This window comes from Metabacillus rhizosphaerae (assembly GCF_037201795.1).
In the GTDB taxonomy this organism is placed as follows: domain Bacteria; phylum Bacillota; class Bacilli; order Bacillales; family Bacillaceae; genus Metabacillus; species Metabacillus rhizosphaerae.
In genome coordinates this window covers 4,620,219-5,542,964 of sequence record NZ_CP147403.1, presented here as the reverse complement: position 1 = coordinate 5,542,964, position 922,746 = coordinate 4,620,219, and the positions used below count along the sequence as shown (strand labels likewise).

The 922,746-nt window shown below is 35.8% G+C and carries 768 protein-coding genes, 1 tRNA gene, 17 pseudogenes, 6 riboswitches and 2 other annotated features (2 of these 794 running past the window's edge); of the genes and pseudogenes, 607 read left to right on the top strand and 179 right to left on the bottom strand.

The window, feature by feature from the left end; translation table 11 throughout:
- The 3 genes from WCV66_RS26210 to WCV66_RS26200 all read left to right on the top strand — a co-directional run.
- Nucleotides 1-377, top strand: the 3' portion of a protein-coding gene (locus WCV66_RS26210) for a TVP38/TMEM64 family protein (protein ID WP_185653990.1). The gene continues 241 nt to the left of window position 1, outside the view; the window shows 377 of its 618 coding nt (coding positions 242-618); its start codon lies off the left edge, out of view; the stop codon is at nucleotides 375-377.
- A gap of 18 nt (nucleotides 378-395) precedes the next feature.
- Nucleotides 396-902 carry a signal peptidase I gene (gene lepB / locus WCV66_RS26205; RefSeq protein ID WP_066336545.1) on the top strand — a complete coding sequence of 169 codons (507 nt, stop codon included), beginning with the start codon at nucleotides 396-398 and terminating at the stop codon, nucleotides 900-902.
- Nucleotides 903-1,175: 273 nt separating this feature from the next.
- Nucleotides 1,176-2,348 carry a thiolase family protein gene (locus WCV66_RS26200; RefSeq protein WP_185653991.1) on the top strand — a complete coding sequence of 391 codons (1,173 nt, stop codon included), beginning with the start codon at nucleotides 1,176-1,178 and terminating at the stop codon, nucleotides 2,346-2,348.
- Between the two features lie 23 nt (nucleotides 2,349-2,371).
- Here the strand turns inward: WCV66_RS26200 and WCV66_RS26195 are convergent, their stop codons facing one another.
- Entirely contained in the window at nucleotides 2,372-3,508 is a 1,137-nt protein-coding gene (locus WCV66_RS26195) for an MFS transporter (protein WP_066336536.1), read from the bottom strand.
- A 394-nt stretch (nucleotides 3,509-3,902) separates the two neighbouring features.
- Here WCV66_RS26195 and addB point away from each other — a divergent pair, with 394 nt between their 5' ends.
- The 5 genes from addB to WCV66_RS26170 all read left to right on the top strand — a co-directional run bounded on the left by addB (nucleotide 3,903) and on the right by WCV66_RS26170 (nucleotide 16,133).
- Nucleotides 3,903-7,394 (top strand): helicase-exonuclease AddAB subunit AddB, encoded by a 3,492-nt coding sequence (addB, locus tag WCV66_RS26190; protein WP_338787445.1) that lies wholly within the window; start codon nucleotides 3,903-3,905, stop codon nucleotides 7,392-7,394.
- Entirely contained in the window at nucleotides 7,387-11,106 is a 3,720-nt protein-coding gene (gene addA / locus WCV66_RS26185; RefSeq protein WP_338787444.1) for a helicase-exonuclease AddAB subunit AddA, read from the top strand. The genes addB and addA overlap by 8 nt, the downstream gene beginning before the upstream one ends.
- Nucleotides 11,107-11,226: 120 nt before the next feature.
- Entirely contained in the window at nucleotides 11,227-12,408 is a 1,182-nt protein-coding gene (locus tag WCV66_RS26180) for an exonuclease SbcCD subunit D (protein WP_338787443.1), read from the top strand.
- A complete protein-coding gene (locus WCV66_RS26175) occupies nucleotides 12,405-15,806 on the top strand; it encodes an AAA family ATPase (RefSeq protein WP_338787442.1) in 3,402 nt (1,133 codons plus the stop codon). The genes WCV66_RS26180 and WCV66_RS26175 overlap by 4 nt, the downstream gene beginning before the upstream one ends.
- A 15-nt stretch (nucleotides 15,807-15,821) precedes the next feature.
- Complete coding sequence (locus WCV66_RS26170) at nucleotides 15,822-16,133, top strand: HNH endonuclease (RefSeq protein ID WP_338787441.1); 312 nt, start codon at nucleotides 15,822-15,824, stop codon at nucleotides 16,131-16,133.
- 122 nt (nucleotides 16,134-16,255) lie between these two features.
- On the opposite strand, the gene WCV66_RS26165 is transcribed toward WCV66_RS26170, so the two are convergent.
- The 7 genes from WCV66_RS26165 to WCV66_RS26135 all read right to left on the bottom strand — a co-directional run bounded on the left by WCV66_RS26165 (nucleotide 16,256) and on the right by WCV66_RS26135 (nucleotide 19,057).
- Entirely contained in the window at nucleotides 16,256-16,474 is a 219-nt protein-coding gene (locus WCV66_RS26165; protein ID WP_066336516.1) for a spore germination protein, read from the bottom strand.
- 126 nt (nucleotides 16,475-16,600) lie between these two features.
- Nucleotides 16,601-16,966, bottom strand: coding sequence for a spore germination protein GerPE (locus WCV66_RS26160; protein ID WP_066336514.1), 366 nt, complete (start codon nucleotides 16,964-16,966; stop codon nucleotides 16,601-16,603).
- Nucleotides 16,963-17,139 carry a spore gernimation protein GerPD gene (locus tag WCV66_RS26155; protein ID WP_066336512.1) on the bottom strand — a complete coding sequence of 59 codons (177 nt, stop codon included), beginning with the start codon at nucleotides 17,137-17,139 and terminating at the stop codon, nucleotides 16,963-16,965. The genes WCV66_RS26160 and WCV66_RS26155 overlap by 4 nt, the downstream gene beginning before the upstream one ends.
- Nucleotides 17,140-17,395: 256 nt before the next feature.
- Nucleotides 17,396-17,992, bottom strand: coding sequence for a spore germination protein GerPC (gene gerPC, locus WCV66_RS26150; RefSeq protein WP_338787440.1), 597 nt, complete (start codon nucleotides 17,990-17,992; stop codon nucleotides 17,396-17,398).
- Between the two features lie 188 nt (nucleotides 17,993-18,180).
- Nucleotides 18,181-18,411: a spore germination protein GerPB gene (locus tag WCV66_RS26145; protein WP_338787439.1), complete on the bottom strand. Its 231-nt coding sequence runs from the start codon at nucleotides 18,409-18,411 to the stop codon at nucleotides 18,181-18,183.
- 12 nt (nucleotides 18,412-18,423) lie between these two features.
- Nucleotides 18,424-18,645 (bottom strand): spore germination protein, encoded by a 222-nt coding sequence (locus tag WCV66_RS26140; protein WP_066336505.1) that lies wholly within the window; start codon nucleotides 18,643-18,645, stop codon nucleotides 18,424-18,426.
- Nucleotides 18,646-18,886: 241 nt separating this feature from the next.
- Entirely contained in the window at nucleotides 18,887-19,057 is a 171-nt protein-coding gene (locus WCV66_RS26135) for an aspartyl-phosphate phosphatase Spo0E family protein (RefSeq protein ID WP_083964717.1), read from the bottom strand.
- A gap of 648 nt (nucleotides 19,058-19,705) precedes the next feature.
- Between WCV66_RS26135 and WCV66_RS26130 the strand changes: the two genes are divergently transcribed.
- The 14 genes and pseudogenes from WCV66_RS26130 (at nucleotide 19,706) to WCV66_RS26065 (ending at nucleotide 36,577) form a co-directional block, all read left to right on the top strand.
- Nucleotides 19,706-20,605: a fumarylacetoacetate hydrolase family protein gene (locus WCV66_RS26130; protein ID WP_066336503.1), complete on the top strand. Its 900-nt coding sequence runs from the start codon at nucleotides 19,706-19,708 to the stop codon at nucleotides 20,603-20,605.
- A 921-nt stretch (nucleotides 20,606-21,526) separates the two neighbouring features.
- Nucleotides 21,527-22,357: a deoxyribose-phosphate aldolase gene (locus WCV66_RS26125; RefSeq protein ID WP_338787438.1), complete on the top strand. Its 831-nt coding sequence runs from the start codon at nucleotides 21,527-21,529 to the stop codon at nucleotides 22,355-22,357.
- Nucleotides 22,358-22,384: 27 nt separating this feature from the next.
- A complete protein-coding gene (locus WCV66_RS26120; protein WP_338787437.1) occupies nucleotides 22,385-23,746 on the top strand; it encodes a phenylacetate--CoA ligase family protein in 1,362 nt (453 codons plus the stop codon).
- 50 nt (nucleotides 23,747-23,796) lie between these two features.
- On the top strand, nucleotides 23,797-24,582 hold the full coding sequence (locus WCV66_RS26115; protein ID WP_338787436.1) for an amidohydrolase family protein: 786 nt from the start codon (nucleotides 23,797-23,799) through the stop codon (nucleotides 24,580-24,582).
- Between the two features lie 5 nt (nucleotides 24,583-24,587).
- Nucleotides 24,588-25,703: a 3-dehydroquinate synthase II gene (locus WCV66_RS26110; RefSeq protein WP_185653996.1), complete on the top strand. Its 1,116-nt coding sequence runs from the start codon at nucleotides 24,588-24,590 to the stop codon at nucleotides 25,701-25,703.
- A 25-nt stretch (nucleotides 25,704-25,728) separates the two neighbouring features.
- Nucleotides 25,729-27,000 (top strand): phenylacetate--CoA ligase family protein, encoded by a 1,272-nt coding sequence (locus WCV66_RS26105; RefSeq protein WP_338787435.1) that lies wholly within the window; start codon nucleotides 25,729-25,731, stop codon nucleotides 26,998-27,000.
- Nucleotides 26,997-27,938, top strand: coding sequence for an ABC transporter ATP-binding protein (locus WCV66_RS26100; protein WP_338787434.1), 942 nt, complete (start codon nucleotides 26,997-26,999; stop codon nucleotides 27,936-27,938). The genes WCV66_RS26105 and WCV66_RS26100 overlap by 4 nt, the downstream gene beginning before the upstream one ends.
- 32 nt (nucleotides 27,939-27,970) lie before the next feature.
- Entirely contained in the window at nucleotides 27,971-29,329 is a 1,359-nt protein-coding gene (locus WCV66_RS26095; RefSeq protein WP_338787433.1) for an ABC transporter permease, read from the top strand.
- A gap of 14 nt (nucleotides 29,330-29,343) precedes the next feature.
- Nucleotides 29,344-29,910: a hypothetical protein gene (locus WCV66_RS26090; protein WP_185653999.1), complete on the top strand. Its 567-nt coding sequence runs from the start codon at nucleotides 29,344-29,346 to the stop codon at nucleotides 29,908-29,910.
- Entirely contained in the window at nucleotides 29,907-31,199 is a 1,293-nt protein-coding gene (locus WCV66_RS26085) for an amino acid racemase (RefSeq protein WP_338787432.1), read from the top strand. The genes WCV66_RS26090 and WCV66_RS26085 overlap by 4 nt, the downstream gene beginning before the upstream one ends.
- A 13-nt stretch (nucleotides 31,200-31,212) precedes the next feature.
- Nucleotides 31,213-32,715 carry a class I adenylate-forming enzyme family protein gene (locus WCV66_RS26080; protein WP_338787431.1) on the top strand — a complete coding sequence of 501 codons (1,503 nt, stop codon included), beginning with the start codon at nucleotides 31,213-31,215 and terminating at the stop codon, nucleotides 32,713-32,715.
- A gap of 248 nt (nucleotides 32,716-32,963) precedes the next feature.
- On the top strand, nucleotides 32,964-33,815 hold the full coding sequence (locus WCV66_RS26075) for a CPBP family intramembrane glutamic endopeptidase (RefSeq protein WP_066336481.1): 852 nt from the start codon (nucleotides 32,964-32,966) through the stop codon (nucleotides 33,813-33,815).
- Between the two features lie 335 nt (nucleotides 33,816-34,150).
- Nucleotides 34,151-34,510, top strand: a complete 360-nt coding sequence (locus WCV66_RS26070) for a YisL family protein (protein ID WP_066336476.1) — start codon at nucleotides 34,151-34,153, stop codon at nucleotides 34,508-34,510.
- 156 nt (nucleotides 34,511-34,666) lie between these two features.
- A pseudogene (locus tag WCV66_RS26065) lies at nucleotides 34,667-36,577 on the top strand (EAL domain-containing protein).
- Nucleotides 36,578-36,642: 65 nt separating this feature from the next.
- On the opposite strand, the gene WCV66_RS26060 reads toward WCV66_RS26065, so the two are convergent.
- Nucleotides 36,643-37,203: a DUF2777 family protein gene (locus WCV66_RS26060; RefSeq protein WP_066336466.1), complete on the bottom strand. Its 561-nt coding sequence runs from the start codon at nucleotides 37,201-37,203 to the stop codon at nucleotides 36,643-36,645.
- A 214-nt stretch (nucleotides 37,204-37,417) separates the two neighbouring features.
- Here WCV66_RS26060 and asnB point away from each other — a divergent pair, with 214 nt between their 5' ends.
- Nucleotides 37,418-39,268, top strand: a complete 1,851-nt coding sequence (asnB, locus tag WCV66_RS26055) for an asparagine synthase (glutamine-hydrolyzing) (RefSeq protein ID WP_066336462.1) — start codon at nucleotides 37,418-37,420, stop codon at nucleotides 39,266-39,268.
- Nucleotides 39,269-39,316: 48 nt separating this feature from the next.
- On the opposite strand, the gene WCV66_RS26050 is transcribed toward asnB, so the two are convergent.
- Complete coding sequence (locus tag WCV66_RS26050; protein ID WP_338787430.1) at nucleotides 39,317-40,678, bottom strand: MATE family efflux transporter; 1,362 nt, start codon at nucleotides 40,676-40,678, stop codon at nucleotides 39,317-39,319.
- A 122-nt stretch (nucleotides 40,679-40,800) separates the two neighbouring features.
- Between WCV66_RS26050 and WCV66_RS26045 the strand changes: the two genes are divergently transcribed.
- Nucleotides 40,801-41,673, top strand: a complete 873-nt coding sequence (locus tag WCV66_RS26045; protein ID WP_185654003.1) for a helix-turn-helix domain-containing protein — start codon at nucleotides 40,801-40,803, stop codon at nucleotides 41,671-41,673.
- 3 nt (nucleotides 41,674-41,676) lie between these two features.
- Here the strand turns inward: WCV66_RS26045 and WCV66_RS26040 are convergent, their stop codons facing one another.
- Nucleotides 41,677-43,437 carry an alpha-glycosidase gene (locus WCV66_RS26040; RefSeq protein WP_338787429.1) on the bottom strand — a complete coding sequence of 587 codons (1,761 nt, stop codon included), beginning with the start codon at nucleotides 43,435-43,437 and terminating at the stop codon, nucleotides 41,677-41,679.
- A gap of 158 nt (nucleotides 43,438-43,595) precedes the next feature.
- On the opposite strand from WCV66_RS26040, the gene WCV66_RS26035 reads away from it, so the two are divergent.
- Nucleotides 43,596-45,116 carry an alpha-amylase family glycosyl hydrolase gene (locus tag WCV66_RS26035; RefSeq protein ID WP_338787428.1) on the top strand — a complete coding sequence of 507 codons (1,521 nt, stop codon included), beginning with the start codon at nucleotides 43,596-43,598 and terminating at the stop codon, nucleotides 45,114-45,116.
- 137 nt (nucleotides 45,117-45,253) lie between these two features.
- On the opposite strand, the gene WCV66_RS26030 is transcribed toward WCV66_RS26035, so the two are convergent.
- The 5 genes from WCV66_RS26030 to WCV66_RS26010 all read right to left on the bottom strand — a co-directional run bounded on the left by WCV66_RS26030 (nucleotide 45,254) and on the right by WCV66_RS26010 (nucleotide 53,577).
- Nucleotides 45,254-46,093: an SDR family oxidoreductase gene (locus WCV66_RS26030; RefSeq protein ID WP_066337321.1), complete on the bottom strand. Its 840-nt coding sequence runs from the start codon at nucleotides 46,091-46,093 to the stop codon at nucleotides 45,254-45,256.
- Nucleotides 46,094-46,342: 249 nt separating this feature from the next.
- Nucleotides 46,343-46,768, bottom strand: a complete 426-nt coding sequence (locus tag WCV66_RS26025) for a MarR family winged helix-turn-helix transcriptional regulator (RefSeq protein ID WP_066336442.1) — start codon at nucleotides 46,766-46,768, stop codon at nucleotides 46,343-46,345.
- Between the two features lie 124 nt (nucleotides 46,769-46,892).
- Nucleotides 46,893-47,519 carry an FMN-dependent NADH-azoreductase gene (locus tag WCV66_RS26020; RefSeq protein WP_066336440.1) on the bottom strand — a complete coding sequence of 209 codons (627 nt, stop codon included), beginning with the start codon at nucleotides 47,517-47,519 and terminating at the stop codon, nucleotides 46,893-46,895.
- Nucleotides 47,520-48,308: 789 nt separating this feature from the next.
- Nucleotides 48,309-51,731 (bottom strand): methionine synthase, encoded by a 3,423-nt coding sequence (gene metH / locus WCV66_RS26015; RefSeq protein ID WP_338787426.1) that lies wholly within the window; start codon nucleotides 51,729-51,731, stop codon nucleotides 48,309-48,311.
- The gene (locus WCV66_RS26010) at nucleotides 51,724-53,577 is read right to left on the bottom strand and encodes a bifunctional homocysteine S-methyltransferase/methylenetetrahydrofolate reductase (protein WP_066336431.1); all 1,854 of its coding nucleotides are present in this window, start codon (nucleotides 53,575-53,577) and stop codon (nucleotides 51,724-51,726) included. Before WCV66_RS26010 ends, metH begins: the two co-directional genes overlap by 8 nt.
- 102 nt (nucleotides 53,578-53,679) lie before the next feature.
- Nucleotides 53,680-53,951, bottom strand: a riboswitch (SAM riboswitch).
- Nucleotides 53,952-53,979: 28 nt separating this feature from the next.
- On the opposite strand from WCV66_RS26010, the gene WCV66_RS26960 reads away from it, so the two are divergent.
- Nucleotides 53,980-54,033 carry a hypothetical protein gene (locus WCV66_RS26960; protein ID WP_369094754.1) on the top strand — a complete coding sequence of 18 codons (54 nt, stop codon included), beginning with the start codon at nucleotides 53,980-53,982 and terminating at the stop codon, nucleotides 54,031-54,033.
- A 165-nt stretch (nucleotides 54,034-54,198) separates the two neighbouring features.
- On the opposite strand, the gene WCV66_RS26005 is transcribed toward WCV66_RS26960, so the two are convergent.
- Entirely contained in the window at nucleotides 54,199-54,690 is a 492-nt protein-coding gene (locus tag WCV66_RS26005; RefSeq protein WP_207976821.1) for a YajQ family cyclic di-GMP-binding protein, read from the bottom strand.
- A 181-nt stretch (nucleotides 54,691-54,871) separates the two neighbouring features.
- Here WCV66_RS26005 and WCV66_RS26000 point away from each other — a divergent pair, with 181 nt between their 5' ends.
- On the top strand, nucleotides 54,872-55,732 hold the full coding sequence (locus tag WCV66_RS26000) for a S1 RNA-binding domain-containing protein (protein WP_066337319.1): 861 nt from the start codon (nucleotides 54,872-54,874) through the stop codon (nucleotides 55,730-55,732).
- Nucleotides 55,733-56,245: 513 nt separating this feature from the next.
- Nucleotides 56,246-56,425, top strand: coding sequence for a hypothetical protein (locus WCV66_RS25995; protein WP_066336420.1), 180 nt, complete (start codon nucleotides 56,246-56,248; stop codon nucleotides 56,423-56,425).
- Between the two features lie 66 nt (nucleotides 56,426-56,491).
- On the opposite strand, the gene WCV66_RS25990 is transcribed toward WCV66_RS25995, so the two are convergent.
- Together WCV66_RS25990 and WCV66_RS25985 are read right to left on the bottom strand one after the other, a co-directional pair.
- Nucleotides 56,492-56,623: a DUF3941 domain-containing protein gene (locus WCV66_RS25990; RefSeq protein ID WP_083964714.1), complete on the bottom strand. Its 132-nt coding sequence runs from the start codon at nucleotides 56,621-56,623 to the stop codon at nucleotides 56,492-56,494.
- Between the two features lie 64 nt (nucleotides 56,624-56,687).
- Entirely contained in the window at nucleotides 56,688-57,545 is an 858-nt protein-coding gene (locus WCV66_RS25985; protein ID WP_066336417.1) for a DegV family protein, read from the bottom strand.
- A gap of 220 nt (nucleotides 57,546-57,765) precedes the next feature.
- Between WCV66_RS25985 and WCV66_RS25980 the strand changes: the two genes are divergently transcribed.
- Together WCV66_RS25980 and WCV66_RS25975 are read left to right on the top strand one after the other, a co-directional pair.
- Nucleotides 57,766-58,608, top strand: coding sequence for a YitT family protein (locus WCV66_RS25980; protein ID WP_066336414.1), 843 nt, complete (start codon nucleotides 57,766-57,768; stop codon nucleotides 58,606-58,608).
- Nucleotides 58,609-58,621: 13 nt separating this feature from the next.
- Nucleotides 58,622-59,098 (top strand): BsuPI-related putative proteinase inhibitor, encoded by a 477-nt coding sequence (locus tag WCV66_RS25975; RefSeq protein ID WP_066336412.1) that lies wholly within the window; start codon nucleotides 58,622-58,624, stop codon nucleotides 59,096-59,098.
- A 41-nt stretch (nucleotides 59,099-59,139) separates the two neighbouring features.
- Here WCV66_RS25975 and WCV66_RS25970 read toward each other — a convergent pair whose 3' ends face one another.
- From WCV66_RS25970 to WCV66_RS25960, 3 genes are all read right to left on the bottom strand, one after another.
- A complete protein-coding gene (locus WCV66_RS25970) occupies nucleotides 59,140-59,334 on the bottom strand; it encodes a DUF3813 domain-containing protein (protein WP_338787425.1) in 195 nt (64 codons plus the stop codon).
- Nucleotides 59,335-59,487, bottom strand: coding sequence for a hypothetical protein (locus WCV66_RS25965; protein WP_185654009.1), 153 nt, complete (start codon nucleotides 59,485-59,487; stop codon nucleotides 59,335-59,337). It abuts the gene before it with no gap.
- 104 nt (nucleotides 59,488-59,591) lie between these two features.
- Nucleotides 59,592-60,404: a Cof-type HAD-IIB family hydrolase gene (locus WCV66_RS25960; RefSeq protein WP_185654010.1), complete on the bottom strand. Its 813-nt coding sequence runs from the start codon at nucleotides 60,402-60,404 to the stop codon at nucleotides 59,592-59,594.
- A gap of 397 nt (nucleotides 60,405-60,801) precedes the next feature.
- Here WCV66_RS25960 and WCV66_RS25955 point away from each other — a divergent pair, with 397 nt between their 5' ends.
- The 10 genes from WCV66_RS25955 (at nucleotide 60,802) to WCV66_RS25910 (ending at nucleotide 72,434) form a co-directional block, all read left to right on the top strand.
- A complete protein-coding gene (locus WCV66_RS25955; protein ID WP_338787424.1) occupies nucleotides 60,802-61,569 on the top strand; it encodes a prolyl oligopeptidase family serine peptidase in 768 nt (255 codons plus the stop codon).
- A 97-nt stretch (nucleotides 61,570-61,666) separates the two neighbouring features.
- Nucleotides 61,667-61,975, top strand: coding sequence for a metal-sulfur cluster assembly factor (locus WCV66_RS25950; RefSeq protein WP_066336399.1), 309 nt, complete (start codon nucleotides 61,667-61,669; stop codon nucleotides 61,973-61,975).
- 323 nt (nucleotides 61,976-62,298) lie between these two features.
- Nucleotides 62,299-63,336 carry an N-acetyl-gamma-glutamyl-phosphate reductase gene (gene argC / locus WCV66_RS25945; protein WP_338787423.1) on the top strand — a complete coding sequence of 346 codons (1,038 nt, stop codon included), beginning with the start codon at nucleotides 62,299-62,301 and terminating at the stop codon, nucleotides 63,334-63,336.
- A 215-nt stretch (nucleotides 63,337-63,551) separates the two neighbouring features.
- A complete protein-coding gene (gene argJ / locus WCV66_RS25940) occupies nucleotides 63,552-64,784 on the top strand; it encodes a bifunctional ornithine acetyltransferase/N-acetylglutamate synthase (RefSeq protein WP_413789622.1) in 1,233 nt (410 codons plus the stop codon).
- Between the two features lie 10 nt (nucleotides 64,785-64,794).
- Nucleotides 64,795-65,577: an acetylglutamate kinase gene (argB, locus tag WCV66_RS25935; RefSeq protein WP_066336389.1), complete on the top strand. Its 783-nt coding sequence runs from the start codon at nucleotides 64,795-64,797 to the stop codon at nucleotides 65,575-65,577.
- Complete coding sequence (locus WCV66_RS25930) at nucleotides 65,574-66,734, top strand: acetylornithine transaminase (RefSeq protein ID WP_066336386.1); 1,161 nt, start codon at nucleotides 65,574-65,576, stop codon at nucleotides 66,732-66,734. The genes argB and WCV66_RS25930 overlap by 4 nt, the downstream gene beginning before the upstream one ends.
- Nucleotides 66,735-66,865: 131 nt before the next feature.
- Nucleotides 66,866-67,936, top strand: coding sequence for a carbamoyl phosphate synthase small subunit (locus tag WCV66_RS25925; RefSeq protein ID WP_185654011.1), 1,071 nt, complete (start codon nucleotides 66,866-66,868; stop codon nucleotides 67,934-67,936).
- On the top strand, nucleotides 67,929-71,018 hold the full coding sequence (locus WCV66_RS25920) for a carbamoyl phosphate synthase large subunit (protein WP_338787420.1): 3,090 nt from the start codon (nucleotides 67,929-67,931) through the stop codon (nucleotides 71,016-71,018). Before WCV66_RS25925 ends, WCV66_RS25920 begins: the two co-directional genes overlap by 8 nt.
- Complete coding sequence (gene argF, locus WCV66_RS25915) at nucleotides 71,015-71,959, top strand: ornithine carbamoyltransferase (protein WP_066336377.1); 945 nt, start codon at nucleotides 71,015-71,017, stop codon at nucleotides 71,957-71,959. The genes WCV66_RS25920 and argF overlap by 4 nt, the downstream gene beginning before the upstream one ends.
- A gap of 295 nt (nucleotides 71,960-72,254) precedes the next feature.
- Nucleotides 72,255-72,434 carry a YjzC family protein gene (locus tag WCV66_RS25910; RefSeq protein WP_066336374.1) on the top strand — a complete coding sequence of 60 codons (180 nt, stop codon included), beginning with the start codon at nucleotides 72,255-72,257 and terminating at the stop codon, nucleotides 72,432-72,434.
- A gap of 78 nt (nucleotides 72,435-72,512) precedes the next feature.
- On the opposite strand, the gene WCV66_RS25905 is transcribed toward WCV66_RS25910, so the two are convergent.
- Nucleotides 72,513-72,704 (bottom strand): YjzD family protein, encoded by a 192-nt coding sequence (locus WCV66_RS25905; protein WP_066336371.1) that lies wholly within the window; start codon nucleotides 72,702-72,704, stop codon nucleotides 72,513-72,515.
- A gap of 250 nt (nucleotides 72,705-72,954) precedes the next feature.
- Here WCV66_RS25905 and WCV66_RS25900 point away from each other — a divergent pair, with 250 nt between their 5' ends.
- The 4 genes from WCV66_RS25900 to WCV66_RS25885 all read left to right on the top strand — a co-directional run bounded on the left by WCV66_RS25900 (nucleotide 72,955) and on the right by WCV66_RS25885 (nucleotide 76,246).
- Nucleotides 72,955-73,692 carry an alpha/beta fold hydrolase gene (locus WCV66_RS25900; protein WP_338787419.1) on the top strand — a complete coding sequence of 246 codons (738 nt, stop codon included), beginning with the start codon at nucleotides 72,955-72,957 and terminating at the stop codon, nucleotides 73,690-73,692.
- 219 nt (nucleotides 73,693-73,911) lie between these two features.
- The gene (locus WCV66_RS25895) at nucleotides 73,912-74,709 is read left to right on the top strand and encodes a hypothetical protein (RefSeq protein ID WP_338787418.1); all 798 of its coding nucleotides are present in this window, start codon (nucleotides 73,912-73,914) and stop codon (nucleotides 74,707-74,709) included.
- Between the two features lie 88 nt (nucleotides 74,710-74,797).
- The gene (locus WCV66_RS25890) at nucleotides 74,798-75,751 is read left to right on the top strand and encodes a BMP family ABC transporter substrate-binding protein (RefSeq protein ID WP_338787417.1); all 954 of its coding nucleotides are present in this window, start codon (nucleotides 74,798-74,800) and stop codon (nucleotides 75,749-75,751) included.
- A 333-nt stretch (nucleotides 75,752-76,084) separates the two neighbouring features.
- Entirely contained in the window at nucleotides 76,085-76,246 is a 162-nt protein-coding gene (locus WCV66_RS25885) for a ComZ family protein (protein WP_066337317.1), read from the top strand.
- 24 nt (nucleotides 76,247-76,270) lie between these two features.
- On the opposite strand, the gene WCV66_RS25880 is transcribed toward WCV66_RS25885, so the two are convergent.
- Nucleotides 76,271-76,570: a hypothetical protein gene (locus WCV66_RS25880; protein WP_083964713.1), complete on the bottom strand. Its 300-nt coding sequence runs from the start codon at nucleotides 76,568-76,570 to the stop codon at nucleotides 76,271-76,273.
- 215 nt (nucleotides 76,571-76,785) lie between these two features.
- On the opposite strand from WCV66_RS25880, the gene WCV66_RS25875 reads away from it, so the two are divergent.
- The 4 genes from WCV66_RS25875 (at nucleotide 76,786) to WCV66_RS25860 (ending at nucleotide 80,957) form a co-directional block, all read left to right on the top strand.
- On the top strand, nucleotides 76,786-77,718 hold the full coding sequence (locus WCV66_RS25875; RefSeq protein ID WP_066336359.1) for a beta-ketoacyl-ACP synthase III: 933 nt from the start codon (nucleotides 76,786-76,788) through the stop codon (nucleotides 77,716-77,718).
- A gap of 172 nt (nucleotides 77,719-77,890) precedes the next feature.
- Nucleotides 77,891-79,132 carry a beta-ketoacyl-ACP synthase II gene (fabF, locus tag WCV66_RS25870; RefSeq protein WP_338787415.1) on the top strand — a complete coding sequence of 414 codons (1,242 nt, stop codon included), beginning with the start codon at nucleotides 77,891-77,893 and terminating at the stop codon, nucleotides 79,130-79,132.
- A 117-nt stretch (nucleotides 79,133-79,249) separates the two neighbouring features.
- Nucleotides 79,250-80,029 carry a DUF2268 domain-containing protein gene (locus tag WCV66_RS25865; RefSeq protein WP_338787414.1) on the top strand — a complete coding sequence of 260 codons (780 nt, stop codon included), beginning with the start codon at nucleotides 79,250-79,252 and terminating at the stop codon, nucleotides 80,027-80,029.
- A gap of 172 nt (nucleotides 80,030-80,201) precedes the next feature.
- The gene (locus tag WCV66_RS25860; protein ID WP_338787413.1) at nucleotides 80,202-80,957 is read left to right on the top strand and encodes a YjbA family protein; all 756 of its coding nucleotides are present in this window, start codon (nucleotides 80,202-80,204) and stop codon (nucleotides 80,955-80,957) included.
- Between the two features lie 234 nt (nucleotides 80,958-81,191).
- Here the strand turns inward: WCV66_RS25860 and trpS are convergent, their stop codons facing one another.
- Both trpS and WCV66_RS25850 read right to left on the bottom strand, forming a co-directional pair.
- A complete protein-coding gene (gene trpS, locus WCV66_RS25855) occupies nucleotides 81,192-82,181 on the bottom strand; it encodes a tryptophan--tRNA ligase (protein WP_066336349.1) in 990 nt (329 codons plus the stop codon).
- Nucleotides 82,182-82,395: 214 nt separating this feature from the next.
- Nucleotides 82,396-82,602: a binding site (T-box leader), on the bottom strand.
- A gap of 58 nt (nucleotides 82,603-82,660) precedes the next feature.
- Nucleotides 82,661-83,020, bottom strand: coding sequence for a DUF3899 domain-containing protein (locus tag WCV66_RS25850; RefSeq protein ID WP_338787412.1), 360 nt, complete (start codon nucleotides 83,018-83,020; stop codon nucleotides 82,661-82,663).
- A gap of 391 nt (nucleotides 83,021-83,411) precedes the next feature.
- Between WCV66_RS25850 and WCV66_RS25845 the strand changes: the two genes are divergently transcribed.
- The 8 genes from WCV66_RS25845 to spxA all read left to right on the top strand — a co-directional run bounded on the left by WCV66_RS25845 (nucleotide 83,412) and on the right by spxA (nucleotide 92,362).
- Nucleotides 83,412-85,100: a peptide ABC transporter substrate-binding protein gene (locus tag WCV66_RS25845; protein WP_338787411.1), complete on the top strand. Its 1,689-nt coding sequence runs from the start codon at nucleotides 83,412-83,414 to the stop codon at nucleotides 85,098-85,100.
- A gap of 146 nt (nucleotides 85,101-85,246) precedes the next feature.
- Complete coding sequence (opp3b, locus tag WCV66_RS25840; protein ID WP_066336340.1) at nucleotides 85,247-86,176, top strand: oligopeptide ABC transporter permease; 930 nt, start codon at nucleotides 85,247-85,249, stop codon at nucleotides 86,174-86,176.
- Nucleotides 86,176-87,198: an oligopeptide ABC transporter permease gene (gene opp3C / locus WCV66_RS25835; protein WP_338787410.1), complete on the top strand. Its 1,023-nt coding sequence runs from the start codon at nucleotides 86,176-86,178 to the stop codon at nucleotides 87,196-87,198. The genes opp3b and opp3C overlap by 1 nt, the downstream gene beginning before the upstream one ends.
- Before the next feature lie 18 nt (nucleotides 87,199-87,216).
- A complete protein-coding gene (locus WCV66_RS25830) occupies nucleotides 87,217-88,260 on the top strand; it encodes an ABC transporter ATP-binding protein (RefSeq protein WP_338787409.1) in 1,044 nt (347 codons plus the stop codon).
- Nucleotide 88,261: 1 nt separating this feature from the next.
- Nucleotides 88,262-89,200: an ABC transporter ATP-binding protein gene (locus tag WCV66_RS25825; protein ID WP_207976757.1), complete on the top strand. Its 939-nt coding sequence runs from the start codon at nucleotides 88,262-88,264 to the stop codon at nucleotides 89,198-89,200.
- Nucleotides 89,201-89,615: 415 nt separating this feature from the next.
- Nucleotides 89,616-90,827 (top strand): putative glycoside hydrolase, encoded by a 1,212-nt coding sequence (locus WCV66_RS25820; RefSeq protein ID WP_338787407.1) that lies wholly within the window; start codon nucleotides 89,616-89,618, stop codon nucleotides 90,825-90,827.
- Between the two features lie 294 nt (nucleotides 90,828-91,121).
- Entirely contained in the window at nucleotides 91,122-91,700 is a 579-nt protein-coding gene (locus tag WCV66_RS25815; RefSeq protein ID WP_338787406.1) for a GNAT family N-acetyltransferase, read from the top strand.
- A 266-nt stretch (nucleotides 91,701-91,966) separates the two neighbouring features.
- The gene (spxA, locus tag WCV66_RS25810; protein WP_066336328.1) at nucleotides 91,967-92,362 is read left to right on the top strand and encodes a transcriptional regulator SpxA; all 396 of its coding nucleotides are present in this window, start codon (nucleotides 91,967-91,969) and stop codon (nucleotides 92,360-92,362) included.
- Nucleotides 92,363-92,657: 295 nt separating this feature from the next.
- On the opposite strand, the gene WCV66_RS25805 is transcribed toward spxA, so the two are convergent.
- Nucleotides 92,658-93,332: a TerC family protein gene (locus WCV66_RS25805; protein ID WP_066336325.1), complete on the bottom strand. Its 675-nt coding sequence runs from the start codon at nucleotides 93,330-93,332 to the stop codon at nucleotides 92,658-92,660.
- Nucleotides 93,333-93,679: 347 nt separating this feature from the next.
- Here WCV66_RS25805 and mecA point away from each other — a divergent pair, with 347 nt between their 5' ends.
- From mecA to pepF, 5 genes are all read left to right on the top strand, one after another.
- Nucleotides 93,680-94,351 (top strand): adaptor protein MecA, encoded by a 672-nt coding sequence (gene mecA / locus WCV66_RS25800; protein ID WP_066336324.1) that lies wholly within the window; start codon nucleotides 93,680-93,682, stop codon nucleotides 94,349-94,351.
- A gap of 211 nt (nucleotides 94,352-94,562) precedes the next feature.
- Nucleotides 94,563-96,074, top strand: coding sequence for a cardiolipin synthase (cls, locus tag WCV66_RS25795; RefSeq protein ID WP_066336321.1), 1,512 nt, complete (start codon nucleotides 94,563-94,565; stop codon nucleotides 96,072-96,074).
- Between the two features lie 130 nt (nucleotides 96,075-96,204).
- A complete protein-coding gene (locus WCV66_RS25790; protein WP_338787405.1) occupies nucleotides 96,205-97,392 on the top strand; it encodes a competence protein CoiA in 1,188 nt (395 codons plus the stop codon).
- A 75-nt stretch (nucleotides 97,393-97,467) separates the two neighbouring features.
- Nucleotides 97,468-97,641, top strand: a complete 174-nt coding sequence (locus tag WCV66_RS25785) for a hypothetical protein (RefSeq protein ID WP_185654013.1) — start codon at nucleotides 97,468-97,470, stop codon at nucleotides 97,639-97,641.
- A 138-nt stretch (nucleotides 97,642-97,779) separates the two neighbouring features.
- Nucleotides 97,780-99,606 carry an oligoendopeptidase F gene (pepF, locus tag WCV66_RS25780; RefSeq protein ID WP_338787404.1) on the top strand — a complete coding sequence of 609 codons (1,827 nt, stop codon included), beginning with the start codon at nucleotides 97,780-97,782 and terminating at the stop codon, nucleotides 99,604-99,606.
- Between the two features lie 298 nt (nucleotides 99,607-99,904).
- On the opposite strand, the gene WCV66_RS25775 is transcribed toward pepF, so the two are convergent.
- The 5 genes from WCV66_RS25775 to WCV66_RS25755 form a co-directional block, all read right to left on the bottom strand.
- Nucleotides 99,905-100,063, bottom strand: coding sequence for a hypothetical protein (locus tag WCV66_RS25775; protein WP_232329067.1), 159 nt, complete (start codon nucleotides 100,061-100,063; stop codon nucleotides 99,905-99,907).
- Nucleotides 100,064-100,532: 469 nt separating this feature from the next.
- Nucleotides 100,533-101,426, bottom strand: a complete 894-nt coding sequence (locus WCV66_RS25770; protein ID WP_185654014.1) for a ClpXP adapter SpxH family protein — start codon at nucleotides 101,424-101,426, stop codon at nucleotides 100,533-100,535.
- Nucleotides 101,413-101,838 (bottom strand): hypothetical protein, encoded by a 426-nt coding sequence (locus WCV66_RS25765; RefSeq protein ID WP_066336314.1) that lies wholly within the window; start codon nucleotides 101,836-101,838, stop codon nucleotides 101,413-101,415. Before WCV66_RS25765 ends, WCV66_RS25770 begins: the two co-directional genes overlap by 14 nt.
- 405 nt (nucleotides 101,839-102,243) lie before the next feature.
- Nucleotides 102,244-102,882: a lytic transglycosylase domain-containing protein gene (locus WCV66_RS25760; protein ID WP_338789562.1), complete on the bottom strand. Its 639-nt coding sequence runs from the start codon at nucleotides 102,880-102,882 to the stop codon at nucleotides 102,244-102,246.
- Between the two features lie 12 nt (nucleotides 102,883-102,894).
- On the bottom strand, nucleotides 102,895-103,479 hold the full coding sequence (locus WCV66_RS25755; RefSeq protein ID WP_338787403.1) for a CYTH domain-containing protein: 585 nt from the start codon (nucleotides 103,477-103,479) through the stop codon (nucleotides 102,895-102,897).
- Nucleotides 103,480-103,674: 195 nt separating this feature from the next.
- Here WCV66_RS25755 and WCV66_RS25750 point away from each other — a divergent pair, with 195 nt between their 5' ends.
- The 4 genes from WCV66_RS25750 (at nucleotide 103,675) to WCV66_RS25735 (ending at nucleotide 106,579) form a co-directional block, all read left to right on the top strand.
- A complete protein-coding gene (locus WCV66_RS25750; protein WP_338787402.1) occupies nucleotides 103,675-104,052 on the top strand; it encodes a hypothetical protein in 378 nt (125 codons plus the stop codon).
- A gap of 108 nt (nucleotides 104,053-104,160) precedes the next feature.
- On the top strand, nucleotides 104,161-104,796 hold the full coding sequence (locus WCV66_RS25745; protein WP_185654015.1) for a GTP pyrophosphokinase family protein: 636 nt from the start codon (nucleotides 104,161-104,163) through the stop codon (nucleotides 104,794-104,796).
- A 67-nt stretch (nucleotides 104,797-104,863) separates the two neighbouring features.
- Complete coding sequence (locus WCV66_RS25740; protein WP_066336301.1) at nucleotides 104,864-105,667, top strand: NAD kinase; 804 nt, start codon at nucleotides 104,864-104,866, stop codon at nucleotides 105,665-105,667.
- 21 nt (nucleotides 105,668-105,688) lie between these two features.
- Nucleotides 105,689-106,579, top strand: coding sequence for an RluA family pseudouridine synthase (locus tag WCV66_RS25735; protein WP_338787400.1), 891 nt, complete (start codon nucleotides 105,689-105,691; stop codon nucleotides 106,577-106,579).
- A gap of 87 nt (nucleotides 106,580-106,666) precedes the next feature.
- On the opposite strand, the gene prpE is transcribed toward WCV66_RS25735, so the two are convergent.
- Both prpE and WCV66_RS25725 read right to left on the bottom strand, forming a co-directional pair.
- Nucleotides 106,667-107,404: a bis(5'-nucleosyl)-tetraphosphatase PrpE gene (prpE, locus tag WCV66_RS25730; RefSeq protein ID WP_338787399.1), complete on the bottom strand. Its 738-nt coding sequence runs from the start codon at nucleotides 107,402-107,404 to the stop codon at nucleotides 106,667-106,669.
- 249 nt (nucleotides 107,405-107,653) lie between these two features.
- Nucleotides 107,654-108,823, bottom strand: a complete 1,170-nt coding sequence (locus WCV66_RS25725; protein WP_066336294.1) for an FtsW/RodA/SpoVE family cell cycle protein — start codon at nucleotides 108,821-108,823, stop codon at nucleotides 107,654-107,656.
- Nucleotides 108,824-109,194: 371 nt separating this feature from the next.
- On the opposite strand from WCV66_RS25725, the gene mgtE reads away from it, so the two are divergent.
- The 10 genes from mgtE (at nucleotide 109,195) to fabI (ending at nucleotide 119,283) form a co-directional block, all read left to right on the top strand.
- A complete protein-coding gene (gene mgtE / locus WCV66_RS25720; RefSeq protein WP_413789621.1) occupies nucleotides 109,195-110,562 on the top strand; it encodes a magnesium transporter in 1,368 nt (455 codons plus the stop codon).
- Nucleotides 110,563-110,661: 99 nt separating this feature from the next.
- Entirely contained in the window at nucleotides 110,662-112,509 is a 1,848-nt protein-coding gene (locus WCV66_RS25715; RefSeq protein WP_157094458.1) for a monovalent cation:proton antiporter family protein, read from the top strand.
- Between the two features lie 82 nt (nucleotides 112,510-112,591).
- A riboswitch (TPP riboswitch) is annotated at nucleotides 112,592-112,702 on the top strand.
- Between the two features lie 92 nt (nucleotides 112,703-112,794).
- Complete coding sequence (gene tenI, locus WCV66_RS25710) at nucleotides 112,795-113,415, top strand: thiazole tautomerase TenI (protein ID WP_338787398.1); 621 nt, start codon at nucleotides 112,795-112,797, stop codon at nucleotides 113,413-113,415.
- Nucleotides 113,399-114,517, top strand: coding sequence for a glycine oxidase ThiO (gene thiO / locus WCV66_RS25705; protein ID WP_338787397.1), 1,119 nt, complete (start codon nucleotides 113,399-113,401; stop codon nucleotides 114,515-114,517). The genes tenI and thiO overlap by 17 nt, the downstream gene beginning before the upstream one ends.
- Before the next feature lie 5 nt (nucleotides 114,518-114,522).
- Complete coding sequence (gene thiS, locus WCV66_RS25700) at nucleotides 114,523-114,726, top strand: sulfur carrier protein ThiS (RefSeq protein ID WP_066336283.1); 204 nt, start codon at nucleotides 114,523-114,525, stop codon at nucleotides 114,724-114,726.
- A 4-nt stretch (nucleotides 114,727-114,730) separates the two neighbouring features.
- On the top strand, nucleotides 114,731-115,498 hold the full coding sequence (locus WCV66_RS25695; RefSeq protein ID WP_185652893.1) for a thiazole synthase: 768 nt from the start codon (nucleotides 114,731-114,733) through the stop codon (nucleotides 115,496-115,498).
- Nucleotides 115,498-116,514, top strand: coding sequence for a thiazole biosynthesis adenylyltransferase ThiF (locus WCV66_RS25690; RefSeq protein ID WP_066336277.1), 1,017 nt, complete (start codon nucleotides 115,498-115,500; stop codon nucleotides 116,512-116,514). The genes WCV66_RS25695 and WCV66_RS25690 overlap by 1 nt, the downstream gene beginning before the upstream one ends.
- Nucleotides 116,515-116,534: 20 nt before the next feature.
- Nucleotides 116,535-117,344 carry a bifunctional hydroxymethylpyrimidine kinase/phosphomethylpyrimidine kinase gene (gene thiD, locus WCV66_RS25685; protein ID WP_338787395.1) on the top strand — a complete coding sequence of 270 codons (810 nt, stop codon included), beginning with the start codon at nucleotides 116,535-116,537 and terminating at the stop codon, nucleotides 117,342-117,344.
- 296 nt (nucleotides 117,345-117,640) lie between these two features.
- Nucleotides 117,641-118,294 carry a thiamine phosphate synthase gene (gene thiE, locus WCV66_RS25680; RefSeq protein ID WP_338787394.1) on the top strand — a complete coding sequence of 218 codons (654 nt, stop codon included), beginning with the start codon at nucleotides 117,641-117,643 and terminating at the stop codon, nucleotides 118,292-118,294.
- 215 nt (nucleotides 118,295-118,509) lie between these two features.
- Nucleotides 118,510-119,283, top strand: coding sequence for an enoyl-ACP reductase FabI (fabI, locus tag WCV66_RS25675; RefSeq protein ID WP_185652896.1), 774 nt, complete (start codon nucleotides 118,510-118,512; stop codon nucleotides 119,281-119,283).
- Nucleotides 119,284-119,418: 135 nt separating this feature from the next.
- Here fabI and WCV66_RS25670 read toward each other — a convergent pair whose 3' ends face one another.
- A complete protein-coding gene (locus WCV66_RS25670; protein ID WP_338787393.1) occupies nucleotides 119,419-120,366 on the bottom strand; it encodes an EAL domain-containing protein in 948 nt (315 codons plus the stop codon).
- 539 nt (nucleotides 120,367-120,905) lie between these two features.
- Here WCV66_RS25670 and WCV66_RS25665 point away from each other — a divergent pair.
- Complete coding sequence (locus WCV66_RS25665; RefSeq protein ID WP_338787392.1) at nucleotides 120,906-121,430, top strand: CotO family spore coat protein; 525 nt, start codon at nucleotides 120,906-120,908, stop codon at nucleotides 121,428-121,430.
- A 117-nt stretch (nucleotides 121,431-121,547) separates the two neighbouring features.
- On the opposite strand, the gene WCV66_RS25660 is transcribed toward WCV66_RS25665, so the two are convergent.
- From WCV66_RS25660 to WCV66_RS25640, 5 genes are all read right to left on the bottom strand, one after another.
- On the bottom strand, nucleotides 121,548-121,946 hold the full coding sequence (locus WCV66_RS25660; protein WP_066336261.1) for a CotY/CotZ family spore coat protein: 399 nt from the start codon (nucleotides 121,944-121,946) through the stop codon (nucleotides 121,548-121,550).
- 177 nt (nucleotides 121,947-122,123) lie between these two features.
- The gene (locus tag WCV66_RS25655) at nucleotides 122,124-122,606 is read right to left on the bottom strand and encodes a CotY/CotZ family spore coat protein (RefSeq protein WP_066336260.1); all 483 of its coding nucleotides are present in this window, start codon (nucleotides 122,604-122,606) and stop codon (nucleotides 122,124-122,126) included.
- Nucleotides 122,607-122,949: 343 nt separating this feature from the next.
- Nucleotides 122,950-123,420, bottom strand: a complete 471-nt coding sequence (locus WCV66_RS25650; protein WP_066336259.1) for a spore coat protein — start codon at nucleotides 123,418-123,420, stop codon at nucleotides 122,950-122,952.
- A gap of 92 nt (nucleotides 123,421-123,512) precedes the next feature.
- Nucleotides 123,513-123,794: a hypothetical protein gene (locus WCV66_RS25645; protein ID WP_338787391.1), complete on the bottom strand. Its 282-nt coding sequence runs from the start codon at nucleotides 123,792-123,794 to the stop codon at nucleotides 123,513-123,515.
- A 160-nt stretch (nucleotides 123,795-123,954) separates the two neighbouring features.
- Nucleotides 123,955-124,365 carry a spore coat protein gene (locus WCV66_RS25640; protein WP_066336256.1) on the bottom strand — a complete coding sequence of 137 codons (411 nt, stop codon included), beginning with the start codon at nucleotides 124,363-124,365 and terminating at the stop codon, nucleotides 123,955-123,957.
- A gap of 325 nt (nucleotides 124,366-124,690) precedes the next feature.
- Between WCV66_RS25640 and WCV66_RS25635 the strand changes: the two genes are divergently transcribed.
- Nucleotides 124,691-125,044 (top strand): DUF1360 domain-containing protein, encoded by a 354-nt coding sequence (locus WCV66_RS25635; RefSeq protein WP_066336254.1) that lies wholly within the window; start codon nucleotides 124,691-124,693, stop codon nucleotides 125,042-125,044.
- A gap of 653 nt (nucleotides 125,045-125,697) precedes the next feature.
- Here WCV66_RS25635 and WCV66_RS25630 read toward each other — a convergent pair.
- Nucleotides 125,698-125,889 (bottom strand): EAL domain-containing protein, encoded by a 192-nt coding sequence (locus WCV66_RS25630; RefSeq protein WP_338787390.1) that lies wholly within the window; start codon nucleotides 125,887-125,889, stop codon nucleotides 125,698-125,700.
- A gap of 341 nt (nucleotides 125,890-126,230) precedes the next feature.
- Between WCV66_RS25630 and WCV66_RS25625 the strand changes: the two genes are divergently transcribed.
- Nucleotides 126,231-126,785: a CotY/CotZ family spore coat protein gene (locus WCV66_RS25625; RefSeq protein ID WP_066336251.1), complete on the top strand. Its 555-nt coding sequence runs from the start codon at nucleotides 126,231-126,233 to the stop codon at nucleotides 126,783-126,785.
- Between the two features lie 410 nt (nucleotides 126,786-127,195).
- Here WCV66_RS25625 and WCV66_RS25620 read toward each other — a convergent pair whose 3' ends face one another.
- Together WCV66_RS25620 and WCV66_RS25615 are read right to left on the bottom strand one after the other, a co-directional pair.
- A complete protein-coding gene (locus WCV66_RS25620; protein WP_066336241.1) occupies nucleotides 127,196-127,567 on the bottom strand; it encodes a hypothetical protein in 372 nt (123 codons plus the stop codon).
- Between the two features lie 5 nt (nucleotides 127,568-127,572).
- Nucleotides 127,573-128,769 carry a ParM/StbA family protein gene (locus tag WCV66_RS25615; protein ID WP_066336239.1) on the bottom strand — a complete coding sequence of 399 codons (1,197 nt, stop codon included), beginning with the start codon at nucleotides 128,767-128,769 and terminating at the stop codon, nucleotides 127,573-127,575.
- Between the two features lie 203 nt (nucleotides 128,770-128,972).
- On the opposite strand from WCV66_RS25615, the gene WCV66_RS25610 reads away from it, so the two are divergent.
- The 3 genes from WCV66_RS25610 to WCV66_RS25600 all read left to right on the top strand — a co-directional run bounded on the left by WCV66_RS25610 (nucleotide 128,973) and on the right by WCV66_RS25600 (nucleotide 134,158).
- Nucleotides 128,973-129,734, top strand: a complete 762-nt coding sequence (locus WCV66_RS25610) for a CsxC family protein (RefSeq protein ID WP_066336231.1) — start codon at nucleotides 128,973-128,975, stop codon at nucleotides 129,732-129,734.
- 562 nt (nucleotides 129,735-130,296) lie between these two features.
- Complete coding sequence (locus tag WCV66_RS25605; protein ID WP_066336229.1) at nucleotides 130,297-131,076, top strand: CsxC family protein; 780 nt, start codon at nucleotides 130,297-130,299, stop codon at nucleotides 131,074-131,076.
- A 79-nt stretch (nucleotides 131,077-131,155) separates the two neighbouring features.
- On the top strand, nucleotides 131,156-134,158 hold the full coding sequence (locus WCV66_RS25600) for a hypothetical protein (protein WP_338787388.1): 3,003 nt from the start codon (nucleotides 131,156-131,158) through the stop codon (nucleotides 134,156-134,158).
- 64 nt (nucleotides 134,159-134,222) lie between these two features.
- On the opposite strand, the gene WCV66_RS25595 is transcribed toward WCV66_RS25600, so the two are convergent.
- Nucleotides 134,223-135,002: a CsxC family protein gene (locus WCV66_RS25595; protein WP_066335732.1), complete on the bottom strand. Its 780-nt coding sequence runs from the start codon at nucleotides 135,000-135,002 to the stop codon at nucleotides 134,223-134,225.
- A gap of 335 nt (nucleotides 135,003-135,337) precedes the next feature.
- Between WCV66_RS25595 and WCV66_RS25590 the strand changes: the two genes are divergently transcribed.
- The 4 genes from WCV66_RS25590 (at nucleotide 135,338) to WCV66_RS25575 (ending at nucleotide 139,676) form a co-directional block, all read left to right on the top strand.
- The gene (locus tag WCV66_RS25590; protein WP_066335735.1) at nucleotides 135,338-136,216 is read left to right on the top strand and encodes a glycosyltransferase family 2 protein; all 879 of its coding nucleotides are present in this window, start codon (nucleotides 135,338-135,340) and stop codon (nucleotides 136,214-136,216) included.
- 781 nt (nucleotides 136,217-136,997) lie between these two features.
- Nucleotides 136,998-137,903: an NAD-dependent epimerase/dehydratase family protein gene (locus WCV66_RS25585; protein WP_066335739.1), complete on the top strand. Its 906-nt coding sequence runs from the start codon at nucleotides 136,998-137,000 to the stop codon at nucleotides 137,901-137,903.
- A gap of 164 nt (nucleotides 137,904-138,067) precedes the next feature.
- Complete coding sequence (locus WCV66_RS25580; RefSeq protein ID WP_066335742.1) at nucleotides 138,068-138,778, top strand: glycosyltransferase; 711 nt, start codon at nucleotides 138,068-138,070, stop codon at nucleotides 138,776-138,778.
- 121 nt (nucleotides 138,779-138,899) lie between these two features.
- Nucleotides 138,900-139,676, top strand: a complete 777-nt coding sequence (locus WCV66_RS25575; protein ID WP_066335820.1) for a sulfotransferase family 2 domain-containing protein — start codon at nucleotides 138,900-138,902, stop codon at nucleotides 139,674-139,676.
- A gap of 139 nt (nucleotides 139,677-139,815) precedes the next feature.
- Here WCV66_RS25575 and WCV66_RS25570 read toward each other — a convergent pair whose 3' ends face one another.
- Entirely contained in the window at nucleotides 139,816-140,898 is a 1,083-nt protein-coding gene (locus WCV66_RS25570) for a glycosyltransferase family 4 protein (RefSeq protein WP_066335750.1), read from the bottom strand.
- A 512-nt stretch (nucleotides 140,899-141,410) separates the two neighbouring features.
- Between WCV66_RS25570 and WCV66_RS25565 the strand changes: the two genes are divergently transcribed.
- The 4 genes from WCV66_RS25565 (at nucleotide 141,411) to WCV66_RS25550 (ending at nucleotide 148,089) form a co-directional block, all read left to right on the top strand.
- Entirely contained in the window at nucleotides 141,411-142,175 is a 765-nt protein-coding gene (locus WCV66_RS25565) for a glycosyltransferase (protein ID WP_066335753.1), read from the top strand.
- A gap of 410 nt (nucleotides 142,176-142,585) precedes the next feature.
- Nucleotides 142,586-143,812, top strand: a complete 1,227-nt coding sequence (locus tag WCV66_RS25560; protein WP_066335756.1) for a glycosyltransferase family 4 protein — start codon at nucleotides 142,586-142,588, stop codon at nucleotides 143,810-143,812.
- 550 nt (nucleotides 143,813-144,362) lie between these two features.
- Entirely contained in the window at nucleotides 144,363-144,515 is a 153-nt protein-coding gene (locus tag WCV66_RS25555; RefSeq protein ID WP_198165160.1) for a hypothetical protein, read from the top strand.
- Between the two features lie 421 nt (nucleotides 144,516-144,936).
- On the top strand, nucleotides 144,937-148,089 hold the full coding sequence (locus tag WCV66_RS25550) for a peptidase G2 autoproteolytic cleavage domain-containing protein (protein ID WP_338787387.1): 3,153 nt from the start codon (nucleotides 144,937-144,939) through the stop codon (nucleotides 148,087-148,089).
- Between the two features lie 1,106 nt (nucleotides 148,090-149,195).
- Here WCV66_RS25550 and WCV66_RS25545 read toward each other — a convergent pair.
- The gene (locus WCV66_RS25545; RefSeq protein WP_066335762.1) at nucleotides 149,196-149,948 is read right to left on the bottom strand and encodes a sulfotransferase; all 753 of its coding nucleotides are present in this window, start codon (nucleotides 149,946-149,948) and stop codon (nucleotides 149,196-149,198) included.
- A gap of 289 nt (nucleotides 149,949-150,237) precedes the next feature.
- Here WCV66_RS25545 and WCV66_RS25540 point away from each other — a divergent pair, with 289 nt between their 5' ends.
- The gene (locus WCV66_RS25540; protein ID WP_338787386.1) at nucleotides 150,238-151,170 is read left to right on the top strand and encodes an NAD-dependent epimerase/dehydratase family protein; all 933 of its coding nucleotides are present in this window, start codon (nucleotides 150,238-150,240) and stop codon (nucleotides 151,168-151,170) included.
- A 654-nt stretch (nucleotides 151,171-151,824) separates the two neighbouring features.
- Here the strand turns inward: WCV66_RS25540 and WCV66_RS25535 are convergent.
- The 6 genes from WCV66_RS25535 to wecB form a co-directional block, all read right to left on the bottom strand.
- A complete protein-coding gene (locus WCV66_RS25535) occupies nucleotides 151,825-153,411 on the bottom strand; it encodes a peptidase G2 autoproteolytic cleavage domain-containing protein (RefSeq protein ID WP_338787385.1) in 1,587 nt (528 codons plus the stop codon).
- Between the two features lie 560 nt (nucleotides 153,412-153,971).
- A complete protein-coding gene (locus WCV66_RS25530; RefSeq protein ID WP_338787384.1) occupies nucleotides 153,972-154,412 on the bottom strand; it encodes a hypothetical protein in 441 nt (146 codons plus the stop codon).
- A 342-nt stretch (nucleotides 154,413-154,754) separates the two neighbouring features.
- The gene (locus WCV66_RS25525) at nucleotides 154,755-155,714 is read right to left on the bottom strand and encodes a hypothetical protein (protein ID WP_338787383.1); all 960 of its coding nucleotides are present in this window, start codon (nucleotides 155,712-155,714) and stop codon (nucleotides 154,755-154,757) included.
- A gap of 649 nt (nucleotides 155,715-156,363) precedes the next feature.
- Nucleotides 156,364-157,191, bottom strand: a complete 828-nt coding sequence (locus tag WCV66_RS25520) for a dTDP-4-dehydrorhamnose reductase family protein (protein WP_066335798.1) — start codon at nucleotides 157,189-157,191, stop codon at nucleotides 156,364-156,366.
- On the bottom strand, nucleotides 157,191-158,177 hold the full coding sequence (locus tag WCV66_RS25515; protein WP_338787382.1) for a polysaccharide biosynthesis protein: 987 nt from the start codon (nucleotides 158,175-158,177) through the stop codon (nucleotides 157,191-157,193). Before WCV66_RS25515 ends, WCV66_RS25520 begins: the two co-directional genes overlap by 1 nt.
- On the bottom strand, nucleotides 158,170-159,261 hold the full coding sequence (gene wecB, locus WCV66_RS25510) for a non-hydrolyzing UDP-N-acetylglucosamine 2-epimerase (protein ID WP_338787381.1): 1,092 nt from the start codon (nucleotides 159,259-159,261) through the stop codon (nucleotides 158,170-158,172). The genes WCV66_RS25515 and wecB overlap by 8 nt, the downstream gene beginning before the upstream one ends.
- A 740-nt stretch (nucleotides 159,262-160,001) precedes the next feature.
- On the opposite strand from wecB, the gene WCV66_RS25505 reads away from it, so the two are divergent.
- From WCV66_RS25505 to sat, 3 genes are read left to right on the top strand one after another with little or no spacing between them, the layout of a single operon-like run.
- On the top strand, nucleotides 160,002-161,765 hold the full coding sequence (locus WCV66_RS25505; RefSeq protein WP_338787380.1) for an SLC13 family permease: 1,764 nt from the start codon (nucleotides 160,002-160,004) through the stop codon (nucleotides 161,763-161,765).
- Nucleotides 161,766-161,791: 26 nt separating this feature from the next.
- Complete coding sequence (cysC, locus tag WCV66_RS25500) at nucleotides 161,792-162,418, top strand: adenylyl-sulfate kinase (protein ID WP_066335810.1); 627 nt, start codon at nucleotides 161,792-161,794, stop codon at nucleotides 162,416-162,418.
- Between the two features lie 47 nt (nucleotides 162,419-162,465).
- On the top strand, nucleotides 162,466-163,563 hold the full coding sequence (gene sat / locus WCV66_RS25495; protein ID WP_413789699.1) for a sulfate adenylyltransferase: 1,098 nt from the start codon (nucleotides 162,466-162,468) through the stop codon (nucleotides 163,561-163,563).
- 64 nt (nucleotides 163,564-163,627) lie between these two features.
- Here sat and WCV66_RS25490 read toward each other — a convergent pair whose 3' ends face one another.
- Both WCV66_RS25490 and WCV66_RS25485 read right to left on the bottom strand, forming a co-directional pair.
- On the bottom strand, nucleotides 163,628-164,422 hold the full coding sequence (locus WCV66_RS25490; RefSeq protein ID WP_338787378.1) for a PHP domain-containing protein: 795 nt from the start codon (nucleotides 164,420-164,422) through the stop codon (nucleotides 163,628-163,630).
- A 50-nt stretch (nucleotides 164,423-164,472) separates the two neighbouring features.
- Nucleotides 164,473-164,670, bottom strand: coding sequence for a hypothetical protein (locus WCV66_RS25485; RefSeq protein ID WP_413789620.1), 198 nt, complete (start codon nucleotides 164,668-164,670; stop codon nucleotides 164,473-164,475).
- A 292-nt stretch (nucleotides 164,671-164,962) separates the two neighbouring features.
- On the opposite strand from WCV66_RS25485, the gene WCV66_RS25480 reads away from it, so the two are divergent.
- The 4 genes from WCV66_RS25480 (at nucleotide 164,963) to WCV66_RS25465 (ending at nucleotide 167,290) form a co-directional block, all read left to right on the top strand.
- On the top strand, nucleotides 164,963-165,655 hold the full coding sequence (locus tag WCV66_RS25480; RefSeq protein WP_338787376.1) for a DUF421 domain-containing protein: 693 nt from the start codon (nucleotides 164,963-164,965) through the stop codon (nucleotides 165,653-165,655).
- A 310-nt stretch (nucleotides 165,656-165,965) separates the two neighbouring features.
- Entirely contained in the window at nucleotides 165,966-166,091 is a 126-nt protein-coding gene (locus WCV66_RS25475) for a YjcZ family sporulation protein (RefSeq protein ID WP_026561090.1), read from the top strand.
- A gap of 129 nt (nucleotides 166,092-166,220) precedes the next feature.
- Nucleotides 166,221-166,475 carry a stage VI sporulation protein F gene (locus WCV66_RS25470; protein WP_066323523.1) on the top strand — a complete coding sequence of 85 codons (255 nt, stop codon included), beginning with the start codon at nucleotides 166,221-166,223 and terminating at the stop codon, nucleotides 166,473-166,475.
- Nucleotides 166,476-166,633: 158 nt separating this feature from the next.
- Complete coding sequence (locus tag WCV66_RS25465) at nucleotides 166,634-167,290, top strand: GTP pyrophosphokinase family protein (RefSeq protein WP_338787375.1); 657 nt, start codon at nucleotides 166,634-166,636, stop codon at nucleotides 167,288-167,290.
- Nucleotides 167,291-167,474: 184 nt separating this feature from the next.
- Here WCV66_RS25465 and WCV66_RS25460 read toward each other — a convergent pair whose 3' ends face one another.
- On the bottom strand, nucleotides 167,475-169,754 hold the full coding sequence (locus WCV66_RS25460; protein WP_338787374.1) for an ATP-dependent helicase: 2,280 nt from the start codon (nucleotides 169,752-169,754) through the stop codon (nucleotides 167,475-167,477).
- 358 nt (nucleotides 169,755-170,112) lie between these two features.
- On the opposite strand from WCV66_RS25460, the gene WCV66_RS25455 reads away from it, so the two are divergent.
- A complete protein-coding gene (locus WCV66_RS25455) occupies nucleotides 170,113-170,340 on the top strand; it encodes a hypothetical protein (protein ID WP_338787373.1) in 228 nt (75 codons plus the stop codon).
- 70 nt (nucleotides 170,341-170,410) lie between these two features.
- On the opposite strand, the gene WCV66_RS25450 is transcribed toward WCV66_RS25455, so the two are convergent.
- Nucleotides 170,411-171,085: a DUF421 domain-containing protein gene (locus WCV66_RS25450; RefSeq protein WP_338787372.1), complete on the bottom strand. Its 675-nt coding sequence runs from the start codon at nucleotides 171,083-171,085 to the stop codon at nucleotides 170,411-170,413.
- 154 nt (nucleotides 171,086-171,239) lie between these two features.
- Between WCV66_RS25450 and WCV66_RS25445 the strand changes: the two genes are divergently transcribed.
- Nucleotides 171,240-172,256: a DUF3231 family protein gene (locus WCV66_RS25445; RefSeq protein ID WP_338787371.1), complete on the top strand. Its 1,017-nt coding sequence runs from the start codon at nucleotides 171,240-171,242 to the stop codon at nucleotides 172,254-172,256.
- Nucleotides 172,257-172,318: 62 nt separating this feature from the next.
- Here the strand turns inward: WCV66_RS25445 and WCV66_RS25440 are convergent, their stop codons facing one another.
- The 3 genes from WCV66_RS25440 to WCV66_RS25430 form a co-directional block, all read right to left on the bottom strand.
- A complete protein-coding gene (locus WCV66_RS25440) occupies nucleotides 172,319-172,744 on the bottom strand; it encodes a GNAT family N-acetyltransferase (protein WP_066323560.1) in 426 nt (141 codons plus the stop codon).
- A complete protein-coding gene (locus WCV66_RS25435; RefSeq protein ID WP_338787370.1) occupies nucleotides 172,745-173,263 on the bottom strand; it encodes a YjcG family protein in 519 nt (172 codons plus the stop codon).
- 82 nt (nucleotides 173,264-173,345) lie between these two features.
- Complete coding sequence (locus WCV66_RS25430) at nucleotides 173,346-174,071, bottom strand: esterase family protein (RefSeq protein WP_338787369.1); 726 nt, start codon at nucleotides 174,069-174,071, stop codon at nucleotides 173,346-173,348.
- A gap of 326 nt (nucleotides 174,072-174,397) precedes the next feature.
- On the opposite strand from WCV66_RS25430, the gene WCV66_RS25425 reads away from it, so the two are divergent.
- From WCV66_RS25425 to WCV66_RS25395, 7 genes are all read left to right on the top strand, one after another.
- On the top strand, nucleotides 174,398-175,186 hold the full coding sequence (locus WCV66_RS25425) for an ABC transporter ATP-binding protein (protein WP_066323570.1): 789 nt from the start codon (nucleotides 174,398-174,400) through the stop codon (nucleotides 175,184-175,186).
- A complete protein-coding gene (locus WCV66_RS25420; RefSeq protein WP_066323573.1) occupies nucleotides 175,170-175,925 on the top strand; it encodes an ABC transporter permease in 756 nt (251 codons plus the stop codon). Before WCV66_RS25425 ends, WCV66_RS25420 begins: the two co-directional genes overlap by 17 nt.
- Before the next feature lie 148 nt (nucleotides 175,926-176,073).
- The gene (locus WCV66_RS25415; protein WP_338787368.1) at nucleotides 176,074-177,081 is read left to right on the top strand and encodes an aliphatic sulfonate ABC transporter substrate-binding protein; all 1,008 of its coding nucleotides are present in this window, start codon (nucleotides 176,074-176,076) and stop codon (nucleotides 177,079-177,081) included.
- 9 nt (nucleotides 177,082-177,090) lie between these two features.
- Nucleotides 177,091-177,666 (top strand): SCO family protein, encoded by a 576-nt coding sequence (locus tag WCV66_RS25410; RefSeq protein ID WP_338787367.1) that lies wholly within the window; start codon nucleotides 177,091-177,093, stop codon nucleotides 177,664-177,666.
- A gap of 69 nt (nucleotides 177,667-177,735) precedes the next feature.
- Nucleotides 177,736-178,096, top strand: a riboswitch (SAM riboswitch).
- Nucleotides 178,097-178,229: 133 nt separating this feature from the next.
- Nucleotides 178,230-179,354 (top strand): methionine biosynthesis PLP-dependent protein, encoded by a 1,125-nt coding sequence (locus tag WCV66_RS25405; protein WP_338787366.1) that lies wholly within the window; start codon nucleotides 178,230-178,232, stop codon nucleotides 179,352-179,354.
- On the top strand, nucleotides 179,341-180,525 hold the full coding sequence (gene metC / locus WCV66_RS25400) for a cystathionine beta-lyase (protein ID WP_066323589.1): 1,185 nt from the start codon (nucleotides 179,341-179,343) through the stop codon (nucleotides 180,523-180,525). Before WCV66_RS25405 ends, metC begins: the two co-directional genes overlap by 14 nt.
- A gap of 112 nt (nucleotides 180,526-180,637) precedes the next feature.
- On the top strand, nucleotides 180,638-181,636 hold the full coding sequence (locus WCV66_RS25395; RefSeq protein WP_338787365.1) for a DoxX family membrane protein: 999 nt from the start codon (nucleotides 180,638-180,640) through the stop codon (nucleotides 181,634-181,636).
- A 218-nt stretch (nucleotides 181,637-181,854) separates the two neighbouring features.
- Here WCV66_RS25395 and WCV66_RS25390 read toward each other — a convergent pair whose 3' ends face one another.
- Nucleotides 181,855-182,292 (bottom strand): GNAT family N-acetyltransferase, encoded by a 438-nt coding sequence (locus tag WCV66_RS25390; protein WP_338787364.1) that lies wholly within the window; start codon nucleotides 182,290-182,292, stop codon nucleotides 181,855-181,857.
- 366 nt (nucleotides 182,293-182,658) lie between these two features.
- Here WCV66_RS25390 and WCV66_RS25385 point away from each other — a divergent pair, with 366 nt between their 5' ends.
- From WCV66_RS25385 to WCV66_RS25300, 19 genes and pseudogenes are all read left to right on the top strand, one after another.
- A complete protein-coding gene (locus tag WCV66_RS25385; RefSeq protein ID WP_338787363.1) occupies nucleotides 182,659-183,657 on the top strand; it encodes a TAXI family TRAP transporter solute-binding subunit in 999 nt (332 codons plus the stop codon).
- A gap of 81 nt (nucleotides 183,658-183,738) precedes the next feature.
- Nucleotides 183,739-184,257: a DUF1850 domain-containing protein gene (locus tag WCV66_RS25380; RefSeq protein WP_066323609.1), complete on the top strand. Its 519-nt coding sequence runs from the start codon at nucleotides 183,739-183,741 to the stop codon at nucleotides 184,255-184,257.
- On the top strand, nucleotides 184,250-186,226 hold the full coding sequence (locus tag WCV66_RS25375; RefSeq protein WP_338787362.1) for a TRAP transporter permease: 1,977 nt from the start codon (nucleotides 184,250-184,252) through the stop codon (nucleotides 186,224-186,226). The genes WCV66_RS25380 and WCV66_RS25375 overlap by 8 nt, the downstream gene beginning before the upstream one ends.
- A 192-nt stretch (nucleotides 186,227-186,418) precedes the next feature.
- Nucleotides 186,419-186,490: transfer RNA gene (locus WCV66_RS25370), tRNA-Val, on the top strand.
- Nucleotides 186,491-186,685: 195 nt separating this feature from the next.
- Nucleotides 186,686-186,834, top strand: a pseudogene (locus tag WCV66_RS25365) (recombinase family protein); the annotation flags it as partial.
- Nucleotides 186,835-187,346: 512 nt separating this feature from the next.
- The gene (locus WCV66_RS25360; RefSeq protein ID WP_338787361.1) at nucleotides 187,347-188,387 is read left to right on the top strand and encodes a substrate-binding domain-containing protein; all 1,041 of its coding nucleotides are present in this window, start codon (nucleotides 187,347-187,349) and stop codon (nucleotides 188,385-188,387) included.
- Complete coding sequence (locus tag WCV66_RS25355; RefSeq protein ID WP_338787360.1) at nucleotides 188,323-190,200, top strand: sensor histidine kinase; 1,878 nt, start codon at nucleotides 188,323-188,325, stop codon at nucleotides 190,198-190,200. Before WCV66_RS25360 ends, WCV66_RS25355 begins: the two co-directional genes overlap by 65 nt.
- Nucleotides 190,193-191,848, top strand: coding sequence for a response regulator (locus tag WCV66_RS25350; RefSeq protein ID WP_338787359.1), 1,656 nt, complete (start codon nucleotides 190,193-190,195; stop codon nucleotides 191,846-191,848). The genes WCV66_RS25355 and WCV66_RS25350 overlap by 8 nt, the downstream gene beginning before the upstream one ends.
- A gap of 123 nt (nucleotides 191,849-191,971) precedes the next feature.
- On the top strand, nucleotides 191,972-193,060 hold the full coding sequence (locus tag WCV66_RS25345; protein ID WP_338787358.1) for a substrate-binding domain-containing protein: 1,089 nt from the start codon (nucleotides 191,972-191,974) through the stop codon (nucleotides 193,058-193,060).
- 555 nt (nucleotides 193,061-193,615) lie between these two features.
- Nucleotides 193,616-195,130, top strand: coding sequence for a sugar ABC transporter ATP-binding protein (locus tag WCV66_RS25340; protein WP_338787357.1), 1,515 nt, complete (start codon nucleotides 193,616-193,618; stop codon nucleotides 195,128-195,130).
- Nucleotides 195,127-196,104 (top strand): ABC transporter permease, encoded by a 978-nt coding sequence (locus WCV66_RS25335; RefSeq protein WP_338787356.1) that lies wholly within the window; start codon nucleotides 195,127-195,129, stop codon nucleotides 196,102-196,104. Before WCV66_RS25340 ends, WCV66_RS25335 begins: the two co-directional genes overlap by 4 nt.
- A gap of 48 nt (nucleotides 196,105-196,152) precedes the next feature.
- Entirely contained in the window at nucleotides 196,153-197,160 is a 1,008-nt protein-coding gene (locus WCV66_RS25330; RefSeq protein ID WP_338787355.1) for an ABC transporter permease, read from the top strand.
- Nucleotides 197,161-197,315: 155 nt separating this feature from the next.
- Nucleotides 197,316-198,440, top strand: coding sequence for a sugar ABC transporter substrate-binding protein (locus tag WCV66_RS25325; RefSeq protein WP_338787354.1), 1,125 nt, complete (start codon nucleotides 197,316-197,318; stop codon nucleotides 198,438-198,440).
- Nucleotides 198,441-198,507: 67 nt separating this feature from the next.
- Nucleotides 198,508-199,746, top strand: coding sequence for a Xaa-Pro peptidase family protein (locus WCV66_RS25320; protein WP_338787353.1), 1,239 nt, complete (start codon nucleotides 198,508-198,510; stop codon nucleotides 199,744-199,746).
- A 156-nt stretch (nucleotides 199,747-199,902) separates the two neighbouring features.
- Nucleotides 199,903-201,141 (top strand): Xaa-Pro peptidase family protein, encoded by a 1,239-nt coding sequence (locus tag WCV66_RS25315; RefSeq protein ID WP_338787352.1) that lies wholly within the window; start codon nucleotides 199,903-199,905, stop codon nucleotides 201,139-201,141.
- A gap of 215 nt (nucleotides 201,142-201,356) precedes the next feature.
- On the top strand, nucleotides 201,357-201,527 hold the full coding sequence (locus WCV66_RS26955; RefSeq protein WP_413789619.1) for an aspartyl-phosphate phosphatase Spo0E family protein: 171 nt from the start codon (nucleotides 201,357-201,359) through the stop codon (nucleotides 201,525-201,527).
- A gap of 217 nt (nucleotides 201,528-201,744) precedes the next feature.
- Nucleotides 201,745-202,680 carry a DMT family transporter gene (locus tag WCV66_RS25310; RefSeq protein WP_338787351.1) on the top strand — a complete coding sequence of 312 codons (936 nt, stop codon included), beginning with the start codon at nucleotides 201,745-201,747 and terminating at the stop codon, nucleotides 202,678-202,680.
- A 135-nt stretch (nucleotides 202,681-202,815) separates the two neighbouring features.
- The gene (locus WCV66_RS25305; protein ID WP_338787350.1) at nucleotides 202,816-203,235 is read left to right on the top strand and encodes a hypothetical protein; all 420 of its coding nucleotides are present in this window, start codon (nucleotides 202,816-202,818) and stop codon (nucleotides 203,233-203,235) included.
- 720 nt (nucleotides 203,236-203,955) lie between these two features.
- Nucleotides 203,956-204,153, top strand: a complete 198-nt coding sequence (locus WCV66_RS25300; protein WP_413789618.1) for a cache domain-containing protein — start codon at nucleotides 203,956-203,958, stop codon at nucleotides 204,151-204,153.
- 156 nt (nucleotides 204,154-204,309) lie between these two features.
- Here WCV66_RS25300 and WCV66_RS25295 read toward each other — a convergent pair whose 3' ends face one another.
- The 6 genes from WCV66_RS25295 to WCV66_RS25270 form a co-directional block, all read right to left on the bottom strand.
- The gene (locus WCV66_RS25295) at nucleotides 204,310-204,879 is read right to left on the bottom strand and encodes a CBO0543 family protein (protein ID WP_338787349.1); all 570 of its coding nucleotides are present in this window, start codon (nucleotides 204,877-204,879) and stop codon (nucleotides 204,310-204,312) included.
- A 481-nt stretch (nucleotides 204,880-205,360) separates the two neighbouring features.
- A complete protein-coding gene (locus WCV66_RS25290) occupies nucleotides 205,361-205,660 on the bottom strand; it encodes a spore coat protein (RefSeq protein ID WP_338787348.1) in 300 nt (99 codons plus the stop codon).
- Between the two features lie 2 nt (nucleotides 205,661-205,662).
- Complete coding sequence (locus WCV66_RS25285) at nucleotides 205,663-205,878, bottom strand: hypothetical protein (protein WP_338787347.1); 216 nt, start codon at nucleotides 205,876-205,878, stop codon at nucleotides 205,663-205,665.
- A gap of 17 nt (nucleotides 205,879-205,895) precedes the next feature.
- On the bottom strand, nucleotides 205,896-207,032 hold the full coding sequence (locus WCV66_RS25280; protein ID WP_338787346.1) for a zinc-dependent alcohol dehydrogenase: 1,137 nt from the start codon (nucleotides 207,030-207,032) through the stop codon (nucleotides 205,896-205,898).
- An 18-nt stretch (nucleotides 207,033-207,050) separates the two neighbouring features.
- Nucleotides 207,051-207,419, bottom strand: coding sequence for a spore coat protein (locus WCV66_RS25275; protein WP_338787345.1), 369 nt, complete (start codon nucleotides 207,417-207,419; stop codon nucleotides 207,051-207,053).
- A gap of 17 nt (nucleotides 207,420-207,436) precedes the next feature.
- Nucleotides 207,437-207,682, bottom strand: coding sequence for a spore gernimation protein GerQ (locus tag WCV66_RS25270; protein ID WP_066323642.1), 246 nt, complete (start codon nucleotides 207,680-207,682; stop codon nucleotides 207,437-207,439).
- 418 nt (nucleotides 207,683-208,100) lie between these two features.
- On the opposite strand from WCV66_RS25270, the gene WCV66_RS25265 reads away from it, so the two are divergent.
- The 34 genes and pseudogenes from WCV66_RS25265 (at nucleotide 208,101) to WCV66_RS25105 (ending at nucleotide 239,711) form a co-directional block, all read left to right on the top strand.
- A complete protein-coding gene (locus WCV66_RS25265) occupies nucleotides 208,101-209,651 on the top strand; it encodes a response regulator (protein ID WP_338787344.1) in 1,551 nt (516 codons plus the stop codon).
- Nucleotides 209,648-211,336 carry a sensor histidine kinase gene (locus WCV66_RS25260; RefSeq protein WP_338787343.1) on the top strand — a complete coding sequence of 563 codons (1,689 nt, stop codon included), beginning with the start codon at nucleotides 209,648-209,650 and terminating at the stop codon, nucleotides 211,334-211,336. The genes WCV66_RS25265 and WCV66_RS25260 overlap by 4 nt, the downstream gene beginning before the upstream one ends.
- A gap of 21 nt (nucleotides 211,337-211,357) precedes the next feature.
- Nucleotides 211,358-212,743, top strand: a complete 1,386-nt coding sequence (locus tag WCV66_RS25255) for a sugar ABC transporter substrate-binding protein (protein ID WP_338787342.1) — start codon at nucleotides 211,358-211,360, stop codon at nucleotides 212,741-212,743.
- A gap of 253 nt (nucleotides 212,744-212,996) precedes the next feature.
- The gene (locus WCV66_RS25250) at nucleotides 212,997-214,010 is read left to right on the top strand and encodes a LacI family DNA-binding transcriptional regulator (protein WP_338787341.1); all 1,014 of its coding nucleotides are present in this window, start codon (nucleotides 212,997-212,999) and stop codon (nucleotides 214,008-214,010) included.
- A 289-nt stretch (nucleotides 214,011-214,299) separates the two neighbouring features.
- Entirely contained in the window at nucleotides 214,300-215,466 is a 1,167-nt protein-coding gene (locus WCV66_RS25245) for a substrate-binding domain-containing protein (protein WP_338787340.1), read from the top strand.
- A 55-nt stretch (nucleotides 215,467-215,521) separates the two neighbouring features.
- The gene (locus tag WCV66_RS25240) at nucleotides 215,522-217,021 is read left to right on the top strand and encodes a sugar ABC transporter ATP-binding protein (protein ID WP_338787339.1); all 1,500 of its coding nucleotides are present in this window, start codon (nucleotides 215,522-215,524) and stop codon (nucleotides 217,019-217,021) included.
- Nucleotides 217,002-217,982, top strand: coding sequence for an ABC transporter permease (locus WCV66_RS25235; protein ID WP_338787338.1), 981 nt, complete (start codon nucleotides 217,002-217,004; stop codon nucleotides 217,980-217,982). The genes WCV66_RS25240 and WCV66_RS25235 overlap by 20 nt, the downstream gene beginning before the upstream one ends.
- Before the next feature lie 50 nt (nucleotides 217,983-218,032).
- A complete protein-coding gene (locus WCV66_RS25230) occupies nucleotides 218,033-219,211 on the top strand; it encodes a Gfo/Idh/MocA family oxidoreductase (protein WP_338787337.1) in 1,179 nt (392 codons plus the stop codon).
- Entirely contained in the window at nucleotides 219,208-220,176 is a 969-nt protein-coding gene (locus WCV66_RS25225; RefSeq protein WP_338787336.1) for a sugar phosphate isomerase/epimerase, read from the top strand. Before WCV66_RS25230 ends, WCV66_RS25225 begins: the two co-directional genes overlap by 4 nt.
- Nucleotides 220,177-220,213: 37 nt before the next feature.
- Entirely contained in the window at nucleotides 220,214-221,242 is a 1,029-nt protein-coding gene (locus WCV66_RS25220; protein ID WP_338787335.1) for a zinc-binding dehydrogenase, read from the top strand.
- A gap of 81 nt (nucleotides 221,243-221,323) precedes the next feature.
- Nucleotides 221,324-222,160 carry a sugar phosphate isomerase/epimerase family protein gene (locus WCV66_RS25215; RefSeq protein WP_338787334.1) on the top strand — a complete coding sequence of 279 codons (837 nt, stop codon included), beginning with the start codon at nucleotides 221,324-221,326 and terminating at the stop codon, nucleotides 222,158-222,160.
- 100 nt (nucleotides 222,161-222,260) lie between these two features.
- Nucleotides 222,261-223,442: a substrate-binding domain-containing protein gene (locus WCV66_RS25210; RefSeq protein ID WP_338787333.1), complete on the top strand. Its 1,182-nt coding sequence runs from the start codon at nucleotides 222,261-222,263 to the stop codon at nucleotides 223,440-223,442.
- A gap of 97 nt (nucleotides 223,443-223,539) precedes the next feature.
- A complete protein-coding gene (locus WCV66_RS25205; RefSeq protein ID WP_338787332.1) occupies nucleotides 223,540-224,364 on the top strand; it encodes a sugar phosphate isomerase/epimerase family protein in 825 nt (274 codons plus the stop codon).
- On the top strand, nucleotides 224,364-225,455 hold the full coding sequence (locus WCV66_RS25200) for a zinc-dependent alcohol dehydrogenase family protein (RefSeq protein ID WP_338787331.1): 1,092 nt from the start codon (nucleotides 224,364-224,366) through the stop codon (nucleotides 225,453-225,455). Before WCV66_RS25205 ends, WCV66_RS25200 begins: the two co-directional genes overlap by 1 nt.
- A 136-nt stretch (nucleotides 225,456-225,591) precedes the next feature.
- Nucleotides 225,592-226,371 carry a sugar phosphate isomerase/epimerase family protein gene (locus WCV66_RS25195; protein ID WP_338787330.1) on the top strand — a complete coding sequence of 260 codons (780 nt, stop codon included), beginning with the start codon at nucleotides 225,592-225,594 and terminating at the stop codon, nucleotides 226,369-226,371.
- Between the two features lie 66 nt (nucleotides 226,372-226,437).
- On the top strand, nucleotides 226,438-226,728 hold the full coding sequence (locus WCV66_RS25190) for a putative quinol monooxygenase (RefSeq protein ID WP_066323692.1): 291 nt from the start codon (nucleotides 226,438-226,440) through the stop codon (nucleotides 226,726-226,728).
- 49 nt (nucleotides 226,729-226,777) lie between these two features.
- Nucleotides 226,778-227,599 carry a sugar phosphate isomerase/epimerase gene (locus WCV66_RS25185; protein ID WP_338787328.1) on the top strand — a complete coding sequence of 274 codons (822 nt, stop codon included), beginning with the start codon at nucleotides 226,778-226,780 and terminating at the stop codon, nucleotides 227,597-227,599.
- Nucleotides 227,600-227,627: 28 nt separating this feature from the next.
- A complete protein-coding gene (locus WCV66_RS25180; protein WP_338787327.1) occupies nucleotides 227,628-228,806 on the top strand; it encodes a substrate-binding domain-containing protein in 1,179 nt (392 codons plus the stop codon).
- Between the two features lie 29 nt (nucleotides 228,807-228,835).
- Nucleotides 228,836-230,020 (top strand): Gfo/Idh/MocA family oxidoreductase, encoded by a 1,185-nt coding sequence (locus WCV66_RS25175; protein WP_338787326.1) that lies wholly within the window; start codon nucleotides 228,836-228,838, stop codon nucleotides 230,018-230,020.
- A 410-nt stretch (nucleotides 230,021-230,430) separates the two neighbouring features.
- Nucleotides 230,431-230,820: a DUF302 domain-containing protein gene (locus WCV66_RS25170; protein WP_338787325.1), complete on the top strand. Its 390-nt coding sequence runs from the start codon at nucleotides 230,431-230,433 to the stop codon at nucleotides 230,818-230,820.
- Nucleotides 230,821-231,080: 260 nt separating this feature from the next.
- Nucleotides 231,081-231,458, top strand: a complete 378-nt coding sequence (locus tag WCV66_RS25165) for a hypothetical protein (protein ID WP_185652977.1) — start codon at nucleotides 231,081-231,083, stop codon at nucleotides 231,456-231,458.
- Between the two features lie 14 nt (nucleotides 231,459-231,472).
- Nucleotides 231,473-231,736, top strand: coding sequence for a metal-sensitive transcriptional regulator (locus tag WCV66_RS25160; RefSeq protein WP_066323803.1), 264 nt, complete (start codon nucleotides 231,473-231,475; stop codon nucleotides 231,734-231,736).
- Between the two features lie 81 nt (nucleotides 231,737-231,817).
- Nucleotides 231,818-232,045 carry a sulfurtransferase TusA family protein gene (locus tag WCV66_RS25155; RefSeq protein WP_338787324.1) on the top strand — a complete coding sequence of 76 codons (228 nt, stop codon included), beginning with the start codon at nucleotides 231,818-231,820 and terminating at the stop codon, nucleotides 232,043-232,045.
- A gap of 50 nt (nucleotides 232,046-232,095) precedes the next feature.
- On the top strand, nucleotides 232,096-232,575 hold the full coding sequence (locus WCV66_RS25150) for a DsrE/DsrF/DrsH-like family protein (RefSeq protein WP_338787323.1): 480 nt from the start codon (nucleotides 232,096-232,098) through the stop codon (nucleotides 232,573-232,575).
- A 48-nt stretch (nucleotides 232,576-232,623) separates the two neighbouring features.
- Nucleotides 232,624-232,986, top strand: a complete 363-nt coding sequence (locus tag WCV66_RS25145; protein WP_338787322.1) for a rhodanese-like domain-containing protein — start codon at nucleotides 232,624-232,626, stop codon at nucleotides 232,984-232,986.
- A gap of 16 nt (nucleotides 232,987-233,002) precedes the next feature.
- Nucleotides 233,003-233,299, top strand: coding sequence for a rhodanese-like domain-containing protein (locus tag WCV66_RS25140; protein ID WP_066323817.1), 297 nt, complete (start codon nucleotides 233,003-233,005; stop codon nucleotides 233,297-233,299).
- 51 nt (nucleotides 233,300-233,350) lie between these two features.
- Nucleotides 233,351-233,926 (top strand): sulfurtransferase TusA family protein, encoded by a 576-nt coding sequence (locus tag WCV66_RS25135; protein ID WP_338787321.1) that lies wholly within the window; start codon nucleotides 233,351-233,353, stop codon nucleotides 233,924-233,926.
- Between the two features lie 19 nt (nucleotides 233,927-233,945).
- Nucleotides 233,946-234,020 (top strand): annotated as a pseudogene (locus WCV66_RS26950) (sulfur reduction protein DsrE); the annotation flags it as partial.
- Nucleotides 234,021-234,068: 48 nt separating this feature from the next.
- The gene (locus WCV66_RS25130) at nucleotides 234,069-235,196 is read left to right on the top strand and encodes an MBL fold metallo-hydrolase (protein ID WP_338787320.1); all 1,128 of its coding nucleotides are present in this window, start codon (nucleotides 234,069-234,071) and stop codon (nucleotides 235,194-235,196) included.
- 30 nt (nucleotides 235,197-235,226) lie between these two features.
- Nucleotides 235,227-235,454, top strand: coding sequence for a sulfurtransferase TusA family protein (locus WCV66_RS25125; RefSeq protein ID WP_338787319.1), 228 nt, complete (start codon nucleotides 235,227-235,229; stop codon nucleotides 235,452-235,454).
- A gap of 53 nt (nucleotides 235,455-235,507) precedes the next feature.
- Complete coding sequence (locus WCV66_RS25120; RefSeq protein WP_338787318.1) at nucleotides 235,508-236,284, top strand: sulfite exporter TauE/SafE family protein; 777 nt, start codon at nucleotides 235,508-235,510, stop codon at nucleotides 236,282-236,284.
- A 292-nt stretch (nucleotides 236,285-236,576) separates the two neighbouring features.
- Nucleotides 236,577-237,383, top strand: coding sequence for a cupin domain-containing protein (locus WCV66_RS25115; RefSeq protein WP_338787317.1), 807 nt, complete (start codon nucleotides 236,577-236,579; stop codon nucleotides 237,381-237,383).
- Nucleotides 237,384-237,616: 233 nt separating this feature from the next.
- Entirely contained in the window at nucleotides 237,617-238,639 is a 1,023-nt protein-coding gene (locus WCV66_RS25110) for a DUF3231 family protein (RefSeq protein WP_338787316.1), read from the top strand.
- A gap of 49 nt (nucleotides 238,640-238,688) precedes the next feature.
- A complete protein-coding gene (locus tag WCV66_RS25105; RefSeq protein ID WP_338787315.1) occupies nucleotides 238,689-239,711 on the top strand; it encodes a DUF3231 family protein in 1,023 nt (340 codons plus the stop codon).
- Between the two features lie 569 nt (nucleotides 239,712-240,280).
- Here WCV66_RS25105 and WCV66_RS25100 read toward each other — a convergent pair.
- Nucleotides 240,281-241,759: a PLP-dependent aminotransferase family protein gene (locus WCV66_RS25100; RefSeq protein ID WP_338787314.1), complete on the bottom strand. Its 1,479-nt coding sequence runs from the start codon at nucleotides 241,757-241,759 to the stop codon at nucleotides 240,281-240,283.
- Nucleotides 241,760-241,866: 107 nt separating this feature from the next.
- Here WCV66_RS25100 and WCV66_RS25095 point away from each other — a divergent pair, with 107 nt between their 5' ends.
- The 43 genes and pseudogenes from WCV66_RS25095 (at nucleotide 241,867) to WCV66_RS24885 (ending at nucleotide 304,334) form a co-directional block, all read left to right on the top strand.
- Nucleotides 241,867-242,649, top strand: a complete 783-nt coding sequence (locus WCV66_RS25095; RefSeq protein ID WP_338787313.1) for a PhzF family phenazine biosynthesis protein — start codon at nucleotides 241,867-241,869, stop codon at nucleotides 242,647-242,649.
- A gap of 52 nt (nucleotides 242,650-242,701) precedes the next feature.
- Nucleotides 242,702-243,043 (top strand): hypothetical protein, encoded by a 342-nt coding sequence (locus WCV66_RS25090; RefSeq protein ID WP_338787312.1) that lies wholly within the window; start codon nucleotides 242,702-242,704, stop codon nucleotides 243,041-243,043.
- 413 nt (nucleotides 243,044-243,456) lie between these two features.
- Entirely contained in the window at nucleotides 243,457-245,139 is a 1,683-nt protein-coding gene (locus tag WCV66_RS25085; RefSeq protein WP_338787311.1) for a mechanosensitive ion channel, read from the top strand.
- A gap of 142 nt (nucleotides 245,140-245,281) precedes the next feature.
- Nucleotides 245,282-246,421 (top strand): M20 family metallopeptidase, encoded by a 1,140-nt coding sequence (locus WCV66_RS25080; RefSeq protein WP_338787310.1) that lies wholly within the window; start codon nucleotides 245,282-245,284, stop codon nucleotides 246,419-246,421.
- A gap of 282 nt (nucleotides 246,422-246,703) precedes the next feature.
- Nucleotides 246,704-247,936 carry an ATP-grasp domain-containing protein gene (locus tag WCV66_RS25075; RefSeq protein ID WP_338787309.1) on the top strand — a complete coding sequence of 411 codons (1,233 nt, stop codon included), beginning with the start codon at nucleotides 246,704-246,706 and terminating at the stop codon, nucleotides 247,934-247,936.
- A gap of 462 nt (nucleotides 247,937-248,398) precedes the next feature.
- The gene (locus tag WCV66_RS25070; RefSeq protein ID WP_338787308.1) at nucleotides 248,399-250,729 is read left to right on the top strand and encodes a helix-turn-helix domain-containing protein; all 2,331 of its coding nucleotides are present in this window, start codon (nucleotides 248,399-248,401) and stop codon (nucleotides 250,727-250,729) included.
- Between the two features lie 701 nt (nucleotides 250,730-251,430).
- A complete protein-coding gene (locus WCV66_RS25065) occupies nucleotides 251,431-252,366 on the top strand; it encodes an ABC transporter permease (protein WP_413789698.1) in 936 nt (311 codons plus the stop codon).
- A 17-nt stretch (nucleotides 252,367-252,383) separates the two neighbouring features.
- Complete coding sequence (locus tag WCV66_RS25060; protein WP_066323849.1) at nucleotides 252,384-253,280, top strand: carbohydrate ABC transporter permease; 897 nt, start codon at nucleotides 252,384-252,386, stop codon at nucleotides 253,278-253,280.
- Nucleotides 253,281-253,380: 100 nt separating this feature from the next.
- Nucleotides 253,381-255,006, top strand: coding sequence for an ABC transporter substrate-binding protein (locus WCV66_RS25055; protein ID WP_413789617.1), 1,626 nt, complete (start codon nucleotides 253,381-253,383; stop codon nucleotides 255,004-255,006).
- 139 nt (nucleotides 255,007-255,145) lie between these two features.
- Nucleotides 255,146-256,075 (top strand): aldo/keto reductase, encoded by a 930-nt coding sequence (locus tag WCV66_RS25050; RefSeq protein ID WP_338787307.1) that lies wholly within the window; start codon nucleotides 255,146-255,148, stop codon nucleotides 256,073-256,075.
- 33 nt (nucleotides 256,076-256,108) lie between these two features.
- Nucleotides 256,109-257,125: a zinc-binding alcohol dehydrogenase family protein gene (locus tag WCV66_RS25045; RefSeq protein WP_338787306.1), complete on the top strand. Its 1,017-nt coding sequence runs from the start codon at nucleotides 256,109-256,111 to the stop codon at nucleotides 257,123-257,125.
- Nucleotides 257,126-257,150: 25 nt separating this feature from the next.
- The gene (locus WCV66_RS25040) at nucleotides 257,151-257,984 is read left to right on the top strand and encodes an amidohydrolase family protein (RefSeq protein ID WP_338787305.1); all 834 of its coding nucleotides are present in this window, start codon (nucleotides 257,151-257,153) and stop codon (nucleotides 257,982-257,984) included.
- 29 nt (nucleotides 257,985-258,013) lie between these two features.
- A complete protein-coding gene (locus WCV66_RS25035; protein ID WP_413789697.1) occupies nucleotides 258,014-260,296 on the top strand; it encodes a glycosyl hydrolase family 95 catalytic domain-containing protein in 2,283 nt (760 codons plus the stop codon).
- Between the two features lie 235 nt (nucleotides 260,297-260,531).
- Nucleotides 260,532-262,964 (top strand): TIM-barrel domain-containing protein, encoded by a 2,433-nt coding sequence (locus WCV66_RS25030; RefSeq protein WP_338787303.1) that lies wholly within the window; start codon nucleotides 260,532-260,534, stop codon nucleotides 262,962-262,964.
- A 190-nt stretch (nucleotides 262,965-263,154) separates the two neighbouring features.
- The gene (locus WCV66_RS25025) at nucleotides 263,155-265,032 is read left to right on the top strand and encodes a beta-L-arabinofuranosidase domain-containing protein (RefSeq protein WP_338787302.1); all 1,878 of its coding nucleotides are present in this window, start codon (nucleotides 263,155-263,157) and stop codon (nucleotides 265,030-265,032) included.
- 211 nt (nucleotides 265,033-265,243) lie between these two features.
- Nucleotides 265,244-265,675 (top strand): L-fucose mutarotase, encoded by a 432-nt coding sequence (gene fucU / locus WCV66_RS25020; RefSeq protein WP_338787300.1) that lies wholly within the window; start codon nucleotides 265,244-265,246, stop codon nucleotides 265,673-265,675.
- Nucleotides 265,676-265,959: 284 nt separating this feature from the next.
- Nucleotides 265,960-266,187 (top strand): alpha-L-fucosidase, encoded by a 228-nt coding sequence (locus WCV66_RS25015; protein ID WP_338787299.1) that lies wholly within the window; start codon nucleotides 265,960-265,962, stop codon nucleotides 266,185-266,187.
- Nucleotides 266,078-267,442, top strand: a complete 1,365-nt coding sequence (locus WCV66_RS25010; protein ID WP_338787298.1) for an alpha-L-fucosidase — start codon at nucleotides 266,078-266,080, stop codon at nucleotides 267,440-267,442. Before WCV66_RS25015 ends, WCV66_RS25010 begins: the two co-directional genes overlap by 110 nt.
- Before the next feature lie 339 nt (nucleotides 267,443-267,781).
- A complete protein-coding gene (locus WCV66_RS25005) occupies nucleotides 267,782-269,335 on the top strand; it encodes a glycoside hydrolase 43 family protein (RefSeq protein WP_338787297.1) in 1,554 nt (517 codons plus the stop codon).
- Nucleotides 269,336-269,737: 402 nt separating this feature from the next.
- Entirely contained in the window at nucleotides 269,738-270,550 is an 813-nt protein-coding gene (locus tag WCV66_RS25000) for an SDR family oxidoreductase (RefSeq protein WP_338787296.1), read from the top strand.
- A gap of 74 nt (nucleotides 270,551-270,624) precedes the next feature.
- Nucleotides 270,625-271,959, top strand: a complete 1,335-nt coding sequence (locus WCV66_RS24995) for an AbfB domain-containing protein (protein WP_338787295.1) — start codon at nucleotides 270,625-270,627, stop codon at nucleotides 271,957-271,959.
- Between the two features lie 538 nt (nucleotides 271,960-272,497).
- Nucleotides 272,498-273,634 carry a GntR family transcriptional regulator gene (locus WCV66_RS24990; protein WP_066323891.1) on the top strand — a complete coding sequence of 379 codons (1,137 nt, stop codon included), beginning with the start codon at nucleotides 272,498-272,500 and terminating at the stop codon, nucleotides 273,632-273,634.
- 504 nt (nucleotides 273,635-274,138) lie between these two features.
- Nucleotides 274,139-275,086, top strand: a complete 948-nt coding sequence (locus WCV66_RS24985) for a carbohydrate ABC transporter permease (protein ID WP_066323892.1) — start codon at nucleotides 274,139-274,141, stop codon at nucleotides 275,084-275,086.
- Nucleotides 275,087-275,926 (top strand): carbohydrate ABC transporter permease, encoded by an 840-nt coding sequence (locus WCV66_RS24980; RefSeq protein WP_338787294.1) that lies wholly within the window; start codon nucleotides 275,087-275,089, stop codon nucleotides 275,924-275,926.
- A gap of 33 nt (nucleotides 275,927-275,959) precedes the next feature.
- Nucleotides 275,960-276,601: a YesL family protein gene (locus WCV66_RS24975; RefSeq protein WP_338787293.1), complete on the top strand. Its 642-nt coding sequence runs from the start codon at nucleotides 275,960-275,962 to the stop codon at nucleotides 276,599-276,601.
- A 199-nt stretch (nucleotides 276,602-276,800) separates the two neighbouring features.
- The gene (locus tag WCV66_RS24970) at nucleotides 276,801-278,138 is read left to right on the top strand and encodes an ABC transporter substrate-binding protein (RefSeq protein WP_066323897.1); all 1,338 of its coding nucleotides are present in this window, start codon (nucleotides 276,801-276,803) and stop codon (nucleotides 278,136-278,138) included.
- Nucleotides 278,139-278,245: 107 nt separating this feature from the next.
- Nucleotides 278,246-279,754, top strand: coding sequence for an alpha-N-arabinofuranosidase (locus WCV66_RS24965; protein WP_338789556.1), 1,509 nt, complete (start codon nucleotides 278,246-278,248; stop codon nucleotides 279,752-279,754).
- 245 nt (nucleotides 279,755-279,999) lie between these two features.
- Nucleotides 280,000-280,326, top strand: a pseudogene (locus tag WCV66_RS24960) (shikimate dehydrogenase family protein); the annotation flags it as partial.
- A gap of 782 nt (nucleotides 280,327-281,108) precedes the next feature.
- The gene (locus WCV66_RS24955; RefSeq protein WP_338787292.1) at nucleotides 281,109-283,328 is read left to right on the top strand and encodes a PrsW family glutamic-type intramembrane protease; all 2,220 of its coding nucleotides are present in this window, start codon (nucleotides 281,109-281,111) and stop codon (nucleotides 283,326-283,328) included.
- A complete protein-coding gene (gene cdiI / locus WCV66_RS24950; protein ID WP_338787291.1) occupies nucleotides 283,285-283,713 on the top strand; it encodes a ribonuclease toxin immunity protein CdiI in 429 nt (142 codons plus the stop codon). Before WCV66_RS24955 ends, cdiI begins: the two co-directional genes overlap by 44 nt.
- 610 nt (nucleotides 283,714-284,323) lie before the next feature.
- Entirely contained in the window at nucleotides 284,324-285,142 is an 819-nt protein-coding gene (locus WCV66_RS24945) for an STAS domain-containing protein (protein WP_338787290.1), read from the top strand.
- Between the two features lie 831 nt (nucleotides 285,143-285,973).
- Nucleotides 285,974-286,083: riboswitch (guanidine-I (ykkC/yxkD leader) on the top strand.
- 66 nt (nucleotides 286,084-286,149) lie between these two features.
- Complete coding sequence (locus tag WCV66_RS24940) at nucleotides 286,150-287,517, top strand: APC family permease (protein WP_338787289.1); 1,368 nt, start codon at nucleotides 286,150-286,152, stop codon at nucleotides 287,515-287,517.
- A 97-nt stretch (nucleotides 287,518-287,614) separates the two neighbouring features.
- A riboswitch (guanidine-I (ykkC/yxkD leader) is annotated at nucleotides 287,615-287,729 on the top strand.
- A 364-nt stretch (nucleotides 287,730-288,093) separates the two neighbouring features.
- Nucleotides 288,094-288,834, top strand: coding sequence for an urea amidolyase associated protein UAAP1 (locus WCV66_RS24935; RefSeq protein WP_338787288.1), 741 nt, complete (start codon nucleotides 288,094-288,096; stop codon nucleotides 288,832-288,834).
- A complete protein-coding gene (locus tag WCV66_RS24930) occupies nucleotides 288,834-289,484 on the top strand; it encodes an urea amidolyase associated protein UAAP2 (RefSeq protein WP_338787287.1) in 651 nt (216 codons plus the stop codon). Before WCV66_RS24935 ends, WCV66_RS24930 begins: the two co-directional genes overlap by 1 nt.
- Nucleotides 289,485-289,506: 22 nt before the next feature.
- The gene (uca, locus tag WCV66_RS24925) at nucleotides 289,507-293,166 is read left to right on the top strand and encodes an urea carboxylase (RefSeq protein ID WP_338787286.1); all 3,660 of its coding nucleotides are present in this window, start codon (nucleotides 289,507-289,509) and stop codon (nucleotides 293,164-293,166) included.
- Nucleotides 293,126-294,898: an allophanate hydrolase gene (atzF, locus tag WCV66_RS24920; protein ID WP_338787285.1), complete on the top strand. Its 1,773-nt coding sequence runs from the start codon at nucleotides 293,126-293,128 to the stop codon at nucleotides 294,896-294,898. Before uca ends, atzF begins: the two co-directional genes overlap by 41 nt.
- Before the next feature lie 431 nt (nucleotides 294,899-295,329).
- Complete coding sequence (locus WCV66_RS24915; RefSeq protein ID WP_338787284.1) at nucleotides 295,330-296,358, top strand: LacI family DNA-binding transcriptional regulator; 1,029 nt, start codon at nucleotides 295,330-295,332, stop codon at nucleotides 296,356-296,358.
- Between the two features lie 181 nt (nucleotides 296,359-296,539).
- Entirely contained in the window at nucleotides 296,540-297,487 is a 948-nt protein-coding gene (locus WCV66_RS24910; RefSeq protein ID WP_338787283.1) for an AraC family transcriptional regulator, read from the top strand.
- 409 nt (nucleotides 297,488-297,896) lie between these two features.
- The gene (locus WCV66_RS24905; RefSeq protein WP_338787282.1) at nucleotides 297,897-299,186 is read left to right on the top strand and encodes a sugar ABC transporter substrate-binding protein; all 1,290 of its coding nucleotides are present in this window, start codon (nucleotides 297,897-297,899) and stop codon (nucleotides 299,184-299,186) included.
- A gap of 72 nt (nucleotides 299,187-299,258) precedes the next feature.
- Nucleotides 299,259-300,128 (top strand): carbohydrate ABC transporter permease, encoded by an 870-nt coding sequence (locus WCV66_RS24900; RefSeq protein ID WP_066323932.1) that lies wholly within the window; start codon nucleotides 299,259-299,261, stop codon nucleotides 300,126-300,128.
- Between the two features lie 82 nt (nucleotides 300,129-300,210).
- Nucleotides 300,211-301,011 (top strand): carbohydrate ABC transporter permease, encoded by an 801-nt coding sequence (locus WCV66_RS24895; protein ID WP_066325717.1) that lies wholly within the window; start codon nucleotides 300,211-300,213, stop codon nucleotides 301,009-301,011.
- A gap of 135 nt (nucleotides 301,012-301,146) precedes the next feature.
- Nucleotides 301,147-303,333, top strand: a complete 2,187-nt coding sequence (locus tag WCV66_RS24890) for an alpha-galactosidase (protein ID WP_338787281.1) — start codon at nucleotides 301,147-301,149, stop codon at nucleotides 303,331-303,333.
- Between the two features lie 47 nt (nucleotides 303,334-303,380).
- A complete protein-coding gene (locus WCV66_RS24885; RefSeq protein WP_338787280.1) occupies nucleotides 303,381-304,334 on the top strand; it encodes a sugar ABC transporter substrate-binding protein in 954 nt (317 codons plus the stop codon).
- A gap of 274 nt (nucleotides 304,335-304,608) precedes the next feature.
- On the opposite strand, the gene WCV66_RS24880 is transcribed toward WCV66_RS24885, so the two are convergent.
- On the bottom strand, nucleotides 304,609-305,922 hold the full coding sequence (locus WCV66_RS24880; RefSeq protein WP_338789555.1) for an MFS transporter: 1,314 nt from the start codon (nucleotides 305,920-305,922) through the stop codon (nucleotides 304,609-304,611).
- Between the two features lie 439 nt (nucleotides 305,923-306,361).
- Nucleotides 306,362-307,123, bottom strand: a complete 762-nt coding sequence (locus tag WCV66_RS24875) for an MBL fold metallo-hydrolase (protein ID WP_338787279.1) — start codon at nucleotides 307,121-307,123, stop codon at nucleotides 306,362-306,364.
- Nucleotides 307,124-307,252: 129 nt separating this feature from the next.
- Between WCV66_RS24875 and WCV66_RS24870 the strand changes: the two genes are divergently transcribed.
- Complete coding sequence (locus WCV66_RS24870) at nucleotides 307,253-307,663, top strand: Lrp/AsnC family transcriptional regulator (protein ID WP_338787278.1); 411 nt, start codon at nucleotides 307,253-307,255, stop codon at nucleotides 307,661-307,663.
- Between the two features lie 129 nt (nucleotides 307,664-307,792).
- Entirely contained in the window at nucleotides 307,793-308,434 is a 642-nt protein-coding gene (gene bluB, locus WCV66_RS24865; RefSeq protein ID WP_338787277.1) for a 5,6-dimethylbenzimidazole synthase, read from the top strand.
- Nucleotides 308,435-308,780: 346 nt separating this feature from the next.
- On the opposite strand, the gene WCV66_RS24860 is transcribed toward bluB, so the two are convergent.
- On the bottom strand, nucleotides 308,781-309,617 hold the full coding sequence (locus WCV66_RS24860) for an AraC family transcriptional regulator (RefSeq protein ID WP_338787276.1): 837 nt from the start codon (nucleotides 309,615-309,617) through the stop codon (nucleotides 308,781-308,783).
- 240 nt (nucleotides 309,618-309,857) lie between these two features.
- Between WCV66_RS24860 and WCV66_RS24855 the strand changes: the two genes are divergently transcribed.
- Nucleotides 309,858-311,204, top strand: coding sequence for a glycoside hydrolase family 4 (locus tag WCV66_RS24855; RefSeq protein WP_413789616.1), 1,347 nt, complete (start codon nucleotides 309,858-309,860; stop codon nucleotides 311,202-311,204).
- Between the two features lie 398 nt (nucleotides 311,205-311,602).
- Here the strand turns inward: WCV66_RS24855 and WCV66_RS24850 are convergent, their stop codons facing one another.
- Complete coding sequence (locus WCV66_RS24850) at nucleotides 311,603-312,523, bottom strand: response regulator (protein ID WP_338787274.1); 921 nt, start codon at nucleotides 312,521-312,523, stop codon at nucleotides 311,603-311,605.
- Nucleotides 312,520-313,791: a sensor histidine kinase gene (locus WCV66_RS24845; protein ID WP_338787273.1), complete on the bottom strand. Its 1,272-nt coding sequence runs from the start codon at nucleotides 313,789-313,791 to the stop codon at nucleotides 312,520-312,522. Before WCV66_RS24845 ends, WCV66_RS24850 begins: the two co-directional genes overlap by 4 nt.
- 207 nt (nucleotides 313,792-313,998) lie before the next feature.
- Here WCV66_RS24845 and WCV66_RS24840 point away from each other — a divergent pair, with 207 nt between their 5' ends.
- From WCV66_RS24840 to WCV66_RS24825, 4 genes and pseudogenes are all read left to right on the top strand, one after another.
- A complete protein-coding gene (locus WCV66_RS24840) occupies nucleotides 313,999-315,270 on the top strand; it encodes a cation:dicarboxylate symporter family transporter (protein WP_338787271.1) in 1,272 nt (423 codons plus the stop codon).
- 29 nt (nucleotides 315,271-315,299) lie between these two features.
- Nucleotides 315,300-316,739 carry an aspartate ammonia-lyase gene (aspA, locus tag WCV66_RS24835; protein ID WP_338787270.1) on the top strand — a complete coding sequence of 480 codons (1,440 nt, stop codon included), beginning with the start codon at nucleotides 315,300-315,302 and terminating at the stop codon, nucleotides 316,737-316,739.
- 187 nt (nucleotides 316,740-316,926) lie between these two features.
- Nucleotides 316,927-318,174 carry an NADP-dependent malic enzyme gene (locus tag WCV66_RS24830; RefSeq protein ID WP_338787269.1) on the top strand — a complete coding sequence of 416 codons (1,248 nt, stop codon included), beginning with the start codon at nucleotides 316,927-316,929 and terminating at the stop codon, nucleotides 318,172-318,174.
- A gap of 240 nt (nucleotides 318,175-318,414) precedes the next feature.
- Nucleotides 318,415-318,575 (top strand): annotated as a pseudogene (locus tag WCV66_RS24825) (IS3 family transposase); the annotation flags it as partial.
- A gap of 318 nt (nucleotides 318,576-318,893) precedes the next feature.
- Here WCV66_RS24825 and WCV66_RS24820 read toward each other — a convergent pair.
- Nucleotides 318,894-319,502, bottom strand: a complete 609-nt coding sequence (locus tag WCV66_RS24820; protein WP_338787267.1) for a TetR/AcrR family transcriptional regulator — start codon at nucleotides 319,500-319,502, stop codon at nucleotides 318,894-318,896.
- 193 nt (nucleotides 319,503-319,695) lie between these two features.
- On the opposite strand from WCV66_RS24820, the gene WCV66_RS24815 reads away from it, so the two are divergent.
- The 4 genes from WCV66_RS24815 to WCV66_RS24800 all read left to right on the top strand — a co-directional run bounded on the left by WCV66_RS24815 (nucleotide 319,696) and on the right by WCV66_RS24800 (nucleotide 322,807).
- Nucleotides 319,696-320,433 carry an SDR family NAD(P)-dependent oxidoreductase gene (locus tag WCV66_RS24815; protein ID WP_338787266.1) on the top strand — a complete coding sequence of 246 codons (738 nt, stop codon included), beginning with the start codon at nucleotides 319,696-319,698 and terminating at the stop codon, nucleotides 320,431-320,433.
- A gap of 269 nt (nucleotides 320,434-320,702) precedes the next feature.
- On the top strand, nucleotides 320,703-321,488 hold the full coding sequence (locus tag WCV66_RS24810) for an SDR family oxidoreductase (protein WP_338787265.1): 786 nt from the start codon (nucleotides 320,703-320,705) through the stop codon (nucleotides 321,486-321,488).
- Nucleotides 321,489-321,499: 11 nt separating this feature from the next.
- Nucleotides 321,500-321,631, top strand: coding sequence for an SDR family oxidoreductase (locus WCV66_RS24805; protein WP_338787264.1), 132 nt, complete (start codon nucleotides 321,500-321,502; stop codon nucleotides 321,629-321,631).
- Nucleotides 321,632-321,832: 201 nt separating this feature from the next.
- Nucleotides 321,833-322,807 (top strand): homoserine kinase, encoded by a 975-nt coding sequence (locus WCV66_RS24800; protein ID WP_338787263.1) that lies wholly within the window; start codon nucleotides 321,833-321,835, stop codon nucleotides 322,805-322,807.
- Between the two features lie 253 nt (nucleotides 322,808-323,060).
- On the opposite strand, the gene WCV66_RS24795 is transcribed toward WCV66_RS24800, so the two are convergent.
- Nucleotides 323,061-323,885 (bottom strand): STAS domain-containing protein, encoded by an 825-nt coding sequence (locus WCV66_RS24795; RefSeq protein WP_338787262.1) that lies wholly within the window; start codon nucleotides 323,883-323,885, stop codon nucleotides 323,061-323,063.
- Nucleotides 323,886-324,494: 609 nt separating this feature from the next.
- Here WCV66_RS24795 and WCV66_RS24790 point away from each other — a divergent pair.
- The gene (locus tag WCV66_RS24790) at nucleotides 324,495-325,505 is read left to right on the top strand and encodes a DnaD domain protein (RefSeq protein ID WP_338787261.1); all 1,011 of its coding nucleotides are present in this window, start codon (nucleotides 324,495-324,497) and stop codon (nucleotides 325,503-325,505) included.
- Nucleotides 325,506-325,873: 368 nt separating this feature from the next.
- Here WCV66_RS24790 and WCV66_RS24785 read toward each other — a convergent pair whose 3' ends face one another.
- The gene (locus tag WCV66_RS24785; RefSeq protein WP_232328940.1) at nucleotides 325,874-326,587 is read right to left on the bottom strand and encodes a helix-turn-helix domain-containing protein; all 714 of its coding nucleotides are present in this window, start codon (nucleotides 326,585-326,587) and stop codon (nucleotides 325,874-325,876) included.
- 477 nt (nucleotides 326,588-327,064) lie between these two features.
- On the opposite strand from WCV66_RS24785, the gene WCV66_RS24780 reads away from it, so the two are divergent.
- From WCV66_RS24780 to WCV66_RS24755, 6 genes are all read left to right on the top strand, one after another.
- The gene (locus WCV66_RS24780; RefSeq protein WP_083964401.1) at nucleotides 327,065-328,429 is read left to right on the top strand and encodes an MFS transporter; all 1,365 of its coding nucleotides are present in this window, start codon (nucleotides 327,065-327,067) and stop codon (nucleotides 328,427-328,429) included.
- Nucleotides 328,430-328,521: 92 nt separating this feature from the next.
- The gene (locus WCV66_RS24775) at nucleotides 328,522-330,063 is read left to right on the top strand and encodes a sulfatase (protein ID WP_338787260.1); all 1,542 of its coding nucleotides are present in this window, start codon (nucleotides 328,522-328,524) and stop codon (nucleotides 330,061-330,063) included.
- 461 nt (nucleotides 330,064-330,524) lie between these two features.
- Nucleotides 330,525-331,994 (top strand): sugar ABC transporter substrate-binding protein, encoded by a 1,470-nt coding sequence (locus WCV66_RS24770; RefSeq protein ID WP_338787259.1) that lies wholly within the window; start codon nucleotides 330,525-330,527, stop codon nucleotides 331,992-331,994.
- A gap of 63 nt (nucleotides 331,995-332,057) precedes the next feature.
- Nucleotides 332,058-333,020, top strand: coding sequence for a sugar ABC transporter permease (locus WCV66_RS24765; RefSeq protein WP_338787258.1), 963 nt, complete (start codon nucleotides 332,058-332,060; stop codon nucleotides 333,018-333,020).
- Nucleotides 333,021-333,845, top strand: coding sequence for a carbohydrate ABC transporter permease (locus tag WCV66_RS24760; RefSeq protein ID WP_066324026.1), 825 nt, complete (start codon nucleotides 333,021-333,023; stop codon nucleotides 333,843-333,845).
- Between the two features lie 33 nt (nucleotides 333,846-333,878).
- Nucleotides 333,879-335,339, top strand: coding sequence for a sulfatase (locus tag WCV66_RS24755; RefSeq protein WP_338787257.1), 1,461 nt, complete (start codon nucleotides 333,879-333,881; stop codon nucleotides 335,337-335,339).
- A 296-nt stretch (nucleotides 335,340-335,635) separates the two neighbouring features.
- On the opposite strand, the gene hprK is transcribed toward WCV66_RS24755, so the two are convergent.
- From hprK to WCV66_RS24740, 3 genes are all read right to left on the bottom strand, one after another.
- Complete coding sequence (gene hprK, locus WCV66_RS24750) at nucleotides 335,636-336,553, bottom strand: HPr(Ser) kinase/phosphatase (RefSeq protein ID WP_338787256.1); 918 nt, start codon at nucleotides 336,551-336,553, stop codon at nucleotides 335,636-335,638.
- Between the two features lie 321 nt (nucleotides 336,554-336,874).
- On the bottom strand, nucleotides 336,875-337,843 hold the full coding sequence (locus WCV66_RS24745) for a formylglycine-generating enzyme family protein (protein ID WP_338787255.1): 969 nt from the start codon (nucleotides 337,841-337,843) through the stop codon (nucleotides 336,875-336,877).
- A gap of 55 nt (nucleotides 337,844-337,898) precedes the next feature.
- Entirely contained in the window at nucleotides 337,899-338,942 is a 1,044-nt protein-coding gene (locus tag WCV66_RS24740) for a LacI family DNA-binding transcriptional regulator (protein WP_338787254.1), read from the bottom strand.
- Nucleotides 338,943-339,320: 378 nt separating this feature from the next.
- Between WCV66_RS24740 and WCV66_RS24735 the strand changes: the two genes are divergently transcribed.
- The 3 genes from WCV66_RS24735 to WCV66_RS24725 all read left to right on the top strand — a co-directional run bounded on the left by WCV66_RS24735 (nucleotide 339,321) and on the right by WCV66_RS24725 (nucleotide 344,148).
- A complete protein-coding gene (locus WCV66_RS24735; protein WP_338787253.1) occupies nucleotides 339,321-341,099 on the top strand; it encodes a sulfatase in 1,779 nt (592 codons plus the stop codon).
- Between the two features lie 101 nt (nucleotides 341,100-341,200).
- The gene (locus WCV66_RS24730; protein ID WP_338787252.1) at nucleotides 341,201-342,586 is read left to right on the top strand and encodes a glycoside-pentoside-hexuronide (GPH):cation symporter; all 1,386 of its coding nucleotides are present in this window, start codon (nucleotides 341,201-341,203) and stop codon (nucleotides 342,584-342,586) included.
- Between the two features lie 71 nt (nucleotides 342,587-342,657).
- Complete coding sequence (locus WCV66_RS24725; RefSeq protein ID WP_338787251.1) at nucleotides 342,658-344,148, top strand: sulfatase-like hydrolase/transferase; 1,491 nt, start codon at nucleotides 342,658-342,660, stop codon at nucleotides 344,146-344,148.
- Nucleotides 344,149-344,315: 167 nt separating this feature from the next.
- On the opposite strand, the gene WCV66_RS24720 is transcribed toward WCV66_RS24725, so the two are convergent.
- A complete protein-coding gene (locus WCV66_RS24720; protein ID WP_338787250.1) occupies nucleotides 344,316-344,459 on the bottom strand; it encodes a hypothetical protein in 144 nt (47 codons plus the stop codon).
- A 1,405-nt stretch (nucleotides 344,460-345,864) separates the two neighbouring features.
- Between WCV66_RS24720 and WCV66_RS24715 the strand changes: the two genes are divergently transcribed.
- The 6 genes from WCV66_RS24715 (at nucleotide 345,865) to WCV66_RS24690 (ending at nucleotide 358,562) form a co-directional block, all read left to right on the top strand.
- Nucleotides 345,865-347,478, top strand: a complete 1,614-nt coding sequence (locus WCV66_RS24715) for an alkaline phosphatase D family protein (RefSeq protein ID WP_338787249.1) — start codon at nucleotides 345,865-345,867, stop codon at nucleotides 347,476-347,478.
- 279 nt (nucleotides 347,479-347,757) lie between these two features.
- On the top strand, nucleotides 347,758-348,324 hold the full coding sequence (locus WCV66_RS24710) for a glycerol-3-phosphate responsive antiterminator (protein ID WP_338787248.1): 567 nt from the start codon (nucleotides 347,758-347,760) through the stop codon (nucleotides 348,322-348,324).
- A gap of 357 nt (nucleotides 348,325-348,681) precedes the next feature.
- Nucleotides 348,682-349,770: a HupE/UreJ family protein gene (locus WCV66_RS24705; RefSeq protein WP_338787247.1), complete on the top strand. Its 1,089-nt coding sequence runs from the start codon at nucleotides 348,682-348,684 to the stop codon at nucleotides 349,768-349,770.
- Between the two features lie 81 nt (nucleotides 349,771-349,851).
- The gene (locus tag WCV66_RS24700; RefSeq protein WP_338787246.1) at nucleotides 349,852-354,516 is read left to right on the top strand and encodes a PQQ-binding-like beta-propeller repeat protein; all 4,665 of its coding nucleotides are present in this window, start codon (nucleotides 349,852-349,854) and stop codon (nucleotides 354,514-354,516) included.
- Nucleotides 354,517-354,957: 441 nt separating this feature from the next.
- A complete protein-coding gene (locus tag WCV66_RS24695; RefSeq protein WP_338787245.1) occupies nucleotides 354,958-355,785 on the top strand; it encodes an HAD-IIA family hydrolase in 828 nt (275 codons plus the stop codon).
- Nucleotides 355,786-356,219: 434 nt separating this feature from the next.
- The gene (locus tag WCV66_RS24690) at nucleotides 356,220-358,562 is read left to right on the top strand and encodes an alkaline phosphatase D family protein (protein WP_338787244.1); all 2,343 of its coding nucleotides are present in this window, start codon (nucleotides 356,220-356,222) and stop codon (nucleotides 358,560-358,562) included.
- Nucleotides 358,563-359,283: 721 nt separating this feature from the next.
- Here WCV66_RS24690 and WCV66_RS24685 read toward each other — a convergent pair.
- Nucleotides 359,284-359,934: a cupin domain-containing protein gene (locus tag WCV66_RS24685; RefSeq protein ID WP_338787243.1), complete on the bottom strand. Its 651-nt coding sequence runs from the start codon at nucleotides 359,932-359,934 to the stop codon at nucleotides 359,284-359,286.
- A 224-nt stretch (nucleotides 359,935-360,158) separates the two neighbouring features.
- Here WCV66_RS24685 and WCV66_RS24680 point away from each other — a divergent pair, with 224 nt between their 5' ends.
- Nucleotides 360,159-360,530 (top strand): iron chaperone, encoded by a 372-nt coding sequence (locus WCV66_RS24680; RefSeq protein WP_338787242.1) that lies wholly within the window; start codon nucleotides 360,159-360,161, stop codon nucleotides 360,528-360,530.
- A gap of 189 nt (nucleotides 360,531-360,719) precedes the next feature.
- Entirely contained in the window at nucleotides 360,720-361,595 is an 876-nt protein-coding gene (locus WCV66_RS24675) for a YitT family protein (RefSeq protein ID WP_338787241.1), read from the top strand.
- Nucleotides 361,596-361,939: 344 nt separating this feature from the next.
- Here the strand turns inward: WCV66_RS24675 and WCV66_RS24670 are convergent, their stop codons facing one another.
- A complete protein-coding gene (locus tag WCV66_RS24670) occupies nucleotides 361,940-363,352 on the bottom strand; it encodes an FMN-binding glutamate synthase family protein (RefSeq protein WP_338787240.1) in 1,413 nt (470 codons plus the stop codon).
- A 277-nt stretch (nucleotides 363,353-363,629) separates the two neighbouring features.
- On the opposite strand from WCV66_RS24670, the gene WCV66_RS24665 reads away from it, so the two are divergent.
- From WCV66_RS24665 to WCV66_RS24650, 4 genes are all read left to right on the top strand, one after another.
- Nucleotides 363,630-364,376, top strand: a complete 747-nt coding sequence (locus tag WCV66_RS24665; protein WP_338787239.1) for a DUF2071 domain-containing protein — start codon at nucleotides 363,630-363,632, stop codon at nucleotides 364,374-364,376.
- Between the two features lie 187 nt (nucleotides 364,377-364,563).
- Nucleotides 364,564-365,055: a hypothetical protein gene (locus WCV66_RS24660; protein WP_066324107.1), complete on the top strand. Its 492-nt coding sequence runs from the start codon at nucleotides 364,564-364,566 to the stop codon at nucleotides 365,053-365,055.
- Nucleotides 365,056-365,181: 126 nt separating this feature from the next.
- The gene (locus WCV66_RS24655) at nucleotides 365,182-365,652 is read left to right on the top strand and encodes a hypothetical protein (protein ID WP_338789553.1); all 471 of its coding nucleotides are present in this window, start codon (nucleotides 365,182-365,184) and stop codon (nucleotides 365,650-365,652) included.
- A 539-nt stretch (nucleotides 365,653-366,191) separates the two neighbouring features.
- A complete protein-coding gene (locus WCV66_RS24650; RefSeq protein WP_066324109.1) occupies nucleotides 366,192-366,680 on the top strand; it encodes a hypothetical protein in 489 nt (162 codons plus the stop codon).
- A 681-nt stretch (nucleotides 366,681-367,361) separates the two neighbouring features.
- On the opposite strand, the gene WCV66_RS24645 is transcribed toward WCV66_RS24650, so the two are convergent.
- From WCV66_RS24645 to WCV66_RS24635, 3 genes and pseudogenes are all read right to left on the bottom strand, one after another.
- A complete protein-coding gene (locus WCV66_RS24645) occupies nucleotides 367,362-368,567 on the bottom strand; it encodes an MFS transporter (protein WP_338787238.1) in 1,206 nt (401 codons plus the stop codon).
- A 207-nt stretch (nucleotides 368,568-368,774) separates the two neighbouring features.
- Nucleotides 368,775-369,974 carry an MFS transporter gene (locus WCV66_RS24640; protein WP_338787237.1) on the bottom strand — a complete coding sequence of 400 codons (1,200 nt, stop codon included), beginning with the start codon at nucleotides 369,972-369,974 and terminating at the stop codon, nucleotides 368,775-368,777.
- Between the two features lie 519 nt (nucleotides 369,975-370,493).
- Nucleotides 370,494-370,903 (bottom strand): annotated as a pseudogene (locus WCV66_RS24635) (Lrp/AsnC family transcriptional regulator).
- 246 nt (nucleotides 370,904-371,149) lie between these two features.
- On the opposite strand from WCV66_RS24635, the gene WCV66_RS24630 reads away from it, so the two are divergent.
- Nucleotides 371,150-372,151 (top strand): LLM class flavin-dependent oxidoreductase, encoded by a 1,002-nt coding sequence (locus WCV66_RS24630; protein WP_338787236.1) that lies wholly within the window; start codon nucleotides 371,150-371,152, stop codon nucleotides 372,149-372,151.
- A gap of 163 nt (nucleotides 372,152-372,314) precedes the next feature.
- Here WCV66_RS24630 and WCV66_RS24625 read toward each other — a convergent pair whose 3' ends face one another.
- Nucleotides 372,315-372,671 (bottom strand): Lrp/AsnC family transcriptional regulator, encoded by a 357-nt coding sequence (locus WCV66_RS24625; protein ID WP_413789696.1) that lies wholly within the window; start codon nucleotides 372,669-372,671, stop codon nucleotides 372,315-372,317.
- 185 nt (nucleotides 372,672-372,856) lie between these two features.
- On the opposite strand from WCV66_RS24625, the gene WCV66_RS24620 reads away from it, so the two are divergent.
- The 19 genes and pseudogenes from WCV66_RS24620 (at nucleotide 372,857) to WCV66_RS26940 (ending at nucleotide 391,036) form a co-directional block, all read left to right on the top strand.
- Entirely contained in the window at nucleotides 372,857-373,621 is a 765-nt protein-coding gene (locus WCV66_RS24620) for an MBL fold metallo-hydrolase (protein ID WP_338787234.1), read from the top strand.
- Between the two features lie 193 nt (nucleotides 373,622-373,814).
- Nucleotides 373,815-373,907 (top strand): annotated as a pseudogene (locus tag WCV66_RS26945) (hypothetical protein); the annotation flags it as partial.
- A 395-nt stretch (nucleotides 373,908-374,302) separates the two neighbouring features.
- Nucleotides 374,303-375,253 carry an ABC transporter permease gene (locus WCV66_RS24615; protein WP_338789552.1) on the top strand — a complete coding sequence of 317 codons (951 nt, stop codon included), beginning with the start codon at nucleotides 374,303-374,305 and terminating at the stop codon, nucleotides 375,251-375,253.
- 32 nt (nucleotides 375,254-375,285) lie between these two features.
- The gene (locus WCV66_RS24610; protein WP_338787233.1) at nucleotides 375,286-376,170 is read left to right on the top strand and encodes a carbohydrate ABC transporter permease; all 885 of its coding nucleotides are present in this window, start codon (nucleotides 375,286-375,288) and stop codon (nucleotides 376,168-376,170) included.
- Between the two features lie 70 nt (nucleotides 376,171-376,240).
- On the top strand, nucleotides 376,241-377,788 hold the full coding sequence (locus WCV66_RS24605; RefSeq protein ID WP_338787232.1) for an extracellular solute-binding protein: 1,548 nt from the start codon (nucleotides 376,241-376,243) through the stop codon (nucleotides 377,786-377,788).
- Between the two features lie 99 nt (nucleotides 377,789-377,887).
- Nucleotides 377,888-379,660 (top strand): sensor histidine kinase, encoded by a 1,773-nt coding sequence (locus WCV66_RS24600; protein ID WP_338787231.1) that lies wholly within the window; start codon nucleotides 377,888-377,890, stop codon nucleotides 379,658-379,660.
- Nucleotides 379,653-380,387 carry a response regulator gene (locus WCV66_RS24595; protein ID WP_338787230.1) on the top strand — a complete coding sequence of 245 codons (735 nt, stop codon included), beginning with the start codon at nucleotides 379,653-379,655 and terminating at the stop codon, nucleotides 380,385-380,387. The genes WCV66_RS24600 and WCV66_RS24595 overlap by 8 nt, the downstream gene beginning before the upstream one ends.
- A gap of 64 nt (nucleotides 380,388-380,451) precedes the next feature.
- Nucleotides 380,452-381,921 carry an alpha-L-fucosidase gene (locus tag WCV66_RS24590; protein WP_338787229.1) on the top strand — a complete coding sequence of 490 codons (1,470 nt, stop codon included), beginning with the start codon at nucleotides 380,452-380,454 and terminating at the stop codon, nucleotides 381,919-381,921.
- Between the two features lie 227 nt (nucleotides 381,922-382,148).
- Nucleotides 382,149-382,283: a hypothetical protein gene (locus WCV66_RS24585; RefSeq protein ID WP_338787228.1), complete on the top strand. Its 135-nt coding sequence runs from the start codon at nucleotides 382,149-382,151 to the stop codon at nucleotides 382,281-382,283.
- An 87-nt stretch (nucleotides 382,284-382,370) separates the two neighbouring features.
- Nucleotides 382,371-382,475, top strand: coding sequence for a hypothetical protein (locus tag WCV66_RS24580; protein WP_413789615.1), 105 nt, complete (start codon nucleotides 382,371-382,373; stop codon nucleotides 382,473-382,475).
- Nucleotides 382,476-382,772: 297 nt separating this feature from the next.
- Nucleotides 382,773-383,432, top strand: coding sequence for a carboxymuconolactone decarboxylase family protein (locus WCV66_RS24575; protein ID WP_338787227.1), 660 nt, complete (start codon nucleotides 382,773-382,775; stop codon nucleotides 383,430-383,432).
- Nucleotides 383,433-383,889: 457 nt separating this feature from the next.
- Nucleotides 383,890-384,258 (top strand): OsmC family protein, encoded by a 369-nt coding sequence (locus WCV66_RS24570; RefSeq protein ID WP_338789550.1) that lies wholly within the window; start codon nucleotides 383,890-383,892, stop codon nucleotides 384,256-384,258.
- A 374-nt stretch (nucleotides 384,259-384,632) separates the two neighbouring features.
- Nucleotides 384,633-384,968 carry a thioredoxin family protein gene (locus tag WCV66_RS24565; protein WP_338787226.1) on the top strand — a complete coding sequence of 112 codons (336 nt, stop codon included), beginning with the start codon at nucleotides 384,633-384,635 and terminating at the stop codon, nucleotides 384,966-384,968.
- A gap of 485 nt (nucleotides 384,969-385,453) precedes the next feature.
- On the top strand, nucleotides 385,454-387,310 hold the full coding sequence (locus WCV66_RS24560) for a beta-glucoside-specific PTS transporter subunit IIABC (RefSeq protein WP_338787225.1): 1,857 nt from the start codon (nucleotides 385,454-385,456) through the stop codon (nucleotides 387,308-387,310).
- 17 nt (nucleotides 387,311-387,327) lie between these two features.
- Nucleotides 387,328-388,734, top strand: a complete 1,407-nt coding sequence (locus WCV66_RS24555) for a glycoside hydrolase family 1 protein (RefSeq protein WP_338787224.1) — start codon at nucleotides 387,328-387,330, stop codon at nucleotides 388,732-388,734.
- Between the two features lie 423 nt (nucleotides 388,735-389,157).
- On the top strand, nucleotides 389,158-390,006 hold the full coding sequence (locus WCV66_RS24550) for a PRD domain-containing protein (RefSeq protein WP_338787223.1): 849 nt from the start codon (nucleotides 389,158-389,160) through the stop codon (nucleotides 390,004-390,006).
- Nucleotides 390,007-390,208: 202 nt separating this feature from the next.
- A complete protein-coding gene (locus WCV66_RS24545; protein WP_338787222.1) occupies nucleotides 390,209-390,367 on the top strand; it encodes a hypothetical protein in 159 nt (52 codons plus the stop codon).
- A 27-nt stretch (nucleotides 390,368-390,394) separates the two neighbouring features.
- On the top strand, nucleotides 390,395-390,682 hold the full coding sequence (locus tag WCV66_RS24540) for a response regulator transcription factor (RefSeq protein ID WP_338787221.1): 288 nt from the start codon (nucleotides 390,395-390,397) through the stop codon (nucleotides 390,680-390,682).
- A gap of 120 nt (nucleotides 390,683-390,802) precedes the next feature.
- Nucleotides 390,803-391,036, top strand: a complete 234-nt coding sequence (locus WCV66_RS26940; RefSeq protein WP_413789614.1) for a response regulator transcription factor — start codon at nucleotides 390,803-390,805, stop codon at nucleotides 391,034-391,036.
- Nucleotides 391,037-391,215: 179 nt separating this feature from the next.
- Here the strand turns inward: WCV66_RS26940 and WCV66_RS24535 are convergent, their stop codons facing one another.
- Nucleotides 391,216-392,160: a cation diffusion facilitator family transporter gene (locus WCV66_RS24535; RefSeq protein WP_338787220.1), complete on the bottom strand. Its 945-nt coding sequence runs from the start codon at nucleotides 392,158-392,160 to the stop codon at nucleotides 391,216-391,218.
- A 503-nt stretch (nucleotides 392,161-392,663) separates the two neighbouring features.
- On the opposite strand from WCV66_RS24535, the pseudogene WCV66_RS24530 reads away from it, so the two are divergent.
- The 9 genes and pseudogenes from WCV66_RS24530 to WCV66_RS24495 all read left to right on the top strand — a co-directional run.
- Nucleotides 392,664-392,807, top strand: a pseudogene (locus tag WCV66_RS24530) (cytochrome ubiquinol oxidase subunit I); the annotation flags it as partial.
- A 6-nt stretch (nucleotides 392,808-392,813) separates the two neighbouring features.
- A complete protein-coding gene (cydS, locus tag WCV66_RS26935) occupies nucleotides 392,814-393,044 on the top strand; it encodes a cytochrome bd oxidase small subunit CydS (protein ID WP_413789695.1) in 231 nt (76 codons plus the stop codon).
- Between the two features lie 166 nt (nucleotides 393,045-393,210).
- On the top strand, nucleotides 393,211-393,516 hold the full coding sequence (locus WCV66_RS24525) for a metal-sensing transcriptional repressor (protein WP_145583079.1): 306 nt from the start codon (nucleotides 393,211-393,213) through the stop codon (nucleotides 393,514-393,516).
- Between the two features lie 395 nt (nucleotides 393,517-393,911).
- Entirely contained in the window at nucleotides 393,912-394,121 is a 210-nt protein-coding gene (gene copZ / locus WCV66_RS24520) for a copper chaperone CopZ (protein ID WP_338787219.1), read from the top strand.
- A gap of 102 nt (nucleotides 394,122-394,223) precedes the next feature.
- Nucleotides 394,224-396,647 (top strand): heavy metal translocating P-type ATPase, encoded by a 2,424-nt coding sequence (locus WCV66_RS24515; protein WP_338787218.1) that lies wholly within the window; start codon nucleotides 394,224-394,226, stop codon nucleotides 396,645-396,647.
- 23 nt (nucleotides 396,648-396,670) lie between these two features.
- Complete coding sequence (locus WCV66_RS24510) at nucleotides 396,671-397,504, top strand: hypothetical protein (protein ID WP_338787217.1); 834 nt, start codon at nucleotides 396,671-396,673, stop codon at nucleotides 397,502-397,504.
- Nucleotides 397,505-397,635: 131 nt separating this feature from the next.
- On the top strand, nucleotides 397,636-398,244 hold the full coding sequence (locus WCV66_RS24505; protein WP_338787216.1) for a nitrite reductase: 609 nt from the start codon (nucleotides 397,636-397,638) through the stop codon (nucleotides 398,242-398,244).
- Between the two features lie 38 nt (nucleotides 398,245-398,282).
- Entirely contained in the window at nucleotides 398,283-399,701 is a 1,419-nt protein-coding gene (locus WCV66_RS24500; protein ID WP_338787215.1) for an MFS transporter, read from the top strand.
- A 142-nt stretch (nucleotides 399,702-399,843) separates the two neighbouring features.
- A pseudogene (locus tag WCV66_RS24495) lies at nucleotides 399,844-401,231 on the top strand (6-phospho-beta-glucosidase).
- 248 nt (nucleotides 401,232-401,479) lie between these two features.
- Here the strand turns inward: WCV66_RS24495 and WCV66_RS24490 are convergent.
- Nucleotides 401,480-402,157: a GntR family transcriptional regulator gene (locus WCV66_RS24490; RefSeq protein WP_338787214.1), complete on the bottom strand. Its 678-nt coding sequence runs from the start codon at nucleotides 402,155-402,157 to the stop codon at nucleotides 401,480-401,482.
- Nucleotides 402,158-402,453: 296 nt separating this feature from the next.
- On the opposite strand from WCV66_RS24490, the gene WCV66_RS24485 reads away from it, so the two are divergent.
- The 3 genes from WCV66_RS24485 to WCV66_RS24475 all read left to right on the top strand — a co-directional run bounded on the left by WCV66_RS24485 (nucleotide 402,454) and on the right by WCV66_RS24475 (nucleotide 403,703).
- Nucleotides 402,454-402,912: an OsmC family protein gene (locus tag WCV66_RS24485; RefSeq protein ID WP_338787213.1), complete on the top strand. Its 459-nt coding sequence runs from the start codon at nucleotides 402,454-402,456 to the stop codon at nucleotides 402,910-402,912.
- A 173-nt stretch (nucleotides 402,913-403,085) separates the two neighbouring features.
- A complete protein-coding gene (locus WCV66_RS24480) occupies nucleotides 403,086-403,316 on the top strand; it encodes a hypothetical protein (protein ID WP_338789549.1) in 231 nt (76 codons plus the stop codon).
- A 99-nt stretch (nucleotides 403,317-403,415) separates the two neighbouring features.
- The gene (locus tag WCV66_RS24475; RefSeq protein WP_338787212.1) at nucleotides 403,416-403,703 is read left to right on the top strand and encodes a DUF1450 domain-containing protein; all 288 of its coding nucleotides are present in this window, start codon (nucleotides 403,416-403,418) and stop codon (nucleotides 403,701-403,703) included.
- Between the two features lie 271 nt (nucleotides 403,704-403,974).
- On the opposite strand, the gene WCV66_RS24470 is transcribed toward WCV66_RS24475, so the two are convergent.
- Nucleotides 403,975-404,562 carry a CGNR zinc finger domain-containing protein gene (locus WCV66_RS24470; protein ID WP_338787211.1) on the bottom strand — a complete coding sequence of 196 codons (588 nt, stop codon included), beginning with the start codon at nucleotides 404,560-404,562 and terminating at the stop codon, nucleotides 403,975-403,977.
- Nucleotides 404,563-404,708: 146 nt separating this feature from the next.
- On the opposite strand from WCV66_RS24470, the gene WCV66_RS24465 reads away from it, so the two are divergent.
- The 12 genes and pseudogenes from WCV66_RS24465 (at nucleotide 404,709) to WCV66_RS24410 (ending at nucleotide 415,991) form a co-directional block, all read left to right on the top strand.
- Nucleotides 404,709-405,575: an alpha/beta hydrolase gene (locus WCV66_RS24465; protein WP_338787210.1), complete on the top strand. Its 867-nt coding sequence runs from the start codon at nucleotides 404,709-404,711 to the stop codon at nucleotides 405,573-405,575.
- Between the two features lie 246 nt (nucleotides 405,576-405,821).
- Entirely contained in the window at nucleotides 405,822-406,046 is a 225-nt protein-coding gene (locus WCV66_RS24460; protein ID WP_338787209.1) for a tyrosine-type recombinase/integrase, read from the top strand.
- 14 nt (nucleotides 406,047-406,060) lie between these two features.
- Nucleotides 406,061-406,237, top strand: coding sequence for a hypothetical protein (locus tag WCV66_RS24455; RefSeq protein WP_338789574.1), 177 nt, complete (start codon nucleotides 406,061-406,063; stop codon nucleotides 406,235-406,237).
- Nucleotides 406,173-406,736 (top strand): annotated as a pseudogene (locus tag WCV66_RS24450) (tyrosine-type recombinase/integrase); the annotation flags it as partial. The gene WCV66_RS24455 and the pseudogene WCV66_RS24450, both read left to right, overlap by 65 nt.
- Before the next feature lie 85 nt (nucleotides 406,737-406,821).
- A pseudogene (locus tag WCV66_RS24445) lies at nucleotides 406,822-406,941 on the top strand (carbohydrate ABC transporter permease); the annotation flags it as partial.
- Between the two features lie 704 nt (nucleotides 406,942-407,645).
- The gene (locus tag WCV66_RS24440) at nucleotides 407,646-407,870 is read left to right on the top strand and encodes a hypothetical protein (protein ID WP_338787208.1); all 225 of its coding nucleotides are present in this window, start codon (nucleotides 407,646-407,648) and stop codon (nucleotides 407,868-407,870) included.
- Nucleotides 407,871-408,184: 314 nt separating this feature from the next.
- The gene (locus WCV66_RS24435) at nucleotides 408,185-408,364 is read left to right on the top strand and encodes a hypothetical protein (protein ID WP_338787207.1); all 180 of its coding nucleotides are present in this window, start codon (nucleotides 408,185-408,187) and stop codon (nucleotides 408,362-408,364) included.
- Between the two features lie 304 nt (nucleotides 408,365-408,668).
- Entirely contained in the window at nucleotides 408,669-409,556 is an 888-nt protein-coding gene (locus tag WCV66_RS24430; protein ID WP_338787206.1) for a MurR/RpiR family transcriptional regulator, read from the top strand.
- A gap of 376 nt (nucleotides 409,557-409,932) precedes the next feature.
- Nucleotides 409,933-411,786 (top strand): beta-glucoside-specific PTS transporter subunit IIABC, encoded by a 1,854-nt coding sequence (locus WCV66_RS24425; RefSeq protein WP_338787205.1) that lies wholly within the window; start codon nucleotides 409,933-409,935, stop codon nucleotides 411,784-411,786.
- Between the two features lie 11 nt (nucleotides 411,787-411,797).
- The gene (locus WCV66_RS24420) at nucleotides 411,798-413,222 is read left to right on the top strand and encodes a 6-phospho-beta-glucosidase (protein WP_338787204.1); all 1,425 of its coding nucleotides are present in this window, start codon (nucleotides 411,798-411,800) and stop codon (nucleotides 413,220-413,222) included.
- 683 nt (nucleotides 413,223-413,905) lie between these two features.
- Nucleotides 413,906-415,072 (top strand): MFS transporter, encoded by a 1,167-nt coding sequence (locus tag WCV66_RS24415; RefSeq protein ID WP_338787203.1) that lies wholly within the window; start codon nucleotides 413,906-413,908, stop codon nucleotides 415,070-415,072.
- A gap of 586 nt (nucleotides 415,073-415,658) precedes the next feature.
- Entirely contained in the window at nucleotides 415,659-415,991 is a 333-nt protein-coding gene (locus WCV66_RS24410) for a tyrosine-type recombinase/integrase (protein WP_413789613.1), read from the top strand.
- Between the two features lie 175 nt (nucleotides 415,992-416,166).
- On the opposite strand, the gene WCV66_RS24405 is transcribed toward WCV66_RS24410, so the two are convergent.
- Nucleotides 416,167-417,045, bottom strand: a complete 879-nt coding sequence (locus WCV66_RS24405) for a LysR family transcriptional regulator (RefSeq protein ID WP_066324116.1) — start codon at nucleotides 417,043-417,045, stop codon at nucleotides 416,167-416,169.
- Nucleotides 417,046-417,274: 229 nt separating this feature from the next.
- Here WCV66_RS24405 and WCV66_RS24400 point away from each other — a divergent pair, with 229 nt between their 5' ends.
- The 4 genes from WCV66_RS24400 (at nucleotide 417,275) to WCV66_RS24385 (ending at nucleotide 420,114) form a co-directional block, all read left to right on the top strand.
- The gene (locus tag WCV66_RS24400; protein WP_338787202.1) at nucleotides 417,275-417,901 is read left to right on the top strand and encodes a chromate transporter; all 627 of its coding nucleotides are present in this window, start codon (nucleotides 417,275-417,277) and stop codon (nucleotides 417,899-417,901) included.
- A 1-nt stretch (nucleotide 417,902) separates the two neighbouring features.
- Nucleotides 417,903-418,442: a chromate transporter gene (locus tag WCV66_RS24395; protein WP_338787201.1), complete on the top strand. Its 540-nt coding sequence runs from the start codon at nucleotides 417,903-417,905 to the stop codon at nucleotides 418,440-418,442.
- Nucleotides 418,443-418,469: 27 nt separating this feature from the next.
- Nucleotides 418,470-419,504, top strand: a complete 1,035-nt coding sequence (locus WCV66_RS24390) for a phosphotransferase (RefSeq protein WP_338787200.1) — start codon at nucleotides 418,470-418,472, stop codon at nucleotides 419,502-419,504.
- 127 nt (nucleotides 419,505-419,631) lie between these two features.
- Nucleotides 419,632-420,114 carry an SRPBCC family protein gene (locus WCV66_RS24385; RefSeq protein ID WP_413789612.1) on the top strand — a complete coding sequence of 161 codons (483 nt, stop codon included), beginning with the start codon at nucleotides 419,632-419,634 and terminating at the stop codon, nucleotides 420,112-420,114.
- A gap of 205 nt (nucleotides 420,115-420,319) precedes the next feature.
- Here the strand turns inward: WCV66_RS24385 and WCV66_RS24380 are convergent, their stop codons facing one another.
- The 3 genes from WCV66_RS24380 to WCV66_RS24370 form a co-directional block, all read right to left on the bottom strand.
- A complete protein-coding gene (locus WCV66_RS24380; protein WP_338787199.1) occupies nucleotides 420,320-421,207 on the bottom strand; it encodes a hypothetical protein in 888 nt (295 codons plus the stop codon).
- Nucleotides 421,208-421,541: 334 nt separating this feature from the next.
- Complete coding sequence (locus WCV66_RS24375; RefSeq protein WP_338787198.1) at nucleotides 421,542-422,195, bottom strand: DUF1801 domain-containing protein; 654 nt, start codon at nucleotides 422,193-422,195, stop codon at nucleotides 421,542-421,544.
- A gap of 230 nt (nucleotides 422,196-422,425) precedes the next feature.
- A complete protein-coding gene (locus WCV66_RS24370; protein WP_413789611.1) occupies nucleotides 422,426-423,670 on the bottom strand; it encodes a helix-turn-helix domain-containing protein in 1,245 nt (414 codons plus the stop codon).
- A 172-nt stretch (nucleotides 423,671-423,842) separates the two neighbouring features.
- Between WCV66_RS24370 and WCV66_RS24365 the strand changes: the two genes are divergently transcribed.
- The 6 genes from WCV66_RS24365 to WCV66_RS24340 all read left to right on the top strand — a co-directional run bounded on the left by WCV66_RS24365 (nucleotide 423,843) and on the right by WCV66_RS24340 (nucleotide 431,416).
- Entirely contained in the window at nucleotides 423,843-426,143 is a 2,301-nt protein-coding gene (locus tag WCV66_RS24365) for a glycoside hydrolase family 3 C-terminal domain-containing protein (RefSeq protein WP_338787196.1), read from the top strand.
- A gap of 421 nt (nucleotides 426,144-426,564) precedes the next feature.
- Nucleotides 426,565-427,197, top strand: a complete 633-nt coding sequence (locus tag WCV66_RS24360) for a chromate transporter (RefSeq protein ID WP_338787195.1) — start codon at nucleotides 426,565-426,567, stop codon at nucleotides 427,195-427,197.
- Between the two features lie 12 nt (nucleotides 427,198-427,209).
- Nucleotides 427,210-427,746 carry a chromate transporter gene (locus tag WCV66_RS24355; protein WP_338787194.1) on the top strand — a complete coding sequence of 179 codons (537 nt, stop codon included), beginning with the start codon at nucleotides 427,210-427,212 and terminating at the stop codon, nucleotides 427,744-427,746.
- A 365-nt stretch (nucleotides 427,747-428,111) separates the two neighbouring features.
- Entirely contained in the window at nucleotides 428,112-430,151 is a 2,040-nt protein-coding gene (locus tag WCV66_RS24350) for a glycosyl hydrolase 115 family protein (protein ID WP_338787193.1), read from the top strand.
- A gap of 363 nt (nucleotides 430,152-430,514) precedes the next feature.
- Nucleotides 430,515-430,646: a hypothetical protein gene (locus WCV66_RS24345; protein ID WP_338787192.1), complete on the top strand. Its 132-nt coding sequence runs from the start codon at nucleotides 430,515-430,517 to the stop codon at nucleotides 430,644-430,646.
- 200 nt (nucleotides 430,647-430,846) lie between these two features.
- Nucleotides 430,847-431,416, top strand: coding sequence for a dihydrofolate reductase family protein (locus WCV66_RS24340; protein ID WP_338787191.1), 570 nt, complete (start codon nucleotides 430,847-430,849; stop codon nucleotides 431,414-431,416).
- A 214-nt stretch (nucleotides 431,417-431,630) separates the two neighbouring features.
- Here WCV66_RS24340 and WCV66_RS24335 read toward each other — a convergent pair whose 3' ends face one another.
- Nucleotides 431,631-432,251, bottom strand: coding sequence for a GNAT family N-acetyltransferase (locus WCV66_RS24335; RefSeq protein WP_338787190.1), 621 nt, complete (start codon nucleotides 432,249-432,251; stop codon nucleotides 431,631-431,633).
- Between the two features lie 812 nt (nucleotides 432,252-433,063).
- On the opposite strand from WCV66_RS24335, the gene WCV66_RS24330 reads away from it, so the two are divergent.
- Nucleotides 433,064-434,248, top strand: a complete 1,185-nt coding sequence (locus WCV66_RS24330) for a nitrate/nitrite transporter (protein WP_338787189.1) — start codon at nucleotides 433,064-433,066, stop codon at nucleotides 434,246-434,248.
- 99 nt (nucleotides 434,249-434,347) lie between these two features.
- On the opposite strand, the gene WCV66_RS24325 is transcribed toward WCV66_RS24330, so the two are convergent.
- Both WCV66_RS24325 and WCV66_RS24320 read right to left on the bottom strand, forming a co-directional pair.
- On the bottom strand, nucleotides 434,348-434,998 hold the full coding sequence (locus tag WCV66_RS24325) for a response regulator transcription factor (RefSeq protein WP_338787188.1): 651 nt from the start codon (nucleotides 434,996-434,998) through the stop codon (nucleotides 434,348-434,350).
- Complete coding sequence (locus WCV66_RS24320) at nucleotides 434,995-435,792, bottom strand: sensor histidine kinase (RefSeq protein WP_066324209.1); 798 nt, start codon at nucleotides 435,790-435,792, stop codon at nucleotides 434,995-434,997. The genes WCV66_RS24325 and WCV66_RS24320 overlap by 4 nt, the downstream gene beginning before the upstream one ends.
- A 314-nt stretch (nucleotides 435,793-436,106) precedes the next feature.
- Here WCV66_RS24320 and WCV66_RS24315 point away from each other — a divergent pair, with 314 nt between their 5' ends.
- The 8 genes from WCV66_RS24315 (at nucleotide 436,107) to WCV66_RS24280 (ending at nucleotide 443,688) form a co-directional block, all read left to right on the top strand.
- The gene (locus WCV66_RS24315) at nucleotides 436,107-437,471 is read left to right on the top strand and encodes a PepSY domain-containing protein (RefSeq protein ID WP_338787187.1); all 1,365 of its coding nucleotides are present in this window, start codon (nucleotides 436,107-436,109) and stop codon (nucleotides 437,469-437,471) included.
- Nucleotides 437,472-437,487: 16 nt separating this feature from the next.
- A complete protein-coding gene (locus WCV66_RS24310) occupies nucleotides 437,488-437,958 on the top strand; it encodes a FixH family protein (RefSeq protein WP_338787186.1) in 471 nt (156 codons plus the stop codon).
- Between the two features lie 707 nt (nucleotides 437,959-438,665).
- Nucleotides 438,666-439,601 carry a phosphate/phosphite/phosphonate ABC transporter substrate-binding protein gene (locus WCV66_RS24305; RefSeq protein ID WP_338787185.1) on the top strand — a complete coding sequence of 312 codons (936 nt, stop codon included), beginning with the start codon at nucleotides 438,666-438,668 and terminating at the stop codon, nucleotides 439,599-439,601.
- A complete protein-coding gene (phnC, locus tag WCV66_RS24300) occupies nucleotides 439,598-440,407 on the top strand; it encodes a phosphonate ABC transporter ATP-binding protein (protein ID WP_338787184.1) in 810 nt (269 codons plus the stop codon). Before WCV66_RS24305 ends, phnC begins: the two co-directional genes overlap by 4 nt.
- Complete coding sequence (phnE, locus tag WCV66_RS24295; RefSeq protein WP_338787183.1) at nucleotides 440,400-441,197, top strand: phosphonate ABC transporter, permease protein PhnE; 798 nt, start codon at nucleotides 440,400-440,402, stop codon at nucleotides 441,195-441,197. Before phnC ends, phnE begins: the two co-directional genes overlap by 8 nt.
- Before the next feature lie 25 nt (nucleotides 441,198-441,222).
- Nucleotides 441,223-442,017 (top strand): PhnE/PtxC family ABC transporter permease, encoded by a 795-nt coding sequence (locus WCV66_RS24290; protein WP_338787182.1) that lies wholly within the window; start codon nucleotides 441,223-441,225, stop codon nucleotides 442,015-442,017.
- A gap of 18 nt (nucleotides 442,018-442,035) precedes the next feature.
- Nucleotides 442,036-442,785 carry a tyrosine-protein phosphatase gene (locus WCV66_RS24285; RefSeq protein ID WP_338787181.1) on the top strand — a complete coding sequence of 250 codons (750 nt, stop codon included), beginning with the start codon at nucleotides 442,036-442,038 and terminating at the stop codon, nucleotides 442,783-442,785.
- Nucleotides 442,786-443,040: 255 nt separating this feature from the next.
- The gene (locus tag WCV66_RS24280) at nucleotides 443,041-443,688 is read left to right on the top strand and encodes a GntR family transcriptional regulator (RefSeq protein ID WP_338787180.1); all 648 of its coding nucleotides are present in this window, start codon (nucleotides 443,041-443,043) and stop codon (nucleotides 443,686-443,688) included.
- Between the two features lie 86 nt (nucleotides 443,689-443,774).
- On the opposite strand, the gene WCV66_RS26930 is transcribed toward WCV66_RS24280, so the two are convergent.
- The 3 genes from WCV66_RS26930 to WCV66_RS24270 form a co-directional block, all read right to left on the bottom strand.
- A complete protein-coding gene (locus WCV66_RS26930) occupies nucleotides 443,775-443,972 on the bottom strand; it encodes a DDE-type integrase/transposase/recombinase (RefSeq protein ID WP_413789610.1) in 198 nt (65 codons plus the stop codon).
- A 483-nt stretch (nucleotides 443,973-444,455) separates the two neighbouring features.
- Nucleotides 444,456-446,165, bottom strand: coding sequence for a sensor histidine kinase (locus tag WCV66_RS24275; protein WP_338787179.1), 1,710 nt, complete (start codon nucleotides 446,163-446,165; stop codon nucleotides 444,456-444,458).
- 1 nt (nucleotide 446,166) lies between these two features.
- A complete protein-coding gene (locus tag WCV66_RS24270) occupies nucleotides 446,167-447,723 on the bottom strand; it encodes a response regulator transcription factor (protein WP_338787178.1) in 1,557 nt (518 codons plus the stop codon).
- 196 nt (nucleotides 447,724-447,919) lie between these two features.
- Here WCV66_RS24270 and WCV66_RS24265 point away from each other — a divergent pair, with 196 nt between their 5' ends.
- From WCV66_RS24265 to WCV66_RS24255, 3 genes are all read left to right on the top strand, one after another.
- Nucleotides 447,920-449,608, top strand: a complete 1,689-nt coding sequence (locus tag WCV66_RS24265) for an extracellular solute-binding protein (RefSeq protein ID WP_338787177.1) — start codon at nucleotides 447,920-447,922, stop codon at nucleotides 449,606-449,608.
- A 149-nt stretch (nucleotides 449,609-449,757) separates the two neighbouring features.
- Nucleotides 449,758-450,612 carry an ABC transporter permease gene (locus WCV66_RS24260; RefSeq protein WP_338789546.1) on the top strand — a complete coding sequence of 285 codons (855 nt, stop codon included), beginning with the start codon at nucleotides 449,758-449,760 and terminating at the stop codon, nucleotides 450,610-450,612.
- Nucleotides 450,613-450,627: 15 nt separating this feature from the next.
- Nucleotides 450,628-451,521, top strand: a complete 894-nt coding sequence (locus tag WCV66_RS24255; protein WP_066324296.1) for a carbohydrate ABC transporter permease — start codon at nucleotides 450,628-450,630, stop codon at nucleotides 451,519-451,521.
- Nucleotides 451,522-451,669: 148 nt separating this feature from the next.
- Here the strand turns inward: WCV66_RS24255 and WCV66_RS24250 are convergent, their stop codons facing one another.
- Nucleotides 451,670-452,533, bottom strand: coding sequence for a LysR family transcriptional regulator (locus WCV66_RS24250; RefSeq protein WP_338787176.1), 864 nt, complete (start codon nucleotides 452,531-452,533; stop codon nucleotides 451,670-451,672).
- 153 nt (nucleotides 452,534-452,686) lie between these two features.
- Here WCV66_RS24250 and WCV66_RS24245 point away from each other — a divergent pair, with 153 nt between their 5' ends.
- Together WCV66_RS24245 and yyaC are read left to right on the top strand one after the other, a co-directional pair.
- Nucleotides 452,687-453,823, top strand: a complete 1,137-nt coding sequence (locus WCV66_RS24245; RefSeq protein WP_338787175.1) for an AbrB family transcriptional regulator — start codon at nucleotides 452,687-452,689, stop codon at nucleotides 453,821-453,823.
- Between the two features lie 94 nt (nucleotides 453,824-453,917).
- Nucleotides 453,918-454,529 carry a spore protease YyaC gene (yyaC, locus tag WCV66_RS24240; RefSeq protein WP_338787174.1) on the top strand — a complete coding sequence of 204 codons (612 nt, stop codon included), beginning with the start codon at nucleotides 453,918-453,920 and terminating at the stop codon, nucleotides 454,527-454,529.
- 132 nt (nucleotides 454,530-454,661) lie between these two features.
- Here the strand turns inward: yyaC and WCV66_RS24235 are convergent, their stop codons facing one another.
- A complete protein-coding gene (locus WCV66_RS24235) occupies nucleotides 454,662-455,972 on the bottom strand; it encodes a citrate:proton symporter (RefSeq protein ID WP_338789545.1) in 1,311 nt (436 codons plus the stop codon).
- A 242-nt stretch (nucleotides 455,973-456,214) separates the two neighbouring features.
- Entirely contained in the window at nucleotides 456,215-457,078 is an 864-nt protein-coding gene (locus tag WCV66_RS24230; RefSeq protein WP_066324314.1) for a LysR family transcriptional regulator, read from the bottom strand.
- Between the two features lie 147 nt (nucleotides 457,079-457,225).
- On the opposite strand from WCV66_RS24230, the gene WCV66_RS24225 reads away from it, so the two are divergent.
- Nucleotides 457,226-458,353: a 2-methylaconitate cis-trans isomerase PrpF family protein gene (locus WCV66_RS24225; protein WP_338787173.1), complete on the top strand. Its 1,128-nt coding sequence runs from the start codon at nucleotides 457,226-457,228 to the stop codon at nucleotides 458,351-458,353.
- Nucleotides 458,354-458,881: 528 nt separating this feature from the next.
- Here WCV66_RS24225 and WCV66_RS24220 read toward each other — a convergent pair.
- Complete coding sequence (locus WCV66_RS24220) at nucleotides 458,882-460,102, bottom strand: MFS transporter (RefSeq protein ID WP_338787172.1); 1,221 nt, start codon at nucleotides 460,100-460,102, stop codon at nucleotides 458,882-458,884.
- A 58-nt stretch (nucleotides 460,103-460,160) separates the two neighbouring features.
- The gene (locus tag WCV66_RS24215) at nucleotides 460,161-460,736 is read right to left on the bottom strand and encodes a TetR/AcrR family transcriptional regulator (protein WP_338787171.1); all 576 of its coding nucleotides are present in this window, start codon (nucleotides 460,734-460,736) and stop codon (nucleotides 460,161-460,163) included.
- A gap of 309 nt (nucleotides 460,737-461,045) precedes the next feature.
- Here WCV66_RS24215 and WCV66_RS24210 point away from each other — a divergent pair, with 309 nt between their 5' ends.
- The gene (locus tag WCV66_RS24210; protein WP_338787170.1) at nucleotides 461,046-462,875 is read left to right on the top strand and encodes an alpha/beta hydrolase family protein; all 1,830 of its coding nucleotides are present in this window, start codon (nucleotides 461,046-461,048) and stop codon (nucleotides 462,873-462,875) included.
- A 318-nt stretch (nucleotides 462,876-463,193) separates the two neighbouring features.
- Here WCV66_RS24210 and yidC read toward each other — a convergent pair whose 3' ends face one another.
- Nucleotides 463,194-463,985, bottom strand: coding sequence for a membrane protein insertase YidC (gene yidC, locus WCV66_RS24205; protein WP_338787169.1), 792 nt, complete (start codon nucleotides 463,983-463,985; stop codon nucleotides 463,194-463,196).
- Nucleotides 463,986-464,017: 32 nt separating this feature from the next.
- The gene (locus tag WCV66_RS24200) at nucleotides 464,018-464,308 is read right to left on the bottom strand and encodes a hypothetical protein (RefSeq protein WP_338787168.1); all 291 of its coding nucleotides are present in this window, start codon (nucleotides 464,306-464,308) and stop codon (nucleotides 464,018-464,020) included.
- 495 nt (nucleotides 464,309-464,803) lie between these two features.
- On the opposite strand from WCV66_RS24200, the gene WCV66_RS24195 reads away from it, so the two are divergent.
- Nucleotides 464,804-466,087, top strand: coding sequence for a Gfo/Idh/MocA family oxidoreductase (locus WCV66_RS24195; protein WP_338787167.1), 1,284 nt, complete (start codon nucleotides 464,804-464,806; stop codon nucleotides 466,085-466,087).
- 222 nt (nucleotides 466,088-466,309) lie between these two features.
- Here WCV66_RS24195 and ftsZ read toward each other — a convergent pair whose 3' ends face one another.
- Nucleotides 466,310-467,452 carry a cell division protein FtsZ gene (gene ftsZ / locus WCV66_RS24190; RefSeq protein WP_338787166.1) on the bottom strand — a complete coding sequence of 381 codons (1,143 nt, stop codon included), beginning with the start codon at nucleotides 467,450-467,452 and terminating at the stop codon, nucleotides 466,310-466,312.
- Nucleotides 467,453-467,719: 267 nt separating this feature from the next.
- On the opposite strand from ftsZ, the gene WCV66_RS24185 reads away from it, so the two are divergent.
- The 8 genes from WCV66_RS24185 to WCV66_RS24150 all read left to right on the top strand — a co-directional run bounded on the left by WCV66_RS24185 (nucleotide 467,720) and on the right by WCV66_RS24150 (nucleotide 480,595).
- Nucleotides 467,720-469,276, top strand: coding sequence for a response regulator transcription factor (locus WCV66_RS24185; protein ID WP_338787165.1), 1,557 nt, complete (start codon nucleotides 467,720-467,722; stop codon nucleotides 469,274-469,276).
- Nucleotides 469,277-469,287: 11 nt separating this feature from the next.
- A complete protein-coding gene (locus WCV66_RS24180) occupies nucleotides 469,288-471,057 on the top strand; it encodes a sensor histidine kinase (RefSeq protein WP_338787164.1) in 1,770 nt (589 codons plus the stop codon).
- A 177-nt stretch (nucleotides 471,058-471,234) separates the two neighbouring features.
- The gene (locus WCV66_RS24175; RefSeq protein ID WP_338787163.1) at nucleotides 471,235-472,527 is read left to right on the top strand and encodes an ABC transporter substrate-binding protein; all 1,293 of its coding nucleotides are present in this window, start codon (nucleotides 471,235-471,237) and stop codon (nucleotides 472,525-472,527) included.
- A gap of 155 nt (nucleotides 472,528-472,682) precedes the next feature.
- Nucleotides 472,683-473,606, top strand: coding sequence for a carbohydrate ABC transporter permease (locus WCV66_RS24170; protein ID WP_066324358.1), 924 nt, complete (start codon nucleotides 472,683-472,685; stop codon nucleotides 473,604-473,606).
- On the top strand, nucleotides 473,599-474,417 hold the full coding sequence (locus WCV66_RS24165) for a carbohydrate ABC transporter permease (protein WP_066324360.1): 819 nt from the start codon (nucleotides 473,599-473,601) through the stop codon (nucleotides 474,415-474,417). The genes WCV66_RS24170 and WCV66_RS24165 overlap by 8 nt, the downstream gene beginning before the upstream one ends.
- Nucleotides 474,418-474,440: 23 nt before the next feature.
- Nucleotides 474,441-477,485, top strand: a complete 3,045-nt coding sequence (locus tag WCV66_RS24160; RefSeq protein ID WP_338789543.1) for a glycoside hydrolase family 2 TIM barrel-domain containing protein — start codon at nucleotides 474,441-474,443, stop codon at nucleotides 477,483-477,485.
- 75 nt (nucleotides 477,486-477,560) lie between these two features.
- On the top strand, nucleotides 477,561-479,789 hold the full coding sequence (locus WCV66_RS24155) for an alpha-galactosidase (RefSeq protein WP_338787162.1): 2,229 nt from the start codon (nucleotides 477,561-477,563) through the stop codon (nucleotides 479,787-479,789).
- A 293-nt stretch (nucleotides 479,790-480,082) separates the two neighbouring features.
- Nucleotides 480,083-480,595, top strand: coding sequence for an AAA family ATPase (locus tag WCV66_RS24150; protein WP_338787161.1), 513 nt, complete (start codon nucleotides 480,083-480,085; stop codon nucleotides 480,593-480,595).
- Between the two features lie 91 nt (nucleotides 480,596-480,686).
- On the opposite strand, the gene WCV66_RS24145 is transcribed toward WCV66_RS24150, so the two are convergent.
- The 4 genes from WCV66_RS24145 to WCV66_RS24130 form a co-directional block, all read right to left on the bottom strand.
- Nucleotides 480,687-481,175: a pyridoxamine 5'-phosphate oxidase family protein gene (locus tag WCV66_RS24145; protein ID WP_338787160.1), complete on the bottom strand. Its 489-nt coding sequence runs from the start codon at nucleotides 481,173-481,175 to the stop codon at nucleotides 480,687-480,689.
- Nucleotides 481,176-481,452: 277 nt separating this feature from the next.
- Nucleotides 481,453-483,006 (bottom strand): response regulator, encoded by a 1,554-nt coding sequence (locus WCV66_RS24140; RefSeq protein WP_338787159.1) that lies wholly within the window; start codon nucleotides 483,004-483,006, stop codon nucleotides 481,453-481,455.
- Nucleotides 483,003-484,640, bottom strand: coding sequence for a sensor histidine kinase (locus WCV66_RS24135; RefSeq protein WP_338787158.1), 1,638 nt, complete (start codon nucleotides 484,638-484,640; stop codon nucleotides 483,003-483,005). Before WCV66_RS24135 ends, WCV66_RS24140 begins: the two co-directional genes overlap by 4 nt.
- Before the next feature lie 180 nt (nucleotides 484,641-484,820).
- On the bottom strand, nucleotides 484,821-486,521 hold the full coding sequence (locus WCV66_RS24130; protein ID WP_338787157.1) for a methyl-accepting chemotaxis protein: 1,701 nt from the start codon (nucleotides 486,519-486,521) through the stop codon (nucleotides 484,821-484,823).
- A gap of 271 nt (nucleotides 486,522-486,792) precedes the next feature.
- On the opposite strand from WCV66_RS24130, the gene WCV66_RS24125 reads away from it, so the two are divergent.
- The 49 genes and pseudogenes from WCV66_RS24125 to tpx all read left to right on the top strand — a co-directional run bounded on the left by WCV66_RS24125 (nucleotide 486,793) and on the right by tpx (nucleotide 560,597).
- Nucleotides 486,793-489,990: a glycoside hydrolase gene (locus WCV66_RS24125; protein ID WP_338787156.1), complete on the top strand. Its 3,198-nt coding sequence runs from the start codon at nucleotides 486,793-486,795 to the stop codon at nucleotides 489,988-489,990.
- Nucleotides 489,991-490,751: 761 nt separating this feature from the next.
- The gene (locus WCV66_RS24120) at nucleotides 490,752-495,272 is read left to right on the top strand and encodes a family 43 glycosylhydrolase (RefSeq protein WP_338787155.1); all 4,521 of its coding nucleotides are present in this window, start codon (nucleotides 490,752-490,754) and stop codon (nucleotides 495,270-495,272) included.
- Nucleotides 495,273-495,563: 291 nt separating this feature from the next.
- Nucleotides 495,564-497,111 carry a response regulator transcription factor gene (locus WCV66_RS24115; RefSeq protein ID WP_338787154.1) on the top strand — a complete coding sequence of 516 codons (1,548 nt, stop codon included), beginning with the start codon at nucleotides 495,564-495,566 and terminating at the stop codon, nucleotides 497,109-497,111.
- A 25-nt stretch (nucleotides 497,112-497,136) separates the two neighbouring features.
- Entirely contained in the window at nucleotides 497,137-498,879 is a 1,743-nt protein-coding gene (locus tag WCV66_RS24110) for a sensor histidine kinase (RefSeq protein WP_338787153.1), read from the top strand.
- A 336-nt stretch (nucleotides 498,880-499,215) separates the two neighbouring features.
- Complete coding sequence (locus WCV66_RS24105; protein ID WP_338787152.1) at nucleotides 499,216-500,874, top strand: extracellular solute-binding protein; 1,659 nt, start codon at nucleotides 499,216-499,218, stop codon at nucleotides 500,872-500,874.
- Between the two features lie 130 nt (nucleotides 500,875-501,004).
- Nucleotides 501,005-501,979 (top strand): ABC transporter permease, encoded by a 975-nt coding sequence (locus WCV66_RS24100; RefSeq protein WP_413789609.1) that lies wholly within the window; start codon nucleotides 501,005-501,007, stop codon nucleotides 501,977-501,979.
- A 12-nt stretch (nucleotides 501,980-501,991) separates the two neighbouring features.
- The gene (locus WCV66_RS24095) at nucleotides 501,992-502,906 is read left to right on the top strand and encodes a carbohydrate ABC transporter permease (RefSeq protein WP_338787151.1); all 915 of its coding nucleotides are present in this window, start codon (nucleotides 501,992-501,994) and stop codon (nucleotides 502,904-502,906) included.
- A gap of 51 nt (nucleotides 502,907-502,957) precedes the next feature.
- A complete protein-coding gene (locus WCV66_RS24090) occupies nucleotides 502,958-504,112 on the top strand; it encodes an endo-1,4-beta-xylanase (RefSeq protein ID WP_338787150.1) in 1,155 nt (384 codons plus the stop codon).
- 177 nt (nucleotides 504,113-504,289) lie between these two features.
- A complete protein-coding gene (locus tag WCV66_RS24085) occupies nucleotides 504,290-505,303 on the top strand; it encodes an endo-1,4-beta-xylanase (RefSeq protein WP_338787149.1) in 1,014 nt (337 codons plus the stop codon).
- A 111-nt stretch (nucleotides 505,304-505,414) separates the two neighbouring features.
- On the top strand, nucleotides 505,415-507,409 hold the full coding sequence (locus tag WCV66_RS24080; protein ID WP_338787148.1) for a glycoside hydrolase family 43 protein: 1,995 nt from the start codon (nucleotides 505,415-505,417) through the stop codon (nucleotides 507,407-507,409).
- A 370-nt stretch (nucleotides 507,410-507,779) separates the two neighbouring features.
- A complete protein-coding gene (locus WCV66_RS24075; RefSeq protein ID WP_066324402.1) occupies nucleotides 507,780-508,796 on the top strand; it encodes an ABC transporter substrate-binding protein in 1,017 nt (338 codons plus the stop codon).
- A 104-nt stretch (nucleotides 508,797-508,900) separates the two neighbouring features.
- The gene (locus tag WCV66_RS24070) at nucleotides 508,901-510,415 is read left to right on the top strand and encodes a sugar ABC transporter ATP-binding protein (RefSeq protein ID WP_338787147.1); all 1,515 of its coding nucleotides are present in this window, start codon (nucleotides 508,901-508,903) and stop codon (nucleotides 510,413-510,415) included.
- 4 nt (nucleotides 510,416-510,419) lie between these two features.
- Nucleotides 510,420-511,442, top strand: coding sequence for an ABC transporter permease (locus tag WCV66_RS24065; RefSeq protein ID WP_066324414.1), 1,023 nt, complete (start codon nucleotides 510,420-510,422; stop codon nucleotides 511,440-511,442).
- Nucleotides 511,439-512,431 (top strand): galactofuranose ABC transporter, permease protein YjfF, encoded by a 993-nt coding sequence (yjfF, locus tag WCV66_RS24060; RefSeq protein ID WP_338787146.1) that lies wholly within the window; start codon nucleotides 511,439-511,441, stop codon nucleotides 512,429-512,431. The genes WCV66_RS24065 and yjfF overlap by 4 nt, the downstream gene beginning before the upstream one ends.
- 20 nt (nucleotides 512,432-512,451) lie before the next feature.
- The gene (locus WCV66_RS24055) at nucleotides 512,452-518,832 is read left to right on the top strand and encodes an immunoglobulin-like domain-containing protein (RefSeq protein WP_338787144.1); all 6,381 of its coding nucleotides are present in this window, start codon (nucleotides 512,452-512,454) and stop codon (nucleotides 518,830-518,832) included.
- Between the two features lie 600 nt (nucleotides 518,833-519,432).
- A complete protein-coding gene (gene secE, locus WCV66_RS24050; protein WP_338787143.1) occupies nucleotides 519,433-519,615 on the top strand; it encodes a preprotein translocase subunit SecE in 183 nt (60 codons plus the stop codon).
- Between the two features lie 34 nt (nucleotides 519,616-519,649).
- Complete coding sequence (secY, locus tag WCV66_RS24045; RefSeq protein WP_338787142.1) at nucleotides 519,650-520,942, top strand: preprotein translocase subunit SecY; 1,293 nt, start codon at nucleotides 519,650-519,652, stop codon at nucleotides 520,940-520,942.
- Between the two features lie 363 nt (nucleotides 520,943-521,305).
- Nucleotides 521,306-522,253 carry a sugar ABC transporter substrate-binding protein gene (locus WCV66_RS24040; protein WP_338787141.1) on the top strand — a complete coding sequence of 316 codons (948 nt, stop codon included), beginning with the start codon at nucleotides 521,306-521,308 and terminating at the stop codon, nucleotides 522,251-522,253.
- A 423-nt stretch (nucleotides 522,254-522,676) separates the two neighbouring features.
- Nucleotides 522,677-523,648 (top strand): ABC transporter substrate-binding protein, encoded by a 972-nt coding sequence (locus WCV66_RS24035; protein WP_338787140.1) that lies wholly within the window; start codon nucleotides 522,677-522,679, stop codon nucleotides 523,646-523,648.
- 75 nt (nucleotides 523,649-523,723) lie between these two features.
- A complete protein-coding gene (locus WCV66_RS24030) occupies nucleotides 523,724-525,289 on the top strand; it encodes a sugar ABC transporter ATP-binding protein (RefSeq protein ID WP_338787139.1) in 1,566 nt (521 codons plus the stop codon).
- 80 nt (nucleotides 525,290-525,369) lie between these two features.
- Nucleotides 525,370-526,272: an ABC transporter permease subunit gene (locus WCV66_RS24025; RefSeq protein ID WP_338789541.1), complete on the top strand. Its 903-nt coding sequence runs from the start codon at nucleotides 525,370-525,372 to the stop codon at nucleotides 526,270-526,272.
- A 51-nt stretch (nucleotides 526,273-526,323) separates the two neighbouring features.
- Nucleotides 526,324-526,941, top strand: a pseudogene (locus tag WCV66_RS26925) (glycoside hydrolase family 32 protein); the annotation flags it as partial.
- Nucleotides 526,942-529,893 (top strand): GH32 C-terminal domain-containing protein, encoded by a 2,952-nt coding sequence (locus WCV66_RS24020; RefSeq protein WP_413789694.1) that lies wholly within the window; start codon nucleotides 526,942-526,944, stop codon nucleotides 529,891-529,893. It begins immediately after the preceding pseudogene.
- A gap of 465 nt (nucleotides 529,894-530,358) precedes the next feature.
- Nucleotides 530,359-532,119 (top strand): sensor histidine kinase, encoded by a 1,761-nt coding sequence (locus tag WCV66_RS24015; protein ID WP_338787137.1) that lies wholly within the window; start codon nucleotides 530,359-530,361, stop codon nucleotides 532,117-532,119.
- Between the two features lie 137 nt (nucleotides 532,120-532,256).
- Entirely contained in the window at nucleotides 532,257-533,852 is a 1,596-nt protein-coding gene (locus WCV66_RS24010; RefSeq protein WP_338787136.1) for a response regulator transcription factor, read from the top strand.
- Nucleotides 533,853-533,876: 24 nt separating this feature from the next.
- On the top strand, nucleotides 533,877-535,214 hold the full coding sequence (locus WCV66_RS24005) for a sugar ABC transporter substrate-binding protein (protein WP_338787135.1): 1,338 nt from the start codon (nucleotides 533,877-533,879) through the stop codon (nucleotides 535,212-535,214).
- A gap of 291 nt (nucleotides 535,215-535,505) precedes the next feature.
- Nucleotides 535,506-536,429 carry an ABC transporter permease gene (locus WCV66_RS24000; RefSeq protein ID WP_413789693.1) on the top strand — a complete coding sequence of 308 codons (924 nt, stop codon included), beginning with the start codon at nucleotides 535,506-535,508 and terminating at the stop codon, nucleotides 536,427-536,429.
- A gap of 15 nt (nucleotides 536,430-536,444) precedes the next feature.
- Nucleotides 536,445-537,320 carry a carbohydrate ABC transporter permease gene (locus WCV66_RS23995; protein ID WP_066324490.1) on the top strand — a complete coding sequence of 292 codons (876 nt, stop codon included), beginning with the start codon at nucleotides 536,445-536,447 and terminating at the stop codon, nucleotides 537,318-537,320.
- Between the two features lie 21 nt (nucleotides 537,321-537,341).
- A complete protein-coding gene (locus WCV66_RS23990; protein ID WP_338787133.1) occupies nucleotides 537,342-538,955 on the top strand; it encodes an ABC transporter substrate-binding protein in 1,614 nt (537 codons plus the stop codon).
- A gap of 102 nt (nucleotides 538,956-539,057) precedes the next feature.
- The gene (locus WCV66_RS23985; protein WP_338787132.1) at nucleotides 539,058-540,548 is read left to right on the top strand and encodes a glycoside hydrolase family 32 protein; all 1,491 of its coding nucleotides are present in this window, start codon (nucleotides 539,058-539,060) and stop codon (nucleotides 540,546-540,548) included.
- An 85-nt stretch (nucleotides 540,549-540,633) separates the two neighbouring features.
- On the top strand, nucleotides 540,634-541,584 hold the full coding sequence (locus WCV66_RS23980) for a carbohydrate kinase (protein WP_338787131.1): 951 nt from the start codon (nucleotides 540,634-540,636) through the stop codon (nucleotides 541,582-541,584).
- A gap of 137 nt (nucleotides 541,585-541,721) precedes the next feature.
- Nucleotides 541,722-541,880, top strand: a pseudogene (locus WCV66_RS23975) (EamA family transporter); the annotation flags it as partial.
- Between the two features lie 121 nt (nucleotides 541,881-542,001).
- On the top strand, nucleotides 542,002-545,745 hold the full coding sequence (locus WCV66_RS23970; RefSeq protein ID WP_338787130.1) for a GH32 C-terminal domain-containing protein: 3,744 nt from the start codon (nucleotides 542,002-542,004) through the stop codon (nucleotides 545,743-545,745).
- A gap of 256 nt (nucleotides 545,746-546,001) precedes the next feature.
- Complete coding sequence (locus tag WCV66_RS23965; RefSeq protein ID WP_338787129.1) at nucleotides 546,002-546,358, top strand: hypothetical protein; 357 nt, start codon at nucleotides 546,002-546,004, stop codon at nucleotides 546,356-546,358.
- Between the two features lie 699 nt (nucleotides 546,359-547,057).
- Nucleotides 547,058-548,056: a TRAP transporter substrate-binding protein gene (locus tag WCV66_RS23960; RefSeq protein WP_338787128.1), complete on the top strand. Its 999-nt coding sequence runs from the start codon at nucleotides 547,058-547,060 to the stop codon at nucleotides 548,054-548,056.
- Nucleotides 548,057-548,098: 42 nt separating this feature from the next.
- Nucleotides 548,099-548,620, top strand: a complete 522-nt coding sequence (locus WCV66_RS23955; RefSeq protein ID WP_338787127.1) for a TRAP transporter small permease — start codon at nucleotides 548,099-548,101, stop codon at nucleotides 548,618-548,620.
- Nucleotides 548,617-549,885: a TRAP transporter large permease gene (locus WCV66_RS23950; RefSeq protein WP_338787126.1), complete on the top strand. Its 1,269-nt coding sequence runs from the start codon at nucleotides 548,617-548,619 to the stop codon at nucleotides 549,883-549,885. Before WCV66_RS23955 ends, WCV66_RS23950 begins: the two co-directional genes overlap by 4 nt.
- A gap of 183 nt (nucleotides 549,886-550,068) precedes the next feature.
- On the top strand, nucleotides 550,069-550,902 hold the full coding sequence (locus WCV66_RS23945) for a transketolase (protein ID WP_413789608.1): 834 nt from the start codon (nucleotides 550,069-550,071) through the stop codon (nucleotides 550,900-550,902).
- A complete protein-coding gene (locus WCV66_RS23940; RefSeq protein WP_338789538.1) occupies nucleotides 550,902-551,852 on the top strand; it encodes a transketolase family protein in 951 nt (316 codons plus the stop codon). The genes WCV66_RS23945 and WCV66_RS23940 overlap by 1 nt, the downstream gene beginning before the upstream one ends.
- 44 nt (nucleotides 551,853-551,896) lie before the next feature.
- Nucleotides 551,897-552,655 (top strand): SDR family NAD(P)-dependent oxidoreductase, encoded by a 759-nt coding sequence (locus WCV66_RS23935; RefSeq protein ID WP_338787125.1) that lies wholly within the window; start codon nucleotides 551,897-551,899, stop codon nucleotides 552,653-552,655.
- Nucleotides 552,656-552,753: 98 nt separating this feature from the next.
- The gene (locus WCV66_RS23930) at nucleotides 552,754-553,455 is read left to right on the top strand and encodes a FadR/GntR family transcriptional regulator (protein WP_338789536.1); all 702 of its coding nucleotides are present in this window, start codon (nucleotides 552,754-552,756) and stop codon (nucleotides 553,453-553,455) included.
- Nucleotides 553,456-553,637: 182 nt separating this feature from the next.
- Complete coding sequence (locus WCV66_RS23925; protein WP_338787124.1) at nucleotides 553,638-553,769, top strand: GapA-binding peptide SR1P; 132 nt, start codon at nucleotides 553,638-553,640, stop codon at nucleotides 553,767-553,769.
- A gap of 114 nt (nucleotides 553,770-553,883) precedes the next feature.
- The gene (gene rpiB / locus WCV66_RS23920) at nucleotides 553,884-554,333 is read left to right on the top strand and encodes a ribose 5-phosphate isomerase B (protein ID WP_338787123.1); all 450 of its coding nucleotides are present in this window, start codon (nucleotides 553,884-553,886) and stop codon (nucleotides 554,331-554,333) included.
- 285 nt (nucleotides 554,334-554,618) lie between these two features.
- The gene (locus WCV66_RS23915) at nucleotides 554,619-555,326 is read left to right on the top strand and encodes a FadR/GntR family transcriptional regulator (protein ID WP_338789535.1); all 708 of its coding nucleotides are present in this window, start codon (nucleotides 554,619-554,621) and stop codon (nucleotides 555,324-555,326) included.
- A 598-nt stretch (nucleotides 555,327-555,924) separates the two neighbouring features.
- The gene (locus WCV66_RS23910; protein ID WP_338787122.1) at nucleotides 555,925-556,950 is read left to right on the top strand and encodes a zinc-dependent alcohol dehydrogenase; all 1,026 of its coding nucleotides are present in this window, start codon (nucleotides 555,925-555,927) and stop codon (nucleotides 556,948-556,950) included.
- 114 nt (nucleotides 556,951-557,064) lie between these two features.
- Nucleotides 557,065-558,075, top strand: coding sequence for a DctP family TRAP transporter solute-binding subunit (locus WCV66_RS23905; RefSeq protein WP_338787121.1), 1,011 nt, complete (start codon nucleotides 557,065-557,067; stop codon nucleotides 558,073-558,075).
- Nucleotides 558,076-558,150: 75 nt separating this feature from the next.
- The gene (locus WCV66_RS23900; RefSeq protein WP_338787120.1) at nucleotides 558,151-558,624 is read left to right on the top strand and encodes a TRAP transporter small permease; all 474 of its coding nucleotides are present in this window, start codon (nucleotides 558,151-558,153) and stop codon (nucleotides 558,622-558,624) included.
- A gap of 9 nt (nucleotides 558,625-558,633) precedes the next feature.
- The gene (locus WCV66_RS23895) at nucleotides 558,634-559,914 is read left to right on the top strand and encodes a TRAP transporter large permease (RefSeq protein WP_338787119.1); all 1,281 of its coding nucleotides are present in this window, start codon (nucleotides 558,634-558,636) and stop codon (nucleotides 559,912-559,914) included.
- 182 nt (nucleotides 559,915-560,096) lie between these two features.
- The gene (tpx, locus tag WCV66_RS23890) at nucleotides 560,097-560,597 is read left to right on the top strand and encodes a thiol peroxidase (RefSeq protein ID WP_338787118.1); all 501 of its coding nucleotides are present in this window, start codon (nucleotides 560,097-560,099) and stop codon (nucleotides 560,595-560,597) included.
- A 445-nt stretch (nucleotides 560,598-561,042) separates the two neighbouring features.
- Here tpx and WCV66_RS23885 read toward each other — a convergent pair whose 3' ends face one another.
- Complete coding sequence (locus tag WCV66_RS23885) at nucleotides 561,043-561,942, bottom strand: LysR family transcriptional regulator (RefSeq protein WP_338787117.1); 900 nt, start codon at nucleotides 561,940-561,942, stop codon at nucleotides 561,043-561,045.
- A gap of 139 nt (nucleotides 561,943-562,081) precedes the next feature.
- Between WCV66_RS23885 and WCV66_RS23880 the strand changes: the two genes are divergently transcribed.
- The 6 genes from WCV66_RS23880 to WCV66_RS23855 all read left to right on the top strand — a co-directional run bounded on the left by WCV66_RS23880 (nucleotide 562,082) and on the right by WCV66_RS23855 (nucleotide 567,258).
- Nucleotides 562,082-562,246: a hypothetical protein gene (locus WCV66_RS23880; protein ID WP_338787116.1), complete on the top strand. Its 165-nt coding sequence runs from the start codon at nucleotides 562,082-562,084 to the stop codon at nucleotides 562,244-562,246.
- A 28-nt stretch (nucleotides 562,247-562,274) separates the two neighbouring features.
- On the top strand, nucleotides 562,275-562,964 hold the full coding sequence (locus tag WCV66_RS23875) for a CoA transferase subunit A (RefSeq protein ID WP_338787115.1): 690 nt from the start codon (nucleotides 562,275-562,277) through the stop codon (nucleotides 562,962-562,964).
- A 21-nt stretch (nucleotides 562,965-562,985) separates the two neighbouring features.
- On the top strand, nucleotides 562,986-563,645 hold the full coding sequence (locus WCV66_RS23870) for a 3-oxoacid CoA-transferase subunit B (RefSeq protein ID WP_066324556.1): 660 nt from the start codon (nucleotides 562,986-562,988) through the stop codon (nucleotides 563,643-563,645).
- A gap of 294 nt (nucleotides 563,646-563,939) precedes the next feature.
- Nucleotides 563,940-564,800, top strand: coding sequence for an AraC family transcriptional regulator (locus WCV66_RS23865; RefSeq protein WP_338787114.1), 861 nt, complete (start codon nucleotides 563,940-563,942; stop codon nucleotides 564,798-564,800).
- Between the two features lie 332 nt (nucleotides 564,801-565,132).
- Nucleotides 565,133-566,056, top strand: a complete 924-nt coding sequence (locus tag WCV66_RS23860) for a sugar phosphate isomerase/epimerase family protein (protein WP_338787113.1) — start codon at nucleotides 565,133-565,135, stop codon at nucleotides 566,054-566,056.
- Between the two features lie 35 nt (nucleotides 566,057-566,091).
- Nucleotides 566,092-567,258, top strand: a complete 1,167-nt coding sequence (locus tag WCV66_RS23855; RefSeq protein ID WP_338787112.1) for a Gfo/Idh/MocA family oxidoreductase — start codon at nucleotides 566,092-566,094, stop codon at nucleotides 567,256-567,258.
- 616 nt (nucleotides 567,259-567,874) lie between these two features.
- Here WCV66_RS23855 and WCV66_RS23850 read toward each other — a convergent pair.
- The gene (locus WCV66_RS23850; RefSeq protein ID WP_338787111.1) at nucleotides 567,875-568,738 is read right to left on the bottom strand and encodes a lipase family protein; all 864 of its coding nucleotides are present in this window, start codon (nucleotides 568,736-568,738) and stop codon (nucleotides 567,875-567,877) included.
- Between the two features lie 37 nt (nucleotides 568,739-568,775).
- The gene (locus tag WCV66_RS23845; protein ID WP_338787110.1) at nucleotides 568,776-569,606 is read right to left on the bottom strand and encodes a lipase family protein; all 831 of its coding nucleotides are present in this window, start codon (nucleotides 569,604-569,606) and stop codon (nucleotides 568,776-568,778) included.
- A gap of 132 nt (nucleotides 569,607-569,738) precedes the next feature.
- Here WCV66_RS23845 and WCV66_RS23840 point away from each other — a divergent pair, with 132 nt between their 5' ends.
- From WCV66_RS23840 to WCV66_RS23760, 17 genes are all read left to right on the top strand, one after another.
- Nucleotides 569,739-570,011, top strand: a complete 273-nt coding sequence (locus tag WCV66_RS23840) for a hypothetical protein (RefSeq protein WP_338787109.1) — start codon at nucleotides 569,739-569,741, stop codon at nucleotides 570,009-570,011.
- A gap of 295 nt (nucleotides 570,012-570,306) precedes the next feature.
- Nucleotides 570,307-571,239 (top strand): AraC family transcriptional regulator, encoded by a 933-nt coding sequence (locus tag WCV66_RS23835; RefSeq protein ID WP_338787107.1) that lies wholly within the window; start codon nucleotides 570,307-570,309, stop codon nucleotides 571,237-571,239.
- Between the two features lie 397 nt (nucleotides 571,240-571,636).
- A complete protein-coding gene (locus WCV66_RS23830; RefSeq protein ID WP_338789534.1) occupies nucleotides 571,637-572,614 on the top strand; it encodes a sugar phosphate isomerase/epimerase in 978 nt (325 codons plus the stop codon).
- A 25-nt stretch (nucleotides 572,615-572,639) separates the two neighbouring features.
- The gene (locus tag WCV66_RS23825) at nucleotides 572,640-574,064 is read left to right on the top strand and encodes a sugar porter family MFS transporter (RefSeq protein ID WP_338787106.1); all 1,425 of its coding nucleotides are present in this window, start codon (nucleotides 572,640-572,642) and stop codon (nucleotides 574,062-574,064) included.
- Between the two features lie 122 nt (nucleotides 574,065-574,186).
- Complete coding sequence (locus WCV66_RS23820) at nucleotides 574,187-575,392, top strand: Gfo/Idh/MocA family oxidoreductase (RefSeq protein ID WP_338787105.1); 1,206 nt, start codon at nucleotides 574,187-574,189, stop codon at nucleotides 575,390-575,392.
- 395 nt (nucleotides 575,393-575,787) lie between these two features.
- Entirely contained in the window at nucleotides 575,788-576,807 is a 1,020-nt protein-coding gene (locus tag WCV66_RS23815) for a Gfo/Idh/MocA family oxidoreductase (protein WP_338787104.1), read from the top strand.
- A gap of 151 nt (nucleotides 576,808-576,958) precedes the next feature.
- Nucleotides 576,959-577,786, top strand: coding sequence for a sugar phosphate isomerase/epimerase family protein (locus WCV66_RS23810; RefSeq protein WP_066324637.1), 828 nt, complete (start codon nucleotides 576,959-576,961; stop codon nucleotides 577,784-577,786).
- Between the two features lie 225 nt (nucleotides 577,787-578,011).
- A complete protein-coding gene (gene xylE / locus WCV66_RS23805; RefSeq protein WP_066324639.1) occupies nucleotides 578,012-579,448 on the top strand; it encodes a D-xylose transporter XylE in 1,437 nt (478 codons plus the stop codon).
- Between the two features lie 307 nt (nucleotides 579,449-579,755).
- Complete coding sequence (locus WCV66_RS23800; RefSeq protein WP_338787103.1) at nucleotides 579,756-580,760, top strand: LacI family DNA-binding transcriptional regulator; 1,005 nt, start codon at nucleotides 579,756-579,758, stop codon at nucleotides 580,758-580,760.
- Nucleotides 580,761-580,917: 157 nt separating this feature from the next.
- Nucleotides 580,918-582,411, top strand: coding sequence for a sugar ABC transporter ATP-binding protein (locus tag WCV66_RS23795; protein ID WP_338787102.1), 1,494 nt, complete (start codon nucleotides 580,918-580,920; stop codon nucleotides 582,409-582,411).
- 1 nt (nucleotide 582,412) lies between these two features.
- Entirely contained in the window at nucleotides 582,413-583,402 is a 990-nt protein-coding gene (locus WCV66_RS23790) for an ABC transporter permease (protein ID WP_338787101.1), read from the top strand.
- 143 nt (nucleotides 583,403-583,545) lie between these two features.
- Nucleotides 583,546-584,523 (top strand): sugar ABC transporter substrate-binding protein, encoded by a 978-nt coding sequence (locus tag WCV66_RS23785; RefSeq protein WP_338787100.1) that lies wholly within the window; start codon nucleotides 583,546-583,548, stop codon nucleotides 584,521-584,523.
- 290 nt (nucleotides 584,524-584,813) lie between these two features.
- A complete protein-coding gene (locus WCV66_RS23780) occupies nucleotides 584,814-585,647 on the top strand; it encodes an FxLYD domain-containing protein (RefSeq protein WP_338787099.1) in 834 nt (277 codons plus the stop codon).
- A gap of 246 nt (nucleotides 585,648-585,893) precedes the next feature.
- Entirely contained in the window at nucleotides 585,894-586,874 is a 981-nt protein-coding gene (locus tag WCV66_RS23775; RefSeq protein ID WP_338787098.1) for a LacI family DNA-binding transcriptional regulator, read from the top strand.
- A gap of 280 nt (nucleotides 586,875-587,154) precedes the next feature.
- Nucleotides 587,155-588,858: an alpha-glucosidase gene (locus WCV66_RS23770; protein ID WP_338787097.1), complete on the top strand. Its 1,704-nt coding sequence runs from the start codon at nucleotides 587,155-587,157 to the stop codon at nucleotides 588,856-588,858.
- Nucleotides 588,851-590,293, top strand: a complete 1,443-nt coding sequence (locus tag WCV66_RS23765; RefSeq protein ID WP_066324713.1) for a PTS transporter subunit EIIC — start codon at nucleotides 588,851-588,853, stop codon at nucleotides 590,291-590,293. The genes WCV66_RS23770 and WCV66_RS23765 overlap by 8 nt, the downstream gene beginning before the upstream one ends.
- Before the next feature lie 92 nt (nucleotides 590,294-590,385).
- On the top strand, nucleotides 590,386-591,858 hold the full coding sequence (locus WCV66_RS23760; RefSeq protein WP_338787096.1) for a sucrose-6-phosphate hydrolase: 1,473 nt from the start codon (nucleotides 590,386-590,388) through the stop codon (nucleotides 591,856-591,858).
- Between the two features lie 155 nt (nucleotides 591,859-592,013).
- Here WCV66_RS23760 and WCV66_RS23755 read toward each other — a convergent pair whose 3' ends face one another.
- Nucleotides 592,014-592,976: a D-2-hydroxyacid dehydrogenase gene (locus WCV66_RS23755; RefSeq protein WP_338787095.1), complete on the bottom strand. Its 963-nt coding sequence runs from the start codon at nucleotides 592,974-592,976 to the stop codon at nucleotides 592,014-592,016.
- 256 nt (nucleotides 592,977-593,232) lie between these two features.
- On the opposite strand from WCV66_RS23755, the gene WCV66_RS23750 reads away from it, so the two are divergent.
- From WCV66_RS23750 to WCV66_RS23740, 3 genes are all read left to right on the top strand, one after another.
- On the top strand, nucleotides 593,233-594,633 hold the full coding sequence (locus WCV66_RS23750) for an alpha-glucosidase/alpha-galactosidase (RefSeq protein WP_338787094.1): 1,401 nt from the start codon (nucleotides 593,233-593,235) through the stop codon (nucleotides 594,631-594,633).
- Nucleotides 594,634-595,103: 470 nt separating this feature from the next.
- Nucleotides 595,104-596,891 carry a sensor histidine kinase gene (locus WCV66_RS23745; protein ID WP_338787093.1) on the top strand — a complete coding sequence of 596 codons (1,788 nt, stop codon included), beginning with the start codon at nucleotides 595,104-595,106 and terminating at the stop codon, nucleotides 596,889-596,891.
- 12 nt (nucleotides 596,892-596,903) lie between these two features.
- Nucleotides 596,904-598,451, top strand: coding sequence for a response regulator transcription factor (locus WCV66_RS23740; RefSeq protein WP_338787092.1), 1,548 nt, complete (start codon nucleotides 596,904-596,906; stop codon nucleotides 598,449-598,451).
- Between the two features lie 374 nt (nucleotides 598,452-598,825).
- Here WCV66_RS23740 and WCV66_RS23735 read toward each other — a convergent pair whose 3' ends face one another.
- The 3 genes from WCV66_RS23735 to WCV66_RS23725 all read right to left on the bottom strand — a co-directional run bounded on the left by WCV66_RS23735 (nucleotide 598,826) and on the right by WCV66_RS23725 (nucleotide 603,377).
- Nucleotides 598,826-600,022 (bottom strand): extracellular solute-binding protein, encoded by a 1,197-nt coding sequence (locus WCV66_RS23735; RefSeq protein ID WP_338789533.1) that lies wholly within the window; start codon nucleotides 600,020-600,022, stop codon nucleotides 598,826-598,828.
- An 88-nt stretch (nucleotides 600,023-600,110) separates the two neighbouring features.
- The gene (locus WCV66_RS23730; RefSeq protein WP_338787091.1) at nucleotides 600,111-601,685 is read right to left on the bottom strand and encodes a response regulator; all 1,575 of its coding nucleotides are present in this window, start codon (nucleotides 601,683-601,685) and stop codon (nucleotides 600,111-600,113) included.
- Nucleotides 601,686-601,688: 3 nt separating this feature from the next.
- Nucleotides 601,689-603,377 carry a sensor histidine kinase gene (locus WCV66_RS23725; RefSeq protein WP_066324779.1) on the bottom strand — a complete coding sequence of 563 codons (1,689 nt, stop codon included), beginning with the start codon at nucleotides 603,375-603,377 and terminating at the stop codon, nucleotides 601,689-601,691.
- A gap of 818 nt (nucleotides 603,378-604,195) precedes the next feature.
- On the opposite strand from WCV66_RS23725, the gene WCV66_RS23720 reads away from it, so the two are divergent.
- From WCV66_RS23720 to WCV66_RS23660, 13 genes and pseudogenes are all read left to right on the top strand, one after another.
- On the top strand, nucleotides 604,196-604,333 hold the full coding sequence (locus WCV66_RS23720) for a hypothetical protein (RefSeq protein ID WP_338787090.1): 138 nt from the start codon (nucleotides 604,196-604,198) through the stop codon (nucleotides 604,331-604,333).
- An 88-nt stretch (nucleotides 604,334-604,421) separates the two neighbouring features.
- A pseudogene (locus WCV66_RS23715) lies at nucleotides 604,422-604,484 on the top strand (hypothetical protein); the annotation flags it as partial.
- A gap of 45 nt (nucleotides 604,485-604,529) precedes the next feature.
- Nucleotides 604,530-604,709 (top strand): hypothetical protein, encoded by a 180-nt coding sequence (locus WCV66_RS23710; RefSeq protein ID WP_338787089.1) that lies wholly within the window; start codon nucleotides 604,530-604,532, stop codon nucleotides 604,707-604,709.
- Between the two features lie 60 nt (nucleotides 604,710-604,769).
- Nucleotides 604,770-607,313 carry a TIM-barrel domain-containing protein gene (locus WCV66_RS23705; RefSeq protein ID WP_338787088.1) on the top strand — a complete coding sequence of 848 codons (2,544 nt, stop codon included), beginning with the start codon at nucleotides 604,770-604,772 and terminating at the stop codon, nucleotides 607,311-607,313.
- A 179-nt stretch (nucleotides 607,314-607,492) separates the two neighbouring features.
- Nucleotides 607,493-608,680, top strand: coding sequence for an amyloid fiber anchoring/assembly protein TapA (gene tapA, locus WCV66_RS23700; protein ID WP_338787087.1), 1,188 nt, complete (start codon nucleotides 607,493-607,495; stop codon nucleotides 608,678-608,680).
- Between the two features lie 198 nt (nucleotides 608,681-608,878).
- Nucleotides 608,879-610,669: a glycoside hydrolase family 66 protein gene (locus tag WCV66_RS23695; protein WP_338787086.1), complete on the top strand. Its 1,791-nt coding sequence runs from the start codon at nucleotides 608,879-608,881 to the stop codon at nucleotides 610,667-610,669.
- A 126-nt stretch (nucleotides 610,670-610,795) separates the two neighbouring features.
- Nucleotides 610,796-611,662, top strand: a complete 867-nt coding sequence (locus tag WCV66_RS23690; RefSeq protein WP_338787085.1) for a peptidylprolyl isomerase — start codon at nucleotides 610,796-610,798, stop codon at nucleotides 611,660-611,662.
- Between the two features lie 238 nt (nucleotides 611,663-611,900).
- Nucleotides 611,901-613,097: an ROK family transcriptional regulator gene (locus tag WCV66_RS23685; RefSeq protein ID WP_185653028.1), complete on the top strand. Its 1,197-nt coding sequence runs from the start codon at nucleotides 611,901-611,903 to the stop codon at nucleotides 613,095-613,097.
- Nucleotides 613,098-613,273: 176 nt separating this feature from the next.
- Nucleotides 613,274-619,546: a TIM-barrel domain-containing protein gene (locus WCV66_RS23680; protein WP_338787084.1), complete on the top strand. Its 6,273-nt coding sequence runs from the start codon at nucleotides 613,274-613,276 to the stop codon at nucleotides 619,544-619,546.
- Between the two features lie 711 nt (nucleotides 619,547-620,257).
- Nucleotides 620,258-621,517 (top strand): group II intron reverse transcriptase/maturase, encoded by a 1,260-nt coding sequence (gene ltrA, locus WCV66_RS23675; RefSeq protein ID WP_338786043.1) that lies wholly within the window; start codon nucleotides 620,258-620,260, stop codon nucleotides 621,515-621,517.
- 232 nt (nucleotides 621,518-621,749) lie between these two features.
- Entirely contained in the window at nucleotides 621,750-622,721 is a 972-nt protein-coding gene (locus WCV66_RS23670) for a sugar ABC transporter permease (protein ID WP_338787083.1), read from the top strand.
- Nucleotides 622,722-622,735: 14 nt separating this feature from the next.
- The gene (locus WCV66_RS23665; RefSeq protein ID WP_338787082.1) at nucleotides 622,736-623,650 is read left to right on the top strand and encodes a carbohydrate ABC transporter permease; all 915 of its coding nucleotides are present in this window, start codon (nucleotides 622,736-622,738) and stop codon (nucleotides 623,648-623,650) included.
- Between the two features lie 72 nt (nucleotides 623,651-623,722).
- Nucleotides 623,723-625,399, top strand: coding sequence for an ABC transporter substrate-binding protein (locus WCV66_RS23660; protein WP_185653029.1), 1,677 nt, complete (start codon nucleotides 623,723-623,725; stop codon nucleotides 625,397-625,399).
- Nucleotides 625,400-625,599: 200 nt separating this feature from the next.
- Here WCV66_RS23660 and WCV66_RS23655 read toward each other — a convergent pair whose 3' ends face one another.
- Nucleotides 625,600-626,451, bottom strand: a complete 852-nt coding sequence (locus WCV66_RS23655; RefSeq protein ID WP_338787081.1) for a DnaJ domain-containing protein — start codon at nucleotides 626,449-626,451, stop codon at nucleotides 625,600-625,602.
- Between the two features lie 133 nt (nucleotides 626,452-626,584).
- On the bottom strand, nucleotides 626,585-627,436 hold the full coding sequence (locus WCV66_RS23650) for an AraC family transcriptional regulator (RefSeq protein WP_066324853.1): 852 nt from the start codon (nucleotides 627,434-627,436) through the stop codon (nucleotides 626,585-626,587).
- 263 nt (nucleotides 627,437-627,699) lie between these two features.
- Between WCV66_RS23650 and WCV66_RS23645 the strand changes: the two genes are divergently transcribed.
- The 5 genes from WCV66_RS23645 to WCV66_RS23625 all read left to right on the top strand — a co-directional run bounded on the left by WCV66_RS23645 (nucleotide 627,700) and on the right by WCV66_RS23625 (nucleotide 632,711).
- Nucleotides 627,700-628,962, top strand: a complete 1,263-nt coding sequence (locus WCV66_RS23645; RefSeq protein ID WP_338787080.1) for an ABC transporter substrate-binding protein — start codon at nucleotides 627,700-627,702, stop codon at nucleotides 628,960-628,962.
- A 93-nt stretch (nucleotides 628,963-629,055) separates the two neighbouring features.
- On the top strand, nucleotides 629,056-630,006 hold the full coding sequence (locus tag WCV66_RS23640; protein WP_185653031.1) for a carbohydrate ABC transporter permease: 951 nt from the start codon (nucleotides 629,056-629,058) through the stop codon (nucleotides 630,004-630,006).
- Between the two features lie 19 nt (nucleotides 630,007-630,025).
- A complete protein-coding gene (locus WCV66_RS23635; protein ID WP_066324861.1) occupies nucleotides 630,026-630,859 on the top strand; it encodes a carbohydrate ABC transporter permease in 834 nt (277 codons plus the stop codon).
- A gap of 95 nt (nucleotides 630,860-630,954) precedes the next feature.
- Nucleotides 630,955-631,938, top strand: a complete 984-nt coding sequence (locus WCV66_RS23630; protein WP_338787079.1) for a Gfo/Idh/MocA family oxidoreductase — start codon at nucleotides 630,955-630,957, stop codon at nucleotides 631,936-631,938.
- Nucleotides 631,935-632,711 (top strand): TIM barrel protein, encoded by a 777-nt coding sequence (locus WCV66_RS23625; RefSeq protein ID WP_338787078.1) that lies wholly within the window; start codon nucleotides 631,935-631,937, stop codon nucleotides 632,709-632,711. Before WCV66_RS23630 ends, WCV66_RS23625 begins: the two co-directional genes overlap by 4 nt.
- Before the next feature lie 52 nt (nucleotides 632,712-632,763).
- Here WCV66_RS23625 and WCV66_RS23620 read toward each other — a convergent pair whose 3' ends face one another.
- Nucleotides 632,764-633,624 carry a dimethylarginine dimethylaminohydrolase family protein gene (locus tag WCV66_RS23620; RefSeq protein WP_338787077.1) on the bottom strand — a complete coding sequence of 287 codons (861 nt, stop codon included), beginning with the start codon at nucleotides 633,622-633,624 and terminating at the stop codon, nucleotides 632,764-632,766.
- A 219-nt stretch (nucleotides 633,625-633,843) separates the two neighbouring features.
- On the opposite strand from WCV66_RS23620, the gene cobA reads away from it, so the two are divergent.
- Complete coding sequence (gene cobA, locus WCV66_RS23615) at nucleotides 633,844-634,617, top strand: uroporphyrinogen-III C-methyltransferase (RefSeq protein ID WP_338787076.1); 774 nt, start codon at nucleotides 633,844-633,846, stop codon at nucleotides 634,615-634,617.
- A 151-nt stretch (nucleotides 634,618-634,768) separates the two neighbouring features.
- On the opposite strand, the gene cyoE is transcribed toward cobA, so the two are convergent.
- A complete protein-coding gene (cyoE, locus tag WCV66_RS23610) occupies nucleotides 634,769-635,683 on the bottom strand; it encodes a heme o synthase (protein WP_338787075.1) in 915 nt (304 codons plus the stop codon).
- Between the two features lie 465 nt (nucleotides 635,684-636,148).
- Here cyoE and qoxA point away from each other — a divergent pair, with 465 nt between their 5' ends.
- The 16 genes from qoxA (at nucleotide 636,149) to WCV66_RS23530 (ending at nucleotide 653,331) form a co-directional block, all read left to right on the top strand.
- Complete coding sequence (gene qoxA / locus WCV66_RS23605) at nucleotides 636,149-637,108, top strand: cytochrome aa3 quinol oxidase subunit II (RefSeq protein ID WP_338787074.1); 960 nt, start codon at nucleotides 636,149-636,151, stop codon at nucleotides 637,106-637,108.
- 17 nt (nucleotides 637,109-637,125) lie between these two features.
- The gene (qoxB, locus tag WCV66_RS23600) at nucleotides 637,126-639,075 is read left to right on the top strand and encodes a cytochrome aa3 quinol oxidase subunit I (protein ID WP_338787073.1); all 1,950 of its coding nucleotides are present in this window, start codon (nucleotides 637,126-637,128) and stop codon (nucleotides 639,073-639,075) included.
- Nucleotides 639,076-639,078: 3 nt separating this feature from the next.
- The gene (gene qoxC / locus WCV66_RS23595; RefSeq protein WP_338787072.1) at nucleotides 639,079-639,696 is read left to right on the top strand and encodes a cytochrome aa3 quinol oxidase subunit III; all 618 of its coding nucleotides are present in this window, start codon (nucleotides 639,079-639,081) and stop codon (nucleotides 639,694-639,696) included.
- Nucleotides 639,693-639,995 carry a cytochrome aa3 quinol oxidase subunit IV gene (gene qoxD / locus WCV66_RS23590; RefSeq protein WP_066324895.1) on the top strand — a complete coding sequence of 101 codons (303 nt, stop codon included), beginning with the start codon at nucleotides 639,693-639,695 and terminating at the stop codon, nucleotides 639,993-639,995. Before qoxC ends, qoxD begins: the two co-directional genes overlap by 4 nt.
- 397 nt (nucleotides 639,996-640,392) lie before the next feature.
- The gene (locus tag WCV66_RS23585; protein WP_066324897.1) at nucleotides 640,393-641,427 is read left to right on the top strand and encodes a LacI family DNA-binding transcriptional regulator; all 1,035 of its coding nucleotides are present in this window, start codon (nucleotides 640,393-640,395) and stop codon (nucleotides 641,425-641,427) included.
- Between the two features lie 70 nt (nucleotides 641,428-641,497).
- Nucleotides 641,498-643,177, top strand: a complete 1,680-nt coding sequence (locus WCV66_RS23580; RefSeq protein WP_338787071.1) for an alpha-glucosidase — start codon at nucleotides 641,498-641,500, stop codon at nucleotides 643,175-643,177.
- A gap of 176 nt (nucleotides 643,178-643,353) precedes the next feature.
- On the top strand, nucleotides 643,354-644,076 hold the full coding sequence (locus WCV66_RS23575) for an MBL fold metallo-hydrolase (protein ID WP_338787070.1): 723 nt from the start codon (nucleotides 643,354-643,356) through the stop codon (nucleotides 644,074-644,076).
- Between the two features lie 22 nt (nucleotides 644,077-644,098).
- Nucleotides 644,099-644,674: a TetR/AcrR family transcriptional regulator gene (locus WCV66_RS23570; protein ID WP_066324909.1), complete on the top strand. Its 576-nt coding sequence runs from the start codon at nucleotides 644,099-644,101 to the stop codon at nucleotides 644,672-644,674.
- Between the two features lie 27 nt (nucleotides 644,675-644,701).
- Complete coding sequence (locus WCV66_RS23565; protein ID WP_338787069.1) at nucleotides 644,702-645,064, top strand: YrdB family protein; 363 nt, start codon at nucleotides 644,702-644,704, stop codon at nucleotides 645,062-645,064.
- A 206-nt stretch (nucleotides 645,065-645,270) separates the two neighbouring features.
- The gene (locus tag WCV66_RS23560) at nucleotides 645,271-646,608 is read left to right on the top strand and encodes an MATE family efflux transporter (RefSeq protein ID WP_338787068.1); all 1,338 of its coding nucleotides are present in this window, start codon (nucleotides 645,271-645,273) and stop codon (nucleotides 646,606-646,608) included.
- A gap of 609 nt (nucleotides 646,609-647,217) precedes the next feature.
- On the top strand, nucleotides 647,218-648,318 hold the full coding sequence (gene proB / locus WCV66_RS23555) for a glutamate 5-kinase (RefSeq protein ID WP_338787067.1): 1,101 nt from the start codon (nucleotides 647,218-647,220) through the stop codon (nucleotides 648,316-648,318).
- Nucleotides 648,319-648,329: 11 nt separating this feature from the next.
- Nucleotides 648,330-649,574, top strand: a complete 1,245-nt coding sequence (locus tag WCV66_RS23550) for a glutamate-5-semialdehyde dehydrogenase (protein WP_066324926.1) — start codon at nucleotides 648,330-648,332, stop codon at nucleotides 649,572-649,574.
- A gap of 242 nt (nucleotides 649,575-649,816) precedes the next feature.
- Nucleotides 649,817-650,530 carry a 5-oxoprolinase subunit PxpB gene (gene pxpB / locus WCV66_RS23545; RefSeq protein ID WP_338787066.1) on the top strand — a complete coding sequence of 238 codons (714 nt, stop codon included), beginning with the start codon at nucleotides 649,817-649,819 and terminating at the stop codon, nucleotides 650,528-650,530.
- Entirely contained in the window at nucleotides 650,527-651,537 is a 1,011-nt protein-coding gene (locus WCV66_RS23540) for a biotin-dependent carboxyltransferase family protein (protein WP_338787065.1), read from the top strand. Before pxpB ends, WCV66_RS23540 begins: the two co-directional genes overlap by 4 nt.
- A complete protein-coding gene (locus WCV66_RS23535) occupies nucleotides 651,524-652,276 on the top strand; it encodes a LamB/YcsF family protein (protein ID WP_066324939.1) in 753 nt (250 codons plus the stop codon). The genes WCV66_RS23540 and WCV66_RS23535 overlap by 14 nt, the downstream gene beginning before the upstream one ends.
- A 140-nt stretch (nucleotides 652,277-652,416) precedes the next feature.
- Nucleotides 652,417-653,331, top strand: coding sequence for an AEC family transporter (locus WCV66_RS23530; protein WP_066324941.1), 915 nt, complete (start codon nucleotides 652,417-652,419; stop codon nucleotides 653,329-653,331).
- Between the two features lie 147 nt (nucleotides 653,332-653,478).
- Here the strand turns inward: WCV66_RS23530 and WCV66_RS23525 are convergent, their stop codons facing one another.
- A complete protein-coding gene (locus WCV66_RS23525) occupies nucleotides 653,479-653,919 on the bottom strand; it encodes a hypothetical protein (RefSeq protein WP_066324948.1) in 441 nt (146 codons plus the stop codon).
- 111 nt (nucleotides 653,920-654,030) lie between these two features.
- On the opposite strand from WCV66_RS23525, the gene WCV66_RS23520 reads away from it, so the two are divergent.
- The 3 genes from WCV66_RS23520 to WCV66_RS23510 are packed head-to-tail and all read left to right on the top strand — an operon-like array spanning nucleotide 654,031 to nucleotide 656,026.
- A complete protein-coding gene (locus WCV66_RS23520) occupies nucleotides 654,031-654,351 on the top strand; it encodes a hypothetical protein (protein WP_066324959.1) in 321 nt (106 codons plus the stop codon).
- A complete protein-coding gene (locus WCV66_RS23515; RefSeq protein WP_338787063.1) occupies nucleotides 654,351-655,604 on the top strand; it encodes a glutathionylspermidine synthase family protein in 1,254 nt (417 codons plus the stop codon). Before WCV66_RS23520 ends, WCV66_RS23515 begins: the two co-directional genes overlap by 1 nt.
- Before the next feature lie 17 nt (nucleotides 655,605-655,621).
- Entirely contained in the window at nucleotides 655,622-656,026 is a 405-nt protein-coding gene (locus tag WCV66_RS23510) for a DUF350 domain-containing protein (RefSeq protein WP_066324963.1), read from the top strand.
- A gap of 46 nt (nucleotides 656,027-656,072) precedes the next feature.
- On the opposite strand, the gene WCV66_RS23505 is transcribed toward WCV66_RS23510, so the two are convergent.
- Entirely contained in the window at nucleotides 656,073-656,528 is a 456-nt protein-coding gene (locus tag WCV66_RS23505) for a CotY/CotZ family spore coat protein (RefSeq protein ID WP_338787062.1), read from the bottom strand.
- 363 nt (nucleotides 656,529-656,891) lie between these two features.
- On the opposite strand from WCV66_RS23505, the gene WCV66_RS23500 reads away from it, so the two are divergent.
- From WCV66_RS23500 to WCV66_RS23490, 3 genes are all read left to right on the top strand, one after another.
- Nucleotides 656,892-657,356 (top strand): hypothetical protein, encoded by a 465-nt coding sequence (locus WCV66_RS23500; protein ID WP_338787061.1) that lies wholly within the window; start codon nucleotides 656,892-656,894, stop codon nucleotides 657,354-657,356.
- A 455-nt stretch (nucleotides 657,357-657,811) separates the two neighbouring features.
- Nucleotides 657,812-660,568, top strand: coding sequence for a GTP-binding protein (locus tag WCV66_RS23495; protein ID WP_338787060.1), 2,757 nt, complete (start codon nucleotides 657,812-657,814; stop codon nucleotides 660,566-660,568).
- A gap of 251 nt (nucleotides 660,569-660,819) precedes the next feature.
- Nucleotides 660,820-661,854, top strand: coding sequence for a SepM family pheromone-processing serine protease (locus WCV66_RS23490; protein WP_338787059.1), 1,035 nt, complete (start codon nucleotides 660,820-660,822; stop codon nucleotides 661,852-661,854).
- Nucleotides 661,855-663,051: 1,197 nt separating this feature from the next.
- On the opposite strand, the gene WCV66_RS23485 is transcribed toward WCV66_RS23490, so the two are convergent.
- From WCV66_RS23485 to WCV66_RS23470, 4 genes are all read right to left on the bottom strand, one after another.
- The gene (locus tag WCV66_RS23485) at nucleotides 663,052-664,149 is read right to left on the bottom strand and encodes a Gfo/Idh/MocA family oxidoreductase (RefSeq protein ID WP_338787058.1); all 1,098 of its coding nucleotides are present in this window, start codon (nucleotides 664,147-664,149) and stop codon (nucleotides 663,052-663,054) included.
- 91 nt (nucleotides 664,150-664,240) lie between these two features.
- Nucleotides 664,241-664,975, bottom strand: a complete 735-nt coding sequence (locus WCV66_RS23480) for a ThuA domain-containing protein (RefSeq protein ID WP_066324983.1) — start codon at nucleotides 664,973-664,975, stop codon at nucleotides 664,241-664,243.
- A gap of 293 nt (nucleotides 664,976-665,268) precedes the next feature.
- A complete protein-coding gene (locus WCV66_RS23475; protein WP_338787057.1) occupies nucleotides 665,269-666,429 on the bottom strand; it encodes a Gfo/Idh/MocA family oxidoreductase in 1,161 nt (386 codons plus the stop codon).
- 194 nt (nucleotides 666,430-666,623) lie between these two features.
- Nucleotides 666,624-667,688 (bottom strand): LacI family DNA-binding transcriptional regulator, encoded by a 1,065-nt coding sequence (locus WCV66_RS23470; protein ID WP_338787056.1) that lies wholly within the window; start codon nucleotides 667,686-667,688, stop codon nucleotides 666,624-666,626.
- 179 nt (nucleotides 667,689-667,867) lie between these two features.
- Here WCV66_RS23470 and WCV66_RS23465 point away from each other — a divergent pair, with 179 nt between their 5' ends.
- From WCV66_RS23465 to WCV66_RS23430, 8 genes are all read left to right on the top strand, one after another.
- On the top strand, nucleotides 667,868-668,683 hold the full coding sequence (locus WCV66_RS23465) for a rhamnogalacturonan acetylesterase (protein WP_338787055.1): 816 nt from the start codon (nucleotides 667,868-667,870) through the stop codon (nucleotides 668,681-668,683).
- 394 nt (nucleotides 668,684-669,077) lie between these two features.
- Complete coding sequence (locus WCV66_RS23460; RefSeq protein ID WP_338787054.1) at nucleotides 669,078-674,156, top strand: OmpL47-type beta-barrel domain-containing protein; 5,079 nt, start codon at nucleotides 669,078-669,080, stop codon at nucleotides 674,154-674,156.
- 279 nt (nucleotides 674,157-674,435) lie between these two features.
- Nucleotides 674,436-675,128 (top strand): response regulator transcription factor, encoded by a 693-nt coding sequence (locus WCV66_RS23455; protein WP_338787053.1) that lies wholly within the window; start codon nucleotides 674,436-674,438, stop codon nucleotides 675,126-675,128.
- Entirely contained in the window at nucleotides 675,106-677,328 is a 2,223-nt protein-coding gene (locus tag WCV66_RS23450) for a HAMP domain-containing sensor histidine kinase (protein ID WP_338787052.1), read from the top strand. The genes WCV66_RS23455 and WCV66_RS23450 overlap by 23 nt, the downstream gene beginning before the upstream one ends.
- A 171-nt stretch (nucleotides 677,329-677,499) precedes the next feature.
- Nucleotides 677,500-678,252 (top strand): alpha/beta fold hydrolase, encoded by a 753-nt coding sequence (locus WCV66_RS23445; protein ID WP_066325006.1) that lies wholly within the window; start codon nucleotides 677,500-677,502, stop codon nucleotides 678,250-678,252.
- A 264-nt stretch (nucleotides 678,253-678,516) separates the two neighbouring features.
- Nucleotides 678,517-681,279 carry a phosphoenolpyruvate carboxylase gene (gene ppc, locus WCV66_RS23440; RefSeq protein ID WP_338787051.1) on the top strand — a complete coding sequence of 921 codons (2,763 nt, stop codon included), beginning with the start codon at nucleotides 678,517-678,519 and terminating at the stop codon, nucleotides 681,277-681,279.
- 330 nt (nucleotides 681,280-681,609) lie between these two features.
- Nucleotides 681,610-682,569, top strand: a complete 960-nt coding sequence (locus tag WCV66_RS23435; protein WP_338787050.1) for a D-glycerate dehydrogenase — start codon at nucleotides 681,610-681,612, stop codon at nucleotides 682,567-682,569.
- Between the two features lie 108 nt (nucleotides 682,570-682,677).
- Nucleotides 682,678-683,361 carry a M50 family metallopeptidase gene (locus tag WCV66_RS23430; protein WP_338787049.1) on the top strand — a complete coding sequence of 228 codons (684 nt, stop codon included), beginning with the start codon at nucleotides 682,678-682,680 and terminating at the stop codon, nucleotides 683,359-683,361.
- Between the two features lie 45 nt (nucleotides 683,362-683,406).
- Here WCV66_RS23430 and WCV66_RS23425 read toward each other — a convergent pair whose 3' ends face one another.
- Nucleotides 683,407-683,574 (bottom strand): SE1832 family protein, encoded by a 168-nt coding sequence (locus tag WCV66_RS23425; RefSeq protein WP_185653037.1) that lies wholly within the window; start codon nucleotides 683,572-683,574, stop codon nucleotides 683,407-683,409.
- 229 nt (nucleotides 683,575-683,803) lie between these two features.
- On the opposite strand from WCV66_RS23425, the gene WCV66_RS23420 reads away from it, so the two are divergent.
- Together WCV66_RS23420 and WCV66_RS23415 are read left to right on the top strand one after the other, a co-directional pair.
- The gene (locus WCV66_RS23420) at nucleotides 683,804-684,754 is read left to right on the top strand and encodes a sugar kinase (protein ID WP_066325015.1); all 951 of its coding nucleotides are present in this window, start codon (nucleotides 683,804-683,806) and stop codon (nucleotides 684,752-684,754) included.
- A gap of 13 nt (nucleotides 684,755-684,767) precedes the next feature.
- The gene (locus tag WCV66_RS23415; protein WP_066325018.1) at nucleotides 684,768-685,403 is read left to right on the top strand and encodes a bifunctional 4-hydroxy-2-oxoglutarate aldolase/2-dehydro-3-deoxy-phosphogluconate aldolase; all 636 of its coding nucleotides are present in this window, start codon (nucleotides 684,768-684,770) and stop codon (nucleotides 685,401-685,403) included.
- A 108-nt stretch (nucleotides 685,404-685,511) separates the two neighbouring features.
- Here WCV66_RS23415 and WCV66_RS23410 read toward each other — a convergent pair whose 3' ends face one another.
- Nucleotides 685,512-686,006 (bottom strand): CBO0543 family protein, encoded by a 495-nt coding sequence (locus WCV66_RS23410; protein ID WP_066325020.1) that lies wholly within the window; start codon nucleotides 686,004-686,006, stop codon nucleotides 685,512-685,514.
- A 160-nt stretch (nucleotides 686,007-686,166) separates the two neighbouring features.
- On the opposite strand from WCV66_RS23410, the gene WCV66_RS23405 reads away from it, so the two are divergent.
- The 9 genes from WCV66_RS23405 (at nucleotide 686,167) to WCV66_RS23365 (ending at nucleotide 694,886) form a co-directional block, all read left to right on the top strand.
- On the top strand, nucleotides 686,167-686,934 hold the full coding sequence (locus WCV66_RS23405; protein ID WP_066325023.1) for a DeoR/GlpR family DNA-binding transcription regulator: 768 nt from the start codon (nucleotides 686,167-686,169) through the stop codon (nucleotides 686,932-686,934).
- A 280-nt stretch (nucleotides 686,935-687,214) separates the two neighbouring features.
- Entirely contained in the window at nucleotides 687,215-687,970 is a 756-nt protein-coding gene (kduD, locus tag WCV66_RS23400; protein WP_066325026.1) for a 2-dehydro-3-deoxy-D-gluconate 5-dehydrogenase KduD, read from the top strand.
- A 77-nt stretch (nucleotides 687,971-688,047) separates the two neighbouring features.
- Entirely contained in the window at nucleotides 688,048-688,878 is an 831-nt protein-coding gene (gene kduI, locus WCV66_RS23395; RefSeq protein ID WP_185653038.1) for a 5-dehydro-4-deoxy-D-glucuronate isomerase, read from the top strand.
- A 156-nt stretch (nucleotides 688,879-689,034) separates the two neighbouring features.
- Complete coding sequence (locus WCV66_RS23390; RefSeq protein WP_338787047.1) at nucleotides 689,035-689,727, top strand: YesL family protein; 693 nt, start codon at nucleotides 689,035-689,037, stop codon at nucleotides 689,725-689,727.
- A gap of 382 nt (nucleotides 689,728-690,109) precedes the next feature.
- Nucleotides 690,110-690,958 (top strand): AraC family transcriptional regulator, encoded by an 849-nt coding sequence (locus tag WCV66_RS23385; protein WP_338787046.1) that lies wholly within the window; start codon nucleotides 690,110-690,112, stop codon nucleotides 690,956-690,958.
- Between the two features lie 15 nt (nucleotides 690,959-690,973).
- Nucleotides 690,974-691,732, top strand: coding sequence for a sugar phosphate isomerase/epimerase (locus tag WCV66_RS23380; RefSeq protein ID WP_338787045.1), 759 nt, complete (start codon nucleotides 690,974-690,976; stop codon nucleotides 691,730-691,732).
- A 19-nt stretch (nucleotides 691,733-691,751) separates the two neighbouring features.
- Nucleotides 691,752-692,915 carry a Gfo/Idh/MocA family oxidoreductase gene (locus WCV66_RS23375; RefSeq protein WP_338787044.1) on the top strand — a complete coding sequence of 388 codons (1,164 nt, stop codon included), beginning with the start codon at nucleotides 691,752-691,754 and terminating at the stop codon, nucleotides 692,913-692,915.
- A gap of 12 nt (nucleotides 692,916-692,927) precedes the next feature.
- A complete protein-coding gene (locus WCV66_RS23370; protein ID WP_338787042.1) occupies nucleotides 692,928-694,028 on the top strand; it encodes a Gfo/Idh/MocA family oxidoreductase in 1,101 nt (366 codons plus the stop codon).
- Between the two features lie 375 nt (nucleotides 694,029-694,403).
- A complete protein-coding gene (locus tag WCV66_RS23365) occupies nucleotides 694,404-694,886 on the top strand; it encodes a DUF456 domain-containing protein (RefSeq protein ID WP_066325042.1) in 483 nt (160 codons plus the stop codon).
- Between the two features lie 146 nt (nucleotides 694,887-695,032).
- Here the strand turns inward: WCV66_RS23365 and WCV66_RS23360 are convergent, their stop codons facing one another.
- Nucleotides 695,033-698,467 carry a glycoside hydrolase family 2 TIM barrel-domain containing protein gene (locus WCV66_RS23360; protein ID WP_338787041.1) on the bottom strand — a complete coding sequence of 1,145 codons (3,435 nt, stop codon included), beginning with the start codon at nucleotides 698,465-698,467 and terminating at the stop codon, nucleotides 695,033-695,035.
- A 701-nt stretch (nucleotides 698,468-699,168) separates the two neighbouring features.
- On the opposite strand from WCV66_RS23360, the gene WCV66_RS23355 reads away from it, so the two are divergent.
- From WCV66_RS23355 to WCV66_RS23340, 4 genes are all read left to right on the top strand, one after another.
- On the top strand, nucleotides 699,169-701,565 hold the full coding sequence (locus WCV66_RS23355) for a glycoside hydrolase family 95 protein (protein WP_338787040.1): 2,397 nt from the start codon (nucleotides 699,169-699,171) through the stop codon (nucleotides 701,563-701,565).
- A gap of 374 nt (nucleotides 701,566-701,939) precedes the next feature.
- Nucleotides 701,940-702,770, top strand: coding sequence for an amidohydrolase family protein (locus tag WCV66_RS23350; RefSeq protein WP_066325053.1), 831 nt, complete (start codon nucleotides 701,940-701,942; stop codon nucleotides 702,768-702,770).
- A gap of 241 nt (nucleotides 702,771-703,011) precedes the next feature.
- Nucleotides 703,012-703,632, top strand: coding sequence for an SGNH/GDSL hydrolase family protein (locus tag WCV66_RS23345; protein ID WP_338787039.1), 621 nt, complete (start codon nucleotides 703,012-703,014; stop codon nucleotides 703,630-703,632).
- A 249-nt stretch (nucleotides 703,633-703,881) separates the two neighbouring features.
- The gene (locus tag WCV66_RS23340) at nucleotides 703,882-704,886 is read left to right on the top strand and encodes a L,D-transpeptidase family protein (protein ID WP_232328949.1); all 1,005 of its coding nucleotides are present in this window, start codon (nucleotides 703,882-703,884) and stop codon (nucleotides 704,884-704,886) included.
- 98 nt (nucleotides 704,887-704,984) lie between these two features.
- Here WCV66_RS23340 and WCV66_RS23335 read toward each other — a convergent pair whose 3' ends face one another.
- Complete coding sequence (locus WCV66_RS23335; protein WP_066325064.1) at nucleotides 704,985-705,845, bottom strand: AraC family transcriptional regulator; 861 nt, start codon at nucleotides 705,843-705,845, stop codon at nucleotides 704,985-704,987.
- A 135-nt stretch (nucleotides 705,846-705,980) separates the two neighbouring features.
- Here WCV66_RS23335 and WCV66_RS23330 point away from each other — a divergent pair, with 135 nt between their 5' ends.
- From WCV66_RS23330 to WCV66_RS23285, 10 genes are all read left to right on the top strand, one after another.
- Entirely contained in the window at nucleotides 705,981-706,295 is a 315-nt protein-coding gene (locus WCV66_RS23330) for a UxaA family hydrolase (protein ID WP_338787038.1), read from the top strand.
- 24 nt (nucleotides 706,296-706,319) lie between these two features.
- Entirely contained in the window at nucleotides 706,320-707,480 is a 1,161-nt protein-coding gene (locus WCV66_RS23325) for a UxaA family hydrolase (RefSeq protein ID WP_338787037.1), read from the top strand.
- An 18-nt stretch (nucleotides 707,481-707,498) separates the two neighbouring features.
- Entirely contained in the window at nucleotides 707,499-708,293 is a 795-nt protein-coding gene (locus WCV66_RS23320) for an SDR family NAD(P)-dependent oxidoreductase (RefSeq protein WP_066325071.1), read from the top strand.
- 26 nt (nucleotides 708,294-708,319) lie between these two features.
- The gene (locus WCV66_RS23315; protein ID WP_338787036.1) at nucleotides 708,320-709,093 is read left to right on the top strand and encodes an SDR family NAD(P)-dependent oxidoreductase; all 774 of its coding nucleotides are present in this window, start codon (nucleotides 708,320-708,322) and stop codon (nucleotides 709,091-709,093) included.
- Between the two features lie 23 nt (nucleotides 709,094-709,116).
- On the top strand, nucleotides 709,117-710,013 hold the full coding sequence (locus WCV66_RS23310; RefSeq protein ID WP_338787035.1) for a fumarylacetoacetate hydrolase family protein: 897 nt from the start codon (nucleotides 709,117-709,119) through the stop codon (nucleotides 710,011-710,013).
- 19 nt (nucleotides 710,014-710,032) lie between these two features.
- Nucleotides 710,033-710,461 carry an L-fucose mutarotase gene (fucU, locus tag WCV66_RS23305; protein WP_338787034.1) on the top strand — a complete coding sequence of 143 codons (429 nt, stop codon included), beginning with the start codon at nucleotides 710,033-710,035 and terminating at the stop codon, nucleotides 710,459-710,461.
- A gap of 188 nt (nucleotides 710,462-710,649) precedes the next feature.
- Complete coding sequence (locus WCV66_RS23300) at nucleotides 710,650-711,066, top strand: VOC family protein (protein ID WP_338787033.1); 417 nt, start codon at nucleotides 710,650-710,652, stop codon at nucleotides 711,064-711,066.
- Nucleotides 711,067-711,393: 327 nt separating this feature from the next.
- Complete coding sequence (locus tag WCV66_RS23295; RefSeq protein ID WP_338787032.1) at nucleotides 711,394-711,906, top strand: methylated-DNA--[protein]-cysteine S-methyltransferase; 513 nt, start codon at nucleotides 711,394-711,396, stop codon at nucleotides 711,904-711,906.
- A 57-nt stretch (nucleotides 711,907-711,963) separates the two neighbouring features.
- The gene (gene ybaK, locus WCV66_RS23290; RefSeq protein WP_338787031.1) at nucleotides 711,964-712,434 is read left to right on the top strand and encodes a Cys-tRNA(Pro) deacylase; all 471 of its coding nucleotides are present in this window, start codon (nucleotides 711,964-711,966) and stop codon (nucleotides 712,432-712,434) included.
- Nucleotides 712,435-712,531: 97 nt separating this feature from the next.
- The gene (locus WCV66_RS23285) at nucleotides 712,532-713,377 is read left to right on the top strand and encodes an aldo/keto reductase (protein WP_066325091.1); all 846 of its coding nucleotides are present in this window, start codon (nucleotides 712,532-712,534) and stop codon (nucleotides 713,375-713,377) included.
- Nucleotides 713,378-713,513: 136 nt separating this feature from the next.
- On the opposite strand, the gene WCV66_RS23280 is transcribed toward WCV66_RS23285, so the two are convergent.
- Nucleotides 713,514-714,362: an AraC family transcriptional regulator gene (locus tag WCV66_RS23280; RefSeq protein WP_338787030.1), complete on the bottom strand. Its 849-nt coding sequence runs from the start codon at nucleotides 714,360-714,362 to the stop codon at nucleotides 713,514-713,516.
- 124 nt (nucleotides 714,363-714,486) lie between these two features.
- Here WCV66_RS23280 and WCV66_RS23275 point away from each other — a divergent pair, with 124 nt between their 5' ends.
- The 3 genes from WCV66_RS23275 (at nucleotide 714,487) to WCV66_RS23265 (ending at nucleotide 718,100) form a co-directional block, all read left to right on the top strand.
- Complete coding sequence (locus WCV66_RS23275; protein ID WP_066325095.1) at nucleotides 714,487-715,482, top strand: Gfo/Idh/MocA family protein; 996 nt, start codon at nucleotides 714,487-714,489, stop codon at nucleotides 715,480-715,482.
- Between the two features lie 18 nt (nucleotides 715,483-715,500).
- Entirely contained in the window at nucleotides 715,501-716,442 is a 942-nt protein-coding gene (locus tag WCV66_RS23270) for an aldo/keto reductase (protein ID WP_338787029.1), read from the top strand.
- Nucleotides 716,443-716,684: 242 nt separating this feature from the next.
- On the top strand, nucleotides 716,685-718,100 hold the full coding sequence (locus WCV66_RS23265) for a HEAT repeat domain-containing protein (protein ID WP_338787027.1): 1,416 nt from the start codon (nucleotides 716,685-716,687) through the stop codon (nucleotides 718,098-718,100).
- Between the two features lie 24 nt (nucleotides 718,101-718,124).
- Here the strand turns inward: WCV66_RS23265 and WCV66_RS23260 are convergent, their stop codons facing one another.
- From WCV66_RS23260 to WCV66_RS23250, 3 genes are all read right to left on the bottom strand, one after another.
- A complete protein-coding gene (locus WCV66_RS23260) occupies nucleotides 718,125-718,955 on the bottom strand; it encodes an AraC family transcriptional regulator (protein WP_338787026.1) in 831 nt (276 codons plus the stop codon).
- 154 nt (nucleotides 718,956-719,109) lie between these two features.
- Nucleotides 719,110-719,289 (bottom strand): hypothetical protein, encoded by a 180-nt coding sequence (locus tag WCV66_RS23255; protein ID WP_066325107.1) that lies wholly within the window; start codon nucleotides 719,287-719,289, stop codon nucleotides 719,110-719,112.
- Between the two features lie 210 nt (nucleotides 719,290-719,499).
- Nucleotides 719,500-719,685, bottom strand: coding sequence for a hypothetical protein (locus WCV66_RS23250; protein ID WP_066325110.1), 186 nt, complete (start codon nucleotides 719,683-719,685; stop codon nucleotides 719,500-719,502).
- A gap of 339 nt (nucleotides 719,686-720,024) precedes the next feature.
- Here WCV66_RS23250 and WCV66_RS23245 point away from each other — a divergent pair, with 339 nt between their 5' ends.
- The 5 genes from WCV66_RS23245 (at nucleotide 720,025) to WCV66_RS23225 (ending at nucleotide 726,408) form a co-directional block, all read left to right on the top strand.
- A complete protein-coding gene (locus WCV66_RS23245) occupies nucleotides 720,025-720,357 on the top strand; it encodes a DUF1904 family protein (protein ID WP_066325113.1) in 333 nt (110 codons plus the stop codon).
- A gap of 293 nt (nucleotides 720,358-720,650) precedes the next feature.
- The gene (locus WCV66_RS23240) at nucleotides 720,651-721,328 is read left to right on the top strand and encodes a FadR/GntR family transcriptional regulator (RefSeq protein WP_338787025.1); all 678 of its coding nucleotides are present in this window, start codon (nucleotides 720,651-720,653) and stop codon (nucleotides 721,326-721,328) included.
- A 210-nt stretch (nucleotides 721,329-721,538) separates the two neighbouring features.
- Nucleotides 721,539-722,492: a U32 family peptidase gene (locus tag WCV66_RS23235; protein WP_338787024.1), complete on the top strand. Its 954-nt coding sequence runs from the start codon at nucleotides 721,539-721,541 to the stop codon at nucleotides 722,490-722,492.
- 40 nt (nucleotides 722,493-722,532) lie between these two features.
- The gene (gucD, locus tag WCV66_RS23230) at nucleotides 722,533-723,999 is read left to right on the top strand and encodes an alpha-ketoglutaric semialdehyde dehydrogenase GucD (protein ID WP_338787023.1); all 1,467 of its coding nucleotides are present in this window, start codon (nucleotides 722,533-722,535) and stop codon (nucleotides 723,997-723,999) included.
- Nucleotides 724,000-724,203: 204 nt separating this feature from the next.
- Complete coding sequence (locus tag WCV66_RS23225) at nucleotides 724,204-726,408, top strand: dihydroxy-acid dehydratase (protein ID WP_338787022.1); 2,205 nt, start codon at nucleotides 724,204-724,206, stop codon at nucleotides 726,406-726,408.
- Between the two features lie 121 nt (nucleotides 726,409-726,529).
- On the opposite strand, the gene WCV66_RS23220 is transcribed toward WCV66_RS23225, so the two are convergent.
- Nucleotides 726,530-728,098, bottom strand: coding sequence for an IS1182 family transposase (locus WCV66_RS23220; protein WP_338787021.1), 1,569 nt, complete (start codon nucleotides 728,096-728,098; stop codon nucleotides 726,530-726,532).
- A gap of 541 nt (nucleotides 728,099-728,639) precedes the next feature.
- Between WCV66_RS23220 and WCV66_RS23215 the strand changes: the two genes are divergently transcribed.
- The 8 genes from WCV66_RS23215 (at nucleotide 728,640) to WCV66_RS23185 (ending at nucleotide 738,859) form a co-directional block, all read left to right on the top strand.
- A complete protein-coding gene (locus WCV66_RS23215; RefSeq protein ID WP_066325133.1) occupies nucleotides 728,640-729,557 on the top strand; it encodes a proline dehydrogenase family protein in 918 nt (305 codons plus the stop codon).
- 79 nt (nucleotides 729,558-729,636) lie between these two features.
- On the top strand, nucleotides 729,637-731,184 hold the full coding sequence (pruA, locus tag WCV66_RS23210; RefSeq protein ID WP_066325135.1) for an L-glutamate gamma-semialdehyde dehydrogenase: 1,548 nt from the start codon (nucleotides 729,637-729,639) through the stop codon (nucleotides 731,182-731,184).
- Nucleotides 731,185-731,494: 310 nt separating this feature from the next.
- Entirely contained in the window at nucleotides 731,495-732,910 is a 1,416-nt protein-coding gene (gene putP / locus WCV66_RS23205) for a sodium/proline symporter PutP (RefSeq protein WP_413789692.1), read from the top strand.
- Nucleotides 732,911-733,085: 175 nt separating this feature from the next.
- Nucleotides 733,086-733,637 carry a DUF402 domain-containing protein gene (locus tag WCV66_RS23200; RefSeq protein ID WP_338787020.1) on the top strand — a complete coding sequence of 184 codons (552 nt, stop codon included), beginning with the start codon at nucleotides 733,086-733,088 and terminating at the stop codon, nucleotides 733,635-733,637.
- Nucleotides 733,638-733,879: 242 nt separating this feature from the next.
- On the top strand, nucleotides 733,880-734,977 hold the full coding sequence (locus tag WCV66_RS23195; protein WP_338787019.1) for a hypothetical protein: 1,098 nt from the start codon (nucleotides 733,880-733,882) through the stop codon (nucleotides 734,975-734,977).
- A gap of 310 nt (nucleotides 734,978-735,287) precedes the next feature.
- Entirely contained in the window at nucleotides 735,288-736,538 is a 1,251-nt protein-coding gene (locus WCV66_RS23190; RefSeq protein ID WP_338787018.1) for an MFS transporter, read from the top strand.
- Between the two features lie 222 nt (nucleotides 736,539-736,760).
- On the top strand, nucleotides 736,761-736,805 hold the full coding sequence (locus WCV66_RS26920; RefSeq protein ID WP_413789691.1) for an erythromycin resistance leader peptide: 45 nt from the start codon (nucleotides 736,761-736,763) through the stop codon (nucleotides 736,803-736,805).
- A gap of 602 nt (nucleotides 736,806-737,407) precedes the next feature.
- Nucleotides 737,408-738,859: an Msr family ABC-F type ribosomal protection protein gene (locus tag WCV66_RS23185; protein WP_338787017.1), complete on the top strand. Its 1,452-nt coding sequence runs from the start codon at nucleotides 737,408-737,410 to the stop codon at nucleotides 738,857-738,859.
- A 431-nt stretch (nucleotides 738,860-739,290) separates the two neighbouring features.
- Here the strand turns inward: WCV66_RS23185 and WCV66_RS23180 are convergent, their stop codons facing one another.
- The gene (locus WCV66_RS23180; protein ID WP_338787016.1) at nucleotides 739,291-740,190 is read right to left on the bottom strand and encodes a TetR/AcrR family transcriptional regulator; all 900 of its coding nucleotides are present in this window, start codon (nucleotides 740,188-740,190) and stop codon (nucleotides 739,291-739,293) included.
- Between the two features lie 325 nt (nucleotides 740,191-740,515).
- On the opposite strand from WCV66_RS23180, the gene WCV66_RS23175 reads away from it, so the two are divergent.
- The 6 genes from WCV66_RS23175 (at nucleotide 740,516) to WCV66_RS23150 (ending at nucleotide 748,800) form a co-directional block, all read left to right on the top strand.
- Entirely contained in the window at nucleotides 740,516-742,036 is a 1,521-nt protein-coding gene (locus WCV66_RS23175) for a DHA2 family efflux MFS transporter permease subunit (RefSeq protein WP_338787015.1), read from the top strand.
- 332 nt (nucleotides 742,037-742,368) lie between these two features.
- The gene (locus tag WCV66_RS23170; protein WP_338787014.1) at nucleotides 742,369-743,412 is read left to right on the top strand and encodes a hypothetical protein; all 1,044 of its coding nucleotides are present in this window, start codon (nucleotides 742,369-742,371) and stop codon (nucleotides 743,410-743,412) included.
- Nucleotides 743,413-743,831: 419 nt separating this feature from the next.
- Complete coding sequence (locus WCV66_RS23165; protein ID WP_338787013.1) at nucleotides 743,832-744,407, top strand: TetR/AcrR family transcriptional regulator; 576 nt, start codon at nucleotides 743,832-743,834, stop codon at nucleotides 744,405-744,407.
- A 145-nt stretch (nucleotides 744,408-744,552) separates the two neighbouring features.
- Entirely contained in the window at nucleotides 744,553-746,661 is a 2,109-nt protein-coding gene (locus WCV66_RS23160; protein WP_338787012.1) for an MMPL family transporter, read from the top strand.
- Between the two features lie 212 nt (nucleotides 746,662-746,873).
- Nucleotides 746,874-748,121 carry a PucR family transcriptional regulator gene (locus WCV66_RS23155; protein WP_066325167.1) on the top strand — a complete coding sequence of 416 codons (1,248 nt, stop codon included), beginning with the start codon at nucleotides 746,874-746,876 and terminating at the stop codon, nucleotides 748,119-748,121.
- Nucleotides 748,111-748,800, top strand: a complete 690-nt coding sequence (locus WCV66_RS23150) for a pseudouridine synthase (RefSeq protein WP_338787011.1) — start codon at nucleotides 748,111-748,113, stop codon at nucleotides 748,798-748,800. The genes WCV66_RS23155 and WCV66_RS23150 overlap by 11 nt, the downstream gene beginning before the upstream one ends.
- Nucleotides 748,801-749,091: 291 nt before the next feature.
- Here the strand turns inward: WCV66_RS23150 and WCV66_RS23145 are convergent, their stop codons facing one another.
- The 5 genes from WCV66_RS23145 to WCV66_RS23125 all read right to left on the bottom strand — a co-directional run bounded on the left by WCV66_RS23145 (nucleotide 749,092) and on the right by WCV66_RS23125 (nucleotide 753,078).
- On the bottom strand, nucleotides 749,092-749,472 hold the full coding sequence (locus WCV66_RS23145) for a hypothetical protein (protein ID WP_338787010.1): 381 nt from the start codon (nucleotides 749,470-749,472) through the stop codon (nucleotides 749,092-749,094).
- A 222-nt stretch (nucleotides 749,473-749,694) separates the two neighbouring features.
- Nucleotides 749,695-750,369 carry a DUF2642 domain-containing protein gene (locus tag WCV66_RS23140; protein WP_338787009.1) on the bottom strand — a complete coding sequence of 225 codons (675 nt, stop codon included), beginning with the start codon at nucleotides 750,367-750,369 and terminating at the stop codon, nucleotides 749,695-749,697.
- A 16-nt stretch (nucleotides 750,370-750,385) separates the two neighbouring features.
- Nucleotides 750,386-751,747, bottom strand: a complete 1,362-nt coding sequence (locus tag WCV66_RS23135) for an arsenic transporter (protein WP_338787008.1) — start codon at nucleotides 751,745-751,747, stop codon at nucleotides 750,386-750,388.
- Nucleotides 751,740-751,895 (bottom strand): hypothetical protein, encoded by a 156-nt coding sequence (locus WCV66_RS23130; protein WP_338787007.1) that lies wholly within the window; start codon nucleotides 751,893-751,895, stop codon nucleotides 751,740-751,742. Before WCV66_RS23130 ends, WCV66_RS23135 begins: the two co-directional genes overlap by 8 nt.
- 112 nt (nucleotides 751,896-752,007) lie before the next feature.
- Nucleotides 752,008-753,078, bottom strand: a complete 1,071-nt coding sequence (locus WCV66_RS23125) for a hypothetical protein (RefSeq protein ID WP_338787006.1) — start codon at nucleotides 753,076-753,078, stop codon at nucleotides 752,008-752,010.
- Nucleotides 753,079-753,324: 246 nt separating this feature from the next.
- On the opposite strand from WCV66_RS23125, the gene speE reads away from it, so the two are divergent.
- Nucleotides 753,325-754,218, top strand: coding sequence for a polyamine aminopropyltransferase (gene speE / locus WCV66_RS23120; protein WP_338787005.1), 894 nt, complete (start codon nucleotides 753,325-753,327; stop codon nucleotides 754,216-754,218).
- A 95-nt stretch (nucleotides 754,219-754,313) separates the two neighbouring features.
- Here speE and WCV66_RS23115 read toward each other — a convergent pair whose 3' ends face one another.
- Entirely contained in the window at nucleotides 754,314-754,991 is a 678-nt protein-coding gene (locus tag WCV66_RS23115; protein WP_338787004.1) for a hypothetical protein, read from the bottom strand.
- Between the two features lie 331 nt (nucleotides 754,992-755,322).
- Between WCV66_RS23115 and WCV66_RS23110 the strand changes: the two genes are divergently transcribed.
- The 7 genes from WCV66_RS23110 to WCV66_RS23080 all read left to right on the top strand — a co-directional run bounded on the left by WCV66_RS23110 (nucleotide 755,323) and on the right by WCV66_RS23080 (nucleotide 765,244).
- Nucleotides 755,323-757,929, top strand: a complete 2,607-nt coding sequence (locus WCV66_RS23110) for a putative amidoligase domain-containing protein (RefSeq protein WP_338789531.1) — start codon at nucleotides 755,323-755,325, stop codon at nucleotides 757,927-757,929.
- 25 nt (nucleotides 757,930-757,954) lie between these two features.
- On the top strand, nucleotides 757,955-759,367 hold the full coding sequence (locus WCV66_RS23105; RefSeq protein WP_066325196.1) for a Mur ligase family protein: 1,413 nt from the start codon (nucleotides 757,955-757,957) through the stop codon (nucleotides 759,365-759,367).
- A 20-nt stretch (nucleotides 759,368-759,387) separates the two neighbouring features.
- On the top strand, nucleotides 759,388-760,872 hold the full coding sequence (gene aepX, locus WCV66_RS23100; RefSeq protein ID WP_338787003.1) for a phosphoenolpyruvate mutase: 1,485 nt from the start codon (nucleotides 759,388-759,390) through the stop codon (nucleotides 760,870-760,872).
- Nucleotides 760,869-762,005, top strand: a complete 1,137-nt coding sequence (gene aepY / locus WCV66_RS23095) for a phosphonopyruvate decarboxylase (protein ID WP_338787002.1) — start codon at nucleotides 760,869-760,871, stop codon at nucleotides 762,003-762,005. Before aepX ends, aepY begins: the two co-directional genes overlap by 4 nt.
- Complete coding sequence (locus WCV66_RS23090; protein WP_338787001.1) at nucleotides 761,998-763,854, top strand: 2-aminoethylphosphonate aminotransferase; 1,857 nt, start codon at nucleotides 761,998-762,000, stop codon at nucleotides 763,852-763,854. Before aepY ends, WCV66_RS23090 begins: the two co-directional genes overlap by 8 nt.
- Entirely contained in the window at nucleotides 763,841-764,239 is a 399-nt protein-coding gene (locus WCV66_RS23085; protein WP_338787000.1) for an NUDIX hydrolase, read from the top strand. Before WCV66_RS23090 ends, WCV66_RS23085 begins: the two co-directional genes overlap by 14 nt.
- A gap of 219 nt (nucleotides 764,240-764,458) precedes the next feature.
- Nucleotides 764,459-765,244 (top strand): DUF2935 domain-containing protein, encoded by a 786-nt coding sequence (locus tag WCV66_RS23080; protein ID WP_066325218.1) that lies wholly within the window; start codon nucleotides 764,459-764,461, stop codon nucleotides 765,242-765,244.
- 83 nt (nucleotides 765,245-765,327) lie between these two features.
- Here the strand turns inward: WCV66_RS23080 and WCV66_RS23075 are convergent, their stop codons facing one another.
- Both WCV66_RS23075 and WCV66_RS23070 read right to left on the bottom strand, forming a co-directional pair.
- Nucleotides 765,328-766,437, bottom strand: coding sequence for a GerAB/ArcD/ProY family transporter (locus tag WCV66_RS23075; protein ID WP_338786999.1), 1,110 nt, complete (start codon nucleotides 766,435-766,437; stop codon nucleotides 765,328-765,330).
- 346 nt (nucleotides 766,438-766,783) lie between these two features.
- The gene (locus WCV66_RS23070; protein ID WP_066325227.1) at nucleotides 766,784-767,575 is read right to left on the bottom strand and encodes an HAD family hydrolase; all 792 of its coding nucleotides are present in this window, start codon (nucleotides 767,573-767,575) and stop codon (nucleotides 766,784-766,786) included.
- Between the two features lie 382 nt (nucleotides 767,576-767,957).
- Here WCV66_RS23070 and WCV66_RS23065 point away from each other — a divergent pair, with 382 nt between their 5' ends.
- From WCV66_RS23065 to WCV66_RS23025, 9 genes are all read left to right on the top strand, one after another.
- On the top strand, nucleotides 767,958-768,158 hold the full coding sequence (locus WCV66_RS23065; protein WP_066325229.1) for a cold-shock protein: 201 nt from the start codon (nucleotides 767,958-767,960) through the stop codon (nucleotides 768,156-768,158).
- Nucleotides 768,159-768,541: 383 nt separating this feature from the next.
- Entirely contained in the window at nucleotides 768,542-768,952 is a 411-nt protein-coding gene (locus WCV66_RS23060; protein ID WP_338786998.1) for a hypothetical protein, read from the top strand.
- Between the two features lie 250 nt (nucleotides 768,953-769,202).
- Entirely contained in the window at nucleotides 769,203-770,507 is a 1,305-nt protein-coding gene (locus WCV66_RS23055; protein ID WP_338786997.1) for an extracellular solute-binding protein, read from the top strand.
- Between the two features lie 87 nt (nucleotides 770,508-770,594).
- Nucleotides 770,595-771,470, top strand: coding sequence for a sugar ABC transporter permease (locus tag WCV66_RS23050; RefSeq protein ID WP_338786996.1), 876 nt, complete (start codon nucleotides 770,595-770,597; stop codon nucleotides 771,468-771,470).
- 22 nt (nucleotides 771,471-771,492) lie between these two features.
- A complete protein-coding gene (locus WCV66_RS23045) occupies nucleotides 771,493-772,377 on the top strand; it encodes a carbohydrate ABC transporter permease (RefSeq protein ID WP_338786995.1) in 885 nt (294 codons plus the stop codon).
- A 33-nt stretch (nucleotides 772,378-772,410) separates the two neighbouring features.
- Nucleotides 772,411-774,174, top strand: coding sequence for a sensor histidine kinase (locus tag WCV66_RS23040; RefSeq protein WP_338786994.1), 1,764 nt, complete (start codon nucleotides 772,411-772,413; stop codon nucleotides 774,172-774,174).
- An 11-nt stretch (nucleotides 774,175-774,185) separates the two neighbouring features.
- Nucleotides 774,186-775,718 carry a response regulator gene (locus tag WCV66_RS23035; protein WP_338786993.1) on the top strand — a complete coding sequence of 511 codons (1,533 nt, stop codon included), beginning with the start codon at nucleotides 774,186-774,188 and terminating at the stop codon, nucleotides 775,716-775,718.
- A gap of 107 nt (nucleotides 775,719-775,825) precedes the next feature.
- Complete coding sequence (gene uxuA, locus WCV66_RS23030) at nucleotides 775,826-776,905, top strand: mannonate dehydratase (protein ID WP_338786992.1); 1,080 nt, start codon at nucleotides 775,826-775,828, stop codon at nucleotides 776,903-776,905.
- Nucleotides 776,906-777,069: 164 nt separating this feature from the next.
- Entirely contained in the window at nucleotides 777,070-778,254 is a 1,185-nt protein-coding gene (locus WCV66_RS23025; RefSeq protein WP_338786991.1) for an MFS transporter, read from the top strand.
- Nucleotides 778,255-778,301: 47 nt separating this feature from the next.
- On the opposite strand, the gene WCV66_RS23020 is transcribed toward WCV66_RS23025, so the two are convergent.
- On the bottom strand, nucleotides 778,302-779,240 hold the full coding sequence (locus WCV66_RS23020; RefSeq protein ID WP_066325254.1) for a magnesium transporter CorA family protein: 939 nt from the start codon (nucleotides 779,238-779,240) through the stop codon (nucleotides 778,302-778,304).
- Between the two features lie 196 nt (nucleotides 779,241-779,436).
- Here WCV66_RS23020 and WCV66_RS23015 point away from each other — a divergent pair, with 196 nt between their 5' ends.
- From WCV66_RS23015 to map, 16 genes are all read left to right on the top strand, one after another.
- A complete protein-coding gene (locus WCV66_RS23015) occupies nucleotides 779,437-779,706 on the top strand; it encodes a hypothetical protein (protein ID WP_066325256.1) in 270 nt (89 codons plus the stop codon).
- 63 nt (nucleotides 779,707-779,769) lie between these two features.
- Nucleotides 779,770-780,441 (top strand): TrkA C-terminal domain-containing protein, encoded by a 672-nt coding sequence (locus tag WCV66_RS23010; protein WP_338786990.1) that lies wholly within the window; start codon nucleotides 779,770-779,772, stop codon nucleotides 780,439-780,441.
- Between the two features lie 136 nt (nucleotides 780,442-780,577).
- Nucleotides 780,578-780,835, top strand: a complete 258-nt coding sequence (locus WCV66_RS23005) for a GlsB/YeaQ/YmgE family stress response membrane protein (protein WP_066325260.1) — start codon at nucleotides 780,578-780,580, stop codon at nucleotides 780,833-780,835.
- A gap of 517 nt (nucleotides 780,836-781,352) precedes the next feature.
- Nucleotides 781,353-782,642, top strand: a complete 1,290-nt coding sequence (locus WCV66_RS23000) for an extracellular solute-binding protein (protein WP_066325261.1) — start codon at nucleotides 781,353-781,355, stop codon at nucleotides 782,640-782,642.
- 199 nt (nucleotides 782,643-782,841) lie between these two features.
- The gene (locus tag WCV66_RS22995) at nucleotides 782,842-783,726 is read left to right on the top strand and encodes a carbohydrate ABC transporter permease (RefSeq protein ID WP_066326250.1); all 885 of its coding nucleotides are present in this window, start codon (nucleotides 782,842-782,844) and stop codon (nucleotides 783,724-783,726) included.
- A 14-nt stretch (nucleotides 783,727-783,740) separates the two neighbouring features.
- Entirely contained in the window at nucleotides 783,741-784,580 is an 840-nt protein-coding gene (locus tag WCV66_RS22990) for a carbohydrate ABC transporter permease (protein WP_066325263.1), read from the top strand.
- A 106-nt stretch (nucleotides 784,581-784,686) separates the two neighbouring features.
- The gene (locus tag WCV66_RS22985; RefSeq protein WP_066325266.1) at nucleotides 784,687-785,358 is read left to right on the top strand and encodes an ABC transporter ATP-binding protein; all 672 of its coding nucleotides are present in this window, start codon (nucleotides 784,687-784,689) and stop codon (nucleotides 785,356-785,358) included.
- Entirely contained in the window at nucleotides 785,351-786,382 is a 1,032-nt protein-coding gene (locus WCV66_RS22980) for an efflux RND transporter periplasmic adaptor subunit (protein ID WP_338786989.1), read from the top strand. Before WCV66_RS22985 ends, WCV66_RS22980 begins: the two co-directional genes overlap by 8 nt.
- A 16-nt stretch (nucleotides 786,383-786,398) precedes the next feature.
- Nucleotides 786,399-789,221 (top strand): ABC transporter permease, encoded by a 2,823-nt coding sequence (locus WCV66_RS22975; protein ID WP_338786988.1) that lies wholly within the window; start codon nucleotides 786,399-786,401, stop codon nucleotides 789,219-789,221.
- 1 nt (nucleotide 789,222) lies between these two features.
- Nucleotides 789,223-790,104, top strand: a complete 882-nt coding sequence (locus WCV66_RS22970) for an ABC transporter ATP-binding protein (RefSeq protein WP_338786987.1) — start codon at nucleotides 789,223-789,225, stop codon at nucleotides 790,102-790,104.
- Nucleotides 790,105-790,322: 218 nt separating this feature from the next.
- Nucleotides 790,323-790,916 (top strand): YesL family protein, encoded by a 594-nt coding sequence (locus tag WCV66_RS22965; RefSeq protein WP_066325276.1) that lies wholly within the window; start codon nucleotides 790,323-790,325, stop codon nucleotides 790,914-790,916.
- 25 nt (nucleotides 790,917-790,941) lie between these two features.
- A complete protein-coding gene (locus WCV66_RS22960; protein WP_066325285.1) occupies nucleotides 790,942-791,868 on the top strand; it encodes an aldo/keto reductase in 927 nt (308 codons plus the stop codon).
- Nucleotides 791,869-791,971: 103 nt separating this feature from the next.
- The gene (locus tag WCV66_RS22955; RefSeq protein WP_338786986.1) at nucleotides 791,972-792,457 is read left to right on the top strand and encodes a hypothetical protein; all 486 of its coding nucleotides are present in this window, start codon (nucleotides 791,972-791,974) and stop codon (nucleotides 792,455-792,457) included.
- Nucleotides 792,458-792,753: 296 nt separating this feature from the next.
- A complete protein-coding gene (locus WCV66_RS22950; protein ID WP_338786985.1) occupies nucleotides 792,754-795,978 on the top strand; it encodes an SNF2 helicase associated domain-containing protein in 3,225 nt (1,074 codons plus the stop codon).
- 268 nt (nucleotides 795,979-796,246) lie between these two features.
- Entirely contained in the window at nucleotides 796,247-796,474 is a 228-nt protein-coding gene (locus WCV66_RS22945) for a hypothetical protein (protein ID WP_338786984.1), read from the top strand.
- A 173-nt stretch (nucleotides 796,475-796,647) separates the two neighbouring features.
- Entirely contained in the window at nucleotides 796,648-797,388 is a 741-nt protein-coding gene (gene map / locus WCV66_RS22940) for a type I methionyl aminopeptidase (protein ID WP_338786983.1), read from the top strand.
- A gap of 88 nt (nucleotides 797,389-797,476) precedes the next feature.
- On the opposite strand, the gene WCV66_RS22935 is transcribed toward map, so the two are convergent.
- On the bottom strand, nucleotides 797,477-798,478 hold the full coding sequence (locus WCV66_RS22935; protein WP_338786982.1) for a DUF3231 family protein: 1,002 nt from the start codon (nucleotides 798,476-798,478) through the stop codon (nucleotides 797,477-797,479).
- A 244-nt stretch (nucleotides 798,479-798,722) separates the two neighbouring features.
- Between WCV66_RS22935 and WCV66_RS22930 the strand changes: the two genes are divergently transcribed.
- From WCV66_RS22930 to spoIIP, 5 genes are all read left to right on the top strand, one after another.
- Nucleotides 798,723-799,112, top strand: a complete 390-nt coding sequence (locus WCV66_RS22930) for a tautomerase family protein (RefSeq protein WP_338786981.1) — start codon at nucleotides 798,723-798,725, stop codon at nucleotides 799,110-799,112.
- A 165-nt stretch (nucleotides 799,113-799,277) separates the two neighbouring features.
- On the top strand, nucleotides 799,278-799,442 hold the full coding sequence (locus tag WCV66_RS22925) for a DinB family protein (protein WP_413789690.1): 165 nt from the start codon (nucleotides 799,278-799,280) through the stop codon (nucleotides 799,440-799,442).
- Between the two features lie 202 nt (nucleotides 799,443-799,644).
- Nucleotides 799,645-801,090 carry a DEAD/DEAH box helicase gene (locus WCV66_RS22920; protein ID WP_338786979.1) on the top strand — a complete coding sequence of 482 codons (1,446 nt, stop codon included), beginning with the start codon at nucleotides 799,645-799,647 and terminating at the stop codon, nucleotides 801,088-801,090.
- An 89-nt stretch (nucleotides 801,091-801,179) separates the two neighbouring features.
- On the top strand, nucleotides 801,180-801,371 hold the full coding sequence (locus WCV66_RS22915; protein ID WP_338786978.1) for a hypothetical protein: 192 nt from the start codon (nucleotides 801,180-801,182) through the stop codon (nucleotides 801,369-801,371).
- A 196-nt stretch (nucleotides 801,372-801,567) separates the two neighbouring features.
- Nucleotides 801,568-802,725 (top strand): stage II sporulation protein P, encoded by a 1,158-nt coding sequence (gene spoIIP, locus WCV66_RS22910; RefSeq protein ID WP_338786977.1) that lies wholly within the window; start codon nucleotides 801,568-801,570, stop codon nucleotides 802,723-802,725.
- A gap of 127 nt (nucleotides 802,726-802,852) precedes the next feature.
- On the opposite strand, the gene WCV66_RS22905 is transcribed toward spoIIP, so the two are convergent.
- Together WCV66_RS22905 and gvpU are read right to left on the bottom strand one after the other, a co-directional pair.
- The gene (locus WCV66_RS22905) at nucleotides 802,853-804,238 is read right to left on the bottom strand and encodes an amino acid permease (protein WP_338786976.1); all 1,386 of its coding nucleotides are present in this window, start codon (nucleotides 804,236-804,238) and stop codon (nucleotides 802,853-802,855) included.
- A 218-nt stretch (nucleotides 804,239-804,456) separates the two neighbouring features.
- The gene (gvpU, locus tag WCV66_RS22900) at nucleotides 804,457-804,891 is read right to left on the bottom strand and encodes a gas vesicle accessory protein GvpU (RefSeq protein WP_338786975.1); all 435 of its coding nucleotides are present in this window, start codon (nucleotides 804,889-804,891) and stop codon (nucleotides 804,457-804,459) included.
- A 166-nt stretch (nucleotides 804,892-805,057) separates the two neighbouring features.
- Here gvpU and WCV66_RS22895 point away from each other — a divergent pair, with 166 nt between their 5' ends.
- Nucleotides 805,058-805,690, top strand: a complete 633-nt coding sequence (locus WCV66_RS22895; protein ID WP_338786974.1) for a LysE family transporter — start codon at nucleotides 805,058-805,060, stop codon at nucleotides 805,688-805,690.
- A gap of 47 nt (nucleotides 805,691-805,737) precedes the next feature.
- On the opposite strand, the gene WCV66_RS22890 is transcribed toward WCV66_RS22895, so the two are convergent.
- Together WCV66_RS22890 and argS are read right to left on the bottom strand one after the other, a co-directional pair.
- Nucleotides 805,738-806,025 carry a hypothetical protein gene (locus WCV66_RS22890; protein ID WP_066325334.1) on the bottom strand — a complete coding sequence of 96 codons (288 nt, stop codon included), beginning with the start codon at nucleotides 806,023-806,025 and terminating at the stop codon, nucleotides 805,738-805,740.
- Nucleotides 806,026-806,225: 200 nt separating this feature from the next.
- Nucleotides 806,226-807,914, bottom strand: a complete 1,689-nt coding sequence (argS, locus tag WCV66_RS22885) for an arginine--tRNA ligase (RefSeq protein ID WP_338786973.1) — start codon at nucleotides 807,912-807,914, stop codon at nucleotides 806,226-806,228.
- Between the two features lie 44 nt (nucleotides 807,915-807,958).
- Nucleotides 807,959-808,172: a binding site (T-box leader), on the bottom strand.
- Between the two features lie 185 nt (nucleotides 808,173-808,357).
- Between argS and WCV66_RS22880 the strand changes: the two genes are divergently transcribed.
- The 21 genes from WCV66_RS22880 (at nucleotide 808,358) to WCV66_RS22780 (ending at nucleotide 831,116) form a co-directional block, all read left to right on the top strand.
- Entirely contained in the window at nucleotides 808,358-809,143 is a 786-nt protein-coding gene (locus WCV66_RS22880; RefSeq protein ID WP_338786972.1) for an ABC transporter ATP-binding protein, read from the top strand.
- Nucleotides 809,144-809,179: 36 nt separating this feature from the next.
- Entirely contained in the window at nucleotides 809,180-810,649 is a 1,470-nt protein-coding gene (locus WCV66_RS22875; protein ID WP_338786971.1) for a helix-turn-helix domain-containing protein, read from the top strand.
- Nucleotides 810,650-810,922: 273 nt separating this feature from the next.
- On the top strand, nucleotides 810,923-811,366 hold the full coding sequence (gene hutP, locus WCV66_RS22870; protein ID WP_066325340.1) for a hut operon transcriptional regulator HutP: 444 nt from the start codon (nucleotides 810,923-810,925) through the stop codon (nucleotides 811,364-811,366).
- 123 nt (nucleotides 811,367-811,489) lie between these two features.
- The gene (gene hutH, locus WCV66_RS22865; protein ID WP_338786970.1) at nucleotides 811,490-813,010 is read left to right on the top strand and encodes a histidine ammonia-lyase; all 1,521 of its coding nucleotides are present in this window, start codon (nucleotides 811,490-811,492) and stop codon (nucleotides 813,008-813,010) included.
- A 244-nt stretch (nucleotides 813,011-813,254) separates the two neighbouring features.
- On the top strand, nucleotides 813,255-814,529 hold the full coding sequence (locus WCV66_RS22860; protein ID WP_413789689.1) for a Na+/H+ antiporter family protein: 1,275 nt from the start codon (nucleotides 813,255-813,257) through the stop codon (nucleotides 814,527-814,529).
- A 196-nt stretch (nucleotides 814,530-814,725) separates the two neighbouring features.
- Nucleotides 814,726-816,402 carry a urocanate hydratase gene (hutU, locus tag WCV66_RS22855; RefSeq protein WP_338786968.1) on the top strand — a complete coding sequence of 559 codons (1,677 nt, stop codon included), beginning with the start codon at nucleotides 814,726-814,728 and terminating at the stop codon, nucleotides 816,400-816,402.
- A complete protein-coding gene (gene hutI, locus WCV66_RS22850) occupies nucleotides 816,402-817,658 on the top strand; it encodes an imidazolonepropionase (RefSeq protein ID WP_338786967.1) in 1,257 nt (418 codons plus the stop codon). The genes hutU and hutI overlap by 1 nt, the downstream gene beginning before the upstream one ends.
- A 3-nt stretch (nucleotides 817,659-817,661) precedes the next feature.
- The gene (locus tag WCV66_RS22845) at nucleotides 817,662-818,639 is read left to right on the top strand and encodes an agmatinase family protein (RefSeq protein WP_338786966.1); all 978 of its coding nucleotides are present in this window, start codon (nucleotides 817,662-817,664) and stop codon (nucleotides 818,637-818,639) included.
- Nucleotides 818,640-818,671: 32 nt separating this feature from the next.
- Nucleotides 818,672-820,009 carry a YjiH family protein gene (locus WCV66_RS22840; RefSeq protein ID WP_413789607.1) on the top strand — a complete coding sequence of 446 codons (1,338 nt, stop codon included), beginning with the start codon at nucleotides 818,672-818,674 and terminating at the stop codon, nucleotides 820,007-820,009.
- Nucleotides 820,010-820,193: 184 nt separating this feature from the next.
- Nucleotides 820,194-821,423: a Glu/Leu/Phe/Val family dehydrogenase gene (locus WCV66_RS22835; RefSeq protein ID WP_413789688.1), complete on the top strand. Its 1,230-nt coding sequence runs from the start codon at nucleotides 820,194-820,196 to the stop codon at nucleotides 821,421-821,423.
- 23 nt (nucleotides 821,424-821,446) lie between these two features.
- Nucleotides 821,447-821,556: riboswitch (TPP riboswitch) on the top strand.
- A gap of 260 nt (nucleotides 821,557-821,816) precedes the next feature.
- Nucleotides 821,817-822,623 carry a hydroxyethylthiazole kinase gene (gene thiM / locus WCV66_RS22830; protein WP_338786964.1) on the top strand — a complete coding sequence of 269 codons (807 nt, stop codon included), beginning with the start codon at nucleotides 821,817-821,819 and terminating at the stop codon, nucleotides 822,621-822,623.
- 20 nt (nucleotides 822,624-822,643) lie between these two features.
- A complete protein-coding gene (gene thiE, locus WCV66_RS22825; protein ID WP_338786963.1) occupies nucleotides 822,644-823,303 on the top strand; it encodes a thiamine phosphate synthase in 660 nt (219 codons plus the stop codon).
- A 225-nt stretch (nucleotides 823,304-823,528) separates the two neighbouring features.
- Nucleotides 823,529-824,284, top strand: a complete 756-nt coding sequence (locus tag WCV66_RS22820) for an APH(3') family aminoglycoside O-phosphotransferase (RefSeq protein WP_338786962.1) — start codon at nucleotides 823,529-823,531, stop codon at nucleotides 824,282-824,284.
- Between the two features lie 64 nt (nucleotides 824,285-824,348).
- Nucleotides 824,349-825,029 (top strand): GNAT family N-acetyltransferase, encoded by a 681-nt coding sequence (locus WCV66_RS22815; RefSeq protein WP_338786961.1) that lies wholly within the window; start codon nucleotides 824,349-824,351, stop codon nucleotides 825,027-825,029.
- Between the two features lie 159 nt (nucleotides 825,030-825,188).
- Entirely contained in the window at nucleotides 825,189-826,058 is an 870-nt protein-coding gene (locus WCV66_RS22810) for a cation diffusion facilitator family transporter (protein WP_066325401.1), read from the top strand.
- A gap of 413 nt (nucleotides 826,059-826,471) precedes the next feature.
- Nucleotides 826,472-826,717: a hypothetical protein gene (locus WCV66_RS22805; RefSeq protein ID WP_066325405.1), complete on the top strand. Its 246-nt coding sequence runs from the start codon at nucleotides 826,472-826,474 to the stop codon at nucleotides 826,715-826,717.
- Nucleotides 826,718-826,953: 236 nt separating this feature from the next.
- Complete coding sequence (locus WCV66_RS22800; protein ID WP_338786959.1) at nucleotides 826,954-827,454, top strand: GNAT family N-acetyltransferase; 501 nt, start codon at nucleotides 826,954-826,956, stop codon at nucleotides 827,452-827,454.
- 145 nt (nucleotides 827,455-827,599) lie between these two features.
- Nucleotides 827,600-827,746 carry a hypothetical protein gene (locus tag WCV66_RS22795; RefSeq protein ID WP_338786958.1) on the top strand — a complete coding sequence of 49 codons (147 nt, stop codon included), beginning with the start codon at nucleotides 827,600-827,602 and terminating at the stop codon, nucleotides 827,744-827,746.
- 203 nt (nucleotides 827,747-827,949) lie between these two features.
- Entirely contained in the window at nucleotides 827,950-828,222 is a 273-nt protein-coding gene (locus WCV66_RS22790) for a YhdT family protein (protein ID WP_338786957.1), read from the top strand.
- Complete coding sequence (panF, locus tag WCV66_RS22785; RefSeq protein ID WP_338786956.1) at nucleotides 828,219-829,667, top strand: sodium/pantothenate symporter; 1,449 nt, start codon at nucleotides 828,219-828,221, stop codon at nucleotides 829,665-829,667. Before WCV66_RS22790 ends, panF begins: the two co-directional genes overlap by 4 nt.
- A 243-nt stretch (nucleotides 829,668-829,910) precedes the next feature.
- Nucleotides 829,911-831,116 (top strand): MFS transporter, encoded by a 1,206-nt coding sequence (locus WCV66_RS22780; protein WP_338786955.1) that lies wholly within the window; start codon nucleotides 829,911-829,913, stop codon nucleotides 831,114-831,116.
- A 62-nt stretch (nucleotides 831,117-831,178) separates the two neighbouring features.
- Here WCV66_RS22780 and WCV66_RS22775 read toward each other — a convergent pair whose 3' ends face one another.
- From WCV66_RS22775 to sigH, 3 genes are all read right to left on the bottom strand, one after another.
- A complete protein-coding gene (locus WCV66_RS22775) occupies nucleotides 831,179-831,610 on the bottom strand; it encodes an SRPBCC family protein (RefSeq protein ID WP_338786954.1) in 432 nt (143 codons plus the stop codon).
- 8 nt (nucleotides 831,611-831,618) lie between these two features.
- Nucleotides 831,619-832,419: a helix-turn-helix domain-containing protein gene (locus WCV66_RS22770; RefSeq protein WP_232328953.1), complete on the bottom strand. Its 801-nt coding sequence runs from the start codon at nucleotides 832,417-832,419 to the stop codon at nucleotides 831,619-831,621.
- Between the two features lie 229 nt (nucleotides 832,420-832,648).
- Nucleotides 832,649-833,296 (bottom strand): RNA polymerase sporulation sigma factor SigH, encoded by a 648-nt coding sequence (sigH, locus tag WCV66_RS22765; RefSeq protein WP_066325415.1) that lies wholly within the window; start codon nucleotides 833,294-833,296, stop codon nucleotides 832,649-832,651.
- Between the two features lie 520 nt (nucleotides 833,297-833,816).
- Between sigH and WCV66_RS22760 the strand changes: the two genes are divergently transcribed.
- From WCV66_RS22760 to hxlB, 24 genes are all read left to right on the top strand, one after another.
- Nucleotides 833,817-837,593 (top strand): DUF6359 domain-containing protein, encoded by a 3,777-nt coding sequence (locus WCV66_RS22760; RefSeq protein WP_338786953.1) that lies wholly within the window; start codon nucleotides 833,817-833,819, stop codon nucleotides 837,591-837,593.
- Nucleotides 837,594-837,752: 159 nt separating this feature from the next.
- Entirely contained in the window at nucleotides 837,753-839,150 is a 1,398-nt protein-coding gene (locus WCV66_RS22755; protein ID WP_338786952.1) for a sigma-54 interaction domain-containing protein, read from the top strand.
- A 12-nt stretch (nucleotides 839,151-839,162) separates the two neighbouring features.
- Entirely contained in the window at nucleotides 839,163-840,014 is an 852-nt protein-coding gene (ablB, locus tag WCV66_RS22750; RefSeq protein WP_338786951.1) for a putative beta-lysine N-acetyltransferase, read from the top strand.
- Between the two features lie 276 nt (nucleotides 840,015-840,290).
- Nucleotides 840,291-841,691, top strand: coding sequence for a lysine 2,3-aminomutase (gene ablA / locus WCV66_RS22745; protein ID WP_338786950.1), 1,401 nt, complete (start codon nucleotides 840,291-840,293; stop codon nucleotides 841,689-841,691).
- A gap of 25 nt (nucleotides 841,692-841,716) precedes the next feature.
- The gene (locus tag WCV66_RS22740; protein ID WP_338786949.1) at nucleotides 841,717-841,989 is read left to right on the top strand and encodes a YokU family protein; all 273 of its coding nucleotides are present in this window, start codon (nucleotides 841,717-841,719) and stop codon (nucleotides 841,987-841,989) included.
- A gap of 191 nt (nucleotides 841,990-842,180) precedes the next feature.
- Nucleotides 842,181-843,518, top strand: a complete 1,338-nt coding sequence (locus WCV66_RS22735) for an aspartate aminotransferase family protein (protein WP_338786948.1) — start codon at nucleotides 842,181-842,183, stop codon at nucleotides 843,516-843,518.
- Between the two features lie 69 nt (nucleotides 843,519-843,587).
- Nucleotides 843,588-844,235 carry a 3-oxoacid CoA-transferase subunit A gene (locus WCV66_RS22730; protein WP_413789687.1) on the top strand — a complete coding sequence of 216 codons (648 nt, stop codon included), beginning with the start codon at nucleotides 843,588-843,590 and terminating at the stop codon, nucleotides 844,233-844,235.
- A gap of 83 nt (nucleotides 844,236-844,318) precedes the next feature.
- Nucleotides 844,319-844,981, top strand: coding sequence for a 3-oxoacid CoA-transferase subunit B (locus WCV66_RS22725; protein WP_338786946.1), 663 nt, complete (start codon nucleotides 844,319-844,321; stop codon nucleotides 844,979-844,981).
- A 46-nt stretch (nucleotides 844,982-845,027) separates the two neighbouring features.
- Nucleotides 845,028-846,287 (top strand): peptidase, encoded by a 1,260-nt coding sequence (locus tag WCV66_RS22720; protein WP_338789529.1) that lies wholly within the window; start codon nucleotides 845,028-845,030, stop codon nucleotides 846,285-846,287.
- A gap of 298 nt (nucleotides 846,288-846,585) precedes the next feature.
- Entirely contained in the window at nucleotides 846,586-847,356 is a 771-nt protein-coding gene (locus WCV66_RS22715; protein ID WP_338786945.1) for a T7SS effector LXG polymorphic toxin, read from the top strand.
- A gap of 365 nt (nucleotides 847,357-847,721) precedes the next feature.
- Entirely contained in the window at nucleotides 847,722-848,516 is a 795-nt protein-coding gene (locus WCV66_RS22710; RefSeq protein ID WP_338786944.1) for a hypothetical protein, read from the top strand.
- A complete protein-coding gene (locus WCV66_RS22705) occupies nucleotides 848,504-849,463 on the top strand; it encodes a sugar kinase (RefSeq protein ID WP_338786943.1) in 960 nt (319 codons plus the stop codon). The genes WCV66_RS22710 and WCV66_RS22705 overlap by 13 nt, the downstream gene beginning before the upstream one ends.
- 1 nt (nucleotide 849,464) lies before the next feature.
- Nucleotides 849,465-850,745 (top strand): MFS transporter, encoded by a 1,281-nt coding sequence (locus WCV66_RS22700; protein WP_066325446.1) that lies wholly within the window; start codon nucleotides 849,465-849,467, stop codon nucleotides 850,743-850,745.
- Between the two features lie 134 nt (nucleotides 850,746-850,879).
- Complete coding sequence (locus WCV66_RS22695) at nucleotides 850,880-851,884, top strand: LacI family DNA-binding transcriptional regulator (protein ID WP_185653063.1); 1,005 nt, start codon at nucleotides 850,880-850,882, stop codon at nucleotides 851,882-851,884.
- 79 nt (nucleotides 851,885-851,963) lie between these two features.
- Complete coding sequence (locus WCV66_RS22690; protein ID WP_338786942.1) at nucleotides 851,964-852,164, top strand: hypothetical protein; 201 nt, start codon at nucleotides 851,964-851,966, stop codon at nucleotides 852,162-852,164.
- A gap of 206 nt (nucleotides 852,165-852,370) precedes the next feature.
- Entirely contained in the window at nucleotides 852,371-854,125 is a 1,755-nt protein-coding gene (locus tag WCV66_RS22685) for a sensor histidine kinase (RefSeq protein WP_338786941.1), read from the top strand.
- 158 nt (nucleotides 854,126-854,283) lie between these two features.
- The gene (locus tag WCV66_RS22680) at nucleotides 854,284-855,360 is read left to right on the top strand and encodes a response regulator transcription factor (RefSeq protein ID WP_066325455.1); all 1,077 of its coding nucleotides are present in this window, start codon (nucleotides 854,284-854,286) and stop codon (nucleotides 855,358-855,360) included.
- Nucleotides 855,361-855,445: 85 nt separating this feature from the next.
- Nucleotides 855,446-856,726, top strand: a complete 1,281-nt coding sequence (locus WCV66_RS22675; protein WP_066325458.1) for an ABC transporter substrate-binding protein — start codon at nucleotides 855,446-855,448, stop codon at nucleotides 856,724-856,726.
- Nucleotides 856,727-856,821: 95 nt separating this feature from the next.
- Nucleotides 856,822-857,757 (top strand): carbohydrate ABC transporter permease, encoded by a 936-nt coding sequence (locus WCV66_RS22670; RefSeq protein ID WP_083964437.1) that lies wholly within the window; start codon nucleotides 856,822-856,824, stop codon nucleotides 857,755-857,757.
- Nucleotides 857,754-858,578, top strand: a complete 825-nt coding sequence (locus tag WCV66_RS22665; protein WP_066325468.1) for a carbohydrate ABC transporter permease — start codon at nucleotides 857,754-857,756, stop codon at nucleotides 858,576-858,578. Before WCV66_RS22670 ends, WCV66_RS22665 begins: the two co-directional genes overlap by 4 nt.
- 22 nt (nucleotides 858,579-858,600) lie before the next feature.
- Nucleotides 858,601-860,604 carry a beta-galactosidase gene (locus tag WCV66_RS22660; RefSeq protein ID WP_338786939.1) on the top strand — a complete coding sequence of 668 codons (2,004 nt, stop codon included), beginning with the start codon at nucleotides 858,601-858,603 and terminating at the stop codon, nucleotides 860,602-860,604.
- Between the two features lie 16 nt (nucleotides 860,605-860,620).
- The gene (locus WCV66_RS22655; protein ID WP_066325484.1) at nucleotides 860,621-861,946 is read left to right on the top strand and encodes a glycoside hydrolase family 30 protein; all 1,326 of its coding nucleotides are present in this window, start codon (nucleotides 860,621-860,623) and stop codon (nucleotides 861,944-861,946) included.
- Nucleotides 861,947-862,260: 314 nt separating this feature from the next.
- Nucleotides 862,261-862,911 carry a 3-hexulose-6-phosphate synthase gene (gene hxlA, locus WCV66_RS22650; RefSeq protein ID WP_338786938.1) on the top strand — a complete coding sequence of 217 codons (651 nt, stop codon included), beginning with the start codon at nucleotides 862,261-862,263 and terminating at the stop codon, nucleotides 862,909-862,911.
- The gene (gene hxlB, locus WCV66_RS22645; protein ID WP_338786936.1) at nucleotides 862,895-863,443 is read left to right on the top strand and encodes a 6-phospho-3-hexuloisomerase; all 549 of its coding nucleotides are present in this window, start codon (nucleotides 862,895-862,897) and stop codon (nucleotides 863,441-863,443) included. The genes hxlA and hxlB overlap by 17 nt, the downstream gene beginning before the upstream one ends.
- A 94-nt stretch (nucleotides 863,444-863,537) precedes the next feature.
- On the opposite strand, the gene WCV66_RS22640 is transcribed toward hxlB, so the two are convergent.
- The 3 genes from WCV66_RS22640 to WCV66_RS22630 all read right to left on the bottom strand — a co-directional run bounded on the left by WCV66_RS22640 (nucleotide 863,538) and on the right by WCV66_RS22630 (nucleotide 865,895).
- The gene (locus WCV66_RS22640) at nucleotides 863,538-864,470 is read right to left on the bottom strand and encodes a 3'-5' exonuclease (protein ID WP_338786935.1); all 933 of its coding nucleotides are present in this window, start codon (nucleotides 864,468-864,470) and stop codon (nucleotides 863,538-863,540) included.
- A gap of 95 nt (nucleotides 864,471-864,565) precedes the next feature.
- Nucleotides 864,566-864,958, bottom strand: coding sequence for a hypothetical protein (locus tag WCV66_RS22635; RefSeq protein ID WP_338786934.1), 393 nt, complete (start codon nucleotides 864,956-864,958; stop codon nucleotides 864,566-864,568).
- A 301-nt stretch (nucleotides 864,959-865,259) separates the two neighbouring features.
- Nucleotides 865,260-865,895, bottom strand: a complete 636-nt coding sequence (locus WCV66_RS22630) for a pentapeptide repeat-containing protein (protein ID WP_338786933.1) — start codon at nucleotides 865,893-865,895, stop codon at nucleotides 865,260-865,262.
- A gap of 347 nt (nucleotides 865,896-866,242) precedes the next feature.
- Here WCV66_RS22630 and WCV66_RS22625 point away from each other — a divergent pair, with 347 nt between their 5' ends.
- Together WCV66_RS22625 and WCV66_RS22620 are read left to right on the top strand one after the other, a co-directional pair.
- A complete protein-coding gene (locus WCV66_RS22625; protein WP_338786932.1) occupies nucleotides 866,243-866,491 on the top strand; it encodes a hypothetical protein in 249 nt (82 codons plus the stop codon).
- 232 nt (nucleotides 866,492-866,723) lie between these two features.
- Nucleotides 866,724-866,897: a DUF3934 family protein gene (locus WCV66_RS22620; protein WP_338786931.1), complete on the top strand. Its 174-nt coding sequence runs from the start codon at nucleotides 866,724-866,726 to the stop codon at nucleotides 866,895-866,897.
- 223 nt (nucleotides 866,898-867,120) lie between these two features.
- Here WCV66_RS22620 and WCV66_RS22615 read toward each other — a convergent pair.
- Nucleotides 867,121-867,303, bottom strand: a pseudogene (locus WCV66_RS22615) (aspartate--ammonia ligase); the annotation flags it as partial.
- Nucleotides 867,304-867,477: 174 nt separating this feature from the next.
- Here WCV66_RS22615 and WCV66_RS22610 point away from each other — a divergent pair.
- A complete protein-coding gene (locus tag WCV66_RS22610; RefSeq protein ID WP_338786930.1) occupies nucleotides 867,478-868,122 on the top strand; it encodes a DUF421 domain-containing protein in 645 nt (214 codons plus the stop codon).
- A 236-nt stretch (nucleotides 868,123-868,358) separates the two neighbouring features.
- Here the strand turns inward: WCV66_RS22610 and WCV66_RS22605 are convergent, their stop codons facing one another.
- The 3 genes from WCV66_RS22605 to WCV66_RS22595 are packed head-to-tail and all read right to left on the bottom strand — an operon-like array spanning nucleotide 868,359 to nucleotide 872,183.
- Complete coding sequence (locus WCV66_RS22605; protein ID WP_338786929.1) at nucleotides 868,359-869,597, bottom strand: Ger(x)C family spore germination protein; 1,239 nt, start codon at nucleotides 869,595-869,597, stop codon at nucleotides 868,359-868,361.
- Nucleotides 869,594-870,688 (bottom strand): GerAB/ArcD/ProY family transporter, encoded by a 1,095-nt coding sequence (locus tag WCV66_RS22600; RefSeq protein WP_338786928.1) that lies wholly within the window; start codon nucleotides 870,686-870,688, stop codon nucleotides 869,594-869,596. Before WCV66_RS22600 ends, WCV66_RS22605 begins: the two co-directional genes overlap by 4 nt.
- Before the next feature lie 13 nt (nucleotides 870,689-870,701).
- Nucleotides 870,702-872,183, bottom strand: a complete 1,482-nt coding sequence (locus WCV66_RS22595; RefSeq protein WP_338786927.1) for a spore germination protein — start codon at nucleotides 872,181-872,183, stop codon at nucleotides 870,702-870,704.
- Nucleotides 872,184-872,346: 163 nt separating this feature from the next.
- Between WCV66_RS22595 and WCV66_RS22590 the strand changes: the two are divergent.
- The 3 genes and pseudogenes from WCV66_RS22590 (at nucleotide 872,347) to ltrA (WCV66_RS22580) (ending at nucleotide 876,064) form a co-directional block, all read left to right on the top strand.
- Nucleotides 872,347-873,162 (top strand): annotated as a pseudogene (locus tag WCV66_RS22590) (manganese catalase family protein).
- Nucleotides 873,163-873,889: 727 nt separating this feature from the next.
- Entirely contained in the window at nucleotides 873,890-874,210 is a 321-nt protein-coding gene (locus tag WCV66_RS22585; protein ID WP_338786926.1) for a hypothetical protein, read from the top strand.
- 594 nt (nucleotides 874,211-874,804) lie between these two features.
- Nucleotides 874,805-876,064 (top strand): group II intron reverse transcriptase/maturase, encoded by a 1,260-nt coding sequence (gene ltrA, locus WCV66_RS22580; RefSeq protein ID WP_338786043.1) that lies wholly within the window; start codon nucleotides 874,805-874,807, stop codon nucleotides 876,062-876,064.
- Between the two features lie 153 nt (nucleotides 876,065-876,217).
- Here ltrA (WCV66_RS22580) and WCV66_RS26915 read toward each other — a convergent pair whose 3' ends face one another.
- The 7 genes from WCV66_RS26915 to WCV66_RS22550 form a co-directional block, all read right to left on the bottom strand.
- Nucleotides 876,218-876,472 (bottom strand): CBO0543 family protein, encoded by a 255-nt coding sequence (locus tag WCV66_RS26915; protein WP_413789606.1) that lies wholly within the window; start codon nucleotides 876,470-876,472, stop codon nucleotides 876,218-876,220.
- A gap of 171 nt (nucleotides 876,473-876,643) precedes the next feature.
- Nucleotides 876,644-878,014 (bottom strand): TrkH family potassium uptake protein, encoded by a 1,371-nt coding sequence (locus WCV66_RS22575; protein ID WP_338786925.1) that lies wholly within the window; start codon nucleotides 878,012-878,014, stop codon nucleotides 876,644-876,646.
- A 266-nt stretch (nucleotides 878,015-878,280) separates the two neighbouring features.
- Entirely contained in the window at nucleotides 878,281-878,700 is a 420-nt protein-coding gene (locus WCV66_RS22570; RefSeq protein ID WP_338786924.1) for a DUF1801 domain-containing protein, read from the bottom strand.
- A gap of 172 nt (nucleotides 878,701-878,872) precedes the next feature.
- Nucleotides 878,873-879,070, bottom strand: coding sequence for a hypothetical protein (locus tag WCV66_RS22565; protein WP_338786923.1), 198 nt, complete (start codon nucleotides 879,068-879,070; stop codon nucleotides 878,873-878,875).
- 145 nt (nucleotides 879,071-879,215) lie between these two features.
- Entirely contained in the window at nucleotides 879,216-880,481 is a 1,266-nt protein-coding gene (locus tag WCV66_RS22560; RefSeq protein ID WP_338786922.1) for an erythromycin esterase family protein, read from the bottom strand.
- A 70-nt stretch (nucleotides 880,482-880,551) separates the two neighbouring features.
- The gene (locus tag WCV66_RS22555; RefSeq protein ID WP_396652644.1) at nucleotides 880,552-880,908 is read right to left on the bottom strand and encodes a hypothetical protein; all 357 of its coding nucleotides are present in this window, start codon (nucleotides 880,906-880,908) and stop codon (nucleotides 880,552-880,554) included.
- 48 nt (nucleotides 880,909-880,956) lie between these two features.
- Nucleotides 880,957-881,220 (bottom strand): DUF1292 domain-containing protein, encoded by a 264-nt coding sequence (locus WCV66_RS22550; RefSeq protein ID WP_066325542.1) that lies wholly within the window; start codon nucleotides 881,218-881,220, stop codon nucleotides 880,957-880,959.
- 560 nt (nucleotides 881,221-881,780) lie between these two features.
- Between WCV66_RS22550 and WCV66_RS22545 the strand changes: the two genes are divergently transcribed.
- From WCV66_RS22545 to WCV66_RS22530, 4 genes are all read left to right on the top strand, one after another.
- Nucleotides 881,781-882,488 carry a response regulator transcription factor gene (locus WCV66_RS22545; RefSeq protein ID WP_066325553.1) on the top strand — a complete coding sequence of 236 codons (708 nt, stop codon included), beginning with the start codon at nucleotides 881,781-881,783 and terminating at the stop codon, nucleotides 882,486-882,488.
- Nucleotides 882,485-883,486 (top strand): sensor histidine kinase, encoded by a 1,002-nt coding sequence (locus WCV66_RS22540; protein WP_338786921.1) that lies wholly within the window; start codon nucleotides 882,485-882,487, stop codon nucleotides 883,484-883,486. The genes WCV66_RS22545 and WCV66_RS22540 overlap by 4 nt, the downstream gene beginning before the upstream one ends.
- Nucleotides 883,487-883,578: 92 nt before the next feature.
- A complete protein-coding gene (locus tag WCV66_RS22535; RefSeq protein WP_066325561.1) occupies nucleotides 883,579-884,343 on the top strand; it encodes an ABC transporter ATP-binding protein in 765 nt (254 codons plus the stop codon).
- Nucleotides 884,318-886,201, top strand: coding sequence for an ABC transporter permease (locus WCV66_RS22530; protein WP_338786920.1), 1,884 nt, complete (start codon nucleotides 884,318-884,320; stop codon nucleotides 886,199-886,201). The genes WCV66_RS22535 and WCV66_RS22530 overlap by 26 nt, the downstream gene beginning before the upstream one ends.
- Nucleotides 886,202-886,495: 294 nt before the next feature.
- Here the strand turns inward: WCV66_RS22530 and WCV66_RS22525 are convergent, their stop codons facing one another.
- The gene (locus tag WCV66_RS22525) at nucleotides 886,496-887,503 is read right to left on the bottom strand and encodes a DUF3231 family protein (RefSeq protein WP_338786919.1); all 1,008 of its coding nucleotides are present in this window, start codon (nucleotides 887,501-887,503) and stop codon (nucleotides 886,496-886,498) included.
- A gap of 284 nt (nucleotides 887,504-887,787) precedes the next feature.
- On the opposite strand from WCV66_RS22525, the gene WCV66_RS22520 reads away from it, so the two are divergent.
- Nucleotides 887,788-888,327 carry a VUT family protein gene (locus WCV66_RS22520; protein WP_338786918.1) on the top strand — a complete coding sequence of 180 codons (540 nt, stop codon included), beginning with the start codon at nucleotides 887,788-887,790 and terminating at the stop codon, nucleotides 888,325-888,327.
- A gap of 106 nt (nucleotides 888,328-888,433) precedes the next feature.
- Here WCV66_RS22520 and WCV66_RS22515 read toward each other — a convergent pair whose 3' ends face one another.
- Nucleotides 888,434-889,336 carry a LysR family transcriptional regulator gene (locus WCV66_RS22515; protein ID WP_338786917.1) on the bottom strand — a complete coding sequence of 301 codons (903 nt, stop codon included), beginning with the start codon at nucleotides 889,334-889,336 and terminating at the stop codon, nucleotides 888,434-888,436.
- Between the two features lie 292 nt (nucleotides 889,337-889,628).
- Here WCV66_RS22515 and WCV66_RS22510 point away from each other — a divergent pair, with 292 nt between their 5' ends.
- The 4 genes and pseudogenes from WCV66_RS22510 to WCV66_RS22495 all read left to right on the top strand — a co-directional run bounded on the left by WCV66_RS22510 (nucleotide 889,629) and on the right by WCV66_RS22495 (nucleotide 894,151).
- Nucleotides 889,629-891,449, top strand: coding sequence for an assimilatory sulfite reductase (NADPH) flavoprotein subunit (locus tag WCV66_RS22510; protein WP_338786916.1), 1,821 nt, complete (start codon nucleotides 889,629-889,631; stop codon nucleotides 891,447-891,449).
- 27 nt (nucleotides 891,450-891,476) lie between these two features.
- On the top strand, nucleotides 891,477-893,195 hold the full coding sequence (gene cysI, locus WCV66_RS22505) for an assimilatory sulfite reductase (NADPH) hemoprotein subunit (RefSeq protein ID WP_338786915.1): 1,719 nt from the start codon (nucleotides 891,477-891,479) through the stop codon (nucleotides 893,193-893,195).
- A gap of 125 nt (nucleotides 893,196-893,320) precedes the next feature.
- Nucleotides 893,321-893,461, top strand: a pseudogene (locus WCV66_RS22500) (VOC family protein); the annotation flags it as partial.
- A gap of 147 nt (nucleotides 893,462-893,608) precedes the next feature.
- A complete protein-coding gene (locus WCV66_RS22495; protein WP_338786914.1) occupies nucleotides 893,609-894,151 on the top strand; it encodes a DinB family protein in 543 nt (180 codons plus the stop codon).
- 292 nt (nucleotides 894,152-894,443) lie between these two features.
- On the opposite strand, the gene WCV66_RS22490 is transcribed toward WCV66_RS22495, so the two are convergent.
- Nucleotides 894,444-894,650, bottom strand: coding sequence for a hypothetical protein (locus WCV66_RS22490; protein WP_185653067.1), 207 nt, complete (start codon nucleotides 894,648-894,650; stop codon nucleotides 894,444-894,446).
- A gap of 189 nt (nucleotides 894,651-894,839) precedes the next feature.
- Between WCV66_RS22490 and WCV66_RS22485 the strand changes: the two genes are divergently transcribed.
- The 8 genes from WCV66_RS22485 (at nucleotide 894,840) to WCV66_RS22450 (ending at nucleotide 899,240) form a co-directional block, all read left to right on the top strand.
- On the top strand, nucleotides 894,840-895,043 hold the full coding sequence (locus tag WCV66_RS22485) for a DUF1657 domain-containing protein (RefSeq protein ID WP_066325593.1): 204 nt from the start codon (nucleotides 894,840-894,842) through the stop codon (nucleotides 895,041-895,043).
- 84 nt (nucleotides 895,044-895,127) lie between these two features.
- Nucleotides 895,128-895,601, top strand: a complete 474-nt coding sequence (locus WCV66_RS22480) for a YhcN/YlaJ family sporulation lipoprotein (protein ID WP_066325595.1) — start codon at nucleotides 895,128-895,130, stop codon at nucleotides 895,599-895,601.
- A gap of 16 nt (nucleotides 895,602-895,617) precedes the next feature.
- The gene (spoVAC, locus tag WCV66_RS22475) at nucleotides 895,618-896,097 is read left to right on the top strand and encodes a stage V sporulation protein AC (RefSeq protein WP_066325597.1); all 480 of its coding nucleotides are present in this window, start codon (nucleotides 895,618-895,620) and stop codon (nucleotides 896,095-896,097) included.
- Nucleotides 896,097-897,116 (top strand): stage V sporulation protein AD, encoded by a 1,020-nt coding sequence (spoVAD, locus tag WCV66_RS22470; protein WP_066325600.1) that lies wholly within the window; start codon nucleotides 896,097-896,099, stop codon nucleotides 897,114-897,116. Before spoVAC ends, spoVAD begins: the two co-directional genes overlap by 1 nt.
- A complete protein-coding gene (gene spoVAE, locus WCV66_RS22465; RefSeq protein WP_066325603.1) occupies nucleotides 897,113-897,463 on the top strand; it encodes a stage V sporulation protein AE in 351 nt (116 codons plus the stop codon). Before spoVAD ends, spoVAE begins: the two co-directional genes overlap by 4 nt.
- Before the next feature lie 11 nt (nucleotides 897,464-897,474).
- Nucleotides 897,475-897,681, top strand: coding sequence for a DUF1657 domain-containing protein (locus WCV66_RS22460; protein ID WP_066325606.1), 207 nt, complete (start codon nucleotides 897,475-897,477; stop codon nucleotides 897,679-897,681).
- Between the two features lie 33 nt (nucleotides 897,682-897,714).
- The gene (locus WCV66_RS22455) at nucleotides 897,715-898,575 is read left to right on the top strand and encodes a DUF421 domain-containing protein (protein ID WP_066325611.1); all 861 of its coding nucleotides are present in this window, start codon (nucleotides 897,715-897,717) and stop codon (nucleotides 898,573-898,575) included.
- 455 nt (nucleotides 898,576-899,030) lie between these two features.
- Complete coding sequence (locus WCV66_RS22450; protein WP_066325613.1) at nucleotides 899,031-899,240, top strand: hypothetical protein; 210 nt, start codon at nucleotides 899,031-899,033, stop codon at nucleotides 899,238-899,240.
- 106 nt (nucleotides 899,241-899,346) lie between these two features.
- On the opposite strand, the gene WCV66_RS22445 is transcribed toward WCV66_RS22450, so the two are convergent.
- A complete protein-coding gene (locus tag WCV66_RS22445) occupies nucleotides 899,347-899,829 on the bottom strand; it encodes a DUF2798 domain-containing protein (protein WP_338786913.1) in 483 nt (160 codons plus the stop codon).
- A 113-nt stretch (nucleotides 899,830-899,942) separates the two neighbouring features.
- Nucleotides 899,943-900,866: a LysR family transcriptional regulator gene (locus tag WCV66_RS22440; RefSeq protein WP_338786912.1), complete on the bottom strand. Its 924-nt coding sequence runs from the start codon at nucleotides 900,864-900,866 to the stop codon at nucleotides 899,943-899,945.
- Nucleotides 900,867-900,979: 113 nt separating this feature from the next.
- Between WCV66_RS22440 and WCV66_RS22435 the strand changes: the two genes are divergently transcribed.
- From WCV66_RS22435 to WCV66_RS22425, 3 genes are all read left to right on the top strand, one after another.
- Nucleotides 900,980-901,753, top strand: a complete 774-nt coding sequence (locus WCV66_RS22435; RefSeq protein ID WP_338786911.1) for a class I SAM-dependent methyltransferase — start codon at nucleotides 900,980-900,982, stop codon at nucleotides 901,751-901,753.
- Between the two features lie 441 nt (nucleotides 901,754-902,194).
- On the top strand, nucleotides 902,195-902,878 hold the full coding sequence (locus WCV66_RS22430; protein WP_338786910.1) for an HAD family hydrolase: 684 nt from the start codon (nucleotides 902,195-902,197) through the stop codon (nucleotides 902,876-902,878).
- A 216-nt stretch (nucleotides 902,879-903,094) separates the two neighbouring features.
- Nucleotides 903,095-903,844, top strand: a complete 750-nt coding sequence (locus WCV66_RS22425) for a class I SAM-dependent methyltransferase (RefSeq protein ID WP_338786909.1) — start codon at nucleotides 903,095-903,097, stop codon at nucleotides 903,842-903,844.
- A 117-nt stretch (nucleotides 903,845-903,961) separates the two neighbouring features.
- On the opposite strand, the gene WCV66_RS22420 is transcribed toward WCV66_RS22425, so the two are convergent.
- The gene (locus WCV66_RS22420; RefSeq protein ID WP_066325633.1) at nucleotides 903,962-905,125 is read right to left on the bottom strand and encodes an iron-containing alcohol dehydrogenase; all 1,164 of its coding nucleotides are present in this window, start codon (nucleotides 905,123-905,125) and stop codon (nucleotides 903,962-903,964) included.
- A 248-nt stretch (nucleotides 905,126-905,373) separates the two neighbouring features.
- Between WCV66_RS22420 and WCV66_RS22415 the strand changes: the two genes are divergently transcribed.
- The gene (locus WCV66_RS22415) at nucleotides 905,374-906,585 is read left to right on the top strand and encodes a CapA family protein (protein ID WP_338786908.1); all 1,212 of its coding nucleotides are present in this window, start codon (nucleotides 905,374-905,376) and stop codon (nucleotides 906,583-906,585) included.
- Between the two features lie 73 nt (nucleotides 906,586-906,658).
- Here WCV66_RS22415 and WCV66_RS22410 read toward each other — a convergent pair whose 3' ends face one another.
- Together WCV66_RS22410 and WCV66_RS22405 are read right to left on the bottom strand one after the other, a co-directional pair.
- The gene (locus tag WCV66_RS22410) at nucleotides 906,659-907,402 is read right to left on the bottom strand and encodes a PRC-barrel domain-containing protein (protein WP_338786907.1); all 744 of its coding nucleotides are present in this window, start codon (nucleotides 907,400-907,402) and stop codon (nucleotides 906,659-906,661) included.
- A gap of 386 nt (nucleotides 907,403-907,788) precedes the next feature.
- Complete coding sequence (locus tag WCV66_RS22405) at nucleotides 907,789-908,643, bottom strand: DUF4097 family beta strand repeat-containing protein (protein WP_338786906.1); 855 nt, start codon at nucleotides 908,641-908,643, stop codon at nucleotides 907,789-907,791.
- A 291-nt stretch (nucleotides 908,644-908,934) separates the two neighbouring features.
- On the opposite strand from WCV66_RS22405, the gene WCV66_RS22400 reads away from it, so the two are divergent.
- From WCV66_RS22400 to WCV66_RS22380, 5 genes are all read left to right on the top strand, one after another.
- Nucleotides 908,935-909,453 carry a TetR/AcrR family transcriptional regulator gene (locus WCV66_RS22400; protein ID WP_338786905.1) on the top strand — a complete coding sequence of 173 codons (519 nt, stop codon included), beginning with the start codon at nucleotides 908,935-908,937 and terminating at the stop codon, nucleotides 909,451-909,453.
- A gap of 90 nt (nucleotides 909,454-909,543) precedes the next feature.
- A complete protein-coding gene (locus tag WCV66_RS22395; RefSeq protein WP_338786904.1) occupies nucleotides 909,544-910,449 on the top strand; it encodes a hypothetical protein in 906 nt (301 codons plus the stop codon).
- Nucleotides 910,450-910,466: 17 nt separating this feature from the next.
- Complete coding sequence (locus WCV66_RS22390; protein WP_338786903.1) at nucleotides 910,467-910,898, top strand: ABA4-like family protein; 432 nt, start codon at nucleotides 910,467-910,469, stop codon at nucleotides 910,896-910,898.
- A 294-nt stretch (nucleotides 910,899-911,192) separates the two neighbouring features.
- A complete protein-coding gene (locus WCV66_RS22385) occupies nucleotides 911,193-912,602 on the top strand; it encodes a GH1 family beta-glucosidase (protein WP_338786902.1) in 1,410 nt (469 codons plus the stop codon).
- An 86-nt stretch (nucleotides 912,603-912,688) separates the two neighbouring features.
- The gene (locus WCV66_RS22380) at nucleotides 912,689-913,396 is read left to right on the top strand and encodes a GntR family transcriptional regulator (RefSeq protein ID WP_338786901.1); all 708 of its coding nucleotides are present in this window, start codon (nucleotides 912,689-912,691) and stop codon (nucleotides 913,394-913,396) included.
- A 429-nt stretch (nucleotides 913,397-913,825) separates the two neighbouring features.
- On the opposite strand, the gene WCV66_RS22375 is transcribed toward WCV66_RS22380, so the two are convergent.
- On the bottom strand, nucleotides 913,826-914,254 hold the full coding sequence (locus tag WCV66_RS22375; protein WP_338786900.1) for a DUF2383 domain-containing protein: 429 nt from the start codon (nucleotides 914,252-914,254) through the stop codon (nucleotides 913,826-913,828).
- A gap of 222 nt (nucleotides 914,255-914,476) precedes the next feature.
- On the opposite strand from WCV66_RS22375, the gene WCV66_RS22370 reads away from it, so the two are divergent.
- Nucleotides 914,477-916,099, top strand: a complete 1,623-nt coding sequence (locus tag WCV66_RS22370) for an ABC1 kinase family protein (RefSeq protein ID WP_338786899.1) — start codon at nucleotides 914,477-914,479, stop codon at nucleotides 916,097-916,099.
- A 171-nt stretch (nucleotides 916,100-916,270) separates the two neighbouring features.
- On the opposite strand, the gene WCV66_RS22365 is transcribed toward WCV66_RS22370, so the two are convergent.
- On the bottom strand, nucleotides 916,271-916,681 hold the full coding sequence (locus WCV66_RS22365) for an SET domain-containing protein (protein WP_066331720.1): 411 nt from the start codon (nucleotides 916,679-916,681) through the stop codon (nucleotides 916,271-916,273).
- 141 nt (nucleotides 916,682-916,822) lie between these two features.
- The gene (locus WCV66_RS22360) at nucleotides 916,823-917,836 is read right to left on the bottom strand and encodes a DUF3231 family protein (protein ID WP_338786898.1); all 1,014 of its coding nucleotides are present in this window, start codon (nucleotides 917,834-917,836) and stop codon (nucleotides 916,823-916,825) included.
- A 299-nt stretch (nucleotides 917,837-918,135) separates the two neighbouring features.
- On the opposite strand from WCV66_RS22360, the gene WCV66_RS22355 reads away from it, so the two are divergent.
- From WCV66_RS22355 to WCV66_RS22335, 5 genes are all read left to right on the top strand, one after another.
- A complete protein-coding gene (locus WCV66_RS22355; protein ID WP_338786897.1) occupies nucleotides 918,136-918,801 on the top strand; it encodes a hypothetical protein in 666 nt (221 codons plus the stop codon).
- On the top strand, nucleotides 918,794-920,500 hold the full coding sequence (locus WCV66_RS22350; RefSeq protein ID WP_338786896.1) for a GMC family oxidoreductase N-terminal domain-containing protein: 1,707 nt from the start codon (nucleotides 918,794-918,796) through the stop codon (nucleotides 920,498-920,500). The genes WCV66_RS22355 and WCV66_RS22350 overlap by 8 nt, the downstream gene beginning before the upstream one ends.
- Before the next feature lie 74 nt (nucleotides 920,501-920,574).
- On the top strand, nucleotides 920,575-921,102 hold the full coding sequence (locus WCV66_RS22345) for a DUF3231 family protein (RefSeq protein ID WP_338786895.1): 528 nt from the start codon (nucleotides 920,575-920,577) through the stop codon (nucleotides 921,100-921,102).
- Between the two features lie 858 nt (nucleotides 921,103-921,960).
- The gene (locus WCV66_RS22340; RefSeq protein ID WP_066331517.1) at nucleotides 921,961-922,689 is read left to right on the top strand and encodes a PadR family transcriptional regulator; all 729 of its coding nucleotides are present in this window, start codon (nucleotides 921,961-921,963) and stop codon (nucleotides 922,687-922,689) included.
- A 26-nt stretch (nucleotides 922,690-922,715) separates the two neighbouring features.
- Nucleotides 922,716-922,746, top strand: the start of a protein-coding gene (locus WCV66_RS22335; protein WP_338786894.1) for an ABC transporter ATP-binding protein. It continues 1,712 nt past the right edge of the window; 31 of the gene's 1,743 nt are visible here — the first part of the coding sequence; its start codon is at nucleotides 922,716-922,718; its stop codon lies beyond the right edge, outside the window.

Here is a 922,746-nt window from a genome sequence, read left to right as displayed (position 1 = left end):
GAAAGCTTGGCGAGTGGAGATTTTTTAAACGCTTACAAGAGAAAAAGGCGATAAAAAAATTGTTAACTTGGATTGAACGGAGAGGTTTTAGCCCGTTATTTCTCATTTTGTGTTTTCCATTTACGCCATCTGCGGCAATTAATGTTGTTGCAGGACTTTCACGTATAAGTCATTGGCAATTTATTTTAGCGGTTTTATCTGGAAAGTTTGTCATGATTTTTATGGTGAGTTTTATCGGTCAGGATTTACATGCACTTATTACACAGCCAACAAGATCCATTATTGTAGCAATTGTCATTTTTTTATTATGGTTTATTGGTAAAAGAGTCGAAAGGCGCTTAAATGTATCGATGACAGTAAAAAAAAGAGGCGATTAATCGTTGTAGGGGGTTATCATGAAAAAGCGGGGAATAGCTTTTACAACAGTAGGAATTTGTTTAATGGCTATTATATTAAAGAACCTTATCTTTGTGGAATATAAAGTAGAGGGAGTTTCAATGCAACCGACGTATGAGGAAGGAAGGTTGCTTTCAATAAATAAGTTGGGAATTTATTTTAATTCACTTGATCGGTTTGATGTTGTTGTTTTTCATCCACCTAATAGTGAAAAAATTTATGTTAAAAGGGTGATCGGCTTACCTGGTGATGAACTTTATTACAAGGACGATCAGCTTTATGTAAATGGAAAGGCGGTTAATGAGCCTTTTTTACCAACGAAGGAGAATCCCGAAGTAACGAAGCAAACAGGAAACTTTACGCTTGAAGAAATTACAGATAAAACAAGAATTCCTAAAGGGTATATGTTTGTTATTGGAGATAATCGCCTTCAAAGTCGAGATAGTCGTCATTTTGGTTTAGTGGAAATGGATAATTTGATCGGGACAGTTGGAGATCGAAAATAGTTGCTAACTCACAATAGGGCTAACTTCTGGAATTTGGAGAAGTTTTCACTCTTTGGGTTAGCACTTTTTTGAGTGATTATTTTGTCGAATTACGTCTAATAGTTGATAAAAGTGAAAAATCGAAGATAAATTTCAAAAATCGAAGATAAATTCCAGGAATCGAAGATAAGTCCCCGAAATAAAGCTAATTTTTGCAATAATTTCAAATAATTATACTATAATGAAATTACGAGCTCTTATCATTAATAGTGAGTTTAATAAGGGGGATGGGAAATGCGTGAGGTTGTCATAACGGCTGCGGTAAGGACACCTATCGGCTTATTTGGTGGCGCTTTCAAGGAGTTGTTGCCTTCTCAATTAGTGGTACCTGTATTAGATGAGGTTGTTAAAAGAAGTAAGCTAAAAAAGCAAGAGGTAGAGGAAGTTATTCTAGGTCATTGTATTCAACGAACAGATGAACCAAATACTGCACGTACGTCAGCGCTTTTAGCGGATTTTCCTGACAAAACAACAGGTTACACCATCCAAAGACAATGTGCATCAGGACTACAAGCAATCATATCTGCTGCAATGCAAATTCAAACTGGCCACTCCAATATCGTGATCGCGGGTGGAGTGGAAGCAATGAGTTCAAGTCCTTATTTACTTAAGCAGCACCGTTTTGGCTCTCGGCTTCAGCATGGACAGGTAACTGATAGTGTATGGGAAATATTGGAAGATCCGATCCATCATATTATGATGGGTGAAACAGCGGAAAATGTTGCAGAGGAATTTACGATTTCGAGAGAAGAGCAAGATGAACTTGCTTTAACAAGTCAAAATCGTGCGTTAGCTGCAATTAATAATGGAAACTTTACAGAAGAAATTCTCCCGATTACAGTAAGATCTAGAAAGGGAGAGGTAATTGTTTCTCAAGATGAAGGTCCTAGAAAGGTAACGAGTGAAAAGCTTGCATCATTACCTACTATTTTTAAAGAAAATGGAACCGTTACAGCAGGAAATGCTTCATCTCTAAATGACGGGGCAGCAGCGCTAGTGTTAATGGCGAGAGAAGAGGCAGAAAATAGAGGATTGCCTATTTTAGCGAAGATTTCAAATTATTCAGTTGCTGGAGTCGATCCAAAGGTTATGGGGATTGGCCCTGTTCCTGCAATTCAAAAGGGGCTAAATTCGTTAAATTGGACGATTGATGATTTGGACGTAATTGAAATCAATGAGGCCTTTGCCGCACAGTATTTAGCTGTTGAAAAACAGTTGAATTTAAATCGAGAAAAGGTCAATGTGAATGGTAGTGGTATCAGTCTAGGGCATCCAATTGGTTGTACAGGATCCCGAATTGTTGTAAGTCTTTTACATGAAATGAAACGACAAAATGTGAAAAAAGGCCTTGCTTCCCTTTGTGTTGGTGGAGGGATTGGTGTCGCTTTGTTTGTTGAAAGAGGGTAGGAAACATAAGGCTGGCGTTCATGTCAGCCTCTTTGTATTAGATGATTTTTAGTAAATAAAAGTAAGATAAAAGCCAATCCAAATAAAATGGAAAATAAAGAAATGACGCTTTGGAAGGATAAAACATTTGCAACGATTGGCCCGAGACTTGCCCCTATTAGTAATGTAAAGGAGTATAGAGAGATTGCAGCCGCTCGTTTTTTAGCAGCCGCTTCTCCAATAAATGTAATAAGAGAAGGGATGAAGACAGCGATAGCCGATACATATAAGGTAGACAGTAAAGTGATCATAACAAGATTATTTGTTAGTAACATCAATAAAAGTGAAATGATAATAATAGACAAGCAGATAAGAAGCATCTTTTTAGCTTTATGCTTTTTTAGCCAGTTTCCGCATAATAAGGATAGGGGTGTCCCAACCAAACCTATACATCTACTATAAAAAAGTGCTTCTTCTTCCCCGGTATAGTGCTGGGCTAATTCATCATAAAATGCAACAAAGGACATTAAAGTAACAAAGGTGATGGATAATCCTAAAATAATGGAGGGCTGTAGCAGTTTGCTAGAAAAAATAGACGTTTCTTTTGAAGAGCTCTTGGTAAAAGAGTGGGGAACCGAAGGGAGTGTAAATAATGTGCTAAAAGCTAGAAGAATATAAATACAACCAAGAAAATAAAAAATCCCTCTCCAATCATAAGCAGCTACCAAAGAAGAACTGATTAGCTGACCAAGGATACCCGCCATTAAAAATCCCATGTTGATAACTGCAATGACAAAGGATCTGCGGTTTGCATGAAATACATCAAAGCAATATGCATAGGCAACGGGTGCGAAACTACCTAATACATAGCCTTGGAAACTTCTTATAAGATAAAAGCTTAATAATGAATTGGAAAAAGTAATAACAAATGTTAAGAGGCTAGAAGCAAGCATTCCGAAAAATAACACTCTCTTCTTTGAGAAGTATTCAGAAATAGGACCAAAGCTTAAAAGACCTAGAGCGTAACAAAATGTAAATAATGTACTTGAAAATATAACCTCTTCATATGTAATTGATAATCCTTCTGCAACAGCTGAGTAAATTGGAATGAGCAAATAAATATTGCTTGCCACACTAGTCGCTGCAATCCACATAAACAAGTCAATGGCTCGATTTTTCATGAAACTCACCTCCTCCTATATCATTATGTTTATTTTAAAGAATCTGTGTTTTATCCATACAAAACTTGGCATGTCCTATAAATAGAATTTCGCTTAAAAGTAAAGTAAAATATAAATAAAGATGTAGAAATAAATCACACATTGTTGCCACACTATTTTAGTTGTGGTATTTCTTTTTTAATATAGGTTCTGTTAAAGCGCACTGTTGATTTTTGCACTTGTTGATTGGAACGGATACGTGAGACTCCTGCTTAGAGTGCGAGTCCAAGGGATACCCTGCAGGTGCAAAGCACTGAGGAGGCTCCCGGACCGCTCGCAAAAAGCGAACGCCAAAGCGTATATCAACAACCAAGTTTAACAGCGCCTAAATATAAAACGTTAGTGGGGAATAAACGTGAGCATTCAATTTATTCTAGGGCGTTCAGGGAGCGGGAAAACTGAAGCCATCTTAAATGAAATAAGAAACAAGCTATTTGAAGAACCAATCGGCCGTCCAATCATTTACCTTGTACCAGATCAAATGACGTTTGGGGCAGAGTATGAATTAATAAAGACACCGAATTTAGGTGGAATGATCCGTGCGCAAACGTTTAGTTTTAGTCGGTTAGCATGGAGAATTCTCCAGGAAACAGGTGGCATGACTCGTCATCATCTTTCAAGCACAGGCATTCAGATGATGTTACGAAAGCTAGTTGAACAATATAAGCAGGAATTTAAAGTGTTCACGAAGGCTAGTGATAAGAACGGATTTATCCAGCAACTTGAAGCTATGCTGACTGAATTTAAACGTTATTGTTTATCACCACAAGAGTTAGATGAATACTTGGCAGGTGCTACAACGGAATTAGATAAAAAGTCATTAACAGACAAGCTTCATGATATGGCATTACTTTATAAACAGTTAGAAATTGAACTTAGTAATCAATATGTAGACTCAGAGGATTATTTACACTTGCTTGCTGAAAAGGTACAGGAGTCAGACTATTTGCGATCAGCAGATATTTATATTGATGGTTTTCATAGCTTTACTCTTCAGGAATACGAGGTTGTTGCAGCTTTAATGAAAAATGCAGCAAATGTGAAAATAGCCCTTACAGCTGATAAGCCATATGAAGAGCATTTACCTCATGAGTTACATTTATTTCAAATGACTGGAAAAACTTACAATAAAATTCTAAAAGCTGCTTTAGAAGAAGGGAAAGAAGTTGACGAGCCAATCGTATTGCGAGAGCAGCATCGATTTACTGGTAATCTCTCTCTCGGGCATTTAGAGAAATTTTATGATACTAGACCAACTAGTGTTTATGAAAAAAAACCTAGCTTGACAATCTTTCAAGCGGCAAATCGTCGTTCAGAAGTAGAAGGGATTGCTCGACAAATTCATACACTCATCAGACAGGGAAGCTATCGTTATCGTGATCTAGCATTACTTATCCGCAATGCAAACGATTATCGTGACGTGATTGAACAAGTATTTCGTGATTATGAGATACCGTTTTTTATCGATCAAAAGCGATCTATGCTTAACCATCCATTAGTTGAATTCATTCGTTCTACTTTAGAGATCATTAATGGGCATTGGCGTCATGAGGCGGTTTTCCGAGCTGTAAAAACAGAGTTGCTATTTCCATTTGAGATGAAAAGGCAAGTAATGCGTGAGGAAATGGACTTATTAGAAAACTATTGTTTATCATATGGTATTCAAGGTTCTAAGTGGACAAAGGATGAAAAATGGCACTATCGACGATTTTATTCACTTGACGATGACTTTGTTGTGACAGATGAAGAAAAGCAGATGGAGGACAAGCTTAACCAACTTCGTTCTATTGTTGTTAAGCCGATCTTAGCTTTACAAAAAAGAATAAAACGCAGCAAAACAGGAAGGGATCTTGCTCAAAGCTTGTATCTTTATTTAGAAGAATTACAAATACCTGAAAAAATAGAAAGTCTTCGTATTAACGCTGAAGAAAAGGGCCTTTTATTAGAGGCGAGGGAGCATGATCAAGTTTGGCAGGCAGTGATCAACTTATTAGATGAATTTGTTGAAATGCTTTCAGATGAAAATGTTTCCTTGAAATTGTTTGCTGAAATTCTTGAAACAGGGCTTGAATCTATGAAGTTTTCATTAGTCCCACCAGCAATTGATCAAGTATTAATTGCTGATCTTGAAAAATCTAGATTCTTCCATGTGAAGTGCTCATTTATCGTAGGAGTAAATGACGGTGTGATTCCGGCAAGACCGAAAGAGGAAGGGATTTTAACAGAGGATGACCGTGAAGCACTGCATTTTCAAGGCATAAATCTTGCGCCAACAGCAAGACAGCAGCTTCTTGATGAGAACTTTACAATTTATATGGCTTTGTCTAGTCCATCTGAACATCTTTATTTATCTTATCCAATGGCAGATGATGAGGGTAAAGCATTGCTTCCTTCTGTTATTGTTAAACGGATTGAAGAGATGTTTCCAAAGGTTGAAAAACAACGACTTTTAAATGAGCCTGAACAGCTATCTTTAGAAGAGCAGCTTTCATTTATTGTGAATAAGAATGTAACCTTATCCTATATTACGTCACAGCTACAATCATGGAAGCGCGGGTATCCAGTTCATCCAATTTGGTGGGATGCCTATAATCACTTTATAACATCGGAATATCAACTGCTAACCAAAAGGGTATTAAGCAGTCTATCCTATCAAAATAAGCCAGAGCAATTAGAAACATCCGTAAGCCGTGAGCTATATGGTGAGCATATTCAAGGAAGTGTCTCACGAATGGAGCAATTTAATAGCTGCGCATTTTCACACTTTGCCTCACACGGCTTAAAGCTGAAAGAGAGAAAATTTTTCAAGCTAGAAGCACCTGATATCGGGCAAATGTTCCACTCGGCGTTAAAGCTAATATCTGATCGATTACAGCAGTTAAACCTAGACTGGAAGGAGCTAACGAAGGATCAATGTGAGCGGTTATCAAATGATGCAGTTGAAAAACTTGCCCCGCGCTTGCAAAGAGAGATCTTACTTAGTTCAAATCGATTTCATTATATTAAACATAAGCTGCAAAAAATTCTTGCTCGCGCTTCAGCTATTTTAAGTGAACACGCAAAGGCTAGTGGCTTTACACCTGTTGGCTTAGAGCTTGCATTTGGGAAGGGGGGCGAGCTTCCACCAATTCGTTTTACTCTTCCAAATGGCTGTACGATGGAGGTAGCTGGTAGGATTGACCGAGTGGACAAAGCAACAGGATCAAACGGTGTCCTGCTGCGTATCGTTGACTATAAATCTAGTGATAAAAATGTTCAACTAACTGAGGTATATTACGGATTAGCCCTACAAATGCTTACTTATTTAGACGTCATTATCTCTAATTCAAGTATGTGGCTTGGAGAAAAAGCGACCCCTGCTGGTGTTTTATATTTCCATGTGCATGATCCGATGATTCAGGCAAATACAATGTTGTCAGAGGACAAGCTTGATGATGAGATTTTTAAAAAGTTTAAAATGAAGGGGTTATTGCTTGGAGACGAGGAAGCAGTCCGTTTAATGGACAACAGTCTAAGTGAAGGAAGTACATCAAATATTATCGCAGCAGGCTTGAAAAAAGAAGGTGGATTCCGGGCAAATTCGAGTGTAGCCAGTGAAGATGAATTCGATTTGTTAAGAAATCATGTCCGCTCTTCATTTGAAAGAATCGGCACGAATATCACGGACGGAATCATTGATATTAGTCCGTATAAGCTAAAGGACAAAATGCCATGCACGTTCTGTGAATATAAATCGGTTTGTCAATTTGATGAATCACTACAAGAAAATAATTTTAGAGTATTAAAAAGTGAAAAAAATGAAGAGGTGTTAAAACGTATGAGAGAGGAGGTAAGAGGTGATGAGTGAGATCATTTCAAAGCCTGAAAATAGTCAATGGACAGATGATCAGTGGAAGGCGATTGTTGCAAGTGGACAGGACATTTTAGTCGCTGCAGCTGCGGGTTCTGGGAAAACGGCCGTTTTAGTTGAGCGGATCATTAGAAAAATACTTTCAAAAGAAAATCCCGTAGATGTCGATGCTTTACTCGTTGTGACGTTTACAAATGCGTCTGCAGCTGAAATGAGAAGCCGTATCGGAGAAGCGTTAGAAAAAGCATTAAAGGAAAATCCATCCTCTCTCCATTTACGTAGACAGCTAACATTATTAAACAAGGCATCGATCTCGACGTTGCATTCCTTCTGTTTGCAGGTAGTAAGGAAGTATTATTATTTAATCAATATTGATCCTAGCTTTCGAATAGCTGATCAAACCGAAGGCCAATTACTGATTGATGAAGTTCTTGATGAGATGTTTGAGGAGGAGTATAGTCGTGAGGACAATGTAGAGTTTTTTGACCTTGTTGATCGTTATACATCTGATCGAAATGATATTGAGCTGCAAACATTAATTCGAGAGCTTTACTTTTTTTCTAGATCGCATCCGACACCAAGTTTGTGGCTAGATCAGCTCACATCTATGTATGATCTTGAAAATGCAGAGGATATTGAGTCATTACCCTTTGTTCAATATTTGCTGCAGGATATTGAAATGCAGCTATTAGGTGCAATGGATCAGCTTGAACAGGCAATGGAGCTAACAAAACGTCCGGCAGGTCCCGCACCTCGTGCAGAAAACCTAGTTGATGATTTAAAACAAGTTTCAGAGTTGTTGAGATTGAAAAATTCATGGGATGAACTTAGTGAGCAAATTAAGACGTTTAAATTATCTCGTGCAAAAACGGTTAAAGGTGATCAATATGATAAAGCCTTAACAGATCAAGTGACATCGTTACGAAATGCTGCAAAGAAACAAATTGAGCAGCTGCGCGATGAAATGTTTTCACGAACACTTAAGAATTACTTACAAGACTTTGATCAATTAAAGCCGGTTGTCACAAAGCTTGTTTCTCTTGTGAAACAATTCGCTGACCTTTATGAAGGCATGAAAAAAGAAAAAGGTATTGTAGATTTTGCAGATTTAGAGCATTATTGCCTACAAATTTTACAAACAGAAGAAAATGGGCCAAGTGAAGCGGCATTATTTTATAAACAACAGTTTGTTGAAGTATTAGTGGATGAATATCAGGATACAAACCTTGTTCAAGAATCGATTTTAAAGTTAGTAACAAAGGATGAAGAAGCAACAGGGAATTTATTTATGGTTGGCGATGTAAAGCAATCAATCTATCGCTTCCGCCTAGCTGAGCCGTTTTTATTTTTAAGCAAGTACAAGCGATTTACACAAACAGCAGAACAAACAGGGATGCGGATTGATTTATCGAAAAATTTCCGAAGCAGAACAGAAGTACTTGATGGAACAAACTATTTATTTAAACAAATCATGGGTGAGAAGGTTGGAGAGATTGTTTACGATCATGATGCAGAGTTAAAACTAGGCGCGACATATCCTGAAAGTGAACTTATGAAAACAGAGCTTTTGTTAATTGAACGAGGAAATGGTGAAGATGCTGAACAAGATGAAGAAACAGGAGTTTTTGACGAACAAGAACTAGAGACCGTTCAGCTTGAAGCAAGACTTATGGCAAAAAAAATAAAGTCACTTATCGATCAACAGTTCCAAATTTATGATCGTGGTATCGATGGTACTCGTGCTGTAACATATCGCGACATTGTAATTCTTCTTCGCTCGATGCCATGGGCACCGCAAATTATGGAAGAGTTTAAACAGGCGGGAATACCTGTCTATGCGAATCTTTCAAATGGCTATTTTGAAGCGACAGAGGTAGCGATTATGCTATCGTTGTTAAAAGTAATTGATAATCCTTTCCAGGACATTCCATTAGCATCAGTGTTGCGATCTCCAGTTGTTGGTTTAGATGCAAACGAGCTAGCACACATACGTACTTTTGATAAAAAAGGAACGTATTTTGATGCTGTTAAAGCTTTATTAGAAAAAGGTTCAATAGAGAATCAAAACCTTTTCATTAAACTAAGCTCGTTTGTAGAGCTTTTACAAGGCTGGCGTGAGCAAGCAAGACAAGGATCTGTATCAGACTTAATATGGCAGCTATATCGTGATACAAAGTTTTTTGATTTTGTTGGTGGAATGCCTGGTGGTAAACAGCGTCAAGCAAATTTACGTGCGCTATATGATCGTGCACGTCAATATGAAGCAACATCGTTTAGAGGCTTATTCAGGTTTTTACGCTTTATTGAACGAATGCAAGAGCGTGGTGATGACCTTGGTGCAGCCCGTGCCCTTGGCGAGCAGGAGGATGTTGTCAGGTTAATGACCATTCATAGCAGTAAAGGTCTAGAGTTCCCTATCGTTTTTATCGCAGGGCTCTCGAAGCAGTTTAATATGATGGATCTTAATAAAAAATACTTGCTTGATAAGGAACTAGGATTTGGCACAAAATTGATCAATTCAAAATTACGTGTAAGCTACCCAACATTGCCTTATATCGCCCTTAAAAAGAAAATGCGAATGGAACTTCTCGCAGAAGAAATGCGTGTGCTATATGTTGCTTTGACGAGGGCAAAAGAGAAGCTTTATTTACTTGGAACGTTGAAGGATCCTGATAAATCGATTGCTAATTGGCGAAATCACCTCTCTCATTCAGAGTGGTTATTACCAGACTTCGAACGTGCGAAAGCGAAAACCTACTTAGACTGGATCGGACCTGCATTAATTCGTCATCAAGATTGTGTAATCCTTAGTGATGGGCAAATGTCTATAAGTGACGAAATCACAAAGCATCCTTCAAAATGGACAATTGAATCCGTGAAAAGTGAGGAGCTTCAAGAAACCTTTGAGGCTGAGCAGAAGTTTAATCAAGATATTCTAGCGGCAATTAGTGAAGGTGAAACAGTAGCAATCGAAAGTGAACAAAAGCAACAGGTGAATGATCAATTAACATGGGTCTATCCTTACAAATCTGCCACACGAAATCGATCAAAGCAATCAGTATCCGAATTAAAAAGACAAAGAGAAATTCAAGATGAATATAGTGATCAGCAGCTGATTAGGAAGCAGGCATCGCAAGCCCTTTTATATAATCGACCAAGCTTTATGCAAAGCAAGTCAATTTCAGCAGCTGAACGCGGAACAGCAATGCACACAGTTATGCAGCATTTGACGCTTAGTGAGCCGATTAGGAAAGATGATGTGATAGATAAAGTTCAAGAGCTAGTTAGTAAAGAAGTTCTTACAAAGGAATTAGCTGAGGTTATTAATATTTCTCAAATTGTTGAGTTTTTCTCTTCACCTATTGGAGCAAGACTCCTTCATGCTAAAAAGGTCTATCGCGAAGTACCATTTAGTTACGCGCTCGAAGCGGAGCAGCTGTATGATGATATGGAAAATGAGCCTGTCTTAGTACAAGGTGTGATTGATTGTTTATTTGAGGATGAGGAAGGTACTGTACTTTTGGATTATAAGACAGATACAATCAAAGGTCTTTTTCCTAACGGTATTGCTGATGCAGAACAGGTACTAAAAGATCGTTATCGTGTTCAAATTGATTTATATACAAAAGCAATTGAGGACATTATTCACCGACCTCTTACTGAAAAATATTTATTTTTCTTTGATGGCGGATATGTAATCGAGATGTAAAAACGTTATTAGGAAGATTAGATAAAAATAGAAGGCATAAAAGCCTTCTATTTTGAAGTGTATAATTTCCTGAGGGTAGTCAAGTGCTTGCACATTTCAATTTGAAAGGATGTAGAACGAATGCGAATATTGCATACAGCAGATTGGCACCTAGGTCGGTCACTAGAAGGTCGCAGTCGCTTAGCAGAGCAAGCACAATTTATCGATGAGCTTGTTAAGATTGTCGAAGAGGAAAAAGTGGATGCTGTTTTAATGGCTGGTGATGCGTTCGATACAGTTAATCCACCAGCCGCAGCGGAGCAACTGTTTTACGATGGACTATCACGATTATCTGATTACGGAAAACGTCCGATCATTGTAATTGCTGGAAATCATGATAATCCTGATCGCCTATCAGCAGCATCGCCATTAGCAGGTAATCATTCAATCCATTTAATCGGATATCCAAGTCACGAGGTTCTAAAAATTGATGTGCCACGTGTGCAACAACAAATGATGGTTGCTGCATTAGCGTATCCATCTGAAGCGAGACTTGAGCAAGTACTTTCAGAAGCACATGATGAAGTGCTGTTAAGAAATAAATATGATGAAAGAATTAGAGAGCTTTTTTCGATTATGAGCAAACAATTCCAGCCAGATACGGTAAATATGGCAATGAGTCACATTCATGTTGCTGGAGGGAGCTCATCTGATTCTGAACGTCCGATCGAGGTTGGTGGAGCGTATACAGTTGCAGCAACAAGTATGCCTGAAGCAGCACAATATGTTGCGTTAGGGCATTTGCATCGTCCCCAAAACATAAACCGAGCGAGTACATTAACGAGATATTCAGGTTCACCGCTTGCCTATAGTTTTTCAGAAATAGGCTATGCGAAGTCAGTAACAATTTTAGATGCTGAACCAAATCAGCCGGTTGTCATGAAGGAAATTCCGTTATCCTCTGGAAAATCGCTTGTGAAATGGAAAGCGAATGAAGGGATAAGTCAGGTTCACAGCTGGTTAGAGGAAGGTCGTGATTCTTCGGCATGGATTGATTTAGAAATTCATCTAACTACAACTCTATCGATCGAAGAGATTCATCGTTTGCGAAAATGGCATCCAGGCTTTATTCATATTCGCCCTGTTTTTCAGCAAGAGTTGGAGGTTGCTACGACAAGGCAAGCCAATTTACCGATTGATCAATTATTTTCACAGTTTTATGAAAAGCAAACAGGCGGAGCAAAGCCAGAGCAGGAGTTAGTCAAACTATTCTTAGAGCTAGTCCAACAGGATGATGATCTTGAGGAAGGTGATGAAGAATGAGGCCGTTACAGCTAACTGTTTCTGGGTTGCATAGTTTCAGAGAAAAACAGATTATTAATTTTGATTCGTTATGTGATGGAGGAATCTTCGGGATTTTTGGTCCGACAGGAAGTGGAAAATCTTCCATTTTAGATGCGATGACATTAGCGTTATACGGAAAAGTGGAACGAGCGATGAATAATACGCATGGGATATTAAACCATGCAGAAGATCAGCTTACTGTTTCCTTCACCTTCGAACTTGAGAACGCCTCTGCTAAGAAACAATATACAGTGGAACGTGTATTTAAACGAACAGATGAAATAAGGGTGAAAACTGCGATTTGCCGTTTAATTGAAGCTGGTGAAGAGAAAATTGTCCTTGCCGATAAGGCGGTAGATGTGAATGAACAAGTATATGGATTACTTGGTTTAACAATTGATGATTTTACTCGTGCCGTTGTTCTTCCACAAGGTAAATTTGCTGAGTTCCTGTCATTAAAGGGTGCAGAAAGAAGACAAATGCTTCAACGCTTATTTCATCTAGAGCAATATGGCGATCAGTTAATGAAAAAATTGAAAAAGAGATTAACAACAACGAAAATAAAACGCAATGAGCTAGAAGCAGAGAAGACAGGCTTAGGGGATGCCTCATCTGAAGCAGTGAAAGAGGCTGAAGAACGACTTAAAGCAGCCGAATTGCTTTTGCAAAAACGAAGTACAGAATTAGAAATTGTCATGAAAGACTATGAGGAAAAGCAAGGGATTTGGCAGCTTCAACAGCAAAGGGCTGATATTGAAAAAGAAAAAATAAGAATAGAAGCAGAAGAAGATTCTATTAAAAACTTGCAAGATCAGTTGAAAGAGGCCGAAGAGGCTAAAGAATTACAACCTTATGCAGAGTCTTTACAAGCACTTAAGCAAGAGAAACAAGAGGCTGAAATCAATCTTGCTACAGCAAAAAAACAGTTTCTTGAAATAAAGGAACAGTATGAAACCATCAGTCGTTCCTATGAAGAAATTCGTAAGAACAAAGCAGATCAGGAGCCACGTTTAGTTACTAAACGTGAAAAACTTCTTCATTTGCAAAAAGTAGAAGAAGATATGAAGCATGATCAAAAGCTATTAAGGGAGTTTCAACATAAAAAGAGTGAACTTCAGGAACAACGTGAAATAAGCAATGCTCTATTAAAGAAAGCACAGCATTTTGTTGAAAAGGCTATGGCTAAGCAGCAGGTATTAAAAGAAGAACAAAAAACAAAAACAATTACAGCAAAAGAACGAGAACATGTTCGGGGAGCCCTAGAAGCAAAACATAAAGTTAAGCAATCACAGCAGATCTTAATGGAAACGATGGAACTAGTAAACAACAAACTAACAGCGATCGATCAGGAAAAGCAAAAGCTCAACCTTATTACCGAACAGGTAACCAATAGCAAAACACAGCTTCAAGGGCAATTTGTCAGCTTAAACCAGCTATATTTTCTCGTTTCTGAGAGAGAAAGAGAGCATGCAACATATATTCATTCTGTAAAAGAACAATTTGATGTTTTGTTAGCTAAGGAGGAAAAAGCGAAGAGTCAAAAGCTGGCCCAAGAGCTTGTTAAGCAGTTGAGTGATGGCGAGCCATGTCCAGTATGTGGATCAAGTAGCCACCCAAGTCCTGTTCATCTTGATGAAGTGAATCCTGCTGAAGTTGAAAAACAATCAGATTTGATAAGGGACCAGCTTGATCGTTTACAAAGCCTAAGTCAGGAGAGTCATGCACTAAAGATCAAGCTCGAAAGTTTATCACAACAAGTAGTCTCAGATTTTCCGTTTCTTCGTGAGCTCAAGCAAATAGACGAAACTAATATAGATAGAGTCATAACGATCGGTCAAGAGCTGACTCATGAACAAGGATACAGTAGATTCCATGCTGGGTTTAAAGCGATCGATCAGGATTATTTACAAATAAAAAATACTTTAGATAAGCTAATGAAACAGGTACGCGAGCTACAGCAGGAAGAGATTAGACGGTCTGATTTTATATCATCAGCAACACAGGATGCAAATGAATGGTCCCGCAAACAACAATCATATCAACAAAAGTATGATCAGGAGTTATCATCTTATTCTGAACGTTTCTCCTCAATGCCTTTAGATAGGCTAGAACAGCTTCAAAAAGAAATAGTAGATAAAGACGAAGCTTTTGAGCAATTAAATGAACGTATTCAAAAAAGTATTTCATTTATTGAAGAGCAAGAAGAGATGGTAAAAGAGCAGGAGAGACAAAATCAAAAACTAACAGAGCAAGAAATAGAATTACTTGCTGAGATGAAAAATCGTGGACAGTTAATCGCTGAGAAACAAGAAAAGCTAAAAGAAGTTGAGGGAAATAAACAAATTAGTCAGCTAATTGAAGAAACAGAGACACAATTAAAGCAATTAATTGAAAGAGAAAACGAGTTGTATCAATCATGGCAGCAGAAGTCTAATCAACTGCACCAGCTTCAAAGTCAGCTTGTGGCTATTGAAAAGTCATATGATCAAACAACTCTTAAGCTTGCAAAAGCAGAGCGAAAATGGATTACAGCCAGTGAAGAAACCTCTTTTAAGACAATTGAAGAAACGCTCGCTGCCGTTTTGCCAGCTGATAAAAAACAGCAAATGAAGGCGAAAATAGAGTTCTATATGGATAAAATCAAGCAGCTTTACACAGACTTACATCGTATTGAAGAAAAGCTTTCGGGTAAACAGCTATCATTAGCGGAATGGGAGCAAATTCAACAAATAAAGGCTGAAGTGAAAGATCAGGTTGACGAAGCAGTTGCCAGCAAGGGTGCTGCTAACAATACACTGCAAATGCTAGTGGAGAAACATGAGCGTTTCATGGTAATTGAAAATGAGCAAAAAGGGCTTGATGACATGCTACAAAAGCTTGAAAAGCTCCAATCTGTATTTAAGGGAAATACCTTTGTTGAATATGTAGCCGAAGAACAGCTTCAGCAAGTAAGCCGTGATGCCTCTGAACGATTAAGGCAGCTAACACGTGGCAGATATGCAATTGAAGTAGACTCTCAAGGTGGATTTATTATGAGAGATGATGCAAATGGAGGCGTTAGAAGGCCTGTATCAACACTTTCTGGTGGGGAAACCTTTTTAACATCACTTGCATTAGCTCTATCATTATCGACGCAAATTCAACTGCGAGGTGAATATCCGTTGCAATTCTTCTTCCTTGACGAAGGTTTCGGAACTTTAGATGTAGATCTTCTCGATACGGTTGTGACGGCGCTTGAAAAACTCCAAGCTCAAAACCTATCCGTCGGAGTCATTAGCCATGTTGGAGAACTTCGGGCAAGATTACCAAGAAAGCTCATTGTAGAACCTGCTGAACCATCAGGGAAAGGGTCAACTGTCTATTTAGAATCTTTATAGGTAAGGGTAGAGATCGTGGCGAAAAAAGAAATTGGAACATGTGAATTATGTAGCAGAAAAGAAGTTGAAACAACGATCCATCATTTAACCCCAAAAGAAATGGGTGGCACATTCCTCCCAACAGCAAAGTTGTGCATTCCATGTCATAAGCAAATACATGCAGTTTACACAAATGAAGAACTAGCAGCAAGGTTATCCACGATAGAAGAGTTGAAGCATAATGAAAAACTAAAAAGCTATGTAAAATGGATTAGAAAACAGCCAGCAAGCAAATTAGTTAAGACGAAAAAATCAAATGAACGAAAGCGAAAAGGTCGTTACTTGTAAGGAAAGGTCTAGCATATGAATGCTAGATCTTTTCTTATTCTGAAGAAAAAGATAATGAGTTAATTGGGGAATTTTAAATATAAAAAGCAGGAGAATATCACTCCTGCTTTCATGTTATTCACTTAATTATTCGCTACCATATTTTGATCTGTAACATCAGGATCAATCATATTTGTTGCACTTATACCGTTGTTAATAATATGAAAATCTCCTGTGCTTCCTCCTCCAGAGCCAGAGGCACTTTTTGACTGGCTTTTTGGAGATAGATAAAAGGAATCTCCGAAGTTGACAACTCCGCCACCTACACTATTAATCTTTATTGGTCCTACGATTGCGGGCATATAAAAACATCCTTTTCGTTTTCGATGGTACTTTACTTTATGCATATATTTTCATGTTTGTTCGTGATCTAACTGAAAAGGAGAAGATAACTTGATAAAGCGGGTTCCTTGCCTTTAGCCTTCTAATCAATCTTTAAAATGACGAATATGTTTTGTACGAGTTTCACACACAATATCTTTTGTTGAGCCGATCTGAAAAACTGCTGAGCTTGAGATGGCGGTAATATTTATTGTGTGTACTGTGATTTTAGGGTTTTTATGGAAAAAATTCGTTGTCACTTGCTCATATAAGATAGGCTGAGGGAATTCTTCTTCAAAAATTTCATATTGGGAAAGGTCGCCTTCTGACCCGTAATACCGCTCTTCTTCCCGTTGAACAGCCAATACTTTAACAGAAGGAGTTATTTCCATAGAATCTCCTATATTAATAACAGAGCTAATTCCAACTGAATTAACATACGCTGTATTTACGTTAGAGTACCGACTAATCATTGTGGAGCCAGTGGCACATAAGCACCAATAATCATTGATTCAGGCGGTGTATCAAATACTGATGAAAGCGAAATTGTGTTTGTATCACCTATTAAAAAAACTGAAGAACTTGAGACACCGACTATTTTAACTGCACCAACCTGCAAATTGTGATTAACAACTGTGAAATTCATATGTGATTCACATCCTTAAAGTAAACTAATCTTAAACTCATACAGAGTGCTCTTGTTTCTCGTTGCTAAACGGGCGCTTGCGCTTTTGTTCTTAGTTAAGAAAGTTTAAAACTTTGTACTTAGTTTTGGTGTCTAGCTCCAGCGCCTAGACCCTCTCAGGTCTACAGCCACTCAGGAATTGAAGACAAAGAACGTCTTCTATTCCTGAGTGGCTTATGCCTGCCTTAGTCTGATCAACGCGCTTACGCTTTTCTTATTATGAATCTTTTGGTAAATGATTTAAAAAGTGATTAATTGAGTTTTCTACATCTTTTTTAACTTGTATCAGGATTTCTTGTTTTTTATCTAAGAGGGAATCATGTTCTGTTAATGGTTGACCATTAATATAATATTGAATTCGGCTATCGATTTGTTTTCGTATATCCTCAATGATATGTCTACGGTGAGGATCATCTATACGTAGATCATATTGTTTCTCGGCTAGCTCGATAAGGCTGACACAATCCGTATTTAAAAACTGATTTATTTCTTCACTACATTGCTGAAGAAGTTGTTCTCGTAATTGTTGTTGAACCCCGTTTACATTCATCCCTTTTTGCTGAACGTCGAAGTTATCAATTTGCTCAGGGTTCGTCGGATTTAAACCGATATTCAACGTTCCATCAAGATGTTCCACCTTTAGTTGGTCAAACTTATATTCTATTTTTTCAATATTTGTGTATGGTTGATTTTTAATTTGGTCAATCTCTGACCTAATATTTTCTAGCAATTCATTTAATTGTTGAATTCTATTATCCTGATGTTGGATATATTGATGAAGTTGCTGTAAGTATTTCATAGTGTCGTAATACAAACTCATCACCCACCTCTAGTTCTTCGCACAATAGTTGATAATTAATGTATATGCAAGGTACAAGAGATAGGTGAATGCCTATTTATTCCACACAAACTAAGAAGTCACCCCCCTGCCTTTAGCTTAAGTGGGTCAAGGAAGCGAAGGTGGGTGGAAACTGCCGTAAATATTCGATTTGTCTCGATTTATTAAGCTGTCGGTGACGTCAGAGGAACAACGAATGATCCTTCCGCTTCAGATACTCCTGTAGGCGCTGCTGTCTCAATCTGTGGTGCTGCTTCTGTAAAGCTACCTGTATTATAGAGGTTTGATAGGGGTTTAATGATTCCCGCACTCCCTATTTGTAGGACAGAAGAATTGCTTACAGCATCGACCCGCAAATAATTAATACAAATTGTTTGATTTATATAGAAATTCATCGTCAACACTCCCTATAGATTTCCTGCAATTGGTTGATCGATTACATCATTGTCATACGTATTTGTAACTGAGTTTTGATTGTAAATGTTAAGTCCATCACCGGTGTTAAAGGAGCCAGCACCAGCAAAGGTTTTAACTTCACTATATGGAGAAATAGTAATTACATCTCCAATATGAACAATACTACTTGTTCCTACACTATTTACTTTAATGGCACCTACAATTGCTGGCATTTTGAACATCCTTTTGTCTAGTTTGGCAAAACACGGAAAAAATTTAATGTGTTTGAACTGATGTTATATACCTTATGAATAATAGAAAAATGTGTGATAAATGCGGAATAATCAGATTACGGTAAGAAGATTCAAATGAGTAGAAGAGCATTCGTAAAGGTTAAGTTAGAAAATATGAATTATCAAGTTTTATTAACTTTATTTTACTTTACTTTAAAGTAGCTTCTACCATGGTGAAAAATTAGTTAGTAACTTGTTTTTGTTTTGTTATATCTTTGCTCCATTTAATTTCCTGTAGCAGTAAGATATCAAGTTCTTGACTGCATTCAATTGTTTTATTAGAGTTCAAGCCATACTGCATTGCTGTTTTAATTAATGCTTTTCTTTTTAATTCAATTTCATTAATAACCATTAACTTTCTCCATCTCTATTCAATATTTAAATTTTTTAACGTCTTCGAAGTAATGAAAACCCTTATTTATAGGGACAAGCTTATTATACAATGGATTTTTTAGAAAATATCATATTCGCTAAAATAACAAAAAAAGATACAAAATTCTACAGGAATTACACGAAAACTTTTGCTTAACTAGTAAAAATTATTAGTAAAAAATTCTAAAATTAGGTAAATGGGGTTATTTGTAACTTGTTATTAACTTAACGGATTAGTTGTTAGATCTTAAAAATTGGGCTCTGTTAAAGCTCACTAGTGATTTTGGAACCTTGTTGATTGGAGCGGAAGGCGTGAGACTCCTGCGGGGAGGCTCCCGGACTGCCTCGGAAAGCGAACGCCAAAGCGTAAATCAACAATCAAGTTTAACAGAGCCAAAAACTAAAAGCTAACACATTATATGAAGCTTTTGATTTACAATATAATATTCTTAGCAAGTAAATAAGGAGGAACATAGAAGATTGATGCCTATATCCACCTTGACCAATATAATCATGTTTTACTAAAGGAAATAAGCGAGTGCTTATCGAATATTCTTACTATCCCTAATGATCAGCTAAATGCAAAATTAACCAGTAATAGAAATCATCTTTATAATGGAGGCTTTTTATGAAATTTGTAACAGCTACAATACATAATGACCAGTTTATTGGCCTTGTACACGGTGATAAAATCATTGATTTGAAAAAAGCAGAGAAAGACATTTTTGAGTTAACATCCTTTCCGAAGTCCCTTTTTGATTGTATCCCCTTAGGTGATAAGTTTGTTCAGGATGTTAAGCAGATTGTTGATAAAATAAATGTTGAAGAGGGATCAGAAAGCTATCTATACCAAATAACCGATGTGAAACTACATTCACCTATCCCGAGACCTACTAAAAATATCTTTTGTGTAGGAAAAAACTATCGTGACCATGCAATTGAAATGGGAAGCGAGTCAGATGTACCAGAACACGTCATGCTATTCTCTAAAGCCCCGACTGCGGTTATAGGACATGAGGATAAAATTGATCCACATTTACATCTTACAAAAGAGCTTGATTATGAAGGTGAGCTTGCAGTTGTGATTGGAAAAAAGGGTAAACAAATAACCGAAGAAGCTGCAATGGATTACGTATTTGGCTACACAATTGTTAATGATATTACAGCTAGAAATCTCCAAAATCAGCACAAGCAATTTTTACTAGGAAAAAGCTTAGATACTTCATGTCCAATTGGTCCTTATATCGTTCATAAATCTGCAATCGAAGACCCTTATGATTTAACTGTTACAACTAGAGTCAATGATGAAGTAAGACAAAATGGACATACAAAGGATATGATTTTTTCAATCGAACATATCATTTCGACACTATCCCAAGGAACAACTCTAGAACCTGGCGATATTATTGCAACTGGTACTCCTGCAGGGGTTGGGAAAGGATTTAATCCGCCTAAGTTTTTGAAACCAGGTGATACAGTTGAGGTTGAGATTGAAGGGATTGGAAAGTTAAGGAATCGAATAATGTAGAGGTCGTTTATTGGAAGAAGCTATATTGATGGCTTCTTTTTTTTTGAATCTTTTCACAATAAATGGTATTTTTCAAGCTTAAATATTACTAGTTATATCCGCTTCATTTCTGTAAGAAAATAGTACAAGAATAATTGCCTAATGAATTAAAACCCTTATAAGATAGAGAAAATTCTGACTGTGTCTTTTGGTCTATATGTAAAGAAAATAGATAAGTGAAATAAACTTTTTTTAAATACTGATTTTATAGCTTCTCAATTAGGATGGAATAGTGCACTTTCGTATGTAATATATAAAACAAGTATGTACTTTCTAAATAAAAACACACTAGTTAAGAAATATAATGAAATAGTAAAATCCACATAAAAAACAATTAAATTTATTATTGTTAAAAAATAGGAATAATTGCTTGTTTTTCAAATTTCGGCAAAAGTTTTTACAAAATATTACTCATTTATGTTAATTTTGTAAGTGACAAAGAGAAAAAAATCAGAAAATTAAACAATTAATTCATTTCCAACACAATTTTGTAGGAAAATTACCTCATGAAGTTTGTCATCAATCATTGTGTCACACTTAAGACATACCTCCTTGAATGATTAATATAGGTCACTACCATTGTTAACTTAGTTTAATCGTTTATCAATGCATCAGAAAAACCATCATCAAGAGTACATACATTTTTCTATATCCATACATATTCAGTTTAATAAGGACGAAAAACCCTCAACTATTATAAAAAAATGATTATAAAACATTAATATTTTAAGGTTTTATAACCAAGTATACACATGTGAATAGTCTATTTAATTATGTTTAATAAGTCATTAAGTAAACAACTAAAGGAGGTGTTGCTTGCCATTATTCGATTATTTAGTGCGTTAACGGACAAAACAAATCTATTAAATCGGAGGTAATTCAATGAATTGTAAAACATTACGTATTCACCGACTTTTCCATCCTAGTTCAAAGCGATCACTATTACTTCCAATAGATCATGGAACAACGATGGGACCGTTAACTGGTCTACTTAACATTCCTGATTTGATTAGACAAGCTAAGGATAGTGGGTATCAAGCAGTCATTGCCCATAAAGGCATCATTCATTGGGCGATGTCCGAAAATCAAGATTTATCTGGTATGGACTATATTTTACATTTGAGTGCATCAACATCAATGGGACCTGACACTGCTTTTAAGCAACAGGTTACTAGTGTAGAGCACGCTTTGCGATTAGGAGTAACAGGAATTTCTGTTCATACTAATCTTGGTGTTTTACATGAGCCTGAAATGTTAAAAGAATTAGGAGAATTATGTGATCAAGCTTATCATTGGGGACTACCATTATTAGTCATGATGAATGTAACAAAAGCTGAACGCACAACCAACTTATTAGACCATGGGAAACGAATTGCTCATGCAGTTAGAGTGGCAGGGGAGTTAGGTGCTGACATGGTTAAAGTAGAGTGCCCTGACCATCTAGAAGTGCTACCTGAAATAATGTCTGCCTTTAAGATTCCTGTGTTAATTGCAGGAGGGATTAAATCAAGTTCAAAATTAGATTGGCTTCAATCTCTTGATGATTGTTTAGAGGCTGGTGCAAAAGGCTTATGTATTGGTAGAAATGTATTTGAAGATGAAAATCCACTAGCGATGGGACTAGCACTAAATGCACTAGTTCATGAGCGTCAATCAGGCAGTGAAGCATATGAAATATACAGGGGACATGAAGTTTTACCGCTTTTTAATTAAAATTAATAAACAGGGGTGAATAGTAATATGGAAATGACAAAATTCAAGATAAGACCAAGAAAAATGACGACTCTTGTTGAGGGACATCAATCACATTTAGAGGAACTTATTCCTTTTTTCGAACAATTGGATAATCAACAGCAAACAATCGAGACTTTGCCGCGTGAGGTAATTGATTCATTTCATGTAAAAGCAATTAATTTAACGCTCAACCATGCTTGGAACAAGAATGACTTTTATAGAGAAAAAATGCAGCAAGCTGGAATGGATACTCCTCATATAAATGATTTATCAGAATTAGCAAATGTACCTTTTTTAAAGAAGCCGGAAATTGCAGGTGACCGGACGAAGCTACTTTGCTGTCCCACTAGTGAGATTGGACAAGTCCACTCGACTTCAGGGACGACAGGGAAACCGATGTACTTATCCTATACTTTAGCAGATCAATTTAAATATGATGTGATACCGAAGTATCCTGTCTTATTTCCAGATAGTGATGAAGATGTTGTAGCTGTTGCTTTGCCATATGAGGTGGCCCAGCCAGGATTAGGATTTCAGCGCGTCTATCAATTTGTATTTGGAGCGACGGTTATATCGATTGGAAAAGGTGGCTACATGGCCCCGGTAGAAAAATCTTTAGAACTAATGAAAGAATATCAAACGACTATTTTAGCAACAACACCATCATATGCGGCTTTACTTGCCGAAGAGAGTGAAAAATTAGGTTATAAATTAGGACAGGATATAAAATTGCGTCGTTTGATTTTAACAGGCGAAGGGTGTTCCCCACAATTTAGAACTCGTCTTGAAGAGCTTTATGGTTGCCAAGCCACCTTCTTCTATGGTTCTACAGAATGCGGGATGATTGGTGTCGAGTGCTCAGAACAACATGGTTACCATGTAGTACCTGGTCATGTGAAAGTAGAAATCATTAATCCACTGACAGAAGACGTTTTAGAATATGGTGAAATTGGTGAGATTGTTGTTACCACACTTATGAGAGAAGGAATGCCGATCATTCGTTACAGAACAGGCGATATGGGTTACCTAATGAAATCCTCGTGTGGAAATGAGATAACTTCAGATATTCTCCATTTACGCGGTAGAAAAGAAAATCAAATTCGCCTTTATGGTGAGGACTATTCACCATTTTTATTAGAAAATATTCTGTTAGAAATACCTGAAGTAGGCATGTGGTTCAAGTTCATCGTATCCAATGAAGAGTTAACAGTTGAAGTTGAACCGTTCAAAACTGAACTTACAGATGAACAATTAATAGATAAAGTGACTTCACATCTTTACAACACTCTTGAATTTAATTGCAAGGTTATCATCAATCATCATATCGAGCGTACGTTTGAAAAAGCAAAAAGAGTCTTTTTTGAATAAATAAAAATCATATTATAATATCAATTTTTTAGAAACAGGTGAATATTCATATGATCATTGATTCTCATGCACATATTTCAAAGCGAACAGCTGCAAAACCAGAAATACTAATCCAAGATATGGATCTTGCCGGTATAGACAAAGCTGTCCTAGTACCAGGTGGTATGCTCGATATTCGGAAGATGTCAGAATATACAACCTTGAGAGAGAGACCTGAGCCAGTTCAACCAGATAACGAATATGTGGAACACTGTGTTGCCTTATACCCAGAAAGATTTATTGGATTTTATTGTATAAATCCATTGACAGATGCTCGTGATATCGAAAGCGAAGTGAAACTCGCTATTCAAAAGGGGTTTAAAGGAATAAAACTTGCACCTCTTGTCCACCCAATGTCATTCCTAGAGGGCAATGTCAATTGGATCGCTGAATTATGTAGTACTTATGATATTCCTTTATACACGCATGTCACTGTCAATGAAGAGACTAACACATTTGCACTAGAATCATTAGTTGCAAAACATCCTAACACGACGATCATAATCGGTCATATGGGGATAGGGGATGTTGATCAACACGCAATTAATTTGGCAAGTGAGTTTCCGAATGTTTACTTAGAAACATCTTTAGCACCAATCCTCGCGCTTAAATTGGCGATCAAACAGGCAGGGGTAAAAAAACTATTGTTTGGGACTGAGTTTCCACTTTCAGATGCAATAGTTGAACGTGAAAAGATTAATCGCCTTTCACTTTCTGACGAAGAGAAACAAATGATTTTAGGTGGGAACTTTGCAAGACTTTTAACATTAACTATACCAATTGAACAAAGGACGTGACGGATATGAATATTAAGAAGGCCTTATTTGATGCAAGAAATATAACTGAAGAACAGATAGAATCGACTCTATTGACTGTAAACCAAAGTATTTCTTTCCGTGGGATCCTATTAACATATGACCAGGTTGAACATTTACCTATTTCACCTCGTTTGGAAAAACATATCGTTGTTGACAATATGGACCAATGTAGAATGTTTGGCTCTGAGGAAGCATTAACGACAATTGTTTCAACCAACTTGAGAGTGCTCCAGCTTGCAAGAGAAGAGGGGTACAAAACGTGTTGGTATATTCGAGTAATCGACCAAGAAACAATGCTTGAAGCTGTTGAGTATGGAATGGAAAACCCGATTTTGATTGTAGATTTTAAAGATGAAACAAATATTCCGTTAGAACTAGTCATTGCGAAACTACAAAACTATGAAATTGAGATTATTAAGCGTGTTGTGAGTACGGAGGATGGAAGGGTATCTTCAGATGTAATGGAAGTGGGAGCAGATGGAATCCTGCTTACCACAACGAACATGGAGGAAATTTTGGATATGAATAAATTCATGCAGCAATCGCGCAATACTCAGTTAGATATTGTGAGCGCAACAGTAACCAAAGTAGAGCATTTGGATGCCGGTGAACGAGCATGTATTGATACGACAAGTTTATTAACAAAGGAAGAAGCAATGATAATTGGGTCGACCTCATCAGGCGGCTTAATGGTATGTAGTGAAACACATTACCTTCCTTATATGAATACTCGTCCATTCCGTGTCAATGCTGGTGCTGTCCATTCCTATGTGTGGTGTCCGAATGATACAACAGAATATATAACTGATTTACGAGTAGGAAACCAAGTCACAGTCGTTGACCTAAATGGTAATTGCCGGTCGGTTAATGTGGGACGAATGAAAATAGAGGTTAGACCACTGTTACTTATCGAATGTGAATACGAAGGCATGAAAATAAACGCAATTGTTCAGGATGATTGGCATATTAGAATATTTGATGGTGATGGAAATCCAAAAAGTGCTACAACCTTTAAACCGGGAGACAAAATTATGGCTTATATGTGTGAGCCTGGTCGACACATGGGCGTTAAGATTTTAGAAACAATAACGGAACAGTAAACAATATGCCAAGGAGGTTGTGATCGTGACAGAACTTTCTAAAGTAAGGGAACAAAAATTTGCACGTTTGCTTGAGTCAAAGAATCAGTCCCTTTTTTATAGAAACAAACTTGAAACTTACAATCTAAACAATGTATCCCTTTATGATCTACCTTCACTTCCATTAACGACAAAAGAGGATTTAAGATTAGCAGAACCCTATGATTTAGTAGGTGTGGCGGTATCAAAAATCGCTCATTATCATGAATCATCAGGCACAACTGGAATAAGTAGTTCATCCTGGTTTACACTTGAAGATTTACAGACAGCTGGAAATCAGTTGAATCAAATGGGGGTAAACCTTAGTAATGAAGATTTGGTATTAATTCGATTTCCCTTTGCTTTATCCTGTACAGCATTTTTAATGCAACAGGCATGTATGCAAGCTTCTGCAGGAATGGTTCCAGCAAGTAGCCGTACTACAATCACACCATATGTAAAAGTGTTAGAGCTCATGCAAAAACTAAATGTTTCAGTATTTGCGGGTTTGGCTAGAGAATTGGAATATTTAATAGAAACAGCGAAAATGATGGGATTGAGTATGCAGGAGGCTTTTCCGAATTTAAGAGCCGCTTGTGTAGCAGGAGAGTTACTTGGAGATCATAGGAAGAAATATTTAGAAAGTAAACTAGGGGTGCCTGTGTACGGATTTTATGGATCTACCGAAACCGCAAACATTGCTTCAATGTGTGAATATGGAATCATGCACATTTCGGAAGAAGATTTCGTGATCGAAGTGCTTAATGAACAGACGAAGCAGCCAGAAAAGATAGGTGAAAAAGGTCTACTAGCTGTAACAACATTATCACATCAAGGGTCACCTATGCTCAGGTATGTAAATGAGGATATCGTAACAGTAAAAGAAACGAAGTGTCGATGTGGACATAGTGGAAGGCAAATCATTGTCCATGGTCGTGCAAAAGAGAGAATTGTAAATTCTAAAGGAACTATTTTAGAAGGTTTAGATATTCACGAAGCTATTTATCGTTTACCAAAAGTCCCATTGATTTGGAAGATTGTTGAATCAAATGAATATTTAACTGCAATCGTTGATTTTGGAGACGACTCTTTATCAGTAACAGAGATACGTAACATGGAGCAACATTTAACAGAATTTTTAGAACTACCTGTAATCGTAAGGTTGGCTAATAAAGGTGAATTAATAAACAGACAATTATTTACTGAAAATACAATTAGCCTAAAACCAGTATACATAAAACTGCAGGAAAAAAATTCGAAAGTTGAGCTATCTCTATGAGTATGATTACATGTGAAAAAGTAAATAAACGCTATGGTGAACGTCATGTTGTGAAGGATTTGAATTTAATCATAGAAAAAGGAGAGGTATTTGGATTATTAGGTCCAAATGGTGCAGGAAAAACAACTTCAATCTCTATGATGACTTCACAATCTCTTCCAAGTGATGGAAATATTATCGTTAATGATCTTAATGCTCAACAGAAACAAAAACAAGTCAAAAAAATAGTTGGAATCGTCCCTCAAGATATTGCTCTTTATCCGATGCTAAGTGCCATTGATAATTTAAAGTTCTTTGGAGAGCTATATGGCATAAAAGGGAAGCCACTTAAAGAAAAGGTATCTAAATTACTAGAGTTAGTTGGTCTGACAGATCGTGCTAAGGAACCGATAAAAAATTACTCTGGCGGGATGAAACGTAGAATTAATATCGCAGCTGCATTAATTCATAATCCTTTGGTCGTATTTATGGATGAACCAACTGTCGGAATTGATCCACAGTCCCGAAATCAAATATTTGATTTGATTAGGTTATTAAAAAGTCAAGGTATTACAGTTGTCTACACTACTCATTATATGGAAGAAGCAACAGTGTTATGTGACCGAGTAGCGATCGTTGATGGTGGTCAAATCATTGCTTTGGGAACTGTAGAAGAGTTAGTGGCTCAAGTTTATGGAGGCGTAATAGAGCTCACTTGTGAAAATGATGAAGAAGCTATTGGTTTATCAGAAAACTTAAGTGATATCTCATTTGTGAAAAATGTTCGGATATCGGAAAAAAGGCTCGAATTAGTTGTTGAGGATATTAATCAAAACGTTGCAGTGTTACTTGAAAAGTTGAATCGTAAAGAGAGTAGTGCACGCGTTACAAATATTATGCATCCCTCTTTAGAGACATTATTTTTATATAAGACTGGGAAAAAATTAAGAGATTCATAGAAGTCATTTAGCTGAAAAAGGAGAATTTTGCTATGCAATGGTGGGCAATTGCTAAAAAAGATTTAAGGATCATGTTAAAAGATCCTGGAGCAATCGTTGTTTTGTTCATGCTTCCATTAATGCTCATGACCATTATGAGTTTTGCTTTAATGCCAGTATTTCAAGGAGGAGAGGGTGAAGAAATCACTCTTCCTATTGTAAATTTAGATCAAACGAACGATTCTGACAAATTAATTGAATTATTGGATGCTACCGAAGGTGTAAAGTTAACCTTTGCTGAAGAAGATGGTACCGAATATACCGAGGAAAATGCGAAACAAGCAGTAAAGGATGGAGAATTTCCTTTTGCATTAATTATTCCAGAGGGTTTTGGTAGTAAGATTAAAAACGGTGAAAAACTAGAGTTAGTATCGTTTGAAGACCCAGCACAAGCCAATATCACCTCAATTATCGGAAGAGCGATAGAAGGGGTAGCACAAGCATTTGAGGTAGAGTATATCGTTAGTCGAATGGTTGATGATCAGGTTGCAGACATCAATCAAATGGTTACTGATGAAATTGAGCAAGTAGAACTTGCGTATCAGAATCAAATTGAAGCATTGACAACTCAATTAAATCAATTGACAAACAATGCAGCTGTACCAGCTTCAGTGGAGGTAGACTCACAAGAAGAAACGGCGCCAGACCTTACTGGAATGAAGGAAGATTTAGTAAATACTGCGAGCGAATCTCTTAGTAACCCAAGTATTACGATAGGAACCTACTCCGCTACAGAGGGTGAGGTAATCGAACGACCTGATGCCTTTCAGCAAAATGTACCGGGTTATACTGTCATGTATGCGTTTTTCATTATTATGTATGCGGGTCGCTCATTTTTAAATGAAAGAAATGATGGTACGTTTAGAAGAATTTTAGCGGCACCAGTTGATCGTTGGCAATTATTTATGGGGAAAATGATTCCAAATTATTTAATCGGTATTGTTCAAGTAGTCGTTCTCTTTGCTTTCGGACATTTTGTCTTTGATATGTCACTTGGTTCATCCTTTACTGGTTTAATCGTTGTGACACTTACGCTTGTATGGGCAAGCTCTTGCTTAGGTATGTTAATTGCTGCCGTTTTTAAGACAGATTCGCAAATATCAGGATGGTCTGTTTTGCTCGCCTTAACATTGGCTGCATTAGGTGGAACGATGGTCCCTTTATTCATCATGCCAGATATCATGCAAAATATCGCATTAATTACACCACATGCATGGGCTCTAACAGGATATCAGGATATTTTAGTAAGAGGACTTGGATTCGAACACGTTCTTGTTAACTCAATTGTGTTACTTGGCTTTGGCATATGCTTCCTGCTTATTTCTTTATGGAAAATGAACTATGTTAAGTGAATAGAGGTGAACAAATGGAAGAGCTTAGTAAAGTGCTATTTGAATTATTGTTGGTTTCGGATGGACGTACAACCGATATGCTAGAAACACTGTGTGGTGAAAGGGTGTATGTTGAAGTTATTAATCAAGAAAAACATGATAATACAATTTATAGAGAATCATTTCTTTACACCGTCAATCAAAATTTATTTGTTTCTCACAACTTTATGATGCTTTATCCAGAACATGTTCCAAGTGAATTTTATCAGCGGATTTTAGAAAAAGAAGAAGTGATTGGCAAGATATTAAAAAATGATGAAGTGCTGTCAAATCGGATTATCACGAAAAATGGCTGGTGTCTACCAACTGAAATTTCAGACCTGTCAGGAAATCCGAAAAAATTAATCTTTGCTGAGGAACTTAATGGTGGAATGATTCCTTTTAAGGAGTATAAATTACACTTCCAATCTAATGAAAAACCAGGGATAAAACTAGTGGAGTACTTTAATCCAAATTTAATTCATTATCGATTGCAAAAAAATCGTTTTCTAAAATCACCAGTAGATGAGATCAGAGCTGAAAAGGTCGGTGGATTAGTATGAAAGCCTATAAACATGTTGGAATTGTTGGGGTAACAGCTGTTGGTGCAGCATTATGTTACAAGGAAATTGTAATCGAAGGGATAAAACGGTTCAAGCACTGCCCGGAAATTTCCATTCATGCTCACCCTCAAAATGAATTTGATGTAGCTGACTTTAACAAGATTACGAGTTTAATTTTAGAATCAATTGAGAATGTAAAACGATCTGGTGCAGAATTTGCGATTATTCCAGCAAATACAGCCCATTACGTTTTCGAAGATGTGCAAGCTGTTTCCCCACTGCCTATACTTAGTATCATTGATCTAACAATTAATGAGTGTCTTAAAAGAAAGGTAAGTAAAGTATCAGTGTTAGGGACGTTCCCAACGATGCAATTTTCCCTTTATCGAGATAAGTTAAAAAATGCAGGAATCCAACTAGTTGAGCCTTCACAAGAGGAGAAGGAAAGATTAGATGCGATAATAGCAGAAGAATTACTTTTTGATCATGTAGATTCAGATACTGTAAAGGAAGCCCAACTCATGATCGAAGGATTAAAAGATAGAGGGAGTCAACTTGTTATTTTAGCTTGTACCGAATTACCGATCATAATAAATGATCATAACTTGGTATTACCTTATATCGATACTACTCGGTTATTAGCAGAAAAGACGTTAATGTATGCTGCAGATCAAATGGATGAAAGTGAGCAATTAAAAGGAAGCGATCAGATACCAGCAAGTTTTGAAATTGAAGTAATGAATGAAAATGATCAGCAAATGTCCGAAAGAATTAGGGAAACTTCTAGTGATAACGTTGATAAGGTTATTAGTGAGTGTAAACTACTTCTAGATCAGGGGAAATTTAAACAAGCAAAAAACATGATGGAAGATGCAGTAAAACAGGAGCCTGTTTCTCCTGAAGCACATGCATGGTTTGCGATCGCATTGGGCAGATTGATTGAAAACTCAAGCGTACTTAATAAAATGAGATTATTACCTATCTTTGAAAGAGAAACGCTCAGGGCATTGGAAATTGCGCCAGACTTATTATTGGCGCGAAAAGTAAACGGGATGAGATTGTTAAATACACCAGAGGCATTTGGTGGTAACGTAAAAAAAGCTATAGCAGAGTTTCAGTACTGCTTACACAAGGGACTTGAGGATGATGAGCTGTATTTTTCATTAGCACAAGCTTATATCAAATTAAAGGATGTAGAAGAAGGAAGAAAGGCATTACATTCATCATTACATCTAAACCCTGAGCATAAGCTAGCTAAAAAACATCTAGAAATGCTAGAAGTTCTTTAATTGGGGGGACTAGATGGATCGTTTGACAACTGTTTTAAAAAATTTTGCACGTTCTCATCCAAATCGACCTGCAGTGATCGATGATAAGACAGCGCTAACATATAAGGAATTATTTGAAAGAGTGAATCAATGGAGCCGTTTCCTAACAGAAAAAGGTGTAGATTCTGGTCATTCTGTCATGATTTTTATGAATAACCAGGTTGGTTATTTAGAGGTGTTCTTAGCTTTAGAGACGATTAATGCTAAAATTATTCCAGTAAACGTTCATTATCTACAATCTGAAATTGAGTATTTAATGGAACTTAATCAGAATGCTTATATGATTACGGAAAATTCTTTTGCTAGTTTAGTGAAAGAAAGTTTCCAAGGGAGAAGGAATTCACTTATTTTTATTGAAGATGTTTATGAAACAGATCTCAACAAATATTCGAAGTGTGAAGTTCCTAAGGAAGAATTTACCTCTCCTCTCCTTTTTTTTACTTCTGGTACAACTGGAAAGCCAAAGGGGATTGTTGTAAGTCCAGAAGCATTTACCTTGCAAATTCCAGCTGAGTATTATCGCGATAATACTGAGTACAATTTGATTATTCGGCCGCTATTTTTTCGTTCACATTTAACATTGGCGATTTCAATTATACAAGAGGGGAAAACACTGGTATTGACAACTAGTAAGTCACAAGAATATATATGGATGTTAACTCATAAATATAACATTCATCAAATCATCTCTGGTCCCAGTGATCTCACTAGCTTAGTAGATTGGTTGGAAGAGAGTAATGAGGAGATGCCAGGAAGTTTGGAGGTAGTCATGACTACTGGTAACCCTACTAGCTACTTGCTTAAAAAGCGGTTAATGGAACAGATGCCAGATACTAGCTTCATAGATTTTTATGGGACGAGTGAAGTGGGCGGGATTTCTTCTATTGATGAAACAGAGTGGCTTGATAAACATGGTTCTGTCGGAATTCCCTCCTTTTTTGTAGATTGTCGTGTTGTGGACGAAAATGGGGAAGAAGTGCCTAAAGGTGAGATTGGAGAGATAAGTATTTGTTCACGATATACGATGGATGAATATTTGAATAATCCTGCCTTAAATAAAAAAACGTTTTATGGAAATTTGGTTCGTACCGGTGATTATGGGTATCTCGATGATGATGGTTATTTATTTCTATCAGGTAGAAAACAAGATGAAATAAATCATGGTGGATTTTCATTTTATTCTGCAGAAGTGGAAGATTTCTTAATCCGATATTCAGGTGTTAAAGAAGTGGTGGTGCTAGGTAAGAAGAATGACACATTTGGACAACAACCTATCGCATATGTTGTGATTGATAAACGATCAAATAAGCATAAAGTGATGAAAGAGATTAAGAGAATGTGTGAAGAACAACTCCCATCGTTTAAGAGGCCCGTTTTCTGGCATTTTCTATCAGAGATTCCGCTAACTTCCGCTAGAAAGCCAGATCGGTTTAAATTGTTATCCCTTACGGAGAAAACTTCGGAAGTACTATTTTAAAAGTAATCTTGTTTTAGGAGGAATCTGTCACTTTTCTTGGCAGATTTTTTTTCAGAGTTAAGAAAGTATAAAATTTTGTACTTAGTTTCTGTGTCTAGCTCCAGCGCCTAGCCCCTTTTGGGTCTAAGCCACAAAAGAATTGAAGACAAAGAACGTCTTCGATTCTTTTGCGTCTTATTGCCCGAGGCTGATCAAGGCGCTTGCGCTTTTCATACGGAACTTACATCTGAGAGGAGTAGTTAATTTCTATGCGCCATTCCCTCCTGCTAAGGATCGCAGAGCTGAAAGGAAAGTTATTTTTTCGCGATTTAAGTATTTGTCTTTTATTTGCAGGTAGTGTGTTATCTGTGCAAATGTATCCTTCCTATTTATATATGATGATTTTAGCATGTAGTTTGATCGGTAGTATTTTCATCTTTCCGAACTATAAGACGACAGCTTTAACATGTTGTGCATTTATAGGAGGATTCGCTGTTTTTAAATTACTTGAGCAGCCTTTAATGGTTTGGATGCTTGAACAAGATTTCCCTTTAGAAATCGCAGTGATCTTAGGAAGAGTATTAGTATGCTCGTATATAGTCTTTCTTTTCCTAGCAGCTTCTTTTGAACATAAAAAGCCAATGCATTATTGGCGTATAGGTAATTTTAGAGAACGTATAGCCTTTCCTTGGATATGGAAAGGATTTGATCATCCCCCAATTTGGCTGTTTATCACAATTTTTTCTCTCATTACAAGTGTGATGTTTATTGTGACCATGTTTGCAATAAAACCAGACTCTACTCTTACCATCCAGCTTGTTATGTATAGTTTGTTATTTGCTTGTATTAATGCACCTTTAGAAGAAATCGTGTGGCGGGGCTTTATATTAAGCCGTTTTGTTGACACGATGGGAACTGTTTCTGCTTTAATTGTTACAAGTGTTGGATTTGGCTTCTATCATTATGCATTAGGGATACCTTTGATAGGATGTATTGGCTTTGCAATAGGAAGCATTTATATGGCTGGTCTAACCTTGCGTTCTAACGGACTACTACCAGTAATTATCTTTCACTTTGTACTTAACTTTTGGATGTTTATGAGTGGTGCGATTACCCATTAATTTAAGAGATTGTTGCTTTAAAAAACAAAAACTATTTTAAGTTGATTGGAACGGATTGCGAGACTCCTGCGGAAGCAGCGGGACAGGTGAGACCCCGCAGGCGTTTACGCTGAGGAGGCTCACCGCCCGCCCCGCGGAAAGCGAGCAACTGGAGTGGAAATCAACCATACGGCACTTCTTGGTTAATAGCAACAAAGTTTGGCGAGTCAGCCTAAATCTATGAAAAGATTTCAAAAATTAGACACATGAAAATGATTCTTTGATGCAATGCATTAATATTTTTGGTGAATCATGCTAAAATAGGGTTGTTTGAACCTATTAAGGAGGAAAAAATTATGACACATGCACATATTACGACATGGGTAGTAGCGATCATCCTTTTCTTCGTAGCTAACTCACTATTTAAATCAGGAAAAGAGAAGCCATTTAAAATTGTTCACATGGTATTACGATTATTCTATGTTTTAATTATTGTAACAGGTATTATCATTGCTTCAGATATTTATAAATTTAGCGGAGAGTATATCGGTAAGATTATTTTAGGTATTTTGACAATTGGTATGATGGAAATGGTTTTAGGAAAGTTGAAAAAAGGCCAACCAACAAAAGTGTTTTGGATCATATTCTTTGTTGTCCTTATTTTAACAATCTTATTAGGACTTCGCCTGCCTATGGGTTTCTGGCTATTTCGCTAGGTTAAAATGAAGTGCTTGCTCTTTATTAGAGCGAGTGCTTTTTTGTTTACTCTGTTGTTGATTTCCGTTAGTAAAAAACGGAAGGTATTCGTTTTCTAACTTTTGGAGCAGAATATAACATATTTATACTAAGATCGGTGAAACTAGTTTTAAATAATGATTAGTAGAACTATGTGTAAGGAAAGAGTGGGGATCCATTTGATATTGAGAGACATTACTACAAGCAAAAGAGTAGGTATTAGGATTTCATTGATTTATCTATTCATTAGTATTGTTTGGGTACTTGCTTCTGACCTTCTAATTAATAGCTATATAACCATGACTTGGGTAAATATCCTAAAGGGTTGGATATTTGTATTCATTAACGCTTTTTTACTGTATAAATTAATTCAAAGAAATTTTGAAATTGTTGCCGAAAAAAAAGAACTTTATCAACAACTTATTGAAAATTCTCTTGAAACAAATCTTATCCATATCGATGGGGAAATTGTTTATATTAATCAAGCAGGTGTAAATCTACTTAAAGCATATAATAGAAAACAAATTATAGGTAAGTCTGTATTTGATTTTATTCCAACTCATGAGAAAGAGAAAGCTACTGCAAGAATAGAAGAAACAAAAACACTTGGAAAATCAAGGCCTATTATTATCACGTATAAATGTCTGAATGGAGAAGAGGTTATTTGTGAATCCTTGGGTTTTGCAACAACCTATCAAGGAAAAACTGCAAACCATATATTAGTCAGAGATGTAACGGAAAGAGAAAAAGCGATTGGGAAAATAAATTATCTAGCTTTTTACGATGAATTAACTGGTTTGCCAAATCGAAATAAGCTTTACGCTTATATGGAAAAAATAATCGGGAATCAAATGGAAGAGGGTTACCCGTTTATTGTGATGTTTATTGATATGGATCGGTTTAAGATTGTAAATGATGCAATGGGACATAGTAGCGGTGATAAGATGCTAAAGGAAGTTGCAAATAGATTGTCGGCTTCTGTTGATCAGGATGCACTTGTAGCCCGTTTTGGTGGTGATGAGTTTGTCATTGTTATACCTTATATGAAAAAAGAGCAGTCACATTTATTTGCTCAGCAGATTATTGAGATGTTTAAACAGCCGATCCATATTGATCAGAACGAGGTTTACACAACGCCTAGTATTGGCATTACTTGTTATCCGGATGATGGTGATGATGTTGACACTCTGATTGAAAATGCAGACACAGCGATGTACTATGCTAAGAAGACTGGAAAAAATAAATATAAAGTATTCACTCAACTATTACGTGATGATCTAAATAATCATTTTACTTTAGAAAATGGACTTAGAAAGGCACTGGAGAAAAATGAATTCATTCTATATTATCAACCTCAACTTCATCTCGAAACGGGTTCTGTCATTGGTGTTGAAAGCTTGATCAGATGGAATCACCCTAAAAAAGGTTTACTTTCTCCAGAATTATTTATTCCGGTAGCAGAGGAAAATGGACTTATTGTTCAAATTGGATATTGGGTGTTGGATACAGCATGTCGTCAGTTAACATTATGGCACGAAAAGGGACTTTCAAATATAACCATGGGTGTAAATATTTCTCCTATTCAATTTCGTCATAAGGATTTTATAAATCATTTAGAAAAAATTTTAACTGATAATAAACTGGATCCTAAGTATTTAAATTTAGAGATAACAGAAAGTGTGTTTATGAACATTGATGAGTCTTTATTTTAGTTAAAAAAATTAAAAGAAATTGGCGTTAAGATTTCGATTGATGATTTTGGAACGGGATATTCTTCTTTAAGTGTGCTGAAGGACCTTCCAATTGATTATTTGAAGATTGATAAATCATTTGTAGATGATCTTTACTCAAATGAGAAAAACATTGTCCAGCCAATTATTGATATGGGCAATAATTTGAACTTACAATTAGTAGCAGAAGGAATAGAATGTAAGGAGCAATTAATGATTCTTAAAGAAAAAAAATGTCATATTGGACAAGGGTATTACTTTTGTAAACCTATGGATGTGAATGTAACTGAAGCGTTTATAAAAAATAATTTAAAATAAAGAAAGCTTGAAAACCCATCACTGGTTTCAAGCTTCATACCTCAAGTTAATAATGACGTCCTCAGTTAATATTTAGACATAATAAGGCTTCTATCATCTAAACTAGTAGTAAATTCTATTCGATCTGAGGAGTGAACTCCCCGCTCAAAGTGATGTTGAACTGCACAAATACAATCTTCATTATCAAATTGAAAGAAGGATACGCCTTTTTTATGAACCTTGTTTTCAAAAAATAAATGTTGATTGTAGGAATAAACACAATCATATGGTGAAAATGATAAGGAGTTAAGATGTTTGATAAACTGGTTAAATGTCTCGTCACGTAATTCCTTTAACATTTCATCTAGTGCAACAGGAAGTCTTTTTCTAATCCGTATGGTTTCCCCTGAATTTAGTGAAAATAAACCAAGCTCTGTTTTCACCTTACCCAATCCCATCCATTTTCCAGGTTTCCACCCAAGTGGACTAAGAATTTCAAAATCATAATCTCGAATCTCTTCTAATAAATGAAGTTCATCATTCATATCATCATATATAACATATTGTTCGTTCGTTACTTCAATCAAACCAATTAAGTACGAACGTTTTTGATTTAATAACAGATCTGTTCGTTTATAAGGACACATTCATTTTACCCTCCAGTGATTGTGAAACATGTAACAAGAGTTTTTTAGTGGTTTATTCTTCGTTTTAGACAAAATTAGCAATGTTTATGCATGATCAAATTTTCTTAGGACAAATCAACAATTTATTTTGTTGGGCATACAATAAAATCTGCGATAGGTAATAGGACGTGATGTATAAAGCTTAAGAAAATTACACTAGGGAGATGATGCTTCAATGTGTGGGATTACAGGGTGGATTAATTTTAAGGAGAATATAGGCACTGCACAAGATACAGTGATAAAAATGACAGAAACGTTAGCAAAAAGGGGCCCAGATGATACGAACATATGGGGAGAAAATCGCGTGTTATTCGGTCATAAACGTTTAATTGTAGTGGATCCGGAATGTGGAATCCAACCGATGACTCGCACGAAAGAGGGGAATTCCTATACAATTTGTTATAATGGTGAGCTTTATAACACAGAGGATATAAGAAAGGTCCTTTTAGCAAAGGGGTACACGTTTAAAGGTCATTCAGATACAGAAGTACTGTTGCAATCCTACATTGAGTGGGAAGAAGAGTGTGTGCACCATCTTAATGGGATTTTTGCATTTGCTGTTTGGGATTCCACTAAGCAGAAGTTATTCATAGGAAGGGACCGTTTAGGAGTGAAGCCTTTATTTTACAAAGAAGAAAATGGCTCACTTATTTTTGGTTCCGAATTAAAAGCAATATTGGCCCATCCATCTGTTTCGGCTGTGTTGGATAAAACTGGTTTATCTGAAATTTTCGGTGTTGGTCCTTCAAGAACACCTGGTGTTGGTGTTTTTAAGGGGATTGACGAACTACGTCCGGCACATGCTCTTATTTATACAAAGGATGGACTAAAAAAGTGGCGCTATTGGAATGTTGAAAGTAAGCAGCATGAAGATACAATAGAGGAAACAGCCGAAAGAGTTCGTTATTTATTTACAGATGCCGTACAAAGACAGCTCGTATCTGATGTGCCATTATGTACATTTTTATCTGGTGGGTTAGATTCAAGTGCGATAACAGCAGTTGCAGCAGAACATTATAAAAAAGAAGGAAAAGGAAGTCTTCATACTTATTCGATTGATTATGAGGATAACGAAAAGTTTTTCAAAGCGAATGAGTTTCAACCAAATTCAGATGCTCCTTGGATTGACAAAATGAGTGAAACATTCAATACTGTTCACCATCGAAGCATTATTACCCAACAAGAATTAGTGGATCACTTAATAGAGGCGACAACTGTTCGCGATTTACCAGGTATGGCTGATGTTGATTCTTCCTTACTTTGGTTTTGTAGAGAAATTAAAAAGGACTTTGTTGTTGGCTTATCAGGAGAATGTGCTGATGAAATCTTTGGAGGATATCCATGGTTCCATCGACCAGATGATCTAGCAAGAACAGCTTTTCCATGGATGCGTTCAACTGATGAAAGAATAAAGTTGTTAAAGCCAGAATGGCAGGATAAATTAAAGTTAAACGAGTATGTGCAAGCACGATATCAGGAAACAGTCAATGAAACACCACTACTTGAAGGTGAGTCAGAAATAGAGGCGCAAAGACGACAACTCTTTTATTTAAACATCCATTGGTTCATGGCTAACTTGTTAGATCGCAAAGATCGTATGAGTATGGGCGCAAGCTTGGAGGTTCGTGTACCATTTGCTGACCATCGTCTCGTGGAATACGTTTGGAATATCCCATGGAATGTGAAAATGCACGGAGACCGTGAAAAGGGTATTTTACGTAAAGCGTTAGAAGGATTACTTCCGGATGAAGTGCTGTATCGTAAGAAAAGCCCATATCCGAAAACACATAATCCAGAGTATACAAGATTGGTAAAAAATTGGCTTCAATCATTAGTCAATAATAAAGACTCGATCTTACATGTGCTCTTAAATAAACAAGCATTAACTAACATTATTGAATCAGAGGGTAGAGCGTTTCAGGTACCTTGGTTTGGTCAATTAATGTCTGGACCGCAGCTATTGGCACACTTAGCTCAGATTCATGTATGGTTTGAAAACTATTCGATAAATATTGATGAAAGATAAATAGATGAAGGGACTGCTAATAAGCAGTCCCTTTCTTTTACAATTTATTTAGGAGGATACAGCAGGGCGATGAGAGAAGCTTTTTGTCATCCATGCACGAGATTTCCAACGATAAAGCATAATGATCCCTCGGACCCATTCATCACAAATATAAGCGATCCAGACCCCAACAAGGCCTAAATCATAGTGAATCCCTAAAATATATGCAATTGGTACAGCAATGCCCCACATTGAAAGGATTCCCATATAAGTCGGGAACCTAATATCTCCTGCAGCCCGCAATGACCCGATGATCACCATATTAAACGCCCTTCCAGGTTCGAGTAGTATGGTTAGGAGGATGAGTGTCCCACCAATTTCTAGAATTCTTTCATTGGAAGTGAAAATTCCAAGAAGAGGGTCGGAAAAAATGGTGAAAATAATCGCCATAAGAGTCGAGATAACAATTCCCGAATATAAACTACTTAAACAACGTTTATAAGCTGAATCATATTCCTTGGCACCAATTAAATATCCAATCATAATTTGTGTTCCTTGACTGACAGCCATACTAAACAACAAAATAAACATCATTAAATTTTGCGTATAGATTTTGGTAGTTAATGCTTCGGTACCAATCATTGTAATAAAGAACGTAATCACCATTTGTGAAGTGTTATATGAAAGTTGTTCACCTGCAGTAGGTACCCCGATATGCAATAGGTTTTTTAAATGATGTGTTGGTAGCTTGAAAAGTTCTTTAAGATTGATTGTAAAGTGAACACGTTGTTTTAACATATAAAGGATCACGATTAAACCGATTATCCTGGAGACTACAGTTGAAATCGCAACTCCTTGAACACCGAGTACTGGGAAACCAAAAGGACCAAATATGAACAAATAGTTACCAATAATATTTATTAGGTTCATTCCGATGGTAAGATACATCGTATCCTTCGTATAGCCGTAACTCTTAAGAATAGCACTAGCAGTCATAATCAATGCTTGAATAAACGAAAATCCACCAACAAGCTGTAAATAGACAGTTGCTTCGGGTAAGAGCTCCCTAGGTAGATTCATAAGCAAAAGGATATCTTCACTTGCAATTACAATGACTACACTAATTATGATACTTATTAAAAGGTTTGCAGAGAGTGATACAGATGATATCCCTTTTGCATCCTTGTAATTATTTGCACCTAAATATTGAGAAACAAGGATAGTTGTTCCTGTTGCAATAAATCCAAACATGACAATTAACAGAAATAAAATTTGATTTGATACACCAACAGCAGCCACTGAGTTATCAGAGTATTGGCTCAGCATAAGTGTATCAGCATTCCCCATCAACATATGGAGCATTACTTCAATGAAAATAGGCCATGTAAGAGCAAATAATGTCATTTTACGATCTTGTCTTGTTAATGACATATTTCTCAACTCCTTTAATTTATACGTTATTAATCCTTACTTAGTTTACAGAGATTGCAGTATAATAGAAAGGGAGTAAAACGATAATTTTTGGAGAAATACGACTATAAGGAAGATCAAAAATGTCCTATATTGAATTTAAAGTTCCACCATTTCCTACTTTAATTACTGGAGGATATGCGGTATTTGAGAAGGGAACAAAACACTTTAGACGGGTTTTCACGGTATTTGACTTGATCTATGTTAAGTCTGGAGAATTGTATATGACTGAGGATGATATTCCATATACAGTTGGCGCGGGGCAATACATTATATTAGTTCCAGGATTTGAACACTTTGGTCATAAAGGCAGCCAAACAAAAACGGAATACTATTGGCTTCATTTTTTAATGCCTTCAAATTATGATCTTGTTGAAAAAGGTATTGAGAATTGGGCTGATATTCAAGAATCGGAGGGCGATCTTGTTACCCCATCAAGCTATCGATTTTGTCTGCCTTGTTTTGGAGAGATTGAGAATGTGAAGTTCGTAGAAAATATATTTGAAAACTTAATGAGTATGAATCATCAAACACCAGATTATCAGCTGAGACAACAACTGTATTTTCAAGAATTCCTTCTCCACCTGCAAAAAGAAGCATGTAAAATCCCAACTGCTGCTGAAAGAGTTGTTGAGGAAACAGTAAAATATATACAGGAACATTTTAAAGAAGAAGTGAAAATGGAGGATATTGCAAAATACCTTCACTTTCACCCAGATTATATTACACGCTGTATGCAAAAAGTTATTGGTGTCACACCAAATATGTATTTAAACCAGTATCGAATGAATGAAGCGAAAAAAATGTTGGCAACAACAGATGACAAAGTTGCCAGCATCTCTCAAGAGATAGGGATTATCGATTCCACTTATTTTTCAAAACTTTTTAAAAGAATAGAGGGCTTAAGCCCATTAGAGTACAGAAAAGTGATCCATCGACGAGAACGAAGAGGGTAAAGACTACTTATTTATTAGTAAAAACGTAAAATCATATGGCTCCAGCGTGACTGAAACATGGGTAGTATGTGCTGAGAATTCTTCCATTTTCCATAAATCAAGTATGGTTTGATCGTGTAAATCAAGTGGTAATGGAAGAGTTTGCTTAGTAGGGTGATTATTCATAACAGCAAGGAAAAGCTGTTTGTCATTTTCTTTGCTATAACATAAATAATTATGTTCATTACTAGCTTCCAAAACTTTAAAAGTTCCTTCGTTTGCTAGAATTGGATAGCTTTTTCGCAAATTTAGTAGCTTTTTAAAAAATTCTAGCATTTCTTGATCTTGCTCCTCTTTATCCCACACCATACACTTTCTACATCCGGGATCCTGCTCACCTGTAAGTCCAACTTCATCACCATAATAAATTGAGGGTGAGCCAGTAAAGCTAAGCTGAAAAGCGGTTAGTAGCTTTACTTTTTGTTTATTCATACGTGCAAGGTTTAAAAGGCGAGGTGTATCATGGCTCCCAACTAGATTAAACGCCGCCTCCTGAACAGTTTTTTGATATTGGTGTAAATAGGCTTGAAGATCAAGACTAAATTGTTCAGCACCGATCGCATCATAAGCAAAAAAGCGAAGCAGGTGATTTGCTAAAGGATAATTCATTACAGCATCAAATTGGTCACCCTGAAGCCATGGCATAGCATCATGCCATACTTCTCCAACAAGGTACACATCTTTATTTACCTTTTTCACAGCCTGTCTAAATTCTCGCCAAAATTGATGATCAATTTCGTTTGCAACATCCAGTCTCCAGCCATCAATTTGAAACTCGCTTACCCAGTATTGACCTACCTCAATCAAGTACTTTTTTACTTCAGGGTTCTGCGTGTTTAACTTTGGCATTGACTTTTCAAATGCAAATGTATGATATTGAAGTGATTCATCTTCCGGTTGATTTGAAGAAAAATGAAACCAATCCTTATAGGCAGAGCTTTCTCCATTAATTAATACATCCTGAAAAGGGGGAAACTCTTCACCGCAGTGATTAAATACTGCATCGAGCATCACCTTTATTCCATGCTTATGACATTCAGAAACTAAGCGCTTAAAGGTTTGCTTATCACCAAATTGAGGATCAATTTCCATATAATCGATCGAATCATATTTATGATTTGAACGAGCTTTGAAAATCGGGGTAAAGTAAATCCCGCTAATTCCTAAATCAACTAAATAATCGAGATGTTGGATTACACCTTCTAAGTCACCACCAAAGATCGTAGTAGTTGTTGGATCAGAACTATTCCAAGGAAGAGTTTCGCTTGGATCATTTTGAGAATTCCCATTTGCAAATCGATCAGGGAAAATTTGATACCAAACAGTGTCCTTAACCCAGCTTGGGGCAGTAAAACGATCTGATGGATGATGAAAGGGAAAACAGAAATAAGCCGAAAAGTCATCGTGAACAGTATTGCTAAATCCCCTTTCCGTATAAAAACTCTCTTGTTCATTACTTTTCAAATGAAATGCATAGCGCAGCCGCCGCTGTGGTGGAATGATTTCTACAACCCAATAATCAAATAAATTGTCACTGCCACTTTTCTGCATTTCAATAAAGGAATGTCTCCATTTATTTCCTTCAAATTCAAAAGGATCACCATAGTAAAGAAAAATAGTATTTATGTCATTACGTTTTGTCTGTATTTGGATATGTATCATATCGTCATTACATGCATAGGCAAATTGATTTTTTGGTCGATGGTAAATGGCCTCTTTAAGCATAATTCCTCCTTCATAATCCATTCACAGATTTTAAGATCTATTATAGAATCGACACATATTTAAAAAAATAACCAATTAAGTTTGACGTGCTATGAGTGAAAACGCTACTCTTAACATTGTAGACAAAATATTCGCGATTATTGGAGGAACGGAAGAATATGCGAAGGCAAGCTTTAAAACTATTACTTATTCCGTTTCTTCTTTTTTACTCCTTACCAGTAAGTGCAGATGAAAAAGAAGAAAAAACATTGCAGGAAGAATTAATTTATTATGTTGTAGTCGACCGTTTTAATAATGGGAACCCCCATAATGATGGGGATGATCTTGATCCAGATAACCCCGATGCTTATCATGGAGGTGATCTAGAAGGAATAATAAAGAAATTAGATTACCTTCAAGAAATGGGTTTTACCACAATTGCACTATCATCAATTTTCGCAAATGAGGCAAGCGGCTATGCAGGAGATCTAATAGAGGATCACAATAAAGTAGAAGAGCATTTCGGAAGCTTAGAAGATTTGAAGCGATTAGTTAATGAAACACATAAAAGAGATATGAAGATTATGCTAGAGTTTGTTGCAGATCATGTTGGACCTAATCACCCGTGGGTAGAGGACGAAAAAAAACTGCAATGGTTTCATTACAAAGTAGAATTAACAGACGTGCAGAATGAAGAGAACAGATTAAAGGGATGGTATAAAGGTTTACCTGATTTAGCCACTGAAAATCCGGAAACTAGAGCCTACTTAATTGATACGGCGAAGTGGTGGGTGGAAGAAACAAAGATTGATGGCTATTATATTGACCATGCTGATACGATTGAACCGGAATTCTGGCAGATATTTGATGGTGAGATTGAAAAGGTAAACAAGAACTTTTATTTACTGGGTTCACTGCTAGATAATCGGGAAGAAACAATATCTGTTTACAAAGAGGCAGGGTTCAATTCCCTCTTAAATGAACGCTTTTTTAAAGAAGCTTCAGACATGTTTGCAAATATTGATCAGCCTTTTACAGACGTATCTAAAGTAGTAGAGCAATCATCAAAAAAGCTTAGTACATTTATAGATAGTGATAACACAGTTCGTTTTACAAGAAAATCAATTGAAAATCAACAACATCCTGGAATTAGATTAAAAATAGCATTTTCCTATATGTACACAATTCCGGGCACCCCTGTTGTTTATTATGGTTCTGAAATTGCAATTGATGGGGGAGACCCTCCAGAAAATCGACCATTAATGAACTTTCAATCGGATGAAGAACTGATTGATTATATAGCTAAGCTAGCAACAATTAGAAAGAGTTTACCAGCTTTAACAAACGGTAATTATAAAGTTTTGTATGAAAAGGACGGAATGATTCTTTTTAAAAGGACATTTGAAGATGAGACAGTTATTGTCGTCATCAATAATACTTCTTCTTCACAAAATGTTATAATTCCAGCTTCTGAAATTGCAGAAAATAAGGAGCTTCAAGGCTTAGTGACAGGTGATTCCTTTGAAGAGCAAAATGGAGAATATGAGTTTATTATCGACCGCGAATTAGCTGAGGTTTATGAATTGAAAGAAAAACAGGGCCTGAATTTACCGCTAATTAGTGTATTTATCGTTGTGCCAGTTTTGTTTGTTTTATTTTTAATTGCTGCAAAGAAACGTGGACAAAAGAATATTTCATAACTGGAAAGAGTTGATAATAAATCAGCTCTTTTAGTTCTGCAAGAGAAGGGTCAGACCATCCATCTCTTTGGTGAGTTAAAAGAACAGTTGGATGGTTCAGACCCTCTTGATTTCGATCAAACTAGCGCTTTAGATTATTACCCGTTAACTATTTTTCCACCGTTCACATGAATCATCTGGCCTGACATGTAAGAAGAATCATCACTTGCTAAGAAAACATAAGCTGGAGCTAATTCTTCAGGCTGTCCAGGTCGTTTCATTGGAGTGTTTGCTCCAAATGTAGCTACTTGATCAGCCGGGAAAGTAGAAGGGATTAATGGAGTCCAAATTGGACCAGGTGCAACAGCATTTACACGAATCCCTTTACCTGCTAGAGAGAGGGCTAAAGATCTTGTAAAGGTTGTGATAGCACCTTTTGTAGCTGAATAATCAATCAACTGCTCATTACCCGCGTAAGCAGTAACAGATGAGGTATTTACAATCGCACTACCCTTCTTTAAATGTGGAAGTGCTGCTTTTGTTAAATAAAAGAAAGAGAAGATGTTTGTACGAAATGTTCTTTCAAGCTGCTCACTTGTTATGTCTTCAATGCCTTGTTGTGGATGCTGTTCAGCGGCATTGTTTACTAAAATATCTAATCTTCCGAATGTGTTCATTGTTTCTGAAACGATTTGCTGACATACCTTTTCATCACCAATATCACCTGAAATAAGCAGGCACTTTTGTCCTTGTTCTTCAACGTGCTTTTTTGTTTCGTCTGCATCTTTTTGTTCATCTAAATAGGAAATAACAACATCTGCGCCTTCTTTAGCAAAAAATACGGCAACAGCTCGTCCAATTCCACTATCCCCGCCAGTAATAATCGCTACCTTGTTTTTAAGTTTCCCACTCCCGGTATAGGTTGAATCATCAAATTTAGGTGTTGGATTCATCATATCCTCATGACCTGGCTGTACATCTTGATGCTGTGGCGGCATTGTTTGTTTCGGTTGATTTTGATTGTTACTCAATATAATTACCTCCTCGAATTAACTGCCGTATAGTAGTATGTGAAAAAACATCTAAAAGTATGTTCTAGTGAAGTGGTTTTGATATTCCCGAAAAAAGGAGAGGGTAAACACACAGTAGGAAATGATGTAGCGATAATAACTAAGAAAACTTGTGGAAATAAAAAAAAGAAACCTGAAACTTAAACGTCAGATTTCTTTTGATATAAAGGTGTAATATTATTGCAAATTCTCCCTCATTTTAGAAAGAATCGTTCTTAATTGAATAAGCTCTTCCTCAGATATATTTTCACAAAGAATTTCGTGAAATTCTTCTGCAATAGGCAGGACATGTTCACTTAGATTCCTACCTTTTTCTGTTAGATATAACCTTTGCGCGCGACGATCTTTTGGACAGATTACCTTTTTCACAAACCCCTTTTGTTCAAGACCTTGCGACATTCTAGCAATATTCGTTTTATCTTTATTTAGCTTAATTGAAATTTCATTTTGGCTGAGTCCATCTTGTTCCCAAAGTAACATCATGACTAAATTTTGTTCTGGTGCAATGTTAAAGGGGGCTAATTTCTTTTTCACATAATTTGTAAACATTAGATCTGAATGATGGATAAATATACTTATATAATCATCTAAAAATAGCTTCATTACATCTAATCTCCTAAATTGTTACTTGTTATGAATAAATTTACTTACAAGTATACCTTATATCAATTTATAGGAAAATAGAATCAGACCAAAAAGTAAGCCTTTTGGTCTGAGGAAGAACTGTTTAAAAAGTATTTGCAGCTGTTGCAGCTTCTCTTATTCCATTTTCAATAATTTCACTAGCTTGTTCAGGGAATTGATTATGTCCTTCAATGATGATGTTAGTAACATTGTTAATACCAAAGAAATCTAAAATTGTTGTGACATAGTTAACAGCCATTTCTTTAGAAGCAGCAGGTCCTTCTGAATACACGCCACCTCTTGCATTAAGAAGAGCAACTTTTTTATCAGATAGTAAACCAACAGGTCCCTCTGGCGTATATTTGAACGTTGTTCCAGCTTGGCATAGATAATCCATATACGTATGCAAAACAGCAGGGACAGCAAAGTTCCAAAGTGGAAATGCTAATACAATTTTATCTGCAGATAAAAACTGGTCTAGATATTTTTTGACAGTGACTGTAGCAACTTGTTCATCAGAAGATAACTCGATACCCTTACCTAATTTAAACATTCCATTGATCATATCTGCTCCATAATAAGGTAAGTTTTCACTGAATAAATCAAGCTCTGTGATTGAATCTTCTGGATGGGATTCCTTGTAGCTTTGTAAGAAAGCCTCATATAATTGAACACTAACAGCCTGTGATACAGGACGTGAATTTGCTTTAATAAATAATACGTTTGACATAATTGTTTCCTCCAATTTTTGTTGTTATAGCAACTATTTTAAATAAGAACTCTGTCTAAGAGAAAACAGAGAAGATGGCAATTGGTTGCTATAGCAACCGGTTGTTTAATTTCATGTTATTTTTTTTGTTCATCAAAGTAGTTGCTACACTTTCTTTTTAACATCCTTGATTTTAGTTAGTTAAACTCTTTATGTCAATTGTTTAGCTCGAGTTCAAAACAATATCCACAATTGAACGAGTCCTTAACTTCTAAGGAATAGTATAACTGTTATTTTAAGAAATGAATTCATGTGATTGTCGGAAGTTTGCTCATTAATTAGACTTAAGACTTTTGATGTAGGTCAAGGTCAATACATGGGTTTGGGTTTACCGATTAAAATAATTGAACTACAAAATCTAAAGATTGAACCATTTGAAGCGAGGATTGAACCAGTTTTGAGCAAAAATGAACCATAGCTTAGCTGAGCTGAGCACCTTGGATGAATCACTAGAACAAATAATTGAACCAGAAAATCTAAAGATTGAACCATTTGAAGCGAGGATTGAACCAGTTCTGAGCAAAAATGAACCATAGCTTAGCTGAGCACCTTGGATTGAATCACTAGAACAAATAATTGAACCAGAAAATCTAAAGATTGAACCATTTAAAGAAAAGAATGAACCAGTTCTGGGCAAAAATGAATCAAGCTTGAGCCAACTGTTTTCAACAGCAAACCTCTCGTTCGTTTTTATAAATTCATTAGAATAAGCCCCGAAACGTAAAGTTTCGGGGCTTTTCTTCAAAAGTATTACATTACATTAAAATATCTTGCTTCCGGATGGGCTACGACGATTGCTGTAACAGATGCTTCAGGCTCCATCATAAAGCCTTCTGTTAGCTGAATTCCAATATCTTCAGGTCTTAATAGCTTAAAGAGTTTTTCTTGATCTTCAAGGTCAGGACAGGCTGGATAGCCAAATGAATACCTTTGACCTTGGTATTTAGCTGAAAAGCGCTGATCCATTGTAAAGTCAGGGGCATCAGGGAAGCCCCAACGATCACGAACAAGCTGATGTGTTCGTTCTGCTAGTCCTTCTGCAAGCTCTAGAGCAAGAGCTTGAACAGCATGGCTTTTTAAATAATCGCCTTGTTCCTTAAAGCCTTGTGCTAACTCGCGAATTTGGCTACCTGCTGTAACTGCAAACATGGCTACATAATCAAATCCATCTTCCTGCTTAGGGCGAACATAGTCTGAGATACAACGGTATGGTAGTTTTTCTTGTCTTGGAAAATCAAATGTTTCCAAAATTGAATTTGTGTTATTTGGATCTAAAATATGCAATTTATTCCCTTCGCTATAAGATGGATAGAATTGATAAGCAACAGCTGGCTTAAACCAATTCTTTTTGGCGCCATCCTTTAATAGGTCTTGAATTAACTCAACTAATTCTAATGCTTTTGGATCTTTCTTTTGCACTAATTCCTTGATTTTTCCTTTTAGTCCAAGATGGTGTCCAATTAGCATTTGCATATTTATATATGGAATAATTTGAGTTAGGTTAATATCTTTAAGCAGATGACGTTTTGTATCAACTGGTGTAAAGATTGGTGCTTCACTAAGGTTGCCACGCTTTTCTAATAGCTCAGTAACAGCTTTCGATTGTGCACTTTTTGGTTTCGATTCTTCAGTAACTGCCGCTTCTTTTTCAGCAAACAGCTCTGGAGTAGTCCGCAATTGATTTGCCAATGATAATCCGTCCATTGCATCTTTTGCGTAAACAACTGGACCCGTATATTGTGGAGAGATTTTCATTCTCGTGAATTTTCTTGAAAGGGCAGCTCCACCTACTAAAATTGGTACGTTGCAATTAGCTTCATGTAAGTCCTGAGCAGTAATGACCATTTGCTGAGCAGACTTTACTAAGAGCCCTGACAATCCAATAATATCGGGATTCTCATCTTTGACTGCTTGAATAAGTGTTTGAGGTGTTACTTTAATTCCCAGGTCAATAACCTTATAACCATTATTACTTAAAATAATGTCCACCAAGTTTTTACCGATATCGTGAACATCACCTTTAACAGTTGCTAATAAAATTTTACCTTTTCCACTATCGTCTTTCTTGTCCATAAATTGTTCTAAATAAGATACCGAAGCTTTCATTACTTCAGCACTTTGTAATACTTCAGCAACAATTAATTGATTGTCATTAAACAAGACACCAACCTCGGCCATTCCAGCCATTAGGGGTCCGTTAATGATCGAAAGGGGATCAGGGTACTTTTTAAGAGCTAATTCTAAATCTGGAAGAAGACCTTCCTTTGTTCCTTCAACGATATAAAGAGCTAGTCTTTCCTCTAATGGAAGAGATTTTACTGGCTTTTTGTTTTCCTTTTTCTTCCCTCGATAAAATGCAGTAAACGCAGCAAGTGTTTCATCCGTTGTTTTAAATAACAGATCTTCTGCTTGCTTGATTTCTTCCTTTGGAATCGAAGCAAAACGCTCTAATTTTTCGGTGTTTACGATCGCATAATCAAGTCCTGCTTGTGTGCAATGGTATAAATAAACTGCATTCAATACTTCACGTCCAACAGGAGGAAGGCCAAAGGATACATTACTTACACCAAGGATTGTTAAGCATTCTGGTAAGTGTTCCTTTATCAGTTGAATACCACGTACTGTTTCATTTGCAGATCCAATATATTGCTCATCACCAGTTCCAACTGGGAAAACAAGTGGATCAAAGATTAAATCACTCGCCTTAAGACCATGTTTTTTGACAAGTAAATCATGTGAACGAATCGCAACCTCAAGCTTCTTTTCAGCTGTTAATGCCATCCCAATTTCATCGATGGTCCCTACAACTAAAGCTCCACCATATTTTTTTACAAGGGGAACAATTGCATCAAAGCGTTCTTCACCGTCCTCAAGGTTTATTGAGTTGATGATAGCTTTACCTTGAGAATATTTTAATGCTCTTTCGATGACATTTTCATCTGTTGAGTCAATAACAAGAGGGGCCTTTACCTTTTTAACAACCTCTTGAATGAATGCTTCCATATCTTCAAGTTCATCTCTGTCAGGGTCTGCTAAGCAAATATCGATAACATGTGCACCATTTTTCACCTGTGCTCTAGCAATTTCAGAGGCTTCTTCAAATTTTTGTTCTGCAATCAACCGTTTGAATTTACGAGAACCTATAACGTTTGTTCTTTCTCCGACAAATAGTGGACGCATGCCATCTTCATAAAGAAGGGCATCGATTCCAGAAACAGTGTGACCACTTGAAACGTCTTCGATGCTCCGTGGGTTGATCGTTGCTACAGCATCAGAGATGGCTTTAATATGTTCAGGAGTTGTTCCACAACAACCGCCTACAAAATTTAGCCAGCCTTGTTCAGCGAAGCCAACAAGTTTTTTGGCAAGTGACTCAGGTGATTCATGGTAATTACCTTCTTCATCAGGTAAGCCAGCATTCGGATAACAACTTACAGCTGTATTCGCTAATCCGGATAATGTACGGATATGGTCTGTCATAAATTCAGGACCTGTTGCACAGTTTAGACCAACCGAAATTGGTTTCATATGCTCTAATGAGACATAAAAAGCCTCAATATCCTGTCCTGCTAATGTTGTACCCATTGGTTCAATTGTTCCTGAAACCATAAGTGGAAGCTCTTTACCTGTTGTTTCAAATGCCTTTTGGATGCCTAAGAATCCAGCTTTTACATTGAGCATATCCTGGCTAGTTTCAAGGAGAAGTAAGTCAGCGCCACCGATAATTAATCCTCTTGCTTGTTCTTCATAGTTATCGACTAAAGTATCAAATGTTGTCCCACCAGTTACAGATAACGTTTTCGTTGTTGGACCCATTGCTCCTGCAACATATCTTGGTTTTTCAGGTGTGGAAAATTTATCAGCTGCGTTTTTTGCAATTTTAGCTGATTCAATATTAAGTTCAAGGGCGAAAGAACCTAGGTCATATTCATCTAAAACAAGACAAGTAGCTCCAAATGTGTTTGTTGAAATGATATCTGAGCCTGCTTCAAGATAGGCTTCATGAATCATTTCAATTGTTTTCGGTGCTGTTAAAGTTAAATATTCATTACAGCCTTCGTAGTCTTCACCACCAAAATCATCAGGTGTAAGATCAGCAGCTTGAATCATTGTACCCATTGCACCGTCAAGTACAAGTATCCGTTTTTTTATTTCATTTTTGATGCTACACATGTGTAATCTTCCTTTCAGCCAGTTGTTTTTCCTTCTCATGGATGTAATTGGTTAGCTCCACTGTAAGGTCGTACTGTAAAAATGGAGTTATTAAATAAATTCCATTAAATAAATCAAATGCTGTATCAATAAGATCCTTTGCAATGGCTAAGCCCTCTTGGCGGGCTTGTTCCTTATCTGTTCCAGCTGCTGCCATTTTTTCACGAATCGAATCTGAAAGTTTAATTCCAGGAATTTCATTATGAATAAATTCTGCGTTACGGCTTGATGTCAATGGCATGATCCCGATGTAAATAGGTGCTTTTAAGTTTCTGGTTTCCTCATATACATCTACAATTTGCTGACTTGAATAAAGAGGTTGTGAGATAAAATAATCTGCACCATGGGCAATTTTCTTTTCAAGTCTGACAACAGCCTTATCTAAGTGACGAACATTTGGATTAAAGGCAGCCGCAACTGAGAAGTTGGTTTTTTCACCTAATGGTTTACCGGAGTAAGAGACACCTTCATTGAATTGTTTAATTAAACTGATTAAATCAAACGAGGAAACATCATAAACAGAAGTTGCCCCAGGGAAATCACCAATTTTTGAAGGGTCACCAGTAATTGCTAGTACATCAGATAGTCCTAATGAATGTAAACCCATTAAATGAGACTGTAAGCCAATTAAGTTTCGATCACGACATGTAATATGAATTAATGCTCTGCCACCTGTTTTTTCTTTTGCGAGTATTCCGGCAGCTAGGTTACTTACCCGTGGAGAAGCAAGCGAGTTATCTGCAAGAGTCAAAGCATCGATACCTGCATGATGAAGCGCTTGTGCCCCTTCAAGGAATTTATTCATTCCAAGCTTCTTCGGTGGGTCAAGCTCAACAATAACTGAACGTTTTTCCTTTACAATCTCCTGAAGTGGAGGAAGTGTGTCAGTATTACTAGATGTGATATTTACTTGTACTTGCTTCGGAACTCTTACCTTTTTATCTGTAACAGGAGCAAGATGCCCTACAGCTTCAGCGATTGCTTGAATATGTTTTGGTGTTGTTCCACAACAGCCACCAATTAGGCGAACACCTTGGTCTCTAAATTTCAGAGCGCTCTCCTTAAAGTAACCTTCATCAGATTCATAAACAAGACGACCTTCATTTAAAGCAGGTAAGCTACTGTTCGGGAATACAGATAGATAGGCTGACTCAAGAAGTGGAACCTCCTCAAGAGATTGAATCATATGGTATGGACCTAAACGGCAGTTTAAGCCAATTACATTTGCACCAAGCTCTTCGAGAGTTGAAAAAGCATCTGTTAATGCTGTTCCATCTTGTAAAACACCTGCTTCATGGAGGGATACATTGGCAATGATTGGTTTATTTGTTTCCTTTTTTGCAATTTGGAGTACTGTTTTCATTTCCTCTAAATCATAGTAGGTTTCAAGTAATAGGCCGTCTACATCTTCATTTAGTAAGATAAACAACTGCTCTCTAAAATTGCGTTTAATTTCTTCAAGTGTATGGGCACTTTTTTTGAAGGAACGAACTCCGCCAATAGTTCCAAATACATACGTCGAAGAAGTAGCTGCTCGTTTGGCAATTTCAACAGCAGTTTTGTTAATTTGTCTAATTTCATCCTCTAGGCCGTAACGTGAGAGTTTAATATCATTTGCCCCATAGGTGTTCGTCTGAATTAGGTTAGCACCGGCTTGAATATATGCTTGATGAACGCGCTTGACATCATCAGGTTTTGATAGGTTTAATTCTTCAAAACAACGATCAACACCATGGGAATAAAGCATTGTTCCCATTGCACCGTCCCCAATTAAAATCTTACTTTTTAAGTCTTCCAAAAAGCTCATAGAAAAGCCTCCGATCTATGTAGTAGTGTGAGGAGAAAAGATGAATCGAAATAATAATAAAAAAAGCCCTCTTAAGAAGAAGGCTGAATGATTCAAAGCTTCCCCTTATCTTTCAAGCATCTTACATGCTTAGCTGGAATTAGCACCTTGGCACTCGGAGGATAAGTAGGATAGATTAAATTGTTTAGAAAGGTTGTAAACCATACTGTTGTTTGTTTTCTATCCGCACCTGCAAGCTTTGTAGATGCGGATAGAAAACAACTTAAGGTTTATTTTCTTCCTTTGAACAATCAACTAAAATCCAGGTCTTCACTCGTTATGGACCGGTTGCTGAAGCTTCATAGGGCCAGTCCCTCAGCTTCTCTTGATAAGATATGAAATTATTGTATTTACTTTAATATATTGAAAAGTGTTACAACTAATTTATCTAATATTATGAAAAATATCAATAGTTAAATGATATTTTGGATAAAATTAAGTGTGGGAAAAGGTGGTAATCAAGTTTTGAAACGTAAAAAAGGCAGTTCATGTGACAACGATTTGTTTGATGAACTGCCTGGGAAAATCATATAAGATTACTTTTGGTAGGAACTTTGACATCCAGCTCCAGCGCTTTTGTTTTTAGCGATAATTAATAAACTGTACGTCAATTGGTAGGTCAGCTTCTCTTATTGCAGCAATGACTTGTTGTAAATCGTCTCGGCTTTTTCCTGTTACACGAATTTGATCATCTTGAATTTGAGTTTTCACCTTTAAGCCAGCGTTTTTAATAAGCGTATTTATTTTTTTTGCATTTTCTTTATCAATCCCAGAAACTAATTCTGCTCTTTGACGAACTGTTCCACCTGAGGCATTCTCAATTTTTTTATACGAAATATTTTTAATTGGTACATTTCGTTTAACAAGTTTTGATAATAGGACATCTTTTAGTTGGTCTAGCTTATACTCATCGTCTGAGACTAAAACTAGTTCTTCTTTTTCTAATGATATATTACTTTTGCTCCCTTTGAAATCATAACGAGTAGCAATTTCTTTCATTGCTATACTAATTGCATTTGTTACTTCAGGGAATTCAATTTTGGATACAATATCAAATGAACTATCTTTCGCCATATTAATCCTCCATTACGTATATAATATGGTTAGATTATAGTAAAATAAAACAATGTTCACAACTTTTTAAACGCTCAGATGATTATTGAGTATAATTGTTTGCTGAAAACGACGTATAAATGATGAGAAAGTGAGAACTAATAATATTTTCACTTAAATGATGAAAGGAACGATAAATGATATGATGCCAGGCACATTTGCAATATTAACGATAGATGAAAAGGTTGATTATGGATACTTCTTAACAGATGGAGATGAGCGCGTACTATTACATAAAAGCGAAGTGATAGGAGAAATCGAGGTTGGAGAAAAAATTGAGGTCTTTTTCGTGATTGATGCTCAAGAACGATTGTATGCAACAATGAAAAAACCACTGATTACGGATCAATCATATGGTTGGGTCGAAGTGGTAGATGTAGTAGATGATATGGGGGCATTTGTGGATATTGGCTTGAGTAAGGATGCTCTTGTTGCAATGGATCACCTCCCGTTTTTAAGAGAAGTATGGCCTAAACCAGGGGACAAGCTTTATTGTACATTAAAGGTTTCAGGAAATGGCCGTTTTTTTGTTCGCCTAGCGACAGAGGAAATTGTTGAACCTCTCTTTAAAGATGCTGATCGTTCGTTGTTTAATAAAGAAATATCAGGAACTGTTTACAGAATGATTGTAGCAGGTTCATTCATATTAACTGAAGAAGGCTATAAAGGTTTTATCCATTCCTCACAGCGAACCGTTGAGCCGCGTTTAGGTGAAACAGTAACAGGACGAGTTATTGACGTGAAGGAAGATGGGACTCTTAACGTCAGTTTATTGCCTCGTAAGCATGAGGCATTGAGTGGTGATGCAGAACGAATTTATGGTTATATGCAAGAAAGAGGCGGAGCTATGCCTTTCAATGATAAAAGTGATCCAGATGATATATATGAACGATTTGAACTAAGTAAAGGTGCGTTTAAACGAGCTTTAGGGCATTTAATGAAAAATGGTAGAGTTTATCAAAAAGATGGCTGGACATATTTTAAAGAACAGCAGGATCAATAAAAATAACAAAACGTCCTCCATTTCTAATTAGAAATGGAGGACGTTTTTTATTGGCGATATGAATATGACGATGGTTCATTTCGTAATAAGTCAATTAACTGACGATTTAAAGCAAACGTTAGGCAGTTTTAAACTGAAGTAAATAATAGATAATATAAAAGTAAGATCCTGTCATACAGGTTCATACTTTTAGGCTCTTTTCTAAAAGATTGTTGTTTTTGAACAAAACTGATTAGGTTGATTGGTGCGGAAGGTGCGAGACTCCTGTGGGAGTAGCGGGACAGATGAGACCCCGCAGGCGCTTCGCGCTGAGGAGGCTCATCGCCCGCCCCACGGAAAGCGAGCATCCTGGAGCGCCAATCAACCAACCCAATACTATTTTAAAAGCAACAAAGTTTGCGAAAACAGCCTACTTTTATAAGTAGATTCATTTCAAACCAAAATCTTGACGCTTTCATAAGCTACAAAATATACTGATTTTATAGAATGTTTAGTATAAAGGATTGGTATGGGATGGAAATAAAAGTGCTTGCAGTTGAAGATGGAATTCATAATAAGTTAAAGCTATCAAGAGAGCAATATGCACATCTAAAAGATAAGAATGTTTTTTCGCTTGGTGATCAAGTATATCATTATGGGAGAATGGACCTACAAACGAATTGTCTAACGATATATGTAAAACCAGAAAAATAACAACCTATAGAACAATAAGGTCTTTCACTTAACATGAGTTGCATGCCTAAGTAAAAGACCTTTTGTTCATTTATGATCTGTTCTCTTAGAATATTGACGTTCACCTTGCTTGCGATTTTTATCACGCATCATGTTTTTTTCATGGCGCTTAGCATTGTTATCTTGTGCCTTTTTATCGTTATCACTAGTATGTGGCATGAAAAAACTCCTTTCAAACGAATATAGCTTTATCATGCCCTTTCCGAGCTTTAAATATGTGTTACTACAACTCGTCATTTAAGAAGAATATCGCAAGAGTACCAGGACCAGCATGAGCTCCAACAACTGCCCCAACATAATTTATATACACTTCATTAGGTGAAAATTCTTTCTCGATCAATGCTTTCATTTCATAAGCAGCTTCTTCATCATCTCCATGGCTGATGGCGATGGTTTGGTTTTGTAAGTTAACACCACGTTCACTCATAATTTCAATAATGCGTCGAAAAACTTTTTTGCGTCCGCGTATCTTTTCAAGAGGAATAAGTTTTCCGTCCTCTACATGAAGTAAAGGCTTGATATTTAAAAGTCCCCCAACAAATGCAGATGCTTTGCTAATTCTGCCTCCACGAGCTAAGTATTCTAAATTATCTACAGTAAAGATATGCTCCATCTTTAAACAATAGTTTTTAACAGCTGTCTCAATTTCACTTAGGCTTTTTCCACTTTCAGCTAAATCGGCTGCATATCTAACAGCAAGACCATGTCCAAGCGAGGCACACTTTGTATCGATAATCGCTAATTCAAATGAGGGGAATTCTTCAAGTACCTCATTTCGAATCATCATCGCTGTCTGATACGTTCCGGATAGCTCCGACGAGAAAGCTACATAAAGACTTGGTATTCCTTTATTTGCAAGGTCTGTAAATGATTCCTTTATTAAAAGAGGAGAAGGTTGTGATGTTTTAACAACAGCACCTTCGCGCATTGCATTATATAACTGTTTAGGTTTTATTTCTATTTGATCTTGTAGTTGCTCACCCTTAATATCTACGCTAAGCGGAAGAAATGAAATAGAATGTTCCTCAAAATAATCTAGGGGTAAATCACAAGCACTATCTGCTAGGATATGTACATTCATTTAAACACCTCATTTGTATTTGCTCATTTTTTAAAATTTCCAATTAAATACGAAAGTATAAGATATCTATATTCCTTCAAAATGCAGTCATGCTAATAAGTCTAATTCATTTTTAGTTTATCATGACCAAATTAAAATACAATCTTTGTATTCATTTTACATGAAAATGGGAAGAACAAAGAATATAGGGACTTAGATTGTAAAGGAGGTCTATCTTTTCATGATTAAAGGTGAGGTAGTAAAAATTATTGTTGTGCTTGTTGGTGCATTATTAAATGCAATAGGTTTGAACTTATTTCTAATTCCTGCAAACGTATATTCAAGTGGTTTTACAGGACTTTCTCAACTGCTTTCTAGCATACTAGAGGAATATACACCTTTTTATATTTCCACAGGTATCTTATTATTACTACTAAATATTCCAGTAGCAATTTTGGGATGGATAAAGGTAGGGAAAACCTTTACGTTATATAGCTTCTTAAGTGTAGCAGCAACAACTGTATTTTTAGAATTAATTCCACTACAATCTCTATCAAACGATATTTTACTTAATGCGGTTTTCGGTGGGGTAATACTTGCTGTTGGTGTTGGAATCACATTGAAATATGGTGCCTCTACAGGGGGATTAGATATTATCGCAATGGTGCTGTCTAGAATGAAAGATAAGCCTGTTGGAACCTATATTTTCATGTTGAATTCTGTCATTATTTTTACAGCAGGTCTTTTGTATGGTTGGGAGAAGGCATTATATACTTTAGTTGCGCTTTATGCTACAACAAGGGTAATTGACGTAATCCATACTAGACATGTGAAGCTTACTGCGATGGTTGTTACAAAAAAGGCAGATGATTTAAAGAAAGCCATCCATTCGAAACTAGTAAGAGGTATTACGATGATTCCAGCTAAGGGTGCTTTTACGAATGAATCAAAGGATATGATGATTATTGTTATTACTCGGTATGAATTGTATGATTTAGAAAAAATAATCAAAGAAGTAGATCCGAATGCATTTACTAATATAATCCAAACAACAGGGATATTTGGCTTCTTCAGGAAAGATTAATGAGGTGTTTTGAATGGCACGATCTATCATACTGTTTAGCATGATGATTATGTTTTTATTTGGTTGTACAGGTGGTAATGAGAATACTGCAAATACACTTGTTGAAGAAAAAGAGGGGGAGGTAAAAGTGGAGATTGATGAACTCGAATTAATGGTTGACGTGAATGTCTTACGTAATCAAGCGGAATTTATTATTACACTAATAAACAATTCAAGTGAAACGAAAAAACTTGATTTTTCTTCGAGTCAAAAATATGAAATTATCGTTACTGAGCAAAATAATCAAGAGGTATATCGTTACTCAGAAGGAAAGATGTTTGCTCAAGCCCTAGAGTCTACCTTAATTAAGCCAGCTGAAAGCATAAAGTGGGAAGAAATATGGGAAGGTATAAAACCTGGTGAATATGAAGTTGAAGTATCTATTTTATCGCAAGATACCGAAGGGTTAATAAAAAAGAAGACTATTCACGTTACAGAAGAAGGGAGCTGACTCATGAGAGTCAGCTCCTTTTCATAAAGCTTGCGCTTTTCTTAAATAGACTCAATTGTTTGCTGAAACTCACGAAGTTGAGCACGTTCGGCATCTGTTGAATTGACAAATGCAGATGACAGTGCATTTTTTGCTTTCATAATCGCTTCATGCTTATCACCTTGAACAGCCCCACTTGCAACAGAACTAGCGTAAGCCACAGATTCTCTAGCTTGTTGAAACAATTGATTTCCCATTTATATCCCTCCAAGTGAGGTATCTACGGCATTATTTGCTTTACGTTCTTCTGATTCTGATAATGTTGTATGGTAAGGGAACCTCTCATCGTGCTTAGTAACTGTATCTTTGCCTTGTTGAACAAAACGTTTTGATTTGTTACGTTTACCCATTGAAAAAGCCCCCCTTTTTAATGGTGACGTTTGTTTACGTCTGTCTTATTGTGTACGAAATAAATGAATATATTAATGGCAATTTGTTGCTGATTTAACACCATTTAAAGGGATAATACATCTTTTAAATATAGAGCAACACCATCTTCTTCATTTGACCGTGTTTCCTTATTAGCAACAGCTTTGAGTTGGTCTATTGCATTGCCCATTGCAACTCCATGGCCAGCATATTTAAGCATTTCTAGATCATTATCCTCGTCTCCAAATGCAATTATCCGTTCAACGGGAATGTCATAATAGGATGCGATTTTTTGTAGGCCAACTGCCTTATTCATCCCTGCTTTAATTATTTCAATAACATGCCAAGGTGCTGCCCATCTTCTGTGATCAACCACCTCAGCATGTACATCCGATAAATAAGTTCTTATTTTTTCAACATCTTCTTCTGCTGCATGTATGAGGATGCTTGTTACATCATCGCCCAGATTTTCTCGTAAATCGCCAATTTTAATGGATGGATTCCCCATGCTAAATACATCTAAAAGCTTTTCGTCATGATAATGGAAATATACGTCATCAATGATTTCAGCTAACATATTATGTATGCTATGTTTTTCAGCAACCTCAATAATTTCCTTTACTACGTTTAGTTCAAGTGTTGTATGATATGTTCCCCACTCATTATTTTTAGGATGATGAACATATGCACCATTAAAATTAACAATCGGTGTAGTAAGTTGTAATTCATCATAATAAATGGAGCTTGATCGAAAGGGTCTTCCTGTCGCAATACAAACGATATGTCCGGCTGCTTTTGCTTTTTCAATTATCTCTTTTGAATACGATGAAATGGTTTTATCGTCCTTTAAAAGAGTTCCATCTAAGTCTAAAGCAATTAAGAAAGGTTTCGTTTCCATAAAGTCTCCTTTTCGTCTTGTTAGATTTTGGTTGCTTTTTATGAAATGCTCGCAAAGTTTTTGACATCTAACTCCAGCGCTAAAGCAGAAGTGAACTTCAAACTCCTTATACGCTTTAGTTCACGTTTAGGAAATTATAAAATTCGAGTACTGTGGATAGCGCTTTGACATCCAGCTTCAGCGCCCAGCGACTAGTGAACTTCACACTCCTCCTTACGATAAGTCAACATCGAATCGCTATCGCTCTTCGTGTTTCCTTTATCTCATGCGGAGTACTCCAGTTCATACGTCGCTAAACGGGCGCTAGCGCTTTTGTTCTTAGTGTATCTTTTTTCCAAGTTTAATGTCTACATGTTACAATTAATTAGTGGCAAAATAGTTAGGGAGGCCGTTTCGTTTGGTTATCGTTGAAAAAATAAATATAGCAGACATTCCGCTATTACATATTGTAAATCATTCACATAGGGATAAAAAAACCCCTGTTGTAATTTTTGTTCATGGTTTTACGAGTGCAAAGGAAAATAACTTACATTATGCTTATTATCTTGCAGAAAAAGGGATAAGAGTCGTTCTGCCAGAGGCACTCGATCATGGAGAAAGAAGTAAGGATTACAATACAAAGGAATTAAGCTTTCGGTTTTGGAAAATCGTTATAAATGAGATTGCAGAAGTGAATACAATTAAAGAATATTTTGAAGTAAATGATTTAATTGATCAAGGACGTATTGGTCTAGCAGGTACATCAATGGGTGGCATCACTACATTAGGGGCATTAACACAGTATGATTGGATTAAAGCAGCTGTTAGTCTAATGGGAAGCCCTTGTTATACAACATTATTAAAAGGTCAGCTTTCCGTTTTAAAGCAAAGTGGTGTGAAAATTCCATTGTCCAATGATGAGATTGATGAACAGCTTTCTCTTTTAGAGCCTTTTGATTTAAGTCTTCATACAGAAAAACTTCAAAATAGACCACTATTATTTTGGCATGGAGAACGTGATGATATGGTGCCATTTGCTCCTACGTATCAATTTTACAAGGACATTATACCAATGTATGAAAAAACACCTGAAAGACTAAAGTTTATTGTAGATCCATTAGCAGGCCATAAAGTATCCCGTGAAGGCGCATTGGCTTTGACAGAATGGTTTGAACGTTACTTGTAGATGTACTTCAAGCAGAATCCTTTAAATAAATTATTTACTTTACTATACTCAAGGTAGAAATAGACGTTGAATCTTAAAAGTTGGAGGAATAACATTTATGGATGAATTATTAAAAGAAAATATTTACGGTGCACTTGAAACGGTTGAAGATCCAGAATTAGGTGTAGATATCGTAAATCTTGGCTTAGTATATGATGTTCAAATGGATGAGCAAGGAAATACAGTGGTTTCAATGACATTAACATCAATGGGGTGTCCTTTAGCAGGAACAATCGTTGATCAAGTGAAAGCGGCTCTATATGATATTCCAGAAGTGAAAAATGTTGAGGTTAAAATCGTTTGGAGTCCACCGTGGACGAAGGACAAAATGTCCAGAATGGCCAAAATCGCATTAGGAATTCGATAAAAGACAAAATCATCAGTGGGTACATGCTCCGCTGATGATTTTTTTTCTTCTAAGAGGAGAAATTCAATGACTTTACTAGTCTATCCTTAAAATCCCCAACAAAAAGCTACTTAACATATACATTTTTACAATTCTTTTATGCAATCTTCTGTATAGATATATAACATGGTATTTTGTTTGTTCCATATTCATTTTCTTATAATTAAAGGATTTTTTTGAAAAATCTATAAAAACATTATTTATACACTTGATTTTATTTTTATACATATTTATAATGAGAAATAATTTAGAAGATATCGAATTTAACAAGAGAAGGTGATTTAGTGAAGGTCGGAATTGTCGGAGCCACTGGTTATGGTGGGGTCGAATTATATCGAATATTATCTAATCATCCACATGTAGATGAATGTATATTATATTCATCTTCAGAAATGGATGTCCCATATAGTAACTCATTTCCACATTTAACTGAAATAAGTGATCATATTTTGAAAAATATTGATGTTGAAGAAATAAAAAGCAATGTAACGGTTTTATTTCTTGCGACTCCTCCTGGTGTATCCAGGACTTTATCACCTCAATTTATTGATTCAGATGTAAAGATTATCGATTTGTCTGGGGACTTAAGGCTAAAAAATAAAAGTGAATATGAAGAGTGGTATAAACGCCCATGTGTAGATGAAAATGTTCTCGAAAAAGCCGTATATGGTCTTCCCGAAATATACAAAGCGGACATAACAAAGGCTAAATTACTCGCAAATCCAGGATGTTTTCCAACTGCAACCATATTAGGGCTAGCACCGGTCGTAGAGAATAAACTTGTTAACGAACAATCAATTATTGTTGACGCAAAAACGGGTGTGTCTGGTGCAGGGCGTAATGCATCACAGACAACTCATTTCTCAGAAGTAAATGAAAATGTAAAAATATATAAAGTACATGAGCACCAACATATACCAGAAATCGAACAAGCGCTTCATACGTTAAATAATGCGATTACATGTATTTCCTTTAACACACACTTAATGCCAATGACACGAGGAATCATGGCAACAATTTATGCAAGTTTAACAGATACGTATTCAACTGAAAAATTACTAGACTTATATAAGGATTTTTATGCAGATTCACCATTTGTACGAATTCGAAAGCAAAATGAATTTCCTTCTACAAAAGAAGTTTACGGATCAAACTTTTGTGATATTGGTTTAAAAGTAGATGAACGAACAGGAAGAGTTACGATCGTATCAGTAATTGATAATTTAATGAAGGGTGCAGCAGGTCAAGCGATTCAAAACTTTAATCTAATGAACGGTTTTGAAGAAACAACAGGATTATATCATGCACCTATTTATCCATAAGGCTATTTTTGAATAATAGGGCGACCCCGGAGGTGCTAAGCACGTAAGAGGCGCCCGGACCGTCCGCGGAAAGCAAACGCCTGCAGCGGAAATCAATCAAGTTTAACACAACAAAAAATAAAAGATGGGAAAAGAAGGAATCGGCGAAACACCATTATATTTCAATGTTATCGCGAAACGGGCCATCTATAATGACCACTGGGGAGGAAAAGGCAGTGTTACAAACAAAGGCAACCACTTGCTATACAAAAATTGAAGATGGATCTATCGTTACACCAAAAGGATTTTCAGCTGATGGTGTTCACGCTGGTTTAAGATATTCTAAAAATGATGTAGGTGTTATTTATAGTGAAGTACCTGCAAACTGTGCGGCTGTCTATACACAAAGTCACTTCCAAGCAGCACCATTGAAAGTAACTCAGGAAAGTATTGCAAAAGAAGAGCGTCTGCAAGCGATCATAGTAAACAGTGCCAATGCAAATGCATGCACAGGTGAACAAGGTCTTAAAGATGCTTACGAGATGAGAGAGCGCTGTGCGGATCTATTTAATATAGAAAAACATTTTGTAGCTGTTGCTTCAACTGGTGTTATCGGAGAATTCTTGAAAATGGATAAAATTCGTCAAGGGATTGAGGAGCTAAAACCACAAGCTTCGAAGGAAGCTGCAGTAGAATTCCAACAAGCAATTCTTACAACCGACTTAGTGATGAAAACCTCATGCTATGAAGTAGTGATTGATGGGGAAAAAGTGACAATCGGTGGGGCTGCAAAAGGTTCAGGAATGATTCATCCGAATATGGCAACAATGCTTGGTTTTGTGACAACAGATGCAAATATTGATTCTAAATCATTACAATCAGCCTTAAAAGAAATTACTGATAAAACATATAATCAAATTACAGTTGATGGTGATACATCAACGAATGATATGGTTCTTGTCTTAGCAAATGGTCAAGCTGGAAACAAGCAATTAAATGAAAATCATCCACAGTGGAATGATTTTAAGGCTGCCTTTCAAATGGTTAGTGAGGAGCTTGCGAAACAAATCGCTAAAGATGGTGAAGGGGCAACAAAGTTAATTGAAGTCGAAGTAACAGGTGCAAAAACGAAGCAGGAAGCAAATGTAGTTGCAAAGAAAATTGTTGGTTCAAGCTTAGTGAAAACAGCTGTTTACGGTGCTGATGCAAACTGGGGAAGAATTATATGTGCAGTCGGATATAGTGAAGCTTCAGTAGAACCCGAAAAGATTGATATTTATCTAGAAGACATTTGTCTTTTTACTAATAATAGCCCACAGGCGTTTTCAGAGGAAGCTGCTAGTGAATATTTAAAGAACGATCAAGTGAAAATTTCAGTTAATCTAGGAGTTGGAGATGCAGCTGGTAAGGCGTGGGGCTGTGATTTAACCTATGATTATGTAAAAATAAACGCAAGTTACAGAACATAAGGAGATCGATATGTCAAAAACAGTCGTTTTAAAATGTGGCGGAAGTACAGTACACCAATTGTCAGAATCATTTTTTCAAAGTTTAAATGTATTGATTGAAAATAACTGGAAGGTCATGATTGTTCATGGTGGTGGTCCAGATATAACAAACATGCTAAAAGCTTTAAATATTGAAACAGAGTTCTTTAACGGACAACGTAAAACAACAAAGGCTGTGTTAGAGATTGCTGAAATGGTCTTAGCAGGGAAGATAAATAAGCATCTAACAAATCTTTTGCAACAAAAAGGACTTAAAGCAATTGGGTTATCAGGTAGTGATGGGCAACTTTTACAAGCTAGCTATTTAGATAAGGAAAATCTTGGCTTGGTTGGTAAAGTAACATCAGTAGATACATCCAGTGTTTCATTACTAATGGATAATGGGTATATACCTGTGATTGCGCCACTTGCACGTACTGTGACATATGAAACTCTTAATGTTAATGCAGATTTAGCTGCTGCAGCAATCGCTCATGCAGTAGGGGCAGAAAAGTTTTTATTTGTAACAGATGTCCCTGGGATATTGGACGGAGAAAAACAAGTAATCGAAAAAATTACACCTTCTGAGATACAGTCACACATTGAAAAAGAAGTAATTACAGGTGGAATGATTCCAAAAGTTCAATCAGCGATGGCAACACTTTCAGACATATGTCAAGAAGTGATGATTGTAAGTGGGCAACAAGCATTTATCGAAAATGACAGTTTTAAAGGAACAAAAATCGTGAGAGAACAGGAGGTCTTGTCATCATGAGTTATTTATTTCCGACTTATGCTAGATGGAATGTTTCAGTTAAAGAAGCAAAAGGATCATGGGTAACAGATGAAAATGATAAGAAGTACCTTGATTTTGTATCAGGAATCGCTGTATGCAATTTGGGTCATGCAGATGATGATGTAATGCAGGGTGTTCAAGATCAGCTTAAAAAATATTGGCATGTATCTAATCTTTTTCATCAGCCAATCCAAGAGGAGGTAGCTAAGCTTTTAGTGGAGCATAGCGATGGAGAAGCAGTGTTCTTTTGTAACAGTGGAGCGGAAGCGAATGAGGCAGCCATTAAATTAGCGAGAAAACACACAGGGAAAACGAAAATTGTGACATTTCTTCAATCATTTCATGGTAGAACTTTTGCAACAATGTCAGCAACAGGGCAGGAAAAAATACAACAAGGCTTTGGTCCTCTTCTCGAAAAGTTCACTTATCTACCATATAATCAAACGCAAGCTTTAGAGGAACTAGAAGAAGATGTAGCTGCAATCATGCTTGAAGTAGTTCAAGGTGAAGGTGGAGTTGTTCCGGCAGAGCAAGAATTTATTGATAAAGTTGCTGAAACCTGTAAACGTGTTGGCGCCTTGTTAATAATCGATGAGGTTCAAACAGGTATCGGCCGAACAGGAAAACCTTTTGGCTATCAACATTATGGAATAACCCCAGATATCATAACCTCTGCAAAGGGCTTAGGAAGTGGGATGCCAGTTGGAGCGATGATTGGTGCATCATCATTGATTGAAACCTTTCAAGCAGGAAGCCATGGTTCTACCTTTGGGGGAAACCCGATTGCAATGGCTGCTGCAAAAGCAACATTGACGAAGATTCTACAGGATGATTTTTTAAACGAAGTTACTGAAAAAAATATATACTTAGTTAATAAGTTGAATAGTATAATAGGAAATCATCCACTTGTGAAGGAAATACGTGGAAAAGGCTTGTTGATTGGTATAGAATGTAAGGAACAAGTTAGTATGATGGTCGATCAGTTAAGAGACAATAACCTACTTGTTTTACCAGCGGGTCCAAATGTTATACGTATGCTTCCACCATTAACGGTTTCATATGAAGAGATTGACGAGGCACTTGGAATCATTGATCAGACATTCTCTACATTAAAGCAATCTGCGGTCGCTCATTAATTTGAGCATTTTTTTTACAAAGTGTTGAATAAAAATACTAAGTTTTTAATATTTATCCAATTAAAGGGTTGTTAGTAGGAAATATAGACCTACTTTTAGAAGTATCACTTTAGCAAACGAGGTGCGAACAGATGAAAGGATATCTCCATTTAGAGGATGGTTCGGTATATACAGGAGAACTTGAACATGGATCAACACAAGACATCAACGGAGAAATTGTATTTTTTACAGGAATGACAGGGTACCAGGAAGTGTTAACAGATCCTTCATATAAGAATCAAATTGTGGTTTTTACGTATCCTCTTATTGGGAATTACGGTATCAATATTACAGATGACGAGAGTAAGCAGCCACAAGTAAAAGCAGTGGTGATCTATGAATGTACATCCGCCTATTCACATTATGAAGCACAATATAGCTTTAAGGAATATTTGCAAAAATGGAACATTCCGATTATACATCATATTGATACACGTGCAGTTGTAAAAAAAATTCGTAGCCATGGCTCTATGGCGGCAACCATTTCACCAACTCTTAATCAGGAAGCTAAGCCATGTGCAATTTATGAGGATGGAGTTTTTGAAGTTACCTCATCTAAGCTGGAATCTTATGGCGAGGGTGAGAAGCATATTGCTTTAATCGATTTTGGCTATAAGAAATCAATTTTAACAGCTTTAGTTAATCGTGGATGCAAAGTTACAACTGTTCCATTGAAGATGATGGATAAAGTTGCAGAGTTAAAACCCGATGGTGTTCTACTATCAAATGGTCCAGGGGATCCAGAGCAGTTATCAAGCTACTTTTCCCAAATAAAAGAAATTGTTTCCACCTATCCAACACTAGGTATTTGCCTAGGACATCAGTTGATCGCCTTATCCTTTGGTGCAAAAACGAAAAAACTTTTGTTTGGGCATAGAGGGGCAAATCAGCCTGTTTATGATTTGAAAACAGATAAAGTATTTATGACTTCGCAAAACCATAGTTATGTTGTAATCGGGGATAGTTTAAAAGCAACGGATTTGAAAACTCGGTTTTATCATATTAATGATGACTCAATAGAAGGTCTAGCACATTCAACATTACCAATTATAACAGCACAATTTCATCCAGAGGCACATCCAGGACCTTCAGATAGTGAATGGATTTTTGATGAATTTTTAGATTTAGTCGCTGCTACAAAAGGAGATATTCTTTATGTCTAAAAACCAATCAATTAAAAAAATAGTTGTCATCGGTTCTGGCCCTATCATAATTGGTCAGGCAGCAGAATTTGATTATGCTGGAACACAAGGATGTTTAGCCTTGAAGGAAGAGGGCTACACCGTTGTGTTAGTGAACAACAATCCAGCAACAATTATGACAGATGAAGAATTTTCAGACGTCCTGTACTTTGAACCGTTAACGATAGAAAGTGTAACAAAAATTATAGCAAAAGAAAGACCTGATGGACTACTCGCTTCATTAGGTGGTCAAACAGGACTAAATCTAGCTATGGAACTTCATGAAGCAGGAGTTTTAGAAAAATATGGTGTTCAGTTACTTGGTACATCAATTGAATCGATCCGAAAAGGGGAAGATCGCAACGAGTTTCGTCAATTAATGTACGATTTAAATGAACCAATTCCTGAAAGCTCAATTGTAACAACTCTAGAAGAAGCCTTTGTATTTTCGAATAAAATTGGCTTCCCAATTATCATTCGTCCTGCTTATACACTAGGTGGTAAAGGTGGAGGAATTGCAAATGATGAGGAAGAATTTAAAAAGCTAGTAAAAAGCGGATTACAAGCTAGTCCGATTACCCAATGTTTAATAGAAAAAAGTATTGCAGGCTTTAAAGAAGTTGAATATGAGATGATTCGTGATCAAAATGGTACATGTATTTCTGTATGTAATATGGAAAACATTGATCCAGTTGGTGTTCATACTGGTGACTCAATTGTTGTAGCTCCATCGCAAACTCTGACAGATCAGGATTACCATATGCTTAGAAGTGCTGCAGTAAAGATCGTTTCTGCGCTTGGGGTTGTCGGTGGGTGTAACATACAATTAGCATTAGATCCAAAAAGCAAGCAATATTATGTCATTGAAGTAAATCCACGGGTTAGCAGATCATCTGCTCTAGCATCAAAGGCAACAGGTTATCCAATTGCAAAAATCGCAGCAAAGCTTGCAGTTGGTTATACATTAGAGGAATTAAAAAATCCATTAACAATGAGTACGTATGCCAGCTTTGAACCAGCACTTGATTATGTAGTTGTAAAGTTTCCAAGATGGCCATTTGATAAATTCAATAAAGCAGATCGCAAGCTTGGGACGAAAATGAAGGCAACTGGTGAAGTCATGGCAATTGAACGGAATCTTGAAGCAGCCATCCAAAAGGCTTGTGATTCACTTGAATTAGACAATATCGGAACGCATTTGCCAGAGCTCGCGGAATTATCAACAAATGCAATTGTCGAGTTAATGAATAAAACAGATGACCGTCGTTTCTTTGCTGTAATGGAGCTAATTAGAAGAGGAATGCCGATTGAAGAAATACATCAACTGACAGAAATGGATCTGTATTTTCTCTCAAGCTTTAAACAGATTGTTTCTCTTGAGCAACAATTGAAACAACAAACAATTTCAACTCTAAATGGTGAATTACTTGCTAGTGTAAAGGAGAAGGGTTTCTCAGACAGGACAATCGCATCGTTACTTCATGCACCTGAGGCAGATGTAAGAAAACTTCGCCTGGAAGTAGGGGTAAAGGCTGCTTATAAATATGTTGATACATGTGCAGCAGAGTTTGAAGCACGCACAAATTATTTTTATTCAACATATTTCGGTGAAAATGAACAGCCTACATTATCAAATAAGAAAAAGATATTAATTATAGGTTCTGGACCAATTCGTATCGGCCAAGGAATTGAATTTGATTATAGTGCTGTTCATGGAATTAAAGCCTTGAAGCAATTAGGCTATGAAGCAATCATGATTAACAATAATCCAGAAACAGTTAGTACTGATTTTGAAACAGCGGATCGTCTTTATTTTGAACCAATTACTCTTGAGCATGTCCTAAATATTGTTGAGTCAGAAAAAATTGATTCTGTCATCGTTCAGTACGGTGGTCAAACAGCGATTAATCTCGCTGAACAATTAGAAGCAGCCGGTGTGACATTGTTAGGAACGGATACTGACACTCTTGATTGGTTAGAAGATCGCGATAAGTTTTATCAATTATTAGATGAGCTTTCAATTCCACATGCTGTTGGGTTAACAGCAAACAATGCAGATGAAGCAGTAAAAGGCGCAAATGAAATAGGTTATCCAGTTCTTTTACGTCCTTCATATGTAATTGGTGGAAAAGGAATGGTAGTTGTTCATAATGAAGAAACATTAACTCAATTACTATCTGAAAGTGTAAATATGATATATCCTGTACTTATTGATCAATTCGTTCAAGGTCTTGAAGGGGAGATTGATCTCATTTCAGATGGTAAGGAAGCTTTTATTCCAACCCATATTGAACATGTAGAGCCAGCAGGTGTTCACTCAGGGGATAGTCTAGCGATTCTCCCATCTCAAAGCTTAACTGACAACAATAAACAGGTAATAGCAGAATATGCGAATGCATTAGTGAAAAAGCTTAATTACCGTGGGATAATGAATATTCAATTTTTAGTAAACGGAAATCAAATCTATATACTTGAAGTAAATCCACGTGCAAGCAGAACAGCGCCGATTATAAGTAAAGTAACGGGTATTCCAATTATTAAGCACGCCACTTATTTATTATGTGGAAAAGCATTAAGTGAACTTACGATAAAGCCAGCTGAAATAAGCGACTGGGTTGCAGTTAAATACCCTGTATTTTCTAGCCATGCTCTACATGATGTCGATATTACACTAGGGCCGGAGATGAAGGCAACAGGTGAAGGTATGTGTGTAGGACAAAATCTTCAAAGTGTGTATCGTAAGATTTTTTATAAAGACTTACAAGATATAACAAGTGTTTATTTTGATATAGAGAATGATGAAGCGATTGAAGCAACAAAGCAAGCGGGTCTTCAAGTAAACACCAGTGGGTATTCTTCTTGGATTGAAGGAAATAAAGGAATCTTTGTTTCACTAATTGACAGTGATGAGGCGAAATTAGATCGTCAATTAGCATTGGAAAAAGGGATGATTCTATTTACAAACCTTGCGACTTACTACGCATGTTTACAAGCGATCGCAACTAGTGACGATACTGTACTATCAATACAACAGCTTACAAAGAAGGAAGTGGTTAAGCAATGAGTAATGTAAAATTAAAAGAGAAAAAAACAGTAGAAAAAAGAGACTTTTTAACACTCCTTGATTATAGTAAGGAAGAAATTCTGAACCTAATTGACGAAGCATTTAAATTAGAGGAGAACCCACTTCAGCCCGTATTAAAGGGCAAAACATTAGCAATGATTTTTGAAAAATCGTCAACTAGAACTCGTGTTTCCTTTGAAACAGGTATGCTTCAATTAGGAGGCCATGCACTATTCTTGAGTAGTCAGGATCTCCAATTAGGTAGAGGCGAGCCTGTATCTGACACAGCAAAGGTATTGTCTGGATATGTTGATGGGATTATGATTCGTACCTTTGGTCATGATAAAATAGAAGAACTTGCTAAGCATGCAAGTATTCCTGTTATCAACGGATTAACCGATCTATTCCACCCATGCCAAGCACTTGCTGATTTAAAAACAATTTATCGCTTAAAAGAAAAGTTCGTTGGCGTAAAAACAGCTTATTTAGGTGATGGGAACAATGTAGCACATTCACTAATGATCGCTGCTGCAAAGGTTGGAATGGACTTTTCATTAGGATGTCCTAAGGGCTATGAACCAAACCAATCTGTTGTAGAAGAAGCACAAAAACTAGCGGCAGAAACTGGAGCAACTATTACGATTACGCATGACCCAATTGAAGCGGTTAAAGATGCTGATATTATTTATACAGATGTTTGGGCTAGCATGGGGCAAGAAAGTGAACAACAAAAACGTTTAGTTGCTTTTAAAGACTTCCAAGTAAATGATCAGTTAGTCAAGCATGCGAAGGAAGATTACCATTTCCTTCATTGCTTACCAGCACACCGTGAAGAGGAAGTAACAGCATCGATTATAGATGGAGAACATTCAGCAGTATTTGAACAAGCAGAAAATCGTCTACATGTTCAAAAAGCTTTGCTGAAGGAACTACTTGCATAATAATTTACGACCTGGCACAAAATGGTGTCAGGTTTTTTTGTACTAACTTTGCTTAGTAAGTTTTGGTGTCTAGCTCCAGCGCCTAGCCCCTCTTGGGTCTACAGCCACAAATGAATTGAAGACAAAGAACGTCTTCTATTCATTTGCATCCTATGCCTGTCGGGTCTGATCAAGCCGCTTGCGCTTTTCTAATTACCATTAAATACAAAAAAAGTGACTGTGTAAATAACTATGTATGAACTCATGAAAATAGCCTGTCTGGAGATACTAAGCAAGTAAGAGAGGGGGGATACGGATGGGCCAACAGCATCGTTTTAGATCAGGTCAAAAAGCACCTAATAATGGAATTTATGTAGAAATAGGTGAAACTGGCGATAATGTAAAAAATCCTGGTCAAATTAGATTAAAGGCAGGAGATCGTTTCCCTGAAACAGCTAACGATAATCGCCAATGGACATATAAAAGAAAACCATAAACCTACCTAAATACAAAAAAAATTCAAAAAACCCTACTTTTAAGTAGGGTTTTTTGAATTTTAGTCGAAAATCACTTATTAATGATGATCATGCTTCGCTACTGGTTCGTTAGGGATAACTTCAGCGATAATAAAGATGACAACGATTGCAACGACAGATAAAATAGTTGCAGCCATAAAGTCGTAATGACCACCAGTCATAGAATTAACAACATATGATGCCATGTGGATTAATAAAAAGCCCCAAAAAAATGTCCAAAAGAAACGCACTGCATTCACCTCTATTTCCAGACAATATCTCACTATATATTATCACATATTAATTCATTTTTAAAAGTATCTTTTTGAATTGTTCATAAACTTTCCATACATGACAAAGGTCTATATTTTCGAGATCTGTGATAGAGTCCCATTCTTTTTAACATAGTATACATACATTATATAAACGGGAAAGGAATATGATATTTTCACAACCTCTTTTCCTTATTTAAAAGTCTAAAAAGAGAAAGGTGGTGGGCAAGTGATGATTACGGAGCGCTTTTTTCAGCTTGAAACGGAATGGAATGTCGTCCATTTACCGACAAAACCGAATGGGTTTGGAATTTTAATATTAGGAGATCGATCAGATTTTGTCGATGAATCCTCAAGCTTTTGGCATCAGCATTATGGACGAAATCAACTTATAGCTGAATTAATGAATCAAGGATACACACTGTTTCATTCAAATTTATATGGTAGTAACTGGGGGAGTCCTCGAGCAGTAACAATGGCAAAGCAGCTTTATCACATGATAATGAAAAAAGAAATTTTAAATGAACGGGTTCATTTGTTATCGGAAGGAATGGGTGGATTAACAGCATTACAATTAATGGAGACCATACCTGATAAGATCCGCTCTGTGGCAATGATGAATCCTTGCCTTGACCTCCAAGCCCATCTTGAAAAGGAAAAAGAGCATAAGTTCTTTTATAAGCGTTTAATAAAAGAAATATCGATAGCCTATGGTGTTGATGGGAAAATGATAAAATCATCATTAAATCTACCTTCAATGCATAATATAACCTCTCAAAAGCCAGTTAGGATTTGGCAAAGAATGAATTTTAACACATACCCACCGCAAGATCATAGCAAAAAATATGAAGAAATTAGAAAAAGTATGGGCAGTCCAATTCAACTTATTTATCATCTCGGAGATAACCCTTACCGAACGAACCAATCTATTATTAAATTCTATAAAGAGAATGAGAAGGTTTTGTAACATGAAACGGTATTTCGTACAGATAAAAACACCAAAAAGGCAAGGGGAGTTTCCTTCAATTTTTGGTGTTTTTTTTTGCTGACTCGCCAAACTTTGTTGCTATTTACAAGTAGTGCGGTGTGGTTGATTGCAGCGTGTTCAATCCTGTATTATTTCACTAAATACTAAATTCAAACCGACATGCATACGATAGAATATCTGTCTATGAGGAGGAAAAGCATGTTAAAAAGAGTAATTATCTTTGGAGCACACACATTTATTGGTTTTGCCCTATGTGAACGGATCGTTAATGAAGGTATTGAGGTGAAAGGTGTACTGTTAGAATCGAGTGACTTAATTAAAAAGCGGTTAATAGATGAACGATTGATGATGGTTGGGAGAAATGCATTGTTTCAAACAACAGAAACCTATGAAAGATCAGATTATGAGAACTCGGTAGATATGATCATACATTGTTGTGATGATAGTGAAGAAACCACTTTGATAGACCAAGATCGTAAACTTTTGCATCAATCGGTAGAAGTTTCAAATGAATTACATGTTCCACATGTCTTTATATCAACAATGAAAAGGGTAGACAAAGACTTGCGAAATAAGCATGTATCTTTTTGTGAACAATATCTTTCCGAAAATAAAGAAAAAAGAATGTTGGTTCACCTTCCAATATTGTTTGGTCCATTTCAACCTCCAACAGAAAAAATCCACCAATTTTTAGTCAAAGATAATAAAGAAAATGAAATTCTGATTATAGACGAGCCTATCCTATTTATTCAAGATGCAGTTAATGCTATTTTTGACTTGTTGACGAACTTTCAACAAGGTAAAACTTATTCTATACATAATGATTTAAAGCAAAACCAAAAGTCAGCCTTTTTAATAAAATTAAAGGTGAATCCGGAATGTTTTAATGATTGTAGATCCGAAAAGTACTTGATCAAAAAACCTACAAGTATTGAAAAAGGGTTAAAAGCACAGAAGGAATTTATTGAAAAGTATAGTGAGATTCTTAAGTCGTAAAGCAGTTATTACTTGTACAATTAAATAAGGAAAGGCTAAAATAAAAAGGATAAGTATAATAGGTACATAATGAAAAGGAGGGTTGCCCATGTACAAAAAGCTCGGTCTTGTCCTTATTTTACTTTTTTCGCTTTTCGGTTGTGGACAACCTACAGCACAAGGGAAACTTCAAAAGGTAGGTCTGCTTGTACCTGAAACCATTGATGATCAAGTTTGGGGAACGAAGGGCTATATGGGCCTTCTTAAAATTCAATCTGAGCTAAAGGTTGATGTATTTTATAAAGAAGGAGTGAATAATGAGAGCGAAATTCGTGCTGCAATTGATGAATTTAAGCAAAATGATGTGAATCTTGTCTTCGGTCATGGAAGTGAATATGCTAACTTTTTTAATACGATCAGTAGTGAATATCCTGACATCCATTTCGTGCTATTTAATGGGAAAGCTGACGGAAAAAATGTTACAAGCTTAAATTTTAAGTCAAATGCAATGGGGTTTTTTGGTGGTATGGTTGCAGGAGAAATGTCAAAGTCTGATAAAGTTGGTGTTTTAGCGGCCTTTGAGTGGCAACCTGAGGTAGATGGCTTTTTTGAAGGAGCCTATTATCAAAATGAAAATGTCCATGTAGAAATTCAATATGTGCAAGACTGGAATGATACATCGATTGCTATTCCACTTCTTAATGAAATGATCAAAAATGGTGTTGACATCGTGTATGTAGCTGGAGATGGATATAATGTTTCAGTCATTGAAAGACTAAAAGAGGAAGGCTTGTACGCAATTGGTTTTGTATCCGACCAATCTGATTTAGGAAAAGGTACGGTGTTAACAAGTACCGTTCAACATGTTGATGTCTTATATGAGGTTGTAGCAAATTCCTTTAATAAAGGTGAGCTTGAAAGTGGAGAATTATTTTTTGATTTTCAGGACGGCGTGATTTCTCTAGGGAAGTTTAGTCCTCTTGTAGACAAAGAATTTCAAGCATCGCTTAAAGACCAAATCGAAGAATATAAAAAAACTGGACTACTGCCAAATCAATTATAAACAGGGTATATCTATTATTGCAAACTGATAACAACTACCCTTTCTTATTAACATGGTAAAGAGGCTTCCGTCCTCTTTCCTTTTATATAAATTAAGGCTGTGTTAAAAACTCACTGTTAATTTTGGCACTTTGTTGATTGGAGCAGATACGTGAGCCTCCTGCGGATTGCGTGCGGGTCAAAAGGAGACTCATGCAGGTGCAAAGCAAGCACCGAGGAGGCTCCCGGACCGCCCGCGGAAAGCGAACGCCAAAGCGTAAATCAACAACCAAATTAAGAGAGAGAAATTATAAAAACAAATGGAGTGAATAAATTGGAACAACATCCTAAAACAATGGAATTTATGCAAATTGCAATGAAGTATTTACCAGAGGCTAAACAAAAGCTAGAAAGTTCAGGTATTGAATTATCGATGGAAACTATTCAACCAATGATGGAGCTTTTCACAAAGGTTATGGGAGAGGCTTATGAATTAGGGAAGAAAGACGCGCAATAAAAAGCAGCTGCCATTTGGCAGCTTTTATATTTTCTTCTTAATATAGTCCATAATTGGAGAGAATTGCTTTAACATTGGTTTTAAATTTTCAAGTGAACTCATAATATCATCGATTTGTTCCATAAGTGTAAAATAATTCACTTCAGCTGTTTTATTTTCATCATGGACGGAATCCCCTTGTTGATGGTTGTTTTCTTTCTTTTCTCTTGATGAAGCTTTAGCTCCAAACATAAACTCACTAAAACGGTCAATATGTGGTGAGTTTACATCTTTTTCGTTATTTACATGTTCTTCCTTTTTCTCAAACTGTCCTTTATTCTCCACGATGTCACCCCCATGGACATTTTATTACTATTAGTTTATGTACACATAAGATTCTCGTTCTAGTCGGTTATACTAAAACATTAATATTGAAAAAAAAAACTGGATAAGATAAAATTAGTACCAAGTCATAATAATTGATATAAACTTTATGTAGTAGGTTTACTACAAGATAATTTTTGAATAAAATACCTAACTTTTTTAAAGGGGTTGCAAATATGAATGCAGGAATTATTGGTATCGGTCGATACACACCTGAAAAGATTGTTACAAACGCAGATTTAGAAAAAGTAATGGATACATCTGATGAATGGATTCGTACGAGAACAGGAATAGAAGAACGTCGTATTGCAGATGATTCAATGGATACATCACAAATGGGCATTTTAGCTGCTGAGAAAGCTCTTGAGGATGCAGGAATTGCTGCTGAGGACTTGGATTTAATTCTAGTTGCAACAGTCACACCAGACCAACCATTTCCATCTGTTGCTTGTATGCTTCAAGAAAAATTAGGAGCGAAAAAAGCAGCGGCAATGGATATTAGTGCTGCTTGTGCCGGATTCATGTACGGAATGATTACTGCTAAGCAGTTTATTGAAACAGGTGCATATAAGCATGTTTTAGTAGTAGGTGTTGAAAAACTATCAAAAATTACAGATTGGAACGATCGTAACACTGCTGTATTATTTGGTGATGGTGCAGGAGCAGCAATCATCGGCCCTGTTAGCGATGGGAAAGGGATTTTATCCTTTGAACTTGGAGCAGATGGTACAGGTGGTAAACACCTATATCAAGATGAGTACATCATCATGAATGGTAGAGAAGTCTTTAAGTTTGCTGTTAGACAAATGGGTGAATCAAGTGTAAATGTTCTTGAAAAGGCTGGGTTAAGTAAAGAAGATGTTGATTTCTTAATCCCACACCAAGCAAACATTCGTATTATGGAAGCAGCAAGGGAGCGATTAGACCTTCCGGTTGAAAAAATGTCTAAAACGGTTCATAAATATGGAAACACTTCTGCTGCTTCAATCCCAATCTCGTTAGTAGAAGAAGTAGAAGCAGGCAAAATCAAAGATGGCGATGTAATTGTTATGGTTGGTTTTGGCGGAGGATTAACGTGGGGTGCGATAGCAATTCGTTGGGGTCGCTAATTAGAAATAACTTATTAATAAGATTCACTTATGTTTATACTAATAAACAATTGTTTTGATTTCATTTTGGAATGAAGGACAGCTATGGTAAAAGAAAATGAAGAATGACGAGAACTGCTTCGTCTATCTTTACATATTAAAAGAACTATCTCAAAGGTGAGGTGCAATTTTTATGGAAAAGAAACGAGTTGTTGTAACAGGTTTAGGAGCATTAACACCAATAGGTAACGATGTTCGAACAACTTGGGAAAATGCAATTAACGGTGTATCAGGGGTCGGACCAATTACACGTGTAAACCCAGATGATTATCCAGCTAAAGTTGCAGCAGAACTAAAAGATTTTGATGTTGAGCAGTTTATGGACAAAAAAGATGCTAGAAAAATGGATCGTTTCACACAGTATGCTGTAGCTGCATCATTAATGGCAGTGAAGGATGCTGAGTTAGAAATTACGGACGAAAATGCTCCTCGTGTTGGAGTCTGGATTGGCTCTGGTATTGGTGGAATGGAGACATTTGAACAACAGTATAAAATTTTATTGGAAAAAGGACCACGACGCGTAAGTCCGTTTTTCGTACCAATGCTAATCCCTGATATGGCTACTGGACAGGTCTCAATAGCATTAGGTGCAAAAGGTTTTAATTCATGTACTGTTACAGCCTGTGCAACAGGAACGAATTCAATTGGCGATGCTTTTCGTGTCATTGAAAGAGGCGAAGCCGATGTAATGGTGTCAGGTGGAGCAGAAGCCCCGCTGACAGAAATGTCCTTTGCAGGGTTTTCTGCAAATAAAGCATTATCGACAAATCCTGATCCAAACTCAGCTAGCAGACCATTTGATCAGGATCGTGATGGTTTTGTAATGGGAGAGGGTGCTGGGATTATTGTACTCGAAGAATTAGATCATGCTCTAGCACGTGGTGCAAAAATTTATGCTGAAATTGTTGGATATGGTGCAACAGGTGATGCTCATCATATCACTGCTCCAGCCCCAAATGGTGAGGGTGGTGCAAGAGCGATGAAGCAAGCTGTTGAGGGTAGTGGACTTAACCTTACAGATATTGATTATATCAATGCACATGGAACAAGTACTCCTTACAATGATAAATTTGAAACATTAGCAATAAAAGAAGTATTTGGAGATCATGCCAACAAACTGGCGATTAGCTCAACAAAATCGATGACAGGTCATCTATTAGGTGCAGCCGGTGGAGTTGAAGCAATTTTTAGCATTTTAGCAATAAAAGAAGGAATTATTCCTCCAACTATAAATTATCAAACACCTGATCCAGAATGTGATCTAGATTATGTTCCTAATGAGGCTAGAAAACAAGAAGTGAATGCAGCTTTAAGTAACTCATTAGGCTTTGGTGGACATAACGCAACGATTATCTTTAAAAAATATGAAGCATAAGTAAAATCCGGGACCTGACCTTTGTTAGGTCCTTTTTCGTATATTAAAAGGATGAGCCTATAAAAAAGAACACTCCTTCTAAAGTTCACATACGATAAAAAAGGAAGGGGTGTTACGATGAGTGTTATCAATACAATTGAGTGGTTAAAGGAAAGTCCAAATCAAATAGATATCTGTAAAAAATTAAGCACTTATTTTACGGATAGTAATGAAAGTGAGATCGCAAAATACTTACATTCATTTGGGATGTATAAAGGAAAACAGCAACATGATAAGTGGATAGATTTCCAGGAAAAAGAAAAAGTTTTTTCATTCGTAAGAGGAGAAGAAAGAAAGCTGAAAATGGAATGGAATGGGCCGAATATTCCAATTTTCATTTTTCCTTGTGATCAGAATAATCGGAAAATCGAAACAGAATATAAAGGAAGATCGGGCTTAGCCTTTAAGGATAAGTTGTTTTTGTTTTTATCATCGGAGACATTAAAAATTGATATTAGGTCATTATTCATTCATGAATATCATCATGTTTGTCGTCTTGCAGCCTTAAAAAAGCAAGAAACAAAGTTCACGATAATCGATACGATGATTCTAGAGGGGCTAGCAGAAAATGCAGTTCGTGAAAAGATGGGGGAACGCAATGTATCTTCATGGACAAATCTCTATTCAGATAATCAGTGTGAACGATTTCTTGAAAGGATTATAAATCCACAACGAGATGTAACTAGAGAAAATCACAAATTTACACAACTTATGTTTGGAACAGGCTTATACCCTACTATGCTTGGCTATGCAGTAGGCTATTATCTTGTTAAAAACTATATGAAACATTCAGGTAAAAATGCAAAAGAGCTATTAGGTACATCTGCTGAAGTATTTTTAACTCATTCAAAACGATAATCTCTTTTTATTAATCATATCTTCATGCCATGCATCATAGTGATAATTAAGGACAAGGTTAAAATACAAAATAAGTGAAATAAATCTATGTATTATCTGCATTGATTGGAATAAATTATTTATTTTTTGCCTATACTGTTTGACAAATGGTACTGAAGTGAGGGGTAAAAATATGTTATTTCTTCATGATGTTTGGGTAAATTGGTTTGAAGGTGAAGAGAACGGGTACAACGTCTGTCATTTTCATGAATGGAGAAAGGATGATAGCGTTGAACTCCTTGATCAGGTCCCCCTTTTAAAGGTTAATTCCTTACTTTTTGACTACATAGAAAATAACTTATCGGAGTTACCACCTGGTCTATTAAAAGATATTTTTCAAAAGGCTTATATAAGAAAAAACCATGAGAGAATTCAACTAGATTACTGCTTTATTGTTACAGACGGAATTGGAATATTAGCAGTAGACACAATTGGATATACCATTCCAATTCGCAAAAGTCGGATTATTCCACGTCAGGAGCAGCTTGTATTTGAAATGGTCAAGGATATTGAGCCTGAAGAATATTCGACTGAATTCATTAAAGATGGATCAGAAGAAAAGGACTATCATATTTTGTCGTTGGCACCAGAGTATGTACGTGGTTTAACAAGAAAAGAACGACAATTAAAACAGCTCTTATTTATGGCTCTTGATCAATTACAAGGGACGAAAAATGCAGCAGAGGTTAAGTATTGGTATACCGAATGGAACCCTACTATGTATGGTGATATTCAGGAAAGAGAATTTAATGAAGTGTGGCAAAAGCTATATGAAGAAACATTGCATGGATGGTCTCATAAGCATATTCAACTATGTGAACGCCTAATTAAGGGACAACCCTTCTTTGAAAAGCTCTGGGATATGGAGCATGAATCAAAGGTTAACTAGTGTGGACAAGCTAAGAAACCATATAAAAAAGACGATGTGAGCTGAATGTTGATTAATGTTCAGCTCACATCGTTTTTAATTTGGGAAAAATGTAGGATTTAGTTGAAGGACTTATGAAAGAGAAATCATGTTGATAAAGTTTTGGGGGCAGTTGTAAAAAATAGTTCCTATCTTAAGTTAAGATAGGAACTATAATGATCTGATATTTCTTTAGACTGTTACATTGTTATGTCATTATTTCCGTTTTCGACCTAATCCCATAGCATTTTCCATTTTTCTCACCATTTTATTTGCAACAGCATTCGCTTTTTCAGCACCTTGGTCTAATATTCGGTCCAATTCATCAGATTCCATTAGTTGTTTATATCTTTCTTGAATTGGTGTTAATGTGTTTACAACCACTTCTGCAACATCATTTTTAAAATCTCCATAGCCTTTACCTTCATACCTTGCTTCAATTTGCTCGATAGATTCATTATTTAAGATGGAATATATAGACAAGAGATTTGAAACACCGGGTTTATTTTCTTTGTCATATTTAACAATTCCATCTGAGTCGGTTACGGCACTTTTGATCTTTTTTTCGATTTGCTTTGGTTCATCTAATAATGTGATAAATGCTTTTTGGTTTGCATCTGATTTACTCATTTTCTTGGTAGGCTCTGCAAGTGACATTATTCGAGCACCTACTTTTGGTATACGTACTTCAGGGATTGTAAAGATGTCATTATATTTTTTGTTAAATCGTTCAGCTAGATCTCTCGTTAATTCTAAATGTTGTTTCTGGTCCTCACCTACAGGTACTAGATCAGTATTATATAGCAGAATATCTGCAGCCATTAATGGTGGGTATGTGAGAAGCCCGGCTGAAACAGCTTCTTTACCTTGAGATTTATCTTTAAACTGTGTCATTCTTTCGAGTTCACCGATATAAGCGACACATTGTAACATCCATCCTGCCTGAGCGTGAGCCGGAACCTCTGATTGAATGAAAAGTGTCACTTTTTCAGGATCTAAGCCAACCGCTAAATAAAGTGCGGCAAGACTTTTAATGTTTTTTCTTAAATTGAGTCGATCTTGAGCAACTGTAATTGCATGTTGATCAACGATACAGAAGTAACAATTATATTCATTTTGTAAATCGACAAACTGTTTCAATGCACCAATATAATTCCCTAAAGTAACTGATCCGCTCGGTTGAATACCTGAAAAAATTGTTTTCATGTTTATCCTCCTGGTTTAATTAGTATTAAGTTTTAATCAAGTGAGTTTTGTACTTAGTGTTCGTGTCTAGCTACAGCGCCTAGCCCCTCGAGGTCACAAGCCAATTATCACTGAAAGGTAACGAACACCTTTCTGTGATAATCGTCTTGTGCATGTCGGGGCTGAACAAGGCGCTTCCGCTTTTCAAATAAAATAAGCCCACTCGTACCCAATTGATAGGGACGATGGACCGCGGTGCCACCCTACTTATTTCTAAACAGTAGAAATCACTTCAATCTTTAACGCAAGATTACGTCTGCACGTACTATTTTCTGCACAGAAGCTCAAAAGTCCATTCCATACTGTTCATTACCTGTTCACAGCAACCACAGGCTCTCTTTTAATGAATCTTGTATGTACTATTCTTTGTCATAGCTTAACTATTTTTTTCTTATTATAAGAAACGGAGTGAATTTTTGCAAATCTTTTCAAGAAAAGGGCTATAAATAGTAAATAAAAAGAGCTACTAGCATGATAGCTGTCATGAGAAGACCACAAAAAAGAATCGAAGAATGATCGAAATTCAATAACTCAGAGACAGGGGTCATTTCATTAATTTCCTTTTTTGATAGCTCTTGACCCTTTGATATAAACATTCTGCGAAATCCATAAGAAATTCCATCAAAGAAGCCACCTTTAACAGTCATGGTTAAAAGTGATAAGAATAATAAAGAACCAGCTATAATAAATGAAATATTAATGAATGATAGTAAAGTTAATTTTTGGTAAATGAAAAAAGAAAGTAAGATTGTTGTACATAGAGACACAATAAATAGAGTAAATGTTCTTTTTTGGAGCAATTTAAACCACTCTCTTTCCAATATACGTTAATAACCATTATATCAAATGAAAGGTGGTGGAGCTAAAAATAGAAATAAAGTTATTCTGATAATGCAATTTGAATGAATATTCACAAGATAGTTGTCGAATTGTGTAGTAAATTGCATTTGGATAGGGAGAATATTTGTTAGATTATGTAACCCTTTACAAGTCAACGCGTTAAAGCGTTTGTAAGTAAAATAGTAAAAGTTATGTAAAGTTAAGTGGGTATTTAGAACTATTTTTTCTCTTGAAAACTTAATATTGTTGCATTTGTGTAAATTTTATTAAAAAAATAAATGCACAATTGTTTGAATACTTGTATAATAACGTTGTAAGTACAACTTGTATAAATAAAAGGGAGGTCTATTAGTGAAAAGGTCGAAATATTTTCTACTTTTAGCTTTAACACTAGTACTCAGTATGTTCTTAGCAGCATGTAACGGTGGCGGGGATACTGGGAAAGAGACAGATACTGGTGCTGATGAAGGTAAAGAAGCAACACAAGAAATTAAAGCATTAGAATCACAAGCGATTCCATCAATGGATAGCGTTATGGCCCAAGATACAGTAAGTTTCACTACAATGAACAATGTAATGGAAGGATTATATCGTCTTGATCCTAACCAAGAAGTAGTTCCTGGTATGGCTGATGGTGATCCTGAAGTTAGTGAAGACGGAACAGTTTACACATTTAAATTAAGAGATGCAAAATGGTCTAACGGTGATTCTGTAACCGCTAACGACTTTGTTTATGCTTGGCAACGAGCAATTAATCCCGAAAATGCTTCACCTTATGGTCCATACATGATGGATGGGAAAATTAAAGGTGCTGCTGAAATTTCTGCAGCTGGAGCAGCGAAAAAAGAATATGATCTTAACACTTTAGGTGTTAAAGCAATTGATGAAAAAACACTTGAAGTTACATTAGAAAGACCAATTCCTTACTTTAAATCTTTAATGGCGTTCCCAACGTTCTATCCACAAAATCAAAAGTTTGTTGAAGAACAAGGTGAAAATTACGCAAAAACTGCGGAAAACCTAGTATTTAACGGACCATTCGTTTTATCTGACTGGGGTGGAAGCACAGCATCTGAATGGACTTACTCTAAAAATAAAGATTATTGGGATGCTGAAACAGTTAAGCTAGAAACAGTTCAATGGAATGTATTGAAGGATTCACAGTCATCCGCAAATGCATTTGAAACTGGTGAAGCTGATGTAACAGGTAAGCTTTCATCTGACATCGTTCCTCAATATGAAGGCGATGAGAGAATGGTTACATGGTTAGAGCCAACAATTTTCTGGCTTAAATTTAACCAAAAAGAAAATGAAGCATTGAAAAACCCAGATATCCGTAAGGCAATTGCCCAAGCAATTAATAAAGAAGATTATGTAAACAGTGTATTAAACAATGGTTCAATTGTTGCAAACTATGCTGTTCCACAAGAATTTGCTAAAAATGAGGATGGTAAAGACTTCCGTGAAATTAATGGAAACGAATTATTACCTTATAATGTAGATGAAGCGAAAAAGGCTTGGGAAAAAGGCTTAGCAGCGATTGGAACAGATACAGTTGAAGTTAGATACTTAGGTGATGATACTGAAAGTGCTAAGAAAACAGCTGAATACATTAAAAACCAATTAGAAACAAATCTTCCAGGTCTAAAACTTAAAGTTGAAAGTGTACCATTTAGCGTACGTTTAGACCGTGAAAATTCTCAGGATTATGATATCCAATTAGCTGGTTGGGGTCCTGATTACTTAGATCCAATGACTTTCTCTGACTTATGGTTAACTGGCGGAGGAAACAATAAGATGGATTACTCTAATGAGAAATACGATAAGTTAGTAAAAGATGCTCAAACAACTTTAGCTCAGCAACCAGTAGAGCGTTATGATGCTCTTGCTCAAGCTGAGAAAATTTTACTTGAAGAAGACGCTGCGATTGCACCACTTTATCAACGTTCTTCAAACGTATTAGTAAATGAGAAGGTTGATGGATTCACTTACCATTTAGTAGGTCCAGAATATAGCTTTAAATGGACATCTGTAAAATAATACGTTTTTAATTAACTATGTCTAACTGTTACAATGACTACCTTGGTTGAAAGAGAGTATGTTGATTGTCAATATACTCTCTTTTCCCTTGCTGGAAAATTGTCGAACTTTGTAGAAAATTCAAAATCTTCGGGAGGTGCACTCATATGGTGAAATACTTAACTCAACGTATATTTTATATGATCATTACTCTATTTTTAATTGCCACGTTTACATTTTTCCTCATGAAAATTATCCCTGGTACGCCTTTTACGAATGCTGGTAAATTATCTGAAACACAGCTTACGATCATGAAAGACAAGTATGGTTTAGATGAGCCAATGCCAGTTCAATATATGAACTATATGGTGAATATGTTGAAAGGAGACTTAGGTGTTTCCTTTCAATTCGATAATGTAGGTGTTACTGAAATTCTTTTAAATAGTATTGGTCCCTCGGCAACACTTGGGTTTCAAGCAATTCTATTTGGAACAATTTTTGGAATTATTTTGGGAGTTATCTCAGCGTTAAAACAAAATACATGGGTTGATTATAGCTCAACATTTATCGCCGTTTTAGGGAAATCAATACCTTCATTCGTATTTGCGGGACTATTGCAATATTATATCGGTGTAAAATTAGGTTGGTTCCCTGTTGCGTTTTGGAGAGGACCAGAATATACGGTGTTACCAACAATTGCTTTAGCGATGTTCCCGATTGCTACTGCAGCTAGGTTTGTTAGAACCGAAATGGTAGAGGTGTTAGAATCTGATTACATTACCCTGGCAAAGGCAAAAGGTGCAAGCTGGTTTGATATCGCATTTAAGCATGCGCTTCGAAATGCATTAATTCCGGTTATCACTGTTTTAGGGCCGTTGGTTGTAAGTTTAATGACGGGCTCATTAGTTATTGAAAAAATATTTGGTATTCCAGGTCTTGGTGAACAATTCGTTAAATCTATTACAGTAAATGATTATCCTGTCATCATGGGTACTACTATCCTTTTTGCGGTACTATTCGTTGTTGTTATCTTAATTGTAGATATACTATATGGAATTATTGATCCGCGGATTCGATTAGCGGGAGGGAAAAAATAATGGCACAAGAAAAAATAACAAAAGACATGTTTACTCCCGCTCAAATAGATGCTAACAAAAGTGAAGAGATTTCAAAACCAAGTCTTAATTATTGGCAAGATGCATGGTTACGAGTGAGGAAAAATAAAGGAGCGATAGTTAGTTTAGTTGTCTTAGTGCTATTAACAATTATGGCTCTTGTAGGTCCACACATTAATGATCATGGATATGATGATCAAAATTTAAAACACAATAATTTACCACCAAGAATTCCAGTGTTAGAAAATGTTAGCTGGTTACCATTTGATGGTGATTTAGAAAGAAGAAATGGCGATGTTTACAATGCCTATGAGCAAAAGAATGTTGACGAATATTATTGGTTAGGTACTGATAGTCTAGGTCGTGATCTCTTTACACGTGTATGGAAAGGAACACAAGTTTCTTTATATATCGCTGTATTAGCTGCAGTTATAGACATGGTTATTGGTGTTATATATGGTGCGATTTCTGGTTTCGTAGGTGGTCGAACAGATAATATTTTGCAACGTATTACAGAAATATTAGTTGGGATTCCAAACCTAGTTGTCGTAATCCTAATGATTATTGTATTAGATCCAGGTATTTTATCTATTACCATTGCATTAACGATTACTGGATGGGTCGGAATGGCAAGGGTAGTACGTGCTCAAGTAATGAAATTAAAGCAACAAGAATATGTTTTAGCAGCTAGAACACTGGGACTTGCAAATGGGAAAATAATTTGGAAGCATCTACTTCCCAATTTAGCAGGTGTAATTATCATTAATACGATGTTTACAATTCCAAATGCAATTTTCTTCGAAGCATTTTTAAGTTTCATTGGTTTAGGGTTACAGCCACCATTAGCTTCATTAGGTACACTTATTGATGACGGTTTTAAAGTACTTCAATTATACCCTTATCAAATGATAATACCGGCAGTGGTTATCAGTTTAATTATGATCTGTTTTAACATGATTGCAGATGGACTACGCGATGCTTTGGATCCGAAAATGCGCGACTAAAAAGGTAGGTGAATAATAATGGAAAAAATCTTAGAGGTTAAAGACTTGCACATTTCATTCCATACGTTTTCAGGAGAAGTACAGGCAATTCGAGGAGTCGATTTTGATTTACTCAAAGGTGAGACTTTAGCAATTGTTGGTGAATCTGGATCAGGTAAATCTGTAACAACAAAAGCGATTATGCGCTTGTTACCTGAATCAAACTCTGAAATTAAGAACGGTGAAATCCTCTTTGAAGGCAAAGACTTAGCCAAGTTATCTAATAAAGCGATGCAAAAAATCCGTGGAAAAGATATTTCAATGATTTTCCAAGACCCGATGACATCATTAAATCCCACAATGAAAATTGGAAAGCAAATCATTGAGCCGATTGTTAAGCATCAAAATTTAAGTAAGAGTGCTGCAAAAGAGCGTGCGATTGATTTGTTAAGATTAGTTGGGATTCCACAACCAGAAGCTCGTTTCAATCAATATCCACATCAATTCTCTGGTGGGATGAGACAAAGGGTCGTTATTGCCATTGCACTTGCATGTAATCCAAAGGTTTTAATTGCTGATGAGCCAACAACAGCATTGGATGTAACGATTCAAGCGCAAATTTTAGAGCTTATGAAAGAACTACAAAAAAAGATTGATACATCAATTGTTTTTATTACACATGACCTTGGTGTGGTAGCAAACGTAGCTGATCGAGTTGCGGTTATGTACGGTGGAAAAATTGTTGAGATTGGTACAGTTGACGAGGTATTCTATAATCCACAACATCCTTATACATGGGGATTAATTAGTTCAATGCCAAGTCTTGATAGTGAAGATGAAGAATTATATGCAATTCCTGGAACTCCACCAAATTTATTACATCCTCCAAAAGGTGATGCCTTCGCACCTCGTAATGAGTATGTGATGAAAATTGATTTGGAAGAGCAGCCACCAATGTTTAAAGTATCTGATACACATTATGCAGCAACATGGTTACTTCACCCTGACGCACCAAAGGTAGAACCACCTGCTGCAGTAAAGCGACGTCAACGTCAATTCCCTGAAAAAAAGGAGGGAAACTAAGGTGGCGAATAAAGAAAAACTAGTAGAAATAAAAAATCTAAAACAATACTTTAACGTAGGTAAACCTAACGAAGTTAAAGCGGTTGATAATATTTCATTTGATATTTATAAAGGTGAGACGTTAGGATTAGTTGGTGAATCTGGCTGTGGAAAATCAACAACTGGAAGAACAATTATTCGTTTATATGATGCAACAGATGGTGAAGTCATATTTGATGGAACGGATGTTCATGGGAAAAAATCAAGGTCACAGCTAAAGGAATTCAACCGAAAAATGCAAATGATCTTTCAGGATCCCCAAGCATCGTTGAATCCGCGAATGAAGGTCTCAGATATTATTGCTGAAGGTATTGATATTCATGGTCTTGCTAAATCTAAAACAGAACGTATGAATCGCGTAATCGAACTTCTTGAAACAGTTGGTTTAAACAAAGAGCATGCAAATCGTTACCCACATGAGTTTAGTGGTGGACAACGTCAACGAATTGGAATTGCTCGTGCTCTTGCTGTGGAACCGGAATTTATTATTGCTGATGAACCAATCTCGGCTCTTGATGTGTCCATCCAAGCACAGGTTGTAAACTTAATGAGAAAACTTCAAAAGGAAAAAGGGCTAACTTATTTATTCATTGCCCATGACCTTTCAATGGTTAAGTACATTAGTGATCGTATTGGGGTTATGTATTTTGGAAAGCTAGTAGAGCTTGCCGATGCTAATGAACTTTACAATAATCCGATTCATCCATATACACAGTCGTTATTATCGGCAATTCCACTTCCGGATCCCGATTATGAACGCACCCGTGTTAGGAAGACATATAATCCAAGTATGCACAATTACAAGCCAGATGAAGAAGTTGAATTCCGTGAAGTGAAGCCAGGTCATTTTGTCATGTGTTCACAAACCGAATTTGCTCAATATAAAAAACAATATTCATAAACAATTTGAGATTGCCTTTGATATTAAAGGGCAATCTTTTTTTGTCGTATTTTAACTTAAGGCTGTTTTTGCAAACTTTGTAGCTTTTAAATAGTATTGGTTGGTTGATTGACGCTCCAGGATGCTCGCTTTCCGTGGGGTGGGATCTCATCTGTCCCGCTACTCCCACAGGAGTCTCGCATATCCGTTCCAATCAACCTAATCAGTTTTGTTCAAAAACAACAATCTTTTAGAGAAGAGCCTAACTTAAAACCTAAAAGTTTTCTTTATCTTCATAGGACATGGTGCATATACTGAATGACAAGGTTTTTTTAAACCGTTACATTAATCCGTAATAGAAATCCTACTTATTAATCTATATAGGCTTGATTATTTTCTATATAATAAAAATAGAAATTAAAATGGGGGATTACTAATGCGTTATTATATTAAGGTTCAAATGATCATCACAATTTTTTTCATATATATTGTCTTTTTGCCAATAAATTCTCATGCAGAGACTAACTTAGGGATTAAACAACATGTACAAAATAAATTACTTCTAGAAGTTAAGACTCTTCCAAAGCCTATCCCAAGGTTTGCTTTTGATTCTGGTTTTTCCTTTTCATATCCTGATGCGGTACGTGGTGTTTATGTAACAGGGCATTCAGCAGGGGGGACAACGTTTGAAAAACTTACTTCCTTGGTGAAAAGTTCAGATTTAAATGCAATGGTCATTGATATCAAGGATGACTATGGTAATTTAACCTACCTGCCAGAGAAGTCATCACCCTTTTATCCAATAAGTAAAAATTATATAAAAGATCCCAAAAAAGTTCTTAAAACGTTAGAAAAGGAACAAATCTATCCGATTGCTAGAGTTGTTGTTTTTAAGGATACTGTTTTAGCGACTAAAAATCCTGAATGGTCGTTTAAAGACGGGGAAAAGGTTTGGAAAAATGGCAGAGGTGAGTCATTTGTAAACCCGTTTCTACAAGAAGTTTGGGACTATAATGTAAATATAGCAATAGAGGCAGCGAAGCTTGGTTTTCAAGAAATCCAATTTGATTATGTTCGGTTTCCGGAAGGCTTTGAGCGAAGAGATGATGAATTAACGTTTAATGAAGGAAAATACGCTAAATCCGATCAAGATAATGTTCAAAAACGAGTAACAGCTGTTACAGATTTTGTCTCATATGCTAAAGAAAAATTAAAACCATATGGAATAAAAGTTTCTGTTGATATATTTGGCTATACAGCAACTCTCCCAGAAGCACCAGGAATAGGGCAAAACTTCTCTAAAATTTCTGAGCATGTAGATGTTATATCCTCAATGATTTACCCTAGTCATTGGACATCTTATTTTGGAATATCAAAGCCTGATCTGGAACCATATCGACTGATTACAGAATATGCAAAATTAGAAAGTCAAAAACTTGCACTAATTAAAAATAAACCAATTTCCAGACCTTGGATTCAAGATTTTACTGCATCCTATTTAGGGAAAGGTAATTATCAACAATACGGGAAAGAAGAGGTTGAAGCTCAAATTAAAGCTTTAAATGAGCAAGGAATTAACGAGTTTCTTTTATGGAATGCTGGTAATACATATACACTAGGTGTTGACTATACGCCTTTAACTAAATGACCGATAGACTCTAGGTTAGATGAAATATCTAGCCTTTTTTCTATGTGAATTTGTACAAGATAAAGAGTAAAAAAGTGAGTCTTGTTTAAAAATAAGTGAGTGGGGCTCAATAAGTTTGGAGAGCAGTTCAATATATGCAAAAAGTGGAGCAATCACGACTTCATCTACTTGTTACCACCATACTTACTTATTAACGCTATAAATGATAAATTTACCATGTTTATCCTGAAAAAAGAAGGGTATATCAAAACATGGGAGAATTTATTAAAGATGAAAACAAAAGGGAGTAGATCAATGAACTGGTATGAGAAGTTGAATCAGTATTTTCCCATTGAAGAAATGAAATCGAAGGCACATATGGAAGCTTTACTTAAAGAAAGAGCTGACATTTATCATAAGGATGAAGGGAAACACCATGTGATGATGTATGCAGAGCTTAATGATTTTATTTTCATCGACTACATTTTTGTTTCTAAAGATGCTCGTGGTGAAGGGCTTGGCCATAAGCTTTTAGAAAAGTTAAAGAAAAAAGGGAAACCAATTATCCTGGAAGTAGAGCCTGTTAACTATGAAGACACAGATACAGAGAAAAGATTAAAGTTTTATCAAAGAGAGGACTTTAAACATGCTGATACCATAGGCTATGAGCGGCGCTCTCTTGCTACTAATGAAGTAAACAAAATGGAAATCCTTTATTGGGCCCCAAATGATGAATCAGAAGAACATATTTATGAAGCAATGAAAGAGACGTACAATATGATCCATACCTTCAAAGATAAAGAGTTATATGGTGAGTCGTACCAGCCTGTTAGCGAAGTTTTGTCATTGGATATGGAAGGTAAAAACAAAAACATTTTCGATGAGTTAAGTTAATTGAGAATGAATACCTAAGGGATAATGGAATAAATGGCTACATAAATTTCATTGTTTAAAAAATATGCCTTTCAAGAACATCCGTAATATTTAAGGTTTCTTAATGTATGTAATGGTTTTGTCACACTTTTAATTTAATTTCTATATGCATACTTACTTTTTTATAGTATAATCAAAATATGATTTCTTATTTAAAGTAATTTTAATTTTAATATACGTTTTGGTTTGATTGTAAACTCATTCTATAATAGAGGAGTGAAGGATGAATGGTCACATTATATACATCACCAAGCTGTACTTCATGTAGAAAAGCGAAAGCATGGTTGGAAGAACATGATATATCATACACTGAGCGAAATATTTTTTCAGAGCCATTGACGAAACAAGAAATAAAAGAAATATTAAGAATGACTGAGGATGGCACAGATGAAATTATTTCAACTCGCTCAAAGACTTTCCAAAAATTAAATATCAACCTAGAGTCAATGCCATTGCAAGATTTATATAATCTTATTCAAGATAATCCAGGTCTGCTTCGTCGACCAATTATTATTGATGAAAAAAGACTTCAGGTAGGTTATAACGAAGATGAAATTCGCCGTTTTCTTCCACGCCGTGTGCGTACTTATCAGCTTAAAGAAGCACAGCGTTTAGTTAACTAAACGGAACTATATAAGAGGCAGATTCTAAATATACACCTATAATTAACATGTTTATATCAATACATCATGTTAATTATAGGTATTCATTAGAGTCTGCCTCTGCTTATTTTAAAAGGTAAGAAAGTATAAAATTTTGTACTTAGTTTTGGTGTCTAGCTCCAGCGCCTAGACGCTCTTAGGTCTACAGCCACTCATGAATTGAAGACAAAGAACGCCTCTATTCATGAGCGTCACAAGGCAAGGCGCTTGTGCTACTCTTATAGTCATGTATGTGAGCAAATAATGCGTTTAAGATTCACTTGTCAACTTGTGAACTTATTATTTGTTGATATAAGACACCTGCAAAAAGAATGAACGCTGTTGTTAAGTAAGGTATACTTTGTGCTAGTAGGGGATGTGACATATAGATGGATTGAAGTTGGTGCTCCTGGGTGATCATCTTTCCAGCAGTATATGCGAGCAGTCCTCCACCAACATAAATGAGCATTGGGTATTTTGTAAGTAAAGTAAGAATGATTTTACTTCCCCAAATTATAATAGGTATTGAGATTAATAATCCTAAAGCAACTAAAACCATATGCCCCTGTGCTGCACCTGCAACTGCAATAACATTATCAAATCCCATTAATAGATCTGCAATCACAATTGTCTTTATTGCTTTCCAAAGTGACCCATGACTTTTTATGTTATTTGTATCATCATCTTTGCCAGTAAGTAAATGATAAGCAATATACATGAGGAAGACTCCACCAACGAGCTGTAAAAAAGGTATTTCTAACAAATAAACAGCAATTAGTGTTATAAAGATGCGAAAGATAATTGCTAGCATAGTTCCGAATATGATTGCCTTACTTCGCTGAATAACGGGTAAATTACGACATGCCATTGCGATAACTACTGCATTATCAGCTCCAAGTATTAGATCAATTCCGATGATCACCAATAGTGATAATAGAAACTCTTGTTCCATTTATAAACCCTCTTTCAGCTTAATGACTGCTCGTACATGTATATGAAATCAATCATAAAATATGATTAAAGAAACATATAGGTAAATAACTGTTTTTGTAAAATCAGAGTTTTTTTATTTCCTTTAAGAACGTTTTATCATAAAATAGGAGTACAAGATTCTTTCATCATTGAAGGTTTTAAAAAGGTGTTGAATCGCCTCATGTTTTATGAGGATGAATTCTAACACTTTCTCTTTATCCACGATTAAATATAGAATATTTTGGGTAAAGTGTAGTAAAGTAAAGTACAACTACCCTAGAGGGGGGTTGTCCCTTCAACATCTTAAATAGAAGGGAAGGTTGAGTAATGGAAATTGAACGTATTAACGAAAATACCGTAAAGTTTTACATTTCGTATATGGATATAGAAGAGCGTGGTTTTGATCGTGATGAAATTTGGTATAATCGTGATCGCAGTGAGGAACTATTCTGGGAAATGATGGATGAAGTTCATGAGGAAGAGGAATTTATGGTTGAAGGTCCTCTTTGGATTCAAGTGCAGGCGCTTGATAAAGGCTTGGAAGTCATCGTAACAAAGGCTCAAGTGTCTAAAGATGGACAAAAGCTGGAACTTTCAATCTCAGATGATAAATTAAAAGAACTACCGATCGATGAAAATATCGAAACATTAATGGAACATCATTTTAATAAACCTGATGACTCAAAAGATGATCAAACGGAAGATTTTGAGCAACAGTTACAATTTGTCTTTAGGTTTAATGATTTAGAAAACCTAATTTCCTTGTCTAAATATCGGTTATCTGCTGAGATGACGAATCATTTATACTCACTTGACCAAAACTATTTTTTATATATCGAGTTTGATGATGAGGTAATCGATGAAGAAATAGAGAATACATTGAGTATAATACTCGAGTATGGATTAGAATCAAAGGTGACGATACATCGTCTTGAAGAATATGGGAATGTCATTGCGAAAGACTATGCATTGAACGTCATTAAAAAGCATTTTTCATAACTAGGAAAGCCGATTTCATTTGGAATCGGCTTTTTTGATCTGGGATTAAAATATATATGGATTAATTTACGTACATAGTAATAAAATATGTGAAACCGCATTTAATATTTAAGAAAAATTAAAAACAACAGGATGATGTCGGAAGACGACCTAAAGGTTTCGTTTCATCTGAAAAAGGGAAGTAAGAATAAGAAAAGTCAAGGTGAAACCAATGAAGAATACATTTCGTTTTTTATTATTTATCGCAGTTATTGCTTCCGTTATTTTACTGACCAAGAACCTATGGGGGGATATGGTAGTTGGTACCGTAAGTGTCCTCTTTACATTATCAATTATTTCTATATGTATTGTCATATTTCTTGAAAATCGTCATCCGTCACATACCATTACATGGTTGGTTGTTTTAGGAGGCTTTCCGTTAGTTGGTTTTTTTATCTATTTACTTTTTGGAAGAAATATTAAAAAGAGACGTTTATTTGAGAAAAAAGCGTTAACAGATGAAAAGGCATTTTTAGAAATTGAGGGTAACCGATCTTCCTATCAAGATAAAATGGAGCATATGGGAGATCATCAGCAATTATTGTTTAAACTAGCCCATCGTTTAGGACATAGTCCAATCTCGTTTGGGACAAAAACAAAAGCCCTAACCGACGGAATTGAAACGTTTGACCATATCTTTAATGAATTAAAAAAGGCAAAACATCATATCCATCTTGAATACTATATTATCAGGCATGATGAGGTAGGCCGGAAATTAAGGGATGTATTAATTGAAAAGGCACGGGAAGGTATAGAGGTCCGTTTTCTATATGATGCTGTTGGTTGCTGGAAGTTATCAAAAGATTATATTAAGGAACTAAGTATGGCTGGTATAGAAATGGTTCCCTTCCTACCTGTCCGGATTCCTTTCTTAAATAACAAAATCAACTTTCGTAATCACAGAAAAATTATTGTGATCGATGGATCTGTTGGGTTTGTTGGGGGATTAAATGTAGGTGATGAATATTTGGGGAAAAACAGCTATTTCGGTTATTGGCGTGATACCCATCTTTTAATTAAAGGTGAGGCTGTAAGAACACTACAAATTATCTTTTTACAGGATTGGTATTACATGACCGATGAAAAATTGTTATCACATACATATTTAACTACCACAATTGAGCAGCCTGAGCATACTGGAGGTGTGCAACTTATAGCTGGAGGGCCTGATAATAAGTGGGATGTCATAAAAAATTTGTTTTTTTCAATGATTATTTCTGCGAAAGAATCAATTTGGATTGCCTCACCTTATTTCGTACCAGATGAGGATATTCTTTCAGCACTTAAGGTTGCGGCACTTAGTGGAATTGACGTAAGACTGTTAGTTCCTATGCGACCTGATAAAAAGATTGTTTATTATGCATCTCGTTCTTATTTTCCTGAACTGCTTGAGGCAGGTGCAAAAGTGTATGAATATGAAAAAGGTTTTTTGCATAGTAAGATCATTATCGTTGATTATGAGCTCGCTTCTATAGGTACGGCTAATATGGATATGAGAAGCTTTCATTTAAACTTTGAGGTAAATGCATTCCTTTATCGGACAGGAAGCACCCAAAAGCTTGTAAATGAGTATGTGAAGGATATAGAGCTTTCTAGAGCAATAAACATAGAGGAGTTTTCAAAGCGCCCATTTTATAAAAAGCTTTTTGAATCAACGGCTAGACTTTTGTCTCCATTGCTTTAATTGAAGGTTGGCTAATGTAAATTAGTCAGCCTATTTTTTATTTTTTAACTTCTAAAACACGATTTCTTAAATTTGAAAGAAGGAAAAAACTATGGATAATAAATTGTATTAAAGGGGGAGGTAATGATGCTTGTTTGTAGCTTATGATGAGAAAGGAATCTTAGTAAATGTAGCAGAAAAAAAGTGGACTAAGCACGGATTAGTAAAACTGAGAGAGCGTAATAATTTTGTTTGTCCTACTTGTTCTAATGAAGTAGAGTTAAAAATCGGTACAATCATAACAGCACATTTTGCACATAAAAAGTTAACAGGTTGTACAATGAAAGGAGAGCCTGAAACGCAGTATCATATGAAGGGGAAAGTAGATTTATTCGAATGGCTGCAAAAGCAATCACTACTTACAGATGTGCAGCTTGAACCGTATATAAGTACAATTAAACAGCGTCCAGATATTTTGTTTTCGAATGGTGATCAAGTCGTTCCGATTGAATTTCAATGCTCTACAATTGATTCAAATTTATTGATAAAGAGATCTTTACAGTATGGAAAGCTTGATATGAAGGTCTTGTGGATATTAGGAGCAAAATTACTAAAAAGAACAGGAACGAAGTCATTTCAGCTTTCCTCTTTTCATTGGCTTTTCGCACGTTCGACAAATTTGCGAGATCCACTTTCCTTATATTCTTACTGCCCAGATTTAAAATCATTTATCATCCTTCATTCGATCATTCCTTTTTCTCCACGATCTGTTATTACTAACCATTCAACATACCCAATTCAATCAATTTCCTATCATAGTTTGGTCAACCAACAACCAAATAAAAAAACAATTATGGCAGCTTGGATTGATAAGATCAGAAGATTTCGACAAAAAGCGTTAAGATTTCAATCAAAAGACACGAGAGCTTTAAATCTCTTTCTTTATCAGGCTAAGCAATTGCCTTTAACATATTTGCCATCTCTAGCTTTTCTTCCCTTAAATTCGAATTACTTAATAGAATCACCTGTTTATGTATGGCAAGGCTGGATCTTATTATATATTGAGGCATTATCATTGAATACCACATTTACATTTCAGGATGTTTATCATTATATAGCAGAGAAAGTCAAAGAAGGAATTATTTCTATTCGAAACTTACTAAGTGTGGAAGTGCATTATTCCTTTGTCATTAAAGAGTATTTAATTCAGCTCTGCCATTTTTCGATCCTAAAGCAAAAACAAAAAAATCTATTTATTAAGCAAAGTACCATTGAATGGTCGAGAAGAATTGAAGAATTATATCGTTCGGATGCAAAACTTAGATATAAATATGACTAGCAAAAAAAACTCAGGTGAATAGCAATTAATTTTTTGAACAAATTAAAAGGGAGATATTAACAAAGAGGTGATCATATGTTTAATAAGAAAAGAAAAAGTAATTCTTTTATGTTTACAGCTTCGTTGCTTGGAGCGGGTGCTGCAGCTTACTATTTGACAAAAGAAGCCATACAGGGTGAAGATAGTGATAGTACCATAAATTCATACTCTTCTAATAATCCGATAGATGATCGTCTGAATGATTTATAGATGGCTAATGCGGAGAAAAACTATCGGAGGAAGAGTATGAGGCGCAAAAGAAAACTACTTCTCATTACAGCATTTACACTTATAAGTTCGATCAGCACCAGCTCCGCATTTGCAATTCATTCTAAAGGGGGAAGCGCAATGGCAGAACAAACTGCAGTAAAAAAACTACCAACTAGAAGCGAAATTAAAACAGAGGATACGTGGAGATTAGAGGACATTTTTGAAAGCGACAAAGCATGGGAGAAAGAATATGAAGAAGTAAAAGCGGCTTTGCCAAAGCTAGCAGAATTTAAAGGTAAGCTTGGTGAAAGTGCGAACACGTTATTTGAAGCACTTACGTATCAAGATAAGGTAATGGAGCGTCTTGGCAAACTTTATACATATGCACACATGAGATATGATCAAGACACGACAAACTCAAGCTATCAAGCTTTAAATGATCGTGCAAGAAATTTATATACACAAGCATCAAGCTTAAGTTCATATATTGTCCCAGAGCTTTTAACAATTGATGAGGCAAAGATTAAACAATTTTTAGAGGAAAAAGAAGAATTAAAGCTTTATGAGCATTCTCTCGATGAAATTAACCGTCAACGCCCACATGTATTATCTGCTGAACAAGAGGAATTATTAGCACAAGCATCTGAGGTTCTTGGCTCCTCTAGTAATACATTTGGAATGTTAAATAATGCGGACCTAACTTTCCCAAGCATTAAGGATGAAAATGGTGAGGAAGTTGAAATAACTCATGGCCGCTACATTCGTTTCTTAGAAAGTGAAGACCGCAGAGTACGTGAAGAAGCATTTAAAGCTGTATATAAAACATATGGTGGGTTTAAAAATACATTTGCAAGTACTTTAAGCGGTACTGTGAAAAAGGATAATTTCAGCGCGAAGGTTCGAAATTATGATTCAGCAAGACAAGCTGCATTAAGCAGTGATAATATTCCAGAGTCTGTTTACGAAAACCTAATTAGCACAGTTCATAAGCACCTAGACCTTCTGCAACGTTATGTAAAGCTGCGTAAAGAAGTATTAAAACTGGATGAAGTTCATATGTACGATCTTTATACACCTCTCATTAAAGATGTAAAGATGGAAGTCAGCTATGATGAAGCACAGGATTATATCTTAAAAGGTCTTGAACCATTAGGTAAAGAGTATACCTCTATTTTAAAAGAAGGTTTTGAAAATCGTTGGGTTGATATTCATGAGAACAAAGGGAAAAGAAGTGGTGCTTATTCATCAGGGACTTATGGGACGAATCCGTATATCCTTATGAATTGGCAGGATAATGTAAATAATCTATTTACACTAGCACATGAATTTGGTCATTCTGTTCATAGCTACTATACTCGCAAAACTCAACCATATCCATATGGTAACTATTCAATTTTTGTGGCAGAGGTTGCATCAACATGTAATGAAGCTTTATTAAATCATTATTTATTAAACACTATCGAGGATGAAAAAGAACGTCTCTACTTATTAAATCATTTCCTTGAAGGCTTCAGAGGCACAGTATTCCGCCAAACAATGTTCGCAGAATTTGAACATATTATTCACCAAAAAGCTCAAGATGGAGAACCATTAACACCTGAGTTATTGACACAAACATATTATGAGTTAAACAAAAAATATTTCGGTGATGACATTGTAGTTGATGAAGAAATAGGTCTTGAATGGTCTAGAATTCCTCATTTCTACTATAATTACTATGTATATCAGTACGCAACAGGCTATAGTGCTGCAACTGCCTTAAGCAATCAAATCCTAGAAGAAGGTCAACCAGCAGTTGATCGTTATCTTGAATTTTTGAAAGCAGGTAGCTCTGATTACCCAATAGAAGTACTTAAAAAAGCTGGCGTTGATATGACATCCTCTGCTCCGATTGAAGAAGCTTGTAAAGTATTCGAAGAGAAGCTAAATGAGATGGAAGAGCTTTTAACAAAAATGAATAATTAATAATAAAAAGGAATGCCGGATTATCTGCGCATTCCTTTTTATATATGGCTGTTTTCTAAGATATTATTGTTTTAAAATAGGTTCTTTGACGAAAACTTTTTAGGTTGATTGGAGCGGATGTGCGAGACTCCTGCGGGAGTAGCGGGACAGGTGAGACCCCGCAGGCGTTTACGCCGAGAAGGCTCACCGCCCGCCCCGTGGAAAGCGAGCAACTGGAGAGGAAATCAACCACACCGTACTCCTAGGTAATAGCAACAAAGTTTGGCGAGTCATCCTTATTTAAAGATATCCATTGACTCTAAAACCCTTTAAACGTTTTCCGATGATTTATGAGATAAAGTGTGATGAAAAGAGTGATAAATAATAGGGGTGATGTAATATAAATTGGGAAAATATCCATAAAGCTTAATAAATTAAGAAAAAACAATACTAAGGTAGCGGTACTTCCGATAATAATCCATTTCAATTTCGAGACACCCTCCTAAAGTATTCTATATTAATTGTATATGATGAAGGATGTCCTTTTATCCCACTTTAACGGGCAGTAAATAAAGAAAAAACTGCCCGTAAAAGTTCGATAAGTCTCTCTATTACTCTCAAGAGTGCGGGAATTGAGCGGAATCTATTGTGACATTTTTGTGAAAAGCCTATCACCTACTTGTCAATTGTCGACAAGATTTGATATAGTAGAGATGTGAAGTTAATCACAAACAAACATTTACCCCTTTGTTTGACCGTGAAAAATTTCTCCCATCCCCTTTGTTGTCGTTAAGACATAAAAAAGAAGACCCTTTACATTGTATAGGGTCTTTTTTATTGTCTAAAATAATTATATATCGTATTCTTGATAGCCTAGTGTTATTTACATAAATTGGTGAACTAAAACAAAAGGAAATGACCACTTTACGAGTCATTTCCTTTTCTGTCTATTTATGATCACCAATATATCTCCAAAACGTACCGTGCTTAGCTTGGATTCTTTCAACAGTTTGAGATAGGACGAGTTTTTTCAACTCTTTTTCTACTTCTGTCATTGTCATATTATAAACTGTAGCAATCTCGGCAGAAGCTACAAATTGATAATGCTTTAAAAAGATCTCTAATGGAGGTGTATGGGACGGTTTAATAGCATCTCCGATCATTTCCTGTAATACTTGTACATACATATCATATGAATAAATGCCTGTTATTTTTAAGCCCTCTTCTTCAACATTTTCACTAAAAAATGCAAGTGTTGGGATTTCCTGCACGTCCATCTCTGAAGTGATTTTTAAATCACATTGTAATGCTTTGGCAGCACTTTGTGAATGTAAATCTTTTTGGAACTCTGCAACATCTAATCCGACTTTTTCTGCAATTTTCATTAACATTTCTTCATCTGAAACATTTTGATTCTCGATAAATAGCTGCTCTTGTAATTTTCTTAAAAAACGAAGACCTGCTTTTTTTCCTTGAAGTTCAGCTGATTTTATTGCTAGTGAAGCAGTGTAAGGAGTTGATAAAGGATTTTCCATCCAAATCTTACCATCACAAGACATACCTGTTCGACTAGCGGTCTTTTCCCAGGCTTGAGCTAATCTATCAGGTCTTTTTCTCTTAGTGATATTTAAGGTTGCAAGACGGCCACTAATAATATGTTTTAGTGTAAAAAGACGTCCGTACTCAATTTGTAGTTTTTTAATCATGGGCTCAAGTGCCCAGCATTCAGGGCTAAGTGGATCAACAAACATATAGATTTCTAAAGGTTTATCTGGGTGCCCACTACAATGCGAGAAAAAGAGGGAGATGTCCTTTTTCTCATGACTGTTATTCATTGTCATTAACCTCTTTCTGAACATTGCCAATTTCAGCGTTCTCTGCAGTATTTACCATATGATGTGCAGTCAGCTGAAGTCGATGGAGAAGAAAATCCCTAAGTTCACCCTCAAGCTCAACTTCCTTCATAGCTTCCTTCATACAGCTGATCCAAGCATTCGCCCTAGTAGGCGTAATCTCAAATGGAAGATGACGTGCTCTTAACATAGGATGTCCGTGTTCTTCCGTATAAATTTGTGGCCCGCCTAGGTATTGTGTGAGAAATTGCTTTTGTTTACGAGCTGTTTCAGTTAAGTCATCAGGGAAGATTGGAGACAGTAATGGGTGTTTTTGTACCTTTCCATAAAAGGAATCAACAAGATGCGAAAGAGTTTCTTCTCCAATCGCCTCATATGGTGTTATGTTTTGTTCAGTCATGTTGATTACTCCTTTAACGTTTGCTTAATGTTGATTAAAGAACCAGATTCATCCTTAAAGCATAAAATTATTTTTTGAAACAAAATCTAACAATGTATTTATTTTAACAAGCGATAATAGATATCTCAAACAAACCGCTCTATCGAATTTGATAATTTAGTCCTATTATATGTTTAAGACAGCTATGTATGAAGGAAAAGGGTATTGAATTCTGCTAAAAGTTACCTTAAGTCTCATGAAAAAGGGTCAGGCTCCCGATCACAATATATAGCTTTGATTAATTGATATGCTCTAAATTGTGATGGAGGTACACAGACTACTTTTTCCATAACTTGCGGTAGTAGGGCTACAGGAAAGGGATAAAAAAATCCCGACACTAATTGAGTCTCACTTTAAGAGTGAGACTCAAACATTATAGGTAGATGTAATTTTACGTACATAATTTTGTGTTTCTTTAAACGGAGGGATTCCGCTGTATTTATCAACGTTACCTGGACCAGCATTGTAGGCTGCAAGCGCTAATGACACATCACCGTTATAACGTGTAAGCATTTGCTTTAAATACTTTGTTCCACCCTCAATGTTTTGAGCAGGGTCATAAGGATCTTGTACACCTAAAGATCGAGCTGTAGCTGGCATTAATTGCATAAGCCCCACAGCACCAACATGGCTTTTTGCAGAAGGGTTAAATCCAGATTCTTGTTTGATCACTGCTCGAATAAGCTTTTCATCAACTCCATATTTCGCTGCAGCTTTCGTAATCAGCTCGTCCATGCTTCCAGATATTTTGATTGAATGTGTTGTTACATCTTTAATAGCAGATAATCCGACTAATTGAGAAGAATTACCCAACATATTAGATAAGGTATTCAAAGAAGTTGCTGAATGTTTTACTGGTGTCTCAACAGATGAAGAATTTAAAAATGATTGCAATAATTCTTGGAAATCTGTTTCAAACACCGAAGCTTGATTACCAGTTGTTTTGTCATTAAAGTTGCGCAATGCTTGTAGCTCTAATAACGTTTTATAGTAATTCAATTTTATATCCAAGCTACCTTACCCCATCTCTTTATATTTTTGCTCATAAAAACGGCGAATTTTATTTTTTGTATGGCGAATTGGAATCTCGAGCTCATTTAAAATTTCTTGAAAAATCACTTTCCCTTTTGCTTCATCCTGAACTTCATATTCAAGTTCAAAATCCTCTACAGTTAAATATCGGCTATGATCAAGGACGAGTAAACCATTTCGATGATTTTTTTCCGCTCGCATCGTTGTAAGGGTTCCAAAATAAGTTATCGATTTGTCATTAATACCTAATTTTCGAAGCTGATCAACAATTTGTCCAGCAAAAAGTTGACCTGTTTTAATCATTTCAGTAGCAGCTTCCTTTGTGATTGTTTGGTGTGTTTCTAACAAACCAATTTTTGCTGGTTCCTTTAATGTCATAACATAATGTTCTTGCTTTTTTCTAATTCTAAGGGCTGCTCCAAGCTCTTTTAGAGAGAACTGAGGAGTATCAAAGTAGTGGTTTTCTTGCTTGATAAATTCATGATCCTCTATATGAAAAGCAGTTTTTATTTTTTGGAATTCTATTTCGGTAAGTAAATTTTTGAATTCAATCTCTATTTCCTGTGACATATCAAGTGAATCCTCTCATAGATCAATTTTATAGTTTCGTGATTTTGTATCTCGTATCAGTTCAGAGAAGACTGATCCTTTGCACATTTCCATTTCTTTTATTATCTCCTGAATCTAATCATCTCGCAATGTTATCATGTGAGTTTTTAATATGGTAAAATAATCATGGAACGCGTAATGGAAGGAGATATTTTTATGAATAAAAGAATTGAACTAACGAAAGCAATGATAGACAATAATAGCCTAATTCTGCATCCTGAATCCAATTCAATCGAAATGCAAGGATTACAGGCAAAAGGACAGATGCTTGTTGATTCTGATCAATTGGCATTTATCTATATTTTAGAAACTGCTGATGAGTTTGTCTATGCTGGATTACCACATACAATTTGGACACAATTAAGAGAAGCAAAAGATAAAGGCCTTAAGGTAATCTTACAAATAAAAGAACAAAATTTAGAATTAGTCGAGTTATTTGATGAACTTGATTATCTGTTAGAAAATATCAAGGGAAATGCAAACTATGGTGAAGAGATGGAGAAAAAGGTTGTTGAGTTATTTTCTTTAACATAATCCATAGACAATGAGTAACTACAAGGATTTTATACTTTGTATTCTTGTCTAGCACCAGTGTCTGCATTTTTTAGGCTTTATTGTGTGGTGGCTTAAGGGGGATTTTACATGCAAAGCGAACAATGGAAATTATTTTTAGCACCTTACAACCAAGCTGTTGAGGAATTAAAGGTAAAATTAAGAGGAATTAGATCACAATATGAACTAGAGCATTCAAATTCTCCAATTGAGTTTGTAACTGGTCGTGTTAAACCAATTGCGAGTATACTTGATAAGTCCAAACGTAAAGGTATTCCAATTGAAAATTTGGAAGATGATATGCAGGATATAGCAGGAATTCGAATGATGTGTCAGTTTGTTGATGATATAAAAGTAGTGGTAAATATGCTAAAAAATAGAAATGATTTAGAGATTGTTGAAGAACGAGATTATATTACGAGTAAAAAGGATAGTGGTTATCGTTCCTATCATGTAGTGGCAAGATACCCTGTTCAAACAGTAGCAGGAGAAAAGAAACTGCTCGTAGAAATCCAAATTCGAACATTATCAATGAACTTTTGGGCAACTATTGAACATTCAATTAATTATAAATATAGTGGGAATATTCCTGAAGACATAAAGGTTCGTTTAAAACGAGCAGCAGAAGCGGCATATTCTCTAGATGAAGAAATGTCCCAAATTAGAGGAGAGGTTCAAGAGGCTCAAGCTATCTTCTCAAGAAAAACCGAAAATGATCGTACATAATGGTCGGCGTTATTTGAAAGTCTTTTTTTTAAGGAAAAGAATCTAAAATATAAAGGGGTAGAATTGAATGAAGTTTGCCATTTCATCAAAGGGAGATCCTGTTTCAAACTCTATAATGCAAAAAATGAAAACCTATTTATTGGATTTTCAATTAGAATATGATGAAGATCGTCCAGACATTGTTATCTCTGTTGGTGGGGATGGTACCCTTTTATATGCGTTTCATCGTTATCGTAGCAGATTGGATAAGACTGCTTTTATTGGTGTACATACAGGTCATCTTGGATTTTATGCCGATTGGGTACCTGATGAAATTGAAAAACTCGTTATCGCCATTGCGAAGACACCATACCAGGTTGTGGAATATCCAATATTAGAGGTTATTATTCGTCATAATGATGGTGGTCGTGAAGCGAGATATTTAGCGCTAAACGAATGTACAGTGAAAAGTATTGAAGGTACTCTTGTGATGGATGTTGAAATCAAGGGACAAACCTTTGAAACGTTCCGTGGTGATGGGCTATGTATGTCTACACCTTCTGGTAGTACTGCCTATAATAAAGCATTAGGTGGTGCGATTCTTCATCCTTCATTACGAGCAATTCAGCTGGCCGAAATGGCATCCATCAATAATCGAGTGTTCCGTACAATCGGATCACCGCTTATCTTACCTGAACATCACACTTGTATGTTGAAGCCAGTGAACGATGTTGATTTTCAAATTACGATTGATCATTTAACTCTTTTACATAAGGATGTTAAATCGATTCAATGTCGAGTGGCAAATGAAAATGTAAGATTTGCTCGCTTTAAACCTTTCCCGTTTTGGAAAAGGGTACGCGATTCCTTTGTAGGGGATATAGGAAGATAAAAGTAGGAAGGTTTTCATAACATGACATTTCAACTAAATTGGAAGATTTTAAGTGAAGATGTTGGCAAAACTGTTTTGGATTTTGTGAAAGAAAAGAAAATCTCAAAGCGTGCTTTAACGGATATTAAATTTAACGGAGGAGATTTATTAGTTAATTCTCATCATGTGACGGTACGTTACAATCTTAAAGAGAATGATATCCTCACTGTTATTTTTCCTAAGGAAGAAAGAGGGGCAGGTCTTATTGCTGATGATGTCCCATTTAAAATTGTTTATGAAGACGATCATTGCTTAGTAATTGATAAACCTGCCTTTGTACCATCCATTCCATCCCGCGACCATGTAAAGGGAACATTAGCAAATGGATTAATAAACTATTATCAACAGCAGCAAATTCCTTCAACGATTCATATAGTGAATCGCTTAGATAAAGATACCTCCGGATTAATGCTTGTAGCAAAGCACCGTTTTGCTCACTCATTATTTTCAGATCAGCAAAAGAAAAAGGAAATTCATCGTACATATGAAGCGATTGTTCATGGAGTGATCGAACAGCAAGCGGGAACAATTACAAGCCCAATTGGCCGTAAGAAAGACAGCATTATAGAGAGGGAAATTTGTGAGGATGGCCAGGAAGCGGTAACTCATTTTCAAGTTCTTCATACTCTTAAAAACAAAACACATATCAAGCTAGTGCTTGAAACTGGTAGAACACATCAAATTCGTGTACATCTTTCGTCAATGGGTCATCCGCTCTGTGGTGATACTTTATACGGCGGGGATGTTAAAGAAATTAACCGGCAAGCACTCCACAGTGCCCAATTATCATTTTGGCACCCTTTGTTAGAAAAGGAAGTACAGTTTGCATCTGAATTGCCTGAGGATATGGAAAGATTGGCTAGAACCCACTAATTGAGTTAGTGGGTTCATTTGTGTTTTAGAGAAGACTATAGCTTAAAGGAAAGCAAAAATGAAGAGAGGCATTAACTAAAGAATAATCTACCCTCTATCTCGGAATCTTGATTCATCATATGGAAGCGTGGAGTCGACTGAAATTAGTTGATCCTCTGGATAACGATAAGCGGTAAGCTTGTTGCCAAATACAGCACCAGTGTCAATGTTAATCGTGCGTTTTAATCGCTGCGGTTCTTTTATTGGAGTATGACCATAAATGATTAGAGCTTTTCCATCATAATGCTGAGCCCAATCTCGACGTTCAGGCGTCCCATCTGGATTCTTTTTACCAGTAATATCACCATATAAGACAAAGGTCTTTACAGCATTACTTTTCTTTCCAATATAGTCCTCTCGAATTCCTGCATGTGCAACAATTAAGTTTCCCTTGTCAAGAACTTGATATAATGGTGATGATTCATAAAGCCAAATAAACTGCTTTTTAACCTCATTTTGTTGGCTATGGGAAAGTGCCTCATATTCAGCAACAGTTGTTTCAAGACCATGTGTAATTTGAACTTTATTACCAAGAAAAAACCTATATAGCTTATTGCAGTGGTTTCCAGGTGAATAAAAGGCATGTTTCTCTTTGACTAAGCGATAAATTACATCAACTACTCTTAAAGAAGCTGGACCACGATCAGTTAAATCTCCAACAAATGAAAGCTTACGACTATCAGGATGTACAGGAATTCCTGAAGCCCAATCATACCCCAGCTTTTTCGTTAAGGCTTCAAATTCATTAAAACAACCATGGATATCTCCAACAACATCAATTTGCACTTTATCACCTCTGATATTTTTTTGAACTTTTTTTGGGGACAGTCCCCAAATGAAGTCCCAAATGTATAAGAATCAGTTTACAATGATTAAATTTCAAGACTTACAAAGGTTTCAATAATTGAAGGGACTGTCCCCAATGGATCGTTATTTTTGATGGATGATATGTAAGGTGTCCAAATGGGGACTGTCCCCATCTCAAATGTCCCCATCTCAAAAAAAATAGTACCCACTAATTAGGGTACCATCTTTTTAATCAAACATGTATTTTCGTGTGCGGGATCTTACGTTTAGGACAATGCCGATTGCGACCATGTAGGTTGCGAGTGAGCTTCCTCCGTAGCTTACGAATGGTAATGGGAGGCCTGTGATTGGTAGAAGGCCAATTGTCATTCCGACGTTTTGGAATACTTGGAATGTGATCATACCGATGATCCCTGTACATAGATAGCTACCAAATGGATCGTTGCTTTCTAATGAAATATGAATCATTCTGTAAATTAATAAGAAGAAGAGTGAAACGACAATACTTCCTCCAATAAAACCAAATTGTTCAGAAATGATAGCAAAAATAAAGTCTGTATGGGCTTCAGGTAAATAGACCTCAAGGTTTGCATAACCTTTTCCCCTAAGCTCCCCAGAACCGATTGCAAGTAAGGATTTTACGAGCTGGAAGCCTTGTTCACCAGAATATTCGTAAGGGTTTAACCAGCCGTAAAATCTGTCGAGTTGATATTCTTTTAAAATATACTTGTGGAAAAAGTCAGGAAACTTAAAAAAGATAATCAAGACTGTTCCGATTGCAAGGAGCGCAGAAGTAACTGCTGTTAAAATGATTCTCCATTTAATTCCAGATACTAAAACAAGTGATGCAATTATTGCACAGAATACCATTGTCATACCCATATCTGGTTGTCTAACTAGCAGAAGAACAGGTGGTGCTGCAGTAGCTGCAAGCTTTCCTATTAAAAGAAAATCATCTGTTAGGGTATTATTAGGGTATTTTTCTCTGTGATCAGCAATAATCTTACTCAGTACGATGATCATAAAAATCTTCATTAATTCTGAAGGCTGAAAGTTTCCTAAAGGCCCAAGCTTATACCAGCTTGTAGCACCTTTAATTGTTTGAACAATTCCTGAAGGCAAAACCTCTAAACCGAGTAACAGCAGCATGCCAAATCCGTATAAATACCATGAAAGCTGTTTAAAGCGATCGTAATCTATAAGCATTGTTACGAAAACAGCTACTGTACCTATCACATACCATTGAAGTTGTTTCATTGAAAAATTAATACCTTGAAGTACTGAAGGGAGTGTTTCTTCTGCACTGTTAATAGCGAATGTACTAATAATCGCTAATAAAAACATAATAAAAATTAACGTATAATCTATTTGCTGTTGAGGGAATTTTTCAGTTGTCATAGTTGATCCCTTTCTAATCTTTAAACTTGAAAATTTCTACATTGTCATTGTATCATTAACCATCTTAATCGATTGTGAACGATTTGCAAAGAATCCTTTGTCACAGAATATGAAAATGTAAATTTTTTATGAATGTTTCGTTGTTCATTGTAATGCGCCACTTATTTCATATAGAATATTATAGTATTTATTAGATGTAGCGCAATATGTAGAATGGATGAAGAATGTGTCGAATAAATGGTATATCTCTATTTTACACTACTTTTTCATTTTATTTATCCCATATTCTATGGAAGTAATTATGACCCAAGCCTCAGGTAATTAATGAAATAGTCTAAGCGGGAGAGACTAAATGGAGAGGAGGACCTATAGTGTCAGATGAAAGAGAAAAAGTAGAATTGGAAGAAGAAGCATTACTAGCTGCGTTATCAAGTCAGAATATGGATGAATTCCGTGAGATTTTTTTAGAGCAGCATCCATATGATCAAGCAAAGCTTTTTGTGAAGTTAGAAGAGGAAGACCGTAATACTGTTTATAAATATCTGTCTCCAGAGGAAATGGCGGCTGTTTTTGAAAATATTGAAGATGATGATGACCAGTATGAAATGTTTTTGTCTGAGATGGATCCTACATTTGCAGCAAATATGCTTGGACAAATGTATGCTGATGATGCTGTAGATGTATTAAATGAGCTAGACAAGGATCAAGTTGCAAGCTATTTAACGATTATGGATGATGAAGCTGCTGAAGAAATCCGCGAGCTTCTCCATTATGAGGAATATACTGCAGGAAGTATTATGACGACGGAGTATATTTCCATTCATGCAAATCAGACATTACACTCTGCCATGCAGATCTTGAAAAATGAGGCACCTAATGCAGAGACCATTTATTACATTTATGTCATTGATGAGGATAAAAAACTAGCAGGGGTCATTTCTCTTAGGGATTTAATCATTAATGAACCAGATACAATGATATCTGAGGTAATGAATGAACGTGTTTATACCGTTAGTGTTGCAGAAGACCAAGAAGAGGTAGCCCGAAAAATGAAGGATTATAACTTCTTAGCACTTCCTGTTATAGACTTTAGAGGTCACTTACTTGGAATTATTACAGTAGATGATATTGTTGACGTAATCGATGAAGAAGCCAGTGATGATTACTCAAAGCTAGCAGCTATTTCAGATGTTGATTCAAATGATCGTGGTCCATTTTCAGCAGCAAAAAAAAGACTTCCTTGGCTAATTATCCTTCTGTTTTTAGGTATGTTTACTGCTAGTCTTATTGGCAGATTTGAAGAGACTTTAGATAAGGTAGCCATTTTAGCTGTTTTTATTCCATTAATAGCAGGGATGGCAGGAAATACTGGTACACAAGCTCTAGCTGTTGCGGTAAGAAGAATAGCAGTTGGAGATGCTGAAGAGCAAAGTACATTTAAAATGGTTTTAAGAGAAGCTGGAACAGGTCTGATAACAGGAACGATATGTGGAATTGTTGTTACACTCGTCGTTTTTGTTTGGCAAGGGGATATCTTTTTAGGAATTTTAGTGGGGATTTCAATTCTAGCTACTTTAACAGTTGCGACGATTGCAGGGGCCTTTATCCCGCTCATCATGCACAGATTAAAGGTAGATCCAGCGGTGGCGTCAGGTCCTTTTATTACAACAATTAATGATATCATTAGTATTTTAATTTACTTTGGCATGGCTACTTTGTTTATGCAATATTTAATTTAGTGGTTATAGAAGAGTTAACATTTTACATGAAGCTTTTACTTTGTTTTAATAAAGAAACACTTTTGGTGAACGATATCAAATAGATAAGGGAGGGATATGATGCATGGTGCATCCGTAACTTCATTAGTAATAGTTATCCTTGCGGCATTTCTAACACCTATTTTGTTACACCGCTTAAAAATGAACTTTATGCCAGTTGTTGTTGCTGAAATCATTGTCGGATTAATAATTGGTAAAAGTGGCTTCAATGCCGTATCAGAGGATATGTGGCTTGAAACACTGTCAATGCTTGGTTTTATTTTCTTAATGTTTTTAAGTGGTCTTGAAATTGACTTTTCAGCATTCGCTGGAGGTAAGAAGAAGGAAAAGCTTCCTTCAGGAAAAAATGCTCCAAATACATTTTTAGTATCGAGTGTCATTTTTGCAGGGATTTTTGTTTTATCATTACTGCTTTCCTATTTCTTTGTCTTGATCGGCTTAATGGATAATGCCTTCTTAATGACGCTGATTATTTCGACGATTTCACTAGGAGTTGTTGTACCGACCTTAAAGGACGCCCAAATTATGAAATCAAATATCGGGCAAATTATCCTTCTAATAGCTGTTATTGCCGATTTAGTAACGATGGTTTTACTTGCTGTCTTTGCGTCAGTTTATGGTGGAGGAGACAGTAACACGTGGTTATTGTTAATTCTGTTTGGAGCGGGTGTTTTACTATATTTCTTAGGGAAATCCTTCAAGAATCGTTCATTTATTGAAACGATGTCAAAAGGAACAATTCAAATTGGCACGAGAGCTGTATTCACACTTATTATTGTGTTAGTAGCTATCTCTGAAACAATTGGTGCTGAAAATATCCTAGGAGCTTTCTTAGCAGGTGTATTAGTTTCACTTTTATCTCCAAATAAGGAAATGGTTCAAAAGCTTGATTCCTTTGGTTATGGATTTTTAATTCCAATATTTTTTGTAATGGTTGGAGTAGACTTAGACATCTGGGCATTATTTAAGGATCCGAAGATCTTTTTATTAATTCCTTTACTTATTATTGCCCTGCTAATTTCGAAGATTGTTCCAGTGCTTTACTTAAAACGCTGGTATGATATGAAAACAACTCTTGCATCAGGTTTTCTATTAACCTCAACACTTTCATTAGTGATTGCTGCAGCAACAATTGGGGAAAGAATGGAGATTATTACTTCTGAGATGTCAGGTGCTCTCATATTAGTTGCCGTTATCACGAGTATAGTCACACCGATATTCTTTAAAAAGCTCTTTCCAGTGCACAAAAATGAAAATCCAAAAATTAAAGTTGCTTTTATCGGTGCGAATCAAATGTCATTACCTGTAACAAGAGAGCTAAACCCAGATTTATATGAAACAACGATTTATCATATTCAGCAAGATAAACTTGATAAACAAATTTCTGAATCATTATTTGAAATAAAAGAATTAAAAGATTTTCAGGTTGAGACGTTAAAGGAACAAAATGCGTTTGAGGTTGATCTGATAGTCGTTGCAACAGGTGATGAAGAAAGAAATGCTGAAATCGCTCTGTTTGCAAAAGATGAACAAGTGAATCGTATCATTGCCAGTGTGGCTTCACCTGAATTAGATGGAAAAATGAAGGAACATGGTATTGATGTTTTCTCTACATTGCTATCTACAAAAACAATGTTACGAGCGCTTATTGAAGCACCAAGTGTAATGCGGATTATTACAAACCAAGAAACAATGCTTTATCAAATAAACTTAAACAATGCAAAATATGATAATATCTTGTTACGTAACTTCCCGTTCACAGGAGATATCATTTTCGTTCGAATCTTTAGAGGAAAGGATTCGATTGTTCCTCACGGGGATACTGATTTAAAGCTTGGTGATCGTCTAATTGTTACAGGCTCAAGAGAGTATGTGAAGGAATTAAAACGAGAGCTTGAGCTTATCTGATTTTCAAATGTATTATCTGAATGTTTAAGAAGTTTTCCTTGAAAGTTAAAAAACATTTGGTATGATAGATATAAGTCAATAATAAGACCGCTAGGGGATCCCCAATAAAGGGGCTGAGATGAAAGTGTTTCTTTTTAAACCCTTATAACCTGATCTGGTTTGTACCAGCGTAGGGAAGTGGATTACGGCATAAAACAACTATGTATGTAAACCACTTTCTTACCCGGAAAGTGGTTTTTTTATATTTTAAGGAATTGCATAAGAAAATGAATTAAGGTGAAAAAGTTGGAGATTCATGTCATATCTGACGGGAAACAGACAGTTTGTGAATTAACAAAACGAATAGTAATGATTCACGATAAAGTAGATTATATCCATATACGTGAAAAAACGAAATCAGTATCGGAAATACTGGAGATTGTCTCGATCTTACTAAATAACGGAGTACCAAAGAGTAAGCTAGTTATTAATGATCGACTTGATGTAGCACTTTTGCACGAAATTCCTAATGTTCACTTACCAGGACATAGCTTTCCTATCGAAAAGGTAAGACGAATGAACCCTGATTTAAGGATCGGTCGATCTGTGCATTCTCTGCAAGAAGCAATTGAATGTGAAAAAGCAGGTGCGGATTATCTATTATTTGGGCATATTTTTCCAACAAATTCAAAACCAAACCTAGCTCCTCGAGGGGTACAACAAGTAGCTGAAATATGTCAAAGTGTAAGAATTCCTGTTATTGCAATAGGTGGAATTATTCCTAATAACATACCAAAGCTATCAGGGATGAATTTAAGTGGCATAGCGGTTATGTCCTATGTAATAGCAAGTGACAATCCAAAGAATGCATTACAAGAATTAAGATTGAGTTTAGTAGAGGTGAGAAACCGTGAAAACACAGTTTGAGGTAGGAATCATTGGTGGTGGTATCATTGGTCAATCGATCGCCTATCAATTAGCAAAAGAAGGCGTATCTGTCCTTATTTTAGAAAGTAATAAGATAGGGAATGGTGCGACAAGTGCTGCAGCTGGTATGCTTGGTGCAAATTCTGAGTTAGAAAATAATGATGCATTTTTTCAATTTGCTAAAGAGAGTCAACAACACTACCATGTATTACGTGATGAACTTTCACAAATATCACAGATTAATATTCAGTTTGTAGATAAAGGGATGTATAAGCTAGCGATGACAGATGCTGAGGCTTCTGCTTTAAAAGATGTTGTGAAGTATCATGAATCAGTGGAATGGCACTCAAAAGAGGTAGTACTAGAGAGTGAACCCACTCTATCAGCAACAATTAAAGGTGCACTTTACATACCAGAGGACGGACATGTGTCACCATACCATGTTTGTGCAGCATTTTCAAAGTCTGCTAGATTACTAGGAGCAACGATTTTAGAGAATACACCAGTACATGAAATAAAGAAAACAGTAACGAATGAGTACACTCTATCTACTCCGGTCACTGATTTTGTATGTAAAAACATTGTCATCGCAAATGGAGTTTGGAGTGGACATTTCTTTAAGAAATTAGGTTTAGATGCTGGAATAACTCCTGTAAAAGGGGAATGTCTGTCTATTAAAAGCAATGATATAGGCTTGGAGAAAACAATTTTTTATGATCATTGCTATATTGTACCAAAAGGTGATGGGAGATTTGTCATTGGTGCGACGATGGTTGAGGATGATTGGAGTACAGTGCCAACAATTGCTGGAATCCAATCACTCATAGAAAAAGTAACACCGATTATACCTAGCATTTCTTCAGCACAACTTATTGATACATGGGCAGGCTTAAGGCCACAAACAATTGATGGAAAACCTTACATTGGTCAACATCCTGAAGGTGAAAATATTTATTTTGCAACTGGCCATTATCGAAATGGTATCCTATTAGCACCGAAAACAGGGTTGATGATTAGAGATCTTATTTTAAATAGGAAACAAAATGAAGACTATGTGAAGGCATTTTCAGTTAATAGACTTCAAGTGCAAACAATGAGGTGAAAAAGATGAGCATTAAATTGAATGGTGAAATCGTAGAATTAAGTGGTGACATTCAGACGATTCAACAGCTATTAGCTTTTTATAAGCTAGAGGATCGACTTGTCATTGTCGAGCATAATCGAGAAATTATTTTAAAAGACCAATATGAATCAACTGATATACAGAACGGTGATGAAGTTGAACTTGTTCATTTTGTAGGAGGAGGATGATAACATGTTAAAAATTGCTGATAAAACATTCCAATCAAGATTATTATTAGGTACAGGTAAATATCCATCATTTGAGGTTCAAAAGGAAGCTGTAGCACAATCTGAGTCTGAAATCTTAACCTTTGCTGTTCGTCGAATGAATATTTTTGAAGAATCACAACCAAACTTTTTAGAACAGCTTGATGTTTCAAAGTATACTTTACTACCTAATACTGCTGGGGCTAAAACAGCTGAAGAAGCAGTAAGAATTGCTAGACTTGCAAAAGCATCAGGCTTATGTGACATGATAAAAGTAGAGGTAATTGGCTGCTGGCGTTCATTACTTCCTGATCCAGTAGAAACATTAAAAGCAAGTGAAATGTTATTAGATGAAGGGTTTATCGTATTACCTTACACATCAGATGATGTTGTGTTGGCAAGAAAATTAGAGGAATTAGGTGTACACGCGATTATGCCTGGTGCTTCACCAATTGGATCTGGTCAAGGAATACTCAATCCGTTGAATCTTCAATTTATTATTGAACAATCAAAGGTCCCTGTTATCGTGGATGCTGGTATTGGTTCACCTTCTGATGCATCATTAGCTATGGAGCTAGGTGCAGATGGAGTTTTATTAAATACAGCTGTTTCTGCTGCACAGGACCCAATAAAAATGGCGGTTGCGATGAAGCTTGCAATTGAAGCCGGCAGACTTGGCTTTGAAGCTGGTAGAATTCCTAAAAAGGAATATGCAACAGCTAGTAGTCCAACAGAAGGAATGATGACAACTTAATGGAACGCTACTCAAGACAACAATTATTTGCTCCAATTGGAGAAAGTGGTCAAGAAAAGATTAAGAATAAGCATGTGCTAATTGTTGGTGCAGGTGCGCTTGGCACGGCTAATGCTGAGATGATTGCACGAGCTGGGATCGGAAAATTAACGATTATTGACCGTGATTATGTGGAGTGGAGCAATTTACAAAGACAACAGCTATACGTTGAAAAAGATGCAAGCAATCGTATTCCGAAGGCGATTGCTACTAAAAACCATCTACATGAAATCAATTCAGAGGTTGAAGTTCAAGCATTTGTTGAAGATGTAACCTCCGCTAACATTGAAGGGTGGCTGGATGGAGTCGATGTCATCGTTGATTCAACTGATAATTTCGAAACAAGGCTATTGATCAATGATGTTTCATTAAAACATGACATCCCGTGGATTTACGGTGGATGTGTTGGGAGCTATGGTCTATCCTTTACCGTGATCCCGAAGAAAACACCGTGTCTTCATTGTTTATTAAAGCATATCCCATTTGATGGGATGACTTGTGATACTGTTGGTGTCATCTCACCTATTGTTAGCATGGTTACGTCACATCAAACTGCAGAGGTGTTAAAGCTACTTGTCGGAGATGAAGAAAATCTTCGCAGTAAGCTAGTATCATTTGACCTTTGGAAAAATCAATATTCTTCGATTAATATGGATCGTTTAAAAAATGATGCATGTCCTACTTGTGGGACAAATCCAGTATACCCATATTTAACAGCTGAGAAAGAAACGAAAGCTGCGGTTTTATGTGGAAGAGATACTGTTCAGATTAGGCCAACAAATGGAAAGCAGATCTCATTTGAGAATATTTCTGAACGTATTAAACCAATAGCAGATGCATTTTTAGAAAATCCATTTTTAATGTCGTTTACATTTGGAGAGCATCGAGTTGTCCTTTTTAAGGATGGACGCGCACTTATCCATGGGACAAAGGATATTGCCGAGGCCAAAACGATCTATCATCGCTACATCGGTTAAGTTGCAAGGAGGAAATTAAGATGACTGTATCTCGTGCATTGACAATTGCAGGCTCTGATTCTGGTGGAGGAGCAGGGATTCAAGCTGATTTAAAAACATTTCAAGAGCTAGGTGTTTTTGGAATGACTGCTATTACTGCTGTTACTGCTCAAAATACACTAGGTGTTCAAGGTGTATACCCGCTGACTTTAGAGGCATTAAAAACGCAAATTGATTCGGTGGCAGAGGATTTATCACCACATGCTATAAAAACAGGAATGCTTTTTAACGCTGACATGATTCGTCTAGTATCACAGCAAATCGTTCATTACGGCTGGGAAAATATAATTGTCGATCCAGTAATGGTAGCAAAAGGTGGACAATCGCTTTTACAAGAAGAAGCGGACGAGGCATTAATTACAAGTTTATTACCTTTAGCAAAAGTGATTACTCCTAATATTCCTGAAGCTGAGGTGTTAACAGGAATGGAGATTCGCACGCTGGATCACAGAAAAGATGCGGCTAAAAGATTAGTTGATCTTGGCGCAAAGAATGTCATGGTAAAAGGTGGTCATGATTCAACAAATGATGTGGTTACTGATCTCCTATATGATGGTCATACATTTCACCTTTTTGAGGGAGAACGAAAAGAGACGAAGCACACACATGGAACAGGATGTACATTTGCTGCTGCAATCACTGCTGAAATCAGCAAGGGAAACAACGTACTTGACGCGATCCAAACAGCAAAGGCCTTTATTCAATCCGCAATAGAGGATCAATTAGGATTTGGTAGTGGTCATGGTCCAACGAATCATTGGGCATATAATAAAAGGAACGTTTATAGGTAATGAAAAAGACTGGCTTTTGCGTTTTCTACACAAATTGGACTTGTTTTTGTCAGTTTGTGTAAAGTTTATGCGTACTAGAGCCAGTTTTTCTTATTTAAAGGCTATGTAAAAAGCTGATTGTTGCTTTTTGCATAATGTGGATGAGTGAGACTTCTGCATTGAAATGCCAGTCAAAAGGGAGATCATACAATCGCAAGACGCAGCGGACGCTCCCAGACCGCTCGCAGAAAGCGAACGCCTCTCGCTGCAACAACAGTCAAATTTAAAAGAGCCTATTTAAAAAGGAGTTAATCGATATGAACATTGTGGAGGCATTAAAGGTATACTTTGTTATGGGTTCAACAAATTGCCGTGATCTAGATCCTGAGAAAACGTTATATGAGGCATTAGAGGGCGGGGTTACGCTTTTTCAGTTTAGAGAAAAGGGTGTAGGGTGTTTAGTTGGCCAGGAGTGTATTTATTTAGGAAACAGCTTAAGAAAGCTATGTAAAGAGTATAAAGTTCCTTTTATAGTGAATGATGATATTGAGCTTGCGATAGAGCTAGGGGCAGACGGGGTTCATATTGGGCAAGATGACTGTGATCCACTACTTACGAGAAAGCAAATTGGACAAGATAAGTGGTTAGGAATATCTACACATTCAGTTGAAGAGGCTAAATTAGCTGTGAGGGATGGGGCTAACTATATCGGAGTAGGTCCAATGTATTCAACAAAAACGAAAACTGATGCACATGCTGTTGTAGGACCTGAACTTATCACACAAATTAGAACATCAGGATTTAGGGATTTACCGATAGTAGGAATTGGTGGGATTACATTAGATAATGCAACGAATGTTTACAAGGCTGGTGCAAATGGAATTGCTATTATAAGTGGTATTAGTCAAGCAGAATCACCAAAGCAAGCAGCTGCTGCTTTTCGTAAAATAGGTGAGTTTGCAAGATTTTAGTGGGAAGTTGCAAAATTCCATCAAATAGTTGCAAGATTATCCTTTAGATTTGCAAGATTCCACTTAAAAGTTGCAAAATTCTACTTCAAAGTTGCAAAATCATCGTCTTATTTAATAATAGGTGCCATTACTTTTCATTCCTAGCACTTCGAGTAATTTAATGCTATAATTATAACCAGGTACTAATAACATGTATTAATATTAGGAGGATGTACATGAGCTTATCACTTAATGGACGCAATATTGTGGTTATGGGAGTAGCGAACAAACGTAGCATCGCATGGGGGATTGCACGTTCTTTACATAATGCTGGTGCTAGACTAATCTTTACATATGCAGGGGAACGTTTAGAGAAATCAGTACGTGACTTAGCTGAATCGTTAGAGCGTAATGATTCAATTGTTTTACCTTGTGATGTAACAAATGATGAAGAAGTAAAAACATGCTTTACTGCAATTAAAGAAGAAGTAGGTGTGATCCATGGTGTTGCACACTGTATCGCATTTGCCCACAAAGAAGAATTGCAAGGCGAATATTTAAATACTACTCGCGATGGTTTCTTACTAGCGCAAAATATTAGTTCTTATTCTTTAACAGCTGTTGCAAAAGAAGCAAGAGGTCTTATGACTGAAGGCGGAAGCATAGTTACATTAACATACCTTGGTGGAGAGCGTGTTCTACCTAACTACAACGTAATGGGTGTAGCAAAAGCTTCATTAGAAGCAAGTGTAAGATATTTAGCTAGTGACCTTGGTAAAGATGGAATTCGCGTTAACTCGATTTCTGCTGGTCCAATTCGCACACTTTCAGCAAAAGGAATTAGTGATTTCAATTCAATCCTAAAAGAAATTGAAGAACGTTCACCATTACGTAGAACAACAACGCCAGAAGAAGTTGGCGATACAGCTTTATTCTTATTTAGTGATTTATCAAGAGGTATGACAGGCGAAAATTTACATGTTGATTCAGGCTATCATATTTTAGGATAAATGAATCTAATTTAACGTTAAAACAAAAACCTAATCCATTATGGCTTAGGTTTTTGTTTTATATAAGAAGAGGAATGTTTTGATTAAAGCGCAATTATTTTTGATGGCTGAATTGCTACCTGGATCATGTGTTTGTTAAAATGCCTCAACAACCTTTGCAAGTTTTATCTTACTTTCATCCATAAGCTCTCTTGCGGGCTGACGCTTAATTACGATCCCGTTTTGTATAAGAATGATTTCATCAGAAATATCAACAGTTACAGACCTACTTCTACTTTTACGTTCCAACAAGTCAAAACATTTTTGGGCTGAATTTGTAATAGAAGGAATTGGATTATTGGGTTTAGCGATAAAAAAGCCTTGACCATAATCAATTCCTAGTTGAATTACATGTTGAAGTTCAGCTTCAGTTTCAATACCTTCAGCGATAATTTCACTATTCATTTTCTTGGCAAACATAACAAATGCTTCTAAAATATTAGACTTTACCTCATTTTGATCGCTTCCACTTACTAACGAACGATCAACCTTAATATAGTCTGGCATCAATTCAGATATCGATTGTAAAGAAGAATAACCAGCCCCAGCATCATCAATTGCAATTTGAAAGCCTTGTTCTCGATAATGATTTAATACACTCCTAAATGCAGCAAAGTCATGAATCGCATTTCTTTCTGTAATTTCAAAAACAACATTATTAGGGTTGATTCCATAATGTTGTAGTAAAGAAATGGTATGACCAGGATTAAACTTGCTATCATAAATCACTTGTGAATTTAGGTTAATAAACAGTTTTTTACCTTGTAAAATACCTTTGCTCTCCTCAAATGCACGTTCTCTTGCGATTTTTTCCAGTGTATATAACAATCCTTCTTTTTCTGCATAAGGAAATAAAAGTGAAGGACTATAAAAAGAACTTTTTAGTGGCCCTCTTGATAAAGCCTCAAACCCATATGTCTGATGGCTATGAAAATGAACAATTGGCTGAAAATGAATGCTGAGTTGTTTCTTCCTAAGGATATCCATAAATTCATCCTTTAAAGAAACCTTTTCACTGATAAAGTCTGTATGTACATTGTTCATGATTTTTCTCCTTTGATCCATCACTACTGAAGGTTATTGTATATTTAGTCATGACGTAGGAAATGGGAAAGAACTAACAAAATTTATTAAGATAACCTTCCAAATATCGATATTCGACGAATGTAAAAGCAGTTAATCATAAGTCGCTCTCTAAAAGTTTGGTTTGTAAGGAATCATACATTTTCTTTTAGTTAGAAAGTAATATGTATTTGTTATGTTTATTTTTATAGATGAAAAATGTAGGGATGTTCTTAAAAGCAGTAACGGCTTCTCCTCTTAAATTTCTACGTAATACGACAATAACAAGAAATTGTTAAGTGAGAGTAAATTTAATGTAAATTTTAAATGTTTTTAGTGGGGCGGTTATTTTAATACACTTTTCACTCAAAAAATGTCATTAGTTGCAGTGAATATGATTTTGGATATTGAAATCAGGTTTGATGATTTATCACTAATCATTAATGGAATTAGGCACATTACCTACTTTTTGTGCATAACATATTGAGTGTGCACATTCTTTAATAATTGGAGGTAAAGAAATGAGCAATAAGCAAAAACAAAAATACCGTATGCAACCTCTTATGTATATTGTCCAGCCAGACAATCAAGACATTAATGTCAATATGCAATCCTTTGTTGTGAAGAAAGCAAAACCAAAGTCAAAGCCACGAGTTGATAGTGTAGATACTAAAGCGAAAACTTTGGTAAAGGAGGCAATACCTGAAGAGAATGAAATTTTAGAAATTCCTGAAGAGATCTCGTCAACTGTTCAAGAAAATCCGGTTCAAGAAAATCCAGTCGAAAAAGAGCAATCAGCGAAACAGTATCGAAAACAAAGAAAACCAATAACACAAATGAGTATTGAAGAGAAGATTGAATTTTTCACAAATTTACCTAAGAATATGCCACGGACACTCTGTCAAATAGAATCAACAGAGGAAAAATATCGCGGTGTCATTATTTCGGAGGTAAATGGGATTGTTACAATTCGTTCGCTAACACATGCCAAACCTATTGAATTACCTTTAGAAAACATTAAAGCAATAAATTTATTAGGGTTTTAAATAATACTTAAAACATAAAAAAGAGGATGACTTAGGGGAGACCTTTGCTATGGGTTATCCTCTTTGTTAAGGAGAGAATGTGAGGTAATAGACCAACTAATTCGCTCCACAAATGCTTTAGTTAACAAGTCTAGGTGATAAGCATTGAATTGCGCAAAAACATGTTAGATCAACTTCAACACAGTTTTTTGTTTTTACTAGTTTCTTAACATCACATACATCATGTGCAAGGTGACCGTGACAATCTAGAGGCAGTAAGAGTCGCAGTGTTGCACAACAATTTCTTATGTTTTCAACTCTAAAAAAAGTAGTTTCAAAGCAGTCGCCACCGACGTTGCCAAAGGCTTTAAATAGAGATCCTTTTTCATTGAATAAGATAAATGGAATTGTATCTCCAAGACTTTTAACAGGGTTAAGGAGGTTGCTATAACAGCTAGTAGAGCACTTTTCGTTAACGGCTTCTTGCTGGTCTAAAATGTTTTCAACTGCATCACATACACAATTATTATTTCGCATCTTTTTCCCTCCCTTTTAACATTCTTACTATTAATATAAGTAGCAAGGTCAAAAAAGGTGTTAGGTCATTAGCCTATCTTCTAACATTGGGGCAGAAAGTAAATTACGTTACGGTTTTAATTTAATTCTTCCATATAAAAAAAGACTGCTGTATGGCAGCAGTCTTTACATGTTGGATTATTTGTGATGGTGATGTTTTCTGTCAGCGATGCGGTCAACTAATTCTGGTGATAGGCATTGAATAGCGCAGAAGCAATCAAGGTCTACTTCGATACAGAAGTCTGTTTTTTCTAGACCGAAGAATCCTTCATCACAAGGATCACATACGCTTTCTGTGTTACCATCCATATCAACCGGACGTAGTAATGACAATGTTGCACAGCAATCTTCTACAGCTTCCACACGGAAGAAGATTGTTTTGAAGCAAGTCATGTCACCTGTAAATCCACCAACATTACCGAACGCCTTGAAAAGCTCACCTTTTTTGTTCGTTAAGATGAAAGGAATTGTATCTCTAGTTGGTCCAGCTACAGGACTTAATAAGTTGCTGTAGCAGCTAGTCGGACAGCTGATTTCTTCTACAGCTTCTTGTTCCGCTAAAATTTGTTCTACAGCATCACATACACAATTATTGTCGCGGTTTTTATCTTTGCAACCCATTGATAAGTCATCTCCTTAAAGAATAGTTATTTGACTTTAGTCCTTAACAGACTATGTGTGTAATGACTAGTTGGTGTGGGTTATCGTCTATTGTTTATGAATCATTAAGAAAAGAATTTAGGTGAATGGTATGTAATGATAAGAAAAGCTCAAGGCGTCTTGATCAGACTAAGGCAGGCATAAGACGCTCAGGAATAGAAGACGTTCTTTGTCTTCAATTCCTGAGTGGCTTAGACCTAAGAGGGGCTAGGCGTTGGAGCTAGACACCAAAACTGAGTAAGAAAAGTTATAAATTCTGATACTACAAAAAAAGCAGGGGGCTTCCCCTGCCTCTAACTGGTCATTAGAAAATGTCAATGTTTACTACTAATGCGATAAGGATTTGTAAAAGAACTTGTAGAGAGATCGCTACATCAGTATCAGTAGTTGTAACATTTACATCGCGTGAGTTTTCAATGACAAGTTTTTGTTTGTTAACTTGCTTCATATCAGCTTGTTGTAATAATTGTTGTGTAACTTGCTCAGCTTGATTGCTATCAGCGATTGTTAAGTTAATAACTAGAGCAATAGCGACTTGTAGTGCAACTTGTAAAGAAACAGCTACTTGTGTGTCAGTAGTATGAACGTTAACGTCACAAGAATCTTTAATAATAATTGTTTCTGATGAAATTTGTTCTGTTTCACTCACTTGTGCTGCATTTTGTTGTACTGTTGCATCGTTGTTAAAGAAATTTCTTCCAGCCACCTCGTCAGATTCAGTTGGATGACAAGAATTACGATCTAATGCTACCCATTCATATGGTCTTGCTTCCATAGTTTTTTCCTCCTTTCAATGTACTACTATTAAATGCTGAAAATCTATTATTGTATAAGACAAACATCTTGGTACTAAAACCCATTTTTAGTTTATTTGTCTTTTCTACTTTTTAACATTTCACGTAATGTCATATTTTTAGGTGCTTCCACTTTTTCAACTGGATTTTCCTCTTTCTTTTCTTTAGAACCTTTAACAAACTCGTCTACTTGTGCTTGAAGGTCTTCTACTACTTTTTTAAGCTGCGCTTTTTGCTCATCTGATAGCGTTTTTTTGTTTTCGTTTGAGATATTATTTTTACTTAAAACGTCTTGAACAAATAGCTGCATCATAGTGGATGAAATTTCTTGTAGATTTAGTTTTTCGTTAGCCATTTCTTTTCACCTCACTTTATTAATGGTAATGGGGGCAAGTAAATCTGTTATGTCGTACCCCAATTCCATAAACAATATCGGTTATCATGCATGTCTAGATGAATACAAAGTGATCGCTCTAGTTACCTAGAACTGGTTTTTTAAAACAAAAGTATGAATATTATAAAATGTCAATTTGAACTAATAGTGCAAGTAAGATTTGGATAAGAACCTGAAGAGAGATTGCAACATCTGTGTCAGTAGTTGTTACTTTAACGTCGCGAGAGTTTTCGATAATAAGTTTTTGTTTGTTTGCTTGTTTAATAACAGAGTTTTGCAATAGTTGTTGGGTAACCTTTTCAGCTTGATTACTATCAGCGATTGTTAAATTAATAACTAAGGCGATTGCAACTTGAATTGCTGCTTGTAAGGAAACAGCGACTTGAGTTTCAGTTGTTTTCACTTCGATATTACAAGAGTCTTTAATAACAATAAGCTCCTCTGAAGCTTGAAGTGTTTCAGTTACTTGAACAGCATCTTGTGTTGTATTTTCATTTTTGCAGTCATCTAAAGCAGACCATCTAGTAGACATAAAAACTCACTCCTTTCGTTAATTAAGAGGTTAGAAGAGAAACACGCTTTTGCCATTTCATTCTATTAAGGACGCGAAGGATCAAGTGAAGGAGATAAATAAAAGCCGTGTTTCCCTTTACTTGTATATAATGCAGATTCACTATCTTTTGAATGAGTAAAACATACAGATGTACACCCATTTTTCAGCAAATGCTCCAAGACGAACATAATGTAAAGACATACACACAGCCAGGTAAAATATTTTGCTAAAGGTGACCTGTACCTACTCATATTTAAGGTATCTTTTCCATACTGTATAAGGATCATGGTTTAGAGGGGGGAGATTGTTGGCAACTTGGCTACAACTTATCATCTTTGCATTCGCGTCCTTTCGATTAACAAGACTACTTGTCTTTGATAAGATAACTGAATTTATTCGTCGCCCTTTCCATAAGGAAATAGAAGAAATTGGTGATGATGGTGCTGTTGAAGTCTTTATCGAAATGAAAGGATCAGGCCTGAGGGCATGGATTGGTGAATTATTGAGCTGCTATTGGTGTACTGGTGTGTGGTGTTCAGCATTTTTGTATGGCATATGGATTTTTTGGCCCCAAGGAGCGGAACCAATACTTATTATTTTAGCAATAGCAGGTGTTGCTGGTTTGATTGAGACTCTAGTGATGAAGTTTATAGATTAGGCAATTCACTTAGAAACAATTACTATTGTTCACATAAAATATGATATAGGGCTACAGATTTACTGGAAATAATAGTGCAGTGGCACAGAATAAGCGCATATTTTTCTTACTTATAAAAACTGCGCAGGAAGGTGGGAAAAGGAATGAGTAAGATTAATCTGAATTCGTCCCTAAGACCAAGTAACTCAAATCAATCCGTCTATACTTCTAAAGCAAAAAAAGTTAAAAAAAGCGGGTGTGGTTGTGGAAAGAACAAGAAGAGTTAATAATCAATAACTTGTTCAGCCTTTACTAAGGATAAAACGTTTCAAGCTTATATACTTGAAGAAGTGACTATTACTTTGAGTGGAAGTCACTTATTTTTTATAAACATTTGAACTGAGTTTTCGGGTCAGCGCAAATTCAGATATTAAAAAAATATATTGAATAATTAGGAATCTGATTTAGGGTTTGCAAGCGAATTCCGAGAACTATAACTTTTAAAAAACCTAATCCTTTATGGACTAGGTTTTTTATACTTACTTGTTTTTAGTTCCCAATAATGATTTTATCAGAAATATTAATTGTTACAGACCTACTTTTACTTTTTAGTTCCAAGAAGTCGATATATTGTTTCGCGGTTTCAGTAATTGAAGGAATTGGATTACTTTGTTTTACAATAAAAAATCCTTCACATAATCAATTCCTAAATCAATAACCCTTTGAAGTTCAGCCTCTGTTTCAATACCTTCAGCAATGAATTCACAGTTCATTTTCTTAGCAAACGTTACAAATGCTAAGAAAATATTGGAATTTACTTCATTATAATCAATTCCAGTTATTGACCATATTAAACTAGTACACATTTATTCTTAACTTATATATCAACCCAATCATTTAATAGATTCTAGAATATCTTAATATTAGGTTAGTGAAATTAAATGCGCATTTTAATTCATCCTGGCTGACTAAAAGTTAAGGTTCAGACCCCTCAACCGAATATATTTATGGTTTGATTAAACCAAAAGCTTTATATAGGTATTGTTAGAGGAATTAGAACTTATGAGTCACATTCTTTAGCCCCTTCCGTTCAACTACAAACTACTGGAAGTTTTTCTCTTCACCTAGGCAGAATTCTCAGTCAAAAAAAGTCTTACTTCGTATACTGTTTTCGAAGAATCAATTTAAAGGGAGTGAAAATACGGTTATGTGTAATAAATGCGACCATAAAGATCACCATAAAGATCACCATAAATGCGACCACAAAGATCACGATAAATGTCATGAAAGTTGTGTTGAAGAAATCTTGGAGGCAATACTGAAGGCACAAAGGAAAGCAGATGGAGATGATGGATGCAGAACTTCATGTAAAGAATCAATTAAAGAACTATTAGGAGAGTCAAAAAAATGGACGAAAAACACGATTCCTTTTATTCTTTACTGCGGTGATTGTGCACCATTCAAAGCATCTGGAGCAACAACAATTTTAACCCATCATAAAAAGAAAAAGTTTGTTTGTATCACTTCTTTCATCTTTAGAATTAAGGACATCAAAGATAGTTGTGCTGTTCTTGAACTATTAACATTTAAATCTGATAAGAAATGCGAAAAAGATTCATATAAGAGATGTGACGAGACATGTTCACCATGTTGTCAAATTGATCATAAAGATGTAGATGATTTAGTTAAAACTGGAATTTGTATAAATGTTGACCTTTCCTGCTTTTGTGCCGTAACATGCTTACCGGCAGTACATTTATAGATCAGGTTAATATATAGAGCCTAGTAAGAAAGCTAGGCTCTATATTAGGTGTAATCTATAAATAGAAAAATGACTTTATATGGGACAGCCTTCACTGCCGCATTTTAAATTCAATTTCATGCCTTTAGTTATTTAAAAAAACGTGGGCTAGAATTATAGCTAAATGGAAGTAGTAACTAACACCATTATGGGTGTTTTTCATAAAAAAAGGTGAACCAGAGTTTTTGAGTTCACCTTTTTAAATAGCTAAGATAGTATAAAATTTTGTACTTAGTTTTGGTGTCTAGCTCCAGCGCCTAGACCCTCTTAGGTCTAAGCCACTCAGGAATTGAAGACAAAGAACGTCTTCTATTCCTGAGCGTCTTATGCCTGCCTTAGTCTGAACAAGGCGCCCTGAGCTTTTCTTAAAGCTATCCTCCAAAAGCTTCAAGAACATCCTTTATGTCACTCATCTCCAAGTCTATGGGTGCATGATGTCGATGGTTAGTAGGGTTTGATACTTGGAAATTATTTTTTTGAGTATACCCCTGTTGCATCATTTTTTTTATTTCTGATAACTCAAACAATATTTCCTCGTTACCCCCATGCATTAGTTTAGGATGAAGGTAACTATTAAGGGCTGATAACAGAAGATGAATAAGTGTATTGTTATTAGTATGGTATTCAATTTGTTCCTGCATTTTTTGGGATACAATATGTGACTCTCCTGTTTTGACATCGATGAATTTGTCAGGAAGAGTTAAAATAGTTTTGTTTATATAATCGGTGAAAATTTCAGCCATCTTGATCACCCTTTAACCTTTGCGGCAACATGAGCAACATTAATCCCATTTTCTTTCTTGAATTGGTTCATTTTCGCCAGGACCATCAGTCCAAGAACATTAAGCTTTTCCATATCTTCTGGGAATAATAAATCAATCGGGCGCCCTCTTTCAGACCATTTCACTGCAGCTTCTTGAATTTCTCTTTGGGCCAATTTTGCAGCTCCACCAACTGCAATATACCGGGCTGCACCTTTGACTTCATTTGAACTGCTACGGACTCGATCGAAATGTTCAAGGTATTTCATTGCCATGGATTTTAACTGCGGAATAATATATTTACTAATATCTTTTCTTACGCCTGCAAACGGTTCAACAAACCACTCCGACTGTCCTGCTGATAATTTTTCTTCAAGCTCAGACCTCGAATCGAATTTATACAGTTCATTTTTACTGATTTTTTGAATGATATTATCTAGAAATTGATTTATTCCGAACTGTTCTCCTTCGACAGAAGCTACAGGTTTATTATTCTTAATGCCTACAAAATCGACTGAATCTCCCCCAAGGTCCCCAATAATGATTCCTTTACGTGATTCACTAATAAGAGATTCATCTTTAATTCCTAACGTTGCTTGGTCACGTGTAAGACCTAAATATGCGCATGCTCCTTCTGCACCAACAATTACATCTTTTACATGTAGTTTGACAACTAACTCCTTTGGCTCAGCAGTGCCTGGTACCTTATGAAAAATAACGGAATGAGTACCAATTAAACGCTGCTTAAAGCTGTCTTTCTTTTCTTTGTATTGAGTGGTAGGTAAAGAAACAGCTAATTGGTCAATCGTATAGGATAGCACAGTTTCTTCGGGGTTTAGTATCACTGAATGATAAGCTGCAAGGGCAAAGAGCAGAATGTAAGTACGATCCTCATCAACTTTCTGATTATTAATAGTAGTTAAACTTACATCTCGTTGCTTAGCAGCCGCCTTACCAATATAAAATATTTCCCTTTTATCTACTATTGCCGGACTTTTCACCTCTACAATAAGGTTTTCTTCAAAGACTACATCCTCATCATCATAAGGTTTTTCATAAAACTCGCCATCATATTGTGCAATGGCATTTGGAATTTGATATTCGCACACCATTCCCTGATCAGAAGTCAAAGCCTTATACCAACTGTTTCCTAAATCAACGGCAAGAAAGTTTAGTCTTTCCATTTTCTCACTCCTTCCTCTTGAATCCTATGCAGATTGGGCGTTACATTGTGCAAGTACTTATAAATATATTTGGGCTTTTTTTTATTCCCAAAATTCCACATTTGTACTACTGCATTTATCCATAGGTTCGCATAGGATAACTTGAACCTAAAACAATAGGAGGTTCGGTTAAATTAAACCTAATTAATAGGAGGAAAAAACAAATGAATAAAGATAAAAATTGTGTAGATGTTAATCAATCTGCTTCGGTGAACCATTGTGAGAGCGTGCTAGTAGATCCTGTAACTACTCCAGCGGGAGCAAGAATAATAAGAGTTCCTGTTACCCTTGCGGAATTAGAAGTTAGTACCAGCCTCGTTGCAAATATACATTTTCCAGACCCTGTTCTTGAAATTAAGGATATTAAAAAGAGGGTGAAAATTGTTCAGTGTCGTCTAATGACACCTCCAGCACCTACAGCTGCACCTACATTCTCTACAGGACCTTTTCAGTTATTTTTAAAAGGATTTGTTCGTAAAAACATTCAATACGCAACACCTTCTCCGCATTCATCAGGGGAGTGTGTATCTTCAGTCATTAAGTCTCTTACAACTGACATTCCGTTTGAATGTGTGACTACTGTTACACTAGCGTCACCAGTTCTATTACCACAAGTAAATACTCGAACAGAATTTGACTTCTTTAGAGAACAAAAGTTAGGACACGGTTTCCCTGAAAAGGATCATCTTCTTTCAAGTGATCTTTCCCAGTTCCATCAGGAAAGTACTCAGTTCTACAATCAACTCCCATTTTGCGAGTTATTAGCAAGTAATATTACAGAGTGGGATGAGGCAATAGATCGAAAACCACTACCAGGCAATGCTCCGTTTGAAGAAGGAACATTCGAGAATATAGTTGAAAAAATGTTCTTACAATTTACAATTAAAATCTTGCAAAATCAGCAAGTAGAGGTTACAGCTTTATAGACTGAAAACAATTGAATCCTTCTAACTTTGGCGAGTGGTGATAGGATTCAGGCGGAAGGCAATATCATGGCAATTCCTCTAGGTAGGAAGCATGGTATTGTCCTTTCTTGTTTATAAAGCAAGTAATCCTCTACTAATATACATATTCCAAGTTCATAAAAATTGATTGTGTAATTAAACACAGTCTTAAAAGTTTTTTATTTTTTTTACTGCTTAGGAAATTGTTAAATTCTTAAATTGTGGATAAGCGCACGACATCCAGCTCCAGCGCCTAGCCCCTCTTGGGTCTAGCTAATTTAGAATTGAAGGCAAAGAACACCTTCTATTCTAAATCATCTTATTTGCCTGAGGCTGATCAAGGCGGTTGCGCTTTTGTTCCTTAATTTATTTATCTGACTTATATGCGCTCAAAAATTCAAGTTTTTAAATTTTTTTTTTTACCTGAACCTTAAGTTTATAGGCATTTATCACTTGTTCATATTGATGCCGATAGGCAAGTGCCCAGTAACATAGTCATTTATCACGCATATGATGCCCTATCTTGAATTTAGGAGGAGACCAAATGTCTGATACAAATAAAAAAATGCATGACTGTAAGGTTTCAACAAATCAATGTGAATGTGATAATAAGCCTCATCGACCACATGTTAGTATTGGAAAAATCATTGCAAAGGTACCTATCGTTTTAGCAGAGCTTACTCTACAGGTGAATGTAGATGCACTTATTGATTTTCCAGAGCCAGTATTAGAGATAAAAGATATTAAAAAACAGGTGAAAATAACTCAATGTAGATTGCTTCTGCCTACAAACAAATTATTTGTAAAAGGATTTGTCCGCAAAAATATTCAATATGCAAGTCCATGCAAAGACATTGAACAAAGTACGTCAAAAACTGTAGCGTCAGATCTACATTCTTATACTGTCGATATCCCGTTTCAATGTGTGACAGAAATCAAGAAATTTTTATCTAAGCCGGTGATGCCAGAATTAAACAAACGTCAAGAGTTTGATTTCTTTGTTTCAAAATCATTGCCTTCAGGTTTTCCGGAAAAAGATGAATTATTATCAAGTGATTTATCTCAGTTTCACCAGGAAAGTACCCAATTTTTTAATGAGCTCCCATTCTGTGAATTAATTTCCAGCAAAATAATTGAATGGGATGAAGCAATAGATAGAGTTCATCTTCCAAACTCTGCACCTATTGGCGAAGGGTACTTTACTAAAGTAGAAGAAAAAATGGTTGTTGATATTACCTTGAAGGTACTGCAAAATCAACAGGTTCGTGTTTCTTCTACAACAAATGATGATTGCTACCATGATCATGACTGTGATTGTGATTAATACTAGATGTTAGCTTCTACGAGAATTGAGTAGCAGGGAGGGGATTGGAGAGGATGCTTAACAGCACCTTTCAGGGAAAATGGATAATAAAAGATATGCATATGAAGGATCCTACCCATTTCGTCGGAAAAGAGATAGAAATTCAAGCGATCTTACAAACAGCATAATGGATCGTGGAGAAGATCAACAAAAGAACAGTAACAAACAAATTTTGAATGTGGATGATGAGCAGTATAAGAATACAGGAGCAACTAATAACCAGGTATCGTCAACTAGCAATATTGATAAACAAATTAATTCAGTTCCTTTAATTTTGCCTCGACCAAAGGTGGAGGAACAAAAGATTAAACTAAAGAAAAATATACAAGAAGAATTTGAATATGAGCATGTGAATGAATTCATGCAACCCAAAACATCATCTAATTTAAGTAAAGCAGGTAACAATAATAAGCAAGAGTTGAATGAAGATGAACTTATTCAAAGGAAGGAAAGAATCTCTTCAATGATGAATCAATTTTCTTCAATGCTCGAAGAATCCTTTTCCTTCCAGGATAAGTTCTCTGTTAAGCGCGAGGAATCTTCATCCTTTAGTGATAAGTCTTCATCTGACAGTGAGGAATCCTCTATGCTGGAGGAAGAGTTTTCAAGCAAGCTTGAAAAAGGATCTTCTTTACTAGATGAGCCTGAATCAAGCAATAAAGAAAATACTTTACTACAAAAAGAGTTTTCAGCGATGCTTGTAGAAGGATCTACCGAATGGGATGAGTCTGAATCAATAAACGAGGAAGTCACATCTCTAGAAAAAGAATTTTCAGCGATTCTTAAAGGAAGATCTCCCGAATGGGATGAGTCTGAATCAATAAACGAGGAAGTCACATCACTAGAAAAAGAGTTTTCAGCGATTCTTAAAGGAAGATCTCCTGAATGGGATGAGTCTGAATCAATGAACGAGGAAGTCACATCACTAGAAAAAGAGTTTTCAGCGATGCTTGAAGGAAGATCTTCCAAATGGGATGATTCCGAATCAATAAACGAGAAAGTCACATCACTAGAAGAAGAGTTTTTAGCTATGCTTGAAGAAAGATCTCCCGAGGATGAGTCTGAATCAATGAACAAGGAAGTCACAACCCTAGAAGAAAAGTTTTTAGTGATGCTTGAAGAAAGATCTCCTGAATGGGATGATTGTGAATTAATCAAAGAAGAAGATACTTCATTAGAAGAAGAGTTTTCCGAGATGCTTGAAGAAAGATCTCCCGAATGGGATGATTGTGAATTAATCAAAGAAGAAGATACTTCATTAGAAGAAGAGTTTTCAGAGATGCTTGATGAAAGAACTCCTGAATGTGATGATTGTGAATTAATCAAAGAAGATACTTCATTAGAAGAAGAGTTTTCCGAGATGCTTGAAGAAAGATCTCCCGAATGTGATGAGTCTGAATCAATGAATGAGGAAGTCACATCACTAGAGGAAGAGTTTTCAGCAAAGCTTGAAGAAAGAACTTCTGAATGTGATGAGTCTGAATTAATCAAAGAAGAAGATTCTTCATTAGAAGAAGAGTTTTCCGAGATGCTTGAAGAAAGATCTCCCGAACGGGATGAGTCTGAATCAATCAAAGAAGAGGATTCTTCATTAGAAGAAGAGTTTTCCGAGATGCTTGAAGAAGGATATTCCGAATGTGATGAGTCTGAATTAATCAAAGAAGAAGATTCTTCATTAGAAGAAGAGTTTTCCGAGATGCTTGAAGAAAGATCTCCCGAACGGGATGAGTCTGAATTAATCAAAGAAGAAGATACTTCATTAGAAGAAGAGTTTTCCGAGATGCTTGAAGAAGGATCTCCCGAATGTGAAGAGTCTGAATCAATCAAAGAAGAGGATTCTTCATTAGAAGAAGAGTTTTCAGGGATGCTTGAAGAAAGATCTCCCGAATGTGAAGAGTCTGAATCAATCAAAGAAGAGGATTCTTCATTAGAAAAAGAGTTTTCAGGGATGCTTGAAGAAAGATCTCCCGAATGTGAAGAGTCTGAATTAATCAAAGAAGAGGATACTTCATTAGAAGAAGAGTTTTCAGCCAAGCTTGAAGAAAGACCTCCTGAATGTGAAGAGTCTGAATTAATCAAAGAAGAAGGTTCTTCGTTAGAAAAAGAGTTTTCAGAAATGCTTGAAGAAGGATCTCCCGAGTGGGATGAGTCTGAATCAACCAAAGAAGCAGATAACTCACTAGAAGAAGAGTTTTCAATGAAGCTTGAAGAAACCTCTTCCGTACTAGATGAGTTTGCTCCTTCCGCTGAAGAAGTCTCATCACTACAGAATGAATCTTCTTCAGTTCAGGATGAGTTTATTGAAGATGCTACTTCAAGTCTAAATAGATTTGACTCTTTACTAGATAAATTTTCTTTAATGCTTGAGGATGAGCATGAGCATGCTTCTAGTCAGGATGGTTTTGAAAGAGAGCTTTTAAAGGAGGAAAATAGGGAGGACGAATCTTGCAAAACTCCTTTAAAGCAAAATCTTTCTGAAAATTGTTCACAAAAATCGCACCTCCCAATAGTAAAACTTCCTGTTTTGCTTGCTAAAACGAACATTGATATCGATATTTTTAATTCGTTAGAATTGTCATTGCCAATAGCAAATATAACTAAAATTGAGTGGGCGATTGATTCTTTAGAATGCCGTGTGCTATTACCTTCAACTACTGTTTTCTTGAAAGGGATACTGATAGCAGATATCCAATATGTAAACGAGAACCCTACACACACACTTCATACAGTAAAGGTTCCAGTTCCATGGGAGAAAATTATTACTATTAAGTGGCTTTACCCTCCTGTCTTATCAGGCAGCAGTCAAAGAGAGTTTATGTTTGGATCACATGATGCTGGAGAGGTTAGTTCACATTACGAGTATTGTCAGATAATTACAGATCAAATTGAATATTCTTTACGAAGTATCAACTTTGTATGGCATGATGAAGTAGGATCTCAGGCAGAGACGCCAAAGGTCTCTATTCAAGGAAGAGCCAAACTTGCTATCGATCTATTGCAGCAGCAGTATATTGATCTTAATTCAGCAGGGAGCTTTCATTAGGTAAATGTATAAAAAGCAAGGGTGCCTCGTTTTTTTATGAGACACCCTTTCCCTTTACTAGTGATTAGCGGCCAATAATATTTCTGAATCTATCGTAGATTGTTTCTGGTTGTGCAAAAGTTCCAAAGCCACCACCAGCTGTAGGAGTTGGAATAGGTGTAGGTTCTTGTTGTTTTTGGAATAATTTAATTCCAAGTACAACGTCCATTTTCTCAACAATTTTATCAAATCTTCCCCAATTATCATGGTTTCTGAAAAGATCCCATTCATCGACTACAGCAAAAAGTAATTTACATTGTACCGGTTCAGTAAAGATCTCAAAATGCAATGAGCCAGTTGTGCAATCATCTGCACCCATGCCGTCAGCTGCGAGTTCTCTTCTTTCAAGAATATTATTTTTAATGCTAAACTCACCAAATGGATATTCAGCAGGTAGTGTAAGAGGTACAATTTGGTAACATCTAAACGGCACATTTACGCTATAGTCTTTTACCCACCCCTGGCAGTCTTCAACATATTGAATATTTTTATGAACGTAGCCTTCAACAAATAACTTTGCAGTCAAATTTGTAGGATCGAAGGAATTACGCACCACTTTACACTGAGTCAATTTAACATTTTTCCGAATGCTTTTAATATCCGTTGCATGTGAAGGGAGCTTAATATCCGCTTCGACTTGTGTTTGCAGTACTACATCCGCCAAAACAACTGTAAGTTCTTCAGCACCTGATACTGCAAAAGGTGTAATATTACATTCACCAGATTTTGAATGTACTTTGTCGCACTCCATTTTTGGAGGGCAATCATCGTGACCGTTGCAGCCACAACCTGTATTTTTCATCATACTATTCACTCCTATAAATTTTTGTTTGTCAAAAAGAAATGATAAGTCCAAAAACGTAGTAGATTTAATGACTAGTTTCTTTTAGACATACTATTGTATATGTCTACAATTACAAATAGGAATGGACTTATGTCGATAGACTTTTACACATTTTTTAATTTAATCTGTTTTATGTAGTATCTTTACTCAGGTATGTAATCCTATATTTTTTTGATTCGTCAAATTTCATACATTAATCTTTACTTACAAATATAAATTGATCCTCACAAAGGTGCATGATAATCATAAATTGAAATTGATAAAAGATATTTTTTATAAGGGAGGGACAAAATTGAATGGAATCACATCCTTTAATTTCTATTATTTTTCCAGCTAAAAATGAAGGTGGAAATGTTAAAACAACTCTTGATTCGTTATTTTCAATTGAAACAAATTATCCATTTGAAGCAATTGTCATTGACGATGGATCAGTGGACAATTGCTGTGATTTTCTTAAAACATACTATAAAAAGGAATATATAAAAATGGTCCGAACAGGGGGGATTGGTGCAGCTAATGCACGAAACTTAGGTGCAGAAAATGCATCAGGAGAATATTTCATTTTTTGCGACGCTCATTTGCAGTTTGAAAATTGGTGGATCGACCATTTAATCGAACCGCTGATTTCTGGGAAAACAGATGCAATTACGCCGGGAATTGAAGCTATAGGAAATTCTCAGTTTATTGGGTATGGCCAAACGTTAACGTCCACTCTTGAAATACAATGGAATGGCAAACAAACCGGACTTTTTGAAACAGCTGTGTTACCTGGAGGATGCTTTGCTATCGCTCGATCTGTGTTTGAAGATGTTGATGGGTTTGAGAAGGGTTTTAAAACTTGGGGGCATGAAGATGTGGAACTTTCTATAAAGCTATGGCTTTTTGGATATCGATGTCATGTTCAGCCTAATGTGAAAGTTTTACATTTATTTAGAAACGCCCATCCTTATAGAGTTAGATATGAAGAAGTTTATTATAATTTACTAAGAATGGCCTATTCTCATTTTAATCCAGCCCGTATAGAAAAATGCAAAAAGATAAAAGTATTTAGAAAAGCACAGCGAATTGAAGTACTTGTTCTGGCTAATGGTGTTGAAACGCAACGAGAAACCTATTTTAAAAAACGAAAATTCGATGACGAATGGTATTTTAATAAGTTTAATATAGATTTCTAGTCAAATAGCAAATTTCTTGTCTTTACTTGAATATTTGATGATATATTGCTCCTAGTAATAAAATTAGTTGAAATAAAGAATATTTCTGATTCCAAAAACAGGGGATTTTAAGAGAACTCCATAAGTTTAACCTTCTAAAAAAATATTGTCTTTTATAGTACCAAAAAAGGTGACAAAGATTTAACGGAGTCATCTTTTTTTGTTTTCGTATTAAACGCCCCTAACAATCTCATAAGCCATCTTCATGCTTAATTGCTTAATATACGAATTGGCATTTTATATTAACTTATTAAACCAACCAAGACCTTCCTTAAGTTCATTTTTAATTTTACGTTTGTAATTTCTGCAATAACGATCCTAATTCAAGTTACTATATCTTTCAATACAATCATGTAAAGGAAATAAATGTGTATTAGTCTAAGTGATGCAGTGATTTTTAGGTAAGAAAATTACTTAGCAGCCTATGTCAATAGAAGGATAAAAACATAAGGTAATAAGAGAAGCAGGGAAGTCTGTCAATTAATTTATTAACTAATCATTTTACGGGATTAATGTCGAGTAAGGATGGGATTAAAAGATAGTATAGAAAGGGTTGAGATCCTGAAATGGAATTATGGAGTCTTGTTTGTAAACGGTTAGGCAGAAACCGATTGATAGTTTTGTTCATGCGAAAAAGCCTGTCAGATGTGTCTTATTCAAATTGGAATATAAAATATAAGAATTATATACTTCAGTATATCAAATCAACAATTCCATACTACAATGATCGGTTGAAACTTCAATGAATCAAAATACCAAATTGTTAATAACGGGAGCAAGTGGTTTCACTGGTTATCATGCATGTAAGCATTTCCTTGAGGTGGGGTTTGATATTACAGCTGTTACAAATAAAAATTCGTTTGACCATAACGGGATTAAGTGGGAGCAATGTGATCTTTCAAATAAAGAAAATGTAAAAAAATTAGTAAAAAAAACAAAACCTCAATATGCTCTTCATTTAGCAGGACAAAACCACGTAGGGCAGTCATGGCTGGATCCGATTTCTTCAATAGAAATTAATTCTATGTCCACCGCATATTTAATTGACGCTCTTCGTCAAGAAAATCCTTCTTGTAAAATCATTGTTGTCGGTTCAGCTCTACAATTTGATCCAGCGTCTATATCCACGCTTACTCATCCCTATAGTTTAAGTAAAACCATTCAAGTGCTAATCGCACAAGCCTGGGCCGTTTTATACAACATGAATATTGTGGTTGCTAAACCCTCCAACTTAATAGGTCCAGGATTCTCAAAAGGAGTATGTTCTATTTTTGCACAAAAAATAGTAGATATGGAGGAAGAAAAAGCAGAAAAAGTTCTTGAAGTTTATAGTCTGAATGCTAAGCGTGATTTTCTAGATGTAAGAGATGCCGTAAGAGCTTATAACACTCTCTTAATAAAGGGAAAACCTGGTGAAATATATGAGGTTGCTTCGGGACAGAGTCGTTCTCTAGAAGAAATCATTAACGGGTTTAGATCCATCACAAATATTGATTTCGAACTTAGATCCCAAGTAAATGATCAGGTAGAAAAACATACCGAAATCAGTTCATCAAAACTCATAGATTTAGGTTGGAAACCATCGATTCCATTTGGTACATCTTTAAGGGATATTCTTAACTTTTATCGTACAACTACTCACGAATAGCAGTATTTGCAGATTTTAAGCTTATGTCCATAACATTAAAGCACTTATTGCATATCTTATTAGTGTGAAAAAAACACAGAAACATCCGAAATGACCACTTAAGATAATCTCAAGTAGGATTAGGGTGGATTTTTATTACATCTTATTTGTAAGGAGGTTGATTAATGAATCCAAAGGTCTCAATAATTATTCCATTTTACAACTGCGCCTACGTAGAGCAAGCAATTCAAAGTGCGCTAAATCAAACCTATAAAAATATAGAAATAATACTTGTAGATGATGGTTCGACGATTTTTACTGAAAAAATTGAACCATATCACGGGAAAATTAATTATATAAGAAAAGAGAACGGAGGCACTGCTACAGCATTAAACCTTGGTATTTATGCATCTACGGGAGAATATATTGCATGGTTAAGTTCGGATGATTATTTTCTTCCTGAAAAGATTTCTAAACAAATCGCTTTTATGCTAAGCCATAAAGCAGAGATTAGTTTTACAAATTATGACATCATTGATAAGAATAATAAAGTATTAATCCCTTTTTGTGGTCAACGTTGTTCGAACCTAAATGATGTTTATAGAGCTTTTCTTAAATATAACATTGTTAATGGCTGTACAGTGATTATGAAGAAAGCACTATTTGATCAGGTTGGGTACTTTAGACCTGATTTGCGTTACACACAAGATTATGAAATGTGGTTCCGTTTACTAGTCAGAGGACATAAATTGCATTACCTAGATGAAGTACTCACTAAATTTAGATCACATGAAGAATCTGGCACAAGTAAATATCAACCGGAAATGAGAAAAGAAATGGATACTATTGAAAACTTTTACCGCCCTCTTCTTGTAGAATATATAAAAAGGTTCTAGTACCTAAATTTTACGAGTTATGTCAGTTAAATAATTTTAATGAATATTTTCATTAAAAAAATTAAGCAATGTATAACTTCTATGAATCACCAAAAAAAGGGGGTAAAAAATATTGTCAAAAATGTCTAAAAAAGAACGAGAAGTTCTCATAAAAAATTTAATCAGAGACCCGATACCGTTATATGGAAGAGGATTTCCTTTAATATTTTTTTGGAGTCCAAAGAGCGGCTGTACTTCACTTGTCAAGTGGTTCCTGTTCCAAAATGGATTACTTCAAAAAGCAATTGATTATGATCCTTGGGTGCATAAATATAGAGCTGAAGTATTTCAAAAGCAGAATAATTACACGACTGAATTAACAGATCAACTTTTGAATGATAAAAATGTTACCTATAAACTTGTTCGTAATCCATATAAAAGAGCAGTCAGTTCCTATTTAAGTACGGTAACAAATGAAAATCTAAAGAATAAAGTATTTCCAGGGATCAATAATGGGTTTTCTTTTAAACAATTCTTATTTAAAGTAAAGGATATCGGAGTGAGTAGTGAACTAATAGATCGTCATATTGCACTGCAATATGTTGAGGGTGAAGAATGTATTATTAAAAATTATTTACACTTAGAAAATTTCAATAATGAAATTAGAATGATAGAAAACAAATATAATTTATTAGCGTCTCCTATTCAAAATATCTCTAAGTCACCACATCATATGGCACAAAATATGACCGATAAGGGGAAGGGATCATTCGCAGAGGTAAAATTGACATTGGAGACTGCTGTAGGATCTTTACCAACATATGAAAGTTTCTATGACGGGGAAACAATCGACTTGGTTAAAGAGCTATTTAAAAAGGATTTTATATCATTCGGTTATAATCCAACAAACTTAAAGTAATCTCACAGTAACGTACATTAAAATAATAAGTGCTGAACTCCAACGTAAAAAATCATGTAAAATAAACGATAATATTTTTTTAACCTTCTATCCGTTATCTTGTAAAGCCGGAACATTTTTCAGTTCCGGCTTTATTCTATTAATACGTATAATTAATTCCAAGGGATACAAGCATATTTATAAAATTACGGCAATAAAGATCCGGATTAAAATGTGTCTTTACATGCTCAAGAGCATGTAAACGAATATGTTCTCGTAATTTATAGTCGGTCATTAATTCTTTTGCTTGTTTAACCGCGTCAGCGACATTCCCTAAGGTGTAATACTTTCCTGTTTGATTATGAATGATTGAACTTCTTACCCCATCGGAATCTGTAGTCAATACAGGGCATTTACAGCTCATAGCTTCAAGAAGAGAATAAGGAGCTCCTTCTACCTTTGAAGTTGAACATAAAAAGCCTCCAGAATCGCCAATGATGGAGTAAAAATCGATCATTTGGGAATTAGGTACATTTGCGTGAAGAGAAAGGTTTTGCTGCAAATTAAGTTGTGTAATAAGATTTTTGAATTCAATTCTTTCATTTGGATCACTTATCGTGGGATCTTCAAACATATGTAATTGTATGTTTGGATTGTATTGCTTGATAAGTAGATTTCCTATTTGAAGAAATTCTCTCCAGTTTTTATTATCTTCAATTCGACCAATCCAAGCAATCATTGGGCTAGGATTTGATGGTATTGATCGGTAGGAGAATTGACTTGTATCAAAGCAATTATTAAAACTAAATTTAGGAATTGAAGGATATAGTTCATCTAATAGTTGCATGATGTGAGGAGTTTTTGGATTTAGAAATCCATTAGCATGTGTAGTGACTTGTGGTATAGCATTTTTAAGCGCAGTTCTCGCTACATTTTTTGGGCCATATCCTTGAATTTCTATAATCATCTTTCCTTGGTAACCCATTGATCTAAATCTAGGTAACGCTTGGAAATCTGAAATGACAACGACAGCACTATAATTTCCCTGGTCTAATATTTTTTTTATCTCGTTGTCATTGTTTGTTATAAATGTTGGGGTGTTATGATCATTTACCAATTCTCTCCTTTTTTCATAATAAAGACAATGACCATTAATTTTGTACTTTTTAAGTGCTGTACACCTTTGCCGATTTAAAGTCTCTACTCCACCACTTGGAACGTAGAAAACAAATAATATATTCATTTCTTTCCTCCTCAAAGACAAATTGTTCGAAATTCCCATGAATGGTTTGAACTAAGGTGAAAACCAAAAGAAACAGTTTATTATTTTCGAGGTTAAACTCAATAATAAACAAGAAAGGACTTCATGAAGAAACATATAGTACAAATGACTTTTAAAATAATCAATAACAAGTTCGCAATTTAGGAATGTTTATGATTTACAAAGATCTATAGATAAGTATTTAAATAGAACATAATACAATTTTATGTAAGTGTGTTGTCAATATTCACGTCTTTTTTTGAAACAAGCAGATAGAATATCAGATCCCGGCAAGGTCTGGATGAAGTGTTGCTTTAGTAGGCATTTTACATCGAACATTCCTTAAAATGTTTTCATAATATAAATAATGAATTTTTACTTACTATGAAAGCTTTATTATATGAAAAATCAAGCCTTCGTTTGAACTTGACCTTATTTTATTATCAACTAATAGAGAACGATAAGTAATTAATGTATAAAGGGGTGTCAAAGCAATGAAGGAAAGCTTCGATAAGAACCAGAACCTGCACAATTTACAGGTTTTGACAGAGAAAGTATCCATTGTTATTCCATTCTATAATTGCAAGTATGTTGATAGGGCTATTACAAGTGCACTAGCACAAAGCTACAAAAATATTGAGGTTATAGTCGTGGATGATGGGTCTACAATATACGTTGATAAGATTACACCTTTTTTGAAGGATATTATTTATCTAAAAAAGAACAACGGAGGTACAGCAACCGCTTTAAACGAGGGGATTAAACGTGCCAGCGGAGACTATTTTGTTTGGCTGAGTTCGGATGATGAATTACACCCTTCAAAAGTAGCGCTGCAATTAGATTTTATCAAAAAGAATAAAGCGATGATTTCCTATACAAATTTTATATGGATCAATTCATTGAATCGCCATATAAGCTCACCAATCAACACTAATCTAGATAAAATATCTTTTTATAGGAGTCTCAAAAGTGGGTGTCCAATTAATGGATCAACGATAATGATAAAATTAGATCTTTTCCAAGATGTTGGTTTGTTTGATGAATCTTTAATCTATGCTCACGACTATGATTTATGGATACGAATTGTTCTAAAGTATGAAATACCGTTTTTAGATCAGCCGCTTACTTATTATAGAGTTCATCGAAAAATGGGTACTAGAAAGCATTTACCTGAAATTGAGAATGAGGTACTTACTATACAAAATCGATATGGCCAAAAACTAGATGAATTGATTGCAAAAGTGGAAGGCGGCTTGTAAAAATTGCATTCATAATAAAACAATTAAAGAGATTTAATCTTCTGGGTGAAAAGGGGAGATTTTTTGGTTAGTTTTGACTTTATTACTTTGACTGGGATTTACAAAAGAAGATATAAGTAAAATTAAGTTTGAGGTATTATGTCGGTTTCCTCTCCTCTAGATGATATAAGTTTAAGATGTCCCAGCCATTTCAGGCTGTGACATTTAATGTAGCTATTATGGCCAAGCTCCTCTCCTAAAGTGAAATTATATATTTTCATTTTTTAGCTCTTTTTGCCATTTGTAATAAAACCGTTATGAATATTGAACATAATTGAGACTCCTGTCTATACATTGGTATTTCACATGAATACTTATATAAAGAGAACGAAGGTACGTTCATGTCATATACCAAAAGGGGAAATGTAATTATGAAAATATTACTAGCTACGTTTTGGCCAGTTCCTCATGTAGGTGGAGTATGGAATTATATGCAACAATTAAAAGCAAAGCTTGAGTCTCTTGGCAATGAGGTGGACTTGTTAGGCTACGGTGAGGGAAATAACTATGTTCACATTGTAAATGAAAACCGAAAGATAGAGAAAATTAAGCTGCTTCCTAACGTTAACGCAAAACTAAATGCAAGAAACAACTGGTCTCTTTATTTAAATACAGATCCATTTGTAAATTATTATGAGTTCTATCGTTATTTATTTGAAGAAGGGGTTACTAATTTAGGCTTGGAAAAATATGATTTAATTCATACACAAGACGTCATTTCAACTGTATGTATTAATCGTATAAGACCCCGCAGAACTGCATTAGTAGCTAGCATTCATGGCTGCGTGGCTCATGAGATAAAGCATTCGGTAACTCAAGATCATAAAAGCCCTACCGCCCACCTAGCATGCTTATATATGGATAAACTAGAACATGATGGGGCTACGTCTGCTGAAGTTACTATAGTTGCAAATGAGTGGCTAAAGAATATTCTAACGAGTGAGTTTTATGTTCCCAATGAACAGCTCAAAGTTCACCACTATGGGTACGACACAGAAGCTTTTCTTAACCGAATGAAAGAGAAATCACCTATTCAGCGTCCAGCTGACAAGAAAGTCATCATTTATGCAGGCCGACTTACTGAGACAAAAGGAGTTCATCATTTATTATCTGCTCTTAGCCAGTTACAAAGTATACGTAATGATTGGGTTTGTTGGATTGTTGGAGATGGAGTAAAGCTAGCAGAATTACAAAATCAATGCAAGACCTTAAAGCTAGAAAACAAAGTTTCATTTTTCGGAAACCGGAATGATGTACCTTATTTATTGTCTATTTCTGATATTTTCGTTCTTCCAAGTCTTATTGAAAATCAGCCTTTATCAGTTATTGAAGCACAAATTGCCGGTAAAGCTGTGATTATTAGCGACGCAGGAGGTTTGCCTGAGATGGTTGAGCATGGAATGACAGGTGTAATTACGCCTGCAGGAGATCCAGCGATGTTATGCATCAATATTAATTATTTACTAGAACATGATTCATACAGAGAAAATCTTGGCTTGAGAGCCCAAAAATGGGGCATGGATTATTGGTCGATGGATAAAGCGTTTCAAAATGTTTTGGAAGTTTACAAAAGCGCAATTTCTAAAAAAAATTTCTAATCTGACAACAATGATTAAGCGCTGGATCAAATTTTAAGCATCCGTACATTCAATTCAGAAACTTACTGTCAAATTCAGTGAGTTTTTTTGTCAATATGTGATTCCGCATAGTTTTTCCCAAAATTATTACTAAAAGGCCATTTACTCCTTTGACAGAACTATTTTAATAGTTTCCCATTCCTCTATAATTTTTCCTTATCTCTTTTACTGGAATCAAATGATCATAAAATTATTTTTTTGATACGGACTTCTAAAAATTGAATTTAATGATCTTCAACCCGTTTTAGGTAAGTGCATAAAAATAATTAAATCTTCTATCACTTTATTAAACTCTCCATTCTAACAAATTGAAAAAATCTGGGCAATACTCTAAACATTTTATTTTACATAATCGTAGTAACGGATATTATTTAGAGTTTTGGAGCTTTGTCACTATCCTTTCCATTGCTTAGACAAAAGTGGAATATTCCTGTGATTTAATAGTTTTCTCCATACTAATATGTAGTTGAAACATAACAAAAATGAAGAGGCCAAATGGGTAGTTGTAGGATTGATCAGTCAAATCCGTGTAATGGATGATGGTATGTGTGAAGTTAATGGTTACTGTAAGCCGAATGGTGAAGGAATTGTTATAAAATCAGATCAAGGATACCGTGTAATGGAGCGTACAGGGCCAAATCAAGTATTGGTATTGGTGAAATAGTACCTAATAGAATTTAATGTTTTTTGGGACAGACATCACCCTTTTGTGAGTTTGTCTATTTTTATTCCTAGGATGTCCTCTATTCTTCTAAATCAAGGTTTAGACAATAGTGGAAAGTTCCAGTTATTTAATAGTTTTGTCCATACATAAGCTTTTTAGCAACATATTATAAATGTAGAAGCCATTCTATTTCATGACAGGAATATGAGTCTACCATACATGCTCTTAGGCATTTCAACATGTTTAATCGTTTTTGTAGTTATGAAATGCTTCTCTTTCTTGTACTATTACTCTTATATTTATTTGTCAATCAAACCTATAAGAAATAGAAAGTTAGATTTTATCCTAATAGGTTTCTGTCTATTCTGGGTTGAAGTTTTATTCAGTTTTTTATGAATCTAGTAAAAAGGAGATGGTAAATATGTCGAATGGATGTAATCAAAATCCGATTGGAACCTGTTCGGAAGCGGAAGGGATCAATACAACGGCCAACGGAGATGCTTCTCATGCCGAGGGATTTAATACAGTTGCAAACGGAGATGCTTCCCATGCTGAAGGAAGTAACACAACCTCAGGGGGGGACGCTTCCCACACGGAAGGGTTTGATACCGAAACAACAGCTGAAACAGCACACGCAGAGGGATCTACTACAACTGCAAGCGGGGTTGCTTCCCACGCGGAGGGATATCTAACCACTGCTGGTGCAAATACTTCCCATGCTGAAGGAAGTGAAACAATATCGTCGGGAATCTCCTCCCACGCGGAAGGGTTTCGGACGATGGCGACAGGTAATACAGCACATGCAGAGGGAAATAATACGACAGCGAGTGGGGTTGCTTCCCACGCTGAAGGGATAGGAACAACAGCAAGTGGTAGAGCATCTCATGCCGAAGGTTCCAGTTCAACAGCAATCGGAGAAAATTCGCACACTGAAGGATTGAATACACAAACAACGATCGGCGGTGTTAACGCGCATGCTGAAGGTGAAGGAAATACGGCCAGCGGTAGAGCCTCTCACGTAGAAGGCGGCGGCGTAGATCCACTTGGGAACCCTGCTCCTAACCTTGCGAGCGGCCCGGCTTCACACGCGGAAGGTATCGGTACCATCGCAAGTGGGTTTGCCTCCCATGTGGAAGGGGGAACTCCAGACATTAATGTAAATCCGGCTCCACAGGCTCTTGGGGATTTCTCCCATGCAGAAGGAGTTGCGACTACTGCCATTGGAGATGTCTCTCATACCGAGGGATTTGAGACTACGGCTAGTGGAATAGCCTCCCATGCGGAAGGTTCCGGTACTTTAGCTAGTGCAGATTTTTCTCATGCCGAAGGCCAGAGTACAACCGCCAGTGGGATAGCCTCCCATGCGGAAGGGGCTTTAACAAACGCGAGCGGGCAAAACTCCCATGCCGAGGGAGCAAGTACAACTGCCAGTGGTCCTGCTTCCCATGCCGAAGGAGCAAGTACAACAGCTAGTGGAGCTTTTTCCCATGCAGAGGGAAATAGTACACAAGCAATCGGAGATAATTCCCATGCCGAAGGGGTGAGTACAACCGCCAGTGGCGATGGTTCTCATGCAGAGGGCATGGGTAACACAGCCAGTGGAATTGCTTCACATGCGGAAGGTCAGAGTAATACTGCCAGTGGAAATACTTCCCATGCCGAAGGAAGTGAAACAACTGCATCGGGGATCTCCTCCCACGCGGAAGGGTTTCAGACAATGGCGACAGCTAATACAGCCCACGCAGAGGGTAATACTACAACAGCAAGCGGGGTGGCTTCCCATGCGGAAGGTTTCGGTACTTTAGCTAGTGCAGATTTTTCCCATGCCGAGGGGAACACTACAACAGCTGCAGGAGCTAATTCGCACACGGAAGGATCGAATACGCAAACGACGCTTACCGGTATCAATGCCCACGCGGAAGGAGAAGGTACAACAGCTAGTGGTGCTATTTCCCATTCCGAAGGGTTACAAACAGTAGCAAGTGGAACAGCCTCCCATGCGGAAGGACAGGGAACCATTGCAAGTGGGCTTGCCTCTCATGCAGAAGGTACTTCAACAAGGGCTATTGTCCAGGATTCACATGCCGAAGGGTTTGGAACTTTAGCAAGTGGAAATCAATCACATGCGGAAGGGTCAGGTACAATAGCCAGTGGATTTAGAGCCCATGCGGAAGGGGAAGGAAATACAGCAAGTGGAAGAGCTTCTCATGCAGAAGGTGGAGCAGTTGACCAAAATGGCAATCCTGCTCCTACTTTAGCCAGTGGGGAAAGTTCACACGCAGAAGGGGTTGGAACGATTGCGAGTGGCTTTGCTTCTCATGCAGAAGGGGGGACTCCAAATATCGCGGCATTCCCTGGTACAGTGGCCAGCGGAAATTTTTCTCATGCTGAAGGATTTAGTACCACCGCCAGTGGTTTTTCTTCCCATGCGGAAGGAACCTTAACCACTGCCGGTTTTGGTCAGGCTTCCCATGCGGAAGGATTTAGTACCACCGCCAGTGGATTTGCTTCCCATGCGGAAGGAGATGATACCACCGCCAGTGGATTTGCTTCCCATGCGGAAGGAGATGATACCACCGCCAGTGGAGCCCGTTCTCATGCGGAAGGACTTAACACAACGGCTAATGGAGAGAACTCTCATACAGAAGGGTCAGGTACAATCACATTTGTGGGTGCAATTAATGCTCATGCAGAGGGATTTAATACAAGAGCGAGTGGGTCTGCCGCCCATGCGGAAGGAAATAATACAAATGCGAGTGGGTCTGCTTCCCATGCGGAAGGTTCAGTTACAGAAGCTAGTGGAACCTCCTCCCATGCGGAGGGAATTGGCACACAAGCACGAGCAGACTTTTCGCATTCAGAGGGGCTATCTACGATTGTAGATGTAGCTCATACGGGTTCTCATATCATGGGTCAAAATGGAACCACGCGCTTCCCCTTTTCTTGGCATCTAGCAAACGGCCTCGCTATTGGACCGACATTAAATTCTGCCGTCATTGAAGGGCTAACGGGAAATTTATTTCTAGACGGTGTTGTACTATCTCCTGCTGCAGCCGATTATGCGGAAATGTTTGAAACAATGGATGGCAAACCGATTGATGTTGGCTACTTCGTAACGTTTAATGGGGAAAGTGATAAAATACGAAAAGCGAATGCAAATGATGATTATATTCTCGGGGTAGTGAGTGCGACTCCAGCAATGATTGCAGATGCAAGTGATTTGCGTTGGCACAATCTCTTTGTAAAAGATGAATGGGGCAGGATCAAATACCATGAGGTGGTTGTACCAGAAATAAAAGATAAAGAAGGAAGAGTGATTCAACCCGCTTTTACAAAAACGGAACCGATATTAAATCCTGAATGGAACCCTTCACAGGAGTATATCCCACGTTTGCAAAGACCTGAATGGATTCCTGTTGGTCATGTAGGGAAACTTCTGGTTCGGGATGATGGCACATGCAAAGTTGGTAGTTATTGTAGACCTAATGATGAAGGAATTTCAACTGATTCAATTGAGGGATATCGAGTAATGAAGCGTACAGGACCAAATCAAGTATTGGTGTTTGTTAAATAGAACCATATATGAATTCAATGATACGAGGGACAGACATCACCCTTTGGTGAGTTTGTCCTTTTATTTACCTAATAAATTGCTTCTATACTTTCTAAGTGGCTAAGAAGAATACTATCTGAATAAATAATTATTCATTTATAATGAAAAATTCTGTTACGCTTTATTATCATTGTTTAGAAAAAAGTAAAAAGTTTCCTATAGATTAATAGTTTTGTCCATACAAAAACGTAATAGTAACATTGCATAAGTGTAGGAGTCATTCTATTGTAAGACAGGAGGAACATCATTATGGGAAATGGTGATTACATTCAAGATTTTGCATTGCTTGTTATATGAGTCTACGACACATGTTTGTAGGTATTTTCAACATGTCCTATCGCTGTTGCAGTTATGAATAGGATTCTTTTTTGATTACTACTAATCTTATATTCATTTGTCAATCAAACCTGGAAGAAATAGAAAGCTACATTTTATCCTAATAGATCTGTCTATTCTAGGTTGAAGTTTTTTTTAGTTTTTAAAAAATCTAGTAAAAAGGAGAGTGTGGTTCCTGTTGGTCTTGTTGGAAAACTTCTGGTTCGGGATGATGGAACCGCAATAGTCAATGGCTACTGCAAACCAAATAAAGAGGGGATTGCCACCGTTGCCGAACATGGATACAGGGTGATGAAGCGTACGGGTCCTAATCAAGTATTTGTGTTGGTTTAATGAAACTTTAAAGTATTAATCTTACTGTGGGCTGATTTTACGTTTTATAGGCTTGCCCTTTTTTCATAATAGGTATGGCTTCTTGGTTCCCTATATGCAATAAACCCAATTCATTTGGCTTATTTACATTTCCCACTATATGTTGCAGAGATAAATAATGGTTCGTTATATTACATGCAAATACCTGTCTAAGTCATTAGAAAATAAAAACTCCTTGTCTATTAAGGAGTTTTGTTGATTTATATGAAATATCCATTAAAAGAATAAAGATTACATCACTAAATAGGTTAGAGTCAGGCTATGGATAAGAACCTAGAATAAATCTTAATTTTTATTCCGTTTTAGCCTTCAGTATGTCAAGGTTTCTTAGATTTTGCACACATAATAATTTTTGAAAATTAAATGTTAAATCCTAGTTTCCTTATTAAATCAAAATCATCTTCTGAAAAGATACTTAAATCATGGTGTTTATATCTTTCCCATGATTTAGGGAGGTGGATCAGACTCGCCAATTGATCAATGTTAAACTTTGAATGGTCCAATTCCAAAAACATTATTAGCCTGCTGATTTCCTTTTGTGGATTAACACATAATTGATTAAAGTTAATAAGTAGAAAGTTCTGATTAAACAGTTCATGTCCTATTCTTATCGCTCTTTCATTGGATGAAAACCAATATTGAAGACTTGATTTCGGATCCACCTTTGAAGAGGGTTTTATGTTATACAAGTCTCCCCAGCGGGAAAGCTGATTTTGATTATCACTATATACCATTTCTAACCCATGGCGTATTACATGTATATACTTAATTTTTTTAAAGTATTTATTTAAGTATTCGATATAAATATGGGTTGGTGGGTTTTTCCATCCCCAGCCAATATATTTAGAATGATTGATTTCTAAGGATTTCAGCATTATTTTTTCAAATGTCTTCAATCGTTCGAAAATGGCCTGTTTATTATTTTTATCACTTTCTTTAAACCATTCAGATTGTCCAAATAACCTACCAAATTCTATATTGTCATTTGCATGATTTAATGGGCCTAGATAATAACCTAGTTCTTTTAATAATTCTGCTACCACTCTAGTTCCACTCCCACCCACGCCTCCAATAACGACAGGTCCAATGAAAATTCCCTTTTTATCCGCCATCTGTCGATTACCCCCTTTTTTACTTAATTCATGCTAAAAGAAATTGCATTGCTTAATACTTCGATTGTTAGTTTTTTCATATTTTTCATTTACTATATATCTATGAAAAAATGAAGGGTTTTGAATAATTAATTTGTTTAATTTCAGTATTACAATAAGTGAAGTCTCTTTTAGTAAGATGAAACAATCTCTTAGATGCGAGCCTTTTCAAAATGTATTAGGTAGGTAACTTATACGAGTTCTGCTGATGTAACATACACTAATAAAAACTATAAAGGGAGAATGATATATGAAAGCTGTCGTTACTGGAGGGGCTGGCTTTATTGGTTCTCACCTCACTGATGAACTTATAAAGATAGGGGTGGAAGTGCATGTGCTGGATAACATGATATCCGGACATTTGAATTATGTTCACCCACTTGCTGTCATTCATCATGTAGACATATGCAGTGCTGAGGCCAAACAAATTATTTTGCAAGAAAAGCCCGACGTCGTATTCCATTTGGCTGCTCAGGCAGATGTTGAACGGTCTATTCTTAATCCAAAATATGATGCTGATGTGAATATTAGTGGAACTATCAACATACTCGAAGCATGTCATGAAGCTTCCGTAAAAAAAATAATCTTCGCCTCGACTTCAGGGGTATATGGAAATTTAGAAAAAGAGCTGATTTCTGAAAAAGACGAAGCGGTACCTGTTTCCTACTACGGCTTATCCAAATTGACAGCTGAGTCGTATATCCGATTATTTTATCAGCTTTACGGACTTTCTTATACAATTCTCCGTTACGGAAATGTGTACGGTCCTAGACAAACAGCAAAAGGAGAAGGCGGAGTGATAGCTGTCTTTCTCGAAAAAATTAAAAAAGGGATGCCTTTATGTATTCACGGAGACGGGGAACAAACGCGTGATTTTATTTATGTAAAAGACATTGTTCAGGCGAATATAGCTGCCATGGAACGAGGACATCAAGAAACCATTCAGGTCAGTACTTCCAAGAGAACATCGGTCAATCACTTATTAAAATATCTGATGCAAATTCATGTTTCTACTATTGATGTTGTCCATACACCAGCAAGAAAAGGAGACATTAAACACAGTTGTCTTGATAATAGCAAAGCATGCCAAATGCTGAATTGGAAACCACAGGTTGATATCTTACAAGGATTAACCGAAACTTATACTTTTTCTCATAATAAAAATAATGTTGATAAAACCTAAAATCAATAATTAGTCTTTTAATCGTTCCAATCTAATTAAGAATATTTTATTAATCTAAATATATTTTTTATCTGAATAATTTTTTAGTAGAAAGAATTTAGCACCATTTAAAAGGAGGGTGAATAGAAACATCCTTTTTGGTAAAGGAAGTGTTCTCAATGTCAGGAGATAATTCTAATCAACTATTAATTTTCCTTCTTACCACAAGTATATATATAGGAGAAACAAATAGTCATTTGAAAATAAATGCTTACATTAATATGTTAATGGTAATTTTTGCGGTACTTCTACTTTAGCAAATAAGCAAATAAGTCTTTTAACATTCTTTATTTACTTGTAGAGGAAGAGATGTTTTTTTCTCTACAAGTTTATTATGTTGCCTTTGGAAGAGTATATAAAATTAGCATTGAAAAAATAAATCTTGTAGGATGCTTTGCGTAATACTTGTTCACTTGAACAATGGACAAGGTGAATTCCCAATGAACGCTAAGTTTTTTTGTAATGAGCAACTATACTGTTTTAATGGCTAAAAGTCATGTAAATGATAAAAAAAGGGCAAACTCACCAAAAGGTGAAATCTGCACAAAATGAGAAAGAATTCAGACAGTTTCTATTTTTTTCTAACAAATGATAACTTTATTAAATCAAGGTTTTTTATGAGTTTAATAGTTTTTGTTTTTCAATCTGAAATTCCTCTTCTGTAAGATAGCCCTGTTCTTTTAATTTTGCTAATTTTTCTAGTTGATCAACTTTGTTGTTACTAGGATTTCGAAAAGCTTGAGGAACGATAACTAAGACTTGATTTTGATTTGTACGCTGCATGACCCTATATCCTTGATTCGAGGCTGTTGCAATCCCTTCATTGTTAGGTTTGCAATAACTACCTGGCTTGCATGTGCCATCATCCCGAACAAGAAGTTGCCCGATTAGACCAACAGCCACCCATTCTGGTCTTCGGGAGCGCGGAAGATATTCCTTGGATGAATTCCAGCTAGGGTTCAACACCGGCCTGCGTTCGGACCTTTGGGGATTGATCACATTGCCGTAAGTATCGAATTCTGAAGGAAGAGCGATGTCTTCGTACAAAACTTCTCCCCATTCGGTGGTCATGTACTTGCTCTTCCATCGCAGCTCTCCGCTATTGGCTAAGACTGCCGGCTTTGCGCTTGTGATCCCAAGTATAAAATCATCTTGTTCATTTGCTATGCGCACTTTATTTTCATCCAAAGTAACGAAGTAGCCAAAATCGATCGGATTCCCATCCGTTGTTTCGAACATTTCCGCATAATCTGCAGCCGGTGAGGAGACCGTTCCATCAATTTTGACGTTGCCATCGCTTAATATTTTAGCGGCCAAACCTGGTGTCGAGGCATCTAGGCCATTAGCCAGGTACCAAGAATACGGCAGCTCGTTGGCTGCACCGAATTTCCCCATGACATGAACGCCTTCCAAAAGGTTCGCATTCGTCGATTGTCCCTCTGTGTGGGAGAAAAATCCTGAAGCGACCGTGTTCACTCCTTCAGCATGTGAAGTGAAGCCGTTAGCAATGTTAAGAGCGCCTTCCGCATGAGAGTTTTGTCCGATCGCTTGCGTCTGATTTCCTTCAGCATGGGAAAGATCACCGGAAGCGACGGAACGCTGCCCCTCAGCATGAGCGAAACTGCCGCTAGCCATAGTCAGATTACCTTCTGCATGAGATGCTCTGCCGGTTGCTTGCGTCTGGTCGCCTTCCGTATGCGAAGATTCACCTTGGGCAATCGTACCTTGTCCTTCTGCATGAGAAACGAGACCGCTGGCAACCGTATTTTCTCCCTCTGCATGGGACGCAATGCCTGAGGCGGTCGTTAGATTTCCCTCTGCATGGGCATGTAAGTTCAAGGCTCTTGTGTTTGAACCCTCCGCATGAGAAGCGTTGCTTCCAGCAATTGTCGAAATTCCTTCTGCGTGGGAAGCCACTCCATTCGCCCTACTAAAATTCCCCTCTGCATGTGCAGTATTAGCTGTGGCCCTAGTCTGAAACCCTTCAGCGTGGGAAGCCACCCCGCTGGCTGTCGTAGTAGAACCCTCTGCGTGTGCCGAATCAACTGTCGTATTAGTCTGAAATCCTTCAACATGAGAAGCTGCCCCGTTAGCAATAGTATTTATTCCTTCAGCATGAGAAGCAGTACCATTGGCAGTTGTATTCAGCCCTTCCGCTTCCGAACATGCTCCAATAGGATTTTGATTACATCCATTCGCCATTCTTATTCACTCCTTTTTATAAAAATTACCAAAAAACAAGTTATAGACGTAAAAACACAAACAAGCCACCTATATGAAGTTATCTGCTTTACTTAGAATGAATAGAAAGATGCCAATGAAGATAAAATGTTGCTTTATATTTCTTGTTGGCTTGGTACAATGATTTTCTAGAAGGGGTTTTTAGTAGACATAAATAGATCATTTTATAACCGTCATTGCTGATATTTAGGTAGCAACCACGAAGATGAATAGATCACTAATAGATTAAGAATGTACCAATAACTCATTAGTATGGAAAAACTCTTTAACTTATAGATATTCTATTTTGACCTGCAGTTAAGGTGAAGAAAGGAGATTCATTTTAATAGACCTAATGTCTATTAAATATAATTGGTTAAGCCTTGAATTCCGTAGAATCCAAGGCGATAAGAATCATAATGTCACTAATTGTGTATGCTGTATTCATTCTTATTCAATATGACAAGGATTTGCCCTTCCATTGTGAATGTTTTGGCTTTTACTTTTCATTCATATCAACTAATAAATAGTTGTTCATCTTATTAGTTGGAATATACAGCTGCATTAAAACTTTCAGGACCCGTACGCGTTGGTGCGATTGGTATTCCCCCAGGTATACTAATAAATGCTTGATAAACCAAAGATCCAGTGTTAGGTGGATTACTGTCTGCACCGGTTAAAGTTATTATTGTTCTAGAAGCAACCCCTAGGACACCTATAGCTGGTGATGTTTCTACAGCTGAATAAACAAGGACACGTCCTGGTCCTATCCCTCTATAAATTTCAATGGCGATTGGTACTGCAACAGTAGCTAAAGAGCTAATGGCAGCTGTTGCAGTAAATTGAACACGTAGATTCGGTCCTGCACCTGATGTGTTAAGACCTAGTGTTCCAAAAAGTGTTGGCGTAGAGGTAACTGGAGCAGCAATTCCCCCACTATAACTAATATTTTGTGAAATTTGCGCGTCTACAAATTGACCCATAATTCTCACCTCTTTTCTAATGATGTACTCTATCATATGAAAGTGAGCATTATTATGTATAGACAAGTAATCTATTATAGAAGAATAAATTTTTCGCAAAATATTTGATATATATAGGATAATATTTTATTTGATATTTTCCGGGATAGAATCAGTTCTTGATTGCTTATATGATAGCTACTCATGTAACATCCGATAATAAATGGTAAGAGGAAGCTGGAATTATTGTCACTCCTCGGTAAAGAACTTCTGATGTAAGATGTAGAAGGGATGTGTTGGATGAGTTTTCCAATGACTTTTAAAATTGCTTCCGTCCTTATTTCATCATGAAAGCCTTGTTTTTCAATTGATAGAATATATTGCATTTAAATTGTAATCCTCTAAATTTTTTTCCCAAAGTAATTTTTTCTTATTGATATCATAGCATGCTAACCTAGTTGGCAATACGCCGTACTGCCCGTTCAAACTAATTGTCCCATTCGGATTAATTTCTCTCGAAGGCCTAATTCTAGAAAAACCAACTAAAATTGTGTCATCATTTAGAGGTTTTATTCCTCTGCACCAACCTATTTTCTTTATATTGTTGGTGATTTCAACAAGATTTATGACCTTTTCTACAATTAAATTATTGGCGTTAACGATTACTATTCTCCCATCAACTTGAGTAAAGTAAATTTTATTTTTATAAACTACTCCATCATGTACAAGTTCTCTGCCGATTGTTATCTTTTTACTTGGATTAGTCAAACACACTGCGTCCTTTTGTAAGCATCTAGTGGCCCATATTTCATTATTTAATTCAAATACAAAATTGGGATGAGATTTATGTGGTTTTGTTGTAGGAACTTTCCGATAATCTGTAATCTTATTAAAACGCTGCCATGGATTTTCACCTAGTACATTCCAACAATTTAATAATTCACCTTTAGAAGAAAGTTCAATAACCATATCTAATCCAGTATTCACCACCAGCATATTACCATTTGCTCTAGGACTTACATGATGAATATCATTGAAAAATGGTAGAGAGAAATACTTTTCAAGTTGGAAATTTTTTGTATTATATATTAAAATCTCAGTAAGAGTACCTACATAAAGCTTTTGCTTAGAAAGAGTAGCAGCTGTAAATGAAATTGACGCATTATTTTCTGGACAAACTTCTGGGGGAGATATATAATCAACGACCTTATTAACAACCTGATTTTTCAATTCTATATCTAAAACAATACCTTTCATAAATCGTTGCCAATCATTTGATTTTATTAATTTTTGTTGAGCCCCGACCAAATATACTCTATTCATCTATCATCACCTTCAATTAAAAGTTTATATTCAAATTTTAATATGAAAATACACATCTAATTAATATAACGCTTTGCAAGAAAAATATTTTCTTCCTCATTATTTTGTGTATAAGAAATTATGATTATGGCCTATTAAACTTTTGTAATAGGATACTAGAGAAAGAAAAAGTAGGATTGGGGAATGTTTTTAGATGAAGTAAACAAATTTAGAATAGAAGATTTTATCTCTATAAATCTTATCTATATATCACTTTCCTAAGGAGTATTGCTAAAAAAAAAATTTTTTATTTACCTACAATTAGCGATTAATAACATTTGTTCTCTAACAATACGGACTTCCGCAAACAGCAGAAGCGAAGCCAATGCAGTTCTTTCTGCCAAGCTTCGCTATTTTTTACTTCAGGTGAAAAATGATGAATCTGTACTTAATTTAATGTTTCTATGACATTTTGATCAGGGTTAATCATTAACGATTGTGCAAGATGGATTTTGTTAATAGGGTTTAGATTGAAAATGGATGGACAGGATGAAATCACGATAATGATACGTGTTTTCCCTGCAAAATGAAGAAAATAGTAAGGTTTGATCTTAATGTATTCTGTCCTGAATCTTATTAGATCGCAAAATTAGTTGCGTGATCTAATGATTCATTGATTTAGCATCCACTCTCTTAGTTCAAATAGCATTTCTTGATAACTTGGAATTAGGTATTGAAAATCTGCTCTTGTTCTTTTAATGGAACGGTCTAGTACAATTTCTGTATCTGGAATAATTTGAACATCATTTTTCCTAAAAATTTCCTGGATCAGCTTTAATAATGTATACTTTGACACTTTCTCATCTGACCCTAAATGATATAATCCAGTGACGTTATTTTGAATCATTGCTTCAATTGCTTTAGCTAATTCGAGTGTTGTCACACCATTCCAAAGCACTTTCTCATACCCCTTTATTTTTCCCTTTTGCTTCATGAACCATAAAAATAGTCCAATGCCGTTATCTTTTACCTCAGGTCCAATAATTGATGTACGAATTGTTAAATGTTTATCACTTATTATTTCTCCTAGTTGTTTGGATTGAGCATAAAACGAGGTACCGTCAGGAACATCATTCTCAGTGTAGTCGCCTTTTGTGCCTGAAAAAACGCAATCTGTGCTAATGTGAATTAACTTCCCATGGTAACGTTCGGTTAATTTGGCTAATTGATGTGGTAATAAGCTGTTTACCTGAAATGCCAGCTTAGTATTAGTGCTCGCATGTTCATTTAATATCCCTATACAGTTGACTGTAATATCCGGCTTTATTGATTCTATGATTTTCTCTAACTCTGTTGAATTGGTTACATCCAGATAAATCCCATCCTTATCGTCTGGATCCCTTGATGTATAGAAGACATTATACTTAGGATTTTGTTGGAAATAAGATGTTATCATATGCCCGGCCATTCCTTTTCCACCAAGGATCATTATTTTCATTAAATAAACCCGCCTTTCATTAATAATTCATTAATCTCAGCTCTATTTAATAATTCTTTGCTAGAATTATAATTTTCTAAACTCACAGGTTTATAATTGGAATAATGTTCTTTTAGGCCCTCAATGTGAATTGTCGGCAGAATAACAAAATATTCATCATCATAGGCAATTGTTGTTTTGCTTTCATATCCTGAAAGAAGTAGCTCATGGATTTTTTCTCCAGGTCGTATACCAAGTGTTTCAATCTCAACATTTTCGGTGTTAGATGCTTCTATTAATACATGGGCAAGATCGATAATTTTTAATGCAGGCATTTTCATGACAAAGATTTCTCCACCAATGCTTTCAAATGTGGCTTTAAAAACTAATTTAATAGCATCTTCAATGGTTAAAAAGAATCGAGTCATCTCCAAATCAGTAATACCAATTTTGCCTTTTTCTCGAATTTGCTTTTTGAATACGTGGATTACACTACCGTTTGTTCCTAAAACATTTCCTCCACGAATACACACAAATTTTGTTTTCGTGTTTAATGTATTAGCATGAATAATCAGTCTTTCACCCATTGCCTTTGATAATCCATAGAAGTTCGAAGGATTTGAGGCTTTATCCGTAGAGATATAAACGACTCTATCCACCTTACAGTGTATAGCTGCATCTATTACATTTTGTGTCCCTATTACGTTCGTTTTCAATGCTTCAATTGGCTGATACTCACAAACAGGAACGTGCTTTAAAGCGGCCAGGTGAAAAATGTAATCAACTCCCTGACAAGCTTCGATTAATGCATCTTTCTCTTTAATATCTCCAATAATAAAATGCAATTTCGGATTATTATCAAATTCTTGCTTCATGGTAAATTGATTTGACTCATTCCGTGAAAAAATCCGAATTTCTTTAGGATTGTATGTTAATAGCTGTCTAACTAATTCATATCCCCATGAACCAGTACCGCCTGTTACCAATATGGTTTGATTATTAAACAATTTTCAGGCCCCCTAGTAAAATTTTAATGACTTTATCTGAAACGTTTATATGGTCATATCCTGCAGGAAATGACCAGTTATTTGACTGATTGGCCATTACATGGACACAGTTCAAGATCTGTTCGGCGTCTATTCCTGACAACATATTACTGCCACATTCGATTGTTTCAGGTCTTTCCGTTGTTTTGCGAATCGTAACTGTAGGAACGTGAAACAAACAACACTCTTCTTGAACCGTTCCGCTATCTGTTAACACGCAATAAGCATTTTTTTCAAGTTTGACAAAATCAAAAAATCCAAACGGCTCATGGAATTCAACCAATGGATGAATCTCTAATTCTGTGTTCGCCTCTAAACGGGACTTCGTGCGCGGATGTATACTACATATCACTCTTTTTTGGTAAGCATCGGCGACCATGTTAATTCCCTTCATAATTTCCTGCAAACGATCTTCATGATCAACGTTTTCGGCACGATGAACTGTAACCAAAAAGTAGTGATCTTTTTCTAACATTAGTTTGTTGAGGATATTACTTTGCTCAATCTCTGCTTTGTAATGTTCTAATACCTCATTAATTGGATTGCCGGATATGATAATACGATGTCGGGGAACGCCTTCGTTTAGTAAATTTTCTTTGCTTTGAGGGGTGTATGGGAGATTAAAGCTTGAAATCGCATCGATAACGCGACGATTTTTTTCCTCTGGAACTTCTAGATCAAAACAGCGGTTTCCGGCTTCCATGTGGATCACTGGAATTCCCATTCTTTCTACTAAAATTGCACTTAGGCCGCTGTTGGTATCCCCTAAAACAAGAACTTTATCGGGTTTTTCCTGCAAGATAATTTTCTCTAATTCTTTATATATAGTAGATAATTGTTCTCCTAACGTGTGTTGTTGATTCAACATGATATAATCTGGTTTCCGGACCTTTAACTCTTGAAAAAATATCTCACTTAGAGATGAAGTGAAATTTTGTCCTGTATGCACTAATATGTGTTTTTCTGCATGATCATCTAATTTCTTAATAATAAGGCTTAATCGGATAATTTCAGGTCGTGTCCCCAAAATAGTCATTATTTTCATCTTACACACCCTTTCTGAAAATGTAGTTTTTCTTTATTTCTATTCCAGAGAAAGCTCCCTTTAACTGTTAATCACTTATTAAAATATGTTTTTATTCGTTTATTGCTATAGGCTACTCTATTAGAATTTTCTCCTTATCAAAGAACAATCAATTGCCTATACCAAATAAATAGCCAGTAGATGTTTAAAACATGGACAGATGTCACTTTTAGAACTTTTCCATAGGCTCTCATCTTTAAATCTAGGTTTAAAGGTGATGGGAATGATCAGGAAAATAGCTGCAGTTAGGTTTTTATAAACGTTGGGTTAAACTAATTTAGAACCACTTTAACTACATGCACTTGACCTAAATAAAATTTCTGATACAGAAAATCATGAATCAAATTCAAACAAACAATTAAAAATAAAAGACAGAGAATTCATCATAATGAACTCTCTGTCTTTTAATAATTTTCTTAGTAGTAAACATCATTATAAACCTATTACCTATTACCTATTGCATATGAACTAGGTTTATAGTTAATAGATATGAAAAGGGGGAAATCTATGTGAGATAGTATGTGTATAAAAGGAGACTACATCAAACTAGGTTAAGGTTAATAAACTTATTAAGGCAGATTACAAGTGGAATTTTGTATAAACCAGAAAAATATGTGAAACATGTGCGGATATTATGTACAGGTTTCAAAATCTGACATAAAAATATTAAGATAATTAATATTAGTCAGGAGAGATCATCTATGACCCTTGATGCAATCATCCTATGCATCATTCTATCCTCCATGTTTATCGTCCTTATAAAAGAATGGCTATCACCTGAATTTACCGTATTTTTAGCAATATCTGCCCTTATGTTAACTGGCATCTTAACCCCAACGGAAGCATTAAATGGATTTTCAAATCCAGGTGTTCACACAGTAGCATTACTTTTTATTCTTGGAGCTGCTGTATCGAAAAGCGGTATCTTGCATGAACTCGTAAATAAGATATTAAGTCCAAAAAAGTCTATTTCACAGATATTATTGCGATTAATGGTACCGGTAAGTGCACTTTCAGCGTTTATGAATAATACACCAATTGTTACGATGCTAATTCCTACTCTTCAAAATTGGGCAAGTTCTAATCATATTAAGCCTTCTAAACTGTTAATTCCATTATCATATGCAGCAATTTTAGGTGGAACAATTACATTAATAGGAACATCAACTAATTTGATCGTTCAAGGGTTATTATTGGAGAAAGGCTTGGAAGGATTCCATTTATTTGACTTTACCTATTTTGGCATACCTTTGACTTTCGCAGGCATACTATATATCGTTTTTATCGGTCACTATCTTTTACCAAGTAGAACAGCAAATATTGAGACGTTTCAAGATGAACAAGACAATTATATTTATGAGTTTGTTATTGAAAAAAACTCTTCATTAATCGGTAAAACGATTATGGAAGCGATGCTTCGTGATTTAAATCAATTGTTTCTTATAGAAATAATTAGGAATGAAAGTATAATTGTTCCTGCGCCAAATGATGAAATACTCGAAAGTGGAGACATTCTTGTTTTTTCTGGAAATCCTGAAGGATTAATGAAGATTAGTCATGTCCTAGGACTTAAACACAATATTGAAAATCAAAGAAATCTTTTAAACAATCATACAATACTTTATGAAGTAGGAATTTCCGATCATTCACCACTTTTATATAAAAAAATAAAAGAAAGTCATTTCCGCTCCAAGTATAATGCAGCGATTGTTGCTGTTAAACGTAAGAGTAAACAAATTACATCAGGAATTGGAAATGTCGTTCTTAAACCGGGGGATACCCTTTTATTACTTGCTAAAAATGACTTTGTTAAGTCATGGACAGATTCTGAGGACTTCTATTTTATTTCTTCTATTAATACGACAAATAAGCAAACACGTTTAGGGAAGATCGTGATCAGTGGCATCCTATTAGGAATTATCTTTGCATCAATCTTTCAACTCTTACCTATATTTACACTCGCATTAATTGCGACCGTCATTTTATTATTAACCAAAATAGTAACTGTTTCTGATGCTATAAAAGCAATTAATTGGAATGTCATTATTTTAATGGGAAGTGCTATTGGAGTAGGTAAAGCTATCGAAAAAACTGGATTAGCACATAGCGTAGCTGCATTTCTTATAGAATTGCAATCTAGTTTAGGAATAATTGGAATCTTGATTTGTTTCTATTTTGTAACATTGATTTTGACTGAGATCCTTAATAATCTTGCTACAGCTGCTTTAATGTTTCCGATTGGTTTTTCCATTTCTCTTCAACTGGATTTAGATCCAATGATGTTTGCCATGATTACTGCAATTGCAGCTTCGTGTAGTTTTTTAACCCCAATCGGATATCAAACAAACTTGCTTGTATATGGACCTGGAGGTTATAAATTCACAGATTATCTGAAAGTTGGTTTACCTTTAAGCTTCATTTGTATGAGTGTTACAATTTTTATCGCCTATTTGAAATGGTTGTAAAATACATTTGAAAGGAGAATGTTATCTTGAGTAATGGTGATAAAGATAATCATGTCGTCTGGCATCAATCACTAATTAGAAAAGAAGACAGACAAAAGCAACATGGCCATAAAAGTTTAATGATTTGGTTTACGGGTCTATCAGGGTCAGGTAAGTCAACGATCGCAAATGCTCTTCAACATGAATTATACAAAAAAGGAGTAAGTGTTTATTTATTAGATGGGGATAATCTTCGTCATGGCATAAATCGTAATCTATCTTTCTCAGAAGAGGATAGAAAAGAAAATATTAGGAGAACAGCAGAAATTGGTAAGCTGTTTGTAGAGGCAGGAATCGTCGTGCTTGCTGCACTTATCTCTCCATTTGAAGTAGATCGAATAAATGCAAGGTCTTTATTTGTGCCGGATGAATTTATTGAAGTTTATATCAAATGTTCACTCCAAGAGTGTGAGCAACGAGATCCAAAAGGACTGTATAAGAAAGCAAGAAAAGGGGAAATTCAACAATTTACTGGGATTGATCAGCCCTATGAAGAACCAAAAGACCCCGAAGTCATTATTGATACAGATAAATTATCAATAAAAGAATCTGTAGAGATCCTTTCATCCTATCTTGTTAGTAAAGTTCGTCTCATGGAAAATACAAAGGAGTGAGTGTTTTGACATTAAGTATTCCTCATGGTGGTACTTTAGTGAATCGAATGGAGTTAAATTTCGATTATTCAACCATTACTACGGAAATTGAAATAGATGTGATGAGTTTATCGGACTTAGAATTGATTGCAAATGGGGCATACAGTCCTCTTCAGGGCTTTCTTGGAAAAGCTGACTACGAATCTGTTTTAGAGAATATGAGGTTAGCTAATGGAGTGATTTGGAGTATTCCAATTACGCTTCCTGTTTGTGAAAAGGTAGCAGAGAAGCTGAGAATTGGAAAAATAATAAAGTTGAAACATAAAAATGATATCTATGGTGTTTTAGAATTAAAAGAAATGTATACACCTAACAAACTAGAAGAAGCAAAAAAGGTTTATCAAACAACTGATGAAAATCATCCTGGAGTCAAAAAACTATTTGAACGCCCAAATGTCTATTTAGCAGGACCTATTACTTTATTAAAGATTCCACCTAAAGAGCGTATTTTTGAACAATACTATAAAACCCCTTTGGAAACAAGAAATGAGTTTAAAAAGAATAATTGGGAAACAGTAGTAGGATTCCAAACAAGAAATCCTGTTCATCGAGCACATGAGTATATTCAAAAAACGGCTCTAGAAACAGTTGATGGCTTGTTTTTAAACCCTCTAGTTGGTGAAACAAAATCTGACGATATTCCAGCAACGATTAGAATGAAAAGCTACGAAGTATTATTAAAAAACTATTATCCAGATGATCGAGTGTGTTTAGCCGTATTCCCAGCTGCAATGAGGTACGCTGGACCAAAAGAAGCTATTTTTCATGCACTGGTACGAAAAAATTATGGCTGTACTCATTTTATCGTTGGGAGAGATCATGCTGGAGTCGGCAATTATTACGGTACATTTGATGCGCAAAAAATCTTCACACAATTGAGTTCTGAAGAAATTGGCATCATGATCCTTGGCTTTGAGCATAGCTTTTATTGCACAAAATGTGAAAATATGGCTACTAGTAAAACGTGTCCACATAATAAGGAAGATCATTTGCACTTATCAGGGACAAAAGTTCGAGAGATGTTACGAAAGGGGATTACTCCACCACCTCAGTTTAGTCGTCCCGAAGTGATTGAAACCTTAATTAATGGCTTAAAAGATTCATAATTAAAAGAGCTGTTTCAATAGAATGGTGTGAGGAGAGGAGATAGGCTTTCTCCCTCTAACCATATTATGGCTTAAACCTAAACTCACCGATTTCATGTGCTTCATTATGAAAATCGGACCCACCTGTCATCATCTTTCTATACTTTTCCGCTAAACTTTTATACCTTTTACTATCTTCTTCGCTTTGTTTTCGATGCCATACTTCTATTCCGTCAATAGCCAATTGCATTAACTCTTCAACGATTATATCATCGTGAATGAGTAGAGGATGTGCTAAAACGGCTACTCCTCCAGCTCGATGAATTAACTCTATTCCACTACTAGGCGAAAGCTCCATTTTATCCTCTGCACATGGTTTCCCATCCCCTAAATAAAGATCAAATACTTCTTGTGTATCTTTAGCATAACCTTTATCCACAACTGCTTTTGCTATATGAGGGCGGGCAATTACATTTCCTTTACTATATTTTTGAATACCCTCTAAAGTAATGGTCATTCCTAATTCACAAAACTTATTTACAATTAATAGACACCGATTTTGACGATGTTTTCTCATTTTCTGCAAAATACTTGATAACTCTTTTGTTTCGTGAATATTATAGCCTAAAATATCAATGGTTTTCCCTTTATATTTAGTGCTTAATTCAATACCTGGAATAATTGTTATCCCTATTTTTCTGGCTGTTTCTATTGCTTCTTGAATTCCATCAAGTGTATCGTGATCAGTTATGGCAATTGTGGTGAGTCCTTTTTGAGCAGCCATTTTCACTACTTCACTTGGGGAAAAACTGCCATCTGAAGCAGTTGTGTGTAAATGCAAATCAAAGCGGCCATTCTCAATTATTTTCAATATCTCCAAATATCCTCGCTCCTTATAAATAAAAATCCAAAAATTAAAAGTCAAATATTTCATTCTAAACGGTCAGCATCTGGATCAGTCTCCATTATAATATCAGCGTCAATTTGTTTTCCATAATGAATAGCCATTTCAAATGCTGCGGGTTCTTCAGGGGTAAGTGAGGTCAAAGTTGGAAAGTTCGGATCTGTTTTATTATTAAGCTTATAAAATTGATAGATTTTATAATTCCCTTGTTCTGGTTTTACCAAAAAAATAGCACCATTTATTATATGTAGAACAAAATATTGGGGAACAAAGATTATTATTTCTTCATCTTTTTAAGACTAGAGGACATAGGGGAAATCCTTCTCCTTTATTTAAGTGTAACAAAAAGTATCCAAGGGACTGACTTAAAGGTCAATTCCTTTGTTAATATTTGGTAGGAAAAGAATTAAGGTATGCCTTTCAAATATATAAAACATTATATATTTTTACATAAAGAGACATCGGATGTTTCATACTAAATGATACGTAATCATGAATGTTTGAAGGAGAAGGTTTATGCCGAGTTGGATTGAGGTAATCATTCGTTCGACCCTACTAATTTTAGGGCTTTTTTTCATTACAAAGCTTTTGGGTAAAAAGCAGTTATCGAAGCTGTCTTTTTTTGAATATATTTTAGGCATTACAGTTGGTGATATTGCTGGAACACTCTCAATGGATATTGAATTACATGTAATAAATGGTGTAGTCTCAATTCTTATCTGGACGTTATTTCCAATTATTATTTCGATCTTTTCATTAAAAAGTAAAAAATTTCGAGACATTGTTGAAGGAAAGGCAACGACATTTATCAAAGATGGGAAAATACTGGAGGAAAATCTCAGGATTGAAAAATATAGTACAGATGAATTACTTGAACAGCTTCGCAAAAGAGATGTTTTTAACGTTTCAGATGTCGAGTTTGCTATTCTTGAAACAAATGGTGAATTAAGTGTCCTGTTAAAAAAAGAAATGCAAGCTGTGAAATGGGGAGATCTCTTTCCAGATGGTTCCTCTGATAAGGTCCCACTGACAGTAATTATGGACGGAACTTATCTAAATGAGACAATTTATAGTGCGGGATATAGTATAGATTGGATAAGAAATAAGCTAAAACTTAAAAGTGCAAATGTAGAAGATGTCTTTTTAGGTCAGGTTGATTCGTCTGGGAATTTATATTTAGATTACTATGATGACGACAAGCAACAGTAGAGAGTGGGGGAAAGTATGAGTTTACTTGAAAAAATGTTTAGTGAGGTATTGGAAAGAAATTATCGCCAGCATGATAGGATTCAAAGGAATGAAGATGAAAGACTTCGCAAAATACAGATTGGCTTGAAGTAGATTGACGAGCTTGCTGAGTCATTTGAACAAAGGATGGACCTGGCTGCTTCTGAAATGGAACAAATGATATTAAAAAATAATGAGATAGAAAAATAATTCACCATAAAAAACGTCCAAACAAAACCTCTTCTTTCATCATATAGTGTAGGGATGATAGCAAAGAGGAGGTGCTTAGCACATGGGTTACGGTTACGGTGGTGGTAACTATGGTTATGGTGGTGGCGGTTATTACGGCAGCACATTTGTGTTAATCGTTGTATTGTTCATCCTATTAATCATTGTAGGTGCATCTTTCTATAACTAATGTAAGAGCCAATTAAGTGTATTGGAAGTACGAGCAATCTTTGCTCGTACTTTCTTTTTTCCAAGAGATTGTTATCACATTTTGCCTAGAAGGTCATAGGATATATCATGAATTAAGGAGGCTTAGAAAATGGATAATAAATTTTTCAAAAACCTTGAGAATAAAACAGGAGTAAACATGAATGATGTTTTTTCTTTGGCTAATTCTTTACAAGGTGCAAACTTTAAAGATGAAAAAACTGTCCGAAATGTGATCCAACGAGTTTCTCAAATTGCCAACAAACCAGTTTCAAAGCAAATGGAAGATAAAATTGTTAATTCCATTGTCAATGGTAATGAAAAGTTAGATTTTAATACAATTTCAAAAATGATAAACAAAAAGTAACCACATATTAATTGTGTAGCTGACCAGCTAAATCAACCTGATTAGCTGGTTTTTTGCTGAAAACATTCTAATTGTGTTAAACCATTCACCTTATTTTCATCTGAATTTCACTAATCTATTCTATCTTTAAAGGGAATAAAAAAGAGGTGATCATAAAATTGAGACAAGTTAGGACTGGGTTAGAAGAATGGAGAAATTTCTTATTAATCTATAAATTTGCATTGGATGAAATCAATACGAAATTGAAAATCCTTAATGAGGAGTTTAAATTTGTACATCAACATAATCCAATTGAACATATTAAATCTAGAATAAAAGATCCAGCAAGTATAAAAAGAAAACTGCAAAGAAAGGGTCTTGCTTTAACGAAAGAAAAAGCGGTGAAACATATTCATGATCTTGCTGGTGTACGGATCATCTGCGCATTTGTATCTGATATTTATAAGATTTATGACATGATTTCTGGTCAAGATGATATTACAATTTTAAAAGTAAAGGATTATCTAAAGGAACCTAAGCCAAATGGATATAAAAGTCTTCACTTACTGGTTGAAATTCCTGTTTTTTTATCAAATCGAACTGAACAACTTAAAGTTGAAATCCAAATTCGCACAATCGCAATGGATTTTTGGGCAAGCCTAGAACATAAAATTTATTATAAATATGATAAATCAGTACCTGTGCATGTAAAAGATGAACTAAAAGAAGCTGCGGAAATGGACCAGTATTTGGATCATAAAATGAAGAGAATTCACGATGAAATGATGGTGTATAAAGTGAAGGAGAAACTAGAGATAACTCGAGTTATTATCTAGGGGATTTTTTACAAAAGCTGTTTTCGCAAATTTGTGCTATATAACAAGTATGGGGAATGGTTGATTTTGTTCAAGAAGCTATTTAAAAAACAACAATCTTTTAGAAAAGAGCCTTACAAAAAATGCTTAGTAAAGTGAGGTTCTACTAAGCATTTCTTATAATTTATTAGGCTAGCGTCAATTTTTAAAATAAAGTCTTAAGAAACCTTGAAGCTACAGCTTTTCTTCCTCGTCTTTTAGAAGGAGTCGAGATGAATAAATGTTCTTTTGCACGTGTCATCGCTACATATAGTAAGCGACGTTCCTCCTCTAGGAATTCATAGTTTCCTTTTCTAGCAGACTCTAGTGCAAAATCATGAGGAATAGAGCCATCTACAGCCCCTACGATATATACATATTTATACTCTAGACCTTTTGATCGATGAATCGTCATAAGCTGAACACCAGCTTCGGTTGCCTGTTTTTGTCCTTTTAATGCTTTTTGAGTTAAGGTCATATGATCAGTATGTTGAAGAAATTCTGTAACTGTAGAAAATTTCTTCGCGACTACTTTTAAATCGTTAAGATCATCCGAACCTTTGTCGATTGCATTTCCTTCATTACCTTGTTTTTTAAGATAGTCATTGAAACCAAGTTCTTTTTCGATGGTTTGAATTGCGCTAGCAGGCTTATCTTTTTTCAAAGCGCTGATTTTTGGAACAATTTTTTTGAGCTTTGCCATTTGAAATGCATGAAGCCCATTTAAATATAATAAAGCATCAACAAGTGAGCAATCATGAAGAATGGATAAGGCCTTCACATCATTAAGAACAGATTGTTTTAAAAATAAAGCGCGGATTAGTTCGGTTAAAGCCGACGGATCATCAGGATCGACACTAAGTCGTAAGTAACTAAGAACACCACGAACCATTTTTCGTTCATAAAATGAACTCTGCTCTTTTTCAATGACGAATGGGATACTCGATTGAACAAATCGTTCAAAGACTGCTCGTCCGCCTGTATGTGTTCGGTATAAAATCACAAACTCTTTAGGCAATGCACCAGCTTCAATTTTTTCTTTAATATCATTGACAATCAAGGTTGCTTCTTCTTCCTCATCATATGGAGAAAAACAAACAGGTAATTGATCTGTCTGGAATTGAGCGTACATCTTTTTGCTTAAGCGCTGTTTATTTTTCGAAATCACTTCATTTGCAGAGGAAACAATATGATGATCTGATCGATAATTTGAGGAAAGCGTAATAATAGTAGCTTCAGGATATTCCTCTTTAAAATTCAGAATAAAGGATGGCTCGCTTCCTCTGAAGCTATAAATTGTTTGATCATCATCGCCGACACCGCATATATTATTTGTATGATTGGATAATAGCTTAATTAGCTTATATTGAACTGGATTGATATCCTGAAATTCATCGATTAGAAAATAGCGAAATCGCTTCTGATAGGCTTCTAGTACACTAGGATTTTCTCTTAACATTTCATAGCATTTTACTAGCATATCATCGAAATCGAATTGGCCACGCTCAAGCTTTTGCTCTTCATAATATTTGTAGAGAGATAATGCCTTTTCTTCCCAATCGTCAGCAGGATGGATATCGGTAGGAGTTTTCATCGTATTTTTCCAATACCCGATTTGTTGGATCGCTTGGTCAAAGGGAAAATCCTTTTCATCAATACCCATTTCTCTGCATGCTTGTTTAAGGTAGCTTTCCTTTTGCCAATCCCATTTTAGTAAATGCTGTCCATTCCACTTTTCTCTGTTGTCATGAAGTAGCATTTTGTAAAAGATACTGTGGAAGGTTCCGATGACAAGCTGGTTTAGTTGGTTTGCTGTTAGCCTTGTGTGCTTGATAAGGCGTTCATGCATTTCTCGTGCTGCTTTTGCTGTAAAGGTAACAAGCATCATTGAGGTTGGATCAATTGCCTTTTCTTCCATCATATATAGCGCTCTTGTTGTAAGGACCCGTGTTTTTCCACTTCCTGCACCAGCTAGGATTAGAAGTGGCCCTTCTATTGTCGTAACAGCTTCTTTTTGTTCAACATCGAGAGGAATCCCGAGTAGTGATGAAGGTGTTTTGCTTTTAAGTGTGAAAGGTGTTCGCCCCTTTAGAACCTGTGGCTCTTGCCATTCTGTTACAGTGGGCTTTTCAAGTGTTGCAATCGACCTAGATTTAGGAATTCGAAAACCGTTTTGTTCAGAATATTCGGCTTCTAAGTTAGGTTGTTGTGTTGAAATCGATTGAATAGGAGGGCTGCTAACGATATCCGTACACCTTTGGTTATCTTCTTTGTTCGTGTGGTAGAAAAAGGGTGGCTTGTTCAATCCAAGATATAATTTAACTGGCAACCCACAAGCTTTGCAACTTACGTTGTCTTTAAGGCTCGCTTCATAGATACGCTGATAATCTTCTCGAGGCAAATTTTCTAAAGATAGATCGAATTCATTCATTTTTGCAACTTTCATGGTGATCCTCCTCCCATAAAGAAATATCTTCGTACGTATATGTAAATAAAGGAATAACAAAAGCGCAAGCGCCCGTTTAGCGACGTATGGACTGGACTGAGCCGTAGGAGATAAAGGAAACACGAAGAGCGCAAGCGATTCGATGTTGACTTATCGTACAGAGGTGAGGGAAGTCCACTAGGCGCTGGGCGCTGGAGCTGGATGCCAAGCGCATATCCACAGTAACAAGAAAAATATAATATTCTAAACAAAAAAATAGGCGACAAAATCTATCTTAACAGAATGGATACATATCGAAAAGGTAAAGTTGCTCGGTTCAAGCGAGGAAATTTGAGGAATAACGAAAGGGAGATGAAAAATGGGTTATATTTTGCCAATTCAACAGGATACGTATATTCAATATGCGAATCGAAATGTCCCCGTTCAAAATCATTATTCACATACACTCCGACCTAGCGCTGTTCAATCGGACATGAAAAAACAGAGATTTGCAGATATTTTAGATCATAAAATGAGATCAATGAAAACGAATAAAAATTCCGAATCATTTACGGTAAAAGGGAAGTATATAGACGGATATGCCTAAACTAGTTGAAATGGGACTATTAGTAGTATAGATAAGGCTGACACAGAAAAAAGTGTCAGCCATTACCTACTTAAAAAGATTGAACGTGTAAACCTGAACCTTCTAGCCATTCAGCGAACATGACTTCTTCAACACGAAAAATGTTGTGTTGTTTTAGCTGTTGTTCTAACCAGGTCATATTAAAACCAGCTTCTATAAGGTTGTCTTTAATGACCTTGCCATCACTAATAAAGGTGATTGGAAGATTAACTTGTTCAAGATTCACTTGTAGATCTTTTTTGGAAGGTGTTTCGTAAGGAGCTTTTTTTAATATACTGACCGTTCCGTCTGTTTCAAGTACTGCGTACTCTAGCTCGCGGATAGAGAATACACCTTTGGACCTAACTAGATGCTGTAGCTGATTGACATCTAGCTTACTCTTTTTTAGACTTTCTTTTAAAATTTTCCCTTTATGAATGATAATCGTAGGCCTACCTTCTAATAAGCCTCGTGTACTACTCCACTTTTGTGTAATCATTTCCAAAATGAAAATGAGCAGTCCCCAGATTACAACTGCATAAATGATTCTGACAACTCCAACCTTATCATCAAAGATTGCATTACCGACAAGTTCTCCTAAAACTAATGCAGAAATAAAATCAAATGTAGTAATTTGGGTAATTTGTGTTTTACCTAATATTTTTGTAATTACAAAAAGTGCAATGAACCCTAAAACTAACTCAATGGAAATTTGTGCATAATGCATGTAATATAACCTCCGATATCATTAACACATGAAATAGTTTTTTCCAGTTCAGCTTTTTTTATGATCAATTATTAGAACTTTAACAAATAAATAATTTGAACCAAAATGGGTAAGAATATCTCTAACTAATTTATTTATCTTAGGAGGAAAAAACATGTCAGAGAGTCATACACAGCTTACAGCACCAGAAATTGCTTCTCTCTGGACTGCATATTTAAATACAAGTATGAGTGTATGTGTTGTAGGACATATGTTGAAACATATTGAGGATCCAGAAATAAAAAAAGCGATTCAGACTACGTATAACATATTTAATGAGAATCTAAAAATCCTTTCAGATATTTTTCAAAAGGATAATTTTGCAATACCAAACGGTTTTACAAATGATGATGTAAAAATGGATGCACCAAAGATATTTTCTGATTCATTTTGTCTTATCTATGTGAACCATATGTCGAAATTAGCGATGCTTGCGTTTAGTGGCTTCGTTTCTGTCAGTGTAAGATATGATATACGAACAATGTTTACCAATGGACTTTCTGACGTTTCAAACTTATATAATCAGACAATTGAACTTGCCCTTTCGAAAGGGATTTTTGTTAGAGCCCCTTATATAGATGTACCAGCTAAAACAGATTATATAGACAATAAGAAGTATTTAGGTGGTATAAATCCATTTACAAAGGAAAGACCGCTAAATGCAATCGAAATTTCGCATCTGTTTTTGAATATCCAAACCAATTCGATTGGGATTGGATTATGTTTAAGCTTTGCACAAACATCACAAAATAAAGATGTTCAAGAGTATATGTTAAGAGGAAAAGAAATTTCATATAAGCATGTTCAGATCTTTACATCAGCTTTAGCAGAAAGCAATCTTGTGTCACCTGGCTCGCCGAATATTAGTATTACGGATTCAACAACACAAATTTTTTCAGAGAAACTAATGATGTTTCACATGGCTCAGTTAAGTGCTGCTGGTACTGGTAACTACGCTACGGCAGCTGCGGCAAGTCAAAGATATGACCTTATTGTTAATTATGAACGTCTATCAGTTGAAATAGGTCAATTTGCAAAATCTGGAGCTGAAATTATGATAAAAAATCAGTGGCTTGAGGAGCCACCAGGGATGAAGGATCGGGAAAAATTGGCAAGAAAAGAAGAAAGCTAATGTGAAAAACGTAAAAACGAGCTTGGTTATCCAAGCTCGTTTTTAGTATGTGAAAAAGCTAATCAATTAGCATGTTTAATCATTGTAACGTGTGGGATACCAGCATCCATAAAAATATCAGATACAGTTTCATACCCTAATCGTTCATAAAATGGAATCGCGTGTGTCTGTGCATTTAACTTAAGTTTGCTGACACCTTGTTCGATTGCAATTTCTTCTAGCTTGTTAACAAGTAATTTGCCAGCACCATTTTTTCTGCTGGATGAAAGAACGCAAATTCTTTCAAGTTTCCCAATCCCATCTAATACACGAAGACGAGCGGCACCAACGGGCACTTCATTGTCATATAAGACAATATGTGTAGCATCATCTTCAAATTGATCAATTTCTTCTTCTTCGGGAACTTGTTGTTCATCAACAAATACTGTGCGTCTTACTGAATAGGCATCCTCGAGTTGGTCTTTAGTTGTAACTTGCTTAACGTTCAATTAATTGCAATCCTTTCCTAGTAAGAATGTTTCATATACGGTCCAAGTTCCGTTTTCTAGTTGATATAGTAGGTGGAAGCGATCAACAACTTCCTCATGCTTCATTTCTAACATTTTAAGACTACCTAATACGTCTGAATGTTCATCATCAGATAAATTTTGTCCAATCGTAATATGTGGGACAAAAGCATATTCTGGCTGACTTTCTAGTGAGCCTGTATGAAGCTTCTCATGTAATTCTTGTAATTCTTCAGTTGGCTCGACTTTTAAATAGATTACATTATTAACCGGTGAAAAAGAACTAACCTTTTTAATCGAAATGGTTAGAGGTGCAGATTTATCAGCTATTTGACGAAGTTCCTTTGTAATCTGTTCTAAGTTCTCAACAGTCGCTTCAAAAGCTGTTTTAAGTGTTAAATGTGGTGGAACTAATGCATAATTTGTGTCATAGCGCTTACGATAAGAATTCACCAAATCTTGTAATTTTTTTGATGGAAAAAGGGCAATTCCGTAGTTCATGTCATTCCCTCCTAATCGATTCTTTTAAGGATAGTATATCAAATTTTTAAAAAGAAACATACGTACGAAATGATAGCAGTTCTTACTCAAACATTTCCCGTAAGATCGGTGTTAAAGCAGGCTGCCAGTACTTCCATGTATGGTCACCATCAAATTCCTCGTATGTATAGGAAAAACCTTTTTCAGCAATAGCTGTTTTCAACTCTCGATTTGGTGTAATAAAGTCGAGAATTTCTCCATCGGTAGTTTTAACGTTTATTTCATTTTTCCCAATTTGATGAAAAATAGTTGGACGAGAAGGTGAAGAAAATTCTTTCACAGCCTGTAACACTGCATCATTCACATATGGTGATTGTAGGATTAGCTTTCCAAATGTGTTTGGATATGCTAAGCCAGTAAGTAATGAAACCGTTGCACCTAGTGAATCTCCGATAAGTGCTCGCCCGTAGCCTACCTGGTAGGTAGGGAATTCTTGATCAAGAAATGGCACAAGCTCATGTGCTAAAAATCGAACATAGCCTGAAAATTTTGCTCCATCTGGATGGTACTTTTCCCTGCGGTCGCCTACATCCTTATAAGGGATTCCAACAACGATAACATTTTCAATTTCTTCATTTTTCATTAAAGCTTCGACCTGTCTCCCTACACGGCCAAGCCGAAAATAATCCTGGCCATCCTGTGCAATAAGCAAGCTGTATTTATATAGTGGTGAAAAATTTTCTGGGAGATAAATTAGTAATGTTAATTCTTCCTGAAGCGCAGTTGAATAAAAAAGATGTTCCTTAATCATACCTGTTTGTTTGCTCATGTTAAACCTCCTGAGGCAGTAACGTTAGCCGAGAATACACGGATAAAATAAAAAGATGTGTAACCCTTTTCTATTTTATCCTAGATTACTTGGCAATCACAACTAATGACTAATATATTGTTTCCTTTCCATTTTCCAAACGATCCTCTTCTTTTGATTATTTACTTTCATTAAAGTCCTTATTATACATAAAGGAAAGAAACCTGAACTGAATGAACAAATTGAGGATATCCAATTCAAACCATTGACATTTTCTCAGATCTTTATATAATAATCATATTAATCCGATAAAAAAGATGAGAATTAAAGAAAAGCAGGTGAGGGAATTGTTTTTATCAATTGAAAAGGTTACAAAACAATTTAAAAACCGTGAAAATAAAGCTGAAACTGTTTTAACTGATATAGATTTACAAGTAAAGGAAGGCGAGTTTGTTTCGATTTTAGGACCTTCGGGTTGTGGGAAATCCACTTTGCTTTCAATTGTTGCTGGGTTAACACCGCAAACTACGGGTGAACTTATTTTACAGGGAAAGCAATTAAAGGGCCCTGGTAAGGAACGAGGAATGGTTTTCCAGCAGGCTGCATTATTTCCATGGCTAACAGTAGAAGAGAATGTTATGTTTCCACTACGCAAGGAACTATCGAAAAAAGATGCACTGGAACGAGCACATAAATATTTATCTCTCGTACAATTAAGTCCTTATGCAAAGCATTCACCACACGAGTTATCAGGTGGGATGCAGCAGCGTGTTTCGATTGCTCGTGCACTTGCAATGGATCCAGCCTTGTTACTAATGGATGAGCCATTTGGTGCATTGGATGAACAAACACGTTCAAGATTACATGAGGTGTTAGAAGAAGTTTTTCTAGAAACAAAGAAAACAATCTTGTTTGTTACACATAGTATCCATGAGGCACTTAAACTATCAGATCGCATCGTTGTTATGGGAACACAGCCAGGACGGATACTAGATGTTATTGAGCTTGACTTTCCAAGACCACGTGAACAAGCGCGTGAGGAGCTCGTGAAATATGAAGACAGAATTAAGGGCTTACTTAAGTCTGAGATTGATAAAGTAATAGAAAAGGAGCAGCAGTATGCAACCAGTCGTTAAACGAATACTTTTTTACGGAATTCTGTTAGTTGTTTGGCAGGTTGCAGTGATTGTATTAGAAATATCACCTGCATTGCTGCCTGCACCAACAGATGTGTTTACATCACTTTACACAGGCTTTGCTGATTTAACACTTGTTTACGATTTAGTGGCAAGCTTTAGACGATTAGCGATAGGTTTAGCCATTGCATTAGCGCTAGGTCTTATCCTTGGTGTGTTCTTAGCTAAATCAAAAACAGCTGATGAAACATTAGGCTCACTTATCATCGCATTACAGTCTGTACCAAGTATTGTGTGGCTGCCACTTGCAATCATGTGGTTTGGCCTTAATGAAGCAGCAGTAACGTTTATTATCGTGTTAGGTGCAACCTTGGTGATGACAATCAACATGAGAACAGGTTTAAAAAATGTGCCCCCACTTTATATAAAAGCGGCACAAACGATGGATTATAAAGGATTTAGCTTGTTTTGGAAGGTCATGTTTCCAGCCTCAATTCCTTATGCTGTAACAGGAACTAGATTAGCGTGGGCGTTTGCATGGAGAGCATTGATGGCCGGTGAATTATTAAGTACTGGACCAGGACTTGGTTATAAACTGAAATTCGCGTCAGATTTTGGCGATATGAGTTTAGTTATCGCGATCATGATGATGATTATGGTCATCGGGGTCATTGTTGATCTATTATTTTTCCAAAGAGTAGAAAAAAGCGTTATGAAAAAATGGGGTTTAGATAATTAAGAAAAGCGGAATGGCCTTGATCAGCCTCAGGCAAATAAGACGCTCATGAAATGAAGGTGTTTTTTACCTTCAATTCATGAGTGGCTTATGACTCGAGGGGCTAGGCGCTGGAGCTAGACACTAATTAAAAAGAGACGGAGGTTTTAACATGAAAAAGGGTATATTATTTGCACTTATATCGGTTTTATTAGTAGGTGTATTGGCAGCATGTGGGACGGCTAATACAGGTTCAAATGGTAGTGGAAGTGATAGTAAAAAGGAAGTAGTAATTGGTTATTTTCCTAATATTGATCACGTACCTGCGATGATCGCTAAGGAAAAAGGGTATTTTGAAGAAGCATTAGGGGAAGATGTAAAAGTAACGTATAAAACGTTTCCTGATGGAGCAGCATTTATGACTGCGTTAAAAACAGGTGATATCCATGCAGGTTTAGTTGGCCCTGGCCCTGTTATGAACAACTATGCAAACGGAGCAGATGTGAAGATTCTAGCAGGAGCATCTTCAGGTGGAACAGTTATCGTTGCATCTGAAAAAAGTGGTGTGCAATCAATTGATGATTTAACAGGTAAAACATTTATTACACCTGGTGTAGGCTGCACACATGATGTTCAAATGGAGACATTCCTTCAAGACTTCGGCATTACATCAGCACGTATTGGTGGAACATTAAAGCATGTAACTGGTAACCCAGCTCAATATGGAGCAATGTTTGAATCAGGAAAAGTTGATCTTGCTGCAGTTCCAGAACCATGGGCATCTATGCTTGTAAATGATGGAGCGAAAGTGATCGTTGATACGGATGAAATTTCTTACGGAACAACACTTCCTAATACTGTATTAGTAACAAGCGGAAAGTTAATTGAAGAAGACAAAGAACTAGTTGCAGCCATTGTAAAAGCACATGAAAAAGGTGTTAACTTTATTAATGAAAACCGTGAAGAGGCACGTGATATTGCAATTAAAGCGATCAAAGATATTACAGATCAAGAGCTTGATCCAGCAATCGTTGACAGTGCTTGGGAGCGTGTAACGTATACAACAGAAGTAAATGCAGAGGTTGTACAAGAATTTGCAAATTCTTCATTTGAGCTTAAATTTCTTAAAGAAAAACCTGAATTTAGTGATCTAATCGATACTCAATTCTTAACAAAGTAGGCGTTAATCGTGAAAAAACTTGTTTTTATCACTTTCCTTGCTGTTCTAGTGTTGGTAGGCTGTTCACAGTCTATCAACCTAGAGGAGCATTTTTCTTTAAACGGGACAGTTGAGCCTTTAGATGCTGTTAATCAAGTTGGAGAAAAAGTAAAAATGTCAGATTATGAAGATAAAGTCTGGCTTTCTACGTTCATTTTCACAAATTGTGATACTGTTTGTTCACCAATGACCGCACATATCGCAACACTTCAAGAGCAATTACAAGACGAAAAAGTAGATGTTGAGCTCGTCTCCTTTAGCATTGATCCAGTACATGACACACCTGAAGTGTTAAAGGGATTTGCAGTACAATTCGGTGCCGATTTTAAAAATTGGAACTTTCTCACTGGCTATGAACAAGCAGAAATTGAATCCTTCTCAAACACTAGCTTTCTTGCGCCTGCTGCAAAACTAGAAGGCTCAAACCAATTCGTTCACAGCACATCAATCTATCTTATGAAAGGCAACACGATACTCGAACAATATGAAGGTGTATCAGAAGTACCGAATGAAAAAATTGTCGAAGATATCAAACTATTACAATAATTGTGTTGCAATCTCAACTCGAATCATGTAAAGTAGTAAAAAAAAGTAAACATTAAAAATTTCATACATTTCTTATCAAGAGAGGCAGAGGGACTGGCCCTATGAAGCCTCAGCAACCGGTTCAAAACGAGTGAAGATCTCGTAACCGTTGATTTGCGAATCTTAAGCGAAACTTTAAGTAAGTTTTTTACAGCACCGCCAGATAATAAAAAATGAATCGAACAAAGCTTCCTTGTTTGTTCGAAGCATTTTTTATTATCTGGTGCAGGCTTGCTAGTGCAAGCCGCAAGCACTTGCGTGCTGTAACAACTTATAGAGTTTCCTAAGTTTAATTGCAATTCAACTACTTTTAAGCTCCACCCAAGATCTTCTACGTGCCAAGGTGCTAAATCCAGCAAGCCACACCAGCATTATGCTTGAGAGATAAGAAGAAGCGCACTCAAATACACAGTCTTCTTCTTACCGGGGAAGGCTTTTTAATTTGTTTTGAAAGTCTCTAAAAATGTGCTTCCTCTCATGTGCATAATCAAGAAAAATAACCTTAACTTAGGATGGTGACAGACATGAGTCAACGAATTGAAACGAAGTTAGCGCAAATTGGAAATCGAAGTGAAAATGTTACAGGTACGGTAAATCCGCCAGTCTATTTTTCGACAGCTTATCGACATGCTGGAATCGGAGAATCAACTGGCTTTGATTATATTCGAACAGGAAATCCTACAAGACTATTAGTTGAAAAGGCCATTGCCGATTTAGAACATGGTGATCGTGGATTTGCATTCAGTTCAGGGATGGCTGCTATTCAAACGATTATGGCATTATTCCAAAGTGGTGATGAACTTATCGTATCATCTGACCTCTATGGTGGAACTTATCGTTTATTTGAAAGAGAATGGAAAAAGTACGGTTTATCATTTCAATATGATGATTTCACAAACCCAGCAGAAACAGAAAAATTAATATCTGAAAAAACAAAGGCGATATTTATCGAGACACCGACAAATCCATTAATGCAGGAAGCTGATATTAAAGAGCTTGCGACGTTAGCTAAGAAACATAATTTATTAGTGATTGTTGATAACACATTTTATACACCTATTATTCAAACACCAATCCTTGATGGAGCTGACATTGTGATCCATAGTGCAACAAAATATTTAGGTGGACACAATGATGTGCTTGCGGGTCTAGTTGTTACAAAGGGTGAGCAATTAAGCGATGAGTTTTTCCAACATCAAAATGCGATCGGCGCGGTTTTATCACCGTTTGATTCCTGGCTCTTAATGAGAGGAATGAAGACATTATCACTTCGCATGAGACAGCATGAGCAAAACGCTCAAGCCGTTTCACAATTTTTAGAAGAACATCCAGATGTTCTCGATGTTTTATATCCAGGAAAAGGTGGAATGCTGTCATTCCGTTTGCAGGATGAAACATTGGTGAATCCATTTCTAAAAAGCCTTAAGACGATTACTTTTGCGGAAAGCTTAGGTGGAATCGAAAGTTTTATTACCTACCCTGCAACCCAAACACATATGGACATTCCATTGGAAATTAGAATGGCAAATGGTGTGTGTAATAGACTACTGCGTTTCTCAGTAGGTGTAGAACATGCTGAGGATATTATCGAAGATTTAGCTCAGAGCTTTAAACAAATGAAGGGGGCTGAAGCAATTGAGCAATCATGATTGGTCGTTTCAAACAAAACTTTTGCATAATGAATCAAAGGTAGATAGAGGTACAGGTGCTGTTAGTGTTCCAATTCACCATTCATCAACTTTCCATCAATTTGATATAGATGAATTTGGGAAATATGATTACGCACGTTCTGGTAACCCCACAAGAGAAGCGTTAGAGCAAGCGATCGCAGAATTAGAGGGTGGAACAAAAGGCTTGGCATTTTCTTCAGGAATGGCTGCTATTTCAACAGCATTCCTGCTTCTTTCCCAAGGTGATCATGTCCTTGTGACTGAGGACGTATATGGTGGAACCTTTCGAATCATAACAGATGTTCTAACTAGATTCGGGATTGAGCATACTTTTGTTGATATGACAGATCTTCATCAAGTAGCATCAAAGATTCGTCCGAATACCAAAGTAATCTACATGGAAACACCTTCAAATCCGTTGTTGAAAGTTACAGATATTCGAGGAATTGTGAACCTTGCGAAGGCAAATAACTGTCTAACGTTTTTAGATAATACATTTTTGACACCAGAGCTACAAAGACCTTTAGAGTTAGGTGTAGATATTGTGTTACACAGTGCGACAAAGTTTTTAGCAGGTCATAGTGATGTCCTTGCAGGTCTTGCTGTTGTGAGGGATACTGAATTAGGTGATCGCCTATACAAACTGCAAAATGCATTTGGAGCAGTACTAGGTGTTCAAGATGCTTGGCTTGTGTTAAGAGGATTAAAAACATTACATGTTCGTTTGAAGCAATCCTCTGAATCTGCTCTGAAAATTGCTGAGTTTCTAAGTGAACATCCTAAGGTTGTAGAAGTCTATTATCCTGGATTAAGCTTTCACCCAGGACATGAAACTCAACGATACCAAGCAGATGGAGCAGGTGCCGTTCTTTCATTCAAGCTTGCTGATGGTGAAGCAGTGAAGACGCTTGTTCAACAAGTTAAACTGCCGGTTTTTGCAGTAAGTTTAGGTGCGGTTGAATCAATTTTATCCTACCCTGCAAAAATGTCACATGCAGCAATGCCTCCAGAGGAACGTGAAAAACGAGGAATTTCAGATGGATTACTTAGATTAAGTGTCGGCTTAGAAAATGTTAATGACCTAATTAAAGATTTTTCTGAAGCATTAGAGAAGCTACCACAAGTTAATAAGAAAGAAAGTGTTCGTTAGGACTGACTCTATTTGGGTCAGTTTTTTTTAATAGAGAAGATAAGCTCCAAAATACATACAAATTGAAAAATGTAACAAACTAAGTTTATACCTCAAAAAGGGAGTTTCTTAAATGAAAAAATTGGTATCATTGTTGTTACTCTTGTTAGCAGTACTACTACCTCCAATGCTTACACATGCTCATGTTAAATGGTTTGCTAAAGTCGCACCTGAAAAGGTTAGTATAGAGGAGATTTTATCACCACTTTTCATTACGATTTCATTACTGTGCGCAGTTTTACTGGCTGTTTTATCTCAGGTGATGAGTAAAGTAATGGATATTCCCCTAGCATCAAGGCTGGATAAGAAGCTAGATAGTTTTCGAAAGTATTCTAGACATGTTTTGAAATATGGGACGGCTGTTTCATTTATTTTTCAAGTCTCATATGAAACGATGTTTGCTCCTGAATTTACGATTCACGATACGTGGCAAACAGTTGTGATGTGGATCATTATTATCTTTTTATTAATCCCACATCATTATGCTACAAAGATTGCCGCTTTGTTTATGTTAGGATTGTTTATTAATGTATGGAGTCAAGCAGGGTGGTTTCATATGTTAGACTACGGATTTTACTTAGCTATTATTGGTGTTTTATTAGTAGGGCGTACAAAGTTAGAAACAGTTGGTTTTCCATTTTTATATTTAGGAACGGGCCTTAGTTTATGTTGGGTAGCTGTAGAAAAGTGGGTCTATCCGATGATGACGACAGATATTATTCATCACCACAATGTTCCAACGTTTGGCTTTGATCCGGGGATCTTTGTTGTTCTCTCGGCGTTTATCGAATTTGTCGTAGGGTACCTATTAGTGGTAGGAATATTAAATAGAGTATTGGCTGTTGTTGTAACGATTCTTTTTATCCTCACTACAACAATCTTTGGTTATACAGAGGTTGTAGGTCATGCGATGATTCATATAGTCCTACTCATTTTTATTATCGAAGGGATCTCATTTTATCATCCGCCAATTAAAATTCATAAAACTAGACTTGATCAAATGATCTTTGTCTCACTGAATTTTTTGTTTGTGTTAAGTACATTTTTGCTTATTTACTATCGATTTGCATAATTTAGAAAGGCTGACTCGCCAAACTTTGTTGCTTTTAAAATAGTATTGGGTTGGTGATTGGCACTCCAGGATGCTCGCTTTCCGTGGGTCTCATCTGTCCCGCTACTCCCACAGGAGTCTCGCATATCCGTTCCAATCAACCTAATCAGTTTTGTTCAAAAACAAGAATCTTTTAGAAAAGAGCCTTTAAAAAAGACTCGGAACAAGTTGTTCCGAGTCTAAATATTTTTATACATTAATTTGTGTGGGCCGATCGGTTCGATCGTAAACACTTCACCAAATTCATGTAGACCCAATTTTTTATAATAATCACTGACTGAAATCCGCGCATTACACCACCATAGTTCAACATTCTTTTCCTTTAGTAATTCTTCACCATGTAATAGGATAGAACTACCTGCTTTTAGTTTGCGGTGATCTTGTAGTGTGGCCATTCCTCTAAGGCGATATTGAAGTTCTTCATCAAAACATGGATGCTTTTCTTTGTGAAAAGAGGCGATACTAATTAACGTCTCTCTAAAAAATGCTCCTAAGTGAAATGAGTCTATTTGATGATCATTCTCAAATTTACAAGCTTCAATCGATTGATTTGGACGTAAAACTTTATGTCTTATTAGATATGTATCTTCTGGGTTAATTTGTCTAATTACTAACATCTAATTCCCCCCACCTATTCTGCTAAAATTATACATAATTATTTTCATTATTAAAAATACGGAAAACTTTTGAAAGAATATAAGAAATTCTTATTGGTGCTATCTTGATGTTTTATATAAGATTTTTATTAAGAATCCATTTAGTTAATCTATTTCCTTACCACTCTATGCATGTACTGAAACTCTAAAACATATATACTTAAATAAGTAAGCTATTACTTGGAAATCGTTAGAAAAACGATTGAAATAGAAGAGTATGACTTAGGATATACAGATTTCAGAATCTTCACAATTAACAATTTTGTTGTTTTTTATGTTAATATAAACTTGTATAATTTTACACAAAATTACAGAGGGGGAAAATTTATGAAAAAAATTCGTAGTAGCTTTTTATTTGTAATGATATTAACACTTACGATGATTATTGCTGCATGTGGGAATGCTGGTAATGAAGATGTTGCTGGTGATGAAGGTGGAAATAGCAGCGGTGAAAAGCAAAACTTAAGTCTTCTAACTGGGGGAACAGGAGGTACATATTATCCACTTGGTGGACAAATTGGAAAAATTATCTCTGATAACACAGACGCGAATATTACACCGCAAACATCAGGTGCTTCTGCTGAAAACATGGAAACTCTAAGAGCAGGAGAGGCGGAGATTGCCTTTTCACAAACTGATATCGCAGCATATGCAATTGAAGGAAAAGAGATGTTCGAAGGTGACCCAATTGACAATATTCAAGCAATCGGTTCTATTTATCCAGAAACGGTACAGCTTGTAACTACAGAGAAAAGTGGAATTAAATCTGTTGAAGACCTAAAAGGAAAATCAGTTTCAGTAGGTGCTCCTGGATCAGGAGCATATATAAATGCCATGCAAATTCTAGAAATTTATGGCTTAACCAAAGAAGATATTAAAGCACAAAATCTTTCATTTGACGAGTCTACAGATGGAATCCAATCAGGTAATATTGATGCAGCATTTGTTACTGCGGGAACACCAACTGGTGCAGTCGAAGCGTTATCCGCACAAAATGATGTTGTGATTATTCCAATTGCTGATGATAAAATCGATGCGCTAATTAAGCAATATCCACATTATTCGAAGGATAAAGTTGCTACTGGAACGTATAATATTGAGGCTGATGTTAATACTGTAGCCGTAAAAGCAATGCTCGTTGTCACAAATGATCTTAAAGAAGACCTAGTGTATGAGATGACAAAAGCTTTATATGAGAACACTGACAAAATTACTCATGCAAAAGGTGAGTTCATTACCCCTGAAACGGCACTAGAGGGTTTAGGTGATATGGAGCTGCATCCTGGTGCAGCAAAGTATTTTGAAGAAAAAGGAATGACAGAATAAAAATTTATTAAGGAATCGATAGATCGCTTTGTGCGGTCTATCGATTTCAATTTTAAGTCTATCTTGATCGGTGGGGTATTAATGAAGAAAAGGAAGACTATTGTTGTATTACTGTGTTTTCCTCTACTACTTTTCATCATTTTTCTTCTTTTTTTTCCTTATAAACAAGTAATTGCCTTCACATACGAAGATCAAGAGAAATTACTTGCCTATTTGTCGTTAGAAAAGGTGAAAACCTTTCAAATAAAGTATACACACTCCATTCATCTCTCAGATGTGCTTGAATCGTATCGTTTATCCGACAATCAAATCAACCAAACAGAGCTTGCATACGAGGACTTTGCAGTCGGGATGCCTTCTAATGCTGAAGGTGACGAGGTATTTGAGGAAATTGATGGTACATACTATATAAAAAATATGAGTCGTTCATTCCCTTTTATTGATTTGAGAATTGGACAAGTGAGAGCGAATCATCGATTAATCTATCAGAATAAGACATATTCATTATCTAATTATATTAAACCTGGAACATGGGTCAGAATATCGCAGAAAAAAATTACGATATGGCAACAACTGAAAGGAGTGAATATTAATGGCTGATAAAGAGGAAATTAAGTATTTAACAGAAGAAGAGCAACAGGAACTAATAGAAAAATATGATCCTGAAGCAGGGACAAGGAAACTAACTGGAATATTGGGTTACATCGCTTTTTTTGGACTTCTCGCTTTTTCATTATTTCAGCTATATACAGCAGTTTTTGGAGTATTTACAGCACAAATTCAACGTACCGTCCATTTAGGCTTTGCATTATCTTTAATCTTTTTATTATTTCCAGGAAACAGAAAGAAAAGGCAGAAAGGGAAGTTTCAGATTACGTGGTATGATGGAATACTAGCTGTTTTAAGTATTGGTGTAGGTGCATATTGGCCATTATTCTTTGAGGATCTTGTCATGAGTGTTGGTCGTTTGACCACCTTGGACTTTGCAGTTGGCTTAATAGCAATCCTTCTAGTTTTAGAGGCTACTAGACGCGCAGTCGGTCTACCAATTATGATTATCGCGATTATCTTCGTACTTTATGGAATATTCGGGGAGTATATGCCAGGATTCTTATCCCATCGAGGGTTGAGCTTGGATAGACTAGTGCAGACCATGTTTTTTACAACAGAGGGAATTTTAGGGACACCATTAGCTGTTTCATCAACATTTATCTTCCTATTCTTATTATTTGGTTCTTTCTTAATTCGAACAGGAGTTGGCCAATACTTTAACGATCTTTCAATTGCAATTGCAGGGAGAAGTATTGGGGGGCCTGCAAAGGTTGCTATTTTCTCTAGTGCCCTTCAAGGAACAATTAGTGGGAGTTCAGTCGCTAATGTTGTAACATCGGGGGCGTTTACGATCCCGATGATGAAAAAATTAGGCTATAAAAAGGAATTTGCTGGAGCAGTAGAAGCATCAGCCTCAACTGGGGGACAATTAATGCCACCAATTATGGGTGCTGCAGCATTTCTCATGGTTGAATTTATTGGAAACGGGATTACCTATTGGGATATAGCTAAAGCTGCAGCAATCCCAGCCGTTCTTTATTTTGCAGGAATTTGGATTATGACGCATTTTGAGGCAAAACGACTAGGATTGCGCGGTTTAACAAAAGAAGAAATGCCAAGCCGAAAAGAAGTTTTTGGAAAGATTTATTTATTAATCCCAATCTTGGCGATTGTTTTGTTACTTATGTCGAACATTACGGTGACACATGCTGCTTTGTATTCAATTCTAATCTCAATCGTGGTTGGATTTATTAATAAAGCGGCACGTATGAAATTCATTGATATTATTTATGCATTAGTTGATGGAGCTCGTACTGCACTGGCTGTTGCAGCAGCAACTGCCGCAGCAGGAATCATTGTCGGAATCGTAACGAAAACAGGTTTAGGTCTAAAGCTAGCAAATGGTTTAATTGAATTGTCAGGGGGATATTTAATTCCAACACTTATGCTGACAATGGTGGCTGCACTCATTCTTGGAATGGGCTCACCAACAACAGCAAACTATGTTATTACCTCCACAATTGCAGCACCGGCAATGATTTTGTTAGGTGTACCAGATTTACCAGCACATTTATTTGTTTTCTATTTTGGAATTATTGCAGATATTACACCCCCTGTTGCATTAGCGGCATTTGCAGCAGCAGGCGTCTCTGGAGGCGAGCCGTTACGGACGGGAATTGAATCATCGAAACTCGCGATCGCAGCGTTTATCATTCCATACATTTTTGTTCTCTCACCAGAACTACTCATGATTGATACAACATGGTTGGAAGTCATTTGGGTTGTTTTTACAGCTATGGTTGGAATGATCGCAATTGGCGCTGGTGTTATTGGATATTGGATGAGAGCCATGCACTGGTTGGAAAGAATCCTAGCTGTCATTGTAGGTTTGCTATTAATTTATCCTGAGAGTATTTCAGATATCATAGGAATTGTTATGTTCGTGGTGTTACTCACTTTACAATATGTGTGGAAACGTAACAATACTAGTAAACCTAAAATGTCTGTACAAGCATAATGTCGAAAAAACCTGATCCTCGACACGAGGTATTCAGGTTTTTTTATTTTCTGGGAAATAAGTCGAATGATGTGAATTGTGTAGATAAAAAACGGGTGCTGTAGTCGTAATTAGAAGATTCATTTTTTAAGTGCAATATTGACTTTTATAGATCTTTTGAATATAATTTAACATGTAGTTTGATAATGTTTTGATCCGATAGTTCAGTGGGAGAACACTACCTTGACAGGGTAGGGGTCGGGGGTTCGAATCCCTCTCGGATCATCAGAGTGAAAAGCTTCAGTTCCTTGTATAGGGATTGAAGCTTTTTTTATTTTCACTTGTGCTAAAACTTTTTCGTAAAAATTTTAAGAATATTTTCTAAGATACATATAATAAGTCTTTTTTACATTTCACTGTATTATTCTTACTCTGACGATAAGTGTTATTAACACGTCTTGTGGGAAGATACTCCAGATTCAATTAGAGCGAGATCTTATCGTATGCGACAACGTGAAGGGATTGGGCTTGCCAAGAAAGAAGGAAAGTTTAAAGGCCGATTAAAGAAATATCATAAAAATCACACAGGTATGAATTATTCAGTAAAGCTATCTGAAGGGAACAAATAATCATTTCTTATTATTAAAATTAACTGAGATTGTGAAAACAATGTACTAAAAATCCGTTAATTGATATGGATCTACTTTCCAAGTTTATTTTATAGACAAAAAAAGCTAAAATATTTATAATTCTAAATATTATATGATTTTAGCTCTAAAATTATAATTCTGTCTATTTTATATAATACTAATACAACTATTTTAAAGAAGGACGGTAATTTTGCTTTTACACCAAAATTTGCGTTTAGAGATTTTATATTATAACCTATTATGTAAACGTTACCAATAAGAGTGCTAAGGATTTTACATAACATTATATATGTTATGTAAATCATGTTATGACTCTATTAGCAATTACTTTGGTTTAAAGGTTATCCCATAAAGTTATATGTAATAATCCTATGTTTGTATGCCTACTTATACCTACTACTCAAATTTAATCTATTATTAGCTTATATTAAATTTTATAAAGGAAAATAAATTTTGCTCTTATTGGAAGAGCAATTTTAGGAGAGGAACATATGCGATTAGTATTTTTTCTATTTGCTTTGATATCTATTCTAAGCGGTTGTGAAGTGGGTAATTCCCCAAAGGAAATAATATATGAGAATATGGATAAAGCAGGAAGGAGTAAAAAAATAGAACGTGATTTACAAACTAATTCCTACACAGTTGCATTAGTTCCAAGGTTTATAGCTAACTCTTCTTATTACGAAGCTGTTGAAGAGGGGGCAATAGAAGCATCTGAAAAGTTAGGCATTAAGCTGATATTTACTGGTGCACCTGTTGATGATTACCGTCAGCAGATACAAGTTATTGAAGGACTGATTAAAAAAAACGTTGATGTAATCGCAGTTTCGGCAACTGATCCTTATAAATTGCTACCTGTAATGGATAGAGCTCGTAAAGAAGGAATTAAGGTGATTACATGGGACTCGGATACGGATTCGACAGGAAGAGATTTTTTTGTTAACACGGTAGACCCTGATACACTAGGAGCAAACATAATGGATAACTTGGCAGCTCGTTTAAATGAAAAAGGAGAATATGCGATTATAACAAATAATTATTCCACTTCAAATACAAATGAATGGATTAAGACAATGAAAATACAGCAGGAAAAATACTATCCAAAAATAAAATTAATTGAAATTATGGTTAATGATGATAGCTATGAAAATTCTTATGAAATTACTAAACTTCTTATTAATAAGTACCCTAATTTATCAGCAATTGTTAGTGTGAGCCCCTTAGGAACTCCTGCCATTACACAGGCAATTATAGATTCAGGGAAAGATGATGTTGAAGTTTTGGGATTATCATTGCCTAAAGATATGAGGAATTATATTAGTGATGGAGTAATAGAAGACATTATACTATGGAGTCCCAAAAAGTTAGGATACCTTACAGTTGCTTTAGCTAATGATTTTCTTAATGGAGAATTTCCAACTGATCAACAGGAAATACCTAATATAGGAAATATACGGGTGGAAGATAATGAAGTTATTATGGGACAACCTATATTCTTTACCAAGGAAAATATTAATCAATATGATTTCTAAAATAGTAGGTTCTCAATGGTGGAGACCAAAAAATTATCAGTTAAGAATGAAATTAATCATTACCTATATTTTATTAACATTAATACCTATGACGGTGTTGGTATATTTTTCTTATCACCAGTATACAAAGTTAATTGAGGAACAAGTGGGGGAAAATATTCCGAAAATACTAGATCAGACGAACAAAAATATTGATATTCAAATGTCTGAATTAGAAGATTTGCCTAAACGTTTGTATAACTCAAATCAAGTATTATCAATTTTGAGAAAGGATACCTATTCAAATCAAGCATCTTTACAGCTTGATTATTATAAAGTAAATAGTTATCTTTCCCTCACGTATTTAACCGATAAAAGTCCATTAATAGGCGTTTTTTTATGGTCAAATGAACGTTTCTTCTCAAGTAGTATAGAACCCTATTCAGGTTTAGAGAAAAAACCAGATTTTAAAGGAAATGAATCTATTGTATTACAGGATCAAATCGACCTTCGTTTTAAGGGAAAACCATCCTTTTTTTTAATGACTAGAAAAATTGAAGATTTTGAAAATAGAAAGGAAATTGGTACGTTAGCTTACGCCGTAAATTTATCCTTCATTCAAGATATTTTAATGGATATTAATAATCAAAATAAAGCAGATATGTGGATTATGAATAGTCAAGGAAAGGTAATCTATCATACCGATCCTGAACAGAATGGATCGATAGAAAACTTGCATAATTATCCTACTATGAATGGGAGCTTTAGTTCATATGTGGATGGTGAAAAACAACTTGTAAGCGTAAGTGAATCTGAAAAATATGATTGGATAATGGTTCATCAAATTCCAATGAAACATTTAACTGGAAAGGCAGACGTAATTAAAGGAGTTACGATTTTATTTTTTGTGATTATAGGCCTGGGGACGGTTGTTATCTCGATTATTTTGGCATGGGGAGTTAGTCGTCCGATCTATAAGTTGAGCAGATTAATGAAAGATGTGGAAAAGGGAAATTTTGACGTTGATCTTAAAGTGGACACAAAAGATGAAATTGGAATATTAGCTAATAGTTTTAATTCTATGATATCGAAAATTCGAGAGCTCATTAAGGAAAAATTCCATATTGAAATTCGCCAAAAACAAGCCGAATTATATGCACTGCAATCACAGATCAATCCGCATTTTATGTACAATACGTTGGAAACGATTAGTATGGCAGTGGAGGATAATGATGATGATACAGTTATCGAAATGGTCACATTACTAGGTAAAATGCTGCGATTTTCATTAAGCAATAAAAACCGTATCGTTCCGTTTCATAAAGAAATGGAACATATTAGAAATTACTTGACTATCCAGAAATTCCGTTTTGAGGAACGATTGAGTTTTGATATTTTATCTGAAATAGATTTGAAGCAATTATACTCCCCTAAGTTCATTTTACAGCCTATTATAGAAAATTGCATAAAGCATGGTTTGGAAGCACGAAGAGGCACACTTACTATTAGGATTTATATAAGAACAGTTCCTGGAAAACAACCTGGTACGAAAGATGTCATTATAGATGTGGAAGATGACGGAACAGGAATCGATGAGAACACTCTTGAAAAGATTCATAGTCTATTAAAATCAGATCCTATTGGAAGACGGGATTCTGGATTTGGAATGATTAATGTACATGCCAGAATATTTATGTTGTTTGGTGAAAGATATGGACTAACCGTGGAAAGTGGTACTTCTAATGGAACACTTATTAAATTCCGTTTTCCTGTTATAGAAGGAGTTGATGAGGTGAAAAAATACGAAAGAAAAGAGGAATATTTCTATGAATAAAATAAAAACAATCATTGTAGACGATGAAGCAAGAATTCGTACAGGTATGGAACGATTATTACAAAGGTTTGGAGACAAATGGGACTTTGTTGGAATTTTCTCTGATGGTATTGAAGTAATAGAATTTTTAAAAGAACATCAGGTTGAATTTGACTTGTTGATTACTGATGTAAAGATGCCTGAAATAGATGGTCTAACGCTTTTAAGAGAAATTAAAAATATGAACGAAGAATATGATTTTTCTTCTATTATTGTAAGCGGATACGACGATTTTCAATTTTTACAAACTGCTATTCGAGAAGGAGCACTTGATTACATTTTAAAGCCGATAGACCGAAAGCAATTATTTGAGGTTCTTCAAAAAGTAGTAAAGCGTATTGAAGACAAAAGACAAGAAACATATAAATTGAAAGATTTAATAAAACAATCTGATAAGCTTACTTTGGTGAAACAGACTCAGTTATTCAGTGAAGCAATTTCATCTGAACCAGAAGACATCGCTACAATGTATTGGGTCAAGAATTTCCCTGAAGGCTTTTATCAGGCTTGTTATGTTAGTGTTGACGAATTTCCCTCTAAAACAAGTAAATATTCTGATGCAGACTGGGGAGCTTTTGCATATGCGACTGAAAATATCATAGATGAAGTTACCATGGAATATAAAAATTCAGGACATCAACAGCTAGGATGGTGGTGGAGGGAGGGGGGATTTCATTTTTGGGTGATACTTTTTAGTTCGAGTAAAGAAAATAACCTTCTTGAAATAGGCGATTCTTTTTCTAGAAAACTTAAATCTTGCCTAAACAAATATACACCTTTCAGTTTTTCAATTGCTCAGAGTAATCCGTTCGAAGATTTATTTATCCTTCCTGAATTAAAGAAACAATTATATTCTTTGATACGTATGAGAATGATTTATGGAGGAAATCAAATTTATTCTTCAAGTTTAAACAAAGAACTGAAAGCAACTGATGAAAACAATTGGCTTGTTGCTAATAACATGAAGGAGTCTGCAAGTAAGCTTACAAGTATGCTTGGTAGATCGGAAACATCTGAGATAGAAAAGGAATTAAGCGATTTATTTAAAAGATTCAAAAAGACACGCTCACCTTTAGAGATTCAATATTCCGTAGAATACTTAATTATTTTTATGTTCAATTTCTATATTAAAGATACAGGGTCAGGAATTGTCCACAGCGATTTGGGTGACATTTTGCAAGCTATTAAAACTGAGTCTAATATAAATCAGCTAGAAAAACTAGTAAAGGAAACAATTTTTCAAGTTCATAAAAAACAACTAGCTATTCAACAAGATCCTTCACTTACTCCAATCATGAAGGCAAAAATATGGATTAATGAAAACCTAAGCAAAAAAATTACACTTCAAGATATATCAGATTATGTCTATATGAACCCCACTTATTTTTGTCAATATTTTAAGAAACAGACTGGGAAAACAGTATTTGATTATATTACAGACCTTCGTTTAGAAACGGCTAAAGAATTGCTTCAAGAACAGAATTTAAAAGTGATTGAAATTGCAAAGTCAGTAGGATATCAAGATTCGAAGCATTTTAGCCGTTTGTTTAAGCAAAGGTGGGGAAGTCTACCTTCTGAATTCAAGAAAAAATATCAAACTAAGGTATAAGGTAAACATAAAAGTTAAAAATAGATTCTTTGGGTGCAAATTTTTATAAGTTAGTCTTAATCTACTTTAATTTATTCATATCTACAAGATTACAAAATTCATATAAAGGAGTATATAGTAAGTATGAATCTAATTAATGTAAATTCTGTTTTATTATTAGTGGTTACTTTTCTTTTGGTCTCAGCATGTGAAAGCATAGAAAAAAGTGATGAGGAGTTTTCAAAACATAAAGAGAGCGACAAAAATGCGGATGAAGGCAATTTTGAAAGTAATGCTAATGTCCCTATTGACTTTGGTGCGTTTTGTGGTGATGTTTGTCAGGAATCTCTGACTATACAAGCATCTAGAGATTCTATTGAAGGTAAAGTTGGTCTTATTGTATCTGGTTTTTTTCCATACGGTTTAGGGACAAGAAGAATGGGAGCAGAAGCGGCGAGAAAGTACTTTCCTAATATGGAACTTATCATTGGGAACGGAGATAATAACCCTGAGATACAATCCGCTATTGTAGATGATTTTATTGCTAAAAAAGTAGATGTTATTGTAATTGATTTAGTCAGAAGAAACGAAGTGAATCCTGCTTTAGATCGTGCTAAAGCTGCGGGTATTCCAATTATTACGATAGATAGATGGACACCGACCAATGTATTAACTCTCATCAAAGCTGACGATGTTGAAGTTGGTAGAAAAGCAGGACAACATATAGTGAGCTTGTTAGAGGGGAAGGGTAATGTTATTGAGATACAAGGTTCAGCCAACTCTACTACGAGCATTGACAGACACAAAGGGATTTTAGAGTCATTTATAGGTTATAATAAAATACAAATAGTAGATAGTATAAACGCTGATTTCCAGGAAGAAAAAGCAAACCATATGATGGAAGCCATTTTGCAACGTTTTCCTAATGGGAAAATTGATGCTGTTGTTTCACATGCTGACGTTATGACTATGGGCGCAATAAAAGCAATTAAAGCTGCTGGAAGAGAAAATGAAATTGTAGTAGTAAGTGTAGATGGACAAAAATCATCTTTAGAAGCAATTGAAGCAGGTGACATCGATGCTACAGTTGCATACCCTATAGTCATGCCTATGGGAATTCTTGCGGCGGCTAAAACGTTAGTTGGAGAAGCGATACCAAAATATATTGAGTTAGAAGCTCCGTTAATAACAAAAGAGAATGTAGCTTTCTATAAAGGAAAAATAGGATACTAAAACTGTGAATTCAATTAAATGAATATTTAACTATTTATATAAAGGGATACCTCAACTAAAAGTGAGGTATCCTTTTTGTTTACCAAGGTGATAAGAGTCAAGGATAAAGTCTTTTACTGGATATCATCTTTACAGAAAAATTTAGTTCTTATATTTATGGTAGAAAATTGCTTATGACTCGGATATTCGGATTGAAAAGAGAAAATGAAAAGGAAAAAGTTCTTACTTTTGAAAAAATACCGAAGTTATTTTTCCTTTTTTTACACTTATCTGAATATTACCTACCCTATCTAAATATCACCACCTTGTTAGGGCTTACATTTTTGGGTATATTTTGATCATAGACGATGTGCTAATCACTCAGGCAAATAAACAAGGATAAGAAAGACATCAAAATTGACAGTTCTTGATTAAATGAGAATAAAGGGGGTGACGAATGAAAAGATCAACCTATAATTCTGACTTTTCCTATGTGTTATATGGGTGAAAAGGAAAGGATTTTATATCTGGGTGCTTGGGCAAAAATCTATTTTAGATAGGAGTGAAAAATAACAGATGATAGTAGAAGACGATCAAGTCCTTATTTCTTTGACCGGAATAACGAAGGAATTTCCAGGTGTTAAGGCACTAGAAGGTGTATCGCTTGAAATACGTAAGGGAGAAGTGCTTGCACTGGTAGGAGAAAATGGTGCAGGTAAATCAACTTTAATTAAGATTCTTTCAGGTTTATATCAAAAGACTAGCGGAGAGATTCGAGTAAATGGAAAAGTTGTTGAAATAAAAGATACCAAACATGCGCAGGAACTTGGCATTAGTACAATTTTTCAGGAGCCTACTCTTGCACCCGAATTAACAGCAGTTCAGAACTTATACCTAGGTCGTGAAATCGTTATGACCGGTTTAAGATCGATGGACGAAAAAACCATGTATGAGGAAACTGAAAAGTTATACCGAAAGTTTTTTTCTACAGTGGAGGATCTTCATGTGCCAGTAAAAGAGCTTGGTGCATTGAAAAATCGCGTAATCGAGATAGCTAAAGCAATTTCTTTTAAAGCTTCAGTTGTCATTATGGATGAGCCAACAGCTCAGCTTGCTGACCATGAAAGGGAAGTATTATTTGATTTCATTCGAACTTTGAAGGAACAGGGTGTGTCCATTATCTATGTATCACATCATCTGCGTGAGTTGTTCCTGTTAGCTGATCGTATGCATGTAATGCGTGACGGAAAAAATGTGGCGACAGTAAATAAGAGCGAAACAAATATTGATCAGCTCGTATCAATGATGGTTGGTCGAGAAGTGTCCAATTATATTGTGAAAAAGGAAGTACCTGTCGGCGAAGAGGTTTTGCGGGTTACCGATTTAAATCGACAAGGTATTTTAAAAAATATAAATTTTAATCTCCGTAAAGGGGAGATTGTAGGCATAGCAGGACTTGCCGGATCTGGACGAACAGAGACTTTACGGGCTGTAGTAGGAGCGGATCCCATCAATTCAGGCAATGTTGAAGTGGGAGGAAAGTCCTGTAAAATAAAATCCCCAAAGGATGCCATAAAAGCTGGTATTGGCCTTCTTCCAGAGAATCGGAAAATGCATGGTGCGTTAATAGACCTATCGGTAAGTCATAATATTACGATGGCCGCTATGGATCGGATCATAGCAAATAAGCTTGTGCTTAAGAAAAAGAAAGAATCGCATATAGCTGAAGATTATGTTCAACGATTAGGAATTAAAACTCCGACAATTCATCAAAAAGTAAGGTTTTTGAGTGGAGGGAACCAACAGAAAGTTATTCTAGCCAAATGGCTCTTCACAGAGTCAAAGGTGTTAATATTTGATGAACCAACCCAAGGAATTGATGTTGGAGCGAAAGTTGAAGTGTACAATCTTATAGCAGAGTTTGTGCAAAATGGAGGAGGAGTTCTCTTGGTTTCTTCTGAACTACCGGAGCTGATGGGTCTATGCGATCGAATCTATGTCATACACAAAGGGGAATTTGTGAAAGAGTTTTCACGTGAGGAAGCCACAGAAGAGAACATAATGATGTACGCTTCAGGAGGTCATACATGATGATTAACTCAAAGGAAATTACTATTGCTAAGAACCCACTATCAATTTTTAAACGTGAAGGTATAGGAGTATTATTCATTCTAATCATAATGTTTCTCTTTTTATCTGTTTCATCGCCTACCTTCCTCTCGGTTGAAAATATTTCAAATTTACTTTTGCAATCTGTATTTGTTATGATTGTTGCTTTTGGAACTATGTTTGTCCTATCGATGGGGGGCATTGATCTATCAGTGGGATCTGTCCTTGGACTATGTGGTGGTGTCACAGGATGGCTGATGATGAGTGGTACAAACATGTGGATTGCTATATTGGCTGGGATGATCTTAGGGGCATTAATCGGAGCATTTAACGGTTTAGTCATCACAAAGCTTCGTATCTCTCCCTTTTTGGCGACGTTCGCTATGCTCTATATCGCACGAGGTCTGTTATTTCTGTTAACGTCTGAAGATCCAATTAGGAATTTGTCAACACCTGGATTTAAGTTTCTTGCTCAGGGAAGCTTTCTCGGAATACCTATGGCTGTTGTCATAACTTTTATCGTATTTGTCATATGTCACTTTCTATTTCATTCAACGAGCTTTGGACGTCGGGTTATAGCAGTAGGATCTAACAAAGAAGCGTCACATTTATCGGGGATTTCCACTGATAGTGTCAAAATTCGAGTATATGCACTCTCAGGTTTACTCGCTGCAGTAGCTGGAATTTTGCTTACTTCACGTCTTACTTCAGTACAACCATTAATGGGTGATGCTTATGAATTAGATGCAATTGCTGCTGCTGTTATTGGAGGTACCAGTATGTTCGGAGGAAAGGGTAGTGTAGTGGGGGTAGTTGGAGGTGCAGTTATACTTGCACTTGTGTCAAATGGATTGGATCTCTTAGCAGTAAATCAGTTTTATCGTTTGATCATTACCGGTTTAATTATTGTGATTGCAGTAGGCGCAGAGCGTTTTACATCAGTGAAAACCAATTAATGGAATTCGTAACTTTTTAACTAGCAACTTATAAAGGAGGGTACGAAATTGGAAAATAAAACTCAAGAATCAATTATACATCCTCAACCAAGCATATCTTCGATTCCTAATAGAATGCTGAGAATGGATAGACAGATCATAGGTCTTATCATTTTCTTAGCGATTATTATGATCGTAATGTCATTCGCCTCTGAACATTTTTTTAGCTACATCAATCTTATGAACGTACTTCAGCAATCTGCGTTCGTCATGATATTGGCATTTGGCATGACATTTGTACTTTCTACAGGTGGTATTGATTTATCTGTTGGATCTATCATCGGTATTTCAGGCGGAATGACGGCATGGTTACTTTTTAACGATGTAAATATTGTCTTGGCTATTGCAGGCGGTTTGTGCGTTGGTCTCATTATAGGTATTGTGAATGGATTTGTCATTACTAAATTAGGAGTATCTCCATTTATTGCCACATTATCTATGATGGTTGTTGCTCGAGGTATCCTATATGTTTGGACTGAGGCGATACCCTTCCGAAGTTATATGAAAAGTAATTTTGATTTCCTTGGTCAAGGACGATTTCTTAATATACAGTTTCCTATCATACTTGCGTTGATAACATTTATAGTTCTTCTATTTATCTATCGGAAAATGCGGTTTGGCCGTCACGTACTAGCGCTTGGAAGCAGTGAGGAAGCGGTAAGGATATCTGGAATTAAAGTAGATTTACTGCGAATTAAGGTCTATGCCTTATCAGGATTAATCGCAGCCATAGTAGGGATTATCCTAGCTTCCCGTCTTGCTACTGTTCACCCAGAAATGGGGAAGAACTACGAGTTAACAGCTATTGCTGCTGCTATCATCGGAGGTACCAGCTTAGCAGGGGGAAAAGGAAGTCTTGTTGGAACTGCATTCGGGGCTATTATTCTATCTTTAATTAATAACTCTTTGAATCTACTAAACGTTGACCCGTACTGGGAAACAATGGTCGTGGGTGCCATTATCCTTATTGCAGTAACGGTAAATACGTGGAGTGGAAACATTAAACAAAAACAGTAGAAAAAAGCTTTGGATTATAAAGGAAATTGTAAATGGAATTCTTTATTGACTTACCTGAAAGGAGGTGAAATAGAGTCTGTTCTGGGGTTGGCAAAAGTCAGCATTAAGCTGAATGTTCTAAAAAAAGCTTTGGGAAATTAAGGAGGTCCAAACACATGCCTTTTGGAAAATTGAACAGAAAACTAATCATTATCTTCGTCCTCATTACATCTTTGATGATTACAGGTTGTAAAAGTAATAATGATACCGCTTCTAATCAATCAAGTAACACTGAATCTAGCGGTACGGCTTATCAATGGGGCGATGAAAATTTTGAGAAGTTTGTTAGAGAAGCAGCAGAAGAAAAAACACTTAAAATTGGATTTACACCTCCAGCCGCTTCTGAATTCTACGATATTATTGAGCATGGTGCTAACACGATGATGAATGAATTAAGTGATCGTTTTGGAGTTGATATTGTATTCGAAATGTCAGCACCAAGTGAGCATCAATCTGTGGAATCTCAAGTTGCTACAATTGAGAACTGGACCGCTAAAGGGTTTGATGCAATATTAGTGAGTTCTGCAGGAGACTTTGACTCTATGAATGCTGTTTATGAGAAAGCAATGGAGCAGGGAACATCCATTTTTATGTTCAATATGCCTGCTGAAATGTGGGATGAAGAAGAATTAAAAGCAACTTCCGTTATCAGCTACAACAACCATTATCAGGCTGGTTATTTAGTAGGTCAGTATGCAGCGGAAAAACTAGAAGGAAAAGGAAAGATTCTTTTGATTTGGGGATTACCTGGACACTGGTCTACCTCACGTAAAAATGGATTTGTTGAGGCTATAGAGCAATATCCTGATATGGAAATTGTTGGTGAACAACGTGGTGACTATGTTCGAGACAAAGGCATGCAGGCAGCAGAAAACCTGCTTCAAGCAAATCCTGATGTGAATCTGATTTATGGAGAGAATGAGGAAATGGCTCTTGGAGCTGTTCAGGCTGTAGAATCACGTGGGCTGAAGTTATGGGACGGAAAAGATGGAATCATGGTTATTGGTGCCGACGGTCTTAAATCAGGTTTTGAATCTATCCGTCAAGGAAAGTTGACAGCGACTGTTAATGTTGGTCCGGTTGATATGGGACGTGAGTTTATTAAATCAGTTTTCACAACAAAAGTTCTTGGATATAGCATAGATAAAATTCAAAATGTTCCAACTGTCATTGTTGATCAAACAAATGTAGATTATGTGGAAGCCTATGCAGATTGGGCACTTAATACAGAATATAAGTAAAACAGTGGTCGCTTATTAATGATAGGATTCACAGATTATTAATATAAGAATTGAGAGGGGAAAAAGTATGATTTCAGAAGCAGCATTAAAATGGTTACCTAGTAGATTTGAAGAATTAATCCGTTATGGAGAGTTCCAAGGGCCTGGCGAAACAATCACGAATGAAGAGTACAAAGCACGCGTTGAAATTGCCAAACAAAAGATTGTAGATGAAGGTTTAGATGCTTTAATCGTATTCGGAGATTGCTACAGAATGTCAAATATCCGCTGGTTAGTAAATTATCGTACAATTGATGGCGTTTATCCACAACCGATGTTAATGTACTTAGTACCTGACCGTGACCCTGTTTTCTTCCTTCCAAGTAGTGAAATTCCTTCAGCACACGGTAGTTCTGCAATGTGTGTGTTAGGAGGAGATATTCGTGAAATTCGTTCAGAATGGGCTCCATTCCTAAAAGAACGTGCTGCAAAAGACAAACCAAAGAAAATTGGTATTAGCGGTTATACGTTCATGGATCTAGAGTTCTGGTTCCCGATTAATGATGCATTCGGTGATGCAGATGTACAACGTTCTACGATTATCGAGCAATTGAAATCAGTGAAAAATGAAGCAGAAATCGCATCAATGAAGCGTGCAGCTCGTGTAAGTAATGCTGGTATCCAAATGCTTATGGATCTATTAAGAGACAGCGAAGGAATTACCGAATTGGAAGCAACTTCTTTGGTTTACGCAGCAATGTTTGCAAATGGTGGCCATGCCATTGCTTATGACATCATGATTCAGGCGGGAGAACATACGGATGTACTCTTTAAACGTCCAACTGAACGTCCAATCCGTCGTGGTGAACTCGTTATGATGGACTACGGAATTCGCGTAAATGATTACGCTTCCGACAATGCTCGTACAATCTGTTATGGTAATGTATCAGATGAAGCGAAACGTCTAATGGAAGCTTGTTCACTTGGGTATGAAGAGTGTTTACAAAAAATCTATGCCGGTATGACAGGAATTGAAGCTGACCGAGTTATTCGCGAAGCGTTTAGAAAGCACGAGGTAGATGAATACTTAGTAGAAGTGAGTGAAGGCCGTACAGGTGCCCATGCTACAGGTATGGATCCTGAAGAAGATATTCCAGAAATCGGGCCAGGTTGTGCTAATGTTCTGGAAGAAGGACAAACCTTTGCGTATGAATTGTCGTTGATTGTTCCGGGAATTGGAGGCGTTCGTACAGAGGATCAAGTGGTTGTGCGCAAAAATGGATTGGAGCCTCTCCATACATTTAATCGTTTCTTATATGTTGATTAAGTAAATAAATTCCATGTAGGATGACTACCTTTTATAACATTTTACTTAATTGGATGAATCAAACGAGAAGCCTGCATGGAATTCTATTTAATAGATTTGTAGTGAGATAAGATTAGGGATATTTTTATAATTATTATTTGAGAGGGGAATAAAAGTATGATTTCAGAAGCAGCATTAAAATGGTTACCTGGTAGATTTGAAAAATTAATCCGTTATGGAGAGTTCCAAGGGCCTGGCGAAACAATCACGAACGAAGAGTACAAAGCACGCGTTGAAATTGCCAAACAAAAGATTGTGGATGAAGGTTTAGATGCTTTAATCGTATTCGGAGATTGCTACAGAATGTCAAATATCCGCTGGTTAGTAAATTATCGTACAATTGATGGCGTTTATCCACAACCGATGTTAATGTACTTAGTACCTGACCGTGACCCTGTTTTCTTCCTTCCAAGTAGTGAAATTCCTTCAGCACACGGTAGTTCTGCAATGTGTGTGTTAGGAGGAGATATCCGTGAAATTCGTTCAGAATGGGCTCCATTCCTAAAAGAACGTGCTGCAAAAGACAAACCAAAGAAAATTGGTATTAGCGGTTATACGTTCATGGATCTAGAGTTCTGGTTCCCGATTAATGATGCATTCGGTGATGCAGATGTACAACGTTCTACGATTATCGAGCAATTGAAATCAGTGAAAAATGAAGCAGAAATCGCATCAATGAAGCGTGCAGCTCGTGTAAGTAATGCTGGTATCCAAATGCTTATGGATCTATTAAGAGACAGCGAAGGAATTACCGAATTGGAAGCAACTTCTTTGGTTTACGCAGCAATGTTTGCAAATGGTGGCCATGCCATTGCTTATGACATCATGATTCAGGCGGGAGAACATACGGATGTACTCTTTAAACGTCCAACTGAACGTCCAATCCGTCGTGGTGAACTTGTTATGATGGACTACGGAATTCGCGTAAATGATTACGCTTCCGACAATGCTCGTACAATCTGTTATGGTAATGTATCAGATGAAGCGAAACGTCTAATGGAAGCTTGTTCACTTGGGTATGAAGAGTGTTTACAAAAAATCTATGCCGGTATGACAGGAATTGAAGCTGACCGAGTTATTCGCGAAGCGTTTAGAAAGCACGGGGTAGATGAGTACTTAGTAGAAGTGAGTGAAGGCCGTACAGGTGCCCATGCTACAGGTATGGATCCTGAAGAAGATATTCCAGAAATCGGGCCAGGTTGTGCTAATGTTCTGGAAGAAGGACAAACCTTTGCGTATGAATTGTCGTTGATTGTTCCGGGAATTGGAGGCGTTCGTACAGAGGATCAAGTGGTTGTGCGTAAGAACGGATTGGAACCTCTTCATACTTTCAATCGCTTCTTATACGTTGATTAATACAGGCCTTTAGAATAAAGGACCCATCCCCCTTATATTTATGCGGACACAGATTATCATTAATAATTACACATAAATATTTTTTTAAAGTGTAATAGTGTTTAATCTGTGTCTTTTTTTTAAGCGTTAAGTTTACGCAATTGATTTATAGGTGCTAGATTAATCACGTGATGTCTATTTGGAGAATTTTCTAATGATAGAAAGGTGATATATCAGTGATTCTGAAAAATATTTTGGAATTGAAAAAAAGTATTAATAAACACAGGAAGGATCTATATAGAATATCGAAAGATAAACGGCTCTCTGATCCGGAGGTGTTAAATTTAAGTCGTCAATTAGATGGAGAGATAGAAACTATGCAAAAATTGATGAAACAAATTCGCTAAGTCTTATAAGCAAAGGTTTTTAATTAAGTGACGACCATGTTTTGCTTTATCTACTAAATTAGGTTGACATAAAATGATGAATTCCACATGATAACATTGCATTTTAAAAAATTAAATAAATAGACTTGTAATTTTTCACTATAATCAATTTTTATAGTTGCGTCCAAAGGATGATCAAAACCATTAAAAAGGGAAGAATCGAGATTGGTGGAATTAGATGAATAAAAATATATATGGCTCGTTTCTTGTTTTGGTTTCCGCCTCTTGTTTTGGTGTAATGGGTATTCTCGCAAAATATGCTTATGCATTTAATATTAGCATAGGTACTCTCTTATTTTTCAGATTTTTCTTTGCAGCAGTATTATTTTGGTCTTGGATATTGTATAAAAAAATTCCTTATCAATTGAAGGTTAAACAAATTCCTATACTATTTATAATGGGGACTGGAGGTTACGCAGCGATGGGTATTCTCTTGTTCACATCATTTTCCTTACTACCAGTCTCATTAGCGTCTACGGTTTATTACTTGTATCCAGTGTTTGTTGTCATCTTAAATAGCTTATTGTCTAGGCAATCGTTTGAAAAATTCCAAATAGTAGTTATTCTATTTTCCTTAATCGGGCTTTACTTTATGCTCGGTGCAGATTTTAGTCAAATTAATATAATTGGCCTTATATGTGGGTTAGGTTGTGCCGTTTTGTATTCCGGTTATATTCTTCTAACTGAAAAAATACAAGCCGACATAAATCTATTTGTTAGTGCCGCTTTTGTGACAAGCTTTGCCACAATAGCATTATTTATATTTTCAATGTTTAGAGAAGATTTTACACTAGAATTCCATTCTTTGGGATGGTTTCCTATATTAGGAGTTGCGTTTTTTTCAACTTTTTTATCTATTCTAACTTTTGCGATGGGAATACAGCGTATTGGAAGTTCAAAAGCAGCGTTACTAAGTATTTTTGAACCGATTGTAACTGTATTGTTAAGTTATTTCCTGTTTCAAGAAATCCTTGCTCAAACTCAAAAATTGGGAATCGTATTAATCTTATTAAGTGCTTTATTAACTAATATCATATGGAGAAAAAATAGTTTAACAAAGAAGGATGGAAAATCAATCCTTTATGAGGTTACAACACAAAGTGATAAGAGATAAATAGTATGTTTTTATGTTTCTTTCTAATAAAAAAATGCTAAGTATTATTGAGTGAAAAATAAAAATAGGAATTTTATTTATAATAAGGGAATTCTTCTTAGTGAAATTACCTTAGAAGGAGGGAAAACTTGAAAAATGGTAGGGACAATTTCAAAAAGACTAGAGTATGTTCAATTAAAACTAGCTATTTTAAGAGAGTATTTGAAAGAGAAAGAGTATAAAGCTGTACTCTTACGAAGGCTTGATAATATTTCATGGCTAACTTGTGGTGATCTTAACGAATTACCTTATAATTTAGAAAAAGAAAAATTCGGATTACTTATTACTGAAGATCAGTTATTTCTCATCGCTAACAATCCCGAATTGTCGCGAAATATTGTTGACGAAATTGCTGGTTTGCAAATTACTGTAGTTCAATATCCTTATTGCGGAAATATCGAAAAAGAGATAAATGGAATAATCGGAAGTGAAAAAGTATCTTCTGATACTGATTTTAGTATTTATCAGACAGAAACTCAACAACTAGAGGAACTCCGTTTTTCAATATTAAGGTAGGTAACTTCATAATCTAGAAGATAAATTAACTATTAAATAAGAATTTGATATCCTAAGCAATGTAAATTTGAAGGTACAGATTATAAACGACCTCTCTCTTATAAATATTATAATTCAGAGCAGAAACACAATTGAAGAGCATCGGAGCGTAGAAGACTTAATATTGACCTTTTTAATGGGTGAAATAATATAATGAAGATTGATATGGTTGTTGGAATTATTGCAACATCTGTTTTCGTGGTTTACTGAATTGTTAGTATTTCAAAAGATTACAGGGGGTAAAATGATCTCAAACATTATTTAAGATAGTCCTTCTATAAAAGTACCTTTTTCATTAACTCATTAAAAAATCTTTATTTTATTTCATATAGTATATGGACAGGTTGTGAAAAATTTAACAGTCATAAGTTCATCTAATATTCCTGAAAGTATCTATATTTTTTATTAAGTTAAGATAAAGGTAAGTATAATGTGTAAGTTTAATTACAAAATTATCTTTACTATCATCTTTCACTACCTCCTGACAAACTCCATAACAAATATCATGCCAGATTCATCTTTTCAAATTTAATAGATTCATTCGAAATATTTTAACATGAAATGAATGTGAAAAAATTGTAAGAGTGATTGCAGCATACCAAAGGTAGTTAAGGTAGTTATTATATATTAATCTTTCGAGGAGATCCACGTATCGCAAATAATGCGAAAGTTAAATGGGGATTGAGCTGTTGGTACAAAAGTGTCACATCAAGCTGTAGATATGCTGTGCTAAAAGAAGGCAATAACTATTATGGTCAAGCAACTGTGGCTGGACAAACCTATCAAACGGCTTATATGCTAATTAAAGATAATAAAGGAGAGGCGATTGGTATTCTCTATGTAGGAGCCCCAAAAACATTTAGGGGGTTTACCTTCTGATCAATTAAATTCCTTCAATAATGGTTTATACAATCGGACTATTAATTAGAAAAGCAAGCGTCTTTTACTGTTGAACTGACAAAAATTGCAAAAATAGTGATATAAAGAATAACAAATTAAGAAAGTACCCAGATTTTATGAGTACTATACTAATCCTTATTCAGCTGAAAAATTAGGGTTATATAATTTATGAAATATCCAAGTTATACATTTGGATATTAATAGGACAAATATGTAACCGATGAATAAATGAAAGTAATTTATACTACCGTACATTCTAAAAAGACCAATATTTACTAATATCGGCTTTAAAATAAATGCAAATATAGCAGCCATTATTATAGCGTATATGTAATAATTTTTCTGATGGTTTAATGTCAATTGATAAATAAGCATGAAAGCCACTGGAACTAAGGCGGTGTCTAATGAAATGCTTGGAAGAGCAGGGATTACTTGATAAGGGTAATGCCAATAACCTCTATTTATGCCGTAAAGATCGATAAATGTAAAAAAAACATGAACGTTATACCCGAAAAAACCAATTAGAAATACTTTGCTCCGATCAATTTTGAAGTAAAGAATTATCAGGGGTACTAAAAGAATAGCAATCAGAATCCAAAATTGCCACGTAAGAGGGTTAGAGTAGTCTACCCAATAATTAATTAATGAATCAGTATTCTCTTTTCTACCATAAAGAATATTGTCAAATTCATGTAAACGATCCAATAATTGTTCCTCCTTATTTTTATTAATTATACATTTAGTATAACCCCAAAAAATTTTCCTTATTATTACTTCGTGCGAATTTGCATTGCTACGGAGTTCACAAAAAAGTAGAGGGCGGATAAAAAGACCAGTATCAAATTGAAACGGGTGAAGGTCTGGAGAAGTAACGTTTGTGTAATCCTGTTTTGTATTTATTCTGAAAAACCATCTTTGAAAGATACGCGAAAGAAAATAACTCATATACATTGTTATAAAACTCCAATAACATGACCATTTATTATACCTAATTAAGTTAATTCCTTTAGCACAGGAGAAGTTGCTGCTTAAACTGAGGAACAACTTGCTTCAATGGAGGAAATTAGCTCTTCTGCAAAAGATCTATCATCCATGGCTGATGAGTTGAATGGGCTCGTTAATCGCTTCAAACTATAATGATAATAGAGGAACTGTTTTCTTTAATAAAAATAGTTCCTCTACTAGGTTATAGGGTCGGTAAATTCATAGCTGTACTAATATTTTGTAAATTAAGTTGAATTTGTTCCTTGGTATTATAAGCATGATACCATCCTTTTGAGACCATATAGTTCGATATTTTTTCATGCATGTCAAGTGCTTCCTCTAGGTGGCGAGTAAGAGTGTGTTTAATTTCAGGCGTACCTGCTTCAGTAACTGCCATTGCATAGTTTCTAACACCACTTTTTGCTGAAATCAATAAGTCAGTGGCTATGACTTGATCAGACATTGCATTCATGCCAGTAAAATTTTCTACGATTGAGTTCATGTTTATTCATCTCCTAAATAATGCATTCCTTGTGCTTTAGATAAAATAGAAGAATATTCATCTAACTGACGACTTGATATCGTAATGTCTTGCTGCATGATGTCTTTTAACTCTTGCTCGGATACAAGAGCTCTCATCGTTTTGGACTTTGTTAAACAGGTTGTTTTAAATGAGGCTATTTCCTGAACCTCAAGCACTTCATGTAAAGCATAATCCATACTTATATTCTCCTTCCTTATGGTTTTAATACGACTTTAATACAATTGTCTGTTTTTGTGTCAAAAATTTCATAACCACGTTTAGCTTCACTTAGTGGCAGAACGTGACTGACAACATCACCTGGATCAATCTTGCCAGTGGAAACTAATTCAAACATGTATGGCATATAGTGGATCATCGGAGCTTGTCCAGAGCGTATATTTACATTACGCTGCATGATATCTCCTAGTGGGAATCCGTTATATCGACCACCGTACACGCCTGTAATTTGGATGGTCCCTCCTTTACGAACGGCTTGGGAAGCCATAACAATTGCACTCATGGCACCACCTTGAAGCTTTAACCCCGTTGCTAGGAACTCCATTTCGGTCATTTTTCCATCCATGCCAACTGCATCAATGACAACATCCGCTCCGCCTTTTGTGATTTCCTTAAGGTAACTTCCTACATTCTCATGGTCTTCAAAATTAACGATCTCAACTTTATTTGTACGTTTCGCATGTTCTAAACGGTATTTGACATAATCTACAGCAATTACTCGTTTTGCTCCTTTTAACCAACAAAACTTTTGAGCAAAAAGGCCAACTGGTCCACATCCTAGAACAATCACAGTATCTCCGTCTTTTACACCTGCATTATCAACACTCCAAAAGCCAGTGGACATTGCATCTGCAATAACACTTAATTTCTCATCAGGTTCTTCACAGGTTTCTGGTATTTTAAAATGAGTAAAATTGGCAAAAGGGACTCTTAAGTATTCAGCTTGACCACCTGGGTAACCACCTGTATTACCAGAATAACCGAAATAGGCCCCCATATCACCATTATCATTTGCATTATCACATTGACTCTCAAGGTTGTTTTTACAATATTGGCATTCACCACAGGCAATATTAAAGGGAATAATGACGCGGTCTCCTTTTTTCAATTTAGTTACTTCTGGACCAACCTCTTCAACGATCCCCATTGGTTCATGCCCTATCACATAGTCTTCTTGCATATTTGGAATCATTCCATGGATTAAATGTAAATCAGATCCACAAATCGCCGTACTTGTTACTTTAATAATCATATCATCGGGCTTTTGGATTTTTGGATCTTCAACTTCTTTCACTTCAACATTTTTGATGCCTTGATATGTTACGGCCTTCATACTGTATAACCTCCAATATTAATGTTCATCGGGTGTACGGTCAAACATACCTTTTCGATTGGTCTCAATAGGAAATAGATTCATGTTTCCAACCATAATTGTGTTTTTGGCAGAAAGCTGATCCAATTTATATTGCTCTTTTAAATCATGTGGATGAAACCATTTTTTCTCAACCATAAGTTCAGTAATTTCTTGATGCATGGCGATGCTCTGCATTAATTGCTTTCGCAACATGACTCTTAAGTCAGGTGAAGAGGTTTCGGTTAAAGCCACAGCCGTATTTCTTACCGCCTCTTTTGCACGAATAAGAAAATCCATTGCAAAAGTTGTATCTGCAAGCTCAGGAACATGTAACGAATTAATCGGGTCTAAATAGTCATTGTTCAATGCTTGTAACCTTCCTTTCAGTTGATAATTGGCGTTGGACGATTTTGTGGGACAGGAGCTTCAAAAGGCGCACGCTGATAAATTGCCTGTAACTCATTTAGTGCCTGGATGGATTGATCAACATCTTTTTGCATTAGGTTTCTAAGGTCTTGATCAAAAGCTAGTCCTTGCATTAACTTTGATTTTGCAACACAAAGTGTTTTAAAGTTAATAACTTCATGTAAGTCCAAAGATTCGTGTAGAGCTAATTTTTGAGAGTCCATTCAAAGTTATCCTCCTTTTTAATCTAGTACTTGGGTATTTTCCCCGACATAGGATAATTAACTCTAAAAACTATTTGTGATAATTTGTAAAAAAAGTTTGGAGGCTACTTAGATGGTTTGATGTAGGATTTTAAAACTAAAGGGTTTTTTCACATACTTTGTTGGCGAAATGAATTTGGTGGACATGCAGTAGAAAAATAGTAATTTGTATTAGTTAACCAAGGCTTTTTAAATAAGCCTTGGTTCTTCTCTAATAAGGAATAAACCCCGTGTTATTCTTATCTAAATCAATGAATTGTTTAAATACAAATTTCCCCATAAATTCATCAATTCTAGAACATATTTTTATTTTAATTGACCACTAAAACTTGTTCTGGTTAATATAAATGTAATTTCCCACTGAATGGAGGGTAAAAGATTGAGGTTATTATTAATTGAAGACGAGCCAGATTCCTTAATGGGAATGAAAAAGGCTATTGATTCTCTATATAATGTTGAAGTAGAATTGCACACCTCAAATAATGCGGAAGATGCAAGAGAGGTCATTTTTAAACACTATCCAGAATTAATTATTACTGATATTATGCTTCCAGGTATATCTGGTCTTGATTTAATTGAAGAGGTTGTAAATAAAGACTACCAACCAAAGGTTATTATTGTAAGCGGTTTTGATGATTTTGAATATGCGAGAAGAAGTATACGCTTTGGTGCGGTAGATTATTTATTGAAACCTTATAGCACAAAGGAGTTTACAGAAAAGGTAAACAGGACTCTTTCAATGATAAAAGAGGAAAAAGAACTACTTCAGTATACTGAGCAGCAGAAGACATTTGCAGAGATTGGAACACGTTCTATGAGGGATAACTATTTAGTCGAATTTTGTTTAAAAAGAACACCTCTTGAGGAACATCTCTATCATAGACTGTGTTTATGGAATATTGATTGGATAGTGAATAAATCCTTCTCACTCCTTATTTTTGATGTAAATGGCTATCCTGACGGGAAACCTTTTACAGAAGAAAATCAATTAAAGACTTTTGTGATAGGAAATATTATGCAAGATGTGATCCAAGATCATATGCACTCACTCCTTTTTAAAGACACTAAAAATCGATGGGTATTATTAACAACTATTGAAGATGCCGAGGAAATAGCTAGGTCCATTCACAAAAAGGTAAAGGAATATCAAAAAATCGAGTTAGCAATAGGCATTAGCACAAAAGTATCGTCATTTGAGGAGATGCATGCAGCTTACAACTCTACACTAAAAGAATTTCAAATAAGCTCTCTAACAAATCGCGAGGACTATGTAAAATCTAATCATCTGATGTCTACAGACCTTACAACCGCTAACCATTTAGCATCATTAGTTATAAATAAGGATGAAGAAAGCATTCGTCAGGTGGTAAAGGTTTTCTTTCAACAGGTTATATTACTTGATGGTCTTGAATCAAGAGACGATATCACGCGAAAAACATTAAACTACTTGTCACAAATCCTTGCAAGTATAAGTGAAAAAACCTCAAAGGAGCTTAAAGATATTCCAATGAGTGTATGGGAAAAGGTTGATGAATGTACCACATTAGAAGAATATGAAGAGGTCTTATCTGAGTATTTAACGAGTGTTGGTCATGAGGTTTCAACACATGCTACCAATTCAATCATTGAGAGAGCCATTCAAATAATTCATTCTAATTACATGGAGAATTTGAGTTTACAAATGATCGCAGACGAGCTATCCTTACATCCAGTCTGGCTAAGTCAGTTGTTTAAAAAAGAAACGGGACAAACATATATGGATTTTTTAACAGAGACGAGGATTAACAAAGCGAAATCACTCCTAAGAGAAACAAGTTTGAAAGTATATGAGATTGCGGAATCTGTAGGCTATCAAAATCTACAGCATTTCGGTACTATTTTTAAAAAAAGAACAAGTCAAACACCCAAAGAGTATAGGTACGGAAAATGAAATTTAGAAAGGTAAGAATAGAAGATAATTTATTTAACAAAATGTTTGTCTTTATAGCCTTATCCATTATTATTCCTTTAGCATTATTAGGTTATTTATCATATGATCGATCTAAGTCTCAGTTAGAAAAGGTTACCTCTCAGCTTCTTCATGACAATATAGAATTGAATAAAAAGCAGGTTAATCGTTTATTAAAAGATGCAGAAATTGAATCAGAAAAAATGGTGACATCTATACAGTTACAAAAGCTCTTGCAAAGTCATCCACCAACATCTTATATAGAAGAAAAAGCTTTTATCAATCGGATCAGTCAACTTATTGCCCAGTTAAAAGGGACGTACGGAGTATATGTCTTTCCAAAACAAATGAAGTATTATCCAAATTATTTGGACCTAATTAATGGAAATGATTTTAAGCCAAGTACGGAAATGATGTTAAAAGCCTTTGATTTGAAAGAGAAAGGGATTTGGTACCATTATTGGGATGAATCTTCAAATAAGCCAGTTTTTACTTATATAAGAGCGGTTCGTTCATCCTATTATTTTGAACCACTTGGTGTTATTGTTCTAAAAATTCCTGATTCACTTGTTCGAGAGGAATTATCCTTCCCCTCATCTTTTGAAAATTATAATACGATGATTGTTGATCAAGAAAATAACATTATTTCTGACGCAAACTCTTCTCTTTATCATGAAAAATTTGTACCAGAAGAGGATTGGAATATTGCTGAAACTCAATTAAATGAGCAGGGATGGAAATTAATCACTGCCCTGCCAAACAAAGAGGTTACAGGAAATATTGAACAAATAAAAAACTTTACTTTGTGGATTGTTGTGATCAGTATATTCATTGTTTCGATTTACCTTGTTTTTATTGTTCGTAATTTTACATTACCAATTAAGGCTCTCGTCTCACATATGGAAAAAGTTCGAATTGGAGTATTGAAGCATTTCCGTATGGAAAGGTCTAGAAAAGATGAGATTGGTCAGCTTGTTGGTGGGTTTAACCAAATGATTACAGGAATGTCTGAACTTATTGAACAAACAAAAAAGATGGAATCTGACAAGCGGAATTTTGAGCTTCAGACATTAAATCATCAAATTAATCCACATTTTTTCTATAATACATTAGATGCAATTAAGTGGAGAGCAGAAAAGGTAGACGAAAAAAATATTGCACTAATGGTAACGAAATTAGCTAACTTACTTCGATTCAGTTTAAATAATAATAATGAGTGGACAACGATTGAAAGAGAACTTGAGCATGCTAAGAATTATTTAGACATAGAAAAGCTAAGAAGTAATCGTTTATTTAAAGTGTTTGTTCAGGTAGATCCAACGATTTTAAAATTTAACGTCATCAAGCTAATCCTTCAACCAATCGTAGAAAATTGCATCAAGCATGGAATTAGTAACCTCCCAGAAGGAAAAGGGAAAATTCTGTTAACAGCTAAGCGTATTGAACAGGATATTATTTTTATTATTGAAGATAACGGGCCAGGACTGACGAGTAACAAATTGGATAAAGAAAAAAACTCAAGTCATGTACATCATGGCATTGGTTTAAAAAATGTTCATAAACGACTTCAGATTCATTTTGGAACTGATTATGGAATAAAAGTTGATGAAGATCATAATCAAGGCTTTAGAGTGATCATTCGTCATCCAGTTCGTGAGGAACAATAGTTAACGAAAGGGGGGAGATTATTGACTAAGTACTTTACTCTCTTGATGTTTATACTTGTGAGCTCTTTTATTTTAACCTCTTGCAATCAACCATTAAGAAAGCAAGAAGAGGGCTTGGAAGAAAATAAAGAGGTCGAGGTGAAAAAGCAAATATCTTTAAATGGTGTTTTTCTTAACACGACATGGGGAGAGGTAACCCAACAATTAGCGGAAGAATATGAGGAGGAAACAGGTGTATCTGTAAATATTGAGTTGGTCAGACGCGACATGATTTTTCAAAAAATGTCTCTTTCGATTGCTGGTAATGCTAGTTATGATCTTTTTAATGTTGATTATAATTGGGTACCTGAACTCGTGTCTACTAATAGTTTACTCCCTTTGGACACCTATATGGTAAAAGAACAAGTTGATACGGAAGTGTTTTTACCTAGAGCATTATCCCTAACACAATGGAACGGAAAAAATGGTGCTTATGGCGAAGGTGGTAATAATTATGGATTGCCACAGACGATCCACCCTCATATCCTTTGGTATCGTTCTGATTTATTCAAAAAAAATAAATTGAAATCAGAGTTTAAAAGTAAATACGGATATAACCTAACACCTCCCAAAACCATGGATCAATTTCGCGATATGGCTGAATTTTTTAATGGGAAAATTGTAAATGGAAAAAAAATATATGGCTGGGCTGGACAAGCTAGTGAAGGGTTTGGCAATGTGCACACATGGTTAACATTTGTCTATTCTAACGGTGGAGATGTCATTGATTGGAATAAGATGACATCATCATTATCAACTCTAGAAGTCATAGAGGCGACAAAAACGTGGATTGACTTACTGCAATTCTCTCCTCCAGGTATAAATGATTATACTTTTTCAGAAGTATCAGATGATGCTGCAAAAGGAAAAGTTGCAATGGCTATTCACTGGTCTTGGGCAGCTGATAAGGTAGATGATCAGGCCTATTCTAATACTGTTGGCCAATGGGATTTTGCCCAAACGCCAGCAATGAAAGCATCTGTACCACATCTAGCGGGATGGACAATTGTTATTCCCAGAACATCAAAACATCCTGACGAAGCATTTAAATTTATGGTTTGGTTAGAAAGCAAACAAAATGATATCAGACAAGCTCAGATGGGTGGGGGAGATCCAGTCCGACTCTCTTCCTATTTAGATCCAACTCTTAAGCAAGTGGAAGTTAAGGGAACTGATGTTAAGAAATTTCGCCGATACGAAGCAGTAAATGAAGCAATGAAGACAGCAAAAGCGCGTCCATTCTTCCCACAAGAGGAACAATGGGAAAGTATTGTAACTGGTTATTTACATGCTGCCCAACTAGGAGAGATGTCAGTTGAAGAAGCATTAACGAAGGCTGATGAGGCTGTAAATGATTTGTTGAGATAATTAAAATTTTTCCTGAACCCTTAGATTTCTGAGGGTTTTTTGCTGTTTAAAGCCTATAATTTCCAACTGAGAAAGCCAACAATCATCCCTGCATCTACACTAAAAATGCATGGTGAAAAATTAATTTAACCATGTTTTTTCGATTTTCAATAACCGGTAAGATATAACTAAGAAATAAACAAGCAATACATTTTATCAAAATAAAAATGATTGCGATTACACATTATTAAGTTAATAGAAAAGAGAGTCTTAGATGGTTAGAATCGTAGATGTTGCAAAGAAGGCAAATGTTTCTACTGCTACAGTCTCTAGAGTCATAAGTAAGCCTGATACTGTAAGAGAGGAAACAATTAACAAAGTATTAAGAGCCATTAAAGAATTAAACTATCATCCAAATGTTTTAGCTCGTCAGCTAAGGACGTCAGAAACTAAAACAGTGATTGTTGTGATTCCGGATATATCTAATCCTTTCTTTTCAAAGGTTCTACGAGGAATAGAAAATCTTGCATCTGCTAACGGATACCAAGTTTTACTTGGTGATGCTGGGAATGATAGTGAACAGGAAAGTCGGTATTTAGATATGCTCCGTCAGAAAAAAGCAGACGGAATGATCTTATTAACAGCAAAAATGAAACCAGAGATTGTCGAAGAGATGGCTAATGAATTTCCAGTAGTGCTTGCCTGTGAATATATTGAAGGATCTTCTATTCCAACCATTTCAATTGACAATGTTAGTAGTGCTAGAAAGGCAACAGAATATTTAATTCAGTTAGGACACCGAAGAATAGGAACTATTTCTGGACCACTTGATAGTGTATTAGGACAGGATCGATTAAAGGGTTTTTACCAGGCGATGGCAAGGTATAGCATATCAGTAGATCCAGTACTAGTACAAGAAGGTCACTTTAATTATGAAAGCGGATTTAATTTAATGAAGAAGTTCTTAGCGCTCAATAGAATGCCAACAGGAGTATTTGCAGCGAATGATGAAATGGCTTTGGGTGCCATTAGAGCCATAAGAACAATGAACCTTAGAGTGCCTGAAGACATCTCGGTTATTGGATTCGATAATATTCATTTTTCCTCTATTTTCGAGCCTGCTTTGACCACAATTTCACAACCAGCTTTTGAAATAGGGTCTAAAGCGATGGAACTATTAATCATGCTAATGGATAAAAAGAAAATCGAGAAAAATCAATATATTTTAGATGACAGTCTTGTCATAAGAGAATCGTGCTCAAAGATCAATAAATCATTACACGTTTAATGTAATCGGTTACAAATGTCGATTCACTCATAACTTTTAAACCTAGTAAACAGGGATAAAAAGTTTATTTTTATAAAGAAAATGTAATGGATTACAAAATAAAGAAAGAAATTAGATTTCATTCATTTTCTCTATAAGTTAAGAAGCGCTAATTTTTAGCTTCGAATTGCGGTTGATTTGTAAACGATTACAAATTTCTGCCAATTGAACTTTAAAGGAGGTGGTTGTAAAAAACGCTAGTTGTACCTTACAAAAGATTAAAGTACATGAAAAATTTGGGGGTTATGAAATGAAAAAGAATTTATTACTTTCCGTGTTATTGCTACTAGTTTTTAGCGTAATAATCGGATGTGGAAATAAGGAAGAAGCACAGACAACAGAAGGAAGCACAGAAAAAAATGAAAATTACCTCTCTGAATCAGGGCCACTAACAATAAATCCTGAGATTCCAGATATAGAAGTTCTAGATAAAGGACCAAATGGTGAACAAGCAGTTTCTGCAAAGTCTTTACAGTTAACTGAGGAAGAGCTTCAAAAAATTAAGGACGGTAATTATAAAGCAGCAATTGTTATGCACTATTCAGGCACAGATTATATGAATGCAGCTGTTGGAGCAATGCAAGACACATTTGAAAAAATGGGAATTGAAGTTGTAGCTGTAACAGATGCACAATTTAAGGCTGAGAAACAAGTAAACGATATTGAAACAGTATTAGCGAAAGATCCAGATATCATGATTTCTGTTCCTGTTGATGCAGTATCAACTGCACCAGCTTATAAAAAAGCAGTACAACAAGGCGTTAAACTAGTATTCATGGATGGAGCGGCAGAAGGTCTTGAAGCAGGTAAGGATTACATCAGTATTGTTTCAGGTGACAACTATGGAAACGGTGCTCTAGCAGCGGACATTATGGCAGAAAAAATTGGTGGTAAAGGGAAAGTTGGTATCGTTTATCACGATGTTAACTTCTTTGTAACCAAAAACCGCTCAGATGCATTTGAAGCAACAATCAAAGAGAAATATCCTGACATTGAAATCGTAGCACAAGGTGGAATAACGGACCCGAATAAAGGAGAAGAAGTTGCTTCAGCGATGCTGACAAGAAACCCAGAAATCGATGGTATTTTCGCTCCTTGGGATGTACCGGCAGAAGGTGTTATGGCAGCTGCTCGTACAGCAGGAAGAGATGACTTAGTTGTGACAACAGTTGATTTAGGGACAAATGTAGCGATTTCAATAGCATCTGATGGAATCGTTCAAGGGTTAGGTGCTCAATTACCTTATGACCAAGGTGTAGCACAAGCCATTCTTTCAGGATATGGTCTATTAGGTAAAGAAGCTCCTATTTATGTTGCTTCTCCTGCTATCGAAGTAACAAAAGAAAATGTACTTGATGCTTGGAAATTAATTTATGGAGTTGAAGCTCCTTCTACTGTGAAAGATGCATGGAAATAATATAGAGGCTATCAGGTTCTTATAGCCTCTATAACCAAAGGAAGGTGAACAAACAATGGATCAACCTATTCTAGAAATGAAGAATATAAATAAAGCGTTTAATGGTATTACGGTCCTAAACAAGGTCAACTTTTCAGTGAAAAAAGGAGAAGTACATGCCTTGATGGGTGGGAATGGTGCCGGAAAATCAACATTAATGAAAATCCTTACTGGCGTTTATACAGCAGATAGTGGAGACATTTTAATTGAAGGAAAACCTGTAAGCATTAAAAGCTTTGATGACGCAAAGGCAAATAAGATCTCAATGATCTTCCAAGAGTTTAGCTTAGTACCAACTCTTACAGTTGCCCAAAATATCTTTTTAACGAGAGAGGATAAGACATCACTTGGGCTTTTAAATGATAAAGAATGTGAAAAGAAAACAGAGGTTCTATTAAAGGAACTTGGGGTTGATATTAGACCATCAGATGTTGTTCAGAATCTAGGAGTTGGCTATTGGCAAATGACTGAGATTGCAAAAGCACTATCTCAGGAAGCGAAAATATTGATTATGGATGAGCCGACCTCTTCGTTAACTCAAACGGAAACGGAAGTATTATTCAAATTTATCAATCAATTAAAAGCAAAGGGTTATGCAATTATTTATATTTCTCACAGAATGGATGAGATTTTCGAAATTTGTGATCGCATCACGATCTTGCGTGATGGTCAATATATTACAACCGAGGATTGTAGTGAAACTGATCTTGATACAGTTATTCAGCATATTGTAGGACAAGAATTTGACCAAGCCTTTGAATATCAGGAGAGGGAATACTCGAAAGAAGCACCGCCGATTTTTGAGGTGAAAAATGTAAGCGCTGGAGATAAGGTTCAAAATATTAATCTTAAAATACAACCTGGAGAAATAGTAGGAATTGCTGGATTGATGGGTAGTGGTCGAACGGAATTAGTCCGTTGTTTATTTGGAATTGACTCAATAGACAGTGGTGAAATTTACGTTGATGGTCAAAAACGTTCAATTAATTCGGCTAAGAATGCAATAGATGCAGGGATTGCATTAATTCCCGAGGATCGACGTGTGCAGGGATTGGTTCTAGAACATAGTGTGAAAGACAATATGATTCTGCCAATCTTATCTAAAGTGAACAAAGGATTGTTTATTGATAACAAAAAAGCAAATGAAATAAGTAATCAACTTGTCAAAAAATTAAATGTTAAAACTGATGATATCTTTAAAAAATCAGGCTTATTGTCAGGTGGAAATCAGCAAAAAATTGTTCTTGCAAAATGGTTAGCAAATAACCCAACCGTTTTATTGCTTGATGAACCAACAATTGGTGTAGACATTGGAGCAAAAACAGAAATTATCGACATTATTAGAGAATTAGCTATTAGCGGCAAGGCAATACTTGTCATTTCATCAGAAATCCCTGAACTTCTTGCTATGAGTGATCGTGTCCTTGTGATGCATCAAGGCAAGATAAAAAAGGAACTACAACGAACTGAGATTAAATCAGAGGAGGATCTACAATATGCAATCCAAGGTTTCTAAAGTAGAAAAAGCAGCATTACCTATGTTTAAGAAATTTGAATGGCGTAACTATATCGTCTATTTTGCCTTCGTAGGAGTGTTAATCTACTTTTCTATCAATTTATATGATGAAGGGTTTTTATCTTCAAGCAATCTTTTAAACATTGTGAGACAAACAGCAACCATTTCTTTAATGGCACTTGCAATGACATTTGTTATTAGTACAGGTGAAATTGATCTTTCCGTTGGATCGATTGCTGCTTTATCTTCATTAGTTGGGGCATTAGCGCTACAGGCAGGTTATGGCATCATAGGCGGATTAATCGGTGGTGTTGGTACAGGTATTGTGGTTGGCCTAATTAACGGTTTACTCGTTACAAAAGTAGCAATTCCCTCCTTCCTAGTAACACTAGGGACAATGGGAGCGATAAAAGGTCTTGCGATGTGGGTAACAGATACAGCTCCAGTTCCAATTGTTAACTCAAATTTTAACTTTATCTTTGGTTCTGGTGATATTGGGCCAATTCCGGTTTTACTTTTATGGACTGTTGTCTTTACAATCATTGCTCATGTTTTACTACGTAAGACGTCATTTGGAAGACAAGTATTAGCAACTGGTGGTAATGAAAGCGCTGCACGTTTCTCAGGTGTAAAAACAATGAAGATTAAGTTGCTCGTTTTCTTAGGAACAGGTGCAATGGCTGGTTTAGCGGGTTTACTTTATGCAGGACGTATGAACGCAGGAAGATTTTCGTTCGGTGAAGGAGATGAGCTTTCTGTTATTGCTGCTGTCATTTTAGGTGGAACAAGTCTTTTTGGTGGAGTCGGGACAATTATTGGAACACTTGTAGGATCCTTAATGATTGGGACAATTAATAATGGACTTATCATTATGGGGCTGGATGTTAGTCAGCAAATGATTATAAAAGGAATTATCATCATTTTAGCTGTAGCTTTCGGTAAAAAAGCAATTAAGAGATAACTAGAGAAAAGAAATCATCAAGAAGAAATGACAGAACAGGAGGATGAAACATGGAAAAAATAAAGGTCGGGATTATTGGTACAGGTTTTATTGGGCCAACTCATATCGAAGCAATTAGAAGACTTGGATTTGTAGAAGTGGTTGCTTTAGCAGAAACAAGTAGGGAGCAAGCGGAAACAAAAGCTGCTGAACTTGGTATTTCACTTGCTTATGGAGATTACCGCGAAATGCTTAAAAATGAAGAGATCCAGGTTGTGCATAATTGTACGCCAAATCATGTTCACTTTGCGATAAATAAGGACATCATTTTAGCTGGTAAACATGTGATATCTGAAAAGCCGTTAGCAATGAACAGCGAAGAGTCAGCAGAATTGTTGGCTCTAGCTAAAACAAAAGATGTTGTTCATGGTGTGAATTTTAATTATAGACAGCATGCAAGTGTCCAAAATTTACATGCGATGATTTCAAACGGAGATCTAGGAAAAGTCAACTTGGTACATGGAAGCTATCTTCAAGATTGGTTGTTATATGAAACCGATTTTAACTGGAGATTAGCCCCAGAGGTAGGGGGGAAATCCCGTGCTATTGCAGATATCGGCTCACATTGGTGTGACACGGTTCAATATGTAACAGGGAAAAAAATCGTAGAAGTTTTTGCTGATCTTGCCACGGTTATCCCTGTAAGAAAGAAAGCAATATCTGGCAGTAATACGTTCAGCGCAGTCAATTATGAGGGGCAGGAGTATGAGGATGTTGCCATCAATACAGAGGATTATGCATCAGTACTGGTTCGTTTTGAGGACGGCTCAAGAGGTGTTTTCACCGTTTCACAAGTAAGTGCAGGAAGAAAAAATAGACTGAGTTTTGAAATAGATGCTAGTAAGAGTTCAGTATTTTGGAATCAAGAGGAGCCGGAAAAATTGTGGATTGGTCACCGAGACAAACCAAACGAAATTTTGTTAGCAGATCCTAGCTTATTCTCGGCAGAAGCAAAAACTGCGATCCATCATCCTGGTGGTCACAATGAAGGCTGGCCTGATGCATTAAAAAATATGATGCTAAACTTCTATACGTTTGTTAGAGAAGAAAAAAGTCTTAAAACAGATAAGCCTAACTTTGCCACGTTTGAAGATGGTCACTTATCAATGTGTATTACTGATGCTATCTTAGAAAGTCACCAACAGCAGAAATGGGTGAAAGTCAAGCAAGAAAAGGAGGTCTACTCATGAAGCTAGGTGTTTTTACACCACTTTATCAAAACCTCCCGTTTGAAACGATGCTAGATAAAGTGAAGGAAATGGGATTAGAAACAGTTGAGCTTGGAACAGGAAATTATCCTGGTAACCATCACTGTGATCCAGATGAATTACTTCAATCACCTGAAAAAGCAAAGGCGTTTATGAGAGCAATTGAAAGCAGAGGATTATCCATTAGTGGACTTAGTTTCCATGGGAATCCTTTGCACCCTAATAAGAAGTTAGCCAATGATTCTCATGAGGTGTGGAGAAAAACAGTTCTTCTAGCTGAAAAATTAGAAATACCTGTTGTAAATGGATTTTCCGGATGTCCTGGAGATCATAAAGAAGCAAAAAATCCAAACTGGGTAACATGCTCGTGGCCGCCAGAATTTACAGAGGTTTTAAACTGGCAGTGGAATGAAGTGATAATTCCTTACTGGAAGGAAGAAGCGAAGTTTGCCAGATCACGTGGTATTCAAGTTGCGTTTGAAATGCATCCTGGATTTGTCGTTTATAACCCTGAAACATTGTTAAAGTTACGAGAACATGCAGGGGATAACATTGGAGCAAATTTTGACCCAAGTCATTTAGTTTGGCAAGGAATCGATCCAATTGCAGCGATTAAAAAGCTTGGACGTGAAAATGCGATCTTCCATTTCCATGCAAAGGACACCTATTTGGATAAAGAAAACATAAAAGTAAACGGTGTTTTAGATACGAAGCACTACAGTGAGATTTTAGATCGATCATGGACCTTTCGATCAGTTGGATATGGACATGAAGAGAAATTATGGAAAGACATGATTAGCACATTGCGAGCAGTTGGTTATGATTATGTGATCTCAATTGAACATGAAGATATGCTGGCTTCGACTGATGAAGGACTAAAAAAAGCAATCTCTCTATTAAAAGGAGCCATGTTTAAAGAAGAACTAACTGAAATGTGGTGGGCTTAATAAAAGCAAACAATTCAACAATGGAGGCGAAACAACAATGTCAATGAAGGCAGTTTTTTTCCCAGGAGATAAAAAAGTAGAAATTCGTGAAGTAGACATTCCAACTCCAGGTCAAGGAGAGGTATTAGTTCAATTAAAAGCATCAGCAATTTGCCGAAGTGATATGAGTTTATATCATGGTACGTCGGTTTTTGAAGGAACGAAAACAGGCTGTACAGTGCCGGGGCATGAGCCTGCCGGAGTCATTACCGAAGTAGGAGCTGGTGTTGGAAAATTTAAAACAGGAGACCGTGTTGCGGTTTATTTAGCAGTAGGCTGTGGCGAGTGTGCTCATTGTAAAAGCGGCTACAAAATGTTCTGTAAAGAATTCAAATGCATCGGATTCGATTCTCATGGTGGAGATGCAGACTACATGGTTGTACCAGCTGAAAACTGCATGAGACTTCCAGATAGCATGGGCTTTGTAACAGCAGCTGTTTCAACAGATGCAGTCGGAACTCTTTACCACGCGCAAAAGAGAATGAATATTTCTGGTAGAGATATTCTTGTGATTTTTGGTATGGGACCTATGGGCGGAGCAGGTGTCATGATTGCAAAAGGCCTAGGTGCAACGGTTATTGCTGTTGACATGCTTGATGAGCGCTTGGAGCTAGCGAAAGAAGTAGGTGCCGACTATACAATCAATGGAAAAAATGTGAATGTGAAAGAAGAAATTAATCGCATTACAAAAGGTTTAGGAGCGGATGCTGCAATTGATTGTTCAGGAAGTCCATATGCTGAGAATGATGCATTGGATTGTGTAAGAGCACATGGACGTGTAGCGTTTATCGGGGAAAGCAAGGAAACAACAATCAAGCCAAGTCAGCAATTAATCCGTAAACAAATCACTGTCATGGGATCATGGTACTTCCCAATTCAAGAGTTTGATGAAATTGCTGAATTCATTGTACGAAAGAATTTACCAGTTGAAAAATTAGTAACACATACATTCAAGCTAGAAGAAGCGGAAGAAGCCTTCCGTATGTTTGACGATCGAGAAACAGAAAAAGCTGTGTTTGTTTGGTAATAAGAAAGATTTATATTTTGCTACTTACCTATTCGGTAATAGCTCGTGATTAAAAATGAATGAGAAACGGAGTTGTTGATGATGAAAATTTCATTTAATACGTGGGTTTATGGCTCTTTTCCGTCTTGGCTTCCAACTTATCCATTGGAAGAAGTAATTAGTCGCTTATCAGCGATGGGATATGATGGAATTGAAATTGGTTGTGCAAGTCCTCATGCGTATCCAGATTTTTTATCGAATGAAAGACGTAAAGAAATTCTTAATCATTTAAAAAGAAACAATCTTAATGTTGCTGCTATGCTTCCTGCTCCAGGGGGCGGACCTGGCTTAAATCCATGCTCTCCATTAAAAGAAGAACGAGAATTTACAATTAAACAATATAAAGATGTCGTTCGACTTGCCCACGATTGGGAATGCCCAACTGTGATGTGGCTTGCGGGCTGGTTTGGCTTTGGAACTACTCAGAAGGACGCATGGAAATATAGTTTAGAAGGTTTACAAGATGTTGCAAAATACGCAAAAGATCTTGGAATTACAATGGTTGTCGAGCCTCAAGCTGCTGACAGTAATTTAATCGAATCCGCTGATGATGCTTTAATTCTTGCAGAAGAGGCTGGTGAATCCAACGTAAAAGTAATGTTTGACACGTTCCATGCCTTATATAGAAACGAGGTACCAAGTGATTATGTATATAGAATGAAGGAAAAGCTGCATCACGTTCATATTTCAGATGATGATCGTTTGCCTCCTGGTCAAGGAAGTGTTAATTTTGATTCCTTACTAAAAGCGTTAAAAGAAATTGATTATCAGGGCTATCTATCAATGGAAGTTGGATTTCATACAAGAAAAGCAGATCCAGATTGGTATGCAAAAACTTCAATTGACTATTTGAAACAAAAACTAGCAGAAATTAAATAAAGAAAATAAAACAGATCATATATACCTTGAACATCTTTTTGGATTCTAGAAAAGATGTTCAAGTATAAGATTTTATTTCATAAAAAATAGGGGGGTTTTCATGAAAAAGATTTTTTTCAAAATGATGATTATTCTATTAATTAGTGGTCTAGCAATTGCTGGATGTAGTCAAAGTAGTTCTTCTCAATCTGGAAATGAAAGTGAAAAGAGCGATAAAAATGAGGTGAAACTTCCTGATTCAGGTCCACTTACGATTAACCCGGAAATTTCAAGTGAACAAGAAATATTAAGTAAAGGTCCTTATGGAGAAACAGCTATTTCTGCAAAGGATTTTCAACTAACAGAAGAAGAAATTGAAAAGATTAAAGAAGGTAAATACAAAGCTGCAATTGCCATGCATTATGCTGGTAATGATTATTCAACTGCACAAATTAACGGTTTAAAATCAGCATTTGAAAGAATGGGAATTGAAGTGGTTGCTGTTACAGATGGGCAATTTAAGTCTGAAAAACAAGTAGCTGATATCGAAACAATCATGGCAAAATCTCCAGATATTATCGTCAGTCTACCAGTTGATCCTGTTTCAACTGCTCCGGCTTTTAAAAAAGCTGCAGATGCTGGTATTAAACTGGTATTTATGGATAGCGTACCTATGGGATTAGAACCAGGCAAGGATTATGTAAGCGTTGTCGCTTCTGATAACTATGGAAATGGTACAGCCGCAGGAGATATTTTAGGTGAACAGCTTGGTGGAAAAGGGAAAGTTGGTATCATTTACCACGATGTTGACTTCTTTGTAAATAACCAACGTCGAGAAGCAGTTGAAACGACGCTTAAAGAAAAGTATCCAGAAATTGAAATTGTCACAAGCAGCGGAATAACAACACCGAACGATGCTGAAAAAGTAGCTTCAGCCATGTTAACGAGATACAACGATTTAGACGGTATTTTTGCCATTTGGGATGTACCTGCTGAAGGTGTTTTAGCAGCTGCACGAACGGCTGGAAAGGAAGATTTAATTATCACAACAGTAGATTTAGGTACAAACGTTGCCTTAGAGATTGCTTCTGGTGGAAATGTAAAAGGTCTTGGATCACAGCTGCCATTTGATCAGGGAGTTGCAGAGGCGATCTTAGCCGGGCATTCTTTACTTGGAAAAGAAGTTCCTCCATTTGTCGCTGTACCAGGTTTAGCTGTAACACAGGAAAATGTTTTAGAGGCATGGAAAATGGCATACCGTCAGGAAGCTCCGGAAGTAATTCAAAAGGCTGCAAAACAATAATTTAACAATTAAATTGTTTTATAACTTTTTAAAAAAAGCGATTATAAAAAAGATGTTCACAAGAGTATATCCTAAATGGGCAAAAGGAGCGATGAGAATGATTAAATACGGTTATAACACACTTGTATATGCTGGTGAGAATATTGAAACTAGTATTGCGAGATTATCAAAATTCGGTTATGACGGCGTTGAATTTGTTGGGGAACCAGGACAAATGGATACTGGTTTAATCAAGGAACTGCTTAATAAATATAACATCTCTGCCTCTACAATATGTGCGATTTATAATGCTGAAAGAGACATCGTCTCCAGTGATAAGCAAACTAGAAGGAATGCGATTGAGTATATTAAAAGCTGCGTTGATTTTGCAAGTACCATTGGGGCACAAGGAATTTCATTAACTCCAACAGCCTGTATGAAAATTTATCAGGAGGCCGATAGAGAAACTGAGCTTAATTGGGCTGTTGAAGGAATTAAAGAAGCAGGCTCATATGCTGGAGAACATGGAGTCAGATTAACTGTTGAACCATGGAATCGGTATGAGAATTACCTTATTAATCGAATGGAACAATCTCTTGAACTTGTCAATCGTGTTGATTTACCTAGTGTTGGGTGTATGGGTGATACATACCACATGAATATTGAAGAGGTAGACATTGCTGATGCGATTCGGCTGGCTGGGGATAAATTATATCATCTCCATATTGCTGACAGTAATCGTGCGGCACCTGGAAGAGGGCATATTGATTTTAAACCAATCGCGAAAGCATTAAAGGATATAAACTACAGTGGTTATTTAACAATGGAATTATTACCTGCTTTTGCTGACCCATTTAATGGGACAAGATGTGAAGAATTCTATGATCGATACACAGAGGAGTCAATCGTTTTCCTGAAAAAATTATTTAAGGAGGAAGTATGATGACACAGAACACAAAGGCTGCTGTACTTAAAAAACCACAAGGCAGTCTTGATAAAAAAGAAATGAAGGCTGCTGTTACTTATGGAACTCAAGATTTAAAAATCGAGTCCGCACCTGTCCCGGAAATAAAGGATAATGAGGTTCTGATTAAAGTGAAAGCTTGCGGGATTTGCGGAACCGATCCACATATATATAACGGACATTTTCCAGCTCCTAAGCCTCTCATCCAAGGCCATGAATTTGCTGGTGAAATTGTAAAAATAGGATCATCAGTGACTAGTGTATCGGAAGGTGACCGTGTAACAGCAGATATCAATATTAGTTGTGGCAATTGCTATTATTGCCGGACAGGTCAGAAGCTCTTTTGCGAGAAGATCACACAGCTAGGTGTCCATATCAATGGTGCATTTGCAGAGTACGTAAAAGCGCCTGAAAATAATGTGTATAAATTACCCGAAGCTCTGTCCTGGGAGGAAGGCGCATATATCGAACCACTGGCATGTGTTATCAGAGGCCAGGAGCGGGCGAATGTCGGAATGGGGGATACAGTAGCTATTATCGGCGCTGGACCGATGGGGCTGGCCCATGCAATTATGGCAAAACTAAATGGTGCAAGCAAGGTCATTCTATCTGAAATGAATAAAACACGTCTTCAAAAGGCTAAGGAGCTGGGAGTAGATTTTGTTATTGACGCATCAGAAACAGATCCTGTCCAGGAAGTATTTAATTTTACTGAAGGAAGAGGCGCTGATGTTGTATTTGAAGTCGTTGGGGCGATTCCAACTTACCAGCAAGCATTACAGATGGTTAGAAAAGGTGGAACTTTGGTTGCTTACGGTGCTGCTCCAGCTGATAAAGTGATGGAAATTAAACCATTTGACATCTTTAGCAAGGAACTAACAATCGTAGGTTCTTATGCAGGTACTTACGGAACATGGACGAAAGCAATCCAACTTATTTCATCAAAAAGATTTAATCCTAAAGATATATTCAGTAAAACGATCACATTAGATCAGTTAGAAGAGGGAATCAAAGAGGCAGATCAAAACAAAGATACGATAAAAATTTTAGTGAACGTCAATCAGGACTAAATTTAAAGGGGTTTATTTCCTTTAAATCTTATTCTAGCAGGTAAGGTGTAATAATTCTCTTGGTTAGGAGTGATTTCTTCTGTATAAATATAGTGCTACCCAGTGGATATATGGAAATGAAGACTTAGAAATCAGTTTGAAAAGATTGAAAAAATTTGGTTACCAGGGAGTTGAATTAGCTGGTGAACCAGATTCAATTGATATCGAGCAAACAAAAAAACTTTTACATGAGTATAACTTGGAATGCAGTTCGATTTGTGGCATTTTTACTCCGGAAAGAGATCTATCCTCATCGAACGAAGCTATTCGGAAAAATGCTGTTGAATATGTAAAAAAATCGGTCGATTTAGCGAAAGCCTTAAATGCCCAAACATTGATTGTTGTCCCAACCTGTGTTGGTAAGCTTTCTTCAGAAACGACTCTTGAGGAAGAATGGAATAATGCTATTTTAAGTGTTAAAGAGGCAGGACAATATGCAGATGAACAAGGAATCACAATTGCTATTGAAGCATTAAATCGTTATGAAACATATTTAGTGAACAACCTTTCATTAGCTCTAAGATTTGTTGAGGAAGTTAATGTAGAATGTGTTGGAATAATGGCTGATTTGTTTCACATGAGCATAGAGGAACGCGACATGAAGGCATCTTTAACGAAAATTTCTGATTATCTAGCACATGTCCATATAGCTGATAACACACGTGAAGCTGCTGGTCTTGGGCATACAGATTTTAAACCCGTTATTTCATTCCTAAAAGACAGAAATTATCAAGGATATATAACGATGGAATTTTTACCAGCTGTTTCAAATCCATACTTAGCATCTGAACTCACCGGAGAAAGCAATATTTTTGACGACTTTACTAGACAATCAATCCAGCACATGAAAAAAATTGTTGGAAATTTTGATAAATGAAAACTTTTATTTTTCAAGTTAACAGTAAATTTAATTGATTTTAGCCTGACAAAGGGAGGTTTTCCAATGATAATTATTCACGCTTATTTCAAGGTTGATCCAGAACAACGTAATGAGTTCCTTGAAATAGCTGGACAAGTAACGAAACATTCTAAAGCTGAAGAAGGAAATATTACTTATCAGTACTATGAAAATCCAGAGCAGCCAAATACATTTGTTTTTGTAGAGAAATGGAAGGATCAAACTGCTATTCAGATACATGAAGAAACGTCCCATTTTAAAGGATTTGTAAGCAAGGTTGACAAGTTTTTATGTGAACCGTTGCAGGCAGAGTTGTTCGAGGCGTCGATTCTGTAGTAATTCAATGATGATTCAATAAAAATAATAAGAAAGTTGAGGAGAAATGATGAAATTAGGCTACCAAACGAATACCTGGGGAGGCGTTGTTGGTCACCCTGCTGGTGTTACTTCAGTAAAAGATTCCTATTATCTTGCAAATGGTTCAACAGAAGAAGCATTAGAAGATATTAAAGCTGCTGGTTATGAAGGCTTTGAACTGTTTGATGGAAATCTGATGCAATATAAAGGGAAAGAAGAAGAGTTTAAAAGACTGATTGAAAAACATTCGTTAGACTTTATCGGAGTTTATACTGGTGGGAACTTTATCTTTTCGGACATTTTAGAAGATGAATTAGTGAAAATTGAAGAAGTTGCTGCTCTAGCATCTACTCTAGGAGCAGAACACCTAGTTGTTGGTGGAGGAGCCGTTAGAGCTAAAGGTATTTTAGAGAGCGATTACAAAGATTTAGGTGAAGCATTAAATAAGGTCAGTCATATTGCTGAAAAATATGGTCTTATTGCAAGCTACCATCCACACTTAGGTACTTGTGTTCAGTCACCTGAACAATTAGATAAATTAATGCCATTAACTGTCATTAACTTATGTCCTGACACTGCACACATTGAAGCAGGTGGGGGGAATCCGCTAGGCGTCATTAAAAAATATATTGATCGTATTCAATATGTTCATTTTAAGGATTTTCAAAATAGAGAGTTTTTACCATTAGGTGAAGGAAACCAGGAATTTGATGAAATGGTAAGAGTGTTAGAAGAAGCTCAATATGATGGTTGGCTAACAGTTGAGCTTGATAGTTACTATGATCCAAAAGCTGGAGCAGAAATTAGCCGTAATTACCTGACAAAATATGAATCTATTAAATCAATATAAGGGTTGTCCAAAACAAGGGGGCTCAAATATGAAAAAGTTATTTTCTATTTTAACAATGGTTTTGTTAGCAATAATGCTAGGTCTTGCAGGATGCAGCCAAGGAAGTTCTACTACCTCTGAAACAAGTGATCAAGATCAAGGTTCAGCAGAAGAAGTCGCAACAGAAGAATCTGGTCCTATCGCTATTAACCAGGAAATTCCTGATCAAGAAATCTTAAGTAAAGGGCCTGAAGGAGAGTCGGCTGTGTCGGCTAAAACACTAGAGCTAACAGAAGAGGAAGTTCAAAAGATTAAAGAAGGTAACTATAAGGCAGCCATTGTTATGCACTATGCTGGAAATGACTGGGCTACAGCACAAATTGAAGGGTTAAAAGCAACATTTTCCAGAATGGGAATTGAGGTAGTAGCAGTAACAGACGCGCAATTCAAAGCAGAAAAACAAGTATCAGATATTGAAACAGTATTAGCTAAAGATCCAGATATCATCGTTGGGATCCCTGTTGACCCTGTGTCTACAGCATCGGCATTTAAGAAAGCGGCTGATGCGGGAGTAAAAGTCGTATTTATGGATAATAAGCCAAATAATTTAGAAGCTGGTAAGGATTATGTAAGCGTTGTATCCGCTGATAACTATGGTAATGGGGTAAAAGCAGCCGAAATAATGGCAGAAGAATTAGGTGGCAAAGGTAACATTGGGGTTATTTATCATGATGCAGATTACTTTGTAACAAAGCAACGAGTTGAAGCATTTGAGAAAACAATAACAGAAAAATATCCAGATATTAAAATTGTAGAACGTGGAGGAATTGTAGCACCAAACGACGGAGAAAAAGTGGCGTCAGGAATGCTCACAAAGAATCGAAATTTAGAAGGCATGTTTGTCGTTTGGGATGTTCCTGCTGAAGGGGCATTAGCTGCAGCACGTACAGCTGGGAGAAATGACCTTGTAATCACAACAATTGACTTAGGAACAACAGTTGCCATTGATATTGCATCAGATGGAATGATTAAAGGCTTAGGCGCACAGCTTCCATATGATCAAGGAATCTCAGAAGCGATCTTAGCTGGATATGGTTTGCTTGGAAAAGAAGCACCTGCATATGTAGCAGTGCCCGCATTAAAAGTAACACCGGATAATGTATTAGATTCTTGGAAACTTGTTTATTCAAAAGAAGCTCCAGATACGATTCAAGAAGCTGCAAAATAATAAAGACAAAATAATTGGAGGGAATAAATATGAAAAAATTAAACGTAGGAATGATTGGCGGAGGATTTATGGGAAAGGCACATGCTCTTGCTTACGCGGGAATGCCAATGTTTTTTTGGCCGGCACCTGCTGTCCCACATCGTCACACGCTTGTTGACGTGACAGATGAAATTGCAAAAGAAGCAGCAGCAAAATTAGGTTTTGATAACTACTCATCTAACTGGAGAGAGGTAGTAGAAAATCCAGAGATCGATATTATTGATATAGTTACACCAAATAATTCACATGCTGAAATTGCCATTGCTGCAGCAAAAGCTGGTAAACATGTAATCTGTGAAAAACCTTTAGCTAGAGATGCTGCCGAAACAAAAACAATGTTAGATGCAGTAGAAGCAGCAGGTGTAAAGCATATGGTCGCTTTTAACTACAGAAGAACACCAGCAGTTGCACTTGCGAAAAAATATATTGAAGAAGGTAGAATCGGAAACATTTTAAACTTCCGTGGAACATATCTTCAAGATTGGTCTGCAGATCCTAACTCACCATTATCGTGGCGCTTCCAAAAGGAAATTGCCGGATCAGGTGCACTAGGTGACATTGGTACACATGTTATTGATTTTGCTCGCTACTTAGTTGGGGAAATCACAGATGTCAATGCCGTATCAAAAACGTGGATCCCAGAAAGACCAGTTCAATCAGGCGGCGCAGACAAATTAGGAACTGTAAAAAGTGCAGGAGATGTTCCTAAAGGTAAAGTAGACGTAGATGATGAAATCACTACATTAGTCAAATTTGAAAATGGTGCAGTTGGAAGCATTGAAGCAACTCGTAATGCATGGGGACGCAATAACTTCCTAACATTTGAAATTCACGGTGATAAGGGCTCAATCTATTTTAACTATGAGCGTCGTGATGAGCTTCAAGTATGCTTCTCAGACGATCCAGGAGATGCAAAAGGGTTCAGAACAGTTTACACTGGACCAGCTCATCCATACGGTGAGGGTTTATGGCCAATTCCTGCTTTAGGGATTGGATATGGTGAAACAAAGATTATTGAAGCGTATGACTTTATTAAATCCATTGTGGATGATACAACAGTTTCTCCTAACTTTGACGATGGATATCGAATTGCTGTTATCAGTGATGCGATTCTTGAATCAGCGGAAAAAGGTCAGTGGGTAAATCTTGATAAAACGCCTGTGAAAACAAACTAAGTATTTTTATTAAAACCGTCAGAAATGATTTTTTTCTGTCGGTTTTTCTACTTCAATGGAAATCTTAAAACTGCTACATTCAATTTCTTTAGCAAGCGCTCTATCTCTAGTTAGATATGTTCGTTTAATAGCATATCATCGATGAACATCTTTAAACTTATATGGTGTAACTGTAATAGAGTGCATGTTTTGTTTTTAATTTCTCAGCCTTAGCTATTACCCAATTCATAGAGGGAACGTAAGAAAGGGAGATTTGTTTTATTTACAAGACTCTGTGGGGTGAATATGTACTTTTTTTATTTGTTGCAAATTTAGAGTTTTATAGCAGTTATAACAATAACTTGTTACTTCTGGGTACATTTGGGTAAATTAATTTAAATGAAAATGTTCAAAAGAAGGGAATGTAGCAAATGTTTGATTATACTGTAGCAACAAATAATAGTATAAATGGAGCAATATCTAGTCTGGAATTAAGTCTAAAGGAAGAAAAGTTTGGGGTATTATGGATGTTTGATATTAAAGAAAAGCTTCAAGAGAAAGGATTGGAGTTTGAATTAGACTATTTAGTTTTAGAAGTATGTAACCCGTATGAAGCCGAGAGAGTATTGAAAGAAAATTTATTAGTTGGTTATTTTCTGCCATGTAAAATTGTTGTTTATAGTGACAATGGAAAAACGAAAATTGGAATGCCAAGACCTACTGCTTTAATAAATTTAGTAAACAATGAGGAAGTAAAAAAGCTTGCTAATGATATTGAGCTAAGATTAATTAATTGTATTAATAAAAGCATTCTAAGTTAAAAAAATTAAAAAAATCAATCATTCCAATCTTTCATTGTATTTTTACTTAGGGGTTTTATGTTTGTACATATAAGAATGTAACAGAGTGATTTATGAAAATTTATATTGTGCACGAAGTATTAAAGATTTGTGGTTTGTTTTTTCTTATAAAGTTGCTTATAAAAAAGAAATTAAGAGGGTGTTGACAATATACCCTACACGGTATATTATGAATCATGTAAGTTGTTCCTTTTGCTACAAATTAGGGAGGAGCCTTTCACATGGTAATATTCTATTTATTTGTGCTAATAAGTATCAACCATTTCTTATTTATAAGGTATTATCCCATTTATGGATTACATGTTATTGATAAGAAAGAGATTGAGATAAATAATCATTTTGCTATTGATATAAGGGATTATAACGAAGCCTATAAGGATCCGGTATATCCAGGAATCAATATTCCAATTGCATACCTTAAAAGATACTACAGTGAAATTCCCAATAATGACCTAGTAGTCGTTGCCTCAAATTGTATGGAAAGAAATGTTGGGGTTCGAATCCTTCGTAAAAAGGGCTTTAAGGTTATTGGATATACAATTCCTTCCCAAAAGAAAATAGTAAATGAAAAACAAATAAGTACAGAAAGTTATTGTTAAAGGAGGAATTGAAGATGGAGTATAATGATCAAATGAAAAATAGAGTAAAGCGTATTGAGGGACAACTTAGAGGTATTTTAAGAATGATGGAAGAAGGAAAAGATTGTAAGGAAGTCATCACACAGTTGTCTGCAGCAAGAACTGGAATTGATCGAACAATCGGTGTTGTTGTCAGTTCAAATTTAGTAGAATGTGTTCGTAATGCTGAGGAAACTGGAGAACACAGTACAGAAGAATTAGTGAAAGAAGCAGTGAATTTACTTGTTAAGAGTAGATAATCAAAGGGTTGACACCCTCTTTCATTTATACTAATATATACCCGTGGGGGTAGAGGTAATTAAGATTAGGAGGATTAATCAATGAATATTGATAAAGTTTTAGATGCAAAAGGTCTAGCATGTCCAATGCCAATTGTTAAAACAAAAAAAGCAATGAATGAGTTAGAATCGGGTCAAGTATTAGAAATTCATGTAACTGATAAAGGTGCAAAAAATGATTTAACTGCTTGGGCTAAATCAGGTGGTCATGAATATTTAAAACATGAGGAAGAAGATCAAATACTAAAATTCTGGATTAAAAAAGGGTAAAAAATTTAGTGAATTATATACCTATAGGGGTAAATAGAGGAGGAAATACTGTGACAGACAAGAAGAAGACAACGATTGTATTATTCAGTGGTGATTATGATAAGGCAATGGCTGCTTATATAATTGCGAACGGTGCAGCTGCCTATGATCATGAAGTAACGATCTTTCACACATTTTGGGGATTAAATGCGCTGCGTAAAGATGAAAATATTCAAGTGAAGAAAGGTTTTATGGAAAAGATGTTCGGCAAAATGATGCCTAGAGGGGCAGAAAAAATGGGATTGTCAAAAATGAACTTTGCTGGTTTTGGTCCAAAAATGATCAAAGATGTTATGAAGAAGCACAATGCCTTGCCTCTTTCGAATTTAATTGAAATGGCACAAGAACAAGATGTGAAATTAGTAGCATGTACGATGACAATGGATTTACTCGGTCTTCAAGAAGAAGAACTTTTAAATAATATTGAGTATGCAGGTGTTGCTGCATACCTTGCAGATGCAGAAGATGGAAACGTGAATTTATTCATCTAAGTAAGTTAAATAGGGGGATATTCCCTTAAGTATTTAAGGAGGATATATATGGAATACATTAACTATTTAGTTATTGCCCTTTTCATTTTTCTCATTCTGAACCGAATCATTCCAGTTAAAGGTATAAGACATATCTCAACAGTTGAATTGAAAAATGAACTAAAAGATAAGAATAAGCAATTTATAGATGTCAGAACGCCTAGTGAATTTAAAGGGAATCGTATTAAAGAATTTAAAAATATTCCACTTCATGAACTCGGCCAGAAAGCTGAGAAGGCATTATCAAAAGACAAAGAAGTCGTTGTGATTTGTCAAAGTGGCATGAGAAGTCAAAAGGCTAGTAAAATACTGAAAAAATTAGGTTATACAAATGTGACAAATGTAAAGGGCGGTATGAGCGCTTGGAGATAAAAGGAGGCTATTAAAAATGAAACAATTTACGGCAAAAGAAGTAGAAAACATGTTAATTCAAGGTCAAAGTGTAAACATCATTGACGTGAGAGAAGTGGAAGAGGTAGAAGCTGGGAAGATTCCTGGTGCCTTTCACATTCCATTAGGATTATTAGAATTTCGAATGAATGAACTAAATAAATCAAAAGAATATATCATGGTTTGTCGTTCTGGTGCAAGAAGTGGTCGTGCTTACCAATTTCTTGAAAGCCATGGGTACAATGTAATTAATATGACTGGTGGAATGCTTGACTGGGAAGGCGAAACAAACTAATTTTTTTTAAAAATAATTATACCCCAATGGGTAATTAGGAGGATCTTTATAATGAACTCATTAAAAACAGATTTATTAGTAGATGCAAAAGGGATAGCGTGCCCAATGCCAATTATCAGAACAAAGAAAGCGATGAATGAAATCGAAGCAGGGCAGGTTTTAGAGGTTCAAGCAACAGATAAAGGTTCAAAGGCTGATATTCAAGCTTGGGCAAAAAGCTCTGGTCATCAATATTTAGGTACACTTGAAGAAGATGACGTTCTTAAGCATTACCTACGTAAATCTTCAAATGAAGAAACTGTTGAAAGAAAACATCCATATGTAACAAGTAACGAGGAACTTGAGAAAAAATTAGAAGCTAGAGCAAACATTGTTGTGTTAGATGTAAGGGAATCTGCCGAATATGCATTTAACCATATTCCAAACGCGATTTCGATTCCGTTAGGCGAATTGGATGAGCGTGTAAGTGAATTGGATAAAGATGATGAAATTTATGTAGTGTGTCGAACTGGAAGTCGTAGTGATCTCGCGTCTCAAAAATTAACTGAAAAGGGTTTTGCTAAAGTAAATAATGTTGTACCTGGTATGATTGCTTGGTCAGGCATAACGTCCACATTAAATAAGTAAGGAAGAAATCTATATTATTGAAGGAATAGAAGTTGGCGGAGCTGTAACATTTTTAGAATTTGCAAGTGATGCGGAAGTAACACTTACTTTCTAAATAGCAATTATTTTTTTAAACTTAAATATACCATAGGGGGTAATTAAGATGGCTGTTAAAGCTATGACTTCAAAAGAAGTAACAAGAAAGGTATTTAATAAAGAAGCATTATTTATTCTTGATGTTCGTAATGAAGGAGATTTTCAAGACTGGAAGATAGAAGGAGAAAATTTTGATTATCTAAATATCCCATATTTTGAATTGCTAGATGGTGTTGAAGAAATTTTAGAAAAGATTCCATCTGATAAAGAAGTATTAGTTGTGTGTGCGAAAGAAGGCTCTTCTGTCATGGTAGCTGAAATGCTTTCTGAACAAGGTTTAGATGTTTCTTACTTAGAAGGCGGAATGAAGACATGGAGTGAACACTTAGAGCCTGTGAAAATTGGCGATTTTAAAGAAGGCGGGGAAATTTATCAGTTTGTACGTATTGGTAAGGGCTGTTTATCATACATGGTGGTTTCAAATGGAGAAGCGGCAATTATTGATTCAACTAGAATGACTTCAACTTATCTGAACTTTGCACAAGAAATTGGCGCAACTATTACTCACGTATTTGATACTCATCTTCATGCTGATCATATTTCAGGAGGTAGAGTTATTGCTGAGAACACTGGTGCAACATATTGGTTACCACCAAAGGATGCAACAGAGGTAACATTCGATTATAGCCCACTAGAAGGTGGCAATACAGTAACGATTGGAAACACTGTTATTGATATTCATGCTTTATATTCACCAGGTCATACAATTGGCTCAACATCATTTGTTGTTGATTCATCATACTTGTTATCAGGAGATATTCTCTTTATAGATTCAATAGGAAGACCAGATCTAGCAGGGATGGCTGAAGATTGGGTTGCAGATTTAAGAGAGAGTTTATATAAACGCTATAGAGAACTGTCAGAGGACTTAATAGTTTTACCTGCTCATTTTATGATCATTGATGAGTTGAATGAAGATGGAAGTGTAGCAGAAAAATTAGGTACTTTATTTGCGGAAAATCATGGTTTAAACATTGTAGATGAAAATGAATTTAGAAAACTTGTTACAGAAAATTTACCACCGCAACCAAATGCATATCAAGAAATTCGTGAAACAAATATGGGGAAAATCACTCCAGATGAAGAAAAGCAACGAGAAATGGAAATTGGACCTAACCGTTGTGCGGTTCGCTAACAATATATAAATTTTTAGGAGGTAATTGAGATGGAAGCAACAAAAGTATTAGATGCAAAAGGATTAGCATGCCCAATGCCAATCGTAAAAACAAAAAAAGCAATAAATGATTTAGCATCAGGTGAGATTCTTGAAATCCATGCAACAGATAAAGGAGCAAAAAATGATCTAGCTGCTTGGGCAAAATCAGGTGGTCATGAAGTAATGAAACACGAAGAAGATCGTGATGTACTTAAGTTTTGGATAAAACAGGGCTGAAAAATAAAGGGAGCCGAGTGCAGGTTCCCTTTTCTAAATAGGAGGTAATAAACATGGAATTAGGGTTTATTATAACAATCTTTTTAATTGGATTTATAGGTTCATATATTTCAGGAATGCTAGGAATTGGCGGTTCTATTATCAAATATCCAATGCTATTGTATATTCCACCTCTATTTGGTATAGCGGCATTTAGTGCACACGAAGTTTCTGGAATAAGTGCCGTCCAGGTGTTCTTTGCGACAATCGGTGGTGTTTGGGCATATCGAAAGGGTGGATATTTAAATAAAACATTGATTGGGTATATGGGAATTAGCATTCTAATAGGTAGTTTTATTGGAGGATATGGTTCAAAACTAATGTCTGATGGTGGCATTAATCTAATCTATGGAATTTTAGCTTTAATTGCAGCAGTGATGATGTTTATTCCTAAAAAGGGAATTGACGACATTCCACTGGATCAAGTGAAATTTAACAAATGGCTTGCAGCTATACTAGCTTTAATCGTTGGTGTAGGTGCAGGGATTGTCGGTGCAGCAGGAGCATTTTTACTAGTACCAATCATGTTAGTTGTACTAAAAATTCCAACTCGTATGACGATCGCTTCATCCCTAGCTATCACTTTTATTTCTTCAATTGGTGCAACTGTTGGAAAAGTAACAACGGGGCAAGTTGATTACGGTCCAGCAGCTATTATGGTTATTGCAAGTTTAATTGCATCACCATTGGGAGCTATGGCAGGGAAAAAGGTGAATACAAAGATTCTGCAAGTTATTTTAGCCTTATTAATTTTTGGAACAGCTATAAAAATTTGGCTTGATATCATTTGAAAAATATAACTCAAGTGTTCCAGATTTTAGAAGGGATTGAGTTCCTTAATTTTATAGGATTAATAAATTAGGATACGGTTCAAGTATATTGAACCGTATTTTTATGGCTGGGCGTTGGCCTTATAGTGTAATATCTAATAAAAAATAATTTGAAATTTTGCTAACGGTGTAATAATTAAAAGGGTTGTAATAAAGCTCCTTTTTTATTGAAATCAGTTAAGTACACTCCTCTCCTACATTACATAGGATAATTAGAAATTTATAATTAATTAATTTGAAGGGATTGAGGAAAATGTACTGTGCACCTTATATGTATCAATATCCTTATTATGTGAATGTACCAATGTATACTTACAGAAATTCTACAGATTATTGGACTGATCATAATGAGGGATTTGGTTCGTATCGGTCATCTTATGGTCATAATAGGATTATGTTAAAAGATTATGGAGCAAACCCATTTGTTATTAATATCAATGAAGCCACTAAGCAAAACAATACGTATCGAACAGCAATATGGACAGGTAATCATTTGCAAGTTACATTAATGAGTCTCAATATGGGTGAAGATATAGGTTTAGAAATGCACCCTAACGTTGATCAATTCTTAAGAGTTGAACAAGGTCAGGGAATTGTACAAATGGGCAAAGATAGAGATAATTTAAGTTTTCAAAGGAGAATTTTTGATGACTCTGCTATTATGATCCCGGCTGGAATGTGGCACAATGTAAAAAATACAGGAAATGTCCCTTTAAAACTATACTCGATATATGCCCCACCAAATCATCCATTTGGTACTGTTCATAGAACTAAAGCAGATGCAATGGCTGCAGAAGAAGGCTATGGTAACGAAAATGGAAATACAGTAGTTTTTGGAAGGACTCCAGATGACTGGTTAAGATATACGGAATTTTTGGTAAAAGAAGGCTTGGAAGACGTTAAAAGAGGAATTAATATGACACACATTCTTCAAGAATTTATTCTAATGGGAGTTCTTGTTGGGAAAGGATATTCTCCTGAAAAAGCATATGAAACCGTAGAAGAATGGGAGCGCACAGGAGAATCTAAAATTTTACAGAAGAGCAAAAAAAATATGTAGAAACATTCATATTTCAACAATTGGTGCTTTTGTTTAATAAAATGAATCTGGATATACATGAAAAAGAAAAGCGACTACCATTATTGGTTGTCGCTTTATTTGTTTAGACCTTGTTCTTTAATTTTTGCATAAATTGTTGATCGAGGAATACCTGTCATATGTATATTGAAAAAATCTGAATGTGATTTTAAATGGGGGAACATACTAAGCAAAAAAGAATGAAGGAAGATACCATGAAAACTATTAAACCAATTAAAGTTGGTTCAAATAAAACAAACACTACAGAAAAACTAACTTCAGCAGAAATGGGTAAACTTTGGGCTACATATATGGGGAACAGCATGGGGAAATGCATTTTAAGCTATTATCTTCAACACGTTGAGGATGAGGATATTAAAACTTTATTAGAAAATGCATTAAAATTAAGTGTAGATTTTATGGAAACAATTGAAGCAATTTTTATTAAAGAAAATTTCCCTATTCCAAAAGGGTTTACTAAAGAGGACGTAAATTTAGGTGCTCCAAGGTTATTTGAAGATGAATTTTATGTTCATTACTTGAAGTATGTTACAAAAGCAGGAATGAGTATTTATAATGTAGCCATACCTCTTGTTTATAGAAAGGATGTAAAAGAATTTTTTAGATATTGTATGGATTCTTCAATGGATTTAATGGACCAAAGCAAAGAAATATTAATGAATAAAGGGCTTATCAGCAAGCCACCATTTATTCCAGTTCCAGAAAATGTGGAATTTGTTCATGAGGATTTCTTAAACGGCTACTTTGGACATGTACGACCGCTACACGCTTTAGAAATTACCCACCTTTACGATAATATTGAGAATAATGTAACGAGTAAAGCACTAATTATGGCGTTTGCACAAGTCGCAAAGGATGAAAAGATTAGGGAATTGTTTGAAAGAGGTAGAGACAGGACATCTACAAATATTGAACGTTATATGCAAATGCTACATAAAGAAAATTTGCCTTCACCATCTTTTCTGGACGATTTAGTTACAACATCTACTTTTTCTCCTTTTTCTGATAAGTTAATGTTATTTCATAAGATCGATATGTTTTCAATAAAAATAAGGGCATTTGGAAATTCTACAGCTGTAAATGGAAGGCATGACATAGCGCTAATGTATACTAAATCATTAATGAAAATTCTAACTTTTGTTCAAGATGCAACAAAAATCATGATTGAGAAAGGCTGGTTTGAACAAGCACCAGAAGCAGCGGATAGAGAAAACTAGTATCTGATTAAATGCTGAATATATCATGAAAATTTGGAGGTGAAGCAATGTGACTGAACATCACATTCAACTTACTTCAGCTGAAATAGCTTCTATCTGGGCTGGCTATATGAATGATAGTATGTCCAAATGTGTTTTAGGCTACTTTTTAAAAACTGTAGAAGATGTAGAAATAAAAGCGGTCGTTCAATATGCTTTTGACCTTTCATCTACACATATAGAAAAATTAACAACCATATTCCAAGAAGAACAAATTCCAACACCGACAGGGTTTACTAATAGTGATGTGAATTTAAATGCTCCCAGTCTCTTTACGGATCCATTTATGCTAGTCTATATAAATCATATGGCTAAGCTTGGTTTACTCGGATACAGTGGATTTGTTGCTATGAGTGCTAGAGATGATATGCGTGCCTATTTTAGAGAAGGTCTTTTGGAAACATCGGAATTGTTTGAGCGCAGCTCAAAAGTTCTTCTTTCTAAAGGATTATTTATTAGAGCGCCATATATTGCTTATCCAACAAACACAGATTATGTAGACAGTAAAAAATATTTAAGTGGTTTTTCTCTATTTAGCAAACAAAGACCATTAAATGCAGTTGAAATATCCCACTTGTTTATGAATATTCAAACAAATATTATGGGAAGTAAACTTGCACAAAGTTTTGCTCAAATATCACCAAGAGAAAATATTCAAAAATGGATGTTAAGGGGAAGAGACATTTCAAAAAAACACGTTCAAGTGTTTTCGAAAATACTTCTAAATAACAATATACAGCCGCCTGTATCGTCGGATATTGCTATTACTGATTCAACCACACCACCATTTTCCGATAAGTTGACACTTTATCATATGGGGTTCATGAGTACAGCCGGAACAGGTAATTATGCAACAGCAGCTGCTGCAAGTCAAAGAAGTGATCTTATTTTTAATTATGAACGCTTATCCCTTGAGGTTGCACAATATGCCAAAGATGGAGCTGACATTATGATTAGTAATGAATGGTTAGAACAACCACCTGGAACGCTTGATAAAGATCAACTTACAAATAAAAAGGAATTAAAGAATTAATTCTTTTTTCATAACAAGTAGATACTTACGGTAGCTTTTAGAAACTAATAAAGAATTATAAATGAGTAAACCGAAAGATATGATCACAAATAGGTCAGAATACAGAACTTTTTTTCTAGCAAGAATTATGTTAAAGCTTAAATTCATATTTGCATAAATTGTGATTGTGGAACGCAGTTATTTTAACTATATCCTTCACACTCAAACCTTTCTATTCTTTCCGCATTAAAGCCTTCTTAACGTCTTTCTCTGCCATTCCCTATATGCCCCGTATCTCTTATCATAATGATAAGTGTTATTTTATTAACACGTCTTGAGGGATAGTTGACTACGTGTTAAGGTTCAAAATACTGATTCTATGCAAATACATCATATTTTAAAGAAAATAAAGGACATGAATTCAATTTTTAACACAGTCCAAATATGATTTGAATCAGACTCTATTTTTCACAGATGGGCCAGTTTATTAAATAAACACAGCAATACACTTGATGAGAAATACTGAACCCCATTTAATAGAAAATGGGGTTTTATTTTTTAGCTCCATATCAAATAATATTGAACTTTAATCAAAAATGTGGTGAGCTATCCTGATTTATTTTTAACGCAATTGCGGATTGAAGGAGGTTACAAATTGTTGTCACGCCTTGTGTTAATTGTTGTTCATTCATATAAGAAAAGCTTAATCGTAAATGATGATTTTCTTGCTCTGTAGGGTAACAAGCTGACCCAGGTAAAAAAGTGATTTGTTCTTTTTTAGCTTCTATTAAGAGGTGATCAGTGTTAATCCAAGAAGGAAGAGTGAGCCAAACATTTAATCCCCCCTTTGGAATAAACCAAGATACCTCTTCAGGTGATTGTTGTGACAGAATCTCTAGAACAAGATCGCGCCTTATCTTTAGAGCTGTTCTTAATTTTTTTAGATGATCCATCATTCTTTTTGAAGTAATAAATGGAATGATGGCTTTTTGTGTAAGTAAAGGACTGCCTAAGTCGGTGTTAGCCTTTGCAGCTAATAGACGTTTGAATATAGAACCAGAAGCAGCTAATATACCAATTCTACAACCTGGCGCTAAAATTTTGCTTAAACCTTTCAAGTAAATGACATGACCGTCTTGGTCCAGACTTTTCATTGACGCGGGAGGTTTTTTTTCAAAATAAATTTCACTACATGGATCATCCTCAATTACTAAACACTGGATACTTCTAGCTAATTCGAGAATTTGTCTGCGGCGTTTTAAGGACATTACAGTACCTGTTGGATTGTGAAACGTAGGGACAGTATAAATTATTTTTGGTTTATATTTATCACACAAATTCTGAAGCAATTCTATTCGCATCCCATCACTGTCAACAGGTACGGTAAGGATTGTTGCACCTCTCCCGCGAAACACATCAATAGCCCCTGGATAAGTCGGAGCTTCCATGACTACCACATCACCTGGTCCAACGAATGTACGAGCAACTAAGTCTATTCCTTGTTGTGAACCACTTGTAACTAAAATATTATCAGGGGAAGTTGGCACGTCCATCCTTTGTAAATACTCAACCATTGCCTGTCTAAGCGCTTTATCGCCTTGGATCTCTCCATACTGTGAGAGAACTTTTGGGTCTTCAGAAAACATCCTATGAATCTCTTGCACTAAATATCGATTGGGTAGAAGTCCAGGATCAATCATATTAGATGAAAGATGAATCTTTTCAGGGACTTGATGAAAACGAGCAAATTGAGACCTAGGTAAATAATCTTGAACGGAAAGCTGCCAATCGTATAAAAGTGTTCCTTCTTTTTTTTCTGCCTCTTCGATTTTTGTCTTTCTTATAAACGTTCCTTTTCCTTGAATAGATGTAATAAAACCATCATGTTCTAGTTTTTGATAGGCCTTTACTACAGTAACTAAACTTACTCCAAGCTGTTTTGAGAGCTCGCGTACAGAAGGTAATTGTAAATCTTCTTCTAAGAGATCTGAACGGATATGATCGAGAATGGAATGATATATTTGCTTCGATAATGAAATGTCAGCATTACGTTGAATTTCAATGTGCATGGGTTAATCTCCTTTAAGTGTTATACATAGGTGTTGAGTGTTATACACAAACGGATGTAAACTATCAGTAAATTATTAAACACATTATAACACTGGAGGAAAATGAGATGAAATATTTTGTAGTCGATGCTTTTGCAGAAAAGGTTTTTGAAGGGAATCCAGCAGGAGTATGTATCATGAATGATTGGATTTCAGATGAACTCATGCAAAAAATAGCGATTGAAAATAACCTATCGGAAACAGCTTTTGCAGTAAATGAAGGAGCACATTATGGACTGAGATGGTTTACACCTGGAGGAGAAATTAACCTTTGTGGGCACGCCACGTTAGCAACGGCATTTATCATTCTAAATTATTATGAAAAGCAATTGGAAACCGTCAAGTTTAATACAATTAGTGGAGAGTTAACTGTAACTAAACAAGATGACTTGTATGAACTGGATTTCCCTTCTGTTCCTTCAGAAGAAATTTCTGTTACTGATGAAATGATTAGTTCTTTAGGGATCGTGCCAAAAGAGACATACTTAAATAGAGATCTTGTTTTTGTACTAGATTCCGAGGAAGATGTGAAAAACGTAAGTCCTGACTTTGCCCAATTAGAAAGATTACCAGAAGGATTGGGTGTTTGTGTGACAGCCAGAGGCAGTGAATTCGATTTTGTTTCAAGGGCGTTTTTCCCTAAGTTAAAAGTAAACGAAGATCCAGTAACAGGTTCCTTGCATTGTAGCCTAATTCCTTTTTGGGCAAAAAGATTAGAAAAACAGAAATTAGTTGCAAGACAACTATCTAGCAGAGGCGGAACTCTTTATTGTAAACATGAAGATACACGAGTCAAGATGGCTGGAAGTGCAGTTCTATATTCAGTAGCTGAATTAAATATTAAGATTTAATTCGAAAGTTTTAATAATTTTTTTTATATATTCATGATAGTGGGGTGAAGGCTTGAGGCGTTTTCATTATAGTTGGTTTATTTTATTAGTTGCTTTTTTATCCATTCTAATAGCAGGTATTATACGGTCATCATCAGGAGTCTTCATCGTTCCTTTTGAAGCCGAATTTGGCTGGGAGCGCTCAACAATCTCATTTGCTTTTGCGATAAGTCTTTTTCTATACGGAATATCTGGTCCTTTTATGGCTGCTTTAATAGAGGTAACAGGCATAAAGAAAATGATGATTTTAGCAATGACAACATTATTGGTCGGTGTTAAAATCGTTGAAGACATATACTTGGTTTTACAGATTATACCAAAACAATTCTTTTACGATAATTTACTATGGAATTAATTACCTGTAAAAATTGTATAATTCAATCCAATGTAAATGAAACGTTTTAAATCCAAGGTATGGAAGGATTTGAGACGTTTTTATGTTGTGTTTGAACTAATGATCAAACTACCAGAAAGATCGACAGCTTGCTTAGGAATTAGTACAAATTTTTCATCAATTAGGCCATTAAATGGAATATGATTTCCAAATAAAACTGGATATAATGACCATCTTTTTGCACTTACCGATTTATTTTCCAAGTCCTTGAGGTAGATTGTTTTATGCGCTTCAAACCCTATTAAATTTTTTTATAATCTAAATCCTAGTTACTCTAAACAAAAGATATTTGCTGTTTAACTACCCTGTTCTTTGGGAATGTGAACTATGAAACAATTACAACACTTAATCGGAGTTTTTAAAGGAGGCAGTATATGATGGATTACAACGGAGTAAGAGATTCCTGGATGGGTTATTTAGGTAGATTACCAGATTTAGTGCTTGCGCTTCTCGTCCTTTTGATAGGATGGATTGTTGCATCACTTATTGCAAAGGCGATAAAAGCTGCTTTGCATCGTACAGACTTTGATAATAAAATGGCACGGTGGATGAGACCAGATTCTGATAGAGACCGAGGTACATCTAAGTCCTTTAACTATTCATCTGAAAGTATTATTAGTAAGATCGTTTTTTGGATCATAATGGCTGTAGCATTTGTTGTATTTTTAAACATGCTTAGCCTGCCATATGTTGCGCAGCCGATCTCACAAGCACTAGGCGTCATTGTCGCTGGGATACCAAATTTATTAAAAGCGGCCCTTATTGCTGTTGTTGCTTGGTTGATTGCATCAGGATTGTCGTTTTTAGTTAAGAAGGCGGGGGGAAATCAACGTTTTCTAGGCTTTTTATCACGATGGAAGCTAACAGGTGACAGCAATCAAGCTAATCATGCAGTACTCTCTGCGTCTAAAGCAGTCTTTTATTTAACACTGCTTCTTTTCTTGCCGGCTGTCCTTGCAGCTCTAGGAATTGAGGCAATTTCAGAGCCTCTTGAAGGCATGTTGAATGGGTTCTTTGCCTTTATTCCAAATATTATAGGTGCTGCGGTCATTCTATTTATTGGATGGTTAGTAGCGAAGATAGTAAAGGAAATTCTCGTGAACTTCCTGCGAAGTATTGGAACAGATCGTCTAGCAGCTAAATTAGGTGCTGAGAAGGCACTTGATAAAAATTCGATTTCTCAGCTGATTGGGACAATTGTTTATGTATTTATTTTAATCCCGGTTGTCATCTCGGCGCTTGAAACATTAGATATTGATGGTATTTCAGAACCAGCGGTTGGAATGCTTGGCCAAATCATGGACATGATTCCGAACATTATTGTAGCGATTCTGCTTGTTGCCGCAGGTTTATGGGTCGGAAAGTGGATCAAAACAGCAATCACTTCATTGTTAGAGCGAGTTGGGTTTAACAGCATCCTTTCTAAAATGGGATTAGGGTCACTACAAAAGAGCAATCAAACGTTAACCATTTCTGAGCTTGTCGGTTTGGCAGCACAGATTGTAGTCGTTCTGTTATTTACAATCGAAGCCTTACAGCTTGTTAATCTTGAAAGCTTAGTTTCTATCTTAACGGTTGTATTAGCTTATATTCCAATGGTGTTAACAGCTATTCTAATTCTTGGAATTGGATTTTATGCGGGTGATCTTGTCAAACGTGTTGTTAAAAGCATGGTGAGACAAGAAACAGAAGGTAAGTTACTTGGTAATATCGCTAAATATACCATCATTACATTAGCTTTCTTTATGGCCCTTAATCAATTAGGGGTAGCAAGTACAATTGTGAATGCTGCATTCATCTTAATCCTGGGCGGATTCACACTTGCATTTGGTTTAGCCTTCGGATTAGGTGGAAGAGAAGCGGCTGGTAGAACATTAAACAAATTAAGCAATAAAATGGAGCAAACGACCATTCATAGCCCTGATCCAAAAGAATGGAAGGAACGTAGGGAACAACCGAACATAAAAACGAGTGATACAAATTTATTTCAAGATAGAAACCTGAAGGATCTGAACAACCCAACGAATTCTCGTAACAATCCAAGACGAGATAAATAGTTTTTTAGACAAAAAAGGAATAATAGATCGCAAATGCATCTATTATTCCTTTTTTTGTTTAAGAGATTGGACTAGAAAATGTTTATTTCGCAGAATATGACGGGTAATGAATCTACAAACTAGTAAAAGTAAGGAGAGTAAAATGATCGAAACGTATTTGGAATCTAAAAAACATGAAATCATTGAGCTTTTGGAGATTCTCGTGAATACAGACAGCGGAACATACAATAAAGAAGGCGTAGATGCTGTAGGAGAAATTTTAATAGAGAAATTTGAGGAGATAGGAATGGAAGTTAAGGTCCATCCTGAACAAAAGCTAGGTAACCATTTGGAAATAAAAGCTTTAAGTGACAGTGATCCGAAAATTATGATCATTGCACATATGGACACTGTTTTTCCTAAGGGGGAAGCTAAAAAACGTCCGTTTAATGTGATCGGAAATAAAGCCTTTGGTCCTGGTGTTAATGATGAAAAAGCGAGTCATGTTCAGGTATTATACGCATTAAAGGCATTAAAAGAAGCGGGATCTGACGCATACAAAAATGTGCATATTATTTTTAACAGTGACGAAGAAATCGGATCACCTGCCTCAAAGCCGTTGATTAAACAGGTTGCTGAAAACAAACAGTATTCAATAGTAGTAGAATGCTCCCGCCCAAATGGAGGGATTGTGACAGAGAGAAAAGGGGTTGGTCATTTCACGCTTGTTGTGAAGGGGAAGAGTGCTCATGCCGGAGTAGAGCCTGAACGGGGAAGAAGTGCGATTGAGGAAATCTCCTATAAAATTCTTAAGCTTCAAGAGTTGAACGACTATGAGGAAGGAATATCTGTAAACGTAGGATATGTTCATGGCGGAACCTCTACAAATACGATCCCTTCTGCTGCAAAAGCTGAAATTGATGTGCGTTATAAGAATGAACAACAGGCGGCAGAGATTGTCAGGAAGATAACTGAAATCTCTCAGAAGGAGCATGTTTCAGGAACCAGTACCAAATTAAAGGGTGATATTAGTCGACCACCTATGCAGAAAACAAACGAGACAGAGCAGCTAATTAATGTTATTCAAGAAGTAGCTGCGGAAATTGATATATCGATCCGTGAGGTAAGCTCAGGCGGCGGATCTGATGCCTCCTTTACGGCAATTGAAGGTATTCCAACTGTAGACGGAATGGGGCCTATGGGAGAATTTTCTCATAGTGAAAAAGACGAGTATACAGACTTAAAAACGTTCCCTAAATTTACAGCACTACTTGCAAAAACGATTGAAAAATTAAGTGGATAGTTTTCTAAAAAGGGCTGTTTCAAGGATTAATATTTCCTTGGACTAAACAGCTCCTTTTATTTTTTAACAATACTAATTTGCATGTTCAAAGAATGTTAAATCGTAACTAGTTCAAAAGACCACTTATAAAAAATAATAATAAAGTAGGTTTAAGGGTTTTTCTTTTGGTGAATAAAAAGAGAAAAGAAAGATAAGAGAAAGTTAGAATGCTGAAATGAAAGTTTTGAAAGCTAGTTAATAGAAAAACTATTCTACTAAAACAAGAATACAGGAGGGTTTCATATGGGAGAAGCAGCAAAAAAGGTATCATTTAAGCAAGGTCACCAAATGAATTTCCGTCCAGCTTATTCGATTCAAGACATTTACGGAGAAGGTATCATCTATAACCCCAAATTATATGCTGAAGATTATCAGCATTATTCAGGAGATTTATTAAGCTTAACTGCTCTAACAGGGAGAGAACTAAGTGTGGTTGGAAACACACCGGTTGTATGTCATGCTGCATGTGCTACAAAATCGGCATTAAGATTGCTGGAAAAATCAGGGCTTCAATTGCCGCCAGAGCTTTATACGTATCGAAATGAAGAAGAATATATTAATGTGCTTAAGCTTCTATCTAAACAAAATAAAAAGATGATTTTTCAATACCCACATCCTGAAGATAAGGTTTCAGCTGAGCTGTATAGGGTTGACCCTAGAGTGTTAGCCTATCTTTGTGATAAGAGAAATATACCTGAACTTGTTCCTTCTGAACATATACCGAAGCGAAGAATGATGAGCTTGAAGCAAATTTTGGAGGAAAAACCGCAACTGCCAATTGTCTTAAAAACAGGTGATGGTCGTCCGACCTCCGGAGGGTATGGAGTCTTGCTTATAAATGAGGAAAAGCAGCTAGAAGAAATTGATGAAAGCTTTGGTGATTTGTCATCAATTATCGTCGAGGAGCATATTCCTTACGAGCAAAATATTTCGATTCATTATATAGCCAACAAAAAGGGTGAAATTGAGTTTATTGGCAAATCAGAGCAACTCGTCACGGATGATGGCAGCTTCTGCGGTAGCTGGATTACAACTGATTATGACGAAAACATAGCTGATATCATTAAAACCGGCTATAAAGTCATGAAAAATATAGCCGAAAAGGGATACGTCGGTGTAGCCGGCTTTGATGTTCTATTATATAATGGGCATTACTATTTTATTGATTTAAATGTCCGTTTTAATGCATCGACATGCGGGCTCTTGCTATATAACGATATTCATAAAAGATTTGGCAAAAAGTTAGTGCGACTTTGCAATTTTGATTGGAACAACAACTTTGATAGTGCCATTCCAATGGCAGAAAAATTCGTAGATAAGTGTCAGTTTATTCCATTAAGCATATTAGATCCCAGATCTTTTCCAGGTGAGGATCAGGTAACAAAGATGATTGGTCTAGTGATTGGCCATTCTTCAGAAGAGGTCGAGGATGTGCTTGAGGAAATGAACAGAGCTGGTTTTATTTTAAAGGAGTAAAGAGAGTAGAGATAGATAGTAGAAAGCGGGATTGTTGCAAAAAGTTCTGACTCTTTGTGACAGCCCCGTAACATTTCAGTTATTTGCCAGATTTACCTACTCCAAAACACATCGTTGAAAGATTGATAGAAGAGGTGCAAGATGTTAAAAATCTTAAATATCCGCCCGATTAGAAGCCCAAACTTCAGCTCTCGGAACCCCAAGAATTCTCCCCTTTTTCCATCAAATTCCTTTACCATAATAGCATTCCAATATGAATGTTAACTTCATCCCCGTTCCTCCTATTAAACGATATACTTTGCCTTAGCATAAAAAATAGCCATTAATTTTTTTTTTTTTTATATTGAAAAACGTGCTAAAATGGAAGAGGTACAGCTTTTCACTGTATAGACTATGAAATTGATCACTTTATAAACATACAAAAATATGAAAGCGTTATCTTTTTTGAGAGGAGGGAATTCTTTGTACTTAAAAACTAAAACATCAAAAATATTTAGAAGATTCTTACTATCTTATGTTATCATTCTTTTATTTCCACTCATTACCGGTTTTATAACGTACCAAGTGTCAATAGATGTTGCAAAGAAAAGCTCTATCGATACGAGCAAGTTGATTTTAAACAAGAGTAAGGAAATCTTAGAAAGCAGGCTAATGGAAGTTGAAAGATTTACTAGACAGATTGCTTTAGAAGATTTTAATCAACATTTAACGGTAAGAACAGAATCTAATCCGATTGATATTTATAGCTTAAGAGAAACCTCACGTTTTATTTCAACATATGCTCATTCGAACGATTTTTTAGAGGATTTTTATATCTATTTAAAAAATTATGATGTTGTATTAAACGATGGTGCAGTTTTTTTTAGAATTAATCATTTCTATGAAACTTACCATTATAATGATCTCTCCTTTGAACAATGGAAAAAAACAATTTTACAGGGGGATTATCAAGGAGAAATACTCCCACTTCGCTCATATACGAGTGAAAATAAGGAGCTTTCTGTTATTACATATCTTCAATCTCTTCCCTTCAATAGCTATAATCAACCATTGGGTACAGCAGTTTTGACGATTGATCAGAGGAAAATTCATTTACTATTAGAAGGGATATCTAAGCAGTATGGAGGCTGGGCCTTTATTGCTGATAAAGAAGGAAATCCAATTACAATAATGGGTATTAATGAAAGTCAGGCCAAAGAAATTGTCAGCAATTATACAAAAGATACAGATTCAATTAACAAAATAATAGAAGATGATACGATGCTATTATCTATACAGTCTGATCTCAATGGATGGAATTATGTTGCAGGGATACCTAAAGAAGGACTAATGGAAAAAGCGGAGGTTATCAAACAAATAACATTGGTTGTTACACTTAGCACTCTGATAATTGGAATGTTGCTTTGCTTGCTTCTTGCTTACCGCGATAGTACACCAATTCATAACTTAATAGATGTGGTTAGAGAGCAAATTGGTCCGGATGCCTCCAAACATAAAAATGAATATGACTTTTTACATGGCAATATTTCGAAGCTAATATCTAATAATAAGCTCTTAAGGGGAGAAATAACGAATCATAAAGATATATTAAAGGATTCCTTTATAAAGAGTTTATTAAATGGAGAATTTTATTATCAAGAAGGGATTAACGATAGGGCAGATCAATTAAATGTAAACTATAGAGGTGAGTATGGATTTGTATGTATTTTAAAAATAAATGGTTATGGTGATATGGAGAATAAAGAGATTCATAATGAATTGAGTGCATCACGTTTCCTTATTAAACGAACTCTCAAAGAATTAGAAACCTCGACCATTGTGACTGATTTAAATTTAGATAAGATTGTTATTATTTTTACTGTTAATAGTGAAAATAAAGTAACTGCACCTGATGAATTAAAACATCTTCTAAATGAACTCAGTTTATCAGTAGCGAATTCTTATCGTATCTCAATATCATCTTTTGTAGGAAAATCCTTTCAGAATTTTAAGGAAATAAGCCGTTCTTATTACGAAGCAAGACAGGCATTAGATTATACCTTTTCTGAAATGAACGAGATACTTTGGTTTCAAGATATAGCTAGAGAAACAAGTATGTTTTATTATCCAATTGATATTGAGCTTCGACTGATAAATGCAATGAAAATGGGAGAAATATATGATGTAAAACAAATAATGACAGAAATCTTTCAGGAGAATTTTTGTGAAAGAGAATTATCCCCAAAAATTGTGGAGCAATTACTTGAAGAAATAAAATCTACGCTTATTAAGGCATGTTACTCTTCTAATTATCAAAGTTCTGAAAAATCAATAAACTTGGTAAATAAAATTTTACAAGTTCATTTAAATCTTGGAATAGAACATGTTTGGAAAGTATTTGAATCTACGGCTGATGAATTCTGTAGTATGATTAATAAAAGGAAAAAAGAATCAAATGACCAGGCAGTAAAATTAATTATTGAGTTTTTGGAACAAAATTATCATGACCCAGACTTATCTTTATACAGAATCTCAGAAAAGATAGGTCTTCCTGAAAAATTTGTTTCACAGCTTTTTAAAGAGCAATTAGGTGAATATGTTTCAGATTATATTGAAAAAGTTCGCATCAAAAAAGCTTCTGAGTTACTTCTTAAGACCGATATGACAATTGAAGAGATATCGATTGAAGTGGGCTATAATTCTGCCCATTCATTCCGTAGAGCTTTTAAGAGGGTTTTACATGTAACACCAAAAGTATATAGACAAGCAGCTAATCAGCAAAATGGAAATAGTCCAAAAGAAATAAGTAAGTAAGTAAGTAAGTTCATATTCTTCTAAAAAACAAATAGAGATTCTCTATTTGTTTTTTTGTTGTTAAGCGTATAATTTTTAAGTGGAAAATTTGAATTAACGTACTGATCCGCATTTACAGGACGAGTGGAATAAAGCTTAACGTCGATTCCAGCTCCAGTTTCTAGCCCCTCTAGGTCTTAAGAAAAATTGGAATGGTAGGCAATAGATTCTCAATTTCCATTTGTCTTATGTTTGTAGAAATGTTTAAGGTGGTTGTGCTTATATATTCCACCTCCACTTTAAAGACAAGTTAGTACATGCAAAATGTACTGATCAAATTCAAATGTACCTTGACGGCTAAATGTATTATTAGCTTTTTTTTTTATATTCTATGTGTGTGTTTATAGCTTAGGAAATGAAAAAAATTTGAACATTGGATATGCGATTTTTAGGATCTAAACATTTTTGATTAAAGGCAAGGAAAGCCTTCTATTCTGAATCTTCTTATGCATGGTTGAAGTATTCAAAATAGGGGCTTTTGTTAAGCATGTAGATTATCTCTATCGTTAATTGTCCTAAACATTTGCAATTGTACCTATGAAGAGGATTAAACACATGTTACATTCTAATCAACTTATTAGTTTTTTGTTTTGGTAGCGTTTACAAAAAAGATAGGAGTGGTTGAGTTGAAAGTCGAGGTAGCAAATAAGACTTCACCTAAATTGAATGGAATACAGGTTAAGTCAAAGATCTTAGGAAATGCCAAAAAGTCATTAAAGAGACATTGGCAACTTTATCTGCTGGTTATTCCTCCGGTTCTATATTTTCTTATTTTTAAGTATATTCCGATGTTCAATTCCGTAATTGCTTTTAAGGATTATAGTGTGGTGAAAGGAATTTGGGGAAGTGAATGGGTTGGATTTAAGCATTTTGAGATGTTTTTTAACAATCCACAATTTTGGATTCTTATTAAGAATACTTTCTTCCTTAGTTTGTATGCGTTAGCAGTGGGATTTCCTATTCCTATAATCTTGGCTCTATGTTTAAATGAAATTCGCAATGGCATGTTTAAAAAGACGGTACAATTGGTCACATATGCACCATATTTTATTTCGACTGTTATTATTGTTTCAATGTTAACATTAATGTTCTCTCCTAGGCTTGGAATTGTAAATCAATTGTTTGGAACCCTTGGGCTTGAATCGATTGATTTTCTTGGTCTGCCAGGGATGTTTAGGGACATCTATGTATGGTCAGACGTATGGCAGCATGCAGGTTATTCAGCTATCATTTATTTGGCTGCGCTATCTGGTGTCGATCCATCACAATATGAAGCGGCAAAGGTTGACGGAGCTACGCGACTTCAAAAAATCTTTTATATTGATATTCCGAGTATCATGCCTGTAGCAACTATTATTCTCATTCTCAGTGTGGGGAACATCATGGCACTAGGATTTGAAAAAGTCTTTTTATTACAAAATCCACTTAATCTTGCTACTTCTGAGGTTATTTCGACTTATGTATATAAAATTGGTTTGCTAAATGCTAACTTTAGCTTTGCAACTGCAGTTGGTTTGTTCAATTCAATTATTAATCTAGTTTTACTTGTTGCTGTAAATGCAACCTCGAAGAAAATTTCCAAAAATGGCTTGTGGTAATAAGGGGGAGTAAAGCAATGTTTAGTCATAAAAACAAAATAAAAGAATCGATTGCTGATCGTTTTTTTCTAACAGGTGTTTATTTATTTCTAACGATCTTATTGGTGGTTGTTCTTTATCCACTAATTTATATTGTCAGTGCATCAATAAGCAGTCCTGAAGCAGTTTCATCTGGTAAGGTATGGTTATTTCCAGTAGACCTGTCTTTTAAAGGGTATGAAGTAATCTTTAGTAATTCACAGATCATAACTGGTTATTTAAATTCTCTATTTTATACTTCTTTCGGTACGTTAATTAGTGTGACATTGACTGTGTTGATTGCCTATCCACTCTCAAGAAAAACATTCTTTGGTCGGAATTTTTTAATGTTTTTTATCGTATTCACAATGTTATTTTATGGTGGCTTAATTCCTACTTATCTTGTAGTGCAATCGTTAGGAATGGTGGATACGAGATGGGCGCTCATGATTCCTAATGCAATTGCTGTTTGGCAAGTTATTATTGCACGTACATTTTTTCAGACTTCAATACCAGATGAATTAGTAGAAGCAAGTGAAATGGATGGATGTAGTGATTTTCGTTTCCTTTGGTCAGTTGTCCTCCCATTAGCAAAGCCAATTATAGCAGTCCTTGTTTTAATGTATGCAGTAGGTCAGTGGAACGCATACTTTGATGCCTTGATATATTTAAAGAATCCAGATCTACATCCACTTCAATTGGTACTTAGAAATATTATTATTTTGAATACAGGCACAGGTGGAATGGATGCATCTGAAATGATGGAAAGACAGCAGCTAGCTGATTTAATGAAATATGCCTTAATCGTTGCTGCGAGTTTACCTGTTATGCTCATTTATCCATTTGTTCAGCGTCACTTTGTTAAAGGTATGATGATTGGTTCAGTTAAAGGCTAATGCATCTTAGTTGTTAATGTTGAAAGGGGGGATGTGGAGTAAATATATGTAGTCAGATTTTGATATTGTCATTCAATTTAATGAAAAGGGGAAGGTTACATTGAAAAAGGCGATGCTTTATTTTTTATCATTATTGCTTATTCTAAGTTTTACTTTAGTTGGTTGTAGTTCAAATGAAAAAACAGAAGTGTCTCAACAAGATGGTCCACTTAAGATAAAGGTTTTTGGTCCACAAAATGCTGATACAAATTTAGAAACAAACTATTTCACGAAACTGGTTGAGGAGAAGTTTAATATCGATTTAGAATGGCAAGTAACAACTTATGATGCAACTTCTGCAAGTGAAGTAAGAAATATAGCGCTCGCAAGTGGTGATTACCCTGATGCCTTTTTCTTAGTTCCTTGGGTAGATCAGTTTTCTCAAACAGACTTATTACGATATGGTAAACAAGGTGTAGTACTTCCATTAAATGATTTAATAGATAAGTATGCTCCAAATATAAAAGAGGTGATAGAAAATCATCCTTATTATGCATCAATGGTAACGGCTCCTGACGGAAATATTTATGGATTGCCACATTTAAATGAATGTTTTCATTGTTCGTATGGAAATAAACTATGGATTAATAAAGATTGGCTAGAAAAATTAAAGCTAGAAATGCCGAAAACAACAGAAGAATTTAAAAATGTATTAACAGCATTTAAGACACAAGATCCAAATGGAAATGGAAAACAAGATGAAGTTCCATTAAGTGGCTCGCCTGCTCTTATTGAATCATCTATTATTCCATATTTAATGAACGGTTTTATTTATGATGATTCGAGGTCAAGATTGACCTTAGAAAATGGGAAGGTCGATTTAGTAGCAAATAAAGATGAATGGAAGGAAGGCTTAGCCTATATAAAGTCCTTATATAAAGAAGGATTAATTGATAAAGGTGCCTTTTCACAAAATATGGAGGCACATCAAAAATTAGGTAATAATGCAGAAGCTCAAATTTTAGGAGCGTCTACCGGGATGCACCCAGGAGTGTTTGTAACAAATTTCGAATATGATATAGATTACGATGCATTGGCTCCACTTAAAGGACCAAATACTGAATATGCAACATATAACTTCCCGAGTACTCCTGGAGGAGCATTTGTTTTAACAAATAAAGCAAGTGAAGAAGCTCAGATTGCTGCTATTAAGTTAGTAGACTATATGTTTACAGACGAAGGACGAATTCTCAGTCATCATGGTGAAAAAGATGTAAGCTGGAGGGAACCTAAAGAAGGAGAAATCGCAATTGAAGAAGGGGTAGAACCTAATTTAGCACTAATACCTTTAAAAGAAGATGAAAAACCACGTAACGATAATTGGGGGGCACAATCACAATATTATCATTCCGGAGAATTTAGAGATGGATTAGTCCAAGCGACTGATATTTATACAGCAGAAGGGTATGAGCGCAGATTACAGGAAGCAACGCATTTATATGAAGGAAAAGAACCTTCTGAGGTTTTCCCACATTGGGCAATTTGGATTGACCCAGCTGTTGCAGATGAAGCAGCAATGATTGAGACAAATATTGTGGACTATATTGAGCAGAATTCCCTACAATTTATTACAGGTACAAAAGACTTGGATAAAGAATGGGATGCGTATGTTAAAGGGTTTGACCAGTTAAACCTTAAACGTTATTTAGAAATTATGCAAGAAGCATATGACAATTCTAGTTTATAAAAAAGTTCAGCTATGATCAGTTGAACAATTGAATAAAAGAACCGATGAAGGTCTCTTCATCGGTTCTATCAGTTATGCGTTAATTTTTATAGTCGCAACCTTAAACAAAAATGTAAAAAATTTTTTTCTGGAGGGGCATATGAAATATAGAAAACTTGGAAAAACAGGGCTAAACGTTCCCGTTCTTAGTTATGGTGCTTCATCTTTAGGTTCTGTGTTTAGAAATATTGATGAGGAAGAGGGAATAAAAACAGTTCATACAGCGGTTGAATGTGGAATGAATTTAATTGATGTTTCACCCTATTATGGCTTAACGAAGGCTGAAACTGTACTTGGAAAAGCGTTGAAAGATATTCCGAGAGAGAAGTTCATTCTTTCCACGAAAGCGGGAAGATATGGAGAGCATGAATTTGATTTTTCAAAGAATAGAATTATTACAAGTGTAGAAGAAAGCTTAAAAAGGTTATCGACGGATTATTTAGATATTTTGCTTTTGCATGACATCGAATTTGCTTCTTATGAACAAATCATAGAGGAGTCAATCCCTGCCCTCAAACTACTAAAAAAAGAAGGGAAAATTCGATTTTTTGGAGTTTCGGGTTTACCATTATCCATATTTGAAAAAGTACTTAACAAAACTGATCTTGATGTCATCCTTTCCTATTGTCATTACTCATTGAATGATAATTCTTTGTTGAATATGCTCCCTCTTTTGGAAAAAAATCAAGTCGGCTTGATGAACGCTTCCCCACTATCGATGGGACTACTTAGCAATCGATTGGTGCCGGAATGGCATCCAGCATCACAAGAAATAAAAGATGCATGTAGCAAAGCAGCTCATTTTTGTAAACAACATGGCGAAGACATTTCAAAGCTTGCTATTCAATACTCAGTAGCGAATGAAAAAGTACCAACAACTTTAGTGAGTACAGCAAGTGTGGAGAATGTTAAAAAGAATATCGAGTGGGCAAATAAACCGATTGATTTAGAGTTTCTAAAAGAAGTTCTAGCTATACTAGAACCGATCCACAATAAAACATGGTCTAGTGGAAGAAGCGAGTATTGGTAATAATTTTTACAGTCGATTATAGGAGGATATAAAATGAAAGCTATTGTTTGTGAAAATCCGAACGACCTAAAAATGATAGAAATGGCAAAGCCTACTTTAAAAAGAGGAGAGGCGTTGGTAACTATTAAGCGGATTGGGATATGTGGGACTGATATCCATGCATATAAAGGAAATCAGCCATTTTTTACTTATCCTCGGATTTTAGGTCATGAATTATCAGGGATCATTGAAGAAGTTGAAAAAAATGATAGTGGTCTAAAAAAGGGTGATCATGTTGCGATTATTCCATATATGTATTGCGGTAAATGTATTGCATGTGTAGCAGGGAAAACGAACTGCTGTACAGATCTAAATGTTATCGGTGTACATATAGATGGAGGAATGTGTGAAACATTATCTGTACCGGTGTCTCACTTGATAAAGATAGATGGAATTTCACTTGATGAAGCTGCAATGTTAGAGCCAATGTCGATCGGCGCCCATGCTGTCAGGCGTTCATTTTTAAAGGAAGGTGACAATGTCTTAGTCATCGGTGCTGGACCAATAGGTCTTGGAGTTATGGCTTTTGCTAAATATAGAGGAGCTCGTGTCATCGCAATGGATATAAATGAAGAAAGGCTTGCTTTTTGCCAGAACTGGGCGAAAGTTGATGAAACGGTTTGCGTAAAAAATGATCCACTCCAAAAAATTCAAGACATTACAAATGGTGACCTACCAAGTATTGTATTTGATGCAACAGGAAACATCCAATCTATGAATCAAGCATTTCAATACGCAGCACATGGAGGATCAATAGTGTTTGTTGGATTGGCAAAGGGTGACATCATCTTTCATGACCCAGATTTTCATAAAAAAGAGCTGACATTAATGGGAAGTCGGAATGCGACGAAGGAAGATTTTCGAGAAGTAATAGAAGCTGTAAAATCATCAAGTATTGTCTTAGAGGACTTAATTACACATCGTTGTTCATTTAATGGAATAGCGAAAGAATTCGAGTATTTGCTAGCTCCGGAGGCAAAAGTAATAAAGGCAGTAATTGAATATGAATAATAAGTAAAAGGGAGGGATCTTTTGAATGATGAAAATTGACGCACATCAACATTTTTGGCTTTATAACGAAAAGGAATTCGCCTGGATAAATGATGATATGTCTGAATTAAAAAGGGACTTTTCACCAGAAGATTTGAAGGTTCTTTTAAAATCTATTCATTTTGATGGGTCTATCGTTGTTCAAGCTAGACAAAGCTTAGATGAGACAAGGTGGCTTTTAGAATTAGCCCAAAAATATGATTTTATCAAGGGAGTTGTAGGATGGGTTGACCTATGTTCACCTGATGTAACAAAACAACTAAAGCAATTTGCTAACAATCCCTTTTTAAAAGGCGTTCGTCATGTGATCCACGATGAAGCCGATGATCAATTTATGCTAAGCGAAGAATTTCAACGAGGCATCAGTGTGCTAAACGATTTTAACTTAACGTATGATCTCTTACTTTTTCCAAAGCATATTCCTTATGCTCTCCAGCTTATTGAAAAATTTCCGGAACAGTTATTTGTTTTAGATCATATAGGCAAACCAGATATAAAAAATAAAGAGATTTCATTTTGGAAGGAAAATCTTACAAAACTTGCAGAATACAAAAATGTTTATGTGAAAGTATCTGGAATGGTGACAGAGGCAGATTGGAAGAATTGGAGAAAAGAGGATTTTAAAGCCTATCTAGATATCGTATTTAATGCATTTGGACCGGAAAGAGTCATGATAGGATCTGATTGGCCAGTATGCACAGTTAGTGAATCCTATGAATCGGTTATGGGAATTGTACTAGATTATGTTAAACAATTCGCTTCTGGTTACGAGAGTCAGATATTAGGTGAAAACTGTTCTCGATTTTATTCAATAAAATAATTAGGGGGAAATCAGTTTTGAAACATAATATGATTTTATTTAATAAGCCTGCAAAGAATTGGAATGAGGCATTGCCTATTGGGAATGGGCGATTAGGTGCAATGATATTTGGCAAAACTTCAGTAGAACAAATTCAGTTAAATGAAGAATCAATCTGGTATGGGGGATTCAGAGATAGAAATAATCCAGATGCATTGGAAAACCTACCCAAAATTAGAGCGTTACTTAAGGAAGGAAGATTAAGTGAAGCTGAAAAACTAGCAACCTATGCTTTATCGGGAACACCTGAAACACAAAGGCATTATATGACCCTTGGTGATTTGTTTCTTAATTTTGGGCATGAAGGGGTTGAAGAATACACAAGGAAGCTTGATTTAGAAAAAGCGATGTTATCGGTTGACTATTCTTTGAATCAAACCAGCTTTAAAAGAGAAATATTCTCCAGCTATCCAGATCAAGTTACAGTAATTCGTGTTACATCAAGTGAAAAAGGATCGATTTCATTTACTGCTAGACTTTCAAGAGAACAGAATAGATATATTGAGAGTTTATCTTCAAAAAGAAATAATAGTCTAGTCATGAAAGGGAATTGTGGTGGGAACGGTGGATCTGATTTTTCTGTTGTGTTATCTGCCTTTGTAGAGGGAGGAACGGTAGATACTATTGGAGAGCACCTAATTGTAAGTGAGGCTGATACAGTCGTATTATTTTTAGCAGCTGAAACGACCTTTCGTCATGCTGATCCAGAAGAAGAATGCTTTAAAAAGATTGATCAAGCAGCGATTAAATCTTATGAACAATTGAAGAAACGTCATATAGAGGATTATTCGGCCTATTATAAACGAATGGAAATTTGTTTAAATGATGAATTAAATGAAGAATTACTCCAATTGCCGATAGATGAAAGGATCAACCGAGTCAAAAATGGTTTAGAAGATCATAAGCTGATAGAGTTGTATTTTCAATTTGGTCGATATTTACTCATATCAAGTAGTCGACCTGGCACGCTTCCAGCAAACTTGCAGGGAATTTGGAACGACAAAATGAGACCACCTTGGGATAGTAAATATACCATTAATATTAATGCACAAATGAACTATTGGCCTGCTGAAGTGTGTAATCTATCAGAATGTCATGAGCCATTATTTGATTTAATTGAACGAATGCGGGTAAATGGTAGACATACAGCAGAGGTCATGTATGGTTGCAGAGGATTTGTAGCACATCATAATACGGATATTTGGGGGGATACGGCTCCACAGGACATTTACCCTCCGTCAACCTACTGGCAAACGGGCGCGGCATGGCTTTGCCTTCATTTATGGGAACATTATCAATTTACTTTTGATAAAGATTTTCTTGATAAAAGCTATGAGACAATGAAAGAGTCTGCTGAATTCTTTTTAGACTTTTTAGTAGAAACGGAAGAGGGATATCTGGTTACAAGTCCATCTGTTTCACCAGAAAACACCTATATTCTTCCAAATGGTCAAAAAGGGACATTGTGTATTGGACCATCAATGGACAGCCAGATCCTGAAAGAACTCTTTCTTGCATGCATTGATGCAAGTGAAATCCTAGGGAAGGACGTACTATTTAGAGAACAATTGGCTGAGGTTTTAAAGCGTTTACCAGAAACGAAAATAGGTAAATATGGGCAAATCCAAGAATGGATGGAGGATTATGAAGAGGCAGAACCAGGTCATCGACATATATCACATTTATTTGCTCTCCACCCAGGGAAGCAAATCAGTGTAACGGAAACTCCAGATCTTGCCAAGGCAGCGAAAACTACTTTAGAAAGAAGACTTGCGAATGGTGGGGGGCATACAGGATGGAGTCGGGCTTGGATTATCAATATGTGGGCAAGACTTTGGGACGGGGAACTTGCTTATTCAAATATTTTAGAAATGCTGAAGCACTCGACCCTTCCAAACCTTTTGGATAATCATCCGCCTTTTCAAATTGACGGGAATTTTGGAGGTACAGCAGGAATTGCTGAAATGCTCATACAAAGTCATACTGGATCACTTCAGTTCCTTCCTGCCATCCCTGAAAAGTGGGATAAAGGGTTTGTAAAGGGAATAAAAGCGCGAGGTGGATTTGAATTAGATTTATATTGGGAAAATGGTTCAATAGAAACGGCTGTCATTCATTCTTTAAGTGGAAATGATTGCAAAATAAACTGGACTGGGCCATATAAGCTAACTGATAAAAATGATAAACCTGTTAATAAGCTACTTGAAGAAGACGGAATGATTTGTTTTCCTACGGAAAGAGATGGTATTTATACTCTACGTATTAAACACTAGGTTGTTTTAAGGTAGTAATGGAAGCGGAAACAATGTTAATTCGCTAGAATTTACATTTTGTTTAAGAATCCAAAAGTACGAGTGGGAATTTTCTTCCTTCATAAAAGAGAGTGTGTAGATAAAAATAACTTATTAAGAACAATAAAGTGAGCAAAGGTTGTCATTTCTGGAATCTAGCATTGTTTTCTCTTTTAATGGGGTGACTGAAAAAATCGATAGAAGGCAGGTATGTATCATGCAGGTAGTGCAGTATAAGCGCCATGAAGATCACTTGTTAATTGAATGTACAAATGGAATGATAAAAATCACTCCTTATACGAATTCAATTATTCGTATCCGTTATACAGTAGAGAAAGAGATTGGTATAAAAGAAAGCCTCATCGTTGAAACAAATGCACAAGAACCTGTTCTATTTTCAGTAAATGAGACAGACAATGGTATCAAGTTTTCAACGAGCGATGTACAAATTGAAATCAACAAACAAACATGTGCTTTAACTTATACGGATTCGTCAGGTAAGGTTTTAACAAAGGAACCAGATCGTGGTGGGAAAACCCTTGTCCCTGTTGAAGTGATAAAATCTGTTTTTGATGAAAATACGGAGATTCAGAATTCAAAAAATGTTGATGGCGCTCGAGCTAAAGCTATTCCAGAAAAACACATCGTTGATCGAACAGCTTATCATACCAAACTCGAATTTGAATGGTCAGATGATGAAGCGATCTATGGCCTAGGTTCACACGAGGAAGGTATTTTAAATTTAAGGGGCACTCATCAATATTTGTATCAGCAGAACATGAAAGCAGTGGTACCTGTTTTTGTCTCTACTAAAGGGTACGGAATTCTTGTAGACAGCTATTCATTGATGACATTCCATGATGATATTCACGGTTCATATATATGGACAGATATAGATAGTGAGATGGATTTTTATTTTATTCATGGGCCTAATTTTGATCAAATTGTAAAAGGTTACCGCCACCTCACAGGAAAAGCACCGCTTTTGCCTAAATGGGCTTTTGGTTATGTGCAGTCAAAAGAGAGGTACAAATCACAAGAGGAGTTAATTTCGACGATAAAAGAGTACAGAAAACGTCAAATCCCTCTTGATACAATTGTACTTGATTGGATGTCATGGACTGGGGAACTTTGGGGGCAAAAATCTTTTGATCCCGAACGTTTTCCCAATCCAACAAAAATGATGGATGATATTCATGAGCTGAATGCGAAACTTATGGTTTCTATTTGGCCGATTATGAATAACGATGGGCCTAATCATGTGGAAATGAAGCAAAAAGGGTATCTTCTTGGGAATCAAGCAACGTATGATGCATTTCGCGAAGAAGCGCGTGATCTGTATTGGAAACAGGCAAATGCTGGATTGTTTTCACATGGCATCGATGCATGGTGGTGTGATTGTACAGAACCCTTCGAGGCAGATTGGGGAGGGGAAGTAAAACCTGAACCAGAAGAAAGACTTCGGATCAATACGCAAGAATCAAAAAAATATTTGGACCCTGGTTTTATTAATGCATATTCACTTCTTCATTCCAAGGGTATCTATGAAGGACAGCGGAAGACAACTGAAACGAAGCGGGTTGTTAACTTAACAAGGTCCGCTTTTGCAGGCCAGCAAAAGTATGGGACGATTACTTGGTCTGGAGATACAGCTGCCAATTGGGAAACAATGCGAAATCAGATCGCTGATGGATTAAATTTCTGCGTGACCGGGAATCCCTACTGGACTTTGGATATCGGAGCATTCTTTGTTTCTAAAAAGGATCAGTGGTTTTGGAATGGAGATTATCAGGATGGCTGTGAAGACTTAGGATACCGCGAGCTATACGTTAGATGGTTGCAATATGGCACATTTTTACCTATGTTCCGAAGCCATGGCACAGATACACCTAGAGAAGTGTGGAGATTTGGTGAGCCAGGAACGGTGTTCTATGACACGATTGTAAAATTTATTAAGCTACGTTATCGCTTATTACCTTATATTTATTCGATCGCTGGTTGGGTAACTCATCAGGATTATACCATGATGCGTACCTTAGCATTTGACTTTATGCATGATCTGAAAACCTATAACATTAAAGACCAATATATGTTTGGACCAGCCTTCTTAGTAAATCCTGTGACGGACCCAATGTACTACAAAAATGGATCAATTAAGATTGAAGATGCTAGTAAAAAACGCCATATATATTTACCTTCTGGAACAGATTGGTATGATTTCTGGACAGACCAACGGATGTTTGGTGGCCAACACATTGAGGCACCTGCTGAGCTCGAAACAATGCCTTTGTATGTACGTGCCGGATCTATTGTACCTTTTGGTCCCAATATTCAATACAGCTCCGAAGAGTTAACAGAACCCTTAGAATTGAAAGTTTATAAAGGGCAAGATGGAAGTTTTATGCTGTACGAAGATGAAGGAGACAATTACAACTATGAGAAGGGGGAATTTTCCACCATACACATTCGCTGGGAAGATGATAAAAATCGACTTGTAATAGAAAAACGTCGTGGCTCTTATCGAGGAATGAAGAGCTCTAGAGAATTGTTGATTACTCTTGTTAACGGTGGAGAAGTTAGATCCGTTCCTACATATTCTAAACAAAAGGTTGTTTACAATGGAGAGCCAATGAGCATTAATTTTAATTAATCAGTCATATTATCTTCCTCCGAAAAAAATATTTTGTATTATAGATTTCTAGATTTAAATAAAATATGTGAACTTAAACTATCTAATACTATTGGAAGTTGTTGGATATAGAAGATTAAAATAGAATTCTTCAGCTCAATAAATCGGTAAATCAAAGATTATGACGAATAGACTTTTGGAGTGATATATGATGACAGTAAAATTTAAAGAATTTCAACATGGTTCAATAAAGTTAATAGATAGCCCTTTTATGGCCCGTTTTAATCTAAATGCTTCATATCTTAAAAGTTTATCAACGGAAAACTTATTACGGAATTTTTATCTTCAGGCAGGATTATGGAGTTTTAGTGGAAGCGCTAGTACTTCTTTCGATAGTGACGATGAAGAAAACGGACCAGAAACATGGCATTGGGGTTGGGAGTCTCCGACTTGTGAGCTTCGCGGTCATTTTTTAGGGCATTGGCTCTCAGCTTCAGCTTGTGTTTTTGGGCAAACAGGTGATGAAGAGCTAAGAGCTAAAACTTTGTTTATCGTTCAGGAGCTTGCAAGATGTCAACAAGCAAACGGAGGAGAATGGGTGGCGGCAATTCCAGAGAGTTATATGGAGCGAATATTAGAAGGACGACAAGTATGGGCGCCACATTATACTGTCCATAAAATATTTATGGGATTACATGATGTGTATAACATGATGGGAATAGAAGAGGCCTTACATATATCAGACCGTTTTTCAAATTGGTTTTACAATTGGACTAAGTCTTTTACAAGAGAAAATTTGGATGTGATTTTAGATTATGAAACAGGAGGAATGCTTGAAGCATGGGTAGATTTATATGATCTTACTGGTAAGCCTGAACATCTAGAATTAATCAAACGTTATGATCGCCCAAGATTTTTTGATGCCCTTCTTGAAGATAAGGATGTTCTTACAAATAAACATGCGAATACGCAAGTAGCAGAAATATTAGGAGCTGCTCGTGCTTGGGAGGTAACTGGAGAAAAACGCTGGCGTAATATTGTTGAGGCTTTTTGGGAGGAAGCAGTGGTGAAGAGAGGAACATATTGTACTGGTGGAGTTTCTTGCGGTGAAGTATGGACACCCCCTCAAAACCTTGCTGCAAGATTAGGCTTAGCCCAGGAACATTGTGTTATTTACAATATGATGCGTCTCTCCCAATTTTTGTACCGCTGGACTGGAGATGTAAAGTATGCTGATTTTTGGGAAAAGAATTTATATAACGGAATCATGTCGCAACAGAACAAGAAGACGGGGATGATTTCATATTTTTTAGATATGGGACCTGGAAGCAAGAAGAAATGGGGAAGTCCAACGAAGCATTTTTGGTGTTGTCACGGAACACTTGTTCAAGCTCAAGCATCTTATGATCAAGGTATCTTTTATAAGCAATTAAATGGAATAACGATTAGCCAATTTATTCCTTCACGAACTAGTTTTAGTTATGAGGGAACAAATGTGAAAATGGAGTTAAGAAGTAGTACGCAGAATGGATCAGGTCCTATTCAGACATTTCATAAAAGTGGATATGAGCAAATTCAATATGTACATGTACCACAAATTCCGAATGATCGTCCTGATTGCTATAGGCATATACTTCATATTGAGTGTGATACACAGGCTGAATTTGAGGTGAAAATTCGTATTCCTTGGTGGGTGCAAGGGGAACCAACTGTGAAAATTAACGGGAAAGTTGGAGAGTATTTTATCCAATCTTCCTTTATCCATTTGAAAAAAATCTGGAAAAATGATCAAATAACACTCGAGTTTCCAAAACAACTTTATACGTCTTCACTGATAGGTTCACAAAATATGGTGGCATTAATGGATGGACCTCTTGTTTTAGCAGGGCTAGTTGAAGAGGAGAGGGAAATTGTAGGAGATCCTAATAAACCAGATACTTTCTTAACTCCTCATAACGAAAGGCATCATAGTTTTTGGAATGATGGAACATATAAAACGAAAAATCAGCCCATAAACTTTAAATTTATTCCATTAGTAGATGTGACAGATGAGAGTTATACACTTTATTTTCCAATTCGAAAATCATAATCTTTATCATAAATTGAGAAATGGAAGAAAAATCAAACTAGTTATCAACTATTCTATCATTAAGCCATTTAAATAGTGCCTTTTTTGATTGTAAATACATGTGATGATAAAAAACATTATCATTTTTTAATGATCTATGAAGCGCGGGAAATATTAATCTTGATCGTTAAGTCTAAAAATAAAAACTGTTAGATAAGGAGTATCTGTAAAAATGTTAAAAGGCATACCAAAAATAATTTCCCCTGAGTTATTAAAAGTATTAATGGAAATGGGACATGGCGATGAAATCGTACTAGCTGATGGAAATTTCCCTGCGGCAAGTCATGGTAGTAAAGTGATCCGCTGTGATGGGAATAGTGCAACAGAGATATTAGAGTCAATTTTAGAGTTATTCCCTATTGACACATATACGAAACACCCCATTGCACTTATGGAGGTTGTTAAGGGAGATCCTGTTGAAACACCAATTTGGGATGAGTACGAATCAATAATAGCGAAACAAACTTCAATAGAGAGTCCCTTTGAATACGTAGAGAGATTTGCATTTTACGATAGAGCAAAAAATGCCTATGCGATAATAGCAACTGGTGAAAAAGCTCTTTATGCAAACATAATTCTAAAAAAAGGTGCTATTTCAGAATAAGTTATGTGAATTGATTATACCTAAAATATGGATCACTAGTAGTAATTAGTAATTTCTAGTTTAAGATCTGCAAGTTTACATATAGATAAGATCGTTGTATATGGATAAATCGGAAATTTTAAGTGTTAAAAAATATAAATCAATCATTTGAAAAGAATTGATCAAAGCATTACAAGTAGAGGAGTGATATTTCATCGCTCATAGTTTAGTCAATCTAATTTAAAGTTATTATTCATTTCATCTTTTAAACAAGTTCTTGTTTATACATAAGAGGAGGAAAGATTATGATTGATAAAAAATATACAAATTATTTAAAAGAAATTGATCGAGTGATTAAAGAAGGAAAGTATGATGATAATTGGGATTCACTTTCGAAGTACGAGTTAGCAAAGTGGTACCGTGATGCAAAATTTGGAATTTTTATTCATTGGGGAGTATATTCAGTTCCTGCTTTTGGAAGTGAATGGTATTCATTCAAGAAATATGTATATTCAGGGTTCAAAAGAATTTGAACATCACGTAAAAACTTATGGTAATCATAAGGAATTTGGGTACAAAGATTTTATCCCACTGTTTAAAGCAGAACGTTTTGATCCAGTGGAATGGGCTGACCTTTTTAAGGAGGCTGGAGCCCGATATGTAATGCCTGTTGCAGAACACCATGATGGATTTCAAATGTATAAGAGTGATTATTCTCATTTCAACGCCTATGAAATGGGACCACAACGCGATATCCTTGGTGAATTAGGCGATTCGTTAGAAGAAAGAGACATTTCATTATGCGCATCATCTCATCGTATCGAACACTGGTTTTTTATGGGCCATGGTAAAGAATTTGATAGTGACATTAAAGAACCGCTTGAGAAAGGAGATTTTTATTGGGCGGCTATGCCGGAGCCAAATCATCAAGATCTATTTAGTCCATCACCGTCTGAGGAATTTCTTGAGGATTGGTTAATTCGCACCTGTGAAATAGTTGATCGTTATCGACCAAAAATTATGTATTTTGACTGGTGGATACAGCATCATGCAGTAAAACCATATCTAAAAAAGTTTGCTGCGTATTACTATAACCGTGCTGATGAATGGGGCATGGATGTTGCTATTAACTATAAACATGATGCCTTTATGTTTGGTAGTGCAGTAGTAGATATAGAAAGAGGACAATTTTCAGAACAGAAGCCGTATTTTTGGCAAACTGATACTTCTGTAGCCAAAAACTCATGGTGTTATACAGAAAATAATGATTATAAAACTGCTAATGAGATTATATGTGACCTTGTTGATATTGTGAGCAAAAATGGTAGTTTATTGTTGAATATAGGACCAAAAGCAGATGGGACAATACCTGATGAGGATAAAACTATATTGTTAGAAATTGGTAATTGGTTAAAAGTGAATGGTGAGGCTATTTATGATAGTAAAGTATGGAGGAAGTCTGGTGAGGGACCTACAGAAATCCAGGAGGGACAGTTTACAGATAGCAAATCAAAAGAGTTCACTTCAGAAGACATACGCTTTACTGTAAATGGCTCTTATCTTTATGCAACAGTATTAAATTATCCGGAAGATGGAAAAGTAAATATCCAGTCTCTTGCAGAAAAAGATGCTTCAAAACTACCTCATTTTCATGGCATAATTAAAAACATTTCCATTTTGGGGTTTGAGGAAAAACCGAGTTGGAATCGTACAGAAGATGGTTTGGAGATTACTACAGATCAAGTTAGTAGCGATAAGCCAGTGGTATTCAAACTATTGATTGATTAATTTTTACATTGAAATAAGTATAGGAAGATATAGAGTATCTGAATAAATTACTAGGTTTGCTTATTTAAATCTAATCTGTCTGTTCTTTTCAATAGTAGGATTGGTTATATTATATGATTAAAATTAAGCGAGCCTTTCCTTGGTTTTTATTGGGGAAAGGCTTGCTGGTTTTCTTGAATAATAAGTGTATTAATTTCAGGTGGTGTCATGATGAATTGTTACAAATATAAAGGAGTTTTAAATATAAATACAGAATAAAAAGTTAACTAAGAAATTGAATATATACTAGAATCATAGAAAGTAAAGAAACTGGATAGAAATGAAAAAAGGAGAAATATGATGAGTCAAACTACTTTAACAAACCCAATTTTTTGGTCAGATGTTCCGGACGTAGACGTTATAAGAGTTGAAGAAATTTATTATATGGTTAGTACAAGTATGCATACCGTACCAGGTTGCCCAATTATGAAGTCAGTGAATTTAGTGGATTGGGAGATTGTCGGATATGTTTTTGACACATTAGAGGAAAATGATAGTCATAACCTGTTAGATGGAAAAGGAATTTATGGACAGGGATCATGGGCTGCAAGTTTACGCTATCATAATGGTACATTTTATGTTTGTTTTTCTAGTAATGATATGAATCAGTTTTATATATATCAAACAGAGGATATTGAAGGCGGGAAATGGAAGCGTTTTACTTTTGAGGGAATTTACCATGATCCTGCTTTGTTTTTTGATGACGATAGGGTGTTTGTTATTTATGGATGTGGAGATATTCGTATTACAGAATTAACAGAGGACGCGACAGAAGTAAAACCAAGGGGAGTTCATCAATTACTCTTGGAAACTGAAAAGGAAGGAATAGGCTTACGATGTGAGGGTTGTCATGCCTATAAGATGAACGGACACTATTATTTACTATTTATAGAATGGCCAAAGGTTGGAAACCAGAGGAGAAGACAAATATGTTATCGCTCAGGTCAACTTTTAGGAGATTATGAGCGCAAAGTGATTTTTGATGACGATATGGGTTACCATAATAAAGGGATTGCTCAAGGAGCCATTTTTGATACTCCTGATAATAAGTGGTATGCCATGTTGTTTCAAGATCATGATGCAGTTGGTAGAATTCCCTATGTATTACCGGTTAACTGGGTAGATGGTTGGCCAATTATTGGGATTGATGGCAGGGCCCCAAAAGATTTTGAACTAAACTTGCCAGAGTCAACCCATCAACCTTTGGTAATTAGTGATGAGTTTGCTTATATAGAAAATAAATTAGAACTTAATTGGCAATGGAATCATAATCCTGACAATAATTTGTGGTCATTCGTTAAACGACCAGGTTATTTAAGAATGGAAACTGGATATTTAACAGACAGTGTTTTATATGCCCGTAATACATTAACACAAAGAACAGAAGGACCAACCTGTACTGGAATTACCTTAATGGATATAACACAGATGAAACCTGGTGATCATGCAGGATTAATTGCTTTGCAAAATAGCTTTGGAACCATTGGCATTCAACTTACAGAGAATGGTGACCGCTACGTAACAATGACGAAAAATAGTGGAGATGGTAGTGAAGAAATAATAGAAAAAATACCATTTCAAGAGAATCTGATATATGTAAAGATAGAATTCAATTTTGAGGATAGCTGTGACGTAGCGAAGTTCTATTACTCGATCGATGGGACTGAATGGATTGAAGTGGGTGATGCATTGAACATGAAATACACTTTAGATCATTTCATGGGCTATCGCATCGGTTTATTTAATTATGCAACGACACAAATTGGTGGACATGTTGATTTTGCTTTCTTTCATTATATGAAGGAAAATAAGGTTATTAAAAAAATTAGTGATAATGTAGTAAAGAGTATTTAGTTTAATCGTCATGAAATATTCTTTTGTAAAGCAGTACAATAACTATATACAGTCTATTTAAACTAATATTTTAGACGTTGAAGAAAACTAGCACATCCATAATTGGGCGTGCTTTTTACTATTTAATGAGCAAACATAGGTACTTAAGGGTTCACAAAACAGAAACTACCAATTGTTTAGTTACGATAAAATAGTATAGTAACTAAACAAGTTTTAACTATGGCAATAATTTTTCAGTAGTTGTTGTGAATGAAATGAAAACGTATACTTTTAGTGGGGATTCTTTTAGCTTTTATTGATTTATCGTATCTAGTTATTAAGGATTAAATCACAAAATCGATAGGATGTGTATAAAAGTATGGAGCTCATACAATTAGCACATTCGTAAAGGAGGATAATAAAATGGAACAGAAAAAAGTTGTTTTGATATCAGGTGCAACAAGAGGAATTGGTCGTAATACAGCTCTGTTTTTTGCAGAAAAAGGATATAAAGTAATTGGAACAGGAAGAGATTCTGAAAGGTTAAAAGAAGTAAAAGAGGAATTAGATACATATTCTTCTGAGCATGTAATGGTATCAATGGATGTAACACAACCTACTGAAATTCAAGGTGTAGTGGATTCTGTAATGAAACAATTTGGACAAATTGACGTGTGGATTAATAATGCAGGTGCATTTAAAGCGATTGGACCTACTTGGGAGGTGCGAAAATCAGATTGGATAAATGATGTCACCACGAATTTATTTGGAACATTTCATTGTATTCAAGCCGTGGTTCCAATCATGATTAGCCAAGGCTTTGGAAGTATTATAAATGTTGTAGGCGGTGGGACGATAGGAGCATTTAAATATGGTAATGGATATGGTACATCCAAAACCGCTGTTGCTAGATTAACAGAGAATTTATCTGAAGAGCTAGATGAAACACCTATTAAAGTATTTGCTTTAGATCCAGGCTTAAATGATACAGATATGACCCGTTATCAAAGAGATACAAAAGATGGTAAACGTTATTTAAGTGATATCGAGGGTTTATTTGAACAGAAGATTGATGTCCCACCATTTCAAGCACCTCAATATGCATACTACATGGCAAATGGAGAACTTGATCATTATACAGGAAGAGTAGTTTCTGTCTATGATCGTTTAGAGACTTTAAAAGAGCATGCGAGTTCAAGTGAGCAGGATAGTTATAAGCTTCGACTAAATAAATAAGACGATCTTTTGTAATACTTTAAGTGAATTTTTTCGGGTATAGTATGATCTCGAGAGATAAAGGATGTGGTCATTTGAACGAAAAGCTTGTAGTAAATCAAGAGAGTAAAAATGAGGAAATTGCTTATGTTATGGGATACTTTACTGAAACGCCTCTAAACGAAGGGAATGAGTTTTCACTGCATTTGGCATACAGCTATGATGGTCTTAACTGGATCCCTCTCAACAACAATAAACCAATACTTGATCCTCAAATAGGTGAAAGGGGACTTCGAGATCCATTTGTCTACAAAAAACAGGATGGTAGCTTTGTTATACTTGCAACGAATATGTGGAATAGTGAGTATATTATGTGCTATGATTCTCCAGATCTTATAACCTTTGAAAATGGTCGTCTTCTTCAATTGAATTCTGAAGGTATGCACTCCTGGGCACCCGAGGTCTTTTTTGATAAGAAAATAAATAAATATGGAATTTTTTGGTCTGATAATACAGATGATAAAAACCGAATTTATGTCAATTACACGGAAGATTTCGTAACTGTGAGTGACCCAATCATTTATTTTGATCCAGGATATAATGTCATTGATGCAGCGATTGAAGAACATGAAGGAAGCTTTTATATGTATTTTAAGGATGAACGTACACCTGATGAGGCTCCAACTGATGGCAAACGAATGAAAGGGACGTATTCAGCTTCATTGGAACCTAGGAGTTTTGATCATAATCAGTACACACGTCCAATAGGTGAACCAATGATCGAAGCATCTATAATCATTAAAAAATATGAAGAGAATAAATGGTATCTTTATGGCGACTGTTATTATCCTGTGAATGGTAGAATGTTTGTTTGGGAGACAGAAGATCTAGCAAGAGGAGAATGGACTCCATTAAATAGACGTGACTATAATCCACCGTTGAATGCTAAGCATGGATCTGTTACAAGAATTACTAAAAAAGAACTTGATCGTTTGCTTCATCATTGGGGAGATAAGCCACAATGGAATCGTCTAAAGTCCTACAACTCTCCGGACTGTTATGTGAGACATGAGAAGTCTTTTGCTCAAATCGCCCATTATCCCTTCGATTCATACAAATCTTCTCAGTGGATAATTGTTCCTGGTCTAGCTGATAAAGCAGGTATTTCCTTCGAATCATTGCAGAATCGAGGTCATTATTTGAGAAATGTAAATTATGCACTTCAACTTGCAAGAAATGATGAATCGGATGATTTCAAGGCTGAAGCGACATTTATTCCAACCAAAGGCTTAAGTGATTCCAGCTGGTCCTCATTCCGTTCATTTCGATATCCGGATAAATTTATAACATTGGATGGTATTTACTTAAGAGTAAGTGATGTTAACAATGATATTGACAAGCAACTTGCTACATTTCAGATTAGTTGGTAGAAAAGTGTAAGAATATTCTTTCTTATTTTTCTAGAAGTTTAGAAAGTGGTTCCTAAATCGAAAATGCTACTTCGAATGTTTAAGATTATATCATTTTAGCCTTAATCTCATGTGGATAAGGCTTTTTTATTTATAAAGCTTAAAAAGTTAAAAGGAAGCTAAAAGTAGTAAGTATTATAGGTGGGTATTCCGTACAAATTCTTAAGAGGAAAAATGGCTAAAGAAGGTAAGTGTTTTATGTGGAAATTATTTGAATATACGTACAATTTATATTAAGATTAATGAAAGAACACTTACGTACAAGAAAGATAATGTTATGTAAGCGATTTCTTTAAGTTGTCTAATTAAAATAATTGTTTTCTGCCCTTATTAATATTTATTAGGTTAATAGATCAACTTATTTCACGCTTAAAAACAATCGCCTTTTTAGATGATTAAATGTAGAGTTAAAGAGAGATGTCTTAGTTTTATCCTTATTACTTTTATTTATAGGTCTATACAGAGAAGTTTTAATAATTTTACAAGATGAGGTGCTCCTATGCCAACGAAATACGACATTGTGAAACAAGAAATTAAATCAAGAATTTTAGATGGAACCTTTCAACCTCACCAAAAAATACCTTCTGAGAGTGAATTAATGAAGCAATTTGAGGTAAGTCGTCATACTGTTCGAATTGCAATTGGGGAGTTAGTAAACAAGGGATGGCTTTATAGAGAACAAGGTGCAGGTACTTTTTGTGCAGACCGCACACATAATAAAAGGTTATCAAGTGTAGGAAGTCAAAAAAACATTGCCATTGTCACTACTTTTATTTCGGATTACATTTTTCCTTCAATTATTAGAGGAGCAGAATCCTTTTTAAGTAAACACGGCTACAATGTGAGTCTATTTAGTACAAATAATGATCATGATAATGAAAGAAGGGTTTTAGAAAAGATTTTAACAGAGCCTTTTGAAGGAGTCATTGTAGAACCTACAAAAAGTGCGACATCAAACCCCAATATCAATTACTACCTAAATATTGAACGTTTAAACATTCCATATATTATGGTTAACGCATTTTATGATGAATTGGAGCCATTAAGCATAACGATTAATGACCAAAAGGGTGGATATATTCAAGCCGAACATCTCATTCAATTAGGACATCGAAATATAGTGAGTTTCTTTAAAACAGATGACCTTCAAGGAGTAAAAAGAATGAAGGGCTTTATAAAAGCTCATCGTAATCATGGTGTCACGATTAATCCAAATGGGATCATAACTTATAATTCAAGTGAAAAGTTAACCAAGCCAAAAGAAGTACTTACGAAACTATTAGACTTAGATAGAGATTCTAGACCTACAGCTATTGTTTGTTATAATGACGAACTAGCCATTACTTTGCTTGATGTACTTCGAGAAAAAAACCTGCGTGTTCCTGACGATATATCTCTTGTTGGCTTTGACAATTCCTTTATGGGAAATCTAACGGAAGTGAAATTAACAACAATTACTCACCCTCAGAGTAAACTAGGTGAGACAGCAGCAAATATGATTGTAGATCTCGTGAAAGAAAAAAATGGTCAACAGAAAAAATCTGCAGAAAAAGTACAATCAGTTGTTTTTGAGCCAAGTTTAATTGTACGGAGTTCAACAGCAGAGTTAAACCTTCGTAAAAAGGTAACCAAATGAAAAGATTAGGTTACCTACTCCATAAATTGAAAGTGATTATTTAAACAATTTTCAAAAAGTTCTTGAAAAAATTTTACCAGTTTCATATAATCAGTTTATAGAAGCATATACGGACGAGTGAAAGTATTGATAAAGGTTTTAAAGAAACGTTCGTACAATCAAGTGATGAGATCTATATGAATTGTGGTAGGAACAGGTATATATTCTTTAGAGTTATATGTAAGCGTTAACAATGATGTTTCTTGGAATGCTTAGACTAGTTGAAGCTTCAAGAACTAGAATTTATTTTGGAGGTGTTTTTGGAACAAGCAAACTTAAAAAAACTTTTTACGAAATGAACATATACTCTTACATCCTCGTTGTCATTTCGTTCCTAACGATCTTTGTCTAAACACCAATGTGATAACAAATAAAATGACTCAACTTTTTAAAAAGTATTAGTAGTTAAACTGTATTTTGAAAAATCTTTTAAGCTATTTAAGTTTTATTAGGGAGGGTTTTCTAATGTTACCTACGTCAAAGAGTACATCCCAAGAACTTGCTATACCGGTTAAAAGACAAAATAAATTGGTTAAATTTCTAAATTCGAAAAAGGTAGTGCCTTATATATTTGTTTCTCCTTTTATTCTTTCTTTTCTACTGTTTTCTTTATATCCATCTATTAAAGCAATTATTATGAGTTTTCAACAAGTACTCCCTGGACAAACGACATTTATAGGGGTATCCAACTACTCGAGGGTTTTTAATCCAACATTTTTAAAAGCGCTATCAAATACATCCATTTACGTTATACTAACCGTCATCATTTTAGTGATAACACCAATTGTTCTAGCTGTGTTGTTAGATTCTAAGATTGTAAAATTTAAGACGTTTTTCCGTGCATCGTTGTTTTTACCTGCATTAGCATCAACAATCGTATCTGGTATGGTCTTCAGACTAATGTTTGGTGAAACGGATACAGCAGCGGCCAATCAAATAATGAACTGGTTAGGATTGGGATCAGTTGATTGGAGATACAATGCATGGTCGGGAATGTTTTTAATGGTCCTACTTTGCTCTTGGAGATGGATGGGTGTTAACATTCTTTATTTCTTAGCTGCACTTCAGAATGTACCAAAGGAATTATATGAAGCAGCAGAAATAGATGGAGCATCAACAATTAAAAAATTCTACTATGTAACTTTACCATTCTTAAAACCTGTTACGATCTTTGTTACGACAATTTCAGTTATCCATGGATTTAGAATGTTTGAAGAAAGCTTCGTGTTCTGGGAAGCTGGTTCACCAGGAAATATTGGGCTAACAGTCGTTGGATATTTATATCAACAAGGTATTCAACAAAATGATATGGGATTTGGTGCTGCAATCGGAGTTGTCTTGATGCTAATCATATTTGTTGTTAGCTTCATTCAGTTAATTTTAACTGGAGCATTTAAAAAGGAGGATGCATAAATGAAAAAGGAAAAAAGTTCTCTTTTAGTTTGGGTTGCTAACATAAGTTTTATCATCATTTCATTTATTGCATTATTCCCAATCTTAAATTTATTAATCTCGTCATTTAGGCCTTCCTCGGAATTAATGCGAAATGGAATTAGTTTAGTATTTGATCCTAGTACGTTAAGTCTTAATAACTATACGTACATCATTACTCAAGGCGGTAATTACTGGAGTTGGTTTATTAACAGCTTATCCATTTCAGCTATTACCATTATCTTATCGTTGTTCTTCTCTTCAATGGTAGGATATGCATTGGCATTATATGATTTTAAAGGAAGAAATCTTATCTTTGGATTTGTTCTCTTTATCTTAATGGTTCCATTTGAAATACTCATGCTACCCTTATTTCAATTAATGATCAATATGAACCTAATTAACACCTACACAGCTGTTATTCTACCAGCAGTCGTTGCACCAGTTGCGGTTTTCTTTTTCCGACAATATGCAATTGGTCTTCCAAAAGAATTAATGGATGCAGCTAGAATTGATGGTGCATCTGAATACGGAATTTTCTTTAAAATAATGTTACCACTCATGGCACCTTCGATGGCAGCTATGGCAATTCTTCAAGGGTTGGGAAGCTGGAATAACTTCTTGTGGCCATTAATTGTCTTAAGATCAAACGATATGTTTACATTACCTATTGGTTTAGCAACCTTATTAACACCATATGGGAATAACTACGATATATTAATCGCTGGTTCAGTAATGACAATCGTACCAATCATCATCCTTTTTATCTTCTTCCAACGTTATTTTGTAGCTGGACTTACTGTTGGTGGAGTGAAAGGATAATAGAAGCGCCAGAGTAAAGAGGTGGATAGTAAAATGAATGGAAAACAGTTTGTATCAAAACTAGATTATATACTTCAGTGGATTTCGCGCCTTGTCATCTTAAATGTATTATGGATTTTCTTTTCAATCCTTGGCTTATTTGTAGCTGGTATATTTCCAGCTACGGCTGCTCTATTAGGAGTAGCTCGGAAATGGATCATGGGAGAACATGAGATAAAAATTTGGAATACATTTAAGCAAATATACCGGCAGGAATTTGCAACTGCCAATATCATAGGGTGGATTTTATCTATCGCTGGTATCATCCTTTTCATCAATTATCAATTGATCAGCAATTCTACAGGTGAACTGTTTTTTGTTATTCCATTTGCGTTTTACTTCATTGTGTTTTTCTATACAATTCTCTTAATCTGGGCTTTTCCATTGCTAGTCCATTACAAGGCTACATGGAGACAACATATTAAAAATGCGATCATTATCGGATTATCCAAAATTCATTATACGATTATGTGTGGGTTGGTGATGGTTTCTATCATCTATTTTTCCCTTAGTTATCCAGGTCTTATCCCATTTTTCACATTTAGTGCAATTGGATGTGGGTCTATGTGGTTTTCATTGCAAATTTTCAAGAAAATGGATCAAGGGTTAAATAGTCAACTAGTAGATAATCGATAAATAGTACCTATATAAATTATGGGTTTTGAAGAACTTCCTAAAAGTCAATAGAATACTAGCCAAAGGTTTAGATTTAACCAGTTTTTGTAAGTGTTCACTAAGTTTTTTGGTTTTTCAAACTTAAGGGAGGTGAGTATTCCAACGTTAAACTTTTTGTTAGCACTCCAGTTTTTGATAATGATAATTAGGGGGATAAAAAATGAAAATGAAAAGTTTGTTATCTATACTTTTGGGTTTATCAATGTGTTTCTTGTTGGTAGCCTGTAAAGGTGGAAACTCAACTTCTGGTGAAGCAACTGAATCAGAAGTAATAGGTGGAGACGTTGAAGATGCTACTGAATTAAAGTATTGGACTTTTGTTGAATTACACATGGAATTCTTTAAAGATGCAGTACCTCGTTGGAATGAACTTCATCCAGATAAACCAATTAAACTTGTTGCTGAAACATTCCCTTACGATCAAATGCACAACAATTTATTATTAGCTTTACAATCTGGGAAAGGTGCACCTGACATTTCTGATATTGAAGTAGGTCGTTTTCCAAACTTTTTACAAGGTGAACCACAACTGTTACCTATGAATGAATATGTTGAACCTGAAATGGATAATTTTATTGAATCTCGTCTTGATATTTATTCGAAGGATGGAAAATACTACGGAATGCCTACTCACGTTGGGGCAACTGTTATGTATTACAACAAAGAAATTATGGATCAAGCAGGTGTTGATATCGAGTCAATTAAAACATGGGATGACTATGTTGAAGCAGGTAAAAAAGTCGTTGCAAACACAGATGCTGTTATGACAACAGTACATACTGGTGACGCAACAACTTTCCAACAAATGATTAGTCAGCAAGAGTCTGATTTATTTGATGCTGATGGTAACTTAACTGTAGATAGTGAAAAGAATGTAAATACCCTTTCTTTATTAAATGACATGCTTTATACACATAAAATTGCAGAGCTAACTCCAGGTGGGGAACCACATGCTGAAGAATTTTATGCTTTTATGAATGAAGGAAAAGCAGCTTCCATTTCTATGCCAATGTGGTATATGGGACGCTTCACAGACTACATGCCTGACTTAAAAGGTAAGATGGTTATTCGTCCAATGCCTGCATGGGAAGAAGGCGGAGATCGTTCCGTTGGTATTGGTGGAACAGGTACAGTTGTTACAAACCAAACAGAGCATGCAGAACTTGCAAAAGAGTTCTTAGCATTTGCAAAACTTTCTAAGGAAGCAAATATTAAGCTATGGACAGTTTTAGGTTTTGATCCTCCACGTTGGGATGTTTGGGAAGATCCTGCTGTTCGTGAAGATAACAAGTTCTATCAATACTTTGGTAACGACATCTTTGATACATTATTAGAAATTAAAGATGAAATTAATGGTATTAAAGTAACCGAACATTATCCAGATGTTTTAACGGAGTTAAATACCAACACATTAAATAATGTCCTAAGACAGAAATCACAATCACCTGAAGAAGCATTAAAACAAGCACAAGAAACTGTTGAGGCGAACATGCAATAATACGTAAATGAAAAAGTATTGAATAAGGGTCTGGATGCAAGTGATCTGACCCTTTTCTCTCAATAAAAATTGATTAAAAATTATTTTTTGTAATATGGAAGGAGAACATTATGAGTAAAAAAGCAAAGATGATCTTAGAAAAGGATTTTAAAATCTCGGAAATTGATAATCGGATCTACGGGTCTTTCGTTGAACATTTAGGTCGTGCTGTTTATGGGGGAATCTATGAGCCGGGCCATCCACAAGCGGACGAAAATGGCTTCCGTCAAGACGTCATTGAAATGGTGAAGGAGTTACAAGTACCGCTTGTTCGTTACCCAGGTGGAAACTTTGTATCAGGTTACAACTGGGAAGATGGAGTAGGTCCTGTTGCACAGCGTCCACGCCGATTAGAGTTAGCATGGCGTACGACTGAAACAAATGAAATTGGTACAAATGAATTCATGAAATGGGCAGAGCTTGTAAACGCAGAGGTTAATATGGCTGTAAATTTAGGAACACGTGGCATTGATGCTGCTAGAAACCTTGTTGAGTATTGCAACCATCCTGAAGGCTCTTACTATAGTGATCTACGGATCTCACATGGTGTGAAAAAACCATATAATATTAAGACATGGTGTCTAGGAAATGAAATGGATGGTCCGTGGCAGATTGGACATAAAACGGCAGCTGAATATGGACGTATAGCACAAGAAGCTGCAAAAGTGATGAAATGGGTTGACCCAACAATTGAGTTAGTTGCATGCGGTAGCTCAAACCGTAATATGCCGACATTTGCAGATTGGGAAGCCACTGTATTAGATCATACATATGACCATGTAGAGTTTATTTCATTACACCAGTATTACGGTAACCACGATAATGAAATTTCAAACTATTTAGCTCTATCATTAGAAATGGATGATTTTATTAAATCTGTCATAGCGATTGCAGATTATATTAAAGCCAAAAAACATGGTAAAAAGAATATTAATCTTTCATTCGATGAATGGAATGTTTGGTACCATAGTAGAGAGCAGGATAAGAAAATTGAACCTTGGAGTGTAGCACCACCACAGCTTGAAGATATTTACAATTTTGAAGATGCTTTATTAGTAGGTTGTATGCTTATCACATTATTAAAGCATGCTGACCGTGTGAAAATTGCTTGCCTAGCTCAACTAGTAAATGTCATTGCTCCAATTATGACTGAAGACAATGGAACAGCATGGAAGCAAACGATCTTCTATCCTTATATGCACACTTCTGTATTTGGAAGAGGGGTTGCATTAAATCCGATCATTTCTAGTCCGAAATATGATAGTAAAGACTTTACTGATGTTCCTTTACTTGAGTCTACTGCTGTTTATAATGAAGAAAATGAACAATTAACAATCTTTGCCGTAAACCGTGACCTACAAGAGGGACTGCATTTAGATTGCGATATTCGTAACTTCGAAGGATATAAGGTGATAGAACATATCGTTCTTGAGAATGATGATATTAAGCAAACAAATTCTGCAAAAGGTACACCTGTTACACCACATTCAAATGGAGATGCTAAACTTGAGAGTGGCATGCTAACAGCTGTATTACCAAAGCTTTCTTGGAATGTTATTCGCCTAGGGAAGCAATAATCATAAAGTTGAACCATATCTTTAAAAGCTCCTTTTAAAGATATGGTTCATTTTGTTTGCAAAATAAACATGAAATCTTGGTGTGTAAAAGAAATATTTCACCAGTATTAATCACCTTAACCTTCGGACATAAAGAAACTAAATGAACACTTGATATAAATTTGCAGGGGATCTTAAGTACTACGTTGTAATGATTACATTAATGGAGCTTTGTTGTTTTTGTATAAAATGCAGGCTATACATTAAAAGGATTAAACTACTCTTATCTCGCCTTTGAGGTAGGGAACAATGCGCTACAAAAAGCGGTAGAAGGGATGAGAGCTCTTAATGTGGCTGACTTCAATGTATCAATGCCAAACAAAATAGAAGTTATTAAATATGTGGATGAACTAGATGATAGTGCTAAATATACGGGTGCAGTTAATACCGTTGTAAATAAAGGTGGTAAATTAATTGGATATAACACAGATGGGAAAGGATATGTGAAAAACCTTAATGCTCATGGAGTAGATTTGAAAGGAAAAAAAGTCACATTAGTTGGTTCAGGTGGTGCTGCGACATCAATTACGATCGTTTGATTCAAGTAAAGTTGCTTGGGTTTTTGATCAGAATGCACCTAAATATCTTGGTGTGGATTGGTCATTGTTATGGGGAGTGTGAAAGGGTGAAGTTTCTTTAAAATTATTTATACTTCATTCTCATAAGAGTTAAACCCTATACAGAACTATTTAAGTCCATCAATGCTTTTACTTTAAAATAAAACAGAGGGGGAGGAAACTCACCATTAATCATCTAATCTCAACTTCTTGTAAAATATCTATTATCCAAACTAAGTCTTTATTAGTGAAAACGCCTAAACCTTTAGTATTAAAGGGTTTGAGGTGTTTTTTTGTTATCACTTAAATCACAATAAGGAAAATTATCCTAACTACCTCTTAACTGGACATAAATATTGCCATTACAGTTTGGATCTAGTAAATGTCTTTATTCAGCAAAATGGCCAGATTGTAGAACAACATACATAGAAAATGATCAAACTTTTTTTCTCTTTTATCAAGGTTTATAGAGTTAATTTAATCAAACTTTATTAAAAGGCTACATCACAACCAAGGTATCAATCAAAAACATATATTTACAATTCAATTGCGTAATCAAACATTATTACTTTATGTCCCCTTTTCTTTGATATTGACATAGGAATAACGATACTACCGTTAAGAATATTTGTAAAATTCGACCTATTCCAATTATTGGTGAATGGGGGTATAGTATGAAATTGGAAGCAGCGGTTATCATCAAAAATTTTATTTAAATCATGCAGGAATGAAAAAATACTGCATCGGAGTTGAGCAATATGACGAGTCAGGTTGAAAAATTTAAAGTGAGTTTAAGGAAGAAGCTCGAGTCTATCTTTCACTTTTGGAATGGATTTATTCAGAACCATCCATTCATTTTACGGGTCTTTACAATTTTTTCTTGGATATCGCTATTTGCCTTCGTACTAAGCTTAATTTTTATGGAAGACTCCAGAAAAATGTTCGTCCAGTTTTTGTGGTCATTTTACGTTATTTTGCAATTTTGGTTGTTATGTCGAAGTAAAACTTTAACTTGGAAGAAATACACCTATTTCTTTTTGGCGGGGGCATGGTTAATCGTACCGTTGAATTCTCTTATCGTCAGTTTCATTACTGCTATTTTCGGCGGGAGGGAACAAGATATATGGAGTCAAGCATTTTTAACCCCGATTGCTGAAGAGGTGTTAAAACTGATCCCCATTGGAGTTTATCTGTTTTTGTCACGACGTGCTTCCACATTGAGTTTAAGCGATTATGCGCTTATTGGAGCGGCAACGGGAGCTGGTTTTCAATTTTTGGAGGAAACTACTCGTCGATTTATTTCTGGAGGTATTTTTGATTATGGTGTGACACTATTTGGAGGGAAAGTGCTTCATTGGGATTTATTCACACTATTTCCAGGCTATTTTGAGGAGGGATTTTTGCCTGATAAAATGTCTGCAGGACATTCGTTGCTAACCGCGATGGTAACGTTAGGAATCGGGTTAGCAGTGCGATATAAAAGTAAATTAAAACGGTATACATTTATTTTTCCTGTTATCCTTTTGGTTTGGGCCATTTTTGATCACGCAATATGGAATGCTAGTTACAATGCTCCGGATTGGTTAACCGGAATTCATGATTTATTAGGAAGTGGATATGCGGCAAAACCGGTATTTTTAATGATGCTCGGTGCTGCGTTACTCATCGATTATTGGGAATTGAACCGAGTAAGAGCGAAGATTCCTATGCTAGATGGGGAAACCCTGATCAATCCTGTTACTGAAATGTGGAATTTATTCAGATGTGTTTTTGAAGACAGACAGCGTTTTGGATACATGCTACTTTTTTATCGAGAACGGAGAGAACTAGGATTTACCTTGTTACACGGTAAAACAGAAGCAAGGGAACTTTTATCAGGCATAGAAGCAAATATTCAGAAGTACTACAAAGCTTTAATTATTGTCTTATTAGCTTTAGTCTCAGTTATGTTTCTAACTGATTGGGGAGTTACTGCCAATGGCTCCGAGGCTTGTATTGCCTGTTTATTTGATAGTCTGCAAAACTGGTGGAACGGTTTGTCAGGTTTGGAAAAAACTTTGATTGTCCTTGGAGCATTTGCTTTAACTTTCCCGTTATTAGGATTCTGGTCGGCAATAGGTGCCGTATCGACTGGAATCGGAATTGCAGCAGGCGGAAGTCAGATTGCAGACATTATCCGCAATCCTAAAAAATACCTTACGCCAGAAATGGCTCTTGCACTGGGAATTGGTGCACTGTTAAGTCGAATTCCTTTTGGGAAAGCCCTTGTAAAACTAGGTGACTCGGTTTCATCGAAACTAAAACATTATTTAAAAAAGATATTTGAATCGTTCACAGGAAAGAAAAGTAAAAGTAACAATAATCATGAACATGACCAGAATTCCTCTAGTAAAAAAGCTCACCAGGAAGAAGATCCAGAGAAAAAGAACGATAGAAGTGAAGATGACTCTGAAGAAAATAAGGAAACGAATAAGAACGATAATAGTGAAGATGATTCTAAAGAAACTAAGGAAGCGAATAAAAATATTACTTTTAAACCAGGATATGATAAACATTTAGTAGAAGTAGTAGATATTGTTAGGAAAAAAGGTAAGGGCGTAGTTGGAGGACATAATCTCAATAATTTCGAAAAGGCATTTAAAGCGAAAGGCTGGGATTTAGAGGAGTGTATTATTTCAAAAAGAAAGCACCCTTCCATCGAGGGAGTGTATGAAATAGAATATGGCTTACCTAAACTAGACATGGAAGGAAAGCTAATACCTGGAGAGCTTAAGAATGTTTCCCATCCAAAAACAGTTTACGACCCCAACATCATATCAGACGAACAGATACTAAAATGGGGAGAAGAAGCCATGAAAAATGGTAAGGTCGTTGGCGCTGGGAGAGAGATAACAGGTGTTTCCTCTAACGGACTCCAATTTAGAGGCTTTATTGATGAATCAGGAGAAATATCAAATTTCTTCCCTACCCTGGATTAATAATGAAGGAGTTGGAAGCATCGTGGAAGATATGCAGCGAAAATTGATAAGTTATTTCTATCACCATATGGGAGACGGTAAATTTTTACGAATCTTAAGAAGTTATGCGAATGGTGAAGGATATGGTACTGAATATGCGAGGTTTGTGTTTGCTGACTATTATGAAGAGTGGGAAGAAGATTATTTTGGTAAAGAAGGTATAGCCTATTACATTGATCGTCCTGCAGTAGAAGAAGACCAAGAGATTATTTTAGATTATCCGACATTCTATAAATATTTAAGAGAAGAATGTGTTCGTTATCTTAAAGATTACCCCCAAGATAAATCTGAAGTAGAAGAACAATTAGAAAGGATTAAAGGAAGATTTAATATACAAGAACCTTGATTAGCTTTTATGCTTTTCAAGGTTTTTAATATGCTTAATCAATGCATCTATAGACGCATACTTAATATGTATTCTCTTTTATTTTTAAGGATTTTTATAAATTAGGTCTTGATAAATCTTATGGATGTGGGCCTTTTCGCCTTATCCTTAGATACTTCGTGTAAAATATCAATTAACACAATTAAATTTGAGTAGTTAAAACGTCTTAAATCCTTGATAGTACGGGAGTTGAGGCGTTTTTTATTATATCAGGAGCTAACGTAAGTGTTATTAACACACATTTTGATAGATGAGTGACAAATTTGAGGATAGCTCCACGGGTGCTTACGTTCTACCCTGGCTACGGTTATCATTTATCGATATAAAAAAGGTCAACCAGAAATATCTGGCATCATATAAAATTAACGGTGGATTTACTACAATATGGAGTAAGTCAGTTACTTATTCAAGTAACTGAGTTAAAGGACAGGATTTTTAACATTATAGATTAGTTAAATTTCGTTAGGTCGGAAGCACTTATCTGCTTACTTCAATTGACTATCAATGTATTAAATGCTTATTATTACTACAAGAGTTTAAGTTTATTATCTTAAAAGAGGGGGTTGGACTAATGAACGTGATATTTAATGTTTCAAACCACTTAATTGATAATACAGAATCACTTGCTGAAGAAATCGTTGATGGTGTTTTGTATAGTATGAAATTAGAAATCCCTCTGTGGGAAAAAAAACAAGCAATAGAAATGTATATTGAATTTATAAACTTTTTAGGCGATTCCCTTATTATCGAGGAAGAGAAAATACCTGAAACTCTCGTTGAATGGAGTAAGAATAACGCAGCTAGACAGGTATCTCCCAAAGGGAAAATTTCAGAAATATTGGTTCGTTACCCACCAACAAGGGAAATTTTTACTGACATAATGACGAAAATTAGCATAGATTTTGGGCTTACATTAGAAGATTATGCTTTCATTATTAAAAGGATAAATAATATGTTGGACATAAGCCTCAATGAAACGGTTTTTGCCTTCGAACGCCTATCTGATGAATATAAAGAGGAGACGCAAAGAGAACTGGCTGAACTGTCAGCACCTATTGTATTAATTAAAGAAGGTATTGCCGTTCTCCCTCTGATTGGTATTATCGATTCATATAGGGCAAATCACATTATGGAAAAAATCGTACCAAAAATTGCTGAACTTCAGATTAGATATGTTATTGCCGACTTCTCAGGCATATTTTTAATTAATTCAGATATAGCGCGGCATCTACATCAAATAGGACAAATGCTTAATTTGTTAGGGATACAAACCTTGACAACAGGTCTACGTCCTGATTTAGCAAAAACAATTGTAAATAGTGGAATTAATTTGTCCGAAATTACTACTTTCGCAAACGTTAAGCAAGCATTAGAAAGCCTCAATCAATAATAAGTAATACATAGCTTAGGATAATCCTTAAATCTGTTCACTTGCAGTCTGCAATCTCCAGCGTTAATTAAAACTAAAGTCTGATAGTTTGTTAAAAAAGTTCGATAGTTTATAAAAAAGATTGATTAAGATTCCTGTTTTAAAATGCAGGAATTTTTTAATATTCTATATTGAGAAACAAATACTAAAGGTTGGAACAGACTTAGTAAATTGTAAGATATTTTCGAGAAGGTAAATTTTTCGATTATTCAATTGGATATATAGTGAAACACATATTCCATGGATAGAGAGGGAGGAAACTCGATTATTCTTGAAAATTAACTTCGTGTAAAATATCTATTATCCAAACCATTTTGCTATAAATTGAACGTCCCAAACCCTTGATTTTAAAGGGTTTAGGACGTTTTTTGTTTGTGTTTGAACTAACGATTAGGAATATTATCCGAACTACCATAGATCAAGAGCACAGTTTTAATTGGTACACCTTTTCGCAATCAGGCTAGATTGGAGAAGATTACTTAGAAAAATGGATATTGTGAAGGATTACACTAAAACCGTTATTAACTTCAGAGCTAGTTGAAGATAAGAAGATGCAGTACAATCCTCACGTAACACATCCCCATAGACCATAAAGGCGACTCTCAATCCTGAACAATTTGCCGCAGATATAAATGCTCTGTTCTAAGTAAATTGAACATTGGCTGTTGGTAATCGGTGTTTCTTCATTTTTAATGTTAGATCTTCTTACATAAATATAGAATTCTATTTTTTCGTGGTTTATACTTCAAACATATTAACAATATTAAGAGCGTTATTTAAATCATTTTGAATAAAATAGCTCTCTAGGGTTCCGTTTAAAGAGTACTCTTTAAAGTCTGGTCCGAGAGAGAGCGTACAGCTATACATAGTTGTATACACGGAGGGAAAAAAGCCCGGGAGATTTTTAAAACAAAAAATCTCCCTGACTTTTTTCCTTTTTTATTACATTTTAAAAAGGATGATGGATGATGATGGAGAATGCTACACTTGTTAAATCACTAAAACTACCTCAAGTTGTTTTTATGGGACTTGCTTGGATGACCCCGATGATTTATTTTACGGTCTACGGTGTGGCGTTTGAATCAGCTAATGGTCAAATGGCAGGCGCATATATTGCAGCCTTTCTAGCAATCTTTTTTACCGCATATAGTTATAGCAAAATGGTAAAAGCTTATCCAATCTCTGGTTCTGCCTATGCGTATACAAAAAATTCTATTCATCCCAAAGCTGGGTTTCTTGTAGGATGGGCACTTCTTATCGATTATGTTTTCTCTCCCATTATTGCGATTTTAACCTTCGGAATTTTTATGAATACCGAGTTTCCCGCTGTCCCTATTTATGTTTGGGTCATTATTATGAATTTCATCCTGGCTGTAGTCAACATCCTTGGGATCAAATTCGCTGCACGCTTAAGCGGGATCTCCGTTCTATTTCAAATCGGATTTATCTTACTATTCTGTGTTTTAGTTGCGAAGGATATTTTAACAGGAGGTAATGAATCCAGTTCCATCTTTTCATTAACTCCATTCTTAAGTGATGAGTCATCGACGAGCGCTGTGTTCTCAGGTGCTGCTGTAATTTGCTTCTGTTTTCTTGGTTTCGACGCAGTAACAACTATGGCGGATGAAACCGTTGATGCTCAAAAAACGATTCCGAAAGCTATTTTTTGGATTATTTTTATTGCTGCTGCTATGTATATTTCAATTTCTTATTTAACTCAAATTGCGTATCCGAATTTTACGTTTACAAATCCAGATAACGCTGCCTACAGCCTTGTTCAACTGATTGGCGGAAACCTATTGAGCTCACTGTTTATTATGGTGTTAATTGTGGCGACCTTTACACAAGGGCTTTCGTCAATGACCAGTGTAAGTCGTTTTTTATACGCACTTGGGCGTGATTCAATTTTGCCGAAAAAATTATTTTCCTCAATCCATCCAAAATACAAAACACCTGTAGCAAATATTATATTTGTGGCTGTTATTTCCTTATCAGCTATTTTTATTAATCTCAGTACAGCCGTTTTATTTGTCAGCTTTGGTGCATTAACAGCATTTATCTTCGTGAACTTATCTGTAATTGCACATTTCTATATTAAGCTTAAAAAACGTTCACCAAAAGAAACCATTTTATTTCTGATTTTCCCTCTTATTGGTGCTAGTTTTATTGGATGGCTATTAACTTTACTAGATACAAATACACTAAAATTTGGCATTACTTGGATTGTAATAGGCTTCGTTTATATGTTTTTCAGAACGAAGTGGTCGAAGGCAACAGAACGAAAAATCATGCTTTCACCGAATACACAAATGAAATTAGAAAAGCATGTAAGATAATCTACCATGTTTGTTGTTTCATAACACCATGACCATTTATGCTGAGTACATCAAATCACAAAACACTTATAAAGGTTTCCACAATCTAGTTGGAAACAAAAAAGCTTTCTAGGGTTCCGTTTAAAGAAGTAATATCATCTTTAAAGCCTGGTCCAAGAGAAAGAGTGCAACCGTAACGGTTGCATACACGGAAGGATAAAAGCCTGGGAGATTTTCATCTCTTTAGGCTTTTATCCTTTTTTTATTTGGCTGTTTTAGCAAACTTTGTTGCTATTAACCAAGTAGTGCTGTGTGGTTGATTTCTGCTCCAGATGCTCGCTTTCCGCGGGGCGGGCGGTGAGCCTCCTCGGCGTAAACGCCTGTGGGGTCTCACCTGTCCCGCTGCTCCCGCAGGAGTCTCGCACTTCCGCTCCAATCAACCTGAAACAGTTTTTCGTTTTAAAAGCAACAATCTCTTAGAAAAGAGTCTTTTATTTTAATTGTCTATCAGTTTTAAAAGTTTTGGTTCCATGTGCTTTAGGCCAGATCTATTTGGCAGGCACCTCGGAACTTTCTAATTAAAAGGGGGATGAATCAATGATTAACACTGTTTCTTCTATTATTACTAAAACTATACCGGCTGGTGGAAAATGGTCAGCCCGCATTCGAAGAGGAAAAGAAATTACCTTTACTGCACTCGAAGATGGCGCAAATTTATCTTTATTACTTTATAACGCGGATGACACTGCTGAACGCTACAATATGCCAGATACATTAAAAGCTCAATACACAGCATTTTTAACAAAAGGAAATGTTCTAATGACTGATAATGGTCGCGTACTAGCAAGTTTTGTGGAAGACACAGTCGGCTGGCATGATACGATCTCTGGATACACTACCCGGCAAATGATTGATGAGAAATATGGAAAAACCACCTATCAAGAAAATCGGAATGAATGGTACCGGAGCGGGGAAGAGAATTTGATTGTGGAACTCTCCCGTAATGGATTAACGACAAGTGATTTATCACCAGTCATCAATTTATTCTCGAAAGTGTATTGCGATGAGGAGGGAAACATGAATTTTGTCGAAGGACATACGAAAAAAGGAAAAACCGTCACACTTAGAACGGAAATGGATGTCCTTCTCGTTTTATCAAATACACCAAATCCACTAGATACCAAACATATTTATCAATCGACACCAATTGAAGTGAAGATAAAGGATGCAGGACCTGTTCAAGAAAATGACATTTGCTTGAACCACCGCGACGAAAACAGACGGGCATTTGAAAATACATGGGAATACTTAACGCTTACTAAAGGAGGAATTCAATAATGGCTGTTTTAAATTATGTAGAAAGTGAACGTAAAGTGGAAGAAGCAATCTATCATAAAAAATTACTTGCAGGAGATGGCTGGTTGTATATATTAGAGCCAGGTCAAGTGTTACGAATTCTGGATTTAGAAGGTAATCAAGCAGCAGACACGCTATTCTATGATGCAGATCATCCATCTGATCATTACAGTGCCATTAATACAATTTTGCGTCAGCGAAATATTTATCTATCTACAGGTTCTGTTCTTTTAGCTGAATCGGGAAAAGAATTAATCAAAATTGTCGCGGATACATGTGGACGTCATGATACCATTGGCGGTGCCTGCTCTGCACAGAGTAACACCGTTCGATATTCACACGATACATTGCCGATGCATAACTGCCGTGATACCTTTATGCTCCAAATGGCTAAATATGATAAACGCACAACCAAACGAGATATTGCTGCGAATGTTAACTTTTTCATGAACGTTCCCGTAACACCATCAGGCGGATTAAGATTTGATGACGGAGTTTCAGCACCCGGCTATTACGTAGAGATGCAGGCGATCAACCGGACAACGGTTGTAATCAGTAATTGTCCGCAGTTAAACAACCCATGCAACGCCTATAATCCAACACCTGTGCAATTAATCATCTGGGATAAATAAGAGAATAAAGGAGCGTGTGATCATGTTTAAAAAAGTACTAATTGCAAACCGCGGCGCTATTGCCGCTCGAATAGAAAGAACCTTGCAAAGAATGGGAATTGGTTCCGTTGCTGTTTATACAAAAGCTGATCAGGATAGTCTACATGTGGACCTAGCAGATGAGGCTGTTTTAATCGGTGAAGGGGTGGCAAAAGATAGTTATTTAAACGCCGATCTTATATTAAAAACAGCGATTGAAACAGGGGCAGAAGCGATCCACCCAGGGTATGGATTTCTAAGCGAAAATGCAGACTTTGCCCGCGCCTGCCAAGAAAACGGAATTGCTTTCATTGGTCCAACTCCGGAACAAATTGAATTATTCGGTTTAAAGCACTCTGCTCGTGATCTTGCGACAAAAGCCAATGTTCCGCTTTTACCAGGCACTTCGCTGATCAGTGATGTACGTACAGCGTTAATAGAAGCCGAACAGATTGGCTATCCGATCATACTGAAAAGTACAGCTGGCGGCGGGGGAATCGGCATGCGAATCTGTACGGATGAACCGGCATTATGTGAAGCTTTTGAGTCGGTATGTAGATTGGCGGAAACGAACTTTAACAATGGTGGTGTATTTTTAGAAAAATATATTCAAAAAGCGCGTCACGTAGAGGTACAAATCTTCGGAAATGAATTTGGTGAGGTGGCAGCACTTGGAGAGCGGGATTGTTCGATTCAACGACGAAATCAAAAAGTGGTAGAAGAAAGTCCGGCTCCTCTTCTCTCTTCTTCTGTCCGTGAAGAAATGTTAGCAGCTGCGAAAAGACTGGCTCTAGAAGTGGGGTACCGCAGTGCCGGTACAGTTGAATTTTTATATGATCCCGATGAAGCAAAGTTTTATTTTCTTGAAGTGAATACACGTCTTCAAGTGGAACATGGTGTAACGGAGGAAGTCTTAGGAATTGATTTAGTAGAGTGGATGTATGCAGAAGCAGCAGGAGAGTTGCGTTCACTTGAAACTCTTTATTTAGCTCCGAAAGGACACAGTATTCAAGCTCGGATTTATGCAGAAGACTGCTTAAATGATTTCCGTCCAAGCGGTGGACAAATAGACCAAATTCATTTTTATGAACAAGCTCGAATTGAAACATGGGTACGTGACGGTATCAACGTCACTTCGTTCTATGATCCAATGCTAGCAAAAATTATTGTTCATGCTGATACAAGAGAAGAAGCGATTGATAAATTAAGCACAGCTCTAAAAGAAACAAGATTATATGGAATAACAACGAATCTACAATATTTAGAAGCTCTGTTACAAGAAGAGGATTGCCGTTCAGGATATGTGCATACACAAATGTTAAAGAACTTTGCGCCAGAGGAAAGTGCTATTGAAGTACTTGACGGCGGGATTCAAACGACTGTACAAGACTTTCCGGGGCGTGTCGGACATTGGGATGTGGGTGTACCGCCTTGCGGACCAATGGATCCATTCTCCTTCCGAATTGGAAATAAGCTGTTAGGAAATGACGAAAGGGCTCCAGGATTAGAGATCACGCTTCGTGGCGGTTCCTATCGATTCCGGGCTGAAATGTCCATTTGCCTGACAGGTGCTGATATGGAAGCGAGGTTAGATGAAAGAGAAGTACCCATGTATAGCGTCATCCATGTCAAACGAGGTCAAGTGCTATCATTCGGTGAAGCCGTACAAGGCATGCGGACCTATTTATTAGTAGCAGGTGGATTAGATATGCCACTATACCTTGGCAGCTCCTCAACCTTTACACTTGGTGGCTTTGGCGGACACGGTGGACGTGCACTCCGAACAGGCGATGTTCTGCGGGTTAGCTCAAATTCTTCACCCTTACTATTCGAACTCCCTTCTGATCTTCATCCTGTTTTAACAAAGGAATGGACGATTGGTGTGATTCCAGGACCGCACTGCACAGAAGAATATTTAATGCCTGACTATCTGGATCAATTAACAACTACGAGCTGGGAAGTTCATTTTAACAGTTCACGTACAGGTGTCCGATTAATAGGACCTGCTCCGCATTGGACACGTGAAGATGGAGGAGAGGCAGGCTTGCATCCATCCAATATTCACGATAACGCCTATGCGGTTGGAACTCTTGATTTAACAGGAGATATGCCAATTTTACTCGGCCCAGATGGTCCAAGTCTTGGTGGTTTTGTTTGTCCGGTTACGACTGCTTCAGCAGAATTTTGGAAAATTGGTCAACTTCATGCGGGCGACCGTATTCGTTTTCAGCTTTTAACATTAGAAGAAGCTAATGAACTGCGTCAAACACAAGAACAATACTTGGAGAGTATTGGAACAAAGAAATGTGAATCAGCCGTTCTTCCGACTTTACCAACAGAAATTGTACCATTTTCACCAGACTATCCAGTGCTTGTTGAGCGGACAGACGGCCGTTTTCCAATGATGATTCGTGCAGATGGTGATGAAAACATTCTGATTGAATATGGGGAAATGGAATTGGATCTTTTGCTTCGTTTCCAAGTACATGCACTCATGCAAGCCATTCAATCCCGTCATGATATTCCAGTGATCGATTTAACACCTGGCATCCGTTCTTTACAAGTTCATATTGATGCAACAAAGTTGTCGGTTGCTGAACTTTGTGAAATCATTCAATCTCTTGATCGAGAGCTGCCAGCGCTTGAAGAAATGGAAGTACCGTCCCGTATCGTTCGACTACCGTTATCATGGGATGATCCGGCTACACAGCTTGCTATTGATCGTTATCAAAACAATGTTCGTCCTGATGCACCATGGTGTCCAAGCAACTTAGAATTTATTCGTCGTGTGAATGGATTGGATGCCATCGAGGAGGTTAAAAAGGTTGTTTTTGATGCCAACTACTTAGTTCTGGGTCTAGGAGATGTGTATCTTGGTGCCCCTGTGGCAACACCAACCGATCCACGGCACCGTTTAGTAACAACAAAATATAATCCGGCTAGAACATGGACACCGGAAAATGCTGTGGGCATCGGCGGAGCTTATATGTGTGTATACGGAATGGAAGGTCCAGGTGGATATCAATTTGTCGGCCGAACCGTTCAAATGTGGAATCGTCTGCGTCAAACAAAGAGTTTTAAAGAAGGAAAGCCATGGTTACTTCGTTTTTTTGACCAAATTCAATTTTATCCAGTTGGTGCGGATGAACTTCTCACTATGCGTGAGGACTTTATTCGAGGACGTTTCGAAGTTGAGATTACCGAAACAACCTTTAAACTTAGTGATTACGTCTCTTTCTTAAATTCAATCAAAGAAAGTGCTGATGCTTTCCGATCAACACAACAGGTTGCCTTCCATGAGGAGCGCGAAAGATGGCGTGAATTGGGTCTTGATGAGTATATTTCCGAACAAGAGGTGACGGAAACGACAGAAGAAGTACTGCCAGAGGGTGTGGAAGCTGTTCGTTGTACGATGCCAGGTAGTGTGTGGAAAGTTCTTGTATCACCAGGAGAAGAAGTGAAAAAAGGCGATACACTGATCATTGAGGAGAGTATGAAGATGGAGTTTCCACAGCTGGCTCCATATGACGGATTTATTCACTCTGTTCTTGTATCACCGGGAGAAGAGGTTCATGCTGGTCAATTAATTATATCCATGACAAAAGAAAAGCGAGGTGCTTCTCATGAAAACATTGAACTTACCGCAAATATTATCCATTCCTGAGCTGAAGGGAAAATATCAATCGAATGAACTTACACCAGAAGCAGTTATTCAGGAAATCGTTCATCGCGCAGAAGCAGACAAAGAATATAATATTTGGATTACTCCGCCTACGATGGAAAGGATTAAACCATATTTAGATCAGTTAAAGCAAATGGATCCAGAGCAAACACCGCTATGGGGTATCCCATTTGCCATTAAAGATAATATCGATCTTGCGGGTATACCTACTACATCTGGCTGCCCTGAATATTCCTTTACACCGAATGAACATGCGACAGTCGTTAAGCGATTGATTGAGGCTGGCGCCATACCAGTTGGTAAAGCGAATCTAGATCAGTTTGCAACAGGTCTTGTAGGAACAAGAAGTCCATATGGAGAAACAAAAAACTCGTTGAACCCTGAATTAATCAGTGGTGGATCAAGCTCAGGTTCCGCTGTTTCAGTTTCACGAGGGATGGCCGCCTTTTCTCTTGGAACTGATACAGCTGGATCAGGTCGTATACCGGCTGCCCTGAACAGTCTTGTCGGCTATAAACCAAGTCTTGGGGCATGGCCGATCAAAGGTCTGGTAAAAGCCTGTGCTAGCTTGGACTGTATTAATGTGTTTGCCAATAGTCTTTCAGATGCTTTGCTTGTTGATGAAGTGGTACGTGGGCTTGAAAGCTCTGATCCATGGTCCAAGTCAATCACGCGTAAATCCAATGCCCTTCCGGAAAAAATTTATCTTGTGCAAGAACCTCCTACATTTTTCGGATCCTTTGCACAGGACTACAAACAGGCATGGGAAAAAGCTGTTGCCCGCATTAGGAAATTGGATATTCCGATCGAATACATCGATGGAAGCTATTTAGCGGAAGCCGCTGCTATTCTTTATGAAGGACCGTGGGTCGCTGAACGCTGGGCGGAATTAGGGGAATTTATTACGACACATGAGAATGCCGCTTTTCCTGTGACAGAAACAGTCCTTCGTTCCGGAGCAAATCCAGAGCATGATGCGTCTTCTTTATTTAAAGCGATTCACAGGCTACAGACATTAACGAAAAAAGCCCATCAGCAGTTAAAAAATGCGGTTTTGGTCATGCCGACATGCGGTGGTACATGGACGCGTGAAGAAGTACGTGAAAATCCAATTGAAACCAACAGTCTTATGGGACTATATACGAATCATTGCAATCTATTAGATCTTAGTGCTGTAGCGGTTCCAGCAGAAGCTGCAGAAGAAAATCTACCATTTGGAATTACGTTGTTTTCAAGCAATGAAAATGAGCATTTGATTTGTGGGCTTGCCGATTTATTTATACATGGTCGCCGCTTTCTACAAAAGAAGGAAACGACACTCGTAGCAGTATGTGGACTGCATATGCGTGGATTTCCGTTAGAAAAGCAAATGTTCGAACATGGAGCTGTCTTTATTCGAGAAACGAAAACCGCTCCGCAATACAAAATGATTAAACTATCTTCCCATCCATCTAAACCGGGATTAATTCGATTGAACGAACCAGGGGCGTCTATTGAAGTAGAGGTTTGGGAAATGCCACTCAGCCAGTTCGGATCCTTCGTCTCTCTGATTCCATCTCCGCTTGGGATTGGAAAGGTAGAATTGGAAGATGGCTCTGAAATACCAGGATTTATCTGTGAAACAAGTGCAGCCAAAACAGCAGAAGATATTTCACATACTGGTGGCTGGCGTTATTCTTTTAGCGACTTTAAAATAAAGAGAGCTTTAAATTAAACAAAGTTTGCTAATTTTATAAGGTTTAAGAAAAGATCCTGTATTAATTTAATCAGGATCTTTTTTTTGCTCTAACACGGTGGTGATTTAGTGATAAATAAACTAGGTTAATATCTTTCATTTTTATATAGAGAAGATTAAGCAAACATTTGCGATGAATAGAATAACGTTCGCTTCTTCATTTGTTGCATAATAAGGTGCCTTTATTAATGGGGGTACTAAATCCTATGCAAATTAATGGCATTAAAAAGCCTACAAAGGTTTGTGTTTTTAGTAATATCAGTTCATGAAAACAATAATAACTCACTAAACGGTCCAATAAACCAAAATAATATATGACTTGAATGAAAGCGGATAATTAGGTATAGTCGTAGTAAGTTTAGTAAATGTAACTAAATATAGTAGTACTGTTAACTAAAGAGGGTGGATTTGTGACGACAATTAAGGATGTTGCGTCTAAAGCTAATGTATCTACAGCGACTGTTTCAAGAATATTAAGTAATGATGAATCTTTATCTGTTGGTGAGGATACGAGAAAACGTGTTATTGAAACCGCAAAATTATTAAATTATAAGCCAGCAAGAAGAAAGAATAGCAAGAGCTCAGAACAGATTCCTAATATCGGCTTAGTTTTAACTAGTTCACAAGAAGATGAAATAAATGATCCTTATTACTTATCGATTCGTCTTGGAATTGAAATGGCATGTGAACACCATAAGTTAAGGATTAATACGATCATTAGACTTAACCAGGATATTGATACAAATAGCTTTGATGAATTAGATGGAATAATAATAGTTGGTTCGATTAGTGATTATGCTATACAAAAAATTAAGAAAAATAAGAAAGAAATTGTCTTTGTGAATTTTGATCCTAAATTGAGCGGTTGTGATGTTGTAATTTCTGACCTAGCAAGTGCAACTGAACGAGTGCTAGAGCACTTAATGAATTTAAACCATACCCAAATTGGTTATATTGGTGGAATGGAGATTATAAAGGATTTTAAAAATAATATTGAAAGTGAACTTGATGATATTAGAAAAGTAACATTCCAAAAGATCATGCATGAGAAAGGGTTGCTTATAAATGAACATGTTCTAATTTCAAGTGAATGGGGTCCAAATGGTGGATACCAACTGATGAAAGAAATGATTAGAAAAGGTAACCTGCCAACTGCAATTGTTGTAGCAAGTGACCCGATGGCTATGGGAGCGTTAAGAGCTCTCCATGAAACAAATATAAAAGTACCTGATGATGTTTCAATTTTTAGTTTTGATGATATTGAGTCTGCTGCCTATTTGAGTCCACCACTTACGACAGTAAAGGTATATCCTGATGAAATGGGTAAAACAGCAGTGAAGTTACTAAAGGACAGAATAAATGGAAGAAAAGTAGCGATAAAAACAGTGTTAGAAACTGATTTAGTATTAAGAGAAAGTTGTCAATACAAAAAAGAGTAAGTAAAATTGGGTCTTAACGAGCTATTTAAGAGACTTGATCTACAAGAAGGCTGTTTAGACAGCCTTTAGGAAAAGGTTTCAAAATCTAAAGCAAAAGTCTTAGTCGAAACCGAAAGCTCCTGGATTTTATCTGCTTTTATGGATGTCCATCACACAAATATAATTCTCAGGAGTGTGAAAAATGAAACGATCAACAAGTGATTTTGAAACGGATTCTCCAACAATTCAAAGCTATTTTGAAGGGACTATTTTGTCAAACCAAAAACGAGGATCCTATGGGTTTCGGTTTCAAGATAGATCCTATAAATATTTAGTTAACCTTTGGAATATTGGGTGGGAATTACAAACTTCAACTGATTATTGTTGGGATGGTAATGAACGTGATGAGATTGGGAAACTTATTTTTCAATACACACTATCAGGTACTGGGAAATTAGAAATAGAAGATCAATCCTATACGCTTCAAGAAGGACAAGCTTTTATAGTCTCAATCCCTAGTAATCACCGGTATTATTTCTCAGGCGGTAGTGAACCATGGGAATATATTTTTCTTACTCTATATGGCCTTGAAGCCGAAAAAGCATGGAGTTATATAACGAAAAGAACGGGACCGATACTAGACATACCTCCTGACTCCCCTCTAATAAACTCAATTTTTAATATTTATAAAGAAACAAGAAAAGAAAATGTTAAAGACGCTTACTATGCATCGGCTTTGAGCTATAGGTTTCTTATGGAATTAATTCGTTTTACAAAAAACAATACCAATCAAGATGTAATTCCAACAAATATTAAAAAGGCTATTACATTTATGGAAGACTATTTGGATCGTGACTTAACTTTGGAAGATATTTCTGAGGAAAGTAACTTATCAAGGTATTATTTTTCAAAAATATTTAAAGAGCAGGTAAAAGTAACTCCAATGCAATATTTAACGCAATTAAGAATAAAAAAATCTACGTATCTACTTTTGCAAACGAATAAGACAATTAATGAGATTGCTATTGAGGTTGGTTTTAAAAACGGAAACTATTTCAATAAAGTTTTTAAAAAGTCACTAGGAGTTTCTGCTGGTGAATTTCGGAAAGATAATGGTCATAATTTTATGGATTACATTGTTACGGAATAGTAGATTGAGGAAGAGGTTATAGATCTCTTCCATTTTTATTTTATGAATACCTTTATGGTTTATGGCAACTCAAGAGTCAACTTTAACTAATTCTACCTCTAAATTTTTAAATTACACTTCATAAAACACTTCAAAATTTTACTTAAAATTCATTTAAATTTTACTTAAACTAAGCGGATTGGAAGCTGATTTTTAATAAATAGCCATAATTCTTAAGCCTGTAAATACCTTGTGTATAAAGGGTGAAAAGAAGTATTAAGAGAAAAATGAACATAAATAATTTTTAGTTAATTTAGTAGAAATAGCGAAAAATTACCCTTAATTCAACAAAAACTTACTCTTGTAATAGTAAACGTTTACTAATATATTGGTTGTAGAGTAACTAAATATGATTTGAGGGGGAACTAGGGTGAAGAAAACAATAGTAGTTATGATTGTTTTATTATTTTCAATAGGATTAGCAGCTTGTAGTAATGAGGAAAAAAGCAGCAATCAAAATAATGGAAAACAAGTAGAACTAACTTTTGCAACTTGGGGAAGTCCAGCAGAATTTGAAGTTTTACAAAAAGCAGTAGATAAATTTAATGAAGAACATGAGGACATCCATGTAAAAGATATAATTGGTATCCCATGGGCGAACTATAATCAAACAATTACGACTAGATTACAAGGTGGAGAAGCTCCGGACGTTTTTTATGTGAATGGACAAAACATTTCAAATTTAATTGAAACAAAATCTATACTACCGATTAATGATTTTATGGAGAGTTCTGAATCCTATGTAAAGGTTGATGAATACCCGAAAGATATCTGGGGCCCGTCAGATAAAGATGGCATCAAATATGGATTCTCTGTAGATTCTAATCCAATTGTTATGTACTATAACAAAAAAGTATTTGAAGAAGCTGGAGTAAAAACGCCTCAGGAGTACTATGATGATGGGAAATGGAATTGGGATGCTATGGAGGAAGTTACGAGTCAATTAGTTGAGGTAGGAAAGTATGGATTTGTACAGGACCCTGCACACAATGCAATGTTGAATTGGGTTTGGGCTAATGGTGGAGAATTTGCAGTTGATGGTGAGGTCGTAGTTCAAAATGATCCGAAGGCTAAAGAAGCATTTGAATTTGTTAATAAAATGATTGAAAGCGGTAACTTTGTATCGGGTGGCACCCTTCCTGAAGGACAAGGGTCAGATGCGATGTTTATGTCTAATCAAGTAGGGATGATTGGCGGTGGACGTTGGTATTCACCAGGTTTCAAAGAGGCTAATGTTGAGTACGATTATATACCTTGGCCATCAAATACCGAGAATAAATTGGAACCAGCAGAAATTGCAACCGCATTCCTATCAGTTAATAGTGATACAGAGCATAAGGAAGCAGCTCTTAAGTTTGCATCTTACTATAGTTCAGAAATAGGACAAGAAGTACGTTTGAAAGGTCAAGGGAATGCAGTTCCATCTGTACTAGGACTCGATCATCTAATTACCGATAGTCCAGAGACAGAACATGCGAAATATTTGTTAGACGCGAGAAATGTTGGTAGAGTAGTTGATTTTGCGGTTAGTATACCTGGATTAAATGATGAATTAAATTCTATTTATCAATTGTTTATGCTAGGTGACCTAACTGTAGATGAAACAATAAATCAGTTAGCGGAAACTAGCCAAAAAATGGTTGCTGAAAATAAAGAATAAAGAATAATTCATTAAGAATAAGGGACCAAGTCGTGTTCCTTATTCTATATTAAATTAAAAAAGGTGATTTAAATGCACACAAATAAAACAAAATGGTGGGGTTATTTTTTTATAGGTCCACAACTCATTGGAATGTTGGCATTTTCATTAATTCCGCTCGTCTCTGCACTAGTGTTAAGTTTCATGGACTGGGACGGTTTTAACTCTGCAAAATTTGTTAGTTTATCCAATTATATAGATCAGTTAAGTAATGATAATTTTATAACAGCTTTAATCAATACCGCTTATTACACGCTTTTGGTAGTCCCAGTAGGGATAGCATTAGCTTTAGTTGTGGCTCTGGGATTAAATAATGTTACGGGAAGTAATGTATACAGAGTTTTTTACTTTATGCCTGTTGTCACAAGTTCAGTTTCTATAGGTGTCATTTGGATGTGGTTGTTGAACGGGGACTTTGGTTTAATTAATCAATTACTTTCTTATGTAGGTATAGAGGGCCCTAATTGGTTAACAGATAGAAAACTAGTCCTACCTTCCATTGCAATGTTAAGTATTTGGTGGGGATTGGGTACAAATATGGTGATATTTTTAGCTGGTCTAAAAGGGATTTCAAAAACCTTTTATGAAGCAGCAGATATTGATGGGGCGAGTCCTTTACAGAAATTTCGTCATATCACCTTACCAATGTTATCACCGACAACATTTTTTATTTCCATAACAACAATTATTGGTTCGTTCCAAGTGTTTGATCAAACGTATGTAATGACAAAAGGTGGACCAGGGAAAGCAAGCTATACCGTGGTTTATCACATTTATGATACCGCATTTGGTCGATTTGATTTTGGGGCAAGTTCAGCTGCAGCTATGATTCTTTTCATTATTATATTAATCTTTACCTTAATTCAGTTCTTGGGTTCAAGAAAGTGGGTTCATTATGAGTGAGAAAATATTAATAACGCCTAAACAATTAACAACAAATCGGACGTTAGTAGCAAGTAAAAGAAAACAGACTGTGTTAAAAATAATGCTTCATCTTCTTTTAATCATTGGAGCTATTGTTATGTCAGGTCCATTTATATGGATGTTCTTAAGTGCTGTTAAACCATTAGATCAGATCTTTGCTGTACCACCGAAGTGGATACCAGAGCCGTTTGTCTGGAGTAATTTTATAGATTCATTAAAGGCAATGCCTTTTGGTAAAGCTTATTTTAATAGTTTTTATATCTCGATCATTGTAGTTGCTAGCCAAATATTGACTTGCTCAATGGCGGCATATGGGTTTGCAAAGATCAAATTTCCGGGTTCGAAAGTGTTATTTATTTTGTTTTTATCAACAATGATGGTTCCTATGCAAGTAACATTAATTCCGCTTTATTTAATAATGGATGCAATTGGATGGTTAAATACACATGCATCTATTATTATACCGAGTGCTTTATTTAACGCGTTTGGTGTATTTCTCCTACGTCAATTTATAATGGGCATTCCAAAAGAAATGGAAGAAGCAGCGATTATTGATGGTGCGAATCCATTTCAAGTGTATGTGAAGGTCATATTACCGTTAATTAAGCCATCATTGGCAGCATTTGGGATATTTTCTTTTATTGGTGTTTGGAATAATTTTATTCAACCATTAACCTTTTTAAGTAGCCAGGAGCTATATACTGTACCACTTCTGCTTAGTTATTTTAAAGGGCTTTATGTAACAAATTGGGCATTAATGATGGCTGGTGCTACTATATCTGTCATACCTATTCTAGTCGTTTATATTATTGCTCAAAGACAGATTATTGAAGGGATAACACTCACAGGAGTAAAAGGATAATAAATTAGTAGGTTCAATGTATAGAAATCAGTTGTTGAGGAACACCTAAGTTATGTGTATTTATATGTATTAAAATGATGATTAGTGGACTGACAAAATTAGTTAATAGATAAAATGGTTCTAAAGGAGACAACTATGGCTATAACTTTTAACAACGATACTAAAACGTTTCATTTAAAAGCGAAAAATACGAGCTATGTTATGCAAATAATTAATGATGGCTATTTAGCTCATCTGTATTGGGGAAAGAAAATTAACGAATATAACTATTCGAATGGAGTACGATATTGGGACCGAGGATTCTCTCCTAACCCGGTATCGAGTGATCGCACATTTTCACTTGATACATTACCGCAAGAATACCCGCAATTCGGAAATACAGACTTTCGAACACCAGCCTATCAAATACAATTAGAAAATGGCAGCACAATCACCGATCTACGCTATCAATCTCATACGATTGTAAAAGGTAAGCCATCACTTGATGGTCTTCCTGCTACGTATGTCGAGTCTGAATCAGAAGCTGAAACATTAGAAATCATCCTATTTGATAAAGTAATTGGGTTAAAAGTAACGTTGCTTTACACAGCTTACAATGATCTAGATGTCATAACCCGTTCAGTTCAATTAATAAATGAAGGCAATACTAACTTGAAATTATTAAAAGCTGCTAGTGTGAATGTCGATTTTCGAGAGCATAAGTTTGAGATGATTACCCTTTACGGTGCTCATGAAAGAGAACGTTTTGTGAACCGTACGGGTTTAAGATATGGGATTCAATCAATTGATAGCGGACGCGGAACGAGTAGTCATCAACAAAACCCGTTTGTCGCGTTAGTAAAAGAAGATACACGGGAAGATCACGGTGATGCTTATGGGATCAACCTTGTTTACAGCGGCAATTTTCAAGCGTCTGTAGAGGTAGATCAATTTGATTGTACGCGTCTTACGATGGGTGTGAATCCATTTGATTTTACTTGGTTGCTAGAAGCAGGTGAGGCATTCCAAACTCCTGAAGCTGTCATGGTTTATTCATCTCAAGGTTTAGGACATATGTCCAGAACCTACCATAAGCTTTACCGGACACGTCTTTGCCGAGGTGAGTTTAGAGACCAGACTCGTCCAATCTTAATCAATAACTGGGAAGCAACATACTTTAATTTTGATGAAGAGAAAATCACTGATATTGCTCGAAAAGGGAAGGATCTCGGAATTGAGTTATTTGTATTAGATGATGGTTGGTTTGGTAAACGTGATGATGATAACACATCCCTTGGAGACTGGTTTGTGGATCAAAATAAACTCCCGAATGGCCTTGAGTCGTTAGTAGAAGATGTCCGCAACATGGATATGCAATTTGGACTTTGGTTTGAACCGGAAATGGTTTCGGAAAACAGTGATTTATTTAGGGAACATCCTGATTGGTGCATTCATGTTCCAGACCGACTTAAGTCAAAAGGAAGAAATCAATTAATTTTAGATTATTCTAGAAAAGAAGTATGTGACGAAATTATCAACCGAGTGTCAGCGATTCTTGCAAGTGCACCAATTACGTATGTGAAGTGGGATATGAACCGCCATATGACTGAAGCTGGTTCAGCCACTCTACCAGCAGAGCGCCAAAGAGAAGTCGCTCACAGATATGTACTCGGGGTATACCGAGTTATGGAGGAGATTACGTCGAAGTTTCCTCACATTCTATTTGAAAGCTGCTCTGGTGGCGGTGGCCGCTTTGATCCAGGAATGCTTTACTATATGCCTCAGACATGGACGAGTGATAATACGGACGCGATTTCTCGCTTGAAAATTCAATATGGAACAAGTCTAGTTTATCCAATCAGTTCAATGGGGGCTCATGTATCAGATGTACCGAATCACCAAGTAAACCGAGTCACATCTGTTGAAATCCGCGGGCATGTTGCAATGTCTGGCAACCTTGGGTATGAACTTGACTTAACAAAAATGACAGAAGAGGATCAACAAGAAGTTATCAATCAAGTCAATTACTACAAAGAAATCAGACCGCTTATTCAATTTGGGGACTTTTACCGACTGCTCAGTCCGTTTGAAGGAAATGAGACAGCATGGATGTTTGTATCTGAGGACAAATCTGAAGCTGTTTTTGCTCACTTTAAGGTATTAGATGAGGGGAATTCTCCTTTCCTATCAGCAAAGCTACAAGGGCTAGATCCAGATAAAAAATATACAATTGCTGAACTTGACGAATCATACTACGGAGATGAACTAATGAATGTCGGTATAAATATTCCGAAAGTCAGAGGAGATTTTACGAGTATGATGTGGAGATTGAAAGCTGAGTGAGATATACTAAGTGAGTAATATAGAATCACGAAGTAATGGGGTATCTAATGTTAAAAAAGCTATCTTTTTCTCTATTAATTATATTCGCAGTGTCTATGTTCTTAATCGTATATATATCTAAAACATTATCAGCTGAAAAACCAAATGTAACTGTTGTTTTAAAAGGTCTAAATTCTGAGTATTGGGAGCTAATGGCAGCCGGAGCAAGAAAAGGATTTGAGGATTTTGGTATAAATGGTAAAGTTATTGCTCCTTCTGATGGATCTACTGTTGAGGAGCATGATCGTTTTTTAGAACAAGTTCTTATGGAAAGTCCTGATAGCTTAATTATAGCTCCTATTTATCCGGATAATATTAGTTCTACGTTAGAAGACTTTGTAGAACAGGATATTCCAGTTATCTTACTAGATACAGATGTTACTTGGGAGGATAAAACTGCATATGTTGGTACTGATAATATTGCGTTAGGTAGAAAAGCGGGGGAGTTACTAGGCTCCCAACTGCAGCCTGGAAATGAAGTTGCCATACTAGGAGTAGATACGAATAGTATGGTGGCAGGTGACCGGATAAAAGGGGCTAAGGTAAGTTTACAGTCTGTCGGAATAGAAATTGTTGCAGAAGGTGTTGATGTATACTTAGAGCCTTTGCAAGTGAAAAAAGAGTTAAAAACGATATTAAAGGAACACCCTAACCTTAAAGGAATTATCGCGACGAATGATGGACTAGCGTTAACTATTTTTCATGCTATTGAAGATCTGGGTTATAAAATGCCGGTCATTGGAGCGGATGGTATTAACAAAATGATTGAATTGATTGAAGAGGAAAAGCTGCCTGGGACAGTGGCACAAAATCCTTATGATATGGGATATTTAAGTGTCGAAGCCGTTATGAAGGTATTAAATAGTGAGAATGTTGAAAGAAATATCGATAGTGGAATCGATATCATCATTAATGGGAATGCAAAGCAACGGTTCGAATTTCAGGAGAGAGTGTTAAGGTAATGGTAATCGGCTAATTCTAATCACTAGTCGAAAACATTGATTTACCAATACTTAATTAACTCAATTCTTTGTTCGGTTAACTTTTATTTATACTCCCGTTTTTATGAGGGCAGTGAAAAACTGACGTCTATGACAAATATTTTTTAAAAAAGAAGATTTCCAGTACTAGTATTGATCTGGAAATCTTCTTTTTTGTTGGCTAATGTTGTTCTGTCGTGTATTTTACCCCATCAATCAGTCAATGCAATCTATAAAAATTTGAATTTAATAAACTTTAAACCAGCACTTTACTTTGAGCCTTACGGGACCAAGTAATTACAGGAATAAGCAACAATGAAAGGATAGCTCCAGAAAGTGATAATGCTGCATAACTTGAATGAGCAACGACAATTCCTGATAACACACCGCCAGAGGCACCAGATAATGCAAGTAAGACATCAACCGATCCTTGAGTTTTTGCACGAATGGATGGATGTGTTGCATCTATAATGAGAGCCGTTCCGCTTATTAAGCCAAAGTTCCAGCCAACACCTAACAATACAAGCGCGCAGATAAGCAATATCATTGAGTCTGCCGGAGCAAAAGCCGCTAGAAGACCAGAAGCGAGAAGTATGGCACCAGCAGCAATAGCCATCGTAGTACGGCCGACTTTATCTACCAGCAGGCCTGTAACAATTGAAGGGAAATACATGGCACCTATGTGAAAACCTATGACAAGCCCGACTTCCCTCAAACCATGGCCATGGTGTCCCATATGAATCGGTGTCATGGTCATAATGGCTGCCATGACAAATTGAGTCAAAACCATAACGGTAGCACCAACGACAACTCCTCTTTTGTTTAACGCAGAGCTTTGTGAACTTGATTCTTCCAGGACTTTACCGTCTTCAACCAGGGCACTTGCTACAGCTGTAGATACGATCAAAGGGTCTGGACGAAGGAAAAGTAGGAGAACCAATCCGGCAAGAATAAAAGCAGCTGCCCCTAAGATAAAGGGACCAGCCAGAGTTGGAACACCAATAGAATCTGCAAATTCTCCCATCACATTGACCAAGTTAGGACCCGCTACAGCACCAAAGGTAGTCGAAACCATGGCCATGCTGACAGCAGTTGCCCGCTGTTTAGCTGTCGCCAGATCTGTACCCGCGTAACGTGCTTGCAGATTTGCAGCGGTACCAGCTCCATAAATAAGTAGGGAAGCGAATAAAAGTAAGACACTGTTAAGTAAGGCAGCGATTATTACGCCGATTGCACCCAATCCGCCAGTAAGAAAACCGGCTGCAAGTCCTGCTCTGCGGCCGAAACGCTGTGAAAGCCGGCCTACAAGAAGTGCTGCCCCAGCAGAACCTAAAGTGAGTAAGGCAACAGGAATCCCTGCAGCACTTTCTGTCCCCAGCATATCTTGAGCTAGAAGTGCTCCTACCGTTATACCGGCTGCAAGTCCTGCACCTCCAAAGATTTGTGAAAGGATCACTATTCTTAATGTTTTTTTATAAAGCTGTTTTTGCTTTTCTGGTGAATCAATATATTCTTGAAGCCAAGCAGGATTCTGTTTTGGCTTGCTTTTAACTACTGTTTCAGTGATCATAAACTGCACCTCTTCAAAAAAACAATTTTAGATTTTTATGCCTTCTCTATCTATCTCTTTTAGGATATTATCGTTTCTCATAACTATTGACTAATCATTAAGAAGCTCATGATTATCAACACAATCATGAGCCTCTTGTCATTTCTAATGATTACTACACACGATAAGTTTTAAATTCTTAATAGACAATTAACATTTTGTCTTTTTAAAAGGCTGTTTTCGCAAACTTTGTTGCTTTTAAAATAGTATTGGGTTGGTTGATTGCAGCGAGAGGATGCTCGCTTTCCGTGGGGCGGGCGATGAGCCTCCTCAGCGCGAAGCGCCTGCGGGGTCTCATCTGTCCCGCTACTCCCACAGGAGTCTCGCACCTTCCGCACCAATCACCCTAATCAGTTTTGTTCAAAAACAACAATCTTTTAAAAAAGAGCCTTTTAAAAATTTAAAATGTGTATGATTGTCCGTCTTCTGGCACTAACACATGTGAAGAGATTCCCTTTTCCTCAATGAAGCTTTTTAATTCTTCTCGGGATAATGTCCAATGGTTAACAGCTTCCATATGGACAGAAATGATTTTTGCGTAAGGAGCAGCCTTATGCACTTCATAGATGTCATCTTTCCCCATTACTAAAGAACCGCCTTGAAGGAATTGATTATCTCCGCCATTTACAACAATGATTTCAGGCTTATGTGTATTGATCTCTTCTTGGATTCCATCATACCATACCGTATCTCCAGCCACATATAACGTTTTTTCACTTGTGTGTTTGAAGACAACGCCACACACTAAACCAGCAAGTTTTAAAATTTCTCCTCTTCCGTGTTCACCTTTCGTTTTCACTAATTGGATACCTTCAAAGACTGTATCTTCTTGTAGCACCTCTACATTTTGAAAACCAGCGTTTCTTACTTCTTTCGCATCTTCTTCATTTTGAACAAACATTTTGATCTCTTTTGGTAATACCTCTTTGGCAGTATCATCCCAATGGTCTAAATGTAAATGAGTTAAAATTACTGCATCAACATTATTAATAATAGTATCAATTGATGTTGGTAAGCTAACTAAAGGATTATTTTGATCTTGTCTTAAAGAATTTGGGAAAGGTGGATAAGTCCCCTTCTCTGCTAAAAATGGATCAATCAAAAACTTTTTACCTGTATATTCAACAACAATTGTTGCATTTCGAATTTGTTGTATATTCATATTCATTAACTCCTTTTCTTTTAAATTTCCTTTGAACAATGTATATTCTATACTGTGACTCATTGAAGATACATAGATTAAATAAAGTGTTTTGGCCGTTTGACTTTATTAATGAAAGGAGTTAAATAAATGTTAGATAACACGGATATGCAAATCTTAGATGAACTATCCAAGAACAGTCGGATAACAATGAAAGAATTAGGCGAGAAAGTCCATTTGACTGGACCAGCTACCTCAGCTAGAGTGGGAAAATTAGAGGATAGTGGAGTTATTGAGGGTTATACAATTAAAGTCAACCAAGTAAAATTAGGTTATTTTATACACTCTTTTATTAATATATTTACAAAAAGTGCCCATCATCAACCTTATCTGTCGTTCATAAAAACACAAGAACAATACATCATAAATAACTATAAAATCAGTGGGGACGGTTGTTATCTTCTCGAGTGTAAATTTCCATCTAATGAAATATTGGATCAGTTTTTGGAAGGGTTAAATGAGCATGTTAATTATAAATTAACGATTGTAATTAACAAATAGTATATCAATAGAGATTGAAAATCCTTGGTATTATTGGATTAAGGCACCTTTTTAATAAAAACATAATTCACGATAAGGAAAAATATCCGAACTATCTAGATCGAATTAAAGTAGAGGGAGAGAAATTTAATGTTTTCTAATGAAGAAAGAGATTCGATTTATAAGGTTATTTATAATAGGAGGGATGTACGAAGTTTTTTATCAACTCCTATTCCCGAAGACACAATACTTAAAATATTAAATGCAGCTCATCATGCACCCTCAGTAGGGTTTATGCAGCCTTGGAACTTTATTTTAATTTCATCTGACAGGACTAAAGAAAAATTAGCATGGGCGGCAGAAAAAGAAAGACGAGCATTGGCTATTCATTATGAAGAAGAAAAAGAAACAAAATTCCTGAGTTTAAAAGTTGAGGGTTTAAGAGAAGCTCCTATTACTATTTGTGTAACATGTGACCCCACACGAGGAGGATCGCATGTATTAGGACGTAATTCCATTCCTGAAACAGATATTTTATCAACAGCCTGCGCTATTCAAAATATGTGGTTAGCTACTTGTGCAGAAGGACTTGCAATGGGATGGGTGAGTTTTTATAAAAAGAATGATGTTCGAGATATTTTGGAAATACCACCACATATTGATCCTATTGCTCTTATATCCATTGGTTACACTGAGGATTATCCCAAAAAACCTATTTTAGAATTAGCTAATTGGGAAAAAAGGCGGTCTTTAGAAAACCTGATCTTTAAAAATAAATGGGGTAAAAACTAATAAAAACCTTCGTCTTAAAGGATGCTATTGTTCAATAAGGCATGGTAATGATCTTCCACGATCTGGCGCTTTTCTGGAATAACAAAAAAGTTCAATTTTTATAATGAGAAATTGAACTTTTAGTATTGAAATTTCCTTAACGTTGTAAATCCGCATTTTCCTGACTGTACCCCATGCCCATCAAGCTAACAAAGTAAATTACTAGATACGAAATGATCCTTGTTTCAAAACTAGCGTGTGATGGAAAAGTAGGCATGCCAAAGAAGCCTATTAAAACGCGATTTTTTCGCTAGGCAGCTTGTCTATGCGCGATTCACCGTCGTTTTTTACACAAGAACATTTAAACTTACCAAACAAACTTAGAGGGCGGCACTTTATAATATTTTTTAAACGCTTTAGAGAAACTGTAAGGATCAGGGTATCCGAGCATACTTGCAATTTCCTTTATCGAATAGCGTTTAAGGTACAATAATTCTCGAGCACGGTTCATTTTTAATTGATAAATGTAGCGCCCTGGTGTCAGACCAAGAGCTTGCTTAAAATAAGAGATAAAATACTTCTCTGACATACTAGCTACTGCAGCAATCTCTTCAACTCGAATTGTTTGATGAAGGTGTTCATGGATAAAATCAAATACAGGCTGAAGCTTAACTAAATCCATGGTCAACTTCTGATTAGTTGGATATTGCACGAATTCCCCACGATATTGTTTACGACCATACTGTTCCATAATCTTAGCGATTAAAATCGTCAAACATCCTTTCAAACGAATCCCTGACATTGGAGCACTACGTTTATATTGGTCATACGTATCCAAAAAAAGCCGAATCTCCTCTTCAACAAGAGTACTATGAATAATGCCAGACAGCTGAAAATTGTCTAGTATTCGAATATGATCCCCGAGACTAAGATCAAAGTGTGTGAATATAAATTTGCAACTGGTACTTAGGGTTGTAGCGGTATAGGTAACTTTTGGAGTGAAAAGAATCAAATCTCCCTCAGAAGCAAGATACATCTCTTCTTGAATTCGAATTTCAATCTGTCCTTCTTGAATGCACCATAAGTCATAATCATTATGTTGTCTTCTCTCAATCCAACTATTGGGATGCGCAACTTCGCTACAAGAATTTATTTGGAGCTTGATGAGCTCTGAAAGTTCGTTGAAAATATCTAAACTATCCATCGGTAAAACCACCCCCATACTTTTAGATGTATTATTGATACTTTTAGACATTTTTTTATTTATTTATTATAACTTATGAATTTGTTAGGATTATCTAATATTACTATTTGACATGAAATGATTACTCCCTTACATTTCTAATTTTGTATGCGCTCTCTATAATTGTAGATAACAAATGTATTGGAGGGGATTTCTATTACTATTCAGAAGCCTAAGGTAGTCGTGTTAGGAGCAGGGAGCTTGTTTTTCGGTCGTCAGTGTATTTGGCAAATGGTTCATTCTAAACATCTAAACAAAGGTACTTTAGTTTTAGTAGATACAAACGAAGAACGGTTAAACAAACTGGTCAATTTAGCCCAAATGGTTGTCGATGCTAATCAAGTAGATTTGAAGATTGAGGGATCGGTTGACCGTAAGCTAGTTCTTCAAGATGCTGACTTTGTTGTACTTAGTTTTGCTAAGGATACAGTAAAGTACAGGGGAATAGACTGTGAGATTTCCGAAAAGTATGGGATAAGAATGTGCTCTGGTGATACGATCGGACCTGGTGGGGTTTTCCGAGCGATGCGCGAGCTTCCTATGATTTTGGAGTGTGCAAAGGACATTGAAGAAATTTGTCCCGAAGCTTGGGTCATTAATTATATTAACCCGTCGACGGTCAATGGAATGGCGTTAAAAAGATATGCACCGAATTTAAAAACTTTTGCTTTGTGTGATTCGCATCATATGCCACATAAGAAAATGATCTATGCTGAACGAGCGGGGATAATCAATGACAAAAGTGAGTACTCCGAAGAAATCGACCGTAAATTCAATTTACGCATTGCCGGAGTAAATCACTTCACTTGGCTGTTAAAAGCGGAGTATGAAGGAAAAGATGTCCTTCCTACTATTGCTGAATCATTGAACCGTTCGGCGGAGACGGAAACAGTAGGTGGTGACACAGGTGCCAAGGCTCTTTACAATGATGCCATCAGCTATCAACTGTATGACATCTTTGGTTATGTTCCAACTTGTACTGCTCATACAAAGGAATATGTTCCTTATTGGCAAGGGCTCGGCAAGCTGGAAGATACGATACCGCCATTATCTATTTGGGAAACGGAAGACCGTTATAAGCGCCATGATGAGATGTGGCGGCAGATTGATAGTTTCCTAAGCGGTGAAACACCAATCAGTGAGTATATGAATACATTTGGTCCGGACCATGCGACAGATATTATTGAAAATATGGTGGGCGGATTAGGGAAACCTTTCTACATTAACACACTTAATCAAGGCGCGGTAACGAATATGAACGATGATTCATTCCTCGAACTGTTATGTGAAGTCACTATGGATGGGGTAAAGCCTTTACCTGTTGGCGAGATGCCTCGTGGGATTCGCGGCATGCAGGAGCTAGTACTGGATACACATGAATTAACAGCGGAAGCCGTTGTGGAACGCGACCGTAAGAAGCTTAGAAGGGCTATTCTGACAGATCCTCTCGTTAACTCCATTGCAGATGCCGATCAAATCATTGAAGAACTTTTAGAGTTGGAAAAGGATATTATTCCTGAGCATTGGTATGCAAAGGATCTTATATAACTAGTCTCGCCGGGATGTTTTTTCATTCGCTTTATGATCCTGACAGCCCAGAACAGACTCTAATTGAGCTTTCTGAAAAAGCATCTGCTAGATGGTCTCTATAATGGTTAGATGGAATTCTTCATAGTATTCAAATACGAAACCTTACAGGGACATCGATGGCCGAGTACCTTGAAAATCTTGTGAAAGGACGCGCATAGCATTTGTTGTTATAAAGGTAGATAAAATAACAAAAGGGGAGAGATTCCCCTTAATCTACAAATCTTAACTTCGTGTAAAATATCTATTATCCAAACTAAGTCTTTATGAATGAAAACTCCCAAAACTTCTATTCTATCAGACCAAAGTCCGCTTATAACAAAACCTCCACTGATTGAAGGTTTACTTTATATGATATATTATTCCATCAGCTGTCTCGCTTCCATAAACAACGCTTGGATAAATTTTTTCATGTTAATACGGCTCTGGTTGCTTGCTTTTTTGCTATTGTCATCTAGCTCCAGCATTTTTTTGCGGACTTCCGAGAAATCAAAAAATGTGGAAGAATAGGCTTCGAATTTTGGATTCATATAATCCGTCAAACCTAATGAAGCGATATGAATGAGCGCCTGGTAAAGAGCGCGGCGGACACGCTGCTCAGAAGCTTTCATTTCTTTCTGGATGTCAGCATCTTTCGCTTGATCTCCCAGCTTTTCAACAGAGATGCCTGCAAAAATATCCTTTAAAGATGGAAACGTGTAGGCAGAACCGAGTCTTTGCTTTTCATTTTGGAGGAATTCTAAAATTTTTAGTAAATCCTCGCTTCCCCCTTCGCCAATCATGCCTAAATCGGAAATTAAGGGACGTCCGGCTTCAATAATATTTTTTGTATGATAGGAGGACACGAACGGAGACTGCGGTTGGCCTGTAAATAAGTTCAACGATTCTTGAATGCCTCGCATCGATTGTTCCAACAGCACCTGCTTGTTTACTTTTTTTAATATGCATGCAATTTCAAGGTGGTTCAGAGGTTTTGTAATGTAGTATTCCGCCCCTAAACGATACGCCTCTCCAATCAGTTCCTTCGTTTCTACTTGAGAAATCATCACAAACTTTCCTTGAAATCCATCAGCAAGAGCACGGATCGTTTCAATTCCGTCCCTTATTGGCATGAGCAAATCAATTAAGACAACGTCTGCTTTTTTTAAAGACAACAAGCCATTATCCACTAACGATCCGTCCTCAGCTTCTCCCACCACGTTTCCTAAATCCTCGTCTTCAATCATTTCTATCAGCATTGCTCGAATGGCAAGATCGTCATCTATAATGAAATAATTCATCTCACTAACCCTTTCTCGACTATCGCATTCATTGGAAGTTCTAATATGAATACGGTTTCTTTATAGTTATCCATAAGCCTGATATGTCCTCCCCATTTTTCAACCGTTTGTTTCACATACGATAAACCGATACCCGTCGAAGGGTTTCCAGCCGCATCAAATTTCTTTGTAAAGCCTTCTGTAAAAATGACTTCCTTCAGCCTAGGTGCAATGCCGGGGCCATTGTCACTGACACAAAACTCCACGAATTGGTCTTTCCTTTTCACATGCAGCGATACGTATCCCTCTTCTTCAATGGCTTCCACGGCATTGGCCAACAAATTATTGATTAATGATAATACCATGTATACATGGTAGGGCGGATGGTCCCCATCTACATGCAAGGAAAATGAAACATCTTTGCAGTTAGATTCTGCATATCGTCTATTGGACACGATCATAATATTACCAAGCTCTTCGATTGTCATATAATCTTGCAGGTTTTTGGAAGACATGAGTTCCGACAACCCAGCATAAATCCGCTGGTTATCTTTTTTGATCTCATGGACGAGACCGGCAATCTGCAGTGCCGTTTGCGCATCATGGCCGCCTTCCTCCCGTGATTTTAACCGACGATAAAAATCATAACACATGCTGGTGATTTCTTCTGCATTTAGCATCGTTTTCTTCAGTTGAACCGATTCTTCATACAAATTTGAAATGAAAAGCAGCATTTGCTCCTTTTGCCTGCGTTGCTCTTTTTCAGCGAATTTTGCTTCTCTCAGCTTGAAAATATTAAAAAAGCCGAGAACGAAAAAGCTTCGAATAAAGGCGATGATAACGAGTTGTCGGGTGGTCAGCAAGGATATGTCCTGATTTGCCAGGAAAGAACGGATCGCCATTTCCGATACGCTTGCAAAAAGCTCGATCAATACCCCTAAAATCCCGATCATAAACGGCTGATCATGCCGTTCATTCAATTTCGTCAAATGAAATACGAACGCGTACATGACGTAATAGAAGAAGGCGGGAAAATGAAGATACATCGCTTCCTCAACAGATATGTCTCGTATCCCAACAGCCAGCAAAAAACGTAAAACAAACACACTTAACCCCGTTAAAATGCCTGCAATATTCGGATGAATCCCCCTCCCCCACAGCAAAAACAAGAAAAAGACAGGCGTCCCCAAACTGACTCTGAATGTATCGTCGAATGGATAAAACTTGAATTCACCCGCAAGAGGCACCGCAATCATCATTAATAGTAAAATCCTTATACGCTCTTTCAATACAGTCCCTCCCCAGTAACTATATAAAAACATAACACATTGTACTAATGGTAAAAAAGGGGAAAGGGTTTTGACTAAGATTTTTAATTTTCCTATTTGCCCTTGTGGGTTTCAGTAGGTTTTAGTTGGTTTTAGTGGGGGGGAGTATAAACTAAGAATAATTATGAAAGCGTTAACAAAAAACAACTAACATTAGGGGGGATTTATTTGAAAAAGTTTGGATTAGCTACACAAATTTTTGTTGCACTTATACTAGGTATCTCTGTCGGTGCAGTATTTCACGGGAATGAAACAGTCATGGCCATTATGGCGCCGATTGGAGACATTTTTATTCATTTAATTAAGATGATTGTCGTTCCGATTGTCATTGCTGCATTAGTAGTCTCAATCGCAGGAGTCGGCGATATGAAAAAACTAGGAAAATTAGGCGGGAAGACCATTCTCTATTTTGAAATTGTCACCACAATCGCCATTGCTATTGGATTACTGGCGGCCAACTTGTTCCACCCGGGTTCTGGTTTAGATACAAGCAATCTTGAAAAAAGTGATATTTCAAATTATGAAGAAACGACGAAAACAGCTGAAAGCCAGGGTTTTGCGGAATCGATTGTTCATATTGTTCCGAAAAACATATTTGAATCCATGGCCCAGGGTGACTTGTTACCGATTATTTTCTTCTCTGTGTTTTTTGGTTTAGGAATTGCGGCAATAGGAGAAAAAGGAAAACCTGTCCTTGGCTTTTTTGAAGGTGTATTAGAAGCAATGTTTTGGGTGACAAACCAAGTGATGAAGTTTGCCCCGTTTGGTGTATTTGCACTGATCGGTGTAACCGTTGCTAAATTTGGCATTGTAACATTAATTCCATTAGGGAAATTAGTGCTTGCTGTTTATGTGACGATGGTATTTTTTGTGTTCGTCGTTCTTGGAATTATTGCGAAAATGTCCGGGACAAGCATTTTTGTTCTCTTGAAAGTGTTAAAAGACGAACTGATTTTGGCATTTACAACGGCAAGCTCAGAGGCTGTATTACCAAGGTTAATGGAAAAAATGGAGAAATTTGGCTGTCCAAAATCGATTACTTCATTTGTTATTCCAACAGGCTATACGTTTAATTTAGACGGTTCATCGATTTATCAAGCAATAGCTTCACTTTTCGTGGCACAAATGTATGGTATTGATCTATCAATTACACAACAGATAACGTTATTACTAGTATTAATGTTAACGTCAAAAGGAATGGCCGGCGTTCCGGGTGCGTCATTTGTTGTCATTTTAACAACACTTGGTTCTATGGGACTGCCACTCGAAGGAGTTGCGTTTATTGCCGGTATCGATCGTATTTTAGATATGGTACGAACAGCGGTTAATGTCGTTGGGAACTCATTAGCAGCAATTGTTATGTCAAAGTGGGAAGGCGAATTTAACCAAGAAAAAGCAAACCATTACGTTGATTCAATTAAACAGTCAGACGTAGCATAAACTTGCCTGAGGATAAAGGAGGAAACACTATGTCAACAATTAGAATAGGTCATAACGTACGCATTGAAAAAGATTTCTTAGGTTCAAAAGAAGTACCTGTAGATGCATACTATGGGGTCCAAACATTGCGTGCGGTCGAAAATTTTCCGATTACAGGCTATCGTATTCATGAAGAATTAATTAAAGCGTTGGCTATCGTGAAAAAAGCAGCAGCTTTAGCAAATATGGATACGAAACGTTTGTACGAAGGACTTGGTAACGTGATCGTTCAGGCAGCAGATGAAGTGATCGAAGGTAAATGGCATGATCATTTTATCGTGGATCCAATCCAAGGCGGTGCAGGTACATCGATGAATATGAATGCAAACGAAGTCATTGCTAACCGTGCACTCGAATTACTTGGAAAAGAGAAAGGGGACTATGTTCTTCATTTAAGTCCAAACACCCATGTGAACATGTCACAATCAACAAACGATGTGTTCCCAACCGCAATTCATATTGCCACCCTTCGTTTACTCGAAAAATTGTTACCTACGATGGAGTATATGCTTGATGTCTTTAAGAAAAAGGCACAACAATTCGACCATGTGATTAAAATGGGACGGACACATCTTCAAGATGCGGTGCCAATCCGACTTGGTCAAGAGTTTGAAGCATATAGCCGAGTAGTAGAGCGTGATATTAAACGCATTAAACAATCACGCCAACATTTATATGAAATAAATATGGGAGCAACAGCTGTGGGAACAGGATTAAATGCAGACCCTCGCTACATCGAAAGAGTGGTTAAGCATTTGGCTGATATTAGCGGCCTTCCGCTTGTTGGGGCAGAGCATCTTGTTGATGCGACACAAAATACAGATGCTTATACAGAAGTCTCTGCAGCGTTGAAGGTCTGTATGATGAATATGTCCAAAATCGCGAATGACCTACGTTTAATGGCCTCAGGTCCTCGTGCGGGCCTTGCGGAAATTAGCTTGCCGGCCCGTCAGCCAGGCTCATCCATTATGCCGGGAAAAGTCAATCCGGTTATGCCTGAAATGATCAATCAAGTAGCGTTTCAGGTCATTGGCAATGACCATACTATTTGCCTGGCATCTGAAGCGGGTCAGCTTGAACTGAACGTGATGGAACCAGTGCTTGTATTCAACTTGCTTCAATCCATCAGCATCATGAACAATGCATTCCGTGCCTTTACAGACTACTGTCTCGCAGGAATTGAGGCAAACGAAAACCGTCTAAAAGAGTATGTGGAAAAAAGCGTAGGGATTATTACGGCTGTTAATCCGCATATTGGGTATGAAGTGGCAGCTCGTATCGCAAGAGAAGCGATTCTAAAAGGTAAATCCGTACGTGAACTATGCTTGCAGTATGATGTGTTAACAGTGGAAGAGCTTGATCTTATTTTAAATCCTTATGAGATGACAAAACCAGGAATTTCTGGGGCAGCTCTATTTGACCGAGATTAAATAAGTTTTTATAAGCCCGATGAATCTTAGAAAATTGGCAACGGTAATTGGTTTGCGAGAGTAGATATAGGTGACATAAAGGGGAGAAAACTAGAGTAAAACCGATATAATATGCAGGATATTACTCTACTATAAGTTCTTCCTTTACTATAATTATACAAAAATTAAACAATGGGAGATATACTGAATGTCAAATTTACGAGAAGAAGCATTAAAGATACACAAGGAAAATCGAGGAAAGCTTGGTGTTCATTCAAAAGTTCCGGTACGAAATGCGGAAGATTTAAGTCTCGCTTATTCTCCAGGTGTAGCGGAACCATGCTTGGACATTTATGAAGATGAAAGCAAAGCGTATGATTACACAATGAAGGGGAATCTTGTTGCCGTTGTTTCAAATGGAACAGCCGTACTCGGCCTTGGAAATATCGGTCCGAAAGCTGCCATGCCGGTTATGGAAGGGAAAGCATTATTATTCAAATCTTTTGCAGATGTGGATGCATTCCCGATTTGCTTAGATACAACAGATCCGGACAAGATTGTGGAGGTCGTTAAATTATTGGAACCGACTTTTGGCGGAGTGAACTTAGAAGACATAGGAGCACCGCAATGCTTTGAAATTGAAGAGCGGCTACGAAAGATTTGTAATATACCAGTTTTCCATGATGATCAGCACGGTACAGCTATTGTAACAGCGGCAGGGTTACTCAATGCTTTGAAACTAGCAAACAAAAAGATAGAAGAAATTCGCGTTGTCGCAAACGGTGCCGGTGCTGCTGGCGTGGCGATTGTCAAGCTGCTGCTGCATATGGGTGTAAAAGACGTCATTTTATGCGATACAAAAGGAATCATTTATGAAGGACGACCGTTTGGAATGAATCCATTTAAAGAAGAAATGGCTCGTATCACCAATAAAGAACAAAAACAAGGAACATTAGCAGATGCACTCGTAGGAGCCGATGTGTTTGTCGGGGTATCAGCCGCAGGTGCTGTCACGAAAGAAATGGTTCGTTCCATGAATCATGATCCAATCATTTTCGCCATGGCCAATCCAGTACCGGAAATTATGCCACAGGAGGCAAAAGAAGCGGGAGCACTGGTAGTAGGAACAGGACGTTCTGATTTTCCGAACCAGGTCAATAACGTACTTGCATTCCCTGGTATTTTTCGGGGAGCTTTAGATGTTCACGCAAAAGAAATTAATGATGAAATGAAGCTTGCGGCTGTTTATGCGATTGCTGGATTAATTGCAGAGGAAGATCTTCATACCGATTATGTCATTCCAGATCCATTTGACCGAAGAGTGGCCGCTTATGTATCGGCAGCTGTTGCTTACGCTGCAATGGAAACAGGCGTTTCGCAAAAGCATGTAAATGTAGAAGAAATCAAAAAGTGTCTATTAGCCCCAGCAGAAGAAACACAAGTTGTTTTTGTATAAACCTGGTTCAAATAAAGGAACACCTTATTTACTGCTTAAACGCTCAATAAATCTTATTTCAAACCAAGTTATGAATGGGTATAGGGGCGTGTAAAGGAATAAAATGATATGGATTGAAGAAGATACCAATTGGTTTAATGCCGATGGTATCTTTTTTATTTTTATATATTTGCAGTTTCTGCTGCTAAAACTAAACAAAAATTATGAATGCGTAAAAAGTCAGCTATAGTAAAACGGAAACCAGAAGGAGCCATTCTACACAGTGATCAGGGCTCTGTCTACACATCTTACCAATATCAGAATTTAGCCAAAGAAAAAGGCATTATCTCCATCATGTCTCGCAAAGGAAACTGCCATGTAATGCCGTCATAGAATCCTTTCACTCCTCGCTAAAGTCGGAAAGGATTCAACACTCTAAGAAGAGCATCATTAATGGTAATTTTTCTTTTAGCATGACAAAATAACACCTTTCCACCACTCTTTTTACTATTTTTTAGTATCCTGCACCTACTATTTGTTTAAGGCTTACATAAATCATCTAAATCTTCGACAATAACAACTTGATGAGTAGCATCCATTTTTATTTCATGCTTATCGCGCTACTGTTATGGTATTCTTTTTTAACCAAAATTATCATAAGTAGCTAATCGATTTGTATTATAACGGTTGGGATACAATAACTCTTAGCTTATAACATAGTTCCCGAATCCAACTCTTACTTAGTTCCTTTTTCCAATATACTCAAGTGAGTAAATGTGTGTTTTCGATAGATCAATGACTTCTTGGATAAAATCCTCTTGGGTTTCTTTGAAGCCATTTTGGATCCAATTACGAAGGAGTCCGTAAAAGCCATAGGCTGTATAACGTTTAAAATAATCCATATTGACAGGGATATTGTTGATTGTTTCAAAAATAAATTGTTCATTATAAATTTTTAAGATCGTTTGAGGGAACCGTGTGTGTAGTCCTGGTAACGTGTCATCGTAGTTAATTAGTTCAAAAAATGTCCGGTTTTTATAGATATAAGAAACGATATTTAAAGATGGTGCTTTTAGCTTGTCTGTATAAACCTTGTGACCAGGTACATATGGTTTGCCTACAGATGCTTCTAACCCTTGAAGCATGGAAACAATTAAATCTTCAGCTAATTCAATTTTATCTGGATAATGGATATAAAAGGTACTGCGATTATAGGCGGCATGATCGACAATGTTTTTTACAGTCACTGAATGGTAACCTTTTTCTTTTATGAGTTCAATCAATGCTTGCTGTATATGTGCTTTTGTCCGATTTTGTCGCCCTGATGTTGTATTTTGTTCGTTATTCATGATAAAACCTCACTCTAAATAGACAGTTTCAACATAAGTGTCTAACTAGTAGACACTTAATGATATCTTAATGATTGTTAAATGTGAACAAAGTAGTAACATTAAATTGTAAGGAAAATAGTACAGATAATCGATCTGTATAGTATCTTTCTTTAGAACTAGGATAGTAATTTTCATACTAGGAGGATGTAGAATGGGTAAATTACAAGATAAAGTAGCTGTGATTACCGGGGGAGCATCTGGTATTGGGGCAGCAACAGCAAGTTTATTCGTTTCAGAAGGAGCCAAAGTAGTTCTAGTAGATTTAAATGAGGAAAAAGGTAAAGCCTTTGAAGCAGAGTTGAAAGCGCTTAATGCTGAAGCTCTTTTTATAAAAGCAGATATTACGAGTGAAGAAGACGTTGCAAATATCTTTAAACAAACTCTTGACGCTTTCGGAAAAGTGGATACTGTCTTCAACAACGCAGGTATCGGCCGTGTTCACCCTTCACATGATTTAGATTACTTAGAATGGCGCAAAACCGTAAATGTTGACTTAGATGGTGTTTTCTTAATAGCACGTGAAGCCATTCGCGAAATGTTAAAAACAGGTGGCGGTACGATTGTTAATACGGCATCTATGTACGGTTTGGTTGGATCACCTGGTTCAGCAGCATATAACGCAGCAAAAGGTGGCGTAATTAACTTAACTCGTTCACTTGCACTTGAATATGCGGAACAAAATATTCGTCTTAACGCATTATGTCCAGGTTTTATTGATACACCAATTATACCGGAAGAAAGCAAGCAAGCTTTAGCGTCAGCCACACCGATTAAACGACTTGGTAAAGCAGAGGAAATGGCTAAAGCAGTTTTATTCATGGCATCAGATGATTCTTCATACATGACTGGTAGTTTCTTAACGGTTGATGGAGGGTATACGGCACAATAATAAATCTTAAAAGCTGTATCTATTGGACAAGATTGAAACAGTAAAGGTATTTAATAATAAGGCTGTTTTCGCAAACTTTGTTGCTATATAACAAGTATTTGGAATGGTTGATTGCAGCGAGAGGATGCTCGCTTTCCGTGGGGCGGGCGGTGAGCCCACAGGAGTCTCGCATATCCGCTCCAATCAACCTAAATAGCTTTAGTTCAAGGAAACTAATTAAAATAACAATCTTTTAGAAAAGAGCCAATAATAAAAGGAGGAAATTTCAAATGAGCAATCGATTTGATGGAAAAGTGATATTAATTACAGGAGCAGGATCTGGTTTAGGACAAGCCTCTGCCTTACAAATGGCAAAAGAAGGAGCAAAACTTTCACTCGTTGATTTAAACGCAGCTTCACTAGAAGAAACAAAAAGTAAAGTGTTAGAGGTTTCACCAAACGCAGATGTCTTGCTTATCACAGCGAATGTGGCAGATGAAAAAGCAGTTGAAAACTATGTAAAAGAAACAGTTGAGAAATTTGAGAAAATCGATGGTTTCTTCAACAACGCAGGGATCGAAGGAAAACAAAACCTAACAGAGGATTTTGGCAATGATGAATTCGATAAAGTAGTTAGTATTAACTTAAATGGTGTGTTTTATGGATTGAAATACGTGTTGAAAGTCATGAGAGAACAAGGTTCTGGCTCTATTGTTAATACAGCTTCTGTTGGTGGTATTCGTGGGGTAGGAAACCAATCTGGTTATGCTGCTAGTAAACACGGCGTTGTAGGATTAACAAGAAACTCTGGAATTGAATATGGACAATATGGAATTAGCATCAAAGCCATTGCACCAGGAGCAATCATGACACCAATGGTCGAAGGATCATTAAAACAAATTGATCCAGACAACTGGGAAGAAGTAGGGAAACAATTTGTTGAGCCAAACCCAATGAAACGTTTCGGTAAACCAGAAGAAGTAGGTTATTTGGTGGCATTTCTACTATCTGATCAAGCCAACTTTATCAACGCAACCGTTATTCCAATCGATGGTGGACAATCTTATAAGTATTAAGAGGTGCAGCAATGGGATGGAACTTGCTAGGTAGATTTGATCAGCCTGAAATAGCACAAGCAAGTCTATGGTTAGCTTCAGTTCAATCCTCTTATGTAACTGGTACTATTATACACGCTGATGCAGGCTACACTAGTAGTTAAATACAATAGAAACTTTTATAAAAGAGGACATCTACTTTTAACAAAAGTGGTGTCTTCTTTTCTTTGGATTGTGGTTATTCATATTATACTGTTCAACAATGGTATTGTTTTTCCTTATTAAATTAAAGGTGCTTTAGTTTAATGAGGATAATCCAACGGGTAGCATAGTAACAGAAATTAGTTTCATAAGGAAAATAATCGATGGCAGTTAAAACAAATTTTTCATCAAAAAACATTAAAGACATTCTTTTACATTACAACTTGGGTGAACTTGTAAACTCTAACCCAATTACAAAGGGTACAGTACAGACTAATTTTTTAATTAAGACAACAACCAATAAACTTGTTTTTAGATACTATGAAAATCGTACAAAAGAATCGGTTTTATTTGAAATTAATTTATTGAACTATTTACAAGAGAAAAAATATCCTTGTCCCACTCCATTATGTAATAATGATGGACATTTCATTGGTATCTATAATAACAAGCCTTATGTTCTATTTCATTTTATTGAGGGGGAGCATATAGAAAATCCTACTACTAAACAAAAAAAACAGCTCATAAGAAAAGTGGCTGAATTTCACAATCTAACTAAAGGGTATAAATCGGATCTAACACAGTACCGATTGAATTACAACGTAGAACAGTGTGAAAGGTTAGCTCAGGAAAGTGCTGAAAAGATAAATACATTAAATTCTCAAGAAAAACTTAAGTGGTACATACATCAACTGAAACAGCTAGTCCTTCCAAGCTCATTACCAAAGGGGATTTGTCATTCTGACTTTCATTTCTCTAATGTCCTTTTTCAGAACGATGAATTTAAGGCACTTATAGACTTTGATGATGCCAATTATACATTTTTAACTTTTGACCTTGTGTGTATGATAGAACCGTTTAAATCTACTTTTGATTGGGATACTTGGGAGAAATTCAGTTTAGAAGACGATGTTTTTGATTTTAGTAATGCAAAGAAAGTAGTATTAGAATATTCTCAATATAGACCGCTAAATGAATCTGAAAAAATACATTTATTTGATTTACTAAAATTCGGAATATTAATTGACTGTATTTGGTATTTTGAAAGAGGTAATGTTGATGATTTTTTCGAAAAACGGAAAATTGACTATCTTAATAATTTAGGTAGAGAAAATTTTACTAAGGAACTCTTCGGATAATATAATGGCTCTTTTATCTTAATTACGGTTAAAAGCCTTAAAAGAAGTTCATGATGCTGGAATTATGAAACAATCTTCTATCTTGCCCGTGTTGCCCTTTCCCCTTGAGCTTCTAAATGGTCTATAGGATCATAAAAAAGAAAAGCTTCAATCCTTTGGTAGATAAGGAATTGAAGCTTTTTTTACATTTAAAAAATCTTGTTCAACTTACTTGCAGTTTATCTAGAGCCATACCTTCGCCTTTAAATAGAGTCTATTGACGTAAGTGTTCATGTAAAGCTTGTTGTAGTGTGCCTAAAGTTTTTGTATTTTTGTTAAATGAGGCGCCAAGGTGGATCATTTTTCGTACTACCTCAGCCCTTAATCCGGTAATAACGGATTTACATCCCATCATAGAAGCTCCATCTATTATTTTTAATAAATGATTAATAACTTCAATTTCCATAATAGCGATACCAGATAGATCAATAATCAAAGTTTGAATGCGGCTGACTCCAATTTCAGTTAGGACTTTTTCTTCTAGGATATTTGTTCGAAATTCATCAACAGTCCCAATTAATGGTAAAATACAGACGGAAGAATTTATTGGGATAATTGGTACTGATAGATTCTCAACCAACTCTCTATGTGCTTTAATCAAAGAATCTTTGTATGTAGAATAACTCATAAAGAAGGAATTTAAAAAATCATCAATCCGATTATTTATTTCTTTTTCTAGAGTAAAAAAGTTGATAATAATCTGTTCATTCGTTAATCGGTTATACTCTTTTATAAGATACCAAACCGTTCTACGAATGGCTTGTATCCACTCTAATTTAAATGATAAGTCAATTGAATGAGTCGCCCAAGCAATACCTTCTTGCTTTGCAAACTGCTGAAGGTCTTTTTCTTTTTTATTAATAATATAGATAACGAGATTTTTTGCATTATTTACAAGATCAATATTTCCAATTTGTAAGATTTCATCAATTTTATCTTTTACATTAACAGCCTCAGAAAGAAGCAACTCTTCAAAATTATCAATATTGTTTTCAAAAAAATCTTTTAATTGATATGTGGCTAGGTAGTTGAATTTCATTGCTTATTCCCCTTTATTTTTATTTTTTTGAAATTTGTATAATATCCCCAATGTTAATTACCCCCTTAACTCCTTAAGTAAACAACTTTTATGCATTTTTTACCTATATTTAATAATGGCAAATATTTAAAGTGATATTGTTCATTTTTTATATAAAGGCTGTTTTCGCAAACTTTGTTGCTTTTAAAATAGTATTGGGTTGGTTGATTGCAGCGAGAGGATGCTCGCTTTCCGTGGGGCGGGCGATGAGCCTCCTCAGCGCGAAGCGCCTGCGGGGTCTCATCTGTCCCGCTACTCCCACAGGAGTCTCGCATATCCGTTCCAATCACCCTAATCTGTTTTGTTCAAAAACAACAATCTTTTAGAAAAGAGCCTATATAAACAATCTTGCAGGATCAGATTTGTATTCCTTTTTTACTAGGCAGTACTTTCATATTGATTGCATGTATAGTTCAATATGAAACTGATAGAACGGCATGGAAAACTCACGATCTAAATAGGTGCCAAAGAAATATTTATTTTATGTGAAACATACGCTACTCTCTCCTCCACTTCCTTATATATAGTCTATGAAAGGAATATTTCTAAGAAGAAAAGGAAGTGGTTGAGATGGCAAAATATCGAATGGTGCGTACTGAATTTTGGAAGAATCCGATTGTTTCAGAAGAAATGACCCCGGAGGATAGATATTTTTACCTATATCTTCTTACGAATCCACAAACGACTCAAATTGGAATTTATCGAATTACGAAAAAACAAATGGCTTTTGATTTGGGGTATTCGATTGAGAGCGTTCATTCGTTAATGGAACGATTCATCGAACATCACAAATTGATTCGCTATAATCCTGAAACGAGAGAACTTGCCATTAAAAACTGGGGGAAAGATAACCTACACAAAGGTGGGAAACCGGTTATGGATTGTATACTTTCTGAATTGAAAGAGGTCGAGGATACTGCGCTTATTTCATATGTTTCGGAAACAGTTCAAAAGCCGGAAATTCGTGGTCTATATGAATCTTTTTTTAGTGAAGTTAGTAACCAAGATGAACATGATACATATCAAGATACCGAATGTGAAGAAGTTGACGATACGTTCATGCGTCATAATACGATACGTGGACAAAAAGAAAAAGAAAAAGAAAAAGAAAAACAACAACAAAAAGCTTTTAACCCAAATATAGAGAATAATCCAGACATTGAGGATCAATCACAAACTCAAAAAACGAAAGACGTGAAAGAAATTGTTGAGTTTTGGGACAACAATGGATTTGGTTTTTCAAACGTAAATGCTAAAGGGCAGCTGTTATATTGGTTAGATGATTCATGCTTTTTACAGCCTAAAGACATAATTTTAAAAGCCATGACGATTGCCTGTGCTAATAACAAGCGAAGGCTGAACTATGTGATTGGCATTCTGAAAAACTGGGAAAATGAATCTTTACTGACCGTGGGAGAGATTGATTCTTTTTGTGAGAACCAATATCCTATATCAAAGCATAAGCAATCAACGGAATCGTTTCCTGCTGGAAGAGATATTCCGAGTGGGTTTGAACTTGATCTAACGGTAGGTGAAGAGGATGAGTATTGTTTGGAGGTAAAAATAGATAATGAATTTTAGAGAGCAAAATAAGGAGTAAACTATCCAGATATGATAGATTTACAACTTCTTGGTGTAATGGTCTTTCGAGAGATCCAGAAGAATGTAATTCATTTGGATTTTTACAGACAAATATTACTGGAGTTAAAAGAAGGAGATTTGTTTCATTTGTAAATGCTGGTCATTGGTTTCCCCACCCATTTTCAGGGTAGGGGTTGGGGTTCGAATCCCTCTAGAATCATCTAAATGAGATGCTTTAATCCTTTAGTAGAAAGAAGGGGGATTAGCTTTTTTTCATTTGATGGCCTACTGCTACAAACCTAGCAGCCTTTTGATTTACCTATTTGTAATAACAATTCTATATCCTAAAACATCTTTGAAGCCCTTTTTTACGAAAATAGAGTAGAAACCTCAACCTGATGTCCATACATTGCAAATTCTTTTGGGGACATTGCTGTTAATTTTTTAAACATACGAGAAAAATAGGAAGGGTCATAGTATCCGAGATAATCAGAGATAGCTACAATTGTCATATCGGTATTTAATAAGAGATTACATGCTTCAATGATTCTTAGTTGATGAATATATCTGATTGGAGACTGTCCCATTAATTCCTTAAAGACCGAAATTGTGTAACTTGGAGACCTGTTAATTAATTTTGCGAGTTGATCAATTTCAATGGTTTTACGGTAATTTTTTAACAAGTAGTTCTCGATGATTGAAGTGTATTTCACCTTGCTTGGTGTGATTGTAGGGCTATCTAGTTCCCGGGCAAACATTCCAAGTAATTCCTGTAGTATTCCAACACATATATAGGAGCGGAATTTTTTATCACCTCTACTATCGACGAATAACCTCTCAAAACGATGCTTTACATATTCGGGATTCCTTGTTTTAATTTTGTGGAATTTTTTACTGATAGGAAAAGGGTCCGTATAAGCGACATTTTCAGGAATTGTAAACGCAACTGTGTATTTTTGGTGCCCACCAGATTCATGATTCTCTCCACCACGTAAAGTCCCAAATGGAATATATACAAGATCACCTTTTTCAGCAATAATCTGTTCTCCATTTATTGAATAGGCGACTTTCCCTTTTACCATTAGAATAAAAACATTGTAATCAATTTTCTCAGTTTGAGTATGCCAATTTGGAATTAAATTATCAAAAAAAACGCCAGTTATGTTAATGATGTAGAGACCTCCTTACAGGCTAATTTTTCTATAAATTTAATATACACGATATCTCAAAGTAGAAATATAGAAAAATAAAATGCAGTAAAAAATCATACATGAAATCGATAAATTGTACATGGACTATAATTCGACATAACCAGTATACTTGTTATCAACAAGATGATTAAGCGTTTACACACCTTGCGCATATCCCAATATGTACAATTGTTTTGTGATATTTGGAAGCGCTTAAAGGGAGTCGTAAATGAGATCTTAAGGGTGCAATTTACGGTCTTAACTAAATATAAAGGTGGTGGCACAGGATATAAATTAATATTTTGTCCTTAACAGTAACCAAACACTTCACTATGAGTTTAGCTTAGGCCGAATATGGGGGGATTACTTATGTTTAAAGTAGATCAAGTTTCATGGAAAGAAAGAATTAGTTATGGTTTAGCGGATACTGCATCTAATTTAATTTTTGTAATGGTTTCAACATATTTACTCTATTTTTATACAGATGTTTATGGTATTGGTGCAGGTGTTGTTGGTACTTTATTCTTGCTTGTTAGATTTTTAGATGCAGGTACAGATTTGCTTGCTGGTTATGTAATCGATCGAACAAATACGAAATGGGGTAAATGTAGGCCATATTTTCTATGGTTAGCGATCCCATTTGCAGCTGTCGGTGTTTTAGCCTTTTTGACTCCAGATTTAGATACACAAGGGAAAATTTTGTTTGCTTATTCAAGCTATATACTATTAGGTCTTATTTATACGTTTATTAACATTCCTTTATCAGCCATGTTACCTAGCATGTCAAATAATCCGCAAGAACGTCATGAAGTCACTTCTATACGTATGATTTTCGGTCAGATTGGTGGCTTTGTTGTCTCGGTTGCAACATTACCTTTAGTTGCTTATTTCGGAAATGGTAATGATGCAAAGGGTTTCGCGATAACAATGACTGTATTTGGTGTCATTTCTATTCCGATGTTTATAAATGCATTTAAAAATACGAAAGAAAGAGAGTATTACAATAGTAAAAAGACTGTTCCTTTAAAAGATGGATTAAAAGCATTTAATATCCCATGGTTAATTATCTTTACTGCAAAACTTGCTTTCTTCTTTGTATTTATTATTCGTAATCAAACGACTATTTACTTTCTTAAATATAATTTTGGCAGAGCAGATATCGTTCCAATTGTTATGGGTTTGAATTATTTAACAATTGTTTCCTTACTTTTAATTCCGTTTGTTACAAAGAAACTTGGTGGTAAGAAAACCATGCAGTTTGGGATTGTGGTGTCCATTATAGGATCTCTTATCATTTATTTCAGTTCAATAACATCTTCTATTCCATTACTTTTGATTGGGGTTGGACTTGGTGGATTAGGTCTTGGTTTCGTTCCGAGTCTATTATTCTCACTTATTGCTGACACAATTGATTATGGTGAGTGGAAATCAGGTGTTCGTGCAACGGGTCTTTTATACTCAGGTTCAACATTTGCAGCAAAATTTGGAATGGGTATAGGCGGTGCTGCGGGGGCTTGGTTATTAGCTTTATATAATTATGACCCAGCATTAACTCAACAATCTACAGAAACTTTGGAAGCGATTGAATTTAGTTTTATATGGTTCCCAGTCATAAGTTTTGTATTAGTTCTCATTCTGTTGCAATTCTACAAACTTGATAAGATTCATCCTCAAATAGTGGAAGACTTGAAAAAAAGAAATGAGACAAATACTGATCTCGCAAAAGAGGCTTAAAAATATTAAGCTTATCCGTTATTGAAAGTAGACGAATAAGCTTTAAAAACAATCTCATCCAACTAGAATACGAATTAAAGGAGAAGTTATTTATGAGAATATTATTTTTAGATTTAGATTCAGTAAGCCCACGCCATTTAGGATGTTACGGTTATCACCGTAATACTTCACCTAATATCGATAAAATTGCAGAAAAGGGAGTTCGTTTCAATAATTACTATACTTCAGATGCTCCATGTGCACCTTCTAGAACGGCCTTAATGTCTGGTCAATTTGGAATTCGTAATGGTTTAGTAGGACATGGAGGTACAGCTGGAGATATGAAACTAGAAGGAGTTAATCGTAACCTTTTTGGTAGACTTTCAGTTGGTGGATCTCTCCCTTCTTTCTTACAATTAGGAGCAGGTATAAATACAACTTTAATTAGCCCATTTCCGCAACGCCATGCAACATATAATTTTTACGCTGGTTTTAACGAAATAATTAACACTGGTAAGTTTGGAATGGAATCAGCTGAACAAGTTTCTCCTGTTGTTACTGATTGGATTGAGAGAAATGCTGCAAAAGACGATTGGTTACTTTATGTGAATTATTGGGATGCTCACACGCCTTATCGTGCGCCAGAGAGTTTCGGTAATCCTTTTGCTGAAGAGCCACTGCCGGAATGGGCTAACGAAGAAACGTTAGAAAAGCATAAAGACGCTGTAGGTCCTCATACTGTGCATGAATTAGTTATCGATCATAATGGAAACACGTATATGAATGTAGAAAGTGAAAAATTCCCAAGAAGTCCTGGTGAGATTAAAAACATGGACGATTTAAGATCTATGATTGATGGATATGATTGTGGTATTCGATATCTTGATGATCATGTCGGCAAATTATTTTCATTGTTAGAGGATAAGGGAATTTTTGAGGACACGATTATTATTATCTCAGCAGACCATGGGGAGAATATGGGTCAATTAGGGATTTACGGAGAGCACGGAACAGCGGATGATGGCACATGTCGTATTCCGATGATCATTTCTTGGCCAGGCATGCAACAAGGAATTGTCGATGATGGCTTACATTATCACTTAGACTTACCTGTTACATTAGCAGAAATGCTTGAGCTACCTGCTTCACCAGATTGGGATGGAAGAAGTTATGCCTCTGTATTAAAAGAAGGAAAGGATTGTGGACGTGACTATCTAGTTGTTTCTCAGTGTGCTCACGTTGCTCAACGAAGTGTACGTTTTGGCGATTGGTTATATATGAGAACGTATCATGATGGATATCATTTATTTGATAAAGAAATGCTATTTAACCTTGCAGAAGATCCTAGAGAGGAAAACAACCTTGCTGAACAACACAAAGAGATCTGTATGGAAGCGACATACTACTTAAATGAATGGCATGATGAAATGATGGTTAGAAGTGGGGATGATGTTGATCCACTATGGACGGTCATGAAAGAAGGCGGACCATACCATGCTAAGGGATTCCTCAAAAATTATGGGGAAAGACTCATTCAAACTGGAAGAGAACGACAATTTAATGAATTGAAACAAAAACATCCTAGTGAGTTCCCAGCAGAAAGTGATGAAGCAAGAGTAGCATTTACTAGAGTGATGATGAAAAATTTATTTTAATTCATGATAACCCTATTTTTATACCTTAGTTTAGTATCTTACTAGACTAAGGTATTATTTGCTTAAGCAAATAAAAAGATAAAGGATAGTAGATAACTAACTGACCACTTATTATTTTCTTGCATGCGGAGGTAGAATGACATTATTCTATTTTTAATGTTACAAATGAATGACTGCTAATCTTTTGACGAATAAAGGGGTTTTCTTAACAACCAATTATTGGGTGATAACAGAAATTGTTATCACCCTCTTTAGTGTGTATAACATCTTTTTTTAAGATCAGTATGACAAACATGCTCAGGAGGCCAGAGTGAATTTTTGAATATTCTGAAAGATTATACATGAAATCATAATATCGTACATGGACCATGATCCTTGTAGCCAACTATAATTAGCATTAACAAGATATTAAGCGCTTACAAAATCTTGTGGAGAAAATATCAAAGGGGAGAATTACATTGATGAGAAAAAAGTGGTTGATATTGCTATTAAGTACATTTTTAGTATTTTCACTCACAGCTTGTGCGTCATCAAGTGAAGAAGCAGGGGGAGAAGAGGGAGAAAATGATGGAAAAGTAGTCTTACGTGTAATGGATTGGAGTGACAGCACGAAAGACATACGTGAGGAATTCCACAAAAATTTTATGGAAAAATACCCGAATATTGAAGTGGAATATACGCAACTTACGATTGATCAATACAAAAATACTATTTTAACAGCAGTAAACTCAGGAGAAGCTCCGGATTTATTCCCTGTACCTAGTGGAATGAAATTAGCAACTCTTGTAAAGGACGGATGGTATCAGCCACTTGATCCGTATATAGATGATAAATTTAAAAATATCTTTGTGGAAGGTACATTTCAAAATGGAGTCACAATGGTTGATGGAGAAATCTATTCTATTCCAGAAACTGCTTATGTACCTAGCAGTCTCATATTCTATAACAAAAAATTATTTAAAGAAGCAGGCTTAGATCCTGAGCAACCACCTACAACCTATTCAGAATTTAGAGAAGCTGCAGAGAAAATAACAGAAACTGGAGAAGGTAAGTATTACGGAATAATTGAAGGTGGGAAACAAAGTAACCGCTGGTTGGAGACGGTAAGAGACTGGTCATCACTAGGTGGAAGTGGGATAAACGCTAATTCACCAATTAGCCTTGCAACAAATGAGACGACATATGACAGTGAACCTGTACTTAATTTATTTAAACTATTTAAAGACATTAAGGAAGATGGTAGCTTTCATCCGAAGACGATGAATATTTCTGCACCTGAAGCAAGAGCGCTATTTGGACAGGGGCAAGCAGGGTTTATTGTTCAAGGGGCATGGTGTATTGGTGTTTGGAACAAAGATAACCCTGATTTAGAGTATGGAGTTATGGCACCTCCAGTTCCAGACTCAGGAAGAAAAGGTTCATTATCCATTATAAGCAATGCAGCATGGATGGGATTATCGGCTACTTCAGAACATCCAGAAGAAGCCGCGTTATATCTTAAGGAATTTTATGGTGGAGACTATTTTCAACAAGAGCAAACGAAAAAAGGAGGAGCATTCTCTATTGTAAAGGGAATCAATGAAGAATATATCACAGTCGAGCAACTTCAACAATACTACGATATTTCTCAGGAGATTGGTCGTGTTATTCCTAATCCAAGTGTCAAAAACCCAAATACATCTGCAGTTTTTGCTGAATTTAAAGATGTAAGTCCTAATGTGGGTGAAATACTTGGTGGAGTTGTAGCAGGAGCCGTATCTGACTATGAAGGTGAATTAGGAAAGTACTCAGAACATTTAGGGACAGCCTGGGACCAAGCACTTTCTGCTGCAAGTGAAAAAGGAGTAGAAGCGGAACGTTCAGATTTTGAATTCACGAATTGGAATCCGATGGAAAATTATACAGAAGAGGATTATGCAGAACTAAAATAATTACAAATAAAGGCGGGTTTATTGATTTACTCGCCTTCTTTTGTACAAGAGAGAAGGGATTATATGAACAATACTGATATAGTAATCTCGTCCAAAACTGTTAAAAAAGTTCGTAAAGGTTCATTAACTAGAAAAACGAACTTGTGGTGCTGGCTCTTTATTTTGCCAAATCTAATTTTTTATGCACTGTTCCAAGGATGGCCGATTGTAATTAACTGGTATTATTCAATGTTAGACTGGTCAGGACTAAATTCTAACGTAGCATTTGTGGGCCTTGAAAACTTTAAAGCAGTTATTAAAGATCCCCACTTTTGGAATGCCTACAAAAATAGTTTTGTTTTTATGATAGGTGCTGTTCCTTTACTACTTATTCTTGCATTGTTCGTTGCACTTATCTTGAATAACCCTAAACTTCGATATGCAAGCTTATACCGTACTCTTTTCTTTATTCCTGTTGTCACAACTGCATCAATTGTTGGGATCATCATGGTGTATATTTGGGGTTCAGATGGTGCTGTGAATTTTGCCTTAATGAAATTAAACCTCATTGATCAGCCAATTAACTGGTTAAGCGATGCAAAAATGGCTATGACAACTGTCATCTTAATTTATGTATGGAAGAATTTGGGGATGAACATGATTTATTGGTTAGCAGGTCTTCAAAGCATACCTAAGGAACTGTATGAGGCCGCAAAGGTAGATGGTGCTGGGCATGTAAAAACGTTCTTTTATATAACACTTCCACAGCTTATTCCAATCGGAGTTGTTATTCTCTTATTAAATGTAGCCGGTTCATTAAAGGTATTTGATTTAATCAAAACGATGACGGATGGAGGACCATTTTTTTCCACAGATGTTGTATCAACTTATATTTACCGTTATGCTTTTTCAAGTGAAATGGGTCTCCCACAATTAGGGTATGCATCAGCTGCTGCCATTTTCTTTACCTTGACGATTGTATTCATTGGTATTGCTCAAGCAATTATCCAACGTCCATTTAAACAAAATGCAAAGGGGATGGAATAAATGACCAAAGTAGGTAAAATTGTTACACACACTACACTAGTTGCTGTTTTATTTGTTTGGATTTATCCCTTTTTATGGATGGTTTCAGCAGCCTTTAAAAGTGACTCTGAATTTTTCACAAAAGGGTTGAGCTTAATTCCATCTACTTTCGATATGTCGAACTTTACCCGTGCATGGGATGCTGGAAACTTCGATCGATACTTTATCAATTCTGTCATTATAACAGTAGCCGTAATTGCTATTGTATTATTCATAACTGCAACTTGTGGATATGCACTTGGTAGATATTCTTTCCCGGGAAAGAAATTGTTTATGGCAGTGCTCGGGGCTAGTATCTTTTTTCCGCTTGAGTTTTCGATCATTCCTATCTTTCAATTGATAAAAGAAATGGGACTGATGAATTCACTTCTTGGAATCATCCTTGCAGAATCTGGTGGTGGACACGTATTGTTCGTTTTACTTTTTGCTAGTTTCTTTAGGGCTGTTCCAAAGGAATTAGAGGAAGCATCAATAATCGATGGATGTAACTTCTTTCAAACATTCATCCATGTCATTATGCCATTATCTAAACCGATAATCGGAAGTGTTATCATTATGCAATTCGTGTGGACATGGAATTCATTCCTTTTACCATTGGTATTAACTCTTAGCACACCAGAACTTAGAACGTTAGCGGTTGGATTATACACACTCCGTGGTGAAAATATTGTTGACTGGACAGGAATTGCTGCTGGTGGAACGATCGCTTTAGTTCCAATTATTATTATTTTCCTATTTTTACAGCGTTATTTTGTGGATGGAATTGCTGGAGCGGTTAAGGGATAAAAAATATATAAGTAAAAGGGAGAGATATACAGAATGAGAGTATTATTCTTAGATTTAGATTCAACTACTCCAAGTCATTTGGGCTGCTATGGATACCATCGTAACACTTCACCTAACATTGATCGAGTGGCGAATGAAGGAATAAGATTTACAAACTATTATACTTCTGATGCTCCATGCCTACCTTCTCGGACAGCCCTTATGACAGGAAAGCTGGGAATTCATTCTGGGGTGGTAGGTCACGGGGGAACTGCTGCTGATGTGCGTCATGAAGGAATAGATCGCCAATTTAAGGATACTCTTGCTACACAGAGTTTTCCTGCCTTCTTTAGATCTTTAGGGATGAAAACGTCATTAGTTAGTCCGTTTGCTGAGCGTCATTCTGCTTGGACATTTTATGCAGGGTTTAATGAGATGTTTAACACGGGAAAAAGTGGGATGGAATCCGGTGAAGAAGTTACTCCCGTCGTATTAAATTGGATTGAACAGAACGGTAAAGATGACAATTGGATGCTCTATGTAAACTACTGGGACCCACATACACCTTATAGAGCACCTGACATCTTTGGTAATCCATTCGAGAATGAGCCTCTTCCGTCGTGGCTAACCGAAGATGTACTTGAAACACACAAGCAAAAAGTTGGTCCACATAGTGTGAATGAAATAAACATGTTTAATAACCAAACAAGTCCTGATTATCCACGATACCCAGGCGATATTAAAGATATGGATGAGTTACGCAATATGGTTGATGGTTATGATTGTGGTGTTCGACATATGGATAATCAAATAGGTATGATCTTTGATCTGTTGGAGAAACAAGGTGTTATGGATGAAGTCATAATCATTATTTCTGCGGACCATGGTGAAAACATGGGCGAACTTGGGATATATGGAGAACATGGAACTGCAGATCATGGAACTTGTAATATTCCGATGATTATTCGCTGGCCTGGGTGTCAAAAAGGAAATGTAGATAATGAGCTACATTATCATCTCGATATCTTACCTACTATTGCGGAAATGGTCGGAAAAGATCCTGCTCCAAACTGGGATGGACAAAGCTTTGCCAAAACAATTCAACGAGGGGAGAAGGCAGGTCGAGAATTTTTGGTCGTCTCTCAATGTGCACATGTGTGTCAGCGTAGTGTAAGATTTGACGATTGGCTATATATCCGAACGTACCATGACGGATATCATCTGTTTGACAAAGAGATGTTATATAATCTAATAGAAGACCCTCATGAGCAACATAATATTGCTAGTGATAGACCTGATATATGCAAAGATGCGGTTTATTATTTAAATGAATGGCATGATGAGATGATGGCGACAAGTCCTTCTGATATAGACCCAATGAGAACCGTCATGAAAGAGGGTGGGCCATATCATGCAAAAGGTGCGCTTAAAGATTATACAGAATGGCTTATTGAGACGGGAAGAAGTCACGCTGTACCAGAACTAAAGAGACGTCATCCGAGGGAGTTTGTATAAGGGTTCATAACGTTTCTGCTCTAAGTAAATTTTTTCACTTAATAAATAGTTCAAACCTTCTCTTCATAACGGAGGTTTGAACTATTTTTTATAGTTGTATACCAATTTACACAATGAGCCTGTTTATGCAGATAACACCTAGCAATCTCTATTTGGTGACAGTTACAATAATATTGAAGGTTTCCTGGACAACTTATGAGAAAAAGACTTAACATTTTTTTATGGGTATTATTAAAATTGCTTGGTTATAAAATATGAAACAATCATTATGTAAAATTTGAAGAACTAAATATAAACTAAAACTCAGACTCAAGACGTTTCAAGAACTCTTCTGCAGCACTGTATCCTTGCTGCTTTAGAAGCCAGTTATTTGCTGCAGCTTCGATTAATCCCGCCACATCCCGACCAGGTTGGAGCTGGATCTCAATATGAGGAATTTGAACACCCATATATTCTGTAAATGAAGATTCATGTTCTAATTCATTATTTAGAGAATTCTTCTGCCATTTTGTCAATTCGATATCGAGTGCAATCCTAGTTTCGTCCTGAAAAGCTTTTCTGCCATATAAGCGGACCACATTTAAAAGCCCAATACTACGTAAGGCGAGAAATTCCTTCGTTTTCTCGTCATGAGTACCAAGAATAGTTCGCGGACTTAGCCTTTTTAACACGACAATATCATCAGCCACAAGCCTGTGACCTCTGCCTATCAAAGTGTGTGCAGTTTCACTTTTACCAACTCCTGATTTTCCTCGAATTAAAATGCCCATTCCATATACGTTTATACATACTCCGTGTATTGCTGTTTCTGGAGCAAGAGTTTTTACCAAATAAGCATCAAGTTTTGTTATAAATTCGGAAGTTGTTTGTGATTCGTTTGTACATAACAAAGGAATTCCTTCTTCTATACAATATTGGGTCAAGTATGTTAGTCCTTCTTGGCCGGCAGTAACGATAAAACAAGGTGGGTGGTATTTAACGATATTGCCGATTCGCAGTTGACGCTCCTCGATGCTTAACTTATGTAAATAAGTAATCTCTTTTCTTCCAAGTATTTGAACACGTTCAGTTGGAAAAAAATCGAAGTGACCAACAAATTCCAAACCTGGGCGATGAGCTCTTGATTGTGTAATTTTTTGTTGTAGTTTATTTTTTCCAGTCAAAACTTTCAATGAAAACTTTTGAACTAAATTTTCAACTGTTAATGATTTCAATTCTACGACACACTCCGTCCTTAATGACATTCTGAATTAATGAAGAGATGAAAATGTTGTTTCAATATCTTATTTTTAGAGATATTCCAAAAAAGTTTAATCATTTGATCGTACTTAATAATAACTGATATTACGAGTAGATATCTATTCTGATGGTTTGAATGTAGAATAAAAAGTTGGTTATGTGCCATGGGAGAAGTAAGTGTTATATGGTGTCATTAAATTGGGCAGGTTCCCCTAGAAGAGAATTCTGCCCAAAACTTGATTATATTAAAGTGATCCAAATGCTAAAATATTTTTCATTAGATGTATCTTAACTCACTACTCTACATCAGCCACACAGCGAAAGCCTAAATGGCCTGATGAACTATCTGGTGTATTCGAGGTTCGAGCTGCCACTCGATAACGATTACAATAAGATTCATGGCATAAATAGGATCCACCACGCATAATCTTCGTTTCACCACTTAATGGTCCTTGAGGGTTCGTTCGTCCGCCTCTGTTGTGAATACTTCTACTAAACCAATCGGAACACCATTCCCATACATTCCCTGACATGTTGTAAAGGCCGAATCCATTTTCTGGGAATGATTTTGCCGGAGCTGTTCCTTTATAGCCATCATCGCTTGTGTTACTTTCAGGGAATTTCCCTTGCCAGATATTACAGTAATGCTCACCATTTGGTTCTAAATCATTACCCCATGGATATCGTTTTTGCTCAAGACCTCCACGAGCTGCAAATTCCCATTCAGCTTCTGTTGGCAATCGTTTCCCTGCCCATTTGCAAAAGGCAAGTGCATCATTCCAAGTTACATGGACAACAGGGTAATCCATACGGTCTTCAATAGTAGAGGTAGGACCTTCTGGTTGGTACCAATAAGCTCCATTAACAGCACACCACCATGGTGTATTGACTACTCGATTTACTTTGCCGATAAGATTTTGAGGTAAGAAGCTATAAAAGACATAAGACCATCCAAATTTCTCCGCTTCTGTGACATAGCCTGTATCTTCGGTGAATTCAGCAAATTCGGCATTCGTAACGGCATATCGATCGATTAAAAATGGATTTACTTTCACCTTCCTTACTGGACCCTCACCATCTGCTTTGAACCCTTCTTTTTCATTAGTACCCATTAAAAATTCTCCGCCAGAAAGGTAGACCATTTTTTCTCTAAAATGATTTTTATCTTGAGAAATTTCTTGTAATGGTTCATTGGTTGCTTCAATTTCTTGATCGGATTTTGTTCTTTTAATCGCACAACATGACATTTTATTATCCGTTTTCATTTTATCTCACCTTCTCTTTTTTAATAAATAAGCAGAGACTTCATTTCTATTACTATTAAAACTCACTCATTTTCAAAGGACTTTTGACAGAGTTGCGTTCAATAATATTTGAATCAACAACAATTTCCTTGGAAAATTCATGTGTTCCTTGTAAATACTCAAATAGTATGTTTGCAGATTCAATCCCCATTTGATAGGCGGGTACATAAACACTTGTAACAGAAGGGAAGCATTGTTCCGCATCTTGATACTTGTGTTCAATTGTAATGATGGAAACATCTTCTGGAACAGATATCTTTAGATTGTTTAGAAGGTTAATTGTTTGCTGAACTTTAGAGATATCATGAACCAATAGAGCTGTAGGTTTATCATTTTGAGTAAAAATATTCCTTAATAAGTCGAGATATGAATTTAAGTTTACTGGGTCAAAATAATGGTCTATCTTTAGATCCTTATCATTTTTTTCTACCTTGAACTTTCGCGTAACGGATTCTAATTTTTCTTCTAATCCAATAACAACGATATGTCGATGATCACGGTTATAAAAAAAGTCTAAGATATCTTTATTATATTGTTTGAATTGGGCGTAGACATTTAATCCAGATTGATTAAATAGCTTTTCACCAATATAAACCATGGGCATTTTGAGATTAAGTAGCTCAACCAAGGATGAGCATACAACAGGAGTACTTCCTAAAATAAGGCCGTCTATTCTGTTTTGTTTAATAAATGAATAATACTGAGGTCTGCATTTATCTGATAGAATTTCTTTTCTATCATTCATTTCGTTAATCAAAAGAAGATGATATCCCCATTTTATCAAAACATCATTGACTCCTTTAATAAACTCTATGATATAAGTGTTTGATAATATTTCTTTCGAATCTGTTAAAGGGGGAAAATATAGCCCAATCAATTTGGTTTCATTTTTTGCTAGATTTTGTGCAACAACATTAGGAATATAATTTAATTTTTTAACGGCATCGTATACCTTTTTTTCTGTTTTGCTACTAACATAACCACTTTTATTTAAAACCCTTGAAACTGTTGAGATAGAAACACCAGCTAAACTCGCAACATCATATATAGATGCTTTCATTTTGATCACCACAGAATGTAATATTTTAATGTTAAATTTCAATTAATTGTGGAAGTGCTTCCACAATTAATATGATTAAATGTATCAAATTAATGAAAACAGGTCAATTGGTCTCTATTTCACTTTAACATTTATATAGATATTTGTTAAAAAAGAATATTCTAGTAGTGTATAAAACTTTGTTATACCCCTATAAATTAATTGATGTTGCATGGGTTTACGTTTTTTGATAAATTTGAAAACAAGGAAGTAAAAGCGCTTCCACATTTTTAATTGTTTAATAAATAATCTGGTTAGGTATTGTGCATTTTGTTTTTCTCTTATATAAAAGCGCTTTTATACGAGGGGTATACAATGCAAAAAAGGAGATGAAATGCTATGAAAGCAATTATGGTTATGTTTGATTCACTAAATAGGCATATGCTTCCAAACTATGGATGTGAATGGACCCATGCACCAAATTTTAAGAGATTAGGAGAAAAGACAGTAGCATTTGAGCAGTGTTATGCAGGGAGTTTACCATGTATGCCGGCAAGACGTGAGCTGCATACAGGGCGTTATAACTTTTTACACCGTAGCTGGGGACCAATTGAACCATTTGACAATTCAATGCCAGAAATTTTGAAGCAAAACGGTGTTTATACACATTTAGTTACAGATCATCAACATTATTGGGAAGATGGTGGTGCAACTTACCATCCTAGGTATAGTTCCTTTGAAATGGTTAGAGGACAGGAGGGGGATCCTTGGAAAGGACACGTAAAAAATCCGGAAATTCCTGAAACTGAAACACCTGAACCATTTGTTAGTTCGAATATGTTTAGACAAGATATCGTTAATCGCAGTTATTTAGAATCTGAAGAAAACCATCCACAGGCAGTTACATTCTCATTAGGGATGAAATTTATTGAAAAAAATAAAGATGAAGATAATTGGTTTTTACAACTAGAGACATTTGATCCACATGAACCGTTTTTCGCTTACCAGCATTACAAAGATTTGTATCCTCATGAATACAAAGGTAAGCATTTTGATTGGCCACCTTATTACTTTGTTCAAGAATCAGAAGAAGTAGTAGAACACGGTAAGTATGAATATGCAGCTCTATTAAGTATGTGTGACAATTATTTAGGCCGGGTTATGGATATGATGGACGAACATGATATGTGGAAAGACACGATGCTAATTGTAAACACTGACCATGGATATTTATTAGGTGAGCATGGATGGTGGTCAAAGAGTGTTATGCCTATTTACGATGAAATCGCACATACGCCATTATTTGTCTGGGATCCTAGACTTAAAATAAAAGGAGAAAGAAGACAATCAATCGTTCAAACAGTTGATTTAGCTCCTACTTTACTTGAATTTTTCGGAGTTGCATTACCTGATAATATGGATGGTAAGCCTTTAAGACAAGTAATTGAATCAGATCAGCCAATTCGTGAAACCGCTTTATTTGGATTCCATGGAGGTCATGTCAACATAACTGATGGAAAATATAGCTATATGAGGAGTCCTGTCTCTCCAGAAAATAAACCGTTATTTGAATATACATTAATGCCGACCCATATGAGACAGCTTTTTTCTCCAGGGGAGTTACAGAACATTGAAATACAAGAGCCGTTTTCATTTACTAAAGGATGCCAAACAATGAAAACTCATGCTGGGGGCGGGTTTGTTAACGCATTTCAATATGGATCAAAACTGTTCGATTTGACAACAGATCCAGAACAAAAAGAGGAAATTGAAGATCCGGAAATTGAATTGATGTTAATTAAAAAAATGGCTGAACAAATGAGGAAAAATGATGCACCAAAGGAACAATTTGTTCGATTAGGTATTCCTGAAGACGGAATCATGACTATAGAGGAATTAATGAAGCAGAAAGAAGTTATTAGGAAAGCGGAACAAATAGGTATATTAGAAGAGCATCAATGGGATCGAGCTGCACAAAATCAAATCAGGGCGTTACTAAATATTACACCTGAGCTTGCAAGACAAGATCTGTTAAAGAAGTTTGAAGAATTTATAGTAGTTTCCAATATTAATAAGGTTTCTGCTGAAAGTGTTGAGAAATTTATTGATGTTTCTTTACAAAATGATGAAAAAGAAAAAGCAAAATATTTCATTGGTTTAGCAGGTCGTACAAGCTAATTAGCAAAAGGCTCTTATAAATCAGACTTTAGAAAATGGAATGACAGGAAAGCTAATTTTTTCAAAACATTTTAATATTACATTACTAAGGAGGCAAGGATATGAGTTTACAGAATGCAAGTGTCAAAAAAAGTGAGATATTTTTATATTCTTTTGGTGGATTTGGTTCTAACCTTTTATTTATCTATACTGTATCTTTCTTAATGTTCTTTTATACCGATGTATTTAAGATTTCACCTGCTGCGGTAGGTACCGTATTTTTAGTTGTTAGGCTTATTGATGCATTTTTGGACCCTTTGTTAGGAATGCTTACGGACAGAACAAGAAGCAGATGGGGAACCTTTAGACCTTGGTTAATTTTCGGTTCACCACTATTAGCTATGACGACTATGCTATTATTTACAGCTCCTGATTTAAGTCCATCAGGAAAATTAGCTTATGCAATTGCAACCTATGTCGGTTATTCATTTGTATCTTCTATTGTGAACATACCATATCACGCATTGAGCGCAGTTATAAGTAAAGACCCTACTCAGCGAAATTGGTTAGTAACTACGAAAAATTTAATGGGTAACCTTGGAGCTTTAGCAGTGTCTGGTTCAGTACTTCCTTTAGTTGCTTATTTTGGAAGTGGACAAAAAGGCTGGTTTTTTGCAACACTCTTGTTTTCATTATCTACCATTATTTCATATTTGCTATGTGCACGTGGTGCAAAGGCTCATGATACAAATGAAGTCAATACAGAAAATGCCTCACATTCACATAACGCACATCCTTCAATAAAAGAACAAATTAAATTAATTTCAACAAATGGCCCTTTACTAGCGTTACTTGCTGCTACTGTAGTAAAAACGGGAGCATTAATCATAAATTCAGCTGTAGCAATTTACTATTGGCAATATAACATGGGAAGACCAGACCTTTATTCACAATTATTTATTTGGGGTACAGCCCTTGCAATTCCTATCTATTTTGTTATACCTCGGTTAGTGAGAAAGTATGGTAAGAAAAATGTATTAAATATAAGTTGTTTAATTACAATGCTTCCATCGGCTGTATTATTAATGACTCCTCCAGAGAATGTGATGCTAATCTTTATTTTATCTGTTCTTGTAAAGGTATTAGTTCCATTTACTGCTGTATTGCCGTGGATGATGTTACCAGATTGTGTGGATTTCGGAAAATGGAAAACAGGTATCAACGGTTCTGCTACGGTCCATTCTACGATGATTTTTACAAATAAAGTTGGTGCAGCTATTGGTGGTCTTCTTTCTGGGGCGTTATTAGGAGCAGCTGGATATGTTGCAGGTAAAGAGCAAACACCTGAGGCATTAAGTATGATTTCTAATTTATATTTCCTAGTACCGATTATCGGATTTGGAGTTAGTTTATTGTTAATTTGGAAATTCTATCCGATAACGAATGCGATACATTCAAAAATATTAAAAGAGATTGATGATAAAGAAAATAATAGAGAAGCTGTTTAGTAAGAAATGATCTTTATCAAAAAAAGTAATAGATAGACATAACTAGAATGAATAAACGGAGGAATTCTTAAATGAAGAAAAAACCTCATATTATATTATTTAACCCTGATCAATGGAGAGGCGATGTGATGGGGCATATGGGAAATGCTGCTGCCATTACGCCAAATTTAGACAAACTAGTTTCTGATGATGCCGTTTCTTTTCGACATGCATTTTGTCAAAATCCAGTATGTACTCCAAGCCGATGTTCGTTTATGTCTGGTTGGTATCCACATGTAAGAGGACACCGTACGATGTATCATATGATGAGTCCTGAGGAGCCAGTATTGTTAAAGCAACTGAAGGATGAAGGGTATTTTGTCTGGTGGGGCGGAAAAAATGATCTTGTACCATCTGAAAATGGATTTGAAGCTTATTGTGATGTTAAATATGTTCCTGAAAAAAAGCCTAATCCGATGTTTGGTGGAGCGTTTCAAGGTACTGGAGAGAATTGGCGCGGTCAACCGGACAGTGAAACGTATTACTCATTCTTTGTGGGTGAGCTTAAAAAGAGAACGGATGAAGATTACTATTACGATGCAGATTGGGCTAATATTTTAGGAGCGATTGATCTTATTAAAAATGCACCTGAAGACAAGCCGTTATGTATCTATTTACCAATTCTATATCCACATCCACCATATGCAGTGGAGAAGGAATGGTACAAGCTTGTAGATAAGTCACTTTTACCAGAACGAATATCAGCTGACAAACTATCAAATAACAAACCATCCATGCTGTCAGGACTGAGAGAAAAATATAATATGCAAAGTTGGTCAGAGGAGCACTGGACAGAACTTCGAGCAACCTATTATGGTATGTGCTCACGTGTGGATTATCAGTTTGGACTGTTAATGGAAGCGCTTAAAGAAGCGGGGATTTATGATGATACGGCAGTCTTTTTCTTTTCAGATCATGGGGATTTCGCTGGGGATTACGGACTTGTTGAAAAAACACAAAATACATTTGAAGACTGTTTGACAAGAGTCCCATTTATTATAAAACCTCCTGCGAATAGTGAAGTACAACCTAGAATAAGTGATGCGCTTGTAGAACTGGTTGATTTAACTGCTACAGTGCAACACTATGCTGGAATTACTCCAGACTATACTCATTTTGGAAAATCGTTGCTTCCTATTATTAGTGGAGAAACAGATGACCACCGAGATGCTGTATTCTGTGAAGGTGGACGTATGAATGGGGAATTTCATTGCAATGAGTCAACCCCAGCTAACGAGGATCCTACAATGTTATATTGGCCAAGAGGAGAAATGCAACGAAGCGAAGGGGCAGAGCATACAAAAGCTACGATGATTCGTACAAAGAAATTCAAATATGTACGGAGATTCTATGAATCGGATGAATTATATGATTTAGAGCAAGATCCTGGAGAAACTGAAAATAAAATTGATGATAGTTCTTTATCAAATGTTCTAGTGGAATTAAAAGAGAGAATGTTAGATTTCTATCAAGAGACTTGTGATGTGGTTCCTCAAGTGAGATCTAGTAGAGAAGTGAAATAATTGAAGTAAATATACTACAGATGAATAGTAGAATGCTCAATAATGGAATGTTGTTACTTGCATGTACTTGCAAGTAACAACATTTTGTAAAATAGGAATAGCCAGCATAGAGTAAAAACTACGATAAAAATTCCCTCTCAACTAAATCGTTCAATATGTCTTGCAGATTATTGGGAATCATCTTCTTGTTGTTCAGTTGGTTCTTCGCTTGGATCTGGCTCATCTTCATCCACACCATCGTCGCATGCTACTAATAACCCCATAGACAAAATGGCTGTCATAATTCCAAACAAGTATTTATTCTTCTCCATGGTAGATATCTCCTTTCATCTTATGAATACTTCCTGTTTTCCCTGAAAACTCTATTGCTAAACTCCTTAAAAATTACCTCTATGTCAAACTACCATGATAATAAACTTCACTAATTAAAAAAAAGACCCTTATTCGAATATTTCACTTAGAACATCTCCTTTTATTTTTCATCCCACGAAAATATATTGGGTCCTGAGCAAAAGATATTAGAAGCTATTAAAGGAACACAGGGGAACAATATGACAATAATTATGAATTACTTTGATGACCGTTATGAAAATAGTTTTTGGAAAAGTAAATCTAACCTGATATATATCGATTAAAATTTAATAATGAAAGTTTAATCGAAATTAAGAGATTGTGGAGTTAATACATAAAGCATTTATTTTAAATTAGGAGGCTTTTCTGAAACTTAGACAAATGGCAGTTGCTTTACTTTTTAATGATCTGAATGAAGTTGCCCTCTAACCACGGAAGGTTAAGAATGAAAAATGCTTTTTTATCATACCTAGGTTCCTGTCCTATTAAAAATGGGTTCAAAAAAAACGTGATTAACTACTACGGCTTGGCTCTGGTTAACCAGAAATTATGACAAAAAGCAGGTATAATGTACTAACTTTTGAAACAATAATTAATTTTACATTTACTTATCAATAATACTTATTTAATAAATTAGTTTTATTATAAATAAGTAGAGTTTGAATGTTAAAGAATAGCTTACATATTGCTAACTGCCAAGGGTGGAGTATATGGAGAAAACCCAGGTATAGTTACAAGTTCTCTGAAAATGCAAATTTGTTAAAATTATTTGCATGTTGAGGGCTGGCTATACTTGGGTTTTTTGTTGTCGAATTATAGTCTTAAAGTAGTTAGAGAAAGCTAATCAATCAATAAAAATTAAGGGAGGGAATTAGACATGGAATACAAGAAGGAACCTACTCTATCGATATGTGGCTGCAGATCTCAAAATTCACTTCAATAATTTGAATCTTAAACTGATCTAGTAATGACGTTTATCGATCATACGCTGAGACCGATTCCCTTGAATCATTAAGGTTAAGGAATCCTCATGTCAAGTTTACAAAGCTCAGCGAGGTTGTAGGTCGTCTCTAACTTCAATCTAAAGAGAAGATTATTTACTTTTTATTACTCTATCAAACCTGTTTTTGGATAATTATAGCTAGTATATTGAGGTTCTAAATAAGCTGAAAATAAGAGATTCATAGGAAGAGTTGTTTGTGCCTATGTGTATAAATCTAGGATAGATATATCTTTTTCTCAGCATCTTAATAAAAGATTTTACGACTATCTACTATTTTGTTTTAATAACAAAACTTCCACAATAGTGTTAAATTTTCTAAATGTTTTTTTACATGATAAATGTATTTAAGAGGAGAGAAAAAAATGAAAAATTCTAATATTGATTCAGAAAAGTTTAATCGGAGAAGTTTTTTAAAGAAAACAGGAAAAGGAGTAGGAATTGCACTTGGTGTTACGATTGCAAATACCTTACCGGTGAATTTTGCTTCTGCACAGTCTAAGAAATTATCCTATCCTTTTACACTGGGGATTGCTTCAGGAGACCCGGTGCCTGATGGAGTTGTTTTGTGGACAAGACTTGCTCCAGATCCTTTGAATGGCGGGGGCATGGATAATCATCCTTTCCCAGTACAATGGGAGGTTTCTCTTGATTCTAGCTTTAAAAAAGTCGTAAAAAGAGGAACAGAGCTTTCCAAACCTCAACTGGGTCATTCTATTCATGTTGAGGTTGTTGGCTTGCAACCTTCTACATGGTATTATTACCAATTTAAGGCTGGTTCTGAGATCAGTCCAGTAGGGCGAACAAAAACTGCTCCAGCTTTTGGCAGTCACGTAGATAAGCTGGCTTTTGCATTTGCTTCTTGCCAAAATTGGCCAGTTGGTTATTACACAGCATATCAACATATGTCCAAGGATGATTTGGATTTGGTTATCCATTTAGGTGACTATATATATGAAGGTCGTCATAACTCAAGCGGTGTTAGGCCTATTGAGAAAGATTTTCCAGAAATCTATACGATTGATGATTATAGGAACCGCTATGCTTTATATAAATTAGACGCTGACTTGCAAGCAGCCCATGCAAATTTCCCATGGATTGTTACAAATGATGACCATGAAGTAGATAATAACTGGGCAGGAGATGTCCCGCAAGATCCTCATAAGCAAAACACGGAAGATTTCTTAAAACGGAGGGCAATTGCTTTTCAAGCTTATTATGAACATATGCCGTTTCGACGTACTTCGTACCCAAATGGAAGCAGTATGCAATTATATCGGAGACTCAACTTTGGTAATTTAGTAGATTTCAACGTACTTGACACCCGTCAATACAGAGATGACCAGGCAAATGGTGACGGATGGGACAGTCCAACACCTGAGTCTATGGATCCGTCCCGAACCCTGCTGGGAGAAAAACAAGAGCGTTGGTTATTAGATGGACTGACTACTTCTCAGGCAAAGTGGAATGTTCTTGCACAGCAAGTTTTTTTTGCAAGACGTGATGGTGCGTTTGGTCCAGAGGGAGAACGCTATAGCATGGATGCTTGGGATGGGTATCCTGGTGCACGCCAGCGGATATTGGACTTTTTAGCAGAGAATAACATTGCCAATACTGTTGTCTTAACGGGAGATGTTCACACTAGCTGGGCAAATGAGGTCAAAGCGAACTTTGATGACCAAAACTCCAAAAATGTTGCAGTTGAGTTTGTTGGAACTTCTATTACTTCCGGTGGTGACGGATCTGATGTAAATAGCGACACTGCGCAAATACTACAAGAAAATCCACATATTAAATTTTTTAGTAACCAACGCGGTTATGTTCGCTGTACATTAACCCAGCAAAAATGGCAAACGGATTTTATGGTGGTTCCATATGTAACTAGACCAGGTGCACCAATCCAAACACGCACTTCATTCATTGTAGAAGATGGAAAATCGAGTTTACAGCAAGTAACGACTGAAGCTGCTCCGGTTTAAAAACCACTTTTTAATGTATTTATTATTTACATTTTATTGCTGTAAACGAATTAATATTTGAAAATGATAGTCAAAAACAATCTTTGTTATTGATAGATACAAACCTATGAAAAGTATGCAATTTAAATTAGTAGAAATTAAGGTGATGGTAAAGATAATGAGTCAGTCTTTTCCTTTCTCGACCTTTTAGTTGTAAAGAAGTTTAAAAAATATTTTACAATTTAATAATAAGACTCTTAATAATTGATTGATAAAATCTAATTATTGGAGGTTGAAAGTATGGATAAAAAGGAACTTGTAACAAAGAATCCCATTATTGCTGCTGTACGTGACGTATCGTTAATCGAGAGGGCTGTTCTTTCCCCTGTAGAGACAATATTTTTAATGACAGGTGATATTTTCTCGATTGATCATTGTATCGAAGTATGTAGGAAAAACAATAAGTCGATTTTTTTACATGTTGACTTAATAAAAGGAATAGCAAATGATCGGGAAGGAATTAGATATTTGTCGAGAAAAGTAAAGCCTGATGGAATTGTTTCTACAAGGAATCAATTATTACAAGCAGCGAAAAAAGAGGGGTTATTAGCTGTCCAGCACTTATTCATGATAGATACGTTAGCTTATGAAAATGGGATTCGAAATATTTTAGATATTAAGCCTGATGCAATCGAGATCATGCCCGGATTAATGCCAAGGGTTATTCGAGAATTTACCGAAAAAATAGATTGTCCAATTATTACAGCGGGATTAATCAAAAATCCAGATGAAGTCAAAGAGGTTATTGAAGCCGGGGCCCACGGTGTAGCCATTGGTGAACCAAGATTGTGGGATATGAGGATTTAGATCCACTTGAATTGTTACAAGAAGCAGGGATAAAGAATCAATTGATGAAATAATAATTAAAAATACTTTTACTTAATCAACATACTTTATTAATGAATGAATTTTACTATTAAGATGTAAAGTCTGAATTTTTTAAAAATACCAAACCATAATTAAATATTGCTAACTGCCAAGGGTGGAGTATATGGAGAAAACCCAGGTATAGTTACAAGTTCTCTGAAAATACGTGATTGCTTTTCTTAGCATGTGTTTTTATAGATACTGGCTATACTTGGGTTTTTTGCTGTTCTTTTTTCATTCTTCAGGGTGGAACGCAATAAAAAAACCTATCAATGGAGATGAAAGGAATGACAAATCTTGAAAAAAAGTATTGCATATTCGGTATTGATTCTTGGCTGTTTCTTTATGATGTTTTTCCCTTTTAAAGCAATGGCTCATACGGATAATAGCGAAGGATATTCGAAGATTACGATAGATCGTGAAAATGAAAAATTGCATGTTGACCTTTATATCGATTATTTCGAAATGGGGCGATTAATTGATTACGGAGTGAATCCAGGTGCTACTCCTGCCCAGCTTAGTAAGGCATTATCTGAAAAGAGTAAAGCGTTGTCAGACTACCTATCAGCACATTTTGAGATGTTTTATAACGGAGAAAAGGCAGAAGGAACGATTGTTTCTACGAATGTAGAAAAAAGGGTAGACCGAGATTACGCAAAGGTTTCATTAAATTATCCAATGCCTTCCTCCGAAGCGTCCATTCAAATTTATTACAATATCTTCTTTGATGATAATGATCCGATGCATCGAAACATCTTAACCTATGACTTCGGGGAGAAGAATGGGCAGTTTATCTTTCAAGCTGGAGAAAGGGAGCTGCAGATAGGGGAAGAATCTCTGGTAAACCAAATCACCAGATTCATTAAACTTGGATTTCACCACATTATGATCGGTTATGATCATATCTTGTTTGTCATTGCGCTCGTTATGGGAACACGGAAGCTTTCAGACGTTTTTAAAATCATTACCATTTTTACAATTGCCCATAGCATTACCCTTGGTCTTACAGCTTTGAAGTTTCTTCAATTACCTGCTGAGATCATTGAGCCGCTTATAGCGTTAAGCATCGCCTATGTAGCAGTAGAAAGCATTCTTGGTTTTTCTTCAAAGTTCAGGCTGACAGTTGTTTTTATTTTTGGACTTATTCATGGGGTTGGATTTGCTGGTGCCTTGCAGCTAAATAATGAAATAACATGGCAAACATTGTTGTCGATCCTTTCCTTTAATGTTGGTGTTGAAGTAGGACAAGCTCTAATTATTACGTTTTTGTTTCCTTTACTGCTTTTTATAAGAAAATTCAAATGGTCATTTTATCTTCAGGGAGCTACGACAGCTTGGATATTGGGTATGGGCTTATTTTGGTACTTTGAGCGCTTTTTAGGCTAATGCATTATCCATTTAAGGAGGTGGTGCTGCTACTTTGGTTGCAAGATAAAATAAACGAAATAGTTTAGAGGAGGAGAGACTATGAAACTAGCAGAAGGCAAATGGAAAATCACGAAGAAAAGGCTAAAAGCAATGACAGCAGTTGTCATGTGTGGTTTGGCCATTTCCGCTATAACCAAGCCAGTTATTGCAAACAACATGAATGTAACAATTAAGGGTGTCGTTTATGATGACAAAAATGAAAATGGCAAGCGTGACAGCAATGAAAATGGGATTCCGAATGTATCCGTATCAGATGGGAAGAAAATTACAGTAACAGATGAAGAAGGGAATTATCAGCTAGCTACAAGTGCTGATAGACGACAAACGGATATCGTCTTTGTCACAGTTCCTAGAGGATATAGTGTAAAAACCGATGAGAGCAAAACGCCTCAGTTTTATAAAATGCTAGGCAGCCTTAAAGCAGGCGAAACTCGAGAGCAGGATTTTGGATTGTTACATACGCCAGAAAATAAAAATCCAAACTTTAGCTTTGCCAATGTGGCTGATGTTCACGTAGAGGCTGGAACGACTAATAACCGTGAACGGTTTACGGATCAGCTCAAGCAAATAAATGAGTCAACAGGGGATCCGGCTTTTATTGCTGTCAGTGGGGACCTCACCAACCGGGCGACAGATGCAGAATTTCAGGACTATACCGCGAGTACGGCTACTTCTACCCTTCCTGTTTATCCTGCGGTAGGAAATCATGATTTTGCTCCTGGTTCGGACTATCAAACAAGAATTGATCGTTATCGAAATTATTTAGGACCAGAATGGTACTCTTTTGATTATGGTAATAAGCATTTTGTTACGTTAGAAAACACATTGGGGTTTTCAGAAGCTGACCAATTAGAGTGGTTAAAGCAGGATCTTGCACTAAATGCAAAAGATAAGGAAGTTGTAGTCTTTGTTCATAAACCATTAAATACACCCCAAACACCATCACCAGATAATACGAAGCAATTTATTGGACTTCTTAGTGAATATAATACTCGTCTTGTGATGGTTGGACACACGCATGTAAATGATGTGGCACAAGACACGATTCCTGGTGCCGATCATGTAACGACAGTTTCCAGTTCCTACACGATTGATCAGTCGCCTAACGGATTTAGAATGGTCACATTCCACGGTGACAAACAAGACCCAAAATTTAAGATGTATGATGTGAATAAAAGTGCTTCCATTGTACATCCAGCAAACAATAGTGAAGTTTCACAAGGTAAAATGAATATTTTGGTAAACGCTTATAATACATCAAGCAATGTGAAAAAAGTGGAATACCGTATTGATGGAGGGCCTTGGAAAAAGCTTAAGCAAAGCAGCGGCATGAGTTGGTATGGTACATGGGATGACAGTAAAGCAAAATTAGGAAGACATCATATGGAAGTTCGGGTAACAGATGATGCTGAAAATGTGTGGGCAAAAATTTCTCAATTTACGATTGTTGATAGCGACAAAAAAATTACGCCAAAGAGTGGCAGTGACTGGACAATGTTCCATGGTGATGCTCAGCATACGGGTTATGCAAAGTATACACTTGAAGCAGGCCTTCGCCTAAGCTGGACTTACCGTACTCCAGGAACAATACTTACTTCTTCACCTGCAATTGTAGATGGTATTGTCTATATTGGTACCCGTGATGAAGATGGTAATAAGCATCATGCCATTCATGCAGTGGATCAAAAAACTGGCAATAAGCTATGGCAGGTTAAGGCAGATGCACAAGTCCAATCATCTCCTGCAGTTGCTGAGGGAATTGTATATGCTTCGACGATTCGCGGTACCCTTTATGCCATGGATGCAAAAACTGGAAAAATGATCTGGGAAAAGTCAGTAGGAAAAGATGAAGTACAGCGTGCATGGATGTACTATTCTCCAACAGTTGAAAACGGAGTTGTCTATCAGGCATATAGTACAGGTAGCGGCGGAGCCATGATGGCCATTGATGCTCGCACTGGAAAGGAATTATGGAACTCACCTTTAGCGGGTGGCTGGATCGTTGAATCAACACCAGTTGTAAAAGACGGCAAGGTGTATGTTGGTGCAGACGGTGGCTGGTTAATTGCTCTTGATGCTAAAAGTGGAAAAGAAATCTGGCGACAAAAGCCTGCAGGAGGCTGGATGCATTCTATGCCTTCAATTTCAGATGGACGGGTATATATGGGTTATCAAGGCGGATTGTTAGTTGCTCTTGATGCCTCAACAGGCAAGGAGCTGTGGCGTTATAAGAGTTCAGATTCATCCTATATTCACGGAGGAGCAACTGGATCATCTGCTGCTATAGCTGATGGTGTTGTTTATATGGGATTCCCTGATGGAAATGTAGCAGCTTTAGATGCAGCTTCTGGATTATTGAAGTGGAAGTACCGCACACAAGGCGGAATCATTTCTTCTGCAGCAGTTAGCGGTGAAGTGGTATTTATCGGATCAAATGATGGAAATCTTTATGCATTTGACCGCATGACTGGCCAGCATTTGTGGCAGCATGAAATTGGGGCATGGGTAGCATCATCGCCTGCTATTTCAGGTAATACCTTAGTGGTTGGTGCGCTTGATGGCAACCTGTATGCATTCACTCCTGGCGGAATAACGGTTCAACGCTGGCCGCGTATTACCGGAAAAGTAAGCGATACTAAAACAGGAAAGCCTGTAAGCGGCGCGGCAATTTTAGCTATAAACGACAAGGGTGAAACACAAACCACAGTCGCAGATACAGAAGGTGAATATGTTCTTGGAGTACAGCCAGGGAAGTATACTCTTTCTGCAAAACGGAGAGGTTTTCTCAATGGTGATCCGGTTTCTGCACAAATCGTGGCTGGTCAAGTTGAGACGGTCAATCTGCAATTAGAAGAGATTACAGAACCTGTTGCTGGAAAGTCTCAGGAAGCACCTGATTATAATACAGGAAGTCCGCGATTGGATGCAGTGAACGGTGAAGAGTATCACTATGTGATGAATGATCGAATTCAAGCAACAATCTCTTCGAAAATCGGGACAAACAACCTTGCGGGAACTTTCCAGCCGGGCTGGCTTGGGGATATTGCGTTGTTGGACAATAATGGAATGGAAACGATTGACTGGAGTGAGATGGTCCTAACTCCGACAATGAATGATCCAAAACGGCCTTGGAACCGTGAAGGTGAATGGTTGTCTTTACCTGCTATTCAGGTTGAGGGAGATACGGTAAAAGCTTCAGGACAAGCACAAATGAATCCGGCAATCAAAACGTCCGTTACGTATAAGGTGCTTCCTAATGCGCCGATTGCAAAGTTTACATTAGAGCTTAACAATACAGGTTCAGAGGATTTTAAGGGATATTACCAATATTTGCTTGATCCTGACAGTCCTGATGACACAGTATTTGTTCCTGGAATAACAGCTGCAAATCCTGGTTTCATCACATCTGGCTATACTGGGAATTATCTTTATGATGGACCAAAAACAGCAATTTCCAGCCCTGCACACGGAATTGCATGGGTAAATGACCAACCTGCTGGATTAAGTGCTTTTGGCTATATTTTTGGGGCATCCTTTGAGGCAAGCGTAGCAGCTGGTCAAAAAAGGTCGATTAGCTGGTACCACATCACTGATTATCCAGCTGAAGGAAGCAACCCTGCTGCTAATATTGCAAATTGGGCTGCTATGATCGGGACATTAGACCCGGAAGCAGCTGAGCAATCAAGAATTCAGGGAAGGGTTACGGATGCCGAAACCAATCAACCTGTTGAAGGGGTGTTAGTAGAAGCTCTCGATGAAGATAATAAAGTAATTGCCTCTTCAACAACAAATCAAGAAGGAAAATATTTATTTGCAATCCAAAAACCTGGACACTATAAAGTTCAGACAAGTCGTTTGTCCTATGAAAATGCTTTAATCGATACAGAAATAAGTGCGGGGGAAACAAAGTCTTTAGATCTTTCGCTAAAGCCAGTAACAGTTAATGCTAGTACTGGGAAGGTGTTACCAGGTCCAGTTTCTGAAGGTTCAAAGCAAGATATTTTGATGGAAAACAGCAAACTAGCTATGATGATTGCTTCCGTAACAAATGACGCACAGCTTCCTGGAGTAACGAAAGGAAAGCCGATTGATATTTCTGCTAAAGGCTTTCAGGATCAAGTGGACTGGTTTAACCTTCCATATGTATCGAAAGAGCAGCCAACAGGACCGGATGCATGGGCACAGCTAACTGTAAAAAGTGGGGAGGTAACCATTGAGGAATCTACCTCTGAACGTGCTGTAGTAAGTGTAAAAGGTGCATCAACTGAGGATCCTGAATTGAAAGTTGATACTAATTATATCATTTTACCTGACCAAGAGTGGATCACAGCGGAAACGGTTATCACCAATATTGGCAAGGAAGCAAAATCAGTTTGGCTAGGTGACGCGCTTGATTATGACGGTTCAGGACAAAGAAGCGGGGTTGCTGGTCATGGATCGATCACGCTGCCTTATTCCGATCCACAGGAGTTTAATCCTTCAGAACCGTGGATTGGAATGACTGGAACAGACAGCCAAACAATTGGTCTAGTTTATTCTGGAAATACCACCGGGTTAAAAGCATATGGTAATGGAAATTGGATGATGACCCGACAATCTATAGACCTTCCTTCAGGTAAGAGTCATACGATGACTAGAAAAATCGTGGCAGCACCTGCTGGATCTGAGGATCCATTTTCGGTGCTAAGCACCAATTCCAAGTAACATCAAATACTAAAATCAATACGGGTTGAAGAGTAAATTCTTCAGCCTGTATTTTGATGGTAATAAATAAATCTTTCAGTTTCACCCAAATGTCCATTCATTATGTATTCTTAACATTGAGATAATATAATATTTACAATATTGTGTTTAAATAATAAAAGATTAAATCTTTTTATAGGTTGCAAACTTAATAGTACTTTCTACCGAGGGTGGAGAATTGGAGAAAACCCAGGTATAGTTCTTAGTCAGATCGAATAGAAGCTCAATGAATTTCTATTTATTTTGAATAACTATACTTGGGTTTTTTTATTATCAAAAATGGAGGTCAACTTGCAAAAAGAAGAACCCTTAATTAATAAGTAAAAAAATGTAGAGGTATTTCTATAAATAGATGAAATGCAGCAAGGTAACTATGTAAAGAAAAGGCAGTGACACATAAAAATGACATTTAATCTAGCAAATTGTTCGACATTTATTTTTGACTTAGATGGTTCAGTTTATTCAGGTAACAGGTTATACACAGGAGTACAGAAATTACTGCAATTACTGAGTTTTAGGCGAAAAAAAATATTCTTTTTAAGCAATAATTCTACGGATACAGCGGAATCTATTCGCAAGAAACTGCAAGGGATGGGTTTATCGATTCATCATGCTTCTATTCTAGTTGCCACAGAATTGGTAGGAGACTATTTACTAGAAAAGTACGGAAAAGTTCGAGTGAAAACGTTTGGGACAACTGCACTTGAACAGTCCATTAAGTCATGCGGGCACATTATATCATCTGCAAGTAGTAAAGATCCATGTGATGTGGTCGTTGTAGGAAGGGATCCATCATTTACCTATGAAAAGCTTTATGATTGTTCAAGAACTCTTGCTAATGGTGCAAAACTTGTGGCAGTAAATCCGGATCTATTTCATCCAGGTGAAGACGGCAGCAGGGTTCCCGAAACTGGGGCGATTATATCAGCAATCCAAGCGGTATCAGGCTACTCAGACTACGAATCAGTAGGTAAACCTTTTGATTATTCATTTAAAAAGATTCAGGAACAATCTTTATCTGAGCCAAAATCATGCATCATGATAGGAGACAATCCTTACACAGATATTCTTGGAGGATACATGGCTGGAATGCATACGGCATGGATTTCCCATGGAGAATTATTTCCTTCAGAGCTTGGATTCAAGCCGGATGTAACAGTTTCATCCATTGGTGAATTAGTTCCTTACATTTTATTTGGGGAGTTTCAGGAAAAGAGTTACGAGGCTTAGAATTCATGATTTTCCTTGGCTTTTCTCTTAAGTAATGAGATTGCAATTTATACCTAAGAAGTTAGTTTGAATTTCTAATTGAGTTGTGGCCGGAAGGGATCAAAAAGCACAGTTACTAAATAGAATAGGCCAAACATTCTGTTGGTAGTCACCAAGCACATGATGCTTATAAACTACAATTTGATCTCGCTACAGCTTAACTCAAAAGAGTTGAAAAAGAAGTTACTGGAGTACTTAAACAAATTCCTTTCGCAAGGAAATTACTTCACTCCACCGGACTTTATATCAGGCATTTTAGTTTTTATCCTATTGATGTTTTTATATGAATGCAGTGTTTTGTTATCAAAAGTTTATCGAAGAAAAAAAGATAGTATTAATCGTTTACTCTATTAAACAATCATTCGAATTACTTAAATATAAAAGGAGAGATTAATTTGAGTTACGAAAAATTGATAAATAATTTGAGTTCGAAAAAAATGGATCGCCGAAGCTTTTTAGGGACAACTGGGAAAACGGTGGCATTTGCTACACTTGGCTTTTCACTTCCTCTTGTACAACCTGATAAGATAAAGGCTTCACCAATTTTCACTACAAATCCTTTTACCCTTGGAGTCGCTTCTGGTGATCCTCTTTCAGATAGCGTTGTTTTATGGACGAGGCTTGCTCCTAATCCACTTGCAGAGGATGGACGAGGCGGGATGGATAATAGCTATGTTTCCGTTGAATGGGAAGTAGCAGAAGATGAAAATTTCAGTAGAATTGTTCGAAATGGTACGGAGATTGCTGGACCTGAGCTTGGACATTCTGTGCATGCTGAAGTGTATGGCTTAAAGTCATGTAGAGAATATTACTATCGTTTTAAAGCAGGTAATGAAATTAGCCCAATTGGCAGAACAAAAACAGCGCCTGAGGAGGGTTCGCATGTAAAAAGTCTTTCGTTTGCCATAGCTTCTTGTCAATCGTGGACAGGTGGACGTTTTTCAGCCTATCAACATATGGCTAAAGACAATCTTGATGTCGTTTTTCATTTAGGTGATTATATTTACGAGAAGGGTGATACAGAAACACTTACTGATTACCGGCTTCTTCATTCCCAATATAAAACATCCCCAGATCTACAAAAAGCTCATGCGTCCTTTCCATTTATTGTTACGTTTGATGACCATGAGGTGGATAATGATTGGTCAAATGATATCTCTGAGCCAAATTATCCAGAAGGGGAACGTGAACGTTTCCTTGCAGTACGCGCAGCTGCTTTCCAGGCCTATTATGAGCATATGCCGTTAAGACGCCGATCTAAGCCTAACGGTCCAGATATGCTTCTCTACCGCAAGTTTACTTTTGGAGATTTGGCAGAATTTAGTGTTTTGGATACTAGACAATACCGAGACAATCAAGTTGGAGCAGGCTTCCCTGGTGGACCTATTCATCCAGATGCATCGAATCCATCAAGAACGCTGATGGGATCTGAACAGGGGAAATGGCTTATTAATAATTTGAAACATTCACGTGTACGTTGGAATGTTATTGCTCAGCAAACGATAATGGCGCAATTTGACTATGATACAGGAGAAGGGCTTAGTATTAACCGTGATCAGTGGGATGGGTACTCAGCGGACAGGGATCAACTATTTGACTTCATTAAAGAAAGACGCACATCGAATCCAATTGTTCTTAGTGGTGATTGGCATTCAAGCTGGGTCAACGATTTAAAAGAGGATTTCAACAATCCTAAATCGAAAACAATTGCAACCGAATTTGTGGGTACGTCCATCAGTTCAGGCTGCGGGTGGAAGAATCAAGTTGAAGCAGCTCTTACTGCCAATCCACATGTCAAGTTTTTTAATGGAGATTACCGTGGATATGTGCGCTGCCTTGTAACACCTCAAGCATGGCAAAGTGATTATTGTATTGTAACTTCTGCAGATAATCCAGATGCCTCTATAAGCACACTTGCATCATTTGTTGTTAAAAACGGCAAGCCTGGCGCCGTTCGCATCGGGGGAGTGGATGTTTCAAATATTGTATCAAATACAATGTTTGCTGGTAAGCCAAGCCCTATTTCAGTAACACTAAGTAATGGGACGAAAAAAACAGTAAAGGTTGATGTTCGTGTTCATGTTCCAAAGGAGTGGGAAAGTGAAGCTAAAACGATCATTCTTGAACCTTATGGATCATCAACAGCTGAAGTGATGGTAACACCACCTGCCGGAATCCCAGTAACAGAAAAACTTAGTTTAGAAGTAAACGCTGATAAGACAGAGGTATTCGGTACATCAAGAGACTTTTATGTAGTCTCCACATTTTCTAGGGAAGAGCTTTTTCTTGCTTTAGATGCTGGAAGTGAAACGAGTGCGCTATTACCGTCATACACTCGATTATCCCATAAAGATACTTGGGATGTCTCTAGGGGGTATGGATGGGTTGGAACAGTACCATCTTCTAGAGACCGTAACAAGCTGGATGAGTTCCAGCGTGATTTTATCCTTTCTAAAGGAAATCCTACGACACTTAGACTTTCTGTTCCTGCAGGTGTTTACAAAACTTATATTCTAACAGGAGATGCGACATATTCATCTGGTAATACAATCATAAGATCAGAAGGGAAATTACTTGCCGAATCTGGTGGAGAATTAAATATCGGACAATTCAAGTGGATACCATTTGAACTAAACGGCGGAGCAGAAGGTCGAGAAATTGAACTTGAAATCACTGGTGCACTCAAGGATGGTTATTGGCGCATTGTAGCGCTGGTGATCCAAAACCAACAAACTTAAAAATTAAATAAATATTTATTGAACCCATAAATTCCTAAATCCTTTAATTATAATTATCTAGATGTTAATTTTAGTAGTATAGTCAATAATTCTACTGTTTAGAAAGTAAGATAATTAATAAAAACTACTAGTTTTTACCACAAATGGGGAGGCTAGTAGTTTTTATTTGTCTCCAATTTTTACTACTAAGAAGCATATTTGAGAATAAAAAGACCTTTAGGGTTCTTAGGAATTTTAAATGACATCGTATAGCCAAGAGTATCGAAAGGTCCTTAAGGAAGGTTAAAAAGAAGCTTTATAATAAAAAGATTAGGAATTGAAATAGACTGGCTAGGGACAGAGAGTATCAAAGACTTTCTGTACACCTTCTTCTATTTAAAAGGTTATAGATTTTACGCATTTTAGTAGTAGAATCTTGTGATCTGTTGTTGAGCCAGTATGTTGCTGCAGGATTTATAACGAGACAGGACAATGATACACTAGTATAATTAACAGCAACTATTATTTCTGGAGAAGTACGTCATACAAAGCAAATTCTACATACTGTTAAGGAAAAATCGAAAAAAAGAATTTCACCTTTTATTCGGTTAGATGAGTAACTGGTGGCGATAATAAGAAGTAAAATCCCTATTTTGTCCGATTTGATGAATATAGCGACATAAAAAAAGACATGAAAAACAACATGTCATTAAAAATTTTTAAATCAATCATAGCTAGACATTTAATAATAATATTGCGGCCAAGAGGAATTTTGATTGTATGGTTGATAATATGCTGGAGCAGTATATCCGGTGTTATGGTAATAATTTAAATAATGTCCATTTATACTTTCACTCGTTCTTTCGCAGGATGTAGGCGGACCAATAAAGGTAGAAGGTTTAACTGGTTTAATCGCTTGTTTCCATTGATTTTCATCGATGCAATAGGTATGTGCCATAATATTTGAAGGTGTCAATTTTAAGATATCTGATCCTAGAATTACTTCAGGAGTGGGTGCATTAAAAATCGCTAGTAGGTGTGTATGATCTACAGTCGCAACTTCATAATGCCACCACCCATGTGGAACATTTGCTACTTGACCAGGAGTAATAGGAAAATTTTGAATTTGCTTGGTAAAGGGATTTAATATAGAAACAACAGCAGCACCAGAAATGCAGTAAACGAGCTCTGCAGCATTCTGGTGGTAATGTGGTTCTATAACATTATTTGCGCTAAGAAAAATATCAAGTAAAGACACATTATCGAGTGTGTTAAGTTGGTTGATACCTAAAACATTAATGTAGTTTTGATTATCTTTTTTCATTACAGGGCTTGTATTTACATCAAAAGTAAATTGTGCTGAGGGGGAGGAGTAATCCAAGTTCGAAACCATTTAAATTCCCTTCCTTGATTTTTTATTTTGGTTACAAATTAATCTATGCAAATACCTAAATAGGGTGTATTTACACAAATTAATAAATGCATAGAAGGTTTTAATTGATGCGCAGTTCACAACCAGTTAATTATGAATTGCTAGTGAAGATAATATCAAGGAAAATGGAAAGAATTCGAATTCGAATTTTTGGCGGCAATAGCATAATATCAAAGGAGGAAGACATGGAAGTTTTTGCAAAATATTTAGCAGGTATCGATAACCCCGACCACCGCGATAGAACAGAGAAAATTTTGGCTTGGGTTGCTAATAAATACCCAAATTTGGAACCACTAATCAAGTGGAATACGCCAATGTTTTCCGATCACGGCACATATATCATCGGCTTTTCCACAGCGAAGCACCATTTGAGCGTTTCACCCGAAGAAGCAGGCATTGCCCACTTTACTGAAGACATTGCCCAAGCTGGCTACAGTGCTACCAAAGGCTTGTTTCGAATTCCGTGGAAAGAGCCGGTAAATTACGAATTGCTTGAGAAAATGATTGAATTTAATATTCAGGATAAAGCAGAATATACAAATTTTTGGCGGAAGTAATACCTCGTGCCTTATCAAAAAACGCATGATACGAAAAAATGTCATGCGTTTTTGCAAGTCAATTAAGTCGCCAACAGCTCAGGGAGTAGCCGTATGCGAACTCCCGTTAAAATACTTCCCAAGCACCGGTTAATTGATGATGATGAAAGCTTTCTACATAAAATTCTAGGAATTAAGGTGAGAAATTATATGAATAAAATCAAAAAACATAAGCCCAATAATAAACTAAAAATGATTTTACGAGGATTAATGGTCATTATTGGGGGATTTATAGCAGCGTATGGACTAGAGGCTGTATTAATCCCAAACAACGTATCTGATGGGGGTGTGACAGGTCTTAGTATCGTTGGTTCACAACTGTTTGGATTACCCTTAGGAGTTCTAATTGCAATTATAAACCTTCCTTTTATCTGGCTAGGGTATAAACAAATTGGTAAAAATTTCGCGATTTATTCGACTATCGGAATAGCCTCACTAGCGATTGGTACAATCCTCATGCACCATATTCCAGCGATTATTGATGGAGATACTTTATTAGTTACCGTTGTTGGTGGTATTATCCTAGGTTTTGGGATGGGGTTAGCATTGCGGAATGGCGGAGCATTAGATGGAATTGATATGCTAGCTGTACTGCTATCTCGAAAATTACCGTTTGGGACAAGTGATCTCATTCTTTTCTTAAACACGTTTGTATTTATTGTCATTTCAACGGTATTCGGTCTACAAGGAGCAATACTTTCGGCAATTGCTTACTTTATTGCTTCTAAAGTGATTCATATCGTTGAAGAAGGTTTAAGCGGCTCAAAAACCTTTAAAATTATCACAACTCAACCAAAATTAATGGTAGAGACCATACGTGATCGATTAGGTCGAAGTGCGACATATAATGAAGTTTACGGTGGGTATTCCCATGAAAAATTTAAGGAAATCACATGTGTCATTAACCGCTTAGAAGAAAGCAAAATAAAAGAAATTATTAATGAAATTGACGAAAATGCTTTTGTTACGGTATATGACGTAGCAGAAGTTAAGGGTGGTAATTTCAGAAAGCATAATATTCATTAGGTATAATTTTAGAGGCAGTCCTTACAATAGGACTGCCTTTAAGCATTTGGAAGTGTTACTGTATTAACTAATCTTAACAATACGAAAATAGAAATTTCTTATTCATTAAGGCTGTTTTAGCAAACTTTGTTGCTTTTAAAATAGTATTGGGTTGGTTGATTGGCGCTCCAGGATGCTCGCTTTCCGTGGGGCGGGCGATGAGCCTCCTCAGCGCGAAGCGCCTGCGGGGTCTCATCTGTCCCGCTACTCCCACAGGAGTCTCGCACCTTCCGCACCAATCAACCTAATCAGTTCAAATACAACAATCTTTTAGAAAAGAGCTTTCATTAAAGATATTGACGCACTTATTTCTTTATTTGTTTGTCTTCCCAAGGTTCAAATGAATATGGAATTCCAATCATTTTAGCGATCAAATCATCATAGGATACTAAATCTGTTTTCGACAACTCTTTTAAAGAGCGTTTGCCCATCGCTCTTAACGCCATTTTCATTTCTTCTATACTTGCTGTTAAGAATTTCTCTGCTGATTTTACCCCTTCTTCAATCTTAAATTGATCCTTATATTTGCCTTCATTCCAAACCACTTGTGTAGCTGGTTCAAATGGAAGTGCATTAAATATTTGATTGTGTGAGACAGTAAATAACATCGCAGAGCCTACATACACAGCATCAGCACCAAGTGCAAGCACTTTTAAAAAATGCCCAGGTACTAAAAGCCCTCCAGAGATAATTAAACTAATTTTTTTCTTCATGTTTCTCTTTTCTAGATGATTAACAGCTCGGACAACTGCATGTAATGTAGGGATTCCCATGTCATCAGATAAAATGGGTGCTGCGCCGAGAGTCGCTGCTTGGCCGCCGTCAATCGCAATATAATCAACATCCATGTCGATTAAATGATCAATATCTTCCTCAATTTTTCCACCTGCTCCTATTTTTGCACCAATGGGAACACCACCTGTTAGATCCCGAAGATACACAACAAGCTCTTTCAAATCTTTTAATGATTGTTCTTCAAAAAAGTTGTCAAAAATCACCGCATCTTCATTTTCTTTTAGCCCCATCACTTCACGAGCACGGCCTGTTAAATTCTTGGGTGAAATTCTCCCGCCTATTCCGAATATTGCACCTTGTCCCAACTTAATTTCAATCATGTCGGCACGCTTAAAAAGTTCTTCTTCCTTTGCCCATTCTGTTTTGCCACATTGTAAAATAAATTTCCCTGCTTTGTCTAATTCTTCTGGTAAAACTCCGCCTTCACCGGAATTAATTGCAGTTCCTACATTATTAGCTGCTTCTGCTAATGACAACTTCACTTCTTCACTAAGTGCGATCCCATAAGCCATCCCGCTGATCATAAGCGGAATATTTATTTTCATTGGTTTTTTTGCTTTTGGTCCAATGGTTACTTGTAAATTTACTTCGTCTTCGCCATTAATGGGAAATGGTGACGTTTGTGCTGGGATAAAGGTAATCGGATCTAAATGTGGCCATTTTTTTGAAGAGCCAAGTGGACGATGAAGTACGTCACCTGTTTCAGCACGCAAGCTATTTTCAAGCATATTTTGAACGCCCATATGCCTAAGGCCTGGCATCAACTCAATAATATTTTCTTGATAACTGTCGGTTAGAATGATTTTTCCCATTTGTTTAACCATTCTTTTAATGATCCAACGCCAACCAACAAGTATGAATAAAATAAGGACAAATACTATTGAAATCATCACAAAAGACAAATAATATAAAATGTTCGGCATAATCACTTCTCCACTACTAAATAGATTAAACAGTTATTATTCCCATTATTACCAAAAGAGAAATAATTAACATTTGATATGAAATCATTCTAAGCTACATGGGGAAAAGAAATACAAGAGGAATCGTATTGAAATTCCCTTTAAGGGAAAGACTACAAAAAGATCTACAAATTTACAACCACTAACATAGATAGTTAACGTAGCTCCGTCCACTTTACTTCGTACATATTTTCTACGGCTTTAGATGCTACCATCAAGTAAGAAGGAGAGCATTTTCATGAACTTATTAAATGATATCATTCACCGCCCCTTTCCATTACCTTCGAAAAAGTGGATTATGCGACAAACATGGAGTAACCTATTTTTTCTTCATTGGCCTATTCCACCTGAAGCACTACGTCCACATATACCTGCTCCTTTACAAATTGACACCTTTGATCACAATGCTTGGTTAGGAATTGTTGCATTTGTTATAGAGGGAATTTATCCTCGCGGGTTGTCATCTGTTTCACTAACCCCTAAATTTTTAGAAGTAAATGTAAGAACTTATGTTCAATATGATGGTAAACCTGGTGTCTATTTCATGTCTTTAGACGTCGAAAACTGGGCTTCTCGTACGATAGCAAAGAGATGGTATCGTTTGCCGTACTATCCCGCACGGATGTCTTTTCAAAACGAAGGTAAAACCATTCATTTCCAAAGTATAAGAAAAAGTACAACAAATGCTCAAATAACATTCAGTGGATCGTTTAGACCTTCACAAGAAGTGAATTTTGCAAATACAGGAACCCTAGATCATTGGCTCACAGAGCGATACTGCTTATATAGTTTCGATAACAGAGGCAACACCTATTGTGGAGAAATACACCATCCTCCTTGGCCATTACAAAAAGCAGAAACTCAAATAGGAATGAATACACTTTTTTCTCCTTTTAATATTGATCTTAGTAATGTAAAACCGATTGCTCATTTTTCAAAAGGGTTCGATTCGCTAATATGGAATATTAGGAAGATACATATCTAAGTTGAGAATGGTATATTCGTTGTGAAGAAGGAAAAGATTAGTGTTATTCAACTATTTTTTCATTTGATTATATTTGATCTTGGGACTCCCTTGGTCATTAGTCATGGTAAGACGTGAAAGAATAACATATTAATTGGTACTTTAAAGAATAATAAAAAAAGATAATATCAATAAAAGGAGGAGCTTTATGGATAAGTATACGAAACAAGTGGCATTCTCTTTAGCTACATTAATACTACCTTGGCTAACTGTCCCTTTTATGGGGAAAAGAAATATTTTAAGGTTTTTACCCGTAGCAAGCTTTATCAATTTATTTTTAAGTGTGTTTTGTCTAATTAGTAATAGGAAAAAATGGTGGAAAACAAAAAATCCACTATCACCTGGTCCAGTAGATTTTACATATATATTAGGTCCTTATTTTGTAGCAACACTTTGGATCTTTAAATTAACATTTGGTAATTTTCCTAAGTACTTAATTACAAATATGGTATTAAATATTTTTAACGCTTTTCTTTTGCCTCCTATAGGAAGGAAATTTGGAATTATTAAATTTAAGCTGATGAAACATACTACTTGGTATTTTATATGTATATCCTTGTCAATTATTATCTATGGCTATCAGCATTTTGTGGAACAATCAATTAACAAAAATCAAGATGAGATTAAAAAAACGCTTTAGAGTAAGTTCCTTCATTTTTATGAAATTAAGGAAAATTAAACTACCTAGGAATATGACCGTAAAGAATTGCCTATTAATTTAAAACTTAATTTTAAAAAAGAACTTTAAGGGGGGAAGAAAAATGTGGTGAACCCCAAAGAAAGGTTATTGTGGAGTATTGCTCTTCCGGGATTTGGCCAATTATTAAATAAAAAGTATATAAAAGGTATTGTTTTTGTTTTTTTAGAGTTCTTGGTGAATGTCCAGGCAAATTTTAATGAAGTCATTATGTTAAGTTTTCAAGGGGATATTGAAAAGGCAATTATAAAGGCAGATTATCAGTGGTTAATGTTTTATCCATGTTTGTATTTTTTTGCAATGTGGGATGCGTATAAAGATGCAGGAGGAGAAAAAGATTGCTTTTCCTTTCTGCCATTTGTTTTTTCTGCATATTTCGTTACAGTTGGATGTATGTATTCTTCGAATTTTAAACTATTTGGAGTACTATTAGGTCCTGTTTGGCTTCCAATCATTGCTGTTATTCCTGGTGTGATGATAGGCTTTCTCTTAAGAGGAATATTATTTAAAATAAATTTAGTAAGAAATAAAAATGTTTAGTTTGTGAAAGGCGCGATTGTTGAAGATATTAATAAAAATGATCAATGCTTTTGTGAACAAAAATTTTACCAGCATGACCATTTTAAATCTTTAATATTAATATTATTATTAAGGACAAGTTAAATGATTATCTCATGTGGATATAATAGAGAACAGCTTACTTTTAAATATTCAAAGGGGGAAGATATCCCCATTAATCTTCGAAAATAAACTTTGTGTAAAATATCTATTAACACAACTAAATTTAAGTATTTAAAACGTCTTTATTCCTGATAGTAATGTGGTTGAGACGTTTTTTATTGTTTCAGAAGAAACTCCATATTCAATCCTTTTCTCTTCTTCCGCAACGGGCCATTATATTGAATAAGAGGTTGCACAAACTAGAAAAAACGGACAATAGCCAAACACTTGATATATAAGGGATTGATTCTTTGACTTTCTTCTTTAAATTGGTATTATGTTAACTAGATTTGTATATGTATTTATCTGTTTATCTTTGGAAACCATATTGATATTCAGAGACGTAAAGGAGATTATGGATGGACTCGATTTTTAAGAACTTAGATTTAAGTGCAAAGGGTCTGTGGCTTCCAATATCATTGGGGCTTATATTGTTATTGTATGCTCTTCTTATGCCGAAGAAAGAGATAAATTGGAGAGAGTTATATATTACAATTGGAGTAATTGGTTTATTAACTTGGATTAGTGATAACATATTTGCAGGAATTTTTGATTTAGTTGATTTTGGTCATCCTAAAATCTCAGGAATAGGTGAACTTATAACATACAGTTTCATTCCTTCATCACTTGCAGTTATTTATTTAAACTACTTAAATAGTTCGAATAAATGGAGGTTAGTAATAATATTTATTGTCATTTCTGTACTAATTGAATGGGCAGTTGTAAGTGTAGGATACATGAAACTTAAAGAATGGAACCATATATTTAGCATTCCTATATTCTTTGTTGTGTATAGTTATTTCCTACCTTTTCATATTAGAATAATAAAATGTTATAAAGGTAAATAATTGCATTATAAAAGGATTTTCGATTGAAGATCTTTTTTTCAATACCTATAACATTGCTTATGTCTTCTTTAGCGGGTTGCTTTCCTTTAATGACGATCTACAGCTATCGGGCGCTTATCTTGAATAGGGATAAGCGCTTAACTTCCGTTTAAGGGCGATTTAGTTGAAAGGGATAGGGCTGGGACATTGCTAAAACAATATGCTTAAAAAGTGAACATTGTTTGTTTATTTATTTAACAAAAATAATATTGAGCGCTCAAGATCATCTAATGGTTGAAGATATAATTTTACATTATTTCTATTTTAACTAAGTTAAATGCTATTCAAGTTGGATACAATAGTGAACAGTTTTGAAGAGAGGGAGGAAACTCTCTATTATTCTTGAAGATTTAACTTCGTGTAAAATATCTATTAACACAACTAAATATGAGTAGTTGAAACGTCTTAAATTCTTGATAGTCTAGAGGGATGAAAACATCAGATTCTAAACATATCTCTTTCTTTCACAAGGCTACATCCATAAAGTGTTATTCAGCACTATGAAAGTGATCCGAGAAAAAGAAAATTAACCTAAAAAAGGAGGTGCCGGAATTTTAGCAATGATTGAGGCGTTTGTGTCGCATTTTGCACTTTTCTTATAAAGTTACCTCATCGATTGTTCCGAAGGCACCTAGCATTTTTCTAATTTTTTACTAAGCTTTCTGCCAATTGCCTTTCTTTCCACATGACTGTAATACCTAGGCCTATGAACATAATGACAGCAGCAAAAAGATAAGGATAGTTTATGTTTACATCAAATAGTATTCCGCCTATCGCTGGTCCGACGATATTACCTAAGCTCGTATAGGTTGAGTTCATCCCAGCTACAAATCCTTGCTCTTTCCCAGCAGCTTTTGATAAAAATGTCGTCAAGGCTGGACGAAGTAAGTCAAATGCGAGGAAGATGAAGCAAGTTACAACGAGCACTGCCAAAAAGCTGGAAATTACGGTGGATGCAACCGCCAATATTGCACCTATTATTAAACATAATTGGATTAGTTTCTTTTCACCGAGCTTATCTATCATTTTTCCAAACATAAATATTTGCACAACAGCACCAAAAATTGAGCTTATCGTAATAATGGCTGCAATCTCCTTCGGGGTGAATCCGAATTTATGGTCAGAAAATAGACTGAAAATAGTTTCATATGCTGACAAACCGAAAGCAAGTACAAATACAATAATAAATGCTATAAGGTAAAGCGGATTAAGTGATCTTTTTAAATCACTTATAAGGCTTGTATGTTTTGTGTTAGCAGAAATTTCTGTAAGTTGTTCCTTCGTTAGTGGCTCTTTTAAAATAAATATTGATGTAATGACTGCTAAAAAAGCTATAGCTGCCGCAAAGTAGAAGGGCATGCGTACGCCGTATTCTGCAATAAAACCACCGAGACCAGGTCCTATAATATAACCAGTGCTAATGGCTGCAGACATATAGCCCATCGCTTTAGAGCGTTCCTGAATGGATGTAATATCTGCAATATATCCAGTAACACCTGGCATAATAAAGGCGGCACTAATTCCTCCAAGCATTCTTGATAGATATAGCACCGATACATGCGTTCCTAAACCAAAGATAAGTTCTGAAACACCAAAAAGAAACAAACCGATGATAATCATTTTCTTTCTGCCATAACGGTCGACCCAACGTCCTGCCAGTGGTGATAGTAGTAGTTGAGTTACTGCAAATGCGGCAATAAGATATCCCATCGTTTTACCTGATAGATGCATGATATTCATAAAAGACGGCATAACAGGGACGATAAGGCCAATTCCTAGAAATGGAATAAATATATTGCTTAGAAGGATAATTAATGCTGCCTTTTGTTCTTTTATTGTTTTCTTCATGATCAACCCTCTTTTTTGTACGAATCATTGATGTAAAATGTCTCTCCAAAATACTGACCAAGAGTCCATTAATTTCTCTTGGAGCCGTAACTCATCATTGCCGTATACGAGCATGAATTTTTGGCTATGTGTGTTTTTTTCCGTCAGTACATCTAATTATGAAACGTTATTTTAAACTAAAAGGCCTTGTAACTTCCGAAAGTTTAATTAATTTGATTCAGCCATATTCAACTGATTTACAAGTTCTTTTTTACCGTACAGGAAGTAGTAAAGGACAGACGTTCCAAAACCTATGATTCCTAAAATCGTATAAAGGGTAGTATAGCCAGTTGTTTGAATGACCAATCCAAGAAGAAAAGGGCCAAATCCAGTGCCTATGTCAAAAAATATAAAGAAAGTTGCAGTAGCGAGACCCATGCGGTGAGGCTCAGCCAAGTTAATTGCTATTGTCTGACCGACTGACGAAATGTTTCCAAAGCCTAAACCAATCAAAGCAGCTGCTAATAAGAAGATTACACTGTTACTTGCTGAACTGAGGAGCAGCATTCCAGTTCCAAACAGGATAAAAGCTGGATACATAACAAAGTTCGCTCCCCTTTTGTCCACCAAACGGCCAGTGAATGGACGGGATACCAAGACGGAAGCAGTATATACAATGAAGAAAAAACTTGCAGTATCCACCAAACCTAACTCGAGTGCATATAAATTTAAATAAGAAAGAATACTCGAGAAACAAAGTGTTGCTATAAGGATAATGATAACTATGGGAAGAGCTCTTGGCTCGATCAATCCTGAAAGCTTAAATCCTGCATTTTCGTGTTTCATTTCCCTTGTATTCGTTGAAGGGATTTTAACAAAGAATCCGGTAACTAAACTAATGATTCCTAAAGCAAGGCTGAAGCTAAATATCATGTTGAAGCTTGAATGCTGACTCATGTATAGGCCGATAAATGGACCGAGTCCGGTAGCCAGTGCTGTACTTACAGCAAAGTAGCTAATTCCTTCTCCTCTCCGTGATTCCGGTATAGTGAGAGCGACAATTGTACCAATTACGGTAGTTGCTATACCTACTGTAATACCGTTTACGAAACGGCTCAATAAGAGAAAATAAATCCCGTAATCTATAAAGTATAAAAATGTAGTTAATGTAAAAAAGATCAACCCGGACATTAATATTCGTTTTTGCCCAATCTTATTCATGAACGGACTAGTAAACAATCGACCAATTAATGCACCAATTACGAAAATACCTACTACAAGACCAGCTTGGCTGGTAGATGCATTGAATTCATTTGAAGCATAGAGGGCGATTGTTGCATTTAATAATAATAATACTAACATTAAGAAAAAATTGACTATTGAAAGAATAATAAAATCTTTCGTCCACAATTTTGATTTTGTTTGCACTGTTTTCTCTCCTCTTCCTTGAATATTTGTCCATTTTAGTATCTATTAAGAGTATAATTTGCTGTCATCTGGCACTACTCAATGCTTGCCGCATTGCGAATTTGATATATTCCTATATATTAACTCTTTTTTGAGACATTCTTTAGAACAATGAATATTCTATACTATGACCTATTGACGATACATAGATTAAATAAAGTCTTTTGGCTGTTTGACTTTATATTTAAAGGTCATTCAAACAGATAAAAAATTCATAAAGGATTTATGTAACAATATCCGCATTATAATGAAAGAATTGGGAGAGAGAGACCGATTAACATGGCCAGTAGCTGCAGCTAGAGTAGAGAAATTTATCATGCCGTATTAATGTGTTTGTTGTCATAATGTTTTAATGGAAAGATCGTTACTAAATTATTTACAAAAAGCCCTAGCTTGGTAAATTCATCTCCAAGCTAGGGCTTTATTAGAGAAGATATGCATCGTATTATATGACCAAACATCTCCTCTTTATAAAGGTAACTATCTACTAATAACGATCGACAATTTATAGTTTGCAAATTTATTTAATTCTTTTAAGAATTGATCTAATACTTCATTAGAAGGAATTAACATTCAAGCAAATAGCAACTGTCTCCACTAATTTTGTAATTATTTATTACATAGTTATCTTGTGTTTCTATAAAAGCTAAATAGGGTTGATGATGGATATTGTTGATATAAATATTTAGAAATACATGTATAGTAAAGCCTAACTTCACATACTTCACATCGATACTGCATCCATTTATTTTACCAATCTCTATTAACTTTGTTACTCTTGAAGGGTCGCTGGTACAGTGAGATGCACTTTTCCCTCTAATTCCTTCATTGTCATTCGACTATTTTTTTTATAATTCGTCCAGTAATTTCTTAACCATTACATCAAACATATCTTGTTTCCTTTCTCAAAAATAGGATTGCTTTTAAATAATGCGTTCAATATACACTTTTTTATGCTTGCTTAAAATTTTTAAAAATAAAGTGAAAACGTGAAATAACTTTATTTTCTCTATGTAATTATCGATTGAGAAAATATATTCTTATTACCATACAAAATCTAAAAGGCATGTACTGCATTAAATCAGATTGATTTTGTATAAGTTTAAAAGAAAATTCATTTTTTTAGAGGTGACATAATGAAAAAATTTGATATATCTGTTTTATCAGTTGCTCCATTAAGACAAGGAGAAGTAATGAAGCAAGGGATTGATTCTGCAGTGTCATTGGCCAAAGCTGTAGATAAACTGGGCTATAAACGGATTTGGTTTGCAGAGCATCATAATCACGATGCCTATGCAAGTGCAGCTACCGTATTAATGGTGCAGCATATATTAGCCAATACACAGGATATTCGCGTAGGTTCAGGGGGGATTATGCTGCCAAATCATTCTCCATTGGTCGTAGCAGAGCAATTTGGAACACTTGAAACCTTATATCCAAATCGAGTGGATTTGGGATTAGGGCGTGCACCAGGAACAGATCAAAAAACTGCCGATGTCATTCGTCGGTCAAATCATAATGGGGTATTTTTCTTTGAACGAGAAGTAAAAGATATTTTGCGTTATGTAGGGAATGAGAGCGTGCAAGAAGATGTTCGTGCTTATCCCGGTATTGGAACAAATGTACCAATTTTTGTGTTAGGTTCATCAACGGACTCAGCTAAAATCGCTGCAAATCTTGGTCTGCCTTACGCATTTGGTGCTCAATTTTCACCTCATGCGATGGAGGAAGCACTCGCTATTTATCGAGAAAATTTCCAACCGTCTGCTTATTTACAAAAGCCTTATGTAATTGCTTGTATTAATGTGATTGCAGCTGATTCAATGGAAGAGGCAACATATATTTCGGCAAGTCATTTGCAGGTATATATCGATATTTATACAAATAATTTAAGTCAGCTTATTCCACCAACTAAAAACTTCCTTGAGTCATTATCACAAGCTGAATTAGAAATTCTTCATCATCGACTAGGATATACAATTATGGGCGATGAAGAAACAGTTCGTCATGAAATCATTGATTTCCAACAGACGTATCAGGTAGATGAACTCCTTGTGATATCAAGTATTTACGAATTGAAAAAGGAAATTCATTCTTATGAGATATTAAAACACGTTGTGGATGAATTGTTTGAATAAAGGATAGAGCTTATATTTAAAAGTGCGAGTGTCCTATGATCTTCGACAATTAGAGTTTAATAATTGAACTAACAGTAAAAAGGATCTTCAAGTTAAGTTGAAGATCCTTTTTCTATACCTATAATGCATCAATATAGTTTAAGCATCTACATTTACAAAAATCTTAATGTAACTTATCAATTACAATAGATAATTTATAGTTTGCATACTTGTTTAAATCTAATAAAAATTGGTTTAATGCTTCATTGCTCGGAAATCTGCACTCCAAAAGATAACAGCTTTCACCACTGATTTTATAATTATTGATGACATACCCCTCTTTTGTTTGGATAAATGAGAGATAAGGTTGATGGTGTGTACTTTCTATATAGATATTGATGAAGGCATACGTATAGCACCCTAATTTCGCTTGATTTACTTTAATGCTATATCCTTCAATGACCCCATTGTCCTCTAATCTCTCCACTCTAGCTGCGGCTGCTGGTCCTGTTAAGTGAACTCTCTCCCCTAATTCTTTCATCGTAATCCGGCTATTGCGACTTAACTCCTCTATAATTCGCTTATCTGTTTGATCCAACTGAACGTCAACTCCTTTCAAAAATAAAGTCAAACGGCAAAAACACTTTACTTTATCTGTGTATTTGAATGTAACACATATTATACACTTAACACTGTCAGGAACATAAAAGAAAAGGAGTTGTAAAGATGAAAATTACACAAATTCGAAATGCAACAATCGTTATTGAATATGCAGGAGAAAAGTTTTTAATAGATCCAATGCTAGCCGATAAAGGTGCATACCCATCTTTCCCTGGTACAATTAGGCAAGATCAAAACAATCCAACAGTGAGTTTACCAACCTCTGTTGACGATATTATTAGTGGAGTTAAGGCAGTCATTGTGACTCACTTACATTTAGACCATTTTGATGAGGCAGCGCAAAGACTTTTACCAAAAGATATTAAAATGTTCGTTCAAAATGAAGGAGATGAAAAGGAAGTCCAAAATGCCGGATTCCAAAATGTAGAGGTATTAACAAAGGACACTGTCTTTGAAGGTATCCAATTAGTTAAAACAACAGGCGAGCATGGAAGAGGAGAAGAACTATTAAAGCGTATGGGGGAAGTATGCGGCGTTGTCTTTAAACATCCAAGTGAAAAAACATTGTACGTAGCTGGTGATACAGTTTGGTATGAGGGTGTACAGGAAGATTTAGAAACCCATAAACCAGATATTATTGTCGTCAATGGCGGAGATAATCAAATCATAGAATTCGGTTCGCTTGTTATGGGAAAAGAAGACATCTATGAAGTACACAAGGCGGCTCCTAATGCTAAGATTATTTCTGTTCATATGGAAGCTGTTAACCATTGGACATTATCTAGAGAAGATTTGAAAAAATTTAGTGACGAAAAAGGGTTCTCTAGTAGTATTTTAGTACCGGAAGATGGTGAATCCCACACATTTTAATAGGAATACCGACAGATATTGTCGAGTTCGAGTTCATATTAAAAAACTAGAATTAGAAGAAGCTCATAATTATTAACTATTAAATTATGGGCTTCTTCTAATGGCGATTGTAACTAAATGTTAGTGGATTGAAAATATACAGAAAAACACAAATGAAAATAGTTCAAATTTATTTAATTAGGAGGTAGAGTTCATGACAATAAAAGATACAAATACCTCTCCACAACAGCCTGTATGGTTGCAAGCATATATTGATTCACCAGAAAGAAAAATACAGCTTTATAAAATAGAGTTAATAAAAGAAGCTTAAAAGAGGATATGAAAGGGTCGGTTAAATTTATTAGTATGATGTTTATCAAAATGCTTTTTGTTTTATGGCTAAGCTTTTGTAAGAAATGTTACAGGTAGAGAAGTTTCAGTGGGAATTTGCATATATAGGGTTTAATGGTTAATGAATTATATGCGACAAAAGATTAGAATGCAAATGCGAAAATAAATCACCAAAAATGGGATCAAGATAAAGCATCTTGAAATAGGACACAACTTTTTTGTGAATGGACTGTATTCGCAGGTGGTTGTTCCCTTTTATAATTTAGTTATACAATTAACAGTTAGGAGAGGTGATAAATGATAAGTAAACCATTTTTAAAGCGTTCTCAAAAAAAACTACCCATTCATGAAATGAAGAGCGAACAAGTTAGCTTTTTTTTAAAGCGTTTTCAAAAACAAATACCCTTTCAGATTTTAGTAGGTTTAGGAATGTTGTTTTTGTTGATTTTCAGCTATATACCAATGTTTGGAATTATTCTCGCATTCAAGGATTATAAAATTTCTACCGGAATTGAAGGAATCTTTACAAGCGCATGGGTAGGGTTCCATCATTTTAAAACACTGTTCAATGATTATAACTTTCCTACTCTTGTACGTAATACCTTGGCACTCAGTATTTTAAAAATCATATTCACCTTTCCGATTCCTATTATTTTTGCAATAATGCTAAATGAGGTTAAAAATGAGCACTTTAAAAGGTTTGTACAGACGGCCAGTTACTTACCACACTTCATTTCATGGGTTGTTGTAACTGGAATTGCATACGCTTTCTTTTCTACTGGATATGGCATCTTTAATGATCTGTTATTATCTTTAAACATTATTGATAAGCCATGGGATGTGTTAACGAATTCCGATTCATTTTGGGGACTGGCGGTAATGACAGCAATATGGAAAGAAGCTGGTTGGTGGACCATCATTTTTCTGGCTGCATTGGCTGGCATTGATCCTTCCTTATACGAGGCAGCTGAGATGGATGGAGCTGGCCGAATTAAGAAAATTTTGCATGTAACCTTGCCAGGGATTAAAGGAGCAAGTATTGTCGTTCTCATATTATCTATCGGGAATATACTTGGAGGAGGTTTAGGTGGGTCAAACTTTGATCAAGCAATGTTGCTTGGTAATTCCCTGAATAGTGAAACATCGCAGATTATACAAACTTATGCATTCAATGTTGGATTGGCACAAGGCAGGTATTCATTTGCTACAGCGATAGATTTAATGCAATCTATCATCTCTGTGTTTTTAATTTTTACAAGCAATTACATTGCCAAGAAGGTGTCAGGAACTGGTTTATTTTAGACCTAATGTTTTAGAAAAAATGAGGTGAAAACATGCGAAGAAAGAGAACCTTAGAAGATTGGATAATGGACAGCTTTATTACTGTTATCTTACTTGCTGTCGCTCTTGTCACATTATATCCATTTTACTACATTCTTCTTATTACATTTAACGATGGCGCAGATACGGCTTTAGGTGGTATGTATTTGTGGCCTAGGGAATTTACCCTTAGTAACTATATTTACTTTTTTGAAGATGACAAATGGTTAAAAGCCTTCTTAATTACTTTTTTTAGAACCATAGTAGGAACGGTGCTTGCAGTGTTGTTTACAAGTATGGTTGCTTACGGACTAGCCAAGCGTGATTTAATGTTCCGGAAGTTTTATTTCGTAGTTGTCATTGTAGCTATGAATTTTTCAGGTGGTCTGGTTGCCTATTATATTGTACTTAGAAACCTTGGACTGATTAATTCATTTGGTGTATACGTGATACCTAGTATGCTCAATATTTTCTTTTTGTTGATTGCCATCTCCTTTTTCAAGGATATTCCTGAGGAGCTTTCTGAGTCAGCGCGAATTGACGGTGCGAGTGAATTTCGAATATTAGTAAAAATCATATTACCTATTTCATTACCACTAATGGCTACTATGAGTTTATTCATGGGATCAGGTCAATGGAATTCCTGGCTTGACTCGGCTTACTTTGTACAAAATGAGGAATTGCGAACATTGACTTATCGTATGATGCAAGTTATAAATCAGTCACAAATTCCTGCTGGAGATTCCCAGGCACTTTCTTCGATGTCTAAAGCGACTGTAACTCCATTCTCCGTCCAGGCTACAGCCATGGTTGTATCAATCGTACCTATTTTATGTGTGTATCCATTTCTTCAAAAATATTTTGTTAAAGGTATGATGCTTGGTTCAGTGAAAGGTTAAATATTGATTTTACAATCTTCGATATATTACTGGAGGTTATAAAATAAATAACTAAATGTGGGGGAAGCATATGAATAAAAAAAGTAAACTTCTTATTATCCTATTAACTATCTTATCATTAGTTGGAAGCCTGCTGGCAGGATGCTCTAATAACAACAGTGAAGAAACGGCTGCGACCAATCAAACTAAGCAAGGAAGTTCATCGGATGAACCTGTAGAACTAACCATGTTTGTCGATGCTACCTGGTATCCGTTTCAGGAATGGAAAGGGGAAATCCCTGAATTAATCACAAAAGCTACTGGAGTTAAACCAAAAATCACAGTGGCTACTGATCCGAAACAATTGTCATTAATGGTAGCATCAGGGGATCTTCCAGATATCGTGCTCTCATTTGACTTTCAACTGATGTCAGATGGAAATATTAGCCTTCCTTATAATGAAATTTTCCCTAAATATGCTCCAAATGTAAAGTTTGATCCAATCAAGGAATTAGTTAATACCGTTGATGATGGAAACTATTATGCAATACGTAATGATTTCTCTACAGAAAAGGAATGGAAAGAAAACCCATATGCTCATATGATGGTTCCTGGTCTTGCATTGCGTCAGGATATACTTAAAGAGATTGGAAATCCCGAAATTAAAACGTTAGATGACCTCGATACTGTATTCGAAAAGGTTAAACAAACTCATCCTGATATGACTCCGTTGATTTTGAATCCAAACTGGACTCGACAGTTTTTTGATGCCCAGTTTGGCGCAACCAGTGGCGGTTTTGCTGATCAAGATGGAAAGTTGGTATATTATTTAAGACAACCAAGTGTTGAGAAATCCATGTTGTATGTGAACAGTCTCTACCGTAACGGATATGTTACTTCTGAAAATTTTGCTTATACAAATGAAGGGCAAACAGAAGAGATGATGATGTCCGAGAAGGGTTTTGGGTACTCTTGGACGTATTCAGGAGCAGATCGTCTGAATTCAAGTGCAAAAGACTTTAAATTTGTTAATGTAGCAGATCCATTAAGCCCGAATGCAAAAATATATAATACGGGGGTAGGTGGATTGGGAATGTATGTTACCAAAAACAATAAAAATATTGAAGCTACTGTTAAATTTCTTGAATATTTATACTCAGATGAGGGTTGGAAGTTAGCTCAATGGGGCGTTGAAGGTAAAGATTGGGTTTGGAACGACAAAGGGTATCCCGAATTTAAATATGATCCGCAAAATATGGATACTTTAAAGGAAAAAGGAGTTTATTGGTGGGGTGTTCCGACAGAATCCGGAGTCGGCATGGCAATTAGTTCTTTTAAAGAAGGTTCCGAGACTACCCGACAAGGTGAACAATATTCTAAAATTATTGAATTTAACCCAGCTATTGGTATGATAACGCCAAAGGTTGATTCTGAAGAATCAATCATCAAGAACAACATTGATGAGATGGTTAAGACTGAAATTACAAATGTGTATTTGGCACCGACTGAAAAAGAAGCTATTAAAGCCTATGATGAATTAATTGCCAAGGCTGAAAAGATAGGCATGAAAGATCTAGAGAAGTGGGCAAACTCATTATACCCAGATTTAAAAAAGAATTATGAAGAGTTGGCAAAATAGTTTCAAAGTAATAACTTGAACTCATACAGAACAAGTATGAGTTCAAGTTATTTCACATAAAGAAATCACTTTTATATTTCGTAAGAGAAGAGAAACGATATGAAAATACTACTTAAGAAAATGCTCAATAAGATTGAGAATATGCAAATCAGCCAAAAAATGATTTTAGGATATCTCTTAACTATTGTTTTGCCTTTTTTGCTTTTTGCCTATGTAATTTACTATCAAATTTATGACAAGCTGGCTAATCAATATGTATTGGCTAATCAACAGAACATAGAGCAGCTAGCTGGCAACCTTGATGATAGACTTGGTAAAGTAGAATCACTTTACTCTATTTATCAAAACAATTCGGTACTAATCGACTATCTTCAGGGGGAATACAAAAACGACCGTGATATGATTTACGCCTATTTGAAAGAAATTCGTTCTGCTATTTCATTTTCTTATCTGGCAGATCCTTTGGTAGAGGAAGTAACCATTTATCCTAAAATGCAGAATGAATTATTAACTGTTCCAGGGTTTAAGAACTATAACGAAATTGCCCATTTCTTAAATTCCGAAGAGTTACGAACTTTAACCCCAACTAACGGGGCTTGGAAACTGTTTAATGCTTCTCAGGAATCCTTCCTAGTTTATTATCACAAGCTATATAGCAACTCTTTTTCAAAGGAGATTGGTATAATTGAAATTAAAATTTCTACAGATATAATCAGTGAATTATTACAAGCTATTAAAACCATTCATCCGAAGAGTGACTTGTTTTTACTGCAACAGAAAAATAACAGTGTGATTTACCTTTCTAGAGATATAGAAAAAAAACAAATCGAGGCAATCCAGAAGGATATGATTAGAAATAGGAGTGATTACTTTTCTTTTAATAAAGGAAAATTATTTATCAATTCGACTAGTTTGCAAAGAATTGGAATGACTGTAGTTGAAGTGAACCGAAAAAACACAATTTTTTCAATCAATCGTAAACAGTATTTATGGTTAGCTGGAGGAATCGTAATGCTCATACTACTTACAATTCTCTACTATCTAATTGTTACTTTTATGACTAAACGAATTGTTTTCTTATCACGTCACATGAAAAAAGACGGTTTAAATTATTATACTGGTAACTTTGGAAAAGATGAAATCGGCTATCTTATTTCTAATTATAATTCGATGATAACTCGGATTAATGATTTGGTAAATAGCGTAAAAAAGGAGGAAAGGTTAAAGAAGGAAGCAAACTTCAAGATGCTTCAAGCCCAGATTCACCCTCACTTTCTTTATAATACTCTGGAAACAATGAGGATGCTGGCCAAAGCAGACCATAATAAAACCTTGGAAAACATGGCTTATTCTTTAGGACATATGCTTCGATATAGTCTTTCTAATAGAAACGATACGACCATTCAAGAAGAGCTTGAGCATGTGAGATTATATATTGCCATACATCAAATTCGAATGCACGAATTGAATTTAGATCTCCAAACTGATGAGACAGTGATGTCAATCCAATGCCCCCGTTTCATATTACAGCCCTTGGTTGAGAATTGTATTAAACATGGGTTAACAAAGAAAAGAGGACTTAAGAAAATTTCTCTTTTTATCAGTGTAACATCAGGTAATACCATAATTGAAGTTGAAGACAATGGTATTGGTATGACTGATGAAAGGTTGGCTTTTGTTCAGAGTGTTCTTCAGGGAAACAGTGAAACAGAGTATATTGAAGGGCAAGAGGTAGGCATTGGTTTAGTAAATATAAATGAAAGAATTAAAGCCTATTATAATAGTAATTCAAATCTTAGTATTGCTAGGAGTTTAAGTGGCGGAATACGCTGCACACTGAAACTATGTCAGAAGGAGAGCCAACATGTTTAAGTTGATGATTGTTGATGATGAGCCTATCATTCTCCAGGGCATTAAAGATATGGTGCTGGAATCGAAAACAGCCTTCACCAAAATTGTAGTAGCAAACGATGGATTTGAAGCACTGGATAAGATGGAGTATTTTCAACCAGACTTGATTATAACGGATATTCAGATGCCCGAAATGACTGGATTGGAATTTATACGACAAGCCCGAAGGAAGCAAGTAAAACGATTTATTATTTTAACAGGGTTTGATGTATTTGAATATGCCCGACAGGCCATTCAACTTAAGGTTGTTGATTATTTATTAAAGCCTATTAATGAACAGGATTTATTTCGGTTATTGAAGAAAATCTCTGTTGAGCTAACTGATGAGAAAAAGCTTGATCAAAATAATAGTCAAGAACAAAATGGGCAGCCAAATGATAATATTAAGATTCTAGTAAAATATATGAAATCTAATTACATGAATGATATTTCTTTGTCGGATGCAGGGGAATATTTAAACATGCATCCAGTCTATATTGGACAGATTTTTAAGAAAGCAACAGGATGTACATTTGTCCATTTTTTAAATCAATTACGTGTTGAGAAAGCAAAGGAAATGCTTAAGGAAATGAAAGACTTATCGCTAGAGAAGATTGCTAAATGTGTGGGCTATGATAACCCAAGAACATTTTATAAAGTATTTCGAAAATACACTGGTAAAACTCCTGGTCAATTTAGGGAGGAATAGTTCTTTTCTTATCCGATGGTTATGGATGTAAAAAAATGAAGCATTTCTTGAGAGGAAGTAAAGTATGGATAAAAAACAATTTTTAGAAGAGATTGATAGAGTAATTAAAGTGGGGAAATTCAAAGATAACTGGGATTCACTCTCACAATTTAAGGTACCTGATTGGTACAGAAATGCAAAATTCGGTATCTTTATTCATTGGGGAGTGTATTCAGTTCCGGCTTTTGGAAGTGAATGGTATTCTAGAAATATGTACATTCAAGGATCAAAGGAATACGAACACCATGTTAATACTTACGGTAATCATAAAGAGTTTGGTTATAAAGATTTTATTCCTATGTTCAATGCAGAGAAATTTAATGCGGATGAATGGGCTCAACTGTTTGAGGCTGCAGGAGCAAAATATGTAATGCCTGTCGCGGAACATCATGATGGTTTTCAAATGTACAAAAGTGATCTATCTCATTATAATTCATATGAAATGGGACCTAAGCTTGATATATTAGGAGAATTAGGAGCAGCTTTTAAAAAACGAGGGCTTGAACTTGGTGCGTCAACTCACAGGATTGAACATTGGTTTTTTATGGGACATGGAAAGGAATTTGAAAGTGATATTAAAGAACCTCTCGTTTGTGGAGATTTCTATTGGCCAGCAATGCCTGAACCAGACCATCAAGATTTGTTCAGTCCAGATCCATCTCAAGAGTTTCTAGAAGATTGGTTGATGAGAACCTGTGAAATTGTTGATCAATATCATCCAAAGATTGTTTACTTTGATTGGTGGATTCATCATAGTGCAGCAAAAACTTATCTAAGAAAATTTGCTGCATATTATTATAATCGTGCAGAAGAATGGGGCATAGATGTAGCAATCAACTATAAACATGATGCATTTATGTTTGGTGCAGCCGTTGTTGATATTGAGAGAGGTAAGTTTGCAGATCAAAAGCCTTATTTTTGGCAGACTGATACTGCTGTAGCAAAAAATTCGTGGTGCTATACAGAGAATAACAAATATAAAGCAGCAAAAGATATTATTTGTGATCTTGTTGATATCGTAAGTAAAAACGGTTGTCTTCTGTTAAATATTGGACCAAAAGCGGATGGAACGATTCCAAATGAAGATAAAGAGATACTATTAGAAATCGGTGAGTGGCTGAAAATTAATGGAGAGGCTATTTATAACAGCAAAGTATGGCGTGTAGCTGGTGAAGGACCTACTAAAATTGAAGAGGGACAGTTTACTGATAGTAAAACGACCGTATTTACTTCTGAAGACATTCGTTTTACAGTTAATGGATCATATATTTATGCAACCGTTTTGAACTTTCCTGATTCTGGACAAATGAAAATTAAATCTCTAGGTGAAAAAAATGCATCTAAACTTCCTGAATTTCATGGTATTATAAAAGACATTTCAGTATTGGGTTTCGATGAAACTCCAATTTGGAAACGTACGGAAGAAGAATTATCCATTATAACTAATAACGTAAATAGTGAGAAGCCAGTTGTCTTCAAAATATTGGTTGATTAATTTAGTATAAAGAAATAACGAAATTCAAAAGGTACCGTGAAAAATTTCCGGTACCTTTTGTTTGTAGTAGGTAGAGTTATTAATTTCCATTATACCCAAAATTTGGAGAGGATACCGATAGCTGGTATTATATTTTTATATGTTGACATACCTATCAGGGGTATGGTAAATTTGTTTTGTGATAACGAGCCGATATTTCAGACGGTCATCGAAAGGGGGATGCATGATTGGAAGACTTGATGATGCTTTCTGAAGAAACATGTTGCAGCACACAAGAAAAAGAACGTGACAACTATCCTAGTGACTTACAAGATAAGCTCATTAAAAGGATGAACAGGAAGAGAGTCCAATTAAAGGAATAAACAATATGATAAGGAAAAAACTTATTGTATGATATTTTACATTAAATCTCAGCAGCTCAAGCAGCATTAGATTCTGTTTCTCGAGTTTTGTTAGAGAGTCATATTAACACTTGCGTAATTGAACGCTTAAAACAAGATGATCCTGACATAATGAAAGAGTTTCTAACTAACTTTTCTAAAATCACAAAATAAATTTAAAAAGCTATTATAAATACCGTACATGGGTATAGTAAAAATATTAAATAAAAAAAGAATAATAAAATCATTTAAGGAGGAATTATTTTATGCACAAGTAAAACTTAATGTACAAGGGATGCTTGTGGACATTGTATTAATTTTAATGTAGGTAAATTAAATGGCGTAGAATTCGTCAAAGTTCATCTTGATATGGTCCAATGTGATCTAATCGAAATTCCCATTAACTTTGTATAGGGTAGGGCGGTGGCGTTACTTTATAAAAAATTAGCAGATTAAATGGAGGTTTTTTCAATGGCAAACGAAAGTTTATATCAAAAATCTTATATTCGTAGAATACCAGAGATAGGGAAGCTTGCACCTGATACGTTTAAAGCCTTTCTCGCATTTGACCGACAAGCATTGGCAGAAGGGATGATCACTAAGAAAACGAAGGAACTGATTGCAGTAGCGGTTGCTCATGTCACAGGATGTCCGTATTGTATTAATGATCATGTGTCTGGTGCGAGAAAATTAGAAGCTTCAAAAGAAGAAATTACGGAGGCTGTCATGGTGGCAACGGCGTTAAAGGCCGGTTCTGCGATGGCCCATGGATTGAATGCCTTAAACGCTTTTGATGAAATGGGAGGGGAGGAGCTTTATCAGCGATCTAATTTGGCGCGGTTTAAAGAATTTAGGGAATTAAGTCCGGAAGCCTTTAGTGCTTTCAACAAATTTGATCAGGAAGCGATGAAACCGGGGTTAATCGGCAGAAAAGAAAAAGAGTTAATTGCCGTTGCTGTTGCTCATGTTACTGGCTGTGCCTATTGCATTGAGGTTCATACAAAGTGCGCGAAAAAACTGGGTGTTACTTTGGAAGAGCTGGCAGAAGCTATTTTTGTAGCGACGGCTTTAAAAGCAGGTTCCGCACTGGCGCACAGTGTGAATGCTTTAAATGCCTATGACAGCCAATAATGAGTGAATATGATGGTTAGAACGACGATTTTTACAGAAAAGGCACCTAAAGCGATTGGACCGTATTCCTAAATCATTCAAGCAGGAGACTTTCTGTTTCTCCGGGCAGATTCCAGTCGATCCGGAAACCACTGAAGTTGTCGGGTATGACAGTTTATTATTGTGAATGAATAATACAGTAAATACCTAAGGAAAAAAGTTATCCATTTATAAAAATAAAAAGCCGATAATGATAGATGTATGAAATGAGCTAGTCAAGGATACCACTTGACAAAAACTCATTCATACAACTATTTGGTAGCTAAGAGAAACGTTTCATGCAATCCTGTTAACTTATAACAAGTCAAATATATTAAGAGTGGAATCACATGGCTGAATCGAAAACAAATTTAAAGACTGTTTGGTATGGAAATATAAAAGGTAGTGAGAGAATTGAATCGAATAATTTTGAACAAGCATCGCTATACCTGAATCTTCGGGTGGTACTGGGGAAGGTGCAGAGCCTAAAGGATTACTTGTAAGTTCTGCTGCAGCTTGTTATTCAATGACACTTGTTGCTATGCTTGAAGCAAGAAAATTGAATGTAACTGGACTTACTATGAATACCGAAGCAACCAATTCAAAGGAAGAAGGATTCAAAATTATTATTATTCATTATCCTCATATTATTTTGTCTGCTGATGCAACAGAAGACCAGATTCAATCAGCTAATAGAGCAATTGTGGCCGCAGACAAAGCTTACGCAATCGGAAATATGTTGAAAAAAGCAGATGTTCAAATAGATATTGAAGGTAAAGTATCTATATCATCTAAGGAAGAAAATTAGTAAATATCTGAAAGATTGCTAATTAGACTAGTGTTAAAAAGAATGGGAAGACAAATCGGTAGGTTTATATAAGAATTGAAAACCGGAATTAAGAAATAACTAGTATAAACAAGTAACGATTGTTTGCTAGGCGGAACAAACATTAAAAGAAGCACAATGGAAAAGAACGTTGGATGAATGGAATGACATGTTGGAACAAGATCGAACGTGGGAAAGTAGTCCTCACACGGTTCTACTTGTCCAGTCAGCGCTAAAGAGTTGACTGACGGCAGCAATATTTCAGGTCCGCTGTTATAGAATCTACTTGTATTTGAAGGGACTAGAAACTAGAAGGTAATTTGACGGATTCATAGGACCTTTAAAGGAGAATCAATATGAGAAAGGTAAATGAGCTAACTACGCTTAAGATGGTTGAAGAGTTTCTTGAAAATCATGAATTGAGCTTCTTGTACGTATCTACACCAGAGTGTAGTACTTGTCACGCTATATTACCTAAGCTAAGGGAACTGCTGGATCATTACCCACTTATCCACCTGGGGCACATTGATGCTTGTAAGGTAGAAGAGGTAGCAGGAAAATTTTTAATTTTAACAGCTCCTATTATGCTTTTTATGATAGATCAAAAGGAATATTTACGAGAGGATCGGTATGTTCGCTTTGATCGATTAAAGGAAAAGCTAGAACAGATTTACGAGATGTATACCCGGTAAACACTTTCTGTTAGATTCTAAAAATATAAAGGGTTCGTTAAAACAATAAACTAATCTGAGGTGATAATATATTAGTAAATGTAATTTTATTATGAAAAATATCTTCATTAATACCATCCTAACCAATTGAAAAAGTTTAGAGGAATCATGGCTGATTCAACCACAGCACATGGATCTAGCTTCTTAGTACTGATGATGGAGAAATATACGTTGTAATATTTATTAGGGGAGCTAGTTTTTTTATAAAAGTATACCAACTTTTGGATTTAAATTAATTCTTGTCAATATGATTCAAATGCACTATAATGAAGTCAATTAATAAAAAAATAATAAACCGGACATGTTACTGGTCATGCAGGCAGGATCCATGAAGACGATATCTTATCCATCGATATGATATTGTTTTTAGGGATCCTGTCTTTTTTGTTAGCTTATATTTTCGGCCGAAATGTAAGCGTATAAAGTTATCCTGAGGAGGATTTAATATGGATTACAAAAAAACAGCAGCTGACATTCTAAAATATGTTGGTGGAGAAGACAATGTGGTTCATCTAGGTCATTGTGCTACAAGATTACGTTTTACACTTGCAGACGATAGCAAGGTAAATATAGATGAACTTAAAAAAATTAAAGGTGTTTTAGATGTAGTGAATAGAGCACAATTCCAAGTAATTATCGGAAATAATGTCATTGAAGTGTATGATGAATTGAACAATCTTGGAAAGTTTGGACAGCAAAATAATAACGTAAACCAAGCAAAAGGTAAGCAAAAAATTGGAGCAACAATTTTAGACTTTTTAGTTAGTGTATTCCAGCCTTTAATTCCTGCAATGGCAGGTGCTGGTATTTTAAAATCAATGCTTTTGCTATTATCGGTTCTTAATCTGATAGATGAGACTGGACAGACTTATATTATCCTAACGTCCATTAGTGGTGCAGTATTTTACTTTTTACCAATATTAGTAGCTATTACTACGGCAAATAAATTGAAGGTAAATAACTTAGTTGCCGCATCAGCAATGAGTATTCTTTTATTCCCTGACATGACCAAGCTTTTAGCTGAGGGTGCAAGTCTATTTACAATTCCATTAACAAATGTTAACTATTCAGCACAAATTTTTCCGTCTATACTAGGTGTTATTTTCTACGCTTATATGGAAAGATTTTTTACCAAGATTTCACCAAAGCCTATTCGAGTTTTCTTTATATCAATGATGTCAATGCTTATAACTGTTCCAATGACACTTTTAGTTTTAGGACCAATTGGATTTCAGGCTGGGACATTATTAACGACTATTATTTTGTTTGTATTTGATAAAGCTGGATGGATTGCAGTAGGTCTTCTTGCAGCAATACTGCCATTTATGATTGCAACTGGTATGCACAAGGCATTAACTCCATATGCGATTAATACTATTTCTTCCACTGGAAGGGAATTTCTTCTATTACCAGCGTTATTAGCGCATAATATGGCTGAAAGTGGTGCGAATTTTGCAGTTGCTTTACGTGCAAAGGAAACAGAACTTAAATCTATTGCATTATCTGCTGGTATTTCTGCATTATTTGGTATTTCAGAACCAGCACTCTATGGAGTTACATTACAAAGGAAACGTGTACTTATAAGTGTTGTAATATCATGTTTAATTGGCGGTTTAAGTCTTGGCCTATTTGCTGTAGGAGGATCAACACCTGTAAGCCCAAGTGTTGCAAGTATATCAATGTTTATAGATCCAACTAACGGAAAAAATATTATTTTCGCTCTTTTAGGTTTAGTTATTGCTTTTGTATCAGCTTTTATCATTACACTTATTTTGTGGAAAGAAGATAAAGAAAATATTGAACAAACAGTAGTTGGTCAAACTGCTAATAGCGGCGTAATGGTTAATAAGAGTGTTCAAATCAAACAACCAGTTCAAGGAGAAGTAATTCCTTTATCTGAAGTAAATGATAATGTGTTTTCAACAAAAGTGATGGGTGACGGAATTGCAGTTATTCCTTCAATAGGAGAACTTTACGCACCAGCTGATGGGGAAATTAAAATGGTGTTTAATACAAACCATGCATTAGGATTGGAAACAGTCAATGGAGCGGAAATATTATTCCATATTGGTATTGATACAGTGAACCTTGGGGGGGAATATTTCGAATCCTTTGTGAAGGTCGGGGATAAAGTAAAGTCTGGGGATTTACTTGTTAAATTTGATTTGCAAAAAATTGTTGATGAAGGATATGATCCGGTCACAATTGCAGTAGTCACGAATAAAGATAAATTTTCAGTAAAAGTGACGGATTTAACTTCTGATAATGATTCATTGATGACTGTAGCTGCGTTAGGAAACTAAATTGGAGGAGATTAGGTATGACGAAAGGATTTCCAGAGGACTTTCTATGGGGTGGTGCAACCGCCGCTAATCAAGCTGAAGGTGCCTATTTAAGTGATGGAAAAGGATTAAGCACAGCAGATGTCATGACAGCAGGTGTGCATGGTGTCCCTAGAGAAATTACAGATGGTGTTGTGGATGGAAAATACTATCCTAGCCACAATGCAGTTGACCACTATCATCGATTTAAGGAAGATATTGCATTATTTGCTGAAATGGGATTTAAAAGTTACCGTATGTCCATTGCTTGGTCAAGAATATTTCCAAATGGTGATGAAAAGGTACCTAACGAAGCAGGCTTAAAGCATTATGATGAAGTGTTTGATACTTGTCTACAATATGGTATCGAACCAATCGTAACACTTTCACATTTTGAGACACCACTGGGACTACTAAAATATGGTTCATGGGAAAATCGTGAAGTAATTAATTATTATTTACGCTACTGTGAAACTGTATTTAACAAATATAAAGGAAAAGTGAAATATTGGCTTACATTTAACGAAATCAATGTCATGTCTACAAAGCCATGGATGGCCGCTGGAATTGATTCAAATGACGAGCAAACAAGAATGACTGCCGCTTTTCATCAGTTTTTAGCTAGTGCTAAAGCTGTGCAGATGGCTCATGAAATTGATCCTAATAATAAAGTAGGAATGATGTATGCCGGACATTTTGCTTATTCCAATAGCTGTGACCCGGAAGATGTACAGAAAACGGCTGATTTTATGCATAAAATGCTGTTTTATTGTGATGTTCAATGCCGCGGATATTATCCAGCGTATAAATTAAAAGAGTTTGAACGTGAAGGAATCGTACTACCTATTCAAGATGGTGATTTAGAAGAACTGAAGAAAGGGAAAGTTGATTTCCTTTCCTATAGTTATTATTTAACACATGTAATTGGCAAAGAAACAAATATAGATTTTAAAGGACTTAATGGTGTAAAAACGGGATACAAAAATCCATACCTTTCGGCGAGTGATTGGGGATGGACAATCGATCCGAAGGGTCTCCGTTATTCATTAAATCTATTATATGACCGCTATCAAATACCGCTAATGATTGTTGAAAACGGTCTTGGAGCAGTTGATAAAGTTGAGGAAGATGGAAGTATTCATGATTCATATCGTATTGATTATTTAAGAGATCATCTTACGGAGATGAAAAAAGCAATTGAGATCGATGGAGTACCTGTTTTGGGGTATACTATGTGGGGACCAATGGATATCATTGCTGCTAGTACCGGTGAAATGAAAAAACGATACGGCTTCATTTATGTCGATATAGATGATCATGGAAAGGGTACATTTAATCGTATAAAGAAAGATTCGTTTTATTGGTATAAAAAAGTCATTGAAACCAATGGTGAAGGTTTAGATTAAGTTAAACTAAATGAATGTTTAATATGATATTGTTATGTAGCTGCTAGTTGGTTTGAAGTTAACTAGCAGCTACAATTTTTGTTTTTAGGGCGGAAAACAATATAATAACAAATATTCAAATATATCCCATGTATATTTCGCATTACTTAAACTACTAATCGATTTTCCTTGCAATAGGAATCCTCTAAACTTGGTGCATGCTCCGGTAACTACACAAAATTCCCAACTTTATATTAGCTAGAAAATTACTTCTTACCATATATATGAGTGTGCCCTTTAAAGAAAGTAAAAATAGAAATTAGAATTCTAAAATGATCAGGTTTATACCGAAAAAGTTTCCTTTTCTAGTTCAGAATTTTATAAAATGAAGGGATAAACTTGGGGAAATTATCCAAAACTTTATTAAAGGAAAGGAGAAAAAGTGTGATAAAAATAAAAAAAGTTTTAAATTCGAGCGTAGTTTTAGCAGAAGATGAACAAAATAAAGAATTTATTCTTTTCGGCAAGGGGATAGGTTACGGACAAAAAGCAGGGAATATTGTTAAGGAAAACCAAGCTGATCAAATGTTTATCCCGATTGAAAATATAAAAGTGAAAGAGTTTATCGGTTTATTGGATAGTATACCACCGGAATATGTTGAACTTACCCAGCAAATTGTAAGTTATGCTGAAGATAAACTTAATACAAAACTTAATACAAGCATTTACTTTATGTTAATGGATCATTTAAATTTTGCAGTAGAAAGATATAAAAAAGACATTAACATTACGAACAGAGTGTACTGGGAAATTAAGAATTATTATTCCGAGGAATTTGAGATTGGAGTTTACGCTCGAAAACTAGTGAATGCTAAATTCAAAATTGATTTACCAATAGAAGAAGCAGCAAACATTGCCTTTCACTTAATTAATGCTCAAGGGGAACAAAAAGAGTCTAGAAATGCGATGAGGTATGCTAAAATGATCGGAAGTATTGTGAATTTGATTAGATACTCTTTTAATATTGATATGGACGAGGAAAATATTCACTATACCCGGTTTATCACACATGTTAAATTTTTTGTAGAACGATTTTATTCTGATAAAATGTTAGATGATAAAGATGATGTGTTATTCAATCAATTAGCTAGCTTATATCCGCAGGCTATGGATGGCGCATTTAAAATTAAAGAATATATAAAACAAGTTAATGGTAAAGATATTCCGAATGAGGAATTAGCCTATCTTGCAGTTCATATCCACAGGTTGATTACTTATAATGAGCTTGGATAAAAAGAAGGATTATAAGAGTCTGTTTTAAGGTAATAAAGATTCTGTCGTAATTAGACACAAAAAAGAGGACATAGTAGATGTTCTCTTTTTTGCTCTACTATTTTTCGTCTAAATGCTTTTGGACTTAGTACTGAAATTCAAAAAAGGTTCATAAAGATTCTATAATAAATATTTGATAGTCTCATTGAATTGAGTGATATCCATGAGTAAAGTATTAATGGGAGTTAAGCATCACCTTGCATTTGTTACCATTAATCGTGAGGAGCAGTTAAATTTTTTTGATTATGAAACATTGGTTGAGCTGAAAAACATTGTAGAAGGCATTAAGCTTAGAGCTTATTCTTACAGTAAGAAAAATTGAAGCACAACAGGCTTTTGAGTTAGGAGGATGAGCTATCGAGCAAGTGCCATTGCGCTTGCCGAAATCATGCAAAATGCCCCTCTTGCTGTTACTCAAGCTAAATATGCGTTCAATGAGGCTAGTGATGGAGAAGAGGCAATTTTAAGAGCAGAGCAGCGGAGACCTGATATTATCTTAATGGATATTTCAATGCCGAACGGTCTTGATGGATTCACAGCAACAGAAGAGATAACAAAGCATAATAAGGATACCAAAATTATTCTTTTAAGTATGCATGATGTGGAGATTTTATATACAAAGGGCTATTCAACTTGAGGCATGTGGGTATATTTTGAAAAAGAGTGAGGGCGGTGAACTATATGAGGCGATACATACCGTTCAAAACGGAAAAAAATACTATAAGTAGGTTTCCCACAAGAACAATTAGATAAATTAATGGCGAACAAAGACCGGAAAACATCTGTGCTTACTGTTCGAGAAAAGGAAATTGTGCGCCTAACAATCCTGGGATATACAAATAAGCAAATATCTAAAAAGTTAATCATTAGTACAAAAATGGTTGAAAATCATAAAGCAAAAGTCATACAAAAGTCATACAAAAGCATACAAAAGCATACAAAAGCATACAAAAGCATACAAAAGCTTAATTGGAAAATAAGTCTGAATTAATTCAGTACGGATTAAACAATGGCTTTTTTGATTTATAGAATAGTAGAGATTAGGGTGTTTTTCTTTAATGTGCGTGTATTTAGAGAATAAGATTACAATAAACATGGCATGGAAACTTTCCACACCATGTTTATTTTTATGAATCATTGACACGATATTTGATGAAAATGCAATACCCATCAGTGATGATGATTTCCAGATGATTCAGCTTTCACTTTACACAAGATCGAATTGTCATGCAGATGGGCAGCCGTTTCTAATTGAATCGTCATATGGTGAATGTTTTTATGTTCAAGGTCATGTTCGACCTGACGGAGTAATCGTTCACTTTCAGCAATGGATAGCTGTTCATCTACAACTGCATGACAGGATAGCGCATTTAATCCGCTTGTAATCGACCAAACGTGCAAGTCGTGAACACTATGAATCCCTTTTGTATTTTGAAATGATTGAACGACATCATCCACATCTATATTTTGTGGTGTCCCTTCCATTAGGACATGGAGGCTGGATTTCGTAACATAGTAGCCGCTACGTAATATGAGTGCTGCTACTATGACACTTGCTAGTGGATCTGCCCAGCTCCAACCGAAGAATATAATGAGCAATGCAGCAATAATGGCACCAATGGAACCGAGCATATCACTTATTACATGCAAGTATGCTCCTCTCATATTCAAGTTCTCCTCTACATCCCCGCCGCGTAACATAATCCAGGCAACAAGTATATTGACTAGTAAGCCAATGGTTGCAATTACTAGCATTCCAGTCGAAGCAACTTCAGGTGGATGTTGAAAACGTTGAATAGCTTCATAAAAAATATAAATGGCAATTATTATGAGAGTCACACCGTTAAGACCAGCTGCTAATATTTCAAATCGTTTATATCCGAATGTTTTACTATGGTTAGCAGCTTTTTCCCCTAGTGTAAATGCCAATAATGCAATCCCAAGTGATATTGAATCACTTAACATGTGTGCTGCATCAGATAATAATGCTAGGCTATTGGTCATAAAACCTCCAATTGCCTCAATAATCATATAACCTGTAATAATCATAAAACTTATCATTAACGTTTTTTTATTTGCACCATGTGTATGGTCATGTCCATGTTCGTGTCCCATTTAAATTCCCTCCTAAATTAATAATGTGCAGCAAGCTCAGGTTGCGTGCCCTAGTAAATTCATAACGTGAATATCATTTTTCCAAGCTGTCCCTCCTCATCACTCATCATTATTATTCCTTTACTAAATTGAAATTTATATATGATCATATGTTCATATATAAATTATTATGATTTTCACTAAATGTCAATAAAAACCTTTATTTCTTTATTATAGAAATGGAAACCCGTTGAGGAACTAATTCATAATATGTTTAATAATTCACATAGTATAAGGGAAAACCCCGATACTTATGTGAATTATTCTTTACTATACTTACGATTGTGAAAGGATGATCAATATGGGGAAGGAACATGAACGTAAATCGAATGGAGTGGCTATTATCATGTTCATATCACTAATCGGAAGATTATTCTCTTAGAAGAAAGGGAGGTGTAAAAATGTTTGAAGAAAATGCAGCAATGTATAGTCGGTAGTTAACAGAATTAACGCTAGCCTTCCATATCATTTTTGCCACGATTGGAGTAGGTGTACCTTTAATGATGCACTAGCCCAATGGATTGTAATGAAAAAAAGGTGATCCTCATTTTCTGCTTTTTTCTAGAAGGTGGACACGCGGTTTTGTGATTACGGTTACGGTGGGGTTGCAACTGATGGCCATTGCGCTAGTTAGTGTTTTTATATTGGGACTAATGTTATTGATACCGTCACCTTACTTATTAGTAGATTATTTTTGTTCAATAAAAATATGTTCAAGGATAGTAATAGGAGGGATTAAGTTGCAGCACTTTCTTATCATGTATGCCCCACTACTAATTTTACTGGTTACAATATTTGCTATGTTTATTTGGGGAGCTAAAAGCTCATATTTAGAGGATAAATAACTAAAACGGGAAGGGTATAAATGGATATTTTATATTCGTTATCTTTGGTCCATTTTATTGTTTCTGAATTTTCCTTTCTTCTTCATTATATGATACAATAATAACATACCCCAGTTAAGTATATTAAAGATTGATATAATATTAGAAAAAAGAGGGAGGGAATAGTATGACTAATTCTGAAGAGGTAAAAGTGACACATCGCTCAACAAAAGATAAAGATCAATTAATTACCCGCTTAAAAAGAATCGAAGGCCAAGTTCGAGGAATTCAAAATATGATTGAAAATGAGAGGTATTGTGTAGATATTCTCACCCAAATTTCGGCTATTAATGCAGCCATGAATAAAGTCGGCCTTCAATTATTGGAAAAGCATACACACCATTGCGTATCTGACGCGATTAAGGATGGAAATGGAGAAGAGGCGATTCAGGAATTAATGGAAGTGTTTAAACGTTTCTCTAAGTCTCAATAGCTAAATATCAGTATCTTATGGTGGCTGGTATTTTCTTTTTATTAGTTGACATACCTTTCGGGGGTATGGTAAATTCAACTTGTGGATAGCGATCAGATGTATCTTGATTGGTAGATCTAAGATGGCTTTTAATGTAAAATGAACACAAAAAAAGAAGGTGAGACTGACTAGCACATAATTATATGAATAAGATAAAAAATTCTAATTAAGGGAATAAAAATGTGACCTTGAAGAAAACTTAAGTATGATTGCATCAAATTCAATGACTCAAGCAGTATTGTATCTTAAAAGTTGTAAGATGATCGGTTGAGATAAAGAGCCGAATAATAAAAAATGTTTATTTAGTACCATACTAGGGTATTGTAATATAAAAATTCAAGGAGGAATTATTATTTATGCAACAAGTGACATTAAATGTAGAGGGTATGTCTTGTGGACATTGTGTTAATTCTATCGAAGGAAATGTAGGCGAGTTAAAAGGTGTTGAAGCGGTTAAGGTACATCTTGATACAGGAAAAGTTGACGTATCATTTGATTCAAACGTCGTTAGTTTGAAAGAAATTGCAGATGTAATTGAAGACCAGGGGTATGATGTTGAAAATTAAGGTTATATAGAAATACAAGAGTGATTGTGCTGGTAGCCGGCACAATTACTTTTTCAAAAAGTTTATACCCCCTGGTAGTATATGGTGGAGGAGTGAGAAAACATGAGTCAAAAGGAAACAACGATGCAAATTCAAGGGATGACATGTGCGGCTTGTGCAACAAGGATTGAGAAAGGACTTAGGAAAATTGAAGGTGTCGAAGATGCGAATGTAAACTTTGCCCTTGAGAAAACTAATATCAAATATGATCCTGAAAAAACGGACATAGTGAAATTCAAAGAGAAGGTCCAATCCTTAGGTTATAACGTTGTAAGCGAGAAAACAGAGTTTGATATTACCGGCATGACGTGCGCAGCATGTGCCAATAAAATTGAAAAGCGGCTAAACAAATTAGATGGCGTTGATCAAGCAACGGTTAATTTCGCATTAGAAACAGTTCTTGTTGAATTTAACCCTGAACAAGTATCCACTTCTGATATGAAAGAGGCAATCAAAAAATTAGGTTATTCGCTTGAACAAAAGCAAGAAAAAGTAGGGGAACAAGTCGACCATCGTCAAAAAGAGATTGAAAAACAACAAGGAAAGTTTATCTTTTCACTCATTTTATCAATTCCGTTGTTGTGGGCCATGGTCAGTCATTTTGAATTTACTCGCTTTATTTGGTTACCTGATATGTTTATGAATCCGTGGGTCCAACTCGCACTTGCTACACCTGTTCAATTTATTGTAGGTAGACAATTTTACGTCGGAGCTTACAAGGCGTTAAGAAATAAAAGTGCAAATATGGATGTACTCGTTGCATTAGGTACATCAGCCGCTTATTTCTATAGTTTGTATTTAAGTATTATGTCAATTGGTTCTAACGCTCATATGGTAGAGCTCTATTATGAAACAAGTGCGGTTCTTATCACCTTAATTATCTTAGGTAAATTATTTGAAGCAAAAGCAAAAGGCCGTTCATCAGAAGCGATTAAAAAATTAATGGGTCTACAAGCAAAAAACGCAACGGTAATGCGTGATGGTCAAGAAATGATTATTCCAATTGAAGATGTATTAAAAGGCGATATTGTCTATGTGAAACCAGGTGAAAAAGTACCGGTTGACGGTGAGATTGTTGAAGGACAATCAGCACTTGATGAATCAATGCTGACCGGTGAAAGTATTCCAGTCGATAAAAAGGCAGGAGACCATGTCATTGGTTCAACGATCAATAAAAATGGCTTCCTAAAAGTTAAAGCAACAAAAGTAGGGAAAGATACAGCTTTAGCTCAGATTATTAAAGTGGTGGAAGAAGCTCAAGGTTCAAAAGCACCGATCCAACGTTTAGCTGATGTGATTTCAGGTATTTTCGTACCTATTGTAGTTGGAATAGCGATTATTACCTTCCTTGTATGGTATTTTGCTGTCAGTCCTGGGGAGTTTGCGGTTGCACTTGAAAAGTTTATTGCGGTACTAGTCATTGCTTGTCCTTGTGCACTTGGTCTTGCCACACCAACTTCCATTATGGCTGGCTCAGGTCGTGCAGCTGAATTTGGAATTTTATTTAAAGGTGGAGAACACCTTGAAACAACTCATCGATTAGACACGGTTATTCTTGATAAAACAGGTACAGTTACGAATGGAAAACCATCTTTAACTGACGTCATTTTAGCTGAAGGTATCGATGAAACAGAATTTCTTATGCTTGTTGGTACGTCAGAGAGAAACTCAGAACACCCACTTGCCGAAGCAATGGTTGAAGGGATCAAGGAAAGGGAGATTACACTAGGGGTAGGGTCAGCTGAGAACTTTGAAGCCATTCCTGGTTTTGGGATTCAAGCGACGGTACAAGGTAAGGAACTATTAATCGGTACGCGAAAATTAATGGCAAAACATAATATCGATGTACAAAATGAATTAATCAAAATGGAGAATTTAGAGAAGCAAGGGAAAACAGCGATGCTAGTAGCCATTGATGGGTACTATGCCGGTATTGTTGCTGTTGCAGATACCATTAAAGATACATCTAAAGAAGCTATTGCCCGCTTGCATAGCATGGGCTTAGAGGTAGTCATGATTACAGGGGATAACACCCAAACGGCACAAGCAATTGCAAAACAAGTTGGAATCAAGAAAGTCATTGCAGAAGTGTTACCAGAAGGCAAGGCAGAAGAAGTGAAAAAGCTTCAACAGGCTGGTAAAAAAGTTGCCATGGTAGGAGACGGAATAAACGATGCTCCTGCACTAGCAACGGCTGACATTGGGATGGCAATTGGTACAGGTACTGATGTGGCAATGGAAGCAGCAGATATCACTCTTATTCGCGGGGATTTAACAAGTATTGCCGACGCGATTTATATGAGTAAGAAGACAATCACAAATATTAAGCAAAATCTTTTCTGGGCGCTTGCTTATAATAGTTTAGGTGTTCCAATCGCAGCATTAGGATTCTTAGCTCCATGGTTAGCCGGAGCAGCGATGGCATTCAGTTCGGTATCTGTTGTTCTTAACGCTCTACGACTTCAGAGAATTAAATTAAAGGCTTAAAAGGAGAAAGGAGGCTGCCTAGTTTGAAAAAAAGTATATTGATTTGGACATTTTCGGCGATCGTGTACCTTGGTATAGTCATCATAGGTTTTAATGTGTATGCAAGTATGAATCCTGATACAGAAGAACACAATAACCATCCAACTACTGAACAGGAGGGAGAAAACATGGATCATCAAAATAGTCATCACGCACACGAAAATCATAGTGCAAACACAATTAGCGAAGTTACCCCAAAGGTATCTTATGCTAACGGAGAAATCACTATTGAGTTAAAAGATAAGAATAACAATGTTCCGGAACTGGAAGTTTCCCATGAAAAATACATGCATTTTATTGTCGTGAGTTCAGACTTAAAAGAGTACCATCATATACATCCTGAGAAAACGGGGGATGGAATCTACAAACAAAAGGTAAGTTTAACTGGTCATTCCTATAAAGCGTTCGTTGACATTAAACCAAAAGGTCTCCAATATTCAGTAAAGTCTATTGAATTCCATGTGGGTGAAACAAATCATGAACACGGTGATAACGATCTCGTAGCCGATACTGAATTTACTAAGACCATCAACGGTCAAACAGTTGAATTAATAACTGATTCACTTGAAGTCAACAAAAAAATAACACTTAAATTTGATGTGAAGGATGCAACACCTGAGCCACATCTAGGCGCACTGGGCCATGTTGTCGTCTTGGATGAAGCGGGAGAAAAATATATCCATGTTCACCCGGTAGCTGATGATCAAACTGTATTTGAAACACAGTTTGATAAACCGGGAATTTATAAGCTATGGGCAGAGTTCAAGTTCGGAGAACAGGTTAATGTCTACCCATTTGTTATAGAAGTAAAAGAATAAATGAAAAGTACTAATATTCTTGCTCATTTATAATGAGCAGGAATATTAGTAACATGTGGATACCCTCCTAGTGTATGGTATATTAAAAGTATTTAATCAATTAAAAATTTAAAAGAGGGAGAGATATTAATATGGTGAAAAAGATTAAGATCGCCATAAATGGTGGGATAGGTTTTGGGGCAAAACTTAACACAAAACAACTTTTAACAATATCAAAATATTTAAACGAAGATGAGGAACTTGAGTTAACAACATTCCAACAACTTTATCTAGAAATTCCAGAGGACCAAAAAGAGGCAATTATAGAAGAGTTTCAGAGTGTTGGATTAGCATGCTATCCAGTTGGAAACTTTGTAAAGAGCTTGCGAACCTGTAATTTTTGCAAAGGGGAAGAAGAGGAAGGAATGCCTGTGGCAAAAGAGCTAAATCGCCGTATTGCCGGGAAAGCCGTCCCGTTTACCCTGAAGGTTGCCTATACAGGATGCCCCATTGGTTGTGGGGAGCCAATGTTAAGTGATATTGGGATCATGAAAATGAAAGATCATTACAATTTATATGTCGGAGGAAAAGCAAAAGGGAAAGACGCTGAGGTCGGTTCCTTACTAAAGGAGAATCTAACACCAGAAGAATTGTATGAAACTGTTGAGAAGATTATCGGTGTTTATTCACAAATGGGTAAAAAGCGAGAGACATTCTATAAATTTTTAAACCGGATAGGTAGAGACCAATTAATAAGTTAATACTCAAAATAAATCAAAAAATTGGAGGGAATTGAATAATGTCAACACATTCACATACGCTTGCGCAAGCTGACCCGAAGCGCTGGAAAGCACTTGCTTTATTGTGCATTGCGTTTTTCTTGACTATCATGGATACAACGATCATGCAGGTTGCCCTGCCAGCCATCAAAGAAGGGCTCGGCTATACGCAGGTGAGTTTGCAATGGGTGATGAACGCCTATATTATTTTCTTCGGAGGACTTCTGCTATTGGGAGGAAAGTTGAGCGATTTGTTCGGCCAACGGCGCATATTCATGTGGGGATTTTCAATCCTGACCTTGGCGTCTTTACTTGCAGGATTAGCTTGGAATGATTCGGTGCTAAACGTCGCACGTGCACTCCAGGGTGCCGGTTCCGCTTTAATTACACCGGCTGCAATGTCCATTGTAATGACACTGTTTTCCGCAAATCCGAAGGAATTGAATAAGGCGCTTGCTTTCTGGGGCCTTTCCGGTGCGGCGGGAGGATTGGCCGGTGTATTCCTTGGAGGCATCATTACGGAGTGGCTGGGCTGGCGATGGACGTTTCTGATCAACGTTCCCATCGGTATTCTCACTTTGGTCTTGTCCCCAGGACTCCTACAGAAAGGCATACGTAGAAATAGCCGCATTGATTACGCTGGAGCTATCTCCGTTACGGTTGCTATATTCCTGTTCGTTTACGGCATCGTAACCGCAGAACACAATGGCTGGAGTTCACCCACTACTGTATGGACATTGACAATTGGGGCCTTGTTATTCATCATATTTATTTTTATTCAGGCCAAGAAGAAGGAGCCACTCATGCCGCTTCGCATTTTTAAGATTCCCAACTTGGCCGCGGGCAATATTGCGCTTATCATGCTAAATGGAATGTGGATTCCATTCAATTATTTCATTATGTTGTACTTACAGCAAGTATTGAAATTTTCTCCCTTCGAAGCCGGAGTGGCCTTAATTCCGGCGCCGATACTAATAGCGATTACTATGATTTTTATAGCTGGAAAATTGGTTGAAAAATTCGGTTTAAAAGCCGTTTTATTTGTTGGATTTCTCGCACTTGGAGGTTCCATGCTCTTGCTTTCTTTTGACACACCAGTAGATGGAAATTATTTAGCTAACGTCTTACTGGCTTTACTATTGGCTTCTCTCGGTAGGGGATTAGCCTATATCCCAGCTCAAACGGCGGCTATATCAGGTGCCAAGCCGGAAGAATCAGGGTTGGTATCGGGAGTATACAATACTACTTCCCAGATCGGCGCGGCGATTAGCCTGGCTATCATGGTTGTAATTGCTGCAGCGACAACGGCCTCCAGTACCGCAGGAGACTCGGTCGTTGCTCTGAACGAGGGATTTCAACAAGCATTTTTCTGGTCTGGTATGGTGGCCTTTGCGGGCGCTGTATCGGCATTACTGTTTGTACGATCGTCAAAGTCATAGAATCGAATCGTTCTTATATCAAGTAGTTGAATTATTTAAAGTATAAAACGAAAAGTCCCGAAGCTACTAATGAACTGTGCCCCACATTACGGACAGTTTAAAAAGAGTGCCTATGCTGCTAATAAGTAACCCCGGTATTAATATGGGATTTCCAAAGAATTTTTTATGGGGTGGAGCAACTGCCGCTAACCAATATGAAGGTGCGTATAATGAAGATGGACGTGGATTAGCAAACGTCGATCTGTTGCCAACAGGAGAAGATCGACGAGCAGTGGTTTTCGGGGAGAAAAAAATGTTCGACTTTCAAGAAGATTATTTCTATCCAGCAAAGAATGCTATTGATGGATATCACCGTTACAAAGAAGATATTGCTTTATTTGCAGAAATGGGTTTTAAAACTTATCGGATGTCAATTTCTTGGACAAGAATTTATCCGAATGGCGATGAAGAAAAGCCAAATGAGAAGGGTTTGAAATACTATGAAGATGTTTTCAAAGAGTGTAAGAAATACAATATTGAACCACTTGTAACAATTTCTCATTTTGATGTTCCTATGTATCTTGTTGAAAAATACGGTTCATGGCGTAGTCGAGAGATGATAGGCTTTTTTGAAAAATATTGTCGAACCATTTTGACGAGATATAAGGGGTTAGTAAAATATTGGCTTGTCTTTTAATGAAATCAATATGGTTTTACATGCACCTTTTATGGGAGCAGGTCTATATGTTGGTGATTTAGATGAAGTAGAGGCAAAACGAGTGAAATACCAAGCTGCTCATCATGAATTAATTGCTAACGCATTAGCGGTAAAAATTGCTCATGAAATTGACTCAAATAATCAAGTAGGTTGTATGTTAGCTGGTGGAAAACATTATCCATATAGCTGTAATCCAGATGATGTTCTTGTAAGTCAATTAAGAGACAGAGAAGATTATTTCTTTTCGGATGTTCAAGCAAGAGGAGAATATCCAGCTTATATGCTTAAAAAGTTTGAAAGAGAAGGAATTCAAGTTGAAATTGAGGAAGGCGATGAAGAATTATTAAAGAATAATACCGTTGACTTTATCTCATTTTCTTATTATATGTCTCGTATTGGTACTGCTAATCCTGAAATAGCTGAGCAAGCGACTGGAAATATCTTTGATTCTGTTAAAAATCCATATTTACCATCTTCTGAATGGGGATGGCAAATTGACCCTTTAGGTATGAGAATAATATTAATTGAATTATATGACAGGTATCAAAAACCATTATTTGTGGTAGAGAATGGCCTAGGAGCTAATGATATACCTGAGGATGATGAAGGAAACATAAAAGATGATTATCGAATTAATTATCTATCAGCCCATATTAAAGCGATGAAAGACGCAATTGACCTAGATGGTGTACATGTATTGGGCTATACAATGTGGGGATGGATTTATTTATGTGGACAGAGACAATTTAGGAAATGGGACGCTCAATAGAAGTAAGAAGAAATCGTTTGAGTGGTATAAGAACGTGATTGAGTCGAACGGAGAGATTTTGTAAAAAGCCGAATAATAATGATTCTATCCTAAAAAAGAGTTGAGTTGGCTGACCTTTTGTATAGAGCTTAGCTTATCTAGAACAGACACCTAATTGAACGAGAGGATCATTTGTTTAAAAGCAGTCCATGGGGATAACCTTCATCGGCTGCTTTTTTATATTTGTTCGATATAAAACAATGTAACCACAATAAGAATGGGATTTATTTATGCAGTACAAGGTAAGTCATTGTATGTGTATTTCCATTTTTATTACCCTCTTAACATATTAAGCAATAGTGACACATCGTTCGTTGAACCAACAGAGATGACGGTTTTTTGGGCCACATCTGCAAACTTCTTCACCTTATCTACTAGATCGGAGCGTGTCACAATGACATCAGCATTTTGAATAGCCTTAATAAGAGCTTGTTCTGGTAATTCAGAAACATCAATTGTATCAATTTCTGCAGATGTCATCCGTTTAATTTCATCTAGATAAAAGATACAAGAAGCAACTTTGCATTCAATAAAGAGATAATGCATTTTACGTTTCAGGGGTTGGCCGAACAGCTGCATATAAGCGAATCCAGACAGCAATACGTTTTCAACATTAAAACCTACTTCATAAGCATCCTTCAATGTTTGTTCTATAAAAGGAAGATAAGGATTTTCTATTTTGAATCTAGTAATTTCTTCCTCACTTGCAACTTGTGTCCCCCGTCCCTTTTGTATGAGTAACAGACCTTCTTCTTTAAGTTGAGAATATACTCCCTGAATTGTATTTCGATTAATGGATAATTGATTCGCTAACTCATTAGTTGAAGGAAGTGTGTCTCCAGGTTTTAGTATACCTTTACCTATTAGCCATTTTATTTGCTCCTTAATCTGTACGTTGATTGGTAAGGGAGAGTTTGAATCAATTCTAAAACCTAATTTTGAATGTATCATGTTTAAACAACCAACTTTCTCGGTTAACTACTTATATAGATGTACTTAGCATAATGAAGAAAGGATGAAAAATCAAGCTTTGTTGAACCTTGTCTCATTATCAAAAGTAAGCTTTGAGCACTGTTTAGCATGATCGTTCAAAGAAAAATGCAATGTTTTTAAGTTAAATAGGATAGGAAAATCAGTTTCATAAAATGTGCATTTTAGTTGACAATGATCTTACTTATATTTAATACTTAAACAGATAACTAGTAAACTAGTTAACTTTATAAAATTAAATTTAGGAGTGGAAACGCATGTCTGAATCAAAAACAAATTTAAAGACGGTTTGGTATGGAAATACAAAAGGTAATGGGAGAATGGAGTCAAATAATTTTGAAACAAGCATCGCTATACCTGAATCTTTAGGCGGTATAGGAGAAGGTGCAGAACCTAAAGGATTAATTGTAAGTTCTGCTGCAGCTTGTTATTCGATGACCCTTGTTGCTATGCTTGAAGCTAGAAAACTAAATGTAACAGGGCTTACTATGAATACTGAGGCAACAAATTCAAAGGAAGAGGGCTTTAAAATTACTCATTATCCAAAAGTTATTTTATCTGTTGATGCAACAAAAGATCAGATCGAATCTGCTAACAGAACTATTCAGGCTGCAGACAAAGCATGTGCAATTGGAAATATGCTGAAAAAGGCAGATGTTCAAATCATGATTGAAGGTAAGGTATCTCTTGCATCACAGGTAGATGAGAGTAATTGAATCAGCTTGTAATGGAAGGGGAAAATTAAAGACAATTTAGAGAACGTATAGAAGGAGTATTTGATGAAAAAGGTAAATGAACTAACTACACTGAAAATGGTAGAAGATTTTCTTGAAAATCATGAAAAGGCTTCTTAAATGTATCCACAACTGATTGTAGTACATGTCATGCTATTTTACCTAAGTTAAGAGAACTGCTTGATCATTACCCACTCATCAGTCTTGGACACATTGATGCTAGCAAGGTTGAGGAGGTAGCAGAAAAATTCTTAATTTTAACAACTCCTATTCTGCTTTTGATCATCGATCAAAAAGAATATATCCGCGAGGATCGATTTGTTCGCTTTGAACGATTAAAGGAAAAGGTAGAACAAATTTACGTGATGTACACCAGATCCAGGTAATGGTTTAAACTTTAAACTTTTTTTCACGAAGTTGTTAGACCATTCTAAACTCGATCTGAATTCTCCCCTTTACAAATACAATTATAAAGGATGCAAAAAGTGAGAACGATTAAAAAACTTTTTTCAAAAGAAAAGACCACAAAAATAGAGTTTTGTGAGAAGAACCTAAATCGTTTTTTAACTGGTGAAACTGAATCAGAGTATGAAGAAGCTTTTCTTAGTCAAAAGAACATTAAATGCAAAGAATATGAATGTCAAAGTTGGTGTAAGGAATGTAAACTTTCACCTTATGCAATTGTTAACGGAGAATTTATTACTGCTGTAACATCAAAAGAGTTATTAAAAAAGATTAAACTAATTGTAGAAAAAAAAGATATTAATCTCTAATCTTCTCTAGAAAGGGCAACTTAGGAATTTTTAAAATGTATTGAACATGCAAAAAACGAACGGGGTTAAACTATGGAGACAGGCAAAACCGATCACCTTAGAAGTAAAGGTAGGGGTAGGGTTTTGCCTTTTTCTATTGGGACGTATAAAGTGAAAATTAAAATTACTTATCAATAATCCAGTTGTTTTAAAGAAAGATAAACAAAAAATAATCAGTAATCGAATAAAAAAATACCTCGTCGCATGATTCTATTTGTTCCAATACCTTTTTTTACTTCTTATTTTTCCTTGCATAAAAATCGGCCGCCTTTTTACGATTACCGCATAGCTCCATACTGCACCATCGTCTTTTTCCAGACTTAGATGTGTCGACAAAATGTAGAATGCAATCCTGATGTTCACACTTCCTAATACGGTCGATAGAGATACTATCCAATGTGTTAATAATTGAGTAAACAATATTATATAGCACATGATCTCTAGCTGTTATTCCTTCAGAGACTAATATTAATTTGTTGTGTTTCGAAACTATAGTCAAACTAACGTTTATCTGTTCAACAAGTATTTTCAATTGTTCGATAGTGTTTAGAGTGAGTTCTCCGTGTTGTTTTAAGTCAGACAGTATCACATTGCTAAAGTCACGAAGCGATTGGAGCTCTTCAATTATTGGGACAAGCGAGTCTTTTTCGTTTTCAATAGCAAGCGAGTCAGACTCGCGTAATAGATTATTTTCCCCCATCCACTGAATAGTTTTTGATGGATTGTGAAGGATATCAACGGTTTGTTTATTGGAGCTATACTTAGTATTAACTAGATTAATCCATGTAGATCCACCTAATACGAACTGTAATTTGTCCATGAATGTTTCACCTCGACCCTTATTATAACCGTTAAAATTATATTTACAAGTTAGAATGAATGTAGTAGGATATAACCATTAAAAGAGTATTTTAGTGGTTATAAAATGAGGCTTTGCGAATATGTTCAAAATAAGGAGGAGAAAATATGTTAGTACACTACAAAACAGTAAAAATTAATAACATTAATATCTTTTATCGAGAAGCTGGTAACAGCAGTAATCCTACAATTCTATTACTTCATGGGTTTCCGTCTTCCTCTCATATGTATCGAAACTTAATCACTCAATTGATGGATGAATATCATATTATTGCGCCGGACTTTCCAGGCTTCGGAAATAGTGATCAGCCCGGATTAGATGAATTTGAATATACCTTTGATAACTTAGCCCATGTAACTAATGATTTTGTGAAAAAATTAAAACTGGAAAGATTCAGTATTTACGTTCAAGATTATGGTGCACCAGTAGGATTCAGAATGGCAAACAATTATCCTGAACGAATTCAAGCAATTATCACTCAGAATGGAAATTCTTATGAAGAAGGATTATTGTCTGCCTGGGATCCGATACGTGCTTTATGGGAAGATCCTTCTGAGGAAAATAAGAATAATTTGAGAGCTCTATTATCAGCAGAATCTTCATTTACTAAGACTCTATATATAAATGGGACTCGTAACCCTGAACGAATTAGTCCTGATGCATGGAATATAGACCAATTTGTTTTAGATCGGCCGGGAAATAAGGAAATTCAGCTTGCATTATTTTATGATTATCGAAACAACGTTAAACAATACCCTAGTTGGCAGGAATATTTTAGAACATATCAACCTCCTACTTTGGTTGTATGGGGAAAAAATGATGCTTTCTTTGGACCTGAAGGTGCCTTGGCTTTTCAGAGAGATCTAAAAGATTGTGACGTTCATTTATTAAACACAGGGCATTTTGCTTTAGAAGAGGATTTAGACGTTATTACTAATCTTATAAAACAATTTTTAAAAGAACGTTTAAAGTAGTTATAACCGTAAGTAGTTATTAGCTTTTTATCTTCGATAGATGTAAATTGTGACGTGAAGAAACCCGATAAAATTGAAATGACAGCCGCTGGTTGAAAAACCCCGGCTAATTTTTGTTACAGGAAAAGGAAAAAAGATTAGACATGTACATTTTACAGATAAGTGTGCAGTTTTATTAGAACGTTACGGTCCCAGAATACTCCGCCACTCTTTATTACGAGTACCGGTAATCGATTAAGTGTTCGTATGATACAGGATCTAGTTAGAGACGTTGGAAGAGAAGCTGGGCTTACTACTCGTTTACATCCTCATCGATTTCGTCATACTTTTGCAACTGAATTAATAGCAATAGGAGCTGATTTATCTTTCATAGGAGATGAAATGGGACATAGTGATATTTCTACAACTCAGATATATGCAAGACTTCCAAAAAGAGAGATTATTTCTATGTATTGGAAGTTCATGGGATAAGGAGGAGTTTATTTGTGCTAACATCAGAAAATTGTATACAAAAGTTCAAAGAAGATTTTATGTTTCACTTAGACCAAAAAACAATAGATCTATATCAAAGAGCCATTAAACAACTATTACAGTATTGTGATAAACCGTTTGAAGAAATCCTGTCTCGTGATATTAGAAAACTGGTTGTTACATCTAAATGAAAAGGGTTATAAGTCTATAACTGTTAAAGCCAAGTTGTTTGGGTTAAAGTTGTTTTATCAATATTGTGTAGAAGAGAAGTTCGTATCTAATAATCCATTAAATTCTATTACTTTTCCAGAAATTGAGGACAAGCTACCTCGGTACTTAGAGATTAGACAATTAATTCAATTAAGAAAGTATGTAGAAGGAAAATTACAAGACAGAGCAATCGTTGAGGTTCTGTATGCCACTGGTGTCCGAATTGGCAAGTTGGCTGAAATAAAAAAAGAGGATATTGATTGGTCAGAAAGAATAATTTATATTCGAAAAGAAACGTAAGAAAGGAAGAATTCTCTTATTTACAAGACTTTGTGAAGAACATTTAAAGGCTTATCTGCATAATAGAAGTGATAATCTACCGTTTTTTTTGTAAATAAAAGTGCTACTAGAAAAGTATGCATACGCACTATACAAGGTAATTTTTCGAACTATAGGCAACAACTTCATATTGAAATTACCCCACATACTTTACGACATACATTTGCAGCACATTTGGCCATAAAAGGTATGCCTATAGAATGCCAGTCAAGCTGCATCACAAATTCCCACAACAGGAGTACGAATGGCGATTGCAGTAATCGGAGTATTACCGATTTTGATAGTATATCCATTTTTTCAAAAATATCTAGTAAAGGGAATTGCAATAGGTTCTGTTAAAGGTTGAATGCGTGTCTGTGTGTACTGAGATAGTCCTTTCATAATTGATAAGGACTATTTCTCTTGGACATATATAGTAATGGCAACGGTAAAGAGGGAGTTTTTGTATTAAAAGATTGTTTTATGGAAGGAATTTATCGAATATCCGATTTACTTTGTAATCATTTTACCAGGTTTCACTCGGCATCTTCCCATCTACAACTGCTGTGTTTTGTTTTTTACCCAGATACTCCAAATTGCACAGACTTAATTTATTTGATCGGTTTTAATTAACGTATTTTTACAACCACAAGCCAAAAAACGTTGATTTACCAATACTTATTTAACTCAGTTTTATTAGATTTAACTCTATTTTTCCCCATCAATTTTTACAGGGTAGGGGGAAGGGGTTCGAATCCATCTCGGATCATCAGAGTAAGAAACTTCAATTCCTTGGTAGTGAGGGATTGGGGCTTTTTTGTTGTTTGTATAGCTTTAGTATCACTGAAATCTACTAAGTTACAAATTATGGTTCTAATCTGTCAAATTCTATATATTTTGTGTTTTACTCTCTAACGATAAGTGTTATTAACACGTCTTGAAGGATGAAACACCAGATTCTAACCATATCTCTTTCTTCCGCACAACAGGCCAGATTGAAGTAGGAGAGGGGATTGGGATTGTTAATCAAGCAGGAACAACTTTTGTGAAATAGGCAGTGCTGTTGATGAAGTGAATAAGCAAATAACAGATGTATCCACTTCAGTTGACCAATTACGACTAGGTATAGAGCAAATGGTTGAGGTCGTTAAATTAGTAAAACAAGTCTCTGAAGATACTAATTCTGGTACGCAAAATATTTCTGCTGATACCGAAGAACAATTAGCTTCCATGCAAGAAATCGAATCTTCAGCAGTCTCGTTGACAAAGAGGGCTGAGGAATTAATGGAGCTATAAGCAGTAGTCCAAATTGGAGAAAAAAAGATTAATTAAAATTGAAAGAAGAAAATTATCTTAAGTTTAGTGAAATCGCTGAAAGATTAGATACAACACCATTATCATCAGTATAAAAACATTTTCGGAGATAAAAGCAACTTCATAATAAAATCAATAATATTTTATTATAAAGTTGCTTTTAAAAGGAAAATTCCAATTGTAGACAAACTCGATGAAATTGAAATTGGTTTGCCCACAGTCTTTTTACATTTAAACAGCATTTGAGCGGTAAAGGGGTCTATTCAGAGTTTAAAACAGATTCTCAAGTAGTAAAATTGATTATTTCAAAGAAATTTATTAAAGATAAGGTACTCGAGGTAATCTCTAACATTCCTTTCTTAGAATTCTTAAAAGAGGTTGCTGGTGTAGGAATTGTTACCTATCGTGTGTGTATCCCAGAGAGTAAGGTTACTTATATCGGCGTTGGGGAAGAAGAAATTGAAGGTAAAATATAATAAAGTCATATTTACATTGTAAGAATGTTCAAAAAATAACTAAAGATTAATTGTTAGAACGGATTGTCAAATGATTTAAAGGCTTCAAATAATTAGTTCGCAATTCAAGAAATTGTGACATTATAATAGAAGTTGAAATCACGTGAAACGATATGGATGTTAATTCTGTAATGATTCTACCTAAGCAGATGCTATGCAGAGGTGGTAACAGAGACTTTCAGCGCAGCACAAACCCCTAGTTCATACTGGTGTTTTTAATTGATTTACAATAGTTGATATAATAATAAGCTAGGAGGTGAGATAGGTGTATCTATTTCAAAGAATCGAAGAAGTAATTGTTCAATACAGTGATGCTAGGCGATTTATTGGAGAATTTTTATTGGGAAACCGAGATGATATCGATAAATATAGTATGAATGATGTTGCGAATTTGACATTCACCTCCAAGCCAACTTTAGTCCGATTTGCAAAAAGTTTAGGATACTCTGGCTGGAAAGAATTCATGTATGCTTTTGCTCATGAAACTGTCGTACAAAAGGATAATGAATATAATGATGTGAATCCTAATTTTCCATTCGATGCTAACGATGATACTCTTGAAATTATCGAGAAGGTAAGTTGTTTGCAAATTCAAAGTATAAAAGATACTGTTTCTCTTATGTCAGTTGAAGATATTAATAAAGCTGCAAAAATAATCAATCAGGCAGAAACAGTTGTAATCTATGGAGTTAGTCCAAATAGTTATTATGGAGAATTGTTTAAAAGAAAACTATTCTCGATTCGAAAGAAAGCCTTAACACCTTCACCTGGAGAGTCAGGGCTTATATCTAAAACATTAACGAAAAAAGATTGTGCTGTAATTATCTCCTATTCCGGGAATAACCCAGATCGTAGTCCAACAAGTAATATTAAATTTCTCTTAAATAATGAAGTTCCAATTATTGGGATTACAAGTGGAGGGTTCAATTACTTAAGAGATTATTCTGATGTTGTCTTAAATATTTCCAGCAAAGAAAGGCTGTATTCTAAAATATCAAATTTTGCTACCGAAGAATCGATTATGTTTATCCTAAATATCTTATATGCAAAAGTATTTGCATTAGACTTCGAAAAAAATAAAGATTTTAAGATATTAAATTCAAAAGTCCTTGAACCAGAGCGCCAAGCGACTTTTAAAGATTTAGTGGAATAACATTATGTATAGCTATAAGGACAAATGATGTCTTTTATAGCTATTTTTTTATACGTTTTGACAAATATGTAGATATTAGCTGTATCAATAGAAGAGTGAACATGAATCATTATTTTTTTAGGATAGAGGGTATAAATCTCCGCTAAGTAGTGATTTCGATGTAGCGAAAATTAAAATCTCTAGTATAAGATTAACGAACACATTCGCTTAAGGACAATCAAATACGAGCTTTTTTAACTGTTTGTTTCATTTTATTTCATGTTTTCCTTCGTTTTGACATGAAATGATGAAATACGTTTCAAGACCTCTAAAAAGTATTGGAAGCGATATCTTTTAGTGCTAAAGTGAGAACGTAAATAAGGAGAGGAGCAAGAATATGAGTAAAAAATATGAACAATTAGCAAAGTTAATTGCGGATAGAGTTGGTGGATCTGAAAATGTCTCCACATTAGCACACTGTCAAACTCGTTTGCGATTTGTATTGTTTGACAATAAAAAAGCAGATAAAGAAGGATTGAAGAGTTTAGAAGGAGTTGCCAATGTAATTGAAAGCGGTGGACAATTCCAAGTTGTTATTGGTACTCATGTTGAAGAAGTTTATGAGGAAGTCACGAAGTTTGTTTCACCAAATTTAGATGAACAGTTGGTGCCGAAAGATAATCGAAATGTACTTAATAAATTAATAGATTTTATTTCAGGAACATTCAGTCCTGTTATTCCAGCTATTTCTGGAGCTGGGATGGTTAAAGCTTTACTAGCACTGTTAGTCTTATTTGATTTAGTGTCAAATGACTCTCAAACTTATTATGTTATTAACTTTATGGCAGACTCCGTATTCTATTTCCTTCCAGTTTTTCTAGCTTATTCTGCGGCTACCAAATTAAAATGTAGTCCTTATCTAGCTGTAGCTTTGGCGGGGATTTTATTGCATCCAAATTTTAGCGCATTAGTAGTAGCAGGTGATGCAGTGACGGTTTTTGGCATTCCAATGAGACTGGTAGCTTATGGAACATCAGTTATTCCGATTTTACTAATTGTTGCTGTCCAAAGATATATTGAAGGATTCTTTAAGAAGATCATACCAAATGCTGTGAAAATTGTGTTTGTTCCAATGTTCACTATATTTATTACTGGTTTATTAGCATTACTGATTATAGGTCCTATTGGTTCTTATGCTGGAGAATACTTGGCTATGGGATTTGAATTTATGCAAGAGTATGGTGCATGGATTGCGCCAACGCTTATTGGAGCATTCCTTCCAATTATGGTTATGTTCGGCCTGCACCATGGTATAGCTCCATTAGGAGTTATGCAATTAACTGCTTTTGGTTATGAAGGTATTTTTGGACCAGGAGCAATTGTATCTAATATCGCCATGGGTGTTGCAATATTAATGGTAAGTATAAGAACAAAAAGTAAAAAATCAAAACAGTTGGCATCTGCGAACGGTATCACTGCGTTGATGGGGATTACTGAACCAGGATTGTATAGTATAGCATTGCCGAAGAAATACCCATTAATTGCCGCTATTATAGGAGGAGGTATTGGTGGACTTTATGCAGGGATTACACATACAGTTCGTTATACAACTGGCACAAGTGGATTACCAGCAATTCCGTTATATATAGGAGAAGATATTGGAAATCTGATAAATATATTGATCGCACTAGTAATTACAGCCGTTATTACATGTGTTTTAGCGTATTTCTTAAGCTTTAAATTTGAAAAAAATGAGGAAGAAAGTATTGAATCAGAAAAGAAAGAATTAATCTTAGAGAATACTATTATAAGAAATCCGATTGAGGGTCAAGTGTTTCCAATCAGTGAAGTAAAAGATGAGGCTTTTGCGTCTGAAGCACTAGGGAAAGGTTTTGCGATTGAGCCATCAGAAGGAAGGGTAGTTGCCCCATTTGATGGAAAGGTAGTCACTATTTTTCCTAGCAAACATGCAATTGGTTTAGTTTCAGATACCGGCGTTGAAGTACTTATTCATGTTGGAATTAATACCGTTGAGTTGAATGGAAAATACTTTGAAGCCTTCGTGGAGGCGGAACAGCCAATTAAGAAAGGACAATTATTATTAACATTTGACTTAGAAAAGATAAAGGAAGCAGGTTATGTGACACAGGTTCCTATTGTTGTAACAAATACACCACAATATTCTAAATTTGAAACATTAATAGAAGGACAGACTCAAAAAGAAAAAGCTGTATTTTCAGTAAGTGTTTAGGAGGAGTAATCATGGGATTAGACAAGAACTTTTTATGGGGCGGTGCAACCGCTGCGAACCAAGCAGAAGGTGGCGTGCTTGAAGATGGGAGAGGTCTATCAAATGTAGACCTACTTCCAACTGGTCCAGATCGCAAAAAAGTAGCTGCAGGGGATATGGAGATGCTTGAATGGCAAGATGGTTATTATTATCCTGCTAAAGCAGCAATTGATATGTATCATCGATATATGGAAGACATTCAATTATTTGCGGAAATGGGTTTTAAAGTGTACCGTATGTCTCTTTCTTGGTCACGGATTTTTCCTAATGGAGATGATTCAGAGCCAAATGAGAAAGGGTTAGCTTTTTACGAATCTATTTTCAAAGAGTTAAGAAAACATAATATTGAACCTTTAGTAACGATTGCCCATTTCGATGTGCCTGTTCATTTAATTAAAGAATATGGTGGCTGGAAAAATAGAAAATTGATTGACTTTTATGCCCGTTATGCTGAAGCGGTAATGAAGCGATACAAAGGATTAGTAAAATATTGGTTAACGATCAATGAAATTAATATTTTGCTTCATCAACCATTTGTAGGCGGAGGAATTGTCTTCAAAGAAGAAGATAATAAACAAGAAATTAAATATCAAGCAGCCCATCATCAATTAGTTGCAAGTGCTTTGGCAACTAAAATTGCCCATGAAGTAGATGCTGAAAATATGGTTGGTTGTATGTTAGCTGGTGGAAGTCACTATCCATACACCTGTAGACCAGAAGATTATCATGAGGCTATCAACCGCGACCGTGAAGGATATTTTTTTATTGATGTTCAAGCGAGAGGAAAATACCCAAATTATGCGCTAAAAAAATTTGAACGAGAAGGGTTAAACATTCAAATGGAAGATGGCGACAAAGAAATTCTTGCGGCATCACCAATTGACTTTGTGACATTCTCTTATTATTGTTCTCGTACGGTTAGTGCACATCCGGAAGATTACGCTCAAGCTACAGGAAATCTATTCCCATCTATAAAAAATGAACATCTTCCCTCAACTGAATGGGGCTGGCAAATTGATCCATTAGGTTTAAGAAATTCTTTGAATCAAATGTATGATCGCTATCAGAAACCATTATTCATTGTTGAGAATGGATTAGGAGCAACCGATACACCTGACGAGAACGGTTATGTAGAAGATGATTACCGCATTGATTACTTGAAAAAACACATCCAAGCATTTAAGGAAGCAGTTGAAATTGATGGGGTGGAACTACTTGGTTATACGACTTGGGGTTGTATTGATTTAGTTGCAGCTAGTACTGGGCAAATGAGTAAACGTTACGGTTTCATTTATGTAAATCGTGATGATGAAGGCAATGGAACGTTAGCACGTACGAAGAAAAAATCGTTTGAGTGGTACAAAAAAGTGATTGCTTCAAATGGTGAAGAATTATAGAAAACAATTGCATTACAGTTTAATAAAAATAACAACAGAAAAATGGTGTTTAGCTCCATTCTTTTGTTTTATAAAAAAACTAGAGAGAGGAGAATTAATATGAATCAACGTACGTTAGGAAACAAAGGTTTGGTTATAAACTTGAAATCTATTATGGGGGTCAAGTCATTAGATATTCCAAAGGTGCAAGTGTGAAGGTAATTGCTAATTTTGATAATGAATCAGAGGTAATTGCAAGTATCGATGAGGTAATGGTATGGGAAGGACTTTCAAAGTAGAGGAATTTGTAGTCCGATTAATTAAAATTTAAATGATAGATTGATAGATTTTACACCTCAATATAAAAGATAGAAAGCCGATCAATGGTATTTCTTCATCTTCTGGAATTTCTATTGCTAGAGCCTTTCGCTTAGAACATTAAGTCTCTCAATGGAAACCCGATGGAAGTTGCTCCAAGGATTAGTGAATGGGACCGTCGGTTACATGTTCTTGCTCCCGGTGAAAAATTCTGGGTAAGTGCGAATGAACAAAACGGTTAATGATTGTAAACCTTCATATTAATGTATGAATCTTTAAAAATGAGGTCAATTTGATTAAGTATTACGTCATTGAGAGGCATTGACCTTGTATTTTTAACAAAAGTAAAACCATATTTTAATTACATGTGAGGGGAGAAGTGAAAAATGGAACGCTTGTGGTCAAAGTCATTTATTCTTATGACAATTGGGATGTTTTGCTTATTTGTATCATTTTATATGCTATATCCAACACTTCCTCTGTTTATTAAGGAAATCGGTGGAAACGAATCACAGGTTGGGCTTGTGATGGGCGTATTTATGTTATCTGCTGTTATCATTCGGCCATTCGTTGGCTGGCTTTTAGATAGGTTTGGTAGTCGTCAGTTTCTTATTTTTGGGTTGCTTTGCTTCGGCACTGCAATGTATTTGTATAATTGGATTGGTGGAATCTTTGTTTTAATGGTCTTAAGAGCATTTCACGGTATCACATGGGGATTCTCTACAACTTCTTTTCTTACTGGTATTACCGATCTTATTCCGACTACTCGACGAGGAGAAGGGCTAGGCTGGGCTGGAATGGCTATGACATTAGCGATGGCAATAGGACCGATGTTCGGTTTATGGTTAGCACAGAATTTTTCCTATTATTCTTTATTTTTATATGCATGTGGCCTTGCGGTAGTAGCTCTTTGCTTAACTATTGGAGCTAAGATACCTGAAAAGCCTCGAGAAAGTACAGGGAAAATTCAACTCTTTGAAAGATCAGTTTTACCCATCTCTATCTCAGTCTTCTTTTTATTTATTGCATATGGTGGCATAACAACCTTCATACCACTATTTGCTGATTCAATAAATGTTAACTCAGGCACTTTTTTCCTTGTCTATGCAGTCACTATTATCTTAGTACGTCCGATAGCAGGAAAACTTTCAGATCGCTATAGTGAGGTAATTGTTATTATCCCTTCACTTGTTGTTACAATCTTGGCTTTAATCATTCTAAGTTTCTCGACCAATGTGTTGGGAATGCTTATTTCAGCAGTTATATATGGCATTGGCTTCGGTTCCTCTCAGCCAGCTCTTCAAGCAGCAACGATTCGACTTGTTAGTCCAAATCGTACAGGAATTGCTAATGCTTCTTTTTCAACAGCTACCGACCTTGGAATAGGACTAGGAGCTATTATATTAGGCTGGGTTTCTCAGTATGCTAGCTATCAAGTGTTATTTACAGTTAGTGCTATGTCCGTAGTCTTTTCTATGTTATTGTTTACTCTTTATACTAGAAGATTGAAAAAAGATAATGAGAATCACTCCTTAATCAGAAATGCCAATTAATTTACACTTAAGTGAGGAGCAAATGGATAAAGGAAGCAATGAATCTATATGCTCCCACACAATTAGTTTAGTTCACTTACTAATAGATTGGTAGACGTTCAAGTTGGGGATTGGGGGATATAGCTAGAGAATCTAAAGAAGTTACTTTTATATTTAAAAGGCATGATTGTGAAAGGTAAAGGTTGAAACAGGATAGAGATTGTGAAGAAATGTACTAAATTAACGGGGCGGTTCTTGAAGAAGAATTTAAAAGAGCGTTCAGTACGATGGGCATCCTATGACCTTTTTCTGCAACGCTCGGCTTTTAGACCATTTTTATTAGAACACACCACAGAGAAAACCTATTGTTTGAAATTTCCTCGCTAGGCTAATGTCTATTAATGAAGCATTAGTCATAAAGATTGTAAGTTTATAACTAAAAAACTTATTGTAATAATGAATATATATATTACTGTAAATCAAAATTTCTCCATGAGGGGGAAAAAGGGGGAAAAGGATTCAGTTTCAAAGTGAAGCTTCTATTTTCAAGTAAAACCTTTGCTTTAAATTCCTTACTATTCCGAATGGAAAACGTAAGAAAGCACGAATGGTATTATTTACACGTTCTTGTGGAGAATATCTAAAGAAGTACTTAGAAGAAAGAGACGATATCCTTCCATTTGTATTTATAAATCCTTCTGCGACAGGACCAGCTTGCATACGTACCATACAAGATAGGTTTAACAGATATAAAAAAGACCTTGGCATTCACCTTAGTCCTCATACATTACGCCATACGTTTGCTGCTCACTTAGCTATAAAAGGAATGCCATTAGCATTTATTCAAGATTTATTAGGGCATGATAGTCCGCATCAAAAACAACTATATGCACGATTATATAGTCATGCTCGAAAGGAAATGTATGATGAATGGATGTAATGTATCACTTTAAAGTAGAAAGGGAATTCCGCGTAAAATATCTTTTTTACGAGCACTAGTAAGAAAGACATTCAAAAGCAACCTTAGTTCTCTTTCGAAAAAGATTCAGGTTGCTTTATTATTTATCGTAATAATAATAATTGAAACACAAATGCAATTGTATGTATCTCGATGATTATTTAATAAATTCAACAAAACTAGTAACACTATTTCTATTAAACCTTTGAGGTTTTTTAACAAGCCATAAGCTTCTTTTTATATTAATTCCTGAAATTTTCATTTCCTTCAAAAAGCCTAGCTCCAATTCTCTTGCAACGGTTAATCTTGAGAGAATACTTACTCCAAGGCCTGATTCTACCGCACTTTTTATTGCTTGGGTACTTCCGATCTCCATGTAGTTTTCAATTTTATCTAATACCCCATGCTCTTTTAAGGCGTTTTCGATAATTAGTCGTGTTCCTGATATGGATTCTCGCCAAATCATTCGTTCATTAGCCAATTCGTTAATATCTATTTCTGATTTTTCTCCCCAAGGGTGGTCTGCTGGATAAACGAGAATTAATTCATCATCAGCAAATTTAGTGACAGTGAATTTTTTATCTTCAACAATTCCTTCAACCAAGCCGATATCAATTACATCGTTCGCTAAATCCTCTAACACACTCGGAGTGTTTTTTATAGTTAATGTTACGTTAATTTCAGGTGTCAATTTTTTAAAACGACCTAGTAAATTTGGTAAAAGGAATTCGCCTATTGTCAGTGATGCACCTACCCTAATGTTAGAATTGTACTCGCCTGTAGCCTGCAAGATCACTTCTTTGGATCGGTTAAAGTCGTTAATAATCGCTTTTGCGAAAGGATAAAGCATTTTCCCTGTTTCTGTAACAATTAATTTTCCTTCTGTTCGATCAAATAAAAGGGTCCCATAAAGATTCTCAAGCTGCCGAATCTGTCTTGTTACAGCAGGCTGGGAAACAAAACTTAATCTTGCCGCTTGGCTAATACTCCCCTCATCAACTACTAAACAAAACGTTTTCAAACTATCGATGTTCAAGGAAACTCCTCCTACAAAGTTATCGTACCGATTATTCGTATAATACAATATTACCATATGTCCATATCAGAAGAACTCCAAAGGAAGTATAACGATCTGTTATAACCTATGCATTTGTTGCAATATCCCTTCTTAAGAAAGCGTGATATCGTATAGATAAGATAAAAAAATAATTAAAAATTCATCAATGTCATTGGTAGAAATATTGAAAAAAGGGATGGAGAATTTTATGAAGGAAGAAACAAAAAAATTATTTCAAATCTTTTGGACCTTCTTAAAAATTGGTCCAGTTACCTTTGGTGGAGGGTATGCGATGATTCCGCTTATTGAAAGAGAAGTAGTAGATAAAAAGAAATGGATAAATCATGAGGATGTAACCGACGTATTTGCGATTGCGGAATCAATTCCTGGGGCAATTGCCATAAATTCTTCAACATTTATAGGCTATCGAATAGGAGGGATTAGGGGGGCAATTGCAGCATTATTAGGAGTGTTTTTACCAACCTTCCTTATTGTTGTTGTACTTAGTATTGTTTTTCTCCAGATCCAGAACAACCCTAAAATAGAAGCGGCCTTTCAGGCGATTCGTGCTTCGATTGTTGCCTTGATTGTATATGCAGGTTATATGATTGGTAAAACGGCGATCATTGATAAAACAACATTAGTTATTTCGGTTGGTTCTATGGCGATTCTGTTTTTCCTTCATCTCCATCCGGTATTAATCATCTTCTTTGGTATTATTCTAGGTATTCTACTTGTTAACGTTAAGCGGAAATTGGGTTACTCAGTAAAGATTAAAAAGGAAAAGAGTACACCTGCACAGCAACTAGAATGCTATATGGGAGATGGAATTTAACATGATCTTATTTGAACTATTTTGGATGTTCTTATTAATTGGTTTTGTCTCATTTGGTGGAGGGTATGCGATGATCCCTGTCATTGAGATGGAGATTATCAATAAAGGCTGGATGACGACACAACAGTTTACAGATGTTATTGCAATTGCGGGGATGTCGCCTGGACCAATTGCCACTAATAGTGCGATATTTGTAGGGTACCAGATTAATGGGATCACAGGTGCAATCGCAGCTGGATTAGGTATGGTGATTCCGTCCTTGTTGCTTGTTATAATCATTGCAACCTTTTTCTATCGAATTAGTAAAAATAAGCATGTTGAATCTGCATTTTATGGATTACGTCCAATTATTACAGGCCTAATTGGTTATGCAGCGATTAAATTTGCAATCAGCAATCATTTATTAGATTCTTTTTCTTGGTATTCAGGTAGCTTACTAGTTATATTCGCATTGTCTCTATTTTCTTTAATAAAGCTTAGAATTCACCCTGCATTAGTCATAGTGATGTCAGGTGTTTTGGGAGCTGCAATTTATTCATAACAAAGTGGAGTTGAAGGAGTGAACTGTTTGGAAGTTAGATATGCTATTAACGATAACGTACTAATACGTAATCTCAACAAACATTATGGGATAAAGGTTGAAAGTATAGCTTTTATTCCAATGGGGGATTCAGCTTATTCTTACTATGTAAATTGTAATAATGGTGACCGATACTATCTGAAACTATTTGACCATGGAAATGATAGACAAAGAAGAAGTATTGAACGACTTACATACTATTTGCCGTTAACTTTGCAATTGTATCATCAAAAACTATTTCAAAACATTACATTTCCAATAAAAAATCAAATCGGGGACTTGAAAACAACGTTAAACGAGATAACTTTAGTAATGTTTAACTTTATAGAGGGAGAGACATTGGCAGAAGCATATCCCTTCTCAGAAGAGCTTCTTGAAGAAATTGCTCAATCCATGGCTATCATACATCGGATTACCCATTATATAAACTCCTCTCAGATTTTAACGGAAACCTTTGACATCTCTTTTGAAAAAGATCTAGAGAAGTGTATATCCGTACTTGAAGGTATCATTACATCAGACAACAACATAATAAAAACATTACGCGAGCAAGTGTTATTGAAGAAGGAAAGAATTTTTTTCTTACTGAATTACGTTCGGAAACTTCGGGAACTTATTATAAAAGATAAAAAAGACATGGTATTATGTCACGGAGATTTATGGGGGGGAAATATTATACGTAATTCTAATGGACTATATTTTATTGATTGGGAATCTGCATTGGTTGCCCCGCCAGAATTTGATTTAGTTGGTTATATAGACAAGGAGTTTGATGTGTTCTTTTCCTCTTATAAAAAGTATTACGGTCAAGATGTGACCATAAATTTCGATTTATTGCGTTTTTATTCCTATCGCCATCATCTTCGCAATCTTACCAATTGGATAATGAATATTCTGTATCGAAACACGCTAGAAGAACAAAATGAAAATGATTTGGAAATGATAGTGTACCATTGTATGAATCGTTGGGATCGTATCGAACCGAATGTCAGAACAGTCGAGGCTATAATAAAGAATCATTAGATTTAACATCCTTTTGAACTATCGGATGAATCAAATGAACAGCACTACCGTTTTCCAATGCCAGCTTAAATAAGTACTTCAACAATCGTCGATAATTGTTCGTTGTAAACGTGAGAAGGAGGATGAAATGATGAATGAAAATGGTACACTACATAAGTCAAACGGTCGTTATGCTTTAAGATTTGAACGATTTTTTCCACATAATCCTGAAGATGTTTTCCTTTTTATAACGAATCCTTGTTACTTCTCCCAATGGTACCCTTTCGCAACAGGGGAGATGGATCTCAGACTGGGTGGCAATATTGCCTTCGATGACGGTGAAGGAACGACATATAAGGGGACCATTACAGAGTTAGAAAAGCCATATTTATTTGGTTTCCGTGAAGTTGATGATCTTATAAACATTTCATTGCAGGAAGAGGATAAAGGGTGTCGAATGATCTTTATCCATACTTTTAACGATGATTCATGGGCAGTTAATACCGCGGCAGGATGGCATAGGTGTCTGGATGTATTGATGCAAATTTTCAATGGTAAACCAATTAAGTGGCACGATAACTCAACTGAACTGCGTAAAATCTATAGTGAAGCATTTAATATAGGACGTTAAAAAAAAGATATTCCATTATACGAAAGGGCGCTAAAAGGAGAACACATATTAGTCATATCTAATATGTGTTCTCCTTTAGCTTTAAGGATTTTTATCATTTAGGTCTTGATAATGTAAATAATCCAAGCGTTTTAATTTAACGTCCTATTGAATTAGTGACACCAAATTTTATATTAAGCATTTAAAATTCTAATAGGATCTTTTATTAATCTCCACCCCCGCCACAGCTTGAGCAAGAACTACCGGACGAGCAAGAACTACAGGAGCTAGCCGATCCGCAACTTGTACAACTTGATGAACTGTTGCTGCTAATTTTCATGTAACTTGTAAATTCATCATAATGAAAATAAGAAACAGATAAGAAAGGAACGAGCATTGTGTTATAATTTTCCTGACTTTTGCTTTTTTTCATTTTTTCTCGTATTACGCTTTTTTCATAATCTTTTACCTTATTTGCAGTTTTTTTCATGGAAGAGATAAGCGAGAGTACAGTAGTACTATATTTGGTATCACTATTAAAATATATATCTATAAGTTCATTTTCTGGTAAATTTTTAAACTCATCAATGATATCCGGGTGTACAGGGTACCTGAAAAACCCCTTATAAAGATGGATATTCTCTTTTCTTATGTGAAAAAGTTCAGCATACACCCAATCAAAAAATCCTCGCAAATCAGGATCAGGTACTACATTTACATTTGGACTGTGATGAAGAATAGTCCCTAGATATTTCTTCGAAAAATCATCATACTCACGGGTGAACATGAGCATCTGATGCCACAGTTCATCGACTTTCTGGCTAAACATTGGAGACTCTTTTAATAGAGAAGTCAAAATAAAATAACGTTTTAAATCTAATAGACGCCACTTGTACTCATTTTCTTTTAACTTATTCTCTCTCTTTACCCTTTCTTCTACGTTTTCCATATAACTATTACTTAGAGACTTCTCCAGGTCATCACTTAGTTTTTTTAACCCTTTAATTGGTTTTATCTCTAATGATATTGGAGATAAACTAAATTTAAATGAGAGTTTTTTGCGTAAAAATAAAATAAACCAAATAACTACTGCAAGCAGGAGTAACCATTCCATCTAATCTCCCTCATTCCTATTAGAACATTTTAATAGCTTTTAATCTAAAAATAGTACAGCTGTTGTTTTAACTACAGAAAACAAAAAGAGTATCCCGTAATATTAAACCCTTCACTAAAACGATACTTTCTTCATTACTATTACGAATTTCATTGTGAAAGGTTCCATATTTTACATTTTTTTTAATTTTCACTATTCAACTCCCTGGCTGGTTAGTATAATAAGTTCCAAATAAAAAGCGTACCTTTCAGCAAAAAGCCAAGGGGTACACTTTTGTTTGCAGTATTTTGCTAAGTGAGGTCATACCTTAAAGTTTGTTTAATATATTTTCTCATCAAATGTACTTGTGAGAGCCGTCACAGTTAGGCATCTTTTGTGATCGTCCACAAGTGCAATCATTTAATCCCTTTCCACCCAGAATTTTCTCCATACATTTTTCAATCCTTGATACTCGAGTTTTGGATTGTTTGGGCTGAGAAAAATGAAAAATGTAGGCTCTTTGCCGTCCGGGTGTCAAGCTTTCAAAAGCAGTTTTCAAGGCGGGGATTTCATCGAATTTATTTTGAAGTTCTTCAGGAATGATGATTTCTTCTGTTTTCTTTTTAAAATTCACTTCCAAACCGGCTTTTTCAACTTCAATGGCTTCATGAATATAAGCTTTCAAGATAGGTTCCATTTCAACTATTTCTTGAACATTGGTGAACCGAATCTGGCGCGCCGCCTGTACATTTTCCGTTTGTTGGATTAGAATCCCATGGGCATCCTTTAACAAAGCACCTTTGTGAAACAGAAGCGCACAATATTCTTTAAATCCGTGTATTAAAACGATGTTTTTTTTCTCAAACGTATAACAAGGATGCATCCACTTAAATTCTTCGGTCAGTTCACAGTCAAGAACGATCTTTCTCAATTTCTCAGATTCTTCCTTCCACTTTTTTGCGTTACTTAAATATTCGTCAACCTTAGGATTCATTCTACTATTTGTCATTAAGGAACACTCCATTTCAATTTATCGATCAGCTGACAGTCAAGAATGATCATTCTCGGGTTTCTCCAATTCTTTCTGTCACTTTTTTCTTTATTTGGATATTCATCAACCTTTTTTAAAAGGTAAGAAAGTATAGTTTTGTACTTAGTTTTGGTGTCTAGCTCCAGCGCCTAGCCCTCGAGGTGCCTGAGGCTGATCAAGGCACTTGCGCTTTTCATTATGCTAAATAATTAATCAGTCATAGCCCCCACAGAGGTACTATTTTTAAACTTCTTCGGAGTGATTCCAGTATATTTTTTGAAGACCTTAGTAAAATAACTTTGGTCATGAAAGTTTAACATGGTGGAAATTTTCAATAAGGAATAGTCAGTAAATGTTAACAACGACTTTGCTTCATCTATTTTTGTACGTTGAATATATTCAGCTATTGAAATACCTACTTCTTTTTTGAATAGAGAGGATAAATAATTAGGATGCATATCTACAATTATAGCCAGGCTTGTAAGTGTTATATCCTCGTAAAGGTGGGTAAAGATATAATTTAAACACATATTAATTGGTTTTGAGTATTTCTGTTGCTTATTTTTTCGGACGCGCTCAGCGAAATCACTTAAGGCTTGTTCCAAAAATGCATCAACTTTTTTCGTATCAGGTAATTCCTCTAAGTCTTGAATATATAAGTCGCTTAGGGTATAGGCAATTTCATGATGAAGACCACCATCCATTGCTGCGCGGGTAGCTAAAGTGATAGCTGAAATCCCCAGGTTTTTTTTACTTCGCAAATGACTTTTTTTAGATAATACCCCCATTTCACCATGTTCTGGACTTAACTTAAAGATTTTTAAAAATTCATCTTTTCTACCTTCTTTTATACATTGAAAGATCTTTTTTTCATACATAAAATCATGGTGAAACGACACATTTTCACGTCTCTGTGAGATGCTAATATGTGGATCTGTTATGTTTAAATTTTGACCTACAACTGAATTATTTTTAAGAATAATATCTGCAGGATCTAGTGCTTCTTGATAGATCATATAGTAAAGCTGCACACTAATGGTGATAAATTTGATAGTAGATACCCGTGGAAGTGATTGATAATAATGAATTAACTCCTCACGTAAATCCTTTCGATCTGACAGATCATAAACAAGTGAACTTAGCCTTTCATTTGTAAGTTCTGTTGAAAGAGTTGGGCCTACAATGATTATCCCTTTGTATTGATTTTGATTATTTATATGAATTAAAAAATAGTTTTCATAGAATTGTGTTGTTCCTAATAAAGGAAATGTAAATAGATCCTTAGATAAGTGAAATTGTTTCAACAAATCCTGTAGAGACTTGTTGAAAGGATTCCTCCTATTAGAAGTAGTATATTCAAACTCCACTTCTTCATCTTCATTTAGGTAAATGACAGACATGTTATTGGCTTCATAAATTAGTTTGCAAATATACTGTAAATCCTGTAATTTCATTTCCATCTCCTCAAAAATTACTATTTATATAAGCATATCATACCTAAAATAAAATATTTAAAAAAAGACAAAATTATTAAATAAATACCAAAAAATAAATAGGTTACTATTTATAATTGGTTTATAGAAATTAGAAAGCGGTTACTTAAATTACTTTCTTGGAGGGATTAACATGACGAAAGATATTAAAGCTTTACTATCAGAAATGACATTAGAAGAAAAAGCTGATCTATGTTCAGGTAAAGATTTTTGGAATTTAAAAGGAATTGAGCGACTAGGTATACCATCTATTATGGTAACAGATGGTCCGCACGGATTACGTAAACAAAATCTAGGTGCAGATCACTTAGGGTTATTTGATAGTGTACCTGCAACATGCTTTCCATCAGCTGCGGGTATGGCTAGCTCATGGGATCGCAATCTAATTCAAAAAGTTGGGGTAGCTTTAGGTGAAGAATGCCAAGCGGAAGATGTTGCTGTCCTTCTAGGGCCAGGTGCCAATATTAAACGTTCTCCTTTATGTGGACGTAACTTTGAGTATTTCTCTGAAGACCCGTACCTTTCATCAGAAATGGCAGCTAATCATATTAAAGGTGTTCAAAGTCAAGGTGTTGGAACATCGCTTAAGCATTTTGCTGCAAACAATCAGGAGCACCGAAGAATGTCAACAGATGCAATCGTTGACGAAAGGACATTCCGTGAAATCTATCTAGCAAGCTTCGAAGGTGCTGTTAAGCAATCACAGCCTTGGACGGTCATGTGTTCTTACAATAAAGTAAACGGTGAATTTGCCTCTGAAAATAACTATTTATTAAATGAAATTTTAAAAGAAGAATGGGGCTTTGAAGGCTTTGTCGTTTCTGACTGGGGAGCTGTAAATGAACGTGATGTTGCTCTGGCAAATGGTCTAGAACTCGAAATGCCGGCTTCAAAAGGAATCGGAGAGAATAAGATCATCGAAGCGGTTCATAATGGTACATTAACTGAAGAGAAACTTGATGCTGCAGTTGAACGGATTTTACGTATTATTTTTAAAGCTGTTGAAGAAAAGAAAGAAAACGCAACTTATGACAAAGAAGCGCATCATCAGCTTGCTAGAGAAACAGCTAGAGAAAGCATGGTGTTATTAAAGAATGAAGATAGGATTCTTCCTCTAAAAAAAGAAGGAAATATCGCTGTAATTGGTGAATTTGCTAAGGCTCCAAGATATCAAGGTGGAGGAAGCTCTCATATTAAACCAACGAAGCTCGAAAACATAGTTGAGGAAATCGAAAAAACAGCTGGAGAATTAGTAAATGTTGCTTATGCTCAAGGCTACTACCGTGATAAAGATGCAATCGATGAAGACTTAATTGAAGAGGCAAAAGTAGTGGCTTCACAAGCAGATACGGTTATTTTGTTTGCGGGTTTACCAGATCGCTATGAATCTGAAGGCTATGATCGTGTACACTTACACATTCCTGAAAATCAAACGCGCCTTATCGAAGCTATTGCTGAGGTTAACCCAAATATTGTAGTGGTGCTAAGTAATGGATCACCAATTGAAATGCCATGGTTAGACAAAATAAAAGGATTACTTGAGGGCTATCTTGGAGGTCAAGCACTAGGTGGGGCAATTGCAGATATCTTATTCGGAGATGCAAATCCAAGTGGTAAGCTTGCAGAAACATTCCCTAAGCAGTTAAGTGACAATCCCTCATATTTGTTCTTCCCAGGTGAAGGGGATAGAGTTGAGTATCGTGAAGGGATTTTCGTTGGTTACCGTTATTATGATACAAAAAATGTAGAGCCTTTATTCCCCTTTGGTTATGGACTAAGCTATACAACATTTGAATATAGCAATCTAACAGTTAGTTCTAAAGAAATTAATGATACTGATAGGTTAACAGTTACAGTAAATGTTAAGAATACTGGAGCTGTTGCAGGTAAAGAAGTTGTTCAGCTTTATGTTAGAGATGTTGAAAGCAGTGTAAGCAGACCTAATAAGGAAATAAAAGGGTTTGAAAAAGTAGAGTTACAGCCTGGAGAGGAAAAAACGACTTCCTTTATATTAGATAAGCGTTCATTTGCTTACTATAATACAGAACTAAAAGATTGGCATGTAGAAAGTGGAGAGTTTGAAATATTAGTAGGAAAAAGCTCTAAAGAAATTGTCTTAACAGAAAAAGTTCAAGTTGAATCGACTGTAGAACTTCCTTTTACTGTTAACCGCAATACAACAGTAGGTGATCTGGTTGTAAACCCTAAAGTAGCGCCACTAGCGAAAGAACTTTTAGTAAAAGCCCAAGAAGGCAGTCCATTTGCAGCAGCAGGTGAAGAGCAAGGCGATTTTTCAGAGATGATGGAAGCGATGATGAAGTATATGCCATTGCGAGCTTTATCGAACTTTAGTGATGGTAACTTTACGGAAGAAAAGCTACAGGACATGATTCAACAGTTGAATGACATACAGAAAAAGCAGGTTACGAACTAGGATGAAATAAGGAGTGGCTCACATAATTAGAGTCACTCCTTATTTACAATTATTCAGTATTTATTTATATCGATATAATATAATGTATTTACAAGTAAGGAATCGATTTTCGCGTAAAAAACCAAAAGGAAGAAATGTTGAATCGATAATTTGAGTAGGGGAAAGGACAAGGTAAGTTCATTCACAGAGTTCACTGATATAAACGCTCCAGCCATTATAATGTAAGGGTTGGAGCTTTTTTTCTGTAAGTTATGCTTAATCACCAACTTTTCAAGTAGGCTTAGTTACGTATAACCACCTGTTATAACCTATGCATTTGTTGCAATTTACCTTAGTAGTCAACCGTGATATTGTAGTAATAGATAAAATATATCCACTTAAAATAATATACTAAGAGAATAAATAGAAAGAAGGAGTAAATATGAAGGAAGAATGGAAAAAAGTCTTTCAACTTTTTTGGTCTTTTTTCAAGATTGGGCCTGTTACTTTTGGTGGTGGCTATGCCATGATTCCTTTAATAGAAAAAGAAGTTGTTCATAAGAAGAATTGGGTGAAAAGTGAGGATCTTACAGATGTTTTTGCTATTGCAGGGACAATACCAGGTGCAATAGCAGTAAATGCAGCAACTTTTATCGGTCACCGAATTGCTGGTATAAGAGGAGCTATTGCAGCAACGTTAGGAACTTTACTTCCAACCTTTATCATTGTACTTGTGCTTTGTGGGTTGCTCTCTAGCTTTCAGGAAAATCCATATGTTGAATCAGCATTTTTCGGCATTCGAGCTGCAACTGTCGCCTTAATTGTTTACGCAGGGATAAAAATTGCAAGGACATCGTTATTGGATAAGGCAACGTTTACGTTAGCACTTAGCATGGTTTTAGCTATGTTGATTTTTCACTGGCATCCAATTTTCGTGATCTTTTTAGGTGCATTATTAGGGATTCTGATTATTAAAATAAAAGAAAAATTAGGAATGATTGTAAGGTTTGAGAAAAATGAAGAAAAAGAGATTGAGAATAAGGCGTACTCGGTTAAGAAACAGGTAGGAATGTAGGGAGGATTTGTCATGCTATTACAATTATTTGTTCTATTTTTTATCATTGGAACTGTATCATTTGGTGGAGGATATGCCATGCTTCCTGTAATAGAAAGGGAGGTAACTAGTAAGGGCTGGATCACAACAGCTGATTTTACCGAGACGGTTGCCTTAGCAGGAATGACTCCAGGTTCTATTGCTTCTAATAGTGCAACAATAGTAGGGTATAAGGTTGCAGGATTACCAGGAGCTATTATCTCTTCCATTGCTATGAGTTTACCATCCTTAATCCTTATTTTAGTTATTGTCCTATTTTTCTATAAATTGCATACAAACAAACTTGTAAAATCTGCCTTTTATGGATTACGACCTATTGTAACTAGCCTAATTATCTATGCTGCGATTCAGTTTGCCATCTCAAATGGTGTCATTTCAACCACAGTATCTTGGGATATGATTAGTCTACTATTAATCTTCGGTATATCATTGACTTCTTTATTATATTTTCGAGTTCATCCTTTTATAGTAATTTTGGGTGCTGGTGTTGTTGGTACGTTGATTCATTAAGTATTCACCTTCAATACCACTCATCAAAAAGATAATATATTCTCAAATTCTCATGACGTTTTCCACCACTACACGACAATTATAACCCAATAAAGTATCCTCTATTGTTAAGCTAGCCTAAACATTATTATAGTGCTTGTACTACTACAAGTCCTGTTTAGGTAAGTGGCTAAAAACCTCACTTTTGACCAGACATTCAAAAAAATTCACAGACATAAAATAAAGGAGGTTTAAGTCATTTACCTCTGTTTTTTAAACATTCTTGTCTAGAATTTCAATTAATGTAATTACCAAAACCTATTAAACTAATAATATGTAAACACTTACAAAAGTCGTTTTTGTTAAAAGTAGAAAGGAACTAACTAATGAATAATGAAAAATACTTTATATTTAACAAGGAAACATGCCTTGATTATCAAGGTCCTGAATTAAAAAGCGTTAATCATTTCTTAAAGGTCTTGGCTAGAGATAAGGACAAAGTATTTCAAGAAAATTGTAGCCAAAGAAAAACCACAATTCTTTTCGTTCTGGATGAAAAGAATCACGACAACCTGAAAGCTGAACAGTACTCTATTCAGTTCTCAGATGATTTGTCTGAAATGAGAGTAGTTTCAATTGATGAATTAGGAATTATCTATGGCATGCTTTATGTTAGTGAAAAATTTCTTGGTGTTGACAAGTTTTGGTTTTGGAATGACTGTGAACCTTCAACAAAAACAATGATCAAAATTACCCCCGACCACTTTCTTTCAGATGTAGCCAAAGTTAGGTTTAGAGGTTGGTTCATCAATGATGAGGTTCTCATTTCAAAGTGGGAATATAAGAATTCGAATACCAATGTATGGGAAATGGTATTCGAAGCATTATTGAGATGTAATGGGAATATGGTGATACCTGGAACAGATATTGAGAATCCAGTCTATAAAAATATCGCTAGTGAGATGGGACTGTGGATTACACATCACCATGCAGAACCGCTTGGTGCCCAAATGTTTAACAGAGTTTACCCTAATGAAAATGCTTCATATGTAGAAAACGAACCATTATTCAAAAAGTTATGGAACGATGCGATTATCGAACAGCAAAATGATAAGGTGATTTGGAATATCGGTTTTAGAGGACAGGGAGATCGTCCATTTTGGATAGATGATCCGACGTTTGATACCGATGAGAAAAGAGGAGCTCTCATATCTAAAATAATGAGGGACCAATACGAAATGATTGCAGAATATGAAAGAGATCCTGTTTGCTGTGTCAATCTATACGGGGAAATAACTGATTTGTATAAAAAAGGATTACTAGAATTACCTCAAGGAGTTATCAAAATTTGGGCAGATAGTGGGTATGGGAAAATGGTGACGAGAAGACAAGGGAGCCACAACCCTAGAATCCCTTCTATTCCTGAAAAACACGATAAAGGACCTCATGGTATCTACTATCATGTAACATTTTATGATCTTCAAGCTTCAAATCATTTGGCGATGCTGCCTAATACCCCAGCTTTCGTGAATGATGAGCTAAGCCAGGCTTTTGACAATGATATGTGCGAATTCTTGATTGTAAACTGTGGAAATATTAGACCACACCTCTATTTTTTAGATTTTGTTAGTCAACTATGGAAAAAAGGTAAAATGAATTCTGCTAAATTTCTAAACGAGTACGTTTCCCAGTACTATCCTTCATATATAGGTGAAATGAGTAAATATTTGAATGCTTACTTTGATGCGGTTATTCAGTATGGTAACTTTGACGATGAACGAGCGGGTGAACAATTCTATCATTTTGCAATCCGGAATCTAGCTAAACAATGGATTGTTTCCCAAGGATATGAGAGTGCTAAAAATGTATATTGGGCAACAGGAGAGACAGACTTAAAAGAACAATTTGACTGGTTCAAAAATAAGGTCGAAGGAAAACGATCTATCTGGGAATCATTATTAGAGAATGTTAAGGCTTTGGTAGCAGAAGCCAGTTCGATCGAACAAAAAAGAATTCACGATCAGTTGCTCATTCAAGTGCAGATTCATAAGAATGGTTGCAAGGCACTTTATTCTTTCACAAAAGCATTTGAAAAGTTTCAAACAAATGAGTATCTAGATGCATATTTACTTGTAAATGACGCTATGCAAGAGATAAAACAAACGATGGATATAATGGAAAAGCCAACCTATGATAAGTGGCAAGGTTACTATGATAATGATTGTCTAACGAATGTTTCATTAACTTTTTATACGTTAGAAACTGTAAGAAGATATATTAGAATGTTTGGGGAAGGACCGACATTTTACAATTGGGAAAAAAAGTACCTTACTGATACTAGAGAAAGTTCGGTTATGTTATTGACAAATAAAACAAATCAATTGATGGATGATGAGTTAATTAATGGGTTATTAGAAAGGAAATAAAATTTTAAACTAAACCACTAGAAAAGAACGTTTTTAGTACTTGGTATAATTTTATTAGACCAAGAATTCAAGATAAGGAAAATAATCCGAATTATCTAGAGCCGTCACTACGATTAACCAATCCAACTGCATTGATTGTTGCGGATAATGTATTACAACGTGGGCAGAGATTTTCAATTCGTCATGTAAAGGAATCAGTATAATATGATTGAGGAAGGGTTACCAATTGGTTTATCGCTGATGGTATCCCTTTTTTAGTTTTATATTAGACTGTTTCGGCAGTCCTTTTTTTCTTGGTCCTTAATCAGTTAAAACGACAAGAAAATGGTACAATTTAGAAAAAAGGGGGCTGGAGGTTAATTTATGGGCTTACTTGTTATAGCAATCTTATTAGTGTATTTGTTTGATTTCACAAAATTAAGAAAGCAAAATCAAACAATAATTGAGCAGAATGAAAAGGTTATATCTTTATTGGAAGAGATTAAAAATAAATAACCATAGTTATTCAAGATAGGGCGCAATTCTGTAATAAATAGGAACACTTTTTTCACCGTAAGCAGGATAGTAGAAGAAGGAGCTATTCTAAACTATCAAGAAATAAAGACTGTAAATTATTTAGATGAAGGAGATGCATCATTCAAGTAAGTTTAAAAGCTATAAAGAGGAGTTGGGTTTTCATCAAAGGAGGAAGAATTATGTCCAATAACATAAGACCGAGAAGAATAATTTTAGATTTAGCAGTTACTTTAGATGGTTTTATAGAAGGGAAAAATGGGGAAGTTGATTGGTGCATAATGGACTCTGAGATGGGGTTTATTAATTTCTTAAATCAAATTGATACTATTTTATATGGAAGAAAAAGCTACGATTTATGGGGACAATTTACTCCAGAACTTGAAGATACTGATACAGAAAAAGAAATTTGGGAATTAGTTCATAGTAAAGAAAAATATGTGTTTTCCAGAACGCAAAAAGGAACTGATAATAAATCCACATTCATAAATGAAAATATTCTTGAAGAAGTAAATAAATTAAAGAATAAGCCTGGTAGAGACATCTGGCTATATGGTGGTGCAAGTCTTATTACAACTTTTATCAATTTAGGACTTGTTGATGAATTTAGATTATCTGTTCACCCTGTTATTTTGGGAGAAGGAAAACCGTTGTTTATTGATATAAAACAGAGGGTGAATTTAAAAATAGTTAATACAAAAACGTTCTCCTCTGGAGTTGTGCAACTAATCTATCATTTGAAAGGGAATTAATAATATTGCACAATCAAAGATAAAAAACAGTTACTTCTTCAACAAAAGAGCACGCTTTTTAAACAGTAAAGGGTTCCATTTTTGAGGTGCTTGCAAGCAACCCATTTTATTCTTCAACTCTTGCATTGCACCCATTACTTTAATTGTAATTCTTCACAATGTTTATTTACTTAATTTCACTTATTTTGTTTAGCTCGTTCATTTGGCTATCACATCAGAGGATAGGCTCCCGGGACTCAACTTCTTTCATCTTCTCATTCTTCATATAGACAAGATTATTGACGCCGCTTTTTTCACTGTGCTTTTGAGGTATACTCATGAACTCTGCAAAATCCAGTTTTTCATAAAGCTTAATGGCATTTGTGTTGGTATCTGCTACCTCTAAAACATATTCGTGGTATGAAGTTGAATCCATTATCGATTTTAGCAGTTCAGTCGCCACACCATGTCCTCTATAATTTACCGACGTCGCCACAAACTCTATTGCACCCATATTTTCAGAAATTTGAAAGGGATATGGCTTTTTCTCAAATTCTTTTTTGAGAATTACATAAGCAATACTTCCCATGAATAAGCCAAGATGCTTTCTAAATTCACTATATTTCAATCTCACTGAAGGTATATTTTTTGTAGAGCAGGCAGCTATAGCCGCAATATTATCGTCAACTACAGCCGTATAGAAGACCTCTATATTAAACATATGGGCAAATGTCTTGTAAAGTTTAGCTTTATCCTTTGAAAAATATTTCAGCCATTGATAGAAGCCGTCTACAAAGATTGTACTCATCTCATTTCTTATATTTCTTTCTGCTTCACTAGCACGAATAATATTCATAGTCTATCCCTCTATTCTTTGTGAATGCTTCAACTCGATTATTAAGAACACATATCTTTCCAGCATATAAAGCATGCTTAAATTGGTTCTTTAGTTGACAAAACGATCCATTTCATTATACTCCTTTAAGTGAATTACATAATAGGCACGTACTCGTTCGGCTATATATATGTACCTTATTCAACAACGATGACCTTTTCTGGAATAAATTACAATTTTAAGATAGTCCATATAAATTCCTTCCCTATTCAAGAATATGGCCCGATTACTTAATAAGAGCTAAAGACGATTATTCCACTTAATTGCCCGTTTACCTTGGGTTTCCTAGAACTGAATATTAAAGAATATCATTATATGTGAAACGAGTTGATTACATGAAAAAGAAAGTAGTCATAAAATCTCAACATTTGTTTTTTCTTAGTTTCTACTTTGATAATCACATTGAAAATTATCTTTAAAAATGAGTGGTGCGCATTCTTGTGAAAATTCCGTGTTATATTTCCTTACATGTTAATGTGAAGATATAAAAAGACGTGATATTTTTATATTAACAAAAAGTTCAGATAATTTAGGAGGAAATCATAATGAAAAACATCGGACATTTATCATTTTTAATATTAGTAATAAGAGTTGTATTTTCAAAAAAATCTCCTGTTATATATTGATGATTAATTGAAATAAACATTCTTATCATTGTTGATCAATAACGGTACTCAGGCGAGAGTAAATAAATATGATTTTAATTTAAGTTAAGTTAAATAGTATCTTGGAACTTAAAACTATAGCACCAAGAGAATTACAAGGTGGTCTTTATGAAGAAAACAAATGGTCAAACATCGGTATTAGTTTTATCAACTGTGTCAATGATTGTCTCATTTACCGTATGGTCGGTTTTTGCACCGATTGCTACAGAAATTCAAAAAATTTATGAGCTAAGTATTACTCAAAAAAGCATTCTTATTGCTACCCCAGTATTACTGGGGTCTGTAATGCGTATTCCAATGGGGATTTTAACTGATCGATATGGCGGGAGAAGGGTTTTTGCACTGACTATGTTACTGCTAATCTTCCCCATGGTTGGAGCAGGTTTTACAGATTCTTTTGCCATGTTGTTATTTTGGGCATTCTTTATCGGGATGGCAGGAACAACCTTTGCTATTTCCATAACCTATGTATCCAAATGGTATCCTCCAGAAAAACAAGGTTTGATCTTAGGAATTGCAGGGATGGGAAATTTAGGATCAGCTGTAGCAAATTTCTTGATACCATCCATTTTTAGCGCTTATGGTCTTTCATGGGTGTTTTGGAGCCTTTCGATTGCAATGGCATGTATGGCAATTCTTTTCTGGGTAGGAACAAAAGATGTACAAGCAACAAGTAAACATAAGACTTTAAAGGAATCTCTTTCCGTATTGAAATTTAAAGAAACATGGTATTTATCGGTTTTTTACTTCCTTACATTTGGAACATTTGTGACTTTCAGTATTTATTTACCTACATTTTTGAATGATCTCTTTAGTATTTCAGCCCTTGAAGCTGGAATTATAACAGCTATATTTGTCGTATTGGCGACGCTTATACGTCCAATTGGTGGCTATCTTTCCGATCGTTTTGGAGCAAAAGGGTTGTTGACTCTAGTTTTTAGCGGAGTAACATTATGTGGAATGTTCATTGCTTTTACAATGGAAAACTTCCTTTTCTTTAGTATAAATTGTTTGATCATTTCTATATTGGTAGGGATAGGAAATGGTGCAGTTTTCAAAATGGTACCTGAAATCTCTAATGGAAATACAGGTGCGGTAACAGGGATTGTCGGGGCAATTGGAGGAGTTGGAGGCTTTTTTCCACCAATTATCCTTGGAATGACAAAAGATTTAGCGGGAGATTATGTTTTAGGTTTTCTACTATTATCTATTCTCTCCCTTTTTTGCTTAATCCTTAATCATAAGGGAGTTAATAAAACAAGTATAAAAGTAAGTGCACAGAAAAGTGCATAATACACATATAGTCTGGAGTGAAAGCACCTGCACATCTAGTGCAGGTGCTTTTTATTTCTTTATTGAGAGGTTCATTATTCTTGAATAAAATTTGATCATTTACTCTGCTACTAAACCATGCCTAAAAGCATAAGAAGCAAGCTGTACACGGTTCTCAAGATGAAGTTTCTCTAGAAGGTTCTTTATATGATTCTTTACTGTATTTTCTGAAATGACAAATCGCTGGGCTATTTGTTTATTGGTTTCACCAAGTGCTACCCTAGAAAGGATTTCACATTCCCGTGGTGTTAAAGATAATGGACTAGGTTCTTCGATGTTATCTTCTACAACTCTAAAACGATATAACAAACGGCTAGCAATTTCTCGTGAGACTTCTGTATGATCTCCAACAAGAGCAAGAAGGTACTCGATCCAGTCATCTTGCTCCATATTTTTTAGTAAATAACCTTGTGCACCGAATTGAATGGCTGTAAACAAATCTTTTACATCATCGGAAACGGTTAACATTACAACTTGTATTCTAGGAAAAGCTTTCCTAATTTTTCTAACTGCTTCAAGTCCATTTAATCTTGGCATGTTTATATCAAGAAGCAGCAACTGAGGTTGTAGTTCTTTACAGAGTTCAAATGCTTCATGGCCATCTGATGCTTCCCCTACAACATAAAAATTTTCATTTGTTTCTAGCACACTTCGAATGCCTTCTCTTGCTAGTGGATGATCATCAGCAATGACTACACTATAACGCTTCATTGGTTGTTCTCCTTTGTTACGATTATTTCTGTTCCACCCATTTTCCTTTTTATAATTTCAAATTTTGCACCTAATTGTTTTGCCCGTTCCTGCATCATAGATAATCCATATTTCCTTTCGTTACTCTTTTTCGTATCAATTCCATTACCATCATCAGCAATTTTAATTTTCCATTTATCTTGTGTTCCCTTAATTTCAATCAGTGCATTAGAGGAACCAGAATGTTTCCTAATGTTGGTGAAAGCCTCTTGGATAATAGCGAAGATCTGAACCTCTTCTTTTACAGAAAAGCTATTGTAGGGAATATCTATTTTTTCTTCTATATCTATTCCAGTTATAGAACTCCATTCTGAAAGCCACTTCGAGAGTCTGTTGCTTAATGAATCGTTTACTTCAGGTTTTGATCGAAGGTTAAATATAGCCTGACGCATATCATTATCAATGACCGAAACAGCACGGGAGGCGGCTTTAATGTCACCTTGCTTCAATTTAATATTAAGAAAGAATAGTGATTGAGCAATTCCATCGTGAAGCTCACGTGCAAGTCTCTCCCGTTCTTCATATACAGCGCGTTTTGACTGTTCCTCAACCAGTTTATCATTTGTAGTTCTTATCATACGAAACACCCAAAAAGAAAACAAAAGGGAGAGTATAAAAGTAAGGATTGTAATATATAAATTTCCTGTCTCCATCGATAAGTGTCCCAAAAGAAATTCATGACGAATATATTCGAAACCCCCAATTAATAGTGTAGGCAAAATAATAGTTAGCAACTGTAAAATGCGATAAGTCATATAGTCCCTCTCCTAATTAAACATAATCTGTATAAATATAATAACCAATTACATAACTCGATTCTAAGCTAGCTAAATTGTGGTGTTTCTATGAGCTATTTAAATTGTGGTGTTTCAGGAGTACAATTTAATAGGGTCATTTTAAAGTATGTTGAGTATTGTAATTCTTAATAATTTTTTTGATATTCTAACGTCCTTTGCCTAGAAAACTATTATACCTTTATATCCATGGTGACTATAGTTGATATAAAATCTTCACGTTTCTTACACAATTTTTTTGATGAAAAGTAAAATAATAAATAAGGAGATTAAAAATGCTGAAAGCAAAGCAAATAGAAAATGAAAAGCAAACTAATTCCTCTCTATATAAAACGGTATGGAGGTGGCACTTTTACGCAGGTCTTATCCTCGCACCTTTTCTTATTATTCTAGCTGTTACCGGTTCAATATATTTATATAAACCTCAAATCGAGAATGTTATCTATAAAGATTTTTATGAGGTGGTTCCAAAAGGGGAGAGGGTTTCAGCATCAGAACAAATTAATGAAGTAAAAAAACAATATCCTGATGCTGTTGTGACGATGTATCGGCCTGGAGAATCAGAAGATCGTTCTAGTGAAGTAAGTATTATGAATCTTGAAGAATCACTTACGATCTTTAGTGACCCTTATACAGGAAAAATAATAGGAGAATTAAATAACGACGAACGAATTATGAACAAAATTGAAGAGTTCCATGGTGAGTTAATGGCTGGGACACTTGGTGACCGGATCGTTGAATTGGCGGCTTGTTGGGCGGTCATTCTCGTTATTACTGGATTTTATTTGTGGATTCCCAAAAAGAAATTTACGATTAATGGGGTGCTTGTTCCACGATTTAATAAAGGCAGTAAGATTCTCGTTAGAGACTTGCATGCTGTTCCTGCATACTGGATTATGGTAGGAATGCTTTTTTTAATTATGACAGGACTACCCTGGTCAGGATTTTGGGGAAGTAACTTTCAAAATATAGCAACTCAGTCAGGAACGGGATATCCACCTTCTATTTGGACTGGTAGTGCTCCAATTTCAACTATCAAAACAAAGGACATAGCAGATGTACCATGGGCTGCTGAGAACTTAGACATACCTTCTTCTGAAGTAGATGGATTTATTCCATTATCAATAGATGAAGTTGTCACAATTGCAGATCGGGAAGGAATTGATCCGAGCTACACAATTTATCTTCCTAGTGAGCCAACAGGAGTGTACACATTATCAGCTTTTCCACCAAAAGCACAGGATGAGATTACAATGCATGTTGATCAGTATACAGGAGCAGTTTTATCTGACTATCGTTTCGATAATTATGGATTTGTCGGAAAGATAGTGGCTATGGGAATTACCTTACATAAAGGTACGCAGTTTGGGTGGTTTAATCAACTTATTAGTCTTATCATCTGCTGGGGAATTATATTTGTTTCTTTGAGTGGCTATTATCTTTGGCTTGTTCGAAAAAAGAAACATGATATTAGTGCACCTAAAGCACCTAGTGTAAGGAAAATAAGAGCATTTTTCATTCTATTAATTGTACTTGGTATTTTATTCCCATTGGTTGGATTGTCTCTTATTATCATTTGGTTAATAGATTGGCTGTTGATTCAAAGGATCCCAAGATTAAAGAAGATTTTTAATGCTTAAAAGGGGAGAACATAGGATGAGGAAAAAATTTATATCTATACTATCTATGTTATTTGTATTTTTATTAAGTGCATGTTCTAATCAACAGGCTGTCGAAAAGCTATATGCACAGGAATCCCCCCTTAAAATAGAAGTGTTTATTCCGGAGTCGTTCTCGGCTAATAAAAAAGAGACCATAAAGGTACAGCTAAAACAAGATGGAAAACCATTGGAAGAAGCCGATTATGTCCATTTTGAGATTTGGAATCAAGAGGGTTCGGTCTATTATTCAATGGAATCAGCTATTGCAGAAGGAAACGGTATATATAGTTTAAGCAAAGATCTAGATGTAGAAGGTCTTTATTTTATTAAAGTACATGCTAGTAACAATGGTTCTATCATCACACCACAAAAGCAATTTGTTGTAGGAAAGTTAACAGAAAATGATGAGAAATTTTTAAATAAGGGAACAAAAGTAGAAATCGAGGGCCATGAACATCACCACTAATGCTATCTTAAACTCATGTAAATGATATATTCTTCAACAGTCTAGGTGCGACTGTTGAAGCGCTAGTAATAATTACCATATTTATAAGGATCAACTTTACAAGCATGAATAATACTATTATTAAGAGTAAGTTAAATGATTATCAATAGGGATATCCATTATCCAAACTAAATCAACGTTAATGAAGTGCCTTAAATCCTTGTCATTATTGGGTTTGAGGCGTTTTTTTATAATCACAGTACTCACGATAAAGAACTAGCTTGCCTGTGCGCATAAAAAGCCCTCTCAATTGAGAAGGGCTTTTTTTTGTCGATTTCACTCCACAAAGTGTGAATAAATGATCTATTAAAATTTTATCCTTTTTTAGTTATATATGAGATGTATTTATCCAAATATCTAATTTTACTAATCATAGGGCGGAGCCTATTTTTTCTACTTTACAATTATTAACTTAATCTTTACGCCAGGAAAATATTAAGTTAACAATCTATCAGTATATTATTAGTTGAATACAAGTTGAATACAAGTTGAATACCGAGAGAGGTGAGAGCAAATCAAATCTCAACTTTTACATAGCTGAGAAGAAATTAGTAGGTTAATTAGTGGTTTAAAAAGTGAAGTTTCAAAGTTTTTAAGAGTCTAGCAAAAAAGAAGTAAGTGGCCAATTTAATGATTGTTAAATTAACTCTAAGAAGGAGATAAACAAAATGATGAAAAAATTATCAAAATTCTTTCTAACAGTAGGACTTATATCCACTTTAGCAGCGTGTGGGAATGGAGCGAGTTCATCATCTTCTGCTTCCGCTGATACAGCAAACAAGGGGTGGCCAGAAGAACTGACGTTAGTTCAAATGCCTAATGAAAACAATCCAAATGCAGCTTCTATGCATACAGCATTGAGAGATCACCTTTCTAAAGAATTAGGAATTGAGGTGAAAGAATTTGAAGGTGGCAGCTATGCTGTTGGAATTGAAGCTCTAGCAAGTGGGAAATTAGATGTTATGCTCGCTAGTCCAATGAGCTATTACCAAGCCAATCAACTGGCGGGAGCGGAATTGTTAGTTACTCCTCAAGTAGAGGGCTATGAATATTACACGGCTTTTATTACTAAAAAGGATAATGAAGAAATCAACAATATGGAGGATTTAAAAGGAAAGAACTTCGCGTTTGTTAATGCAGCCTCTTCTTCAGGGTATCTTTATCCAAAGGGAACCTTGGTTCAAGAGTTTAATCTAGATCCAGATTCAGTTGAGCAGTCTAGCTACTTTTTTGAAAATGTTACCTTTTCAGAATCTCATCCAAATAGTGTCATGGGGGTAATGATGGGTGACTTTGATGCAGCGGCAGTGGCTATTGGTCAGCTGGATAGTATGATTGAGGCAGGAACAATTAAGGAAGATGACTTCAAAATTATCGGACAAACACAGGACATTCCTGATGCTTCTTATATTGTTCGCGGAGATTTACCTGAAGATTTTAAAAATGCCTTAAAGGATGCGTTTGTATCATTTGAAGATGAGAAATATTTTGAAGCCGTCCATAATGATCCAAAGGCTCGTTTTGTAGCTACTGAACAAGACTATTATGATCCTACGATTGAAATGCTAGATGCTATTAATGCGTTAGAGGAAGAAGCGAAATGAATCCATTATTATCAATAAAAAATTTAGTTAAAGTCTATGGTAAAGATACACGTGCTTTGAATGGAATAACTTTAGATTTTTACCCAGGTGAATTTATTGTTGTCATTGGTCCATCTGGTGCTGGAAAGTCCACATTTATCCGTTGCATCAATCGCCTTGTGAACCCGTCCGAAGGGAAAATTATATTCGACGGGCAGCATCTCGAGAAACTTAGTGGGCGGAAGCTAAGAAAAGAAAGGTCCAAAATTGGGATGATTTTTCAGCATTATAACTTGGTTGGCAGAACGAATGTGATTAAAAATGTTCTTCATGGCCAATTAAGCAGCACTCCATTATACAAGAGCTTGCTAGGGCTCTATCGCCATGAGGATAAGCAAGAAGCTGTTGAACTTCTAAAAAAAGTGGGTCTTCAAGACCAAATATATAAACGAGCCGATGAGCTTTCTGGGGGGCAAATGCAGCGGGTTGGAATTTGTCGAGCAATTTTACAGAGACCAAAGCTGTTGCTCGCGGACGAGCCGATTGCGTCACTGGACCCGCTCTCTGCCAATATTGTCATGCAGCAACTACATACGATTTCTTTAGAGAAGAAATTAACCTGTATAGTGAATCTCCACCAAGTGGACTACGCCAAAAAGTATGCCACACGAATTATTGGGATTAAAAAAGGGGCGGTTGTTTTTGATGGAGCCCCATCTCGATTAACGGATGCAATGATTCAAGAAATCTATGAAGGAAAAGAATCACAAATGATACTTCAGGGTAAGAGTGGAATGCAATTGGCTGTGGGGCAAAACGATGAATAGTAAAATAATTCCTAAGATCCCGCTCGATCAAAGAGATTCTAAAAGAACCTTTGTAATTGTGGCAGTCATCTTTGCCGTGTTAATATTTTCAGTTTATTATTTAGAGATTTCCTTTATAGAGATGCTCATGGGCTTACCAAGCTTTGTTATGTTTTTCTTTGAAAAGTTCCTTCCGCCAAACACGGAGAATTTACAGCAATATATTCCAGCGGTGATCGATACGCTTGGTTATGCGGTCATTTCAACCTACATTTCTACGATTATTGCGTTTGTTTTCGGGATATTAATCTCGGAAAATACTAATAAGTTTAAAACATTAAGGGTGTTTACCCGCGGTTTTGTATCGGTTTTACGAAATATTCCTTTTATTATTTGGGGAGCCTTATTGGTTTATATTTTCGGTATTGGTGGGATTGTTGGAGTTTTGGCATTGATTCTTGTAACAATCGGATTTTTAAGTAAAAGTTATGCAGAATCGATTGATGAAATTTCAGGAGACAAGCTTGAGGCGTTACGGGCGAATGGTTCCTCTTATTTTCAAATCTTGTTTCATGGTGTCATCCCGCAGTTTGTTCCAGCTTGGATTAATTGGACGTTATTTGCCTTTGAAATTAATGTCCGAGCGTCTGCTGTTTTAGGTCTTGTTGGGGCTGGCGGTATTGGTGTTCTAATAGATACAAATATTAATTTGTTTAAATATGGAGAAGCAATTACCATTATTGCCGTAATCGTCATGATTATTTTATTAACAGAGTTAGTAACCAATTCGATTCGTAAACGTTTCGTCTAATTAAAGTAAGGAGATTGAAAACACAATGGAGCACATTCGAGTCACTTCAAAAGGAAGTGTTGGTAAGTCGATTCTTCTTGTTCTTATATTGGGAGCTGTGTTTTTTGCAGCTGTAAAGCTTATCAATTTAGATATGCAAAAATTTTATGAACGGTTAGAAAATGTTCCCGTCGTCTTAAGTAGAATGATGGCTGTCGATTTTTCAATTGTTCCTGATGCACTTTTGAATATTGTGACCAGTTTAGCATTGGCTTTGTTAACATTGGTTGTAGCTGTTTTTTTAGCAATGTTTTTAAGTTTTTTAGCAGCATCAAATATTGCACCGAATCGATACTTAGCGATTTTTATAAAAGGATTTTTTGCCATCATTCGCTCTGTTCCTTCGCTGGTATGGGGGTTAATGGTGATTGCGAGTCTAGGGTTTGGCAATGTGTCAGGATTTGTTGCAATTTTGATCTCTGCTGTCGGCTATCTGACCAAAACTTTTACAGGGAGTATTGAAGAGACGGGCGGAGAGATTATTGAAGCGATGAAGGCAACAGGGGCTTCTTGGTTTAAAATTATTTATCACGGATTGATTCCGCTTTGTATTACCGCTTTTGTTGCTTGGATTACCGTTTGCTTTGAAACCAATGTTTCAGAATCAATCGGTTTAGGAATCATAGGGGTCGGCGGGATTGGTCTTTTATTGACACAAGCGATTAATACGTATAACTATGCACAAACAACCACGATTGTCATTATGATTTGTTTACTCATGGTTGTGCTTGAACTGGTGATGACGAAGATGAAAAATAAGATTAAATTTGGAAACAGTTGATTGTAGGAGGAAACTAAGATGATGAAAAATGCTAAATTAAATTGGGTTCGCTTGCCCATTGATAGTCTAGAAAACTGTAGGGAGTTAGGTGGATACAGTACCGAATATGGGGACCAAACAAAGTGGCACTCGTTTTTAAGATCAAGTGATATGAGCAAGCTCTCTAAAGAGGAAATCGTCTTTTTAGGAGAGTATGGGGTGAAAACTGTCATTGATCTGCGAGGAGAAGATGAAATTGAAACACATAAAAATCCACTTGCGGAAGAGGATTTTTGTGAATACTATAACATCCCATTTATTACCGAGAACGTTTCAGATATTACTGTAACTTCATATGAGATTTCAATGGGAGATTTTTATATTGATTTATTGGAGCAAAAAAACGATTCTGTAAAAAGAATTTTTGATGTGATCGCTCAAGCAAAAGCAGGCTGCATCGTCTTTCATTGCGCGGCTGGAAAAGATCGAACAGGGATCTTAGCCATGCTGCTGTTAGGCTTAGCAGGAGTAGAAAAGAAAGATATTGTCTCAAATTATGAAGTAACCTACACGAACCTGGAGTCCATGCATCAGATTGAACATCCTTATGGAAATATTCCAAAGGAGTACATGTATTCAAATCGTGACTATATCATAAGAGCATATGAATATATCCTTCATACCTATCAAAGTGTTGGACAATATTTACTGACAAAAGGTGTGGAGCAGGATGTGATTGATCTAGTAAGGGAACGATTATTAGGTCTAGGTGAAACTGTTGCATCATAGTGACATCCAGAAGGTAAAAAGGAGAAGTGTTAAAGCACTTCTTTTTTTGTTCAATTAATAAATAAATTTACTAACAACAATAATGTTATGATGGATCTAACAATATAACTTATCAAAAGGCCAATTATTAAGTGAATAGGATAAACTTGATTGATCTTCCTTCCCATTAGACGATAGAAGTCTCAAATGATCTTGCGGAACATTATAGATTTATATAGAATTAGTGTGTAATTCTGTTTGAAAGGAATTGTAAAAATGACCCAACACTCACTGGTTGACATAGCTTATAAGAAAATTCGCGAAAATTTAATTAATGCAACTTATATGCCAGGACAGTTTCTATCGGAAAATGGATTAGCAAAAGAATTAAACATGAGTCGCACTCCAATTAGAGTTGCAATCTCCCGTTTAGAGTCAGAGGGATTTGTCGCAACAATTAAAAATCGTGGAATTATAGTGAAAGAGATTTCAATGAAAGAAATGTTAGACATTTCGCAAGTAATCTTACTTTTACAAGAGTTTTCTGTAGATGAAGTAGCGGAGAGGGGCAACCGCTTCGATCTTGAGGAATTGAGAATGTATTTAGACCTGCAATTTGAAGCAGAAAATAATATGGATTACTATGAATATATTCAAAACTACATTCTTTTTACTCGTTGTATGATTGCATCTGCTAACAATAATACAATGTTGGACTTCATGGATTCCTTGAAAGATAAATTTGTACGAATGGCTATGGTTAATTGGAAATTGACCCCTAACCAAAAGCATTATTCTGCTAATCAAATGAATAAATTAATTTATGAAGCTATTTGTTCGGAAAATTATTCTAGAGTTAAGCAAATTTGTAAAGAAACTTTATCAAAAAGTCGAGAAAGAATCATTAATTCCGTTTCATTATAAATCTATTAATGCAACAAATAACTGACTCAGTTGGCATTATCATGGTAGATTCCTTTTCGGGACATGCTTGTGATGATGCTTTTTCTTTAGCTGAATTTTAAAAAAGCATAAGATGTATACACAGAACATTGATCAGTATGAATCAGTATCCCTTCTTTTGGTTTTCTTTTCTCTACAGCTTCACAAAGTGTATCTTTAACCAGATCTATATCCTGACTCTCGCTCACTTTATAGGTCACAATCTCGTTATAATAAAGGTCTATGATCGTTGATAAATACAACATCTATGATCCATATGGTAAATAGGTGATGTCAGTTACCCATTTTTCATTAGGTTTTGTTGCTGTGAATTCTCTATTTAGGATGTTCTTTACCACAAGTTCTTTGACTTTAATTTGACACTGCACTTGATATTCCTGCATGATCATTTGAAATGTTTTTTCGATAGACATCTATTCAATTTTTTCGTTTTAGAAGAGCCTTGATCTTCTTATAAACCATAATGAAAATGACTCTCTTCTCGAAGGAGAACAACTACTTCTTCAAGGGGGATTTTAATAGTTCTTGTATACTTTTCTTCCACTTTTTTTTCGTGGTAGTGAACTCTTGTGCCCATAAAAAAGAAAAACACCTCCAAAATCGTTTAGATAACTAATACGACTCAGGGGTGTTTTTACGGTATCCCATTTTACTGGTCACACTAAATTAAAGTGAGAGGTCCTTTTTACAAACTGAAAAAATATAGCAAGGCATCTAATCAATAATTCTTACCGTCTTTTAGGAATGGTGAGGGTTACTGTTGTTCCTACATTTATTTCGCTTTGATAAGCTAAACCAAACTTTTGACCGTAAGAAAGTTGTACGCGGTCGTGGACATTCCGTACTCCATATCCTTCTGTTTTATTTGTTAAAATTGTTTTTAGCTTTTCAGGGACTATTCCACAACCATTATCAGATACTGTGAAAATCAAGTTATCCTCATTTTGTTTGCCTGATATCGTTAAAACTCCTTTACCGGGTGTTTCTTTGTGATCAATCCCATGATTTATGGCATTTTCTACTAACGGCTGTAAAAGAAGATTAATCATCGTGTAATCAAGGATATCTTTCTCTACTTCACAATGAACTTCAAATGAATAGGAATGCATCATTCGTTGAATTTGAATATAAGAAGTTGTATTTTCGAGTTCATCTTTGACTGAGATGATACTTTTTCCTTGATTCAACGTCGTACGGTAAAACGATGAAAGGTATTGAGCCATTTGACTAATATCCTCTTGATCAGCCATAATTGCCTTGCTGTTGATCAGCGATAGACTGTTATAGAAAAAGTGAGGATTAATTTGAGCTTGTAATGCTTTCATCTCATATTCTTGACGAGCGATTTTACTTTTATAAACTTCATTAATCATGGTTTGTAATTTATGAACCATATTTCCAAATTTTTGAATTAAGTTACCGATTTCGTCAGAGGCAGTGTTTGTTACAGTTACGACCAATTCCCCTTTTTCAATCTGTTCCATATTTTTTGATAGCATGATTAACGGCCGGACTACCACTTTTGAAAGAAAATAGATTGATAAAAACAAGATTAGGATTGAAGAAAGAACGACAATAAAAAATGTGAGTTCAAGTTCATAAGAAGAGGCAGAGACTGTACCTATCGGACGATATAGATATGCTGTCCAGTTATAGGGTGTAAGTTCAGCTTTCTTATATATGTACTGTTCTTCTAAGGAATTTTCGCTTAATTGTTTTAGCAATTCGTTTTCTGTTAGCGCAAAAGACTTATTCTTTTCTGAAAATTTGTTTATTTGGAACACAGGCAGATCATTTTCATCAAGAATAATTAGTCCATAGTTGTTTTCATATAAGGTGGACATTGATTCAAACACATTTTCATAATCGATATCCATGTAAACGATATTAGTCGTATTATGATGACGATCAAATAATTGGCTCGCAACCTCGAATGTCTCCTCTTTAGCTGATACAATTAGTTTTGGTGTGGTCGCTTTCGAAATACTTTCAAACCAACTGTATTGTTCAATATCTGATAAAGGACGAAGGCTCTCACCGTGTGAATGCATTTTATTATTACTATATATCGTAATTCTATTGATATCCGTTTGTAAAAATTTCGAAGTGTTTAATAGAGGATCTAGTGTATAGTGATAGAATAAAAACATTTCATAATTATTGTCATAATGAGATGTAACTCCTCTTTTTACATCTTCATTCCAAACTATATGATTCATAGCATCAAAATAAGTATTTACTTTATAATCAAGACTGGAGATTGCTTGATTAAGAGATTCATCTAACACTTCATTTTCGCGTGTAATAAATAAGTGTTGAATCTGATTATACCAAAAACTTCCCAATGTAATGACTGGGAGTAGACCTGCTAGTAAACAGATAAATAAAATTTTATTTCTGAATTTTAAATTCTTAAACCAGATTTTAATTTTGTTCATATTAAGAATTCTCTTTCATTTTTCTTTCCATTTGCCGGTATTTTTCTGGACTTGCTCCGAAATGTTCACGAAAACTACGAACGAAATATGAAAGATTTTGATAGCCTACATTATGACATATATCATTCACTTTCATATTTGTACTATGGAGGAGATCTTTTGCTATTTCCATCCTTAGATTTTTAATATATTTATTGATTCCGCAACCTGTTTCTTGGATGAATATTTCACTTAAATATCCAGGTGATAAGTACACTTGTTCAGATAATAAATTCAAAGATAAGTCTTCTTGATAATGTTCGTGTATATATTGTTTTACGATTTGGATAACATGTTTTGGAGATTTTTTTTCTTCCTCTAATCTTTTTGTGATTTCATTTTGAACCGAAATCAAAATTTCTTCTATATCAGAAAAATGATGACAGGAATATATAGCCTCCATTGTTTTATTAATTGTTCTTTTATCATATAAGGGTAGATCATGACAAAGCAGCTGGAATAGTTTTGAAAATAAAAATCGCACATATACATGGGATATTTCTAGATTTGAACGGTACTTTTCGAACAAAGAATTCATATTTTGTCTAAAACTAACGGTATCTGCAAATTTAATGGCATTTTGTATGGCCTGTAGTAGGTCATCATCTGTTTCAGGGTAGTTTTTACTTTCGATTGATGTTGCTTCTTTTGAATATGCATAGGTGTCAGAATAGAAAAAGTGGTCCTCTATATACTTTTCCATCTCCTCGTATAATCTAGGCATTTCATATGGAGCTGAGATTTCATTACTTATTGAAATAAAACAGTTTATACGATATTCTAAGTGGATTTTTTTTTGTATTCTGGTTGCAATCTGTTTAGTGTGTAATGAGTTATCCCAATTTTTCTTTAGTAACAATATAATCTGAAAAGGATTAAGATCAATAAAGTCGCAAGAAAAGTTTGGAATAGCTTCCTCGATTTGTTGGTAAAAGAAAAGAGTGTCTTTTTCCTTAGGAAGTCGATCGAAAAAAGGTTCATCAAACTGCATTAAAATCATTTGAGAATATTCATTTAAATAGGCGAAATTTATGGAAGGGTATTCATTTTTAAGCTTTTCCAAAGGAGTCTTATTTATAAGACGATTGAGAATATGAGTTTTAAGAAGCTCAGTATTTGCTTCTATTTGTGCTCGTTCTTTCTCCTGAGTTTTAATATTTTGTATGACGGAACAAAGTGTTTGTTGAAATTCATCAGGTTTTACTGGTTTCAAAATATAATCAACAGCTCTTAATGAAAGAGCTTTTTTAATAAAGTTAAAATCATCATGACCACTAAAAAAGATCGTTTGAATAGTTGGATAAAGTTCTCTCGCTTTTGTAGCCAACTCAATCCCATCTATAAAGGGCATTTTAATATCTGTAAATAAAATATTTATAGGCTGTTTTTCTAACTGAATAAGAGCCTCTTTTCCATTGTTTGCTTCAATTATATCAAGTTGAAAACGGTATTTATTTAGAAGAAAACGAATGACGTTTCGTTCGTCTTTTTCGTCATCTACAATTAAGATTCGATACATATTTTTGCCTCCAAGATATAATATTTGTTCATTATATCATTTAAGGTTTTTTTAAAAACAATTAGAGATAAATGTTCCGGAAAAAAGTACATGAAAACGGTTTATTTAATATTTTTGAAGAACGCTAAAACAATTAAACTAAAAGTGTGCCAATGACATGGCATAAACAAAAAGGAGATATACGAGGGGGAGAACAATGAAGCGCAACTCATTATTTAAGAGGATTACCATGCTATCTATGGCATCTATTATGACATTTTCTTTAGTGGCATGTGTAGAAAAAGAGCCATCCAATGCAGCGGATTCTGCATCAGAAAATGGAGAAAAAATCATTAAAATGGGGCGAGTAACTTCAGCTAATTCAAAATTACCTGAAGGTGATACTTATGAAGATAATGCCTATACCCGTCTAGTAGAAGAGAAATTAGGTGTGAAAATAGAAAATGCATTTGAAGGTGAAGGAGAAGATTATACGAGACAGGTTGCACTTGCTATCTCTTCTGGAGAACTACCTGATATGATGCGAGTCGATTCAAGAGAAGAATTGAAAGAGTTAGTTGAGAATGACTTAATAGCAGATTTGACGGATGTTTATAACGAAAATGCAAGCGATTACATTAAAGATATATATGATTCTTATGATGGACGAAGTTTAGAAGATGCATCATTCGACGAACGACTAATGGCACTTCCAGCAACAATAGGGGATGAAGCTCCTAATATGATTTGGATTAGAAAAGACTGGACGGAAAAGTTAGGATTAGAAATTGATAGTGATGGTGATCGTAGCATCACATTAGATGAACTAGAAAAAACTGCGAAGGCTTTCATAGAAAATGATCCTGGGGAAACGGGCAATCCAATCGGAATCCCTATGGCTTACTGGTTAAATTCCGGAAGTTATGGAGGCTCTGCACTTAATATGACATCAATTGCTGGAATCTTTAATGCTTATCCTCGATTTTGGCTAGAAGATGAAAATGGAAATATTACGAATGGTTCAATAACAGAGGGAACTAAGCAAGCACTAGGTGTCTTGTCTGATTGGTATAAGGAAGGGATCCTTGATCCACAGTTTGGAACTAGAACATGGGATGACATAATGGCTCTTGTAACAAATGGACAAACAGGTATAGTTACTGGTCCATGGCATATTCCGGACTGGGGATTATCAACTGTAAGAGAAATGGATAAGAATGCAGATTTCGAAGCTTATTCATTAGAAGATGAAAATGGAAAAGTAAACGTTGCTCACACGAACCCAACTGGTGCTTTTATCGTTGTCAGAAAAGACTATGAACATCCAGAATTAGCGATTGAGATTTTGAATCTCTTCTATGACGAGCTAGCAAATTCAAAAGACTTAGAAACTGATTATCCAGAAGTTGCAGAATACAAAGAACTTGGTGTTGATGGGTCAACGAGACCGTTTAATATCGAAGTGTTAAAATCAGATAATTTGTTATTTGACTATTCAACTATAATGGGTGCAGTAAACGGTGAAATTGAGATGGGAGAAATCGCTTCATCTGAAGCAAGAGATGCAGCAACTAGTATTAAAAAATATACCGAAAATCCTAGTGATGCTGATACGGCAGATTGGTCAAAATATCACTCTAGAGTGAAAGGTATGGGTTTGATCGATAAACTTACAAAAGAGGATAAATTCAATTGGGTAAATCCAGTGTACTTCGGAAATACGGAGACATTAGAGAAAAAAGGTGCGAACCTGCTTAAATTAGAAGAAGAAGACTTCATTAAAATTGTAACAGGTGCTGAGCCTCTTGAATATTTTGATACCTTTGTATCAAATTGGAAAAGTCAAGGCGGAGATGAAATCATCGCTGAAATCGAAGCAATAAATGCTGATAGGAGTAATGAATAAGGAATAAGGGCTGCTTTGCAGTCCTTATTCTATAAGGAGGGAAAATCATTATGAAACCGATAGAGCATGCAAATACAAGGATAGAGCCTATCTATCAAAAGAAGATAAAAGGAAGAAAATTGACTAAAATTGAAGCCTCGTATCACCTTATGCTGTTGCCCGGGATGATCTTTCTATTCATTTTTAGTTATATCCCAATGTTTGGGATCATCATGGCTTTTCAAGATTATATTCCAGCAAAAGGATTGTTAGGTTCTGAATTTGTTGGATTTGATCATTTTACTTATATGTTCTCATTACCTGATATCGGGCAAATATTTTCAAATACAATTGTAATCGCACTTGGAAAAATAGTCTTAGGAACTTTAATGGCAATTGTATTCTCAATTTTATTAAACGAAGTTAGGATTAAACTGTTAAAAAAATCAATTCAAACCGTTGTATATTTACCTCATTTTTTATCATGGGTTGTATTGGCATCTGTTGTGTTAAATATGTTTAATCTTGATGGAACTGTGAATCAAATTTTAACTTTTTTGGGGTTTGAAAAGCTGAACTTTCTTGGAAGTAATAAGCTATTTCAACCATTAATAATTGGTACAGATGTTTGGAAGGAATTTGGATTTAATTCCATTGTATACTTAGCTGCAATAACTGCAATAGACCCAGGGCTTCATGAAGCAGCAGGGATTGATGGAGCCAATTGGTGGAAAAGAGTTTGGCACATTACACTTCCTGGCATGTTGCCTATAATCCTTCTATTGGCTATTCTAAGTCTTCCTAATATCTTGAATGCTGGTTTTGATCAAATATATAACCTGTATTCACCGATGGTTTATGAGACAGGAGACATTCTGGATACCTATGTATATCGAATCGGGTTAATTGGCCGTGAATATAGCTTTGGTACAGCAGTTGGTTTATTTAAATCATTAATAGGATTAGTTTTAATATTATCAGCAAACAATGCTGCTAAAAAATACACAGATCGAAAGTTATTCTAAGGAGGTAGAGGGATTGTGGTACAGAATAAAACATTTTCCGCGCGATTAGGAAAAGTAATCATCTATGCAATCGTCATATTATTAGGGCTAATCTGTCTCCTGCCATTGTGGAATATTGTTGCTATTTCTTTTAGTAGTAGTGAGGCGGTTGCGGCAAATGCCGTAGGTTTAACACCGATAAATTTTACAACAAAAGCATATACGATGATCATGCAGGATGGACAATTTTGGCGCTCATTTTCTATATCTATTCAACGAGTGATTCTTTCACTTATTATTAATATGATATTAATTGTCTTAATGGCATATCCACTTTCTAAATCGAAACGAAATTTTAGAGGTAGAAATATATATATGAATCTTATTATTTTTGCGATGTTGTTTAATGGCGGCATGATTCCTACTTATTTAGTCGTGAAAAACTTAGATCTCCTAAATACAATATGGTCCCTGGTATTACCCGGAGCAGTCCAAATTTTTAGCATTATTTTAGTAATGAATTTCTTCATAGGTGTACCCAAATCGTTAGAAGAAGCAGCTATTATGGACGGCGCTAACCCATGGCAAATATTAATAAAGGTTTATATTCCTATCTCCTTACCAGCCCTAGCAACGGTTGCATTATTTAGTATTGTTGGAAACTGGAATGACTTCTTTTCAGGATTAATTTACATGACGAAGGTTAGCAATTACCCTATCATGACTTATATTCAGTCATTATCAATTGATATTCAAGATATATTAAAAGCAGGGGCAAACTCAAGTCAATTGGAAAATATAATGGAAGTTTCAAATAGAAATTTAAACGCTGCAAAAATCGTCATTTCTACTATTCCATTATTACTAATCTATCCAATATTACAGAAATATTTTATTACAGGTATTGTGGTTGGTTCCGTAAAGGAATAGTGACCTGTAGTTAGAGATTGGGGCAATCTGCTGCATACTATTCTAAAGAAAAAATTTCATAAAACAATAAGAGCATCTGCTTCAATTTGCAGATGCTTTTGTTTGATTGATAATGCTGCGTTAGACTATTATCTGTTACGACTAATTGCTACACTTTATATTCATTTTCAATAAAATCAACAAATGCCTTAACAATGTTTAATTTTAATGAATCCTCGTGATAAATCATCCATGTCTTACGAACAATAGGTTTCCCATCAATTGATTTAATATCAGCTATATGTATATCATTTACATCCTTTAATATCAAACTAGGTAAAATAGCATAGCCTAATCCATTTATGACCATTTTTTTACAAGTGTCTGCTTTATCTACTTCTATGCTGACAAGTGGGGGTTGGGTGAAATTTTCAGACCACCACTTATCTATGGAATTCTTCAATGACGTGTCTGTATGATAATCAATTCTTGGCAAGTTAGGAAGGTCATGTATGTCTATTTTTTCTTTAGAAGCTATGCAAATGGATTCTTCAAATAATAAATGTTTATGATCTTTCCAAATAAAGTCCCCTTTAACTATTCCAATATGGACATTTTGATTGTAAATTAACTGAGCAATGTGACTGCTAAAGTTTGTCGTTACCTTAAATTCAATATTAGGATACTGATCTTTGAATAGCTTTAATAGGTTGGGAAGCATGTAATCAGTAAAAAAGTTAGAAACACCCAATCTTAGTGTACCTACAACTCTATCCTCCATATTAAGGACATTTTCCTTAATTTTTTGTATGGTTAATAACATTTCTTGTGCACTTTTGGCTAAATACTCTCCTTGTGGAGTAAATTGAACTCCACGCCTTCCTCTATTTACGATAATTACGCCAAATTCCTTTTCTAATTGGTTTAATCGGTTTGTCAAAGCCGGTTGAGAAATATACAAAAGTTGAGCAGCCTTTGTAATATTTTTTTCTTTATAGAGGGTTTGCAAAACCATCCAATCTCGTTCATCCAAACTAATAACCTCCATTTCTACTATCAAGATTATTTATGGATAATTATAATAAATCAATATTTTAATTATTTCTAAAAGTATACTATATTTGATTTATCAAGAAAAGGTTACAAAATACTTCACCTAAGTAAAATATCGAAAGAAGGATTCGGAATGAAAAAAAATAGGGATTTTATTCAGTTTGGGTTGTTTGTAACAGTAAGCGGAGTAGGTGGATTATTTCTCTCTTTAACTGGTCTCCCTATTGGATGGATGATCGGGACACTCCTCATGGCAACTTTTCTTTCAATTTTACGTCCGAATTTATTACAATTACCTCGTAATCAAAAGGGTATTCCAAAATATTGGTTATATATTGGACAGTGTATCTTAGGGATTGAATTAGGACGGAAAGTGAATAGTTCTGTTCTATACATTTTTCATGAAAATTGGTCAACTATTACCATAATGCTACTTTTATCTATTTTTATTTCTTTACTTTCAGGTTTTGTTTTATGGAAATACAGCAATTTGGATATGTTAACAAGTTTTTTTGCTACTGCACCTGGGGGCCTTTCCTCAATCCCTGGCATTGCAGAAGAGGTGGGTGCTAACACTGGTGTTTTTTGTATTATTCAGGCTATGCGTGTATTTTTAGTTATCCTAACTATTCCTCTAATTATATCTTTCTTGAATAGTCATTCTGAGGCTAATGCAAACAACTATACTATCTCAACGGAATTAACAAAATTTGGAATCGAACAGCTTGCTTTTACAATTTTGTTGGTATGTATAGCGTGGAGTGGATATTATATAGGGGAATTTTTGAAGTTTCCAGCTCCATGGTTGATTGGTAGTATGGTTAGTGTTGCTATTGTCAAATCTTTTGGCTCAGAACTTTTTGGATATGAACTTATAGCTTGGTGGCCGCAAAGTTTAATGATCGTATCACAAATTTTTATTGGTGCAAGCATCGGCTCGCGTTTTCATAAAAATATGTTTATAGGGTTAAATAGAACTTTAATAATTTCATTTTTGAGTACAATAGGCTTAATTGTTTCTGTATTTATATGCGCTTATTTTGTATCGATTGTAACGGATATAACATTTCTGACTGCAGGTTTAGCTTTTGCACCAGGTGGAATTGCAGAGATGACAACAACTGCTCTTGTTCTTAATGGTGATGCTACATTTGTCATAGCAGTACAAGTGCTCAGGGTCGTCACTGTATGCATTACTCTTCCTCCTCTATTTAGATTTTTAAGATATTGGGAGGTCAAGAAGAAATCTCATTCTCATCTATCTGCATAGTTAGTATTGTTTTATTTTTTTATTAAACGTTATAATTATTTTAATAACTTTATTTATAGTTTACGGAAAAAATAACATTAAGGGTGATAATAGTGTGTCTTATTATTATAAAAAAGAACAAAAGAATCTAGAAAAATATTCATATAATTTGAAATCTAATGGAATTACAGAAGAAAAAGATATTGAAGTATTAGCACTTAAAATGAAAGAAATTATTCAGAATTCATCACGAGAGGATAAAGATATTGTCTTTTTATGTATAGGTTCTGATCGATATGTTGGTGATTCATTAGGACCATTAGTAGGAACGATGCTTAAAGATAGTCAAGTTCCTTTTCGTGTTTATGGAACATTAGAAGAGCCCGTACATGCATTTAATTTAAAAGGGATATTAAAGGAAATCAATAAACAATTTAAAAAGCCTCTTATTTTTAGTATTGATGCATCCATTGGTGATAAAAATCAAGTGGGCTATGTAATGTTTAAAGAGGGACCATTAACTCCTGGAAAAGCACTTGAAAAGATGCTCCCAGAAGTAGGGGATTACCACTTCGTGGGATTTGTTAATTATATAGATCCTTTGCCAACTTCACAATTTTTAAATGATACAAGATTGTATACTGTAATGAATCTTGCAAAAACGATTGTGAAAGTGGTTACTAAAATAAAGGTATATGACAATATCTCAGAGGGAAAAGAGAGTTAGACTAATTCTAATGATAATTATTTAATGTATAGATTATTAAAAAAGAGCCATCCAATTCAGGTTCGTAACTGAATTTGAATGGCTCAGCTTTATTATCGGAATTTAAGTTGAAAAATCACAAAGGAATAAAGGTTAGCTGATAGAACTTGTTAAAAAAGCAACAGCAATAATGACTAACGAACAAAGTAGAGTCCATTTAAACGCATAGCGCTGAAATTCCCCGATGTCTGTTTTAACCATTCCTACTAGTAAAAGAGTAGATGCAACAAGAGGACTTAGAAAATGTACAGGTTGCCCTAATATTGAAGCTCTTGCAATTTCTAAAGGACTTACCCCATAAGCTGCTCCTGCTTCAGCTAGAATTGGCAAAACTCCAAAGTAATAAGCGTCGTTGGATAAAACGAAAGTAAATGGCATGCTAGTTAGTGCCACGACAAGAGGAAAAAAGGAACCTACAGATTCTGGAATGATCGATACTAATGCATTTGAAATTGCGTCTACCATTTTTGTTCCGGAAAAAATTCCTGAGAAGATACCAGCGGCAAACACTAATATGACAACAGTTAAAGCATTTCCTGCATGTGATAAAATACGTTCCTTTTGCTCTTCTAAATTTGGATAGTTAATCATAGCAGCGAGTACAAATCCAATTAGAAATAGGATTGGAGCGGAAATTAACCCCATGACTAAAACCACCATAATCGTTACTGTTAAAATGAAGTTTATCCATCTTAATTTAGGGCGTTTAATATCATCTTGCAGGGCAAAAGTGGCAGCAACCTCGCTCAATTTTAATGATTGATGTGGAATTTCCTCGACATTAATAACACCAATTCTTGCTCTTTCCTTTTTTCCAAGAACAAAAGCTATAAAAAGAATACATCCCATTCCTGATAACATTGTTGGTATAAGTGGGAGGAAAAACTCATTAGCATCAAGACCTAAAGAGGCAATGGCTCTTGTAGCTGGTCCTCCCCAAGGAGTCATACCACTCATTATGCTGACAGAAAGTAAAGAAATTGTTGCAAGAACGAGTGGGTTCATACCAATTCGAAGATATAGTGCCAACATAGCAGAAATAGTAATCATATGAGTTGTCGTTCCATCGCCATCTAATGCAACGGTCATAGCGATTATTGCGGTTCCAATAGCAATTTTAACGGGATCTCCTTTAACGAATTTCATCATTTTATTAATTAGTGGGTCAAATAAGCCTGCATCGATTAAAATTCCAAAAAATAAAATAGCAAACAATAATAAGGCAGCTGAAGGAGCAACTTCTTTTAAGCCATCTAGCATCATACCCCCGAGCTCTAAGCCAAACCCACCAATTACTGCAAATATTATTGGCACAATAACAAGAGCTGTAACAGGAGATAATTTTTTTGCCATGATCAAATAAGTAAAAACGACAACCATTGAAATTCCTAAAAAAGTAAGAATATTAATCCCCTCCTAAAATAAAGAAATCGCTTACAAAACATATTGGAAATATTCCAGAAATAGAGTTTTGATTTACTACATCCCTAGATTAGAATTTAAGAATATTTCGTGTTTTTAGAATATAATACGTGGATTAATAAGTAAAATATATATTTTTTGAGATTTTTCTAAAAAAAAACTTATAATCAAGATGATAGATAAGGGAATTACTTTAAATTCCTTTTTAAATAAAGAAATTTTTATTAAATATTTGGATTTTCATTCAAAAAATCTATGAAATTTTTTACAATCGATAGCTTTAATGAATCTTGATTATACATTAACCATGTATATCTAAATACTGGTTCTCCATTGTTATAAAATAATTCATGTATTTGAAGATTATCTGAAGGTTGAAGACAAATTTCAGGTACAATGGCAATACCTAAATCATTTTTGACCATTTCTTTACATGTTTCTAGTCTGTCTGTTTCCATCATAACAAATGGCGGTTCGGAAAATCTGTCATGCCACCAACCGGTAATTAGAGCTTTTAGAGAACTATCCGTTTTGTAATTAATAAATGGCAATTCACGTAAATTTTCCATGTCTATTTCTTTTTTAGAAATCAAACAAAGTCTTTCTTTATGTAATAATACTTTTTTTCCATACCATTCATAATTTCCACGTAAAATTCCTAATTGCACAGTAGCAGAATTAAGAAGGTTTATAATATCAGTACTCCACCCTGTATTTATATTAAATTGTACATTGGGGAATTTAGTTGAAAATTTTTTTAATATCTTGGGTAGCTTATATTGAGCAAAGTTACTTGAAACTCCTAACCTTAAAGTTCCTTTTACCTCATTTTGCATATTAATCATATAGTCTTTCGTTTTTTGTAACTTATTTATCATTTCTTCGGAATACTCAACTAAATGTATGCCTTCAGAAGTAAACTCAATGCCCCCTTTTATTTTAAAAAATAATCTAGTCCCAAACTCCTTTTCTAAATTTTTAAGTCTGTAAGTCAATGCAGGTTGTGAAATATATAAACGTTCTGATGCACGGCTAATATTTTTCTCTTGATATAAAATTCGGATCGCATTCCAATCTTTTTCATCCATAATGTTCATCTCCATCAACTGATTATAAGTTTTTTTTTGTATTTTTTTAATAAAATATCTATTTTACTTATGATAACACATATCATACTATAATTTTAAAAGCACCGGTACTTTTTAAAAAGTGAATAAGAAAAGGTGGTAATTTGGATGAGAGTACCTGTTGTTGTTATGCGTGGAGGAACTAGTAAAGCGGTGTTTATTAATTTTGAAGATATGCCGACTGATCGTTTGCTTTGGGATGAATTTTTATTGGATATTATGGGAAGTCCAGACCATAGACAAATTGACGGCCTTGGTGGGGCAAATTCATTAACTAGTAAAGCTGCAATTATCAAAAAGTCAGAACTAGAAGAGATTGATATTGAATACACATTTTCCCAAATAAGTATTGAAAATCAATTAGTTGATTTCAAAGGAAACTGCGGAAATATTTCTTCTGCGGTAGGTCCCTATGCAATTGAACAAGGCTTAGTACCAGCAATTGAGCCTATTACAACAGTTAGAATATTTAATACAAATACTCAAAAGATCATTATTGCTGAGGTAGAAGTTGAAAATGGCCAAGTTAAAACTGAAGGTATGTGTTCAATCCCTGGAGTACCAGGAACAGGTTCTCCTATCTATCTTTCATTCACTAATGCTGAAGGTGCTGTAACAGGAAAACTATTTCCAACTGGAAACTCTATTGATGTCATTCAATCACCTAAAGGCCCTATAAATGTTTCAATTATCGATGTTGCTAATCCATTAGTTTTTGTTAATGCCAAAGATGTCGGTCTTACGGGTACTGAACTACCTCATGAAATTACACAAAAAAAGCTAACAGAACTAGAGAATATTAGATCAATTGCAGCCGAAATGTGCCAATTATCTTCAAAAGAAGATGCAACAAAAAAATCACCTGCTGTCCCTAAAATGACAATTATTGCTCCTCCTATGGATTATATTGATGTAACAGGAGTGGAAAGAAAAGCTTCAGATATGGACTGCACAATCAGAATGATGTCCATGCAAAAACCACATCAAGCACTTGCTATAACAGGTGCCATCTGTACCACCGCAGGAGCATTTTTAAAAGATTCAATCTTATCCGATATTATAAAAGTAAATCAAGAAGTTGTCAGGTTAGGACATCCTGCTGGGATCATGGAAACCAAGGTTGAGTTAATAGCTGGAAGTATTAATGCAATCAAGGTAGTACGTACAGCCCGTATGATTTTGGAAGGTTATGCATTTACAAAGAAAAATTATGAGTTTACCTCTAAATTAGCTTAAATAATATAATTTTGTAAAAAGAAATTGGATAAAATATAAATTAATTTCTTAATTATAAAAAAATTTAGGTTGTAAATGGAGGAACTATTTGTGTGGGTAATTACTATCTTTTTAAATGAAAATATGAAGATGTACGAATTTAATACAGAAAAAGAGGCGAGGGAGGCTTTTAGGAAGATAAAAGGCGACAAGATTCTTTCTGAGATAGTTTATTTTAATGATCCTTGTTATGTTTAAACCCTAATTATGAAATTATTTTTTACGTTTATAGTTTCTGAACTAATAAAGTAATTCAGCCTGTTCACTGGTGGACAGGCTGGATTACTTTTCAATAATCGAGGAGTTATTTATAAATAAGCATGGTGCTTCTTTATATTTTATTAAGTATAAAAGTCCACTGGGAAGAGGGAATAATGTTGTTGTAATTACACAATATGATAGTGATTAATTTGTTTCTGATGTAGAAAAAAATGCTAATGCTACCCCAAAAATTAGATTTTCACTCTAACTTTTGGATTACATTAATAGTTAGGACATGTATTTACTTTTGGTTTTTGATAAATTTATTGTATTATTTTTTATTAAATGAACTAATAAGGCGATTAAAGGCAAAGCTGTTCCAATGAGTAAAGTTACTTCACTATTAAATTTATAGTAAGTATAACTTCCAATCCATGAACCAAAGGCTCCTCCCAAAAAGAAAATAGTCATATATAATCCATTAAGTCTGTTTCTTATCTCGGGATTCAAACCAAAGATAACTTTTTGTCCTAATAATAAATTTCCTGATACACCAATATCAATGCAAATGCCGGAGATAAGGAGTAAAATCACACTAAATAGTGAATGATCTTGAACAAAAAATAATAGTAAGATAGATAATAGTACGAGCGCCATTGATATATTAGTCATTGCAAAAATATAACCTTTATCTGCTATTTTACCAATAGTCGGAGTTAATAAAGCTCCAGCTATTGCAACAAAGCCAATTAATGCAATTTCATTATTTGAAAAATGTAATGGCTCAGACCTTAATAAAATTGGGATAACTGTCCAATAAAGACTAAATGTTGCAAATAGACATGCGTGATAAAAAGCTCTTTGTTGTAAAGGAGATGTATTTATTAATAGCTTCACCATAGAAGCTAATAAATTTGGATATGACATGTTACTAGTCGATACTACTTCATAGTTGGGCAAAAATTTAATAATTAGCAGTAATACGGCAACTAGCGTTATTAATGAAAAAAGAAATACCATTCTCCAGCCGAACCAGTCAGATATTCCGATAGATAATGGGCGAGCAATCATAATCCCAATCAATAAACCACTCATCACTTTACCTACATATTTACCTGTCTCTTCAATGGGCACAATCCTCATTGTTAGTGGAACTAACATTTGAGCCGCACAGGCTCCAATGCCAATTATGATTGATAATAGTAAAAAAACAATTCCATTTGTCGAAATTAGCGTACCAATTAATGAAAGAATAGTAAGCCCGATAAGGATTCCTATTATTTTCTTACTTTTAAATAGGTCAGCCATTGGTACGATAAAAAATAGGCCCAATCCATACCCAATTTGTGTCAAGGTAGTGAGCAATCCAGATAAATCAGAAGAGATGTTCAGATCAGTTGCAATGAATTGGACAATTGGTTGTGCATAATAAATATTAGCAGCAAGTGAACCACAACTAATTGCCAAAATAAATAGTAGAAAATTTTTCTTTTTAGTCAACGTTATCATTCCTTTTGATTACGCTTTTTTTTGGTACGTTCGTTCCGAAATGTTTAAAAAAGAAAGACTATAGGTCTGCAATAGTCTTATCCACTAGATTATAGGCAAGATATTTCTCTTTTTTATATCTGGACATTAAATTAATGCTATGATTTAAACTCAATAAAGAATATGCAACTAATTCAGAGTTAGCCTCTTGTGAAATTTCTCCTGTCTTTTTTCCTTCTTCGATGACTTGTTTAAATACTTTTTCAAGTTCATTAAAATCATTTAGAAGTATTTCTTCTATGGAAGGATCAATATGTCCAATAAGCAGCGAAGAATTAGTTATAATACAACTTTTGGGAATGTCATCTGAATAGCATTTTTCAATTTGTTGATAAAAAAACGATTTAAGTGATACTTTAGTGTTTATACCACTAAAAAGTAAATTTCTCTTCCGAGAGCCAACGTTTTTATAATGTTCTAAAACCAGTTTAAATAGTTCATCCTTATCTCCAAAACTATCGTAGAGAGTAGATCGACTTATTCCCATCGTTTCAATAAGATCTGAGATATATGTAGCGTCATAACCTTTTTCCCAGAATAAATACATCGCTTTATTCAAAGCATGTTCTTTGTTAAAACTAATATTTCTACCCAATTTACAAGCACCTCCATTCATATAATTTAGTATAAAGTTTTCGGAACGATGAGTCCAGAAAAACATATCTTGAAATCAAGCCTTCAATAATCTATCTTGGATTGAATCCAAACTTTTTCATCAATCGATTTTCTGGAGTAACGAAAAAAAGCCCAATTTCTCAATTTTAATGCTGAGAAATTGGGCTTTCTAATATTGTAATTTCCTTAACGTTGTAAATATGCGTATTTTCCAGACGCTACCCCTAATAAAAAGGTTTTTTATATTCTAACGAGAATATATATAAAACATTGTAAAGGGGGTAAAAGGATGACAAAAGACGCTAAGGATACCAGTGTCAAAAAATATTCAATTGATCATTTTTTCAACACTGAATCTATTATATCGAACTCCATTTCTTTCGACGAAAAAAAAGTTTTATATTCGAGTGATAAAAGTAGGATCTATAATGCTTACATGGTTTCTTTAGAGGATAATAGCCAGCAACAGGTTACCTATTCAACGGATAATGCAGTCTATGCCGTTTCTTTTTTTCCGAAAGATAATCGCTTTTTATTTTTAAGTGATAAAGGCGGAAATGAAATTTTACATATTTATGTGCAAAATGAAAATGGGGAAGCTATTGATTTAACTCCGGGAGAAAACGAGCGTGCGGTATTTTTTGATTGGAGTAAGGATGAGAAAAGCTTTTTCTATGGATCCAATAAAAGGAATCCAAGTTTTATCGATGTTTATGAAATGAATATCGAAACATATGAATCAACCTGTATTTTTACGAATAATGCCGGATATGAATTTGGATCCATATCACCTGATAAGCGTTTTATATCGTTAGCAAAAGTGAGTAATTTAAATGATTCGGATATTTATTTATATGACCTTGAGTTCGATCGTTTGTCTCATTTAACTGCTCATGAAGGAGATGTTAATTATTTTCCTCAAAATTTCAGCGAAGATTCCGATTCTCTTTACTTTTTAACCGACGAAAATTATGAATTTAAATATTTGAAAAAGTATCACTTCGATACCAACCAATCCGTAGAAGTGGCTAAAGAAAATTGGGATATTACGTCTATATTTTTTTCAAGTGACTATCACTATCTTGTTTACTCGATTAACATTGATGCAAAAACAGAATTTAAAATAATAAACTTAACCACTCACCAGCAGATTGAACTTCCGTCATTGCCTGAAGGACAAATTGTCAATATACAGCTTTCTAAAAGCGAGGAATTAATAACATTTCTATTAAATAGCTCAAACGCACCATCGAATTTGTATGCCTATTATCTCGAATCAAAAGAATTAAAAAAGCTTTCTGATACCTTAAATCCTGAAATTGATCCAAAGGAATTAGTAGTAGCTAAGGTAATCCGCTATCCATCATTTGATGGATTAGAGATACCTGCGATTTATTATAAGCCTGTAGTAAATGCAGGTGAAAAAGCACCTGCTCTAGTATTTGTTCATGGAGGCCCCGGAGGGCAGTCTAGTACTGAATATTATCCATTATTTCAATACCTGGCAAATCAAGGTTATGCCATTTTAGACGTAAATTACAGAGGAAGCTCTGGATATGGAAAGTCTTTCTTTAGTGCTGCAGATTTAAAGCAGGGGGAAATCGATTTGGAGGATTGTATTCAGGCAAAAAATTTCCTTCGAGAGCAAGATTATATAAATGGAGAAAGAATCGGGATAATTGGAGATAGCTATGGTGGATTTATGGTGCTTGCTGCATTAGCATTCAGGCCGGAAGAGTTTAAAGTGGGTGTAGACATTTTTGGTGTCTCCAATTGGGAACGAACATTAAAAAGCATCCCATCATGGTGGGAAAGTTACCGAGATGCACTTTATAAAAAATTAGGTAACCCTTATACACAAACTGAGTATATACGCAGTATTTCACCATTATTCCATGCGGAGAAAATTAATAAACCACTCATTGTGCTGCAGGGTGCAAATGACCCACGAGTACTTCAGGTTGAATCTGATGAAATCGTAGCTGCACTGAAAAAAAATAATGTACCTGTTGAGTATGTAGTGTTCCCTGATGAGGGACACGGATTTATGAAAATGGAAAATAAAATAAACGGTTACAAGGCCGTACTTGAATTTTTAGATGAACATTTAAAAGTATAATAATCATTGTAAAAAAGGACCAGATTAAATAGCTGGCTGACCTTATAACACTGTCTGATGTCCCAATATACCTCACAATCGTACTATAACTCTCCACACCAGCTAAATAGCGTTTAACAATCACTAGTTTATCTTCTCCAGTGAATTTAGCCAAACAAAAACTGCACCTCCAATTGTTAGATGGTGTCCAACAATTGGGGTGCAGTTCAATTTGGAGCGTATTTTGTTATCGATCATAAAGGGAAAGGAAATTTCCCTGACTGCTTAACAATTTTTTTGAGAAAAATAGTGTAAGTAATCCCAAAATTAAAATATTTGCTATACGTTTTCTGTTTTATCTGTTTTATCTGCTATGTTTGCTTTTTGCTGGTATAATTTCTTCCCTAATATGGACTGAAAAATTAAGAAAGTTCCACCGACTGCCCAGTATAGCGGGAGTGCTGCTGGAGCGTTTAGAGAGAATATCACGATCATAAGTGGTGACATGAGCCCCATAATTTTCATTTGAGACTGGTTTTGAGTAGGCATATTCGACATCGATACTTTAAATTGTACATAGTAAACGATCCCAGCAATTGCTGTAATCCAAATATCCGGCTGTCCTAGGCTGAACCAGAGAAATGAGTGTGTCGCAATTTCTTCTGAGCCCCTGATTGCATAATAAAACCCCATCAAGATCGGCATTTGAATAAGCATTGGAAGACAACCGATAGAAAGTGGATTAACTCCATGCTTTTTATATAGTCCAAACATTTCCTGCTGTAGCTTTTGTTGTTCTTTCTGGTCCTTGGCAGCCTTAGTCTTTTTCTGAATAGCATCCATTTCAGGCTTTAATAATTCCATCTTTTCCTTCATATGCTGTTGATTTTTATACTGTTTTAACATCAATGGCAACAGAATGAGACGAATAATTAGTGTAATCAGTATGATTGACAATCCAAAGCTGCCATTAAATAAAATAGCGATACTATGAATGGCTGATGCAAATGGATGAACAAACACATTTTGAAAAAAACCATCCCCATTTGAATTCTGTGCAGAACAAGCAGAAAGTACTAAGGTAGATATCGTAACTACAATAATAACAAGTATGTTTTTAGTAGGTTTCATCTTTCTTCCTCCAGTCATTTTTCTAAAAATGCTTAGTAAGAGAAAGAATGGAAACCTTCCGAATCGTCACCCGAGCTTTCTTTTCTGCGAATATATCTTGCAATCCAACCTAATAATGAGTTAGACCTCCATTCATTTATCTGCTGAATAGAAGGTCTTGATAATGTTATATTTACCTTTGAAGGCGAGACACATGTTGCTTCAATAAAATCATATTCAATATGCCAAGTCCAAATATATTTAATCGTTAAGCTTAATAGAAAGCTAGCATAGAATGTATAAATAGTGGAAATGTTTGTAAAATCTAAAATGATCTCGTACAAATTTTCACCCCTAAAAAGAGCAACTAAGAGAAGTATAATAAAAAATTGAGTGCAAGGCAATGGAATGGATATCTAAATAGGGGCTGCTGAATAAACAAAGGATTCCAGTAATGACAAGGGGGTGGGGTCTTTTTGTCGAATATATGTATTTATGATTACTCTTTAATAATCTATTTTTCGCAGAAAGGCGCGATTGTTGAAATACGAAAAAGGAAGAATGCCTTTAGTTTTCATCATTAATTCATTAAAAGAGCAATTCATTAGGAGTACCAAATAGAAAAGAGGAATAATGATCTAGTCATTGTTTCTCTTTATTATTTTGATAAAATAAACAACACTGTTATTTAGAAAAAGAGATCGGATTTTTATATGTAAAGGTAAAGAACTCTTAAATATAATGAAAATAAGTAAATGTTTACCTTGTGTTAAGAAGACTGTGAATTTTGTAAGCGTATCCAAATATGTTAAACAAATTATCAATAAGGAGTTTTTATAATGGTAAAAAGATATGTATTAGTCGGAACAGGTGGAAGAGCAGAATATTTCTATGGTGCGGTTGTCCGTGATTTTAGGGAGACGAGTGAACTAGTTGCGTTTTGTGATATCAATCAAACGAGAATGAATTATGCGAACCGTTTATTGGAAGAGAAATATGATCATCCGCAAATCGAGACGTATCTTGCTAAGGATTTTGAACAAATGATTGCTAATGAAAAGCCTGATACGGTGATCGTTACGTCCGTCGATCGAACCCATCATACGTATATTATTAAAGCATTAGAACTAGGGTGTGATGTGATTACCGAAAAACCAATGACCACCGATGCCGAGAAATGTCAGGCGATTATTGATGCTGTTAAGAAAACAGGTCAAGAGGTTCGCGTTTCTTTCAACTATCGTTATGCACCACATAACACGAAAATAAGAGAGTTAATTAAAGACGGTGTGATTGGTGAAGTATTTTCGGTCAATTTTGAGTGGGCATTAAATACTCAGCATGGGGCAGATTACTTCCGAAGATGGCATCGAGATAAGCGAAATAGTGGTGGCTTGTTAGTTCATAAATCTACCCATCATTTTGATTTAGTTAACTTCTGGTTAGGAACAACACCAGAGACAGTCTATGCCCTCGGTGGATTACGTTTTTATGGCAGAGAAAATGCAGAATCAAGGGGAGTAACTAACTTTTATCAACGGGCACATGGAAGTGAAGTGGCCAAGAATGATCCGTTTGCTATTAATCTAGAAGAAAACAAACATTTAAAAGCAATGTATTTAGATGCCGAAAAAGAAGATGGCTATCATCGTGATCAAAGTGTGTTTGGAGATGGCATTAATATTGAAGATACATTAGGCGTGATGGTCCATTACAAAAATAAAGCTATTTTAAACTATTCTTTAAATGCTTATTTACCATGGGAAGGCTATATTGTTTCGTTTAATGGTAGTAAAGGACGAATCGAAGTTCATGTCCGGGAGCAATCATATATTAATTCAGGTGGAAATAAAGAGGATGAAGGAAGACTAGAGGAAAAATCAATTACTGTTATGCCGATGTTTAGTGAATCGTATGAGGTAGAAATAGAAGAAGGTGAAGGTGGCCACGGTGGTGGTGACCCAATCTTATTACAAGATCTGTTTGGTACACCGTTAGAGGATGAATTTAACCGAGCAGCTTCCCATGTAGACGGAGCCATGTCAATACTTACTGGGGTTGCAGGAAATATTTCATTAAATACTGGACAGCCAGTGAAAGTTGACGTATTGGTGAAGTTTTAAGCTATTGGTGTTACAACGATGGTTTGAAATATAAAAGAAATCGGGGATCAACTTCGTTTTCAAGCATGATTTGAACACTACTATAGAATACAATATCCAGAAATAGCTACAGGTGAATTTAACCATACAAAAACTGCACTCCAATTGTTAAGTTGTGTCTAACAAATGGGGTGCAGTTTAATTGATATTTGATCTTTTTTGTATGTCAATGTAAGCTTTTTACTATCGGTTTCTCCGTTTGCGGAAGAACGCTGGAGTATCTAATGATTCTTCTGGTTCCAAGTTTCGTTCATAAAACGGAATTGATCCTCTAGGTTCTATTTTCTCAGGTTGTATATGTTGTTCCTTTGGATATCGATTAGACGTTGCTTCAGTTGATGGCTCTTCAGGTGTTTGTACTATTGATGAATCCTTTGCAGTAAATCCAGTAGCTATGACAGTTACGATAATTTCATCTTTTAAATTATCGTTGATGACAGAGCCAAAAATCATATTTAAATCGTCATGTGAAGCAGATGAAACCATATCGGCTGCCTCCTGAACTTCAAAGAGGCTTAAATTGCGACCGCCGGTTATATTCATGATCACTCCCTTGGCTCCATTGATGGAGGTTTCTAGCAACGGACTATTTATCGCTTTTTGGGCAGCATCAGCAGCGCGGTTTTCACCTGAAGCAATACCAATGCCCATTAAAGCAGTTCCTTTTTGGGACATAACTGTTTTCACGTCAGCAAAGTCAAGGTTAATTAAACCTGGAATAGCGATTAAATCAGAAATTCCTTGAACGCCTTGACGAAGAACGCTATCTGCTTCTCGGAAAGCATCAAGGATATGTGTTTTTTTATCTACAATCTCTAATAAGCGATCGTTTGGAATAATAATTAGAGTGTCAACAGACTCCTTCATTTCGTTAATTCCTTTTGTGGCGTTTGCAGCGCGCTTGGAACCTTCAAATTTGAACGGTCGTGTAACAACCCCAATGGTTAAGGCTCCGAGATTACGGGAGATTTCAGCAACGGCTGGAGCTGCTCCTGTGCCTGTTCCACCACCCATTCCTGCAGTAACAAAAACCATATCTGCCCCTTTTAACACTTCTTCGATTTGTTGTTTGCTTTCTTCCACAGCTCTTTTACCAATTTCTGGATTTGCCCCTGCGCCTAGACCTCTAGTTAATGCTGCACCGATTTGCATCTTAATCTCTGCTTTTGATTGATTAAGAGCTTGTGCATCTGTATTAACTGCAATAAATTCTACCCCTTCAACACCGTCCTCGATCATACGGTTTACAGCGTTGTTTCCCCCGCCGCCTACACCAATAACTTTAATTGTTGCGAATTGGTCAATATTTGTATCAAAATCCAACATGTTCATTCCTCCTAAATCATCCAAATTGCCTAAATTATAAATTATTTCAATAAAAGCCATAGACTCTAATATGATTCGAAGTTCTCTGGCTATTTTTGTATGGTTTGTAGATTAATAGTCTGGATAATCTGCTTTTTTTATAAGGTTTTTTGTCCCTATATCAAAAATAGTAAATAAGACAAGCCTATGATATTCGAACCATTCATGTGTATAATAGGAGAAAAAATGAGATGAACATATAAGTCTACAAAGTCTGGGGGGATTTTTTTGAAATCTGGTGAAGGTTGTAGAATCATCATTGTGGATGATGAGCAATTAATAAGACAAGGGATTAAGCATTATGTGGAATGGGAGCAGGAAGGCTTTCAGATTGTTGGGGAAGCATCGAATGGTCAGGAGGCTCTTGAGTTAATTGAGTTAACAAAGCCTCATATTATCTTAACGGATATTGTCATGCCGATTATGGATGGGGAAGAATTAACTCGTATTGTGAAAAGTAAGTACCCACATATTGAGATCATCATATTAAGTAGTTTCGGGGAATTTGAATATGTGAGATCAACTTTTCAAAGCGGGGCAGTCGATTATATTTTAAAGCCTAAGCTTGATGCTGATACATTACTTAATGTGCTAAAAACTGCAGCAAGTAGAATACCATCACTACAAGCAGCAAATGGAGATACTAATGTTGCCATTAATATTGGGCATATGATCGAAAAGTTTGTATCAGGTTATGACACTCAATATGATGAAAAATTAATGTCAGAGACGTTTCCATATGAACGTTTTTGCTTAGTAGCTGCTGATACAAGACTCCTTAAAGATAAAGATGCTATAAACAGGGATTTGATTATTCTTCGATTTGAAGAATTGTTCGATACTCAATTAAAGAAAATAAAAATACAGGAATTCACAACAGAAGAAAATGTAAGTGTTTTCCTTGTTAATGGGCAAGAAGATGAACTAAAAGAAATGCAGGGAGTAGCTGCTGAACTATTAGAGTTAGATTTAAAGCTTTCAGTGCTTATTTGTGACACGTTTGAAAGCTTTTCAAAAATTGGGATTAAGTACAATGACGTGATCAAGAAAATGCTTCAATATCGATTTTATTTTCCTGAAACTAACATAATAGTTGAGGAAGACTTAGCAAAAGAAGGTCCGAAAATCACTTCTTTTAATTTGGATAAGTTTACGAATGATTTTAAGCATGAGCGTTTTGATTCTGCATTTGACTATTTAGAGGAACATGTAAGAGAATTATCAGCAGCATTTACGACGGATATATTTGAATATAAAGCGTTTTTTGGCAACATCATTTTCAATATTTCCATTTTATTAAGTAATTTGGAGTATGATGTGAAGAATTTAGAAAATGAAAAGTTCAGTTTTTTTAATGCAATTGATGAAGCTAAAACGGCAGCGAGTGTTGTTGAACAGTTGCATCGATTTGTAGAAAAGGCGAAAGAAATTATTTTATCAAGGAAAAATCAAACCGGACATTCAAATCTTCAACAAATTCTTGATTATATTGAAGAAAATTATGCAGAGCCGTTGAGCTTAACTGGTGTAGCAAATCATTTTCATTTTAATTCTTCCTATTTATCAAGTTATTTTGCTACACATAACAAAGAAGGCTTTAATGAGTATTTAAATAGAATTCGTATAGAAGAGGCTACGAAGTTATTAATGAATAGCTCTATTCCGATATCTGAGATTAGTGGACATGTTGGGTATTCCGATCATAGTTATTTTTGCAAGGTATTTAAAAAGCAAAGAGGTTTATCCCCGAGTCAATATCGAAGAAATCAAAAATTGAATAAGTGATGTGAATCAGTATGAAATTTTTCCAAAATCATTTTAAACATAATGGTTTGTTTGTCATTATGTTTTTAATTAGTGTAATCAGTATTATTACGGTTTCAATCATTATTACGTGGACAACGTTTCGTATGTCTGAGCAGTTTTTTATTGATAAGTTTAGTATTACAAATGCGAAAGTAATGAATCAAGTTAAAGATAGTTTTGAATCCTATAATTACTCGATTGTTCTTGCGTCAAACAACATCTTACAAAGTGGAACGATAAGAAGAATTATGACGGAGGAGCAATCCAATGCGCAAAAAATGCGATCTTATTATCAAATGAGTGAGCAGATGAAACGAACGAAATCAAATGTTGATGCTTATGAAACTGAAATTATTGTGACCGGTGTGAATGAAATGAGCTATGCGACAAATCGATCATACTGGCTAATTACCGATGAAGAATTGCAGAGTCATATTATGACTGAAAATTCGTTAAAAAATCCAAAGAGGTTGATCTATCAATATGATCAGCGTAACGAAAATACAAATAGCGCTAATGATGCTCAATTTATCGTTGCTTCAAAACCTTTAATGGAAAGGATTTCAGGAAATATATACGGAATGATGTACTTCGCAATACAAGAAAGTGAAATTAGGAATTTTTATAACAGCCACACAAGTACAGGAAATGATGTTTTTATTCTCGATAAAACTGGTACCATTGTGTCAAGTAATAAAACGGAATTAATTGGAGATGAAGCTAATAATCTTTTGCGCTATGCAAAAGAAAATGAACAAAAGAATAATGATTATATAATTGCAAATTTCATGGGAACAGATCAAATCATCTTTATGGAATATATTCCTTCTTTTGATATGTATTTATTTAATTTAATAGACAAGAAAACAGCAATTGGTGATTTGATTAATAAAAAGCAAATTGTGCTGATTTGTATTTGCATAGTTGCTATCGCCCTTATTATTGTTTTTCTTATATCGAGAAGAATGACAAATTCATTATCAACATTAGTAAAGCAAATTTCAGATGCTTCGAAATTTGATTTTGATCAGTATGTTTCAGTAAGTGGTACGTATGAAACAATGCAAATCGGTAAGGCATTTAATTCAATGCTGGATGAACTTCATGATTACTTGGAAAAACTCGTTCTTTTCCAAAAGCAAAAACGCAATGCAGAATTAGCGGCTTTACAACAGCAAATTAATCCGCATTTTCTCTATAATACACTTACTTCCATTAAGTTTATGATTCAGCAAGGTGGAAAAGGGGAAGCGGAGGAAACAATCAATTCCTTGATTTCATTACTTCAAAATACAATTGGAAATGGGAGTGAAACCATTTCTGTTGAGCAAGAAATAAATAATTTAAAAGATTATGTTCTTATTAATCAAAAACGCTATGGAGACAGAATTAAAGTAAATTATTTACTTTCACCAGATTGTGTAGACCAACAAATTCCTAAGCTGATTTTACAGCCTTTTATTGAAAATTCATTTTTCCACGGATTTAACAACAAAACATCTGGCTTTATCAATGTAATGGTGTGGCAAGAAAAGGGTACTTTGATTTGCGAGATCATGGATAATGGAGATGGAATGGAGATTTCATCTAATAAACTTCCGAAAACAAAGAGTAAGAAACAGCATTTTACAGGGATCGGTGTAAGAAATGTAAATGAAAGAATTCAAATTTTGTATGGTAATCAATATGGTGTATCGATTTCAAGTAAATTAGGAGAGGGAACAAGAGTGAAGATTACACTTCCGATCTCCGAAATATAAAAAAAGTACAAGTATCTAAAAAAAATACAACCCTAATTAATTGTAAACGGATACATTCTATAAAAAAATCACAAGTTTATGAAAATATTGTCCTAAAGAAAAACGAAACATAGGTGCTAATATTGTAGTTGTAAGGGTGATAGCGCTTACGAAAACAAAAATATGGGGGTATTTTTTATGAAAAAGCTACTCGTACTTATGATGGCTTGCATGATGTTTTTGGCAGCATGCTCATCTGGGTCTCAAGAGACAGAATCAGATTCAAGTGAATCATCGGGTTCAAAAGAAATTACAATTTGGGCATGGGACCCAAACTTTAATATTAAAGCGATGGAAATAGCAAAAGAGTATTATCAAAAAGAAAATCCTGATGTAGAAATCAAGATTGTAGATAATGCGCAAGCTGATATTATTCAAAAGTTAAATACAAGCTTAAGTTCTGGTACGACAAAAGGATTACCAAATATCGTGTTGATCGAAGACTATCGTGCACAAAGCTTCCTTCAAGCATATCCAGATTCTTTCCATGAAATAACTGGATCTTTCAAAGCGGAAGATTTTGCATCATATAAAATTGCACCAACTAGCTTAGATGGTAAAAACTATGGTTTACCATTTGATACAGGTGTAACTGGTTTATACGTAAGAACGGATTATTTAGATGAAGCAGGCTATACAGTTGATGATTTAAAAGGTATTGATTGGAATCAATATATTGAAATTGGTAAAAAAGTAAAAGAAGCAACTGGAAAGCAAATGATTACACTTGATCCAAATGACCAAGGTCTTATTCGTATGATGTTGCAATCTAGTGGTTCTTGGTACTTAAAAGAAGATGGTGTGACACCATTTATTGCTGATAATGAAGCACTTAAGAAGTCTTTTGAAACATACAAAGCAATGTTGGACGCTGATATCGTAAAACCAAACTCTGATTGGAGTCAATTCTTAGCAGCATTCAATAGTGGCGAAGTAGCATCAGTACCAACTGGAAACTGGATCACGCCTTCTATTAAAGCTGAAGCATCACAATCAGGTAAATGGGCAGTTGTGCCACAGCCAAAACTTCCAGATGTAGAGAATTCAGTAAATGCATCTAACCTAGGTGGAAGCTCATGGTATGTTCTAAATGTAGATGGAAAAGATGAAGCAACGGATTTCTTAGCAAAAACGTTTGGTTCAAACGTTGATTTTTATCAAGATTTAGTAACAGAAGTTGGGGCAATCGGAACGTACACTCCTGCAACAACTGGGGAAGCATACAAAGCTGAGGATGAATTCTTTGCAGGGCAACCAATTATCTCTGATTTCTCAAAATGGGTAGAAGAAATCCCACAAGTCAATTATGGATTGCACACATACGCAATTGATGACATTTTAATTGTTGAAATGCAAAACTACCTTAACGGTAAGGATCTTGATCAAGTGCTAGAAGATGCTCAACAACAAGCAGAAGCACAGCTTCAATAATTACCTTTCCTACAATTCTTCTCAAAGCTAACTTAGTATGAGAAGCTAAGCCTTGAAACCTCATCTGCTTCTGTTAATAAGGATAACTTATGAGAAGTACAGTCGAGATTTCAAGGCTTCTATCTTATTTTGACAAGTTAAGGAGTTGACATAATATGTTATCAGCAAAATCAAACGCAAACACTTCTGTTTCTTATTCGAAAAGGAAACCTTTAAATAAAACGACAATCATCGGTTGGTCCTTTATCACAATCGCTTCTGTATTAATCTGCTTATTTTACTTTTACCCAATGGTTCAGGCTTTAATCATGTCTTTCCAATCAGGTACAGGTACGAATTTAACGTTTACAGGATTAGATAATTACGCTCGATTACTTAAAGACCCTACTTTTATAACTGCAGTTAAGAACACGGTTATTTATCTAATTATCCAAGTGCCAGTTATGATTTTATTAGCCTTATTTTTATCCGTTATATTAAATGACAAACGTTTAAAGTTTAAAGGATTTTTCCGTACTGCGATCTTCTTACCATGTGTTACATCACTTGTAGCTTATTCCGTTATTTTTAAGTATTTATTCGGTGTAGATGGAATTATCAATATGATGTTAATGAAGCTTGCATTTATTTCTGAACCAATTCAATGGTTAACAGATCCGTTCTGGGCCAAGATTACAATTGTTATCGCAATTACATGGCGCTGGACTGGTTATAATATGATCTTCTATTTATCCTCACTTCAAAATATAGATCATTCAATTTATGAAGCAGCAAAAATTGATGGAGCATCATCAATACAACAATTTTTTAAGATTACGATTCCAATGTTAAAGCCTATTATTCTTTTTACGTCGATTACTTCTACAATTGGAACGCTACAGTTGTTTGATGAGGTTATGAATATTACAAAAGGTGGTCCTGGTAATTCTACTATGACAATTTCTCAATATATTTATAATCTTTCATTTAAATACACTCCAGACTTTGGGTATGCGGCAACCGTATCGTATGCAATTGTTATTATGATTGTGATCTTCTCAATTATTCAGTTCAAAGTGGCAGGTGAGAAAAATGCTTAAAAAATTATTTGGTTATGGTGTATTAATTATTGCGAGTATTGTGTCAATCTTTCCGTTTTTATGGATGGTAGTTTCAGCAACAAATAAATCAGTTGATGTAACACAGGGAAGGATATTACCTGGTACTCATCTTGTAGAAAACTTTAAAAATCTATTAACCACAGTTGATATTGTACCAGCGTTAATAAATTCAGCAAAAATTTCTATTTCAACAACAATTTTATCGTTATTAATCGCTTCCTTAGCGGGATATGGATTTGAAATTTTCAAAAGTAAGTCAAAGGATGTTGTGTTTAATATTTTACTACTATCAATGATGATTCCATTTGCAGCGTTAATGGTCCCTTTATTCAGGATGTTCGGTACGATTTCACAAACAGTGCCTTTCTTAGGAATTGATACATTAACAGCAGTGGTTTTACCAACATTAACTACAGCATTTTTAATCTTTTTCTTCAGACAAAGTACAAAAATGTTTCCAAAGGATATTCTTGAAGCAGGTCGAATTGATGGATTAAGTGAGTTAGGAGTATTTTTTAGAATTTATGTACCAACAATGAAAACAACATATGCAGCAGCGGCAATCATTACATTTATGGCCAGCTGGAACAACTATTTATGGCCTCTAGTTGTTTTACAATCTCCAGAAAATCAGACGATTCCATTACTGATTTCAAACTTAGGTTCAAGTTATTCGCCTGACTTTGGGGTTATTATGATGGCGATTGTAATTGCTACATTACCAGCTGCACTGATTTTCTTCATTATGCAAAAGCACTTTGTTGCAGGAATGATGGGCTCAGTAAAATAAGATAGAGAGGTAGAATGATAATAATGACAACGAATCCAGATCTAAATTGGCTAACAGACGTAAATGTATTTGCAGTAAATCGACTTCCTGCACACTCTAGTCATATGTATTACGAAACAATGGAAGAGGCAAAAAAATCTGTTCCAATGAAAATGAGAAAAAGCTTAAATGGAAATTGGAAGTTTCATTATGCGATTAATCCGAGTAATCGTCCGGAAACTTTTTATGAATTGAATTTTGATTGTAATAGCTGGGATGATATTAAAGTTCCAGGTCATATCCAACTACAAGGATATGGCAAGCCACAATATGTAAACACGATGTATCCGTGGGACGGGATAAATGACATTCGTCCTCCTGAAATTCCTACTGATCATAATCCTGTTGGAAGCTATGTAAAGTATTTTCATGTCCCTGATAACATGCTAGAAAAGCCTGTATATGTATCGTTTCAAGGGGTTGAGTCTGCTTTTTACGTATGGCTAAATGGTAAGTTTGTCGGATATAGTGAAGACAGCTTCACACCAGCTGAGTTTGACTTAACACCTTTTTTACAGGAGGGGGAAAATAAACTAGCGGTTGAAGTGTATCAAAGAAGTACAGGAAGTTGGTTAGAAGATCAAGATTTTTGGCGCTTCTCAGGTATTTTCCGTGAAGTGTATCTTTATACAGTGCCGAAGATGCATGTTTATGATGCATATGTTCATGCAGATTTGGATGAAACTTATACAAAGGGAACACTTAAAGTTGATCTTCAGCTAAATGCTCCTGCTGCATCTGGATCAAAGGTAATCGCTAGTTTGGTAGATAAAGATCATAACGTTATTGAATCAACAAGTGTTGCGATGAACGATGAAAACCCAACATTTACGATCAATGTGGATCAACCAGAATTATGGAGTGCGGAAACACCTAATCTATACAAGCTCTACCTCCAGCTTGTGAATGAATCAGGAGATGTAGTAGAAGTTGTTCCGCAAAAGGTTGGTTTTAGACGTTTTGAGTTAGTGGATAAGGTGATGAAAATAAATGGTGAGCGTATCATCTTTAAAGGGGTAAACCGCCACGAGTTTAACCATCGAACAGGGCGTGCTATTACTAAGGAAGATATGCTATGGGATATTAAGACTTTAAAACAAAATAATATAAACTCGGTTCGAACATCGCATTACCCAAACCAAAGCTATTGGTACGAATTATGTGATGAATATGGCGTGTATGTGATTGATGAAATGAACTTAGAAACACATGGTTCATGGCAAAAGATGGGCGCTGTTGAGCCTTCTTGGAATATTCCAGGTAATAAACCAGAATGGCAAGACATCGTTTTAGATCGTGCGAAGTCGATGTTTGAAAGAGATAAAAATCATCCTTCAATTATCATTTGGTCATGCGGAAATGAGTCATATGCAGGTGAAGTGATATTAAATGTGACAAGATACTTTAAATCTGTTGATTCTAGTCGACTTGTTCATTATGAAGGCGTGTTTTATGACCGTAATTACAATGAGACTAGTGATATGGAAAGCCGGATGTATGCAAAGCCAGCAGATATTGAAGAGTATTTAACAAATAACCCTGAAAAACCATATATAAGCTGTGAATATATGCATGCGATGGGGAATTCATTGGGTGGTATGAATTATTACACAGAGCTAGAGGATAAATATCCAATGTATCAAGGTGGATTCATTTGGGATTATATTGACCAGTCTCTTGTTAAAGAAGACCGTTACGGGAAAGAATTTTTAGCTTATGGTGGAGATTTTGATGATCGCCCAACAGATTATGGTTTCTGTACAAATGGAATTGTTTATGCAGACCGTAAAATTTCACCGAAAATGCAAGAAGTAAAATATTTATATCAAAATATTAAGCTTGAAGCAGATGAAACAGGTGTAATGATCAAAAACAAGAATTTGTTTAAAGATACATCTGATTATGAATTAAGATACACGCTTTTTCTTGAAGGAGAAGAAGTGTATGAAAAAACATTACAAGTAAATGTATCACCACAAAGTGAACAGCGAATTGACTATGATTGGTCAAAAGAATTAATGAACAAACCAGAAGAGTATTATGTTCATGTTGCTTTTCTTTTAAAAGAAGAAACGATATGGGCAAATGCTGGACATGAGGTTGCATTTGGACAATATATCTTTGCGAAGAAAGCTAATAAAATGGCGCCAATTGCAGCAAATGGGGAATTCAGGTTAGTCGAAGGCGATGTGAATATCGGTGTTCATGGAAGAGACTTTAGCATTATCTTCTCAAAGGCAGTAGGTAGTTTAGTATCAGTAAACTATTCTGGAAAAGAAATGATTGCTTATCCTCCTGCTCCATTGTTTTGGAGAGCAACGACAGATAATGACCGAGGTTTTGCACAATCATTTGTTTCAGGTTGTTGGCATGCAGCAAGCTTAGCTCGTAGATGTACTAGTGTTGATGTAACCGAAGAAAAAGATACTGTTCAAGTAGCATTCACCTACAAGTTTTCTATTCATGAAAAAATTGAAGTGACCACGAGCTATACAGTTTATCCTAATGGAAGCATTCATGTTAAGTCTTCCTATAAAGGAGCAGAAGGATTGCCGCAAATGCCAATTTTCGCAGTATCCTTCAAGGTTCCGGCAAAATATAATCAGTTAGAATGGTATGCAATGGGACCTGAAGAAAACTATTCTGATCGAGCTCATGGAGCACGTCTTGGAGTATTTAAGAATACGGCAAAAGACAATGTCGAAGGTTATTTAAATCCACAAGAGTCGGGAAATCGTACAGGAGTACGTCGGGTAAGTGTAACAAATTCTGACGGTGAAGGGGTCATGATCTCTTCTAAGGATACGCCAATTGAATGTAATGTCTCACCATACACAGCTTTTGAGCTTGAAAATGCGAATCATCATTATGAGCTACCAAATGTTCATTATTCAGTGATTACCGTTGCTGGTAAGCAAATGGGTGTTGGTGGAGATGACAGCTGGGGTGCTCCAGTTCATGAAGAGCATATCATAAAAGGAAATACTGATATAGATTTTGAATTTATCATTCAACGTGAAGGGTTTTAATCATACAAAGTAAACAAGAGCTTGGATTTTTTCAAGCTCTTTGGCTTTTTAAATTTGAATTAGGAGTTGAAAACCTTGTCTATTCATATAAATGATCAAAATAAACAATTTCACTTAACAAACGGCCAAATTAGTTACATTTTTCAAGTTTTAAAGAACGGGAGTCTTGGCCAGCTTTATTTTGGTAAAGCCATTCGTCATCGCGATGATTTTTCACATTTTCAAGTAAATGATATTCCGACAGCAGCAAGCTGTCACTTTTACCAAGAAGATCCAGCCTTTTCTCTAGAAACAACACGTCAAGAGTTTCCGGTACCTGGTAAGGGAGATTTTCGTGAAGCTGCAATCGAGGTTGAAACAAGTGAGGGAAGAGTTGGAAATTTATTTGCTTATCAAGGGTATGAAGTGATAAAAGGAAAGCTTAAATTAGATGGACTTCCTGCTACATATGCAAATGAAGAGGAAGCAACAACGCTTATTATTACACTTGAAGATCAATTGATTGGTGCAAGCCTTCAGCTATCTTATACGATTTTTCACGAGCATCCTGTTATTACACGTAATGTAAGGATCGTAAATAATGGAGATCACACTCTTTCTCTGAAAAAGATTATGAGTGCCTCAATCGATTTACCTGATGCAGATTATACGATGGTTCATCTGTCTGGCACATGGTCAAGGGAAAGGCATATTAAAGAACGTCAGCTTGTACAAGGGATTTCTTCTATCTCCAGCATAAGAGGTGCAAGCTCACACCATGATAACCCATTCATTGCTTTGAAAAGAAAAGAAACAACAGAGCATGACAACGAAGTGTATGGATTTAATTTTGTTTACAGCAGTAATTTCCTAGCACAAGTACAGGTTGATCATTATGATACATCAAGAGTCATGATGGGGATTCACCCACATCAATTTAATTGGCAGCTTAACAACCAAGAAAGCTTTCAAACTCCAGAAGTTGTTATCGTTTATTCAAATGAAGGATTAAATGGAATGAGTCAAGCCTATCACAATCTATATCGTCAGCACTTAATCCGTGACCCATGGAAAATAGAAGAAAGACCTATATTAATAAACAATTGGGAAGCTACTTACTTTGATTTTAACGAAGAAAAGCTTGTAAATATTGCAGAAAGCGCAAAGGAACTAGGAATTGAGTTGTTTGTTCTAGATGATGGTTGGTTTGGTAAAAGGAACGATGATACATCCTCACTTGGAGATTGGTTTGAAGATGAAGAAAAGCTTCCAAATGGCTTAGAATCTTTGGTAGAAAAATTAAAGCAAATAGACATCAAATTCGGCTTATGGTTTGAGCCTGAAATGATTAATCCAATTAGTCAGTTATATAAGGAACATCCAGATTGGATCGTAGGTAGGCAAGAAGAGCACTTAGTTTTTGGCCGAAATCAATTAGTGTTGGATTTCTCAAGACGTGAAGTAGTGGATTATATTTATGAAAAAATGGCGGGTATCATTAACAAAACACAGCTTTCTTATATTAAATGGGATATGAATCGGAATATTACAGATGCTTATTCGGCAGCACTTAAACTAGAACATCAAGGTGAATTTTACCACCGTTATATTTTAGGTGTGTATGATTTATATGAGAGACTTACGAATGAATTTCCGAACGTATTATTTGAATCTTGTGCCGGTGGTGGAGGAAGATTCGACCCAGGTATGTTTTATTATGCTCCACAAGCTTGGACTAGTGATGATACGGATGCGGTTGAGCGCTTAAAAATTCAGTATGGAACCTCACTTGTTTATCCGATTTATAGTATGGGTTCACATGTATCAGCTGTTCCAAACCACCAAACATTAAGAAAAACACCTATTGAAACAAGAGCGAATACAGCGTACTTTGGGACATTTGGGTATGAATTAAACCCACTCGAATTAAGCGAAGAGGAACGAGAATTAATTAGGACTCAAGTTCAATTCTATAAAAATCAACGTAAATTAGTAAGAGATGGTGATTTTTATCGCCTTCAAAGTCCTTTCGATGGAAATGAAACGGCATGGATGATCATATCGAAAGATCAGAATGAGGCATTGATAGGGTGGTATAAGGTGCTTGCCACAGTAAATCCAAAGAAACAACAAGTACTTAAACTAAAAGGACTTGATGAAAATAAGCTTTATGAAGTGAACGGCAAAGGAACATACTATGGTGATGAATTACATTACAATGGTTTACAATTACCTACTGAATTTAATGGAGTAAACGCCCCATTTGCAAAACGTGGAGGAGATTATCAATCAGTTGTATTCCATTTAGTAGGGAAGGATAAATAAAGTAGCTTAGCATCACAAGACAACCACCTACTAAAAAATAGGGCAGTCTAATAAGTCCTTAAAATAAATTAGGTGAAGAAAAGGTACTTTAGTTGGCACAGCAGCAGAGTTAGAAGCTTAAATTCCTTGGTAGTTAAGGGATTTAAGTTTTTTTTGACTTAAAAATGACCTAACTCGTATTAAAAGGGAAATTTTACATTTATTAAGGGTAACACGGATTTCCATGGTACAGTATAGGAAATGGCAATTGTTATTGAACGGGCAGTTTAGCGACAGAAATGGAGGGTCTAGCTATGGGCATTAGGAATTATCTGATTGAAGGCGTTTCCGGCACCGGTAAAACTACGGTCTGCAATGAATTGCAGCTGCGCGGCTACCATGCCATTCATGGTGACCGTGAATTGGCTTATCAAGGCGATCCGGAAACTGGTACACGGACGGATGGCGTCACGCACGAGAACCACATTTGGCATGTAGATAAAGTAAAGGCTTTGGTCGCCAACCAGGATGAGGCGGTAACATTTTTCTGCGGTGGCTCTAGGAACTTTTCGAAATTCATAGATCTATTTGACGGCGTGTTCGTCCTCGAGGTCGACCTTGACACATTGAACCGGCGGCTTGACGAGCGACCGGAAAATGAGTGGGGCGGAAAGAATACGGAACGGGAACTCATTGCGCGATTGCACCAAACGAAAGAAGACATTCCGAAAAATGGAATTATAATCGACGCCACTGCACCGATCGAGCACGTCGTTGATGAGATCGTCCGTCAAAGCGAAGAAAATAAACGTCAACGTCAAATTTAAGCCATAACAACAACAACAACAATGGAATGGATCAACATAACTCAACATAGCAAAATGGATTGTCCTATATCCAGACAACCCATTTTTGCGATTATTTATTCAATTCAATCGTTTCATTAATATCAGTCGATTTAGAACTTTGCCCTGTTATTCGTTTATAGAAAAAGGCAACTTTCTTCGTAAAATTACCTGTTTCCCAATATTCGGCTGCTTCCGCTTTTACATTTATCAAGACAACGTTAGGGTCATCATAAGAAGTTTGCATAATTTTCTCATATGTTTTGCTCCACAATTCCTTTTTCTTGTCTAAATCCTCAACGATTTCCGCTCTTCCACGGACGGAGACAAAGGACTTACCTGCATAAGCCACATTAACATCATGATCATGTAAAATTTCTTCATATTTATTAGTCTCTTTTTTAGTAAAAAACCATAAATCACCATCAAACTCTAATTCTTGTGTTTTCATAGGACGAGAAATAAGCCCTTCTTCAGTTACCGTAGTCAGCATGGCCGTTTCTACGTCTTTGATTAACTCTCTTAATGTTTCCATTTCTTCTTGTTTAATCATGTTAGACATTTCCATCACCTCATAATGTTTATAGAGGTATACTACCCTTTACACCAACTTTTAATCCGGTATGGCGGTTTACTTAACTCTAACATAATGAAGTCAAACAACCGGAAAGAAAATTGGGGTAAACGTTTTAATGGTGAGAATGCTTAAGCCTAAAATTTACACAGTAATGCTGGAAATGCGATTTACCTCGTCTGTTACGCTGCTAATTCTGATATTATGTTGAACCTTCTAATTCTGATTTTGTACTTCAAAACTGTACCCGTTAGACCTTTATCAATTAAACGGAAAAAACTTGCTTTTGATTTTTATATTGTTTTGTAGTCAATCCAGTTACCTTTTTGAAGGTTCTGCAAAAATAATGCGAATCAATATACCCAACTTGATGGGCAATTTCATATGTTTTATTATTTGTCGTCTTCAAAAGATCTTTGGCCATATCGATTCGGGTATTCGTTAAATATTCGATTAATGTTTTACCTGTTTCCTGACTAAACATATGACTTAAATAGGATGCGCTTACATTCACTGAGTCTGCAACAGTTTGAAGAGATAACTGAGAGTCAGTAAAATTTTCGTTAATATAAGATAACGCCATTTGAACTGCTGAAGAGTATTTTGTAGTTAAACGATCTCTAGTTGACGTAACGATGTGTAGCATTTCTTCGATATAGGTTAGAACCTCATTATAATTCCTAATCCAGCTTGCTTTCATTTCTAATTGATTAATTTCCTGCATAACTTCAAGATTATCCATTTCTATTTCCTTTAAAAAATGTGAAATCGTAATGGTAAAGTCCATTAAAAAATAATACGTTGTAAAAGGAGATCGAACATTCCCTTTTTCTAGATAAGATGAATAAGAACGGGAAAAACAAGAAATATCGCTTGATAATCCAAATTTTAGAAAGTCAATTAAATCTCTTCGGTTAAAATGTTGTAATTCCTTTTTAGACTCTATGTCTATTTCAGTTTCCTTTGAACTGTACTTATGAATAATCGTTGAATAGCTTTTCTCTTCATCGGCTTCCGAGAAAGATAAGGTAATACCTTGAATACGGCTTTCTACTCTTCCGATTCCAAAGATTAATGGGTTCTCAGGTTGTAGTTCTTCATGTGACACCAACCGCTGTCTTATTATCTCTGACTCCTGTTCAAGTGTTTGTTTTGATTCTCCCATCATAATAAAAATAGATTCTTTTAATTTTCTACTAAAGTGCAAACAATCATATTCATCTTCTATCCAGTCAATCGAATCAGAGTCGATTGTACATTCTATGATAATGATATAATAATAACTTGCGATAAGATTAAGATTTAAATTTGAAGCTTCTTTAATTGCCTCAGAAAAAGTATATAACCCTTCACAGAGTTCATATAAAAATTTATCTCGAGAAGCAGATTTATTTTGCAATAATTGATTTTCTAAGTCACTTAATCTTTTATTGTTCATTTCTTCCTCATCAATTTTTGAAGAAACTTTTTTTAATATAGTAAGTAAATCTTGTGAACTAACAGGCTTTAGGCAATATTCAGTAACTTGGATGCGCATTGCTTCTCTAGCATATTCAAATTCATCATGTCCACTTAGAATAATTATTTTTATTGAGGGCATTTTTTCGCGTAGAATACGACTGAGTTCCAAACCGTCCATAAAAGGCATTTTAATATCCGTAATGACAATATCAGGTTCGTGTTTTTCAATTAAAGGAAGAGCAATTTCACCATCAGAAGCATCACCACAATAAATAAACCCTTCGCGATTCCAATCAATGCATTTTCCAATCCCTTCTCGGATTGCCATTTCATCATCTACTAAGAATACTTTTTTCATTTAAATCCCCTCTCTGCTGGAATAATTATACTTACACGCGTGCCAGAACCATACCAGCTATTGATTGTTATACCAAAAGGCTCCCCATAGTGTAAAAGAATCCGATTATGAACGTTTACCATACCAAAGCCACCTTGATCCTTTTCAAATGGGACTCCTTGAGATAATTGAAATCGAATATCTTTTAACTTGTCTTCTTTAATGCCAATTCCGTTATCTATCACATCAATGGAAATAAATCCTTCTGGAGTAAAATCACCTTTAATTCGGACAAATCCCTTACCGCGTTTATTTTTTATGCCGTGATAGATAGCATTTTCTACGATTGGCTGAAGTGTTAATTTAATAATTTCATAATGTAAAATATCTTCATTTAAATGAAAGGTTACATCTAAAATATCTTGGTATCTCATTTTTTGAATAATTAGGTAATTTCGAATATGATCAATCTCATCTTCTAAAAGAATTAAATCTTTTCCTTTACTTAAAGAAATTCTAAAAAAATGGGATAATGCCTTCGTAATTTCTATTACTTGTTGACTTTTTTTTGCTTCTGCCATCCAAATAATTGTTTCAAGTGAGTTATATAGAAAGTGTGGATTAATTTGTGCTTGCATAGTACGTAATTCTGCAATTTTTAATTGTTTTTGTTCATTAACACTTTTTGTTAGTAGAGCTTTGATTTTCATAATCATACTATTAAAATTTTCACCTAGGTCTGCAATCTCATCAGTACCTTTATTAACGAGCTGTACATTAAGATCACCTTGTGAAACCTGTTTCATTTTCTCTTTTAAAATACGAATTGGAAGAATTAATCTTGAAGTGATAAAGAAATATAATGCAATGGTAAAAATTAAAACTGATCCTACAGTTAATACAATTAGACTTCTTATTTCATTAGCTTCTTTTGTAATGTCTAATAACGGTGTATATCGAATGAATTTCCAACCAGTTAATTCAGATGTTTCAAAGACGAAAAATGTTGCACCATGCGTAAAATAGCCAGAGTGGTTTTCTTCTATTTGTTTTCTTTCTAAGTTAGGTGAAGTCTTTGCAAATTGTGGGTGCGAAAATAAAATATTACCCGATTCAGATTCAATTTGAATTGTACTTGAAGTTTTTAATGAAGCTTCGCTAAGAATATTCTTAAAAATTGAAGCTTTAATAACAATATTTATGAAACCAATTACTTCATTGGAATTATCCGAAGTAATTGTACTTGTCATAGAAAGTGCTGGATTACTGTTTTTATAGATTGGTTCTATTAGTGTATTAGTTGGCTGATCTAGTAGTTTCGTGTAGGGAAGCTTAGTGAGCACCTGACCATCTAATTGATGAACGCCACGGTCTTCACTAACAGCTTTTCCATCAAGACTAATAATCTTAATATTCATGATGCTTTCACTATATTGATAACTTTCTCTGTAAAGTTTTATCATTCCTAAAATACTTTTAGATTCCTCAGCCGTATTTTGTTTGTCAATTAAAAATTGAACAGTGCTATCCTTTTTCCCAACTTCTGTAAATCTTTTAATATCCTGAAGGACATCATCAAATTCACTACGTAATTGTGCTACTTGGATTTGAGCTAATGAATATGATTTTTCGGCAACAATATTATAAGATTTCATATAGGATATTACCCCAACAAGGATGAGAGGTATTACTGTTAGAAAAAGGAACATCATAAGAAGTTTTGTACGTAAACTTGAAAAAACCCATTTTTTGAATTTCATAAGCGAACCAACCTGTCAGTAGTATTATTAGAAGATTTATTATTGATTCGAATCAATATTATATGTGTTTGATTATTATATTTTAAACTGCCTAATGTTATCTTTCATTTGTTGAATTCGTTCTACAAGTTTATAAGATGCATCGGAAACTTCCTCAAGAGTAGTTAATTGTTCTTCACCCATAGCCGCAATTCCAACAACTTCTGCATTCGTAATTTGCGAACTCTGCTCAATGTCTGAGATTATTTGACGAATAGAAAGCATTTGATCAAATGCCTCTTGCATGTCTTGTTTTATGCTTTCAATTTCAACTTGCTGTCTATTTCTAACTGAAAGAATAGTTTGAAATCGATTCTTTACTTGCTCAGTTTTTAATCTGCAAAGTTGAATGTTTTCTAGAGTTTCAGAGTTTTGTTTTCTGATTGAAGATGTTAGGCTCAAGATATGGTTTACTTTGTAATCGGAGTCTTGTGAAACCTTGTTTGTTTCATCAGAAACTTCCTTTATACTAGTTAAAGCGTTTTCTATTCTTTCATTTATTGAACTTTTAGGAATTTCATTTATAAGAGTGAGGTACAATAAACTAGATTCTCGTGCAACAAGCTTAATTAATCGCAAATATTCATTCATTTCCCCTGAAACTCTCTGAAGTTCTTCTGTATCTCTGTTTACTTGATAGATAGTTTGGCTCATTTTTTCAAGTTGCTGATGGAAGGTGACAAGTTCATGACTTATTTCATTTGTAATATGTAAGGTTTCATTTGATTGAAGATTTATTTTATTTGATTTTCCTAGTACTTCGTTATATTTAAAAAGTAAATGTTCAAATGTAGTTACTGATTTTTGAATCAGTTTATCTTGTGTATGAAGATTGTTCGAAATTGTTTGTGTTGCTTCAGCAACTTCTTCCCCAGCTAGTCGGTTTTCAAGAATACTTTGGTGGATATCCTTTGAAGTTAAAACAACTAGATCATTTGTATTTCTCACGTTTAAGATAATATCCTTTAAATTATGAAACATTCGATTATAAGAACGACATAATTCTCCTATTTCATTCTTAGACGGATTTACTATTGCTCCTATGGTTAAGTTTCCTTCTGCAATTTCATTTGTTTTTTGTCCTAAACTACGAATAGGTTTTACAAAACTTCCTGATATATATATGGCAAATAATAATGAAATGATGATAACGGCAATAAATGAACAAATATAAATAGTTATGTCTCTTGTTAAGTTAGTGGAAATGATATTCTGTGATTCCCCTTTTACCAAAAGGGTTTTTTGTAAGAGTGACTGAACCTTTTCATCGATGAGGTCTGTTAGAATTGTAATATATTCATAGGTGATATTTCGTGAATCTGCAGGAACATTTTCTTGGATTTGCTCTCCAAGCTTGTCAATATATTCAGTCGTAGTCGTTAATGTTTGGCGAACTTCTGTAATTTCCTCACTAAATTGGCCATTTTTATCATCACGTTCAATTTTATCTAAATTTTGATACATATTGTGTAGATGATCATATTGAGTACCATTTTCAAAAAGTACTTTTCCATATACAATATCCCTAATTTCCTCATCTAGCTTTTGCTTAAGTGAACCATTAATTGAATTCGTCAATGTGATTGTTTCCATCATTGCATTATATTGACGAACATACCCGAGGAAAAGATAGATTTGTACGCAATTAATTGTTGCAAGCCCTAATAAAATGACCATGAAAACAAGGATTAATCTTTTACGTAAAGATAAATCAGATAGCATTGAATGCGCTTTCAATCAAAATCCCCCTTCCTAGACCCATTTTACTATAGTAAGAGTTAAAAGTAGATAAAAATATTTTGCACTTTTTTGAAAAAATTTATAGTTTTTAAATTGAAAAAAACTATATAAACTAAATGAATTTACAATTTTTTCGAAAGTTATTCCATTCAATTTAGGGATGTAAACGCTTTATAATTAGAGTGCTGCAATTCAAAGAATAATATAAATGCATTTTGTTGAAATCTTAACATGGAAAGTTAAAAGAATAGAAAGGAGACATAATTTTATGTTGCAAGAAATGTTTATTAAGAGATTACTAATTAATTGTTTGATCTTAGTCCTTGTAGTAGGAAGTATCTTGCCTGCCCTACCTACTATGACGAATGCAGAGGAGGGGGAGAATGAATTGATTTCTGATTCAGAGCAAATAAAACTAGATCCTAGTTATCAACATGAACCATTTGATGGTTGGGGAACAGCTCTTGTATGGTTCGCGAATGTGACAGGTGGCTGGCCTGATGAATTAAGAAATGAGCTTGCTGATGATCTCTTTGGTAAGGATGGACTGAATTTTAATATTGCCCGCTATAATATTGGTGGTGGTGATTCTCCTGAGACAGAGCCTTATATGCGTAAAGGTGGAGCAGTTCCAGGGTATTGGAATCGTCCTGCCGAATACAGCCCACCGGAAGGTAACACAGATGAATGGACAGAGCAGGAAAACTGGTGGAATCCAGAAAATCCTGAGCATTGGAACTTGGAAGCTGATGCTAACCAACGCTGGTGGGTTAGTGCTGCTAAAGCTAGGGGAGCTGATACCTTCGAAGCTTTTTCAAACTCACCGCCATATTTTATGACTCAAAGTGGTTATGTATCAGGTAACTGGAATTCATGGGATGATAATATTAAACCAGATCAATTTGAAAATTTTGCTTCATATTTAACAACCGTAGTAGAGCATTTACAAAAGGACATGGATGTTGAATTTCAAACTCTCTCACCTGTAAATGAACCTAATACTGGCTATTGGAGAGCTAAAGGCAGACAGGAAGGTTCAAACTGGTCTCCAGCTTCACAAGCTAAAATTATTAATGAAGTAAAGAAGCAATTGGATGAAAAAGGTCTTAGTACAGTTGTATCAGGTATGGACGAAACGAATCCACAAAAATTCAGACAAAATTGGGAGCAATACGATAGCACAACGAGAAATAATATTGAACAGTTAAATGTGCATACTTACGGTCCTACACAGCAGATTGGTGCAAGGGATATTGCAAAGTCAGCAGGAAAAAAGCTGTGGATGTCTGAGGTGGACCTTAGTTCTGGTGCACAAAATCATGAGGATATAATTCCAGGTCTTGCATTATCACAGCGCATTACGACTGATATTCAGCAATTGGAATCAGAAGCATGGGTGCTTTGGCAGTCAATTGAAGACGAAGTGAATATGAGCCCAGAACATGAAAATGGCAACTGGGGACTTATCCAAGTTGATTTTGATCCAGCTGATTTTGAGAACGTAAAAATCTATAAAAATAAAAAGTATTATGCAATGGGGAATTACAGTAAGTTTATTCGACCAGGCTATCAAGTCATTAATTCAAATAGTAGCGATACATTAGCTGCAATTAATAAAGATGACAATTCAGTTGTTGTTGTCTATACAAATTCAACCACAGAAGAAAAAGCAATCAACCTTGATTTATCTGGGTTCGATACTGTAGAAGCGAATGCAAAGGCAACACCTTATGTAACATCTAATACAGAAAATTTAGCCCAAAAGTCAGATGTCATGATCTCAGGTAACGAGCTCTCAGCAGTTGTTCAACCCCAATCAATTACGACATTTGTTGTATCAGGTGTATCAGGTGTGAATGAGGATAACTCGTTTTTAAATAATAACGAAACATACAAATTCATTAATAAAAATAGTGGGAAGGTGCTTGATATTGGACAAAATGGAAAATCCATTGTTCAAAAAACAAATATTCGTGATGAAGAAAAACAAAACTTTAGTATCCAAAAAATAACAGATGGAAATAGTACAAAAGAAATTTATAAAATTGCCAACAGTGATAGCGGAAGTGTACTTAGTGATGAGAATGGTTCCATTACTCTCCAAGCCAATGAAAATAAATCAAATCAAAAATGGATGCTGTCAACCTATGGAAATGGAGAGTACACATTTATAAATGTTCAAAGCGGAAATCTAATAGAAGTAGGCGGGGAATCAAAGGAGGAAGGAGCTAAAGTTGGCCTTTGGAAGCCAACAACAGGTAACCACCAGATTTGGAGACTAGTAAAGGCCGGAATTACCAAGGTAGAGCCAGTTGATGTCGTCGTTACGAAGAAAAAGACTGCACCAGAATTACCTGATGAGGTAACGACCATTTACGGAGATGGTGAAGAGGTTCAGAAAAAAGTAGTTTGGGATACAATCAATCCTGATTTATATGCAAAGGAAAATATCTTTAAAGTTGAAGGCACTGTTGAGGGAACAACTATTAAAGCAGTAGCAACAATAACAGTAAGTAAAATTGAAAGTATTCAACCTATAAAAATAAAAACAACTCCAGGTAAAGCACCAATTTTACCTAATAAAGTAACAGCTAAACTAAAAAGTGGTACATTCGGAAAAGTACCTGTTGAATGGAATGAAATTGATCAAAATGAGTATGCGGATTTTGGTAAGTTTTCAGTGAAAGGGTCAATATCGAAAAGTCCTGTTAAAGCAATTGCTAATATCCAAGTTACACAACCTGCTCTAGAAAATTTAGCTGTAAAGCCTTCTAGTTCAGAAAATGAGTACCCAAAAGTGAGCGCTTCCTTTACTGGTCAATGGGATAGCACGAGTAATGTCAACGATGGAATTATATCTAGTGCTAGATGGACGAACTGGGATCCAAATAGCTGGAGAGAAGAAGATTGGGTTGCTATTGAATTCGACAAAGCGGAAACAGTATCACAAGTGAAATTTCACTTCTATGATGACAATGGTGGCACAAGACCTGCAGACTCTTTACGACTTGAATACCTGGATGGAACAGAGTGGAAAGAAATCGAAGGGACACAGACAGATGTTCAAGACAAGGAGTTAACAATTGACTTTACCCAAATTGAAACAAAACATATTCGTGCTGTAATGAAGGCCAAAGAAGGTGCTTGTATTGCCATTTCAGAAATGGAGGTATTGGGAGTTGGTGAAAACCAAATTCCAGGACAAGGTAGTGATGCAACATTGGAAACTATTTTAATTAATGGGAAGCAAGTAAAAGAATTTGATAAGAATACCTATAATTATCAAGTTAAAATAAAGAAGAACCAGCAAGAAATCCCGACTATTGAGGCAGTTACTAATGATTTATTTGCTACTTACCAAATTGAAACACCATCTTCGTTAGAAGGTGAGGCTGTTATCACGGTTAAGTCAGAAGATGGGAAGAATCATGCAAAATATACAGTTGAATTTAGTGAGAAAAATTAAAGAAACTAGAAATAACGTTTAAACAAAACAAAGATAAAGGCTTCGCAATTTGTTTCCAAAAGGGGGTTCGAATGTTTTCATTCTTACCTCCTTTTGGTATTTATAGTGGATTTGTTAGTAAAATTCAGCGCTTGATCTCTGGTTCTTTAAGTTTTTTTAGAAGTACATTCAGTTTCTGAACTTTATCCCCATTTCCCATTTTAGTTACAAAAAAATTGCAGTAAATCGAAAAATTTTGAAGTTTTTGAACCCTTAAATTGAGAAATAAAAAATGAATTTACAATATTTTCGAAAGTTACTCCATTAACCTCATGTGTGTAAACGCTTTATAATTAGAGGGTATCAAGTTCATGAGGAAACAATTAATTTAAGAGATCGTTTGTAAACGTATTTAAGTTACTAGTAATTACTTGCCTTTTTACTTACCAGTAAAAATAACAATGAACAAAATACAATCTTTATAGTTTCATCTACCTCTTTAGATCTCTTCTCTATTCATCTAATAAAAGCATCCTTTCTCATTTTAATAAGTAGATTAATTGAACTCTACTTATCTTTATAGAACTAATCCATTTCGTATTAGACAAATCGATACTTGAAAGGGGGTGGAATATAAAAGTGTAAAACTTTTTAAACGTTAGTTCCCAATGTGCTGGAGGTGATGCAAAAAAAAGTTAGGTTTTTAATTTAGTAATAGAAAGATATCTATTATTTAGCCTATTAAGTTCGGTAAGCGTTATTAGCCAAGGAGGTAAAGTGCTATGAAGGGTAAAAAGTGGTTATCACTATTTATGACAATAGTAATAATAATTTCACTCCTCCCAATACCAGTGATTCAAGCAGAGGAGATTGTTAAAGTGGAAGATAGCTTAATCGCACATTATGATATGTCAATAGCTAATGGTAAGTTAACAGATGTGACGAACAGTGGATTTGATGCAGAATATGTTGGATTTACTGAAGGAGACTTCTTAGAAGAAGAAAACGATAAAATCTTAAACTTCACTGGTGATAAGTCTAAATATGTAAAATTACCTTTGGGGATTATTGATGATGAAACATTCACCATTGAAACAACATTTAGCACAAGCACAAGTGCTGCACATTGGCTTTATAGTATTGGTAACAAGACAGGTGTTTGGCCAAATGTGAAAAATTATATCTTTTTAAATCCAAAACAAGGAAATGGTAATGTTAGATTTGGGATTAAGAACTCCGATAAGGAGCTTCTATTTCAAAATGCAACGATTCATTCAGGAGAAAAAAATACCTTTACAACTACTTTTAAAGAAGGGGAAATATCTCTTTATCTTAATGGGGAACCAGTTGGAAATCTACCACATACTTATTCAGTAATGGACATTTTAAAAGAAGGTGTTGACCCTACAGCAAATTCTATTGGATTTATTGGGAAATCACTATTTGAACCTGATGCAGCCTTTACTGGTAAATTAGCTGATTTTAAAGTATATAACTATACTTTATCTGCAGATGAAGTGAAACAAAATGCAACATTAACAGATGTCGAAATTGTTGAATTAGCAAAAGCTAACTTAATAATCCCAAATGCAGATGACATCCGCGGCAATATTACGTTACCTACAAGTTCTGATAAAGGAGCATCAATCACGTGGGAAACCGACAGACCAGATGTAGTAAGTGTAAATAAAGAAGAAAATGAAAATTATGATGATATTCCCGCTGGTGTTGTAACAAGACAGGACTCTGATACACAAGTAAAATTAACAGCGACTATTCATTCTGGTCAAGTAAGTGATACAAAGCAAATTCTACTTACTGTTAAGGCGAAAACGGAAAAAAAGAATTTCACTAATTATTTAATGACACATTTTACCGGTGAACACGATATCGGAGAACAGATTTATTTCGCGAGTAGTTCTGATGGATTAAACTGGAAAGATTTAAATGAAAGTAATCCAGTATTAACGTCTGATATTGGTGAAAAAGGTGTGCGTGATCCCTATATTCTACGTTCTCAAGAAGGGGATAAATTCTATATCATCGCAACAGACTTACGTATAGCGAATGGAAAAGGTTGGGGTGCAGCGCAAACTGCTGGAAGCAAATCCCTTATTATTTGGGAATCTACTGATTTAGTAAACTGGTCTGAACCTAGGATGGTTGAAGTAGCTCCTCCTAAAGCAGGCGATGCATGGGCACCTGAAGCTTTTTATGATGAAAAAACAGGCGAATATGTTGTATTTTGGGCTTCTACGACTAGTAATGAGCAAGGGGTATTTGAACCACACAATATTTATTATGCAAAGACTAGAGATTTCTATACGTTTACCGAACCAAAGGTGTTTATTGACCGTCCAGGTGATGCTCATATTATTGATACAACGATCATTAAAGAAAATGATATGTATTACCGTTACTCAGGTGATGGACAAATTACGATCGAAAAAAGTGATCAAATACTTGGCACATGGTCTAAGCTTGGAACAATTGAAGATTCAACAGGATTAACAGGGCGTGATGTAGAAGGTCCGTTAATTTTTAAATTTAATGATAGAGAAGAATGGAATTTAATGGTCGATCAGTATTCAACAGGAAAAGGTTATCTCCCGTTACTAACGACCGAGCTCTCAAGTGGTCAATTTACTAAATTAACAACTTCAGACTATTCCTTAGGATCTAATAAAAAAAGACATGGTTCTGTCTTACCTATAACACAAGAAGAGTACGAAGCTGTCATGGCTAAATGGAACAAAGTAGTCGAGGCACCAGACGAAGAAGAACAAAAAGAGCCAATCCTTGAGTACAATTTTGAAGAAACAACAACAGACAATAAGATTCAGGATGATTCAGGCAACAACTATACTGGTACGTTGAATGGTAATGCAACTTATGTGACAGATGAAGAAAAGGACTCTAAGGTATTATCTCTTGACGGTACGACTAATACATTTGCTGCCTTCCCAACCGGTTTCTTTGATGGCAGAGATACAGTATCTATTTCCATGGATATGAAGGCGGAAACAGTATCAGGAAACTTCTTTACCTTTTCAGTAGGTAAGAATGACCAAAAATATATGTTCTTAAGAACACGTGATAGTGAAATAAGAAATGCCATTACGGTAAACAGTTGGTCTAGCGAACAGGAGGTTAAAACGAATACATCTTCCATTAAGAACAAGTGGATGAATATCAAACTTGTCATGACACCTACAAGTATGAAGATGTATAAGGATGGTATTCTTGTAGCTGAAAATAACAATGTAACAGTGGCAATGAAAGACTTAGGAGCAGATTTATCAGCATACTTAGGGAAATCCTTCTATTCTGGAGATCAATACTTTAAAGGATCTTTCGACAATGTAAAGATTTATAATCGTGCGCTCTCAGAAGCTGAGATCCTTGAAATGAGCATTGAACCGACTGGTATTGGAAACTTTGAAGTTCCTGGTCAAAAGGGTCAAGCTGAAATTGATAAGAAAGCTCATACAATTGCTGTTCCTATTAAAGAGGGGCAAGATATAGATATTACAAAATTAACACCGGCGATTACCCTTTTACCAGGTTCTACAGTGAGTCCAGCATCAGGTGAAACACAAGATTTTACAAACCCTGTTACATATACAGTGACAGACAAAGATGGAAACAAGCAGGAATGGACTGTGAAATTGAAGATGTATCCATCAGGTACATTGCCAGGACTTTATGCAGATCCACAAATCGCTGTTTTTGGAGATACGTATTATATTTATCCTACAACAGATGGATTTGATGGCTGGTCAGGTTCACAATTTAAAGCGTTTTCTTCAAAGGATTTAATCAATTGGAAGGATGAAGGTGTTATTTTAGATCTTGCAACAGATGATGTGACTTGGGCAGATAATCGTGCTTGGGCACCTACCATTACAGAAAAAGATGGGACGTATTATTACTACTTCTCTGCAGACGCCAACATAGGTGTAGCAACATCTACATCTCCAACAGGACCGTTTAAAGATGCTCTTGATAAACCATTAGTGCCAAGTGGAATATATCCAGGCCAAGCCATTGACCCCTATGCATTTAAAGATGATGATGGTCAGTATTACTTTTATTGGGGGAATGGAAATTTATTTGGTGCGAAGCTAAACGATGATATGGTTTCATTTGCCCAGGATCCAGTGAATATGACACCTGCGAATTTTAGAGAGGCTCCTGTTGTTTTTAAGCGGGATGGTATTTATTACTTAATGTGGTCAGAGGATGATACTGGTAGTGAGAACTATCAGGTTGCATATGCAACAGGATCATCTCCAATGGGGCCTTGGACGAAGAAAGGTGTCATTCTTAGTAAAGATTTAAGCCTTGGAATCAAAGGACCTGGTCATCACTCTGTATTAAACATACCGAACACAGATGATTATTATATTGTTTATGCAAGGCATGCCATTCCTGATGGTAACGGTTTTAACCGTGAAGTAGTCATTGATAAGATGGAATTTAACACGGATGGTTCGATTAAACAAGTTAAACCCACATTAAATGGTATTACTGAACCTGTTTATATAGAAAAAGGAGATACAGAAAGTCCCGTAGGTCACTTTACAATTAGTTCTGGCGCGGAGTATACAAATAAGTCAGCTGTTACCTTATCTCTTGAAGCAACGGATGACAGTAGTGGAGTTCATCAAGTTCGCTACTCAAATGACACTAAAGAATGGACAGAATGGGAAGCGTATACAACTTCAAAAGAATATACGTTACCATCTGGTGATGGTGAGAAGACAGTATATGTTGAATTTAAAGATCAAGCTGGAAATGTAAGTGAAACATATCAACAAAAAATCATATTAGATACGACTGCTCCTGTAATCGAATTTAAGGGGCATCAAGATTCCTATTCTATCGATTCGTCTATTAAGATTACTTGCAATGTAGTCGATGAGTTGTCAGGAGTAGCTTCTAAAGAATGTCCAAATGTTGAGGGTCCAGCATATAGCTTTGAGGTAGGAGTAAATAAAGTCACTGCTTCTGCAACTGATAAAGCTGGTAATAAAACAGATGTTGAGTTCCAATTTACAGTAACAGTTGACTTTGATAGTTTAAGTCGATTAACAGAAGCTTTTGTAACAAAACAAGGAGTTGCAGATTCACTAACGAAAAAGCTTCAAGCGGCAAAAGCATCAGCAGCCAAGGGAAATAAAGAGGCATTTGCTGGTCAACTAAATGCTTATAAAAACCAACTCAATGCTCAAAGCGGGAAAGCTATTTCTGAACAAGATAGTAATCTATTAAGATCTTTTGCGGATCTTTTAAAAAAATAATCGTAATCGGTTAGATAAAAGATGAAAACAGGAAGGAAGCACATATTCTTAATAGTTGAAATGTGCTTTCCTTCGTTATCTTTCCTGTCGTGATTTTATCAATTTAGTTCACCCGAAGAATTTGAAAAATGAGAATTTTTAATATATAGTTAGTTTATAGAATAAACAAACTTAATCAATGAGACCTCTATATGACTCTAGTAAGGCTAAAATGGTAACAAGAAAAAATGAAAGCGCTATAATGTTGGTGCTGATTGATCTAGTGCCTTTTTGAATGGAGGAATGATTACGGTGGCTTTCAAAGTATTCTTAGTAGATGATGATCGATATGTTCGTAAAGGATTGATGAATCTTATTGATTGGGAAGGCTGTGGTTTTGAAGTTTGTGCAGAAGCAGATAATGGGGAAGATGCTTTGGAGTATATTCAGAAGTTTCATCCAGATTTAGTCATTACAGACATTAAGATGCCTGTCTTAGATGGTCTGGAATTAATAAAACATACAGTTGAACTTAAAAAGACAAACCCAAATTTCATTATTATTAGTGGGTATAGTGATTTTAACTATGCCCAAAGAGCTGTTAAGTATGGTGTCCATGATTTTATCTTAAAACCAGTAGATAAAGAGGAAATTGAAGAGACACTTAGAAAGGTAGCAGATAAGTATACGAAAGAATTACAGTTAAACAGAAACAGAGAAAATATTGTTGCAGAGACTGCGTTCAATGATTTATTAACAATCGAACTTGAAGAAGATCTCCGCCATGATTGTGTGAAAAAACTGAATATTGATCAAACAATTGGATTTGCCTATATCATCATAGAGATAAATAATGTGGCTGTAAATACGATAAAGATTCGTGAAATTATTAGTACAACTATTCATGGTGAGGCTGTAAATTCTACTACTTTGTTTCGTGAACATGGAAGTAACCGAATAGGCCTACTAGTCAAAAATGAAGAAATTCAACCATTTAGCGGGGGAATTTTTCATTTTTCAGAAATAGTAAAGGCTCAGCTAACGATGCATTTACAAACAGATGTCACCATCTACGTCGGAAGGATTGTAGATGATGCAATTGATATAAAGGAATCATATGAAACGGCAATAAAAGCTCTGCAATTTAAGTATGTGGAAGCATCCGAAAAACCGATCGTATATGGTAACACAAAAAATAGGTCTGTTAATTACATTGAGCTTGATCAAGCACAATACCAATCGTTAATGGAACATATCGAAGAAAATCTAATCTCTGAGATTAGAAAAGACGTTGTCATGATGTTTGAACAGTTTCAAGAGAAGGCTTTCGCAAAAGATGCAGTAAGGACGTCTATAAATCGGGTTGTTCATGAAGTGGTGAAAACCTTACAGTCGATGGATGGAGATGAAAAAAATTTAACTACACTACAGAGCATGTTAAATTGGGACAACCAGCCTAGTACTTTGGTTGAGGTTAAGAACATGTTTCTAGACTTTTTATTAGAGGCAGCTGGAATGTTAAATCGACTGAACAAGGAGTGTGGTTCAGGAAACATACGAAGGATCAAAAAATATGTTGATACACACTATAAAAATGATATTACATTGAAACATATAGCGAATACATTTTATATGAACCCGGTTTATATGGGGCAGTTATTTAAAAAAACATATGGCATGTATTTTAAAGAATATATTCTACAAGTCCGAATAAATGAAGCGAAAAAACAATTAAGACAGACCGATTTGCGTATCTATCAGGTAGCAGAAAGTGTGGGCTTTTCAAATCCTGATTACTTTGTCACTCAATTTGAGAAAACGACTGGTATGACCCCAACTCAATATCGAAAAAAACTATAAAGGAAGATTTTGAGATGGAGATAAAATGAATCTATTCAATTTTAATAATATAGGATTAAGAAATAAGCTATTAATCATTTATATAGTATCAGTTTTCATTCCAATTACATTAACGCACATTGCATTTTATGAAATTACTTCCAACAATGTAAGAACACAAAAGATGAATGATATCTCCCTTTCCTTAAAACAAATATCGAATGATTTCCGAACAGCGATAGATGATGCAGTTGAAATTTCATCTAAGTTATATACGGAATATGAGTTGTATAATTTTTTAGAAACCAAGTATGAATCAAGCATTGATTTTATCCATGCTTATTATAATTATTACAGTAGAATTTATAAAGAAGTGCCACTTTTTTCGACTGTTCGTTCACTAAATTTATACACAAATAATGATTCGGTTATTTATGCAGGGGGTGTCAATAAAATTGATACCCTTGTTAAAGAGTCTCATTGGTATAAGGATTCAGAGTCAATAAGAAGCTCTTATCCAGTTTTGACTCGTAGAATTGGAGAATCTGGAAAACTAGATACATTTAGTTTAATAAGGGAAATGGATTATTTCACTACGAAAGATTCCACACAGAAAATATTAGAATTACAATTTGATATTGGAATAATGGATCGTATTTTTCATAATGTGACGTTTCCGGGTGATATTTATTTGTTGGATGAGAAAGAAACAATTGAATATTCAACAAATCCAAAGGTAAATTGGTCAGAAGGAAATATTCAGTATGATACGATTACATTTTCAAAGGATATGTTAGTTTTTGAAGTACCCTTTAATGTTCCTTATTTAAATAATTGGAAGGTAGTGGGTGTTGCTCAAGAGAAGGTATTACTTGAAGAGGTTCAGGGTTCTCGAAATTTTATTCTCTATTTCGCTCTTATCAATTTAGTCTTTCCATCTCTTTTTATTGTTTATATTACAAGCTCTCTTCATGTACGTATATTACGTATTTTAAAGCATATGAGGAAAGTTGAAGATCAAAACTTTGAACTGATCAAGGGTGTGAACTACCAGGATGAAATTGGTGAGCTTACCCAAGCATTTAATCGGATGGCATCTAAAATTAAGAGGCTCATCAATGAAGTATATAAAGCAGATATTCAAAAAAAGGATTTAGAATTACAACGTAAACAAGCACAATTAAGTGCCTTACAAAGTCAGATTAACCCACATTTCCTATTTAATGTATTGGAAACTATTCGGATGAGAAGTATTTTAAAGAATGAAGAAGAAACGGCAAAAATCATTCATAATATGGCGAAAATGCTTAGAAAATCGTTCATTTGGGGAAAAGATTGGGTCAGTGTAGACGAAGAAATTTATTTAATAAAATGCTTTTTAGAAATACAATATTATCGATTTGATGATAAAATGCAATACCATATTGACGTTGATCCAGAAGCTAGGAAGTGCATTATTCCGAACATGTCTCTTATTCCATTTGTAGAAAATGCAAGTATACATGGAATTGAACCGATAAAAGGAAACGGAATGATCAACATATCGATAAAACGTGATGGTGATACTTTAATATGTCAGATAACAGATAATGGGCAGGGGATGGAAAAAGAGGAATTTGAACAGTTAATGCGATCAATAGAACAGGTTGAAAACATTGGAGAACATGTGGGAATAAAAAATGTTTACTATCGTTTAAAGCTGCATTATTCAAATCATTTTGATTTTAAAGTTAAAAGTGTTGAGGGAGAAGGAACGACTGTTAAAATCGTTTTACCATTTCAAAAATAGCCCTATTAAGTAGATGATAAATAAACTTTGCTGCCAATACATGTCGATCGTATGATCGATGTGTGTTGGTTTCGTTTTTTTTGGTAGCAAATCATGATAGATTAAGTGCTCAATAAGTTGCCTTTTCTTTATATCCACCCGATAATCTATATCTTTTACATGTATTTTTGATTCTGATGTTTTCGTTTTTCCATAAGGTACTAAAGTTTACAAAGTAAAAACTATACTTTATATGGTCACTTAAGATAAGCATGAAAGTTATAATGAAAGTGCTTACAATATTGTGGTATCGGTGTTGCTTAGCTATTACTTAACTTTAACAAAGGGGGAGTTAAATTGTTAAAAAGGAAATCTAGAATTCTAGCTTTTGCACTAATGGTCATGTTGCTCGTCACTTCAGCATGTACGAATGCAGAAAAGAGTGGAAAAGAAAGTAACTCTAGTGAAAACGGAGAAGTTTTGACTTACACATTCTTTAATGCATCTTCTACAGGAAAAGATGTCAATACGGGTGATACCAAAATAGGAAAAATGTTCGAAGAGGCAACAGGTGTTAACTTTGATATTGAGCATATTGTAGGGGACAGTAACCAGAAGATCGGGACAATGATCGCTAGTGGTGAATATCCGGAATTGCTTAATGCGCAAAATGCAACAGCTGATGTGATAGATGCAGGTGGATTTGTACCACTGAATGATCTTATAGAAGAGCATGCTCCAAATTTAAGAAAATTATATGAACCAATTTGGGAAAAAATGAAACTAGAGGATGGAAACATTTATATTCTACCATCTGGTGTATCTAATGGATATATAAAGCCACCAAATATAGGACAGAGTGCATTTTTTATAAAACGTGAAGCACTAAAAGAGCAAGGTTATCCACATCCTAAAACGATAGATGAATATTTCGATATTATTGAAAAATATGCAAAAGCCCACCCAACGACAAACGGTGCAAAAACAATTCCATATACATTATTACAATATGATTGGCATGTAGGACAACTATTTGATCCTCCAGCCTTTCTATCAGGTGAACAGGAAGGAATCATTGTTGATAATGAAACACTAGATGTATCTGTTTACCATAATAAGGATATTACAAAGGAATGGTTAGGGAAATTAAATCAAATAAACAAAAAGGGCTTACTTGATAAAGAATCTTTTACACAAAACTATGATGAGTATTTAGCTAAGATATCCTCAGGACGAGTTGTAGGATGGTTTGGGCCTCGATGGGAGTCAGGTACAGCGTTAGATACTCTTGAACAAGATGATGATCCGTATAATGATTTTATGGGATTCCCTATTGTATTTGAGGAAGGAATCAAAGACCAATACTTGAATCCGGAATCGTTTGTAACCTCTCCAGGGATGGGATTAACAACAGGTACTCCTGAAGAAGATCAAATTAGAATTATTAAATTTTTAGATCATATGGCTAAAATTGATTCCCAAAAATTAATTACTTGGGGTATAGAGGGAGAAACATATGATGTAAATGAAGAAGGGCGTTTTGTTCGAACACAAGAACAAATTGATTTAGTTAATAAAGAAGAGTTTAGAGATGAATTTGGGTTTTCTGCACTAGGCTGGTACTGGCCAATTATGAGTGGTACTTTTGATGACGGTAACTCTGTTGATCCAAATGTACAGCCTGAAGTTGCCCAGCTTGCTTATGATGAAGTGGATAAAGAGTTTTTAAAAGCATATAACATTGAAACGTTTACTGATTTATTCACTGAGCCAGAACCAGCACCATGGTTTCCTTTCTGGGATGCCACGATCGAGACAGGATCTGAGGCACAGTTATATGACCAACAGTCTCGTGATTTAATCAAACGTTCATATCCAGATATTATACTTTCGAATCCATCTGATTTTGATTCCGAGTGGAACAAATTTAAGAAAGATTTTGAAAAGCTTCCATATAAAGCCTATGAAGAAGTAATGGAGGAATCGGTTAAAAAAGAAGCTTCACTTATGAAGTAGTAAAGAACTTAATAAGAAGGCTGAATGATCTATAAAAGGAAGTTCAGCCTTCTTTCTATTAACGTAAATTTTGCGACGAATGGAATGAATTTTTAGAGTTTACTTATTGAATAGGATAGGAGGGACAAATATGCAAGCGCAAACGAAAGAAAAAGCACTTTTATCTCCAACAGTGCTACCAAATGAAGCGAAGGGAATGAAAGCGTTTCTAAAAAAATGTCGTAGCCAAAAAGCATTATTATTGATGACAATGCCTTTTGTGATTTGGGTCTTTATCTTTAAATATTTCCCTGTTTGGGGATGGACAATGGCATTTCAGGATTTTAAGCCGGCTCGTCCTTTTTCAGAACAAGAATGGGTAGGTTTTAAACATTTCACCTTTTTATTCACAGATGCTCGTTTCTTAGGAGTACTGAGAAATACGTTGGCTCAAAGTATCATTAATTTAGTTTTAGGATTTGTAACCGCGATTGGTTTAGCTCTATTAATCAATGAATTAACAAATCTTAAATTTAAAAGAGTCGTTCAAACGATTAGCTATCTGCCACACTTTCTTTCTTGGGTTGTAGCAGCTGCACTTGTTTCATCTGTATTGTCTATTGATGGAGTCATTAATGAAATATTGATAGGGCTTCATATTATTGATGAGGAAATTCTTTGGCTTGGAATCGGAGAGTATTTCTGGGGGATTTTAGGTGCTGCAGAAGTTTGGAAAAATGTAGGGTGGAATACCATTATTTATTTAGCAGCCATTTCGATGATTGATCAAGAACAATTTGAAGCAGCCAAAATTGATGGAGCTTCTCGTTTACAAAGAATTCGCTATATTACACTTCCTGGCATGAAGCAAGTAATTGTGATCCTTTTAATTATGAATATTGGGTACATTATTGAGGCTGGATTTGAACCTCAATATTTATTAGGGAATGGACAGAACGTAGAGTTCTCAGAAAATATAGATGTATTTGTCATCAACTATGGTATTTCCATGTTTAACTTCTCATTGGCCACGGCAGCAGGAGTGTTTAAAACGGTTATTAGCTTAATATTCTTGATTGCCGCAAATTCATTCTCGAAAAAAATGGGCCAAGGCGGTTTATATTAGGAGGGATATAGAATGTTAAGAGTTAAAAAAAGGAAGAGCTTGATGAGAACGAGAGAAGATGTAGTTTTTGACACTTGTACCATTATTTTTATGATTTTACTTAGTGTCATCATGCTATACCCTTTTCTAAACCAAGTAGCCCTTTCTTTTAATGCTGCAACAGATTCTGTAAAAGGTGGAATCCATTTATGGCCAAGAGAATTTACTTGGAGAAACTATGAATATGTATTTACTCAAGCATCGATCATTCAGGCAATTTTCGTATCGGTAGCAAGAACAGTTGTTGGTACAGGAATTGGATTATTATGTACTGCAATGGTGGCATATGCGATTGCTCAAGAAAAATTTGTTCTTAAAAAGTCGGTAACAATTATTTTTATAATGACTATGTATTTTAATGGCGGGTTAATTCCAACATTCCTTTTAATGAGAGATTTACATTTAATCGGAACATTTTGGGTTTATATCATACCGGGATTAATAAGTGCATTCAATCTTATAATCATGCGTTCATTTATAGAAGGACTTCCAAAAAGTCTTTTTGAACAAGCGCGGATTGACGGGGCTGGGGACTTTAGGGTTTTCTTTCAAATTGTGTTGCCTCTGTCCTTACCGGTATTAGCAACCGTAGCACTATTTGTTGCTGTAGGACAATGGAACCAATGGTTTGACGTATTTTTGTATAACTCAAGCAATGAGAATTTAACGACATTGCAATACGAGTTAATGAAAATTCTTCAGAATACTGCAACTTCAAATGGTGATTGGAATACCGCCCAAGCAAATGGTGAACATGCTGTCCAAGCTGTTACACCTAAGTCTATTCAAGCTACTATGACCATTGTAGCGAGTCTACCAATTATTTGTGTGTACCCGTTTCTACAAAAGTACTTTGTTAAGGGTATGACTTTAGGTGCAGTTAAATAATTTAATCTTTTCTAATGTTAAAAATCTTAAAAAATGTAAAGGAGTAAGGACATGAAAAAAATATTACGAAAACAAATTTTCTCTGGATTAGCAATAGCATTATTATTACCTCTAGGTACAAATAGTGTATCTGCTTTAGATAAACCATTAAATGCTTTAAACGTAGTTTCAATTAATGAAAGATATGAAGATTCTTTCACAATCGGTGCTGCCGTCGAGCCTTATCAATTAGAAGGAAAGACTGCCAAAATACTAAAGCGCCATTATAATAGCATCGTTGCAGAGAATGTAATGAAGCCTATTAATATACAGCCAGAAGAAGGAAAATTTAACTTTGAAGAGGCTGATAAAATCGTGAAGTTTGCTAAAGAGAATGATATGGACTTACGTTTTCATACTCTTGTCTGGCATAGCCAAGTGCCACAATGGTTTTTCCTTGATAAGGAAGGAAATCAAATGGTAGATGAGACAGACCCAAAAAAACGCGAGAAAAATACAAGGCTTTTATTAAAGCGCTTAGAAACCCATGTAAAAACAATCGTTAAACGATATAAAGATGATGTAGACTCATGGGATGTTGTGAACGAAGTAATCGATGATTCCCCACAGAATGAAAAAGGTTTACGTGAATCACCATGGTACCAAATTACGGGCACTGACTATATTAAGGTTGCATTTGAAACAGCTAGAAAATACGCCGGAAAAGACGCAAAGCTTTATATCAATGATTACAATACAGAAGTAGAGCCGAAGAGAACTTACTTATATAATCTAGTGAAAGATTTACTGGAGCAGGGAGTTCCGATCGATGGAGTTGGGCATCAGTCTCATATTCAAATTGGCTGGCCGTCTATTCAAGAGATTGAAGATTCGATTAATTTGTTTGCAAGTCTTGGATTAGATAATCAAATTACAGAGCTTGATGTTAGTCTTTATGGTTGGCCGCCAAGACCTGCTTATGAGACTTATGAAGCCATTCCAGAAGAGAAGCTCCAAGCACAGGCTGAACGTTATGATGCTTTATTTGCTTTATATGAGAAATTAGATAATAAGATTAGTAATGTCACATTCTGGGGCATTGCTGATAACCATACATGGTTAGACGGTCGTGCACAACAGTACAATAACGGAGTCGGTAAAGATGCACCATTTGTTTTTGATCCAGATTACAACGTTAAACCTGCATATTGGTCAATTATGGATTAACCATTTTGAAGTTGCCTTTTCAAGATGAAAGGGCAACCTCTTTTCTAGATAAGAAGAAAGTCAAAATAGCCTTATATAAAAAAAGATTAATAACAAATCGTTTAGGCTTAATCAAGGAAAAAGTTGGTCTTTGTAACTTATTTTTATCAATTCTATTAGCCATAGGGAGGGAAAGATATGAGTCAACTACAATCTAAGTTGAATATTCCATCTTTTTCAGACGTATATAGTGATTGCTTTTCAATTGGTGCCGCTATCAATCAACATACAATTGAAAGCTCAAAACAACTCTTAACCAAACATTTTAACAGTATAACAGCTGAGAATGATATGAAACCTGAAAATCTCCAGCCTGAGGAAAATAAATTTACGTTTGAAAAGGCTGATCAATTTGTAGCTTTTGCCGAAGAACATAAAATGAAGATGCGTGGTCATACATTGGTATGGCATAATCAAACTCCAGATTGGATGTTTACCACACCAGATGGTTCAGTTGCAAAAAGAGATTTGCTATTAGACCGAATGCAAACGCATATTTCAACTGTTGTAGGTCGTTATAAAGGCCGTATTCATAGTTGGGATGTTGTAAATGAGGTAATTGATGATAGTGAGAATCTCTTTTTAAGAAAATCAAACTATCTGGATATCGTAGGAGAAGATTTTATAGAAAAGTCATTTCGGTTTGCCCATGAGGCTGATCCAAAGGCATTGCTTTTTTATAACGATTATAATGAGAGTCACCCACAAAAACGTGACAAAATTTATAAATTAGTAAAATCTTTACTCAAAAAAGATGTTCCACTACATGGAATAGGCATGCAGGCACATTGGAATTTAACTAGTCCAACGTTAGATAACATTCGTGCTGCGATTGAAAAATATGCATCCCTTGGCTTGCAAATTCAGCTTACTGAACTAGATGTTTCGGTATTTGATACTACCGACAGACGAACAGATCTAAAAGAGCCAACGACTGAAATGGTTGCATTACAAGAGGAACGCTATGAGCAATTGTTTGCTTTGTTACGTGAATATAGGGACGTAATCAGTTGCGTTACCTTCTGGGGTGTTGCAGATGATTATACATGGTTAGACAACTTCCCTGTAAGAGGCAGAAAGAATTGGCCGTTATTATTTGATGACAATCAGCTTCCAAAACAAGCGTTTCATAAAATTACTAGTTTTAAATAATCTAAATAATTAAACTATGTTACTTACTAAAAAGGAAAAAAGGATTCTAAGAGTCATTCGATTTAAAATCCTATTGATAAATAAAATCTTAGTAGAAGGAGATTTATAAGAATGTATAAGAAGCTGTTTTTACTGATTGTAATGTTTTCAATGTTACTGAATTTTGTACCAAATAAAACATCATTTGCTCAAATAAATGAAAGAAGTACAGGTACATCACCAACAGTTCTGAATGCGGAGTTAGAAGATGTTTTTGAAGTCGTTGGTGCTCCAAATATAGAGTTAGAAGTCCCAGTGAAATTGGATGAGTTGTCAAAAGGACGATACACCTCCATTGCTGCATCATTCAATATCCCTGATAGTCTAATTGTGACTGGGGTGGAATTCAACTCAAAAAATATTAATGGAGCAAGTTCATATACTTATTCTAATAATCATTTAATGCTTCATGTAAAGGGTGGTAATGTAAGCTTCTCACATAAAAAATCTGATTTATTTGCAACGATTAAATTAAAAGTAAAAGATTTTGTGACATCCGATTATACGGAAGTTATCAGGACCAATTATATCAAGGTTAATGGTGGAGACATTGAATATTCAGTACATGATGCAGTAGCCAACATTGAATTAAAACTATTGGATACAGGTGCAGTTGCAAAGATTCCTGGTTATGCCAATCCACTTATCAGCCATAAATTTGGGGCCGATCCACATGCGATGGTTTACGATGGAAGGGTATATATATATTTAACGAATGATCAGTACGAATATGATGCAAACGGAAATGTCGTACCGAATACCTATGGCAAGATTAATACAGTTACCGTCATTTCTTCTGATGATATGATCAACTGGACTGACCACGGTGCAATTCCTGTAGCAGGACCTAATGGCGCAGCAAAATGGGCGACTCAATCGTGGGCGGTATCTACTGAACATAGGAATATTGAAGGTAAGGATAAATTTTTCTTGTATTTTTCAAATAACGCGTCAGGTATTGGTGTACTTACATCAGATAGTCCTATTGGGCCTTGGACAGATCCGCTTGGGAAACCTTTAGTAGCCCGGAATACACCTGAAGCTGATGGGGTAACGTGGCTCTTTGACCCTGCAGCCTTTGTCGATGATGATGGTCAAGCATATTTGTATTACGGCGGAGGTGTACCAGGTTCACCACCAACCCAAGAGCAAGCGGAATCTCCGAAAACTGCCAGAGTTATTAGGTTAAGTGATGATATGATTCATACAGAAGGGGAAGCAAAAGTAATTGATGCACCATTCTTGTTCGAAGCTTCAGGTATTCACAAACGTAATGGTAAGTACTACTATTCATATAGTACAAACTTCTCTGGTGTACGTGAGGCAGACGATCCGAAGACTGGTGAAATTGCTTATATGATAAGTGAAGATCCGATGGGTCCATTTAAATATGTAGGTACAGCACTTAAAAATCCATATTTATTTTTTGGTGTTGGAGGAAACAATCATCAAGATTTCTTTGAGTTTAAAGGCCAAACGTATATAACCTATCATGCACAAACATTAGCGAAAGAATTAGGGACTGCTCAAGGGTACCGTTCTCCTCACATTAATAAGGTTGAATATGACGAGAATGGTCATATAAAAGATGTCAAAGCAGATATGAAAGGTGTATCCCAGGTTACCAGCCTTGATCCATATAAGAGGAACGAGGCTGAAACAATCGCATGGAATGCTGGAATATCGACTGAGAAATCCGAAGCACCTGGCAGCTTGGTAGAGAGCATTAACCTTAATGTAACGGACATCAATAATGGAGAATGGATTGCTGTATCACAAGCAGATTTTGGTAAAAATCGAGCTGTATCTTTCGAAACAAATATTGCGTCAACTTCAGGTGGTACGATTGAAATTCGCCTGGACAGTCCAATTGGTAAAGTTATTGGTACGCTCGACGTTAAACCTACTGGTGGAGACCAAGAATGGCAACTGATGAAAACCAAAGTAAAGAACGTTAGCGGTAGACACAATATATTCTTCATGTTCAAAGGAGAAGGAGAAAACAACTTATTTAATATGGATTATTGGAAATTTACAACATCAGAACAAAGTATATCAAGTAAATAAATAGCCCATATTTTAAACAGACATAGGGATATCCTCTATGTCTGTTTTCTTTTTCAAAGTAGAATAAGTAAAAAGCATGTTAATAATAGCAATCTTACATCCAAATAATTTAGTATGCTAGCTTTAAGTGGAAATGATAAGATTTGGTTTCCTAATTATTATCTATAAGTTTTAGGCGAAAAATAATGCAATTTTTAAAAAGAATTTGAAGTTTAAAAAAGTCTATGATTAATAAATACACAATGAATGTACAATTTTTTCGAAAGTTATTCCATTCACCAATTGTCTGTAAACGCTTTATAATCAGAGTATACAAATTCAAAAAAGTTAAAAAGCTTTTGAATTGAAGAAAAAGGGGAGGCTTCAAATTATGAAGAAATTACTTAAAGGAAAAATGATTTTACTACTTATGATGGCACTTATGCTCTTATTATCAGCATGTAGCTCATCAGGTACAGGGGGGCAAACAGAGTCTGGTACTAGTTCAGGAGATTCTAAGTCTAGTGATAAGTTAGTAATAGGCTTTTCACAAGTTGGAGCAGAAAGTGAATGGAGAACAGCAAACACGAAGTCAATGCAAGAAGCCATTAAAGCTGCAGGTCATGAATTGAAATTTTCAGATGCCCAACAAAAGCAAGAAAATCAAATTAAGGCCATTCGTTCTTTCATCGCGCAAAAAGTAGATGCAATTGTCTTCTCTCCTGTTGTTGAAACAGGTTTTGAAACAGTGTTACAAGAAGCGAAGGATGCAGGAATTCCAGTTTTTCTTTCTGACCGTGCTGTTGATATAGAAGATGATTCCTTATGGGTAACATTCTTAGGTTCAGACTTTGTTGAAGAAGGTAGAAAAGCTGCAAATTGGTTAGTTGAGGAAACAGCTGATGTAGATGGTGATGTCAATATCGTTGAACTTCAAGGAACAGTTGGATCAGCACCTGCGATTGACCGTAAAGAAGGGTTTGAAGAAGTCATCGCAGATCATCCAAATCTAAAAATCACAAAATCTCAAACAGGTGACTTTACTCGTGCAAAAGGAAAAGAAGTTATGGAAGCGTTCTTAAAAGCAGATGGAGAAAACATAGATGTTCTCTATTCTCATAATGATGATATGGCAATTGGTGCGATTCAAGCAATTGAAGAGTATGGATTAAAACCAGGTGAAGATATTAAAATCATTGGTGTTGACGCAGTAAAAGGTGCGTTCGAAGCAATGGCAGCAGGTAAGATGAACGTAACAGTTGAGTGTAACCCATTATTTGGTCCACAAATGGTTGATTTAATTGAGGCACATTTAGCTGGTGAAGAGATTGATAAGCGTGTAGCTGTAGAAGAAAGCATGTACACAATGGATCAAGCTGAAGAATTACTCCCAACACGAGAGTATTAAACTAGGGAAATAAAATAACAAATAAGCCACTAGATAGATAGTATATCTTTTACTATTAACTAACTAGTGGCTCTTAAAATAAGAGATTGTTAGGAGGGGAATTTGTGAAGATACAGACTCCGGTACTTATAATGGAAGGAATAACAAAGGAGTTCCCAGGAGTTAAAGCTTTATCAAATGTTCAATTAAAACTATACCCTGGTGAGGTTCATGCATTGATGGGGGAGAATGGTGCAGGGAAGTCGACATTAATTAAAGTATTAACAGGTGTCTATACGTTTGATGAAGGTTCAGTAACTCTAGAAGGTAAATCTATTCGCGTTACAAATCCACTTGAAGCGCAAAACTTAGGGATTAGCACGGTATACCAAGAAGTGAATTTATGTACAAACTTATCAGTAGTAGAAAATATCTTTATTGGTAGAGAAATTACGAAAAGAGGCCGCCTCGACTGGAAAGAAATGACGAGACAAGCAAAAGAATTATTGAAAACAAGACTAAACTTAAGTATCGATGTGACTAAGCTATTGTCATCTTATTCTGTAGCAATACAGCAAATGATAGCGATCGCACGCTCCCTAAAAGTATCTGCAAAAGTACTCATTTTGGATGAACCAACATCAAGCCTTGATCAAAATGAGGTTAACCAATTGTTTAATGTCATTCGAAAATTAAAGCAGGAAGGCTTAGCAATTGTTTTTGTTAGTCACTTCCTTGATCAAATCTATGAAATTACAGATCGATTAACGGTCTTACGTAATGGCACATGGATTGGTGAATATAAGACAAATGAAATTGAAAGGCTTGAATTAGTTTCTAAGATGATTGGTAAAGACTTAAACGAGCTTAATAGTACAGAAAAAGGAACTAGTAGAAATTCTTTTGATAAGAAAAAGCTATTTTTGCAAGGAAAAGACATTTCGAAAAAAGGCAAAATTGCACCTTTTGATATTGATATACATGAAGGTGAAATTGTCGGACTTGCTGGACTCCTTGGTTCAGGTAGAACGGAATTAGCAAGATTAATGTTTGGCGCAGACAAAGCTGATACAGGTGAAATCAAGATAAATGGTAGTAAATCAAATCTTTCTTCCCCTAAACAAGCTATCTCCAATGGAATCGCTTTTTGTTCTGAAAATCGAAAAACAGAGGGAATTATTGCAGACCTAACAATAAGAGAAAATATGATCCTAGCTATGCAAGGAATTCAAGGATGGTTTAAATATATTCCAAAGAAAAGGCAAATTGAAATTGCAGATGAATATATCAAACTATTAAACATTAATCCGCCAAATCCAGAGCAATTAATCAAAAATTTAAGTGGTGGAAATCAACAAAAGGTTTTGCTTGCTAGATGGTTGATTACGAATCCTAAATTATTAATCTTAGATGAACCTACAAGAGGAATTGATATAGGAGCAAAAGCGGAAATTCAAAAATTAATGCTCTCATTAAGTAAAGAAGGTATGTCGATTTTATTTGTTTCATCTGAAATAGAAGAAGTGTTACGTACTTGTCGTAAAATTGCGATCCTACGAGATCATAAGAAAGTATCCGAGATTGAGAATGATCAGCAAATTACACAAAAAGACATAATGAAGGCAATGGCTGGGGGATGACGTGATGAAATCAAAATTATTTTGGCCAATAGTCATTTTATTAATCATTCTATTAATAAATCTATTTTTTGATAAAAATTTCTTTACAATTGAAGTGAAAAATGGCTATTTAACTGGTAGTCTAATAGACATTCTTAATCGAGGGGCTCCATTGTTATTGGTTTCAATTGGAATGACTCTTGTCATTGCTACAAAAGGAGTCGATCTCGGGGTTGGTTCTGTCATCGCAATGGCTGGTGCAGTAGGTGCTATGACAGTAAGTGGTGCAAGTGGAGATAGTTTAGTACCACTTTTTACAGCAATTGGTTTAGTTATTGGTATCTCAGTATTAACTGGAATATGGAATGGTGTACTTGTTTCTAGAATTGGGGTTCAACCAATCGTTGCAACATTAATCCTTATGGTTGCAGGTCGTGGAATTGCTCAATTAATCACAGATGGACAAATTATGACCGTTTATTATGATCCATATACGTTCATCGGTGGTGGTCACTTGTTAATGCTACCTTTTTCAATCTTTATTGTAGCGGCTGTATTGGCTGTTGCATCACTCTTAACTAGAAAAACAGCAATGGGGTTATTTATTGAATCGGTTGGTACGAACCCAGAAGCAAGCCGTCTTTCTGGAATAAATTCTAAAAATATTTTATTAATGGTTTACGTGTTTTCTGGATTATGTGCAGGAATTGCTGGTTTAATCTTAAGTTCAAATGTAGCAAGCGCAGATGGAAACAATGCTGGGCTTTGGTATGAGCTGGATGCTATTCTAGCTGTAGTAATAGGAGGAACATCATTGAATGGTGGTAGATTTCATTTGATGGGAACAGTCATAGGTGCTCTTATCATTCAAAGTTTAACTACTACTATTTATTCGATAGGAATTGCTCCAGAAATAAATCTTGTCGTAAAAGCAATTGTAGTATTGATTGTTTGTCTTTTACAATCACCTGAGTTTAGAAAGAAAGTCTTTGGCGGGTTTACAGCGAAAAAAACAGAAAAGAAAAGTGAGGGAGTGTCGGTATCATGACGAAAAAATTACAATTAGATTCTAAACATCTCCCTTTAATAGCAACAATCGGATTGTTTATCGTGATGTTTATTTTTGGCTCACTTAGATATACTGGATTTTTTTCAACACAAGTTTTTCTGAATTTGTTTATTGATAACGCATTCTTGATCGTTGTTGCAGTGGGAATGACATTTGTTATTTTATCAGGGGGAATTGATCTCTCTGTTGGTTCCATCATTGCGTTAACAAGTATGGTAGCAGCCAGTCTTACAATGAATGCCCAATTATCACCCGTCCTTGTTATTCCAATAAGTCTACTTGTCGGTACAATACTGGGTTTTTGTATGGGATGCCTGATTCAATATTTTAATTTACAACCATTTATCGTTACACTTGCAGGAATGTTTCTTGCCAGAGGGCTATGTTATCTAATTAGTGTTGAATCAATTACGATCGACCATGGATTTTTTAGTTTTATGGCTAGTACTCGAATCCCAGTTGGCGGAGGGAATTTTATTTCCATAAGTGTAATAATCGCTATGCTAGTAGTAATTGCAGCAATGTTTATTGCTCACTACTCTAAATTTGGACGTAATGTTTATGCATTAGGTGGAAGTGAACAATCAGCATTATTAATGGGACTACCTGTAGCGAAAACAAAAATTTTAATTTATACAGTTAGTGGTTTTTGTTCATCCCTTGCTGGCATCATTTTCACTTTTTATATGCTATCAGGATATGGACTACATGCAAACGGTCTGGAGCTTGATACGATAGCAGCTGTTGTAATTGGTGGTACATTGCTCACAGGAGGTGCAGGATATGTAGCAGGTAGTGTTGTTGGGGTACTTATTTTAGGTATTATCCAAACCGTAATCGTATTTGAGGGAACATTAAGCTCTTGGTGGACAAAGATTGCAATTGGAACATTATTATTATTGTTTATTGTATTGCAAAGAGTAATTGTAGCTAGAAGTAAGACGAATCAAACATCAGCGTCACACTAATATAGTAAAGGAGTGAAAAAATGAAAAATAGAAAAAGATTTTCTATCTTTCTATTATCGATTATGATCTTTCAGACTTTTTCAGGATTAGTCCCACAATCATCATTTGCGGAAGAATTGAATTCTACAAGCCCTGAATTAATTCTGCATTATGATATGAAATCAAACGTTAAAAATGGTGATCAAATTACTATGAAGGATGTATCAAGTAATGATATAGCATTTGATGGAACATTCAAAAATCCAGAAAATGGTCAATTGGTTCATAATGAAGAAGTTGGATATGTTTCTTTCAATGGTGGAAGCTCGACTTCAAATAGCGGGTATATTGAAATACCAAAAAGTGAAGATGGTTCAGATTTATTAACCGGTTTACAAGATGTAACCATTTCGGCACTTGTGAATTGGAATAATGACGGAGCAAATCGTTGGATTTTTGGTTTAGGTGCAGCGACAGATGATGCTGAGAATGGGAATAAATATTTCTTTGTAACGCCACGGCATGGTTCAGGAAATGTAGCAGCAACAGGGATCTCCAAAGCTGGATGGAGAAATGAATCATTAGTCAAAGGGACATCGACAATGAGGGCTGGAAAATGGGAAGTTGCAACTGTTGTTTTCTCAGAAAAGTTGAATACGATGACATTATATGTAAATGGGAATAAAGTAGCAACAGGATCAGCAGGTGGGAAAAAGATATCGGAGATTATTGATCCATCAGCAGACTTTTCTGGATTTCTTGGGAAATCAATCTTTAAAAATGATCCATATTTTAAAGGGATGATCGGTGATTTCCGTGTATATAATGGTGCATTATCAGATGAACAGGTGACTGATTTATATACAGAAACATCTAGTAAAATTGATAAGATCAATCAGCTCGTTATAAATGATGCCTCAGAATCTCTTGATATTGCTGAATATTTAGATAGCGGTGATGAAAGCATTGATAAAATAACGAATAATCTCGCACTGCCTACAAAGGGCAAGCATGGAGTAGATATTACTTGGAGTTCAAGTAACACTGAAGTCGTTGCAAATGACGGAACAGTTACTCGTCCTAATAAAACAGAATCGGATATTGAAGTTGAATTAACAGCTACTATCTCTTATGAAGGACTTACTACTAAGAAACCCTTTATTGTAACTGTTTTAAAAGAGTATGCGGATGAACAAATAGTACAGCTAGATGCTGCAAACTTAACTTTACAAAATGTAAATCAAGTAAAAGGAAACATAAGTTTACCAGTTAAAGGTGAACATGGAAGTACCATTACATGGGAATCCTCAAATTCAACAATTGTTAAAGGATCTGCAGAAGCAACTGATAATGCTCACCACCTTGGCATGGTAACAAGACCTGAAGCAGATACAAAGGTTACATTAACAGCAACAATTTCGAATGGAAACGCTGAAACGAAAAAAGAATTCAATCTTAACGTGATAAAAAATCCTGGCAAATTGACTTATGATGCCTATTTCTTCTCCTATTTTACTGGTGAATACGAAGGTGGAGAGGAAATTTCCTTCGCTACTGCAGAAGATCCATTAAAATGGCGAGCATTAAATAATGGTCAATCCGTTATTCAATCAAATATGGGTGAAAAGGGGCTTAGAGACCCATTTATCATTCGATCTCCTGAAGGGGATAAATTTTATATGTTGGCAACTGACTTAAAAATGGGTGAGAGTACCAACTTTGACCAAGCGCAAATCACTGGAAGTCATTCCCTTATGATCTGGGAATCTGATGATCTTGTAAATTGGAGCGAACAGCGAATGGTAGAAGTTGCTCCTAAAACTGGTGGCAATACTTGGGCACCTGAAGCTATTTATAACGAAAAAACTGGTGAATACGTTGTATTCTGGGCTTCTTCAATGAAAAATGAAGAAACATATGGTGATTTCCCTAATGGAAGACCGGCAGGACAGTACAATGTAATGTATTATGCAACGACTAGGGATTTCCATACATTCTCTGAACCGAAAGTGTTTATTGATGAAGGCTTCCCTACGATTGATACAAGCATCGTTCAAAATAACGACACTCTTTATCGATTTACAAAATCTGAAGTCAATTACAGAGTGTATTATGAGAAAGCAACAGATATCTTCCAAGATAAAGATGGGATCAAGGAAAATGGATTCCAATACGATGTGATCTCAGGTACAAAAGATGGAAACAGAGGACTCATCGGTCATCAAGGAAACAATGAAGGTCAAACAATATTCAAAGACATCCATGATGATAAATGGTATATGTTCTTAGATTCTTGGCCATATCATGTACGTTGGTCTACAGATTTAGAAGATGGATCACAATTTGTCAACAATTTACTTTCAGAATCTGAATATGCGCTGCCGCCAGGACCACGACATGGTACGGTTATTCCAATCACCAGCGCGGAATATAATGCCCTTCAAGATAAATATGGCATGCCTGCACCAGAGCAATCTACAGAACCAGTATTACATTATACGTTTGACAAGGAAGATATTGATGGAACAACTGTAAAAGATGTTTCCAATAATGGTTTTGATGCAAAATTAGTAGGTGGAACTAAGATCGATTCAACTGACACAGTTGGTCAATCAACAGGAGCAGTAGAATTAGATGGAAGTTCGGGATATGTTGAGTTACCGAAAAATACAATTAAAGACCTTAACCTAGAAAGCATGACAATGTCTACTTGGGTTAAAGTAAAGGGAGATCAAGCAAACCAACGTATTTTTGATTTTTCATCTAATACTGGAAGAGTTGCAAACCGTAATACAATGTATTTAAGCACACAGGGTGATGCGGGTAACCTAGAATTTGCCATTGTTACACCTTTCACCGAAAAATTTGCAAATCAAAATTCTCTTTTAGGAAGTACCTATAAATATGCTGTGAGAGCTCCAATGCTTACTACTGCAAATTGGCATCATGTAGCGATGACGGTTGAAGGGTTTGACGCCGTTATATATGTTGATGGAAAAGAAGTTTCTAGGAGCTCAACTTACAATGTAGAGCCAAGAATGCTATTAGAAACAACGATGAACTATTTAGGTAAGTCTAGTAACGACAACCACAGTCTTTTTAACGGGAAATTTGATGACTTTAGAATTTATAACCGTGCTCTTAATGCTGAAGAAGTTGCTAGTTTAGCAGATGAAGAGGTTACGGAACCTCCAGTTGAGGAGCCAGAAAAAGCTGAGTTAATTCTTGACTATGATATGAACAATATTGAGGGTACAAAAGTAGTAGATCGTACAGGTGATTTTGAAGGGAAGCTTGTCAATCCTCAGAATGCTGAACTGATTAAAGGGGATGAGACAGGAGTTATCGGCTTTAAAGGAGGATCCACAAGCTCGTATATTGAGATGCCTCAAGGTGTACTAAACGGGTTAGAAAGTGTGACCGTTTCCTCATTAGTGAATTGGGAAGGCAAAAATGAGGCTGAATGGATATTTGCTTTAGGCCAGGATAGCAATAAATATTTATTTACCACTCCAAAACGTAATTCAGGTGACCGATCCGCACGTGTTGGTCTTGGAATCACTAGCTGGCAAAATGAGGCTGGGGCAAATGCAACAACTGGTGCCTTAAAGTCAAATGAGTGGAAATTGGTTACAGCCGTTATGTCTGGTGAAGATAAAACATTGAAATTGTATATTGATGGTGTTGAAGTTGCAACTGGATCTACAAATGGTTATACATTGGCACAGATAAACAATGTTAATGGATTAAGCGGATTTATCGGACGATCATTCTATTCTGGTGATCCATACTTTGGCGGAATGATTTCTAATTTTGAAGTATATGATGGAGCCTTATCGGCATCAGAGGTGAGTAAATTAAAAGAAGCAGCAGATTTAAAAATTGCTAAAATGGATGGTTTATTACTTCAAAATGCAATTAAACAATTAGACTACTCAACTATTATTAATAAGAACGAAACCAAAGATGAAATCACAACAGATTTATCATTCCCTAAGGCAGGAGCAAACGGAACAACCATCACTTGGGAATCACAAAATCAAGACATCATAACAAATGAAGGAAAGGTTACTAGACCGTCCTTTGAAGAAGGAAATCAAACAGTAACCATTACAGCAACTATTTCAGACGGAAAGAACGAGGCAACAAAAGAATTTACAGTAACTGTAGTGAAGAAACCGCATGATTCTGTTGCAGTGAGAACAGATGCAGAAGCACTAAAGGTTAATAACATTCATGATGTTCGCGGAAATCTAACATTACCGACATCCGGAGAAAACGGGTCAACGATCACATGGAAATCAAGTGATTCAAAGATCGTTACAGCTACTGGAGAGGTAACCCGTCCTGAACATGGTGAAGGAAATACTAAAGTTAAGTTAACAGCAACGATTACATTAAATAACGAAATGATTACAAAGGCATTCATAGCAAATGTCAAAGAAATGCCGAAAAAAGAAAAATATGAAGGTTATGTTTTCAGTTACTTTACAGGGGAAGGCTACACGAATGGCGAGCAAATTTATTTCTCCTTAAGTGAAGGTAACAATCCACTTAAATGGAAAGAGTTAAACAATGGAGAACCGGCCATCACGTCTGAATTAGGTGAAAAGGGACTTAGAGATCCGTTTATCATTCGCTCTCCTGAAGGAGATAAATTCTATTTAATTGCAACAGATTTAAAAGTCAATGGTGATTGGAATTGGGATCGAGCTCAAAGATCAGGAAGTCGATCAATCATGGTTTGGGAATCCACCGATTTGATTAATTGGTCTGAGCAAAGAATGGTCGAAGTTGCACCAGAAGAGGCAGGAAATACGTGGGCACCTGAAATCTTTTACGATGACTCGACAGGAGAATATGTTGTTTTCTGGGCATCAAAGCTATACGAAAATGAAGACCATAGTGGATCAACTTATAACAAAATGATGTACAGTAAAACACGAGATTTCTATACATTTACTGAACCTGAAGTATATATTGATCGTGGATACTCAGTTATTGATACAACAATGATCGAACATGACGATAAAGTTTATCGATTATCGAAGGATGAAAGAAACAATACAACATCCTCACCAAACGGTAAATTTATTTTCCAAGAGGTAGGGGATTCCGTACTTGACCCGAACTTTGAGCTTATTAAAGAAGGAATTGGAAAAGGCTCAATTGGCGCAGGGGAAGGGCCTACAATCTTCAAATCGAATACCGAAGAAAAATGGTATATGTTTATTGATGAATTTGGCGGCAGAGGATATGTTCCTTTTGAAACAACCGATTTGCAGTCAGGTGAATGGAAAATGTCTGAAGACTATGACTTACCAGAACGTCCGCGTCATGGAACCGTAATTCCTGTTACAAAGGCTGAGCATGAGGCTTTACTTGCAAATGTTCCAGAAGTTAAAGTCCCAAACGCTGAACAACTTCCAACAAGTGTAACACTTGATCAGGAAACATTGAAGTTGTCAGAGGGTCAAACAGGAAAGCTTAGTGCAACAGTTGCACCTAATGACGCAGTCAATAAAGCTGTTGTATGGTCAAGTAATAATGAAGAAGTAGCTACTGTTGACGAAAACGGGAAAGTAACTGCACTGAAGGAAGGAAGCGCGAAAATCAGTGCAACAACAGTTGATGGCGGAATAATGGCAGTTAGTGTCGTCACAGTAGAGAAAAAACAAGATTCTACACCACCAGAAGGACAATTTACTATTAATAATGGTGCGAAGTATACTAATGACTCAACTGTCACTTTATCTCTAAGTGCAAAGGATGATCTAAGCGGAGTTCATCAAGTTCGTTATTCAACCGATGCAAATGAGTGGAGTGTATGGGAAGAATTTAAATCATCAAAAGAATTAACGTTGCCAGCTGGTGATGGAGAGAAAACAATCTTTGTTGAATTTAAAGACCATGCTGGAAATATCAGCGAGTCATATCAACAGAAGATAATTCTTGATACTACTGCACCAGTGATAGAGTTTACGGGTTATCAAGAAACTTATTCCGTGGATTCGTCTATTAAAATCACTTGCAGTATTAGTGATGAGCTGTCAGGGATAGCTTCAAAAGAATGCGAAAATGTTGAAGGACCAGCCTATGAATTTGAGTTTGGAATTAATAAAATCACTGCATCAGCGACTGATAATGCTGGTAATACAGCGAATGCCGAAATCGAATTTACAGTGACTGTTGACTTTGATAGTTTAGGTCGTTTAACAGAAGCATTTGTCACGAAAGAAGGAGTCGCTGGCTCACTAGTGAAAAAGCTTCAATCTGCGAAAGAATCAGCAGCAAAAGGTAATAGTCAGGCGATGAATGGGCAATTAAATGCTTATGAAAATCAATTGAAAGCTCAGAATGGAAAATCAATCTCTGAGGAAAATACAAAAATATTGATTAACCTATTAGAACAATTGAAATAGAAAGAAAAGCGCAAGCGCCTTTGTCATCGCCGTACAAACTGGAGGAGCATCGACTGAGATAAAGCGAGACTTCCATTAGGGCCACATCCTAATGGATAGCGAGACTTATCGGACTTTTACAGGCAGCTAACTCACAAGTTATTGTTCATTGATCATTTTTCTACTGCCCGTTAAAGTGGGATAAAGGAAACACGGTAAGCGTAGCGAACCGATGTTGACTTATCGTAGGGAGATGATCTGAAGTTTGATAGGCGATAGGCGCTGGAGCTAGACACCTAAACTAAGTACAAAATTTTATACTTTCTTACCTGATGAAAAACGATAAAAAACTAGCTTCCGAGTCTTAGGACAAGAAGCTAGTTTTTTATATGTATATGACAAAAATGTGCCGTACATAATTTTTCAGAAGATTACTTATTAGAAGAGAACGAAATAAATTATACTTTTCTCAAAAAAAATTCTATTTCTTTAGTTATGAAAGCGCTTTACAATATAGGAATATATATTACAATTAATAAAAAAGAACTATTGATAAAAAATCAGGGGGTGATTTTTATTTCAAGGGACTTACTAAAAGTAGATGTAGTAGTGGAGGAAAAAATGGGTATTATGAATTTTTTCGGTGATATAAATCGTGAAATGAAGAAGGTCAGTTGGCCAAAGAGAAAAGAATTATCTAGATATACAATTATAGTTCTATCAACTGTGATCGTAACAAGTGCTTTTTTTGCAATTATTGACTTATGTATTTCATTTTTTATTCGTTTTTTTCTAAATAACTGATTTATATACTAGGGCTAAAGCTAGAGGTGATCTAATGTTTAAAACAATCTCCAATTTTATGCGCGTGGGTGATATTAGAAGTAAAATCATATTTACCTTTTTAATGTTAGTGGTATTTCGTCTTGGTACGTTCATTCCTGTGCCAAATGTCAATGCAGATGTTCTAAAAGCACAGGATGAGCTGAATGTATTCGGAATCTTAAACACATTCGGTGGCGGTGCATTGTATAATTTTTCTATCCTAGCGATGGGGATTATGCCATATATCACTGCTTCGATCATCATTCAGCTCCTGCAGATGGATGTTGTTCCGAAGTTCACTGAATGGTCAAAACAAGGTGATGTTGGGCGTCGTAAACTCGCTCAATTTACACGATACTTTACGATCATATTAGGTTTTATCCAAGCCTTAGGTATGTCCTACGGATTTAATACCCAGTCAGGTGGGATGCTTATTGAGAATCCTGGGATTGGGACATACTTATTAATTGCTCTTGTATTAACAGCTGGTACAGCATTTTTAATGTGGTTAGGAGAACAGATCACTTCTAAAGGTGTAGGAAATGGAATTTCCATTATCATCTTTGCTGGGATCGTTGCAGGAATTCCGTCAACTATGAACCAAATCTATGCTCAACAATTTGAGGATGCTGGTGACCAACTTTTCTTAAGAATTGTTACGGTTGCTATTCTAATATTGGCAATTTTAGCTGTTGTGGTTGGAGTCATCTTTATCCAACAAGCACTTCGTAAAATACCAATTCAATATGCAAAAGGATCTAGCAACCAAAACATGCGTGGAGGAAATTTAACTCATCTCCCATTAAAAGTGAATCCTGCGGGTGTAATACCTGTCATTTTTGCAGTTTCTTTCATTATTACACCACCAACAATTGCAGCATTCTTTGGCCCTAACGATGTGACAGATTGGATTCAGAAAACCTTTGACTACACACAGCCTGTCGGTATGATAATCTACATTGCTTTAATACTTGCTTTCACATACTTCTATACATTTGTTCAAGTTAACCCTGAACAGATGGCTGAAAACTTAAAGAAACAAGGCGGTTATATCCCTGGTATTAGACCAGGAAAAAGCACGCAAGAATATATTACAAAGGTATTATATCGTTTAACTTTTGTTGGCTCTCTATTCTTAGCAGCAATATCTGTTCTTCCTGTTTTCTTTATTAAATTTGCTGATCTTCCTCAATCGGCTCAGATTGGTGGAACTAGTTTGTTGATCGTTGTTGGTGTTGCGCTTGAGACGATGAAACAGCTGGAAAGTCAGTTAGTGAAACGTCATTATAAAGGTTTTATTAAATAGCTAAAGTAATGTAAAATTCTCTTTAACTTGAATTATAGCGGGTTAAAGTTCTGGTATAACGATAAACTAGCTTTCATGTTTTTAAACTTGAGAGCTAGTTTTTTGTTTGTTTTTTTAAAAAAGATTTCTATTGGTTCCTTGGGAACTACCGAAAAATTTAAATTTTCTAAACCAAAAACATTGAAATATTTCCTCTGATCATACTGTTATAGTAACGAAAAGGAGTGCTTGTCTTAAAGCTAGAGGTGTTACTTACAATCATATCTTTCGTTACAGTCGAATACTTCGGTACTGAAATTGCTTTAAGAAGTAAAACTTTTTAGTAATAACGGAGTCTAGAAATATGAAATGATGGGATATTAAATGTTTAAAAAGTTAACACTTCTTCTATTTATCATTACAATGTCATTTATTTTAATAGCATTTATACATCAAGAATCGATAGATGAAAAACCTAAAGTAACCGTTGTTTTAAAAGATTTAAATTCAGAGTATGGGAGAATGATAGAAGCTGGATTAAAAAAGGGATTCCATGATTTTGATATAGAGGGTAAGATTGTTGCACCCACTAGCGTATCATTTTTTGAGCAAGTTGACTTGTTAGAAAGTATTCTTATGGAAAAACCCGATATATTAATAATCTCCCTAATGTTTCCGGAATATAGTATCCCTACTTTAGATAAGTTTATCGAACAAGATATTCCGGTATTATTATTAGATACAGATTTTCAATGGGATAATAAAACAACCTATATTGGTACTGATAATGTTGCTTTAGGTAGAACAGCAGGAATGTTGCTCGGATCGCAACTGCAGACTGGAAATGAAGTTGCCATAATAGGATTAGATTTATATAGTCCGGTTGCATCTAAACGCATTATGGGAGCCAAACGAAGTTTAGAGGCTATAGGTATTAAGATTATTGCAGAAAAGGTAAATGTATACTCTGAACCTATAAGTGTTAAAGCGGAGATAGAAACAATTTTAGAAAAGTATCCTAAAATTAAAGGGATAATGGCAACCAATGATGAACTGGCATTAATTGCCTTTCAGGTGATTGAAAAGCATGATCTTAAAATGCCGATCATAGGAGCAGATGGAATAAACGAAATGATTAAATTGATAGAAGAGGGAGATCTGCCCGGATCTGTAGCACAGAATCCTTATGATATGGGATATTTAAGTGTAGAAACGGCCAAGAAGGAATTAAATGGGAAAAATGTTGAAAAGCATATTGACAGTGGAATCGATATCATCATTAAAGGAAATGTGGAGCAGAGGTTAGATTTCCAGAAAAGATTGCTGAAATAAAGTAGTCTGTATTCACCTTTTTATAAAAATGAACTAAAAAAATGAATACAGTAGATTAGTAATTGACCTATCAATAGATGGGTTTATTTTTTTTGTTTCCAACATGTTTGAAATAGTATTTGAATTCAATGAATCTAAAAAAATTAAACACCCTAAAATTTTAAATGTTAAATTCCGAAAATTTCGAAATAAGTCAACTGAAAATTTTGGTAAATTAAGTACACAAAGTGAAAACGCTATCAAATCGAAGAGTGTAACAAGTGTAAAACATTTTGTACCTATATTAGTTGATCCGAAAAATTCTGTAACCCTGTAAAGATCGATTAGATAGGAACAATCATGAGGTGATGCGATGGAAGAGTAAATAATTCAAAATCATTTATATTTTCATTTATTACTATTAATCATAATGAGGTGAACAGTATGAAAAGGAATGTAAAAAGACTAGTCTCAATTTTGCTGGTATTAGTAATTGGTCTTATCACTGCTTGTAGCAATTCAAACCAATCTTCTGAAAGCGCTTCAGGAGAAGGGGGTAATGAAAAGAAATTAACGATTGCATTAACTGTTGGGACATTAGCAAATCCATTCTTTCTATCAATGAGCAAAGGAGTTGAGGATGCGGGTAAAGAAATAGGCGCTGAAGTAATTGTAGAAAGTGCTGAATATGATCTAGCAAAGCAAACCTCGCAAATTGAAAACTTTATTACTAAAAAGGTAGATATCATTCTATTAAATGCAGTTGATACAAAAGGAATTGCAGCAGCAGTTCAACAGGCAAAAGCTGAAGGAATTCCTGTAATAGCAGTTGATACGAATGCGGAAGGCGGTGTTGATGCTACAGTAACTTCAGATAACTATCAGGCTGGTAAACTTGCTGGGGAGTATGTAGTTGAGCAATTAGGTGGTAAAGGTAATATAGCGATTATTGATGGACCTCCAGTTTCTGCAGTAACAGATCGTATAAAAGGCTTTGAGGATGTCATAAAAGATTCTGAAATTAAAGTCGTGGCAAAGCAAAATGGTGAAGGAAATCGTGAAAAGGCATTAACTGTGATGGAAAGTATTTTACAAGCAAATCCTTCAGGTACAATTGATGCCGTATTTGCGATAAATGATCCAGAAGCAATTGGTGTTGAAATTGCTCAAGAGCAAGCTGGACGTAAAGATGAATTCTTCATTGTTGGTGTCGATGGTGCTCCTGAAGCAACGGAAGCGATGGCTAAGGATGGAAGTACTTTTACTGCTACTTCAGCTCAATCGCCTAGTGATATGGTGAAAAAAGCAGTTGAAATTGGAATGAAGGTAAAAAATGGAGAAGATGTTGACGAGCTTATTAAAGTTCCAGTAGAGCTTGTTACACAGGAATCATTAGATTCTTACAAAGGTTGGTAAGCCTCCTTCATACAAAAGGCTGATAGGAACCATAACCTTATCAGTCTTTTAAAACATTAAAAGAGGTGATGATAAATGATTTTAAAAGAGAAGTTAATAAAGAATGAAATAATTGCAAAAGAGCCCATTTTAAATATGGAGGGTATTAGTAAAACATTTTCTGGTGTAACGATTTTGAATAATGTAAGAATAATGCTTTATCCAGGGGAAGTACATGCATTAATGGGGGAAAACGGTGCTGGTAAATCTACTTTCATGAAAATTTTAGCAGGGATTCATATTCCTGACAATAATGGTGGCACTATTATGATGAAAGGGAAACCGATTACTTGGAAAGATCCTGTTGATGCAAGAAACAAAGGAATAAGTGTTATTCATCAAGAGCTCAATCTGTCTCCTAATTTAACAATAAGTGAGAATATATTATTGGGCTCAACTTTCCCAAAAAATAGACTAGGAATGGTCAAATGGGATGAAGTTCATGAACGAGCACAACAAGTATTAGATTCGATGGGGTCTAATCTTAACCCACGTCAATTGGTTTCGTCACTTAGTGTTGCTCAACAACAGATGGTTGAGATCGCAAGGGCGTTATCGTTTAAGGCTGAAGTGCTAATAATGGATGAGCCGACTGCTTCCTTAACGGATAAAGAAATTACGAAACTATTTGAAATCATTAGTGACTTAAAGAAGCAAGGGGTTGCCATTGTTTATATTTCTCACCGGATGGAAGAAATTTTTCAAATATCTGATCGGTTTACCGTTTTACGTGATGGAGAGTGGATAACAAGTGGGCCCATTCACGAGACTAATCCTGATGATCTCGTGAAATTAATGGTTGGAAGAGATTTAAAAGATTTATTTAATCGCTCAAAACCATCATATTCACCAGATTCTAAAGAGGTTGTACCTGCTCTAGAGTTAAGGGATATTTCCGATAACACCATTGTGAAAGATGTTTCTTTAAAAATTTATCCTGGTGAAATTGTCGGTTTAGCTGGACTTATGGGTGCAGGAAGAACAGAGTTGGTAAGAACCATTTTCGGTATTTCTGAGGTAAGGAGTGGAGAAATACTCGTCGATGGCAAAAAAGTGACAATAAAATCAACAATTGATGCCATTACGAATGGGATTGCCCATGTACCTGAGAGCAGGAAAGAACAAGGTTTATTTTTATCGATGTCAGTTAAAGAGAACATCATCATGACAAAGATGAAAAACCATTCTAAAGCAGGAGTTCTTAATTGGAAGCAGATAAATGAAAACGCAAACAACTGTATAAAGGACTTAAATATAAAAATAGCTTCTCCAGATCAGCAGGTGTCAAACTTAAGTGGTGGAAATCAACAAAAAGTAGTAATCGCTAAATGGCTACTTATATCACCGAAGGTATTACTACTTGATGAACCGACAAGAGGAGTTGATATCGGTGCTAAGACTGAGATACATAAAATTATCTCACAGCTTGCAGACGAAGGTTTAGCTGTATTAATGATATCATCTGAGCTTCCTGAAGTATTAGGGGTAAGTGATCGAATCCTTGTCATGAACGAAGGTAGATTAACTGGAGAACTATTAAAAGAAGAGGCTACCCAAGAAAAAATTATGTACTTAGCAAGTTTAGGAGGGAAAAGTAAGTGAATGGAAATACCCAAACAGTTTCTCATATTCATAGTCAAAAGATAAGTAATTTGCTTCTTTCATTATGGAATCGATTAGGTATGGTGATGATTCTATTATTACTGTGTATCGTGCTTTCATTTACAGCACCAAACTTTTTAGATACTGCTAATTTATTAAATGTATTAAAACAAGTTTCCATTATTGCTATTTTAGCTGCTGGTATGTCCATTGTTATTTTAACTGGTGGAATCGATTTATCAGTTGGTTCAACTGTTGCTCTATCTGGAGTTATTTCGGTAATGGTATCTTCTGCAGGTGTTAATCCTTTCATCGCGATGGGATCAGGTATAGCGGTGGGTTATGCTATAGGACTCATTAATGGATTTTTAACTGCCAAAGCAAAATTACCAGCTTTTATCGTAACATTAGGGAGTTTCACATATGTTCGTGGGCTTGCCTATGTCATTAGTGGTGGATATCCAATTGTTTTACAAAATGAAACATTTAAATTCATTGGTGGAGGAAGTTTTATCGGAATACCGATGCCAATTTATCTTATGATTTTGGTGTATGCTGTCATGATTGCCATTCTTAAATATACAATGTTTGGTCGCCATATTTATGCAATTGGTGGTAATGAGGAAGCTGCAAGGCTAACAGGGATCAAGGTTGATAGGTCTTTAATTAATGTTTATTCAATTAGTGGTTTACTTGCTGGTTTAGGCGGTGTTGTATTAGCTGGGAGGTTGTACTCTGGTCAACCAACTGCTGGACAAATGTATGAATTAGACGCAATTGCTGCTGTGATTTTAGGCGGTACAAGTTTAACAGGCGGAAAAGGAAAAATACAAGGAACAATTATCGGGGTTTTAATTATGGGAGTGATCAGTAACGGGCTAACTCTAATGGATGTGAACTATTATTGGCAGTTAGTTGTAAAAGGCGGAGTGATTGTAGCAGCTGTCTTAATTGATCGATTAAGAGGAAAAAGCCTAGCATGATAGTAAAAGCTTTTAAAAAAGGGGTGTGGGTAAATGAAGAAAATAATTAGTATGTTACTAATTTCTTTCATAATGATTTGTATACCATTAACTAGTTTTGCTGAAGATCCTGGTTATTATCAAGAGCCATATCGAAATCAATTTCATTTTTCTCCTGAAGCAAACTGGATGAATGATCCGAATGGGATGGTTTATTACGAAGGAGAATATCATTTGTTTTATCAGTATAACCCCTATGGAACAACATGGGGACCGATGCATTGGGGACATGCTGTAAGTGAAGATCTTGTTCATTGGGAGCATTTACCGATTGCATTATCTCCTGATGAAAAGGGGCAAATTTTTTCAGGTAGTGCTGTGATTGATTGGAATAATACAGCGGGCTTTGGGAAAGAAGCAATGGTTGCGATCTTCACTCATGCAGGGGAAAAAGGTCAAGTCCAAAGTCTTGCTTATAGCTTGGATAAAGGTAGAAATTGGGAGATGTATAAAGGTAATCCGGTCATGCCAAATCCCCCTATTCCTGATTGGCGTGATCCAAAAGTTTTTTGGCATGATGATACAAATAAGTGGGTGATGTCTTTAGCAGCAAAGGATAAAATTATGTTTTACACATCTTCAAATTTAAAAGAATGGGAGTATGCAAGTGAATTTGGTCAAGATGGTGGAATCCAAGCAAATAGTCTTGATCGAACTTCGTATGCGATATCTTCAGAAGCAGGAGGTTCATTTAGCTATGAGGGTGATATAACACTAAACGAAAAGAATGGTCGAGAGGGTGCCGGTGGTCTAGTTTTTCGTGCAGATAAAAGTGCAAATAATGGCTATGTGGCGAACTTGGATGCAAAGAATAATGTGATTACTTTAACTAAACTTGTTAACGGAAAAGAAGAGGAATTGGCGAGAAAGTCTTATGTTATAGATACGTCTTCAACTTATCATGTCAAAGTAGTAACTGAAAATGAAGAGATTCAACTATTTGTGAATGATCAAGCAGTTATGAAAGAAGTAGATCATGAATTTAATTACGGATATTTTGGTTTATCTGCATGGAATTCAACTGCTGCATTTCGTAATGTAGAGTTTGAAAATTCATCTAACTTTGAAACCAACTTATCAAAATGGACAGTAATAAATGGAATATGGGAAGATACGTTGTATGGAAAAAGTGGAACTGCTAAGGAAGATGCGTTTACCATGAGTGGACAGTCAGGGGATAACTTTTTATATGAAGCTGATGTTGATCTATCAAAGAGTGAAAATGGAGTAGGTTCACTTGTTTTCCGAGCAGATGCTAATGCAAAAAATGGTTACTTTGCAACTCTTGATTCTTTGAACAATGAATTAAACATTATGAAAATAGAAAATGGAAGCGCTTCTAAACTAGCAGAAAAAACAGTTTCACTAGAAACAGATAAGAATTATCATGTCCAAGTTAGTACTTACGATCAGAATATTAAGATTTATTTAGATGGTAAGCTTATCCATAATGTAAATGATTCAACGTTCTCGAAAGGGCAATTTGGGTTACATGTTTCAAATTCTTCTGTTCTTTTTCAAGATGTCCAATTAGGAAAAAATATCATGACTGATGAGAAAAACATCATCAACCATGATTTTGAGTCAGGTGATTTAACTGGATGGACTTCTATCCAAGGGAATGCATTTACAAAAGATCATGTGTCAGATGCTAAATCTTTCTGGGGAGGTTCATTCGATCATCAAGGAACCTATCACTTTTGGGGATTTTCTGATCTTCACAAGGGTGATGATGCAACAGGTGAACTGCGTTCTTCCTATTTTAAATTAGGCGGCTCAGGAGAGATTAATTTATTGATAGGAGGCGGTAATGATATTAATAATCGCTATGTTTCATTAGTAAGAGCTTCTGATGATCAAGAGTTAATTCGTCAAGCTAATACAAAATTTGAAGATGAAAAGTATAAAAAATATGTATGGGAAGCTTCTGAGTTTATTGGAGAAGTCTTATATATTAAAGCTGTTGACCATGCGACGGGTGGCTGGGGCCATATTAACATAGATGATATTCATGTTTATAATGAGGGACCAATGCCAAATGAAGTTGACCAAGTCGCTAAGAAACCTGCAAAAAGAGAAATGAAACAGAGTGGTATCATTTCAGATTGGACAGGTGTTTCTGGAGAGTGGATACCTTCTACAAATGGTAGTAATGGTGGAATTTGGGAATGTCCAACGTTAATAGAATTACCTATCGATGGTGACCCAACAAAAACAAAATGGGTGTTACAAGTTAGTATTAATGACGGTGCTCCAGCAGGTGGGTCTGGAATGCAATATTTTGTAGGGAGCTTTGATGGTAAAACGTTTAAAAATGACAATCCAGCGGATAAAGTATTATGGGCTGATTATGGAGCTGATTATTATGCTGCAGTTGATTGGAGTGGGATTGAAGGAGAAAATGGTGAAAAATATTGGCTTGGCTGGATGAGTAATTGGCAATATGCAAATCATACACCGACTACAACGTGGAGAAGCTCTACGACATTACCGAGAAAGATGGAGCTCACTCAAACAGAAGATGGGTTAAGTTTAAAACAAACTCCAGTCTCTTTAAATAGTATTCGTGATAGAAAAGAGAAAGTTTCATTTGCGAATAAAGTGATAACAAGTGATCGTAATCTTTTATCAAACCTGTCAGAAGATACATTTGAAATGATCGCTGAATTTGATATAAAGGATACAGATGCAACTGAATTCGGGTTCAAGGTTCGTAAAGGAGCTAAGGAATATACAACAATTGGTTATGATGTTAGCACCAAGCAGCTTTTCGTTGACAGAACAAATTCCGGAAGCTTTGATTATGGAAGCAATGTAGTAGGCAAGCATGAGGGGCCACTAACAGACTCTAATGGCACTGTAAAAATGCATATATTTGTAGACCGATCCGCTGTTGAGGTATTCGGAAATAATGGTGCAACAGTGATTACAGATCAAATCTTCCCAGATCCATTAAGTAAAGAGTTGGAGCTTTATAGTAAGGATGGAAAGGTTACATTAAAATCTCTTGAAATATATCCTTTAAAGACTATATGGAAGAAAAATAGTCCGTTTAAATCAAAATTGTCAGGCTGGACGACGATTAATGGCAATTGGACAGATACAATGAATGGAAAGCAGGGACAAAGTGATGGTGATGCTTTCATCTTAGCTAAGGAGTCTGGTAAAGACTTTACGTATGAAGCGGATATTAAGGTACTTGATACTGATTCACATCCAAATGACCCTGAAAAAGATACAATTGGAAACTTAGTTGGTGCAGGTGCTTTGGTTTTTCGCTCAGATTCAACCGCGAAAAACTCGTATGTTCTAAATCTTGATGTAAGAAATAATTCCGTGAAACTCCTTAAGTTTGTTAATGGTATTGGATCTGAGCTTGTAGTTTATAATGATGACGGAAAGCTAAATTTAATGACAAATAAAGAGTATCATCTAAAAGTTGTTACGGAAGATAGTCACATTAAAGCTTATTTAGACAACAAGCTCATTATTAATAAGAAAGACAATACGTTTAATGAAGGGTATTTTGGATTAAATGTTTGGAGTTCAACAGTTGTATTTAATAAAGTGAAGGTAAAATGAAGAAAGGGATTAAGGAATCGGATAGATAAAGCTTAATTTTAAAAAGATTTTATATCATTTCATGGTAGTTTTCTATTTATCCAGGGAGCGGCTACTATAGTCGCTCTTTTTAAATGATCCTTTTATATATTTCCTTTCTTTTCGCGTATTTGATTAAATGAATAATACACTGGTTAGATTAATTGATCCAAAACCATATGGTATGATGAAAAAGTCTATAATAGATTAAATAGAATTACAATTGCCAGGATTATCTTTAAAGAAGTTTTTTGCTTTTTATTTTAACAGTTAAGAAAATATAAAATTGTGTACTTAGTTTTGGTGTCTAGCTCCAGCGCCTAGCCCCTCGAGGTCATAAGCTAATTTAGAATTGAAGGCAAAGGACGCCTTCTATTCTAAATCATCTTATGCTTGTCGGGGCTGATCAAGGCGCTTGCGCTTTTCATATATTTTCTGGGAGGCTATATGCTTTTTTCATTACGGAATCGACTATTTATTATTTTTACTTTATTATTAACGATCCCTTTTCTTATTCTATCCATTATCATTCCAAGTTGGTTTACTTCAATTATGGAGGAACAAACGAAGAATTCAACAGTGGAAATGATGGACCAGTATTCTATCTATATTGATTCAATTACTTCACAAGCAGAGGACCTAGGGAAACAGGTTCTAGTTAATCAAACAACTCAACAATGGATGAAGTCTGAAACAGAGAATTCCAATGTAACAAGTGATCAGCGACTATTAATGAAAAATCAGGTGCAGAGACAGTTATCTTCCATGATGATTAACAATTCCAAATCCATGTCCATATCTGTTTTTCTTAATGATGGTACCGGGGTATGGGGGGATCTTTCAACATTACAGAATACAGAGTGGTTCAAAAATTTTATTGAAAATGACCAGCGGTGGGTAAAAACCCACAATGACGTTATTGCAGAAAATGTAAATAGTTATCTTATTCCGCTATTTGATTTGTATACGCTTGATTTAACAGGAGTAATTAAAGTTAATATTCCATCTGCATTGCTTGAAACAGCATTGAGTAAAATCAAACTTGGTGAAAATGGTCGTGTTTATTTAGTAGATAGTAAAGGAGCAAATGTATTATCCGGAAAGATCATGACTCCTAATTATGTATTGAATAAAAGTTTAAAAGAAATATCAAAGAGTCAACAAAATAATGGTCTAATCGAAACCGATCATAAAGGTGAAGAATACCTTGTATTTTTTCAAAAATTAAAAATTGGTAATTGGGTTCTGGTTAGTGAGATTACAAAGTCTGAATTGTTCTTAAAAATTAATACATTACAAAAGAACTTGTTGATAACAAGTGCTCTAATTTTTATTTTAACGATAATTGCATCTTATATTCTTTCCTCTACTATAGTAAGACCTTTAGGAAAGCTTACAAAAGCAATGAAATTTATTGAACATGGAGATTTTTCTGGAGCAAAAGGTTTTATGCAGGCAATTAAATCTTATAACGATGAAGTAGGCTATGCTATAAAAGTATTTGATCATACAATCGACAAACTAAATTTCTTAATTCAAACAGAATACGAAGCGAATATTCGTAGAAAAGATGCGGAATACAAAGCTTTATTATTACAAATTAATCCTCATTTTTTTAACAATACTCTTGAAATTATTGGGGGATTAGCGGCCCAGGGTAAAAACAAAGAGGTTATGAATGTAAGCATTCATTTAGGCCGAATGATGAGGTATTCCTTAAATACTCAAAGTGATGTCGTGAGATTAGGTGAGGAAATCGCTTATATACGAGATTTTACTGATATATTAAAGCTTCGATATGAAGATGCGATTACTGTAGAAATTGAAGAAGATCTAGAAACAAAATTTGTGCCAATTATTAAATTTATTATACAGCCTCTTGTTGAAAACGCAGTAAAATATAGTTTTATAAATAAACAGTTTGCCCAACTAAAAATAAAAACGGAAAACTGTGGAGATGAAATATTAATTATCGTTGAAGATCATGGAATAGGGATGACTGAAGAGGTCGTTACAGACTTACTGGATACAGAATTAAATAATGAATCAAGCAATGTGTTAAAAAGCAAAGGTAGCAGTATTGGTCTTAAAAATGTATTAGGCCGTTTGAAGTTATACTATGGTGAAAACTTCTCTTATAACATTCAATCTGAAAAGGATAAGGGTACAAAAATTACTCTGTGTATAAAAAGAAACTCCCATCAATAAGGTGGATTTCTCTTCTGCATATGGTTAGAAAGACTATCAGGCTTTATTCGGGAAGGTATATTTTATCACTTTCCATAAACCACTTAAGTTTAAAATGGATATTTCAACAAGCGATCAAGTTATTGGGGGGGATATACATGTTGAAGGTAATCATTGCTGATGATGAAATACAAATTCGAAAAGGGTTACGAATGAAAGTAGAGTGGGAAGAGGAAGGTTTTCAAATTGTTGAAGAAGCTTCGAATGGACAAGAATCGCTGGACTTGTTAAAAAAGATGAAGGTAGATGTTGTCATTACAGATGTAAGGATGCCAATCATGGATGGTATTGAATTTGTGAAACAATGTCATCATGAACATCCGAATGTTAAAGTAATCGTCTTATCAGGTTATTCCGATTTTGAGTATGTAAGATCATCGATGATAGAAGGTGTGAAAGATTACCTTTTAAAACCAGTCGCTCCCGATGAATTAGTAGAAGCTTTGAGACGAATTAGATCGGAAATAGAGAAAGAAAAGAAAAGGCAACTCGAATCTGAGCAAATGAAAAGGCTTGTTCACAACCAGGTGGAAGAAATGCGGGAACAATATTTGCTCCATTTGGTAAAGGAAGAATGGTCAGAACTCACAGTTACAATTGAGAGGCTTCAGCAATTGCAGCTAGATGATTTTGCGAAAGAAGACGTACATATTCAGTTTGTAACGGTGGAAGTAAGAGGAACAGAACGGGAATCTAATATAAAGGAACTGTGGCTTCCTTTTAGAATGCTATGCAAGGAAATAGCTAAAGAACACGATGGAACTTATTCTTTCTATGATGCAAGTTATGCAAATATGATTCACTTTATTCATAGAGTAGATTCCAACCAGTTAAATTCTAAATCTCCATTGATTAGAAAAATTCAACGACATGTAAAGGAATTCATGAACATAGAAACAGTGATAGGTATTGGAAAGGTTGTTACTGGTCTGACAGAATGTAAGAATGGTTATATATCAGCATTGCTTTCTTGGAGTCAAAGCCAATTAGGCTCACAATCACAGGTAATAGAGGAGACAACGAATAAGGAAGTATTTGAATTTACAGCTGATGTTGAAAAGAAATTAATTAACACGATTGAAACTGAAAATCATGAGGACTTTAAGAAAACTATTTATTCAATTTTGGGAGAAATAAATAACCAATCGATTATGTCCTTTTCGTTTGTTGCCAATCGAGTGCTATTTATGTTAGGTTCTTTAGCAAAAAAGCATGATATTGATACGATTGAAATAAATAATACGATATGGAATTGCCAACAGAGGATATGGGAGCTTAATTCTCAAAACAGGGTCATAGAACAGCTCATTCATTTGGCGCACTCTATCATTGAAAAGGTACATGAAGATCGTTGCTCCTCAAATGGGGTAGCAATCGTAGAAAATGTTCGTCGTTATTTAGATCAGCATTATGCAAATGAAATTTCACTTACTACTTTGGCAGATAAGTTCCATATCAATAGTACGTATCTGTCGGAAATTTTCAAACACAACATTGGGAAAAACTTTAGTGATTATCTGATCAGCTTACGAATGGATCATGCTCAAGCATTTTTAAAAGATAAACAACTTAAAATTATTGACGTAGCTCACTTAGTGGGTTTTTCAAATTCAGGTTATTTTAGTACAGTATTTAAAAAACACTTTGGTCAAACACCAGTTGAATTCCGTAAATCGCAAAATTTGAATGGATAAATTCGTAACAAAGAAGGGAACCGTATGAAAAAGAGAGTAGCAATTATTATTTTTTTAATTATTTTCATAATACTAGCTGGTTATACGTTGTCTTTTTTTTATACCTACTCAAATGACCAAAAAGGACAAGTGAAGAATCAAAATGATGAAAAAGATAAGATTCACCTAACATTTTGGCGAAATAAGGGGACTACATCAGAAAATAAAGCTTATGAAGCATTAATTTCAACTTTTGAGGCGTCACACCCTTCCATCAAAATTAAGATGGCATCTATTCCATATGCAGACTATGAATTAAGGTTGCGAACAGAAATCGCTGCAGGAAATCCACCTGATATTCTGGCAATTGATACCCCATACTTAGCTCTTTATGCAAATTCAGGATCTCTTTTATCTATTGATCAATATATGAAAGCCGAAGGTGATATTGAAGATATACCACCTGCTACATTAAAGGGATTAACGTATGAAGATGAAATTTACCTTTCACCAATGGTAGAATCTGGAGTAGCCTTATTTTATAATATGCACCTATTTAAAGAGGCGGGGGTGCCATTCCCATCTAAAGATCCTAATAAACCGATGACTTGGGATGAGGTATTAGAGGCTACAAAAAAAATAACTAATTCTGTAAATGGTGTGTATGGAATTGATCCAGCACAGGGATTTGGTGCGGGTGAAGCTCCTGCTTACTTTAAACTTCCACTCCTATGGCAGTTTGGAGCTGAAGTTCTTAACCCTAATGCGACATCAGCAGAGGGCTACTTAAATTCGGATGAAGCTTTAAAGGCATTACAATTTTATCAAGATCTCTATCACAAACATAAAGTTGCTGCTGTTGAATTACCACCTAATCCGTTTGAGACGGGAAAGCTTGCAATGACGGTGATGGGCTCTTGGGTATTTGCAGACCTTGAAAAGTATTTTCCTGACTTTAAATTAGGGGAAGATTTTGGAGTTGCGCCGTTACCAAAGGTGAAAAATCAAGTAACGCCAAACGGTGGTTGGGCTCTTGGGATCTCAGCAAAATCTAAATATCCTGAAGAAGCGTGGGAATTTATTAAATATGCTACAAGTTTTGAAGGCTCAAAAAAATATGTTGAAATGACAGGTGATTTACCTGCGAGATACTCAGTAGTCAATGCATTTCCTGAACTTAATGAATACCCGAAAAACATATTTATACAACAAACTCAGAAATACTCAAAGAACCGACCAGTTACACCTGTCTATCCTGCTGTAAGTGAAGCGATTAAGACATTATTTGAGGATGTTGGTATAGGCGGGAAAAATGTAAAGGCTTCAGCAACAGAAGCTGTGGAGAAAATTAATAATAGTTTAAATGATATTCAAAATCCATAAAACTTCTAATCCTCTAGTTTTTATGCCAGGGGATTTTTTTTCGTCAAATAACAACCAAAGAAATTAAATATTCACAACCAAAAATTTTGAAATATTATAAGTTTCGACTTTGTTATAGTAGAAATCACAGAGAGAGAACAAAACAACGAGAGGGGCAAACAAATGAATGAGCATACATTTCACATTATTCATACGTAAATATGAAATCGTTACCAAAATTGGTTATTTTCAAATAAGGAGGTTAATAAATTGCAAGAATTAGTAAAGGCAAACAAAGGAACAGCAAAACAAATCAAAGTTGCATCTAAAATAAAGAGTCAATTTGAGTTTATTAAGCAAAACTACGTTCTTTATTTGCTCCTTGCTCCTGCTATAATCCTTACAATCATTTTTAAGTATGTACCCATGTATGGGGCAACCATTGCATTTAAAGATTTTAGTCCAATTAAGGGAATCACGGGCAGTGAATGGGTTGGTTTTAAGCATTTCACAAGTTTTTTAACATCACCTAATTTTATGGAAATTTTTATGAATACGCTTAAATTAAGTTCTTTTGAACTTCTCATTGGATTTCCGATTCCCGTCATATTAGCTCTCATGTTAAATCAGGTGAGAAGAGCTAAAGTAAAAAAGAATGTTCAATTATTTCTTTATGCACCACATTTTATTTCAGTAGTAGTTGTTTCAGGGATGGTTTTCTTGTTTTTATCACCGACAGGTCCAATTAATGCGATATTATCTATTTTTTTAGACAAGCCTATATCATTTATGTCTGATCCAGAAGCATTTAGAACGATCTACATTTGGTCTGGAGTATGGCAAGGTGCTGGGTGGGCATCAATTATTTACGTTGCAGCACTTGCGAATGTGGATCCGCAACTTCATGATGCAGCAACAGTTGATGGGGCATCACTCTTACAACGAATTTGGCATATTGACCTTCCCACATTGAAACCAGTTATGGCAGTGCTATTTATTCTAGCTGCTGGAGGCATTATGGCTATCGGTTTTGAAAAGGCTTACCTATTACAAACATCAATGAACCTGCCAAGCGCGGAAATTATACCAACCTATGTATATAAACGAGGGTTACAAGCAGGCGACTATTCATTTGCAACAGCAGTTGGATTATTTAACGCCGTTATTAATGTGATTTTACTCGTCTTTGTCAATCAAGTGGTGAAAAAGCTAAATGAAGGTGAAGGTCTTCTATAGAAAGGAGGAAAAAGCATGAATAATTCAAAAACTGATAAATTAATACTTCTTTTTAATAAAGTTCTGTTAAGTGTCATTGTCATGATTGTTGTTTTTCCACTCTTATATGTATTGCTCGCTTCTTTTTTAGAACCTAATGCGCTAATTAGCAAAGGATTTAAGATAAATACATCTGATTGGACTTTTGAAGGCTACAAGAGAATTTTAACCGATGGTACCATCGTGAAAGGGTTCATGAATTCAATTCTCTATTCAACTGGATTTACAATTGTAACAGTATTAGTTTGTATTCTTGCGGGATATACGTTATCTACAGAAGGTTTAGTTGGTAGAAAAATAATTATGGTATTCTTTCTCATTACAATGTTTTTTAATGGGGGATTAATCCCAACTTATTTAGTTGTCCGAGATTTAGGAATGCTTAATACAATTTGGTCGATAATTGTTCCAAATGCTATCAATGTATGGTTTATTATTTTAGCTCGAACCTATTTTAAATCGATTCCAAAAGAGTTAAAGGAAGCAGCAAGAATAGATGGTGCATCTGAATTCAAGATATTCCTAAAAATTGTCTTCCCTTTGTCTAAACCAATTATTTTTGTTCTAGCTTTATATGCTTTTATCGGTCAGTGGAATGCTTATTTTGATGCGATGATTTATCTTGAAGATCGAGATCTCTATCCATTGCAATTGGTATTACGTTCTATTTTAATTCAAAACGAAGTACAGCCTGGAATGATTAGTGATCAACTTGCAAGAGCTGAGTTGCAAAAGATTTCAGAAATGATTAAGTATTCATCGATCGTTATTGCCAGCTTACCATTAATTGTTATGTATCCATTCTTCCAGAAATATTTTGAAAAAGGTGTTATGGTTGGATCTTTAAAATAATAAAAAAAGTGGGGGTTTACTATGAAAAAAATGTATAAAACAATTTCTGCATTGGTACTCTCCGGAGCATTAGTTGCTACGGGATGTAGTAATAAAAGCAATGAAAGTGCTTCATCTGAGGCTTTTGAACTTAAAGAGATTTCATTTCCATTAGAAGAGAAGGTTACATTAAAAATGATGACTCAAAGTTCTCCATTAGCACCAAATGATCCAAATGAAAAACTCATTTACCAAAGATTAGAAGAGGAAACAGGGGTTCATGTTGATTGGACGAACTATACAGCGGATACATTTGTTGAAAAAAGAAATTTAGCCATTGCTAGCGGAGAGCTGCCAGATGCAATATTAAATGCAGGTTATAGTGACTATGAATTATTAAAACTAGCAAAAGATGGAGCAATTGTTCCAGTTGAAGAATTAATCGAACAACATATGCCTAACTTACAAAAAGTGCTTGATGCTGCACCTGAGTATAAAGCAATGATAACTGCACCTGATGGGCATATTTATTCGTTTCCTTGGATTGAGGAACTAGGCTCAGGGAAAGAAAGTATCCATTCAGTGGACGATTTCCCTTGGATTAACGTTGAATGGTTGAATAATTTAGGCTTGAAAATGCCAAAGACTACTGAGGAATTAAAAGAAGTATTAATTGCTTTTAAAACCCAAGATCCAAATGGTAACGGGGAAGCAGACGAAATCCCAATGTCTTTCATCATTAATCATGGTGGTGAGGATTTATCATTCTTATTTGGCTCATTTGGTCTAGGTGAAAACGGGGATCATACTGTTGTAACGAATGAGGGAGAAGTAAAACTAACAGCTGCAGATGAGGGCTATAAAGAAGCAATCAAATTTTTCAATGAATTATATGAAGAAGATTTAATTGACATTGAGGCATTTGAGCAGGATTGGAATACGTATCTTGCAAAAGGAAAAGAAGAGCGCTATGGTTTATATTTCACATGGGATAAAGCAAATATCACGGGGATGAATGATAAATATGATTTAATGCCTGCCCTAGAAGGTTCAGATGGACATAAAAATGTTGCAAGAACAAATGGAATGGGCTTCGATAGAGGTAGAATGGTTATTACAAGTGCAAACAAAAACTTGGAATTAACAGCAAAATGGATCGACGAACTCTATGATCCACTTCAATCTGTTCAAAACAACTGGGGTACGTATGGAGATGAAACACAACAAAATATTTTTGAATTGGATGAAAGTGCTAATCTGTTAAAGCACCTTCCATTAAATGGCGCAGCTCCTGTTGAATTAAGAGAGAAAACGTCTATCGGTGGGCCATTAGCGATACTGGATGAATATTATGGACATGTTACGACTAAACCAGACGATGCAGCATGGAGATTAAAATTAATGAAGGATGTTATGGTTCCAGATATGAAAGCAGAAAATATTTATCCAAGAGTGTTTTTCTCAATTGAAGAATTAGATAAACTTTCAACAATCGAAGCGGATTTATTTCCTTATATTAAAAGGAAAAAAGCAGAATGGATTACAAATGGAAAAGTTGAAGAAGAGTGGGATGCTCATTTAGCTGAACTAGACAGACTTGGATTACAAGAATGGTTAGAAATTAAACAAGCAGGTTATGATCGAAATCAGCAATAATAGATTCGTATAACATGACTATGATGGCTGTACGTTGCTATGACGTGGGTACAGCCATTTGAATGATGGTAGAAAATTATATTACTAGAAAAGGTGAAAAATATGACACAGCAATCTAATAAAGTTGTACAAAAATATAAAGAGCAGTATCGTCCTCAATTCCATTTCACACCAGAAGAAAAATGGATGAATGACCCTAACGGTATGGTATTTTTCAATGGTGAGTATCACTTGTTTTATCAACACCATCCATTTGGCACAACTTGGGGCCCGATGCATTGGGGCCATGCAGTTAGTAAAGATTTAATTCATTGGGAGCACCTTCCAATAGCATTATTTCCAGACGAACATGGAACGATTTTTTCTGGTAGTGCAATTGTTGATTGGAATAATACTTCTGGATTTTTCGATGATCAACCTGGACTGGTAGCTATTTATACGAGTGCTGATAACTATCCGGATTCTGATCGACCTCGTCAAAGACAAAGTTTAGCTTATAGTAAGGATAATGGAAGAACTTGGGTGAAATATGAAGGGAATCCAGTACTTTCAGATGTGAATATAACGGATTATCGTGATCCTAAGGTATTTTGGCATCATGATACGAATAAATGGGTTATGGTATTAGCTACTGAACAATCTGTGACCATTTACACATCTCCTAATTTAGTAGATTGGGAGTATGCAAGTGAATTCGGAAATAAAGCTGGTTCACATGATGGGGTTTGGGAATGTCCAGATCTATTTCAATTACCTATTGATAATGACGAGAGCAATCAGAAATGGGCTATGTTGGTAAGTATTGGAGATAACCCGGAATTTAAGGAAGGTTCTAGAACACAATATTTCATTGGTCAATTTGATGGTACAACCTTTGTAAATGACAATAACGATGATACAATTTTTTGGTTAGATTATGGAAGAGATAATTATGCAGGTGTTACCTGGTCAGATTCACCAGACGAAAGAAGAATTTATATTGGGTGGATGAGTAACTGGCGATATGCGAATCAAGTACCGACGAATGAGTGGAGAAGCGCAATGACACTTCCGAGAGAGTTAACTATGACTTCTACCGAAGAAGGAGTTCGCTTGGTTCAAAAACCTGTATCAGAAATGAATAAAATAAGAAAAGAGACGAATATTCATAAAGAAATCATCATTGACTCGAACAATTCTGTTTGTTTTGACTTGAACAATAAATTAATGGAGATTGAAATTGAATTCGAACAAATAAATTCATCGAAATTTGATTTACTCATTCAGCATTCAGAGACTGAAAAAACCATTATTAGTTATGACGTTAGGAATAGTTCGGTACTAGTAGATAGAACGAATTCAGGAGAAAATAGTTTCTCAACATCATTCCCAGCAGTACAAGAAGCACCATTAAAAATGAAAAATAATAAAGTAAAGCTTCAACTGTTTATTGATACTTCATCAATCGAATTATTTGCAAATGATGGTGAGATTGCCATAACTAGCTTAATTTTCCCGAGTGAGATTGGCAAAGGTCTCACATTGGTCTCGAATGGCGGAAGTACAAATGTCTCAACATTAAAAGTAACTGAACTAGAATCAATTTGGAAGTAAACTAAAAAATATTTTGAAAGCTCTAATCGGGTAAGTGGTTAGAGCTTTATTTTGCTAAGAATCTCATAAGGAAGGTGGAATTTATATGAGTTCATCAGTCATTTGCATTGGCGAGCTATTAATTGATTTTTTTTGTACAGATGTAAACATAGATTTAGTTGATGGCCAGAGTTTTGAAAAACAAGCAGGGGGAGCCCCTGCAAATGTGTGTGCCACGATTGTGAAACTTGGTGGTAATGCAAAGTTCTGTGGGAAAGTAGGCAATGATCCGTTTGGGCACTTTTTAAAGAAAACATTAGATGATCTAAATGTTGATACTTCTATGATCGTATTAGATAAGGAACATCCAACGACACTAGCTTTTGTATCACTAAAAGCAGACGGAGAAAGGGATTTTGTGTTTAATCGAGGAGCTGATGCATTTTTATCTGAAGATGAACTGGATAAAAAGAAACTTGAAGAAAGTAACATTTTACATTTCGGATCAGCTACTGCTCTATTAGAGGATCCCTTTCAATCTACTTATTTAAATGCAATGAGAAAAGCAAAAGAAGCAGATAAATTTATTTCTTTTGATCCTAACTTTAGAAAAGACCTGTGGCCAGATAGAATACAAACATTTATTGATTTAGCTAAAGAGGGAATAGCCTTAGCAGATTTTGTAAAGGTAAGTGATGATGAGTTGAGGATTATAACAGGAATGAATGATATAAAACAAGGAATTTTATCACTTCATAACTTGGGAGCAAAAGTAATTGCCGTAACACTTGGAAAAGAGGGAACATTTATCTCTAATGGAGAAAATACTGAGATTGTTCCGAGTATCAAAGTAAACTCAATTGATTCCACTGGTGCTGGTGATGCATTTGTAGGAGCAACACTTTTTCAATTGGCTAAAGCAGGAGATCCTAAAAATACTTTAGAAGACTTTGAACATCTTAAACAAGTCATTACTTTTAGCAATAGAGTAGGTGCAATGGTTTGTATGAAGGTAGGAGCAATTGCTGCAATCCCGAATATTGAGGAAGTTTCATAGATTATAATTTTTTAGACTAAAAACATCAGCATTTTTCTATCATGTTCGAAAAATGCTGATGCAAAGAGTGTTAATGTAATCAGACTGGTTAACTGTCATCTCCATTAACTTTTAAGAAGGCTATTTAAGTTAGTTAAGCCACTATAGGTGTTATTACCATAGTTGGAATTGATGACATCAATATGTCTAGCACACTAGGGGGAGTATCCCTTATTATAGCTGCATTATCATGGGCGTTAATGTTGGTACTAATAAAATGCTTGCCTAGTGATTATTCACAAATTGCTGTAACTACCTAAACAGCCTACATTTTAGCTAGAATAAATATAAAAATTTGGTATAGTCGTAAATTTCACCTTCAATCCTTTTTTTATCATCAGCTTTGAAAGCGCTTAAATATATATAGGATGTGATTAAATGAAAAATAAGAAATCAAATGTTATTAAATTAGCTTTGCTAATCGTATTCGTTTTCTCAGCTTTATATATTGATAGTCATCTTCAAGTTACGGCATCTGAACATAAAGCTGCTATATTCGGTTATTTACCTATATCGGGTACTTGGTCGAAAGAATCAAGCGGTGATATCAGAGGTAAAAGTGGAAAGAAACAACCTGCAATTAACTTATCAACTACCGAGGTTGGGAGTAATTTTGTCTATAAAGCAAATGTAATGATTGATTCTTCTAGGGCGTTAGGTTCTATTGTATTTCGAGCGGATCAAGTAGGCAAAGGTGGCTATATGCTTAGCTTAGAACCAAAAAAGAATAAAATTCAATTAGTTGATAGAAAAACTGGTTTAAATATAGGAAAGCCTATTAAAAAAGAAATTGAAACGGATGTTAGCTATCAATTAAAAATAATTGCTGATGGACCTGCTATTAAAGTATTCTTGAATGAAAAAATGATTTTGAATGTAAAGGATTCACGATATTCAAAAGGAGTTACAGGCTTTCATGTTGATAATGGGACAGCAACCTTTAGTAAAGTGTCCGTACATGAGGTCAGAACAAATCTAACAAATTGGAAAATGCAAGAAGATAAATGGGCTACTTCTGCAGAAGGATTAGTTGGTACAGCTGAATCAAAAAAAGATATTTATGCTGTATCACATACATCTGTTACGGATTTCAATTATGAAGCAGATGTTATTGTGAAAGACAAAAATGCAATAGGAACATTAATTTTTCGTTCAAATGAATCAGGTTTGCAGGGGTATGGATTGCAAATAGATCCTAAATCAGATCGTATTCGCTTATATAATACGAAACAAAATAAAGAAATTGCTAAAAGCAATGTTTCAATCGAATCAGGTAACCTTTATCATATCCGGATAAAAGCGGAGGGTACTTCTTTAAAAGTATACTGGCAAAACCATTCGGAACCTGTGATTCGTGTTGATAGTGATGTATATACGGAAGGTTTCTTAGGACTTCATGCGTCAAATGGCAGTGTAGTCTTTCAAAACATAAAAATAAGTGAAATGAATTCAAATTTAGATGGATGGGTTTCCTATAATGGAGAATGGGCTCCACATCTTGAAGGGGTGAAAGGAGTTAGTTTGGGAGCTAATAATACGTATCAAGTAGCTGAAACAACGAAAGCGGATTTCGTTCTAGAAGGTGACGTAAAGGTGGATGCAGATACTGCATATGGAACGGCAGGACTCGTTTTTCGTGCAAATTCAGATGCAACAAGAGGGTATATGCTAACGCTTGATCCTAATTTAAATAAAATTCGTTTATTGGATCTAAATGGAGATAGAACTGTTAGTATGGCAGATAGAAATGTTGAAGTAGGCAAGACATATCATTTTGAAGTTCATGCAGAGGGATCGAATTTTAAGGTATATGTAGATGGATATGCTGATCCTGTCATAAATGTAAAAGATTCTGCTTATTCTAATGGGAAATTTGGTTTAAATGTGTATAACGGAACCGCCTATTTTCAAAATGTTTATGCGACAACATTTGATGATTATTATTCAGAGCTATATCGACCACAGTATCATTTTACCCAAGCAAGAGGTTCAGCAAGTGACCCTAACGGATTGGTTTATTATGAAGGAGAATACCATCTCTTTCACCAAGATGGCGGCAAATGGGCACATGCTGTTAGTACAGATCTCGTCCATTGGAAGAGATTGCCGATCGCGATCCCTTGGAATGAGATGGGGCATGCATGGTCAGGCTCAGCAGTAGTTGATCATGATAATGTTTCAGGATTGTTTAATGAAGAAGGCTCGGGATTAATTGCCTATTACACATCTTTCAATCCAGCTAAGCACAATGGAGATCAAAAGATAGGTGTGGCTTATAGTCGGGATAAGGGACGAACATGGGAGTTTTATGATGGAAATCCGATTATCCCTAATATTGGTGAATTTTATGGTGGTGAAGGCTGGGATTTCCGCGATCCAAAAGTCGTTTGGGATGAAGATCATAAGCAGTGGGTGATGGTTGTTTCAGGAGGAGATCATATCCGATTTTTCACGTCCAAGGATTTGTTGAATTGGGAACTTATCGAATCATTTGGCTATGGTAAGTATGTAAGAGGTGGAGTGTGGGAATGTCCAGATTTCTTCCAGCTGCCGGTAGATGGAGATGAAACTAATAAAAAATGGGTGTTATCAATCAGTACAGGTGCCAACACAAATACGAACGGATCTGATTCAGAATACTTTGTTGGTACCTTTGATGGTAAACGCTTTGTTAGTGATCATCCTGAGGGTTTTGTATTGAAAAATGAATATGGAAAAGAAATGTATGCAGCCATGTCATTTTCTGATATTCCTGCATCAGACGGTCGTCGCATATCATTAGGATGGATGAGCAATTGGGATTACCCTTTCAGTTTTCCAACTTCCCCATGGCAGGGACAAATGTCAATTCCCCGCGAATTAACATTAAAAACAGTTCCAGGTGAGGGGGTTCGTATGTTGCAAAACCCGATCGAAGAATTAGAAAAACTAAGAGGACCAGCATTCTCAAGGAGCAATAGGATTGTAAAAATGGATGATCACAACTTGCTTTCAGAGTTGAATGGCTCAGCCTATGAAATTGTTGCAGAATTTGAGCTACCTGAAGAAAATGGTTTAGAAGAATTCGGCTTTCGTCTTAGAGAATCAGAGGATCAAGATCAAAAAACAGTAGTAGGCTACAATGTTACCGATTCAAAGATGTTTTTCGACCGTTCCGAATCAGGAGAAATTGATTTTTCTGATAAGTTTTCTACTTATCATGAAGCAACAATAAAACCAAATAATAAACGGGTTAAAATGAGAATTTATGTTGATGAGTCATCGGTTGAAGTATTTGGAAATGAAGGTCAAGCTGTTTTCTCAAATGTGGTCTTTCCTGATGGAGCAAGTGATGGAATGAGCTTTTATACAAAGGGCGGAAATGTAAAAATTGTTTCTCTAAATGTGTATCCATTAGCTGGGATCTGGAAAGCTGAATCTAATGAAGGGACATCACCAAACAAAGTTGTAATGGATCATAGCAAGCTTGAACTCAGGATTGGACAGTCACATAGGTTATCTACATCAATACTCCCAAGGTCTGCCAAAAATCAAAGAATCAAATGGCAAACTAGTAATCCAGCTATCGCTGAGGTGAAAAAAATTGATGAATCTAGTGCAGATGTAAAATTAGTGGGATATGGAAGAGCGACTATTTCAGCAGTTGCAAACAATGGAAAGGTTATTGGAACAACTGTTGTGGAGAGTAAAACTTCTTATAAGATCGTTGAAGATAATAGTGGCAAGGCTCTTACTGTTGCTGGAACATCAAATGGCTCAAAAGTGAAGATAAGACCTAAGCATAGTACATTGGAACAGATATGGAATATTGAAGGAGAGCCATCTGGAATTTACAAAGTTCTTTCTTCAAACAGTAACAAAGTCTTAGATGCTTCTGGAACCTCAAATGGAGATGATGTACAGATATGGGAGTACTTTGGCTACGGTAACCAACAGTGGAGAATTACAGATAATTGGGACGGTACTGTGACATTTAACGTTGTGAACAGCGGTAAGGCGCTGGAAGTGCCAGATCGCAACATAGAAGATGGAACAGTTGTAGAGATTAATGAGATTAATAGTGAAGCTTCACAGAAGTGGAAGTTGATTGAGGTGCCTACAAGCATACAAGAAAAAAAGTAACATAAGTGAATATTACTTAAGTGAAAAATAGGTTCCTTCCTCTAGATTCATCTATACCAATTGATCTTTTGAAAGAAAGAATTCAATGAAATACAAAACAATGATCATGAAAAAATTAACTATTGCAGGATTGTGACTGAAAAGCAGACAAGACCTAAAATGTGGTAGGGGAGTATGTACCTTTGTGTAAAAACCTTACCCATTTTAGTTCTTTTTTTATCGTTAACAATATGATTATTAGGTAAAGAACTTTATCATGAAAAAGAAGAGTGTCATAGAGATGGGGCTAATTGATAACTCCATCATCCATCTTATCCTTTATATCGTCTTAATAATAGGTGTCGTCTTGTTTTGTTCCATCTCTATTTATCTATTTCCCACAATGGTCCATTTTGAATTAAGCTGGAAAGTAGTTATAAGAAATGCTTTCTTCTTTTCGCTTATGAATCCGATCCTAACAATTATTTTATTACTAATTGCAGCAATAGGTTTGGCAATTATATATACGTATCCAGCGATGATATTTATTGTAGGTAGTCCGTTAGCGTATATGATTTATTACATGAGTCAGATATTTTTTAATCAAGTTGTGATGAAGAAGAAAATGGAATAGCTGGATTGCTTAATGTTAGCTAGTCTAGAAATATAGTTATAATAGTTATTCCAATTTAAGTAGCCTTCAATCCTATATGTTTAAAGGGGATACAGAGAAGTGGTCGGGGGTTTAAGCCCTCTCGCATCAAAAAAAACGCTAGTTCAGTAGTTAAACAATGAATCTAGCGTTTTTTATGTTCAAAGCATAGATGAAAATATAAAAATTTATAAAAATGATTGACAATTGAAAGCGTGAAAAGTACACTTTAAATACAAAGTTACTTAGTAGACAAGTAAACAAGTGTATATGAACCAGTGGGTACATTAGTTTTTAACCATTGAAACTTATTATTTGATCAGTTTGAAATGGAAGGGGTTACTTTTTTCTAAGTGAGGGTATTGCGGTAAAGCTATTCAGGATATACCATTAAAGAAAATCTTTTAAGATTTTGGTTTGAAATGTAAAGGTTTACAGAAACTTTATTCCAAATCAAGCCTACTATTTCTTTAAGTGTAAAAAGGTAGTAGAAACTCTATTAATGTATAAGGCGTTAACATTATATTATTCCTTAATAGTTATTATAACTTTTAACTGAAAAAAGTTATTAATAATTTGAACTATGAAATAAATAGTTAGCGCTTTATTCCATAAGTGAAAATGGATTACTTAAAATATTCAACTAATAAACAGAAATTCAACTATAGGGTGGGGATATAAATGAAAGCGATTCAAAAAATAATGATTTTTTTAACTGCAGGACTAGCGCTTAGTATATTAGTAGCTTTGTTTTCTACTAGTAATGCTGTTGGATCTGAAGATGTAACCTTAATAAGATTTGGTCATGGTGCAGCAGAATCAAATGAGAGACATTTAGCTGTTTTGAAATTTAAAGAGTTAGTAGAAGAAAAATCACAAGGTGAAATAAAAGTTCAAGTTTACCCTAATGAGCAACTTGGCTCTGAAGCAGAAATGATAGAAAGTGTCACCTTCAATGACCTTCAAATGGTAGCTGCTAGTGCATTTAGTCAATACGATCAAAGAATAAGTGTGTTTGAATTACCATATCTCTTTGATTCTTATGAAGAAGCTTGGAGTGTGTTAGACGGTGAAATTGGACAGAAAGTAGCAGAACCATTATTAGAAGATGGTTTAAGAGTAATCGCATATTTCGAAAATGGTTTTCGTCATGTTACTTCAAATGTACCAATTGAAAGTCCTGATGATTTAAAAGGACTAAAAATTCGAACTCCTGAGTTCCCATTATCAGTTAGTACCTTCAAGGCGTTTGGTGCCAATCCGACACCGATGGCATTCGGTGAATTATATATGGCATTACAGCAGGGCACAGTTGATGCTCAAGAAAATCCAATTGCTAATATTTACGCAAGCAAATTTAATGAAATTCAAGATTATCTTAATTTGACTCGTCATCAATACATGCCATTACCTGTAGCCATAAGTGAAGAATTTTGGCAGACACTCACACCTAAAGAACAAGACATTATTAATACCAGTGCAAGAGAAGCTGCACAGTTCCACAGAGAATTATTAAGAGAAAATGAAGAAGCGATGCTAGATGAGTTACAAAAAGCTGGCATGAAGGTTATTGATCCAGATAGCGAAGCTTTTAGAGAAAAAACCCAAAGTGTTTATGAATCCTACAAGAACAAGTTTGGAGAAGATTTTGTTAATAATATTTTGAGAGTGGTTGAATAAAAAGTGGAAGGTTTTTGTACTTAATTTTGAGGAGGATCTTTAATGAAAGTCATCACTTGGTTAGACAAACATTTTGAAGAATATATTTTAATCATACTCAGTATTGTCACAGTCATTATTGTTTTTACACAAGTTTTTATGAGATATGTACTGGGTGAATCTCTCACATGGTCAGAGGAGGTTGCTAGGTACGTATTTATTTGGATGATTTATATAGGAGTCAGCTATGGAGTGAAAAAGGGAGAACACCTGGGTGTGGATGCCTTTCCACTGTTGTTTGAAAAAAAGGGGAAAATCATTATTGATATGATCGCGAGTTTTTCATTTTTTGTTTTTGCAGTCGTCATTACCTATTATGGTTTTGACATTGTCTTAAAGGTGACAAGGGAATCTGCTGCGTTAGGGTTACCTCTTGGGTGGATATACTCTGCACCAGTCGTGGGAATGCTTTTAACTGCTATACGTCTTATTCAAAAAATGGTCAGATTGGTAAGTGAGTATAAAACATTAAATGACAAAAAGTGTCCGGAACAGACTGAGTTTCAGGAGGGGGAAATTGTATGACAAGTTTTGTGTTATTTGGTAGCTTCTTCTTGTTTATGATCCTTTCTGTCCCTATTGCTATTTCTTTAGGGTTAGCAGGTCTTATTACGGCTATCTTTTCACCAAATATTTCAATCACTTTTTTGACACAAGGATTAGTGACTTCAACAGATAATTTTGCGTTAATGGCTATCCCTTTTTTCATCCTAGCAGGTGAAATAATGGGGAAAGGTGGAATATCTACGCGTCTATTCAATTTAGCTAATATATTCGTTGGACGTTTTACCGGAGGATTTGCAATAGCGGCAGTAATTACTTGCATGTTTTTTGCAGCTATATCTGGATCTGGTCCTGCAACAGTTGCTGCTGTTGGTGGTATTATGATCCCAGCGATGGTAGCACAGGGGTATGATCGAAAATTTGCTACTGCTGTAATCGTAACATCAGGTTCTTTGGGAATCGTCATTCCCCCTAGTATACCGATGGTCCTTTATGGTATTGCAGGTAATCAGTCAATTGGTGATTTATTCTTGGGTGGTATCCTTCCAGGGATTTTAATTGGCGTTTGTTTAATCATATGGTGTTATTACTATTCTAAAAAGAAGGGGTATTCGGGAACAAAAGAAGATTTTAGCTTTAAAAAGATGTTCTCTGCGTTAAATAATGCTAAATGGTCTCTTTTAGTACCAATTATTATTTTAGGTGGAATTTATGGTGGGATTTTTACTCCAACAGAAGCAGCCGTTTTCGGTGTGGTATATGCAGCTTTTGTTAGTTTATTCTTGCATAAAGAAATCAAAATAAGCCATTTCCCGGAAATACTTGCAAAAGCAGCTATGAGTTCAGTTTCTATATTAATTATTATTGGTACAGCAAATGCATTTGGTACTATTTTAACGATGGAGAAAATACCACAAACAATTGCAGAATCATTTTTAACGCTTTCAGAAAATCCGATTATTATCATATTAATTATCATTATATTGTTATTAATTATCGGATGTTTTATTGATACATCAGCAGCAGTCATTATTTTTACACCAATTCTTTTTCCAGTAGCGGCCCAAGTAGGTCTAGATCCTATCCATTTTGGGATTATCATGATTGTTACTTTATCGATCGGTTTCATTACTCCGCCACTTGGAGTGAATTTATTTGTAGGCTCAGGAATTTCTGGTTTAAGTATGCCTTCCCTCGTAAGGGGTGTTGTTCCATTCTTTTTTATCATGCTAATTAGTTTAACCATCATAGCCATCATTCCACAGTTAACACTGTTATTACTGTAAAGAGAAGGACGACCCTTCTCTTTTTTTTTGTGTAATATTTTAAAAAAACATTTTGAAAGTTTGTTTACTTAGTAGACAAGTGGAGTTTGAGTGTGTATACTACAAATATAAGTTAACTTGTATTACAAGTGAACAACATTACAAATCTAATTTTCTATTAAATCTTTAATTGAGGTGAAGAAGATGAAAAATATAAGTATTGAAGAACTAAAAGACATAGCCATTGAAATGAGAAAAACAGCTGTAACAATGATTCACAAAGCACAATCAGGTCATCCAGGAGGATCACTATCTGCAGCAGATCTTATGACAGCGTTGTATTTTAAAGAAATGAATATTGATCCAAATAACCCTACTTGGGAAGACCGTGACAGATTTGTTCTTTCGAAAGGGCATGTTTGTCCTATACAGTATTCTGCCTTAGCTTTAAAAGGTTACGTCCCATATGACACAATTTACACATTAAGAGAATACGGTTCTCCATTCCAAGGACATCCTGATATGAAAAAATGTCCTGGGATCGATATCTCAACAGGATCATTAGGGCAAGGACTTTCATGTGGTGTTGGAATGGCAATAGCGGGAAAAAGAGATAAGAAAGATTATCGGGTTTTTTCTTTAGTAGGCGATGGTGAGTGTCAAGAAGGCCAAATTTGGGAAGCAGCACAGACTGCAGTGAAGTATCAATTAGACAATTTAGTTGTATTTGTAGATAATAACCGACTTCAAATTGACGGTTTTTGTGATGAGATTATGCCACTACAAGATTTAGAAAAGAAATTTGAAGCATTTGGATTTGAAACAAAACGAATTAATGGACATTCAATGGAAGAAATTATTGAAACGTTAGATGAAATAAGAGTTGCGCAAAATGGAAAACCAAAATGCGTTGTACTTGACACGGTGAAAGGTAAAGGAGTTTCTTACATGGAGGATGTTGCTGACTGGCACGGGGTTGCTCCTAATGATGAAGAATACAAACAGGCAATAGCCGAAATCGTAGGGGGTTTAAAATGATGAGCATAATGGAGAAAACGCTAGCAACAAAAAAAGCAACGAGAGAAGCTTTTGGGGATGAAATTGTAAAGTTAGGTAAAGAGAATAAAGATATTTATGTCATTGATGTTGATATTGCAAAATCATGTAAAACGAGCAATTTCATTAAGCAATTACCAGAACAACATATCAATGTCGGGATTGCAGAACAAAATGCTGCTGGTTTGGCTGCAGGGTTAGCAACAACTGGTAAAATCCCTTTTGTAAGCACTTACGCTGTATTTGGTTCCTTAAGAATGGCAGAGCAAATTAGACAAGAAGTTTGTTATCCGAACTTAAATGTTAAAATTGCTTGTTCTCACGGGGGATTAACGCCAGCTAACGATGGTGGAAGTCACCAAGCTATAGAGGATATGGGCGTTTTAAGAAGTTTTCCAAATATGACTGTCATCATGGGTGCAGACTACTTTTCTACTAGAAAATTAGTAGAGCAAGCAGCAAAAATTTATGGTCCTGTTTATCTTCGTTTCACAAGAGACACAATTCCAGTAATTTATGATGAGAACGAAGAGTTTACAATTGGTAAAGCGAAAAAAATTAAAGAAGGGCAAGATATTGCCATCATTGCCAATGGTGATACTGTCCATTTAGCAATAGAAGCTACAAAGGAGCTAGAAAAAGAAGGTATTTCTGTAAAGCTCTTAGATATGCATACGATTAAACCAATAGATCGTGAAGCTATCGTTGAATGTTTAGAAATTGGACGTTTAATTACCGTTGAAGATCACAATATTCTAAATGGTCTTGGAAGCGCTGTATGTGAAGTTGTTGCAGAAGAAGGTAAAGGAAAAGTGAGTAGAATTGGGGTTCAGGATCAATTCGGTCAATCTGCTCCATATGAAAAGTTGATGGAACTTAACGGGATTACAGTTAGCGATATCATTAAGACTGCTAAAGAAATGCTTCAATAGAAAAATATAAAATAATTAAACTACTAACTTAGGAGTGAAGGTTCATGTTTGAATTAAATGATCGAGTAGCAATTGTAACAGGAAGTGGTTCTAAAAAAGGTATCGGGCGTACGATAGCACTTGCATTAGCGGATCAAGGGGCAGCAGTTGTTGTTGCTGATCTAAATTTAGAAGGTATCGAAGACACAGTAAATGCTATAACTGAAGCTGGTGGGAGAGCGATAGGTGTAGAATTAAATGTTACGAATAAAGAATCCGTTGACGCAATGGTAGAAAAAGTGCTTGCTGAATATGGAAGAATTGATATTCTTGTCAATAATGCAGGAATCTCACAAAAAGTAACTGTTCAGGATATGACACTTGAAGATATGACAAGAGTATTTAATGTCAACATGTTTGGATTATTCCTCTGTTCTCAAGCAGTACTAGAAACAATGAAAAATCAAAAGTTTGGTAGAATTATCAGCTTATCTTCTGTTTCGGCAAAAAGAGGAGGAGGAGTATTTGGTGGCGCACATTATTCTGCCTCTAAAGCTGCGGTATTAGGCTTCTCAAAAAATCTTGCTCGTGAAGTAGCGGTTGATGGAATTACTGTTAACTGTGTTGCACCAGGACTTGTAAACACGGAAATATGGAAATCCTTACCGGAAGCTGATGCAAAGAACGTTATTGCTAGTATACCAATGGGAAGACCGGGTGAAGTGAAGGAAATTGCATCAACAATCGCATTTTTAGCTTCTGAAGAGGCGTCTTATATTACTGGAGAAGAAATAGATATTAATGGTGGTTCTCACATGGATTAATTAGGTAGGTATGGAGCAGGCAATCCGTTTGGGGTGCCTGTTTCATCATTTAAAACTGCTATTGATAAAATCAACAAACTACTGAGAGAAGTGATAATATTAATTTTAATCCTGTTTCCAGTAAAAAACTATATATTCAAATTTACCAGCAAATTCTTTCAGAGATTGAGCTTGGGTCATTTAAAGTTGGTGAAAAGCTCCCTACTGAAAGAGAGCTTTGCGAACTGTTTAATGTTAGCCGTGCACCAGTTAGACAGGCACTTAGTGCATTGGAATTGAATGGAGTTATTTTTTCGCGTCAGGGTGAAGGTGTTTATGTAAGGAACAGCAAGGTTTTAACAGGGAATTTTCAAACATCCTTCTTTTTGAAATCAATATCCCCAGAAGATATTGTGGAAGCAAGAATGTGTATAGAACCACTAATCATCGAGTTCGCAGCATTAAGAGCAACAGATGAGGATATTAAAGAACTTCAAACAACCATAAAAAAAATGGGAGAGGAAACAGAGGCTGGAATATACGTTCCCGAAACTGACGAGATCTTACACAAGCAGATTGCCAAAGCTTCTCATAATGACTTATTTATAAAATTTATGTCTGCGATTAGTAATGCAATGAAACAACAGGAAATGTGGCAGTTTATTCGAGATAGAACCGTGACTCGACCAGATTATAGAGATGTAAATTTTCAAGAACATCAATTACTCATAAATGCTATTGAAAATCATAAAGAAAAAGAAGCAGTAGAATTGATGTCTACTCATATGCAAAACCTATATGAGAGATATTGGAAGGCTTAACCTTAGTCGGTTTGTATTAGTCATGAAGGGATCTCATTGTAATCTTTATACCTTCAAAGAAACCAAATCCATACTAATTATCAATGATTGACATTAGATAGAACGAAAAGTATACTTGTATTACGAAGTAACTTGTATGACAAGTATACAAGTAGAAAAGTTAATGAATGGAGGAAGAACAGATGGGTACATTAGTTTGCAAACATTGTAATTCAACAATAGATCATTTCGAGGACGAAAAGGTAACTGTTCTTTATTCTAAGTGTGATTGCTGTCATAACGATGATAAGGTTAATAGAAATAACGAAAAATAGTTTATGATATTATATAGGTTTGAATAAAAGAGTTTTCAATTTTGATGGAATATACTGACTTACATTTAAGAATAGACATTTAGTGACGAAAATTATTTAAGAGGATGATATTATTTGAAGGTAGCCATTGCATCTGATCATGGTGGGATAACGATTCGTAAAGAAATTATCTCCTTATTGGAAGAGATGAACATTGAGTATATAGATCTAGGCTGTGAATGTTCTACATCTGTTGACTATCCGGATTATGCAATTCAAGTAGCTGAGAAGATAGCAAAAGGTGAAGTAGACCGGGGGATATTAATTTGTGGTACTGGTATTGGAATGAGCATTGCTGCCAATAAAGTCAAAGGAATTCGTTGTGCACTTGTACATGATACCTTCAGTGCCAAGGCCACAAGAGAACATAATAATTCCAATATTTTAGCCATGGGAGAGCGTGTAATTGGTCCAGGATTAGCACGTGATGTTGCAAAAATATGGCTAACTACTTCTTTTGAAGTAGGTGGAAGACACGAAAATCGAATTAATAAAATAACGGCACTTGAAATGCAATCAATATAATCTGATATATAAAATGAAGTTATTTTAAAAAATGATTTTATGATTCAAAAGAGTGATGGCCAACCATCACTCTTTTTTTGAAAAAACAGAAGTCATTTTTATAGATACCTGTACTAGCTGAAGATTATTCCTTGCTTTATTCAAAAAATAACCATAGGATTAAAATGAAAGATCAACAAGTGTACATAACTAGACAGTGTAATAGTGTTGCTCTTTAAAAAGGAAAAGCTTATAATTATATGTGTTTTAAAACGTTTACTTTATTAAGAATATATATTGAGAGAAGTGATTAAAATTAGCTTTAATCGAGTATCTAGTGAGAAATTATATATCCAAATTTATAATCAAATTCTTTCAGAAATCCAATCTGGATCATTTAATATAGGTGATAAATTACCAGCGGAAAGAGAACTGTGTGAACAGTTTGGTGTTAGCCGTGCTCCTGTTAGACAAGCATTAAGTGCCCTTGAGTTGAATGGTATGATTTATTCCCGCCAAGGCGAAGGTGTTTACGTAAAAAATACTCAGATTACTAATAACTCCGAATCTTCCTTTATATTTGATTCAACCTCACCAGAAGATATTGTTGAAGCGAGAATGAATATTGAGCCTCTAATTATCAAATATGCAGCACAAAGGGCTACTAATGAGGATATTGAAGAACTTCGCACGACGGTAAAAAAGATGGAGGAAGAAACGAAAGCAGGCATATATGTTCCTGAAACAGATGAAGAACTTCACAAAGGAATAGCTAAGGCTTCTCATAATGATTTATTTATAAAAATGATGGCGGCAATCAGTAACGCGATGAAACAACAGGAAATGTGGAAATTTATTCGTGATCGCACGGTAACTCGACCAGATTATAGAGAAGTTAATTTTGAAGAGCATAAGTTGCTCATTAAGGCTATAGAAGATCATAATGAAAAAGAAGCTGTAGAGATAATGACTTTCCATATGCAAAACTTATATGATAGATATTGGAAAGATTAAATAACAAAGTATGTATTATAGCATATTCTCACATATACAGGCTATATGTGGTTGATAACGGCTTATAATAACTCCATAAAAATAAAAAATGGAATGTATCAAGGATATTACTTGATACATTCCATTTTTTAATTTTGTACACTATATGCCAAACCTACATAAGAATTTGATGAAAAAGGAGTATTCAGAATACTTTAAATTTTTTATATTGACATTAAAATGCGGTACATATATACTATGATTATGAGTTAACTTAGTATACAAGTTAACAAGATTACAACAAATAGATTTATTTAAATAGATCCATTTGTACTGCTTTTGAATGTAATCGCTATCAAAAAACAAAGAACTCAGGCTACACATCTATTTCTACCGAGTATGAGACATTGGATTAATTAGAGGTTAACCCAAAGTAGAATCTAAGATTAGCAGTGTTTATGTAAGAAAGATTAGCTGAGGGGTCAAAAATTGGTACAAGAGAGGAGGGTATTCGGAATAGCGATATTTAATTTTATTATAAAGACCAATTCTCTATAGAATTGTAAGCGATTTCTTATGGTGTTTTTCTTGGGAAAAGTTAGCGTAAGGAGGAAAAGTCTTGAAAGCAGCGCTATTTGATCGAATTAAACATTTTACAATCATAGGAAAAGAGTTACCAGAAATTAAGGGGAATGAAGTATTAATTCAAGTGAGCAAAGCAGGTATATGTGGTTCTGATGTCCATGCATTTTTGGGAAAGCATCCCTTTCGAAATCCTCCAAGCATATTAGGACACGAAATCATCGGAAACATTGTAGAAATAGGTGATAAAGTAACCACTGTTAAAGATGGAGATACAGTGACAATTGAACCGCAAATAGGCTGTGGGCATTGTAAACCATGTATAAAAGGTGATTATAATCTATGCGAAGAAAAAGTTGTGCTTGGAACAACAAGCTGGGATGGAGGATTTGCAGAATATGTTGTCGCTCCAGAGCAGACTGTATATAAAATCCCAGATACATTAACTACAGAATTGGCAGTCTTAACAGAACCTTTGGCTGTTGGCGTTCATGCGGTTAATATTGCTGATGTTAAAAAGGGAGATAAAGTAGCAATTCTTGGTTCTGGGCCAATAGGACTCGTTACATCAGTAGCTGCCCATTTTAAAGGAGCCGAAACTATTTGTCTGACAGATGCAATAGATAACAATTTAGAAATCGGTAAAAAATTATGTGCTACAGATGTTGTGAACGTAAGAGTACAATCCCTACAAAAATATACCTCGGATAATATTGGTCAATTTGACCATGTTTTCCTTACTGCTGGCTATGGGTCTATTTTAGACGATGCATTGTCAGTTATTAAAAGAAAGGGAAAAGTTATATCAATTGCATTATTTGAAGAAAAGGTATCAATTGATTTAAACAAATTTATGATTTCTGAAGTTCAGATGTTTGGATCTTCTATGTATGTAAAAGAGGATTTTAAAACCGCAATTGAAATTATTGCATCTCATAGGTATAAGCTGGAGTCATTAATTACGCATAGGTTTAATTTTGACCAGATTAATGAAGCAATGGAAGTGGCATTATCTAAAAGCGGTTCTCCAATAAAAATCGTACTTGATTATATAAAAAATTAACAATTTTAGTTTTTTATAGTGTGTATATCTTTGTGAGAAAGTAGGTACGTTTCGTTTTTAAACATACCCATTTTTAAAAAATATATAACTAAATGAGTTCAAGGGGGAGAAATGATGAGAAAAGGAACTTTATTTTTAATGTTATTTATCATGGTAGCCTTTTTAGCAGCTTGTAATGGTAAAGAAGCAGCTAGTGATAATGAGAAGAGTACCGCTAGTGGGGAAAATATAACGATTAAATTCGCACATAGCGCAGTTGATACGAATTCAAGACATGATGCAGCTCTAAAGTTTAAGTCTTTAGTAGAGGAAAAGTCTAATAATCAAATTACTGTTGAGGTTTTCCCGAATGAAGTATTAGGTAGTGAACCACAAATGGTTGAAGGTGTTGCATTTAATGATATTCAAATGGTTGCAGCTAGTACCTATGCACAATACGAGCCAAAAGTAGATGTTTTTGGATTACCATTCCTTTTTGAGACGAATGAACAAGCTTGGGAAGCACTAGATGGCCCAATTGGGCAGGAAGTATTTTCAGGGCTGCTTGATGATAACTTGCGTGTCTTAGGTCACTTTGAAAATGGATTCAGACATGTCACTAATAATGTTAGACCAATTGAAAAGGTTGAAGATTTAGAAGGGCTAAAGATTCGAACACCGGAAATGCCGATACTGGTAAGCATCTTTGAAGCTCTTGGATCAAATCCAACCCCAATGGCATTTGGTGAACTTTACATGGCTTTACAGCAGGGTACAGTAGATGGACAGGAAAATCCAATCTCAAATATCCACGCAAGTAAGTTTTATGAAGTTCAAGATTATTTAAGTTTAACAGGGCATTCGTATAGTCCAACAACTGTAGCTATCAGTGATGAATTTTGGAATACTCTATCACCTGAACAACAAGAAATTATTCAGTCAAGCTTAACAGAAGCTTCTAAGTTTCATAGAAACTTAGTTATGGAAGACGAAGAAAAATTATTAGCTGAATTAGAAGAAGGTGGCATGAAGGTAAATCGTCCTGACATTGCATCATTTAGAGAAGCATCTAAGGATGTTTATGGAGAATATGAAGATACCTATGGTAAAGATCTTATCGATCGTATCCTAGAAGAACAGAAATAGTAAGTGAAAAAGGCAGAATCTATCCTAATTGTTGTCTTAGGTGGGTTCTGCTTTTAAATAAAGGGGGGGAGACTTATGACATTATTAAAATGGTTAGATGAGAATATAGAATCTACCTTACTTATTATATTAAGTATTCTAACTGTAGTAGTAGTTTTTACCCAAGTGTTTATGAGATATGTATTAGACTCGTCTCTTGTTTGGTCAGAGGAGCTGGCGAGGTATGCTTTTATTTGGATGATCTATATTGGGGTTAGTTATGGTGTGAAAAGGCAAGCACACATAAGTGTAGACGCAGTTGCCTTGTTGTTTAAAAGAAAGGGTAAATTTATATTGGGGTTATGTGCAAATATAGCATTTTTAACATTTGCTGTTATCCTTACATACTTCAGTTTTGAAGTTGTGGTTCAAGTAACTCGTAGCTCTCCGGCAATGGATATACCAATGCAATTAGTTTATGCAGCCCCGATGGTTGGGTTATTGCTAACAGCAATTAGAGTGATCCAGAGAATGAAAATACAAATTGATATCTTTAGATCGGGAGAGTAGGTGATTGATATGACAGCACTTATTTTATTTGGAAGTTTTGTTTTCTTTTTGCTATTGACAGTACCTATTGGCATATCCCTTGGATTGGCTTCTCTTGTCACGATTTTATTTGCTGACGTTACTTCTGTTGAATATCTTGCACAAAGTCTAGTTCAATCAACAGACTCCTTTCCATTAATGGCTGTACCGTTCTTTATTTTAGCGGGAGAGATTATGGGCAAAGGCGGAATATCAGAACGTCTCTTTAAGCTTGCTAATGTTTTTGTCGGTAATTTTACTGGTGGCTTTGCAATGGCAGCGGTCTTAACTTGTATGTTTTTTGCAGCTATCTCTGGTTCAGGTCCTGCAACAGTTGCAGCAGTAGGAGGAATTATGATTCCTGCTATGGTCGGATATGGTTACGACAAGAAATTTGCCACTGCAGTAGTTGTATCAGCAGGTGCTTTAGGTATTATTATTCCTCCAAGTATCCCTATGGTTATTTACGGTGTATCCGGAAGTGTATCCATTGGTGACATGTTTATAGCTGGTATCTTACCCGGTATTCTAATAGGCGTAGTGATGATGGCCTGGAGCTATATTCATTCTAAAAAGAATAACTACAAAGGGAATGGCGAAAAATTCACTATCAAGAGAGCTCTTTCTGGAATTAATGAAGCCAAATGGGCTATATTTATTCCCATCCTGATATTAGGCGGAATTTATGGTGGAATTTTTACCCCGACAGAAGCTGCAGTTGTTGCTGTTGTATATGCTGCAATTATTAGTATATTTGTTTACAAGGAGCTTAACTTCAAAACATTTCCAAATGTTTTAAAGGATGCAGCGCTAACATCTGCTACTATTTTAATTATTATCGGAACAGCAAATGCATTTGGAAGAATCTTAACATTGGAACAAATCCCTAGAATGGTTGCGGATTTATTATTGGGTATATCATCAAATCCTTTGATTATTTTATTACTGCTTAATCTTTTATTACTTTTTGTTGGAATGTTTATGGATACAGTCGCAGCAATTATAATCCTAGTTCCAATTTTATTACCAATTGCAATCAATATAGGAATTGACCCTATTCACTTTGGCATCATTATGATTGTTAACTTAGCAATTGGTTTTATCACTCCACCTGTAGGTGTAAATCTATTTGTTGGATCCGGGATATCGGGACTGAAGATAGAAACCTTAGCAAAAGCTACTGTCCCATTTTTTATTGCGATGATTTTAAGTTTAATGGTTATAACAGTCATTCCCGAGATATCTCTTATTTTAGTAGACCTTTTCAAATAGAAGTAGAATTGAGGCTAACTAAAATATATTGACAATAACAAGTAGTAAAAGTAAAATAATGACTAATGGTAAACTTAGTACACAAGTAGACAAATGGGTAAAGTGCTTGCAGTATTTTTCTTACTATTTGTAATTTGGAACTAAGCTATAACTATACTATAGACAAAAAGGAGGAATTTGGTATGGCATCAATTACATTTTTAAATGACCCAGTTACATTATTAGGAAATGGAGTGAAAGTTGGGGACGTAGCACCTGATTTTAAAGTCCTTGATAATGATTTATCGCCAGTAACACTTGAAGACTCAGAAGGAAAGGTTCGCTTAATTTCTGTTGTACCTTCTATCGACACAGGGGTTTGTGACGCTCAAACACGCCGTTTCAACGAAGACGCTGCTAATTTAAGTGATGTTGAGGTTTTAACTATTAGTGTTGATTTGCCTTTTGCCCAAAAAAGATGGTGTGGTTCAAATGGACTTGAAAATGTTAAAACCCTGTCTGATCACCGTGATCTTTCATTTGGTGAAGCATATGGAGTTCACATTAAAGAATTACGTTTATTAGCACGTGCAGTATTTGTCATTGATTCTAATGATAAGATTGCATATGTTGAATATGTAAGTGAAGCAACAAATCATCCTAATTATGAGGCAGCGATTGAAGCTGTTAAAATTGCAGAATAACAATTGACAGAAATAAAAACAAATGAAGGTGAACTAATTGTAGAATTAGATCACCTTTTTCGTACACTAAATCGATTCCTACCATTTCTTCTGGCGTCGTACAATGCTTTAATCAGCTTCCCTTATTAGGTCAGCAGGATTGTTCATTGGCGTAACGATTAGTGTCGTAACACACTTAATGTAAGATATTTACTTATTCTTGATCCCTTATGGGCGATGTTAGCGTATTTTACTGCTTCTTGAATAGAATTAGCCATAGCAATTACTTGCTCTACTGTACTACTTGGAAGCATTACAATAGTAATGAGTCAGATTCATTTGTTTATTTCATTCTCTCTCTAATGCCTAGTCAAAGCAGCGAAGGTTGGCAATCCCTTTCAAGCCATCTAGTAGTGAATGGAAAGAACGCCTTTTATTCTAAATCATTTTATTTGCCTGAGGCTGATCAAGGCGCTTGCTCTTTTGTTCCTGAAAATTCTTCTGTAATAAACTGTAGAAGTGACCTTACTGCAAATGATTGGTACCGTTCCTTTTTTGTAATTATTCCAAGTTCCCACATAGGTGGAGATGATAGCGGAATCATTTTAATTGCGTTTTGATCCATCTTTGCAAATATAGATTTAGGTAAAAGAGTAATACCTAATTCAGATCTAACGAGTTCAGTTATTAAATCCCATTGGGAGCTCTCATATACGATGTTTGGGTAAAATCCAGCTTTTTGGCAATGATTAATGATTAGTTCATGTAATGCAAATTCTCGATTAAACAGAATAAAGTTTTCTTCAGCCAATTGTAGGAGCTCCACTGCCTTTTTTTCTGCCAAAATATGCTCTTTATATGTATAAAGCATAAATTCTTCTTTTATAAAAGGTAGGGTATTAAATTTAGTTTTATCTGAAGGTAATACAATAATCCCTATATCGACTTCCCCTTGATCTACTAAATGTTCAATCCTCTTTGCCCCAAGCTCGATTAATTCTAATGAAACCTCTGGATAAAGGATTCCAAAGTATTTCGCTATTGTTGGAAAAAATAGCGTCCCAATTAAAGGAGGGATACCTATTTTAATATCGCCAGTTGGCAAATTCATTAAATCATCTAGTAATGTAGAGAGTTCATCCGTCGCACCTAATATTTTAATAGCTTGTTTATAAACAATTTCTCCAGCATCGGTCAGCATTAATTTACGTGTAGAGCGCTCAAATAACTCTACCTTGAGCTCAGACTCTAATTTTTTAATCGATTTACTCAATGTTGGCTGAGATATATAGGTATTTGCAGCTGCTTTTGTAAAGCTACCGTAATTTGCTACTTCAGTAAAATATCGTAGATCTTTCAATTCCAAAGAAATCACCTTTTATTCTAATGTGGAATAAATTTTATAACTATTATTCATTTTACTCATAAATAAGAATACTGTAAATTATTAAGTAAATAGATAGTGAAAATTCAGAATTTACTCTTAGAAAAGGGGAACAGCGAATATGCATCCAAATGAAGTAGTGATTGCAAGCGCTTTAATAACTCCGATTGATCTTTTTGGAGGAAGTTTAAAAAACATTAGTGCAGTTCAGTTAGGGTCAATCGTTATTAAAGCTGTGATAGAGCAAGCGGGAATTCATGGAGATCAAATAGAGCAACGATTATAGAAAAATATGAAAAGAGAGGAGTTTAGAAATGAAAAAAATATTCACTAGTTTCGAAGATGCAGTTAAAGAAATCAAAGACGGAATGACGCTAATGGTTGGAGGATTTGGACTTGTAGGGATACCAGAGAATCTGATTAAAGCCCTTTGTGAAAGTAATGTTAAAGATTTAACGGTTATTTCAAATAATTGTGGAGTAGATGATTGGGGACTCGGCCTACTTTTAAAAAATAAGCAAATTAAGAAGATGATATCATCCTACGTTGGGGAAAATAAAGAGTTTGAGAGACAAGTATTAAGTGGAGAATTAGAGGTTCAGCTAACCCCACAAGGTTCTTTAGCAGAGAAAATCAGAGCTGGTGGAGCAGGTATTCCTGCTTTTTATACCCCAGCAGGAGTAGGAACGCCAATTGCTGAAGGAAGGGAAATACGAGAGTTTAATAGTAAAGATTATTTACTTGAAGAGGCCCTAACTGCTGATTTTAGTTTAATAAAAGCTTGGAAAGCAGATAAAATGGGCAATGTGATTTACAGAAAAACTGCTCAAAACTTTAATCCTATAATGGCTACTGCGGGAAAGTTCACAATCGCAGAGGTAGAAGAAATTGTCGAAGTCGGTGAACTAGACCCTGACGGAATTCATACGCCTAGTATTTATGTGCAGGGACTGATTGTTGGTGAGCATGAAAAGCGAATTGAACGTCTTACCATTCAAGCTTAATAGGAATTAGGAGGTTTAATAATGACGAATAACGTAAGAATACAAATTGCGCAAAGGGCTGAAAGAGAAATTCAAGATGGGTTTTACGTAAATTTAGGAATTGGAATGCCGACAATGGTTGCCAATTATATTTCTGACCATAAAAGTGTTGTTTTACAGTCAGAGAATGGTTTGTTAGGAATTGGTCCTTTTCCTACGAAAGGGGAAGTTGATCCAGATTTAATTAATGCTGGAAAAGAAACAGTGACAGCAATTCAGGGAGCAAGTTTCTTTAGTAATGCAGAATCATTTGCCATGATACGAGGAGGTCATATTGATCTAGCAATCTTAGGTGGAATGGAAGTTTCAGAAACTGGAGACTTAGCGAACTGGATGATCCCAGGAAAGATGATTAAAGGGATGGGCGGTGCGATGGATTTAGTGCACGGAGCTAAAAAAATTATTGTCATCATGGAACATGTTAATAAAGCGGGGGAGCCGAAAATATTGAATAAGTGCTCCTTACCTTTAACTGGTCAAAAGGTCGTTGATCGAATTATTACAGATCGTGCTGTATTAGATGTGACACAGGAAGGGTTGAAGCTAATCGAAGTTGCAAAAGGTTATCGTGTTCAGGATATTATTAATTCAACTGAACCATCATTAATTATTTCTGAAAATGTGATGAGTGATGTTTACTAACTAAATATTTAATATAAATAACCAGAATGGAAGCACAATCTAAGCTTGATTATTCGGGTTATTTAATTTTGAAACTGACTGTCCAAGACTTATAAGGGAATGACAAATTTTCGGTAGGCATACTTGTAGTTCCAATAAGGGAAGTGATATTATTGAAAAAAATATGGAATATTAAAAGATAAAGAGAGTACTCAGGAAATTATCTAAGAATGTAGCTAGAGTGAGTTATTTTATATTTAATCTGATAGTCTATATAAGGTCATTTACAGCTAGGATAATGGTAGGGGGGAAATAATGACTCAGTATTTTGTTAAGAAAGACTTGAATCCTAGTTTTGATAATAGTTTAGTTCCTAAATTGCTCTACATTTTTAATGTTGATGATACCCATACAAGATTCCCCCGAACTATGCATATGCATGATGATATTATGGAAATCATTTTTGTTAAAGAGGGAAAGGGCAGTCATTTGATTGGTGATCGAAATTATAAAACCAAAAAAGGTGATATTTTAATTTATAATAATGGTGTTCTTCACGATGAATACGGAAACGGAGATTCTGACACGAATATGAGTGTGTTTTGCTGTGGCATTACAGATGTTAAGCTGGCTGGTTTACCAAGAAACCATTTGATTTCAAAAGAACAATCATATGTTTTGCATAGTGGGGAGTATGCTTCGAATATTGAATCATTGCTAGAGATGATGTATTCACAAATTTCGAAGGAAAAACCTGGTGCAGAGGAAATTTGCAGTTATTTGATTCGAGCACTAATTACGCTTATTTTACAAATTCCACAAGAGAACTTCGTATTATCAAAATCTGAAGAATCAGTATTACTATGTGATATTAAATCTTACATAGATAAACATTATCAGGAAGATATTAATTTAAAATCCCTTTCTCAACGATTTCACATAAGTACTTATTATTTAGTCCATGTTTTCAAGAAATCTACAGGCTTTTCACCGATTCAATATATTATCCGACGTCGTATTGGAGAAGCACAGTCATTACTTATCAACACAAATGATAGTATTACAAAGATTGCTGGTATGGTTGGTTATGATAATACTAGCTACTTCGCGACACTCTTTTCTAAAACTGTAGGTATGTCTCCAAAGAAATATCGTCAGTTGTGGAGTGAAAATTAGATCTCTTACGTTAAATAGATAAAACCACTTACAAAAAGCAATAGTGACCCACTATTTGCTTTTTATTTTTTCCTTAAACTTTTTGCCAACCTTCTTAAGTAAGTTTAATGTTATACCTTTCTTCAGCTTAAAAAACTACGTATCTAACCTCGACCATAAACTTAGATAATTTTCCGTTTTGATAATTTAAACCTTCTAATCCAATTCAAGACAAGATTGTGAAAGTTTCTAATATATATATATGAAAAAGCTGCTTAAATTAAACAATATAATGAAAGCGTTTAATTTTAATAAAACTTATAATGAAAGTATTAGTTATGGAGGTGTTTCAAATGAGTATCAAAATTTCAGGAGCCCCTTGTTGCTGGGGCGTCGATGATCCGAAAAATCCATTTCTTCCACCATGGGAGAAAGTATTACAAGAGGCATCACAAGCTGGTTATAAAGGGATTGAATTAGGACCATATGGGTATATGCCTATGGATATTAAGAGAGTACAAGCAGAGCTTACTAAAAATAATTTAAATATTATTGCGGGGACCATTTTTGATGATCTAGTATCAGAAAATAACTTAGAAAAGTTATTATCTCAGGTGGATGATATTTGTTCTTTGGTAACAAAACTTCCTAAGTCTCCAATGGAAGAAGGTAACCGATTTTCTCCCCCTTATTTAGTTATTATTGATTGGGGACATGATGAAAGAGATTTTAATGCTGGCCATCCTGATAGGGCAAAAAGGTTATCTACACAGAAATGGAACAATATGATGAATCATATTCGAATTCTTTCAGAACGGGCATGGAATAAGTTTGGAGTACGGCCAGTAATCCATCCACACGCTGGCGGTTATATTGAATATGAAGACGAAATCAAAAAACTTATCAAAGATATTCCTTATGAAATAGCCGGACTTTGCCTAGACACTGGGCACTTATATTATTCAAAAATGGATCCGGTTCAGTGGCTCAGAGATTACTCAGATCGACTAGATTATATTCATTTTAAGGATATTGATCTAGATATTTATCATCAAGTTATGGGAGAAAGGATTCGTTTTTTTGATGCTTGTGCAAGAGGGGTAATGTGCCCAATCGGACAAGGAATCATTGATTATAATGCTATTTATCATTTGCTAAAAGAAATAAATTACCGTGGGTATATCACAATTGAACAAGAACGTGACCCTAGAAACTCTAATACTAGTTTACGTGATGTAAAACAAAGTGTTGATTATTTAAAGCGTGTTGGATATTGATTGAAAATAGATTACGAGAAAAGGGGAAATGAAAGATGATAAATGGTGAAAAAAATATAGAAAAACCTATACGTTGGGGCATGGTAGGTGGTGGACGCGGAAGTCAAATTGGTTACATTCATCGATCTTCTGCGTTACGTGACCATAATTTTGAATTGGTTGCAGGTGCCTTTGATATAGATCCAGAACGTGGGAAAGATTTTGGAGTGAATTTACATGTTGACCCAGAAAGATGCTATGCTGACTACAAAACAATGTTTGAAGCAGAAGCAAAGCGTGAAGATGGTATTCAGGCTGTTTCAATAGCAACTCCAAATGGAACACACTATGAAATTACTAAAGCGGCCCTAACTGCTGGATTGCATGTTGTTTGTGAAAAACCTCTATGCTTTACTACTAGAGAAGCGATTGAATTAGAAGAACTTGCTAATGCGAAAAATCTGGTGGTTGGCATTACTTATGGTTATTCAGGACACCAGATGATTGAACAAGCGCGTAAAATGATTGAAAATGGGGACTTAGGAGACATTCGTATTGTGAAAATGCAGTTTGCACATGGTTTCCATTCTACAGCTGTCGAAAAGAATAATGCAAGTACTAAATGGCGTGTTGATCCAAAAGTTGCAGGACCCAGCTATGTCTTAGGTGATTTAGGGACACATCCTTTGTATTTATCTGAGGTCATGCTACCTAACTTAAAGATTAAAAAGTTGATGTGTTCTCGTCAAAGTTTTGTGAAAAGCCGCTCACCTCTAGAGGACAATGCTTTTACTATTATGGAATATGAAAACGGTGCCATGGGGACAATGTGGTCTTCTTGCGTTAATGCTGGCTCTATGCATGGACAAACAATTCGAATCATAGGTTCAAAAGCTAGTATTGAATGGTGGGATGAACATCCTAATCAGTTAAGATATGAAGTCCAAGGTAAACCAGCAATGATTTTAGATCGTGGAATGGATTATCTTTATTCTGAAGCACTTATCGATGATCGTATAGGTGGAGGTCATCCAGAAGGCTTGTTTGAAGCATGGTCTAATCTGTATTCTCGATTTGCAAAAGCGATGAATGCAAAAGATCGTGGAGAAACATTAGAAGATGTTTGGTACCCAGGTATTCAGGCAGGGGTAGAAGGTGTTCGATGGGTTGAAAACTGTGTAAGGTCTGCAGATAATGGTGCTGTTTGGGTTGAATACCAATAAATAGGATAAAAGTGCAAATGGAATAAGGTCCTCAATAGGATTATCTAGTTTTTGTAATAACATTTGTGATATGAACATTTTAAACACCTCATATAAATTGTAACATTCTAGGAAATGTAAATTTACTGGGAATTGAAGTTAATTTTCAGATGATAAAAATGTGTGATTACTGTTGCAGTTCAAAAGAAGCTACAAACTTTACTCAGGTGAAATGGAAACAAAATAACTTCATTAATAAATATTGTCCAAACTGTATAGACGAGGTTTTATATAATGTTAAAAGCTTGCCCTGGGTTAAAGAGTACGGATATGAAATTACATATTTAACATTAAGGTGTACCTTAATGTTAAGGTTAAAATTCTATTAGGGGTACCACCAGCAAGACGCGAATTTACATTGTTTCGGATAATCCAGTATTAATATTTAATATGTTTACTAAAGATTACATAATGAAAGATTATCGGCATTAAAGAAAGGATCTCCAAACGAAGATCCTTTCTTTAATGCAAGCCATTAGATAAAGAAGGTCGATAAAGCAAGCTACAATTAAACCTATTAAAATATTTGATATTAAAATCTTTCATAAAATAATATTCAATGAATTACTTAATCCCATTACTTCTTGTCATTGTTTGTGGATGTCTTCTCACCGCATATTCCTATAAACGGAACACATAATTCCGTATTGGGACAAAATCCCGGGTTTTCATCACATAATGCTTTGGTAAAAGCAGGATTCTGTTGGCTGAGGTTTTTAAAATAACAAACAATCTCATGGTTGCGAACAGGTAAACTGTTCAGCTGGAAAGAGAGCGTAACCTTTTTGTCTACATGCCGATAGAATAATCCGTTCTTTGTAAACGGAGGCGGATACGCTTGATCCGGCAAGGTAGGAATAATGTCATGGACATTGAAAATACGAATACTATTCTTTACGATTTGGTTAAACTGAGAAGCAAAGACAGGGTCTGCGACTCGAGGACTGCCATACGTATACACGAAAGGATTTTTAAATCGGGTGTTCACCGCAATATCAAAAGCAGCTAACACGGCCAAAGCTCCTCCTAAACTGTGGCCTGCGACAAATAGTCTTTTTGTTGTAGAAAGCTTGGTTAATTCTCTGATCAATTCATTTCTTGTCGATTGATAAATACATGTAAATCCGCGATGGGTTTTTCCTGCATTTCTGACAAAAGGATATGGTACTTGATATAAGTCTTGGTCCGACTCATTATCCTTAAATGTTCGGGTTCCTCTAAAAGTTACAATGATTTTATCTTGTGACTCTGCAATAAAACCAAATACTTCTGTTTCCGGCTCCTCAACACCAGCAAGAGCTCGTATGGTATATCGAAGGCTATATCCTTTTGGCAAGACAAGTGGTTCCTTTTCAAAGAGTTGGTATGACTGATAGATCATGGCCGAAAGCAATATCGCATCTTCACGGTTAAAAATATGGTATATGCTTGAGTTATTCATCTATGCAGCTCCTTTCTTATATTCAAGGCATTAGACGCTAGCATGTTCCTCGAAACGGAATACACATTTCGGTATCGGGACAAAATCCCGGATTTTTATCGCATAACGCTTTGGAAAAATCAGGATTCATTTTGCTGAGGTATTTAAAATAACAGGCAATCGCATCATTTCGCGGCGTATTATTTAACTGAAAAGAGATTGGATACTTTGTTTTTACATGTTGATAGTATAATCCTTCCTCCGTAAAAGGAGGTGGATACTTTTTTGCTGGGAAAGTTGGAAAAGAGTCATGAATATTTACAATTCGTATACTATTTTTTACCACTTGGTTGAATCGGGAAGCAAAGACAGGGTCTCCGATACGCGGACTGCCATACGTATACACGAAAGGATTTTTAAACCCGGTGTTCACTGCAATATCTAAAGCAGCTAACGTTGCCAAAGCTCCTCCGTAGTTGTGTCCGGTAACAAACAGTTTTTTTGATGTAGAAAGTTTGTTTAATTGTCTGATTAAATTGTTTCTTGTTGATTGATAAAGACATGTAAATCCACGTGAGGTTTTCCCCCCATTTCTAACAAAAGGATAGGGAACTTGAAATATGTCATAGGATGCTAAAAGATCTGCAGGATATGCAGCATATCCTCTAAACGCTATAATGATTTGATCTTGTGACTCGGCAATAAAACCGAATACTAATTCCGAAGGATCCTCTACGTTAGCAAAAGCACGAATGGTATATCGAAGTTTAAAGCCTTTTGGTAAGATAAGTTTCCCTTCTAAAAAGAATGGATATGTCTGGTAGCTCATTGCTGCAAGTAATATTGCGGCTTTACTATTAAAAATATTGTTTTTATCTGATAAAACCATATATACAATTCCTTTCCTAATAAGGTGTTTACGTTAACATATGGATTAAAATCCGGATTTGCTAATGATGGTGATATTAACGGGGATGTTGGTAAAGAACTGGAAAAGTTACTTAGTGTAGGAATAACAGCATTGTTGATAGTCAAAATTTCTCTTAGCGTGAGAAATCTGCGTTTCGTTGGCAGGACCCCCTCTTGTAGGCTTATTGATCTCCTTGACCAAAAAGAAGCAATGAAGGTATTAGATAAATATGCTCCTGGTATAACAAAACCACCAGGAATCTTTGCAATGAAATCACAAACATTGATAGCGTTAGCTGATTTTCCAGAGTCAAATCTTACAGTAGAAATGGTAAGAGCTCTTATTGAGGAGTTAAATAAAATTGAATGGGAGTTAGTTAAATAAAGTTCTTTTATGTTGGTTGAAATTCAATAAACTAAATTAACCTCACAAATTTTAATTTTTACAGGGTAGTAATCAGTGGTTAAAATTCTCAGAGTAAGAAGCTTCAGTTCCTTAGTATAATAAAAGGGATTGGAGCTTTTTTGTAGGATATTCACTAACTGTATAAAGGGATTTTGTGAGAAAATCAAGAATATGTTCATACGAATATTTAGTTAATCGATATAACCTGGCTATTTTAAAGGCTTGAAATTATTTATAAAATTATAACTATCATTATTAGGGGGGAGTAATCTTCTTGAATATCAATAATTTATTATCAGGTAAAACTTCATTAAACAAATATGTTCATCATTTATCTTTTAATGAAGTAGCTTTTCATGTTCATTATTGGGGAGTTATGCCTAATCATTATAATACTTTACTTCATAAACACTCTTTTTTTGAGGTGTGTTTTGTTGTAGATGGTGAAGGTGAATATATAGATAATAACTCTACCTATAAGTTACAAAAAAATACCTTATTTCTTTCAAGGCCTAATGTTTTACATCAAATTAAGAGCGAGGATGGATTATTCCTTCTCTATATTGGATTAGAATTAATAGAATCAGAATCTAATGACAAATGGTTAAAGATTATGGAGCAAATTGAGGAATGTACCGAGATTATTATTGATGTTGAAGAAAGGGCATCTTTTTCATTAATTTGGGAATCATTGCTTTCTCAGGCTTCCCAAAACGACCATCCCTTTTTTGAAGAAATACTTATGAATATAGCAAACTCCTTGATTCTTGCATTACTAGAAAGATTCAGTCCAATGGATGCGGATAGCTCAAATCAAAACATATCAAATGAAGAGACTTCACCAATTTTAATGCAAGCAAAGCTTTATATTCAAGATAATTTATCTGATACATTAAAACTCAGTGATATAGCTAAACATTTACATATTTCTAGTCGGCACTTATCAAGACTGTTTGTGAAAGAACTAGGAGTTAGTTATTCTGAGTATGTGAAAAAAGAGAGGATACAAAAATCAGCTATGTTACTAAAAACTACAAATTTAAGTATCAAAGAAATTAGCGAACAAACAGGTTTTAAAAATGTGCATTACTTTACTCGTGTGTTCTCAGCTACAGTTAGAAATCCTCCTGGCAATTTTCGCACACTGTATACGAATCAAGAAAAAAAGACATATTCAGAGAAAGAGAAACCTTCACTACAAGAGTGAGGTTTTTTTAATTTTGTTAGATATGTCCTAAAAGTATAAAAAAGTAGTCTATTTTGTGTAAATACATCGAGCCAAATGGTGTATATAATCATACTAGAAGTGATACAGATTACTATCTATCCACAAAAAATGATAACGATTACAATGGTGATTTTATTGGGTTGGGCATTTTTGAAACCAATATATGATTATCTTAAATTAGGTAGCTTTTTAGAGGGGAATCGTTATCATGTAGTACAAAGAAATGAAGGAATTTAGTATTTGGTGTCCTAAAAACATAAAGGTGTTGAAATTTATACTTGATTCCAAATTGTTTATTTATTGCAAACGTGGTTAGGTATTAATTTAGTTCATTTTACTTAATATTAGATAAGTTCTTTTAGGAGGAATTGATATGATGAAAACAGGGTTAGTAACTGATATTCTAGGATACATGTCATTTGAAGAAATGCTTGATACATGTGTTGAAAATGGTGTGGAATCCCTAGAGTTAGGTTGTGGAAACTGGTCAAAAGCACCACATGTAAATTTAGATCTTTTACTTGATAGTTCTGTTCATAGGGAAAAGTTTCTAGATGCTATTAAAAGAAGAGGACTCGAAATTGCTGCTTTGAACTGTTCAGGTAATCAACTAGAACCAACTGAAGAGGGGCAGAAACATAAAGAAGTTGTAGAAAAAACGTTTCGACTTGCAGGACTTTTAGGAGTGGAAACAATTGTTATGATGTCAGGTTGTCCTAGTGGTGGTCCAAATGATGTGACACCGAATTGGTTGACACATCCAATATTACCTTCACATTTTAAAACTCTTGAGTGGCAATGGAATGAAGTTGCTTTCCCGTATTGGGAAAAGGCTGTAAAAGTTGCTAAAGAGTATGGGGTGAATAAGATCGCTATTGAGAATCTAGGCTGTAACCTAGTCCATAATCCAGAAACGCTATTTAAATTAAGAAATGAGATAGGTGATATGGTTGGAATGAATTTTGATCCAAGTCACTTATTTTGGATGGGAGGTAACCCTATCTTAGCTGCAAGAGAATTAGGGGATGCGATCTATCATGTACATGCGAAAGATGTCCGAATCGAAAGAGGTATTAATGATATTAATGGTCTTATTGATGTGAAACCAATGGAAAGTTTCCAAACTCGTTCGTGGAATTACGTAGCATTAGGCTATGGACATGATGTTAGCTATTGGAAGGAATTTTTCACAGTCATTAAGATGACAGGTTATCAAGGGCCAGTTGTACTTGAAATGGAGGACTTAACGATGGATCCTCAGACAGGAGTTAAAAAGTCAATGGATGTGTTAAAAGAAGCTTTACCAAGAGATTTTCAGAAGGGGAAAAGTCAATCACTTATTAACGTCAGATAAAAATCAAAAGAAGGGGATGGTTTTTATGGATGGAAAACTGAGGAAAAACTCTTTTTTAGGAACAATTATTTTGGTTTCAACATTAGGGGGTTTACTATTCGGATACGATACAGGTGTTATAAATGGTGCTTTGCCTTTTATGTCTGAGGATCTTGGGCTCAACTCTTTTACTGAGGGTCTAGTTGCAAGTTCACTCCTTTTTGGAGCAGCATTAGGTGCAGTATTTGGAGGACGGCTTTCTGATTTTAACGGACGCCGTAAAAACATCCTCTATCTTGCGGTACTGTTCTTTATTGGAACAATTGGTTGTACGCTTGCACCAAATGTTACTACCATGGTGATTTTTCGATTTTTACTAGGGCTAGCAGTAGGAGGATCATCGGTAACAGTACCGACTTATTTAGCTGAAATGTCACCTGTTGAAAGAAGGGGGCGAGTAGTTACACAAAATGAATTAATGATTGTAGGTGGGCAATTATTAGCCTTCGTTTTCAATGCCATTTTAGGTAATACCTTGGGTGATACTACTCACGTTTGGAGGTATATGCTAGTTATTGCAGCATTACCAGCAATTTTTCTCTTTATTGGTATGTTAAGAGTTCCTGAAAGCCCTCGTTGGCTCATATCAAAGGGAAGAAAAGATAGTGCTTTAAGTATCCTCAGGCAGATACGTGAGACAGATAAAGCAGAATCAGAGTTTAAAGAAATCGAAGCAGCTATTGCTAAAGAATCCGATACACAGAAAGCATCGTTTAAGGATATGGCTGTACCCTGGGTACGTCGTATCGTATTTCTAGGAATCGGTATTGCGATCGTGCAACAAATTACTGGGGTAAACTCTATCATGTATTATGGGACAGAAATCCTAAAAGATGCAGGTTTTAAAACAGAGGCAGCTTTAATCGCTAATATTGCGAATGGATTAATATCAGTTATAGCGGTTTGCGTAGGTATTTGGCTCTTAGGGAAGGTTCGACGTCGGCCGATGTTAATAATTGGATTGATTGGAACGACTACAGCCCTGATGCTTATAGGAATATTCTCTAAAGTACTGGAGGGTTCTGTAGCATTACCATATGTAGTACTTAGCTTAACAGTTATGTTTCTAGCATTTATGCAGGGGGCAATTGCACCTGTAACATGGCTTATGCTCGCAGAAATTTTCCCGCTGAGGCTTAGAGGATTTGGAATGGGAATTAGTGTGTTTTGTCTTTGGATAACGAATTTTATTATTGGTTTGGCTTTTCCGGTATTACTTGAAAGTATTGGGCTATCTACAACATTCTTTGTCTTTGCGGGAATGGGGGTATTTGCTATCGCATTTGTGAAGAAGTATTTGCCTGAGACAAAGGATCGAACACTTGAGGAATTAGAACTCTATTTCCGTAATTATAATGGAAAGCAGAATAAAGAAGAAGCATTAGAAGTCGAGTATAGAAGTAACTTATAATCCTAATTTTCATTATATAACACTATTAATTTGTATTTGTGTAAACGGTACCATTTTATATTTTATTGGGAATTTAGGGGTAATAAAAATAATTTGACAATTTATCTGAAAGCGAGGAGATTTTGATGTTAAATGGAGAGAAGAAAATTGAAAGACCATTAAGCTGGGCTATGGTTGGTGGTGGAAGACATGGGCAAGTTGGTTATAAACACCGTATTGGGGCCTTAAGAGACAATACTGCTTTTAAACTAGTAGCAGGTGCATTTGATATTGATCCTGAAAGAGGAAAAGATTTTGGTACGAACATAGGTGTTGAAGAAAATCGTTGCTACCCAGATTATAAAACGATGTTTGCCAAAGAAGCTACACGTGAGGATGGAATTGAAGTTATTTCAATTGCTACACCGAATGGAACTCACTATGAAATCTGCAAAGCAGCACTAGAAGCCAATTTACATGTCATTTGTGAAAAACCTTTATTTTTTACTAGTGAAGAAGTTTTAGAGATTAAGGAACTTGCTGAGCAGAAAGGGAAAATTGTCGGAGTAACTTATGGATTCTCTGGTAATCAAATGTTACTTCAAATGCGAGCAATGATTGAAAAAGGGGATATTGGAGAAATTCGTGTAGTTGATCTGCAATATACACATGGCTTTAACGCTACTGATGACGCAGATAAATTCAGTGAAGCCCAAAAATGGAGAGTAGATCCGAAAATTGCTGGGCCAAGCTTTGTTCTAGGTGATCTATCTACACACACCTATTATATGTCACAGTTAATTATGCCTCATATGAAAATTAAAAAGTTATTATGTGATCGCCAAAGTTTTATTAGTAGTCGTGCTCCACTAGAGGATAATGCACACGTTATTATGCATTATGAAAATGGTGCTGTAGGTACTATGTGGACTTCTTCCATTAATGCAGGGTGTATGGATGGTCATAGAATTCGTATAGTTGGATCAAAGGCTAGCCTAGAGTGGTGGGATAGCAATCCTGGTGAACTTAGATATGAAGTTCAAGGAGAACCGATTCAAACATTAATTCGAGCAATGCCATACTTGGATGACATGTGTAATGCTGATGAGAGATTAGGAGCATTACATGTAGAAGGTTTATCTGAATCATGGGCAAATATATATTTGAAGTTTGCTATTGCTATTGATGCGAAAAATCGTGGAGATGAAGAGACTTTAAGTAAATTGGTTTACCCTGATATTAATGCTGGACTTGAAGGAGTTCGCTGGATTGAAAATTGTGTTCGTTCAGCAGATAAAGGTGCAGTGTGGGTAGATTTTGATGAGGTTTATGAAAAAATATTAAGTTAAATAATAGTTAGGTTCATAAGTAATCATTGTACGTAACCTTTGGAAGTATTTCTTGAGGTTACGTTTTTTTCTTTTGAAAGGGGGGAGGGTGAATGGGCTATAGATTGGTATTCACCATAATAGCAACCAATAAAGTTATTTTTTGATCATAAAGGAAAGTGCTTTCCTATGAAAAAAATTTTCCTTGGTGTAGTTTTAAATTAAAAGATGATAGTGAATGCTTATGTAGCAGGTGTTATTGAAAATCGAAACAAAGAAAAAGGTCCATCCTCAGTAATTATTAAATTAAAAATAGTTTGACTAATTAAATGTAACGGCTTACAATGTGAAAGTAAGGAAAGTACTTTCCTAAAATACACATAGTGTTAACTACATAAATTTCAGGAGGCATTGTTATGAATAAATTAAATATTGGTTTAATAGGTGCTGGAAGAATGGGAGCTTTTCATGGGGAGACGATTGCTCAACGCTTACCTAAAGCAAACTTGTATGCGGTTGCAGATCCTGTACCTGGTGCTGCTAAAGGATTAATAAGTCAATTAGATGTAAATGCAAAAGCTTACACAGATCCGATGGAATTAATTCAGGATCCGGGCATAGATGCTGTGGTGATTGCTTCACCAGCACGTACACATGCAAGTAATGTTCTTGCTGCTATTAAACAAGGTAAAGCAGTTTTCTGTGAAAAACCTATGGCTGTTAATTTGAAAGAAGCAAACGAGATTGTTCAAGCGAGTGAGGAAAGTAACATTTTGGTTCAAGTTGGTTTTAATAGAAGATTTGAAAAAGGATTTTATTCTGCTCACACAGAAATTGCATCTGGTAAGATCGGCACACCACAATTAATGAAATCAACAACGAGAGATCCTAAGTTAAATAGAGCTGAATCGATTCCAGAATGGACGATCTTTTTAGAAACATTAATTCATGACTTTGATACACTAATGTATTTAAATCCTGGTGCAAAGCCTGTTGAAGTCTATGCGGTTGCAGATGCATTAATTCGACCTGATCTAAAAGATAGTGGTTTATTAGATACTGCTGTTGTAACTGTAAAATTTGATAATGGTACTATTGCAACTGCAGAAGCGAATTTCCAGGCTGTATATGGTTATGACGTTAGAGCAGAGGTTTTCGGATCAGAAGGTATGATTACTGCTGGAGGAATCCGTGAATCAAGTATGACGAGATATAACCATAATGGGGTAAGTTTTGATACCTGCCGTTACGATCAAGATTTATTGTTTGATGCTTACGTTGGTGAATTAAGAAGCTTTGTAGATTGTGTGATTCATAATAAACCAGCATTAGCAACTGCTGATGATGCTAGATATGCTTTGAAAATCGCGCTAGCTAGTATTGAATCTGTGAAAAGTAACCTGCCAATTAAACTTGACCAACACGTATTAATTTAATCGAATATAGAATGCTTTACTGAACTATGTGAGTAGGATTCATTTGAAGGGGGATGATTCCCCCTTTTAAATAAGAATAACAACATTATATATGTCTATATGCTAAAAACTAAAAAATATCATTAACGATTAAATACATGGAGGGAAGAAAATGAATAGGGATTATGGTCTTTGTCTATGGACTTTTGGAGATATATCATTAGAAGAGAAATGCAAACTTGCAAAGGAAATTGGTGTAGATGGAGTTGAGGTTCAAGGAGATTTATCACAAAATCCTGCTATTTTGCAAGCAATTTTAAATAAATATGATTTAAAAGTATTATCAGTGACTCCAGATAATGTGGATATTTCAAGTGCTGATGAAAAGGTACGTTCTAGAGCGGTTCAATATTTTCTAGACTTATTAGACTGGGCACAAGAATTGGGTGCAAAAAGAATTTGTTTACATGGAGATGTTGGGAAAACGCAGGGTAGTGGGGATTTATTGAAAGATTGGGAGTTGCTTGTGAATAGCTCGAAAGTGGTAGTGCGTAAAGCTGATGAACTTGGTCTCGAAGTTGTGTTTGAAGTACTTAATCGTTATGAGAATCATCAAATTGTAACTTCAAAAGAAGCATTACGCCTAATTGATGAAGTTGGAAGTGAAAACATTAAGGTACTATTAGATGCTTATCACATGAATATTGAGGAAGCTTGTCCTATTCAGGCTCTTAAAGATGCTGGGGGAAAGTTAGGTGTTTATCATATTGCTGATTCAAATAGGCAAGGTGTAGGTGACGGACATTCTGATCTAGAAGGTCAAATTACAGCATTACATGAATTTGGCTATGAAGGACCAATTATTATGGAAATGGTTGCTGCAGGACCAAATCCATTCACACCGGTTAAGGATGGAAACTATTTAGATATAGTTGTAAGTTACTATAAGGAATCTCTAAAACAACTAAGAGAATGGGATGCGGTTAAAGTTAATGTATAAGAAAATCTAACTTCTTAAAGGTCGGTTGTGTTAAAAGCAAGTGGTTAGATTGAAAGACGCAGATTGATTGGTTTATATATTTTGTCAATTGTAAGCGCTTGTAAAAGGTGTATGCTTAAACAAGCCAACGCAGCATTATATCTAGGGGTTGGCTTGTTACAAATAATATCTAGAAAATTATCTAGAAATATTTTATTTAAGTAAATCGATCATGAAAGGAATCCCATAAAAATGAAGCAAAGTACGAGATTTATTATATTTCTGTCTGTAGTTGCTGCGCTAGGTGGACTTTTATTTGGTTACGATACAGCCGTGATATCAGGTGCAGAACAATCATTACAGGTGTATTTTATAGATAATCTTGGTTTAAGTACAATATTCCATGGATTAACGGTATCTAGTGCACTTATTGGTTGTGTTATAGGTGGATTAATCAGCGGTGTGCTTTCTAATGGAATAGGTCGTAGAAACTCTCTTCTAGTTGCAGCTGTTTTATTTTTTATTTCCGCGGTACTTTCTGGATATCCTGAATTCTTATTCTTTACAAAAGGTGAGCCAACGATTGGTCTTTTCATTATGTTTAACATCTATAGAATTATTGGTGGTATAGGTGTTGGTTTGGCTTCAGGATTAGGGCCATTGTATATTAGCGAAACGTCTCCTGCAAATATTAGAGGGAAATTAGTAACTCTAAATAATCTAGCCATTATATTTGGAATGTTGGCTGTTTACTTTGTTAACTGGAGAATTGCAGCAGGGCAGAGTCTTAGTTGGATTCACGATATCGGTTGGAGATACATGTTTGCTTCCGAAGCAATTCCAGCAATATTATTCTTTGGCCTTCTATTTCTAGTGCCAGAAACTCCTCGTTATTTAATATCGAAAAATAAAGATAAAGAAGCAATGAAAATCTTAACGAAAGTTAATGGATCAGAAAAAGTAGCAAAAGAAATTTATCAAGAGATAAAACAGACGCTGGACACTCCTAACTCACCTAAAGCGGGTATCTTTTCATATGGAAAGATGGTCATTATTGTAGGGGTTTTATTAGCTGCAGCGCAACAGTTTGTAGGGATTAATGTAATTCTCTATTATGCACCACGTATATTCGCTAATATGGGAGCAAGTGCAGATAGCTCCATGCTTCAAACGATACTAATTGGGGTTGTAAATTTTATTTTTGTATTAATAGCACTAATACTTGTAGAGAAGTGGGGAAGAAAGCCCTTACTTCTACTAGGATCAGTTGGTATGGCTGTTGGAATGTTTGGAGTAGCTACTTTATCGTTCGTTGATTCTATGGGGTTAGGTGCTTTACTATTCATTTTAGTATATGTAGCTTTTTATAATTTATCTTTTGGTCCGCTTGTGTGGGTACTAGCTGCTGAGATTTTCCCTAATAAAATAAGAAGTCAAGTGATGGCTATAACAGTTGTTGCTAACTGGGGAAGTAATTTATTGATATCAGCGACATTCCCTTCTTTACTGGAAATAAGTGCTGGAATGGCTTATAGCTTTTATGGTGTAATGTGTATTCTTTCGTTCATTTTTGTATGGAAGTTAGTTCCTGAAACAAAAGGACAAACACTTGAAGAGATTGAAACACATTGGAAACCAAAAGAAGTGGCTTCTAATTTAAGTCAAAGAAAAATAGATTTATAGACTTTATTTTATTACGTTGATAATACCATCAATTTCTTTTCTTATTAAAGGAGGTGATTAGGTAATTATTGAAAACGTTATTAAAAAACTATGAAAGAAAATTAGTTGGACGTAAAAGTTAATCCTGTAAAGTCATGAGATTAAGTGTGTATAGGGTGTTGTGAGCGATCGTTTAAAATACTAGTTCGATCCTATTTTAAGAGAAATAGTTACAAAAGCTAGAAAATCCCTTTCCTAATATTTTTAATCTACCTAAAAGTTGATTAAAATATATGTGTAGGTTCCAAAGGGGAAGGAGAAAGAATAAATGAAACAACCAACTATCTATGATGTTGCAAAAGAAGCAGGGGTTGCTATTTCTACAGTTTCAAAAGTGTTAAATAATACAGGAAGTATTGGAGCAAAAACAAGAAAAAAAGTTGAAGAGACAATGCAGAAATTAAATTATCAACCTAGTGTTGCAGCATCAGTCAAAAAACGAATTCAAACAATAGGACTTCTAATTCCGAATATTGCAGACCCTTTCATGGCAGAAATTGCAAGAACAATTGAGGATCATGGGAGGAAGTTTGGTTTTAGTCTAATGATATGTAGTACTGATAATGATTTGGATAAGGAAATTGAATATGTCTCAATTTTAAAGCAAAAATATATTGATGGAATTATTATTGCTACCGGATTAAAAAATACAGTGGCGCTAAAAGAATTAATTAATAGTGAAATCCCAGTAGCTTTGCTAGCGAGGGAGGTACCATCACTAGCAGTTAATACGGTGGTCGTAAATGACTTTTTAGGAGCATTCGAAGCTACTTCGTATCTAATAAAACTAGGACATCAAAAAATTGCCATGGTCACTGAAGATATCTATTTTCCTGTAACTAAATCTAGACTTGATGGATACAAACAGGCTCTTGAACAAGCAGGCATAAATTATAATGAAAATTTAGTTACGATAAATAATACTAGCTTTACGGATGCTTTAGATTCAACGGTTAAACTATTGAATTTACCGGAACCTCCAACAGCCATTTTCGCATCAACTGAACCTCTTGCAATTGGAGCAATGCAAGGTGCTCGTGAATCTGGCTTTGATATTCCAAAGGATATTTCTATAGTAGGATTTGACAATTCAATTCTTGCTGAAATGTGCTATCCACAGTTAACGACTGTGTCGCAGCCAATACAAGAAATGGGTAAGAAAATAATTGAATTATTAGTTGAAGAGATAAAGGATCCAAAAAAATTAAAACAACGCATTGTTATGTCACCAGAACTAGTCATTCGAGGAACTGCAAGTGAAATGAACAACTAGAACTAAATCCGAGATACGATAACTAAGAACATAAGAAAACCTTATTTAGTGTCTCGGTAATTTATTTGTCTACTTTTTGTAAGCGCATTCTCTCGGAGGACTTCTGATCTAGATAAGAGCAACTAAGAGAAGTTGATTAATTGAAAGGGGGTTAGTTATGACAGAGTTACTTAGGCTAGAAAATATTTGTAAGGGTTTTTCAGGTATTCCCGTATTAAAGAATATTGATTTGGAGATTAGAGCAGGAGAGGTACATGTCCTACTTGGAGAAAATGGTGCAGGCAAATCCACAATGATAAAAATCATGACAGGTTCCTATATAAAGGATGAAGGGGAAATGTATTGGGAAGGTAAGAAAGTGAATATTCAAAATCCCTCTGATGCAATGAAGCTTGGAATTGCAACAATTTATCAAGAGCTGAACCTAATTCCAGAACTCCCAGTCTATGAAAATATTTTTCTTGGAAGAGAGCTAAAAAGGAATGGAAAGTATTCTTTTCTCAATAAGAAAGAAATGATTAGGAGATCTAAAGAATATTTAAAGCGCTTGGGTCAAGAAATATCACCAGAAGCATTAGTTTCATCTTTAGGGGTGGGGCAACAGCAATTAGTCGAAATTGCTAAAGCGCTTACTATTGATACAAAGTTAATTATTATGGATGAACCTACATCTAGTTTAAGTGGTTCAGAGGCACAACAGCTTTTAAAAACGATTATAGAATTAAGAAAACAAGGTATTGCAATCGTTTACATTTCACATCGTTTAGAGGAACTGAAACAAATTGGTGATCGGATTACAATTTTAAGAGATGGTAATGCCATTGATACATTGGAAGTAAAAGAAACGAGTACGGACAAAATGGTCCAATTAATGGTTGGAAGAAAATTAAAGGATAAATTTCCGAAAGAATCATTCCAATTAGGAGAGGAAGGCCTAAGAGTAGAAAATTTACGTTTAAAAGGAGCGAAAAATAATGTAAGTTTTACTGCTTATCAAGGGCAGATATTAGGGATATCAGGATTAGTAGGTGCTGGACGTACAGAAGTTGCTAGAGGGATTTTTGGAGTTGATCCGGTAGAAGCAGGTAAAGTTTTTGTCTTTGGTAAAGAAGTAAAAATTAAATCACCGAAAGATGCGATTCAAGCAGGATTAGCTTTTATTACGGAAAATCGAAAAACGGAAGGACTTATTTTAGATGAGTCATTAAAAAACAATATGTCAATTGCCAGCTTGAAAAATTATACAAAGGGTCCATTTATACAATGGGAACATATTAAGAAAAGTTCAGAGAATTACATTCGCGAGCTACAAATTCGACCATCCAATACTGAAAAACATGCTAGGAATTTAAGTGGTGGGAACCAGCAAAAGGTTGTTATTGCAAAATGGTTGGCAACTCAAGCAAAAATATTTATTTTTGATGAACCTACTAGGGGAATAGATGTTGGGGCAAAGGTTGAAGTGTACCGTTTAATTAATTCGTTAGTGAGTAACGGAGCGGTAGTCATTTTTATTTCTTCTGAGTTGCCTGAGATTCTTGGTATATGTGATCGAGTGTTAGTGATGAATGAAGGGGAAATTACTGCTGATCTACTGAAGGAAGAAGCGAACCAAGAAGTAATAATGAAAGCTGCTACAGGGGGGATGTAACATGTCAGGAATAGTGTTAGAAAAAAAGAATGCTAGTACAGGAATGACGAAAAAAGAATTTCTTAGTAAGTTCGGTTCTTTATTGGGATTGGTTTTGTTAGTCATAACATTGTCACTTCTCAATGCTCAGTTTTTTACTGTTAATAATTTTATGAATATCGCTAATCAGACCTCTATTAACGCTTTATTGGCTTTAGGAGTGTTGCTTCCTATTTTAACAGCAGGTATCGATTTGTCTATCGGAGCAATTTTGGCCATTTCGATTATGATGATGGGGGTTGTAACTGTCAATTTTGGAGCAAATCCTTTTGTAGGTATCTTGGTTTGCTTAGTAACTGGAGCTTTTTTTGGTCTAGTAAACGGACTCTTGTTAACCAAGCTTCGACTTCCGCATCCATTTATTTCAACTTTAGGAACAATGAATATAGCTCGAGGACTTGCCCTAATAGTTACTGGAGCGGCCCCTATCGCAGGATTTCCAGTGTTTATTCAGTATTTTGGAAGTGGAGACATTGCAGGGACAGTGCCATTTAGTTTTATCCTTGTGCTAATCATGGCGGTATTAATCCATATCTTTTTGAACCGAACAATGACAGGGCGCTATATCTATGCAATTGGAGGTAACAAAGAAGCAGCTCGCCTGTCAGGTATCAATGTCAATAAAGTTCTTGTAATCGTTTATGTATTGAGTGGATTAATGGCAGGATTAGCTGGCTTGGTAATGGTAGGTCGTGTAAATTCAGCATTTCCATTAGCTGGTATGGGCTATGAATTAGATGCAATTGCTGCAGTTATCATTGGTGGAGCTAGTTTATTTGGTGGTGTAGGAACTGTATGGGGCACGTTGATCGGAGCCTTAATAATTGCGGTCTTACGTAACGGTCTAAACTTGATCGGAGTACCTGCAGATTTACAATTAGCCTTTATCGGTTTTGTTATCATTGCAGCTGTTTATGTCGACGTTTTAAGGCAAAAACCAAATAAAAATTAAGATTATAGTTTTAAGTTAGCAGTTACGATAATAAAGAGCGTAATTGGGAAAAGAGAGATATTGTAAATATAAATAACTGAAAATTCAGACTTCTAATCAACATGGATTAAATTAATAAATTATAATAATTTAGGAGGATATCAATGAAAAAACATTTTTTATTTCAAATAATCGTATTAATAATGTTGTTGTGCACATTGGTTGGTTGCAACACAAATAATACAACAAGTGAATCTGCAGATACGTCTTCTAATGAGGAAAAACCAAAAGTGGTCGTTGTTTTACAATCTTTAACAAGTGAATACTGGAATTTTGTTCAAGCGGGGGCAAAGCAGGCATTTAAAGATTTTAATGTTGATGGAACAATATTAGGACCTTCATCAGAATCTCAAGTTATGGAACAAATAAATATGATGCAGGATGCTTTGACAAAAGGACCAGATGCTTTAGTTGTCTCAGCTACTCAACCAGAAACTGCAATTCCAACATTTAATCAATATAAGGAAAGTGATATCCCTGTCCTTCTTATCAACCAAGATGTAGATTGGGACAACAAAGTTACTTTTATTGGTACTGATAATTTCACTGCTGGGAAAAAGGGAGGAGAGTTATTAGCATCGATGCTTCAAAAAGGGGATAAAGTTGCCCTAATTGGTGGAGTATTAGGAAGTCAAACTCATAGAGATCGCCTTGATGGTGCGAAAGAAGCATTAGTTGCCGCTGGTATGGAAGTTGTTGCTGAACAACCTGCTGATAGTGACAAAAGTAAAGCAATGAACGTAATGGAAAATATCATTGAAAGTAATACAGGTTTAAAAGGTGTATTTGTAAGTAGTGATGATATGGCAATGGGAGCTTCAAGAGGTGTACAGAATAAAGGAGCAGATGTTCAGGTTGTTGGATTGGATGGTACGGTTGAATCGCTTGAATCAGTTATTAAAGATAATACAGTTGGTACGGTTGCACAAAATCCTTATGATATGGGATATAAGGGAGTAGAAAATGCAATTAAAGCCATCAAAGGTGAAAGTGTCGAAAAAAGAATTGATACAGGTGCAGAGGTTATTACTAAAGAGAATGCTCAAGAGAGACTTGATTTCTTAAAAAGTATTTCGGAATAGTAGATTTCTAGTAACTTTGTATTTACAAGTAAAGAGATCGAATCTCTCTTTAGATCATCATAAAAAGTCCTTGGTATTACTCAAATACTAAGGACTTTTTATATTACCGTGAATTAGGTTTATAGTTTTTAATCCAATACAAAGCTTCAATTCTCTAGTACAAAAGAATTGAAAATCAACCAAATTTTATTACATGAACCATTTTCAGTCTGTGGAGTACGCGTTAATGATATTATAATAAAATGTGATAAATATATTGGGTAATAGTACCAAAAAGGTAGGGGATATTTTTGAGAGATTTAGATAGCATTATTGAAGAGATTCGGGAGTTTTCAAAAGCGAATGAGTTACTTTCTTATCGTGAAGTAGAAGAATTACAGAATATATTATATGAAGATGAAGTAATTATCCATATAACGATCGGAAGTGTTGAAGGTTATAAGGGCTTATTTTTAGCTACTGTTTATCGAGTGCTGTTTATTTATCATAATGAAATAAGTCAGCCTAAAGTGTTGGAAGTTCCCTATGAAAAATTAGAATATATTCATGTAAAACAACTAAATCATTATGTAGCAATGGAATTGTTTTTTGCAGGAACGAAAATTGAAATCATGGATTTGCCTCCAGATGATGCAAACACTATTAAGGATGAAGTGAATTTTCAAATAGATACCTATAATCCTGCAAATAAAACGGGTAAAACACAGAAACGGAAGTTTGGATTCCTTCGCTTTATTTTATTTATAGGAATTGCAGTACTAACGGGATACATAGTAGGGCCTCAATTTAATGTAGTAGAGGTATATGATGAAGCTATTACTGATTCCTTGACTAAGGAAGAAGGGGAAGAAAAATATCAATTGGAATTCTCTAATTTAGCAATAGAGAAGGGTGAGTATGATACAACAGTTAAAGGGATAATTAAGAATAACTCAGATAAGGAATATCGTTACATAAGTGTAGATATTCAATATTACAATAAAAAAGGTGCAATCGTAGATAGTCAAATAACATCTGCATATGATTTAAAACCAGGAATGTCTTGGGATTTAAACTCATCTTCTATTAGTGAGTATGCAGAAAGCTTTGAAATAGTAAGTGTGTATGTGGAAGAAGCAGAGTAAAATAATTTAAAACGTTACAAAAAATTAGGATTTTTTTCAAACCAATTTGTACAGGAAGGCATAGATAAGAGCCTTGATAGCCTTTGTGTTATCAAGGATTTTTTTGTCTAACAATAATTATAATTGTGCTCCATATTCTTTTAATGAATTTTGATAATAGTTTTTTAAAATGTAATGATGGTAAAATTGGAATTGGAGCACCTGATATACTATAATAAACTAACTTTCATTTTTAGGAGATCAAATATGGTTACTATAGCAGATATTGCAAAAATGGCTGGGGTCGCAAAAAGTACTGTATCAAGGTATTTAAATGGTGGCTCTGTGAGTCAGGCTACTAAACAAAAAATAGAGAAGATCATTGAAAAGACTGACTATGTCCCAAATTCTTTTGCGCAAAGTCTTAAAGCAAGAATGACAAATTTAATCGGTGTAGTTGTACCACGACTTGATTCCTATACTGCTTCAAGAACAATGATAGGGATTGACGATCAACTTAGAGAGTTAAACTTAAAGATGATTGTTGCCAACTCTAGTTTAAGTGTCGAGAGAGAAATTGAAAACATCTACAGCCTAGCCAAACAAAAAGTTGCTGGATTAATTTTATTGGCTACTGAGATTACTGATGCCCATTTAGAAGCATTTAAAAAAATAAACATTCCAATTTTAGTTGTTGGTCAAAAACATAAAGATATACATTGTTTAATTCATAACGATGAACAGGGAGCGTATGAATTAGGAAAGTATGTGGTTTCAAAAGGGCATAAAAAAATAGCTTTTTTAGGAGTGACAGAAAAAGATATCGCCGTTGGTCTTAAAAGAAAAGAAGGTTTTAAAAAAGCTATTATGGAAGGATGGAATAGTAGTATTCAGTACTATGAAACGACATTTAATAGTGATGATGCAAGGGAAATGGCCAAGGAGATAATTGACAACTTTAATCCATCTATTATTGTGTGTGCAACAGATAATATAGCACTTGGTGTAATGAAAGCAGCCCATCAAAATGGATTAAGGATACCTAATGATTTATCCATTACGGGTTTTGGAGGGTATAGCGTTTCTGAGTACACGAATCCAGGATTAACTACAGTTAAATTTAACTATAAGTTGGCAGGACAAATTGCGGCCCGAAAAATAAATGATCTAATATGTAAAAAGGATATTGAAAGGTGTACAGTCTTAGACTTTGAAATTTTGAAGCGGGAAAGCGTTGACAAAATATAAAACAGGAAAGTATAATACATATACGGAACCGGTTCTATACAATACAGAGAATGATTGATTAACTAATATTTTTTTCTCAAGTTAAGGAACCGATTCCATAATGTTATGGAGGTTTTACTGCACGAATTCATGAAGGCGATTAAACATTTATGCCTTAAAAAGCCAAGAATAACGGGTGCATGTATTTTTTTGTTATAAAACGGAACCGATTCCATTTGTGAATAATCATGGTTATCTAGGAAGCTACTTTCATATGAAATAAACGGTTGGAGGGAACAACATGAAGAAAAAGTGGTGGCAAAAAGAAGTTATTTATCAAATTTATCCTAAAAGCTTTTATGACTCAAATAATGATGGGATAGGAGATATAAAAGGGATTACACAAAAACTAGATTACTTACAGTCTTTGGGGATTACGATGGTGTGGATTTGTCCCATTTACCAATCGCCAATGGCTGATAACGGTTATGATATCTCAGATTATTATCAATTAAACCCAGAATTCGGAGAAATGAAAGATCTAGACGAGTTGATTATAAAGGCAAAAGAAAAAGGTATTAAGGTCGTCCTTGATCTAGTCATCAACCATACATCTGACGAACATCCATGGTTCCAAGATTTATTAGAGAATCCACATGATAGTAAATATAGAGACTATTATATACTCAAATCTGGTGAAAACGGCCTGCCTCCTACTAATTGGCGCTCTGTTTTTGGTGGCAGTGTATGGGAGCCTTTGAAAAATACAGACGAGTACTACTTTCATTCATTTGGAGTGAAACAACCTGACTTAAATTGGGAGAACAAACAAGTTCGAGAAGAGTTATATAAAATGGTCAATTACTGGCTGGATAAAGGAATTGCAGGGTTTAGAGTAGATGCAATTACATTTATAAAAAAAGATCAAAACTATGATAACCTCCCTGCTGATGGAGTTGATGGTCTTGTTAAATGTACAAAGAAGGCACGTAATCAACCGGGCATTGAAGATTTCTTACATGAATTAAAAGATAAAACATTTTCTAAATATGATTGTGTGACGATTGGTGAAGCCCCTGGAGTACCTTATGAGCAATACGGTGATTATCTTGGAGACAATGGCTACTTTTCAATGATTTTTGATTTTCGCTATGCAGACCTCGATGTAGCTTCAGGTAGTGAGTGGTTTAGAAGGGTCGATTGGGATGTACTTGACCTCAAGAATTTAATCTTCACTAGTCAAAGGGAAATCCAAAAAGCAGGCTGGGGAGCAAACTTTTTAGAGAATCATGACCAGAATCGTTCAATAAGTAAGTATATAAAAAAGGTTGAGAATCGAAATTTCTATTCTGCAACAATGCTGGGAGCGATGTTCTTTTATCTTCGAGGAACACCTTTTATCTATCAAGGTCAAGAAATAGGAATGACTAACTTCGAACGCAAAAGTATTGAAGAATTTGATGATATTTCAAGTATTGATCAGTATTATCGTTCCATGAAAGAAGGCTTTAGTGAAGATGAAGCTTTACACTTTATAAATTTAAGAAGCCGTGATAATTCAAGAACGCCATTTCATTGGAGTGCTCAGGATTATGGTGGATTCTCAGAAGTTAAGCCTTGGTTAGGTATGAACGAGAATTATAAAACGATTAATGTGGAACAACAGGAGCAGGATCAAGATTCCATCTTACAGTTTTATAAAAAAATCATTCAAGTTAGACAATCAAGTGAGGCAAGTGAATGCTTAATTTATGGAGAGATTGAGCCTATTTTAGAAGAACATCCAACGATTGTTTCGTATAAGCGTAAGCTGAATGGTGAAGAAGTTATTTGTTATTTCAATTTTTCATCTGAGAGTCAAAAAGTCGAACTTGAACATAACGAATGTCATGTTTTATTAAACAACTACAAAGAGGAAAAAGAAACGATATCTGAACAAGAAGATTCTCTCAAGCCATATCAAGCACTAGTACTCTTAAAGAAAGAAGCGAGCCATCATGAGTGAAAATAAATATGAACGTATAGGAAAAGAGATTGTTAATGTAATTGGTGAGGATAATATTGAATCGTATGTCCACTGTGCAACAAGATTGCGCTTTTCTGTTAAAGAACGCGAAAAGATTGATGATGAGGCGATTGAAAAGATTGATGAGGTCAAAGGTGTATTTTTTAATGCTGGCCAATACCAGGTCATTTTAGGGACAGGTACGGTCAATAAAGTCTACTTAGCTTTAAAAGGGGATCAACCTGATCAGGAAGAACCAGCGGATAAGAAAGCATCTTCTAATAAAAAGGACAAGGGAATAAGAAAGGGAGTACGTACGTTAGCCGATATCTTTATTCCTATTATTCCAATTATTGGAGCAACTGGTTTATTCCTTGGGTTAAAGGGTGTGTTGTTTAGTGATGCACTATTGGGCTTAATGGGCATGAGTATTGATGATATTCCTAGTTATCTGGTGACACTTATATCTGTTCTGACAGACACAGCTTTTGCTTTTTTACCAGCATTAATCTGTTGGTCTGCATTTAGAAATTTTGGCGGTATGCCTATTATTGGTTTTGTACTTGGGCTAATGCTTGTTTCTCCCGCTCTTCCTAATGCATATGCAGTTGCAGACATCAACAGTGGAATAGAACCAATTATGGCTTTCGGTTTCATTCCGGTTGTTGGTTACCAAGGTAGTGTGTTAACAGCTCTTGTTGTTGGAATCCTTGGTGCAAAACTCGAGAAAAGGTTACGGGCTGTAATGCCAAATGCATTAGATTTAATTTTTACGCCTTTCTTTGTTTTATTATGTATGATGATTACAGGTTTACTCATTTTGGGTCCTTTATTGCATTTTGTGGAAACTGGTTTAATAACAGTTGTTACTCAACTTATAGATGCCCCTTTTGGGATTGGTGGACTGTTGATTGGATTTATCTATCCTCTAGCAGTTATGACGGGCATGCATCATTTATTTATCATGATTGAAACAACGCTACTTGCGAATACAGGATTTAATCCTCTAATTACTTTATGTGCGATGTACGGTTTTGCGAATGCCGGTACTTGTTTGGCGATAACAATTAAAGCTAAAAAAAGTGCAGTAAAGGTTATGGGGGCAAGTGCAACTGCTACTCAATTACTTGGTGTTAGTGAACCGGCCTTGTTTGGTGTCGTTATGAGATATAGCATGAAGCCGCTTTATGTTATGGTGGCTTGTTCAGCTGTTGGAGGGGCAATTTTATCCTTATTAAATATCCAAGCAAATTCATATGGGTTGGCTGTTGTGCTTTCACCTTTAATGTACATTTATGAGTGGAATCAACTAGTCGTTTATCTTGTGGTTTCCATTCTAATCTTTGTTGCTGCACTTATCATCACTTACTTATTTGCAGTTCCAAAAGAAGTTATGGAAGAAGACCAAGATCAGAAATTAAGCAATGTAAGTTAATAGTTAATATAAAGAAGAATCTGTTCGCTAATTACGAGTTGCTTTAGCAACTCGTTTTATTATTTGAAATTGTTTTCGGAGGAAATTTAACTATGGAATGGACAAAAGAAGCACGCTATCGTACGTATGAAAGTATGACCTTAGCAGAACAAAAAAAACTGGAATTATCAGTATCGGCTAGTCCATGGAGGCAACATTATCATATTCAACCGATGTATGGTTTGTTAAACGATCCTAATGGCTTTGTTTGGTATAACGGACGTTATTATTTATTTTATCAATGGTTTCCCTTTGGTGCCGTTCATGGTATGAAACACTGGTTCCAGACAGAATCAGCGGATCTAGTAAACTGGGAAAACAAAGGAGTCGCGATCAAACCAGATTATTCATTTGAAAGTCACGGAATCTATTCTGGGAGTGGGATTGTGCATAATAATCTCCTATATTTGTTCTATACTGCAAATAAACGAGATGAAGAATGGAATCGCCTTGCCTCACAGTGTTTAGTGATTATGGATAAGACAGGGAGAATGAAGAAACAAGCTACACCAATTATTAAGAGCCAACCAGAAGGGTACACAGAGCATTTTAGAGACCCGAAAGTATGGCGAGAAAAAGACAATTTCTATATGGTTGTTGGGGGTCAGCGTGAAGATTTAACCGGCTGTGTTCTCCTTTACCAATCGCATGATTTAAAACAGTGGTCTTGGCAAGGAGAGGTAAAAACGAAAGAACGGAATTTCGGTTTTATGTGGGAATGTCCGGACTACTTTGAATTACAAAACCATGGAATTCTACTATTTTCACCTCAAGGGATTCATTCTAAAGGAGATTCTTTTCAAAACATTTATCAATCTGGAGCTTTTGTGGGGAAGCCTCTAAATACAGCAAATGGTCATTTTGATCACGGCGATTTTCAGGAAATAGATGCTGGTTTTGATTTCTATGCTCCACAAACAACTGTATCTCCTGATGGAAGGCGTCTGCTCGTAGGCTGGATGGGATTACCAGATGTAGAGTATCCCACTGATTCTGAAGGATGGGCTCATTGTTTAACGCTACCAAGAGAGTTATCAATTGAGGGAAATGTTCTCTATCAGAAACCAATACGTGAACTGAAAGAGAAACGGAAAAATGAAGTCAGTGCAAAATTGGAACTAAGTGACAGCGTAGAAAACCTTGGCACACTTTCAGGTAACTCGTTTGAAATGATATGTGAAGTAGAAATAGGAAGTGCTCAGAGGGCGGGATTGAAGCTACGTGTCGGTGAGGGGGAAGAAACATTACTTTATCTTGATCATGGAGCTAAGAAAGTAGTGCTTGATCGTACCAAAACAGGGACTCCTTTTGCACAAGAATATGGGACAATTCGTCAGAAACATTATCAGAAAAACAAAGTGCGTTTTCAAATCTTTATAGATATATCCTCAATAGAAGTATTTGTGAATGATGGAGAAATCGTTTTTACTTCTCGTCTATTTCCTAAAATAGAAAGTCAGGGCATTCAATTCTTTGCAGAAAAAGGCTCGGCGAAAATTGAGGCTATTCAATGGAAATATGAATAATTAAAAGGTGCTTTAATAAAAAATCAGGCTCTTTTTTGAGAGATTGTCATTTATATAACAAAAACTAATTCAGGTATGACTAAAAAACAACTTCCCAAGTCTCTTAACTGGGAAGTTGTTTTAAAGTGATATTTATAAGTGAAAAGTTTTATCCTTTAATACCCCTTCTCGAAATCAAGTAGATTAATGCTTGGGACTTTTCCATTAAGATAACTATTCAAATTAGGGACAAAAATATCTTCGATTACCCGTTTATTGTAGTATTCCGTACTGCCTGAAGTGTGAGGAGTAATAATGACATTTTCCATTATCCAAAGTGGACTTTTCTGCGGAAGCGGTTCAATTTCGAAAACATCTAGCCCTGCTCCGGCAATTTGTTTTTCCTCGAGAGCTTTTATTAGTTCATTTTCTTCGACAATTGCTCCACGCCCAATATTGATGAAAAATGCAGAAGACTTCATCGATTGAAATTCCTTCTTACCAAATAGTCCCTTTGTTTTTGATGTCAATGGCAAGGTTACAATGACATAATCACATTTTGGAAGAATCGTATGTAAATCAGCTGGTGTATACATTTCATCGACATATTCTTCTGCCTGTCCTGAGTTTCGTAAACCAAGAACATTCATACCAAATGCTTTTGCAATTTTTGCGGTTTCCAAGCCAATATTTCCAACACCTATGATCCCGACGGTTTTTTCGTGAATTTCCTGGTTCATCGATGCATGGTGCCATGTTTGGTTTAATTGCTGTCTCACATATGTATGAATTTTTCGTGTTAATCCAAGCATTAATGCAAAGATTGTTTCTGAAATCGGGTAAGCATGAACGCCGTTTGCTGATGTAATTTGCACATTGTTTGATTGTAAACGCTTAAGTGGAAGTGAGTTTACACCTGCACTCCATGTTTGAAGCCACTTTAGGTTTGCCTGTTTAGCATTAATAATTTCATTCATTTCTTTTTTCCAGCCGGCAATGATTTCGGCATCGGCTATATGAGATTCCCATATGGATGGAGCACTCCCGACGATGATGGTCCAATCTGGAATGATTTCTTTTATTTTACTTAATAAAGAATCATTTATATTTTGGCTAATGATCAACTTTCTTTCTGACATATCCCAACCCCCTAGTATGTTCAGTTTATTCTATTATATTGTTGGTTGCAAAGATTCACTACATTTAATAATTATCATATATTTACTCACATTTTTCATTCTAATTAATAGAAATTTAGGAAAGTATTACGTGAACATAAGTAAGAATAGTATCAAAAATCTTACTTTTAATATAATAGACCTTACTTTTCTTTATGTAATATGTAAGTGCTTTTATTGTAAAATAAAAGTATCTCAAAGAAAGGGGAGTATATTAATGAATAAGTTTACTAAAGTCAAAGATGTACAGATTGCTTATATTGGTGGAGGATCACGAGGATGGGCTTGGGGATTGATGAGCGATCTTGCTACAGAAGGGGCTCTTTCTGGAAAGGTTAAGCTCTATGATATTAATTATGATGCCGCCTATCAAAATGAGTTAATAGGAAATCGCTTGAAGGATCGCGTCGATGTTGTTGGGCTATGGGATTATGAAGCTGTTAGGACATTAGAGGAAGCGCTCACAGGTGCGGACTTCGTTATTATTTCTATCCTTCCTGGCTCATTTGATGAGATGCAATCAGATGTGCATTTACCAGAAAAGTATGGTGTGTACCAATCAGTAGGTGATACTGTCGGTCCTGGTGGTTTAGTCAGAGCATTAAGAACAATCCCTATATTTGTAGATATCGCAGAACATATAAAGGAATATTCACCAAATGCATGGGTTATAAATTATACAAACCCGATGACACTATGTACGAGAGCTTTATATACGACATTTCCAGAAATTAAAGCAATTGGCTGTTGCCATGAAGTTTTCGGTACCCAAAAATTGTTAGCATCGATGTTAGAGGATTTACAAGGTATTGAGAATGTTGACCGAAGAGAAATTGATATAAACGTGTTAGGGATAAATCACTTCACATGGATTGATAAGGCTTCTTATAAAGGTACAGATCTTTTTCCAATGTATTCTCAGTTTGTCGACAAATATCATGAGAGTGGCTTTGAAGGTTCTGAGGAAGGACATTGGATGAATAATCACTTTAAATCAGCTGAAAGGGTAAAATTTGACCTTTTTAAAAGATTCGGATTAATTGCAGCAGCTGGTGACCGGCACTTAGCTGAATTTATGCCGAATACCTGGTATTTAAAAAATCCTGAAAATGTAAGAAAGTGGAAATTTGGATTAACGCCTGTTGAATGGCGTAAAAAGAACAAACAAAAATTAATCGAAAAGAGTAATCGATTAGCATCAGGTGTAGAGCCATTTGAACTGAATCCAACTGGTGAAGAAGGCGTAGACATGATCAAAGCACTCCTTGGGTTAGGCGAATTAATCACAAATGTGAATATACCTAATAAAGGCCAGATGAATGGTGTGCCTTTAGAAACTGTAGTAGAAACAAATGCGGTCATAAGCTATGACAATGTAAGACCTGTACTGGCCGGGAAATTACCTGATTCTATTAATAATTTGGTCATTCGTCACGTTCACAACCAAGAAGTAACATTACAAGCTGCTCTTGGTCAGGATAAAGACTTAGCCCTTCAAGCATTTATACAAGATCCTTTATTAAGTACACTAACACCTGAAGAAGCTGCAGAGCTTTTTGAGGAAATGTTAAGTAATACACGTGAATACTTGAATGGATGGGAGCTTCAAGAGGTATAAGGATGCGATTTGAAAATTGAACCTCTCTGTAGAACGTACCAGGCGATTTTCCAAAAACTATAATGACAAAAATGAATAACAGTATTTACATAAAAACTCCTATTGTAGAAGTGTTGAACTTGTTTTTTCCATAAACAAGCCTACTACAAAGGAGTTTTTTCTGTAAGAAAAAGCGTTTTTTATAGGGAAAGAAGAAGGAGTAGGGTAATTTAGCGTTATTTTTCAATAAAGTTCTTAAGAAGCCTTATAAGGTTACAATTTAACTTATTAAATATGGTAAGATTGAATATAGTAATAGAATAAGAGGGAGAATTTAAACGATGTATGATCAGGTTCATTCTACCTATTAAGGTAAGGACATTTTTTTCGTTCAAAATGTAAGGGCATACATCACTGAACATTACTATAATCTTTTAAGGCTTAGTACACTTTTATAAGGTTAACGATTACCTTAAAGATTGGATAAGGTGGTGTGGAAAATACTTTCAACGATTATGAAAAAAATCAATGATATTAAGCTTAGAAATAAATTACTTATTTCGTTTATTTTTGTTGTGTTTATTCCAGTTTTTATTGTAGGAGGTTTTTTAACAAATGAGTTAAGACAATTTGCGCTGAAGGATGCCAAAAAACAAGCGTCGGCCAATATGGAGAGAGTAAAGGAAAGAACTTTAGAAGTTATGAACGTGCCATTATATATTTCAAATAATATTCTTTTTGATCAACGCTTAAAACAAATTGTTAACACAAAATATGAATCGATTTATGAGGTTGTTTCATCATACCGAGATTACAACACGTTCCAAAGTTATCGTAACTTATATAATAAAGAGATAGTTAATATTCGTTTTTATATGGAAAACTCAACATTGTTGAATGATTGGGAAATCATTCCTGTTGATCAACAGATACAGTATTCGTTCTGGTATACCATCGCAAAGGATGGAAAAGGATTAACAAGTTGGTTATATCTAGAGGATGAAACGAATAATGATCATAAGTATTTAAGTTTAGTGCGCAGAGTAGACTTCCTTGAGTATGATACAAGTGGTGTTCTAGTTATTAATGTAAATACTAAAGCATTTAATTTGATTTTGTCACAAGAATCTCAACCAACGATGCTAGTGGATGATCAAAATAATATAATTAGCACAAATCAACCAGGTTATTTAGGGAAGAAATTGAATACAATCATTAATTCTAAAAAAATATTAGCTGGACAAACTGGTATATTTCAAGGGAATTCGGAAGGACAACCTACACATATTTTTGTTGAGACCATACCTTTAGAGAATAGTCTGAATAAGGTGAGAATTGTATCTATTATTACAGATGAGGATATTGTTGGAAATGCCAATCGGTTTAGAAGGATGGGAGTAATTGTTGCAGCTATAAGTGTTTGTGTTGCTTTATTGTTGATTTACTATATTTCAAAACTACTTTCAAACAGATTGATAAAATTAAGTGAACAAATTAGTCTTGTAGGAAAAGGGAATTTTAATACTCGAATATTAATAGACGGAGAAGATGAAATAGGACAGTTATCAAAACAACTAGAATTAATGGTTAACAATACGAGGAAACTCCTCAACGAAGTATATGAATCTAATCGACAGAAAACATTATTGGAGCGGAAGCAAAATGAAATTAAATTTAAAATGATGGCTAGTCAAATAAATCCACATTTTTTATTTAATGCACTCGAATCGATTCGAATGAAGGCACATATAAGCGGAGAGAGGGAGATTGCTCAAGTTGTAAAATTACTTGGTAAATTAATGCGTAATAGTATTGAGGTTGGAACAGGAAAAGTCAAACTTAATAGTGAAATGGAAGTTGTTCATTCCTATCTAGAAATACAAAAATTTCGACATGGTGATCGGTTAAACTATGAAATAACGATTGACCCACTTTCAAAAAATATACCTATACCACCTCTTATCATCCAACCACTAGTAGAAAACGCTGTGATTCACGGCTTGGAAAACAAAGAAAGTGGAGGAGAAGTATCTGTACATACAAAAATGAAAGAAGAAGGATTACATGTGGTCGTAACAGATAATGGTATTGGAATCAGTGAAGAGAAACAAGAAGCTATTTGTAAACTATTAAATGAACAAGAAGAAAAGGAAGGAATTCGCATTGGCTTACGCAATGTCCATCAAAGACTTCAACTCACATACGGCAATATAACTGGTTTAGCCATTGATAGCAAGGAAGGTATTGGTACAAAGATATCCTTTATCATACCCATCTGAGGAGGAGTTATGATGTTTAAAGTATTGATTGTGGATGATGAACCAATCACCCGTCAAGGATTAGTTATGCTTATCCCATGGGAATCTTACGGGTTTGAGGTAGTTGGTACGGCAGCTAATGGTAATGAAGCTATTGAAAAATATAGTAGTCTTTCACCAAACTTAATGATCATTGATATTAGGATGCCTGGAATGTCAGGAATTGAACTTATTGAAAGGATAAGGGTAAGTGATTCTTCAGTTCAGTTTTTAATTTTAAGTGGACATGCTGAATTTGAATATGCAAAGAAAGCAATTAGTAATAATGTAAAAGGTTATCTATTAAAACCTGTCGACGAAGACGAATTGATTCGTTATTTACAAGAGATAAATACAAAATTAGTAGAGGCGTTAGAATATAATCATATAAAAGTAAAAAAAGATGAGGAAAATAGAGAACGTATCATTCATTTTGCTCTAGAGGGTGAAAGATTAGATGAATTTAAATATTGTTCTGATCATTTTTTAGAATGGAATAAATATCGTGTCTTATTAATTAGTGTAGATGAACAAAGTAACTCTGACTTGATGAATCTTAAAAATATTTTTAGAGAGTTTTTTGAAGAAGGAAACATTGGTACCGTTTTCATTTATAATTCTTATATCGGTATTTTGTTAAATGATGAGCTTGAATTTAATGGTCAATACGATTATTTATACAAAAATTTGCAGAAGGTGTTCCATAATAACTATACCCATTTTACAGCTGCTATATCTAATTCTTTTGACAAAATAACAGATATTTTCGCATATTATGAATCGACATGCAAACTAATTAATCACCAATTTTTCTTTGATGAAGGTTATTTGTTGAATGAAAGTTCAGAGACTGCTATAAAGGTTGAAATACAAGATTCTCAGTATGAAGTAGAACAGTTCAAAATGACAAGTGTAGTTGATAAATTATTATTTGCAATGGAGATCGGCGATTTAAGTGCAATAAAAAGAATATGTGATGAAGTTGCAATGTGGATGATCGATGAAAATTATTCAGAGAATATAATTAAGAAGAACTTTATTCAAATTATTTCTTCCTTATTAAATAAACTAATGTATGAATATCAAGATATACGAGAAACTTTATCAAATGTGTTTACAAGGGTTTTTGAAATTGAAAATCAACCAAAGATAAGAGCTCTTCTTAGCTTTGTGAATTCCTTACTTGCAGAGATTCTGGAGAAAATGGACGTGAAGAATACAGATGTTCTAGTAAAAAAAATGATAAATCTTATTGAGCGTAATTACGATAAAAACATAAAACTTGAGACATTATCTAAGGTTCTAAATTATAATAGGGCATATTTAGGTAAGCTATTTAAAGATTACACAGGCGAGCACTTTAATACTTATCTCGATAAAGTAAGAATTGAAAATGCCAAGAATTTGTTATTACAAGGACTTAAAGTATATCAAGTTGCAGAACGAATTGGTTTCTCAAATGTAGACTACTTTCATAGTAAATTTAGAAAGTACGAAGGAATGTCTCCATCAACTTATCGCAAAAGGAAAATGATGAATTAACAGAACAACGCTTATGCTCAAATCTCTATATCAGGGATATATTTTGGAACATTTGGGGGAATTGCATTTGCACCTTTTATTAATTTATATATTTTTAATAAGGCTTTTTCAAGATAAGAGACTTAGAAAATCTAGTGAACATCCCCTAAAATCAGTTACTGTTAGGTAAATGATCTTAGTGGGATGTCCGGCTTAATAATAAGATATTCAAAATATAGCAATGACTTTAAGACTCAAACCTTAGGTTTTGAGTCTCATTATTATGCATAAAGCTTTTTAGGTTAATGTATTTGTCAATCTAAGAAGGTAGTAAGTACTACTTAAATAGAATCTCCGCGATATTATGTTTTAGCACTTACTATCATGGTTCCGAATCATGAATCTGCTAAGAGCCTATCTATTTCGGCTGCTGCACGATCTAGTCCATCCTTAACGGACAATTTGCCTTCAAATATTTTATAAAAGTACTCTGTATATACTTCGTCGATTTTACTCCAATTCTTAACTTTTGGCCAAAGAAACGCATGCTCTGCAGCCTCCTTATAAGGATAAAGATAAGAATTTTTAGTTATTTTCAGTGACTTTGCTGCATCTAGGTTTGTTGGCATCAATCCAGTTTGCGCCATGAGAAGCTGTGTTTCCTTTTCCGTCATCCATTTCATAAAAGTCCATGCCGCAGTCAGTTGTTTGCTGCCCTGCATTATAACAAGGTTTTCTCCGCCAATAATCATAGCTGGCTCTTTACCTTGTGGAAACTGTACTGGAGTAGTCAGCTTTTGAGCACGATCCAATTCTCTTTTATTAAGTAGACTGTAGAACCAGGGTCCCTCGTCGGTCATTAGAATATTTCCTGATTGTACTCGTTCGAAGTTTTTGTCGTCCCCTGACTGATCGGGAAGATTAATGAGTTTTTTCTTATATAATGCCGTTAACTGTTCCACTGCATAGATTGTTTCTTTGCTGTTTAAATAGCCGGAAGCCTTTGTAAAATTCTTATTGGATAAGGAACCCCCGAGGCTGTATAAATATGGAATCGTATCCCATGGTTTTAATCCTCCGAGACCGATTGAAAAGCGATGTTTGTGTGCTAGTTCTAGAACTTCCTCCATTGTATCCGGTGGGTTTGTATAGCCTGCACTTTTAAGAAGTTCACGGTTAAAGATAGCCGCCTTCGTGTAAATATTAAGCGGCAGGGAATAATAGTTATTTTTATAAAGACCTATATCCATGGCATCAGGATTAAATCTCTTCCGAATACCTTGAAAGTCTGGGAATTCGTTTAAAGGTACAAGAAGCCCTTTACATGAAAACTCTGGAACCCAAGCAATATCAATACGTACCAAATCAGGACCTCTTTTTGAAGAGGCTCGTGAAATTAAAGTGTTCTTAAGTTCGTTATTGAAAGCAAAGTTTACAGACTCAATCTGAATGTTCGGGTTCTCACGCTCAAAAGCAGGTATCAGCTTCAGTTCTAGTAGTTGGGTTTCTCTATCGTTGTATGTGTGCCAAAAAGTAATGACCGTTTTTTCCCTATTCTTAAGCGATTCAACCTTTTTTTGGTCGGAAATCATGGAAGGATTTTTACAACCGGAAAACAACAATAACATTATGAAACAGAATATCCACCACAAAAACTTCACAAGAGGACGGTTTCTTAGCTTAAACACTTTTAGTCACCTGGTATTTTTCCCTGTAAGCTATTGGTGTTAATCCGGTTGTTTTTTTAAATACCTTGCTAAAATATTTCACATCTTTAAAACCTGCTGCTTTGGCTACATCGTAAATACGGCTTTCACTTTCCACCAATAGTCGCTTTGCTTCTCTAATACGCAGTTCTATCAAATAATCGACAAAGTTTCGGCCTGTTTGTTTTTTAAAATAAAGACTGAAATAACTTTTGCTAAGATGAACGGTATCCGCTAAATTCTGAAGTGTTAAGTTCTCGGTATAATGAGCGGCAATATATTCAAGCGCCTTGGTAATTAAGTTCTCATCGTATCCATCTTCAGTCAGTTTTGGTAGGAAGGAAGTCCTGTTTTCTTCTAGTTGGCAAATCAGAAGGGATATCATTTGTTTCATTGTTTCCGCCTGATAAATAAGATCATGGCGCTCTGTAAGCATTGGTTCCTCCACGCCGTGCAAATTGAAAACACCTGTAAGAACGATGCAAGCCTCTTGCTTCACTTGTTCAGGAGTTAGATACCCACAATTCCAGCGTTCTAGAGCAAATTCAATCGCTGATGAAATCGGATCTCCGTTGCGGATCATTTCGAATAAAGGACTAAAATCATGATGGATTTCTTTGCCTTTTGGTATTTTTTCGGTAAAGGTATTTGAGTTGTTTGTAGGGTATAGTCCGCCAAGACCTTCGAAAAAACGTCTTTGGCAAGCTGCACGACTATTAATAAATCCTTTAATAATACAGCTAATACCTTGTTCTGCCACTATGCCTGCTGATGTTGAAACTTGCCATTCATTTTCCAGTGCCTGCTTCCATTTCAAAAGTCGACCACGATGCATATCCCCATCACGATTTGGTACGATAATAAACAAGCTGCTTTCAGCTACAATCAGTGCAGTTCCTTCTTCAATATGCATATAAAACATATTCTGCCATTCTTCCAATAGGAGCTGCACATATAGGTAGCCGTGATTTTCTCTCCACTCATCAGCATGATCAAGCATAAGATAAACGCAAGCATAGGAATTTTCCAACCATTCCGGGGCCCATTCTGCTGGAATAGGGAAGGTCCGCTCTTGTGCGATCATTCGTTTAATTTCCTGTTCAACACTTTTTCTTTCCAGATAGACAGCGCCTTGCTGGTAATTGGTCATTTCGAAATCCTTTTTCCTTTCTTCGACCAGCATAGTAATGCACCGCTGAAGGACGGAAAGAAGGTCATCCTTTTTTATTGTTAGCTTTAATAGATAATCGACAGCACCTAGCTTAAGCCCTTCTTTTACAAATTCAAAGTCGGTGTAGTTGCTGATTAGAATGACTTTTAACCACGGGTAAAGCTCTAATGCTTGCTTTGTGAGTTCGATGCCTCCTATCAAAGGCATTTTGATGTCAGTAATAAGAATATCGTAGGGTTGTTTTTTTAGTGCTGCCAGGGCTTCCGCACCATTAGCATATTGATCATCGACTGTAATTTCTTCATTTTCCAAATCAATAAAGGAAGTGATTCCTTTGCGGATGACAGGCTCGTCATCGACGATAAGAATTCTATACATAACTTATTCCTCCTGTTCCCCTAGTTTTTTTGTGGGAATGTCCAATTTTTTTAACAAGATGCGTACCGTTGTACCTCGCTCCTGACCGTTGGATATGGTCCATTCCCAATGTTGAGCGTAATACAATCTCAGCGTGTCAAATATATGCCGTAGGCCGATCCCGATATTTCCTTTTTCGACTGCTATTTTTGGATCGTTCAATTCCTTTAACTTATCATCTCTGATACCTAATCCGTTGTCTCTAATAATAAATTCTATATAGTCATCATCAGAATGAATCCTAATAGAGATTTGTCCGTCCGTATTTTTAGGCACGATGCCATGAAAAATAGCGTTCTCAACTAAAGGCTGCAATAACATACGAGGAATAAGGAGTATTTCCGTTTCTGGTTCTATATCTATTTCTAGGTTGAATGTTTTCTCGTAGCGAAGCTCCAAAATGACCAAATACTTCCTAATGATGTCTAGTTCTTCTCCGATTGTAATAATATTGCCGCTTTTACCCATATTTGCTTCCAATAGATGGGTTAGTGCTGACAATACTAATGAAGCTCGTTCGTTTTGTTTTGAATCAATAAGCCAGCGGAGTGTACTAAGCGTGTTATAAAGAAAATGGGGATGAACCCGGTGTACAACAGCGCGTAGCTCAGCATGATGCTTTTCATTCTGTTCAGATTCCACCTGTTGTATTAAATTCACGATTTCATTAAGCATTTCGTTAAATTTCTTACTTAAAAAGCCGATCTCATCAGAGGAATTAACATCCGCTCTTACATTAAAATTTCCTTGTTGAACATGCAGCATAGTTCTGGTCAGTTGTCTGACAGGCTTAGTTACTCGACCTGCAATGAAAAGCCCAATGGCAATTGCTAGCAAGGAGAAAACAACTGATGAAAATAATATCCACGATTGGAGACTGTCTAACTGTCCGCTAATTTCATGAATAGGAACAGTACCTACAAGCATCCAGCCGTTACTTAGGGGTTGCTTAACACCGTAATAAGGCACCCCTTTTGCGGCAAACTCGAATTCAATCGAATCGTTACCTACAATATGATTGTACAAATCTGAATTTTTCACTTTTTTGTTAATCATGTCTAGATTTGAATCAATCATAATCCTTCCTTCTCTATCAACAACAAAAAACTTTCCGGTCTTGCCAAGTTTCAATTCCTCAATCGTATTAAGTATTGACCTACCATCCAAATGAACTTGCACAAGTCCGATATTACTTAGCGTGTCAAAATCTTTTAATACCCTTCCGATAGGAAGGATTAAATCCGTACTGACTCCTCCTCCACTGAAGTAGTCATACTGAAGCCCTTGCCAAACCAATTCTCCGTCCTTTCGTTTGACTTCTTTTACCCATTCTTGGTCTGAAAGACGAATTTTCTTAAGTCTAGCTTCAGAAAAAGTTCCGCTGCCCCACCCGCTGCCTTCCTCTTTTAACACATAAACAATTTTGACGAAAGAGTTGGAATAGACATAATTATTCAGCAAGGTTTTTATGTACTGAGAATCTCTATTTTGTTCGTAAGACGGCTTGTCCTTTAATTGTAATGCAGCTCGTTGAATATTCTGATCGCTGCTAATGAAATCAGAGGTATCGACCCCAACATTTAATATAAAAGAAAGTGATTCTGCCGTTTGCTTAGTGATTTGAACAGTGGACTCCCTCACATTTTTCTTCAAGATTGAATTGGACTCCCAGTAAAAAGACAACGAGATAAAGAGAGTCGATATCAAAATCACAAGTAAAAAGGCTACGATTATTTTTGCTGAAAAGCTTCTAAGTAAGTTAAAACTTTGGATCATATTCCCCCGCCTTATTGGTTTCTATCATTATTGTACAGGGTTAGGTGCTTGCTTTGCCAATGAAGGATTTGGTAATAGAATTTGTCGACCCCTTCATTTTTAGCGCTTTTATAGGTGTGGTGTCTTATTTTGAATAAAGTGGATAATATTTTACCCTCTCTAAATATTGAAAAGAAGCGTTGTTAAAATTCCCTTATATTACAATTTAATCCTTAATATGGGTAAAAGGGGTGTTCAATCGTCTTATTTTAAGAAATCATCGATAAATAAAAGGTTGACGATCAAATACGGAGGACAGTAAAGAAAATAGTCCTTTAGTTCTCATAGAGTACAAATTCCTAGTAATATCCATTTTAGGTTTAGAATTAGACTCAATTTTCCCTCTGGTTACGTAGTTGTAAAAACAATCAAAAATCGTGATCCACTCTACTTTAAATCAATTTTAAACAAATCCTTTTTAAGGTTTTAGGGGCATTTTGATAGCGTATTCAAAGAACTGGTAGGAGTTTTTCCCGATTGTTTAGGCCTCTTTTAGTTGCTAAGTTGATAGTAATCCCGGGAAGCAAAGGACCCTCATGGTTCTAAAATCAACAATGAATGGAGAGGTGACTAAATAAGAATAAGTTTATGAGATGTATTTTTAAAGATTTTATTTCGTTTTTTATTTTTATTTCCTATCGCAGAAGGAGAGAACGATGAAATTAAGAAAGAAGAAATTAAAAAAGAGTTATACAACTATGTTACTTGCTGCCACGGTTGTGACTAGTGGAACTGTTGCTCCTTTGGTTTCAAAAGCAGCAGAGTATGTGGCTCCTCCTGGTGCCCAAAGCTGACGAACTTGACCATTGACACAATCTTGACCAAAAAGCGTCATACAGCTTCTATGAGGACGATGCGAAAACAGAGGATTACACTAGAGGCGAATACAACGAAACAATATTTGATGTAGAACGCAAGCAAAATAAAATTACATTCAAACAAAAACAAAAAGTTAATAACTACAAGGATTCAAAATTAGAGCAATATACCTTGAAATTAAACAACGCAGAAAAACCTTCTAGAATTCAAGCTGGAAACAGTAAATATAAAGAAGTCAATTCACTAGCTGCAATAGAAGGAAAAACAAATACTTTCTTTTATGACGCAAACACAAAAGTTCTTTATATAAGCATCCCAGCTGACGAGAAGAAAGAAGTTCAAATTCGTTAGGTTAGCGAATGAAAAAAGAAATTTTACTATCAATTTAAAAATTTTAATAGAGGTGTAACTATGAACTTATCAAAAAAATATTTAAAAATGATAGCAACTGCATCAATTGCAGCTACTATTTGTTTAACTGCAGCAGCTCCAAATGTTCTGGCCGTTACTCAACCCGAAGCGGACACTCCTTTAGCTAAGGAAAATCTTGAAAAGCTTTCTGTTCAAGGAGTTGAGAGGCTTTCAAACGGTGTCAAATTGGACCTAGGAACAAATGAAGCTTACATTCGTTTATTTGATAAAGATCTTGTAAAAGTTTCTGTATTGAAAAAAGGCGAAAAAGAATTTGAATCAAGAGGGATTGCCAAAAAAGAGTCTGAGTGGAAGACTCCAAAATTTAAAGCAAATTCAAGCTCAGATACTTATACATTAAAAACAAAGGAACTTACTGTTGAAATTAAGCTAAAGCCATTTGGTGTACGCTTCCTTGATAAGGAAGGAAATGTAATCAACGAGGATTATGTAAATCAAGATAAAACCTCAGGATATGAAAATGGAAAGCCATATGTATTTAAGAAAACAGATGATAACGAAGATTTTTATGGCTTCGGTGAGCAAGCAGGCCTGGAATTCAACAAACGCGGTGACAGCATTGGCATGTGGAACACAGATGCTTACGCTTATACGAAAGATACAAAATACGTATATACATCAATCCCATTTTTCATTGGGTTAAAAGACAAAAAAGCATATGGGATATTCTTTGACAATACACATCGTTCATACTATGAAATGGGAACTGAATCTGATGATTACTACTATTTCTATGCAAATGGCGGTAAGTTAACGTATTACTTTGCATACGGTCCGGAAATCAGCGATGTCGTTGATCGCTATACAGATCTAACAGGTAAAATGGAAGCTCCTCCAGAGTGGTCATTGGGCTTACACCAAAGTAAATGGGGATATACAGCAGATGAAATCGTAAATATTGCGAAGACATACCGTGAAAAACAAATTCCATTGGACACGATGCATTTTGATATTGACTATATGGATGGCTACCGTGTTTTTACATGGAATGAACAATACAAACAAGCATTAAAACAACTAAAATCAATGCCTGGTTTCCATGCGATCGCAATCAACGATCCAGCTGTAAAACAAGATGAAAACTATCGCATGTATCAGGAAGGTACGAAGAATGATTACTGGGCGAAAAACGCAGACGGATCAACGTTCATCGGTCCGGTATGGCCTGGAGATTCTGCTTTCCCTGATTTCTCTAAACAAGAAGTCCGCGATTGGTGGGCAAAAAACCATGATACGTTATTTAATGAAGGAATTGACGGGATCTGGAATGATATGAATGAGCCTGCAGTATTTATCGACAATGACAAGATGTACCATACGTTGCCTTTGGATGCTTATTTTGGTACAGAAGATAACAAAATTATGCATACGGAATATCACAACTTATACGGTCATGATGAAGCAGATGCTACTCACAAAGCTTTTAAAATACACAAGCCTGAAACTCGTCCGTTTGTGTTGACACGTGACATGTATGCAGGTACGCAACGCTGGGCTGCATTATGGACAGGTGACAGCGAATCGAACTGGGAGCATTTGCAAATGTCCATCCCGATGATCTCTAATATTGGTCTATCAGGTGTATCCTTCGTAGGTACTGATATTGGCGGATTTGCTAAACGACCAGACGCAGAGCTGTTTGCTCGCTGGATTGAAGTAGGAGCTTTCTATCCATTCTCACGTATCCATTATGATAGTGATGCAAAATCTGAAATTAAACAAGGTCAAGAGCCTTGGGCATTTGGTCCAGAAGTTGAAAAAATCAGCAAGAAATATATCGACTTGCGCTATCAATTACTTCCTTACTTATACAATGAATTCAAGGAAGCAACTGACAGTGGTAAACCGGTACATCAACCACTTGTTTATCAATTCCAACATGATGAAAAAACAAATGATATCAGTGACCAGTACATGTTTGGTGACTCTATGATGCTTGCGCCGGTTATTACAAAAGGTCAAACATCTCGTAGCGTTTACTTACCACAGGGCGTAAACTGGACAGACTATTGGACTGGTGAAGAATATAAAGGTGGACAAACACTTACTGTAGATGCTCCGCTTGGTCATTTACCGATTTTCGTGAAGAAGGATTCAATGATTCCAAACCGTGACGTGCAGCAATACACAAGTGAAAAACCTTTAACAAACCTTGTGCTTGATACGTATTTAGACAAAAACGCTTCATATACGTTCTACGAGGATGATGGTGCAACAGAAGACTACAAACAAGGTGAATACAACGAAACATCATTTGAAGTAGAACGTAAGGGCAATAAAATTGCATTCAAACAAAAACAAGAAGTTAAAAACTTCAAAGAATCAAAATTAGAGCAATACACATTAAAATTAAACAATGCAGAAAAACCATCGAGAATTCAAGCTGGAAACAGTAAATATCAAGAGGTTGGTTCTCTTGCAGAAACACAAGGTAAAACCAATACCTTCTTCTATGATGCAAAAGCAAAGGTTCTTTATGTAAGTATCCCAGCTGATGAGAAAAAAGAAGTTCAAATTCGATAATTTGACAGGAGCATATGCAGAGGCAAATGTAAGAGTAAAAGTATAGTAGGAAGAAGAAGGTGACCAATAACACTATTTGAGATCCTATTGAGTCACCTTCTTCTTCATATAATCGAATAAACTAGTCATCTCATAAAAATATTCCAAAACGAAAAGATTGTTAGAAATGAGGATGTCATGTGAAAAAGCTAACTAAACTATCTGCTGGCATTATAACGGCAACATTGCTATCAATTTCATTTATTCAACCAGTTCATACTACATTTGCTGCTTCAATTAAGAATGAACAAGCTGAAAAAGGCAGCTACCAAAATGGATCTAAACAAAATAAATCATCATGGGATAAAAGCTCGTTATCATTTATCTCTGAAAATGTAACATGCACTGGCATTTCTGCCACGATAAAAAATGGTCAGGACTCACAAGCCATGCAGGGGGAAGTGGCGTACGAGGTTTACTGGTCGGCGAATGGCAATCCAAAAGACGGCGAGGTTGTTTACTCTGGAGTTGTTAACGCGTTACCTTCTGGTGAAACACATGAATTAACGTATACACCAGAGAAGCTTATCGACGGGAATTATATGTTTAAAGCTTATCAGCGCCCTGGTCATCCAGGAAAGGGAGAATTGTGGAGCAATTCTATAAAGATAAATAATGATGCTGGATTGACGGGAGAGATTGAATCACAGCGACCTTTCGATCAATTTTTTAATAGCAGTGTGAATAAAGGAACAGCAACATTTACGGTCCCTGAGGGCATGGATCCAATCGTGATTAGTTTTACAAGCTATTCTTATCCGGAAGGGACAGTACCTCAAGAAGACGGAAAGCCGTATGAGGGGCAAACTAGCTTTGATAACGTCACGAACATATATGGACCAGGTACATATACGATTCAAGTTGATTTGCCGAATGGATATTATCAGACAGACTTATATATAGGAGCTGAATTAGAAAAATTAACGCAATGCGGCCACCCGATGGATAAAATAATTGATGCGGATTATGGACTAAACGGAGAACCGGAGCGTCCGCTTGACCAGTATTTTCATTCAACTGTTGACAAAGGAACAGCTACGTTTACAGTGCCTGATGGAAGCAATCCGATTGAGATTAGCTTTACAAGCTATGCATATCCTGAAGGGACAGTACCTCAAGAAGACGGAAAGCCGTATGAGGGTCAGACTGCTTATGATAATGTAACAAATGTCTATGGGCCGGGAACCTATACAATTAACGTTGATATACCCGAAAATGGGTCTTTCCAGACAGATCTTTATATAGGACCTGTGATTGAAAGATTGACAGAAGCTGGACATCCCATTGAAAAGATCATTGATGCAGATTATGATCCAAAAACTGAATGATAACTTTCTCATATGGTTGTAAATCAACAAAGGGGAGGTCTGACTATATTCAATTAGAATTTAGTCAGGCTTCTTGAAAAGAAAGTATGGTTCAACTTAATTCAATATTTTTATAAAAAACTTATCCCTTAGTCAAACAGGCTAAAAGATTTGGGTACCATCAAGATACTAATTGTTCGTAACGGGGAGTTAGATTGTATGCTTTCAAAAAAGAAACCAATCATCATTATCTTGTTTTCTATCATTTTGCTAGTAATTGTCACTGCGGTTGCAATAAAGCCTCTCTTTTTTCAAAAGAAACCGCAAATAATAGAAGAAAGCAGCATTATTCAACATCTAACAACTGATAAAGCTTCATATCGTCCAAATGAATTGATTCAATTTACGGCTAAATTACCGGCTGAGTATTCTGATGGAATGTTGAAAATCACATACTTTCACTTAGATGATGTCATCTCTAAACAAAAGGTGAAGGTAGATAAAAAAGAAATACATTGGACATGGAAGCCGCCAAAAGAGGATTTCAAAGGATATTTAGTTCGTGTACAGTTAGATACTCATTCTAAACAAGATCAGGAAACAATTGCTGTTGATGTTTCAAGCGATTGGTCAAAATTTCCGAGATATGGATTTCTGTCTAAGTTTCATGATATGTCCAACAAGGATATGGAGTCTGTTATTTCCAGACTGAATCGTTATCACATTAATGGATTGCAATTTTACGATTGGCATTACAAACACCACCAACCTATTAAATTAGAAAACAATGAGTCTGCCGCCCAATGGGAGGACATCGCCAATCGTCCAACCTCGCTGCATACGATTAGATCATATATTGAGTTAGCTCATAAACGAAACATGAAAACAATGGCATATAACCTTTTATACGGTGCTTTTGCAGAAGCTGAAAAAGATGGTGTCAAAACAGAATGGCGCTTATTTAAAGATCAGCAAAGAAATCTACATGATTACCATCCACTACCAGAGGGATGGAAAAGTGATGTGTTTCTTGTCAATCCGGCAAATTCGGAGTGGCAAACCTATTTAATTAATCAGCAAAAAAAAATTTACGAGAATCTTCCCTTTGATGGCTGGCATATCGATCAGCTTGGTCCACGGGGAAATGTATATGACTATAATGGGAATCCCGTAGTGCTTGAAGAATCTTTTAAACCCTTTATGGAACACATCAAAAATGAAACGCCTGATAAACGAATTGTGATGAACGCGGTTAGCCAATTTGGGCAAAAACATCTTGGCGACGCTCCTGTCGATTTCTTATATACAGAAGTATGGGATCAAGATAAATATTATAGTGATTTAAAACGTATTATTGATGAAAACAATCAATATTCAAAAGAGAAATATCAAACAATCTTAGCTGCCTATATGAATTACGAGTTTTCTAATCAGCTGGGTGAATTTAATACACCAGGTATATTGCTGACAAACAGTGTAATTTTTGCATCTGGTGGTTCGCACTTGGAATTAGGTGAACACATGCTGTCAAAGGAATATTTTCCACATGAAAATCTTAAGCTGAGTACCTCCTTACAAAGCAAGCTCTTGAATTATTATGATTTCCTTGTAGCATATGAAAATTTGCTTCGAGATAATCTGCAAGAGGTGCCAATAACCATTGGTTCTTCTGATTGGGCACAGTTCTCTTCTCAACCTGAACAAGGGAAAATTTGGAGCTTTGCAAAACAAAAGGCTAATAAAAAGGTCATTCACTTTATTAATTTTTTAGATGCTACAACATTAGAATGGCGTGATACAAATGCTAATCAAGCGGAACCTAAAAATAGAAAGCCGTTAACTGTTCAGATTGAGGAAACTAAACCTATTAAAAATGTTTGGATGGCTTCTCCAGACAAGCAAAATGGTGTGCCAATTGCTCTTCCCTTTACCCAAGACCAAAACAAGGTGATTTTTACACTTCCTAGTCTTAAATATTGGGATATGGTTGTTATAGAGTATAAACAATAAGATAAGAAAATTTGCTAAATACCTATATATACAGCTTCAATTAGTAACTTATGTACGGAGTATGAAGATCTGACATCTAGTAGCAAGCAGGTCAAAAAAATAGTAATAGAGTAGGAGATGTTTTTGATGAAAAAAATGTTTGTTTCCCTTGGTATAGTAGCAGGAGTCCTATCACTTTCCGCATGTAACCTTAGTTCTTCGGAATCGGTTGTTGAATCTAAGTCAGGTGAAATAACGAAAGAGGAATTTTACAATGAATTAAAGAGTCATGCGGGTGAAAAAGTTTTAAAACAAATGGTTGAAACTATGTTACTTGAAAAAGAGTACAAGGTGACAGATAAAGAGATTGCTGCAAAAATCAAGGAATATAAGGAGCAATTCGGAGGTGAGGAGGGTTTTAAACAGGCTATTCGGCAAAATGGAATAACAGATGAGAAAGCATTTAAAAAGCTAGTAGAACATGAATTATTGGCACAAAAAGCAGCAACAGATGGTGTGAAGGTTTCAGAAGAAGAAGTGAAAAAAGAATTTGCGGAAAAGTATAAAGTAGAAGTTAAATCAAGCCATATTCTAATTAAGGATGAAAAAACAGCGAAGGAAGTAAAGGAGAGGCTTGACAAGGGGGAGGACTTTGCTACCCTTGCTGGCAAATATTCTACTGACCCAGGTTCAAAAGACAAAGGAGGCGATCTCGGGTATTTTCCAAAAGGAATCATGATTCCAGAATTTGATAAGGTTGTATTTTCATTGGATGTTAATGAGATAAGTGAACCTGTAAAAACAGAATTTGGGTATCATATTATTAAAGTAACGGATAAGAAAACAAATACGTTTAAAGATAAGAAAGCTGTAATTGAAAAAGAGTTAACATATAAGCATGCTAAGCCTATTAACCAAGTGCTAACCGAGCTACAAAAAGATGCTGACATTAAGATTAAAGATAAAATGTTGGAGGATGCTTTAGAGGTAACTCAATCTGCTGGAATAAAATAATAACAAATCTATTATACTTAGGTAGATTAAAATTAGAGACATGAAAGACTGATAAGCTTTGTGAAGTGCTAAAGTCCTTTTTTGTCTATTTTTATGTTATTAGGTAGATATTTAACCAATACATTAAAAAAGGATGAAGCGATTTTTTATTTTTTGAATTATCTGAAATATAACTTGTTTCACTGAATGAATTATGTTAAATTTACCATATGAAATGTGTTCAGGGGAGACGAGTGTATTGAATTTACTTAGAAAAGGAAATAAAGAGCTTATTAAAGAACTGAACCGCTCCCTCGTGATTGATAGGGTTCGACTTCAGGGAAATATCTCACGTACTGATTTAGCAAAAGAAACAGGTTTAGGCTTATCAACCATTACGAATATTATCGATGAACTCATTAAGGAAAATCTTGTCTCTGAGGTTGGAACTGGGGACTCACAAGGTGGCAGAAAGCCGGTTTTATTAAAGTTTAATGGAGATTTTGGTATAATCGCTGGCTTAAAGATAGAAATGCAGGAAGTGAAGATGTGTCTATCTAACTTGGAAGGCAAGATCCTTCACAAACAGCAATTTTCATATTCACACGGTGAAGCGAACAAATTAGCACAAGTTATTATTGACAAACTTGAGTGTTTTATCGAATGTAATGAATGCGCTTCCAAATTAGTGGGGATTGGTATTGCTACACCTGGGCTAGTGGACCGGGAAAGTAATGAAGTAATCTATTCTCCTATATTAAAGGTAGACCATGGTGACTTGAAGCCTATCGGAATGTATTTTGATGTACCTTTAATGATCGATAATGATGCAAATGTATTTGCACTTGCAGAGAAATGGATAGGCTTGGGGAGAGAGTATAGAAACTTTATTGGTGTTACAGTAGGGGCTGGAGTAGGGTCAGGTATTGTTATTGATAATATGTTGTTTAGAGGAGATTTTGGTGGTGCTGGAGAGTTAGGGCATATTACAATTTATCAAGGAGACCGCCTCTGTTATTGCGGACAGCGAGGTTGTTTAGAATTATATGCTTCTGATTCTTTCCTAGTGAATGAGGCTGAACGCATGGTTTCGATTGGTGTTCCTACTTTAATTAAGTCATATACTCCCATTACTCCAGAGAGTATAGTAATGGCAGCCCAAAACGGTGATGTATATGCACAAGAATTGTTGGTAAAGCAAGGAGAAAATTTAGCAATAGGAATTAAAAATTTGGTACACCTATTTAATCCTGAAGCCATAATCTTAGGTGGGGAAGGTTTAAGAGAGGGAGAATTCCTACTAAAAGGAATTAAAAAGGAGCTGGAAGTCCACTTTTTCATAAAGCATCCTCGCAAACTTCAGTTCAAAACCTCACAGCTAGGTGAGGATGTTTGGTTGATTGGGGCTTGTGCACTTGTTGTTAGTCATCTATTTAAAGTACCTATTTACAAATAGAAAGGGAAACAACTTCTGTTGGATCCTTTGGAATAATTACTTTATTCACTGAATAAAGTATCTGTAGCTCACATTTATGGTAACGCATACATTTAAAGGAGGTGGTCATCTAAATAATATAGGCAGAAGCTATTAAGAATAGTTTTAACACACAATAACAAATAGGGAGGGTAAATATGCGAACAAGTAAACACAGATTGTTTCTGAAAGCCATAATCCTATCAATTATGATTTATTTGGTCTTTTCTGCATTTAATGTTCGTTCTGGGTTTGCAAGAGATAGTGAGTTTACTAGACAAGGTGCTGGGCCGATGTACTGGATTACATATGAGCATCAATATGGAAAAGATGTGTTTATGCCAGAGCATCGTCTTAAAGACAATATTGATTGGATGGCTAAAAACTTCCAACCGTATGGTTACGATATGATTAGTACTGATGGGTGGATAGAGGGTGCAACTCTATTAAATGAAAATGGGTACGTCGTATCACATAATGATCGATGGATGAGTGATCCAATTTATATGGATGGTCGCGAGAAACCATTTGTTAAACCAGGAAAGTTATTTAACGGTGATTTCGAATACGCCACCACAGAAGGATGGGATATTAAGGGGAATGCAGATTCTGGAGTCGATAAGTCTGGTGCCCGAAATAACTTTAAGTTTTACTTTTATAAAAATTCTCCGTTTGATGCAACATTGAGTCAAACCGTGAATGGACTAGAGAAGGATAAAACATATCGTTTCTCTGCGTGGGCAACTTTAGGGGATTTTAGTGGTTCAAACCAGTTTACTGATGAGGCGAACGGCAGCTATGCTGAAATGCGGATCAGCCAAAATGGAGAAGTAGTAAAGAAGGTGCCAATCGAGTTAAGTTCAAAATATAAAAACTATTTAATTGATGTGAAATCTATTGGGACTGATTTGACTGTTGAATTTGTCATTGATTCAAAACAAGGAAACGCTTCATTGCAGCTTGATGACATTACATTTACAGCTGTAGATTCTGAACAACCTCCAATTCCTGAGGGGAATATTGTGGATAACGGAGGATTTGAGCAAGTCGAAACAGAAGGTTGGACGTTTAATGGTGAATTCGCTCATGGGCGTAATGATGATCCTGAAGGAGATAAGTCGTTATGGACATATAGTAAAAACCCGAACAAACAAATCATCTCTCAAACGATCGAGGATTTGCCAAATGGTAACTACGGTGTCAAATTTAAAGCTAAAGGGAAAAATGGTTTTGCAGACAAAGGTGTCACTGTAGTAATGAAGCTTTCAGGATATGATAAGGCAAACCCTGAAACTTCTGTAAGTAAGCCAGTGACTACAGAAGATTGGAAAACGTATGCAGAGAATATTAATGTAACGTCAGGTCAATTAACAATTGAATTTATTGTCGATCCAACGGAAACACAAGTGCCTGATGTCGGAATCGATATTGATGACGTATCTGTTTTATATGACAATTGGCAAGGGTATCCCCACGAACGTTATCCAGAAGGACATACATGGAAACACTGGGCAGATTATGTGAAAAGCAAAGGGATGAAGTTTGGCATCTATTATAATCCGCTTTGGATTAGTCCAGAAGTTGTAAAAAATCCGGATAAATACAAAGTGAAAGGGACGGATACACCAGTCGCTGATCTTGTTATTACAGAACCACAAGATATTGGCGGTGGTAAAATACTTCAAGGAGATCGCTTTGATGGGGGGCAAGGTGGCGAAAGAGCGCTTTATTGGTTAAATGTAGACCACCCAGATGCAGAAAAATATTTGAAAGGATATATAGACTTCTTTGCAAATCAAGGAGCCTCGTATTTACGTGTAGACTTTTTATCTTGGTATGAAAGCGGTTACGATAAAGGGCTTGGCCAAATTGGTACAGGTCATACAAGAGAACAGTATCGCAAAGCTCTTCAATGGATGGATGAAGCTACTAAAGAGAATGATGTATTCCTTAGCTTAGTCATGCCTGACTTAAATAAACATGGTGAATACGAACATCAATATGGAGATATGATTCGAATTGATGAGGATGCCTTCAGTGGTGGTTGGGAGCATATCTCGGGACGAAGACAAGAGTGGACAAATAATTGGTCTCAATGGGCCAATCCATTCCAAGGATTTACTGGATTTGCAGATATATCGGGACGTGGATCAATGATTAATGACGGTGACTTCTTAAAGTTAAACACATTTAAGGGACGTTATGCCGAGGACGAAAAGAAAACAGCAATATCATTATTCACAATGGCAGGTTCTCCAATAACCATTGCAGATCAATATGACACAATTGGAGATAATTACAAATATTATCAAAACCCTGAATTGATTGAATTGAATAAACTTGGTTTTGCAGGAAAGCCGATCTTTTATTCAAATCAGCATTATAAGAACAATGTAAGCCGCGACAGTGAAAGATGGGCTGGTCAGTTACCAGACGGATCTTGGGTCGTTTCTCTCTTTAATCGCAGTGACACAAGCAAAGGGCTATCAATGGATTTCAAAAAAGACCTTGGAATCAAAGATGAAGCTTTTACCCGCAATCTATGGGAGCATAAGGATCTCGGCTACCGCACGATGTATTCTGAAATGCTCGAACCTCATGATACAACAGTATTGAAACTAATTCCAAAAACAACAAAGAAAATATTTCAAACAGAAGTCGCTTCTTATCAAGGCGGAGCTATCTTTGATAACGAACAAATGGGCTATGATGGTTTTGGCTATCTAACTGGCTTGAACAAAAAAGGATCAAAAGTAACAATTGCCGTTGAAATGCCTGAAGCAGGGCAGTTTCCATTATCAATAAAATACGTGAATGGAAATGCAGAGGCTAGTACCTTATCCCTTTCTGTAGAGGATAAAAAGATGAATGTTATTGACGCACCATCTAAGGTGTCGTTCCCAGTTACAGGAGATAAATGGGGAACCATCGAGCAATCTGTACAATTGAACAAAGGGGTAAATTTAATCACCATGGAATTTACAGGTGAAAATACAGGCTCGACATTAATTGATTCCATTCAGTTCGGCTCAAGTACAGGTCAGCTCGTTAACGGTGACTTTGAAATGGGAAATGAAACTGGTTGGACAATTGATACATTTGGCACGACAGTATGGCATGGTGTGGATAAAAATGATGCTTATGAAGGATATAAGCAATACTTGTATTCTCCTAATGAAGGTGGGAAAGTTACTTCGAAGCAAACGATTGTTGGATTAAAGGATGGTGAGTATACGGTTTCAGCGATGGCTAAACTAATGCCTCATTTGGATTCGGCATTTACAGGTGGAGTTGCTAAAATGATTGTCTCCCAGCCTGGCCAAGAGAAGATAGAAGTGAACATTGAACCGAATCTAAAAGATCCAAATGGTCCTATCAAGCAAAAATGGAACGCTGATGAGTTTGAGTATAAAAAATTTAGCACAGATACGATTAACGTCACAGAAGGTGAATTAACGTTAGAGTTCTATATGGAAGCATCTAAAGCAGATACATCCTTGCAGCTTGATAATGTGTTGCTTCCATCAACAAACTCTGAAGTACCTGAGAATATAGAGGTCAATCTGTATAACAAAGAATTTGAACAAGGATTCACTGATTGGAGCCGTACAAATATGGTCAACCAATCAATTGAATCAGCAGATGAAGAGGCATTTGTCCGTATTTCAGGCAAGGATGATTACTCTTCTGATCTATGGCAATTTGGAAATGCGCCTATTGATGGAAACTATCAACTATCAATTAACATTCGCAAATCTGGAAACTTTAACAATGCCACACTTTATGTCAGTTACTCTGGAGGGACAAAAGAAGTTCCAATCCCTGCAAGTGATGATTGGAAGGAAGTAAGAGTCCCAAATATCCAGTTAATGGCTGGTGAAGTTGTAAAGATCGGGGTGAAAGCAGAAGGTCAGGCTGAAAGTATTCTTGATCTTGACGGCGTTAAAATGATGGAAAAAGACCCAACAGAGTATCAAAGTATATCATATCTTGAAAGTTTGGATGCAGACACACCGTATACAATAAGCAGTGATGGAACATCCATCGTGTTAAATTCAACGAACCAAGAAAAGGTTAAGGTCGAATTCGTTCAAGAGGATACAGCTAAAATATGGATGGAGCCGACTGGAACATTTAAGAAAAAGTCATCCTTTGTTGTTGATCAAGAGGCAGCAAGTATCATTCCAAAGGTAACTAATAAAGAGGATTATGTATTAATTCAAACTGAAAAAATGAGTTTAAGAGTTTATAAGTCTCCATTTAAGCTTGCCTACTATGATCCTGAGAATACTAAGCTGTTAACGGAGCATAGTGATGGAAACGGATTGGGTTATGACGGAGATACAGGAGTATATTCTACCTTGAAACTAGATCCAAAAGAGCATTTCTTTGGCCTTGGTATGGATCGTGACTCTCAATCCTTTGATCGAAGAGGCCATAAGGTTGAAATGAACAATGGAATGAAAGGGGGATTTGGCGGAAATACATCTGATATTTCTGGTACGTTCTTTACTAGTACAAAGGGCTATGGTCTTTACTTTGATAACACATATGAAAATGCCACCTTTGACATGGGTTCGACAGACAAAGAGACGTATTCTTTTCATTCACCAAACGGCGAAATGATTTACTATTTTATGGCCAGTGAAAGAGAGAGCACGCTAACTGGTATCATGAAAAGTTTTGCAGATTTAACAGGTAAGGCACCGATGCCGCCAAAATGGGCCTTAGGTTATATCCAGTCTAAGTATGGATATAAGAGCTGGCAGGAAGTAAATAAGATTGTAGACACATTCCGCCAAAAACAAATTCCTTTAGATGGAATGATTCTCGATGTTTATTGGGCAAAAGAAAATCATTACTTTGACATGACTTGGTCCGAAGCTTTTGCAAATCCAAAAGAAAGTATGGAGGAGTTAACGAAAAAAGGCATCAAGACGGTTCCAATAGTCGATCCGTACATTCAAGTTACTGCAGACAATTTTAATGAAGGTGATCAAAATGGTTATTTTGTAAAAGATGCTTCAGGTAAAACTGTTATTTATGATGCTTGGTATGGTAAATCAGGTTTAGTGGACTTTACCAATCCAAAAGCTGTTGAATGGTTCAATGCACAGGTTAAATCCTTACATGATGCTGGTGTTAAAGGGTATTGGATTGATTTAAATGAACCAGAGAAGGCAACAGATTCGTTAAGGCATCATTTTTCTAAAGGGAGTGCAGCTGAAATTAGAAATGTGTATGCACTAAGCGAAGCAAAAGCCTTCTATAATGGTCATAGAAGCTACAGTGATAACCGCCTATGGAGCTTATCACGATCGGGATTTTCTGGAATTCAAGAATATGGAACAACTGTATGGAGCGGAGATATCGATGCAAGTTGGGAGTCGTTTAGACACAATATACAATTGGGATTAAGCTCCTCGATGTCTGGAATGCCTTATTTCACAACCGATATTGGTGGATTTAATGGCAAACCGACTGCTGAGCTATATACGCGCTGGATGCAGGCAGGATCTTTTATGCCAATCTTTCGTGCTCATAATTGCGAATGTGGTGATCCAACCAACACTAGAGAGCCATGGGCGTTTGGTGAGAAAGCAGAAGGCATTGTAAAACAAAGCATTGAAGAGCGTTACAAACTATTGCCTTACATTTATTCAGCAACCAAGCAAACAACAGATGGAAATGTATCATTAATGAGACCGCTTGTCATGGATTATACAACAGATGCAAATGTATATGGGATTGAAGAACAATGGCTGTTTGGTCCAAATATGCTGGTAGCGCCGATTTCTTTGGAGGGTATTTCTAAGAGAAACATCTACCTTCCAGAGGGTACATGGTATGACTGGAGTTCTCATAAAACATTTGTAGGAGGACAGACAATTGAATACGAAGCTGATTTGTCTAAGATTCCGGTATTTATAAAAGAAGGAGCAATTATTCCACAGCGTGAGATTCAAAACTATACAGATGAAAATCCAGCATCAATGATGACATTGAACGTTTATCCGAAACAAACTGGTGAAGCTTCAAGCTTCAACTTATACGAGGATGATGGGCAAACATACAAATATGAAAAAGGCGAATCAGCTAATACAGAGATTACCGCTTCCTCAAATGGGGAAAATGTAACACTTGAGATTTCAGCAATGAAGGGCAGTTTTGACGGACGTATTGAAAACAGAAACTGGGCAGCAAAAATAAAAGTTAACGCTGGTGATAGGGGACTTAACTCTGTTAAACGTAACGGAAAAAAATTAATATTAGTTGATTCCAAAGAAGCAGTAGAAAAAGGCAATGATGTTTGGTACTACGACTCAAAAACAGAATTGTTATATGTGAAAACGAAAGAGGTATCTACTTCCGAAGCACAAGTAATTACTACTGATCTTAAGGGAAGAACATTGGGTAAGGTTAAACATTGAGGCTGCTAGCAATAATAAAGTCGCCGCCCCGAGGAAAGCGAGCAACTCTCGCTGCAACCAACCACCGCATTACTTGGTAAATAGCAACAAAGTTTGGCGAGTTAGCCTTTGTAAAAGAAAAAGTGCCAGGACCATATAGGTTCGGGCACTTTTTAAGTGCGCCCAGCATGGGTGCAGTCTATAGGGTGAAAGTCCCGAACTGTGAAGGCAGAAGTAGCAGTAGCTTAACGCAAGGGTGTCTGTGGTGACGCAGAATCTGAAGGAAGCGAGCGGCAAACCTCCGGTCTGAGGAATACGAACTTCATATAAGGCTAGATACCATTGGATGAGTTTGCTTAACAAAACAAAGTCCTTTCTGCCGAAGGTGGTATAGAGTAAATGAAGCAGATAGATGGAGTGAAAGACTGTACTCTTACCTGGGGAGGTCTGACTGATAAGCCAAGCACTCTTGGCAACCTATCTAGTGATAGATAGCTGAACAGTCAGAAGTCAGCAGAGGTCATAGTACCTTTCAAACTCGAGAATGAAAGGGAAGGACTGAACAAGTTAGGAAGGATGAGAACTAGGCGTTCATAAGTAGTGTAGAAACAGACAATCTCTTACGAGACTTACTTGAAGGAAGAAGTGGTGAATACACAGGGGACTTCAAGAGGGTGGAGCTACTAATGGCACAAATAGAACATCTCATTCACGTAGAGAGGATATATCTTAATGTTAATGGAACGAATTCTATCACGAGAAAACTTACTGAACGCTCTTAAACGAGTGGAACGTAACGGAGGTAGTCACGGTGTAGACAAGATGTCGACCCAAAACCTGCGTTCGTATATTGTCGAGCACTGGGACGAATTGAGAAAGTCTCTCCAACAGGGAACCTATGAACCTCAACCCGTTCGTCGTGTCGAAATCCCGAAACCAAACGGCGGAGTTAGATTACTAGGAATCCCAACCGTGATAGACCGTTTCATTCAACAAGCGATTACTCAAACATTAACCCCAATTTATGACCCAACATTTTCTGAAAACAGTTATGGGTTTCGTCCACAAAGACGAGGGCATGACGCTGTACGGAAAGCGAAAGGATACATCGAAGATGGTTATAGGTGGGTAGTCGACATAGACTTAGAGAAATTCTTCGATAAAGTGAACCATGACAAACTCATGGGGCTACTGTCAAAGCGTATTGACGATAAAGTTCTACTAAATCTTGTTCGAAAATATCTCAATGTCGGGATTATGATGGGTGGCGTGGTCTCACAAAATACAGAGGGAACTCCACAAGGAGGTCCGCTAAGTCCACTACTTTCAAATATCATCCTAGATTTGTTAGATAAAGTATTAGAGAATAGAGGGCATAAATTCGTGAGGTATGCGGATGATTGTAATATTTACGTGAAATCTAAGAAAGCTGGCTTACGAACAATGGCGGGTGTAACGTCTTTCATTGAAAAGAAGCTTAGTTTAAAGGTAAATCGTGAGAAATCAGCCGTAGAACGACCATGGAACCGAAAATTCTTAGGCTTTAGTTTTACTAACAGAAAAGAGCCGAAAATACGTATATCCAAACAAAGCATCAAGAGATTTAAACAGAAGGTTAGGGAAATAACGTCAAGAAAATCACCGATACCAATGGATGTAAGAATAAAGAAATTAAATCAGTATTTAGTGGGTTGGTGTGGGTATTACGCATTGGCAGATACTCCAAGTATCTTTAAAGGTTTGGAAAGTTGGATTCGAAGAAGACTGAGATTGTGTTACTGGAAACAGTGGAAACTTCCTAAAACAAGGATAAGGAAACTTATAGGACTAGGAATTGATAAACACAAAGCATATGAATGGGGAAATAGCAGAAAGGGCTACTGGCGAATAACCAGTAGTCCAATCCTTCACCGTGCCCTCAATAACTCTTTCTGGAGAAAAGAGGGTCTCAAAAGTCTATCTGAACGATACGAAACTTTACGTCACACTTAATTTGAACCGCCGTATACCGAACGGTACGTACGGTGGTGTGAGAGGTCGGGGGTTAGTCACCCCCTCCTACTCGATTTTGTGAAGGAAATTAGATATCGTTCCTTAGGAATTCTAATCAACCTGTTGATGATAACGCTTTCTGAAATTATTATATGAATTTTGTGAAAATTATTAAGGTATCCTTTAGTTAATATTTAATTTAAAATTAAGTAACAGAAGAGGAGGGGGCTAAATGGAAACCGTAAAAGAGAAAGCGATTACAAAGATGAACTTACAGAAGAAAAAAGACAAGAAGAACGGTTTTTGGAAAATATTTTTAAGTCAAAAAACACTTTATATGATGTCATTACCATTTGTTGCTTGGGTTTTTGTTTTTAATTATCTTCCTGTATGGGGATGGACGATGGCATTTCAAAATTTCAGACCAGGCAGATCATTTTTTGAACAAGAGTGGGTAGGTCTCGACCATTTTATCGCATTGTTTACTGATGAACGATTTTTCATGGCACTTAGAAATACGCTTGCGATGAGTTTTCTTGGTTTAATAGTAGGGTTTACCATTCCTATTTTATTCGCTGTATTGCTAAATGAAGTTCGCCATTCTTTATTTAAGAGAACGGTGCAAACAATAACTTATTTACCCCACTTTGTATCCTGGGTAGTTGTGGCTGGTATTGTTACAAAAATGTTATCTATTGATGGTGGTATTGTAAATGATCTTTTAATGAAATTTGGTTTTATTGATAAGCCTTTTCAATTTATGGCTCAAGGTACGTGGTTCTGGGGAATTGTTACGGTTTCAGATATATGGAAGGAAATGGGTTGGAATGCGATTATCTTTTTAGCAGCCATTGCAGGTCTTGATCCTCAACTATACGAAGCTGCAAAAGTAGATGGGACCGGAAGGTTAAGAAGAATTTGGCATGTGACATTACCAGGCATTCGTCCAACAATTCTAGTTGTTCTTATTCTAAATATAGGTCATTTGGTTAGTATTGGATTTGAAAAACAAATGTTACTAGGAAATTCTCTAGTTGTTGATTATTCTGAGGTATTAGATTTGTATGCGCTTAATTACGGGATTGGTTTAGGACAATTCTCTTACGGAACGGCAATCGGAATTTTTAATTCTGTAGTAAGTATTACCTTATTGTTTCTTGCTAACGGTATATTTAAGCGATATTCCAATCAAAGTGTCATGTAAGAGGGGGGAGTTTAATGGCATCCAAACGAGCCATGATTAAGTTAACGAAAAAGGACCGTATGTTCGATATACTAAATTATTCTTTTTTAACAATTATTATGATTGTAACGCTTTACCCTTTTTTAAACGTATTAGTTATTTCTTTAAATGATTCAACTGATACCGTAAGAGGTGGCATTTATATTTGGCCGCGTGAGTTTACCTTGAATAATTACTTAGAAATAATGAAATACGATAACTTAGTAACGGGTTTTGTAAACTCTGTTTTGAGGACAGTAATTGGTACGGTGTTAGGTGTTTTTGCACAAGCAATGATTGCTTTTACGTTGAGTCGTGCTGATTTCCAAGGAAGGAAATTTATATCTACTTTTCTTGTTTTAACGATGTATTTTTCAGGAGGGTTAATTCCAGGGTACATGCTGATAAGAGATTTAGGTATGATGAATTCGTTTTGGGTTTATATCCTACCAGGATTAGTAAGTGCTTTTAATATTATTATTATTCGATCGTTTATGGATGGACTTCCGTTTTCACTTCAAGAATCAGCGAAAATGGATGGTGCGAATGACTTTACAATCTTTTATCGAATTATCTTACCACTCTGTAAGCCGGTTTTAGCGACTATCGCCTTATTCGTGGCAGTCGGGCAATGGAATAGTTGGTTTGATACCTATTTATATAACAGTTTGAATGAAAATTTAACAACATTACAGTACGAGCTAATGAAGATTTTAGATAATACCTCGATGGGTGGTAATGTAAATGCCAACCAAATGCGACCTAATGCAGAGCAGCAAGCGAATATGGTATCACCTGAATCGATTAAAATGGCCATCACCATGGTTACTGTCATACCTATAATGTTGGTTTATCCATTTGTTCAAAGGTTTTTTATTCAAGGGATGACATTAGGAGCAGTAAAACAGTAGCCATTCATTAAGTATCAAAAGATTCACTGTTTATACAATAAATGATCATAAACAAAGGGGAGGAAACATGAAATGAAGTCATTTCAGAAGGTTTTTAGTTTGGTCTTTATAACAGTTCTTTTATCAATTATGGTTGCTTGCCAGGCTTCAAAAGAAGATGCTTCAACAGATTCTGATAGCTCTTCTGATGAAGATGGTTCAATCACTTTTTCGGTCTTTGATTCTGATGCGAACCCTGATTGGGAGAATATGGAGAGCCCAGTTGGTAAAAAAATTAAGGAAGACACAGGTGTAACTCTTGAACCTGAATTTGATATGGAAGGTGGACAAACAAAGATTCCATTGATGGTTGCTAGTGGCGAATACCCTGACCTAATTACATCTAAGGGAGCTAGTCAGCTTGTAGAAGCTGGTGCATTAATTGATCTTGCGCCATTGATTGAAGAGCATGCTCCAAACATTAAAAAAATGCTAGGTGATGAAATTAACCGTATGAAATGGAGTAAGGAAGATCCATCTATTTATGTTTTACCTAATACAGCAGTCGATAATGAAGCTATGACCCCTGGTTTTGCAGCACTTGTCCAGCATGACGTTGTTAAAGAATTAGGATACCCAGAAATGAAAACATTGGAAGATTTAGAAAATGTTATAAGCGAATATTATAAACTACATCCTGAAATTGATGGACAACCAACCATTCCTTTAACCCTCCAATCTGATGGATGGCGTTTTCAAGCCTCTACTTTAAATAGTGGATTTATGATGACTGGTGCTTCCGATGATGGTGAATATTATATTGATCCTGAGACATATGAAGCGACATTACATTATCGCCGTCCAGTTGAAAAAGAGGTTTACCGTTGGTATAACCAAATGAATACTGAAGGATTGTTAGATCAAGAATCTTTTGTTCAAAAACATGACCAATGGCTAGCAAAATTGTCTACAGGACGTGCGTTGGCTACTATAGCACCAGACTATATGATTTATGATGCACAAAATGCTTTACGTGATGCAGGTAAGTATGAAAGAATGTATGGATTTTATCCAATTACATTAAATGAAGAGTATAAACATACTGCTTATCAAAGTAATGGTTTCCAAGTAGGCTGGGGAATTGGAATATCAGTAGACTGTGAAGATCCTGTTCGAGCCATCAAATTTCTTGATTATTTAGTATCAGAAGAAACCCAAATTATGCTGAATTGGGGAATTGAAGGCGAACATTATAATATTGTAGACGGTAAGCGTGTTATTCCTGAAGATGAATGGGAAAAACGCCGTAATGATAAAGACTACTTAAAGAAAACTGGAATTGGTTATAACTTCCAAAGGTTTGCGCCACGCTATGGTGATGGTGTAGAAGACTCAACCGGTCAAACATACACGGTTAACACACGTGAACTTGCGATTGAAGGACTAACAGATGTTGAAAAAGAAGTGCTAAAAAATTATGATGCTGAATTATGGAAGGATTTATACCCTACTAGCGAAGAGTTTCCAGTAAAACCATGGGGAGCTGCCTACAATCTTGCAATCCCTGCTGGTTCAACTCTTGAAGTAACAAATAAAAGAATGATAGATATAACCTTTAAACGTATTCCAGAAGCAATTCTTGCCGATCCAGAAGAATTTGATAATGTCTGGGAGCAATTTATGGATGATTTAGATAAAGCAGGAGTAGAAGAAGCAGAAGAAGAATACACACAAATAGTAAAAGATATAGTTGAATTGTGGAGTGAATAATTCATCTCGGATGAAATTGTAAGTTGAAAGGGTCACGATTATGGGGGCATTCTCAATTTTGAAAGAACAGTTACGAAAAGTGTAGGAACATCCTTATTGCGTAACTCTTAAAGATTTGCCAAATTTAAAGGAATCCTAAGATTCAATAATAAATCCCTCTATATTCCAAGAGGGATTTTTTGTGTAATTATAGACAAAAATCAGTTTGCTAACTCCAAAATCAATTTCATTGCATTCGTTTTATTCTTGGCATCTAAGTTTTTGGCAGCAATTTTTTTGGCATCATTTACAGGCATCCCATTAAAGATGGATGTGTCTTTTAATACAATCCCATATATATGCTCAGATTTATCTTCAGTTGTAGCAGCGTATATAATATTTTCACTTTCTATATTATCCTTAAGGGTAGGCTCGATTTGCTCTAAAGGTTGAAAGATTTCATTATTCATAAGTCGTTCAAAGTTTTTAGCATCCATAAGATAAATATCTGATTTATCACTAACAAGTGTTACAGCACTTTTTTGTTGAAGAGTAGCATCAATGGAATCATTTACTTCAGTAGGTGCGTAATTCATGTTAACAGTGACTCGCTCCCAGGTAGGAAACTTTGCTAATATATTATCTGATAGAGAATTTGACGGATTGTTAGGATCAAAATAATCTCCATATATCATAATACTTAGGCTTTCTGGTGGAAGACTTGCCAATTCCTTCTTCTCCTGATAATTATTAATGCCACTTTGGATTATTGAACCCAAAATAGCAACAAGGACCAAAAAACCTACCATATGAAGTTTGTAATAATGAAAGAAATGCTGGAATTTACCTTGAAAAGATTTCATTTCTTGGGACGGGTTGGAACCGTATTCATTATGGTGTTTAATTATATTATAGGCTGTCGTAATAGCCTCAATATCAAAAGGTTTCTCTGGATCTGGTTGATTCTGATAGGCATGATTTCGTCTAACCCAAATCATGTATTGTTTTTCAATTTCATTATCTGTAGCATTTTCTGAAACACCTAATACTTTGTATGCTTCTTTTATATCCAATGAAACGCACCTCTCTTTTTCCATATAACGACTATATTAAAGATAACGCAAGTAGAAAACTTTTGCACTATCTATGAAAATATTAACAAAGTTTTTTCAGAAAATATGAAATTCTTCAAGCCAACATAAATCTTCAATGATAATGAGAGATCCGCTTATATTCCCCTGGCGACATCCCCATATTCTTTTTAAACAATCTCGTAAAATATCTAGTGTCGATGCCGAGCTCTTCAGCTATCTCACAAAGCGTAATATGCTTATTACGTTCAATTAGGTCAACTGCATGTAAAATCCTCAGATTTTGTAAGTATTGGTTTAGAGTGACACCATAGAATTGCCGAAATAATCGATTCAAATGTTGGTGAGAATAACCTGAAGACTTTGATACCTCAGATAATCGAATAGGTTGTGTATAGTGCTCCTTTAAAATGGTAGTTACATGTTCTAAAATGGCTTCACAAGAATTAGAGTTATTTATCTTTGGAGGTTGATAGGAAAAATTTGTGGTCTGTTTTCTTAATTCTAATAGAAAGGTATAGAGTAACACAGAAATTTGCCATAATTCCTCGGTTCCATTGTTTTCAGCTAATTGCCAAATTTGTTCGGCCAAATTCCATAGTTTCTCAAAATTACGAATATGTAATACCTCACAATTATGAAATTCCATATTTGCAAGCATAGTTGTTACAGAAGCACCTCGAAGCGATATAAAACCGACCAGCCATGGATCATCTGTTATTGGAAAATACTCATGTGGGACCCCTTCATAGATGATAAATGCCTGTTGCTCCTTTACTACAAGGTCAGATTCTCCGTTAACACGAATTCTTCCACTACCACTAAGAGTTATGAATACTTGAGTCGCAGAAAAGCCTTTAGGTCTGTGAATCGCTGTTTGGTGATTGGAGCCTATCGTGTACATTTGTAATGGGATTAGCTCCTGATTAAACGGTGAGGTAATAAAACGGATTGGTAATTCTTTCATGAGACATTTTCCTTTCATGTTCAAATTGTCCAATCTTATGTTCAATTATGCCCTTGATGTGTAGACAACATAAATACTATTATAAAACTAATAATCTTACAATATGTATTGATGTAAGTTACTCTAGAAGTAAGATTAGTGATAGTTTTAATGAAAGCGGATACATAAAAGTCTATTACTTTTTCTACCAAGGGGGTGAGTAGGAATTCTAGATGTCCAATTTGCAAGTGTTGATTACATTAAAAAGGGGTGTTTTTTAACTGATGAGAAAAAAATTAAGCTTTCTTTTAGTGTTATTACTTGTTTTTGCAATGGTAGGGTGTAGTTCCTCACAATCTAACACAACTGAAGAAGATAGTGATGGAAAGGTAACACTTACCCTCTGGTATTGGAATCGTTCGCTTGATGATGATTTATTGGCAAAAGTTAAGGAGGAATTTCCAAACGTAAATCTTAAACCGCAAAAAATTGATGGGGCAGAATATAAAACAAAGCTTCAGACAACATTAGCAGCAGGATCAGGAGCTCCAGATATTGTTGCAATGAACGATTGGGCTAATGAATTCCTTCCCTATACTGATCAATTTGTAAATTTACTAGACTATGGCGCAGATGAATTAAAGGACCAATACTTAGAGTGGAAATGGAATTATACGTTAACTCCAGACAATAAAACGTTAATTGCCTTGCCAATTGATACTGGCCCAACTGCTTTATTTTATAGAGAAGATATTTTTGCCAAAGCAGGATTGCCTACAGATCCAGCTGAAGTTTCTGCAGAACTTTCTACTTGGGAGGATTATATAGAGGCTGGTGAAAAAGTCGAAGCTGCAACAGGAGTAAAAATGTTTGATAGTATTAATCGGGTTTTTACTCAATATATAAGTCAAAGTGATAGCGTTTATTTTGATGAAAAAGATAATTTTATAGGAGATGGCGGTAATGTCAAAAAAGCCTGGGATTTAGCAGTTGCTGTCCATGAAAAAGGATTAAGTGCAAATTTAGTAGACGGTACAGAATGGAATGCAGGAATGAATAATGGAGAAATTGCTTCGTTTATTGGTGCTGTTTGGACGAAAAAAATCCTAGAGGATGCTGCACCTGATACAGCAGGTAAATGGCGTGTTGCTCGAGCACCAGGTGGAGATGGAAATAATGGAGGATCTTTCATCGGGATTACTAAAGCGTCTAAGCATCCTGAAGAAGCATATGAAGTAATTAAGTGGTTAATGAGCCCTGAAAATCAATTACAGGCGTATACGACAATGGATTTATTTCCATCGACTCCTGGTGTATACGACGATCCAAAAATGAGTAGTGAGGAAGCGTTCTTTGGTAATCAAAATACAACAGAAATCTTTAGTCAATCTGCAGAAAATGTAAAGCCACGTTATTTTGGTGCTAGTTACAGTTCAGTTAATACAATGTTTCTTGATCAATTAACAAATGTCGCGAACCAGGACCTTGATCCAGATAAGGCTTGGGATGAGGTTTTAGAGCAGGTTGAAAAAGAACTTTCACGCTAACTAAATAAATAGGAAAGTACTAGGTGCTCCGAATTACTTGGCTATTAACCTAGTACTTTTCCTTTGATAGATTGTAGATTGAGGAGGGATTGCATGAATAATGTAGCTAATACAAAAAAGGTAGCAAGTGTTCAACCGATAACACCAGCTAGTAGAGGAAGCTTATGGCGTGAAATCTATAAAAATCGTACCCTTTATCTTTTTATTTCACCTTTCTATCTATTATTTTTAATCTTTGGTTTGTTTCCGATTGTCTTTTCATTGTACTTATCCTTTCACAAATGGGGTGGGCTCGGTGCAATGGAGTTTGTAGGACTTAAGCAGTTTACATATTTATTAAGCGATATGGTTTTTTGGCAGTCTGTTGGAAATACCTTTGCGATTTGGTTTCTTTCGGCGATTCCGATGCTATTCGGTGCATTAGTGATTGCCTTCTTACTTAATACACCACTTTTAAAATTTAAAGGGTTTTATCGTACAGCCTTTTTTGTCACGAATGTAACATCAATTGTAGCAGTTACGATTATTTTTAAGTCAATTTTTGGGGACAGCTATGGCCTTTTAAACTATGTTTTAACGACAATTGGTCTTGATCCTGTGGAATGGCTAAAATCAGAGTTTTTGATTAAGGTTGTGATTGCATCGATGGTCGTCTGGCGATGGACAGGGTATAATGCAATCATTTATTTAGCTGGATTACAAGGTATTCCAAATACGTTATATGAAGCAGCAAAAATGGATGGGGCAAACCTTGTTCAGATGTTTTTCCACATTACAATTCCACTTTTAAGACCTATTATTCTTTTTACAGTATTAATGACAACGATTGGATCCATGCAATTATTTACTGAGCCTCAGGTTTTACTAGGTAACTCAGGCGGAGTAGGTGGGTCAGGTTTAACGATTACATTATATATGTATAAGCAAGCATTTGGTGAGAGTCAATATGGCTATGCATCTGTTGTATCATGGGCACTATTTGTCATTATTGCGCTGTTCTCATTACTGAATTGGAAAATCGTTCAAAAAACTGGAGCGAAATAAAGATTAGGGGGGATTGAAAATGGATGGAAAGTATGCAGGACTTAAAAAGCTAGTTTTACATTTTCTATTATTAATCGGTGTTTTTATTTCGATCTTTCCGTTTTATTGGTTGGCCGTAATGTCGACAAATAAAACAAGTGATATATTAAGGTTCCCACCAAAATTAATTTTTGGTTCTGAACTTTTTACAAATATAAATAATGTACTCCAAAATGTAGATTTTTTTAAAGCCTTTTTAAATACAGTCTTTGTTTCAACAACTTCAGCTGTTGCTATACTATTCTTTTGTTCACTAGCAGGTTTTACATTTGCGAAATTTCAGTTTCCTGGAAAAAAGCTTCTGTTTACTTCACTATTAATTACCATGATGATTCCGTCTCAGCTTTCGTTTGTTCCTTCTTACATTATGATTTCAAAGATTGGCTGGGTTGATACCTTTCAAGCGCTTATTATCCCTGGTCTGGCAAATGCCTTTGGAATCTTTTGGATCAAGCAATATTCTGAAGAAGCGATACATGATAGTCTGCTTGATGCAGGAAGATTAGATGGGTGCAACCATTTTAGACTTTATTGGAATATTGGATTACCGATCTTAAGACCTGCCCTTGCTTTCTTAGGAATATTCTCGTTTATAAGCATTTGGAATGACTATTTATGGCCGTTAGTTATTTTAAATGATCCTGCTAAATATACATTGCAAGTGACACTATCACAATTAAATGGAATATACGACACTGACTATGGAATGGTCATGGCTGGAACACTATTAGCCACTCTTCCATTAATTATTTTATTTATGTTTGTCAGTCGCCAGTTTATTTCAGGGATTGCAGCCGGTGCGGTAAAGGATTAGGAGTTTCCTATTTTCTTTTATCAAAAGGGGTTGATCTAACCAATTTTTAAGAAACTAATTTGATCAATTTTATTATATAATAGGAGGAGATTCGTTTGGCTCTAAATATTGGTTTTATTGGAACTGGTGGTATAGCAAAGGCACATTTAAATAATTTAGCGAAGATTCAAGATGCAGAGGTAACTGCCTTTTTTGATATTCAGTTAGAAAGAGCACAAAAGGAAGCTCGTGAATGGAAAAATGCAAAGGCTTACAATAATTTAAATGAAATGTTGGATGACCGTAAGCTTAATGCAGTATACATATGTGTTCCACCAATGGCACATGGTGAGGCAGAGAACGCAGTAATCGATAGAGGAATTCCATTTCTCGTTGAAAAGCCCCTTGGAATTGATCATTCACCAAATGGGATTCTTAAAAAAATTGAACAAAAAAAGATCATAACCTCTGTTGGCTATCATTGGCGTTATCAGGAAGCAACAAGAAGAGCTTTGGATTTACTAAATGAACGAAAACTAGGGATGTCGTTAGGATACTGGATGGGTGGAATGCCTATGGTTCCTTGGTGGAGAGTTCAAACTGGATCAGGTGGCCAGTTCGTTGAACAAACAACCCATATTGTTGATTTACTCCGGTATCTTAGTGGGGAGGTTATTGAAGTTTTTGCTGCATACAGTCAGCGGGTTATGCATGAAAAGGTAGAGGGGACAACAGTTGCCGATGTTGGAACTGTCACAATGAAATTAGAAAATGGCAGTATCGCAACGATCTCTAATACTTGTATGTCACCGGTTGGGCATAAAGTGGGTCTGGATTTATATACAGATCAAGGAGTACTCGAAATTAGTAGTTCAGGTTTAAAGGATATTAAGCCTGAATCGATAACAGAGTATAAAGAAAGAAAAAGCCCATATTTAATAGAGGATGAAGTTTTTGTTAACGCAATTTTAACTGGAGATTCTTCAAAGATTTTATCTGACTATCGAGATGCCATTAAGACTCATAATGTCACATTAGCAGCAAATAAATCTGCGGATATTGGTAAACCAATTCATTTAAAGGAGCTGTCCCGTACATGAAATACTCTCTTTGCATTGGAGCATATAAAGGAAAAGATGTCGTCTACCACCTTGAAAAAATAAAAGAGCATGGTTTTCAAGGTCTAGAGTATTATAGCTGGTGGGACTTAGATATCAAACAGGTAGCTAAAGAACAGGATCGAATCGGTGTAGGGATTATTGCTACGTGTACGAAATTTTTTAACCTAGTTGATGAGTCGAAACGCTTAGAATATATTGATGGAATAAAGCAAACAATTGAGGCATGTAAAATTCTTGGTACAAAATCGATTATTACCCAAACCGGAAACGTGATCGATGGTATGTCCCGTGAAATTCAACAACAAGCAATGGTTGAAACTTTAAAGCAATCTGCTTCACTTTGTGAGGAGGCTGGCATTATCTTGGAGGTCGAGCCTTTAAATGGATTGGTTGATCATCGTAGACACTTTCTCCAATATTCAGATGAAGCAGTGTCTGTCATTGATCAAGTAAATAGTCAAAATGTAAAGTTAGTATTTGACGTTTATCATCAACAGATTACCGAAGGAAATGTTATACGAAATGCAACAAATTATATTGATCGAATTAGTCATTACCATATCGCTGATAATCCAGGTAGAAATCAGCCAGGCACAGGTGAGTTGAACTATATCAACATTTTAAATGCAATTAAAGATACAGGATATGATGGGTATGTTGGTCTGGAATGTGGATATACAATTGATACAGATGAAGCATTAGATGTGTTTAAACAAACGATTTTAAAAAATGTAGAGACACTTTCAGTATAAACTTAAATAAAAAAGCCAAAAAACGATTTTTTTAATCGCTTTTTGGCTTTTCTTACTTTTCCTGCTCCCTAAGTATTGGAAGTGTACAGCAGCGGAAAGCACCACCAGATTTAATGATTTCGGTTATATCTACCTCAATGACATGGTAACCACGATCTCTAAGTTTTTTATTAACCTGTTTATTTATAGGCAAGCTGATCACCCGTTTTTCTCCAATTGAAAGGACGTTTGTACCTAGGGTTGCTTGTTCTTCTTTAGAAACTTCAATTAAATTGTATCTGGAAGAGATAAGTCTTTCTTTTTCCTCATCAAGTTCTCCTGGGAAAATTAATGCATCATTTGGCGATATAATATTAAAAACACAATCTAAATGTAAATAAGTATCAGTAAAAGGAATAGCAATTACGTCAAAAGACGGTAATAAGCTTTGTAAGTGCTGAATGGCATTTTCATTTGTTCGATTACTAACACCAACATATATCGTGTTACGATCAACTAAAACATCTCCACCTTCAATTTTATCTCCAATCAGATTTGTATAGGTTATTTTTTCTTTTTCTAGCCAATCGATAAAGGGTCTTTCTTCACCTTTACGAACATCATGTGCCATTTCTGCAACAAACACTTGGTTTCCTAGAGTAAAACCGATATCACGAGTAAATACTTGTTCAGGAAATTTTTCTGCAGGAGGAAGCAACATGACTTCAATTCCATTTTCTTGTAACGTTTCGACAAATATCTTATGTTGTTTCTTAGCAAGATCTGTATCAATGTTTTCTTTCAGATATTGTTTTTGCGTTTCATTAATAGGTTCTCTAATCGTCATAAAATCAGGTTGGCATAAAACGACTTTTTTTAATATATCGTATTCACTAAAACAAGAGCTTTTTATGTAATCTGGTAGTATATTCATTTGTGTCCTCCCAACTTAAAAGCAGTTTGGTTGTAATATGCCCTATTTTGACAGATTAAAACGTATTAACATAACTATCTGCTAGCCAAATCTCAAAATAATCGTCAAATACACTCCTTATATCCAATTATAAACAATATGAAAATCCTCCAATTTATAAAAGAAAAAGACTATAATAAAACTAAAGAAAATCATAAGGTATTGGAAGAAGGTTAAAAAATGAGTAAAGGTAAAGTATATTTAGTGGGAGCGGGTCCTGGAGATCCCAAACTTATTACAGTTTATGGATTAGAGTGCATTCAAAAGGCAGATGTCATCGTTTACGATCGCCTGATTAGTAAAGAGTTATTGGAACATGCCAAACAGGATGCTGAACTTATTTATTGCGGAAAGCTTCCAGGAAAACATGAGCTAATTCAAGAGCAAATACATGAGACATTAGTAGAAAAGGCTCTGGAAGATAAAGTTGTTGTTCGTTTAAAAGGGGGAGATCCTTTTGTCTTTGGGCGTGGTGCGGAAGAAGCTGAGGTTTTAAAAAATCAAGGGATTCCTTATGAAGTGATTCCAGGGATTACATCTGGGATTGCAGCACCTGCTTATGCTGGTATACCAGTAACACATCGTGATTATGCATCATCTTTTGCTATTGTGACAGGACATGGCAGAGCAGACAAGCAAACAGATACGATTAATTGGGCTGCTTTAGCACAAGGGATTGATACAATTGCATTTTATATGGGAATTAAAAATCTGCCATATATCTGTCAAAAGTTAATTGAACATGGTAAAAACCGTAAAACACTTGTTTCAGTTATTCAATGGGGGACAACAGCTTCACAAGTAACCATTACTGGTAACCTGGAAACGATCGTCGATGAAGTAAAGAAAAATAATATCACTCACCCTGCCATTGTTTTAGTAGGACAAGTTGTTGAAATGCGCGATAAAATAAAATGGTTTGAGGAAGTTGTGGAACATAAAAGTAACAAGTAAACGAATGACCAAAGCTTGTTTGTTTTTAATTTAAATATATCTAAAAAATGACCCTAGGACATAATCCTAGGGTCATTTTTTAAAGTTTAGAAAATTATAAAATTCTAGTACTGTGGATAGCGCTTTGACATCCAGCTCCAGCGCTTTTGTTTTAGATTAATGAAACAATAATCATAAGTGAGAAAAGAATTGTTAGATGAATTAAAGAAAAAGCAAACATTAAATTCGCCCATTTAATATCGTCAACCTTCTTGAATCCCCAGATACCAAGAATCATCCAAGCTAAGGTTAGTCCAAACATGCTAAACGCAATTATTTTACTAAAGGGTAAAAATAAAATTGATGCAAACAGCAAAATGACTAGATACAGAAGGGATTGTATTTTTGTACGATGTATACCTTTTACTACAGGAAGCATTGGTACTCCAGCTGCCTTGTATTCCTCCAATCGTCTAATTGCAATTGCATAGAAATGTGGAGGTTGCCATAAGAACATAAACACAAAAAGCGCGATAGCAACTGGGTGGAAAATATCTGAAGAAATAACTGCCCAGCCAATAATTGGTGGCATGGCTCCAGATAAGCTTCCTACCTCAGTATTATAGATAGTAGAGCGTTTCGTGAATATTGTGTAGGCAAACACATAAAAGGCAAAACCTAAAAAGCCCATAATTGCTGCCAATATTGATACCGATAGTAGAAGTGCTAATCCAACAGTAACAAGAATGATGCCTAACCATAACGCAAATCTAGGATTAATCGATCCATCAACAGTAGGTCGAACTTTGGTTCTTTGCATCTTAGAATCAATGTCTCGATCATAATAGTTATTTATCGCACCTGAGCCACCAACGACAAAGGATGTTCCAATTAAGGAAATAATAATGATTGGTAGCTGTTCAACAAAACCTGAGTCATTCATATATAAAGCAAGACAGAGGCCTGCAAACATCCCCATGAGATTTGATTTGATAATACCTGTTTTTATAATTAACTTAATCACTTTCCATGAAAAATACTGTTTCAATGAAAATGAACCTGCTAAAGTTAGTTCAGTGTTTTTCACAACCATTCTCCTCTTTCTTTTACTATTACACATTAATTATGAGCAAAAAGTACCGAAATAGTATCACAAATTCCAAAAGTACACATTATTGTCATAAAGCTATTGCGATTTATTAACATTTTCTAAGTTTATGATCTTAATAGATGGGAAAACAGTCTAAATAGATATAGAGACGTGAAATAGTCACTTACCATTGATAGATAATGGGTTTTTTATTTACTATTATTGCTTATTGCTAGAAAGGACAAAGCTTTTTTATCTACCAATACATAAATACTTTACCAATATTGTTAACAATCTGTGAAAAAACTTAGTCTAATTTTTGAATGTTAGTCAATAAAGCGGATTCAGCTATTTCGTTTTTTTTATATTTTGATAGTATGTGTAGATGTAAACATTTTGTTATTTAAATTGTATCTACTTCATTCTTAATCTTTTACTTTTTAGAAAGGAAGGTGAACATAGATGTTCAAAAAATTTAAACCATTGATAAGTGTAGTGATGGGTTTGCTTTTTTTAATCGTATTAAGTGGCTGTAGTGAACTTGCTGTATTTGATCCGAAAGGCCCTAATGCTGAAACTCTACGTGATCTTATTATGTATTCTATCTACTTTATGCTAGTTATCATGATTGTTGTTTACGTCTTATTTGCCTTTGTTATTGTGAAATTTCGTGACCGAAAAAATTTCAATGAAAAGGATCATGAGCCAAACATTCATGGTAGCACGAAGTTGGAAATAATCTGGACGCTTATTCCAATTGTAATCATCATCGCCTTATCAATTCCAACTGTTAAGGTCCTATATGAATTGGAACAACCACCAAAGGAAACAGCTCATAAAGAACCGATTGTGATCCATGCAACTTCTGCAGATTGGAAATGGATTTTCAGTTATCCAGAGGAGGATATTGAAACAATTAATTATGTGAATGTTCCTGAAGATCATCCAATCCTTTTCAAAATTACCTCAGCAGATTCGATGAGTTCGTTTTGGGTTCCACAAATAGGTGGACAAGAATATGGAATGCCTGGAATGGTCAATGATTTATACCTTCAGGCCGATGAACCTGGAATATATGATGGCATGAACTCTAACTTTACAGGAGAAGGTATGACTCACCAGAAGTTTAATTTTGTTGCTTTAGAAGAAGACGAGTATCAAAATTGGTTGAAAGATACACAAGAAAACGCACCAGAACTTACTGAAGAAACATATGAAAAATTGATGTTGCCTGAAACAGTAGAAGAATTGACGTTTTCAAATACACATTTAGAAATTGTAGACCACGGGGTTGATTCCGGTGAATATGCGATGAAGATTCGTGAAAAATACGGGATTGAAGTAGGTGTACAAGATGAAGAAGAAAACGATCAAGTAGAGTCAGATTCAACGGATGAATCAAACTCACATCATCATCACTAAGGAAGGAGGAACACCAAATGTTCGATTTTATTAAGGATAATTTAATTTTAAATGATCCAATGCTTATTGGGGCTAACATTTCCATCTTATTATCTGTGATTGGGATCGTATTTATCTTAACGTACTTTAAAAAATGGAAGTGGTTATGGACAGAGTGGTTAACAACTGTCGACCACAAAAAAATAGGAATTATGTATATTATTGCCGCTATTGTCATGCTTTTCCGTGGTGGTGTTGATGCATTATTAATGAGAGCCCAACTGACTGTTCCTAATAATGAGTTTTTAACATCACATCATTATAATGAAATTTTCACAACACATGGTACTATCATGATTATTTTCATGGCAATGCCTTTTGTTATGGGGCTAATGAACGTCGTTGTTCCCCTGCAAATTGGAGCGAGAGACGTAGCATTCCCATATTTAAATGCTTTGAGCTTTTGGTCATTTTTCTTTGGAGCAATTTTATTTAATATTTCGTTTGTATTTGGTGGATCACCAGATGCAGGTTGGACGAACTACGCTCCTTTAGCAATTGAAGGTAGTACTGGACCAGGAATAAACTATTATTTACTCGGTTTACAGATTTCAGGGATCGGTACACTTTTAACTGGTATTAACTTTATTGTAACAATCATTAAAATGCGTGCTCCAGGTATGACGTTACTTAGAATGCCAATGTTTACATGGACATCGCTTGTAACTGCTTTTATTATCGTATTTGCCTTTCCGGTATTAACTGTCACACTAGCGTTAATGACATTTGACCGTATATTTGGTACTCATTTCTTTACGTTAGCTGACGGAGGTATGCCGATGCTTTGGGCAAACCTATTCTGGATTTGGGGACATCCTGAAGTATATATTGTTATCTTGCCAGCTTTCGGTATTTTCTCTGAAATTATCTCGGCATTCGCAAGAAAAACATTATTTGGTTATAAATCAATGGTTATTTCAATCGTGACGATTTCCTTCCTAAGCTTCCTAGTTTGGGTTCACCATTTCTTTACAATGGGTGGAAGCGCAGCGGTTAACTCTGTGTTCTCAATCACGACAATGGCCATTGCGATACCAACAGGAATTAAAATCTTTAACTGGTTACTAACACTTTATAAAGGTCGGATTGAGTTTTCTGTACCAATGCTTTGGTCTGTCGGTTTTATTCCAACCTTCTTAATCGGAGGAGTTACAGGGGTTATGCTTGGTATGGCAGCTGCTGATTTTCAGTACCATAACAGTTACTTCCTTGTTGCTCACTTTCACTATACATTAATTGCCGGAACAGTATTTGCTTGCTTCGCAGGGTTTGTATTCTGGTATCCAAAAATGTTTGGTCATAAATTAAATGAAAGACTTGGAAAATGGACGTTTTGGTTCTTTACGATTGGCTTTAATGTTTGTTTCTTACCGCAATTCTTATTAGGATTTGATGGTATGCCAAGACGTGTATACACTTACGGTCCAGAAGATGGATGGACTGGATTAAACGTTATATCAACAATTGGCGGTATTGGAATGGGGATTGCCTTCATGATCCTTGTGTATAACGTATATTACAGCTTCCGTTATTCTAAAAGAGAAACAACAGGAGATGTTTGGGGAAATGGACGTACACTTGAATGGGCTACAACAACTGCGGTTGCTCCACATTATAACTTTGCAGTTGTTCCTGAAGTTAAAGGTTATGATGCATTCTGGCTTATGAAACAAGAGAAACAAAAAGAAAAAATCGAATATAAACCAATTCATATGCCAAGTAACGCAGGAACACCTATTGTTATGTCAGCTTTCTTCTTTGTTGCAGGTTTCGGATTAGTCTTTAAACTTTGGTGGATTGCTATATTAGGTGGAATCGGAGTCCTAGCATGTTTAGCAGTTCGCTCTCTTCGCTCACATAAAGAAGATGAAGGTTATTATGTCAGTGTGGAAGAAATCATAAAAACGGAAGAGAAAAAGGAGGCGTGATTGATGGCACATGTAAACGAAAATATAAGTCCTGACACGCCCTTGGAATATCAGTCTGGAATAGGTAGACTGAATATCTTTGGATTCTGGATCTTCCTGGGCGCTGAAATGGCTCTATTTGCTACAATCTTTGCAACATTTTTTGTACTAGATGGCCACACAGGCGGAGGTCCTCTGCCTAGTGAGCTTTTTGATCTTAAGAACACATTAATCATGACATTGCTATTGCTAACAAGTAGTTTTACTAGTGGATTAGCGATTAATGAAATGAGAAGGAAAAACGTTAAATTAATGATTGTTTGGATCGTGATTACATTATTGTTCGGTTTAGGTTTTTTATATATGGAAATTACTGAGTTCATCCATTTAGTACATGAGGGTGCTACTCTTGGTACAAACGCATTCTGGTCAGGTTTTTACTTTTTAACTGGAACACACGGACTTCACGTATCACTCGGTATTGGATGGATTATCTTAATTGTTCTTCAAGTTATAAAAAGAGGTTTAACACCAGATACAGCTAAAAAGGTATTTATCTCAAGTTTATACTGGCACTTTTTAGACTTTGTATGGATCTTTGTCTTTACAGGTGTTTACCTATTAGGGTTGGTGGGATCATGACAAATAATACAAGTAATCATAACCATTTTCCGTGGTCACAAGTTATTGGTTTCATCTTATCAATTGTTTTAACATTTCTAGCGGTTTGGCTGGGCCTATACACGGACTTACCATTAAATACAATTATTATTATTGTATTCGGCCTTGCATTTCTCCAAGCTGCTATTCAGTTATTTATGTTCATGCACGTATCTGAAGGCGAAAGTGGTGTTTGGCAGGTAGGTAAGATGATATCTGCAGCATTAATTGCAATCATCATCGTTGTAGGAACAGTGTGGGTTATGACATCTATGCACTAATAATAATACGAAAACCCGAGTAAGGACTAAGTGTTCTTCACTCGGGTTTTTTTATACTACCGTTAAATTAAACTAGACAGTACATATTGTGTGTTTAATTTATATATGATATATTAAATTCGAGATTGCGCAAACGATTTCATAAAGTTTTTTAAATATGGTGAAGAACCTTCAAAGAGATATGCTATTTATTACATTCTAGATTTGCGCAAACGTTTTCCTCGAAGCGTTATCTCATTTTAATCAGGTTTAGAATAAAATATAATATTCAGGGTAGAATTGAGTCGAAATCTGTAGCGCTAAGATATTGAAAAAATAAGGAATTTTGGTTCGAAAAATTTCTTATATTATACCACAACTTAAATGGATAATTCTTTCCTTTGTTAAGGAGGTTGCTATGATCGTTACAATCAAAGATGTCGCAAAAGAAGCAAATGTAGCACCATCAACTGTCTCGAGAGTTATTTCAAATAGCCCACGAATTAGTGAAAAAACGAAAAAACGTGTTCGGGAAGTAATGGAACAACTAGGTTATCACCCTAATTTTCAAGCTCGTAGCCTAGCTGCTAAAAGCACTCAGGCAATTGGTGTGATTATGCCTAATTCTGCTTTTCATGCATTTCAAAACCCCTTTTTCCCCGAAGTATTAAGGGGAATAAGCACAAATGCACACACTAATAAATATGGTATTTATTTATCAACCGGATCAACGGAGGATGAAATCTTTGAAGAGGTCACCTCTATGGTTCAAGGAAGACGAGTTGACGGAATTGTTCTCCTATATTCTCGGGTGAACGATAAAACGATGAAATTTTTACAAGAAGCAGATTTTCCTTTTACAGTAGTTGGAAGGCCTGATGAAAATGAAGAACGAGTTACGTATGTAGATAACGATAATATTTTTATTACAAAACAAATTACGAATTATTTAATCAAGTTAGGCCATAAGAATATTGCCTTTGTTGGTGGTAGTCTAGACTTTGTTGTCACAATTGATCGATTAAATGGTTTCAAATTAGCTCTAAGTGAAGCAGGAATTCCATTCAATGATGAATACTTAGTCAATGAAGAGTTAATAAAAGAAAATGGTAAGAAAGCTATTACCGCACTCATGAATTTGCAGTCACCACCAACAGGGCTCGTTACTCAGGATGATTTAATAGCTTATGAAATAATTAGTCACCTTGAAGATATGAAGATTCGTGTTCCTGATGATGTATCAATTGTTAGCTTTAATAATTTATTGCTTTCTGAGCATTCAAAGCCATCAATTACGTCAGTTGATATAGCGATTTATCAACTTGGATTTGAGGCAGCAAAGTGTTTAATTGAAATCATAAAAAACCCGGATTTGTTACCTAGGCGGATTACAATTCCTACGAAAATCATTGAGCGTAAATCTTGTGCAAATAATAAGAATATCCCAATGTAACAGATATATATATTGAAAATTTTGAGAGTAGATAACTGAACCCATTCGTAAGAAAGAGAGGAAACAATAAATGAAAAAAGTATGGTGGAAAGAAGCAGTCGCATACCAGGTCTATCCTAGAAGTTTTATGGATTCTAATGGTGATGGTATCGGTGATTTGCAAGGCATGATTTCAAAATTAGACTATATAAAAGATTTAGGAATTGATGTCATTTGGATTTGTCCAATGTACAAATCACCTAATGATGATAATGGTTATGATATTAGCGATTATCAAGATATTATGGGTGATTTTGGAACAATGGCAGACTTTGATCAATTATTAGAGGAAGTTCATAATCGCGGGATGAAGCTCATTATTGACTTGGTTATTAACCATACGAGTGATGAACACCCATGGTTTATTGAATCTCGTTCATCCAAAGATGATCCTAAACGTGATTGGTATATCTGGCAAGATGGTAAGGAAGGCAAGGAACCTAATAACTGGGAAAGTATTTTTAGTGGTTCTGCTTGGAAATATGATGAAAAAACCCAACAATATTATCTTCACCTCTTTTCAACAAAGCAACCAGATCTTAATTGGCGAAACAAAGAGGTGAGAAATTCTTTATACGAAATGATTAATTGGTGGCTTGATAAAGGGATTGATGGGTTCCGTGTTGATGCAATTAGTCACATTAATAAAGAAGAAGGCTTAGAGGATATGCCAAATGAGAAGGGACTAAAATATGTTCCATCTTTTGATAAGCATATGAATGTAAGTGGAATTCATAAATATCTTCAAGAATTAAAGGAAGAAACCTTTTCTAAATACGATATTATGACAGTTGGAGAAGCAAATGGCGTGAAAGCAGAGGATAAAGAAGACCTTGACGAGTGGGTAGGTGAAGAAAAAGGAAAATTCAACATGGTGTTCCAATTTGAGCATTTATCGTTATGGGATGCAGGTAAAAAGAAAAAGCTAGACATTGTTGAATTGAAAAATGTTTTATCAAAATGGCAAAAAGGTCTTGAAAACAAAGGATGGAATGCTCTTTTTATCGAAAATCATGATCAACCACGCAGAGTATCTACCTGGGGAAATGATACTCGATATTGGTATGAAAGTGCAACTGCACTTGGGGCGATGTACTTCCTTATGCAAGGAACACCGTTTATCTATCAAGGACAAGAAATTGGAATGACGAATGTAAAGTTTAATTCCATTGAAGATTACAATGATGTTGCAGATAAAAATATGTACCGAATTAAACGTGAGGAAGGCGTGGCACATGGGGATATTATGGATGTAATCTGGTCTTCAAGTCGCGATAATTCAAGAACACCGATGCAATGGTCATCAGAGCAAAATGCAGGTTTTACAACTGGAAAACCATGGCTTGGTGTGAATGAGAACTTTAAAGAAATAAATGTAGAAAATCAACTTCAAGATGAGTCATCAGTGCTTCATTTTTATAAAAAAATGATTCAACTTAAGAAGAAAAATGAAGTATTCACCTATGGAAACTATAATTTGATTCTTGATGATGATCCGCAAATTTATGCGTACACACGTACAATGGATAATGACAAGGTTGTTGTGTTCTCAAATCTATCGGAGGAAATAGCGACTTGGGATGATGTATTGGATTTCTCTGTAGGTTCAGATGACTTATTGCTAGCAAATCATGCTGTACTTGACCACGACTTAGTTAGTAAGTTTACTCTAAAACCATATGAAACTAGAGTATATCGAATTAAAAAATGATTGATTTAATGAAGGTGTATCACATTTAGTGGTATGCCTTTTTAATATGGTATTGGAACTAAATTTATTTTTAGAAAATTATGTAAAAAGTCCTCTTGTTAAAAATAATGGAACTAGTTACAATGAAACTAATTATATTAGTTTTAAAACTAATTAGATTAAAGGGGAGATTTTTTATGAAATTATCAAAGGAAGAAACTGTATATCAACTTACATTTTTACCAGGCTTTTTTCCAGTGAATTGTTTCGTAATTGAAGAGCAAACAGAGCTTACGCTAATTGATACAGGGATACCGAGCAGTTACAAAGGAATTTTACATGTAATTGAAAAACTTGATAAGCCACTTACGAACATTTTATTAACACATTCACATGTAGATCATGTTGGTGCCTTAGATGAATTGAAAAGTAAATTCCCTCATGTCCCTGTTTCCATCTCTACTCGTGAAAGTCGGTTACTAAAAGGGGATAAAACATTAGACAGAAATGAGTCGCAAATACCAATCAAAGGCGGAGTTCCTAAAAGTCTTAAAACAACACAAGCTGATTGTCTGCTAGAAGAAGGAGACCGCATTGGATCATTACAGGTTATCGCAACTCCAGGTCATACGCCCGGCTCAATCTCTTTCTTTGATACTCGTAACCAAGCATTAATTGTCGGTGATGCGATGCAGACAAGAGGAGGAACCGCGGTAAGCGGCCAAATTGTTCCACTTTTTCCGTTTCCTGCATTTGGCACATGGGACAAAGAACTATCAATTGAAAGTGTAAAAAAGATTGAAAAATTAAAACCTAGCTTATTGGCAGTAGGACATGGAGAAATGATAAAAAAACCAGAACTCCTTATCCAAAAGGCTATTCAGAAAGCAGAAAAAAATTTTGTAACAGGCACGAAATAGAAATAAAGAAAGGTTGATTAGAATGGCACCGAGAATCGGACTTAATTTACAAACAATCTTACAAACAGCTACTCAAATTGCTAATGAAGAGGGTGTTGAAGCTATAACATTAGCAACATTGGCAAAAAAACTATCGGTACGACCACCATCTTTGTACAACCACATTGATGGCTTAACTGGTCTGCGAAGAAAATTAGCTATACACGGAATGGATGATCTTTATAGCAAGCTAACTCAAGCTGCGATTGGAAGATCAAAGGATGAAGCAGTCCATGCAATTGCGGATGCTTATGTTGCATTTGTAAGGGATCAACCTGGATTATATGAGATAACAATTAGTACATCTGCTCTGGAAGATACAGAGATTCAATTAGCAGGTCAAAGAATCGTTGATTTAACAATTCAAGTTTTAAATGGATACGGTTTAGAAGAAAATGCAGCGCTTCATGCTGTTCGTGGATTAAGGAGCATTTTGCACGGATTTTCTTCTCTTGAACAAAAAGGTGGGTTTGGTTTGCCTCTTGACCTTGATATTAGCCTCCATTTATTAATTGACAGTTTTTTAGCTGGAATTGACAAGATGAAAAAAGATTCATAACGTAACACTGTAATGGGGGAGATTGGAATGCTTTTATTAAAAGCTAGTAATTTAGGATTTCGGTTTGTTTTAGAACTATGTGCATTAGCAGCACTTGGTTATTGGGGTTTTAAAGCAGGTCATGGTATCCTTTTGAAGGTTATATTAGGGCTTGGAACACCATTAGCAGCTGCAACTCTTTGGGGATTGTTCGGCTCTCCGGCTGCACCCTTCAAAGTCGGTGTCCCAATTAGACTATTATTAGAGATTGTGATCAATGGTGCAGCAGCTTTCGCATTATATGCTTCAGGCAAAGCTTCATTAGCTGTCACTTTTATTGTTGTCGTTATTATTAATAAAGTCCTAATGATTGATTGTTTGGGAACAGTGAAGAAGAACAGGGAGATTTGACGGGTTTTGTCGAATAGTCGATAAAATGAAAAAATCGAAGATAATTCATCAAATTCGAAGATAAATTAATAAAATCGAAGATAAAAGACCCATAATCGTAGATAAAAATTTATCTTAAACCTCTCATTATATAAAATGCTTTCCTTGTGCATGTCCATCTAGGGCTATGATAAGATAAATGGATCGACATGAAAGGAAGGTTTGGCATGAATCAACAAGATTTTACAAATGGAAAGATTGTAAAGCAAATCTGGTTTTTTTCACTGCCAATTATGCTTACAAACTTGTTGCAAGTATCCTATCAATTTATCGATAGCTTGTGGGTTGGTAATCTTCTTGGTGCAAATGCTCTAGGGGCTATTGCCGTTTCTAGTACGGTGATTTTTACAATTTTATCGTTCATTATTGGAATAAATAATGCAACTTTAACGATTCTATCACAGCAAAAAGGTCAAGGGAATGAGAGTGGGCTTAAAAGCTATATTAATGCATTTGTTGTGATATTAACTATTTTATCTGTATTGTTAGGTATCATCGGCTATATCTTTTCTGAGATGATCGTAGAACTTCTTGGTACTCCTCAATCAATGATCAAAGAGGCAACGGCGTATCTTCAAATCAATTTCATCGGAATCTTATTTTTATTTGGCTACAATTTCATCGGTACAGTCTTAAGGGCACTAGGTGATAGTAAAACACCGATTCGATATGTTGTTATTGCAGTTATTTTAAATGCGCTTCTCGATCCAATATTTCTGTTTGTATTCAAGCTTGGAATTGAAGGTGCAGCCTATGCAACGATCCTTTCGCAAGGTATTGCTTTTTTATATGGTATTTTCGATACGATGAAGCGAACGCTTATCCCGTTTATTTTACCTAAGCTACCGAAAAAGGATGAAGTCGTGACGATTTTGAAGCTTGGAATTCCATCAGGCCTACAAATGACCGTCATTTCAGCTGGTGTGATGGCAATTATGAGTGTTGTCAACTCTTTCGGGAATGATGTTGTCGCAGGATTTGGTGCTGCCCAGCGTCTTGATAGTGTCATTATGTTACCAGCTATGGCGCTTGGTACAGCTGTTAATAGTATGGCTGGACAAAATATCGGGGCAAATAAAATGGACCGTGTTCACCAGATTGCTAAATATGGAGTTTTGATCAATCTTTTTATTATGGTCTTTATAAGTATTCTGGTTGTTATATTTGCAGAAATCGCGATTAGGCTATTTATTAATGAAGAAGCCGCTGTTCAATTCGGAATGAGATACTTACAAATTATTGCCCTATTTTATCCGTTTTTAGGGATTAATTTTATCTTAAATGGTATTGTCCGCGCTGCAGGTGCAATGTTTCAAGTATTAGTTCTTAATGTGATTTCCTTTTGGATTCTTCGCTACCCACTATCTTTTTTATGTTCAGTTTGGTTGGGAGAAAATGGGGTTGCAGTAGGAATGGGACTAAGTTTTGTGATCAGCAGTGTGATTGCATATGGTTATTATAAGTTTGGTAAATGGGATAAAATAAAGGTTAGTAAAGTACTGTGAAAATAACACTAACTCCATCTGCAAATTTTCTAAAAATTAGCGTTTACAGTCTTGACAGTAGGCAAAATACTCGGCATAATAGTAAAAAATCGATGAACGTGTACGGAGGAATAGTAAGCGGGACTTTTAGTACCAGAGAGTGAAGTTTATTAGCTGGAAGACTTCATAACATAAAAGCCGTCGAACCTACCTCCTGAGTCCTATGAAAACATAGGCGTGTCCCTGACGTTAAAAGGGTAAAGTGGGATGTGATTGAAAAATAGATAAGAAGGTTTAAGTTTTGGTACTTAGATTTTCGTGTCTAGCTCCAGCGCCAAAGCTTCGAAGCACAGGACGTGCGAGTGCAGTCAATGCGACAGGACGTCGCGTTTTAACTGCCTCTAGGGTCTAGCCACTAATGAAATGAAGGTAAAGAACACCTTCATTTCATTAGCGTCTTATGCTTGTCGGAGCTGAACAAGGCGCTTCCGCATTTCTAATTCACATTCAATAAAGGTGGTACCACGGAAGCATAGCTCTTTTCGTCCTTATTTTTAGGGATGAATAGGGCTTTTTTGTTTTAATTATGCATGGGATGTATTTAAAGAAAAATAGTGGAGGAAAGAGATCATGGAAAAAAAGCGGATTGTCGTCAAGATCGGTAGTAGCTCGTTAACAAATACTAAGGGTCAAATCGATCAAGAGAAATTTTCAGACCATGTTCATGCAGTGGTAGCACTACGTGAAGCGGGTCATGAAGTACTGCTTGTGTCATCAGGTGCTGTCGCTGCTGGATTTTCTCGGCTAGGATATCCAACACGACCGATAACATTAAAGGGTAAGCAAGCAGCAGCTGCGGTGGGGCAAAGTCTACTTGTCCAATCCTATATTGAACAGTTTGGTCAATTTGATATCATACCAGCGCAAATTCTTCTAACACGAAATGACTTTTCAAAGCAGGATCGTTATAAAAATGCTTATGCGACAATTACAGAGCTTTTAGAACGAGGAATTTTGCCAATTATAAATGAAAATGACACGGTCTCTGTTGAAGAGTTGACATTTGGTGATAATGATATGCTTTCTGCGCTAGTAAGCGGACTTATTCATGCCGACCAGCTTATTATTTTAACAGATATTAATGGCTTATATGATTCAAATCCTCGGACAAATCCTTTAGCAAAAAAAATTGACTATCTACCTGAGGTGACAGAAGACATGCTTGCTGCCGCTGAAGGTGCCGGAACAAAGGTAGGAACAGGCGGAATGAAGTCAAAATTAATGGCTGCTAAGACGGCAATTTCATTAGGTGTTCAAGTATTTATCGGCTTAGGGAAAGGAAATAACAAGCTAATAGATATAATCGAGGGCGCTGGAAATGGAACCTATATTGGAAAAAACGGATTAACTTCTATTAATAATAGTAGACAATGGATTGCGTTTCATTCGGAAGTATCAGGCAAAATATACGTTGATAAAGGTGCAGAGGATGCACTTTTATACAATGGAAAAAGTCTACTTCCGGCAGGAGTCTATGATATTAAAGGTTCATTTCAGAAATGTGATGTTGTTGAAGTGGTGGGACCAAATGGGTTGCTAGGTAAGGGTGAGGTTCTTTTTTCTTCTGATGAGTTAAAAAAATTCATGGGGAAACGAAGTGAAGAGCTAAGTAAAGACGAGGTTTTATCATCAATTGTTGTGATACATCGAAATAAATGGGTAAAAGCATAGGAGGGAATAAGATGAGTGAGGTATTACTAAAGGGAAAAGCAGCAAAAACAGCAAGTTTTATGATGGTCGGCATATCAACAGAGGAAAAAAATGAAGCGTTGGGGAAAATCGCTGATCAGTTACTTGTAGATCAAGAGTATATCCTTGAAGAAAATCAAAAGGATCTTGAAGCTGGAAGAAAAAATGGATTATCAGAAAGCGTATTAGATCGCATCATGCTAAACGAAAAACGCATTCTTGATATGGCAGAAGCGATACGACTTTTAATTGATCTAAAAGATCCTATCGGTGAAACACTCGAAACGATTCATAAAGACAATGGTCTGCTTATAAGACAGAATCGCGTACCACTGGGTGTAATCGGGATGATTTATGAAGCAAGGCCTAATGTGACAATTGACGCGGCAACACTTACACTAAAAACAGGAAATGCTGTTATTTTAAGAGGAAGCTCATCTGCACGTTTTTCAAATGAGGCACTTGTTCAGTCGATTCATAAAGCATTAGAAATAAGCAAGGTACCAGTAGATGCTGTCCAATTAATTGAAGATACAAGTAGAGAAACAGCAAAAGAACTATTTCACTTAAAGGAATATTTAGATGTCTTAATTCCACGTGGTGGTAAGAATCTGATCGATACAGTGGTTAGAGAGGCAACAGTACCTGTTCTTGAAACAGGAGCTGGAAACTGTCATGTGTTTATCGATGAATCAGCTGATTATCAGATGGCTGAAAGTATTGTGATTAATGGAAAAACTCAACGTCCTTCCGTATGTAATGCAATTGAAACAATTTTAATCGAAGAAAAATGGTTTGCACAACATGGTAAGGATTTAATTGATACGTTAAATGACCATGGTGTTGAAATTTATGGGGATAGTGTAGTAAGTAGTGTGTTTGGTACTGCGAAACTAGCAACTGAAGAAGATTGGTATACCGAATACTTGGCTCTTTCCGTAAGTATTAAGGTAGTCAAAAGTGTGGAAGAAGCTATTAACCATATTAATAAGTATGGAACAAATCACTCAGAAGCAATCATCACAGCAAGTGAGGACCGTGCAAATAAATTCCTAAATAAAGTAGATGCTGCAGCTGTGTATCATAATGCATCAACACGTTTTACGGATGGCTCTGAATTCGGATATGGAGCGGAAATTGGCATTAGTACACAAAAGCTACATGCTAGAGGTCCGATGGGATTAAACGCGTTAACTTCAAGTAAGTTTTTCGTTTATGGAACAGGCCAGATTCGTTAATAAATGATAGTCATGATTGATTGCGAGCTTAACCTAGAATAATTAGGTCTAGCTCTTTTTTGTCGTTTGGGAAATTATAAATTTCATGTAATGCAGATAATACTTAATCTTACAAAACAGGGTAATAGTAGTAAACCTCAGGTTAATGGTAAAATAATAATAAAACTAAATCTAAAATGTTTCATAAATAATGATTAAAGGGATCTCAAATTACAATCAATCATAACGAGAAGGAGGATAAAATGGACCAAATCACCTTTTACCCACAAGGCGACAAGGCAATCACGATTCATTTTGGTCAAGAACTACATAAAGACCTTCATCAGAAGATCATTGCCTTCACTGAATTCATAGAAGCAAACCCTTTTCCAGGATTGCTCGAGGTCATCCCAAGCTTTACTTCTGCCACAATTAGTTATGAACCAACAAAGATTAAGATGGTTACTCCCAAAAAAACACCATATGACGTTGTGCTTAGCATACTAAAATCCAGACTAACTAACCTTCCAGTATCCATTTCTCATCCATCAAAAACAGTCACGATCCCAGTTTGCTATGGTGGAGATTTTGGTCCTGACTTACAAGATGTTGCAGACTGCCATCATTTAACACAACAGCAAATCATTAATATCCACGCTAACCAAGAGTACTTAGTTTATATGATTGGTTTTGCGCCAGGCTTTCCTTATCTTGGTGGAATGTCAAAAGAAATTGCAACACCAAGGAAAGCGACGCCAAGATTGAAGATACCAGTAGGAAGTGTTGGGATTGGCGGGGAACAAACAGGGGTATACCCGATTGAAAGTCCAGGAGGCTGGCAGTTAATTGGACGAACACCTATACGGTTATTTCGGCAAGATGCAAAACAACCTAGTCTATTACGTGCAGGAGATTTCGTCCGTTTTCAACCAATTACTCCACAGCAATTTGAAGCTCTAAGGATAGAGAAGCAATGACGATAAAGGTGCTAGAACAAGGTTTATCGACAACAGTGCAGGATTTAGGGAGAATTGGATTTCAGCAATATGGAGTTGTTGTTGGTGGTGTGATGGATGAGGTCGCAGCAAAAATTGCTAATCTTCTCATTGGCAATAACGAAGATGATGCAGTGGTAGAAATGACGTTAATAGGACCAACATTGTTATTTCAACAGGATACATTAATATCGCTTTGTGGAGCTGATTTGTCTGCGAGCATTGGCAGCAAACCTGTACCATTATGGAAACCAATTTTTGTGAAAGCAGGAAGTGTCCTTCGCTTCGGCCGTCCACAACAAGGCTGTAGAACATACTTAGCGGTTGCAGGGGGAATTGATGTTCCATTGGTAATGGAAAGCCGAAGTACATATGTAAGGGGTGGATTAGGTGGTTATCATGGCCGTACTTTGCAAAAGGGAGATGTACTCAACTACAAGCCGAGTGATTTAGCAAAATTCCTTTGTACGCAAATTTGGTCAGGACCATTTAAACCAGTCAATTGGACTGTAAGTTCGCTAATAAAACCAGTTTATAAGAAAGACCCAGAAATACGATTTATAAAAGGACCTCAATTCGATCTATTTACAGAAAGATCTAAAAGAGAATTTCTTACAGAAAAATATAAGGTTACTTCTAATTCAGATCGAATGGGATATCGCCTATCTGCAAAAGTACTTAAGTTAACCACAGATGTTGAACTTTTATCAGAAGCTGTAACGATGGGAACGATTCAAGTGCCAAATGATGGTCAACCGATTATTTTAATGGCAGATCGGCAAACAATCGGTGGTTATCCGAAAATAGGTTATGTAGCAAGTATTGATTTTTCTGTATTATCACAAGTGATGCCAGGTGAAAATCTGACTTTTAAAGAAATATGCATACAAGATGCTCAAAGACTGCTATTAGAGAGAGAGCAGAAGATTTCAAAAGTAAAAATTGGTATTTCATTAGCTTTTAGGAGGATGAAGCATGGTTCGTATTGATATGAATTGTGATATGGGGGAAAGTTTTGGTAGATATACAATCGGTGCCGATGAGCAGATCATTACTTCTATTACATCTGCAAATATTGCATGTGGGTTTCATGCTGGCGATCCGGAAACGATGAAGAAAACCGTACGTCTTGCATTGGATCATTCTGTAAGTATAGGCGCACACCCAGGTTTAGATGATTTAAAAGGCTTTGGTAGAAGAACAATGTCTATTACAGCAGAGGAGGTGTATGATCTAGTTGTTTACCAAATCGGTGCACTTCACGGCTTCGTATTAGCTGAGGGCGCCGTATTAAAACACGTAAAGCCACATGGTGCGTTATACAATATGGCTGCCGTAAAGAAGGATTTAGCAGAGGCGATTGCCAAAGCTATTTATAAAATAAATCCTGAGCTTATATTATATGGGCTTTCTGGAAGTGAATTAATAAAAGCAGGAAACAAATTCGGCTTAAAAACAGCGAATGAAGTATTTGCAGATCGAACGTATCAAAGAGATGGTACGTTAACACCTCGTCATCAAGAGGGTGCACTTATTAAAGATGAAAACATAGCAATCGCTCAAGTGATAAAAATGGTTGTTGATCAAAAGGTTATCACATCAGGACATGAAGTGCCAATAACTGCTGATACAATTTGTATCCATGGTGACGGGGAACACTCGGTTGAATTCGCTAAGAAAATAAATAGAGCATTGCAGGATAATGGTATAGAGGTTAAAGGATTGTAACTGAGAATTTAAGTGCCCGGGAAATATTTTTGCCCACTCGGGTGAAATATAGCCTACAACTAAATAAACCAATCCATTTATATTGATATGGTATACTAGAAGAATCAATTCATAGATTCGTAGTTAGGTAAGGTGATCTAATGGAATTTTTCACGGTATTAATTCCGATTTTTTTTATTTTTGGTATTGGGTTTGTTGGTCAGAAAATGATTGGGTTTGATACGAAGCCATTATCTGTTATGGCCATATATTTAATGCTTCCTTTTTTAGCTTTTCAAACATTTTATAAAACAGATTTGACGATTGATTATGCAATGATGACTTTTTACACGGTCGGGCTTGCGCTTTGCCTTATTATCATTATTTATATTATTGCATTTATTAGAAGATATTCTGTAAAAAAAACATGTGGAATGATCCTAGCATCTGCATTTATGAATAATGGAAATTATGGAACACCCCTTATTTTCTTTGCTTTCGGTGAGGCAGGGCTTCATTACGCCGTTATTTTAATGGTTATTCAGCAGCTTCTTATGTGTACAGTTGGTATTTATTATGCTGCAAAGGGCTCTCCAGATGGTGGCGGTATAAAAATGGCTTTGAAAGAGGTTGTGAAAGTACCTATTGTTTACGGTGCACTGCTTGGGGTCATTTTTCATCTCTTTCACATACCGGTCGGAGGTTCATTTATGGATGCCATTGAGATGGTGGGGGATGCAGCAGTTCCAACAATTATGATTATTTTAGGAATGCAGCTTGCTAAAATATCTGTAAAAAAATTAGATTTTGCTCCACTGTCATTATCTTTAGGTTTAAGACTGTTTATATCACCTGTTATTGCATTCGTATTTACGTTATTCCTGCCAATTGATGATTTATTAAAACAAATTATGATCGTACTTTCAGCGATGCCAACAGCTGCAAATACAACTATGTATGCACTCCAATATGATACAGAACCACAATTTGTATCAACCGCTACATTATTTAGTACGGTATTAAGCTTGGTGACATTACCAATTGTTTTATATGTATCTAGTTTAATATATGGATGATTTTTAGACCTCTGAGCATATCAGGGGTTTTTATTTAATCACAAACCCAAATACAAGACATTTTCTTAGAATATTGAGTGATTATCGGTATTTTTTAAAGAATGACATTACGCGCTAATAATCCCTCCTAAAGGCATTCAAAAGGTTCTAAGCCTTCGACATATATAGAACATATGTAGAACGGTCCTCATCAATTTCAGCTGATATTTTTTCGTATTCTTGATCCTGGATCCATAAATAATCATTTCCGATCAGGGATAATGCTTCTTCATGTGAATATAGATCATATGTAAAGATAAGTGGTGAATCATTGTATTCCTTAAAGTCACGTACTTCAAGTGTTACATGTGTATAGTGCATAGCATGGTCAAAAATATGTTCTTCATCATCTTTTTCTACATAAATAACATAATATTCGTCTTCAAGACTGGAAGACGTTTGATGATACACCTCTTTGTTTTTTATAAAATAATCACATAGTCTTCGACAAAAGATTTCTGAGGGCTCTGCAAACTCGTAATGAAACAATGCAGGGTAGCTATTCCGTTCATCGTTTAAACGATATTCCAATTTATAACTTTTTTTCATATATACCTCCAAAGATGTCATTATTTCTACTATACTATATTAGGGCGCAGTTTATCATGAATTAATTTGTAATTATTAACAGAGAAAAGCTATTTAAGGGGGGGAAGGCGTTTGAGTAAGACAAATAAATTATTAACTGGAATCATTTCTGCTACGATGATTACAGCTACTGGATGTAGTGATGAGTCGTTACCACCTGTTCCTGAGGGAACTGATTGTGGGGATTGGGAATGGGAGTCTGATGAAGGCGTTTGGGAATGTGATGATTATGATTCATCTCACTATGGTCATTTTTATTACGGTGGAAAAATGTTTTCATCTAAAAGCAGCTTAAAAACAAATTCCGCTTATCAAAGCTATAAATCGAGTAGCTCATTTAAAGGAGGAAAATCTGGATTTGGGTCTGGGTCTAGTGGAGGTTTTGGTGGGTAATGTTACACTCATTTAATCTAGAGTATCATAGACAAAAGCGGAATCAAGCTTACAGCAAGATGAACTCCTTTTGGCATAATCTTTATGATAGTGAATATGCGTTATATGATATCGCTCTTATGACAAAAGAAGAGGTTAATGAAGTATGTAACGTGACAAACAGAGTCGGTCAAATTTTCTTTAAGCTAGGAAACTTACTGAGAAACTCATCTAACGAAACATTATTACAATTAGATATTCCAAGAAGCATGCTCCCATTTATCAGACATCGGTCTTTACCGGTTGAAACGGTTATTGCTCGTGTGGACTTAGTTCAAACGACTAATGGATTGAAGCTACTTGAGCTTAATAGTGATACTCCGACTTTTGAGAAGGAAGTTTTTTATGTAAATGGTGCCATGTGTGAAGAGTTTAATGTTGAGAATCCGAATAAGGGATTAGTTGATATACTAGGAAAAGAAATACGAAAAGCGTTAGCAGAAGTGCTACATCATTCTGAACTTACAGATGAACCACATATCGTTTTCACATCACATGATGAACATGAAGAAGACAAATTAACAACATTGTTTTTAATGGAAGCAGCAAATGTTTCGGCGAAATATGTTCCATTGCATAAGCTTACAATTAAAGAGCAAGTAGGATTGTATGATGATGAAGGCAGAAAGATTGATCTTCTCTATCGGCAAACATATCCGTTAGAGCATTTAATTGAAGACGTCGAAGAAGAAACAAATGAAAAAATAGGTTTACAGCTACTCGAGCTAGTTGCTTCAAACAAGCTGCAAATGATCAATCCCATTTCAGCGTTTCTTTTGCAATCGAAGGCTGTTCAAGCAGTTATTTGGGGGATGATGGAGTGTGATCATCCGTTCTTCTCCGATGAAGAAAAGCATTGGATTTCAACCTATTTTTTGCCTACATATCTCGAGAAAGATGTATTCCTAACAAGCGGTATAAAATATGTAAAAAAACCAAGCTTTGGTCGGGAAGGAGATACGGTATCAATTTTTCATGGGACAAAGAAGATTCTTGAAGACAAGAATAAAAGCTATGGAAAGTCATTGCCGGTTTATCAAAAGTTTATTGAACTCCCGACAAAAGAAATTAAAACGATCGATGGGCTAAAAAAAGGGAAGCTATTAATCGGAAGCTTTTTAATAAATGGAAAAGCTTGTGGAATCGGTTTAAGAGCTGGACAGCAAATAACGGATAACAATGCCTATTTCTTACCAGTAGGAGTAAAACGTTAAAGAAGGGACCTGAGAGTATGTCATTTACAGAATTGTTTTTGTCGACAGTTTCCTATATTGGATTAGCTGTTGTATTACTATTTATTGGAATTATCCTATTTGAAGTAACAACAAAAAATAAAGAATTTGAATTAATTAAAAATGGAAACAAAGCGGCTGTCTATGCATTTGGTGGTCGTATTTTAGGGTTAGCAATTGTCCTCTATTCATCAATATCAAACTCTGTCAATATACTGGATATGGTGGTGTGGGGAAGTATAGCGATTGTCATTCAGATCATCGTTTTTTATTTGGCAGAGCTTTTAACACCTAAATTTAATATTACCAAAGCAATTGATGACGACAATCAAGCTGTAGGATTATTTCTATTATTTTTATCTGTATCAATCGGACTAATTATTGCAGCATCACTTACGTATTAAATAATAACAATCGAGCACAAACAAGAAATTGAATGTTTGTGCTTTTTTAATCTAGACCTTCTTCTTCCTTAACAAAAGCGGGATCAAAGCATTTTATGGCACTAAAGTTAGTAGGGTCAATAGTAACACCTTCATCCGATTCAGTTACAAAGTCTACCTCACAGATTCTTCTGAATCTAACCCCATTAAGTTCGTCATCCCATACACATTTATTTGGACGTAATAAACGTAATGTTACACACCCTGATTCACGATCCAATTTGATAACTTTAAAGAATATAGTTACAAAGCATTCTGGTTTTCCAGCTTTAGCCCATGTGAAAAATGGCTCTCCCTTTTGGGTTTGCAGGATAAATGGAATCGTTTTAAATGCCGGTGCCTCGATTAGTTTGCAGGTGGACCGAAGATACGCGGCTTTGTCCTGGGAATTTTTGATTTTTTCGAGTGCGGTCCAAATACAGGAAATCGTATGTGCATTCATATCGTTCGTGTCTTCAATCATTTGCATTTCCCACCTTACACATAAAAACAGTAAATCTCCAACTAAACGAAGAACTACTTAATGTTAGAATATAGATTTTCTATTGAATTGTGCTGTGTAGATCGTCTAATCTACTTAAAGGTTTAGAATTCGTATGAAAAAAGCCATCATATTGATATTGCAATATTTTACTGTTTGTTCTATCAAAATAAGAATATAAATGGAAGTGATTGTAAATAGTAATAAAACAAAGTATTTCATTTGTTAACAATTAAACGGTTGAAGTACTTGTTTTAGACGTTAATAAGCGTAATAGTTATGGATGAAACAGGGGAAATTAGTGAGGTAATTTGTTATTAATAATGATGAATAGGAAGCAGTAATATGACGTCAAAAACAGAAGCAATTTTATGGAGTATAGCACTACCTGGATTTGCCCAAATTCTGAATAAAAAATTAGCCAAGGGTTTTGTTTTTATCTTTTTAGAGTTTCTTATTAATGTGAACAGCAATTTTAATTCAGCGATTATGGCAAGCTTTTTAGGGGAAATTGACAAAGCTTTCCAAATCGTAAACTATCAATGGCTTATGTTTTATCCATGTGTATATATGTTTGCTATGTGGGATGCATTTAAGGATGCGGAGGGTGAGAGGTCTCCATATTCATTTTTTCCCTTTGTATTTGGGGCATATTTTGTAACCGTTGGTCTTATGTATTCACCGATTTTTAAAATAAATGGTGTGCTATTAGGCCCCATTTGGACACCAATGCTTTCACTCATTCCTGGATTACTAATTGGTTATATCATATGGTTTATCTTACATAGGGTAAAGAAGTATAAGAAATGAAAAATGAAATAATCGACAAGTGTATTAACCAAACTACAATTTTTTACAATGTAATTATTTTTAGTGAAGAAAAAATTAAGTAATTCTTCTTGAAAACCCCAATGTCACATTCACAATTTGTTTATTTCATACACCCTAATAAAACCAATGCCTTTTACGAATTGTTTAAGAAGGTATTGGTTTTTTGTTCTTTTTAATAGGATAATTAAGTATAAATAAATTTGAAATAAAATTAACATTTTCGGGAACGAATTTCTGTTAAAATAAACCAAAAGGCGCTTTGACATCCAGCTCCAGCGACTAGCGAACTTCACGCTCCTTATACACTAAGTCACTTTATTACATATGGAGTGCTCTTTTTTCTATGTTGCTGATAAAGGCGCCTTGAGCTTTTGTTCCTATTTTATGTTTTATACATGTTCATGATAAACTTATATTTTTAGCAGGAGGATACTATGCAAACGGAAAAACAATTAATTCATAAAACCTTTTATGAGACGTTTATAGCTGGAAGTGACCAAAGACAACCGGCTGAAGTACTTGGTCAAGCATATTTTGAGGAGCAGAACAGCGATGAGAGTTTCGATTTGTCCTACATACGTTTTGCTCAAGGCGAGATTTATTATCTGTATCAGGATTATGAAACAGCCATTTTTAAATGGGAAAATATAAAAAACGAGCTCGAACCATGGGCTAATAAAAATATTGGCGATGCCTATTATCAATTGGGCTTGCTTTCAGCCGCTGAAGATAAGTACATTTCAATTGAAACAGAAGACAAAACCTTAAGCATTGAGGTAGCTCTCAAGCTTTTTTCTCTTTATCAAGAAAGAAATAAGATAGAGAGTGCTTATGAAATCATTCAAAGGGCATTACATATTAACCCAGATTATCCACAAGTAGCAAGGATAGCTCGAGACTTTTATGAAGAGAAGAATGATTATGCACATGCAGTAAAGCTCGCGGTTACTGAATCAATTCGAACTGAGCGGGAAGAATGGTTCCAGGTTCTGGTCTCATATGTAAAAGCGGGGTATGCAAAACAGTTCCAGCCTGATTTTTTCTCTGAGGCTTTGCTAACAATTTTTGAAGTAAGTAAACCTTCCTTTTCACAATTTATCGGGTCTCTATGGAATAGCTATAAAAATGAAGAATCATATCTAACCTGGTTAAGAACAATTAATGATCTCTTTTTTAGCGTTGACCTTGAAGGAAATGCTCATCAATGGGATCACACAATACATCTTTTTGAGGAGACATTTATTGGGTTAACTGAGGGATCCTACTATCTAAGGGAGCTTCACGATATTATTCCTAATTTATTGGCTAATTGGTTACTTCTTTCAACACGAGAGAATGGATTGTTTCCATCGGCGACAGTTTTAGCTTGGAATGAAATTTTTCCAGGAACGGTTCTACCTGATGCTGTCTATAAAGCAGAATCGATCATTTTTGAAGCTGAAAATGAGCAAAGTGGCTTAGAAAACGCCTTACAACTCTATAAAACAATCAGTGATTGGGCAGAAAATCATTCGGTTGAAATAAATAATAAAGTAAATTGGTGGTTGGAGGAACTGATCAACCCACAACTTAAGAATCATTTTCTGTTAGCTGGAAAATCAGGAAGCGGAAAAACGACATTTGTTAACTCTTTACTAGGAGACCAACTATTCAAAGGGTCTACAACATCCTTCGTTGTCCTACATGATGATGACGAGCTAACAATGAATCACATTTCTGATTCTGAACAACGAACTGTTCACAATCAACGTGAATTAGATGAATACGTGCAAGGTGATGAGATATCACTTATCCATGTTAAAAGACCGTGTATATTATTGCATGAGCATCAGTGTGCAATCATAGATACACCACCAATCAATGGAAGTAATGAGATGAGAAACCAGATCTTTGATACATTGCCATTAGCTGACGGGTTGTTGTATGTCTTAGATGGTTCGTCGTTATCAGAACGAGAATATGATGTTTTATGCCAGATGAAAAACTATGCTCCAAACTTAAAAGTACACTTTTTATTAAATAAAGTTGATTTAATTGCTAGTGACGCACATACAGCGACTCTTATGGATGAAATAAAGTTACAAATCGGAGCTATTTACCCTGAGGCGGAAATTTTGCCTTATTCGTCATTACATCCATTTAGTCAGCAATTAAGTAAGCTAAACATATTTTTATCAACGCATTTTCCTTATAGCATAAAGGAAAAACAAGAAAAAAGAACGGCAAAGGTATTAACCTTAATCCGAAAAATGATTGCGGATCTATTGCAAAAACGCGTTGATATGGAGAAGGGTTTAATCGATTCCATTCAATGGAATGAAGATATATTAGGTCGTTTAAAAGGCTTTACGAATAAGCTTACTGATCTTCAACAAGAAAAAGTAGCCACCATAGTAGCTGCATACAAGGAATTAATGAAGGAAAGTAAAACAGAGCTACAATTAACAATACCTAAGCTTTTAAAAGAAAGCACAGAGCAAATTAAAGAAGACAGTGATTTTAAACAAATTCATATTACGCTTAATAACAGCATGAATGCTAGAGTAAAGGAATATTATGAACAGACCTTACTTCCAACACTTTGCGATAAGCTCGATAGTTGGATTTCTGCATCAGAGGATGAATTACACGATAGTCAAGATTACTTAAAGGAAATGAGCGAAACCTTTAATGAAATCTATCAGCAAGAAAAACTCCAATTAAATTGTGAGTTTACGATATTAGATGATTGGCGTCGTGATATTAATCGGATGACAGGGAGAATTCAGTATGAAAACGAAAATATTATGCTGAAGAATAAACCTACACAACTCCTTTTAAAAAGCGCAGGAAAGCTATTCGGTGCAATGAATCAAAATAAGATGATGCTTGTGAATCAATATAAAAAATACGTTGAAAATGAGACCTTTGAAGAAGTAACAGAATCAATTTCCAAGAAATTATTTTTACCTTTTGAGTTGTTTGAAAAAGGCTTAAAGCAAGATATATCCTCTTTCTTTAATACGCCAATTAGTGAGGTTGGGGAAACAATCGTTGAAACAGAAACGACTATCCAAGAAGGGAAAGAAGGGCTAAGTGAAATGAAAGCAAATCCTGAGCTCTTTTACGATCCATTAAAATTGTTTGAAGTTAATCTTCTTCAGCAGGAATTTATGCTACAAGCGAAAAAGGATTATAGTCGAATGGTATAGTATACCTTATAAAGAGACTGAATTTGTATGGAGGGCTATGCTTCCGTATGAATGCAGTCTTTTTTTATTTAATGACTCTGTAAAGCTCATTGTTGAGTTTTTGCACTTTGTTGATTGAAGCGAACGCCTATAGTGGAAATCAACAACTAAGTTTAATAGAGCCTATTTATTTTATAGGAAATTCTAATTTTTATTCTTTTAGAATATAATGATAGGTAAGAGGCTAAGACATAAACAAGGAGACTACAATTTTGAGAAAAAACAATAAACTGACATTTAAACGAATATTGATCATTTTGCTACTCTTAGTGATCATTGCATTTATACCGACCCCATATTATCTTTACCAACCAGGACCTATTGAAGATTTAGAGCCTAAAGTGTCGGTAGAGGGTGGACATAAAGATGAACAAGGAAGCTTTAACTTGACTACTGTATTATCTGTGAAAGCTTTTAATCCTTATATTTTAGTGTATGGACTAGTTGCTCCCCACACAGATATCGTTAAGGAAGAAGATGTAAAAGGTGATTTAACAGATGCAGAATATACGAAAATACTAAACTTTATGATGAAGGATTCAAAGCAAAATGCATTAGTAGCAGGATTTACTGAAGCTGGGGAAGAAGTGGATATTGAGTACCATGGAATTTTTGTTCGTACGATTTTACCAGATTCACCAGCAAAAAAAGTTCTGAAAGTCGGTGACTTGATTACAAGCATTGATGGTAAAAATATGAATGAAGCTCCAGAGTTTATATCATACATAGAAGAAAATAAAAAAGTTGGAGACCACGCAACCCTAACAATAAAACGTGGTGATAAAGAGCTGGAAGAAACAGTCGAAATGATTGCCCTAGATGACTCGACAGATCGAGTGGGAATAGGAATTGCGCCAGAGGAAGAGTTCACAGCAACGGTCTCAAGAAAAGTAAAAATAAATAGTGAGGACATTGGCGGACCTTCTGCAGGTTTGATGTTTTCCTTAGAAATCTACAACCAACTGACTTCAGAAGATTTAACAAAAGGCTATAAAATAGCCGGAACTGGTACAATTGACCATAACGGCAATGTTGGTCAAATAGGTGGGATAAAACATAAGGTTACAGCTGCTAATGAAGAGGGGGCAGATATCTTCTTTACACCAAAAGACCTCACTTCAATAGACACGAATGAAAAAGACGTCCTAGCTGAAGTAAAGGAAAATGAGTATGAAATTGAAATCGTACCCATTGCTACAATAGCCGAAGCAGTAGATTATTTGCAGGGACTTGATGTTAAGGAATAGATATCAAAACTCAAAATCTATGAAAAGGTGAGGAACCTCCGTGGGAATGGAGGTTTTTTGTTGTCGGTTAGGAAATTATAAAATTCTTAAACTGTGGATAAGCGCACGACATCCAGCTCCTAGCCCCTCTAGAGTCTAGCTAATTTAGAATTGAAGGCACAGAACGCCTTCTATTCTAAATCATCATATTCCCGAGGCTGTTCAAGACGCTTGCGCTTTTGTTCTTGTTGGGAGGATAGGTATCTGATTCGTTTTAATGTATAAGTAGAGGGTAGGTAAGGAGCTGTGGTATGTATTAATTGGAGTGAGGTTCAATCGAAGGGGAAAAGCGGTTTGGTTCATAAATCAAGGAGAATGATTCAATTAAAGGCGAAAGTGGTTCAATTATAGTGAAAGTCGGTTCAATCGCCCGCTAAAAGTGAGGTTGGCAAAGGAGTTTGGTTCATAAAACAAGGAGAGTGGTTCAATTACGGGCGAAAGTGGTTCAAAAGCAAGAAAAAGTGGTTCAATTATAGTGAAAGTCGGTTCAATCGCCCGCTAAAAGTGAGGTTGGCAAAGGAGTTTGGTTCATAAAACAAGGAGAGTGGTTCAATTACGGGCGAAAGTGGTTCAAAAGTAAGAAAAAGTGGTTCAATTATAGTGAAAGTCGGTTCAATCGCCCGCTAAAGTGAGGTTGGCAAAGGAGTTTGGTTCATAAAACAAGGAGAGTGGTTCAATTAAAGGCGAAAGTGGTTCAATTATAGTGAAAGTCGGTTCAATCGCCTGCTAAAAGTGAGGTTGGCAAAGGAGTTTGGTTTATAAAACAAGAGGAGTGGTTCAATTACGGGCGAAAGTGGTTCAAAAGCAAGAAAAAGTGGTTCAATTATAGTGAAAGTCGGTTCAATCGCCCGCTAAAAGTGAGGTTGGTAAAGGAGTTTGGTTCATAAAACAAGAGGAGTGGTTCAATTAAAGACGAAAGTGGTTCAAAACAAGAAAAAGTGGTTCAATTATAGTGAAAGTCGGTTCAATCGCCCGCTAAAAGTGAGGTTGGCAAAGGAGTTTGGTTTATAAAACAAGAGGAGTGGTTCAATTACAGGAAAACGGTTCAATCCACACTAAACAAATTACAAATAAATCAAAAGCGTCCAGAAAAATGTTGCCATTCTCTGAACGCATTTTAAATATGCTAGTAAGTAAATCTACAAAAAAGAATAAAACCTACTTAGAAACCTGTTGTTCAACAGCCAAAGATTCAGGTTTTTCACATGTACTCTCCATTTTGTAATGTGTTCCATTATCAGAGGAATCATGGAAGCCGTGCATGGCTTCTAATACATGGTAGGCTAATTCTCCGTTTGCACGGTATTTTCCCCCATTAAGGATTGCCTTGGCCATATCTGCTACTCCAAGTCCGCGGCTGTTTTGTGAATAGCCGTATGATAATGGTACTTCGACAAATTCCTTTTCATCACGTTTTCTGATACGGACAGGACCGCCAAATGTGTTTGGATCTGGAACTAGTAAAGTACCTTCACTACCGTAAATTTCAATAGGTGGCAGTGTTGTTCCGCCAAATGCGTCAAAACTTGTTGTGATAGAGCCAATTGCACCTGATGCAAAGTCGATAACTCCTGAAATATGTGTTGGAGTTGCCACTTGAATTTTAGTGCCTGCTTTTGGTTCACTTGTCACTGTCCGTTCTGGATAGCTAATACGAGTAGAACCTGATATCCGTTCAATCGGTCCTAAAAGTGACACTAATGCTGTTAAATAATATGGTCCCATATCAAACATCGGACCGCCGCCAATGTCATAGAAGAAGGCTGGATCTGGATGCCAATGCTCATGACCACGGTGGATCATAAATGCAGATGCCCCAATCGGAACACCGATTTCTCCTTGTTCAATTAAATGGATGGCTGTTTGAATTCCTGCACCTAAGAAGGTGTCAGGTGCACTGCCAACTAAGAGATTATGTTTTTTAGCTGTTTCTAAAATTTGTTTACCTTCCTCGCGTGTGACAGCAAGTGGTTTTTCTGTATACACATGCTTACCTGCTTCAAGTGCTTGGATACAAACCGTTGCATGTGCTTTTGGAATTGTTAAGTTAATGACCAATTGAATGTCAGGATCAGAGAGCAACTCATTAACTGAGCAGGCTTTGGGTACACCGTATTTTTCAGCTTGAGAATGTGCACGTAGTTCATCTAAATCTGCACAAGCAACAAGTTCAAGGTGATCAAACTTTTGGCAATTTTCCATGTAAATTGAACTAATATTCCCACAACCGACAATACCAATTTTAAGTTTTTTCATTGTAGAACCTCCATTTTTTTAGATAAGAAAAGTTTTTGTCCGAGTTTTCTTTTCTTGCAGCAGTACAGTGCTCTCGCTGTAAATGATAAAATTATTGGCTATCACCCATACCGGTATATACACGGCCATTGCTGTTAGCAGATGCTACTAATCCTTCAGAGCTGTTCTTTTCTTTTGCTGCCCATAAAAATCCGCGGCGCATAATGAGGGAAACCTCTGGCATAGCAACAATATTAGCTTGGTGACCTAGTGAATTATAGAATACATGTCCTTGACCCCAGCGTTTCGTCCATACGACAGGCATATCGACTGCTTTATTCGTTGCATGTGGACCATCAACTACTGGGAATCGTGTTGTAGCTAGTACTTCCACTGCTGGATCGACATGAAGGTAATATTGCTCGCTCACGACTTTGAAATCTGAGAAACCTTCTAAAAGTGGGCTTGTGGAATGCTTGATGTTGACCATATATTCAACACCATCATTTCCGGGATGTGCTACCCAATTTCCACCGGTCATAAATTGCCAATCAACATTGTTTCGGAAAGAGTCACACATTCCACCATGACATCCGGCTAAACCGACACCGCTCATAACAGCATCAGAAATATTTAATACATACTTCTTATCAATTTCACCCATTGTCCAGTGAGGAACGATTAAATCTAATGATTTCAGCTTTTCAGGATCTGCATATGAATCTAGTGAATTTGATACCTCTACATTAAAGTTTTCTTCTTCAAGGATTCCTTTAAAAATATGTGAGACTTGCTCTGGTTCATGACCATCCCAACCGCCCCATACGATCAATGCGTTTTTTTTCATTTTTCAACACTCCTTTTTTGATTTGGATAAAATTAATTAGATAAGCGCTTTGACATCTAACTTCAGAGTATAGTTTGTAAGGCGTCAGCGCGCTTTTGACTTGTGTATGAAACTATAAAATTCTAGTCCTTTGAATAAGCGCTCGACATCCAGCTCCAGCGCCCAGCGACTAGTGAACTTCACACTCCTCCTTACGATAAGTCAACATCGAATCGCTAACGCTCTTCGTGTTTCCTTTATCTCATACGGAGTGCTCCAGTTCATACGTCGCTAAACGGGCGCTTGCGCTTTTGTTATACCTCAGAAATTTTAATCCATTGGCGTTTTTCAATAGATTGATCAACTGCTTCCAAAACTTCTTGGCATTTTACACCATCTTTGAAGTTAGGAACTGGCTGTCGGTCTTCGCGGAAGGCTTCCATTAGCTCAACAATTTCGTGAATAAATGTATGTTCATAACCGATTGTATGTCCTGGTGGCCACCAGTTTTCAGAGAAAGCATGGGCAGGGTCTGTTGCTAATACACGTCGGAAGCCTTGTACATCATCTCGGTCGTCGGTGAAATAGACTTGCAATTCATTCATGCGCTCAAAGTCGAAAATGACGCTTCCTTTACTACCATTGATTTCAAAGGAATTTGTACAGCGATGACCTGCAGCAAAGCGAGTAGCTTCGAAGCTTCCTAAGGCCCCGTTAGCAAAGCGAGCCATAAATAGGGTAGCGTCATCAACTGTGACATCGCCTTTTTCTGCATTATCACTACCAGTTGCAGATAAACCAGTCATGTTAGTAGGTATTGGCCTTTCTTTAATAAACGTATCGTTCATGCCAATCACTTCAGTAATATCTCCAATTAGATAGTGAGCCATATCGATAAGATGTGCGCCTAAATCTCCATGAGACCCTGATCCAGCAATGTCCTTCTGTAGTCTCCATGCAAGAGGGAAGTTTGGATCGACAAGCCAATCTTGTAAAAACCAAGCACGGAAATGATAAATATCTCCTAATTTTCCTTCGTCGATTAGTTTTTTCGCAAGCATAACAGCAGGAGCAAATCGATAATTAAATCCAACCATATGTTTAACTCCGGCAGCTTCAACAACTTCGAGCATTTCTCTTGAGTCCTCTAATGTAAGCGCTAACGGTTTTTCGCAAAAAACATGTTTGCCAGCTTGTGCAGCAGCAATTGTTATTTCTTTATGTACATTACTAGGTGCATTAATATCGATTAAATCAATATCATCTCTTTGTAAAAGACTTTGCCAGTCTGTTGTATATTCCTCCCAGCCAAATTGTTTAGCGGCTTCAGCTACTCCGCTGGCATTACGTCCACAAATAACCTTCATCTCAGGACGTATGGTTTTTGGGAAAAAGAGTGGGATGTCACGATATGCGTGACTGTGAGCTTTACCCATGAACTTATAACCTATCATTCCAATTTTAAGCGTTTCCATAAATAATCCCCTTTTCGTTATTTTATAGAATAGGATGTTGATAGTTCTTTATTGTAAAGCACAAGCGCCCTTTCTTAAAGAGAAACTCTGCTATTTTACGGGTTTCTTCTAGTAGTCTGTGTGGTGCTTGTGCTTATCTAAGTATTCAGTATCTCAGAGACTAATCACTCATGAATGATTCTAAAAGCAATGATTCATGAACGGCTAATTAATGAGGATGCTCGTTCTATCAAAGTAACTGGCAAACGTACAGTGCTTGCTTCCTCACTATCCTTCGAGATTAATTGAAGCACTTTTTTTGCTGCCAATTGCCCCATATCAAAAAGCGGTACCTTTACTGTGCTAAGTGGCGGAGAGGTCATTCTTGAAATTTCAGAGTCATCATAACCAATTAGTGCGTAATCACGACCAGCTTGATAGCCCTTTTCGCTTAACGCTTGCATAAGACCTATAGCCATTCGATCATTTGCAGCATAAATAGCTCGGAAATCTGGGAGTAATGGAGCTATATAGTCAGCAGCTTGAACACCGCTTTTTCTGCTGTAATTCCCTTGGAAAATCAACTCTGGATTTAGATGAATTCCCGCTTTTTCGAGTGCATCTTCATATCCATATAAACGCTCAATACTATTCGAATATTCAGTGGGACCATTTAAAAAAATAACGTGTTCAAACCCTTTCTTTAACAGTGAGGTCACTGCTTGAAAACTACCACTGCTATGATCTGCATCAATAGAATGAAGAGAATAACCAGAAAAGGTCTGATTCACAAGACAATATGGCAGGTTCAATTGTTGGAGCTTTTCAAGTGCTTCGAGCTCACCTGGAACATTCTTTGAACCTAGTATGATGCATCCATCTACCTTTTGGGAATGAAAAAGCTGAACATAGTCTTTTGGTGCATCTGGTGATTGAAACAACAGGAGCAAACCATAACCTAGTTCTCCAAGCTTTGCACCAATCCCGCTTAATAGCTCGGAAAAATAATGTGTCGACATTAGGTTAACCTTTGGCAAATAAGGAACAATGACGCCAATATTGTTACTCTTACCTCTTGCAAAGCTTTGTGCAATTGCATTTGGGTGATAGTTAAGCTCTTCAGCCGCCAGCAAGACCTTACGTTTTGTTTCTTCGCGTAAGGGTCCAATATTATTTAATACGCGTGAAACTGTGGCTTCAGACACTCCAGCTAATTTTGCAACATCTTTTCTATTAGCTAAGATATTCACCTCCAAACGAAAATATGTACACGCGTTCATTTTCTCTTTTTTTCTATGATTTGTCAATTGTTAAATTATTAATTTCGTAAACTTTTTTTCATTATAGTAAGATTGTTCCTTATGAGATGCTAAAATAAAGATTAGCAATACTAATACATTTTAAAGAATTTTTTTGGTAATGCTATAAATGGAATTTTCTAAAGAAGGGTAGAAAGCATATGTTTAATAAGGGGAAGAAAAAAGGTAATGTTGTTATTATTCTTAGTTTACTGCTTTTATTGATTTCGGTGCCTGTTTTTTCTTTGAAGCTTCCCGAGCGAAAATCTGGAGAAAATCCGACAGTGTTTATAGCAGGGGACTCGACTGTGCAGACATATGATGAGACTTCGAAGCCTAGAGCAGGTTGGGGACAAATGATACCAAATTATTTCAGCCCTAAAATTACGTTTGAAAATCATGCTTTTAGGGGGAGAAGTTCGAAATCATTTATTAATGAAGGAAGACTTGATACCATAATAAGAAAAATAAAACCTAACGATTACTTATTGATTCAATTTGGACACAATGATTCGAGAAAAAATCGCCCAGACCTTTACACCACTTTGCCAGACTATAAAAATTATTTAAAATTATATATAAATGGAGCACGTGGTCGTGGAGCAACGCCAATTTTAGTAACACCTGTTGGGATTAGAGATTTTAATCGTGATACTGGGAAATTTAATGTTAGCTTTCCTGAATATGTACAAGCAATGAAGGAAATTGCATCAGAACTTGATGTGCTACTAGTTGATTTAAGTTTATCAAGTGTAGCGTACTATGACACACTAGGTCCAATAGGGACACTCTCTGTATTTCTCCACACAAAACCAGGTATGTATAAAGCGTACCCTAAAGGTGTACATGATAATATCCATTTCCAGGAAAATGGAGCACTTCAAATTGCTCGCTTGGTATCCCTGGGAATTAAAGATCTTAATATTCCGCTTGCTTCTTACGTTACCAATATCGATCCACCAGCCGTTGAAAAATAATGAAATTTGTCTGTTACTTAATGACAAATACGATTAAACAAACTTAGATACATGATAAGTACAAAAATAATTCCCAAAAACGTAACGCGCCTTCATCCTATGGAGGCGCGTTACGTTTTATAGATTAGAAATCCCCTCAGCTCAAAAAGGTAGGAGATAAGAAACAGAAAAAAGATAAAGTAGTTCTATCGGTTTACTTATTTTACTAGTTAAATAGATTCATTTTTAGTCCATGACTGTTTTTTAAACAATAACATCTGTTTTTTAACTACTAAATGAATGAACAAAAAGATAGCATACACTTGTAAGCGCTTTCCAATAAGTGGGAGGAGGTGAGTTATTCTCTATAGTTTTTCCAAAAAAAATAACGAATTTTGAAAGGAATGAAAACTTATTGAACACTAAGAAACAAAACAAAGGAAAAAAGTTTTTTGCTATACTTCTTAGTTTATTACTTCTATTGTCGTCAGCTCCTATTTTACCTCACGATGCAAATGCCGAAGAATTAGTAGAGAAAAAATTTGATTTTGGTACTGGAGATAGAGCAGTTTTGGAAGGCTATACGAAAGTGACCAATGAAACAGGCTATACAGCTGAACGTACATTTGGTTTTGCAGATACTTCAAAGGTGACTGCAACTGATCGTGCGACATCTGATCCTTTAAAATCAGATTTTACGTTGACTGTTGAAACTTCTTTCATTGTCGATCTTCCAAATGGAGATTATGCCGTTACGGTGGTAACAGGTGATGAGAAGGAAGCAACTGAGATTGGTGTGAAGGCTGAAAATATTCAAAAGATCCAAAACACATCAATTCAAGCAGGAGAATTTGTAGAAAGATCATTTGACATCGCACTTGTTGATGGGCAACTTACACTCGAATTTACAGGTACAACACCTAAGTTAAATGGATTAGTCATTGAGAAGCTTCCGGAGCGAACAGCTGGAGAGCATCCAACCGTGTTTATTGCAGGAGACTCTACAGTACAGACATATGATGAGTATTGGAAGCCAGAAGCAGGCTGGGGGCAAATGATACCTCGTTTCTTTAGCTCTGATATTACATTTGAAAATCATGCAATAGGTGGGAGAAGCTCGAAATCATTTATTAATGAAGGCAGGCTAGATGCAGTTTTAAGAGAACTTAAACCAAATGACTATTTCTTTATCCAATTTGGACACAATGATGCAACAATCAGTCGACCTGAACGGTATGCATCGGTTCCAGATTACAAAAATTATTTAAAAACATATATAAATGGAGCTCGTCAACGTGGGGCTGAGCCAGTATTGGTAACTCCTGTGGGACGCAGGGATTTTAACGCAGATACTGGTAAATTTAATGTTAGTTTTCCTGAATATGTACAAGGGATGAAGGAAGTTGCAGAAGAACTTGAAGTGACTTTGGTAGACCTAAGTACTTTAAGTATTGCTTATTATGATTCAATTGGTCCTGAAGGGACACTTTCTGTGTTTCTTCATACAGAGCCAGGAATGTATACAGCGTTCCCGAATGGTTCACAAGATAATACACATTTCCAAGAATATGGAGCAATTCAACTTGCAAGGTTGATTTCTGGTGATGTAAAAGAGCTTGATATTCCGCTATCTTCTTATGTTACTGATATTGAACCACCAGCAAATGTACCTGCTAAGCCAACTGGTGTAGTCGCAAGTAGCATCAGTAATGCAGGAGCTTTATTAACCTGGAATGAAGTAGAATCAGCTGATATATATAAGATTTATCGCAAGCTTTCAACTGATAGTGAGTACGATTTAATTGGGACAGCTACAGTTCCAAGATTGAATATTACCGGTATGGAAGAGGATAAGGCATATGATGTGATTGTCACTGCGATAAACGGTAAAGGTGAATCAGAGCAATCAAATGTCGTAAACATTCAAACGAAAAAAGCAACGACTAAATTTGATTTTGGACTAGCTGGAAATCCAGTTGCTGAAGGATATACAGAAGTGAATCTTTCCACAGTATATACGAAGGAAAGAGGTTATGGGATTGTTGATGCAACTGGAATGATCGGCAGGGATCGCGGAACAGGTGGAGATCTTCTGCGTGACTGGCTTGGTTATTTTAATGTTGGTTGGAAATTTAATGCTGATGTTCCGAATGGTCTCTATGCGGTAAAGGTGTATGTAGGAGATTTCTTAGGTAGTGCAAGAACAACAGTTCAAATTGAAGGTCAAGATTATGGGCAAATTTCAGCGCCTAGCAAAAACTACACAGAGAAGGTAATTCCTCAAGTTTCTGTTAAAGACGGTCAAATGAATTTTGATTTTGGTGGTTCTACTGGGATTGTAAATGGTGTAGAACTCACACCGATTTTGTTAGCTCCTTCGGAACTTAAGGTTGATGCCAAAAACATTGACGATTCAAAACCATCAGTTATTTTATCATGGAAGACTGTAGAAGAAGCTGTTAAATATAATGTTTATCGAAAAGTGGTTGGCTCAGATTCTATTGAGTTAATTGATAGTACAACGACAAACTCTTTTACTGACACTTCTGTTCAAGTTGGAATGAATTATGAGTATTCCGTTACGACAATTGATCGGATAGACGTCGAAACGGTCCCATCATTGCCACTTGAGGTTTCAATGATCGATGATTCACAGCCAGTCCCTCAGGCTCCAGAGAATCTTGAAGTTGGTAAAGTGAACAAAAACGATCTTATCATTAGTTGGAGCGGGGTTGAAGGTGCGATCACTTATAATATTTATCGCTCTGAGAAAAAGGATGGAACTTACGAATTAGTTGGTAAAACAGATAAAACAAGCTATAAAGATGAAACGGTTTTAACAACAATTCCTTACTTTTACAAGGTTGCTGCCGTAAATGCCGGTGGTATCTCTGAACATTCTGACAGTATCGAAACACCAGCAGTTACAGTTTTAAAGAGACAAATGGAGGATTTAGGTCGTTCACCGGTTTCCATTAAAACAGAAGAGGGTGTACATGTCAGCTGGCGGATGTTGGGAACAGATCCTGAAAATATCAGCTTTAATGTGTATCGTTATGGTGAAAAGCTTAATTCTTCACCAATTACATCAAGTACGAACTTTGTTGATAAGGACGGCAAGACTGATTCAGTTTATGAGATTCGTGCAGTCTTAGATGGAAAAGAACAGAAGTCACAAGAAAACATCAAGGTATTAAGTAATAATTACTTAGATATCCCTCTTCAAAAGCCTGAGGATGGCGTAACACCACTGGGAGATCCGTACTCATATCGTGCCAATGATGCGAGTGTGGGTGATCTTGATGGTGATGGAGAGTATGAAGTTATCCTAAAATGGGATCCAACAAATTCAAAGGATAATTCTCAAGCTGGATATACAGGGAATGTCTATCTCGACGCTTATGAGCTTGATGGAACATTAAAATGGCGCATTGATTTGGGAAAAAATATCCGTGCTGGTGCACACTATACGCAGTTTTTAGTTTATGATTTTGATGGTGATGGAAAAGCGGAAATTGCGATGAAAACAGCTGACGGCACGGTTGATGGACAAGGAAATGTCATCGGAAAAGCTGAGGCTGATCATCGAAATAGTTCAGGTTACATTTTACAAGGTTCAGAATTTTTGACTGTTTTCGAAGGAAAAACAGGTAAAGAGTTGCAAACTACTGATTACGAACCACCACGTGGTGATGTTTCTACATGGGGTGATGGATACGGTAACCGTGTTGATCGCTTCCTTGCAGGTGTTGCTTATCTGGATGGTGAACAACCGAGCATTGTGATGGCCCGTGGTTATTATACAAGAACTGTGCTCACTGCATATAATTGGAGAGACGGTAAGCTGACAAAACAATGGACATTTGATTCAAATGATGATGGAAATCAAGATTATGCAGGACAAGGATATCATTCACTTAGCATTGCAGATATTGATAAAGATGGTAAGGATGAAATTGTATACGGTCAAATGGTTGTAGATGATGATGGTACAGGTCTTTATACGACAGGCTTAGGTCATGGTGACGCACTTCATGTAAGTGATTTCTTACCAGAACGATCTGGACTTGAAGTTTATGCTGTACAGGAACATAAGGATGGAGAATATGGCTATGATATGCGTGATGCAGCCACAGGTGACATTATTTGGGGGCAAAAAACAGGACAGGATACAGGTCGAGGATTGACAGCAGATATCGATCCAAGACATTCTGGGGCTGAAGCTTGGGCAATTTCAGGCGCATGGAACAGCAAAATTGGTGGTTTACACACAGCAAAGGGTGAAAAAATTTCAGAAGGCATTCCTACTTCCAACTTTGCAACTTGGTGGGATGGTGACTTGCTTCGTGAAGTATCTGATCATAATTTTGATGAAGCAAAAGGCGCCGGAGAAGGAACAATTGACAAGTGGGATTATGAAAATGGAAAGCTAGTAAACTTACTAACCGCAGAAGGAACTTTATCTAATAACGGAACAAAAGGTAGTCCTGCCCTACAAGCTGATCTTTTTGGTGATTGGCGTGAAGAGATCATTTGGAGAACTGAGGATAGCAGTGCATTACGAATTTTTATGACAACAGAGAAAACAGATCATCGTATCTTTACGTTGATGCATGACCCGCAATACAGATTAGCGATAGCGTGGCAAAATGTCGGCTATAATCAGCCACCACATCCAAGCTTCTTTATTGGTGAAGGAATGAAAAAACCATCAGCACCAAATATCGATGTAGTAGAAGTTAAACGACCTGATAAAACAGCTCCGATAACGAATCATGAAATTGAGGGGAAGGAAAACAATCATTGGTACCTGGAGCCTGTTACTGTGAATTTTATTGCTGAAGATAATGATTCTGGTATTGATATGACTCACTACGAGTTAAATGAAGAAGTAGAAAAAACGGGAAATTCAGTTAAGATTTCTAATGATGGCAAACATCTTTTACATTACTGGAGTGTTGATAAGGCAGGTAATCGTGAAGAGAAGAATTCAGTCGAAATCAATCTGGATCAAACAGCACCAACAATTACTTTCTCTATAAAAGATGCTGCTGAGTTTAGTGTGGACCAGGAAGTGAGAGTTTCATGCTTAGCTGAAGATAAGCTATCAGGGATTTCCTCCTCAACTTGTGAGGATGTAATAGCACCGGCTTATCAGTTAGGGTTAGGGACACATTCTATAAAAGCAGAGTCTACAGATAACGCAGGAAATATGTCAAATGCTTCGGTAAACTTTATGGTTACGGTGAACTATGATAGTTTAAGGAATTTAACTGAACAATTCCTAGTTCAAAGTGGTGACAAAGGGAAAAATGCTAAACCATTTATTAGCAAACTTGAGGCAGCTAAAGCATCTGAAGAAAAAGGAAATAAGCAGGCTAGAGATGGACAGGTAGGAGCTTATATCAATCAAGTAAAAGCGAAAACTGGTAAAGTATTTTCTGAAGAACATGCAGAAGTGTTAATAAATCTCGCTCAATCAATCGTTAAATAATAAAAGTTATTTTTTTAGGTTTATCATCTAAGAACAGAGGGTAATAAAAACGTGACAGTATCCCCCCTGATACTTTCATTATATGAAAAACTTGAGGAACCCCCATTTTTTTGATGGGGGTTTTTTCGTTGTTTAGTACAGAAGCAATTCTCCAATTCTTCACATATCTTAAGAAATTCTTCATTTTTCCCCTACCTTTATTTTAAGAACTCTTGCTTATACTTAGAGCATTCCTAGCAAATACACTCATGTTATACTTTGGAAAGGAGGAGTGAGTCGATGAATAATTACGTTGTTTTAGTAGTGGATGATGATAAAGAAATCCGTGATGGGATTGAAATATATTTAAAAAATGAAGGAATGACCGTGTTAAAGGCACAGGATGGAGTCGAAGCAATTGAGCGTTTAAATGAACATGAAGTTCATCTTATTCTATTGGATATTATGATGCCAAGAATGGATGGCATTGCAACAACATTTAAAATACGTGAACAAAAGAATATCCCGATTATTATTTTAAGTGCTAAAAGTGAAGATACCGATAAGATTTTAGGCTTGCAAGTAGGTGCAGATGATTATGTGACAAAGCCTTTTAATCCTCTTGAACTCATTGCTAGGGTTAAATCCCAGCTTAGAAGATATGTTAAATTAGGACCATTTGAAGGAATAAATAAAACGATTGATCTTAACGGACTTACGATTGATCAAGCAGCGAAAGAAGTTGCCGTTAATGGAGAAGCGGTAAAATTAACGCCAATCGAATATAAAATTGTTGAGCTGTTGATGATGAACGCTGGTCGAGTGTTTTCGATCTCTGAAATTTACGAAAAGGTTTGGAAGGAACCTTGCTACAATGCGGATAATACCGTTGCTGTGCATATTCGTAAAATTCGTGAAAAAATTGAAATCGACCCTAAAAATCCAAGATATTTAAAGGTGGTATGGGGAATTGGATACAAAATGGAAAAATAGAATTGCGATTATCGCATGGTTCTTTTTAGTAACCTATGGCATTAGTGGTGTTTTGTCAGCGTTATCTAATAATAGTGAGTTTACGAAACAAAGTTATTTTAAGACAATGCAATTTGATGACACGGTAGATCAATTATTGAATTATGTAAATGCGTTTGAAATTTCTTATCCAATGAAAGAAGACATGAAAAAATCGATTACTGTATCAAATGATGAAATAGAAGAGCATCGGTATCAATATGGCGACTTAACCGAACAAATAACAAGTATTGAGCAGCAATATGAATCTAGAATTAATGTCGCATTAGAGAAAGATAACCAAAAAGTTGCCGATATCTATATTAAAGAAAGAGATAAAAAGATTGAAGACATCACGAAAAATTTTGAGAGTGATGAGTATATCAAAGATAAAATTGTCAAAGAAAAAGAACAAAGAATTGATGAATATTATAAGGAGCTAGAAAGCTATCGAGGGGATTTTGCAAATTATAAAGAAGCATTTGTTTATTACCTGAAAAACACAACAACTGGTGAAGTTTACACAAATCTCCCTGAAAATGATAGTAAATCAGTAGATAGCATAAATGATGAAAGTATGTATTTTATCCGTAGTTTTCCTACACAAAAGCAAAGCTATCTTGACATGAGGGAAGTACCTTTACATATAGCGAATGAGGAAATCATCAATGAAATAACCAATAATTCGAACGCTTTATATGAAGGGAAGATTGCAATTTCGAAAAAAACTCCAAACTCAAATTTTATTATGGCTAACTATCATGATTATAATATACAAAGAATTGTGTTTTGGATTTACACAATTGGGGCGATCATCGCATTACTTATAAGTATAATCATTGAAAAAAAATCAAAGCTGTTAAGAAGAATTAAACCAATTAAATGGGTAGGTTTATATAATAAAATTCCATTTGATGTTGCACTGCTTCTTTGTGGTATCACAGCAATCATAACAATTGCATTAATTTTTGATCAGCCCTATTTAGGTTACAGTGTATATATATTAGGAATTCTGGAGATAATCATCTATCACCTTATCACCTTGTCAATATTTTTTGGATTAACAGTAGTACAAGGAATTTATTTGTATCCAAGACTAAAAGCTTTACCTTCTGATCAAGAAATCTGGAAAAATACATTAATAGCACAATTTTTACAAATAGTAAGTACCTCATTCCTAAATAGGCGTGTAGGAACACAAGTGTTTCTTCTATTAGCCATTGTATTTTCATTTGGGGTAGGGACAGTCCTCATTTTTGTTGAACAGGCTTTTCTTCTTTTATATATACCTGCTTTTGTTATAGTAGGAATACCACTTTTTATTCTAATTATAAAAAGAATAGGTTATTTTAACGTGATTATTCGCAACACAAGTGCTTTAGCAAATGGCTGTTTTGAACCAGATGTAAAGATAGTCGGAAAATCAGTACTCGCTAACCTAGCGAAAGATATTAATATCATGAAGCGCGGTGTGAAAACTTCACAAAAAGCTCAAGCAAAAAGTGAGCGACTAAAAACCGAGTTAATTACAAATGTTAGCCATGATTTACGTACACCTTTAACCTCAATTATCACGTATTCTGAACTTTTGAAAAACCCAGAGTTAGCGGATGATGAACGTAGTACGTATATTGAAATTATTGATCGGAAGTCAAAGCGGTTAAAAGTGTTGATTGATGATCTCTTTGAAGCCTCAAAAATGGCTAGCGGGAACATTGAACTAATTAAAAGTAAAGTTGATATTGTTCAATTGCTCCAGCAGGCTTTAGCTGAATACAATGAAACTATTCAAGCTTCACAGGTGCAATTTCGCGTTGGAAATCCAGATAAGCCAGTATATGCATTTGTGGATGGTCAAAAGCTTTGGCGTGTGTTTGAAAACTTAATTGGCAACATCCTTAAATATTCATTAGAAAACACTAGAGCGTATATTAATATAAAAATTGAAAATAGCGAAGTGATTATCACGTTCAAGAATGTATCAAAATATGAGCTAAGCGATGATAGTGATGAGCTATTTGAACGATTTAAACGCGGTGACGAATCACGCCATACAGAAGGGTCTGGTTTAGGTCTTGCGATTGCTAAATCAATTATTGATTTACATGATGGTGTTTTAGATATTGATGTAGATGGTGATTTGTTTAAAGTGACGATTGTGTTAAAGGTAATGAATGATTAAGTAAATAGCCCTGCTTTTTATAAGCAGGGTGATTTTTTATTATTTCATATTACAAAATATTAACTAATAAGTTATTGTTTTTTTACATTAATGTATTATTATTTGGGATATAAAGTACTATTATAATTCTCAGGTTTCTTGTTGTGCTTGCGGTTTTTAAATGGAGGAAAAATGAAAGAAAATATAATTTTTATACATGGACTAACTGGAACAAAGGATGCGTTTAAAAAGCCAATGGAGTACTTTAACCGCCAGTTTAACACGTATTCTTACAATTTACTTGGACATGGTGAGGATCGAGGAAAAGCAGTTGATTTTACATTAACTAATTTGGTCTCACAATTAGAGGATTTTTATGAGCAGGAAGGACTTAAAGAGGCTCATTTATGCTCACTTAGCTATGGGTGTTATCCTAGTACGATATTTGCAAAAAAGTGGAATAATAAAGTGAAAAGTCTGTGCTTTATAGGTGGTCATTATAATTCACCATCACAACTATTTGATGTGTTCAAGCATTATTGGGAGATTCGTCATGAAGACTACCCAACATGGTTAAGGAAATATTCCCATGATATCTATCCAAAAGAGAGTTTGTTAGATCCTTATTCAATTATTTCAAACAAAATTTATTATAAATATGGTCTTGAATTAAATGATAATATTTTAAAAAGTGCGATTCAACATCGTCTTAAATATGATTTGCGAAGCGACTTATCTTTATTAAAAGTACCAATTCTGTGGGTGATGGGGGATCATGACAGTATGTACAAATCGACATTAACAGATTTAAATACAGTAATCCCTCACGTTATATATAAGGAGATCAAACATGCAGGGCATGCAGCAAATATGTTCCGTCCAAGTTGTTTTAGGGATATGTACGAAGAGTTTTTAACTAGTTTAATAGTCAAAGCAAAGGGGTAATTCAAATAATAAAAGTCTGAAAAGAATAAAGTGTCAGACTTTTTATTATTTCAAAATATAAAGTATATAGGTAAAAAATTACTTTATTGGATTATTTAGTTGATTATTTGCGGAAATGATATATTAATTAGATAGAAATTTAGCTTTTAATCTTAAAATGATATCACTTTTAGCAATTAAAGATGAAATTTTCCTTTAGAAATGATATGATAGAATTATCTTACTATTTAATAGAATAACAATTTTTAAGGAGAAGGTGACACGATGACAACTAGAATTGAAACAAATGATAGCAGTCTTCCATTACGTCGCGATGTAAAATCTCTTGGGCATATTTTGGGAGAAATCCTTGTTCATCATGGGGGAACGGAGCTTCTTGATAAAGTTGAAAAGCTAAGGGGAATGGCGAAAACTCTTCGAAATCAATTTGACGAGCAAATATATAATGAACTTAAAGAAGAAATTGTGAATTTGGATACTCCGATGCGAAAGCAAGTTATTCGAGCTTTTTCTATTTACTTTCATCTTATAAATGCTGCAGAGTCGAATCACCGTATTCGTCGACGTCGCGAATATCAGCTTCAAGATAACCATGTTGTACAACCAGCATCGATTGAAAGTGCTTTATTAGCTCTGAAAGAAAATGAAATAGATGTGACGACCATTCAAAACGTACTGAACACGTTATCATTGGAACTAATTATTACTGCGCATCCTACAGAAGCAACAAAGCGTTCAGTAATCGAGATTCAAAAGCGAATCTCGACAATATTGAAAAGCTTAGATAATAACATGTTAACGAAAAAAGAGCGTAAAAAGCTTGAGGATAGTTTACTAAATGATGTAACAATTCTATGGCAAACAGATGAATTACGTGATCGTAAACCAACTGTCATGGATGAAGTACGTAATGGGCTTTATTATTTTGATCAAACCTTTTTTGATGTGCTTCCAGAAATACATCAGGATCTAGAGGAAGGTCTTGTTGAACAATTTCCAGGTCATAATTGGGAAGTTCCTAATTTCCTACGTTTTGGCTCATGGATTGGCGGGGATCGTGATGGAAACCCAAATGTTACACCTGAAGTCACATGGGAAACATTAGAAAGACATCGCGATCTAGCGGTAAAAAAATATAAAGAAGCCCTAGTCGAAGTGATGAAACGTTTTAGTCACTCAACAACTCGTGTAGAAGTAAGTAAAGAGCTACTTGATAATGTTGAAAAGGAAGAGGCTGCTTACTTAGAAAATGAAAAGAAATGGCCTGTTGAAAATGAGGTCTACCGTCGCAAAATTGCTGTGATATTAGCACGTTTAAAAGAAGTTGGTAAATCTGAAATCGGTTATCAAACATCTGAAGAGCTGTTAAAAGATCTTTATTTAATTCAAAATAGTATAAACAATCATCAACCAGCACTTCGTGAATTGAAAATGCTTAAAAAATTGATTCGCCAAGTTCAGTTATTCGGCTTCCATTTAGCTACTCTTGATATTCGTAACCATAGTGGAGAGCATGAAGCAGCTATTACAGAAATCTTACGCAAAGTGAAAGTAACCGATGATTATACGGCACTTTCTGAAGATGAAAAAATTAAAACATTAGAAGCTGTGCTAAAAGATCCACGCCCAGTTCTATTATTAAATGAAGATTATTCAAAAGAGACACAGGAAATGATCAAGGTCTTTACGATGATCAAAAAAGCACACGATACTTTTGGGAAAAAATCAATTCTGGTTTACCTTGTCAGTATGACACAGGCTGCAAGTGACTTACTTGAAGTATTGGTGCTAGCGAAGGAAGCAGGTATTTACAGACTTCATGCAGACGGTACGGTTGAAAGTCATTTAAATGTTGCACCACTTCTTGAAACAATTGACGACTTAACTGCTGGTCCAGTAATTTTAGAGACACTTTTTAAAATGGATGTATACAGAAATCACTTGAGCATACATGGTGATTCTCAAGAAATCATGCTTGGCTACTCTGATGGTAGTAAAGATGGTGGAACGTTAACAGCCAACTGGAAGCTTTATAAAGCACAGCTTGAAATCCATGACATGGCGAAGAATTATGAAATCGGACTGAAATTTTTCCATGGTCGCGGTGGTTCATTAGGTCGTGGAGGCGGTCCATTAAATCGAAGCATTCTTTCACAGCCAGCTGAAACAATTGGAGATGGAGTGAAAATTACAGAGCAAGGTGAGGTCTTGTCTTCTCGTTACTTGATAGAAGATATTGCTTACCGAAGTCTAGAACAAGCTACTTCCACTTTACTTGAGGCTTCTGTTAACCTATCAGAAGAATCAGAACAGCAACATATTCGTGAAACAGCATGGGAAAATGCAATGGAAGAGATCTCAACGATATCTCTAAAAAAATATCAATCACTCGTTTTTGAGGATCCTGACTTTTTAACTTATTTTACAGAAGCAACGCCACTAAATGAGCTAGCTGAATTAAATATTGGCTCTCGACCTATGAAGCGTAAAAACCGTAATCGTTTTGAAGATTTACGTGCGATTCCTTGGGTTTTTGCATGGACGCAAAGTCGTCAATTATTACCAGCATGGTATGCAGCGGGAACAGGATTAGATAGCTTTATTTCAAAAGATGTAGAAAACCTAAAACTATTGCAACGTATGTACGAGGAATGGCCATTCTTCCGTTCAACAGTTGATAACCTGCAAATGGCGCTAATGAAGGCAGATATCACTACAGCTAAAGAATACATTTCTCTTGTCAAAGACAAAGAAATTGCAGATCGTATTTTCAACAATATTGTCGAGGAATATGAAGCAACGAAAGCGATTCTACTTAAAATAACTGGTGATGAAGAACTATTAGATCATACACCTAATATTAAAGAATCTGTTCATCGTAGAAACCCTTATGTAGACCCATTAAACTTCTTACAAGTGGAACTCATTAAAGAGCTTCGCGAACAAGAAGAACCTAATGAAGAATTGTTAAATGAAGTGTTATTAACAATTAGTGGCATTGCTGCAGGCTTACGTAATACAGGCTGATTTGCGATAAAACAAAGAGAGCTGTCATAATTGGCAGCTCTCTTTGCATTTAATCTCAATCGCTTACTAATTCCAACAATTCTTCAATTCTCTGCTCAAAAGTATGCTTAGACCGTTTATTTTTAGAGGCTGATTCACTATGTATTTGTGTGGTTATGAGTGTCTGACCCTTTGAGTCACCACTGTTGGATTAGGGAACTCAAAATAAAAGTTGTTTTGGATTAATTCCATTTGGAAAAAGCAGGACTTTTTGTTGCTTAACTTGAAGTATTAGGTATTAACCTAAAGAAGTAAAAGGATAACTTTAAGTTGAATATAGGAGTGAAGTTTTTGAAACAGAAGGTCGTTGTCTATAAAAAAGTACCAGAAGATGTATTAATGTTTTTAAGTGAAAAGTTTGAAGTGATATATTTCAAGAATTTAGAAGACAGAAAAGATTCTAATTTTCTTCAAGAACTACATACTGCTCATGGATTACTCGGATCAAGTTTGAAAATTGATAAGGAATTACTGGACCATGCACCAAACTTAAAGATCGTTTCAAACATTTCAGTAGGATATGATAATCTTGATATTGAGGAATTGAATAAAAGAGGCATACAAGCAACCAATACTCCAGGGGTATTGGTTGATACGACAGCTGATACGATTTTTGGCTTATTACTTGCTACATCAAGAAGAATGCCTGAGCTGGACTTCTATGTGAAGTCTGGAAAGTGGAATGGCACAAAAAATGAGGACTTGTTTGGTGTTGATGTTCACCATAAAGTCCTTGGAATAATCGGTATGGGAAGTATCGGGAAAGCCATTGCAAAAAGAGCGCATTTTGGATTTGATATGGACATTTTATATCATAATCGTTCGCGCAATGAGCAGGTTGAAAAAGAGTTTAATGCAGCTTACTGTGAACTTGATGAGTTGTTAAAAACATCTGATTTCGTTTGTCTAATGACACCTCATACTCCAGAGACAGACAAAATGATTGGAGAAAGGGAATTTCATTTAATGAAGGATACCGCCATTTTTATTAATGGATCAAGAGGTAAAAACGTTGACGAAGCAGCATTAATTTATGCTCTGCAAAATCAGCAGATACTTGCAGCTGGTTTAGACGTATATGAAATCGAACCGATAAACAAAGACAATCCATTGTTAAAGCTTCCAAATGTTGTTACCTTGCCACATATTGGGTCAGCAACAAAGGAAACAAGAGAAAAGATGGCTAGGTTAGCAGCAAAAAATTTAGCGGAAGGGTTGGCGGGGAAAGTTCCGCTGAACTTGATTAAATAACGAAAAGGGACAGATTTAGATCTGTCTCTTTTTTACGGTATGTTTATGTTTATTGATTCTTTCCTAAACTAGTTATATGTGTAACTAGAAAGGGGATCGTAGTCAAGGGTGGAAAATCATTTATTTGTTTATTTAATCGTCGCTTATGTTATTTCTCATGTTCCCTTTCTTGGGCGTTATTTAGCAATATTCAATACTTTAATCCATGAAAGTGGACATGCAATTGCGGCTTTACTTCTAAATGGAAAGGTTTATTCAATAAAATTATTTAGTAATACAGCTGGTGAAGCATTAACAGGTCAAAGAGGATGGATTTCTAATATCATTATTTCCTATGCGGGGTATACATTTTCTTCAATTACAGCATATGCCTGTTTTATGTTGCTTCATAAAGGTTATATAAGATTTATTTTATATGCATTACTTTTAATTGCTCTGTTGAATTTAATTCTGTGGATTAGAAATATGTATGGAGCAATTTGGCTTGGTTCTTTTATTGCTTTATGTGGCTGGACTTTACATAGCGGAAGTAGCAGCATCCAGACTAACCTTGCATATTTTTTATCATCTGTTCTTTTAACACAGTCTGTTTCATCTGCTCTACAGATTTTTATGTTAAGCATAGTTAGGGGAAGGTCTGCAGGTGATGCAACGAGCTTGGCCAATTATACAAAGATCCCAGCAATCATTTGGGGATTTCTCTTTTTTGCTCAGGCAGTATATATAGCGTATTTAGCTATTAATCAATATCAAAACTTAAAGGGTATACCTACTTTTACATTGAGTGGCTAACTCACATTTTGTAGATTATGAGTCAGCCTTCTTTAATCATCGAGATTATAGTTTAGAACGATATTCTCTTAACTTGTTTTCAAGCTCACTTAACTTAGCTTCTAATATTCCTGTTGAATGTCCGGTGGCTTCAAGCTTTTCAATATCCCCTTGTACCTTTACATACTCCATTTTTAGTTCGTCAATTTTTTGATTTATTTCTTGTGTGTCCAATGTGATCCCCCTTTCAAACTTCTATTTAAAGTGTATCGAAATGTGAAATCTTTTACAAAGGTCAAAAACTCCCTACATTCCTCCATTTTAACATCAAAAACAAACGAAAAAGGAAATAAGTGAACAAATTTATCCGGTTATTTTAAAAAATGGTAGAGAAAATGCTCGTACATATATATACTTATCGTTATAGAAAGGTTTCTAAGCACAAAGATAGGGGGGACTTAATATGGATGTTGTAACAATAGGAGAATCAATGGTTGTATTTACACCGACAAGTGACGGATTTATGCGAAATGCAACTCAATTCACGAAAAAGATTGGCGGAGCAGAATCAAATGTTGCGATCGGTCTTGCAAGATTAGGTCATCAAGCTGGTTGGATTAGTAAGCTTGGGGATGATGAGTTTGGAAAAGCTATTTTAGCATCCTTAAAGGGTGAAAATGTTGATGTTAGTAATGTGACCTTTGATAAGCAAGCACCTACTGGAATTTATTTCAAAGAGCCGCGACGACAAAATAATATGAGAGTCTATTATTATCGGAAAGGTTCTGCTGCTAGTAAGCTAACACCTAGTGATCTTGACAATGGCTACTTGTCAAAAGCAAAATACCTCCATATTACAGGAATCACGCCAGCGTTAAGTGATAGCTGTAAGGAAACAATCTTTGAGGCTATTAAACTTGCAAAAAGCAATGGAAGTACAATTGTGTTTGATCCAAACCTTCGTACAAAGCTTTGGGACGAGAAAACAGCAAGAGCTACATTACTTGAAATTGCGGCTGAAGCTGATATCATTTTACCTGGAGTTGCTGAGGGGGAATTTTTATTCGGTGAAAGTGATCCTCTTAAACTAGGACAATTATTTTTAAACCATGGTGCTTCAGTTGTGGTTATGAAAATGGGGGCTGAAGGGGCTTATTATTTCACTGAAAAAGAGAGCGCTTTAATCCCTGGATTCCCTGTAAAGCAGGTAGTCGACCCAGTTGGTGCAGGAGATGGATTTGCTGCAGGCTTCCTATCAGGATTAATTGATGGGCTGGAACTTAGCAAAGCAGTTGAACGTGCAAATGCAGTTGGTGCACTTGTTACTATGGTAAATGGGGATGTTGATGGTTTACCTGAACGAGATGAAGTAGAGCAAGTAATATCAAAAAATGGCGAAGATGTAGTTCGATAAGGAGGATAAAGAAATGAATCATATTGACATAATAAAAGAAACTGGTGTTGCTGCAGTTATTCGTGGTGCAACAAAAGACAATATTATCGCGATTGCAGGGGCGTTAAAAGAGGGTGGAGTAAAAGTATTAGAAATAACAGTTGAAACCCCTGGTGCATGTGCGGCAATTGAAAAAGCTTCACTTGAATTTGACGATGTGTTAGTTGGTGCGGGTACAGTATTAGATCCGGAAACTGCAAGAACGGCAATTATGTCTGGGGCAAAATTTGTATTTTCTCCAACAACGAATATCAAAACAATAGAAATGGCTAAGCGATATGGTGTTGTTAGTATCCCTGGTGCATTAACACCAACTGAAATATTAACCGCCTTTGAAAGCGGTGCAGATTTAATCAAAGTATTCCCTGCAAATGTATTTGGACCAAGCTATATAAAGGATATACACGGACCAATGCCTCAGATACCTCTAATAACAACTGGAGGCATCTCTGTTGATAATGTTGGAGACTATATTAAAGCAGGCGCAGTTGGTGTCGGTGTTGGTAGCTCATTAGTCAATACGAAAAAGGAATTAACAGATGCGTATTTGAGTGAAATCACAGCAACAGCATCAAGGTTTATCCAAGCCGTTAAAGAGGCACGTGGGTGAATTTACTAAAGGGTATTTATGATAATCCTTTTACAATACAAAATTAGTTTTACTAAAAGATAGACCAAAGCAGATCACGCTATGGTCTATCCTTTTTTTATCATTATTTTAAATGTAGTTAAAAATTTTCAAATAAAATACTGCAAAAAATACGGAAAGGATTAGTGCCCACAATTTTTTTACATGATGAAGTCTAACCATTGGAAACATGATGATGACAAATAAAGCTGACCATCCAAAATGCCATCCATTATGATAAGTTAGTATCCCAAAACGTTTACATACCCATTCGACTAATAAAAAAGGAATAATCCATTTTAACATGTAAGTCAATTGTTTCTTAAGTTTGCTGGGATAATTAGACAAAAAAACAATTGCTAATAAAGGGTTTATAATAAGGTTGTGTGCAAAATGAACATTCATAAGAGTAAGGATAGAGGTTTCTTGAAGCTCCCACAAATGGAAATGACTGTGTGATATAAACTCATAAAGGAAAGTTGCTAAAGAAATATAAAGCATTGTAGGGTAGTAATCTTCCCAGTTTTTCCAATCTCCCTTAAACAAGGCGAATAATATCACCAATATAATAACGATTATGTGCATCTACAATTCTCCTGATTACATTCTGTTACATAGTATCAACAAATTAATTACAAATAATACCATTTAGTCTGAAAGGTTAATTTTATCAAAAATACTGTTTGTTTTTGTTCGAAATTGTTCTATAATAAAAACTAAATCGATTTTAACGGGGGAACAATTAATGCTTTCAGTTGAAAGGCATGAACGAATATTAGATCAATTAGATCAAAGTAAAATTGTTAAAGTTTCGGAACTTAGTAAGTTATTAGAAGTTACCGAAAAAACAATTAGAGGTGACCTTGAGTTACTGGAGCAAAGGGGTCTTCTTAAAAGAATTCACGGTGGTGCAGTCATAGTAGAAGAAGAAGGAAGAATGCTACCAATTGCTGAGCGACAATCTAGGCATAGTGAGGTTAAGCTTGCGATTGCGAAAGAGGCTGTTAAGCTTATCAAACCAAATGAAACAATTCTCATGGATGGCGGAAGTACGACGATTGCAATTGCTGAATTACTTGGAGAATTCCCAATAACGGTAATCACGAATGATTTAAAAATAGCCAATATTCTATTAGGAAAAAATAATGTCCAATTGATGGTCCTAGGTGGAACAAGGATTGATAATTCATCCTCATTAATGGGAGCACAAGCAACAGAAATGCTCCAAAGAATTAGGGTCAATAGGTTGTTTTTTGGGACAACTGGTGTTTCAATTGAACATGGTTTAACTGTCATTAACAGCATCCATGCTGATTGGAAAAAACAAATTATTAATTGTGCGGATCATGTAACATTATTAGCAGATTCTACGAAGTTTGATAAAGTTGCACTTATTCGATTCGCATCACTTGAAGAAGTTAATGAGATTATTACCGACTCAAGGTTGGATGAAAACATAAAGGTGAATTTAGAAAATAAAGAATTAGCTTTACATCTTGCGAAAATTTTGTAAAAAGCTTTGGATGGCAACACAAATATGAAAATGAGGGGAAGTCAAATATGGTAGTGTGAACAGATCTAGAAGAATGCTTCTATATTAATCAAAATTCACCAATTTTTGATCTAGGATCGTGTAAAGTGCATAGTGCATAATGCTATTCCTTTTTCCCTTATAAAACAAATTTAGATGACAAACGAACATTTAACCGTTGTCATCTTTTTTATTTGTGTTATAATCAAACCATAACGAACACAAATAAACATTTACATACAGGTGTAGAGGAGGCTAGGAAATGGAATCTCTTTTTTCATTAAAAGGTAAAGTGGCATTAATAACTGGTGCTAGTCGTGGTTTAGGACAAGGGATGGCAGTTGGTCTTGCTGAAGCAGGAGCAACAGTTATTGGTGCAGGTATGAGTGATATGTCAGGAACACGAAATAAAATTGAAGCAATAGGTGGAACGTTCCATGAGGTGAAAATTGATCTATCACAAGATCAGGCTCCTCAGAAACTAGTTTCTGAAGCTTTAACATTAACGAACAAGATTGATATTTTAGTAAACAATGCGGGAATTATTCGTCGTGAAAATGCAGAGAACTTTTCAGATGATGATTGGTATGAAGTTATCAAAGTGAACCAGCATGCGGTGTTCCAACTATGTAGAGAAGCTGGAAGACATATGCTTGAAAATGGGTCAGGAAAGATCGTCAATGTGGCTTCAATGTTATCATTCCAAGGTGGCTTAAGAGTTCCTGCCTACACAGCAAGTAAGCATGCTGTTGCAGGATTAACAAAATCACTAGCGAATGAATGGTCAAGTAGAGGTGTCAATGTAAATGCTATTGCACCAGGGTATATGGAAACAGACAACACAGCACAGCTACGCGCAAATTCTGAGCGAAATGAATACATTACTTCAAGAATCCCACAAGGGCGTTGGGGTACACCAGAAGACTTAAAAGGAGCTGTCGTATTCTTAGCATCAGATGCTTCAAATTATGTGAATGGTCATATCCTATGTGTTGATGGTGGATGGATGAGCTCTTAACAAATACCAATGGGTCTTAACCCGACTATGCTAAACATTGAATTTTGAATACTCTCAAATTTGAAAGGGGAATAATAATGGAAATCAGACATGCGACAAATCCAGCAGACTTTAAATCATATACGACTGAAAGATTAAGAAGTGACTTTTTAATGGATTCTTTATTTGTACAAGGACAAATTAATATGACCTATTCACACTATGATCGTGTTGTAACAGGTGGGGCAATTCCGACAGCACAAGCGCTTAAGCTTGAAGATCAAGAAACATTAAAAACAGAATACTTCTTAGAAAGACGTGAAGTAGGCATTATTAATATCGGTGCTGAAGGAACGGTTTTAGTTGATGGTCAAGCTTATACATTAAATAAAAGAGATTGTCTGTATGTTGGATTAGGAAATAAAGAAGTTTTATTTGAAAGCAGCAATGCTTCAGATCCAGCTAAATTTTATATCGTTTCAACACCTGCACATAAGCAATACCCAACGAAAAAAGCTCCAATCGAAGATGCTGAACCGAATCATTTAGGCTCTGATAGTGAATCAAATAAACGTACGATCTATAAATACATTCATGCTGATGGTATTCAAAGCTGTCAATTAATGATGGGTATGACTTTATTAGAACCAAACAATATGTGGAACACAATGCCTGCACATCTTCATGATCGCCGTATGGAAGTTTACCTCTATTTCGATATGGATCAGAATTCTAGAGTATTCCATTTCATGGGTGAACCTAAAGAAACTCGCCACCTTGTTGTCCAAAACGAACAAGCCGTTCTTTCACCACCATGGTCAATCCATTCTGGAGTAGGAACTAGCAACTATACATTTATCTGGGCAATGGCAGGAGAGAACTATACGTTTACTGATATGGATGCAGTTAAAATGGAAGAATTAAAATAAATAATCAAATTATAAATAGTGCCCGTTATCTCTTAACTTTGAAAACAAAAGTTAAGGATTAGGGCACTATTTTTCATTTTGTAGAAACATATAATAAGATGAAAATAAATGATATAATAAACGTAACAGAATACAAAGATAGAAAGCGGGATGTAAATGACAGATTTAATGAGTGGACTAAATCGAATACTAGAATGGGTCATGCGGTTGTCCGTGATAAATTTACTTTGGATTGGATTTAATCTACCAATCTGTTATTTGGTTCTTTCCTTATTATATGCAAATGACTCATCCGCATTATTTATGTTATTAGCAACCATCATTATTTTAGCACCTTTTTTCTTTTTCCCTGCAACAACTGCCATGTTCGGGGTTGCTAGAAAGTGGGTAATGGGTGATCATGATGTTCCTCTAGTAAAGTCATATTGGAAATATTACAAGGAAAACTATGTTCGAAGTTTATGTGGAGGAATCATTTTTACTCTGATTTGGATCATTTGGGGAGTGGATTTCTACTTCTTTTCAAAAGTAAACATCATCATTAGTTCTCTCTTTTTAGTAGGGTTTTTCTTTCTTTTTTTAATTACACTATTCTTTTTTGCAAATACAGTACATGCTGACTTAAAGTTATTCACAAGCATTAAAAATTCGTTTTTCCTATCATTAGTATATCCATTAACGAATCTTGTGATTGTTGTTATTACTGGAATCATCATCTATGTCAGCTTAACAATGTTTACATTTCTTATCCCGTTTTTCATGGGCACGTTGATTGCTTTTATAGCTTTTGCTGGATATTACCAAAAGGTAGTGAAGATTCACGGTGACAATAGGGAAGTAACGGAATAAAAATAAATTCAAATAAAACTTGGTTTGTCTATGAGGCAGCCAAGTTTTTTATACTATAAAGAAACAACGAATATTTTATAGTTCATCCTGTGTTAATAGGCACGAAAAGGTAGTATATCCTTATAAAGCAATAAAGTTTTTTGTAATTAACATCTTTTCATACAATCTATAGAATTTAGAATTATCACAAATTAACTACCATATAGAAAAGGCTTAGTATTTTGTTTTGCTAAGTCATTTTCTTTTAAGTACTTCATATTTTAGAGACAAACCTAAAAAAGACGCTCAGATAATATTAGAAGAAAACTAGATAATTTGAGACCATGAATATACTTATTATTTACACTATAATGATAATAGTTTTATTGGAGGTTTGAGTGATTTGAATGAAACGCTGACAGCAAGTTATCGAAATAAGTGGAAAGGGGAGCATCCCTTTCACTATCATTCTCATCAAGATTATGAAATTTATTTTTTCCATGCTGGGGAATGTAGATATCTGATTCATAATCAAATTTATGACCTTGAGCCTGGGGATATTTTAGTCATGGATGGACTAACTTTGCATAAGCCGAATGTTAAACCAACCAGCGATTATGTTCGTAGTGTGATTCAATTCTCGCCTCTATGGATTAAAAGCCTTCTAATGGAAATGGGAAGTATGTATTTACTTGAAACCTTTCAAACGTTACACAATTGTTTGATACGAACAAATGAAAATGAGCAATCAAAGGAATTGGAACATGTTTTTTGTCGTCTTGCTAAGTTAAAAAGAACAGCTAAATTACCTAACATTCAGGCTGAGACAGAAATGAAGGTTTTGTTACTCCAAGCATTAATTGTCTTACATAGACTTGGACAAATGAATTCGATTGAGATTCCAAATCAAAAAGAGGATAAAGCGGTACATGCTGAAAATATTGCAGAGTATATTCAGCAGCATTATATGAACAAATTAACATTGCAGAGGATATCAGAAAAACTGAATTTGAGCAGATCCTATGTTGCACAAGTGTTTAAGACAATGACAGGCTATACTGTTATGGAGTATGTCATGGAGTGCAGATTAACACAGGCAAAATATTTAATTGAAATGGAGCCACTAAAACCGTTAAAAGATGTTGCTTATGAATCTGGATTTGAAAGCGCTACACATTTTAGCCGTTATTTCCGAGAAAAGGTAGGTGTGTCGGCAAAAGAATATCGCCATATCCGCCTCAATAATAGATAAAGGAAGTGTTTTGTAGTGGAGCATAAATTTGCAGCACAATTATATACATTACGAGAAGAGTTAAAAGAAGGAATCCGTCCGTTATTCAAAACGCTTAAAGAGATGGGTTGGGCAGGGGTACAAATTTCCGCCTTGCCAAAAGACTATGATCAAAACGAAGTTGCGATAGCTCTGAAAGAAAATAACTTACAAGCAGCAGGAATGCATATATCGTTAGACCGTTTGAAAGACAACTTGAATGGTGTTTTGAAAGAAGCAGATTTATATGGAACGAAAGACATTATACTTCCATCAGTTGCTCCGGAATTACAAAACCAATCTGGATTTAAAGAAATCAAACAAACATTAAATCGAATTGCAATGGAAGCCCCAGAGTATCGAATTTCCTATCATAATCATGCATTCGAATTTGATATTGAAATAGATGGGCAAGATGCACTTCGTTATCTACTTGAACCTACTAATGATAATAAAATTTTAGCAGAAATTGATGTGTATTGGCTAAAAAAGGCTGGCAAAAATCCGCTCGACTATATAACTCTTTATGCCAATCGGATGCCGATCATTCATTTAAAGGATATGACGAATGATCAACGCCAAACCTTTGCTGAGGTGGGAACGGGTGTCATTGATTTCGTACCGATTTTAGAGTGGGGTGAAAAGAATGGTATTGAATGGTATGCCGTTGAGCAGGACATATGCGAACGTTCTCCTTTGGATTGCTTAGAAACTAGTTTACTAAACTTAAAGAATTTCGCAAAACAAGTGAAATAATATAAATGGGGTGAGGAATATGAGTTTGATTAAAGTTGGTGTAATAGGTATTGGGAATATGGGAAGCTCTCATGTAAAGCTTTTGGGTAAAGGTGAAATAAGCGGAGCTACTCTTACTGCAGTATGTGATCCAAATTCTGATCAACTCGAATTGATAAAAACTAAAGCAAAAGATGATGTACAGATTTTTCGAGATGAAGATGCATTTTTGAATGAATCTGGTATTGATGCAGTTCTTATTTCGACGCCTCATTACGATCATCCAAAATTAGCGATGAAGGCATTCGCTAAAGGGATGCATGTTCTTATTGAAAAACCTGCAGGTGTCTATACAAAAAATGTGGCTGAGATGAATAAAGCAGCCAAAGAAAGTGGAAAAGTCTTTAGCATTATGTATAACCAACGGTCTAACCCAATTTATCAAAAATTGCGCGAAATTATTCAAGCTGGTGAATTAGGCGAGATTAAACGGACAAATTGGATTATTACGGACTGGTATCGCTCACAAAGCTATTATGACTCAAGCGAATGGCGGGCAACCTGGCAAGGCGAAGGTGGAGGTGTGTTATTAAATCAGGCGCCTCACCAGCTAGATTTATGGCAGTGGACCACAGGACTTATGCCAAAGAGAGTTCAAGCGTTTTGCAGCTATGGAAAATATCATGATATTGAAGTAGAGGATGATATCACAGCATACGTAGAATATGAAAATGGTGCTACAGGTGTATTCATTACGTCTACAGGTGAAACACCAGGAACAAACCGCTTTGAGATCGCTGGTGATCGCGGGAAAATGGTTGTTGAAAATAATAAACTTACTTTTTACCGTTTAACCCAATCAGAACGTGAATTCAATGCAACCTATACCGGTGGTTTTGGAAATCCTGAATGCTGGACAATCGACATCCCCATTCAAGGTAAAAGCGCTGAACACCAAGGTATTATTCAAAATTGGATTGATTCCATCATAAAGGGTACACCATTGTTGGCACCAGGTGAAGAAGGAATAAAAGGTTTAGAAATCTCAAATGCAATCTATTTATCCTCCTGGTTAAACCAGCCTGTTGAATTGCCAATTGATGCAGACCTTTATTATGAAAAATTACAAGAAAAAATAAGCCAATCAACTTTTCAAAAAAAGAACGTAAAGAAAGTAAATTTAGACGTTGCAGGTACTCATTAAGAGAGGGGAATCATGATGACGAAAGATGGAATGAACTATGCTCCAAAAGGGAAACCAAATCCTGTGGTGGAAAAAGGGGCTTTTCAATTCGCAGCAGCTGCCCTTGACCATGGTCATATTTATGGGATGTGCAATGGGTTAGTTGAAGCGGGAGCAACATTGAAATGGGTATATGACCCTGATCCCGAAAAAGTAGCTCAGTTTGTCAAGGCTTTTCCTAATGTGCTACCAGCTGAATCTTTAGAGCAAATTTTAGCAGATCAATCAGTCATGCTTATCGCCGCCGCTGCAATTCCTTCAAAACGGAGTGAACTCGGAATTCAAGTAATGAATGCGGGTAAAGATTATTTTACCGATAAAACACCCTTTACCACTATTGAACAGTTAGAAGAAACAAAACAAGTGGTGGAGCAAACGGGACAAAAGTATATGGTTTATTATAGTGAGCGCCTTCATGTAGAGGGAGCAGTTTTTGCTGGAGAATTAATTGAGAACGGGGCAATCGGGCGTGTTATTCAAGTTACTGGTTTCGGCCCACATCGACTTAATGCTTCTAGCCGTCCTGAGTGGTTTTTTAAGAAAGAACAATACGGTGGTATTTTATGTGATATAGGCAGTCATCAAATTGAACAATTTTTATATTATGCTGGCTGTAGCGATGCGAAAGTATTGCATAGTAAAATAGGAAACTATCATAATAATGAATACTCTGAATTAGACGATTATGGGGATGCAACGCTGCTAGGAGATAATGGTGCAACTAATTATTTTCGTGTCGATTGGTTTACACCTGACGGGTTAAGTACTTGGGGTGACGGAAGAACCTTTATTATTGGAACAGAAGGGACAATTGAAATCCGCAAATACGTTGATATTGCAAGAGAAAAAAACGGAAATCACGTCTATTTAGTAAATCAAGACGGAGAACAACATTTCAACGTTTCTGGAAAGGTTGGCTTCCCGTTCTTCGGGAAATTAATACTTGATTGTATGAACCGTACAGAAACAGCAATGTCTCAAGCCCATGCCTTTAAAGCGGCTGAATTATGCTTGCGGGCTCAAGAGCAGGCAATATTCATTTCAGAACAAAGAAGTGTAAGTGAAATTAAATAAAAATAGCCCCAGCTCCTCGTAAACAGGTGCTGGGGCTGTTTTATTCTATAATAGAAAAACTCCCTAAAACTTGTATTAAAAGTTTGATATTCTAAGTTCAATCTTACTTTCAAAAGAATTCAATTTCAATCGTTTGAAAGTAAGATTGTTCGGATAGAAGTTGTTAATAAAAACAAATTGAAACCTTTGTTCATGTAAATACGTATAAGATACAAAATAAAGAAAAGAGGGAAAGTATGTTGATGGGATATTACATCCTAACTAACTCAAGAAAAAATATGCGGACTCCAAATATGACACAGTGAGATCTTACTGGTATTTATTAATTCATCAATTTTTTACACAAAAATCAATTAAAGATAGAGGGTATTAAAAATGGAATTTTTATGGTGGGGATTAACGATCCTCTTATTTGTATTAAGCTTTGTAGGAATAGTCTATCCTATTATTCCTTCGGTTGTGGCCATTTGGGGAGGATTTGTTGTTTATCAATTTCTGATTAATTCGAATGAGCTATCCGTATGGTTCTGGATCAGTATGACAGTATTAAGTGCAGTTTTAATCGCGGCAGACCTTATTGCCAACAGTTATTTTGTGAAAAAATACGGTGGTTCTAAAACGTCTGAGAAAATAGCTGCTGTTGCTACTATTGTTGGTTCATTTATACTCCCACCTTTCGGGATTATTCTCGTACCTTTTTTAGCGGTTCTTGTTACAGAGTATATTATTCATAAAGATACTACCAAGGCCATTAAAATTGGGTTTGCTACCATCGTTGGTTTTTTAGGCGGAAGCTTAGCCAAAATATTAATTCAATTGTTAATGATCATTTGGTTCATTGTGGCTGTTGTTTTTTAACTAATAATGATTGAATTTTTCTCCAATCAACTTAATACAGTTGGAATCCGTGTAATTTAACATACGAATAATTTTAGCGAAATAAACAAAAAGTCGATTTCTTATTTATCTAAGAAAATCGACTTTTTGTTCATTTGTTAGGGTTATTACCTCTCAAAACGGAACCAGCCAAAATCAAAATGGCATCCAGGCAGGAAGATGAAGGTGACTTTTTGTTGGTTGGTTACTTTATTCAATTCAAATTGTTGTTCTTCATATTCATCTGACTGTGTGAATTCGATGAGTTGATTACTTTCTTCTTCATCATTTGCAAAACGGATCTGAATGGTATTTTTATCATTATGTGACTTACCAAAAATGATTAGTTTCGTTGTACCATCACTTGTAAAATCCATTTGTTCAAACTCTAGAGATACATTGTTTCCAATTCCTTCAACACTATTTTCTGTTAAGGTAAATGTATCCCCATAGATGTGGTCACATTCTGACGTGATATTTTTTTCAAAGGCTCTATTCTTTTTCTCAAATGAAAATCCTTTAATATGCACCTTCTGTTGGAGAACAAAACAAATGGTTGTAATACCTTTCAGTCTTTTTGACAATTGATAAGTTTCTTCTTGATACACATTCCACTTGGATTCCTTTTGGTAGGTCACATCAGCTAGTAATTCACATCCATCTTCATTTGGAATTCCTTCCCAAATCTGAAGAGAATACTCTTCACTTGTTAAAGCGAAAATTGGAATTGTTATTTTATCAGAGCCGTAAGGACCAAAGTCAATTTCACGAAAACCTACTTGAGTCTCACCATCTCTACTTGTCGCTACTCCTCGTTCGTTACCGTTTCCAACTTCCCCTTTACTATAATCATAGAGTCCTGCGGAAATAAATCCATAAGGATCTTTGTAGGCTGTACCTAGACCAGCTGCCTTAAATTCTAGCTGGGAGATAATTTTTGTCTTGTTACTACCATTCTTGCTTGTACAGCGAAGTAGAAATTCTCCATCACCAAATGCGGTTACTTTGGCCTCATCACCAAATGCTTCTACTTTTGCAATATTTGACACAATCCCTGTAGCATTAACTACACTCCATTCAACTTCTTGATAAGAAGTATCTACTGGGTACAATCTTGCTCGAACAAGAATCTCTTTTTTTGATTCATCAAATACTTGTCCAGAATCACTGATTATTTCAATCTTACGAACAGGAATCTCCTCATTGCCACCCATGACAACAGGTAACTCTTGATTTTTCATACTGGCAGAAATCCCATTTAAAGCTAGGTTATTCATTGCTTGTGACTCAAATTCAACGATTTTAGTTTCCAAACCTTTTGATGAAACTTCAATTTGGATTTTCCCAGGTTCTAAAGTTGCCCCAATGATCGCCATTAATTTTCCACTGAATAATCTTCTGCTTACTCCTTTATATTGATCATAATCTGTGCTATCGCCATTATCGAGACCAATAAGACGTCCAGCTCCTGAGACATGTACATTTACTCTATTCGTTGCATTCTCAACTGGATTCCCATCTTTATCTTTCATTGTTATTTCTACAAAAAGTAAATCCGTACCATTAGCAAGAAGTTTTTCTTTATCAGTATTCAAGCAGATTTTTTTAGCATCTCCGAAGGATATTTTACGATCTGTCGCAATGATGTTGCCTGTTTCATCATAAGCAATCGCCGTTAACTCACCTTCTTCATAAGGAATCTTCCACCATCCAACAAGCTGTGTTCCATGTTCATGGTCAATATCATAGATTCCGATTGTATTCCCATTTAATTGAAGTTCAATTTTTGGCGCATTGGAGCATACTCTAACATCAATCATTTGCCCTTTATTAAAATTCCAAAAGGGGAAGATATGGACCATTGGTTTTGTTTTATAATCTGTCCATGCTGCTTGATAGATGTAATACGAATCTTTCTTAAAAGTAGCAGTGTCAATCTGTCCAAAATAAGAGTTTTTTGTATGATAAGGTGTAGGTTCTCCAATATAGTCAAACCCAGTCCATATAAACTGACCGAGTGAGAAGGGGGTGTCTCTTTCTGCTAAAATACAAGCTTCGGCTGATTTTGCTCCCCAACTGGTTGTACTATTTCCAAGTGCAGAACATTGTTCGTCATCGTCTGCAAGAATTGATTTATCAAATGGGAAATGATAGATCCCTCTACTTTGCACAACAGATGCTGTTTCACTACCATAAATAATCCAATCTGGATGTTCTTCATGATGTTTTTGATAATATTTTTCTGCATAGTTATAACCTGAAACCTTAACAAGATCAGCACATTTTTGTGCATTCTCCCACGGCATATAATTTGAACCGATGGTAACGCTTGCATTTTCTTTCGGATCATATTTTCGTACATATTCGATAAGCATGCTTGTAATTTTTTGTCCTCGATCATCTGCATGGGTATCATAAATTTCATTTCCAATACTCCACATTAGCAAGCTCGGATGATTCCGATCCCGCTTTACCCAACTTTTCACATCAACATATGCCCATTCCTTAAAGAATCTAGCGTAATCATAAGGAGTTTTTGCTCTTTCCCACATATCAAAAGCTTCCGTGACTACAAGCAAGCCCATTTCATCTGCTAATTCCATAAGTTCTTTTGCTGGCATGTTGTGAGCTGTTCGAATAGCGTTAACACCCATTTCTTTCAAAATTACTAATCTTCTTTTCAATGCAGCTTTATTTAATACAGATCCTAGGGCTCCTAAATCGTGGTGTTCACAAACCCCATTTAATTTCATCTTTCTCCCATTTAGTTGAAATCCATTTTGGGGGTCAAGTTCTATTACACGAAACCCGATATTTTGTGAGATTGCTTCAATTTCCTCTAAACTCTGATTTTTATCGTTATTTTTCACATGTAGGCGGGTTATAAGCTGATAAAGATTAGGTTCATCTGTGCTCCATAACAATGGATCTTCTAGAAATAACACTTGTTGATTAAGTGTACTAGAATCACTGCCCGATATAACTCTCTCTGATGTAGATGTAATTATTTCATCCTTATAAACGAGACTATGCGAAACTTGTACTTCATCAAAGATATTTATTTCTGTGTCGACTTCTAACTGCCATACATTCTCTTTCTTTTTTGTTGTGCAGTATATTCCATCTGTAACTATATGATTCTTATCCCTAGTTTTTAGCCAGACATTACAATAAATGCCAGCACCAGAGTACCATCTGCTATTTGGGCTTTGATGCACGACCTTCATAACAATTTCATTTTCTCCTTCGACCAGTGCATCTGTGATATTGTGTTCAAAAGAGGAATACCCGTATTTCCATTCTCCGATAAATTGTTGATTCACATATAGGGAAGAATCCATGTAAACCCCATCAAAACACAAGAGAATTTGTTTTTCATCCTTCGTATATGTAAATTTCCTACGATACCAACCTATACTGTTTTCATATAAGTCTACAGTATTGTATATTAGCCAGTCATGAGGTAAATCAACAGGTTCAAATGTCAAAGTAGCACTTTCGCAAACTTCTAAACTACTTTTGGAAAACTCCCATCCATCATTAAAAAGTACTTTTTTATTCATGTTTGTTATACTCACTTTCTTCATTTATTTTTTGGAATGTCGAAAAAGATTGAATATACAGATAAAATAGCATGAACTTAGTTTATTGACTATACTTACTATATATTAATCTATGTAGATTTGCAATTTAAGATGGATTAATGAATGGTTTAACATTTCCATTCAAGAAATGAGAGTGCATAAAAAAATAGTGTAATAAAACGAGGGAAAATAAAGAAGATTCGCTATAAACATTCAAGAGGCTGCTAATTAAATGTCCATTGAAATTTAAAAGGATACACATATCTTATGAGCAGAAGTGTTTCTTATACTAAGGTTAATAACATAAAAAGGTGTAAAAACATCATAATTAGTCATTTTTATATCTTGATACACATGATAAAATTTTGTAAATGCTTTCATATTTGAAGGGTCATGATGAAATATAGAAAACTTGTAAGAACTAATCTAGAAGTCTTATTTATTTATTACCAATATGGACTGACAATTGGGATGTGGATTTTAAATTACACGCTCCTTTTAAAAAAAATGATCAAAGGACGTTATCAGAATGGAAAGTTAGATAATTGAGATCTCCTCAAAAGAACCATTGAAGGACATTGTTAATATGAAAGAATAAGAACTAAGATTATTGTTGATTTTGCTGTCGGTAAATGTTCAATTATTATCCTATTAATTATTATAAAAGGGGGACATTCATAATGAAGTTAAACTATCAAACTAGTGCAAAGACTTGGACAGAGGCACTTCCTATCGGAAATGGTCGACTTGGAGCAATGATTTTTGGTGGAGTTGAACTGGAAAGATTACAATTAAATGAAGATACTTTATGGTCAGGAAGCCCGAAAGATTTTAATAATCCAGATGCAAAAAAGTATTTACCTGAAATTAGAAAGCTTATTTTTGAGGGGAAGTATGAAGAAGCTGATCATATTGCAAAAAACATGATGGGTCCCTATACCCAATCCTATCTACCTTTTGGTGATTTATTAATAAAATTTGCTCACGATGGAAATGAAAAAAATTATAGACGAAGTCTTGATTTACAGGATGGTATAGCTCGTGTCCAATATGATATTGATGATGTAACCTATACACGCGAAATGTTTTCATCTTTTGAGGATCAAGTAATTGTTATTCACCTTAGGGCAAATAAACCGGGCAAGATTAACTTTACTGCTAAATTAGAAAGCTTACTTCAAACCGTAATAGAAAAGTCTAATGAAGAACTTATTCTTAGAGGGATTTGCCCGGAAAATGTAGATCCAGGCTATTTCCGAGATAATGAGAATCCCATTATTTATGAACAAGAGGGAAATGGTAACTCACTAACATTTGAGGGGCGGTTAGCTGTTCAGAAAGATGGTGGTGTATCCTATTTAGATGATGAAGGTCTTACTGTTTTAAATGCGACAACAGTAACACTGTTCTTTTCAGCTGCTACAAGCTTCAATGGATTTGATAAATCCCCTCGTAAAGAAGGGAAAGATCCTTCAGTAACAGTCATGAAACACTTATATGAAGCGAAAAAAAGTACATTTGAAACACTTCGAGAAACTCATATTAAAGACTACAGATCACTGTTTGATCGTGTTGAGCTTGATTTAGGTCCATCATTAGTTACTAATGAGATTATGACAGACCAATGGATTGAACAATATGGAGCAAGAGATCCTAAATTAGTGGAGCTTCTGTTTCATTTTGGCAGATATTTAATGATCACAAGTTCCCGTCCTGGAACACAGCCTGCCAATTTACAAGGCATTTGGAATGACATGATTCAGCCACCTTGGAGTAGTAATTACACACTCAATATTAATGCACAAATGAACTATTGGCCTGTAGAAACATGTAATTTAGCTGAATGTCATCAGCCATTCCTAAATTACATAGAGGAATTAGCCCACAATGGAGAAAAAACAGTTCAAACAAATTATGGTCTGCGAGGCTGGACTGCACACCATAATGCAGACATTTGGCGTCAATCTGCTCCTGTAGGGGCATATGGTCATGGTGATCCAGTTTGGACGATTTGGCCAATGGCTGGAGCGTGGCTTTCACAGCATCTATGGGAGCATTTTGCATTTAGCCGAGACAAACAATTTTTACGTAATAAGGCTTACCCAATTATGAAAAAAGCAGCATTATTTTGTATGGACTGGCTAATTGAAGATGAAAAAGGATATTTAGTGACAGCGCCTTCAACTTCCCCAGAGCATAAATTTGTAACGGAAGATGGTAAAATGGCAGCAGTTAGTATGGCGACAACCATGGATCTGTCATTAATATGGGACTTATTTACAAGCTGTATCGAAGCAACAAAAGAGTTAAATAATGACATCGAGTTTAGACAAGAATTAGAAGAAAAAAGATCAAAATTATTTCCACTTCAGGTTGGTCAATATGGGCAACTACAGGAATGGTATAAAGATTGGGATGATCAGGAACTTAACCATCGCCATGTTTCACATCTTTTTGGGGTTTTCCCGGGGAGGCAGTTTACTGAAAAGGAAACACCTGAATTATTTAAGGCTGCTAAACATTCTCTTATGCGCAGAGGTGATGAAGGGACTGGCTGGAGCCTTGCTTGGAAAATATCATTATGGGCTCGTTTTAAAGATGGAAATCGGGCTCTAGGTCTAATAACTAACCTTCTTCAGCTTGTAACTGATGAGAATAGCACAAATTATCAGCGTGGTGGAGTATATTCCAACTTGTTTGATGCACATCCACCTTTTCAAATTGATGGGAATTTTGGTTTTGTCGCTGGGGTTGCTGAGTTATTACTTCAATCTCATACAAAGGAAATTCATTTATTACCTGCATTACCTGATGCATGGCCAAATGGGCATGTTCGTGGCCTTAGAGCACGTGGTGGATTTGAAATAGCTCTACAGTGGGAGAATAAGAAGTTAAAGCAAGTCGAGATACATTCATTACAAGGAGAAAGATGTGTTCTTAAAACAGATGTCAATGTGGAAGTAAAAGTAGGGGAAAAAGTTGTTGAAATTGAAAAGATAGGATATGGCGCCATTTCTTTTGCTACTGTTGCAGGAGAATATTATACCATTCTCCCAATAAAAGCAGCTACTATTTAGTTGAGAAATAGATTTGATAACTAGCTAGAGGGCGACTTAAAAGGGTCTGACAACTACCAACATCACTAATATATAGCTCCTTTCAACTTTTAAGGAGCTATATGTTGTGATGGAGGGATTCGATCCTTTGGTATTGGTTCGCCCATTTATATTTTTCCTGGAAGTGATCCGTACCTTTTGATAGATAACATGAGAAGATATAAAAGCATCAGAATAAGTCATTTTTATATCTTGATACTCGTGTTAAAATTTTGAAAGCGCTTTTAAATAGGAGAGACCATGATGAAATATAGAAAACTTGGGAATACGAATCTAGAAATCTCTACTCTAAGTTATCGGGCCTCATCATTAGGAAAGAGAGGGATCAGTCAGTTATGAAAATAGACGCACATCAACATTTTTGGATTTATAACGAAAACGAATATAGCTGGATTAGTGAAGACATGTCTGAATTACAACGTGACTTTTTACCAGAAGATCTTGAAGGACTGTTACAATCTCTTGATTTTAATGGAGCGATTGCTGTTCAAGCTAGACAAACATTAGAGGAAACAAGTTGGCTTTTAAAACTAGCACAAAAATATGATTGTATCAAGGGAGTTGTTGGCTGGGTTGACCTCTGTTCGCCTGATGTAACAGAACAATTGAAACATTTCACAGATAATCCTTATCTTAAAGGAATTCGCCATGTCATCCATGATGAAGTAGATGATCAATTTTTGTTAAGAGAAGATTTTCAGAGAGGCATCAGTGAACTAAACGATTTTGACCTCACATATGATCTCCTGCTTTTTCCAGTGCATATCCCTTATGCCATCGAGCTTGTAGAAACATTCCCGAAACAGCAATTTGTATTGGATCATATCGGCAAGCCTGATATAAAGAATAAAGTGATTTCGCCATGGAAGGAAGATCTTACAAAACTAGCAGAACACCAGAACGTCTATGTGAAACTATCCGGCATGGTGACTGAGGCCAATTTGAAGAATTGGAGAAAAGAGAACTTTGAAGCATATTTAGACGTAGTATTTAAAGCCTTTGGACCAAACAGAATCATGATAGGCTCTGATTGGCCCGTTTGTACTGTTAGTAATCGCTATGAAACGGTCATGGAAATTGTCTTGGATTATGTTAAGCGATTTGCTCCAGAATCGGAGAATCTGATCCTTGGTGAGAACTGTGCAAAATTTTATTCGATAAAATAAGAAAGGTGAGAAGCCATCGGTTTGAGAAGGCAGTAGTTCTATTCTATAAGTTGGGTGCAAATAAACAAAAGTGATCCTTTTATAAAATAAAAAATAACGGAAAAATAGATTTTTAAATGAAAATAATAAAATAATCTGTTTTCCTACATAATGAGAAGGTATTTATACAATAAGTGTAAAATAATAAACTATGAAAGTAATAGATATCTTAATTTTTAATAGAGAATAAGGAGATTAGAGAATGGCGAAAAAAATTTTATTAATAGGGGATAGTATTACAGATTGTGGAAGACGAGAAGATCAAGAGGGTCTAGGATATGGGTATGTAAGAATTTTACATGATTACTTGGTGACAACGTATCCATATGCTGACTATCAAATTGTGAATACAGGAATAGGCGGAGATAGAGTCACTGACCTCGCTGCAAGATGGCAAACAGATGTCATTGATCATCAACCAGATTATGTTTCGATTTCAATAGGAATAAATGATGTATGGAGACAGCTTGACCGTCCTGAAATAGAGCAAGTAACTTCAGAGACATTTCACCAAGTTTACGTAAAATTGTTAACTCAAGTAAAAGAAGAAACCAACGCACAAATTGTATTAATGGAACCAACAATTATTGAGGAAGATACAGAATCCACAGGAAATAAGATGTTAAAAGACTATGTGGAGATAATAACTAATCTTGCACAACAATTCGATGCAACAATCGTGCCTACGCATCAAGCATTTATCAAGTATTTACAAGCTGAAAACAATTATAAGCTCACGACAGACGGCGTTCACATGAATTCCGCGGGAAACATGTTAATGGCAACTACTTGGCTTAGAGCGTGTGAAGAACGACTAAAATAAGATTATAGGGATAAGAGGCTGGCTCATAAAAGGGTCAGCTTCTTTTTTATGTTTTCCTGAACCTAAAAAGGAATGAGCAATATTCAGCGAAATAATGATTTCCTCAACAATGGGCATAGAAAACGCTAAGGCTGTATGGTGGAACTTTAGTAAAATTAAATATTTTTTCAAAAAATTGTAAATTAATCAAACAATTTTAGCATATATACCGTCTTATAAAGTGTATTCACAACTAAGGGGGGAACAGAGTTGATTAAAAAATGGTTTTATTTATTTGTATTGGCAATTCTGATGTTTTGTAGTATAGGGATATCTTCTGGTTCTGCAGCAGGCAGCAAATTTATTATCATTAATAAGTCAAACAACCAACTTGCTTATTATGAAAATAATCAACTAACTAAAGTGTTTAAGGTCGGGACAGGGAGGAGTCAATCCTTAACACCAGAGGGAAAATTTAAAATTGTAAACAAGATAAAGAATCGACCTTACTACACTGATGGCATTCCAGGTGGTGACCCACGTAATCCGCTTGGTAATAGATGGCTTGGAATAAATGCAAGGGGAACATGGGGCACGACTTATGCAATTCATGGTAACAACAACCCTAATTCAATTGGTGGTTATGTGAGTAGCGGTTGTGTACGGATGTATGATAACGAGGTGGAATGGCTGTTCAATCAAGTGCCTGTCAATACACCTGTTATAATCACAACTTCAGGGAAATCATTTGATTCAATAGCGGTTTCTTACGGATATAAAGTAACTGAAAGCTCAGTTCCAGTTACTGTAAATGGAACCGCTCTCAAAAAGGGGAACAGGGGACCTGCTGTTGAAGAGCTTCAGCGGAAGCTTACTTCTCTAGGGTTTAGTACAAAAGGGATAGATGGTGTATTTGGTCAAAATACAGAATCTGCAGTCCGCTCATTTCAAAAGGCTCGACGTCTTACTGTAGATGGCGTAGTCGGTCCAGCAACAAGAAAAGCACTTGGAGGAACAACAGTGACAAAGCCAACATCTCCTTCTTCACCATCAAATGGGTCAGACCTAGCCAAAAGTGGCATCCTTAAAAAAGGAAGCAAAGGTGCTTCTGTAAAAGAACTTCAACGTATCCTTACTGCTAAAGGGTACAATACAAAAGGGGTGGACGGAATTTTTGGTTCAAACACGGATCAAGCAGTCCGTAAATTCCAAAAGGCACGTGGTCTAGCAGTAGATGGAATCGTTGGACCGAACACTAAAAAAGAACTTAGATAATCTTACACAAATACTCGTTTCACCTTTATCCTCATGGAAAGGAAACTATTTCCCATGAGGATTTTTTCACCTTTTAATGAACTAAGGCAAATTATCAATTATCTTTTTTTTCTGTACTCAGAAGGGGTCATCGACGTAAGTTTCTTAAATGTCCGAAAAAAATGGGGCATACTCGTAAATCCACATTGCTCAGCCACAGTTGAAATTTTCTCATTATAACTACTTAGTAGATCTTTTGCTAATAATATCCGCTTCATTGTAATATAATCGGTCACATTAATGCCAATCAACTGTTTAAAGACACGGCTAAAATGAGCGGCTGAAACGGAAAAGCGTCTTGATAGAGAATTCAAATCTAAACTAGTATCTAAATGTTGATCAATATAAATTAATGCCTCTTTAAACCATTTTGGTCCGAAGGAAGACTGCTTTTCTATTCCTGTTTTCCAAGTAAGGCAATTTCGATTAAGGTGAAGCATAGTCACGTGCAACCATAATAGGATCGCATTCACTTGATCTGGGCTTTCTGTCTCCACTTCATGCATAAGGGTATCAATGTAGTCATTTAATTTAGTTTGGTGATTATGCTCTAACGTATATTTATAATTCTTTCCTTTTTTTGATTCACCAAAAATCTTCAAATATAAAAAACCATTACCAAAAGTAGAATGATTAAGTAGGGCAGGACTAAAGAAGATAGCAGTAGAAGTAAGGGAATGATCCTTATCAGGTATGGTACGGTGAATCGTATTACTTGGAATGATGATTAGATCATTTTTTTGTATGTCATAAAAAGTTTGATCAATGAAAAAGGTTCCTTTTCCTTCATGAATCATCACAATTTCTAACCATTCATGTGTATGTTCTGGAAGCTCATCTTGAAGATCTTTCGTTTGTTTATAGACGATATGAAATGGGAAAGATTTTTTAGATTCAAATTGTTTACGAATTGGTAACATTTATTCAACCACCTCACTTAATCTCTCCTTTCTATAATATCAAAATATGTTACAAAGAAGTCAATTCAGGCAATTTTTATAACAATTAACAGGTGATAGAATGATAAAAAGCAAGTTTGAAAGGAAGATAAAAGAATGGAAACAAAAGAGAAAACGTTTGGTGCAGGTGTTTCATGTATTGTCATGAATCAGAATGATAACGTTGTCACATTGTTGCGCTCGATTAATAAGGGTGAGGTATTAACATTTCAAATTGAAGATCAAACATGTACATTAACAGCTAAAGAGGATGTTGCTTTCGGTCATAAACTGGCACTTAATCAAATTAAAATCGGTGATACAATCCTGAAATATGGAGAGTCTATTGGCGTCGCTACAACCACTATTGAAGAAGGTGAGCATGTTCATGTACACAATCTTATCGGTGTTCGCGGTCGAGGTGACCAATAATTTTAGAAAGAGGAGTGAGAAAAAATGACAATGATCAAAGGATATCGCAGACCAGATGGAAAAGTAGGGATTCGGAATCATTTGCTGCTTTTACCAACAGTGGTGTGTGCAAATCAAGTAGTTAATCGAATTCAACAGCAGGTACCAGGATCGGTAGCTATTCCACATCAGCATGGCTGCAGCCAAGTAGGTGATGATAAAGAGCGGACACACAAGGTTCTTGTTGGGATGGGGAAAAATCCAAATGTTGGTGCTGTCCTAGTTGTAAGCTTAGGCTGTGAGGTCATGAATGCTGAACAAATACGTGACGAAATTGCTGAGACGGGAAAACCAGTGATTTGGATTGATATTCAAGATGAAGGTGGCTCGGTCAATACAATTAAAAAAGGAACAGAAATAGCAAAAGAGCTTGAACAAAAAATTGCAAGTATTCCATATGAAAATATTTCACTTTCAGAGCTAATTGTTGGTGTTAAATGCGGTGGTTCTGATGCAACATCAGGTTTATGCAGTAATCCTGCCTTAGGAAGAACGTCAGACATGATTATTGATAAAGGCGGAAGCATAGTGATGGGTGAAACGACTGAAATCATTGGAGCAGAACACATCCTAGCTGAAAAGGCAGTAAATGAAGAAGTGACGAAAAAATTATATGATTCAATTGCAAAATTTGAAGCAGAAATCGAACGAATGGGTGTTGATATGCGAGGTGGTAACCCTAGTCCCGGAAATATTGAGGGAGGATTATCTAGCATTGAAGAGAAATCATTGGGGTGTATAAGTAAAGCTGGCACAGCGCCATTACAAGGTGTCGTTGACTTTGCGAGTGAAATACCTGGAAAAGGCTTTTATTTTATGGACTCGCCCGGAAATGATATTGAATGTGTCACAGGAATGGCAGCAGCAGGCATTCAGCTCGTTTGTTTTACTACAGGCCGTGGAACGCCGACTGGAAATCCAATTGTACCTGTTATTAAAATTTCTGGAAACGAGGTTATGGCAAAGCGCATGGCTGACAATATTGATGTTGATACAAGTCCTGTATTACAAGGAAAAGAGTCTCTTCAACAAGCTGGGGAACGGTTATTTAAAGAAATTGTCAGTGTCGCATCTGGAGAACTTACAAAAGCAGAGATTCTTGGTCATCAAGAATTTAGTATTAGTCGAATAGGAATTAGTCTGTAGGAAAAGGGAGGATATTTAGTGAAGCGCTTACTTAATAAAATTGCGTTAGTTACAGGTGGAAACCGTGGAATCGGTGAAGCTATTGTTTTGCGACTTGCTGAAGAGGGGGCAGATGTCGCAATTAATTTTAACTCTGTCCGTTCAAGAGAACAAGCTGAAGAGGTTAGGAAAAAGGTAGAGGGGATTGGTAGAAGAGCAATTGTAATTAAAGCCGACGTTGGCAATAAACAAGATGTAGAAGCAATGATCAAGGCAGTAGAGGAACAGCTTGGAGAAATTGAAATTCTGGTTAATAATGCTGGAATTGCTCCTTTTGAGCCTTTTATGCAAGTAACAGAAGAAACATGGGACCGTACCTTTAATACAAATGTGAAGGCTATTTTTCTAACATCCCAATTAGCGGCCAAGCGAATGATTCCCAAGCGCAATGGAAAAATAATTAACATTTTATCCACTGCCAGCCTCATGGTTACGAGTCCAGTAATTCCTCATTATCAAGCCTCAAAAGCAGCAGGACATATGTTAACTAAAGGATTGGCTATCGAGCTTGGAAGATACAACATTAATGTAAATGCAGTAGGACCAAGTACAGTTGATACAGATATGTGTACTGATTTTCTAGCAGATCCGGAAATACGAAGCAAGGAAATTGAAGCAAATCCGATGAAACGGCTAGGAACTGCAAAGCAAATAGGGGATGCAGTTGTGTTTTTAGCATCAAATGAAGCAGAACAAATCAATGGTCATTTAATGATGGTTGACGGCGGATTAACAGTTAAAGCAGCACAACCAGAGGATCATATGGAACATTAACAGACAAAGGGAAGGGATATAAGAATATGAGATTGAGAGATAAAGTAATTCTAATTACGGGTGCAGGGTCTGGAATTGGGAAATGTACAGCTTTATTGTTTGCGAAAGAAGGAGCATCAATCATTGTTAATGACTTAAATGTTGAAAGCGGGACGAACACCGTAGCTGAAATTAGCGAAGCAAATGGTGAAGCCTATTTCATTCAAGCTGATGTTACTGATGCAAGCTCTGTTAAAGCAATGGTTGATAAAGCGATAAATAGGTATGGGAAGATCGATGTTTTGTTTAATAATGCTGGTATTAGCGGTGTAGGCAAGCTTCATGAGGTTGATCTAGATGCCTGGAATAAAACATTGAATGTTAATATTAATGGTGTGATGCTGCCAAGTAAATATGTTATTCCTCATATGATGGAACAAAACAAGGGTTCGATCATTAATATGTCTTCATGTATTGCTGAAATGGGACTAGCTGACCGTGCCTCCTATTCAACGACAAAAGGAGCGATTTTAGCCTTAACTAAATCGATGCAGGTGGACTATGCTGCCTATAATATTCGAGTAAATGCTATTTTGCCAGGAACCATTCTAACGCCTTTTGTAGAGCATTATTTAAAACAATCGTATGAAAATCCTGAGGAAGCGATTGAAAAGATTAAAACCCGCCAGTTAAGTGGGGATTTAGGAAGACCTGAAGATGTGGCCTATGCAGCCCTTTTCCTAGCATCTGATGAATCAAGGTTTATGATGGGCTCTCCGCTTTATATTGATGGTGGCGTTGTATTTGGTAAGAATGCGTAAAAACGAAAGAGGAGGATTTTTCTATGAAACTATTAACATTTATAAAAGAAGGAAAGCAAGCATTGGGAGTAAAAATTGATAATGGTATTATCGATCTTGAAGCAGCATTAAATGAAAAACCAAATGCTCAAATTCAAACAAATATCATGGAAATCATCGCTGGCGGCAAGGAAACCATTTCTGTACTCGAAGATTATCTTTCTACACTTCCAACATCAAATGAAGCATCATATCTAAAAACTGAAGAAGAAATCCAATGGGGACCTTGTGTCACACAACCAAATAAAATCATTTGTGTCGGATTAAATTACCGCAAGCATGCGGATGAAACAAATGCTCCATATCCAGAAGTACCGATCTTATTTAATAAATTTAATAATACGTTGACAGGTCATAAAAGTGAAATTGCTGTACCAAAAGTAACGAAACAATTAGATTACGAAGTAGAGCTAGGTGTCGTTATTGGGAAAAAAGCAAAATATGTAAGCAAAGAAGAGGCGTTGGAACATGTATTTGGCTATTGTACGGTAAATGATTTATCAGCACGTGATTTACAATTAAAAACTCCTCAATGGTTACTCGGAAAGACATGTGATGATTTCAGCCCGATGGGACCATATTTAGTAACAGCTGATGAAGTTGGAAATCCTAATGATCTCCAATTAAAAACGTATGTAAATGGCGAAGTACGTCAAGATTCAAATACATCAGATATGATCTTTTACGTAGATCAAATCGTTAGTTACATCTCTCAGCATATGACGCTTACACCGGGAGATGTTATCTTAACAGGGACTCCAGAAGGTGTTGTATTAGGATACCCAGATGAAAAGCAAGTGTACATACATCCTGGAGATGAAGTTACTGTTGAAATTGAAAAATTAGGTTCGTTAACCAATATCTTCATTGAAGAAAAATAATCGATTGTAGGTTGATAATATGTTAAAAGGGATCCCACCAATCTTGTCTCCAGATTTATTAAAAATTCTTACTGAAATGGGGCATGGTGATGAAATTGTTTTAGCAGATGGTAACTTTCCAGCAGCGAGCCATGCGCAAAGATTAATTCGAGCAGATGGACATTCTATTCCCGATTTACTTAAGGCGATCCTAACTTTATTTCCACTTGATTCGTATGTCGAACAGCCGATCACACTAATGGCAGTTGAGCCAGGTGATGGTGGAGAACCAGTTATCTGGCAACAGTATCAGCAGATTGCTAATGAAAAAGAAGGAAAGCCTATCTCAATTGACATGATCGATCGTTTTTCTTTTTATGAACGAGCGAAAGAGACATATGCGGTTGTTGCTACTGGAGAAAGGGCACTTTACGCAAATGTCATCTTGAAGAAGGGAGTTATTGGATAGTTGAAACAATCATCACTTACAGAGACATACATGAACTCGGGAATGTGAAAGTTCCACAATATGGAGCATATTTCTGTAAGGTAATGGAATCTACTTTCGCGATTGGTGGCATGCTTTATAGTGCTGTGTTTAAAATTGACTATAGTAATACATGGATGATATTGTAAAAAATGGGAGGTGATAATTAGATGGGACTAAAAGCAGCTCAAATTTATGTTAATTTACCAGTTAAAGATCTTAATAAATCAGTTGAGTTTTTCACAAAAGTAGGTTTTGAGTTTAATCCTCAATTTACCGATGAAAATGCTACGTGTATGGTCGTAGGCGAAAACATTTTTGTTATGCTGTTGGTAGAAGAATTTTTTAAAACCTTTACGAAAAAAGACATTGCTGATGCTACGAAGAGTACAGAGGTTATTGTAGCGTTTTCTGCTAATAGCAAAGAAATGGTTGATGAGATTGTACATAAGGCTTTAGCAGCTGGAGGGATGCCTTCAAATGAACCAGTCGACCACGGCTTTATGTATGGATGGAGTTTTCAGGATATTGACGGTCATTTGTGGGAACTTATGTACATGGATGAAAGTGCAGGCAATCAAGATTGAGAAGGAACGTTTTGAGTTAAATATTAGACGGTAACCTCCTTGCACTATGGGAGGTTTTTTTGTGCAAACAACAGCTTGTAATATACTATTTTCTATTCAATAATATCTATGGGTTGTAAATAGTCAGAGCGATGGGAGCTTTTGATTGTGGAGGAAGTTAAATGATTTTTGGATCCTGGAATTGAAGCTGGTTTAGAAGGTGCCCGTTGAGTAGAGAATTGTGTGCGGATGATCTTCACCACATAAAAGATTCGGTTAAGCAATTTATATTAACGGATAAACACCAATCCAATATTGCTAGTTATTGAAATAGGAGGGACTAAAAAAGTGAATACAGAAAATAAGCCAACAATTTATTGGACATTGCTTCATCATAAAGATTGGAAGATTTATCTAGCCGCCACATCGAAAGGACTTTGCTACGTAGGGTCGCAGAATATGCCAGTCGATGAATTAATAGTATGGGCTGAGAAGCATTTTCCAGGAAGACGGCTTACTCAAGATCATGAAAGGCTTAAGCCTTATGTGAATGAACTAATTGAGTATTTTGAAGGGGAACGGAAAAGCTTTACTGTACCATTTGATTACCATGGGACAGAATTTCAAATGGCCGTATGGAAGGCACTTTGTGAGATTCCATATGGGGCAACTATTGTCTATTCAGATATAGCAAATACAATCAATAAACCAGCTGCAGTACGTGCAGTCGGAGCGGCAATTGGAGCGAATCCAGTGTTAATTTCAATCCCTTGTCATCGTGTTGTTGGAAAAAATGGAAAGCTTACCGGCTATCGTGGTGGATTGGAAATGAAGACAAAGCTCCTTGAGTTGGAGCGGTAACGTTATGTAAAGTTAATTGTCCTATGAAATTTCAAAAGCTGAAGAGGATGATAATTTATGAGCAATAAAACAAACGCAATGAGAATGCTAGATAAGCAAAAAATAGTTTATGACATTTTGACCTATGATGTAGGCGATGGAATGATAAATGGAATTGCTGTTGCTGAGAAAATAAACAGATCACAGGAAGTGGTCTTTAAAACCTTAGTTGCTTACCGAGAAAAAAGTTTGTATGTCTTTGTCATTCCTGTAGCTGAGGAGCTTGATCTAAAAAAAGCCGCAAAAGCAGCAGGTGAAAAAAAGCTAGAAATGCTGCCAGTAAAAGAGCTTCAAAAATGGACGGGATATATTCGTGGAGGTTGTTCTCCTATAGGTATGAAAAAGAACTATCCAACGTTTATCGATCGTCATGCCAACGGTTTAAAAAAGATCGTTGTAAGTGCCGGTAAGATAGGTATGCAGATCGAAATTGAGCCTCAGTTGCTTGCAAAATGTGTTGCAGCGAAGTTTCTAGAATTAACAAAATGAGACCTATCTGTTTAAACTACTCCCAAAAGTTCCAAAACTATGTAATCCATCCAGAATTATGATAATCTTAAAATATTATTGAAAGGAGTGGTTGGTTGTGGACAAGTTAGTTCCAGAAATAACGCTTAATGATGGTGTTACTTTGCCGGTTATCGGTTTGGGTACATATTCACTTAAGGGGAATCAAGGTGCGAATGCTATCCAAAGTGCTATTGATGATAAAGGATATCGACTAATTGATTCAGCCTATAATTATGAAAACGAAGGCACTGTAGGTGAAGCTGTTAGACGTAGTTCGGTTCCGAGAGAAGAATTAAGAGTTACATCCAAATTACCTGGACGCTACCAGCAGTATGAAAAAGCTGTTACTACCATCCAAGAATCCTTATATCGTGCAAATCTAGATTATTATGATTTATATCTCATTCATTGGCCTAACCCTATACAAGATCATTATGTGGAAGCTTGGCATGCATTAATTGACGCTAAAAAGCAGGGCCTTATTCGTTCGATTGGTGTTTGTAATTTTTTGCCTGAACATATTGAGCGTTTAGAAAAGGAAACAGGCGTTAAGCCGAGTTTAAACCAAATCGAATTACATCCATTTTTTAATCAAGCAGAGCAAAGAAAATGGCATGAACAGAATAATATTAAGACACAATCCTGGAGTCCGTTAGCTCGAGCTAAGGAAGTCTTACAAAATAGTACTCTTCAACAAATTGCCAACGACCATAACAAGTCTATATCACAGGTTATTTTGCGATGGCATTATCAACTAGGGGCCATTGTCATTCCTAAATCTTCATCTCCTACTAGACAACTTGAAAATATATCAATTTTTGACTTTTCCCTAGATGAAGCAGAAATGAGCCTTATTTCACAGTTAACTCGACATGACGGCAGAATTAACAATCAAGACCCTGCTATATATGAAGAATTTTAGGTTGTTAGATTTTATTAAAGTTTCTTAAAGAGAAAGCTCTTCAACAATCGGAAACGTATCTTAGAATTAATAAATCCTAATCTCTCACGTAAGATAGTGAGAGATTAGGATTTTTAAAATATACAAACTTAGCGCCTTACTCGATTGTTTTATGATGAAACAGCTGACGATACTCTGTAGGGGTCTTACCTTCCTGTTCTAAAAATCGTTTATTAAAATAACTAATACTCGGATAGCCAGCCTTTAAAGCAATTTCCTTTATCGTCATCTCTTTATTGTCTAACAACCATTGCTTACTCATCTGAAGTCGGCATAACGTAATAAATGCCATTGGTGTCATTTGTGTAGCGCGTTTGAATAATCGGCAAAAATAATAGGTGCTCACACCAGCTTGTTCCGCCCAGTAATCCAATTCAAATGGTTCACATGCTTTTCTCTGCATTAATGGCAGTAGAGGGTGAATGCGATCATCTAACTCTAGTCTTCTATCAGAAGTTCTGGGCACTGTACTTGTAATGAACTCCATCAAAAACGTGTAAGTTAGAGTTGATAATCGAGACAAATGTAAAAAACTATTCTTTTCTGCTTCGATGAGAAGTTGCTCGTGGGCTTCCACTAATGGTCGAATATGTTGAACATTCCAAAGTGAATACCGATGAAAACCTCTTTCAGATAAAAATTGATTTAGGATACTCCCGTAAAAATGAACCCAACGAATATCCCAAGGATCATTTTTGCTGCTATAATACCGCTGTTCCTGCATCGGAAAATATAAAAAGGCGTCTCCACGTTTCAACGAAAATTGCTTTCCTTCGATCTCAACAAATCCAGATCCTGATAAAACAAAATGAATACTAAAATTATTTAGTGTGCCTACTTTTCGATCTACCTCATGTTCAGGTGCGTCCCTATACCATCCAATTGATTCGGGAAGGACCATATATTCATGGTCATTTAGTGTTGGTAATAAGTATTGTCTAAGCATTAGTTATCACTCTTTCACAGCAATATTCTTTTATATATAGAGCAATAAGATTCTATTTTTATTTTAATACGAGTCTTATATAATGACAATATAGTATTAAGTTAACAAAAAGGAGAGGAACGGAATGGAGAAGATTCGTTGGGGAATTATTGGATGTGCAGGTATCGCAAAAAGAGCTGTTATACCTGGTATTCAACAATCTGAAACAGGGGTAGTCTCTGCAATTGCAAGTCGTGGCCTAGACAAAGCAAAGCAAACTGCAGAAGAATTGAATATTCCAACTGCTTATGGGAGTTATGAGGAGTTACTAGCTGATCCAAATATTGATGGCGTTTACATTCCGCTACCAAACCACTTACATAAAGAATGGGCGATTCGTGCAGCAGAAGCAGGAAAACATGTATTATGTGAAAAACCTTTAGCAATCAATGCAAGTGAAGCGGAGGAAATGGTTGAAGCTTGTGAGAAAGCAGGCGTTGTATTTGCTGAAGCATTTATGTATCGTTATCACCCTCGTTACACAATGATTCAGGACATTATCAAATCGGGTGAAATCGGTGAGCTGCGTGGCATCCATGGAAACTTTACCTTTAACAATGCGAAAGACATGGCGAATGTTCGTTATAAGCAAGAATGGGGCGGTGGTTCATTATATGATGTTGGTGTTTACCCAATAAGTGCAGCGCGAATGCTGTTGGATCAAGAACCACAAGCTGCTACTGTCCATGCTTTATTTTCTGAAGAGCATGACAATGTAGACATGATGGCATCGGGAATACTTGAGTTTGATAAAGGTGTGGCACTAACCTTTGATTGTGGAATGTGGGCTGCGTTTAGAAATAATCTTGAGATTCTTGGCACAGAAGGCCGTATTGAAGTTCCTTCAGCATTTGTTGTTAATCAGGACGAAACAGACAATATTTATGTGGTTACGAATGACGGACGTAGAGAAGTAGAAGTCCCACGTTTGAATCAATATGCTTTACAAGCGGATGCATTGGGAAGAAGTATTCGAACTGGTGAGCCGCTTCCTTTTCCAGCAACAGATGCGATCCATAATATGAAGGTTCTTGATGCTTGTTTAACATCGGCGAAAGAACGCCGTCGTGTAGAAATATAATTTCAGGAGGTATACATTATGAAGACGATTATGATTCCAGGCTTAGCAAAGCCAGTAACAACCTTAATTCAAGGTTCAGACTATTTTAGACCAAGTGTTTATGATAAGGTTTGTAGTGTATTAGATCGGTATTTTGCGATAGGTGGAAACACTATCGACACTGCACATATTTACTGTGGTGGTGAAAGTGAAGTTGCAATCGGTCAATGGATGAAAGATCGCAATAATCGCGAAGATGTCGTAATCCTTACAAAAGGTGCACATCATGATCAAAACGGTCCTCGTGTAAATCCTGAGGCAATTTCTAAAGATTTATTTGAAAGCCTAGAACGCCTTGGAACCGATTATATCGATTTATATGCACTACATCGTGATGATCCTTCAGTACCAGTTAGCGTTATTATCGATGCGTTAAATGAACATATCAAAGCGGGACGTATCAATGCAATAGGTGGATCAAACTGGACTGTACAACGATTACAAGAAGCAAATGAATATGCTGCTGCAAACGGATTAATTGGCTTTACCTTCAGTAGTCCAAATCTTAGCTTAGCGAAGGCAAAAGAACCATTCTGGGCTGGCTGTGTTTCTGCTGATGCATCTGATTGTGCATGGCATGAAGAACATCAGCTCCCAATTCTCTCCTGGTCTTCTCAAGCAAGAGGTTTCTTTACAGGCCGATTTACGCCAGAGGACCGTAGCAATGAAGATCTTGTCCGTGTTTTCTACAGTGATGAAAACTGGGAACGACTTCGCCGTGCTGAACAATTAGCAAAAGAAAAGGGTGTTAGCACAATTCAAATCGCTCTTGCTTATGTGCTTAATCAACCGTTTCCAACTTGTGCCCTCATTGGTGCTCAAAACGAAGAAGAATTACTATCTTGTGATGAAGGATCCAATATAGTCTTGACGCCAGAAGAATTGAACTGGTTAGAACACGTTGAAAAAAGTGTACGTTAGGTAGTTTACTACTAAAAAGAATCTGGTGTTTTCCTCTATTAGGGGTAGCACCTGATTCTTTTTTTATAGGTAAACCTAGTAATTGTGTGACCTATATAGGTTTACTTCTTTAAAAAATTATTAAGGCGAAAACACCTTAGTTTTGTACAAATCTAAATGAGTTTCGTCTATGTTTTTACAAATTTACCTCTTTTATAATAATCATGAAGCTTCAACTAACGAATAGAGGAGGCAAATTGGGGATGGAAAAACAAAGTAAACCACTTTTATTAACAGATGAACAGATGAGAAAGTTTATTACAGAAGGATTTCTAATTTTAAAAACCGATTTTTCTAAGGGGTTTCATGAAAAGTTAAATGATCAATTATTGAATGTTTACGAAGAAGAAGGTAATCCTGGAAATAATTTATTACCTAGAGTAACTGAGCTTCAAAGAGTATTTGAACACCCAGTAATTACTGGTGCACTAACAAGTGTACTTGGGCCTGATTACATGCTACATGCACATCGACATGGACATTATAATGCTTCTGAAGTAGCTGGTGAATGGCATAAAGATAGCTATTGGGGATATAATCGCATGAGAAATCACCATCCATGGTGGGCGATGATCATGTATTTTCCACAGGATACACCAGCGGAATTAGGGCCAACGGGAATTCTGCCTGGTACGCAGAATTATGATTCGCGTGTATTTGATGCTGACGAATTGGACCAAGAGGTAAAAGCGTGTGGTGAAGCAGGAACGTTTGCCTTAATTCATTATGATATTTGGCATCGTGCAACACCAAATACACTAGGAAATCCTCGCTTTATGCTGAAGTTTGAATTTATGCGTACTCAAGCTCCGACAAAGCCAAGCTGGAACAATGCAGAAAGTGAGTGGAAGCTTCCCGAATCAACAAGCCCTTTATTTGCACAGCATGAGGTGATGTGGGAAGAAACATGGAATTGGTTAACTGGTAAAATTGGCAGCATGTCAGAGAAAGCAACGAACGATTCGAATTTTATTGAAAATAAGCTTAATGCTTTAGAGGATGACTATGAGCCGGTAGCACTGAATGCAGCATATGAACTTGCATGCTGTGGGAAGTATGGCGTGCAAAACCTTTTATCAGCACTGCATCACGAAAAAGCTAATGTTTCTCGACTTGCAGCATATGGGTTATCAATTGCAGGAAAAGATGCGATACCAGGTTTAATTATTGCATTGAATAGTAGCCGTACGTCCACGGTGATACGTGCTATTTTTGCCCTAAGTGAACATAGACATTTGGCTGCAGAAGCTGTTCCTGCTTTAACTCAATTAGTAGAGCACCCTTCTGTCATTATACGCAGATCTGTTACTGAAGCACTTGGTATGATTGCTACTCCAGCTAACGAAATTGTCGCTGGGTTAACAAAATGTTTACAAGACCCAGACGCCCAAACTCGCTTTATGGCTGGGCTTTCATTAGCTCGAATCGGTGCTCCTGCTGATTCAGCAGTACCTCAATTGGAAGTCGCATTACAGGATGAAAATAGATATGTCCGTGCACATGCGGCAGAAGCACTTCGATATATAGGAACAGAACAAGCAAACAAAGCTCTGATCACATTTTTATTTAATTCAAGATGGTGTCCGACTACCACACCTGCGAATACGTTTTATCCTTGATCAGTTTAGGTGTTTGCTAGAGGTTTATCTAAAGTTTTTCTCCAAATTTCGAAAAGAAGTTGGCGAGAATCCAGTTAGTTCCTTAAACAATCGAGAAAAATAGGATATTTCCATTCCAAGCGAGTCTGAAATGTTAGAAACAGTAAGCTCACTGATAACTAATAACTCTTTGGCTTTCTCAATACGTCTTCGATTCATGTACTGTATGGGAGAATAGCCAGTGAATTGTTTGAAAACTGAAATGAAATAATTTGGATGGAAATTAGCTATTAATGCTAAATCTTCTACTGATAAATTTCCATCCAAATGTTCTTCTATATATGTAAGGATGATATCCATTTTATTAAAAGAAGGAGATGTATCCACTTTTAATTGAATGTGTTCACTTCTTTCAATAAACAACGCAATAATTTCCAATAATATTGAATGAACCCGGAAATGGCTTGATAACTTGTCACTTTGCCAATTGGAAATGAGTTGCTCGAATTTTTCCTTCAGTTCAAAATCATCTAGTTTACTAAATACCGGTGTTTTCATCAGTTGAAATAAATCAAAATCCCCGATCTTAGCAGTGAAATGACACCAATATTTACCGAATGTATTTTTGCTGATTGTTCCATATGATTGTACAGAACTTGAAGGGAGGAGATAAAGTTCACCAGGTTTAGGATAGTACGTTTCATCATTCACTTTGACAAATCCCTCACCTTCCATTATGTAATAGAACTTATTGAAATCAGTAGTGTATCGATCTTCATTCCAAGTGATAGGGACTTTCGTATAAGCCGCAATTGAAACGTCCAACTGCACATTCGCAAGATACTTCCCCAAAAGCCTTCCTTTATGAGTTTCCATATTATCTATCCCTCGCTTTCGATTATCCTTTGTTGAATAGAAAAAGAGGACGACTCATTTCGTTTGAGCCATCCTCGTTATCGTTTAGAACATCATTGTTGGGTATATACTAAGTTGCTTGATTAGAAAAAGGATATCCTAACTGAAAAATATGTCAGAAAGCGTTTTCATAAATAACACCTTTAAATTTAATTTTTAAGGTTGAATTACTGTCTTTCTTTAAATGATTCTTTATATCCTTAATACGATTCACCGCATCCGTCATACCTGATGCTGCTATTTTATGTTCTCTTGTTTCATTACCTGTATCTATTAAAAAGACAAACTGTTTCATGATGATTTCTCCTTAGATGTTTAATTATGTTTTGTTAATCCTATTATAAAATAAATCTATCAATTTGTGAAAGCGTTTTTTTAAATAATTGTGTACATAGTGTGAAAGTGTTTTCATAATGCTTTTAACAAGATAAGTGAGTGAGAAAACTACATTTCGATCTACTAAAAAAGTTCTCCTTATAAACATAAGAAGAACCTTTGTCATTGATTAAAAAAGATAAACTGCGAATGCAATAACAACAGCAATTCCAAGAATAATATAAATCCAAGAAAGGCGAGAGATGTTTCCTTTTGTCGCATTGTCGTAGTTATGATCACCTTTACCACCTAAAAAGACAGTTCCAACAAGAGCTAATAAACCGATAATAATGACTAATATAATGGCTATATTCATGGTATTCCCCCCAAGAAAAAGATGTTTGATATAAGATATATGTTTGTTCCTACTAATAATAACCGATTAATAATTACGTCTTGAAATTTAGCTTATCATTCTAACTACATATTATATTAGTCTATTGTAAATTTCTATACTTCAATTGGGTAAGGCCAATAAACTCTCTAAACAATAGAATAAAGTATGACGAATGTCAAAAAATAAAAATCAATTGATAATAAGGTCGAACAGGTGACATGCTTCTATTTTTCGTATGCTATTAAATAGATAATCGGTTATATGGATGCCTAGCTAAATCATGTTATGATAATGGAAAATACAAAGGAGGAAATTACCTTGCCACATATCGTATTTCGCGGAATAAACATTCAACAATTAAAAAACATAAGTAAACCACTACTAGAAGAACTTGCAGACATTTGTGAATGTGGGACAGATAATTTCACATTCGAGCTACCAAGCTCTGTGTTTGTATTTAATGGTGAAGAAACCGAAGCATTCCCGCTTATTGAAGTGAAGTGGTTTGAGCGTGGACAACAGATCCGTAATCTATTTGCCCAAGCAGTAACAAACTATCTTCTCGAATTAGGGTTACCTGAAGTAGAGGTTGTCTTTACTGCATATTCTGAAGAAGCGTACTATATTAATGGTAAGCACTGTGCAGAATAAATGGACTGACAAGAAGCACTTGACTCATGAAATGGCCCATCGTTATTGTTGTTTGTTGTTGGGTCTTTTCATTAATGAGCATTAGGAGTTTAATTCAAGAAGAGACACAATGATGAACAGGATGTTTAAGGGTAAAAAGATTTTCAAGTTTAAGCCCTTGAAAAGGCAGTTGTTCTTTCTAAAACTCATTAAAGTCAAAAAATAACAACGAATAATATTGACATCTATGAAAATAGATCATATCATTATGGTGAAAAGATACATATTGATATGATGAATAGAGGGGATGATCGTTGGAAAAGAGAAAAGTTTTCGATGAGACATTGGAACTTGTATTGGAAAGAATAAAGAACGGCATATGGAGACCAGGACAACGGTTACCCACTCTTGTAAAACTTACAGAGGAACTGAACGTAAGTACATCTACTTTACGTGAGGTCTTACGAATATTAGAAGATAAAAAAATCATTTCCATTGAACATGGTCGTGGAATTTTTGTTCGGAAAGATATGATCTATTCTGAAAAAGCTCAAGAAAAAATAAGTACAGAATCCCTCTTTAAACTATTTGAAGCAAGGCTACTTTTAGAAACAGAATTTGCATATTTTGCAGCACAAAGAGCATTTATCCAAGAAATTGAAGAGATTTGTCATTCTGCTGAAAAAATCGCAAAACATATCGAACGTTTTGAAAGTTTTGCAGACGAAGATGTTTATTTCCACTTTTTAATTGCAAAAGCAGCACACAGTGACTTCCTTTTTGACATGTTCAGATCACTAGAACCTCAACTACTAGAATCTCGTAAATATACAAATCTAATTCCAGGTGCAATTGAAAAAGCAGCACAATACCACTTAATGATTGCGCAAGCTATACGTGATCGCGACCCAGATCGTGCAAAATTACTCATGAAATCACATCTAAATGATACAATTTCCGATATTAACTTTGGCGGAAAACCATCTGTCTAAAGATAATAAACTTGAATCGGGACAGGTCAATCGTAATAAAGGCCTGACCTTGTTTTTACATTACAAAAGTACATAACATCTCTCATTAATAGAATGGTGTTTAAACTATAAAAAGAATTTTCTTTACTAAATAAATGTAAGCGATTCCACCACTAGTGGAATCTATTAAAATCTTTTTTATAAGAGAATTCATAAAAGGAGTGTAGCAAAATGAAGGCGTCAAAAGACTTTCTTGCATCATTAGGTTTTGCATCCGGTGATTTATACGATTTGCCAACATCAACAAAGCGTTTTCCTGATGGTGCACAATATCGAGTCGAAATTCCTAGTGTGGAGGGACCAAGAGCACTTGAGGCAACTCTTGAGGAAATTGAACGCTTAAAATTAACAGTACATCGCGTGTCACAAGGAAGTGGCATCATGCTCTTAACAGATGATGAAATTAAAGAGATGTGTGAGATGAGTGCACAGAAACAAATGGAATTAAGTTTGTTTGTTGGACCACGAGGCACTTGGGATATTAGTGCACAGCCATTAACAAGTGCAGGGAAGGTTGTGGCCCTACGTCATGAAGGTGCTGATCAGCTCGTATATGCAATGGAAGATTTAAAACGTGGAGCAGAGTTAGGTTTACGCGGAGCTTTAGTAGCAGATGAGGGATTATTGATATTAACAAAGGAAATGAAAAAGCAAGGTATCCTTCCGCAAAACTTTGTTGTGAAAGTTTCCGTACAAATGATGGCCTCAAACCCTGTTTCGATTAAATTAATGCAGGATTTAGGAGCTGATACATATAACGTGCCTACTGCTCTTACTCTTCCAAAATTAGCGGCAATCAGACAAGCAATTGATATACCAATTGATCTTTATGTTGAAGTTCCAGATAATTTTGGCGGATTTATTCGTCATTATGAAATTCCAGAATTTATCCGAGTCTTAGCACCTGTTTATATAAAATTTGGAATGCGAAATCATCCTGATGTGTATCCATCTGGAACTCATCTCGATTCAACAAATATTGCTTTATGTAAAGAAAGAGTACGTAGAGCACAACTAGGAATGCAAATCATTGAGCGCTATTGTCCAGATGCGATCATGTCCAAACCAGGTGCAGAAGGACTAGGAATTCCTGCTGTTAGTGGAAATGCTATATTTAGAGGTTAATAAATTAGTAAATTAATAAAAAATACGGAAGGTGATTAAAATGACAACATTAGCAGACGTGAAAACATATTTGAATTACATTAATGGAAGTTGGGTGCCGTCAACAACAGAGCAAGTATGTGCGAGCATTAATCCTGCATATAAGAACGAAATTGTCGGATATGTGCAAACATCTGATAAAGAGGATTTAGATAAAGCTGTAGCAGTAGCTAAACAGGCACAAGTTAGTTGGAGAAAGCTATCTGCACCTGCAAGAGGTGAGTTTCTCTTTAAAATTGCTAATGCGATTGAAGCTCGTATTGACGAAATCGCAGAAACGATGACAAAGGAAATGGGTAAAACATTCCCGGAAGCAAAAGGTGAAACAGCTCGTGGAGTGGCCATTCTCCGCTATTACGCTGGTGAGGGAATGCGTAAAGTTGGCGATGTAATTCCATCAACAGATAGTGAAGCATTAATGTTCACCAGCCGTGTACCACTTGGTGTAGTTGGTGTGATTACACCTTGGAATTTCCCGGTAGCCATTCCAATTTGGAAAATGGCACCTGCTCTTGTCTATGGAAACTCAGTCGTATTTAAACCAGCGCAAGAGACAGCGGTTACTGCCGCTAAAATAATTGAATGCTTTGATGAAGCAGGCTTGCCAAACGGTGTTGTGAATATGGTGACTGGAAAAGGTACTGTCATTGGGCAAGGAATAAGTGATCATCCAGATATAAATGGTATCACATTTACAGGTTCTGACAGTGTCGGTAAACGAGTTGGTCAAGCAGCATTAGCACGCGGTGCAAAATATCAGCTTGAAATGGGCGGGAAAAATCCAGTAATTGTAACAGTTGATGCTGATCTAGATCTGGCAGTAGAGGCTACAATTAGCGGTGGTCTACGCTCAACAGGACAAAAATGTACGGCAACTAGCCGCGTCATTGTACAGAAGGAAATCTATAATGAATTTAAAGAAAAATTAGTAGCAAAAGTTAGTGAGATAACAGTTGGAGACGGATTACATGAGGGAATCTGGATGGGACCATGTGCAAGTGAAAGCCAGCAAAACACAGTTCTTTCTTACATCGAAAAAGGGATAAATGAAGGCGCTACTGTCCTTTATGGTGCAAAGAAACTAGAAGGTCCTGAATTTGAAGATGGCTTTTACGTTGAGCCAACACTCTTTGAAGATGTCACACCAAACATGACTATTGCACAAGAGGAGATCTTTGGTCCTGTACTAGCTTTAATCAAAGTTGATTCGATTGAAGAAGCTCTACAAGTTGCAAACGATGTTCAATTTGGCCTAAGTGCGTCTATCTTTACTACTAATATCGGAAACATGCTTTCATTTATCAATGATATTGAGGCAGGTCTCGTTCGAATAAATGCAGAATCTGCAGGAGTTGAATTACAAGCACCATTCGGTGGAATGAAACAATCCAGCTCCCACTCACGTGAACAAGGCCAAGCAGCAATCGAGTTTTTTACTTCTATTAAAACAGTGTTTGTAAAAGGGTGATTTGATTATTGATCGGTTGATTGGGGACAGTCCCTACGCATTGATGGGGGACAGTCCCCAAACTGCATCTCTTAAACCATAAATGGAGGATAGCCCCTACATATAAAGAAAATGGACCTATATAAAGATATTAATATAAAAAGAGGGACAGTCCCCACACTTAGATGAGGGACTGTCCCCCACCCACAAGGGAGGACTCAAAAAATGTCAGTAAAGTATCCATATATCAACAATAGCATCAACCCGTACCGCGACAATGTGCAGGGGAAGGCTAATGAGCCGATTTGTGTTGCTGGTTTGCTAGATCGTTCCAAACAAATTTTAGGCGCAGCGTATGAAGGTGATAAGCCTGATTGGACATTAGAAGAGGTATATAATCGTTTACACGAGAATGCCCCTAGGATAGCGATTATCGGGGGATCGTCGGACCATCCTGCACATATTATGGATTTTCAAACGTCGGCACGAGCGGCTATTCGCATTTGGCAAAATGGCGGTGTACCATTTTATTTTTCAACTCCTGTTATGTGTGATGGAACGGCACAAAGCAATCAAGGAATGAGCTATTCTCTACAAAGTCGAAATGCTGTAGCACAAATGGTTGTCAATCAGCTAGAGGCACATAGTTATCATGGAGCTTTTGTGATTCAAGGCTGTGATAAACAACCTTTAGGAGTTGTCAGTGCGCTTGCTCATTTAGACCGGGTGAGAAAGGACCGTGGAGAGGCACCATTTTTTGCAACCTTTGCTCCAGCACATGTCCTTCAGGGTGGAACAATACCAGAGAAATTGTTTGCAGAGTTAGAAGAAGTTGCTAAACGAGCGGAATCACAAGGTGCAGAGGATATTGCATTCGACCTCCGTGATACTATGGCATATATATTACAGTGCTCATCAAACACAGCGTTTCAAGGTGTCCTTCAACGAGCTAAGGAGCATGGTTTTATTACACAGGCAGAGCATGATGAATATGAAAGACAACTAGCGGTTCATACATGTGATGGTCAAGGTGGTGTGTGCGCATTTAATGGTACTGGTAATAGCTCACGACATCTTGTAGCAGGTATGGGGCTTGTTCATCCCGAGCTTGAGCTGCTGGCAGCACCACCAACACAGGAACAAATAAATAAATCAGTTGATAGCTTAGCAACGATGATTAATGATCCTATATATGGTGTATCAAATATACTAGCTGCTAATATTAAAAATGCTATTCGTATCCACAGTGCATCAGGTGGATCGACCAATCTCATGATGCATATCGTTGCAGCAATGCTCTATGGCGGATATAAATTTAGTTTGTGGGATTTGGATGAGATTCACCATGAAGTACCAATTCCAGATTTATTTAATTATAGCTTAACAGAAGGCAGAGATATTTTTGCATTAGCTACTCAATGCTGTTCGGGATCAAGCCGCGGGATGGAGACGCTTTTCCACGAATTGCTAGAAAATGGTGTACCAATGGATGTTAACGCACCTACGGTTACTGGTACGACTTGGCTTGAGCGCTTATCAGATGAAACAGCTGCATTATCGGCTAAAAATGTTAGAGATAATCCTGTCATTTTATCAACTCCGAAACGTTCCTTTAGTGGTGTTGATGTACTTAAAGGGAACTTCTTTGAAAGCGCTGTCGTAAAAATTAGCGGAATGACGACAAATCAGCTGAATGTGTTTGATAAAAAAGCAGCATTTGTGCTCTATTATGAAAATGAAGATGATGCAAATCAAAGTTTATTGAATAGTAAGCTTCTCGAGGAATTAAAGGATCAAAGAAGCTTTTCATTTAAAGATATGATCGCGATGGTACGTCATAACACACCTGAGTTATATGAAACTTGTAAGCTCTTAGAATATGATGAGTTATTTGAAGTGATGGTAAAGGAAGGTAGTTTAAAAATATCTATTATAATTTCGGGGCAGGGTCCACTTGCCTTTGGTATGCCAGAAATGTTTACGCCGATGCAGCATATTAATGCAAATCGAAATTTAAAACGTCTAGCAACCTTAATCAGTGATGGTCGTTATTCGGGAGTCACATACGGTGCTGCGATTGGACATATGACACCAGAAGCTAAAGATGGAGGAGGCATTCTTTATTTACAAACAGGAGATCTGCTTTATCTAAATTTCCGTGGACACAGCATTGAGTTTCTAGATCAGGCAGCATTTCGTAATGGAGAGGTATGTTTCTCTTTTGACTCAATAAAATCAACTCGTCATGATCTTGGTGAAGAACGTCTATCACGGATTAAGAAGCGCCAGAAGTTAATTGCAGCCAGCAATCGAATGCTTGGACACACTGATGCAGCATACGGAGTTGTTCCACTGGCAGTATCGAGTGATGCTGAACTGAATTATCGCGTAGACGTTAGCATCCCTAATGAAAAACAAAAGAATAGTTAACTAACACATAAACTATTAAGAAGAGGCTGGGACATAACTAGCTTCAGATAGTGAGAAAGGTGAATTTGAGGGTACTCAAATTCACCTTTCTCTATTTTTGTGTATAAATTCTTCTATTACCTTAGTTTCTGGCAGTGAATTTTCTTAAATTCACTGCCATTAACGCAAGGCCCATTTCGTTTTCTACCCTCGATTTTCCTCGGACAGAAAATCGAGTGAAACGCAAATTAGCCTTCAAGAATCCAAAAACTGGTTCCACATCGATTTTGCGTTTTCGATAGATGGCACTCGTTTCCTCTTCTGAAAGCTTCACTCTTACATATTCTTTTTGCTGTTCCCATTTTTCATTCACCATTAGTTTTCGATTATTGCCTTCTTTTGCTTTTGTACATGATGAACGGAATGGGCATCCCGAACAGTCTTCGCACTCGTAGATTTTGCAATTCCGTTGGAAACCTGTACGGTCATTACGGACAGAATGATATTGAAATTCAAGACGTTTCTGATTAGGGCATGTATATGTATCTGTTTCTTCATCATACTGCCAGTTGTCGGGATTAAATTTGTTTTGTTTGTACTTTTTCTTTTGTTCCTTCAAATACATGTTATAGGTAATAAGTGCTTCTCGTTTTCTGTTCGAAAGGATATCATTAAAGTTTTGTTCACTACCATAACCTGCATCTGCGACAAGGTGTTTCGGTAACTCGAAATAATGCTGCTCGATCTCATCTAGAAATGGAATTAACGTACGCGTATCTGTTGGGTTAGAAAATAAACTATAGGCAAGCGAGTATTGACCTTCCGTTGCGATTTGTACATTGTAACCAGCTTTCAATTGTCCATTTTGCATATGATCATCTTTCATTCGCATAAATGTTGCATCCGGATCTGTTTTAGAATAGCTATTCCGAGTGCCAAAGATTTCAAAGTCTTGTTGGTATTTCTGTTTTCGTAAGACAAAATCAATCAACTGTTTACGGACTTGTTTCGGGTATTTGCGTTCATTTCTTAAGGCTTTTCGTTCTGTCACGTCTGATGATACTTCAATTTGTTTATCATACGCGGTTACGACATTGTCCACTTTTTGAACCAATTGAGTGAGCTCTTCTAATGATAACTGCTCATCGCTTTCACGCTCAATTTCAGGTATGATTTCGTTCTCAAGTAGCTCATTGTATAGCTGGTTTGACTTTTCAATTAAACTTTGATGATATTTCTCAATTGATTTCTTCCAGACAAACGTAAATTTATTCGCATTCGCTTCAATCTTTGTACCATCAATAAAAATCGCTTCTTGATCGATAAGTTTTTCTTCGATTAATCGGCAACGGAATTGGACGAAACATTGGCGAATTATTTCTTTCACTTCAGGTTGCACACGGAATCGGTTGATTGTACGGTAGCTTGGTTCATACCCTTGAGCTAACCACATCATACGGATACTATCATTTAATAAAGCTTCAATTTTACGCCCTGAAAAGACAGATTGTGTGTAGGCACATAAGATAATTTTAAGCATCATGCGTGGATGATAGGCAGGACAACCCTCATTTCGAAGAAATGGTTCGAACGCTTCATGAGGGATACTTTCAACTAAATGATGGACATGGAAGGCGATATCATTATTTTGTAATTTTACTTCTAAATCTAAAGGCAAAACTAATTGATTCATGGTATAATTTTTAAACATAAGGACCCTTCTTTCGGATGAAATTTTGTGTGGTAACTTTATTTTATCAGAAGTGGTCCTTATTTTTATTCAAAAAATAATCAAAGCCGGTGAAATTTTACTCGTCGTAAAATTTCACCGGCTTTTTCATCTAAGAGGTGGGTTTTGTCCCAGCCTCTTTTTTTTGCTGATTAGCGTAAATTATAAAATTCTTGTACTGTGGATAACACTTTGACATCCAGCTCCAGCGCCCAACGACTAGTGATCACACCCCTTGTACGCTAAGTCAACATCGAACGCTTGCGCTTTATGTTTTTTGAAAAACTATTGTTTAACCTAGCCTCAAGTGTGGAACAGTTATTATATAGAACGCTCATGAGTTTGGAAGTCTCTAAATCTAACTCTTTAAAGCGCTTCCAATCATATTGTGTTTTTTACACAATGATTGAACCGAATCTTTGTATTTCCGATACATTGTTACAAATTGTTCACAATTGTAAAATTATCAGTAAGAAAACATTATGAAACTTTTATTCATCTATATCCTCTGGGGGTGTATGCAGTGCAGGTTATTACAAGAGACTTTTTCTTATATCTATCAAAAAACAAAGCGTTGAATCGAGCAGCCCAAAATTGGGGAGGGAATATTGCTGCTGGCAAAATTGTTGGTGGTCTAGATTTTCCTAGCTCAATTAAGTTTATTAAAGAGCTAAATGAGGAAGGTTTATCCGTTACAGTGGATCATTTAGGTGAGTTTGTGACAAGCCATGAGATAGCAAGAGAAAGAACAGCTGAGTGTATTCAGACGATTGAGAATATCGCAGTACAAGGTTTAGATTCACAAGTATCACTAAAAATGACGTCATTAGGCTTAGATATTGATAAGAAACTTGTTTATGAAAATATGACTAGAATCCTTGACATCGCGGAAAAGCACCACATAATGGTCACAATTGATATGGAAGATGAACAACGTTGTCAAAAAATACTTGATATTTTCAAAGACTTTAAACAACGCTATACCTATATTAGTACTGTTCTACAAGCCTATTTATATCGTACGGAAGATGATATGAAGGATTTAAATCAATACAATCCATTTCTTCGTCTAGTAAAGGGTGCCTATAAAGAATCAGCTAAAGTTGCATTTCCTGATAAAGCGGATGTTGATGAAAATTACAAAAAAATTATTAAAATGCATTTATTAAATGGGAATTACACAGCCATTGCCACACATGATGATGCAATGATTGACTATACAAAAAAACTAGTAAAAGAACACCATATCCCAACAACTCAATTTGAGTTTCAAATGCTATACGGAATGCGCACGGCAACACAAAAGGAATTGGTCAAAGAGGGCTATAAAATGCGTGTTTATGTTCCGTACGGGAATGACTGGTATGGCTATTTTATGAGACGGCTTGCTGAGCGTCCATCAAATATTGCTTTTGCTTTAAAAGGAATGACACAAAAATAAGAAGAGTCTTTGAATTTTATCGGTAAGGTCTTACTGTCCGTTAAGAATGGGAAAATTAAAATAGAAGGAGTCGATTGATATGACAACAGCTTACAAGCATGAACCATTTACTGACTTTAGCATTGAGGAAAACCGTATTGCGTTTGAAAAGGCACTTGCCAATGTAAATGAAATAATGGGAAAAGCTTATCCACTTGTGATAAATGGAGAAAAAATTTCAACAGAGGATAAAATTGTTTCTTATAATCCCGCTAATAAAAAAGAGGTTGTCGGTATTGTATCGAAAGCGAACAAAGAACATGCGTCCATGGCTATCCAAGCTGCAGCGGAGGCATTTGAAGAGTGGAGATATTGGAATCCAGAAGAAAGGGCGAATATTCTATTTAGAGCTGCTGCGATTATTCGTCGTAAAAAGCATGACTTTTCTGCTCTACTCGTTAAAGAAGCTGGTAAGCCATGGAATGAGGCTGATGCGGATACGGCTGAAGCAATTGACTTTTTGGAATACTATGGTCGCCAAATGATTGAATTAGCAAAAGGAAAGCCAGTGAATAGCCGAGAAGGTGAGATCAATAAATATATTTACACGCCAACAGGAGTAACAGTTGTCATCCCGCCATGGAATTTTTTATTTGCGATTATGGCTGGTACAACAGTTGCACCAATTGTGACAGGAAATACAGTCGTTCTAAAACCTGCTAGTACTACCCCGGTAATTGCTGCTTTATTCGTTGAAGTGTTAGAAGAAGCAGGTTTACCGAAGGGGGTTGTAAACTTTGTTCCTGGTAGTGGCGCTGAAGTCGGCGACTATTTAGTCGACCATCCAAAAACAAGTATTATTACGTTTACAGGTTCTCGTGAAGTTGGTACACGTATTTTTGAACGTGCTGCAAAGGTTCAACCAGGGCAAATGCATTTAAAACGCGTCATTGCTGAAATGGGTGGAAAAGATACAGTCGTTGTCGACAAAGACTGTGATTTGGAACTAGCTGCTCAATCCATTTTCGCTTCTGCGTTTGGATTTGCCGGTCAGAAATGCTCCGCAGGCTCCCGTGCTGTAGTTCATGCAGAAGTTTATGATCAAGTGCTTCAACGTGTTGTGGAAATTACAGAACAAAAAATCACTGGAAACCCAGAACATGCAGACACGTATATGGGTCCCGTTATTGATCAAAGTTCTTATGATAAAATTATGGATTACATTCGAATTGGCGGGGAAGAAGGCCGCTTAATGAGCGGTGGTAAAGGTGATAATTCGAAAGGTTACTTTATCGAACCAACAATCTTTGCTGATTTAGATCCTAATTCTCGCCTCATGCAGGAAGAAATCTTTGGTCCTGTTGTGGCGTTTGCAAAAGCTAAAGACTTTGATGAGGCTCTAAAAATTGCAAACAACACTGAATATGGCTTAACAGGTGCTGTCATTACAAAAAACAGACAACATATTGAGCGCGCAAAACATGAATTCCATGTAGGGAACTTATATTTTAATCGAAACTGTACAGGTGCAATCGTTGGCTATCATCCATTTGGCGGCTTCAAAATGTCTGGAACAGATTCAAAGGCAGGTGGTCCAGATTACTTGGCTCTTCATATGCAAGCAAAAACAATTAGTGAAATGCTGTAACCATTTTTGATAGAAAGTAGATAAACTGAGACTTCCATCAGAGGGGGGCTTCATCCCCCACTGATGGTTAGCGACACTTATCGGATCTATACGGGCAGTTAGCCAAACTTATCTTCTGTGCTTCTCTCAAATCTTGAAGTGGGGGTTTTACTGCCCGTTAAGATGTGATATTAAAATCTGCTTTCTATTATTCTACTTTTGTAGTATATTTATACAATATTTTATATAAAAATTAAGGCAAAGTGGACGATGGGGGAATAAGATGGTTAATTTACAGCTGATTTTATCGATTTGCGTTTATATGGTTGGGATGCTTTTAATTGGTTATTATGCGTATAAACGTACTTCAAATCTATCAGATTATATGCTCGGGGGAAGAAATCTTGGTCCGGCAGTAACAGCGTTAAGTGCTGGTGCATCGGATATGAGTGGCTGGCTTATGATGGGCTTGCCTGGTGCTATGTATTCGACTGGCTTATCAGCTACCTGGATTGTCATTGGTCTAACATTGGGGGCATGGGCTAACTGGCTTTATGTTGCACCGAGGTTGCGTACATATACTGAAAAGGCAAATGACTCAATTACGATACCAGCATTTCTAGAAAATCGTTTTAATGACACAACAATGATTCTGCGTTTATTTTCAGGAATTATTATCATCATCTTTTTCACCTTTTATGTTTCTTCTGGAATGGTATCAGGCGGGGTATTGTTTAATAGTATTTTAAATCTTGATTACCATACCGGTTTATGGTTAATTACTGGGGTAGTTGTAGCCTATACATTATTTGGTGGATTCTTGGCGGTTAGTTGGACTGATTTTGTACAAGGAATTATTATGATTGTTGCATTAATATTAGTGCCTGTTGTGACATTGCTTCACGTTGGCGGTCCAACAGAAGCTGTTACTGAAATTCGTTCGATTGATCTTGATCTGCTAGATATATTTCAAGGAACAAGTTTACTCGGCATTATTTCATTATTTGCCTGGGGTCTTGGCTATTTTGGACAACCACATATCATTGTCCGTTTTATGGCGATTACATCAGTAAAAGAAATAAAGAAGGCCCGTCGCATCGGAATGAGCTGGATGATTTTTTCAAGTATCGGTGCAATACTAACAGGTTTTCTTGGCATTGCCTACTATTCAAAAGAAGGTATGAAAATCAGTGATCCTGAAACAATTTTTATTGAATTAGGAAATATTCTGTTCCATCCAATCATAACCGGCTTTTTAATTTCTGCCATTTTAGCTGCAGTTATGAGTACAATTTCGTCACAATTACTAGTGACATCAAGCTCATTAACAGAAGACTTATACAAAACCTTTTTCCGCAGATCGGCGTCTGATAAAGAATTAGTCTTCATGGGACGTTTATCTGTATTAGTTGTATCCATCCTGGCTTTATGCTTAGCGTGGACCCAAAATAACACGATACTTGGTCTTGTAAGCTACGCTTGGGCTGGATTTGGTGCTGCATTTGGGCCTGTTATTATTTTAAGTTTATATTGGAGTAGAATGACAAAATGGGGCGCCCTTGCTGGGATGATTATTGGTGCGGTAACAGTTATTGTTTGGTCGAAATTGGGGTTATCTGATGTGTTATACGAAATTATTCCAGGTTTTGTTGCTAGCCTTTTAGCTGTTTATATTGTGAGTTTACTAACTTCTAAGCCCTCTGTGCAGGTAAGTGAGAAGTTTAGTGAGATTACGAAATCGATGTGAAACTAAAATCAAAAGAATTATCTTAAATCGAGGCTCTGTTTGCGTAAAAGCGAATAGAGCTTTTTTCATGCAATAAACACTTTGAGTGACAATTACTTGAAGGTTTTATTGATGTTACAATAAATAAGAGCCATTTATCCTGGTGAAATAACATTAGATAGGAGAAACGAAAGCAATGGTCAATTTAAGTACACCAAGTCCGCAACGTTATGATCAAATGAAAGAGAGAAAAATGCGGTACGACTCCACAGTTGTAGAACATAGCTGTCTAGTGTTAGAAACAAAAAATCAAAATATCGTGCTTTTTCATAAAATAGTAGATTCTTTTACAATGAAAGCAAATGAAACAAAATTAACCATACCCAAAGGTAGTTATACAATTGCATATTACTGGAATGATCGTCCATATAATTTGTACATCTGGAGAGATAATAAAGGAAATTATTTAGGTGCTTATTTTAATATTGTAAAAAATACTTATATGACTGATCAATTTGTATCTTTTGAGGATTTGATTATTGATATTATGGTTCTCCCTAGTGGAGACTATTTTATTTTGGACGAGGATGAGTTACCAGAGCCATTAGATCGTTTTGAAAATGGGTCTGTTCTACATACTCTAAATTTATTAATAAATACCATAGATATTTTTCTATCCAAAGTTATTTCGGAAACTGAGAATACTTATAGTCATGAAGAACTTCTTCCTTGGCTGATTAACAGATAACTTAGGCAATAATAAAAATTAGACATCCATGTCAGATATATATAGATTACAATGGTTCGACATATGCAAGCGAAGAAATATTTTGAAAAACACTTGGAATTAATTAAGGACCTAATAAGTATTCAGGAGCGATGTAAAACATCATAAATGTGAATAATTTCAAAAAATATTAATCAAACACACACTATTTCTACTACTTCCACTATAATTAAAATTAACAAAACATGGAAAGTGGGGATAGCATGATTGCTTCTTATTCACTTAAAGAAATAGCATGGAAGCGTATCGTATTTTTTCTATTTTTAATCATTATCCCGAATTATCTTGTCATGCAAGTACAGCTTGTAGGTCCTGTCGATGACATGGTGGGTCTTGGAACAGCGCTTGATCTTGTCATTATCTTGCCATTAGTACTTTATTTTTTTGGTTTTATGAAAAGGGTTTCTTGGCTAGTGTTGTTTGCCTTTGTCTTCTGGGGGGGTCTTCTTGCTAACTGGATGATTCCTAATGAAGCAGATGGGTATCTGTCCTATTTCAACCACTCTGTTATCGTATTAGAGGCTGGGATCATTGTTTTAGAATTGGTCCTATTTATCGCTATCGTAAAAAGGTTTCCGTTGCTCCTTAGGAATCATAAGAACGAGAAGAACATGCATTATCACTTTTTGTTAAGTTTTACAGCTGCTATCCAAAGCACATTTTCATTCAGGAATGAAAGATTGAATAAATTCCAGTTCACACTAAGGATTTTGGCAACAGATATTGCCGCGATCTACTATAGTTTGTTCAGTTGGAGAAAAAGCGCACCTAGTATTGAACAAGGCAAAGGCCATGCTTTCACCTATCATAAGGATGGAAGTTATTTAGGTGTATTTTTCATGCTCGTTCATGCTATGGCTCTTGAGATTATTGCGGTGCACATCTTGGTTGCTCAATTTAGCCATACTGCTGCTTGGATCGTCACAGGGCTTGATGTTTATACTTTATTGTTCATTATTTCTGATTACCAAGCCATCCGTTTATCCCCAGTTGTGTTAGATTCAAAGGGCATTCATTTTCAAAAAGGGATTAGACATTACGGCTTTATTGCATGGGAACAAGTAAATGGAGTAGAAGAAAATACAAAGTATCCAAAAGAAGTGGGGCAAGACCGCAAAAGCATAGTATTAGCACTCCATGGCCTTGAAAAAGAGCAAATTCCATACGTATTGAAATTAAACGAACCAGTAGAAATCCAACAAATCTTCGGATTTAAGAAAACTATCCAATCCATTTATGTGAAAATGGATGAGGCACATAAATTTAATGAAACAGTTCGTTTTTATACGAAGGGATATTAAAGATTATCACTTGCTCTGCACCTGTATCTATTTTTAACAAAAATATTAGAAAGGTCGAAAAGTCTAGGAGTTAATTTGTTATTGTTCTGGGGCACTCCTTAGTGCTAACCTAATTTTAGCTTCTAAAAGCTTCTTTACGGGGAATGAAGGCGCCTTTCGATGTTTTGGTTCAGACAAAGTGTATATAGTTTAATAATTACAGGGAAATGCGTCCTTAGAAACTATCGAGAAGTTGAATGTCCTAGTGGATTCTTTGAATGATCATAAAAAATCGTATTTAAAAATTTATTTATAAGAAGGCCGTGAAAATATGAACTCAGTAAATGAACATGCAATGGGAAATTGGAAAAAGAATATTATTCTCTTTTTAAGTAGTCAGACGATCTCACTTTTTGGTTCGGCCTTAGTTCAATATGCGATTATGTGGTATGTAACGCTAACTACGGAGTCAGGTGTGATGATGACGTTGTTTATCATTTGTGGCTTCATTCCAACCTTTATTTTATCCCCTATAGCAGGGGTATGGGCGGATCGCTACAATCGAAAAATCTTGATAATTTTATCAGATGCACTAATTGCGCTTGCGACATTGATACTCGCAATTGTATTTTTAATGGGGTATGATGCGACTTGGTTACTTTTTGTCATGGCTGCTATTCGTGCAATCGGGACAGGAATTCAAACCCCAGCGGTCGGTGCTATTTTACCGCAAATCGTGCCAAAGGATAGGCTGACGAAAGTAAATGGTACTAATGGAAGTCTGCAAGCAATTATTATGTTCGTGGCTCCAATGGTTAGCGCGGCACTATTATCAATGGCTTCCATAGAAATAATTCTCTTTATCGATGTCATTACTGCGGTGATTGCAATTTTCACGCTACTTGCATTTTTTCAAATTCCTCTGCATGAGAAGGCATCCGAAAAACTAACAACTAGCTATTTCAACGACTTTAAACAAGGCGTAATATATATTAATAAACATGATTTTCTAAAGACGTTCTTTCTGTTTTTTGCCATTTTCTTTGTCTTAATGGCACCTGCTGCATTTTTAACACCACTGCAGGTTACCCGTAGCTTTGGAGATGATGTTTGGCGACTAACAGCAATCGAAATTGCTTTTTCAATTGGCATGATGGCTGGTGGAGGAATAATCGCGTCTTGGGGAGGTTTTCAAAATAAGGTTCATACGATGACATTTGCAAGTCTTTTAATGGGTGCTTGTACATTTGCACTAGGTATTGTTCCTATCTTTTGGATGTATTTAATATTTATGGCCGTATTTGGACTTGCGATGCCTATTTTTAATACGCCAACAACTGTATTATTACAGGAGAAAATAGATGAGAATTATCTAGGACGGATTTTTGGTGTATTTGGGATGATTTCTACTTCAATGATGCCGATTGGGATGCTCATTTTCGGTCCAATCGCGGATATAATGAGAATTGAATGGTTACTGATAGGAACAGGATTACTAATCTTAATACTTTCTTTTTTCTTAGGCAGGAACAAAGTATTAATAGAAACAGGAAAGCCAGTATTGAAGGGAACATCTAATTAAATATATTGCCTGGTTTACTAAATTCATTGTTTAGTAATTGTTGGATTTCCTTATTAAACGAACTGGTGCTTGAGTTTAACGGTGGAGTTGCTACGGCAGCTCCTTTTGCTATTGAACTTACCGTACAGGGGAATGGAAGAAGTGTAATATCCCTTTGACTTTTTCAAAAAGGCACTCTATAATAACACTGTACTTTTAAATGATAAGGAGGATTATTAAAAAATGACACACTCTATGAAATTACGTTTCCCATCTTTGAACCAGTAATTGAATATGTTCAAAGGCTCTGTTTGTGAAACAGAGTAAACGGGATTAGTCTGTCCTTTTTCAATAATCTTCATTTCAACTATCGTTATTTAATTTTAATGTGAAGAAAGGCGGATCATTCTGGCTTTCTTTAATTTTGTGTAATTTCCCTTCTTTTTTAGGAAGGGAGGTTTATTTGGTGATACCTACTTTTATTAACACGAAACGAATAGGCTGGGGCAGTTTCTCTTTACTCTAAATCACAGGCATCTTGTCTGTGATTTTTTATATTCTTTTTTCATATGGTTGGAGGGATTTTAGATGAAGATGTTACTTTTCTATTAAAAAGGGCTTAATTTTTAGACCTTAAGAGGAAAAATTAGATACGTAATTTTTGAAGTGATTGATAAAAATGGAAAATAACAATTGGTAACTAAAATTTTTTGCAATATATACAGGGTATTAGGTGTATTAATTATTCTTAATGCAGTCTTAACAATGAATTTAAATTGGAGGGAAAATCATGCAATTCTTATTATTTTATTGATACGAGCTTGTTCTAGAAGCTCGTATCGATTCAAGCTATCGATACGAAATCACAAAAATTTCGGGAGGTAGCGATAATGGAACAAATATGTTTTGAATTAGAAAATATCGAATTGACCTATTTAGATAAAGAAGTTTTAAAGATTGAGCGGTTAGCTGTCCATCAATTTGACCGTATCGGCATCGTCGGGAAAAATGGTGCAGGGAAAAGTACAATATTAAAGTTACTGGCAGGTATGGTTCAACCAACAAATGGAAAAGTGCATCGCCAAGTAGAGTGCGGTTATTTTAAGCAACTTGAAGCTCCAACAGCCACAGATGCTGATCCAGCGTTAATTGGAAAATTAGCCGTACCAAAAGATTCTGATCAGTTAAGCGGTGGCGAGCAAACAAGGCTCAAGCTTGCACAACTGTTTACACATTATTACGAAGCATTATTAATTGATGAGCCGACAACACATTTGGATCAGGATGGAATTTCGTTCTTACTTGATGAATTACAATATTATTATGGAGCGCTTCTATTAGTGAGTCATGATCGTGCTGTACTAGACGAACTAGTCACTACGATTTGGGAAGTACGTGAAGGGAAGGTCTATGTTTATTCTGGTAATTACAGTGAATACATGGTGCAGAAGCAATTAGAACGTAACAGGCAAATTCAAGAGCATGAACAGTTCATAAAAGAGAAGAGTCGACTCGAAAAAGCGGCACAAGAAAAAATGATAAAGGCTGAAAAAGTTGCTCAATCAGGGCGGATGTCAAAAAGAGAAGCGAATGCGAAACCGAACAAGACGTTTATGACGAAATCAAAAGGGTCGAGTCAAAAAGCCGTCCAACGTGCAGCGAAAGCCATTGAGCATCGAATAGAAAAACTTCAGGAGGTCGAAGCTGTAAAAGTGGAAAGGCCAATCGTCTTCCATCAATCAAAGTCAGCGGAACTGCATAATAGGTTCCCGATTATGGCAGACAGACTCACTCTCCAAATAGAGAACAAAGTACTATTAGATGAAGTAAGTTTTCAGCTACCACTCGGTAAAAAAATAGCGATTACGGGTAGTAATGGTAGTGGCAAAAGTACATTGCTTCAACAAATTATGGATAATGCGTCCGGTTTAACCATTTCTCCAAAAGCGAAAATTGGTTACTTTCGTCAAATGAGTTATCAATTTACGAGTGATGAAACGGTATTGCAATTCGTAAAAAACGTTTCTGAATATGATGAAGGATTTTTACGAAGTGTTTTACATTCGATGCAGTTTGTCGGTACAGATATACAAAAAAGTGTGAATTCATTAAGTGGTGGAGAAGCAATTCGCCTCCAACTTTGTCGGTTGTTCTTAGGGGAATATAATATTTTATTGTTAGATGAACCGACTAACTTTTTGGATATTCAAGCCATTGAAGCATTAGAAAAGTTTATCTCTGCATATGAAGGTACAATCGTATTTGTATCACATGATAAAGAGTTTATAAAAAATGTCGCAGATCTAGAATTTAAAATTTACAACAAAAAACTGATTCAATAGTCATTTCAAGTTTAAATAAAATAAGCCGCCAAACCATTTTGGTGGCTTATTCTTCTATTTTAATTCCAGAATTTTTTTCAGTCACCAAAATGGGAAAGCTAAACTTAAACTATAGTACCTTGAGTTAGACAAAAATTGGACTTTTCGTTATTTAATATCGATATAACAATAAAGAAAGAGCATGAAATAGCTTTATAACTCATGCTCAATTCATGTTACAGTTTTAATGTTTGCACCTCAAAACTGAACTACTTAGAGAATGAGTTGCTGTTTTTATAGTTAAACCCTATCTTAAAGTTGTCTTGATAGTAAATGGTGATGAGTAGTTAAAAAAGACTCGGCATGAAGACTAAGCTTTTTTTGAATTAGTTAGTAGTTCTGAAGACTTTCGGAAAAATAATAATAACTGAATCTTTAGTAAAGAAATCTCTTTACTCTATTTCTTCTAAAATAGAAAAGTAATTAGCAACTAGTTGAGCAAGCTTTTCAACTAGTTGCTTTGCTATAGTATCCTGAACATTTTTTAGTGGTAACAGGCTAGTTTCAATCAGAAATTTTCGAGGTTTTTTTGAGTGTAATAGTTCATCTTGGATAAAGTCTATTAACTCGTTGTAATTTGCCTGTCCTTCATGTAAGTATAGACTTTTTTTCAAAGTTAATATCGTTTCAGAAATCTTTTGTTGAAGTGCCTGGTCGGTTCTGTTGTTTTCTGGAATCCAGTTCTCTAAAGTCTCAGGTTTGATTAGTTGCTCTCCAGATGCTGCCACTTCATTGACGGTGTTCGCAACTCTTTCAACACTATATGAGACTACTTGATGCATGCTGGAGTTTGAACCATGTGCCATGACATAATACTTTACGTTATGATGCAAAATTCCCATGAACATTATTGCACAATCTAATAAATATTTTCGTTTATTTTCACCAAAGATTTCTAAGAAACGCTTGTATATCCACTGAAGATTTTTTAATTGCCCCATTTTAATAAATTGTTTGAGCTCTGGGTCGTTGGAGACAAGGACTTCTTCAAAAAGCGCAATCAATTTATTTTTTTTATTTGTGTTCATTTGTAATTCAATTTGCTTTATGAAGATTTCAATTGAAGTAGGATCTTGGCCAATAAGTAGCTCATTCCGGTCTTGTTCCATCTTCTTATAAATGGCTTTAAATAAAGCGATTAATAATTCACTTTTAGATGAAAAATAATTATAAAATGTACCTTTTGAAATACCACTGTAGTCCAATATATCTTGAATAGATGTGGCTTGAAAACCTTTGTCAATAAATAATTGATGCGACATTTTTATTACATGCTGTTTCCGATCGTTCATATATATCACCTACCTTCTTATATATTATAGGCTCAATTGACTTCTGTATAAAGACACCAAATGACGCTTCTATGGCCTAAAAAACCACAATACCCATCCCTTTAAAAAATGTCCTTATTTTCTTCTTCCTTCTAGTTTACTTTAATAAGATACATTATTATACTGCTAGTATAAAAATCATCGTACCTCACTTTTTAATTTTAAACAAACCCCTTAAATAAAGGAATAAATTATCATTGCATTAATTGAACTATTGGTATATGATATTGTCTGTGTAAAATGACAGTACAAAATAATGAACTCGAAGTATAGAGGGGGAACAACGATGGATCATTCCATAAATAAGCCTGATCGTCCAAAATACGGCATCCTTGCTGTCTTGATGATAGGTGCGTTTATTGCATTTTTAAACAATACATTACTAAATATTGCTTTACCATCAATTATGATCGATTTAGATATTGAAACAGCGACTGTCCAATGGTTAACGACAGGTTTTATGTTAGTAAATGGAATTATGATTCCAACAACTGCATACTTAATTCAAAAATATTCTGTTCGACATCTTTTCATAGCTGCAATGGGATTGTTTACGATTGGAACACTTATCGCAGGGATTGCAGAAATATTTCCTATATTATTAGCAGGTAGAATGCTACAAGCTTCTGGTTCGGCAATTATGATGCCGCTCTTAATGAATGTTATGCTAGTTAGCTTTCCGGTAGAAAAAAGGGGAGCAGCGATGGGGGTTTTTGGCTTGATTTTGATGGCGGCACCAGCAATTGGTCCGACTTTATCAGGCTGGATTATCGAGCATTATGACTGGAGAATGCTCTTCCACTTTGTCACGCCAATTGCGATTATCGTTCTTTTAATTGGTTTTTTCTTACTTAAAAATAAAAAGGAAAAAGTCGATATCCGTCTAGATATATTTTCACTTTTATTATCAAGCATAGGTTTTGGTGGTATCCTCTATGGTTTTAGTTCCGCTGGAAGTAAAGGGTGGGCTAGTCCTCAAGTTTACTTAACAATTATCGTTGGGATTATTTCATTACTATCGTTTATCGTACGTCAAACAAAATTAGAACGACCAATGCTTAACTTCAGTATCTTTAAATATCCAATGTTTGCTTTATCTTCATCAATTACGATGGTCTTAAATATGGCGATGTTTTCAGGTATGCTGCTTTTACCAATTTATGTCCAAACAATTCGTGGCATATCTCCATTTGATGCTGGACTAATGATGTTGCCAGGAGCGCTTGCGATGGCCCTCATGTCACCGATTACTGGGAGATTATTTGATAAGTTTGGTGGACGTGTATTATCAATTATTGGTTTAGGTATTACAACAGTAACGACATTTTTTTTCAGTACATTATCACTAGATACGACATACACGTACTTAATGATCTTGCATGCTGTTAGAATGTTCGGAATGTCAATGGTTATGATGCCTGTCTCAACAAATGGTTTAAATCAATTACCAGCACGTTTTTATCCGCATGGAACTGCCATGAACAATACGTTAAACCAGGTTTCTGGAGCGATTGGAACAGCGTTATTGGTTACAATCATGTCTAATCGTACAGAATCAACTACAACAGAGTTAGCAGTTGATGCAACAAAAAATATCGTTGGCGAACCAACAAAAGCTGCACTTGCTGCCATGCAACAACAAATTGCTATCCAAGCCATGTTAGAAGGTATTAATTTTGCATTCTTTATCGCAGCATTTATTGCAGCAGTAGCACTGATTCTCTCTTTCTTTATTAAGCGAGCAAAACCAGCTGAAGATCTAAATGAACAAAAATCTTCTTATGAAAAAGTAGGTTCAGCTGTGTAAGCTCACGCGTATTTATAGTTTATAATATTTTAATTTACGAAACATATATAGACTGGCCAAAAAACATTGGAGGTTTTATCTAGTGGTTTTTGGCTTTTTTTCTAGAATTAATTAACAAGTTTAAAAAATAAAGGCAGTTTTTCGCTATGAGTATATTGTGCCTATAATGTAATTTCCGATAAAATGTAAATGTAATACAGTTTAACCTAGTAGATATCCTTTAAATGTTCATCCTATTAACAGTCTTTTGAAAAGAAAAACATTTTTTAGAACAGGCCATTCTTATATGGTGTTAAACTACTAATCTATACGATGTGAAGGGGATGGTGCACATGAAAGTAGGTTCAGCTCGAGCTGCAGCTGTTGAGTGGGTCATGCAGCAAGCAAGTCAGATGAATGAATTTCTTGGGGCTTACTTCAGCGGATCGACGGTTGGATTGCCTGATGACGAAGAGTTATCGGTGGGGTCTGATGTCGACGTAGTTATTGTCACTGCACATTCGGAGCCTCCACCTAAGCTTGGGAAGTTTATCTATCGCGATGCACTGGTTGAGGCCACGTATTTGACTTGGAAACAGTTAGCTTCTGTAGAAGAGGTATTAACATCCTATCACCTTGCAGGCAGCTTCCGAGTCGACACGATTATTTCCGATCCTACCGGATGTCTGAGCAGACTACAAAAACAGGTGTCTCGTCATTTTGCTGAAGAGATGTGGGTACGACGAAGGTGCGAGAATGCCCGACAGAGGGTAGAAAACGGACTAAGGGCAATTGATATCTCAGCACCATTGCATGATCAGATAATGTCTTTGATCTTTCCGGGTGGTGTGACTACTCACGTCCTCCTCGTAGCCGCACTCAGAAATCCAACCGTTCGGCTTCGCTATCTTGCTGCTCGCGAGGTGCTTATGGAATACGGTTATGACAGTCTTTACGAAGATCTGCTAAAATTACTTGGTTGTGCACATCTAACTCCCGAGCGCGTCGAACAGCATCTTGATGAGCTTGCTCAAACCTTTGACGATACTGCTAGTGTTGCGAAGACACCGTTCTTTTTCAGTACAGACATAACCGCGAAAGCAAGACCGATTGCAATTGATGGTTGCCGTGAACTCATCCGTGCTGGTAACCATAGGGAAGCTGTCTTTTGGATCGTTGCAACCTTTGCACGCTGTCACAAGATCTTAGCGGCAGATGCTACACCTGAGCTACGCCGCGCACACTATCCAGCATTTGCAGCAATCGTCGCAGACCTTGGTATCACCTCGACTGCAGACATCATTCGTCGTGCTGAAGATGTTATGAAGTTTTTACCTAGGTTATGGGAGATAACCGAGAAAATTATATTGGCCAATCCCAATATTGTGGCCAAATAGTATAGAGCTTGTTCATTAGATGAGTTTGATGAATTTGTGAGAGCATAAGAGGAAATTCATTGAATATATAAGAAGGCAAAGTCAATAAATCAAGGGAAAAATCTCGAAGAATTACAAAATATAACTGGAATCGATAAACCTCAGCATATAAATAAGCGCTTTACATTAGTTTCAGAGTCTGAGAAATACGGTAGTTATAATTGGGTAGGGGGGTAACCTGCCCAATTATGTTTAAAGCATCGTAAACGTGCGTTAATCCATGTAAGTTCAATCTGAGTGAGCCTAAGTATCGTCAAACAAACATAAGAAGTAATACATAATTATCTAGAAGCCACAACTTACTTTCTAATAGCATATTAATTCTTGAGGTTCATTTCATCGCAAAGTAGTAGTATGATAATAGATATTGAGGTGAACATATGGCACGCGAGCGGAAATTTTCAACAGAGGATTTATTCAAAGCTACAAAAGAACTACTTCTAGATATTGGCTATGAAGGTTTTACATTTAGTCTCCTTGCTGATCGTTTACATGTAGCTCGAGGGACTTTGTATAAATACTATGAGAATAAAGATGAATTAATAACAGATTTTATGATTTATGAAATGCAACAATTTTTATTAGAACTAGAACAAATTAAGGATGTTAAAGGTTTTGAAGCACAATTTGACTTCCTGTTAAATCTCATATTTAGTCATAGTGAAGTTCAGCACCTAATAGGGATTGCTCAACAAATTCCAAAAGAATCAAATGAAAAGGTAAGAGCAAATATCAATCATTTAGAAAAACATCATCTGGATATGTATCACCATTTACAAGCATTTGTTGAACTCGGAAGAAAAGAAAACGTCCTAAAACAAGCAATACCAGACGGATTGATATTAGGTTTTATATTTCAAACGATCGCCATTCCGAACCATTTCGGAGTGCCATACAATGAATGGGTGGAATCGATTAAGCATATTATTAGTCATGGAATGTTCACACCTAGATAATTGACACTTGCATCACTATTAATGATAATTAAAGGTGACACGAGTGTCATTTTATTTTTAACTAAAGTGACAATACTGTCACTTTTGAGTTGTATGAATACCTAAACGGCGAGCATTTAAGTACTTAAAAAAGGAGGAAAGAAAGATGAAAAAAGTAATTAATCATATAACCGATTTTGTTTCAACAAGAAAGGGGATGTGGCTAACACTAGGTGCTTGGTTAGTAATAACTTTGTTATTAGCAGGACTTGCACCAAGTGCTAAGGACTATGAAGTGTCAGGCATCAATTCACTACCTGATGATGCAAAATCTGTAATTGCACAAAATAAAGTTGATCACTATTTTAAGGATAATGATGGGCTTCCAGCGTTGTTAGTGTTCCAAAACAATGAAAACAAGATCGAAATAACCGAGTTGACAGAATTATTAGCAAAAGTGGAAGAGGAAGATATTGAAGGAGTAAAAGAAATTATTCCTTTAGGTGAGTTACCGCCACAGGTTGCTGCTGGGTTCTTTTCAGAGGATGGAACCACAGCTGTAATACCATTAACGTTTGAAGCATCACTCGACACAACGGAAATGAAAGAAGCTCAAGAAAAAATTCAAGAAATATCTGAAGCATCGACAGATTTAACATTGTTTATTACTGGACCAGCAGGGATCGCTGTTAATACCTTAGATCTCTTTTCTAGAGCAGACGTAGTTCTGATTTTATCAACAGTAGGAATTATTTTAGTTTTATTAATCGTTATTTATCGCTCACCATTATTAGCATTAATACCATTAATAGCTGCAGCTTTTGTATATGAGGTAGTTAACCAAACTCTTGGATTAATGGGTAAGGCTGGATTGATTATGGATAAACAAACCCTGTCAATTATGAGTATCTTGTTATTTGCTGCCGTCATTGATTATTCATTGTTTGTTTTCTCGCGTTTTCGTGAGGAGTTAAAAGATCATGAAAATAAATATATGGCAATGAAATCAGCAATGAGAGAAACTGGAATACCAGTTTTCTATTCGGGTGGAACAGTTTTAGCTGCAATGCTCGTATTATTCTTTGCTGAATTTGGTGATTATCGAAATTTTGCTCCAACGTTTGGAACGACAATGGTTGTTATTATGTTAGCATCGGTAACATTGGTACCTGCCCTATTTACTCTTTTCGGCAGAAAATCATTTTGGCCTAAAGTACCAAAAGTAGGGGCTGAAAAGGTTGCAAAAAGTTCATTTTGGGGTAAAATTGGTCAAATTGTTGTAAAAAAACCAATTGGATCGGCAATAGTTGTTGGTTTCATTCTTTTAGTATCTGCAAGTAATATGTTTCAATTGAACTATCAGTTTGATACATTGAAGTCATTTCCAGAAGATATGCCTTCTCGCCAAGGCTTTGAAATTTTAGAAGACAAATTTGAAAAAGGTGATTTAGCACCGACAACTGTTTTGCTTGAATCACAAAAAGCGGTCTCTGCTGAAGAACAAAAGGAATTGTTAAATCAGCTATCTGCTCAATCACTTGTTAGTAATGTTCGAATAGATGATAGCACTGACGATAAAAAAGTCATTAAATATAGTCTAACTTTTGAAGAAAATCCTTATTCAACTAAAACGATGGATGCATTAGTGACCATGATTGATGAATCTGATCATCTGTTAACAGAGAGTCATCTTGAAGGGAAGCTATATTTCGCTGGAGAAACAGCTACACAAGTAGATGATCGATCAGTAAATAATCGAGATCTTGTAGTCATCGTCTTACTAGAGACCATTTTAATCTTTATCATGTTAATTTTTCTAACGAAATCAATTAAAATGCCATTATATATGATGGGAACCATATTACTATCCTTTTTGGCTGCACTTGGGTTAGGAATGTTCTTAACTAGTTTGTTCTTTGATATTGATTCGATCAGTAACAGAGTACCGCTTTATTCATTCGTTTTCTTAGTAGCACTTGGAATTGATTATAATATTATTTTAATTTCAAGATTTATGGAAGAAAGAAGAAAGCATTCTGTGCAGAAAGCAGTAGAAATAGCTGTTTCATCAACAGGTGGTGTCATTTCATCTGCTGGAATTCTTCTTGCATCAACATTTGCTGTCTTGATGACACAACCGATTGAAATTTTATTCGTATTTGGCTTTATTGTTGCAGTTGGGATTTTATTAGATACGTTTTTAATAAGAGGGGTTTTATTACCAAGCTTGCTTGTATTATTTGAAAAAGATAAAGAAGTGAGTAAAAACGTGTAAGGTTTTAATACAAATAAACTTATGGTTCTAAAGGGTAGTATTATATTAAATAATACTGCCCTTTTTTACAAGCTTGTAGCAGTAAACCAAAAGGTACCATAAGTTCACGGTAAAGGTCGAAAAGTCTCTGAAGATTTCCTGACAAACCAACTATACATTCAACGAATTGCAAAGTATGATAAGGATAAAACCGTGTAGGAGATAGTGTGTGTATGAACGAATTATTAGAAAGAATTTTCTCTTTATCTGATATAAATGAAATCATTGATCATATTAGTAATAGCTTAAAAAAGCCAGTCATACTAGAAAGTGATCATTTTTTCCTATTAGCATACAATTCCTATTATGTAGATCACTTTGATTTAGCGAATCAGCAAACGATTTTTTCAAAAAAATGCCCGCTAAATATTTTTGAAAAATTTGTTGAGACAGGAGTAATAGATCAGCTTAAAACAATTCCAACACCTTTTCGAATTAAGGAAATGACAGAAATTGGTTTAAACCAACGTGTTGTTGTAAGTGCTAAATTTAAAGAAACGATCATGGGGTATATTTGGGTACAAGAAATTGATGAGAATTTAACTGACGAAGAAATGGAGTTTTTATATGACGTTTCTTTTCATGTTGGGAAAATCATACATAAAAGGAATAAAATCAAGCAGCAAAAAGAAGAAGCGATTGAACATTTATTTAGAAAAGCGATTAATAATGGATATAAAAGCGAGAAAGAGCTTAGATGGGAAGCAGCGCAGCTAGACATCATCTTACCTTCTATATTCAGTATCATGGTTGTTAATGCGATAAATGCAGAAGAAGAGCTTGTTGAAGAATTAAAAGAAACGATTAGATCCTACCTAAATTTAAAGGACAATACGAGTCATGTTGTAATTTATCAGTCTAGTATCGTGATTATCGTCGGCTGCTATTCACTTAAATATTCTCCAATCGAAGCAGGGCTCCAAATCGTTGAAAATTTATTAACGAATTTTGATGAGAAACGCTATTCAAATATTTATATTGGAATTGGTAATGAATATCAGCAGTTAGGCTCGCTTTATTCTAGCTATGAGGAAGCACTTGAAGTTGTTGATATTGCAGAAAAGCTAGGAACACAGGAAAATGTGCCATACGAATATGACAAATTAGGGATATTCCGTTATCTTGATGTGATCAACTATAAAAACAAGAAATGTAATTATTTAAATAAGAATTTACAATTATTAAAAGCAAAAGATAGGGAAAGCCAAACAGAATTACTAAAAACACTTGAATACTTTTTGGTTAATAACTGTAAACTTAAACCTACTGCAGAACAAATGTTTATCCATCCTAATACATTGAACTATCGAATAAGACAGATAACGGAGCTCACAACGATTGATTTTTCAGACTTTAATCAAAAATGCCAGCTTTATCTTGATCTAATGCTAATGAAAGGGATTAAGCATCTTGAGAATTAATAAATACATCAGTGAGACAGGTTTTTGTTCAAGGAGAGAAACAGATCGATTGATTGAGTCACAACGAATTATGATAAATGGTGTGATTTGTGTAGCAGGTGCTACAGTTGAGGAAGGGGATCTTGTGTTAATCGATGGGAAACCATTGGGTAGCAAGGGGGAACTAGTTTATCTTGTATTAAATAAACCGGCGGGAATCACTTGTACTGCCGCAAAGCATATTGAAGGAAATATTATCGATTTTATCAATTATCCAGAACGTATTTTTCCGATTGGTCGTTTAGACAAAGCTTCAGAAGGTCTGATTCTTTTAACAAACGACGGAGATATTGTAAATAAAATAATGAGATCAGAAAATAATCATGAGAAAGAATATATTGTCACAGTGGACAAGCCTTTTAGTAACTCGTTTATTGATGGGATGGCAAACGGGGTTGAAATTCTTGGTGTAAAAACAAAGCCTTGTAAAGTAACTAGAATAAGCGACAACATCTTTAGGATCACTTTGACGCAAGGTCTTAATCGGCAAATTCGGAGAATGTCTAAGGTTTTCGGATATAAAGTCATCAAACTTGAGCGGATTCGAATTATGAATATAGCACTGGATAATTTGCCAAGAGGAAAATGGAGAGAGCTTACTCAAGAAGAACTTTTTCAATTAAAAGGAAAGTTACAGTAACACTGTTTTCAAAAATTAGGTAATTATTAAAACTATGGGTAACACTTTGACATCCAGCTCCAGCGCTAAAGCAGAAGTGAACTTCACACTCCTTATACGCTAAGTCAACATCGAACGCTCGTGCACCTCGTGTTTCCTTTGCCCCACCTTAACGGGCAGTAAATGATAATAACTGCCCGTAAAGGTCCGATAAGTCTCGCTATCCATCAGATAACCCACTGATGGAAGTCTCGCTTTATCTCATACGGAGTGCTCTTGTTTCTCGTCGCTAAACGGGCGCTTACGCTTTTGTTAATATTTACTTTTATTTCGTACCATAGGTGTTTCAGAGTATTTTTTCATTTCTTCACAAGATTTTAATAGCTTATTTGTTACATGGTCTAAATTACTTAAAACATAACAATATTCAAGATCAGAGAGGTCATCTTTTGTTAATCGTGTTAAGTGCATGATGGCTCTAAAAAGGAGATTTAGGTCAGAGGTGTGAATTTCAATTGTATCTCTAGTATATAGAAAGGTCTCTTGAGCAACAGAAACAGTCTGCAATAATCTTTCTTTCGCCGATTCATTTTCGAACATTTCGATCTGTAATAAGGGATCCTTCGTAATATTAGCAATCCTCATTCGTTTTTCCATGAATTCTATATCATTATTGTTGGTATTATTTAACATGCATATAGCTCCCTAAAGTTTTTACCTTTAATATGTACAAAATAATAGATAATTATTCAATTTGGATATTCGCTACTTTCGTATGACGTTAATCAAGAATTAGACCACTGCTCTAAACATCTAGCAGAGATCTAATTTTTTAGAAATTAAGGCCTTGTCCATCCTTCTTCCACACTAAATACCCCAATTTGACATGTGCCGGGGTATTAATGATGTATTAGTCTAACCCTTGTTAGGTAGGTGGACTGATTTCACATGTCGAGCATTAACATAAGTTACTTCTTCCCTAGCAGTCACCAATTCTAACATATTGTTTTGAAAGCTGCGGAGCTGACCAATTTTCCGAACATTTTCACCTAAGTCGAAAATAACAATGTTACCAAACATTTTTTTAATTTGGGCATCAAGGGACCGTGCTAGGGAGAGAGTTGAAGGGTAGCTAGTAAATGTAGATCTTTCTAATGCATAAGGGACTTGGTTGCTGTTATAAGGAATTAGCCATTTTAAATGCTGCAATGAAATGTACATCGTATGAAAAACGGGTGAATAGAAAACAAAATAATCATTCATGATATTCGTGACATACCCGTGAATTGCTTGATCATTCGCGACGACAATTTCAGAAAACATGCCTTTAGAATTATTTAATATTTTTCTTACGGATAATGTATCTGATTCAGTTTCTAATGGTAATTCTTCTGGAAACTCGATTGATTCATAATTTTCTTCATCTAAATATAAGAGGTGGATGTGAGCGATAGGAATATAGATAAAGTCTTTTCCATTGAATAGAACAATCAGATCTGTACCAGTATCTACTAGTAATCCTCTTGTATGGATTTGTCCTGGAATTTCCACGCAGATGTTTTTGCCAATGTATACCTTGAAATTGTTCATATAGCCTCCTCCTTTTCTAATAATATAGCCATTCTGTCCAGAGATATAAAGCAAGTAATGTAATGATTAAACCGATTGGGATAACAAGGATTGTCACCTTAACATATTGTCCCCAGGAGATCTGAATCTTGTTTTTACGCAAAATAAACATCCAAATAAGTGTTGCTAATGTCCCCATTGGAGAGATAAGTGCTCCTATATCACTACCGATAATATTAGCTAAATAGGCAAGCTGTAAGGTGTGTGTATCTAAATCCATTTCAACAAACGATAACGTGCCGATCATGACAGCAGGTAAGTTATTAAAAAGATTTGAAAGGACTGTTAGTAATACTCCTGAGATCATAATTGTGTTAAACCTATTTGTAATCATATATTCTTTTAACGAATCAACAATTAATGTTGTTGCTCCAACGTTATGGAGACCATACACTAAAATGTACATACTAAACGCAAATAATAATACATGCCACGGTGTTTTTGTCAAAATATCCATACCACCGATTCCTTGCCTTTGCCAGCGGATATAGATTAGTAACAAAGCACCGACAATGGCTATTATCTCAAGTGGTACACCGAACGGAGTAAGGGCAAAAAATCCCCCTCTAATTAATACCACTACGATGATACAGATACGAAATGTTGACCAGTCAATGTCATGTAAGGGATTACCCTTGTCAGCTAATGGATGTTCAAGAAGAATGTTATTTTGAGAGTGAATCCCAAAGGGAAGGTTAAACGAAGGGATTTTCTTCGGTATATCCTTTCTGTAATACAGATAAAGTAAAAGTGAGATTGCCACAATACCTATCATAGAGGGGACAAACATCATAGCAACATAGCTGTATAAATCAAGACCAACAATTTTAAGGGCAATTAAATTTGCAATATTACTTACCGCAATGGGTGCACTTGATGCCGTTGCAATTAAAGCACCAGATAGTAGATATGGAATTTGTTGATGTGGCTTTAACCTTAAAAGTGTGACAATTCGTATAATAATGGGGGTTGTAATTAATATGCTGCCATCATTATTAAAAAATAAAGTGGTTAAATAACATAGTGTTAAGATGTAGACATATAGAATGATCCCTGAGCCACGGGATTTTTTTACTAGATTGTGAGCAACCCATTTGAAAAATCCAACACTTTCTAAAACAATTGACATGACAATTGTAGATATTATAGTAATAGATGCTCCGCTAACAATATTAAAAATTTCTTTTACATCAGAAAGAGGAACAATCCCTACTAATAGGACGATAAAAGCACAAATCGAAGTTGGTACTGTTTCACTAATTCCTCGGGGTTTCCACACAATAAAAGAGACTGTTAATACAAAGAGCATCAACATAAACATAGCTTGAAAATCAAACATGTTGTTTCGCTCCTTTTGTTAAGGGAGAATCATTACCTTTTATATCTAATTTTTGATTTCTAACCATCGTTTCCTTTTCTTGTCTAGGTGGACATAAAATCGTAAAGAATAGAGAACCAGCTAGAATAAAAAAGAGTGTTATCAGCATTTCATCACCCTCTTCCATTTCTTTTTAGAAAGCCGCACAGCTTATTATTTGTACGGCTATGAATAACAGTGATTTTCACAAATAACAAAAAAATGCATAATGATACGCTCTGCTAGTTACTAAGATTTTTTGCCTTTTTTAATGCTTCCTCAAGGTTTGCAGAGACTTGAGACATAAGCATATCGTAAATGGCCTTTTTCTTATTAGACTTTTCTTCGTTACTTTTACTAACGTCTGTTTTCATTTGAACAGATTGACTATCGTCCGTTTGTTTCGCTTCTTTTTCACTATTTTTTGCAGAATTTTTGCTGCTCGATTTGTTAGAGCTTTTTTCTTTGTTAGATTGTTTTGATTCTTGTTTACTTGTTTGCTCAGTGTTATTATCTTTTTCTTGTTTTGTATCATTTTCTTGGTTCTTATCTTTTTCATTAGTGGATTCTTCGTTCTGATTATTTTGATTGTCCTTGTTATCCTCGTTGTTCTCGTTATTTTCGCTTTCCTGTTGTTTCTTTTGATCGTGTTTTGATCCATGGCTTATGTTACGAATGTGGTAATTCGTGATACGAAAAACTTTTTCATGATGAATGACTGTTACATAATCACTTGTTATATCAGCTAATACACCTTCAACACTTTCTGGTCCGTTACGGTTAATTGTTACCCAGTTGTGTTGGAATCCTTTTAACAAATCAGCAAAGACTTTTGCAGTTACATTAGGTAAACTTAGGTTTGAATTTTCTTTTGATGGACCATTATCAACACTAATACTCTTAATGTGATGGATTTGATAAAAGACAACACCATCTTTTTCTGTTTGTAATGTTAAAAAGTCATCGTATACATCTAATAACTTACCTTTTAGACTTTCATGACCACCTCGATCAATTTGAACATTTTGGGACTTCAATTGACCTAGCATGTCTTTAAAAGACTCAGATTTAAGGACCTCAGGTTTCGTGTCCGCTTCTGTCGTAGATTGAAAGTTTGCTTTTGTATCTTCTACAACACTCTTTAGATGCATTGTTTGATAATAGACGACTTCGTTATTGTCAGTTAAAAGGGCAATAAAATCAGATTTTACCTGAAGTAATATACCTTCCCTTGATTCAGGTCCCCCTTTATATGTGCGAACTTTTCGACCTATTAATGATAATAAATATGACAAATTATTTTTATTACTCATAGATTTTTCCTCCCTATCATTTTCACTATAATTATGTTTGTAATGTAAGTATATGTGGTGGGGGTCTCTTTGGTATTAAACTAGTACCCTATTCCGCAAAAATCCATTAACGACTCAAGGACATTTAACCTATTCTTCATCATATGGTTAAAAATTCGGGCAATCAGTCTAATTATCATTTTTTGTGCTATATGTGGATAGCAAGTATGGATAAGTTCTCATAATTTAATAAGAAGAGAGAATCAAATGGAGGTGATAGCTACGTTAGAGGAACATGCATTAAAAAAATACAAGTGGGAAGATGAAGAACTCTGGATCTCAAATTATGTGGCCAGGGCAAGAATTAAAACAGACTATAAAGTAAACTCATTACTGCATCATGAAGTATCTCCATTCCAAGAAATTAGCATTGTCGATACGAAGGGCTTTGGGAGAATGCTAGTTTTAGATGGGGTTCCACAAGTTTCATCTAAGGAAGGCTTTATCTATAATGAAATGATTAGCCATATCCCAATCATTACTCACCCCGATCCGAAAGTTGTTGGGATGATAGGAGGAGGGGACTGTGGCCCTGCTCGTGAGGCAATGAAGTATTCAGGAATTGAAAAAATCAGTGTAGTTGAAATTGATCAGCAAGTGACAGATGTATGTAGAACTTGGTTAACGCCATCCTCCCATTATGATAGTGATAAGCGCTTCAGTATGATCCATAAGGATGGAGTGGATTGGATACAAGAAAACAAAGGTAACTATGATGTATTAATGATTGATCGTTCAGATCCAGTTGGTCCAGCAGCAAAATTGTTTAACCAAGGATTTTACAAGGATGTATTTGAGTGCCTTACTGATGAAGGTGTTGCAGTATTTCAGTCTGGATCTCCTTTTTATAACACCTCGACTCTACGAAAAACGTACCATTCATTATGTGAACTATTTCCAATCGTTAGGACCTATTTGGTGACAATTCCCCTTTTCCCATGTGGATTGTGGAGCTTTACAATTGCATCAAAAAAATTCGATCCTATAGAGGCCGATTTATCTAGACTAAAAGCTGAGGACACAAAATATATTAACTCTGAGATTGTTTATGCTTCATTCGTTTTACCTAATTATGTGAAGGAGATATTAGAATCGAATTAGGGGGATTCTATGATTTAAGATGGAATCCTAAAAAAGAAGTTAGGTAGCCATTAGGCTACTTATTTTTTTACTTTTTTAATACATATCCCCAGTCCTTACTTATTCACACATGTAGTCTGGAAGTCGATTATTATTTCTGAAAAGATATCGATTAATTGAGGTCGGTACTCTTTCCGCATTGTTCGGGATAGTTCAATTTGAAAGGTGTGAAAGTGGGAACCAAACCCTTGATAACGATTTCCATCTCCAAGTCTATGATAGGTAATAGACTCATTCCCAACAAATTTTTGATCAAAGATAAGGTTGATGTTAGGTAACAATTGTTTTGCTTTTTTCGTAAGTGTTTCTTCAAACCAATTTTTTATTTCTACCGAACAGGAGCGCCCGCGAACAGTTCCAATTTCCACACCGTATGGACCATAATGGTCATCCTTCATCCCATGAAATGATACATGTAGGAATGGATGTGTGAGATGTTGTTGATCATAATCGACAATTTTCAGAAATTCCAAAATATCTTTTAGGGCATGCCTATATTCTTTTATGGCTAAATCATTATCACCATTTGGACTCCGATTCAAATCTGCTAGCTTTCTCGAAACGGTACTAATAATGCCTGGACACCCTGTTCTTTCCATAATGCCTTCAACAATGTTGTCGGTAAATACATCTGCAGCTGGTGGTGTGGCATGTAAGGCATCGGAAAGACAGCAGATATACCCATTCCCTTTATTGTATTTTACATAGTTTTGTTGAATGTATTTCAATGGCATGATGAATGCTCCTTACGTATTAATGTCTATATTCCACCTATACTAACAAATGCAAAAATGTTGAATAATGTGAACTATAACAATCGTTTTTAAAGTAAATATTGTTGCCATGCTAATAGTGTGAGCATTTAGCTTAAAAGGGCGATAGCTCTAGGGTAAACATACTGGAAAATTATTAAGAGTGTCATAGTATATAAAAACTACTTTTGTCTAGTATGAGCGGAAACAAATTTCTTTCTTTAAACAGAGTGTAAAGGTCTGTAAAGCGTACTGGAACGATAATAGAAGTTTCCTAGATTTTTTAGTATTGGAGGTTTTTTGTGTGGATTTGATGAAGGAGAGATTCTGGATCGAATCTGATAAGGAATTATTGCTACAAATCCTAAATTTAAACAATGTTCCATCCATTGAATTAGTAGATCCAAAAACGTGTATGTATCCGATCATTGGTCGAAAGTATGGAAAACATGGTGGGAAAGACGTTTCAATGATTCATACAAAGGAACAAGCGATAGATGAAGGCTATGACTTTTATACGAAATTATATCCCATTGAAACAGAATACTGCTTGGAAGTTGAAGGCCTTTTCATAAAAGGGGTGGAACTCGCTTTTGTCCAACAGGCGATCTTCAATGAAATTCCAATTCGAACCGCATCATTTGGATGGGAGTGGAGAGAGGTTGACGAAAGTTCAATCCCAATTGAATGGAAGACTATGGCGATTCGAGCACTCTATGTGACAGGACTAACACATGGCTTTGTAAAAATAGGTGTTCTACCAAATGAATCAGTCGTAGTCTTAGATATTAATCCCTCAAATAAGACGTTTTTAGAGGATATTGTTGAACCAAAGCTCCCCTTTTCAATTGGAGCGGACATTGAATTTATGCTGAGTTGTGATCATGAGTTATTACCTGCATCAACCTTCTTTCCAGTAGATGGGGATGTTGGCTGTGATGAAAGACAGATCGAAAAAGATAGTGGGGAATATGCATTAGTAGAAATAAGACCAGAGAAGGTAGAGTCCCCGCAGGAGTTATACATTCATGTTAAAGATCTTGTAGAAAAAGCATCTCAAATGGCCCCCTATGAAAATATTGAATTTCTTGCAGGAAGTATGCCTTTTAGAGGTTATCAATGTGGGGGACATCTCCATTTTGGTATTCCAGCATCATTATCATTATTACGAGCTCTTGATCACTATCTTGCTGTACCATTCGCGTTGATAGAGGAACCAAGGACAGCAAAACTAAGAAGAAGAACGAATCACGGAGGATTAGGTCGGTTCCGTAAAAAAACATATGGATTTGAATATATATCCTTAAGTTCTTGGCTTGTGGATCCTAAGCTTACGAAATCAATTCTATGTCTTGCTTACTTAGTAGCTGCCCATCATCATGAGCTGCAAAGTGAGTTCTTATTCCACCAGACAATACAACGAGCGTATTACCATGCTAACCTCCCTATACTCAAAACACTTTGGCCAGACATAAAAACAACACTTATGAACACATCAAGTTATTCAAAATTTGAAAGTGAATTAGTCTACCTTTTTGAGATTATTGAAAACGGAAAGTGCGTTCATGAGGCATCTGACATGCGTCAAAACTGGGAGTTGACAATTCCGAATCAAACATATGATACCGGTCTTATTATACAAATTCCGAAAAAAATCAGGCAAAAGTATAACCTGAAAGAAGGAGATTCAACCTTTGTTTGCGCAGGGAAAAATATGTCGCCGGCAACCATTCATGCGTATCCTTTTTCATTCCGCAATTCAAATATGATTCAGCTTTCAAAATCATTGCGCGCAAAATTAACTCTTCCAAAAGACTGGAATCCTAAACTAGTATCTGCAGGTGGCGTCATTACACTGGGGCCAATTATTGGGATATTAGCTGCACGACCTTTTGATCGGCAAACCACGTACTTTCATCATTTATTTAGACTTGCCAAAGAAAAGCAAATGTTTGTTTATGTATTCGAACCTAAGGATATCAATTGGGATCAACAGGTTATTAAAGGAACAACACTTGATGGTGAAGGGATTTTTCCTTTCCCCGCAGTAATTTATGATCGATTTTTATTTCGTGGAAAAACAAATATTACCTATGATATCGATGAAATTAGAGTGAAGCTGCAAACACTTTATAAAATCCCGTTTCTTAACCCACCAACATTATTTCAACTGACAGGTAACAAGTGGGAAACACATCAACTTTTATTGGATAAACATGAAGAATATTTACCAGAGACACGTCTAATTGAACATTTAACAGATTTAACAGAGATGCTTGATCGCTATGGGGAAGTGTATATAAAACCGGTGTTAGGTGGCTCGATGAGTAAAGGAGTCATTCGGATTATTAGGCGCCCAACTGAAATCTTGATGTTTCATTTGAATACGAAAACACTGCAACAATTTAGTCGGGAAGATGAGTTATTTGAAGTTATATCTCCACTTATTGAACGAACTCCACATCTAATACAGGAAGGAATTCGTCGGAAAAAGTACAATGGTAAAAATTTGGAGATTCGTGTGTATATGCAAAAAAATGAAAAGCATACTTGGTTTCGAACAGGGATGGTTACCCGACTCACGAGTGAAGAAGTGATGACAGAGGATTTAGAGGTGAACTTGCGGTTAAGCAAAGTGATGAATAACTTGTATCTAGATCCAACTGAACGGCGATATATGACAAATCAATTAGGTAAGGTGTCCAAAAAGATTGTCGCAACTGTGGAACAGGAAATTGGAAGCTTTGGAGAGCTGGCAGTAGATTTATGTATTGATCAATATGATTCAATTAAGCTCCTTGAAATCAACGCAAAGCCAGACAACTTATTCTCACAAATTAGAGCTTATAAACTGCGCTCTCTTGCTGGCATTCGTTTGCTTAATTATGCAGCTTCACTTGCTGGCTACAGGGATCAATAAAATTTAAAGTGAGGAGTGATCTACGGTGATTCATCTACCTTTAAGTACGATTCTTTTACAAATCGGTGGTGTTGAGTTCCTACAGGGGTATGGAAATCCAGTGATCCACTATGTCATGAATGTGTCAAAAAGGGAAATTGATGACAACACATTGGTATTTCATATGGATCATGAAAAAATAAACGGTAAGTATTGGAAGAATAACGAATCAATCGTTATTGTAACAGATCGACCAGATTTATGCACCGACCTTGGTGATTCCATTTTTTTAATTAAGACGGAAGATTTAGATGAAGCCTATTGGAAATTTGTCACCTATTATCGCGGGCTTTTTGATATCCCTGTCATTGGTGTAACAGGTACATGTGGGAAAACTACAACAAAAGAAATGATTCGGCAAATTCTAAAATATGATTTTAACGTAAAAGCAACATGGATGAGTATGAATTCTATGTCTGTTAATCTCCGTTATTTAATGAAATTAGAAAAAGAAACAGAGATTGCAGTTTATGAAATGCCTGTCGCATATCCAGGTTATTTAAAGGTAGCCTGTACGTATTTTCAACCACAAATTAGAATTTTACTAAATATTGGTGTGCATCATCTTGCTGACTGTGAAACACCTGAAGAATATATGAAGGCAAAGGCAGAAATTGTTGATGGTTTAGATCCTGAACATGGAGTACTCATCTTAAATGCTGATGATGAAAATATCAAGAGAGTAGTGAATGTTAACCACTTAAAAAGAGTAGTTTATTTTGGAAAGAGTGAGCATTCTGACTTTCGAGCAACAAATATTCAATATGCTAACGATGGCATGATATTTACATTAGCATACCTAGACGAGGAGTATGATGTCTTCGTACCAGGATATGGAGAGCACAATATTTATAATGCTCTAGCATCGATTGCAGCTGTTTCATATGCTGGTGTTACGATTGAACGGGCAATTGAATTGTTGGCAAGCTTTGAACAGGTAAAAGAGCATTTAGAATTTAAAGCTGGAAAAGGTGGCTGTACAGTGATTGACGATACGTGGAACTCTGCACCTCTCTCAATGGCAACAGGGCTGCAAGTGTTAAGTGATGTATCGAAAGACAAGAAGTCAATTGCCCTTTTAGGCTATATGCCACAGCTTGGTAAAGGACCATATGCAGTTGAACAGTATGAAGAAATGGGAAGAAAAGCAGTAGAAGCTAATATTGACATGCTTGTCGTGGTAGGGGAGAAAGCGAAGTATATAGGCCTTGGAGCAATTAAGCATGGGATGGATCCAAACAAGATTCACTACTGTGAAACAGGTTACGAGGTGTTTGACCTTATAGAGCCATATTTATCAGTCGACACAAATATTCTTTTAAAAATTACTTATCGGGTGATGAAGCGAGAAAGCTTTAAAAAACTTAGAAAAAACCTCATTCAACATGATGATGAGTAAAAGGGCAAGGGAGAATGGCGATGAAGAAAACAACACAACTTAAAAAGTTAATAAAGAGTAACCAGCTTGAATCCATTATGGAGGCTCATAATGCCTTGTCTGCGAAAATCGTGGAGGAAACTGGTTTTAAAGGAATATGGGCAAGTGGTTTGTCAATGTCTGCGGCATTAGGTGTTCGTGATAACAATGAGGCTTCCTGGACACAAGTTTTAGATGTGTTGGAATTTATGAGTGATGTGACAACCATTCCAATTCTACTTGATGGTGACACAGGTTACGGGAACTTTAATAATGCAAGAAGATTAGTGAAAAAATTGGAGCAACGAGACATTGCTGGTGTATGTATTGAGGATAAGCTTTTTCCGAAGACAAATTCATTTATTAGAGGTGAGGCTCAACCCCTCGCTGATATCAATGAGTTTTGCGGGAAAATAAAAGCGATGAAGGATACGCAAAAGGATGAAGATTTTGTTGTTGTCTCAAGAGTTGAAGCATTTATTGCTGGCTGGGGATTAAAAGAAGCATTAAAGCGTGCCGAAGCATACCGACTAGCTGGGGCAGACGCAATTCTCATGCATAGTAAAAGATCGGATACACAAGAAATTGAAGCATTTATGAAGGAATGGGGAAATCGACATCCTGTTATCATTGTTCCGACGAAATATTATACCACTCCCACAGACCTATTTCGAGAATTGGGTGTCAGTTTGACAATCTGGGCTAATCACAATCTACGTGCTTCCATTAAGTCCATGCAAGAAACCTCAAGTCGAATTTTTTATGATGATAGCTTGTTACATGTCGAAAAGGAAGTTGCTCCATTAAATGAAGTGTTCCGATTGCAAGGAGAAGAAGAGCTGGCTGCTGCGGAGAAAAGGTATCTCTCCTCTTCACAGAAAAATGCAAATGCGATGATTCTTTCCAGACAATCCACTGCAAATCACATTATAACAGAGCAAATCGATCAATTTAAAGAGTGTGGTGTGAAAGACATCGTAACAATTGAAGGCGATACTGGAGAATTACTATCGCTTTATAACGCCAAGAATCATATCGGTGAGAATACGATCATTAGCTACAATGATATCATCTACAAATCTTATATTCTCCAAGATCTAATCAAAATGGATAACGAAATTGCGATTGTTGTAGACGCTGACTTTGAAAAAACAGGTGAAAAGCGGGAGCTTGTTTCTGCATCTCAACCTTATTCAAAGTATTTGTACGGTAAAACAGTAGACTTAGTAGCGATGGCAAATAAGGAAGGTATGGATGATATTCATGGTGAGTTTATCGGCTTATGGAAGGTGTCCGAAAAAGGAGCAGCTGTAATTAAGGGGGCATTAGAAGATCTAATAAATAAGGAAAATAGTATTGACCTAACGATAGGTGATTTGTTAAATCATGTTTTAACTTTACATCCAATTACAATAAATTATATTAAAGGATCTTGGCTAGATTTGGAGGCTTATGAAAAGAACCTAAAAGCAGGTGATCAAGTATGATGGACACCGCACAGTTCGGCTCTTTGTTAAAAGAGTTAGGTTTTGATTTTTATAGCGGAGTACCTTGCTCATATTTAAAGAGTCTTATAAACTTCGCGATTAATGAATGTGAATTTATCATGGCGAACAATGAGGGGGACGCTGTAGCGATTGCTGCTGGAGCATCAATTGGTGGAAAAAAGTCTGTTGTACTTATGCAGAATTCAGGATTAACCAATGCCGTTTCGCCGTTAACATCTCTCATTCACCCCTTTCGAATTCCGATCCTAGGTTTCGTAAGCCTCAGGGGAGAACCAGGATTCCCTGATGAACCACAGCATGAATTAATGGGTCAGATTACACCAGAAATGCTAAATTTAATGCAAATTAAATGGGATTATTTATCCTCAAACATTGATGATGCAAAACAACAGATTCAGTGGGCAAATCAATGTATCGAACAAAATCAACCATATTTTTTCATTGTGAAAAAAGGAACATTCGCGCCTGTTACCCTTCAGGATAAACAACTGAATGAACAAAAGGCAATACAAGCAATTAAACGAGAGAAAGTGTTTGATGATGAAAAACCATCAAGATACGAAGCATTGCAAGTCATATCAGCCTTGAGGGATGATAACACGATTCACTTGGCGACAACAGGAAAATTAGGTAGAGAGTTGTATGATGTAGAAGATACACCGAATAATTTTTACATGGTAGGATCAATGGGCTGTATTAGTTCAATTGGTTTAGGCTTAGCTCTAGTAAGAAGAGAAAAGGCAATTATTGCTCTGGATGGTGATGGAGCACTCCTTATGAGGATGGGCAACTTAGCAACAAATGGCTACTATTCTCCAAATAATCTTCTTCATATACTGCTTGATAACCATATACATGACTCAACGGGGGGACAATTTACTGTATCACCAAATGTTGATTTTGTTGATACAGCTGCAGCATGTAAATATGAACAGTCAATCTATGTTCATACACTTGCAGAATTATCGGAGTATATCAAGGAGTGGAAACAACATCAAAAATTGACCTTTTTATATATGAAAATTGCAGAAGGCTCTAAAAAAGGACTTGGACGTCCAACGATCAAGCCATTCGAAGTCAAAGAGCGATTGCAGGTGTTTTTAGATGATTGAAACAGCCGTTATATTAGCAGCAGGGATGGGGAGTCGAATTCGTGAACGAACTGGGTACAATCCTAAGGGGTTTTTACAACTTGATGAAATACCTTTAATTGAACATTCTATTTCAAAAATGTTAACTGCTGGAATTAAGAAAATTTTCATCGGCACAGGTTTTATGAAGGAAGCATATGAAAAACTTGCTTACAAATACGAGCAAATTCAATGTGTATATAATCCAGACTTTGAAACCACAGGAAGCATGTATACGCTATATAGGTTGAAGGATGTTATAAACGAAGACTTTTTACTAGTTGAATCAGATTTAATCTATGAAAGGTCTGCATTATCTATTTTAATGAATCATGGATATAAGGATGTTATTTTATCAAGTAAGTTAACGGACTCAGGTGATGAGGTTCTAATTGAAATAGATGAAAAACATCATCTTGTCAACATGTCGAAAGCGAAAGCGGATTTAATGAACATATCTGGAGAGCTAGTTGGAATAACGAAGCTCTCTTATTCAACCTTTCAAAAAATATGCAGCCATATAGAGCTTCTTCCTAATTTTCACAAGATGGATTATGAAAATGGAATTGTTGCAGTTGCAGATCAAATTCCTTTTTATGTGCATCAAGAAAACGATCTCGTTTGGTGTGAGGTTGATGACGAGGGACATTGGACGAGAGCTGTTCAGTTTATTTATCCACTAATAAAGGCAAGGGAAAATGTTTTGAAGTCCATTAACCGAACGATCTTATTAAATCCAGGACCGGCAACAACAACAGATACTGTGAAGTATGCTCAAGTTGTAGAGGATATTTGTCCGAGAGAAGAAGAATTCGGTCGTGTTATGGAATTTATCTCAAATGAATTAACAGAGTTTGTTGGGAATCTAGAGGAATATACAACAGTTCTATTTGGTGGATCTGGTACAGCAGCAGTTGAATCCATCCTAAGCTCAGTAATTGATGATCAAGCTATTTTGATTATAAATAATGGGGCATATGGTAAGCGCATGTGTAAAATTGCTGATGTATATGGGCTTGAATTTTTTGAATATGCAAGTCCTGTTGATGAAGCAATTGATCTATCTTCTCTTGAACAATTTATTAACAATGTCCCAACAAAACTTTCACATCTTGCCGTTGTTCATTGCGAAACATCAACAGGTCTATTAAATAATCTTGAAGCTGTTGGAGAGCTGTGCCAAAAATATAAATTATCGATGATCGTTGATGCAATGAGTTCCTTTGCAGCCATCCCAATCGATATGAACAAAATGAATATAAGCTATCTTGCTGCAAGCTCAAATAAAAACCTTCAAGGTATGGCGGGTGTTTCATTTGTCATTGCTGATAAAGCGCAATTAGAAAAAACAAAGCAATATAAACAGCGTAATGTGTATCTAAATTTATTTACACAATATCATTATTTTAAACTAACAAATCAAATGCAATTTACTCCTCCTGTACAAACTCTTTATGCCTTAAAGCAAGCGATCCTTGAAACAAAATGGGAAGGAATTCAGTCGCGCTATAAAAGATATACAAAATCATGGGAAACATTAATAGAAGGGGTTAGTCGACTAGGATTGAAGCATCTTGTTGATAAAAATAGCCATTCTAGAATCATCACATCGATTATCGAACCTACACAGCCAACCTATGATTTTAATGAGATGCATGATTATTTTTACAGAAATGGTTTTACGATTTATCCTGGAAAAGTGAACACGCTACAAACCTTCCGAATTGCGAATATAGGCGACATTTCATACCTGGACATTGAGAGGTTTATCAGACTACTTGAACGATATCTCGAATGGCTGAGGGAGGGGAATAAACATGAAACGATATAAAGTAGCTGTTGCTGTCATGGTAATAAATGCTGAAGATGAATTTCTTCTTGTTAAGAGTCGGAGAGGCTGGGAATTCCCTGGTGGTTTTATTGAAGATGAAGAAGCAATCAAAGATGCTGCAATAAGAGAGGTTAAGGAAGAGTCAGGAATTAACATCGAACTGATGAAGTTTTTAGGATTAGAGCAGGATATAGAAAGAACAACATGTGTTTTTTTGTTTAAAGGAAGACCAGTTAGCGGAAAGCTTACAAGCTCTTACGAAACAGAGGATGTTGGCTACTATCCTCTTGATGAAGTTATGAATATGATCTCAATAGAGCATTTCAAAGAACGAATCATTCGATGTTTAAATGATGAAGAAATCCCTTCGATTATTACACGATAGATTATTAACGGGTTCGGTTTTCGGGTGCAAAACATTAAATAACATACCAATTAGCAGTCCAAAACTTGTATTCATTGGACTGCTTTTATTTATTAATTTGTTAAGGGGGAAAATCAGAATTTTAGTTGAAGAAGGAATATACATAGAAAGTTTGTATTAGGACAATTAAACTCAACATATTTATATTAAAGGAATGTTAGGAAAATAGGAGGGGTCAATATGGCTAATCCGATTGTTGCTAGGTCATTAGATGAAATAAAATTTTGGTCTAGGATTATGAAAGAGCATGCATTATTTTTGAGCTTGGGTTTTACTTATGAACAGAAACAATTAATTGATGAAGCAAAACATTTTATCACGCTTTTTGAAAGAATAGAGGAAAAGTTGACTAATTTTTCGATAAATTCTGATTGGCAACAAATCCAGTCTTTTAATAACGAGGTTTACCAAGCTGCAGCTGCGATATGGAGCTATAAGAGAAAAGTATTGGGTTTAACTTTACGCTGTGAAATTCGATCAAATAACTACCCTTTATTGGTAGATCATATTAGTAGAGAAGCAGCTTATTTTGCCAATCGATTAAAGGAACTTAATCAAGGAGTACTAGCTCCAAAACCCGAAGCAATTATCGAAGAAAATGTATTCTTTCTTAAAATCATGGCAGACCATGCAAAATTTATAGGGCATCTTTTAGACCCTTCGGAAAGAAAGTTAGTAGAACAGGCTAGAGAATTTAGTCATGACTTTGACCAATTAGTCTTTCAGGCAATAGATTTGGATTCAATGAGACCTCAATCTGAAACTAAGCCTTTACTAAGTCAGTTTTTAAACCAAAATAAAGTATCAGTTGCTTCTTTAAGGGATTTTAAGAAAACAGCAAGAGAATTGATAGAAGAATGTCGTATCAAAAGCAACATTCATCCACTTTTAGCGGACCATACATTTAGAGAAGCAGAAAGGTTTTTGGAAATCATTGATCTATTTGAAGCTAGTTTGAAAAGATAAACTAACAGTTGAAATGAGGGTGGGGTGCTATAGCAACCCCATCTCTAAATACGAAATGATATTTTGTACGGTGTTTTGTATCGTTAAGATTGACTTTTGGAAGAGCTGAATTTTTTGCGAATAAATGCAATGCAAAGCAATAAAATCGGGAACATAATTTGCAAAGGTACATGTACGTATAAAGTGATAAAGTCCAATCCCAATTCATTATATGCTACCTGATTTGGCGAAGATACGATTGCAAGTGGAACGATAATGGTACCTAATCCAAGGAATACTGATTTAGTCTGTTTTAATTTAAACAAGTGAGAAATCCCAATTGCAGCACCAAATGTCCAGCCCCCGACCTTAAAAAACACCCCAGCTACCATCATTAAAATAATTAAAGCATCAAATCGTTCAAGAAAATCAGCGATCGACACCAATCGGGTTGCAGACAGGAGAGGGAAGAAAACATGATTGTATATTTCTGGGCCTAAAACTGCTAAAATCATGATTAAATTTAATGTCATCAAAACACCTGTAGTGAGAACGATTGCCATTCCAATCTTTTTTAAATGCTCTTTATTGTTCAGAAATGGGAAAAACATCATAATAATGATCGACTCTCCAAAAGGAAAGGTTAATACGGTTGGGAATACCTCTTTTATTATAGGAGTAAATCCATTCCCAAAAATAGGAGTCAAATTATTAATATTGAATTCTTCTACACTTAATAATAGTATCCAAATGACAAATAAGGAAAATATATAAACTGGAAACACAACTTCTCCCATTCTCCCGAAGGTCTCAACTCCCCCTCTTAGACAATAAATCATTAATCCCATAAAGCTTCCGATGACAAAGACCAATGGAGTGTCAACTAAGATCGTTGCAGCGAGGAGTTCTGCAAAATCCCGACAAGCTCTTGAAGCTAGATATGTAAAGTAGATGATGTAAAGAAAAATAAACGGATAGGTTAGGTATTTGCCGATTATTTTAGGGAGCATTTGCAGCAATGTTTCATCTGGATAATAGGATGCTAATTTTGTATAGACAAACATTAAGATTAAACCACCAAGCATCGCAGTCAAAATAACAAGCCAAGCATCCTGCATTGCCCCGCCACCTAATCCGTAAACCAAGGTATTTCCTATTTGAAAGCCAACTATGACGTAAAATAGCTGAAGAGCATTTATTTTTGTTTGTCCCATTTGATCACCCTATAAAAGTGAATGATAAATATTCTTAACCTTTTTTCACATTTTAATAGTATGTACATTAAAGGAAATGATATACAGTAGGGTAGTGACATATATATAGCTCTTTTAAAAAGTGTATTGAAATACTTTCTTGATTCATAAAAAAAGTGCCAATTCATAAGTGAATTGCACTGTTTTTTATTGTTATGAAAATGACAGAAGACATTGACCACTTATAATAGAAGTGAGGGTTTTTTGTTCAAAGGTAAGAAAGTATAAAAGTTTGTACTTATTTTTGGTTTCTAGCTCCAGCGCCTAGCCTCTCGGGGGGCTGATCAAGGCGCTTGCGCTTTTGTTCTTAGTTAACAAGGCCAAGTGATTTCAACCCATTATAAATACCAGAATCCGTTACTTTTGTTGTTTTGTGCTTTGCATACTGAAACAGATCAGGGTGCCCATTTCCCATTGCAAAGCCTTCACCTACAAAGCTAAGCATTTCTTTATCGTTCATACCATCGCCAAATGCAATCGATGATTCTCTAGGAATCTGGAGAAGTTCAAGTATGTGTTGAATGGCAATACCTTTGTTGACATTATCCCTAATCACGTCAAAACAATGACGTAATCCATCAACATTTACTTGAGATAGATGAATATTGTGATCGTTTTTTTCATAAAGTGCAGGTTCGTTTTCACTTAAATTAATTAGCGTAATACCTAGAATTTGATTAATAACATCTAAAGAATAATGGTCATTTTTCTGTAAATGAAATGCGTGAATAAACTCTTGTACAACAGAGCTTTCTAGATCTGAAAAGATATTTTTTTCATGAGTGTACAAAACAAGCTCATGTCCGTTGTTTTTTGCAATGTCGACAAAGCTTTTAACCGAATCTGCGCTCATTGGTGACTTGAAAATATCCTTTCCTTGATAAATCGCATATGCACCATTATAGCCAATGAAGGATTGAATGTTCAACTCTTCTGCAATATGATCAATTTCATGCAAGGGTCTACCAGTAGCTAGAAAAACCTCGATCCCTTTTTGCTTTACCTCAGCTACAGCTTGCTTCGTTGAATCTTCGATAGTATCATCAGGTTTTAATATGGTTCCATCAATGTCTAGAAATAAAATTTTATAATTAGTCATTATCTACTCCAGCTCTTTATTATTTGTTTACATTCTATAATCAAATTTTATCATAAAAAATCCCATAAGTGAAAGTTTCCAGACTTTAGGAATGTGTATTTATGGATATTAGAAGGATTATACACTTGAGTTTTGTTCTTATTTTCAGGCACTTTTCTAAGAAATTGTTGTTTTGAAGCGAAAACTGATTAAGGTTGATTGGAGCGGAAATCAACCACACTACACTACTAGGTAAATAGCAAAAAAAAGTTTGCGAAAATATCCTATTTTTAATGAAATAAAAATTTTTATCAAATTTAGGTTTATTATGTTTCCTGGCGGGTATAATAGTAATCGAAATTATCATCAAACGTGTTTTGATTGATTTAGGAGGAAATAGTTAATGGCACAAGGAAAAGTAAAATGGTTTAATTCAGAAAAAGGTTTTGGATTTATTGAAGTTGAAGGTGGAGAAGATGTATTTGTTCACTTTTCTTCAATTCAAGGAGAAGGTTACAAAAGCTTAGATGAAGGTCAAGAAGTTTCTTTTGATATTGAGCAAGGAAACAGAGGACCACAAGCTGCGAACGTTCAAAAAATATAAAACCAAATGAACCATACAAACAGGCCCTCACAATAGGGTCTGTTTTTGTATGTCCATTAATATTAAAAGTGTAAAGACAAAAGGGCTGACTCAAGATATGAGCCAGCCCCCAGTGGAGAATCCATCTACAAAACAGGTATTGAAAAAGGTTTATTTACATTATACCCCCATTAATTTTGACTTATACAAATGATCTGTTTAATAAATTTGTTTTGTAAATGTGACTATATTTTTAAATTAATACTTGAATAAGTTGGTAAAAAACGTTGGCAACTGGTTCAAGTGATTAAAACAGCTTCCTAAGGAACATTATTTGCAAGTTATTATTTATCGCCCCATCGAATAGGTTGTACTATGTAGAGTTATTGAATGGGGGCAAGAAAATGAAGATAGTTGACCAATTAAAGGAATTTATCGTCAATCAAGATGTGATTCCAAAATCAATTAAAATTCATCCAGATGCAATTTCTGAGCTAGAAGCTGAAAAGTTTGTTTATATGATAAATAACAGTTCGGCGAACCCAGTGAAACGTTTTATGGGAATCGAGCTTATTCCAGCAGAGGATGTAGTGGGCTTCGACATTGTTGAAAAAGAGGATAAAAGTGAACGATGGATTGTGAAAAAGGAAGTTAAAAAAATTAGAGAAAAATATATCCATCATGATGGGGAATTATCAAAAGATATTAGCTTACTATTTGCTTATCTCGGCTACCTAGAACGAGAACTTGAGGATAAGACAAACTACCTAAACTATATAAGAGAAAAGGAAACATTAAACACATCGGGTGAGTAGGGATGGAGATTGTCTTTAATAATAGGTCAAACAAACAAGTCCTGTAACGTACAGGGCTTATTTTCATTTTGAAAAAACTTTGTAACTGACTTATCACTTTTAATCTATGTGAAAATTTAATACTCTTTTTCCGATCTTTGTGTGAAAATTTAGGATAGTTTCTTAAAATTTTGGGATTATCTATCTAACAGAAAGCGTTTACAATTAATTTGTACGAATGATACAAACAGTTCATAGGGGGTAAGGAATTATGAAAAGTCTCAAAATAAAAGCTTTAGTTATTCTCATGATCATGGTTTTATCTATCATGACAGCATGTTCTGGGAATAGTAATGAAAAGTCTTCGGGTAGTTCAAAGGAAAATGGGGAAAAGATTGAATTAACATTTTGGAACATCTGGACTGAGCCATCACCTCAAAATGAAGCAAGTTTGAAACAAGTAGAAAAATTCATGGAGGAACATCCTAATATCATCATTAAGCAACAAAACATACCACATGATCAATTTAAGGTAAAAGTGAAAACACAAGCAGCAGGTCAACAGCTTCCAGATTTAATTCAAGTATTCCCAGGTGCGGAATTAACACCATTAGTTGATGGTGAACTGATTCAACCGATCGATGATATTTTAAGCCATTGGGATGGATTAATGAATGAAGGGATGTTAGGTGATTATAAGGTTGGGGATAAGCAATATGCATTACCAGCTAACGTTACACCTACAAGCCTTGTCTATTACAATAAAGCCATGCTAGCTGAACTAGGTTATGATGAGTTTCCAAAAACATATGAAGAATTTAAAACATTAGTAACTAAAATTCAGGATAAAGATATCATTCCGATCGCACTTGGAAATAAAGCACAGTGGGTGCTACAGTCTAGCTATATCTCAACAATTGGAGATCGGATGACTGGCAGTGATTTCTTAACTTCTGTTTTAAATGGAGAAAAGAAATTTACGGATGAAAGATTTGTTAGAGCAGTTGGTGTAATTAAAGAATTGGCAGATATGAAAGCGTTTAATGAAGATTTTAACTCAATAGACAATATTCAGCATCGTGACCTATTTGTATTAGATGAAGCTGCTATGATGATTGATGGAGCATGGTCACTTGGACCATTATTAGAAGCAATGGAAGATGATGGAAATCTTGGTATTGCTCCATTTCCAGCCATTGAAGGTGGAGACGGAAATCCAGAGGCTGTTTCAGCAGTAACTGGGACAGGGATTTCTTTAAATAGCAAGCTTGAAGGTGAAAAATTAGAAGCTGCACAGGAATTTTTGAAAAGCTTTTATGATGAAGAATATTACTCAGATTTAATGAAAGCAGATATTTTAGTAGCAGCTGACATTAAAGCTCCTGAGGGTGTAAGTGACGCATTAAAAGAGGTATCTGAAATCGTTAGTAAACAAACGTCACCTGTTTACGATGCAACTGTACCGGTAGATGTTACAGATGCGATCAATTCCGGACTTCAAGAAGTTTCAATTGGGACGCTGACACCAGAAGAACTAGCTGAAAAGCTCCAAGCAGCAGTGGATAAACAGAAGTAAATGAAGATAAGGGAATCAAGTTATCGTAATACTTGATTTCCTTCTTTTTCCCCATTCTTAACGGGCATTTAAAAAGGAGGGAATTTCATGCATTTATTAAGTAGAAATAAATGGCCAGCTATTATCGGGTTAGCTCCTGCTTTCATCATATATGTATTGTTTGCGATTATCCCTATTATTATCTCTTTCTATTATTCTGTGATGGAGTGGGATGGATTTACCGAAATGAGGTTTATTGGATTAGGTAACTTTAAAGAGGCATTATCTGATCCGATTTTTTGGCAGGCTCTGAAAAACAACCTGTTTGTTGTCGTGGCATCTGTTTTTGGTCAGGTTCCAATTGCATTATTTTTTGCTCTTTTGCTAAATAGAAAAATGAAGGGCGGAAAATTATTTCGAACAATTGGCTTCATGCCTGTCGTTATTTCAACTGTCATTATCTCATTAGTATGGGGAATGATGTATAACTCTAGACGAGGGTTGTTTAACCAGATGCTTGAAGCAGTTGGATTAGAAAACTTAACCCAAAACTGGCTAGGAGATCCAAAATGGGCGATGATTTCCGTTTGTATCACAATGATTTGGCAGTTTGTTGGTCTATATTTAATTATCTTCTTAGCTGCATTGCAAAATATTCCACAAGAGTTGTATGAAGCAGCTGAGATTGATGGTGCTTCTGGATTTAAACGAACGTTGCATATTACTCTCCCAATGATGAGAGAAACAATCATTGTAGCTGTTATTTTATGTATTAGTGGAAGCTTGCGGACGTTTGATTTAATTTACGTCATGACAGCTGGGGGACCAGGTCATTCAACAGAGGTTTTAGCTATGTATATGTTTGATCAAACATTCTCTTCCACACGATATGGATATGGAAGTACGTTATCATTATTTATCTTCTTCTTTAGCTTAGGGCTCGTCTATTTATCAACACTCATTCTAAGAAGAAAATCCGAGTAGAAAATGAGGGGAGGAGTTACTTATGCCACAAACAATTATCAATAACCAGAGAAATATCAGTGTGGAAGATCGAACGTTGAAGGCAAAAAAGGTCTCGAAAAAGACGATTATCTATCTTCTACTAGGTGTATATGCTTTAATAAATGCTTATCCTATTTTGTGGATGTTTCTAAATTCATTTAAAGACAATATGGATTTTGCGAAAAATCCTTTTGGATTACCGGTGCAATGGATGTTTGAAAACTATAAAACTGCTTGGGAGACCGCAAGACTTGATACGTATTTTTTAAATAGTGTCATTGTATCTGTTGCAGCGGTTATTATCACAGTATTTGCAGGTGCCCTAGCATCTTATTTTCTCGCTCGTTTTACGTATAAGTGGGGAAAGGCAATGTATGGATTCTTTGTTTTTGGAATGCTAATACCGATTCATGCAACATTAGTACCCATGTTTATCCTAATGAAGAATATCGGATTACTAAACACACATATCGGGTTAATTTTACCCTATATTGCCTTTAATCTACCAATTACGATTTTTATTTTAGTTAGTTTTATGAGGGCTTTTCCAAGTGATATTGAAGAGTCTGCAATTATGGACGGATGTGGAGTATTTCGCATTTTTTGGTCAATCATTCTCCCTATGACAAAGCCGGCAATTGCAACTGTTGTCATTTTAAACTTTATTCATAACTGGAATGAGTTTTCGTTTGCACTAGTGCTTATTAATGATGAAGCACTTAAAACCCTTCCATTAGGGCTAGCTAATTTTGCTGGACAGTTTACAACAAATTATGGTGCACAAATGGCAGGACTTACAATTGCGATTATTCCAACCATTATTATCTATATGCTTTTAGAAGAACATCTCGTGAAAGGGATGACAGCTGGTGCAGTAAAAGGGTAATCTAATAGAAAACAAGTATAAGAGGAAGATTGTATGAAACAGCTCCTGTTCTTTTCTAATTGGAAACTTATTTGGAAGTTTTTATTTATATTCATTGTCTTAATTATTGTCCCAATGCTGGCATTTAGTTTGTTTATTAATTCCAAAGCCAATCATGCCATCCAGCTGCAAGCAATTGATAATACAAAAAGTCATCTAGAAAAAACTGGAAAGAATCTTTCTGCTGTTCTACAGGATATCGAGGATATTTCTTCTTATATGATTTATAGTGAGGATTTTAGAAGTTTTTTTAATACTAGTAATACACCTCAAAATAGGATCACATTAAATAATATTGAGGATCGTATAAATGGGTATTCCGTTTTTCATCTCAATTCAAAGCCGTACATGGACTCAATTACCATAGAAGGTATGAAAGAAAATCGGTTTCATATTGGCCCCCCTCTAGTTTCATCTGATGAGAAAGTTTGGAAAAGTAAAGCCATTGTCCTAAAGGGTATGGTGCAATGGAGTGGGGCATATACCGTTACTGACTATTGGGATAGAAAAAACAAGGTGATTAGCTTGTTTCGTGTCATAAATGACATCAATAATGTGTCTAGCCCAATTGGCTTGGTAACGATCCGGCTTGATGCCAGTAAGTTATATGATTTAATCGAAACGAATTCACGCGGAAAAAAACAAATGTTTGTCTTAGATGAAAATAACGATGTTGTTCTTCATTATAATCAAAAATACATTGGTAAGAAATATCCTGATAAAGCTCTCTTGGTATCTATCAAAAAAATTGATGATAAGGTAGCGGCTATTAATTATAAGAAGAGTGGAGAAGACTTTACTGTTGTAACACAGCCATTAACTGGTACGAATTTATCACTAGTTGCTTTAGTTGACAAGGAATCTGTTGCAGAAGGATTAACAGGTCTACAAGCTTCGATTAAATTGATGATCATAGTATTAACCTTATTAGGAATACTCGCGATGATTGGCTTTTATCATTTTAATATTAAGCGCATTCTTTATTTAACAAACCAAACTCAACGAGTTGAAAAAGGAGATTTTTTTGCTAGGGTTCCTGATATGTCAAGTGATGAAATTGGCTTATTAGGTTATAGGTTTAATCAAATGGTCGACCGGATAAGATTTCTAATCGATAGTAAATATAAAATGGAAATTAGAAATAGAGAATCTGAATTAAAATTATTACAAAGCCAAATCAATCCTCATTTTCTTTATAACACACTAGATATGATTCGCTGGACTGCAAGACTTGAACATGCAATGGAAACGAGCAAATTAATTGAACAGTTATCAAAAATGTTCCGAATTAGTTTAAATCGTGGAAATCACTGGATTTCTCTTAAGGATGAACTAACCTATAGTCAAATATATTTAGAACTGCAAAAAGGTCGGTTGGGAAATCATTTAACATTTACATTTTATTGTGATCATGAGGTACTTAAAGCAAAAGTATTAAAACAAATGATTCAGCCTCTCATTGAAAACAGTATTCATCATGGATTTGAAAATTTTCGTATTTCGAGGCATATCTATATTCGTTGTTTTCGAGAAGCGTCTAAGGTCATCATAGATGTGATTGATAATGGAAAAGGGTTTCCAAGTGAAGATTTTCAACAGTATATAAGAAATGGATATGCCCTGAGTAATATTCAAGATCGGTTATATTTAGCATTTGGAGATGATGCGCAAATTTCGATCATTCCAAAAGACTCTCCAGGTGCGTGGGTCAGAGTTATGATTCCTTATCAAGAAAACGGCTTGGATAAAAAGGTGTAGGTGAAAACAACATGAAGCTAAAACTGTTGATCGTAGACGATGAACCAATCATTTGCCAAGGGTTGAAAATGACAGTACCATGGGATGAGTTTTGTGTAGAAGTGGTTGGTGAAGCGTACGATGGTGAAGAAGCACTTAGCATATTAGAAGAGACCCATGTTGATATCATTATAACGGATGTAAACATGCCTGTAATGGATGGATTAGAGCTAGCAGAGAAGGTTGCAAAGCGTTTCCAACATATTCGCATGATTATCATTAGTGGGTTTGATGAGTTTGAATATGCAAAACGTGCAATAAGGTTGGGAGTAAGTGATTACTTATTAAAGCCAGTTGATATTGATGAACTGATGAAACTTGTTAAAGTGATTCAAAAAGAAATGGAAAAGGAAAGAGATAAAACATCGATTTTCAGTATGAAGCAACTGCTTTCTTCAATTGTTATGGGGCAGGAAGTGGATATAAATGTAAACCTAAAAGACAATAATTTCAGCGGATATCAGTTTCTTTGTAGTGAAATAGACGACTATGATTCAACCATCTCGCAAGTAAATGAAGACGATCGGAAACTATTAAAACAGAGATGGAAATCCAAAATAAGTGAGGAGCTTAGAATAAAGGGCTTAATGTCTGTATCACTATTTTTGGATGAAAATCGCTTACTCACCTGTTGTAAAGTGATGAACGATCTAAGTGATTTTGCTGAACTCTTTTATGAAGTCGTTGAAAGAGTTAGTAATCAATTAGGGTTTAGTTTAAGTGGATGCTATTCGTCATTGGGAAAAGAGACACATGATATTTTGAAATCTTATCAGCTCGTTACTGAAGGAATAGAAATTGTACATTGTATAGCTGAAAAGGTGTATCACGCTAAAACACTACCAACACATGTAACTGATCTTGAAATAACAAGGTTTGAAAAATGTTTGAGCAAAATGCTAAGTGATGAACACCCAGAAATTCAAAAGATTATTGGTGATCTTTTTACTCATTTTGAGAAAAATCAAATGTGTTTATTGAACGATGTTGTCAATGTACTAAAAAAGCTAGAAAAGAAATTATTTACTAATCTACCGGTATACCAGTATTTAAGATTTTCGGAAAACGTTAATATAACAATCTATAATTCTTATAAAGCAATTAAGTGCCTATTTATGAAAGACATTGAAGATTACATTCGTTTTCAATCTACAACACAAGGTGGTCAACATTGGTTAATTATGAAAGCGGTTAATTATATAAAAGAGAACTATGCAAGTGATCTAAAAGCGTCTGAAGTAGCAAATGTAATAAATGTTTCTCCAAATTATTTTAGCCAACTTATAAAACAAGAAACAGGGACTCATTTTAACGATTATTTACATGATGTTCGTCTAAACCAAGCAAAAGTATTGTTAAAAGAAACACCTTTTCGTGTATTTGAGATTGCTGAAATGGTTGGGTACAAGGATTATAAATATTTTGTTCATATTTTCAAAAAGAGTACTACGATTACCCCTACTAAATACCGGAAGATAGTAACTGATTTAAGTGGTGAAAGCTAACTAAGGAAGGATTCACAGGCTATTCCATCGAATATAGAAGAATACATGAATTATTCAATGCTTATACAGGCAGAAGGATTAAAGTTTATAAATAAGGAGGTACAAGCATGAGAATGGGCTTTCGGTGGTTTGGTGAAGGAAATGATACAATATCTTTACAGGATATTAAACAGATCCCTGGAACAGAAGGAATTGTATGGGCTCTTCATGATATCCCGGTAGGTGAAGAATGGCCAATGGAGAAAATTTTAGAAGTAAAAGAACAGGCAGATAAGTTTAACCTAAATATTGATGTAGTGGAAAGTGTAAATATCCATGAAGATATAAAACTTGGATTACCAACGAGAGATAGGTATATTCAAAACTATAATACAACCATAGAAAGGCTGGCTGCTGTTGGAGTAAAGGTTATTTGCTATAATTTCATGCCGATTTTTGACTGGTTTAGAGTAGATTTATATAAACCATTAAGTGATGGTTCTACAGCTTTATTTTATGAACATGCAAAGGTGAAGGATATCGATCCATTTGAACTTGTAAACCAAAATGCAAATAATTTGGAATATAAAATGCCAGGGTGGGAGCCAGAAAGATTAAAAGATTTGTCTAATCTTTTTGAAGCCTATAAAAACGTCTCAGAAGAAAAGCTTTGGAACAATCTTGCGTATTTTTTAGAGTCAGTTATCCCTGTAGCAGAAAAACATGATATAAAAATGGCGATTCATCCTGATGATCCACCATGGTCTATATTTGGTCTTCCGCGAATTATTACAAATAAAGAAAATATCCGTAAACACTTAAATTTAGTAGATAGTCCTTACAACGGGGTTACACTCTGTAGTGGCTCCCTAGGTGCTAATCCGAGTAATAATATCCCAGAAATGATCAGAGAATTTGCAGATAGAATCCCATTTGCCCATATTCGGAATATAAAAGTATTTGAGAATGGTGATTTTGTTGAAACTTCTCATCGTTCATGTGATGGGTCAGTTGATATAAATGAAATTGTCAAAGCTTATCATGAAGTTGGTTACACAGGATATGTCAGACCTGATCATGGTAGACATATTTGGGGAGAAAAATGCCGACCTGGATACGGGCTTTATGATCGTGCTTTAGGAATCATGTATCTTTGGGGGATATGGGATACCTTAGAAAGAATGAAGGAATCAGCATATGGTAATTGAATAAGAAGTTTTGAAAAGAATTAAAAAGACACTAGCTGAAAATGCAACATTTCCTAGTGTCTTTTTATATGTTATGCTTTTTATCATAGATGAGAATACGGTTACTTTTTTTAATAGGTTTAAGTTTACAGTAGAACAATTTTAAACTCGAAGGAAGTTTTCAAATGTTAACAAAAAATCCGCTTTTCCCGTTAAGGCTATTTATGTTTTTTATTAGTGCCATTTCCTCAATGGTGATTAGCTTTTTTCCAATCTACTTTCAGGACAAAGGACTTACGAGTTCACAAATCGGTTGGTTTTTAGCGATAGGTCCATTTGTTGGTCTTATTGCTCAACCAATATGGGGATATACGAGCGATAAATACAAAACAGTCAAAAAAATACTGTTTGTTTGCTTACTTGGCTTAGTTGTTAGTGTGATTTGGTTGTTTCAAATCGATTCTTTTCTCTGGGTACTTATTGTAGGCTCAGTTTTTTTCTTCTTTTTCTCACCAATTATTCCCCTTGCAGACAATCTTGGGAAAAGACTATCTCAGCTTCATTCCGTAACATTTGGTTCCATTCGAATGTGGGGATCAATTGGTTTTGCTTTAATCTCACTTGTTAGTGGGTTTTTACTTTCTAAGTTTGGCATAGGGTTTTTAGTGATTCCAATTACAGTATTTGCGATTGTAACATGTTTGTTAGCATTGCTATTATCAGATGCTAAGGCAGGAAATAAAAAAGTAAACTATAAAAATATTGGTCTACTATTTAAGGATCCGACACTATTAGCCTTCTTTTTCTTGATTTCACTAATAATGCTTACACATAGGACTAGTGATTCCTTTATTAGCTTGTATTTATTTGATCTAGGAGGAAATGAAATGCTTGTGGGCTGGATTTGGTTCATTGGTGTTTCAAGTGAGGCGCTATTATTCTTTTTAAGCAGCAGGTGGTTTAGATCCTCTAGTCCGATTATTTATATGATTATCGCTGGGTTTCTTTACAGTGTCCGATGGATTTTAACAGCATTTGTAGAAGATCCGACCATGCTATTATCTATTCAAATCCTCCATGGAATCTGCTTTGCTATTGCCTTTTTAGGTGCACTTGAGTATTTGTATAAAGCCATTCCAGAAGAATTGCAGGCAACCGGACATATGGTATTTGTCGGAATCTCCTTTGGAATAACCGGAATTATCGGTTCATCGATCGGTGGTATTGTGTTTGAAAATTATGGCGGAACAACCTTATATCTACTATTAGCGGGATCCGCTTTTACAGGAATGATTGGGTTTATTCTGTTTTACTTGAAAGATAGAAAAGCAGGATTAAAGCAAATGAAAGGTATAGAGGGAGCTAGTTAGATAAGCTAGGGACAGTCCCCAACAACAAAGGGACTGTCCCTTATAATTTATTTGAAAAATGCCCCTTTTTTCTTCCCTTTTAAAAGGTCACCTGTCCAACCTTTCATTTTAAGGTACACATAAACAGAAACCATCGAGATTGTGATTATTAATAGGGAAACAAAATATCCGTATTTCCATTCTAGTTCAGGCATAAATTTAAAATTCATCCCCCAAAGGGCACCCCATGCCATAACAGGAGTGAATATAGCCGTCATTACAGTTAATGTTTTCATTATTTCATTTCCGCGATGTGAAGAAATGACTTCCTCTAAATTAATAATTGCATCAACCTCATGCTCATATTCATTAATTAAATAAAGCGCTCTTTTTATCCGTTTATCCGTACGCATAAAAATTTTATTATTATGTATTACATCAAGATAACTTTCTTCTATTGCCATGATCAGCTCATTTATCGGAATGAGCAAATTACTCCAAACAAGTAAATCATGTCGTCGTTTATAAATTTTTTCGAGGATACTCGTTTTATTCTTATTGTGAATTCCCCAAACAAGTTCACGTAGCTCTCCTTCAAAAACATCAATTTTGATTAAATACTCAGCAAGTATTTCCTTTAAAATTAGTAGGAATCCTTCAATAGGATTTTTTGAATTACTAATGTGACGTAGGATCTGTTCAATATCACTATTTTTAAAGATAGAAAGGTCTAAATCAACTGTAATAAATGTTTCTGTCGTTAGATAAAAATGAAAGATCTTATATTCACGTTCATCATTGAAATTTTGGTCGTAAACGAGCGCTCCTTTAAGCAGATAGTTATCTTCGTTGATTTGTTCAATTTTTATGCAATTTGATTTGTTACTATTAATCTCACTGAGCCATTTACTTATGAAATGGCTCTCTCCAACATTAATAAATTGCTGCATTTTCTTCACATCTTCACTATTAGTGAATCTGTGCCACTTCCAGTTTTTTTGATCCATTTTAATCCCTACTTATGGTTAGACTTTTAATGTTGATAATGCCCGATTTCTATATCTTTAAAACCTTTAAATTTTTAATAGAAAAATGTTTTACTAGTTTTGAAAAGGGTATGTAAGATAAATAATTACACCTGCAAAATGGTAAAGGCTATAAATATTGTTTCACAAAATCCTATTTTAAAGAGGAGTGAGTGTTATGAAACGTATAATTGGGATTAAATCTATCATGGCCGTTGGAATGGGGACATCTATTGCGCTTTGGGTGTCATCAAAACCAAATCGAATAAAAGTGGAAAATACTTTACGGGAATGGAAGCGTAAAGTGAAGCCTTCAGCAATTGATAATTGTGAAAGTCTTCCAGTTGAAAAAGGGGGCCATCCACATCCTTATGATCTAGAGGATAATAATATGGTAAGTGAAGGTGCTATGTACTCTGTAAAATTTTACAATGAGAAGAAGCAGTAATAAACTGTTTATTAGTTGGTTGGGATGCAAATAATCCCAACCAATTTTTGTGGGGTGAATGTATTGACACTACTATTTTTACTCATTTATTTTGCAATAATTATGACGGTTATTGAAATTCACGTAATTTTATTTCATTTAACTGGACTAAAGAAGAAGGTGTCAAGATTCCAGGTTATTTCCATGATGACGGGGACAGGATATACAACAGGTGAATCAGAGTTCATATTATCCCACCCATTCCGAAGAAAGCTTGGAATCTTTTTAATCTTGTTTGGCGCATTTTCCTTAGCGGTTATTATCTCTTCTGTTAGTAGTCTTTTAGAGGATGATCTAAGAACAAGAGCCATCCTCTATATAGCAGCATTTGTCCTTTGTGTTTTTAGTATGTTAAAAGCACCGTTTGTTCAAAAATTCCTCTTAAAAAAACTTGAATATAAAAGTAGAGAAATCGAAGAAGATACGACTACATTACCAATTAGAGAAGTCTCGTTAAAGGAAGAAGATGAGCAAGTATTTGAATTTCAAATAAAAGGTGATTCTCCTCTTATAAATAATAAAATAGCAGAGATTCTGAAGGAGCAAGATTCAGTTGATTTAGATGTCTTAATGATAAAAAGAGAGGATGTAAAGATTCGAAAAAATATTGAGGAAACAAAATTACAATCAGGTGATCAGCTTTATTTATTCGGGAAAAAACAAGTAATTGAAAAGACATTCACAAAAGAAAAATAGTAACTAGGTTATTCATTTCTTCTAATCACAAATCTATTTAAAAATTTTTTAGAATAATAGTTTAGGACCTAAGAGAAGGGGTATTTAACTATCAATAACATAAATTTAAATCTAAAATATAAAAGGAGTGTTGAAGATGGAATTTCTTTGGGCATTAATTATTGGAGGTATAATTGGTTGGTTAGCTGGATTAATAGTAGGTAAGGATATACCAGGAGGAGTTATTGGTAATATCATTGCAGGGTTTATTGGGGCTTGGCTGGGTTCACTTGTATTTGGACACTGGGGACCAGAGGTTGGTGGATTTTATATTATTCCAGCATTAATTGGAGCGATCATCTTAGTATTCATTGTTAGCTTTATTATGAAAAACATGCGAAAACACGCTTCATAATGATTTATCAGAATAATAATAATTTTGCGACTTACACTAGGGTCAGACCCAATCATTTTGGGATCTGACCCTTTTTTGCTAACATTAGCTTCTTTATGACATCTGAATTATAGTAGTTCATTACAACTGGGTATGAAACACTTACGCAGTTTTTTTGTGCAATATAGAGTATGGATTAGAACATTTTCGAATTTTTAGTTGTATCTTACTTAATCGTTTTATTTCTACTACCTGTCTTCGGAACTCAAAAAACGTATTCCAACTATTCTTAAATAATTTTTCATCATCAACTTACAATAAACTACATAATTCTCCTTCCTTGTATTGTTAAATACTCAACCAACTAATAAAGATAATAAATACGTGTCAATTATTGTTGGAGATAGTAGAAATAAGTCGAAGTTTGTAAAATGGAAACCCTTACAAAAATATTTACAATGGCGAATTATCAGAATATAATTAAAGACAAGTAAGTTAGTTTAATGGTTAAACTTAAGGGGAGAAGGGGGAATTTGGTATGGTAAAAAAGTTTGGGGTGCAAAAGTTAGTCCTACTCTTGTTTAGTGTCATGCTTTTATTTGGTGCTGCAGCTTGTAGTAGTAACAACACATCTAGTGATGAAAAAGAAAGTGGTGGAAAAACAAAGCTGACGATTTGGATATGGCCAAACATGGGGATTGAAAAACAGATTGAACAATATGCAAAAGATAATAATATTGAAGTTGATATACAAACATCAGAATTTGAAGATGTACATAGTAACTTAACTACTGCGTTGGCTGCAGGTAGTGGTGCTCCTGACATCTCTGCTATTGAAGTAAAAGGAATAGATAAAATGAAAGCGAATCCAGATCACTTTCATAACCTTCTTGATTTAGGGGCAGAAGATGTAAAAGGCGATTATTTAGACTGGAAATGGCAGCAAGCATTAACTGCAGATGGCAAACACTTGCTAGGTTTACCAACAGATATTGGGCCACAAGCAATGGCGTATCGTGCAGATGTTTTTGAACAAGCTGGTTTACCAACAGATCGTGAGGAAGTAGCAGCACTGTTTAACACATGGGATGACTACCTTAAAGTTGGTGAACAAATTAAAGCAAAAACAGGTAAGGCATTAATTGATTCTCCTAATGGCGCTTATACTGTCTTGGAGGGACAAGGTGACGAAAAGTATTATGATAAAGACGGAAATATCATTGTACAAGATAATGCTCAGATCAAAAAAGCATATGATTTTGCAATGGAGATTATTGATAAAGATTTAACTGCAGGATTTGAACAATTTTCATCAGAGTGGGGAACAGGAATGTTAAATGGTGATTATGCAACAATTCTTGCTCCTGCATGGATGATGACTTCCATGAAAGCTACTGCACCAGATGCTTCAGGAAAATGGGATATGACATTACTTCCTGAAGGATCAGGTAACTGGGGAGGTTCATTCCTAACCATTCCAAAACAATCTAAGAATGCTGAAGAGGCATATAAACTTATTGAGTGGCTGTTATCACCTGAACAACAATTAGTAACATTTAAGGAATCTGGTAATTTCCCTTCTACACCTGGTATTTACGATTCTGAAGAAATTCAGAGTTTTACTAGTGAATATTTTAATAACGCGCCTGTAGGAAAAATTTACGCAGAAGCTGCTCAAAATGTAAAACCTATCATTGAAGGACCAGAGTCTATCCAAGTTGAGCAAATTATCGGTGATGCCATTACTCGAGTGAAGGACGGGCAAGCAAAACCAGATGCTAGCTGGGATAAAGCAATGGAACAACTTGAACGTGAATTAGCTCGCTAATAGGAAAAGAGGAAGCGAAAAAAGATTTATGTAAGCATTTTATATATCGTTAGTTTAAAAGTTCAAAAATGAGGGACTGGTTATTTATCAGTCTCTCATCTTTAAGATGTTACTTAAAAGGGGGAAGAGAAGCGTGGCCTCAAATTTAGAAGTGAACAAGAACGGAACAATCGGGACAGTCACGAAATCTAAAAAAACGATGAAACAATCGACTAAGGATCATATTTCAGGATATTTATATATTTCTCCGTTTTTTATCATTTTTGGTGTATTTGGTCTATTTCCGATTATCTTTACAGCCTATATTTCGTTTCATAAATGGAACATATTAGGCACAAAAGAGTTTGTTGGCTTTAATAACTACCAACTCCTATTTACAGATCCTCTCTTTTGGAAGGCGTTAGGTAATACATTTAGTATTTGGTTTATATCCACTTTACCCCAACTATTTCTTGCATTAATTTTTGCTTTTATTTTAAATTCTGCCTTACTAAAGGGAAAAGAATTTTTCCGCTTAGCTGTTTTCTTACCAAATATAACCTCTGTTGTGGCTGTAGCGATTATCTTTGGGGCCATCTTTGGAGAACATTACGGAATTTTAAACTACCTCCTATCGTTTATAGGTGTTGAACCAATCAACTGGAAGGCTTCCTACCTAGGTACTCATATTGCCATTTCCGCAATGGTCATGTGGAGATGGACAGGTTATAACACAATTATTTATTTATCTGCCCTTCAAAGTATTCCAAAGGATTTATATGAGGCAGCTACAATTGATGGTGCGAATAAAATGCAGCAGTTTTTTTACATAACGATCCCAATGATACGTCCTATGGTGATTTTCACAGTTATTTTATCTACAATTGGCGGAATGCAAATCTTTGCTGAGCCACTAATGTTCTCTGGAAACGGAGGAGGAGCATTAGACCAAGGACTGACAATGACTCTCTATTTGTATGAAGAAGCATTTGTACGGAACTCATTTGGTTATTCATCAGCAATTGCTTGGGTACTTTTCCTAATTATTGTTCTTTTCTCTTTAGTCAATCTATATGTGACAAACCGAATCAAATCTGCTGAATAAGGGTGTGATTAAAAATGAACGAAGTAGGAGTTAAACGGTACAGTCCTGGAAGGATAATTACATATTTATTGCTTACTATTATGGCATTTCTATCGATCTTTCCGTTTTATTGGATGTTTGTTATTGGATCTAACCATACATCTGCAGTAAATAAATTTCCACCAGCAATGTTGCCAGGTATGAATTTTATGGAAAATGCGCAAAAGGTTTTTGTGAATATTGATTTCTTTAAGGCGATTATGAACTCAGTGATTACGTCTACAACGATTACAGTTTCTGTTCTGTTCTTTTGCTCATTAGCTGGCTTTGCGTTTGCGAAATTAGAGTTCAAAGGTAAGAATTGGTTGTTTATTTTTATCATTGCGACAATGATGGTACCTTCTCAATTAGGGATTATTCCTTCCTACATGATTGTTAGTAAATTAGGTTGGATCGATAGTTTAAATGCCGTTATTGTCCCAGCAATGGTCAATGCGTTTGGGGTCTTTTGGATGAGACAATATATATCAGCTACTATTCCAAATGAACTTTTGGATGCAGGAAGAATGGATGGCTGTTCAAACTTCACGTTATATTGGAAAGTCGTATTACCGTCTGTACGTCCAGCGATGGCGACATTAGGCTTAATTACTTTTATGAATGTATGGAATGATTTCTTATGGCCGTTAGTTGTATTAAAGGATCGAAGCATGCATACGATACAAATTGCCCTAAGAACATTAAATGGAGCATACTATCAAGATTTTGCGATGATTTTAGCCGGAACATTTATGGCAACCCTTCCGATATTAATTGTTTTCCTCATGTTTAGTAAACAATTTATCGCAGGATTAACTGAGGGGTCTATTAAATAATATTATGAAAATTAAGGAAAAGAGAGTATGTTTGCTCTTTTCCTCTTTTAATTTATGAGATTAGGAGTTTTATTTCGAAAAGAAAACAAACAGGAGGTGACTAGCGATCAATACTGTTGTTGAACTAAAGGATGTTGAAAGGGTATATGGCGGAGGTAATCAAAAAGTACAAGTATTAAAACAGATTAATCTTTCCATCAAAGAAAATCAATTAATAGCCTTAAAGGGAAGATCTGGTTCTGGAAAAACAACCTTGTTGAATCTTATTGGTGCACTTGATCGACCTACAAACGGAGAAATCTATTTTCACGGGGAGCCTCTAAGCCTGTTAAATACGAAACAGCAAGCTGAATATCGCAGAACGAAACTTGGTTTTATTTTTCAATCTCATGGACTTGTTCCACTTATGACTGTTGAAGAAAATATTGAATTTGGACTCCGTGTTACTGGTGCTCCAAGAGAGGAATGGGATTCAAGAGTTCAGGAGGCTATTGACGTAGTAGGATTAACAAATCGAGCAAAACATCGTCCGTATGAACTTTCCGGAGGTGAGCAGCAAAGAGTGGCAATTGCACGTGCAATTTCAACTGAACCATCGCTTATTTTAGCAGATGAACCTACAGCAGAATTGAATAGTACAATGGCCTATCAAATTGTTCAAGTTTTTAAAAAGTTGGTAAACGAGAAAAAAACGACAATGATTTTGACAACACATGATCCAGCTATTATGGAAATGCTGGATTATGTGTATACATTGGAGGATGGAAGAATTGAATGAAACGAAAGGGTTTCGATTTGTCACAAATTCATGTTTGTCATTAGCCCTACTGATACCTTTGTCAGCCTGTTCACTACTTCCCAAAGAGGAACCTGTCCTTGCTCCTCCATTAGTAGAGCCTGCTAAGATTGAATACGATACTGTTGAAGTGAAAAAAGGCGATGTCATTAAACGTGTAAAAGGCTTAGGCACATTAACACCTGCAGAAAATCAACCTTTAGCTTTTTCACAGTCAGGTAGCCGTTTGAAAAAGGTGAGTGTGAAAAAGGGAGAGATAGTAAAAAAGGGACAGCTCATCGCACAATTGGATCCCGGAAGCTTAACTGTTGAATTGGAGTTAGCAGAAATTGAATTAAAAAAGGCAGAAATAAAGGTTAAGCAATTACGTGCACAGGCAGCTGATTCATACTCGATGGAATTGGCTGAATTAGATATTGATGGCCTGCAAATTCGGGTTGAAAATCTTAGAAATGAGCTAGAGAAAACAAAAATGATATCACCTATAAATGGGATCGTTACATTTATTACTGAAAAAAAGGCAGGGGATTCTGTAGAAGCATTTGAATCAATTGTTCATGTTGCCGATACATCAAATCTTCAACTAGTTTACTCGGCCATCAGTGGAGATGAAGTAGTGGATACAAAGGTTGGTATGAAAGCCGAGATCTTAATTAATGGGAAAACAATGACAGGAAAAGTGGTCCAAACACCTTCGGAGGTTCCGATCGAAAAGCTTGAAGAGAATCCTGATTTGTATCAACGAAGTATTTTTATGGCCATTGAAAAGCCACCAAAGGATATAAATGTAGGAGAATCGGCTGACTTTGAAATTATTACTGCGCAGAAAAAGGATGTCCTTATTATTCCTAAGAGTGCCTTAAGAACCTTAGTTGGCCGTGATTACGTACAAATATTAGAAGGTCAAGCAAAGCGAGAAATTGATATTGAAAAAGGGCTTGTTTCAGCAACTGAGGTCGAGGTTATTAGTGGCTTAGAAGTGGGAGACACAGTCATTTTGAAGTAGGAAGAGGTGAGCGAGAGTGGCATTAATTAAAATTATCATTCAAAAAATGTTGAATAATAAATGGTTAACCTTCAGCTTATTCCTTGGGCTTTTAATGACTGTTTCACTTGTCTCAAGTATACCCACCTATACCTCAAGCGTGTTACATAAGCTATTAGTAAAGGAATTGGAACAACATCAAATAGATAATAAACAATTTCCGGGGGAATTTTCTTTTTTAACAAGCTTTACAGAAGGGAAAAACTCAGTAGATGCTACGAAGAAAATCGAAGCAATAAATGAAAGGCTTACTACTGAAGTGAATGTACCGATCTTAACGAATACCACAGTGTTAAATACGGTCCCTTTTAATATCTATAAGGAAAACATGACAGAAGCTGATAAGCATGGTAGATTTGTTAGCCTCACAAATATTGAACAGCATATTACCATCACAGATGGCAGGCTTCCATCAAAAACTGAAAATGGGATTATCGAAGTATTAGTACCAGAGAGAACGTTGAAAAAAAGAGGAATTGTCTTAAATAATAAATTACGTGCAGAAGAAGGGAATCAGAAGTTTTCAGTCATTCCAGTCGGTACATTTCGTGCAAAAGAACAAAATGATCCTTATTGGTCGATTCCACCTGAACGATATACCGATGATTTTGTTGTGTTGGAGGAAAAGTTTAAAAATGAGCTTTTAAAAGAAGAGTTTCTTGCTTCAGCACGTTTTTATTCAGCTTGGGATTATCATGCCATCGAAAATCAGCATCTCCCCTCCTTGCTTCAATTAGAGGGAAACGTAAAAGCTGAAATTAGCGATGTGATTGACGCAAATGTAATTGTCAATTTTCCGATTGCTGATATTTTAGCAACATATGAGAAAAAAGAGGAACAATTAAAGACAATGCTATGGTCCTTAAATGTACCTGTCCTTGTTATGATGTCACTCTACCTCTTTATGGTTTCACGCTTAATTGTAAATCGACAGCTAAGCGAAATATCCGTCTTATCTAGCCGTGGGGCAACAAGATTGCAAATTATGTTTATCTATTTAATCGAGATTGGCATTCTAGGGGGCATTGCATTTCTTCTAGGACCACAGATTGGGATGCTGATGTGTAAATTATTAGGTGGGACAAACGGCTTTCTTCAGTTTGTACAAAGAGAGTCCCTACCTGTAAGAGTAGGAGCTGAATCATATCTATATGGTGCAATAGCCTTATTAACGTCAGTTTTTATGGTTATGATCCCAGTGTATCAAGGATCGAGGCAAAGTATTGTTCATCAAAAACAACTTGCTGCAAAGTCCATGACAAAAACGAACTGGCTGACACTAATCCTAGGACTAATTCTGATTGTAATTTCAAGTTACGGGCTATATGTATTTAATAATCGAAAGCCAGTAGCAAATCAAGAATTATTTGTTGATCCGATTTTATTTTTCATTCCAGCTTTATTCATCATTGGACTTGGACTAATACTGTTACATCTTTACCCGCTTCTATTAGGGTCAATATACAAGCTAGGAAAAAAATATTGGAATCTTTCACTCTACAGTACATTTATCCAAGTAAGTCGCTCTATTAAGCAGTATCAATTTCTAATGCTTTTTCTCATCATGACAATTGGTGTTGGCGTATTTAGTGCTAGTGCAGCAAGAACACTTAATGAAAATTTTGAGCAGCAGCTGCGCTATGAAAATGGTGCTGATCTTACTATAGATGTTAAGTGGGAAAGTAATGAGATTCAAGCAACATCAGAAGTAGCTGCTCCTACTGAGACGAATGATACAAATGGAGCACCAGAAGCAACAGAAACACCTGTATCAGCAGTAAATGAAATCGTTTATACAGAGCCTTCATTTGAACCATTTTTACAAATAGAAGAGATCGATCATGCAGCAAAGGTGCTACGCGTGAATGGTATGAAGGCAGAAGCAAAGGGGAATAGCCTCTATTCCTTCGAGGTGATGGGTATTGAACCGAAGGAGTTTGGGCAAACAGCCTGGTTTAAGCCTTCCTTACTTCCACATCACTGGTACGACTATTTAAATTTATTAGCGAAAGAACCAAGCTCGGTATTGATCTCAAGGTCTGTGGCAAAATCACTTGGGGTAAAGGAAGGAGATTACATTAAGCTTGATGGGGATCAGACAAACACGACGGAAGTTGTCGTGTATGGAATTATTGATTATTGGCCGGGTTTTCTCCCGAAAAAAGAGGAAAAGGATGAAGAGCAGCCAGCGTTAATCATAGCAAATTTACCTTACGTTCAAAATGCGATGGGGCTTGAGCCATATGAAGTCTGGTTAAAGGTAAAGCCTGATGCATCTAGGGAGAGTTTATATGAAAATTTAAAACAGGCAAATCTTCCAATCTTGGAGATTAATGATGTTCATCCAGAGTTAGTAGCGTTAAAAAATAGTGCCTTTTTATTAGGTTTAAATGGAACGCTTTCTCTAGGATTTATCATCTCGATTTTAATTGCTTTTATTGGCTTTCTATTATTCTGGATTTTAACGATTAAATCAAGGGTTCTTCAATATGGAGTGTATCGTGCAATGGGGATTCCACTCCGTAAACTGATAGGAATCCTTGTATATGAACAAGTATTCACATCAGGTATTGCATGTTTACTAGGTTTATTAATCGGAGGAATGACAAGCGTCCTTTTCGTACCACTTTTCCATCTCTCAATGGATAACCAATTACCATTCCAAGTATTGTTCGATCCAAGTGATGAACAAAAAATATATTTATTTGTATCGTTCATGTTAACGGTAGGTTTATTGATCTTAGTCGTACTTGTGAAAAAAATAAAAATCTATCAAGCAATTAAGTTAGGTGAGGATTAACATGATTCAGTGTAAAGATTTAGTCAAGATATATAAAGTGGATGATGAACATGAAGTCATGGCACTACAGGGTTTAGACCTTGAAGTGCAAAAGGGCGAATTAATGGGGATTATCGGTAGCAGTGGAAGTGGAAAGTCTACACTATTAAACATGCTTGGCGGCTTAGATAGACCGACGGCTGGAAAATGTGTCGTAGATGGCAAGGACCTATTAAGGCTGCAGCCTAAGGAGTTAGTCAGCTATAAGTTAGAATCAGTTGGCTTTGTTTGGCAAAACAATGCACGTAACATCATCCCTTATTTAACGGCAATCGAAAATGTAGAGCTGCCCATGCTATTAAAAGGGCGCCATAAACGAGAGAGAGCAAAAGAATTACTCGAGTTAGTTGGTATGGGACACCGTTTTCATAATAAGTTGACCATGCTTTCTGGTGGAGAGCAACAACGTGTTGCCATTGCCATCTCACTTGCCAATGATCCTAACCTCTTATTAGCTGATGAACCAACAGGAAGTGTAGATTCAAAAACAGCAGATGTTATTTTAGGTGTTTTTAGAGAATTAAATCGAAGTCTTCAAAAAACAATTGTGATTGTGTCCCATGATACGGAATTAACGAAGAAGCTTGATCGTGTCGTTGCGATAAGAGACGGAAAGACGTCCAGTGAAATTTTGCGGAAATCCTTTTATGAAGCTGAAGATCTACTAAATGAAAAAGAGATGAAAGCGGAAGAAACCCATGTAGAGCTTGCCGTCATTGATCGTGCCGGAAGAATTCAAATCCCTCGCGATTATTTAGATTCGATTGAGCTTGGAGACGCAAACAAGCTGCGAGTTGAGCTAGAAGATGGGAAAATTATGTTGGTGAATCCGAAAAGTTCATGAGGGTGCAATTGTCATTTTTTGTCGAATGGTCAATATTCTTCTCATTCTAGCCAATAAAATAAAAGATCTAGACAATAAAATGAACCAGTCAGCAATAAGATGAAATTTCGGACAATTAGTCATTTACATGCCTTAGCACAGTAGTTGGACTCTTGCCGATGAAAATAAAAAAACGGCTCAAGAATAGCCTGTTTTAAACTAGCATGAGGTGATAAACAATGAATGTAATGAATGGTAAATTTACACGCGTAATGGAAATTCTATCAAACTTCTTTTTATTAAACCTGACCTGGCTGCTGATGTGTCTACCGATTGTTACGATCTTCCCAGCAACAGCAGCGATGATTGGTGTTGTAAGACAATGGATTTTACATGATGATACAGCTGTATTTTCTGTCTTTATGAAATACTTCAAGGAAAATCTGAAACAAAGCATGGTAATTGGTATCCTCTGGGGGTTCTTTGCATTTATTTTATATATGAACTTTAATGTTATGGTTCAGCTTGAAGCAATGAAATTCATCCTATTACCATTCTTGGTTCTATTTAGCGTATTGATGGTTTTTACAACCGTTTACATATTTCCGGTAATGGTTCATTACAGGCTAAATGTTTTCGGGATTATTAGAAATTCATTTTTATTGTCGATGAGCTTTTTGCCAACTAGTTTACTTGCTGCTCTTGTTCTCTTTGGAATATTTGTTTTGTTTTTATGGCAACCTTTTACGGTTTTTATTAGCTTTAGTGTAGGCGGTTATCTTATTTTCACACTTTGTAATAAAGTTTTTACGAGAAAAGAAACTCTCAATTAATCAACATAACGATGGAGGGATTGGTATGAAAAAGATTCATGTAAATGGTTTAGATAAAGACTGTTCGCAAATTGTCCTTGGTTCGATGATGTTCTCACCAAGTAATATGGAATTTGCAACAGAATTATTAAACTCATATGTTGAAGCAGGAGGCAACACAATTGATTTAGCACATATTTACAATAGTGGTGAAAGTGAAAAGGCTGTGGGTTTATGGCTGAAAGAAACGAACCTACGAGACGAAATCGTAATATTAGATAAAGGGGCTCACCCTGATGCAAACGGACCACGTGTTACACCTGAAGCAATTGAACAGGATTTGCAAGAGAGCTTACAACGATTACAGGTTGAACATATCGACATCTATATGCTACATCGCGATGATCCTACAATTCCTGTTGAAGTTATCATTAACGCATTAAATAAACATATTCAAGCTGGACTTGTTCAAGCAATTGGTGTCTCAAATTGGACAACAGGCCGTATCCAAGAAGCAAACGCATATGCTGAAAAGAACAATTTAATTGGATTTGCGGTCAATAGTCCGAATCTCTGCTTAGCCAAAGCAAATGAGCCAAGATGGCCAGGCTGTGTATCAGTAGATGAAAAGGACAAAAAATGGCACACCGAAAACCAGCTGCCTTTATTTGCATGGTCATCACAGGCAGGGGGCTTTTTCACAGGGAGGTTCACACCAGAAAATCTTGAAAATAAAGAAATGGTCCGGGTCTATTATAATGAAGTAAACTGGGAACGCTATCGCCGAGCAGAAAAGCTAGCATGGAAAAAAGGAGTGACGACAAACCAAATAGCATTAGCATATGTCTTAAACCAGCCATTTCCAACATGTGCACTTATCGGACCAAGTAATATTGAAGAACTCCAATCAAGTATAGTAGCTAGCAATGTGACTCTTACTGTGGAAGAAATGGCAGAATTGGAGAATGGCTAAATAACAAAAACAAATAAAAACAACGATAAAAAGAAGAAACGTATTCATAAAGCACCCTAACTTGGAAATCATATTATTAAAAAGTGATGTTAGGGGGCTAAGTATGGAGACGTTTATTAAGAATTTAAATTTAGATGCAAAAGGACTTTGGTTGCCAATAACCTTGTCACTAATATTACTACTAGTTGCTCTTTTCATGCCAAAGAAGAATATAGGTTGGAGAGAACTTTATATTACAATTGGTGTAATTGGACTGGTAACTTGGGTTGCAGATGGCATATTTGCCAGATTTTTAGATTTAGTTGATTTCGGCCATCCCAAAATTTCAGGTATAGGTGAACTTGTAACGTATAGCTTTGTTCCTTCATCACTAGCAGTCATTTATTTAAACTACTTAAATTTAGCGAATAAATGGAAATTAGTAATAATATTCACACTAATTTCAACTATAATTGAATGGTTAGTGGTCCAGGTAGGGTATATGAAGCTTTCTCATTGGAACCATATGTTTAGCCTACCTATATTCTTTATTGTGTATAGTTTTGTCCTACCGTTACACTTTATGATAATAAAATGTAATATAGATTAAACTAATCACTACTTCTAGCATAACTCTAAAGTAGCATATTTCAAAAATACTAGCAGGGACCTATTCAAATTGATGAGTAGGTCTTTTTTTCTTTGGTATAGATCTTTTCGAACTTACAAAATAAAAATATGCCTCCCCATATGATACAATCGTGATGTTCATAATTATTTCTTGTCGAATTCGTGCTCATGCAATGTGTATAAAATCCCACAATTACCAAACCATTTACTATAAAGCATTTTAATGTAAAAGCCTTTATAACAGATGCGAAATGTCCTCAGGAAGGAGAAAGGCATTTGAACATAAATTTAAACCATAAAATTATTATAGAAAAGTGCGGTTCCGCCGCCTTTAAAAGAGGGGATGCTTTTTATCGCGCAAATAAAATAACATTTGAATATTTCAGTCATGAGGGTTGTGAAGCAACGGTTTCAGGTACGGAAGATTTCTATGTAACCGTTGATCAGGAAAAAGGTGGAGATTTTCACACGAAATGTAGCTGTCCTAAGCTTGCTTCCTTTCAAAAGGATTGTCAGCATGTTGCCGCTGTTTTACTATCGATTTACGAACATCAGTGTAATGGAACTATTCCTATTAGTAGGAACAACAATCAGTCTGAGTCTACAAAAAATTCATCATTATCAAATGATTTATTGTCCCTTTTCAATGAACAGCCTTTAAGGGCAAGTGGCCATCAGCGCCACTTTGAAAACAGGCAAGTACTTGATACAGAGCTTTTATGTAAACTGGTTACTTTAGGTAAGGGACGTCATATGTTTGGAATAGAAATGAAGATCGGTCCAATTAATGTCCAAAATATTAGGGGATTTCTCGAGCATGTGAAGACTGGTAGACCATTCTTGCTTTCTAAGTTATTCACATACAATCCAAACCTTCATTGTTTTCAAAAAGAGACAGATGAAGTGATTAAACAGCTCATTCAAATAATTTATGATGAAAAAATGTATCTTGCAGCATTGCCTGAAACTGCAGATTATGTAAGTCATAATCATCTCTTAGTAATTCCTCCATCTTCTTGGGACAAGCTTTTTCCTTTACTTGAGAAAGCACCCTCGGCGAAACTAGAAAATGATGGGTATGTGTATGACGGTATTCATTTATCAAATGAGCCTCTATCCTTACAGTTTAATTTTGCTGATACAGAGAGTAAGGGATATCAGCTGAAGATCAAAGGAATGAATCAAATGGTTGTATTGGAATCATATCATTCTGTCCTTTCAGAAGGAAAACTAATAAAGCTTAAAAGTGAGGATTGCAAACGACTTTCACACCTAAAAGAGATGCTAGATGAATCAGGAACAAATCAAATTCCAATTCCTCAGGAGCAAGTTGGTGTTTTTCTTGATAAAGTGGTGCCAGGCTTAAAAAAATTTGGCCATGTACAATTATCGGGAAGAATGCTTGAGCAGCTTGATAAGACACCGTTAATAGCCAAACTATTCTTAGATAGGGTGAAAAATCGTCTGCTTGCAGGATTGGAGTTTCATTATGAAAATGTAGTGATTAATCCATTGGAGAGTTTTTCTAAGCTCCAAGCAAGTTCTATTCTCATAAGGGATGTAGTGAAGGAAGAGGAGATTTTGCAGCTAATGGATAACAGTTCGTTTGCCAAGACGGACGGCGGATATTTTTTGCATAACGAAGAGCTGGAATATGAGTTTTTGTACCATGTTGTTCCAAAGCTCCAAAAGCTTCTCCAACTATATGCCACTACAGCAGTGAGAAACCGAATATTTACAGGAAATGCTCGTCCGAAGATCAGGATAAAGATGAAAAAGGAGAGAACGAATTGGCTTGAATTCAAATTTGAGATGGACGGAATTCCGGAGAAACACATTCGTGAAGTACTATTAGCTCTTGAGGAAAAGCGAAAGTACTACCGCTTAAGAAATGGATCGATCCTTTCGTTGGAAACAAGGGAGTTTGAAGAAATTAAACGTTTCATGAATGCACTTCCTGTACAGAATGAAGATCTAGAAAGTGGTTTGAATGTACCAATTATCCGAGGTTTACAGTTAATAGATTCAGTTGATGACAATGATACCTTTACGGTAGAGGAATCGTTTCGTCAGTTTTTAGAAAATATCAGAAATCCAGATAGATTGCAGTTTTCTGTGCCGAAAAGTCTGGAGCCGATATTACGCGACTACCAAATACATGGCTACAAATGGATGAAAACTCTTGCTCATTATGGATTTGGAGGAATCCTTGCAGATGATATGGGATTAGGGAAAACGCTGCAAAGTATTACATTTGTACGATCAGAGCTTGCTAACATCCGTGAAAAACAGCTTCCAGCTCTTATTATTTGCCCTTCATCTTTGACGTATAACTGGCTTAGTGAATTTATGAAATTTGCTCCTGATATACAAGCTTTTGTCGTTGATGGTAATAAAACAGAACGGAGCGATATCCAGAAGAATGTAAAGGATATAGATGTAGTCATTACATCTTACCCATTGTTGCGAAGGGACATTAAATGGTATGAAAAACAAGCTTTTCACACTGTGTTTTTTGATGAGGCACAAGCCTTTAAAAACCCCGTTACTCAAACAGCAAAAGCGGTGAAGAAGCTTCATGCAGATTATCGCTTTGCCCTAACAGGTACACCTGTAGAAAATTCGCTTGAGGAGCTGTGGTCGATTTTTCACGTTGTCTTTCCTGAATTATTCCAAGGATTAAAGGATTACAGTAACCTCACAAGAAAAACGATTGCTAAAAAGATCCGCCCATTTTTGCTTCGAAGGCTGAAAGAGGATGTCCTTTCAGAGCTTCCTGAAAAAAAAGAGTCGATCGAATTAGTAGACCTACTTCCTGATCAGAAGAAGCTTTACACTGCTTACTTGGCAAAACTAAGACACGACACGCTGAAACACCTTGATAAGGATACACTTCGGAAAAATAAAATCAAAATCCTCGCTGGTTTGACCCGATTACGACAGATTTGTTGTCATCCAGGCTTGTTTGTCGACGGCTATAAAGGAAGCTCAGCGAAATTTGAACAGCTACTGAAAATCGTAGAGGAATCAAAGCTTTCAGGAAGAAGGGTATTGATTTTTTCACAGTTTACGAAAATGCTAAATCTCATTGGTAGAGATTTAACTGCTAAAGGGAAACCATTTTTCTACCTTGATGGACAAACTCCTTCAGATGAGCGAGTGGAGATCTGTCAGCGGTTTAATGCAGGTAAACGTGATTTATTCCTCATTTCCTTGAAGGCAGGCGGAACAGGTCTTAATCTGACGGGTGCCGATACTGTTATCCTCTACGATATTTGGTGGAATCCAGCAGTTGAAGAGCAAGCAGCAGATCGTGCCCATCGCTTTGGCCAGAAAAATGTGGTGCAAATCATCAAACTTGTTGCCAAAGGCACAATCGAAGAAAAAATGAATGAACTTCAAGAGAAAAAACGCCATCTTATTGAAGAAATCATCGATTCCAAGGAGAAAAACTCATCTACTCTTACTGAAGAAGATATTCGCGAAATATTAATGATATAAAGTGTTTATAAAACCTCCTAGTATTTTAGGAGGTTTTCATCAAGATATTCACATAAAACTTAGATACACTTCAACAGCCATTTGCTTCACTCCTCAAATTAATTGTTAATCATTGTTAAATGTCACTCTTTCATTGTAGCCTGTTAACGAGAATAAATAATAGATATTAAAAAAAGAAAACGAAAGTACGAGGGGAAAAAGTGAATAATCAACGATATAAGGTCAATTCTATATACATAATAAACATTGATATAAAGGAGATTACATCGTGAAGCCATATGAAATAAACAATATGATTATTGATGACGAGTTTGATGGTGAAGAATTCGTGACAACTGATATTACTCACAATCAGAAGGATTATAGTATTACATTTAAAAAAGCCGATCTTGAAATCATAAATACCTGGATTTTTGAGAATGGTTCCTCTCTTCCTGCAAATTTATCAGATACGATCATTGAATCAATAAGAGAAGATGTTAAAAAGAAAATCTAGGTTTTTGTACTAGATTTTTTTGTTTTAGTCAGAAGAATTTACTGCTAAAGTGGCGATGAATAGTTAGGGGATTAAATGTTTTACATTGGTTAGATTTTTCGAGAGAATAAAGGTAAGATATAATAATATTTAGTCTTAGTAATAACAAAAAGATAATGAGGTAGGAAAAAACAATGATTGCAAAAACTGAAGAGGATTTTAATGGTTTAAAGGAAATTGGTAAGATTGTAGCCGAGATTAGAGATGAAATGGTACAGAAAACAATACCGGGAATAACAACAAAGGAGCTTGATGACATAGCCGCTGGGCTTTTCGAGAAGGCAGGTGCTGTATCAGCTCCAAAGGGCGAATACGATTTCCCAGGCTACACATGCATAAGCGTAAATGATGAAGTGGCACATGGAATACCAGGAAAGCGAGTGATTGAAGCAGGTGATCTTGTAAATATTGATGTTTCTGGCTCGAAGAATGGGTATTTTGCAGATACAGGCATCTCGTTTGTGGTAGGAGAAGGTGATGAAGTTTTAACGAAAATATGTGACGTTGCGAAAAAGGCCTTTGAAGCAGGCCTTGAGAAAGCAAAACCAGGCTCAAAGAAAAGTAGAATTGGAAAAGCTGTCTTCCAAACTGCGAAGCAACACGGATTTACTGTAATTAAAAATCTTACAGGACATGGTATAGGGAGAACAATACACGAAGCACCTGACCATATTTATAATTATAATGATACATGGGATGATGAAATTTTAAAGGAAGGTATGGTTATCGCATTCGAACCATTTATCTCTAACCTTGAAGAGGAAGTATTTCAAAAAGATGACGGTTGGACATATGCTACAGAAAAAAGCTATGTTGCTCAATTGGAACATACCATTATTCTTACGAAAAATGGGCCAATTATTTTAACACTGTAATTAAAAGCTGAAAAAGACTCGGTTATATGAGTCTTTTTTTGTTGTTTGTCAATCAGCATCCGATAAACAGAGAATTAGTCAATTCATATTACCTGCTTTCCAGATTTTTACGATTTGTAGCTTGTGGGGGTTTTTCTAACCAACCTCGATTTACCATAATCGAAAATCCCGATTCGGCATAAAGTAATATTTCTCCAATGACTTTACTATAAAAAGTTGACAAATCAGCTCTCATTGACATTGAGAGGGCATGGCCAATAAGTGTAATATCGATCGAGTTTAAAAAATGAAATAAAGACATAACAAGCTTATCTGAAAACGGTGAAATCGTTGAATCTGTTACTTCTATACTGACGGAAATTATGCCTAGAAAATCTTCTTTTTGCAAAATCTCGTTAAAAAAGTTTATCTGTTTTTCAGAAATTCTTTTGCCATCTTTTATAAAGTTTTTAATTTCCTTGTCTTTAACCACTTGAATTAAACCTAAACAGAATAAAATCGAAAAGTAATTGCGCTCAATGTTAAAAAAGATTTCTGTAAGCTCAACAGCGTTTAATGTTCTTTTTTGCCCGATAAAACCTGAAATATAAGACTTTTTTTGTATGTATTCTATCTTTTTTGGATAGCTAATTTTAGGCGGTCTGTCATAAATCCCTTTTGATAACATCATCGTTGTAGCATCTGTATAAAGCTCTGTAACTTGGGCTAAAGCATTGGTGAAAAAGCTAAGAATGTCTGAGCGTGCAATATTGGCAGTAATGAACGCGTAGTTGATCATGCCCATTCGGCTCATGATGTAAACATAACTTAAAGCAAAAGGTTCATTAAAGAGTGGTGGTGCTGATAAATCAATATCCTTTTCTGAGAAACCATCAGGTAATGGAATATTCTCTTTACTATATATTTCTTTGATTTTTTTAAGGTTTAAATGAGAAAAATCTAATGCTTTTGTTAGAACAATCTTAATTTCTTCATCCTTTATGTGGTGGAGAAAATATTTTAATAAACAAACAGACATTGTTTCTTGAAAAAAGGCTTCCCACAAGCCACCAATTTCCGCACTTGTTAAGCCGATATTATGTTTAATCACAGACAACCCCCTATACAATTGGCTATCATATAGACTTCACTTTATTTCAAAAGTTATTCATTATTAACAGATTATCTGTATATTAAAATTAGAAAGTGTTATAAGGTGCAAGGAGAAATGTGAAGATTTTGGTATGAAGGTTTCTTGCATTTACTGGAAGGGGTATTACTTTTTGTAGCGAATATAAATTAAAGTTAAATAGCTGAGTCAGGATGATTAGAATGAGAGAGGATGAGATGAATAAATGGGACAAATAAAAATTTATGGACTGAAGGAAAGATTAAATCCAATTAAAGAGTCATTTTCGAATATTATTCATTCATGTTTAGTAGAGGCATTTGAATTTCCAACGGATAAAAGATTTCATCGGTTTTTCCCGATGGAGAAAGAGGATTTTCACTATGCCAATGGACGGACAGAATCTTATACGGTTATTGAGGTTAGTATTTTTGAGGGGAGAACGGTTGAAGCGAAAAAGAAGCTGGTCCGTTTACTATATGAACGAATTAATAGTGGATTAAACATTTCCTCACAAGACATTGAAATAACAATTTTTGAGACACCGAAGCATAATTGGGGAATAAGAGGTTTACCAGGAGATGAATTGTCATTAGATTATAAGATTAATGTTTAAAATTGTCGAGTAATGCTTGTTTCATAAATTGCGAAGAAAACAAGGGATGAGAGAACCATCAAGTATTAACTATTATCTATGATTGGTATTTATGGATGGTAGAAAAAAACGATTAAATAAACAAAAAATAGAGGCGATAATATGGATGTTTGACTACGTGAAACTATTACGATTTATCATCCTAGTTATGGGGGTTTTACAACAAGTTATGTTGAGTTAATTCAACATGTAGCTAACCATGGTACATATCATCGTGGAAATCTAACAGCTATGTTGAGACAACTAGGACATCAAGGAATTATGATTATGTTTCTTATTTGTTTGAAATAAAATGATAACCTGTATATCAAAGAGTAGTAATACTTATGAGTATGCTGCCTTTTATTTAATCGATATTCAATAGAAATTTCACATAAAAGTTAATTTAACTCAGAATTCAAGTATAATGAACATAGTCAGATTATGCATATGATATTTCTATCGAGAGAATCCTATATATATGTCGGATAATAAAATAAATCGAGGTTATTAGATGAATGAAATAAGTTTCAAGAATTACGAGTTAAGCGATGAAATAAGAAGAGCTCTTTCTGTGTTAAAATATGAAACTCCCACAGAGGTTCAAAGTAAAGTCATACCGAAAGCAATGGAAAATCAAGACCTTGTCGTAAAATCTCAAACAGGTAGTGGGAAGACGGCATCCTTTGGTATACCGATTTGTGAAATGATCGAATGGGAAGAAAAAAAGCCGCAGGCATTAATTCTTACACCAACTCGAGAGCTTGCTGTTCAAGTTCGAGAGGATATAACGAACATTGGAAGGTTTAAACGAATTAAAGCGATGGCGGTTTATGGAAAAGAACCTTTTGCGAAACAAAAAGAGGAATTGAAACAAAAAACTCATGTCGTCGTTGGTACACCTGGACGTGTAATGGACCATATCGAAAGAGGAACCTTAGTTTTAGATCAAATAAAATATCTTATTATTGATGAAGCAGATGAAATGCTTAATATGGGTTTTATCGACGAAGTAGAAGCGATTATAAAAGAAGTCCCTTCTAGCAGAGTAACGATGGTCTTTTCTGCTACTTTGCCTAAAGATGTTGAAGGTCTCTGTCATAAATATATGGAAAATCCACTGAATATTGAGATTGCTACTACTGGGGTAACAACAAACACAATTGAACATAGTTTAATCGAAGTGAAAGATAATGAAAAGATGTCACTGCTTAAAGACGTAACGATCGTTGAAAACCCAGAAAGTTGTATCATCTTTTGTCGAACGAAAGAAAATGTTGATAACGTCTTTACCGAATTGGACCAAGCTAATTATTCATGTGAGAGACTCCATGGGGGATTGGAACAGGAAGATCGATTTGCTGTTATGGATGGTTTTAAAATGGGGAACTTCCGTTATCTTGTGGCAACAGATGTAGCTGCGAGAGGCATTGATATTGATAATGTGACCCTTGTTATTAACTATGATATTCCAATGGAAAAAGAGAGCTATGTTCACAGAACAGGAAGAACTGGGCGTGCAGGTAATAAAGGAAAAGCAATTACATTTGCGACACCATTTGAAGGGAAATTTATTAAAGCCATTGAAACATACATTGGCTTTGAGATACCTACAATGGAAGCGCCAAGTCCCGAGGAAGTTGCGAGTGGAAAAGAAGCATTCGAAGAAAAAATCCATGGCCGTCGCGTCGTTAAAAATAATAAGACAGCTCGAATTAACAAAGATATTATGAAATTACATTTTAATGGTGGGAAAAAGAAAAAGCTAAGAGCTGTCGATTTTGTTGGAACGATTGCAAAAATTCCTGGAGTAACTTCAGAGGATATTGGAATTATAACTATTCAGGATCAATTAACCTATGTTGATATTCTTAATGGAAAAGGCTCATTAGTGCTACAGGCGATGGAGAAAACAACAGTCAAAGGAAAGAAGCTGAAGGTTAGCCCGGCGATTAAGTAATAACTGATTAACAGGGACGATTATGCAACCATAGTCGTTCTTTCTCGTTCTATTATAGATGCGATAGATATGAAAGGAGTAACAATCAGATGAAATATGTAAAATCACAAATGAAACAGTTGGTCAAAGACAATAAAGAATTGCAAATTCGTTTAAAAGCGATGATTGAGGAACACGACCTTGAGAAAAACTTTGCCTTTAAGGCATTATATCATTCAGAAGTTGCTGAAGGCGGAAAGTATCAGTTAGCCTATCAAGCACTTGACTTGCCTAAAGGGTAAGTCTTTTTTTAGTTAATAGTACAAAGAAAGAATAATGGTGCAAGAATAAACCATGAATTAATTGTGAATAGTGATGAAATCTTAAGATTAATTATAGTAAAAGTAAAGTTCCCTATGATCGTAACCTAAGTAAACAATCAAAAAAATGCCATACAACCCTTTATTTTTCATATATATAAATGAAGGGGGTTGTTCGGTGAAGTCAAGAGGGAATTTCTGGATAAAGGCTGCGTATGTACCGATTCTATTGATTATTTTTGTATTTTGTTTGATTGGACTAATTATTACGATGAATGTAACGATTGATTCCAAAAATATTCAAAGAACAATTGGTGAATTAAATACAGAGGACTTGTTTGTTCATTTTCTTCAAGCAGAAAATCATTACTTTTATCCCGACCAAGAGGATCCCTTATTTACGACAACTTCTCTATCTTCTTTAGCGATCCAGTTAGCAACTAGTATTAAACCTACTGATGCAAGAACGTTTCTTGGCAATGAATTACCGGGATTAAGGCTATATGATACAGAAATAGCTGTTGCTGGTGAAGGCACGAACTTGAGCAACATTCCTTATGAATCACCACCACCAACAGAGGTTTTGCTAAACGAAAGAAAAGTTGCAGAAGAGAAATTACAGGAGAGACAAAGTTCTGAAGAAGATAAAAAGCCTGTAACAAATCCTGAGCAAAAAACGGTTTTTATTTATCAAAGTCATAGCTGGGAATCATTTCTTCCATTATTAGAAGGTGCAGAAAATCCAAACGATGCAATAAGCTCAGATGAGAGGGTAAACGTCATAGGTCTAGGCAATCGTTTAGCTCAAAATTTAATGGAAAGAGGAATTGGGGTAGAACATGATAAAACAAATATGACACAAGAACTACATAAAAAGGGGTGGAAATCAACGCAGGCATACACGGTATCAGGTACGATTGTTGATGAAGCGGTAGTAGCTAAAAATAATGATCTTGATTATTTTATTGATATCCATCGCGATTCTGCTCGAAAGAATATTACAACGAAAACAATCAATGGAAAGAGCTATGCGAGGGTTTACTTCGTAGTTGGAAGAGAACATGAAAATTATTTGGAAAACCTTGATTTTGCCAAAAAACTTCATGCTGAACTAGAGAAAAAGTACCCTGGTATAAGTAGAGGAGTTTTTCTAAAATCAAAAAGCGAAGGAAATGGGGTTTATAACCAGGATGTTTCCACAAAAGCGATGTTATTGGAAATAGGTGGAGTTGATAATAATCTGGATGAGCTTGAAAGAACAGTCGATGTCTTTTCAGATGTGCTTGCTGATTATTATTTTGAAGGGAATGAAGCAAAAGAGGTGAATGGAAATTGATAACCATTTGCCATCCTTGCTTATATCATAACTTTTATTAGAAGTTTGTTAGGAAAAATTTTTAAAAAGCCGAACTTCAGCATATGAAAAGTTCGGCTTTTAAATGTTCTATAGCTATTTTTGCCTACTAATAATACCGAACCTTACTTTTCGTTTTTTTCCAACCCTTTTTCATTTTCAAGCACACTAAACCAATAATTGCTATGAATAGTAAACTTACAAAGAACCCAGGGCGAATTGCTTTTTCTAGTAAAGTTCCGCTAATAGCAGCCAAAATTAATGCTAGCCCAAAAAAGGCAAAGATTTTATTCCATATTTTAAATTCGAGGATTCGAAATGAAGAAATAATGATAAAAAACCAGTTGTATAATAGCAAAATCCCGGCTGCAGTTGTGATATACTCATATATTTTTCCAGGCAGCAGTAAAGCGGTAATGATAGATGCAAGTAAACCTACTGTTGCCAATCCTAATGATGGCAGAGGCAGGCTCTTGAACTTATCTAGCTTTTTGGCAAATATTGCAGGTGCATCACCGCCATTTGCTAATGTGACAAGTAAATTAGTCACGCCATACAAGGAAGCTGTCATCGTTGAAAATCCAGCGATGATGATTGCCCCATTAAACACATGAGGAAAAAATGATATATTGTAATCTGCCAAAGCTGTCACAAATGGGCTTTCTTTCTCATGAAAGGCTTCGAGTGATACAAGCGTTACAGCAAGTGCTAATGATAAGACATACACAAAGGTTAAGCAAATTAGCATCACTGTACCTGCCTTTGGAGCATCCTCTTTCTTTTTAAGCTGCATTGCCATAATCCCAATAACCTCAATTCCACCATAAGCATAAAATGCGTAGATGAGAGAAGCCCAAAATCCTTTAAATCCACCTGCGAACAATTCACCTGCAGAATTAGGGAGTCCAGTAGGCTTAGCATTGTCTGCATTTATCCATCCGAAAAGTGCAGCAAGAGCAAGAATAATAAACATAATGATTGCTGCAAATTTTATTATTGCTAGGAGATCTTCGATTTTGTCAAACCCCTTGGTCCCAGTTAATACTACAAGAATGGAAAGAATCGCATAACCCGCTGCAAAAATCCACAAAGGAACATTAGGAAACCAAAATCGTGAAAGAATAGAAAGGGCTGTCAATTGACTCCCCATAATAAGAATATTCGAACACCAATAATTCCAGCCACAACTAAACTCTGCCCATTTTCCATATGCCTTACCAGCATAATAACAAAAAGAACCTTCCTGAGGGTCTTCAGCAGTCATTTTTGCCAAAACATTAAATACGATATATGTTCCGATTGCTGCTAAAAGAAATGAAAAAACGATAGAGGGACCTGTAATACCGACTCCGATACTAGAACCTAGAAAATAGCCAGTACCTATGGTACAGCCGATACCGACTAATGATAATTGCCACCACTTTAAATTTCCCTCATTTTGGCCTTTATTTGATTTTTGACTAGAGCCACCTGGACTACAACTTGCGTTACTCATATAATACCTCCTCGTATTCCCTAAGTATTATTGTTAGAAGGAAGCGGCCTATTTATGTATAGAATACAACCAGATGGCTAGTTGAATTTCGTAGTAATTTTACATAGTGGGAACTATTCTTGTCCTTAAAAATTACCCATGATCAAAATGTACCTGATTAATATGTGTTACATATAAAAAACCCTCGAACTATATTCAAGGGAAATTTTCATATGAAATTAAACAAGTGAGTCAAAGGAAAAACCATCTATAGAGGAAATTCTTCCTCTCCACCATGTGCCGCTAGATGGAATTGGTTGACTGCTTGTATTAAGATATTTAGCATCTTTTAAATGAATAAATGTTAGTGTGTTTTCATCTGATTCTTGATCTGCTTCATCTTGTTTTTGTTTTGCATAGGCATCTTTTAAATCTCCGAATTTTTTCGAGATGATTTTTGACATCGTTGTATCAGTTAGTTTCTTAGAGGATTCTGTTATTCCTTCATAATAGGCGCTTGCTCCAATTAGAGTGCCAGACACAATTGTGCCCCTTACGCTTAGTGTAACTTCTACTTCAATACCGTCTTCTTCAACCAAATTTAAAAACATAAGAACAATGGCATCGTCTGTACCAGCTTGTTCTTTCTCTTTCTCTTTCTCTTTATTTGCCATATATCTCACCTCTTCATTACTATGTATGTTTATCTTGTCCTTAATTTTTAAGTTAAACCAAAAATAAATAGCAGACTTTGACTTGTCCAATTGGGATTAAAAGTCATAGGAAATCACTCAGTTCATATAATGTACAAGTTATTAATTATGGAAGTGAGTGGTTTTGTTGAGTATTGGTATTCTAATTAGTTATATATTTTTAGGGTTATCTTTAGCAGCACCTATAGGACCTGTAAATTCTGCACGTTTAGATAAAGGGATAAAAAATGGATTTTGGCATGCATGGATTGTAGGCGCAGGATCGATGGTTGCTGATGCTCTGTTCATGCTTATGGTTTATTTGGGTATGGTTCAGTTCTTAGGAATACCAATCGTTCAAATTTTTCTTTGGTTGTTTGGTGGCTTTATTTTAATCTATTCAGGTACTGAAAGTATTTTAGGTGTGAATAAAGTAAACCTAACATATACCAGGAAAAAAGACTCTTTATCAAAATGCTTTCTAACAGGATTTATCATGTCTGTTACAAGTCCATTATCCATTTTATTTTGGTTAGGGATATATGGCTCAATATTAGCAAAAACAGCGCAAACAAACGGTACAAGCCAGCTGTTAATTTATAGTTGTATGATCTTTATAGGTTTAACATTATGGGATATTTTTGTTGCTGGATTAACAACCGGCTTTCGTAGGTTTTTAAATGATGAGAGTTTAAAAGCAATTTCGATTATATCTGGGATATCATTACTTGGCTTTGGTCTGTACTTTGGATATCAAGGATTAAAAGCGATATTTGGTTAGATGAGGATGACTCAATTGGTCTGATCTTTTTGAGTCATCCTCATTTTTTAGTGGGAATCATTAAAAGGTGCTTCTGTATCCTTATCTTTTTCATCATGTGTTGGGTGGGCCCCTGGGAATTGTCTAGGAACATCTTCATGCATATTACGGTATTCGTAAGTAAAGTTGCTATAGTATTGCTGACCTTCCTTCCATGGGGTGCTCTTATTTTCTACGGGTTCATCTTTACGGAAAGGAGAACCATATGCACCTTCAGGGAAATCCTCATGTGTTAAAAAGTTCCTTTGTTTTTCAACATTCGAAAAGTCTGTATATTCTTCTTCATTATCGCTCACGTTTACACCTCCATTAAATTCTTTTTGTTAGTTTGACCTTAATGATCTAAAATATAATGATGGAGAATTATATGAAAAGTTTACTATTTTGGGGAAAAGAGGAAGTTTTTTGTTAGTTAGATTCGTGGGAATGGAAATGGAAAAAATTGCAATAGACTCTACTTACTTATGCAGAGTCTATTGCTTAATAGTTAAAATTGTTACATTTCCTCAGGCGCCTTTATCCCAAGTAATCTTAGACCTTCACTCAAAACAATCGTCACAGTTTTCACTAAAGCTACCCGATTCTGTTTTTGATTATCCTCTGCTAAGATTTTGACAAGACCATAGTATTTATTGAATTCCTGTGACAAATCAATCAGATATTTTGCGATTTGCGATGGTTCGTATAACGTAAGGCTCTTTTTAATGACAGTTGGGAATTCCATAAGATGTTTCACCAAAGCCCAGCTTTCCTCTCCTTCTAAACCTTCAGCTTGTAAATCATTTGTTTCCTTTACTTTTCTTAAAATTGAGCATGCACGGGCATGTGTATATTGAACATATGGTCCAGTTTCACCTTCGAACTTTAACATCTCTTCTAAAGAAAACTCAATATTATTTAATCGTTCATTTTTTAGATCATGGAAGATAAGTGAACCAATCGCAACATTTTTTGCAACTTCTTCTTTATGTTCTAACGTTGGATTTTTTGCTTCAATATTTTGATTAGCTAGAATAATCGCGTCATTAATGACCTCTTCCAAAAGAACAATTTTCCCTTTTCTTGTCGACATTTTTTTGCCGTCCTTTAATATAAACCCAAAGGGAACATGGACTAATTCTTTTGCCCAGCTATAACCTAATTTTTCAAGAACGAGGAATACTTGTTTAAAATGAAGGCTTTGTTCATGGCCAACGACATATAACCCTTTTGAAAAATGGTATGTTTCTTGTCGATAAAGTGCTGCAGTTAAATCTCTAGTAGCGTAAAGGGTCGCACCATCAGTTTTTTTTATTAAACAAGGTGGTAAATCGAATTCTTCTAAGTTGACTACTTCTGCACCATCTGAATATGAAAGAATCTCTTGATTCTTTAATACATTTATGGTTTCTTCCATTTTATCGTTGTAAAAGGCCTCACCATGGTAAGTGTCAAACTCAATACCTAAAAGGGAATAGATTTTTGAGAACTCTTGAAGGGATTCTTTTCTAAACCATTTCCAAAGTGTCTTAGCTTCTTCATCGCCATCTTCGAGTTTTTTAAACCACATTCTGGCTTCAGCTTCTAAGTGTGAATGCATTTCTGCCTCATTATGAAATTTCACATAAAGATCGAGGAGTTCTTTTATCGGATTTTGCTTAACCCTATGTTCGTTACCCCAATTTTTATAAGCGACGATTAGTTTTCCAAACTGTGTCCCCCAATCACCTAAATGGTTTATTCGAATTGCTTTATAGCCAGACTTTTCAACAATAAGTGCAAGAGAATTTCCAATCACTGTTGATCTTAAATGTCCCATTGAGAAGGGTTTTGCAATATTAGGTGAAGAAAAATCAATCGTAATGTTTTCACCATTCCCAATTTGAGTCGAGCCGTATTTTTCACCCTGCTGTAAAATTGAATGAAGAACTTCCTTGCTAACGATTTTCTTATTGAAGAACCCATTCACATAGGGTCCATCAGCGACTACCTTTGCAAATAAAGGATGTTTTACGTTGTTTGCTAGCTCAATTGCGATTTGGTTTGGAGATTTCTTTGTGATCTTTGCTAATGTAAAACAAGGAAATGCGATGTCACCTTGGTTTGTGTGTCTTGGTTTTTCTATTAACTTTGTCACGTCACTAACAGGGAGAATGCCTTTTAAACATTTGGTTAATTCATCTGCAAAAATGCTAATTAATTCCATATCCATCACCTTTCTTCTGAAAAATAAAAAAATCCCGTCTCTAAATTAGAGACGAGATTAACCCGCGGTACCACTCTTATTGTTCATCATGAACCATCTTTGCCATTGATAACGAGGTTTTTCCCGGCTAGACCTACTTTGAATTTTCGGATTAGCATCTCAGAAGTGCGCTTCATTTTATTGAATCCATTAGGCTCCCACCATCCCTAACTCGCTTTTGGCATCATATAAAATTACTCTCTTCGTCGTCGAACAGTATAGCTTTTTAGTGATTATAAAGAAATAATAAAGAGAAAGCAATAAGAATATACAAAATAAGGTATCAGTTTATTTGGGATTTAGTCATGTAATATCAATTGTGTAAATGGTAAAATTTAATAATATTTTGTAATATGATAAAAATAGTAGCTTAAAAGTTTTAGATTAATCCGAGGTGGATATAAATGGAAAAAATAGTTGAACTCGAACAAATATCCTTAAAAAGAAACGGACACTGGCTTTTAAAGGATATAAATTGGAGTATCCATAAAGAAGAGAACTGGGTACTTTATGGATTAAATGGAGCGGGAAAGACAGCTCTATTAAACATGCTTTGTGCTTATTATTTCCCTACAGAAGGTCGTGCAACAGTATTAGGAAAAGTATTTGGACGAGATTATTTAGCTGAGAAGCTCCGTCAAAAAATTGGACTTGTATCATCCAAGTTACAACAAAAGTTGTATCAATCTGATACAGCGTTCCAAATCGTTTTAAGTGGAGCATTTGCTTCGATTGGTTTATATGAAAAACCGACCGATGAAATGAGAGAAAAAGCAATTAGATTATTAGAGGAATTGCACTGTTTATCTTATGCAGATAGAGCATATGAAACACTTTCTCAGGGGGAAAGGCAGCGTGTGTTAATTGCTCGTGCGTTAATGGCAGATCCTGAATTGCTAATATTAGATGAGCCAACAACAGGACTTGACTTTCTTGCTCGAGAACAGCTTTTGGAAGGACTCGAGTCGATTAATAAGAGAGGAAATGCGCCTACATTTCTTTATGTTACCCATCATGTTGAGGAAATATTGCCGATCTTCACACATACCCTTTTGCTGAAAAATGGAGAGGTATTTGATTCTGGTCTAACAAATGAGATGATATCAGAAGAAAAGCTATCAAAGCTTTTTGACTGTGATATTTTGGTTACATGGGAAAAGGGTCGTGTAAGCTTAAGGAGAAAGTTTTAAAAGTTGAAACTATTTTAATTAATTGGAGTTGCAGCAATGAAGATTCTCATGGTAGCAAAAGATGCACTGGAAGCACAGGGGATTCGCTGGATTTTACAATCACATTTCACAGGAATTCAATTAACAGTTTTGGATAATATGAAAGGGCTTTTAAATACAATACAGTACGAAAAGCCAGATTTTATCATTGTAGATATGGATAAATGGACATGGGAAAATGACACACTTAAAGATGCCTTACAAACTAATAAGATCCGTTGGCTCGGAATTTCATCTGAAAGGGTTTTTCGGGTTGCCTATCTTGGACTTTGCTTACATGCAGAGGACATTTTGTTTCGGCCGTTTTCTCCTTCAGATTTAATTAAACAAATTCAGCAAGTACGTTTTCAAATAAGGAACGAACAGCACCAGGTCCAAAATAGCAGGAATGAAAAATTAGAAGGTGTTGACGTAAACTACGCTGATTTTTTCATGACAGAAAGAATGTATAACCAACCAGTTATCATGTCGGCTTTTTTAACTCCACATGTAAATACACTACCATTTGTTTATGACACCATACAAGGTTATCACTTTACTGGAAAGCATCAATTTTTTGCATTATCTCACTTTATATTAGGGGTACATGAAACGGAAGAATCAACGCTTCTTAAGGAGGAATATCGCAGGTTTCTTACACACTGGAAAGAGAAAATGGAGGAGCCACTTGCACTTATTATAAATGCATCCACAAAAAAGACCACAATAAAAGAGATTTACCAACAAACAAAACAATTAACGGAACAAGTTTTCTTCGAGGGCTATGACATAATTTTATCCGAAGATGATCGTTCAGGCTGGCAGGAATTGGATCCGTTCCTTACACCACTTGAGCAACGACAATGGATTGAAATGCTTGAGAAGAGGGACATAAAAGCAATTCGTGAATGGGTTGAACATGAATTTTTTACATATAGACGGCCATATCCTAGTCCCGACATGGTCAGAATCCGACTTACAAGTGTTCTAGCTCAAATCCGTCGCTATATGAAGGCTTACAAAACAAATGAGGTAGAATGGGAAGCGGCATATCATAATGTCTTTCAACAAATCATCCGAAAGCCTGTAATCTATCAAATCGTTTCAGAACTGCTTACATTTATCACACAGCTACTAATACCAGGTCATGACAGTTTACAGGAGGGTGCTGGTACACTTGTCGAAAAGGTAAAAACAATGATCGAATCGAACTATTGGGATACCCAGTGGAATTTAGCTGCATGTGCTGAAGGACTTCGTATGAATAAAAGTACCCTAAGTCGTCGCTTTGCTGTAGAATCAGGACAGTCCTTTCGAGAAACCCTACATCAAGTACGTATTCGAGAGGCAAAACGTCTTTTGCAGGAAACAGATTTATCTCTAGAAGAAATTTCCCGTTTAACAGGTTATTCTCATCAAACCTATTTTAGTGCGAAATTCAAACAGCTAGAAGCTTGTACACCATTAGCCTATCGATCAAGGATTTAAACGGATTGATAAGTAGGAAAAGTAAAACGATAATAGCTCTAATGATTGGGATTTATGTATTATTGACAGCTGTTGTCATCAATGTGTATTTAAGAACATTTACAGCTTTCTTTACATAAGCTAGCATAAGAGGTGGAGCTTCATAGAAAAACCATATAGTACTAATTCATGAAACTTATGGTTGACACGTTGTTGTTGAAGCGCTTACAATTAAACTAGTTATTAGACATTAGAGTATTTTAGATGAGTAGGATAAAAGAAAGAGTTGTTTATATGGCATTGAATAAAGATCGTCGAATAGGTCGACACGCCATTCTTCTATTGCTGTCAGATAATCCGACTGAACAGTTGGCAAAGCTTGAGCAGTCAAATTGGAAGGGTTGTTTAGGAAAAGTTGGATCGATGGATGCTCAAAAAATAGTTGCAGCTATTGAAACAGCAGCTAAAAAAAATGAGATCGTAAAAACAGATGTTTATCGCGAATCACATGCTTTATACCATGCGATTATTGAAGCATTGCATGGTGTTACAAGAGGCCAAGTGCAATTAGGGTCAGTACTTAGAACCGTTGGTTTATCTTTTGCTGTTTTGCGAGGCAACCCATATGATAATGAGCAAGAAGGAGATTGGATTGCTGTTTCCTTATATGGCACAATAGGTGCACCTGTTAAGGGATCTGAGCATGAAACCATTGGCTTAGGTATTAATCACATATAATTTGCCCATAGTATTTTAGTTAATAGGGGGCTATATCTTGATATCCTTTTGGATTTCATTGATATAGCCCCCTTTTCTATTGATCCTTTACTTAGCTAAAGGGAAATGAAGGGAGAAAAAATAATGGTTACATTAAATGGTCAAACACTAAGTTTTTCAGAGGTTGAGAAGGTTCTTTTTGATCGTGAAAAGGTTGTTTATTCAGAAGAGAGTATGAGAAAAGTTCAAGAAAGTCGAAAAGCTGTTGATAAGATTGTTGCTGAAGGAAGAATCGTTTACGGCATTACAACTGGCTTTGGAAAATTTAGTGATGTGTTTATAGATAAAGAGAATGTTGAAGCATTGCAACTAAATCTAATCCGCTCCCATGCATGCGGAATTGGCGATCCTTTTCCAGAAGTTGTTTCAAGAGCAATGATCCTCCTGCGAGCAAATGCATTACTGAAAGGTTTTTCTGGTGTACGCCCAGTTGTAATTGAACGATTGTTGGATTTATTAAATGCGGAGATTCATCCAGTGATTCCACAGCAAGGATCACTTGGTGCAAGTGGTGATTTAGCACCACTCTCACATTTGGCGCTTGTCTTAATTGGTGAGGGCGAGGTCTTTTATAAAGGGGAGAGATTACCTGCAATAAATGCTTTAACGAAAGAATCAATTTTTCCAATCACCTTAACAGCAAAAGAAGGGTTGGCTCTAATTAATGGAACACAAGCAATGACAGCAATGGGGGTTGTTGCCTATTTAGAAGCTGAAAAACTAGCATATCAAACAGAGTTAATCGCATCTCTTACAATTGAGGGGTTACGTGGGATTATTGATGCATTTGATGAAGATATTCATCTTGCACGAGGTTATAAGGAACAAGTAGAAGTAGCTGAGCGAATGCGTGCTCATCTTGTGGATAGTCATTTAACGACAAAACAAGGGGAAATACGTGTTCAAGATGCTTATTCAATTCGCTGTATTCCTCAAGTACATGGGGCAACATGGCAAACGTTAAACTATGTGAAGGAGAAATTGGAAATTGAAATGAATGCAGCTACGGATAATCCGTTAATTTTTGATGACGGTGAAAAGGTTTTATCTGGTGGGAATTTTCACGGACAGCCAATTGCATTTGCGATGGATTTCTTAGCGATTGCGATTGCAGAACTAGCAAACATTTCAGAACGTCGAATTGAACGCTTAGTAAATCCTCAATTAAATGATTTACCACCGTTTTTAAGTCCTGAACCAGGCTTGCAATCAGGTGCAATGATCATGCAGTATGTCGCAGCATCTCTTGTATCTGAAAATAAAACATTAGCACACCCAGCAAGTGTTGATTCCATACCATCATCTGCAAACCAGGAAGATCATGTTAGTATGGGAACAATTGGATCAAGACATGCTTACCAAGTAATTACGAATACACGCAGAGTATTAGCAATCGAAGCAATTTGCAGTATGCAGGCAGCCGAAATACGTGGTAAAGATCAAATGGCTACAGCGACGAGTGAATTTTTAGAAAATGGAAGAAAGATCGTTCCCTTTATTAGTGCAGATCGGATATTCTCTAAGGATATTGAAGCAATGAATGCGTGGTTAAAGGAAGGGGAATTTCACTTTGATACTAGTGTAACAAAGGGAATTCACTCATAATAACAGTGATGCTATTTTAAAATAGTAGTTTACTAGAAATAGAAACAAAATTGTAACAGGCTAATTCTTGATTAGTAGTATTTTATGGGGAGGCTATGTAAGTCTCCCTTTGTAAACATCACTAAAGACAAGAGAGAGGTTGTGATAAGCATTAATAAATTTCTACACCTATTTGAACTTTCGACTATTAATACATAAGGGGGACGAATGTTTGATAAATGCTGTTCTTATTTCCGTGGTTGTCATGGTCGTTTTAAGTCTTTTAAGGGTAAATGTTGTGTTAGCAATTTTATTCGCTGCATTAACAGCTGGATTGACTTCTGGATTATCCGTTGTCGAGACAGTAGATATCCTTGTATCAGGAATGGGAGGACAAGCAAATACGGCATTAAGTTACATCTTGCTCGGAGTATTTACCGTTATGATTGGATACTCAGGTATTACTGGGTTTCTCGTTAACTATTTAATAAATGTGTTGAAAGGGAAAAAAGCAATTATGCTATTAGCGATTGCTGGGGTTGCTTGTTTATCACAAAATGTTGTTCCAGTACATATCGCCTTTATTCCGATCTTAATCCCGCCTCTGCTTCATTTATTTGACAGGATGAAATTGGATCGAAGAGCTATAGCTACTGCTTTAACATTTGGGCTAAAAACTCCATATATCATGATACCAGCAGGGTTTGGCCTTATTTTTCATGGTATTATCGCAGAAGAAATGAAAGCGAATGGAATGCCAATTAATATTACTCAAATTCCAATGGCTATGCTTTTACCAGGGCTAGGAATGATTGTTGGTTTGTTCATAGCCATTTTTATTACGTATCGAAAAGACCGAGTAGTAAATGTCGAAAACGAAAGCATCGCTGAAATTGCTGTAACTGTCGAGAAAAGTTTAACATTCACAAAATATCATATGTTTACAATCATAGCGATAATTGCTGCCCTTGCCGTACAACTAATGACAAACTCATTAATTATGGGAGCACTGACTGGAATTGTCATTATGTTCGTACTAAGAATTGTTCCATTCAAGGATGGAGATCACGTTGTTAATGAAGGGATAAAGATGATGGGGATGATTGCTTTTGTCATGTTAATCGCCTCAGGTTATTCAACGATCTTGAAGGAAACGGGAGCAGTTGAAAATTTAGTAGAATCTACAATAAGTTTTCTTGGTGATAGCAAGTTTATGGCAGCTTTTTTCATGCTGTTAGTAGGATTATTAATTACGATGGGGATTGGCTCATCTTTCGGAACAATTCCAATTTTAGCAGCGCTGTTCGTCCCGTTATGTGCAGCACTAGGTTTCTCACCTTTAGCTACAGCAGCCTTAATTGGAACTGCAGGAGCATTAGGGGATGCTGGTTCGCCGGCTTCTGATAGTACTCTAGGTCCAACTTCAGGATTAAATGCAGATGGAAAACATCATCATATTTGGGATACTTGTGTTCCAACGTTTATTCATTTTAATATCCCATTATTTGTATTTGGTATGATTGCTGCGATGTTTTTGTAATTTTGGTTCTTTCTAAACTTTGTGGTTTAAGACCTATATTAATTTTTAAGAGTAATAGAAAGAGATCTGAGATCATTTATAAAAAATAAAAAGAATAAATATATGTTGAGGTAAATTATAAAAAAATCACTAATTTATAATATTTTTCTTGTATTTTCATTATAAAATGAAAATAACACAACTAGGAGGGGAAGAAATGAAAGCGATAACAAATGGTAAAATTACTCAATATAAAGGAACTGAATTAAATACGAAAGGCTGGCAACAAGAAGCGGTACTTCGTATGTTGATGAATAATCTTGACCCGGATGTTGCTGAAAAACCAGATGAGCTTGTTGTCTACGGTGGAATTGGCAAAGCAGCACGTAATTGGGAATCATTTGATGCAATAGTAAAATCACTTAAAGAACTAGAAAATGATGAAACCTTACTTGTGCAATCAGGAAAACCAGTTGTTATTTTTAAAACACATAAAGATGCCCCACGTGTTTTACTTGCAAATTCTAATCTTGTACCAGCTTATGCGAATTGGGAGACCTTCCATGAACTCGATAAAAAAGGATTGATGATGTATGGACAAATGACAGCAGGCAGTTGGATTTATATTGGTTCCCAAGGAATTGTTCAAGGTACGTATGAAACATTTGCAGAGCTAGCGAAACAGCATTTCAACGGGACACTAAGAAATACGATTACTGTAACAGCAGGTCTTGGAGGAATGGGTGGTGCACAGCCACTTGCTGTAACAATGAATGGCGGTGTATGTATCGGAATTGAAGTTGATGAGTCAAGAATTGATCGTCGAATTGAAACACGTTACACCGATGTAAAAGCTTATACACTTGAAGAAGCCATTCAGTTGGCTGAAGAAGCGAAATTTGCTGGGAAAGCATTATCAATTGGTTTGTTAGGTAACGCGTCAGAACTTCTTCCTGAGATGATTGCAAGAAACTTTATCCCTGACGCATTAACAGATCAAACATCTGCACATGATCCACTGAATGGATATGTTCCATTAGGGATGTCGCTTGAAGAGGCAGGAAATTTACGAAAATCAAATCCAGAAGAGTATGTGAAACTTTCAAAAGCATCCATGGCAAAGCATGTTGAAGCTATGCTTGTGATGATGGAAAAAGGAGCAATCACATTTGATTATGGTAATAACATTCGTCAGGTTGCAAAAGATGAAGGTATAGAAAATGCATTCGATTTTCCTGGCTTTGTACCTGCCTATATACGCCCGCAATTTTGCGAAGGAAAAGGACCGTTCAGATGGGTAGCATTATCTGGAGATCCAGAAGATATTTATAAAACAGACGAGGCAATATTACGTGAATTTAGTGATAATGAACATTTGTGTAATTGGATCCGTATGGCACAGGAAAAAATACAATTTCAAGGGCTACCTTCTCGTATTTGCTGGCTTGGCTATGGCGAACGTGCTCGTTTTGGAAAAATCATCAATGACATGGTTGCAAATGGTGAATTAAAAGCTCCGATTGTGATTGGGCGTGATCATTTAGATTCAGGCTCTGTTGCATCACCTAATCGTGAGACAGAAGCAATGATCGATGGATCAGATGCTGTGTCAGACTGGCCGATTCTAAACGCAATGGTAAATGCTGTTGGTGGAGCAACATGGGTATCAGTTCACCACGGTGGTGGAGTAGGAATGGGTTACTCACAACATGCTGGTATGGTTATTGTTGCAGATGGTACAGAAGAAGCGGCATCACGTATAGAACGAGTCTTAACAACAGATCCAGGTATGGGTGTTGTTCGTCACGCTGATGCAGGATATGAACTAGCTAAGAAAACAGCACGTGAAAAAGGAATCAACATGCCAATGCTTGATAAAGGGGCTGATCAGTAATGTCAAAACCGATCTGGATTAAGCATGCAGCTCAATTAGCTACTTTAGCTTCTGAAGGAAAAGGTCCGCGTTCCAAAGAAGCGATGTCTGAGCTAGGTTTAATTGAAGATGGTAGCATGTGGATTGAAGAAGGGATGATAAAAGCTGTTGGTACGACAAATGAGTTTGAAGAACGTTATGCAGATAGAGTTAATGAAGCGGAAGTTGTAGATGCTACAGACCATTTAGTTACTCCAGGACTCGTGGATCCTCATACACATGTTGTGTATGGGGGAAGTCGTGAACGTGAATTTGAAATGCGACTTGAAGGTGCAAGCTATATGGATATTATGAACGCGGGTGGAGGGATTCATGCAACCACCCGCATGACAAGAGAAGCATTAGAAGAAGAGTTAATTGAACAAACCACTCTCCGTCTCGATTCGTTTCTTGCACATGGTGTAACAACAGTGGAAGGAAAAAGCGGTTATGGTATGAACCTGGAAACTGAGCTAAAACAGTTGCGAGTAATGAAAAAATTACAGGAACAACATGCCATTGATCTCGTTCCTACATTTATGGGTGCACATGCGGTTCCAGCAGAATATAAGGGACGAGAGGATGAATTTGTCGATCAATTGATAAATGAAATGCTACCTGTAGTAGCTGAGGAAAAACTGGCTGAATTTAATGATGTTTTTTGTGAAAAAGGTGTGTTTACCCCTGAACAAACTGAACGAATATTAGATGCAGGAAAAAGGTTTGGATTGATCCCGAAAATCCATGCAGATGAAATTGAGTCATATGGTGGAGCAGAATTGGCTGCAAAGATTGGTTCAATTTCTGCTGAACATTTATTAAAGGCTTCAGATGCAGGAATTAAAGCAATGGCGAAAGCTGGAACAATCGCTTGTTTACTTCCAGCAACAGCGCTTTATTTACGTGAAGAAGCAGCGGCAGGTAGAAAAATGATTGATGAGGGTGTAGCTGTGGCCATTTCAACAGACTGTAATCCTGGTTCTTCGCCAACAACATCTATGCCACTCGTGATGAATTTAGCATGTATCTCAATGCGGCTCACACCTGCTGAAGCTTTAACAGCAGCAACTTATAATGCTGCTTGTGCGATTAAACGCGAGGAAAAGGTGGGGTCGCTTGAAGTTGGAAAACAAGCAGATATCGTTTTGTGGAATGTGAAAAATTATCAGGAATTGCAATATTTATTCGGCGTAAACCATGTTAAAGCAGTATGGAAAAAAGGTGTAAAGGTGGTGTAGTCTGTGAGTGAACATTTTCTTCAAGTACCTGAATGGTCTTGGAACCATCCTGTTGAATATGAACCAACATATGTCCATCAATGGGTTAAATCGCTTCACAAAATGGAACAACCACCGGATTTAATTCTTTATGGAGCACCGATTTCCCGGTCCTCAATCAGTGTATCTGGAGCTTCTTTATACCCATCAGAATTTCGGAGAATGTGGAAAGGATTTGCCACATATAATCTGGACGAAAATGTTGATTTAAGCAAGTTTCAAGTAGCTGATGCAGGAGATGTAGCAATGCATACGACCGACATCCTTTTATCTCATCAACGCATTCAGAAAACAACTGCCTATCTTGCTACACACTATCCTACTACTCGAACATGTATGATTGGCGGCGATCACTCAACGACAGCTTGTGCTGTCCGTGGGATAAAAGAAGTTTTTGACGGAGAAAAAATTGGGATCTTACAGCTAGATACACATCTTGATGTGAGGGATCCAAAAGAATTAGGACCAGCAAATGGAACACCAATCCGTCAATTAATCGATGGCAATATCGTAAAGGGAGAAAATGTCATCAATATTGGATTGCATGGTTATTACAACGCAAAGCCTTTAATCAATTATGCAAATGAACATAGCATTCAAATGGTCACATTAAAGCAGGCTCGTAAGCTGGGTTTAATTGAAACGATTAAAGGGGCGCTTAAGCAGTTATCAGAAAAAGTTGATCGCATTTACGTGACAGTCGACATGGATGTTCTAGATATTTCTGTTGCACCTGGTGTTCCAGCATCCACTCCAGGTGGAATGTCGGCAATTGAACTTTTTGATAGTTTACTAGAAATCGGCAAGCATCCTTCGGTTCAACATATTGATTTTGTGTGCCTCGACCCGAGCAGAGATTCAGCAGTATCTGAAACAGTTAAGATTGGGGTATATGCATGGCTGCAATTTATTACGGGCTGCATAAACCAGATTAGAATATAAACATAATTCAGCATAGAGAGGAAGGAACTGGGATGGAGTTAAATCAACAGCCGAGACAGAAACCAACAGTTGAGAAAAAGTTGGGATCACCTCAAATGTGGAAATTTTTTGTCTATAGCTTTATTGGTGCTTTCATTTTCTTCGTACCAATCACAATTGATGAGAAAAGCTCAATTATGCTTGATCATATTGTCACATTTATTCAGTCGCACACTTCACCCTTTTTGCCGTATTATGCGTTACTTGTCATTGCAGCAGGTGCTATTTATCCGTTTTTGACTGGAATATGGAAAAGGTCAACTGTTAATCTTATTTTCTCAATTTTTAAGATGCTTGGTTTATTTGTTGGAATAATGCTTGTATTTAACTTTGGACCAGCTTGGCTTTTTGATCCTAACATGGGACCGTTTTTATTTGATAAACTTGTTGTTCCTGTAGGATTGCTCGTCCCAATTGGAGCTGTTTTCCTTGCGCTTTTAGTTGGATACGGTTTACTTGAATTTATCGGTGTGTTGACACAGACAGTTATGCGACCGATATGGAAGACTCCAGGTCGTTCTGCGATTGATGCAGTAGCTTCTTTTGTTGGTAGTTATTCGATTGGACTTCTTATTACCAATCGAATATATAAGGAAGGGAAATATAGTGCAAAAGAAGCTGCGATCATTGCAACAGGTTTCTCAACGGTTTCAGCTACATTTATGGTTATCGTCGCAAAAACACTAGGCTTAATGGGAATCTGGAATATGTATTTTTGGTTGACACTTATTGTCACTTTCACAGTAACTGCAATCACGGTACGAATATGGCCATTATCTAAAATGAAAGATGAGTACTATAAAGGATCAACTCCACAGCCGGAAATAAAGGTAAGCAGCAATCTCCTTGCAGCAGCTTGGAATGAGGCAAAGGAAACAGTCGCTAGTTCTCCTCGCTTACTAGATAATATTTGGATGAATATGAAAGATGGATTACAGATGGCTATGGCGATTCTTCCATCGATTTTATCGATTGGACTACTTGGATTGGTCCTTGCAGAATATACACCTGTTTTTGATTGGATTGGCTATATTTTCTATCCATTTACTGCTTTACTTCAATTACCAGAACCAATGCTTGTAGCAAAAGCAAGTGCCCTTAGTATTGCTGAAATGTTCTTGCCGGCTTTATTGGTAACTGAGTCTGTTCTTATCGTAAAATTTGTAATTGCTGTTGTTTCGGTTTCAGCGGTTATCTTTTTCTCAGCACTTGTACCATGTATTGTTTCGACAGAGATTCCTATTTCGATACCCAAGTTGATCATTATTTGGATTGAACGTGTAATTCTTACACTTATCATCGTAACACCACTTGCATTTATCTTGTTCTAGTAAGGGAAGAAAAGATTTAAGGGCTTCCTTTAAGGGATCGCCCCTTCCCTTTTATATAGGTTACAAAAATATTCAAGGATTTTCTCATTAAATTACATATACATAAGAGGTGTATTGCATGAAAGCGCCAGCCCCTGTAAATCGTCATCACACTGAAAAACCAGAGCATAAGCAAAGTGAATCCATGGATCTATTATGTTCAACACAATCAATCATAAAAGCTGCAGTAAAAAGGTTAGGGTATACCGAGGAGATGTATGAATTATTAAAAGAACCACTTAGAGTGATCACGGTGCGTATTCCAGTACGCATGGATGACGGTTCAATTAAAATTTTTACAGGTTACCGTTCTCAGCATAATGATTCAGTAGGCCCAACAAAAGGCGGTGTTCGTTTCCATCCAGAAGTCAATGAAGATGAGGTAAAAGCATTATCGATTTGGATGAGTCTAAAGTGTGGGATTACAAATCTTCCTTATGGCGGTGGGAAGGGTGGGATTATCTGTGACCCAAGGAATATGTCGTTTGGCGAACTTGAGAGATTAAGTCGTGGATATGTTCGTGCAATTAGCCAAATAGTTGGCCCGACTAAAGATATTCCGGCACCAGATGTATATACAAACTCGCAAATTATGGCATGGATGATGGATGAGTATAGTCGCCTTCGTGAATTTGATTCCCCAGGCTTTATTACAGGAAAGCCGCTTGTGTTAGGTGGTTCACAAGGTCGTGAGACAGCAACTGCTCGCGGTGTAACAATCTGCATTGAAGAGGCAGTCAAGAAAAAGGGAATTAGCTTACAAGGAGCACGCATTATTGTTCAAGGCTTTGGAAATGCAGGAAGCTTCTTGGCAAAATTCATGTATGATGCTGGAGCGAAAGTAATTGGTATTTCAGATGCAAATGGTGCTCTTTATGATTTAGATGGACTTGATATTCCTTATTTACTTGATCGTCGTGATAGTTTTGGGACAGTGACGAATTTGTTCTCTGATGTTATCACGAATCAGGAATTACTAGAAAAGGAATGTGACATTCTTGTCCCTGCTGCTATCTCTAATCAGATTACGGCACAAAATGCAGATCGTATAAAAGCAAAGATCGTAGTGGAAGCAGCAAATGGACCCACAACCTTAGAAGCAACAAAAATTTTAGATAGTAAAGAAGTTCTCCTTGTGCCTGATATCCTAGCAAGTGCGGGTGGTGTAACGGTCTCTTACTTTGAATGGGTTCAAAATAACCAAGGATATTATTGGTCAGAGGAAGAGGTTTCAAGGAAACTTCGAAAAGTAATGGTTGATTCATTTGCTGCTATATATTCTATGTCACAGTCGCATAAAGTTGATATGCGATTAGCAGCATATATGGTAGGGGTTCTCCATAGTATTTTCATAACCCTTGTTTTTTTCCTCTAGATTAAGTAAACTACCTGTAAATTCAATTTTTTTTCGGGGGCTGGTGGAAACCGGCTGAGATTGCAATTACGCCATTGCTGACCGTGATAACCTGTTGGATAATGCCAGCGTAGGGAATGTGATTGGGGAACTAAGAGCACTTTGCGAAGGTAGCGAAGTGCTTTTTTGATGTAATGATGGGGGCATAATGATGGGGACAGTCCCTGCAAAGCAAAGAGGGACAGTCCCCAAATAGTAAAAAGGACACTCCTCCATAACTTTCGAGAGAGTATTTTTAAGCAATAGAGACGCTTCGACTAACTAAGAGGGACAGTCCCCACCCAACTATTGGGGACTGTCCCCAAAAATGTCCCCCAAAAAAGTTATCCCCCAAAAAATAGAAAGGACAAAAAAATGATAAACAAACAAATCATAAGTACTTTAGAAAAAGTGAGAAAGCAAAATCCGCTTGTCCATAATATTACAAATGTTGTTGTAACTAATTTTACAGCAAATGGTCTATTGGCATTAGGTGCTTCACCCGTCATGGCATATGCGAAGGAAGAAGTGGCAGATATGGCAAAGATCGCGGGTGCATTAGTATTAAATATTGGCACGTTAACGCCTGATGAAATTGAGGCAATGTTAATAGCAGGAAAATCAGCGAATGAACATAACGTTCCAGTCATATTTGATCCTGTTGGTGCAGGGGCCACGCCTTATCGAACTGCAACAGCACGTCGAATTATAGAAGAATTATCGATTTCAACCATAAGAGGAAATGCAGCCGAGATTGCAAATGTAATTGGTATCGAATGGACTATTAAAGGTGTTGATGCTGGTGAAGGACATGGTAATACAGTAGAATTAGCACAAACAGCGGCAAAGCAGCTAAAAACGACGGTAATTATTACTGGGAAGGATGATGTGATGACAGATGGTAGCAAAACTTTTGTTGTTCACAACGGTCATCCAATTTTAACAAAAGTAACAGGAACAGGGTGTTTACTTAGTTCTGTAATTGGTGCGTTTTCAGCTATTGAAAAGGATCTGCTCCTTGCAGCAGTATCAGCGCTTGTTACATATGGAATTACTTCTGAGATAGCAGCAAATCTTACAGAAGAAAAGGGTCCAGGAAGCTTTCAAATTGAATTTCTAAATCAATTATCTAAAGTTTCCTCTGAAGATATCAGTAAATATGCTAGGGTTGATAAACTGTAGTTGGCAAGGAGAGGGTGTTTGTGACAAGAATTTCAACAAAGGACATGCGTGATTTACTGCGAGTATATTTTATTATGGGCAGTACTAATTGCCAATTGGACCCTAAACATGTGCTAGAGCAAGCAATCAAAGGTGGAATTTCGTTATTTCAGTTTAGAGAAAAAGGCAACGCTGCTTTTACAGATGAAGAAAAGTTTCACTTTGCTCAGGTATTACAAAGCATTTGCAAAAAACATATGATTCCATTCATAGTTAACGATGATGTGGAGTTAGCCTTAGCACTTAATGCAGATGGTGTTCATATCGGTCAAGATGATGAATCAGCAGAAGCAGTCAGACGAAAGATTGGGGACAAAATTCTTGGGGTTTCTACTCATAATCTGATAGAAGTTGAAAAAGCAATTGCCGAAGGAGCAGATTATGTAGGAATTGGTCCTATCTATTCCACGGAAACAAAAGTGGATGCGAAAGCTGCTCAAGGTACGAAGCTAATTCTAGAGGTTCGAAACAAGGGTATAAATGTTCCTATCGTTGGGATTGGTGGGATTACCTCAGAAAATGCAGCTCCTGTAATGAAAAGTGGGGGTAACGGTGTATCAGTCATTACAGCGATTAGTCTTTCAGCAGACCCAGCAAAAAGTGCTAGAGAACTGAAAGAATTAATTGACTCACTAGGTTAAATATTAATAAAACGAAGACAGCATAACTTTAATTAGTGATGCTGTTTTTTTATGGAGGAATATTGAGTATTGTAGTAGAAAGGTTTATACCATAAATTTATCATAGTTAAAAGTGACGAATTTAATAAAGACTCTGACAACTATCCTTAAATATTGAACTGTCTTTTATCGTTGCAACGTAAAATAGTATAGAGAAAGTAGTGAACAAAGATGATGCATCTTCCAATGACATTAACGAAATTAGTTAATGGCTACACATGGGAGCAGATAACGATCGGGCTCTCTGAATCGAAAACCTTCCTTTTGAAAACCAATAACCACAATCAATATTTAAAGATACAATCGATCAAGACAATTGAAAATCTACAAGATGAAAAGAATCGCTTAGAGTGGTTACAGGGGAAGCTCCCTGTACCAAAGGTTCTTCAATATGAAAAAGATGAAGAAAATGAATATCTATTACTTTCAGAAATAAAAGGAAAAGATGCCTCCAACCAATTCTATGAAAACAACTTACCGCAGTTAATGAAATTGTTGGCTATAGGTGTGAAAATGATGCATGGGATAAGCATCAAAGACTGCCCTTTTAATGAGAAATTAGAGAAAAAAATAGAAGAAGCGAGGCGGAGAGTTAAGAAGGGGCTTGTGGATGAAGAAGATTTTGATGAGAAAAGAAGTGGTAAAACAGCCAAGCAACTTTTTCAGGACCTTATCATAAAGAAACCTGTAAATGAGGAATTGGTCTTTACTCATGGCGACTATTGCCTTCCAAATATCATAATGGACAATGATAAAGTCAGTGGCTTTATTGATATGGGGCGAGCTGGAGTTGCTGATAGACATCAGGATTTGGCTTTGGCAATAAGAAGTATAAGGTATAATTTTGGCGAGGATATGGTTCCTTTTTTTCTAAATGAGTATGGTTTTGAAGTTGATGAGACAAAAATCGAATATTATCAACTTTTAGATGAGTTTTATTGACTAAGAGTAAATTTGGTTCCATTCAATCTATATCAGCATCTAGCTATAGGGGGTGTAAGGTAACATGTTTTCAGATCTAGAACTAATGGAAATTCAGGCCGAGGTTTTATTTCAATATGATATATCTGGACGTATGGAACAAATAAATGATCCTCTAAAAATGAATGCTCCCTTATTCTTTCTTGGACGAACAAAAGATGGAAATGTTACAAAATTTCATTCAGCTCTATCTAATACGAAAATAGACGAGATAAAAAAAGTTATTGCTAAAGATTCAACAAATGTTAAATTGTCTAAGCTAATTACTATATTCAAGAGCAGTACTCAACCTATAAGAAACTTATGGATTGGCCCTGCATATGTTTTTCCAGACAACTTCAATAGACCTTCTAGTGCTATAAGAATGACCAAGGAGAACAGACATTTACTTTTGGAAGGTTTCCCAACTATTTTTGAACAACTAGAGTGGAGACAACCATGCTTTGGCATAATAGAAGATGGGTTTGTTGTTTCAGTATGTTGTAGTGCGAGGAGAAGTTCATCAGCTGCAGAGGCAAGTGTGGAAACGATGGAAAAATATCGAGGTAGAGGCTATGGTGTTCAAACTGCAATAGCATGGGCAAATGCATTGCAAGAGGAGGGGATTATTCCTTTGTATAGCACATCCTGGGACAATTTTTCTTCACAGACAATTGCAGGGAAATTAAAACTATATTCATATGGGGTAGACTTCCATATAAGCTAGAGAACAAAATCTACGAGAGAGATAAAAATAGTTTGCCTGATGAAACTTTTTTGCACAAACATTACTAGTATAGAATAGTGAAACAAGATTGCTCTAGACCCACACGATTGTTACTTGTTATTATGTTCAAGTAATTGAAAAGTGGAGGCTCAAACATAAATGGAAGAACAAAAATATAACGATTTAAAATTGGGTGAACGAGGGGTAATGATTAGTATCATTGCTTACATTTGTTTATCCTCGTTGAAATTAATTGTCGGATACTCAGCAAATTCAGAAGCCCTAAAAGCCGATGGTTTAAATAATGCCACAGATATCATTGCCTCGGTAGCAGTTTTAATTGGACTTAAGGTATCACAAAAACCAGCTGATAAGGATCATCCTTATGGTCATTGGAAGGCAGAAACGGTTGCTTCAATGGTCGCATCGTTCATCATGATTGTCGTAGGAATTCAAGTATTGTATGGAGCAATTTTATCTGTTTTTGCGAACGAGCATGAAGCTCCGGATTTAATTTCTGCATGGACAGGGATTTTTTGTGCAATCGTTATGTTTTTGGTTTATCGATATAACAAAAATTTAAGTAGAAAGATCAATAGCCAAGGATTAATGGCTGCTGCAAAAGATAATCTTTCAGATGCGTTGGTTAGTATTGGAACAGTTATTGGGATAATTGGTTCACAATTCGCACTTCCCTGGCTAGACCCTTTAACGGCTGTAATCGTGGGATTACTTATTTGTAAAACAGCATTAGATATTTTTCGTGATGCCTCTCATCATTTAACGGATGGTTATGATACAGATAAGATTCAGTCATATAAAGATACCGTTCTTTCTCAATATGGTGTTAAGGGTGTAAAAGATATTAAGGCAAGGAACTATGGGAATAATTCTGTCGTTGACATTGTCATCCTTGTGAACTCAAATCTAGGGATTCGTGATGCACATGATATTTCAACAAAAGTAGAAGAAGTCCTAAAAACCAAACATGGTGTTTATGACGTACATGTCCATGTTGAGCCTAATTAATTGGATATTGAAACAAAACATGAAATTCTAAAAAATAGTGAGCTAGACTGGACCCTAGTGCGTCTACCGTTTGTAGTTGAAGGACCATAGACAGGATACATAAAGGAAAATACTAGAGACGTGCCAGGTACCAAAATAATGAATGCTGACATTGCGCATTTTCTCATCCAGCAAATTCATGATAACAAGTATCTGTTGAAAACCCCTTTTATTGCGAATTAAGGAAACAGTTTAAATGGCAAGGGTAAAGTAAAAACTTTAGAGTTTCTTTATGAGGAAAAGGTTTAAGGAAACAATTAATAGGGTTATGTAGTGTCAATTTAGATGTTGCCTTAGAATAGAAAATTGAATATGGAGCACGATAATTATGGGGCAATTCTGTACCCGATTATAATTATTGGAGGCTAATCCTTATGGATCAAAATCAGCAACAGAAATTCCAACAAGCGCAACAAGATGTTCAAAAGGCTCATCAACAGCTTCAAACGGAAAATCAACAATTACTACATGCTCAGCAGCAGGTCCAAACAGAAATTCATCAACTAAAACAAGCTCAACAAAAAGCTGAGCAAGAGCAACTCGACGTTCTAAATGCACAACAAAAACTCCAACAAGCACAAGCTACGGCAATGATCTATCAAAACAATCCACAACAATAAAATAAGAGCATACAAAATGAGCTACCATTATTCCATGTGGCTCATTTTTTTATTTTGAAACTTCTGTCCAAACTATTTTCCTTTTCCCTTTTATTTTTAACTGTTGTCATAACACCTACTATTATTACAATACCGTAACTTTACATATTTATAACACGCATTTACTATAAATTGGTAAAGGTGGGGAGAACAATACAATAATTAGTAAGTTTAAACTAAACGAAAGGAGCAAAAATATGGTACTGAAAATAGAAGAAATTAAAGTAATCGACAAAGAAATTGATGAGCTTTCTGAATTATTGAAGCTTGTAGTGGATGATGGTGCATCGATTGGTTTTTTACCACCAATGAAACTTAACAAGGCAATAAATTATTGGCGGACTGTATTAAAGCCGGATGTGATTTTATTTGTAGCAAGAATAAACAATCAATTGGCAGGTAGTGTTCAATTACATTTAGATACAAAGGAAAATGGAAGGCATCGAGCTGAAATTGGCAAACTTATGACCGATCCTCAGTTTAGACGAAATGGAATCGGTCGTTCACTAATGCAAATGGCTGAGGACAGAGCAAAACTTGAAAATAGAAGTTTAATTGTTTTGGACACAAGAGAAGGAGATCCATCTAATAATCTATATCAGTCACTTAATTATATTGAAGCTGGAAAAATTCCATACTATGCTAAATCGGCAAATGGGGAATTCCATACTACTGTTTTTTATTATAAAAAGATCTAAGCGTTAAAGCTATATTTCATTTTAAATAATAGATTGAAGGACACAATCAAAAATTTTGATAGTGTTCTTTTTTTTAGGCCCTGATAAGGCTAAGTGATGAACCACAACTCATCCAGATTCCATTCAGTACTTTTGTTGTGGCACCATGGGATACATCCACACAGGTGAAAAATTAGATGCAGTGAATGCGAAGAAAGTTCAGGAGTTCTCTATATATGTAAATGCGAAAGAACCAGGAACGACTTTGTCTAGTGTGCTTTATTTTGATGATATTCGTGTTATAACGGAATAAGTTTTTAAACCCCGCTAGGTTCTTAGCGGGGTTTAATTTTAGAAGCTTATTTTTAGGGTGTTTTTACCTATAAAAGAACTACATTGTTGATGAAAAAAAGATAACAAGGTATGATATTCTTTTCTAATAATGGTGATAATTATTATCTTTTTTTTCAAGTACTGCTTTAAGGAACATAAGATAAGTGAGTGAGGGGGATTAATATGAAAGATAAACGATTTAAAATTGCCCATAAGGAAGCGAAAATAGGTATTGCACTTGTTATCTTTAATTTTATTTGGTGGTTCGGCTTTGCTTATGGATTAGGTTCTGGTGATCCAGCTCATTATAATTACATATTTGGACTGCCTGAATGGTTTTTCTATAGTTGTATATTAGGGTTTATTGTTATTGGGATACTTGTTATTTTAGCTGTGAAATTTCTCTTTTCAGATGTACCTTTTGAAGACGAAGAGGAAGGTGGTGAACGTACTTGAATTGGGGAGTTATTTTTCCGTTATTATTATTTCTTATTGTAATTTTTTTAATTGGGTTTTGGGCAAACAAATTTGTTAAATCAACTGATTCATTTCTTCAAGAATATTTTTTAGGAGGAAGGCAGTTAGGTGGCTTTGTTTTAGCGATGACAATGATTGCTACGTATGGAAGTGCTAGTAGCTTTATCGGAGGACCGGGTGTTGCTTATACGAGAGGGCTAGGATGGGTCCTTCTTTCAATGGCTCAGCTTTCGACAGGATATTTTGTCCTTATGGTGTTAGGTAAGAAGTTTGCGATTATGGCTCGGCAATATAAAGCGATAACCTTAATTGACTTTTTAAAGGGAAGATACCAGAGTCATGCGGTTGTAATCATTTCTGCAGTAAGTATTATTGTTTTTTTATTTTCAGCAATGGCTGCGCAATGGGTAGGCGGGGCAAGGCTGATAGAATCATTGACAGGGTTATCTTATACATCCGCATTGTTTATTTTTGCTGTATCTGTGCTTGTTTATGTCATTATTGGAGGATTTAGGGCAGTTGCGTTAACAGATGCGGTTCAAGGTGTCATTATGTTTATTGGAACTGCTGTGTTGTTAGTTGCTACAATAATTGCTGGCGGTGGAATCCCTAATATTATGGCTGACCTAGTGGCAGAGAATCCCAACTTAGTTTCGCCTTATGGGGCTGCTAGAGACTTAACACCACTTTATGTTTCTTCATTTTGGATATTAGTCGGAGTCGGGGTTGTTGGTCTTCCGCAAATTACGGTCAGAGCGATGTCCTATAAAAACTCTAAAGCAATGCATAAAGCGATTGTGATTGGTACGTTAGTCATTGGATTTATTATGCTGGGAATGCATTTAATCGGAGTGTTTGCGCGACCGATCTTGCCAGAAATTGAAGTGGGAGATACGGTTATGCCTACACTAACCTTGAAAGTTTTACCCCCATTACTTGCTGGACTTGTCCTTGCAGCACCAATGGCGGCAATCATGTCGACAGTAGACTCATTACTAATTTTAGTCAGTTCAGCCATAACAAAGGATATTTATTTGAATTACATTAACCCAAATGCAACAGAGGAACAAGTGAAAAGGACAAGTTTTTGGGTAACGACTATCATTGGAGTATCAGTTGTTTTGTTTGCATTAAGTCCGCCAGATTTACTAATATGGTTAAATCTATTTTCATTTGGTGGATTAGAATCAGTGTTTATTTGGCCGGTCGTGTTTGGACTTTATTGGAGCAAAGGCAATAAGTATGGTGCAATTTCATCAATGATAATTGGGATGGGTTCCTATATTATGTTTGACCGTTTATTACCAAATGCACTAGGGATGCATACAGTCGTTTTACCGATTTTCTTATCTCTTATAGTTTATGTCATCGTAAGTTTAATTTCTCATAAATCTATTCGTACAAAAAAGGCCATTGATTTTTAATCACTGCCTTTTTCTTAATTGGTCTATCTTATCACGTCATACTTAATTTTATGAATGGATCGTGATATGATATTCATGTAGTTCTCTATTTTTAACTAATTAACTAAGTAAAATATTCAGAAGGTCTACAAGCCTTTTTGTGGAATAAATATAGAATGGTCTTCTTAAGAGTATGGAATTGTTCCTGAAAATAATTGTTATACGCTTACCGGTCATTCACAGCTAGAGAAGGGAGGAATCGAGTTGGAAAAGAAAGACGTTCCTGTTCTTTGGACGAAATCGTTTATTTTACTTATCATAGGAAACCTATTTCTATTTATGAGTTTTATGATGCTAATGCCAACAATGCCTCCTCAGGCGAAAGCGCTTGGTGCATCTGACTTACAGATTGGACTTGTCACATCACTTTTTGCTGTTGCAGCAATTTTTGTCCGGCCATTTGTTGGTTTTGTGTTAGAGTCCAATAGCCGTAAATGGCTTGTTGTTGTTGGAGCTGTAGTTCTACTAATTTTAACGATTAGTTACTCCTTTACATACATGATTCTACTATTCCTTGCGGTTCGTTTTATTCACGGGTTTGCCTGGGGAGTGTCAACAACCGTAAATGGTACAGTAGCGGTTGAACTAGTCCCTTCAAAGAGAATTGGTGAAGGAGTAGGATATTTTGGGTTATCCGTAACTATTGGGATGATTGTTGCTCCTAGTGTGGGTATCTTTTTATATCAAAACTTTGGCTTTCAAACACTTATAATTGGTTCTGCAACACTAGGTATGATTGCGATTGTTACATTGGCACTCGGTAAGTATCATACTCCAAAGTCTGTTCAAGAAAAGACTTTTAATCCTAAGGAGTTTTCTTTTATTAGCGCTTTATTCGATAAAGATAGCTGGTTTCCAGCGGTTGTAACAATTCTATCTACATTTGGCTACGGAGCAATTGTTACATTTATCGTCATTTTTGGAGAAGAGCGTGGTATTGATCAAATCTTTTTATATTATTTCAGTAATGCGATTATGGCTACTATTGCTCGCCCAATTTCAGGGAAATGGTTTGATTCTAAGGGACCTTGGTCATTGATTGTTGTCTGTGCAGTGTTAACAATTGCAGGGCTGTGGGTTTTATCATACACTTATTCTGTTGGGATGCTTATTTTAGCAGGGTTTATATTTGGGGCAGGCTATGGATCAATGCTACCAGCACTCCAAGCTTGGGTATTATCAAAAACCAAGCCTGAGCAACGTGGTATTGCTAATGGCATGTATTATTCATCTATTGATTTAGGAATCGGTTTAAGTGCCATTCTTTTGGGTGTTGTATCTTCATATGTAGAATTAGGTACTGTCTTTCAAATTTCCAGTATTTGTTTTGTTATTGTCATAATGATGACAATGATTGATTACCGAAAACAAAAGCAAGTTAAGAAAAAACAATCAACAGCTACTGTTTAAAAATGTTAACGAATTACAAAAAGAAGGAGAAAACCAAGTGAAAATTGGTCCTCTCCTTCTTTTTAATTTCCCATTAATTTTTTAAGCCGCTTATAATCAGAGGTAACAGAGTGTTTGACCATTGCCTTCAATAAACCTTCAGCAACTTTAAAAAATTTACTTGCATCACCTTCGACAATAGCTGATACTTTTGTACCAGCAGCTGTAGGTTCAACAATCCGTGTCACCGTAATCGGGAATGAACTCTCAACACTATTAATTTTAATCAAATGATCTTTTTCAAACTGAATCACTTCAAAAGACGTATAAATTTTTTTACCTAAAAATGTAGCAACTTGTTCATACGTTGAGCCCTTTTGCAAAGGACCATCTGATGTAAAAGTAGCTTCAAGCATGCCACCTTGCCATTTAGGGTTGTTTTCAAAGTTTGCAATATAAGCAAAAATCTCTTGATGTGGTTTATTGATGTTAACCGACACATTTACTTTTATCATCTGATCACCTATGATTGTCTTTCTTCAGGAAGTTTGCCAGTTTCAACATACTCCTTTAAAAAGCTACCTAATAATTCCTCCCAGCCATGACTATGCATATCTTTCCAATTCGGATCTAGCAGACCTGCTGCTGTATGAGAAAGCTTTAATAAAGTAGAGTTTCCTTTTTCCTCTAATTTAAATGAGTAAGCACTGTTAACCGCACCACGCATTCCTAATAAACCATTTAAACGAATTTCTTCGTAAGCTTTCACATACGTAACAGTCCCCCAAATTGCACCTTCGCCATTACCTGCATCTTCAAGAAAGCTTCCTCCGACTTTAGGATCAAGGGTCAATATAGACTCTTGTCCAAATAAACGATATGCCCACCATTGATTGATATCTTTCGTTAACGAAGTAAATACCGTTTGACGATCTGCCTCAATCATTACCTCTTGCTCAATTTGAAAAGTATCATGCTTTAATGCTTGTTCCATTTGTTCATTTCTCCTCTCAGCTACTTGTTTTAATTTTAAAATTGAAGCGACATCGCTTGCTTGATATTTACTTACCCAGCGATCGTACATCTGTTGAAGGGGGACGACATTTATGAAGTTTAGTCGTGTGCGACCCTCTCTTCGAATTAAAATTAAGCTTGCCTCTTCTAATAAATTTAAATGCTTCATTACTGCAAATCTCGTAACATCCTGAAAACAGTTATTTAGCTCACCTGTTGTTCTTGGTCCATCCTTTAAAAAGTCTAAGATTTGTCTTCTAATCGGATGACCAAGTGCTTTGAAAATGTTCGTAAGTTGCTCGTCAATCATGCTACTCATCCTTAATTTTAAAAATAAGTTACCATTTGGTCACATTTAATTCGTGACTAAATAGTAACATAAAAGGGGTTTGTAAAACAAATGGAAAAAAATGGTGAACTAACTCAACCAAATCTGCATGAAAAATGATTTATATGTAGGAGTATTTGCTTATTAAAAAGGGGAAATAAGGACATAAAAAAAGACCGTCCACTGACAGTCCTGTACTGAAATATAGTGATTAGATAGCCGTTTTTATTTCTAGGTGTCGTTCTAGTTTCCTTTTTACTCGCTGAAGAGCATTATCAATCGACTTTATATGAGTGTTTAATTCTTCAGAAATTTCCACATAGGATTGACCATCCATATATAAGGTCAACACTTTTCTTTCCAAATCACTAAGCAATTCTGCTATTTTTAGTTCGATATAAGCAGCTTTTTCTTGATTAATAATTACTGCTTCCGGATTCGTTATTTTTTCTCCAGAAATCATATCCATAAGTGTGTATTTTGATTCCTCATTAGAAAGAGGCTTGTCCAGGGATACATACGAATTTAGTGGTCCATGTTTTTGACGAGTTGCAGTTTTGATTGCCGTTATTATTTGTCGTGTGATACAAAGTTCAGCAAAACCATAAAAAGAGGCCATCTTGTCCTCTTTAAAGTCACGAATCGCTTTATATAAACCAATCATTCCCTCTTGAACAAGATCTTCTTTATCTGCACCAATTAAAAAATAGGGTCTTGCCTTCATACGAACAAAATTTTGATATTTATTTATTAAAAATGCCAATGCCTCACTATCTCCACTTTGAGCCATCTCTATCAAAATTTTATCACCAATCTTAGCATAATTATTACTCTGTTGTACTCCGATGTCTATACTCACTTATACCCCTCCACAATTAACTCTATCTGATTAATGTTAATAAACTGATAGAGAAATTTTTTCGATTTAAATACTAGTTATATAGAAAGTAAAAGCGCATAAATTAAATAACGCTTGTTTAATCTTGATATCATATAATCAATTCTACATCTAAACTAAATTATAAAGAACAATAATTAAAAACGTTGTCGAAATATAATAGTGTTTAAAAAAAATTAGAACATCTATGTATTATGACATGTAAAGTTCGCATCATTGGGTTTTATTTTTAATAAATACTAGATTTCCCATCTAATATAGGAGTATCAGGATTTTAATTAGTTTATCAAATAAGGGAAAAGGAAATAATTTAAAAACAGCATCATCGACGAGAAAAAACAAATATTTACAAAGTCTAGTAAATTTGACTCGTTTTTTGTTTATTAAAGTATTTCTATGAAATTTTACATTCTATTTACAATACCTAAACAATACTATTGTAAGTTTAGACATGTATGAAAACAAATTAGGAGGCGAAATAATGGGGTATAAAGGAGTATATAGGATTCTATCATTTTTCATGATTCTAGCATTAGTACTACCAAGTCTGTTATTAAATTTTACACCAGAAGTAAAAGCGGAGGAAGCACCACTTACTGTTGCAGAGGCTATTGCAAGTAATTCAAGTATTGAGAATGTAACTGTAGAAGGATATATCATAGGATATACGACTGGCACAACTTCATTTGATTTTGAAGCACCGTTTGCTGGTAATACGAATATTGCGATAGCAGATGTATCCTCGGAAAAAGATGGCGCTAAAATTATGCCAGTACAGCTCCCTAGTTCCCCTAGTACTATTAGAGAAAACTTTGGACTAGTAACAAATCCTAGTATTGTTGGGAAAAAGGTTAGAATCACTGCAAAAATCGAAACCTATTTTTCTAAACCAGGTCTGAAATCACTAACCTCTATAGTATTTGTGGATGGAACTGACCCAGTTGATCCAGAGCCTGTAACACCAGGTGAACCTATTTCAATTGCGGATGCCCGGACAAAAACAGGACAAGAAGTGACCGTCATAGGTACAGTTACGGCTGACAATTCGGCTATTGGTGGTGGTAGATTATCTACATATATTCAAGATGAAACAGCGGGTATAAACATTTTTGCGTTAAATTCAGCTAGTTTTCCAGAATTAACTGAAGGCAAGCAAATTAAAATTACCGGTACGATTACTTCGTATAAGGGCTTAACCGAAATTGCACCAATCGCAAATGGGATTGAAGTTTTATCAGAAAATAATCAATTGCCACAAGCGAATGAAATGACATTAATAGATTTAAATAATGAAAGTATAGCAGAGCCAAAAGAAGGACAAATTGTTAAAGTAAAAGGTTATGTTAACAGTGTTCCCAGTTCACCTGCTGGTGGCGGATACAATGTTTCTGTAATTGACGAAGAATTTAATAGTACAACAATTCGAATTATGGAAGCAACGAGTGCGATTTCAGCAGTGGAAGCTAGAAAATGGTATGAATTTACCGGCGTGTTAAGTCAATATGATTCATACCAGGTATTACCTCGTAAGCAAGGGGATATTCAATTACTAGATCCACAACCAGAAGCACCACAATCTGCTGGAGAGTATTCTTCTACAGTGAAAAGTGTTGTTGATGGTGACACGATTCATTTAGAAACACCTGTTTTAGGATCAACAAAGGTTCGATATGTAAACATTGATACACCAGAAACCTATCATTCTCCACAAAATGAAGCAGATCAAAATCAATTAGATCATGGAAACAAAGCCAAAGCTTATTTAAATGAGCTTTTAAAGCCTGGTGATGAGGTTATTGTTAAACTTGGAGATGAAGTTACAGATGATTATGGGCGTTTATTAGCACAAGTCATTCGAAAAAGCGATAATTTGAACACAAACTTAGAGATGGTGAAAAAAGGATATGCATCAACTTACTTTATATGGCCAGTAGGTAATGAAGCTGATTACAATATGTTTCAAACAGCGGTAAAAGAAGCAAAAGCTGCAGGATTAGGCATTTGGAATCCAAATGATCTGTTAATGGAATTACCTTTTGCCTTCCGTGCGAGAGAAGAAGGGAAAGGGTTTACTAGATTTGTAGGAAACTCAGATACAAAGAAATATGTGACTCCAGAAGAATGGGAGAATGTACCGGTAGAAAAAAGAATTTTCTTTGCAAGTGCACAAGAAGCAGAAGTAAATGGCTATTCTGCAGGTAGTGGCAATGAAGAAGCTGACAATATTAGTGTTCAGTTATTAGGTGTGAATGACCTTCACGGTAAAGTAGATATTACGGGAACCGTAAGTGGTGTGAACTACGGCCGTATGGATTATCTAGCAGCACACTTACGTCAGCGTGAAACAACAAATCCGAATACTTTAATTGTCCATGCTGGTGATATGGTTGGTGGAAGCTCACCTGTATCTGCCCTATTACAAGACGAGCCAACAGTTGAAATGATGGAATCCATTGGATTTGATGTAGGTACTGTAGGAAACCACGAGTTTGATGAAGGTGTCGATGAAATGATGCGACTTATTAATGGAGGTGACCATGAAAATGGGACACCGAATTATGATGGAATTGACTTTCCTATGGTTGCAGCAAACGTAGAGTATAAAGAATCAGGTTCCTTAGTTTTGGATCCTTACGCAATTAAAGAAGTAGATGGGGCGAAAATTGGCTTTATTGGGGTAGCGACTGTCGATACACCAAACATGATCATATCAAAAGGAAATGAGCATATTCAATTCACAGATGAAGCGGAAGCTATAAACAAATATGTACCAGAGCTTCAAGAAAAAGATGTTGAAGCCATCGTCATTTTGGCGCATGTACCTGGGAACCAATCAGGTGAAACTGCTTCTGGTGATATCGCAAGCATCGCAACGAAAGTAAATGATGCAGTTGACGTTATTTTTGCAGCACATAACCATGTAAAGCTAAATGCTGTTGTTGATAATAAATTGATTGTCCAAGCATGGGAATATGGAAAAGCATTTTCTGATGTTGAGCTTGAAATCGATCGTTTATCAGGTGATATCGTAAAAAAATCTGCTGATATTGTGGATGTTGTTCAAACTGATATTACTCCAGATACAGAAGTGAAAGCCATTTTAGATAATTATTTAGAAGCAGTAGGTCCTAAACTAAACGAAGTAATTGGGGTAGCAGAATCAGAAATGGCCGGAGGATATACACAAAAAGGATTAATTGGTGACAATGCACTTGGAAACTTAATTGCAGATGGTATGGCTGCAGCAATGGATAGTGACTTCGCCTTAATGAATGGTGGGGGGATCCGTGATGATCTAAATGCGGGTGAGATAACATGGAATGAACTATTCAACATTCAACCATTCGGCAACACATTGGTTAAACTTGAAGTAACAGGTTCAGATATGCGAGCGATTATCAATAGCCAATTTAGCAGCTACGGTCCTGACGTAAGTATTGCTGGGTTTAGCTATACATGGGATAGCATGAAGGGATCCTATGGTGAAGTGATTGATATGTATTTACCAGATGGTTCAAAGCTAGATCCAGATAAGACATATACTGTTACGGTAAATAACTATATGTACCCTCATACTAGTGACAAATACCGTATTGCTGAGCTTGGTGAAAATCCTGTACAAGGTCAAGAAGACTTACAGGCTACAGTTGATTATGTGAAAAGTATCGAAGGGTCGATTGAGTATACCGCGGAAGGTCGTATTTCGGAAGATTTCACAGCACCAGTAACGACACATACTTTAACAGCACCAGATAAAGACAATGGTGAATACTCAGAAGAAGCAGGAATAACTCTAACTGCATCAGATGCTGGTGTTGGTTTAGGGCATATTGAATACAAACTAAATGATGGTCAATGGACAAAATATGAACAGTCTATCACCGTAAAAGATGAAGGTGAAAACACTTTATCTTATCGTGCGATTGATAAGGTTCATAATGTTGAAGATACGAAGACAGTAACATTTTTAATTAAACAGCCAACGATTGATGATGTGAGAAAACTCATAAAAGAAAAAGATTTAAATCGCGGATTAGAACGGGCTCTTTCCATTCAAATTGGAAGGGTTGAAAATAACCTAGAGTTAGCTGAGAGGTATCCTCAATTTGAGGAACTTTATACAAACCGTGCAATTTCTATTCTTGGCACTTTGTCAAAAATGGTTAAACACTTACCGACAAAGCAAATATCAGATCAAGAGAAGCAAGAAATTGCAGATCTTCTAGATGAAGTTATTTTTAGTATCGAAGATAAATAACAAATAAGTTTTTGGACTACTAGTCTTATTACTAGTAGTCTTTTTCTATACTTAGAGGGGATAAGAATAGTTGTAAAAAGTTTTTAATATCAATAGATATAAAGATGAAGTTTTAGTGAGAGATCTTTCTCTTTCTAGAAAGAATCGAGGTGTCCTCATATGTTTTTAGAGTCTTTTGAAACAAAGCAAATGCTTGAAGCAATTTTAGGAAGTATTGACGAAGCGATTCATGCCGTTAACTCTGAAGGCATAACGATTTTTTATAATAAGGTCGCTGCAATTCATGACGGAGTCGAGATTGATGAAGTACTTGGGAAGCATGTACTTGATGTATTTCCATCATTAACGAGTCAAACAAGTACGCTTTTGAAAGTCATCGAAACCGGAAAACCGATCTACCAACAATCCCAAACCTATAAAAATAGTAAAGGACAATTAATTGATACAGTAAACACAACGATACCGATACATGTAGGGGAACGAAATGTTGGAGCGGTTGAGATTGCAAAGGATTTATCAAAGGTAAAACAATTAGCTGAGAAGCTTATTGAGCTTCAACAAAAAGTGAATAATAAAAAAGCGAAACCGTCATCTACTTCAGGAGCAACATATAAATGGGATGATCTTATTACGAACTGTGATTCAATGAAAAATGTAAAGATGTTAGGAAAACGGGCTGCAGAAAGTTCTTCTCCTGTAATGATATACGGTGAAACCGGGACAGGAAAGGAATTACTTGTTCAGTCTATTCACAATGAATCCTCGCGTAAAAATGGACCGTTTATCGCACAAAACTGTTCGTCTTTACCAGAATCCTTACTAGAAAGTATATTATTTGGAACGAAAAAAGGTAGTTTTACGGGGGCTGTTGATCGAGCTGGTTTGTTTGAACTTGCCCATGGTGGTACGCTATTTCTTGATGAAATTCATACGATGCCATTAGACTTTCAAACAAAGCTTTTACGTGTACTAGAGGATGGGATAATTAGGAGAGTTGGGGGCATTGAGTCGTATGTCGTTGATGTGAGAATCATTGTTGCAATGAATGAGCATCCATTTGTGTGTATCGAAAAGAAGCTATTACGTTCTGATTTATATTTCCGCTTAAATGTCTTTTTTATTGAGCTCCCACCCTTAAGAGAAAGAAAAGGGGATATCCCTATATTGGTGGATCATTTTATTAAAAAGTATAACTATCTCCTCAATAAGCTCGTCATCAATGTTGATCAAAAGGTACTTGCCAAGCTTGAAAAACATCATTGGCAAGGGAATGTCCGTGAATTAGAGCATACAATTGAATATGCAGTGAATATGACAGACGGTGACATGATGACATTGAATGATTTGCCCGCTTTTTTTAAAGAATCGGCAACAGACGAAAGGATTAACTTAAAGCCATTAAGAGTAACTGTTGAACAGACAGAAAAAAGGCTAATTCAACAGGCATTAAGAGTAACGAAAGGAAATGTCCTCAAAGCCTCATCCATCTTAGAACTCCCAAGACAAACACTTCAATATAAAATGAAAAAGTACAGTATTCAAGCAGAACAAACATAGAGGAGGGTGGGCATGAAACCAGCCTATGAAACGAAAAGTATAAAAACCTTGGATTATTCAGTCCTGCTTTATCTTGATTTTTTTAATGAACGACTACGTGTCGATAATTACCGAGGAAATATGTCAATGATACTTCATGAGCTTAATCAAATACTCGACAAAAACTCGTTTACGAAAGTGATCTTTTTTGCAAGACCTGAGCATTGGCAGCAATTATTAACAAGAGGATTTGAACTAGAAGCAATTATTAAAGGTTTTTTCAATGGTACGGACAATTATGTAATGACCTGTTACAAAGAGATTGGCCGGAGAACGAATAAATACTGGATACAAGAAGATTCAATCCTTCATACAATCCAGGAAAAGGAAAAAAAACAAATAGAAGCGACGATACCTGATCACTATCATTTCCGAAAAGCAACCAGTTTAGACGCGAAGAAGCTTGCCGAGCTTTATGCTTTGGTGTTTGAAATTTATCCAACTCCGATGAATGATCCAAAATATGTAAAAAGTATGATTGAGGCCGGAACCATTTTCTATATTGTTGAATGTGACAAACAGCTTGTCAGTGCAGCTTCAGCAGAAATAAATCGTGTTTTTCATCATGCTGAAATAACCGATTGTGCGACATTACCTGAACATAGAAAATATGGATTGATGAAAAAACTACTTATTCATCTCGAAGCAGATCTAAAAAGTAGCGGCATTTTTTGTGCATTTTCGATTGCACGAGCCCTTTCGTTTGGGATGAATGCAGCTTTTTATCAGCTTGGCTATCAGTACAACGGAAGATTAACGAACAACTGCTATATTTTTGATAAGTTAGAAGACATGAATGTTTGGGTAAAGGATCTGTCCGGATAGGTGAAAAAATATAGAAAAAAGTAATATGCCAGTTTTTAAGCACAATGCCAAATTTCAGGCAGGATAGATGTAGAACAAATATAAGAGATCTGCCAGTTATTCGGCAGTTATACTCAGTTACATGTACCACCTTAGGTTCATTTATAAGATGGTACGATTCAATTGTCATGACTCTCAACTTTTTCGAAGAGCTTTCATAGGATCCCCCCCTTTTTAAGTTGTTGGCACGATTCTTGCAATATAATTTGTGAACAGCAAACTAAGGGGGAATCTAACATGTTACATGATTTATATAAACCGAAACGGCACTGGAAAGACATTGGATTATGGAAAGATGTGCCAGAGGAAAAATGGAATGATTGGATTTGGCAGTTAACAAATACGATTCGCACTCTTGATGACTTAAAAAAAGTTATTGACTTAACACCTGAAGAAGAAGAAGGAGTTCGAATTTCTACAAAAACAATTCCACTAAATATTACCCCATACTATGCAGCTTTAATGAACCAAACTGATGTAAGATGTCCAATTAGAATGCAATCCGTTCCGATAGGGGAAGAAATACACAAAACGAAATATGATTTGGAAGACCCGCTTGAAGAGGATGAAGATTCACCTGTTGCAGGCCTAACACATCGATACCCTGATCGTGTTTTGTTTCTCGTCACAAACCAATGCTCAATGTATTGTCGTTATTGTACCAGAAGACGCTTTTCGGGTCAGATTGGCATGGGCGTTCCGAAAAAACAGCTAGACGGAGCGATTGACTATATTCGCAAAACACCAGAAGTTCGCGATGTATTACTTTCAGGTGGAGACGGATTATTAATTAATGACAACATTCTTGAATATATTTTAAAAAACCTAAGAGAAATTCCACACGTCGAAATTATCCGAATTGGCACAAGAGCGCCAGTTGTCTTCCCACAGAGAATTACGGAAAATCTCTGCTCAATATTAAAAAAATATCATCCAGTTTGGCTTAATACCCATTTCAATACGTCAATTGAAATTACGGAAGAATCAAAACGTGCTTGTGAAATGCTTGTTGATGCAGGAGTTCCTGTTGGCAACCAGGCAGTTATTTTAGCGGGTATAAACGACAGTGTCCCAATTATGAAAAAACTAATGCATGATTTAGTGAAAATTCGTGTCCGTCCATATTATATTTATCAATGTGATTTATCTGAGGGGATTGGACATTTCCGAGCACCGATATCAAAAGGGCTTGAGATTATTGAGGGGTTACGCGGACACACAAGTGGATATGCAGTACCAACCTTTGTCGTCGATGCACCTGGTGGTGGAGGTAAAATTACTTTACAGCCAAATTATCTGATTTCTCAAAGTCCTACAAAGACAGTTTTACGCAATTTTGAAGGTGTTATTACCACTTACCCAGAACCAGAAAATTATGTTGCTGGGCGTGCAGATGATTATTTTAATGGAATTTATCAAAGCCACGATATGAAACCAGCGAAAACAGGAATTAGTGGCTTATTAAATGATGAGCAATTTAATCTTGTTCCAGATTCACTTGATCGCTATGATCGCAGACAGAGTTTTCAACAAAGCCCAACTTATTCAACATTGAAAGAGAAGCGTGAAAAGCGTGATGAATTAAAAGAGAAAAAGTATCAAGCACAACTAAAAAAGGAAAACAAAGACACGGAGTAACTAACTTAGGAGGTGTGTGAATGACATGAACTGTGAATGGTGTGATGAGTCAACAGTCGAAGAAATCACCTGTACCGTTTATTGGGAACTTCCAGATGGAACACGTGCAATTGAAATAACCGATACACCTGGAATGAAGTGTTCTTCATGTGGAATGGAATATCAATCAGAAGATACGATTGAGGCGCTCGAAGATCAGCTTTTATTAATTGATACGAGTAAGCTTGGAAAAGAAGTTTCTTATGAATCATTGATGGCTCAACCGAAATTGTTAAAAAGAAATTATTTTAAATTTTAGTTTAAGCTAATTTGTAGCTTCAGTGCGGTTGAGAAATATGCCGAAAATTGTAGAGTGGTCGATATCTTGTTGATGTCGGACAATAAAAATAAAAACTAGATAATAAAACGGTATGTTTGGACAATAAAAACATCACATTCAGACAATATATCTTAATTATGAAAACCGCAAAGTTGAAAGAGGTGATTCGTATGAAACGTTCGTTATTGATTAAACCAATGATGAATGACATGTACCCAACTGCTACCCATGGTGATGGGATCTATCTGTATGATGATACTGGAAAGAGGTATATAGATGGGTCCTCAGGTGCTGTCACAGCAAGTATTGGTCATCGGGTGCCTGAAATTATTGAAGCGATGCATGAGCAAGCAAAAAAGATCTCCTTTGTGTATCGTTCACAATTTACATCAGAGCCAGCAGAGAAGCTCGCCCGAAAATTAAATGAGCTAGTAGATGCCAATCAGGACTATTGGTCATTCTTCGTCAATAGTGGCTCTGAGGCAACAGAAACGGCGATGAAGATTGCCATCCAGCATTGGCAGGAGCAAGGAGATTTTCGGAAACATAAAATTCTATCACGCTGGGTAAGTTATCACGGCATCACGCTTGGAGCCTTGTCAATGTCAGGGCATGTCAAAAGACGGGAACGGTTTGTACCATTATTAGAAGACTTCCCAAGCGTATCACCTCCATATTGTTACCGCTGTCCATTTAAGCAAATATATCCTGATTGTCAGTTGTTTTGTGCCAATGAATTAGAAACAGCGATTACCCGGATCGGTGCCGAGCATATTGCAGCATTTATTGCTGAACCAATTATAGGTGCTGCTGGTGGTGTCATTGTTCCGCCAAAAGGCTATTATCAACAATTATTAGACATTTGTGAACGAAATAACATTTTATTTATTGCTGATGAAGTGATGACAGGCATTGGCCGTACCGGGAAAATGTTAGGGATGGATCATTGGGGAATAAAGCCTGATATTATCGCTCTTGGAAAGGGAATGAGTGCAGGCTATACAGCGATCGCAGCTTCGCTTGCTAGTGAGAAGGTTATGAAACCCATTTTACTTGGTTCAGGGTCGATTATGAGCGGTCATACCTATAGCGCTAATCCGCAATCTGCTGCGGTTGCCTTAGCGGTACTAGAATATATAGAAACGAATAGATTGGTAGAAAAAGTGGAAGAAAGTGGCGTCTACTTGCTACAAAAGCTACAAGAACTAAAAAACAGGGTTGACATAATTGGTGATGTTCGTGGAAAAGGTTTAATGATTGGTGTGGAGTTTGTCGCCGATCACAAGACAAAGCAACCGTTTAGTGCAAAAGCTGACATTACAAGTAAAGTTGTTGAAAAAGCTAGAGACAAAGGACTGCTTATTTATCCGGCATCTGCGGGGAACGAGGGAGTTAATGGTGATGCAGTGATAATTTCTCCGCCGTTTGTCATTACAAAACCAGAAATGGATCAATTAGTTGATATTTTCAAAGAAACGCTACTTGAGGTTCAGCATGACCTTAGTTAGGGGGATGAGGATGTGACGACAACACCTCCAAAGAGATCAATCAATAAAGTTGGCAGCATTGAAGATGCAATGGTCCATATCCAAGATGGATGTACCATCATGTTCGGCGGATTCGGAGGAATCGGTAATCCTCCAACAGTTATAAATGGAATCCTTGAAAAAGGGGTTAACGATTTAACCTTGATTGGAAATGATAGCGGATTTCCTGACATCGGAATTGGCCGGCTGGTGAGTCAAGGTAGAGCAAATAGACTAATCGTTTCACATATTGGCTCAAATCCAGTCGCAGGTCAATTAATGATGGAGGGGAAAATGGAGGTTGAATTTTCACCACAAGGAACTTTAGCTGAACGGATTCGTGCGGGCGGCGTTGGTCTCGCTGGGATTTTAACAGATATTGGGCTTGATAGTATGGTAGAGGAAGGGAAGCAAAAGGTGACGGTTAACGGGCGGGAGTATTTACTTGAATCAGCATTAACAGCTGATATCGCAATTGTCTACGCGAAAAAAGCCGATACTTTTGGCAATCTAATCTATGAAACGAGCGCCCGTAACACCAACCCATTAGTAGCAATGGCAGGGAGATATACAATTGCCGAGGTCGAAGAAATTGTTGAGATAGGTGAGCTTGATCCAGAAAGGATCGTTACACCAGGGATATATGTGGATCTTGTTGTACAGAGTTCTGGGGTTGATTGGAAGTGGGCGTGGGAATAAGTGAGTGCCTGTCACCACCCGAGTTTTGTAAGAAATTGTCGAAGAAAGGCAGTGTAGAACTTTGTGCATAGGGGTGATAGGAAATGAGCATGGGTCATGATATAAGAAACCGAATTGCAAAACGAGCAGCAAAGGAAATTAAAGACGGCATGATTGTCAATTTAGGAATTGGGATTCCTTCACTAGTTCCTAATCACCTTTCACATGACGTTTATGTGATGTTCCATGCGGAGAATGGAATACTTGGAATGGGTAAATCACCAGATAAGGGTGAAGAGGATCCAACATTATGTAATGCTGGAGGATTTCCAGTAACAATTGTCCCTGGGGCTTCTTATTTTGACAGTGCTACTGCATTTGGGATGATTCGTTCAGGTTATTTGGATATAACGATACTTGGTGGGCTCGAAGTAAGTGAAAAAGGTGATTTGGCAAATTGGATTGTTCCAGGAAAAAGAGTACCGGGACTTGGTGGGGCGATGGAGCTTGCTAAAAAAGCGAAAAAAGTAATTGTGGTGATGAATCATTGTAATAAAAAAGGTGAACCGAAAATTTTGAAGACCTGTACTTTGCCTTTAACCGCAAAAGCGTGTGTCAGTATGATTATTACAGATATGGCTGTAATTGAAGTAACAGATAAGGGACTGTTATTAAAAGAAGTTATGGCACCCTTTACAGCAGAAGAAGTCACGCTTAAAACGGACGCACCATTGATGATTTCTGAAGAGATCAAAACTGTTACCTAAATTGGAACTCTTATAGGAGGAGAGTAGAGTGAGTGATGAGCGTTCAATGTTACAAACTCAGATTAATCAATGGCTAACATCTAACCGAGAACATGGTGTCAAGCTCCTACAGAAATTAGTGCAAGCTGATAGTATACAGGGAAATGAACAGCAAGCACAAAAGGTTGTCATTAAAACATTGCATAAAATTGGATTAAAGGTTGATGTCTGGGAGCCTGATGGGAACGAATTAAGTAAACATCCTGATTTTTCCTCGTCTCGGCAGGAGTTTATTGGCAGTCCAAATGTTGTCGGCATTTTAAAAGGAACAGGTGAAGGACGTTCCCTTATATTAAATGGTCATATAGATGTTGTTCCTGAAGGAGACTTAGAACAATGGGAACATGCCCCTTATAGTGGAAAAATCATTGATGGGAAACTATATGGACGTGGTGCCACCGATATGAAAGGTGGCAATGTTTCACTTCTTTTAGCTTTATCTGCGCTTCGTGCCCTTGGAATTCCTTTAAAAGGAGATGTTATTTTTCAAAGTGTGATTGAGGAGGAAAGCGGCGGTTTAGGCACATTGGCTGCAATTTTACGAGGTTATAAGGCAGATGCGGCGATTATTCCCGAACCGACTAATATGAAAATCTTCCCTAAACAACAAGGGTCAATGTGGTTTCAAATTCAAGTGAAAGGCCTTTCAGCTCATGGCGGTACACGCTATGAAGGTGTAAGTGCAATTGAAAAAGCATTTCTTGTTGTAGAACATATTCGCGAGCTAGAAAAACGTAGAAATGAGAGGATTAATGACCCGCTATATAGTAACATTCCAATTCCAATTCCGATCAATATTGGAAAAATTGCGGGCGGAGATTGGCCCTCATCTGTTGCTGATCGTGTGAAGCTAGAAGGGCGAATGGGTATCTCTCCTGAGGAATCGATGGAAGAAGCAAAACATGAGATGGAAAGCTGGCTCTTAACATTAAAAGAACTAGATCCATGGTTTAATGAACATCCCGTTACTCTCGACTGGTTTGGTGCAAGGTGGGTTCCAGGTGCAATTGACATCGAGCATGTATTTGTTGAAAAATTGACATCTTGCTATCAAAAGGTTTTAGGTTTTGCACCAATTGTTGAAGCATCTCCATGGGGGACAGACGGAGGTCTATTAACTAAGGTTGGATTTACTCCAACAATCGTTTTTGGACCGGGTGTAACTGAAAATGCACATTTTCCAAATGAATATATTGAAATTGACAAAGTGTTTGAAGTTGCAGAGATAATTGCATTAACCATTGTTGATTGGTGTGAAGTAGGATAAGTGAAGATGTTTACCTATTTTATAAATTGATTAGCCCTTGATTATTCCATGTGGAGTCCATTAAAAGTAAAAAAGAAACTAACGGCCTACAGTAAATAGTTGTTTTTGCATACGGGTATGCCTATTAATGAGAAACCTTTACGTCACATACTTATCTCCTACTTTTTTAAAAAAATAAATGAATCGCTTGAAAAATAGTACTGTTGAACGTAGGAAAGGTAAGGAAAAATGGTTCATGTGAATAGTGGAAACACCAATGTATAATTGTATCTGAAGATCAAAGAAGGGAAAGGTACCTGTGAAAGTTTTTGATGCAAAGACATTAGTAGATTCCATGGAAGCAAGGGCTAGGCAGTACCAGGAACTTCGTGATAATCTTGAACAATTAAAACAGAAATGTCAGGATGTTGTGAATCTTGATGAAAACTTTATGGGAGAGGGAGCTACTGCCATAAAAGAATTTTATCAAGCACAAATTGACGTTATAGAAGCATGGATTTCTCTTATAACTAAACGAATCTCATTTTTTAATGGAATCGGTGGTACAACCGAGGCTAGGGACTTAGCTGGAGAAACAATGATTTATATCCCATTTCTTGAAGATGGACTACCCCATTCTGCTAACCTCTCAGAAGAAATCGTTTTAGCCCAACACTCCACACTAACTTCTATTTTTAAACAAATTGGTGACCTGATTGAACTTGAAGTATTTTCAAAAGACCGTTTTGAAGAGAGTACTGATCGTGCAGAAATGATGCGCAGAGACACGATACGTGCATTGGATAACTTAGATCATGAACTTAAAACAGAATACCAAACAACTGAAGCAGACGAACAATATGTCACAACCCTGTTTCGGCAACTCCAAGAATCCTCTCGTCAAGGAGTTCAAATCTCACCACTACACTTTAACAATGAAGTCTACAAGACAAGCGAAGTCTATCAATTAAAAAAACAAGCAGACCTCAAAGCTAAGGAATATCTAACCTTTAAAGACGAGCAAGAAAAATTTAGAGAAGAGCTGAGGAAGCAAAAGGAATTAGAAAATCAGCTATCAAATGATAGTTAAACAGATCCGAATGAGTTTACTAGTGATAAAAATGATATTAAAGTAGCAAAATACGAGTTGAATCTAGTCCCTAAAACTGAACCATTATCTTTAGAAATTTCAGATAATGGTTCAGTTTTTTTATACTATCAGAAATTATATTTTATGGTTGATAATAAAAAAAAACTAATGCTTTCTCCATTAAGACTTGGCGACAAGCAAGTTTTTCTAATATGCGCTTAAAATTTGAGGGACAGTAGCGCCAGACATAGAAACTGTAAAAACAAAAAATAAATATTCTACTTGAAAAGCGCTTACACTTATTTTATACTGTTTATAAACCGATTTACTAAACCGATTTATAAACAATTAGAAAGGATTTACAAATGAATAATGTAATAGTTCCTTTAAATGCTTTTAATAGAAATGAAGTTTTAGAGAAAGGGCAGGAATCATTTATTGAAGAAATTGCCCTTGCAGGTTCTTATGGCATTGAGATTCGTAGGGAATTGTTTCCTGAAGGATATCTGCCACTTGAAAAAATAAAAATGGAGGTTGAAAAATTCAAGCTATTTACCGTTTTTTCGGCTCCAATAGAATTATGGAATTCAGGTGCACAATTAAATGAAGAAATCCTTCGAAGGACCTTTGTAGAAGCAAGAGATCTTGGAGCATCATGGGTGAAAACCTCTTTAGGTCATTATCAAACTGAAAGATCAAATTGTATTGAATTAAAACAGTTTTTAGAAGAGCTTATTGATGAAAATGAACCCATACAATTACTTGTTGAAAACGACCAAACGATGCATGGCGGAAATGTTGAACGATTAAAGGCTTTCTTTGAAAGCGCTTCGCTTTATGGAATACCTGTAAAAATGACATTTGATACAGGCAACTGGTATTATACCGAACAAAATGTTCATTATGCTGTTGAACAGCTTGCCCCATATGTTGTGTATCTGCATCTCAAACATGTTGAAACGGTTAAGAACGGACTAGTTACTTTGCCACTTTCAGATGACAAAAATGGAGAGTGGAGACAAATCGTCAATCAATTTCCAGCATCCTTGACAAAGGCAATTGAGTTTCCAATTGATCCTATCTCTAAAACAAAACATTATATTGAAATGGTTCAAAATGCAGTAGAAAGAGAAAGTGGGGAAATCATATGCAAAATTTAGATGTTATTACATTTGGTGAAGCTATGGCAATGTTTATCGCAGGTGAGCAGGGGCCATTACATGAAGTGAATCACTATACGCGTAGTCTAGCTGGTGCGGAAACCAATGTTGCAATCGGCTTGGCTAGATTAGGATTCGGCTCAGGGTGGGCTAGCAAGGTTGGCAATGATTCGTTCGGAAAATATATTATTCAACGACTGAAAGAAGAGAATGTAAATATTGACCATGTTTTAGTGGATGAACACTTTCCGACAGGCTTTCAAGTAAAATCAAAAGTGGTTGTTGGAGATCCTGAGGTTCAATATTTTCGTAAAGGCTCTGCTGCAAGTCAAATGGGAGTAAACGACTTTCAAGAAGAGTATTTCTTAAGAGCGAATCATCTGCATATGACTGGAATTCCCTTAGCCCTATCAAATCAAACGAGAGAATTTGCGAAATACGCTCTTGAGTATATGAAAAAGAACAATCGGACTGTTTCATTTGATCCAAATTTACGTCCATCGCTGTGGAATTCAAAAGCAGAAATGGTGAAAGCGATAAATGAAATTGCGTTTAAAACAGACACTTTTCTTCCGGGTATATTAGAAGGTGGTATATTAACTGGCTTTAGTGCACCTCAGGACATTGCCTCCTTTTATTTGGATAAAGGAGTGAAGTTAGTCATTATCAAGCTTGGTGAGGAAGGGGCTTATTATAAAACCTTAAACCACGAAGGTACAATTAAAGGGTATAATGTTGAGAATGTTATCGATACTGTTGGTGCAGGTGATGGATTTGCTGTTGGGGTTATTAGTGGTTTACTGAAAAATCTCCCAATCCGTGAGTCTGTCATGAGGGGGAATGCGATTGGAGCATTAGCCGTTCAATCTCCTGGAGACAATGATGGCTATCCTACTAGTCACCAATTAGACCAATATATGAAAAAACATTTACAAGGAGTGAATTAACATGCAGAAAACATTAGCAAAACAAAGATGGCTTCGTTTAATTCCGATTGTGTTTATTACTTACAGCTTAGCATACTTAGATCGTGCAAACTATGGTTTTGGTGCGGCTGCAGGTATGGCTCAGGACTTGCAAATCACTCCTGCGATCTCATCCTTATTAGGCTCCTTGTTTTTCCTAGGCTATTTCTTTTTTCAAATTCCAGGAGCACATTATGCGGAAAATAAAAGTGCAAAAAAACTTGTTTTCTGGTCATTGATTTTATGGGGAGGACTTGCGACAGCGACAGGTCTTGTTAGTAATGTTGGTTGGCTATTTGTAATCAGGTTTACGCTTGGGGTTGTAGAAAGCGCTGTTATGCCAGCAATGCTTGTATTCTTGAGCCATTGGTTTACAAAGGCAGAAAGGTCTCGTGCGAATACATTTTTAATTCTAGGTAATCCAGCAACTGTTTTATGGATGTCGATCGTTTCTGGTTATCTTTTAGAAGCGTATGGCTGGAGATGGATGTTTATTATTGAAGGTTTACCTGCAGTCATTTGGGCGTTCATATGGTGGAAAATTGTCAATGACGAGCCTAAGGATGCAAAATGGCTTTCAGAGCGTGAGAAAGCACTTCTGCATGAAGAACTTGAAAAGGAGCAACAAGGATTAAAACCAGTTAAAAACTATGCTGAAGCGTTCAAGTCTAAAGCCGTTATCTTGCTGTGCGCACAATATGCGTTGTGGAGTGTAGGGGTTTACGGATTCGTTATGTGGCTTCCATCAATTCTAAATGCCGCACCAAACATGGATATTATTAAAACTGGGTGGTTATCTGCGGTTCCTTATATCTTATCAATTGTTTTAATGTTAACTGCCTCACATTTCTCAGACAAATTGCAAAACAGAAAAGCATTTGTTTGGCCATTTTTATTAATTGGAGCACTTGCATTCTATGGCTCTTATCTAGTCGGAACAACCAACTTCTGGTTATCATTCGTCTTGTTAGTAATCGCTGGTGGTGCAATGTATGCTCCATACGGACCGTTCTTTGCAATCATTCCAGAAATTCTTCCTCGTAATGTTGCTGGAGGTGCGATGGCCTTAATTAACAGCATGGGAGCATTAGGATCATTCGCCGGATCCTATGTTGTCGGGTATTTAAATGGTGCAACCGGAGGCTTTGGCGCATCCTATATCTTTATGGCAGGATCATTATTTCTTTCTGCAATTTTAACAATTTTGGCGGTAAATGCTGCAAAAAAGCAGATTGATGCTAAAAATGTTAAGGCGATTGCATAATTGTCAATTTAAACAAAATGGATAATAGAAGAGGATGACTATTTTTTGAGTCATCCTCTTTTTATGTTCTTGCTGGCTAAATCCCCTATTAAAAGATAAAATGAAAGAAATAATAGTAAAAAGAGGAAGATTTCATGGCAATTACAATGGCAGATGTTGCTAAAAGGGCAGGAGTTTCAAAAAGCACGGTTTCACAATATTTAAATAAGCGATATGAATATATGAGTCAAGAAACAAGAGTCAAAGTTGAAGCAGCAATCAACGATCTAGGATATCAGCCTAACCATGTGGCAAGAAGCTTAAAGCAAAAACGCACGTCAATGGTAGGAATTATTGTCGCAAATATCATGCATCGTTATTCAACAGAAGTGTGCCGGTCATTAGAGGATTATTTTAATGAACATGAGATGAACGCGATTATTTGTAATGCCGATAATGACCCAGAAAAGGAACGTAAATACATTGAAATGCTTCGTGCAAAACAAGTGGATGGGTTGATCATTTTTCCAACCGGCCAAAACGTGGAGCTATACAAAAGTATGCTGAAGACTGGTTACCCAGTTGTCCTTATGGACCGCAAAGTAAAGGGGATTATTGCTCCATCAGTTGTCGTAAACAATCGGGAAGCTACGATGCGTGCAGTAGAGCATTTAATTGAAAAGGGTCATAAGAAAATCGCAATTGTAACTGAGTCACTAACGATTTCAACTAGACTCGAACGGAAACAAGGGTATATGGACGCGCTGAAGGAAAATAATATACCTATTATAGAAGAATATATGATTAGCACTGAGATAAAGTCTATGGGGTCAGAACTTGATAACCTTTTTTCATTACAAGACCCGCCGACTGCTTTGGTTGCTGGAAATGACCTAGTCTTTTTGGAAGTGTTGAAATTTGCTAAAGCAAGCAGGATCAAAATTGGTGAGCAGCTTGGTTTAGTCGTTTTCGATAATATTCCATTTGCTGACCTCGTCAATCCATCAGTAACAACGATAAGCCAGCCTTCACAGGAAATGGGACTGAAGGCAGCAGAACTGCTATTAAAACAAATTAACAAAGAAGAAGTAAATCCAAAAGATACAGTGTTTTCTTGTGAACTTTTCATTAGGGAATCTACGAAAACATCGTTCGAATAGTGTTACGAAACTGAATGGGAATAGAATGAAGTAAAAAGAGACAACCTATTTACAAATATTGTAAAAGGGGCGAGCTGATATGTGGGAAACAAGAGGTAATCGGATTTTAGAAATCTCAATCATCGTCATACTTGGAGCAATCGTTTCTATCCTAAACACAATGTGGTTAAGAGAATCACTAATCGAACAAATAAAAATAATTGCTAAGGATAATGAGAATAACATCATAAAACAAAGCAACGTAACTGATATAGCCACTAAGCTACGGCAACAAACATAATGAAAAGTAACAGTGCAAAAGGCTTGAATGCTAATTACTTCAAGCTTTTTTGTTTGTCTTTTTGTTCTATAATTTATCGAAAGGTTTTTAATATATTAATAACCTTTCCTTGGGGATACATGTAAATAATATAATTCTAGCTAAACTATGTACAAATAAATCCTATATAATGTTATTTAGAAACTTTTGCCCAATGGAGGTTCCATATGAGAATACGAAGCAGAATTAACTATTATTTTAATAAATACATCCTCGAGAGCATTAAGCGTAAGTTAATGGGAACCCTGCTTCTTGTTATGATGGTTCCTCTTTTAATTTTTATGTTGATTTCAACCCATATTTCTAGAGGAGCAGTTGAATCATCGGAAATCAGTTCGAATCTCTCAAGAATGGAGCTTTCTAGCAGCTACATAGAAGAACAAATAAACTGGTACGATGAATTTTTGTTTTCAGCTCTTGTAGATGAGAAATTAGTACCAAGTATTACGACTGTTGATAACCTTAGCACTTTGAATAAATTTAATACTCAGTCTTATATTAAAGATAAACTATTCGGACTATATAATGGAAGTAATGATATTTTATCAGTATCACTAGTGTCCTATGAAGATCATTTATTATACAAAGTTGAAAAGAACGATTTTTATATAAGCAATAACTTGGAATCTCCGAAAAAGCAGGATAATAAAGATGCTGTTTTTGATGTCGATCTAGCAAAAAACAGTTTTTCTTTTACACGTAATATTTATCGTTTTGAAGATCAAAAGCTTGTAGGGGAAATTGAAATTCAAGTGATGTTTTCATTTATGAACCATATTGCAGAAAACCTGCAGAGTAATGAAGGTGAATACGTATTAATCCTTGATTCTCAGGGGAATCCTCTTTACAATCCAGGTCATCTCAGTTTAAAGAAGTTTACCAGAGAAATTGGCGAGCAATTAACTACTTCACATGGAGAAAAATATATAATAAAAGACAAGGATTATTATTTTATCCAACACATGATGAATGATCAGATTCATTTATTAAAAGTGGTGCCGAAAGAAGTGATGATGATAGGGGCCGTTTATATTGGTCAATCAGGGGTTGTTATACTTGTTATTTCTATTTTATTAACGATTCTTTTATCAATTATTGTTTCAAATCAAGTCGCAAAACCCATTGTAGTCCTTTCTAAAACAATGGAGCATGTTGAAGAAAATAACTTTAGTGTGAATATTGTAGCAAATCGTTCAGATGAGATTGGTCTCCTATATAGAAAATATAAAGATATGATCGAACGTATCAAAGACTTGATTGAAATGGATTATAAGCGTGAAATGGAAAACCGAGATGCACAGTTTCTCGCTCTGCAAGCCCAAATTAATCCACATTTTCTATACAACACACTTCAAGTTATCGGGGGGATGGCATTAAAAAAAAATGCAAAGGAAATCTATGATATGACACAGCGACTTGCATTAATGTTTCGCTATATTACAAATAAACGAGGCGACCTAGTATTTATTCGTGAAGAAGTAAGCCATTTGAAAAATTATCTCTATATTCAAAAGGTAAGATTCGGTGAGAGTATATCAATCCAACTTTTTGTAGATGAAGCTGTTAATCAAGGAAGCATACCACTTTTATCTCTCCAGCCTATTATTGAAAACTCATTTAAACACGGCTTTGAGTCTAAAATTGAAAGAGGAACGATTAAAATTGATATTCAAAAGGTATTTGATGATATTGAAATTGTGATAGAAGATAACGGTGTTGGCATGTCAAAGCATACATTAGATGAAGTAAATAGAAAACTGGCATTAGATGTTGATACACAAAATAGAAGTATCGGATTGAAGAATGTAGATGCTAGAATGAAGCTTTATTTTGGAAAGGAATATGGAATAGAACTTTACAGTAAGGAATCAGAATATACAAAAGTAATTTTAACAATCCCTTTTAAAAATCTAATGGAGTAATTATTCTACGATCTAAGAAGTGGAGTATACGACAAGCTTAATTTTGATGAAGCATACCTATCAAGCATTCAACTCAACTATCATTTAAATGATTTTCATATAGAGGGAAAGGGGCGGTCACTATCCTCTATCTATCATAAAAAAAGGATGTGAACGAAATGAGTACTTTATTAATAGTCGATGATGAAATATGGACTAGAGAAACAGTCAAAGCGGTAATTGATCTAAAGTCATTAAAAATTGAACATATAATTGAGGCAACAAATGGAGAAGAAGCAATTGAGATAATGAAGACAATACGGCCAGATTTTGTGATAACAGATATGAAAATGCCAGGTATCGATGGTATCAGGTTACTTGAAGTGCTAGAAAAAGAATATCCGGATCTTCCGGTTATTGTATTGAGTGGTTATCAGGATTTTGTATATACGAGACAAGCCATTAAGTCACGAGTAATTGAATATTTACCAAAACCAGTGGATGAAACTGAGCTCAATAATGCCCTGATGAAAGCTTTATTTGAAAAGGGAAAAATGGAGCAGCAGAAAATGGGGTATCAATTATTTGCAGTGACACGTCCTGAAATAGAAGAATTGATTGAGCCTTTTCGTCATACAATTACTTTTTCTTTAAAGGAATTAAATGTCTCTCAGTTTTCTAATAGTATTCATCAATTTCTTAAGGGATTAGATGATGAATTAAAGCAGGATACAGCGTTTATTTTTCATTTGCATCAAGAGTTTCTATTACTTCTAGAAGAAGTAATGAAAGTCCAAAAGCTAAGTTTAGAAGATTTAGGATTAGACCGGAATCAATTAAGCTACCAGCAAAATCGAACAATTGAAGATGAACTGAAGACTCAACTTATCATTGGTGAACATGTCATTTTAAAAATAGTAGAGATCAGTAAACAAAAAACAAAAATAAATTTGGACGATATTAAACAATATATTGATGATTATTTTACCTCGTCCAATATGTCGCTTGAAATTATTGCAAAGAAGTATTTTGTTAGTAAGGAATATTTAACAACTGCTTTTAAAAAAAGGTATGGATGTAATGTTACCGAGTATATTATCTCTTCACGGATGGAAAAAGCTAAAGAACTCATAACGACAACAACGCTTCAATATAAAACAATTGCTGAAATGATTGGCTATGAAGACGTTTCTTATTTTTATCGTGTATTTAAAAAGTACTATGGTACGTCTCCAGGAGGAATTCGGAAAAGTTAAAATAGTGCAAATGTAAGCGTTAATATTGTCAATTTAATAATAGGAAAAAACAGTTTATGATTAAAAAAAGAAAGGGGAGTTACTAATGAAAAAAGCGCTTACATTATTTTTAGTTACTGTTTTATTCGCAAGTCTACTAGCGGGTTGTAAAGCACCGGGGAGCGGTTCTTCGAGTGAAGCAAGTGGGGGAGATGGAAAAAAAGTAGAATTAAAAGTATTTATTGGACAGCCTCGTTTTAAAGAACAATATGAAACATACATTGATCAGTTTGTAAAAAAACAAAAAGAAGAAAATGGAATAGATGTCACAGTTAAGCTTGAATTACCAAGTGTTAACGAGGCAGATCAATTATTGAAAACACGACTTGCCTCTGGTGACAGTCCGGATGTATTTGGTCTTCATGCAGTCAATGATATTCCAGTATATGATAAAGCAGGTTACTTAGAGGATTTATCAGAAGAACCATTTGCAGAAAAGCTATATGACACTGTTTCTCCTGCAGTTACAAAAGATGGTAAAGTTCTTGCAGTACCTTTGGAAACACTACAATGGGGATTTATTTTCAATAAAGATATTTTTGAAGAAAATGGTATTGAGATACCAAAGACAATCACAGAAATGAAAGCGGTTATAAAAACTCTTGAGGACAAAGGAATAACGCCATTTATTCGTGCTTATAAAGATTCATACATTCCACAGCTGTTCCTTCCATTAACAGTAGGTGCCCTTGAAAGTACAACAAACAAAGGGTTTGTTGACAGTATGAATGCAGATAAAGGATCATTTGCTGACTTGAAAGACATGTTTGAGATTATTGATCTTGTCGATGCTCATGGAACGGACAGACCATTTGAAGTAGGCCAGGATCAGGGTGCAGCAGCTTTCGCAAGTGGTGAAGCAGCAATGTGGGTTCAAGGACCATGGATGGCAGAATCAATGTTAGCGACAAATGAAAAATTTAACTTTGGTGTCGCTGCATTACCGATTAACGACGATCCGAACGCAACGCTTATCGATTTAAGTACGTCTACATCTCTAGCAGTTTCAAAAGTAAGTAACGTTAAAGACGTAGCAAAGGATTTTGTGAATTACATTCTAGATGAACAAGATTCGAGTGCTTTCTATGAAAGTTTAGGATTTAATCCAATTTCAGATGTTCATACATTTGAACCATATCCGTGGTTGGAAGATTCAATGAAATATGTTGAAGAAGGTAAAGTATATCAGGATCCAATAATTCCAGCAGCCGTTAAATCTGCTTCTGAAAAATTGCTTCAAAGCTACTATGCTGGCGATGCCTCTAAAGAGGAAGTTATTGAAGGATTGGATCGCGCGTGGCAGGAATATAACAAAATAAACAAATAATAGATCATCGATAAACAAGTGAGGGGGCTGTTTTAACTTAGAATCAGACCCCTTCTCCTTATGTGAGAAAAATAGAATGAAAGGAATGAAAACAAATGCAAGTACAAGAATTGAATGTACCTATTAAAGAAGTGACAACTAAAAAGAAAAAGTTAAAAACAAAGAGCGGTCACCTAAGTTTAATTTTATTTGTTTTACCTGCCTTCATTTTTTATCTAGTCTTTCTTTTAATACCGACTATTGGTGCTGGAGTATATAGCTTTACGGATTGGAACGGATTAAATCCAACGTTTAATTTTGTGGGGTTTAGTAATTATATTGAAGCCTTTAAAGATGATCCCGCATTTAGACATTCATTTTGGTTTACGTTACGGTATACTATTTTCATTTTTGTCATTCAAAATGTTGCTGCACTGTTATTAGCCTTATTAATTGAATCAAGAATGAAATCAAAGGGATTTTTTAGAACGATTTTCTTTATGCCAAATATGATTAGCTTAATTATCAGTTCATTAATGTTCTCATTTATTTTTACAAATGTGTTTCCTGAGCTTTCGAAGCAGGCACTATTTTCTATACTTGACCAATCATGGATTGGGGATGCAAAAGTATCCTTTTACTCGATTCTAATTGTATCACTTTGGCAAGGTATTGGATACATGATGGTCATATACATGGCTGCATTACAAGGTGTTCCAAAACAATTGAAAGAAGCATCAATGATCGATGGTGCCAATGTGTTCCAGAGATTGAAACATGTTGTTATTCCAATGATTATGCATGCGATTACAATATGTTCGTTCTTAACATTAAACGGAGCGTTTAAAGTTTTTGATGTTGTATATGCCCTAACACAAGGTGGTCCTGGTACCTCAACACAAGTAATGGCACTGAATATTTATGAAGAAGCCTTTTCAAATAACTTCCGTTTCGGCTATGCCAATGCCAAAGCAATGATTTTGTTCCTCGTTGTATTAATTATTACTCTTATACAAGTGAGTATCTTAAAGCGTAAGGAGGTTGAAGCATGAGGGAGAACCGTGCTGCTTCGATATCGATCAATCTGATCTTAACTGTATTTGCAATAGTTTCATGTTTCCCTATCTATATGGCGTTTATAAACTCATTTAAATCACAGGGAGAAATATTCAGTTCTGTATTGGCCTTACCTAAATCATTCTCACTAGATAACTATATCGGTGTTTTTACAGAATTAAACCTTCTAGGAAGTAGCTTTAATACATTAATTGTTACATTTATAGGTCTTGCTGGTATTGTGTTCTGCGGGTCACTTGCTGGATACAAGCTTGCTAGAACGTCAGGTAAACTTAGCACTCTGATTTTTACACTTTTCATTGCATCCATGCTTGTTCCTTTTCACTCCATTATGATTACATTGAGCCAAATGGCAAAGGGTCTAGGATTACAAGGTTCACTTTACGGACTTGGTCTAATTTATATTGGCTTGGGAGTTAATATGGCAGTCTTCCTTTATCATGGGTTTGTGAAATCGATTCCTAAGGAGCTGGAGGAAGCAGCGAAAATTGATGGATGTAACGACTTTCAAATATTCACTAGAATTATTTTTCCTTTACTTAAACCAATTACAGCAACCATTTTAGTATTAAATGTACTTTGGCTATGGAATGATTTCTTATTGCCATTGATTATGCTAACAGATGTTAATAACTATACGTTAATGCTTTCAATAAATATGTTATTCGGACAGTATGTTGCAGACTGGCCAAAAATCTTGGCAGCACTTGTATTAACTGCTTTGCCAGTCATCGTTTTCTATGCATTTTTCCAGAAGTATATTCTTGAAGGAATTGCCGATGGTGCGATTAAGTAAAGTAGAGAAAGGATAGAGGAAGATGAAACAATTGTTATACGGTGTGGCATATTATGATGAATATATGCCTTACGATCGACTAGAAACAGATATTCAAATGATGAAGGATGCAGGTATTAATGTTGTTCGTATTGCAGAATCAACATGGAGTACACATGAACCTCAAAATGGTGTATTCGATTTTACTTCTGTGAATAGAGTGCTAGATGCGATGCATAAAGCGGGGATTTCTGTCATAGTGGGCACACCAACATATGCGGTACCGACATGGATGGTGAAAGAGCATCCAGAAGTGTTGGCTGTTACAAAACAAGGTGCGGGGAAATATGGTGCCAGACAAATTATGGACATTACAAGCCCAACCTACTTATTCTATGCTGAGCGGATTATCCGAAAATTGATGGAAAATGTAAAAGACCATCCAGCCATTATCGGCTATCAAATTGATAATGAAACGAAGCACTATGATACAAGTGGACCAAATGTACAATTGCAATTCGTGAAGTATTTAAAAGAGAAATTTAAAACAACAGATGCGTTAAATAAAGCGTTCGGACTCTCTTACTGGAGCAATGACGTCCATGCATGGGAAGATATGCCTTCTGTTGTTGGTACAATCAATGGAAGTTTTGGGGCGGAATTTTCTAAATTTCAGCGTACACTCGTAGACGACTTTTTAGCATGGCAAGTAGAAATAGTAAAAGAGTATCGTCATGAAGGACAATTTATAACACAAAACTTTGATTTTGAATGGAGGGGCTACTCATTTGGTGTCCAGCCAAACGTAAACCATTTTACAGCTTCAAAACCATTTGATATCACAGGGGTAGATATTTATCATCCTTCACAAGAGGATTTGACTGGAATCGAAATTTCGTTTGGTGGTGATGTTGCACGATCAACAAAGCAACAAAATTACCTTGTTCTTGAAACGGAGGCTCAGGCATTTAGTCATTGGACACCTTTTCCTGGTCAACTGCGTTTACAGGCATTCAGCCATGTGGCTTCAGGTGCTAACATGGTAGCATATTGGCATTGGCATTCAATCCATAACTCATTTGAGACATATTGGAAAGGTCTTTTAAGTCACGATTTAAAGCCTAATCCTGTGTACAATGAGGCAAAAACTATTGGCGCAGATTTCAAACGTCTATCACCAAAACTAGTAAATCTTAAGAAGAAAAATAAAACAGCTATTCTCGTTAGCAATGAATCTCTCACAGGAGTAAGCTGGTTTAAATTTAATCAAAGATCAGAGCTAAATTACAATGATATCCTTCGTTTGATTTATGATGAGTTGTACAAATTAAATGTGGAGTGTGACATCATTCATCCTGAAACAGAGAATTTGGAAGACTATTCATTGATCATCGTTCCATGTTTATATGTTGCTTCTGATCAATTGCTGGATCGGCTAAACCAATATGTTGATAAAGGAGGCCATGCGGTCTTTACCTTTAAATCTGGATTTACAGATGAAAACATTAAAGTTCGCACAACTAATCAGCCTGGTATCATTGAGAAGGTCTGTGGTGTTCAGTATCAGATGTTTATAGAGCCAAAGCATGTACAACTAGCGGAAAATCCATATGGAGTGGATGAATCAAAGAATGAAGTGCACACATGGATGGAGCTACTTACTCCCACAACAGCAGAAACTTTTGCCAAATACGATCACCCAGCATGGGGAGAATATGCGGCGATTACAGGTAATGAGTGTGGAGACGGATATGCGACATACATCGGATGTATTGTTTCTAGTGAGGTTATGTCTGGCATTCTTGCTCAAGCGCTAAAACGAGCGAGCATATGGGAAACTGAACAGGAGATCCGTTTTCCGATCATAATAAAAAGTGGAGTAAATGATGAAGGAAGAAAAATTAAGTTCATTTTTAATTATTCTGCAGATATCGAAATGATAAGGTATCCTTTTGAAGAAAGTGAGGAGCTTTTATCGGAAAAGCATTATAAACAAGGTGAAACAATAACATTAAATCCATGGTCATTTATGATATTTGAACTGTAATAGAGGAGAGGAAAACGTGGGTTATTATTGGATTTCAAGTACTAAAGAACAAAATTGGCAGGAGCAGATAGCAGAACCAGCGAAAACAGGAAAGCCTAATTTAGTGTTAACTGATGAGACAAAGCGTGTCATTGACGGATTTGGTGGCTGCTTTAATGAACTTGGCTTCGATGCGCTGAGTCATTTATCAGAGGCTGGACGCACCCAAGTATTGGATGCTCTGTTTTTGCCAGATGGAGATTGCCAATTTTCGATTTGCCGACTACCAATTGGTGCAAGCGACTATGCACTTGAATGGTATAGTCATAATGAAACAACAGACGATTATGAAATGGAGCATTTTAGCATTGAGCGAGATAGAAAATATTTAATTCCCTATATTAAGGAAGCATTAAAACGTAATCCAGATTTAAAGCTGTTTGCTTCACCATGGAGCCCGCCAACATGGATGAAGTTTCCGAAAGCGTATAATTTCGGCACATTACGCTGGGAGCCAAAAGTACTGGAGGCATATGCGCTTTATTTCGTAAAATTTGTCCAGGCGTATAAAGAGGAAGGGATCACACTTCATCAAATCCATGTTCAAAATGAAGTAGTCGCAGATCAGAAGTTTCCTTCATGTGTATGGACAGGTGAACAGCTACGTGAATTTATCGGAGATTATTTAGGTCCAGCATTTGAAAAATACGGGATTGATGCTGAAATCTGGCTAGGAACCATCAATGCCCCAGAACCCTGGGAGGAGTGGATGAAAGGAACAAGCTCTGATCATGATGCATTTGCACACACTGTCCTTAGTAATCCAAAAGCCTACGAATATGTAAAGGGTGTTGGTTATCAATGGGCAGGAAAATATGCGATTCAACGTACTGTGCAAAGCTATCCTGAATTGAAATATATGCAAACTGAAAATGAATGCGGAAACGGGGAAAATACATGGGCGTATGCCCAATATGTTCATAACTTGTTTCGTCATTATTTCGTGAACGGAGCAAATGCGTATATTTATTGGAATATGGTACTTGAACCAAAAGGAAGAAGTACATGGGGTTGGGAACAAAACTCTATGATTACGGTAGACCCTGAATCGAAAAAGGTGACTAAAAATCCGGAATATTATGTAATGAAGCATTTTTCTCATTTTGTGAATCCAGGTGCTTTACGAATTGAAACAAGTGGTCCTTGGACGGGGAATACGACAGCATTTCTAAATCCAGACGGTACGAAAGTAGTTGTCATTGCGAATCCATTTAAGGATACAAGGGAACTAGAAATGGATGTTAATGGGGAAACATACTCATTTAAATTAAAAGCAGAATCATTCAATACGATTATTATTTAAGATTACTATCTTAGTAAGCTCAAAGAGCACATGTATTTTTTAAACAGTATATTAAACTTAGACATATCATCAAAAAGTGCTTGGATTTTCGAGTAATGTGAAAAAGTGGTCTTTTTCATTACCCTCGGATATCCAAGTTTTTTTAGTTTGTATTCAGCAACCAAGCAGCAGTTAACACTGAGAAAATAACCGAGTGAAAATTAAAAAGTTTAGGTATAAATCGATTATTGTAAAGTGCTTACATTTCCTTTATAATAAGTTCATAAATCGGTTTAGTAATCTAGTAAATTAAAATAAGACAAAGAGGAGATTAAATGAATATTCAACTGGCATTAGACCGTTATACGATTGAAGAGGCTATTGAAATTGCAAAATCGACAGAGGATTTCATAGATTGGATTGAAGTTGGTACTTCATTAATAAAAGAATATGGAATGGTAAGTGTTGAGAAGCTTAAAAATGCCTTTCCAAATAAAGTGATTGTAGCAGATATCAAGACAATTGATAACGCATATTACGAATTTGACATGTGTTTTCGTTCTGGGGCTGATGTCGCGACTGTGATGGGAGTATCACCTGCAGCGACGATTAATGCATGTATTGAAACTGCCGAAAAAGCAGGGAAACGGGTTATGGTTGACCTTTTAAATACAAATGATAGTCAGCAAAAAGAATTGTTTCATTATAAACAAGCAATTTTCTGTGCACATGTCAGTAAAGATGAACAAGAGATTGCTGGAAAGCAAAACATCGTGACAGAACAAATATATGATCCAACTGTACAACTCGCGGTTGCTGGGGGAATAACACTCGATTCAATTGCTAGTTTTAGAGAGTTGCAGCCTAATGTAGTAATTATTGGCTCAGCCATAACGAAAGCGAAAGATAAACGATTGGCCGCTAAACAGTTTAAGAAAGTATTGTTACAATGGAATGGAGAGAGAAAACATGAAAACATCAGATAAAATCCTTTTGGAAATTCAAGGCGTTTTAAGTCAAATAAAAGAAGAGAATTTACAAGAAATTGCCACTAAACTAGTAGATGCGAAAAGGATTTTTGTTATTGGAGAAGGGCGTTCAGGCTTTATGGGGAAATCATTTGCGATGCGATTAATGCATTTAAATGCAAATGTTTTTTCTGTTGGTGAGACGATTACGCCATCGATTGCAGAAGGAGACATCTTACTCGCAGTTTCAGGTTCAGGTACAACAAAGAGTGTTGTTTGGACAGCTGAAAAAGCAAAAGAATTAAATTGCCAAGTTATTGCGGTTACAACAAATTCTGAATCACCTCTTGCAGCGGCTTCTAGTGATGTACTACACATACCAGCTGCTACAAAATATAGAGCTGATGGAGAAACTCAATCAGTTCAACCACTCGGTTCATTATTTGATCAATCTGTCCACATTGTCTTTGATAGTATTTGCTTAATTTATTCTAATCTAAAAGAATATGGTCATAACGAAGCTTTTAGTCGTCATAGTAATTTGGAATAAACCAAACAAGCTACCAAGTCGAAAAAAATACAAGTAGTGGGGACTCTCATATAGATGAATCTCACTACTTTTCTTTATATTAGATTGCGTCATCCTACTTGAAAGCTAGCTGTTTCAAGGGCTGAAGCATATATTCATCAAAAATGATAGTTTTAGAAGAATAGCAATAATGCTCTTCATAGGTTAGCAGCAAATCATGATAGAAGGACACTAAATGTCCAGCAATTAATACGTTCTCTTCGGTAAACAAACCAGAACGATTTAACAAAACATTTTCATATTTTTCAACGATCCTTCGAATTGTTTTTTTTATTTTTTTTACATCCCGCATTCGATACACTTCTCGTAATGGTTCAGTTACTAGCATTGCATCTTGTTTTAGGCGATCGTTCAGTTTCTCATTGATTTGCTTCACATCAAGTGGGACCTCTTCTTCAAAGAGATATTGCTTTAGCATGATTAAATCAGATTGGATAGGTTTATTTAAAAACTGTAAATAGATCCTTAGTGTATTATAGGCATCATACATTGGATGATGTTTTTCTCCAATAAACTGTAATCCATATAACGCTAAAGCATCTTCAACTGAAACGTTTCCCTTCGAGACTCTCTGCTTAAAAATCATCTGGAAATCAATATAACGTTTTTCAATTTTGCTAATGGTGCATTGTGGGATTTCGTGTTTTGTTGCATCGATTTTTAAACGAGATAAATCACTTGGCGACCACGAAAAATAGCGAGTTTTTTTCACACCACCAACCCATACAAGGAAGGCATCAAAGACCACTTTAAAACCACTTGCATTGATCAAATCACAATCCTCAATCCCGGTTAATGTTTTACAAAACTCAGTTAAAGGCTCCTGATTTTCAGGTTTTATGAAACGATCAAAATACGTAATTTCTCCTGTTTCAAGATTATATTTTACAGCTCCTAAACGAATGGCCTCCATATTCTCAAAAGCCATACCTGAATCAGAACATAACATTTCAAAATCGAAAAAGACATATTGCTTATAATCAGCCATTCATATCCCCCCTAACAGGTAATTATATGGGGGATATGGTGAAAGTGGAAGATCCAATAATTGTGAATTCTTCACCAATCCTCACCCGAATCACTTTATTCAATTGCTAATCTGAATAATAAAAGTGCTAGCAAACAGGTTATTGGAGTCATTACCATTTTTTCCAAGACAGAGGCTGAAGCTAAATTGCCCATTGTATTAAGCACCATAAGTCCAAACATTACCCATGTTCCGACATTCACAGTTTTTTTGAACTTTCCGTTGAAAACATATCCTGCTTTTACAGCAACAATTGTCATAAATAGTAGTTGCACAACTATAGATATGCTTTCAAAAATGATTAAATCTGCTTCATTCTTTAAACGTCCTCCCCATACAAAATCATATGGTACAACGTTTAGAAGTATCAGGAGATGCATGAAAAGCGCAATTGTATTAATGGTGATTATTATAATACTTGCCAGTCTAATGCTGATTAACTTTTTCATTTTCTCCTCCATTTTCAATTGAGGTATTATAAGCTGTACCAAATTTAAATAACTCTAAATGCAATATATTCAACCATTTGAGAATTATGATGAATGGTAAAGTAGGTAGAAAAGCTGAAGTGCTGTTTAGCTATTATTTTGTAACACAAGCATCATAACTAATAATCAATTATTAATTTTTCTATCTTTCGATTTTTCACCTCGAAAAAACCACATTCGAGGTGAATGTGGTTTTTACGTTAAGGATTGTTCATTAATATTGTATCAAGTTTGTAATTTACATCTTCAAAGGTTAATTGAATTAATCAATAATTATTAATTCCAATAGAGCAGCAAATTGAATTGCCTGGTGAGTAGAAACTTTACATCCCTTTAGGTCAGTTATAGAAACTGTAAGTGATTCAAAAGTAGATGTACTAATGTCTATCCCCTTGAGTGATGTTCTTTCAAAGCTAACACTATTTATGTTGCACGATTTAAATTCGAGTTTTTTAAATAAACATTCATAAAAATCGGAACTCTCTAAAGAAGTATCTAGAAATTTAACTTTTTCCAGCCTAGAATTCCCGAAAGAAGCCAAGTTAAGTAAAGAATCATTAAACTCAACATTACCAAAGCTAGATTCAGTAAAATCCACACCTAGTAATTTACAATTCGTGAATTTTACTCTGTGTATGGAAGAGTTTCGCATTTTAGCATTCGAAAAATCGCAGTTATCAAAAAATACATCGGTTATATCAATATTTGAAAAATCAGTATTGTTAAACTTACAATTCCTTATGATCATTTTATATAAACGCACTCTAGGTAACATCTCGTTATCAAAAATAGAATCATTTATTTGACACAATTCTAATTCGGGATCTTCCTCATAAAAAATATCATTGAAATTTTTAAAAGGTAAATCATTAGGTATTTTAGGTGATTCAATTTTCATAAAGCTACCTCGCTAATTTATAGTAGGAATTCATATAATTTTAAAAAACAATTCCTCATAAGTTAACTATAAGGAAATATTAAATCTAATAAAAGTCTTTATTTTTAAGAGGGAATATGTGCAATAAGCTACATTTCACCAATTATGATAAAGCAACGTGTAGATTATACATTAAAATATTCCAATACGAAGTATAACCACGTCTTTAAATCAGAGCGGGGTTATGCTTCGTGTGAGGTTTTGAAAAATAAATAGCTATATTTTTACTTAATGCTGTTAATTTGTCAAAAGCTTTTCAAATTGTAACCTTTATTTGCATATGCTACTAAAAACGAAGGAGAATAAAGATGCTTGTAACATTATTATTGCCAATCGTAGTTCCATATGGAAACCCATGGACTATTTATAACCCAAGAATCCATTATTTAAGAAAAGCTGAATTTTTCAGGTGGATAGAATCAGTTGCTAATAAAAATAAAAAGTATCAACACGTTCCATTATTATTTGCTGAGGGAATAAAAAAACATGAAAATATATTAATAGTCGGAGAAAAAGCAACACAAACTAATTTTGTACCAAGTAGTGAAGGGGTATAAGTAACGAGATACACGATAGTAACTTGATAATAAATGAAACAAATCTTCTGTGGGTAGCATTTTAAAAAATGAATCGCTATCTTTTTACGTCGATTATAGGTAGACTAGTTGAAGGGATTAAAGTAGTTTAGCTTTGAAATTGGTTTGTTTTGCTTATATACACAATGAATATAGAAGTGAAAAGGGTAAAATTAAGCAAAAAAATAAAATTAAATAATAATGGAGTGATGATATGAGTAAAGTTAAAAGTAAAAGTGGGACAGGTAGAGGAACAGGCAAAAAGGGTTGGACGCGTTGGAAAGCAAGTGAAAATAAAGCGAAAAGCAACAAACCGTATAAAAGCAAGGGTGTGAAACGGTCAGACAATGCAGATTCGTCGAATCATAAAAAAGGGGATAACACATAATTAAAAAATGGGACCCCTATTTAAAAATAGAATAATTTGACCTCTTAGGAAGTATCAATTGTGGGAAACGAAGTAGGATAACCAATTAGCTTTCACTTTTCATATGAAATAGATCAAAAAATATCAAGAAATATCAAGAAACCTTTTTTGTTACATCTTATGAAGATCTTCCCTACAAAAGGTTGATATCTCTTTCTTTACATTCACTAATAATTTGCTCATTCCAAACAGAAGCCTGAACTTTCTCCCAATCCCATTGATCAACATACATCGAGTGCAGATTATCTAATACCTCACCTCTTCGAACAGCATTCATATTTGTATAATGTCCTTCACCAACGGTAAATTTATATCTAGTAAGAGCCATCCTTTTCCACTTCGCCAAAGATTGCACCATTTCAATTTGCGTATGCTTAATATTTATAGCTTCATAAGAAAAAGAGCCTAGAGTGGTAACCAAAATCTTGAGCTTTATTATCCATATCCTTTCATTTTTAACAAATACATCTTTCTACTAAAGAGAGGCATAATAATAACATAAATTGTTCGGGAATCATCACTTGGAAATGAGGGGATTTTAATGGAGCTAGATTGGATTTGGAAGGCAATCCTTATTGTCATTGTAGGAACTTTGCTTTTAAGAGTTGCAGGAAGAAAGTCAATTTCGCAAATGACGCTTGCTCAAACCGTAATCATGGTCGGAATTGGTTCATTGCTTATACAGCCTGTTGCTGGAAAAAATCTTGCTACTACATTTGGAGTTGGGGGCATCCTTGTAGTAACGCTTGTCATAATAGAATACTTGGAATTGAAAAGTGATCGTTTTGAAAAATTCATAACTGGCCAATCAAAAATTGTCATTGAAAATGGAATTCTAAATGAAAAGAATTTAAGTAAACTTCGTTTAACCGTAGACCAATTAGAAATGAAATTAAGACAACAAAATGTAAGTAAAATAAGTGATGTTCAGTGGGCTACATTAGAACCCAATGGACAATTAGGCTACGCGCTAAAACAGAATGCACAACCAGTTACAAAAAAAGAATTTCAGCAACTTCAACAATCGATTAGTAGCTTAATCTCCAATAATCCGCAATTAAGTTTATTAACTGAGCAATTAAACCAATTAAATGAACAACTCAATCTACCTCTAAAGCAGCAAAACCTTTTTACTGAAATAAAGAAAAATAATCATAATATAATACCACCAAAGCATTTACAGTAACGTTTTATCTCATGATGATAGAAAACTTCATTCCGAGTTTATCCTGTTAAGACAGGGGAGCTAAAAAGTAGCTCCTCTATTTCATTTTCACAAAAAACGAACTGACTAAAATAAAAAGCATTAAAAACATTAAAGAAATCATTCCCGTAACATTCTTGTCTTTCCAGCAAATGCGGCAATGGTAACCTGTATACACGACCGTAACAATCACGAGTATCCAAAAAATATAAGTCATATTAATCTTCCACCAATTTCAATTTTGGAGTTTGAACCTGTTGACCAAACTCTTCTATCGTTACCTTGACAGTAGCTTCAATATCAAATGAAGGATAGCTTTTCATCCAATTAAAATCTTCATATTGTTTTTGAGTTAAGAAATGTCTTTGGGCTATTAAAGACCAACTATAGGCTTCTCCACCAAAAACTTGTTTAAGTTTATTAATATTTTCATTGACTTTTTTTGTAAGATGATCTTCAATATGATCCTTTAATTGCTTTTGTTTCTTTATATCTGTCGAGTAATCAATTTGGCTGAAAACACCGATGATCTCTAGAGTGATCGGTACCTTTATTCTTATTTTGGAGTTCGGTTTATCAAGTGTCATGTTTATGTCCATGTCTCGTCCAACGGTTACTTTACAAGCAATCCGAGATTTAGGCTCTAAAGGATCCACGTATGTAACAAGCATGTCTTGAATATCGATTGTCGGATCTAAAATTAAGGCAATTCTTGTCTCTTCACCATTGAGTGTACCTACCATTTTTCCTTCCTTAAATAACGCTGTGCCGATAAATTGAGCAAGGTTTTTATTAACAAGCGGGATTTGACCTGCTTTATATTCATCTTCAAATTTATTCTTCGTTGCAATATCATCCTGTTTTGTAGTTGCATAAATTACTGGAAAAAGATCAGCATCTCTTTCGGTTGTTTGAAAAAAGTGCAATAAATCAGATGGGGGAACAAAGCCAGTTTCTCTAGCTCTATTCACCATAAGTTGGTAAAACTTATGTGGCCTTGTCTCAAGTAATGGTTTGTTAATGTCAATAAATTCAGAAGCCTTTTCTTTTGTGACGATCAAATTGACTGATTTTCTTAATTCACGTTCCCTAATACCTGTATAGATCATTTTAATAAATTCATCACTTCTTGCTAGCTCTTCTGAAACAATTAACACTTGGGTTTGCGAAAAGCTCAATTGTCTTCCTATAAAAGCGTTGACGGTATTTCTGGCTGTTAAAAAGTCATTTGCGATAATCGTTATATTTTCGAAGGGCTGTTCATTAGGTGGGGGACTCCCGGTTAATGATGTACCAACTTCTGGGTTTGCAATTTGATAGGTGACTTCTACTTTATTGTCTTCAGATTTATCTAGGCCAATTGCTACGACGTACGATATTTCTTCTAACTCTTTATGATCCCAGCATCCTGTAAGAAATAGGACTAAACTAATGAGTGATATAAGTTTGAACTTCATAAGCTTGTTCTTCCCTTCACTGTATCAGTAAGCCAAAACAGAACGCTGTAAGAGATAAGACTGTATGTAGCGATATTATAAAGATGTTTTCTGAAAATAAAGGAACTGTATACTGGGTTCTCAGGAAACATGGACAGGATTAAAGCGATAAGTGATAAGGGTACTAAAACGGGTTTTAAGCTATTAACTGAAAAAATAGTTTTATAAATAACTGCAGAACCATACAGATAAAAAGACAGCCTTAAGGTAACTGCTAGTAACCAAAAAAAGAAAAAATACGTTTCAATATGGCTTGAAAAGTTTCCTAATTTTACATACTTAGAAACCTCATGAAATGCATATGTTACTCTTTCTAAAAAGGGATATCCGAAAAGGATAATGTAACTTAATATGAAAAATGACATTTCGACCATTAAAAAAAGCGTACCGTACAACGTTAATTTTTTTAAGGATGTTTTATTCTTTATACTCGGATAAATAACAAGTAAAAGAAACAAGTCACCAAAGATCGAGGCTTTGTTAAAGCTTTGTTTGACGATTTCCTTAACACCTCCACCAAAAAGGGGAAGCGCATTAGACCATACAGACTCTCTAATAACTAAAATAGCTAATAAGAAAATAGCTAATTTTATATATGGTGTGCAAATATAAAATGCAGAACCCAATGGCCCTAACCCTTTTAAACCATTGTACAAAGAGGCTGATAATATAAGTAAGGCAATTGCAAATAAAGGTGTATCCGTAAAATAAATTACAGCTACAGTGTCAACATATTCACGTAAATCCAAACACAATGTAGAAAAGGCAAGAAGAAACAAAATAATTGAAAAAAAGGAGCCTAACCCTTTACCAAAAACATCTTTAGAAACTTCAATTAAATTTTTATTCTTTCGCTTAGTAACAACGATTAGTGAAAGGTAGAAAAAGGGATAGAAGATACATCCCGCAAAAAACGGAACCATCCAGGTAGCTGATTTTACATCTTCTATAATAAGTGTTGGGGTCGTATCAGCAAGTTTTACCCCAATTAAAATAAGCATAATAGAAAAGTACTCTTTTGTGCCTAAACCACCTTCTTCATTTCTATACAAGGTTTACCTCCTTTTATGACTTTCGTCTCTTCAATTTAGGAAACGTAAAGCCTGGCCTAAAAACTTCATGTGCAATAACTTTTCTAAAAATAGTATCTTGAGCCGACTTATAAGTAGGTGTTAAAGGGGCTAAAAATGGAACACCAAAGGATGTTAGCGAAGTCAAATAACATATAAATGACACAAAAATTGCCCCCAAACCATAAATGCCCATCATCCCGGCGATCGAAATAAACATAAACCTTAATAATCGTAAACTATAGTTCATACTGATATCAGAAATGGTAAAGGAAGCCAAACCTGAAAAAGCAACGACGATTACAATGATCGGACTGATAATATTTGCTTGTACAGCTGCTTGTCCAAGTATTAATGCTCCAACAATCCCAATTGTTGGACCTAAAGGGGAGGGGATTCTTAATCCGGCCTCTCTAATTAACTCGAACGAAAATTCCATAATTAAGACTTCGACAACAACTGGAAATGGAACCTTTTCTCGTGTAGATGCAATTGCTAACAGTAAATCTGGTGGCAGCATTTCATGATGGAAATTCGTGATACCAACATATAATGCTGACATAAATAAGGTAATAAATAGACCTAATAGACGAACAAGCCTAGAAAAGTTCCCATATAGAAATCGTAAGTAGTGATCCTCACCAGTATGAAAAAAGGACCAAAAGGTTGCTGGTGCAACAAGACTAGCAGATGATGCCCCAGTTAAAATGACAATATGCCCTTCTTCTAAATAAGAAACAACTCGATCGGGTCTTTCCGTATATAAAATACTGGGGAACAGTGAATATGGTCTCTCTTCGATTAATTGTTCAAGTTTTTCAATATTGTGAACAAAGTCTACTTCAATGTGGCTAATTCTGTTTCGAACGTTTTCAATTATTTTTTCATTTGCTACATTTTTTAAGTAAAGTAATGTTGCAGATTCTGTTTCTAAGCGATTAATTGGGATTGTCTCTGTAATAAGGTGTTCACTTCTTATTATCTTCCTGATTAAGGACAAGTTCATATTCAGAGATTCTGTGAAGCCTTCCTTCGGTCCTTTTATGATATTTTCATTTTGTGACTTCTCAATATTACGCGATTCAAATTTTGCAATATCAACAATGTATCCGATTTGAGTGCCTTCTTCTAAAATGAGAGCCGCTCCATTATTTATGGCGTTTACACCAGAAGCTACTGAATCAATGCTCTTAACTTCTTCTGCATCAATAATTGTAGATAAATGACTTTCCTCCCCACTATTCAATAGAGGATGTATGATACTTTCTCTTAATTTTTCTGTATTAACAATTGGGTTTAAATAAAAAATAAACAGCCTTTTCTTTGATTTACTTAAATACAATTCTCTTATTTTAAGGTCGCTATTTAAGGGATAAGAGTATAGTTCCTTTAGTTTATCTATACTTAACAATTGAAGGTTAGTGACTTCTGTATATTGGTCAGACTTTTTTGTCTGATCTTTAAATAAATTTGACAAACCGAATCACCATCCCCTAGGTTATGTACTAACAATAGTTGATGATTGTATTTTGGATTATATTTCAAATTTTATACTGATTGATTAACTTCTTATGTAATCATGTATAAATAATGGACAACATGAAAAAATATGGACTGCGAATTTACTTGGAGGTGTAGACATGTTTTTTCATGTGAAGGAGCTAAAATATAGATCAGTACCAGATAAACCAGACCCTGTTTATACAAAGAAGCTACAAGAAGTATTAGGTGGACAATTTGGAGAAATATCAGTCATGATGCAATATCTCTTTCAAGGATGGAATTGCCGTGCAGAGTAAAAATACCGTGATATGCTATTAGATATTGGAACAGAGGAAATAGCACATGTTGAGATGCTTGCAACCATGATTGCGCAATTACTTGATAAGGCACCTATTGTGGAGCAGGAGCAGGCAGCGAAAGACCCGATTATTGCAAGTGTAATGGGTGGAATGAACCCACAACATGCCATTGTAAATGGATTAGGTGCTAGTCCTAACGATGCTGCTGGTTATCCTTGGAATGCCCGTTATACGATTGCAAGTGGAAACCTTTTACCTGATTTTAGAGCAAACCTAAACGCTGAGTCACAAGGAAGGCTCCAAGTTGTTCGTCTATATGAAATGACTGATGATCGTGGTTTTCGTGATATGCTGTCATTTCTAATTGCTCGGGATACGATGCATCAAAACCAATGGATCGCTGCCATTGCTGAATTAGAGGAAAAAGAAGGAAGAGTTGTTCCAAATACATTTAATAGGTAATATGAAAAATCTGATGCTGCTTACAAATTTATGAATTGTTCAGAAGGTAATGAAAGTCAAGCTGGGAGTTGGGCTTCAGGTCTTTCTATGGATGGACTAGGTCAATTTGAATATGAAGCACATCCGGTAGGAACTGGTCAGTCTCCTGAGTTAAAACCAGCTCCTGGTTATATCCACGGAACTCCTAAGTAAAACGATTTGTATATTCAATATGAGAAGAAACCGATTTTTCTATAAATGATAAATCGGTTTTTTTTTGCGAATTGCACTAAAATAGACTTGCTAATGAAAATTTCTTAATAGATTTACTAAAATAACAATCGATAATATAACGGTCAAAACAAAAAAGATCCAATAGGCTTTCACATTAGTTTGGATAGGATTTCTATATTTTATGGGAATCAAATAATCTCCAATAAAGTTAAAAAGACGAACATAGATCCAATACAGGGAGTATGAATCCCAAAAATCCCATCCGTTTCTAAATGTGATAAAACCAATATATTCAAGGATAATTTCAACACCAAAAACCCAATTGATAGTAATAAAGAAAAACGGAAAAGTGAATTTTTCTGGTTTAAAGTGAATAGTGAATAAAACTAAAAGACCAAAAGAAAACACGACAGCCGGGAGGACATAGTGAAGGGGGAAAACATACCGATAAAAACTACTCCAATAAAAAAATAAACATAAGGATATTGAAAAAATAAAGTGTACGATAAAAATCAATCCATAACGAAGTAGGTGATTTTTAAGGATCTGAACACATCCAAAAGATCCTCCAACTGTGGCCAATATAACGATTAACCAATTTATATTCACTTACTTTAGTTCCCTCCCTTCACCATACGAACAATGAATGAATCTTTTTTATTTTTCCCTACAGGTGGGATTTAAATCTAGAATGAGGTATTATTTGTTGCTTACTCAACATACCCTTACAAAAAAGGGAATGAGTAGGGGAGGATCTTCACTGCTAATTTTAATCGTTTTGGTCATTGCAACATTGTTGATTCTTACTTTCTTATTCATATTAAATGTGAGGAATGGAAAACAAGCAATACAAGCTTATACACTCCAGGACTTTATGAATAATTCCAGCGGCTTAAATGACGATACGGAACAAAAGAGCTCATTTACTGAAACCATCAATAATTTTTTTGATAAAGGTCACAACGAGAATGATATTGACGATATCGATGATGATGGTGATATTGGAGATGGTGACGGAGGAGAATAAAGTGATAAAGGATCTTTGAATTCAAAGATCCTTTTTTAAGTGCGCCCAGCATGGGTGCAGTCTATAGGGTGAAAGTCCCGAACTGTGAAGGCAGAAGTAGCAGTAGCTTAACGCAAGGGTGTCTGTGGTGACGCAGAATCTGAAGGAAGCGAGCGGCAAACCTCCGGTCTGAGGAATACGAACTTCATATAAGGCTAGATACCATTGGATGAGTTTGCTTAACAAAACAAAGTCCTTTCTGCCGAAGGTGGTATAGAGTAAATGAAGCAGATAGATGGAGTGAAAGACTGTACTCTTACCTGGGGAGGTCTGACTGATAAGCCAAGCACTCTTGGCAACCTATCTAGTGATAGATAGCTGAACAGTCAGAAGTCAGCAGAGGTCATAGTACCTTTCAAACTCGAGAATGAAAGGGAAGGACTGAACAAGTTAGGAAGGATGAGAACTAGGCGTTCATAAGTAGTGTAGAAACAGACAATCTCTTACGAGACTTACTTGAAGGAAGAAGTGGTGAATACACAGGGGACTTCAAGAGGGTGGAGCTACTAATGGCACAAATAGAACATCTCATTCACGTAGAGAGGATATATCTTAATGTTAATGGAACGAATTCTATCACGAGAAAACTTACTGAACGCTCTTAAACGAGTGGAACGTAACGGAGGTAGTCACGGTGTAGACAAGATGTCGACCCAAAACCTGCGTTCGTATATTGTCGAGCACTGGGACGAATTGAGAAAATCTCTCCAACAGGGAACCTATGAACCTCAACCCGTTCGTCGTGTCGAAATCCCGAAACCAAACGGCGGAGTTAGATTACTAGGAATCCCAACCGTGATAGACCGTTTCATTCAACAAGCGATTACTCAAACATTAACCCCAATTTATGACCCAACATTTTCTGAAAACAGTTATGGGTTTCGTCCACAAAGACGAGGGCATGACGCTGTACGGAAAGCGAAAGGATACATCGAAGATGGTTATAGGTGGGTAGTCGACATAGACTTAGAGAAATTCTTCGATAAAGTGAACCATGACAAACTCATGGGGCTACTGTCAAAGCGTATTGACGATAAAGTTCTACTAAATCTTGTTCGAAAATATCTCAATGTCGGGATTATGATGGGTGGCGTGGTCTCACAAAATACAGAGGGAACTCCACAAGGAGGTCCGCTAAGTCCACTACTTTCAAATATCATCCTAGATTTGTTAGATAAAGTATTAGAGAATAGAGGGCATAAATTCGTGAGGTATGCGGATGATTGTAATATTTACGTGAAATCTAAGAAAGCTGGCTTACGAACAATGGCGGGTGTAACGTCTTTCATTGAAAAGAAGCTTAGTTTAAAGGTAAATCGTGAGAAATCAGCCGTAGAACGACCATGGAACCGAAAATTCTTAGGCTTTAGTTTTACTAACAGAAAAGAGCCGAAAATACGTATATCCAAACAAAGCATCAAGAGATTTAAACAGAAGGTTAGGGAAATAACGTCAAGAAAATCACCGATACCAATGGATGTAAGAATAAAGAAATTAAATCAGTATTTAGTGGGTTGGTGTGGGTATTACGCATTGGCAGATACTCCAAGTATCTTTAAAGGTTTGGAAAGTTGGATTCGAAGAAGACTGAGATTGTGTTACTGGAAACAGTGGAAACTTCCTAAAACAAGGATAAGGAAACTTATAGGACTAGGAATTGATAAACACAAAGCATATGAATGGGGAAATAGCAGAAAGGGCTACTGGCGAATAACCAGTAGTCCAATCCTTCACCGTGCCCTCAATAACTCTTTCTGGAGAAAAGAGGGTCTCAAAAGTCTATCTGAACGATACGAAACTTTACGTCACACTTAATTTGAACCGCCGTATACCGAACGGTACGTACGGTGGTGTGAGAGGTCGGGGGTTAGTCACCCCCTCCTACTCGATTGCACTAATTATGTAAACGACTAAACAGAAAAGTTCATGCTTTTTTTAAAGAGGTAAAAGAAAAAGAACATTCCAAGCTTAAAATGATTTTTTACTCTGAATAATTCTAATCAACCCAATAAACATACGAACAAACAGCATGATGAATGTTTCTGATAGTAGGGTATGATACCAATGCCAATTTTTATTAAATTTAATAAGTTTTGTTTTGCGTTCAAAAAAAACTTCAGCTAATGTCATTGGAATACTAAATAAAAATAACTTCAGTAAGATTCCCTTCAAATTTGAGCGAAAGGTTAGTTGATTATAAAAGACACAAAGTATCGGATACAATAAATAGTCAAATAGTATATTTATTTTAAAATATTAATGTAAATAGAGGCTGACTCAGGAACCATAAGTTCAGACAACTCCAAATCAATATATAGACTCTCAATGCCTGAAAGACCTATATAAAAGTTGGATTTGACTAGCTCAGATCTCCTTGAGTCATCCTCTACTTTTTTATCCAATCATAATCTTCTCTTCCACATATTTAAAAGGAAGTTTTTTATTTTCCTTAGCTAAAGCAAAGGCTAAAGTAAGTGGGCCTACTCTACCTATAAACATCAGAAGGGATATGATTACTTTACCTGGTGTACTTAATTCTGGTGTTAACCCTAGCGACATTCCAACTGTTCCAAACGCTGAAACCACTTCAAAAAGTAAAACATTTAAAGGAGCGTTTTCTGTAATCGTTAAGATAAACAAAATCAAAAATACAACGGCTGTCGAGTAAACAGTGATGGAAAAGGCTCTAAAGATTAAATCCTTTGGTATGCGCCTGTTCATGATGTTAACATCTTCTTTTCTTTTCAATACAGTCCATACAGCAAGGATGAGAATGAAAAACGTGGTCACTTTAATTCCTCCAGCTGTACCTCCAGAGCCTCCACCGATAAACATAAGCAAAATCGTAACAAATTGGGAACTTAGCGTTAATTCCGGTAAATTCAACGTGTTAAAACCTGCTGTTCTAGGAACTACCCCATGAAAATAAGCACCTAACACTTTATCCTTTAGAGATGATAATCCACCCAATGTTCCGGGGTTATTGTACTCCAAAGTAAAGATCAGGACTGTACCAAGTAAATTAAGAATTAATGTCATTAAAAGGACTAATTTTGTATGTAAGGAAAGCTTCTTCCATGATTTCTTCTTGAAAATATCTAATATGACGAAATATCCTATTCCTCCAATTATAAACAAGGAACTAAGTGTTAAGATAATTGTAGGATCACCAACATATCCTGTGATACTGCGAAACTCTCCCATTAGGTCAAAGCCCGCATTATTAAAGGCAGAAATAGAATGAAATAGGCCATAGAATAAGGATTTTGGAAATCCAAAATCGTGAGACCAGCGTATGGCTAAGATAACAGCTCCGATTCCTTCAATTATGAACGTGAACCCAACAACAAACTTAACAAGTCTAACCATTCCTTCAATATAAAGTTGATTTAAGGATTCCTGAATCATGAGTCTTCCTTTCAAACCTATGTTTTTCCCTAATACAATCGCAATAATGATTCCGAAAGTCATAAAACCAAGTCCACCAACTTGGATTAATACCATTAAAACAATTTGACCAAAAAGCGTAAAAGTTGTTTCAGTATCTACTACCACTAATCCTGTTACACAAACAGCAGAGGTTGCTTCAAATAATGCATCAATAAAAGATAAGTGATGTCGATCTTTTGTAGCAAAGGGTAACATAAGTAACAATGTACCTAATCCAATGAGGCACAAAAATCCTAGTGATAATGTTTGTGCGGGATTAATTTTTACCCATTTAAACGGTTTTATGATTCTTTTCATTTTATTGGACTTCGCCATAGATATAAATATCCCCTAACATTAGTCGTTCTTTTGCATATAGAAATGATAACCTATTTGTTGTTATTTACCATCTAATCACTTAAATTTAACATGGCCGTTCTTTAAAGATTAGTATAAAAGTGGTGGTGATTTTTGGCAGAACTAACTCGTGAAGTTGTTTTTATTATGCCAAAATATATAAAGGCCATTCCTTTAAGAATGACCACTTTTCTGTTTTGATGATTTTTAGATGATTCATAAACTTATCATTTTAGGATAAATTTTTAATCTGGGTACGTTTCTTTTAAAAATCTCACAGATTGGTTAATTAACTCTTTTAAAACTTCAACATTAATATCTGCTACTTTATTTATGTATACACACGCTTTTCCAGTTGTATGTTTCCCGAAGTCCTTTAACAATTCCTCACGTTTTGTGTCACCTGTTGCAAAATACAAACTGATTTTTGCTTTTCGAGGTGAAAAACCTACTAGTGGTGCATCGCCTTCATGACCAGATTCGTATTTATAATGATAGGAACCAAACCCAATAATACTTGGCCCCCACATCTTTGCTTTAAAACCTGTTGTTTCAGTGAAAATATCTAACAATTTATAAGCATCTTCACGTTTTTTAGGGCTGTCCACAAGTTCAATAAACTCTACAACACTGTTGTCGGTTTCTTTTGTTTTGAGTTCGTACATAATAATATATTCTCCTTTGCTTACGGGATTGTAAGCTAATAATGATGTTATTATCGATATTCTACATTAATAGTGTTTATCCTTCCCCAACGGACCTCCTAGAGTAATGAAAAAGGGTCCAATTCCTATTCGAATTGAACCTTTTTTTGTCATTAGTATTTATAAAATGCACTTACATCATTTTTTTGGAATTAAACCATTTTAAGAGAGGATGAATTTCCTTATCAACAATTTTTAATTCATTCATTATTAATTTTTCTTGATGGTCAGTTATCCAATTTTTTAGTTCTTTTTTATCGTTAAATTGGGTATAGTATGTTTCTCCACATTTACCAACCGCATTGACAACATACCTACAAGTATTCCCCATAATCGACCACCTTTTATATAATGTCATGTACTCAATAAGCATTATAACAAGGTTTAAAATTATTTCTAGTCTTTTTTTAATTTATTTTTTCTTTTTTGAATAGAATGATGAAATACAACCTTTCGCTACCTTAATTCTCAATCCTTTATAAAAAAACTTCTTCCACTTCAAGAGGATTTAGAGCATTCGTATAATTAACATAAACAAACGCATCATACCGGTCTGATATTACTGAAGGAACATAATTACCATAATGTTCGAATTTAGGATTATAAACGACTCCAATAGCTCTGTGACCTATTGTTCGATTAAATTTATGATGGTTTTCATTGTTGAAGATTAATAGCTTGTCACATGGGCCTGCCTTATGCAAAGCATCCTCAAAGCTACCGGCTTTAGCTGGTGGAATAATCATTTTATCACAATTCACACCCCATTGATCAGCTGCAATTACAGTCCCGCGGTGTGTTCCAAATCCAACAATAAAGAGGGCATCTTTCCCTTTTTGTTCTCTTAGTAATTGTCCAACGTTTACGATACCTTCAGCAGCCATATCAGTTGCTCGTGCATCACCAACATGAGTATTATGTTCCCAGATGATTCCTTTTGCTTGGTTGCCGTAATATTCACTAATTTTATTGATTACCTCAACCATATGCCGATCGCGAATATTCCAGGATTCGTTATCATTTACTACCATTGTTCTGTAATAATTTTCAGCATTTGCTGTAATAAGAGCATTTACTTCAAGGTTTAAACGATTCTCTTCGAAGTCAAATTGTTTATTCTTATTTAAACAAATTTCTGTTAAAAGTTTGATGACCTCATCATGGCATCCTTCTGAATAAAGGGCGGCAGATACACCATATTTTTCTGGTTGGCGATTAAAGGGTTCAAAACAAGCAAATGCTTTTTTTGCATCGTCTAATTGGGGAGAATGAGTTTTTTCTAAATAATTGATGATTTCATCCATTGATTCCCATAAAGAATAAATATCAATTCCATAAAAACCAACCTGTTTATCTTTTGGCTGCTTTTGATTATATTCCTTTAACCATTCGATAAGCTCAATCATTTCTTCATTTGCCCACATCCAAGTAGGCCAACGGTTAAAGGATTGTAACACTTCTCTGGCATTTGGAGTGACTTGATCAAAGCTTTTTATATAACGGTTTACATATTGGCATGCAGGCCAGTCGCCTTCGACAGCCAAAAAGGTGAAGCCTTTTTCTGCAATAAGCTTTTTGGATAGTTCAGCACGAATTTTATAATATTCAGACGTCCCATGTGATGCTTCCCCTAATAATACAAATTTTTGCATCTCAATCTCATGAAGAAGGGAGTTGATGTAATTGGGATTGTTTAATGGTTGTGCATAATCTTTAATGGCTTGTATAAGTTCATTGTTCATAGTTTCACCCCTCGATATTTGTTCTTGTTTATAGATTTACCCAGTTATTGTAAATCCTGAAATCTGCATTTTATTGTTGTTTATATTCAGCATTGTATGAATTTTCACCTGAGTGAACAGATAATAAAGTGTCCGCATATCCAACAAGGCGATTGACAATTTCATCTGAAATCGCATAAACAAGCCGATGTAATTCGCTTTTATGCAATGCAGGATCATCAAAAATAATCGTCGTGTTAATAAAGATATGTTTTGTATCGTAAAGATTGTAGTGGATGATAGTTTTACCAGATGCTCCACCTGTCACGGGATCTTTATAGTTTGGTAAGAAAATATACCATTCTTCAGCAGTTGGAGATCGAAAATTTTTTGTGAAAGTCATGCCATTAATTTCTTTTTCAATTTGGTTTTTTAGATCTTCATCCATCACATCAATAATGTTAGTATCCATGAATTATTCCTTCTTCCTAACAAGTTAATCTGCTGGATTTGCTTCGACTGCAATTTCATATGCATCAAGTACCATAGTTTTTTTGCGCGGATCATTTATGCCGATAAGATACTGTTCGTCATCTTCATTCTCGACTTGCATTACAATCGCATGATCAAGCTCATGCTCTGATCTTAATAAAGCGTAGGTATCTTCTTCAATTGCCAATAATGCTTCTACGACAAACTGCTTTTTGTTACCGTCATTATCCTCAACAGTAATCCAATCTCTTTCGTGATCATGGGACAAAGTTATCACCTCCACATGCTTTTTAACGTTATTATTTCCTCAGAATGTTGTTTTAAAGAGTGGGGAAAAATTACCAAAAAAGCAAGTTAGATTCCGGTTGTTTAAGACTTTCAATTAAGTGCATAAGATTTACGTTAAATGGATGATAAAAATTAAAAGATTAGGAGTAAAAAATCAAGGGTGAAGACCAGAAAACACATTTTGGTCATTTGAAAGAAGTACAGCTTGAGCATACTAATTTATGGTTTGATTATTGGCAAAACTTTTCAGATTATGATACGTGGCAATTCTGGGTTGTTCTTTGTTTATTGATTTTACCGCTTATTCTATTAATGATAGTTGTTGACAAGCGAAAGGCACTTCGTTTGTAGCTAAAACTGTGAAAAATGTGTCCAATCTTAGACATGACAAAGTGGTTAGTTAAACTGAATGTTTGAATCATTAAAGTAAAGGAGATGTGAAAACAACTCCTTTTTAGTATGCTTTCATAAGGTCTCACATTCCTTTTGAAAAACCATCCATTTTATGGCATAATTACATCCAATAAAGGGGAGACGGATATGCAAAAAATTATGATTGTTGAAGATGATCCTAAAATTGCTGAATTGCTGCAGACTTACATAAGTAAATATGGTTATGATGTATTTTTAGTAAATGATTTTCAGCATGTGATGGATGTATTTTATGAAAATAAGCCTGATCTTGTTCTGCTAGATATTAATCTACCAAGCTTTGATGGTTATTACTGGTGCAGACAGATTCGCACGCAATCGATTTGTCCGGTTATCTTTATATCTGCACGGACAGGTGAGATGGAACAGGTAATGGCACTGGAAAACGGTGGGGATGATTTTATTACCAAGCCGTTCCACGCTGAAATTGTTATGGCTAAAATTCGCAGTCAGCTTCGCCGTGCTTATGGTGAATATGCAATGAAGGCTAACGAGAGGGTTTTAAAAATCAAAGGACTGGAGTTGTATCCTGAAAGGTTAGAATTGAAGCTGGGTCATGATAGTGTATCCCTGACAAAAAATGAAGCTGATATTATTGAGAGTTTAATTGAGCGTTATCCACGTATTTCTGGTCGTGAAGATTTACTTGAAAAACTTTGGGAAGACCAATCTTACGTAGACGAGAATACACTGAATGTTAATATCACACGAGTTAGAAAGAAATTTCAAAAAATAGGCATAGAAGAAGCGGTGGAAACAGTTAGAGGGGCAGGTTACAGATTAATTGTCTCATGGGGAGAGCGTGTAAAAACATGAAGATATTTTTTCGGGAGCATTACCTGTTAATTGCTGTACAATGTGTACAGTTTTTTACTATTTTCTCTATCTATTGGCTCGAAGGCTACCAGCAACTCAAACCAGCTCTATATGCTGCTTTTCTCGGTTTTTTCTTTTTAAGTTGCTACCTGATTTATCACTATTATAGTCGACGCAAATTCTACAACCGTCTTAGCAAACCACTCGTCTCACTTGACGACTCCTTTCAAAAACTGGAGCAAGCGCCAATTACAGAAGCATTGGATCAGCTGTTAAAAACGCAGTACAAGCATTATCAACAGCAACTAATGAGCGCGGAACATCAGCAAAAAGAGCATCTAACATTTATGGATCAATGGGTGCATCAAATGAAAACACCGCTTTCTGTCATTGAACTAACAGCACAAAACCTAGATGAACCGGAATCCTCTGATATTCGTGAAGAAACAGAACGAATAAGTACAGGGTTAAATACCATTCTCTATATGGCCCGCCTTAGGACTATTGAACAGGATTTTCATGTAAAACAGGTTGACTTGGTGAAAATAGTGAATGAGGTAAACCGTGCCAATCGACGGCTTTACATCCGAAACCAGGTATATCCAAAATTACAAGAAGAGCAGGAAGGCATTCTTGTTGAAACAGATGAAAAGTGGCTCTTCTTTATCCTATCACAGCTTATTAATAATGCTGTTAAATATTCAGCTGGTAAAAGTAATAAAATCAATATTTCTATCTATGAAAAAGATCACGAAGCAGTTCTACAAGTGACCGACTTTGGTGTTGGAATCCCTGATACTGATTTAAAACGTGTATTTGATCCATTTTATACAGGAGAAAATGGCCGGGAATTTCGCGAATCTACAGGCATGGGGCTATATTTAACGAAAGAAGTAGTAAACCATCTTGGACATAGAATCGAGCTAGTTTCAAAGGTAGGCAGGGGAACAACAATTAGACTTATTTTCACTACATCACAAAACCTTACAGCCTCGTAAGGAAACTGAAAGGCGAATCGATAGTTTGGATACAGTAGATTGGTTACACTAATCACAGATCAAATGATAACGAATTGAAAGGAGATCTTGTGATGCTAGACGTAAATAAAGTGAGTAAAATCTATGAAGGGAAAATTCCCTATCGTGCTTTAACAGATATAGATTTAACAATTGAAAAGGGGGAGTTTGTTGGAATCATGGGGCCCTCTGGAAGTGGGAAAACGACGCTACTTAATATGGTTGCGACAATTGACGAACCTACAACAGGAGAAATTTTGATTGATGGAAAAAATCCTCACTCTCTGAAAAAAGATGCATTAGCAAAATTCCGCAGACGTGAGTTGGGCTTTGTCTTTCAAGACTTTAATTTACTCCACACCCTAACAGTAGAAGAAAACATCGTCTTACCTTTAACATTGGATGGGCATCAAGTTAGTGAAATGAAACAAAAAGCAGGAGCGATTGCTGAAAAGCTTGGAATTACAAACATAATGAAAAAACGCACCTACGAAATTTCAGGTGGACAGATGCAGAGAGCAGCGATAGCGCGAGCAATGATTCATCAGCCTAAGCTACTACTTGCAGATGAGCCAACTGGAAATCTGGATTCTAAAGCATCAAAAGATGTCATGGAAATGCTTGAGTCCATTAATCGTGAACTACAGACGACGATGATGCTCGTAACACATGAGCCACTTGCGGCTAGCTACTGCAATCGTGTCGTCTTTATTCAGGATGGAAGGTTTTATTCCGAGATCCATCGCGGTGACAATCGTCAGGCCTTCTTTCAGAAAATCATTGATACTCTTTCCCTGTTGGGAGGTAATGCAAATGACCTTTCGTCAATTCGCGTTTAAAAATGTTACTAGAAATAAACGTTTATATGCCGCCTACTTTCTTAGTAGTATGTTTACTGTTATGGTCTTTTTCACATTTGCAATCTTTGCGTTTCACCCAGCGTTAACTGGACCAGACATGAATATACATGTGACGACTGGTCTAACTGTTGCAGCTGGGATTATTTATGTCTTTTCGTTTTTCTTTGTCTTATATTCAATGGGCTCCTTTATTCAGTCGAGAAAAAGAGAATTCGGGATTTTAATGATCCAGGGGATGTCAACGAGACAAATTCGTTCAATGGTGTTTCTAGAGAATATGCTTATTGGATTTTTTGCTACATTAGGTGGAATTGCACTTGGTCTGGTATTCTCAAAAGTGATTTTACTTATTGCGGAAAATGTCCTAGTCATCGGTACTGATCTTAACTTTTATTTACCTTTAAAGGCTATTTTAGCTACATTTACTTCCTTTATCGTACTTTTCTTGGTTATCTCTTTTTCAGTTTCGTTTTTATTACGAAGTGGAAAGCTAATCAACCTTATTAAAGGAAGCAAAAAGTCAAAAGGTGAACCAAAGTCCTCGATCTTTTTGACAATCATCGCGATTCTTCTACTTGGGGGCGGCTACATTACAGCATTACTGGCAAAAGGCTTGGCTGTTACAGTCGTCATGGTACCAGTTGTGATCGTTGTGATTATTGGTACTTATTTGTTATTTACTCAATTAAATGTGTATGTCATTCGAAAGCTTAAAAACAAGGAAACAATCTTTTGGAAGAAAACAAATATGGTTCTCTTTTCAGATCTATCCTTTCGTATGAAAGACAATGCACGGACATTTTTTATGGTTGCGATCATTTCAACTGTATCCTTTTGTGCAATCGGATCACTTTTTGGGTTTCAAACGTTAATCACAGGTGGATTGAAGGAGAATAATCCCTATTCGATTACGTACACATCATTTGCGGGATCAACGACAAAAAAGGATGATATCGCGTTAATTGAAGAGGAACTAAGCAACGAGAAAGTAAAAGTAGAGAAGGAAAATATGACGCTAAGTTATTTTGAATTAAGTGATGGGGATGCACCTACACTTATCGTAAAGCAATCAGACTATAATCGACTTACCAAACTATTAGAAACTGATTCCATTCAGCTTAAAAATGGTCAAGCAATCGTAGTAGGTTATGTACTTTTTAATAATGAGCTAGCAAAAGAAATGATGAATCAACTCATTGAGTTAAAGTCTGGAACTGCTAAGCCAATAGAAATAATTGAATCTGCATCCTTGCCTGGTAACCTAGCATACTATGTGGTTACCGATGAGGATTTTAATCAACTAAAAGAACCAGTTGAAGAAGATGATCTCTATATTTGGAATGCAAAAGGTGCTCAGCAAGAATTGGTTGAAGTTGGGAAAGTATTAGCGAAAGACCTTAAGAGATATTCTGAAGACTATCAGTATACTTCTGTTGATTATGAAGTATACGAAATAAACAAAATGTACGGCCCTATCTTGTTTGTTGGATTATTTATCGGAATTGTCTTTTTCGTCTCAGCAGGAAGTTTTCTCTACTTCCGTTTATACACCGATCTAGATGAAGACAAACAAAAATTCCAGTCAATTGCGAAAATTGGTTTAACAGAGGGTGAACTGAAGAAGGTACTTAACAGACAAACAGCTATTTTGTTCTTTGCACCAATTATCATTGCTCTAATCCATGGGGCCGTTGCTCTTACCGCCTTATCCAATATGTTTCAATACAATCTGTTCAAAGAGTCTGCGATTGTACTGAGTATCTTTTTCTTGATACAGGTTGTTTACTTTTTTATTGTAAGGTTTTTCTATACGAAGCAGATTCGAGCTGTGATTTAGACCGGTGGTGCAGCTGATGTTATCTTATAAAAAAGGATCTTCGATGAAGATCCTTTTTGCTTTACTGTAAATAGAAGATACTTATTTGAATTCTCACGCTTATGTTAAATTGGGCATTCTTATTAAAAATTTTAATTTAGCGTTGTAATTTTTAACTAAGAATGTAGCTTTAATTATCAAAGTAATCAAGGCTGAAAATAAGCTATTAAGTGAATTCAAAATATATCCCCCCACATTAAAGTATTAGTGTAAAAATAACACTAGGATTATTTTTCCCTTAAAAGCAAAAAATTATCAATTATTTTTTATTATCTTAGCCCTATCTTCCATTTGTGGTGGTTCCTCAAACCATCCGTTTTTAATCTTAATTTTGACTCCCTCTTGTCCGTAGAAATATACATCTTTAGCAAGTAGTGTTAATTTCATGGAAATGTCATTTCTTAAACAAAAAAATGATCCAAAACTACTAGCCACAAGTCCAAATCCATTGAGAAGGTAAACGCAATGCATCATGAGCTTATCAGAAAATGGAGCAATAGTTGAGGGAGTTACTGTGCTTCCAGAAGTAGCAGAAAATTGAACATCGCTATCTAAAAGAATTTCTTCCATTGTTTTAATTTGTTTTTTGGCAAGCTTTTTTCCTTTTACAAAATATTCTTTAACCTCTTTGTGCTTTGCACATTGTGCAAAACCAGTTATCAGCTGCATTCCAATATTATTTGTCTCAATTCCATGGTGAAGAAGACCAAGTTCAATATCATTTAAAGCCCTTCTGTCACCAACTAGTTTAAATCCCTTCATGTAGCTTTTATTTTCAATAAACTCAGTTGTTTTTGGCATCGTAACTTTTGGTGGTAGAGTGAGAATCCCCCTTTCAAGAAGATAAAGGGTAGATAACTTATATATCTTTTGAGTAACAGTCGTAAGCCCTTCATAAATCTGCATAACTTTATCATTATATGCCATGTTCATATTAATGGTGTACATACCCATGCTAACCTCTTTTAAGATACGAAGAAACATAACGTCAAATCCATTGTCGAATAACTTAGGAGCTTCTAAGTTAACATCATCGCTTGAATATCCAATAGGTTTCACCATACCTTGATCTTTAAAAATCTGTTCCATCTGTAAAACATAAAAATTCAGCTCTTGCCACAAACCGCCCAAAAGATTTTTAGCCTGTTGGTCATCCGATTTCTCTATAAAATATTCTAACATTCTCATGATAAGGGTCTTTTCTTCGTATGTTAGCCAAAGTGTTCCCACCTCAGATGCGCTTATAGGATTTGTTAGAATCAAAAAAATTACCTCCACGACTTTTTAATAGAAGTATTTTGCTAATAAGTCCAAATTATTCAATATGCTTAAATTCAATTTCGAACGTGTTAACTGATGCTTTAGGATACTCACTAACGTTACCCTAACTATCGTAAACAGACTTACAAATTTGGAATCTGTTTTTTTATACAGAGACAATTAACTAGATTAATAACAAAAAAAATAGTACAATAATCGTTCTTTTAAAATTAATTGTATATCTTAATATAATTAAGCTTTTATGAAAATCACCATGGAGGTAAAAAATGAGAATAGCACTCTATCTAGTTTCAATCATCTTAGCAAACGTCATCACAGCAGCTTTCGCGCCGCTACAATTTTGGGTTTTCATTGTACCTATGGGCACATTGTTAATCGGTGCAACGTTTATTTTTCGTGATCTTGTTCAAAACAGATATGGTAGGAAGAAGACGTATTTGTTTATTGCGATAGCATTAATCCTCTCAGCACTAGTATCTTTTCTATTAGGTGATACATTAATTATAGTTTTAGCTTCAGCTATTTCTTTTATACTTGCTGAAACAGCGGATACAGAGATTTATACACGTTTGAAATTGCCGATGAGTTGGCGCGTTTTTTATAGCGGTTTGGTTGGAGGATTTTTAGATTCTGTTGTGTTTGTCGTCATTGGTTTGAGTCCAATCGGTGCAAATTTTCTCCCATGGGAAGCTGTTCCTGCTGCAATTATTGGGCAAATAATAGTAAAGACAATTATACAGGGACTTGGGGCGATCGTGTTAAGTCAAGCTCATTCGCTTTTAGAAAAAGGACATAAAACAAACTAAAAAAGAGAACGAATGTCAGTTAGAAGTCTGGATATCAAAATGATGCCCAGACTTTTATCTTTTTGTAGAACTAAATATGTTATATCTTCGAGGTCGTGCATCCATCCTATGTTTGGTTAAAATTATTAGGCCATTTTTTATTTAATGCGTGGATAAATGTTTTCACATTCTTTTTATCTTGCATGATTGGAGAATATACATAGGAAAGGGTTCGATTAAATCGCTGATTTTTTAATTTAATGATCGCAAGATTTTTGTGCTGCACATCCCTTTCAATTACACTGCGGGATAAAAGCGAGAGTCCCGTACCATTTATTAGTGTTTCTTTAATCCCCTGATTACTGCTTATCGTTAAAAGTGATTTGACCTTCAAGCCATTTGATCGAATGAAGTGATTAAAATATTCACGTGTACCTGAGCCGACTTCCCTGTTAACCCAGTCTTGATTCTGAAGGTCAGTAATTGTCACATCATCTTTACAGGTGAGTGAATGATTGTTGGATGAAACAATAAATAACTCATCCTGCATAAAGGCGTGTACAGAAACTTCCTTTTCATTTGTATGTCCTTCAATTAACCCAATATCTACTTGATATAACCGTACTGACTGGACGATTTCCTCGGTATTTCCAATGATAACTTGAAGTTCCAGCTCTGGAAAATCTTTCTGAAGGTCTAAAAGTAAAGAAGGCAAAATATACTCACCGATTGTAAAACTTGCACCTATCTTTAATTCTCCTTTAATAGAGTTATGATGTTCGAGAATATCTTGTCTTGTTTGCTCGTAAATTGTGATCATTTGCTTCGCACGTTCGTATAAAATCTCGCCAGTTGGGGTGATTTTCAAGGACTTAGGAGAGCGTCGAAATAATGTCGTATTGAATTCTGTTTCTAAATTTTTAATATGTAAGCTGACACTTGGCTGTGACATACGAAGGATTTCGGCTGTTTTTGTAAAGTTTTTAACTTCAACAAGAGTAATAAATGTTTTTAACGTATCATAGTGCAAAGGAAGTCCACCTTATTATTAGAAATTTTAATAGTTGTGATAATTTTTATTTATTTTACTAATTTTATGTTTTCCGGTAAAGTTTAATTATTAAACTTGTTTGGATAGGTCAAAAGGAAGCATTTTAAAGAACTTATAAGGGTAAAACCAACTTGACTTATAGGAATAGTAAATCTATGATGAAATTAATCATATTTTCTGTGAAAAGTGAATTGCAAGAATTGTAGAAATCAGTCATTATTAATAGAATAATGACTGAATAAGTTTATATTCTTTTGTGAGGTGGATATTGTTGCAACTTCAGGTATTGAACAGTCCGTTTAATCAGGAGCAGGCAGAGCTCCTTAATCGCCTTCTGCCAAGCTTAACAGAATCGCAAAAGGTTTGGCTTAGTGGGTATCTTGCTGCGAGCCAGACCACATCCGTTCAGGTAACAACAGAAGCTCAAGTGACAGAAGTTCCAGTCGCGAGCACAGGGCAGACAATTTCAAAAGATGTGACCATTCTTTATGGTTCACAGACAGGTAATGCACAAGGACTTGCAGAAAATGCAGGCAAGACACTCGAAGGGCAAGGCTTTAAAGTAACAGTCTCGTCTATGAACGATTTTAAACCAAATAATTTGAAGAAAGTTCAAAATCTTCTTATTGTTGTCAGCACACACGGAGAAGGCGATCCGCCGGATAATGCGCTAACTTTCCATGAGTTTCTTCATGGCAGACGTGCTCCAAAGCTTGACGATCTCCGCTTTTCAGTATTGGCGCTTGGAGACAGCTCATATGAATTTTTCTGTCATACTGGAAAAGAATTTGATCAGCGCTTAGAAGAACTAGGTGGCACAAGGCTATCTCAACGTGTTGATTGTGATCTAGATTATGATGAGCCTGCAGCAGAATGGCTTGAAAGCGTGCTTGGCGGCTTAAGTGAAGCACAGGGTGGAAGTGCTTCACCTGCTCAAGTTACAACAGCTCAGACAGGTCAATCAGCATATTCTAGAACAAACCCATTTAGAGCAGAAGTGCTTGAAAATTTAAATTTAAATGGTCGCGGATCAAATAAAGAAACACGTCATCTTGAGTTATCGCTTGAAGGCTCTGGTCTTACATTTGAACCAGGTGACAGTCTTGGTGTTTACCCTGAAAACGATCCTGAACTAGTACAATTACTTCTTGAGGAAATGAAATGGAATCCGGAAGAAAGTGTGACAGTTAATAAACAGGGTGAAGTTCGCCCGCTTAAAGAAGCACTCATCTCTTACTTTGAGATTACGGTTTTAACAAAACCACTTCTTGAGCAAGCTGCAAAGCTTTCAGGAAATGAAGCATTACAGGAACTAGTATCTCCAGGCAATGAAGAACAAGTAAAAGCATTCTTGAAAGGTCACGATTTGCTTGATTTGGTCCGCGAATTTGGTCCTTGGAATGCTTCAGCACAAGAGTTTATCTCTATTCTTCGCAAAATGCCGGCACGACTTTATTCAATCGCTAGCAGCATTTCGGCGAATCCAGATGAAGTGCATTTGACAATTGGCGCTGTCCGATACAATGCAAATGGACGTGAACGAAAAGGCGTCTGCTCAATTTTATGTGCGGAACGTCTACAACCAGGGGATACACTGCCGATTTACATTCAAAATAACCAAAACTTTAAGTTGCCAACAAACTCAGATACACCAATTATCATGGTTGGTCCAGGGACAGGTATTGCGCCATTCCGTTCGTTTATGCAAGAGCGTGAGGAAATTGGTGCTGAAGGGAAATCATGGTTATTCTTCGGTGATCAGCATTTCGTCACAGACTTCCTATACCAAACAGAATGGCAAAAGTGGGTAAATGACGGTGTTCTAACGAAAATGGATGTTGCTTTTTCTCGTGATACGGAAGAAAAAGTATATGTACAGCACCGTATGCTTGAGCAAAGCAAAGAATTGTTCGCTTGGCTACAAGAAGGAGCAGCTGTTTATATTTGCGGAGATGAGAAAAACATGGCACATGATGTCCATCAAACACTTATTGATATAATCGAAAAAGAAGGCGGTATGAGCCGTGAAAAAGCGGAACAGTATCTTGCCGACATGCAACAACAAAAACGCTATCAGCGTGATGTATATTGATTTTGAAGTGAAAGGAGTTTTTTCAACATGGTGAACAAAATTTTAAAAGCACCTGAAGGAAAGCCAAGTGATGTTGAGCGCATTAAAGAAGAAAGTGACTATTTGCGAGGCACACTGGCAGAATCAATGCTAGATTCGCTCAGCGCTGGAATTTCTGATGATGATAATCGCTTAATGAAGCATCATGGAAGCTATTTGCAGGATGACCGTGATCTTCGTAATGAGCGCCAAAAGCAAAAACTTGAGCCTGCGTATCAGTTCATGCTACGTGTTCGATTGCCAGGTGGTGTAGCAACACCTGATCAATGGCTTACTATGGATGATCTTTCTCAAAAATATGGTAACGGCACCTTAAAACTAACGACACGTATGACGTTCCAAATGCACGGTATTTTAAAATGGAATATGAAAAAAACGATCCAGGGAATTCATGCTTCCTTAATGGATACGATTGCGGCATGTGGTGATGTAAACCGTAACGTAATGTGCAACTCAAATCCATATCAATCTGACGTTCATTTAGAAGTATATGAATGGGCAAAAAAATTAAGTAATGATTTATTGCCACGCACCAGAGCCTATCATGAAATATGGTTGGATGAAGAAAAAGTGGCCTCTACACCGGAAATAGAAGAAGTCGAGCCAATGTACGGACCACTTTATTTACCGCGTAAATTCAAAATCGGCATTGCTGTTCCGCCATCAAATGATATTGATGTCTTTTCTCAGGACTTAGGATTAATTGCAGTCGTTGAAGATAGCAAGCTTGTTGGCTTTAACGTTGCGATTGGCGGCGGAATGGGAATGTCACACGGTGATAAAGCAACATATCCACAGCTTGCAAAAGTAATTGGCTATTGTACACCGGATCAAGTTTACGATGTTGCGGAAAAAATAATTACGATCCAGCGTGATTACGGAAACCGTTCTGTACGTAAAAATGCTCGATTCAAGTATACAGTTGACCGTCTTGGACTGGAAACTGTCAAGGAAGAGCTTGAAACCCGCCTTGGCTGGAGGTTAGGAGAAGCTAAGCCATATCATTTTGACCATAACGGAGATAGCTATGGTTGGGTGAAAGGTGTTCAAGGTAAATGGCATTTTACGTTATTTATCGAAGGTGGACGCGTTACAGATCTTGATGATTATAAATTGATGACAGGTATACGAGAAATCGCAAAAATTCATACTGGTGATTTCCGTCTAACACCTAACCAAAACCTTATTATTGCAAATGTGACTAGTCAAAAAAAGAAAAAGATCAACGAACTAATTGAGCAATATGGTTTGACAGATGGTAAGCATTTTTCAGCGCTTCGCCGCAGCTCAATGGCGTGTGTTGCTCTTCCAACGTGTGGATTGGCAATGGCAGAAGCAGAACGCTACTTGCCAGGTCTAATTGATAAGATTGATGCGATTGTTGATGAAAATGGCTTAAGGGATAAAGAAATTACGATTCGTATGACGGGCTGTCCTAATGGCTGTGCTCGCCATGCACTCGGTGAAATTGGCTTTATCGGTAAAGCCCCTGGAAAATACAACATGTATCTAGGAGCAGCCTTTGATGGTAGCCGTCTTAGTAAAATGTACCGTGAAAACATTGGTGAAGAAGAAATCTTAAGTGAACTTCGTGTACTTCTTTCTCGCTACGCAAAAGAACGCGAAGAAGGCGAGCACTTTGGTGACTTTGTCATCCGCGCAGAAGTAATTAAAGCAACGACTGATGGTACGAATTTTCATGATTGATTAAGATATTTGAGACAGGGAAAAACACCCCTGTCTCTTTTTTACTTTCAGAAAAAGATTGAAGTGATATATTGAAGCTAAATAGTAGCAGACGAGAACTTTTTTAAAATAAGGAGCTAATTAGGATGTCAAAAGTCACGCCATTCTTAATGTTCCAGGGCAATGCTGAAGAAGCTATGAATTATTACATATCATGTACCAGCCCAAATTCTGTACATCTTCTAAGGGACAGCTCGTTAAAGGTGATTGGTTTATATGATGCAAGTAGGAAACTTGTTCCTTTCCTTTGTTCATTCACCTATTTTTTTTTGAGTGTAATTGGAATTTTATAACAAATAGAAGGGATTAGTAGAAAGAATGACGAATAAAACAAGTAAAGTTGCCTACTGATAAAAGTGAAAGGAATGAAAAACATGGAGAAAAGACCAGGATTCAAAGAATATGACGCCTATTTTTCAAGATATGTGAACTTATTACCTGATGGAGATATAGTATCAATATTGGAGCAGCAAATTAAGGAGACGAACATTTCACTTCAGAATTTAACAGAAACACAGGGGCTGTTTAGATACTCTCCTAATAAATGGAGTGTAAAAGAAATAATTGGCCATCTTACAGATACTGAGCGGATTTTAAGTTATACACTTCTTTGTATAGCGAGAGGAGAAAACAAGGAGCTTCCCCGTTATGATAAGGATGTTTATGTACAAAATGCCGCGTTTGATAAACAAACGATAAATGAGCTTTTATTAAATTTAACCATTGTTAGAAACGCTACATTGCAATTGTTAAAGAGTCTGAATCCAGAAGATTGGTTGAGACAAGGTATTGCTAATGGATCAGAAGTTACTGTCCGAGCACTTGCTAGTATTCTTGCTGGTCATGAACTTCACCATTGCAATATAATAAAAGAAAATTATTTTGGTTCTGATTACTTTCCATTATGTAGAAGATAAATGTGGTGCTTTGTTATTTCTACACCTGAAGGTACATGGAATAAAGTAGAAACACTTCAAAACGAAGGAGCTTTTGGTAAGAGTACTTCTCCAAATTTATATTAGTAACGTTTGTAGGTGTAGCTATGATTTGCGGAATGATCCTATTTTTATATAAAAAATTTCTAAATTGACAGAAAGAATTATGCTTTTTTCTTCATCTCCTCCCGGTCAACAACCCCGTTTTTAATGAGAGCAGCATGTTTCCCTTCAAAAATACCCCGAGAAAATAAAGACTTTAGACCAAGATTCTCTACATAAAAAGTAAAATTCTCCATAAGGACATAGAATAAATAAAGTAAGCTACTCCAACCTTTTGATCATATAAAGCATTTCCAAGTAGTTCCCCTAATACAATGGCAGCAACAAAAGTAAACGGTGTTATTTGGGTGATGATTTTTCTACCAACAAACTTTACTAGAATAAACAATAAGAAAAAGCCAACGATAAGTTCAAACATGAAGAGGTAACCTACCCTAATTTTAATATAGGGTAGGTATTTATCTTTTTATAATCTTTGAAAACCTCGGTACTATACAACTCATTTTCCATTTTCCAATAAATTACTATATTCAAAATCCACATAATCACCTTCAAAACAGAAATAATAAATTAGTAAGTATTCAATAAATGAAAGAAGGAACTTAAAGTGACAGTAATAAATGACGTTAAGACGACTCTAGCAGGATTAAAAAGTGCGCAAGCAAGCTTAGAAACTTTTGCACTAGGTACGGATAATCAACAAGCGAAACAGCTTTACCAACAAGCTGCCCAACAAACACAAACGATTGTTGACAGTATTTCTCAACGTGTTCAAGAAATTGAACAAGAAGAACCACAATACAAAGATTAGAAAGATTTACATCAAGAAGGTTGGTTGATTCAATCAACCTTTTTTATAACTTCGATTTATGGATAGAAACGGATAGGTGATTCCATGAAAAATAAGATGAAACTAGGAAACATTGGACTTTTTATAGTGGTGATTATCGGACTAAGCTCTGGATGTGCCGTAAATCAGAATCAGTTTACCAACAACAATGATGATGCAAAAATCGTAAAAGTGAGTACAAGCAAGCAGATCGATCAATCAGTTGCTAATCATGCTAAAGAAATTGTTATCAAAGAAAAAGAGATTTCAGGTGTTAAGGCTGTGAATACAGATCAGGAACTTTTATTGGCAGTAAAAGTCGATCACTTTGACCGATTTCGATTAAAGAGCATTGAAAAGAAAGTGAAATTAGACTTAGAGAAAGCATATCCCGATCATAAAATTATTATCTCGACCGATTCAAAAATGTATTTGGAACTGGAACAATTGGAACAAAAGTTACAAAAAAATAAAACAGAGAAGAAAACATTAAAAAAAGAATTCAACAAAATCAAAAGCCTAATGAATGAAAAAGCATGATGAAAGAAGGGCAGATATGTCAAATAAGCAAAAGAAACAATTAACACCTGTACAACAGGAGTATCAAACCCTTGAAAATCAACTTGAAACAAAAAGACCCGTATTTAAGAATTGTATAAAGGCTTTTATAACAGGCGGAATCATTTGCATCATCGGACAGGCGATTCAAATGTTTTATATTTATTATTTTGATTTCACAGACCAAACAGCTGGGAATCCAACGGTTGGTACCTTAATTTTTATCTCCATGCTTCTTACAGGTTTTGGAGTTTATGATCGAATTGCACAATTTGGAGGGGCAGGTTCAGCTGTTCCAGTTACCGGATTTGGAAATGCCGTCATATCAGCTGCCATTGAGCATCGAACAGAAGGGTTTGTGTTAGGTGTAGGCGGTAATATGTTTAAATTAGCTGGTTCCGTGATTTTATTTGGTGTATTTTCCGCATTTGTGATTGCTACGATTAAAACGATACTTATAATGTGGGGTGGTCTCTAATGTTAATGGGGCATCGTACATGGGTCTTTGAGCAAAAGCCAGTTATTATCTCTACTGGTACTGTTGGTGGACCATTTGAAGCCGACGGATTACTTGCTGAAGATTTTGATATCCTCCATTCAGACTTATGGCTTGCACAAGATTCCTATGAAAAAGCACATAAGGTTCTTATCGAAGAAGCCTGTCAAAGAGCCATCGAAAAAGCCAAGCTTCAAAAGGAACAAATTCAATTTTTCCTTGGCGGAGATCTTATTAATCAGATTACTCCTACAAGCTTTGCTTGTCGATCATTAGGAACACCTTATCTAGGATTGTTTGGTGCCTGTTCGACCTCAATGGAGGGATTGGCGCTTGGTGCCTATCTTGTAAACACAAAAGGAGCCAATTATTTGTTAACAGGTGCTTCAAGTCATAACACTTCGGTTGAAAAACAGTTCCGTTATCCGACTGAATACGGGGGGCAAAAACCACCTACTGCACAATGGACGGTGACTGGTGCTGGAGTCGCATTGTTAAGTGATTCTGGTGAGGGACCATGTGTTACGTCTGCTACAATTGGTCGTGTTATTGATATGGGATTGTCTGATCCCTTTAACATGGGAGGTGCGATGGCACCAGCAGCAGTTGATACGATTGAGGCCCATTTAACCGAACGAAATCTTGATCCTTCTTACTACGATTTAATTGTAACTGGGGATCTCGGTCAAATTGGACACGAAGTTTCACTAGAATTATTTAAAAAACATGGAATCCCAATACATGAAGAAAATTATCAAGACTGCGGAATGATGATTTACCGGGAAGGACAGCCGGTCCTAGCAGGAGCTAGTGGCGCTGGCTGTTCAGCAACTGTTGTATATGGTCATTTGTTAAACCGTATGAAAAAGGGTGAATTTAAACGAATGTTAGTTGTAGCGACAGGGGCTTTATTGTCGCCATTAACCTTTCAGCAAAAAGAAACCATTCCATGTATCGCTCATGCAGTGTCGATTGAATACGGAGGTGAACAACGATCATGATTTTCTTTTGGGCTTTTGTCGTTGGTGGATTGATTTGTGTTGTTGGTCAAATTATGTTTGATGTGTTTAAACTTACACCAGCCCATACATTAAGTACATTCGTTGTTATTGGTGCCCTTCTTGATGGATTTGGTTTATATGAACCGTTTATCGATTTTGCAGGGGCAGGAGCAACAGTCCCAATAACAAGTTTCGGAAATTCCCTTGTACATGGGGCAATGGCAGAAGCAGAAAAACATGGGTTAGTTGGTGTGATCTCGGGAATGTTTGAAGTGACAAGTGCCGGAATTTCAGCTGCCATCATTTTCGGAATGATTGGGGCCTTACTTTTTAAACCAAAAGGATAGGAGGATATTGGATGACAATTGCATCAGAAGTAAAGCAATCTCTTGCAAGTCTAAAAGGTATAGAAGCTGATTTATCCAGTTTAGCCCTACGAACTCAGGACCATCAATCAAAGCGTATCTTACATGAAACCATGATGGTCGTCCATGAAGTAGTGACAGATTTAAAAAAGCGAATTGGGGAATTGGAGAGGGAAGAGTTTCAATACAAAGGCTTTTAAGTTCATATTTTCTTTTACAGGAGGTGTAAAGCAGTGCCTGATTGGTTAGATATCGTCGTACGGTCTTTAATATTTGTTGTGGTCTTATTTTTAATCACAAAATGGTTAGGTAAAAAACAGCTTTCTGAACTTTCATTCTTTGAATATGTCACCGGAATTTCTATTGGAAGTATTGGTGCAGAAGTTGCTATGGGACTTGAACGGAACATTATGAACGGAATAATTGGAATAATAATCTTTGCAGCAATTCCCTTTTTAGCCGGTTTGCTTTCCTTGAAAAGCAAAACCTTTCGTGATTTTATCGAAGGGAGAGCAACTGTTTTTATTAAAGATGGGAAAATCTTGGAGGATAATTTAAAAAAGGAAAAATACACTACTGATGAATTGCTAGAATTACTTCGAAAAAGGGATGTCTTTAAGGTAGCTGATGTTGAATTTGCGTTATTAGAACCAACAGGAGACTTAAGTGTAATGCTGAAAAAAGAAAACCAACCATTGACCCCAAAAGATGTAAACTTAACTGTTGCTTCTGTTAAGGAACCGCAAACAGTTATTATGGATGGAGAAATCTTAGATGAGCCTCTGTCCACGATTGGACGAAGCCGAAGTTGGTTAAAAACAGAACTAGAAAAACAAGGTGCAACAATTGAAAATGTTTTTCTTGGACAGGTAGATTCATACGGGCAATTAACAATTGACCTTTTTGATGATAAACTTCAAGTCCCGTCCCCACAAGAAAAGCCTTTAATCCTTTCTACGATGAAAAAATGCCAAGCGAACTTAGAGCTGTTTGCTCTTGGAACGGAAGCACAGGAAGCTAAGCAAATGTATAGTAACAATAGTAAAAAACTCCAAGAGGCGATTGATAAAGTAACTCCTATTTTAAAAGGGTAGATGGGTGTTCGGAAATAGACATAATAATAGAAGGTAAACTATTTATATGAGGGCAGTAACTACTCTTTTAAAGTGGATATGACTAGGGATAGAGCTAATAGAAGACACAAACAACTGTACAGCCCATTCTCTATAGATTTATGAGATGTAATTCTAATATTAATAAAATGAGAACACATTGCTTAAGCGACAAAAATAGTACTGTTATCTTTTTTAGAGGTACCTTTTTATTCGAATTAGGAGGTATCTTATTTTAGTTTCTACTAATATGAAAAAAATTTTTTTTATAAGGTTTACATATTTTTTGTTTTTTCATAAGTGAAAATAGGAAGCATTACCATAATAAATACAAGATGCAAATTGTTATAACAGGAAGATTATATTAATAATAAACAAAACGAGTTTGGTTACTATATAGAGGTAACTAATTTCAAAGATAAAAAGGAGCGATACTAATGACTCAACAAATTAATGTAGACCAATTAAATCAAGCTAAAGCAAATGTAACTCTTACACAAAATTTATTAAATCAAGCGATCGAAAAGTCCGCATCAGATCCAACTCTAGCTCAAGAAGCAATTAAACAAGCTGCAAATGAGATTGCACAAGCTCAAACAGCAGTTAGTCAAGTTCAAAGTGCTTTTATTGTACAAAAATCAGAGTAAAGATATACTGTACTCATTTCTCCTCACGATAGAGAAGAATTTATAAAAATTCTCTCCAAATGTGTAATAAACAACAAGCAAGCCATCAAAAATAGCTTGCTTGTTTTTACATGGTTAATTCTGGCTTTTGTGTCAATGGTTTAATGAATTTAGCTAATAATTTACGTGAGATTGGTCCAACAATTAACAACTGAGATGGAAGTGCCACGATGAAGTTTAGACCAACTGTTTTAAGGTAAGCTGTGAAAATGGAACCTTCAATTCCGATCATTAACTCCGTTAAAATAATTCCGTATACTGACATAATAAGAACCATCATAGGAACCATACAAAAAGATATTGCAATAATAAAGTTGATTTCTTTTGATTTATCATAAGGTAGTGATAAAGCTAATTTACGCGCTTTCGGTTCAACGAATGACTCTACGATAAAAGCGACGATAAATGTTACAACAAATTGAATGAAAGCACTCTTTACTGTAAACGATGAAAATCCATGTAAAGCTGTGTTGTAAACGGTCATAATAAGAACCATTCCAAAACACATAAAAATACCGAAAATAATTCCTTCTTTTTGATTACTAGGCAATTAACAGCATCCTTTCTTATAGAGCATGAATTTTATTATATATGCATAGATTTTTTTTCATAAGTGACATTTTTGTGAACTTTTTTCAAGCAATTCTTTCCACAAAAGTAGCTTTAGCTTTGTTTTTCATAAATTTCAATCAAAGCTTTTGCATTCATACTTAAATATCGTTCTTTGTTATATGTAAAAACTAATGTGCGGGTAGGATTTGTATCTAATTTAATATAGGCAAGGGAGGCTTGCTGAGCACTTCGGTGAACGATCATTTCAGGAACTATTGTTAGACCAAGCCCATAAATCACAAGAGATTGAGCGGTTTCAATGCTACTTGTTTCATAGGCAATCTGTGGTTCAAATTTACCTCTTGCACATAATTCTAATACTGTCCGACGAAAGCCATAGCCTTGTTTCAATAAAATAAATGGACAATTGGCAAAATCCTCAATAGGTAAGGCGTATTGTTCCAACAAATTAGTAGAAGCTAGAATTTGTTTTAATTTTTCTGGCATCCATTGTTTTGTTTTCTTTGGTAATACAAGATAAAGTGGCTCTGTAAGCATTATTTTCGTCGCTAAACGAGAATCTTCTATCGGGAGTGACAATAAAGAAATATCAACTAATCCTCTCGCGGTTAAGTCTATTAGCCGTTCTGTTGATTCTTCAACTAGTTTAATACAGACATTTTGATACTGTTCTTGATAGATTTGCAGAAGTGGTGGTAAAATATGTCCACCTGTAATAGCTGTTGAGCCAATCTTTAATTCCCCTCTGATTCCTTCTCTTCGTTCAAGGATCTCACGTCTTAGATCATCACGCATTTGTAAGATTTTCTCTGCTTGTTTAACAAAACATAAGCCATCAGGAGTTGCTTCTACTGAACCAGGCTTTCGATCAAACAAGTATACACCAAGTTCTTGTTCCAGTTTGGCAATTTGTTTACTTAAAGATGGCTGTGCAATATGAAGATTGGAAGCAGCTTTTGTAAAACTCTTTGTTTTATATATTTCCAATGCATATTCAAATAGTCTCATGTCCATAATATCCCTCCATAGCCTGTGGCTATCATTATAATAGATTATATATCTTAGTCGAATAGATGTTTATAGATTATTATGAAAATAACAAAATTTCAAAAAAGGAGTGTTATGACATGAGTTCCTCGAATGTTTGGAATGCAGAATTGTACGATAATAAATTAAGCTTTGTATCCAGTTTTGGCAAGGGGGTAGTTGAGCTACTTCAACCACAAAGAGGAGAAAAAATACTTGATTTGGGTTGTGGAACTGGAGATCTTTCATACGAAATTTTTAAGTCAGGTGCGATTGTGACAGGGATTGATTTCACAGGAGAAATGATTGAGCAAGCACGTAAAAAGTATCCTCAAATCCCATTCATTGTTGAAAATGGAGAAACATTTAGAACAACTGAAAAGTATGATGCAGTATTTTCAAATGCAGCCCTTCATTGGATGAAACAAGCTGACGAAGTGGTCGAATCGGTTGGGCTAGCATTACAACCAGGAGGACGCTTTGTAGCTGAATTTGGTGGACAAGGCAATGTTCAAACTGTTATTCGAGGAATCACAGAGGTACTCTCAGGGGAGTATGGAATAAATGTTGCAGAAAGAAACCCATGGTATTTTCCAAGCATAGGCGAATATAGCACTTTACTTGAACAATACGGATTTACAGTATTTTATGCTCATCATTTTGATAGGCCTACCCCATTAACAGATGGAGAAAAGGGGTTGTATCATTGGTTAGATAGTTTTGCGGATGACTTTTTCCCTGAGTTTTCTAAAGAAGAAAAAATGGTTATTTATAAAAAAATAAAAAATAAAATACAATTAGATTTATATAAAGATGGTATATGGGAAGCTGATTATAAGCGTATTAGAATTGTTGCAATTAAGAAAGAAAGTTAAGGAGCCTTTATTTGTTGTTCCATCTATTTATTTATTTAATTATTGAACGTTTTTAATTCAGGTAATATTGACCTCTTTCTGCCTTAAACAAACTGAAAGCTATACTTCATGAAGAAGTATAGCTTTCTTTGAAAACAAGCATATTCTCTATTATTTGATCTTCTTGACCTTTATCAATCACAAGACCTTTCTTTAGGCTTATGTAGGGTTTACTATAACTAGCATTGAAAAGAAGTTAATAGATAAGAACATATTTATAATATCATAAAAAAAAGGAACCCAACTTCAGAAAAATGTGTATTTATTGAAAAAATGTAAATTTTTATAAATAATTCTTGACGAAGGCTATTAAAAGGTAAAAGATTAAATTAAGCATTCTAAAAAAGGAAAAGGAGCAAATAGGCTCTAAATTTAACTTGATTAAAGAGAGTAGGTGGAAAAATGATTAAAGCTGCTATCTTTGATTTTGATGGAACTTTATTAAATCGAGACGAGTCAGTAAGGCTATTTATAGAGGGGCAATATCGTAGATTGAACAACTTGCTAGGCAATATTTCAAGAGAGAAGTATGTTTCTAGATTTATAGAATTGGATAACCGTGGATATGTTTGGAAGGATATAGTTTATCAACGAATAGTCAAAGAATTTGATATTACTAAAATTACTTGGCAAGAACTCCTTCAAGATTATATGAATGAATTTAAGCATAATTGTGTTCCTTTTTCTAACCTCATTAATATGTTAGAAAAATTGAAAAATAATAATCTAATTTTGGGGATAATTACAAATGGAATAGGGAAATTTCAGATGAATAACATAAAAGCGTTGGGTATAGAGAAGTACTTTGAGGTCATTTTAATATCTGAATGGGAAGGAATTAAAAAACCGGAGCCCAAAATTTTTAATAGAGCAATGGAGCAACTTAAAATTCAACCTTTTGAAGGTATCTTTGTGGGAGACCATCCAGTAAATGATGTAAAAGGTGCTCAAAATGTAGGAATGAAAGGGATTTGGAAGCAAGACTCCCAATGGAATCATGTTGAGGCAGACTTTATAATTAATGATCTGGCGGAATTACCTTCGATTATTGCAAAATTAGGCAATCTTAATATTGAATCCTGTTAACCTTATCTTGCTATTTAGTAATGCATCTATTCTTTACCAAGACTGAATCAAGTCATTATTGAAAAATATGAATAAATATTGAAATTACTGTTGTTAAAAGATGAACACAAAAGGAGTCATTATATTAAATTCTATTATTTATTTTGTAAGACATGGTGAAAGAGAGGGAAATAAAATTTAAAGGTGTTTGATTTTTTACATAGAAGGTGGAAAAAAGTGAATCTATTAGAATATGAACGTTTTTATGATAAAGTTGGAAGATTAAACGGTTGGGATTTTAGTAAAGTGAAGTCTATTTCAGAAGGTGTTAAATGGGATTTTTACACAGAAGTAACTAAAAGATGTAAAAACACAGATGTCCTTTTAGATATTGGCACTGGTGGAGGAGAAAATATATTGAAAATTGCAGGTTCATTACTATTCTTGGTTGGAATTGATTTATCCAACGGAATGATGGAAACTGCTCTTTCTAATCTTAGAAAATCCAATTTGTTAAACGTACGATTTTGCCAAATGTCTTCTGATGATTTACAATTTCCTACTGGTTTTTTTGATGTAATCTCATGTTGTCACGCCCCATTTTATTCAATTGAAGTTGCCAAGGTTTTAAGAAGTGGTGGGCTTTTTCTTACTCAGCAAGTAAGTGAAGCCGATAAATTAAATGTAAAAGAAGCTTTTGGTCGAGGTCAATCTTTTGGAGAAATTGATGGGGCATTAAAAGAGAAATATATTCGAGAATTAATAGAAGTTGGTTTTTCAGACGTTAAATCCTTTGATTATGATGCTATGGACTATTATCAAAGACCTGAAGACCTTATCTTTTTACTTAAACATACGCCGATTATTCCTAATTTTGGACAGGAAAAGAAGGATTTTGAAATATTAAATGATTTTATTAAAAACAATCAAACTGAAAAAGGGATTCGAACAAATTCTAAAAGGTTTCTCATAATAGCTAAAAAGTGAGAATGTATTATAAGTTATCAGATTAATAAACTTCGTTCCTAAATAAATACATTAAATAATGAGCCCTTTGAAATCAATGAAAAAACCTCGATACTAATGTAAACGAGGTTTTTTCCGTTACTTTGCTAAATGATAAATGTTTAATACATCTTCTTCATTTAACTTAACAAAGTTCCCTAAAGGTCTATTCTCAGTTCCCTTCTTTGCCATTTCTTCAAAGTGATCTGAGTCAATATTAACTTCCTTCAATGTGATCGGCATACCGATTGAGCTGAAAAATTGTTCTGTTTTCTTGATTCCTGCTAGGGCAGTTTTTTCAAGGTTATTTAAATCAATTTCAATATCCCATACTCGGTTAGCGAATTGGACAAAGCGATTGATGTCATGTTTATAAACGTATTTCATCCATGCTGGGAAGATAATGGCTAATCCGGCTCCGTGTGCAATGTCATAAATACCGCTTAGCTCGTGTTCAATATCATGACTAGCCCAATCACCGATTCTCCCTACTCCTAATGAATCATTATGAGCGATTGTTCCCGACCACATAATTTCAGCTCTTGCAGCATAATTCGTTGGTTCTTCAATAACAATATGTGCATTATTTATGATTGTTTTTAGTGTCGCCTCACATAAACGGTCAGTTACTTCAACATTCTTTTCATTTGTAAAATATCTTTCTAAAATATGGGCCATCATATCTGTAATCCCACATGCTGTTTGATAGGAAGGTAATGTATATGTAAGCTCTGGATTCAAGATCGCAAACTGTGGTCTCATCGTAATATGTCCTGTTGATCGTTTATACCAGCCATCTTCATTTGTTATCACTGTTCCAGAACTTGATTCACTTCCTGCTGCAGGAATTGTTAAGACAACTCCAATCGGCAAACAAGCTTCTATCGTGCTTTTTCCTTCAAAGAAATCCCATACATCGCCATCATAGTGAGCACCAGCAGCAATCGCTTTTGCAGAATCAATTACACTTCCTCCTCCAACAGCAAGGATAAAGTCGATGTCATTTTCCTTACAAATTGCGACACCTTCTCGTACCAGACTAACTCTAGGATTTGGTTTAACGCCACCTAATTCAAAAATCTCAATATTTTGTTCTCGTAAAGAGGAAACAACTTTGTCATAGAGTCCACTATTTTTAATACTGCCTCCGCCATAATGCAAAAGTAGCTTTTTACTATAAGAAACCGACTCTTGTCCAACTAATTGTTCTTTATCTTTACCAAAAATAAGTTTCGTACTATTATGAAAAACAAAATCTTGCATGTTTTTCCCTCCCATACTAGTTATACAATTTTATATATTACGTTTTATGGCATATAAAAACAAGCGCTTTCATGTCGAATCTAAAAAAATAAGTATCAGCTGAAAATTTTCACTAGTCTCTGTACAATTTAATCTATGATACACAACTTTTGTATCATAATTTTCACAAATAATGTAACAAACACAGTACTTTTTTCGTTATAAAAGTATTAAACTATTTATGATCTATAAATAAGGGGATTGGAAAAATGCATAATGAAAACAACTTGAATAGAACTAGAGTTAAAAGAAAACACAGGAGATTGAAAAAGTCTGTTAGGCACTTTATCCTTTTTAGTTTTTTGATCATCATTGGAGTTTTCATTTTTAACCTATTTAAGGTTGAAGAAGTTTCTACTGATCAGACTAAAACGAAGCAGGAACAGAGCTTAAAAGATAGTGAAAAGCAAAAGCAGGAACAAAGCACAAATGAGAATAAAAAGCTGGAACCCGTAACAGAAACCACGATTAAAATAAGTGCTGCTGGGGATTTTACACTAGGAACCGATGAACGTTTTGAGTATACAGATTCATTTGTCGATGAAGCTAAAACAAATGGACTTCCCTACTTTGTTGAGGGGTTGGGGACGACCTTCTTAGAAGATGATCTAACAACTGTAAATTTAGAAACGACTTTAACAACTGCTACGGAGAAGGCAGATAAGACATTCACTTTTAAAGGAGATCCTTCTTATACACAAATTTTAGAACTTGGTGGCATAGAGGCTGTAAATCTAGCAAACAATCATATCTTTGATTACTTAGATAAAGGTTTTGATGATACGATATCAGCACTAAAGTTGCATGAAATCGGATATTTTGGATATGACCATCATTATATAAAAATGATTAAAGGGGTGAAAATAGGTGCGTTAGGATATGAGGGATGGGGGGATAACCCTGAAATACGCAATACTGTTGAGCAGGATATTAAGGCATTACGCGAAAATGATGTAGAGATTATTTTGGTTCATTATCACTGGGGAGATGAAAAACAGTACGTCCCAAATGAAGAACAAAAATCATTGGCTAGGTATACGATAGACAGTGGGGCAGATCTTATCCTTGGACATCATCCACACGTTGTACAAGGAATCGAAGAATATAAAGGGAAATTTATCGTCTATAGTCTCGGCAACTTTATGTTTGGCGGAAATCGAAATCCAAGTGATAAGGATACCTTTGTATTTCAACAAATCTTTCATTTAAAAAACGGGGATCTCACAAACAAAAAAGAAATCAACATCATACCTTTCTCAATTTCATCAGTTTCCAATCGGAATGATTATCAACCAACCGTTTTAAGTGGATCTGAATCTGATCGTGTATTACAGAAAATCATTGATGTTTCCAATCAAATAAACGGGGTTGATTGGCTTGTATATGAAAGTGATGTAAATGAAGTTAATGTAGGACAATAGAAAGTACTGAGAAATCCTCTATTACATTCCGATTTGGAGTGCAATAGGGGATTTCTTAGTTTAAGTACCATAATTATTCATTAAGATCCAAAGAAATTTCAATTAAGACTTTAGCCCCTTCGTCGTGTAAAACTTTAATATCCTCACCAGATAATATAGTACCCTTTTCAAACAGCAACTCACCTGACTTGCTAAAGATATCCTTTTTGATTGAATTTCCTTTTAATAATTCAATTAACTTGGCTTTTAATGCTGCTTTTCTATCTGTGTTGTTCTGACTTACTGCTCCAGTTTGTATAGGAGTAGCTTGCTGCAGATTCATCATCTGTTCTGAAATTTGGTTGTTGATTTCTTGTAAGGAATCATTTATGATTACATGTTCTTTCCCTAAAGAGATAACATTTTCAATCGGAAAATACGTTTCTTTGTTACCGGACAATATGAGTAGATTTTCTAATTGACCAGTTCCCTCATTGAAATAATAGTCAGAAACCTCACCTGAGAGAAATCCTTTTCTTGTCAGCACTTGTGAACCAATAATATGAATCTTTTTATTTAATAATTGATTCACAATAGGAATCTCATCTAAGTCGATAACTGAATTGTCATGTTCTACCATCACAGCAGTTTCTCCAATTCCAACAATCTTTTTAAAAGGAACCGCTTTTACACCAACTTGCCAATCTTCCTGTTCCACCGTTAAAAAATCTACAGAAAAATTATCAGGATTGATAATCAACCCTTTGATTTTTCCGATTTTTTTAACCCCGGAAATACTAATAATGGGTAGATCTAATAATTCATTGCTTTTTTTCATTTCCCCGCACTCCTGTTCCATCAGTATGACTATCCTTTATCACAAGGAAGTTTATTTGAAATGCTGTGGTTAAAACATTTATTTATAAAGCAGGTATATTTCACTTGCATTTATATACAAAAACTGTATTAAATTAAGTAGACCAATACCCTAATTCACATTTATATACTTATATGTTTTTTAAGTATAGTTGTGACTGAAAAAAAGAGTTTTAAAGAGACTTTTAATGAATGAAGCCTAGATTGAGTTGTGAAATGAAATGTAGATGTTTAGCGAGGATTGAGTATCTAAGCTATCTATCCTACTCGATAACAATGGGAAATTCAGCTATTTTCCAAAAAAAGAAAAACAGCATATTTTCTATATGCTGTTTAAGTGTAGGGGTACTATTTCACCTCAATTTTTCCACTATTTACATCTAAATCTAGATCATGCTGACCTGAACCATGCTTTCCTTCAATCCTATCTTTTTCTTCTTTAGAATCTATAAGTGAAAAATCAGTTGAGATTGCTCCACTACCTATTTTTCCGTTTAACGTAAAATCAGCGTTGGATGGTAAATCAAGTGTTGCAAAACCAGAATTTACTTTAACTTTAACAGAGTCGGATAATTTGTTCATTTTTAGAGTGAGTTGACCAGATGTAGCCTGTGCCTCCACTTCTCCGGAATAATCCTTTACATCCAATTTTCCCGAGCTCATGTTAAAGGAACCTTTCTTTGTAGTTAAGGATTCAATTCCCACATAGCCTGAAGAGCCATCTTGTTCGAAGTATTCTGTATTAATATTGCTTAATTGCACATGGCCTGAGCTCATATTTAATGTAAGGTTTTTTAAATGCATAGGCTCATTTTTTGATTCTCCAGAAAAGGAAAGTTTCCCTGAACCACTATCAATCACCATATTACGATCATAATCTTCTGGAATGTAAATTGTTAAGTTCTTTTTATTAAAAAATGAAAGGAAATTGAACTGATTTTTTGATTCAAACTTGACCTTAATTGCATCACCATTTTCCTGCACTGTCACTTTTCCCTTTCCTTTGTATTCAGCTTTTACGTTGTTTCTTTTTTCAGGAATTATTGTTGTGCTCACACTTGATACATCAATTTCAATCAAATCAATTTTTTCTGTTACTTCTATTTGATTAATGCTCTGCCCGAATGATAACCAGGAGGTGTTTGTGACAATGAGTAATAAAAGACCGACAACAAAAAATAGTAATACAAAAAGTTTTTTCAATGAGATACCTTCTTTCTAACACTATATTTTCAATTGGATATGCTAAGGAATATCGATAAGTTAATATTAAATAATTAAGGAAATTCTTACAATGAACTAAGGTTTTATTTGCATCTAAGGCTTGAGGCGTATTGTAGAAAATTGAGAACGATCTCCGAGGCAGACGATAGCGAAATACAAAAAATAAGCTAAATCATATTCCTTAAATATTAAAAAGTAATCTTGACAAAAATTTCAATTTTTAATAAGATTTATTTATTGATCAATAAATAGATAAAAGGATTGATTCTAGTGGCTGTCCGTGAAGATAAGAAGGAACAAATAATTGATAATGCAGTAGGGGTATTTGCTGAAAAGGGATATTACAAAGCAACAACTGCAATGGTGGCAAAGGCTTCTGGAGTAACACAGCCATATGTGTTTCACTTTTTTGCAAACAAGGAAGAATTATTCAAAGCTGTTATTGATCGTGCCTTTAGTCGAATATATGACACATTTGCCGAAGTCAATGGACCAGCTGATCAATTAATCGAAACGATGGGGCGTGCATTTACGCAAATTATCCATACTCATCGTGATGAAGTTTTGATGGTCATGCAAGCTCATGCTATTTCAGATGTAGGTATTCGTGACCATGTACGAAAGTTGTTTCTTACCATTTTTGAATCATTAACCATGAAATTTGAAAGAGCGGGAATTAATCAAGCAAAAGAAACAGCAGCACATTTTATTGGCACGGGATTGCTGATTACTGTTGCAGAGGTCTTAAATTTACCACAATTATGCAATGGAAAAAATGAGGTAGAGTGAAAAAGAAGGAGTAATTAATCTTTCTTTTTTTTGTAACATTATTTATTGACTGATAAATAAATAAATCCAAATTGAAAGAAGGGAAAAATCTTGGCGAATTCTATGAAATCAGGCAGACATGATACGAATGAACCTGTAATTAAGCTGTTTGAAGGAGAAAAGTGGCTTGTCGTTACGAGTAGTATTGGTTTTATACTTGCTGCAGGGATTGCAATTTATCTTTTTTTTCAAGATCCAATTATTTTACCTGAAGGTAATGTAAAGGATGCCTTTTCATTTAATACAGCAATCGGTGTCTTTATCCTATCTATTGCAGCGATTTTACCTTTTTCGCAGTTTAGAGATCGAAGTCGAAAGATGATGCGGTGGCTCTTTATCATAACAGCTTTATATGCCTATGCAGTCGAGACGATTCAAAATTTCAGAGGGCTAAATCCACGATTTTCTCGTGAAGGATCTGTTTTTGATATAATTGCTGGAATCCTATTTGGCGTTGATTCACTAGTGCTTGTGACACTTGCCTTGTTGCTTACGATTCAGTTTTTTCGACTTAAGGCTCCTGTTGAGCGACCGTTGCTTATCCTAGGAATTCGCTATGCCTTACTTTCTGTTTTCGTAGCAAATCTTGGGGGTGTATGGATGATTTTGCTTCAAGATCGATTTACAGGTGATGCAGGAAATTTAATTGTATTACATGGAATTGGCTTTCATGCTTTACAAACATTGATTGTGCCTGGATGGTTTTTGGAACGAGCCCAAATAAATGAAAAGTTAAAAAAATCACTCATTCACTATGGTAGTATTGCTTGGATGCTATCAATTATTGTCATAGGTATTCAAACTGGATTAGGCAACACTGTTTTTGAATTATCAACATTTCCAATCCTTGCGATCATTTTGTTATTTATTTGGCTAGGGACGACGATTTTTGCAGGTTGGCAGTTTCTTAAAAGGGTGAGGAAATCCACTTTCTTAAAACAAGATAGATCTCTTTAGGGAAAGGGGAAGAGTAAATGTTTGAGCTATTGTTTTCACTCGCGAGTATTGGGATAGTGGTTTGGTTGCTGATGATCGTTCTTCCTACATGGAGAGTGACACGTTTTCTTGCAGATCTAAAAATATTTCCAATCTATTTATCAATCCTATATATTGTCGGAATCATCACAGTTATTTTTATGAATGGCATCGGTTTTATGCAGTATTTTAGCTCTGCAACCGGAGTTATTCAATTACTGTCAGAACCTAATTTTGCCTTATTGGTATGGATCCATCTTCTTTGCTTCGATCTATTCGTTGGACATTTTATTTATCAAGAAAATTTGGAGTACAGATTTATCCCATTACCACTCCAATCAATAATATTATTTTTGACACTTATGTTTGGGCCTTTGGGATTGTTGACCTATGTTGTGTTAAGAAAGGCAAGAAATCGTGAAGGAAGTTAGGGTTAATTGCTTTACTATTATTTATTAATTTATTTTCAAAAGGTAAGTAAGGGTTATTTTCATTTTTATCTAAAAGGACGTGATCCAGTAGGATTAATGTCTTTTTTAATTGCACTCGGTTTTAATTAGTCAGATTATAGCAAATACTATTTTTGTACTTCTATTTAACTATTTTAAGAAGTTTATGTAGTCAAATATTGAAAAAAAGTATATAATCACTTTAAATATTTGTACCAATAAATATAATATATAGTAATGAATATAATTGGTTGGATTAAAAACGGAGGGTATAAAATGAAGTTTCCACATGATTTTTTATTCGGAGCGGCCTCTGCTTCTTATCAAATAGAAGGAGCATGGAATGAAGATGGTAAAGGATTAACAAATTGGGATGTCTTTTCAAAGATTCCAGGTAAAACGTATATGGGAACAAACGGAGATGTAGCCATAGATCATTATCATCGATACAAAGAAGATATCAAATTAATGGCAGAGATGGGTCTTGAATCATACCGATTTTCCATTTCATGGGCACGTATTTTGCCAACAGGAGACGGAGAAGTCAATGATAAAGGTTTGGAATTTTATAATAATGTAATTAATGAATGTTTAAAGTACGGTATTGTTCCATTTATAACACTATATCATTGGGATTTGCCTATTACGCTTGAAGAAGATGGGGGATGGACAAATAAGCGAACAGCTGAAGCCTTTATTAAGTATGCTGAAGTTTGTTTTCGAGCATTCGGGGATCGTGTCAAACATTGGATTACGTTTAATGAAACGGTTATGTTTTGTGGGTTAGGCTATCTAAAAGGAGCACATCCGCCTGGTATTCAAAATGATGAGAATAAATATTTTCAAGCGACACATTACGTGTTTTATGCACATGCAAAGGCTGTAGAGGTATATAAGGAAATGAATCATTACGGAGAGATTGGTATTACACATGTTTTCTTACCAGCGTTCAGTGTAAATGATCATCGTGAGAATGTAGTAGCTGCTCGACATGCCAATGAATATGAAACCTTTTGGTATTATGACCCAATTTTAAAGGGAGAATATCCTTCATATGTGGTCGAGCAATTAGAGGAGAAAGGTTGGACGCCAAGTTGGACGGAAGAAGAACTTGCTACATTAAAAAGAAATGCAGGAAAAAATGATTTTATAGGACTTAATTATTACCAACCGATTCGAGTAGAAAAAAATAACAAGGCTGTTTCATCCATGGAACATTCAAGGGAAACGTCTACTCTAGCTCCAGGCAATCCTTCTTTTGATGGGTTTTATCGGACCGTAAAAATGGAAGATAAAACATATACAAAATGGGGATGGGAAATCTCACCTCAAGGATTTTTAGATGGGCTGCATATGTTAAAAGAGCGTTATGGTGATATTAAAATGTATGTAACAGAAAACGGACTTGGTGATGAGGATCCGATAATTGATGGGGAAATAGTAGATGTTCCTCGTATTAAATATATTGAGGAACATTTAAAAGTCATTAAGCGTGCAATCAAAGAAGGCATTCATTTAAAAGGGTATTATGCATGGTCTGTCATAGATCTATTAAGCTGGTTAAACGGATATAAAAAGCAATACGGATTTATCTACGTGGATCAACAAAACAATTTAAACCGCAAGAAAAAGCTGTCGTTTCATTGGTATAAGCATATTATTGAAACGCGAGGAGAAGAGCTCTAAGAAAAATGAAAACCTCTTGATTTTAATCAAGAGGTTTTGTGTATAATAGAGGCAGTAAATAATTGAACGAATAATAGGGAGATTATATGGCTGTAAAATATAAAGAAATAGCTGATTGTTTAGAACGGGATATTAGGGATGGGAAATTTGATACAGCAAAAAAGCTGCCGACAGAAGAAGAACTGATAAATAATTTTAAAGTGAGCCGAAATACGATCCGAAAAGCAATTAATCAGTTAGTCAATCTCGGGCTTATCTATCAGGTGCAAGGTAGTGGAATGTTTTTACGGGAAAAATCCATAACAGATTATATAAATTTAGGCAGTCTTAGAGGATTAACAAAAGATTTAACATCTAAAATAATAGAGACGAAAATTCTGGAATTACATGTGGTAACAGCAGAGGAAGAAATAGCAAAACAATTGCGTTGTGAAGTGGGAGCAAATCTTTATTATATTAAGCGGCTGAGAATTGTTGATAAAGAACCCTTCTCAATTGAAATAAGTTACTTTAAAAAAGACATTGTGCCATATTTAAATGAAGATATTGCATCGAGTTCTATTTATAGGTACCTTATTGAGGATTTAAAATTAAACATAGGATTTGCTGATAAAGTAATCAATTGCGAAAAAATTGGTGAAGCAAATGCGGAATTATTGCTTATTAAACCATTAGATCCAGCATTGATTATTGAAAATACAGTATGCTTAACCAACGGAACCATCTTTGAATTATCTAAATCAGTATTTCACTATGAAAAAGCAAAAATCTTAAATCGGATTAATTTTAAATAAAATAAGAAATCGGTTAAGACTTCTGTTCTTAATCGTTTTTTTTTGATGACATCAGTTCTGCTTGGTTTATCACGGGAAAACCATGCTAACTATCTATCAGGTAATAAAAGAAAATAAGCTTTTCATAAAGAAGTGGTAACATTTGACTTAATACTTTTAATGCATTCTTTTTATTTTATTGTCCAATAAGAAGACCAACTACCTTTTGATGGTCTTCTCAATCTTATTTTTTGGCTCTTTTTAAGAGATTGTTGTTTTTTAAACAAAGACTGTTAAAGGTTGATGAGCGGAAGTGCGAGACTCTTTCGGGAACTGCGATAGGATGTTCATCGCCTCCCCGTGGAAAGTGAGCATCTTTTCGCTGCAATCAACAACACCACCACACTACTTGGTAAATCGCAACAAAGTTTGCTAAAACAACCTAATTTTTTAATGAAGTAAGTGTCTTAAGTGTTCAACATGTCTTCGGTTATTATCAATTACTTCTTCAACAATTTGCTTACTAGTTGGATCTAAATCACCCTTTACAAGTTCCTCTGAATATTGCACACCATAGTTATCTACTCCTTTTAGAGCATCTTCAATAATTTTTCTTGAATCATTAGGGAGCATGATTTTATGCATAAAGCTATGCATTGATCCAGAGACACCTTCATCGTCAGCTGGAACTCCGCCTAGATTCTGTATTCGTTCTGCTATTTTCTGGGCATTAAGCTTTATGTCCTGTTGCATTGATTGAAAGTTATTCTTTAATTCATCATTTTCTACCGCTTGAATATAGTGTTCAAGTGAACGTATACCCATATATGTACCCCTTAATAAAGTGTTTAGTTCCTCTATAATTGTCTCATTTGTCATAAACACACATCCTTTCTACCCTATTATGATGCCTATGCTTTGAATTATTCCTAGTTTGTATCTTTAGAGGAAGTACTCATTTCGCCTCTGTAACTTATCTTGGTTATTTTTCTTTCATTAGTCCCACAACTTACGATAAGAAGGAGAAGTGTCCATTTTTGTTGAATTATTTTAAGTAAAATACTTTTTCAAATAATTGTTAAAAGAAATGAGAGGTCCGTGATGAAAACTAAGAACAAGTTAGTTCGGATGTCAAAGGTACTATCTATGGCTTTTATCATCATCATACAAATTTATTGGTATAAAATTCGAAGAAAGCCTGAAGTAGAATGGGAAAAGTTGTGGGAGAAAATAGGGGAGAGGTTTCGCAATACACTTTTTGAATTAGAGGGATTGCTCATTAAAATTGGTCAGATTCTGAGTATTCGCGCCGACCTACTTCCAAATGCATTTATCCATCAAATACAAGATCTTACAGATAAGGTTCCCCCATCTAACTGGAGTGAGATTCAGGTGATTTTAGAAAAGGAATGGGGGAGTTCACTTGATCAACACTTTCTATTAATTGAAAAAACTGCAATTGCTTCAGCGTCGATAGGAGAAGTCTATAAAGGTATTTTGAAAGATGGTACAGAAGTTGCTATTAAAGTTCAACGTCCTAATATACAGTCAATTGTGCAAACTGATTTCCGGACTTTGGGTATCATTATTTGGTTTGCTGATCACTTTGTTCCTATTCCAAAAGGATTTATTAATTTTAAAGTCCTGTTTAAGGAACTAAAACAAGTGATTGAACGAGAACTTGATTTTACGAAGGAGCTAAAAGCCTTGCTCTTATTTAGCGAAAGATTTAAGGATATGGAAGTAGTACAGGTTCCTTCAGTGTATTCGGAACTCAGTACTTCAAAGGTACTGGTGATGGAATGGGTTGAAGGAATAAGGCTCACAAATGAGGAGGCTTTAGATCAGTTAGAAGTTAGCCGTCAAGAATTGGCTGGGCGACTCCTCCAAGTATTCCTTCCACAATGGCTTGAACCTGGTACATTCCATGCTGACCCACATCCAGGAAATATACTTGTTTCAAAGGAAGGAAAAATCATCTTACTTGATTTCGGAATGGTAGGGGAAATTACCAAAAAGGATGCTACTTATTTTCAAGGTTTAATTGAAAGCTTTCTTAGTAAAAATTATACAAAAGCAGTGGATTGCTTGTTTCATTTAGGATTTTTGCTCCCTGGCGCTGAATCAAGAACGATGGAGAAGCTACTAGCTGAATTTATGTCCTTTCAGCCTGACCAGTTAAAAGAAATGGATGTTATTGCATTAAAATTGGAAATGAATGATATGATTCAAGCCCTACCCATTCAGGTGCCAACTAGATTTGTCTTTTTAGGTCGCTCTTTTGTAACGATAGAAGGCATTCTCCTCAATTTGGCACCAGAGGAGGGGCTTATTGATTTAATGAAACCTGTTTTTATGGAGTGGTTGAATAAACAAGGGAATAATAAATGGTCATTTGTTTGGCAATGGATTCAATCACAGCCGATATTTAAGCTGTTTCATTCTGTTACAGAGTTTTTAGATGCTCCTAAAAAATTAGAACAAATAAAGGAAATCGAGCAAAGAAGACAATTTCAATTCATTATCTATGAAAATCATAAAAAACAGTTATTCCAATTAACTATATTTGGCTTCATCGGAATTGCTGCAGGTATCTATACCATACATCCCCTTATATTGAAGCTATCAATTGGAGTATCTTTTATCGCTAGTGTAGGGTATTTTATTTGTAGTTATAAGCTGAAGAAGTGGATGAAGTACATGCATGAAAACCGGAGAGGTTAGAGTTATTTGTATATACAAAAGCCTCTTGGTTATTGTCCTAAGATCTTGTATAAAAATGGACGAATTAATACCAAGAGGCTATTTAAGTGATTATACGAATTAAAACTTTAAGAAGTGGGTCTAATTCGCTATGGTGTGTACTATTAGAATTTAAGAGTAAAAGGGTAATAATCAGTCTTTTGTTTCATCCTTGTCATTTGCAATCTCATCTTTATTGAACCATAGTGGTTCGTTGTCATCAACTTCACCATTGTAGTTAATAAGAATCTCTTCCCCAGCTTTTATATCTTTGTATGCAAAGAAATCAAATGTATGGTTTTTAAAATTGATATCATAAGTAGCATTAGGCTCATACGAATGATTAAATAGCATACCATAGCCTAATAATATCGCAGTGTGGTTTAGTCCATATTCAAATGCATAATCGTCAAGTAACGTTTTTTCGATATGAACATGCTGCTCATTTGGATAAGAAATGACGGGTGCTTCATGAAGAAGAGTACCTTTTGCTATATCAGTCGTTGCAAATACTCCTCTATTGAATTCCCCATCACTGAGTGGGGATGTTTTAATTTCGATAATGTTAATCACCTACGAGTTCTTTAAAAGTATTTTATCTTCACTATCTTGACAGTTTATAATGAAGAAAGCAACTGTTTTAACGAACCTTATTAAAAAAAGATCTTCAATCTTAAAGATTAACATAGGATTTTGTGTAAATAATTATTTATGCTCCGCCAAATTTTCTCGGTCAGAAGCTAAAGGTGGTTGTTCCAACCATCCGTTACTTATTAATAGTTCTGCTCCATCTTCAGCATATAACCCTACCTCAGCCATAAGACGTGTGTATTCAAAAGCAAGGTCTCTTCTTTGAGAAACAGATACCCCAGCTCCAAAATATCCGACCGCTGAGGATACTAAGATGACAATATGATTTAACATTAGTTTATCTGAATAGGGCGGAACAGTTGAATTTGTTACCTCAGATACCCAAGAAGCTGGAGATGCTAAATTATCTTTCGTTAAAGTGGAACTAAGAATACTGAACTGTTTTTCACAAATATCTTTTCCTCTTTGGAAATACTTTTTAACTTCTTTTGATTGACAGGCCTGTCCAAAGCCAATTTCTAAAACAACCTTCGCGATAATCTTTAGCATGTTAAAATTAATCCCACTAATTTCTATGGCATTTAAGGGACGTTTTTTCCCAAACCACCCCGATAAATATCGTTGATGATCTACAAAGTCAATTTGATTTGGTGTATTAATACGCGGGGGTTTACTGTAAATGCCTTTATTCAGCATAACATCTATGGTCCGTTCGTATAACTCCATTGTTTCTTTATTACATTGAATGAAATAGGCTATTAGGTCTTTGCGGGAAGAAGTGCCTACAGCACCAGCATAGCCAGTTAAACCTAGTAATGTCATCACGTGCATATATACTAACATAAAGGTATCTGTAAATAGAGGAGGGGCATTAAGGTTAACATCTTCTTCTTTGGTGAAACCCTTTGGAACGGGAAAGTTCTCTTGTTTCAGAAATTCCTTAATTTTGTCAATATGGTTTTCAGCTATCTTAAGAGCAAATTTGAGTACTTCCTTTATATCTTCATCTTGTGCCTTATCAATAGAATGATAAAGAATACAAATTGATAAAGAATCATTCATATATTGAGTCCAAAGATTCGCTATTTCTGCTGAAGTAAGTTCAACATTATGATTGATATTTTCCACGAAAAAACCTCCAAAAATTAATAACGCTACTCTTCATTTGCTTCATTAAGATTAATTAATATATTTAAATTCACCTATTATTTGTGGGAATATGTATCTAAATTCTAATTTGTAAGGTTGAGCTTGCACTTGGGAATAAAAGAATAAAGTGACAAAGACCATTTCAAGTTGAATGCGAAAATGCGGATTAAGCGTAGGTATCTTATAATTTCTACGTTAAAAAATAACTTCTAGACATAGAAAAATAAACGCAAAATAAGATTAAGAGGAAGGGAACATACCCTAAAGGAGGATAGCTTTTGCGAACCGGAGACAACATTGGAATTCTTGACCTTCAGACAAGGACTACTTTCCGTGCACTTGTTCAGATGATTATTCAACCTATAGAATACATAGCTTCAACAAGAGGAGCCGTTCAAGTAGAAGATGCAGTGCTTGTAAAAGTATATGAATATGTTATATGGACACTTGATCATTCATTGGCTTATACAACAGAGGAACAGCTAAACTTAAATAATTCTTCAATGTCAACTGCTACAGCGCGTTTGCTGAATACTGCAGCTGCTTATTTAATTCAGTCAGGGCAGGCAAAATGTCCTCTAGACATGAGGGTGTTTACGAAAAGGACTCCGTTTACTTATCTATCGAGAAGTGATAGATTGCGTGTTATTACCTTATTAGATTGCCTTGACATTAATCTTGCAAGTTTGCCAACACCTTATACGAATAACCCTGGACTTATTCGTAATATGATGGATGTGCTAAACCAACTCACCCTATTTGGTTATTATTCAGAATGGACGGCTTATGGAACAACCCGTTTTTTACCGCCTGATAATAGACGATTAGAGTATTTTCCAATCGGTTGGTGTCAATCAAACTATCCAGGGGTAGCATTTGGATATCGTGATTTCCGAGGGCTTTTATTAATATTTCCGCACAAAAGGGGGGCGAAAAATGGCTGATCAGGATGTGATTGTAATTGGGGCAGGCGGTGGAGGGGCAGTCATCGCGAAGGAACTTGGAGAGATGGGTTTAAACGTTCTAGTTCTAGAAGCAGGTCCATGGTATGGTAACAAAAAATGGCCGCACCCGAATAAACAACCTGGAGCCAAATTTAGCTCTCAACATGTTGATTTAGATATAAATCTTTACCGACAATTGTTTAACAAATACGAAGCAAACATGAATGATTTGGTTTCCGGTAGATTACGGTGGGGACCAGCAAATCGCAGTCTTCCACAGTGGTTCCGGAAAACGAATCAAAAAGCGTTAATTTGGCAAAATTCTGGTGTAGGGGGAACAACACAAACGTATACAGCCAATTCACCCCGTGCGTTTCCAGGATCTATTGAGCATGTATGGCCTCTTTCTTATCAAGAATTGGTTCCATATTATGAAAAGGTTGAAGCTATATTGCCTGTTAATTTTGCACCCACAACTGCAAAAGAAGAACTATTCTACTATGGGGCGAAACAGGCAGGCTGGGAGCTGATTCCTACACTAAATGTAACAACCCCTGGCTTTCGTCCGCAGCCTAACGCTATATTGCCTCCTAATAAGAATCTTACTAATCCTACTATTCCACTTGAACAGTTATCTTTTTTGGAGGGCTGTACACTTGCTGGGCATTGTATAAATGGTTGTCCGCATGGACCCTCAATGGATAAAATTGCTAAGCGTTCAACAAATGTGAGCTACGTTCCGCTTGCATTAAAGACCGGTAATGTCAGAATAAGACCGAATGCGTTTACGATTAAAATCATAACTGAAAATAAAGCTGCTTCAGGCTTGAGTGCCATTGGAGTCATTGTTCGAGATGTCTGGACTGGAGAGGAGGAAGAATTGCTGGCAGATGCTGTTGTGATGGCCGCCGGGAGTATTGAAAGTCCTCGACTATGGTTAAATTCACAATTGCCTAAGAATCCTTGGGTAGGAAAAGGCTTGGTTAATCATTGTATGGACTGGTTAACGGGAATATTTGATGAAAAGGAATTGAATTTAATTTTGGGAAGCGAAAATGTAGATCCCTTTATAGGACACACATGTGGTGCTAGGCTAGATTATCCTGGATTAGGTTCTTTGCAAACTGTAGGAATGAGTCCAGGCTTAACGGCTTCTTTTTATGGAATGAGTGAATCTGGATACAATATCTTACATCCTACTATGCCAAATAGACATGAAGATTCACAGGGGCGAGTTGTTGGATATGAATTGAAAGAATTAATGACAAACTATCGTAAAACGTTAAGTATCTTAGTCTGTACAGATGATGAAGTGGATCAACGAAATGGAGTTTCGATCGATCCGTTTATTAGTGATGAACATGGACCTATTCCTACCGTACAATATAAACCTACTAAACGATCAATTATGAGACAAAGTGAACTGGCTAAAATGGCGGCTGATATTCTACGTAAAGCAGGGGCAAAAAAAATAATTAGATCTAATTGGCCTCCAGGTATAATGATTCATTTGGAAAGCACGATGAGAATGGGTTTTGTTGTTGACCAGAATTGTGAATCATATCAAGTAAAACGATTATACATTGCTGATAACAGTGTACATTTTAATAGCATAGGTGGACCGAACCCAACCCTTACAACACAGGCGCTTGCTACTCGAACAGCGGAAAAGCTAGTCGAGAAATATTTCAGTAAGTAGCATTTTTTTATGTCTAATGGAAAACATACCATAAAGAACAAAAATATATCTTATGTTTGGTGGGATAAATAAACGTGAACTTATTTGAAATAATTCATGATGCATTTGAACCATTTATGGATGATGAAAAGAAACCATTGAATGTAATGGAGGTGACCAACCTTTGGTTTTTTCTACTAGGTACAGAAACGACGATGAGGAATGAAGAAATTGGCTACAATCTTGCTCAGGATGAAGAATTAAAGCTAATATTAAAAGATGTAAAAGAAAATTTACATATTCCTATTAAAAAGGAAATTGCCGAGTTTCTAAAGAAGGAAGGAGTTCCTTTACCACAATCAACTCCGGAAAAGCCTACTTTCGAATATCAGAAAATTCCAGAGGGTGCTAAATTAAATGACGAAGAAATTGCTAATTTAATGTCATATAATTTGGCAATGGGTGTTAACTATGCGTCAAGAGGACTTACAGAATCAATTCGGTCGGATGTCGGTGTGATCTTTATGAAAATAATAATGAGAAAAACGATATATGGGTTAAAAGTAAAACGATATCTGGAACAACATGAGTGGCTTCGTATTCCCCCTTACTTTAAACCTTAACGGATTTTTAATAAATAGATGAATAAGTAAAAAACACTGAAACATAAATTATTTATCATTGTCATTTCCAATAAAAGTTAAGTATAATATAATAAATACTTACCCTTAACTAAACAAGACCGCTGGTGCTGTAACACCAACGGTCTACAATAGTCGGTTCCTATAAAGGAGTCGGCCAATAAGGTAGAAAAAAAATAATCCACCTGAGCCGCTAACTCAAGGGTGGATTATTTTTTTGAGTCAAATGATAGGATCGCTACGATTAGACTAGCAAACGCAACCGCAAACATCAAAGATTCAAAAGTCGTCAAACGGCCTCACCCCCTTTACTAGGAGTGTGCCGACACCCTTGAGAAAACCGATTCTATTGTTCGTTAATTGTAACATGATATCAATTATGAAAGTAGATGGATTAGACAAACGATTGCTTGGTGCAAAAAGCAATCATCAAATCCTCCATTCTCCCGCAGAGAAGGATTTATCTATTGCATATAGCTTTTGTAGCGTACTTTTCCATTCCCGTTAGAGTAGATTAAACATTTAATAAGCCAAGAGGCTGGGACAAAAGTATTTCAGCCAAAGAAAAACCCGAACTATCATGCGAAATTCTAATTTAGAGTTTCGTAATAGTTTGGGTTTTTTATTTATATCGCTTAATTAAATTAAAAGTTATTCGGCTTTAAGAATGGTCAATTTAGTTATGTCCCAGCCTCTTTTTTTCTTATAGAAATAAGAATTTTAAGTAACCTTATTAACAATGTTCTTATATCGGAAAAAATAATCGATATATTTATTGTGAATATTCTATATATCGATTAATATTAATCGTAATAGATAAAAATGTATTGGAGGTTTCGTATGACAGTCTTTAAAAAACAAGATATTCTCACCATTCTTACTCATATAAGCCGCAAAGACATGAATAGGATGGAATTGCTACATATTCTTAGTGACGAAATTCAAAATGTGAATCATGTAATTGATCATTTGCTTAATGAAGAATTGCTCCGCAGCAAGGAAGGAATGTTATCACTTTCAGAAAAAGGTTTAAAAAAGGCCCGCCACCTCTATGAAAAGCCTCCACACTTAAGAGAAAAAATTAAAACAAAATTCTCAAAACGAAGAGGTCTTATTCAACTAGCAATCCTCCAGCTTCTTAAGGAAGAGCCAAGACATGGGTATCAGGTAATGAAGCTATTGGAAGAGAGAAGTGATGGTTTGTATACTCCTAGTGCTGGGACGATCTATCCTGCTTTACAAGATTTGCTTGATAAAGACTTGATTTCAGTTGATGAGCAAGCGGACAAAAAAGTGTACACCTTAAATAATGTCGGTGTGGAGTTTCTTTCAGACATTATTCATGATGAGGATGATGTTTTTTGGGAGGAATGGCGCGTACGTTTAATGTGGAAGCAATCAAAGGAAGCGGCATTAGTACGGGAAGAGATGGAGAAGTTCCAATTAGAGTTCCAGTTTGCGATGAAGAATGTATTGCATGATCCGTCACTTGCACTTGAGCTTGTGTCAATTATTAAAAATGGACGGAATGAGTTGATTAACTGGTCTGAAAAGCAGGGAAGGAAATAACCAAGTACAGATAAGGAGTTTGATAAATGAAATCCATTAGGAAGTTGTTATTATACA

Bases quoted from the DNA above. Each gene is read 5' to 3' on its own strand.
- qoxA (WP_338787074.1), top strand. From the start codon at position 636,149: ATGTTCAAAAAATTTAAACCATTGATAAGTGTAGTGATGGGTTTGCTT.
- hutU (WP_338786968.1), top strand. From the start codon at position 814,726: ATGAAAGCGATAACAAATGGTAAAATTACTCAATATAAAGGAACTGAA.
- WCV66_RS23020 (WP_066325254.1), bottom strand. From the start codon at position 779,240: ATGGATCAAAAAAACTGGAAGTGGCACAGATTCACTAATAGTGAAGAT.
- WCV66_RS24025 (WP_338789541.1), top strand. From the start codon at position 525,370: ATGGTGATGATTCTATTATTACTGTGTATCGTGCTTTCATTTACAGCA.
- WCV66_RS22385 (WP_338786902.1), top strand. From the start codon at position 911,193: ATGAAGTTTCCACATGATTTTTTATTCGGAGCGGCCTCTGCTTCTTAT.
- WCV66_RS25575 (WP_066335820.1), top strand. From the start codon at position 138,900: ATGTCTAAAAAAGAACGAGAAGTTCTCATAAAAAATTTAATCAGAGAC.
- WCV66_RS23935 (WP_338787125.1), top strand. From the start codon at position 551,897: ATGTTTGAATTAAATGATCGAGTAGCAATTGTAACAGGAAGTGGTTCT.
- WCV66_RS22430 (WP_338786910.1), top strand. From the start codon at position 902,195: ATGATTAAAGCTGCTATCTTTGATTTTGATGGAACTTTATTAAATCGA.
- WCV66_RS26000 (WP_066337319.1), top strand. From the start codon at position 54,872: ATGATGCCAGGCACATTTGCAATATTAACGATAGATGAAAAGGTTGAT.
- WCV66_RS23160 (WP_338787012.1), top strand. From the start codon at position 744,553: ATGAAAAAAGTAATTAATCATATAACCGATTTTGTTTCAACAAGAAAG.
- WCV66_RS24805 (WP_338787264.1), top strand. From the start codon at position 321,500: ATGGGATGGAACTTGCTAGGTAGATTTGATCAGCCTGAAATAGCACAA.
- WCV66_RS25350 (WP_338787359.1), top strand. From the start codon at position 190,193: ATGAATAAAATAAAAACAATCATTGTAGACGATGAAGCAAGAATTCGT.
- WCV66_RS25550 (WP_338787387.1), top strand. From the start codon at position 144,937: ATGTCGAATGGATGTAATCAAAATCCGATTGGAACCTGTTCGGAAGCG.
- WCV66_RS22795 (WP_338786958.1), top strand. From the start codon at position 827,600: ATGGGATACATCCACACAGGTGAAAAATTAGATGCAGTGAATGCGAAG.
- WCV66_RS26200 (WP_185653991.1), top strand. From the start codon at position 1,176: ATGCGTGAGGTTGTCATAACGGCTGCGGTAAGGACACCTATCGGCTTA.
- WCV66_RS23560 (WP_338787068.1), top strand. From the start codon at position 645,271: ATGAATCAACAAGATTTTACAAATGGAAAGATTGTAAAGCAAATCTGG.
- WCV66_RS22805 (WP_066325405.1), top strand. From the start codon at position 826,472: ATGGATCAAAATCAGCAACAGAAATTCCAACAAGCGCAACAAGATGTT.
- WCV66_RS23110 (WP_338789531.1), top strand. From the start codon at position 755,323: ATGAAGGAGAGATTCTGGATCGAATCTGATAAGGAATTATTGCTACAA.
- WCV66_RS23355 (WP_338787040.1), top strand. From the start codon at position 699,169: ATGAAGTTAAACTATCAAACTAGTGCAAAGACTTGGACAGAGGCACTT.
- WCV66_RS23470 (WP_338787056.1), bottom strand. From the start codon at position 667,688: ATGAACGCGTGTACATATTTTCGTTTGGAGGTGAATATCTTAGCTAAT.
- WCV66_RS22440 (WP_338786912.1), bottom strand. From the start codon at position 900,866: ATGGACATGAGACTATTTGAATATGCATTGGAAATATATAAAACAAAG.
- fabI (WP_185652896.1), top strand. From the start codon at position 118,510: ATGAGCTTATCACTTAATGGACGCAATATTGTGGTTATGGGAGTAGCG.
- WCV66_RS25280 (WP_338787346.1), bottom strand. From the start codon at position 207,032: ATGAAGGCCGTAACATATCAAGGCATCAAAAATGTTGAAGTGAAAGAA.
- WCV66_RS25190 (WP_066323692.1), top strand. From the start codon at position 226,438: ATGATAATTATTCACGCTTATTTCAAGGTTGATCCAGAACAACGTAAT.
- WCV66_RS25990 (WP_083964714.1), bottom strand. From the start codon at position 56,623: ATGCCACATACTAGTGATAACGATAAAAAGGCACAAGATAACAATGCT.
- WCV66_RS25360 (WP_338787361.1), top strand. From the start codon at position 187,347: ATGCGATTAGTATTTTTTCTATTTGCTTTGATATCTATTCTAAGCGGT.
- WCV66_RS22490 (WP_185653067.1), bottom strand. From the start codon at position 894,650: ATGTTTGAACTTATCGTTGGCTTTTTCTTATTGTTTATTCTAGTAAAG.
- WCV66_RS24890 (WP_338787281.1), top strand. From the start codon at position 301,147: ATGGCTATAACTTTTAACAACGATACTAAAACGTTTCATTTAAAAGCG.
- WCV66_RS24860 (WP_338787276.1), bottom strand. From the start codon at position 309,617: ATGGATAGTTTAGATATTTTCAACGAACTTTCAGAGCTCATCAAGCTC.
- WCV66_RS25860 (WP_338787413.1), top strand. From the start codon at position 80,202: ATGTTATTTCTTCATGATGTTTGGGTAAATTGGTTTGAAGGTGAAGAG.
- WCV66_RS25725 (WP_066336294.1), bottom strand. From the start codon at position 108,823: ATGACAACTGAAAAATTCCCTCAACAGCAAATAGATTATACGTTAATT.
- WCV66_RS22915 (WP_338786978.1), top strand. From the start codon at position 801,180: ATGAAATATGTAAAATCACAAATGAAACAGTTGGTCAAAGACAATAAA.
- WCV66_RS25015 (WP_338787299.1), top strand. From the start codon at position 265,960: ATGATTGATAAAAAATATACAAATTATTTAAAAGAAATTGATCGAGTG.
- WCV66_RS25285 (WP_338787347.1), bottom strand. From the start codon at position 205,878: ATGGATTATGCTTTACATGAAGTGCTTGAGGTTCAGGAAATAGCCTCA.
- WCV66_RS25315 (WP_338787352.1), top strand. From the start codon at position 199,903: ATGATTTCAGAAGCAGCATTAAAATGGTTACCTGGTAGATTTGAAAAA.
- WCV66_RS24790 (WP_338787261.1), top strand. From the start codon at position 324,495: ATGGCAAAATATCGAATGGTGCGTACTGAATTTTGGAAGAATCCGATT.
- cysI (WP_338786915.1), top strand. From the start codon at position 891,477: ATGGTGAACAAAATTTTAAAAGCACCTGAAGGAAAGCCAAGTGATGTT.
- WCV66_RS24150 (WP_338787161.1), top strand. From the start codon at position 480,083: ATGGGCATTAGGAATTATCTGATTGAAGGCGTTTCCGGCACCGGTAAA.
- WCV66_RS24085 (WP_338787149.1), top strand. From the start codon at position 504,290: ATGAGTCAACTACAATCTAAGTTGAATATTCCATCTTTTTCAGACGTA.
- WCV66_RS22920 (WP_338786979.1), top strand. From the start codon at position 799,645: ATGAATGAAATAAGTTTCAAGAATTACGAGTTAAGCGATGAAATAAGA.
- WCV66_RS22575 (WP_338786925.1), bottom strand. From the start codon at position 878,014: ATGGCGAAGTCCAATAAAATGAAAAGAATCATAAAACCGTTTAAATGG.
- WCV66_RS23515 (WP_338787063.1), top strand. From the start codon at position 654,351: ATGTTACACTCATTTAATCTAGAGTATCATAGACAAAAGCGGAATCAA.
- argF (WP_066336377.1), top strand. From the start codon at position 71,015: ATGAGTAATGTAAAATTAAAAGAGAAAAAAACAGTAGAAAAAAGAGAC.
- WCV66_RS23330 (WP_338787038.1), top strand. From the start codon at position 705,981: ATGGAAACAAAAGAGAAAACGTTTGGTGCAGGTGTTTCATGTATTGTC.
- WCV66_RS25930 (WP_066336386.1), top strand. From the start codon at position 65,574: ATGAGTTATTTATTTCCGACTTATGCTAGATGGAATGTTTCAGTTAAA.
- WCV66_RS23900 (WP_338787120.1), top strand. From the start codon at position 558,151: ATGACATTATTAAAATGGTTAGATGAGAATATAGAATCTACCTTACTT.
- pxpB (WP_338787066.1), top strand. From the start codon at position 649,817: ATGGACCAAATCACCTTTTACCCACAAGGCGACAAGGCAATCACGATT.
- WCV66_RS25480 (WP_338787376.1), top strand. From the start codon at position 164,963: ATGCCGAGTTGGATTGAGGTAATCATTCGTTCGACCCTACTAATTTTA.
- WCV66_RS24100 (WP_413789609.1), top strand. From the start codon at position 501,005: ATGCAAGCGCAAACGAAAGAAAAAGCACTTTTATCTCCAACAGTGCTA.
- secY (WP_338787142.1), top strand. From the start codon at position 519,650: ATGTTTAAAACAATCTCCAATTTTATGCGCGTGGGTGATATTAGAAGT.
- WCV66_RS24940 (WP_338787289.1), top strand. From the start codon at position 286,150: ATGATGGAGAATGCTACACTTGTTAAATCACTAAAACTACCTCAAGTT.
- WCV66_RS22760 (WP_338786953.1), top strand. From the start codon at position 833,817: ATGGGGTATAAAGGAGTATATAGGATTCTATCATTTTTCATGATTCTA.
- WCV66_RS23735 (WP_338789533.1), bottom strand. From the start codon at position 600,022: ATGATTTCCGACCAAAAAAAGGTTGAATCGCTTAAGAATAGGGAAAAA.
- WCV66_RS22990 (WP_066325263.1), top strand. From the start codon at position 783,741: ATGAACGAAGTAGGAGTTAAACGGTACAGTCCTGGAAGGATAATTACA.
- WCV66_RS24260 (WP_338789546.1), top strand. From the start codon at position 449,758: ATGCTGTTGCCCGGGATGATCTTTCTATTCATTTTTAGTTATATCCCA.
- WCV66_RS24230 (WP_066324314.1), bottom strand. From the start codon at position 457,078: ATGGATGAAAAAGATTGGAATGCGATCCGAATTTTATATCAAGAGAAA.
- WCV66_RS24410 (WP_413789613.1), top strand. From the start codon at position 415,659: ATGGTATTATTTACACGTTCTTGTGGAGAATATCTAAAGAAGTACTTA.
- WCV66_RS22810 (WP_066325401.1), top strand. From the start codon at position 825,189: ATGGAAGAACAAAAATATAACGATTTAAAATTGGGTGAACGAGGGGTA.
- WCV66_RS24350 (WP_338787193.1), top strand. From the start codon at position 428,112: ATGAATAATGAAAAATACTTTATATTTAACAAGGAAACATGCCTTGAT.
- WCV66_RS25660 (WP_066336261.1), bottom strand. From the start codon at position 121,946: ATGCGAAATAATAATTGTGTATGTGATGCAGTTGAAAACATTTTAGAC.
- WCV66_RS23050 (WP_338786996.1), top strand. From the start codon at position 770,595: ATGCATTTATTAAGTAGAAATAAATGGCCAGCTATTATCGGGTTAGCT.
- WCV66_RS25220 (WP_338787335.1), top strand. From the start codon at position 220,214: ATGTCAATGAAGGCAGTTTTTTTCCCAGGAGATAAAAAAGTAGAAATT.
- kduI (WP_185653038.1), top strand. From the start codon at position 688,048: ATGGAAATCAGACATGCGACAAATCCAGCAGACTTTAAATCATATACG.
- WCV66_RS23465 (WP_338787055.1), top strand. From the start codon at position 667,868: ATGTTTAATAAGGGGAAGAAAAAAGGTAATGTTGTTATTATTCTTAGT.
- WCV66_RS23720 (WP_338787090.1), top strand. From the start codon at position 604,196: ATGAAATTAAGAAAGAAGAAATTAAAAAAGAGTTATACAACTATGTTA.
- WCV66_RS22390 (WP_338786903.1), top strand. From the start codon at position 910,467: ATGTTTGAGCTATTGTTTTCACTCGCGAGTATTGGGATAGTGGTTTGG.
- WCV66_RS24180 (WP_338787164.1), top strand. From the start codon at position 469,288: ATGAAATTTTTCCAAAATCATTTTAAACATAATGGTTTGTTTGTCATT.
- WCV66_RS25895 (WP_338787418.1), top strand. From the start codon at position 73,912: ATGTTAAAAAGAGTAATTATCTTTGGAGCACACACATTTATTGGTTTT.
- WCV66_RS22835 (WP_413789688.1), top strand. From the start codon at position 820,194: ATGGATCTATTATGTTCAACACAATCAATCATAAAAGCTGCAGTAAAA.
- WCV66_RS24270 (WP_338787178.1), bottom strand. From the start codon at position 447,723: ATGTATCGAATCTTAATTGTAGATGACGAAAAAGACGAACGAAACGTC.
- WCV66_RS24460 (WP_338787209.1), top strand. From the start codon at position 405,822: ATGATACAGGATCTAGTTAGAGACGTTGGAAGAGAAGCTGGGCTTACT.
- WCV66_RS22410 (WP_338786907.1), bottom strand. From the start codon at position 907,402: ATGAAAAAAAGCAATGAATTATTAGATCTACCCATTATTAGTATTTCC.
- WCV66_RS24955 (WP_338787292.1), top strand. From the start codon at position 281,109: ATGACGAGTCAGGTTGAAAAATTTAAAGTGAGTTTAAGGAAGAAGCTC.
- phnE (WP_338787183.1), top strand. From the start codon at position 440,400: ATGAATAGTAAAATAATTCCTAAGATCCCGCTCGATCAAAGAGATTCT.
- WCV66_RS24375 (WP_338787198.1), bottom strand. From the start codon at position 422,195: ATGACAAATAGTAGAATGAATCCTAAGGTTGACGAATATTTAAGTAAC.
- WCV66_RS24005 (WP_338787135.1), top strand. From the start codon at position 533,877: ATGAAAAAGAGAGTAGCAATTATTATTTTTTTAATTATTTTCATAATA.
- WCV66_RS25420 (WP_066323573.1), top strand. From the start codon at position 175,170: ATGCAACCAGTCGTTAAACGAATACTTTTTTACGGAATTCTGTTAGTT.
- WCV66_RS24665 (WP_338787239.1), top strand. From the start codon at position 363,630: ATGAACTTATTAAATGATATCATTCACCGCCCCTTTCCATTACCTTCG.
- WCV66_RS23365 (WP_066325042.1), top strand. From the start codon at position 694,404: ATGGAATTTTTATGGTGGGGATTAACGATCCTCTTATTTGTATTAAGC.
- WCV66_RS25770 (WP_185654014.1), bottom strand. From the start codon at position 101,426: ATGACAATGAATAACAGTCATGAGAAAAAGGACATCTCCCTCTTTTTC.
- addA (WP_338787444.1), top strand. From the start codon at position 7,387: ATGAGTGAGATCATTTCAAAGCCTGAAAATAGTCAATGGACAGATGAT.
- WCV66_RS25325 (WP_338787354.1), top strand. From the start codon at position 197,316: ATGCCTTTTGGAAAATTGAACAGAAAACTAATCATTATCTTCGTCCTC.
- WCV66_RS24660 (WP_066324107.1), top strand. From the start codon at position 364,564: ATGGATAAGTATACGAAACAAGTGGCATTCTCTTTAGCTACATTAATA.
- WCV66_RS22965 (WP_066325276.1), top strand. From the start codon at position 790,323: ATGAATGTAATGAATGGTAAATTTACACGCGTAATGGAAATTCTATCA.
- WCV66_RS24970 (WP_066323897.1), top strand. From the start codon at position 276,801: ATGAAAATGAAAAGTTTGTTATCTATACTTTTGGGTTTATCAATGTGT.
- WCV66_RS25000 (WP_338787296.1), top strand. From the start codon at position 269,738: ATGGAACAGAAAAAAGTTGTTTTGATATCAGGTGCAACAAGAGGAATT.
- WCV66_RS24290 (WP_338787182.1), top strand. From the start codon at position 441,223: ATGGAGCACATTCGAGTCACTTCAAAAGGAAGTGTTGGTAAGTCGATT.
- WCV66_RS25380 (WP_066323609.1), top strand. From the start codon at position 183,739: ATGAAGAAAAGGAAGACTATTGTTGTATTACTGTGTTTTCCTCTACTA.
- WCV66_RS23880 (WP_338787116.1), top strand. From the start codon at position 562,082: ATGCATCCAAATGAAGTAGTGATTGCAAGCGCTTTAATAACTCCGATT.
- WCV66_RS24630 (WP_338787236.1), top strand. From the start codon at position 371,150: ATGAAAAAATTTGATATATCTGTTTTATCAGTTGCTCCATTAAGACAA.
- WCV66_RS24740 (WP_338787254.1), bottom strand. From the start codon at position 338,942: ATGAAAGCATCTATATATGATGTTGCGAGTTTAGCTGGTGTTTCTATC.
- WCV66_RS22480 (WP_066325595.1), top strand. From the start codon at position 895,128: ATGAAAAATAAGATGAAACTAGGAAACATTGGACTTTTTATAGTGGTG.
- WCV66_RS24710 (WP_338787248.1), top strand. From the start codon at position 347,758: ATGGATAAAAAGGAACTTGTAACAAAGAATCCCATTATTGCTGCTGTA.
- WCV66_RS25165 (WP_185652977.1), top strand. From the start codon at position 231,081: ATGGTAATATTCTATTTATTTGTGCTAATAAGTATCAACCATTTCTTA.
- WCV66_RS24830 (WP_338787269.1), top strand. From the start codon at position 316,927: ATGTCAAATTTACGAGAAGAAGCATTAAAGATACACAAGGAAAATCGA.
- gvpU (WP_338786975.1), bottom strand. From the start codon at position 804,891: ATGGCAAATAAAGAGAAAGAGAAAGAGAAAGAACAAGCTGGTACAGAC.
- WCV66_RS25075 (WP_338787309.1), top strand. From the start codon at position 246,704: ATGGGAGAAGCAGCAAAAAAGGTATCATTTAAGCAAGGTCACCAAATG.
- WCV66_RS23410 (WP_066325020.1), bottom strand. From the start codon at position 686,006: ATGCACATAATCGTTATTATATTGGTGATATTATTCGCCTTGTTTAAG.
- WCV66_RS26050 (WP_338787430.1), bottom strand. From the start codon at position 40,678: ATGTCATTAACAAGACAAGATCGTAAAATGACATTATTTGCTCTTACA.
- WCV66_RS25695 (WP_185652893.1), top strand. From the start codon at position 114,731: ATGTTAAAAATTGCTGATAAAACATTCCAATCAAGATTATTATTAGGT.
- WCV66_RS23960 (WP_338787128.1), top strand. From the start codon at position 547,058: ATGAAAGCGATTCAAAAAATAATGATTTTTTTAACTGCAGGACTAGCG.
- WCV66_RS25035 (WP_413789697.1), top strand. From the start codon at position 258,014: ATGATTTTATTTAATAAGCCTGCAAAGAATTGGAATGAGGCATTGCCT.
- WCV66_RS25395 (WP_338787365.1), top strand. From the start codon at position 180,638: ATGAAAAAATTGGTATCATTGTTGTTACTCTTGTTAGCAGTACTACTA.
- WCV66_RS26175 (WP_338787442.1), top strand. From the start codon at position 12,405: ATGAGGCCGTTACAGCTAACTGTTTCTGGGTTGCATAGTTTCAGAGAA.
- WCV66_RS24275 (WP_338787179.1), bottom strand. From the start codon at position 446,165: ATGAACAAAATTAAAATCTGGTTTAAGAATTTAAAATTCAGAAATAAA.
- qoxB (WP_338787073.1), top strand. From the start codon at position 637,126: ATGTTCGATTTTATTAAGGATAATTTAATTTTAAATGATCCAATGCTT.
- WCV66_RS24820 (WP_338787267.1), bottom strand. From the start codon at position 319,502: ATGAATAACGAACAAAATACAACATCAGGGCGACAAAATCGGACAAAA.
- ltrA (WP_338786043.1), top strand. From the start codon at position 620,258: ATGTTAATGGAACGAATTCTATCACGAGAAAACTTACTGAACGCTCTT.
- WCV66_RS24930 (WP_338787287.1), top strand. From the start codon at position 288,834: ATGGCTGTTTTAAATTATGTAGAAAGTGAACGTAAAGTGGAAGAAGCA.
- WCV66_RS22350 (WP_338786896.1), top strand. From the start codon at position 918,794: ATGGCTGATCAGGATGTGATTGTAATTGGGGCAGGCGGTGGAGGGGCA.
- WCV66_RS25805 (WP_066336325.1), bottom strand. From the start codon at position 93,332: ATGGAACAAGAGTTTCTATTATCACTATTGGTGATCATCGGAATTGAT.
- WCV66_RS22640 (WP_338786935.1), bottom strand. From the start codon at position 864,470: ATGGCTGATTATAAGCAATATGTCTTTTTCGATTTTGAAATGTTATGT.
- WCV66_RS22560 (WP_338786922.1), bottom strand. From the start codon at position 880,481: ATGAACAATGAACTTATACAAGCCATTAAAGATTATGCACAACCATTA.
- WCV66_RS23025 (WP_338786991.1), top strand. From the start codon at position 777,070: ATGTTAACAAAAAATCCGCTTTTCCCGTTAAGGCTATTTATGTTTTTT.
- WCV66_RS25245 (WP_338787340.1), top strand. From the start codon at position 214,300: ATGAAAAAGAATTTATTACTTTCCGTGTTATTGCTACTAGTTTTTAGC.
- WCV66_RS24145 (WP_338787160.1), bottom strand. From the start codon at position 481,175: ATGTCTAACATGATTAAACAAGAAGAAATGGAAACATTAAGAGAGTTA.
- WCV66_RS22755 (WP_338786952.1), top strand. From the start codon at position 837,753: ATGTTTTTAGAGTCTTTTGAAACAAAGCAAATGCTTGAAGCAATTTTA.
- WCV66_RS23585 (WP_066324897.1), top strand. From the start codon at position 640,393: ATGATCGTTACAATCAAAGATGTCGCAAAAGAAGCAAATGTAGCACCA.
- WCV66_RS25450 (WP_338787372.1), bottom strand. From the start codon at position 171,085: ATGCATTATGCACAAATTTCCATTGAGTTAGTTTTAGGGTTCATTGCA.
- WCV66_RS24675 (WP_338787241.1), top strand. From the start codon at position 360,720: ATGAATAAAATCAAAAAACATAAGCCCAATAATAAACTAAAAATGATT.
- aepY (WP_338787002.1), top strand. From the start codon at position 760,869: ATGATGGACACCGCACAGTTCGGCTCTTTGTTAAAAGAGTTAGGTTTT.
- WCV66_RS26160 (WP_066336514.1), bottom strand. From the start codon at position 16,966: ATGATTAGTCGGTACTCTAACGTAAATACAGCGTATGTTAATTCAGTT.
- WCV66_RS24490 (WP_338787214.1), bottom strand. From the start codon at position 402,157: ATGATACATTCAAAATTAGGTTTTAGAATTGATTCAAACTCTCCCTTA.
- WCV66_RS26010 (WP_066336431.1), bottom strand. From the start codon at position 53,577: ATGAGCTTTTTGGAAGACTTAAAAAGTAAGATTTTAATTGGGGACGGT.
- yjfF (WP_338787146.1), top strand. From the start codon at position 511,439: ATGACGAAAAAATTACAATTAGATTCTAAACATCTCCCTTTAATAGCA.
- WCV66_RS24210 (WP_338787170.1), top strand. From the start codon at position 461,046: ATGACAAAAGACGCTAAGGATACCAGTGTCAAAAAATATTCAATTGAT.
- WCV66_RS25460 (WP_338787374.1), bottom strand. From the start codon at position 169,754: ATGAAAGTTGCAAAAATGAATGAATTCGATCTATCTTTAGAAAATTTG.
- WCV66_RS24770 (WP_338787259.1), top strand. From the start codon at position 330,525: ATGAGAAAAAAGTGGTTGATATTGCTATTAAGTACATTTTTAGTATTT.
- WCV66_RS24335 (WP_338787190.1), bottom strand. From the start codon at position 432,251: ATGAATATTATTCGTGCTAGTGAAGCAGAAAGAAATATAAGAAATGAG.
- WCV66_RS23970 (WP_338787130.1), top strand. From the start codon at position 542,002: ATGAAAAATAAGAAATCAAATGTTATTAAATTAGCTTTGCTAATCGTA.
- WCV66_RS23220 (WP_338787021.1), bottom strand. From the start codon at position 728,098: ATGTTTAAAAATTATACCATGAATCAATTAGTTTTGCCTTTAGATTTA.
- WCV66_RS23825 (WP_338787106.1), top strand. From the start codon at position 572,640: ATGGATGGAAAACTGAGGAAAAACTCTTTTTTAGGAACAATTATTTTG.
- WCV66_RS23085 (WP_338787000.1), top strand. From the start codon at position 763,841: ATGAAACGATATAAAGTAGCTGTTGCTGTCATGGTAATAAATGCTGAA.
- WCV66_RS23985 (WP_338787132.1), top strand. From the start codon at position 539,058: ATGACACAGCAATCTAATAAAGTTGTACAAAAATATAAAGAGCAGTAT.
- WCV66_RS22340 (WP_066331517.1), top strand. From the start codon at position 921,961: ATGACAGTCTTTAAAAAACAAGATATTCTCACCATTCTTACTCATATA.
- WCV66_RS23370 (WP_338787042.1), top strand. From the start codon at position 692,928: ATGATGACGAAAGATGGAATGAACTATGCTCCAAAAGGGAAACCAAAT.
- WCV66_RS24365 (WP_338787196.1), top strand. From the start codon at position 423,843: ATGACGAAAGATATTAAAGCTTTACTATCAGAAATGACATTAGAAGAA.
- WCV66_RS23650 (WP_066324853.1), bottom strand. From the start codon at position 627,436: ATGAAAGAATTACCAATCCGTTTTATTACCTCACCGTTTAATCAGGAG.
- WCV66_RS25910 (WP_066336374.1), top strand. From the start codon at position 72,255: ATGGGCCAACAGCATCGTTTTAGATCAGGTCAAAAAGCACCTAATAAT.
- WCV66_RS25890 (WP_338787417.1), top strand. From the start codon at position 74,798: ATGTACAAAAAGCTCGGTCTTGTCCTTATTTTACTTTTTTCGCTTTTC.
- WCV66_RS24895 (WP_066325717.1), top strand. From the start codon at position 300,211: ATGCTTCATCTTCTTTTAATCATTGGAGCTATTGTTATGTCAGGTCCA.
- kduD (WP_066325026.1), top strand. From the start codon at position 687,215: ATGGAATCTCTTTTTTCATTAAAAGGTAAAGTGGCATTAATAACTGGT.
- WCV66_RS24395 (WP_338787201.1), top strand. From the start codon at position 417,903: ATGATCTTATTTGAACTATTTTGGATGTTCTTATTAATTGGTTTTGTC.
- WCV66_RS25045 (WP_338787306.1), top strand. From the start codon at position 256,109: ATGAAAGCTATTGTTTGTGAAAATCCGAACGACCTAAAAATGATAGAA.
- WCV66_RS25160 (WP_066323803.1), top strand. From the start codon at position 231,473: ATGGAGTATAATGATCAAATGAAAAATAGAGTAAAGCGTATTGAGGGA.
- WCV66_RS24610 (WP_338787233.1), top strand. From the start codon at position 375,286: ATGCGAAGAAAGAGAACCTTAGAAGATTGGATAATGGACAGCTTTATT.
- WCV66_RS26165 (WP_066336516.1), bottom strand. From the start codon at position 16,474: ATGCCCGCAATCGTAGGACCAATAAAGATTAATAGTGTAGGTGGCGGA.
- pruA (WP_066325135.1), top strand. From the start codon at position 729,637: ATGACAACAGCTTACAAGCATGAACCATTTACTGACTTTAGCATTGAG.
- fucU (WP_338787300.1), top strand. From the start codon at position 265,244: ATGTTAAAAGGCATACCAAAAATAATTTCCCCTGAGTTATTAAAAGTA.
- WCV66_RS24245 (WP_338787175.1), top strand. From the start codon at position 452,687: ATGAAAAAAAATAGGGATTTTATTCAGTTTGGGTTGTTTGTAACAGTA.
- WCV66_RS24165 (WP_066324360.1), top strand. From the start codon at position 473,599: ATGCTTAAAAAATTATTTGGTTATGGTGTATTAATTATTGCGAGTATT.
- WCV66_RS25210 (WP_338787333.1), top strand. From the start codon at position 222,261: ATGAAAAAGATTTTTTTCAAAATGATGATTATTCTATTAATTAGTGGT.
- WCV66_RS25145 (WP_338787322.1), top strand. From the start codon at position 232,624: ATGGAATACATTAACTATTTAGTTATTGCCCTTTTCATTTTTCTCATT.
- thiS (WP_066336283.1), top strand. From the start codon at position 114,523: ATGAGCATTAAATTGAATGGTGAAATCGTAGAATTAAGTGGTGACATT.
- WCV66_RS24015 (WP_338787137.1), top strand. From the start codon at position 530,359: ATGCTTTTTTCATTACGGAATCGACTATTTATTATTTTTACTTTATTA.
- WCV66_RS23420 (WP_066325015.1), top strand. From the start codon at position 683,804: ATGGATGTTGTAACAATAGGAGAATCAATGGTTGTATTTACACCGACA.
- WCV66_RS25830 (WP_338787409.1), top strand. From the start codon at position 87,217: ATGGAAAAAATCTTAGAGGTTAAAGACTTGCACATTTCATTCCATACG.
- WCV66_RS22450 (WP_066325613.1), top strand. From the start codon at position 899,031: ATGACTCAACAAATTAATGTAGACCAATTAAATCAAGCTAAAGCAAAT.
- WCV66_RS24760 (WP_066324026.1), top strand. From the start codon at position 333,021: ATGACCAAAGTAGGTAAAATTGTTACACACACTACACTAGTTGCTGTT.
- WCV66_RS24525 (WP_145583079.1), top strand. From the start codon at position 393,211: ATGACTAATTCTGAAGAGGTAAAAGTGACACATCGCTCAACAAAAGAT.
- WCV66_RS23775 (WP_338787098.1), top strand. From the start codon at position 585,894: ATGGTTACTATAGCAGATATTGCAAAAATGGCTGGGGTCGCAAAAAGT.
- WCV66_RS25030 (WP_338787303.1), top strand. From the start codon at position 260,532: ATGCAGGTAGTGCAGTATAAGCGCCATGAAGATCACTTGTTAATTGAA.
- WCV66_RS23480 (WP_066324983.1), bottom strand. From the start codon at position 664,975: ATGAAAAAAAACGCATTGATCGTATGGGGCGGTTGGGATGGTCATGAA.
- WCV66_RS24170 (WP_066324358.1), top strand. From the start codon at position 472,683: ATGTTATCAGCAAAATCAAACGCAAACACTTCTGTTTCTTATTCGAAA.
- WCV66_RS23145 (WP_338787010.1), bottom strand. From the start codon at position 749,472: ATGTTAAATAATACCAACAATAATGATATAGAATTCATGGAAAAACGA.
- WCV66_RS22635 (WP_338786934.1), bottom strand. From the start codon at position 864,958: ATGAAAAAGTTAATCAGCATTAGACTGGCAAGTATTATAATAATCACC.
- WCV66_RS25640 (WP_066336256.1), bottom strand. From the start codon at position 124,365: ATGTCTACTAGATGGTCTGCTTTAGATGACTGCAAAAATGAAAATACA.
- yidC (WP_338787169.1), bottom strand. From the start codon at position 463,985: ATGAAACCTACTAAAAACATACTTGTTATTATTGTAGTTACGATATCT.
- WCV66_RS25435 (WP_338787370.1), bottom strand. From the start codon at position 173,263: ATGAACTACGGAATTGCCCTTTTTCCATCAAAAAAATTACAAGATTTG.
- WCV66_RS26140 (WP_066336505.1), bottom strand. From the start codon at position 18,645: ATGCCAGCAATTGTAGGTGCCATTAAAGTAAATAGTGTAGGAACAAGT.
- WCV66_RS24485 (WP_338787213.1), top strand. From the start codon at position 402,454: ATGTCTGAATCAAAAACAAATTTAAAGACGGTTTGGTATGGAAATACA.
- ybaK (WP_338787031.1), top strand. From the start codon at position 711,964: ATGAGCAATAAAACAAACGCAATGAGAATGCTAGATAAGCAAAAAATA.
- WCV66_RS23620 (WP_338787077.1), bottom strand. From the start codon at position 633,624: ATGAATATACTACCAGATTACATAAAAAGCTCTTGTTTTAGTGAATAC.
- WCV66_RS22415 (WP_338786908.1), top strand. From the start codon at position 905,374: ATGCATAATGAAAACAACTTGAATAGAACTAGAGTTAAAAGAAAACAC.
- WCV66_RS23565 (WP_338787069.1), top strand. From the start codon at position 644,702: ATGCTTTTATTAAAAGCTAGTAATTTAGGATTTCGGTTTGTTTTAGAA.
- WCV66_RS23475 (WP_338787057.1), bottom strand. From the start codon at position 666,429: ATGGAAACGCTTAAAATTGGAATGATAGGTTATAAGTTCATGGGTAAA.
- WCV66_RS23345 (WP_338787039.1), top strand. From the start codon at position 703,012: ATGGCGAAAAAAATTTTATTAATAGGGGATAGTATTACAGATTGTGGA.
- ppc (WP_338787051.1), top strand. From the start codon at position 678,517: ATGACAACTAGAATTGAAACAAATGATAGCAGTCTTCCATTACGTCGC.
- WCV66_RS24620 (WP_338787234.1), top strand. From the start codon at position 372,857: ATGAAAATTACACAAATTCGAAATGCAACAATCGTTATTGAATATGCA.
- argS (WP_338786973.1), bottom strand. From the start codon at position 807,914: ATGGAATTAATTAGCATTTTTGCAGATGAATTAACCAAATGTTTAAAA.
- WCV66_RS24645 (WP_338787238.1), bottom strand. From the start codon at position 368,567: ATGAAGAAAACAATAAAAGAACAAAAGGCAGCATTAATTATCCTTCTA.
- WCV66_RS24785 (WP_232328940.1), bottom strand. From the start codon at position 326,587: ATGGTAAAAGGGAAAGTCGCCTATTCAATAAATGGAGAACAGATTATT.
- WCV66_RS22960 (WP_066325285.1), top strand. From the start codon at position 790,942: ATGAAAAAGATTCATGTAAATGGTTTAGATAAAGACTGTTCGCAAATT.
- WCV66_RS25270 (WP_066323642.1), bottom strand. From the start codon at position 207,682: ATGGACTCTCAAAAATTAGCTCTACACGAATCTTTGGACTTACATGAA.
- WCV66_RS24280 (WP_338787180.1), top strand. From the start codon at position 443,041: ATGACCCAACACTCACTGGTTGACATAGCTTATAAGAAAATTCGCGAA.
- WCV66_RS25815 (WP_338787406.1), top strand. From the start codon at position 91,122: ATGAACTGGTATGAGAAGTTGAATCAGTATTTTCCCATTGAAGAAATG.
- WCV66_RS23260 (WP_338787026.1), bottom strand. From the start codon at position 718,955: ATGGAAACTCATAAAGGAAGGCTTTTGGGGAAGTATCTTGCGAATGTG.
- WCV66_RS23070 (WP_066325227.1), bottom strand. From the start codon at position 767,575: ATGACTAATTATAAAATTTTATTTCTAGACATTGATGGAACCATATTA.
- WCV66_RS23990 (WP_338787133.1), top strand. From the start codon at position 537,342: ATGAAAAAAATGTATAAAACAATTTCTGCATTGGTACTCTCCGGAGCA.
- WCV66_RS24325 (WP_338787188.1), bottom strand. From the start codon at position 434,998: ATGAAGCGTTATAGTGTAGTCATTGCTGATGATCATCCACTAGCAAGA.
- WCV66_RS25475 (WP_026561090.1), top strand. From the start codon at position 165,966: ATGGGTTACGGTTACGGTGGTGGTAACTATGGTTATGGTGGTGGCGGT.
- thiE (WP_338787394.1), top strand. From the start codon at position 117,641: ATGAACATTGTGGAGGCATTAAAGGTATACTTTGTTATGGGTTCAACA.
- WCV66_RS23000 (WP_066325261.1), top strand. From the start codon at position 781,353: ATGGTAAAAAAGTTTGGGGTGCAAAAGTTAGTCCTACTCTTGTTTAGT.
- metH (WP_338787426.1), bottom strand. From the start codon at position 51,731: ATGTGTAGCATCAAAAATGAAATAAAAAAACGGATACTTGTACTTGAC.
- WCV66_RS22775 (WP_338786954.1), bottom strand. From the start codon at position 831,610: ATGATAAAAGTAAATGTGTCGGTTAACATCAATAAACCACATCAAGAG.
- WCV66_RS25240 (WP_338787339.1), top strand. From the start codon at position 215,522: ATGGATCAACCTATTCTAGAAATGAAGAATATAAATAAAGCGTTTAAT.
- WCV66_RS23950 (WP_338787126.1), top strand. From the start codon at position 548,617: ATGACAAGTTTTGTGTTATTTGGTAGCTTCTTCTTGTTTATGATCCTT.
- phnC (WP_338787184.1), top strand. From the start codon at position 439,598: ATGAATCCATTATTATCAATAAAAAATTTAGTTAAAGTCTATGGTAAA.
- WCV66_RS23495 (WP_338787060.1), top strand. From the start codon at position 657,812: ATGCAAACGGAAAAACAATTAATTCATAAAACCTTTTATGAGACGTTT.
- WCV66_RS23180 (WP_338787016.1), bottom strand. From the start codon at position 740,190: ATGAACGATCGGAAACAGCATGTAATAAAAATGTCGCATCAATTATTT.
- WCV66_RS25140 (WP_066323817.1), top strand. From the start codon at position 233,003: ATGAAACAATTTACGGCAAAAGAAGTAGAAAACATGTTAATTCAAGGT.
- WCV66_RS26100 (WP_338787434.1), top strand. From the start codon at position 26,997: ATGAGTATGATTACATGTGAAAAAGTAAATAAACGCTATGGTGAACGT.
- WCV66_RS22660 (WP_338786939.1), top strand. From the start codon at position 858,601: ATGAAACAATTGTTATACGGTGTGGCATATTATGATGAATATATGCCT.
- WCV66_RS23850 (WP_338787111.1), bottom strand. From the start codon at position 568,738: ATGAATAACTCAAGCATATACCATATTTTTAACCGTGAAGATGCGATA.
- WCV66_RS22625 (WP_338786932.1), top strand. From the start codon at position 866,243: ATGCTTGTAACATTATTATTGCCAATCGTAGTTCCATATGGAAACCCA.
- WCV66_RS24700 (WP_338787246.1), top strand. From the start codon at position 349,852: ATGAAACTAGCAGAAGGCAAATGGAAAATCACGAAGAAAAGGCTAAAA.
- WCV66_RS23200 (WP_338787020.1), top strand. From the start codon at position 733,086: ATGGTCAATTTAAGTACACCAAGTCCGCAACGTTATGATCAAATGAAA.
- WCV66_RS22630 (WP_338786933.1), bottom strand. From the start codon at position 865,895: ATGAAAATTGAATCACCTAAAATACCTAATGATTTACCTTTTAAAAAT.
- WCV66_RS25205 (WP_338787332.1), top strand. From the start codon at position 223,540: ATGATTAAATACGGTTATAACACACTTGTATATGCTGGTGAGAATATT.
- WCV66_RS23035 (WP_338786993.1), top strand. From the start codon at position 774,186: ATGAAGCTAAAACTGTTGATCGTAGACGATGAACCAATCATTTGCCAA.
- WCV66_RS25545 (WP_066335762.1), bottom strand. From the start codon at position 149,948: ATGGCGGATAAAAAGGGAATTTTCATTGGACCTGTCGTTATTGGAGGC.
- mecA (WP_066336324.1), top strand. From the start codon at position 93,680: ATGGAAATTGAACGTATTAACGAAAATACCGTAAAGTTTTACATTTCG.
- WCV66_RS24285 (WP_338787181.1), top strand. From the start codon at position 442,036: ATGATGAAAAATGCTAAATTAAATTGGGTTCGCTTGCCCATTGATAGT.
- WCV66_RS25970 (WP_338787425.1), bottom strand. From the start codon at position 59,334: ATGGGAAATCAATTGTTTCAACAAGCTAGAGAATCTGTGGCTTACGCT.
- WCV66_RS23795 (WP_338787102.1), top strand. From the start codon at position 580,918: ATGACAGAGTTACTTAGGCTAGAAAATATTTGTAAGGGTTTTTCAGGT.
- WCV66_RS24590 (WP_338787229.1), top strand. From the start codon at position 380,452: ATGGATAAAAAACAATTTTTAGAAGAGATTGATAGAGTAATTAAAGTG.
- WCV66_RS25975 (WP_066336412.1), top strand. From the start codon at position 58,622: ATGGCACGATCTATCATACTGTTTAGCATGATGATTATGTTTTTATTT.
- WCV66_RS22675 (WP_066325458.1), top strand. From the start codon at position 855,446: ATGAAAAAAGCGCTTACATTATTTTTAGTTACTGTTTTATTCGCAAGT.
- WCV66_RS24795 (WP_338787262.1), bottom strand. From the start codon at position 323,885: ATGAAATTCAACTACCTAGCCACATATCAATTAAAAGATTTTTTTGAA.
- aepX (WP_338787003.1), top strand. From the start codon at position 759,388: ATGAAGAAAACAACACAACTTAAAAAGTTAATAAAGAGTAACCAGCTT.
- WCV66_RS23500 (WP_338787061.1), top strand. From the start codon at position 656,892: ATGACGTCAAAAACAGAAGCAATTTTATGGAGTATAGCACTACCTGGA.
- WCV66_RS25665 (WP_338787392.1), top strand. From the start codon at position 120,906: ATGAGCAATAAGCAAAAACAAAAATACCGTATGCAACCTCTTATGTAT.
- WCV66_RS22420 (WP_066325633.1), bottom strand. From the start codon at position 905,125: ATGCAAGATTTTGTTTTTCATAATAGTACGAAACTTATTTTTGGTAAA.
- WCV66_RS23865 (WP_338787114.1), top strand. From the start codon at position 563,940: ATGACTCAGTATTTTGTTAAGAAAGACTTGAATCCTAGTTTTGATAAT.
- WCV66_RS25605 (WP_066336229.1), top strand. From the start codon at position 130,297: ATGTCTGATACAAATAAAAAAATGCATGACTGTAAGGTTTCAACAAAT.
- WCV66_RS23645 (WP_338787080.1), top strand. From the start codon at position 627,700: ATGAGAAAAAAATTAAGCTTTCTTTTAGTGTTATTACTTGTTTTTGCA.
- WCV66_RS24385 (WP_413789612.1), top strand. From the start codon at position 419,632: ATGATGAATGAAAATGGTACACTACATAAGTCAAACGGTCGTTATGCT.
- WCV66_RS23580 (WP_338787071.1), top strand. From the start codon at position 641,498: ATGAAAAAAGTATGGTGGAAAGAAGCAGTCGCATACCAGGTCTATCCT.
- WCV66_RS24160 (WP_338789543.1), top strand. From the start codon at position 474,441: ATGACAACGAATCCAGATCTAAATTGGCTAACAGACGTAAATGTATTT.
- ablA (WP_338786950.1), top strand. From the start codon at position 840,291: ATGTTACATGATTTATATAAACCGAAACGGCACTGGAAAGACATTGGA.
- WCV66_RS23075 (WP_338786999.1), bottom strand. From the start codon at position 766,437: ATGGGACAAACAAAAATAAATGCTCTTCAGCTATTTTACGTCATAGTT.
- WCV66_RS25820 (WP_338787407.1), top strand. From the start codon at position 89,616: ATGCGTTATTATATTAAGGTTCAAATGATCATCACAATTTTTTTCATA.
- WCV66_RS24035 (WP_338787140.1), top strand. From the start codon at position 522,677: ATGAAAAGGAATGTAAAAAGACTAGTCTCAATTTTGCTGGTATTAGTA.
- WCV66_RS24695 (WP_338787245.1), top strand. From the start codon at position 354,958: ATGACATTTAATCTAGCAAATTGTTCGACATTTATTTTTGACTTAGAT.
- WCV66_RS24505 (WP_338787216.1), top strand. From the start codon at position 397,636: ATGGTGAAAAAGATTAAGATCGCCATAAATGGTGGGATAGGTTTTGGG.
- WCV66_RS23300 (WP_338787033.1), top strand. From the start codon at position 710,650: ATGGGACTAAAAGCAGCTCAAATTTATGTTAATTTACCAGTTAAAGAT.
- WCV66_RS23310 (WP_338787035.1), top strand. From the start codon at position 709,117: ATGAAACTATTAACATTTATAAAAGAAGGAAAGCAAGCATTGGGAGTA.
- WCV66_RS23955 (WP_338787127.1), top strand. From the start codon at position 548,099: ATGAAAGTCATCACTTGGTTAGACAAACATTTTGAAGAATATATTTTA.
- WCV66_RS23680 (WP_338787084.1), top strand. From the start codon at position 613,274: ATGCGAACAAGTAAACACAGATTGTTTCTGAAAGCCATAATCCTATCA.
- WCV66_RS23135 (WP_338787008.1), bottom strand. From the start codon at position 751,747: ATGTTTGATTTTCAAGCTATGTTTATGTTGATGCTCTTTGTATTAACA.
- asnB (WP_066336462.1), top strand. From the start codon at position 37,418: ATGTGTGGGATTACAGGGTGGATTAATTTTAAGGAGAATATAGGCACT.
- WCV66_RS25125 (WP_338787319.1), top strand. From the start codon at position 235,227: ATGGAAGCAACAAAAGTATTAGATGCAAAAGGATTAGCATGCCCAATG.
- WCV66_RS24340 (WP_338787191.1), top strand. From the start codon at position 430,847: ATGTCCAATAACATAAGACCGAGAAGAATAATTTTAGATTTAGCAGTT.
- cobA (WP_338787076.1), top strand. From the start codon at position 633,844: ATGAGTAAAGGTAAAGTATATTTAGTGGGAGCGGGTCCTGGAGATCCC.
- WCV66_RS23830 (WP_338789534.1), top strand. From the start codon at position 571,637: ATGAAAACAGGGTTAGTAACTGATATTCTAGGATACATGTCATTTGAA.
- WCV66_RS23665 (WP_338787082.1), top strand. From the start codon at position 622,736: ATGGCATCCAAACGAGCCATGATTAAGTTAACGAAAAAGGACCGTATG.
- WCV66_RS22540 (WP_338786921.1), top strand. From the start codon at position 882,485: ATGAAGATATTTTTTCGGGAGCATTACCTGTTAATTGCTGTACAATGT.
- opp3C (WP_338787410.1), top strand. From the start codon at position 86,176: ATGGCACAAGAAAAAATAACAAAAGACATGTTTACTCCCGCTCAAATA.
- WCV66_RS23860 (WP_338787113.1), top strand. From the start codon at position 565,133: ATGAGTATCAAAATTTCAGGAGCCCCTTGTTGCTGGGGCGTCGATGAT.
- WCV66_RS24985 (WP_066323892.1), top strand. From the start codon at position 274,139: ATGTTACCTACGTCAAAGAGTACATCCCAAGAACTTGCTATACCGGTT.
- WCV66_RS24715 (WP_338787249.1), top strand. From the start codon at position 345,865: ATGAAAAATTCTAATATTGATTCAGAAAAGTTTAATCGGAGAAGTTTT.
- WCV66_RS25600 (WP_338787388.1), top strand. From the start codon at position 131,156: ATGGATAATAAAAGATATGCATATGAAGGATCCTACCCATTTCGTCGG.
- WCV66_RS22720 (WP_338789529.1), top strand. From the start codon at position 845,028: ATGTTACAAACTCAGATTAATCAATGGCTAACATCTAACCGAGAACAT.
- WCV66_RS24725 (WP_338787251.1), top strand. From the start codon at position 342,658: ATGAAGAAAAAACCTCATATTATATTATTTAACCCTGATCAATGGAGA.
- WCV66_RS23895 (WP_338787119.1), top strand. From the start codon at position 558,634: ATGACAGCACTTATTTTATTTGGAAGTTTTGTTTTCTTTTTGCTATTG.
- WCV66_RS24075 (WP_066324402.1), top strand. From the start codon at position 507,780: ATGAAGAAATTACTTAAAGGAAAAATGATTTTACTACTTATGATGGCA.
- WCV66_RS23090 (WP_338787001.1), top strand. From the start codon at position 761,998: ATGATTGAAACAGCCGTTATATTAGCAGCAGGGATGGGGAGTCGAATT.
- WCV66_RS24065 (WP_066324414.1), top strand. From the start codon at position 510,420: ATGAAATCAAAATTATTTTGGCCAATAGTCATTTTATTAATCATTCTA.
- WCV66_RS24680 (WP_338787242.1), top strand. From the start codon at position 360,159: ATGGAAGTTTTTGCAAAATATTTAGCAGGTATCGATAACCCCGACCAC.
- spoVAC (WP_066325597.1), top strand. From the start codon at position 895,618: ATGTCAAATAAGCAAAAGAAACAATTAACACCTGTACAACAGGAGTAT.
- WCV66_RS26020 (WP_066336440.1), bottom strand. From the start codon at position 47,519: ATGTCAAACGTATTATTTATTAAAGCAAATTCACGTCCTGTATCACAG.
- WCV66_RS24090 (WP_338787150.1), top strand. From the start codon at position 502,958: ATGAAAAAAATATTACGAAAACAAATTTTCTCTGGATTAGCAATAGCA.
- WCV66_RS23265 (WP_338787027.1), top strand. From the start codon at position 716,685: ATGGAAAAACAAAGTAAACCACTTTTATTAACAGATGAACAGATGAGA.
- WCV66_RS23060 (WP_338786998.1), top strand. From the start codon at position 768,542: ATGAAGATAGTTGACCAATTAAAGGAATTTATCGTCAATCAAGATGTG.
- WCV66_RS25625 (WP_066336251.1), top strand. From the start codon at position 126,231: ATGTGTAATAAATGCGACCATAAAGATCACCATAAAGATCACCATAAA.
- WCV66_RS23005 (WP_066325260.1), top strand. From the start codon at position 780,578: ATGGAATTTCTTTGGGCATTAATTATTGGAGGTATAATTGGTTGGTTA.
- WCV66_RS23185 (WP_338787017.1), top strand. From the start codon at position 737,408: ATGGAACAAATATGTTTTGAATTAGAAAATATCGAATTGACCTATTTA.
- WCV66_RS25385 (WP_338787363.1), top strand. From the start codon at position 182,659: ATGAAAAAAATTCGTAGTAGCTTTTTATTTGTAATGATATTAACACTT.
- cls (WP_066336321.1), top strand. From the start codon at position 94,563: ATGAAGAATACATTTCGTTTTTTATTATTTATCGCAGTTATTGCTTCC.
- spoVAE (WP_066325603.1), top strand. From the start codon at position 897,113: ATGATTTTCTTTTGGGCTTTTGTCGTTGGTGGATTGATTTGTGTTGTT.
- WCV66_RS25735 (WP_338787400.1), top strand. From the start codon at position 105,689: ATGACATTTCAACTAAATTGGAAGATTTTAAGTGAAGATGTTGGCAAA.
- WCV66_RS22685 (WP_338786941.1), top strand. From the start codon at position 852,371: ATGAGAATACGAAGCAGAATTAACTATTATTTTAATAAATACATCCTC.
- WCV66_RS26085 (WP_338787432.1), top strand. From the start codon at position 29,907: ATGAAAGCCTATAAACATGTTGGAATTGTTGGGGTAACAGCTGTTGGT.
- WCV66_RS22620 (WP_338786931.1), top strand. From the start codon at position 866,724: ATGAGTAAAGTTAAAAGTAAAAGTGGGACAGGTAGAGGAACAGGCAAA.
- WCV66_RS23625 (WP_338787078.1), top strand. From the start codon at position 631,935: ATGAAATACTCTCTTTGCATTGGAGCATATAAAGGAAAAGATGTCGTC.
- WCV66_RS25530 (WP_338787384.1), bottom strand. From the start codon at position 154,412: ATGGGTCAATTTGTAGACGCGCAAATTTCACAAAATATTAGTTATAGT.
- WCV66_RS26075 (WP_066336481.1), top strand. From the start codon at position 32,964: ATGCGCCATTCCCTCCTGCTAAGGATCGCAGAGCTGAAAGGAAAGTTA.
- WCV66_RS26940 (WP_413789614.1), top strand. From the start codon at position 390,803: ATGGCGAACAAAGACCGGAAAACATCTGTGCTTACTGTTCGAGAAAAG.
- WCV66_RS22860 (WP_413789689.1), top strand. From the start codon at position 813,255: ATGGTCGTTTTAAGTCTTTTAAGGGTAAATGTTGTGTTAGCAATTTTA.
- WCV66_RS24355 (WP_338787194.1), top strand. From the start codon at position 427,210: ATGCTATTACAATTATTTGTTCTATTTTTTATCATTGGAACTGTATCA.
- cydS (WP_413789695.1), top strand. From the start codon at position 392,814: ATGGCCATTGCGCTAGTTAGTGTTTTTATATTGGGACTAATGTTATTG.
- WCV66_RS22680 (WP_066325455.1), top strand. From the start codon at position 854,284: ATGAGTACTTTATTAATAGTCGATGATGAAATATGGACTAGAGAAACA.
- WCV66_RS25025 (WP_338787302.1), top strand. From the start codon at position 263,155: ATGACAGTAAAATTTAAAGAATTTCAACATGGTTCAATAAAGTTAATA.
- opp3b (WP_066336340.1), top strand. From the start codon at position 85,247: ATGGTGAAATACTTAACTCAACGTATATTTTATATGATCATTACTCTA.
- WCV66_RS23270 (WP_338787029.1), top strand. From the start codon at position 715,501: ATGAAGACGATTATGATTCCAGGCTTAGCAAAGCCAGTAACAACCTTA.
- pepF (WP_338787404.1), top strand. From the start codon at position 97,780: ATGGCAGAACAAACTGCAGTAAAAAAACTACCAACTAGAAGCGAAATT.
- WCV66_RS24420 (WP_338787204.1), top strand. From the start codon at position 411,798: ATGGGATTAGACAAGAACTTTTTATGGGGCGGTGCAACCGCTGCGAAC.
- WCV66_RS25040 (WP_338787305.1), top strand. From the start codon at position 257,151: ATGATGAAAATTGACGCACATCAACATTTTTGGCTTTATAACGAAAAG.
- WCV66_RS25390 (WP_338787364.1), bottom strand. From the start codon at position 182,292: ATGTTAGTAATTAGACAAATTAACCCAGAAGATACATATCTAATAAGA.
- WCV66_RS25335 (WP_338787356.1), top strand. From the start codon at position 195,127: ATGATGATTAACTCAAAGGAAATTACTATTGCTAAGAACCCACTATCA.
- WCV66_RS25235 (WP_338787338.1), top strand. From the start codon at position 217,002: ATGCAATCCAAGGTTTCTAAAGTAGAAAAAGCAGCATTACCTATGTTT.
- WCV66_RS22770 (WP_232328953.1), bottom strand. From the start codon at position 832,419: ATGATTGACGAGCAACTTACGAACATTTTCAAAGCACTTGGTCATCCG.
- WCV66_RS25135 (WP_338787321.1), top strand. From the start codon at position 233,351: ATGAACTCATTAAAAACAGATTTATTAGTAGATGCAAAAGGGATAGCG.
- WCV66_RS26040 (WP_338787429.1), bottom strand. From the start codon at position 43,437: ATGCTTAAAGAGGCCATTTACCATCGACCAAAAAATCAATTTGCCTAT.
- WCV66_RS25620 (WP_066336241.1), bottom strand. From the start codon at position 127,567: ATGGCTGAAATTTTCACCGATTATATAAACAAAACTATTTTAACTCTT.
- WCV66_RS24565 (WP_338787226.1), top strand. From the start codon at position 384,633: ATGAGAAAGGTAAATGAGCTAACTACGCTTAAGATGGTTGAAGAGTTT.
- WCV66_RS23660 (WP_185653029.1), top strand. From the start codon at position 623,723: ATGAAGTCATTTCAGAAGGTTTTTAGTTTGGTCTTTATAACAGTTCTT.
- WCV66_RS24605 (WP_338787232.1), top strand. From the start codon at position 376,241: ATGAATAAAAAAAGTAAACTTCTTATTATCCTATTAACTATCTTATCA.
- WCV66_RS23235 (WP_338787024.1), top strand. From the start codon at position 721,539: ATGAAGGCGTCAAAAGACTTTCTTGCATCATTAGGTTTTGCATCCGGT.
- qoxD (WP_066324895.1), top strand. From the start codon at position 639,693: ATGACAAATAATACAAGTAATCATAACCATTTTCCGTGGTCACAAGTT.
- WCV66_RS24360 (WP_338787195.1), top strand. From the start codon at position 426,565: ATGAAGGAAGAATGGAAAAAAGTCTTTCAACTTTTTTGGTCTTTTTTC.
- WCV66_RS24720 (WP_338787250.1), bottom strand. From the start codon at position 344,459: ATGGAGAAGAATAAATACTTGTTTGGAATTATGACAGCCATTTTGTCT.
- WCV66_RS22695 (WP_185653063.1), top strand. From the start codon at position 850,880: ATGGCAATTACAATGGCAGATGTTGCTAAAAGGGCAGGAGTTTCAAAA.
- WCV66_RS22690 (WP_338786942.1), top strand. From the start codon at position 851,964: ATGTGGGAAACAAGAGGTAATCGGATTTTAGAAATCTCAATCATCGTC.
- WCV66_RS23195 (WP_338787019.1), top strand. From the start codon at position 733,880: ATGATTGCTTCTTATTCACTTAAAGAAATAGCATGGAAGCGTATCGTA.
- WCV66_RS23055 (WP_338786997.1), top strand. From the start codon at position 769,203: ATGAAAAGTCTCAAAATAAAAGCTTTAGTTATTCTCATGATCATGGTT.
- WCV66_RS25455 (WP_338787373.1), top strand. From the start codon at position 170,113: ATGGGTTATATTTTGCCAATTCAACAGGATACGTATATTCAATATGCG.
- thiD (WP_338787395.1), top strand. From the start codon at position 116,535: ATGACTGTATCTCGTGCATTGACAATTGCAGGCTCTGATTCTGGTGGA.
- WCV66_RS26145 (WP_338787439.1), bottom strand. From the start codon at position 18,411: ATGAATTTCTATATAAATCAAACAATTTGTATTAATTATTTGCGGGTC.
- WCV66_RS23730 (WP_338787091.1), bottom strand. From the start codon at position 601,685: ATGTATAGAATTCTTATCGTCGATGACGAGCCTGTCATCCGCAAAGGA.
- copZ (WP_338787219.1), top strand. From the start codon at position 393,912: ATGCAACAAGTGACATTAAATGTAGAGGGTATGTCTTGTGGACATTGT.
- WCV66_RS24975 (WP_338787293.1), top strand. From the start codon at position 275,960: ATGAATGGAAAACAGTTTGTATCAAAACTAGATTATATACTTCAGTGG.
- WCV66_RS24175 (WP_338787163.1), top strand. From the start codon at position 471,235: ATGAAAAAGCTACTCGTACTTATGATGGCTTGCATGATGTTTTTGGCA.
- WCV66_RS25755 (WP_338787403.1), bottom strand. From the start codon at position 103,479: ATGTCACAGGAAATAGAGATTGAATTCAAAAATTTACTTACCGAAATA.
- WCV66_RS24080 (WP_338787148.1), top strand. From the start codon at position 505,415: ATGTATAAGAAGCTGTTTTTACTGATTGTAATGTTTTCAATGTTACTG.
- WCV66_RS23530 (WP_066324941.1), top strand. From the start codon at position 652,417: ATGGAATTTTTCACGGTATTAATTCCGATTTTTTTTATTTTTGGTATT.
- WCV66_RS23015 (WP_066325256.1), top strand. From the start codon at position 779,437: ATGAAACGTATAATTGGGATTAAATCTATCATGGCCGTTGGAATGGGG.
- WCV66_RS22700 (WP_066325446.1), top strand. From the start codon at position 849,465: ATGCAGAAAACATTAGCAAAACAAAGATGGCTTCGTTTAATTCCGATT.
- WCV66_RS25290 (WP_338787348.1), bottom strand. From the start codon at position 205,660: ATGAACTCAATCGTAGAAAATTTTACTGGCATGAATGCAATGTCTGAT.
- WCV66_RS25130 (WP_338787320.1), top strand. From the start codon at position 234,069: ATGGCTGTTAAAGCTATGACTTCAAAAGAAGTAACAAGAAAGGTATTT.
- WCV66_RS22730 (WP_413789687.1), top strand. From the start codon at position 843,588: ATGGTCCATATCCAAGATGGATGTACCATCATGTTCGGCGGATTCGGA.
- WCV66_RS22605 (WP_338786929.1), bottom strand. From the start codon at position 869,597: ATGAAGTTCAAACTTATATCACTCATTAGTTTAGTCCTATTTCTTACA.
- WCV66_RS23255 (WP_066325107.1), bottom strand. From the start codon at position 719,289: ATGAAACAGTTTGTCTTTTTAATAGATACAGGTAATGAAACAAGAGAA.
- WCV66_RS24110 (WP_338787153.1), top strand. From the start codon at position 497,137: ATGAATCTATTCAATTTTAATAATATAGGATTAAGAAATAAGCTATTA.
- map (WP_338786983.1), top strand. From the start codon at position 796,648: ATGATTGCAAAAACTGAAGAGGATTTTAATGGTTTAAAGGAAATTGGT.
- bluB (WP_338787277.1), top strand. From the start codon at position 307,793: ATGTTTTCTAATGAAGAAAGAGATTCGATTTATAAGGTTATTTATAAT.
- WCV66_RS22725 (WP_338786946.1), top strand. From the start codon at position 844,319: ATGAGCATGGGTCATGATATAAGAAACCGAATTGCAAAACGAGCAGCA.
- WCV66_RS25405 (WP_338787366.1), top strand. From the start codon at position 178,230: ATGAGTCAACGAATTGAAACGAAGTTAGCGCAAATTGGAAATCGAAGT.
- WCV66_RS23705 (WP_338787088.1), top strand. From the start codon at position 604,770: ATGAACTTATCAAAAAAATATTTAAAAATGATAGCAACTGCATCAATT.
- WCV66_RS24685 (WP_338787243.1), bottom strand. From the start codon at position 359,934: ATGGTTTCGAACTTGGATTACTCCTCCCCCTCAGCACAATTTACTTTT.
- WCV66_RS23315 (WP_338787036.1), top strand. From the start codon at position 708,320: ATGAGATTGAGAGATAAAGTAATTCTAATTACGGGTGCAGGGTCTGGA.
- WCV66_RS22815 (WP_338786961.1), top strand. From the start codon at position 824,349: ATGTTTTCAGATCTAGAACTAATGGAAATTCAGGCCGAGGTTTTATTT.
- WCV66_RS23810 (WP_066324637.1), top strand. From the start codon at position 576,959: ATGAATAGGGATTATGGTCTTTGTCTATGGACTTTTGGAGATATATCA.
- WCV66_RS26115 (WP_338787436.1), top strand. From the start codon at position 23,797: ATGATCATTGATTCTCATGCACATATTTCAAAGCGAACAGCTGCAAAA.
- WCV66_RS24225 (WP_338787173.1), top strand. From the start codon at position 457,226: ATGAGAGTACCTGTTGTTGTTATGCGTGGAGGAACTAGTAAAGCGGTG.
- WCV66_RS26120 (WP_338787437.1), top strand. From the start codon at position 22,385: ATGGAAATGACAAAATTCAAGATAAGACCAAGAAAAATGACGACTCTT.
- WCV66_RS25305 (WP_338787350.1), top strand. From the start codon at position 202,816: ATGGTAGGGACAATTTCAAAAAGACTAGAGTATGTTCAATTAAAACTA.
- WCV66_RS24780 (WP_083964401.1), top strand. From the start codon at position 327,065: ATGTTTAAAGTAGATCAAGTTTCATGGAAAGAAAGAATTAGTTATGGT.
- WCV66_RS23790 (WP_338787101.1), top strand. From the start codon at position 582,413: ATGTCAGGAATAGTGTTAGAAAAAAAGAATGCTAGTACAGGAATGACG.
- WCV66_RS25115 (WP_338787317.1), top strand. From the start codon at position 236,577: ATGTACTGTGCACCTTATATGTATCAATATCCTTATTATGTGAATGTA.
- WCV66_RS25690 (WP_066336277.1), top strand. From the start codon at position 115,498: ATGGAACGCTACTCAAGACAACAATTATTTGCTCCAATTGGAGAAAGT.
- WCV66_RS24400 (WP_338787202.1), top strand. From the start codon at position 417,275: ATGAAGGAAGAAACAAAAAAATTATTTCAAATCTTTTGGACCTTCTTA.
- WCV66_RS24120 (WP_338787155.1), top strand. From the start codon at position 490,752: ATGAAGGGTAAAAAGTGGTTATCACTATTTATGACAATAGTAATAATA.
- WCV66_RS22820 (WP_338786962.1), top strand. From the start codon at position 823,529: ATGACATTAACGAAATTAGTTAATGGCTACACATGGGAGCAGATAACG.
- WCV66_RS23965 (WP_338787129.1), top strand. From the start codon at position 546,002: ATGAAAAAGAAGAGTGTCATAGAGATGGGGCTAATTGATAACTCCATC.
- WCV66_RS23045 (WP_338786995.1), top strand. From the start codon at position 771,493: ATGCCACAAACAATTATCAATAACCAGAGAAATATCAGTGTGGAAGAT.
- WCV66_RS25085 (WP_338787311.1), top strand. From the start codon at position 243,457: ATGATGGATTACAACGGAGTAAGAGATTCCTGGATGGGTTATTTAGGT.
- WCV66_RS25095 (WP_338787313.1), top strand. From the start codon at position 241,867: ATGAAATATTTTGTAGTCGATGCTTTTGCAGAAAAGGTTTTTGAAGGG.
- trpS (WP_066336349.1), bottom strand. From the start codon at position 82,181: ATGAAAACAATTTTTTCAGGTATTCAACCGAGCGGATCAGTTACTTTA.
- WCV66_RS25630 (WP_338787390.1), bottom strand. From the start codon at position 125,889: ATGTGTACTAGTTTAATATGGTCAATAACTGGAATTGATTATAATGAA.
- fabF (WP_338787415.1), top strand. From the start codon at position 77,891: ATGGAAAAGAAACGAGTTGTTGTAACAGGTTTAGGAGCATTAACACCA.
- WCV66_RS23390 (WP_338787047.1), top strand. From the start codon at position 689,035: ATGACAGATTTAATGAGTGGACTAAATCGAATACTAGAATGGGTCATG.
- WCV66_RS24560 (WP_338787225.1), top strand. From the start codon at position 385,454: ATGGATTACAAAAAAACAGCAGCTGACATTCTAAAATATGTTGGTGGA.
- WCV66_RS25505 (WP_338787380.1), top strand. From the start codon at position 160,002: ATGACCCTTGATGCAATCATCCTATGCATCATTCTATCCTCCATGTTT.
- WCV66_RS24310 (WP_338787186.1), top strand. From the start codon at position 437,488: ATGAGGAAAAAATTTATATCTATACTATCTATGTTATTTGTATTTTTA.
- WCV66_RS25430 (WP_338787369.1), bottom strand. From the start codon at position 174,071: ATGAGCAAACAAACAGGTATGATTAAGGAACATCTTTTTTATTCAACT.
- WCV66_RS25535 (WP_338787385.1), bottom strand. From the start codon at position 153,411: ATGGCGAATGGATGTAATCAAAATCCTATTGGAGCATGTTCGGAAGCG.
- WCV66_RS25580 (WP_066335742.1), top strand. From the start codon at position 138,068: ATGAATCCAAAGGTCTCAATAATTATTCCATTTTACAACTGCGCCTAC.
- WCV66_RS26025 (WP_066336442.1), bottom strand. From the start codon at position 46,768: ATGAAGCTATTTTTAGATGATTATATAAGTATATTTATCCATCATTCA.
- WCV66_RS26155 (WP_066336512.1), bottom strand. From the start codon at position 17,139: ATGAATTTCACAGTTGTTAATCACAATTTGCAGGTTGGTGCAGTTAAA.
- WCV66_RS23740 (WP_338787092.1), top strand. From the start codon at position 596,904: ATGTTTAAAGTATTGATTGTGGATGATGAACCAATCACCCGTCAAGGA.
- WCV66_RS24730 (WP_338787252.1), top strand. From the start codon at position 341,201: ATGAGTTTACAGAATGCAAGTGTCAAAAAAAGTGAGATATTTTTATAT.
- WCV66_RS24735 (WP_338787253.1), top strand. From the start codon at position 339,321: ATGAAAGCAATTATGGTTATGTTTGATTCACTAAATAGGCATATGCTT.
- WCV66_RS25650 (WP_066336259.1), bottom strand. From the start codon at position 123,420: ATGGAAGCAAGACCATATGAATGGGTAGCATTAGATCGTAATTCTTGT.
- WCV66_RS25570 (WP_066335750.1), bottom strand. From the start codon at position 140,898: ATGAATATATTATTTGTTTTCTACGTTCCAAGTGGTGGAGTAGAGACT.
- WCV66_RS26930 (WP_413789610.1), bottom strand. From the start codon at position 443,972: ATGTTGTATTTATCAACGATCATAGACCTTTATTATAACGAGATTGTG.
- WCV66_RS23550 (WP_066324926.1), top strand. From the start codon at position 648,330: ATGAGTGAGGTATTACTAAAGGGAAAAGCAGCAAAAACAGCAAGTTTT.
- WCV66_RS25345 (WP_338787358.1), top strand. From the start codon at position 191,972: ATGAATCTAATTAATGTAAATTCTGTTTTATTATTAGTGGTTACTTTT.
- hutH (WP_338786970.1), top strand. From the start codon at position 811,490: ATGGTTACATTAAATGGTCAAACACTAAGTTTTTCAGAGGTTGAGAAG.
- WCV66_RS25525 (WP_338787383.1), bottom strand. From the start codon at position 155,714: ATGAATAGAGTATATTTGGTCGGGGCTCAACAAAAATTAATAAAATCA.
- WCV66_RS24545 (WP_338787222.1), top strand. From the start codon at position 390,209: ATGAGTAAAGTATTAATGGGAGTTAAGCATCACCTTGCATTTGTTACC.
- WCV66_RS25355 (WP_338787360.1), top strand. From the start codon at position 188,323: ATGAAGTTATTATGGGACAACCTATATTCTTTACCAAGGAAAATATTA.
- WCV66_RS26060 (WP_066336466.1), bottom strand. From the start codon at position 37,203: ATGTGTCCTTATAAACGAACAGATCTGTTATTAAATCAAAAACGTTCG.
- WCV66_RS25005 (WP_338787297.1), top strand. From the start codon at position 267,782: ATGAGTCAAACTACTTTAACAAACCCAATTTTTTGGTCAGATGTTCCG.
- WCV66_RS23140 (WP_338787009.1), bottom strand. From the start codon at position 750,369: ATGAACAATTTCAAGGTATACATTGGCAAAAACATCTGCGTGGAAATT.
- WCV66_RS26135 (WP_083964717.1), bottom strand. From the start codon at position 19,057: ATGGTTATTAATGAAATTGAATTAAAAAGAAAAGCATTAATTAAAACA.
- WCV66_RS24320 (WP_066324209.1), bottom strand. From the start codon at position 435,792: ATGACTTATCGCATTTTACAGTTGCTAACTATTATTTTGCCTACACTA.
- WCV66_RS22495 (WP_338786914.1), top strand. From the start codon at position 893,609: ATGGAGAAAAGACCAGGATTCAAAGAATATGACGCCTATTTTTCAAGA.
- WCV66_RS24555 (WP_338787224.1), top strand. From the start codon at position 387,328: ATGACGAAAGGATTTCCAGAGGACTTTCTATGGGGTGGTGCAACCGCC.
- WCV66_RS25745 (WP_185654015.1), top strand. From the start codon at position 104,161: ATGCAAAGCGAACAATGGAAATTATTTTTAGCACCTTACAACCAAGCT.
- WCV66_RS24990 (WP_066323891.1), top strand. From the start codon at position 272,498: ATGCCAACGAAATACGACATTGTGAAACAAGAAATTAAATCAAGAATT.
- fucU (WP_338787034.1), top strand. From the start codon at position 710,033: ATGTTAAAAGGGATCCCACCAATCTTGTCTCCAGATTTATTAAAAATT.
- WCV66_RS25925 (WP_185654011.1), top strand. From the start codon at position 66,866: ATGAAAGGATATCTCCATTTAGAGGATGGTTCGGTATATACAGGAGAA.
- WCV66_RS25655 (WP_066336260.1), bottom strand. From the start codon at position 122,606: ATGGGTTGCAAAGATAAAAACCGCGACAATAATTGTGTATGTGATGCT.
- WCV66_RS24500 (WP_338787215.1), top strand. From the start codon at position 398,283: ATGTCAACACATTCACATACGCTTGCGCAAGCTGACCCGAAGCGCTGG.
- WCV66_RS26130 (WP_066336503.1), top strand. From the start codon at position 19,706: ATGAAATTTGTAACAGCTACAATACATAATGACCAGTTTATTGGCCTT.
- WCV66_RS24880 (WP_338789555.1), bottom strand. From the start codon at position 305,922: ATGATCACTGAAACAGTAGTTAAAAGCAAGCCAAAACAGAATCCTGCT.
- WCV66_RS24800 (WP_338787263.1), top strand. From the start codon at position 321,833: ATGGCAGTTAAAACAAATTTTTCATCAAAAAACATTAAAGACATTCTT.
- WCV66_RS22800 (WP_338786959.1), top strand. From the start codon at position 826,954: ATGGTACTGAAAATAGAAGAAATTAAAGTAATCGACAAAGAAATTGAT.
- WCV66_RS26125 (WP_338787438.1), top strand. From the start codon at position 21,527: ATGAATTGTAAAACATTACGTATTCACCGACTTTTCCATCCTAGTTCA.
- WCV66_RS24850 (WP_338787274.1), bottom strand. From the start codon at position 312,523: ATGAATTATTTCATTATAGATGACGATCTTGCCATTCGAGCAATGCTG.
- sat (WP_413789699.1), top strand. From the start codon at position 162,466: ATGGAGTTAAATTTCGATTATTCAACCATTACTACGGAAATTGAAATA.
- WCV66_RS23525 (WP_066324948.1), bottom strand. From the start codon at position 653,919: ATGAAAAAAAGTTATAAATTGGAATATCGTTTAAACGATGAACGGAAT.
- WCV66_RS23445 (WP_066325006.1), top strand. From the start codon at position 677,500: ATGAAAGAAAATATAATTTTTATACATGGACTAACTGGAACAAAGGAT.
- WCV66_RS22710 (WP_338786944.1), top strand. From the start codon at position 847,722: ATGAATAATGTAATAGTTCCTTTAAATGCTTTTAATAGAAATGAAGTT.
- WCV66_RS23080 (WP_066325218.1), top strand. From the start codon at position 764,459: ATGGCTAATCCGATTGTTGCTAGGTCATTAGATGAAATAAAATTTTGG.
- WCV66_RS24625 (WP_413789696.1), bottom strand. From the start codon at position 372,671: ATGAAAGAATTAGGGGAGAGAGTTCACTTAACAGGACCAGCAGCCGCA.
- WCV66_RS24415 (WP_338787203.1), top strand. From the start codon at position 413,906: ATGGAACGCTTGTGGTCAAAGTCATTTATTCTTATGACAATTGGGATG.
- WCV66_RS25120 (WP_338787318.1), top strand. From the start codon at position 235,508: ATGGAATTAGGGTTTATTATAACAATCTTTTTAATTGGATTTATAGGT.
- WCV66_RS23335 (WP_066325064.1), bottom strand. From the start codon at position 705,845: ATGTTACCAATTCGTAAACAATTTGAATCTAAAAAATCTTTCCCATTT.
- WCV66_RS23130 (WP_338787007.1), bottom strand. From the start codon at position 751,895: ATGCTGATAACACTCTTTTTTATTCTAGCTGGTTCTCTATTCTTTACG.
- WCV66_RS24810 (WP_338787265.1), top strand. From the start codon at position 320,703: ATGAGCAATCGATTTGATGGAAAAGTGATATTAATTACAGGAGCAGGA.
- WCV66_RS24140 (WP_338787159.1), bottom strand. From the start codon at position 483,006: ATGAAAAAAGTATTCTTAGTAGATGATGAAATGGCAATCCGAGAAGGG.
- WCV66_RS25875 (WP_066336359.1), top strand. From the start codon at position 76,786: ATGAATGCAGGAATTATTGGTATCGGTCGATACACACCTGAAAAGATT.
- WCV66_RS24135 (WP_338787158.1), bottom strand. From the start codon at position 484,640: ATGAAATCTTATAATATTGTTGCCGAAAAATCATATTCATTAGCTCAA.
- WCV66_RS25980 (WP_066336414.1), top strand. From the start codon at position 57,766: ATGATTAAAGGTGAGGTAGTAAAAATTATTGTTGTGCTTGTTGGTGCA.
- WCV66_RS22735 (WP_338786948.1), top strand. From the start codon at position 842,181: ATGAAACGTTCGTTATTGATTAAACCAATGATGAATGACATGTACCCA.
- spoVAD (WP_066325600.1), top strand. From the start codon at position 896,097: ATGTTAATGGGGCATCGTACATGGGTCTTTGAGCAAAAGCCAGTTATT.
- WCV66_RS23875 (WP_338787115.1), top strand. From the start codon at position 562,275: ATGAAAAAAATATTCACTAGTTTCGAAGATGCAGTTAAAGAAATCAAA.
- WCV66_RS23640 (WP_185653031.1), top strand. From the start codon at position 629,056: ATGAATAATGTAGCTAATACAAAAAAGGTAGCAAGTGTTCAACCGATA.
- WCV66_RS25865 (WP_338787414.1), top strand. From the start codon at position 79,250: ATGAGTGTTATCAATACAATTGAGTGGTTAAAGGAAAGTCCAAATCAA.
- WCV66_RS23115 (WP_338787004.1), bottom strand. From the start codon at position 754,991: ATGCCATTGAAATACATTCAACAAAACTATGTAAAATACAATAAAGGG.
- WCV66_RS23325 (WP_338787037.1), top strand. From the start codon at position 706,320: ATGACAATGATCAAAGGATATCGCAGACCAGATGGAAAAGTAGGGATT.
- wecB (WP_338787381.1), bottom strand. From the start codon at position 159,261: ATGAAAATAATGACTATTTTGGGGACACGACCTGAAATTATCCGATTA.
- WCV66_RS23635 (WP_066324861.1), top strand. From the start codon at position 630,026: ATGGATGGAAAGTATGCAGGACTTAAAAAGCTAGTTTTACATTTTCTA.
- WCV66_RS25340 (WP_338787357.1), top strand. From the start codon at position 193,616: ATGATAGTAGAAGACGATCAAGTCCTTATTTCTTTGACCGGAATAACG.
- WCV66_RS25520 (WP_066335798.1), bottom strand. From the start codon at position 157,191: ATGAAAATAATGATCCTTGGTGGAAAAGGAATGGCCGGGCATATGATA.
- WCV66_RS24870 (WP_338787278.1), top strand. From the start codon at position 307,253: ATGTTAGATAACACGGATATGCAAATCTTAGATGAACTATCCAAGAAC.
- WCV66_RS22375 (WP_338786900.1), bottom strand. From the start codon at position 914,254: ATGACAAATGAGACAATTATAGAGGAACTAAACACTTTATTAAGGGGT.
- WCV66_RS25060 (WP_066323849.1), top strand. From the start codon at position 252,384: ATGTTTAGTCATAAAAACAAAATAAAAGAATCGATTGCTGATCGTTTT.
- WCV66_RS24330 (WP_338787189.1), top strand. From the start codon at position 433,064: ATGAAGAAAACAAATGGTCAAACATCGGTATTAGTTTTATCAACTGTG.
- WCV66_RS22665 (WP_066325468.1), top strand. From the start codon at position 857,754: ATGAGGGAGAACCGTGCTGCTTCGATATCGATCAATCTGATCTTAACT.
- WCV66_RS24370 (WP_413789611.1), bottom strand. From the start codon at position 423,670: ATGAAATTACAGGATTTACAGTATATTTGCAAACTAATTTATGAAGCC.
- WCV66_RS25560 (WP_066335756.1), top strand. From the start codon at position 142,586: ATGAAAATATTACTAGCTACGTTTTGGCCAGTTCCTCATGTAGGTGGA.
- WCV66_RS23785 (WP_338787100.1), top strand. From the start codon at position 583,546: ATGAAAAAACATTTTTTATTTCAAATAATCGTATTAATAATGTTGTTG.
- WCV66_RS26110 (WP_185653996.1), top strand. From the start codon at position 24,588: ATGAATATTAAGAAGGCCTTATTTGATGCAAGAAATATAACTGAAGAA.
- WCV66_RS25715 (WP_157094458.1), top strand. From the start codon at position 110,662: ATGCATGGTGCATCCGTAACTTCATTAGTAATAGTTATCCTTGCGGCA.
- WCV66_RS26005 (WP_207976821.1), bottom strand. From the start codon at position 54,690: ATGGCGAAAGATAGTTCATTTGATATTGTATCCAAAATTGAATTCCCT.
- WCV66_RS24095 (WP_338787151.1), top strand. From the start codon at position 501,992: ATGTTAAGAGTTAAAAAAAGGAAGAGCTTGATGAGAACGAGAGAAGAT.
- WCV66_RS23485 (WP_338787058.1), bottom strand. From the start codon at position 664,149: ATGAAAAAACTTAAAATTGGTATTGTCGGTTGTGGGAATATTAGTTCA.
- WCV66_RS24425 (WP_338787205.1), top strand. From the start codon at position 409,933: ATGAGTAAAAAATATGAACAATTAGCAAAGTTAATTGCGGATAGAGTT.
- WCV66_RS25950 (WP_066336399.1), top strand. From the start codon at position 61,667: ATGGATGAATTATTAAAAGAAAATATTTACGGTGCACTTGAAACGGTT.
- WCV66_RS22955 (WP_338786986.1), top strand. From the start codon at position 791,972: ATGGAGACGTTTATTAAGAATTTAAATTTAGATGCAAAAGGACTTTGG.
- WCV66_RS26180 (WP_338787443.1), top strand. From the start codon at position 11,227: ATGCGAATATTGCATACAGCAGATTGGCACCTAGGTCGGTCACTAGAA.
- WCV66_RS24265 (WP_338787177.1), top strand. From the start codon at position 447,920: ATGAAGCGCAACTCATTATTTAAGAGGATTACCATGCTATCTATGGCA.
- WCV66_RS25965 (WP_185654009.1), bottom strand. From the start codon at position 59,487: ATGGGTAAACGTAACAAATCAAAACGTTTTGTTCAACAAGGCAAAGAT.
- WCV66_RS25585 (WP_066335739.1), top strand. From the start codon at position 136,998: ATGAATCAAAATACCAAATTGTTAATAACGGGAGCAAGTGGTTTCACT.
- WCV66_RS25645 (WP_338787391.1), bottom strand. From the start codon at position 123,794: ATGGCTAACGAAAAACTAAATCTACAAGAAATTTCATCCACTATGATG.
- WCV66_RS23350 (WP_066325053.1), top strand. From the start codon at position 701,940: ATGAAAATAGACGCACATCAACATTTTTGGATTTATAACGAAAACGAA.
- WCV66_RS25670 (WP_338787393.1), bottom strand. From the start codon at position 120,366: ATGAACAATGTACATACAGACTTTATCAGTGAAAAGGTTTCTTTAAAG.
- WCV66_RS24945 (WP_338787290.1), top strand. From the start codon at position 284,324: ATGAACGTGATATTTAATGTTTCAAACCACTTAATTGATAATACAGAA.
- WCV66_RS24315 (WP_338787187.1), top strand. From the start codon at position 436,107: ATGCTGAAAGCAAAGCAAATAGAAAATGAAAAGCAAACTAATTCCTCT.
- WCV66_RS25565 (WP_066335753.1), top strand. From the start codon at position 141,411: ATGAAGGAAAGCTTCGATAAGAACCAGAACCTGCACAATTTACAGGTT.
- WCV66_RS24575 (WP_338787227.1), top strand. From the start codon at position 382,773: ATGGCAAACGAAAGTTTATATCAAAAATCTTATATTCGTAGAATACCA.
- WCV66_RS23280 (WP_338787030.1), bottom strand. From the start codon at position 714,362: ATGCTTAGACAATACTTATTACCAACACTAAATGACCATGAATATATG.
- WCV66_RS23125 (WP_338787006.1), bottom strand. From the start codon at position 753,078: ATGAGTAATAAAAATAATTTGTCATATTTATTATCATTAATAGGTCGA.
- WCV66_RS25225 (WP_338787336.1), top strand. From the start codon at position 219,208: ATGAAGCTAGGTGTTTTTACACCACTTTATCAAAACCTCCCGTTTGAA.
- WCV66_RS23940 (WP_338789538.1), top strand. From the start codon at position 550,902: ATGAGCATAATGGAGAAAACGCTAGCAACAAAAAAAGCAACGAGAGAA.
- WCV66_RS24670 (WP_338787240.1), bottom strand. From the start codon at position 363,352: ATGCCGAACATTTTATATTATTTGTCTTTTGTGATGATTTCAATAGTA.
- WCV66_RS25375 (WP_338787362.1), top strand. From the start codon at position 184,250: ATGGCTGATAAAGAGGAAATTAAGTATTTAACAGAAGAAGAGCAACAG.
- WCV66_RS24030 (WP_338787139.1), top strand. From the start codon at position 523,724: ATGATTTTAAAAGAGAAGTTAATAAAGAATGAAATAATTGCAAAAGAG.
- putP (WP_413789692.1), top strand. From the start codon at position 731,495: ATGCTTTTAATTGGTTATTATGCGTATAAACGTACTTCAAATCTATCA.
- WCV66_RS23510 (WP_066324963.1), top strand. From the start codon at position 655,622: ATGTCATTTACAGAATTGTTTTTGTCGACAGTTTCCTATATTGGATTA.
- WCV66_RS23570 (WP_066324909.1), top strand. From the start codon at position 644,099: ATGGCACCGAGAATCGGACTTAATTTACAAACAATCTTACAAACAGCT.
- WCV66_RS22995 (WP_066326250.1), top strand. From the start codon at position 782,842: ATGAAACAATCGACTAAGGATCATATTTCAGGATATTTATATATTTCT.
- WCV66_RS25180 (WP_338787327.1), top strand. From the start codon at position 227,628: ATGAAAAAGTTATTTTCTATTTTAACAATGGTTTTGTTAGCAATAATG.
- WCV66_RS22520 (WP_338786918.1), top strand. From the start codon at position 887,788: ATGAGAATAGCACTCTATCTAGTTTCAATCATCTTAGCAAACGTCATC.
- WCV66_RS25610 (WP_066336231.1), top strand. From the start codon at position 128,973: ATGAATAAAGATAAAAATTGTGTAGATGTTAATCAATCTGCTTCGGTG.
- WCV66_RS23040 (WP_338786994.1), top strand. From the start codon at position 772,411: ATGAAACAGCTCCTGTTCTTTTCTAATTGGAAACTTATTTGGAAGTTT.
- ablB (WP_338786951.1), top strand. From the start codon at position 839,163: ATGAAACCAGCCTATGAAACGAAAAGTATAAAAACCTTGGATTATTCA.
- WCV66_RS22790 (WP_338786957.1), top strand. From the start codon at position 827,950: ATGAAAGATAAACGATTTAAAATTGCCCATAAGGAAGCGAAAATAGGT.
- WCV66_RS26095 (WP_338787433.1), top strand. From the start codon at position 27,971: ATGCAATGGTGGGCAATTGCTAAAAAAGATTTAAGGATCATGTTAAAA.
- WCV66_RS22535 (WP_066325561.1), top strand. From the start codon at position 883,579: ATGCTAGACGTAAATAAAGTGAGTAAAATCTATGAAGGGAAAATTCCC.
- WCV66_RS22380 (WP_338786901.1), top strand. From the start codon at position 912,689: ATGGCTGTAAAATATAAAGAAATAGCTGATTGTTTAGAACGGGATATT.
- WCV66_RS25155 (WP_338787324.1), top strand. From the start codon at position 231,818: ATGAATATTGATAAAGTTTTAGATGCAAAAGGTCTAGCATGTCCAATG.
- WCV66_RS23405 (WP_066325023.1), top strand. From the start codon at position 686,167: ATGCTTTCAGTTGAAAGGCATGAACGAATATTAGATCAATTAGATCAA.
- WCV66_RS25415 (WP_338787368.1), top strand. From the start codon at position 176,074: ATGAAAAAGGGTATATTATTTGCACTTATATCGGTTTTATTAGTAGGT.
- WCV66_RS25590 (WP_066335735.1), top strand. From the start codon at position 135,338: ATGGAATCACATCCTTTAATTTCTATTATTTTTCCAGCTAAAAATGAA.
- WCV66_RS25960 (WP_185654010.1), bottom strand. From the start codon at position 60,404: ATGGAAACGAAACCTTTCTTAATTGCTTTAGACTTAGATGGAACTCTT.
- hutI (WP_338786967.1), top strand. From the start codon at position 816,402: ATGTCAAAACCGATCTGGATTAAGCATGCAGCTCAATTAGCTACTTTA.
- WCV66_RS24535 (WP_338787220.1), bottom strand. From the start codon at position 392,160: ATGGGACACGAACATGGACATGACCATACACATGGTGCAAATAAAAAA.
- WCV66_RS23165 (WP_338787013.1), top strand. From the start codon at position 743,832: ATGGCACGCGAGCGGAAATTTTCAACAGAGGATTTATTCAAAGCTACA.
- WCV66_RS23415 (WP_066325018.1), top strand. From the start codon at position 684,768: ATGAATCATATTGACATAATAAAAGAAACTGGTGTTGCTGCAGTTATT.
- WCV66_RS24465 (WP_338787210.1), top strand. From the start codon at position 404,709: ATGTTAGTACACTACAAAACAGTAAAAATTAATAACATTAATATCTTT.
- WCV66_RS25260 (WP_338787343.1), top strand. From the start codon at position 209,648: ATGAAATTTAGAAAGGTAAGAATAGAAGATAATTTATTTAACAAAATG.
- WCV66_RS22905 (WP_338786976.1), bottom strand. From the start codon at position 804,238: ATGAGTAACGCAAGTTGTAGTCCAGGTGGCTCTAGTCAAAAATCAAAT.
- WCV66_RS25080 (WP_338787310.1), top strand. From the start codon at position 245,282: ATGATCGAAACGTATTTGGAATCTAAAAAACATGAAATCATTGAGCTT.
- WCV66_RS23225 (WP_338787022.1), top strand. From the start codon at position 724,204: ATGTCAGTAAAGTATCCATATATCAACAATAGCATCAACCCGTACCGC.
- WCV66_RS25050 (WP_338787307.1), top strand. From the start codon at position 255,146: ATGAAATATAGAAAACTTGGAAAAACAGGGCTAAACGTTCCCGTTCTT.
- WCV66_RS25100 (WP_338787314.1), bottom strand. From the start codon at position 241,759: ATGCACATTGAAATTCAACGTAATGCTGACATTTCATTATCGAAGCAA.
- WCV66_RS25470 (WP_066323523.1), top strand. From the start codon at position 166,221: ATGGATAATAAATTTTTCAAAAACCTTGAGAATAAAACAGGAGTAAAC.
- WCV66_RS23800 (WP_338787103.1), top strand. From the start codon at position 579,756: ATGAAACAACCAACTATCTATGATGTTGCAAAAGAAGCAGGGGTTGCT.
- WCV66_RS22545 (WP_066325553.1), top strand. From the start codon at position 881,781: ATGCAAAAAATTATGATTGTTGAAGATGATCCTAAAATTGCTGAATTG.
- hxlB (WP_338786936.1), top strand. From the start codon at position 862,895: ATGAAAACATCAGATAAAATCCTTTTGGAAATTCAAGGCGTTTTAAGT.
- WCV66_RS23190 (WP_338787018.1), top strand. From the start codon at position 735,288: ATGAACTCAGTAAATGAACATGCAATGGGAAATTGGAAAAAGAATATT.
- WCV66_RS24980 (WP_338787294.1), top strand. From the start codon at position 275,087: ATGAAAAAGGAAAAAAGTTCTCTTTTAGTTTGGGTTGCTAACATAAGT.
- WCV66_RS23535 (WP_066324939.1), top strand. From the start codon at position 651,524: ATGGTTCGTATTGATATGAATTGTGATATGGGGGAAAGTTTTGGTAGA.
- WCV66_RS24745 (WP_338787255.1), bottom strand. From the start codon at position 337,843: ATGAAAACGGATAATAAAATGTCATGTTGTGCGATTAAAAGAACAAAA.
- WCV66_RS23360 (WP_338787041.1), bottom strand. From the start codon at position 698,467: ATGAATAAAAAAGTACTTTTTAATGATGGATGGGAGTTTTCCAAAAGT.
- WCV66_RS24470 (WP_338787211.1), bottom strand. From the start codon at position 404,562: ATGGACAAATTACAGTTCGTATTAGGTGGATCTACATGGATTAATCTA.
- WCV66_RS23690 (WP_338787085.1), top strand. From the start codon at position 610,796: ATGAAAAAAATGTTTGTTTCCCTTGGTATAGTAGCAGGAGTCCTATCA.
- WCV66_RS24305 (WP_338787185.1), top strand. From the start codon at position 438,666: ATGATGAAAAAATTATCAAAATTCTTTCTAACAGTAGGACTTATATCC.
- secE (WP_338787143.1), top strand. From the start codon at position 519,433: ATGGGTATTATGAATTTTTTCGGTGATATAAATCGTGAAATGAAGAAG.
- WCV66_RS23945 (WP_413789608.1), top strand. From the start codon at position 550,069: ATGAAAAATATAAGTATTGAAGAACTAAAAGACATAGCCATTGAAATG.
- WCV66_RS22705 (WP_338786943.1), top strand. From the start codon at position 848,504: ATGCAAAATTTAGATGTTATTACATTTGGTGAAGCTATGGCAATGTTT.
- tpx (WP_338787118.1), top strand. From the start codon at position 560,097: ATGGCATCAATTACATTTTTAAATGACCCAGTTACATTATTAGGAAAT.
- WCV66_RS25540 (WP_338787386.1), top strand. From the start codon at position 150,238: ATGAAAGCTGTCGTTACTGGAGGGGCTGGCTTTATTGGTTCTCACCTC.
- WCV66_RS25010 (WP_338787298.1), top strand. From the start codon at position 266,078: ATGCAAAATTTGGAATTTTTATTCATTGGGGAGTATATTCAGTTCCTG.
- WCV66_RS23170 (WP_338787014.1), top strand. From the start codon at position 742,369: ATGAAAGTAGGTTCAGCTCGAGCTGCAGCTGTTGAGTGGGTCATGCAG.
- WCV66_RS24345 (WP_338787192.1), top strand. From the start codon at position 430,515: ATGGGCTTACTTGTTATAGCAATCTTATTAGTGTATTTGTTTGATTTC.
- WCV66_RS22570 (WP_338786924.1), bottom strand. From the start codon at position 878,700: ATGTACGAACTCAAAACAAAAGAAACCGACAACAGTGTTGTAGAGTTT.
- WCV66_RS24380 (WP_338787199.1), bottom strand. From the start codon at position 421,207: ATGGAATGGTTACTCCTGCTTGCAGTAGTTATTTGGTTTATTTTATTT.
- WCV66_RS23980 (WP_338787131.1), top strand. From the start codon at position 540,634: ATGAGTTCATCAGTCATTTGCATTGGCGAGCTATTAATTGATTTTTTT.
- qoxC (WP_338787072.1), top strand. From the start codon at position 639,079: ATGGCACATGTAAACGAAAATATAAGTCCTGACACGCCCTTGGAATAT.
- WCV66_RS23505 (WP_338787062.1), bottom strand. From the start codon at position 656,528: ATGATTGAAGACACGAACGATATGAATGCACATACGATTTCCTGTATT.
- WCV66_RS23695 (WP_338787086.1), top strand. From the start codon at position 608,879: ATGCTTTCAAAAAAGAAACCAATCATCATTATCTTGTTTTCTATCATT.
- WCV66_RS24195 (WP_338787167.1), top strand. From the start codon at position 464,804: ATGGTAAAAAGATATGTATTAGTCGGAACAGGTGGAAGAGCAGAATAT.
- WCV66_RS24755 (WP_338787257.1), top strand. From the start codon at position 333,879: ATGAGAGTATTATTCTTAGATTTAGATTCAACTACTCCAAGTCATTTG.
- WCV66_RS26195 (WP_066336536.1), bottom strand. From the start codon at position 3,508: ATGAAAAATCGAGCCATTGACTTGTTTATGTGGATTGCAGCGACTAGT.
- WCV66_RS23455 (WP_338787053.1), top strand. From the start codon at position 674,436: ATGAATAATTACGTTGTTTTAGTAGTGGATGATGATAAAGAAATCCGT.
- WCV66_RS25310 (WP_338787351.1), top strand. From the start codon at position 201,745: ATGAATAAAAATATATATGGCTCGTTTCTTGTTTTGGTTTCCGCCTCT.
- WCV66_RS24540 (WP_338787221.1), top strand. From the start codon at position 390,395: ATGAGCTATCGAGCAAGTGCCATTGCGCTTGCCGAAATCATGCAAAAT.
- WCV66_RS25595 (WP_066335732.1), bottom strand. From the start codon at position 135,002: ATGATGAAAAATACAGGTTGTGGCTGCAACGGTCACGATGATTGCCCT.
- uca (WP_338787286.1), top strand. From the start codon at position 289,507: ATGTTTAAAAAAGTACTAATTGCAAACCGCGGCGCTATTGCCGCTCGA.
- WCV66_RS22460 (WP_066325606.1), top strand. From the start codon at position 897,475: ATGACAATTGCATCAGAAGTAAAGCAATCTCTTGCAAGTCTAAAAGGT.
- WCV66_RS24775 (WP_338787260.1), top strand. From the start codon at position 328,522: ATGAGAATATTATTTTTAGATTTAGATTCAGTAAGCCCACGCCATTTA.
- WCV66_RS25445 (WP_338787371.1), top strand. From the start codon at position 171,240: ATGTCAGAGAGTCATACACAGCTTACAGCACCAGAAATTGCTTCTCTC.
- WCV66_RS22565 (WP_338786923.1), bottom strand. From the start codon at position 879,070: ATGGGGAATACTTGTAGGTATGTTGTCAATGCGGTTGGTAAATGTGGA.
- WCV66_RS24055 (WP_338787144.1), top strand. From the start codon at position 512,452: ATGAAAAATAGAAAAAGATTTTCTATCTTTCTATTATCGATTATGATC.
- WCV66_RS22930 (WP_338786981.1), top strand. From the start codon at position 798,723: ATGGGACAAATAAAAATTTATGGACTGAAGGAAAGATTAAATCCAATT.
- WCV66_RS25215 (WP_338787334.1), top strand. From the start codon at position 221,324: ATGAAAATTTCATTTAATACGTGGGTTTATGGCTCTTTTCCGTCTTGG.
- WCV66_RS25885 (WP_066337317.1), top strand. From the start codon at position 76,085: ATGGAATTTATGCAAATTGCAATGAAGTATTTACCAGAGGCTAAACAA.
- WCV66_RS24010 (WP_338787136.1), top strand. From the start codon at position 532,257: ATGTTGAAGGTAATCATTGCTGATGATGAAATACAAATTCGAAAAGGG.
- WCV66_RS24650 (WP_066324109.1), top strand. From the start codon at position 366,192: ATGGACTCGATTTTTAAGAACTTAGATTTAAGTGCAAAGGGTCTGTGG.
- WCV66_RS22435 (WP_338786911.1), top strand. From the start codon at position 900,980: ATGAGTTCCTCGAATGTTTGGAATGCAGAATTGTACGATAATAAATTA.
- WCV66_RS25785 (WP_185654013.1), top strand. From the start codon at position 97,468: ATGTTTAATAAGAAAAGAAAAAGTAATTCTTTTATGTTTACAGCTTCG.
- WCV66_RS25110 (WP_338787316.1), top strand. From the start codon at position 237,617: ATGAAAACTATTAAACCAATTAAAGTTGGTTCAAATAAAACAAACACT.
- WCV66_RS23760 (WP_338787096.1), top strand. From the start codon at position 590,386: ATGGAATGGACAAAAGAAGCACGCTATCGTACGTATGAAAGTATGACC.
- WCV66_RS25750 (WP_338787402.1), top strand. From the start codon at position 103,675: ATGAATAAAAGAATTGAACTAACGAAAGCAATGATAGACAATAATAGC.
- WCV66_RS23065 (WP_066325229.1), top strand. From the start codon at position 767,958: ATGGCACAAGGAAAAGTAAAATGGTTTAATTCAGAAAAAGGTTTTGGA.
- cdiI (WP_338787291.1), top strand. From the start codon at position 283,285: ATGAATCAGGAGAAATATCAAATTTCTTCCCTACCCTGGATTAATAAT.
- WCV66_RS25765 (WP_066336314.1), bottom strand. From the start codon at position 101,838: ATGACTGAACAAAACATAACACCATATGAGGCGATTGGAGAAGAAACT.
- WCV66_RS25170 (WP_338787325.1), top strand. From the start codon at position 230,431: ATGTTTGATTATACTGTAGCAACAAATAATAGTATAAATGGAGCAATA.
- WCV66_RS26090 (WP_185653999.1), top strand. From the start codon at position 29,344: ATGGAAGAGCTTAGTAAAGTGCTATTTGAATTATTGTTGGTTTCGGAT.
- WCV66_RS23870 (WP_066324556.1), top strand. From the start codon at position 562,986: ATGACGAATAACGTAAGAATACAAATTGCGCAAAGGGCTGAAAGAGAA.
- WCV66_RS22840 (WP_413789607.1), top strand. From the start codon at position 818,672: ATGGAGTTAAATCAACAGCCGAGACAGAAACCAACAGTTGAGAAAAAG.
- WCV66_RS26070 (WP_066336476.1), top strand. From the start codon at position 34,151: ATGACACATGCACATATTACGACATGGGTAGTAGCGATCATCCTTTTC.
- WCV66_RS23175 (WP_338787015.1), top strand. From the start codon at position 740,516: ATGGATCATTCCATAAATAAGCCTGATCGTCCAAAATACGGCATCCTT.
- WCV66_RS23575 (WP_338787070.1), top strand. From the start codon at position 643,354: ATGAAATTATCAAAGGAAGAAACTGTATATCAACTTACATTTTTACCA.
- WCV66_RS25740 (WP_066336301.1), top strand. From the start codon at position 104,864: ATGAAGTTTGCCATTTCATCAAAGGGAGATCCTGTTTCAAACTCTATA.
- WCV66_RS24515 (WP_338787218.1), top strand. From the start codon at position 394,224: ATGAGTCAAAAGGAAACAACGATGCAAATTCAAGGGATGACATGTGCG.
- WCV66_RS23770 (WP_338787097.1), top strand. From the start codon at position 587,155: ATGAAGAAAAAGTGGTGGCAAAAAGAAGTTATTTATCAAATTTATCCT.
- atzF (WP_338787285.1), top strand. From the start codon at position 293,126: ATGAAAACATTGAACTTACCGCAAATATTATCCATTCCTGAGCTGAAG.
- WCV66_RS25250 (WP_338787341.1), top strand. From the start codon at position 212,997: ATGGTTAGAATCGTAGATGTTGCAAAGAAGGCAAATGTTTCTACTGCT.
- WCV66_RS25985 (WP_066336417.1), bottom strand. From the start codon at position 57,545: ATGAATGTACATATCCTAGCAGATAGTGCTTGTGATTTACCCCTAGAT.
- WCV66_RS26045 (WP_185654003.1), top strand. From the start codon at position 40,801: ATGTCCTATATTGAATTTAAAGTTCCACCATTTCCTACTTTAATTACT.
- argB (WP_066336389.1), top strand. From the start codon at position 64,795: ATGTCAAAAACAGTCGTTTTAAAATGTGGCGGAAGTACAGTACACCAA.
- WCV66_RS22670 (WP_083964437.1), top strand. From the start codon at position 856,822: ATGCAAGTACAAGAATTGAATGTACCTATTAAAGAAGTGACAACTAAA.
- spxA (WP_066336328.1), top strand. From the start codon at position 91,967: ATGGTCACATTATATACATCACCAAGCTGTACTTCATGTAGAAAAGCG.
- uxuA (WP_338786992.1), top strand. From the start codon at position 775,826: ATGAGAATGGGCTTTCGGTGGTTTGGTGAAGGAAATGATACAATATCT.
- ltrA (WP_338786043.1), top strand. From the start codon at position 874,805: ATGTTAATGGAACGAATTCTATCACGAGAAAACTTACTGAACGCTCTT.
- hxlA (WP_338786938.1), top strand. From the start codon at position 862,261: ATGAATATTCAACTGGCATTAGACCGTTATACGATTGAAGAGGCTATT.
- WCV66_RS24765 (WP_338787258.1), top strand. From the start codon at position 332,058: ATGAACAATACTGATATAGTAATCTCGTCCAAAACTGTTAAAAAAGTT.
- speE (WP_338787005.1), top strand. From the start codon at position 753,325: ATGGAGGTGATAGCTACGTTAGAGGAACATGCATTAAAAAAATACAAG.
- ftsZ (WP_338787166.1), bottom strand. From the start codon at position 467,452: ATGTTGGATTTTGATACAAATATTGACCAATTCGCAACAATTAAAGTT.
- hutP (WP_066325340.1), top strand. From the start codon at position 810,923: ATGGCATTGAATAAAGATCGTCGAATAGGTCGACACGCCATTCTTCTA.
- aspA (WP_338787270.1), top strand. From the start codon at position 315,300: ATGTCAACAATTAGAATAGGTCATAACGTACGCATTGAAAAAGATTTC.
- WCV66_RS24900 (WP_066323932.1), top strand. From the start codon at position 299,259: ATGCACACAAATAAAACAAAATGGTGGGGTTATTTTTTTATAGGTCCA.
- WCV66_RS22610 (WP_338786930.1), top strand. From the start codon at position 867,478: ATGGAGCTAGATTGGATTTGGAAGGCAATCCTTATTGTCATTGTAGGA.
- WCV66_RS25995 (WP_066336420.1), top strand. From the start codon at position 56,246: ATGGAAATAAAAGTGCTTGCAGTTGAAGATGGAATTCATAATAAGTTA.
- WCV66_RS24040 (WP_338787141.1), top strand. From the start codon at position 521,306: ATGTTTAAAAAGTTAACACTTCTTCTATTTATCATTACAATGTCATTT.
- WCV66_RS22740 (WP_338786949.1), top strand. From the start codon at position 841,717: ATGAACTGTGAATGGTGTGATGAGTCAACAGTCGAAGAAATCACCTGT.
- WCV66_RS24615 (WP_338789552.1), top strand. From the start codon at position 374,303: ATGAAGAGCGAACAAGTTAGCTTTTTTTTAAAGCGTTTTCAAAAACAA.
- WCV66_RS25320 (WP_338787353.1), top strand. From the start codon at position 198,508: ATGATTTCAGAAGCAGCATTAAAATGGTTACCTAGTAGATTTGAAGAA.
- WCV66_RS25615 (WP_066336239.1), bottom strand. From the start codon at position 128,769: ATGGAAAGACTAAACTTTCTTGCCGTTGATTTAGGAAACAGTTGGTAT.
- WCV66_RS22875 (WP_338786971.1), top strand. From the start codon at position 809,180: ATGAAGATTCTCATGGTAGCAAAAGATGCACTGGAAGCACAGGGGATT.
- WCV66_RS23155 (WP_066325167.1), top strand. From the start codon at position 746,874: ATGAACGAATTATTAGAAAGAATTTTCTCTTTATCTGATATAAATGAA.
- WCV66_RS25175 (WP_338787326.1), top strand. From the start codon at position 228,836: ATGAAAAAATTAAACGTAGGAATGATTGGCGGAGGATTTATGGGAAAG.
- WCV66_RS23855 (WP_338787112.1), top strand. From the start codon at position 566,092: ATGATAAATGGTGAAAAAAATATAGAAAAACCTATACGTTGGGGCATG.
- WCV66_RS24935 (WP_338787288.1), top strand. From the start codon at position 288,094: ATGATTAACACTGTTTCTTCTATTATTACTAAAACTATACCGGCTGGT.
- WCV66_RS24910 (WP_338787283.1), top strand. From the start codon at position 296,540: ATGAAACGATCAACAAGTGATTTTGAAACGGATTCTCCAACAATTCAA.
- WCV66_RS26030 (WP_066337321.1), bottom strand. From the start codon at position 46,093: ATGCCGCCACAGCATCAAGATGTACAGCCAGGTCATGAGGATATGATG.
- WCV66_RS22970 (WP_338786987.1), top strand. From the start codon at position 789,223: ATGATTCAGTGTAAAGATTTAGTCAAGATATATAAAGTGGATGATGAA.
- WCV66_RS23845 (WP_338787110.1), bottom strand. From the start codon at position 569,606: ATGGTTTTATCAGATAAAAACAATATTTTTAATAGTAAAGCCGCAATA.
- WCV66_RS24885 (WP_338787280.1), top strand. From the start codon at position 303,381: ATGTTAAAAAAGCTATCTTTTTCTCTATTAATTATATTCGCAGTGTCT.
- WCV66_RS23250 (WP_066325110.1), bottom strand. From the start codon at position 719,685: ATGAATATAGCCATTATATTAGTCATTATTATCGGTTTATTAGCTCTT.
- WCV66_RS24220 (WP_338787172.1), bottom strand. From the start codon at position 460,102: ATGATAACGTTGACTAAAAAGAAAAATTTTCTACTATTTATTTTGGCA.
- WCV66_RS25200 (WP_338787331.1), top strand. From the start codon at position 224,364: ATGACACAGAACACAAAGGCTGCTGTACTTAAAAAACCACAAGGCAGT.
- WCV66_RS22370 (WP_338786899.1), top strand. From the start codon at position 914,477: ATGAAAACTAAGAACAAGTTAGTTCGGATGTCAAAGGTACTATCTATG.
- lepB (WP_066336545.1), top strand. From the start codon at position 396: ATGAAAAAGCGGGGAATAGCTTTTACAACAGTAGGAATTTGTTTAATG.
- WCV66_RS22555 (WP_396652644.1), bottom strand. From the start codon at position 880,908: ATGGATGAAGATCTAAAAAACCAAATTGAAAAAGAAATTAATGGCATG.
- WCV66_RS24875 (WP_338787279.1), bottom strand. From the start codon at position 307,123: ATGAATATACAACAAATTCGAAATGCAACAATTGTTGTTGAATATACA.
- WCV66_RS23905 (WP_338787121.1), top strand. From the start codon at position 557,065: ATGAGAAAAGGAACTTTATTTTTAATGTTATTTATCATGGTAGCCTTT.
- WCV66_RS22530 (WP_338786920.1), top strand. From the start codon at position 884,318: ATGACCTTTCGTCAATTCGCGTTTAAAAATGTTACTAGAAATAAACGT.
- WCV66_RS23375 (WP_338787044.1), top strand. From the start codon at position 691,752: ATGAGTTTGATTAAAGTTGGTGTAATAGGTATTGGGAATATGGGAAGC.
- WCV66_RS23670 (WP_338787083.1), top strand. From the start codon at position 621,750: ATGGAAACCGTAAAAGAGAAAGCGATTACAAAGATGAACTTACAGAAG.
- gucD (WP_338787023.1), top strand. From the start codon at position 722,533: ATGACAACATTAGCAGACGTGAAAACATATTTGAATTACATTAATGGA.
- WCV66_RS24815 (WP_338787266.1), top strand. From the start codon at position 319,696: ATGGGTAAATTACAAGATAAAGTAGCTGTGATTACCGGGGGAGCATCT.
- WCV66_RS26080 (WP_338787431.1), top strand. From the start codon at position 31,213: ATGGATCGTTTGACAACTGTTTTAAAAAATTTTGCACGTTCTCATCCA.
- WCV66_RS26035 (WP_338787428.1), top strand. From the start codon at position 43,596: ATGCGAAGGCAAGCTTTAAAACTATTACTTATTCCGTTTCTTCTTTTT.
- WCV66_RS23750 (WP_338787094.1), top strand. From the start codon at position 593,233: ATGAATAAGTTTACTAAAGTCAAAGATGTACAGATTGCTTATATTGGT.
- WCV66_RS25185 (WP_338787328.1), top strand. From the start codon at position 226,778: ATGAAATTAGGCTACCAAACGAATACCTGGGGAGGCGTTGTTGGTCAC.
- thiM (WP_338786964.1), top strand. From the start codon at position 821,817: ATGATAAACAAACAAATCATAAGTACTTTAGAAAAAGTGAGAAAGCAA.
- WCV66_RS24600 (WP_338787231.1), top strand. From the start codon at position 377,888: ATGAAAATACTACTTAAGAAAATGCTCAATAAGATTGAGAATATGCAA.
- WCV66_RS23755 (WP_338787095.1), bottom strand. From the start codon at position 592,976: ATGTCAGAAAGAAAGTTGATCATTAGCCAAAATATAAATGATTCTTTA.
- WCV66_RS23765 (WP_066324713.1), top strand. From the start codon at position 588,851: ATGAGTGAAAATAAATATGAACGTATAGGAAAAGAGATTGTTAATGTA.
- WCV66_RS23275 (WP_066325095.1), top strand. From the start codon at position 714,487: ATGGAGAAGATTCGTTGGGGAATTATTGGATGTGCAGGTATCGCAAAA.
- WCV66_RS24125 (WP_338787156.1), top strand. From the start codon at position 486,793: ATGTTGCAAGAAATGTTTATTAAGAGATTACTAATTAATTGTTTGATC.
- WCV66_RS23925 (WP_338787124.1), top strand. From the start codon at position 553,638: ATGGGTACATTAGTTTGCAAACATTGTAATTCAACAATAGATCATTTC.
- WCV66_RS24595 (WP_338787230.1), top strand. From the start codon at position 379,653: ATGTTTAAGTTGATGATTGTTGATGATGAGCCTATCATTCTCCAGGGC.
- WCV66_RS23995 (WP_066324490.1), top strand. From the start codon at position 536,445: ATGAATAATTCAAAAACTGATAAATTAATACTTCTTTTTAATAAAGTT.
- WCV66_RS25230 (WP_338787337.1), top strand. From the start codon at position 218,033: ATGGAAAAAATAAAGGTCGGGATTATTGGTACAGGTTTTATTGGGCCA.
- proB (WP_338787067.1), top strand. From the start codon at position 647,218: ATGGAAAAAAAGCGGATTGTCGTCAAGATCGGTAGTAGCTCGTTAACA.
- WCV66_RS23540 (WP_338787065.1), top strand. From the start codon at position 650,527: ATGACGATAAAGGTGCTAGAACAAGGTTTATCGACAACAGTGCAGGAT.
- WCV66_RS23815 (WP_338787104.1), top strand. From the start codon at position 575,788: ATGAATAAATTAAATATTGGTTTAATAGGTGCTGGAAGAATGGGAGCT.
- WCV66_RS22880 (WP_338786972.1), top strand. From the start codon at position 808,358: ATGGAAAAAATAGTTGAACTCGAACAAATATCCTTAAAAAGAAACGGA.
- WCV66_RS25920 (WP_338787420.1), top strand. From the start codon at position 67,929: ATGTCTAAAAACCAATCAATTAAAAAAATAGTTGTCATCGGTTCTGGC.